Source organism: Dietzia sp. oral taxon 368 (assembly GCF_002999155.1).
GTDB classification, from domain to species: Bacteria; Actinomycetota; Actinomycetes; order Mycobacteriales; family Mycobacteriaceae; genus Dietzia; species Dietzia cinnamea.
Window position 1 is genome coordinate 2,177,672 of record NZ_CP027238.1, and the last position, 922,746, is coordinate 3,100,417.

At 71.0% G+C, this 922,746-nt stretch carries 836 protein-coding genes, 20 tRNA genes, 3 rRNA genes, 2 other RNA genes, 10 pseudogenes and 4 riboswitches (2 of these 875 only partly in view); of the genes and pseudogenes, 470 read left to right on the plus strand and 401 right to left on the minus strand.

The genetic code is table 11. The annotated features are described in order from the left end of the window. The 7 genes in view from C3V38_RS10170 to tsaD are tightly spaced (at most 4 nt apart) and all read left to right on the plus strand, a layout consistent with a single transcriptional unit that may run on beyond the window. On the plus strand, positions 1-821 hold the 3' portion of the coding sequence (locus C3V38_RS10170) for a bifunctional ADP-dependent NAD(P)H-hydrate dehydratase/NAD(P)H-hydrate epimerase (protein ID WP_106385722.1). The gene continues 733 nt to the left of window position 1, outside the view; only the last 821 of its 1,554 coding nucleotides appear in the window; its start codon lies off the left edge, out of view; its stop codon occupies positions 819-821. Positions 822-825: 4 nt separating this feature from the next. Next, entirely contained in the window at positions 826-2,079 is a 1,254-nt protein-coding gene (gene alr, locus C3V38_RS10175) for an alanine racemase (protein ID WP_106385723.1), read from the plus strand. Further along, on the plus strand, positions 2,076-3,317 hold the full coding sequence (locus tag C3V38_RS10180) for an alpha/beta fold hydrolase (protein ID WP_165001100.1): 1,242 nt from the start codon (positions 2,076-2,078) through the stop codon (positions 3,315-3,317). The genes alr and C3V38_RS10180 overlap by 4 nt, the downstream gene beginning before the upstream one ends. Continuing rightward, positions 3,314-3,835, plus strand: coding sequence for a tRNA (adenosine(37)-N6)-threonylcarbamoyltransferase complex ATPase subunit type 1 TsaE (locus C3V38_RS10185; RefSeq protein WP_106385724.1), 522 nt, complete (start codon positions 3,314-3,316; stop codon positions 3,833-3,835). Before C3V38_RS10180 ends, C3V38_RS10185 begins: the two co-directional genes overlap by 4 nt. A 4-nt stretch (positions 3,836-3,839) precedes the next feature. After that, on the plus strand, positions 3,840-4,628 hold the full coding sequence (gene tsaB / locus C3V38_RS10190; RefSeq protein ID WP_106385725.1) for a tRNA (adenosine(37)-N6)-threonylcarbamoyltransferase complex dimerization subunit type 1 TsaB: 789 nt from the start codon (positions 3,840-3,842) through the stop codon (positions 4,626-4,628). Next, positions 4,625-5,206: a ribosomal protein S18-alanine N-acetyltransferase gene (gene rimI, locus C3V38_RS10195; protein ID WP_106385726.1), complete on the plus strand. Its 582-nt coding sequence runs from the start codon at positions 4,625-4,627 to the stop codon at positions 5,204-5,206. Before tsaB ends, rimI begins: the two co-directional genes overlap by 4 nt. Beyond that, complete coding sequence (gene tsaD / locus C3V38_RS10200) at positions 5,203-6,240, plus strand: tRNA (adenosine(37)-N6)-threonylcarbamoyltransferase complex transferase subunit TsaD (protein WP_106385727.1); 1,038 nt, start codon at positions 5,203-5,205, stop codon at positions 6,238-6,240. Before rimI ends, tsaD begins: the two co-directional genes overlap by 4 nt. Before the next feature lie 66 nt (positions 6,241-6,306). Here tsaD and C3V38_RS10205 read toward each other — a convergent pair whose 3' ends face one another. Beyond that, a complete protein-coding gene (locus C3V38_RS10205) occupies positions 6,307-6,624 on the minus strand; it encodes a DUF4190 domain-containing protein (RefSeq protein ID WP_063935672.1) in 318 nt (105 codons plus the stop codon). Between the two features lie 7 nt (positions 6,625-6,631). After that, on the minus strand, positions 6,632-7,447 hold the full coding sequence (locus C3V38_RS10210) for a formate/nitrite transporter family protein (RefSeq protein ID WP_063935671.1): 816 nt from the start codon (positions 7,445-7,447) through the stop codon (positions 6,632-6,634). Positions 7,448-7,764: 317 nt separating this feature from the next. On the opposite strand from C3V38_RS10210, the gene groES reads away from it, so the two are divergent. From groES to C3V38_RS10230, 4 genes are all read left to right on the plus strand, one after another. Next, positions 7,765-8,052, plus strand: a complete 288-nt coding sequence (gene groES / locus C3V38_RS10215; RefSeq protein ID WP_061913968.1) for a co-chaperone GroES — start codon at positions 7,765-7,767, stop codon at positions 8,050-8,052. Positions 8,053-8,175: 123 nt separating this feature from the next. Beyond that, on the plus strand, positions 8,176-9,798 hold the full coding sequence (gene groL, locus C3V38_RS10220) for a chaperonin GroEL (protein WP_061913970.1): 1,623 nt from the start codon (positions 8,176-8,178) through the stop codon (positions 9,796-9,798). A gap of 274 nt (positions 9,799-10,072) precedes the next feature. Then, complete coding sequence (locus C3V38_RS10225) at positions 10,073-10,654, plus strand: sigma-70 family RNA polymerase sigma factor (RefSeq protein ID WP_061913973.1); 582 nt, start codon at positions 10,073-10,075, stop codon at positions 10,652-10,654. Further along, positions 10,651-11,676, plus strand: a complete 1,026-nt coding sequence (locus tag C3V38_RS10230; RefSeq protein WP_083324387.1) for a hypothetical protein — start codon at positions 10,651-10,653, stop codon at positions 11,674-11,676. The genes C3V38_RS10225 and C3V38_RS10230 overlap by 4 nt, the downstream gene beginning before the upstream one ends. 111 nt (positions 11,677-11,787) lie before the next feature. On the opposite strand, the gene C3V38_RS10235 is transcribed toward C3V38_RS10230, so the two are convergent. Continuing rightward, on the minus strand, positions 11,788-12,210 hold the full coding sequence (locus tag C3V38_RS10235; protein WP_043568413.1) for a DUF5319 domain-containing protein: 423 nt from the start codon (positions 12,208-12,210) through the stop codon (positions 11,788-11,790). A gap of 114 nt (positions 12,211-12,324) precedes the next feature. Between C3V38_RS10235 and guaB the strand changes: the two genes are divergently transcribed. The 3 genes from guaB to C3V38_RS10250 all read left to right on the plus strand — a co-directional run bounded on the left by guaB (position 12,325) and on the right by C3V38_RS10250 (position 16,980). Continuing rightward, positions 12,325-13,860: an IMP dehydrogenase gene (guaB, locus tag C3V38_RS10240; RefSeq protein WP_061913977.1), complete on the plus strand. Its 1,536-nt coding sequence runs from the start codon at positions 12,325-12,327 to the stop codon at positions 13,858-13,860. Positions 13,861-13,866: 6 nt separating this feature from the next. Next, positions 13,867-15,006 (plus strand): GuaB3 family IMP dehydrogenase-related protein, encoded by a 1,140-nt coding sequence (locus tag C3V38_RS10245; RefSeq protein WP_063935669.1) that lies wholly within the window; start codon positions 13,867-13,869, stop codon positions 15,004-15,006. Positions 15,007-15,192: 186 nt separating this feature from the next. Further along, positions 15,193-16,980: a GMC family oxidoreductase gene (locus C3V38_RS10250; protein WP_106386455.1), complete on the plus strand. Its 1,788-nt coding sequence runs from the start codon at positions 15,193-15,195 to the stop codon at positions 16,978-16,980. Here the strand turns inward: C3V38_RS10250 and C3V38_RS10255 are convergent. Further along, a complete protein-coding gene (locus C3V38_RS10255; RefSeq protein ID WP_106385728.1) occupies positions 16,952-18,427 on the minus strand; it encodes a wax ester/triacylglycerol synthase family O-acyltransferase in 1,476 nt (491 codons plus the stop codon). The genes C3V38_RS10250 and C3V38_RS10255 overlap by 29 nt on opposite strands. Before the next feature lie 124 nt (positions 18,428-18,551). Between C3V38_RS10255 and guaA the strand changes: the two genes are divergently transcribed. Continuing rightward, on the plus strand, positions 18,552-20,156 hold the full coding sequence (gene guaA / locus C3V38_RS10260; RefSeq protein ID WP_269747521.1) for a glutamine-hydrolyzing GMP synthase: 1,605 nt from the start codon (positions 18,552-18,554) through the stop codon (positions 20,154-20,156). A 237-nt stretch (positions 20,157-20,393) separates the two neighbouring features. On the opposite strand, the gene C3V38_RS10265 is transcribed toward guaA, so the two are convergent. Both C3V38_RS10265 and C3V38_RS10270 read right to left on the minus strand, forming a co-directional pair. Continuing rightward, a complete protein-coding gene (locus C3V38_RS10265) occupies positions 20,394-20,720 on the minus strand; it encodes a hypothetical protein (RefSeq protein WP_106385729.1) in 327 nt (108 codons plus the stop codon). Between the two features lie 41 nt (positions 20,721-20,761). Next, a complete protein-coding gene (locus tag C3V38_RS10270; RefSeq protein WP_061913985.1) occupies positions 20,762-22,039 on the minus strand; it encodes a PspC domain-containing protein in 1,278 nt (425 codons plus the stop codon). Positions 22,040-22,161: 122 nt separating this feature from the next. Between C3V38_RS10270 and C3V38_RS10275 the strand changes: the two genes are divergently transcribed. The 3 genes from C3V38_RS10275 to C3V38_RS10285 are packed head-to-tail and all read left to right on the plus strand — an operon-like array spanning position 22,162 to position 24,801. Next, positions 22,162-23,424, plus strand: a complete 1,263-nt coding sequence (locus C3V38_RS10275) for an ATP-binding protein (RefSeq protein WP_083324426.1) — start codon at positions 22,162-22,164, stop codon at positions 23,422-23,424. Then, the gene (locus C3V38_RS10280) at positions 23,421-24,140 is read left to right on the plus strand and encodes a response regulator transcription factor (protein WP_061913987.1); all 720 of its coding nucleotides are present in this window, start codon (positions 23,421-23,423) and stop codon (positions 24,138-24,140) included. The genes C3V38_RS10275 and C3V38_RS10280 overlap by 4 nt, the downstream gene beginning before the upstream one ends. Positions 24,141-24,180: 40 nt before the next feature. Continuing rightward, positions 24,181-24,801 (plus strand): GDSL-type esterase/lipase family protein, encoded by a 621-nt coding sequence (locus C3V38_RS10285; RefSeq protein ID WP_061913988.1) that lies wholly within the window; start codon positions 24,181-24,183, stop codon positions 24,799-24,801. On the opposite strand, the gene C3V38_RS10290 is transcribed toward C3V38_RS10285, so the two are convergent. Next, a complete protein-coding gene (locus C3V38_RS10290; protein ID WP_061914053.1) occupies positions 24,798-25,187 on the minus strand; it encodes a DUF6157 family protein in 390 nt (129 codons plus the stop codon). The two genes, C3V38_RS10285 and C3V38_RS10290, sit on opposite strands and share 4 nt — an antisense overlap. Before the next feature lie 124 nt (positions 25,188-25,311). On the opposite strand from C3V38_RS10290, the gene C3V38_RS17625 reads away from it, so the two are divergent. Beyond that, a complete protein-coding gene (locus C3V38_RS17625) occupies positions 25,312-25,458 on the plus strand; it encodes a hypothetical protein (RefSeq protein ID WP_007630246.1) in 147 nt (48 codons plus the stop codon). A 2-nt stretch (positions 25,459-25,460) separates the two neighbouring features. Here the strand turns inward: C3V38_RS17625 and C3V38_RS10295 are convergent, their stop codons facing one another. Further along, positions 25,461-26,414: an L-lactate dehydrogenase gene (locus tag C3V38_RS10295; RefSeq protein WP_061913989.1), complete on the minus strand. Its 954-nt coding sequence runs from the start codon at positions 26,412-26,414 to the stop codon at positions 25,461-25,463. Between the two features lie 196 nt (positions 26,415-26,610). On the opposite strand from C3V38_RS10295, the gene C3V38_RS10300 reads away from it, so the two are divergent. Continuing rightward, the gene (locus C3V38_RS10300) at positions 26,611-27,471 is read left to right on the plus strand and encodes a hypothetical protein (RefSeq protein WP_232302989.1); all 861 of its coding nucleotides are present in this window, start codon (positions 26,611-26,613) and stop codon (positions 27,469-27,471) included. Continuing rightward, positions 27,468-29,120 carry a DNA polymerase Y family protein gene (locus C3V38_RS10305; protein WP_061914056.1) on the plus strand — a complete coding sequence of 551 codons (1,653 nt, stop codon included), beginning with the start codon at positions 27,468-27,470 and terminating at the stop codon, positions 29,118-29,120. Before C3V38_RS10300 ends, C3V38_RS10305 begins: the two co-directional genes overlap by 4 nt. Before the next feature lie 50 nt (positions 29,121-29,170). Here C3V38_RS10305 and C3V38_RS10310 read toward each other — a convergent pair whose 3' ends face one another. Next, positions 29,171-29,812 carry a hypothetical protein gene (locus C3V38_RS10310; protein ID WP_061913990.1) on the minus strand — a complete coding sequence of 214 codons (642 nt, stop codon included), beginning with the start codon at positions 29,810-29,812 and terminating at the stop codon, positions 29,171-29,173. An 86-nt stretch (positions 29,813-29,898) separates the two neighbouring features. On the opposite strand from C3V38_RS10310, the gene C3V38_RS10315 reads away from it, so the two are divergent. Continuing rightward, positions 29,899-30,822: a sucrase ferredoxin gene (locus C3V38_RS10315; protein WP_061914060.1), complete on the plus strand. Its 924-nt coding sequence runs from the start codon at positions 29,899-29,901 to the stop codon at positions 30,820-30,822. Between the two features lie 33 nt (positions 30,823-30,855). Beyond that, the gene (locus C3V38_RS10320; protein ID WP_174705779.1) at positions 30,856-34,179 is read left to right on the plus strand and encodes an error-prone DNA polymerase; all 3,324 of its coding nucleotides are present in this window, start codon (positions 30,856-30,858) and stop codon (positions 34,177-34,179) included. Between the two features lie 41 nt (positions 34,180-34,220). Here C3V38_RS10320 and C3V38_RS10325 read toward each other — a convergent pair whose 3' ends face one another. Beyond that, positions 34,221-35,252 (minus strand): hypothetical protein, encoded by a 1,032-nt coding sequence (locus tag C3V38_RS10325; RefSeq protein ID WP_061913995.1) that lies wholly within the window; start codon positions 35,250-35,252, stop codon positions 34,221-34,223. Between the two features lie 109 nt (positions 35,253-35,361). Here C3V38_RS10325 and C3V38_RS10330 point away from each other — a divergent pair, with 109 nt between their 5' ends. Next, the gene (locus tag C3V38_RS10330; RefSeq protein WP_061913997.1) at positions 35,362-36,753 is read left to right on the plus strand and encodes an FAD-binding oxidoreductase; all 1,392 of its coding nucleotides are present in this window, start codon (positions 35,362-35,364) and stop codon (positions 36,751-36,753) included. 178 nt (positions 36,754-36,931) lie between these two features. Here C3V38_RS10330 and C3V38_RS10335 read toward each other — a convergent pair whose 3' ends face one another. The 5 genes from C3V38_RS10335 to C3V38_RS10355 are packed head-to-tail and all read right to left on the minus strand — an operon-like array spanning position 36,932 to position 40,773. Then, a complete protein-coding gene (locus tag C3V38_RS10335) occupies positions 36,932-37,618 on the minus strand; it encodes a metal-dependent transcriptional regulator (protein WP_061913999.1) in 687 nt (228 codons plus the stop codon). Next, positions 37,615-38,484, minus strand: a complete 870-nt coding sequence (locus tag C3V38_RS10340; RefSeq protein WP_083324409.1) for a metal ABC transporter permease — start codon at positions 38,482-38,484, stop codon at positions 37,615-37,617. Before C3V38_RS10340 ends, C3V38_RS10335 begins: the two co-directional genes overlap by 4 nt. Then, a complete protein-coding gene (locus C3V38_RS10345; RefSeq protein WP_061914001.1) occupies positions 38,481-39,299 on the minus strand; it encodes a metal ABC transporter ATP-binding protein in 819 nt (272 codons plus the stop codon). Before C3V38_RS10345 ends, C3V38_RS10340 begins: the two co-directional genes overlap by 4 nt. Beyond that, on the minus strand, positions 39,296-40,267 hold the full coding sequence (locus C3V38_RS10350) for a metal ABC transporter solute-binding protein, Zn/Mn family (protein ID WP_246830969.1): 972 nt from the start codon (positions 40,265-40,267) through the stop codon (positions 39,296-39,298). Before C3V38_RS10350 ends, C3V38_RS10345 begins: the two co-directional genes overlap by 4 nt. Before the next feature lie 14 nt (positions 40,268-40,281). Then, positions 40,282-40,773 carry a tRNA (cytidine(34)-2'-O)-methyltransferase gene (locus C3V38_RS10355; protein WP_070721881.1) on the minus strand — a complete coding sequence of 164 codons (492 nt, stop codon included), beginning with the start codon at positions 40,771-40,773 and terminating at the stop codon, positions 40,282-40,284. Positions 40,774-40,833: 60 nt separating this feature from the next. Between C3V38_RS10355 and C3V38_RS10360 the strand changes: the two genes are divergently transcribed. Both C3V38_RS10360 and C3V38_RS10365 read left to right on the plus strand, forming a co-directional pair. Beyond that, positions 40,834-41,691 carry a bifunctional methylenetetrahydrofolate dehydrogenase/methenyltetrahydrofolate cyclohydrolase gene (locus C3V38_RS10360; protein WP_106386457.1) on the plus strand — a complete coding sequence of 286 codons (858 nt, stop codon included), beginning with the start codon at positions 40,834-40,836 and terminating at the stop codon, positions 41,689-41,691. 8 nt (positions 41,692-41,699) lie between these two features. Beyond that, positions 41,700-42,053 (plus strand): DUF3017 domain-containing protein, encoded by a 354-nt coding sequence (locus C3V38_RS10365; protein ID WP_174705780.1) that lies wholly within the window; start codon positions 41,700-41,702, stop codon positions 42,051-42,053. A 351-nt stretch (positions 42,054-42,404) separates the two neighbouring features. Here C3V38_RS10365 and C3V38_RS10370 read toward each other — a convergent pair whose 3' ends face one another. The 4 genes from C3V38_RS10370 to C3V38_RS10385 all read right to left on the minus strand — a co-directional run bounded on the left by C3V38_RS10370 (position 42,405) and on the right by C3V38_RS10385 (position 46,649). Then, positions 42,405-43,334, minus strand: coding sequence for a type IV toxin-antitoxin system AbiEi family antitoxin domain-containing protein (locus C3V38_RS10370; RefSeq protein ID WP_070721574.1), 930 nt, complete (start codon positions 43,332-43,334; stop codon positions 42,405-42,407). A gap of 331 nt (positions 43,335-43,665) precedes the next feature. Then, the gene (locus tag C3V38_RS10375; protein WP_061914007.1) at positions 43,666-44,139 is read right to left on the minus strand and encodes a hypothetical protein; all 474 of its coding nucleotides are present in this window, start codon (positions 44,137-44,139) and stop codon (positions 43,666-43,668) included. Next, positions 44,136-45,305: a homoserine O-acetyltransferase gene (locus C3V38_RS10380; RefSeq protein ID WP_061914009.1), complete on the minus strand. Its 1,170-nt coding sequence runs from the start codon at positions 45,303-45,305 to the stop codon at positions 44,136-44,138. Before C3V38_RS10380 ends, C3V38_RS10375 begins: the two co-directional genes overlap by 4 nt. Positions 45,306-45,314: 9 nt before the next feature. Continuing rightward, positions 45,315-46,649 (minus strand): O-acetylhomoserine aminocarboxypropyltransferase/cysteine synthase family protein, encoded by a 1,335-nt coding sequence (locus tag C3V38_RS10385; RefSeq protein ID WP_063935667.1) that lies wholly within the window; start codon positions 46,647-46,649, stop codon positions 45,315-45,317. A gap of 54 nt (positions 46,650-46,703) precedes the next feature. Continuing rightward, positions 46,704-46,820, minus strand: a riboswitch (SAM riboswitch). A 159-nt stretch (positions 46,821-46,979) separates the two neighbouring features. Between C3V38_RS10385 and C3V38_RS10390 the strand changes: the two genes are divergently transcribed. From C3V38_RS10390 to trpS, 8 genes are all read left to right on the plus strand, one after another. Continuing rightward, the gene (locus C3V38_RS10390; protein WP_070721572.1) at positions 46,980-48,203 is read left to right on the plus strand and encodes an NADP-dependent isocitrate dehydrogenase; all 1,224 of its coding nucleotides are present in this window, start codon (positions 46,980-46,982) and stop codon (positions 48,201-48,203) included. A 115-nt stretch (positions 48,204-48,318) separates the two neighbouring features. Continuing rightward, positions 48,319-49,191: a bile acid:sodium symporter family protein gene (locus tag C3V38_RS10395; protein WP_070721570.1), complete on the plus strand. Its 873-nt coding sequence runs from the start codon at positions 48,319-48,321 to the stop codon at positions 49,189-49,191. Between the two features lie 159 nt (positions 49,192-49,350). Then, entirely contained in the window at positions 49,351-50,544 is a 1,194-nt protein-coding gene (locus tag C3V38_RS10400; RefSeq protein WP_371412151.1) for an MFS transporter, read from the plus strand. 77 nt (positions 50,545-50,621) lie between these two features. Further along, entirely contained in the window at positions 50,622-51,293 is a 672-nt protein-coding gene (locus C3V38_RS10405) for a hypothetical protein (RefSeq protein WP_061914017.1), read from the plus strand. Between the two features lie 187 nt (positions 51,294-51,480). After that, positions 51,481-52,392 (plus strand): ImmA/IrrE family metallo-endopeptidase, encoded by a 912-nt coding sequence (locus tag C3V38_RS10410; RefSeq protein WP_007628550.1) that lies wholly within the window; start codon positions 51,481-51,483, stop codon positions 52,390-52,392. A gap of 116 nt (positions 52,393-52,508) precedes the next feature. Further along, positions 52,509-53,363, plus strand: coding sequence for an exodeoxyribonuclease III (locus C3V38_RS10415; RefSeq protein ID WP_167349535.1), 855 nt, complete (start codon positions 52,509-52,511; stop codon positions 53,361-53,363). Between the two features lie 101 nt (positions 53,364-53,464). After that, positions 53,465-53,938, plus strand: a complete 474-nt coding sequence (locus C3V38_RS10420) for a PPOX class F420-dependent oxidoreductase (RefSeq protein ID WP_061914021.1) — start codon at positions 53,465-53,467, stop codon at positions 53,936-53,938. A gap of 65 nt (positions 53,939-54,003) precedes the next feature. Beyond that, a complete protein-coding gene (gene trpS, locus C3V38_RS10425; RefSeq protein ID WP_061228105.1) occupies positions 54,004-55,086 on the plus strand; it encodes a tryptophan--tRNA ligase in 1,083 nt (360 codons plus the stop codon). Positions 55,087-55,151: 65 nt separating this feature from the next. Here the strand turns inward: trpS and C3V38_RS10430 are convergent, their stop codons facing one another. The 4 genes from C3V38_RS10430 to C3V38_RS10445 all read right to left on the minus strand — a co-directional run bounded on the left by C3V38_RS10430 (position 55,152) and on the right by C3V38_RS10445 (position 58,905). Beyond that, complete coding sequence (locus tag C3V38_RS10430; protein ID WP_061228081.1) at positions 55,152-56,162, minus strand: RNase H family protein; 1,011 nt, start codon at positions 56,160-56,162, stop codon at positions 55,152-55,154. 102 nt (positions 56,163-56,264) lie between these two features. Next, complete coding sequence (locus C3V38_RS10435; RefSeq protein WP_061228080.1) at positions 56,265-56,516, minus strand: hypothetical protein; 252 nt, start codon at positions 56,514-56,516, stop codon at positions 56,265-56,267. Positions 56,517-56,561: 45 nt separating this feature from the next. Then, entirely contained in the window at positions 56,562-57,704 is a 1,143-nt protein-coding gene (locus C3V38_RS10440; RefSeq protein WP_061228104.1) for an acyl-CoA desaturase, read from the minus strand. A 106-nt stretch (positions 57,705-57,810) separates the two neighbouring features. Continuing rightward, entirely contained in the window at positions 57,811-58,905 is a 1,095-nt protein-coding gene (locus C3V38_RS10445) for a flavin reductase family protein (RefSeq protein ID WP_106385731.1), read from the minus strand. Positions 58,906-59,164: 259 nt separating this feature from the next. On the opposite strand from C3V38_RS10445, the gene C3V38_RS10450 reads away from it, so the two are divergent. Further along, positions 59,165-59,761, plus strand: a complete 597-nt coding sequence (locus C3V38_RS10450) for a TetR/AcrR family transcriptional regulator (RefSeq protein WP_061228078.1) — start codon at positions 59,165-59,167, stop codon at positions 59,759-59,761. A gap of 55 nt (positions 59,762-59,816) precedes the next feature. Here the strand turns inward: C3V38_RS10450 and C3V38_RS10455 are convergent, their stop codons facing one another. The 5 genes from C3V38_RS10455 to sdhC all read right to left on the minus strand — a co-directional run bounded on the left by C3V38_RS10455 (position 59,817) and on the right by sdhC (position 65,093). Next, positions 59,817-61,220, minus strand: a complete 1,404-nt coding sequence (locus C3V38_RS10455) for a D-alanyl-D-alanine carboxypeptidase family protein (RefSeq protein ID WP_061914023.1) — start codon at positions 61,218-61,220, stop codon at positions 59,817-59,819. 396 nt (positions 61,221-61,616) lie between these two features. Further along, on the minus strand, positions 61,617-62,411 hold the full coding sequence (locus C3V38_RS10460; RefSeq protein ID WP_061228076.1) for a succinate dehydrogenase iron-sulfur subunit: 795 nt from the start codon (positions 62,409-62,411) through the stop codon (positions 61,617-61,619). After that, a complete protein-coding gene (gene sdhA / locus C3V38_RS10465; protein ID WP_061228075.1) occupies positions 62,411-64,180 on the minus strand; it encodes a succinate dehydrogenase flavoprotein subunit in 1,770 nt (589 codons plus the stop codon). The genes C3V38_RS10460 and sdhA overlap by 1 nt, the downstream gene beginning before the upstream one ends. Positions 64,181-64,239: 59 nt before the next feature. Next, positions 64,240-64,671 (minus strand): succinate dehydrogenase hydrophobic membrane anchor subunit, encoded by a 432-nt coding sequence (locus C3V38_RS10470; protein WP_061228074.1) that lies wholly within the window; start codon positions 64,669-64,671, stop codon positions 64,240-64,242. 14 nt (positions 64,672-64,685) lie between these two features. Next, positions 64,686-65,093 (minus strand): succinate dehydrogenase, cytochrome b556 subunit, encoded by a 408-nt coding sequence (gene sdhC / locus C3V38_RS10475; RefSeq protein WP_061228073.1) that lies wholly within the window; start codon positions 65,091-65,093, stop codon positions 64,686-64,688. A gap of 190 nt (positions 65,094-65,283) precedes the next feature. Here sdhC and C3V38_RS10480 point away from each other — a divergent pair, with 190 nt between their 5' ends. Continuing rightward, positions 65,284-65,766, plus strand: coding sequence for a cytidine deaminase (locus C3V38_RS10480; protein ID WP_061228072.1), 483 nt, complete (start codon positions 65,284-65,286; stop codon positions 65,764-65,766). Next, entirely contained in the window at positions 65,763-67,079 is a 1,317-nt protein-coding gene (locus C3V38_RS10485; protein ID WP_106385732.1) for a thymidine phosphorylase, read from the plus strand. Before C3V38_RS10480 ends, C3V38_RS10485 begins: the two co-directional genes overlap by 4 nt. A 4-nt stretch (positions 67,080-67,083) precedes the next feature. Here C3V38_RS10485 and C3V38_RS10490 read toward each other — a convergent pair whose 3' ends face one another. From C3V38_RS10490 to C3V38_RS10510, 5 genes are read right to left on the minus strand one after another with little or no spacing between them, the layout of a single operon-like run. Next, positions 67,084-68,304 carry a primosomal protein gene (locus tag C3V38_RS10490; protein WP_198150709.1) on the minus strand — a complete coding sequence of 407 codons (1,221 nt, stop codon included), beginning with the start codon at positions 68,302-68,304 and terminating at the stop codon, positions 67,084-67,086. Positions 68,305-68,328: 24 nt separating this feature from the next. Beyond that, the gene (locus C3V38_RS10495) at positions 68,329-68,709 is read right to left on the minus strand and encodes a YbaB/EbfC family nucleoid-associated protein (protein WP_061228069.1); all 381 of its coding nucleotides are present in this window, start codon (positions 68,707-68,709) and stop codon (positions 68,329-68,331) included. Then, a complete protein-coding gene (locus C3V38_RS10500; protein WP_061228068.1) occupies positions 68,706-68,975 on the minus strand; it encodes a hypothetical protein in 270 nt (89 codons plus the stop codon). The genes C3V38_RS10495 and C3V38_RS10500 overlap by 4 nt, the downstream gene beginning before the upstream one ends. Then, positions 68,972-70,159, minus strand: coding sequence for a C40 family peptidase (locus tag C3V38_RS10505; protein ID WP_061228067.1), 1,188 nt, complete (start codon positions 70,157-70,159; stop codon positions 68,972-68,974). The genes C3V38_RS10500 and C3V38_RS10505 overlap by 4 nt, the downstream gene beginning before the upstream one ends. A 4-nt stretch (positions 70,160-70,163) precedes the next feature. Then, positions 70,164-70,541 (minus strand): type VII secretion target, encoded by a 378-nt coding sequence (locus C3V38_RS10510; RefSeq protein WP_061228066.1) that lies wholly within the window; start codon positions 70,539-70,541, stop codon positions 70,164-70,166. Between the two features lie 111 nt (positions 70,542-70,652). On the opposite strand from C3V38_RS10510, the gene upp reads away from it, so the two are divergent. Continuing rightward, positions 70,653-71,276, plus strand: coding sequence for a uracil phosphoribosyltransferase (upp, locus tag C3V38_RS10515; protein ID WP_061228065.1), 624 nt, complete (start codon positions 70,653-70,655; stop codon positions 71,274-71,276). Positions 71,277-71,318: 42 nt separating this feature from the next. On the opposite strand, the gene C3V38_RS10520 is transcribed toward upp, so the two are convergent. The 4 genes from C3V38_RS10520 to C3V38_RS10535 form a co-directional block, all read right to left on the minus strand. Next, a complete protein-coding gene (locus C3V38_RS10520) occupies positions 71,319-72,410 on the minus strand; it encodes an IS110 family transposase (protein ID WP_198150851.1) in 1,092 nt (363 codons plus the stop codon). A gap of 236 nt (positions 72,411-72,646) precedes the next feature. Beyond that, positions 72,647-74,254 (minus strand): phosphomannomutase, encoded by a 1,608-nt coding sequence (locus tag C3V38_RS10525; RefSeq protein ID WP_061228064.1) that lies wholly within the window; start codon positions 74,252-74,254, stop codon positions 72,647-72,649. A gap of 38 nt (positions 74,255-74,292) precedes the next feature. Then, a complete protein-coding gene (locus C3V38_RS10530) occupies positions 74,293-75,108 on the minus strand; it encodes a purine-nucleoside phosphorylase (protein ID WP_061228063.1) in 816 nt (271 codons plus the stop codon). A gap of 7 nt (positions 75,109-75,115) precedes the next feature. Continuing rightward, complete coding sequence (locus C3V38_RS10535; RefSeq protein WP_061228103.1) at positions 75,116-75,658, minus strand: gamma-glutamylcyclotransferase family protein; 543 nt, start codon at positions 75,656-75,658, stop codon at positions 75,116-75,118. 150 nt (positions 75,659-75,808) lie between these two features. On the opposite strand from C3V38_RS10535, the gene C3V38_RS10540 reads away from it, so the two are divergent. Further along, complete coding sequence (locus C3V38_RS10540) at positions 75,809-77,215, plus strand: NAD(P)H-quinone dehydrogenase (RefSeq protein WP_061914034.1); 1,407 nt, start codon at positions 75,809-75,811, stop codon at positions 77,213-77,215. Positions 77,216-77,230: 15 nt separating this feature from the next. Here the strand turns inward: C3V38_RS10540 and glpK are convergent, their stop codons facing one another. Further along, positions 77,231-78,790, minus strand: a complete 1,560-nt coding sequence (gene glpK, locus C3V38_RS10545) for a glycerol kinase GlpK (RefSeq protein WP_106385733.1) — start codon at positions 78,788-78,790, stop codon at positions 77,231-77,233. 80 nt (positions 78,791-78,870) lie between these two features. On the opposite strand from glpK, the gene C3V38_RS10550 reads away from it, so the two are divergent. Then, positions 78,871-80,655 carry a glycerol-3-phosphate dehydrogenase/oxidase gene (locus C3V38_RS10550; protein WP_061228060.1) on the plus strand — a complete coding sequence of 595 codons (1,785 nt, stop codon included), beginning with the start codon at positions 78,871-78,873 and terminating at the stop codon, positions 80,653-80,655. A 163-nt stretch (positions 80,656-80,818) separates the two neighbouring features. Here C3V38_RS10550 and C3V38_RS10555 read toward each other — a convergent pair whose 3' ends face one another. The 5 genes from C3V38_RS10555 to C3V38_RS10575 form a co-directional block, all read right to left on the minus strand. Continuing rightward, entirely contained in the window at positions 80,819-82,606 is a 1,788-nt protein-coding gene (locus tag C3V38_RS10555) for an acetyl/propionyl/methylcrotonyl-CoA carboxylase subunit alpha (protein WP_106385734.1), read from the minus strand. A 186-nt stretch (positions 82,607-82,792) separates the two neighbouring features. Beyond that, a complete protein-coding gene (locus C3V38_RS10560) occupies positions 82,793-83,473 on the minus strand; it encodes a nucleoside triphosphate pyrophosphatase (RefSeq protein ID WP_106385735.1) in 681 nt (226 codons plus the stop codon). A gap of 22 nt (positions 83,474-83,495) precedes the next feature. Continuing rightward, positions 83,496-83,861, minus strand: coding sequence for a cupin domain-containing protein (locus C3V38_RS10565; protein ID WP_106385736.1), 366 nt, complete (start codon positions 83,859-83,861; stop codon positions 83,496-83,498). A 55-nt stretch (positions 83,862-83,916) separates the two neighbouring features. After that, a complete protein-coding gene (locus C3V38_RS10570; protein WP_106385737.1) occupies positions 83,917-84,162 on the minus strand; it encodes an acyl-CoA carboxylase subunit epsilon in 246 nt (81 codons plus the stop codon). After that, the gene (locus C3V38_RS10575) at positions 84,159-85,808 is read right to left on the minus strand and encodes an acyl-CoA carboxylase subunit beta (RefSeq protein ID WP_106385738.1); all 1,650 of its coding nucleotides are present in this window, start codon (positions 85,806-85,808) and stop codon (positions 84,159-84,161) included. Before C3V38_RS10575 ends, C3V38_RS10570 begins: the two co-directional genes overlap by 4 nt. Positions 85,809-85,917: 109 nt before the next feature. Between C3V38_RS10575 and C3V38_RS10580 the strand changes: the two genes are divergently transcribed. From C3V38_RS10580 to C3V38_RS10600, 5 genes are all read left to right on the plus strand, one after another. Continuing rightward, positions 85,918-86,796, plus strand: coding sequence for a biotin--[acetyl-CoA-carboxylase] ligase (locus C3V38_RS10580; protein ID WP_106385739.1), 879 nt, complete (start codon positions 85,918-85,920; stop codon positions 86,794-86,796). Between the two features lie 3 nt (positions 86,797-86,799). Beyond that, positions 86,800-87,363 carry a PH domain-containing protein gene (locus tag C3V38_RS10585; RefSeq protein ID WP_106385740.1) on the plus strand — a complete coding sequence of 188 codons (564 nt, stop codon included), beginning with the start codon at positions 86,800-86,802 and terminating at the stop codon, positions 87,361-87,363. 20 nt (positions 87,364-87,383) lie between these two features. Then, the gene (locus C3V38_RS10590; protein ID WP_106385741.1) at positions 87,384-88,670 is read left to right on the plus strand and encodes a 5-(carboxyamino)imidazole ribonucleotide synthase; all 1,287 of its coding nucleotides are present in this window, start codon (positions 87,384-87,386) and stop codon (positions 88,668-88,670) included. Between the two features lie 115 nt (positions 88,671-88,785). After that, on the plus strand, positions 88,786-89,298 hold the full coding sequence (purE, locus tag C3V38_RS10595; RefSeq protein WP_106385742.1) for a 5-(carboxyamino)imidazole ribonucleotide mutase: 513 nt from the start codon (positions 88,786-88,788) through the stop codon (positions 89,296-89,298). Between the two features lie 215 nt (positions 89,299-89,513). Continuing rightward, positions 89,514-90,683, plus strand: a complete 1,170-nt coding sequence (locus C3V38_RS10600) for an acyl-CoA dehydrogenase family protein (RefSeq protein ID WP_106385743.1) — start codon at positions 89,514-89,516, stop codon at positions 90,681-90,683. Positions 90,684-90,884: 201 nt separating this feature from the next. On the opposite strand, the gene C3V38_RS10605 is transcribed toward C3V38_RS10600, so the two are convergent. Next, on the minus strand, positions 90,885-91,571 hold the full coding sequence (locus C3V38_RS10605) for a TIGR03089 family protein (protein ID WP_106385744.1): 687 nt from the start codon (positions 91,569-91,571) through the stop codon (positions 90,885-90,887). A gap of 63 nt (positions 91,572-91,634) precedes the next feature. Then, the gene (locus C3V38_RS10610; RefSeq protein WP_254425954.1) at positions 91,635-93,206 is read right to left on the minus strand and encodes an LCP family protein; all 1,572 of its coding nucleotides are present in this window, start codon (positions 93,204-93,206) and stop codon (positions 91,635-91,637) included. A 113-nt stretch (positions 93,207-93,319) separates the two neighbouring features. On the opposite strand from C3V38_RS10610, the gene C3V38_RS10615 reads away from it, so the two are divergent. Both C3V38_RS10615 and C3V38_RS10620 read left to right on the plus strand, forming a co-directional pair. After that, positions 93,320-94,219, plus strand: a complete 900-nt coding sequence (locus C3V38_RS10615) for a glycosyltransferase family 2 protein (RefSeq protein ID WP_106385745.1) — start codon at positions 93,320-93,322, stop codon at positions 94,217-94,219. 99 nt (positions 94,220-94,318) lie between these two features. Further along, positions 94,319-95,434, plus strand: a complete 1,116-nt coding sequence (locus C3V38_RS10620; protein WP_371412117.1) for a sugar phosphate nucleotidyltransferase — start codon at positions 94,319-94,321, stop codon at positions 95,432-95,434. Here the strand turns inward: C3V38_RS10620 and C3V38_RS10625 are convergent. Next, positions 95,416-96,834: a coenzyme F420-0:L-glutamate ligase gene (locus C3V38_RS10625; protein ID WP_106385746.1), complete on the minus strand. Its 1,419-nt coding sequence runs from the start codon at positions 96,832-96,834 to the stop codon at positions 95,416-95,418. The two genes, C3V38_RS10620 and C3V38_RS10625, sit on opposite strands and share 19 nt — an antisense overlap. Beyond that, positions 96,831-97,892 (minus strand): 2-phospho-L-lactate transferase, encoded by a 1,062-nt coding sequence (gene cofD / locus C3V38_RS10630; RefSeq protein ID WP_106385747.1) that lies wholly within the window; start codon positions 97,890-97,892, stop codon positions 96,831-96,833. The genes C3V38_RS10625 and cofD overlap by 4 nt, the downstream gene beginning before the upstream one ends. 387 nt (positions 97,893-98,279) lie before the next feature. Between cofD and C3V38_RS10635 the strand changes: the two genes are divergently transcribed. Beyond that, on the plus strand, positions 98,280-98,591 hold the full coding sequence (locus C3V38_RS10635; RefSeq protein ID WP_007627711.1) for a WhiB family transcriptional regulator: 312 nt from the start codon (positions 98,280-98,282) through the stop codon (positions 98,589-98,591). A gap of 44 nt (positions 98,592-98,635) precedes the next feature. On the opposite strand, the gene C3V38_RS10640 is transcribed toward C3V38_RS10635, so the two are convergent. Next, a complete protein-coding gene (locus C3V38_RS10640) occupies positions 98,636-99,139 on the minus strand; it encodes a metallopeptidase family protein (protein WP_061915300.1) in 504 nt (167 codons plus the stop codon). Between the two features lie 185 nt (positions 99,140-99,324). On the opposite strand from C3V38_RS10640, the gene C3V38_RS10645 reads away from it, so the two are divergent. The 4 genes from C3V38_RS10645 (at position 99,325) to manA (ending at position 103,610) form a co-directional block, all read left to right on the plus strand. After that, positions 99,325-99,831 carry a DUF3499 domain-containing protein gene (locus C3V38_RS10645; protein WP_106385748.1) on the plus strand — a complete coding sequence of 169 codons (507 nt, stop codon included), beginning with the start codon at positions 99,325-99,327 and terminating at the stop codon, positions 99,829-99,831. Between the two features lie 93 nt (positions 99,832-99,924). Beyond that, positions 99,925-101,301: a phosphomannomutase/phosphoglucomutase gene (locus tag C3V38_RS10650; RefSeq protein WP_061228100.1), complete on the plus strand. Its 1,377-nt coding sequence runs from the start codon at positions 99,925-99,927 to the stop codon at positions 101,299-101,301. Further along, positions 101,294-102,388 carry a hypothetical protein gene (locus tag C3V38_RS10655; RefSeq protein WP_061228046.1) on the plus strand — a complete coding sequence of 365 codons (1,095 nt, stop codon included), beginning with the start codon at positions 101,294-101,296 and terminating at the stop codon, positions 102,386-102,388. The genes C3V38_RS10650 and C3V38_RS10655 overlap by 8 nt, the downstream gene beginning before the upstream one ends. Before the next feature lie 4 nt (positions 102,389-102,392). Further along, the gene (gene manA / locus C3V38_RS10660) at positions 102,393-103,610 is read left to right on the plus strand and encodes a mannose-6-phosphate isomerase, class I (protein WP_061915269.1); all 1,218 of its coding nucleotides are present in this window, start codon (positions 102,393-102,395) and stop codon (positions 103,608-103,610) included. Between the two features lie 60 nt (positions 103,611-103,670). Here manA and C3V38_RS10665 read toward each other — a convergent pair whose 3' ends face one another. Then, positions 103,671-104,813, minus strand: coding sequence for an IS630 family transposase (locus tag C3V38_RS10665; RefSeq protein ID WP_061917901.1), 1,143 nt, complete (start codon positions 104,811-104,813; stop codon positions 103,671-103,673). On the opposite strand from C3V38_RS10665, the gene C3V38_RS10670 reads away from it, so the two are divergent. The 9 genes from C3V38_RS10670 to secA all read left to right on the plus strand — a co-directional run bounded on the left by C3V38_RS10670 (position 104,812) and on the right by secA (position 116,436). Then, positions 104,812-105,276: a hypothetical protein gene (locus C3V38_RS10670; protein WP_254425955.1), complete on the plus strand. Its 465-nt coding sequence runs from the start codon at positions 104,812-104,814 to the stop codon at positions 105,274-105,276. The two genes, C3V38_RS10665 and C3V38_RS10670, sit on opposite strands and share 2 nt — an antisense overlap. Before the next feature lie 48 nt (positions 105,277-105,324). Then, positions 105,325-106,791, plus strand: coding sequence for an adenosylhomocysteinase (ahcY, locus tag C3V38_RS10675; RefSeq protein ID WP_106385749.1), 1,467 nt, complete (start codon positions 105,325-105,327; stop codon positions 106,789-106,791). A gap of 26 nt (positions 106,792-106,817) precedes the next feature. After that, the gene (locus tag C3V38_RS10680; RefSeq protein WP_254425956.1) at positions 106,818-107,531 is read left to right on the plus strand and encodes a dTMP kinase; all 714 of its coding nucleotides are present in this window, start codon (positions 106,818-106,820) and stop codon (positions 107,529-107,531) included. 91 nt (positions 107,532-107,622) lie between these two features. Then, entirely contained in the window at positions 107,623-108,303 is a 681-nt protein-coding gene (gene mtrA / locus C3V38_RS10685) for an MtrAB system response regulator MtrA (RefSeq protein WP_061228099.1), read from the plus strand. Continuing rightward, positions 108,300-110,027, plus strand: a complete 1,728-nt coding sequence (mtrB, locus tag C3V38_RS10690) for an MtrAB system histidine kinase MtrB (RefSeq protein ID WP_106385751.1) — start codon at positions 108,300-108,302, stop codon at positions 110,025-110,027. The genes mtrA and mtrB overlap by 4 nt, the downstream gene beginning before the upstream one ends. Further along, on the plus strand, positions 110,024-111,760 hold the full coding sequence (locus tag C3V38_RS10695; protein WP_106385752.1) for an LpqB family beta-propeller domain-containing protein: 1,737 nt from the start codon (positions 110,024-110,026) through the stop codon (positions 111,758-111,760). Before mtrB ends, C3V38_RS10695 begins: the two co-directional genes overlap by 4 nt. A gap of 4 nt (positions 111,761-111,764) precedes the next feature. Then, positions 111,765-112,553: a ComF family protein gene (locus C3V38_RS10700; RefSeq protein ID WP_254425957.1), complete on the plus strand. Its 789-nt coding sequence runs from the start codon at positions 111,765-111,767 to the stop codon at positions 112,551-112,553. 238 nt (positions 112,554-112,791) lie between these two features. Further along, entirely contained in the window at positions 112,792-113,493 is a 702-nt protein-coding gene (gene hpf, locus C3V38_RS10705; protein WP_106385753.1) for a ribosome hibernation-promoting factor, HPF/YfiA family, read from the plus strand. A gap of 165 nt (positions 113,494-113,658) precedes the next feature. Continuing rightward, positions 113,659-116,436 carry a preprotein translocase subunit SecA gene (gene secA, locus C3V38_RS10710; RefSeq protein ID WP_106385754.1) on the plus strand — a complete coding sequence of 926 codons (2,778 nt, stop codon included), beginning with the start codon at positions 113,659-113,661 and terminating at the stop codon, positions 116,434-116,436. Between the two features lie 31 nt (positions 116,437-116,467). Here the strand turns inward: secA and C3V38_RS10715 are convergent, their stop codons facing one another. Next, on the minus strand, positions 116,468-117,034 hold the full coding sequence (locus C3V38_RS10715; protein ID WP_254425958.1) for an Rv3235 family protein: 567 nt from the start codon (positions 117,032-117,034) through the stop codon (positions 116,468-116,470). Between the two features lie 129 nt (positions 117,035-117,163). On the opposite strand from C3V38_RS10715, the gene C3V38_RS10720 reads away from it, so the two are divergent. The 4 genes from C3V38_RS10720 (at position 117,164) to C3V38_RS10735 (ending at position 120,789) form a co-directional block, all read left to right on the plus strand. Continuing rightward, entirely contained in the window at positions 117,164-117,574 is a 411-nt protein-coding gene (locus C3V38_RS10720; protein WP_106385755.1) for an HAD family hydrolase, read from the plus strand. Between the two features lie 4 nt (positions 117,575-117,578). Then, a complete protein-coding gene (locus C3V38_RS10725; protein WP_106385756.1) occupies positions 117,579-118,976 on the plus strand; it encodes a wax ester/triacylglycerol synthase family O-acyltransferase in 1,398 nt (465 codons plus the stop codon). 60 nt (positions 118,977-119,036) lie between these two features. Further along, on the plus strand, positions 119,037-119,558 hold the full coding sequence (locus tag C3V38_RS10730; RefSeq protein ID WP_106385757.1) for a hypothetical protein: 522 nt from the start codon (positions 119,037-119,039) through the stop codon (positions 119,556-119,558). A 112-nt stretch (positions 119,559-119,670) separates the two neighbouring features. Then, positions 119,671-120,789, plus strand: coding sequence for a ferredoxin reductase (locus C3V38_RS10735; protein WP_007630253.1), 1,119 nt, complete (start codon positions 119,671-119,673; stop codon positions 120,787-120,789). Positions 120,790-120,855: 66 nt separating this feature from the next. On the opposite strand, the gene rsgA is transcribed toward C3V38_RS10735, so the two are convergent. Both rsgA and aroA read right to left on the minus strand, forming a co-directional pair. Further along, positions 120,856-121,905 carry a ribosome small subunit-dependent GTPase A gene (rsgA, locus tag C3V38_RS10740; RefSeq protein WP_106385758.1) on the minus strand — a complete coding sequence of 350 codons (1,050 nt, stop codon included), beginning with the start codon at positions 121,903-121,905 and terminating at the stop codon, positions 120,856-120,858. A 9-nt stretch (positions 121,906-121,914) separates the two neighbouring features. After that, positions 121,915-123,234 carry a 3-phosphoshikimate 1-carboxyvinyltransferase gene (gene aroA / locus C3V38_RS10745; protein ID WP_106385759.1) on the minus strand — a complete coding sequence of 440 codons (1,320 nt, stop codon included), beginning with the start codon at positions 123,232-123,234 and terminating at the stop codon, positions 121,915-121,917. A gap of 40 nt (positions 123,235-123,274) precedes the next feature. Between aroA and C3V38_RS10750 the strand changes: the two genes are divergently transcribed. Continuing rightward, entirely contained in the window at positions 123,275-124,078 is an 804-nt protein-coding gene (locus tag C3V38_RS10750) for an SOS response-associated peptidase (RefSeq protein WP_106385760.1), read from the plus strand. Positions 124,079-124,129: 51 nt separating this feature from the next. Here the strand turns inward: C3V38_RS10750 and C3V38_RS10755 are convergent, their stop codons facing one another. After that, positions 124,130-124,684: an aminoacyl-tRNA deacylase gene (locus C3V38_RS10755; RefSeq protein ID WP_106385761.1), complete on the minus strand. Its 555-nt coding sequence runs from the start codon at positions 124,682-124,684 to the stop codon at positions 124,130-124,132. A 105-nt stretch (positions 124,685-124,789) separates the two neighbouring features. Here C3V38_RS10755 and C3V38_RS10760 point away from each other — a divergent pair, with 105 nt between their 5' ends. Both C3V38_RS10760 and C3V38_RS10765 read left to right on the plus strand, forming a co-directional pair. Further along, positions 124,790-125,467, plus strand: coding sequence for a sigma-70 family RNA polymerase sigma factor (locus tag C3V38_RS10760; RefSeq protein ID WP_106385762.1), 678 nt, complete (start codon positions 124,790-124,792; stop codon positions 125,465-125,467). Continuing rightward, the gene (locus C3V38_RS10765; protein WP_106385763.1) at positions 125,467-125,793 is read left to right on the plus strand and encodes a zf-HC2 domain-containing protein; all 327 of its coding nucleotides are present in this window, start codon (positions 125,467-125,469) and stop codon (positions 125,791-125,793) included. Before C3V38_RS10760 ends, C3V38_RS10765 begins: the two co-directional genes overlap by 1 nt. Positions 125,794-125,891: 98 nt before the next feature. On the opposite strand, the gene C3V38_RS18340 is transcribed toward C3V38_RS10765, so the two are convergent. Beyond that, the gene (locus C3V38_RS18340) at positions 125,892-125,966 is read right to left on the minus strand and encodes a 50S ribosomal protein bL37 (RefSeq protein WP_370650909.1); all 75 of its coding nucleotides are present in this window, start codon (positions 125,964-125,966) and stop codon (positions 125,892-125,894) included. A 104-nt stretch (positions 125,967-126,070) separates the two neighbouring features. Here C3V38_RS18340 and C3V38_RS10770 point away from each other — a divergent pair, with 104 nt between their 5' ends. Continuing rightward, a complete protein-coding gene (locus C3V38_RS10770; protein ID WP_061915251.1) occupies positions 126,071-126,286 on the plus strand; it encodes a biotin/lipoyl-binding carrier protein in 216 nt (71 codons plus the stop codon). 77 nt (positions 126,287-126,363) lie between these two features. Here C3V38_RS10770 and C3V38_RS10775 read toward each other — a convergent pair whose 3' ends face one another. Beyond that, positions 126,364-126,612: a WhiB family transcriptional regulator gene (locus tag C3V38_RS10775; protein WP_007630625.1), complete on the minus strand. Its 249-nt coding sequence runs from the start codon at positions 126,610-126,612 to the stop codon at positions 126,364-126,366. Positions 126,613-127,004: 392 nt separating this feature from the next. Here C3V38_RS10775 and C3V38_RS10780 point away from each other — a divergent pair, with 392 nt between their 5' ends. Beyond that, positions 127,005-127,427, plus strand: coding sequence for a hypothetical protein (locus C3V38_RS10780; protein ID WP_254425959.1), 423 nt, complete (start codon positions 127,005-127,007; stop codon positions 127,425-127,427). Positions 127,428-127,452: 25 nt separating this feature from the next. On the opposite strand, the gene C3V38_RS10785 is transcribed toward C3V38_RS10780, so the two are convergent. Further along, positions 127,453-128,796, minus strand: coding sequence for a PQQ-binding-like beta-propeller repeat protein (locus C3V38_RS10785; RefSeq protein ID WP_106385765.1), 1,344 nt, complete (start codon positions 128,794-128,796; stop codon positions 127,453-127,455). Between the two features lie 29 nt (positions 128,797-128,825). Further along, positions 128,826-130,439, minus strand: coding sequence for a DEAD/DEAH box helicase (locus C3V38_RS10790; RefSeq protein ID WP_371412152.1), 1,614 nt, complete (start codon positions 130,437-130,439; stop codon positions 128,826-128,828). A gap of 217 nt (positions 130,440-130,656) precedes the next feature. Here C3V38_RS10790 and C3V38_RS10795 point away from each other — a divergent pair, with 217 nt between their 5' ends. Beyond that, entirely contained in the window at positions 130,657-130,884 is a 228-nt protein-coding gene (locus tag C3V38_RS10795; RefSeq protein WP_007629751.1) for a DUF3107 domain-containing protein, read from the plus strand. A 65-nt stretch (positions 130,885-130,949) separates the two neighbouring features. Here C3V38_RS10795 and C3V38_RS10800 read toward each other — a convergent pair whose 3' ends face one another. Beyond that, positions 130,950-131,609, minus strand: coding sequence for a TetR/AcrR family transcriptional regulator (locus tag C3V38_RS10800; RefSeq protein WP_106385766.1), 660 nt, complete (start codon positions 131,607-131,609; stop codon positions 130,950-130,952). 163 nt (positions 131,610-131,772) lie between these two features. Between C3V38_RS10800 and C3V38_RS10805 the strand changes: the two genes are divergently transcribed. The 8 genes from C3V38_RS10805 to nudC all read left to right on the plus strand — a co-directional run bounded on the left by C3V38_RS10805 (position 131,773) and on the right by nudC (position 145,027). Next, positions 131,773-132,783 (plus strand): DUF3152 domain-containing protein, encoded by a 1,011-nt coding sequence (locus C3V38_RS10805; RefSeq protein ID WP_082767630.1) that lies wholly within the window; start codon positions 131,773-131,775, stop codon positions 132,781-132,783. Further along, a complete protein-coding gene (locus C3V38_RS10810; protein WP_106386461.1) occupies positions 132,780-134,024 on the plus strand; it encodes a ThiF family adenylyltransferase in 1,245 nt (414 codons plus the stop codon). Before C3V38_RS10805 ends, C3V38_RS10810 begins: the two co-directional genes overlap by 4 nt. A gap of 26 nt (positions 134,025-134,050) precedes the next feature. Further along, positions 134,051-134,941 (plus strand): TIGR02569 family protein, encoded by an 891-nt coding sequence (locus C3V38_RS10815; protein ID WP_254425960.1) that lies wholly within the window; start codon positions 134,051-134,053, stop codon positions 134,939-134,941. Next, positions 134,938-136,233 (plus strand): MFS transporter, encoded by a 1,296-nt coding sequence (locus C3V38_RS10820; protein WP_106385767.1) that lies wholly within the window; start codon positions 134,938-134,940, stop codon positions 136,231-136,233. The genes C3V38_RS10815 and C3V38_RS10820 overlap by 4 nt, the downstream gene beginning before the upstream one ends. Positions 136,234-136,306: 73 nt before the next feature. Further along, positions 136,307-139,555, plus strand: a complete 3,249-nt coding sequence (locus C3V38_RS10825; RefSeq protein ID WP_254425961.1) for a UrvD/REP family ATP-dependent DNA helicase — start codon at positions 136,307-136,309, stop codon at positions 139,553-139,555. Next, positions 139,552-142,878 carry an ATP-dependent helicase gene (locus C3V38_RS10830; RefSeq protein WP_106385769.1) on the plus strand — a complete coding sequence of 1,109 codons (3,327 nt, stop codon included), beginning with the start codon at positions 139,552-139,554 and terminating at the stop codon, positions 142,876-142,878. The genes C3V38_RS10825 and C3V38_RS10830 overlap by 4 nt, the downstream gene beginning before the upstream one ends. A 60-nt stretch (positions 142,879-142,938) precedes the next feature. Next, on the plus strand, positions 142,939-144,018 hold the full coding sequence (locus tag C3V38_RS10835) for a TrkA family potassium uptake protein (protein ID WP_061228025.1): 1,080 nt from the start codon (positions 142,939-142,941) through the stop codon (positions 144,016-144,018). A gap of 82 nt (positions 144,019-144,100) precedes the next feature. Continuing rightward, complete coding sequence (gene nudC, locus C3V38_RS10840) at positions 144,101-145,027, plus strand: NAD(+) diphosphatase (RefSeq protein WP_106385770.1); 927 nt, start codon at positions 144,101-144,103, stop codon at positions 145,025-145,027. 56 nt (positions 145,028-145,083) lie between these two features. Here the strand turns inward: nudC and C3V38_RS10845 are convergent, their stop codons facing one another. Beyond that, positions 145,084-145,353: a mycoredoxin gene (locus C3V38_RS10845; protein WP_106385771.1), complete on the minus strand. Its 270-nt coding sequence runs from the start codon at positions 145,351-145,353 to the stop codon at positions 145,084-145,086. A gap of 195 nt (positions 145,354-145,548) precedes the next feature. Here C3V38_RS10845 and C3V38_RS10850 point away from each other — a divergent pair, with 195 nt between their 5' ends. Then, positions 145,549-147,636 carry an ATP-dependent DNA helicase UvrD2 gene (locus C3V38_RS10850; protein WP_106386463.1) on the plus strand — a complete coding sequence of 696 codons (2,088 nt, stop codon included), beginning with the start codon at positions 145,549-145,551 and terminating at the stop codon, positions 147,634-147,636. Between the two features lie 13 nt (positions 147,637-147,649). Here C3V38_RS10850 and C3V38_RS10855 read toward each other — a convergent pair whose 3' ends face one another. Next, positions 147,650-148,966 (minus strand): AarF/ABC1/UbiB kinase family protein, encoded by a 1,317-nt coding sequence (locus C3V38_RS10855; protein WP_106385772.1) that lies wholly within the window; start codon positions 148,964-148,966, stop codon positions 147,650-147,652. A 7-nt stretch (positions 148,967-148,973) separates the two neighbouring features. Further along, a complete protein-coding gene (locus tag C3V38_RS10860) occupies positions 148,974-150,080 on the minus strand; it encodes a hypothetical protein (RefSeq protein WP_254425962.1) in 1,107 nt (368 codons plus the stop codon). A gap of 134 nt (positions 150,081-150,214) precedes the next feature. Here C3V38_RS10860 and C3V38_RS10865 point away from each other — a divergent pair, with 134 nt between their 5' ends. Further along, complete coding sequence (locus C3V38_RS10865; protein WP_311200495.1) at positions 150,215-150,919, plus strand: M48 family metallopeptidase; 705 nt, start codon at positions 150,215-150,217, stop codon at positions 150,917-150,919. Positions 150,920-150,948: 29 nt separating this feature from the next. Here C3V38_RS10865 and C3V38_RS10870 read toward each other — a convergent pair whose 3' ends face one another. Beyond that, positions 150,949-152,346 carry a zinc-dependent metalloprotease gene (locus C3V38_RS10870; RefSeq protein WP_106385773.1) on the minus strand — a complete coding sequence of 466 codons (1,398 nt, stop codon included), beginning with the start codon at positions 152,344-152,346 and terminating at the stop codon, positions 150,949-150,951. Between the two features lie 79 nt (positions 152,347-152,425). On the opposite strand from C3V38_RS10870, the gene C3V38_RS10875 reads away from it, so the two are divergent. The 5 genes from C3V38_RS10875 (at position 152,426) to C3V38_RS10895 (ending at position 158,975) form a co-directional block, all read left to right on the plus strand. After that, positions 152,426-153,487, plus strand: coding sequence for a PDZ domain-containing protein (locus C3V38_RS10875; protein WP_106385774.1), 1,062 nt, complete (start codon positions 152,426-152,428; stop codon positions 153,485-153,487). A gap of 65 nt (positions 153,488-153,552) precedes the next feature. After that, a complete protein-coding gene (locus C3V38_RS10880) occupies positions 153,553-156,630 on the plus strand; it encodes a UPF0182 family protein (RefSeq protein WP_082767629.1) in 3,078 nt (1,025 codons plus the stop codon). Between the two features lie 117 nt (positions 156,631-156,747). Continuing rightward, positions 156,748-156,824 (plus strand) — tRNA-Met (locus C3V38_RS10885). A gap of 217 nt (positions 156,825-157,041) precedes the next feature. Further along, positions 157,042-157,118 (plus strand) — tRNA-Met (locus C3V38_RS10890). A 663-nt stretch (positions 157,119-157,781) separates the two neighbouring features. Further along, complete coding sequence (locus C3V38_RS10895; RefSeq protein WP_165001164.1) at positions 157,782-158,975, plus strand: FAD-dependent oxidoreductase; 1,194 nt, start codon at positions 157,782-157,784, stop codon at positions 158,973-158,975. Here the strand turns inward: C3V38_RS10895 and C3V38_RS10900 are convergent. Next, positions 158,972-160,099, minus strand: coding sequence for an acyl-CoA dehydrogenase family protein (locus C3V38_RS10900; protein WP_061915274.1), 1,128 nt, complete (start codon positions 160,097-160,099; stop codon positions 158,972-158,974). The genes C3V38_RS10895 and C3V38_RS10900 overlap by 4 nt on opposite strands. Before the next feature lie 169 nt (positions 160,100-160,268). On the opposite strand from C3V38_RS10900, the gene C3V38_RS10905 reads away from it, so the two are divergent. Together C3V38_RS10905 and C3V38_RS10910 are read left to right on the plus strand one after the other, a co-directional pair. Continuing rightward, the gene (locus tag C3V38_RS10905; protein ID WP_106385776.1) at positions 160,269-160,913 is read left to right on the plus strand and encodes a TetR/AcrR family transcriptional regulator; all 645 of its coding nucleotides are present in this window, start codon (positions 160,269-160,271) and stop codon (positions 160,911-160,913) included. A gap of 150 nt (positions 160,914-161,063) precedes the next feature. Further along, the gene (locus tag C3V38_RS10910) at positions 161,064-161,774 is read left to right on the plus strand and encodes a peptidase S1 (RefSeq protein WP_106385777.1); all 711 of its coding nucleotides are present in this window, start codon (positions 161,064-161,066) and stop codon (positions 161,772-161,774) included. Between the two features lie 120 nt (positions 161,775-161,894). On the opposite strand, the gene C3V38_RS10915 is transcribed toward C3V38_RS10910, so the two are convergent. The 3 genes from C3V38_RS10915 to C3V38_RS10925 all read right to left on the minus strand — a co-directional run bounded on the left by C3V38_RS10915 (position 161,895) and on the right by C3V38_RS10925 (position 165,487). Next, a complete protein-coding gene (locus C3V38_RS10915; protein ID WP_106385778.1) occupies positions 161,895-163,100 on the minus strand; it encodes an acyl-CoA dehydrogenase family protein in 1,206 nt (401 codons plus the stop codon). A gap of 49 nt (positions 163,101-163,149) precedes the next feature. After that, positions 163,150-164,556 carry an acyl-CoA dehydrogenase family protein gene (locus C3V38_RS10920; RefSeq protein ID WP_106385779.1) on the minus strand — a complete coding sequence of 469 codons (1,407 nt, stop codon included), beginning with the start codon at positions 164,554-164,556 and terminating at the stop codon, positions 163,150-163,152. A gap of 121 nt (positions 164,557-164,677) precedes the next feature. Next, positions 164,678-165,487, minus strand: a complete 810-nt coding sequence (locus C3V38_RS10925) for an inositol monophosphatase (RefSeq protein WP_106385780.1) — start codon at positions 165,485-165,487, stop codon at positions 164,678-164,680. A 164-nt stretch (positions 165,488-165,651) separates the two neighbouring features. Between C3V38_RS10925 and prfB the strand changes: the two genes are divergently transcribed. The 8 genes from prfB (at position 165,652) to ssrA (ending at position 171,962) form a co-directional block, all read left to right on the plus strand. After that, positions 165,652-166,758 (plus strand): peptide chain release factor 2, encoded by a 1,107-nt coding sequence (gene prfB, locus C3V38_RS10930; protein ID WP_106385781.1) that lies wholly within the window; start codon positions 165,652-165,654, stop codon positions 166,756-166,758. After that, positions 166,758-167,654 (plus strand): mechanosensitive ion channel family protein, encoded by an 897-nt coding sequence (locus C3V38_RS10935; RefSeq protein WP_106385782.1) that lies wholly within the window; start codon positions 166,758-166,760, stop codon positions 167,652-167,654. The genes prfB and C3V38_RS10935 overlap by 1 nt, the downstream gene beginning before the upstream one ends. After that, complete coding sequence (locus tag C3V38_RS17630) at positions 167,654-168,352, plus strand: hypothetical protein (RefSeq protein WP_165001102.1); 699 nt, start codon at positions 167,654-167,656, stop codon at positions 168,350-168,352. Before C3V38_RS10935 ends, C3V38_RS17630 begins: the two co-directional genes overlap by 1 nt. A gap of 111 nt (positions 168,353-168,463) precedes the next feature. Beyond that, complete coding sequence (gene ftsE / locus C3V38_RS10940) at positions 168,464-169,153, plus strand: cell division ATP-binding protein FtsE (protein ID WP_106385783.1); 690 nt, start codon at positions 168,464-168,466, stop codon at positions 169,151-169,153. Further along, entirely contained in the window at positions 169,153-170,055 is a 903-nt protein-coding gene (gene ftsX / locus C3V38_RS10945; RefSeq protein WP_007633868.1) for a permease-like cell division protein FtsX, read from the plus strand. Before ftsE ends, ftsX begins: the two co-directional genes overlap by 1 nt. Positions 170,056-170,151: 96 nt before the next feature. After that, positions 170,152-170,661 carry an SsrA-binding protein SmpB gene (smpB, locus tag C3V38_RS10950; RefSeq protein ID WP_007633865.1) on the plus strand — a complete coding sequence of 170 codons (510 nt, stop codon included), beginning with the start codon at positions 170,152-170,154 and terminating at the stop codon, positions 170,659-170,661. Next, a complete protein-coding gene (locus tag C3V38_RS10955; RefSeq protein WP_007633864.1) occupies positions 170,661-171,506 on the plus strand; it encodes a DMT family transporter in 846 nt (281 codons plus the stop codon). Before smpB ends, C3V38_RS10955 begins: the two co-directional genes overlap by 1 nt. Positions 171,507-171,588: 82 nt before the next feature. Then, positions 171,589-171,962: a transfer-messenger RNA gene (ssrA, locus tag C3V38_RS10960) on the plus strand. A 120-nt stretch (positions 171,963-172,082) separates the two neighbouring features. Here the strand turns inward: ssrA and C3V38_RS10965 are convergent. Further along, the gene (locus C3V38_RS10965; RefSeq protein WP_254425963.1) at positions 172,083-173,954 is read right to left on the minus strand and encodes an HNH endonuclease signature motif containing protein; all 1,872 of its coding nucleotides are present in this window, start codon (positions 173,952-173,954) and stop codon (positions 172,083-172,085) included. 227 nt (positions 173,955-174,181) lie between these two features. On the opposite strand from C3V38_RS10965, the gene C3V38_RS10970 reads away from it, so the two are divergent. From C3V38_RS10970 to C3V38_RS10980, 3 genes are all read left to right on the plus strand, one after another. After that, a complete protein-coding gene (locus C3V38_RS10970) occupies positions 174,182-174,919 on the plus strand; it encodes a thioredoxin domain-containing protein (protein WP_007626199.1) in 738 nt (245 codons plus the stop codon). A 152-nt stretch (positions 174,920-175,071) separates the two neighbouring features. Further along, positions 175,072-175,144: transfer RNA gene (locus tag C3V38_RS10975), tRNA-Ala, on the plus strand. 95 nt (positions 175,145-175,239) lie between these two features. Beyond that, positions 175,240-176,334, plus strand: coding sequence for a serine hydrolase (locus tag C3V38_RS10980; RefSeq protein WP_106385784.1), 1,095 nt, complete (start codon positions 175,240-175,242; stop codon positions 176,332-176,334). A 22-nt stretch (positions 176,335-176,356) separates the two neighbouring features. Here C3V38_RS10980 and nadE read toward each other — a convergent pair whose 3' ends face one another. Beyond that, complete coding sequence (gene nadE / locus C3V38_RS10985) at positions 176,357-177,223, minus strand: ammonia-dependent NAD(+) synthetase (RefSeq protein WP_106385785.1); 867 nt, start codon at positions 177,221-177,223, stop codon at positions 176,357-176,359. A 213-nt stretch (positions 177,224-177,436) separates the two neighbouring features. Here nadE and ykgO point away from each other — a divergent pair, with 213 nt between their 5' ends. The 5 genes from ykgO to nrdF all read left to right on the plus strand — a co-directional run bounded on the left by ykgO (position 177,437) and on the right by nrdF (position 182,224). Further along, a complete protein-coding gene (gene ykgO / locus C3V38_RS10990; RefSeq protein ID WP_007626209.1) occupies positions 177,437-177,559 on the plus strand; it encodes a type B 50S ribosomal protein L36 in 123 nt (40 codons plus the stop codon). Between the two features lie 715 nt (positions 177,560-178,274). Continuing rightward, positions 178,275-178,505, plus strand: a complete 231-nt coding sequence (gene nrdH, locus C3V38_RS10995; protein WP_007627786.1) for a glutaredoxin-like protein NrdH — start codon at positions 178,275-178,277, stop codon at positions 178,503-178,505. A gap of 50 nt (positions 178,506-178,555) precedes the next feature. After that, entirely contained in the window at positions 178,556-179,002 is a 447-nt protein-coding gene (nrdI, locus tag C3V38_RS11000) for a class Ib ribonucleoside-diphosphate reductase assembly flavoprotein NrdI (protein ID WP_007627785.1), read from the plus strand. A 68-nt stretch (positions 179,003-179,070) separates the two neighbouring features. Beyond that, positions 179,071-181,152 carry a class 1b ribonucleoside-diphosphate reductase subunit alpha gene (gene nrdE, locus C3V38_RS11005; protein WP_061229619.1) on the plus strand — a complete coding sequence of 694 codons (2,082 nt, stop codon included), beginning with the start codon at positions 179,071-179,073 and terminating at the stop codon, positions 181,150-181,152. Positions 181,153-181,207: 55 nt separating this feature from the next. Further along, positions 181,208-182,224 (plus strand): class 1b ribonucleoside-diphosphate reductase subunit beta, encoded by a 1,017-nt coding sequence (gene nrdF / locus C3V38_RS11010; RefSeq protein ID WP_007627783.1) that lies wholly within the window; start codon positions 181,208-181,210, stop codon positions 182,222-182,224. 99 nt (positions 182,225-182,323) lie between these two features. Here the strand turns inward: nrdF and C3V38_RS11015 are convergent, their stop codons facing one another. Then, on the minus strand, positions 182,324-183,460 hold the full coding sequence (locus C3V38_RS11015) for an ABC transporter substrate-binding protein (RefSeq protein ID WP_232303112.1): 1,137 nt from the start codon (positions 183,458-183,460) through the stop codon (positions 182,324-182,326). 264 nt (positions 183,461-183,724) lie between these two features. Here C3V38_RS11015 and ctaD point away from each other — a divergent pair, with 264 nt between their 5' ends. The 3 genes from ctaD to C3V38_RS11030 all read left to right on the plus strand — a co-directional run bounded on the left by ctaD (position 183,725) and on the right by C3V38_RS11030 (position 187,598). Continuing rightward, positions 183,725-185,485 carry a cytochrome c oxidase subunit I gene (ctaD, locus tag C3V38_RS11020; protein WP_061916368.1) on the plus strand — a complete coding sequence of 587 codons (1,761 nt, stop codon included), beginning with the start codon at positions 183,725-183,727 and terminating at the stop codon, positions 185,483-185,485. A 137-nt stretch (positions 185,486-185,622) separates the two neighbouring features. After that, positions 185,623-186,852, plus strand: a complete 1,230-nt coding sequence (gene serB, locus C3V38_RS11025; protein WP_174705782.1) for a phosphoserine phosphatase SerB — start codon at positions 185,623-185,625, stop codon at positions 186,850-186,852. A 104-nt stretch (positions 186,853-186,956) separates the two neighbouring features. Continuing rightward, a complete protein-coding gene (locus C3V38_RS11030; protein WP_232303113.1) occupies positions 186,957-187,598 on the plus strand; it encodes an aminoacyl-tRNA hydrolase in 642 nt (213 codons plus the stop codon). A gap of 69 nt (positions 187,599-187,667) precedes the next feature. On the opposite strand, the gene C3V38_RS11035 is transcribed toward C3V38_RS11030, so the two are convergent. From C3V38_RS11035 to C3V38_RS11045, 3 genes are all read right to left on the minus strand, one after another. Continuing rightward, positions 187,668-189,776 (minus strand): ATP-dependent DNA helicase, encoded by a 2,109-nt coding sequence (locus C3V38_RS11035; protein ID WP_061916374.1) that lies wholly within the window; start codon positions 189,774-189,776, stop codon positions 187,668-187,670. 177 nt (positions 189,777-189,953) lie between these two features. Then, entirely contained in the window at positions 189,954-191,429 is a 1,476-nt protein-coding gene (locus tag C3V38_RS11040) for an IS1182 family transposase (protein ID WP_061917889.1), read from the minus strand. A gap of 92 nt (positions 191,430-191,521) precedes the next feature. Next, positions 191,522-192,880 (minus strand): nicotinate phosphoribosyltransferase, encoded by a 1,359-nt coding sequence (locus C3V38_RS11045; RefSeq protein ID WP_061916377.1) that lies wholly within the window; start codon positions 192,878-192,880, stop codon positions 191,522-191,524. A gap of 104 nt (positions 192,881-192,984) precedes the next feature. Here C3V38_RS11045 and clpS point away from each other — a divergent pair, with 104 nt between their 5' ends. The 7 genes from clpS to C3V38_RS11080 all read left to right on the plus strand — a co-directional run bounded on the left by clpS (position 192,985) and on the right by C3V38_RS11080 (position 197,834). Then, a complete protein-coding gene (gene clpS, locus C3V38_RS11050; protein WP_061916382.1) occupies positions 192,985-193,278 on the plus strand; it encodes an ATP-dependent Clp protease adapter ClpS in 294 nt (97 codons plus the stop codon). 4 nt (positions 193,279-193,282) lie between these two features. Continuing rightward, positions 193,283-193,903: a DUF2017 domain-containing protein gene (locus C3V38_RS11055; protein ID WP_061916386.1), complete on the plus strand. Its 621-nt coding sequence runs from the start codon at positions 193,283-193,285 to the stop codon at positions 193,901-193,903. A gap of 55 nt (positions 193,904-193,958) precedes the next feature. Continuing rightward, complete coding sequence (locus C3V38_RS11060; RefSeq protein ID WP_106385787.1) at positions 193,959-194,648, plus strand: rhomboid family intramembrane serine protease; 690 nt, start codon at positions 193,959-193,961, stop codon at positions 194,646-194,648. Further along, positions 194,645-195,460 carry a glutamate racemase gene (gene murI, locus C3V38_RS11065; protein ID WP_061916392.1) on the plus strand — a complete coding sequence of 272 codons (816 nt, stop codon included), beginning with the start codon at positions 194,645-194,647 and terminating at the stop codon, positions 195,458-195,460. Before C3V38_RS11060 ends, murI begins: the two co-directional genes overlap by 4 nt. A 73-nt stretch (positions 195,461-195,533) precedes the next feature. Then, positions 195,534-196,313, plus strand: coding sequence for an MBL fold metallo-hydrolase (locus tag C3V38_RS11070; protein ID WP_061229613.1), 780 nt, complete (start codon positions 195,534-195,536; stop codon positions 196,311-196,313). Between the two features lie 46 nt (positions 196,314-196,359). Then, positions 196,360-197,145 (plus strand): ribonuclease PH, encoded by a 786-nt coding sequence (gene rph / locus C3V38_RS11075; protein WP_061229614.1) that lies wholly within the window; start codon positions 196,360-196,362, stop codon positions 197,143-197,145. A 2-nt stretch (positions 197,146-197,147) separates the two neighbouring features. Then, positions 197,148-197,834 carry a non-canonical purine NTP pyrophosphatase gene (locus C3V38_RS11080; RefSeq protein WP_061229615.1) on the plus strand — a complete coding sequence of 229 codons (687 nt, stop codon included), beginning with the start codon at positions 197,148-197,150 and terminating at the stop codon, positions 197,832-197,834. A 6-nt stretch (positions 197,835-197,840) separates the two neighbouring features. On the opposite strand, the gene C3V38_RS11085 is transcribed toward C3V38_RS11080, so the two are convergent. Beyond that, positions 197,841-198,215, minus strand: coding sequence for a DUF3817 domain-containing protein (locus C3V38_RS11085; RefSeq protein ID WP_007630182.1), 375 nt, complete (start codon positions 198,213-198,215; stop codon positions 197,841-197,843). Next, complete coding sequence (locus tag C3V38_RS11090) at positions 198,212-198,775, minus strand: hypothetical protein (protein ID WP_061229616.1); 564 nt, start codon at positions 198,773-198,775, stop codon at positions 198,212-198,214. The genes C3V38_RS11085 and C3V38_RS11090 overlap by 4 nt, the downstream gene beginning before the upstream one ends. A gap of 59 nt (positions 198,776-198,834) precedes the next feature. On the opposite strand from C3V38_RS11090, the gene C3V38_RS11095 reads away from it, so the two are divergent. From C3V38_RS11095 to C3V38_RS11105, 3 genes are all read left to right on the plus strand, one after another. After that, positions 198,835-198,916: transfer RNA gene (locus C3V38_RS11095), tRNA-Leu, on the plus strand. 47 nt (positions 198,917-198,963) lie between these two features. Beyond that, positions 198,964-199,518: a CAP domain-containing protein gene (locus tag C3V38_RS11100; RefSeq protein ID WP_165001104.1), complete on the plus strand. Its 555-nt coding sequence runs from the start codon at positions 198,964-198,966 to the stop codon at positions 199,516-199,518. Positions 199,519-199,588: 70 nt separating this feature from the next. Next, positions 199,589-200,113, plus strand: a complete 525-nt coding sequence (locus C3V38_RS11105) for a DUF421 domain-containing protein (protein WP_061229717.1) — start codon at positions 199,589-199,591, stop codon at positions 200,111-200,113. Between the two features lie 28 nt (positions 200,114-200,141). Here C3V38_RS11105 and C3V38_RS11110 read toward each other — a convergent pair whose 3' ends face one another. Together C3V38_RS11110 and C3V38_RS11115 are read right to left on the minus strand one after the other, a co-directional pair. After that, complete coding sequence (locus C3V38_RS11110) at positions 200,142-200,711, minus strand: gluconokinase (protein ID WP_082767820.1); 570 nt, start codon at positions 200,709-200,711, stop codon at positions 200,142-200,144. A gap of 14 nt (positions 200,712-200,725) precedes the next feature. Continuing rightward, positions 200,726-201,565 carry a maleylpyruvate isomerase family mycothiol-dependent enzyme gene (locus tag C3V38_RS11115; protein WP_061229718.1) on the minus strand — a complete coding sequence of 280 codons (840 nt, stop codon included), beginning with the start codon at positions 201,563-201,565 and terminating at the stop codon, positions 200,726-200,728. Between the two features lie 122 nt (positions 201,566-201,687). Here C3V38_RS11115 and C3V38_RS11120 point away from each other — a divergent pair, with 122 nt between their 5' ends. Then, positions 201,688-203,082, plus strand: coding sequence for a glucose-6-phosphate dehydrogenase (locus tag C3V38_RS11120; RefSeq protein ID WP_106385788.1), 1,395 nt, complete (start codon positions 201,688-201,690; stop codon positions 203,080-203,082). Positions 203,083-203,129: 47 nt separating this feature from the next. Here C3V38_RS11120 and C3V38_RS11125 read toward each other — a convergent pair whose 3' ends face one another. Beyond that, positions 203,130-203,270 (minus strand): methionine/alanine import family NSS transporter small subunit, encoded by a 141-nt coding sequence (locus C3V38_RS11125; protein ID WP_082767821.1) that lies wholly within the window; start codon positions 203,268-203,270, stop codon positions 203,130-203,132. A gap of 3 nt (positions 203,271-203,273) precedes the next feature. Beyond that, positions 203,274-204,947, minus strand: coding sequence for a sodium-dependent transporter (locus C3V38_RS11130; protein WP_061229720.1), 1,674 nt, complete (start codon positions 204,945-204,947; stop codon positions 203,274-203,276). Between the two features lie 147 nt (positions 204,948-205,094). On the opposite strand from C3V38_RS11130, the gene C3V38_RS11135 reads away from it, so the two are divergent. The 3 genes from C3V38_RS11135 (at position 205,095) to C3V38_RS18345 (ending at position 216,041) form a co-directional block, all read left to right on the plus strand. After that, entirely contained in the window at positions 205,095-205,658 is a 564-nt protein-coding gene (locus tag C3V38_RS11135; protein WP_061229721.1) for a hypothetical protein, read from the plus strand. Positions 205,659-206,016: 358 nt separating this feature from the next. Then, positions 206,017-215,466 carry a type I polyketide synthase gene (locus tag C3V38_RS11140; protein WP_254425964.1) on the plus strand — a complete coding sequence of 3,150 codons (9,450 nt, stop codon included), beginning with the start codon at positions 206,017-206,019 and terminating at the stop codon, positions 215,464-215,466. A 239-nt stretch (positions 215,467-215,705) separates the two neighbouring features. Beyond that, a complete protein-coding gene (locus C3V38_RS18345; protein WP_371412118.1) occupies positions 215,706-216,041 on the plus strand; it encodes a holo-ACP synthase in 336 nt (111 codons plus the stop codon). Positions 216,042-216,096: 55 nt separating this feature from the next. Here C3V38_RS18345 and C3V38_RS11150 read toward each other — a convergent pair whose 3' ends face one another. Together C3V38_RS11150 and C3V38_RS11155 are read right to left on the minus strand one after the other, a co-directional pair. Continuing rightward, positions 216,097-216,843 (minus strand): TetR/AcrR family transcriptional regulator, encoded by a 747-nt coding sequence (locus tag C3V38_RS11150; RefSeq protein ID WP_007626718.1) that lies wholly within the window; start codon positions 216,841-216,843, stop codon positions 216,097-216,099. A gap of 7 nt (positions 216,844-216,850) precedes the next feature. Then, on the minus strand, positions 216,851-217,357 hold the full coding sequence (locus C3V38_RS11155) for a peroxiredoxin (RefSeq protein ID WP_061230179.1): 507 nt from the start codon (positions 217,355-217,357) through the stop codon (positions 216,851-216,853). Between the two features lie 148 nt (positions 217,358-217,505). Between C3V38_RS11155 and C3V38_RS11160 the strand changes: the two genes are divergently transcribed. Then, positions 217,506-217,781, plus strand: coding sequence for a DUF3618 domain-containing protein (locus C3V38_RS11160; protein ID WP_061230180.1), 276 nt, complete (start codon positions 217,506-217,508; stop codon positions 217,779-217,781). Between the two features lie 221 nt (positions 217,782-218,002). On the opposite strand, the gene C3V38_RS11165 is transcribed toward C3V38_RS11160, so the two are convergent. Beyond that, a tRNA-Lys gene (locus tag C3V38_RS11165) sits at positions 218,003-218,075 on the minus strand. A gap of 235 nt (positions 218,076-218,310) precedes the next feature. On the opposite strand from C3V38_RS11165, the gene C3V38_RS11170 reads away from it, so the two are divergent. Beyond that, positions 218,311-219,540, plus strand: a complete 1,230-nt coding sequence (locus tag C3V38_RS11170) for an Ig-like domain-containing protein (RefSeq protein ID WP_106385790.1) — start codon at positions 218,311-218,313, stop codon at positions 219,538-219,540. A gap of 11 nt (positions 219,541-219,551) precedes the next feature. Here the strand turns inward: C3V38_RS11170 and C3V38_RS11175 are convergent, their stop codons facing one another. Further along, positions 219,552-220,835, minus strand: coding sequence for a cation:proton antiporter (locus C3V38_RS11175; protein WP_061230006.1), 1,284 nt, complete (start codon positions 220,833-220,835; stop codon positions 219,552-219,554). Between the two features lie 83 nt (positions 220,836-220,918). Here C3V38_RS11175 and C3V38_RS18195 point away from each other — a divergent pair, with 83 nt between their 5' ends. Beyond that, positions 220,919-221,041, plus strand: coding sequence for a hypothetical protein (locus C3V38_RS18195; RefSeq protein WP_256386838.1), 123 nt, complete (start codon positions 220,919-220,921; stop codon positions 221,039-221,041). A 7-nt stretch (positions 221,042-221,048) separates the two neighbouring features. Then, positions 221,049-221,906, plus strand: a complete 858-nt coding sequence (locus tag C3V38_RS11180) for a DUF2804 domain-containing protein (protein WP_259828072.1) — start codon at positions 221,049-221,051, stop codon at positions 221,904-221,906. A 99-nt stretch (positions 221,907-222,005) separates the two neighbouring features. Here C3V38_RS11180 and C3V38_RS11185 read toward each other — a convergent pair. The 4 genes from C3V38_RS11185 to C3V38_RS11200 all read right to left on the minus strand — a co-directional run bounded on the left by C3V38_RS11185 (position 222,006) and on the right by C3V38_RS11200 (position 224,532). Next, a tRNA-His gene (locus C3V38_RS11185) sits at positions 222,006-222,078 on the minus strand. 73 nt (positions 222,079-222,151) lie between these two features. Next, positions 222,152-222,820 (minus strand): oligoribonuclease, encoded by a 669-nt coding sequence (gene orn / locus C3V38_RS11190; protein ID WP_007626700.1) that lies wholly within the window; start codon positions 222,818-222,820, stop codon positions 222,152-222,154. Between the two features lie 45 nt (positions 222,821-222,865). Beyond that, the gene (gene cmrA / locus C3V38_RS11195; protein ID WP_106385791.1) at positions 222,866-223,687 is read right to left on the minus strand and encodes a mycolate reductase; all 822 of its coding nucleotides are present in this window, start codon (positions 223,685-223,687) and stop codon (positions 222,866-222,868) included. Between the two features lie 122 nt (positions 223,688-223,809). After that, positions 223,810-224,532 (minus strand): hypothetical protein, encoded by a 723-nt coding sequence (locus C3V38_RS11200; protein WP_106385792.1) that lies wholly within the window; start codon positions 224,530-224,532, stop codon positions 223,810-223,812. Between the two features lie 289 nt (positions 224,533-224,821). On the opposite strand from C3V38_RS11200, the gene C3V38_RS11205 reads away from it, so the two are divergent. After that, positions 224,822-226,126: an MFS transporter gene (locus C3V38_RS11205; protein WP_254426159.1), complete on the plus strand. Its 1,305-nt coding sequence runs from the start codon at positions 224,822-224,824 to the stop codon at positions 226,124-226,126. A gap of 90 nt (positions 226,127-226,216) precedes the next feature. Here the strand turns inward: C3V38_RS11205 and C3V38_RS11210 are convergent, their stop codons facing one another. Beyond that, a complete protein-coding gene (locus C3V38_RS11210) occupies positions 226,217-226,885 on the minus strand; it encodes an HAD family hydrolase (protein WP_165001105.1) in 669 nt (222 codons plus the stop codon). Positions 226,886-227,024: 139 nt separating this feature from the next. Between C3V38_RS11210 and C3V38_RS11215 the strand changes: the two genes are divergently transcribed. Then, complete coding sequence (locus C3V38_RS11215; RefSeq protein ID WP_106385794.1) at positions 227,025-228,014, plus strand: TIGR03557 family F420-dependent LLM class oxidoreductase; 990 nt, start codon at positions 227,025-227,027, stop codon at positions 228,012-228,014. Positions 228,015-228,151: 137 nt separating this feature from the next. Here the strand turns inward: C3V38_RS11215 and C3V38_RS11220 are convergent. Then, positions 228,152-228,224 (minus strand) — tRNA-Arg (locus C3V38_RS11220). 108 nt (positions 228,225-228,332) lie between these two features. Between C3V38_RS11220 and C3V38_RS11225 the strand changes: the two genes are divergently transcribed. The 8 genes from C3V38_RS11225 to C3V38_RS11260 all read left to right on the plus strand — a co-directional run bounded on the left by C3V38_RS11225 (position 228,333) and on the right by C3V38_RS11260 (position 236,126). Continuing rightward, on the plus strand, positions 228,333-230,363 hold the full coding sequence (locus tag C3V38_RS11225) for a cytochrome c oxidase assembly protein (protein WP_061230010.1): 2,031 nt from the start codon (positions 228,333-228,335) through the stop codon (positions 230,361-230,363). Positions 230,364-230,529: 166 nt separating this feature from the next. Beyond that, on the plus strand, positions 230,530-231,045 hold the full coding sequence (locus tag C3V38_RS11230; protein WP_063935582.1) for a single-stranded DNA-binding protein: 516 nt from the start codon (positions 230,530-230,532) through the stop codon (positions 231,043-231,045). A gap of 124 nt (positions 231,046-231,169) precedes the next feature. Beyond that, positions 231,170-232,843: an energy-dependent translational throttle protein EttA gene (gene ettA / locus C3V38_RS11235; protein ID WP_061228462.1), complete on the plus strand. Its 1,674-nt coding sequence runs from the start codon at positions 231,170-231,172 to the stop codon at positions 232,841-232,843. A gap of 5 nt (positions 232,844-232,848) precedes the next feature. Further along, positions 232,849-233,325, plus strand: coding sequence for a thioesterase family protein (locus C3V38_RS11240; RefSeq protein WP_106385795.1), 477 nt, complete (start codon positions 232,849-232,851; stop codon positions 233,323-233,325). Continuing rightward, on the plus strand, positions 233,322-233,780 hold the full coding sequence (locus C3V38_RS11245) for a thioesterase family protein (protein WP_007626689.1): 459 nt from the start codon (positions 233,322-233,324) through the stop codon (positions 233,778-233,780). Before C3V38_RS11240 ends, C3V38_RS11245 begins: the two co-directional genes overlap by 4 nt. After that, on the plus strand, positions 233,777-234,262 hold the full coding sequence (locus tag C3V38_RS11250; protein ID WP_083961772.1) for a thioesterase family protein: 486 nt from the start codon (positions 233,777-233,779) through the stop codon (positions 234,260-234,262). The genes C3V38_RS11245 and C3V38_RS11250 overlap by 4 nt, the downstream gene beginning before the upstream one ends. Then, on the plus strand, positions 234,259-234,951 hold the full coding sequence (locus C3V38_RS11255) for a hypothetical protein (RefSeq protein WP_061917288.1): 693 nt from the start codon (positions 234,259-234,261) through the stop codon (positions 234,949-234,951). The genes C3V38_RS11250 and C3V38_RS11255 overlap by 4 nt, the downstream gene beginning before the upstream one ends. Beyond that, the gene (locus C3V38_RS11260) at positions 234,948-236,126 is read left to right on the plus strand and encodes a site-specific DNA-methyltransferase (protein WP_063935581.1); all 1,179 of its coding nucleotides are present in this window, start codon (positions 234,948-234,950) and stop codon (positions 236,124-236,126) included. Before C3V38_RS11255 ends, C3V38_RS11260 begins: the two co-directional genes overlap by 4 nt. 27 nt (positions 236,127-236,153) lie before the next feature. On the opposite strand, the gene C3V38_RS11265 is transcribed toward C3V38_RS11260, so the two are convergent. After that, complete coding sequence (locus C3V38_RS11265) at positions 236,154-237,296, minus strand: IS630 family transposase (protein ID WP_106386469.1); 1,143 nt, start codon at positions 237,294-237,296, stop codon at positions 236,154-236,156. Between C3V38_RS11265 and C3V38_RS11270 the strand changes: the two genes are divergently transcribed. Further along, positions 237,295-237,759 (plus strand): hypothetical protein, encoded by a 465-nt coding sequence (locus tag C3V38_RS11270; RefSeq protein WP_254425955.1) that lies wholly within the window; start codon positions 237,295-237,297, stop codon positions 237,757-237,759. The genes C3V38_RS11265 and C3V38_RS11270 overlap by 2 nt on opposite strands. Here C3V38_RS11270 and C3V38_RS11275 read toward each other — a convergent pair. Genes C3V38_RS11275 through C3V38_RS11285 form a run of 3 tightly spaced genes read right to left on the minus strand, consistent with a single transcriptional unit; the run spans position 237,756 to position 240,503 of the window. Then, the gene (locus tag C3V38_RS11275) at positions 237,756-238,499 is read right to left on the minus strand and encodes an SDR family NAD(P)-dependent oxidoreductase (protein ID WP_106385796.1); all 744 of its coding nucleotides are present in this window, start codon (positions 238,497-238,499) and stop codon (positions 237,756-237,758) included. The genes C3V38_RS11270 and C3V38_RS11275 overlap by 4 nt on opposite strands. A gap of 19 nt (positions 238,500-238,518) precedes the next feature. Then, the gene (locus C3V38_RS11280; protein ID WP_106385797.1) at positions 238,519-240,111 is read right to left on the minus strand and encodes a glycoside hydrolase family 13 protein; all 1,593 of its coding nucleotides are present in this window, start codon (positions 240,109-240,111) and stop codon (positions 238,519-238,521) included. Continuing rightward, a complete protein-coding gene (locus C3V38_RS11285; protein WP_061915758.1) occupies positions 240,108-240,503 on the minus strand; it encodes a globin in 396 nt (131 codons plus the stop codon). Before C3V38_RS11285 ends, C3V38_RS11280 begins: the two co-directional genes overlap by 4 nt. A 514-nt stretch (positions 240,504-241,017) precedes the next feature. Between C3V38_RS11285 and C3V38_RS11290 the strand changes: the two genes are divergently transcribed. Further along, positions 241,018-241,629, plus strand: coding sequence for an HNH endonuclease (locus C3V38_RS11290; protein WP_061915736.1), 612 nt, complete (start codon positions 241,018-241,020; stop codon positions 241,627-241,629). A gap of 55 nt (positions 241,630-241,684) precedes the next feature. Here C3V38_RS11290 and pepN read toward each other — a convergent pair whose 3' ends face one another. After that, a complete protein-coding gene (gene pepN, locus C3V38_RS11295; protein ID WP_106385798.1) occupies positions 241,685-244,294 on the minus strand; it encodes an aminopeptidase N in 2,610 nt (869 codons plus the stop codon). A 109-nt stretch (positions 244,295-244,403) separates the two neighbouring features. Between pepN and C3V38_RS11300 the strand changes: the two genes are divergently transcribed. From C3V38_RS11300 to C3V38_RS11310, 3 genes are all read left to right on the plus strand, one after another. Then, the gene (locus C3V38_RS11300) at positions 244,404-245,030 is read left to right on the plus strand and encodes a DsbA family protein (RefSeq protein WP_106385799.1); all 627 of its coding nucleotides are present in this window, start codon (positions 244,404-244,406) and stop codon (positions 245,028-245,030) included. A 64-nt stretch (positions 245,031-245,094) separates the two neighbouring features. Further along, positions 245,095-245,568 (plus strand): ribose-5-phosphate isomerase, encoded by a 474-nt coding sequence (locus C3V38_RS11305; protein WP_106385800.1) that lies wholly within the window; start codon positions 245,095-245,097, stop codon positions 245,566-245,568. A gap of 55 nt (positions 245,569-245,623) precedes the next feature. Beyond that, a complete protein-coding gene (locus C3V38_RS11310) occupies positions 245,624-246,460 on the plus strand; it encodes an Fpg/Nei family DNA glycosylase (protein WP_106385801.1) in 837 nt (278 codons plus the stop codon). A 58-nt stretch (positions 246,461-246,518) separates the two neighbouring features. Here the strand turns inward: C3V38_RS11310 and C3V38_RS11315 are convergent. Continuing rightward, positions 246,519-246,592: transfer RNA gene (locus tag C3V38_RS11315), tRNA-Gly, on the minus strand. Positions 246,593-246,794: 202 nt separating this feature from the next. Between C3V38_RS11315 and C3V38_RS11320 the strand changes: the two genes are divergently transcribed. From C3V38_RS11320 to catC, 7 genes and pseudogenes are all read left to right on the plus strand, one after another. Further along, positions 246,795-246,871 (plus strand) — tRNA-Pro (locus tag C3V38_RS11320). Between the two features lie 51 nt (positions 246,872-246,922). Then, positions 246,923-248,320: a trigger factor gene (gene tig, locus C3V38_RS11325; protein ID WP_106385802.1), complete on the plus strand. Its 1,398-nt coding sequence runs from the start codon at positions 246,923-246,925 to the stop codon at positions 248,318-248,320. Positions 248,321-248,557: 237 nt separating this feature from the next. Continuing rightward, entirely contained in the window at positions 248,558-249,199 is a 642-nt protein-coding gene (locus C3V38_RS11330; RefSeq protein WP_007626671.1) for an ATP-dependent Clp protease proteolytic subunit, read from the plus strand. Between the two features lie 68 nt (positions 249,200-249,267). Further along, entirely contained in the window at positions 249,268-249,891 is a 624-nt protein-coding gene (locus tag C3V38_RS11335) for an ATP-dependent Clp protease proteolytic subunit (protein WP_061228473.1), read from the plus strand. 146 nt (positions 249,892-250,037) lie between these two features. Then, positions 250,038-251,306: an ATP-dependent Clp protease ATP-binding subunit ClpX gene (gene clpX / locus C3V38_RS11340; protein ID WP_061228474.1), complete on the plus strand. Its 1,269-nt coding sequence runs from the start codon at positions 250,038-250,040 to the stop codon at positions 251,304-251,306. Between the two features lies 1 nt (position 251,307). Then, positions 251,308-252,195 (plus strand): annotated as a pseudogene (locus C3V38_RS11345) (muconate/chloromuconate family cycloisomerase); the annotation flags it as partial. A gap of 66 nt (positions 252,196-252,261) precedes the next feature. Further along, complete coding sequence (gene catC, locus C3V38_RS11350) at positions 252,262-252,546, plus strand: muconolactone Delta-isomerase (RefSeq protein ID WP_061228475.1); 285 nt, start codon at positions 252,262-252,264, stop codon at positions 252,544-252,546. A gap of 368 nt (positions 252,547-252,914) precedes the next feature. Here catC and C3V38_RS11355 read toward each other — a convergent pair. Continuing rightward, a pseudogene (locus C3V38_RS11355) lies at positions 252,915-253,571 on the minus strand (acetyl-CoA C-acyltransferase); the annotation flags it as partial. Positions 253,572-253,573: 2 nt separating this feature from the next. Between C3V38_RS11355 and C3V38_RS11360 the strand changes: the two are divergent. The 12 genes and pseudogenes from C3V38_RS11360 to proB all read left to right on the plus strand — a co-directional run. Further along, positions 253,574-253,750: pseudogene (locus C3V38_RS11360) on the plus strand (CoA-transferase); the annotation flags it as partial. Next, the gene (locus tag C3V38_RS11365) at positions 253,747-254,376 is read left to right on the plus strand and encodes a 3-oxoacid CoA-transferase subunit B (RefSeq protein ID WP_106385803.1); all 630 of its coding nucleotides are present in this window, start codon (positions 253,747-253,749) and stop codon (positions 254,374-254,376) included. The pseudogene C3V38_RS11360 and the gene C3V38_RS11365, both read left to right, overlap by 4 nt. A 162-nt stretch (positions 254,377-254,538) precedes the next feature. Next, positions 254,539-255,531: a malate dehydrogenase gene (locus tag C3V38_RS11370; protein WP_061228477.1), complete on the plus strand. Its 993-nt coding sequence runs from the start codon at positions 254,539-254,541 to the stop codon at positions 255,529-255,531. A gap of 376 nt (positions 255,532-255,907) precedes the next feature. After that, a complete protein-coding gene (locus tag C3V38_RS11375; protein ID WP_061228478.1) occupies positions 255,908-258,619 on the plus strand; it encodes a valine--tRNA ligase in 2,712 nt (903 codons plus the stop codon). Further along, on the plus strand, positions 258,616-260,214 hold the full coding sequence (locus tag C3V38_RS11380) for a folylpolyglutamate synthase/dihydrofolate synthase family protein (protein ID WP_174521534.1): 1,599 nt from the start codon (positions 258,616-258,618) through the stop codon (positions 260,212-260,214). The genes C3V38_RS11375 and C3V38_RS11380 overlap by 4 nt, the downstream gene beginning before the upstream one ends. Continuing rightward, on the plus strand, positions 260,211-260,624 hold the full coding sequence (locus tag C3V38_RS11385) for a DUF4233 domain-containing protein (RefSeq protein WP_106385804.1): 414 nt from the start codon (positions 260,211-260,213) through the stop codon (positions 260,622-260,624). The genes C3V38_RS11380 and C3V38_RS11385 overlap by 4 nt, the downstream gene beginning before the upstream one ends. Before the next feature lie 51 nt (positions 260,625-260,675). Further along, positions 260,676-261,086 (plus strand): nucleoside-diphosphate kinase, encoded by a 411-nt coding sequence (ndk, locus tag C3V38_RS11390; RefSeq protein WP_007628950.1) that lies wholly within the window; start codon positions 260,676-260,678, stop codon positions 261,084-261,086. Positions 261,087-261,417: 331 nt separating this feature from the next. Continuing rightward, positions 261,418-265,098: an Rne/Rng family ribonuclease gene (locus tag C3V38_RS11395; RefSeq protein ID WP_106385805.1), complete on the plus strand. Its 3,681-nt coding sequence runs from the start codon at positions 261,418-261,420 to the stop codon at positions 265,096-265,098. A 242-nt stretch (positions 265,099-265,340) separates the two neighbouring features. Then, positions 265,341-265,646, plus strand: coding sequence for a 50S ribosomal protein L21 (rplU, locus tag C3V38_RS11400; protein ID WP_007626967.1), 306 nt, complete (start codon positions 265,341-265,343; stop codon positions 265,644-265,646). 69 nt (positions 265,647-265,715) lie between these two features. After that, a complete protein-coding gene (rpmA, locus tag C3V38_RS11405) occupies positions 265,716-265,979 on the plus strand; it encodes a 50S ribosomal protein L27 (protein ID WP_007626965.1) in 264 nt (87 codons plus the stop codon). A gap of 140 nt (positions 265,980-266,119) precedes the next feature. Further along, positions 266,120-267,580, plus strand: a complete 1,461-nt coding sequence (gene obgE / locus C3V38_RS11410; protein ID WP_061228481.1) for a GTPase ObgE — start codon at positions 266,120-266,122, stop codon at positions 267,578-267,580. After that, on the plus strand, positions 267,577-268,692 hold the full coding sequence (gene proB, locus C3V38_RS11415; protein ID WP_061228482.1) for a glutamate 5-kinase: 1,116 nt from the start codon (positions 267,577-267,579) through the stop codon (positions 268,690-268,692). Before obgE ends, proB begins: the two co-directional genes overlap by 4 nt. A 12-nt stretch (positions 268,693-268,704) precedes the next feature. Here proB and C3V38_RS11420 read toward each other — a convergent pair whose 3' ends face one another. The 3 genes from C3V38_RS11420 to C3V38_RS11430 all read right to left on the minus strand — a co-directional run bounded on the left by C3V38_RS11420 (position 268,705) and on the right by C3V38_RS11430 (position 271,102). Next, positions 268,705-269,328 (minus strand): carbonic anhydrase, encoded by a 624-nt coding sequence (locus C3V38_RS11420; protein WP_061228483.1) that lies wholly within the window; start codon positions 269,326-269,328, stop codon positions 268,705-268,707. A gap of 82 nt (positions 269,329-269,410) precedes the next feature. Beyond that, positions 269,411-270,298 carry a Sir2 family NAD-dependent protein deacetylase gene (locus C3V38_RS11425; protein WP_106385806.1) on the minus strand — a complete coding sequence of 296 codons (888 nt, stop codon included), beginning with the start codon at positions 270,296-270,298 and terminating at the stop codon, positions 269,411-269,413. Then, on the minus strand, positions 270,299-271,102 hold the full coding sequence (locus tag C3V38_RS11430) for an MBL fold metallo-hydrolase (RefSeq protein WP_061228484.1): 804 nt from the start codon (positions 271,100-271,102) through the stop codon (positions 270,299-270,301). Positions 271,103-271,125: 23 nt separating this feature from the next. On the opposite strand from C3V38_RS11430, the gene C3V38_RS11435 reads away from it, so the two are divergent. Beyond that, positions 271,126-271,878, plus strand: coding sequence for an AAA family ATPase (locus tag C3V38_RS11435; protein ID WP_254425965.1), 753 nt, complete (start codon positions 271,126-271,128; stop codon positions 271,876-271,878). Positions 271,879-271,895: 17 nt separating this feature from the next. Continuing rightward, entirely contained in the window at positions 271,896-273,716 is a 1,821-nt protein-coding gene (locus C3V38_RS11440; protein ID WP_106385807.1) for an FAD-binding dehydrogenase, read from the plus strand. A gap of 33 nt (positions 273,717-273,749) precedes the next feature. On the opposite strand, the gene C3V38_RS11445 is transcribed toward C3V38_RS11440, so the two are convergent. Together C3V38_RS11445 and C3V38_RS11450 are read right to left on the minus strand one after the other, a co-directional pair. After that, entirely contained in the window at positions 273,750-274,910 is a 1,161-nt protein-coding gene (locus C3V38_RS11445; protein WP_061228486.1) for a calcium/sodium antiporter, read from the minus strand. 118 nt (positions 274,911-275,028) lie between these two features. Beyond that, positions 275,029-277,206, minus strand: a complete 2,178-nt coding sequence (locus tag C3V38_RS11450; RefSeq protein WP_106385808.1) for a RecQ family ATP-dependent DNA helicase — start codon at positions 277,204-277,206, stop codon at positions 275,029-275,031. A 70-nt stretch (positions 277,207-277,276) separates the two neighbouring features. Here C3V38_RS11450 and C3V38_RS11455 point away from each other — a divergent pair, with 70 nt between their 5' ends. From C3V38_RS11455 to C3V38_RS11505, 11 genes are all read left to right on the plus strand, one after another. Beyond that, a complete protein-coding gene (locus C3V38_RS11455) occupies positions 277,277-277,687 on the plus strand; it encodes a serine hydrolase domain-containing protein (protein ID WP_254425966.1) in 411 nt (136 codons plus the stop codon). Beyond that, positions 277,609-278,220 (plus strand): class I SAM-dependent methyltransferase, encoded by a 612-nt coding sequence (locus tag C3V38_RS11460; protein ID WP_106385810.1) that lies wholly within the window; start codon positions 277,609-277,611, stop codon positions 278,218-278,220. The genes C3V38_RS11455 and C3V38_RS11460 overlap by 79 nt, the downstream gene beginning before the upstream one ends. Positions 278,221-278,289: 69 nt before the next feature. Beyond that, the gene (locus C3V38_RS11465) at positions 278,290-279,594 is read left to right on the plus strand and encodes a glutamate-5-semialdehyde dehydrogenase (RefSeq protein ID WP_106386471.1); all 1,305 of its coding nucleotides are present in this window, start codon (positions 278,290-278,292) and stop codon (positions 279,592-279,594) included. 70 nt (positions 279,595-279,664) lie between these two features. Continuing rightward, positions 279,665-280,546 carry a MoxR family ATPase gene (locus C3V38_RS11470; RefSeq protein WP_007626940.1) on the plus strand — a complete coding sequence of 294 codons (882 nt, stop codon included), beginning with the start codon at positions 279,665-279,667 and terminating at the stop codon, positions 280,544-280,546. Between the two features lie 36 nt (positions 280,547-280,582). Next, a complete protein-coding gene (locus C3V38_RS11475; RefSeq protein WP_106385811.1) occupies positions 280,583-282,013 on the plus strand; it encodes a VWA domain-containing protein in 1,431 nt (476 codons plus the stop codon). 65 nt (positions 282,014-282,078) lie between these two features. Beyond that, the gene (gene nadD / locus C3V38_RS11480; RefSeq protein WP_061228515.1) at positions 282,079-282,795 is read left to right on the plus strand and encodes a nicotinate-nucleotide adenylyltransferase; all 717 of its coding nucleotides are present in this window, start codon (positions 282,079-282,081) and stop codon (positions 282,793-282,795) included. Beyond that, the gene (gene rsfS, locus C3V38_RS11485) at positions 282,792-283,235 is read left to right on the plus strand and encodes a ribosome silencing factor (RefSeq protein WP_061228493.1); all 444 of its coding nucleotides are present in this window, start codon (positions 282,792-282,794) and stop codon (positions 283,233-283,235) included. The genes nadD and rsfS overlap by 4 nt, the downstream gene beginning before the upstream one ends. 8 nt (positions 283,236-283,243) lie before the next feature. Next, positions 283,244-283,942: a histidine phosphatase family protein gene (locus tag C3V38_RS11490; RefSeq protein ID WP_061228494.1), complete on the plus strand. Its 699-nt coding sequence runs from the start codon at positions 283,244-283,246 to the stop codon at positions 283,940-283,942. Then, positions 283,939-284,769 (plus strand): DegV family protein, encoded by an 831-nt coding sequence (locus C3V38_RS11495; protein ID WP_061228495.1) that lies wholly within the window; start codon positions 283,939-283,941, stop codon positions 284,767-284,769. The genes C3V38_RS11490 and C3V38_RS11495 overlap by 4 nt, the downstream gene beginning before the upstream one ends. Before the next feature lie 51 nt (positions 284,770-284,820). Then, complete coding sequence (locus C3V38_RS11500) at positions 284,821-285,822, plus strand: ComEA family DNA-binding protein (protein ID WP_106385812.1); 1,002 nt, start codon at positions 284,821-284,823, stop codon at positions 285,820-285,822. Next, entirely contained in the window at positions 285,819-287,258 is a 1,440-nt protein-coding gene (locus tag C3V38_RS11505) for a ComEC/Rec2 family competence protein (RefSeq protein ID WP_254425967.1), read from the plus strand. The genes C3V38_RS11500 and C3V38_RS11505 overlap by 4 nt, the downstream gene beginning before the upstream one ends. On the opposite strand, the gene C3V38_RS11510 is transcribed toward C3V38_RS11505, so the two are convergent. After that, positions 287,245-288,900, minus strand: coding sequence for an ATP-dependent DNA helicase RecQ (locus tag C3V38_RS11510; RefSeq protein ID WP_106385813.1), 1,656 nt, complete (start codon positions 288,898-288,900; stop codon positions 287,245-287,247). The genes C3V38_RS11505 and C3V38_RS11510 overlap by 14 nt on opposite strands. Positions 288,901-289,046: 146 nt before the next feature. Between C3V38_RS11510 and C3V38_RS11515 the strand changes: the two genes are divergently transcribed. The 3 genes from C3V38_RS11515 to C3V38_RS11525 are packed head-to-tail and all read left to right on the plus strand — an operon-like array spanning position 289,047 to position 292,707. Continuing rightward, on the plus strand, positions 289,047-289,580 hold the full coding sequence (locus tag C3V38_RS11515; RefSeq protein ID WP_007629892.1) for a (2Fe-2S)-binding protein: 534 nt from the start codon (positions 289,047-289,049) through the stop codon (positions 289,578-289,580). Beyond that, a complete protein-coding gene (locus tag C3V38_RS11520) occupies positions 289,577-290,608 on the plus strand; it encodes a xanthine dehydrogenase family protein subunit M (protein WP_061228498.1) in 1,032 nt (343 codons plus the stop codon). Before C3V38_RS11515 ends, C3V38_RS11520 begins: the two co-directional genes overlap by 4 nt. Continuing rightward, entirely contained in the window at positions 290,605-292,707 is a 2,103-nt protein-coding gene (locus tag C3V38_RS11525) for a xanthine dehydrogenase family protein molybdopterin-binding subunit (protein ID WP_061228499.1), read from the plus strand. Before C3V38_RS11520 ends, C3V38_RS11525 begins: the two co-directional genes overlap by 4 nt. 60 nt (positions 292,708-292,767) lie before the next feature. Here the strand turns inward: C3V38_RS11525 and C3V38_RS11530 are convergent, their stop codons facing one another. Both C3V38_RS11530 and C3V38_RS11535 read right to left on the minus strand, forming a co-directional pair. Next, positions 292,768-293,301: an NTP transferase domain-containing protein gene (locus C3V38_RS11530; RefSeq protein WP_007629887.1), complete on the minus strand. Its 534-nt coding sequence runs from the start codon at positions 293,299-293,301 to the stop codon at positions 292,768-292,770. After that, positions 293,298-294,527, minus strand: a complete 1,230-nt coding sequence (locus C3V38_RS11535; RefSeq protein ID WP_371412119.1) for an XdhC family protein — start codon at positions 294,525-294,527, stop codon at positions 293,298-293,300. Before C3V38_RS11535 ends, C3V38_RS11530 begins: the two co-directional genes overlap by 4 nt. Positions 294,528-294,634: 107 nt before the next feature. On the opposite strand from C3V38_RS11535, the gene C3V38_RS11540 reads away from it, so the two are divergent. After that, positions 294,635-295,564: an SDR family oxidoreductase gene (locus tag C3V38_RS11540; protein ID WP_106385814.1), complete on the plus strand. Its 930-nt coding sequence runs from the start codon at positions 294,635-294,637 to the stop codon at positions 295,562-295,564. A gap of 46 nt (positions 295,565-295,610) precedes the next feature. On the opposite strand, the gene C3V38_RS11545 is transcribed toward C3V38_RS11540, so the two are convergent. Further along, entirely contained in the window at positions 295,611-296,534 is a 924-nt protein-coding gene (locus C3V38_RS11545; protein WP_106385815.1) for an SDR family oxidoreductase, read from the minus strand. A gap of 177 nt (positions 296,535-296,711) precedes the next feature. Between C3V38_RS11545 and holA the strand changes: the two genes are divergently transcribed. Next, on the plus strand, positions 296,712-297,686 hold the full coding sequence (holA, locus tag C3V38_RS11550; RefSeq protein ID WP_061228501.1) for a DNA polymerase III subunit delta: 975 nt from the start codon (positions 296,712-296,714) through the stop codon (positions 297,684-297,686). Positions 297,687-297,889: 203 nt separating this feature from the next. Here the strand turns inward: holA and rpsT are convergent, their stop codons facing one another. Both rpsT and C3V38_RS11560 read right to left on the minus strand, forming a co-directional pair. Then, a complete protein-coding gene (gene rpsT, locus C3V38_RS11555; RefSeq protein WP_007629872.1) occupies positions 297,890-298,150 on the minus strand; it encodes a 30S ribosomal protein S20 in 261 nt (86 codons plus the stop codon). A 495-nt stretch (positions 298,151-298,645) separates the two neighbouring features. Continuing rightward, the gene (locus C3V38_RS11560; protein ID WP_165001106.1) at positions 298,646-299,194 is read right to left on the minus strand and encodes a type II toxin-antitoxin system PemK/MazF family toxin; all 549 of its coding nucleotides are present in this window, start codon (positions 299,192-299,194) and stop codon (positions 298,646-298,648) included. A 32-nt stretch (positions 299,195-299,226) separates the two neighbouring features. Here C3V38_RS11560 and C3V38_RS11565 point away from each other — a divergent pair, with 32 nt between their 5' ends. After that, on the plus strand, positions 299,227-299,949 hold the full coding sequence (locus C3V38_RS11565; protein WP_106385817.1) for an EthD domain-containing protein: 723 nt from the start codon (positions 299,227-299,229) through the stop codon (positions 299,947-299,949). Positions 299,950-300,008: 59 nt separating this feature from the next. Continuing rightward, on the plus strand, positions 300,009-301,868 hold the full coding sequence (gene lepA, locus C3V38_RS11570) for a translation elongation factor 4 (RefSeq protein WP_106385818.1): 1,860 nt from the start codon (positions 300,009-300,011) through the stop codon (positions 301,866-301,868). Positions 301,869-301,887: 19 nt separating this feature from the next. Here lepA and C3V38_RS11575 read toward each other — a convergent pair whose 3' ends face one another. Further along, positions 301,888-302,400 (minus strand): CGNR zinc finger domain-containing protein, encoded by a 513-nt coding sequence (locus C3V38_RS11575; RefSeq protein WP_061228505.1) that lies wholly within the window; start codon positions 302,398-302,400, stop codon positions 301,888-301,890. A 26-nt stretch (positions 302,401-302,426) separates the two neighbouring features. Between C3V38_RS11575 and C3V38_RS11580 the strand changes: the two genes are divergently transcribed. The 14 genes and pseudogenes from C3V38_RS11580 to C3V38_RS11645 all read left to right on the plus strand — a co-directional run bounded on the left by C3V38_RS11580 (position 302,427) and on the right by C3V38_RS11645 (position 318,139). Further along, positions 302,427-303,248 carry a TSUP family transporter gene (locus C3V38_RS11580; protein WP_061228506.1) on the plus strand — a complete coding sequence of 274 codons (822 nt, stop codon included), beginning with the start codon at positions 302,427-302,429 and terminating at the stop codon, positions 303,246-303,248. A 95-nt stretch (positions 303,249-303,343) separates the two neighbouring features. Further along, positions 303,344-305,452 carry a M3 family metallopeptidase gene (locus C3V38_RS11585; protein WP_061228507.1) on the plus strand — a complete coding sequence of 703 codons (2,109 nt, stop codon included), beginning with the start codon at positions 303,344-303,346 and terminating at the stop codon, positions 305,450-305,452. 9 nt (positions 305,453-305,461) lie between these two features. Then, positions 305,462-305,671: a hypothetical protein gene (locus C3V38_RS11590; protein WP_007629858.1), complete on the plus strand. Its 210-nt coding sequence runs from the start codon at positions 305,462-305,464 to the stop codon at positions 305,669-305,671. A 158-nt stretch (positions 305,672-305,829) separates the two neighbouring features. Further along, positions 305,830-307,209 (plus strand): annotated as a pseudogene (locus C3V38_RS11595) (wax ester/triacylglycerol synthase family O-acyltransferase); the annotation flags it as partial. Between the two features lie 959 nt (positions 307,210-308,168). Further along, a complete protein-coding gene (gene hemW / locus C3V38_RS11600) occupies positions 308,169-309,380 on the plus strand; it encodes a radical SAM family heme chaperone HemW (RefSeq protein ID WP_244881736.1) in 1,212 nt (403 codons plus the stop codon). Positions 309,381-309,454: 74 nt separating this feature from the next. Then, positions 309,455-310,495 carry a heat-inducible transcriptional repressor HrcA gene (gene hrcA / locus C3V38_RS11605; RefSeq protein WP_061229654.1) on the plus strand — a complete coding sequence of 347 codons (1,041 nt, stop codon included), beginning with the start codon at positions 309,455-309,457 and terminating at the stop codon, positions 310,493-310,495. Positions 310,496-310,548: 53 nt separating this feature from the next. After that, positions 310,549-311,712: a molecular chaperone DnaJ gene (dnaJ, locus tag C3V38_RS11610; RefSeq protein WP_061229653.1), complete on the plus strand. Its 1,164-nt coding sequence runs from the start codon at positions 310,549-310,551 to the stop codon at positions 311,710-311,712. A gap of 45 nt (positions 311,713-311,757) precedes the next feature. Then, positions 311,758-312,555 carry a 16S rRNA (uracil(1498)-N(3))-methyltransferase gene (locus C3V38_RS11615; RefSeq protein WP_106385819.1) on the plus strand — a complete coding sequence of 266 codons (798 nt, stop codon included), beginning with the start codon at positions 311,758-311,760 and terminating at the stop codon, positions 312,553-312,555. Beyond that, positions 312,552-313,643 (plus strand): PhoH family protein, encoded by a 1,092-nt coding sequence (locus C3V38_RS11620; RefSeq protein ID WP_061229651.1) that lies wholly within the window; start codon positions 312,552-312,554, stop codon positions 313,641-313,643. The genes C3V38_RS11615 and C3V38_RS11620 overlap by 4 nt, the downstream gene beginning before the upstream one ends. Next, positions 313,640-314,122 (plus strand): rRNA maturation RNase YbeY, encoded by a 483-nt coding sequence (gene ybeY / locus C3V38_RS11625; RefSeq protein ID WP_061229650.1) that lies wholly within the window; start codon positions 313,640-313,642, stop codon positions 314,120-314,122. The genes C3V38_RS11620 and ybeY overlap by 4 nt, the downstream gene beginning before the upstream one ends. 3 nt (positions 314,123-314,125) lie before the next feature. After that, positions 314,126-315,451 (plus strand): hemolysin family protein, encoded by a 1,326-nt coding sequence (locus tag C3V38_RS11630; RefSeq protein WP_061229649.1) that lies wholly within the window; start codon positions 314,126-314,128, stop codon positions 315,449-315,451. Next, positions 315,448-316,356, plus strand: a complete 909-nt coding sequence (gene era / locus C3V38_RS11635; protein WP_061229648.1) for a GTPase Era — start codon at positions 315,448-315,450, stop codon at positions 316,354-316,356. Before C3V38_RS11630 ends, era begins: the two co-directional genes overlap by 4 nt. A 123-nt stretch (positions 316,357-316,479) precedes the next feature. Further along, a complete protein-coding gene (gene recO / locus C3V38_RS11640; RefSeq protein ID WP_106385820.1) occupies positions 316,480-317,352 on the plus strand; it encodes a DNA repair protein RecO in 873 nt (290 codons plus the stop codon). After that, positions 317,327-318,139: an isoprenyl transferase gene (locus C3V38_RS11645; protein WP_061229646.1), complete on the plus strand. Its 813-nt coding sequence runs from the start codon at positions 317,327-317,329 to the stop codon at positions 318,137-318,139. The genes recO and C3V38_RS11645 overlap by 26 nt, the downstream gene beginning before the upstream one ends. A 166-nt stretch (positions 318,140-318,305) precedes the next feature. Here the strand turns inward: C3V38_RS11645 and C3V38_RS11650 are convergent, their stop codons facing one another. Further along, positions 318,306-318,725 carry a Fur family transcriptional regulator gene (locus C3V38_RS11650; protein WP_061229645.1) on the minus strand — a complete coding sequence of 140 codons (420 nt, stop codon included), beginning with the start codon at positions 318,723-318,725 and terminating at the stop codon, positions 318,306-318,308. Between the two features lie 31 nt (positions 318,726-318,756). Continuing rightward, positions 318,757-319,128, minus strand: coding sequence for an ArsR/SmtB family transcription factor (locus C3V38_RS11655; RefSeq protein WP_371412120.1), 372 nt, complete (start codon positions 319,126-319,128; stop codon positions 318,757-318,759). 187 nt (positions 319,129-319,315) lie between these two features. On the opposite strand from C3V38_RS11655, the gene C3V38_RS11660 reads away from it, so the two are divergent. Genes C3V38_RS11660 through C3V38_RS11670 form a run of 3 tightly spaced genes read left to right on the plus strand, consistent with a single transcriptional unit; the run spans position 319,316 to position 322,694 of the window. Then, complete coding sequence (locus C3V38_RS11660; protein ID WP_106386473.1) at positions 319,316-320,710, plus strand: glycine--tRNA ligase; 1,395 nt, start codon at positions 319,316-319,318, stop codon at positions 320,708-320,710. Between the two features lie 55 nt (positions 320,711-320,765). Beyond that, complete coding sequence (locus C3V38_RS11665; RefSeq protein ID WP_061229644.1) at positions 320,766-321,383, plus strand: YdcF family protein; 618 nt, start codon at positions 320,766-320,768, stop codon at positions 321,381-321,383. Between the two features lie 48 nt (positions 321,384-321,431). Then, entirely contained in the window at positions 321,432-322,694 is a 1,263-nt protein-coding gene (locus C3V38_RS11670) for a deoxyguanosinetriphosphate triphosphohydrolase (RefSeq protein WP_061229643.1), read from the plus strand. 5 nt (positions 322,695-322,699) lie between these two features. Here the strand turns inward: C3V38_RS11670 and C3V38_RS11675 are convergent, their stop codons facing one another. Then, positions 322,700-324,040: a serine hydrolase gene (locus tag C3V38_RS11675; RefSeq protein ID WP_061229642.1), complete on the minus strand. Its 1,341-nt coding sequence runs from the start codon at positions 324,038-324,040 to the stop codon at positions 322,700-322,702. Between the two features lie 36 nt (positions 324,041-324,076). Continuing rightward, a complete protein-coding gene (locus tag C3V38_RS18240) occupies positions 324,077-326,185 on the minus strand; it encodes a TPM domain-containing protein (RefSeq protein ID WP_061913738.1) in 2,109 nt (702 codons plus the stop codon). A gap of 67 nt (positions 326,186-326,252) precedes the next feature. Here C3V38_RS18240 and dnaG point away from each other — a divergent pair, with 67 nt between their 5' ends. From dnaG to C3V38_RS11710, 5 genes are all read left to right on the plus strand, one after another. Further along, positions 326,253-328,280: a DNA primase gene (gene dnaG, locus C3V38_RS11685; protein ID WP_106385821.1), complete on the plus strand. Its 2,028-nt coding sequence runs from the start codon at positions 326,253-326,255 to the stop codon at positions 328,278-328,280. Positions 328,281-328,362: 82 nt separating this feature from the next. Beyond that, positions 328,363-328,435: transfer RNA gene (locus C3V38_RS11690), tRNA-Asn, on the plus strand. Between the two features lie 312 nt (positions 328,436-328,747). Next, complete coding sequence (locus C3V38_RS11700) at positions 328,748-330,154, plus strand: carboxylesterase/lipase family protein (protein ID WP_063935649.1); 1,407 nt, start codon at positions 328,748-328,750, stop codon at positions 330,152-330,154. Between the two features lie 50 nt (positions 330,155-330,204). Next, positions 330,205-330,278: transfer RNA gene (locus tag C3V38_RS11705), tRNA-Ile, on the plus strand. A 214-nt stretch (positions 330,279-330,492) separates the two neighbouring features. Beyond that, entirely contained in the window at positions 330,493-331,302 is an 810-nt protein-coding gene (locus C3V38_RS11710) for a class I SAM-dependent DNA methyltransferase (protein ID WP_106385822.1), read from the plus strand. Here C3V38_RS11710 and C3V38_RS11715 read toward each other — a convergent pair. Beyond that, a complete protein-coding gene (locus C3V38_RS11715) occupies positions 331,299-332,612 on the minus strand; it encodes an ISL3 family transposase (protein ID WP_106385009.1) in 1,314 nt (437 codons plus the stop codon). The genes C3V38_RS11710 and C3V38_RS11715 overlap by 4 nt on opposite strands. 330 nt (positions 332,613-332,942) lie before the next feature. Further along, on the minus strand, positions 332,943-334,052 hold the full coding sequence (locus C3V38_RS11720) for an alpha/beta hydrolase (protein ID WP_232302957.1): 1,110 nt from the start codon (positions 334,050-334,052) through the stop codon (positions 332,943-332,945). Between the two features lie 59 nt (positions 334,053-334,111). On the opposite strand from C3V38_RS11720, the gene C3V38_RS11725 reads away from it, so the two are divergent. The 4 genes from C3V38_RS11725 (at position 334,112) to C3V38_RS11740 (ending at position 338,359) form a co-directional block, all read left to right on the plus strand. Next, positions 334,112-335,026 carry an ABC transporter ATP-binding protein gene (locus C3V38_RS11725; protein WP_165001107.1) on the plus strand — a complete coding sequence of 305 codons (915 nt, stop codon included), beginning with the start codon at positions 334,112-334,114 and terminating at the stop codon, positions 335,024-335,026. Next, complete coding sequence (locus C3V38_RS11730) at positions 335,026-336,621, plus strand: ABC transporter permease (protein WP_061229307.1); 1,596 nt, start codon at positions 335,026-335,028, stop codon at positions 336,619-336,621. Before C3V38_RS11725 ends, C3V38_RS11730 begins: the two co-directional genes overlap by 1 nt. Positions 336,622-336,751: 130 nt before the next feature. Then, on the plus strand, positions 336,752-337,597 hold the full coding sequence (locus C3V38_RS11735; RefSeq protein ID WP_061229306.1) for a serine hydrolase: 846 nt from the start codon (positions 336,752-336,754) through the stop codon (positions 337,595-337,597). 252 nt (positions 337,598-337,849) lie between these two features. Beyond that, positions 337,850-338,359, plus strand: a complete 510-nt coding sequence (locus C3V38_RS11740; RefSeq protein WP_061229305.1) for a DUF3145 domain-containing protein — start codon at positions 337,850-337,852, stop codon at positions 338,357-338,359. Positions 338,360-338,457: 98 nt separating this feature from the next. Here the strand turns inward: C3V38_RS11740 and C3V38_RS11745 are convergent, their stop codons facing one another. The 5 genes from C3V38_RS11745 to aceE all read right to left on the minus strand — a co-directional run bounded on the left by C3V38_RS11745 (position 338,458) and on the right by aceE (position 345,637). Continuing rightward, positions 338,458-339,894, minus strand: a complete 1,437-nt coding sequence (locus C3V38_RS11745; protein ID WP_106385823.1) for an acyl-CoA carboxylase subunit beta — start codon at positions 339,892-339,894, stop codon at positions 338,458-338,460. A gap of 258 nt (positions 339,895-340,152) precedes the next feature. Further along, complete coding sequence (gene acpM / locus C3V38_RS11750) at positions 340,153-340,404, minus strand: meromycolate extension acyl carrier protein AcpM (RefSeq protein ID WP_007629089.1); 252 nt, start codon at positions 340,402-340,404, stop codon at positions 340,153-340,155. 105 nt (positions 340,405-340,509) lie between these two features. Beyond that, entirely contained in the window at positions 340,510-341,436 is a 927-nt protein-coding gene (locus tag C3V38_RS11755) for an ACP S-malonyltransferase (protein ID WP_082767759.1), read from the minus strand. Positions 341,437-341,591: 155 nt separating this feature from the next. Next, the gene (locus C3V38_RS11760) at positions 341,592-342,845 is read right to left on the minus strand and encodes a CdaR family transcriptional regulator (RefSeq protein WP_082767758.1); all 1,254 of its coding nucleotides are present in this window, start codon (positions 342,843-342,845) and stop codon (positions 341,592-341,594) included. After that, the gene (gene aceE, locus C3V38_RS11765; protein WP_061913740.1) at positions 342,842-345,637 is read right to left on the minus strand and encodes a pyruvate dehydrogenase (acetyl-transferring), homodimeric type; all 2,796 of its coding nucleotides are present in this window, start codon (positions 345,635-345,637) and stop codon (positions 342,842-342,844) included. Before aceE ends, C3V38_RS11760 begins: the two co-directional genes overlap by 4 nt. A 305-nt stretch (positions 345,638-345,942) precedes the next feature. Between aceE and C3V38_RS11770 the strand changes: the two genes are divergently transcribed. The 3 genes from C3V38_RS11770 to C3V38_RS11780 all read left to right on the plus strand — a co-directional run bounded on the left by C3V38_RS11770 (position 345,943) and on the right by C3V38_RS11780 (position 347,584). Continuing rightward, on the plus strand, positions 345,943-346,377 hold the full coding sequence (locus tag C3V38_RS11770; RefSeq protein WP_007628241.1) for a DUF3052 domain-containing protein: 435 nt from the start codon (positions 345,943-345,945) through the stop codon (positions 346,375-346,377). Positions 346,378-346,475: 98 nt separating this feature from the next. Next, a tRNA-Val gene (locus tag C3V38_RS11775) sits at positions 346,476-346,548 on the plus strand. Positions 346,549-346,552: 4 nt separating this feature from the next. Next, positions 346,553-347,584: a CobD/CbiB family cobalamin biosynthesis protein gene (locus tag C3V38_RS11780; protein ID WP_061229301.1), complete on the plus strand. Its 1,032-nt coding sequence runs from the start codon at positions 346,553-346,555 to the stop codon at positions 347,582-347,584. A 15-nt stretch (positions 347,585-347,599) separates the two neighbouring features. Here C3V38_RS11780 and C3V38_RS11785 read toward each other — a convergent pair whose 3' ends face one another. Genes C3V38_RS11785 through C3V38_RS11800 form a run of 4 tightly spaced genes read right to left on the minus strand, consistent with a single transcriptional unit; the run spans position 347,600 to position 351,012 of the window. Then, on the minus strand, positions 347,600-348,778 hold the full coding sequence (locus C3V38_RS11785) for a hypothetical protein (RefSeq protein WP_061229300.1): 1,179 nt from the start codon (positions 348,776-348,778) through the stop codon (positions 347,600-347,602). Between the two features lie 43 nt (positions 348,779-348,821). Next, positions 348,822-349,826 carry an SURF1 family protein gene (locus C3V38_RS11790; RefSeq protein WP_061913744.1) on the minus strand — a complete coding sequence of 335 codons (1,005 nt, stop codon included), beginning with the start codon at positions 349,824-349,826 and terminating at the stop codon, positions 348,822-348,824. 51 nt (positions 349,827-349,877) lie between these two features. Continuing rightward, entirely contained in the window at positions 349,878-350,354 is a 477-nt protein-coding gene (locus tag C3V38_RS11795; RefSeq protein ID WP_061913746.1) for a low molecular weight protein-tyrosine-phosphatase, read from the minus strand. Continuing rightward, the gene (locus tag C3V38_RS11800; protein ID WP_061229297.1) at positions 350,344-351,012 is read right to left on the minus strand and encodes an HAD hydrolase-like protein; all 669 of its coding nucleotides are present in this window, start codon (positions 351,010-351,012) and stop codon (positions 350,344-350,346) included. The genes C3V38_RS11795 and C3V38_RS11800 overlap by 11 nt, the downstream gene beginning before the upstream one ends. A 104-nt stretch (positions 351,013-351,116) precedes the next feature. On the opposite strand from C3V38_RS11800, the gene cobC reads away from it, so the two are divergent. From cobC to C3V38_RS17380, 6 genes and pseudogenes are all read left to right on the plus strand, one after another. Continuing rightward, entirely contained in the window at positions 351,117-352,226 is a 1,110-nt protein-coding gene (cobC, locus tag C3V38_RS11805) for an Rv2231c family pyridoxal phosphate-dependent protein CobC (protein WP_061229296.1), read from the plus strand. Beyond that, a complete protein-coding gene (locus tag C3V38_RS11810) occupies positions 352,223-353,380 on the plus strand; it encodes a Nif3-like dinuclear metal center hexameric protein (protein WP_061229295.1) in 1,158 nt (385 codons plus the stop codon). Before cobC ends, C3V38_RS11810 begins: the two co-directional genes overlap by 4 nt. 11 nt (positions 353,381-353,391) lie before the next feature. Continuing rightward, positions 353,392-354,123, plus strand: a complete 732-nt coding sequence (locus C3V38_RS11815; protein ID WP_106385824.1) for a zinc ribbon domain-containing protein — start codon at positions 353,392-353,394, stop codon at positions 354,121-354,123. After that, positions 354,114-354,767 (plus strand): annotated as a pseudogene (locus tag C3V38_RS11820) (histidine phosphatase family protein); the annotation flags it as partial. The gene C3V38_RS11815 and the pseudogene C3V38_RS11820, both read left to right, overlap by 10 nt. Before the next feature lie 79 nt (positions 354,768-354,846). Continuing rightward, positions 354,847-355,278: RNase P RNA component class A (gene rnpB, locus C3V38_RS11825), an RNA gene on the plus strand. A gap of 317 nt (positions 355,279-355,595) precedes the next feature. Further along, the gene (locus C3V38_RS17380) at positions 355,596-355,769 is read left to right on the plus strand and encodes an SPOR domain-containing protein (protein WP_129591183.1); all 174 of its coding nucleotides are present in this window, start codon (positions 355,596-355,598) and stop codon (positions 355,767-355,769) included. A 68-nt stretch (positions 355,770-355,837) separates the two neighbouring features. On the opposite strand, the gene C3V38_RS11830 is transcribed toward C3V38_RS17380, so the two are convergent. Then, positions 355,838-357,451 (minus strand): CYTH and CHAD domain-containing protein, encoded by a 1,614-nt coding sequence (locus C3V38_RS11830; protein WP_165001108.1) that lies wholly within the window; start codon positions 357,449-357,451, stop codon positions 355,838-355,840. A gap of 118 nt (positions 357,452-357,569) precedes the next feature. Here C3V38_RS11830 and C3V38_RS11835 point away from each other — a divergent pair, with 118 nt between their 5' ends. Both C3V38_RS11835 and C3V38_RS11840 read left to right on the plus strand, forming a co-directional pair. Continuing rightward, on the plus strand, positions 357,570-359,081 hold the full coding sequence (locus tag C3V38_RS11835; protein ID WP_106385826.1) for an NAD(P)/FAD-dependent oxidoreductase: 1,512 nt from the start codon (positions 357,570-357,572) through the stop codon (positions 359,079-359,081). A gap of 62 nt (positions 359,082-359,143) precedes the next feature. Then, on the plus strand, positions 359,144-359,962 hold the full coding sequence (locus tag C3V38_RS11840) for an SDR family oxidoreductase (protein ID WP_106386474.1): 819 nt from the start codon (positions 359,144-359,146) through the stop codon (positions 359,960-359,962). A 24-nt stretch (positions 359,963-359,986) separates the two neighbouring features. On the opposite strand, the gene pip is transcribed toward C3V38_RS11840, so the two are convergent. Together pip and panB are read right to left on the minus strand one after the other, a co-directional pair. Next, positions 359,987-360,919: a prolyl aminopeptidase gene (gene pip / locus C3V38_RS11845; RefSeq protein WP_061229312.1), complete on the minus strand. Its 933-nt coding sequence runs from the start codon at positions 360,917-360,919 to the stop codon at positions 359,987-359,989. Between the two features lie 83 nt (positions 360,920-361,002). Then, positions 361,003-361,884, minus strand: a complete 882-nt coding sequence (gene panB / locus C3V38_RS11850) for a 3-methyl-2-oxobutanoate hydroxymethyltransferase (protein ID WP_061229291.1) — start codon at positions 361,882-361,884, stop codon at positions 361,003-361,005. Positions 361,885-362,084: 200 nt separating this feature from the next. Between panB and glnA (C3V38_RS11855) the strand changes: the two genes are divergently transcribed. The 5 genes from glnA (C3V38_RS11855) to C3V38_RS11875 all read left to right on the plus strand — a co-directional run bounded on the left by glnA (C3V38_RS11855) (position 362,085) and on the right by C3V38_RS11875 (position 368,494). Next, positions 362,085-363,425 carry a type I glutamate--ammonia ligase gene (glnA, locus tag C3V38_RS11855; RefSeq protein WP_106385827.1) on the plus strand — a complete coding sequence of 447 codons (1,341 nt, stop codon included), beginning with the start codon at positions 362,085-362,087 and terminating at the stop codon, positions 363,423-363,425. An 11-nt stretch (positions 363,426-363,436) separates the two neighbouring features. Further along, positions 363,437-366,511, plus strand: a complete 3,075-nt coding sequence (locus C3V38_RS11860; protein WP_061229311.1) for a bifunctional [glutamine synthetase] adenylyltransferase/[glutamine synthetase]-adenylyl-L-tyrosine phosphorylase — start codon at positions 363,437-363,439, stop codon at positions 366,509-366,511. Between the two features lie 97 nt (positions 366,512-366,608). Then, positions 366,609-366,968: a hypothetical protein gene (locus tag C3V38_RS11865; protein WP_223210192.1), complete on the plus strand. Its 360-nt coding sequence runs from the start codon at positions 366,609-366,611 to the stop codon at positions 366,966-366,968. After that, entirely contained in the window at positions 366,965-367,930 is a 966-nt protein-coding gene (locus C3V38_RS11870; protein WP_063935650.1) for an endonuclease/exonuclease/phosphatase family protein, read from the plus strand. Before C3V38_RS11865 ends, C3V38_RS11870 begins: the two co-directional genes overlap by 4 nt. Before the next feature lie 15 nt (positions 367,931-367,945). Continuing rightward, the gene (locus tag C3V38_RS11875) at positions 367,946-368,494 is read left to right on the plus strand and encodes a DUF732 domain-containing protein (protein ID WP_232302958.1); all 549 of its coding nucleotides are present in this window, start codon (positions 367,946-367,948) and stop codon (positions 368,492-368,494) included. 10 nt (positions 368,495-368,504) lie between these two features. On the opposite strand, the gene C3V38_RS11880 is transcribed toward C3V38_RS11875, so the two are convergent. Both C3V38_RS11880 and glnA (C3V38_RS11890) read right to left on the minus strand, forming a co-directional pair. Next, complete coding sequence (locus tag C3V38_RS11880; protein ID WP_061229309.1) at positions 368,505-369,335, minus strand: DUF1206 domain-containing protein; 831 nt, start codon at positions 369,333-369,335, stop codon at positions 368,505-368,507. Positions 369,336-369,953: 618 nt separating this feature from the next. Next, complete coding sequence (gene glnA / locus C3V38_RS11890) at positions 369,954-371,387, minus strand: type I glutamate--ammonia ligase (RefSeq protein ID WP_061230037.1); 1,434 nt, start codon at positions 371,385-371,387, stop codon at positions 369,954-369,956. 219 nt (positions 371,388-371,606) lie between these two features. Between glnA (C3V38_RS11890) and C3V38_RS11895 the strand changes: the two genes are divergently transcribed. Further along, positions 371,607-372,092 (plus strand): RDD family protein, encoded by a 486-nt coding sequence (locus tag C3V38_RS11895; RefSeq protein ID WP_061230036.1) that lies wholly within the window; start codon positions 371,607-371,609, stop codon positions 372,090-372,092. 3 nt (positions 372,093-372,095) lie between these two features. On the opposite strand, the gene C3V38_RS11900 is transcribed toward C3V38_RS11895, so the two are convergent. From C3V38_RS11900 to sucB, 4 genes are all read right to left on the minus strand, one after another. After that, the gene (locus tag C3V38_RS11900; protein WP_061230035.1) at positions 372,096-372,851 is read right to left on the minus strand and encodes a DUF4191 domain-containing protein; all 756 of its coding nucleotides are present in this window, start codon (positions 372,849-372,851) and stop codon (positions 372,096-372,098) included. 122 nt (positions 372,852-372,973) lie between these two features. Continuing rightward, complete coding sequence (gene lipA / locus C3V38_RS11905) at positions 372,974-373,990, minus strand: lipoyl synthase (RefSeq protein WP_061230034.1); 1,017 nt, start codon at positions 373,988-373,990, stop codon at positions 372,974-372,976. 21 nt (positions 373,991-374,011) lie between these two features. Next, positions 374,012-374,689 carry a lipoyl(octanoyl) transferase LipB gene (gene lipB, locus C3V38_RS11910; protein WP_061230033.1) on the minus strand — a complete coding sequence of 226 codons (678 nt, stop codon included), beginning with the start codon at positions 374,687-374,689 and terminating at the stop codon, positions 374,012-374,014. A gap of 115 nt (positions 374,690-374,804) precedes the next feature. Continuing rightward, complete coding sequence (sucB, locus tag C3V38_RS11915; RefSeq protein WP_106385828.1) at positions 374,805-377,069, minus strand: 2-oxoglutarate dehydrogenase, E2 component, dihydrolipoamide succinyltransferase; 2,265 nt, start codon at positions 377,067-377,069, stop codon at positions 374,805-374,807. A 317-nt stretch (positions 377,070-377,386) separates the two neighbouring features. Here sucB and C3V38_RS11920 point away from each other — a divergent pair, with 317 nt between their 5' ends. Next, entirely contained in the window at positions 377,387-377,752 is a 366-nt protein-coding gene (locus C3V38_RS11920) for a hypothetical protein (RefSeq protein WP_007632918.1), read from the plus strand. Between the two features lie 23 nt (positions 377,753-377,775). Here the strand turns inward: C3V38_RS11920 and C3V38_RS11925 are convergent, their stop codons facing one another. Next, positions 377,776-379,290: a leucyl aminopeptidase gene (locus C3V38_RS11925; protein ID WP_082767850.1), complete on the minus strand. Its 1,515-nt coding sequence runs from the start codon at positions 379,288-379,290 to the stop codon at positions 377,776-377,778. A 142-nt stretch (positions 379,291-379,432) separates the two neighbouring features. On the opposite strand from C3V38_RS11925, the gene gcvT reads away from it, so the two are divergent. Then, on the plus strand, positions 379,433-380,545 hold the full coding sequence (gcvT, locus tag C3V38_RS11930) for a glycine cleavage system aminomethyltransferase GcvT (protein ID WP_061229909.1): 1,113 nt from the start codon (positions 379,433-379,435) through the stop codon (positions 380,543-380,545). A 32-nt stretch (positions 380,546-380,577) separates the two neighbouring features. Next, positions 380,578-381,678 (plus strand): branched-chain amino acid aminotransferase, encoded by a 1,101-nt coding sequence (locus tag C3V38_RS11935; protein ID WP_061229910.1) that lies wholly within the window; start codon positions 380,578-380,580, stop codon positions 381,676-381,678. Between the two features lie 19 nt (positions 381,679-381,697). Here the strand turns inward: C3V38_RS11935 and C3V38_RS11940 are convergent, their stop codons facing one another. The 3 genes from C3V38_RS11940 to C3V38_RS11950 are packed head-to-tail and all read right to left on the minus strand — an operon-like array spanning position 381,698 to position 384,941. Continuing rightward, positions 381,698-382,489 (minus strand): adenosylcobinamide-GDP ribazoletransferase, encoded by a 792-nt coding sequence (locus tag C3V38_RS11940; protein WP_174705783.1) that lies wholly within the window; start codon positions 382,487-382,489, stop codon positions 381,698-381,700. A 6-nt stretch (positions 382,490-382,495) separates the two neighbouring features. After that, positions 382,496-384,223: a nicotinate-nucleotide--dimethylbenzimidazole phosphoribosyltransferase gene (gene cobT, locus C3V38_RS11945; RefSeq protein ID WP_106385829.1), complete on the minus strand. Its 1,728-nt coding sequence runs from the start codon at positions 384,221-384,223 to the stop codon at positions 382,496-382,498. Positions 384,224-384,257: 34 nt separating this feature from the next. Next, positions 384,258-384,941, minus strand: coding sequence for a DUF3043 domain-containing protein (locus C3V38_RS11950; protein WP_007632905.1), 684 nt, complete (start codon positions 384,939-384,941; stop codon positions 384,258-384,260). 165 nt (positions 384,942-385,106) lie between these two features. On the opposite strand from C3V38_RS11950, the gene C3V38_RS11955 reads away from it, so the two are divergent. Both C3V38_RS11955 and C3V38_RS11960 read left to right on the plus strand, forming a co-directional pair. Then, positions 385,107-385,454 (plus strand): iron-sulfur cluster assembly accessory protein, encoded by a 348-nt coding sequence (locus C3V38_RS11955; protein WP_007632903.1) that lies wholly within the window; start codon positions 385,107-385,109, stop codon positions 385,452-385,454. A 73-nt stretch (positions 385,455-385,527) separates the two neighbouring features. Continuing rightward, positions 385,528-386,505: a carbohydrate kinase family protein gene (locus C3V38_RS11960; RefSeq protein ID WP_106385830.1), complete on the plus strand. Its 978-nt coding sequence runs from the start codon at positions 385,528-385,530 to the stop codon at positions 386,503-386,505. 34 nt (positions 386,506-386,539) lie between these two features. Here the strand turns inward: C3V38_RS11960 and asnB are convergent, their stop codons facing one another. Further along, on the minus strand, positions 386,540-388,465 hold the full coding sequence (asnB, locus tag C3V38_RS11965; protein ID WP_106385831.1) for an asparagine synthase (glutamine-hydrolyzing): 1,926 nt from the start codon (positions 388,463-388,465) through the stop codon (positions 386,540-386,542). A gap of 227 nt (positions 388,466-388,692) precedes the next feature. Here asnB and C3V38_RS11970 point away from each other — a divergent pair, with 227 nt between their 5' ends. Both C3V38_RS11970 and C3V38_RS11975 read left to right on the plus strand, forming a co-directional pair. Further along, positions 388,693-389,811 carry a cytochrome c oxidase subunit II gene (locus tag C3V38_RS11970; protein ID WP_061229915.1) on the plus strand — a complete coding sequence of 373 codons (1,119 nt, stop codon included), beginning with the start codon at positions 388,693-388,695 and terminating at the stop codon, positions 389,809-389,811. Positions 389,812-389,847: 36 nt separating this feature from the next. Continuing rightward, positions 389,848-390,264, plus strand: coding sequence for a cytochrome c oxidase subunit 4 (locus tag C3V38_RS11975; protein ID WP_061913758.1), 417 nt, complete (start codon positions 389,848-389,850; stop codon positions 390,262-390,264). Positions 390,265-390,354: 90 nt separating this feature from the next. Here C3V38_RS11975 and C3V38_RS11980 read toward each other — a convergent pair whose 3' ends face one another. The 3 genes from C3V38_RS11980 to C3V38_RS11990 all read right to left on the minus strand — a co-directional run bounded on the left by C3V38_RS11980 (position 390,355) and on the right by C3V38_RS11990 (position 394,053). Continuing rightward, positions 390,355-391,968: an HNH endonuclease signature motif containing protein gene (locus C3V38_RS11980; RefSeq protein WP_106385832.1), complete on the minus strand. Its 1,614-nt coding sequence runs from the start codon at positions 391,966-391,968 to the stop codon at positions 390,355-390,357. Between the two features lie 254 nt (positions 391,969-392,222). After that, complete coding sequence (locus C3V38_RS11985) at positions 392,223-393,380, minus strand: acyl-CoA dehydrogenase family protein (RefSeq protein WP_106385833.1); 1,158 nt, start codon at positions 393,378-393,380, stop codon at positions 392,223-392,225. A gap of 148 nt (positions 393,381-393,528) precedes the next feature. Beyond that, positions 393,529-394,053, minus strand: a complete 525-nt coding sequence (locus C3V38_RS11990) for a DUF3253 domain-containing protein (RefSeq protein ID WP_061228936.1) — start codon at positions 394,051-394,053, stop codon at positions 393,529-393,531. Positions 394,054-394,188: 135 nt separating this feature from the next. Between C3V38_RS11990 and C3V38_RS11995 the strand changes: the two genes are divergently transcribed. Next, a complete protein-coding gene (locus tag C3V38_RS11995) occupies positions 394,189-395,757 on the plus strand; it encodes an FAD-dependent oxidoreductase (protein ID WP_061228904.1) in 1,569 nt (522 codons plus the stop codon). A 97-nt stretch (positions 395,758-395,854) separates the two neighbouring features. On the opposite strand, the gene C3V38_RS12000 is transcribed toward C3V38_RS11995, so the two are convergent. The 5 genes from C3V38_RS12000 to C3V38_RS12020 form a co-directional block, all read right to left on the minus strand. Next, on the minus strand, positions 395,855-398,359 hold the full coding sequence (locus C3V38_RS12000; RefSeq protein ID WP_174521544.1) for an AAA family ATPase: 2,505 nt from the start codon (positions 398,357-398,359) through the stop codon (positions 395,855-395,857). Positions 398,360-398,454: 95 nt separating this feature from the next. Further along, complete coding sequence (locus tag C3V38_RS12005; RefSeq protein WP_061228905.1) at positions 398,455-400,077, minus strand: cytochrome bc complex cytochrome b subunit; 1,623 nt, start codon at positions 400,075-400,077, stop codon at positions 398,455-398,457. Further along, a complete protein-coding gene (locus tag C3V38_RS12010; RefSeq protein WP_061228938.1) occupies positions 400,074-401,264 on the minus strand; it encodes a ubiquinol-cytochrome c reductase iron-sulfur subunit in 1,191 nt (396 codons plus the stop codon). The genes C3V38_RS12005 and C3V38_RS12010 overlap by 4 nt, the downstream gene beginning before the upstream one ends. Next, positions 401,261-402,145: a c-type cytochrome gene (locus C3V38_RS12015; RefSeq protein WP_061228906.1), complete on the minus strand. Its 885-nt coding sequence runs from the start codon at positions 402,143-402,145 to the stop codon at positions 401,261-401,263. The genes C3V38_RS12010 and C3V38_RS12015 overlap by 4 nt, the downstream gene beginning before the upstream one ends. A gap of 56 nt (positions 402,146-402,201) precedes the next feature. Beyond that, positions 402,202-402,813 (minus strand): heme-copper oxidase subunit III, encoded by a 612-nt coding sequence (locus C3V38_RS12020; protein WP_007632198.1) that lies wholly within the window; start codon positions 402,811-402,813, stop codon positions 402,202-402,204. A gap of 292 nt (positions 402,814-403,105) precedes the next feature. On the opposite strand from C3V38_RS12020, the gene trpD reads away from it, so the two are divergent. Beyond that, a complete protein-coding gene (gene trpD, locus C3V38_RS12025; RefSeq protein ID WP_061228907.1) occupies positions 403,106-404,167 on the plus strand; it encodes an anthranilate phosphoribosyltransferase in 1,062 nt (353 codons plus the stop codon). Position 404,168: 1 nt separating this feature from the next. Here trpD and C3V38_RS12030 read toward each other — a convergent pair whose 3' ends face one another. After that, the gene (locus tag C3V38_RS12030) at positions 404,169-405,782 is read right to left on the minus strand and encodes a DEDD exonuclease domain-containing protein (protein ID WP_232302961.1); all 1,614 of its coding nucleotides are present in this window, start codon (positions 405,780-405,782) and stop codon (positions 404,169-404,171) included. Between the two features lie 176 nt (positions 405,783-405,958). Here C3V38_RS12030 and C3V38_RS12035 point away from each other — a divergent pair, with 176 nt between their 5' ends. The 4 genes from C3V38_RS12035 (at position 405,959) to C3V38_RS12050 (ending at position 409,591) form a co-directional block, all read left to right on the plus strand. Next, on the plus strand, positions 405,959-406,177 hold the full coding sequence (locus tag C3V38_RS12035; protein ID WP_106385834.1) for a hypothetical protein: 219 nt from the start codon (positions 405,959-405,961) through the stop codon (positions 406,175-406,177). 79 nt (positions 406,178-406,256) lie between these two features. Beyond that, positions 406,257-406,406, plus strand: a riboswitch (cyclic di-AMP (ydaO/yuaA leader). Between the two features lie 13 nt (positions 406,407-406,419). Next, positions 406,420-407,037 (plus strand): C40 family peptidase, encoded by a 618-nt coding sequence (locus C3V38_RS12040; protein WP_106385835.1) that lies wholly within the window; start codon positions 406,420-406,422, stop codon positions 407,035-407,037. A gap of 169 nt (positions 407,038-407,206) precedes the next feature. Further along, positions 407,207-408,364, plus strand: coding sequence for an NlpC/P60 family protein (locus tag C3V38_RS12045; RefSeq protein ID WP_061228911.1), 1,158 nt, complete (start codon positions 407,207-407,209; stop codon positions 408,362-408,364). A gap of 93 nt (positions 408,365-408,457) precedes the next feature. Continuing rightward, positions 408,458-409,591, plus strand: coding sequence for a glycosyltransferase family 4 protein (locus tag C3V38_RS12050; RefSeq protein WP_007632189.1), 1,134 nt, complete (start codon positions 408,458-408,460; stop codon positions 409,589-409,591). 64 nt (positions 409,592-409,655) lie between these two features. Here C3V38_RS12050 and C3V38_RS12055 read toward each other — a convergent pair whose 3' ends face one another. Further along, positions 409,656-411,455: a long-chain fatty acid--CoA ligase gene (locus C3V38_RS12055; protein WP_106385836.1), complete on the minus strand. Its 1,800-nt coding sequence runs from the start codon at positions 411,453-411,455 to the stop codon at positions 409,656-409,658. A 139-nt stretch (positions 411,456-411,594) separates the two neighbouring features. On the opposite strand from C3V38_RS12055, the gene C3V38_RS12060 reads away from it, so the two are divergent. From C3V38_RS12060 to C3V38_RS12080, 5 genes are read left to right on the plus strand one after another with little or no spacing between them, the layout of a single operon-like run. After that, complete coding sequence (locus tag C3V38_RS12060) at positions 411,595-412,056, plus strand: SRPBCC family protein (protein ID WP_106385837.1); 462 nt, start codon at positions 411,595-411,597, stop codon at positions 412,054-412,056. Beyond that, complete coding sequence (locus C3V38_RS12065) at positions 412,053-412,940, plus strand: hypothetical protein (protein ID WP_106385838.1); 888 nt, start codon at positions 412,053-412,055, stop codon at positions 412,938-412,940. The genes C3V38_RS12060 and C3V38_RS12065 overlap by 4 nt, the downstream gene beginning before the upstream one ends. A 45-nt stretch (positions 412,941-412,985) precedes the next feature. Further along, complete coding sequence (locus C3V38_RS12070) at positions 412,986-413,726, plus strand: 1-acyl-sn-glycerol-3-phosphate acyltransferase (protein ID WP_106385839.1); 741 nt, start codon at positions 412,986-412,988, stop codon at positions 413,724-413,726. A 4-nt stretch (positions 413,727-413,730) separates the two neighbouring features. Next, on the plus strand, positions 413,731-414,228 hold the full coding sequence (locus C3V38_RS12075) for a polyadenylate-specific 3'-exoribonuclease AS (protein ID WP_106385840.1): 498 nt from the start codon (positions 413,731-413,733) through the stop codon (positions 414,226-414,228). 36 nt (positions 414,229-414,264) lie between these two features. Beyond that, positions 414,265-415,671, plus strand: coding sequence for a class II 3-deoxy-7-phosphoheptulonate synthase (locus tag C3V38_RS12080; RefSeq protein WP_106385841.1), 1,407 nt, complete (start codon positions 414,265-414,267; stop codon positions 415,669-415,671). 78 nt (positions 415,672-415,749) lie between these two features. Here C3V38_RS12080 and pknB read toward each other — a convergent pair whose 3' ends face one another. Then, entirely contained in the window at positions 415,750-417,939 is a 2,190-nt protein-coding gene (gene pknB / locus C3V38_RS12085) for a Stk1 family PASTA domain-containing Ser/Thr kinase (protein WP_254425968.1), read from the minus strand. A gap of 81 nt (positions 417,940-418,020) precedes the next feature. Here pknB and C3V38_RS12090 point away from each other — a divergent pair, with 81 nt between their 5' ends. After that, entirely contained in the window at positions 418,021-418,386 is a 366-nt protein-coding gene (locus C3V38_RS12090; RefSeq protein WP_106385843.1) for an Rv2175c family DNA-binding protein, read from the plus strand. Here the strand turns inward: C3V38_RS12090 and mptB (C3V38_RS12095) are convergent. Together mptB (C3V38_RS12095) and C3V38_RS12100 are read right to left on the minus strand one after the other, a co-directional pair. Beyond that, the gene (gene mptB, locus C3V38_RS12095) at positions 418,355-419,947 is read right to left on the minus strand and encodes a polyprenol phosphomannose-dependent alpha 1,6 mannosyltransferase MptB (protein ID WP_254425969.1); all 1,593 of its coding nucleotides are present in this window, start codon (positions 419,945-419,947) and stop codon (positions 418,355-418,357) included. The two genes, C3V38_RS12090 and mptB (C3V38_RS12095), sit on opposite strands and share 32 nt — an antisense overlap. Positions 419,948-419,950: 3 nt before the next feature. Next, the gene (locus C3V38_RS12100; protein WP_106385845.1) at positions 419,951-421,030 is read right to left on the minus strand and encodes a polyprenyl synthetase family protein; all 1,080 of its coding nucleotides are present in this window, start codon (positions 421,028-421,030) and stop codon (positions 419,951-419,953) included. A gap of 95 nt (positions 421,031-421,125) precedes the next feature. Between C3V38_RS12100 and metF the strand changes: the two genes are divergently transcribed. After that, entirely contained in the window at positions 421,126-422,103 is a 978-nt protein-coding gene (gene metF / locus C3V38_RS12105; protein WP_106385846.1) for a methylenetetrahydrofolate reductase [NAD(P)H], read from the plus strand. 5 nt (positions 422,104-422,108) lie between these two features. Here metF and C3V38_RS12110 read toward each other — a convergent pair whose 3' ends face one another. From C3V38_RS12110 to C3V38_RS12120, 3 genes are read right to left on the minus strand one after another with little or no spacing between them, the layout of a single operon-like run. Continuing rightward, positions 422,109-422,867 carry a DUF3153 domain-containing protein gene (locus tag C3V38_RS12110; protein ID WP_106385847.1) on the minus strand — a complete coding sequence of 253 codons (759 nt, stop codon included), beginning with the start codon at positions 422,865-422,867 and terminating at the stop codon, positions 422,109-422,111. After that, positions 422,864-424,450, minus strand: a complete 1,587-nt coding sequence (locus tag C3V38_RS12115) for an NAD(P)/FAD-dependent oxidoreductase (protein ID WP_106385848.1) — start codon at positions 424,448-424,450, stop codon at positions 422,864-422,866. The genes C3V38_RS12110 and C3V38_RS12115 overlap by 4 nt, the downstream gene beginning before the upstream one ends. Further along, complete coding sequence (locus C3V38_RS12120; protein WP_007630676.1) at positions 424,447-425,034, minus strand: N-acetyltransferase; 588 nt, start codon at positions 425,032-425,034, stop codon at positions 424,447-424,449. The genes C3V38_RS12115 and C3V38_RS12120 overlap by 4 nt, the downstream gene beginning before the upstream one ends. Positions 425,035-425,139: 105 nt before the next feature. Between C3V38_RS12120 and C3V38_RS12125 the strand changes: the two genes are divergently transcribed. The 23 genes from C3V38_RS12125 (at position 425,140) to C3V38_RS12240 (ending at position 452,991) form a co-directional block, all read left to right on the plus strand. Continuing rightward, positions 425,140-425,559, plus strand: coding sequence for an SAV_6107 family HEPN domain-containing protein (locus C3V38_RS12125; RefSeq protein ID WP_254425971.1), 420 nt, complete (start codon positions 425,140-425,142; stop codon positions 425,557-425,559). A 176-nt stretch (positions 425,560-425,735) separates the two neighbouring features. Next, positions 425,736-426,152, plus strand: coding sequence for a DUF3040 domain-containing protein (locus C3V38_RS12130; RefSeq protein WP_106385849.1), 417 nt, complete (start codon positions 425,736-425,738; stop codon positions 426,150-426,152). Positions 426,153-426,922: 770 nt separating this feature from the next. Continuing rightward, positions 426,923-427,399 carry a division/cell wall cluster transcriptional repressor MraZ gene (gene mraZ, locus C3V38_RS12140; RefSeq protein WP_007629002.1) on the plus strand — a complete coding sequence of 159 codons (477 nt, stop codon included), beginning with the start codon at positions 426,923-426,925 and terminating at the stop codon, positions 427,397-427,399. 172 nt (positions 427,400-427,571) lie between these two features. Next, the gene (rsmH, locus tag C3V38_RS12145) at positions 427,572-428,594 is read left to right on the plus strand and encodes a 16S rRNA (cytosine(1402)-N(4))-methyltransferase RsmH (RefSeq protein WP_061228922.1); all 1,023 of its coding nucleotides are present in this window, start codon (positions 427,572-427,574) and stop codon (positions 428,592-428,594) included. Next, the gene (locus tag C3V38_RS12150; protein WP_106385851.1) at positions 428,591-429,388 is read left to right on the plus strand and encodes a hypothetical protein; all 798 of its coding nucleotides are present in this window, start codon (positions 428,591-428,593) and stop codon (positions 429,386-429,388) included. The genes rsmH and C3V38_RS12150 overlap by 4 nt, the downstream gene beginning before the upstream one ends. Positions 429,389-429,412: 24 nt before the next feature. Further along, complete coding sequence (locus C3V38_RS12155; protein ID WP_106385852.1) at positions 429,413-431,326, plus strand: penicillin-binding protein 2; 1,914 nt, start codon at positions 429,413-429,415, stop codon at positions 431,324-431,326. Between the two features lie 74 nt (positions 431,327-431,400). After that, positions 431,401-432,960, plus strand: coding sequence for a UDP-N-acetylmuramoyl-L-alanyl-D-glutamate--2,6-diaminopimelate ligase (locus C3V38_RS12160; RefSeq protein WP_106385853.1), 1,560 nt, complete (start codon positions 431,401-431,403; stop codon positions 432,958-432,960). Next, complete coding sequence (gene murF / locus C3V38_RS12165) at positions 432,957-434,459, plus strand: UDP-N-acetylmuramoyl-tripeptide--D-alanyl-D-alanine ligase (protein WP_106385854.1); 1,503 nt, start codon at positions 432,957-432,959, stop codon at positions 434,457-434,459. The genes C3V38_RS12160 and murF overlap by 4 nt, the downstream gene beginning before the upstream one ends. Positions 434,460-434,462: 3 nt before the next feature. After that, positions 434,463-435,557: a phospho-N-acetylmuramoyl-pentapeptide-transferase gene (mraY, locus tag C3V38_RS12170; protein ID WP_106385855.1), complete on the plus strand. Its 1,095-nt coding sequence runs from the start codon at positions 434,463-434,465 to the stop codon at positions 435,555-435,557. Between the two features lie 14 nt (positions 435,558-435,571). Then, positions 435,572-437,158: a UDP-N-acetylmuramoyl-L-alanine--D-glutamate ligase gene (gene murD / locus C3V38_RS12175; RefSeq protein WP_106385856.1), complete on the plus strand. Its 1,587-nt coding sequence runs from the start codon at positions 435,572-435,574 to the stop codon at positions 437,156-437,158. A 5-nt stretch (positions 437,159-437,163) separates the two neighbouring features. Then, positions 437,164-438,864: a putative lipid II flippase FtsW gene (gene ftsW / locus C3V38_RS12180; RefSeq protein WP_106385857.1), complete on the plus strand. Its 1,701-nt coding sequence runs from the start codon at positions 437,164-437,166 to the stop codon at positions 438,862-438,864. Then, positions 438,861-440,003, plus strand: coding sequence for a glycosyltransferase (locus tag C3V38_RS12185; protein ID WP_106385858.1), 1,143 nt, complete (start codon positions 438,861-438,863; stop codon positions 440,001-440,003). Before ftsW ends, C3V38_RS12185 begins: the two co-directional genes overlap by 4 nt. A 53-nt stretch (positions 440,004-440,056) precedes the next feature. Further along, positions 440,057-441,463 (plus strand): UDP-N-acetylmuramate--L-alanine ligase, encoded by a 1,407-nt coding sequence (murC, locus tag C3V38_RS12190; protein ID WP_217354171.1) that lies wholly within the window; start codon positions 440,057-440,059, stop codon positions 441,461-441,463. A 13-nt stretch (positions 441,464-441,476) separates the two neighbouring features. After that, positions 441,477-442,394, plus strand: coding sequence for a cell division protein FtsQ/DivIB (locus tag C3V38_RS12195; protein ID WP_106385860.1), 918 nt, complete (start codon positions 441,477-441,479; stop codon positions 442,392-442,394). A 245-nt stretch (positions 442,395-442,639) separates the two neighbouring features. After that, on the plus strand, positions 442,640-443,854 hold the full coding sequence (ftsZ, locus tag C3V38_RS12200) for a cell division protein FtsZ (RefSeq protein WP_106385861.1): 1,215 nt from the start codon (positions 442,640-442,642) through the stop codon (positions 443,852-443,854). A gap of 11 nt (positions 443,855-443,865) precedes the next feature. Next, positions 443,866-444,588 (plus strand): peptidoglycan editing factor PgeF, encoded by a 723-nt coding sequence (gene pgeF / locus C3V38_RS12205; protein ID WP_165001109.1) that lies wholly within the window; start codon positions 443,866-443,868, stop codon positions 444,586-444,588. 47 nt (positions 444,589-444,635) lie between these two features. Further along, positions 444,636-445,364 carry a YggS family pyridoxal phosphate-dependent enzyme gene (locus C3V38_RS12210; RefSeq protein ID WP_106385863.1) on the plus strand — a complete coding sequence of 243 codons (729 nt, stop codon included), beginning with the start codon at positions 444,636-444,638 and terminating at the stop codon, positions 445,362-445,364. Between the two features lie 77 nt (positions 445,365-445,441). Continuing rightward, the gene (locus tag C3V38_RS12215; protein ID WP_106385864.1) at positions 445,442-446,134 is read left to right on the plus strand and encodes a cell division protein SepF; all 693 of its coding nucleotides are present in this window, start codon (positions 445,442-445,444) and stop codon (positions 446,132-446,134) included. 70 nt (positions 446,135-446,204) lie between these two features. After that, positions 446,205-446,492 (plus strand): YggT family protein, encoded by a 288-nt coding sequence (locus C3V38_RS12220; protein WP_061228934.1) that lies wholly within the window; start codon positions 446,205-446,207, stop codon positions 446,490-446,492. A 177-nt stretch (positions 446,493-446,669) separates the two neighbouring features. Then, positions 446,670-447,605, plus strand: a complete 936-nt coding sequence (locus tag C3V38_RS12225; RefSeq protein WP_106386476.1) for a DivIVA domain-containing protein — start codon at positions 446,670-446,672, stop codon at positions 447,603-447,605. A 152-nt stretch (positions 447,606-447,757) separates the two neighbouring features. Then, the gene (locus C3V38_RS12230; protein WP_106385865.1) at positions 447,758-447,970 is read left to right on the plus strand and encodes a hypothetical protein; all 213 of its coding nucleotides are present in this window, start codon (positions 447,758-447,760) and stop codon (positions 447,968-447,970) included. Between the two features lie 283 nt (positions 447,971-448,253). Then, positions 448,254-451,478 (plus strand): isoleucine--tRNA ligase, encoded by a 3,225-nt coding sequence (gene ileS, locus C3V38_RS12235; protein WP_254425972.1) that lies wholly within the window; start codon positions 448,254-448,256, stop codon positions 451,476-451,478. A 52-nt stretch (positions 451,479-451,530) separates the two neighbouring features. Next, positions 451,531-452,991: a DNA polymerase IV gene (locus C3V38_RS12240; protein ID WP_106385866.1), complete on the plus strand. Its 1,461-nt coding sequence runs from the start codon at positions 451,531-451,533 to the stop codon at positions 452,989-452,991. Between the two features lie 226 nt (positions 452,992-453,217). Here C3V38_RS12240 and C3V38_RS12245 read toward each other — a convergent pair whose 3' ends face one another. Next, positions 453,218-454,327 (minus strand): asparaginase, encoded by a 1,110-nt coding sequence (locus C3V38_RS12245; protein WP_254425973.1) that lies wholly within the window; start codon positions 454,325-454,327, stop codon positions 453,218-453,220. A 163-nt stretch (positions 454,328-454,490) separates the two neighbouring features. Between C3V38_RS12245 and C3V38_RS12250 the strand changes: the two genes are divergently transcribed. Continuing rightward, positions 454,491-454,982 carry a hypothetical protein gene (locus C3V38_RS12250; RefSeq protein ID WP_061229114.1) on the plus strand — a complete coding sequence of 164 codons (492 nt, stop codon included), beginning with the start codon at positions 454,491-454,493 and terminating at the stop codon, positions 454,980-454,982. 31 nt (positions 454,983-455,013) lie between these two features. Here the strand turns inward: C3V38_RS12250 and C3V38_RS12255 are convergent, their stop codons facing one another. Beyond that, on the minus strand, positions 455,014-456,096 hold the full coding sequence (locus C3V38_RS12255) for a hypothetical protein (protein ID WP_254425974.1): 1,083 nt from the start codon (positions 456,094-456,096) through the stop codon (positions 455,014-455,016). A gap of 70 nt (positions 456,097-456,166) precedes the next feature. Between C3V38_RS12255 and lspA the strand changes: the two genes are divergently transcribed. The 6 genes from lspA to ilvA all read left to right on the plus strand — a co-directional run bounded on the left by lspA (position 456,167) and on the right by ilvA (position 464,356). Continuing rightward, positions 456,167-456,769, plus strand: a complete 603-nt coding sequence (lspA, locus tag C3V38_RS12260; protein ID WP_106385868.1) for a signal peptidase II — start codon at positions 456,167-456,169, stop codon at positions 456,767-456,769. Then, a complete protein-coding gene (locus C3V38_RS12265; protein WP_106385869.1) occupies positions 456,762-457,688 on the plus strand; it encodes an RluA family pseudouridine synthase in 927 nt (308 codons plus the stop codon). The genes lspA and C3V38_RS12265 overlap by 8 nt, the downstream gene beginning before the upstream one ends. Beyond that, complete coding sequence (locus C3V38_RS12270) at positions 457,685-458,443, plus strand: hypothetical protein (protein ID WP_254425975.1); 759 nt, start codon at positions 457,685-457,687, stop codon at positions 458,441-458,443. Before C3V38_RS12265 ends, C3V38_RS12270 begins: the two co-directional genes overlap by 4 nt. 85 nt (positions 458,444-458,528) lie before the next feature. Beyond that, the gene (gene rarD, locus C3V38_RS12275) at positions 458,529-459,413 is read left to right on the plus strand and encodes an EamA family transporter RarD (protein ID WP_371412153.1); all 885 of its coding nucleotides are present in this window, start codon (positions 458,529-458,531) and stop codon (positions 459,411-459,413) included. A 35-nt stretch (positions 459,414-459,448) separates the two neighbouring features. Continuing rightward, positions 459,449-462,994 carry a DNA polymerase III subunit alpha gene (dnaE, locus tag C3V38_RS12280; RefSeq protein ID WP_106385871.1) on the plus strand — a complete coding sequence of 1,182 codons (3,546 nt, stop codon included), beginning with the start codon at positions 459,449-459,451 and terminating at the stop codon, positions 462,992-462,994. Between the two features lie 87 nt (positions 462,995-463,081). Continuing rightward, a complete protein-coding gene (gene ilvA, locus C3V38_RS12285) occupies positions 463,082-464,356 on the plus strand; it encodes a threonine ammonia-lyase IlvA (RefSeq protein ID WP_106385872.1) in 1,275 nt (424 codons plus the stop codon). 12 nt (positions 464,357-464,368) lie between these two features. Here the strand turns inward: ilvA and treZ are convergent, their stop codons facing one another. After that, entirely contained in the window at positions 464,369-466,114 is a 1,746-nt protein-coding gene (gene treZ, locus C3V38_RS12290; RefSeq protein ID WP_254426161.1) for a malto-oligosyltrehalose trehalohydrolase, read from the minus strand. Positions 466,115-466,254: 140 nt separating this feature from the next. Here treZ and C3V38_RS12295 point away from each other — a divergent pair, with 140 nt between their 5' ends. Both C3V38_RS12295 and C3V38_RS12300 read left to right on the plus strand, forming a co-directional pair. Next, the gene (locus tag C3V38_RS12295) at positions 466,255-466,929 is read left to right on the plus strand and encodes a YigZ family protein (RefSeq protein WP_106385874.1); all 675 of its coding nucleotides are present in this window, start codon (positions 466,255-466,257) and stop codon (positions 466,927-466,929) included. Between the two features lie 4 nt (positions 466,930-466,933). Continuing rightward, entirely contained in the window at positions 466,934-467,173 is a 240-nt protein-coding gene (locus C3V38_RS12300; protein WP_106385875.1) for a hypothetical protein, read from the plus strand. 6 nt (positions 467,174-467,179) lie between these two features. On the opposite strand, the gene C3V38_RS12305 is transcribed toward C3V38_RS12300, so the two are convergent. Then, complete coding sequence (locus tag C3V38_RS12305) at positions 467,180-467,884, minus strand: nitroreductase (RefSeq protein WP_106385876.1); 705 nt, start codon at positions 467,882-467,884, stop codon at positions 467,180-467,182. Between the two features lie 427 nt (positions 467,885-468,311). Here C3V38_RS12305 and C3V38_RS12310 point away from each other — a divergent pair, with 427 nt between their 5' ends. Both C3V38_RS12310 and C3V38_RS12315 read left to right on the plus strand, forming a co-directional pair. Further along, positions 468,312-469,241, plus strand: coding sequence for a type IV toxin-antitoxin system AbiEi family antitoxin domain-containing protein (locus C3V38_RS12310; RefSeq protein WP_254425976.1), 930 nt, complete (start codon positions 468,312-468,314; stop codon positions 469,239-469,241). Between the two features lie 183 nt (positions 469,242-469,424). Then, a complete protein-coding gene (locus tag C3V38_RS12315; RefSeq protein ID WP_007627726.1) occupies positions 469,425-469,790 on the plus strand; it encodes an RNA-binding S4 domain-containing protein in 366 nt (121 codons plus the stop codon). Positions 469,791-469,846: 56 nt separating this feature from the next. On the opposite strand, the gene treY is transcribed toward C3V38_RS12315, so the two are convergent. From treY to C3V38_RS12330, 3 genes are all read right to left on the minus strand, one after another. Next, positions 469,847-472,276, minus strand: coding sequence for a malto-oligosyltrehalose synthase (gene treY, locus C3V38_RS12320; RefSeq protein WP_106385878.1), 2,430 nt, complete (start codon positions 472,274-472,276; stop codon positions 469,847-469,849). After that, complete coding sequence (glgX, locus tag C3V38_RS12325) at positions 472,276-474,405, minus strand: glycogen debranching protein GlgX (protein ID WP_061229126.1); 2,130 nt, start codon at positions 474,403-474,405, stop codon at positions 472,276-472,278. The genes treY and glgX overlap by 1 nt, the downstream gene beginning before the upstream one ends. 74 nt (positions 474,406-474,479) lie before the next feature. After that, on the minus strand, positions 474,480-476,639 hold the full coding sequence (locus C3V38_RS12330; RefSeq protein ID WP_061229127.1) for an acyltransferase family protein: 2,160 nt from the start codon (positions 476,637-476,639) through the stop codon (positions 474,480-474,482). A 141-nt stretch (positions 476,640-476,780) separates the two neighbouring features. Between C3V38_RS12330 and C3V38_RS12335 the strand changes: the two genes are divergently transcribed. Then, complete coding sequence (locus C3V38_RS12335; protein WP_061229128.1) at positions 476,781-477,383, plus strand: hypothetical protein; 603 nt, start codon at positions 476,781-476,783, stop codon at positions 477,381-477,383. A 6-nt stretch (positions 477,384-477,389) separates the two neighbouring features. On the opposite strand, the gene C3V38_RS12340 is transcribed toward C3V38_RS12335, so the two are convergent. After that, entirely contained in the window at positions 477,390-478,097 is a 708-nt protein-coding gene (locus C3V38_RS12340; RefSeq protein ID WP_061229144.1) for an NUDIX domain-containing protein, read from the minus strand. A 132-nt stretch (positions 478,098-478,229) separates the two neighbouring features. Here C3V38_RS12340 and nadA point away from each other — a divergent pair, with 132 nt between their 5' ends. From nadA to C3V38_RS12355, 3 genes are all read left to right on the plus strand, one after another. Beyond that, positions 478,230-479,261 (plus strand): quinolinate synthase NadA, encoded by a 1,032-nt coding sequence (gene nadA, locus C3V38_RS12345; protein WP_174705807.1) that lies wholly within the window; start codon positions 478,230-478,232, stop codon positions 479,259-479,261. A gap of 41 nt (positions 479,262-479,302) precedes the next feature. Further along, a complete protein-coding gene (nadC, locus tag C3V38_RS12350; RefSeq protein WP_082767743.1) occupies positions 479,303-480,223 on the plus strand; it encodes a carboxylating nicotinate-nucleotide diphosphorylase in 921 nt (306 codons plus the stop codon). Positions 480,224-480,287: 64 nt separating this feature from the next. Beyond that, positions 480,288-480,809, plus strand: a complete 522-nt coding sequence (locus tag C3V38_RS12355) for a hypothetical protein (protein WP_106385880.1) — start codon at positions 480,288-480,290, stop codon at positions 480,807-480,809. Between the two features lie 36 nt (positions 480,810-480,845). On the opposite strand, the gene C3V38_RS12360 is transcribed toward C3V38_RS12355, so the two are convergent. The 10 genes from C3V38_RS12360 to C3V38_RS12405 form a co-directional block, all read right to left on the minus strand. After that, complete coding sequence (locus tag C3V38_RS12360; protein WP_106385881.1) at positions 480,846-481,349, minus strand: hypothetical protein; 504 nt, start codon at positions 481,347-481,349, stop codon at positions 480,846-480,848. A 58-nt stretch (positions 481,350-481,407) separates the two neighbouring features. Continuing rightward, positions 481,408-482,382, minus strand: a complete 975-nt coding sequence (locus C3V38_RS12365) for a cation diffusion facilitator family transporter (protein WP_106385882.1) — start codon at positions 482,380-482,382, stop codon at positions 481,408-481,410. A 13-nt stretch (positions 482,383-482,395) separates the two neighbouring features. Continuing rightward, positions 482,396-482,929, minus strand: coding sequence for a transporter substrate-binding domain-containing protein (locus tag C3V38_RS12370; protein WP_106385883.1), 534 nt, complete (start codon positions 482,927-482,929; stop codon positions 482,396-482,398). Between the two features lie 25 nt (positions 482,930-482,954). Beyond that, entirely contained in the window at positions 482,955-483,875 is a 921-nt protein-coding gene (locus tag C3V38_RS12375) for an NAD(P)H-hydrate dehydratase (RefSeq protein WP_106385884.1), read from the minus strand. Next, positions 483,872-484,621, minus strand: a complete 750-nt coding sequence (locus tag C3V38_RS12380; protein WP_061229133.1) for a histidine phosphatase family protein — start codon at positions 484,619-484,621, stop codon at positions 483,872-483,874. Before C3V38_RS12380 ends, C3V38_RS12375 begins: the two co-directional genes overlap by 4 nt. After that, entirely contained in the window at positions 484,618-485,799 is a 1,182-nt protein-coding gene (locus C3V38_RS12385) for a zinc-dependent alcohol dehydrogenase (RefSeq protein WP_106385885.1), read from the minus strand. Before C3V38_RS12385 ends, C3V38_RS12380 begins: the two co-directional genes overlap by 4 nt. A 129-nt stretch (positions 485,800-485,928) precedes the next feature. Continuing rightward, a complete protein-coding gene (locus C3V38_RS12390) occupies positions 485,929-486,414 on the minus strand; it encodes a hypothetical protein (RefSeq protein WP_061916422.1) in 486 nt (161 codons plus the stop codon). Continuing rightward, complete coding sequence (locus tag C3V38_RS12395) at positions 486,411-487,391, minus strand: hypothetical protein (protein ID WP_129591184.1); 981 nt, start codon at positions 487,389-487,391, stop codon at positions 486,411-486,413. Before C3V38_RS12395 ends, C3V38_RS12390 begins: the two co-directional genes overlap by 4 nt. 5 nt (positions 487,392-487,396) lie before the next feature. Beyond that, positions 487,397-488,299: a hypothetical protein gene (locus C3V38_RS12400; protein ID WP_129591185.1), complete on the minus strand. Its 903-nt coding sequence runs from the start codon at positions 488,297-488,299 to the stop codon at positions 487,397-487,399. Between the two features lie 4 nt (positions 488,300-488,303). After that, on the minus strand, positions 488,304-488,597 hold the full coding sequence (locus C3V38_RS12405; protein WP_061229139.1) for a hypothetical protein: 294 nt from the start codon (positions 488,595-488,597) through the stop codon (positions 488,304-488,306). Between the two features lie 304 nt (positions 488,598-488,901). Here C3V38_RS12405 and C3V38_RS12410 point away from each other — a divergent pair, with 304 nt between their 5' ends. Continuing rightward, entirely contained in the window at positions 488,902-489,627 is a 726-nt protein-coding gene (locus C3V38_RS12410; protein ID WP_232303116.1) for a serine/threonine protein kinase, read from the plus strand. Between the two features lie 20 nt (positions 489,628-489,647). Here the strand turns inward: C3V38_RS12410 and C3V38_RS12415 are convergent, their stop codons facing one another. Together C3V38_RS12415 and C3V38_RS12420 are read right to left on the minus strand one after the other, a co-directional pair. Further along, complete coding sequence (locus C3V38_RS12415) at positions 489,648-490,793, minus strand: alkaline phosphatase family protein (RefSeq protein ID WP_106385888.1); 1,146 nt, start codon at positions 490,791-490,793, stop codon at positions 489,648-489,650. Positions 490,794-490,862: 69 nt separating this feature from the next. Then, positions 490,863-492,710, minus strand: a complete 1,848-nt coding sequence (locus tag C3V38_RS12420) for an HNH endonuclease signature motif containing protein (protein ID WP_254425977.1) — start codon at positions 492,708-492,710, stop codon at positions 490,863-490,865. A 214-nt stretch (positions 492,711-492,924) separates the two neighbouring features. On the opposite strand from C3V38_RS12420, the gene C3V38_RS12425 reads away from it, so the two are divergent. After that, on the plus strand, positions 492,925-493,500 hold the full coding sequence (locus tag C3V38_RS12425; protein ID WP_061229576.1) for a hypothetical protein: 576 nt from the start codon (positions 492,925-492,927) through the stop codon (positions 493,498-493,500). Between the two features lie 60 nt (positions 493,501-493,560). Here the strand turns inward: C3V38_RS12425 and C3V38_RS12430 are convergent, their stop codons facing one another. Genes C3V38_RS12430 through C3V38_RS12445 form a run of 4 tightly spaced genes read right to left on the minus strand, consistent with a single transcriptional unit; the run spans position 493,561 to position 499,418 of the window. Then, the gene (locus tag C3V38_RS12430) at positions 493,561-493,950 is read right to left on the minus strand and encodes an MmcQ/YjbR family DNA-binding protein (protein ID WP_231889038.1); all 390 of its coding nucleotides are present in this window, start codon (positions 493,948-493,950) and stop codon (positions 493,561-493,563) included. Positions 493,951-493,966: 16 nt separating this feature from the next. Continuing rightward, on the minus strand, positions 493,967-496,537 hold the full coding sequence (locus C3V38_RS12435; protein ID WP_106385891.1) for a GNAT family N-acetyltransferase: 2,571 nt from the start codon (positions 496,535-496,537) through the stop codon (positions 493,967-493,969). Further along, entirely contained in the window at positions 496,534-497,922 is a 1,389-nt protein-coding gene (locus C3V38_RS12440; RefSeq protein WP_106385892.1) for a lysine N(6)-hydroxylase/L-ornithine N(5)-oxygenase family protein, read from the minus strand. Before C3V38_RS12440 ends, C3V38_RS12435 begins: the two co-directional genes overlap by 4 nt. Beyond that, the gene (locus C3V38_RS12445; protein WP_254425978.1) at positions 497,919-499,418 is read right to left on the minus strand and encodes a pyridoxal-dependent decarboxylase; all 1,500 of its coding nucleotides are present in this window, start codon (positions 499,416-499,418) and stop codon (positions 497,919-497,921) included. Before C3V38_RS12445 ends, C3V38_RS12440 begins: the two co-directional genes overlap by 4 nt. A 223-nt stretch (positions 499,419-499,641) precedes the next feature. On the opposite strand from C3V38_RS12445, the gene C3V38_RS12450 reads away from it, so the two are divergent. From C3V38_RS12450 to C3V38_RS12470, 5 genes are read left to right on the plus strand one after another with little or no spacing between them, the layout of a single operon-like run. Then, the gene (locus C3V38_RS12450) at positions 499,642-500,751 is read left to right on the plus strand and encodes an iron-siderophore ABC transporter substrate-binding protein (RefSeq protein ID WP_106385894.1); all 1,110 of its coding nucleotides are present in this window, start codon (positions 499,642-499,644) and stop codon (positions 500,749-500,751) included. A gap of 4 nt (positions 500,752-500,755) precedes the next feature. Continuing rightward, positions 500,756-501,868: an iron ABC transporter permease gene (locus tag C3V38_RS12455; RefSeq protein WP_106385895.1), complete on the plus strand. Its 1,113-nt coding sequence runs from the start codon at positions 500,756-500,758 to the stop codon at positions 501,866-501,868. Further along, positions 501,865-502,926, plus strand: a complete 1,062-nt coding sequence (locus tag C3V38_RS12460) for an iron chelate uptake ABC transporter family permease subunit (protein ID WP_106385896.1) — start codon at positions 501,865-501,867, stop codon at positions 502,924-502,926. The genes C3V38_RS12455 and C3V38_RS12460 overlap by 4 nt, the downstream gene beginning before the upstream one ends. A 44-nt stretch (positions 502,927-502,970) precedes the next feature. Then, positions 502,971-503,813 (plus strand): ABC transporter ATP-binding protein, encoded by an 843-nt coding sequence (locus tag C3V38_RS12465; RefSeq protein ID WP_174705808.1) that lies wholly within the window; start codon positions 502,971-502,973, stop codon positions 503,811-503,813. Next, on the plus strand, positions 503,810-504,748 hold the full coding sequence (locus C3V38_RS12470) for a siderophore-interacting protein (RefSeq protein WP_106385898.1): 939 nt from the start codon (positions 503,810-503,812) through the stop codon (positions 504,746-504,748). Before C3V38_RS12465 ends, C3V38_RS12470 begins: the two co-directional genes overlap by 4 nt. A gap of 6 nt (positions 504,749-504,754) precedes the next feature. On the opposite strand, the gene C3V38_RS12475 is transcribed toward C3V38_RS12470, so the two are convergent. The 9 genes from C3V38_RS12475 to C3V38_RS12515 form a co-directional block, all read right to left on the minus strand. Continuing rightward, positions 504,755-505,507 carry a phosphodiesterase gene (locus tag C3V38_RS12475; RefSeq protein ID WP_106385899.1) on the minus strand — a complete coding sequence of 251 codons (753 nt, stop codon included), beginning with the start codon at positions 505,505-505,507 and terminating at the stop codon, positions 504,755-504,757. Between the two features lie 102 nt (positions 505,508-505,609). Continuing rightward, complete coding sequence (locus C3V38_RS12480) at positions 505,610-506,815, minus strand: Wadjet anti-phage system protein JetD domain-containing protein (protein WP_165001110.1); 1,206 nt, start codon at positions 506,813-506,815, stop codon at positions 505,610-505,612. Between the two features lies 1 nt (position 506,816). Beyond that, a complete protein-coding gene (locus C3V38_RS12485) occupies positions 506,817-510,137 on the minus strand; it encodes an ATP-binding protein (protein WP_106385901.1) in 3,321 nt (1,106 codons plus the stop codon). Next, positions 510,130-510,849, minus strand: a complete 720-nt coding sequence (locus tag C3V38_RS12490; protein WP_106385902.1) for a DUF4194 domain-containing protein — start codon at positions 510,847-510,849, stop codon at positions 510,130-510,132. Before C3V38_RS12490 ends, C3V38_RS12485 begins: the two co-directional genes overlap by 8 nt. Further along, entirely contained in the window at positions 510,846-512,333 is a 1,488-nt protein-coding gene (locus C3V38_RS12495) for a DUF3375 domain-containing protein (protein WP_165001111.1), read from the minus strand. Before C3V38_RS12495 ends, C3V38_RS12490 begins: the two co-directional genes overlap by 4 nt. Before the next feature lie 126 nt (positions 512,334-512,459). After that, positions 512,460-513,059, minus strand: a complete 600-nt coding sequence (locus C3V38_RS12500; protein ID WP_007631965.1) for an energy-coupling factor transporter transmembrane protein EcfT — start codon at positions 513,057-513,059, stop codon at positions 512,460-512,462. Position 513,060: 1 nt separating this feature from the next. Further along, entirely contained in the window at positions 513,061-513,777 is a 717-nt protein-coding gene (locus C3V38_RS12505) for an energy-coupling factor ABC transporter ATP-binding protein (RefSeq protein ID WP_070721449.1), read from the minus strand. Continuing rightward, positions 513,774-514,376, minus strand: a complete 603-nt coding sequence (locus C3V38_RS12510; RefSeq protein ID WP_106385904.1) for a biotin transporter BioY — start codon at positions 514,374-514,376, stop codon at positions 513,774-513,776. Before C3V38_RS12510 ends, C3V38_RS12505 begins: the two co-directional genes overlap by 4 nt. 239 nt (positions 514,377-514,615) lie before the next feature. Then, positions 514,616-515,203, minus strand: a complete 588-nt coding sequence (locus C3V38_RS12515) for a helix-turn-helix domain-containing protein (protein ID WP_106385905.1) — start codon at positions 515,201-515,203, stop codon at positions 514,616-514,618. Between the two features lie 108 nt (positions 515,204-515,311). On the opposite strand from C3V38_RS12515, the gene C3V38_RS18110 reads away from it, so the two are divergent. From C3V38_RS18110 to C3V38_RS12530, 4 genes are read left to right on the plus strand one after another with little or no spacing between them, the layout of a single operon-like run. Continuing rightward, positions 515,312-515,656, plus strand: coding sequence for an FAD-binding protein (locus tag C3V38_RS18110; protein ID WP_254425979.1), 345 nt, complete (start codon positions 515,312-515,314; stop codon positions 515,654-515,656). Then, positions 515,617-516,279, plus strand: coding sequence for an NAD(P)/FAD-dependent oxidoreductase (locus tag C3V38_RS12520; protein ID WP_254425980.1), 663 nt, complete (start codon positions 515,617-515,619; stop codon positions 516,277-516,279). The genes C3V38_RS18110 and C3V38_RS12520 overlap by 40 nt, the downstream gene beginning before the upstream one ends. Continuing rightward, positions 516,263-516,952, plus strand: coding sequence for a bifunctional 2-polyprenyl-6-hydroxyphenol methylase/3-demethylubiquinol 3-O-methyltransferase UbiG (locus C3V38_RS12525; RefSeq protein ID WP_165001112.1), 690 nt, complete (start codon positions 516,263-516,265; stop codon positions 516,950-516,952). The genes C3V38_RS12520 and C3V38_RS12525 overlap by 17 nt, the downstream gene beginning before the upstream one ends. A gap of 53 nt (positions 516,953-517,005) precedes the next feature. Then, positions 517,006-518,616: an NERD domain-containing protein gene (locus C3V38_RS12530; protein WP_106385907.1), complete on the plus strand. Its 1,611-nt coding sequence runs from the start codon at positions 517,006-517,008 to the stop codon at positions 518,614-518,616. 94 nt (positions 518,617-518,710) lie between these two features. On the opposite strand, the gene C3V38_RS12535 is transcribed toward C3V38_RS12530, so the two are convergent. The 5 genes from C3V38_RS12535 to C3V38_RS12550 form a co-directional block, all read right to left on the minus strand. Continuing rightward, positions 518,711-519,169 carry an Hsp20/alpha crystallin family protein gene (locus C3V38_RS12535; RefSeq protein WP_007631991.1) on the minus strand — a complete coding sequence of 153 codons (459 nt, stop codon included), beginning with the start codon at positions 519,167-519,169 and terminating at the stop codon, positions 518,711-518,713. 91 nt (positions 519,170-519,260) lie between these two features. After that, positions 519,261-519,641 (minus strand): EAL domain-containing protein, encoded by a 381-nt coding sequence (locus tag C3V38_RS12540; RefSeq protein WP_165001113.1) that lies wholly within the window; start codon positions 519,639-519,641, stop codon positions 519,261-519,263. Positions 519,642-519,655: 14 nt separating this feature from the next. Further along, a complete protein-coding gene (locus tag C3V38_RS12545; protein WP_165001114.1) occupies positions 519,656-520,852 on the minus strand; it encodes a sensor domain-containing diguanylate cyclase in 1,197 nt (398 codons plus the stop codon). Further along, positions 520,798-521,541, minus strand: a complete 744-nt coding sequence (locus C3V38_RS17635) for a hypothetical protein (protein ID WP_165001115.1) — start codon at positions 521,539-521,541, stop codon at positions 520,798-520,800. Before C3V38_RS17635 ends, C3V38_RS12545 begins: the two co-directional genes overlap by 55 nt. Before the next feature lie 70 nt (positions 521,542-521,611). Continuing rightward, on the minus strand, positions 521,612-522,298 hold the full coding sequence (locus tag C3V38_RS12550) for a YceI family protein (RefSeq protein WP_254425981.1): 687 nt from the start codon (positions 522,296-522,298) through the stop codon (positions 521,612-521,614). A gap of 241 nt (positions 522,299-522,539) precedes the next feature. Here C3V38_RS12550 and hisD point away from each other — a divergent pair, with 241 nt between their 5' ends. The 22 genes from hisD (at position 522,540) to C3V38_RS12660 (ending at position 542,033) form a co-directional block, all read left to right on the plus strand. After that, positions 522,540-523,880 (plus strand): histidinol dehydrogenase, encoded by a 1,341-nt coding sequence (gene hisD / locus C3V38_RS12555; protein WP_106385911.1) that lies wholly within the window; start codon positions 522,540-522,542, stop codon positions 523,878-523,880. After that, complete coding sequence (locus C3V38_RS12560) at positions 523,877-525,016, plus strand: histidinol-phosphate transaminase (protein WP_106385912.1); 1,140 nt, start codon at positions 523,877-523,879, stop codon at positions 525,014-525,016. Before hisD ends, C3V38_RS12560 begins: the two co-directional genes overlap by 4 nt. Beyond that, complete coding sequence (gene hisB / locus C3V38_RS12565; protein ID WP_061228796.1) at positions 525,013-525,636, plus strand: imidazoleglycerol-phosphate dehydratase HisB; 624 nt, start codon at positions 525,013-525,015, stop codon at positions 525,634-525,636. Before C3V38_RS12560 ends, hisB begins: the two co-directional genes overlap by 4 nt. Before the next feature lie 7 nt (positions 525,637-525,643). Next, positions 525,644-526,891: an MFS transporter gene (locus C3V38_RS12570; protein ID WP_106385913.1), complete on the plus strand. Its 1,248-nt coding sequence runs from the start codon at positions 525,644-525,646 to the stop codon at positions 526,889-526,891. Further along, positions 526,888-527,553 carry an imidazole glycerol phosphate synthase subunit HisH gene (gene hisH / locus C3V38_RS12575; protein WP_061228794.1) on the plus strand — a complete coding sequence of 222 codons (666 nt, stop codon included), beginning with the start codon at positions 526,888-526,890 and terminating at the stop codon, positions 527,551-527,553. The genes C3V38_RS12570 and hisH overlap by 4 nt, the downstream gene beginning before the upstream one ends. A gap of 22 nt (positions 527,554-527,575) precedes the next feature. Beyond that, positions 527,576-527,827: a hypothetical protein gene (locus C3V38_RS12580; protein ID WP_061228793.1), complete on the plus strand. Its 252-nt coding sequence runs from the start codon at positions 527,576-527,578 to the stop codon at positions 527,825-527,827. Further along, positions 527,827-528,582, plus strand: a complete 756-nt coding sequence (priA, locus tag C3V38_RS12585; RefSeq protein WP_106385914.1) for a bifunctional 1-(5-phosphoribosyl)-5-((5-phosphoribosylamino)methylideneamino)imidazole-4-carboxamide isomerase/phosphoribosylanthranilate isomerase PriA — start codon at positions 527,827-527,829, stop codon at positions 528,580-528,582. The genes C3V38_RS12580 and priA overlap by 1 nt, the downstream gene beginning before the upstream one ends. Before the next feature lie 65 nt (positions 528,583-528,647). Then, positions 528,648-529,562 (plus strand): inositol monophosphatase, encoded by a 915-nt coding sequence (locus C3V38_RS12590; RefSeq protein WP_106385915.1) that lies wholly within the window; start codon positions 528,648-528,650, stop codon positions 529,560-529,562. Positions 529,563-529,569: 7 nt separating this feature from the next. Beyond that, complete coding sequence (gene hisF, locus C3V38_RS12595; protein ID WP_106385916.1) at positions 529,570-530,343, plus strand: imidazole glycerol phosphate synthase subunit HisF; 774 nt, start codon at positions 529,570-529,572, stop codon at positions 530,341-530,343. Then, positions 530,340-530,693: a phosphoribosyl-AMP cyclohydrolase gene (hisI, locus tag C3V38_RS12600; protein WP_106385917.1), complete on the plus strand. Its 354-nt coding sequence runs from the start codon at positions 530,340-530,342 to the stop codon at positions 530,691-530,693. Before hisF ends, hisI begins: the two co-directional genes overlap by 4 nt. A 5-nt stretch (positions 530,694-530,698) precedes the next feature. Continuing rightward, positions 530,699-530,878: a 4-oxalocrotonate tautomerase family protein gene (locus tag C3V38_RS12605; protein ID WP_007632015.1), complete on the plus strand. Its 180-nt coding sequence runs from the start codon at positions 530,699-530,701 to the stop codon at positions 530,876-530,878. Further along, positions 530,875-532,416, plus strand: a complete 1,542-nt coding sequence (locus tag C3V38_RS12610; protein WP_106385918.1) for an anthranilate synthase component I — start codon at positions 530,875-530,877, stop codon at positions 532,414-532,416. Before C3V38_RS12605 ends, C3V38_RS12610 begins: the two co-directional genes overlap by 4 nt. Next, positions 532,413-533,123 carry a Trp biosynthesis-associated membrane protein gene (locus C3V38_RS12615; protein ID WP_106385919.1) on the plus strand — a complete coding sequence of 237 codons (711 nt, stop codon included), beginning with the start codon at positions 532,413-532,415 and terminating at the stop codon, positions 533,121-533,123. The genes C3V38_RS12610 and C3V38_RS12615 overlap by 4 nt, the downstream gene beginning before the upstream one ends. 99 nt (positions 533,124-533,222) lie before the next feature. Continuing rightward, positions 533,223-534,035: an indole-3-glycerol phosphate synthase TrpC gene (gene trpC, locus C3V38_RS12620; protein ID WP_106385920.1), complete on the plus strand. Its 813-nt coding sequence runs from the start codon at positions 533,223-533,225 to the stop codon at positions 534,033-534,035. Positions 534,036-534,102: 67 nt separating this feature from the next. After that, complete coding sequence (gene trpB, locus C3V38_RS12625) at positions 534,103-535,398, plus strand: tryptophan synthase subunit beta (RefSeq protein ID WP_106386480.1); 1,296 nt, start codon at positions 534,103-534,105, stop codon at positions 535,396-535,398. Next, positions 535,395-536,183 carry a tryptophan synthase subunit alpha gene (gene trpA / locus C3V38_RS12630; protein ID WP_106385921.1) on the plus strand — a complete coding sequence of 263 codons (789 nt, stop codon included), beginning with the start codon at positions 535,395-535,397 and terminating at the stop codon, positions 536,181-536,183. The genes trpB and trpA overlap by 4 nt, the downstream gene beginning before the upstream one ends. Beyond that, entirely contained in the window at positions 536,180-537,085 is a 906-nt protein-coding gene (lgt, locus tag C3V38_RS12635) for a prolipoprotein diacylglyceryl transferase (protein WP_106385922.1), read from the plus strand. The genes trpA and lgt overlap by 4 nt, the downstream gene beginning before the upstream one ends. Positions 537,086-537,131: 46 nt before the next feature. Next, the gene (pyk, locus tag C3V38_RS12640; protein WP_106385923.1) at positions 537,132-538,550 is read left to right on the plus strand and encodes a pyruvate kinase; all 1,419 of its coding nucleotides are present in this window, start codon (positions 537,132-537,134) and stop codon (positions 538,548-538,550) included. 208 nt (positions 538,551-538,758) lie between these two features. Further along, positions 538,759-539,475: a M23 family metallopeptidase gene (locus C3V38_RS12645; RefSeq protein WP_106385924.1), complete on the plus strand. Its 717-nt coding sequence runs from the start codon at positions 538,759-538,761 to the stop codon at positions 539,473-539,475. Between the two features lie 157 nt (positions 539,476-539,632). After that, positions 539,633-540,718: an S-(hydroxymethyl)mycothiol dehydrogenase gene (locus tag C3V38_RS12650; RefSeq protein ID WP_106385925.1), complete on the plus strand. Its 1,086-nt coding sequence runs from the start codon at positions 539,633-539,635 to the stop codon at positions 540,716-540,718. Then, complete coding sequence (locus C3V38_RS12655) at positions 540,715-541,374, plus strand: MBL fold metallo-hydrolase (protein ID WP_106385926.1); 660 nt, start codon at positions 540,715-540,717, stop codon at positions 541,372-541,374. The genes C3V38_RS12650 and C3V38_RS12655 overlap by 4 nt, the downstream gene beginning before the upstream one ends. 209 nt (positions 541,375-541,583) lie before the next feature. Then, positions 541,584-542,033: an SRPBCC family protein gene (locus C3V38_RS12660; RefSeq protein ID WP_106385927.1), complete on the plus strand. Its 450-nt coding sequence runs from the start codon at positions 541,584-541,586 to the stop codon at positions 542,031-542,033. A 62-nt stretch (positions 542,034-542,095) separates the two neighbouring features. Here C3V38_RS12660 and C3V38_RS12665 read toward each other — a convergent pair. From C3V38_RS12665 to C3V38_RS12735, 15 genes are all read right to left on the minus strand, one after another. Then, positions 542,096-542,172: transfer RNA gene (locus C3V38_RS12665), tRNA-Leu, on the minus strand. A gap of 201 nt (positions 542,173-542,373) precedes the next feature. Beyond that, positions 542,374-542,688 carry a head-tail adaptor protein gene (locus C3V38_RS12670; RefSeq protein ID WP_129591186.1) on the minus strand — a complete coding sequence of 105 codons (315 nt, stop codon included), beginning with the start codon at positions 542,686-542,688 and terminating at the stop codon, positions 542,374-542,376. A 2-nt stretch (positions 542,689-542,690) separates the two neighbouring features. Beyond that, the gene (locus C3V38_RS12675) at positions 542,691-543,005 is read right to left on the minus strand and encodes a hypothetical protein (protein ID WP_106385929.1); all 315 of its coding nucleotides are present in this window, start codon (positions 543,003-543,005) and stop codon (positions 542,691-542,693) included. Further along, positions 543,002-543,841, minus strand: coding sequence for a phage major capsid protein (locus C3V38_RS12680; protein WP_106385930.1), 840 nt, complete (start codon positions 543,839-543,841; stop codon positions 543,002-543,004). The genes C3V38_RS12675 and C3V38_RS12680 overlap by 4 nt, the downstream gene beginning before the upstream one ends. Before the next feature lie 134 nt (positions 543,842-543,975). After that, positions 543,976-544,449: a hypothetical protein gene (locus C3V38_RS12685; protein WP_106386481.1), complete on the minus strand. Its 474-nt coding sequence runs from the start codon at positions 544,447-544,449 to the stop codon at positions 543,976-543,978. A 17-nt stretch (positions 544,450-544,466) separates the two neighbouring features. Then, on the minus strand, positions 544,467-545,696 hold the full coding sequence (locus C3V38_RS12690) for a phage portal protein (RefSeq protein ID WP_165001116.1): 1,230 nt from the start codon (positions 545,694-545,696) through the stop codon (positions 544,467-544,469). After that, positions 545,693-547,153 (minus strand): terminase large subunit domain-containing protein, encoded by a 1,461-nt coding sequence (locus C3V38_RS12695; protein ID WP_106385932.1) that lies wholly within the window; start codon positions 547,151-547,153, stop codon positions 545,693-545,695. The genes C3V38_RS12690 and C3V38_RS12695 overlap by 4 nt, the downstream gene beginning before the upstream one ends. Positions 547,154-547,807: 654 nt before the next feature. Next, the gene (locus tag C3V38_RS12705) at positions 547,808-548,071 is read right to left on the minus strand and encodes a hypothetical protein (protein WP_254425982.1); all 264 of its coding nucleotides are present in this window, start codon (positions 548,069-548,071) and stop codon (positions 547,808-547,810) included. Then, a complete protein-coding gene (locus C3V38_RS17640; RefSeq protein WP_165001117.1) occupies positions 548,068-548,244 on the minus strand; it encodes a hypothetical protein in 177 nt (58 codons plus the stop codon). Before C3V38_RS17640 ends, C3V38_RS12705 begins: the two co-directional genes overlap by 4 nt. Before the next feature lie 286 nt (positions 548,245-548,530). After that, a complete protein-coding gene (locus C3V38_RS12710; RefSeq protein WP_106385934.1) occupies positions 548,531-549,112 on the minus strand; it encodes a hypothetical protein in 582 nt (193 codons plus the stop codon). Continuing rightward, positions 549,112-549,411, minus strand: a complete 300-nt coding sequence (locus tag C3V38_RS12715; protein WP_106385935.1) for a hypothetical protein — start codon at positions 549,409-549,411, stop codon at positions 549,112-549,114. Before C3V38_RS12715 ends, C3V38_RS12710 begins: the two co-directional genes overlap by 1 nt. Further along, positions 549,408-549,659, minus strand: a complete 252-nt coding sequence (locus tag C3V38_RS12720) for a hypothetical protein (RefSeq protein ID WP_106385936.1) — start codon at positions 549,657-549,659, stop codon at positions 549,408-549,410. Before C3V38_RS12720 ends, C3V38_RS12715 begins: the two co-directional genes overlap by 4 nt. Next, the gene (locus C3V38_RS12725) at positions 549,656-549,913 is read right to left on the minus strand and encodes a hypothetical protein (protein ID WP_106385937.1); all 258 of its coding nucleotides are present in this window, start codon (positions 549,911-549,913) and stop codon (positions 549,656-549,658) included. Before C3V38_RS12725 ends, C3V38_RS12720 begins: the two co-directional genes overlap by 4 nt. Further along, the gene (locus tag C3V38_RS12730) at positions 549,910-550,182 is read right to left on the minus strand and encodes a hypothetical protein (protein ID WP_106385938.1); all 273 of its coding nucleotides are present in this window, start codon (positions 550,180-550,182) and stop codon (positions 549,910-549,912) included. Before C3V38_RS12730 ends, C3V38_RS12725 begins: the two co-directional genes overlap by 4 nt. A gap of 5 nt (positions 550,183-550,187) precedes the next feature. Then, complete coding sequence (locus tag C3V38_RS12735) at positions 550,188-550,370, minus strand: AlpA family transcriptional regulator (protein ID WP_217354142.1); 183 nt, start codon at positions 550,368-550,370, stop codon at positions 550,188-550,190. 101 nt (positions 550,371-550,471) lie between these two features. On the opposite strand from C3V38_RS12735, the gene C3V38_RS12740 reads away from it, so the two are divergent. Both C3V38_RS12740 and C3V38_RS12745 read left to right on the plus strand, forming a co-directional pair. Then, complete coding sequence (locus C3V38_RS12740; protein ID WP_165001118.1) at positions 550,472-551,137, plus strand: helix-turn-helix domain-containing protein; 666 nt, start codon at positions 550,472-550,474, stop codon at positions 551,135-551,137. Then, positions 551,124-552,302 (plus strand): site-specific integrase, encoded by a 1,179-nt coding sequence (locus C3V38_RS12745; RefSeq protein ID WP_254425983.1) that lies wholly within the window; start codon positions 551,124-551,126, stop codon positions 552,300-552,302. The genes C3V38_RS12740 and C3V38_RS12745 overlap by 14 nt, the downstream gene beginning before the upstream one ends. Positions 552,303-552,317: 15 nt before the next feature. Here C3V38_RS12745 and C3V38_RS12750 read toward each other — a convergent pair. Continuing rightward, a tRNA-Leu gene (locus C3V38_RS12750) sits at positions 552,318-552,391 on the minus strand. Between the two features lie 79 nt (positions 552,392-552,470). Between C3V38_RS12750 and polA the strand changes: the two genes are divergently transcribed. The 4 genes from polA (at position 552,471) to C3V38_RS12770 (ending at position 558,062) form a co-directional block, all read left to right on the plus strand. Then, entirely contained in the window at positions 552,471-555,254 is a 2,784-nt protein-coding gene (gene polA, locus C3V38_RS12755; protein ID WP_217354143.1) for a DNA polymerase I, read from the plus strand. A gap of 152 nt (positions 555,255-555,406) precedes the next feature. Further along, on the plus strand, positions 555,407-556,309 hold the full coding sequence (locus C3V38_RS12760) for an ABC transporter substrate-binding protein (RefSeq protein WP_106385940.1): 903 nt from the start codon (positions 555,407-555,409) through the stop codon (positions 556,307-556,309). 11 nt (positions 556,310-556,320) lie between these two features. Then, positions 556,321-557,304, plus strand: a complete 984-nt coding sequence (locus C3V38_RS12765; RefSeq protein ID WP_007632846.1) for an amino acid ABC transporter permease — start codon at positions 556,321-556,323, stop codon at positions 557,302-557,304. Next, positions 557,301-558,062, plus strand: coding sequence for an amino acid ABC transporter ATP-binding protein (locus C3V38_RS12770; RefSeq protein WP_061915620.1), 762 nt, complete (start codon positions 557,301-557,303; stop codon positions 558,060-558,062). Before C3V38_RS12765 ends, C3V38_RS12770 begins: the two co-directional genes overlap by 4 nt. A gap of 45 nt (positions 558,063-558,107) precedes the next feature. Here C3V38_RS12770 and C3V38_RS12775 read toward each other — a convergent pair whose 3' ends face one another. Then, positions 558,108-558,911, minus strand: a complete 804-nt coding sequence (locus C3V38_RS12775) for a class I SAM-dependent methyltransferase (RefSeq protein ID WP_254425984.1) — start codon at positions 558,909-558,911, stop codon at positions 558,108-558,110. Positions 558,912-559,003: 92 nt separating this feature from the next. Here C3V38_RS12775 and rpsA point away from each other — a divergent pair, with 92 nt between their 5' ends. After that, positions 559,004-560,476, plus strand: coding sequence for a 30S ribosomal protein S1 (rpsA, locus tag C3V38_RS12780; protein ID WP_106385942.1), 1,473 nt, complete (start codon positions 559,004-559,006; stop codon positions 560,474-560,476). A gap of 188 nt (positions 560,477-560,664) precedes the next feature. Further along, positions 560,665-561,759, plus strand: coding sequence for a dephospho-CoA kinase (gene coaE / locus C3V38_RS12785; protein WP_106385943.1), 1,095 nt, complete (start codon positions 560,665-560,667; stop codon positions 561,757-561,759). A gap of 31 nt (positions 561,760-561,790) precedes the next feature. On the opposite strand, the gene C3V38_RS12790 is transcribed toward coaE, so the two are convergent. Together C3V38_RS12790 and C3V38_RS12795 are read right to left on the minus strand one after the other, a co-directional pair. Next, on the minus strand, positions 561,791-563,353 hold the full coding sequence (locus C3V38_RS12790) for a DUF4185 domain-containing protein (protein WP_106385944.1): 1,563 nt from the start codon (positions 563,351-563,353) through the stop codon (positions 561,791-561,793). Position 563,354: 1 nt separating this feature from the next. Then, positions 563,355-563,558: a hypothetical protein gene (locus C3V38_RS12795; protein ID WP_254425985.1), complete on the minus strand. Its 204-nt coding sequence runs from the start codon at positions 563,556-563,558 to the stop codon at positions 563,355-563,357. A gap of 124 nt (positions 563,559-563,682) precedes the next feature. Between C3V38_RS12795 and uvrB the strand changes: the two genes are divergently transcribed. Continuing rightward, on the plus strand, positions 563,683-565,812 hold the full coding sequence (gene uvrB, locus C3V38_RS12800) for an excinuclease ABC subunit UvrB (protein ID WP_106386486.1): 2,130 nt from the start codon (positions 563,683-563,685) through the stop codon (positions 565,810-565,812). 115 nt (positions 565,813-565,927) lie between these two features. Continuing rightward, positions 565,928-566,377 (plus strand): universal stress protein, encoded by a 450-nt coding sequence (locus tag C3V38_RS12805; RefSeq protein WP_061228773.1) that lies wholly within the window; start codon positions 565,928-565,930, stop codon positions 566,375-566,377. An 80-nt stretch (positions 566,378-566,457) separates the two neighbouring features. Here C3V38_RS12805 and C3V38_RS12810 read toward each other — a convergent pair whose 3' ends face one another. The 4 genes from C3V38_RS12810 to C3V38_RS12825 form a co-directional block, all read right to left on the minus strand. After that, positions 566,458-566,892, minus strand: coding sequence for a DUF732 domain-containing protein (locus C3V38_RS12810; RefSeq protein ID WP_254425986.1), 435 nt, complete (start codon positions 566,890-566,892; stop codon positions 566,458-566,460). Further along, positions 566,889-569,333: an ATP-binding domain-containing protein gene (locus tag C3V38_RS12815; protein WP_106385946.1), complete on the minus strand. Its 2,445-nt coding sequence runs from the start codon at positions 569,331-569,333 to the stop codon at positions 566,889-566,891. Before C3V38_RS12815 ends, C3V38_RS12810 begins: the two co-directional genes overlap by 4 nt. 166 nt (positions 569,334-569,499) lie before the next feature. After that, a complete protein-coding gene (locus C3V38_RS12820) occupies positions 569,500-570,546 on the minus strand; it encodes a DoxX family membrane protein (protein WP_106385947.1) in 1,047 nt (348 codons plus the stop codon). A 109-nt stretch (positions 570,547-570,655) separates the two neighbouring features. Next, a complete protein-coding gene (locus C3V38_RS12825; protein ID WP_106385948.1) occupies positions 570,656-571,357 on the minus strand; it encodes an MBL fold metallo-hydrolase in 702 nt (233 codons plus the stop codon). 150 nt (positions 571,358-571,507) lie between these two features. Here C3V38_RS12825 and uvrA point away from each other — a divergent pair, with 150 nt between their 5' ends. Beyond that, complete coding sequence (uvrA, locus tag C3V38_RS12830) at positions 571,508-574,576, plus strand: excinuclease ABC subunit UvrA (RefSeq protein WP_106385949.1); 3,069 nt, start codon at positions 571,508-571,510, stop codon at positions 574,574-574,576. Between the two features lie 80 nt (positions 574,577-574,656). On the opposite strand, the gene C3V38_RS12835 is transcribed toward uvrA, so the two are convergent. After that, positions 574,657-575,055, minus strand: coding sequence for a DUF1844 domain-containing protein (locus C3V38_RS12835; protein ID WP_061228767.1), 399 nt, complete (start codon positions 575,053-575,055; stop codon positions 574,657-574,659). A gap of 332 nt (positions 575,056-575,387) precedes the next feature. Here C3V38_RS12835 and infC point away from each other — a divergent pair, with 332 nt between their 5' ends. From infC to C3V38_RS12960, 25 genes are all read left to right on the plus strand, one after another. Beyond that, on the plus strand, positions 575,388-575,999 hold the full coding sequence (gene infC, locus C3V38_RS12840) for a translation initiation factor IF-3 (RefSeq protein WP_100086307.1): 612 nt from the start codon (positions 575,388-575,390) through the stop codon (positions 575,997-575,999). 94 nt (positions 576,000-576,093) lie between these two features. After that, positions 576,094-576,288: a 50S ribosomal protein L35 gene (gene rpmI / locus C3V38_RS12845; RefSeq protein WP_007630819.1), complete on the plus strand. Its 195-nt coding sequence runs from the start codon at positions 576,094-576,096 to the stop codon at positions 576,286-576,288. Positions 576,289-576,357: 69 nt separating this feature from the next. Further along, complete coding sequence (rplT, locus tag C3V38_RS12850; RefSeq protein ID WP_007630820.1) at positions 576,358-576,738, plus strand: 50S ribosomal protein L20; 381 nt, start codon at positions 576,358-576,360, stop codon at positions 576,736-576,738. Positions 576,739-576,748: 10 nt separating this feature from the next. Next, positions 576,749-577,621 (plus strand): RNA methyltransferase, encoded by an 873-nt coding sequence (locus tag C3V38_RS12855; RefSeq protein ID WP_061228766.1) that lies wholly within the window; start codon positions 576,749-576,751, stop codon positions 577,619-577,621. Next, positions 577,618-579,279, plus strand: a complete 1,662-nt coding sequence (locus C3V38_RS12860) for an ABC-F family ATP-binding cassette domain-containing protein (protein ID WP_106385950.1) — start codon at positions 577,618-577,620, stop codon at positions 579,277-579,279. Before C3V38_RS12855 ends, C3V38_RS12860 begins: the two co-directional genes overlap by 4 nt. A gap of 236 nt (positions 579,280-579,515) precedes the next feature. Continuing rightward, the gene (pheS, locus tag C3V38_RS12865) at positions 579,516-580,571 is read left to right on the plus strand and encodes a phenylalanine--tRNA ligase subunit alpha (protein ID WP_061228764.1); all 1,056 of its coding nucleotides are present in this window, start codon (positions 579,516-579,518) and stop codon (positions 580,569-580,571) included. 43 nt (positions 580,572-580,614) lie between these two features. Then, positions 580,615-583,104, plus strand: coding sequence for a phenylalanine--tRNA ligase subunit beta (gene pheT, locus C3V38_RS12870; RefSeq protein WP_061228763.1), 2,490 nt, complete (start codon positions 580,615-580,617; stop codon positions 583,102-583,104). After that, positions 583,097-583,921: a bifunctional hydroxymethylpyrimidine kinase/phosphomethylpyrimidine kinase gene (thiD, locus tag C3V38_RS12875; protein WP_232303089.1), complete on the plus strand. Its 825-nt coding sequence runs from the start codon at positions 583,097-583,099 to the stop codon at positions 583,919-583,921. Before pheT ends, thiD begins: the two co-directional genes overlap by 8 nt. A gap of 125 nt (positions 583,922-584,046) precedes the next feature. After that, a complete protein-coding gene (locus C3V38_RS12880; protein ID WP_254425987.1) occupies positions 584,047-584,874 on the plus strand; it encodes a DUF2786 domain-containing protein in 828 nt (275 codons plus the stop codon). Between the two features lie 43 nt (positions 584,875-584,917). Next, complete coding sequence (gene argC / locus C3V38_RS12885; RefSeq protein WP_106385951.1) at positions 584,918-585,955, plus strand: N-acetyl-gamma-glutamyl-phosphate reductase; 1,038 nt, start codon at positions 584,918-584,920, stop codon at positions 585,953-585,955. After that, positions 585,952-586,449: a hypothetical protein gene (locus tag C3V38_RS12890; protein WP_106385952.1), complete on the plus strand. Its 498-nt coding sequence runs from the start codon at positions 585,952-585,954 to the stop codon at positions 586,447-586,449. Before argC ends, C3V38_RS12890 begins: the two co-directional genes overlap by 4 nt. Before the next feature lies 1 nt (position 586,450). Continuing rightward, a complete protein-coding gene (gene argB / locus C3V38_RS12895; protein ID WP_106385953.1) occupies positions 586,451-587,386 on the plus strand; it encodes an acetylglutamate kinase in 936 nt (311 codons plus the stop codon). Further along, entirely contained in the window at positions 587,383-588,597 is a 1,215-nt protein-coding gene (locus C3V38_RS12900) for an acetylornithine transaminase (RefSeq protein ID WP_084374735.1), read from the plus strand. The genes argB and C3V38_RS12900 overlap by 4 nt, the downstream gene beginning before the upstream one ends. After that, complete coding sequence (gene argF / locus C3V38_RS12905; RefSeq protein WP_061228759.1) at positions 588,594-589,544, plus strand: ornithine carbamoyltransferase; 951 nt, start codon at positions 588,594-588,596, stop codon at positions 589,542-589,544. The genes C3V38_RS12900 and argF overlap by 4 nt, the downstream gene beginning before the upstream one ends. Beyond that, positions 589,541-590,038, plus strand: coding sequence for an arginine repressor (locus C3V38_RS12910; protein WP_106385954.1), 498 nt, complete (start codon positions 589,541-589,543; stop codon positions 590,036-590,038). The genes argF and C3V38_RS12910 overlap by 4 nt, the downstream gene beginning before the upstream one ends. 65 nt (positions 590,039-590,103) lie before the next feature. Continuing rightward, positions 590,104-591,303 (plus strand): argininosuccinate synthase, encoded by a 1,200-nt coding sequence (locus C3V38_RS12915; RefSeq protein WP_061228757.1) that lies wholly within the window; start codon positions 590,104-590,106, stop codon positions 591,301-591,303. Continuing rightward, a complete protein-coding gene (gene argH, locus C3V38_RS12920) occupies positions 591,300-592,757 on the plus strand; it encodes an argininosuccinate lyase (RefSeq protein ID WP_061228756.1) in 1,458 nt (485 codons plus the stop codon). The genes C3V38_RS12915 and argH overlap by 4 nt, the downstream gene beginning before the upstream one ends. A 5-nt stretch (positions 592,758-592,762) precedes the next feature. Further along, entirely contained in the window at positions 592,763-592,984 is a 222-nt protein-coding gene (locus C3V38_RS12925; RefSeq protein ID WP_061228755.1) for a Trm112 family protein, read from the plus strand. Beyond that, on the plus strand, positions 592,981-593,694 hold the full coding sequence (locus C3V38_RS12930; RefSeq protein ID WP_082767695.1) for a DNA-3-methyladenine glycosylase: 714 nt from the start codon (positions 592,981-592,983) through the stop codon (positions 593,692-593,694). The genes C3V38_RS12925 and C3V38_RS12930 overlap by 4 nt, the downstream gene beginning before the upstream one ends. A 5-nt stretch (positions 593,695-593,699) precedes the next feature. Continuing rightward, entirely contained in the window at positions 593,700-594,971 is a 1,272-nt protein-coding gene (gene tyrS / locus C3V38_RS12935) for a tyrosine--tRNA ligase (RefSeq protein ID WP_061228802.1), read from the plus strand. A 461-nt stretch (positions 594,972-595,432) separates the two neighbouring features. Then, a 16S ribosomal RNA gene (locus C3V38_RS12940) occupies positions 595,433-596,952 on the plus strand. A gap of 350 nt (positions 596,953-597,302) precedes the next feature. Continuing rightward, positions 597,303-600,402: ribosomal RNA gene (locus tag C3V38_RS12945) — 23S ribosomal RNA — on the plus strand. Positions 600,403-600,492: 90 nt separating this feature from the next. Continuing rightward, positions 600,493-600,609: ribosomal RNA gene (gene rrf, locus C3V38_RS12950) — 5S ribosomal RNA — on the plus strand. The 16S, 23S and 5S rRNA genes sit together here, the layout of an rRNA operon. A gap of 511 nt (positions 600,610-601,120) precedes the next feature. Continuing rightward, positions 601,121-601,843 carry a hypothetical protein gene (locus C3V38_RS18350; protein ID WP_311201265.1) on the plus strand — a complete coding sequence of 241 codons (723 nt, stop codon included), beginning with the start codon at positions 601,121-601,123 and terminating at the stop codon, positions 601,841-601,843. A 5-nt stretch (positions 601,844-601,848) separates the two neighbouring features. Continuing rightward, positions 601,849-602,847: an HAD-IIA family hydrolase gene (locus C3V38_RS12960; protein WP_106385955.1), complete on the plus strand. Its 999-nt coding sequence runs from the start codon at positions 601,849-601,851 to the stop codon at positions 602,845-602,847. 27 nt (positions 602,848-602,874) lie between these two features. On the opposite strand, the gene C3V38_RS12965 is transcribed toward C3V38_RS12960, so the two are convergent. Continuing rightward, positions 602,875-604,017, minus strand: coding sequence for an IS630 family transposase (locus C3V38_RS12965; RefSeq protein WP_061917901.1), 1,143 nt, complete (start codon positions 604,015-604,017; stop codon positions 602,875-602,877). Here C3V38_RS12965 and C3V38_RS12970 point away from each other — a divergent pair. The 33 genes from C3V38_RS12970 (at position 604,016) to C3V38_RS13135 (ending at position 635,951) form a co-directional block, all read left to right on the plus strand. Further along, complete coding sequence (locus C3V38_RS12970; RefSeq protein WP_254425955.1) at positions 604,016-604,480, plus strand: hypothetical protein; 465 nt, start codon at positions 604,016-604,018, stop codon at positions 604,478-604,480. The genes C3V38_RS12965 and C3V38_RS12970 overlap by 2 nt on opposite strands. Positions 604,481-604,490: 10 nt before the next feature. Next, entirely contained in the window at positions 604,491-604,703 is a 213-nt protein-coding gene (locus tag C3V38_RS12975; protein WP_106385956.1) for a hypothetical protein, read from the plus strand. After that, entirely contained in the window at positions 604,703-605,524 is an 822-nt protein-coding gene (locus C3V38_RS12980; protein ID WP_061228842.1) for a TlyA family RNA methyltransferase, read from the plus strand. Before C3V38_RS12975 ends, C3V38_RS12980 begins: the two co-directional genes overlap by 1 nt. Next, entirely contained in the window at positions 605,521-606,450 is a 930-nt protein-coding gene (locus C3V38_RS12985) for an NAD kinase (protein ID WP_106385957.1), read from the plus strand. The genes C3V38_RS12980 and C3V38_RS12985 overlap by 4 nt, the downstream gene beginning before the upstream one ends. A gap of 9 nt (positions 606,451-606,459) precedes the next feature. Continuing rightward, positions 606,460-608,220 (plus strand): DNA repair protein RecN, encoded by a 1,761-nt coding sequence (gene recN, locus C3V38_RS12990; protein ID WP_106385958.1) that lies wholly within the window; start codon positions 606,460-606,462, stop codon positions 608,218-608,220. Between the two features lie 59 nt (positions 608,221-608,279). Next, on the plus strand, positions 608,280-609,452 hold the full coding sequence (gene steA, locus C3V38_RS12995; protein ID WP_106386489.1) for a putative cytokinetic ring protein SteA: 1,173 nt from the start codon (positions 608,280-608,282) through the stop codon (positions 609,450-609,452). A 5-nt stretch (positions 609,453-609,457) separates the two neighbouring features. Further along, positions 609,458-610,375: a copper transporter gene (locus C3V38_RS13000; protein ID WP_061228855.1), complete on the plus strand. Its 918-nt coding sequence runs from the start codon at positions 609,458-609,460 to the stop codon at positions 610,373-610,375. 64 nt (positions 610,376-610,439) lie between these two features. Continuing rightward, positions 610,440-612,269, plus strand: coding sequence for a CTP synthase (locus tag C3V38_RS13005; RefSeq protein WP_061228839.1), 1,830 nt, complete (start codon positions 610,440-610,442; stop codon positions 612,267-612,269). A gap of 6 nt (positions 612,270-612,275) precedes the next feature. Beyond that, the gene (locus tag C3V38_RS13010; RefSeq protein WP_061228838.1) at positions 612,276-612,845 is read left to right on the plus strand and encodes an NUDIX hydrolase; all 570 of its coding nucleotides are present in this window, start codon (positions 612,276-612,278) and stop codon (positions 612,843-612,845) included. 17 nt (positions 612,846-612,862) lie between these two features. Further along, positions 612,863-613,813, plus strand: coding sequence for a site-specific tyrosine recombinase XerD (locus C3V38_RS13015; RefSeq protein ID WP_106385959.1), 951 nt, complete (start codon positions 612,863-612,865; stop codon positions 613,811-613,813). A gap of 92 nt (positions 613,814-613,905) precedes the next feature. Beyond that, on the plus strand, positions 613,906-614,781 hold the full coding sequence (locus C3V38_RS13020; protein WP_007629053.1) for a ParA family protein: 876 nt from the start codon (positions 613,906-613,908) through the stop codon (positions 614,779-614,781). Between the two features lie 7 nt (positions 614,782-614,788). Further along, positions 614,789-615,643 carry a ScpA family protein gene (locus C3V38_RS13025; protein ID WP_106385960.1) on the plus strand — a complete coding sequence of 285 codons (855 nt, stop codon included), beginning with the start codon at positions 614,789-614,791 and terminating at the stop codon, positions 615,641-615,643. Next, a complete protein-coding gene (scpB, locus tag C3V38_RS13030; protein ID WP_106385961.1) occupies positions 615,634-616,362 on the plus strand; it encodes an SMC-Scp complex subunit ScpB in 729 nt (242 codons plus the stop codon). The genes C3V38_RS13025 and scpB overlap by 10 nt, the downstream gene beginning before the upstream one ends. Positions 616,363-616,369: 7 nt before the next feature. Further along, a complete protein-coding gene (locus tag C3V38_RS13035; protein WP_106385962.1) occupies positions 616,370-617,128 on the plus strand; it encodes a pseudouridine synthase in 759 nt (252 codons plus the stop codon). Further along, entirely contained in the window at positions 617,125-617,877 is a 753-nt protein-coding gene (gene cmk, locus C3V38_RS13040; RefSeq protein WP_174705784.1) for a (d)CMP kinase, read from the plus strand. The genes C3V38_RS13035 and cmk overlap by 4 nt, the downstream gene beginning before the upstream one ends. Beyond that, entirely contained in the window at positions 617,874-619,340 is a 1,467-nt protein-coding gene (der, locus tag C3V38_RS13045; RefSeq protein ID WP_371412121.1) for a ribosome biogenesis GTPase Der, read from the plus strand. Before cmk ends, der begins: the two co-directional genes overlap by 4 nt. 73 nt (positions 619,341-619,413) lie before the next feature. After that, positions 619,414-619,487: transfer RNA gene (locus C3V38_RS13050), tRNA-Pro, on the plus strand. A gap of 185 nt (positions 619,488-619,672) precedes the next feature. After that, complete coding sequence (locus tag C3V38_RS13055) at positions 619,673-620,299, plus strand: DUF4178 domain-containing protein (protein WP_061228835.1); 627 nt, start codon at positions 619,673-619,675, stop codon at positions 620,297-620,299. Continuing rightward, complete coding sequence (locus tag C3V38_RS13060; protein ID WP_165001119.1) at positions 620,296-620,745, plus strand: DUF2617 family protein; 450 nt, start codon at positions 620,296-620,298, stop codon at positions 620,743-620,745. Before C3V38_RS13055 ends, C3V38_RS13060 begins: the two co-directional genes overlap by 4 nt. Positions 620,746-620,867: 122 nt before the next feature. Next, positions 620,868-621,287 (plus strand): DUF4247 domain-containing protein, encoded by a 420-nt coding sequence (locus C3V38_RS17645; protein WP_070720161.1) that lies wholly within the window; start codon positions 620,868-620,870, stop codon positions 621,285-621,287. A gap of 43 nt (positions 621,288-621,330) precedes the next feature. Continuing rightward, positions 621,331-621,783 carry a DUF350 domain-containing protein gene (locus C3V38_RS13070; protein WP_061228832.1) on the plus strand — a complete coding sequence of 151 codons (453 nt, stop codon included), beginning with the start codon at positions 621,331-621,333 and terminating at the stop codon, positions 621,781-621,783. Next, a complete protein-coding gene (locus C3V38_RS13075) occupies positions 621,776-623,407 on the plus strand; it encodes a polyamine aminopropyltransferase (protein ID WP_371412122.1) in 1,632 nt (543 codons plus the stop codon). The genes C3V38_RS13070 and C3V38_RS13075 overlap by 8 nt, the downstream gene beginning before the upstream one ends. Before the next feature lie 155 nt (positions 623,408-623,562). Continuing rightward, the gene (locus C3V38_RS13085) at positions 623,563-624,702 is read left to right on the plus strand and encodes a hypothetical protein (RefSeq protein WP_106386492.1); all 1,140 of its coding nucleotides are present in this window, start codon (positions 623,563-623,565) and stop codon (positions 624,700-624,702) included. 117 nt (positions 624,703-624,819) lie between these two features. Further along, on the plus strand, positions 624,820-627,087 hold the full coding sequence (gene secA2, locus C3V38_RS13090; protein WP_246830981.1) for an accessory Sec system translocase SecA2: 2,268 nt from the start codon (positions 624,820-624,822) through the stop codon (positions 627,085-627,087). Further along, the gene (locus C3V38_RS13095; protein ID WP_007629038.1) at positions 627,084-627,848 is read left to right on the plus strand and encodes a CDP-alcohol phosphatidyltransferase family protein; all 765 of its coding nucleotides are present in this window, start codon (positions 627,084-627,086) and stop codon (positions 627,846-627,848) included. The genes secA2 and C3V38_RS13095 overlap by 4 nt, the downstream gene beginning before the upstream one ends. 47 nt (positions 627,849-627,895) lie before the next feature. Further along, on the plus strand, positions 627,896-628,300 hold the full coding sequence (gcvH, locus tag C3V38_RS13100; protein ID WP_061228829.1) for a glycine cleavage system protein GcvH: 405 nt from the start codon (positions 627,896-627,898) through the stop codon (positions 628,298-628,300). A gap of 123 nt (positions 628,301-628,423) precedes the next feature. Continuing rightward, positions 628,424-628,843, plus strand: coding sequence for an FHA domain-containing protein (locus C3V38_RS13105; RefSeq protein ID WP_174521542.1), 420 nt, complete (start codon positions 628,424-628,426; stop codon positions 628,841-628,843). Next, positions 628,840-629,577 (plus strand): MerR family transcriptional regulator, encoded by a 738-nt coding sequence (locus C3V38_RS13110; RefSeq protein WP_061228828.1) that lies wholly within the window; start codon positions 628,840-628,842, stop codon positions 629,575-629,577. The genes C3V38_RS13105 and C3V38_RS13110 overlap by 4 nt, the downstream gene beginning before the upstream one ends. Positions 629,578-629,656: 79 nt before the next feature. Then, positions 629,657-630,157, plus strand: a complete 501-nt coding sequence (locus C3V38_RS13115; protein ID WP_061228849.1) for a bifunctional nuclease family protein — start codon at positions 629,657-629,659, stop codon at positions 630,155-630,157. Between the two features lie 237 nt (positions 630,158-630,394). After that, entirely contained in the window at positions 630,395-631,036 is a 642-nt protein-coding gene (locus tag C3V38_RS13120) for a MerR family transcriptional regulator (protein WP_061228827.1), read from the plus strand. A 34-nt stretch (positions 631,037-631,070) separates the two neighbouring features. Continuing rightward, positions 631,071-631,167: riboswitch (glycine riboswitch) on the plus strand. A 177-nt stretch (positions 631,168-631,344) separates the two neighbouring features. Further along, positions 631,345-634,221: an aminomethyl-transferring glycine dehydrogenase gene (gene gcvP, locus C3V38_RS13125; RefSeq protein ID WP_106385965.1), complete on the plus strand. Its 2,877-nt coding sequence runs from the start codon at positions 631,345-631,347 to the stop codon at positions 634,219-634,221. A 68-nt stretch (positions 634,222-634,289) separates the two neighbouring features. Continuing rightward, the gene (locus tag C3V38_RS13130; protein WP_106385966.1) at positions 634,290-635,093 is read left to right on the plus strand and encodes a hypothetical protein; all 804 of its coding nucleotides are present in this window, start codon (positions 634,290-634,292) and stop codon (positions 635,091-635,093) included. 9 nt (positions 635,094-635,102) lie between these two features. Next, on the plus strand, positions 635,103-635,951 hold the full coding sequence (locus C3V38_RS13135; protein ID WP_254425988.1) for an alpha/beta fold hydrolase: 849 nt from the start codon (positions 635,103-635,105) through the stop codon (positions 635,949-635,951). 17 nt (positions 635,952-635,968) lie between these two features. On the opposite strand, the gene C3V38_RS13140 is transcribed toward C3V38_RS13135, so the two are convergent. Beyond that, positions 635,969-637,477, minus strand: a complete 1,509-nt coding sequence (locus tag C3V38_RS13140) for a fatty acyl-CoA synthetase (protein ID WP_371412154.1) — start codon at positions 637,475-637,477, stop codon at positions 635,969-635,971. Between the two features lie 88 nt (positions 637,478-637,565). Further along, positions 637,566-637,814 carry a hypothetical protein gene (locus tag C3V38_RS13145; protein ID WP_197471380.1) on the minus strand — a complete coding sequence of 83 codons (249 nt, stop codon included), beginning with the start codon at positions 637,812-637,814 and terminating at the stop codon, positions 637,566-637,568. 113 nt (positions 637,815-637,927) lie between these two features. On the opposite strand from C3V38_RS13145, the gene C3V38_RS13150 reads away from it, so the two are divergent. Next, on the plus strand, positions 637,928-638,323 hold the full coding sequence (locus tag C3V38_RS13150) for a YchJ family protein (RefSeq protein WP_082767698.1): 396 nt from the start codon (positions 637,928-637,930) through the stop codon (positions 638,321-638,323). Here the strand turns inward: C3V38_RS13150 and C3V38_RS13155 are convergent. The 7 genes from C3V38_RS13155 to C3V38_RS13185 form a co-directional block, all read right to left on the minus strand. Continuing rightward, a complete protein-coding gene (locus tag C3V38_RS13155) occupies positions 638,320-638,853 on the minus strand; it encodes a hypothetical protein (RefSeq protein ID WP_063973081.1) in 534 nt (177 codons plus the stop codon). The genes C3V38_RS13150 and C3V38_RS13155 overlap by 4 nt on opposite strands. A gap of 52 nt (positions 638,854-638,905) precedes the next feature. Next, entirely contained in the window at positions 638,906-639,907 is a 1,002-nt protein-coding gene (locus tag C3V38_RS13160; protein WP_070722051.1) for a hypothetical protein, read from the minus strand. 87 nt (positions 639,908-639,994) lie between these two features. Then, positions 639,995-640,810 (minus strand): hypothetical protein, encoded by an 816-nt coding sequence (locus C3V38_RS13165; RefSeq protein ID WP_007629024.1) that lies wholly within the window; start codon positions 640,808-640,810, stop codon positions 639,995-639,997. Between the two features lie 59 nt (positions 640,811-640,869). After that, positions 640,870-641,526 carry a TetR/AcrR family transcriptional regulator gene (locus C3V38_RS13170; RefSeq protein WP_106385969.1) on the minus strand — a complete coding sequence of 219 codons (657 nt, stop codon included), beginning with the start codon at positions 641,524-641,526 and terminating at the stop codon, positions 640,870-640,872. Next, a complete protein-coding gene (locus C3V38_RS13175; protein ID WP_106385970.1) occupies positions 641,523-641,981 on the minus strand; it encodes a DUF3817 domain-containing protein in 459 nt (152 codons plus the stop codon). The genes C3V38_RS13170 and C3V38_RS13175 overlap by 4 nt, the downstream gene beginning before the upstream one ends. 83 nt (positions 641,982-642,064) lie before the next feature. Further along, entirely contained in the window at positions 642,065-644,632 is a 2,568-nt protein-coding gene (locus C3V38_RS13180; RefSeq protein ID WP_254425989.1) for an RNA helicase, read from the minus strand. Further along, positions 644,622-645,086 carry a hypothetical protein gene (locus C3V38_RS13185; RefSeq protein WP_254425955.1) on the minus strand — a complete coding sequence of 155 codons (465 nt, stop codon included), beginning with the start codon at positions 645,084-645,086 and terminating at the stop codon, positions 644,622-644,624. Before C3V38_RS13185 ends, C3V38_RS13180 begins: the two co-directional genes overlap by 11 nt. On the opposite strand from C3V38_RS13185, the gene C3V38_RS13190 reads away from it, so the two are divergent. Further along, entirely contained in the window at positions 645,085-646,227 is a 1,143-nt protein-coding gene (locus C3V38_RS13190) for an IS630 family transposase (RefSeq protein WP_061917901.1), read from the plus strand. The two genes, C3V38_RS13185 and C3V38_RS13190, sit on opposite strands and share 2 nt — an antisense overlap. Before the next feature lie 44 nt (positions 646,228-646,271). Here C3V38_RS13190 and C3V38_RS13195 read toward each other — a convergent pair whose 3' ends face one another. Further along, positions 646,272-647,222, minus strand: coding sequence for a proteasome assembly chaperone family protein (locus C3V38_RS13195; RefSeq protein WP_061228816.1), 951 nt, complete (start codon positions 647,220-647,222; stop codon positions 646,272-646,274). A gap of 211 nt (positions 647,223-647,433) precedes the next feature. On the opposite strand from C3V38_RS13195, the gene C3V38_RS13200 reads away from it, so the two are divergent. Further along, entirely contained in the window at positions 647,434-648,675 is a 1,242-nt protein-coding gene (locus C3V38_RS13200; RefSeq protein WP_254425990.1) for a DUF4192 domain-containing protein, read from the plus strand. A gap of 26 nt (positions 648,676-648,701) precedes the next feature. Here the strand turns inward: C3V38_RS13200 and galE are convergent, their stop codons facing one another. Both galE and C3V38_RS13210 read right to left on the minus strand, forming a co-directional pair. After that, positions 648,702-649,682, minus strand: a complete 981-nt coding sequence (gene galE, locus C3V38_RS13205) for a UDP-glucose 4-epimerase GalE (RefSeq protein WP_007627545.1) — start codon at positions 649,680-649,682, stop codon at positions 648,702-648,704. Continuing rightward, positions 649,679-650,368, minus strand: a complete 690-nt coding sequence (locus C3V38_RS13210) for a metal-dependent transcriptional regulator (RefSeq protein WP_007627547.1) — start codon at positions 650,366-650,368, stop codon at positions 649,679-649,681. Before C3V38_RS13210 ends, galE begins: the two co-directional genes overlap by 4 nt. A 223-nt stretch (positions 650,369-650,591) precedes the next feature. Here C3V38_RS13210 and C3V38_RS13215 point away from each other — a divergent pair, with 223 nt between their 5' ends. Together C3V38_RS13215 and C3V38_RS13220 are read left to right on the plus strand one after the other, a co-directional pair. Beyond that, positions 650,592-651,824 (plus strand): acetoin utilization protein AcuC, encoded by a 1,233-nt coding sequence (locus tag C3V38_RS13215; RefSeq protein ID WP_043566431.1) that lies wholly within the window; start codon positions 650,592-650,594, stop codon positions 651,822-651,824. Positions 651,825-651,870: 46 nt separating this feature from the next. Beyond that, on the plus strand, positions 651,871-654,639 hold the full coding sequence (locus C3V38_RS13220) for a GNAT family N-acetyltransferase (RefSeq protein ID WP_106385971.1): 2,769 nt from the start codon (positions 651,871-651,873) through the stop codon (positions 654,637-654,639). Positions 654,640-654,763: 124 nt separating this feature from the next. On the opposite strand, the gene C3V38_RS13225 is transcribed toward C3V38_RS13220, so the two are convergent. The 4 genes from C3V38_RS13225 to C3V38_RS13240 all read right to left on the minus strand — a co-directional run bounded on the left by C3V38_RS13225 (position 654,764) and on the right by C3V38_RS13240 (position 658,535). Beyond that, positions 654,764-655,732 (minus strand): sigma-70 family RNA polymerase sigma factor, encoded by a 969-nt coding sequence (locus C3V38_RS13225; RefSeq protein ID WP_061228814.1) that lies wholly within the window; start codon positions 655,730-655,732, stop codon positions 654,764-654,766. Between the two features lie 183 nt (positions 655,733-655,915). Beyond that, positions 655,916-656,353 carry a D-aminoacyl-tRNA deacylase gene (gene dtd / locus C3V38_RS13230; RefSeq protein ID WP_061228813.1) on the minus strand — a complete coding sequence of 146 codons (438 nt, stop codon included), beginning with the start codon at positions 656,351-656,353 and terminating at the stop codon, positions 655,916-655,918. Continuing rightward, positions 656,350-657,945 carry a methyltransferase gene (locus C3V38_RS13235; RefSeq protein ID WP_106385972.1) on the minus strand — a complete coding sequence of 532 codons (1,596 nt, stop codon included), beginning with the start codon at positions 657,943-657,945 and terminating at the stop codon, positions 656,350-656,352. Before C3V38_RS13235 ends, dtd begins: the two co-directional genes overlap by 4 nt. Beyond that, positions 657,942-658,535, minus strand: a complete 594-nt coding sequence (locus C3V38_RS13240; protein ID WP_106385973.1) for a DUF3099 domain-containing protein — start codon at positions 658,533-658,535, stop codon at positions 657,942-657,944. Before C3V38_RS13240 ends, C3V38_RS13235 begins: the two co-directional genes overlap by 4 nt. Positions 658,536-658,593: 58 nt before the next feature. On the opposite strand from C3V38_RS13240, the gene C3V38_RS13245 reads away from it, so the two are divergent. Together C3V38_RS13245 and C3V38_RS13250 are read left to right on the plus strand one after the other, a co-directional pair. Beyond that, positions 658,594-658,839, plus strand: coding sequence for a DUF3039 domain-containing protein (locus C3V38_RS13245; protein WP_106385974.1), 246 nt, complete (start codon positions 658,594-658,596; stop codon positions 658,837-658,839). After that, complete coding sequence (locus C3V38_RS13250) at positions 658,832-660,670, plus strand: DEAD/DEAH box helicase (protein WP_106385975.1); 1,839 nt, start codon at positions 658,832-658,834, stop codon at positions 660,668-660,670. The genes C3V38_RS13245 and C3V38_RS13250 overlap by 8 nt, the downstream gene beginning before the upstream one ends. 148 nt (positions 660,671-660,818) lie before the next feature. Here the strand turns inward: C3V38_RS13250 and C3V38_RS13255 are convergent, their stop codons facing one another. Further along, positions 660,819-662,294 (minus strand): RNA polymerase sigma factor, encoded by a 1,476-nt coding sequence (locus C3V38_RS13255; RefSeq protein WP_165001120.1) that lies wholly within the window; start codon positions 662,292-662,294, stop codon positions 660,819-660,821. Positions 662,295-662,408: 114 nt separating this feature from the next. Further along, on the minus strand, positions 662,409-663,254 hold the full coding sequence (gene ppgK / locus C3V38_RS13260; protein ID WP_061229552.1) for a polyphosphate--glucose phosphotransferase: 846 nt from the start codon (positions 663,252-663,254) through the stop codon (positions 662,409-662,411). Between the two features lie 200 nt (positions 663,255-663,454). Here ppgK and C3V38_RS13265 point away from each other — a divergent pair, with 200 nt between their 5' ends. Continuing rightward, the gene (locus C3V38_RS13265; RefSeq protein WP_106385976.1) at positions 663,455-664,426 is read left to right on the plus strand and encodes an inositol monophosphatase family protein; all 972 of its coding nucleotides are present in this window, start codon (positions 663,455-663,457) and stop codon (positions 664,424-664,426) included. On the opposite strand, the gene cei is transcribed toward C3V38_RS13265, so the two are convergent. Then, positions 664,416-665,054, minus strand: coding sequence for an envelope integrity protein Cei (gene cei / locus C3V38_RS13270; protein WP_070723117.1), 639 nt, complete (start codon positions 665,052-665,054; stop codon positions 664,416-664,418). The two genes, C3V38_RS13265 and cei, sit on opposite strands and share 11 nt — an antisense overlap. Before the next feature lie 201 nt (positions 665,055-665,255). Here cei and C3V38_RS13275 point away from each other — a divergent pair, with 201 nt between their 5' ends. Next, positions 665,256-665,558: a DUF4193 domain-containing protein gene (locus tag C3V38_RS13275; protein ID WP_007628750.1), complete on the plus strand. Its 303-nt coding sequence runs from the start codon at positions 665,256-665,258 to the stop codon at positions 665,556-665,558. A 25-nt stretch (positions 665,559-665,583) separates the two neighbouring features. Here the strand turns inward: C3V38_RS13275 and C3V38_RS13280 are convergent, their stop codons facing one another. Continuing rightward, positions 665,584-666,090 (minus strand): DUF3093 domain-containing protein, encoded by a 507-nt coding sequence (locus tag C3V38_RS13280; protein ID WP_061229549.1) that lies wholly within the window; start codon positions 666,088-666,090, stop codon positions 665,584-665,586. A 51-nt stretch (positions 666,091-666,141) separates the two neighbouring features. Here C3V38_RS13280 and dut point away from each other — a divergent pair, with 51 nt between their 5' ends. From dut to C3V38_RS13300, 4 genes are all read left to right on the plus strand, one after another. Beyond that, the gene (dut, locus tag C3V38_RS13285) at positions 666,142-666,624 is read left to right on the plus strand and encodes a dUTP diphosphatase (RefSeq protein WP_061229548.1); all 483 of its coding nucleotides are present in this window, start codon (positions 666,142-666,144) and stop codon (positions 666,622-666,624) included. Between the two features lie 160 nt (positions 666,625-666,784). Next, positions 666,785-667,687 (plus strand): DUF3710 domain-containing protein, encoded by a 903-nt coding sequence (locus C3V38_RS13290; protein WP_061229547.1) that lies wholly within the window; start codon positions 666,785-666,787, stop codon positions 667,685-667,687. A gap of 31 nt (positions 667,688-667,718) precedes the next feature. Continuing rightward, a complete protein-coding gene (locus C3V38_RS13295) occupies positions 667,719-668,126 on the plus strand; it encodes an OB-fold nucleic acid binding domain-containing protein (protein WP_061229546.1) in 408 nt (135 codons plus the stop codon). After that, the gene (locus tag C3V38_RS13300; RefSeq protein ID WP_061229545.1) at positions 668,113-668,850 is read left to right on the plus strand and encodes a DUF3159 domain-containing protein; all 738 of its coding nucleotides are present in this window, start codon (positions 668,113-668,115) and stop codon (positions 668,848-668,850) included. The genes C3V38_RS13295 and C3V38_RS13300 overlap by 14 nt, the downstream gene beginning before the upstream one ends. 183 nt (positions 668,851-669,033) lie before the next feature. On the opposite strand, the gene C3V38_RS13305 is transcribed toward C3V38_RS13300, so the two are convergent. The 3 genes from C3V38_RS13305 to C3V38_RS13315 form a co-directional block, all read right to left on the minus strand. Beyond that, positions 669,034-669,954 carry a hypothetical protein gene (locus tag C3V38_RS13305; protein ID WP_254426173.1) on the minus strand — a complete coding sequence of 307 codons (921 nt, stop codon included), beginning with the start codon at positions 669,952-669,954 and terminating at the stop codon, positions 669,034-669,036. Between the two features lie 175 nt (positions 669,955-670,129). Next, positions 670,130-670,654 (minus strand): carboxymuconolactone decarboxylase family protein, encoded by a 525-nt coding sequence (locus tag C3V38_RS13310; RefSeq protein ID WP_061229544.1) that lies wholly within the window; start codon positions 670,652-670,654, stop codon positions 670,130-670,132. Next, positions 670,651-671,247 carry a peroxiredoxin gene (locus C3V38_RS13315; RefSeq protein ID WP_061229543.1) on the minus strand — a complete coding sequence of 199 codons (597 nt, stop codon included), beginning with the start codon at positions 671,245-671,247 and terminating at the stop codon, positions 670,651-670,653. The genes C3V38_RS13310 and C3V38_RS13315 overlap by 4 nt, the downstream gene beginning before the upstream one ends. 153 nt (positions 671,248-671,400) lie before the next feature. Here C3V38_RS13315 and C3V38_RS13320 point away from each other — a divergent pair, with 153 nt between their 5' ends. After that, complete coding sequence (locus tag C3V38_RS13320) at positions 671,401-672,336, plus strand: hydrogen peroxide-inducible genes activator (RefSeq protein ID WP_061229542.1); 936 nt, start codon at positions 671,401-671,403, stop codon at positions 672,334-672,336. Positions 672,337-672,343: 7 nt separating this feature from the next. Here the strand turns inward: C3V38_RS13320 and C3V38_RS13325 are convergent, their stop codons facing one another. The 3 genes from C3V38_RS13325 to gndA form a co-directional block, all read right to left on the minus strand. Next, positions 672,344-673,273, minus strand: a complete 930-nt coding sequence (locus C3V38_RS13325) for a hypothetical protein (protein WP_106385977.1) — start codon at positions 673,271-673,273, stop codon at positions 672,344-672,346. Beyond that, entirely contained in the window at positions 673,273-674,577 is a 1,305-nt protein-coding gene (locus C3V38_RS13330) for a DEAD/DEAH box helicase (RefSeq protein WP_254425992.1), read from the minus strand. The genes C3V38_RS13325 and C3V38_RS13330 overlap by 1 nt, the downstream gene beginning before the upstream one ends. A gap of 71 nt (positions 674,578-674,648) precedes the next feature. Further along, positions 674,649-676,121, minus strand: coding sequence for an NADP-dependent phosphogluconate dehydrogenase (gndA, locus tag C3V38_RS13335; RefSeq protein WP_106385979.1), 1,473 nt, complete (start codon positions 676,119-676,121; stop codon positions 674,649-674,651). Positions 676,122-676,421: 300 nt separating this feature from the next. On the opposite strand from gndA, the gene C3V38_RS13340 reads away from it, so the two are divergent. Further along, entirely contained in the window at positions 676,422-677,186 is a 765-nt protein-coding gene (locus tag C3V38_RS13340; RefSeq protein WP_070720339.1) for a hypothetical protein, read from the plus strand. Between the two features lie 92 nt (positions 677,187-677,278). Continuing rightward, the gene (locus C3V38_RS13345; protein WP_070720341.1) at positions 677,279-677,695 is read left to right on the plus strand and encodes a PaaI family thioesterase; all 417 of its coding nucleotides are present in this window, start codon (positions 677,279-677,281) and stop codon (positions 677,693-677,695) included. Positions 677,696-677,821: 126 nt separating this feature from the next. On the opposite strand, the gene C3V38_RS13350 is transcribed toward C3V38_RS13345, so the two are convergent. Next, complete coding sequence (locus C3V38_RS13350; protein ID WP_106385980.1) at positions 677,822-679,246, minus strand: NAD(P)/FAD-dependent oxidoreductase; 1,425 nt, start codon at positions 679,244-679,246, stop codon at positions 677,822-677,824. 252 nt (positions 679,247-679,498) lie between these two features. Here C3V38_RS13350 and C3V38_RS13355 point away from each other — a divergent pair, with 252 nt between their 5' ends. Together C3V38_RS13355 and C3V38_RS13360 are read left to right on the plus strand one after the other, a co-directional pair. Further along, positions 679,499-680,839, plus strand: coding sequence for a class I SAM-dependent methyltransferase (locus C3V38_RS13355; RefSeq protein WP_106385981.1), 1,341 nt, complete (start codon positions 679,499-679,501; stop codon positions 680,837-680,839). Between the two features lie 10 nt (positions 680,840-680,849). Then, a complete protein-coding gene (locus C3V38_RS13360; RefSeq protein ID WP_106385982.1) occupies positions 680,850-681,329 on the plus strand; it encodes a nitroreductase family deazaflavin-dependent oxidoreductase in 480 nt (159 codons plus the stop codon). A 73-nt stretch (positions 681,330-681,402) separates the two neighbouring features. On the opposite strand, the gene C3V38_RS13365 is transcribed toward C3V38_RS13360, so the two are convergent. Next, positions 681,403-681,885: a MaoC family dehydratase gene (locus C3V38_RS13365; protein WP_070723000.1), complete on the minus strand. Its 483-nt coding sequence runs from the start codon at positions 681,883-681,885 to the stop codon at positions 681,403-681,405. A 64-nt stretch (positions 681,886-681,949) separates the two neighbouring features. Between C3V38_RS13365 and C3V38_RS13370 the strand changes: the two genes are divergently transcribed. Then, positions 681,950-682,717, plus strand: a complete 768-nt coding sequence (locus C3V38_RS13370) for a thioesterase family protein (protein ID WP_106385983.1) — start codon at positions 681,950-681,952, stop codon at positions 682,715-682,717. 32 nt (positions 682,718-682,749) lie between these two features. On the opposite strand, the gene C3V38_RS18355 is transcribed toward C3V38_RS13370, so the two are convergent. From C3V38_RS18355 to C3V38_RS13385, 3 genes are read right to left on the minus strand one after another with little or no spacing between them, the layout of a single operon-like run. Further along, positions 682,750-683,697 carry a GNAT family N-acetyltransferase gene (locus tag C3V38_RS18355; RefSeq protein ID WP_106385984.1) on the minus strand — a complete coding sequence of 316 codons (948 nt, stop codon included), beginning with the start codon at positions 683,695-683,697 and terminating at the stop codon, positions 682,750-682,752. Between the two features lie 28 nt (positions 683,698-683,725). Continuing rightward, positions 683,726-684,079: a hypothetical protein gene (locus tag C3V38_RS13380; protein ID WP_061229553.1), complete on the minus strand. Its 354-nt coding sequence runs from the start codon at positions 684,077-684,079 to the stop codon at positions 683,726-683,728. A 54-nt stretch (positions 684,080-684,133) separates the two neighbouring features. After that, positions 684,134-685,618, minus strand: coding sequence for an L-lactate permease (locus tag C3V38_RS13385; RefSeq protein WP_106385985.1), 1,485 nt, complete (start codon positions 685,616-685,618; stop codon positions 684,134-684,136). Between the two features lie 106 nt (positions 685,619-685,724). Here C3V38_RS13385 and C3V38_RS13390 point away from each other — a divergent pair, with 106 nt between their 5' ends. The 4 genes and pseudogenes from C3V38_RS13390 to C3V38_RS18125 all read left to right on the plus strand — a co-directional run. After that, the gene (locus tag C3V38_RS13390) at positions 685,725-686,435 is read left to right on the plus strand and encodes a hemerythrin domain-containing protein (protein WP_106385986.1); all 711 of its coding nucleotides are present in this window, start codon (positions 685,725-685,727) and stop codon (positions 686,433-686,435) included. Beyond that, on the plus strand, positions 686,436-687,179 hold the full coding sequence (locus tag C3V38_RS13395) for an MBL fold metallo-hydrolase (protein ID WP_106385987.1): 744 nt from the start codon (positions 686,436-686,438) through the stop codon (positions 687,177-687,179). 28 nt (positions 687,180-687,207) lie between these two features. Next, a pseudogene (locus C3V38_RS13400) lies at positions 687,208-688,393 on the plus strand (zinc-dependent alcohol dehydrogenase). Further along, positions 688,374-688,584 (plus strand): annotated as a pseudogene (locus C3V38_RS18125) (hypothetical protein); the annotation flags it as partial. The pseudogenes C3V38_RS13400 and C3V38_RS18125, both read left to right, overlap by 20 nt. Before the next feature lie 46 nt (positions 688,585-688,630). Here C3V38_RS18125 and C3V38_RS13410 read toward each other — a convergent pair. Next, positions 688,631-689,827 (minus strand): annotated as a pseudogene (locus C3V38_RS13410) (IS3 family transposase). Between the two features lie 63 nt (positions 689,828-689,890). On the opposite strand from C3V38_RS13410, the gene C3V38_RS13415 reads away from it, so the two are divergent. Further along, on the plus strand, positions 689,891-690,166 hold the full coding sequence (locus tag C3V38_RS13415) for a hypothetical protein (protein WP_174705785.1): 276 nt from the start codon (positions 689,891-689,893) through the stop codon (positions 690,164-690,166). Positions 690,167-690,600: 434 nt separating this feature from the next. Then, positions 690,601-691,095: a pyridoxamine 5'-phosphate oxidase family protein gene (locus C3V38_RS13420; protein WP_106385988.1), complete on the plus strand. Its 495-nt coding sequence runs from the start codon at positions 690,601-690,603 to the stop codon at positions 691,093-691,095. A 97-nt stretch (positions 691,096-691,192) separates the two neighbouring features. Here C3V38_RS13420 and C3V38_RS13425 read toward each other — a convergent pair whose 3' ends face one another. Next, positions 691,193-691,717 carry a DUF309 domain-containing protein gene (locus tag C3V38_RS13425; RefSeq protein ID WP_106386496.1) on the minus strand — a complete coding sequence of 175 codons (525 nt, stop codon included), beginning with the start codon at positions 691,715-691,717 and terminating at the stop codon, positions 691,193-691,195. A gap of 70 nt (positions 691,718-691,787) precedes the next feature. Here C3V38_RS13425 and C3V38_RS13430 point away from each other — a divergent pair. Next, positions 691,788-692,928 (plus strand): annotated as a pseudogene (locus C3V38_RS13430) (RtcB family protein). 124 nt (positions 692,929-693,052) lie between these two features. Here C3V38_RS13430 and C3V38_RS13435 read toward each other — a convergent pair. The 3 genes from C3V38_RS13435 to C3V38_RS13445 all read right to left on the minus strand — a co-directional run bounded on the left by C3V38_RS13435 (position 693,053) and on the right by C3V38_RS13445 (position 694,397). Further along, positions 693,053-693,310, minus strand: a complete 258-nt coding sequence (locus C3V38_RS13435) for a type II toxin-antitoxin system RelE/ParE family toxin (RefSeq protein ID WP_106385989.1) — start codon at positions 693,308-693,310, stop codon at positions 693,053-693,055. A 21-nt stretch (positions 693,311-693,331) separates the two neighbouring features. Next, positions 693,332-693,577: a type II toxin-antitoxin system prevent-host-death family antitoxin gene (locus C3V38_RS13440; RefSeq protein ID WP_106385990.1), complete on the minus strand. Its 246-nt coding sequence runs from the start codon at positions 693,575-693,577 to the stop codon at positions 693,332-693,334. A 160-nt stretch (positions 693,578-693,737) separates the two neighbouring features. Further along, the gene (locus C3V38_RS13445) at positions 693,738-694,397 is read right to left on the minus strand and encodes a hypothetical protein (protein WP_129591189.1); all 660 of its coding nucleotides are present in this window, start codon (positions 694,395-694,397) and stop codon (positions 693,738-693,740) included. A gap of 280 nt (positions 694,398-694,677) precedes the next feature. Between C3V38_RS13445 and C3V38_RS13450 the strand changes: the two genes are divergently transcribed. Together C3V38_RS13450 and C3V38_RS13455 are read left to right on the plus strand one after the other, a co-directional pair. Next, entirely contained in the window at positions 694,678-695,421 is a 744-nt protein-coding gene (locus C3V38_RS13450; protein WP_082767866.1) for a DUF4839 domain-containing protein, read from the plus strand. 156 nt (positions 695,422-695,577) lie between these two features. Then, on the plus strand, positions 695,578-696,978 hold the full coding sequence (locus tag C3V38_RS13455) for an IS1380 family transposase (protein WP_106385992.1): 1,401 nt from the start codon (positions 695,578-695,580) through the stop codon (positions 696,976-696,978). 335 nt (positions 696,979-697,313) lie between these two features. Here the strand turns inward: C3V38_RS13455 and merA are convergent, their stop codons facing one another. Then, complete coding sequence (gene merA, locus C3V38_RS13460) at positions 697,314-698,714, minus strand: mercury(II) reductase (RefSeq protein WP_106385993.1); 1,401 nt, start codon at positions 698,712-698,714, stop codon at positions 697,314-697,316. Between the two features lie 105 nt (positions 698,715-698,819). Here merA and C3V38_RS13465 point away from each other — a divergent pair, with 105 nt between their 5' ends. Beyond that, a complete protein-coding gene (locus C3V38_RS13465) occupies positions 698,820-699,209 on the plus strand; it encodes a heavy metal-responsive transcriptional regulator (RefSeq protein ID WP_007928756.1) in 390 nt (129 codons plus the stop codon). Positions 699,210-699,364: 155 nt separating this feature from the next. Here the strand turns inward: C3V38_RS13465 and C3V38_RS13470 are convergent, their stop codons facing one another. Continuing rightward, on the minus strand, positions 699,365-699,967 hold the full coding sequence (locus tag C3V38_RS13470; protein ID WP_106385994.1) for a cadmium resistance transporter: 603 nt from the start codon (positions 699,965-699,967) through the stop codon (positions 699,365-699,367). After that, the gene (locus C3V38_RS13475) at positions 699,964-700,323 is read right to left on the minus strand and encodes a helix-turn-helix transcriptional regulator (protein WP_070721788.1); all 360 of its coding nucleotides are present in this window, start codon (positions 700,321-700,323) and stop codon (positions 699,964-699,966) included. The genes C3V38_RS13470 and C3V38_RS13475 overlap by 4 nt, the downstream gene beginning before the upstream one ends. A 209-nt stretch (positions 700,324-700,532) precedes the next feature. Here C3V38_RS13475 and C3V38_RS13480 point away from each other — a divergent pair, with 209 nt between their 5' ends. The 5 genes from C3V38_RS13480 to C3V38_RS18360 all read left to right on the plus strand — a co-directional run bounded on the left by C3V38_RS13480 (position 700,533) and on the right by C3V38_RS18360 (position 703,681). Beyond that, on the plus strand, positions 700,533-701,129 hold the full coding sequence (locus C3V38_RS13480) for a recombinase family protein (protein WP_106385995.1): 597 nt from the start codon (positions 700,533-700,535) through the stop codon (positions 701,127-701,129). Between the two features lie 192 nt (positions 701,130-701,321). Continuing rightward, complete coding sequence (locus C3V38_RS13485; RefSeq protein WP_106385996.1) at positions 701,322-702,098, plus strand: recombinase family protein; 777 nt, start codon at positions 701,322-701,324, stop codon at positions 702,096-702,098. A 68-nt stretch (positions 702,099-702,166) separates the two neighbouring features. Continuing rightward, positions 702,167-702,445, plus strand: coding sequence for a putative quinol monooxygenase (locus C3V38_RS13490; protein WP_061230041.1), 279 nt, complete (start codon positions 702,167-702,169; stop codon positions 702,443-702,445). Positions 702,446-702,451: 6 nt separating this feature from the next. Continuing rightward, positions 702,452-702,694: a hypothetical protein gene (locus C3V38_RS13495; RefSeq protein WP_061230042.1), complete on the plus strand. Its 243-nt coding sequence runs from the start codon at positions 702,452-702,454 to the stop codon at positions 702,692-702,694. Between the two features lie 438 nt (positions 702,695-703,132). Beyond that, entirely contained in the window at positions 703,133-703,681 is a 549-nt protein-coding gene (locus C3V38_RS18360; protein WP_082767871.1) for a GNAT family N-acetyltransferase, read from the plus strand. Here the strand turns inward: C3V38_RS18360 and C3V38_RS17385 are convergent. From C3V38_RS17385 to C3V38_RS13520, 5 genes are all read right to left on the minus strand, one after another. Further along, positions 703,652-704,803, minus strand: coding sequence for a hypothetical protein (locus tag C3V38_RS17385; RefSeq protein ID WP_217354145.1), 1,152 nt, complete (start codon positions 704,801-704,803; stop codon positions 703,652-703,654). The two genes, C3V38_RS18360 and C3V38_RS17385, sit on opposite strands and share 30 nt — an antisense overlap. A gap of 100 nt (positions 704,804-704,903) precedes the next feature. Then, positions 704,904-705,983, minus strand: a complete 1,080-nt coding sequence (locus C3V38_RS18365; protein ID WP_082767869.1) for a ThiF family adenylyltransferase — start codon at positions 705,981-705,983, stop codon at positions 704,904-704,906. Between the two features lie 498 nt (positions 705,984-706,481). Further along, a protein-coding gene (locus tag C3V38_RS13510; protein WP_106385267.1) for an IS3 family transposase occupies positions 706,482-707,656 on the minus strand; the annotation gives its coding sequence in 2 pieces (ribosomal slippage) (positions 706,482-707,369 and positions 707,372-707,656; 1,173 coding nt in all). A gap of 51 nt (positions 707,657-707,707) precedes the next feature. After that, complete coding sequence (locus C3V38_RS13515; RefSeq protein ID WP_106385997.1) at positions 707,708-708,028, minus strand: IS3 family transposase; 321 nt, start codon at positions 708,026-708,028, stop codon at positions 707,708-707,710. After that, complete coding sequence (locus C3V38_RS13520; protein ID WP_061230111.1) at positions 708,028-708,315, minus strand: transposase; 288 nt, start codon at positions 708,313-708,315, stop codon at positions 708,028-708,030. Before C3V38_RS13520 ends, C3V38_RS13515 begins: the two co-directional genes overlap by 1 nt. Before the next feature lie 251 nt (positions 708,316-708,566). Here C3V38_RS13520 and C3V38_RS13525 point away from each other — a divergent pair, with 251 nt between their 5' ends. Further along, positions 708,567-709,424 carry a hypothetical protein gene (locus C3V38_RS13525; protein ID WP_070719741.1) on the plus strand — a complete coding sequence of 286 codons (858 nt, stop codon included), beginning with the start codon at positions 708,567-708,569 and terminating at the stop codon, positions 709,422-709,424. A gap of 62 nt (positions 709,425-709,486) precedes the next feature. On the opposite strand, the gene C3V38_RS13530 is transcribed toward C3V38_RS13525, so the two are convergent. The 9 genes from C3V38_RS13530 to C3V38_RS13570 form a co-directional block, all read right to left on the minus strand. After that, the gene (locus C3V38_RS13530; RefSeq protein WP_070719742.1) at positions 709,487-710,407 is read right to left on the minus strand and encodes a hypothetical protein; all 921 of its coding nucleotides are present in this window, start codon (positions 710,405-710,407) and stop codon (positions 709,487-709,489) included. A 515-nt stretch (positions 710,408-710,922) separates the two neighbouring features. Further along, positions 710,923-711,852: an LLM class flavin-dependent oxidoreductase gene (locus C3V38_RS13535; protein ID WP_165001121.1), complete on the minus strand. Its 930-nt coding sequence runs from the start codon at positions 711,850-711,852 to the stop codon at positions 710,923-710,925. Then, positions 711,849-712,634 (minus strand): ferric iron reductase, encoded by a 786-nt coding sequence (locus tag C3V38_RS13540; RefSeq protein WP_106385999.1) that lies wholly within the window; start codon positions 712,632-712,634, stop codon positions 711,849-711,851. Before C3V38_RS13540 ends, C3V38_RS13535 begins: the two co-directional genes overlap by 4 nt. Continuing rightward, a complete protein-coding gene (locus C3V38_RS13545; protein WP_129591192.1) occupies positions 712,631-713,434 on the minus strand; it encodes an ABC transporter ATP-binding protein in 804 nt (267 codons plus the stop codon). Before C3V38_RS13545 ends, C3V38_RS13540 begins: the two co-directional genes overlap by 4 nt. Next, complete coding sequence (locus C3V38_RS13550; protein WP_106386001.1) at positions 713,431-714,498, minus strand: iron ABC transporter permease; 1,068 nt, start codon at positions 714,496-714,498, stop codon at positions 713,431-713,433. Before C3V38_RS13550 ends, C3V38_RS13545 begins: the two co-directional genes overlap by 4 nt. Positions 714,499-714,509: 11 nt before the next feature. Continuing rightward, positions 714,510-715,556, minus strand: coding sequence for an ABC transporter substrate-binding protein (locus tag C3V38_RS13555; RefSeq protein WP_254425993.1), 1,047 nt, complete (start codon positions 715,554-715,556; stop codon positions 714,510-714,512). A 95-nt stretch (positions 715,557-715,651) separates the two neighbouring features. Then, a riboswitch (cobalamin riboswitch) is annotated at positions 715,652-715,806 on the minus strand. A gap of 93 nt (positions 715,807-715,899) precedes the next feature. Beyond that, entirely contained in the window at positions 715,900-716,175 is a 276-nt protein-coding gene (locus C3V38_RS13560) for an XRE family transcriptional regulator (protein WP_106386002.1), read from the minus strand. Positions 716,176-716,751: 576 nt separating this feature from the next. Further along, complete coding sequence (locus tag C3V38_RS13565; protein WP_106386003.1) at positions 716,752-718,263, minus strand: amidase; 1,512 nt, start codon at positions 718,261-718,263, stop codon at positions 716,752-716,754. 70 nt (positions 718,264-718,333) lie between these two features. Then, positions 718,334-718,813, minus strand: coding sequence for a hypothetical protein (locus C3V38_RS13570; RefSeq protein WP_106386004.1), 480 nt, complete (start codon positions 718,811-718,813; stop codon positions 718,334-718,336). Between the two features lie 61 nt (positions 718,814-718,874). Here C3V38_RS13570 and C3V38_RS13575 point away from each other — a divergent pair, with 61 nt between their 5' ends. Next, entirely contained in the window at positions 718,875-719,309 is a 435-nt protein-coding gene (locus tag C3V38_RS13575) for a MarR family winged helix-turn-helix transcriptional regulator (protein WP_106386005.1), read from the plus strand. Positions 719,310-719,333: 24 nt separating this feature from the next. Here the strand turns inward: C3V38_RS13575 and C3V38_RS13580 are convergent, their stop codons facing one another. Together C3V38_RS13580 and C3V38_RS13585 are read right to left on the minus strand one after the other, a co-directional pair. Beyond that, on the minus strand, positions 719,334-719,957 hold the full coding sequence (locus C3V38_RS13580; RefSeq protein ID WP_106386498.1) for a GyrI-like domain-containing protein: 624 nt from the start codon (positions 719,955-719,957) through the stop codon (positions 719,334-719,336). Next, positions 719,947-721,611 (minus strand): ABC-F family ATP-binding cassette domain-containing protein, encoded by a 1,665-nt coding sequence (locus C3V38_RS13585; RefSeq protein ID WP_106386006.1) that lies wholly within the window; start codon positions 721,609-721,611, stop codon positions 719,947-719,949. The genes C3V38_RS13580 and C3V38_RS13585 overlap by 11 nt, the downstream gene beginning before the upstream one ends. 255 nt (positions 721,612-721,866) lie before the next feature. Between C3V38_RS13585 and C3V38_RS13590 the strand changes: the two genes are divergently transcribed. Then, on the plus strand, positions 721,867-722,070 hold the full coding sequence (locus tag C3V38_RS13590) for a sigma factor-like helix-turn-helix DNA-binding protein (RefSeq protein ID WP_106386499.1): 204 nt from the start codon (positions 721,867-721,869) through the stop codon (positions 722,068-722,070). Positions 722,071-722,405: 335 nt separating this feature from the next. After that, positions 722,406-722,957, plus strand: coding sequence for a hypothetical protein (locus C3V38_RS17390; RefSeq protein ID WP_129591193.1), 552 nt, complete (start codon positions 722,406-722,408; stop codon positions 722,955-722,957). A gap of 186 nt (positions 722,958-723,143) precedes the next feature. Here C3V38_RS17390 and C3V38_RS13605 read toward each other — a convergent pair whose 3' ends face one another. The 4 genes from C3V38_RS13605 to C3V38_RS13620 all read right to left on the minus strand — a co-directional run bounded on the left by C3V38_RS13605 (position 723,144) and on the right by C3V38_RS13620 (position 728,161). Then, positions 723,144-723,605: a PaaI family thioesterase gene (locus C3V38_RS13605; RefSeq protein ID WP_106386009.1), complete on the minus strand. Its 462-nt coding sequence runs from the start codon at positions 723,603-723,605 to the stop codon at positions 723,144-723,146. 56 nt (positions 723,606-723,661) lie between these two features. Next, positions 723,662-726,010, minus strand: coding sequence for an excinuclease ABC subunit UvrA (locus C3V38_RS13610; protein ID WP_106386010.1), 2,349 nt, complete (start codon positions 726,008-726,010; stop codon positions 723,662-723,664). A 67-nt stretch (positions 726,011-726,077) separates the two neighbouring features. Further along, a complete protein-coding gene (locus C3V38_RS13615; protein WP_254425994.1) occupies positions 726,078-727,808 on the minus strand; it encodes an alpha/beta-hydrolase family protein in 1,731 nt (576 codons plus the stop codon). Further along, entirely contained in the window at positions 727,805-728,161 is a 357-nt protein-coding gene (locus C3V38_RS13620; protein WP_106386012.1) for a hypothetical protein, read from the minus strand. The genes C3V38_RS13615 and C3V38_RS13620 overlap by 4 nt, the downstream gene beginning before the upstream one ends. A gap of 188 nt (positions 728,162-728,349) precedes the next feature. On the opposite strand from C3V38_RS13620, the gene C3V38_RS13625 reads away from it, so the two are divergent. After that, a complete protein-coding gene (locus C3V38_RS13625) occupies positions 728,350-728,694 on the plus strand; it encodes an RNA polymerase-binding protein RbpA (protein WP_007633930.1) in 345 nt (114 codons plus the stop codon). A 92-nt stretch (positions 728,695-728,786) separates the two neighbouring features. Here the strand turns inward: C3V38_RS13625 and C3V38_RS13630 are convergent, their stop codons facing one another. The 3 genes from C3V38_RS13630 to C3V38_RS13640 are packed head-to-tail and all read right to left on the minus strand — an operon-like array spanning position 728,787 to position 732,112. Next, complete coding sequence (locus C3V38_RS13630; RefSeq protein ID WP_106386013.1) at positions 728,787-729,566, minus strand: polyprenol monophosphomannose synthase; 780 nt, start codon at positions 729,564-729,566, stop codon at positions 728,787-728,789. After that, positions 729,567-731,174, minus strand: coding sequence for an apolipoprotein N-acyltransferase (gene lnt / locus C3V38_RS13635; RefSeq protein ID WP_254425995.1), 1,608 nt, complete (start codon positions 731,172-731,174; stop codon positions 729,567-729,569). 8 nt (positions 731,175-731,182) lie between these two features. Continuing rightward, the gene (locus tag C3V38_RS13640) at positions 731,183-732,112 is read right to left on the minus strand and encodes an amidohydrolase (RefSeq protein WP_106386015.1); all 930 of its coding nucleotides are present in this window, start codon (positions 732,110-732,112) and stop codon (positions 731,183-731,185) included. 118 nt (positions 732,113-732,230) lie between these two features. Here C3V38_RS13640 and C3V38_RS13645 point away from each other — a divergent pair, with 118 nt between their 5' ends. After that, positions 732,231-733,253, plus strand: a complete 1,023-nt coding sequence (locus tag C3V38_RS13645) for a hypothetical protein (RefSeq protein ID WP_106386016.1) — start codon at positions 732,231-732,233, stop codon at positions 733,251-733,253. On the opposite strand, the gene C3V38_RS13650 is transcribed toward C3V38_RS13645, so the two are convergent. Further along, on the minus strand, positions 733,245-734,456 hold the full coding sequence (locus tag C3V38_RS13650) for a cobalt-precorrin-6A reductase (protein ID WP_243699721.1): 1,212 nt from the start codon (positions 734,454-734,456) through the stop codon (positions 733,245-733,247). The two genes, C3V38_RS13645 and C3V38_RS13650, sit on opposite strands and share 9 nt — an antisense overlap. Further along, positions 734,453-735,232 carry an SDR family NAD(P)-dependent oxidoreductase gene (locus C3V38_RS13655; RefSeq protein WP_106386018.1) on the minus strand — a complete coding sequence of 260 codons (780 nt, stop codon included), beginning with the start codon at positions 735,230-735,232 and terminating at the stop codon, positions 734,453-734,455. Before C3V38_RS13655 ends, C3V38_RS13650 begins: the two co-directional genes overlap by 4 nt. A gap of 63 nt (positions 735,233-735,295) precedes the next feature. On the opposite strand from C3V38_RS13655, the gene C3V38_RS13660 reads away from it, so the two are divergent. Then, on the plus strand, positions 735,296-735,703 hold the full coding sequence (locus C3V38_RS13660) for a pyridoxamine 5'-phosphate oxidase family protein (RefSeq protein ID WP_061228734.1): 408 nt from the start codon (positions 735,296-735,298) through the stop codon (positions 735,701-735,703). 248 nt (positions 735,704-735,951) lie between these two features. On the opposite strand, the gene C3V38_RS13665 is transcribed toward C3V38_RS13660, so the two are convergent. After that, positions 735,952-737,058, minus strand: coding sequence for a Xaa-Pro peptidase family protein (locus tag C3V38_RS13665; protein ID WP_106386019.1), 1,107 nt, complete (start codon positions 737,056-737,058; stop codon positions 735,952-735,954). Positions 737,059-737,198: 140 nt separating this feature from the next. On the opposite strand from C3V38_RS13665, the gene C3V38_RS13670 reads away from it, so the two are divergent. Beyond that, positions 737,199-738,128: a 5'-3' exonuclease gene (locus C3V38_RS13670; RefSeq protein WP_061916822.1), complete on the plus strand. Its 930-nt coding sequence runs from the start codon at positions 737,199-737,201 to the stop codon at positions 738,126-738,128. Positions 738,129-738,205: 77 nt separating this feature from the next. Here C3V38_RS13670 and C3V38_RS13675 read toward each other — a convergent pair whose 3' ends face one another. The 10 genes from C3V38_RS13675 to C3V38_RS13720 form a co-directional block, all read right to left on the minus strand. After that, positions 738,206-740,866: an RNA helicase gene (locus tag C3V38_RS13675; RefSeq protein WP_106386020.1), complete on the minus strand. Its 2,661-nt coding sequence runs from the start codon at positions 740,864-740,866 to the stop codon at positions 738,206-738,208. Then, positions 740,850-741,824 (minus strand): twin-arginine translocase subunit TatC, encoded by a 975-nt coding sequence (gene tatC / locus C3V38_RS13680; protein WP_254426164.1) that lies wholly within the window; start codon positions 741,822-741,824, stop codon positions 740,850-740,852. The genes C3V38_RS13675 and tatC overlap by 17 nt, the downstream gene beginning before the upstream one ends. Before the next feature lie 114 nt (positions 741,825-741,938). Next, a complete protein-coding gene (gene tatA, locus C3V38_RS13685; RefSeq protein ID WP_106386022.1) occupies positions 741,939-742,379 on the minus strand; it encodes a Sec-independent protein translocase subunit TatA in 441 nt (146 codons plus the stop codon). A gap of 97 nt (positions 742,380-742,476) precedes the next feature. After that, positions 742,477-743,451, minus strand: coding sequence for a YafY family protein (locus C3V38_RS13690; RefSeq protein WP_106386023.1), 975 nt, complete (start codon positions 743,449-743,451; stop codon positions 742,477-742,479). Continuing rightward, on the minus strand, positions 743,448-744,416 hold the full coding sequence (locus C3V38_RS13695) for a YafY family protein (RefSeq protein WP_106386024.1): 969 nt from the start codon (positions 744,414-744,416) through the stop codon (positions 743,448-743,450). The genes C3V38_RS13690 and C3V38_RS13695 overlap by 4 nt, the downstream gene beginning before the upstream one ends. A gap of 10 nt (positions 744,417-744,426) precedes the next feature. After that, positions 744,427-745,833, minus strand: coding sequence for a Pup--protein ligase (pafA, locus tag C3V38_RS13700; protein WP_106386025.1), 1,407 nt, complete (start codon positions 745,831-745,833; stop codon positions 744,427-744,429). A gap of 6 nt (positions 745,834-745,839) precedes the next feature. Further along, positions 745,840-746,016, minus strand: coding sequence for a ubiquitin-like protein Pup (locus tag C3V38_RS13705; RefSeq protein WP_007629282.1), 177 nt, complete (start codon positions 746,014-746,016; stop codon positions 745,840-745,842). 44 nt (positions 746,017-746,060) lie between these two features. Further along, complete coding sequence (gene dop / locus C3V38_RS13710; protein WP_106386026.1) at positions 746,061-747,554, minus strand: depupylase/deamidase Dop; 1,494 nt, start codon at positions 747,552-747,554, stop codon at positions 746,061-746,063. Then, the gene (gene arc, locus C3V38_RS13715; protein WP_106386027.1) at positions 747,551-749,251 is read right to left on the minus strand and encodes a proteasome ATPase; all 1,701 of its coding nucleotides are present in this window, start codon (positions 749,249-749,251) and stop codon (positions 747,551-747,553) included. Before arc ends, dop begins: the two co-directional genes overlap by 4 nt. 94 nt (positions 749,252-749,345) lie before the next feature. Further along, entirely contained in the window at positions 749,346-750,185 is an 840-nt protein-coding gene (locus C3V38_RS13720) for a tRNA (adenine-N1)-methyltransferase (RefSeq protein WP_106386028.1), read from the minus strand. Between the two features lie 58 nt (positions 750,186-750,243). Here C3V38_RS13720 and C3V38_RS13725 point away from each other — a divergent pair, with 58 nt between their 5' ends. Then, a complete protein-coding gene (locus tag C3V38_RS13725; protein WP_106386029.1) occupies positions 750,244-751,155 on the plus strand; it encodes a RecB family exonuclease in 912 nt (303 codons plus the stop codon). Beyond that, entirely contained in the window at positions 751,155-751,922 is a 768-nt protein-coding gene (locus tag C3V38_RS13730; RefSeq protein WP_106386030.1) for a thioesterase family protein, read from the plus strand. Before C3V38_RS13725 ends, C3V38_RS13730 begins: the two co-directional genes overlap by 1 nt. A gap of 69 nt (positions 751,923-751,991) precedes the next feature. Here the strand turns inward: C3V38_RS13730 and hisG are convergent, their stop codons facing one another. From hisG to metH, 4 genes are all read right to left on the minus strand, one after another. After that, on the minus strand, positions 751,992-752,843 hold the full coding sequence (gene hisG / locus C3V38_RS13735) for an ATP phosphoribosyltransferase (RefSeq protein WP_106386031.1): 852 nt from the start codon (positions 752,841-752,843) through the stop codon (positions 751,992-751,994). Positions 752,844-752,906: 63 nt separating this feature from the next. Continuing rightward, positions 752,907-753,170: a phosphoribosyl-ATP diphosphatase gene (locus C3V38_RS13740; RefSeq protein WP_106386032.1), complete on the minus strand. Its 264-nt coding sequence runs from the start codon at positions 753,168-753,170 to the stop codon at positions 752,907-752,909. A gap of 5 nt (positions 753,171-753,175) precedes the next feature. After that, the gene (locus C3V38_RS13745; RefSeq protein WP_106386033.1) at positions 753,176-753,883 is read right to left on the minus strand and encodes an HAD family phosphatase; all 708 of its coding nucleotides are present in this window, start codon (positions 753,881-753,883) and stop codon (positions 753,176-753,178) included. A 224-nt stretch (positions 753,884-754,107) separates the two neighbouring features. Further along, a complete protein-coding gene (metH, locus tag C3V38_RS13750; RefSeq protein ID WP_106386034.1) occupies positions 754,108-757,668 on the minus strand; it encodes a methionine synthase in 3,561 nt (1,186 codons plus the stop codon). 50 nt (positions 757,669-757,718) lie between these two features. Between metH and C3V38_RS13755 the strand changes: the two genes are divergently transcribed. Further along, entirely contained in the window at positions 757,719-758,645 is a 927-nt protein-coding gene (locus C3V38_RS13755) for a PAC2 family protein (RefSeq protein WP_106386035.1), read from the plus strand. 6 nt (positions 758,646-758,651) lie between these two features. Here the strand turns inward: C3V38_RS13755 and mshC are convergent, their stop codons facing one another. Genes mshC through C3V38_RS13780 form a run of 5 tightly spaced genes read right to left on the minus strand, consistent with a single transcriptional unit; the run spans position 758,652 to position 762,921 of the window. After that, positions 758,652-759,905: a cysteine--1-D-myo-inosityl 2-amino-2-deoxy-alpha-D-glucopyranoside ligase gene (gene mshC, locus C3V38_RS13760; protein WP_106386036.1), complete on the minus strand. Its 1,254-nt coding sequence runs from the start codon at positions 759,903-759,905 to the stop codon at positions 758,652-758,654. A 25-nt stretch (positions 759,906-759,930) separates the two neighbouring features. Beyond that, positions 759,931-760,713, minus strand: a complete 783-nt coding sequence (locus tag C3V38_RS13765) for an SCO1664 family protein (RefSeq protein ID WP_106386037.1) — start codon at positions 760,711-760,713, stop codon at positions 759,931-759,933. Continuing rightward, positions 760,710-761,297 (minus strand): DUF3090 domain-containing protein, encoded by a 588-nt coding sequence (locus tag C3V38_RS13770; RefSeq protein ID WP_106386038.1) that lies wholly within the window; start codon positions 761,295-761,297, stop codon positions 760,710-760,712. Before C3V38_RS13770 ends, C3V38_RS13765 begins: the two co-directional genes overlap by 4 nt. A 40-nt stretch (positions 761,298-761,337) precedes the next feature. Continuing rightward, positions 761,338-762,042, minus strand: coding sequence for a histidine phosphatase family protein (locus tag C3V38_RS13775; RefSeq protein WP_106386039.1), 705 nt, complete (start codon positions 762,040-762,042; stop codon positions 761,338-761,340). 33 nt (positions 762,043-762,075) lie between these two features. Further along, positions 762,076-762,921, minus strand: coding sequence for an undecaprenyl-diphosphate phosphatase (locus tag C3V38_RS13780; RefSeq protein ID WP_106386500.1), 846 nt, complete (start codon positions 762,919-762,921; stop codon positions 762,076-762,078). 171 nt (positions 762,922-763,092) lie between these two features. Between C3V38_RS13780 and C3V38_RS13785 the strand changes: the two genes are divergently transcribed. Next, on the plus strand, positions 763,093-764,124 hold the full coding sequence (locus C3V38_RS13785) for a YncE family protein (RefSeq protein ID WP_106386040.1): 1,032 nt from the start codon (positions 763,093-763,095) through the stop codon (positions 764,122-764,124). 35 nt (positions 764,125-764,159) lie between these two features. Then, on the plus strand, positions 764,160-765,227 hold the full coding sequence (locus tag C3V38_RS13790; RefSeq protein WP_106386041.1) for a quinone-dependent dihydroorotate dehydrogenase: 1,068 nt from the start codon (positions 764,160-764,162) through the stop codon (positions 765,225-765,227). A gap of 46 nt (positions 765,228-765,273) precedes the next feature. On the opposite strand, the gene C3V38_RS13795 is transcribed toward C3V38_RS13790, so the two are convergent. Then, positions 765,274-765,816, minus strand: coding sequence for a YbhB/YbcL family Raf kinase inhibitor-like protein (locus C3V38_RS13795; protein ID WP_106386042.1), 543 nt, complete (start codon positions 765,814-765,816; stop codon positions 765,274-765,276). A gap of 187 nt (positions 765,817-766,003) precedes the next feature. On the opposite strand from C3V38_RS13795, the gene C3V38_RS13800 reads away from it, so the two are divergent. The 5 genes from C3V38_RS13800 to C3V38_RS13820 all read left to right on the plus strand — a co-directional run bounded on the left by C3V38_RS13800 (position 766,004) and on the right by C3V38_RS13820 (position 769,931). After that, positions 766,004-766,089: transfer RNA gene (locus C3V38_RS13800), tRNA-Leu, on the plus strand. Positions 766,090-766,169: 80 nt separating this feature from the next. Further along, complete coding sequence (locus tag C3V38_RS13805) at positions 766,170-766,937, plus strand: hypothetical protein (RefSeq protein WP_254425996.1); 768 nt, start codon at positions 766,170-766,172, stop codon at positions 766,935-766,937. Beyond that, positions 766,934-768,412, plus strand: coding sequence for an SDR family oxidoreductase (locus C3V38_RS13810; protein ID WP_174705786.1), 1,479 nt, complete (start codon positions 766,934-766,936; stop codon positions 768,410-768,412). Before C3V38_RS13805 ends, C3V38_RS13810 begins: the two co-directional genes overlap by 4 nt. After that, the gene (locus tag C3V38_RS13815) at positions 768,409-768,915 is read left to right on the plus strand and encodes a DUF664 domain-containing protein (protein ID WP_217354146.1); all 507 of its coding nucleotides are present in this window, start codon (positions 768,409-768,411) and stop codon (positions 768,913-768,915) included. Before C3V38_RS13810 ends, C3V38_RS13815 begins: the two co-directional genes overlap by 4 nt. Then, positions 768,912-769,931 (plus strand): nucleoside hydrolase, encoded by a 1,020-nt coding sequence (locus C3V38_RS13820; protein ID WP_067714401.1) that lies wholly within the window; start codon positions 768,912-768,914, stop codon positions 769,929-769,931. The genes C3V38_RS13815 and C3V38_RS13820 overlap by 4 nt, the downstream gene beginning before the upstream one ends. Here the strand turns inward: C3V38_RS13820 and C3V38_RS13825 are convergent. After that, on the minus strand, positions 769,928-770,974 hold the full coding sequence (locus C3V38_RS13825; RefSeq protein WP_106386044.1) for an NAD(P)/FAD-dependent oxidoreductase: 1,047 nt from the start codon (positions 770,972-770,974) through the stop codon (positions 769,928-769,930). The two genes, C3V38_RS13820 and C3V38_RS13825, sit on opposite strands and share 4 nt — an antisense overlap. A gap of 170 nt (positions 770,975-771,144) precedes the next feature. On the opposite strand from C3V38_RS13825, the gene C3V38_RS13830 reads away from it, so the two are divergent. Then, positions 771,145-772,506 (plus strand): acyltransferase, encoded by a 1,362-nt coding sequence (locus C3V38_RS13830; protein ID WP_106386045.1) that lies wholly within the window; start codon positions 771,145-771,147, stop codon positions 772,504-772,506. A 12-nt stretch (positions 772,507-772,518) separates the two neighbouring features. Here C3V38_RS13830 and meaB read toward each other — a convergent pair whose 3' ends face one another. The 3 genes from meaB to C3V38_RS13845 form a co-directional block, all read right to left on the minus strand. After that, positions 772,519-773,565, minus strand: coding sequence for a methylmalonyl Co-A mutase-associated GTPase MeaB (gene meaB, locus C3V38_RS13835; RefSeq protein ID WP_254425997.1), 1,047 nt, complete (start codon positions 773,563-773,565; stop codon positions 772,519-772,521). 63 nt (positions 773,566-773,628) lie between these two features. Continuing rightward, positions 773,629-775,902 (minus strand): methylmalonyl-CoA mutase, encoded by a 2,274-nt coding sequence (gene scpA, locus C3V38_RS13840; protein ID WP_106386046.1) that lies wholly within the window; start codon positions 775,900-775,902, stop codon positions 773,629-773,631. Position 775,903: 1 nt separating this feature from the next. After that, positions 775,904-777,742 carry a methylmalonyl-CoA mutase family protein gene (locus C3V38_RS13845; protein WP_165001124.1) on the minus strand — a complete coding sequence of 613 codons (1,839 nt, stop codon included), beginning with the start codon at positions 777,740-777,742 and terminating at the stop codon, positions 775,904-775,906. Positions 777,743-777,905: 163 nt separating this feature from the next. Here C3V38_RS13845 and C3V38_RS13850 point away from each other — a divergent pair, with 163 nt between their 5' ends. Beyond that, positions 777,906-778,541, plus strand: a complete 636-nt coding sequence (locus C3V38_RS13850) for a TVP38/TMEM64 family protein (protein ID WP_244881680.1) — start codon at positions 777,906-777,908, stop codon at positions 778,539-778,541. On the opposite strand, the gene C3V38_RS13855 is transcribed toward C3V38_RS13850, so the two are convergent. Beyond that, entirely contained in the window at positions 778,525-779,337 is an 813-nt protein-coding gene (locus C3V38_RS13855; RefSeq protein WP_106386504.1) for a DUF3097 domain-containing protein, read from the minus strand. The genes C3V38_RS13850 and C3V38_RS13855 overlap by 17 nt on opposite strands. A gap of 76 nt (positions 779,338-779,413) precedes the next feature. Here C3V38_RS13855 and C3V38_RS13860 point away from each other — a divergent pair, with 76 nt between their 5' ends. Continuing rightward, positions 779,414-780,226, plus strand: coding sequence for a hypothetical protein (locus C3V38_RS13860; protein WP_106386048.1), 813 nt, complete (start codon positions 779,414-779,416; stop codon positions 780,224-780,226). A gap of 10 nt (positions 780,227-780,236) precedes the next feature. Here C3V38_RS13860 and C3V38_RS13865 read toward each other — a convergent pair whose 3' ends face one another. From C3V38_RS13865 to C3V38_RS13900, 8 genes are all read right to left on the minus strand, one after another. Next, on the minus strand, positions 780,237-781,301 hold the full coding sequence (locus C3V38_RS13865) for a ferrochelatase (protein ID WP_106386049.1): 1,065 nt from the start codon (positions 781,299-781,301) through the stop codon (positions 780,237-780,239). A 4-nt stretch (positions 781,302-781,305) separates the two neighbouring features. Further along, on the minus strand, positions 781,306-782,163 hold the full coding sequence (gene inhA / locus C3V38_RS13870; RefSeq protein WP_106386050.1) for an NADH-dependent enoyl-ACP reductase InhA: 858 nt from the start codon (positions 782,161-782,163) through the stop codon (positions 781,306-781,308). A gap of 1 nt (position 782,164) precedes the next feature. Further along, positions 782,165-782,896, minus strand: coding sequence for a 3-oxoacyl-ACP reductase FabG1 (gene fabG1, locus C3V38_RS13875; RefSeq protein ID WP_070722492.1), 732 nt, complete (start codon positions 782,894-782,896; stop codon positions 782,165-782,167). A 65-nt stretch (positions 782,897-782,961) separates the two neighbouring features. Continuing rightward, on the minus strand, positions 782,962-783,942 hold the full coding sequence (locus tag C3V38_RS13880; RefSeq protein ID WP_070722493.1) for a VWA domain-containing protein: 981 nt from the start codon (positions 783,940-783,942) through the stop codon (positions 782,962-782,964). After that, positions 783,939-784,922: a DUF58 domain-containing protein gene (locus C3V38_RS13885; RefSeq protein ID WP_070722495.1), complete on the minus strand. Its 984-nt coding sequence runs from the start codon at positions 784,920-784,922 to the stop codon at positions 783,939-783,941. The genes C3V38_RS13880 and C3V38_RS13885 overlap by 4 nt, the downstream gene beginning before the upstream one ends. Continuing rightward, entirely contained in the window at positions 784,919-785,983 is a 1,065-nt protein-coding gene (locus tag C3V38_RS13890; protein WP_063935174.1) for a MoxR family ATPase, read from the minus strand. Before C3V38_RS13890 ends, C3V38_RS13885 begins: the two co-directional genes overlap by 4 nt. Positions 785,984-786,071: 88 nt before the next feature. Next, positions 786,072-787,631 carry an NlpC/P60 family protein gene (locus C3V38_RS18130; protein ID WP_254425998.1) on the minus strand — a complete coding sequence of 520 codons (1,560 nt, stop codon included), beginning with the start codon at positions 787,629-787,631 and terminating at the stop codon, positions 786,072-786,074. 260 nt (positions 787,632-787,891) lie between these two features. Then, positions 787,892-788,422, minus strand: coding sequence for a DUF6676 family protein (locus tag C3V38_RS13900; protein ID WP_106386051.1), 531 nt, complete (start codon positions 788,420-788,422; stop codon positions 787,892-787,894). A gap of 253 nt (positions 788,423-788,675) precedes the next feature. On the opposite strand from C3V38_RS13900, the gene acnA reads away from it, so the two are divergent. From acnA to C3V38_RS13925, 5 genes are all read left to right on the plus strand, one after another. Next, a complete protein-coding gene (gene acnA, locus C3V38_RS13905) occupies positions 788,676-791,477 on the plus strand; it encodes an aconitate hydratase AcnA (protein ID WP_061229591.1) in 2,802 nt (933 codons plus the stop codon). 92 nt (positions 791,478-791,569) lie between these two features. Continuing rightward, positions 791,570-792,139 (plus strand): TetR/AcrR family transcriptional regulator, encoded by a 570-nt coding sequence (locus C3V38_RS13910; RefSeq protein WP_106386052.1) that lies wholly within the window; start codon positions 791,570-791,572, stop codon positions 792,137-792,139. A gap of 30 nt (positions 792,140-792,169) precedes the next feature. Further along, positions 792,170-793,012 carry an aldo/keto reductase gene (locus C3V38_RS13915; RefSeq protein WP_106386053.1) on the plus strand — a complete coding sequence of 281 codons (843 nt, stop codon included), beginning with the start codon at positions 792,170-792,172 and terminating at the stop codon, positions 793,010-793,012. 234 nt (positions 793,013-793,246) lie between these two features. Continuing rightward, positions 793,247-794,701 carry an MFS transporter gene (locus C3V38_RS13920; RefSeq protein ID WP_254425999.1) on the plus strand — a complete coding sequence of 485 codons (1,455 nt, stop codon included), beginning with the start codon at positions 793,247-793,249 and terminating at the stop codon, positions 794,699-794,701. Beyond that, a complete protein-coding gene (locus C3V38_RS13925) occupies positions 794,698-796,236 on the plus strand; it encodes a pyridoxal-dependent decarboxylase (protein ID WP_106386054.1) in 1,539 nt (512 codons plus the stop codon). The genes C3V38_RS13920 and C3V38_RS13925 overlap by 4 nt, the downstream gene beginning before the upstream one ends. Before the next feature lie 58 nt (positions 796,237-796,294). Here C3V38_RS13925 and C3V38_RS13930 read toward each other — a convergent pair whose 3' ends face one another. Continuing rightward, positions 796,295-796,642: a hypothetical protein gene (locus tag C3V38_RS13930; protein WP_061229586.1), complete on the minus strand. Its 348-nt coding sequence runs from the start codon at positions 796,640-796,642 to the stop codon at positions 796,295-796,297. A 92-nt stretch (positions 796,643-796,734) separates the two neighbouring features. Continuing rightward, complete coding sequence (locus C3V38_RS13935) at positions 796,735-797,169, minus strand: universal stress protein (RefSeq protein ID WP_106386506.1); 435 nt, start codon at positions 797,167-797,169, stop codon at positions 796,735-796,737. A 398-nt stretch (positions 797,170-797,567) separates the two neighbouring features. On the opposite strand from C3V38_RS13935, the pseudogene C3V38_RS18370 reads away from it, so the two are divergent. From C3V38_RS18370 to C3V38_RS13970, 8 genes and pseudogenes are all read left to right on the plus strand, one after another. Then, a pseudogene (locus C3V38_RS18370) lies at positions 797,568-797,912 on the plus strand (NERD domain-containing protein); the annotation flags it as partial. Positions 797,913-798,068: 156 nt separating this feature from the next. Next, positions 798,069-801,665, plus strand: coding sequence for a protein kinase (locus C3V38_RS13940; protein ID WP_254426000.1), 3,597 nt, complete (start codon positions 798,069-798,071; stop codon positions 801,663-801,665). A gap of 117 nt (positions 801,666-801,782) precedes the next feature. After that, positions 801,783-805,415 carry a BREX-2 system adenine-specific DNA-methyltransferase PglX gene (gene pglX / locus C3V38_RS13945; RefSeq protein ID WP_254426001.1) on the plus strand — a complete coding sequence of 1,211 codons (3,633 nt, stop codon included), beginning with the start codon at positions 801,783-801,785 and terminating at the stop codon, positions 805,413-805,415. A gap of 4 nt (positions 805,416-805,419) precedes the next feature. Further along, positions 805,420-809,304, plus strand: coding sequence for a DUF6079 family protein (locus tag C3V38_RS13950; protein ID WP_106386057.1), 3,885 nt, complete (start codon positions 805,420-805,422; stop codon positions 809,302-809,304). Positions 809,305-809,306: 2 nt separating this feature from the next. Then, positions 809,307-812,126 carry a BREX-2 system phosphatase PglZ gene (gene pglZ / locus C3V38_RS13955; RefSeq protein WP_106386058.1) on the plus strand — a complete coding sequence of 940 codons (2,820 nt, stop codon included), beginning with the start codon at positions 809,307-809,309 and terminating at the stop codon, positions 812,124-812,126. Further along, positions 812,123-813,427 carry a BREX system ATP-binding protein BrxD gene (gene brxD, locus C3V38_RS13960; RefSeq protein ID WP_106386059.1) on the plus strand — a complete coding sequence of 435 codons (1,305 nt, stop codon included), beginning with the start codon at positions 812,123-812,125 and terminating at the stop codon, positions 813,425-813,427. The genes pglZ and brxD overlap by 4 nt, the downstream gene beginning before the upstream one ends. Then, positions 813,428-815,542: a DEAD/DEAH box helicase gene (locus C3V38_RS13965; RefSeq protein ID WP_106386060.1), complete on the plus strand. Its 2,115-nt coding sequence runs from the start codon at positions 813,428-813,430 to the stop codon at positions 815,540-815,542. A gap of 71 nt (positions 815,543-815,613) precedes the next feature. Next, positions 815,614-817,434 carry a DUF262 domain-containing protein gene (locus C3V38_RS13970; protein ID WP_106386061.1) on the plus strand — a complete coding sequence of 607 codons (1,821 nt, stop codon included), beginning with the start codon at positions 815,614-815,616 and terminating at the stop codon, positions 817,432-817,434. Between the two features lie 85 nt (positions 817,435-817,519). Here the strand turns inward: C3V38_RS13970 and C3V38_RS13975 are convergent, their stop codons facing one another. Further along, the gene (locus tag C3V38_RS13975) at positions 817,520-819,151 is read right to left on the minus strand and encodes an ABC-F family ATP-binding cassette domain-containing protein (RefSeq protein ID WP_063973642.1); all 1,632 of its coding nucleotides are present in this window, start codon (positions 819,149-819,151) and stop codon (positions 817,520-817,522) included. Between the two features lie 623 nt (positions 819,152-819,774). Further along, entirely contained in the window at positions 819,775-820,557 is a 783-nt protein-coding gene (locus C3V38_RS13980; protein ID WP_106386062.1) for a thioesterase family protein, read from the minus strand. A gap of 34 nt (positions 820,558-820,591) precedes the next feature. Between C3V38_RS13980 and C3V38_RS13985 the strand changes: the two genes are divergently transcribed. After that, the gene (locus tag C3V38_RS13985; protein WP_106386063.1) at positions 820,592-821,800 is read left to right on the plus strand and encodes a lycopene cyclase family protein; all 1,209 of its coding nucleotides are present in this window, start codon (positions 820,592-820,594) and stop codon (positions 821,798-821,800) included. On the opposite strand, the gene C3V38_RS13990 is transcribed toward C3V38_RS13985, so the two are convergent. The 8 genes from C3V38_RS13990 to C3V38_RS14025 form a co-directional block, all read right to left on the minus strand. After that, positions 821,762-822,547, minus strand: coding sequence for a hypothetical protein (locus tag C3V38_RS13990; RefSeq protein ID WP_254426002.1), 786 nt, complete (start codon positions 822,545-822,547; stop codon positions 821,762-821,764). The two genes, C3V38_RS13985 and C3V38_RS13990, sit on opposite strands and share 39 nt — an antisense overlap. Positions 822,548-822,678: 131 nt before the next feature. After that, entirely contained in the window at positions 822,679-823,149 is a 471-nt protein-coding gene (locus tag C3V38_RS13995; protein WP_106386064.1) for a metal-sulfur cluster assembly factor, read from the minus strand. A gap of 6 nt (positions 823,150-823,155) precedes the next feature. Further along, positions 823,156-823,608 carry a Fe-S cluster assembly sulfur transfer protein SufU gene (sufU, locus tag C3V38_RS14000; protein ID WP_106386065.1) on the minus strand — a complete coding sequence of 151 codons (453 nt, stop codon included), beginning with the start codon at positions 823,606-823,608 and terminating at the stop codon, positions 823,156-823,158. Beyond that, positions 823,605-824,867 carry a cysteine desulfurase gene (locus tag C3V38_RS14005; protein WP_106386066.1) on the minus strand — a complete coding sequence of 421 codons (1,263 nt, stop codon included), beginning with the start codon at positions 824,865-824,867 and terminating at the stop codon, positions 823,605-823,607. The genes sufU and C3V38_RS14005 overlap by 4 nt, the downstream gene beginning before the upstream one ends. 19 nt (positions 824,868-824,886) lie before the next feature. Further along, positions 824,887-825,657, minus strand: a complete 771-nt coding sequence (sufC, locus tag C3V38_RS14010; protein WP_106386067.1) for a Fe-S cluster assembly ATPase SufC — start codon at positions 825,655-825,657, stop codon at positions 824,887-824,889. Between the two features lie 61 nt (positions 825,658-825,718). Next, the gene (gene sufD, locus C3V38_RS14015) at positions 825,719-826,927 is read right to left on the minus strand and encodes a Fe-S cluster assembly protein SufD (protein WP_106386068.1); all 1,209 of its coding nucleotides are present in this window, start codon (positions 826,925-826,927) and stop codon (positions 825,719-825,721) included. Between the two features lie 4 nt (positions 826,928-826,931). Beyond that, positions 826,932-828,383: a Fe-S cluster assembly protein SufB gene (gene sufB / locus C3V38_RS14020; protein WP_106386069.1), complete on the minus strand. Its 1,452-nt coding sequence runs from the start codon at positions 828,381-828,383 to the stop codon at positions 826,932-826,934. Beyond that, positions 828,380-829,117, minus strand: a complete 738-nt coding sequence (locus tag C3V38_RS14025) for a metalloregulator ArsR/SmtB family transcription factor (RefSeq protein ID WP_106386070.1) — start codon at positions 829,115-829,117, stop codon at positions 828,380-828,382. Before C3V38_RS14025 ends, sufB begins: the two co-directional genes overlap by 4 nt. Before the next feature lie 154 nt (positions 829,118-829,271). Between C3V38_RS14025 and mptB (C3V38_RS14030) the strand changes: the two genes are divergently transcribed. Genes mptB (C3V38_RS14030) through C3V38_RS14045 form a run of 4 tightly spaced genes read left to right on the plus strand, consistent with a single transcriptional unit; the run spans position 829,272 to position 833,641 of the window. Then, a complete protein-coding gene (gene mptB / locus C3V38_RS14030; RefSeq protein ID WP_106386071.1) occupies positions 829,272-830,858 on the plus strand; it encodes a polyprenol phosphomannose-dependent alpha 1,6 mannosyltransferase MptB in 1,587 nt (528 codons plus the stop codon). Positions 830,859-830,883: 25 nt separating this feature from the next. Continuing rightward, positions 830,884-831,819: an ABC transporter ATP-binding protein gene (locus C3V38_RS14035; protein WP_106386072.1), complete on the plus strand. Its 936-nt coding sequence runs from the start codon at positions 830,884-830,886 to the stop codon at positions 831,817-831,819. Next, the gene (locus C3V38_RS14040) at positions 831,816-832,607 is read left to right on the plus strand and encodes an ABC transporter permease (protein ID WP_106386073.1); all 792 of its coding nucleotides are present in this window, start codon (positions 831,816-831,818) and stop codon (positions 832,605-832,607) included. Before C3V38_RS14035 ends, C3V38_RS14040 begins: the two co-directional genes overlap by 4 nt. Positions 832,608-832,645: 38 nt before the next feature. Further along, the gene (locus tag C3V38_RS14045) at positions 832,646-833,641 is read left to right on the plus strand and encodes a heme A synthase (RefSeq protein ID WP_254426003.1); all 996 of its coding nucleotides are present in this window, start codon (positions 832,646-832,648) and stop codon (positions 833,639-833,641) included. A 222-nt stretch (positions 833,642-833,863) separates the two neighbouring features. On the opposite strand, the gene C3V38_RS18135 is transcribed toward C3V38_RS14045, so the two are convergent. After that, positions 833,864-835,153 carry a hypothetical protein gene (locus tag C3V38_RS18135; RefSeq protein WP_254426004.1) on the minus strand — a complete coding sequence of 430 codons (1,290 nt, stop codon included), beginning with the start codon at positions 835,151-835,153 and terminating at the stop codon, positions 833,864-833,866. A gap of 114 nt (positions 835,154-835,267) precedes the next feature. On the opposite strand from C3V38_RS18135, the gene C3V38_RS14055 reads away from it, so the two are divergent. Beyond that, on the plus strand, positions 835,268-836,236 hold the full coding sequence (locus tag C3V38_RS14055) for a quinone oxidoreductase (RefSeq protein WP_061914839.1): 969 nt from the start codon (positions 835,268-835,270) through the stop codon (positions 836,234-836,236). A gap of 11 nt (positions 836,237-836,247) precedes the next feature. Here the strand turns inward: C3V38_RS14055 and C3V38_RS14060 are convergent, their stop codons facing one another. Continuing rightward, a complete protein-coding gene (locus C3V38_RS14060) occupies positions 836,248-837,156 on the minus strand; it encodes a heme o synthase (protein ID WP_070722396.1) in 909 nt (302 codons plus the stop codon). Positions 837,157-837,439: 283 nt separating this feature from the next. On the opposite strand from C3V38_RS14060, the gene tkt reads away from it, so the two are divergent. From tkt to pgl, 5 genes are all read left to right on the plus strand, one after another. Continuing rightward, positions 837,440-839,551 carry a transketolase gene (gene tkt, locus C3V38_RS14065; protein WP_106386075.1) on the plus strand — a complete coding sequence of 704 codons (2,112 nt, stop codon included), beginning with the start codon at positions 837,440-837,442 and terminating at the stop codon, positions 839,549-839,551. Next, on the plus strand, positions 839,548-840,654 hold the full coding sequence (gene tal / locus C3V38_RS14070) for a transaldolase (protein WP_061229192.1): 1,107 nt from the start codon (positions 839,548-839,550) through the stop codon (positions 840,652-840,654). The genes tkt and tal overlap by 4 nt, the downstream gene beginning before the upstream one ends. Beyond that, positions 840,651-842,231 carry a glucose-6-phosphate dehydrogenase gene (gene zwf / locus C3V38_RS14075; RefSeq protein WP_371412123.1) on the plus strand — a complete coding sequence of 527 codons (1,581 nt, stop codon included), beginning with the start codon at positions 840,651-840,653 and terminating at the stop codon, positions 842,229-842,231. Before tal ends, zwf begins: the two co-directional genes overlap by 4 nt. Next, positions 842,228-843,148: a glucose-6-phosphate dehydrogenase assembly protein OpcA gene (locus C3V38_RS14080; protein ID WP_311200786.1), complete on the plus strand. Its 921-nt coding sequence runs from the start codon at positions 842,228-842,230 to the stop codon at positions 843,146-843,148. Before zwf ends, C3V38_RS14080 begins: the two co-directional genes overlap by 4 nt. A gap of 62 nt (positions 843,149-843,210) precedes the next feature. Beyond that, the gene (gene pgl, locus C3V38_RS14085; protein WP_106386076.1) at positions 843,211-843,939 is read left to right on the plus strand and encodes a 6-phosphogluconolactonase; all 729 of its coding nucleotides are present in this window, start codon (positions 843,211-843,213) and stop codon (positions 843,937-843,939) included. 111 nt (positions 843,940-844,050) lie between these two features. Here pgl and secG read toward each other — a convergent pair whose 3' ends face one another. The 43 genes from secG to C3V38_RS14295 form a co-directional block, all read right to left on the minus strand. Next, positions 844,051-844,284: a preprotein translocase subunit SecG gene (gene secG, locus C3V38_RS14090; RefSeq protein WP_007628575.1), complete on the minus strand. Its 234-nt coding sequence runs from the start codon at positions 844,282-844,284 to the stop codon at positions 844,051-844,053. Positions 844,285-844,413: 129 nt separating this feature from the next. Continuing rightward, positions 844,414-845,199: a triose-phosphate isomerase gene (gene tpiA, locus C3V38_RS14095; RefSeq protein WP_061228641.1), complete on the minus strand. Its 786-nt coding sequence runs from the start codon at positions 845,197-845,199 to the stop codon at positions 844,414-844,416. Positions 845,200-845,230: 31 nt separating this feature from the next. Continuing rightward, on the minus strand, positions 845,231-846,448 hold the full coding sequence (gene pgk / locus C3V38_RS14100) for a phosphoglycerate kinase (RefSeq protein WP_106386077.1): 1,218 nt from the start codon (positions 846,446-846,448) through the stop codon (positions 845,231-845,233). Between the two features lie 156 nt (positions 846,449-846,604). After that, positions 846,605-847,621, minus strand: a complete 1,017-nt coding sequence (gene gap / locus C3V38_RS14105) for a type I glyceraldehyde-3-phosphate dehydrogenase (protein WP_061228643.1) — start codon at positions 847,619-847,621, stop codon at positions 846,605-846,607. A 122-nt stretch (positions 847,622-847,743) separates the two neighbouring features. Continuing rightward, entirely contained in the window at positions 847,744-848,727 is a 984-nt protein-coding gene (gene whiA, locus C3V38_RS14110) for a DNA-binding protein WhiA (RefSeq protein WP_106386078.1), read from the minus strand. 25 nt (positions 848,728-848,752) lie between these two features. Then, positions 848,753-849,736: a uridine diphosphate-N-acetylglucosamine-binding protein YvcK gene (gene yvcK, locus C3V38_RS14115; protein ID WP_106386079.1), complete on the minus strand. Its 984-nt coding sequence runs from the start codon at positions 849,734-849,736 to the stop codon at positions 848,753-848,755. 7 nt (positions 849,737-849,743) lie between these two features. Beyond that, positions 849,744-850,625, minus strand: coding sequence for an RNase adapter RapZ (gene rapZ / locus C3V38_RS14120; RefSeq protein ID WP_106386080.1), 882 nt, complete (start codon positions 850,623-850,625; stop codon positions 849,744-849,746). A gap of 4 nt (positions 850,626-850,629) precedes the next feature. After that, on the minus strand, positions 850,630-852,717 hold the full coding sequence (uvrC, locus tag C3V38_RS14125; RefSeq protein ID WP_106386081.1) for an excinuclease ABC subunit UvrC: 2,088 nt from the start codon (positions 852,715-852,717) through the stop codon (positions 850,630-850,632). 6 nt (positions 852,718-852,723) lie between these two features. After that, positions 852,724-853,200, minus strand: coding sequence for a PH domain-containing protein (locus C3V38_RS14130; RefSeq protein WP_106386082.1), 477 nt, complete (start codon positions 853,198-853,200; stop codon positions 852,724-852,726). After that, on the minus strand, positions 853,197-853,673 hold the full coding sequence (gene ribH, locus C3V38_RS14135; RefSeq protein WP_007628592.1) for a 6,7-dimethyl-8-ribityllumazine synthase: 477 nt from the start codon (positions 853,671-853,673) through the stop codon (positions 853,197-853,199). Before ribH ends, C3V38_RS14130 begins: the two co-directional genes overlap by 4 nt. After that, the gene (locus C3V38_RS14140) at positions 853,670-854,929 is read right to left on the minus strand and encodes a bifunctional 3,4-dihydroxy-2-butanone-4-phosphate synthase/GTP cyclohydrolase II (protein ID WP_070722847.1); all 1,260 of its coding nucleotides are present in this window, start codon (positions 854,927-854,929) and stop codon (positions 853,670-853,672) included. The genes ribH and C3V38_RS14140 overlap by 4 nt, the downstream gene beginning before the upstream one ends. A 74-nt stretch (positions 854,930-855,003) precedes the next feature. Then, on the minus strand, positions 855,004-855,627 hold the full coding sequence (locus C3V38_RS14145) for a riboflavin synthase (RefSeq protein WP_106386083.1): 624 nt from the start codon (positions 855,625-855,627) through the stop codon (positions 855,004-855,006). Beyond that, on the minus strand, positions 855,627-856,679 hold the full coding sequence (gene ribD / locus C3V38_RS14150) for a bifunctional diaminohydroxyphosphoribosylaminopyrimidine deaminase/5-amino-6-(5-phosphoribosylamino)uracil reductase RibD (protein ID WP_106386084.1): 1,053 nt from the start codon (positions 856,677-856,679) through the stop codon (positions 855,627-855,629). The genes C3V38_RS14145 and ribD overlap by 1 nt, the downstream gene beginning before the upstream one ends. Then, a complete protein-coding gene (rpe, locus tag C3V38_RS14155) occupies positions 856,676-857,344 on the minus strand; it encodes a ribulose-phosphate 3-epimerase (protein WP_106386085.1) in 669 nt (222 codons plus the stop codon). Before rpe ends, ribD begins: the two co-directional genes overlap by 4 nt. A gap of 67 nt (positions 857,345-857,411) precedes the next feature. After that, positions 857,412-858,197 carry an alpha/beta hydrolase gene (locus C3V38_RS14160; protein ID WP_106386086.1) on the minus strand — a complete coding sequence of 262 codons (786 nt, stop codon included), beginning with the start codon at positions 858,195-858,197 and terminating at the stop codon, positions 857,412-857,414. Beyond that, the gene (locus C3V38_RS14165; protein WP_106386087.1) at positions 858,190-859,542 is read right to left on the minus strand and encodes an RsmB/NOP family class I SAM-dependent RNA methyltransferase; all 1,353 of its coding nucleotides are present in this window, start codon (positions 859,540-859,542) and stop codon (positions 858,190-858,192) included. Before C3V38_RS14165 ends, C3V38_RS14160 begins: the two co-directional genes overlap by 8 nt. Before the next feature lie 233 nt (positions 859,543-859,775). After that, on the minus strand, positions 859,776-860,708 hold the full coding sequence (gene fmt / locus C3V38_RS14170) for a methionyl-tRNA formyltransferase (RefSeq protein WP_106386088.1): 933 nt from the start codon (positions 860,706-860,708) through the stop codon (positions 859,776-859,778). Positions 860,709-860,711: 3 nt separating this feature from the next. Continuing rightward, positions 860,712-861,266: a peptide deformylase gene (gene def / locus C3V38_RS14175; protein WP_106386089.1), complete on the minus strand. Its 555-nt coding sequence runs from the start codon at positions 861,264-861,266 to the stop codon at positions 860,712-860,714. A 58-nt stretch (positions 861,267-861,324) separates the two neighbouring features. Further along, positions 861,325-863,370 (minus strand): primosomal protein N', encoded by a 2,046-nt coding sequence (locus tag C3V38_RS14180; protein ID WP_106386090.1) that lies wholly within the window; start codon positions 863,368-863,370, stop codon positions 861,325-861,327. Between the two features lie 45 nt (positions 863,371-863,415). Further along, positions 863,416-864,627: a methionine adenosyltransferase gene (metK, locus tag C3V38_RS14185; protein ID WP_174705787.1), complete on the minus strand. Its 1,212-nt coding sequence runs from the start codon at positions 864,625-864,627 to the stop codon at positions 863,416-863,418. A 61-nt stretch (positions 864,628-864,688) separates the two neighbouring features. Next, entirely contained in the window at positions 864,689-865,969 is a 1,281-nt protein-coding gene (coaBC, locus tag C3V38_RS14190) for a bifunctional phosphopantothenoylcysteine decarboxylase/phosphopantothenate--cysteine ligase CoaBC (RefSeq protein WP_174705788.1), read from the minus strand. Then, positions 865,966-866,250: a DNA-directed RNA polymerase subunit omega gene (gene rpoZ, locus C3V38_RS14195; protein ID WP_061228655.1), complete on the minus strand. Its 285-nt coding sequence runs from the start codon at positions 866,248-866,250 to the stop codon at positions 865,966-865,968. Before rpoZ ends, coaBC begins: the two co-directional genes overlap by 4 nt. A gap of 58 nt (positions 866,251-866,308) precedes the next feature. Beyond that, entirely contained in the window at positions 866,309-866,911 is a 603-nt protein-coding gene (gene gmk / locus C3V38_RS14200) for a guanylate kinase (RefSeq protein WP_061228656.1), read from the minus strand. Between the two features lie 7 nt (positions 866,912-866,918). Beyond that, positions 866,919-867,242, minus strand: a complete 324-nt coding sequence (gene mihF, locus C3V38_RS14205; RefSeq protein ID WP_007631925.1) for an integration host factor, actinobacterial type — start codon at positions 867,240-867,242, stop codon at positions 866,919-866,921. A 424-nt stretch (positions 867,243-867,666) separates the two neighbouring features. Beyond that, positions 867,667-868,518, minus strand: a complete 852-nt coding sequence (gene pyrF, locus C3V38_RS14210) for an orotidine-5'-phosphate decarboxylase (protein ID WP_106386091.1) — start codon at positions 868,516-868,518, stop codon at positions 867,667-867,669. Then, positions 868,518-871,877 carry a carbamoyl-phosphate synthase large subunit gene (gene carB / locus C3V38_RS14215; RefSeq protein WP_106386092.1) on the minus strand — a complete coding sequence of 1,120 codons (3,360 nt, stop codon included), beginning with the start codon at positions 871,875-871,877 and terminating at the stop codon, positions 868,518-868,520. The genes pyrF and carB overlap by 1 nt, the downstream gene beginning before the upstream one ends. Next, positions 871,877-873,085, minus strand: a complete 1,209-nt coding sequence (carA, locus tag C3V38_RS14220) for a glutamine-hydrolyzing carbamoyl-phosphate synthase small subunit (protein WP_106386093.1) — start codon at positions 873,083-873,085, stop codon at positions 871,877-871,879. The genes carB and carA overlap by 1 nt, the downstream gene beginning before the upstream one ends. Continuing rightward, positions 873,082-873,621, minus strand: a complete 540-nt coding sequence (locus C3V38_RS14225; protein ID WP_106386094.1) for a hypothetical protein — start codon at positions 873,619-873,621, stop codon at positions 873,082-873,084. Before C3V38_RS14225 ends, carA begins: the two co-directional genes overlap by 4 nt. Beyond that, on the minus strand, positions 873,618-874,955 hold the full coding sequence (locus C3V38_RS14230; protein WP_106386095.1) for a dihydroorotase: 1,338 nt from the start codon (positions 874,953-874,955) through the stop codon (positions 873,618-873,620). Before C3V38_RS14230 ends, C3V38_RS14225 begins: the two co-directional genes overlap by 4 nt. Beyond that, positions 874,952-875,893, minus strand: coding sequence for an aspartate carbamoyltransferase catalytic subunit (locus C3V38_RS14235; protein WP_106386096.1), 942 nt, complete (start codon positions 875,891-875,893; stop codon positions 874,952-874,954). The genes C3V38_RS14230 and C3V38_RS14235 overlap by 4 nt, the downstream gene beginning before the upstream one ends. Continuing rightward, complete coding sequence (pyrR, locus tag C3V38_RS14240) at positions 875,890-876,474, minus strand: bifunctional pyr operon transcriptional regulator/uracil phosphoribosyltransferase PyrR (protein WP_106386097.1); 585 nt, start codon at positions 876,472-876,474, stop codon at positions 875,890-875,892. The genes C3V38_RS14235 and pyrR overlap by 4 nt, the downstream gene beginning before the upstream one ends. 69 nt (positions 876,475-876,543) lie before the next feature. Next, entirely contained in the window at positions 876,544-877,098 is a 555-nt protein-coding gene (gene nusB / locus C3V38_RS14245) for a transcription antitermination factor NusB (RefSeq protein ID WP_061914767.1), read from the minus strand. A gap of 2 nt (positions 877,099-877,100) precedes the next feature. After that, the gene (efp, locus tag C3V38_RS14250) at positions 877,101-877,664 is read right to left on the minus strand and encodes an elongation factor P (protein ID WP_007631945.1); all 564 of its coding nucleotides are present in this window, start codon (positions 877,662-877,664) and stop codon (positions 877,101-877,103) included. 93 nt (positions 877,665-877,757) lie between these two features. Further along, positions 877,758-878,858, minus strand: a complete 1,101-nt coding sequence (locus tag C3V38_RS14255) for a Xaa-Pro peptidase family protein (protein ID WP_106386098.1) — start codon at positions 878,856-878,858, stop codon at positions 877,758-877,760. Further along, entirely contained in the window at positions 878,855-879,982 is a 1,128-nt protein-coding gene (gene aroB / locus C3V38_RS14260; protein ID WP_106386510.1) for a 3-dehydroquinate synthase, read from the minus strand. Before aroB ends, C3V38_RS14255 begins: the two co-directional genes overlap by 4 nt. A 52-nt stretch (positions 879,983-880,034) precedes the next feature. Beyond that, positions 880,035-880,589 (minus strand): shikimate kinase, encoded by a 555-nt coding sequence (locus C3V38_RS14265; protein ID WP_007631952.1) that lies wholly within the window; start codon positions 880,587-880,589, stop codon positions 880,035-880,037. Further along, positions 880,586-881,800, minus strand: a complete 1,215-nt coding sequence (gene aroC / locus C3V38_RS14270; protein ID WP_106386099.1) for a chorismate synthase — start codon at positions 881,798-881,800, stop codon at positions 880,586-880,588. The genes C3V38_RS14265 and aroC overlap by 4 nt, the downstream gene beginning before the upstream one ends. A 132-nt stretch (positions 881,801-881,932) precedes the next feature. Further along, a complete protein-coding gene (locus tag C3V38_RS14275) occupies positions 881,933-882,781 on the minus strand; it encodes a shikimate dehydrogenase (protein WP_106386100.1) in 849 nt (282 codons plus the stop codon). After that, positions 882,771-883,943 carry an endolytic transglycosylase MltG gene (gene mltG, locus C3V38_RS14280; RefSeq protein ID WP_106386101.1) on the minus strand — a complete coding sequence of 391 codons (1,173 nt, stop codon included), beginning with the start codon at positions 883,941-883,943 and terminating at the stop codon, positions 882,771-882,773. Before mltG ends, C3V38_RS14275 begins: the two co-directional genes overlap by 11 nt. A 93-nt stretch (positions 883,944-884,036) precedes the next feature. Continuing rightward, positions 884,037-884,519: a Holliday junction resolvase RuvX gene (ruvX, locus tag C3V38_RS14285; RefSeq protein WP_106386102.1), complete on the minus strand. Its 483-nt coding sequence runs from the start codon at positions 884,517-884,519 to the stop codon at positions 884,037-884,039. Then, positions 884,516-887,176, minus strand: coding sequence for an alanine--tRNA ligase (gene alaS, locus C3V38_RS14290; protein WP_106386103.1), 2,661 nt, complete (start codon positions 887,174-887,176; stop codon positions 884,516-884,518). Before alaS ends, ruvX begins: the two co-directional genes overlap by 4 nt. Before the next feature lie 247 nt (positions 887,177-887,423). Then, positions 887,424-887,582, minus strand: a complete 159-nt coding sequence (locus C3V38_RS17650; protein WP_007626311.1) for a hypothetical protein — start codon at positions 887,580-887,582, stop codon at positions 887,424-887,426. A gap of 142 nt (positions 887,583-887,724) precedes the next feature. Next, entirely contained in the window at positions 887,725-889,071 is a 1,347-nt protein-coding gene (locus C3V38_RS14295) for a replication-associated recombination protein A (RefSeq protein ID WP_371412124.1), read from the minus strand. Positions 889,072-889,299: 228 nt separating this feature from the next. Here C3V38_RS14295 and C3V38_RS14300 point away from each other — a divergent pair, with 228 nt between their 5' ends. After that, positions 889,300-890,604, plus strand: a complete 1,305-nt coding sequence (locus C3V38_RS14300; protein ID WP_061228673.1) for an alkaline phosphatase family protein — start codon at positions 889,300-889,302, stop codon at positions 890,602-890,604. Positions 890,605-890,731: 127 nt separating this feature from the next. Here the strand turns inward: C3V38_RS14300 and aspS are convergent, their stop codons facing one another. Next, positions 890,732-892,531 (minus strand): aspartate--tRNA ligase, encoded by a 1,800-nt coding sequence (gene aspS, locus C3V38_RS14305; RefSeq protein WP_106386104.1) that lies wholly within the window; start codon positions 892,529-892,531, stop codon positions 890,732-890,734. A 149-nt stretch (positions 892,532-892,680) separates the two neighbouring features. On the opposite strand from aspS, the gene C3V38_RS14310 reads away from it, so the two are divergent. Further along, positions 892,681-893,589 (plus strand): neutral zinc metallopeptidase, encoded by a 909-nt coding sequence (locus C3V38_RS14310; protein ID WP_106386105.1) that lies wholly within the window; start codon positions 892,681-892,683, stop codon positions 893,587-893,589. A gap of 13 nt (positions 893,590-893,602) precedes the next feature. Here the strand turns inward: C3V38_RS14310 and hisS are convergent, their stop codons facing one another. Beyond that, positions 893,603-894,883: a histidine--tRNA ligase gene (hisS, locus tag C3V38_RS14315; RefSeq protein ID WP_106386106.1), complete on the minus strand. Its 1,281-nt coding sequence runs from the start codon at positions 894,881-894,883 to the stop codon at positions 893,603-893,605. A gap of 44 nt (positions 894,884-894,927) precedes the next feature. After that, complete coding sequence (locus C3V38_RS14320; RefSeq protein WP_106386107.1) at positions 894,928-895,593, minus strand: MBL fold metallo-hydrolase; 666 nt, start codon at positions 895,591-895,593, stop codon at positions 894,928-894,930. Between the two features lie 208 nt (positions 895,594-895,801). Here C3V38_RS14320 and C3V38_RS14325 point away from each other — a divergent pair, with 208 nt between their 5' ends. After that, positions 895,802-896,722, plus strand: coding sequence for a peptidylprolyl isomerase (locus C3V38_RS14325; RefSeq protein ID WP_106386108.1), 921 nt, complete (start codon positions 895,802-895,804; stop codon positions 896,720-896,722). A 112-nt stretch (positions 896,723-896,834) separates the two neighbouring features. Here the strand turns inward: C3V38_RS14325 and C3V38_RS14330 are convergent, their stop codons facing one another. The 18 genes from C3V38_RS14330 to thrS form a co-directional block, all read right to left on the minus strand. Further along, positions 896,835-899,201, minus strand: coding sequence for a bifunctional (p)ppGpp synthetase/guanosine-3',5'-bis(diphosphate) 3'-pyrophosphohydrolase (locus C3V38_RS14330; RefSeq protein ID WP_106386109.1), 2,367 nt, complete (start codon positions 899,199-899,201; stop codon positions 896,835-896,837). Positions 899,202-899,247: 46 nt separating this feature from the next. Beyond that, on the minus strand, positions 899,248-899,805 hold the full coding sequence (locus C3V38_RS14335; RefSeq protein ID WP_007626297.1) for an adenine phosphoribosyltransferase: 558 nt from the start codon (positions 899,803-899,805) through the stop codon (positions 899,248-899,250). Next, positions 899,802-900,860 (minus strand): protein translocase subunit SecF, encoded by a 1,059-nt coding sequence (gene secF / locus C3V38_RS14340; RefSeq protein WP_061228680.1) that lies wholly within the window; start codon positions 900,858-900,860, stop codon positions 899,802-899,804. Before secF ends, C3V38_RS14335 begins: the two co-directional genes overlap by 4 nt. After that, on the minus strand, positions 900,857-902,557 hold the full coding sequence (gene secD / locus C3V38_RS14345; protein ID WP_232303046.1) for a protein translocase subunit SecD: 1,701 nt from the start codon (positions 902,555-902,557) through the stop codon (positions 900,857-900,859). The genes secF and secD overlap by 4 nt, the downstream gene beginning before the upstream one ends. Positions 902,558-902,629: 72 nt before the next feature. Further along, the gene (gene yajC / locus C3V38_RS14350) at positions 902,630-902,938 is read right to left on the minus strand and encodes a preprotein translocase subunit YajC (RefSeq protein WP_106386110.1); all 309 of its coding nucleotides are present in this window, start codon (positions 902,936-902,938) and stop codon (positions 902,630-902,632) included. 92 nt (positions 902,939-903,030) lie between these two features. Continuing rightward, positions 903,031-904,137 (minus strand): Holliday junction branch migration DNA helicase RuvB, encoded by a 1,107-nt coding sequence (gene ruvB / locus C3V38_RS14355; protein ID WP_371412125.1) that lies wholly within the window; start codon positions 904,135-904,137, stop codon positions 903,031-903,033. Beyond that, positions 904,137-904,736 carry a Holliday junction branch migration protein RuvA gene (gene ruvA / locus C3V38_RS14360; protein WP_061228683.1) on the minus strand — a complete coding sequence of 200 codons (600 nt, stop codon included), beginning with the start codon at positions 904,734-904,736 and terminating at the stop codon, positions 904,137-904,139. The genes ruvB and ruvA overlap by 1 nt, the downstream gene beginning before the upstream one ends. Further along, positions 904,733-905,392, minus strand: coding sequence for a crossover junction endodeoxyribonuclease RuvC (locus C3V38_RS14365; RefSeq protein ID WP_106386111.1), 660 nt, complete (start codon positions 905,390-905,392; stop codon positions 904,733-904,735). Before C3V38_RS14365 ends, ruvA begins: the two co-directional genes overlap by 4 nt. 63 nt (positions 905,393-905,455) lie before the next feature. Beyond that, entirely contained in the window at positions 905,456-906,208 is a 753-nt protein-coding gene (locus C3V38_RS14370) for a YebC/PmpR family DNA-binding transcriptional regulator (RefSeq protein WP_061228685.1), read from the minus strand. A gap of 91 nt (positions 906,209-906,299) precedes the next feature. Beyond that, entirely contained in the window at positions 906,300-906,914 is a 615-nt protein-coding gene (gene pdxT, locus C3V38_RS14375) for a pyridoxal 5'-phosphate synthase glutaminase subunit PdxT (protein ID WP_061228686.1), read from the minus strand. After that, positions 906,911-907,783, minus strand: a complete 873-nt coding sequence (locus C3V38_RS14380; RefSeq protein WP_106386112.1) for an acyl-CoA thioesterase II — start codon at positions 907,781-907,783, stop codon at positions 906,911-906,913. Before C3V38_RS14380 ends, pdxT begins: the two co-directional genes overlap by 4 nt. A 7-nt stretch (positions 907,784-907,790) precedes the next feature. Further along, a complete protein-coding gene (gene pdxS, locus C3V38_RS14385) occupies positions 907,791-908,696 on the minus strand; it encodes a pyridoxal 5'-phosphate synthase lyase subunit PdxS (RefSeq protein ID WP_106386113.1) in 906 nt (301 codons plus the stop codon). Positions 908,697-908,791: 95 nt separating this feature from the next. Then, positions 908,792-909,385, minus strand: coding sequence for an NUDIX hydrolase (locus C3V38_RS14390; protein ID WP_106386114.1), 594 nt, complete (start codon positions 909,383-909,385; stop codon positions 908,792-908,794). Further along, positions 909,375-910,490, minus strand: a complete 1,116-nt coding sequence (locus C3V38_RS14395) for a glycosyltransferase family 4 protein (protein WP_106386115.1) — start codon at positions 910,488-910,490, stop codon at positions 909,375-909,377. Before C3V38_RS14395 ends, C3V38_RS14390 begins: the two co-directional genes overlap by 11 nt. A 7-nt stretch (positions 910,491-910,497) precedes the next feature. Next, positions 910,498-911,406 (minus strand): phosphatidylinositol mannoside acyltransferase, encoded by a 909-nt coding sequence (locus C3V38_RS14400; protein WP_106386116.1) that lies wholly within the window; start codon positions 911,404-911,406, stop codon positions 910,498-910,500. Further along, the gene (pgsA, locus tag C3V38_RS14405; RefSeq protein WP_106386117.1) at positions 911,403-912,062 is read right to left on the minus strand and encodes a phosphatidylinositol phosphate synthase; all 660 of its coding nucleotides are present in this window, start codon (positions 912,060-912,062) and stop codon (positions 911,403-911,405) included. The genes C3V38_RS14400 and pgsA overlap by 4 nt, the downstream gene beginning before the upstream one ends. A gap of 12 nt (positions 912,063-912,074) precedes the next feature. After that, a complete protein-coding gene (locus C3V38_RS14410; RefSeq protein WP_106386118.1) occupies positions 912,075-912,677 on the minus strand; it encodes an HIT domain-containing protein in 603 nt (200 codons plus the stop codon). Then, positions 912,674-914,758: a threonine--tRNA ligase gene (gene thrS, locus C3V38_RS14415; RefSeq protein WP_106386512.1), complete on the minus strand. Its 2,085-nt coding sequence runs from the start codon at positions 914,756-914,758 to the stop codon at positions 912,674-912,676. Before thrS ends, C3V38_RS14410 begins: the two co-directional genes overlap by 4 nt. 158 nt (positions 914,759-914,916) lie before the next feature. Here thrS and C3V38_RS14420 point away from each other — a divergent pair, with 158 nt between their 5' ends. Next, on the plus strand, positions 914,917-915,597 hold the full coding sequence (locus C3V38_RS14420) for a DsbA family oxidoreductase (RefSeq protein WP_254426006.1): 681 nt from the start codon (positions 914,917-914,919) through the stop codon (positions 915,595-915,597). Positions 915,598-915,774: 177 nt separating this feature from the next. On the opposite strand, the gene C3V38_RS14425 is transcribed toward C3V38_RS14420, so the two are convergent. Beyond that, positions 915,775-915,846 (minus strand) — tRNA-Val (locus tag C3V38_RS14425). Positions 915,847-916,393: 547 nt separating this feature from the next. Here C3V38_RS14425 and C3V38_RS14430 point away from each other — a divergent pair. The 5 genes from C3V38_RS14430 (at position 916,394) to C3V38_RS14445 (ending at position 917,338) form a co-directional block, all read left to right on the plus strand. After that, positions 916,394-916,466, plus strand: a tRNA-Gly gene (locus C3V38_RS14430). Positions 916,467-916,515: 49 nt separating this feature from the next. Next, positions 916,516-916,586: transfer RNA gene (locus C3V38_RS14435), tRNA-Cys, on the plus strand. 31 nt (positions 916,587-916,617) lie between these two features. Beyond that, positions 916,618-916,692: transfer RNA gene (locus tag C3V38_RS14440), tRNA-Val, on the plus strand. A gap of 176 nt (positions 916,693-916,868) precedes the next feature. Then, complete coding sequence (locus C3V38_RS17655; RefSeq protein ID WP_165001125.1) at positions 916,869-917,039, plus strand: hypothetical protein; 171 nt, start codon at positions 916,869-916,871, stop codon at positions 917,037-917,039. Then, a complete protein-coding gene (locus C3V38_RS14445) occupies positions 917,036-917,338 on the plus strand; it encodes a hypothetical protein (protein ID WP_106386120.1) in 303 nt (100 codons plus the stop codon). The genes C3V38_RS17655 and C3V38_RS14445 overlap by 4 nt, the downstream gene beginning before the upstream one ends. A gap of 505 nt (positions 917,339-917,843) precedes the next feature. Here the strand turns inward: C3V38_RS14445 and C3V38_RS14450 are convergent. The 9 genes from C3V38_RS14450 to C3V38_RS14495 all read right to left on the minus strand — a co-directional run. After that, positions 917,844-918,077: a hypothetical protein gene (locus C3V38_RS14450; protein ID WP_106386121.1), complete on the minus strand. Its 234-nt coding sequence runs from the start codon at positions 918,075-918,077 to the stop codon at positions 917,844-917,846. Further along, a complete protein-coding gene (locus C3V38_RS14455; protein WP_106386122.1) occupies positions 918,074-918,385 on the minus strand; it encodes a hypothetical protein in 312 nt (103 codons plus the stop codon). Before C3V38_RS14455 ends, C3V38_RS14450 begins: the two co-directional genes overlap by 4 nt. 12 nt (positions 918,386-918,397) lie before the next feature. Then, a complete protein-coding gene (locus C3V38_RS14460; protein WP_106386123.1) occupies positions 918,398-918,763 on the minus strand; it encodes a hypothetical protein in 366 nt (121 codons plus the stop codon). Between the two features lie 343 nt (positions 918,764-919,106). After that, positions 919,107-919,985, minus strand: a complete 879-nt coding sequence (locus C3V38_RS14465; protein WP_106386124.1) for a phage major capsid protein — start codon at positions 919,983-919,985, stop codon at positions 919,107-919,109. 612 nt (positions 919,986-920,597) lie between these two features. Further along, positions 920,598-920,777 (minus strand): hypothetical protein, encoded by a 180-nt coding sequence (locus C3V38_RS14475; protein WP_106386126.1) that lies wholly within the window; start codon positions 920,775-920,777, stop codon positions 920,598-920,600. Then, entirely contained in the window at positions 920,767-921,102 is a 336-nt protein-coding gene (locus C3V38_RS14480; protein WP_106386127.1) for a hypothetical protein, read from the minus strand. Before C3V38_RS14480 ends, C3V38_RS14475 begins: the two co-directional genes overlap by 11 nt. After that, positions 921,099-921,563 carry a hypothetical protein gene (locus C3V38_RS14485; protein ID WP_106386128.1) on the minus strand — a complete coding sequence of 155 codons (465 nt, stop codon included), beginning with the start codon at positions 921,561-921,563 and terminating at the stop codon, positions 921,099-921,101. Before C3V38_RS14485 ends, C3V38_RS14480 begins: the two co-directional genes overlap by 4 nt. Continuing rightward, the gene (locus C3V38_RS14490; RefSeq protein ID WP_129591198.1) at positions 921,560-921,985 is read right to left on the minus strand and encodes a hypothetical protein; all 426 of its coding nucleotides are present in this window, start codon (positions 921,983-921,985) and stop codon (positions 921,560-921,562) included. Before C3V38_RS14490 ends, C3V38_RS14485 begins: the two co-directional genes overlap by 4 nt. A 458-nt stretch (positions 921,986-922,443) precedes the next feature. Next, positions 922,444-922,746 carry the 3' portion of an AAA family ATPase gene (locus C3V38_RS14495; protein WP_106386130.1) on the minus strand. The gene runs 972 nt beyond the window's last position, so only the last 303 of its 1,275 coding nucleotides appear in the window; its start codon lies beyond the right edge, outside the window — the gene reads right to left on this strand; the stop codon is at positions 922,444-922,446.

Consider the following 922,746-nt stretch of genomic DNA (forward strand, 5'->3'; position numbering starts at 1 on the left):
GCGTGGTCGCGGTGCGCGCCGGGTCCGAGCGGTATCCGGGCGCGGCGGTGTTGTGCGTGTCGGCGGCGGTGGCGGCCACGTCCGGGTTGGTGCGGTACGTGGGGTCGGGGGCGGACGCGGTGCTCGCCGCCCGCCCCGAGGTGGTGTGCCACCCGACGGTCGCCGACGCGGGGCGTGCCCAGGCGTGGATCGTGGGGCCCGGCGGCGGGACGGGGCCGGACGCGGTCGCGGACGTCGACGCGGTCCTCGCGGAGGGGCGACCGACGGTGCTCGACGCAGATGCCCTCACCTGTGTGGCCGCCCATCCGGTCCTGCTGCGGAGCGCGACCGCTCCGGTGCTGCTCACCCCGCACGCCGGCGAGTTCGACCGGCTCACCGGCGGGTGGGACCGCGGCGACCGCCCCGGCGCGCTGCGCCGGTACGTCGCGGGTCTGCGGGACCGTGGGATCGAGGCGACGGTGCTGCTCAAGGGGCGTGTCACCCTGGTCGACGACGGCGAGACGACGTTCGCGGTGGACTCCGGTTCCTCGTGGGCCGCGACGGCCGGTTCGGGAGATGTGTTGGCCGGGATCGTGGGCGCGTTGCTCGCGAGCGGCAGGGCGGTGCACGGATCTCCGGCGCGGCCGGCGGTCGAGGCGGTCACGGTGCACGGGGAGGCAGCGCGCCGGGCGGCGCACCGGCACACCGTGGGCGCGGGCGGTGCTCGCGGGGGTCCGGGCGCGCCGATCGGTGCCTCCGACCTGCTGGCCGCGATACCGGGGGCGATCTCGGCGCTGCGGGGGAGGGAATCGGTGCCCGCCGGCGCTCTTTGGCAGAATTGACAGAATGGGTCCAGTTGTCCCCCCGGCACCGTGCCGCGCCGAGATCGATCTGGACGCGATCGAGCACAACAGTCGCGTCCTCGTCCGGTCTGCCCGCGGGGCGCGGGTCATGGCCGTGGTCAAGGCCGACGCCTACGGGCACGGCGCCGTCCCCGTCTCCCTGGCCGCGCTGCGCGGGGGTGCGCACGCGCTGGGGGTGACCACCATCGCCGAGGCCCTGCAGCTGCGGTCGGCGGGCATCGACGCGGAGATCCTCGCGTGGCTCTACTCCGCCTCGGACGACGTTCGGGCGGCGGTCGAGGCGGATGTCGACCTCGCGATTCCCAGCCCGGTCCATCTGGACACCGTCCTGGAGGCGGCGCGCCGCACGGGCCGTCGTGCCCGCGTCACCCCCAAGATCGACACCGGCCTCGCGCGGTCCGGCATCTCCCTCGAGGAGTGGCCGGCCGTGCTCGAGCGGCTCGTCACGGCCACCGCCGGCGGGCAGGTCGAGGTCACGGGGCTGATGGCCCACTTCGCCCACGCGGACGACCCGGGTAACCCGGTCATCGACCTGCAGGTGGCCCGGCTCCACGAGTGCGTGGCGCAGGCGCGTGCGCGGGGTCTGGAGTGCCCGGTCAACCACCACGCCAACTCGGCGGCCGCGCTCACGCGGCCGGAGGACGGTTTCGAGATGGTGCGGCCGGGGATCGCGCTCTACGGTCTGAATCCGGTCGAGGGCCTGGACGTGGATCTGGTGCCGGCGATGACGTTCTCGGCCGAGGTGCTCATGGTCAAGCGGCTGGCCGCAGGGCAGGGTGTGAGTTACGGGCACACGTGGCACGCCCCCCACGACACCACCGTCGCCCTCATCGCGGCGGGTTACGCCGACGGCGTGTGGCGGCTGCTCTCGGGCCGGCTCGACGTCTCGATCGGCGGGCGGCGCTATCCGAACGTCGGCCGCGTGTGTATGGATCAGTTCGTCGTCGACCTCGGACCCGATCCCGACCAGGCGGTGCGGGTGGGGGACACGGCCGTGTTGTTCGGCACGGGCGCCGACGGCGGGCCCACCGCCGCCGAGTGGGCCGAGACCCTGGACACCATCCACTACGAGGTGGTCACCGCCGTGCGCGGCCGGGCCGCGCGCCACCACGTGATGCACGGCAGTCACCCCGTGCCGTCCGCGCTGGGGACCCACGCCGTCGCGCGGAGCGACGACGCCGCGCCGGGGGCCGGGCAGGGGGCCGCGTCCGGGCCCGGGCGGGGGACGGGGAGATGAGCGAGGACCACGACGACGAGCTCGGCGGCGACCCGCGCGGTAGGCCCCGGCTGCGGTTCCCGAAACGGCCCGAGCGGTCGGCCGCCGGGACCCCGGTCGAGATCCGACCGCCGGCGATGGCCGGGGGCACGCCGCGCGACGCGGAGGCGGTCGCCGAACGGATCCGGACGCCCGGTGGCCTGCGCGCAGGCCTGAGCGCGCTCGGCGCCGCCACCCTCGGTTCCATCGTCACACTTCTGCCCGGCCGACGCGCCAACGACCCGTGGGCCGGCGAAGACATGTGCGAGCTCGGGGTGGACCGTGGCTCCATGGTCGCCGCGACCGACGGTGTCCCGCTCGCGGTGCGCGAGGCGGGGCCCACCGACGCGCCGATGACGGTCGTGTTCGTCCACGGCTACACCTTGTCGATGGACACCTGGCATTTCCAACGCCGGCATCTGGCCGACCGGTTCGGCTCCGAGATCCGGATGGTCTTCTACGACCAGCGCGGGCACGGATTGAGCGGGTCCGGCTCGCGGAAGAACGCGACCATCGACCAGCTGTCCCGGGACCTCGACACCGTCATCTCGGCGACCACGCCGACCGGGCCCGTCGTCGTGATCGGACACTCCATGGGCGGGATGACCGTGATGGGGTTCGCCTCCCGTCACCCGGAGACCGTCCGTGAGCGGGTCCTGGGGGTCGGGCTGGTCTCCACCGCGATGGCGGAGCTCTCGGAGGCCGGGCTCGGGTCAGTGCTCGACAACAAGAGCGTGGCCCGCCTCGCCGGGTTGGCGGGCCGCAGCCCCGGCGTGTTCACCAGCAGCCGACGTGCGCTCGGGGCGATCATCTCGCCGTTCATCTACGGCGGGTCGTTCGGAGACCCCGCCACGATCAGTCCGACCGTCGCCCGGTTCGTGGACCAGCTCATAGCCTCGACCGACGTGCTGACCATCGCCAACTTCTTCGAGACCCTCACGCGGCACGACGAGTCGGCCGCCATGCCCGTTCTCCGTGAGGTCCGCACGACGGTCCTCTGCGGTGACCGGGACCTGCTCACCCCGCTGGACCGGTCGGTCGACATCGTCGAGGAGCTCCCCGACGCCGAGTTCGTCGTGGTCCCCGGCGCCGGGCACATGGTGATGCTCGAGGAGCCCGCGCACGTGTCCGAGGTGTTGGGCGACCTCGTGGCCGACGCGATCATGGAGTCGCGCCGCCTCGAGCGGGCGGGCCGTGCCGACGGAAGCGGGATATCGTGACGATCGCTGTGCCGGGGGAGCGCGACCTGCCGACGGTCGACGAGACGCGCGCGCTGGGCGTCGAGCTGGCCGGACTGCTCCGCGCCGGCGACGTGGTGGTGCTCGACGGCCCCCTCGGCGCGGGCAAGACCGCCCTGACCACCGGGATCGCAGCGGGCCTCGGCGTGCGGGGCCGCGTGACCTCGCCGACCTTCGTCATCGCGCGCCGGCACCCGCCCATGAGGCCCGGGGGCCCGGGGCTCGTCCACGTCGACGCCTACCGTCTCCTCGGCGGGCAGGACCCGGACGGGACCCGGCCCACGACGGGCGACCTGGCCGACGAACTCGAGTCCCTCGACCTGGACTCGGCCCTCGACTCCGATGTCGTGGTGGTCGAGTGGGGCGCCGGGTTCGTCGATTCCCTCGTCGAGACCCCGCTCGTGGTGACCCTGCGCCGGCCCGACGGCACCGACGTGCGCACCGCCGGCTGGAGCCGGGGCGCCTCGCCAGGTCGCGCGGCCGGCCCGGCGGTACCCTGACCCCGTGCTGGTCCTCGCTGTCGACACCTCGACCCCCTTCGTCACCGCGGGGGTGTGCCGACTCGTGCCCGGTGGCGACGGCCCCGTGGTCGCGACACTGGCCACCCGCGTCACCGAGGACGCCCGCGCCCATGCGGAACTGCTGACCCCGCACATCCTCGACTGCCTCGCCGACGCCGGCCTGTCCGCGGGCGGCCTCGACGCCGTGGTGGTGGGCACCGGGCCGGGTCCGTTCACCGGGCTGCGGGTCGGGATGGCCACCGCCGCCGCGTTCGCCGACGCCCTGGGGAGACCGGTCCACGGAGTGTGCTCGCTCGACGGGCTCGCGGCCACCGCGCGCGCCGCCGGGGCCGGCGGGGACCTCGTCGTCGTCACCGATGCCCGGCGCCGCGAGGCGTATCACGCCCGCTACTCGCCGCAGGGCGTGCGGACGTCGGGCCCCACGGTGGGGCCATCCGCCGACATCGACCTCGCGGGCGCCACCCACCTCGCCGGGGACCCCGCCCGCCTGCGCGAGGTCACCGACGCCCACGGCTCTGACGGCGTCCGCGGCTCCGACTCCGCCCACGGCCCCACCGCCGCTCCGGGTGACCACGGCGCGGGTGGCGCGCTGCCGCGCGTCCTCGACGGCGTGCACTCACCCGACCCCGCCGGGCTCGTCACCGCGGCGGCCGACGCCCTGCTCGCCGGTGCGACACCGGTCCCGCTCGAGCCCCTCTACCTGCGGCGCCCCGACGCGGTGCCGCCCCGGCGCGCCGAACCCTCCGCGGCCCTGCGCGGGGTGGGGCGATGACCGCGACGCCGGCCGACGTCGTCTACGACGCGCTGGTCCCCGACGACGCCCTGCGGTGCGCTGACCTGGAGAGGCTCCTGTTCCGCGGCGACGGCCCGTGGTCGGCGGCGGCGTTCCTGTCCGAGATCGGCTCACGTCACACCACGTGCCTGGCCGCCCGCGGCGACGGGCGGCTGGTCGGCTACGCGGTCCTGGCCGGGCTCGGGCCCGAGGGCGACCGCGAGTTCGAGGTGCACACCATCGGCGTCGACCCGGAGTACCAGGGACGCGGTATCGGACGGGCGCTGCTGCGGCGGATGCTCGAGGTGGCCGATGCCGAGGGCGCGCCGGTCGTCCTGGACGTGCGGACCGACAACGTCCCCGCACTCACGCTGTACGAGGCCCACGGGTTCGAGGTCGTGGGCCTGCGCCCCCGGTACTACCGGCCCAGCATGGCCGACGCGCATCTCATGGTGCGGCCGGCGCGGGGCGGCGGCGCGGACCGTGACGTCACCGGCAGCGCGGACGGCGGCGGCGGCGGGGACACTGTAGGCGGGGACACTGTTGGCGGCGACACGGGAGAGGGGAGCGGCCGATGAGGACCGTCATGGGGATCGAGAGCTCGTGCGACGAGACGGGCGTGGCCGTGGCGCGGGTCCACGACGACGGGCGGGCCGATCTGCTGTCCGACGTGGTGGCCTCGTCGATGTCCGAGCACGCGCGCTTCGGAGGCGTCGTCCCGGAGATCGCCTCCCGCGCCCACCTCGAGGCGCTCGTCCCCACGGTCCGCGCCGCGCTCGCCGAGGCCGGGGTGGAGCGGCCCGATTCCGTCGCCGCCACCATCGGGCCCGGGCTGTCCGGGGCGCTGCTCGTGGGCTCGTCCGCGGCCAAGGCCTACGCCGCGGCCTGGGGCGTGCCGTTCTACGCCGTGAACCACCTGGTCGGCCACGTCGCCGTCGCGGGCTTCGACGGCGGGCCGCTGGGGGAGTGCGTGGCCCTGTTGGTCTCCGGCGGCCACACCCAGCTGCTGCACGTGCGCTCGCTGACCGAACCGGTCGTGGAGCTCGGGTCGACCGTCGACGACGCCGCGGGCGAGGCGTACGACAAGGTCGCCCGTCTGCTCGGCCTCGGTTACCCGGGTGGACCGGTGATCGACCGCCTCGCCGCCACCGGTGACCCCCGCGCCATCGCGTTCCCCCGTGGCATGACCGGACCGCGTGACGCACGGCACGGTTTCTCCTTCTCCGGACTCAAGACCGCCGTGGCCCGGCGGATCGAGGCCGCCGAACGGGACGGCGAGCGGCTCGCCGTGGCCGACGTCGCGGCGTCGTTCCAGGACGCCGTCGCCGACGTACTCACCATGAAGGCGGTGCGGGCCTGCACAGACCTGGGCGTGGACACCCTGCTCATCGGCGGCGGCGTGGCGGCCAACTCGCGACTGCGCGACCTCGCCGCCCACCGGTGTGCCGAGGCCGGCCTCACACTGCGTGTCCCGCGGCCGCGCCTGTGCACGGACAACGGCGCGATGGTCGTGGGGGTCGCCTCCGCCCTGCTCGCCTCGGGCGCCGCGCCCAGTCCGCTGACCGTCGCCGCCGACCCGGGCCTGCCGGTCGAGGTCACGCAGGTCGCCTGACTCCGCCCCCGGGCGGCCCGGCGACCGGGGCCGGCACGGCGCGCGGGGCCCGCACGGCGCGCGGGGCTAGAACCCGAGCAGGGCCATCCCTATCGCGGCGGACGTCAGCGCCAGGACGAGGAGCACGAGCACCCACGCGATGCCGAGGTAGCCGATGACCAGGGCAGAGATCGCCATCGCGCGGCCCTCCTCGCCCCGACGCCTTATCTGCGCGAGCGACACGTGCCCGAGGATCACCACGATCACGGTGATGACCGCGGGCACCAGCGGGACGAACAGGCCGAGGAACGAGCCGAAGACGACGTTGGCCACGGCGACGACGAGGGCGACGACGGCGAGCTCGTTACCGCCTGCCGGGGGCGCCGGCTCATACGGGTCGGACACCGGCGGGTCAGTCCTCGGTCGGACCGACGCGGTGGACGCGGGTCCGTTGTGCGAAGTACAGGCCGAGCCCGGCGAGTGTGAACCCGCCGATGAAGTTTCCGATGTGGACCGGGATCTGATTCCACAGCAGCCAGTCGGCGACGCTCACGTCCGCCCCGAGCATCATCCCCGCGGGGATCGTGAAGTGGTTGACCACCGCGTGCTCGTAACCGAGCGCGAAGAACGTGAGGATGGGCAGCCAGATGGCCAGGATCTTGCCCGAGGTACTGGAGGAGGAGAACGACATGATCACGCCCAGCGCCACCAGCCAGTTACACAGCACCGCGCTGAGCGTCACCCAGCCCAACCCGGTGACCAGCCCCGCCTCCTTGTAAGCGATCGTCTTCTCCACCGCGAGGTCGGCGAGGGCCTGGGCTCCGGTCGCGTCCGGTTCCGTGCCCATCCCCGTGAGTACGGAGGTGATCATCCAGGCGGCGGCCAGGCCCCCGATCGTGTGGCCGAGGATCATCCATCCGAAAACCCGCAGGCAGTCCCGCACGCGGACCCGCTTCTCCAGCGCCGCGAGCGGAACCAGACCGTACGCGCCGGTGACGAGTTCCCACCCGAGAAGGACGACGAGGGTGAGGCCGATGGGGAAGAGGACGGCACCGACGATCTCCACCCCGGTCGCGTCGGTGACCATGGCGGCCAGCGTCGTGGCCGCGCCGAGCAGGTAGACGGCGAGGAAGCCGCGCAGCGCCAGCTGCCAGCCGGGGGCGTGGGCCTTCTGCTCCCCGGCCTCGACGGACGCGGTGACGATGTCGGAAGGGGCGACCGCGGTCATACTGGGCCTCGCTGTCCTCGATGGAAATCGGATCGGGCAGAGGTGTTCTGGTGGCTGATGTCCGTGCGTGCGGGCGAGCCTACCGGCCGCGGGGGGATCCGCAACGGGATGAGCCTGCACGCGGTTTCCTTGAGTGCTGGCACTCGCCTGTGTAGAGTGCCAATAGACACGGTGCACCGAGGGCGTCACCCGCGACGGCGCACGCGGCGGGCCGGGTCGTACGGAAACCACGGGACGCCCACGGTGTCCCGGATCTTCGAACCACACTCCGAGCCGCCCGAGACCCGGGCGGCCACACCCCATACGGGAGGATCATCGTGGCGATCAAGCCGCTTGAGGACAAGATTCTCGTCGAGGCCCTCGAGGCCGAGACTACCACGGCGTCCGGCCTCGTCATCCCGGACACCGCCAAGGAGAAGCCCCAGGAGGGCACCGTCGTCGCGGTCGGCGAGGGCCGCTTCGATGAGGACGGCGACCGCATCCCCATGGACATCAAGAAGGGGGACAAGGTCATCTACTCGAAGTACGGCGGCACTGAGATCAAGTACGAGGGCAAGGAGTACCTGATCCTCTCCTCGCGCGACGTCCTCGCGGTCATCGACTGACGTGAGCTGCGTCAACCCCGCCCCGGCGGCGCCGGCGACTGCCAGGCACCACCGGGGCGGAGGTGTCTCACGCCGCGACACCGTATCGACCCGACCACCCACTTCCCTCCAGGAGTTCCATCAATGTCCAAGTTGATCGCGTTCGACGAGGAGGCCCGCAAGGGCATGCTCGCCGGTGTCGACGAGCTCGCCGACACCGTCAAGGTCACGCTCGGCCCCAAGGGCCGCCACGTCGTGCTCGCCAAGGCGTTCGGCGGCCCCACCGTCACCAATGACGGCGTCTCCATCGCCCGTGAGATCGAGCTCGCCGAGCCGTTCGCGAACCTCGGGGCGCAGCTCGTCAAGAGCGTTGCCACCAAGACCAACGACGTCGCCGGCGACGGCACCACCACCGCCACCGTGCTCGCCCAGGCCCTTATCCGCGAGGGGCTGCGTAACGTCGCGGCCGGCTCCAACCCTATGGCGATGGGCAAGGGGATCGAGAAGGCCGCCTCCGCCGTCGTGGAGTTCCTCCGCTCGGCCGCGACGCCCGTCTCCGGCTCCGAAGCCGTCGCGCAGGTCGCGACCGTGTCCTCGCGTGACCCCGAGATCGGCCGTATGGTCGCCGAGGCCATGGACGCCGTCGGCGTCAACGGCGTGGTCTCCGTCGAGGAGTCGCAAGGGCTGCACACCGAGGTGGCCGTGACCGAGGGCATCGCCTTCGACAAGGGCTTCCTCTCCCCGTACTTCGTCACGGACCCGGACGAGCAGAAGGCCATTTACGAGGACGTCCTGGTCCTGCTCCACCGCGAGAAGATCAGCTCCCTGCCGGACCTGCTCCCGCTGCTCGAGAAGGTCGCCGAGACCGGCAAGCCGCTTCTGATCGTCGCTGAGGACGTCGACGGCGAGGCGCTGTCGACCCTGGTGGTCAACTCGATCCGCAAGACGCTCAAGGTCGTCGCCATCAAGGCCCCGTACTTCGGTGATCGCCGCAAGGCCTTCCAGGAGGACCTCGCAATCGTCACCAAGGGTCAGGTCGTGAGCCCGGACCTCGGCATGAAGCTGTCCGAGTGCGGACTGGAGGTGCTCGGGCAGGCCCGCCGGGTGACCGTGTCCAAGGACGAGACGATCATCGTCGACGGCGCCGGCGACCAGGCCGACGTCGACGCCCGCGTGGCCCAGCTGCGCCGCGAGGCCGAGGCCACCGACTCCGACTGGGACCGCGAGAAGCTCGAGGAGCGGATCGCCAAACTCGCCGGTGGCGTCGCCGTGATCCGCGTCGGCGCGGCCACCGAAACGGAGCTGACCGAGCGGAAGCTCCGCGTCGAGGACGCCGTCAACTCGGCCAAGGCCGCCGTGGAGGAGGGCATCGTCGCCGGTGGTGGCTCCGTGCTCGTGCAGGCGGCCGCCGCACTCGATCGGCTCGCCGAGGACACCGCCGACGCCGATGAGAAGGTCGGCGTGACCGTGGTCCGCAAGGCGCTGTCCGCCCCGCTGTTCTGGATCGCCGCCAACGCCGGCGAGGACGGTTCCGTCGTCGTCAGCAAGGTCTCGGACCTCGGCCCGCGGGACGGTTTCAACGCCGCGACGGGCGAGTACGGCGACTTGGTCTCCGCCGGGATCATCGACCCGGTGAAGGTCACCTCCTCCGCCGTCGTCAACGCCTGCTCGGTGGCTCGCATGGTCCTCACCACCGAGACCGCGATCGTCGAGAAGCCCGAGGAGAAGAGCGCCGACGCGCACTCGCACGCCGGTCACTCCCACTGATCGCGACCGGCTCACGGGCCCCGTTCCCCGCTCCGGCGGGGGCGGGGCCCGTCCGGTGTCACGGGCCGGTCGTGTGGTCCCGCTTCGCCGGCAAGGGTTACGCTGGGCGCTCAGCAGTACTCCCCCGACACTCCGGTCACGCGCCTATTCTGAGCGCGAGCCGCGCCGGCCGCCCCCGGGCCCGGGCGTGGGACCCGTCGCGACCCGTGTCGCGCCCCGAGAGAAAGGCCTGGCCCCGTAACACATCCGTGTAACGCGTGGCCCTCCGAATCCGATGACAGGTACAGCAGACGAGTTGGAACTCGCCGTCGCCGACGCGGTCAAGGGTGACCGCGCCTCTGCAGCGCGTGTGCTGGAGCTCGTGCGACCCGGTGTGGTGCGGTACTGCCGCTCCCGCGTCGGAGGCTCGGAGAGGGCCAACCTGTCTGCTGACGATGTCGCCCAGGAGGTGCTGATCGCGGTGCTCTCGGCACTGCCGGGATACCGGGATCAGGGACGTCCCTTCATGGCCTTCGTGTACGGGATCGCGGCTCACAAGGTCGCGGACGCCCATCGTGGCGCCGCGCGGAACAAGTCCGATCCCGTGGAGTACCTCCCCGAGGTGCTCTCGACCGACACGGGGCCGGAGGACCACGTCCTCGACGGCGAGGTGTCGAGAGCTATGAGCCGCCTTCTCGACACCCTGCCCGAGAAGCAACGGGAGATCATCCGACTGCGTGTCGTGGTCGGACTCTCCGCGGAGGAGACGGCGGAGATCGTCGACAGCACGGCCGGAGCCGTGCGCGTCGCTCAGCACCGGGCGATGAAGCAGCTCCGCGCGAGAATCGAACAGGACGGAGAGGAGCGATGGCGATGAACGACGACGATGTCGACCCCGGCGCCCGGGACGACGACGCCTCGCTCGACGAGCACGAGGTGGACCCCCTCGGGGTCGACCGTGACGACGAGCTCCTCGACGCCCTCGGACGCGGAGAGCGCCCCGAGGGGGACGATCCGCTCCTGGCACTGTTCGCCGACTGGCGTGCCGAGACCGGTTCCGCGGAGCTTCCCGCGCTCCCGAGCGACGAGCAGATCGAGGTCGCTCTCGCACCGAACGTGTCGCGGCTGTGGCCCCGGCGCGGGGGGGTTTCCTCGGGAGATCACCATCACGGCAGGCGTCCCGCGCTCTGGCAGGCGGTGACCGGGGCCGCGGCCGTGACCGCCGTGATCGTCGGTGGCCTGTCCGTCGCCGCGCACAGCGCGATGCCCGGCGACCCGCTCTGGGGTGTGTCCAAGACGATCTTCTCCGACCGCGCCGGAGACGTCGAGTTGGTCAACGACCTCACAGAGTTCCTCTCCGCCGCCGACCTCGCCGCCCGCGAGGGCGACCGGGGCGAGGCCGAACGCCTTCTCCACGAGGTGAGCGAGCGGCTCGACGAGGTCTCGGACGCCTCGGAGCGTGTGGAACTCATGAAGCGCAGGGACGCCATCAAGCGCGATCTCAGCCGCGTGACCCCGAGCACGGTGCCGTCGCCCGCGCCGGCACCCGCCCCGAATCCGGCTCCCGCCCCCGCACCGGGCGCGGCGACGCTGGTTCCGGGTGTCCCGGTGCCGCTGCCGTCCAACCTGATCCCCCCGCCGCCCCCCGGCATGCCGGTCATCCCGCTGCCGCTCGACGGTCTGCGCATCTCCACGACGCTTCAGATCCCGATCGACACGCAGCGGATCCAGGATTTCCTGGCGCCCACCACGGGCCGTCCGAACGGGGACGTGGGGGAGGACCAGCTGGGCGTGCAACCGTCACCGTCCCGCACCACTGTGACCCAGGTGCCCACCCCGACCCAGCAGCCCCCGTCGTCGTCCCAGCAGTCGCCGGAGTCGACCCGGCCCACCAACTGATCGGCGGCGGCCCCGCGTGGCCGAGGGGTTTCCACGTTTCGCACGCCGAACGAACCGACCCCGCCTACCGGTCACGGGAGGCGGGGATCGGCTCTTCTGTCCCTATCCGGGTCAGCGACGCCAGTTCAGCCGGCGGGGGCGCATCGCGCGGACAGCGTCCGCGTAACCGCGGCAGTACTCCCAGGTGACGTAATCATCGGGGATGGGGTCGAAGGCGGGCTCGTGGGGCAGCAACGAACCGTCGTCGAGCAACTGCATGAGGTTGGCGCGCAGCATGTCCCACTCGTGGTAGTGCTCCTCCGCGCAGTCCTCGCACTGCACCGCGACACCCTTGACCCCGATCGGGGCCAGCAGTCGACGGAATTCCGCGAGGTCCGCCAGGTCCTCCTCGATCGCGCGTCGCTCATCGGCGTCGAGGGGGCCCGAGGGCACCCCGTCGTCGATGGGGTCCAGCCCGGCCAGCTCCGCGGCCGGGTCATCCGGATCGCCGGCGAACGGGTCGGGCGGCATTCCGTGCCGTAGGGGATCGTTCACGCCCTCCACCGTACCCGTGACCACGGTCTCACGGGGCCGACGGTTCGAGCCGCGGGCCCGGTAACCACTATCCTCGGAAGCAGCACCGAGACGACCCCCCCAGGAGGACGGCAGATGAGCGAGTCGCAAGGCCCCGTACGCACCGGCGGCGACGACCCGACCAAGGTCGCGATGGTGGGCCTGACGTTCGACGACGTTCTCCTCCTCCCGGCCGCGTCCGAGGTGGTCCCCAGCGAGGTCGACACCAGCACGCGACTGACCCGGGAGATAACCCTCCGGGTACCCCTGATCTCCTCGGCGATGGACACCGTCACCGAGGCGCGCATGGCCATCGCCATGGCTCGACAGGGCGGTATCGGTGTCCTGCACCGCAACCTGTCCGTGGGTGACCAAGCCGCGCAGGTCGAGACGGTCAAGCGGTCCGAGGCCGGGATGGTCACCGACCCGGTCACGTGCGCCCCGGGCGACAGCCTGGCCGAGGTCGACGAGATGTGCGCCCGCTACCGCATCTCCGGCCTGCCGGTGACCGACGAGCGCGGCGAGTTGGTGGGCATCATCACCAACCGCGACATGCGCTTCGAGATGGACAAGTCGCGGAGGGTCGACGAGGTCATGACCCGTGCGCCCCTCGTGGTCGCGCGCGAGGGCGTGACCGCCGAGGCCGCGCTGGGGCTGTTGCGTCGTCATAAGATCGAGAAGCTGCCGATCGTGGACGGGGACGGGCGTCTGACCGGCCTCATCACGGTCAAGGACTTCGTCAAGACCGAGCAGCACCCGAACGCCACCAAGGACTCCGACGGACGCCTCCGGGTGGCCGCCGCGATCGGCACCGGCGAGGACGCGTGGCAACGCGCCGGCGCCCTCACCGACGCCGGTGTCGACGCGCTGGTCGTCGACACCGCGCACGCCCACAACCGCAACGCCCTCGACATGGTGGCCCGCGTCAAGCGTGAACTCGGCGACCGCGTCCAGGTCATCGGCGGCAACCTCGCCACCCGCGGTGCAGCCCAAGCGATGATCGACGCGGGAGCGGACGCCATCAAGGTCGGCATCGGTCCCGGCTCCATCTGCACCACCCGCGTCGTGGCGGGCGTGGGTGCGCCCCAGATCACGGCGATCCTCGAGGCCTCGGTGGCCGCGAAGGCGGCCGGTGTCCCGGTGATCGCCGACGGCGGGATGCAGTACTCCGGGGACGTGGCCAAGGCGATCGCCGCCGGTGCGTCGTCCTGTATGTTCGGCTCGCTGCTGGCGGGCTGCACCGAATCCCCGGGCGAGCTGATCTTCGTGGACGGTAAGCAGTACAAGGTGTACCGCGGCATGGGCTCGCTGGGAGCGATGCGCGGGCGCGGCAAGCCGGGCGATGAGAAGTCGTTCTCCAAGGACCGCTACTTCCAGGACGATGTGCTCTCCGAGGAGAAACTGGTCCCCGAGGGCATCGAGGGGCGTGTCCCGTACCGGGGCGACGTCGCGCAGGTCCTCCACCAACTTGCCGGCGGTCTCCGCGCGGGCATGGGCTACACGGGGTCGGCGACCATCCCGGAGATGAACGACGCCCAGTTCGTCCAGATCACGGCTGCGGGGTTGAGGGAGAGCCACCCGCACGCGATCCAGATGACCGTCGAGGCCCCCAACTACAACGTCAAGGACTGAGGGCGCGTGCGCAACGTCGTGGAGATCGGCCTGGGCCGCGAGGCCCGTCGGATGTACGGGCTCGGCGAGGTGGACATCGTCCCGTCCCGCCGGACCAGGAGCTCCAAGGAGGTGTCGACCTCCTGGCAGATCGACGCCTACCAGATGGACATTCCCGTGATGACGCATCCGACGGACGCGGTGGTGTCCCCGTCCTCGGCCGTCGAGTTCTCCAAGCTCGGCGGTCTCGCCGTGCTCAACGGAGAAGGTCTCTGGGCCCGTCACGCCGACCCCGAGTCGGCAATCGACGAGCTGCGTGAGCTCGCCCTGGAGGACGTGACCGGGCATCGTGCGGTCGCCCGCCTGCAGGAGTTGCACCGTGCGCCGATCGACCGCGAGCTGCTCGCCGCGTCGGTGCAGCGTATCCGCGACGAGGGCGCCACCGTGGCCGTGCGGGTCTCGCCGCAGCACGCGCGCGAACTCACGCCGGGTCTGGTCGCGGCCGGGATCGACCTGCTGATCGTGCAGGGCACCATCATCTCGGCCGAGCACGTCAGCGGCGAGGACGCCCCGCTCAACCTCAAAGACTTCATCGGCGGGCTCGACGTGCCGGTGATCGCCGGTGGCGTCGTCGACTACAAGACCGCCCTACATCTCATGCGCACCGGTGCCGCCGGGGTGATCGTGGGCTACGGCGGCGCCGACGGCGTCACCACCACCGGGCCGGTGCTCGGCATGGAGGTCCACATGGCCACCGCGATCGCCGATGCGGCCGCGGCCCGCCGTGACTACCTGGACGAGACCGGCGGTCGCTACGTGCACGTGCTGGCCGACGGTGACATCTACACGTCGGGTGACATCGCCCGCGCGGTCGCGTGCGGCGCGGACGCGGTCGTGCTGGGTCCGCTGCTGGCGGGCGCGCTCGAGGCCCCGGGCCGCGGGGTCTACTGGAACTCGGTCTCCGCGCACCCCAAGGTCCCGCGGGGGCATGTCGCCGAGGTGGGGGACGAGACCGCCCTGGCGCCGCTCGCCGAGGTTCTCGAGGGGCCGACAAGCGTCCCCGACGGCACCCGCAACCTCATGGGTGCCCTGCGGCGTGCCATGGCCAAGTGTGGATACTCCGACGTCAAGGGTTTCCAGAAGGTGGACCTGTCCGTCCGTCCCTGATCCCTCGCCTCCAGCCCGCGCACCCGGAAGCCCGCCAGGGCCCGGGTGCGCGGCCATTCCGGTGGGCGCCCCGGCCGGCTTCGCTTCCAACAGCCGACCTCTGGACAAACCGCGGGCTACTGTCGAGTAAGTTAGCTGTGCTCGGGTACTGTGACCCACAACATCGACCACCTCGGGAGTTGCATCATGACGTCACACACGCAGTCGACCCCGCCTCACGCCCCCTCCGCGGCGACGGACACCGATGTCCTCGTGATCGGATCAGGCTTCGGCGGCAGCGTGACGGCCCTGAGGCTCACGGAGAAGGGCTACCGCGTCACGGTGGTCGAGGCCGGCCGCCGGTTCGAGGACGCCGACCTGCCCAAGACGTCGTGGCGTCTCCACAAGTACGTGTGGGCGCCCAAGCTCAAGCTGTTCGGCATCCAGCGCGTTCACATGATGCGCGACGTGATGATCCTCGCCGGCGCGGGCGTGGGGGGCGGCTCGCTCAACTACGCCAACACGCTCTACAAGCCGACCGGCCAGTTCTTCAAGGACCGCCAGTGGGGCCACATCACGGACTGGGAGGAGGAACTCACGCCGTTCTACGACCAGGGCCGCCGCATGCTCGGCGTGGTCACCAACCCGACGCACACCCACTCGGACGAGGTCATGAAGAAGGTCGCCCGCGACATGGGCGCGGAGGACACCTTCGTCTACACCCCGGTCGGCGTGTTCTTCGGCGAGAAGACCGGCGGCAAGGGCAAGCCCGGCGAGAGGGTGCCGGATCCGTACTTCGGTGGGGTCGGCCCGGACCGCAACGCGTGCATCGAGTGCGGTGAGTGCATGACGGGGTGCCGCCACAACGCCAAGAACACGCTCATGAAGAACTACCTCGCCCTGGCTGAGCGCGCGGGTGCCCGGATCCTGGACCGCACGACGGTCAGCGATCTGCGCGAGCGCGCCGACGGGTCGTGGGAGGTCACGCTCGAGCGGACCGGCGCATGGACCAGGCTCGGCAAGCGCACCACGACCACGACCGCTCAGCAGGTCGTCGTGGCCGCCGGCACCTGGGGGACGCAGCACCTGCTCCACTACGCCAAGGACTCGGGCTCGCTGCCCCGGCTCTCGGACGCCCTCGGCAGGCTGACCCGCACCAACTCGGAGGCGATCCTCGGGGCGATGCGCCCGAACTACAAGCCGGAGCAGGACTTCTCCGAGGGCGTGGCCATCACGTCGTCGTTCCATCCCCGGCCCGACACCCACATCGAACCGGTCCGCTACGGCAAGGGTTCCAACGCCATCGCCATCCTGCAGACCCTCCTCACGGACGGTGACGGCCCGCTCCCGCGGTGGCGCGTCCTCATCAACGAGGTCCGGCGCGACCCGAAGGTCTTCCTGCAGCTGTTCAACCTGCGCCGCTGGAGCCAGCGTTCGGTGATCGCGCTGGTCATGCAGAACCTGGACAACTCGCTGCAGACCTACGTCAAGCGCTTCGGACCGTTCCGCTACGTCACCAGCAAGCAGGGCCACGGCGAGCCCAACCCGACGTGGATCCCGGCAGGCAACGAGGCGACGCGCAAGATCGCCGAGGAGATCGGCGGGCTGGCCGGGGGCACGTGGGGGGAGATCGCCAACATCCCGCTCACGGCGCACTTCCTCGGCGGCTGCGTGATCTCGGATTCGCCGGAGACGGGCGTCGTGGATCCGTACCACCGGGTGTGGAACTACCCGACGATGCACATCGTGGACGGTTCGGCGATCTCGGCGAACCTCGGCGTCAACCCGGCGCTGAGCATCACCGCCCAGGCGGAGCGGGCGATGTCGCTGTGGCCCAACAAGGGCGAGGCGGACCCGCGGCCGGCGCAGGGGGAGGCCTACCGTCGCCTGTCCCCGGTGAAGCCGGTGCGCCCGGTGGTGCCCGAGGACGCGCCGGGGGCGCTGCGACTGCCGATCGTCGAGGTCTCTAGCGGCGGGGTGCCTGCTCGCGGGTGAGCTCGAGCAGGCGGTCCATGGCCTCGCGGATCCCGGAGGCGACCAGGTCGGGGTCGGGGACGAGGTGCTCGCAGGCGTTGATGCCCACGTCGAGCTGGCCGTCGACGGACATGGCGGTGACGGACAGTCCGGAGCCGTGCATGAGCGGTCCGAGCGGATACATGCGGGTGACCCGTCCGCCGAGGAAGTCGAGTTCCTCGTCGGGGCCGGGGATGTTGGAGACCACCAGGTTGTGCACGACGGGGTGCAGGTCCGCGAGGCGGAAGTCGCCGTAGATCCGCATGAGCACCTGCAGTGTGGTGGCGGGGGCGAGTTCGGCGACGTCCTGGATGAGGTCGGGTCGCATCCTGTTCCTGGTCTGCTTCTTGCCCCGGCCGGTGCGGGCGGAGATGGCGCGGAGGCGTTCCAGGGGGTCGGCGATGTCGGTGCCGAGGGACGCGAACAGGACGGTGACGCGGTTGTTGCCGTTTGTGCCGTCGGCGTCGCGGGTGGAGACGGGCACCACTGCGATGAGCGGTGGGTCGGGCAGGTCGTCGTGGGCGCGGAGGTATCGGCGGAGTCCGCCGCCCACGACGGTGAGGTAGACGTCGTTGACGGTGACGCCGAAGGCGTCCTTGACCTCGGTGATCTCATCGAGGTCGAGGGAGGTGCCCCACACGGCGCGGTGGGGGGTGATCGTGGCGTTGAACCGGGTGCGCGGTGCGGTGAACGGCGCGGCTCCGGGGACGACGACGAGGTCCTCGTTCCCGTCCTGCGAGCGGTCGTCGTCGGGGGCGGACTCGGCGGGGGCCGCCGGCGACGGGGGTGAGTGCAGTGCGAGGGGCAGGGTCAGGACCTCGGGGATGAGCCGTGCCAGGGTCAGCGGGCGTCGTACGGTGAAGTCCCACAGACCGCCGGCGAGGAGCCGGATGGGGTTGGCGCTGCCGGCCTCGACGCGCACCATGTCGAGGTCGCGGGGTGAGGCGGGTCGTCCGGCCCGGCTGAGCTTGAGCAGGATGTCGGCGCCGTGTGCCCCGTCGAGGACGGCGTGGTGGGCGCGGAAGAAGACGGCGACGGTGTCGGGTTCGGCGAGGTGCTCGAGGATCCACATCTCCCACAGGGGGCGGGTGCGGTGGAGCGGGCGGCTGCCGAGGGTGCCGCACATCTCGAACACGGCGCGTTCGTCGCCCGGTTCATCGACGTCGACGCGGCGGACGTGGGCGGACACGTCGAGGTCGTACTCCTCGACCCAGGCGGGGTGGCCCAGGTTGAGCGGGGAGTCGTAGATCTTGCGCCGCAGCTCGGGGAGTTCCTTGATCCGGCGGCCGAGTTCGGTGCGGAGTCGGTCGAAGGAGTACTCGACCTCGAGGCCGGACACATCGATGAACAGGACCGCCCCCACGACGAGGGGCTGCTGGGCGGTCTCGAGGTACAGCAGGCTCGCGTCGAACCCGGTCATCCGTTCCATGGGTGCCCTCGCGCTCTGTGAGCCCGTCGCCGGGCCGGGGTCGTGGTGGGAGTTCATTGTGAACCCCGGTGCGGGGGATGTGGTGGAGTTCGGCGGACGGGCCGTGGGGCCTAGACTCGGGCGCGTGGCCGAGAACGCACAGACCGATTCCCAGAACACCGCCGAGGCGGTGGCGCCCCGTCCCGTCCTCGTCGTGGACTTCGGTGCCCAGTACGCGCAGCTCATCGCGCGGCGGGTGCGCGAGGCGCGCATCTACTCCGAGGTGATCCCGCACACCGCGTCCGTGGAGGAGATCCGCGAGAAGGACCCGGTCGCGCTGGTGCTGTCGGGTGGGCCGGCCAGTGTCTACTCGGAGGACGCGCCGTCGATCGACCCGGCGGTGTTCGAGTTGGGGCTGCCGGTGTTCGGCATCTGCTACGGCTTCCAGGCGATGGCCGGTGCGTTGGGCGGCGAGGTCGCGCACACCGGGAACCGCGAGTACGGGCGGACCGATGTCTCCGTCTCGGGTGGCGTGCTGCACGCGGGCCTGCCGGAGCACCATCCGGTGTGGATGAGCCACGGGGACGCTGTCACCGCCGCCCCGGACGGCTTCGAGGTCACCGCGTCCTCGCCGGGCGCCCCGGTGGCGGCGTTCGAGTGCCCGGAGCGCCGGATGGCGGGTGTGCAGTACCACCCGGAGGTGTTGCACTCGCCGCACGGGCAGCAGGTGCTGAGCCGCTTCCTCACCGACGTCGCGGGTCTCGAGCCCACGTGGACGGCGGCGAACATCGCCGATCAGCTGGTCGAGGCGATCCGCGAGCAGGTCGGTGACGGGCGCGCGATCTGCGGCCTGTCCGGTGGCGTCGACTCGGCGGTCGCCGCGGCGCTGGTGCAGCGGGCGATCGGTGATCGCCTCACGTGTGTGTTCGTCGACCACGGTCTGCTGCGTGCGGGCGAGCGCGAGCAGGTGGAGAACGATTTCGTCGCCGCCACGGGCGCCCGTCTCATCACGCTGGACGACTCCGACGTCTTCCTGGGGCACCTCGACGGGGTGACCGATCCGGAGACCAAGCGCAAGATCATCGGCCGCGAGTTCATCCGGTCCTTCGAGCGGGCGGTGACGCAGGCGCTCGAGCTCCAGGGCGAGGACGGCGGGTCGGTTGACTTTCTCGTCCAGGGCACGCTGTACCCGGACGTCGTGGAGTCCGGTGGCGGGTCGGGTACCGCCAACATCAAGAGCCACCACAACGTGGGCGGTCTTCCGGATGACGTGGAGTTCACGCTCGTCGAGCCGCTGCGGTTGTTGTTCAAGGACGAGGTGCGTGCGGTGGGCCGTGCGCTCGGCCTGCCCGAGGCGATCGTCAGCCGCCACCCGTTCCCGGGGCCCGGTCTGGCGATCCGCATCGTCGGCGCGGTGGACCGTGACCGGTTGGCCACGCTGCGGGCGGCGGACGCGATCGTGCGCGAGGAGATGACGGCCGCGGGACTGGACGCCTCGGTGTGGCAGTGCCCCGTGGTGCTGCTCGCCGACGTGCGTTCGGTGGGCGTGCAGGGCGACGGCCGCACCTACGGTCACCCGATCGTACTGCGTCCGGTGAGTTCCGAGGACGCGATGACGGCCGACTGGACGCGCGTGCCGTACGAGACGCTCGCGCTGATCTCCAACCGCATCACCAACGAGGTGCCGGACGTCAACCGGGTCGTGTTGGACGTGACCAGCAAGCCGCCGGGGACCATCGAGTGGGAGTGAGCACCACCCGCTGAGCCGAGCCGCGCAGCCGCTCCTCGCGATGGCGTCTCGCCCTCGCGCCTGCCCGCCTTTGTTTCGCATCCGCTCTCCGCGATGGCGTCTCGCCCACCCCGAAGTGCGCGCGAGACGCCAGGCCGAGGAGCGGCTGTCGGTGGGTCGCGAGCACTCATGCGGGCGCGAGACCACCGAGCCAGGAGGTGGCGTACGTGGCGGGCGCGGAATGGGCCTTCGACGCGGTCAGCGCCGCAGGACCATCATCAGTCCCATGAGCACGGCCAGGACGAGCCCGGCGGCCAGCAGCAGCGTCGGGGTGATCACCGGCGCGCCGAGGATCGCCCACACCGCGACGCCCAGCGAGGCCAGGCCCGCCACGGCGAGGACCGGCGAGCCACCCCGGCGATGCTGGGCCACCTCGACGGCACCGGCCGCGGGCGGGACTGGTTCGGGGGCGACTCCGAATCCGAGCGGCTCGGGGGTGGCGAACCCATCGCCGTAGGGGAGTGGGTCGTGCAGCGGCTGGTCGGGGCGGAAGCCGGTGTCGGAGGTGTGGCCTGGGCTGGTCATGTCGGTGCTCCTGTCGGGGTGCGGTCGGGTGGGCCGGTCGCTCATCGCGTCACCGTGATCGATCCGGCGCCGGTGGTCACGTCCAGCGTGAGAACGGGGCCGGACGCCTCGCCGGGCGTCGGGTCCGGGCAGTCGACGGACCCGAGGTCGGCGTGACAGCTCAGGTCCACGGCGAGGTCCTCGGGCAGCAGGACGCGTACCCCGCCGAGGTCGTTGCGGACGCTGAAATCGCGGTCGCGGTCGAGGTCCAGCTCACGCAGGTCGACCGTCACGGATCCCAGCTCGTGGACGACCGGGGTGTCGAGCTGTGTGGGCTCGGTGATGTCGACGCGCAGGTCACCGGTGCCCTCCCAGGCACCCTCCGGCAGGTGGGGCTGGACGAGCGAGGCCAGCAGGACGAACCCGACGAGCGGGCCGGCCACCACGAGCAGCCCGTGGCCGCGTCGGGTGAACGCCCCCACCACCAGACCGCCCGCCACCACGGCGAGGGCGATCGCCGCGATCCGCGTGGAGTCGAGCCAGGTGATCCCGCCCAGGGTGGACAGGCCGATCGCGACGGCCGTGGCGATGAGCGCGAGCCCGAGGGTGACCTTGGTCAGGCGCGAGCGCGGCGCGGCCGGCTCGGGATCGGGGCGGGGTGCGTCCGCGGGGTCGGGCAGGTCCCACGCGAAGGGCGCCGCGCCGAGCGGGTCCCACGCGGGCGGGGCGGGCGGGCCGTAGACGGGCTGGCCGTGGGAGGCCGGGCCGTAGGGTGCACCCGCGCCGACGCCGGGGTCCGGAGCCGTCCCCGGCGCGCGCCAGGGGCTGGGGCGGGTCGCCGCGCCGCCGAAGTCGTGCGTGGGTGCGGGCCGCACGGAGGAGACCTCCGCCCACCCCGCGGGCGGGGTCGGGGTGCGGCGGTGCAAGCCGTACCACCCGGCGAGCATCGCGGCCGCCATGAGGAACCCGGCGCCCACGAGGAAGGTGCCTCCGGAACCACCGAAGGTGGGGGCGCTGATGAGGGCGACGACGACGAGGAGCACCGATGTCGTCCTGGATCCCGACGCCCGGCCCTTCCCGAGGAGCGCCTCCCCCTTGGACACCTCGTCGCCGGCGGCCCGCAGGACGAGCCAGAGCAAGGCGTAGAGGAACACCCCGGCGCCGCCCCAGAGCGCGGCGATCACGAAGGCGATGCGGATCAGGACGGGATCGACGCCGTAGCGTCGGCCGAAGCCTCCGCAGACACCGGCGATCCGTGAGTCGTCCGGGGTCCGGACGGGCCGTGTCCGCCATAGGGAGCGGAGCTCTGACGGGACGTCGTGGGTGCTGGTGTTGGACATGCCCCCATCGTGCTCGGCCGGCGGGTCCGGCACATCGGGGACCGACCCTGAGATCCGCACCCCCGGAATCTCGGGGTCGGACCCCGATGCGACCCCGGGGCGGATCTGTGACGATGGCGGATATGAGTGAGAACGCGACCGTCCGTGCGACAGGCCCGGGCCTTGTTCCGGCCCCCGGCACGGCGTCGCGTCCGCCCGTCGCGCAGCCGGTCGGCTTCCGCTGGTACCCGCGGCTGTCCCGCGTGCCGGACGGGGCCGTGGTCTCCGGGGTGTGCACGGGGCTGGCCGGGCACCTGGGCGTGCGGGTCACGTATGTCCGGGTGGTGATGGTCCTGCTGGCCACGCTGTCCGGCGCCGGGGTGGCGCTCTACGCGGCCTTGTGGGCGTTCACCTCGTCGAATCCCGCGTTCTCGGGGTCGGCGGCTACGGAGCACCGCGAGCGCAGACGCGGCGTGGCGCTGGCCGTCCTGGGGGTCGTGGGTTCGGTGTTGTCGTTCATGGTGACCACCGCGACGGGACTGCACGTCATCGTGCCCGTCGTGATCGTGGCCCTGGGTGCCGGGCTGGTCTGGCAGCAGTACGACGGCGGCGGAAGAGGGTCTCCCCGCTCCGTCTTCGACTGGGCCAGGGTCACGGCAGGGGCCACCCTCGTCGTCGTCGGCCTCGCTGTTGTCGTGCTCGGCCAGGTCGAGCTCGCCGCCCTCCGGTCGTCCCTCCTGGCGGTCGTGGCGACCCTCGTCGGCGTGGGGCTCCTCAGCGTTCCCGTGGGCCTGCGCCTGTGGCGGTCGCTGGAGGAGGAACGCGCGGCGCGGATCCGCGAGGCCGAGCGCAGTGACATCGCCTCCCACCTGCACGACTCCGTCCTGCAGACCCTGGCCCTCATCCAGAAGCGCTCCGACGACCCCGCGCAGGTGGCGCGCCTCGCCCGCCGACAGGAACGCGAACTGCGGCAGTGGCTGTTCGGCGCCGGCTCCCGGATGTCCTCCGGCGCCGCGACCGTGGCCGGGGCGGTCGAGGTGATGATCGGCGACGTCGAGGACGTCTACGGCCTGCGTGTCGACCAGGTCGTCGTGGGCGGTGACGGCCCGGTCGGCGACGCCGAGGACGCCGTGCTGGGCGCTGTCCGCGAGGCCCTGGTCAACGTCGCCAAGCACGCAGGGGTCGACACCGCCGACGTGTTCGTGGAGAACGACGGACGCACCCTCAGTGCGTTCGTCCGCGACCGCGGCCGGGGCTTCGACCCCGACGCCGTCGACGGCGACCGCCACGGTCTCGCGCAGTCCATTCGCCACCGCGTGGAGAGTCGCGGGGGCACCGTGCGCGTGCGCAGTACGCTCGGACGCGGGACCGAGATCGGGATCGAGATGCCGCTGGAGGGCGAATGACGGACGGGTCGGGGACCGCGACCGGGGTGAGCCGGGTCTTCCTCGTGGACGACCACGCGGTGTTCCGCAGCGGCGTCCGCGCCGAGCTCGCCGGCCAGTCGTCGATCGAGGTGGTCGGCGAGGCCGGGTCCGTGGCCGAGGCCATCGCGGGCATCGCGCGCGTGCGCCCCGACGTGGTGCTGCTCGACGTGCACATGCCCGACGGCGGCGGCGTGGCCGTCCTGCGGTCGGTGTTAGGATCGGATCCGGGCGGGGTCGCCGATCCCGCCCGCGCACCGGAGCCGACCTTCCTCGCGCTGAGTGTCTCCGATGCCGCCGAGGACGTGATCGCCGTGATCCGCGCCGGCGCCCGCGGCTACGTCACCAAGACCATCACCGGTGACGACCTCGCCGAGGCCGTCCGCCGAGTGGCAGACGGGGACGCCGTGTTCTCCCCGCGCCTGGCCGGATTCGTGTTGGACGCGTTCGCCCGCGCCGCACCCGGACCCGAGGAGCGTGGCGAACCCGTCCACGATCCCGAGGTCGACTCGCTCACCCCGCGCGAGAAGGAGGTCCTGCGGCTGCTCGCCCGCGGCTACACCTACCGGGAGATCGCCGAGGAGCTGTTCATCTCGGTCAAGACCGTGGAGACCCACGCCTCGAACGTGCTGCGCAAGACCCAGCAGTCCAACCGCCACGCGCTGACCCGCTGGGCGCAGTCGCGGCACCTGGACTGAGCCCCCGCCGCCACCGCCGGGCGGGCGATACCGTGACGGTATGAGCGAACCGCGTGATCTGCCCGTCTGCTTCATCGGTGATTCGTTCGTGGCCGGGTACGGCGACGAGACGGGCCGCGGCTGGACCGCGCATCTGGTGGAGGCAGGTGCCCGCGAGGGGCTGAACCTGCATGCCACCGTCGCGGGGATCGGCGGGGACACGTCCGAGATGATCCTGGCCCGCTGGGACGAGGTGGACCGTCGGCGGGCGGCGTTCCCGACCACCGCGGTGATCGCGGAGTTCGGCGTCAACGACGTCATGGAGGTCGAGGGGGAGGTGCGCGTCGACGAGGCGGGCACGGTCACGGCGCTGCGCGGGATGATTGACCGGGCTCCCCGCGGACGGTTCCTCGTGGTGGGTCCGCCGCCGGTCGTGTGGGACGAGGTCAACGAGCGGATCGCCGCCCGCGCCGAGGCGATGGCCGCGGTGTGCGACGAGGCCCGCGTGCCGTTCGTGCCGATGTTCGACGTGTTGTTGACGGGTGGAGCGTGGATGCGCGAGGTCGCCGCCGGAGACGGGGCGCATCCCGGCCCCGGCGGGTACGAGCAGTTCGCGGACGTCGTCGCCGGCCCTGTGCTCGCGTGGCTGGGCGCGCTTCCCGACGCCGAACCCGGCTACTAGCCGTCGAGCCGGGCTGCCAGACGTGGCACCGGGTCGCTAGCGGCCACGCGGGGCGAGTCCATGGGTAGCAGCGCGATCCGCCCGTCGGCGTCGAAGTGCAGGGCCCAGCCGTAGGTCTTGGCCAGAGGAGAGGTACGCAGGCAGGGCTGGCCCTTACCGAAGAACCGCTCGCGTTCGGCGGCCCGGTCGCTCTCCGGGATCCCCTTGCGCGCGCAGTGCACGTCGAACAGCAGGTCGTCGCTCGTCCACGTGTAGTCCGTGTCCGCGAGCCGCTCGTACTGCAGTTCGGCGACCGTGCCCTTCCCGGAGGGCGGGGCGGTCGCGGACTCCGCCCGGGTGTCGGGCGCGGGCAGGATGAGCGTGTCGGTGTAGTTGGTGGTGTGCATGGCGAGCCTCCGGCCCTCGTCGCCCGGCATCCGGCGCCGTGCGGTGCTGTGCGGTCGTGCCGGACGGGGTGTCCGGTAACGTGAGTCCCGCCGTACGCCCGGTACGGCGGGAGGAGATTGTTGCATGTCCAACCCGCAGAACTCTGACCACAACGACGACAAGTCCGACGAGAAGGACGAGAGGGATAACCGTCCGGATTCGAAGGACGACCTCGCCGACGAGTGGGGCGACGAGTCCTTCCCGGCCAGCGATCCCCCCGGGGCTCCCTGAGCTCATCTCAGGATTTCGAACTGTTCGGACACCGCCCGCAGCGCGCTCGCGCTGCGGGCGAGCTGTTCGCGCTCGGTGGTGTCGAGCTCCAGCTCCACCACCCGGTGCACGCCGGTCCGTCCGATCACGGCGGGCACCCCGATGAAGATCCCGTCCTCGCCGTACTCGCCCCGCAGCAGGGTGGACACGGGTAGGGAGACCTGTTCGTTGCGCAGCACGGCGCGGGTGATGCGGGCCAGGCCCATGCCGATGCCGTAGCTGGTGGAGCCCTTCGAGTCGATGATCCGGTAGGCGGCGTCCCGGGTCTCGGTGAAGATCTGTGCGAGCCGCTCCCGCTTGGCGGGGTCGCCTTCCAGGTCGCGGCGCAGCGGCACCCCGGAGACGTTGGCGGAGGAGAGCACCGGCAGTTCGGTGTCGCCGTGTTCGCCGATGATCGAGGCGTGCACGCTCATCGGGGCGACGCCGTAGTACTCGCCCAGCATGAACCGGAACCGGGCGGAGTCGAGGATCGTCCCGGACCCGATCACCTGCGCTGACGGCAGCCCGGAGAAGCGCCAGGTGGCCTGGGCGAGGATATCGACAGGGTTGGTGGCCACCAGCAGGATGCCGTCGAAGCCGGTCGCCATGACGTCGCCGACGATCCGCTCGAACAGCCCCATGTTCTTGCCGACCAGGTCGAGCCGGGTCTCCCCGGGCTTCTGGGCGGCGCCGGCGCAGATCACCACCATGGTGGCGTCAGTGCAGTCGGCGTAGGTGCCCTCGGTGACGAGGGTGGGGGAGGGCGCCCACACGACGCCGTGGTTGAGGTCCATGACCTCGCCCACGAGTTTGTCGCGGTCGATGTCGATGATGGCCAGATGGTCGGCCAGGCCCTGGTTGACCAGCGCGTAGGCGTAGGCGACGCCGACGTCGCCGGCGCCGATGAGCACGATGCGGTTCCCGATGGAGGCCTTCATGGTCACCGATGGTAGGCCTTCGGTACGACAGGGCGGGTGGAGTCGCGGTGGACAACCGGGGTGACGACGACGAGGAGAACCCGTCTCGAACAGGTGTTCTTGCGCGGTGTCGTACCCGTGGTGTTCACTGTTCACGTGATCGAAAAATAGTTCGATTACGTGCTCGACGGCGTGTCGCGCATGGCGGGAGGTTCTGATGATGGTAGTGGACGCTGCTGCTGTTGCCGATATGGCCGACCTCGACACGGCGGACCGGGTCGCGGAACTGCGACGCCGCCTGGCCGCGATGCCGGGCGGGGGCCCGCCCGCGTCCGCGCGGTCCACCGCGCCCGCGGCTCCGCGCCCGCCGGCTCCCGCCGCGCCGCCGCGCTCGTCGGTCCCGCCCGCGGCCCCCGTCCATCCGGAGGGCCCCGGGGACGTCGCCCCCGTCCTCGCCGGTCCCGACCCTGTGGCGTCCGCCGCCACCGGCGTCGCCGCCTCCGCTCCCGTCACCCGCCCGCCCGCGGCGCCCGCCGTGGCCGTGCCCGGGGTGGCCGTGCCGGAGTCCGTGGCGCATCTGGTGCCGGGCGGGGTGCTGCCCGCGGGGCGCGTCACGGCGGTCTCCGGCAGCGCCACCCTACGGGTCGGCCTGTTGGCCGCGGCCACGGCGTCCGGCGCCCGGTGCGCGGTCGTGGGATGGCCCGAGCTCGGGGTGGCGGCCGTGGCGGAACAGGGCGGTCGGTTGGACTGTCTGGCGCTCGTGCCCGATCCCGGCCCGGATCCGGCGGCGGTCGTGTCGGTCCTGCTCGACGGGCTGGACCTGGTGCTGCTCGGTCCGGCGGTCGCGGCCGTCGCCCCGTCGCGGGCACGGGTGCTCGGCGGTCGGGTGCGGGCCGCGGGCGCGGTGCTCCTGGTGGGCCCGGGTTGGCCCGGCGCGGAGCTGACGCTGGCGGGGCGGCACTGCCGTTACGGCGGTCTGGGTGCGGGCAGGGGCCGGCTGGCCTCGGTCTCCACCGTGGTGCGCTGCTCCGGACGGGCCGCACCCGCCCGGACCGCGGAATGGGTGGCGGCGGGATGAGCGCCCGGGTCATGGCGGTGTGGTGCCCGGACTGGCCGGCGGTCGCGGCGGCCCGGGCCGAGGGGCACGGTCTCCACCTGCCGTTGGCGGTGATCGGGCCCCGCGGGGTGCTGGCGTGCAACGCCGTCGCCCGTGCGGTGGGGGTGCGTCGCGGGCTGCGTCGGCGCGAGGCCCAGTTCCGTTGCCCGGAGCTCGTGGTGGTCGCCGCGGACCCGGCGCGGGACGCCACGTGGTTCGAGCCCGTGGTGCAGGCGCTCGACGCCGTCGTCCCGGGGATCGAGGTGCTGAGACCCGGCCTGTTCGTGTTCTCCGCGGCCGGCGCGCTGCGTTTCCACGGCGGGGTCGAGCAGGTCGTCACCCGTGTGGTCGACGCGGTGGCCGCGGCGGGGGTGGAGTGCCAGGTGGGACTCGCCGACGAACTGCCCACGGCCGTGCTCGGCGCCCGTGGCTCGGCGCTGTTGGAGCCGGGCGGGGACGCGGACTATCTGGCGGGTCTGCCCGTGGAGGCGCTCGTGGTGGAACCCGCGCTGGGGGGTCCTGAGGTGCTGTCGGAGCTGGTCGGACTCCTTCACCGCCTCGGAGTGCGGACGCTGGGCGACTTCGCCGCCCTCCCGCCGCGGGACGTGGCCACCCGTTTCGGCGAGGCCGGGTCGGTGGCGCACCGGATCGCCCGCGCGGTCCCGTGGCGCCCGCCGTCGGTGACCGCGGTGCCCACGGGCTCGGCGGTCGAGCACCGGTGCGATCCGCCCCTGGAGCGGGTCGACGAGGCGGCGTTCCTCGGCCGGCGGCTGGCGGGGGAACTGCACGCCGTGCTCGCCGCGGCCGGGGTCTCGTGTCTGCGGCTGTCCATCACGGCCCGGGTCGAGGGTGGTACGGAGGTCAACCGGGTGTGGCGGTGCTCGTCGCCGCTCACCCCGGAGGGCACCGCTGACCGGCTGCGTTGGCAACTCGAGGGCTGGCTCACCGGCACCGCGATCGCCGGCGGGGCCGGGGGCGCGGTCACCGCCCTCGCCCTGGAACCGGTGGAGGTCGTCCCCGCAGGCCGCGTCCAGGAGGGGCTGTGGGGCGAGGCCGGGCTCGCGGAGGCCCGCGTCCACCGCGCGCTCGTGCGCGTCCAGGGACTGCTCGGACCCGAGGCCGTCCGGGTGCCGGTGGAGGTGGGTGGCCGCGGCCCGGCCGACCGGGTGCGCTGCCTGCCATACGGGGACGCCCCGGCCGAGCCCGCCGCCCGCGGTCCGTGGCCGGGTGCGCTGCCCGCGCCCTCGCCGTCGGTGGTGTGGCCCGGACCCGGCTACCGGCTCGAGATCCGCGAGAACGGTGACCCGGGGGCCGCCGTCGTGGCGCGGGTCCCGCTCGCCGGGGGAGTCGTGCTGCGCAGCGTGGAGGGGGCAGCCGTCGGGGTCACCTCACGCGGTCTGCTCAGTGCGCGACCCGCCGCCATCGAGGTAGGCGGTCGCAGCTGTGCGCTGCTCGGGTGGTCGCGGCCGTGGCCGATCGACGAGGCCTGGTGGGAGCCCACGTCCGACGGGGAACCCCGCCGGCCCCGGGCCCGCATGCAGGTCGTCCCCGAGCGTGCGGCCGCGTTGCTGCTCTGCGGCGTACTCGGGGACGGGTCGGAGAACTGGACGGTCGAGGGAGTCTACGAATGATGATCCGGCCGCTCACGCCCCGGTCAGCCGTGCCCGACTCGGGGGCGCGATCAGCGCTCGATGTCCACCACCAGACGGGTCGGGTTCTGCAGGAGGAAGGCGGAGAAGGCACGATCGGTGCCCTCGAGGCCGATCACCGCCTGCGCCTGTCCCTCGAACTGTCCCGCGAACGCCACGCCGGCCACCCCGGTGGCGTCGTCACCCGTCACGGTGCCCACCGGGACCTCCTCCAGGCCGGTCTCGGTCGGCAGGACCTGGCCTCCGATCATCACCTGGAGGAACGAGTCGCCCTGTACCTCCACGGGGAAGCCGCTGCCCTGCTGGGCGGGGGCGTCCACATAGTCCACGGAGTAGTTCGGGACGCCGCGCCCGTCGAGTTCGAAGACCACGCGGTCCTTGCCCTGGTAGTCGCCCATCCGGATCTCGGACACGACCAGCTCGGCGCGCCCTGCGGCGGCATCCGGGGTCTCGCTCTTGGGAGCGGAGTCCGCCGGACCGGCCGTGGGGTCGGCGGCCTCGGTCTCCTCCGGGGACAGGTTCTGCGCCAGGGCGGCCGGCGAGGAGCCGGCGGTGGTCGTCTGGCTCGTGGCGGGGGCGTCGGTCGAGGTGTCGGTCCCGCACCCCACCACTGCCAGGGACGCGGCGGCGGTCAGTGCGGCGGCCGCGACGAAGCGGCGGTGTCGGGTACGCATGGCCCCACCCTAAATCCCTCTAATCACTTTTGTCCCACAAGGTGGCTACAGTTACACCACTTCGCATGGTGGGGCACCATGGGGGCGTGTCAGTCATCGATCCCGCCCCAGTCCCCGCCTGGTGTTCGCTCCAGTCGGCCGACGAACCGCCGGCCGGCACCGCTGCCCACGAGGAGTCGTGGGTGTTGTTGGAGGTCCCCGCGCGATGGGGGCGCGACATCTTCGACGGGGAGGCGCTGGGCGACGAGCTCTCCGAGCGCCTCAAGAAGCACGTCTCCGACTGCGGGTCCCGCATGTTGTTCATCAGGCGACCCGGCCGCGAGGGTCAACGCATCGACCGGCACCGCTTCTACCTCTGTGACACGCGGCCCGGTCGACGGAGTATCAGGGTCGGCCGCGTCGACCGACCCGCGGACATACTCGACCTCGATCTCTCACCCGGTGGACACGTGGAAGGCGCCCGTGAGGTCGAGGGGCCCGTGGTCCTCGTCTGTACTCACGCCAAGCGCGATCAGTGCTGCGCCGTCCGGGGCCGCCCGGTTGTGGCCGGACTCGAGTCCCGTCTCGGGGACCGTCTGTCCTCGCTCGATCAGGACTCCGCGGTGTGGGAGTGCTCCCACACCGGCGGACACCGCTTCGCCCCGGTCCTGCTGCTGCCCGGGACCGGGTACACCTACGGGCCCGCGGAGACCGACCTCGCGGTCCGCATCGTCGAGGCCGAACTGGACGGCCGGGTCGTCACCGAGCACCTGCGGGGGCGCAGCACGTGGCCGCCGGCCGGGCAGGTCGCGGAGGTCGCCGTCCGCGACTCCGGCGTGGAGGCGGGGATCGACGACCTCGTCGTCGACATCGACCCGGACGACCCGCACGTGGCCGTCGTACAGCACACAGACGGCCGCGCCTGGCGCGTCGAGACCGGTACGCGCCCGCTCCCGCCCCGCGCGCAGAGCTGCCGCAAACCACCGGGCAAGGCCTCCGCATGGGTCGTGGAGTCCCTCACCCGGCTCTGACCGCACCCACCGGCACCGGGCGGGTGAGCCCCGGTGAACTGGTACCACGGGCCCAGGAGCTGGGGAGAGCTCGAACGGGTGCTGTCCGGGCGGCCGAACCCGCGCAGGCCGGAGAACCCCCATCCCGGCGACGGCAGCGACGCCCCCGCATGGTCGCGCACGCGGGGTGACTACACGCCCCCACAGCGGCCGCGCGTCCAGGGACGCGTGCCGTACGCGGAGTTGCACGCCCACACGGCGTTCAGCTTCCTCGACGGTGCGTCCTCGCCCGAGGCGATGGCGGAGGCGGCGGCCGAGCTGGGGCTCACGGCCCTCGCGATCACCGACCACGACGGCCTGTACGGGGTCGTACGTTTCGCCGAGGCCGCCTCCGAGCTGGGCCTGGCCACGGTGTTCGGGGCGGAGCTGTCCCTGCCGGGTGGCGAGCACCTGCTCGTTCTCGCCAGGGGGCAGGAGGGATACCGCCGGCTGTCCCGCGCGATCGCCCGCGCCCACCTGCGGGGCGGGGCCAAGGGCGAGCCGCGGTACGAGATCGCGGAGCTCGCGGAGGCGGCCGGGGGCCACTGGTACGTGCTCACCGGATGCCGACGCGGCCGCGTCCGTCGTGCGCTGGAACGCGGCGGCACCGGAGCCCCCGATTTCGACACCGAGGCGGCCCGCACGGCCCTGGAACAGCTGGTCGAGCTGTTCGGGCGGGACCGGGTGGTCGTGGAACTCACCTGCCATGGAGTGCCCGAGGACACCGAGCGGTGCGACGCGCTGGCCGGACTCGCGGCCCGGGCGGGACTCCCCGTCGTGGCCACGACCGCCGCCCACTGCGCGGGGCCCGAGGGCGCGCGGCTGGCCTCGGTCATGGCGGCCCTCGGCGCGCGTGACGCGCTCGAGACCCACGCCGCGCACCTGCCCGCGGCGGGCGGTGCCCACCTGCGCTCGGGAGAGGAGATGGCCGACCTGTTCGACCGGTGGCCCGACGCCGTCGCCGGGGCCGACAGGCTGGGTCGGGAGTGCGCGTTCGACCTGCGACTCATCGCTCCGCAGCTGCCGCCGTTCGATGTCCCCGAGGGACACACCGAGGACACCATGCTCGCCGAGCTCGCCTACGCCGGTGCCGCCCGCCGCTACGGCACCCGCGAGGAGATGCCGGAGGCGTACGCGCAGATCGACCGCGAGCTGAAGGTGATCGCCGAGCTGGGTTTCCCCGGGTACTTCCTCGTGGTCCACGACATCGTCGAGTTCTGCCGCCGCGAGGGCATCCTCTGCCAGGGCCGGGGCTCGGCCGCCAACTCGGCGGTCTGCTACTCCCTGGGCATCACCAACGTCGACCCGGTGCGCGCCCAACTCCTCTTCGAGCGGTTCCTGGCGCCCGAGCGCGACGGCCCGCCCGACATCGACGTGGACATCGAGTCCGGTCGTCGGGAGGAGGCCATCCAGTACGTCTACTCCCGGTACGGCCGGGACTACGCCGCCCAGGTGGCCAACGTCATCACCTACCGAGGACGCTCGGCGGTGCGGGACGTGGTCCGGGCGCTCGGGTACTCCCCGGGACAGCAGGACGCCTGGTCCAAGAGCGTCGACCGGTGGTCGGGGCTGAAGAACCACGAGCGGGAGGCCACCGAGCACACCGTCCCGCCCGACGTGCTCGCGCTGGCACGACAGCTCGTCGGCCTGCCCCGACACCTGGGCATCCACTCCGGCGGCATGGTGATCTGTGACCGCCCGGTGGCCGACGTGGTGCCCGTCGAATGGGCGCGGATGCCGGGCCGGACGGTGCTGCAGTGGGACAAGGACGACTGCGCGGCGGTCGGACTGGTCAAGTTCGACATGCTGGGTCTGGGCATGCTCACCGCACTCCACCACGCCATCGACCTGGCGGCCGAACACAAGGACCTCGACGTGGACCTGGCCAAGCTCGATCTCGCGGACCCACAGGTCTACGAGATGCTGTGCCGCGGCGACTCCGTGGGCGTGTTCCAGGTGGAGTCCCGGGCCCAGATGGCCACCCTGCCCCGGCTGCGACCGCGGACGTTCTACGACCTCGTGGTGGAGGTCGCCCTCATCCGCCCGGGCCCCATCCAGGGCGGTTCCGTCCACCCCTACATCCGCCGACGCAACGGGCGGGAGAAGGTGGAGTTCGATCATCCCGCCCTGGAAGAGGTACTGGGACGGACGTTGGGGATCCCGCTGTTCCAGGAGCAGCTCATGCAGATCGCCACGGTGATCGCCGGCTTCACCGGCGCGGAGGCCGACCAGCTGCGCCGGGCGATGGGGGCCAAGCGGTCACCGGAACGGATGGCGCGGCTGAAGGAGCGGTTCTTCGCGGGCATGCGCGAACTGCACGGCATCGGCACCAGCCCGCCGGGGACCCCGTACACCGGCCCGGAGGTGGGGGAGCGGATCTGGGAGAAGATGTGCGCCTTCGCCAACTATGGCTTCCCCGAGAGCCACTCCCAGTCCTTCGCCGCGATCGTCTACTACTCCGCGTGGTTCAAATGCCACCACCCGGCGATCTTCTGCGCCGCCCTGCTGCGCAGCCAGCCCATGGGCTTCTACTCACCCCAGTCGCTGGTGGCCGACGCCCGCAGACACGGCGTCACCGTGCACCGGCCGTGCGTCAACCGCTCGCTCGGCGGCGCCACATGCGAGAACGACGGCACCGAGGTTCGCCTCGGCCTGGAGTCCGTGCGGGCGATCGGGGAGGACCTGGCCACCGCGATCGCCGACGAGCGCGACAGTCACGGCCCCTACACCTCCGCGGCCGACCTCGCCGGGCGCACCGGACTGTCCGTCCGGCAGATGGAGGCACTGGCCACCGCCGGTGCGCTCGACTCGCTCGGCACGGGAGGACGCCGGGCGGCCCTGTGGTCGGCGGCCACCGCGGCCCGTGAGAAGCCCGGCATGCTGCCCGGGCTCAGCCAGGTCGACGCTCCCGCCCTCCCCGGGATGAGCCTCCTCGAACTGACCTCCGCGGACCTCGCCGCCACCGGCATCAGCCCGGAGGAGTACCCGACCGTCCACGCCCGGCCGTGGCTCGACTCCCAGGGGGTGTGCACCACCGCCGGACTCGCGCACGTCCCCGACGGCAGCCGCATCCGGGTCGCCGGGGCGGTCACCCACCGACAGCGGCCCGCCACCGCGGAGGGCGTGACCTTCCTCAGCCTCGAGGATGAGACCGGCATGACCAACATCGTCTGCTCGGTCGGGCTGTGGGCGCGCTACCGGCCGATCGTCTCATCGGCCCCGGCGCTCATCGTTCGCGGCACCGTGGAGAACCGCTCGGGCGCGGTCAGCGTGGTGGCGGACAAGATCGAACGACTCCACCTGGGCATGGCCATCGGACGCAGCAGGGACTTCCGGTGACCACCCGGGGCGGCGACAGAGGGGCCCGCCGAGGGGCGGTGTCAGGCGGCCCGCACCGAGGCGATCGCGCGGACGCTGGCGACCGCACACACCACCCAGATGACGATGAGCACCGCCACCGTCAGCAGGCTCGCCGCATGCCATCCGAGGTAATGAGCGCCCAGGCCGCAGGTCGACAACGGATAGGTCATCGCCCACCACCCCGGGGTGAACGGCATCCGGGCCAGGAATCCCCGCACCGTCGTCAGAACCGCGAACGCGCCAAGTCCCGCACCGGCGACCAGCACGGTGGCCCCGTACACCCGGGCCACACCCGCCAGTGCCGGACCCGAGAGCACCTGGGCCGCCGCCGTGGACTGTCCCACGATCCCCAGCGGAATCCACGTCGAGGTCGACAGCACCACCGGCACCGGCGTGCGGAACCACGCATGGTGGTACGCCATCACGATCACCGCGCTCCCCAGCGCCAGGGCCAGCACGAAGCAGAACACGCACGCCGCCGACAACAGGACCCTGGCGACATCCGACTCGAACTGCCGGGCGATCACGCCACCCGCCGTCGCCGAGACCATCGGCGGCACCATCGGCAACGCCCACGTGGGGAGCGGATGGTCGGGTCGCGTAGCGAACAGCCACACCGCGAACCCCACCGCCGTGGCCAGGCCGAGCACCGTGCCCGCGGCCCACAACGCCACATCCACGCCGAAGGCGATCCACGCCAGCGTCGGCGCATGGGCGTCCACCACGACGAACGAGGCGGACCCCACCGCGAGCAGTCCCATCGAGACCATGCCCCACAGCGGGAGCATCGCCGCGTCCCGCACAGACGACGTCCACATGTCCGGATCGCGCGCCACCGACCTGGCGAACCCCGCGCCCAGCCCGACCAAGAGGACCCATCCCGCGACAAGCATGATCACCGCTGCCGGGGAGAAACCGGGCACCCGCACCGAGTGCGTCTGCAGAAGCGTGGCCAGGCCACCGGTTCCCATCACCGCGCCGAACCACGCCGGCCCCGGGCCGGGAACAGCGGACGCCGCAGGTCCTCGTCCTGCTCCGGAGGTCTCGGTCACCAGGACACTATGCCCCCGGCCGCCCACGCGCGAAGAACCGGGGGGTGGAGGGCGCGGACCATGCGCGGATACCGCGGCGGCAGGTGGGGCGACGCCGTACCTTCGGGGCATGAGCGTCCCCTCCGCCGACCGTCATCCCGCCGCGGCACTCGACGACCTCCGTACCCGTCTCGACCACTCACACCTCATCACCGACCCCGACGTCCTGCAGAGCTACCGGCAGGACTGGGCCAAGGCCCCCGACCCCGGTACGCCCCTCGCCGTGGTGCGCGCACGCACCACCGAGGACGTCCAGGAGGTCATGCGCTGGGCGAGCACCCACTCCGTCCCGGTCGTCCCGCGCGGCGCGGGATCCGGGCTGTCCGGCGGCGCCACCGCAGTGGACGGCGGGATAGTCCTGTCCACGGAACTCATGCGCGACCTCCACGTCGACCCTGTCACCCGTACGGCCACCGTCCAGCCGGGGTTGTACAACGCCGAGGTCAAGCAGGCCGTCGCCGAACACGGCCTCTGGTACCCGCCGGACCCGTCCTCCTACGAGATCTGCTCGATCGGCGGCAACATAGCGACCAACGCCGGCGGACTGTGCTGCGTGAAGTACGGCGTCACCACCGACTACGTCCTCGGGATGACGGTCGTCCTGGCAGACGGCACCGCCGTCCGACTCGGCGGACCGCGGCTCAAGGACACCGCCGGGCTGAGCCTGACGAAGCTGTTCGTCGGCAGCGAGGGGACGTTGGGTGTCGTCACCGAGATCATCCTGCGGCTGATCCCCGCCCAGCCACCGCGGTCGACGGTGGTGGGGATCTTCCCCGACGTCGTCGCCTGCAGCGAGGCGGTCCTGGCCATCACCCGCCGAATCCGCCCCGCGATGCTCGAGTTCATGGACACCGTCAGCATCCGCGCCGTCGAGGCGGACCTGCGGATGGGCCTCGACACCGACGCCGGCGCGATGCTTCTCGCGCAGTCCGACCTGACCGGGCCCGACCGCGCGGACGAGACCGAGTTCATGGCCGAGGCCTTCCGCACCCACGGCGCCACCGAGGTCTTCGCCACCGACGACCCCGACGAGGGCGAACAGTTCACCATGGCGCGCCGGGCCGCGTTCACGAGCCTGGGCAAGGTCGGGACCCTGCTCCTCGAGGACGTCGGCGTGCCGCTGCCCTCGCTGCCCCGGCTCGTCGCGGGAATCGAGGAGATCTCCGCGCGCCGAGACGTCCCGATCGCCCTCGTCGCCCACGCCGGTGACGGGAACACCCACCCCATCATCGTCCTCACCGACGACGACCCGGACCGCGCCGACCGGGCCCGCCTCGCGTTCGGCGAGGTGATGGACCTCGCGATCGGGATGGGCGGGACGATCACGGGGGAGCACGGCGTCGGACGCCTCAAGGCTCCCTGGCTGCCCGCGCAGCTGGGCGATGACGTCATGGCCCTGACCCGGCGCATCAAGAACGCGCTCGACCCGCAGGGGATCCTCAACCCCGGCACGATGCTGTAGCGGCCGTCACCGGGCCGGAATCAGGCCGGATCCCGGGGATTTCCCCGATGCGCGGTCGCGCCCGGCCGACGAGCACCCACCTCATGGTCACCGACCGATTCTGCGAGTGACCGCGGGGGAGCGGGGCGGACGCGGCCCTCGTCGTCGTCGCCCCGCTCGCCGAACGGGGTGCCCGACGTCAGTCGTCGACGCGGACCCGCACCGCCGCGGCCACCGGCGTGCCCACCTGCACGACCCGGCCCGCCAACGACACCGAGATGATCCCCAACTCGACCTGCCGGGAGACCACCTCCACGGGCGAATCGGGGCGCAGGCCGATCTCGGCGAGGTGGCGCAGGACGGCGTTGTCACGGTCGGAGACCCGCGTCACCACACCCGTAGAACCCTCGTCGACATGATCCAACGGGGTGTCGCCGAGCGGGTCGAGGTGGCCGTCGCGGGTGGGGATGGGATCACCGTGGGGATCGCGGCGCGGGTGGTCGAGGAACACGTCGAGGGCGTCGACGAACCGGTCCGAGACCACGTGCTCCAGCGCGTCGGCCTCGGCGTGCACCTCGTCCCACGGGTACTCCAGGCACCGGGAGAGGAAGGTCTCGATGATCCGGTGCCGCCGCACCATCGCCACCGCGAACGACCGACCCGCCTCCGTGAGCACCACCGGCGCGTACGGCCGGTGCTCGGCCAGGCCCATCGTGACCAGCTTGCGGACGCCCTCGCTCACGGATGAGGGCGACGCGCCGAGACGCTCGGCCAGCGCGCTCGAGGTCACCGGGTCGCCGCCGGCGCCGAGCGCGTGCACGGCCATGAGGTAGGCCTGGATCGTCGGGGTGAGGTCGGCGAGGGCTCTCGGCGGGTCGACGGTCATGTGACCATCATCCCCGATCGTCGCCCGCGGGCGCTCGCCACCGCCCGCGGGATCACCCCGCGCCTGGGCGCGAGCAACTGCGCCGTCGCGAAGATGACCGCCTGGGTGAGGACCACGACCGGACCGGGCGGGAGGTCGGCGTAGTAGCCGAGGTACAGGCCGGTGACACCGCCGATCAGGGCGACGACGACGGCGAGGATCATCGTCCCCCGCATCGTGTCCGCCACCAACTGGGCGGTCGCGCCCGGGATGATGAGCGTCGCCACGACCAGGATCACACCCACGGACTGCACCCCGGCGACCGTCGCGGTGGCCAGCGTCGCCAGCAGCAGGGCGGTGAGCGCCCGGGTGCGCAGCCCCAGGGTGTGGGCGTGGAGCCGGTCGAACGCCAGCAGGATCAGGTCGCGCCGGAACGTCAGCAGCACGATCACCGTGAAGGCGGCCACGACGAGCACCTGCACGAGGTCGGAGTCGCGGACGCCGAGCACGGAACCGAACAGGATCGAGTGCAGGTCCTGCTGGGTGGGGAACCGGGCGATCAGCACGAGACCGAACGAGAACAGGGCCGTGAACACGATGCCCATCGCGGCGTCCGGCCGCACCGTCCCGCTCTCGCGGACCGCGCCGATCAGCCACACGGCGACGAGGGCGGCGACGAGGGCGCCGACCGCGAACGGGATGCCGGTCAGCGCCGCGATCACCACTCCCGGCAGGACCGCGTGCGACACGGCGTCGCCCATGAGCGACCAGCCCATGTGGACCAGCCAGCAGCTCAGCAGTGCGCCGGCGACCCCGGAGGCCGTCACCACGAGCAGCGCGCGGCGCATGAACTCGTACGACATCGGTTCGGTGAGGAGTTCGATCACGAGACGGCCCGATCGGTGACAGGGGACGCGGCGGCGCCCCGGGCGGAGTCGGCGGCCCCGGGGAGGCGGGCCCCGAGCAGGGTCGACAGGACATGCGGCGTCGTGGTCTCGGCGACCGGGCCGTGGGCGACCAGGCGGCCGTTGAGCAGGGCCACCGAATCGGCGAGCCGCTCGACCGTGCCCAGGTGGTGGGTGGAGACCAGCGCGGTGCGGCCGCCGGCGGTGAGCTCGCGCAGGACGTCGATGTAGACCTCCTCGCTGCCGGCGTCCATCCCGTTGAACGGCTCGTCGAGCAGGAGCAGGTCGGCTTCCTGGGCCAGGCAGCGCGCCAACATGACCCGGCGACGCTGGCCGCCCGAGAGCTCGCCGATGCGACGCGCCGCGAGCCCGGACAGGCCCACCCTCTCGAGGGCGTCCGCCACGGCGGCGCGGTCCCGTCCCGACGGCCGACGCCACGGCCCGGTGAAGTGCCGACGGCCCTGCATGACGACCTCGGCGGCCGTGACGGGGAAATGCTCGTCGATGCCGTCGGCCTGCGGCACCGCCGCGACTCGTCCGCTGCGCAGCGCGCCGCGGACGGACGTGCCGAGGAGGCGGACGGAGCCCGCCGTGGGGGTGACCAGGCCGAGCAGCGCCTGCAGGAGAGTCGACTTGCCGGAGCCGTTGGGGCCGAGCAGGACGGTGATCTCCCCCCGCGGCGCGGACAGCGAGACCGCGTCGAGGGCCCGGACCTGTCCCCGGTCGACGGTGAGGTCGGAGACGACGACGGCGGGCGGGCCGGTGTCCGGGGAGAAGGGCAGTGGCCGATCGGTCATGAGGTCAGCTCCCGGGTGATGGTCTCGAGGTCGTGGTCGAGGAGGTCGAGATAGGTGGGCACGGGCCCGGTGGGGCCGGAAAGGGAGTCGACGTACAGCAGGCCCGCCAGGCGGCTGCCGGTCTCGGCGGCGACCTGCTCCATGGCGGCGTCGGAGACCGTCGACTCGCAGAACACGGCGGGGATCTCCCGCTCGCGGATCCGGTCGATCAACGCGGTGACCTGCCGGGGCAGGCCCTGGTTCTCGCTGTTGACCGGCCACAGGTACAGCTCCTCCAGCCCGAGGTCGCGGGCCAGGTAGGAGAACGCACCCTCGCAGGTGACGAGCACGCGGCGGTCCTCGGGCACCGATGCCACCGCCTCGCGGGCGCGGACCGCCATCGCCTCCAGGTCGGCGACGTAGTCCTCGGCGCGGGCGCGGTACTCCGCCGCACCGTCCGGATCGAGGGCGGCGAGGGCGTCGGCGATCGCGCGGACGTAGCGTGCGCCCTCGACCGGCGACATCCACGCGTGGGGATTGGGCCGGCCGGTGTAGTTGCCCGCCCGGATGGGCAGGGGCTCGACCCCGTCCGTGGTGACGAGGTGGGCGGCGTCGGTCCCGTCGATGAACCGCAGGAGCCAGTCGTCCATCCCCAGCCCGTTGCTCACCACGAGGTCCGCGCCCTCGACCCGCTTGAGGTCCTCTACGGTCGGCTCGTACTGGTGCACGTCGGCGCCCGGCGTGGTGACGGACTCGACCACCACGCGGTCGCCGCCGACGCGTCCGACCATGTCGGCCAGGATCGTGAACGTCGTCGCCACCACCACCCGGTCCCCGGACGCGTCGGACCTCTGGCGGTCGTCGACGTCCGCCGGCCCGGTGACGCCGACCGCGCACCCGGACAGCAGCGCGAGCGCAGTGGTGAGCGCTGTTGCGGCTGCCCGACGAGGGGCGGCGCTACGGGTGGCAGCGCCTCCGAGTTTCGTCATACCGAAACTTTAAATCAATCGGCCGGAAAATCCATACCGCCCCGGTAGTCCTGCTGGCGCCATGCCTCGTAGACCGCCACCGCGGCGGCGTTGGACAGGTTCATCGACCGCCGCCCGGGCAGCATCGGTATCCGCACCCGCGCCGTCACGCGCGGATCGGCGAGGACGTCCTCGGCCAGGCCGGTGGGCTCGGGGCCGAAGAGCAGGACGTCACCGGGGGCGAACCGTACCTGCGGCAGCGCGAGGTCGGCCCGGGCGGAGAAGGCCCACACCCGTGCCGGCAGGAGCCGGGCGTACGCCGCCTCGAGGTCCTCGTGGACCTCGACGTGCGCCAGGTCGTGATAGTCCAGCCCGGCCCGCCGCAGGTGCGGCTCCGACAGGTCGAAACCCAGCGGGCCCGCCAGGTGTAGCTCGCACCCCGCGCCGGCGGCCATGCGGATCGCGTTGCCGGTGTTGGGTGGGATACACGGACGGTCGAACAACACACGCACACCCACACCGGTCATGGGGGCCATTCTCGCAGCGCCCCGACAACGGGCGCGCCCCGGAGTGGGATACTGGTGCGCGTGACCGCGATCAAGCTGGACGGCAAACTCACCCGCGACGAGATCGTCGCCGACCTCACCCGGCGCGTGTCCGCGCTGCGGGAGAAGGGGATCACCCCGGGGCTCGGCACGGTCCTGGTGGGGGACGATCCCGGCAGCCACTCCTACGTCAAGATGAAGCACCGCGACTGCGAGCAGGTCGGCATTGCCTCCATCCGACGCGATCTGCCCGCCGACACCAGCCAGGCCGAACTCGAGGCCGTGATCGACGAGCTCAACGATGATCCCGCGTGCACCGGGTACATCGTGCAGCTGCCGCTGCCCAAGCACCTCGACGAGAACGCGATCCTCGAGCGCATCGACCCGGCCAAGGATGCCGACGGACTGCACCCCGTCAACCTCGGCAAGCTCGTGCTGGGCGAGCCCGCCCCGCTGCCGTGCACCCCCAACGGGTGCATCCACCTGCTGCGCCGGTTCGGGGTGGAGCTCGATGGCGCACACGTCGTGGTGGTCGGCCGCGGCGTCACCGTCGGTCGCCCGATCGGTCTCATGCTCACGCGGCGTAGCGAGAACGCCACCGTGACCCTGTGCCACACCGGCACGCGTGACCTGGCGGCGGAGACCCGGCGAGCTGACGTCATCGTCGCCGCCGCGGGCGTGGCTCACATGCTCACCCCGGACATGGTCAAGCCCGGCGCCGCGGTGCTGGACGTGGGGGTCTCCCGCCTCGACGGCAAGCTGGCCGGTGACGTGCACCCGGACGTGTGGGAGGTCGCCGGGGCGATCTCGCCCAACCCGGGCGGCGTCGGCCCGCTCACCCGCGCGTTCCTGCTGAGCAACGTGGTCGAGCGCTGCGAGCGGCTCGACGCCGACACCTGACGGCTCCCGTGACACACCCCGCTCCCGACCGCGCCCGGCACCGGGCCACCGACGCCCGGCCCCGCCGGACGCGCCCCGCGCGCCTGACGTGGGCGCAGGTGCGTGCGCAGTGGCCGCTCGCGCTCGTGCTGGCGGGGGTCGTCGTTGCGCTGGGCTTCGTCATCCTCGAACGCTGGCGCAGGGGCGCGTTTCTGCTGGGGCTGGTTGCGCTGGCGGCGGCGACCCTGCGCGCGGTGCTCCCGGACGAGCGGGCGCGGCTGCTCGGGGTACGCGGCAAGAAGTTCGACGTGGCGTTCTACGTCGGGATCGGGGCCGTCATCCTGTGGCTGGCCACGTCCGTCGACTCGCTCGGTACCGGCTGATCCTCCGGGTCGTGCACGGCGGGGGTGCTATGCCCCGCGGGGTTGCGGTGTCCGGCGCGGTTGCCGGGCTCGCCGCAGCCTCCGCGCTTGGCCGTGCTGTGGCGCTCGGTGCGGTTGCTGGGCTCGCGGCAGCCTCCGCGCGCGGTCGCCGCTCCGCTGACGTCGGCGACACCTATCGAATCGCGCGCCACCTATCCGACCGCGCGCCACCTATGGGGCCCCGTAGGCGGCGCATAGTCGGATAGGCGGCGCTAGCTCTGGGGGTGCGCCCGGCGGCTTCTGCCCGGTGGTTGCACCCGGTTGGGAGGGCCCGGGCCACAGCCGCTGGCGGGTCCGCCGGATCGGCCTCGATCACGCAGCGGCTGCGAAGAGCACACGCTTGATCCGCGCAGCCAGCACATGCGGTTCGTGCAGATCGCGCCACCGCCAGTGGAGGACCCGATAACCGAGGGCCATCAGTTCGGCGTCGCGGTCCTTCTCCATACCCAGGCGGCGCCGTGCCTCTCCGGGGCTCAGCCCGTCGAAGTACTTGCCGAAACCGTCGCACTCTCCGATCACGCCGTACTCCCGCCACAAGAAGTCCACACGGGCGACCCGAACGCCTCGAGAGGTGAAGACGTCCACCTGAGGCTCGGGCTCCGGTAGGCCGAAGTCGTGGAAGGTCAGCCGGCTGAGGCTCTCTGCCACGCTCTTGCTCCTCCCGTCGACGACACTCAGCGACTGCCGTGCACGTCTGATCCCGCGACGACCCGCGGATCTGCGCAGAGACTCGTCGAGCGCGTCCCTGGTGACGATCTCCCCGTACAACGCCGCGTCGGCGACCGCCACGGAAGCGTCTCTGGGCGTCGAGATCGCGATGTCGGTGACCGTTCGTGCCGGGGTGGTGACCCGCAATCCATTGACCGTCATCACCTCATCGGACAGGCCGGGCGCGGTGCGGAAGGTCGTCAGACTGGTTGTGCGGGACCGCGGCGTCGGGCCGTCCTCGCACACCGCGACCCTGCGCAGCGGAAGACCCCAGTCCGGAAGCCCGTGGAGGAGGGCCGCGGATGAGTGGGAGAAGACCGGCGCGTCGAGTGCGGCGTCCGCGGCCAGAATCGACAAGAGGTGGCGCTCGCGCCTTCCGAGGTCACGCGCTCGCCCTTCGACGTAGAACCCGGGCCTGAGTCGGATCAGATCGCCGGACTTCACCGCGCGGTTGATGCTCTGACTCGTGATTCCGCGGGCGAGTAGCTGATCGGAGGTGACCAGCAGGGAGATCAGGTCGTCTGGTGTGTTCATGGGCCCGATCATCTGGGCCCAGACACCGGGAAATCGGCTCAGCACCGCCTTACGCGGCCTAGCTGTGGAGAGCGCCGGGCCTGCGGACGGACGTGTACGCGTGCTGGACTTCCCGGGCTGAGCAGCACGCATCGTGCCGCGCGCGGGTCATGGATGGACGATCTCGCACGACGGCACGTCATTGCATCGCAGGTCACCTATCGGGATGCGCGCCGCCTAGGGGTTCCCTTGGGCGGCGCTCGATCCGATGGGCGGCGTTGCGACCTGACGGCACGAAGCGCGTAGGTGAGTTGTGCGGCTCGCCGGGGGACCGCGTCGGCGGGGGAGTGGGTCAGCGGAGCCGGAGGGGGACGCCCTCGCGGACATGATCGCGAACCCCGTCCGACGCGATGAGAGATCCCATTGCGACCAGGGCGAGCAACGAGAACACGGTGCCGACCACCGAGATGAACGTGAGGCTGTCCAGCACCGTCCGGGCGAGTGAGCTGAGCGTCAGCAGGCCCACGCCGGCGCTGATCACCACCAGCGACGCACGGTGCGCCCGCCACAGCAGGACCGCGCCGACGAGAAGCAGCAGCCCCAGGACCAGCGAGGAGACGGCTGAGACGAACAGGGGCCCGAATCCGGCGGTACCGCTGCCTCCGCTCGCGGTGGCGGCCAGGCCGAGCACGGTGGCGAAACCGATGGCCACGCCGATGATCCCCAGGCCGGCCGCCAGTCCGGTCAGCAGCATCGCGGCGGGGCGGGGGGTCTGGTCCCGTTCGGAGGCGTGATGCGGGTGATCGTGGTGGTCCGGGCCAGTCACGCGTGCCCCCGCGTCTTCTCGGCGGTTCCCTGCTCGGCGAGTTCCAGGGTGCGCGCGAGCATCGGGCCGACCACGTCCGCCTCGGTGAGGAACCCGTCGTGTCCGGCGGGACTGTCGATGACGACCAGCGGGTCCGCCCCGGGGAGGAGAGCGGCGAGCTCCTCCTGCTGACGCAGCGGATAGAGCCGGTCGGTGGTGACGCCGCCGATGACGCAGGGAACCGGACACGAGCGCAGTGCCTCCTCGACGCCGCCGCGCTCGAGGCCCACGTCATGACGGTTCAACGCGTCCGTGAGCAGCACGTACGTGCAGGCGTCGAAGCGGGAGACGAGCTTGCCGGCCTGGTGGTCGAGGTACGACTGCACGGCGAAGCGGCCCGACATGGACAGGTCCTCGCCGCGGGGATCCTCCCCGGGCTGGGGACGGTTGGCGAAGCGCTCGTCCAGCTCCACCTCGCCCCGGTAGGACAGGTGGGCGATGCGGCGGGCGATGCCGAGTCCTGTCACGGGTGTGCGCCCGGTGCCGTGGTACCCGCCCTGCTGCCAGTGCGGGTCTGAGGTGACGGCCATGATCTGCGCGGTCTGGATACCGATCTGATCGGCCGACGCCCGGGCGCCGACCGCCAGTACGCACGCGGCGCGGACGCGGTCCGGGTGGGAGACCATCCACTCCAGGGCGCGGGCCCCGCCCATGGATCCGCCGATCACGGCGGCCCAGCGCTCGATGCCCAGCAGATCGGCCAGAACGCGCTCGGACTCGACCATGTCCCGCACCGAGACGGCGGGGAACCGGGCTCCCCAGTAGTGGCCGTCGGGGTGTAGCGAACTGGGGCCGGTCGACCCCCGGCAGCCACCCAGGACGTTGACCGACAGTACGCAGTAGCGATCGGTGTCCAGCGGCAGACCGGGCCCGACGAGCCCGTTCCACCATCCCGGGGTGGGGTGCAGCGAGTCGACCGGTCCCACGACGTGCGAGTCACCGGTGAGCGCGTGCTCGACCAGCACGACGTTAGAGCGGTCCTCTGCGATCCGCCCCCATCGCTGGACGGCGAGCGTCACCCCCGGGAGGACGACACCGGTGACTAATGTGATGTCGCCGATGGCGACATGGCCGAGGGTGCCGTCACCCGGGGGCAACAGCGCGAGCGGATCGGAAGAGCTGACCATGGGATCGGGTCAGGAGATCGCGGCGAAACCGAGCTCGAGGTCGGCGATGAGGTCCTCGACGGACTCGATGCCCACCGAGAGGCGGATGGTCGCCCACGTGACACCCGCGATCGCGTTGGCCTCGGGGGTGCCCTGTGAGTGGGTCGTCGTGGCCGGGTGGGACACCAGCGACCGCACGTCGCCGATGTTCACCAGGCACGAGTGCAGCTTGAGGGCGTCGATGAACGTCCACGCGCGCTGCTTGACCTCCTCGTCCGACGCGCCGTCGGGGACGACGATGTCGAACGTCACGATCGCGCCGGCGCCCTTCGGGGAGATCTTCTTCTGCAGCTCGTTGTACGGCGACGACGCGAGGCCGGCGTACTGCACCTTGGCGACGTCCTCGCGGGCCTCGAGCCACTCGGCGATGCGCTGCGCGTTGGACACGTGGCGCTCGATCCGCAGGCTCAGGGTGTCGATGCCCTGGGCGAGGGTCCACGCGTTGAACGGGGACGCGGCCGCACCGGTGTCCCGCAGGAGGGTGACGCGGGCCTTGAGCGCGAGCGCGGGCGCTCCGAGGTCGGCGTAGACCAGCCCGTGGTACGCCGGGTCGGGGGTCGTGAAGGACGGGAAGACGTCCTCACCGTTTCGCTGCACACGCCAGTCGAACTTGCCGCCGTCCACGAGCACTCCACCCAGGGACGAGCCGTGGCCACCGAGGTACTTGGTCGCCGAGGCCACCACGACGTCGGCTCCCAGCTCGAGCGGACGGATCAGGTAGGGGGTCGCCACCGTGTTGTCGATGACCAACGGCACCTGGTTGTCGTGCGCCACCTCGGCGATCGCCGGGATGTCGAGGATGTCGTTGAGCGGGTTCGAGATGGACTCCGCGAAGAACAGCTTGGTGTTGGGGCGCACCGCCGCCTGCCACGAGGCGGGGTCGTCCGGGTTCTCGACGAAAGTGGTCTCGATGCCGTACTTGGGCAGGGTGTGCCGCAGCAGGGTGTCCGTGCCGCCGTAGAGGCGCGGGGAGGACACGACGTGGCCGCCGGACTGGGCGATGGCCTGGATGGCGGCGGTCTCGGCCGCCTGACCGGACGCGAACAGCAGACCCGCGACGCCGCCCTCCAGAGAGGCGATGCGGTCCTCGACCGCCGCCACCGTCGGGTTGGTGATACGGGTGTAGATGGGGCCCATCTCTGCGAGGGCGAACCGGTCGGCCGCCTGCTTGGCGTCGGCGAAGACGTACGAGGTGGTCTGGTAGATCGGCAGGTTCCTGGCGCCGGTGTCGGAGTCGACGGGCTGCCCGGCATGGATCTGGCGGGTCTCGAAGGCCCAGTCAGGGTTGCTGTTGTCGTAGGTCATAGGGGCGGAGCCCCTCCTTTCGTCAGAAGGGTCCGGCCGCTTCGTCAGACAGCGGACCCGCGCTTGCCCGTCCACCCGGTCGGGTGGTGGCCAGGTCGTCTCCCGGGGCACCCCACCGCGGTGGAGGGTTGCCGTCCAGCGAGCCGGGGCTTCGCGCTGGAACTCATGACCTGGGGGTCAGGCTAGCCTAAGCCTCTCCGCGGCTGCAACGAGGGGCCACCTCGCCCCTGCGGACCCTCCGGGTGTCCCGGATCAGTAACATGAGACGCACGTCACGATGTTCACCGACAGCGCCGGTCTCACGAGGTCCGGGCGGGGAAAGAGGGACCGATGTCGAAGATCAAGGTCGAGGGGACGGTCGTCGAACTCGACGGCGACGAGATGACGCGCATCATCTGGAAGTTCATCAAAGACGAACTGATCCATCCCTACCTGGACGTGAACCTCGAGTACTACGACCTCGGGATCTACAGTCGTGACGCCACCGACGACCAGATCACCGTCGACGCGGCCAACGCGATCAAGAAGCACGGCGTCGGCGTCAAGTGCGCGACCATCACGCCCGACGAGGCCCGCGTGGAGGAGTTCGGGCTCAAGCGCATGTACCGCTCGCCGAACGGCACGATCCGCAACATCCTCGGCGGTACCATCTTCCGCGCCCCGATCATCATCTCCAACGTCCCCCGTCTCGTGCCGGGCTGGACCAAACCGATCATCGTCGGCCGTCACGCCTTCGGGGACCAGTACCGCGCCACCGACTTCAAGGCCCCGGGGGCGGGCAAGGTCACCATCACCTTCACGCCGGCCGACGGGTCCGAGCCGATCGAGCACGAGGTGGTGGACCTGCCCGAGGAGGGCGGCGTGGTGATGGGTATGTACAACTTCAACAAGTCCATCGAGGACTTCGCGCGCGCCTCGTTCAACTACGGCCTGGACCGCGGCTACCCGGTGTACCTGTCCACCAAGAACACCATCCTCAAGGCCTACGACGGCGCCTTCAAGGACATCTTCCAGGACGTCTTCGACCGCGAGTTCAAGGAGAAGTTCGAGGAGGCGGGCCTGACCTACGAGCACCGGCTCATCGACGACATGGTGGCGTCCTCGCTGAAGTGGGAGGGCGGCTACGTATGGGCGTGTAAGAACTACGACGGCGACGTTCAGTCCGACACCGTGGCACAGGGCTTCGGCTCACTCGGCCTGATGACCTCGGTCCTGCTCACCCCGGACGGGAAAACCTGCGAGGCCGAGGCCGCCCACGGCACCGTGACCCGCCACTTCCGCCGGCATCAACAGGGCGAGCCGACCTCCACCAATCCGATCGCCTCGATCTTCGCGTGGACCCGCGGCCTCGAGCACCGCGGCAAGCTCGACAACACCCCCGAGGTGATCGAGTTCGCCCACCAGCTCGAGGACGTCGTGATCAACACCGTCGAGGGTGGTCAGATGACCAAGGACCTCGCCGTGCTCGTCGGAGACGACCAGGGGTACCTCAATACCGAGGATTTTCTCGCCGCGCTGGACGAGAACCTAAAGCGCACCCGCGCCGGCTCCTGATCCAGGCTGAATCGACGCGCGGGTCCACCGCCCGCGGCGGGATGGGCTACGGTCAACCGGACAGTGGTCCACTTCACAGTGTGGCCGTCCCTGCCCCTTGGCCCCAGGAGTTTCCGTGGACCAGAGCCCCCTGATCGACGTCGGTCTGCCGATCGCCCTGGCCATCATCATGGTCGGGATCGGTCTGAGTCTGACGCGGGAGGACTTCGCGGTCCAGGCTCGATCGCCGCGGGCCACGATCGTCGGCCTGGTCGGCCAACTCGTCCTGGTGCCGCTGGTGGGCGTCGGGGTCGCCCTCCTCTTCGACCTCACGCCGATGCTCGCGCTCGGGGTGGTCTTGGTGGCGGCGACGCCCGGCGGGGCCACGTCCAACCTCATCACCTACCTGGCCCGCGGGAACGTGGCACTATCGGTGATCCTCACCGCGATCACGTCCGTGGCGGTCATCCTCACCCTGCCGCTGTGGTTCGACCTCGGCGTCCGGTTCATCCCGGGCGCGGCGGACTCTGAGGTGAGCGTCCCGCTGGCCCAGACCTTCGGATTGCTGCTGGGTGTCATCCTCATCCCGGTGGCGATCGGCATGGTGCTACGGGCGAAGGCCCCGTCGCTGGCCGCGCGCATCGAGCGGTTCGTAGGGGTGGTGGGTCTCGTCGTGCTGGTGGCGCTGATCGTGGGCATCATGCTGGGGGAGCGGGACCGGATCGTCGACCTGGTCGCCACCGTGGGCCCGGCGGTGATCGTCCTCAACATCGCGTTCATCGTCCTCGGCGGACTCCTCGCGTGGGTGTGCCGACTGGGCCGCGCCGAGCAGATCGCCGTCGCGGTGGAGTTCGGCATCAAGAACACGACCCTGACGATGCTCATCGCCTTCACGGTGATCGGCGACGAGGAGGTCGGTCTCGCCGCCGCCGTCTACAGCATCGTCATGTACGTCACATCGTTCCTCGTGGTCTTCGCCGGGCGGCGCCTCATGCGTACCGCCCCCTGAGAGGGTGATGCGGCGAGACCACCCGGTCGGTCGGCGTAGCCTGCTCCGGTGACCACGCGCCCCGACCCCGCCGCCGAACCCGGCGCAGACCTGTCCGTCCAGCCCGGCGCCGCAGGTCCCGCGTCTGCCACCGCGGCGCCCTCGCCCACCCGCCGGAGGGTGACGGCGGCGCCCGCGCCCACCCGCCGGAGGGTGACGGCGGCGATTCTCGCGCTCGCGCTGGGCGGGTTCGGCATCGGCGTCACCGAGTTCGCCGCGATGGGTCTGCTGCGCTCGATCGCGGACGGGTTCGGGCTCACCGAGCCACAGGCCGGCAACGTCATCACCGCCTACGCGCTCGGCGTGGTGGTGGGCGCACCGCTGCTCACCGTGTGGACGTCGCGGTGGCGCCGACGCACGCTGCTGCTGGTGCTCATGGCCCTGTTCACCGTCGGCAACGTGGCGGCGGCCTTCGCGCCGACCGCGGAACTGCTGGTGGCGGCCCGCTTCGTCGCCGGCATCCCGCACGGCGCGTACTTCGGGGTCGCCTCGCTGGTCGCGGCGTCCCTCGCTGGGCCGGGCAGACAGGCGCGGGCCGTGTCCCAGGTGCTGCTGGGCCTGTCGGTCGCGAACGTGATCGGTGTCCCGGCCGCGACCTGGCTCGGGGAGTCGATCGGGTGGCAGTCGGCCTTCCTCGCGGTCGGGGTGATCGGCGCACTGACCGTGGCGGCCATCCTCGTCGTCGTCCCCGAACCCACCGGCACGGTGGTCGTGCGCGCCCGCGAGGAGCTGGCCGCCCTGGCGCGGCCACAGATCCTCGCCACGCTCGCAGTGGGCTGCGTGGGCTTCGGCGGGATGTTCGCGATCTACACCTATATCCAGTGGACGATGGTCGACGTCGCCGGGATCGACCGCGCGTGGATGCCCGCCGTCCTGGCCGTCTACGGGCTGGGCATGGTGGCCGGCAACATCGTGGGCGGGATCGTCGCCGACCGCGACCTCGACCGGGGCCTCGTCGGCATCGCCGCAGTGATGACGCTCGTACTGGCGGGGTTCGCGCTCGCCGCGCATCACCCCGTGACCGCGGTGATCGGTCTGTTCCTCGTGGGGACCACGGGCTCGGCGCTCGTGCCCGGGCTGCAGTCGAGGCTCATGCGGCACGCCGGCCGCGGGCAGACGCTGGCCGCCGCGCTCAACCACTCGGCACTCAATGCCGCCAACGCGCTCGGCGCCTGGCTCGGCGGGGTCGTGATCGCGTTCGGGTGGGGTTACACCTCGCCCGCCCTCGCCGGTGCCGCGCTGGCGGCGCTCGGGCTGGCGATCCTCGTCGTGGCCGTGCGGTCGGTGCGCAAGGGAGAAACCGCGGCGCCCTGAAATGTCGTAGCCGTCTGAGAAGGTGCGGGCACGCGGCCGGGACAACCGGCTTTCGTCACCACACCGAGAGGCTGACCATGGGGAATGCAGCGCAAGCCACGCCCGGGCGTCCGGCGTCGAAGGAGATCCTCGGACGCCTGGGAATCTCGGAGCGAGCTGTAGTCGAGGCGGTTCGAGACGGTCTCGCCGAAGGGCTCGCCCTCGATCCCGCGGCGCCGAAGATCGCTCCGGGTTTCTACGCTTGGGCAGGGACGGTCGCGTCGATCCGGCGCCACCTGGCGACCGACGGCTGGAAGCTGGCGGACAAGCAGAATCTGCCCACGATCGTGTCGCCGGACGGGCGTGTGCGCCTCATCGTGGCGAGCGGCGACTCGGGTACCGGTGACCCCGAGGCGATTCCGTCGACGTCCAACCCGAAGGGGCGTGCTGTGGAAGAACACGTCCGATCGAACGATCCCGGGCGGCATCAGCAGATCCAACTGGCTCTGGACATAGACGTGGAGTCGAACCGAGACGGAGCGGGTGCGTGTCAGACGTGGATGCTTCTGTACCGGCACGACATCGGGACGCAGGCGAGCGTTGCTGAGGTGTCGCTCCCGCTGGATATCGAGGGTGGCAAGGTGACCCGGTGGGGCGACCGTGCAATCATCGATACCCCCATGCAGTTCTCGGCCATGGAAGTGAGGGCGACCGATGTCTCCGCGTTCGACGACGTCGACTTCGAGATCCACGCCGCAGGAGAAGGCTGATGGATCCAGGCTGGCCCTCGCCCGGGTACGCGCCGGTCTGACCCGGCGAGAACTGGCGGACGTGGTGGGAGTCGCGGGGTCGACGGTTCGGACATGGGAGGCCACGGGCGTTCCGGTGGGGCGATTGGGCGCCCTTTCGGCAGCGACAGGGGTATCGCGGGCCTTTCTCGAGCTGGACGAGCCGGACGTGCTTGAGCCGGATTTGATTTACTTTCGATCGCGTCGGTCGGCGTCGTCGTCGACGCGAGCTGCGGCAGCGGGGGACGGGCTCGTCGGAATCGAGTTCTACAGCGCGCTCGCGAGGCGCCTGACATTGCCCCGGGTTGATGTGCCGGTGTTGTCCGAGGTGGGCGATCCGGAAGAGGCCGCACGAGTGCTGCGGTCGGCATGGACGTTGGGTCCGGGACCCCTGCCGAATCTGGTGCAGCTCGCGGAGGCGCACGGGGTGCGAGTGATGGGCCTGCAGGGACGGTCCGCCGACGTCGATGCCTTCAGCCTGTGGCGTGACGGCCGTCCATACGTCTTCCTCTCCCGCCTGAAAACCCCGGAGCGATCGCGATTCGACCTCGCCCACGAACTCGGCCATCTCGTTCTCCACGCACATGAGCCATATCCCACGGCCGAGTGCGAAAAAGAGGCCGATGCGTTCGCGTCCGAGCTTCTCCTCCCGACGCTCACGCTGCAGAGCGAGGGACTGCCAGAGGTGGGACTGGACCCGCTCATCGCCGGGAAGCTCAGATGGGGTGTGTCCGCGATGGCGTACGTCTCGGGCCTTCGGCGGGCCGGGGTGGTGGGGGATTCCTCGATCACCAAGATGTTCCGCGATCTCTCGGCGAGGGGCTTCCGACGTGCGGAACCGGGCTCGTCGATGCCGTGGCCCCGATCCAAGGTGTTCGACGCCGCCAGGGAGATCCTGGGGCGGTCGATCGTGGAGGATCTCGCAGCCGAGACCGGACTCTCGCCTGACGACATAAACACCCTCACCTTCGGCCAACTCCTTGCCGTGGCTCGACCTGGTGCTCCCTCCACTCCGGGCACGGAGCCGGATGAGGGCGATCGTCACGCGAGTGGGCTCCGGTTGGTCGTCGGGGGCGCTTAGCCCCGGTTTCCAGTGGGACGACGTCCGACACTGCCGCTGCACCGGTGCCCCGGGTTGGGTCCGGCGGTCGGAGGCGGCCTGATCCCGGCCCGGCCGTGTTGGAGGGGGTGGCTACGATGGCGGCCGTGAGTCTCACGGTCAGCACTGTCAACGTCAACGGGATCCGCGCCGCCGTGAAGCAGCGGTCGGAGACCAACCTCGGGTTCCTGCCGTGGTTGGAGAGCAGCGGGGCGGACGTCGTCGCCCTCCAGGAGGTGCGCGCGGACGAGGAGCAGACCCGCAAGGCGCTCGCGCCCGCGCTCGACGCGGGGTGGCATCTCATCGGATCGGCGTCTTCGATGAAGGGCCGCGCCGGGGTGGCGTTGCTGTCCCGCCAGGAGCCGTCGGACGTGTGCGTCGGTTACGGCGATCCGGAGTTCGCCGAGTCCGGCCGCTACATCGAGGCCGTCTACCCCGGCGCGGTCGACGGCGAGACCGTCACCGTGGCCAGCCTGTACCTGCCGTCGGGCTCGGCCAACACGCCCAAGCAGGATGAGAAGGACCGGTTCCTGAAGACGTTCCGGGGGTACCTCGCCGAGCGCGCCGCCGAGCTGAAGAGTCGCGACGGTCACGAGATGATCATCTGCGGGGATTGGAACATCGCCCACCGTGAAGAGGACCTGAAGAACCACAAGGGCAACCACAAGAGCTCCGGTTTCCTGCCGCACGAGCGGGAGTGGATGACCGACGTGTTCGCCGACGGCAGCGGGTGGACCGACATCGTGCGGCACCGCCGCCCCGACGAGGTGGGCCCGTACTCGTGGTGGAGCCAGCGTGGCAAGGCCTTCGACAACGACGCGGGCTGGCGCATCGACTACCAGGTGGTCTCCGACGGCCTCGTCGACCGCGCCGTCAAGGACTGGGTCGATCGCGCCGAGGCCTATGACATGCGGTGGTCCGACCACGCGCCGGTGACCGTCGTCTACGAGTGACGGCGCCGGGGCGACGAGGGTGACGACGACGAGGGCGTCCGCGCCGGGGCGGCCCGCGGTCGCGGATGCCGCGTGGCGGGTGGGCCCGTAGCCTCGGTCCCATGCCGAAGTACGCGACCGCTGAGCACCCTGATCGTGCGGGCCTCGAGGAGTTCCTGCGCTCGCGGCACCGCGCGATCCTCATCACCCGCAAGTCGTCGGGGGGCCTGCAGTCCTCACCGGTCACGTGCGGCGTGGACGCCGAGGGGCGGCTCACCGTGGCGACCTATCCGCAGCGGGCGAAGGTGCTCAACATCCGCCGGGACCCGGCGGTGAGCGTGTGCGTGCTCTCCGACGAGTTCAACGGCCCGTACGTCCACCTCGACGGCCGCGGGGAGATCATCGACCTGCCCGAGGCGGTCGAGCCGCTGGTCGACTACTTCCGCAGCGTCGCCGGCGAGCACGACGACTGGGAAGAGTATCGCGCCGCGATGGTGCGCCAGGGCAAGTGCCTCATCCGCGTGACGATCGACGACTGGGGCCCGATCGCGACCGGCGGTTTCCCGCCGGAAATGGCATCACGCTCGGTCGACTGACCCGTCCCATCGGCGGGCCGAGGGCGTCAACGGAGAGAACCCGGCAGCGTGGGATGATGATGGCCATGTCTGAGCCGTCCTCCTCCGCAACCCCCACGCCCGCCGCCGGGTCGGCAGAGGCGCAGGCGCCCGCCAAGCGCCAGCGTGTCCTGTCCGGCATCCAGCCCACCGCCGACTCGTACCACCTCGGCAACTACCTGGGCGCCGTGCGGCAGTGGGTCGAGCTGCAGGACGACTACGACGCCTACTACTTCATCCCGGACCTGCACGCGATCACCGTCAAGCAGGACCCCAAGGAGCTGCGCGAGCGGGTCTTCCGCGGCTGCGCGCAGCTGCTCGCGCTGGGCGTGGACCCCGCCCGTTCGGTGCTGTTCGTGCAGTCGCACGTGCCCGAGCATGCCGAGCTGTCGTGGGTGCTGAGCTGCATCACCGGCTACGGCGAGGCCGCGCGGATGACGCAGTTCAAGGACAAGGCCGCCAAGCAGGGCACGGACGGCACCACCGTGGGGCTGTTCACCTACCCGGTGCTCATGGCCGCCGACATCCTGCTCTACCGCCCGCACCTGGTGCCGGTGGGCGAGGACCAGCGCCAGCACCTCGAGCTGACCCGCGACCTGGCGATGCGGTTCAACTCCCGCTACAAGAAGACGTTCGTGGTGCCGGAGGGCAAGATCCTCGAGGGTTCGGCCAAGATCTACGACCTGCAGGACCCCACCGCCAAGATGAGCAAGTCCGGCGAGAACCCCAAGGGCGTCGTCAACCTGCTCGACGATCCCAAGGTTTCCGCCAAGCGCATCCGGAGCGCGGTCACCGACTCCGACGGGAACATCCGCTACGACCGCGAGATGAAGCCCGGCGTGTCCAACCTGCTGGCCATCCAGTCCGCCTTCACCGGGCGCGCGATCGCCGACATCGTCGCCGACTACCAGACCGCCGGAGCAGGCTACGGCGCGCTGAAGACCGACACGGCCGACGCCCTCGAGGCGTTCGTGACGCCGCTGCGTGGCCGGTTCGACGAGTTCATGTCCGACCGCGCCGAGCTCGAGCGGATTCTGGCGGACGGCGCGGAGAAGGCCCGCGCGGTCGCCGGCCCCGTCCTGTCGCAGGTCTATCAGGCCGTCGGATTCACCGCGCCCCGTCGGGGCTGAACCGGGCGTCGGCGCGGCCGCCGACCATACAACACCTGTAGCGCGGTCGACACGCCGACGCCGCCTCAGGCCTCGCGGGTGGCCTGCTGGTAGACCTGCTTCCAGTCACCGCCGAACCGCTGCCACAGCGAGCTGCCCAGCGAGACCTCGCCCCCGGGAGCGGTGGCGCGCCACAGCACGAGAACCGCGTCGTCGCCGAGGCGTCGGGTCTCGACCACCTCGAGTTCGACGTCCTCGACGGACCCGTCCGTGTCGCCGAGCTGGCGGCGGGTCCGGGTGCGGCCCGCGGCGTCCACCTGCCGCCACCGCACGTCGAGCAGTCGCGTGAGAGTGCGGCGGTCCCGGCGGACGGCGTCGGTCAGCAGGGAGCGTTCCAGGTCGACGACGAGGTCCTCGATCCCCGGGCCGGCGGCGGAGGGAGAACTCCCTTCCTCGTCCGCGGGACCGGCCGGGGTGTTCGCGTCCAGGGAGAACAGGTCGGGCTCGGACTCGGCCGCTGACCTCGTCGTCGTCCCGCTCGTCCCCGATCCTCCCGCGGACGGCGATCGCCGGGCGGCGCCCCCCGCGGCGGGCGGGGGAACGGCCGGGTCCTCGCCCGCGCCCACAGCCGTCGCACCCGGGAAGCCCGGCCCGGGCTCAGGCTCCTTGCGCGACGAGTGCGCCTTGGCGGCGCCGTTGGCCAGGGCGTCGGCCTTCTCGTTGAGCTCGTGGCCCGCGTGCCCCTTGACCCACTCGAACGTCACCTCGCGGCCCTGCATCGCCTCGTCGAGGGCCTTCATCACCTCGACGTTGAGCACGGGCTTGCCGTCGGCCTTCTTCCAGCCCTTGCGCTTCCAGCCCTTCATCCATTTGGTGACCGAGTTGATGACGTACTGCGAGTCGCACAGGATGTGCAGCGGCTCATCGGTGTGCGCGGTCTGGCGCAGCAGGTCCAGCACGGCGGTGAGCTCGCCCTGGTTGTTGGTGCCGCGCTTCCAGCCACCGCAGCGCCAGGTCGAGTCGTCGATATACCAGGCCCATCCGGCAGGACCGGGGTTTCCGAGAGCGGAGCCGTCCGCGGCGGCGATGATCGTCACGACATGGGATCCTGCCACCGTGGCCGGCGCCACTTCGCACCGGCCACGGGGGGCCACGGGGGCCGACCGGCCGCCTCTCCCCGGGAAGCGGCCGGTCGCCGGTCAGCCCTGCAGGTCGCCGTCCTCGATGCCGTCGAGGTTGATCAGCGGCTCGTCCGCGGTGCGCTGCCGCTCCTCGCGGCGGGAGATTCGGGCGGCCTCACGCATTTCGATGCCCTCGGTGACGAAGTCGCCGATCTCCTTGGCGATCGACCCGACCGCGTCGGTGACGATGACCGCGATCCGACCCACCAGCGACGCCCCCGCCTGGACGCCCGCCTGGACCTGGTCCTTGTTGCGTTCGAAGTCGCTCACGGACCGCTCCCCTCGTCGATGGTGGCCTTTGACGGTACCCGCGACTCAGGCGGCGGAGGGAGCCTTCCTGCGCTCGATGATCACCGCGGGCGCGTCCTCCGGCTTCGGCGGCAGCGGCAGGGCGAGGCGGAACATCTTGACCCACACCGAGCCGACCTGCTTCCACAGCGGCCCGGTGTTGTATGGCAGCCCGTGCTCCTCACAGATCCGGCGCACCTCGACCGCGATCTCCGGGTACCGGTGCGCGGGCAGGTCCGGGAACAGGTGGTGCTCGATCTGGTGGGAGAGGTTGCCGGTGGCGAGGTGCATCAGCGGGCTGCCGGAGATGTTGGCCGAGCCCAGCATCTGGCGCACATACCACTCGCCGCGCGTCTCCTCGGCCGTCTCCTCCTGTGTGAAGACCTGCGCGCCGGACGGGAAGTGGCCGCAGAAGATCACCGAGAACGCCCACACGTTTCGCACGAGGTTGGCGGTGAGATTGCCGGCGAACGTCAGCGGGAACAGGGGGCCGGTCAGCGCCGGGTGGACGATGTAGTCCTTCGCTACCTGGCCGCGCACCTTGCGCCACCAGCCGGCGACGAGGCCCTTGACGTCGGACCACTTGCGCTTGCCCTTGAGCACGTTGTCGTACTCCAGGTCGTGGAGCATCACGCCCCACTCGAAGAGCATCATCAGCGCGAACGCGTACACCGGGTTGCCCAGACGCAGCGGGGTCCACTTCTGCTCGTACTCCATACGCAGCAGGCCGTAGCCGATGTCCCGGTCCAGGTCGAGGATGTTGGTGTACGTGTGGTGCATGTAGTTGTGCGAGTGTCGCCACTGGTCGGAGGGGCACACGTTGTCCCACTCGAAGCTGGACGAGTGGAGCATGTCGTCGCGCATCCAGTCGTATTGGCCGTGCATGACGTTGTGGCCGATCTCCATGTTGTCGAGGATCTTGGACGCGCTCAGCGCCGCGACACCGGCCAGCCACGCGGGCGGCAGAAAGCCGAGGAACATCAGGCCGCGGCCTGTCAGTTCGAGACGACGTTGGGTGCGGACGACGCGCAGGATGTAGTCACGGTCGGCGGTGCCGAGGTCGGCGACGACCCGGTCGCGGATCGCGTCGAGCTCGCGGCCGATGATCTCCACCGACTCGGCGGACAGGACGATCGGTTCGGGCGCGAGAGCGGACTTCTTCGCGGACATCTTCGCGGCCTTCTTCGGCGCCGCGGGCTTTCTGGGACGCAGGGTGGGGAGTTGCAGGAGAGCCATGATGCGGTTCCTTTCCGGGTCGGGATCCGGTTGGTGGTGTCTACAGTTCGATCTCGACGTCGCCGACGGGCGCGTTGACGCAGATCTGGACGTGGCAGCCGGGCGTGGCGTCGACCTCGCCGGTCCGCAGGTCGCGCGTGGCGCCGGAGCGACGCACGGCCGTGCAGGTGTGACAGATGCCCATGCGGCACCCGTGCTGCGGTCTCAACCCCGCGGCCTCCGCGCCCTCGAGCAGCGTGGTGCCCTCGTTGCGGGCGGTGATTCCGCTGCGCAGGTGGGTCACCGTGCCGCCGTCGCCGTCCGGGACCGGCCCGTTCGAAGCGGTGAAGCGCTCGCGGAGAACGCCGGAGAAGCGCTCCGCGCCGAGCGTCTCCGCGAGCCCGCCGGCCAGGGGATCGGGGCCGCAGAGGAACACCGTCGCGTCGCGGTGCCACGGGGCGATCGCCTCGAGGTGCCCGGCGCTGAGGTGGCCGGCCAGGCCGTCGGGCGTGGACCCTCCGGCGGTGGGCACCACGCGGACGTCGATGCCCGCGCGCGACAGCTGGCGGAGCCGGTCGCGGAAGGGCACGTCCTGCACACGCCGGGCATAGTGCAGCCAGGCCACGCGGCCGGCGCCGGAGCAGTGCTGCTCTGCGGCCAGGGTCGAGGCGATCGCCAGCATCGCCGTGATGCCGCTGCCGCCGCTGACCAGGAGCACGTCGGCCGGGCGGGCCCCGGGGAGAGCCATCTCCCCGGCCGGGCTACCGAGCAGCAGCCGCATCCCGGGCGCCGCGTCGGCCCACAGGTACTCGGAGACCGTGCCGCCGGGATGGCGACGGACGGCGATCGTCGCGAGCCCGTCCGCGCGGGACGCGGGGTCGACGGGGGAGTAGTGGCGGCGGTGGACGACGCCGTCGATCACCACGCCGATCTCGAGCGCGCCGCCGGGGGCGGGCCTCGGGACACCGGCGGGCAGCCGCAGGGTGAGCACGGTGACGTCGGCGACGGGCCGGTCGACGGCCACGACCGTCGCGCCGGTGGGATCGTCCGACCAGGCCACGCCCAGCGAGCGGACGTAGTGCTCGACCGGATGCGGCGTCAGCAGGGTGCGGGTGAGGCGTCGGGAGAAGAGTCGGCGGATGGGTGGGGCGGTCATGTGGACCTCCGAGGAATGTGTGGGTCGGTGTGATCGTGCGCCGTCGGGCGCGCCCGCCCCTGTGCGGTCCTCGCGCCTCACACCCCCGGGGGGCGTGGTCGCGTCCCGGGGGGCGCGTCCGCCCGGTTCGACCACCGGACGAGTGTGAGTGTACAGGTGTTCTCTGAAATGAAAAGACCCCGCGGCGGTGGCCTGTGAGACGATCTGGCGACGTGGCCGGTCTGAGCGGTTCCAGCAGATAGTCGATAGGATCGGACCCGTGACGACCCCCAGGACGCGAGCGGAGCAGAAGCGGCACACGCGTGCACTCATCGTGGAGGCGGGCCGGAACGCGGTGGCGTCCCGCGGATTCACCGGGCTCGTCGTCCGCGAGCTCGCCCGCGAGGTGGGCATCGTGCCCACCGCGTTCTACCGGCACTTCGAGTCGGTCGACGACCTGGCTTCCGAGCTCGCGGCCGGCGCGGCGGACGTGCTCGGCGCGTTCGTCGACGAGCTGGTCTCCACCCCGACCGAGGACCCGGCGACCGACTGGCCGGGCCGCGCCGCCGACGCCGCGACCCGGGATCCGCAGACCTGGGGGATGTTCGCCCGCGGGCTGGCAGACACCGCTCACCCCGATCATCGCGTCCTCACGACAGCCGTCGATTCCGCGCGTCGTCGGCTGGGGATAACCCTGGGCCGACTCGAGACGCTCTCCGGAGCGGACGGCACCGCCGTGGACATCGCGGCCGACCTCGTCGTCGTCGTCCTACTCCGTCTCCTCGTGGAGGTCTCCGTCGGCTACGCGGCGCGGACGGCGCGCGACGAGTGCGCGGCGCGGTTGCGGGTCATTCTCACCGGAGCCGCCGTCTCCTGATCGCGGCCGGTGTCCCCTACGCCATCCGGCCCGCGTCCCCGGCCGCGCCACCCGCTCAACGTCGCGAGCGGAGCGCCAGCACCGCGCCTGCCAGTACCACGAGTCCGGCGGCACCGAGCCCCAGCCACGGCCCGTAGCGCCCCAGCAGCGAGTCGCCGACGTCCGCCGAGTCCGCCGCGCCCGGGTGCCCCGCCGTGCCGAGCGGCCCGGAGGCGAGATGAGCCGTCGCGTCGTCGGACGGGTCCTGTTCGCCGGCCCCGAGCGACCCCACCGTGCCGCCGGTGGCGAACGCGGCATCGAGCAGGGACGCCGCCTGCTGCCACGGGGCCGCGGGCACGCGGGTGCCGTCGAGCAGCACCACTGCCAGCCGCCGCCCGTCGCGCTCGGCCGCGCCGATGTACGTGTGGCGGGCGTCGTCCGTGAAGCCGGTCTTGCCGCCGATCGCGCCCGGGTAGTTGTAGAGGAGCAGGTTGTCGTTGCCCACCACGAACCCGGGATTGACGGTGACCCCGTCCGGGCGGATGACCGGGCCGGTGTTCGGCGGCGCCTCGGCGGGGTCGGGCGGGCCCGCGCCCTCGCCGGCGGGATACCCGGGGAATCCGGTGGACTGCGTGGCGACGATCTCGGCGAACGTCGGCCGGGTCATCGCGTCGCGGAAGATCAGCGTCATGTCGTAGGCGCTGGACATCATGCCGGGCCCGTCGAGCCCGTTGACCGTGGCCGCATAGGTGCTGCGCGCCCCGATCCCGGCGGCGTGGGCGTTCATCGCCTCGAGCGTCGCCTCGATCCCGCCCATCTGGTGCGCGAGCACCACGGCCGCGTCGTTGCCCGACGACATGAGCAGTCCGGTGAGCAGTCGTTTGACGGAGTACGCACCGCCCGGGCCGACGCCCACGAGGCTGCCCTCGGCCCCCTCGAGGTCGGCGTCGGTGACGTGGACGATCCGATCCGGGTCGAGAGTGTCGAGCGCGACGGTCGCGAGCAGCGTCTTGATGAGACTGGCGGGGCGATAGCGACCGTGAGGGTCGCGGGCGGCCACGATCTCGCCGCTGTCGAGGTCGGAGATCATCCACGCGCTCGCCGTCACGTCGCGGGGCGTCTCGAAACCGTCAGGGGCTACGACGTCGCAGCCGGCCAGCGCGTCGCCGCCCGGCGGGATCTCGGGGACGGGGGGAGGGGTGGGCGCGGTCTGGCCGGGCAGCGGGACCTCGGACTCGTCGACCGGTGCGGGCGGGGTCGTGCGGTGGGGACAGCCGGTGATGTCGCGTGGGGTGTCGAAGTACGACGACGAGGTGGTCGACGGCAACACGGCCGCCGGCGGCGCCTCCGTGAGCGGGAGGTCCGGCGCGGGTTCGACGGCCGTAGCGGGGTCCGCGGCGGCGAGGGGTGTCAGCGCGACGAGGGCCGCGATCGCGAGGCCGGCGGCGCGGTGTGCGGGCCGTCGTCGGGTGCTGGTCACGGGTCCAGATTCTATGACCGTCCGGGTCGTTCGTGGGCCGGATCCGCCGTGAGACGGGCCGCCGAGGCGAACGCATTCCCCGCAGCCGCTCCCGGCGATGGCGTCTCGCTCCCGGCGTCGCTTGCAGCCGCTCCCTGCGATGGCGTCTCGCCCCTCCCGATGGCGTCTCGCTCGCCAGCTTTCGACAGCCGCGCGCGGACATGTCGTCTCGCGCGCTCATCGGTACGCGCCAGACGCCATGGCGAGAGGCGGCCATGGGAGGCATGGGTAGGGTGCGCAGTGACGCGCGCAGCGCAGGCCCGGGCGGGCCGGAAATGCGGGCGGGGCCGCACCCTCCGGAAGTGGAGGATGCGGCCCCGGCCGCGGCGGAGTCTGGGGCGCCCCGCGTGGGGATGATCAGCGGGCGAACAGCAGTGCGCGCTTGACCTCCTGGATCGCCTGCGTGACCTGGATGCCACGGGGGCACGCGTCGGTGCAGTTGAAGGTGGTGCGGCAGCGCCACACGCCCTCGGCGTCGTTGAGGATCTCGAGACGCTCGGCGGCGCCCTCGTCACGGGAGTCGAAGATGAACCGGTGAGCGTTGACGATGGCCGCCGGCCCGAAGTACGACCCGTCGGCCCAGAACACGGGGCAGGAGGTCGTACAGCAGGCGCAGAGGATGCACTTGGTGGTGTCGTCGAAGCGGGCGCGGTCGGTCTGCGACTGGATGCGCTCGGCGGTCGGCTGGTTGCCGGACGTGATGAGGTACGGCATGACGTCGCGGTACGACTTGAAGAACGGCTCCATGTCGACGTAGAGATCCTTCTCCACCGGCAGACCGCGCAGCGGCGCCACAGTGATGGTGATGGACTTGCCGTCCTTGGGGAGCATGTCCTTCATGAGGACCTTGCACGCCAGGCGGTTCACGCCGTTGATGAGCATGGCGTCCGACCCGCAGATGCCGTGCGCACAGGACCGGCGGAACGCCAGGGACCCGTCGATGTAGTTCTTGACGTACATCAGCAGGTTGAGCAGACGGTCCGACGGTAGGGCCGGGACCTCGTACTCCTTCCAACCCGCCGAATCCGGATCCTCCGGGTTGAACCGGGCGATCTTCAGCGTGACCATGGTCGAGCCGGGCGGGACGGGACGGTTGTCGGAGTTCGGGTCCCTGCCGTCGGTGGCCTTGGTGGTGTCGACTGCGGTGGTCATCAGTACTTACGCTCCATCGGCTCGTAGCGGGTCTGCACAACCGGCTTCCAGTCCAGCCGGATGTCGGAGAGCAGGTCGAGACCGCCCTCCTTGAACGCCATGGTGTGCTTCATGTATGTCTCGTCGTCGCGGTCAGGGTAGTCCTCGCGGGAGTGACCGCCGCGGGACTCCTTGCGGTTGAGGGCACAGACGACCGTGACCTCCGCCAGCTCCAGCAGGAAGCCCAGCTCGACGGCTTCCAAGAGCTCGGTGTTGAAACGCTTGCCCTTGTCCGAGACGGTGACCTCGGCGTAGCGCTTCTTCAGCTCGCGCAGCTCATCGCGGGCCTCGGTGAGCGACTGCTCGGTGCGGAACACCGACGCCTTGTCGTCCATCATGGCCTGCATCTGGCTGCGGATGTCGGCGGCGTTCTCCGTGCCGTGCGGGGCGAGCATGCGCTCCATCCAGTCGCGGACCATCTTCTCCGGCTCCTCGGGGAGCTCGACGAACTCGTGGTTCGCAGCGTACTCCGCCGCGGCGATGCCGGCGCGGCGGCCGAAGACGTTGATATCCAGCAGCGAGTTGGTGCCCAGGCGGTTGGAGCCGTGGACGGACACGCAGGCGCACTCTCCGGCGGCGTACAGGCCGGGGACGACGTCGGAGTTGTTGCGCAGCACCTCGCCCCGGACGTTGGTCGGGATGCCGCCCATGACGTAGTGGCAGGTGGGGAACACGGGCACGAGCTCGGTCACGGGGTCCACACCGAGGTACGTGCGGGAGAACTCGGTGATGTCGGGCAGCTTCTCCTCGAGCACGTCGGCGCCGAGGTGGGTCACGTCGATGTAGACGTAGTCCTTCTCGGGGCCGGCGCCGCGACCCTCGCGCACCTCGAGGACCATCGAGCGGGCGACGATGTCACGCGGGGCGAGGTCCTTGATGGTGGGGGCGTAGCGCTCCATGAAACGCTCGCCGTCGGCGTTACGCAGGATGCCGCCCTCGCCACGGACGGCTTCGGAGATGAGGATGCCCAGGCCGGCCAGGCCGGTCGGGTGGAACTGGTGGAACTCCATGTCCTCCAGCGGCAGGCCCTTGCGGAAGACCACGGCCATGCCGTCACCGGTGAGGGTGTGGGCGTTGGAGGTGGTCTTGTACATACGGCCCGAGCCGCCGGTCGCGAAGACGGTGGCCTTGGAATGGAAGACGTGCAGGTCGCCGGAGGCGAGCTCGTAGGCGACGCAGCCGGTGGCGACGGGGCCGTCGGCGGTCTCCGTGAGGCAGAGGTCCAGCACGTAGAACTCGTTGAAGAACTCGACCTTGTGCTTTACGCAGTTCTGGTAGAGCGTCTGCAGGATCATGTGACCCGTGCGGTCGGCCGCGTAGCAGGCCCGGCGGACGGGCGCCTTGCCGTGGTCACGGGTGTGTCCGCCGAAGCGGCGCTGGTCGATCTTGCCCTCGGGCGTGCGGTTGAACGGCAGGCCCATGTTCTCCAGGTCGATGACGGCGGTGATGGCCTCCTTGGCCATGATCTCCGCGGCGTCCTGGTCGACGAGGTAGTCGCCGCCCTTGACCGTGTCGAACGTGTGCCACTCCCAGTTGTCCTCCTCGACGTTGGCGAGGGCCGCGCACATGCCGCCCTGGGCGGCGCCGGTGTGGGAGCGGGTGGGGTAGAGCTTGGTGAGGACCGCGGTACGGGTACGCGGGCCCGCCTCGATGGCCGCGCGCATGCCTGCGCCGCCCGCGCCGACGATCACTACGTCGTACTGGTGCTGGTGGACCTGACGATCGGTCATGGGTTTCTCAGTGCTCGCTTTCGGAAGGGTGAAGTCCGCCGGCCGGATACTGCCGTCGATCAGATGTCGTAGGCGAGGCCGAAGATGGCGTAGGTGCCCAGGACCAGGGTCAGAACGGTGGCGGCGAGGAGGATCGAGTTGAGCCAGAACCGGGTCGAGTCCTTGCGCGAGTAGTCGGCGATGATGGTGCGGACACCGTTGGCGCCGTGCAGCATCGCCAGCCAGAGCATGAGGATGTCCCAGGTCGCCCAGAACGGGCTCTGCCAGCGATCGGCCACGTAGGCCCAGTCGATGCGGTGGACGCCCTCGTCGATCATGAGGCCGACCGTCAGGTGGCCGAGGGTGAGGATGACCAGCGCGACGCCGGAGAAGCGCATGAAGATCCACGCGGTGCGCTCGAAGTTGAAGCGCGAGCGGAGGCGCGGGGACCGGGGCTGCGCCAGCGAGGCGGGGCGGTCGTAGGAGGTCTGGAGAACAGGTGCGTCTGCCATGGTGATCGTTCTCCTTAGAGGTGCTCGAAGAGGAGGAAGAGGAGGCGCGCGGTCGCGGCGGCGAAGACCACGACCCAGATCGCGAGGATCGTCCACAGCATCTGGCGCTGGTACTTGGCGCCCTTGGACCAGAAGTCCACCAGGACGATGCGCAGGCCGTTGAGCGCGTGGAACAGCACGAGCGCCACGAGGCCGATCTCCATCAGCCCGACGATCGGCGTCTTGTACGTGTCGATGACCGCGTTATAGCTCTCCGGGCTCACCGTGACGAGCGACGTGTCGAGCACGTGCACGAAGAGGAAGAAGAAGATCGCGACGCCGGAGATCCGGTGGGCGACCCACGACCACATCCCCGGGTCACCCTTGTAGAGATTGAGCTTCTTTCTGGGGGCCGGACGCGCCGGCGCCTGCGCAGTACTCATGGGCTTGTCGTGCCTCCGAATCGTCTGGGCCTGATGCCATCGGCGCGCGTTCCGGCCCGAGAGCACAGCGGGCGCCTACTAGGACTTTAGACCTGAGATCTGCCTGACGAAAACCAGGGTGGGTACCGTGGTCGGGGCGGGTAATGCCTGTTAGGCGACCCTAAATGAAGTTACCGAGGGGTAGATCGACGTGACGCATGACGAATCCGCAGCACAACGCAGCACTCTTGTCGACACTCTCACGGAAGTGGCACTGGGGGCCGCGCGAAACGCCTACACGCCCTACTCCGGCCTGGGGGTCGGTGCCGCCGCGCTGACCGGGCCTCCGGTCGGCCCTGCCGTCGCGGGAACGGAACCCGGGATCACGCCGCCCCCCGGCCGGGGAGACGGGCGGGATCGGATCGTCGTCGGGTGCAACGTGGAGAACGCCTCCTACGGGTTGACACTGTGTGCCGAGTGTTCGCTCGTGTCGGACCTCCACCGCACCGGAGGCGGGAGGCTGCTCGAGCTCGTCGTCGTCACCCACACCGGCGAGCCGCTCTCGCCGTGCGGGCGCTGCCGGCAGCTCCTCTACGAACACGGCGGCCCCGACCTGGTCGTCCACACCGCACGCGGCGCGGTGCGCCTCGGCGAGCTCCTCCCGGACGCGTTCGGGCCGGGGGACCTGGCGTGAGCGCGCGGGTCGGTCCGGCGCGACGCCATGACGCCGTGCGGATCATCGAGGCGAAGAGGGACGGACGGGAGCTCGACGACGACGAGATCGACTGGATCGTCGAGGGGTTCACCAGCGGGGCCGTCGCGCCCGAGCAGATGTCCGCGCTCGCGATGGCGATCTATTTCCGCGGGATGACCGACCACGAGATCTCCCGGTGGACCTCTGCCATGGTGCGCTCGGGCACCCGACTGGACCTGTCCACCGTGACCCGCGGCGACGCCGTGGTGCCGACCGTCGACAAGCACTCGACCGGCGGGGTGGGCGACGCGATCACCCTCGTGCTCACGCCGCTGCTCGCGACCTGGGACGTCGCCGTGCCGCAGCTGTCCGGTCGCGGACTCGGCCACACGGGCGGCACGCTCGACAAACTCGAGTCGATCCCCGGGTGGCGCGCGGACCTCGACGCCGACGAACTGCGGGCCGTCCTGACGCGGACGGGGGCCGTGATCTGCGCTGCCGGGGCGGACCTCGCCCCCGCCGACCGGGCCCTCTACGCGCTCCGAGACGTCACCGGCACCGTCGCGTCCATCCCGATGATCGCGGCGTCCATCATGAGCAAGAAGATCGCCGAGGGCACCGGAGCGCTGGTGTTGGACGTGAAGTTCGGCTCCGGCGCGTTCCTGCCCGCCCCCGCCGACGCCCGCGAGCTGGCGCGGGTGATGGTCGGGATCGGCGCCGCCGCCGGTGTGCGGACCAGCGCCCTGGTGACCGCCAACCACACGCCGCTCGGTCGCGCCGTGGGCAACGCGCTCGAGGTGGCTGAGGCGCGGGAGATCCTCGCCGGCGGGGGGCCCGCCGACATGGTCGACCTCACCTGCGCGCTGGCGCTGGAGGCGCTCGCCGCGGTGGGGATCCCGGACGCCGACCCGCGTGCCCGGCTGGCGGACGGGCGGGCCATGGACGCCTACCGGGCGATGATCTCCGCGCAGGGCGGGGACCCGGACGCGGTCCCACCGCGGGCAGCGCATGTCGTACAGGTGCGGGCCCCGGCGTCGGGTCCGATCAGGTGGGACGCTCTCGGGGTCGGTCGCGCGTCGTGGTTGTCCGGGGCGGGGCGCACCGGCCCCGGCGAGACGGTCGACCACGCCGCCGGCGTCCTGCTGGACCGCGTCGAGGGCGAGGTGGTCAGCGCCGGGGACGTGGTGGCCACCGTCCACGCGGGCGACGCGGCACGGTTGCCCGCCGCCGTCGACGAGCTCCGGGCCGCCCTGGGGACGGGCCCTGGGCGCGGTCCCGCGGGGGAGGTCGCCGACCGCCTGCGCGGGTGGTGACCCGTCAGGCCATGTCGGGGGTGGTGACGAGCTTCTCGACGTCGTCGACGAGGTCGCGCCACTCGGTTGCCTCGTCGTCGAACGGTGCGGTCGGCTCGAGCAGCCTGGCGTCGTCGGGGTTGAGCACGTAGTGCAGGAACCGACGCAGCGCCGAGCCGCGGCCGGTGACCGACGCCTCGAGCTCGGCGTCGCCGACATAGTTGGCGAGGTCGGTGATGAGTTCCACGGCCAGGCCGAGCTGGTCGGAGTCGACCATGTCGGGGCCGACCTCGATGTCGCGGTCGAGCCCCGCCAGGACGTAGGCGTTGTCGTCGGTGACGTGGACGTCGAGGCTGCCGTCGACCGCGGCGAGCTTGACGCGCTCGTACGTGGCCACCCTGCTGAGCGTCGCGTCGTCGTTGTCCGCCAGGAAGCGGGCCAGGCCGCGGGGGCTGGTGAAGACGTAGGCCTGGTCGCCGTCCCCGAGGAACACGGGGCGGTCCCCGAGGTAGCAACGCAGGCTGAGGTACTCCTGATCGGAGAACACGATCTTGACGGGGTCGATACCGACGCTCTCCCACAGGGAGCCCTCGGGGTAGCCGGTGGGTGCGGGCTCGGGCTCCGGCTCCGGCTCGGGGAGTGCAGCCTCGGCGGTCGCGAGGTCGCGGCGGGCACGCTCGACCTCGCCGCGGTCGAGGTCGGGGGTGGCCATGACGTCCTGGATGGCGTCGAGGACGTCGTCCCAGCCCTTGGCGACGGTCTTGCGGATGGACTTCCACAGCTTGAGCCCGTCGCGGCCGTAGAACTCGTCCATGCCGTGCGTGACGGACGCCAGGACGGGATTGCCGTTGAAGAACTTGGTCACGGTGTCGAGTTCGCACACCTCGCCGATCGAGCGGGCGATCGCGAAGGACTGGTCGATCTCGTCGACCGAGGACTCGGTGGGGTTCTCGCCGAGCAGTTCGAGGACGCCGACCAGGTCGTAGCAGTTCTCGTCGGCGGCGCGGAAGTCGAGGACGTCGGACTGTGCGAACTGCTCCCACGAGGGGTGGTCCTGCAGGTCGTGCTCGGCGCCGCTGCGCACCAGCGCCAGGAGTTCGGCCGTCGAGTCGAACGCGTAGAGATCGTCACCGAGGCCCAGGAACGCCTCCCAGTCGTCGTTGTCCTCGCGCCAGCTGGGTGCCCAGAGGGTCGTGACGTCTCCCTCCGGGAGACCGAGCTCGATCGGGACGATGTCCTTGGCCATGCTGGTCAGCATATCCACGCCCGCTCAGCCGGTGCCACGGCCCGCCCGGGTGGCGTCCGGGTGCCGGCGGGCGGCGTCCTCGGCGGCGCCCCTACGACCGATCACCGCGAGCGCCACCGAGCCCGACACCAGCTCGGCGCGTCGCGCGTTGGCCTGTTCGACGGCGTCCGCGGTGGCCTCGAGGATCGACGCGGCGACCGTCTCCGAGCCGTGGCGGCGCAGGCCGGATGCCAAGACGAGATCGATCACGGTCCCGCCGGAGTCCGCGGTGGCGGTGGCGAGCTGGTCGCGGCTGCTGGACACCACGCGCAGCGTCTCCAGCTGGTCGTGGGCGGACTCCCATTCGGCCGCGATCCCGCGCAGACGGTCGAGGAAGGCCTCCACGTCCAGTCCGCCGCCGCTCACGAGACGGTCTCCCGCAGCTCGTCGTCGTCCCACTGCCACTCGTCACGACCGTGTCCGTCACCCTCCTCGGCGGCGAGGCGTTCGAGGAGTTCGCGGGCGTCGCCCGCCGCGGCGGTGAGCGTGCGCAGGACCGCCCGCGCCACCTCCGTAGACGGGCGGTCCAGCAGGTCAGCAGGCAGGGCCAGACCCACCGGCACGCCGTCGGTACCGACCTCGGCGACCACGCCGGTCATGGGGTCGGTGCGACGGCAGGTGTCGCGGGTCATCCGCCTGTCGGGCGGTAGAAACCGTAGAAGGACATGCCTATATTGTCGGTGCGCAGGCCCGATACCGCTACAGGGTCCCCGGCCTCCACGATCTGCCCGTTGCCGATGTACATGGCGACGTGACCGTCCCACACCAGCAGGTCACCAGGCATGAGGTCCTGCGCCGACACCTGGACGCCGACGCCCTGTTCCTGGGCCAGCCGGGGGATCTCCACTCCGGCGTCCCGGTACGCCCACTGCGTGAGCCCGCTGCAGTCGAGCCCCTGCCCCGGGGTCGTGCCGCCCCACACGTAGGGCACGCCCTGCTGGCTGAGCGCGTTACGCACCGCCCCGGCGGCCTGTTCGTTGGGGGCGGTGACGACCGAGCCGTCGGGCAGCGTGACCTCGGTACCGCCGCCGATCAGACCGGAACCGGCGTCCCCGAAGCCCACTGAACCGGGCGCCGCGGTCGCCGCCCCCTCGGACGATCCGCCGTACCCGTCCGGCGACGCCGTCGCACCCACAGAGCCGCCACCCGCGGAGTAGGCTCCGCCTGCGCCGCCGTGAGCCCCGCCCGCCGCGCTGTCGGCGGCGGTGATCGCGCCCGGTCCCGACCCCGAGTAGGCGACCGTGGTTGCGTTGATCGCGCCGCCGGTGCTGCTGTCCGCGGCGAGCGCGCCCGGCATGCGCGGCGCCGGCGGAATGCCCGCGGCGATCGCCCGCATTTCCGCGGTGGGGATTCTGAGTTCGTTCTGCACGCGCTCGGCTACCTGTATCCCGCGCGCGAGGTGCTCTGCGGCCAGGCCGAGCAGCGCACCCTGCCCGGCCGGGGTCACCAGCGCCGGACCGAGGGCGGCGGCGCGGGCGAGGAACTGCTGGACGATGCCGATCACCTCGACGGTGCCGCGGACCACGATCTCCGCCGCGACCGCGGTGACGCGCGCGATCTCCGCCGCGGACTCCCCGAGCGCGCCCATGGTCCGTCCGACCTCCGCGATCGAGTGGGCCGCACCGAGGGAGGCGAGCGAGTTCCACGATTCGGACAACAGCCGCTCGAGGGGCGGCCCCATCTGCTGGGCCACCTCGAGGCCCTCGCTGACCGGCCGCATGATGTCGCGGGCCTCGCCGGGGACGAACTCCTCGGCGGACAGCAGGTCGAGGATCTGCTTTATGGGGCCCGCGTAGGCCAACGCGTCGGCGATCACCGGATCACACCCACCTCTCGGTCATGTCGAGCCCCGCTGGGCCCGCACCCGCCGCTCCCGGGCCCCCGGTGCCCGCCGCACCGATCATGGCCGCGCCCGCGGCGTCGGACTCCTCGAACAGACGGCCGGTCTGCAACACCAGGTCACCGGCGGCGTCCGTGACGCGCGTGAGATCGGCCAGCACCTCGCGGTGCCGTGCGGTGGCGGCCAGCAACGCGGACATGAAGTCGGCCCCGACCGGCCCCACCACCGGTGCGACCGCGTCGATCGGCACCGCGTCGACCGCCTCGAGCGCGCCCCCCAGCGTGTCGGCCAGGGTGGTCAGCCCCGTGCCCAGTTCCCGTAAACCGTCGACATCGACATCAATCGCCCCGTCCGCCATGGCCTCGTCCCCTCAACGCCGTCTTCTCGTCCGTCACAGGGTTCGACGCGCAGGGGAGGCGATCCGGTTCCACCCGATCCGCGATTCGTCCGGTGTGGAATCCTGACGGGCATGGACATCATCGTCGTGGACCACCCGCTGGTCGGGGACCGGCTCCGAACCCTACGTGATTCCGCCACCGACACCGCCGGGTTCCGGGCCGCGATGGACGCGCTCGGGACCATGCTCTGTTACGAGGCCTTCCGCTCGATCCCGACGAAGCAGGTTCCGGTCACCACCCCCATCGTGGAGACGACGGGCGTGGCCGTGGACGGTGTCCCGCTGATCGTGCCGGTCCTTCGCGCGGGCCTGGGGCTGCTGGACCCGGCCACGCGGCTGCTGCCCGGTGCCCAGGTCGGGTTCATAGGCCTGGCCCGCGACGAGGAGAGTCACGAGCCGGTGTCGTACCTGTGCTCGCTGCCCGAGGAGCTCTCCGGGCGCCACGTGGTGGTGCTCGACCCGATGCTCGCCACCGGCGGGTCCCTGGTCTCGACGCTGGAGACGCTCACGGCACGCGGCGCGACCGGCCTGACGGTGGTGTGCGTCCTGTGCGCGCCGGAGGGGATCGAGGCCGTGCGGGAGTCGGGCCTGGCGGCGACGCTGGTCACCGCGACGATCGACGAGCGCCTCGACGAGAACGCCTTCATCGTCCCCGGCCTGGGCGACGCGGGCGACCGCCTCTTCGGCCCCCGATGACGCGCGGTCCCGTCTGACGTCCGCCGGATGCTCCTATGGATGTCAAGCGGCTTTGGCGAGGTCGGCGGTGGTCGGTGCTTTGGTGGCGGGGTCGCGAGCCTGTAGGTCGTTGATCAGGGCATGGTAGATCTCGCGCGCGATGTGGCGTTTGAGGCAGCGCATGATGTCTTTCTTGGACAGGCCTTGCGCGGTTCGTCGGTCAACGTAGGAGCGGGTGCGTTCGTCCCATCGCATGCGGCTCAGTGCGATGGTATGCAGGGCGTGGTTCGCGGCCCGGTCGCCACCGCGGTTGAGTCGGTGTCGGTCTCGTCGTCCTGAAGAGGCAGGGATCGGGGCCACGCCGCACAGGTGCGCGAACGCCGCTTCGGAGCGCAGCCTGTCTGGGTTGTCGCCCGCGGTGGCCAGAAGCTGCCCGGCGACGTCAGGTCCCACGCCCATGCGGTTCATCAGGGTCGGAGCCGTCTGCGCGGTCAGGGCTTTCAGCTCGACGTCGAGGTCGGCGATCTCCTCACTCAGTGCCAGGATCCGGCGGCTCAGAATGCGTAGTGCCGCCTTGGTCGCGCCGAGGGGACTAGCGAGGTCGCTGGGACGGAACCGGGCGCAGACTGCGGCCAGCTCGCGGGCGGGCAGGCCACGCAACTGGGCTCGCAATTCCTCCGGAGCGGTGATCACCAGCTGCCTGGCCTGGTTGATCGCTTGGGTACGGGCCTTGACCGCGGAGCGCCGAGGCACACGCAAGGCCCGGACGGCCTCCACGATCCCGTCGCGGGTCTTCGGCACGCCAGTGGCACGCCCGGAGGCGACCGCGGTAGCAGCGGCATAGGCGTCTATCGGGTCGGACTTGCCCTTCATCCGCCGGGTCTTGCGGTCGGGTCGGTCGACTTCGACCACCGATAGTCCGGCCCGGGCCAGCACCCGAGACAGCTCGGCGCCGTAGGCACCGGTGCCCTCGACCCCAACGGCCTGCACGGTGCCGTGGCCGCCGAGCCATGAAAGTAGCTGCCGGTACCCGGAACCCGTGGCCGGGAACTCTCGGTCGGCCAGATGCCGCCCGAGGGAGTCGATCACCGCCGCGTGATGGGTCTGGCCATGCGTATCCACTCCGGCGATGACATGCACGTGCTGATCGGACATCATGGTCACTGCTGCCTTTCTCGTTGATCCCGGTGGGGCAGCACGCGCCGGCCAGGCGGGCGGACAAGACAGTGGCGGGGCTTCTGAACCAAGCTCCTATGAGGTCACAAACGCCCGTCCGGTCGCGTGCGTAGCGATCCCCCGAGCGGGCCGACAAATCCGCTTCTAGTCAGCCACCGCGACGGTCAGCCCGTGAGTCAGACCCGCCCGAAGAACCACTACACACATCATCACTGTCAGCCCACGTCGCGGCGGGCCACGGCCACGGCGACGGCGTCGGCCACCGCCTCTCCCAGCATCGCCAGCCGACGCTCGGCGTCGTCCCGGTCCGCCGGCGACGGCGCGGCCGGGGTCCACGCCTCCACGTAGGTCTTGAGCAGGGGCTCCGTACCTGAGGGGCGCACCACCGCGCGCGCACCGTCGACATCCACGCGCAGGCCCGCCGTGCCGTCGAGCGCGCGCACCCTGCCGACGGTGGCGAGCAGCGCGCCCACCCGGTCCAGCACGGCCACCGGGTCCGTCCCCGAGGCCAGCGGCAGCGGGACGTTGTGCCGCGTGTGCGCCCCGAACTCCCCGGCGAGCGCATCAAGCCGCGCGGCGACAGACGGGCCACCGGAGCCGACCATCGCGCACCACGCCGCGGCCGCCGCGATCCCGTCCTTGTCGGCCACGACGTCCGGCAGCACGCAGTGCCCGATGGCCTCCTCGTAGGCGTAGCGGAGCGGCTCGCCGGCGCGTACGAGCCACTTGAACCCGGTCAGCGTCTCGACGTACCGCCCGCCGCGCGCAGGAACCAGCAGGGACGGTAGTCGCGAGGACACGATCGTCGACGCCACGACCGGCACCCTCGTATCGGCATCCGCGGGCGCTTCCGATCCGCCGTCCGTTCCCGGCACGTCGCCCGCCCCCGGGCTGGCGTCCGTCCCCGGGCCCCCGCCCGCGCCGGGGAGTGGCGCGCGCAGCAGATGATCGGCCAGGACCGCCCCGGTCTCGTCGCCGTCGAGCATCCGCCAACGCCCGTCCGGGCCGACCAGGCCGACAGCGCAGCGATCGGCGTCAGGGTCGAGCGCGATCGCCACGTCGGCGTCGATCCGCGCCGCGAGCTCCATCAGCCGCGCCGTCGTGTCGGGCATCTCGGGGTTCGGCGAGGCGACGGTGGGAAAGTCCGGGTCGGGGACGGCCTGCTCGCGCACCAACGTCACATCGTCCACACCGATGCCGGCCAGGACGCGGACGCAGAGATCGCCGCCGACCCCGTGGACGGGGGTCAGGGCCACGCGGGGCGGCCGACCCGGCCGGGGCAGTGCCGCGACGACGGAGGCCACGTAGTCGTCGACCAGCATGGGGTCCACCCGCACCGACCCACGGGCGGGGTCGGTGCGCGCCGACGCGGGTACCGCCGTGGGGACCGTGACCCCCCCGCGCGCCGCGGCGCGCAGGTGCCGCTCGATGTGGGCGTCGGTGGGCGGGATGATCTGCGCGCCCCCGCGCCCGTAGACCTTGACGCCGTTGTCTCCGGCCAGGTTGTGGGACGCGGTCACCATGAGCCCGCCGGCGGCGCCGCGCGCGCGGACCGCCGCGGCGATCACCGGGGTGGCCACGGGGCCTCCGGGGACGACGACGACGAGGTCGTGCGCCGCCAACACCGCAGCCGCGACGTCGACGAATCGGGCGGACCCGTGCCGGGCGTCTCCGCCCACGATGACCGTCGAACCGGAGGGTTCATGTTCGCGTAGGTGCCGGGCGACGGCGGTGGCGACCAGGGCGACGGTCCGGTCGTTCATCTCGTCGGGCCCGGGCCCGAGGGGAGCGCGGACGCCGGCGGTGCCGAAGGTCAGGGTCACGGGCTGCTCCGTCGGTTCCTCGCGGTGGGCGTGGGCGATCAGGTCCGGGAGACGACCGGGACGAGCGCCCGCAGCGCCCCGGTGAGGCGGGCGGATCCGGCGGCGCCGGCGGCCAGGACCTCGGCGTGGTCGAGGGGCTGGCCGGTGACGCCGGCGGCGAGGTTGGTCACCAGCGACACGGCGACCACGTCCAACCCCAACGCGCGGGCGGTGATGGTCTCGGGCACCGTCGACATGCCCACGAGGTCCGCGCCGAGGGCCCGCAGCATCGTGATCTCGGCCGGGGTCTCGTACTGCGGTCCGGGCATCGCGGCGTAGACGCCCTCGGCGGCCGCGATGGCGTCGGTGGCCGCGGCGCGCAGCCGCGGGGAGTAGGCGTCCACCATGTCGACGAACAGCGGCCCGGTCAGCGGCGAGCGCCCGGTGAGGTTGAGGTGGTCGCGGATGAGAACGAGGTCCCCGACGGCCATGTCGTCCCGCAGGCCACCGGCGGCGTTGGTGAGCACCAGCGTGCGGGCGCCGACCGCGGCCGCGACGTGGGCGGGGTGGACGACGGGCGCGGTGTCCGCGCCCTCGTAGAGGTGGGTGCGGCCGGCCACTGACAGCAGCGGCACGCCGTCGACGAGGCAACTGGTCACGGCGCCGCGGTGACCGGCGGCCGTGGGGGTGACGAACCCGGGCAGGTCGGCGGCCGCGACGGTCACGGCCGTGCCCGGGTCGGCGAGCCCGGCGACGACCTCGGACCACCCCGAGCCCAACACGAGCGCGACGTCGTGGCGGTCGCGACCGCTCAGGCGCGCGATCTGTGCGGACGCGTCGCGGGCGTCGTCGGTGGGGGAGAGCAGGGGCGCCATCGTCTGCTCAGGCGCCCGGGCCGACGTTGCGTGATTCCCGCGTGCGCAGTTCGTGCACGTACTGGTCGGGGGCGCCCGCGCACTCGGCGGCGTCGGCGAGCAGACCGAGGTACCTCGCCGACGGCAACCCGCCCTCGAAGGCGTCCATGACGTACAACCACGCGAGCACGGTGTCGTCTGTGCCGGTGCCGGTGGGGGTGGTGGTGTCCACGGCGAACTCGGACTCCTGGGCATCGACCGGGGGACCGTCGGGCACCGTCGGCCGGCGGGTGACGCGGACCCGGATCTTGCGCGCGGGCATCTCGTCGGTGCCCTCCCAGCGGTCGAGTGCCCGGACGTCCTCCTCGGGGACGTCGTAGAGCACCACGAAGACCCTCGACCCCTGGTCCGGTACGACCGTGGCGACGGCGCCCTGCCAGGTGGGATCGTCCCCGGCGAAGGTGAGGCGCCAGCCGTCCACCCACCCGGTCCCGGCGAAGGGGGAGTGCGGCGCGCGGGTGTTCATCTGATCGGGATGCATGTTCGTCCCGTACGCGGCGTAAAGAGGCACGGTCACAACCCTAGTCCCTGGGGGCGGCACCGGGCCCGACGTCCTCGGCCCCGATCGGATCGTTCGACTACCGTGTACGGCGGACGTGACGCGGTCCGCCACAGCGGGGCGCGGCGCTCGGCCCTTACCCCAGCGAGCCGTGGAGGACATGTGACGCAACGCATCATCATCATCGGCGGCGGACCCGCCGGCTACGAGGCGGCGCTGGTCGCCGCCCAGTACGGTGCGGACGTCACGATCGTCGACGCGGACGGCATCGGCGGCAACTGTGTGCTCAGCGACTGCGTGCCGTCCAAGACGTTCATCGCCACCACGGGCGTCCGCACGGACATGCGTCGCGCAGAGGAGATGGGCGTCCAGGCTCACTTCGACCCCACCGCATACAAGCTGGGGCAGGTCAACGGGAGGGTCAAGTCCCTGGCCCGCGCGCAGTCCGCCGACATCCGGGCGCAGCTGCAGCGAGAGGGCGTGCGGCTGATCTCCGGCTGGGCGCGTCTGCACGACTCGCAGCCGGGCATGGCCTCGCACCGGGTGGCAGTGACCTTCGAGAACGGGCAGGAGAAGATCTTCGACGCCGACGTGGTCCTCATGGCCACCGGGTCCAGCCCGCGCGTGCTCCGGGGCGCCGAGCCCGACGGTGAGCGGATCCTCAACTGGCGTCAGCTCTATGACCTCACCGAGCTGCCCACCCACCTGGTCGTGATCGGCTCGGGCGTCACCGGTGCCGAGTTCGTCTCGGCGTTCACCGAGATGGGCGTCAAGGTCACCATGGTCTCCAGTCGAGACCGGGTGCTGCCGCACGAGGACGCCGACGCCGCCCTGGTGCTGGAGGAGGCACTGAGCGAGCGTGGCGTGTCGCTGGTCAAGCACGCGCGCGCCGACGCGGTCGAGCACTTCGAGGACGGCATCATCGTCCGCCTCGGTGACGGGCGCACGGTCAAGGGCTCGCACGCCCTCATCTGTGTCGGGTCGGTGCCCAACACGCAGGGCCTCGGTTTGGAGAACGCGGGCGTCGAGTTGCAGTCCAGTGGCCATATCAAGGTCGACCGCGTCTCCCGCACCACCGCCCCGGGCATCTACGCCGGTGGCGACTGCACGGACCTGTTCCCGCTGGCTTCGGTGGCAGCCATGCAGGGCCGCATCGCGATGTACCACGCGCTCGGCGAGGGCGTGAACCCCATCAAGCTGCGGACCGTGGCCTCCGCGGTGTTCACGCGGCCCGAGATCGCCACGGTCGGCATCTCGCACGCGCAGATCGAGAGCGGCGAGGTCCCCGCCCGCGTCGAGGTCATGCCGCTGGCCGGCAACCCGCGGGCCAAGATGCGCAGCCTGCGGCGCGGCTTCGTCAAGCTCTTCTGTCGCCCGGCCTCCGGCGTGGTGATCGGCGGCGTGGTCGTGGCCCCCACGGCGTCCGAGCTGATCCTGCCGATCTCGGTGGCGGTCCGGAATCAGCTGACGGTGGGCGACCTCGCGGGGTCGTTCTCGGTCTACCCGTCGATGACGGGCACGATCACCGAGGCGGCGCGCCAGCTCATGCGCCACGACGACCTGGACTGATCGCGTCCGCCGGGCTCAGCCCTCGGCGTCCGCCCAGCAGAGCGTGCGCTCGACCGCGTCGTTCCACCGCGCGAGCAGCCGTTCGCGCTCCTGCCCGGGCATCTGCGGCGACCAGCGGCAGTCCTCCCGCCACAACTCGCGTAGGCGGTCGGGCGAATCCCACTGACCCACCGCCAACCCGGCCGCGAACGCGGCCCCGAGCGCGGTGGTCTCGGTGACCTGGGGCCGGATCACGTCCACGCCGAGGATGTCGGCCTGGAACTGCATGAGGTAGTCGTTGACCACCATCCCGCCGTCGACGCGCAGCGAATCCGCGGACTCACCGGCGTCGGCCACCATCGCGTCGGTCATCTCGCGGGTCTGGAACGCGGTCGCCTCCAGGGCCGCTCGGGCCAGGTGCGCGCGCGTGTGGAAGCGGGTGAGCCCCACCATCGCGCCACGGGCGTCCGGCCGCCAGCGCGGGGCCAGCAGCCCCGAGAACGCGGGCACCAGATAACAGTCCCCGTTGTCCTCGAGCGACTTGGCCAAACCCTCCGTCTCGCCCGCGGTGGAGATCACCCCGAGGTTGTCACGCAGCCACTGCACCAACGACCCGGCCACGGCCACCGAGCCCTCCAGCGCGTAGACCGGGTCGTCGTCCCCGAGCTGGTAGGCCACGGTGGTGAGCAGGCCGTTGTCGCTGAACTGAGGCGTCGTTCCCGTGTTGAGCAAGAGGAACGCGCCCGTTCCGTAGGTGTTCTTGGCCTCGCCGGGCTCGAAGCAGGTCTGGCCGAACATCGCGGCCTGCTGATCGCCGAGGATCCCCGCTATGGGCGTACCGCCGAACATTCTGCGCCGGGCCACGTGACCCAGCACCCCGGAGGAGGGGACGATCTCCGGGAGCATCGCGCGGGGCACACCGATCTCGCGACAGAGTTCCTCGCTCCACTGCAGGGTCCGCAGGTCCATGAGCAGAGTGCGCGACGCGTTGGTGACATCCGTGACGTGGAGGGCCTCCTCGCCGTCGTCACCCCCACGCCTCCCACCGGTCAGGTTCCACACCAGCCACGAGTCGATGGTCCCCGCCAGCAGTTCCCCGGCCTCCGCGCGCTCGGTGCCGCGCTCTCCCCGGGAATCGAGGTGATCGAGGATCCACCGGATCTTGGGCCCGGCGAAGTAGGTCGACAGGGGCAGCCCGGTGACATCTCGGAAGCGGTCGTCTCCGTCGGGGTGTCCGTCGGCGAGGCGCGCACAGAGCCCCGACGTGCGCGTGTCCTGCCAGACGATCGCGTTGTAGACGGGCTCGCCGGTGACCCGGTCCCACACCACGGTCGTCTCGCGCTGGTTGGTGATGCCGATCGCGGTGACCGCCGCCGGCTCGAGGTCCACCCGGCCCGCCACCTGGCCCATCGCGGTGCGAACGTTCGCCCAGATCTCCATCGGATCGTGCTCCAACCACCCCGCGCGCGGGAGGACCTGGCGGTGCTCCACCTGGACCGTCGCCGCGGGGACCGGCATGCCCTGGTTGTCGAAGAGTATCGCCCGCGTCGACGTGGTGCCCTGGTCGATCGCCAGAATGTAGGTGTTCCTAGTCACGTGCCCAAGACTACGTCCGGTCGGGCGTAGAGTCGGGTCCGACCGACCGAACCACACGCCCGGCCGCGGAGGGAGCGTCCATGCGCACGACCAGGTCCAGATCCGTCCTCGGACCCGACCGCCGCGCCGAGGACTGGCGCAGGCTGGAGGAGGACACGTTCGACGTCGTGGTCGTCGGCGGCGGCGTGGTCGGCACGGGCAGTGCGCTGGACGCCGCCACCCGCGGGCTCAACGTGGCGCTCGTCGAGGCCCGCGACTTCGCGGCGGGCACCTCCTCCCGCAGCTCCAAGATGTTCCACGGCGGGCTGCGCTACCTCGAGCAACTCGACTTCGGCCTGGTCGCCGAGGCGCTGCACGAGCGGGAGCTCAGCATGACGCGTCTGGCGCCGCACCTCGTCACCCCGCTGAAGTTCCTCTTCCCCCTGACCCGCCGCTTCTGGGAACGCCCGTACATGGCCGCCGGCTTTGTGCTCTACGACGTGATGGGTGGTGCGAAGAGCGTCCCCCCGCAGAAGCACTACAGCCGGGCCGGCGCCCGTCGCGTGGCCCCCGGGCTGCGGGAGGACGCCGTGGTGGGCGGGATCCGCTACTGGGACAGCCTCGTCGACGACGCGAGGCACACCCTCACCCTGGCCCGGACGGCCGCGCACCACGGGGCGGTCGTGGCCAACTCGACCCAGGTGATCGGCTACCTCCGTGAGGGGGACCGGGTCACCGGCGTGCGCGTCCGCGACGCGGAGACCGGGCACGAGACCGACGTGCGGGCCCGTGTCGTGCTCAACGCGGCCGGCGTGTGGACCGACCAGCTGCAGCGGATGCTCGGGGAGGAGGGCGGTTTCACCGTCCGGGCGTCCAAGGGCGTGCACATCGTCGTGGACCGCGACAGGGTCGACTCCGAGGCGGCGCTGATCCTGCGCACCGAGAAGTCCGTGCTGTTCGTCATCCCGTGGGGCGAGTACTGGATCATCGGCACCACCGATACCGACTGGCAGCTCGACCTGGCCCACCCGGCGGCCACCGGAGCGGACATCGAGTACATCCTCGGCCACGTCAACTCCGTGCTCACCACGCCCATTCGCCGCGAGGACGTGCGTGGCGTCTACGCGGGGCTGCGACCGCTGCTGTCGGGCGGCGCGGACTCCACCGCCAAGCTCTCGCGCGAGCACGCGGTGATGACCGTCGCCCCCGGGGCCGTGGTGGTGGCGGGCGGCAAGTACACGACCTACCGCGTGATGGCCGCCGACGCGGTCGACGCGGCGGTGTCCGAGCTGGGCGAGCGGGCCGCGTCGGTACCGCCCTCGACCACCGAGCGGATCCCGCTCCTGGGCGCCGACGGGTATCCGGCGATGGTCAACCGCGCCGACCGGATCGCCGATCACTACGAGATCCGCGAGGACCAGATGCAGCACCTGCTCGGCCGCTACGGCACGCTGGCCGAGGACGTCCTCGACCTGGCGGCGGACCGCCCCGACCTGCTCGATCCTGTCGGCGGGGCCGAGCGCTACCTGCGCGTGGAGATCGTCTACGCCGCCCAGGCCGAGGCGGTCCTGCATCTCGAGGACGTCCTGGTCCGCCGCACGCGGATCTCGATGGAGTACCAGCACGGAGGCGTCGACTGCGCGCGCGAGGTCGCCGACCTCATGGCCGGGTTGCTCGGATGGGACCCGGACCGCGTCGCGCGCGAGGTGGAGCTTTTCGAGCGGCGGATCGTCGCCGAGCGGGCGAGCCAGGTGGTGGAGTCCGACGACGAGGCGGACGAGTTCCTCAGGAGTGTGCCCGAGGTCCGCGAATTCCTGGTGGACGCGGCGTTCGATCCCGCCAGCGCGGAGCCCGTGGTCGAGCACTCGGCCGGCCCGGGGGCCTGAGACCCGCCGACGCCGGGCGGTAGGACCCCACAACCGCGAAATCCGCTACTCCGGCCGGGGATCCGCTACGCCTGCGGGGGTAGCGGATCCGTAAGGGGAGTAGCGGATTCCGGGGGTGGGGTCGTCGACGGCGCGGACGGGTCCCGCCCGCGCCGTCGGCGGATCACTTGATCTCGCAGAGCACCGTGCCCTGGGTGACCGCTGCACCGGCGTCTACCGACAGGTCGGTGATGACGCCGTCCTTGTGGGCGGTGACGGGGTTCTCCATCTTCATGGCCTCGAGCACGGCCACGAGCTCGCCGGCCTTGACCTCCTGGCCCTCGGTGACCGCGACCTTGACGACGGTGCCCTGCATGGGCGCCGACACGGCGTCACCGGACGCGGCCGCACCGGCGGCGCCGCCGCGGGTGCGGGACTTGGCCTTGCGGCGTACGGTGCCGCCGGCGTGCGAACCGCCGAACGCGAGGTCGCCGGGCAGCGAGACCTCGACGCGACGGCCGTCCACCTCGACGACGACCTTCTTGCGCTCGACGGGCTCGTCATCGTCGGCCGGGGCACCGGTGGGCGTCCACGGCTCGATCGGGTTGTCCCACTCCTCCTCGATCCACTTGGTGTAGACATCGAACTTCTTGCCGTCGCCGACGAACGCCGGGTGGGTGACGATGTGCTGGTGGAACGGCAGGACCGTGGCCATGCCCTCGATCCTGTACTCCGCCAGGGCGCGGGCGGACCGGGCCAGGGCCTGGTCGCGGTCCTCGCCCCAGACGATGAGTTTGGCGAGCATCGAGTCGAACTGACCGCCGATGGTGTCACCCTGCTCGACACCCGAGTCCATGCGCACGCCCGGGCCGGTGGGCTCGTGGTAGGCGGTGATGGTGCCGGGGGCGGGCAGGAAGTTCCGGCCGGCGTCCTCACCGTTGATGCGGAACTCGAACGCGACACCGCGGGGCTCGGGGTCCTCGGTGAACTCGAGCACCTCGCCCTCGGCGATCTTGAACTGCTGCAGGACGAGGTCGATGCCCGCGGTCTCCTCGGTGACCGGGTGCTCCACCTGGAGGCGGGTGTTGACCTCGAGGAATGAAATGGTGTCGCCCTGGACCATGTACTCGACGGTGCCCGCACCGTAGTAACCGGCCTCCTTGCAGATGGCCTTGGCGGACTCGTGGATGCGCCCCCGCTGCTCGTCGGTGAGGAACGGCGCGGGCGCCTCCTCGACGAGCTTCTGGAAGCGACGCTGCAGGGTGCAGTCGCGGGTGCCGGCGACGATCACGTTGCCGTGCTGGTCGGCGAGGACCTGCGCCTCGACGTGGCGGGCCTTGTCGAGGTACTGCTCGACGAAGCACTCGCCTCGACCGAAGGCGGCGGTCGCCTCACGGGTGGCCGACTCGAAGAGCTCGGCGACCTCCTCCATCTTGTGGGCGACCTTCATGCCGCGTCCGCCGCCGCCGAAGGCGGCCTTGATGGCGATGGGCAGGCCGTACTGCTCGGCGAACTTCACGACCTCGTCGGCGTTCGCGACCGGGTCCTTGGTGCCGGCGGCCATGGGCGCGTTGGCGCGCTCGGCGATGTGGCGCGCGGTGACCTTGTCGCCCAGGTCGCGGATGGCCCGGGGCGGGGGCCCGATCCAGATGAGGCCGGCGTCGATGACGGCCTGTGCGAAATCGGCGTTCTCGGACAGGAAACCGTAGCCCGGGTGGATCGCGTCGGCACCGGACTTGGCGGCGGCGTCGAGGATCTTGTCGAAGACCAGGTAGGACTCCGCGGAGGTGGTGCCACCCAGGGCGAAGGCCTCGTCGGCCAGCTTGACGAACAGGGCGTCGGCATCGGGCTCGGCGTACACGGCCACGCTGGCCAGGCCGGCGTCCTTCGCCGCGCGGATCACACGGACGGCGATCTCGCCGCGGTTGGCGACGAGGACCTTGGTGATGTGAGAGCTGGCATGACTGGGCACTCAGGGCCTCCTGGTGATGGACGTCTCTACTGGCGGTCGGCCGGGAGGCCCACCGAGTTCTTCCGCAGTCTAATGAGAGGCCTCCCTCATGTGTGGTGTCGGGGTCGGCGGGCCGGCCGCCGGGGGCGGCGCACGGGGGACCCGGGAGAGGCGTGACCTGCGCGTTCTGGTAGCCGCTCCGGGCCGTCAGCCGCGGAGCTCGGGGCGCCAGACGCGGTGTGCGTGGATGCCGGCGCTCTGCAACAGGCGTCGCAGGAGCGGCAGGCTGAGCCCGATCACGCTCGACGGGTCGCCGTCGATCCGATCGATGAACCAGCCGCCGAGGGACTCGATCGTGAACGCGCCCGCGCATTCAAGCGGCTCGCCGGTGCGCAGGTACACGTCGAGGTCGGAATCGGAGGGGGCGCCGAAGTGGACCGTGGTGTCGGAGGTGTCGGCGTCGGAGAAGGTGACGGCGTAGGAGGTCTCGCCGGTGAGGTCGGCCACGATCAACGCGTGGCCGGTGAGCAGGACCCCGTGCCGGCCGCGCATCCTGTGCCACCGCTCGAGGGCGCGCTCGTAGGTGTGGGGCTTGCCCTCGAGGTGCCCGTCCACCAGCAGCATGGAGTCGCACCCCACGACGATCAGGGTGTCCGCGCCCGCCGCCCGCGCATCCTCGGCGAGCTGCGCGCCCTCGCGGTGGAGGACGTCCTCCGCCTTGGCCCGGGCGAGTTCCTCGACGACCCGCACGTGCGGTGTCCCCGCGGGCAGCGCGGCGTGGACCGCGTCCTCGTCGACCTGCGGATGGCGGACGAGCGGGTCGACCCCGGCCTGTTCGAGGATGCGGAGACGGGATGGGGAGGCGGAGGCGAGGACGAACGCGATCATGGGCTAGAGCGTAGCCACGTGCTCACGAGCGCGGCAGCAGCATCGTCACGGTCAACGTGGAGGGCTCGAGGGCGCGGACCCGGTGCCGCAGCTTGGCGGTGAGGTGCACGATCTCACCGGGGCGCAGGTCGAGGTCGCGGTCCGGGAGGCCGAACTCGACGTGTCCGCGCAGCAGCTGCACGAGGACGGGGTGGAAGGCGGCGTGATCGGCGAGTTCCTGGCCCTCATTGAACTCGAAAGCCACGACCTTGGTCGTCTCGTCTCGGTGGATCACGGTGGCGCCCGGGCGGTCCGTGGACGGCTCGGCGCGCCCGATGATGTCCGTGTGATGGGTGGCCGTGCCCTCGCCGGTGCCGGCCCGCCTGCCGTGTTCGCGGTCATCGGACACGTGGTTTCCCCCTCGCAGGCGGTGGGCCCGGCGCGCGGCGCGCCGGGCCCACCGGTCAGTACTGGCGGCGGTTGAGGAACGAGTTGGGGTTGTAGCCGAACGGCGGCCGAAGCCGGTCCTCGAGGGCCCCCCAGTCGTTCTTGATCCCGGTGTCGTGCCCGCCGTGGGCGGCGTTGCCCTGGGCGGTCGCGAAGACCGCGGCCAGGATGCCCACCTCGGTGGCCGACGGGTCGCCCCCGACGACCTCGAAGAACGGCTTCTCGGCGCCGGCGGCCCTGTCCTGCTGCTGGTCGCCGGTCACAGCGGGATGTTCCCGTGCTTCTTGGCCGGCACCTCGACGACCTTGCGGTCGAGCAGCCGCAGGGCCTGGGCGACCTGTAGGCGGGTGTGCGACGGCGGGATCACCGCGTCGACGTACCCCCGCTCGGCGGCGACGTACGGGTTGACGAGGGTGTCCTCGTACTCGGCCTGCAGCTTCAGACGCAGGGCGTCGACGTCCTCACCGTTGGCGGCGGCCTGCTTGAGCTCGTTACGGTAGACGAACCCGACCGCGCCCGAGGCGCCCATGACGGCGATCTCGGCGGTCGGCCACGCCAGGTTGATGTCCGCGCCCATGTGCTTGGACCCCATGACGTCGTACGCGCCGCCGTAGGCCTTACGGGTGATGACGGTGACCTTGCCGACGGTGGCCTCACCGTAGGCGTAGAGGAGCTTGGCGCCGCGGCGGATGATGCCGTCGAACTCCTGGCCGGTGCCGGGCAGGAAGCCCGGGACGTCGACCAGGGTGAGGATCGGGATGTTGAACGCGTCGCAGGTGCGGACGAAGCGCGCGGCCTTCTCGGAGGCCTTGATGTCCAGGCAGCCGGCGAACTGGGTCGGCTGGTTGGCCACGATGCCGACGCTGCGCCCCTCGATGCGACCGTAGCCGACGATGATGTTCATCGCGTACTGGCCCTGGACCTCCAGGAACTCGCCGTCGTCGACGATGTGCGAGATGACCTCGTGCATGTCGTACGGGCTGTTCGAGGAGTCGGGGATGATCGTGTCGAGCTCGTGGTCCTCGAGCGTGAGGTTGTCCTCGATCGCGCCCTCGGCCACGGGGTAGGGGAGCCGCGGGGCCTCGGCCCGGTTGTTGCTCGGCAGGTAGGACAGCAGGTCCTTGACGAAGTCGAGGGCGTCCTGCTCGTCGCTGGCCGTGTAGTGGGAGACGCCGGACTTGGTCATGTGGGTGGTGGCACCGCCGAGCTCCTCCTGCGACACCTCCTCGCCGGTGACGGTCTTGATGACGTCTGGGCCGGTGACGAACATCTGCGAGGTCTTGTCGACCATCACGGTGAAGTCGGTGAGGGCGGGCGAGTACACGTGGCCGCCGGCGGACGGGCCCATGATGAGCGATACCTGCGGGATGACACCCGAGGACAGGACATTGCGGTGGAAGATCTCGCCGTACAGGCCGAGCGAGACGACGCCCTCCTGGATGCGGGCGCCGGCACCGTGGTTGATGCCGATCATCGGACGGCCGGTCTTCAGGGCCAGGTCCATGACCTTGACGATCTTCTCGCCGTAGACCTCACCGAGCGACCCGCCGAAGACGGTGGCGTCCTGGGAGAACACGCAGACGCTGCGTCCGTCGATCGTGCCGTATCCGGTGATGACACCGTCACCGAGCGGGCGGCGCTCCGCGAGGCCGAAGGTGGTGGCGCGATGGCGGGCCAGGGCATCGATCTCCACGAACGAGCCCGGGTCGAGGAGGTTCTCGATCCGCTCGCGGGCCGTCATCAGGCCCTTCTCGTGGGTCTTGTCCACCGCGGCCTGCCCCATGGGGGCCCGGGCCTCGTCGAGGCGCCGACGCAACTCGGACAGCTTCCCGGCGGTCGTGTGGATGTCGGGGGTTGCAGCGTCCGTTTGGACGTCGGCGCTCACGTCCGGTTCTGAGGCAGTCGTCATGTTGCAAGACTCTAACTAGTCGCCGCGCTCCGTGGCGACGTGACCCGGCCGACGTCCCCCGCCAGACGGCCCGCGCCCCGTGTCGGAGCGGGCACATACCCTGGGTGTCGTGCACGCAGACACCGGTACCGAGACCCCGCCCGCGCTGGACGCCGACGCGCTGCGTCGCGTCCTGGTGGTGGGGCCGGACGCCCCGTACTCCTCACTCGAGGTGGTCGAGGACATCGGCTCGACCAACGCCGAACTCCTCGCCCGCGCGGCCGCGGGCGCGCCCGACCGCAGTGTGCTGCTGGCCGAGCACCAGGCGTCGGGGCGTGGCCGGCTCGGCCGCGTGTGGACCGCCCCGCCCCGCACGCAGGTCGCCGTCAGCGTCCTGCTGAGACCAGGTGCGGTCTCGCCGGCGCTCTTCGGGTGGCTGCCGCTGGTCACCGGCCTGGCGATCCGCGACGGGCTCCGCGAGGCCGGCGGTGTGGACGCCACCCTCAAGTGGCCCAACGACGTCCTGGTCGACGGCCGGAAGATCGCCGGGATCCTCGCCGAGATGACCACGGTCCCCGCCGGGGGCGACTACTCCGTGCGCCTGCCCGCCATCGTGGTGGGCGTCGGGATCAACGTGTCCCTCACCCGGGCGCAACTGCCGGTGCCGCACGCCACCTCGCTCGCGTTGGCCGGCGGATCGGTCGACCGGGACCGCCTCGCGAGAGCCGTGCTGGAGGCGTTGGCCCTGCGCCACGGGCAGTGGCGCGAGTGTGAACACGGGAGCGGATCGACCATCTCGGACCCGCTCAAGACGACCTACTCCGAAGCCTGCTCCACCATCGGCGCCGACGTGCGGGTCGAGCTGCCCGGGGACATCGTGCGGACCGGGCGAGCCGACCGGGTGGACCGAGAGGGCCGCCTCGTCGTCGTCGACACCGACGGCGAGTTCCCCGTGGCGGCGGGCGACGTCACCCACGTCCGCGGCGTCGGCGGTCAGTGGGGCGGCTGAGTCGTGGGTTTCGTCCGATCGGTGCTCGCGCCGGGGGAGACGCTCGTCGTCCACACCCACCCGCACTGGCGCGCGCTCGTCAGACCCGCGCTCGTCACACTCGTCGGCGCCGGACTCGCCGGCATCGCCGGCGGCTTCATAGAGGTCCAGGTCGTCCACGCCGGGGACCGGACCGCCACCTGGGCCATGGTCGCGGTGCTGTTCTCCCTCGTCGTCCTCCGGTTCGCCCTCTGGCCGCTGATCCGCTGGGCGCGCACGGACCTCGTCGTCACCGACGAACGCGTGCTCTATCGCCCGGCCGGCTCCAACCGGCGGTGCGTGGACGTGCCGTTGCGCCGCATCAGTGCCGTCCGCTTCCGCCACACCCTCGCCGACCGCGCGCTGGGCACGGGCTGCCTCATCCTCGAACTGGGGCACCTCCCGCCCATCGAGATCGACCACGTCCCCGAGGTGGCCCGCGTCCACGCCGCCGTCTACGACGAGCTCCTCCGGCTGCCCCCGCCACCGCTACCCGCCCCGCTGCCCGCGGCGCCGCGCTCGCGCTGGGGCCTGCCGGGGCGGCGCTGAGACCCGGGCGGCGTGAGACGATGGTCTGCGTGAACGACGACTCGCGCATCCGCCGCAATCCACTCGCAGCGCCCGTCGTGGCGATGATCGGCGGCGGGCAGCTCGCCCGCATGACCCACCAGTCGGCCGTCGCCCTGGGCCAGACCCTCCGGGTGCTCGCCGCCGACCCGCTCGACCCCGCGGCCCAGGTCACGCCCGACGTCGTGATCGGCGCCCACGACGACCCCGACGCCGTCCGAGCCGCCGCCGAGGGCGCCGACGTGATGACGTTCGACCACGAGCACGTGCCCCCGCAGATCCTGCTCGACCTCGAGGCCTCGGGCGTCGCCGTCCGCCCGCGCGCCTCCGCGCTCATCCACGCGCAGGACAAGCTCGTCATGCGGCGCGCCCTCGCCGAGATCGGCGCGCCGATCCCGCCGTTCACCGGCGTGGACTCGATCGAGGACGTCCGGCGCTTCCACGACGAGCAGGACGGGCGGATCGTCCTCAAATCGGCCCGCGGCGGCTACGACGGGCGCGGCGTCTGGATGCCGGACTCGCTCGAGGAGGCCGAGCGCATCGCCTCCGAGCAGCTCGCCGCCGGGGTGCCCGTGATGGCCGAGGCCCGGGTGCCGTGGACCCGGGAGCTGTCGGCGATGGTCGCGCGGTCCCCGTTCGGTCAGGGCGCCGTGTGGCCGGTCGTCGAGACCGTGCAGCGCGACGGGATCTGCGCCGTCGCGATCGCTCCCGCCCCCGGACTTCCCGACGACCTGCGTTCGGCCGTCCAGGCGACCGCCCTCAAGCTCGCCGAGCACCTGGACGTCACCGGCGTCATGGCCGTCGAGCTGTTCGAGGTCGTGGGCTCAGACGGTCGCCCCGGCGTGCTGGTCAACGAGCTGGCGATGCGCCCCCACAATTCCGGGCACTGGACCATGGACGGGGCCACCACCAGCCAGTTCGAGCAGCACCTGCGTGCCGTGCTCGACTACCCGCTCGGCTCGACCGTGCCCACCGCCCCGCTCACCGTGATGGCCAACGTCCTCGGCGCGCCCGAGACCCCCGAGATGAGTATGGACGAGCGTGTCCACCACCTCGCAGCGCGGTTCCCGCACGCCAAGGTGCACCTTTACGGCAAGTCCGAGCGACACGGGCGCAAGATCGGGCACGTCAACGTGCTCGCCGACCCGGGGCTCGACCCGGACGACGAGGACCAGGTGGCCGCCGTGCGCGCGGTGGCAGAGCTGGCCGCCCACTGGCTCTCCCACGCCCGCTGGGCCGACGGCTGGGACCCGCACACGGGCGCGCCCGTCGGCGACTTCGAACGCTGAGCTCACCGCCCCGTCCGGACGGCCCGCCACCCGGACGCGGCACGTACCGGACGACCCCGGGGCGGCCGGCGCCCCGGCCACCCACGGCTGACACACCTCCACGAAAGGCGACGAGATGACCGCGCGACAGGACGGGCCGCAGGTCGGCCTCATCATGGGCAGTGACTCCGACTGGCCCACCATGGAGGCGGCGGCAGAGGCGCTCGCCGAGTTCGGGATCCCGTTCGAGGTGGGCGTCGTCTCCGCGCACCGCACCCCGCACAAGATGCTCGACTACGCCCGCTCGGCCGCCGGTCGCGGCATCCGCGTGGTGATCGCCGGCGCGGGCGGAGCCGCGCATCTGCCGGGCATGGTCGCCTCCGCGACCGCGCTGCCCGTGATCGGAGTGCCGGTTCCGCTCAGGCACCTCGACGGGATGGACTCGTTGTTGTCGATCGTGCAGATGCCCGCGGGGGTCCCGGTGGCGACCGTCTCGATCGGGGGAGCCCGTAACGCCGGGTTGCTGGCGGTCCGGATCCTCGCCGCCGCCGATCCCGCGCTGCGCGAGCGGATGGAGGGCTTCCAAGCGGAGCTCGAGGCGATGGTCGAGCGCAAGGACGACGCGCTCCGGCAGCGCCTGCTCGGCTGACAGGCGGGTGGCATCACGCCGATACGTTCCGCGATGCGGAAAGCGGGGTCGCAGGCGGGGGAGGAATCCAGTTAGCCGCTGGTAACCTGGGTGGCCGGGTGCACCCCGGATCCACTCGCGAGCCGACGCCGTTGCGCGACCGGCACTCACCGATGTCCGGACACCAGCGCCCGCCGCGTGACCAGCACTGACGAATCCCCTTTGGAGGCCCGCACATGTCCGGTAACCCCGACTTCGATCTGTACCGTCCGGCGGAGGAGCACGAGGAGCTGCGTGCCGCGATCCGCGCGCTGTCGGAGAAGGAGATCGAGCCCCACGCCGCGGACGTCGACGAGAACGAGCGGTTCCCGCAGGAGGCCCTCGATGCGCTCAACGCGTCAGGCTTCAACGCGGTCCACATCCCCGAGGAGTACGAGGGGCAGGGCGCGGATTCGGTCGCGGCGTGCATCGTGATCGAGGAGGTCGCCCGGGTCGACGCCTCGTCCTCGCTGATCCCGGCGGTGAACAAGCTCGGCACGATGGGCTTGATCCTGGCCGGCGGCGAGGAGCTCAAGCAGAAGGTGCTGCCCGAGATCGCCGCGGGCAGGATGGCCTCTTACGCCCTGTCGGAGCGTGAGGCCGGCTCGGATGCCGCCTCGATGCGCACGCGTGCCAAGGCCGACGGGGACGACTGGATTCTCAACGGCTCCAAGGCGTGGATCACCAACGGTGGCAAGTCCACCTGGTACACGGTCATGGCCGTGACCGACCCGGACAAGGGCGCCGGTGGCATCTCGGCGTTCATGGTGCACGCCGACGACGAGGGTTTCGGGGTGTCCAAGACCGAGAAGAAGCTCGGCATCAAGGGCTCTCCCACCGCGGAGCTGTACTTCGAGAACGTCCGCATCCCGGGCGACCGGATCATCGGCGAGCCCGGCACCGGCTTCAAGACCGCGTTGCAGACCCTGGACCACACGCGCCCGACGATCGGTGCGCAGGCCGTGGGTATCGCGCAGGGCGCACTCGACGCGGCGATCGCCTACACCAAGGAGCGTCGCCAGTTCGGCAAGGCGATCTCGGATTTCCAGAACACGCAGTTCATGCTGGCGGACATGGCCATGAAGGTGCAGGCGGCGCGGCTGATGGTCTACACCGCCGCCGCGAACGCCGAGCGCGGCAGCGCGCCCGGTGGCGAGAAGCTGGGCTTCATGGCCGCGGCGTCCAAGACGTTCGCCTCGGACGTGGCGATGGAGGTCACCACCAACGTGGTGCAGCTGTTCGGTGGCGCGGGGTACACGCGTGATTTCCCGGTCGAGCGCATGATGCGCGACGCCAAGATCACCCAGATCTACGAGGGCACCAACCAGATCAACCGCATGGTCATGGCCCGTCAGCTCCTGGCCTGACCGATCGGCTGAACCCCGCCTCGATCTGCCCCTCCGATCGCGATCGACCCCCGGAACCCCGGGGGCGGATCGCAGTCGGAGGGGCAGATCGCGTTGCGGCCCGGATCGCGCCTGGTAGGCGGCGGGTGGAGTCGGGGCGGGAGGAGAACGCCCCGCCCCGCCGGCGCCGGAACGCTCCGCCGGCGCTCGGTGTCCGGTGCCCTAGGCGGTGAGCGTGGTGCGCTCGGTGTCCGCGATCCCCGCCACGGCGGGGTCGTCGGCGTCGGCGCCCGTGACGAGCACGGCCGTGCCGCCGGAGGCGAACACCCGCGCGAGGGTGGCCACCACGTCGTCGCGCTCTCGGCCGGCGACCAGCGCGCGGCCGGAGAGAGCGGGGTCGGTCAGTTGGTCGAGCGGCAGGCCGTCGAGGGCGAGATCACCGCCGCCGGAGGGGACGAACGCGTCGGGGTGGATACGGCACGCCTCCGCGAGGTCGGTGACGCCGGGCGGCACCTCGACGCCCGCGGCGGCCAGGGGCCGGCCCATCGGGTCGGTGGTCATGAGGAGGGTCTCGACGTCGGCGGGGTGGCGGTCGAGGCGGTCGGGGACGGTGACGACGACGACGGCGTCGTCCGCCGACCCTGCACGGACCTCGGCGCCCGCCCACCAGGCGCCCAGCAGGACACCCGCGGTGAGCCAGTGGGCGGGCAGGTCGCACACGATCCCGTCACCGGGCGTCACCCCGAGTTCGTCGCGGAGCAGTCCCGCGATCTTCGCCGCCCAGTTGGCGGTCGAGGTGACCGACAGTTCGACCCGGGACGGGGCGGCCTGGTCGTAGTGGGTGACCATCGGCGCCCCGGGGTCGAGCGCGAGCAGCGGCTGGAGGACGGTGTCTGCGGCGGTGTTCACTCGGGTGGCCTCCTGGCGTCGTGGGGTGGTTCCGGGGCGCGGGTGTCGGGCCCGCCTCCGGGGTCAGTTCACGCAGGGTACGTCGGAGCCGCCGGCGTCGAAGGTCGGACGCTGCGCGATCGACGGCGGGAGCGGCGCGTACGTGGTGGTGGCGGGGGAGTATGACTCGGTCGTGGCGGCCTCACCGGTGGGGCCGCTGTAGTCGTCCGCGAGGACCACGCGGACGGTGCCGGGCGGGACCGCGGGGTCGACCTGGACCGGCAGGCCACCGAGCGCGTCGGAGACGGCGAACGCGGCGGCGTCGTCGGCGGAGCGCGCCGCCACGTGCGAGGTGTAGGCGGCGGCGGGGTCGGTGAGCAGGTCGCCGGTGGCGTAGCCCAGTTCGGTGAGCGCACCGGAGACCCGGGCGGCCAGCCCGTCGATCGCGGTGGTGTTGACCACCGACACGGCGATCGTCGCGGGGTCGACGCCGGGCTCACCGGGAGCGGGCTCGCTCGCCCCGCCGTCCGCGACGTCCTCGTCCTCCTCGGTGCTGGCGAAGCCCGCGACGAACTCCGACACCTGGACGGGGTCGGCGGTGACGATGGACTCTCCCCACTCGGTGAAGGAGTCGATGCTGGTGACCGGGATGGTCTCGAAGCGGACGCTGCCGCCGCTGATGTCCTTGAGCTTCATGGCGAAGTCCACGAAGTCCCAGTTCTCGTCGATCACGAACGAGCGCTTGGCGGCGTCGACCAGCGCACCGAGCTTGGTGGGATCGGCGAGGGTGCCGGCCGAGAGGATCTTCTTGACCAGCTGCGACATGAACACCTGCTGGCGGACTATGCGGTCGAGATCGCCGGCTGGCAGGTCGTGGCGCTGGCGGACGAAGCTCAGAGCGTCCGACCCGGAGACGGTCTGGACGCCGGCGTCGAAGTCGGCGCCCGACAGCGGCTCGTCGACGGGCTCGTTGAGGCAGACGGGGACACCGCCGACCGCGTCGGTGAGCAGTACGAAGCCCAGCAGCCCAATCTCAGCGTAGTGGTCGGCCTGGACTCCGGTGAGGTCCGCGACGGCACCGATGAGTCCGTTCCGGCCCGCGTTGACGGCCGCGCGCTGGTCCTCCTCGGTGACGGCGCCCTCGGGGTCCGAGGCCATGACCCGCTCGAGATAGGCCTCCTTGTTGGCCGCGTACACGCCGTTGATCTTGCTGCCGCCGACGGTGCTGGTCTCCACGTACACGTCACGCGGGATGGAGATCGCGGTGGCGGAGCTGCCGTCTTCCGGGATGCGGATGAGCAGGATCGTGTCGGTGTTCTCGCCGTCCTCCTCGCCGGTGCGGAGGGTGGCGAGTTCCTCCTGACTGAGTGGGTTGCCCTGGGCGTCGGTCCGGTTGTCGGTGCCGACCAGCAGGATGTCGACCGCGCCGTCGAGACCGCCGTCGCCCACATTCAGGCCGCCGGCGGAGGACAGGTCCGAGCTGAGTCCGCTGACCAGCGTCCAGCCGACGCCGGTGACCAGGAGGCACACCGCGGAGACGAGGGCGGCGAGGACGCGGCCGATGCGTGAGCCCACCGGGCGGGCCGGGGTGGCGTGGCGCCTGCCCCGCGCCCGGCTGTGGGCGCGACGGGGAGTCACTGGCAGCTCGGCGCTCATCCACCGTCCTTGTCCTCGAATAGGGGCCGCTCGAGGCCGCCGACGATCATCCCACGGTACCGCGCCGCGCGCCGGGCCTCGGAATCGACGGGCCGCGTCGTAGGGTGTTGCGCGTGACGACCCGACTACCCGTCGTGACGGTGACGTATTCGCCGGGCGACCACCTCCGCAGCTTCGTCGAGACCCTCCCGGCGGCCACGTCCAGGCCGGTGGCGCTGGTGATGGCGGACAACGGATCGACCGACGGGGCGCCCGAGGCCGTCGCCGCCGAGCACGACTTCGCCGAGTTCTTCCCGACCGGCGGCAACCTCGGCTACGGCACCGCGATCAACCGGGCCGTGGCCGAGATCGCCGCGCGTCCGGACGAGTTCGACCAGGAATTCGTCCTGGTGGTCAACCCGGACGTGACGTTCGAACCCGGCTCGGTGGACGCCCTGCTAGCGGCGGCGCGGCGGTGGCCCCGCGCGGCCGCGTTCGGCCCGCGGATCTCCGAGACGGACGGGTCGGTGTACCCGTCGGCGCGCTCGGTGCCGCGGCTCGGGGCCGGGATCGGTCACGCCCTGCTCGGCCAGGTGTGGCGGGGCAACCCGTGGACCGCGCACTACCTCGACGGCGCGGACATGGAGACCGAGCGGACCGCGGGCTGGCTGTCCGGCTCGTGCCTGTTGTTGCGCCGTGAGGCGTTCGACGCGCTGGGCGGGTTCGACGAGCGCTACTTCATGTACCTGGAGGACGTGGACCTGGGTGACCGGTTCGGGCGCGCCGGTTGGCAGAACGTGTACGTCCCGGACGCCGTGATCCACCACGACCGGGGCCACGCGGCGAAGGCGGTGCCCGAGTTCACCCTCCGGGCCCACCACCGCAGCGCGTATCTGTTCCAGGCGGACAGGCACGCACGAACCTGGCAGGCACCGATACGCTGGGCGATCAAAGCGGGCCTGGAACTGCGGTGCCGCCTCGCGATCCGGTCCGCGCGGCGCGCCGCGCGCTCGTCCGGCGGCCGCCACGGCTGAGCCCGCGGGGGCCCGGTCCGACCCACGACCGACATCCACCCACCGCCCCGGCGGGTCGCGAGCGCGACCGCGGGGCCCGACGACCCCAGGAGCTTCATCGTGACCTCGACGACCACCGGGAGCGCCGCGACCGGCGACGACCTGATCGCCGACACCGAGGCGGTGGTGCTGGTCGGCGGGAAGGGCACGCGGCTGCGGCCCCTGACGATCTCCGCGCCCAAGCCCATGCTCCCGACCGCGGGCCTGCCGTTCCTCACCCATCTGCTCTCGCGCATCCGCGCGGCCGGCATCCGGCGGGTCGTGCTGGGCACGTCGTTCAAGGCCGAGGTGTTCGAGGAGCACTTCGGCGATGGCTCGGATCTGGACCTCGACATCTCGTACGTGGTGGAGACCGAGCCGCTGGGCACGGGTGGCGGAATCCGCAACGTGCTGCCCGAGCTCACCGCGTCGACCGTCATGGTGTTCAACGGCGACGTGCTCGGCGGGACTGACCTGCGGGAGATCCTGGCCCTGCACCGGGCCAAGGACGCCGACCTGACCATGCACTTGGTGCGCGTGTCCGACCCGCGCGCGTTCGGGTGCGTCACGACCGACGACGACGGCCGCGTGCAGGAGTTCCTGGAGAAGACGCAGGATCCGCCGACCGACCAGATCAACGCGGGCTGCTACGTCTTCCGTCGCGAGCTCATCGAGCAGATCCCGGAGGGGCAGCCCGTCTCGGTCGAGCGGGAGACCTTCCCGCAGTTGCTCGGCGAGGGCAGGCGGGTATACGGGTTCGTCGACTCGGCGTACTGGCGCGACATGGGCACCCCGGAGGACTTCGTGCGCGGCTCGTCGGACCTCGTCCGCGGGATCGCCCCGTCGCCGGCGCTCGACGGCCACGCGGGGGAGGCCCTCGTCCACGAGGGCGCCGGGGTCGGCGCGGGCGCCGTGCTCGTCGGCGGCACGGTCGTGGGTCGGGGTGCGGAGATCGGCGCGGGCGCCAGGCTGGACGGCGCCGTCGTCTTCGACGGCGCCCGGATCGAGGCGGGCGCGACGGTCGAGCGGTCGATCGTCGGCTTCGGCGCGAGGATCGGCCACCGGGCGCTCGTCCGTGACGGCGTGATCGGCGACGGCGCCGTGATCGGCGCGCGCTGCGAGCTCCTGCGCGGCGCCCGGGTGTGGCCGGGCGTCGAGATCCCCGACGGCGGGATCCGCTACTCCACGGACATGTAGGCGTCGCCGGCCGGGCGCGGCTCCCGCGGCGGGACCGGCTCGGCCGGATATCCGACCGCGACCGCGCCCAACGGCCGCCACGTGGACGGCAGGCCCAGTTCGCGGCGCGTGGTGTCGGCGGCGAAGATCGTCGAGCCCACCCAGCACGAGCCCAGACCACGCGCGGCCAGCGCCACCAGCAGCGACTGCACCGCCGCGCCGCCGGCCACGGTGAACATGGTCTCCTCGCAGGCGGCCCGCCGGGCGTCCGGGTAGTCGTGCGCGCCGGCGTCGTCGTCGACGAACGGCAGGATCAGTTCCGGGCAGGTGCGCAGCAGATCGCCCCGCCCGAGTCGGCGGGCCAGCACCTCGCCGGTGTGCCCGTCGGCGCGCAGGTCGCGCTCCCAGTCCGCGCGCAGGGCGCCGAGCAGCCGCGTCCGAGCCCGGCCCGAGACCCGCACGAACCGGATCGGCGTGCTGTGGTGCGGTGCGGGCGCGGTGAGCGCGTCCGCCACGGCGTCTGCCAGCACCTCGGCGTCGACGGGCTCGTCGGAGAACCGGCGGACCGAGCGGCGGGCGGGAACGGCCTCACGTCGCCCCTGCGCCACGGCCTCGGCGGTCCCCAACCGGAACAGATCCGCCGACCCGTCCCTGACCAGGTCACGGGCCCGCCGGGGGACGTCCACCTCGTCGTCGTCGTCGTCGAGCAGGAGGTGGCCCAGGCCCCGCACCACCGCGACGGGCCGCGCACCGAGCTTGCCCTTGACCAGGTCCGCCGCCGAGGCGATCTCGTCGGCCACGGCCACGTCGGTCACCAGCAGTTCGTTGCCCTGGCGGTCCACGGCGCCGTCGTATCCCACCGACACCCGCAGCCCGGCGGCGCCGATGGCCATGTCGATCTGGCCGGTGCGCCAGGCCCGCCCCATGGTGTCGGTGACGACTACGGCGACGCGCGCGCCGGTGAGGCGGCGCAGTTCGCGGGCGAGGGTGGCGGCGGAGGCGTCGGGGTCCTCGGGCAGCAGTGCGAGCTCGCGGGCGTCGACGTTGGAGCCGTCGACGCCAGCGGCGGCCTGCACGATCCCCAGCCGGTTCTCGGTGATGAGCGTGCGGTTGACCCGCGCCACGACGCGCACGGACTCGGCGTCGACCAGCCGTCGCCGTAGGGCGTCGCGCTCCTCGGGGTCCGTGGGCGCGGGCACGATCCGGCCCTCGGTCTTGGACAGGACCTTGGAGGTGAGGACCACGACGTCGCCGTCGCCCAGGCCGTGCGGGTCGGCGGTGAGCGCGTCGGCGAGGGCACCGGCGAGATCGTCACCGGGGCGGAACTCGGGCAGGCCGTCGGGCGCCCACATCGTCACGTCGGAGGGCGCGGCGTGCTCGATGGTCCGACGACGGATCTCGGGGACGGCGCCGTCGGTCATCGGTCGCCCCGTGCGGGGACCTCGAGCCCGGCCAGCTCGATCACGGCGGCGAGCATGTCCGCCGTGGCGTCGGGGTCGGTCATGAGCAGGGGCGCCTCGCGCACGGCGACGCCGGCGACGTCGCCGGAGCCGTCGGTGGGGCCGTCGCCGGGGGCGACGAGCCAGCCGTCGATGAGGCCCGTGCCCGAGCGGGCGCCGTAGTGGCGCGCGACCGCGGTGGCGGAGGTCTCGACGCCGATCGCGGTGAGGCACGCGTCGGCCATACCGCGCAGCACCGCGCCGCCGATGACCGGGCTGACGCCCACGACGGGGGCGGGGGTGGAGCGCAGCGCGGCGCGCATCCCGGGGACCGCGAGGATCGCGCCGACGGAGACCACGGGGTTGGAGGGGGCGACGACGACGAGGTCCGCCGTCCCGATCGCCTCCAGCGCCTCGGGTGTCGGGGAGGCGGACTCCGCGCCGATCTGGACGAAGCCGGAGGCGGGCAGTTGCGCCCTGTGCCGGACCCACCACTCCTGGAAGTGGATCGCCCGCGAGCCGGTGGCGGACCCGCCCGCCTCACCCGCCCCGGCCCCGCCGTCCGCGGTCGACGGGTCGGTCACCACGACGTGCGTCTCGCATCGGTCGTCGGTGACGGGCAGCAGGCGCACGCCGGGGCACCAGCGGGTGCAGAGCGCCTCGGTGACGTCGGTGAGGCGGTAGCCGGCGTTGAGCATCTGGGTGCGCACGAGGTGGGTGGCGAGGTCCTTGTCGCCGAGGCCGAACCAGTCGGGCTGGACGCCGTACGCGGCGAGCTCGTCGCGGCAGTTCCAGGTCTCTCCGGCGTGGCCCCAGCCGCGCTCGGGGTCGATGCCTCCGCCGAGGGTGTACATACACGTGTCGAGGTCGGGGCAGATGCGGACGCCGTGCATCCAGGCGTCGTCCCCGACGTTGACCACCGCGTCGATGCGGTGGGGGGAGTCGGCGCGGGCGGACTCGGAGTCCAGCCCGAGCAGCCGACGGGCGCCGAGGAGGAAACGGGCGCCACCGACGCCTCCGGCCAGAACACAGATCTTCACGGGGACGAGACTAGTGACGGGCCCGGGAGCCGGGGGCGCGACCCCGCTGGGCTGCGGAGTCCGGCGCGGCGTGGCGGCAGAGACCGGCGCAGCGATGGAGGCGAAGCCCCACGCGGCGGCGTGTCGCAAGCCACATCCGAGGCGGCGTGTCACCGGTCATAGCCGCAGGGGAAAATGGTAGGTCCCGCCGATTTCGCTTGACCTTCGCGGCTTGCATGTGTGTAATCACAGGTGTGTCATTCCCTGGTGGGTGACGGTAAACCACGTTACGGACACCGGCAGGGCGCTGGGCCGACGGCGCCCTGACGATCGAGGCCTTACGCGATCGCGCCGGTGACGGGCACTCCATCGCGGATCTTTCGCAGACGAACAACGCAACACGAAGGGATGACCGTGGATCGACAGTCACGCACCGTCGCGGGACCCGAGCTGGCTCTGGTCGACCTCGGTGTCCCCGGCCTGTTCGTCGAGGACGAGCAGGAGAGCTGGCAGGACCGGGCTCTGTGCGCGCAGACCGATCCCGAGGCGTTCTTCCCCGAGAAGGGCGGCTCGACCCGCGAGGCCAAGAAGATCTGCACCGGGTGCGAGGTCAAGGCGGAGTGTCTCGAGTACGCGCTGGCCAACGACGAGCGGTTCGGCATCTGGGGCGGGCTGTCCGAGCGCGAGCGGCGACGCATCAAGCGCGACGCCGTCATCTGATCCCCGGCCGCCGCGCGATCATCCCCTCCGCAGGTGCGCGGCGTTCAGTCCCCCTCCGGGCCCGCCTCGACCTCGTCCGGTGAGATCTCCAGGTGCTGCGACACCAGCTCCACGAGCACGGAGTAGATGAGATCCCGCAGGTCGTCGCCCTCCGGCGCACGCCGGGTGAGCGGCTTCCGGAACAGCACCAGCCGCGCGCGGGTCGGCTGCCCCGACCGGTCCACGCCCGCGGGCACGAGCCGGGCGAGCGGGACGTCGCCGTCGGCCACGACCTCCTCGGGCCAGGTCTCCCCGGGGCGCAGGCGCATCCGCGGCACCATGTCCACGGCGAGGTCCAGGTGCTCGAGGCGCGCGTGCCAGTGCTGGTCGATCTCCGCGAACGCCTCGAGGGCGGCGGCGTCGAACTCCGCCGACCGGCTGCGCCAGCGGGGCACCTCGGGCGGCAGGATCGGCCCGCGGGGCCCGTGACCGCGGCGGTCCGCGCGGCGAGACGTCACCACGCGCGGCCCGCGGCGCCCGGGATCGCCGGGGAAATCGCGGACGGAGATACGGCTGCCCGCGGCGACGTCGGACTGGCCGGCGCCCGGGATCGCGGTCCCTGTGGGCGGCCGTCCGGGAACCGGGGCGGTCGGGGTCATGGCGCGAGGATAACCCCGTCGGTGGCGGCCGGGTCGCACCGGTGTGGGCGGGTCGCGGCCCACCCGGACAGTGCGCGGGGCTACGCTGGGGCCTCGTGAGTGAGAACCGTCGTTGCTGCCGCCCGGGATGCCCCAACCGTGCGGTCGCCACTCTCACCTACGTGTACGCGGACTCCACGGCCGTCATCGGGCCACTGCCCGCGGTCCAGGAGCCGCACGCCTGGGACCTCTGCGCCGTGCACGCACTGCGCATCACCGCCCCCCGCGGCTGGGACCTCGTGCGTCATCCGGACCTCGACACCTCGGCCGAGGACTCCGATCTCACGGCCCTCCTGGACGCCGTCACCGGCGGCCCCGTCGGAGGGCGGCGGACCGGCGCGGCACTGGTCGACGCCGAACGCCTGCGCCGACTCGGGGTCTCCGATCCCGAGCCCGCGCTGGACCGCGCGCTGGCCGGCAGCGACCCGCTCCCGGCCCCCGGGCCGTCGACCGGCTCAGGGCGCCCCCACCTGCGGGTGGTCCCCGACGTGTCCACCGCCCGGGAAGACGGGTCCGACCGGCACTCCGGCGGCGCGGGCGGGTCCGGCCCCGCCGCCCGCTGACCCGCCGCCCGCAGGGTGGTCCGCCGCGTGATCGGCGCGGGTAGTGTCTCGGAAGACATCGACCGACCCCGTCTCACACCCCTGGAGCAGCACGTGGCACGCAGCGCCGAGTCCGTCCGAGCAGTCATCAAGGCCTACGACGTCCGTGGCGTCGTCGGAGAGCAGATCGACACGGACTTCGTCCGCGAGGTCGGTGCGTCCTTCGCTCGGCTCATGCGCTCCGAGGGCGCGGGCACCGTGGTGATCGGGCACGACATGCGCGACTCGTCCCCGGGCCTGTCGGCGGCGTTCGCCGACGGGGTGACCGCGCAGGGCCTCGACGTGGTGATGATCGGCCTGGCCTCCACCGACCAGCTCTACTTCGCCTCCGGCCTGCTGGAGTGCCCCGGCGCCATGTTCACCGCCAGCCACAACCCGGCGAAGTACAACGGCATCAAGCTGTGCCGGGCGGGCGCCAAGCCGGTGGGCCAGGAGTCCGGCCTCCGGACGATCGCCGACGAGGTCATCGCGGGCGTCCCCGCGCACGACGGGGAGACCGGCACCGTCTCCGAGCGCGACGTGCTCGAGGGTTACGGCGAGTACCTGCGCGGGCTGGTCGACCTGACGGGGATCCGCCGCCTCAAGGTCGCGGTGGACGCCGGCAACGGCATGGGCGGTCACACGGTGCCCGCCGTCCTGGGCGGGCTGCCGCTCGAGATCGTGCCCCTGTACTTCGAACTCGACGGGAACTTCCCCAACCACGAGGCCAACCCGCTCGAGCCGGCCAACCTCGTCGACCTGCAGGCCCTCGTCCGGGAGAGCGGAGCTGACATCGGCCTGGCCTTCGACGGCGACGCGGACCGCTGCTTCGTGGTCGACGAGCGCGGAGAGCCGGTGGCCCCGTCGGCCATCACCGCCCTCGTCGCCGAGCGGGAGCTCGCCAAGGAACCGGGCGCATCGATCATCTACAACCTCATCACCTCCAGGGCCGTCCCCGAGCTCGTCGAGGAGAAGGGCGGCGTCGCCGTCCGCACGCGCGTGGGCCACAGCTTCATCAAGGCGCAGATGGCCGACACGGGTGCCGTCTTCGGCGGCGAGCACTCCGCGCACTACTACTTCCGCGACTTCTGGGGCGCCGACTCGGGCATGCTGGCCGCCATGCACGTGCTGGCAGCACTCGGCGGTCAGGACGGCACGCTGTCCGAGCTCATGGGCGAGTACACCCGGTACGCCGCCTCCGGGGAGATCAATTCCACGCTCGACTCGGCGGAGGCGCAGACCGAGCGCATGGAGGCCGTCGTCGCCGCGTTCTCCGACCGCGCCGCGTCGGTCGACCGCCTGGACGGCGTCACCGTCGACCTCGGCGACGGCGCGTGGTTCAACCTTCGCGCCTCCAACACCGAGCCGTTGCTGCGCCTCAACGCCGAGGCGCCGACCAGGGAGGACGTCGACGCCGTGGTCGACGAGGTCCTCGCGATCGTCCGTGCCTGACCTGTCGAACGACACTGGGGCCGGGCGGGTCGACCTCGACGACCCCGAGGCGCTGCGCGCCGCGGACGCGACGGGGGCCCTGCTGCACGCGTCGATGGCCGGGGCGCAGCTCCGCGCCGTGGCCACCGCCGTCGAGGGCGGGGCCCTCGACGGTCTCACCGGCTTCCGGCCCCGCGCCGTGGTGTGGGTGTCCGGCCGGTCCGACCGCGCGCGGCAGGCGGCCGGCGTCGTGGCGGCTCTCGCCGTTGAGGCCGGTGGGCCCGCGGTCCCGCCGCTGGTGCACGCCGGCACCCTGCCCGCCTGGGTGGGAGCGCTCGACGTCGTCCTCGTCTCAGGAGACGACGCCGGCGATCCCGACCTGGCGGCGGCGATCGACGCCGCCGCCGGCCGCGGGGCCGCGGTGATCGTGGACGTGCCTCGCGAGGGGCTGGTCTCCGAGGCGGGCCGGGGGCGCGCCTCCTGGCTCGAGCCGCTGCCGTACCTACCCCCGCACCGCGGCGTACTGCGTCACCTCGCGGCCGGCATGGCGGTCCTCACCGCACTCGGGGCGCGGGGACTGGACGTGGGTGCCGCCGCCGACGCCGTCGACGTCGAGCTCGAGGGGATCGGGCCCGAACTAGCGACCCCGGTCAACCCGGCCAAGCTGCTCGCGACGTCGGTCGCCGGCCGCGACCCGCTCGTGTGGATCCACGCGGACGCGGTCTCCGCGGCCTGTTGCGATCGCGCGGTCGCGGCGTTCTGCGACGCGGGCCGGATCACCGCGGCCTCGTCGGTCGGGGACGCCGTGCGTGCCGGCGCCGAACGTGCGCAGGGGCGCCCGCCGGTGGATCCACTGGCGGACCTTTTCCACGATGAGGAACTTGACGGGCCACGCGAGGACATGCGCGTGCGATACCTCGGTATGGTGTTGAACGCGGACGAGGACATCGTCCGGCTGGCCGCGGGCCCGCTCGCGGACGTCGAGTGGGTCACCGACCGCGGTCGGGACACGGTCGGCGACGCCCCGGCCCCGTTGAGCGGAAAGGTGGCCGCGCACATGGCACGCACGGAGCTGTCCGCCGCCTACCTCCTCGTCGGAGGTCTGTAGGTCCGTGGTCGCCCTAGAACCGGTGGTCCAGGCCTACGCCTGGGGCTCCCGGACCGCCCTCCCCGAACTGTGCGGGACGGCCTCGCCGTCACCGCACCCCGTGGCCGAGCACTGGTTCGGTGCCCACGACTCGGGATCCTCCCTGTGCGCTGACGGACGGGCGCTCGACGCACGGATCGCCGACGACCCCGAGAAGGAACTCGGCGCCCGCGTCCTGGCCGAGCACGGCGGGGGACTGCCGTTCCTCGTGAAGCTGCTCTCGGCCGAGCAGGCGCTGTCCCTACAGGCGCACCCGTCACCGGAGAAGGCGCGCGAGGGCTACGCCGCGGAGGACGCCCGGGGGATCGCCGTCGACGCCGCTGACCGCAACTACCGCGACGCCAATCACAAGCCCGAGATCCTGGTCGCCCTGACCGAGTTCCACGCGTTGGTGGGATTCCGCCCGGTCGAGCGCACGATCTCCCTGCTCGACGCGTTCGACGTGGACTCGCTGCGGCCCTACCGCGACATGCTCGCCGGGCAGCCCGACGCCGAGGGCCTGCGCGCGGTGTTCACCACGTTCGTCACGATGCCCCACATCGTGCTGGCCGACGTCGTGTCCGACCTCGTGGCCCGGGCCGTGTCCTATCTGACCGTGAACGGGGTCGACGCCCCGTGGTCCGCGGTCGCCACGACGGTGGCGGAGCTCGCCGAGCGCTATCCGACGGACCCCGGCGTCCTGGGCGTCCTGCTGCTCAACCGGGTGGTCCTGCAGCCGGGCGAGGCCGTGTACCTGGGACCCGGGCAGCTGCACGCCTATCTGCGCGGCGTCGGGGTGGAGGTCATGGCCAATTCCGACAACGTGTTGCGTGGCGGACTGACCCCCAAGCACGTCGACGTGCCCGAGCTGATGCGGGTGCTCGAGTTCGGCCCGCTGGCCGACCCCACCGTCGACGCGATCCCCGCCGACCGCGGTATCCCCGGTGAGGTCGACTACCCCACGCCCGAACCGGATTTCGCGCTGTCGCGCATCGACCTGCCCGCCGGACGGCTCGTGACCTGGCGACCCGACGGGCCGGAGGTGCTGCTGTGCACCTCGGGCGAGGCGCAGGTCGACGAGGACGGTGCGGGGGAGGTGCTCCGGCCTGGGCGCGCGGTGTGGGTGCCGGCCTCGACGACGCGGGTGTGCCTGCAGGGTCTCGACGGGACGACCGTGTTCCGCACCCGCGTCGGCGACCGGTGACGGGGCCGACGCGCGAAGAGGCGCTGCCGCTAGTGGGCATCTCCGTTAGTTCGTCGGGGGTCATGCTGCGCGGAGGGTGCCGTCGTTGTTGAGGCGGTCGAGGTGGCGGTTGAGGTCGTCGCGGGTGTACTTCCAGCCGAACGGTTCGGCGCTTCGGTTGTAGCGATCCTGGAACGCGAGGATGCGTGCGGCGAGATCGTCGAGGTCTGCGAAGTCGCCGGTGGCGATGGCTTTGCGCTGCAGGATCGAGAAGTAGATTTCGACCTGGTTGAGCCACGAGGCGTGCACCGGAAGGTGCACCAGGACCGCGTTGGGAAACGCATGACGCATCCGGTCTTTCGAGGCCTGACCTGCGTGGGATGAGCCGTTGTCGACGACCCAGAACACTCGCTTCGCGGATGCGTATGGCTCTTGGGTCATCACCTGCTCGACCAGTTCGGTGAACGGGGCGATCCCTGTCTTGGGTGCGGTCATCCCCATCACGCGGGCCTGGTGGACGTCGTAGGCGGCGAAGTAGGCCAACGTCCCACCGCGGCGGTACTCGAACTCCACGCGCCGCGGCTGACCGGGCCTGGCGGGAGTCTCGGCGTGACGGCGTTTGAGGGCTTGGAGCTGTGATTTTTCGTCCGCACTGATGACGTACTCATCGTCGCCGAGAGCAACGCCGTTCCAGCGCCGGTGGTACAGGTCCAGCACCCGGGCGGCCTTGACGGCGAAGTCGGGGTCGCGGGGAAAAATCCACGACCGGTGCTGCCACGGCTTGATCGCATCTGCGGCCAGCCAGCGCCCGATCGTCGCCGACGCCACGGGGCGCACCAGCCCTGTGGCCACGGCGTGGGCTCTCAACTCGGCGGCCGACCATCTGGTCAGTGGCAGACCGTGGTCAGCCGGGCGCGTACACGCCAACGCTTTGACCTGGGCGACCTCGACGGGGGTGAACACTCGCGGTCGTCCCGAGCGGGGCCGATCTTTGAGACCCTCCAGGCGCTCGGTGCAGAACCGATGCCGCCACTGGCGCACCGTGTCTTCGCACACCCCGACCTCGCGGGCGATCGCAGCGTTGGCATCACCGGCAGCGGCCGCCAGGACGATCCGGGCTCGCAGTACATCGCGGTGCGCACAACGAGCAGCGTGCGCGCGGCGGGTCAGCACGTCGCGTTCTTTGCCGGACAGGATGACGATAACGGCGCTGGTGGGAGGCATGTTCATTTCTGACGCACCCAGCGGCGCCCGCCAAGCCGCCACGCCGGAACAAGCCGAAAGTCGAGGGCGAGAAACGGCGGCGGCGATGATGGAGACCATGGCCAAGATCCCCGACTCGACACAGACCTCACTGCGACAGAAACTCCTGGCCCGCGCTGCCGAACGGTGGCCCCAGATCCAGGCCCTGCACACCCGCTACCGGGCCGGATTCGCCTACATCGATGCCACCTTGACCGACGGGGACGAAGTCAAGCTCTGCCGACTGCGCTACGCCGGATCAGCCAGCCAGTGGGGTTTTGCGATCTACCGCGCCAGCCACGACGACTACCAGCAAGCCGCCCTGCCAAACGGATGGCCCTCAGGCACTCCCGCAGAAGCCCTCGACACCGCCTGCGGCCTCTATCTCGGCGACCCCACCGCCTGGATCACCGACCCCCGACGAACTAACGGAGATGCCCACTAGTGTGGGGCGCAGATCATTCGAAAGTCAACGAGGAGCTGGTCGAAGAACATGTCCGCTGATCTGCAGGTTCAGTCCGTCAACGGTGTCGAGTTCAAAGTGGCGGATCTGTCGCTGGCGGAGGCGGGGCGCAAGCAGATCCGTCTGGCTGAGCACGAGATGCCGGGCCTGATGGCGTTGCGTGAGGAGTACGCGGCCGAGCAGCCCCTGGCCGGCGCCCGGATCGCCGGCTCGATCCACATGACGGTGCAGACCGCTGTGCTGATCGAGACGCTCACCGCGCTGGGCGCGGAGGTCCGGTGGGCCTCGTGCAACATCTTCTCCACCCAGGACGAGGCCGCCGCCGCCGTGGTGGTGGGGCCCGAGGGCACCCCCGAGGCACCGCAGGGTGTGCCGGTGTTCGCGTGGAAGGGCGAGACCCTGACCGAGTACTGGTGGTGCACCGAGCAGATCATGACGTGGCCGGGCACCGAGCCCAACATGATCCTCGACGACGGTGGCGACGCCACGATGCTCGTCATCAAGGGCAAGGAGTTCGAGCAGGCCGGCGCCGTGCCGTCCGACGACGCGTCCTGGTCGGCGGAGGAGAAGGTCTTCCACGCGCTGCTGCGCGAATCGGTTCCCGCGAATCCGGGCAAGTACACGGCCATCGCGGAGTCGGTGAAGGGCGTGACGGAGGAGACCACCACCGGCGTGCACCGGCTGTACCACTTCCACTCCGAGGGCGTGCTGCCGTTCCCGGCGATGAACGTCAACGACGCGGTGACCAAGAGCAAGTTCGACAACAAGTACGGCACCCGTCACTCGCTGCTGGACGGCATCAACCGCGGCACCGACGCCCTGATCGGCGGCAAGAAGGCCCTGGTGTGCGGTTACGGCGACGTGGGCAAGGGCTGCGCGGAGGCACTGGCCGGTCAGGGTGCGCGTGTGCAGGTCACCGAGATCGACCCGATCAACGCGCTGCAGGCGATGATGGACGGGTTCGACGTGGTCACCGTGGACCAGGCGATCGCGGATGCCGACATCGTCATCACCGCCACGGGCAACAAGGACATCATCACCTTCGAGCACATGAAGCGGATGAAGAACAAGGCCATCCTGGGCAACATCGGCCACTTCGACAACGAGATCGACATGGCCGGGCTCGAGTCCGCGGAGGGCGTCACCCGCATCAACATCAAGCCGCAGGTCGACGAGTTCGTCTTCGACGACGACGGCCGCTCGATCATCGTGCTCTCGGAGGGACGCCTGCTCAACCTGGGCAACGCCACCGGGCACCCGTCGTTCGTGATGTCCAACAGCTTCTCCGACCAGGTGATCGCGCAGATCGAGCTGTTCACCAAGGCCGACCAGTACCCGATCGGGGTGCACCTGCTGCCCAAGATCCTCGACGAGAAGGTCGCCCGCCTGCACGTCGAGGCTCTCGGCGGCACCCTGACCCGGCTGGCCAAGGACCAGGCCGAGTACATCGGCGTGGACGTCGAGGGTCCCTTCAAGCCCGACCACTACCGCTACTGAGCTCACCGACGATGAGTGCACGGCCGATGAGTGCACGGCCGATGGGTGCGCGGCCGGGAGGCGCACGGCTCGTGGTCGTCGAGGGGCTCGACGGAGCGGGCAAGAACACGTTGACGACCCGCCTCGTCGCCGAGCTCGGCGCCCGCGGGCTCTCGGTCGGCCGGCTGGCGTTCCCGCGCTACGGCACCCTCCACGCCGACCTGGCCGCCGACGCCCTGCACGGCGGTCAGGCCGGGGCGGCGGACTCGCCCCACGCGATGGCGCTGCTGTTCGCTCTGGACCGACACGCCGCGCTCGACGCGCTCACCGGACTCGCCGTCGCCCACGACGTTGTGCTGCTCGACCGGTACGTGGCCTCCAACGCCGCGTACACCGCCGCACGGCTCGGCCCGGACCGCGAGGCCGAAGTCGTCGAGTGGATCGGCGCGCTCGAGTTCGACCGGCTCGGGCTGCCGGCCCCGCATCTGCAGCTGCTGCTCGACACCCCCGTCGAGGTGGCCGCCGAGCGGGCCGGTTCCCGCGAGGTCGCCGACCCGGGCCGTGCCCGCGACCGCTACGAACGCGACGCGGACCTCCAGGCGGCGACCGGGGAGGTCTACCGCCGACTCGCGGCGGCCGCGTGGCGGTCGCCCTGGCGCGTCCTCGGGGCCGATCCCGCGGTGCCGGAGTTGGCCGACCTCGTCGTCGACCCCACCCCGGAGCCCGCGCCGCACCCGCGATCGCGCGGGCTGGCCGGGTAGTCTCTGAAGCGGCAGGAAGACGACCCACGGTACGTACCGGCGGTCGTGCGCCTGACGATGCCGACCCGACACGCCGACACAAGTGGTGACCATGACCCCCAAGATCCTCGTCGTCGACGACGACGCCGCGCTGGCAGAGATGCTCACCATCGTCCTGCGGGGCGAGGGGTTCGAGACCGAGATCGTCGGCGACGGTGTCCAGGCCATCGAGACCTTCCGGGCCGTCCAGCCCGACCTGGTCCTGCTGGATCTCATGCTGCCCGGGAAGAGCGGGATCGACGTGTGCCGGGAGATCCGCGCCGAGTCCCGGGTGCCGATCGTCATGCTCACCGCCAAGACCGACACCGTCGACGTGGTCCTGGGCCTGGAGTCCGGTGCGGACGACTACATCATGAAGCCGTTCAAGCCCAAGGAGCTCGTCGCCCGCATCCGCGCGCGCCTGCGCCGGGGCGAGGACGAGCCGAGCGAGGTCTTGCACATCGGGGACGTCACCATCGACGTGCCCGCGCACACCGTCACCCGTGACGGCACGCCGATCCCGCTGACCCCGCTCGAGTTCGACCTCCTCGTGGAACTGGCCCGCAAGCCCCGCCAGGTGTTCACGCGTGAGGTCCTGCTCGAACACGTGTGGGGCTACCGCCACTCGGCCGACACCCGGCTGGTCAACGTCCACGTCCAGCGCCTGCGGGCGAAGATCGAGAAGGACCCCGAGAACCCGGAGGTCGTCCTCACCGTGCGCGGCGTCGGCTACAAGGCCGGTCCGGTCTCGTGACCACCGCTCGTCCCGACGACGCGGTGGCGTCCACCGGGGACGAGCCCGACACCCGGGACGTGACCGACTCGTCACCGACCTTCCGGGAGCGACTGTCCGAACTCGACCCGGCCGCCATCGGCGGTCGGATCGCGCGCATGTGGCGACGCTCCCTGCAGCTGCGGGTCGTCACCTCGACCCTCGCGTTGTCGATGGGCGTGATCCTCACGATCGCGTTCATGCTGCAGAGCCAGATGGCCGCCCAGCTGCTGTCGACCAAACTCGACGCCGCCATGGAGCAGGCCGGCCGGCTCCGCCTCACGGTCGAGGCGCAGATCGCCGCGACCGACGAGGGCACCAGCGAGCAGTCGCGGCTCGACCAGGCGCGCAGCGCCATCAGTGAGCGCGGCGTCGCCTCCGGCGGCGACTCCGTCCACGCCGGCACGTTCGACCCCATCCTCGTCGTGCCCGACCAGACGGGCCGCGGGCAGGTGGTCAGTCCCGCCGAGGCGGAGGTGCCGCCCGAACTGCAGTCCCTCGTCCAACGGGGACGCATCGCCTACCAGTACGTCACCGTCGACTTCCGCGGCGAGCAGGCCAAGGCGCTCATGCTGGGCACGCCGACCGACTCGTCCATCCCCGGGCTCGAGCTCTACCTCGTGTACCCGCTCATCGCCGAGGAACAGACCCTCGGCATCATGCGGGGGATCGTCGCCACCGCCGGCCTGGCGATCATCGTGCTGTCCGCGGCGATCGCGTGGATCGTCGCCCGGCAGGTGGTGCTGCCCGTCCGGCAGGCGGCCTCGATCGCCCAACGCTTCGCCAACGGCCACCTCAAGGAGCGGATGGTCATCCGCGGCGAGGACGACGTCGCACGCCTGGCCATGGCGTTCAACGACATGGCCCAGAGCCTGTCCGACCAGATCACCCAGCTCGAGGAGTTCGGCGACCTGCAGAAGCGGTTCACCTCCGACGTCTCCCATGAGCTGCGCACGCCGCTGACCACCGTCCGGATGGCCGCCGACATCATCTCGGATTCGGCCGAGGACCTCGACGCCCCCACCAAACGCGCCGTGGAGCTGCTCGAGTCCGAACTCGACCGCTTCGAGAGCCTGCTCACCGACCTGCTCGAGGTCTCGCGCCACGACGCCGGCATGGCCGAACTGTCGACGGCCGAGCTGGACGTGCGCACCGCCGTCCGGGACGCGGTCGGCACCGTCGCCCACATCGCCGAGGCCGCGGGCGTCGAGGTCGAGATCGACATGCCCGACGAGCCGGTCATGGCCGAGGTCGACTCCAGGCGCGTCGAGCGGATCCTGCGCAACCTCGTGGCCAACGCGCTGGACCACTGCGAGTCCAAGCCCGTGCGCGTCACCCTCCGCGGCTCCGACACCGCCCTCGCGGTCTCCGTCCGCGACCACGGCGTCGGGCTCAAACCCGGCGAGGAGACACGCGTGTTCAACCGGTTCTGGCGCGCCGACCCCTCCCGGGTGCGCCGCTCCGGCGGCACCGGGCTCGGACTGGCGATCGCCCTCGAGGACGCCAAGCTGCACGGCGGCCGGCTGGACGGCTGGGGCAGCCCCGGCGAGGGATCGTGTTTCCGGCTCACCATCCCGCGCCGGCGCGGCAGCACGCTCACCTCGAGCCCGCTGCCCTTGACGCCCGAGGACGAGGCGCGGCTCGTGTCCACCGGCTCACCGACCCCGCTCGAGCGGGTCCCCGGAACGGCGGAGGACACACCATGACCCGCCCCCGGCTCCTGGCGGTCGCCGTGACACTGGCCTGCGCCACCGGACTGACGGCCACCAGCTGCGCCACGCTGCCCTCGTCGTCGTCGCCCCAGGTCATCGACACGTTCGCGCCCGAGGGTGACGACCTGGCGATCCCCACCCCCGTGCCCGACCAGGAACCGGACCTCCTGGTCCGGGACTTCCTCAAGGCGGCGGCCATCGCCGACCAGCGGCACGCCGCCGCGCGCCAGTTCCTCACCCCGGAGGCGGCGGAGACCTGGGACGACCTGGCCGAGACCATCATCGTGCTGCGCGCCGACCTCAGCGCGGAGGGAGGCCGCTCGGCCGACCGCGCCGAGTACACGCTCCGCGCGGAGAAGGTCGGCTCACTCGACCCCGGCGGCATCTTCCGCGAGGACGTCGGCCAGCTCGAGGTCACCATCGGGCTCACCCGCACCGACGGACAGTGGCGGATCGACGAACTGCCGCCGGGAGTCGTGATCGAGAAGGCCGAGTTCTTCTCCACCTACGCCCAGCGCGACCTGTTCTTCCTCTCCGGCTCCGGCGAAGCCCTCGTCCCGGACCCCCGGTGGACGGCCGCCGACCGCACCGACCTCGAGTACTCCCTCGTCAACCTCCTCGCCACCGGCCCGCGCGCAGGTCTCACCGACTCCGTCCTGTCCAGAGTCCCCGCCTCCGTCTCCGTCCGCCCCGGCGAGGAAGACGGAGGCGACGTCCCCGGCACCACCATCGACTTCGCCGGGCTGCCGGTGCTGAGCAGTCAGGCCACCACCCAGTTCGCCGCTCAGGTCGTGTGGACCCTCGCGCGCGCCGACGTCCCCGGGCCCTACCGCCTCGAACGCGACGGCGCGCCCCTCGACGAGCGGTACGCGAACGGGTGGACCACCGAGGACGTCCGCGACTTCGACCCCTACCCGCCCGCCGAGCCCATGCGCTACGCCCTCACCGCAGCCGACGGGCTGGTCCGACTCGAGCCGGGCGGCGCCCGCCCGGCCGGCGGGCCGTGGTCCGAGGTGCGCGGGGGCAGCAGCGCCGCCGTCTCCTACGACGGACGCGTCCTGGCGATGGTCGTCGGCGACGAGGGGGCGGGGACCAACCGGCTCCTCGTCGGCGCGATCGACGGCGATCCCACCGAGATCCTCACCGCGCGGAGCGTCACGGGCCCGACGTTCCACCCGGTCGACGGCCGGGCGTGGGTGATGATCGACGACACGCGCCTCGTCCGCATCGGGATGGGGCGCGGCGGCCCCGACATCCGCGAGATGGAGGCCGGCCCGATCCGCTCCCTCGGCGGCCGGGTCACCGCGTTGCGCATCGACCAGTCCGGCACCCAGATGGCCGTGGTCGCCGACGGCAAGGTGTTCATCGGCTCACTGTCCGCCGAGACCGGGCAGCCGCTCGCCGGAACGTTCCGGCAGGTCGGCCGCGCACTCGGGGAGACAGCCACGGCCGTGGCCTGGCGGGACCGCTCGACGATCGTCGTGGGCCGCGACACCGCCGAGGCGCCCGTCGCGACCGTCTCCGTCGACGGGGCCATCGCGGAACCGCTGTCCCAGCGCAACATCTCCGGACCGGTGACCGCCGTCGCGGCGGCCGGACGCGAGATCTACGTGGTGGACCGGCGCTCCCTGCTGCGCCTCGACACCGGCGCCCAGACCGGCGACAGATACTGGCGGGAGATCCCCGGGCTGGCCGCGATCCGCGCCGATCCGGTGGTCGCGGGCTGACCCGGTGAGGGTCGGGGACGAGGGCGCGCCGCCCCCCGGACGCGCGACGCGTCGGCGGCGTGACCCCGACACCTGGGCCGCCGCCCTGGCCGACCTCGTCGTGCCGCTCGAGTGCGCAGGCTGCGGACGCGCCCGCCACCGGTGGTGTCCCGCGTGCGCCGAGACCCTGGCCGGACCGCCGCTCGTCGTGCGGACCCGCGCCGACCTCCGCGTCCCCGCCTGGGCGCTGGCCCGGCACACCGGCCCGGCCGCCCGCGCCGTGTCCGCGTACAAGGACCGCGGCAGATCCGACCTCGCGCGCCCGTTCGGCACCGCCCTCGCCGCGGCGGTCGACAGCCTGCGCGCGGCGGGTGAGATCGCCGAGGCGGGGGAGCGGCCCACGGTCCTCGTGCCCGCCCCGGCGTCGGGGCGCGCCCGTCGCCGGCGCGGGTTCGACCACGTGCGCGACATCGTGGACGTCCTGGCCGCCGACCTCGCCGGATCGGTGCCGATCGGTCCGGTGGTCGTGGCGCCGCTGCTCGAGGTCCGCGGGCGGGTCCGCGACGCCTCCGGCCTCGGTGCCCGGGCCCGCGCCGACAACCTCTCCGGGCGCATCCGCCGGCGCCCCGCCGGGACGGTGCTGCGCGCCTCCCCCGGGGCGCCGGACACGGTGGCCGCACTCCTGACGACGCCCGCGACGGTCCTCCTCGTCGACGACGTGGTGACCACCGGTGCCACGGCTGCCGAGTGCGTGGCCGTCCTCGTGGCGGGAGGCCTTCCGGTGACCGGCGTCCTGGCCGTCACGGCAGCGTGAACGGACGCCGACGCGCGTCGGTCCGGTGTGAGTTCGCGGTCTCGGGTGCAGCGTCAGCGCGAGCGGGTAGGGTGGGCTTTGGACGGGTTCACCAGCACGTTCGCCGCCTGTCGGCTCTGGTGGGCCGTGTCCGCAGAGTGTCCACTCAGCCATGTGGGTGGACCCTTCGGCCGGGATTCCGGGCGGTTACCGGATCGGTCGCAGCGGTCCGCCGCAGGCCCGATGAGGAGGAGCTTCGATGGCGAAGACCCCCGCAGTCCTGCTCGACCCCGCCACCTTCGACGGTCCCGAGACCGACGATCCCGGCACCCCCGAGGCCCAGGTGACCATCCGCGGCCGGAACGTCGAGGTCCCCGACCACTTCGTGAGCCGGATCAACACCAAGCTCGCAAAGGTCGAGAAGATGGCGCCGCTGATCCAGCGGTTCGACGTGATCTTGTTGCACGAGAACAACCCGAGGCTGGCCAAGGTGAGCCAGCGCGTGGAGATCACCGTCAAGGGCAAGCCGGGAGTGGCCCGGGCCGAGGCGGCCGAGGACACCTTCTACGCGGCCCTCGAGTCGGCCGTGGCCAAGCTCGAGCGGCAGATGCGCAAGGCCCGTACCCGTCGCAAGATCAGCCACTCCGGGCACCGGCGCCCGCAGTCGGTCGCCGAGGCGACCGCCGAGCTCGCCGCCGACGCCGCCCCTGTAGGCGCGCTCGACCAGCAGCTCGACGGCGTGGAGTACGACGACGGGGTCGACGCTTCGATGCCCGGGCAGATCGTGCGGCGCAAGGAACACGACGGCACCCCGATGTCGGTCGATGAGGCGCTCGAGAAGATGGAACTCGTGGGTCACGACTTCTACCTCTTCCGCGACGCGGAGACCGGGCGTGCCACCGTCGTCTACCGCCGGCACGCGTTCGACTACGGGCTCATCACCCTGAGCGACGAGGGCTGACGGTCCCCTCCCACACCCGCCGAGGGCGGTCCGGTCCCGCTCGACCGGACCGCCCTCGGCGTGTCAGGACGGTCCGCAGCACCTAGGATGAATCCGGGCCCGCGTGCCACCACGCAGGTCGCAGATACCACGACCACTTCCCCGACCACGAGGACGTTCGAGACTGTGTCCATTCTTTCCAAGCTGCTCCGGGCCGGCGAGGGGCGAAAGCTCAAGAAGTACACCGCTCTCGCCGACTACGTGGACTCGCTCTCCGCCGACACGGAGAAGCTGACCGACGACGAGCTCCGGGCGAAGACCGGGGAGTTCAGGCGTCGGGTGGCCGACGGAGAGACACTGGACGACCTGCTGCCCGAGGCGTTCGCCGTGGCGCGCGAGGCCGCGTACCGCGTCCTCGGACAGAAGCCGTACAAGGTGCAGATCATCGGCGCGATCGTGCTGCATACCGGGTCCGTCGCCGAGATGAAGACCGGCGAGGGCAAGACCCTGACCTGTGTGCTGCCCGCCTACCTCAACGCCCTGTCCGACAAGGGCGTGCACGTCGTGACGGTCAACGACTACCTCGCCAAGCGTGACGCCGAGTGGATGGGCCGAGTCCACCGCTTCCTGGGACTGTCCGTGGGTGCCATCCTCAGCGGCATGACGCCCGACCAGCGGCGCGAGGCCTACCACGCCGACATCACCTACGGCACGAACAACGAGTTCGGGTTCGACTACCTTCGCGACAACATGGCGCATGACACCGCGCAGCTCGTCCAGCGCGGGCACAACTACGCGATCGTCGACGAGGTCGACTCCATCCTCATCGACGAGGCGCGGACCCCGCTCATCATCTCCGGGCCCGCGGACGGTTCCAGCAAGTGGTACGCCGAGTTCGCGCGCATCGCCCCGCTGCTGGAGGAGGGCACCCACTACGAGGTCGACCGCAAGAAGCGGACGATCGGCGTCACCGAGCAGGGCGTCGAGTTCGTCGAGGACCAACTGGGTATCGAGAACCTCTACGAGGCCGCCAACTCGCCGCTGGTGAGCTACCTGAACAACTCCATCAAAGCCAAGGAGCTGTTCACCAAGGACAAGGACTACATCGTCCGCGACGGCGACGTCATCATCGTCGACGAGTTCACCGGGCGCGTCCTCGACGGTCGCCGCTACAACGAGGGAATGCACCAGGCCATCGAGGCCAAGGAGCGCGTGGAGATCAAGGCCGAGAACCAGACCCTGGCCACCATCACGCTCCAGAACTACTTCCGGCTCTACGAGAAGCTGGCCGGCATGACCGGCACCGCCGAGACCGAGGCGGCCGAGCTGTACCAGATCTACAAGCTCGAGGTCATGCCCATCCCGACCAACCGCCCCATGGCCCGCGCGGACCAGCCCGACCTCATCTACAAGACCGAGGAGGCCAAGTTCGCCGCCGTTGTGGAGGACATCGCCGAGCGGGTCGAGAAGAAGCAGCCGGTGCTCGTGGGCACCGCCTCCGTCGAGCGCAGTGAGCACCTGTCCCGGCTGCTCACCCGCAAGGGCATCAAGCACCACGTCCTCAATGCCAAGTTCCACGCCCAGGAGGCGCAGATCATCGCCCAGGCCGGCCGGCCCGGCGCGGTCACGGTCGCCACCAACATGGCCGGCCGCGGTACCGACATCGTGCTGGGCGGCAACCCCGACATCATCGCCGACCTCAACCTCCGCGATCGCGGCCTCGACCCGGTCACCACCCCGGAGGAGTACGAGGCCGCGTGGGACGCCGAGATCGAGCGGATGCGCAAGCTCACCAGGGAGGAGGCCGAGCGGGTCCGCGAGGCCGGTGGCCTCTACGTGCTGGGCACCGAGAGGCACGACTCGCGCCGCATCGACAACCAGCTGCGTGGCCGCTCGGGGCGCCAGGGCGACCCGGGGGAGTCCCGCTTCTACCTGTCGCTGGGTGACGAGCTCATGAGGCGCTTCAACGGCGCCGCAGTGGAGGCGATCATGAACAGACTGAGCCTGCCCGACGACGTGCCCATCGAGGCCGGCATGGTCTCGCGCGCGGTCAAGAACGCCCAGACGCAGGTCGAGTCGCAGAACTTCGAGATCCGCAAGGACGTGCTCAAGTACGACGAGGTGATGAACCAGCAACGCACGGTCATCTACCGTGAGCGCAAGCGCATCCTGGAGGGCGAGGACATCACCGACCAGGTCGAGTCGATGATCTACCAGGTGGTAAGCGCCTACGTGGACGGTGCCACCGCCGAGGGGTATGTCGAGGACTGGGACCTGGAGAAGCTGTGGGACGCGCTGCGGCAGCTCTACCCCGTGTCGATCACCGCGCAGGAGATCATCGACGGTGACGAGTACGGCTCTCCCGGCGACCTCTCCGCCAAGAACCTCAAGGACGCCGTCCTCGACGACGTCTTCGCCCGGTACGACGAGCGCGAGTCCGAGATCGAGGGCATCGGCGGCGAGGGCGCGATGCGCCAGCTCGAGCGGTCGGTCATGCTCCAGGTCCTCGACCGTAAGTGGCGTGAGCACCTCTACGAGATGGACTACCTCAAGGAGGGCATCGGGCTGCGCGCCATGGCCCAGCGCGACCCGTTGGTCGAGTACCAGCGCGAGGGCTACGACATGTTCTCCGCGATGATGGACGGCGTGCGGGAGGAGACCGTGGCGTTCCTGTTCAACGTCAAGGTTCAGGCGGGCCGGCAGGAGGCGGCGATGGCCGGACCGTCGGCGGCGCAGGCGGCGGCACTGGCCGGTGCCAACCCCATCCTCCAGGCGGCGGGCACCGGCCGAGACGTGAGCGAGGAGCAGATGCAGTTCTCCGGCCCGTCGGAGAGCGGCGACGCCCAGCTGGTCGACGAGGGCACCACGGCCAACCGCGCCGAGCGCCGTTCGCAGGAGCGTCAGCAGCGGGCCGAGCGTCGGGAGCGGGCCGCCCGGACCGCCTCGCGCGGGCGCCGGGACTGATCGGCCCCGCCCGGCCGCCGCGCCGGGGCGCTCACACCAACCGCAGGGCCGTACAACCGGCTCCCGTGGGGGTCACCCGGATGCGGGCCGCGACGGCGAACAGTCGCGGTCCGCGTGCGTACGTGGCGCAGACCTCGTAATCCCGCGGACCCGAGTCCTCGTCCGATCCCGCGTCCGTGTCCACCGCGCCGGCGGCATGGATGTGGAGGCGGTGGAGTCTTGCCGGCCCCAGGTGCTGTCCGGGCACGCCTACGCGCGCGAGTGAGCGCAGCATCTCCATGAGATGCGGTGGGAACGCCCCGCGGGTGTTCTGCGGCGCACGCCGGCGATCCACGACCTCCAGCGCCATGACGATGAGCGCGTGGGCGGCCCGCCGTGCCGGCACGGGAACCTCGTCGTCCGGTGCGGGCACGGGCCTGCCGGAGCGGTCGACGACGCGCTCGCGCTCCCGCTCCCGCCAACCCGGCCCGGGTTCCGTCGGCGGCAGGGGACGGATCCGGCCGTCCTCCGTGTGCCACTCCGCGGCGCCTCCGGAGGCGATCATGGTGGTCGGCGGCGGCCGACCGGACGTCGGTGCGGATACCGGTGTCGGTGTCATCTGGCTGGGCTCCTCCCGCGCTCGACCCTTCGGTGGTCTCGCGTCCTCTACCCTCTTGACGCGGCGGATCGGGCCCGTGGTTCCACCTCTCCTACTGCACGCCCGACGGGTGTTGCCTAGGCTGTCCCCATGCGTGGACTGATAGTCGACTACTTCGGCGTGCTGGACGGCACGGACGAGGACCGCGAGAACTGGCGGTCGATCCTGACCGGTGCGAGGGCCAACGACGTGCGCCTCGCCGTGCTGAGCAACGAACCCGAGGGACCGGGCGCCGACCGCGTCCGCGAGGAGGCCCGTGAGTACGGGATCGACCACGTGGTGCTCAGCGGCGCGATCGGCGTCGAGAAGCCGGAGCCGGAGGCCTTCCTCGAGGCCGCCCGCCGCCTCGAGCTCGAGCCGAGGGAGTGCGTGATGGTCGACGACGCGATCGAGAACGTTCTCGGCGCGGTGCAGACCGGCATGATCGGCGTGTTCTACCAGGTGTTCGACCGGGCGGCCGTGGAGATTCGCGGCCTGCTCGGGTTGGACGAGGCGGTCTGACGCCATGGCGACCAGGCTGGCCACCGCCGACGCGGACCTGCTCCTCGGGGACGCCGCGCGTTCCCGGAGCCGGCACTCGTGTTCGCTGGCCCTGGTCGCCCGTGACGAACCGTGGGACATCGACCGTGTCATGGAGTTCGTCGACACGCGGCTGGCCGACGCGCCCCGCTACCGGCAACGGATCCGTCAGGTCCCGTTCGGTCTGGCCAGGGCGGTCTGGGTCGACGACCCCGACTTCGACCTGAGCTTCCACGTCCGCCGGTCGGCGCTGCCCGCGCCGGGCGGGACGCGGCAGTTGGCCGACCTGGTGGCCAGGCTGGTCGACAGGCCCCTCGAGGCCGACCGCCCGCTGTGGGAGCTGTACCTCATCGAGGGCCTACCCGACGGCCGGTTGGCTATTCTCACCAAGAGCCACCACGTCCTGTTGGGCGGGCCCAACGCCGTCGACCTGGCGCAGGTGCTCATGACCGACGAGCGCGTCTCCGCGGACGCCGACGAGGTCGCCACCTGGACGCCCGTGCCGTCGCCCGGCGACGGGGTGCTGGTGCTGGACGCGCTCATGACCATCGCGACCGACCCTCTGGAGCTGGTTCGCCGTTCGGGACGCCTGGCGAACGCGCTGGAGCGGACCTCACGCGGCCTCGTGGGGGCGGCCACCCTGTCGGTGCTGCGTCCCGGAGGGGGCCTGTCGGAGATGTTCCGCACCGCTCGCCCCCGGGGCAGCAGGGTCGGGCTCGCGTCGTTCCCGTTGTCCGAGGCGAGGGAGATCGCCCGGGCGCACTCCTGCAAGGTCAACGACGTGGTGCTCGCCGTCCTGTGCGGGGCGCTGCGGTCCTGGATCCTGTCCTGCGGCCATCCGCTGTCCACGTCGGACAGCCTGCGTGCGATCGTGCCGATGGCCGTCACCGCCGAGATCGACGGCGCGGAGGCGCCCGGCGACGTGACGTCCGCGGAGATCGCCTCGGCGCTCATCGGCATGCCGGTCGGGGAGCCCAACCCCCGGATGCGGTTGGCGCAGATCGCCCGCGAGGCCGCGACCCAGCGCTCGCCGCGGGAGGCGGTCGGCGCCAAGTCTCTGGCGCGGCTCTCCGGATTCGCCCCGCCCACCCTGCACGCGCTGGCGTCCCGGGCGGCGATCATGTTGCCGTCGGAGAGCTACGACCTGGTGGTGACCAATGCCCCCGGCCCGCAACGCAAGGTGTTCTGGGGCGACGGCGAGCTGGTCGAGGTCTACCCCGTTCCGGCGCTGCTCGAGGGCCAGGCGCTGGCCGTGTCCATGAGCAGTTACTCCGGGACCGTGTACTGCGGCTTCACCTCCGACCGCCAGGCCGTCCCAGACGTCGAGGAGATCGGCGAGCTGATCGCGTCGGCCCTGGACGAGCTCGCCGGTTCCGCCGGCTGACCGGTCCCGGCCGACCCACCGGCGCCCCCGTAATCGCTCCCGCCCCAGGAAGGCCCACCGATGCGACTGTTCATCCCCGCCACGCTGACGATGCTCGAGACCCTGCTGGACGCGGGCGAAATGCCCGTGCGGAGCGGGACCGCGTTCGCCGCGACCCCCGCCCTGATCGAGTCGTACGCGGAGGGCGATATGGAGGAGATCGAACACGTGGCGTTCCTCGAGGCCGCCCGCGCCTCACTCCGCCTGCTCGGCGGCGAGCTCGATTCGGGGACGGCGCACGAGGCCCACCCGTACCGGCGTGTCGTGGTGAGCGCGGACGTGCCGGACGAGCAGGTCACCCCACGCCCGGATCTCGACACGGCCGTCGTGCGACTGGCGGGCGGGACGGTCGCGATGGCCGACATCGCGGCCGTGCACGTGGACCTCGCGGGAGCGGTCGATCTGGTTCGCGACGCCGTCGAGGCGGTCGATCGGGCCGATCTCGGGGACGAGGACGCGGAGCTCACCGTGGGCGACGCGCTCGACGTGGATCTGGCGTGGTACGACGCCGTGGAACTGCCGTTCCTGCTCACCTTGCTCTGAGCGCGCGCGAGGGTATGGGCGGAGGCGGCTAACCTACGCTACCGTAGGTTCATCTTCTGGCAGCGTCGGCCCGATCCCCGGGCCGCGGATGGCCGGACGCGAGGAGGCACCAATGTCCGAGTCGAAGAGCGGGCTCAGTCGTATCATGCGGGCGGCGGCCGCGCGGGTCCCTGAGCCGCGGGGCGCGCGTCGGTTCCTCAACCGTCTGACCCATCCGCTGCGCATGGACGACTACTCGTCGCTCATCTACCCGCTGTGGTCCGCTCGGGAGCTGCGCGGCGAGATCGTCTCCGTGCGCCGAGAGGCCGACGACGCGGTGACGCTCGTCATCAAGCCGGGTTGGGGTGCCACCCCGGAGTACCGCCCGGGCCAGTACCTGGGGATCGGCGTGCTGCTCAACGGACGCTGGACGTGGCGGTCGTACTCGTTGACCTCGGCACCCACGAGCGGTCGTGGCGAGTACTCGGTGACCGTCAAGGCGATGCCCGAGGGCCTGCTGAGCAACCACATCGTCGGCACCGTCGAGCCGGGCACCATCGTCCGGCTGCAGGCCCCGGCCGGCGACTTCCATTTGCCGTCCCCGACGCCGGACAAGCTGATGTTCGTCACCGCCGGGTCGGGCATCACCCCCGTGATGGGCATGTTGCGGTCGCTGGACAGGCGCTCGGCTGACGAGCGGTTCCCCGACGTGGTCCACGTCCACTCGATCCGCGACCGCGAGGACGCGCTGTTCCACGACGAGCTGCTCGCGTTGGAACGCACCCAGCCGGGGTACACACTGCATCTGCGGGTGACCAGCGAGGAGGGTCGCATCAACGCCGAGCAGATGGCGGCGCTGGTGCCGGACTGGTCCGAGCGGCCCACGTGGGCGTGCGGTCCGTCGGCGATGCTCGACGAACTGACCGAGCACTTCGAGGCCTCGGGGCGCGACGACCTCCACGTCGAGCGGTTCACGGTGGACCGCAACGCCGGCGCATCCGGCGGGACGGTCAAGTACGGCTCCACCGGCAAGACCGTCGAACTCGACGGGGCCACGACGATCCTCGAGGGCGGGGAGAGCGTCGGCGTGCAGATGCCGTTCGGGTGTCGTATGGGCATCTGCCAGACCTGCGTGGTGGGCCTGGACGAGGGGCACGTGCGGGATCTGCGCAACGGCACCGATCACGGCCCGGGCGAGCGGATCCAGACGTGTGTGTCGGTCGCGCTGGGTGACGTCGAGCTCAAGCTCTGACGCCGCCCGGTGCCCACCGCGGGCCCGTGTCGTCAGCGGCACCCATCGCGTGCCCGCGGCGACGCGTCAGTCCTGGTCCAGCCCCAGCGCCCAGGGGTCGTTGGACTGCAGCGCCCCGAGTAGCTCGCGCACGGCCATCGCCCGTCGGTGCACTGCCGGATCGACGATGGCGTCGAACGCGCACTCCGGGTCGGCCGGCGGTCCCTGGTGGGTACAGCCGCGCGGACAGTCCGCCGCGATCTCGACGAGGTCGGAGAACGCGCCCACCACGTCCTCGGGCGAGACGTGCGCCAGGCCGAAGCTGCGGATGCCGGGCGTGTCCACCACCCAGCCGCCGGCGGCCAGTTCGAGCGCGACCGACTGGGTGGAGGTGTGTCGGCCCTTCCCGACGCCGGAGACCACGCCCGTCGCCCTGTCCGCCCGCGGGACCAGGCGGTTGACCAACGTCGATTTCCCGACTCCCGAGTGGCCGATCATCGCGGAGATCCGGCCGTCGATCAGGGCGTGGAGATCGTCCAGCTCGTCGTCGACCCCCACCCGCAGGACCGGCACGTCGAGGGCGGCGAACTCGGCGGCGAACACGGACGGGTCGTCCAGGTCACCCTTGGTCAGGCACAGGACCGGGTCCAGTCCGCCGGTGTAGGCGGCCACGAGCGCACGGGCGACGAAGCCGGCGCGCGGCGGCGGGTCGGCCACCGCGACAACGATGAGCAACAGTTCCGCGTTGGCCACCACGACCCGCTCGTAGGGGTCGGAGTCGTCGGCGGTGCGACGCAGCACGGTGGAGCGGTCCTCGACGCGCACGATGCGGGTGAGGGTGTCGCGCGCGCCGGACAGGTCGCCGACAACGCCCACACGGTCACCCACCACCACGGGCGTGCGGCCCAGTTCGCGCGCCCGCATGGCGACGACGCGGGTGCCGGCGCGGTGCCCGGGTCCGTCGTCGAGCAGCACGCACCCCCACCGGCCGCGGTCGACGGCGACGACCATCGCGGCGGCCGCGTCGTCGTGGCTGGGTCGGCGCTTGGTGCGCGGCCGCGACCCCTTGCCGGGCCTGACCCGGACGTCGGATTCGTCCCACCCGCGTACGCCGCCCGCGCCCCGTCCGCTCGGCATGGCCGCCCGTCAGCCCCGTCCGGCGAGCATGTCGGCCCACATGGTGGTGAAGCCGGGCAGGGTCTTGGAGGTGCACCCGACGTCGTCGACCTCGACGCCCGGCACGACCAGTCCGACGATGGCGCCGGCGGTGGCCATGCGGTGGTCGGCGTAGGCGCGCCACGGGGCGCCGCGCAGGGGCGCGGGGGTGATCTCGAGTCCGTCGTCGAGCTCGGTGACGCCGCACCCCACGGCCCCCAGCTCGGCGGCCAGCGCGGCGAGGCGGTCGGTCTCGTGGCCGCGCAGGTGCGCGATCCCCGTGAGACGCGACGGGCCGTCGGCCAGCGCGCACAGGGCGGCGACGGTGGGGGTGAGCTCGCCGATGGCGGACAGGTCCCGATCGACGGGGGAGAGGCGCGAGGGGCCGACGACGACGAGGGTGCCGTGGTCCGCATCGTCGGCGATCTCGAGGGTCACGGACGCTCCCATGGCCCGCAGGATGTCGCGGATGGCGTCGCCGGGCTGGGTCGTGGTGGCGGGCCAGTGCGGGATGCGGACGGTTCCGCCGGTGACCGCCGCGGCGGCCAGGAACGGGGTGGCGTTGGACAGGTCGGGCTCGACGACCCGGTCGACGGCCGCGATCGGGCCGGGGGCGACCCGCCATGAGGACGGGGTCGGCTGCTCGACGGTGACGCCGGACTCGCGGAGCATCGCCAGTGTCATCTCGATGTGCGGTCCGGACGGGACGGGCGAGAGCCCCACATGCACGAGGTCGAGGCCCTCGTCGAAGCGGGCGGCCGAGAGCAGGAGGCCGGAGACGAACTGCGAGGAGGCCGAGGCGTCCATCTCGACGCGGCCCCCGCGCAGGGAGCCCGTGCCGGAGACGGTGAAGGGCAGGCGCTCGCCGTCGATCTCGGCGCCGAGGGCCCGCAGCGCGTCGAGCACCGTGGACTGTGGGCGGACCCGGGCGGCGGGGTCGCCGTCGAATGTCGAGGGGCCGGTGGCGAGGGCGGCGATCGGGGGGACGAAGCGCATGACCGTCCCGGCCAGCCCGCACTCGACGTCGTCTCCGCGCAGCGGACCGGGCGTGATGGTCAGGTCGGTGTCGTCGGGGCGGAGGTCGCCGGCGGGGCCCTCGACCCGGGCGCCCAGGGACCGCAGGGCGCCGATCATGAGGTCGGTGTCGCGGCTGCGCAGGGTGCCGGTCAGGCGGGAGGGGCCGTCGGCCAGGGCGGCGAGGGGGAGGGCGCGGTTGGTCAGCGACTTGGATCCGGGGACTACGACGTCGGCGTCCACGGGGGCAGCGGCGACGGGGGCGCTCCAATGACTCACCCGGCCATTGTCGCCCATCGCGGGCGCTCCCGGCGGATCCGGGTGCGAGGATGTCGGCATGTGTGGACGGTTCTCGCTCTCTTCCGACCCGGCGCAGCTCGCGCTGGAACTGGGCGCGGTCGACGAGGCGTCCGCGCCGCCCGTCGGCCTCCACCCGGACACCGCGCCGCCGACGCCGCGGTTCAACATCGCGCCCACCACCACCGTCCCGGTCCTCACGCTGGACGTGCCGCGCGAGAGCCTCGACGAGGCCGTGGGCCCCGCCGCCCCGCGGCGGGTGCTGCGGGCCATGCGGTGGGGGCTGGTCCCGTCGTGGACCAAGGAGTCCCAGCGCCTGCCGACTCTGTTCAACGCCCGCGTGGAGACCGCGGCCTCCAAGCCGGCGTTCCGCGCCGCCGTCGCCCGCCGGCACTGCGTGGTCCCGATGGACGGCTGGTACGAGTGGGTGCCCGGTGAACCCGCTTCCCCGGGCGCCAAGGCGGGGCCCAAGCAGCCGTACTTCATGAGCCTGCCGGGCGATCGCGGCCTGCTGATGGCCGGACTGTGGGAGGCGCGGCGCGACCCGGTCGACCCGTCCGTCACCCAGCTGTCGTGCACGATCCTCACCACGGAGGCGCTGGGCCCGCTCCGGCGGGTCCACGACCGGATGCCCCTGGCCGTCCACCCGGACCTGGTGGCGGACTGGCTCGACCCCGCCGTGATCGGCGACCCGCGCGCGCTGGTCGACGGCGCGGGCGGGGATCTCGGGGGGTGGGCGGAGTCGGTCGAGATCCGCCCGGTCTCCCGGGCGGTGTCGAGTGTCCGCAACGAGGGGCCGGAGCTCGTGCGGCCCGTCGACCCCACCGAGGGGATGCTGTTCTAGCCGCGAGCCCGGCCGGCCCGGCGCGCGAACTCCGTCAGCCCGCCGCGGCCGTCACCGCGCCGCCGTGACCGGGGCCGTCACCGCGCCGGTCACCCGGACCAGCTCCGCGGGGTCGAGTTCGATCTCCCAGCCGCGCCGCCCGGCGCTGCACAGGACCGTGCGGTGAACGAGCGCGGAGGCGTCGATCACCGTGGCCAGGGGGCGTTTCTGGCCGACGGGGGAGACGCCACCCACCACGTAGCCCGTGGTCTTCTCGGCGACGTCGACCGGCGCGAGCGAGGCCCTGCCGCATCCGAGCGCGGCGGCCGCGGCCTTGAGGTCGAGCGATGAGGTCACCGGCAGCACCGCCACCGCCAGCGCGACGCGGGAACCCGCCGGCGGCCGCGCGGTCGCCAGGACGAGGGTCTTGAACACCCGGTCCGCGTCCACCCCCAGGCGCTCGCCCATCACGCGGGCGGCCTCGTCGCCGTATGCGGTCTCGCCGCGCGCGTCGTAGGTGTGGACCTCGTGGGCGACCCCGGCGGCCCGCAGCGCGGCGATCGCGGGGGTGGCGGCCCCACCGCGTCCGCCCACCGCGGCATCACCGCGGCCGCTCTTCCTGCCCACGGTGGACCAGCGTAGCGCCAGGCGGGTCCGGAATACCGGTGCGGTGGTCCGCGTTGTTCCTGGGCGAGTGCCCCGGGATGGTCCGGGGACGGGAAGGAGGGTGCGATGCGGACCGCGGTCCTCGACGCCCCGGGTGTGCGGTTAGACTCCGGGACATCGACAGGTGAGGAGTTCCGGTTGCCGACCGAGTTGCAGCCCGACGAGGCCGACCAACGCGCCGAGCAGTTCGAGGAGCTGGCCATGCCACTGCTCGACCAGCTGTACGGCGCCGCCTTACGGATGACCAGGAACCCCGCCGATGCCGAGGACCTGGTGCAGGAGGCCTACGCCAAGGCGTTCGCCGGGTTCCACTCGTTCAAGCCGGGGACCAACTTCCGGGCCTGGATGCACCGCATCCTCACCAACGCCTACATCAACCACTACCGTAAGCGGCAGCGGCAGCCCGCGCAGTACCCGACCGACGAGATCACCGACTGGCAGCTCGCCGCGGCGGCCGAGCACACCTCGACGGGGCTGCGTTCGGCGGAGGTCGAGGCCATGGAGCTGCTGCCTGACGACGAGATCCGAGCGGCGCTGGCCGAGCTCCCCGAGGAGTTCCGGATGGCGGTCTACTACGCCGACGTCCAGGACCTGCCGTACAAGGAGATCGCCGAGATCATGGACACCCCCCTGGGGACCGTGATGTCGCGACTGCACCGCGGCCGCAAGCAGCTGCGGGAACTTCTGCGCGACGTGGCCGCCGAGCGCGGCTTCGGCCGTGACCGTGAGGAGGGGGCGAAGTGATGAAGGAGCACGATCCGCGCCTCGACGAGATCGACTGTCGCGCCGCGAAGCGCGACCTCTCCCTGCTCGTGGACCTCGAGTGCGATGACGCCTGCCGTTCGCGCCTCGAGCATCATCTCGCCGGCTGCCCGGATTGCCGGGAGATGTTCCTGTCGGAGCGTCGTCTCAAGGCCAAGCTCTCGAGTTCGTGTTGCGAGAAGGCGCCGTCGGGCCTGCGGGAGCGTCTCATGGTGGAGATCCGGCGTACGACGGTGACCACGACGGGCGTCGACGGCACGACCGTCGTGCACCAGCGCACGACGGTGGAGCGGCGAGACCTCACCTAGACCGGCCCGGCGGCCGACGTCACGGCCGCGACGGGCACAGACGAAGGGGCGGGCACCGAACAGGTGCCCGCCCCTTCGACGTTCGTGCGTTCCTGAACTCAGCTGTTCGGACGCTTGCCGTGGTTGGCGTTCTTCTTGCGGCGATCCCGCCTCTTGCGGCCACGCTTGCCCATGGTCGCCTCCTTTCGTCGGTGTACAAGTCTTCCATGCGCGGGCCCGTGTGGTTGCATTGGAGGTGTCCGGGGGCCGCCTTCGAGGAAGTAGAGGAACAATCCGTATGGCTGAACAGGTCCGTGCCGAGATGGTCGCGAACGTCATGGAGGTCGTCGCGGCGGTCGGTACCGAGGTCGCCGAGGGCGACACGATCGTGCTCCTCGAGTCGATGAAGATGGAGATCCCGGTGCTGTGTGAGACCTCCGGCAGCGTGACCGAGGTCGCGGTGAAGCCGGGGGACGTCATCCAGGCGGGTGACCTCATCGCGGTCATCGACTGACGGGTCGGATGCCCACACGCCGAAGGCCGGCCCGTTCCCGTGGGGGAGGGGCCGGCCTTCGGCGTACGCGGTCTGTGTCAGACGGCGGTGCGGGTGCGGGCGCGGCGACGCTTGAGGGCGCGGCGCTCGTCCTCGCTCATGCCGCCCCAGACGCCTGCGTCCTGGCCGGACTCGAGCGCCCAGGACAGGCACTCGGCGGTGACGGGGCAGCGGTTGCAGACGATCTTCGCCTCGGCGATCTGCGCGAGGGCGGGTCCGGAATTGCCGACGGGGAAGAACAGCTCGGGATCCTCGTCGCGGCAGATGGCCTTGTGGCGCCAGTCCATGGGAACTCCTTTGATGTGAGACCGTGATCGGGTGCGCCGGGCAGCACGACCAACCGCCACCGACGCGTGGACATGTAGAGTCCACGGACGGACGTGCGTGTTCGATGGCACCCGGCGGGTGTTGGGGGATCTGTACCCTTTCCGCGGGCTCGCTCCTGTCGGAGGGGCTCCCGGTTAAGGCGAGGCAAACACGGTGTGTCTGCGCTGTTACAAATGATCGTCCCACGATTTCATGACAAGTCAATACGTTTTTGGCCTATGTGGTAAACGTCACGCGGCTTGTCAAATCGCCGGAAAACCGCACACCAGAGGTGGTGATGGCCTAATCAGACCGCGGTCCGTCTGGTGGTTTCGGTGGCGTGGCGGGGCCCGCTTAATCTGGAGAGGTGAACGTGAGACGACCAGATGACCGCGGTGTTCCGGCCGATCCCCGAACGGCGATCCCCACGCCGGTCCGCCTCGCCGGGTGGATCTCCTCGGCCCAGGGACTGATCGGTGTCGGTGTGGCCGTGGTGCTGTTCGTCCGGGCGTTGGGCGGACACCGCGAGGAGACCGTCGTCATCAGCGGCTACGGCACCGCGGTGTGGTTCGCGATCCTCGGCGGCGGGTTGTTGGCCGCGGGGGTCGGGTTGCTCCGCGGCCGGCGATGGGGCCGTGGGCTCGTCGTGATCGCCGAGCTCCTGCTGCTGTTCGTCGCCTGGTACGTCGGGGTGGGCTCGGATCAGTACCTCGCCGGCATCGTCCTGGCGGTGATGTGCGCGACGGCGCTGGTGTCGCTCTTCCGACGCGACGCGGTCGAGTGGTACGCCGTGTGACCCTCCCGGCGCGACCCGCCCGGAGTCAGGCCAGCATCTTGTAGGCGTGGACCGCGCCGTCCCGGCGCTCGTAGAGGATGTCGCCGATCTGGGACAGGCAGGTCACGTCCTGCCCGCCCCCGGCAGGGGGTCCGCCCCCGACAGAGGGTTCTCCGCCCGCGCCCTCACCGGGCGTGACGGGCACCTCTGCGGTCCCGGCCCCCGTGTCGTGCTCGAGGACGCGGAAGCCACCGGCGACGGGCATCAGGACCCAGTCGCGCGCGGTGGCGACGTCGGGGTCGGGCGACCAGCCCCCGGTCAGGCCGGGTCCGGTGGTCACCGGGGTCGTCCAGGAGTGCGCGCCGGTGACGGCGGAGAAGGCGTGTGTGCCGGTGCCGTCGAACCAGCGCGCCTGCGTGTCGTCGCGGGCCACGGTCCGCGGGTCGGGCTTGACGGCGGGCTCGGCTGGCAGCGGCAGGACCGGGGCGTAGTCGCGGGGGCTGGTGAACCACTCGACCGCCCAGGCGCCGCCCCGATCCGTGAGGGCGAGGACGCCGTCGTCGCTGACGTCGATGATCCACAGCCCGTCGGCGCCCGTGGTGTCGGAGGCGATCTCCTCGGGCTTGCGACTGTCCTCGGGCACCGTCTCGGACAGGGTCAGCCGGGCGGAGTCGTCGCCGGGGCAGCGTTCGGCCACGGCGAAGCGCTCGTCCGTGAGGTCGGCGGTCCCGAGGGTGCAGCCGGTGCGCGGCTGCATGCCCGCCTCCTGCGGCGCCGCGACGGCCCCGTACTCGACGGTGCGGACGAGGTCGTCGCGCCAGATCTCGAGCCGTTCGGGGCTGGACGCGAGGGCGTGCCGCCAGGTCGAGGTGAGTTGCATGGTGTCGGGGAAGGCGCTCTGGCGGGTACTGCTGTATTGCTGGCTGGTCGGGTCGAGCGCGGTGACGTCGCTGCACCCGGCCGCGCCGTCGAAGGCGGCGGCGAGGATGTCGGCGTAGAACGTCGCCGCGCAGAGGGGCCCGGCGTGGGAGTAGGACCACGCCTGCTCTCCGGAGCCGGCGTCCCGGCCGACGAGCGTGCCGTCGTCGGTGACGGTGACGAGGTTGCCCTTGGTGGTCAGGGGCGCGCCCCAATCCGCCGACGGGTGCGACCACAGGGCCCGGAGCGACGTGGGGGGCGCGGTGGCGGGTCCGTAGACGGGCTGCCCGGCGCCGGCGGCGGAGAAGTCCGAGCGGGCGGCGCTCCCGGTGAGGAGGACGACCCCGGCCGCCACCGCCATGGCGACGGTGATGACGGCCGCGGTGACCAGGTCGCGCCGGGTCCGGCGTTCGGAGGGCACGCCCCGGCGCGGCCGGCGGCGGCCGGCGGGGGCGTCGTCGGATGCGCGCACGTGTGGCCTACGTGGTGCGGACGGGCGGGTCAGTCCCGGCCGTCCTGATCCGGCGACGACGACGAGGGCCGGCGACGGCGACGGCGGCGCCGCGCGGGGGCGTCCCCCGAGGGGGCGGGGGAGTCCGCGTCACCGGATGCGGTGGGGGAGTCGGCGGCGGGGGCGGACGTCGAGGGCCCGTCCTCTCCGGACCTGCCGCCGCGGGTGCGCCGGCGCGCGGGCCGCGATCCGGAGCCCGACTCGCGGCCGGACCCGCGCGTGCCACGGTCCTCGGTGCGGCGGCCGGACCCGGTGCCGGTGGGGGCGCCGATCCGCCCTCCGGCGCTCTCGGGGATCCCGAGGTCGCTCCGCAGGTGGGCGGAGGTGGAGTAGGTCTCCGCCGGCTCGCCGAAGTCCAGCCCGAGGGCCTTGTCGATCAGTCCCCACCGGGGCAGGTCGTCCCAGTCGACGAGCGTGACCGCGACGCCGGTGCGCCCCGCGCGGCCGGTGCGGCCGATGCGGTGGACGTAGGTCTTCTCGTCCTCGGGGCACTGGTAGTTGATGACGTGGGTGACGTCGTCGACGTCGATGCCGCGGGCCGCGACGTCGGTGGCGACGAGGACGTCGACGTCACCGGTGCGGAACGCTTTGAGCGATTTCTCGCGCGCACCCTGTCCGAGGTCGCCGTGGATCGCGCCCACGCGGAAGCCGCGCTCGGCGAGGTCGTCGGCGAGCTTCTGGGCGGTGCGCTTGGTGCGGCAGAAGATCATGGTGGCCCCGCGGCCCTCGGCCTGCAGGATGCGCGCCACGACCTCGGGCTTGTCCAGCGAGTGTGCCCGGTAGACGTGCTGGGTCGTGTTCTCGTGGGTCGCGCCGGAGTCGGCGGCCTCGGCGCGGATGTGCGTGGGCTTGGTGAGGAACGTGCGGGCCAGGGTGATGATCGGCCCCGGCATGGTGGCGGAGAAGAGCATGGTCTGCCGCTTCTCGGGCACCATGCGCAGCAGCTTCTCGATGTCCGGCAGGAAGCCCAGGTCGAGCATCTCGTCGGCCTCGTCCAAGACCAGGGCCTCGACCTTGCCGAGCACGAGCTTGGACTGGTTGGCCAGGTCGAGCAGGCGCCCGGGGGTGCCCACGACCACGTCGACGCCCTTTTCGAGAGCCTCGGTCTGCTGCTCGTACGGGGTGCCGCCGTAGATCGCGAGGACCTTGAGGGGGCGGGTGCCCGAATCGGTGGACGCGGTGAGCCCGGTGGCGGCGATCTTGAGGTCCTGGGTGACCTGGATGCACAGCTCGCGGGTGGGCACGATCACCAGCGCGCGGGGCGTGCCGTCGAGCTCACGGGTGGCCTCGCCGGTGGAGATGCGGTGCAGGAGCGGCACGCCGAACCCGTAGGTCTTGCCCATCCCGGTACGGGCCTGACCGATGAGGTCCGAGCCGGCCAGGGCGAGCGGCAGGGTGAGTTCCTGGATGGCGAACGTGTGGGTGATCCCGCGCTCGGCGAGGGCGGTGACGATCTCGGGTCGGACGCCGAGCTCGGCGAAGCTGGGCGAGGAGTCTGAGGACGGGGCGTCGACGACCGCGGTCGTCGTGGCCATGCCGTCTACGTCTTCTGTGGTGACATCTGTGGTGGACAGGGCGGTGCCTTTCTCGTCTCGCGCGCGGATGGTGTCGGGCCGTCGGAATTCGGCCTCGCGAGCGGGGCGCGCGCACATTTCCACGGGACCCGCCGTACCCGACGCCGGTGTGGCCAGGCGCGGAGAGTGGTCCACGTGCGCCCATCCTATCCCGTGCCGCCGCCCCGGGTGGGGCTCGGGCTAGCCTGGGTCGCACGCATCACCGATGACGGCGTGACATGCGCCTACGACGAGAAGGGCAGGCACCGTGGAGGTCAAGATCGGCATCGCCGACAGCAACCGTGAGCTCGTGTTCAAGACCGGGATGGAGCCCGACGACGTGCACAAGCGCGTCGAGGCGGCCCTGACCGCGGACGCCAAGGCGATCCTCGAGCTCGAGGACGAGAAGGGCCGTCGCTACCTCGTGTCGACCGACCGGGTGGCGTATGTGGAGATCGGCGAGTCCGCCCGGCGACCGGTGGGTTTCCTGTCCTGACGCCGGCCGCCGCCCGTCCGTCGAGCGTCCGCGCTCCCGGGCGGCGGGCCGCGCGCGGCCCGCGGTCAGTCCTCGGGCGTGGGCCGGTCGCCGCCGTGACGCGGGATCTTCGACAGGCCGCCCCAGCACAGGGTGACCGTGGTCGAGACCGCGTCCTCGCGGGCGATCGGTCGACCGGCGTCGAGCCAGTGGCCGGCGCTGACCCGGCTGGCCCCGACCAGCCCGACGGCGAGCAGGCGCGACCGGTGCACGTCGAGGCCGGAGTCCCCCCGCACCAGGTCGTGCACAGCGTCGATGCACCCCGCGGTGGCCCGGTCGAGTTCGCGGCGGACGTCCTCGTCCCCGGACTCCGAGTAGAAGACCAGTCGGAAGCCCCGGGTGTCGTTGTCGGCGTAGGCGAAGAACGTGTCGACGGCCGCCTCGACGCGGCGGCGGTTGTCGGAGGTCGAGTCGAGCGCGGCTCGGATCCGGCCGAGCAGCGCGTCCACGTGGTGGCGGAGGACCTCGATGTACAGGTCCCGCTTGGAGTCGAAGTGCTGGTACAGCACCGGTTTGGAGACCCCGGCGAGGACGGCGATGTCGTCCATTCCGGAGGCGTGGAAGCCCTGCTCGACGAACACCGTTCCGGCGGCGTCGATCAGCTGGCTTCGCCGCGCGCCGCGGGGGAGCCGGGCCGCTCGGGCGCGGCCCGGGGCGGCCGGGACCGGTCCGTCCGGGCTCGTCATCTGGTTGCTCCTTCTCCGCCCGGGCGAGAGTCGACAGCCGACCGGGTCAGACGGACAATACCTGCACCTGTGGAGTGCGGCGGGACGCGCCTCACCCGGTATGTGGGATCGTGGAGATCGTGATCGGCAGCGGCCGATCGTCAGGGGACGTGGAGGTGTACGGATGAGCGACGGCCGTCGTCGGACGCCGGCCGGTGCGGAACCCGGTGCGCGTCAGCGGGCACCGTACTACCCGCCGCACGGTGAGCCGCTGCGCGCGCCGTGGGACCCGGCGGAGTCGACCCCGGGTCGCCGCCGGTCGGTGCCCGGGTCCCGGGACCACCTGCCCAGGCAGACCCCCGTCGGGCGGTTCTTCGCCACGTGGGGCTGGCGCGCGTACGCCATCCCGGTGCTCGTGGTGCTCACCGCGCTCGTCATCGCGGACGCCGTCGTCTCGACGGACGAGCAGCCGGCCGACGGGGCCGTGCGGGCCCGGGAGACACCGGCGGTCGTCGGGGCGCCCGCGCCCGGCGAGGTGCCGCCCAGCGGCGAGCTGCCCGAGGGCGGCCCGTTCGTCGAGGCGGCCAGTGGGGAGTTCCGGCTCGTGCCCGGCGGAACCGACCCGGTCGGGCGGCCGACGGCGGAGCAGTTCACCTACACGGTGGAGGTCGAGGACGGGATCGACACGGTCGACTTCGGCGGGGACGACTCGGTCGCCCGGATGATCGACGCGACCCTGGCCAACCCCAAGAGCTGGACGGCCGACGGGGCCGTCGCCTTCCAGCGCAGCACCCGCGGCGAGCCCGCGTTCCGCGTCTCGCTGACCAGCCCCATGACCGTCCGCGAGAACTGCGGGTACGACATCGAGCTCGAGGCGAGCTGCTACAACTCGGCGACGGGGCGCGTGTACCTCAACCTCGCGCGCTGGGTGCGGGGTGCGCGGTCGTTCGAGGGGGACATCGGCTCCTACCGGCAGTACCTCGTCAATCACGAGGTCGGCCACGCGATCGGCTTCCCGGCGCACGAGCCGTGCCCCGCGGACGGCGCGCTGGCGCCGATCATGATGCAGCAGACGTTCGGGGTGAACAACGCCGAGATCCACCGGTTGGACCCCGAGGGCGTGGTCCCGGACAACGACGACACGTGCCGGTACAACGCGTGGCCGTTCCCCGACGGCGCGCCGGTGGCGCGATGAGCGCCACGGGTGGGTCGGCGGACCGGTCGCTGCCGCCGCTGGTGGACCCGGTGCCCGAACTGAGCGCGGAGGAGCGGGCGCGGTACTCGCGGCACCTGCTGCTCGGGGCGATCGGCGACGAGGGGCAGCGGCGCCTGCGCGCCGCGTCGGTGTTCGTCGTGGGCGCGGGTGGCCTGGGCGCGCCGGTGCTCATGTACCTCGCCGCGGCCGGCGTCGGGCGGATCACGGTCGTCGACGACGACGAGGTGGACCTCGGCAACCTGCACCGGCAGGTGATCCACTCCGTCGGGGCCGTCGGCCGGCCGAAGGTGGACTCGGCCCGGGACCGGCTGGCCGAGTTGGCCCCCGGCGTCCGGGTCGACGCCGTGCACGCCAGGCTGGACGCGCTGAACATCGGTTCCCTGCTCGAGGGGCACCACCTGGTGATCGACGGCAGCGACAACTTCGCGACCCGGTACCTGGTCTCCGACGCGTGCGAGATCGCCGGGATCCCGCTCATCTGGGGGACGATCGACCGGTTCCGGGCCCAGTTGGCCGTGTTCTGGTCCCGCCCGCCCGCACCGGCCGAGGCGGTGACCCTGCGGGACCTGTACCCGGCGCCCCCGCCCGCGGGCTCGGTGCCCAGCTGCGCCGAGGCCGGGGTCGTGGGAGCCCTGTGCGGCACGGTCGGGTCGATGATGGCGATGGAGGCCGTGAAGCTCGTCACCGGTGCCGGGCGGCCCCTGCTCGGCCGTCTCGTCCTCATGGACCTGCTCGAGTCGACCAACCGGACGGTGAGGGTCCGACCGGACCCGTCGCGGGAGCCGGTCACCGAGCTGCCGGACGGCGCGGGGGACGTCTCCTGCGAGGTCCCGGATCCGGGGATGCCGGAGGTGCCGACCGTGTCCGCGACCGACCTCGCGGCGGAGCTGGCCGCGTCGGGTCCGACCGGGTCGCCCGGAACCGACGCGGTGGCGCCGGTGCTGGTGGACGTCCGCGGAGCCGGCGAGAGGTCGATCGCGAGGATCGACCCGTCGGTGTGGGTGCCGCTGGACTCGGTCGCCGAGGTCGCCGGGGATCCGACGGGTGTCCTCGGCCGGGCGGCCGAACGCGGCCCGCTGGTCGTGTACTGCAAGTCCGGGGTCCGGTCGGCGCGCGCCGCGGCGACCCTGTCCGCCGCCGGTTTCCCCGGCGTCCGGTCGCTCGCGGGCGGCATCGAGGCGTGGACACGCGACGTGGACCCGTCCCTGCCCGGGTACTGACGTCCGGGGTGGGTACCGTGGTCGGCGTGAACGACGTGACCGTCCCCGAGCACGTCCGCGGCGCCTTCGGCGTGGCGGACGGCACGGCCTCCCCCGTGATCGCCGGTTCCGGCACGGGCTGGCTTGTCCCCGCGCCGGGCGGCGCCGTGGTGCTACGCCCCGTCGTGGACACGGCGCTGGCCAACTGGTCCGCCCGGGTTCGGGAAGAGCTCGACGTCACCGGACTGCGCGTCGCCCTGCCGGTGCGGTCCCGCGACGGCCGGCACGTCGTCAGCGGGTGGCGCGCGGACCGGGCCGTGTCCGGTCGACCCGAGGCGCGCGCGGACGAGACCATCGCGTGGTCGGCCAGGATCAACGCCGCACTCGCCGACGTCGAGCGCCCCCGGCTGGTCCGTCGGCCCGCCACGCGACCGTGGTCCGAGACCGACTTGTTCTCCTTCGCCGAGGCCGCCGCCTGGGACGGCGATCCCGAACACGATCTGGCGCCCGGGATGGAGGACCGGGGTACCCCGTTCGCCACCCACCGCGCGGCCGCCCTGCTCGGGGCCACCGGGCTGATCCGGCACCGACGCCCGGTCACGGCCCCCGGTGTGGGCGTCGTCCACGGTGACCTCGCCCGGGGCCTGCTCTTCGACGCCTCCGCCGAGCCGGCGCTGTCCGACGTCGTGCCCTACGCGCGGCCGGCGTCGTGGTCGGCGGCGGTCGTCGCCGTGGACCACCTGTCCTGGGGCACGGTCGACGCCGGCGTCCTCACCCGCTGGCGGCAGCTCGAGAACTGGCCCCAGATGGTCCTGCGGGCGGCGGTGTTCCGACTCGCGGTGCACGCGCTGCACCCGGGATCGAAGCCCGCGGCGATGGACGGGCTCCAGGCCATGGCCCGGCAGGTCGGCGAGTTCGTCGCGGACACCGCCGCGTGAACGCCCGCTCCCCGCGGGCCGGATCCCGCCGCGGCGCCGTCACGTTCCCACTCGTCGCGTTCGTCGGCGTCGTGCTCGTCTCGCTCAACTTGCGCACCGCCGTCACCTCGCTCAGCCCCCTGCTCGGGGTGATCGACGCCGAGATCGGACTCGGCACCGCGGGCATGGGCCTGCTCGGCATGATCCCCACCCTGATGTTCGCGGTCTGGGGCGTGATCACGCCGATGGTCCTCAGACGGGTGGGCCTCGAACTGCTCACCGTGCTGGCGATGGTCGCCGCCGCGGTGGGGCAGGTGATCCGCGCCCTCGCGCACGACCCGTGGCTGATGGGCGCGGGGTCGCTCGTCGCCCTGGCCGGGATGGGTATCGGCAACGTCGTGGCCCCACCCCTGGTCAAGAAATACTTCCCCCGGCACGTGGCCGCCGTGAGCATGGCCTACATCACCGGCCTGCAGCTCGGCACCGTGGTGCCGGCGCTCGTGGCCGTGCCCGTCGAGGAGGCCGCCGGGTGGCGGGTCTCCATCGGCTGGTGGGCGGTGCTGGCGGTGATCGCTGCCGTGCCGTGGGTCGTCGAGATCCTGCGCCCGGGCACACCGACCGACGCCGGCGCGCCCGCCACCGGCGCACCGACCGGCGATCCCCGGCCCGCCACCGGCGAGGCGTCCGCGGGGGGCGGCGCCGGGGCGGCGACCGCGACCGCGCCGGCGCGCCGCATCCGCCCGTGGCGCTCGCCCGTCGGCGTGGCGCTCGCCCTGTTCTTCGGCACGAATTCCCTGTGCACGTACGCGTTCTTCACGTGGCTCCCGGCCGTGGCGGAATCGATCGGCATGACACGCGCCGAGGGCGGCCTCGCCCTGGCGGTGTACTCGGGGATCGGACTCGTCGCCGCGCTGGCCGTCCCCTACATCGCGGGCCGGTTCGAGGACCCGTACGCCGTCGTCGTCGTCTCCGTCGTGTCCTACCTGGGGGCCTTCGCCGGCCTGCTCTGGGCGCCCGACCTCGCCCCGTGGCTGTGGATCTGCCTCCTCGGCGTGGGGCCCAGCACGTTCCCGCTCTGCCTGACCCTGATCAACCTCCGCACCCGCACCCAGGCCGGCTCGGCCGCGCTGTCCGGCTTCTCCCAGGGCGTCGGGTACACGGCCGCGTGCCTCGGGCCCATCGTGTTCGGGGTGCTGTTCGACGGTCCCGGGCTGGCGTCCGGGCTGGCATTCCTCACCGTCGTGCTGCTCCTCATGCTGTTCGTGTCGCGGACAGCGTGCAGGCCGACCATGCTCGAGGACACCCTCCGCTGACGGTCGGCCGTCGCACCGGACCGGGCACTCCGGGCGGGGGTGCGATGTCGGAGTCGTGTGGTCTCATCGAGCCGTGACAGCGCCCGCCCCCACCCAGCCCACCAACGGACCCGGCCGGACCTGGCCGGCCGGTCTCGACGACCTCGTCGGCCGTGACTGGACCGCCGCCCGCGCCGGCCGGCAGGACCGGTGGGTCGTCCGCGGCGGCCCGGGCAGCGGCAAGACCTCGCTGATCGTCGACGTGGTCCGCGCCGCGGTGGCCGGCGGTGTGGGGATGGACGGCGTCCTCGTGCTCACGGGGTCGGCCACCGCGTCCGCGGCGCTGCTCGAGGAGGCCACCCGCGGGATGCCGCCGGAGCTCGTGGTGGGCACCGACGCGCCGGTACGGACCGTCCACTCGCTCGCCCACGCCGTGGTGCGGCTCGCCGCCGCCCGGGCCGACGCCCCGCCGCCGAGGCTGCGTACCGGTGCGGAACACGACGCGCTGGTGCGCGAGACCCTGCTCGGTGAGCTGTCCGACGGGGCGCCCCACTGGCCCGAACAGATGCGCCCCGCGCTGTCCACGGTCGGGTTCGCGCGCGAGCTGCGCGACTTGCTGCTGAGGTCGCTCGAGCGGGGGATCGGGCCCCGCGAGCTGGCGCGGCTCGGCCGCACGGCGGGCCGGCCGGCGTGGGTGGCGGCCGCGGGCTTCTTCCGCCGGCACGAGGAGCAGATGGCGCTGCGGTCGGGGGTGCGGAGCTCTCAGTCGGATGTGCCGGAGGCCCTCAACGCCGCCGAGCTGGTGGGCGCCGCGTTGGACGCGCTGACCGCCGACCCGGAACTGCGCGAGCTCTTCCGCTCGCGGCGCCTCGTGGCCGTGGACGACGCCCATCACCTCGATCCGCTGGCCGCGGAGTTCGTCGCGACGGTGGGCGGCGGCGCGGACGTCCTGCTCGTCGTGGAGGACGGCGACCAGTCGGTCTTCCGGTTCCGCGGCGCCGACGGCGGCCTGGCGCGCGCAGTGATCGAGCAGGGCGGCCGCGCGGTCGATCTCCCGGTCGGCCACCGCATGTCCCCGGCCGTCACGGCGGTCGCCGCGCGGATCGCCTCCCGTCTGCCCGGGGCCGCCCGCCACCGGCCCCGCGAGGCGCACCCCCGTGAGGCGCACGGTGGACCGGACGGGAAGGTGGGCGTCGGCGTGGCCGGGTCGGCCGCCTCGGAGGCCGCCGTCGTCGCCGACTTCCTGCGCCGCCGGCACGTCCTGGACGGTATCGACTACGGCGAGATGGCAGTGGTGACCCGCTCGCTGCCGCGTGTGGCCGACGCCCTGCTGGCCGCGCTCGACGCCGCCGGCGTCCCGGTGGTCGACGCCGGCGCCGAGATCCCGCCGGCCCACGACCCCGTCGCCTCGGCTCTGTTGCTGTTGGTGCGCTCGGCGCTCGAGGGCGCCGACGGCAGCGACGCCGAGCGGGTCCTGGCGCTCCTGTCGGGGCCGATCGGCCGCGCGGACGCCGTGGCCATGCGTCGTCTCCGTCGCGGACTGCGCCGCTCGGGGATCGGCGGGACAGAACCCAGCGCCGAGACCCTGCGGCGTCTCGTCCTGGCGGACGAGGACGATCTCCCGCCCGGGCTCACCGCCGTCGAGCTCGCTCCCGTCACCCGGGTCCGCCGCGCGCGCCGGGCCGTGCAGGCCGAGCTGCGGGCGGGAGGGACCGCCGAGGAGGTCCTCTGGGCCGCGTGGACGGCCTCCCGGCTGGAGCGCCGCCTCGTCCGGCAGGCGGTGGCCGCCGACCCCTGGTCGCGATCCGCGGACCGGGCGCTCGACGCGGTCGTGTCCCTGTTCGACCACGCCGCCGACTTCGTGGACCGGGTCCCCGGAGGCTCCGTGGGACTGTTCTGCGACGTCGTCTCCGGCGAGGACCTGCCCGCGCCCCGGCGCGCCGACACACGCGCACGGGGGGGCGCGGTGAGCGTGCTGTCCGCGCACGCCGCGGTGGGCCGTCAGTGGCGTGCGGTCGCGGTGTGCGGCGTCCAGGACGGTGTCTGGCCTGCGCCCCGCCGCCGGTCCGGCCTGCTGGGAGTCGACGAGCTGGTCGACCTGACGGAGATCGCCGGGGACGGACCGGTGCCGTCAGAGGCGGAGCGGGCCGTGTCCTCCGCGGCCGCCCGGTCGGCCGAGGAGCGCCGCCTGTTCTACGTCGCGTGCTCCCGCGCCAGCGAGCACCTGCTCGTCACCGCCGTGGAGTCGCCCGAGGAGGGCGACGTCGCCCCCTCCCGCTTCATCGACGAGATCGCCGACCTGTCGACCACCGCCACGGCGGTCGCGTCCCCCGGCGCCCCGGTGGGTCCGTCCCGCCACGCGCCCACCGTGTTCTCCCTGCCGCATCTGGCGGTGGATCTCCGGGCCGCGCTTCACGACCCGTCGACAGACCCCGCCGACGCGCGCCATGCGGCCGGCCTGCTCGCCGGCCTCCGCGACGCCGGGGTGGGGGAGGCGGACCCCCGCACGTGGTTCGGCGCCACCGAACCCTCCACGGACGCGCCGCTCACGCCCGACACCCCCGACCGGCCGGTCGCGGTGCTCTCGCCGTCCGGATTCGGGGCCCTCGAGGAGTGCCCGCTGCGGTGGTTCCTGCAGTCGGTCGGGGGAGACTCCTCCGACGCCGGATCGGCCGCCCCGCTCGTGCGGGGATCGGCCGTGCACGCCCTGACCCAGGCCGTGGAGGGCGGTATCGACGAGGACACGATCCGCTCGACCGTCCGCCGGCGGGCCGAGGCGCTGACCCTGTCCCGCGGGTGGTTCGCCGAGCGCGGGGCCGAGACGATGGTCCAGATGGCCGAGACGTTCCGCAGGTGGCGCTCGTCCACCCGCGACGAGTACACGACCGCCGCGGTCGAGGAGCCGTTCGAGTTCGACGCCGGCGGCGGGGTGCGCGTCCGCGGGCGGATCGACAGGCTCGAGGCGACCTCCGCGGGGCAGGTCGTCCCCGTCGACGTGAAGACCTCGGCCGCGGCGGCCAGCAAGAAGGACGCCGCGGTCAATCCGCAGCTGGCCCTGTACCAGCTCGCGGTCGCCCGGGGGGCGGTGGCCGCCGCGGGCGGTCGCGAACCCGGAGGCGGGCTCCTGCTCTACCTGGCCGGCCGCGAGGGCCGGATGCCGACCGAGCGGGTGCAGGACCCCCTCGGGACCGACGGCGCCGAGGCCCTGGTCGATCGCGTTCAGGAGGCCGGCCGCGCGACCGTCGGCCCCGGTTACACCGCGCGCGTGGGCCGGTGGTGCGAGCACTGCAGCGTCAGATCCAGCTGCCCCGCGCAGCCCCAGGGGAAGCAGGTGATCGGGTGACCGCGTCGATCGACCCCGCCGCCATCGCCGACGCGCTCGGCATCCATCGACCCACCCCCGAGCAGGCCGAGGTGATCGCCGGGCCGACCGAACCCACTCTCGTATTGGCCGGGGCGGGCGCCGGTAAGACCGAGACCATGGCGGCCAGGGTCGTGTGGCTGGTGGCCAACGGACACGCGCGACCGGGGGAGATCCTCGGCCTGACCTTCACCCGTAAGGCCGCCCAGCAGCTGTCCAGGCGGATACGCCGCCGCCTGGACGCGCTCGCCCGCAGCGCGCTGTGCACCGGGCCCAGCGCGGACCCCACGATCGCCGAGGCGATCCGCACCGAGGACCCGCAGATCTCCACCTATCACGCCTTCGCCGGCACCCTGCTCGGCACCTACGGGCTGCTCGTACCCGTCGAACCCGACTCGCGGCTGCTCACCCCGACCGCCGCCTTCCAGCTCGCGCACGACGTGGTGTCGAGGTGGGAGAGCCCGCTGACCACCGCATCCAACCCCGGCACCGTGACCCGCGACGTGCTGGCGCTGGCCGGGCAGTTGTCCGACCACCTCGTCAGCACTGACGACCTGCGCGCTCACCCGGACCTGATCACGACCCTCATCGCGACCCTCCCGCCCGGTCCGCGGCAGAAGGCGACACCCACCGCGTGGCTCGGGAGGACCGCCGAAATCCAGGGCCACCGCGAGGAACTCGCGGACCTGGTGGACGCCGTCGCGGCCCGCATGCGGGCGGAGTCGGCGCTCGACCACGCCTCCCAGATGGCCCTGGCCGCCACCGTCGCCCGCGACCACCCCGAGGTCGGGCTCGCCGAGCGCCGCGCGTTCCGGGTGGTGCTGCTCGACGAGTACCAGGACACCGGGCACTCCCAGCGGGTGCTCCTGTCCTCCCTGTTCGGCGCAGGGGCCGACCCGGTCCCGGCCGTGACCGCGGTCGGCGACCCCATGCAGTCCATCTACGGGTGGCGGGGGGCGTCGGCGTCCAACCTCGACCGGTTCCGTGAGGACTTCCCGCTGCCAGGGGGACGCCCCTCGCATCTCAGGGAACTCACGACCTCGTGGCGCAACCCGCCGGAGGTCCTCGCGCTGGCCAACCGGATCACCGCGCCGCTGCGCGACCGTCCCGGATCCATCCCGGTGCCCGAGCTCCGCGCCCGGCCCGGGGCCGAACGCGCCGACCTCAGGGTCGCGTTGCTCGACACGGCCGAGGACGAGCGCGAGTGGCTCGCCGACACCCTCGCCGACCGGTACCGCGCGGCGGAACGGGCCGGTCGCGTGCCGACCGCGGCGGTCCTCGTGCGTCGCAACGGCGACTCCGCCGCGATCGCCGAGGCCCTGGAGGCCCGCGGCCTGCCGGTCGAGATCATCGGCGTCGGCGGGCTACTCGACGTGCCCGAGGTCGCCGACGTCGTCGCCCTGCTCACCGTGGTCGCCCGCCCTGGCGCGGGCCCCGCGCTGCTGCGACTGCTCAGCGGCTCCCGGTTCGCGCTCGGCGCGGCCGACCTCGCCGCACTCGCCCGACGCGCGTCCCGCCTGTCCCTGCGAAGGACCGCGACCGCTACCGGGCCGGTCTCCGACCCCCGCGAACTCGACGCCCTCCTCGACGCTCTCGCCCGCGGCGAGGAGACGGACTCGGCCGGTCTGGCCGATGCGCTCGCCGATCCGGGCCCCGAGGACCAGTACAGGCCCGCCGGTGCGCAGCGGATCAGCGAACTCGCGGCCATCATCTCCGGGCTCCGCGCCCGCGCGTCCGCGCCGCCCGCGCGGCTCGTCGCGGCCGCCGAACAGGCCCTCGGGCTCGACGCCGAGGTCCGCCTGCGCCAACGCGCCGGCGGTGGCGAGGCCCGCGAACAACTCGACGCGCTCCAGGAGGTGGCCGCCGGCTTCCGGCCCGAGCGCGGAACCGGGCTGGACGCGTTTCTGGGGTACCTCGACCTCGCCCGCTCCATCGACGGCGGGCTCGCCCGCGGAGAGGTCGCCTCCACACCCGGCCGGGTGCAGATCCTCACCGTCCACTCCGCCAAGGGCCTCGAATGGGAGATCGTCGCCGTGCCGCACCTGGCAGAGGGCGTCTTCCCCTCCGGCCAGCCACCGCAGACCTCCGTCCGCGCCGCGACCCAGCTGCCCGAGCAGCTGCGGGGGGACCGCGAGACCGAGGACAACCCCGGAGGGGTGCCGGTCCCGCGACTCGACGGCGTGACCGACCGCAAGCTGCTGGAAGAGGCGCTGGGGAAACACATCAAGCGCGTCGAGCGGCGCTCGCTCGACGAGGACCGCCGACTGTTCTACGTCGCGGTCACCCGGGCCGAGCAGACACTGCTGCTGTCCGGATCGCACTGGCTGGGATCGGCCACCACGCCCAAGGGGCCGTCGGAATTCCTGAAGGACGTGCTCGACGCGTGCGGGGGAGAACCACCGCTCGGGGTGATCGACCACCTCGTCGTCACACCCTCTCCCACGAATCCGGCCACCGCGGGCACCGTCGAGGCGACGTGGCCCCGCGAGGCCGCGCCCGACCGCCTCGCCGCCGCGCGGGCGGTGGAGGCGGCCACACCCGTGGACCCGGAGGCCCAGGCGCCACCGGAGTCGGGGCCCGCCCGGCGCTGGCACCTGGCCGCGGCGTCCCTCCTCGCCGACGCGCGGCGGGCCGCGCAGCGCCGCGACGAGGTACACCTCCCGCGCCGTCTCACCGCCGGGGAGATCGTCGCCATGGCGACCGACCCCGCCGAGTTCGCCGACCGCCTCCGCAGGCCCGTGCCGTTCCGCCCTGACCGGTTCGCGCGGCGCGGCACCAGGTTCCACGCCTGGCTCGAGCACCGCTACGGCGCCACCCACCTGCTCGATATTGACGATCTGCCCGGTGCCGGTGACCAGGGTGCCGTCGACGGGTTGTCCGAGGCGGACCTCACCGCCCTCCAGAAGGCGTTCGAGGCGTCGCGGTGGGCGCGGATGACGCCCGAGGCCGTCGAGGTGCCCTTCGAGGTCGGCCTGGGCGGCCACCTCCTGCGCGGACGGATGGACGCCGTGTTCGCCGACGGCGACGGATGGATCGTCGTGGACTGGAAGACAGGGCGTGTGCCCGCGGAACGCGACATGCCCGCCGTTGCTCTCCAGCTGGCGGTCTACCGGTACGCGTGGGCGAAGGTCGTCGGGGCCTGCCAGGGGCGGACGGTCGAGGTGGGTTCCGTCCGCGCCGCGTTCCACTACGTGCGCTCCGGCCGGACCATCGAACCGTCGGACCTGCCCGACGCCGAGGAATTGCTGCGTATCCTCTCCGAGGGCCCCGGCCGGGGTCGGTTGTTGTCCGACAGCGATCGATAGGCGACGATTCTCCTCGATGACGGCGGGCCCAGCGGGGGTCCGCAGCGGAAACGGAGTCCCATGGTCGAGAAGCGCGCACTGGCGTCCCGGTTCCGTGGCAACGATCCACTGGACGAGAGCCCCGACCACGCCCTGGTGGGTGTCGTCAGCATCCCCGAGAACGCCGGGAGCCCGTGGCGGCTGATCGGCAAGCGCGTCCTCATGGCCCTCGTCGCGCTCTGTCTGGGAGTGCTCGTCGTGTGGACCGACCGCGGCGGCTACACCGGAGGCGGTGGTCCGAACGGTGAGATGACGCTGATCGACTGCTTCTACTACGCCACCGTCTCGCTCTCCACGACCGGCTACGGGGACATCACCCCGATCACGCAGCAGGCACGTCTGATCAACACCCTCGTCGTCACGCCCCTGCGCCTGGTGTTCCTCATCCTGCTCGTCGGCACCACCCTCGCCGTCCTCACCGAACAATCCCGTCAGGCCCTGAAGATCCAGCGTTGGAGGAGCGTCGTGCGCAACCACACCGTCGTCGTCGGCTACGGTACCAAGGGCAGGTCGGCCGTCGCCGCCATGCTCGCCGACGAGATCGCTCCCGACGACATCGTCGTCGTGGACACCGACCCGCAGGCGATCAAAGCCGCAGCCGCGCACGGACTCGTCACCGTCCACGGGTCGGCGACCCGGTCCGACGTGCTCAAACTGGCCGGGCTCACCCGCGCCTCGGCGGTGGTGGTCGCCACCAATTCCGACGACACCGCGGTGCTGGTCACGCTCACCGCCCGCGAACTGGCACCCCATGCCAAGATCGTCGCGACTGTCCGTGAGAGCGACAACAAGCACCTGCTCAAGCAGTCCGGCGCCGACTCGGTCGTGGTCTCCGCCGAGACCACCGGCCGGCTACTGGGCCTGGCCACCATCACCCCGACAGTCGTGGGAATGATGGAGGACCTGCTCACGCCCGATGAAGGTTTCTCGATCGCCGAGCGCCGCGTGGAGGAGTCCGAGGTCGGCGGCTCGCCGCGGCACCTGGCCGAGCTCGTGCTGGGCGTGGTGCGCAAGGGCCAGCTGATCAAGGTCAATGAGCCGGAGGCGGACGCGTTGGAGGCCGGCGACCGGTTGCTCTACATCCGGATGGTCTCCGGCTGATCACCGGGTCGGCGCGGTTCGATCGGCCCGCGGGACTACGCTGATCGGCGCCCCTCACGACCGGCGAAAAGGACCCCTCACGATGCCGCTGGACTTCACCCTGGACTCCGACCCTGTGCTGTCTGTGGCCGCGCCCGACAGGGCCGCCCCGCTCCGGCGGCACGCGGAGGGACTCGCGGCGGGATGGGCCTCGGCGCGCGTCATGAGGGTCGACCGGCGGAACCGGTTCGCGACCGAACCGACCGCGGGGGACCGCAAGCGGATCCGGCTCGAGCCGGCCCGCGACCACGCCGATCGCCTGCCCGAGGACGCGGTCTTCCTCGGGCGCACCGACGACGCCCGGCACATCTGGGCCGTGCTCGTCGACGAGCTGCCCGACAGCCCCGCCGTGAGTAACCTCCGCGCGTGCGGGGCGGATCTGGTCGAGGGCGACGGATCATTGGCCGCGCAGGCCATGGCGCTGCTGGGGTGGCACCGCGACAATGTCAGGGGCCGGCAGCCGGACCACCACCCGCGCCGGAAGGAGGCGGGGTGGGCCATCGAGGACCCCTTCCACGGCGGACTCGAGTACCCGCGGACCGATCCCGCCGTGATCTGCCTCGTCCACGACGGCGGCCGGCAGGTCCTCCTCGCGCGGCAACCCGTGTGGCCGGCGGGGATGTACTCGCACGTGGCCGGTTTCGTCGAAGCGGGCGAGTCCCTCGAGGGGTGCGTGCGCCGCGAGGTCGCCGAGGAGGTCGGTGTGGTCGTGGACCGCGTCCGCTACCTGGGCAGTCAGCCGTGGCCGTTCCCGCGCTCACTCATGGTGGGGTTCCAGGCCGTCGCCGACCCGGAGGCGCCGATCCTGCTCGAGGACGAGGAGATCAGTGAGGCCGCCTGGTTCGATGTCGACCGGGTTCGGGATGCGCTGGCCGGTCGCGGTGACCTCATGGTGGCCCCGCCGGTGTCCATCGCGCACGTCATGCTGCGCTCCTGGGTCGCGGCCGTCGACCGCGACGGCGGGGCCTGACGGACGGAGGCACCGCCGACCTGGTTCCGGGCCGGCGGTGCCCCGCGTACCCGGATTCAGGCGCCCGCGAGCTCGGCGAGCTTCGCGCGCACCTGGGAGGCCGGCGGGTTGGTGGCCGTGGTGCCGTCCGAGTACAGGGCGGTCGGCACGACCCGGTTGCCGCCGTTGACGCTCTCGACGAACGCGGCCGCCTCGGCGTCGGCGTCCACATCGATCTCCGCGTAGCCGATCTCCTTCTCGTCCAGCAGCTTCTTGAGCCGCGTGCAGAACGGGCACCACGACGTGGTGTACAGGGTCAGGGCGTCGTTGGTCGTCACATCGCTCATGACGGGGTGTAACGCGCACGCCGGCGGGAATCATCCCCGGGGGGAGGCCCCCGGCGCGGTGTCCGACACGGATGCCACGATGGGGGCGTGAGTGAGACGGGGCGCGACGGCCGGGAAAGTGGCCAGGACAGCGGCCGGAGAGGCGGCCGGGTCGGCGGACGGGGAGTCGGGGGCCGAGGCGCTGCGGAGTCGGCGCTGGAGGGCCTGGACCCGCAGCAGCGTCGTGCAGTGCTGGCACCCCGTGGCCCCGTCTGCATACTCGCGGGTGCCGGAACGGGCAAGACCCGCACCATCACCAGACGCATCGCGCACCTGGTCACCACCGGGCACGTCCGCGGTGACCAGGTGCTAGCGGTGACGTTCACCGCCCGCGCCGCCGGGGAGCTGCGCATGCGCCTGGCGAGCCTCGGCGTCGCGGACGCCGGGACCGGACCGGTGCAGGCGCGGACCTTCCACTCGGCGGCCCTGCGCAACCTGTCCTACTTCTGGCCCCGGGTCTACGGCGAGGAGCCGTGGCAGTTGCTGGACGGGCAGTTCCGTGCGGTCGCCCAGGCGGTCCGGCGCGCCGGGCTCGATCCCGCGACCGAGACGATCCGCGACGTGCTGACCGAGATCGGGTGGGCCAAGTCGAGCCTGCTCACCCCCGACAGCTACGCGGAGCAGGCGGTCGCTCTGGGACGGGACCTACCGGTTCCCGCGCCCGAGGTGGCCCGGGCGTTCCGGGCGTACGAGGACCTCAAGGTCTCCGGTCCGGTCCGGATGCTCGACTTCGACGATCTCCTGTCGCACATGGCGGAGCTCGTGGAGGAGGTGCCGGCCATCGCGGAGGAGTTCCGGGACCGGTACCGCTGCTTCGTCGTGGACGAGTTCCAGGACGTCACGCCGGCCCAGCAGCGGCTGCTCACCGCGTGGATGGGCAATCGTGACGACCTCACGGTGGTGGGTGACGTCAACCAGACGATCTACTCCTTCGCCGGCGCCGAGCCAGACTTCCTCCTCGGCTTCGCCGACCGCTACCCCGGCGCGACCGTCGTGAAGCTGGAGTCCGACTACCGCTCGACCCCGCAGGTCGTGGACCTGGCCAACGCGGTGATCGGCGCCGGAGCCGGCCGGTTCCGTACCGCCGGCCTCACGCTGCGCGGTATGCGGCCGCCCGGGCCCGAACCGGTGCTCGCCGAGTACGCGGACGAGGATTCGGAGGCCGATGCCGTCGCGGCGGCCGTCGCCGACCTCGTGCACGGCGGGACCGATCCCGCGGAGATCGCCGTCCTGTACCGGGTCAACGCCCAGTCGGAACGGATCGAGGCAGCTCTGGACGAGGCGGGCATCGGATACCGCCTCAAGGGCGGCGAGGGCTTCTTCGAACGCCCCGTCGTGCGCCGGGCGATGTCGGCGATCGACCGCCTCGTCGACGGCTCGGACGAGGCGTCGACCGGCGCCCACACCGGGTTGACCGATCCAGGGGACGTCGTCGCGGTCATCCGGCAGGCGCTCGAACCCCTCGGCCTCACCGCCGCGGAACCCTCCGGCACCCAGGCCCGCGAGACGTGGAACTCCCTGAACGCGCTGGTGGGCCTGGCAGAGGAGATCGCTACCGCCGAGAGCCGCCCGGGACTGCTCCCGGTCGTGGTCGGCCTGAGGGAACGCGCTGCCGCCCGGCACGCGCCGGACGAGCGGGGGGTGACGCTGGCGTCGATCCACGCCGCCAAGGGTCTCGAATGGGACGCGGTGTTCCTCATCGGCGTGCACGAGGGCAGTCTGCCGATCAGCCACGCGATCAACGCCGGACCCGATGCGATCGAGGAGGAGCGCCGCCTTCTCTACGTGGGCATCACCCGCGCCCGCGAGCACCTGTCGGTCTCGTGGAGTCGGAGTCGCCGTGCCGGGGGGCGCGCCACCCGGCGACCGAGTCGCTTCCTCGATCCCGTCCGCCCGGCGCAGGCCCCCGCAGCAGCTCGCCGGTCCACCGACTCGTCCGACAAGGGGCGCTGCCGCGGCTGCGGGGAGAGGCTCAACGGGCCGATGCACCGGGCGCTCGGGCTGTGCCCCGAGTGCTCGATGGAGATAGACACCGAACTGTTCGAGCGGCTACGCGAGTGGCGTCGCGAGACCTCGGAGCGGATCGGCAAGCCCGCCTACACGGTGTTCACCAACGAGACCCTCGCGCAGATCGCCCGCGACCGTCCCGCCGACACGAGGGCCCTGGGCCGGATCGGCGGGATCGGCGCGCACAAACTCGGCGAGTACGGCGACGACGTGCTGAAGCTGGTCCGCGGGACCTGACGGCCGGCCGGCCTCAGTCCTCGTCGGGGAAGATCTCGGGCATCCAGCGCCGCACGATCTCCCGGTAGGGCGCGGACGCCTGGAGTTGGCACAGTATGCCGACCGACGCTGACAGCACCCGGTGGATCAGCACGTACTCGCGGGGCAGCGCGAACGAACGCGAGGTCCGGAACTCACGGCCCGAGACGTCCCCGTAGACCGCCATGATGCCCTGCATCCACGCACGGTCGAAATGGAACACCGGCTCGCGCATCGGCTCGATGAACGGGTTCAAGAACGCCGTGGCGTCGGCAGGATCCAGCCCGCCCCTCCCCACGTAGCCCGCGCGGGTCATCACCTTCACGAGCTGATCTGCGTCATCGGCCAGTGCATGCCGCATCATCGAGGTCAGCACGGTCGGTATGCCCTCGGGGAGCGGAATGGCCGCGCCGAAGTCCAATACCACCAGGCGACCGTCGTCGGCCAGCAGGAAATTGCCCGGATGCGGGTCGCCATGCATCAATCGCGCCCGCACGGGGGAGCTGAACTGGAACTCGGTCAGAAGCTCCCCGGCGAGATCGCGCTCCTCGGGGCTGCCGTCGGCGGAGATCCGGCTCAGCGCGCGGCCGTCCGCCCACTCGGTCACCAGCACCTTCGGCGCGGAGGCCAGCACCGCGGGGACGTGGAACTGACGGTCGTCTCGGAAGGCGGCGGAGAAGACCCGCTGGGTGTCAGCCTCGGTGCGGTAGTCGAGTTCGCTCACCGTGCTGTCGTACAGCTCGTCGATGATCCCCCTGATGTCGGTCCCCGGATTGAGCGGGCGCAACAGCGGGGCCAGTCTGCGGAGCTGGCGCAGGTCCGAGCGCAGGGCCTCGTCGGCCCCCGGGTACTGCACCTTGACGGCCACCTCGCGGCCGTCGGACCAGACGGCGCGATGCACCTGGCCGATCGAGGCCGCCGCGGCGGCCTCGCCGTCGAACTCCGAGAACCGCTCCCGCCACCGCAGCCCGAGCTGGGCGTCCAGGACGCGTTCCACCTCGGCGGCGGGCATGGGCGGGGCCTCGGACTGGAGCTTGGTGAGCGCCTCGCGGAACGGCTCGGCGTACTTGTCCGGCATGCCGGCCTCGAACACGCTCAGGGCCTGCCCGACCTTCATGGCGCCGCCCTTGAGCTCTCCGAGGACGGCGAAGACCTGCTCCGCGGCCTGGTCGGCGAGCTCCTCCGTCAGATCCCCCTCGCCCCGCCCGAAGGCGCGGCGTCCGAGCGATCCGGCAGCGCGGCCGGCGATGCCCAGTGGTAGTCCCGCGAGGCGTGCTGCGCGGCGGGACGAGGTACGGGGTAGATCGGACACGCCCCAATCATGACAGAGGATGGGCCCCCGGGGCGGCCCCACAGTCGCAGCCCTCGACGGCCGGCCATTCGATACGACGCCACAGTCCCTCGGCCGGGTTGATCTCGACGGAGGCGCCGACCGTCTGCATCCGACCGGTCGGTTCGCGGGTCGCGGCGACCTCGGCCAGCACGAGCGCGGCCGCGGCGGTCAGGGCGGGGACGCCGGCGTCGGGGGAGTGTCCGAGGAGCTGGGCGGCGACGAACGGCCAGCGTGGGTCCCTGCGGGCCCGGAACAGGTCGGTGCACCGCAGGCACGTGCTGAGTCCGGGCACGACGGTCGGTCCCACCACCACCCTGCCGTCGCGGCAGTACACGTGCATGTGCGCCTGCCCGGCGCGGCTCAGTGCGGCCGTGATGACCGGGTCCACCGAGACGGTGCCGGTGAGGATCACGAGGTCGGGTGGCTGTCCGCGGCGGTGCCAGGGTGGCCGTTCGGCGTCGAGCGCCAATCCGGGAGTGGGGCCGGTGCTCACCCGGCATCCGTTGACGGACAGCGGTCCGCGCAGCACCTCGGAGATCTGGCCGGAGCCCAGGATGTGGACCCGGCGGACAGGGGAGGGCCGCGGCTGCGCGGATGACGTGGAGCGCGCGGGTGTGGAGGGCGCGAGTGCGGGTGCGCTCGGGCCGGGCGCGTCGAGGTGGACGTGCCCGAGATCGGCCAGGCGGGCGAGGATCCGTGCGACGGCGGTCCGCCCGGTGGCGTCGATCCCGGCGCGGCGGGCGGCCGAGTCGAGGTCGGCCCCGCCCTCGAGCCCGGTGAGCAGGGCGGCGAGGCGGCGGGCGTGGACGGCGGCCGGCGCGTCGACGACCACCGCCCTGTCCGGCGCGAGCCCGACCTGCACGCTGCGGCCGTCTCGAACGACGACCACGGTGCCCGGACGCAGCGTCGCGCGGATCGGCGACGAGGTGCCGAGAGGCGACGAGGTATCCGGACGGACGGGCCCGGTCGCGGTGGCCCCGACCTCGGCGGGCGCGGCGATGACGACGCCGCGCGGCGGCTCCGTGGCACGTGGCGGCTCCGTGGCGCGCCGGGGTGCGTCGGCGGGCGCGGTGAGCGGGGTAGGCGGGGTCACGGGTGTCATCGTGGCACGTGATCGCCGGGGCACCGGGCCCGCCGGCGGGGTTATCCACAGGCACGGGAGGGCGGATCGCGCGTGTGGACGGCGGCCCGCGAGGGCGCGTCGTCCGGTGGTCTACCGTGGTCGGCGTGCCGCCAGCCCCTCGCCCCGCCGACCGATCCGAGGAGACCGCCCCCGGCGGTCCGGCCGCGGCGTCGGCGCTGCCCACGGACCCCGACGACCCGCGGATCGAGATCCGGCGGTCGCGGCGCCGCAAGCGGACGGTGTCCGCGCGGGTGGAGGGGGAGACGGTGGTCGTGCTCATGCCGGCGGGGCTGCCCCGGGCCGAGGAGCGACGCCTGGTCTCGGACATGCTCGGCCGTCTGGCACGGTCGGGTCGCCGTCGGGGTCCGAGGGTGTCGGACGAGGACCTGATGCGGCGGGCCTCCGGGTTGTCGGACAGGTGGGTGGAGGGGCGCCCGCGGCCGTCGTCGGTGCGATGGGTGCCGTCGATGACCACGCGGTGGGCGTCGTGCTCACCGGCGTCGGGGGAGATCCGGATCAGCGAGGTGCTGCGGGACGTCCCGGCGTACGTGCTGGACTACGTCCTCGTCCACGAACTGGCCCACCTCGTGGTGCCGGGCGGGCATCCGCCGGAGTTCTGGGAGGTGGTGCGCCGGTTCCCGCGCGCCGAGCGCGCGATGGGGTACCTCGAGGCGTACTCGCGGGTCCTCCGTGGCGCCGCGGGCGCACCCGGGGGCGGGGACGCCGCCCGCGACGACGGGGGCGGCGGTGCCGGCGAGGGAGTGGGGGACCTGATCGAAGGAGACGACGACGAGGCCGACTCGCCCTGACCGGCCCCGCCCGGGGCCGAGCGGGCGGGTCAGTCCGCGTCGCGCGGCCCCTCGGAGCCGGTGCCGTCCCCACCGGTCCCGCCGCCGGACTCGCGGAGGAACCGCTCGATCTCGTCGACGCCGCCGGAGTCGCCGCTCGAGTCGTCGAGGAGGCGGTCGATCACGGCGGCCGGGTTCTCGAGGTCCTCGCCGACGGGCAGCAGGTCGGGGTGGCTCCACAGACCGTCGCGGCGTTCGATGCCGACGGCCTCGCCGACCCGGCGCCACAGTTCGGAGGCCTCGCGGGCGAGCCGCGGGCGCAGTTCGAGCCCGACGAGGCTGGCGAACGCCTGCTCGGCGGCCCCGCCGGTGGCGCGGCGGCGCAGCCACATCTCGCGGAGCTTGTCGGCGCTGGGGAGCCGGTCGCCGACGGCGGCCGTGACCACGGCGTCGACCCAGCCCTCGACGAGGGCGAGGAGTGTCTCGAGGCGGCCGAGGGCCGCCTCGTTGACGTTCGTGACCTTGCGGCCGATCGCACCGGCGCCGCCCGAGAGCAGTTCCTGCAGCTTGGCCGGGTCCTGCAGCATCGACGGGTCCAGCCCGGAGGCGAGGTCGTCGAGCCCGGAGGTGTCGACGCGAATGCCGCGCGCGTACTCGTCGACCGTGGCGAGGAAGCGGGCGCGCAGCCAGGGCGCGCCGGAGAACAGTCGCAGGTGGGCGGCCTCGCGCGCGGCGAGGAACACGACGACCTCCTGGCGGGGCAGCTCCAGCTCGTCGGCGAACGCGTCGATCGCGGCCGGTGAGAGGGCGGCCACCCCGTCGTCGCCGAACGGGATGCCCACCTCGGAGGAGAAGAGGACCGCCGGGGCGAGCTTGCCCAGCCCCTGACCGAGCTGCATGCCGAAGCCCATGCCGCCCATCTGGTCGAGCATGCCGAGCAGCGGGCCGGCGAGCTGGCGGGCCTCCTCGGGCATGGCGCCCCTGGTGGCCGAGTTCATCTGCTCGGCGACCGGGGTGCAGATCTTCTCCCAGGTGGGCAGGGACTGCTCGACCCACTGCTGCGGGGTCCACGCCTCGGTGCGGTGGACGCCGGACGGGAACAGGGTGGTGTCGTCGAGCCACAGTTCGGCGAGGCGGACGGACTCCTGGACGGCCGTGCGCGAGGAGTCGGTGATCACGGGCGTACGGCCGAGCGCCTGCAGGGCGACCGTCCGCGCCAGCTGGTAGTTGACGGGGCCGGAGCTGCCGGGGCCGGACATGGCCGATCCCATGGACCCGAGCATCTGCCCGAACTGGGAGAGCATCTGGCCGAGGTTGCCGAACTGCGAGGGGTCGAATCCGCCGGGGCCACCGGGGCCGCCGGGGCCGCCCGATCCGCCGGGGTTACGGTCCCGGTCGTCGTCGCGCCCGTCGTCGTCGGAGGCGGAGAAACCGAAGGGCTGGTTCATGCCACAACGGTACAGCGTGCAGGGGTGCGGGGCCCGGCCGCGACGCGGTGGCCGCCGGGCGCGGACTACCCTTGCCCCCGTGAGCCGCCGCCTCTTCACCGTCCTCGCCGCGCTGGTGCCGGCGGTCCTGCTGCTCGTCCTGGCGACATCGGCCACCGTCCCGTTGGTGTCGATGGGCCCGGGGCCCACTTATGACACGTTCGGGACGGCTGAGGTGGAGACCGAGAACGGTGAGGTCGAGCGGGTCCCGGTGATCGACGTGGTCGGCAGGCCGGCCGACGAGACCGCGGGGTCGCTGCTCATGACGACGGTGGCGGTGCGGGACCGTCTCACCCTGGTCGACGCGGCGCGCTTCTGGCTGGACCCTGCGCAGGTCGTCGTGCCGCGGGACCAGGTGTTCCCGCCGGACCGGTCGCGCGACGAGGTGCGTGAGTCCAACGCCGCGCAGATGGTCGGGTCGGAGAACTCGGCCGAGGCGGCCGCCTACCGCCACCTGGGGATCCCGATGCAACCCCGCGTCGAGGGTGTGGAGTCCGACGGCGCGGTCGCCGGGCGTCTGGAGGAGGGCGACGTGCTGACGTCGATCGACGGGGAGCCGGTCGAGGACGCCACGTCCGTGGTCGAGCGGGTCGGCGAGCGCCGAGCGGGGGATGAGATCACGATCGGGTACACCCGGGACGGCCGGGAGGGGTCGACGACGACGAGGTTGCAGCCGGCCGGGCCGGACGGCGATCCAGACCAGGGCCGGCTGGGCATCCTGGTCGGTGACTCCCCGGCGGACGGCACCGACGTGGACATCACGGTGGATCCGGGTGTGGGCGGCCCCTCGGCGGGCCTGGTGCTGGCGCTGGCGATCGTGGACAAGCTGTCACCGGGGGAGACGACCGGGGGGGCGCGGGTCGCGGGCTCGGGGACGATCCTGCCCGACGGGACGGTCGGGTCGATCGGCGGCATCCGGCACAAGATCCGGGCCGCCCACGAGGCCGGGGCGAGCGAGTTCCTCGTTCCCGCCGCCAACTGTGCGGAGGCTGTGCAGGACCCTCCCGAGGGCATCCGGCTCATCGAGGTGTCGACACTGGGCGGCGCGGTGGAGGCGCTGGAGACGGCCGCTTCCGGGGGGCGGCCACCGACCTGCGGCTGAGGCGGGGTTTTCCGTAAGGTGGGGCCCACGAGCATGTCCGCCCCAGCAGTGCAGGAGCATCCCAGGTGTCCGTCCGCCCACCCGGTAACCCCCCCGGTCGGCCAATCGCGATCTCGCGTCGCGGTCGGGCCGTCGCCGTCGCCGTCGTCGTCCTCATCCTCCTGATCCAGGTCCTGCCGAGGCTGAACACGGCCTATACGGACTGGCTCTGGTTCGGCAGCGTCGACGCCTCGAGCGTGTTCCGCACCGAACTGCTCACGCGGCTCGGGGTGTTCGTCGTGGTGGCGCTCCTGGTGGGGCTGGCGGTGACCGCCGGCATCATGCTGGCCTACCGCGCCCGCCCCGTGTTCCTCACGCAGCCGGGGATGCCGGACGCGCTGGCCCGGTACCGCGCGGCCATGGGTGCCTCGCCCGGCCGGACGGTGTTCTGGATCCCGGCCGTGCTGGCGATCCTGGCCGGGTCGGTCGCGCAGACCGGCTGGCAGACGGTGCTCGCGTTCTTCAACTCGACGCCGTTCGGTGAGACGGACCCCCAGTTCGGGCTCGACATCTCCTTCTACGCGTTCGAGCTGCCGATGTGGCGCGCGATCGTCACGTGGCTGATGATCGCCATCGTCCTGGCGTTCCTGGCCAACCTCTTCACGCACTACATCTTCGGCGGCCTCCGGCCCGGCGCCCGGGAGGGTGCGCTGACCCGGGCGGCCCGCATCCAGCTGGTGAGCCTCGCGGGCCTGTTCGTCCTCGCCAAGGCGGCGGCGTACTGGCTCGACCGGTACGAGTTGCTGTTCAGCGAGAACGCCACGTTCACTGGCGCCAGCTACACCGACGTCAACGCCCTCATGCCGGCCAAGATCTTCATGTTCTCGGTGGCCCTGGTGTGTGCGGTCGCGTTCTTCTCCGCCATCGTCATCCGGGACCTGCGGATCCCCGCGCTGGCCACGGTCCTGCTCCTGTTCTCCGCCCTCGTGGTGGGGTCGGCGTGGCCGCTGGCCGTCGAGCAGTTCTCGGTCAACCCCAACCGCGCCGAGAAGGAGCGGGAGTACATCGCCCGCAACATCGAGGCGACGCGCGCCGCCTACGACATCGGTGACGACCGGGTGACCTACATCGACAACTGGGGTTCGGCCGACCCGAACCCCCGCGAGGCCGCCTCGGACATCACGACGCTGTCCAACGTCCGCGTGCTCGACCCCAACGTCCTGGCGCCGACCTTCACCCAGCAGCAGCAGCTGCGCAACTTCTACGGCTTCCCCGAGACCCTGAGCATCGACCGGTACACGATCGACGGCGAGATGCAGGACTTTCTCGTGGCCGCGCGCGAGCTCAACCCGGCGTCGTTGCAGGCCAACCAGCGCGACTGGATCAACCGCCACACCGTGTACACCCACGGCAACGGCTTCGTGGCCGCTCCCGCGAACCGCGTCAACGAGATCGCCGACGACGCGGGCTCGGACCGCGGTGGCCTGCCCAACTACCAGGTCTCGGACCTCGACGCGATCAACAACGGCGAGGACATGATGATCCCGGTCACGCAGCCGCGGATCTACTTCGGTGAGCTCATCGCCCAGTCGGATCCCGACTACGCGATCGTCGGCGACAACGGCGACGGCCCCCGTGAGTACGACACCGACGCCGAGCAGTATACCTACACCGGCTCAGGCGGTGTGCCGATCGGCGGGTGGGTCAACCGGATCGCGTACGCGTTGAAGTTCGCCGAGCGGAACATCCTGCTGTCGAGCCTCATCGGTGACGACTCGAAGATCCTCTACGACCGCGACCCGCGTGACCGCGTGCAGAAGGTCGCCCCGTGGCTGACCACGGACACCAACACGTACCCGGCGGTGATCGACGGGCGCATCAAGTGGATCGTCGACGGCTACACGACGCTCAAGACCTACCCGTACGCCGAGCTCAGCTCGCTGGAGGCCATGACCTCGGACTCCCTGAGCGACGGCAGCGGCCGCGTGTTGCCGGACGAGGAGGTCTCCTACATCCGCAACTCGGTCAAGGCCACCGTCGACGCCTATGACGGCACGGTGGACCTGTACGCGTTCGACGAGTCCGACCCGGTGCTGCAGACGTGGATGAAGGCCCTGCCGGGCATCGTGCAGCCGCGTGACGCGATCTCCGAGGAGCTCTCCGAGCACCTGCGCTACCCCGAGGACCTGTTCAAGGTGCAGCGCGAGCTGCTCGCCAAGTACCAGGTCGACGATCCGGGTCAGTTCTTCACGAACGACGCCTTCTGGTCGGTGCCGTCCGACCCGACGGTGACCTCGTCCATCCAGAACCCGCAGACCCCGCCCGCGGCCGGGCCCGGCACCGCCCCCGCTCCCGGGACCGCGGGTGGCCCGGCCGGGGCACAGACCGTGGACCGCGACGGCCCGAGCCAGCCGCCGTACTACGTGGTGGTCTCGGACCCGACGGACCCGGAGTCCGACGAGCCCTCGTTCCAGCTCATCTCCGCGTTCCGCGGGTACGAGCGCGAGTTCCTCGCCGCGCACATGTCGGCGAGCTCGGACCCGGAGACGTACGGCGAGATCACCGTGCGCGTGCAGCGGCGCACCGAGCCGCTGGCGCAGGGCCCGAACCAGGCGCAGGACATCATGATCGCCTCGCCGGCGATCGCCCAGGACCGTCGCCTGTGGGGTGAGACGGCGGAAATCACCGAGGGCAACCTTCTGGCGCTGCCGCTGGCCGGGGACTCGGTGCTGTACGTCGAGCCGATCTACACGCAGCGCAAGGACCAGGACTCCGCGTTCCCGCGTCTGCTGCGCGTGATGGTGAGCTACGACCGCGCGGTCGGGTACGCGCCCACCCTGTACGAGGCGCTGCAGCAGGTCGGTATCGAGACGGATCCCGACACCGTGCGGATCGACGAGACCGGTCAGGCCGAGGCCCAGGCGGAGGGCGGCACGTCGCGGCCCGCCGAGGGCACGGCCCCCCGCCCGTCCTCACCCGCGGCCGGCGGTGGCGGTGGTGGCGGCGACGAGGCCTCCCGTGAAGCCGCGGTGCGCGAGCTCAACGAGGCGTTGAACGCCGTCCGTTCGGCCCAGAGCGGGGGAGACCTCTCCGATCTCGGGCAGGCGCTCGAGGACCTGCAGGCCGCCGTCGACGCCTACCAGGCGCTCGGCAACGGCAACTGACGACCCGACTCCGTCCGCCCGGGCCGGTCTCTCCGTGTGACCGGCCCGGGCGTCGTCGTACGGCCGGCCGATTTGCCTTGTCGGTTCAGTGGCACGTAGTGTCATAGATGCAATCGACGCGGGGTGGAGCAGCTCGGTAGCTCGCTGGGCTCATAACCCAGAGGTCGCAGGTTCAAATCCTGTCCCCGCTACCACGTGCACGACGAAGGGCCCTTCCTCACGGAGGGGCCCTTCGTCGTTCGGACGGCATCGCTCCGGACGGCATCGCTCCGCACGGCATCGGCGCCCCCGGCCGATTCGTGGTTCGCGGTCGGTCTTTGCTAAGGTCGTACGTGACCGAAGCGGAGCCGAGAGGGAGACCACTCGACCGCCGGACGGTCTCACGTCACCCGGTATCGCCCGGATGATCGACGCGGGGTGGAGCAGCTCGGTAGCTCGCTGGGCTCATAACCCAGAGGTCGCAGGTTCAAATCCTGTCCCCGCTACCACGCACTCAGGCCCGGTTCCCTCAGGGAGCCGGGCCTGAGCTCGTTTCGGGAGGAACCCCGTCCGGCGCGGCCACCGGGTTAGTCTTGAGTTCCACAAGTTGACAGTGATTCAGCGTTCTTGGGTGTGGTCGTCGCTGTTCACAGCGTTGGACGCTCCTCGCGCGGGTCACTAATTGGGCGGCAGTGGGGAGTCGCCCGGACACGATCACGGCCCACAGTAAGGATCTACCGGGCCAGCAAGCGCCTAGACATCCGGGCCGGGCGCGGCTTCCAGGAGCTTCGAGTAGCCCCAGTGACCCGCCTCGACGGCCGTTAGTGGGTTGCACGCCCGCTGGGGGAGTTCAGTCGGACACCCAGCCGCCCCAAAACACGGTTGAGCTCGACGTGAACGGCTGCGGCAGCGCCCTTCCTGGATCGCTCGCAGCTCCACAAACTCCCTGCGTGGCGAGGCCCGCGCAGAAGTGCGCACCCAGGCCGTCCCTCGCCATGAAAGCGGGTCACTAAAAGTTGTGGAACTCAGGTTAGTGTCCGATCCGCGTCGGCGACCACCGCACGCCCGCCGGCGTCGAACCCCCCGGGGACCTGCTGCGGACCCTGGAGGACACCGGTATGAAGACCCGCGCCGCCATCGACGAAGGGCCCTCGTCGACTCGGACGGCCCGGATGACCGACCATGGGGGCGTGACACTCGAACCCGGGACACCCGCCGCGCCCGTCGACGTGCTCGTCATCGGAGCCGGGCAGGCCGGCCTGTCGGCCGGACACCACCTGCGACGCCGTGGCTTCGTCCCGGCAGGTCGGGCAGCCGGAGAGGCCCGGAGCGACCGCACCTTCGTCATGCTCGACGCCGACGAGGCCCCGGGCGGCGCGTGGCAGCACCGCTGGGAGTCGCTCACCATGCGCACGGTCAACGGGATCTTCGCCCTCCCGGACCACCCGATCCCCGACGTCGACCCGGACACGCCCAGCCGCGAGATCCTGCCCCGCTACTTCGCCGACTACGAGATCCGCCACGGCCTCGACGTCCGGCGGCCGGTCCGCGTCCGCTCGGTACGCAGACCTGTCCCCGGGCGGGACGACCCGGCCGGCGACCACCTCGTCGTCGTCACCGAACCGACCGGTGCGCCCCGCCGCGGCACCTTTCGCCCCGGAGACCTACGGACCTGGGCGGCCCGCTACGTCATCAACGCCACCGGCACCTGGACCCGACCGTTCTGGCCGTACTACCCCGGACAGAAGACCTTCCGCGGGCGACAGGTCCACGTCCACGACTACGTGTCGGCCGACGAGTTCACCGGGCAGCGCGTCGTGATCGTCGGCGCCGGCATCTCGGCCACGCAGCTGCTCGAGGAGATATCCCGTGTCGCCGACACCCTGTGGGTGACGCGGCGGGAGATCGAGTGGGAGACCGGCCCGCCGCCGGACAACTTCTCCGCCGCAATCGACCGCGTCGCCGAGCGCACGGCGAGGGGGCTGCCGCCGGAGAGTGTCATCCGCGTCACCGGCATGTACCGCGCGCCGTGGATCGACCGCGCCGACGCGCGCGGCGTCCTCGTGCGCCACCCGATGTTCACCCGCATCGAGCCCGACGGAGTGCGGATGCCCGACGGGCGGCTCGAGCCGGCGGACGTCATCCTCTGGGCCACCGGGTTCCGGCCCGCGATCGCCCATCTCGCCCCGCTCGGGCTGCGGACGGCCGAGGGCGGGATCCGCGTCGCCGACGGACGGGCGCTCGACGAGCCGAGACTGTTCCTCATCGGCTACGGCCCGTCCCAGTCGACCGTGGGGGCCAACCGGGCGGGCCGTGACGCCGTGCGCCAGATCGTCGCGGACCTGCGGGAGGGCTCGCGACTCTAGAGCGTCCGGGAGATCAGCTCCTTCATGATCTCGTTGGTCCCGCCGTAGATCTTCTGCACGCGCGCCGAGGCGTACATGCGGGCGATCGGGTACTCGGTCATGAAGCCGTAGCCGCCGAAGACCTGCAGGCAGCGGTCGATGATCTCGCACTGCTTGTCCGTGCAGAAGTACTTGGCCATGGACGCCGTCGCCGGGTCGAGCTCGCCCTTGAGATGCAGCGAGATGCAGTGGTCCAGCAGAGTGCGGGCGGCCAGCGCCTCGGTCTTACATTCGGCCAGCTCGAAGCGCAGGTTCTGGAACTTGAGGATCGGCTTGCCGAACGCCTCGCGCTCCTTGGCGTAGTCGGTCGCCAGGCGCACGGCGGTCTCGGCGGCGGCGACCGCGGTCACCGCGATGATGAGGCGCTCCTGCGGGAGCTGCTGCATCAGCTGGATGAAGCCCTGCCCCTCCTGGCCCTCGCCGCCCAGGATGTTGCCCGCCGGGACGCGCATGTCGTCGAAGAACAACTCCATGGTGTCCTGGTACTTCAGGCCGATCTTGTCGAGCTTGCGGCCGCGGTTGAAGCCCTCCAGCCCCGGCGTCTCGGCCACCAGCAGTGACAGACCCTGCGCGCCCTCGCCGCCCGTGCGCGCCACGATGACGAGCAGGTCGCAGTGCATGCCGTTGGAGATGAACGTCTTGGAGCCGTTGACCACGAAGTCGTCGCCGTCGCGCGTGGCCGTGGTGCGCAGTGCCTGCAGGTCCGACCCGGCGCCGGGCTCGGTCATGGCGATGGCGCCCACCATCTCGCCGGTCGCGAGCTTCGGCAGCCAACGCTGCTTCTGCTCCTGGGTGCCGTACTGGAGGATGTAGTGGGCGACGATCGTGCTGTGGACCGAGTTGCCCCAGCCGTCGTCCAGCGCCCGGGTCTGCTCCTCCGCGATGACGGCCTCGTGGGCGAACGAGCCGCCGCCGCCCCCGTATTCCTCGGGGATCGAGATGCACAACAGGCCCGCGTCGCCGGCCTTGTTCCAGAACTCGCGGTCCACCGCGCCCTGCTCGGCCCACCGCTCGAGGTGCGGGGCGGTCTCCTTCTCGAGGAAGGCGCGGGTGTGCGCACGGAGAGCGTCCAGGTCGTCGGTCATCCAGGGGGAGCGGAAGGGGGCGGGCTCTAACACGGGGCGACTCCAGAGTGAGGTGGGGGCCGGCGTGGCCTTGTCGAGCACCACCATACAACCGCATGGCATACAGGTGTATGGTCGTCATTCCGGCGGTCGCCTCGGGCGCCGCACGTCGCGGCGAGAGGTGTGCGTGATGGGCGAGGTGGGTTCGGCTGGCCCCGGGTCCGGCGGCGGCGCAGGGGCGGGCGACTCCGGCCCGCCGCGCTCCGCCGACGGCGACCTCACCGCCCGCGCGCGGATCCGGTACGCCGCCCTGGAGCTGTACTCGGACCACGGCGAGGACCGGGTCTCCATGCGCCGTGTCGCCGCCGAGGTCGGCGTGACCATCGGGCTGATCCAGCATCACTTCGGCACCAAAGAGGGGCTGCGCCGCGCGGTGGACGACCTCGTGGTGGAGCACGTCGTCGACGCGCTGGCGACCGTCGAGCACACCGGGTCCCCGGCGGAGGTGGTCGCGGCCCGCGACGCCGCCGTGCGCGACATGCTCGAGCGCAACCCGATGGTGGTGAAGTACATCAACCGCGCCCTGATAGAGCCCGACGGCCGGGGCGCTCCGCTGCTCGCGGCGATCGTCGACCTCACCACCAGGGAGGTCGAGAGTCTGCGCCGCGGCGGCCACGCCTCCACGCGCTCCTCGGAGAAGGTCCAGGTGGTGCGCACCCTCATGGGGCAGGTCGGCGAACTGTTCCTCGAACCGATCGTGGCCGCGATCTGGTGTCGGATCGGCGGTGCCGACGACCGACGTCCCACCATCCGGATCACGGTCGGGGAGCACTGACCGGCGGTGTGCCGCTGGGCGGTGGCGCCGCACCCGGATTCGGGAGGCGCGCCGGTGACGCGCGCGTGCGTCGTGCACGGCGGGGCCCCGGCCGCTAGTCTGACGGAGCGTAGACCCGGGCATTCCGCCAGGGGTGGGAAGGACACGCTTATGAGGTTCACCCGTCTGGCGAAACTCGCCGCGACGGCCGTGATGGCCGGCGCCGCCACGCTGATGGCGCCCGCAGCCGCCCAGGCGGCGGTGCCCGTCGGCGGCGCGACCCCCGTGCTCGTCGGGGGAGTGGCGGGATGCACCATCACCGCCGCCGGTTACGACGCGGCGGGCACCCCGGTCGCGTTCACGGCCGCCCACTGCAGCGATCGGATAAACGTCCCGGTCATCCTCCGCGACAACCAGGGCGCGGGCGTGATCGGCACGGTCGCCACCCGCAACGAGATCCTCGACTACTCGGTCATCCGCCTGGACCCGGGCGTCGCGGTCCCCGTCCGCCAGGCCGGCGTGGTCGGCCGCGGGCCGGCGCCGGAGTTCGGCGACGTCGTCTGCAAGGACGGCCTGTCGACCGGCCACACGTGCGGCATCACCTGGCAGCGCGAGGGTGACAGGTTCTGGAGCCACGCCTGTGCCGGGTACGGGGATTCCGGCGGGCCCATCACCCGCGACGGCCGGCTCGTGGGCCTGGTCTCGGGCGGCCACATGCCGCCGGCGGCCGGGGCGGCCGGCAGCCTCGGCCCTGTTCTGCCCTCGTGCCTGCACCCGGCCCAGTCGCCGTTCTTCCTGCCCGCGCTGGGGTACTCGTTCGACGCGATCGTCGCCGACGCCACCGCGCGCAACTGGCCCGGAAGCGGCTTCCGGATGGCCTGAGGGGCCGGCCGGCCGGACCTCCATCGACAAGGGCGTTCCGCACATCCCCACTCGGGCGATGTGTGCGGAACGCCCTTCTCGTTGAGCGTGCGGGCTCGTCGACCAGGCAGGTGGGTCAGCTCACTTCAGCTCGGCGCTCGACAGGTCGAGGATGCGCCGGGCGATGACCAGCTGCTGGATCTGCTGGGTGCCCTCGAAGATGTCGAGGATCTTGGAATCGCGCGACCACTTCTCGAGGAAGCTGCGCTCGGAGTAGCCGTAGCTGCCCGCGAGTTCGACGGCGCCCAGTGTCACGGCAGAGCCGGTGCGCCCGGCCTTGGCCTTGCACATCGACGCTTCCTTGGTGTTGGGCATCTTGTTGTCGGCCATCCACGCCGCGCGCAGCGTGAGGAGGTACGCGGCCTCCCAGTCGGCCTCGAGCTCGAGGTACTTGGCCACGGCGGCGGGCTGGCTGGTGGCGGGCCGGTCGTAGTCGATCTCCATCCCGGCCTCCTCGAGGAGCGTGCGGATCTCCTCGAGCGCGGCGCGCGCGACGCCCACCGCCATGCCCGCGACCAGCGGACGGGTGTTGTCGAACGTCTGCATGGCGCCGGCGAAGCCCTTGTCCACGCGGATCTCCGGGTCGCCCAGGAGGTTCTCCTTGGGGACGCGGCAGTCGGTGAAGGTGATCTGCGCGGTGTCGGAGGCGCGGATGCCGAGCTTGTGCTCGAGCCGGTCCACGGAGACGCCGGGGTGGTCGCGCGGCACGACGAAGGACTTGATGGCGGCGCGGCCCTTGCTCTTGTCCAGGGTCGCCCACACGACGATGTGGTCGGCACGGGCACCGGAGGTGACGAAGATCTTGGTGCCGTTGAGGACGTACTCGTCGCCGTCGAGGCGGGCGGTGGCCGACACGGCGGCGGAGTCGGAGCCGAAGTCCGGCTCGGTGATGGCCATGGAGGCCCACACGCGGCCGAACTTCTCCATCTGCTCGTCGTTGGCCACGGCCGCGATGGCGGAGTTCCCCAGGCCCTGCCGGGGGATCGAGAGCGTGAGGCCGACATCGCCCCAGCAGGTCTCGATGATGTTGAGCAGCGATTTCATGTTGCCGCCGTTGGAAACGCCCTCGCGCTTGGGGGCGCCGCCGGATCCCATCGTGGCGCCCGAGGCGGCCTGGCCGGCGTCCTCCATGGCCTCCATCATGGCCTTGAGGGTGTCGAGTTCCACGGGGTACTCGTGCTCGGCGAGGTCGTACTTGCGCGAGATGGGCCGGAAGATCTGGGTGGCCACCTGGCGGGCCTGGTTCGCACCCGCCTGGAGCTTCTTGGGTAGTTCGAGGTTGATCATCGCTGGATGTCCTTGGTCCGGTTCGGGAGGGTGGCGGGGCGGGGGGCGGTCACAGGACCACCACGCCCTCGGCCACGCCCACGGCGCGCAGGTCGCGGTACCAGCGCTCGACGGGATGCTCCTTGGTGAACCCGTGCCCGCCCAGCAGCTGGACACCGTCGAGGCCGATCTTCATCCCCTTGTCGGCGGCGATCTTGCGGGCCAGGGCGGCCTCGCGGGCGAACGACAGCCCCTGCTCGGCGCGGGAGGCGCCGCGCCAGGTGACCAGGCGCATGCCGTCGAGCTCGGTGGCCATGTCGGCCACGGCGAACGCGACCGCCTGGCGGTGCGCGATGGGCTCGCCGAACGCGTGGCGCTCCTTGACGTAGGGCGTGACGTAGTCGAGGACCGCGTGGGAGGTGCCCACGGCCAGCGACGCCCATCCGAGGCGCGAGAGGCGGATCACGTCGGCGTAGGCGGCGGCGCGGTCCTCGGGGGACACGTCCGGGCCGCCGAGGATCGCGTCGGCGGGCACGGCCACGTCGGTGAGGACGAGGCGACCCAGGCCGGCGGCGCGCAGGCCCATGGACGGATCGGCCTCCACCACGAGTCCGTCGGTGTCGGATTCCACGACGAAGAAGGTCGGCGCGCCGTCGAGGGTGGCGGCGACGACGAAGAGTTCCGCGCTCCCGGCCGTGGGCACCATCGACTTGACGCCGTTGAGCGTGAAGCCGCCGGGGGTACGCACGGCGGTCGTCTTCAGGTCGAACGGGTCGAACAGTGGCCGGGGCTCGGCCACCACGACGGCGGCGGCCGGGACCTTCTCGGAGGCGAACGCCGGCAGGTAGGACTTCTGCTGGGTGTCGGATCCGAACTGGGTCAGGGTGGTGGCCACGCCGGACGGCGCGAGGATCGGCAGGGCCAGGCCCATATCGCCGTAGGCGAGGGCCTCGGCGACGAGGGAGTTGGTCACCACGCCGCGCTCGGAGGCGATGCCCTCGAACTCCTCCGGGACGTTGAGCATGGTGGCGCCGATCTCGGCGGACCGCTCGAGAAGTGAGGCGGGTGCCTCGGCGGCGGCGTCGGCGTCGTGGGCGGCCGGGCGGATGACCTCGGTGGCGAACTCGCGCACGGTCTGGGAGATCATCTGCTGGTCCTCGTCCAGCGTGAGGTCGAACAGGTCGGGCCGCGCCTCGGTGTCGGCGTCGGGTAGGCGCTTGGGCGCGCCGCCGCCGGACACCTTCTTGAACGACTTGGTCGCTGCCCCGAGGGTCTTGAATCCGGTCTTGGTGGCCTCGTAGGTCACCCGGTCGACCTTCTGGCGCAGTCCGAACCGCTCGGCGAACTCCGACCCGGTGATCGTGGTCAGCGCACGCATCGCGGCGCCGATGGCGTCGATGCGTGTGGGGTTCTTGCCCGGTGTGGAGGTCTTCGCGCGTCCCGTCGTGGGCGGGGTCGTGGGGTTCTTACTCATCATCACCAGCTGTTCTCGTGACGGACGGTGGGCGGTGTGGTCGCCAACACCTTACTTCGGAGTAAGTTCCGAGCGCCACACTTTCCCCTGAAGTTCTCGGCACCGTTGTTCGGCGGGGGTTGGTTCAGCCGCGGAGCAGGGCGACCGCCTGGTCGACGGCACCCTGGCGGCCCGCCACGAACCAGTCGTAGCCGTTGACCTCCACGGTCGCGCAGACCCCGCCCGCGCCCTCGACGAGTGCGCGGCCGGGCAGCCAGTCCCACTCCGGGCAGGAGTGCTGGCACCACACGGTGTGGATCCCGCAGGCGACCGAGGCCAGGTCGACCGATCCGGATCCGAGCATCCGGATGGTCGCCGCGCCCCGGCTCACGCGGTGGAACGGGTCCGCCAGGTCGGGGTCGGCGAGGAACGGCGGGTGGAGGTAGGTGGCGAGACTGCCGGCGGCGAGGTCGCCGGGGGTCAGCGGGGGCACGGGGACGCCATTGCGGCGCGTGGGGATCGCGGAGCCGCCGACGAAGGTCTCCCCGGTGGCGGGGCGGTGGACCGCGCCGAGCAGGTAGTCGTCGGGGCCGCTGAGCGCCACGGCCGAGCACCAGTAGTCGGAGCCGGAGACGAAGTTGTAGGTGCCGTCGACGGGATCCACGACCCACCGACGGTCGTGGTCGCCGGCGACGAGGGTGCCTTCCTCTCCGAGGATGCCGTCGTCCGGCCGGTGGGCGGCGAGGAGCGCGGTGATGTGTTGTTCGGCGGCGTCGTCCGCCTCGGTGACGACGTCCGAGACGGACGTCTTGCGTCGGACGTCGAGCCCGTCCTCGCGCAGGCGGCGCGCCAGGGTGCCGGCGTCGACGACGAGGCGGGCGGCCAGGTCGACGTCGGACAGTCGCCCGGTGAGCTCGTCGGACGGGGGGCGCGGGTGGCCGGTGTCGATGGACATGCACTTCCTCCGCTGGGGTCGCGGCGCGCTGACCACGGGCGGCAGCGGGTCCGCACCTGTCGACGCTACCCGCGGCGGGCGGCCAGGGGCGGTGTGGCGGGTCACGTCGGGGCGACGGGCGGGGAAACGGTGGGCGACGCGCGGGCCGCGTAGACTCGGATCTCGTGCACCCTGAAGTCTCCGCCGACATCGCAGCCCTCGACGCGACCATGACCACCGTCGAGAAGGTTCTCGACATCGATGAGCTCGCCCGCCGCGTCGACGAGCTCGAGCAGATGGCCGCCGACCCGGACCTGTGGAACGACCAGGACCGGGCGCAGAAGGTCACCAGCGAGCTGTCCTACATTCAGGCGGACCTGCGTCGCTGCCGCGATCTGCGGCAGCGGATCGAGGATCTTCCGCTGATGTACGAACTAGCGGAGGAGGAGGGTGGCGACGCCGTCGAGGAGGCGGACGCCGAGCGCGCGAGCCTGCGTGAGGACGTCGAGGCCATGGAGGTCAAGACGATGCTCAGCGGTGAGTACGACCAGCGTGAGGCCGTCGTGAACATCCGCGCGGGCGCCGGCGGTGTCGACGCCGCGGACTTCGCGGAGATGCTCATGCGGATGTACGTGCGCTGGGCGGAGAAGAACGGTCACAAGGTCGAGGTCTACGACACCTCGTACGCGGAGGAAGCCGGCATCAAGTCCGCCACCTTCATCGTCAAGGACCCGTACATGTACGGCACCCTCTCGGTAGAGCAGGGCACCCACCGCCTGGTGCGCATCTCGCCGTTCGACAACCAGGGGCGCCGTCAGACCTCCTTCGCCGAGGTAGAGGTGCTTCCCGTGGTCGAGACGGTCGACTCCATCGAGGTCCCGGAGAACGAGGTGCGCGTCGACGTGTACCGCTCGTCGGGCCCCGGTGGCCAGTCGGTCAACACCACCGACTCCGCGGTGCGCCTCACTCACATCCCCACGGGGATCGTCGTGACGTGTCAGAACGAGAAGTCGCAGCTGCAGAACAAGGTCGCGGCGATGAAGGTGCTGCAGGCCAAGCTGCTCGAGCGCAAGCGCCAGGAGGAGCGGGCCGCGATGGATGCCCTCGGTTCGGGTGGCAACGCGTCGTGGGGCAACCAGATGCGCTCCTATGTGCTGCACCCGTACCAGATGGTCAAGGACCTCCGGACCGAGCACGAGGTCAACAACCCGTCGGCGGTGCTCGACGGTGACATCGACGGATTCATCGAGGCCGGCATCCGGTGGCGGATGCGGGAGGGGGCCGACGCCTAGTGAGGGTCCAGACCGACTTCAGCGGGATCCTCCGTTGGCTGAGCAACGAGGGTCTGGAGGTCGTCCTCCTCGTCCTGGGGGCGGCCCTGCTGACCCGCGTGATCGGCAAGATCGCCCGGATGTGGACCGGCCGGATCGACGCCAAGAACGCGGACAAGGAGCTGTGGTCCGAGGAGTCCAAGCACCTGCACTCGCTTATCCAGGTGCTCTCCTATGTCGCCGTCGCCGTCCTGTACGTCCTTTTCGGGATCCAGATCCTCCTCCGCTTCGGCGTGAACCTCGTCGCCCTGGTCGCGCCGGCGACCGTCCTCGGCGCGGCGCTGGGCTTCGGCGCGCAGAAGATCGTCCAGGACTTCCTGGCGGGCTTTTTCGTTCTCGCCGAGAGGCAGTACGGGTACGGCGACATCGTGGAGCTCACGACTGCGACCGGCGTCGCCGCCGGCACCATCGAGGACGTCACTCTCCGTGTCACCCGGCTGCGTACGCTGGACGGTGAGGCCGTGATCGTTCCCAACGGTCAGATCGTCACCGCCGTCAACCAGTCGCAGGACTGGGCCCGCGCGATCATCGACGTACCGGTTCCCAACAACGCCGACATGGACAAGGCGCACGAGGTGCTCGCCGAGGTGTGCCGAGACATCGTCGACGACGACCGTGTGGGCGAATACGTGCTCGACGAGCCGTCCGTGATGGGCGTGCAGTCCATCAAGCTGGAGCAGACCACCATCCGCCTGCTCGCCCGCACCAAGCCGGGGATGCAGTGGGAGGTCGGCAGGCGCATGCGTGCGGTGATCCTGCGCAGGTTCAGGCAGGAGGGCATCGTCCTGGAGCCGGAGGCGTTGGCGGCGATCCGGGCCGGGATGCTCCGCCCGCAGACCGGAGAGGCGGGCGTCTGATGGCACGGCACAGAGACGACGACACGACCCGGAACGACGACACGAACCGGAACGACGACACGACCCGGGAGGATGACGCCACGCGTCAGGAGCCCGTGCTGCGCCAGGATCCGTCCGCCCGCGAACAGCCCGATCCGCTGGGCCTCGGCGGCACGCCACCGCCCGACGCGCCCTCACGGCGACCGAAGCCCGCGATCGTGGCGCTGATCGGGGAGTTCCTGTCGATGTCGCGGACGACCGCGATCCTTCTCGGTGCGTTCGTCGTGGCCGGGGTGCTGTATCTGCTCGTCCGTGAGCAGCCGGTCGTCGCCTTCGGCCCGCCGGCCCCGCCAGCGACCAGTGCGCCGACCGTGCCGGCCGAGTCATCGTCCGAGCAGACCGTGCCATCGGATATCACGGGCACCACCGATCCCACTCCCACGACGGGCCCGGATCAGACCGGGACCGCGACTACCGGGACGACGACCACCGGGCCGCAGAGCACCGCCACGCAGGACAGCCCGGGCCCGGGTGGCCTGCGCGAAACGGGGGGAACGACTCCTACCCGGCAGGAGCAGACGCAGGCGCCGCAGCAGCAGGCGCCGCAGCAGCAGGCGCCGCAGGAACAACCGCAGCAGCAGTCGCAGCCGCGGACCGGTCAACAGGCACCCGAGGGGGGCCCGACCTCCGTCCCGAGCGGCGGTGCCCTCGAGGGGTGATGCCGTCGCCTGGCCGGGCACCGGGTGAGACCCGGGTGGTCCCGCCGACGGAGCGCAGCGTTCGGCCAGCAGCAGCGCTAACAGTGACGGGAGTGGCGCTAGGCTACTGACGTGATCAGTGCTTCCCATGTGACCAAGGCGTACGCGTCCGCGACGCGTCCGGCTCTGTCCGATGTGAGCGTGGAGATCGATGACGGAGAGTTCGCCTTCCTTATCGGTGCCTCCGGTTCCGGTAAGTCGACCTTCCTGCGACTGCTGCTGAGGGAGGACCGGCCGGACTCGGGTCGGCTCGTCGTGGCCGGCCACGATCTCACACGCATGAAGAACTCGGACGTGCCCGGACTGCGGCGTTCGCTCGGCTGTGTGTTCCAGGATTTCCGCCTTCTGCCGGGCAAGACGGTCGCCGAGAACGTGGCGTTCGCGCTCCAGGTCATCGGCAAGTCCCGCCGGACCATCGAGAAGGTCGTCCCGGAGACGCTCGACATGGTCGGACTGGGCACCAAGGCGAACCGTCGGCCGCACGAGTTGTCCGGGGGAGAGCAGCAGCGCGTCGCCATCGCGCGGGCGTTCGTGAACCGTCCCGTGCTGCTGCTCGCGGACGAGCCGACGGGCAATCTCGACCCGGAGACCAGTGAGGACATCATGCTGCTGCTCGACCGGATCAACAGGACGGGCACCACGGTGCTCATGGCCACGCACGACCGCCACATCGTGGACCGGTCGCGCCGCCGGGTCGTGGAGCTGGTCGACGGTGCAGTCGTGCGGGATGACGCGCGCGGGACTTACGGGGTGGATCGCTGATGGCCGTCCGATTCATCGCCTCTGAGGTCGCCCAGGGACTGCGCCGGAACCTCTCCATGACGCTGGCCATGATCATCACCACGGCCGTCGCGCTGGGGATGCTGGGCGCCGGGCTGCTGGTGGCGATGACCGCGTCCGCGAGCCAGGCCAAGTACGACTACCTCAACGAGTTCCGCGTCTACGTGGACCGCTCGATCTCCGTCGAGGACCCGGAGTGTGCGGCGGAGTGCGCGGGAATTCGCGAGCAGCTCGAGGAGACGCCGGGCGTGGCGTCGGTGGAGTACAAGAACCCGCAGGAGACCTACTCCGAGTTCGTCGAGCTGTTCGCCTCGACCGACCCGGTTCTGGTGGAGTCGACGTCGCCGGACGCTCTCGGCTCGCGGTTCACCCTCACTCTGTCCGATCCGACGCGGGCGGAGGAGGTCGCGGTGGATCTGGCGGACGTGTCCGGGATCGAGGTCGTGCAGGGGCAGGGTGAGCTGGTCGAGCGCGTCTTCTCGGTTCTCGGCGGCATCCGCAACGCGGCGTTCGCCATAGCGGTGGTTCAGCTCGTGGCGACCGTCCTGCTCATCGCCAACATGACCCAGATCGCGGCGTTCACGCGACGCACCGCGGTCGGGATCATGCGCCTGGTGGGCGCGAGCCGGTGGTACACCGAGTTGCCGTTCGTGCTCGAAGCGGTGATCGCGGCGATCACCGGCGCCGTCCTTGCGGTGGGGGGTCTGTTGGTGGCCAAGAGCGTGTTCCTCGACAGGGTGCTGGACGAGGCGTACCGGGCGAATCTCGTTGAGCGAATCACGACCTCCGACATCCTGGTGCTCGCCCCTGGGCTCGTCGTCGCCGGCGCGGTGGCCTCCGCGTTGACGGCGTGGGTGACCCTGAGGCTGACGGTCCGTCACTAACGGCCCGGCACTGATGGCCGGCACTGACGGCCGCCGCCCCTTCCGGCTCGTCTAGACTCTGGGGGCTGCGCAACAGCAACGAGGAGGTGAACCGACGTGGCCAAGAAGAACAAGAAGAAGGGCGCGTCCTCCCTCGGCTCCGACGGGAGCATCGTCGCGAGTAACCGCAAGGCCAGGCACGATTTCCACATCCTGGACACCTACGAGGCCGGGATCGCCCTCGTGGGCACCGAGATCAAGAGCATGCGGGAGGGTAAGGCCTCGCTGGTCGACGCGTTCGCGACGGTCGACGACGGCGAGGTGTGGCTCCGCGGGCTCCACATCCCCGAGTATTCGCACGGGAGCTGGACGAATCATGCCCCCAAGCGGGCGCGGAAGCTCCTGCTACACCGCCGGGAGATCGACTCGCTCGTGGGCAAGGTGCGAGACGGGAACGCGACGCTCGTCCCGTTGTCGCTCTACTTCGTGAACGGTCGCGTCAAGGTCGAACTGGCCGTCGCGCGGGGTAAGCAGGCCCACGACAAGCGGCAGGACATCGCCCGGCGGACGGCCGAGCGCGAAGCGGTCCGCGAGCTGGGCAGGAAGATCAAGGGCATGCGGGCGTGATGCCGGTCGCGCTGGCGTCGACCTCGGCGGTGGCGTACGGCATCAGTGACTATCTCGGTGGCGTGGCGTCCCGCCGCGCGCGGGCGTTGCGCGTCGTCAGCGTGGCCTACCCTGTCTCGATCGTGCTCGTGGGGGTCGCGGCCCTCGTCGCGGGCGGGTCACCTACTCCGGCGGGCCTGGGGTGGGGGTTGGCGTCCGGGCTCGCATCCGGCGCCGCGGTGTGGACGTTCTATGTGGCGCTGTCCCGGGGGCCGATGAGCGTCATCTCGCCGATCACGGCGGTCCTGGCCGCCGCCGGACCTCTGGCCTTCGGGTTGGCGGCGGGGGAGCGGCCCGGGTCCGCGGCGATGGCGGGGATGGCGGTGGCGCTCGTGGCCACCGTCCTCGTGTCCCTGGAGGGGGTGGACGGCTCGTCCGCCGCGCACGGGCGGTTGACGGCGTCGCTTCTGGTGATGTCGGTGGTGTCGGGCTCGGCGTTCGCCGCCTTCTTCGTCCTGTTGTCGCGGGTGCCCGCGGGCGAGGGGCTCTGGCCGGTCGCGGCGTCGCGGGTAGGCGCGACGGTGATGTTGCTCGCCGCTGCCGTGGCCGCGCGTGAGTCGTTCCGCTTCCCGCGCCGTCTCATCGCGATCGGGGTGGTGATCGCCGTGTTCGACGCGATCGCGAATGGTGCGTTCTACTTCGCCTCCCAGGCAGGGATGCTCTCCCTCGTCAGCGTCATCGCCGCCCTGTACCCCGCCTTCACCGTCGCGCTGGCGGTCACGCATGGGGGCGAGCGGATGCGCGCGGTCCAACTGGCCGGGCTGGGCCTGGCCGGCGTCGCGATCGTCCTCCTCACGCTTGGCTGACCGGAGACGGACGTCACCCTGGTATTCGACGGTCCCCCGGGGTATGGTTGGAGGTCCGTCGGCGGAAGTCGGCGGCTCCTGAGGGGCTGATGTGGTTTCGACTACGTGAGCTGACGCAGGGGAAGCGTGCCGGTGCAGGCCAGAGACCACCGTAAGCGTCGTGGCAACCAATTACGCGCCGATACCAATCAGCGCGACTACGCCCTCGCTGCCTGATAGCGAGCCCGTAGTCTGTCGGCCCGGGGTCGCTCTCGCCCCGGAACCCGGCATCATCTAGAGGGATCACCGGCTCACCCGGTCACGGGGTGGGTCGGGACAACTCACAGTGACTGGGATCGTCATCGCCAACACGTCCGCATGAGGGCGAGATCCGAGTAGAGGCCAACGCGGACTGCGCACGGAGAAGCCCTGCCGATGCTGCGGAGGACCCGGGTTCAATTCCCGGCAGCTCCACAATCGGGCTGAACCCCCGGTCGTCTCGACGACCGGGGGTTCAGCGCATTTCAGAGTGCTGCTCGGAACCATCGATGCAGAGCCCGTCCGCGCGCCGGCCGCCGGCGCTGGCCCCCTCCTGCCTCAGAAGGGTGGTGGTGGTTGGAGGAGTTCGTCGAGGTGCTCATGCAGTGCGCGGAGGATGGCTTTCTCCAGGGCGCTGTCGGTGGGTTTGTTGCGTTGCCACCAGCGACTGGCTTCGGCTGGGGTCACCCTTCCGCGCGGGGCCGGGTCCGAGTGCGGGGCGGCGTCGGTCTCGGCAGGCGCCGCGGCGGGCGAGCTGCCCGCGGTCTCGTCCGCGGTGTCGGGTGGCGGCGTGGTCGACTCGGCTGCGTTGCGGGCGGCGGTGCGGGCGCGTTCGCGGGCCAGGCGTTGGGCGCGGCGGGCGAAGTAGGTCGCCTCGTCCAGGACCCCGGCCCCGTAAACGGGGCTGGGATTGCGGCGTTGCTGACGCGCCCAGGCCTCGGCTTCGTCGCGTTGCTGTTCGCGCCGGTACTGGGCCAGCGGCCCGTCGGGGCGGGTGAGCATGACGGTGCCGTCGGGGGTCGTCACGATCAGGGTGCCGTCGGGCTGGAGCTGGTAAGTCCAGTCGGAGAAGGTTTTGAACCGGTGGTGGCGCCGACACTGGGCCACCAGGTTCGCCTCGATGGTCAGGCCACCGGCGGCGGGGTCGGCATGATTGAACGGCACCACATGATCCAGGTCGCAGTCGTCGGCGGGGATCGCGCACCCGGGGTGGCGGCAGGTGCCGTCGCGGAGCCGGACCCGGCGCGCCAACTGGGCACCGGGCCGGTACCTCAGGGCGGCGTCGGTGTCGTCGGCGGCACCGATGCGGGGATCGACCTGTTCGAAGGTGGCCCCATCCGAGGTGGCGAGCATCTCCATCAGGGTCTGCAGGGCCGCCTCGCCGGTGCGGGTGAACTCCACCCGCGCCCCGTGTTCGTCGCGGCCGTTGTCGCCGGTGGCGATGACGGTGACCTTCGGCCGCAACACCGGCGCCTGACCGGTGCCGCCGGTGGCGGGCGCGCCCACGGCGCCGTCAGCGGCATCGTCTGTGCTCGCGGCGTCCTCGGAAGCGTTGGCAGCGTCGGGGTGGGTGGGGGTGTCGCCGCAGATCAGGGACATCAGGGCGTCGGCGCGGCGTTCGGCTTTGGAGTAGTTCGGCTCCGGCTCAGGCCCGTCCGGGGCGGCGGCCGTGGCGTCGGCGTCGGCGGCCTGGTGTTCGGCGACGCGTTGGTCGAGGGCTTCGGCCAACACGGCGGCTTCCTCGGTGGCCAGCAGGGCGGAGACGGTGGACATGCCGTCGACGCCTTTGCCGATGCGTACGCCGCGGGTGCGGCTGGCGTCTTCTTTGCGTAGGCGGATGGCGTCGGGGTCGTGGCGGCCGATGACGGCGTCGATCTCATCGCGCAGGGCCTTGTCGCCCAGTCGGATGCCGGCGGCGACACCGTTGAGGTAGTCGTCGACGACCTGGCGTTGGACCTGGTCCAGGACGTCGCCCCGGACGGTGGCCATCTGCCGGGCGAGCAGTTCGGCGACGCGTTGCTCCATCAGCCCGGCGGCCATGGCCTCCAGGATGGCCGGGTAGCGGGTGTGGAGTTCCCAGGAGAAGGACAGCATCTTCTCGGCGCGTCTGGCGGAGATGGACATCGCCGCCACCACGTAGCCGGCCGCGGCGACGAGGCCATCGACCACAGCGTGGCCGGGGCGGGCCTCGTAGCTGCCGTCGATACCGTGGCCGTACTCGCGCCAACACTCCTGCAGCAGCGCGTAACAGGCCACCAGACGCTGCGCCGCCGCGCGATTCTCGGCCGCCCACCCGGCCCGCGCCGCCGCAGTCAGGCCCGTCATCGCCGCGGCGGCGCCGTCACCGGACGAGCCGGCACGGCCGGACGAGCCGGCAGCACCGGACGCGCCAGTGGGGCCACCGGCCGCGCGCTCGGGATCGCCGTCCATGCCCCACCCCCCGTGATCGACCGTGCGGCCGCGCCGCGACTTGTCTCGAATACGTGTTCTAGTCTACGTCCACGTGCTCGACACCACAAGAGCTTCGTCTGTATCGCTGACGGTGCCGGCGCACGTGCACCCAGGGGGTCGGTGACGAAGGCTTCGGTACCCTCTCCCTAGTGCCGGTCACCCGGAAGGGGTCGACGGTCTCCCAGTAGAGAAAGGCCCGCGGACACGTGAACGCCAAGCCCAACAAGAGCACCAAAGTGCTGCAGACCAAGTCCAACAACGGGATGATCATCACCGTCGTCGCGCTCATCGCGGTCGCGGTGGTAGTCCTCGGTGGAGTGGTCTGGATGGCCCAGAGGGGCGGCGAGGCCAACCCCATCACGTTCGGTGAGACCGCCGACGAGCAGATCGAGATCACGGACACCGGCGTGGTGATCGTGGGTCAGCAGGACGCCCCGACCATCCAGGTCTGGGAGGACTACATGTGCCCCGCCTGCGGCTCTTTCGAGGCGCAGTACGGCGAGTCCATCTCCGAGGCCGTCGAGGCCGGGGATCTGCGGGTCGAGTTCCACACCCTCAACTTCCTCAACGGCCAGTCGGGGTCGGGCGAGTACTCCACGCGCGCCCTGGCGGCCGTCCAGTGCGTCGCGGCGAAGGACTCCCTGCCCGTGTTCTTCGACGTCAAGAACGCCTTCTTCGCCCAGCAGCCCGCCGAGGGTGGCGGCGACCTCTCGGCGCAGGAACTCGCCGGGATCGCCGAGGAGGCCGGTGCGAACCCGGACACGGTCGAGTGCATCGGCAACGTGGAGACCAACGGCGGCATGGACAAGGCCTCCGACAGTGCGGACAACGCCCAGCAGACCATCCGGGAGATCACCGATCGCGTGTCGACCCCGACCGTCGCGTTCGAAGGTGAGGTCGTGGACCTCGCGAACGCCGCCTGGCTGCAGGAGATCGTCGCCTGATCCTCTGCGGTCTCGCGGGCCACGCGCCCACCGTTTTCGTGCCCGGCCTCGCCTTTTCCGGCGGGGCCGGGGCCGATTTGGAAGGCCGGACCGTGGTGGTGTAACTTAAGTCGGGCCGGTCACCGAGAGGGGAACGGCAGAGAAATGGATACGGGGCTATGGCGCAGCTGGTAGCGCACCACACTGGCAGTGTGGGGGTCAGGGGTTCGAGTCCCCTTAGCTCCACCGAGGACGAGATCCCGGGAGGTCGGAGACGATCGCCCGGGATCTCGTCATTTCGCCGTCTTCCGCGGCGGTGCGCGCGGACGTAGGGTCGGTACATGGCGGAGCCGCGGGAGATCACCGCCGTGCTCGACGAGCTCGTCGACGCCGGCCGGCTGATCGGGTACGTCTGCGGCGTCCGGCAGGACGGCCGCTCATGGCTCGCCGCGGGCGGTACGCGGTCCATGGGTGGGCCCGCGATGCCCGAGGATGCGGTGTTCCCGCTGTCCTCCAACACCAAACCGATCGCGGGCGTCCTCACGATGCGGCTCGTGGAGCGTGGCGTGATCGCCCTCGACGATCCGGTGGACGCGCAGCTGCCCGAGCTCGCGCGGCCGCGGGTGCTGGCCGAACCCGACGGGCCGCTGGGCCGGACGGTGCCGGCTGAAAGACCTGTCACGGTCCGGGACCTGCTCACGATGACCGCCGGCGTCGGGTGGCCGGTACGCAACCCCGACCTGGGCGAGGCCATGGCCGCCCGAGGGGTCGCGCCCGGCCCGTACGCACCGGCCGTCCCGCCGGGGGAGTACCTGCGCAGGCTCGCCGAGCTCCCGTTCGCCGGGCAGCCGGGCGGCGGGTGGTGGTACCACACGTGCAGTGACATCCTCGGAGTCCTTCTCGCCCGCGCCACAGGCGCGTCGGTGGGGGAGCTGGTCGCCGAACACGTCACCGGGCCCCTCGGTCTGACCGACACCGGGTTCACGGCCGATCCGGGCCGCCTGGTCGTCACGTACGGACTCGGGCCCGACGGCCGGGTGGCGCCGGTGAACACCTCGGCCAGGTTCACGGCCCGGCCGGTGTTCGACTCCCTCGCCTGCGGGCTCGCCGGGACGGTGCACGACTACCTGGCGATCCTGGACGTACTCGTCGACGGCGGTCCGCTCATCGGCGCGGAGAGCGCGCGGTTGATGACCTCCGACCACCTCACCGAGCGCCAGCGGGCCTCCGCCGAGGGGTTCCTGGAGCCCGGATGTGGTTACGGGTTCCAGGTCGAGGTCCGCCCCGACGGGACGGTGGGCTGGGCCGGGGGACTGGGCACGATCGGCTACGTCGACCGCCGTGCCGGCCGGTCCGCGGCGGTGTTCACCTCGCAGGCCTTCGACGTGCCCGGCACGGCGGAGGCGCTGGAGACGGTGTGGTCGCTGCTGGGCTGAGCGATCAGCGGCACTGAGCCGGTCAGCGCCACCACGTGTCGAGCGGCGTGGCGGGGGCGGTGCGCTTGTGCCGTGAGCCGAGGAACAGGGACTCGATGCGGGCGGCGGCGTCGGTCGGGACACCCTCGCGCCCCTCGAGGTAGTCGTCGATCTGCGCGTAGGTGACGCCGAGCGCGACCTCGTCGGGTAAGCCGGGCCTGTCGTCCTCCAGGTCGGCGGTGGGGACCTTGCGCCAGGTGGACTCGGGCGCGCCGAGGTGGCGCAGGAGCGCGGCGCCCTGGCGCTTGGTGAGACCGGTCAGGGGGGTCAGGTCGACGCCGCCGTCGCCGTACTTGGTGAAGAAGCCGGTCACCGCCTCGGCGGCGTGATCGGTGCCGACGACGAGGTGGTTCACCTGCCCGGCCACGGCGTACTGGGCGATCATCCGCTCACGCGCCTTGACGTTGCCGCGGACGAAGTCCCGGAGCGGACCCGCCTGGTCGGGGAGTGCCGCCAGGGCCGTGGATGCGGCCTCGGCGGCGGCGTCGGACGCTGCACGGACATCCACCGTCAGGGACGCGTCCGGGCGGATGAACTCCAGGGCTATCTGCGCGTCGGCCTCGTCGGCCTGTACGCCGTACGGAAGGCGCATCGCGATGAACCGGGCCTGTTCCATCCCCTCCTCGCGGAGGCGTTCGGCCGCGAGCTGACACAGTCGCCCCGCGAGCGTCGAGTCCTGACCGCCGCTGATGCCCAGGACGAAGCCGGAGGCGGGTGTGGAGCGCAGGTAGTCGACGAGGAAGGCGACCCGCGTCTCGACCTCCTCGGCGGGGTCGATGTCGGGCCGCACGCCGAGTTCGGCGATGATGGAGGCGCGCAGCGCACTGGAGTCGGGTGGCGTCTGGTTCATGCGGTCAGCTTAGGAACCGCGTGTGACGTCCACGTGACATCAGTGCGCGGTCCGTGGTGCGGTCCCTCGCCGGTTGGAGTTCTTGCCGGGTGGTCCGTTACGATGGACCAGTTGTGTGTCGTACATCCGACCCCGTGGTCGGACGTGTCGCACAGTGATTCCCAGTCGTGTCGGCGGCCATCGCGGCCGCCCCGAGAGCCTAAGGAGCGCCACATGAAGGTCCGCAAGTCCCTTCGGTCGCTGAAGAACAAGCCGGGCGCCCAGGTTGTCCGTCGTCGCGGCAAGACCTACGTGATCAACAAGAAGGATCCCCGGTTCAAGGCCCGCCAGGGCTGAGTCGACCGCGTGAGTACTCACGCACCCCCGAGGGCCCGCCTCCGGTTCGCCGGAGGCGGGCCCTCGTCGTCGTTCCCGTCTCGTCCGCAGCGGTGACCCGCCGCCCGGCGACTAGGCGGGGGTCCGGCGTCGCGCCGCCGCCCGCCGCCGCCGTCGGCAGCGCCCACCAGCGGTGTCCTACGGCTTCCCAGGGTGGCCTCAGAGGGCGCCCGACCCTGCGCCCGCGACGTCCCGACGCTCCGATCGGCGGGGGTGACGGCGAGGGTGCGGAATCGAGCGGAATGGTGGGCAACCTGTGGAAGGGATGGGGACAACCGGGGGCGCGTTGTGAGGGCTCTGGGGGCGCGTTGTGGGTTGCCGAAACCGTGTTCCGGAACGCGCTCCGGGATGCCACGATGGGGTGGTGCACCCGCCGCTGAGGGCCCCGGTGCCCCCGGTTCCACGCTGAGCAGGGGCATCCCACAAGGCGGGATCACGACCTGGGAATTCCAGGGATGTAAGACCAAAATGTTGTGGTCAGTTGACCTTCTCGCCACTAGGGGTAGTGTTGGGAGGTGTTGAAGCACCGATGAATGCCATCCATGCGATTCGGCGCACGACCACCGACAGACACGCGGCCGACCCTTCGTCCGGGCCGAAACCCCGGACGAGACGGCCATCACCAGAAGAGCCCCTCGCGCCGTCCGGCGCCGTGCCGAAAGAGGTCCAGACACACATGGTCACCGTCTACACCAAGCCCGCGTGCGTCCAGTGCAACGCCACCTACAAGGCGCTCGACAAGCAGGGCATCGAGTACCAGGTCGTCGACATCTCGGTGGACGACGAGGCCCGCGAGTACGTGATGGCCCTCGGGCACCTCCAGGCGCCCGTCGTGGTGGCCGGTTCCGACCACTGGTCCGGCTTCCGCCCGGACCGCATCAAGGCCCTCGCCTCCGTGGCGGCCTGACGGCCCGAGGACACCAGCACCTTTCGAGTTCCTGTGACAAGGGGGCGTCGATGGCGGCTCCGCTGCCGGCCGATCAGCCGGTGAGGATCGTCTACTTCTCCAACATCTCGGAGTACACCAAGCGGTTCGTCGACAAGCTCGGTCTCCCGGCGGTGCGGATACCCGTGCGGAAGACCGAGCCCATGCCGGTCGTGTCGGACCCATATGTTCTGATCGTCCCGACCTACGGGGGAAGCCTCGAGATCACGGGTAAGAGCGGGGCCGCGGTCCCGCGGCAGGTGGTCGCGTTCCTCAACAACGCGCACAACAGAAGTCTGTGCCGGGGAGTCATCGCCGGCGGCAACACCAACTTCGGAGCGGACTTCGGTCGCTCCGGCGACGTGATCGCCAAGAAGCTGGGGGTCCCGTACCTCTACCGCTTCGAGTTGATGGGCACACACGAGGACGTCATCCGCGTCCGAGAGGGATTGGAAGAGTTTTGGCAGCACCAACCGTGAACCCTGAGAGCACCACCGCGGGAGAGGCGGGGGAGGGCCAGCGTCTGGACTACCACGCGCTCAACGCCATGCTCAACCTCTACGACGCGGACGGGAACATCCAGTTCGACAAGGACCGTCAGGCGGCGCGGGAGTACTTCCTCCAGCACGTCAACCAGAACACGGTCTTCTTCCACAACCTCGACGAGAAGCTCGACTACCTCGTCGAGAAGGACTACTACGAGCGCGAGGTCCTGGACCAGTACACGCGCAACTTCGTGCGCGAGCTGTTCGACCACGCCTACGCCAAGAAGTTCCGCTTCCCGACCTTCCTGGGCGCGTTCAAGTACTACACGTCGTACACGCTCAAGACCTTCGACGGGAAGCGCTACCTCGAGCGCTACGAGGACCGCGTCTGCATGGTGGCGCTCACCCTCGCCGCCGGCGACGAGACCCTCGCCCGGCAGCTGGTCGACGAGATCATCGACGGCCGCTTCCAGCCGGCCACCCCGACGTTCCTCAACTCGGGCAAGAAGCAGCGCGGCGAGCCCGTGTCCTGCTTCCTCCTGCGCATCGAGGACAACATGGAGTCCATCGGCCGCAGCATCAACTCCGCCCTGCAGCTGTCCAAGCGCGGCGGTGGCGTGGCGCTCCTGCTGTCCAACCTGCGTGAGCACGGCGCCCCGATCAAGCACATCGAGAACCAGTCCTCGGGCGTCATCCCCGTGATGAAGCTGCTGGAGGACTCCTTCTCCTACGCCAACCAGCTCGGCGCGCGCCAGGGCGCGGGTGCGGTCTACCTGCACGCGCACCACCCGGACATCTACAAGTTCCTCGACACCAAGCGGGAGAACGCGGACGAGAAGATCCGCATCAAGACCCTCTCGCTGGGCGTCGTCATCCCGGACATCACGTTCGAGCTCGCCAAGCGCAACGATGACATGTACCTGTTCTCGCCGTACGACGTCGAGCGGATCTACGGCAAGCCCTTCGCGGACGTCGACATCTCGGCGAACTACCACGAGATGGTCGAGGACAGCCGGATCAAGAAGACCAAGATCAACGCCCGGCACTTCTTCCAGACCGTCGCCGAGCTGCAGTTCGAGTCCGGCTACCCGTACATCATGTACGAGGACACCGTGAACCGGGCCAACCCGATCGCCGGCAAGATCACGCACTCCAACCTGTGCTCGGAGATCCTCCAGGTCTCCACCGCGTCGGAGTTCAACGAGGACCTCACCTACTCGCACGTGGGTAAGGACATCTCCTGCAACCTCGGCTCGCTCAACATCGCCAAGGCCATGGACTCGCCCGACTTCGGCCGGACCATCGAGACCGCCATCCGTGGCCTGACCGCGGTGTCCGACCAGACGCACATCAACTCGGTGCCGTCCATCGAGCGCGGCAACTCCGAGTCGCACGCGATCGGCCTGGGGCAGATGAACCTGCACGGCTACCTCGCGCGCGAGCGGATCCACTACGGATCCGAGGAGGGCATCGACTTCACGAACATCTACTTCTACACCGTGCTCTACCACGCCCTCAGGTCCTCCAACCTGATCGCGCGTGAGCGTGGAACCTGGTTCGCCGGTTTCCCGGAGTCCGAGTACGCCTCCGGCGAGTTCTTCGACAAGTACACCGACCAGACGTGGGAGCCGGCCACCGACCGAGTGCGTCAGCTCTTCGCCGAGGCCGAGGTCGCCATCCCCACCCAGGAGGACTGGCGCGCGCTCAAGGCGGACGTGCAGAAGTACGGCATCTACAACCAGAACCTGCAGGCCGTCCCGCCCACCGGGTCGATCAGCTACATCAATAACTCCACGTCGTCGATCCACCCCGTGGCCTCGAAGATCGAGATCCGCAAGGAGGGCAAGATCGGGCGCGTCTACTACCCGGCGCCCTACCTGACCAACGACAACCTGGACTACTACCAGGACGCGTACGAGATCGGCTACGAGAAGATCATCGACACCTACGCGGCGGCCACCCAGCACGTCGATCAGGGGTTGTCGCTGACGCTGTTCTTCAAGGACACCGCCACCACCCGCGAGGTCAACCGCGCGCAGATCTACGCGTGGCGCAAGGGCATCAAGACCCTGTACTACATCCGTGTCCGTCAGCTCGCGCTCGAGGGCACCGAGGTCGAGGGCTGCGTCTCGTGCATGCTCTGACCCTCCGGGCCCGGTCCCGCGCCACAATCCACACCTGCTTTCAGGAGGAGAACCGATGACCGCCGAGCTGCACGCTCCGGGTTCGCACAGCCCCGCCGCCGGCATCCAGCCGAAGCTCGTCGACCGCGTGTCGGCGATCAACTGGAACCGTGTCCCCGACGAGGTCGACGACCAGGTGTGGGGCCGGCTCACCACGAACTTCTGGCTTCCGGAGAAGGTGCCGGTCTCCAACGACATCCCGTCATGGCAGACCCTGACCGAGTACGAGCAGACGATGACCGCCCGCGTCTTCACGGGACTCACGCTGCTGGACACGATCCAGGGGACCGTCGGCGCGGTGAGCATGATCCCAGACGCCTCGACCCCGCACGAGGAGGCGGTGCTCACCAACATCGCGTTCATGGAGTCCGTGCACGCGAAGAGCTACTCGACGATCTTCTCCACCCTGTGCTCGACCCCGCAGATCGACGAGGCGTTCCGCTGGGCGGAGGAGAACCCCTACCTCCAGCGCAAGGCGAAGATCATCCTCGGCTACTACGCCGGTGACAACCCGCTCAAGCGCAAGATCGCCTCGGTGATGCTCGAGTCGTTCATGTTCTACTCGGGCTTCTACCTGCCCATGCGGTGGTCCTCGCGCGCCAAGCTCACCAACACCGCCGACGTCATCCGGCTCATCATCCGGGACGAGGCCGTGCACGGCTACTACATCGGGTACAAGTACCAGCGCGGTCTCGAGCACGTCACCCAGGCGGAGCGGGACGAACTCAAGGACTACACGTTCGAGTTGCTCTTCGAGCTGTACGACAACGAGGCCGACTACACCGAGGACCTCTACGACCCGGTGGGCTGGACCGAGGACGTCAAGAAGTTCCTGCGCTACAACGCCAACAAGGCGCTGATGAACATGGGCTACGAGGGGATGTTCCCCAAGGACGAGACCGACGTCGACCCGGCCATCCTGTCCGCGCTGAGCCCCAACGCCGACGAGAACCACGACTTCTTCTCCGGCTCCGGCAGCTCCTACGTCATGGGCAAGGCCGAGGCCACCGAGGACGAGGACTGGGACTTCTGACCCAGCCGCCCGAGAACGCCGTGGGGCCCCTGCGACCGATAGCGGTCGCAGGGGCTTCGTCGTTGTTCCGGTGCTAGCCGTCGGGGGCGGTGTCCGCGACTAGCCGTCGGGGGCGATCCCGTTGATCGACCCCCGGATGTCCTCCAGCACCGCACGGGCCGCGACCGGACCGGCGCCCTCCCACACGGCCCGGTCCACCACGAACACCCGGTTGGCGCCCACCGCGTCCAACTCCGTCCACCGATCCGAGGCGAAGACCTCCCGCGCCGCCTCCTCGGAATCGGGGCGACCGCCCACCACGGCGAAGATGACGTCTCCGTCGAGTTCGTCACCGAGCGGGGGCGACTCGGGCAGCGGCGGCACCCGCTCGCCGTCGCGGGTGCGCTGCGCGGGCGGACGCCCGGCGCCCACCGCCTCCAACATGAGCGAGCCGAGCGTGTCGGCGTCCTGCACCCGCGCCCCGGCACCCGAGCCGTCGGCGACCGAGACCAGGGACACCCAGGAGTCCGACGGCGTGGTCGCCCCGGCCGTGAATCGCGCCCGGTCGATGACGTCCAGTAACAGGTCGCCGCCCGCCCGCGGTCGGCCGTAGGCGTCGGCGACGGACTCGGTCGCTTCGGCCCACTCGAGGACGTCTGCGGAGTAGACGACGGTCGGCGCCACGTCGGCGAGCGCGTCGACGACCGCGGGATCGAGATCCTGTGACCCGGCCAGCACGATGAGGTCGGGCGTGAGGCCGCGCGCGGCGTCGGCGACCGCGCCGGCGTCCGCGCCTCCGCCGAGGTCGATGGTCGGGAGAGCCACGAGGGGAGCGGGTAGGTAGACGTCGGCGTCGCGGGGCAGCCCGGAGGTGCCGACGACGAGGTCCTGCAGTCCCAGAGCGCAGGCGGTGTCGACCGCACCCACCCCGAGGGCGAGGATGCGCTCGGGCGACCGCGGCACCGACACGCTGTCCGGGCCCGGCCCGGTGGTGTCGACCCTGCGGGTGCCCGCGCCGGGGAACTCCGTGGGCACCGGTGCGGGCGCGCACGACTCCTCGGGCTCGGCGGAGCGCTGCAGCTCCTCACCGGCCATCCGCGACGGGGTCGTCGTCACGGGGTGCTCGACCATGTCGACGGGGGAGGGGCCGCACGCCGCGAGGGCGAGACCGGCCGCCAGCGGCGCCGCGGCCCGAACAGCACGCCGCGTATACCCCCGCCCGGAGCGCCGGCGGAGGACGGGAACGGAATCGGTCATGGGACAACAGCCTAGGAGATGGGCCCGACGGGGCCGTTCCCACCGAGGTCGACCCGGGTCCCCGGGGCCGCTCCGCGACCCTGGCCCGCGCGGCGGCCCGCGCCGCGGTTAACGGGGGTGATTACTGGTGACGAGAAGGACGGGGCGGGTGGGCGTCGCTCTCAGCCGAGGGTTAGGATTGCTCTCGCGCACTATTCCTATGCGTTCGACGTGGGGTCGGTGGTTCGACCCGCGACGTCGGGTGAGGCGTTCAGGAGGACCCTTATGACCGCAGTGGCCCCCAAGCCGGTCCACGAACTCGACCACCCACCGGGTGAACCTACCGGCAACTCCCGGCCGGGCTCGTTCGTGTGGAAGATGCTGACGACGACCGATCACAAGATGCTCGGCATCATGTACATCGTCCTCTGCTTCATCTTCTTCTTCATCGGCGGCCTCATGGCCCTGCTCATCCGGGCGGAGCTCTTCTTCCCGGGCATGCAGTTCCTGTCGAACGAGCAGTTCAACCAGCTGTTCACCATGCACGGCACGGTGATGCTCCTGCTCTACGGCACCCCGATCGTCGTCGGGTTCGCGAACTACATCATGCCGCTGCAGATCGGCGCCCCGGACGTGGCGTTCCCGCGTCTCAACGCGCTCGGCTTCTGGCTGTTCGCCGCCGGCGGCACGATCATGCTGTCGGGCTTCCTGACCCCCGGTGGTGCGGCGTCGTTCGGCTGGACGATGTACATGCCGCTCGCGGACAAGATCCACTCGCCCAACGTCGGCGCCGATCTGTGGATCCTGGGCGTGGGCATCGGCGGTATCGGCACCATCCTCGGTGCCGTCAACTTCGTCACCACGATCATCTGTCTCCGTGCCCCGGGCATGACGATGTTCCGTATGCCGATCTTCACGTGGAACGTCCTCGTGGCGTCCGTGCTGATCCTGCTCATCTTCCCGCTGCTCACCGCCGCCGCCCTGGGCGTCTTCTACGACCGCACCTTCGGTGGGCGGATCTACGATCCGGCCAACGGCGGGGCGATCCTGTGGCAGCACCTGTTCTGGTTCTTCGGTCACCCCGAGGTGTACGTCCTCGCGCTGCCGTTCTTCGGCATCGTCTCCGAGGTCTTCCCGGTGTTCTCCCGTAAGCCGCTGTTCGGCTACGCCGGACTGGTCTTCGCGACCCTGGCCATCGCCGCGCTGTCGATGGCGGTGTGGGCACACCACATGTACGTCACCGGCGCCGTCCTGCTGCCGTTCTTCTCCTTCATGACGTTCCTCATCGCCGTCCCGACCGGCGTGAAGTTCTTCAACTGGATCGGCACCATGTGGCGGGGCAAGATCACCTTCGAGACCCCGATGATGTTCGCCCTCGGCTTCATCATCACCTTCCTCTTCGGTGGTCTGACCGGTGTCATGATGGCCGCGGCTCCGATCGACTTCCACATCTCGGACACCTACTTCATCGTCGCCCACTTCCACTACACGCTGTTCGGCACGATCGTGTTCGCCACGTTCGCCGGTGTGTACTTCTGGTTCCCCAAGATGACGGGCCGGATGTACGACGAGACGCTGGGCAAGTGGCACTTCTGGCTGATCTTCATCGGCTTCCACACCACGTTCCTGGTTCAGCACTGGCTGGGCAACCAGGGCATGCCGCGCCGCTACGCCGACTATCTGGACACGGACAACTTCACCGTCCTCAACCAGATCTCCACGGTCGGTTCGTTCATCCTCGGCATCGCGATGCTGCCGTTCATCTGGAACATCATCAAGAGCTGGCGCTACGGCGAGATCGTCACTGTCGACGATCCGTGGGGTGCGGGTAACTCCCTGGAGTGGGCCACCTCTTGCCCGCCGCCGCGCCACAACTTCGTGACGCTGCCCCGCATCCGCTCCGAGCGCCCCGCGTTCGAGCTGCACTACCCGCACATGAGTGAGCGCATGCGCGCCGAGGCCCACGTGGGCGGCCGGAAGAAGTCCCAGGACCCGGACGCCGTCAAGGACGTGGCCCAGCGCGGGACCTCTCCGCAGAAGGGTTGACCACCCGCCCGTACTCACCCACGGGCACAGGTCCCGGGAACCCCGTCGGCTGGCTCGTCCACCGGCGGGGTTCCCGTCTGTCGGCCCACCGCACCACCCAGCAGCCGCCCACCACGATTCACTCGTCAGGAGCACACGTGAGCACCTCCGGCACCCCGGCCCTCCTCACCGTCACAGGGCCCGACCGGCCCGGAGTCACCGCGCGGGTCATGTCCGTCCTCGCCGCGCACGACGCCGACCTCGTCGATGTCGAACAGGTCGTCGTCAACGGGCATCTGTCCCTGGGGCTGATGGTCCGGGTCGACCGTGACGCCGACGTCGTCGCGGTCGTCCGCGAGCTCACCGAGCAGGTCCACGACCTCGGGATGAACCTCGAGGTGCAGTTCGACGACATAGCGCCCGCGGCCCCGCCGTCGACCCACGCGGTGGTGATCCTGGGGAGCCCGGTCACCGCGTCGGCGTTCTCCGCGGTCTCCGGCGCGCTGGCCTCGATCGGCGCGAACATCGACATCATCCGCGGCATCGCCGACTACCCCGTCACCGGCATCGAACTCCACGTGTCGACCGCGCGTCGCGACGCGGCCGACGACGCGCGGCTGCGAGAGACGCTCGCCCCCCTCTCCGACGCGCACGGGGTGGACATCTCCGTCGACGGGGCGGGCCTGGGTCGTCGCTCCAAGCGGCTCGTGGTCTTCGACGTCGACTCCACCCTCGTCCAGGGCGAGGTGATCGAGATGCTCGCCGCCCACGCCGGCAAGGAGGAGGAGGTCCGCGCCGTCACCGAACGCGCCATGCGCGGCGAGCTCGACTTCGCCCAGTCACTGCACGAGCGGGTCGCCACTCTGGCCGGGCTCCCGGCCACCGTCCTCGACGAGGTCGCCGCGAGCATCGTCCTCACGCCCGGCGCCCGGACCACGATCCGGACCCTCAAGAGGCTGGGGATCCGCTGCGGCGTGGTCTCCGGCGGCTTCATCCAGGTCATCTCGGGCCTCGTCGAGGAATTGGGTCTGGACTTCGCGAAGGCCAATACGCTCGAGATCGTCGACGGCCACCTCACCGGCCGCGTGATCGGGGAGGTCGTCGACCGCGAGGCGAAGGCGGCGTATCTCCGCTCGTTCGCCGACGAACTCGGCATCACGCTCAGCCAGACCGTCGCAGTCGGGGACGGCGCCAACGACATCGACATGCTGACGACCGCAGGGCTCGGCATCGCGTTCTGCGCAAAGCCCGCTCTTCGCGAGGTCGCGGACGCGTCGCTGTCGAAGCCGTTCCTCGACACGGTGCTGTTCGTCCTCGGGATAACCCGCGACGAGATCGAGGCCGCGGACACTGCGGCCGGGACGTACCGACGCGTTCCGCTCACGTGACCGGCGGGGCGGCGTCCGGCGCGGCGCTCGACTGGTGCCACGAGCGGTTGAGGGCGGGGTCGCGCGGCGCCGAGGACCCCGAGGACCGCTCGACGGTGCGATCGATGCCCATCGTGCTGCACCTGCCCAAGAACGAACCCCCGGCCCGCACCCCGCTGTTGGAGGCGGTGGCCGGCGCGGTCGCCGCCGTCTGCCTCGACGAGCGCGTGGCTCCGGGCGGGCCGTGGCACGGACCCTACGCCGACTGGCTGGACGCCCGGATGCGCAAGATCGCGCGGCGTGCGCGGGGTGCCCCGTGGCGGGCTGCCCTCGACGTTCCCGGGGTGACCCACGAGGTCGAGGGCTGTGCGGCGCGCGCCTGCGTACCCGGCCCGGTGGACGACGTCGACCCCCGGTTGGCGAAGCTGCAGATCGGCGGAACCGACCTGGCCCGCGACGAGCCGGCTGCGCCGCCCGCGGGCACTCCGGTGGTGTGGATCGACGGGGCACTCGAGATGTCCGTGGGCAAGGCCGCCGCCCAGGTCGGCCACGGCGTCATGCTGCTCATCGCCGAGATGGACAGGGCCCGCCTCGGCCGATGGATCGAGGAGGGCCGCCCGGTGGCTGTGCGGGAAGCCGACCGGTCCCGCTGGCGCGCGTTGTCCGAGGCGGTCGCCGCGGGCACGCCGGGCGTCGCCGCTGTGGTGGACGCCGGCTACACCGAGGTGGCTCCCGGTTCGCTGACGGTGATCGCTGTCGACCGATAACGGTGATGCGCTGGCGGTGACGCGCTGGCGGTGGCGCGCGCGGTGTCCCGGTGGGCGCTCGCCGATGCCTCAGGCGTTACGGAGGCGTTCCAGCGCGCCGATCACCACGTCACGGTCAGTGGTCTGCCAGAACGGGGGCAATGAGGCGCGAAGATAGCCGCCGTACCGCGCGGTGACCAGGCGGGAGTCGAGCACGGCCACCACACCGCGGTCCTCGGTGCGTCGGAGCAGTCGGCCGACGCCCTGGGCGAGCAGGAGAGCGGCGTGGTTGCCGGCGACGGCGAGGAAGCCGTTCCCCCCGCGGGCCCCCACCGCACGCTGTCGCGCGGAGAGCAGTGGATCGTCCGGCCGGGGGAACGGGATGCGGTCGATCACGACGAGGGACAGTGTCCGCCCGGGGACGTCGACGCCCTGCCATAACGAGAGGGTCCCGACGAGGGTGCTCTCCTCGTCGTCGGCGAACTGCGCCACGAGGTTGGCCGTCGAGTCCTCGCCCTGGCACAGCACCGGGGTGTCCAGGCGCTCGCGCAGGAGCTCGGCCGCGGCCTTGGCCGCGCGCATCGAGGAGAAGAGACCGAGCGTGCGGCCGCCGGCGGCGGTGATGAGGTCCACCAGCTCGTCCTCGGCGGCCGGTGAGGTCCCGTCCCGACCGGGCGCGGGCAGGTGCGCGGCCACGTAGAGAATGCCATTGCGGCGGTAGTCGAACGGTGACCCCGCGTCGAGTCCGGTCCAGCGCAGGGAGGTCGCGTCGTCGTCGGACGGCGGCTCGAGCGCGACTGCGCTCGCGGTGTCCGGGCGCGCGGACACCGCCGGCGGCAGGCCCCAGGTGGCGGCGAGCCCGTCGAACCTTCCCCCGGTGGTGAGCGTCGCGGAGGTGAGGATGACGGTCGACTCGGCGAACAGTCGGGCGCGCAGCAGTCCGGCGACGGACAGGGGTGCCACCCGCAGGATCCGGCCACGACGGTCCTCGACGCTCATCCACACGATCTCGACGCGCTCGGTGACCGGCTTCTCGTAGGAGGACAGCATGCGGTCGGCCGCGTCGGCGATCTCGTCGAGCGCGGCGAGGGTTTTCTGTCGGTCGGAGGCGCCCTGCGGATCGTTGGCGATCTCCCCGGGCTTGGGGCCCGGAACGGCGCTGCGGCAGTTCTCGGCGGTGTGGCGTACGGCGGCCAGGGCGAGGTCGGCACCCTCGGGCAGGAGGTCCCACCGCCCCTCGGGGCAGATCTCGAGCAGGGTCGCCAGGCCTTCGCCGGCGGCGACCATACGGTCCGCGGTCTGCTGGTCGACGAGCTTGGCCGCCCGGCGCGCGGCCTGGATGACGGCGGCACCGGTCAGCTCCGCGGTGGTCACGCCCGTGACCCGGTCCGCGAGCTCGTGCGCCTCGTCGATCACCACGGCGTCGTGCTCGGGCAGAACCGACACGTCCGTCATCGCGTCGATCGCGAGGAGAGCGTGATTGGTCACCACGACATCGGCCTGGCCGGCCTTCTGACGTGCCAGTTCCGCAAAGCACTCGGTGAACTCGGGGCAGACCTGCCCGAGGCACTCCCGGCTCGTCACCGACACCTGCCGCCACGCCGCATCGGAGACGCCGCGGGGGAGGTCGTCGCGGTCGCCGGTGTCGGTCTCCTGTGCCCAGTCGTGCAGCCGCGCGATCTCCCGTCCGAGCCAGGAGCTGGGCCCGGTGTCGCGCGTGGAGGCCTGACGGGGGGTGCGCGCGGCGGTCGACTCGCCACCGATCGGGAGGTCGAACAACTCCTCGGTCTCGATCTCCTCCGGGTCGGCCTCGTCGACCGGTCCGGTGCTCACCCGATGCAGGCACAGGTAGTTGCCGCGGCCCTTGAGGATCGCGTGGGACGGGCTCACGCCCAGCCCGGGGCGCAGTGCGGCGGCCAGGCGGGGCAGGTCCCGGTCGACGAGCTGGTTCTGCAGCGCGATGGTCGCGGTCGAGACCACCACGGTGCCGCCGGTGGCGACCGCGTGTCGGAGGGAGGGGACCAGGTAGGCGAGAGACTTGCCGGTGCCGGTGCCGGCCTGGACGGCGAGGTGTTCGCCGGTGGACAGCGCGTTGCCGACGGCCTCCGCCATCGCGAGCTGGCCAGTCCGCTCGCTGCCACCCAGGCTCTCGACCGCGGTGGCGAGCAGGTCGGAGACGGTGGGGAGCGAGTCGGTCACGCGGCTACCCTAGGAGCATGGGTCAGTAATGGCTCGAAGCGCGCCGAGAGTACGGCGGAGTGCGTGAGAGCGTTGCGCTCGGGCCGGCGTCACTGGCGGCCAGGTATTCGGTTTGCGAAGCCGCGGTGATGGCGTTCAGTCCGCGGGTCAGCCTGTAGGTCGCCCGGGCCTGCCAGTTCAGGCGATCTGGAGGCCGCCGAGCCCGGTGGCGCCGATATGACCGTGGAGCTTTCGCAGGTTGTGGCAGGCAGCGAGCAGTAGCCATTCACCGCGGGCGGCGTCCAGACCGCGAATCAGGAGTTGCTTGCCGTTCTGCAGGGTGCTCATCTGTCCGAAGACCGGTTCGACGATCGCTTTGCGCCGGGCGTAGACCGCTCGGCCTTTCTTCGTGGCGAGCTTGCGGGCCATGCGCTGCTTGTCCGTGGCGCTGGCCGGGATCGGTCCCCGGGGGGCGATCGGCGCCGGTTCCCCGCTGCGCTGTCGTCCGGTGGCGATGAAGAACTCGGTGCCCTGCTCGCCGGTGACCTCGGCGGAGGCGGCGAGGTTCGCGGCTGAGCAGTACCCGGCATCGGCGAGCATCTGCTTCGGGGCCTGCCCCGTGTTGCTGATGGCCTGCTCGGTCATGGGGATGAGGTTGCCGACGTCGGCGGCACAGTCGTTGACCTCGGCCGCCACGATGATCTGATGGGCGGCATCGACCACGGCCTGGCCGTTGTAGCACTGAGCGAACGACCCGTCCCCGGTGAGCATGATCTTCGACTCCGGGTCGGTGAAGTTGCGCTGGGCCTTCGGCCTGGGCGTGGCGCGCTCGGCGGCCTCAGCGGCCTTCTGCGCGACGGTGTCTTCGTCTTCGCCCTTACCGCGGGCCTTAGCCTCAGCCTTCTCCGCCGCATCGGCGGCGGCGTCGGCTTCCAGAGCAGCTTTGGCCTGGCGCAGCTTGACCAGGCGAGACTCTCGGCGGGCCAGCTCATCGGGCAGCTCGTCCCCGCGCCGGTTCTTGCCGAACTTGGCGTCCTCGGCCTTGTCGATGGCCTCGGCGGCGGCCAGCAGATCGGAGACCTCCTGGGCCAGTACCTTCTCCTTGTCCGTCAGCCGCGCGTACGACATGGCCTTGCGTTTGGAGGCGTTCGCCCGCAGCTTCGTCCCATCCAGCGCGACCTGTCCAAGCGTGACCATCCCGGCGGCCTGGCACAACGCCAACGCCTGCAAGAACAGGTTGCCCAGCGCGGCCAGGTGCCTCTTGCGAAACCTGGCGATCGCGCGGTAGTCCGGGGCCGCCCCGGCCGCCAACCACCGGAAAGCGACGATGTCGGTGCAGGCCTTCTCGATCCCGCGGGAGGAGCGCACCCCCGTGGTGTAGCCGAAGATCAGCAACCGCACCATCAACCGCGGATCGTACGGCGGGGCCCCGCGCCCCTCCTGGTAGGAGACGTAGATCCGCGATAAATCCAGGTGCTCATCGACCAGATCCGCCACGAACCGTGCCAGATGATCGGCCGGAAGCCAGTCATCCAGCGACGGCGGCAGCAACAACCCCTGGCCCGGGTCGAACGCCCGAAATGTCTTGCCTGCGCCCACCGGCTCGACCTCGCCCTGCCGGTCAGCCCGCTCGACGCGGAACTCCTCGGCGGCGAACAACCCTTCCTCGCCCATGACGACAATTATCCCGCCGAACCCGCCCCATCAGCGGACCTGAACTGGCGTGTTACTGACCCACGCTCCTAGCGGCCTACCCGGACACCGGGTCAGGCGCCGGGCAGGGCCCCCGGCGGGACGACCCGTACGGGGATCGCGGGGTCGCCCTCGCTCAGGGCGAGACCCTCCCACGGCAGCGAGACCATCACCGACGCGTGGTGGGCGCGCGACTGCTCGAGGGTCGGCGGCCCGGACACGATCTCCCCGCCCCGGATCAACGGGATCACGAGTTCGCGCTTCTCCAGACCGTTCTCCTCGGACGCCTCGGCCGACCGCGGCAGGAGGAGTTCCTCGACCGCGGTGCCGGTGCGCCGGTGGAGGCGGATCGCACGCTTGGCCCCGGGGAGGGATTCCTTGTGCGCGGAGCGCTTGGCCACGGGGATCCCGTCGACCTCGACGAGCTTGTAGACCATTCCCGCGGTGGGGGCACCCGAGCCGGTGACGAGCTTGGTCCCGACCCCGTAGACGTCGACGGGCTCGGCGCGTAGCGCGGCGATCGCGTACTCGTCGAGGTCGCCGGAGACGACGATCCGGGTGTTGTAGGCGCCGAGCGAGTCGAGCTGGTCGCGGACCTGTCGGGCGAGGACACCCAGGTCGCCGGAGTCGATGCGTACACCACCGAGCTCCGGCCCGGCCACCTCGATCGCGGTCTCGACCCCGGCCGTGATGTCGTAGGTGTCCACGAGGAGCGTGGTGCCGACGCCGAGGGACCGGACCTGGGACCGGAACGCCGCCGCCTCGTCCGGCCCGTCGGGGCCGGTGTGCAGCAGGGTGAACGAGTGAGCCGACGTGCCGGCCGACGGCACCCCGTGACGTCGGGTCGCCTCGACGTTGGACGTGGCGTCGAAGCCGGTGAGGTAGGCGACGCGCGCGGCGGCCACTGCGGCCTCCTCATGGGTGCGTCGCGAGCCCATCTCGATGATGGGCCGCCCGTCCGCGGCCCAGTTCATCCGCGCCGCCGCGGAGGCGATCGCGCTGTCGTGGTTGAGCACCGACAGCACGAGCGTCTCCAGCACCACGCATTCGGCGAAGCCGCCGCGGATGCTCAGGACGGGGGAGCCGGGGAAGAACAGTTCGCCCTCGGGGTAGCCGTCGACGTCGCCGGTGAACCGGAAGGACCGCAACCAGGCGATGGTCCGCTCGTCGAGCGAGTCGGCCAGTGCGTCGATCTCCTCGTCGTCGAACCGGAAGTCGGCCAGCCTCTCCAGCAGGCGTCCGGTGCCGCCGACCACGCCGTACCGGCGACCGGCCGGCAGGCGCCGGGCGAACACCTCGAACACGCACGGCCGGTCGGCCGTGCCGTCCGCGAGGGCCGCCTGGATCATGGTGAGCTCGTATCTGTCCGTGAGCAGGGCGGTGGACGGTCGCCCGGAGCCGGGCGTGGCAGGGGAGGTGGTCGTCGAGGTCACGGGGCCGACTCTACGGCGTGGCCGACCCGCCGCGAATCCGTATCCTGGGACCCATGCACCCTGTGACGACACCGCTCGCGGCCGTCAGGAGCACCGCCCCGGTGATGGCGATGCCGTCGGCCGCGCCCGTGGAGACCACGGACGCGGACCTCGACGGCGGGGTGGACAATCCCTGGTTGACCGTCGTGTGGGACGACCCGGTGAACCTCATGAGCTACGTGACGTTCGTGTTCCAGCGGGTGTTCGGTTACAGCCGGGAGACGGCGCACGAGTTGATGCTCAAGGTGCACAACGACGGTCGCGCGGTGGTCTCGTCCGGTAGCCGCGACAAGGTGGAGAACGACGTCCGCAAGCTGCAGGAGGCCGGGTTGTGGGCCACGATGCAGCGGGAGGCGTGAGCCGGTGAAGGCCTGGCAGCGGAAGTCGTCCCTGGGCGGGACGCGCATCAAGACCGTCATGGAGAGCCACGAGGTGCAGATTCTGCACGCGCTGGTGTCGAACATCGTGGACATGCTCGAGCAGCGTCGTGACTCGGCGCCGAGGGACGAGCTGGCGGAGATCACGGGTATGCGCAGCGGGCACTCCCAGCTCCCGGCCGAGGCGCCGCTCGCGCGGTTGCTGCCGGATTTCCACCGGCCGGAGGCGGGCGATCGCCGGGACGGGTCCGAGGCGGACCGGGCGGCCGTCGCGCGCGCCCACAACGCGGGTATGCGCATGATCCACGAACCGGCGATCATCGACGCGAAGCTCGACTGCGCGGGGGTGGTCCTGCGCTCGTTGCCCTCGCGCGGCGGCACCGTGTCGCTCACCCTCGACCAGGCGGGGGCGTGGATGCGCTGCCTCAACGACGTTCGCCTGGGCCTGGGGGCCGTCCTCCTCGAGGCCGGCTCGACGGACGGAACACCCTCCACCGACATCCCCGAGTACGTGCCGGACGACGATCCCCGGTCGGCCCAGCTGGACGTCTACCACTGGCTGACCTTCATGCAGGACTCCCTGTGCACCGCCCTGGACGGCCAGTAGTGCGCCGGCCAGTAGTGCGGCGGGCAGTCATGCACCGGGCAGTGAGGAGAACACCGTGAACCGTGACCCGAGATCGCCCTGGCCGGGCACCGGAGCGGCCCGGTCGGCGGACCCGGGTCCGCGGCGGTGGCCGGCACTGGTCCTGTTGTGGTCGTTCGTCGCCCTGATGTGGGTGGTGGAGGCCGCGGACCGGGTCATCGTGGAGCTCGTCGGCCCCCGGCAGACCCTCGACGACTACGGCGTACAGCCGTTGTCAACGGACGGGCTGCTCGGCATCGTGTTCCAACCGCTGTTGCACGGTGACTGGGCGCACCTCATCGGCAACTCGATCGCCCTGCTCGTCTTGGGCTCGATCATCGCTCTGTCGGGCATCCGGCCGCTGCTCAGCGTCACACTGATCTCGTGGCTGGCCTCGGGCGTGGTGTCGTGGCTCCTCGGCGGCGCCGGCACCGTCCACATCGGGGCGTCCGGCATCGTGTTCGGCTACATCTTCTACGTCATCGTCCGCGGTTTCTTCTCCCGACGAATCCTGCACCTGGTGATCGGCCTGGTCATCGGCTTCTACTACGGACTCGAGGCGTTGGCGGGACTGTCGCCGATGCTCGACGGGGTGTCGTGGCAGGGCCACCTGGGCGGCGCGGTCGGCGGCGTGGCGTCCGCGTACGGCCTCAGGCGCGACCGTGACCGCGGGGCACGTCGCCTCACCGCCGGCCGGGCGGGGCGTCCCGCCGGACCGCGGAGGTGACGCGCCCCGATCCGCGGGCCCCCATCGGCGTGTTCGACTCCGGCGCCGGGGGGCTGACGGTCGCCCGGGCGATCGTGGACCAGCTCCCCGACGAGTCGGTGGTCTACGTCGGGGACACCGCCAACGGGCCGTACGGGCCGCTGCCGCTGGCGCAGGTCCGCGCGCACGCGCTCGCGGTGGCGGACCAGCTCGTCGACCGCGGCGTCAAGGCGCTGGTGATCGCGTGCAACACCGCGTCGGCGGCGATGCTGCGGGACGCGCGGGAGCGATATCCGGTGCCGGTGGTGGAGGTCATCCAGCCCGCGGCGCGACGCGCGGTCGCCACCACGCGGTCGGGCCGGATCGGGGTCATCGCGACCCGGGCGACAGTGGCGTCGCGGGCGTACGACGACGCGGTGGCGGCGGCCGCCGGGGTCGAGCTGACGTCGGTGGCGTGCCCCAAGTTCGTGGAGTTCGTCGAGCGCGGCATCACCAGCGGCCGTCAGGTGCTCGGGTTGGCGGAGGCCTATCTCGCCCCGATCCGGGACGCCGACGTCGACACCCTGGTGTTGGGCTGCACGCACTACCCGTTGCTGTCCGGGGTGGTGCAGCTCGCGGCGGGCGATCACGTCACATTGGTCTCGAGCGCGGAGGAGACGGCCAAGGACGTGCTGCGGGTGCTCACGGCGGAGGATCTGTTGCGGCCGCACGACCGGGCGGACCCGCCGACGCGCGAGTACCTCGTCACGGGCGACCCGGACGCGTTCCGGCGGGTGGCGTCGCGGTTCCTGGGGCCGGGGCTGGTGGCGGTGGGCCGGGCGGACGCCCGGTGAGGCGCTGTCACGCGCGGCGCGCGCGCGGTCTCGATCACCACGACACGCGGCGGGGCGTGGCACGATAGTGCCCATGTTTCTGACTGTCCTCGGCTGCTCGGGAAGTATCGGCGGACCCACGTCGCCGGCCTCCGGGTACCTCGTGGAGGTCGACGGTCTGGCGCCGGTGGTGATCGACATGGGGCCCGGGGTGCTCGGCGCGTTGCAGCGGCACGTCGCGCCCGAAGACGCGACGATCCTTCTGTCGCATCTGCACGCGGATCACTGTCTGGACGTGCCTAGCCTGTTGGTGTTGCGGCGTTTCGGCCCCGGCGCGCGGGGCGCGGGCCGGGTGCCGCTGGTGGGGCCGTCGGGGACGGCCTACCGGATCGGGGTCGCGTCGGCGGAGGAGCCGGGAGCGGTCGACGACCTGTCGGACACGTTCGACGTGTCGACGTGGGACGTCACGCCCGAGGTGGCGATGAGGAGCGACGACGACGAGGTGGGCCTGCATGTGCGGGCCGAGAGGGTGGAGCATCCGCCGGAGTCGTACGGCCTCCGCCTGGAGTCCGGTGACGGGAGAGTGTTGGCGTACAGCGGGGACACTGCGTACTGCGATGCCCTGGTCGAGCTCGCGGTCGGCGCGGACGTCCTGCTCTGTGAGGCGTCGTGGACGCACGAGGAGGGGCGCCCGCCCGGCATCCACATGTCGGGCTCCGAGGCGGGGCTGACCGCCCGGCGGGCCGGGGTGGGTCGCCTGGTGCTCACCCACATCCCGCCGTGGACCGACCACGAGGCGGTCCGAGCGGAGGCGGCCGCCGAGTTCGACGGCGAGATCCTGCTCGCGGAGCCGGATCTGCGGATCACCGTCTAGATCTGCGGATCACCGTCCAGGGGAGCGCCCGCTAGGATCGGCGCTCGTGACCTCTTCAGACTTCAGCAGGGCAGACGGGCGCGGCGTCGACGAGCTGCGCGACGTGACCATCACGCGGGGTTTCACCTCGCATCCGGCGGGGTCGGTGCTCGTCACCTTCGGGCAGACCCGCGTCATGTGCACGGCCAGCGTCACCGAGGGGGTACCGCGCTGGCGCAAGGGATCGGGCCTGGGCTGGCTGACGGCCGAGTACGCGATGCTGCCGGCGGCGACCCACGAGCGGTCGGGCCGCGAGTCCGTCCGCGGCAAGGTCGGTGGCCGCACCCACGAGATCAGCCGGCTCGTCGGTCGCTCACTGCGCGCGTGCATCGATCTGTCCGCGCTGGGGGAGAACACCATCGCGCTGGACTGCGACGTACTCCAGGCCGACGGCGGTACGCGCACGGCGGCGATCACCGGCGCGTACGTGGCGCTGGCCGACGCGATCACGTGGCTGCAGTCCTCCGGCGCGGTGACGGGCAACCCGCTCACCGGGGCGGTCGCCGCGGTGAGCGTCGGTGTGGTCGACGAGCACGTGCTGTGCGACCTGCCGTACGAGGAGGACTCGCGCGCCGAGGTGGACATGAACGTGGTGTGCACGGACGGCGGCAAACTTATCGAGGTCCAGGGCACGGCCGAGGGTGCCGCGTTCGGTCGCGACGTCCTGGACGCGATGCTCGACTCGGCGCAGGCCGGCTGCGAGCGCCTGTTCGAGCTGCAGCGCGAGGCGCTCGCGGCGCCGTACCCGGGGGAGCTGCCCAGCCCGCCGGCCGCCCGGAACCGGGGGCGGTAGCCGTGGCAGTCCGTCTGTTGGTCGCGAGCCGTAACGCCAAGAAGCTGGCCGAGCTGCGCCGGGTGCTGGAATCCGAGGGTGTAGTCGGTATCGAGCCGGTGGGTCTGGACGAGGTGCCGGAGTTCCCGGAGGAGCCCGAGACCGGCGCCACGTTCGCCGAGAACGCCCTGATCAAGGCGCGCGCCGGGGCGCTGGCGACCGGGCTCCCGTGCCTGGCGGACGACTCGGGCCTGGCAGTGGGCGCCCTGAACGGGATGCCGGGGGTGCTCTCCGCGCGCTGGGCCGGCCGTCACGGCGACGACGCCGCGAACAACGCCCTGCTGCTCGCGCAGCTGTCGGACGTCCCGGACGAGCGGCGGGGCGCGGCGTTCGTCTCGGCGTGCGCGCTGGTCGGGCCGGGCGTGCCCGGAGTCGCCCGGGCCGCACGGGACCCGCGGGTGCACGGTGAGGGCACCGACGAGGGCCTGCAGGGCGAGGTCGTGCAGGAGGGTCGCTGGCCCGGACGGGTGCTCCGCGAGCCACGCGGCGAGGGCGGGTTCGGCTACGACCCGCTGTTCCTGCCCGAGGGCTCTGACCGGTCGGCCGCGGAACTCAGCCCGCAGGAGAAGGACGCCGCCTCGCACCGCGGCCGCGCGCTGCGTGCGTTGGCGCCGGCGCTGCGGGTGCTCGCCGCGCGCGCCGAGGGCTGAGCGGGGTCAGATCGCGTACTCGGCGTGGACGTCGCGGGTCCGCTTGTGCTCGAACCAGAACGACAGGAACGGGATCGTCCCCGCAAGCGCGGTGAGCAGCGTGCGCGTCGCGGGCCAGCGGGCCTTGATCGCCAGGTCCAGGGTCATGAACAGGTACAGGATGTAGAAGACGCCGTGCGCCTGACCGATGTAGGTGAACCACTCGGGCGCGTCCGAGGAGTCGGCCAGGATGAGGTACTTGTAGATCATCTCCACGGTGAGCACGAGCAGCCACACACCGGTGATCCAGGCGAGCACGCGGTAACGCTTGAGCGCACCGGCGACCTTCCCGCCCGGGTCCGGCCTGCGGTTGTCGGTCTGCGGCGGGGTTGCGGCGGTCATGAAGCGGATCTCTCCTGGTGGTTGCCGCCGGCCGCCCGATCCTTCCGGGCCAGCTCGGCGAGATAGGCGTTGTACGCGTCCAGGCCCTCGTCACGGGCCCGGGCGTCCGCGGCGGGACGACGGGTCGGGAGCAGGTCGGCGGGGATCTCCGTCAGGACGCCGAAGCGGTCCCGGCCCGACCCGTTCTTCCCGGCGGCCGGCAGGTCCGCCGTGCGGGGGTCGGCCTCGTCGTCGTCATCGTCCTCGGTTCCCCGCGCACCGACGGCACTGTCCGAGGCGGAGGCCCAGTTGTCCTCGGCGGCCTCCATCCGGACGTACTTGAGGTACGCGTAGATGAGGAAGCCCCCGAGGAACGGCCACATGAACGTGTACCCGAGGTTCTGGACGGTGCCGCTGGCCTCCTGGTAGCGGGCGAGCTGCCACAGGCCCATCCCGATGCACACGATCGCGCCGAGGACGACGAACGCGATCCACGCCGGACGGTGCTTGACCGAGGACGGCGCCGGATCCGCGGACGCGGCCTCGTCTCCGGTCGCTCGGGAACTCAGGGTGTCGGACACGCCTCCACGGTACCGCTGACCACGCGGTAAGCTCATCTCGCCCGGTACCCCCGGGTGACGCGCCCGTGGCGGAATTGGCAGACGCGCTGGATTTAGGTTCCAGTGTCTACGGACGTGGGAGTTCAAGTCTCCCCGGGCGCACAGGTCTCTCCACTCGGACCGGGTGATCAGGATGTCGGGTGATGAGGATGAGCAACCGGACAGTCGCGAGGGCGGCGGTCGCGTCGGTGATCCTGGTGGCGTCGGTGATGAGTGGCTGCGCGGAGTCGGATCTCGCGGTGAACGGGGGACTCCCGTGGACGGACCCCCGTGGCGCGGCGCCGCTCGAGCCTCCGGCGGAACCGTCCCCGGTGGAGGAGCGGACGAACGCGCAGCGCAGCGAGAACGGGCTCCCGGCACTGGACGCGAGCGAGAAGCTCCGCGACAGTGCCTGTGCGAAGGCCGACGACATGATCGCGAGGGACTACTGGGCGCATCACGCGCCTGACGGCAGCGGCGGCCCGGGCACGTTCATCCGCGAGGCCGGCGTCGATTACCACAGGGCAGCGGAGAACCTCTTCTATTCGTCCACCGGCGGGCCCGACCCGGTCGCCCAGTGGATGCAGAGCCCGGGCCACAGGGAGAACATCCTCGACCCGGACTTCACCCGCGTGGGTGTCTGCATGCGGACCGCCGCCTACCAGGGCCTGCCGGAGGCGCATCTCTACGTCCAGCACTTCGCCACCCCGATGGCGGAGAGGTAGCCCGGGCCGCCGGCACGGGGCTCGTCGGCACGGGGGCTCGTCGGCGCCGGCTCGTCGGTACGGTGCGGGCATGTGGTTCGACAACTGGCCTGACGTTCTCCGGGTCCTGCTCGTCGGCGCCGCCGCCTACGCGTTCCTCGTGCTGGTGGTGCGGGTGTTCGGCAAGCGCACCCTGACGCAGCTCAACGCCTTCGACTTCGTCGTCACCGTCGCGCTCGGTTCCACGCTCGCGACCATCATCCTCAGCTCCGACGTGTCCTGGACCGAGGGCGCGATCGCGATGGCGTTGCTCGTCGTCCTGCAGTACGCCGTCTCGCGGCTGAGGAGGTCGCGGGCCGGGCGGGCCGTCCTCACCGCCGACCCGACGCTGCTCGTGCGCGACGGCGTCTTCCTCGACGACCAGATCGCCCGCCACCGCCTCACCCACGCCGACATCCGCCAGACCATCCGCTCCTCCGGCGTCGGCGACCTGGGCGACGTCGCGGCCGTCATCCTCGAGAACGACGGCAGCATGAGTGTCATCACCGGGTCGTCGCTGGGCGACGGATCCGTCCTCGAGGACGTCCCGGGGTGGGCGCGGCAGCACCGGGGCTGACGGCGGCCGAGCCCGGCTGACCGCCGCCTCATCCCGACAGCGCGGCCAGCACGTCCTCGGCGATCTCGTCCGCCGGCTGCGAGATCGGGCAGAGCATCCCGTACTCGTCGGCCGCGAGCGGCTCCAGCGTGAGCACCTGCGACTCAAGGATCCGATCGGATGCGAAGTGGCCGCGGCGGGCGGCGAGACGGGCGGCGATGAGTTCCGGATCGGTGCCGAGCTCGACGAAGAACACCGGGCGGCGGACCTCGCGCAACACATCGCGATAGGCGCGGCGCAGCGCCGAGCACGCGACGACGAGGCCGCGGTCGGGCGCCGGCGCCTCCGGCCCGCGCGAGTGGTCGTGGTGCCTCATGCGGTCGCGGACCGCCTCCAGCCACGGCCAGCGGTCGTCGTCGGCGAGGGGTTCCCCGGCCGCCAGCTTCCGGATGTTGCGAGGGGGATGCAGGTCGTCGGCATCCACCAGCTCCGCACCCGCCCGATCGGCGATAGCCCGGGCGACCGTCGACTTCCCGGCGCCGGAGACCCCCATGACGACGATGTGCGGACCGGGCGCGTGCCCCGGCTCGTCGGCTGCCGAGCTCCTCGTCGTCGTCACCACCTCCCGAGGGCTCAGATGGTGAAGGCCAACGATCCGAGGATCGCCCGGCCCAGATCCTCGTCCCCGCTGACCTCCACGCCGCGACCCGGCTCGGCGGTGATGCGGCCGGTCGTCGCACGCACGAAGGTCGCCGTGTCGAAGACCAGCTCGACGGTGGTCCGCGCGGCGTCGTCCACATCGGCGAGCCGCGCGCGCCCGTCGACGACGACGTCGGTGGCCAGCGGCAGATCCGCGTCGTCCTCACCCACGACGCGGAACCGGACACGCGACCCGTCCGGGGCGCCGGCGCCGTTGCCGACGATGCGCGGCAGGGCCCGCACGATCTCCTCGACGGCGAACCGCCCGGTGTCACCGCCGAGATGGTGCTTCATGCCGAGCGCCTGCCGGATGTCGTCCTCGTGGACCCAGCAGTCGAAGACCCGCACCCCCATGAAGCGGCGGTACGGCACGCGACCGACGGGGGAGTCCGTCTCCGCCTCGAGATCCACGCCGGACAGCTCCGCGAGCTGTTCCGTGCGCTCGGCGACGACCTCCCGGAAATCGGAGAACGCGTCCTCCACCGCCAGCGACCGGGCCTCCTGGACGAACTTCTCGTTGAGCTCACCGATCGGGTTGTGGACGTACTCGCGAGCCGACTCAGGCAGCTCGATGTCCGGGACCGGCTCGCCGGCGAGCATGTGCTCGGTGCCGGCGATGTGCGCCACGATGTCGCGCACGGTCCACCCCGGCAGCGCGGTCGCCGCCGTCCAGTCGTCCTTCTTCAGACCTGCCAGCACCTCGTCGAGGCGCTTCCACTGCTGCACCAGGTGGCGCACCTCGACGGGTGCCGTGTCGCTCGACTCGCTGTCCATGCCGCCGAGGCTACTGGCGTCGCGCCCGGCCGGTGGACGATCGCGCGGGTAGCGTCGGGCGAGCAGCCGAGTAGTGCCCGGACCGAGCCGCCGGGCGACGACCCGCCCGGAGGCCCGACCGCATGCCGACCACCACGTCACAGAACGACCGCCCCACCCTGGCGATCCTGGGGGCCGGGGGTGATCTCACCGAGCGCCTCCTGCTCCCCGGCCTGGGTTCGCTCCTGGCGCGCGACCCCGGGCGGGACGTCACCGTCGTCGGCTCCGGCCGATCCGGTATGGACGACGACGAGTGGCGCGGACTCGTCCGGTCAGCGCTGCGCGAGGGCGGCTGCGGACCGGACCAGGCCGACCGGATCGCGGCGACGACTCGCTTCGTCGCCCTGGACGTCACGGACGCCGACGCGTTCGCCGACTTCATCGACGGGCTCGACGGCCCGGTGGTGCTGTACTTCGCCCTGCCCCCGGCCGTCACCGCCACGGCGTGCGAGGGACTGCGCGGCCGCCCACTCCGCGACGACGTACGGTTCGCGGTCGAGAAGCCGTTCGGCACCGACCTCGCCTCGGCCCGAGACCTCAACGCGCTGCTCCTCGACCTCGTCCCCGAGGACCGCGTCCACCGCGTCGACCACTTCCTCGGCGACGCGAACGTCCTCAACATCCTCGGGATGCGGTTCGGTAACCGGGTCCTGGAACCCGTGTGGACAGCCGAGCACGTCGAGCGCATCGACGTCGTGGCCGACGAGACCCTCGCCCTCGAGGGCCGTGCCGGCTACTACGACTCGACCGGTGCGCTGGTCGACATGCTCCAGTCGCACCTGTTGCTCGTGACGGCGCTGGTCACCATGGAGGCGCCCGCGCGACTCGACGCCACCGAACTGCACGACCTGCTCGCCACCACCCTCCGGTCCACCCACGTGTGGCGGGACGACCCGTCCGCGTGCTCTCGTCGCGCCCGCTACACGGCCGGCAGGGCGGGCGGCCGTGACGTCGTCGCCTACACCGACGAGGAGGGCGTCGATCCGTCGCGGGGGACCGAGACGCTCGCCGAGGTGGTGCTCGAGGTCCGGAACCAGCGCTGGGCGGGAGTGCCCGTGCGGCTCCGGTCAGGCAAGGCACTGGGTGAGGACTCGATGCGGGTGACGGTGACGTTCCGGCCGCCGCCACACGTTCCGGAGGCGTTCGCGGGCGGGGCCCCGCCGAGCCGGCTCACGATGGGCATCGCGCCCGGCCGGGTGGCACTCGACCTGGCGACCAACGCCTCCGGCGACAGTCTCGCGCTCGAGGACTCCCACCTCGACACCGAGCTCGGCGACAGCGACCTGCTCCCGTACGGGGAGGTCCTCGGGCGGATCCTCGACGGGGACCGGCTCCTCACCGTCCGCGGCGACGTCGCCGAGGAGTGCTGGCGGATCCTCACCCCGGTGATCGAGGCCTGGGAGTCCGGCGCGGTCCCAATGGAGGAGTACGAGGCGGGCTCGGACGGCCCGGTCGAGGGGAACCCCGGGACGACGTAGGCCGCGGTTCCGCTGTGGAACCGGGGCCTACGGTCGATGACCGGGAGTCAGACCTTCCGCGCCGTGCGCGCGGCGTTCTCCTCCGTCATGTCGTCGGGCTGCCGGACGAAGTGCGCGATGCTCAGTGCCAGGCCTCCCCAGATGACGAGCAGGAACAGCACCATCATGATGATCGCTGCGGTGTCCATGGTTCAGCCCTCGTTTCGGGTGGTCTCGGTACGGTTGCCGCGCGTACCGGTGCCGGCCGTGCGGGTCGCGCTGGCCGCGTCGGCCCGGACGGGGGAGCCCGACGCGTCGAACTGGTCCTCGTAGAGGACGTCGCTTGGATCGTCGTCCGTCGCCGGCGGGCCGTCGAGGTGACGGGCCCCGCGCCAGGGCAGCAGGGACAGGATCACCGACAGCACCAGGATCGCGGCGATCATGCCCCAGCCCCAGACGCCGAGTACGGCGGCGTCGTAGCCCTCGTACGGCTCCGAGACCAGGCTGCGGATCTCGCCGAACAGCGCGTACGCCAGGACGAGCGGGGTGACGACCGCCATGCACACGATCCAGATGGGGCCGACCTTGAACGAAGAGACCGAGTTGAGGTGGTCGCGCAGGGTGGGACCCAGGCGCAGCGCGAACATCACCACGATGAGGGCGATGAGCGCGATGCCCACGATGCCGATGCTGTTGGCGAACTTGTCCAGGATGTCGAGGTTCTGCAGGCCCGTCTCGGTGGGCATGAGCAGGATCGACACGATGGCCATCGGGCCGCCGATCGCCAACGTTGCGGTGGTGCGGGAGACGCCCACCTTGTCCTGGAAGGAGGAGATGACCACCTCGACGATCGAGATCATCGACGTGAGGCCGGCGAGGATGAGGCATGCGAAGAACACGACGCCCCAGATGGGCCCGCCGGGCATCTGCGAGATGAGGGCGGGGAAGGCGATGAACGCGAGGCCCGGCCCGCCGCTGACGTCGTCCCACCCCGCGCCCGCAGCGGAGGAGACGAGGAAGCCGAGGGTGGCGAAGACGCCGATACCGGCCAGGACCTCGAATGCCGAGTTGGAGAAGCCCACGACGAGCCCCGAGCTGGTGAGATTGGAGCGGCGCTTGAGGTACGAGGCGTAGGTGAGCATGATGCCGAAGCCCACCGACAGGGAGAAGAAGATCTGCCCGTAGGCGGCGATCCACACACCGGGGTCGGTCAGCACGCCCCAGTCGGGCGTGAAGAAGTTGTTGAGGCCGTCGGCGGCCCCCTCGAGGAACAGGGACCGGATGACCAGGGCCGCGAACAAGACGATCAACAGCGGGATGAAGATCTGAGCGGTCCGGCCGATGCCCTTCTGAACTCCCGCGATGAGGACGCCGAGAGTGAACAGCCATACAACGACCAACACGCCCGTGATGAGCGGCACGAAGTCCAGGCCGAAGCCGGACCCGGCGCGGAGGAAGTCCTCCGAGAAGAAGGTGGCGGTTTCCTCATAGGTCTCGCCCCAGCGGCCGTCGACGGAGAACCAGGCGTAGCAGGCCGCCCACGCGAGGATCACCGCGTAGTAGACGGCGATCACGAAGGACACCAACACCTGGATCCAACCGATCGGCTCGGCGAAACGGTTCATGCGGCGGAAACTCAGGGGAGCGGAGCCGCGGAACCGGTGGCCGATGGCGTAGTCGAAGAACAGCAGGGGGATACCGGCGGAGAGCAGCGCGACCAGATACGGGATGAGGAACGCGCCGCCGCCGTTGTCGTAGGCGACGAAGGGGAAACGCCAGATGTTGCCGAGGCCGACGGCGGAGCCGATGGCGGCGAACACGAAGACGGAGCGCCCCGAGAAGGCCTCGCGTCTCCTGGTACCGCCCGTGGCGGCGGGTGTGGACATGGATTCCTCCTCAGCGGGGGAGCGGGCGGGTTCGGATTCGAGCCGTGCTCCGAGTCCCCTACTTCTAGTCGGACGGTTGCCATTTGGTGATCGAATCGACGCAAGTCGGGTACTCGGTCACGTGGCTGGTGTGATTAGGGTAATCCCATGAGGCACCAATTAGGAGGGCGGACCGCGAATCGGCTGCTCGTCGCCGCGGCGCTCGTGACGCTCACCGTCGGCGCGGGCTCCGTCGCCGCCTCCCCGCGGACGCTCGCGCCGGGCGGGCCGGCGGTTCCGACCGTGGTGGCGCCCGTCGAACCGGTGGCCGCGTCCGTACCGCCCCCGGCCGTCCTGACGCCCACGGACGTCGTGCGCGAGACCGGCCGGTGGTTCTCGCACGGGCGCACGCTTGAGCTCCGGCCGGACGGCACCGGTACGTTCGCCGTTTGGATGGGGGCGTTCGACGGTCACCTCGTGCAGCTGCGGCTGATCCCCGCGCCCGGGGCAGCGACCGTCGCCGAGGTCGTGGCGATCGACCGGGTGGGGGAGGGGGCGCTCGCGCCGGACGAGACGCCCGGTATCGGTGGCCTGGTCACCGTGTCGTTCGGGCGGGCCGCGCGGGCCGCCCACGTCGAGTGGTCGTCCGGGCCGCGCCGGTTGGCCGCCGATCTGTGCGCTGCCGAAGGGTTGGACGCGCGGGCCATGGAGGAGCTGCGCTGCGGCGCCTGATCGCGGCACGGCAGTGGCGACGCGTCGTCCCGTACCGGGTCGCGGGCGCGTCGGCAGCACACCCGTATGGGCTGGACGACACGCCCTGGTAGCCCGAGAGTCCCTGAAAAGATGTAACAATTCGATAACCGCGCAAACGCAGAACCTGAGGGTGGCCTCACCTGTAGATATGAGGCGCGCGTCATGTCTTTTTGTGGCGGGCATCACCGCCGCCGACCGACGGCTGACCCGCGATTCGGTCGGTCGTACCCCCGCAATCTGAGGGGCACCTCAACTTTGTGTGGCAATCTGTGCGCTGCGCCGAAACCGGTCACCGATTCCGGCGATGTCCCTGACGCAGTGCCAAGGAGTTCCACACGTGACGATCGACGACCGCGACCTCACCCCCCGCCCGATCGAGACCGGGTTCGCGGCCCGTAGCGCCGCCCGCGCCCTCGCGGACGAACTCCGTGAGGGTACGGCCTATGCGCTCGCCTTCGGCGGGCAGGGGATCGCCTGGCGCGACGCGCTCAGCGATCTCATCGACGGCACGGGGATCGGGCCGGAGCTCCAGGACCTCGTCGACGCCTCCGTCGCCCTCACCGAGCCCGTCCATGACGAGATCGCGGTCGTGCGGACCCACGGCTTCCGGCCCATCGAGTGGGCCAACACCACCACCGGCGAGGACGAGGACGCGGCTGACCTGCCCGACGACGCCTCCCTGTCGGCCGCCGCGGTCTCCCTCCCCGCGGTCCTGCTCACCCAGATGGGTGCACTGCGCGCCCTCGCGGCCGAGGGCTTCGACGTCAACGACACCGCCCCGGCGGCCGTGGTCGGACACTCCCAGGGCGTGCTGGCCGTGGAGTCGGTGGAGACCTTCGGGTCCATCGACGACCGGCTGCTGGCCGTCGCCGAGCTCATCGGCGCCGCCGCCACCCTGGTCGGGCGGCGCGTGGGTCTGTTCCGCCGTGGCCAGGCCAGCCCCATGGTCGGGGTGTCCGGGATCGACGGCGAGGCCCTGCGATCGCTGGTCGACGAGCTGTTCTCGGACGTCGACGCGTCGATCCGCCCGTCGGTCTCCATCCGCAACGCGCAGCGCCGCCACGTCGTGGTCGGCCGACCGGACGACCTCGAGGACCTGCGTCGTCACTGCGCCGACCTCGAGGCCGAGTCGCGTCGTCGTCGCGAGGCAAAGCTCACCGGCGGCGAGGTCTTCGCCCCCGTCTTCGACCCGCTCGACGTGGAGGTCGGATTCCACCACCCGGCGATGGCGCCGGCGGTCGAGATCGTCTCCCGCTGGGCCCGCGCCTGCGATCTGGACGTCGAGCGCGCCGTCCACCTGGCGCGCCAGGTCTTCATCGAGCCGGTCGACTGGGTCGAGGAGATGGCCGAGGCCCTGCACTCCGGTGCCCAGTGGATCCTCGACATGGGCCCCGGCGAGGCGCTGACCCGCCTCAACCGGTCCGTGGTCCGCGGTCAGGGCGTCGGCGTGGTCGCCGCGGCCACCCGCGGGGGCCTGCGCAACCTGTTCACCCCGGGCGCCACGCCGCCCATCGAGCGGCCGTGGACGGCGTTCCAGCCGCAGCTCATCACGCTGCCCGACGGCAGCGTCCACGTGGAGACGTCGTTCACCCGCCTCACCGGGCGCTCGCCGATCCTGCTGGCCGGCATGACGCCCACCACCGTGGACCCGCAGATCGTCGCGGCGGCGGCCAACGCCGGCCACTGGGCCGAGCTCGCCGGCGGCGGTCAGGTCTCCGAGGCGATCTTCGCCGAGAACACCCGCCGTCTGGCCGAGCTGCTCGAGCCCGGCCGCAGCGCCCAGTTCAACTCCCTGTTCCTCGACCCGTACCTGTGGAAGATGCAGGTCGGCGGCAAGCGCCTCGTCCAGCGGGCCCGGGCCGCGGGCATCCCCTTCGACGGCGTGATCGTCACCGCGGGGATCCCCGAGCTCGACGAGTCGGTGGCCCTCATCGAGGAGCTGACCGAGGCAGGCCTGCGGCACGTCAGCTTCAAGCCCGGCACCGTCGCGCAGATCCGCCAGGTCGTGCGGATCGCCGCCGAGGTCCCGCACATGCCCGTCATCGTCCAGGTCGAGGGAGGGCGCGCCGGCGGCCACCACTCGTGGGAGGATCTCGACGCCCTCCTGCTGTCGACCTACGGCGAGCTGCGCGAGCGCCCCAACGTCGTCCTATGCGTCGGCGGCGGCATCGGCACCCCCGAGCGGGCCGCCGACTACCTCACCGGCTCGTGGGCCAACGCGCACGGCTACCCGGCCATGCCGGTCGACGGCATCCTCGTGGGTACCGCCGCCATGGCGACCCTCGAGGCCACTACCAGCCCCCAGGTCAAGCAGCTGCTCGTGGACACCACGGGCGTCGACGCCTGGGTGGGCGCGGGCCAGGCCGAGGGAGGCATGGCCTCCGGCCGTAGCCAGCTCGGCGCGGACATCCACGAGATCGACAACACCGCCGCGCGCACCGGACGCCTCCTCGACGAGGTGGCCGGCGACGCCGAGGCCGTGGCCGCCCGCCGCGACGAGATCATCGCGGCGATCAACGGCACCGCCAAGCCCTACTTCGGCGACCTCGACTCCATGACCTACGAGCAGTGGCTGCGGCGCTTCGTCGAGCTCTCGCTCGCGCCCGGCGCCGGCGCCGACGGGTCGGTCGCCCGGGGCGACGACTCGTTCGACGTGGGCGGCGACTTCGCCGCCGCGGTCGCCGACGGCACCCGCTCCGTGTGGCTCGACCCGACCATCCGCGAGCGCTTCCACCGCATGGTCCAGCGCACCGAGGCCCGCCTCGACGCCGCCGACACCGGCCGCATCCGCTCCGCGTTCCCGCGCGTGGAGTCCATGGAGCGCCCCGCCGAGGTGATCGACGCCCTCGCCGCCCGCCACCCCGAGCTCGCGAGCGCCGTGCTGCACCCGGCCGACGCCGCCGAGTTCCTCGACATCTGCCGTATGCCCGGCAAGCCCGTGCCGTTCGTCCCCGTCATCGACGCCGACGTGCGCCGCTGGTGGCGTTCGGACTCCCTGTGGCAGGCCCACGACCCGCGCTACGACGCCGACGCCGTGTGCGTGATCCCCGGGACCACCGCCGTGGCCGGCATCACCCGCGTCGACGAGCCGGTCGGTGAGCTCCTCGACCGCTTCGAGGCCGCCACCGCCGACCGGGTCCGCGGCTACCTGCCCGACACCGAGGCCGTGTCGAGCCGCCGCCGCGGCATCGTCACCACCGTCACCGGCCCCGTCGCCGACGTGCTCAACAGCCCCGACGTCACCTGGGCCGGCCGACTCGTCGTCAACCCCGTCCACCGCCTGGGCGTCCTGCACGCGTGGGAGATCGACGCCGACGGCATCGGTCGCCACCCGGTCTCCGGCGCCGTCCTCACCCCGGACACGGACGGGCAGACGGTCGACCTGACGCTGCCGGTCGGCCCGGCCGAGATGACCATCACCCTCACCGTGGGCGACGCCGTGGCCACCGGTGCCGCGCCCGTCATCACCGATGACGCCGCGGAGTCCGCCATGCGCACCCTGCTGGCCACCGCCGCCGGCGTCGGCCGCGGGGGAGCGGGCGGTACCCGGATCGACACGCTGCCCGAGGTCACCGACGGTGTCGCCACCGCGCGGTTCACGTTCGAGCCCACCCTGGCCACGGACCACACCGGCGTCACCGCCGGCAGCCTGCCCACCTCGCTCGTGCCGTCCGCCGGCGTCCCGGACGCCCTCGTGGGCGCCGCCTGGCCGACCGTCTTCGCCGTGCTCGGCCAGACGCGTCGCCCGCGCGGCACCGGCACCGTCGTCGAGGGGCTGCTCGACCTGGTCCACCTGGACCACGGCATCCGCATGCACGCGGCGCTGCCGCAGGAGACGACCGACCTCGTCGTCGTCGCCCGGTCCGGCGGTGTCCGCGACACCGACCTCGGCCGCGTCGTCGAGGTGTCGGTCGAGGTGGCCGCGGAGGCACGCGACGGCTCCCGCACCCCGCTGTGCACCCTGTCGGAGCGCTTCGCCATCCGTGGCCGCACCGGCGGCGCCGAGGTCGGCGACCCCCGCCCGGCCGGTGGCGCGCTGGTCACCCCGTCCGGTGGCGTCGCCGAGCCCGCGGAGACCACGCGCCAGCAGCGCGTGTCCGCCACGCTCACGGCCCCGCACGACATGACCGCGTTCGCGCTGGTCTCCGGCGACCACAACCCGATCCACGTCTCCGACACGGCGGCCGAGCTGGCCGGGCTCGGTGGAGTGATCGTCCACGGCATGTGGCTCTCGGCCGCCGCGCAGCACGCCGTGCAGGCCTCGGACGGCAAGACCCCCGCGCTGCGGATCGCCGGCTGGACCGCCCGGATGCTCGCCCCGGTCCGCCCGGGCGACCACATCACCGTCCGCGCCGTGCAGACCGGCCGCCACGCCGGCGGCCAGGTCCTCGAGGTCACGTGCACGGTCGACGGCGCCACCGTCATGGCCGCCACCGCGCTGACCGAGGCCCCGCGCACCGTCTACGCGTTCCCCGGCCAGGGCATCCAGGCCAAGGGGATGGGCATGGAGGGGCGCACCCGCTGCCCCGCCGCCCGCGAGATCTGGGACCGCGCCGACAAGCACACCCGTGAGGCCCTGGGCTTCTCGATCCTGGCGCTCGTCCGCGACAACCCGACCGAGGTCACCGTCCGCGGCGAGGTCCACCGGCATCCCGACGGCGTGCTCTACCTGACCCAGTTCACCCAGGTCGCGATGGCGTGCCTCGCGGTCGCCCAGCGCGCCGAGCTCGAGGCCGACGGCCTGCTCGTCGACGGCGCCTACTTCGCCGGCCACTCGATCGGCGAGTACGACGCCCTGGCCGCCATCTCCGGCGTGCTCGAGCTCGAGCCGCTGCTGGAGATCGTGTTCCAGCGTGGCTCGACCATGCACCAGCTGGTCCCGCGTGACGCGCAGGGGCGGTCGGACTACCGCATGGCCGCTATCCGCCCGTCGCAGATGGGCATCTCGGACGAGGACATCGCGCAGTGGGTCGCCGACGTGGCCCGCGAGTCCGGCGAGTTCATCGAGATCGTCAACTACAACCTGGCGGGCTCGCAGTACGCGCTGGCCGGCACGGTCGCCGGCTGCGCCGCGCTGGAGAAGGCGGTGAACCGGGAGCTCGAGCGCTCGGGCGGCAAGAACGCCTTCATCCTGGTGCCCGGCATCGACGTGCCGTTCCACTCCACGGTGCTGCGCGGCGGCGTCCCGGACTTCCGGGCCACCCTCGACGCGCTGATCCCCGAGGACGTGGACATCTCGGTGCTCGTCGGCCGCTACATCCCGAACCTCGTGCCGCGCCTGTTCAGCCTCGAGCGCGACTTCGTGCAGGAGATCGCCGACCTCGTGCCGGCGGAGGCCCTGGACGACGTCCTCGCGAACTGGGACGCCTGGTCCGCCACGCCCACGCGACTGGGCCGCCTGCTGCTCGTCGAGCTGCTGGCCTGGCAGTTCGCGAGCCCGGTCCGCTGGATCGAGACGCAGGAGCTGCTGTTCACGCCGATCGAGCGTGGCGGCCTCGGCGTCGAGCAGTTCATCGAGGTCGGCGTGGCCAACGCCCCGACCGTCGCGAACCTCGCCTCCAAGACCCTCGACCTGCCCACCCACCGCGGGCCGCGCGCCCAGGTGATCAACGTCGAGCGCGACTCGGCGACGCTGTACGGCACCCTGCCGCCCAGCGTGGAGGGCGACGACGACGAGGCGGACGCCGACACCGGTTCCGCCTCCACCCCGGCCGCCGGTCAGGCGGCCCCCACAGACCCCGCACCGGCCGTCAACACCCCCGGCACGGCCGGTGCGGACCGATCCGAACCGGCAGTTGCGCCTGCCGCCGCCCCCGGCGCTCCCCGCCCGGACGACCTGGAGTTCGGCGCACCCGCGGCCACCCGCATGCTGGTGGCGCTGCGCACCAAGGTCCGTCCCGAGCAGATCGCCGCCGGCGACTCCATCGAGACGCTGTGCGACGGCGTGTCCTCGCGCCGTAACCAGCTGCTGCTGGACCTGGGCACCGAGCTGAGCCTGGGCGCCATCGACGGCGCCGCCGAGGCGGACTTCCCGACCCTGGCCGACCAGGTCTCGCGCCTGGCCTGCGGCTACGCCCCCTTCGGCCCCGTCCTGTCGGACGCGGTCGGGGAGGCCCTGCGCGCGGTCCTGGGCCGCTCCGGCAAGCGCCCGGCGTACATCACCGAGCGCGTGACCGGCGCGTGGGAGCTCGGCGCCGGCTGGGCCCACCACGTGACCGCCGAGATCGCGCTGGGCACCCGCGACGGCGCCTCGATCCGCGGTGGCGACCTCGCGACCCTCGACGCCTCGGGCGTCAAGGACGTCGCCGGCCTGGACGCGCTCATCGACGCGGCCGTGCAGGCGGTCGGCGCCGCCCACGGTGTGTCCGTGGCCACGCCCTCCTCGGGCGCCGGCGGTGGCGGGGTCGTCGACTCCGCCGCGCTGACCGAGTTCGCCGACGAGCTCACCGGCCGCAACGGCGTCCTGGCGGAGGCCGCGCGCGGCCTGCTCACCCGGCTCGGGCACCTCGAGCCGGAGGCCGTCGACCTGCTGGCCGACGCCGATCCGGATTCCGAGCTCGCCGACCTCGTGGCCGCCGAGCTGGGCTCCGACTGGCGCCGCGTGGTGGCCCCGGCCTTCGACGCCAACCGCGCCGTCCTGCTGGACGACCGCTGGGCCTCGGCCCGCGAGGACCTGGCCCGCCTGTGGACCGCCTCGGACGTGCCGGCCGACGCCGCGGAGGCCTTCCGCGGCGCGGGCGAGATCGTCGCCGAGCAGGCCCGCTGGTGGGCGGCCCGGGCGACCGATGCCCGCCGCGACGCCCTGGCCACGGCCTTCCGGGAGATCTCGGAGGCCGCGGCGGAGGAGTTCGTCGGCGCGTACGCGGACGACGTCGCCGTCGTCACCGGCGCCGGAAAGGGCTCCATCGCCGCGGCGGTCACCGGCCGCCTCCTGGCCGGTGGCGCCACCGTGGTGGCCACCACCTCGAGCCTCGACCAGGGCAAGCTGGCGTTCTTCAAGGACCTCTACCGCTCCAACGCCCGCGGTGGCGCGGCGCTGTGGGTCCTGCCCGCCAACATGACCTCCTACTCGGACGTCGACGCGCTGGTCGAGTGGGTCGGCTCGGAGCACTCCGAGTCGGCCGGTGGCCAGACCACCGTCCTCAAGCCGGCGCTCACGCCGACGCTGCTGTTCCCGTTCGCCGCACCGCGCGTCCAGGGCTCGATGGCCGACGCCGGCCCGCGGGCCGAGACGGAGATGCGCGTCCTGCTGTGGAGCGTGGAGAAGCTCGTCGCCGGGCTCGGCGCGATCGGCGCGGACACCGACGTCGACTCCCGCCTGCACGTGGTCCTGCCGGGCTCGCCCAACCGCGGCATCTTCGGCGGCGACGGCGCCTACGGCGAGGCCAAGGCCGCGCTCGACGCCATGATCGCCAAGTGGGGTTCGGAGAAGGCCTGGTCGCAGCGGGTCACCTTCGTCCACGCGATCATCGGGTGGGTCCGGGGCACCGGCCTCATGGGCCACAACGACCCGCTCGTCGAGGCCGTCGAGGCCGCGGGCGTGTCCACGTGGTCCACCGCCGGGATGGCCACCGAGCTGCTGCGCTGGTGCGCGCCGGAGTTCCGCGACGCCGCCGCCGAGAAGCCGGTCACCGTGGACCTCACGGGCGGGCTCGGCACGGCCGACCTCGACATGTCCGCGCTCGCCGCGGACCGGCCCACCGCCTCCGCGACGACCCCGGACGAGGACACGGCCGGCACGATCGCCGCGCTGCCGTCGCTGCCGACGGTCGCCGCCGACGAGCGGCCCGAGTGGGGCGAGGTCACCCAGGACCTCGAGGACATGGTCGTCATCGTGGGCGCCGGTGAGGTCGGCCCCTACGGCAGCGCCCGTACCCGCTTCGAGGTGGAGACCACCGGCGACCTCACCGCCGCCGGCGTGGTCGAGCTGGCCTGGTCGACGGGCCTGATCACGTGGGAGGACTCGCCCCGCGCGGGGTGGACCGTCACGGCCACCGGCGAGGCGATCGACGAGGCGGACATCGCCGAGCGGTTCCGCGACGAGGTCCTGGCCCGGGTGGGCGTGCGCACGTACGCCGACGACGCCCGCGCCGAGATGTTCGCGGGCGCCGCACCGCAGCTCACCTCGGTGTTCCTGCCGGAGGACCTGTCCTTCGTCGTGGACGACGAGGCCCAGGCCCGCGCCTACCTCTCGGTCGACCCGGAGAACACCGTCGTCACGCAGAGCGAGGACGGGGAGTGGACGGTCACCCGCAAGGCCGGCACGGAGATCCGCGTCCCGCGCCGCACCATGCTCACGCGCGTGGTCGGCGGTCAGATCCCGACCGGGTTCGACCCCACGGCGTGGGGCATCCCCGCGGACATGGTCTCCGGCATCGACCGGGTGGCCGCGTGGAACCTCGTGGCCACCGTCGACGCCTTCATCTCGTCGGGCTTCACCCCGGCCGAGCTGCTGGCCCACGTCCACCCGGCCGACGTCGCCAACACGCAGGGCACCGGCATGGGCGGCATGACGAGCATGCGCTCGCTGTACATCGACGGCATCCTCGGCCGCAGCCGCGCCAACGACACGCTGCAGGAGGCGCTGCCCAACGTCGTGGCCGCGCACGTCATGCAGTCCTACGTCGGCGGCTACGGCTCGATGGTGCACCCGGTGGCGGCCTGCGCCACCACCGCGGTGAGCGTCGAGGAGGGCTTCGACAAGATCCGCGCCGGCAAGGCCGAGTTCGTGGTCTCCGGCGGGTTCGACGACCTGTCCATCGAGGGCATCCAGGGCTTCGCCGACATGTCCGCCACCGCCGACTCCGCGGCCATGGCGGCCAAGGGGATCGACGAGCGGTACTACAGCCGGGCCAACGACCGCCGTCGCGGCGGGTTCGTCGAGTCGGCCGGCGGTGGCACCATCCTGCTCGCCCGTGGTGACGTCGCGGCCCGCATGGGGCTGCCCGTCCTGGGCGTGGTCGGCTGGGCCGGCTCGTACGCCGACGGCGCGCACACCTCCATCCCGGCCCCCGGGCTGGGTGCGCTGGGCGCCGGGCGCGGCGGGAAGCGTTCGCCGCTCGCCCGCGGCCTCGCCCAGCTGGGCCTGACCGCCGACGACGTGGCCGTGGTGAGCAAGCACGACACCTCGACCAAGGCCAACGACCCCAACGAGTCGGACCTGCACGAGCGTCTCGCCGAGGCGATCGGCCGGTCCGAGGGCAACCCGCTGTTCGTGGTGTCGCAGAAGACGCTCACCGGCCACGCCAAGGGCGGTGCTGCGGCGTTCCAGCTCATCGGGCTCACCCAGATGCTGCGGTCGGGCACCATCCCGCCCAACCGCTCCCTGGACTGCGTCGACGACGTGCTGGACCACCACCGGCACCTGGTGTGGCTGCGCGAGACCCTGCAGCTGGGCGGCGACCTGCCCCTCAAGGCCGGTCTGCTCACCTCGCTGGGCTTCGGCCACGTCTCCGGCCTCATCGCCGTGGTGCACCCGGAGGCCTACCACCGGGCCGTGGCCGCGGCGTACGGCGAGGACGAGGCCGAGCGCATCCGCGAGGCCGGCCTGCGCCGCGAGCGCGAGGGCGCCCGGCGCCTGACCGACGCGATCTACGGCGGCGAGGCGCTCTACACCCGCCCCGAGGCCCGTCGCCTCGGTGAGGGTTCGGGCGACGAGGTCAAGGAGCGCGAGGCCGCGGTCCTGCTCGACCCGGCCGCCCGCGTCGACGCCGACGGCGTGCTGTCGGCCGGTGTCGCCGCGGAGATCGCCGCGGAGGTCGCCGGGACGGAGCGCTCCGGGCGGTGACGACCGGGGTGAGAGGCGTCGGGGTCGACATCGTCGACCTCGGCGCCTTCGCCGCGTCTCTGGCCGAACCGGGGACGCGGCTCACGCGCGCGTTCTCGCCCACCGAGCGGAGGCAGTGCCGCGAACGCGCCGAGGCCCGCGGGGCCGGCCGGGCGGCCGGGTTCACGTCGTCGTCGCCGTCGTCATCTACGTCAGCGTCTCCCGCGTCCTCGTCTCCCGCGGCGTCGTCTCCACCGGGGATGTCGTCTCCGCCCGGGACGGTGACCCCGCGCCGCCACGAGGACCCGCTGGCCCGCCACCTCGCCGCACGCTGGGCCGCGAAAGAGGCGGTCATCAAGGCGTGGTCCGCGGCACTGTACGGCATGCCCCCTCCGATCCCGCCCGACCTGCTGCGCTGGGCCGAGATCGAGACGGTGTGCGACGCCTGGGGCCGGCCGACGGTGCGTCTCGGGGGAGAGGTGGCCCGGCAGGTGGCCGCGACCCTCGGTGACGACACGCGGTGGAACGTCTCCCTCAGCCACGACGGCGGCTCCGCGATCGCGTTCGTGGTGCTCGAGGGGCCGCTGCGCGGGTAGGCGCTCCGTAGCGGTCTGTGGGCTCACCGAAAGGTGGCCTGGCGGCGGGGCCGCCTCAGTCGGCCTGGGCTTCCTTCTCCGCCAGCCACAGGTAGGCGGTGAGCATCCGCTTGAGCTCGGTGACGGTCGCGTCGTGCATGTCCTCGCCGCCGGCGGAGCCGACGGTGTCACCCGCTTCGCCGCCGGGCACCGGGCCGGCGCTGACGGAGAAGTTCAGCATCGAGTAGGCCACGTGCACCAACACCTCGGCCATGAACGCGCGGCGTTCCCGCTCGGTGGCGGGCATGAGCGGCGCGAGGACGCTGGCGATCATCCGGGCGATCTCGCGCTCGTTCACGGCGGCCGTGGCCCGCGTGGCGGGAGTGGCCTGCGTGGCCAGCCAGACCGCGCGCCGGGACGGATCCCGGAGCCACAGGTCGGCCAGATGGTCGAGGAAGTCGTTGAGCAGCTCCGGCCAGTCCAGCGCGGGGATCTTCTGCGCGAAGCGCTCGACCTCCTCGATCACCCCGTGCGCGTCCTGGCGGTCGAGCTCGCAGACCAGGACGTACTTGTTGGCGAAGAACTGGTACAGCGTCCCGATGGGCACGCCCGCGCGCGACGCCACCTCCTCGCAGGTGAACGAGTCGAAGCCGACCTCGACCAGCACTTCCCGGGCCGACGACAGGAGTGCCTGGAACTTCCGGCGGCTGCGCTCCTGGATCGGTCGGCGGCGGGGGACAAGGATGTTCGGTTCGTCCTGGACGGCCTCGTCGGTGATATCCCGTGACGGCTCGTGGGCGCGCTCGGACGATTCGGTCGGCATGGGTGGTTCAGCCCTCCGCCGGCTGCGGCTCGGGGAGCTCCACACCGAGCAGCTTGGCGACCATCGCCACGTGCCCCTTCGCGCGGACGTTGTACCGGGCCATCGAGATGGTGCCGTCCGACTCCACCACGAAGGTCGAGCGGATCACTCCCATGACGGTCTTGCCGTAGTTCTTCTTCTCGCCGAAGGCGCCCCACTCGGTGAGCATCGTCTTGTCGGGATCGGACAGGAGCGGGAACGTGATGCCGTACTTGTCCCGGAACCGGGCCAGCTTCTCGGGCGCGTCGGGGGAGACGCCGACGACGCCCATGCCCGCGTCCCGCAGCTGCTGGAGGGCGTTCTCGAAGTCCACGGTCTCGGTCGTGCACCCCGGCGTCATGGCGGCGGGGTAGACGTAGACGAGCACCCTCCCGTGCTCCGCGAGGAGATCCTGCAGCGACGTGGGCGTGCCGTCGGCGTCGGGGAGGGTGAACGCGGGGGCCGGCTGGCCCACCTCGAGCCGTGGTGTGGTCACCGGTGCTCCTGGGGTCGAGTCGGGGCGTCGGACCCTCCCAACCTATCCGATGCACCGGCGCTCGGGCGCGCATCCCGTCGGTGTGCAGTAGCGTGGGCGTGGTCAAGACCCGCGGGGCACCCGCGGACGAGCGATCGACGGAGGTCTGGTGTCCAGGAGTTACGACAGCATCGAGGGCGATATCGCCAAGGCGCGTGACGATCTCGCGACGACCCTGGACGAGATCATCGACCGGGTCAATCCCAAGAACCTCGCGACCGAGGGTAAGGAGCGCGCGACCGCGGCCCTGAAGGATCCGCGGGTACTGGCCGTGCTCGGCGGGGTAGCGGCTCTGGTCGTCGGCGGGATCACGGTGTCGATGGCCAACAAGCGCAAGGAACGGCAGCGCATCGAGGCGTACCTGGCGGCCCGCCGGGCCCTCTGAGCCCGCTGCTCGGCACGGACTCGGTCAGGTCGAGTCCGGCCACGACTCAGGCGTCGGTCCGGCTTCCGCTCGGCTCCCTCCAGAAGAGCGTCCCGCGCACTTCCACTCGGGCGACGTGTGCGGGACGCTCCTCTCGTTGTGCAGCGGCCCCGCCGGGCCCCACGCGGCCCCCGGCGCACGCGAAAAAGCCCCGGGTCGTGAAACCCGGGGCTTTCGCTCTGTGCGCCATCAGGGACTCGAACCCCGAACCCGCTGATTAAGAGTCAGCTGCTCTGCCAATTGAGCTAATGGCGCTTGTTCTTCCGGCCTCGCGGCCTTCCGTGGTGCGAGAGAAACAGTAACAGCCGTGAGTCCGGATCACGAAATCGCCTGGTCATCGACCGTGTCGCCATCCGACTCGGGAGGTGCGTGATGTGACACCCTCCGGTGACTCGATATGGAATGCGCGCAGCCCGGCAGGCATACTGGTGTAGAAATCCTCCGGTCGTGGCCGCGTCCGGGCGGAAGAGACAGCTGGAAGGGGCCCTCAGTGAACCTGCGCACAACGGATCGGAAGGCGCGGCGGGCGACCGGGGCCCGGTCGAGGGCCCGTCTCGGTCTGGCCGCCGTGTTCACCGGCGCGCTGGTCCTCACCGGCTGCACTATCGGCGACGGCACGGTGGAGGACACCCCCGTGGCCGAGGCGCCGGCGGATCCGGCCGCGGTGATCGACCTGTCGGTCGCGGACGGCGCCACCGACGCAAACCCCGCCGAGCCGATCGTCCTCACCGCCGAGGGTGGCAAGCTCGACTCCGTCGTGGTGCGCAACCCCGAGGGCGTGCAGGTGCAGGGCGAGTTCAACCCGGAGTTCACCGAGTGGCGCACGACCGAGGATCTCGGTTACGGCCGGCAGTACACGCTGGAGTCCACGGCCACTGACGAGGCCGGGCTCGTGACGCGTAAGAACATCACTTTCACCACGCTGACGCCGAACATCATGACGGCCGCCTACCTGACCACGGGTGAGGGGTCCGTGGTGGGGATCGGCCAGCCCGTCGCGGTGATGTTCGACGAGCCCATCGCGGACCGCCGCGCGGCGCAGGAGAACATCCACATCACCACCGAGCCGGCGGTCGAGGGCGCGTTCTACTGGGTCTCCGACCAGGAGGTCCGTTGGCGCCCCGCTGAGTACTGGGCGCCCGGAACCAAGATCGACGTCCACGTGGACATCTACGGCGAGGATCTCGGCGGCGGGATGTACGGGCAGCAGGACGCCCACAGCAACTTCGAGATCGGCGACGCCGTGATCTCCCGGGTGGACGACTCGACCAAGATGATCACCGTCGAGCGCAACGGCGAGGTCATCAAGACCATGCCCACCTCGATGGGCAAGGACGCCACCCCGACGCCCAACGGCACCTACGTGATCGGCGAGAAGCACGCCTCGATGATCATGGACTCGTCCACGTACGGCGTGGCGGTGGACTCGGCGGAGGGCTACCGCACGCCGGTGCAGTACGCCACGCGGATGTCGTACAGCGGGATCTTCGTCCACGCCGCGCCGTGGTCGGTGTGGGCGCAGGGCAGCCAGAACACCAGCCACGGCTGCCTCAACGTCACCACGGCGGACGCCAAGTGGTTCTACGACAACGCCAAGCGCGGTGACATCTTTGAGGTCACCGGGACCGTCGGCCCCACGCTGCCCGGCTGGGACGGCCTCGGTGACTGGAACGTCCCGTGGGAGACCTGGAAGGCCGGCAACGCCGACCGGGGCGCCTGAGCCCCGGGTGACTAGGACGACGACGGGGACGACGACGAGGTCGTCGTCTGCTCGCGCTCGGCGGCGGCCCGGAACAGCGCACGGCCGGGGGCGGCGGTGATGCCGTGTGCGACCGTACTGGCCACCACGACCAGTGTCCCGGCGCCGAGGAGTATCGGATCCGCACCGGCCCGTGAGGCCTCCTCGGTCAGGTAGAACACCGCGGCCACGCCGACGGGGCCGAACCAGCCGAGGTAGGCGGCGCCGCGCACCTTCAGGGCGAGCGACTTCATCAGGGCGAACAGCAGCGGTGGGCGACGCAGCAGCAGGACGCCGGCCGTGAGCCACACGGCGCCCCAGCCGAGCTCCGCCCAGGCGGTCCACGGGATCATCGCGCCCAGGGCGAGGAAGAACGGCAGGACGGCGAACTGGTTGACCGCCTCGTCGATCTCCACCTCCGTCTTGCGTTCGCTACCGGAGCTCGCGAGGTTGAACGCCAGCCCGGCGACGAAGGACGCGAACACCCCGTTGGCCTCGAGGAGACCCGACACGCCGAGGACGAGGATCGACAGCAGCAGGGTGTACATGAGCATGGCCCCCTTCTCGGTGTCGTGGTGTCGTTCCGAGAAGTGGAGGGCCTTCGCGGCGGCGACTCCACCGACGGCGCCCACAGCGAGGGCTGCTCCGATCTGCCAGAGGGCTTCCGTGGCGGCCTGACCGGCGGTGAGGGGGGTGGCCACGGCGAGCGCGACCAGGACGAGGGGCAGCGCGAGGCCGTCGTTGGCCCCGGACTCCAGGGACAGCAGCTGGCGGTCGTGTTCGGGTAGGTCCTCCTCGGCGGCGTCGCCGGTGACGGCGGCGGAGGCCAGGACGGGGTCAGTGGGGCAGATGGCGGTGCCGAACAGCAGAGCGAGGGCGAACGGTATGCCCAGAGCCCACATGGCCAGGCCCGTCGAGATCAGTGCCATCGCGGGCAGGACCACCACCAGCAGGAGCGCCAGACGCCGCCAGTGCTCGCGGATGGCGGAGAACGGGTAGCGCAGGGCCACACCCATCACCGAGACGGCGAGGAGGATCTCCGCTCCGTTGTGGAGGGTCGACTGCTCGGCGAGGATGTCGGGCACGTCCAACACACCGAGGACTGCGGGCCCCAGGATGACGCCGCCGGCGAGTGCGATCAGCGGCTCGGACACGGGCCAGCGCGTCATCCGCGCGGAGAGGGCGACGATCACCACCCCGAGAGCGCCCACGGCCGCGAGCAACAGATCGAGTGTGGGCAACGGTCCCTCCTTGCGTCGGTCGGTCATCCGCACCATAGGAAAGGCCGCCGGGGCGCGCATCCGGGTCCCGCGTCCGGACCCTCCGCCTCGGCCGGCAGCGCGCGTGCGACAGTGACCCCATGACCGCCGAACGCGAGATCACCCGACCCGTCGACCTGGCCCGCGGCCGCATGCTCAACCCGGACGCCGTGGGCTGGTCCCGGCGCCCCCTGCATTGCACTCATTTCGCCGATCGGGGCTGACCAATCGCTGGGAGTACCGGGGGTCGTCAACGACCGGTTCGTGGTCGGTCTGACGGTCGCCGGGCTGGACTATCTGGCCAACTGCGCGGTCTACGTCCTGGATCGGCACACGGGGCGGGAGGAGAGCCGCAGCGGGATCAGGCCGCTCCACCGGCCGCCGTTCGGTGAGGAACCGGGGGACGGCGCCCTGCGCGGATCGGCCGGCGTGGGTGGGGGTCGGGTGTCCATCGAGGTCGACGACGACGAGGACTCCACCTCCATCCGTGTGCAGGCGCGCGGTGTGCGGGTCCAGCTCGAGGTCAGCCGCCCGGGGCACGACAGCCTCGCGGTGGTGGTCCCGTGGAGTGAGCGGCGGTTCCAGTACACCCTCAAGGATCTGGCCAATCCCGTCACCGGGTCGGTGACCGTCGACGGCACGACGCAGGACCTCGGGGCCGGCTGGGCGGTCCTCGACCGCGGGCGGGGTCGTTGGCGGTACGCGACCACCTGGAACTGGGGCGCGGGTAGCGGCGTGGTGGACGGCTCGACGCGGGCGCTGCAGGTCGGCGGGAAGTGGACGGACGGCACCGGATCGACGGAGAACGGGATCCTCGTCGACGGCCGGATGCACAAGCTCGGCGACGACCTGCAGTGGACCTATGACGTGTCGGACCCGGCCGGGCCGTGGCGGGTGCGGGGTGAGCGGTTGGATGCCACGCTCACGCCGTTTCATATGCGCCGCGATATCACCGAGCTCGGGGTGTTGGCGGTGAAGACGCATCAGGCGTTCGGGACGTGGCACGGAACCGGCGTGCTCGACGACGGCACGGAGGTCTCGCTCGACGGGCTGGTGGGCTGGGCGGAGCAGTCCCGCAACCGCTGGTAGGCCGGCTCGCATCACGGCGGAGGCCGGCCGCGGATGCGCCGCAGAGGCGAATGGCGGGTGACCCGCACCGAAGTGCGCATCACCCGCCATCGCGGTCGGGGTGGCTGACGGGACTCGAACCCGCGACAACCAGAATCACAATCTGGTGCTCTACCAGCTGAACTACAGCCACCACCGCTGCCCTCGCGGACAGCGCTGACGACTTTACCCTCTAGGTGGTCTCGCCGGGAAATCCGCAGGTGAGGCTACTCGACCGCGGGCAGCTCGGCGGCGGCCTTCTTGACCTCGTCGCTGGTCGGCCCGGGCTGCGGGACGAACGCGGTGGCCCGGTAGTACTGCAGCTCGCGGATCGACTCCTTGATGTCCGCCAGGGCCCGGTGGGACATGCCCTTCTCGGGCTGGCCGAAGTAGATGCGGGGGTACCACCGGCGGCACAGTTCCTTGATGGAGCTGACGTCGATCATCCGGTAGTGCAGGTAGGAGTTGAGCTCGGGCATATCGCGGGCGAGGAAGCCGCGGTCGGTGCCGATCGAGTTGCCCGCCAGGGGAGCGGACCCGGCCACCGGCACCCACGCCCGTACGTAGTCCAGGACGGCCTTCTCGGCTTCGGCCACCGTCACCGTCGACCTGCGGATCTCCTCGGTCAGGCCGGAGGAGGCGTGCATGTCCCGCACCACCGGCACCATGGCGTCGAGCGCGGCGTCGGAGGCGTGGATGACGATGTCGACGCCCTCGCCCAGCACGTTGAGGTCGGAGTCGGTGACCAGCGCCGCGATCTCCACCAACTTGTCGTTCGTGGTGTCGAGGCCGGTCATCTCGCAGTCGATCCAGACGATGCGGTCGTTCTTGGATTCCTGGTGGGGCGTCGGTGACGACGACGGGGCAGCGGTCTCGGCGGAGGTCGACTCGGGCATCGTTCGACTATATCGCCGCAGGACGGCCCGGCTGCTGTCGGCCGATCAGGCCCCGCCCTGCTGTCCCTCGCCGAGCTTGGCGTAGAACCTGCCCACGATCGGCGCCATGATCCCGCGCGGGACGTAGTTGCCGGCCACGGACATGGCCTGGCTCAGCGGGCCGGGCACCACGCGCATCTTGTTGCGGGCCAGCGCATCCAGCGAGACGCGGGCGGTGTACTCGGTGTCGACCCACAGGCGGTCGGGGACCAGGCGGTCGACGAAGGTCTTGTCCTCCTCGGCGATCTCCTCGGTGCGCACCGGACCGGGCGCGAGGAGGGTCACGTTGACGCCGGAGCCGATGAGTTCACCCCGTAGGGACTCGGAGAAGGTGTTGAGGAACGCCTTGGTGCCGGCGTAGGTGGCGTTGTTCGGGATCGGCATGTTGCCGGCCGCCGATCCGACGTTGAGGATCGCTCCCGATCGCCGTTCGACCATGCCGGGCAGGACCGCCAGGACCAGGTCGTGGCAGGCCACCGCGTTGACCTGCATCTGCTGCTTCTCGTACGCGGGGTCCAGCGACGCCACGGGTCCGAACGTGGCTATGCCGGCGTTGTTGCAGAGGACCGAGATCTCCCGCGTGGCCAGCTCGTCGAGCAGGGGCTGGCGCTCGGCGGGGCTGCCGAGGTCGCAGGGGCGGACGTCGACGCTCACGCCGTACTCGCTCTCGAGCCGCGTCTTGAGGTTCTGCAGGACTCCCTCGCTGCGGGCCACCACGATGAGCGAATGTCCACGCCGTGCGAGTTCGGTGGCCAGCGCCATGCCGATCCCGGAGGAGGCGCCGGTGACGACTGCTCGGTTCGACGTGGTGGGAGTGGGCAGGGACATGGGGCTCCTCGGGGCTTCGGGCTGGCGGACCGAGGCTGAGCGTACCGGCCGGAGCGCGGGACGCGGCCCCCGGCGAACGTCATTCGCCGGGGGCCGCCGGAGGGCTGGACGGGAGAGGGGGGTCAGCTCCCGAGCGAGCCCATGCTGAGCGAGCCGCCACCGCCGCCGTTGTCGTCGTCCTCGCTGCCTTCCTCCACCCCGATGAAGGCGTACCACTGATCCTCCTGCGAGCAGGTGAACAGGGCGGCCGCGTCGAAGTCGGTCCGCTCTCCGCTCGGGACGCTCAGAGTGGCGGTCCAGTTCTCTGTCTCGCCGGACAGGACGGTGAATCCGTCGACGGTGCCGTAGTGACCGGCGAGACGCGCGCGATCCTGACCCTGCTGGATGGCGTCCAGTTCGACGGCGGCGGGGTCGCCGAGTCCGAGCGAACCCAGGCTGCCGGAGCCGAGCATCACGTCGAGAGAGCCGGGATTCAGGCCCGGGATGTCGAGCCCCCCTCCGCCGGGGATGAGATTGCCGGTCAGGTAGGCGAGCGACCGGACCGCGAGTGGGGCCTCGGTGACGGTTCCGCCGTCGGACGCCCCGAACGCGCCGGGGGTCGCGCACACCAGGGCCTCCTCACTGTCATTGGTGAACGTGCCGGTGACTTCTGCGGCGTCGGCGCCGGCGGCATCGACTGTCACTGTGGCGAGCTCGACGCCGACGGCGACCTGGATCATCGAGTCGTCGGTGCCCGGCAGTGCCATGGGCGCGATCTGGGCGGCGGCGACGCCACTGCCGGCGACGAGGCCGGCGGCGCCGAGAAGGGCGATGAGAGAGCGGCGAGCGGGTGATCGGAACTGCATGGTGAGTTCTCCTCATGTGGGGATGTCGGCGCACCGCCGAAGGGGATGCGGCGTCACACGGGCGCCGGGTGTTGCGTGACTGAGAACACACTAAGACGTTGAAGGTTGACGGTGTATAGATTCGCGCGATCCACCGGCAGCGGAATCGTTGCGCCGCGGCGGGCCGGATAGCGTGACGGGTGTGAACCAGTCGAACCGCCCCGAAACGTCCTCACCTGCGTCCACGGTCCCGACGGCACCCTCGGCGGCCGCGACGCGCACGCCTCGCGGCCGGATCGTGGCCTGGGGGATGTGGGACTGGGGGTCGGCGGCGTTCAACGCGGTGATCGTGACCTTCGTCTTCTCCGTCTATCTCACCGACTCGGTGGGCGCGGACCTCGACGGACCGCTGTCGGCCGCGACGTGGCTGTCGATTTCCGTCGCCGTCGCCGGGCTGGTCATCGCGCTCACCGCGCCGGTGATGGGGCAGCGCGCCGACCGCGGCGGTCGGCGTCGACGGTCGCTCGCGATCTGGACCTACGCAACGGTGCTGCTCACCGCGCTGATGTTCCTCGTCGACGCGGACGCCCCGTACCCTTGGTTCTTCATCGGGCTCGCCCTGCTGGCGATCGGATCGATCACCTTCGAGTTCGCCGAAGTGTCGTACTTCGCGATGCTGCGCCAGGTCTCGACCCCCGCCACGGTCGGCCGGGTGTCCGGCTTCGGCTGGGCGATGGGCTACTTCGGCGGGATCTTCCTGCTGCTCGGGGCGTTCCTCGGCTTCATCGCCGGCGAAGGCCCCGACCGCGGGCTGTTCGGCATCACCACCGACGGCGGCATGAACGTGCGCCTGGTGTGCCTGCTCGCCGCCGTGTGGTTCGCGATCTTCGCGCTGCCGGTGCTGCGGTCGGTGCCGGAGCACCGCCCGGCCGCTGCCGATGGGACGGACGGTGAGGTCGACGACGACGAGCCCGGCTTCCTCGCGTCGTACCGCATCCTCTGGGCCGATCTGAAGCGCCTGTGGCGGCGGGATCCGCGCACCGTGAAGTTCCTCGTCGCGAGCGCTATCTTCCGGGACGGCCTGGCCGGGGTGTTCACCTTCGGGGCGATCCTGGCCGTGACGGTCTACGGGTTGGCGCCCGGGGACGTCCTCATCTTCGGCGTGGCCGCTAACGTGGTGGCGGCGCTGGGGGCGGCGACCGCGGGCCTAGTCGACGACAAGGCCGGCCCCAAGGCGGTGATCATCGGCTCGCTGGTGGCGATGATCGCGAACATGACCGTCCTGCTGTTCGTCGACGGCCCCGCGATGTTCTGGGTCTTCGGGCTGCTGATGTGCCTGTTCGTCGGGCCTGCGCAGTCGGCGTCGCGGTCGTTTCTGGCCAGGCTGGCCCCGGCGGGCAGCGATGGTCAGATGTTCGGCCTCTACGCCACCACCGGCCGCGCGGTCTCGTTCCTCGCCCCCGCCCTGTTCGGACTGTTCACGTGGGCGTTCGCGACGGATCGCGCGGGAATCGCGGGCATCGGCCTGGTGTTGCTGGTGGGCCTGCTCCTGCTGGTGCCGGTGCGGACGCCGACCCGCGACGAGGCGGCCGGTAGCTGGGCGGACGTTCGGTAAACCCTGAACCCGCTGATTAAGAGTCGGCCCGCCGCGTCTGCGACCGCGCGTTACCTCGGCGTCCCGGGAGGGTCGCCCCGGACTCGCCGGTCAGAGCTCGTCGGCCTCGAGGAGTTCGAGGACGGCCGCGGCGTCATCGACGATCGTGGAGAAGCCCGCCTCGGTGAGCTCGGCGTCGCCGATCCCTCCCGTGCGCACCGCCACCGAGCGGATGCCCAGCTTGGCCGCGGCGATCGCGTCCCAGGTCGCGTCGCCCACCATGATGGCGTTCTCGGCGTCGACGCCGGAGCGCTCCAGGGCGATCGCCACGATGGTCGGATCCGGCTTGGCCTGGTCGACGTCCTCGCCGGTGGTCACGGCGTCCAGGTGGCCGTCCACGTCGAGCAACTCGCGCGCCTGCTCGAACTCCGACGGCGCCGCCGAGGTCGCGAGCACGGTGATCCAGCCGCGTTCCTTGGCTCCGCGGACGAGCTCACGGCCACCGGGGAGCAGCCTCAGGGGCGCCTCGGCGTAATACTCGGTGTGCAGGTCCTTGGCCCGGCTCGCCATGTCATCGCGCTCGTCGTCGTCGACACCGGCGAGTTCCAGGAGTTCGGACACCAGCGTGGATCCGTCCTTGCCGATCCGTTTGTGGACCTCTACGTAGGGAACCGGCGCCCCGGCTTCCGCCAGTGCCCGGTACCAGGTCGCGACGTGGACGTAGGTCGAGTCGATCAGCGTGCCGTCGACGTCGAGAAGAAGTGCGCGCTCGGAACTCATGCCCCCGAAGGTGCCCGTCTCGCCGCGCGGCGGCAACCGCACACGGTGTGTCCTCGGGCACGCCGGGGGCGTCATTCACCGGCGCTCGGCCGCGTCGACCGGTGGCGCTCGCCGTCGCTCGTGCGCACTATCGATTGGCATGACGCGCTTCGGATACACACTCATGACCGAACAGTCGGGCCCCAAGGAACTCGTGCGCTACGCGGCCAAGGCCGAGCAGGCGGGGTTCGACTTCGAGGTGGCCTCCGACCACTACTTCCCGTGGCTGAGCTCGCAGGGACACGCGCCGTATGTGTGGAGCGTGCTCGGTGCGGTCGCGCACGTCACCGAACGGGTCGACCTGTGCACCTACGTCACCTGCCCGATCCTGCGGTACCACCCGGCCGTGGTCGCGCAGAAGGCCGCGACCGTGCAGATCATGTCCGACGGCCGGTTCATGCTCGGCATCGGCGCCGGCGAGAACCTCAACGAACACGTCGTCGGCCAACGCTGGCCATCCGTCGACGAGCGGCACGAGATGACCGTCGAGGCGCTGGAGATCATCCGCGAGCTCTTCGACGGCGGCCTCGTGACCTACTCCGGCGAGCACTTCCGCGTGGACTCCGCCCGCCTGTGGGATCTGCCCGAGAAGCGGGTTCCTATCGGCGTGGCCGCCGGGGGCGAGAAGGCGCTCGCGCACCTCGGCCCGCTGGGCGACCACCTCATCGCGACTGAGCCCGAGAGCAGCTACATCGAGAAGTGGAACGCCCTGGACGGGCAGACGCGGATCGGTGACGGTGCCCGCGCGATCGCGCAGATTCCCATCAGCTGGGATCCCGACTCGCAGTCCGCCGCCGTCGAGCGCGCGCACGACCAGTTCCGCTGGTTCGCCGGGGGCTGGGCCATGAACTCCGACCTGCCCACCACCGCCGGGTTCGCCGCCGCCACCCAGTTCGTGCGGCCCGAGGACGTGGGGGAGCAGCTCGCCTGCGGTCCCGACCTCGACGCGATCGTGGAGAAGGTCCGGCCCTACTGGGAAGCCGGATACACGGACATCGCGCTGATCCAGATCGGCGACTCCACGCTCGACCGCTTCCTCGAGGAGGCCGCCGAGCCGCTGCTGGCGCGGCTGCGTGAGGCCGCGGGCTGACCGGCTGTCACCTCCGCTCGGCCGCCGCGCTCGCCCCGCCGCCGCGTCGATAAGAGCTTCGCGCCCGTATCGCCCGAGTAGGAGTGTGCGGAACACTCTTCTCGGTGGGCGGAGTGCCCGAATCGTGAAGCGCTGGGCGCCCCCGAGAGGATTCGAACCCCTGACCAGCCGGGTAGAAACCGGATGCTCTATCCACTGAGCTACGGAGGCCTACGACACACCGCGAGGGCGTCGCCGGGTGAATGGTAGCCGATCCGGGGGGTGGTCCCGGCACCGGCGAATCGGCCCGGGGGCGCCCGGGTTCTTACGATGGTGGTCATGACGTCGTCGAAGACCGCCCCAGCCACCACCGGGCGGCTCGGAACCCGCAGTATCGTCCTGCTCGTCCTGCTCCTCGCGGCGGTGGCGGCCGCGGTGGTCATCCCGCTCTCCGCGCTGTCGCGGGACGTCGCGCTGGAGCTGGTGGGCGTGCCCGACCCGGGCGTACTCACCACGGCCGGGCTGCCGGCGCTGCGGTCCATCGGCGAACTGCTCGCGTCGGTGGCGGTGGGTGCCGCCCTGTTCGCGGCGTTCTTCACTCCGCCGCAGAAGGACAAGACGCTCGATGTGGACGGCTACCGCATGCAGCAGATCTCGTCCTGGGCCAACATCGCCTGGGCGGTCGCGGCGGCGCTGCTCATCCCGCTGACCCTCTCCGACGTCTCCGGGCGCACGTTCTTCCAGTCGCTGCCGCCGGACCAGTGGCTGGTGGCGATCAACCAGATCGACGTGGCGTCCTCGTGGCGGTGGGCCGCGATCATCGCGCTCGTCGCCGGGATCGGGCAGCGACTTACGCTGAGCTGGCGCTGGTCGGTCATCTGGCTCGCCGTCACCGCGCTCTCGCTGCTACCGGTGGCGGCCACGGGCCACGCCTCGGGTAGCACCGCGCACGACATCGCCACCAACTCGCTGATCATCCACCTGTTCAGTGCCGCGTTCTACATCGGCGGGCTCGTCGCGGTGATCGCCCACACGTGGGTCGGCGGCACGCGGGTGGCCCTGGCCCTGCGTCGCTACTCGGCGGTGGCGACGGTGGCGATCATCGCGCTGGGCCTGTCGGGCGTGATCAACGCGATCGTGCGCCTGCACCCCGCCGACCTGTTCACCTCCACCTACGGGCTGCTGGTGGTGTGCAAGGCGCTCGTGCTGTGCCTGCTCGCCCTGTTCGGCCTGGCGGTGCGCCGCCGGGTCATCAACCGGATCGAGTCCAAGGGCGCCAACGCCCCGGTGGACCGCGCGACGATGCTGCGGATCATCCTCACCGAGTCCGTCATCATGGCGGGCACCATCGGACTGTCCGTGTCACTGGGTCGAACCCCGCCGCCGGCGCCGCTGTACGTGCCCACCCGCCAGGAGGCGCTGCTCGGCTTCGAGCTGCCCGGCCCATTTGGATTCGGCACCGTGTTCGGCACGTGGCGCTTCGATCTCGTCCTGGGGCTCGCCGCGGTGATCCTGCTGGGCCTGTACCTGTGGGGGCTGTTCAGCCTGCGCCGGCGCGGTGACTCGTGGCCGGCCGGCCGCACCGCCTTCTGGGTGTCCGGCTGCGTGATCCTCTTCCTCACGACCAGTTCGGGCATGGGGATGTTCATGATGGCCGACTTCGCCAGCCACATGGTGGGCCACATGATCATCTCGATGCTGGTGCCGGTCCTGCTCGCGCTGGGCGGCCCGTTCACGCTCGCGCTACGGGCGCTGCCGGCGGCCGGTCGGGGCAACCCGCCGGGGCCGCGCGAGTGGCTGGTCGAGTTCATCAACAGCCCGATCTCGCGATTCCTCACCCACCCCATCGTCGCGTCGGTGCAGTTCGTGGCCGGCTTCTACATCATCTACTTCGGCGGGTTCTACGAGACGCTGGCCTCCGAGCACCTGGGCCACATGTTCATGAACGTCCACTTCCTCATCAGTGGCTACCTGTTCTACTGGGTGATCATCGGCGTGGACGCGGCACCGCGGCACTTCTCGCCGATGTACAAGCTCATGGTGCTGCTCTCCTCGCTCCCGTTCCACGCGTTCTTCGGCATCCTGCTCATGAACTACCCCACGGTGCTGGCGGAGGGTTGGTACTCGGGCATCGGCCTGCCGTGGATCCCGGACCTGTTGCAGAGTCAGCGGGTCGGCGGCGGCGTCGCCTGGGCGATGGGGGAGATCCCGTTGGTGATCGTCATGCTGGCCCTGGCGTGGCAGTGGTACCAGAGCGACATGCGCGAGGCGCGGCGCGGGGAGCGGCAGGCCGACCGGGACGACGACGCCGAGCTCAGGGCCTATAACGAGATGCTCGCCGAGATGTCTCGCGCGGACCGCCGGCGCTGAGGTCGCGCACCTCGTCGTCGTCGCACCCCTCCTCTCCACACCCCGCCCCCTCTCCACAGGGTGACCACCGCGCGCGGTGGGGACCAGGGGTGACGACGACGAGGTGCGGCACTCTGCAGGGCACGAGGCCGGCGCACGGTCGGCCGAGCGTGACAGGAGCGAGCCCATGAACGAAGCCCAGACCACAGTCCGCGGAACCGTGATCACCCACCCCACCACCCGGCGCGTCGGCGACGACCAGGTGTTCTCCTTCCGGGTCGCCAGCAACACCCGCTACCAGGACCGGACGTCGGGGGAGTGGAAGACCGGCGGCACGCTGTACTTCTCGGCCAACTGCTGGGGCCGGCTCGCGCAGCGGGCGTCCGGGTCGATCTGCAAGGGCGACGGCGTGATCGTCCACGGCCGGTTGCTCACCAACGAGTACGAGCGCGACGGTCACCTCATGCGCGATCTGGAGATGCGGGTCAGCGCGCTGGGCCCGGACCTGTCCCGAATGGACGTCACCGTGCGCCGGGCCAAGCCGGACGCGCCCGGGGAGGGGGCGACCGACGGCGGCGAGCCGGGTCTGCGCGGCCTGTCCGAGGAGGACGAGGACGCGATGGAGATCGGGTCGCACGACCTCGACGCGGCGGGGGCGGTACCGGCCGGCGACGGCGAGTTCGTGGGGGTCGCCGGCGGGTAGACGCACCGGGGGAGGGGGCGGCGTCCGCCGGGGACGCCGGGGCCGCGGGCGGACACGTAACATGGGGGTCGTGCCCGCGGCCCGCCGCGGTGATGTGACCTATTTGTGCAGGTGAGAGGGTAGAATGGCCGAGTTCATATACACCATGAAGAAGGTTCGTAAGGCGCACGGGGACAAGGTGATCCTCGACGACGTCACGATGGCCTTCTACCCCGGTGCGAAGATCGGCGTGGTCGGCCCCAACGGCGCCGGTAAGTCCTCGATCCTCAAGATCATGGCCGGCCTGGACCAGCCGTCCAACGGCGAGGCATTCCTCGACCCCGAGGCCACGGTCGGGATCCTCCTGCAGGAGCCCGAGCTCGACCCGGACAAGACCGTCAAGGAGAACGTCGAGGACGGCCTCGGCGAGACCATGGTCAAGCTGCGGCGGTACAACGAGGTCGCCGAGGAGATGGCGACCAACTACACCGATGAGCTCATGGAGGAGATGGGCGTCCTCCAGGAGTACCTGGACGCGGTCGACGCCTGGGAGGTCGACTCGCAGATCGAGCAGGCGATGGACGCGCTCCGCTGCCCGCCGGGTGACGCGCCGGTCACCAACCTGTCCGGTGGCGAGATCCGCCGCGTCGCGCTGTGCAAGCTGCTGCTGAGCAAGCCCGACCTGCTGCTGCTCGACGAGCCCACCAACCACCTCGACGCCGAGAGCGTGCTGTGGCTCGAGCAGCACCTCGCCAGCTACCCCGGCGCCGTCATGGCCGTCACGCACGACCGGTACTTCCTCGACCACGTCGCCCAGTGGATCTGTGAGGTCGACCGCGGCAAGCTGCACCCCTACGAGGGCAACTACTCCACCTACCTGGAGAAGAAGGCCGAGCGGCTCGAGGTCCAGGGCAAGAAGGACCAGAAGCTGCAGAAGCGCCTCAAGGCCGAGCTCGAGTGGGTGCGCTCCGGCGCCAAGGCCCGCCAGTCCAAGTCCAAGGCCCGACTGGCCAAGTACGAGGAGATGGCGGCCGAGGCCGAGAAGCACAGGAAGCTGGACTTCGAGGAGATCCAGATCCCGACCCCGCCGCGCCTCGGCAACGTGGTGGTCGAGGTCAACGACCTCCAGAAGGGCTTCGACGACCGGATCCTCATCAAGGACCTGTCCTTCACGCTGCCCCGCAACGGCATCGTCGGCGTGATCGGCCCCAACGGTGTCGGTAAGACGACGCTGTTCAAGACCATCGTCGGACTGGAGGAGCCGGACGCCGGCAGCGTCCGGATCGGCGACACCGTCAAACTCAGCTACGTCGACCAGAACCGCGCCAACATCGACCCCGAGAAGTCGGTGTGGGAAGTGGTCTCCGACGGCCTGGACTTCATCGAGGTCGGCCAGAACGAGATGCCCTCGCGCGCCTACCTCAGCGCGTTCGGCTTCAAGGGCCCGGACCAGCAGAAGAAGGCCGGAGTCCTCTCCGGTGGTGAGCGCAACCGCCTCAACCTGGCGCTGACCCTCAAGGTCGGCGGTAACCTCATCCTGCTGGACGAGCCCACCAACGACCTCGACACCGAGACCCTCGGCAGCCTGGAGAACGCCCTCGAGGAGTTCCCCGGTTGCGCCGTGGTCATCTCGCACGACCGGTGGTTCCTCGACCGGACCTGTACCCACATCCTCGCCTGGGAGGGCAACGTAGCCGAGGGCCAGTGGTACTGGTACGAGGGCAACTTCGAGGGCTACGAGAAGAACAAGGTCGAGCGCCTCGGCCCCGACGCGGCCCGCCCGAGCCGGGTCACCCACCGCAAGCTCACCCGGGGCTGACGTCCATGGCGACACCGGCCACCCGCGACACGGGCACCGCTCCGGCTCCGGCCGAGAGCGGTGCGCCGGGCGCCGTGCACCGGGTCCGCATCCCGTTGCGCATCTCCGACTTCGTGGGCTCGCACGTCAACAACGTGCGGTTCCAGGAGTTCTCCCAGGACGCCCGGATGATGTTCTTCCGTGAGAAGTTCGACGTCCCGGGATCGTGGGTGCCGATCGCCCTGGCGCGGTGGATGGAGATCGATTTCCGTCGCACCATCGTCATGGGTGTGCCCGAGGTGTGGGTCGAAGTGCGGACACTGCGCGTCGGCCGCACCTCGTACACCATGCGGACCTCGATCGGCACGGAGTCCACGGGCCCCGAGCCGTGCGCGGTCGTCGACACCGTTATGGTGGTGACGGCGGCCGACGAGACCACTACGTTGGAGATCAATCCCGAGGAGCGCGCCGCGCTGCTCGGCCACCGGGAGGATGCGGGATGACGTCACGCGACGCGACGGACGCCGGGACGTTCCGCTGCACCCTGCAGGTGCGGTGGGCGGACTTCGATCAGTACGGGCACGTCAACAACATCAAGTACATCGAGTACGCCCAAGAGGCGCGGATCCTGTTCATCCGCAGCCGCTTCGGGCCGTTCGGCCTCGGGAACCTCCCGCAGGTGGTCCGCCGGACCGAGATCGACCACCTGCGGCCCGTCCTGCGGGACTCCACGACAGTGGACGTGGAGATCGAGGTCGAGCACGTCGGCACCACCTCGTACCAGATCCGGCAGACGATCTACGACGCCGCGGGCGAGGTCTGCTGCACGCTGCGGGTGGTCATGGTCGCCTATGACACCTCCACCTCGTCGGCGGTGGAGATCCCGTCCGGGGTCCGCAACGTGCTGGAGGCCGCCCGTCAGCCGGCCGCGATCACGGACCAGGGGACGGCCGGGTGACAGACCAACTCGTCTACGAGGCCGGCGGCCCGCTGGGCGTGTCGGGGGAGCCGGGACGTCGGGTGTTCACCTCGGCGATGCCCGTCCGCTGGTCGGACCAGGACCTCTACCGCCACGTCAACCACGCGCGGATGATCACCCTCATCGAGGAGGCGCGGATCCCGTGGCTCTTCTCCGAGGGGCTGCCGACCGCCACGCTCACCGCCGGCGCGGTGATGACCGACCTGGCGGTCAGGTACCGCGGCCAGATCCGCCACGCCGACGGGCCCATCCGTGTGCGGATGTGGTGCGAGAAGGTCGGCGGTGCTCTGTTCGTGGCGCGACACGAGGTCCGCGCGCGCACCACCCCGGACTCTGCGCCACCCGAGGTGGACTGCACCGCCACCATCGCCGCCTTCGACCTCGTCACCCAGCGACCCCGCCGGCTCACGCGCGACGAGCGCGGCTATCTCCTGGAGTTCCGGCACGAGGACGCGGCGTGACGGCGCCCGGGCCGATCCCGGCGCAGGGGGAGAGCGTGATCCGCATCCCGGATCCCGCCGACCGCGACGACCTGCGGACCCTCCTGCGTCGGCTCCTGCGGCTCGACGAGGCGGCCGTCGTCCGGCTCACCTCGAGCGGGGACCGGATGCGGGTGTGGGGCCGCACCCCCTTCGGCGCGCTCGTCGTCCGTGTCCTCGGCGGTTCGTGCCCCGGTGGCGACGTCGTCTGCGGCGCCGACCACCTGCTCACCGAGCTCGACGTCCTGCAGCGCGGCGACCTCGAGGGGCGCATCGACCCCGGCATGCCTCTGGTCTCCGCCTGGCAGGGGCTGCTGCCGCCCACGGACGGGTTCACCCGCGTCGAGGACGTGCCCGCGCAGGTGTTCCTCGACCTCACCGAGTCGGGGCGCGAGGCCGCGCGCGAGAACGCCGGCCCGGCCGGACTTCCGCCCTCGCTGCTCGACCAGGAGGCGCTGACCGTCCGCGCGGACACCGACCACCCCGTCGGCGTGGACATGCGCACGGTGTTCTCCGTGGTGATGTGCGGGTTCGTCCCGGAAAAGGCGGGCCGCGCCCCCGAGGGCGAGCCGGTCCGGGTGAGCGAACGCGGCGCCTGGCTGCGTCTGGACGCCCGCTACGGCACGGCGTTCCGCCGCACGGACGCCCTCACCCTCGAACCGCTGCGGTGACCTCCCCGGGGTTCTCGATCTCGTGGCCGGGGCGCGGACGCGTCCCGGCCCCCGCCGAGCAGGGGCCGCCCCCACGGATCGAGGCGGTCTTCCCCGGCGAGCACGCCGGCGCCGTCCTCGTCGGCGACGGAGCGCGGATCGCCGAGTCCGCGGACGCCCTGGCCGGGCACGACCTCGCGCCCGCCGGCGCCGCTCAGCTCGTCTACCTCGACCCGCCGTACAACCGCGGCGGTCGATTCGACTCCTACCACGACAACATGCCGCGCCTCGAGTGGCTCGACTACATCGAGAGCCGCCTCGTCGTCGCCCGCGATCTGCTCGCCGACACGGGGACCGTGTGGGTCCACCTCGACGACGCCGAGGCCCACCGCGTCCGCTGCCTGCTCGACGACGTCTTCGGCACCGACGCCTTCATCGCCGACCTCACGGTGGAGAGCAACCCCAAGGGCCGCCAGTTGGACCGGTTCTTCGCCGGGTCCCACGACCGACTCATGGTGTACGCTCGCGACCCCGAGCTCGTGCGGCTCGCCGGAGGCGTCGCCTCGGCGGTCGACCCCGCAGACTTCCCGCTCACGGACGGCGACGGCGTCAGCTTCAGGCTCCTGCCGCTGCGCAACACCAACAAGCGCTTCAACCCGCGCACCACGCCCACCATGACCTACCCGCTCTACGGCGATCCCGTGACCGGTGCCGTCTCCGTGGAGCCCGGCCCGGGCCTGGTCGAGATCCTCCCGGTGTTCGGCGACCTCACGCCGGCGGTGTGGCGCTGGTCGCGCGACCGGGCTCGCGAGCGGGTGGGGGACCTGGTGTGCCGCACCGTCCGGGGGCGCAGCGGCCCGCGCGTGGACGTGTACCAGCGCGACAGATTCGAGTCGGGCCGCATCAAGAAGCTCAAGACGATCTGGCTGGCCCAGGAGGTCGGCTCCACCGACACCGCCCGCGCCGAGCTGCGGGCGGCCGGGGTCGACGGGTTCCGCACGCCCAAGCCGGAGGCGCTGATGCGGCGGATCGTCGAGCTGGCCACCGAACCCGGCGAGTTGGTAGTGGATCTGTTCGCGGGATCGGGGACGACGGCGGTGGCCGCCCGCGGGCTGGGACGACGGTGGGTGGTGGTCGAACGCAACCCCGACACCGTCCGCGACGTGCTGGTGCCGAGGCTTCGGGCCGGTGACTAGTGGGCATCTCCGTTAGTTCGTCGGGGGTCATGCTGCGCGGAGGGTGCCGTCGTTGTTGAGGCGGTCGAGGTGGCGGTTGAGGTCGTCGCGGGTGTACTTCCAGCCGAACGGTTCGGCGCTTCGGTTGTAGCGATCCTGGAACGCGAGGATGCGTGCGGCGAGATCGTCGAGGTCTGCGAAGTCGCCGGTGGCGATGGCTTTGCGCTGCAGGATCGAGAAGTAGATTTCGACCTGGTTGAGCCACGAGGCGTGCACCGGAAGGTGCACCAGGACCGCGTTGGGAAACGCATGACGCATCCGGTCTTTCGAGGCCTGACCTGCTTGGGATGAGCCGTTGTCGACGACCCAGAACACTCGCTTCGCGGATGCGTATGGCTCTTGGGTCATCACCTGCTCGACCAGTTCGGTGAACGGGGCGATCCCTGTCTTGGGTGCGGTCATCCCCATCACGCGGGCCTGGTGGACGTCGTAGGCGGCGAAGTAGGCCAACGTCCCACCGCGGCGGTACTCGAACTCCACGCGCCGCGGCTGACCGGGCCTGGCGGGAGTCTCGGCGTGACGGCGTTTGAGGGCTTGGAGCTGTGATTTTTCGTCCGCACTGATGACGTACTCATCGTCGCCGAGAGCAACGCCGTTCCAGCGCCGGTGGTACAGGTCCAGCACCCGGGCGGCCTTGACGGCGAAGTCGGGGTCGCGGGGAAAAATCCACGACCGGTGCTGCCACGGCTTGATCGCATCTGCGGCCAGCCAGCGCCCGATCGTCGCCGACGCCACGGGGCGCACCAGCCCTGTGGCCACGGCGTGGGCTCTCAACTCGGCGGCCGACCATCTGGTCAGTGGCAGACCGTGGTCAGCCGGGCGCGTACACGCCAACGCTTTGACCTGGGCGACCTCGACGGGGGTGAACACTCGCGGTCGTCCCGAGCGGGGCCGATCTTTGAGACCCTCCAGGCGCTCGGTGCAGAACCGATGCCGCCACTGGCGCACCGTGTCTTCGCACACCCCGACCTCGCGGGCGATCGCAGCGTTGGCATCACCGGCAGCGGCCGCCAGGACGATCCGGGCTCGCAGTACATCGCGGTGCGCACAACGAGCAGCGTGCGCGCGGCGGGTCAGCACGTCGCGTTCTTTGCCGGACAGGATGACGATAACGGCGCTGGTGGGAGGCATGTTCATTTCTGACGCACCCAGCGGCGCCCGCCAAGCCGCCACGCCGGAACAAGCCGAAAGTCGAGGGCGAGAAACGGCGGCGGCGATGATGGAGACCATGGCCAAGATCCCCGACTCGACACAGACCTCACTGCGACAGAAACTCCTGGCCCGCGCTGCCGAACGGTGGCCCCAGATCCAGGCCCTGCACACCCGCTACCGGGCCGGATTCGCCTACATCGATGCCACCTTGACCGACGGGGACGAAGTCAAGCTCTGCCGACTGCGCTACGCCGGATCAGCCAGCCAGTGGGGTTTTGCGATCTACCGCGCCAGCCACGACGACTACCAGCAAGCCGCCCTGCCAAACGGATGGCCCTCAGGCACTCCCGCAGAAGCCCTCGACACCGCCTGCGGCCTCTATCTCGGCGACCCCACCGCCTGGATCACCGACCCCCGACGAACTAACGGAGATGCCCACTAGCGGAGCATGAGGCTGCCGCCGTCGACCATCATCGTCTGCCCGGTCATATAGGACGCGTCGTCGCTGGCCAGGAACACGGCGACCCGCCCGATGTCGGATTCGGGGTCGCCGAATCGCCGCATCGGGGTGCCCGCGAGCAGCTTCTCCTCGATCCCCGGGTTCGCTTCGATGTACGCCTCGACGCCCTCGGTGAGCGCGAGCGGTGAGATGACGTTGACGTTGATCCCGTCGCGCGCCCACTCGTTGGCGGCCACCCGGCTGATCGCGCGGATCGCCTCCTTGGCGGCGGCGTAGGACGCCTGGGTGGCGCTACCGTCGATCCCGGCGCCGGAGGCGAAGTTGATCACCGAGCCGTCCTGCGCCGCCAGGTGCGGATGCGCGGCCTTCATGAGCCAGAACGTGGGGTAGAAGCCGGTGTTGAACGACAGGTCCATCATGCCGCCGGTGGTCTGCAACAGTGGGGCCTGACGAGAGGCGTGCGCGTTGTTGACCAGCACGTCGAGGTGGCCGAAGGCGTCGACGGCGGCGGCGACGATCTTCTCCGCGTTGGCCTCCACCGAGATGTCTGAGTTCAGGTACCGCACCTCGTCTCCGAGTTCGGCGGCGAGCGCCTCCCCGGCCTCGTCGTTGATGTCCACCACCAGGACTCGGGCTCCCTCGGCGACGAACGCGCGCGTGATGCCGCGGCCGATGCCGCCGGCCCCTCCGGTCACGATGGCCGTCTTACCGGAAAGTCGCATATCCCGCACCCTTCGATCGTCAGCGCTGGAGCCACACGGCGGTGTCCGGTGGCAGTCTGCTCCCGTCGAGGGGGCCCGACGCGAGCACCACGTCACCCTCGGGCAGCTGCACCGCGTGACGCGTTGTATTGATCATGCACAGGACCGGGCCGTCCTCGCGCCAGAACAGTAGACACCCGTCAAGTTTGTCGTCCCACCCGATCGTCGAGGACCCCGTGGGAGGCCACGACCGCCGGATCTCGATCGCTCGCCGATACAGCGCCAGCGTGGAATCGGGGTCGGTCTCCTGCGCTGCCGCCGTCAGCGGTGCCCAGCCGTCGGGCATCGGCAGCCAGGTCCGCGGCGAGTCCGAGAACCCGTACGGCGGCCGGTCGCCGTCCCACGGGATGGGAACGCGGCAGTGGTCACGCCCGGTCTCGGCGTGGGCGGTGCGCTCCCAGGTCGGATCGGTGAGCCGATCGTGAGGGATGGAGTAGTCGCTGGGCAGGCCGAGTTCGGCGCCGTTGTAGACGAACGTGATGCCCGGCAGGGCGGGCGCGACGAGGAGCATGGCGCGTGCGCGGGCTGTGCCGGTGGCGCCGTTGCCGTAGCGGGTCACCTCGCGCACGACGTCGTGGTTCGACAACGCCCATGTGGGGGCGGCGCCGGAGACGCGGGCGGCCTCGAGGGTGGAGTCGATCGCCGCGCGGATCGCCGCCGCCTCGAACGGGGCGCCCGTGAGGGCGAAGTGGAACGCGAAGTGCAGCTCGTCGGGCCGGAGGTAGCGCGCGAACCGCTCGACCGAGCCCACCCAGACCTCACCGAAGGCGGCGGTGCCGGGGTGGTCGTCGAGGACGCGCCGGATCCGTCGGTGGACATCGTGGACGCCGGGCTGGTCCCACCGTGCGTCACGGGTGTCGACGACGAGCTGCGCGATCTCCACGTCGTCGGGCAGGTCCGCCAGGTCGGCGGGTTTGGCGAGGCCGTGCGCGACGTCGATCCGGAACCCGTCCACTCCCAGGTCGAGCCAGAACCGCAGGGTGTGCTCGAGATCGTCGGCGACGTCCGGGTGCGACCAGTCGAGGTCCGGTTGTTCGGGGGCGAAGAGGTGGAGGTACCACTGCCCGGGCGTGCCGTCGGGCTCGGTGATGCGAGTCCAGGCGGGGCCGCCGAAGACGGACGGCCAGTTGTTGGGCGGTTCCGATCCGTCTTCGCCGCGCCCGTCGCGGAAGTAGTAGCGTGCCCGCTCGGGGCTGCCCGGCCCGGCGGCGACCGCGGCCGCGAACCACGGGTGCTCCACGCTGGTGTGGTTGGGCACGAGGTCCATGATGAGCACCATGCCCACGGCGTGCAGTCGCTCGAGTAGCCGCTCGAGGGTGGCGACGTCCCCGAACAGCGGGTCCACGTCCCGCGGGTCCGAGACGTCGTATCCGTGGTCGACGCCCGGCGACCGCATGATCGGCGAGAGCCAGATCCCGTCCACTCCGAGCGTCTCGAGGTGTCCCGCGCGGTCGAGGACGCCCTGCAGATCCCCCGCGCCGTCACCGTCGGAGTCGGCGAACGAGCGTGGGTAGATCTGGTACAGGACCATGTCGTCCCATGCTCGCCGGGCGTGCGCGGGGGACGGGGTCACGGCGCGTCCGCGGTGTTGACCATCATCGCGGCGGCGCGGGTGAGGTAGTCCACCAGCGCGGCGCGGTGTTCGTCGTCCAGGGTGTCGCGGTCGATCGTCTCGACCGCCGCGAGCATGTGGGTGAGCCACGCGTCGTGGGCGGCGCGGTCGACGACGTACGGGTTGTGCCGCATCCGCAGTCGCGGGTGCCCGCGTTGCTCGGAGTAGGTGGTGGGGCCTCCCCAGTACTGCTCGAGGAACATCCGCAGGCGGTCCTCGGCGGGGCCCAGGTCCTCCTCGGGGTACATCGGGCGCAGCACGGGGTCGTCCGCCACGCGGCGGTAGAACTCGTGGACGATCTTCCGGAACGTTTCCGCCCCACCGACCTCGTCATAGAACGTGCTGCTGCTCATGGCCTCCATGATGCCTGTGTAGTCACCTGCGGGCCGCCAGGGCGGACACCCGCGGACCCCCTCGCGGGTGGTGGAGCCACCCCTGACCCGCCCGCGTCACCCCCCACCCCTGACCCGCGCTCGTGCCCGCCCCGCCCGCGGCCCCGGCCACGCCCCGGCCCGGCCGCGGCCCCGGCCACGCCCCGGCGTGTGTCGATATGGACGCACTCGTGGCGACTGTGGACGTAACCATGGTGGTGATCCGGGCTCCGGACCTACATGGTTACGTCCAGAACCCGAGGGGCATGCGGTCCGACCGGCGCGGTTCTCCCGAGCGCGGCGTCACGGAGCGCAATCGGCGCCGCCCCCGCCGCCCCCGCCGCTACTGATCCTGGCAGGGCGACTCGGCGAGCCCGCTCGCCTGTAATCCGCGCGAAGAGTTCACCGAAGGTGCATCATCGTTGCAGGCAAGGTTCACTGCGGGCCCGGTCGGGAATGGTGCACTGGGCTCGGAACAGACGGGCGGAGACCGACCATGGGCACAGCAGTGCGCGAGAACTCGGAGTACCGACAACGGGGGTCGCGGACCCCCAAGCGACTGGAGCCGGTCCCGGACCGGCCGGTCCCGCTCGCGTCGGCACCGCGCGTGCTGTTGCTCAACGCCAGCTACGAGGCACTCACCGCCCTTCCTGCCCGCCGAGCCGTGGTGATGCTGCTGGGGGGGAAGGCCGACGTGGTGCACGAGCACCCGGTGGAGGTCGTGGTGCGGTCGGTCGACACTTCGGTGCGTGTGCCCTCCGTCATCCGGCTCCGCGAGTACGTCCGGATCCCATACCGCACGCAGGTGCCGATGACCCGCGCCGCGCTCATGCACCGGGACGGGCACCGCTGCGGATACTGCAACGCCAAGGCCACGACCGTCGACCACGTCGTCCCGCGCAGCCGCGGGGGAGCGCACAACTGGGAGAACTGCGTCGCCTCGTGCGCACCGTGCAACCACCGCAAGGCGGACAAACTCCTCTCCGAGCTGGGTTGGGAGCTCCACGTGCCGCTCGTCGCCCCGCGGGGCCGGACGTGGCGACTCGTCTCGCAGTTGCGGGAGATCGGCCCGTACTGGGAGGACTACCTCTATCTCGACGCCGCCTGATCCAGCGAAGTCCGGCGGCCGGGGTGCCGCGGCCGCCTGCCCGGCGATGGACCTGTCAGTCGGCCTCGGCGGCGTCGACGGCCCGGGCCGCCAACGCGCGGGTCATGTCCGCGGTCTGCTCGGCGATGATCCGACGCAGCGACGACGGCCGCGACTCGTCGGCGATCACCTGCTCGAACCGCTCCACGGTCTCGCTGTCGACCGCCCAGGAAGGGAAGATGCCCTCGGCGACGGTCTGCGCGAGGTCGCCGGGGCGCGCCTTCCACAGTGCGGTGACGTCGTCGAGGTAGCGCTCGCACAGGCCGCTGAGCAGGTGTTCGTGGCCGGGCAGATCCAGCCCGAGGAGTGTGGCACGCACGATCGCGTTGGTCGGGGCGTCGGCGCCTGTGGTCAGGAGCAACTCCTCCGCCTCCTCCTTCGCGGCGACGGAGGGGCGGGCCGCCCGCGCGGTGGCGGCCCGGCGGGCCCCGCCGGCCGTGTCGTCGGCGGCGAGCTCCGCATCGATGCGGTCGGTGCCCTCGACGCCCGCGGCGACGAGTGCGGTGAGCACGGTCCAGCGCAGATCGGTGTCGACGATGAGGCCGGGCAGCCCCGCGTCCTCGGCACCCGCGTCGAGGAGCGTCCCGAGCACACGCTGCTGATCGATCCCGATCGGGCACCCGCACAGCGCGGTGAGGAACGCGAGCTGGTGATCCGAACCCGGCTCGGCGTCGCGGGCTGCGGCGAGCATGGCCCCGGAGAACGTCGCCCACCCGGTCGCGGCCGCCCAGTCCGGGTCGGCGTAGCGCGCCAACGCGGTCTGCGCCTGCGTGAGTACGCGCTGGACGACGCCGATCTGGGGCTCGCGCGGGACGGCACGCGAGACCACCTCGACGAAGCGACGGGCGGGGAGCCGTGCCTCCCGCGTCATCTCCCACAGCGCCGACCAACACAGCGTCCGCGCCAGCGGGTCGACGATGTTCTCGAGGGAATCCAGGACGGTGGCCAGCGACCGCTCGTCCAGGCGGACCGAGCAGTACGTCAGGTCCTCGTCGTTGGGCAGGACGAGGTCGGGCACCGGCTGGCCGGCCAGGTCGGCGACGACGGTCCGCTCGCCGGCGATGTCGAGTTCGGCGCGGGCGGTCCGCACGAGCGCGCCGGAGTTGTCGCGGTTGTACAGGCCCACGCCCAGACGGTGTGTGCGCAGCTCGCCGGCCCCCGGTGCTGCGGGACCCTGGGTCACCGTCAGCTCGGAGATGCGGGCACTCGCTCCGCTACCCGAGACGGACACGTCAACGGAGATCGGGTTGATTCCGGTGGTGCGCAGCCACTGGTCGGCCCAGCCGGACAGGTCGCGGCCGGAGGACTCCTCCAGCGCCGACAGCAGATCGTCGAATTCGGCGTTGCCGAACGCGTGCTCGGCGAAGTACGCGCGCAGACCCGCAAGGAAGGGCTCGCGCCCGACGTAGGCGACGAGCTGCTTGAGCACCGAGGCGCCCTTGGCGTAGGTGATCCCGTCGAAGTTGGCCTCGACCGTCTCCAGATCGGTCATGTCCGCCGCCACGGGGTGCGTCGACGGCAGCTGGTCCTGGCGGTACGCCCACGATTTCTCCACGTTCGCGAACGTCGTCCACGCCTCCGTGTACTGCGTCGCGTCGACCTGGGCGAGCACGGAGGCGAAGGTGGCGAACGACTCGTTGAGCCACAGGTCGTCCCACCACCGCATGGTCACGAGGTCGCCGAACCACATATGGGCCATCTCGTGCAGGATCGTCTCGTTGCGCCGCTCGTAGCGGTACCCGGTCACCCGGGAGCGGAAGACGTAGTCCTCGAGGAACGTCACCGCGCCGGCGTTCTCCATGGCCCCCGCGTTGAACTCGGGGACGAAGATCTGGTCATACTTGCCGAACGCGTACGGCAGCCCGAACTCGCGGTGGTAGAAGCCGAAGCCCTCCTTGGTCTCCGCGAAGAGGCGATCGGCGTCGAGGTACTCGGCGAGCGAGGCTCGACACAGCAGCCGCAGCGGGATGGTGCCGTATTCGTCGGTGTAGGCGTCCTCCACCACGTGATACGGACCCGCGATGAGCGCGACCAGGTAGGTGGACATGATCTCGGTCGGCGCGAAGCGGTGGACCACGCCACCGCCCTCCGCCGGTGACTCCTCGGCCAGGGTGTTGGCCACCACGACCCACTTCTCCGGTGCCGTCACCGTGAGCGTGTACCTCGCCTTGAGATCCGGCTGGTCGAAACAGGCGAAGACACGCTTCGCGTCCGCCGTCTCGAACTGGGAGTAGAGATAGACCTCCCCGTCCGCCGGATCGACCATCCGGTGCAGGCCCTCACCGGTCGTGGTGTACGCCAGATCGGCGTCCACCACGAGCTCATTGGACTCCTGCAGGTCGGGAAGGGTGAGGCCCTCCTCGTCGTCGTACCGGTTCTCATCCCCGGCCGGGAGCAGCTCCCGGCCGTTGAGGACCGCCGACCTGATCACGGCGGACCGCAGGTCGATGAAGGTCTCCGCGCCCGGGCGCGCGCAGGAGAACCGCACCACCGTGCGCGAGCGGAACCTACCGGTTCCGGGCCCGCCACTGCCGTCGGTGAGATCGATCTCCACGTCGTACGACTCGACGCTGAGCAGTTCCGACCGCGCTGCGGCGTCGGCGCGGGTGAGGTTGAGCGAGCGCATCTGTGGGACCTCGGTTCGGTGGGGTTCGTCTACCGCACCAGTCCTACCACCCGGGCCCGACACGGAAGCGGCAGTGGCGGCACGCGCGCCGGACGGGGAGGATGGGGACATGACCTCCAGTACGCAGTCCACCACCCGTTCCGTCGACTTCTGGTTCGATCCGCTGTGCCCCTTCGCGTGGGTCACCAGCCGCTGGATCCTCGAGGTCGAGAAGGTCCGCGAGATCTCCCTGACGTGGAACGTCATGAGCCTGGCCGTGCTCAACGACGGCCGGGACCTGCCCGAGGACTACATGGAGAAGATGAAGCTCGCGTGGGGCCCCGTGCGGGTGGCGATCGCCGCCGCCGAGCGCCACGGCCAGGAGGTCCTCGGGCCGCTGTACACCGAGATGGGCACCCGTATCCACGACCAGGGTCGTGGCGTCGAGGACCCGACCGTCGTCACCGAGGCGCTCCAGGCCGCCGGCCTGGACGCCGACCTCGCCGCGGCAGCGGGGACCGATGAGTACGACGACGAGCTCCGCGCCTCCCACCACCGGGGCATGGACCCGGTGGGCGACGAGGTCGGGACCCCGGTCGTCCACGTCGACGGGGTGGCCTTCTTCGGGCCCGTCCTGACACGCATCCCGCGAGGCGAGGAGGCCGGCAAGGTGTTCGACGGTGCCGCGCTGCTCGCCGGGTTTCCTTACTTCTTCGAGCTCAAGCGCAGCCGCACGGAGGATCCGCGGTTCGACTGAGCGGCGATGTCGGCCCCGGGTGCCCCCGGGGTGAGCGCACCCGGGGCGTGGCAGAATCGCCGCTATGCGCATCTACCTGGGAGCGGACCACGCCGGCTTCGAGATCAAGAACGTCATCGCCGAGCACCTGAAGGCCTCCGGCCACGAGGTCGTCGACTGCGGCGCCCACACGTACGACGCCGAGGACGACTACCCGGCGTTCTGCATCGACGCCGCCAGGAAGGTCGTCGCCGACCCGGGCAGCCTCGGGATCGTCCTGGGCGGCTCCGGCAACGGGGAGCAGATCGCCGCGAACAAGGTGCCCGGCGCGCGCTGCGCCCTCGCGTGGAGCGTCGAGACGGCTCGGCTCGCGCGTGAGCACAACAACGCGCAGCTGATCGGCATCGGCGGGCGTATGCACTCGCAGGAGGAGGCGCTGGCGATCGTCGACGCGTTCCTCGACCAGGAGTGGTCGGGTGCCGAGCGGCATCAGCGGCGCATCGACATCCTCGCCGAGTACGAGCGCACCGGCGAGGCCCCCGCGGTCCCCGGGGCCTGAGTTCCACCGCGCTCGAGCACAGCGATGCCTGATTCCGCCGTGCCAGATCCTCACCGTGCCTGAGGGGCACACCCTCCACCGGCTGGCCCGCCTGCACACCGAGTACTTCGCAGGCGGGCCGGTCCGTGTGTCCAGCCCTCAGGGCCGGTTCGCGGACCATGTCGTCGTCGACGGCCGGTACTTCGACCGCGCCACGGCGGTCGGCAAGCACCTCTTCCACCATTACGAGGGCGGCCTCGCCGTCCACGTCCACTTAGGCCTGTACGGCTTCTTCGACACCCACCTGGTCCCCGAGGGGCAGGACCCGCCTGCGCCGGTCGGGCAGGTGCGGATGCGGGTGGGCGCGATCGCCGACGGAGGGCCGGCGCACTGGGTCGACCTTCGCGGACCGACCCGGTGCGAGGTGATCGCCGAGGCGGAGGTCGGCGACGTGCGTGACCGACTGGGCCCCGACCCTCTCGACCCGGACGCGGAGCCCGAACGGGCCTGGGCCCGGATCTCCCGCAGCGCGCGGCCCGTCGGCGCCCTGCTCATGGATCAGAAGATCCTGGCCGGGGTCGGCAACGTCTACCGCGCCGAGGTGCTCTTCCGACACGGGATCGCCCCGTTCCTCCCCGGCAGGGAGCTCGACCGCGCCGAGTTCCACGCCGTGTGGAACGACCTCGTCCAGCTGATGGAGGTGGGCGTGGAGACCGGGGCCATCCACACCATCCGTCCCGAGCACGATCACGGAGACGTGCCGAGGCGGGGCGCCGACCGGCCGCGCAATTACGTCTACCAACGCGACGGCTGGGAGTGCCGGGTGTGCGGGGACGAGGTGCGTGCGGAGGCGATGGAGGCGCGGACGCTGTACTGGTGTCCCACCTGCCAACCGGGGCGCCGCGGCGGCTGACCGGGCGGGGTGACGGGAACAGCCCCGAACCCTCGGATGAGACGGGCGGGGCTCTCTGTGGAGCGGGTGACGGGAATCGAACCCGCGTATCCTGCTTGGAAGGCAGGGGCTTTACCATTAAGCTACACCCGCGTCGGTGGCCTGACCTGGGGTTTCCTCCCCGGTCCCGCTCACGCTGTGACAACACTACCGGACGCCACGCGGCGCTCCCAACTCCCGGGCCGATAAGTCGGAATCGGCGCCGAGGTGGGCCTGTCGTACACTGGGCGAGTTGGTTTGGCGGCCCGGCGGATTCCCCGTGCGTGACAGCGGGGCGGTCGGCCGCGCGACCCACCGGGATGTGGCGCAGCTTGGTAGCGCATCCGCTTTGGGAGCGGAGGGTCGCAGGTTCGAATCCTGTCATCCCGACCAGCGGAGCCGAAAGACACGAACCCCCAGAAGACTTCCTAGGAGAACATCACCGTGAAGAGCACTGTCGAGCAGCTCAACCCGACCCGGGTCAAGATCACCGTTGAGGTGCCGTTCGCGGAGCTCGAGCCGGACTTCGCCAAGGCCTACAAGTCGCTCGCCGGCCAGGTCAACATCCCGGGCTTCCGTCCCGGTAAGGCCCCGGCCAAGCTCCTCGAGTCGCGGATCGGTCGCCCGGCCGTCCTCGAGCAGGTCATCAACGACATGATCCCCGCGCGCTACAGCCAGGCCGTCGACGAGCACGAGCTCGTGGTCCTGGCCCAGCCGGAGATCGAGGTCACCAAGCTCGAGGACAACGACGTCGTGGAGTTCACGGCCGAGGTCGACGTCCGCCCGGAGATCACCCTGCCGAAGTTCGAGGACCTCGAGGTCACCGTCGAGGCGCCCGAGACCGACGACGCCGCCGTCGACGCCGAGCTCGACAACCTCCGCGCCCGCTTCGGCACCCTCAAGGGCGTCGAGCGCGGCGCCACCAAGGGCGACTTCCTGTCCGTGGACCTGGCCGCCACCGTCGACGGCGAGCCGGTCGAGGACGCCTCCACCGAGGGCCTGTCCTACGAGCTCGGCTCGGGCACGCTCATCGAGGGTCTCGACGAGGCCGCCGAGGGCCTGAAGGCCGGCGAGTCGAAGGAGTTCACCTCCTCGCTCGTCGCCGGTGAGCACGCCGGCAAGGAGGCCGTCATCACGGTGACCGTCCAGTCGGTCAAGGAGCGCGAGCTGCCCGAGGCCGACGACGAGTTCGCCCAGATGGCCAGCGAGTTCGACACCCTCGAGGAGCTGCGCGCCGACCTCACCGAGAAGGTCGCCCAGCAGGCGAAGGCCGGCCTGGCCGGGGAGATCCGCGACAAGGTGCTCGACGCGCTTCTCGAGGCCACCGACGTCCCGACCCCCGACGCCCTCGTCGAGGCCGAGGCGCACCAGCAGCTGCACTCGATCTTCGGCGATGCCGCGCACGACGACGACATGATCAACTCCATGCTCGCCGCGGAGGGCACCGACCGCGAGACCTTCGATGCGGAGACGCTCGAGGCCACCGCCCGTGCCATCCGTAGCCAGCTCCTGCTGGACGCGGTCGCCGAGGAGGCCTCCACCGACGTCTCGCAGGAGGAGCTCACGCAGCACATCCTGTTCCAGGCCCAGCGCTACGGCATGGACCCCAACCAGTTCGTGCAGCAGATCCAGCAGGCCGGTCAGCTCGGCTCGCTGTTCTCCGACGTCCGCCGCTCCAAGGCTCTGGCCGACGTGATCCAGCAGGTCACCGTCAAGGACGCCGAGGGCAACATCGTGGACACCTCCGAGTTCTTCGGCACCCGTGAGGACGCCTCGGACGAGGACGCCGCCGATGAGGCGACCGACTCCGTCGACGAGTCGCGCGAGGACACCGACGCCTGATCGGCACGCCCAGTCGCACCCGGGGGCCGGGGACCACCACGCGTGGTCCCCGGCCCTCTCCTCGTCAGGGGCTGCCCCGGCGGAGAGCGGGGTCGGCCGACGCTGAGAGCGAACACCCGCCCCGGCGGGACGGTTCCGTCCCCGGCGTTGGTTAGTGTTTGACGTAACGGTTCCCCGGCCACCGGTCGGCCGGGCGCCGCGCGAGCGGTGAAGACGATGAGCGAAGGTAGGTTCCCCGTGGCCCAGAACGGTTCAGCGGCTCAGCCCGGTTCGACACAGCCCGCCCTCAACTCGCCGGGGTCCCACGGACTCACTCTCGGCGACTCGGTGTACGAACGTCTCCTCCAGGAACGGATCATCTTCCTGGGGTCCCAGGTCGACGACGACATCGCCAACCGCCTCTGCGCGCAGATGCTCCTGCTCGCCGCGGAGGATCCCTCCCGCGACATCGCGATGTACATCAACTCGCCCGGCGGCTCGGTGACGGCCGGTATGGCCATCTACGACACCATGCAGTTCGTCGAGTGCGACGTGGCCACCTACGGCATGGGTCTGGCCGCCTCGATGGGCCAGTTCCTGCTGGCGGCCGGGACGAAGGGCAAGCGCTACGCCCTGCCGCACGCCAAGATCATGATGCACCAGCCGTCGGCCGGCGTCGGAGGCTCCGCCGCCGACATCGCCATCCAGGCCGAGCAGTTCGCGGCGACCAAGCGTGAGATGGCCGAGCTCATCGCCTTCCACACCGGTCAGTCGTTCGAGCAGGTCACCGAGGACTCCGACCGCGACCGCTGGTTCACGGCCGAGCAGGCCAAGGAGTACGGCTTCGTCGACCACGTTATCTCGCGTGCGTCCCAGTCCGGCGGGTCCTCGCCGTCGTGATCGAGTCCTTCCCCGGCGGGAGCGCTCCCGCCGACCGTCCAGCCCCGCACACGACCACGGAGTCCCCGATGACCTCACTGCCGTCCTCGCGCTACATTCTCCCGTCCTTCGTCGAGCACTCCAGCTACGGCGTCAAGGAATCCAACCCGTACAACAAGCTCTTCGAGGAGCGCATCATCTTCCTGGGCACCCAGGTCGACGACGCCTCGGCGAACGACATCATGGCCCAGCTCCTGGTCCTGGAGGGCCAGGATCCGGACCGCGACATCACCATGTACATCAACTCGCCGGGCGGCTCGTTCACGTCGCTCATGGCGATCTACGACACGATGCAGTACGTGCGCCCGGACGTCGTGACGGTGTGCCTCGGGCAGGCCGCGTCGGCCGCGGCCGTGCTGCTCGCGGCGGGCACGAAGGGCAAGCGCGCCGCGCTTCCCAACGCCCGCATCCTCATCCACCAGCCCGCCACCGGCGGCATCCAGGGCCAGGTCTCGGACCTCGAGATCCAGGCCGCGGAGATCGAGCGGATGCGTCGACTCATGGAGACCACCCTCGCCCGTCACACCGGTCGTGACGCCGACCAGATCCGCAAGGACACGGACCGCGACAAGATCCTCACGGCCGAGGAGGCCAGGGACTACGGCATCATCGACACCGTGTTCGACTACCGCAAGCTGTCGGCGGGCAACTGACGCGGCGGCGGCGCGCCGCTCAGGGGAGCGGTGCGCCGTCGGGTGCAATGAACTGATCGCGCGGGGCGGCTTTTGTGGCCGCTCCCGCGTACCGTCGACTACGGGGCGTGACATCGACGCCCCCGGAATGCGAGGACGTAGAACTCATGGCGCGTGTGGGTGAGAGCGGCGACCTGTTGAAGTGTTCCTTCTGTGGGAAGAGTCAGAAGCAGGTCAAGAAGCTGATCGCCGGTCCCGGGGTCTACATCTGCGACGAGTGCATCGAGCTGTGCAACGAGATCATCGAGTCGGAGGTCGACGAGTCGCAGGAGGCGGGTCTCGACGCGCTGCCCAAGCCGGCCGAGATCCACGCGTTCCTCGACGAGTACGTGGTGGGGCAGGACGCGGCCAAGCGCAATCTCGCGGTGGCGGTCTACAACCACTACAAGCGTATCCGCGTGGGCGCGACCCTCGGACGTGGTGACGGCGTCGAGCTGGCCAAGTCCAACATCCTCATGCTGGGCCCGACCGGCTGCGGCAAGACCTACCTCGCGCAGACCCTCGCCAAGATGCTCAACGTGCCGTTCGCGATCGCGGACGCCACGGCGCTGACCGAGGCCGGGTACGTGGGCGAGGACGTGGAGAACATCCTCCTCAAGCTCATCCAGGCCGCTGACTTCGACACCAAGCGCGCCGAGATGGGCATCATCTACATCGACGAGGTCGACAAGATCGCGCGCAAGGCGGAGAACCCGTCGATCACGCGGGACGTGTCCGGCGAGGGCGTCCAGCAGGCGCTGCTCAAGATCCTCGAGGGGACCCAGGCGTCGGTGCCGCCGCAGGGCGGGCGCAAGCATCCCCACCAGGAGTTCATCCAGATCGACACGTCCAACGTGCTGTTCATCGTGGCCGGCGCGTTCCAGGGCTTGGAGAAGATCGTCGGCGACCGCGTGGGCCGCAAGGGCCTGGGGTTCGGCGCGGAGGTGGCCAGTAAGAACGAGCTGGACACCACGGACAACTTCTCGGAGGTCATGCCCGAGGACCTGGTCAAGTTCGGCCTGATCCCGGAGTTCATCGGGCGCCTGCCCGTGGTGGCGACCGTGACGAGCCTCGACCGCGAGGCCCTGGTGAACATCCTCGCCGAGCCGAAGAACGCGCTGGTCAAGCAGTACGCCCGCCTGTTCGAGATGGACGGCGTGGAGCTCGAGTTCACGCAGGACGCGCTCGAGGCAGTGGCCGATCAGGCGATCCTTCGCGGCACCGGCGCCCGTGGTCTGCGTGCGATCATGGAGGAGGTGCTCCTGCCGGTGATGTACGACATCCCGGGCCGCGACGACGTCGCCCGCGTGGTGGTCACCGGCGAGACGGTGCGCGACAACGTCCTCCCGACGATCGTCCCGGTCTCCGAGGAGGAGCCCCGCGAGCGCTCGGCGTGAGCTGACCGGCCGGCGGGTGGAGGAGATCCCCGCCGTGATCGAGGCGATGGAGGGCGTAGTGGCCCGCGGCCGCTTCGCCAAGGCCGCCCTCGAGATCGCGATGTTCGACGCGTGGGCCCGGTCGTCGGACGTGCCGGTTCGCTCGCTGCTCGGCGGCGCGGTGCGTGATTCGATCGAGTGCACCTGGGCGCTGGGCGCCATGCCGCTCGAGGAGATGGTCGCCGAGATCGACGAGCTGCTGGCGGCGGATCGTCACCGCAGTTTCAAGGTGAAGATGGGCGCGCTGGAGCCGGCGGAGGACGTGGCCCGCATCGCCGCGCTCGCGGATCGGCTGAACGGTCGCGCCGGTCTGCGGGTGGACATCAACGCCCGTTGGGACCGGTTCACCGCCAATGTGCATCTGCCCGCGTTGGTGGAGGCCGGGATCGAGCTCATCGAGCAGCCGACCCCCACCGAGCAGGTCGAGGTGCTCGCCGAGCTCAACCGGTCGCTGCCGGTGCAGTTCATGGCCGATGAGTCGGTCCAGTCGCCGCACGACGCGCTCGAGGTCGCCCGTCGGGACGCGGCCGGGGTAATCGCGGTCAAGACCACCAAGCTCGGTGGGCTCACCCGCGGCAAGGAGGCCGTGGCGGTCGCCCGCGCAGCGGGGATCGCCTGCCACGCGGCGACGTCCTTGGAGGGGCCGATAGGCACGGTCGCCTCACTGCACCTGGCCTGCGCGGAGCCCGGCTTCAACTACGGCTCGGAGCTCTTCGGCCCGCTGCTGCTGGCCGAGACGTACGTCACCGAGCCGATCCGCTACGAGGAGGGCCGCGTACACCTCCCGGAGGGACCGGGCCTGGGCGTGGAGCCCGACCACGACGCGGTGGAGCGGTTCACCCGCCGCTGATGACCGCCCCGACCCACCACTGACAAGCGCCCGACCCACACCACCGACAAGAAGGAGAGGCCGACAATGGCACTGTTCCACGTCCGCATGGACGTCAGGATCCCGCACGACCTGGACCCGGAGGTCCGCGCCGAGACCGTGGCGCGCGAGAAGGCCTACAGCCAGGAGCTGCAACGGTCCGGGAAGTGGCGTGAGCTCTGGCGCATCGTCGGCCAGTACTCGAACATCAGCATCTTCGACGTCGAGTCCGGCGACGAGCTCCACGAGATCCTCCAGGAACTCCCACTGTTCCCGTTCATGGACATCGAGGTCATGGCCCTGACCCGGCACCCGTCCCGGATCGACGGCTGACGGCGACATGTCGGACGCCCCCGGGGCGGAGCGCGGAACACGCGGTCCACCCCCCGGGGCGTCGTCGCTTCCCAGGACGTCCCGGCGGCGGGTGCGTTGTTCCGGGCACCGGGTGAGCCAGTCGGTGCCTCCCCTCCGCGACTACCGCGGGCATAGGCGCAGCGCGACCTCCGCGAGGTGCGCTGGTTCTTCGGCTCACGCTGCCTCTCCGTACGGAAATCCCGGGGGTGCGCTGCGGGAACGGACCTTTCCGCCAGCGCGAGTCGAAGGCGCAGCGCGACCCCCGCGAGGTGCGCTGGCGTAATGCCCGGGCGCGGCCTTCCCGGGGGGCTGCGCGCGGGTGGGCGGTTGCGGTCGCGGCGTCGGCGTCAGACCCGCTCGAACACGGCGGCGAGGCCCTGGCCACCGCCGATGCACATGGTCTCCAGGCCCCACTGCGCGTCCCGGCGGACCATTTCGCGGGAGAGGGTCGCGAGCATCCGGGCACCGGTCGCGCCGACGGGGTGGCCGAGAGAGATGCCGGAACCGTGCGGGTTGAGGTGCTCGGAGGCCGGATCGATGTCCCACTCACGCATGACGGCCAGAGCCTGGGCGGCAAACGCCTCGTTGAGTTCGATGACGTCCATGTCGGCCAGCGTGAGTCCCAACCGGTCGAGTGCTTTGGCGGTCGCGGGGACCGGGCCGATGCCCATGGTCTCCGGGGCGACGCCCGCGACGGCCCAGGAGGCCAGACGCACGATCGGGGTCAGGCCGAGAGTTGCCGCCCTGTCGGCGGTGGTCACCACGCACATCGCGGCGCCGTCGTTCTGACCGGAGGCGTTGCCGGCGGTGACTGTGGCTTCGGAGTCCGCACGTCCCATGATCGGGCGCAGCTCAGCAAGCGCCTCCACGCTGGAGTCCGCACGCGGGTGTTCGTCGGTGTCCACGACCAGGTCGTCGCCCTTGCGCTGCGGGACGGTGACCGGGACGATCTCCTCGCCGAATGCGCCGGACCGCTGTGCGGCGACCGCCCGTTGGTGTGACTGGGGCCATGGCCGGCCGGGTCACGATCGTCCAGGCCGAGGAGGTCGTCTGCGAGGGTGAGATCGACCCCGCCGACGTCCACCTGCCCGGCATCTACGTCCAGCGCATCGTCGAGGTCGGACGCCAGGAGACCGGCGTGGAGATCGAGAAGCTCAGCAGCAACGGGGAGGATCAGTCATGAGCTGGACCCATGAGCAGATGGCCGCCCGGATCGCCGCGGACTTCACCGACGGCCAGTACGTCAACCTCGGCATAGGGATGCCGACGCTGATCCCCGACCACCTCCCCGAGGGAGTGCGTGTCACACTCCACTCGGAGAACGGGATCCTGGGCGTTGGCCCCTATCCGACCCGGGAACAGCTGGACCCCGAGATGATCAACGCCGGCAAGGAGACGATCACCGCCGCACCCGGCGCGGCGTTCTTCGGCTCCTCGGACTCGTTCGCCATGATCCGGGGCGGCCACGTCGACGTGGCGGTGCTGGGCGCGATGCAGGTCTCGCAGCACGGCGACCTGAGCAACTGGATGATCCCGGGCGCGATGGTCAAGGGCATGGGCGGTGCGATGGACCTCGTCCACGGTGCCGGCCGTGTGATCGTGATGATGGACCACGTCACTCGCAAGGGCGGTCTCAAGCTCATGGAGGAGAACACCCTCCCGTACACCGGAAAGGCCTGCGCCCAGCGGGTCGTGACCGATCTGTGCGTCCTCGACATCACCGAGGAGGGCTTCCGCCTGGTCGAGCTGGCGCCCGACGTGACGATCGACGAGGTCCGTCAGAAGACGGCTGCGCCGGTCCACGCCTGATCAGCGCCGCCCGCCCGGCAACTCCGCGCGCCGGGGAACTCCGCCCGCCCGCTCGCCCGCCGGGCGGTGCGGACGAGGTCGACGAGCGGGCACACGGTACGGGGTCGGATTCTCACTACTGTAGGGGCCGACCCCGTCGTCGTCCCCGGGAGGCCCTCGGATATGAACACCAACACCCCGGTCACCGTCACCGTCACCGGTGCGGCCGGCAAGATCGCCTATTCGCTGCTGTTCTGGCTCGCGTCCGGCCTGGTCTTCGGGCCGGGCACCCCGGTCCGCCTACGGCTCCTCGACATCCCGTCGGCCGTGGTCGCCGCCGAGGGAGTGGCGATGGAGATCGAGGACTGCGCGTTGCCGTTGGTCGACTCGATCGAGATCACCGACGACGTGACAGAGGCGTTCGACGGCGCGAACGCGGCGTTCCTCGTGGGTGCCCGACCGCGCGGGAAGGGCATGGAGCGGGCCGATCTCCTCACCGCGAACGGGGCGATCTTCCGCGAACAGGGGCGGGCGATCAACGACCACGCCGCCGACGACATCCGCGTGGTCGTCGTGGGTAATCCCGCCAACACGAACGCGTACATCGCCCACCGTCACGCGCCCGACGTCCCGGCCGGACGCTTCACCGCGCTCATGCGTCTCGACCACAACCGCGCACTGAGCCAGCTGGCAACGCGGCTGGGGGCCCGGGTGTCCGAGCTCGACGGGGTGGTGGTCTGGGGCAACCACTCCGCGACCCAGTTCCCCGACGTCACCTATCTGACGCGCGGGGGCGAACCAGTCACCGCCGGGCTCGACCCCGAGTGGCTGGCCGACACCTTCATCCCGCGCGTCGCGGGCCGCGGCGCCGAGATCATCGCAGTCCGGGGATCGTCGTCGGCCGCCTCCGCGGCCGGTGCGGCGGTCGACCAGATGCGGGACTGGGTGCGTGGCACGTCCGGCGAGAGCTGGACCACCGTCGCGTTGCCGTCGGGTGGCGAGTACGGCACGGTCACCGGTGTGGTGACGGGGTTGCCGTGCCGCAGCCGGGGCGGCGAGTGGGAGGTCGTCGAGGGCCTGGAGATCAGCGATTTCCAGCGGGCCCGCATCGACGCCTCGGTCGCGGAACTGGTCTCCGAGCGGGACGCTGTGCGCGCTCTCGGCCTGGCGGACTGACCCCGCGATCCTCCACCGACCCTCGACACCGTGAAGTCCGACGCCGCGGACAGGTGGGCGTACGCGTGACGCCCGAGTGGCGAGGGGCCCCGAGGTGCCCGGCGCGGTATGCGCACCCACCGTCGGCGCGTGCGGGCACCCGGCCATGCCCGCGGCCCCGGCGGCGGCGCTCACGGCGAAGGCTGCCCGCAGGAACCCGCGCCTCCCCAGTCCGCGTTCCAGCGTCTCCGCCGCGTGATGTCCGGTGTGCTCCATGGTGGGTTCCTTCTGCAGACGATGTTCTCCGACAGCGACGCGCAGAAAGCCACGTGTCCGGTGTGTCGAACCGGTTTCACCGTGTTTCGGGCGAGTTCGGAGGACGGCCTAAGATGGCCGGGTGACCACTCCAGCCGCTTCCCCTCCGAACGCCGACCGCGCGGACGCCCTGCCAGCCTCCTGGAACCCAGGTGAGGTGGAGGCCGAGCTGTATCAGCGCTGGGTGGACGCCGGCTACTTCGAGGCCGACGCATCCAGCGGCAAGCCCGCGTACTCGGTAGTCCTACCCCCGCCAAACGTCACCGGCAGTCTGCACATGGGCCACGCGCTCGACCACACCCTCATGGACGTGCTCACCCGGCGCAGGCGCATGCAGGGGTACGAGGTGCTGTGGCTGCCCGGCATGGATCACGCCGGCATCGCGACGCAGACCCTGGTGGACCGGAAGCTCCGCGACGAGGGGATCGACCGGCACGAGATCGGTCGTGAGGCCTTCATCGAGAAGGTCTGGGAGTGGAAGCGTGAGTCCGGCGGCACGATCGGCGAGCAGATGCGCCGCCTCGGCGACGGCGTGGACTGGTCGCGCGAGCGGTTCACCCTCGACGAGGGCCTGTCCCGGGCCGTCCAGACGATCTTCAAGGAACTCTACGACCAAGGGCTGATCTACCGCGCGGAGCGACTGGTCAACTGGTCGCCCACGCTGCAGACCGCGATCTCCGACATCGAGGTCAAGTACTCCGACGTCGAGGGCGAGCTGGTCAGCTTCCGATACGGCTCGATGGACGACTCCGAGCCGCACCTGGTCGTGGCCACGACCCGTCTCGAGACCATGCTCGGCGACACCGCGATCGCCGTCCACCCGGACGATGAGCGCTACGCGCATCTGGTGGGCACCGAGATCCCGCATCCGTTCCGCGACGGCTGGACCATGCGTGTGGTCGCCGACGACTACGTGGACCCGGAGTTCGGCACGGGTGCCGTCAAGGTCACGCCGGCACACGACCCCAACGACTTCGCCATCGGCCAGCGTCACGGGCTCGAGATGCCCACGATCATGGACGCCACCGGCCACATCACGGGCACCGGCACCCGCTACGACGGCATGGACCGTTTCGAGGCACGTGCGGCGGTCCGCGAGGACCTGGCGGCGCAGGGGCGGATCGTCAAGGAGGTCCGGCCCTACCTGCACTCGGTCGGTCACTCGGAGCGGTCCGGGGAGCCGATCGAGCCGCGCCTGTCGCTGCAGTGGTGGGTCCGCGTCGAGGAACTGGCGAAGATGGCCGGCGACGCGGTCCGCGACGGCGACACGGTGATCCACCCGACGAGCCAGGAACCGCGGTGGTTCGACTGGGTCGACGACATGCACGACTGGTGCATCTCGCGCCAGCTGTGGTGGGGCCACCGGATCCCGATCTGGTACGGGCCCGACGGCGAGGTGGTGTGCGTGGGCCCCGACGAGGAGCCGCCCGCCGGGTACACGCAGGAGGCCGACGTCCTCGACACGTGGTTCTCCTCCGCGCTGTGGCCGTTCTCCACGATGGGCTGGCCCGAGCGCACCGCCGACCTCGAACGCTTCTACCCGACGTCGGTGCTGGTCACCGGCTACGACATCCTGTTCTTCTGGGTGGCGCGGATGATGATGTTCGGCACGTTCGTGGGCCGCCGGCTCGGCGGCGACAAGGCCGCGCCCGGCACGGTCCCGTTCACCGACGTGTTCCTCCACGGGCTGGTCCGTGACGAGCACGGTCAGAAGATGTCCAAGTCCAAGGGCAACGGTATCGACCCGTTGGACTGGGTCGACCGTTTCGGCGCGGACGCACTGCGGTTCACGCTGGCGCGAGGCGCGCACCCCGGCGGCGACCTGTCCGTCGGCGACGACTCCGCGCAGGCCTCGCGCAACTTCGCCACCAAACTCTTCAACGCCACCCGCTTCGCGCTCATGAACGGCGCGAAGGTCGGTCCGGTGCCCGACGCCGCGGATCTCACCGACGCCGACCGGTGGATCCTGCACCGTCTGGGGCAGGTGCGGGAGACCGTCGACGAGGCGTTGGAGCGCTACGAGTTCTCCAAGGCGTGCGAGGCCCTCTACCACTTCGCGTGGGACGAGGTCTGCGACTGGTATCTCGAGCTCGCGAAGGTCCAGTTCGGGAACGACGACGAGTCCCGCGCCTCCGAGCGGGCCGAGCGGACGAGGCTCGTACTGGGCCACGTCCTGGACGTGCTGCTGCGGATGCTGCACCCGGTGATCCCGTTCGTCACCGAGACCCTCTGGACCGCCCTCACCGGCGGTGAATCGCTCGTGATCGCGCCGTGGCCGACCGACGTGGTCCCGGCCGACGACGCCTCGGACGCGGTGCGGCGGGTGGGCGACGCCCAGACGCTGGTCACGGAGATCCGCCGGTTCCGCTCGGATCAGGGCCTCAAGCCCGGTCAGCGCGTGCCGGCGCGTATCGGTGGCGTCGACGGCGCGGACCTGCCGGCCGACCTGCTCGACCAGGTGGCCTCGCTCGCCCGCCTCACGCCGGCCGCGGACGACTTCACCGCCACGGCGTCGCTCGAGGTCCGGCTCGGCCTGTCGACGGTGGACGTCGAGATCGACACGTCGGGGACGATCGACCTCGCCGCCGAGCGGCGTCGCCTGGAGAAGGATCTCGCGGCGGCCCACAAGGAACTCAAGACCACGGGCGCCAAGCTCGGCAACGAGGCGTTCCTGGGCAAGGCGCCTGACCACGTCGTCGACAAGATCCGTGCCAGGCGTGACCTGGCGGAGGCCGAGGTCGCCCGGATCACCGCCCGGCTCGAGACGATGCCGGCGGGGAGTGGCTCCGCGTGAGTGACCGCAAGTGGCTCCCGCCCCACGATCCGGAGGAGGGATGGGACACCCCGACCGAGGAGGACGTCGCCGAGATGCTCGGCGAGGACGGGCTCGTGTCGGGCGTACCACTGGGCGGGCCCATCCCGGGGGACGAGGAGAGCGACGGTGACGACCACCTGCCGCCGCGCCCGATCCCCGAGGTGGGCAGCCCCGAGTGGCAGGCCGACACGGCCGAGCTCGCGGCGGTCGAGGAGAACCTGGCCACCCGCTGGCCCGAGTCCCGCCTCGAGCCGAGCCTGGACCGGATCGCCGAGCTGACCTCGATCCTCGGCGACCCACAGCACGCCTACCCCGTGGTGCACGTCGCCGGGACGAACGGCAAGACGTCGGTCACCCGGATGATCGACGCGCTGCTCCGGGCGCTCCACCAGCGCACCGGGCGCAACTCCAGCCCGCACCTGCAGAGCGTCACCGAGCGCATCGCGATGGACGGCGAGCCGATCACGGCGCGGACCTTCGTCGACACCTACCGTGAGCTGCAGCCCTACTTCGACCTGGTCGACCAGCGGTCCGAGGAGGCGGGCGGCCCGCGGATGAGCTACTTCGAGGTGCTCACAGCGATGGCGTTCGCCGCGTTCGCCGACGCTCCCGTCGACGTCGCGGTGATCGAGACGGGGATGGGCGGGACCTGGGACGCCACCAACGTCGTGCGGCCGGCCGTCTCCGTCATCACCCCCGTCGGCCTGGACCACACCGAGTACCTCGGCGAGGACCTCGCGACGATCGCGGGGGAGAAGGCCGGGATCATCCAGCCGGGACCCTCCGACGACCTGCTGCCGCGGGACCCGGTCGCCGTGATCGGCCGCCAGGAGCCCGAGGCCATGGAGGTGCTGATCCGCCGCGCGGTCGAGGTCGGCGCGGTCGTCGCGCGCCTCGGTTCCGAGTTCGATGTCGTGGAGCGGCGTCTCGCCGTGGGCGGACAGCAGCTAACCCTGCGCGGGCTCGGCGGCGAGTACCCCGAGGTGTTCCTGCCCCTGTTCGGCGAGCACCAGGCCGAGAACGCGGCGACCGCCCTGGCCGCGGTCGAGGCGTTCTTCGGAGCCGGGCCCGACAGGGCGCTGGATCCGGAACTCGTCCGCGCCGGCTTCGCCGCGGTCGACAACCCGGGCCGTCTCGAACGGCTCAGCTCCAGCCCCACCGTCCTGGTGGACGCGGCCCACAACGGCCACGGGGGTCGCGCGCTCGCCGAGGCCGTCACCTCGGAGTTCGACTTCAAGCGGCTGGTCGCCGTGGTCGCCATGCTCGACGGCAAGGACGCCGACGCCTTCCTCGCGGCGCTGGAGCCCGTGGTCGAGGAGGTCGTCGTCACCCGCTCGGCGTCACCGCGCGCGATGGAACTCGACGAGTTGGCCCGGATCGCGGAGGAGCGGTTCACCGCGCAGCGCGTCCACGTGGTGGACACCCTGCCCGACGCGGTCAGCGCCGCCCTGGATCTCGTGGGCGTCCCGGACCCCACCGCGGACGACGACGTCTCCGGAGTCGGCGTCCTCGTCACCGGCTCCGTGGTGACCGCCGGTGCCGCCCGCAGTCTGTTCGGAAAGGACGCACAGTGACCGACCCGACCCCCGGACCCCGGGGCACCGCACACGAGCCGTCGGTGGACCCGTGGAAGGGCCTGCGGGGCATCATGGCGGGGACCCTGGTGCTCGAGGCGATCGTCATCGGCCTGGTGCTCACGGTGATCGCACGGCTCGACGACGGCGCGCACTTCCAACCGTGGAAGGTGTGGTTCGTCAGTCTGCTGGCGATCGCGATGCTCGTGGCCAGCGGACTCCAGCGCAAACCCTGGGCGATCCCGATGAATCTGACCCTCGTGGCCCTGGCCGTGGCGGGATGGGCCGTGCACTGGTCGATGGGCGTCTCCGGCCTGTTGTTCGCGACCGTGTGGGCGTACATCCTGTTCCTGCGCCGCGACCTCGCGGGACGGATGGCCGGGGGATACCTGCCCAGTCAGCACGACTGAGCGGCCCCGCCGGGCGACCCCGCCCGCGTATGTGCTTGTAGCATTGCCGCCGTGACCGAGAGAACCTTCTTCCTCATCAAGCCCGACGGAGTCGAGCGCGGCCTGACCGGCACCATCCTGTCCCGTATCGAGGCCAAGGGGCTCAGGATCGTCGCCATGGACATGCGGCGGGTGCCGCAGGAGACCGCGGCCGAGCACTACGCGGAGCACGCCGAGCGTCCGTTCTACGGCGACCTGCTCGAGTTCATCACCTCCGGTCCCGTGGTCGCTGGCGTCCTCGAGGGGCCCCGCGCGATCGCCGCGTGGCGGCAGCTCGCGGGTGGCACCGATCCCGTCGAGAAGGCCGCCCCGGGCTCCATCCGCGGCGACTTCGGCCTCGAGACCCAGCTGAACCTCGTCCACGGTTCGGACTCCGAGGAGTCGGCGGCGCGCGAGATCGCGCTCTGGTTCCCCGGTCTGTAGCTCCCGCCACCTCCTGCAGCGACGACGCTGCCCACGCGCCCGTCGGCCCCCGTCCCGACGGGCGCGTCGCCATTTCGTGGTGCCCGGACGGCGACGTTCCGGCGCCCGGTGTGGGAGAATGATCGGAGCCCATCCTGGCGAGTGGACCACCAGTCCGCCCCGGAACGGGCGCCCGCCACCCGCGGCCCGATTCGTCCGGGTACCGCGGACCACAAGACGTTGCCCCGCCACGGCGGGGCCGAGACCAGAAGACGCCCGACCCCGTGCGGCGGCGTGGGTCACCGGTTTCCCGGTGACGTGATCGCGCCCGGAGTCCGGCCGGAGGAGACACGTGTCGGATCCGAACCTGACCATCGACGACCTCGCCGCGCTGCCCGAGAGGATGCGCGCGCACGCCGCGGCCAAGGCCGTGGGCATGACCAGCAAGGAGTTCCTGGCCGCCATGGCCGGGATCGGGGTGGAGATCAAGAGCGCCCAGTCCGGCGTGACCCGCGACATGCTGCTGACCTGGTTCAACAGCCGTTCCGACGCGGCGGAGGCTCCAGCCGCGAAGAAGGCCCCGGCCCGCAAGACCGCCGCGAAGAAGGCCGCGGCGAAGAAAGCCCCAGCGCGCGAGGACGCCGCCGAGGCGACGGGAGTGGACGTGGCCCCCGCCGAGGGGGAGACGGCCGATACCCGATCCGCCCGGAAGGCGCCCGCCCGGAAGAGCCCGGCGCGCAAGACCACCGCCGAGAAGACCGCCGAGAAGGCCACCGCGGCGGAGAAGAGCGCCGCGAGGACCGCCGACGAGACCGTCCCGGCCGAGGACACCCGCTCGGAAGCCGCCCGCACCGGGGGTGGGAAGACCGACGCGAGGAACCGGCCGCCGCTGCCGGAGATCGCGATCGTCACCGGCGAGGTCGGCGCCGCCGAGCCCGGGAACCGTCGCCGTCGCTCCACCGCGACCCCCTCGTTCTCCCCCCTGTTCCTCTCCCCCGAGGACACCGCCGCGTCCACCGGGAGGTCCGACTCGGCAGCGAAGTCGGACTCCACGGCGCCGTCCGACTCGGCCACGCGGTCCGGCCCCACTGCCCAGCCCGATTCCACCGAACAGTCCGACTCCGGTGAGGGCGGAACCCGTCGTCGTCGGCGTGGCCGTCGGGGCCGCGGCCGCGGGCGCGGTGAGGGCGGCGACGAGCAGAACGGCCAGGACACCACCTCCGGTCCGGACGCGGGTGCCGCCGGATCCGACGACGCGACCGGTGACGACGCCAACGACGCCGACGACCGCACCGCCGCCGCCACGGCGTCCTCCGGAGACGCCGACGGCGCAGACGCGTCCGACGACGCCGCGACGGCCGCCCGCGGGACCGGCCGCGACCGCTCCGACGACGCCGCGGACCGGACGGCCGACGACGCCGACGGGCAGGACGAGTCCGGAGACGACGACGCGGACGAGTCCGACGACTCCTCGGGCGCCCCGTCGGGCTCGAGGAGGCGTCGCCGTCGTCGTCGTCGTGGTGGGGGTTCCGGCGCCGACGACGCCCAGACCTCCAGCGACGACCCGCCCCACACCGAGGTTCACGAGCGCGACCCACGCCGCCGCACCGGGCGCGCGGGACAGGGCTCCGGCACGTCCTCCGACGAGGTCCAGGGCATCACCGGCTCGACCCGACTCGAGGCCAAGCGCCAGCGTCGACGCGACGGCCGTGAGGCCGGCCGTCGCCGCCAGCCGATCCTGTCGGAGGCCGAGTTCCTCGCCCGCCGCGAGGCCGTGGACCGCGTCATGGTGGTACGCGAGAAGCAGCGCACCGACGGCAAGGGCCTCATGACCCAGGTCGGCGTCCTCGAGGACAAGGTGCTCGTCGAGCACTTCGTCACCACCGAGTCCGCCCGCTCGATGGTCGGCAACGTCTACCTCGGCCGCGTGCAGAACGTCCTGCCCAGCATGGAGGCGGCGTTCGTCGACATCGGACGCGGCCGCAACGGCGTGCTCTACGCCGGCGAGGTCAACTGGGAGGCCGCCGGACTCGGCGGAAAGGCCCGGCGCATCGAGCAGGCGCTCAAGTCCGGCGACATGGTATTGGTCCAGGTCACCAAGGACCCCGTCGGGCAGAAGGGCGCCCGCCTGACGACCCAGATCTCGCTGGCCGGCCGGTTCCTCGTCTACGTCCCCGACGGCAACTCCACCGGCATCTCCCGCAAGCTGCCCGACACCGAGCGCCGTCGACTGAAGGGGATCCTCAAGGAGGTCGTCCCCGAGGGCTCCGGCGTCATCATCCGCACCGCCGCCGAGGGCGTCAGCGCCGAGGAGATCGGTCGCGACGTCGAGCGGCTCGCCGCGCAGTGGACCGAGATCTCCGAGGCGGCCGCCAAGCGCACCGAGTCCGGTTCCGGCACGCCCGTCGCGCTGTACGAGGAGCCCGATCTGCTGGTCAAGGTCGTCCGCGACCTGTTCAACGAGGACTTCTCCAAGCTCGTCATCCAGGGCGAGACGTCCTGGAACACGGTCCACGGCTACGTCTCACGTGTGGCGCCCGAGATGGTCGACCGGCTCGAACGCCACGACAACCCCGACGTGGACGTGTTCGCCACCCACCGGGTCGACGAGCAGCTGGCCAAGGCGCTCGACCGCAAGGTGTGGCTGCCCTCCGGTGGCTCCCTGGTGATCGACCGCACCGAGGCCATGACCGTCATCGACGTCAACACCGGCAAGTACACCGGCTCCGGCGGCAACCTCGAGGAGACCGTCACCAAGAACAACCTCGAGGCCGCCGAGGAGATCGTCCGCCAGCTGCGCCTGCGGGACGTGGGCGGCATGGTGATCATCGACTTCATCGACATGGTCCTCGAGGCGAACCGCGACCTCGTGCTGCGCCGCCTCACCGAGGCCCTCGGCCGCGACCGCACCCGCCATCAGGTCTCCGAGGTCACCTCGCTCGGCCTTGTCCAGCTCACCCGGAAGAAGCTGGGCACCGGTCTGGTCGAGGCGTTCTCCACGCCGTGTGAGCACTGCCAGGGTCGCGGTCTGATCGTCCACGCCGACCCCCTCCACACCGAGTCGCACAACGCCGACGAGCCGGGCGCCAAGCGCGGCCGTCGTCGTGGCGGCAACGGCAACGGTAAGGGCAACGGCGAGTCCGACAGCGCCTCGCCCAAGCAGGCACCGCGCAAGGACGGCCCCGCGCCGGCCGCGCACCCGGCCGCGCTGGCGATCGCCCGGCAGAACGCCGAGGCCGGCGCCGGCGGGACCGATTCGGCGGATTCGAAGACCGTCGAAGCCGCCGAGGCCGCCGCGCCCGTCGTGGTGGCCGCCCCGCCGGCCGAGGCCGGTACAGACGAGTCCGATGCCCCGGCGGCGACGTCGGCGGCAGAGGCCGCGGCCCCGTCGGCGGCAGAGGCCGCGGCCCCGTCGGCGGCGGACGCGGCGACGACGGCGGTGGCGACCTCTGCTGCGGACGAGGGCGAGACCGCTCCCGCAGCGGCCCCCGAGGCGGGGGTGGCGGACTCCGCCGACGCCGCCGGGGTCACCCGGCCCCCGCGTCGGCGCCGCGCGTCGCGACGGGCGGCGAGCAACGCTCCAGCCCCGGAGACCGCCGCCGCGGACTCCGCCGCGAAGGAGGTCGTCGAGACGCCACAGGCCGAGTCCGCAACGGTGGCCGAGGCGGAGGAGATCGTGGACGAGGTCGAGTCCGCTACGTCGGGGGGTGGGGCCTCAGCCGGCACGTCCGCCGACGCCACGTCCGCCGACGCGGCGACCACCGGTGCCACGTCCGGCCGGCGGCCCCGTCGCCGGTCGACCCGTCGCGAGGCGGGTGCCGCCACAGCGGACTCCGCGGCGGCCACGAGCGCGGCCGGCGCCGCCACGGCCGCCACGGAGATCCCTGCGGCTCCGGCGGCATCGGTCGAACCCCCGGCCGGGGTCGAGGCCGCGCCGCTCGCGCAGACGCCGACCGCCGTGGTCGCCGAGCCGCGCAGGCGCCCCGCGAGGCGACGCGCGACCCGGTCGACGACGGCTCCCACGAGCGACTGAGAGACCGGGCCGCGTGTCCGGCGGCACGGTCGGTTTGACCTGCTGCGCCGCCGGACCGTAACCTTGACAGGTCGCTCGTCGCGGCGCTATGTCGCCGCGCGAGGAGTCGCGGGCCCGGTCCACACGGACCGGCGTGGCCGACGACCTCCGACCGGCGTGAGCCGGCGAGCATGAGAGAACACCGCACACCAGGTGCGGTCGCCCCGGCGGCCGCACACCCGAGAAGCAAGGGGAAGCCCTCGATGTACGCGATCGTCAAGACCGGCGGCAAGCAGTACAAGGTCGCCGAAGGGGACCAGGTCAAGGTCGAGAAGATCGAGGGCGAGGCCGGAACCTCCGTGTCGCTGTCCCCGATCCTCGTGGTGGACGGCTCGGCCGTCACCTCCGACGCCGACGCCCTGGCCAAGGTCACCGTCTCCGGCGAGATCGTCGAGCAGACCAAGGGTCCGAAGATCCGGATCCACAAGTTCAAGAACAAGACCGGGTACCACAAGCGTCAGGGCCACCGTCAGAAGCTGACGGTCGTCAAGATCACCGGTATCAAGTAATCCGTCACCGGCCGCCAAGGCCACCAGCTCAGCGCCCTCGGGCGTGCTCCCTGAAGGAGGGACTCGGACATGGCAAGCAAGAAGGGCGCGTCCAGCACCCGTAACGGTCGTGACTCCAACGCGCAGCGTCTCGGCGTCAAGCGCTTCGGTGGCCAGGAGGTCAACGCCGGCGAGATCCTGGTGCGCCAGCGCGGCACCAAGTTCCACCCGGGCGTGAACGTCGGCCGCGGCGGCGACGACACCCTGTTCGCCCTCTCCGCCGGTGCGGTGGAGTTCGGCACCAAGCGCGGCCGCAAGACCGTGAACATCGTGCCGGCCGGCGCCGAGGCCTGAGCCTCCCAGCCGACCGAACCACACGTGAATCGCCCTCGGGGGCCGGGCGGGGTCTGATCGACCCCACACCCGGCCCCCGAGAGTATTTGCGGCAGCACCACCCGATCCACCGTCGTCCGTCACCAGGAGGAGTCCCCACCATGTCGAGATTCGTCGACCGCGTCGTCCTCCACCTCGCGGCGGGGGACGGCGGCCGCGGCTGCACCTCCGTGCACCGCGAGAAGTTCAAACCGCTCGGCGGCCCCGACGGCGGCAACGGCGGCGACGGCGGTGACGTCGTGCTCGTCGTGGACCCGCAGGTCCACACCCTGCTCGACTTCCACTTCCGGCCCCACGCCCGCGCCGGCAAGGGCCAGCCCGGCATGGGTTCCCACCGCAACGGCGCCCAGGGCGCCGACCTCGTGCTCCCGGTCCCGCCCGGCACGGTCGTGCTGGACGAGAACGGTGAGGTCCTCGCGGACCTCGTCGGCGCCGGCACCCGGTTCGTCGCAGCCGAGGGCGGAAAGGGCGGTCTCGGCAACGCGGCCCTGGCGTCCCGTGCGCGTAAGGCGCCCGGCTTCGCCCTGCTGGGCGAGCCCGGCGAGGTCCGCGACGTCACGCTCGAGCTCAAGTCGATGGCCGACGTCGGACTCGTGGGCTTCCCGTCCGCCGGCAAGTCCTCCCTCGTCTCGGTGCTCTCCGCGGCCAAGCCCAAGATCGCCGACTACCCGTTCACGACCCTGGTGCCCAACCTAGGGGTGGTCTCGGTCGGCGACGACACCTTCACGATCGCCGATGTACCCGGCCTCATCCCCGGTGCCAGCGAGGGCCGCGGTCTCGGCCTGGACTTCCTACGCCACATCGAACGCACCGCCGTCCTGGCCCACGTCGTCGACTGCGCCAACCTTGAGTCCGACCGCGACCCTGTCTCCGACGTGGACGCCCTCGAGGCGGAGCTCGCCGCGTACCGGTCAGAACTGTCCGACGCCGGGATCGGCGACCTGTCCGACCGGCCCCGCGTGGTGGTGCTCAACAAGATCGACGTCCCCGCCGCGGCCGACATGGCCGAGATGGTCCGCGAGCAGTTCGAGGCCCGGGGGTGGCCCGTGTACGCCATCTCCGCGGTCGCCCACAAGGGCCTCGACGAACTCCGCTTCGGGCTCTACGAGCTGGTGAAGGCTCACCGGAAGGCCAACCCGCCCGCCGCGCCCGAGCGGATCGTCATCCGGCCCAAGGCCGTGGACGCGGGCGAGTTCGACGTCCGCCCCGACCCCGCCTCTCCCGGCGACTTCGTCGTCACCGGCACCAAGCCCGAGCGGTGGATCCGTCAGACCGACTTCGAGAACGACGAGGCCGTGGGCTTCCTCGCCGACCGCCTCGCCCGGATCGGCGTGGAGGACGCGCTCATCAAGGCCGGCGCCGAGGAGGGCTGCACGGTCACGATCGGCGACGTCTCGTTCGAGTGGGAGCCGCAGACCCCGGCCGGCGTCGACCTCATGCGCACCGGCCGCGGCACGGACATCCGACTCGAGTCCGACGAGCGTGTGGGCGCCGCCGAGCGCAAGTACCGCAAGCGCGTGCGCCGCGGCCTCATCGACCCGGACGAGGAGATCCTGGAGTGACCACCGAGCGCGAGCTGCGCCGTCGCATCGGCACGGCCCGCCGCGTGGTGGTCAAGATCGGTTCGTCCGCGATCACCAGCTTCCACGGCGGGATCCGGCGCGCCGAACTCGACACCCTGGCGGACGTCTGCCAGACGCGCATGACCGGCGGATCGGACGTGTTCGTGGTGTCCTCGGGCGCGATCGGCGCCGGGATGGCCCCGTTGGGCATGACCACCCGGCCCGCCACATTGTCGGCCAAGCAGGCCGCCGCGAGCGTCGGGCAACTCGAACTGGCGCGCGCGTGGGGTGACTCGTTCGCCCGCTACGACCGGGTGGTGGGACAGGTGCTGCTCACCGCCGCCGACATCGGCCGCCGGGACAGCGCCGCCAACGCGCAACGCACCCTCGACCGCCTGCGCACCCTGCGGGCGGTGCCGGTCATCAACGAGAACGACACCGTCGCGACCAACGAGATCCGCTTCGGCGACAACGACCGGCTGGCGGCCCTGGTCGCCCACCTCATCAGCGCCGACGCGCTCATCCTGCTCTCGGACGTCGACGCCCTCTACGACTCCGACCCCCGCAAGGGCGATGCGACCGCGGTGACGATGGTCGGCGGCGAGGGGGACCTCGACGGCGTGGTGGCCGGCGCCGGGGGATCGCTCGGGACCGGCGGCATGGCCTCCAAGCTCGCGGCCGCCCGCCTGGCCGCCGACGCGGGGATCCCGGTCCTGCTCACCTCCGCGGAGCGGGCGGCCGAGGCGCTCGCCGCCGAGCCGACCGTGGGGACGGTCTTCGCGGCCCGCCCCGAGCGGATGACCGCCCGCCGTTTCTGGGTCCGCCATGCCGCCGATGCGCGGGGCGCGGTGCTGCTCGACGACGGCGCCGTGCGCGCGGTGACGGGCTCGCGTCGGTCGCTGCTGCTCGCCGGGGTCACGGGCGTTGACGGGCTGTTCCACTTCGGCGACGTCATCGAGCTCCACGACTCCGACGGGCGGGTCGTGGCCCGGGGCATCGCGCAGTACGACTCGATCGAGGTCCGATCCCGGCTCGCCGAGCGGCAGTCCGGGACGGGCGCCGCCGGCCAGGGGCGGCCGCTGGTGCACGCGGACGATCTCGTCGCCGTCTGACCGGCGCGGATATCAGCCCCCGTTGACCGCGCCCTCGGTGTGGACCGGTGTGACGGTCCCCGCCTCGAGGTTGTAGATCGCGCCGACGATCGCCGTGCGGCCCTCGGTGATCGCGCGGTCGACGGCCGCGGACTTCTCGCGGATCGCGGTGACCGTCTGCCGGACGTTCTCGATCACCACGTCGTCGTACCCGGCATCCGGGTCGCGCCGCGCCTCGAACACGGCCGGGGCGATGCGCTCGACCACGTCGCGCAGGTAGCCCGACGGGGTGGAGTGGGAGTCGACCGCGGTGATGGTGGCGCCGACCGCGCCGCACGAGGTGTGCCCCAGGACGAGGGTGAGCGGGATGCCTAGGACGTCGACGCCGAACTCGATCGAGCCCAGGACGGAGGGGTCGACGATGTGGCCGGCGTTGCGGATGACGAACAGGTCACCCAGGCCCTGGTCGAACACGACCTCCGCGGGCACACGCGAGTCGGCGCAGCCGAAGACCATGCCGAACGGGTGCTGCTCGCCAGTGAGTTCGGCGCGGCGGGCGGGGTCCTGGTGCGCGTGGAGGCTGGCGCCGTCGACGTAGCGACGGTTTCCGGTGAGGAGTCGGTCCAGCGCGGCGGCGGGGCTCAGATCTGTGCTCATGGTTCCAGTGTGCGCCTGTGGCGGCCCGCACAGCGACCGCACCCCGGGGTCCGGGCGGGCGGTGCTGGCCGTCGCCCGCGGTCTACGCGCCCAGCGCCCGGTCGACGCGGGTGAGGACCTCGACGCAGTCGCCGTCGATCGTGAGGGTGGCCTCGTCGTGCGCGCGGGTGCGGCCGCGGTTGACCACCGCGACGGGCGTACCGGTGGTCACCGCGCGCCGCACGAACCGGTAGCCGGAGCGCACCGTGAGTGACGAGCCGACGACGACGACGAGGTCGGACCCGTCCACCAGGGAGTTGGCCTCCTGCACGCGGTGCGCGGGGACGTTCTCGCCGAAGTAGACGATGTCGGGCTTGAGCACCCCGGAGCAGCGCGGGCAGTCCACCATCCGGAAGTCGGCGGTGTCGGTGAGGACGGCGTCGGCGTCCGGCGCGACCTCGATCGCACCGCGGGTCGCGACGCGTTCGGCGAAGCCGGGGTTGAGCCGGTCCAGCTGCTCGTGCAGGGCCCACCGGCTCTGGCGGAGCCCGCAGTCGAGGCACGTGACCACCGCGTAGGTTCCGTGCAGGTCGACCAGCCGCCGGCTGCCGGCCTTGAGGTGCAGCAGGTCCACGTTCTGCGTGATGACGCCCGTGACGGTGCCGCGCCGTTCCCACTCGGCGAGCAGCAGGTGCGCGGCATTGGGGCGGGCGGCCTCCATGTGCCGCCAGCCCAGGTGGTTGCGGGCCCAGTAGTGACGGCGGAACGCGGGGTCACCGACGAACTGCTGGTAGGTCATCGGGGTGCGACCCGGCGAGTCGGGCCCGCGGTAGTCGGGAATGCCCGAGGGCGTGGAGATGCCCGCGCCGGTGAGGACGACCGTGCGGCGGCCGTGCATCAGCTCCGCCAGGGCGTCGGCGCGCTCGGGCAGGTCGGCGTCCGGCCGGGTGCGCTCGGCCGGTGTCCAGGCGGTGTCGCGGACGCGGACCATCTACAGGCCCCCGGGTCCCGAGGGGTCGTGCGCGCACACCACGTCCAGGGTGTCGGCGCGGCGAGCGGCCAACCCGGCGAGTCGGGCGTGAGTGACCGTGACCGCGGCCGGCTCCAGGGCCATGGCGCGTTCGGCGACCGGGACCCACGCCGGCACCCGGCCCGCCGAGCCGACCTGGCCCCGGTGGTAGAAGGCATCACCGGCGTGGAGGACGTCCTTGTCGTCGTCGACACCGCCGTCTCCGGGCGCGGACGGGCCCCCGCCGCGCCCCGGCACGAACACCCCCCCGTGCCCGACGGCGTGACCCGGCAGGTCCACGAGCAGCATCCCCTCGGCGACATGGTCCAGGGGGTGCACCCGGAAGCCCTCCCACCGGTCGGTGCCGAACGAGTACTCGGTGAAGCGCGGTCCGTGCGCCCACTGGCGGCGGCGGTACCGCCGACGCTCCAGGAAGCGCGGCGTGCGCACCGCCCACGTGAGGGCCTGCGCCGAGACGTGCACCTGCGCGTCGGGGAAGTCGGCGAGGCCGCCGATGTGGTCGAGATCCAGGTGGGTGAGCACGATGTGCCGCACGTCCCGCGGATCCAGGCCCATGGCCTCGATGCGGCGGACCGCCGTCTCGCGCTCGCGCAGCGCCGGGCGCAGGACGTGGCGCGCGGCGCCGAGGCGACCGGCCGGGTCGGCGATGTCCGCCGACCCGATCCCCGAGTCCACCAACACGAGACCGCCCGGCGCCTCGAGCAGCAGCACGCGCGTGGGGGCCAGACCCGCGAACGTCCCGCAGTTCATCTGGTGGATCCGCATGAGGGCAACGGTACCGTGGCCGGGTGAGCCGAGACCGTGTCCTGGACCCGCGCCCCGTGGTCCGCGTGACCGCCGACCCCGAGGTGGCGGCCGCGGTGGTCGGGCCCGGGGCGGAGGAGTCCCCGTGGCCGTACTCGATCCCGGCGGTCGCGCAGCTCCTGCGCGACGGGCTCGAGTTGGACGATCTCACCGTGCTGGTCGGCGAGAACGGCGCCGGCAAGTCGACGATCGTCGAGGCCGTCGCCATGGCGTTCGGTCTCGGCGCCGAGGGCGGGTCCGTCCACGGCCGGGACGTGACGTGGCGGTCGGAGTCACCCTTGAACGCGGACCTGCGCCTGGTCCGCGGGGGAGCCGCGTCCCGGTGGGGCTACTTCCTGCGCGCCGAGACCATGCACGGCATGTTCACCTACCTGCAGTCCTCGGGCCCCGAGCGGGATTTCCATTCGCGCAGCCACGGCGAGGCGTTCTGGGACATCCTCACCACCTCCCGGTTCGACGGCGGCGGCCTGTTCGTCCTGGACGAGCCGGAGGCGGGGCTGTCGTTCGACGCGCAGCTCCGGCTGGTGGCGCTGCTGCTCGAGCTGGCCGACCGGCGCGGCGCGCAGGTGCTCATGGCGACCCACTCGCCGATCCTCGCCTCCGTCCCCGGCGCCGCGGTGTACGAGCTCTCCGACGAGGGGATGCACCGGGCGAGATGGGAGGACCTGGCGATGGTGGACCACTACCGGCGCTACCTCGACGCACCCGGGCGATATCTGCGCCACCTCCTGGAGTGACCGGGCACACTGGACCCATGACCAGCTCCGCGTCACGTTCCGCACGCACCACCGGCGAGGCCCGGCCCGTCCACCCCGTCTACCCGTCGTGGCAGCCGCCGTCGACGTCCCGCGCCGCCAACGCCGGGCCGCTGCCCGCGCCCGAGCCGGGGTTCGACCCGGACATCATCGTGGTCGGGCACGGCCTGGCCGGCCTCGTGGCGGCCTACGAGGCGACGCGCGCGGGCAAGAAGGTGCTCGTGGTGGACCAGGAGAGCGAGAAGAACCTCGGGGGGCAGGCGTTCTGGTCCCTCGGCGGGCTGTTCCTCGTGGACACCCCGGAGCAGCGGCGGATCGGCATCAAAGACTCTCTCGAGCTCGCGTGGCGGGACTGGCTCGGCTCGGCCGGGTTCGACCGCCCCGAGGACCACTGGCCGCGGCAGTGGGCGCGCGCGTACGTCGAGTTCGCCGCGGGGGAGAAGCGTCGGTACCTCCACGACCTGGGACTGCGGATCATCCCCACCGTCGGCTGGGCCGAGCGTGGCGGCGGCGACGTGAACGGGCACGGCAACTCCGTCCCTCGCTTCCACGTGGCGTGGGGGACCGGGCCCGAGGTGGTCCGCGTCTTCGAGGAACCCGTCCGCGATGCCGCCCGCGCCGGCCTGGTCCGCTTCGCGGTGCGCCACCGGGTGGACGAGATCGTGGTGGAGGACGGCCGCGCCGTGGGCGTGCGCGGTGCGACGCTCGTGCCCTGCGACTACGACCGCGGCGTCGCGTCCCCCCGGGAGGAGACGGGGGAGTTCGAGTTCCGGGCGAAGGCCGTGCTGCTGGCCTCCGGCGGGATCGGCGGCAACCCCGACCTGGTGCGGAAGTACTGGCCCGCCGACCGGCTCGGCGACGTGCCGAAGGACCTCATCGTGGGTGTGCCCGAGCACGTGGACGGGCGGGTGCTGGAGATCTCCGCGAGGTCCGGCGTGAACCTCATCAACCGGGACCGCATGTGGCACTACACCGAGGGCGTGGCCCACTTCGCGCCCGTGTGGCCCTCGCACGCGATCCGCATCATCCCGGGACCGTCCACCCTGTGGCTCGACGCGAACGGCGACCGGATGCCCGTGCCGTTGTTCCCGGGCTTCCACACCACGGCGTCCATCGAGGCGATCCGCCGAGCCGGCCAGGACTACTCGTGGTTCATCCTCGACTCGGCGATCGCCGGCAAGGAGTTCATCCTCTCCGGCTCCGAGCAGAACCCCGAGCTGACCGACAAGAGCATCCGGAAGTTCGCGTCCAAGGCGGGCAGCGGCCTTCCCCCGTCGATCGCCGACTTCACCGAGAAGGGCGTCGACTGGGTGGTGGCGGACACGCTCGAGGAGATGGTCGCCGGCATGAACTCGCTGCTGCGGGATGGCGAGCCGGAGCTGGACGTGGAGAAGGTGCGGGAGTTCGTCCTGGCGATGGACGGGCAGATGGACAATCCGTTCGCCAAGGACGCCCAGGTGCAGGCGATCCACAACTCGCGGCGCGTGCTCACCGACAAGCTCACCCGCCTGGCCAAGCCGCACCGCCTGCTCGCCGACTCCGGCCCGGGCAAGGGCTCGGCCGCCGGCTCGGGTGGCCCGCTGATCGCGGTGAAGGCGCACCTCATGACGCGCAAGACCCTCGGCGGGATCGAGACGACGCTCGACTCGCAGTGCCTCACTCCCGCCGGCGAGCCGTTCCCGGGGCTGTACGCCGCCGGCGAGGTCGCGGGATTCGGCGGTGGCGGCGTCCACGGCTACAACTCGCTCGAGGGCACGTTCCTCGGCGGGTGCATCTTCTCCGGCCTGAGGGCCGGCCGGGCGATGGCGCGGGAGGTCTGAGCCGTCCGGCGGCCGATGCGGGGCCGCCTCCCCTCAACCGCCCTCGCGGCCGCCGTCGTCTCTCGCGACGGGCCGGCCGCGGGCCTGACCGCGTCCCCGCCGGACACCGAGTTCGTAGGTGGCCAATACGATCAGCCACAGCGCGGTGACGGGGATGACGAACCAGAGCATGGCGGCGCTGAACGGATCCAACGCGTCGTGGTCGGCGGCCTGCAGCACCACGTAGGCGACGTACGCGGCGTAGAACCCCGCGAAGAGCAGTCCCTCCCACCGCTTGATCGCCATCCCGGTGAAGGCGATCGGAAGCAGAGCCATCGAGACGGCGAGCATGATCGGCAGGTCGAAGCGGATGGCCCCTTGGGCGACCCCGATCGGCGTGATGAGCGAGGTCATTCCGAGAACCGCGCCGATGTTGAACATGTTGCTTCCGACGATGTTGCCGATGGCGAGGTCGCGTTCGCCGCGGATCGCCGCCACGAGGCTCGTGGCGAGTTCCGGGAGGGAGGTGCCGATGGCCACCACCGTGAGACCGATGACCAGGTCACTCATCCCCCAGGCCGACGCGAGATCACTGGCCGCGGTGACGAGTAGCCGTGCCCCGATCACGAGCAGCGCCACCCCGGCGATCACGAGAGCGCTGTTGAGGAGGACCGGGTGCGAGGTGTCGCCGCCGGTAGGCGTCGTCTCGCCCGCGCTGTCACCGGCCGGGGCGTCCAATGCCTCGGTGGCGCGGTCTCCATCCTGTTTGCGCGCGATGACGATCGTCGCGGTCGTATAGGTCACGAGGCCGGCGAACAGCAGCAGACCGTCGAGGAAGCTGATCGTGCCGTCGAGAGCCACCAGAAGCACGACCAGAGAGAACAGCACCATGATGGGGATGTCGACTCGCACGATCCGGGACGTCGCCACGAGAGGGGCGACGATCGCGGTCATCCCCAGGATGAGCAGAATGTTCGCGATATTGCTGCCCACGACGTTGCCGACGGCCAATCCCGGGTATCCACTCAGCGCGGCATCGACGCTCACCGCGAGTTCCGGCGCCGAGGTGGCGAACGCGACAACGGTGAGTCCCACCACCAGCGGGGAGATCTTGAAAACGGCGGCCAGACCGCCAGCGCCCCGCACCAGCACTTCACCGCCGCCGATGAGCAGCACGAAACCTAGCGCCAGGGCGGCCACCGTCAGGACGCTCATGACTGGTCAGACCGGGTCGTGGAGGAGTCCGGCCGAGCCGTAGGAGACAGTCTCGTCGAAGTGACCATGCTTCGACGATTCCATGCCGGCGCCCACCCTGTCGACCACCGGCGGTCGCCTAACCCGCGGTGACGACGGCCAGGGGCAGGACCGCGGAGGCCCCGGACTCCCGCAGGTGGCGCGCCGCCTCGGTGACCGTCCAGCCCGTGCCGAGCACGTCGGTGACCAGCAGGACCGGCCCGTTCGGGGGCGTGGCAGGGCCGGAGAACGTGCCCCATAGCTGCGCCACGCGGTAGGCCGAGTTCTGCGCGGTCACCGGCGGCAGCGCCGGGTCGCGGGTGAGCTCGCCGAGCGGCTCCATGCGCCCCATCCGCGCCAGCGCGTCGGCGAGGCCCCCGACGAGCTGCGGGTGCTCCCCGGTGACCAGGGCGACGACCCCGGTGGGCCGCTCGGTCCAGCCCCACTCGCGCAGGACCGGCACGCAGGCGCGGGCCAGCCACTCGGGCGCGTCCTGATCGGGCTCGGCGAGCAGCGCCCGCAGCTTCTGTCCCAGACCGAGGTCGGTGAGACGCGCGAGGGCCCGGCCCTCGGCGGGACCGTCGGTGATCTTGCCCTTGAGCGGCACGTCGAGCTTGGCCAGGCCCGTGGGCCACTGCCGGCGGGGCGGCAGTACCACGCCGGGCCGCTCCAGCGCCTCGCGGGCCCGGGTCAGCGCGCCGGAATCGACGTCCGAGGTGCGGCGCTCGCCGGTGCAGTTGTCGCAGCGCCCGCAACCGGGCGACGCCGGGTCGAGGGTGGGGTCGTCGAGCTGCGCGCGCAGGAACTCCATGCGGCAGGAGTCGGTGCGCTCGTAGGCGATCATCGCCTGCTGCTCGGCCTGCCGCGCCTCCGCCAGACCCGCGTAGCGCTCGGCGTCGTAGTGCCACGGCCGCCCGGTGGAGACCCAGCCGCCGCGCACCCGTTGGACCGCGCCGTCCACGTCGAGGACCTTGAGCACCATCTCCAGCCGCGTCCGGCCGAGATCCACGGCCGGCTCCAGAGCCTGCGTCGACTGCGGACGGTCGGGCTCCAGCGCGTCGAGGACCCGCCGCACGACGTCCTCCGGCGGGAAGGCCAGCGACGCGAAGTGGTTCCAGATCGCGCGGTCCTCCGGCCCCGGGAGCAGGACGACCTCGGCTCTGTCGGCCGCGCGCCCTGCGCGGCCGATCTGCTGGTAGTAGGAGATGGGGGAGGGCGGCGCCCCCAGGTGGACGACGAAGCCCAGGTCCGGCTTATCGAAACCCATACCCAGCGCGGAGGTGGCGACCAGCGCCTTGACCTCGTTGTCCAGGAGGGCGCGCTCGAGTTCCTCCCGCTCGCCGGAGTCGGTACGCCCCGTGTACGCGCTGACGCGGTGCCCGGCCGAGGTGAGCAGCTCGGACATGTCCTCGGCGGCGGCGACGGTGAGGCAGTAGACGATCCCGCTACCCGGCAGCGAGTCGAGGTTCTCGACCAGCCACGCCGCGCGCGTCTCGGAGTCGTCGATCGCCACCACCGACAGTCGGAGCGACTCACGGTCCAGCCCGCCGCGGAGGACGAGGGTGTCCGTGGCGGCGGAGTCGTCAGCGGCCGGAGCCTGCTCCGCGAGGCCGCTCACGCCGACGCCGAGCTGCTGGGCGACGTCGCGCACCACGCGGTCGTTGGCCGTGGCCGTGGTGGCAAGGACCGGCACCCCCTCCGGCAGGTCGGCGAGGAGGGTGCGGATCCGGCGGTAGTCGGGCCGGAAATCGTGCCCCCAGTCGGAGACGCAGTGGGCCTCGTCGACCACGACCAGCCCGGCGTCCGCCGCGAGCGCCGGCAGCACGGTGTCGCGGAAATCCGGGTTGTTCAGCCGCTCGGGGCTCACCAGCAGCACGTCCACCTCGCCTGCCCGGACGGACGCGCGCACCTCGTCCCACTCGGTCATGTTGGCCGAGTTGATGGTCGCCGCCCGCACCCCGGCCCGGGCCGCCGCCTCGACCTGGTTGCGCATGAGCGCCAACAGCGGCGAGACGATCACCGTGGGACCGGAACCGAGCTCGCGGAGCAGCCGCGCGGCGATGAAGTACACCGCTGACTTGCCCCAGCCGGTGCGTTGGACCACCAGTGCGCGCCGACGGTCGGCCACCAGCGCCTCGATCGCGGTCCACTGGTCCTCGCGCAGCCTGGCGCCCGGCCCCGCCAGGGCCCCCAGCAGTTCATCGGCCCGCGCCCGCAGGGACGCGGGATCCGATTCGGTCGGGCTGTCGGAATGAGGACGGTCCGCCGGCGAGATCATGGGCCCATCGTGCCCCACCACTACGACACGAGGGTGCGGCGCCGACCCCGACCGGCGTCAACTGGTGGCCGTGACGAGCGACGGGCGGGGCATCGCGGGACAGGTCGAGCAGGCGGCGGAGCAGCTGGCACACCGGCGGGTGGGGGTGGTCGTCGCCGCCGGGCCGCCCGGGGGCACCCACGTCGCCGCGCGCGGCGACACGGGGCGGGGACGGGCCCCCGACGCGCACTCGCTGTTCGAGATCGGCTCCATCACCAAGACGTTCACCACGCTGCTGCTCGCGGACGGCGTCGTGCGCGGTCGGTGGCGGCTCGACACCCCGGTCCGCGAGTTGCTCCCCGACGGCGTCGCCGTCGTCACCGCCCTCGGCAGCGCCGCACCGCGGCGGCCATACTGGACCGCATGGCGCAGACATGGAGAAAGATCGTGGAGGCCGACCCCGAGCACTCGCGGCGATACGCGCGGCGCTGGGACGACATGATCGCCGAGGGCGTCGACATCGACGGCGAGGCGCGTCTCGCCGACGCCATGGCGCCGCGCGGAGCGCGCGTCCTCGACGTGGGCTGCGGCCAGGGACGGATGGGCGTCTACCTCCACGCCCGCGGCCACCGGGTCACCGGCGTCGACATCGACCCCTACCTCGTCGACCGGGCGCGCGAACAGTGCCCCGACGCCACCTGGGAGGTCGCCGACCTCGCCGTCGACGGCTGGGCCGCCGGCCCCTTCGACCTGGCGGTGTCGGCCGGCAACGTCCTCGCCTTCGTCGACCCTGCCGACCGCGGTGCCGTTCTATCCAACCTCGCCGACCGGCTGGCCCCGGCATCGGAGTCCACCGACGGGCAGCCCGGCAGGCTTGTCGTGGGATTCGGGCTCGACCGCGGCTGGACGCGGGAAGAGTTCGACCTCGACGCCGAACGCGCGGGACTGCGGGTCGAGCAGCGGTGGTCGACCTGGGACCTGCGGCCTTTCGACGACGACAGCGGCTTCATGGTCGCGGTACTCGTGCGCGCGTAGGGGTCCGTGCAGGTGCGCGCGTCTGTCACCTGCGCCGTCGGCGAGCCACCGATCGGTAAGCTGGCCCGCATGACCACCAGCCACGTCGACGCCCCCGACCTCGCCGGCCAGACGGACGCTGATCGGCCGGCCGCAGACCCGGTGCGCGACGCCGTCCACGGCGCCGCCCGTCGTGCCCGCGCCGCCTCGCGCGAGCTGGCGCTGCTGACTGCCGACCGGAAGAACGCGATGCTGCTCGCCGCGGCCGATGCTCTCGTGGCGGCGGAGTCGACGATCCTCGAGGCCAACGCGGCGGACATCGCCGAGCAGATCGAGGCCGGTACCGGAGAGGCCATGCTCGACCGGCTCCGCCTGACCGGCGACCGAATCGAGGGCATTGCCGGCGGCCTGCGTCAGGTCGCCGGTCTGGCGGACCCGATCGGGACCGTCACCCGCGGGTCGACCCGGCCCAACGGACTCCAGCTCCGTCAGGTCCGCGTGCCGCTGGGCGTAGTGGGGATGATCTACGAAGGGCGTCCCAACGTGACCGTCGACGCGTTCGGTCTGGCCTTCAAGTCGGGCAACGCGGCGCTCCTCCGCGGCTCCCGCTCGGCACGCAACTCCAATGAGGCGCTCGTCGAGGTGCTGCGCGGGGTGCTCGCCGAGCACGACCTGCCCGTCGACGCCGCGCAACTGCTCCCCTCGGAGGACCGCTCGTCGGTCACCCACCTCATCCAGGCGCGCGGCCTCGTCGACGTCGTGATCCCCCGGGGAGGCGCGGGCCTCATCCAGGCCGTGGTGGAGAACTCCAAGGTCCCCGCCATCGAGACCGGCACCGGCAACTGCCACCTCTACATCCACGGGGACGCCGACCTCGACGAGGCGATCAGCCTCCTGCTCAACGGCAAGACCCGCCGCTGCAGCGTCTGCAACGCCACCGAGACGGTGCTGCTCGACGCCGCCCTGGGCGACGCCGCCGTGGACCGCGTCGTCGGCGCCCTCCGAACGGCCGGGGTCACCGTTCACGGGGACCGCGAGGGCCTCGTCCCCGCCGATGACGTTGACTGGGGCGAGGAGTACCTCAGCATGGACATCGCCCTCAAGGTCGTCGACGGCGTCGAGGAGGCGATCGAGCACATCGCCCGCTGGTCGTCGGGCCACACCGAGGCCATCTCCACCCGCAGCATCGACGTGGCCGACGAGTTCTGCGCCCGCGTCGACGCGGCGGCGGTGATGGTCAACGCCTCCACCGCCTGGACCGACGGGGAGATGTTCGGCTTCGGGGCCGAGATCGGTATCTCCACGCAGAAGCTCCACGCCCGCGGCCCCATGGGGCTCGAGGAGCTCACCAGCACGAAGTGGATCGCCCACGGCAAGGGGCACGTGCGGCCGTAAGGCACCCGCGCCCGAGCAGGCCGCACCCGCGCGGTTCGCACCAGATCACCCCACCGAGAGGACCCGCCCCATGGACCGAGCCCGCACCGGACAACGACCTGCGTTCGAGAGCATCGACCACGTCATCGACGCCCTCGGCGAGCAGGGGTACCTGGCCGACCGGTCGACCGCGACGGTCGTCTACCTCGCCGACCGGCTGGGCAAGCCGCTGCTCATCGAGGGCCCGGCGGGCGTCGGCAAGACGGAGCTGGCCAAGGCCGTCGCCGCCGCCACCGAGGCCGAACTCATCCGGCTGCAGTGCTACGAGGGCGTCGACGAGGCCCGTGCGCTCTACGAATGGAACCACGCCAAGCAGATCCTGCGGATACAGGCCGGGCAGGGCGAGGGCTGGGATTCCACGCGCGATGACGTGTTCTCCGAGGAATTCCTCCTGTCGCGACCGCTGCTCACCGCGATCCGGCGCAGTGAGCCCACCGTGCTGCTGGTCGACGAGGTGGACAAGGCGGACATCGAGATCGAGGGCCTGCTGCTGGAGGTGCTCAGTGACTTCGCGGTGACCATCCCCGAGCTGGGGACGATCGAGGCGACCCGCCGGCCCTTCGCCGTGCTGACCTCCAACGCCGCCCGCGAGCTGTCCGAGGCGCTCAAGCGTCGCTGCCTCTACCTGCACCTGGACTTCCCGACGCCGGAGCTCGAGCGAAAGATCCTCGCGTCCCGGGTTCCCGAGCTGGACGACCGGCTGGCCGAACAGCTCGTGCGCGTCGTGGGGGTGCTGCGCGCCATGGCGCTGAAGAAGGTGCCGAGCGTGTCGGAGACGATCGACTGGGGCCGCACGCTCGTGGCGCTGGGCCTGGACACGATCGACGACGAGACCGTCCTGCAGACCCTCGGCGTGGTCCTCAAGCACCAGTCCGACCAGCTGCGTGCGGCCGCCGAGCTGCGGCTGAACTAGCGTGCGGACGCTCGAGATGATCGGGGGGCGGGGGCGATGACCCAGAAGAGTCCGGGCGGTCTGTCCGGCCACCTCGTCGACTTCGTCGACGCACTGCGCCGCAAGGGCATCCCTGTCGGGCCCAGCGAGGCGGTCGACGCGGCCTCGGCGATGGTGCACGTCGACCTGCTCGACCGCGCCGCTCTGCGCGAGGCGCTGGCCTCGACGATCCTGCACAAGCCCACGCACCGCGGGGTGTTCGACCAGCTCTTCGATCTGTGGTTCCCGACCGCCGTCGGGGGTCACGCCGCGGGCGACGCGGTGACGCTCGAGGTGGAGATCCCGACCGACGATGACGGCAAGGTGGATCCCGACGCCCTCAACGAGCTCATCGCCTCGCTGCTTCTCGAGGACACCGACGAGTCGCGCGCCAAGGCCCGGGCGCTCGCCGAACTCCTCGTGGAACAGCTGGGCTCGTACGACTCGGTGAACGGCCCGCGCTACTCCGCCTACCAGGCATTGAGCCCGCTGGACACGAACTCGATCATGCAGAGGATCCTCGACGGGCTGCTCGGCGCGGATCCCTTCGACCCCGACGGTTCCAAGCGGCACGCGGAGAAGAGCGCGGCCGCCAACGCCGCGGCGGACCTGGTGCGTGGGTTCCTGCGCGAGGTCGCCGACGAGACGCGTCGCCGCACCGCTGAGACCGTGGGGCGGGATCGGGTGGCCCAGTACGCGGTCGGCCCGGCGGCCGAGCAGGTCGACTTCCTGCGCGCCAACGACCAGGATCTGCAGGCGCTCCGTCGGAGGGTCGGGCCACTGGCGCGCCAGCTCGGGAGTCGCCTGGCCGCGCGGCGGCGCCGCCACCGGCACGGTGCTATCGACATGCGCAAGACCATGCGTCGGTCGATGTCCACGGGAGGGGTCCCGGTCGAGCTGGTTCTGCGCAAGCCACGCCCGGCCCGCCCCGAGCTGGTGGTGCTGTGCGACGTGTCCGGGTCGGTCGCTGGTTTCAGCCACTTCACCCTCCAGCTGGTGCACTCGCTCCGCGAGCAGTTCTCCCGGGTGCGTGTCTTCGCCTTCGTCGACACCACCGACGAGGTGACCTCGTTCTTCGAATCGGGTTCCGACCTCGGCACGGCGATGAGCAGGATGGTGCGCGAGGCCGAGATCATCACCTATGACGGGCACTCCGACTACGGGCACGCTCTCGAGGGATTCGCCGACCGGTACGCCCATACGCTGACGAGGACGGGTTCGCTGCTCATCCTGGGCGATGGCCGCAACAACTACCGCGATCCCGCGGTCGGGGCGCTGGAGTTCGTCAGCGAGCGGGTCGGACACACCCACTGGCTGAACCCGGAACCACGGCGGCAGTGGGGGACCGGCGACTCGGCCGCCAAGTTGTACTCCCAGTACGTGCCGATGCACGAGTGCCGCAACGTCGAGCAGCTCACGGCGGTCGTATCCAGCCTGCTGCCCGTGTGAGCGTCCGGGGCGGCGGGGAGCGGCAGACGAGTACGCGGCACCCCGGCCCGATAGACTCGGTGACCATGACCACGACGGGAACCGCCGACGGCTCGCGGCGCCGCATCGGAGTGATGGGCGGAACCTTCGACCCGATCCATCACGGTCACCTCGTGGCGGCCAGCGAGGTGGCTCATCGGTTCGATCTCGACGACGTCGTGTTCGTCCCCACGGGTGAGCCGTGGCAGAAGCGCACTCGGGAGGTGTCCCCGGCCGAGGACCGCTATCTCATGACCGTCATCGCGACGGCCTCTAATCCGCGCTTCTCTGTCAGCCGCGTGGACATCGACCGCCGGGGGCCGACCTACACGGTCGACACCCTCAAGGATCTGCTCCGTCAGCACCCGGAGACCGAGCTGTTCTTCATCACCGGCGCTGACGCGTTGGAGAAGATTCTGACCTGGCGCGGCTGGGAGGAGATGTTCGAACTCGCCACGTTCGTCGGCGTCTCCCGTCCCGGTTTCGAGTTGTCCGACACCCATCTCACCGAGATCGAGAACGGGCGGGTCTACCTGCTCGAGATCCCCGCCCTGGCGATCTCGTCCACCGAGTGCCGCCGCCGTGCGGCCGACGGCGCCCCCGTCTGGTACCTCGTACCCGACGGCGTCGTGCAGTACATCGCCAAGCGCAACCTTTACCGGCCGGAGGGCTCCACCCGCCTGGACGGCACCCCAGTAGCGACGGCCCCGGTGCACCGGGTCCCCGTCCCCATCGATTCGCACCCCGAGGAGAACCCCCTGTGACCGCAAGCCCCGAGGCCGTGGAGATGGCCGCCGTCGCCGCCCGCGCCGCAGATGACAAGCTGGCGACCGACATCGTCGTCATCGACGTCTCCGACCAACTCGTCATCACCGACTGCTTCGTCCTGGCGTCCGCGGACAACGAGCGTCAGGTGAACTCCGTCGTCGAGGAGATCGAGGACAAGCTCCGCGAGGCCGGACACAAGCCACTGCGCCGTGAGGGCACCCGCGAGGGTCGGTGGGCCCTGCTCGACTACAACGAGCTCGTCGTGCACGTCCAGCATGTCGACGAGCGCGACTACTACTCGCTCGACCGGTTGTGGAAGGACTGCCCCGTCGTGGAGATCGAGGGCGTCGAGACGTCGCGGCGCTCGGATACCGCCGCCGGCGGGGCCGATGACTCGCTCGCCCCGGAGGAGCCACAGCGGGATCAGGAGCTCTGAACTCCTCGGTGACCCGACGTCTCATCCTGCTGCGTCACGGCCAGACGCATTACAACGCCTCGCTGCGGATGCAGGGGCAGTTGGACACCGAACTCAGTGAGCTCGGGGTCCGGCAGGCGCACGCCGTCGGCCGGGCGTTGGCGCCCCGACGGCCGTGGACGATCTTGTCCTCGGATCTTCAGCGTGCGCACGAGACGGCGAAGGCGCTGGCGTCCGAGGTGGGACTGGACGTCGTCACCGACCCGCGGCTGCGCGAGACGAACCTGGGGACCTGGCAGGGGATGAGCCACTCCGAGGTCGACGAGCAGTGGCCGGGCGCGCGACTGCGCTGGCGCAGCAGTCCGCGCTGGTCACCGCCGAACGGGGAGAGCCGCATCGAGGTGGCGCGTCGTACCCGCGAGGTCGTCGACGAGCTCGTCGAGTCGTCGCCGGAGTGGGGGGAGCACCCGGCCGTGATCGTCGCGCACGGAGGCGCCATCGCGGCGCTGACCGGGGCACTGCTCGAACTGCCCGTGGAGCACTACCCGATGTTCAACGGGCTCGGCAACACCTGCTGGGTGCAGTTGTCCGCCCACCCGCGCACCGCGAATCCGGACGAGTCGCACGCCGAACCGGAGGTCGCGCCCACCACTGACGCGGCTCGGGCCCTGCTGTGGCGCCTGGACCAGTGGAACGCGGGGATCACACCGCCGGTGGACGCCCCGTGACGGTCCGACTGGTCACCGACTCCTGCGCGGACCTGCCAGCCGCGTGGGTCCGCGACTTCGGCATCACGGTCGTGCCGCTGCACGTCGTGCAGGAGGACGACAAGGCCGTCTCCACCGCAGCGGTGACCCCAGACGAACTCGCGGCCAACTATGCCGACCTCCTCGCCGACCCGGACTGCACGGGCGTCGTCTCGGTGCACCTGTCCAAGGAACTGTCGCGGACCTGGCAGTCGGCCAGCGACGCCGCCACCCGCTTCGGCGGCCGTGTCCTCGTCTCCGACTCCCGGGGGGCGGGGATGGCCTTCGGCGCCGCGGTCGCCCAGTGCGCGTGGGCCGCGAACAACGGGCTCGGGCTGTCGGCGACCTACGACCTCGCCGCGCGTCTGTGCCGGGGCGCCTCGACCTACGCCGCCCTCGAGTCGCTCGAATACCTACGGCGGGGCGGCCGGATCAGCGCCCTGGCCGCGATCTTCGGCAGCGCGCTGGCGATGCGTCCGGTGATCGTCCTGCGGTCGGGATCGGTTGACCTCGCCGCGAAGGCGCGCACCACCACGAAGGCCCATGAACGCCTCCGCGCGCTGCTTCGCGACGACCTCGCCCGCGGTGACGTCCTGGTCGTCATCCACCACCATGAGGCGGCGGAACGGGCCGGGGAGATGGCCTCGGAGATCCGCAAGCAGACCCCGTTCCCGGAACGCGTCATCATCGTCGAATTCGACGAGGTCCTCGCGTGGCATCTGGGCCCGGGAACAGTGGGGGTGTCGGTGACAGACCTCGTGGACACCGAATTCCCCATCCCGTCCCCCTCTCCACAGGACGCGGACTGAGGACCGCGTTCCGGAGCGGATGGGGGCGGGTGCCGGTCTAGCGTCGCGCCCATGCGAACCGAGACCCGGGCCCGTCCCGCCGATCCCGAGCGGGACCCGGCGCGGGCGGCCGCGTTACAGCGACTGGCCGGTGCGCTCGCGCCAGAGCCGGTCGGTCGGAATTGTGAGCCGGCGGTCGCGGAGTCGGCCCGGGTTCCGTGGGCGGAACCCGATCCGGACGGAGCCCGGCCGGAGCGCGTCCCCGCCGAGGACCCGGACATCGCCGCATGGGCCGACCCGCCGTGGTGGGCCCGCATCAGATGGGCACCCGATCGTCTCGCGGGAGTCGCGCTGGTGGTCGTGGTCCTCGCCCTCGGGGCGTTCTCCGTGCACCGGCTGCTCGCCGCCGTCCCCGCGGGTCCGCCCGTTCCCGAGCTGCCGCTGGCGGCGTCGGACGCGAAGTCGGTGGGCGGCGGCCCGGCCCCCACGCCGTCCGCGCCGACCACGTCCGCGACGGCGGCCGCGACGGCGGCCGCGGGGGCGGCCGCGGGAGCCGGCCCGGACGCCGCGGAAGGCCCACTCGTCGTCTCCGTGGTCGGCCTGGTCGGGCGCAGTGGGCTGGTCACCCTCACGCCCGGCGCCCGGGTCGCCGACGCACTCGACAGTGCCGGCGGTGTCCTCGAGGGCGGGGACCGGGAGGGGCTCAACCTCGCGCGCAGGGTCGCCGACGGCGAGCAGATCCTCGTCGGTCTGGCCCCCGGGCCCGACGGGCCGAGGGGGCCGCGGAGCGACATCGTCGGTCCCGGCCCCGCCCAACTCCCCGCCGCCCCGGGCGCCCCGGCGGCCGGAGCTCCCGCGCCGGCACCCGCCGGAGCGGGTGCCGGGCCGGTCGATCTCAACACCGCTGACGCCGCCGCCCTGGAGTCCCTGCCCGGGGTCGGGCCGGTCACCGCCTCGGCGATCCTCGCGTGGCGGTCGGCCAACGGCGTGTTCACCAGCGTCGACCAGTTGGTCGAGGTCGACGGGATAGGCCCGGCGACGCTGGCGAAGTTGCGCCCCCTGGTGACGGTGTGACCGATCCGCAGCCTCGGGCGCCGGCCCACGCGGCGCCTGGGATGCCGGCGGCCCGCGACCTGCGGCTGGTGGTGCCCATGCTCGCGGTGTTCGTCGCCACCGCTGCGACTGTCGCCCTCCGCCCCGCTGTCGCGGCCGCCCTCGCGGTGGTGCTGCTGGCCGCCGCCGTGGTGTCCGCGGCGTGGTCGACGGGCGCGGGCGGCCGATCGAGGACCGACCGCGTCGCACTCGGGGTGGTGGCGTTGGCGTGCGCGGTCGGTGCGGTCGCGGCGGGGGCCCAGGCGGCGCGGACGTACGCGCTGGCCGCGCACCCGCTGGTCGATCTGGTGGGTGCCCGCACCGGCGTGGAGGCGGTGGTGACCGGGTTCGACAGGCCGGTCCGCAGCGGCGGGGTCATGGTGCCCGTGCGGGTCGAGGCCACCGGGACGGGCACCGCGGCGCGCCGCGGCGAGCTCGACGTGGTGCTCCTCGCGCGGGAGGGCTGGCGGGGCCTGCCGCCGGGGACCCGGGTCACCACTTCGGTGACGGTGCTGGAGCCCCGATCGGTCGGCGAGCCGCCGGGCCTCCGGGCTCTCGCGCCACCCCGGATCACCGGTCCTCCGGGCTGGAGCGGGCGGGTCCCGGCGGCGGTACGGCACCGTTTCCGCGAGGTGTCCGACCGGGCCCTGCCCGCCGGGTCCGCGGGCCTGCTGCCCTCGTTCGTACTCGGCGACGAGAGCGGCGTGTCGGTCGAGACACGGGACGAGTTCCGCGCGTCCGGGCTCGCGCATCTCGCCGCCGTCTCGGGCGCCAACACGACCTACGTCGTCGGAGCGGTGCTGCTCGCGGCCGCCGCGGCAGGTGTCGGTCGTCGTGGTCGCCTCCTGGCCGCGGCCCTCGCATTGGCCGGGTTCGTCGCGGTGGTCGGCCCGGAGCCGGCCGTGCTGCGCGCGGCGGGGACGGGGGCGATCGGCCTGGCCGCACTGGGCGCGCGCCGCACAGGTAGGCCCCTGGCGGCGCTGGCGGCGATCGTCCTCCTCGTCGCACTCCTCGACCCCGCGACGGCGACGGGGGCGGGTTTCGTTCTGTCGGTGTCCGCGACGGCCGCGCTGGTGGTGGCCGCGAGACCAGTGGCCCAGCGGCTCCGCCGACCGTGGATTCCCGGCCCCGCCGCCGACGTCCTGGCGGTCTGCCTGGTCGCGCACGTGGCCACGCTCCCGATCCTCGTGGCCTCCGGGCTCGGGTCCGGGCCGTGGGCGCTACCCGCGAACATCGCGGTCGCCCCCGCGGTGCCGGTCGTGACGGTGCTGGGCACCGCGGCCGCCGCGCTCGGCCCGCTGTGGCAGGGCGGGGCCGTGGCGCTGGCCGCGGCGTGCGCGCCCGCGCTGTGGTGGCTCGACACCGTCGCCGGCGTCGCTGCCGGCCTGCCCGGCTCGCCGACGGTCACGCCCGCGTGAGCAGCTCCTGCTCACGGACGAGATCCAGGGACAGCGTCCGGTACCCCTGCTCCTCGAAGAACACGGTGAGGCGGTCGTCATCGACACTCATGACGATCCCCGACCCCCACTCCCGGTGGACCACCGCGGACTGGAGAGGAAAGTCCGCCGCATCATGAGTGATGTCCACGGCCGTTCCGGCGTCGCAGGTGTCGCAGTTCCCGCAGGGATCGGCGAGCTCGTCACCGAAGTATCCGAGCAGGAACTGGCGTCGACACCCGTCGGTCTCCGCGTACCCGCGCATCATCTCGATCCGGGAGCGATCGATTCTCTCGAGCGTCTCGGACATCTCCTCCGCGCGGCGCACCGCTTCCTTGGGACGCACGTCCTCGACGAGCTCGAGCCCCTTCCTGCCGGAGGAGAGCAGGCCGGCCGCCTCGAGCAGGTTGACCGCGCCCGTGACACGCTTCCCGCCCGCGTCGACGGCCTTCTTCAGCTTGCTCAGTCGCACCGGCCCGTCCGCTCGGCGCAGGTGACGGACGACGGCTCGGATCACCTCCTCGTCCGCGCTGTGAGACGAGAAGAAGCTGCGGAGGCCGAGGTCCTCGCTGCGGTAGTGCAGTTCGATGGTGGCCGGCTCGCCGTCGCGTCCGGCGCGCCCGGCCTCCTGGTAATAGGTGTCAAGCGAGTCGGGGATGTCGGCGTGGAGGACGAACCGTACGTCCTCCTTGTCGATGCCCATCCCGAACGCGTTCGTCGCCACCACCACGTCGAGGTGACCGTCGAGGAAGGCGCCCAGCGTCTCCTCGCGCTCCGCCGCCTTCTGCCCGGCGTGATAGGCGCGGACCCTCAACGGACGGTCCGCGGCGGCCGAGCGCTCGGCGATGCGAGCCGCGTAGTCCTCGGTGGCCTTGCGGGTCGCCGTGTAGACGAGCCCGGGACCGACCAGTTCGACGGTCCGCTCCACGACCGCGTCCTTCTTGTCGTCGTCCTCCACGTGGCGCCGCACGGCGAGGTGCAACTCCGACCGGTCGAAGCCGCCGGCGAGCACGAGCGCGTCGGACATGGCCAAGCGGTCGAGGATCTCCTCCCGCACCGGTGTCGAGGCGGTCGCGGTGAGCGCGATGACGGTCGGTGACCCCATCCGGTGACGTGCGGTGTCGAGGCGGAGGTAGTCGGGACGGAAGTCGTGCCCCCAGGCGGACACGCAGTGCGCCTCGTCCACGACGAGGAAGCTCGGGCCCGCCTGGCGGAGGCGGTCGAGGACTTCGGCCTTGGCCAACTGCTCGGGGGTGAGGAACACGAAGTCGACGCGCCCGGCGACGACGTCGTCCCACGCCTCGGCCTGCGCCCGCGCGCCCATCGAGGAGTTGATCGCCAGCGATCGGGTGGGAGCGTCGTCAGCGAGCTCGTTGAGCCCCTCGCACTGGTCGGTCTGCAACGCGATGAGAGGGGAGACCACGATGCACGGACCCTCCGCCATGATCCCGGCGAGCTGGTAGATCGCCGACTTGCCGTAACCGGTGGGCAGGACGGCCAGCACATCGCGGCCGCTCACCGCCGCCCGGATCGCCTCGGCCTGCGGCGGCCGCAGTTCGTCCCATCCGAAGACGCGCTCCGCCACCTCGAGGGGATCGGTGGGCTCGGCCTGCGTCGTAGTCACGTGTGCGTCCTCTCCGTCGCGGTCGGGCGGCCCGCGGTGGGATGGTCCCGGACCCCCGAGGGTAAGCGCAGGCCGGGCATCGGCCACCGCGCGCGGCTCCCGCCGACCGGTCGCGCCCACCCCACGGGCGCACTTACAGTCGGCTCATGGAGATGCGCATCACGCTTCGGGTCGACGGCGCGCAGCACGAGGTCACGGTGGACACGCGGACCACGCTGCTGGACGCGCTGCGCGATCGGATCGGCAACTACTCGCCCAAGAAGGGGTGCGACCACGGCCAATGCGGTTCGTGCACCGTGCTGGTCGACGACCGCCGGGTCACCTCGTGCCTGTCCCTGGCGGTGGCACAGGACGGCCGGGACGTCGTCACGGCGGCCGGATTGTCCGAGGACGGGCTCCATCCGGTCCAGCAGGCGTTCGTCGACACCGACGCGTTCCAGTGCGGGTACTGCACACCCGGGCAGGTGTGCAGCGTCGTGGGGATGCTCGACGAGGCCGGACAGGGCACCCCGAGCCACGTCACGGAGGACCTCGACGCCGAGGTCGAGCTGACCGACGAGGAGATCAGGGAACGGATGAGCGGCAATCTGTGTCGGTGCGCGGCGTACCCGAACATCGTCGCCGCGATCCGGCAGGTCCGGGACTCTGCGCCCGCCGACCGGGAAGGGGCCCGACCATGAGACCGTTCCGCTACGAGCGCCCGGAGGACGCCGACGCGGCCGTCGCGCTGCTGAGCGAGCACGAGGGTGCGAGACCGCTGGCCGGCGGCACCAACCTGGTCGACCTGATGAAGCTCGGGGTGGCGACCCCGGACGTCATCGTGGACGTGTCCCGGCTCCCGTTGGACACCGTCGACCCACTGGACGGGGACGGGGTGCGGATCGGCACCAACGTGCGCAACGCCGACCTGGCCGGGCACCCGCTCATCCGCAGGGATTACCCGGTGCTGAGCCGGGCGCTGCTCTCGGCGGCCTCGCCGCAGCTCCGCAATCTGGCCACGACCGGCGGCAACCTCCTCCAACGCACCCGCTGCGTCTACTTCCAGGACGTCACTACCCCGTGCAACAAGCGCGAGCCCGGCAGTGGGTGCTCCGCGATCGGTGGGTACACCCGCTACCACGCTGTGTTCGGTCACTCTGACGATTGCATCGCCACCCACCCCTCCGACATGGCCGTCGCGCTGGCCGTGCTCGACGCGACGGTGGTGGCCCTCGGGCCCGGCGGGGAGCGCCGGATACCGGCGGCCGACTTCCACCGCCTGCCGGGGGACCGGCCGCATCTCGACACGGTCCTCGAGCGAGACGAACTGGTGGTCGCGGTGGAGCTACCGCCGCCGTTGACCGGCGCCGTCTCGACCTACCGGAAGGTCCGCGACCGGGCGTCGTTCGCGTTCGCGCTTGTCTCCGTCGCCGCGCACCTGGAGATCGACGACGACGAGGTGATCACCGGCGTCCGGATCGCGTGCGGCGGGGTGGCGCACAAGCCGTGGCGGGCGGCCAGGGCCGAGGAGCTGCTCGTCGGGCGCGCCGTCTCGACCTCCGCGTTCGCCGAGGCGGCGGACGCCGAACTCGCGGACGCGACGCCCGTAGAGGGCGCCGAACTCAAGGTCCCGCTGCTACGGCGGACCATCATCGCCGTCCTGCGCGACCTTGCCGCGGAGGCCGCGGGCAGGCGCGCGGGCGTCACCGGAGAGGAGGGTCCGCGATGAGCGCCATCGGCACCTCGACCCCGCGGCTCGACGGGCCCGCGAAGGTCACCGGGACCGCGCAGTACGCCTTCGAGCACACCGGGCCCGGCGAGCCCGTGTTCCTCCACCCGGTCACCTCCACCATCGCGCGCGGCTCCGTCACCTCGATGGACACCTCCGAGGCCGAGTCGCAGCCCGGGGTGCTCGCCGTCCTCACGCCGTGGAACGCGCCGCGGCTGGCCGACACCTCCGAGCGCGAGTACGTGATCTGCCAGGACACCGACGTGCTCTACCGCGGCCAGCCGATCGGTCTCGTCCTGGCCGAGACGGCGGAGGCGGCCCGGTGGGCGCAGTCGCTGGTGCGGGTGGAGTACGACCAGCAGCCCCACGACGTCGGCTTCCGCACCGACCACCCGGACGTCTACGAGCCCGAGGTGGTCAACGGCGGCTACGAGCCCGCGTCCTCGACCGGCGAGATGGGGCCGTCGCTCGCCCGCGCGCAGACGCATGGCCACGTGGTGGATCAGAGCTACTCCACGCCGGAGGAGCACAACAACCCGATGGAGCCGCACGCCGTCTCGGCGCACTGGGACCCCGACGGCCCGTTGCTGACCATGTACGACTCCACACAGTCCCCGCACGGCGTGGTCTCCACGCTCGCGCCCGTCCTCGGGCTGGAGACCGAGCAGATCCGGGTGATCGCCCCACACGTCGGCGGCGGGTTCGGTTCCAAGGGCGCGCCGCACGCCCACGACGTGCTGGTGGCGTTGGGGGCCATGCACCTGCCGGGTCGGCTCATCAAGTACGCGGTGACCCGGCAGCAGATGTTCGTCTTCGTGGGCTACCGCCCGCGGACGGTCTCGCGGATCCGGCTGGCCTCCGACGCGGACGGGCGCCTCACCGCGATCGGTCACGAGGCGTGGTCGCAGAGTTCGCGGGTCAAGGAGTTCGTCGAGCAGGCCGCCGTGCCGTCGCGTTCGATGTACGCCGCGCCCAACCGGCGGACCTTCCATCACGCCGTCCCTCTGGACGTGCCGGCCCCGTACTGGATGCGGGCGCCGGGCGAGGCTCCGGGGGCGTTCGCCGCCGAGGTCGCGATGGACGAGCTGGCCGAGGCATGCGGGCTGGACCCGATCGAGTTGCGGGTGCGCAACGACCCGGAGACGGACCCCGAGTCCGGGAGGCCGTGGTCCTCGCGGCGTCTGGTCGACTGCCTGCGCGAGGGCGCTGATCGCTTCGGGTGGTCCGAGCGGCCCGCGACTCCGGCGTCCCGCCGGGACGGTCGCTGGATGGTCGGCTACGGCGTCGCCAGCGCCGCGTACCCGCACATGGTGCAGTCCGGGTCGCAGGCCACGATCCGTGCCGAGGGCGGTGGCCGCTACCGCGTGCAGGTCGGCGCCGTGGACATCGGCACCGGCACGTGGACCGCGCTCACCCTGGTCGCCGCGGACGCCCTCGGGGTCCCCGCCGAGGCCATCACCCTGGAGATCGGCGACACCGCCCTGCCGTACGCCACGGTCGCCGGCGGCTCATCCGGCATCTCGTCGTGGGGGTCGGCCATCTTCGCCGCGGCCGGGCGGTTCCGGACGCGGTACGGCGACGACCCGCCGGCGGGTGCGGAGACCACCGCCGCCGCCGGCGACAACCCCGAGCTCGAGCGCTATCGCGCGATCTCGTTCGGCGCCCACTTCGTAGAGGCTCGCGTGGACGCCGACACCGGCGAGATCCGGGTGCCGCGGATGCTCGGCGTGTTCTCGATCGGCCGGGTCGTCAATCCCCGTACCGTGCGGTCGCAGTTCATCGGCGGCATGACCTTCGGGCTGTCCATGGCGCTGCACGAGCAGAGCGTCCGCGACACCCGGTTCGGCCACGTCGTCACCCAGAACCTCGCGGACTACCACGTACCCACCCATGCCGACGCCACCGACATCGACGCGGTCTGGCTGGACGAGGTCGACGAGTTCGCGACCCCGATGGGCACGCGCGGGGCGGGGGAGATCGGCAACGTCGGCAGCGCGGCCGCCGTGGTCAACGCGATCCATAACGCCACCGGTGCACGCATCCGCGACCTCCCCGTCCACGCCGACGCGCTCCTGGAGCACCTGCCTGTCGATCAGTAGGCGCCGCGGCGGCCGCCGGCCCGGGGGATGACCGGGCGCGGCGGCCGCGGTGGTCGCCGGTCAGGGACGCAGGTCCTCCGGCCGGTCGACGTCGCGCGGGGACCCCGTGTCGTCGCAGGGGACCTCCGCGACCAGGTGGGAGTGCGCCCGCAGGTAGTGGCGGGCCCCGGCGTCGCCGGACGCGGAGTCGATGACGCCCGCGTGGTGGTCGGCGCCCAGGAGGACCGGATGGGCGCGGATCCCGCCGTAGGTCGCGACCGCCAGCGAGGATCCGGCGGCGGCGACGCGCCGGACCGCCTCCGCACCGAGCCAGGGCATGTCCACGGGCACCACCACGACGTCGTCCTCGCCGATCGCCGTGAGACCGGCGCGGAGCGACGATCCCATCCCTGTCTCCCACAGCGGATTCGGCACCACCTCGGCGCCCGGTACGGCGAGCTCGACCGCGCCGCTGACCACGACGACGCGATCGCAACCGCCTTCGCGGAGCAGGGCCACGGCGCGATCGACGAGCCGCGTGCCGTCGAACTCGACCGGGGCCTTGGGGCGGCCGAACCGTCGGCCGGCCCCGGCCGCGAGGACGAGCCCGGTCACCGGTGGATCGCCACGTCGAGCCCGGACAGCGGGGCGCCGGAGCCGCCGCGCCGGTGCGCGACGAGTTCGGCGGCGATCGACAGGGCCGTCTCCTCGGCGGTGCGCGCACCGAGGTCCAGGCCGATGGGGGAGCGCAGTCGCGCCAGCTCGCTCTCGGTGAGGCCCTCGGCCCGCAGCAACTCCAGGCGCTCGGCGTGGACGCGTCGGCTACCCATCGCACCGACGTATCCCGCGCGGCCGCGCAGGGCGGCACTCAGGAGCGGGATGTCGAACTTGTGGTCGTGGGTGAGCACGCAGATGGCGGTGGTCTCGTCGACCGGCACGGAGGCCAGGTGGTCGTGCGGCCAGCGGGTGACGACCTCGTGGGCGTCGGGGAACCGTTCCGGCCGGTTCAGCGCGGGCCGGGCGTCGCAGACCACCACCCGGTACCCGAGCATCGCGCCGGCTCGGCTCAAGGCCTCGCCGAACGCGCTGGCGCCGAAGATCAGCAGGGCGGGGGCGGCGAAGGAGTGCAGCAGGACCCGGGCCACCCGGTCGCTCTCCCCGTCGCGGCCGTCGGGGTGGCCGGCCTCGTCTGGGCGGTCAGCCCGGTCGGGGCCGTCGCGGCCGTCGATGTCGACCGTGACCGCGCCGGCCCGGCCGAGGTGCCCGGCCGCCAGGCGGGCGACGCGCCGGTCGAGGTCATCGTCCCCGAGGGAGCCCTCTGCGCCGTCGGCTCCGACGAGCAGGTGGGCGCCGGCGCGGTCGCCGGTCAGAGCGGTCGCGAGGACGACGGGTTCGCGGCCGCGCAGCATCTCGTCGAGACGGCCCAGCAGCGCGTGGCCCGCGGCGTCGACGGGTTGGACGAAGACCTCCGACGTCCCGCCGCACGTCGGCCCCTCCGAGAGCGGGGAGCCGTCGGACCCGTCGAACCGGGCAAGCGCGGGGCGACCGTCGTCGAGGACCTGCCGACACAGTTCGAACACGGTCCCGTCCACGCAGCCGCCCGAGACCCCGCCGACGACGTCGCCGGTGCCGGCGACCGCCATCGCGGCGCCCGCCGGCAGGGGCGCCGACCCCCCGGTGTGCACGACCCGGGCTAGGGCGCACGGCGTTCGTTCGCGGCGCCACCGCCGCACGGCGTCGAGCACGGGATCCACGCCGACCAGTATCGCGGGCACCGCGCCCCGCCGCATCCGCTGCCCGGGCCACGGCCGGGCCACCGACGCCTCCACCGACGCATCCACCGACGCCTCCGCTGACCGGGACACGGACCGGATGCACGGCCCGCGCGCGCGGTGGACCATGAACCGCGACAACTGATCCCGACTTCGCCGACCTACAGGAGGCAGGAATGAGCAAGCGGGAAGACCTGGCAGGACGGACGGTCGTGGTGACGGGCGCCTCGAGCGGATTCGGCCGCGGCACGGCGCTGAAGCTGGGTGAGCTGGGCGCCCACGTCGTCGTCGCCGCCCGACGCCCGGACGTCCTCGACGAGGTGGTCGCGCAGATCACCGACTCCGGCGGCACCGCGCTGGCGGTGCCCACCGACGTCAGCGACGCCGACGCGGTCGAGCGGCTCGCGACGGCCGCCGAGGACCGGTTCGGGCACATCGACGTCTGGGTCAACAACGCCGCGGTCGGCGTCATGGGCCTGTTCTGGGAGATCCCGCTCGCCGACCACGCGCGGCTCGTCGACGTGGACCTCAAGGGGATGACGACCGGCGCCCACGTGGCGCTGCGCCGGTTCGTCGATCGCGGCGAGGGCGTGTTGGTCAATGTCAGCTCGGTCGCCGGCGAGGTGCCGCTCGCGTACCAGGCCAGCTACGCCTCGGTGAAGGCCGGCATCACGAGCCTGGGCCGCTCGCTCAACGAGGAGCTGCGGCTCGCCGGACTGCACGAGACGATCAAGGTCGGCACCATCCTGCCGTGGGCGGCCGACACGCCCTGGTGGGACCACGTGGGCAACTACACCGGCCACGCGCCGAGGCTGGCGGCGATGGACGACCCGGACATCGTCGTCGACGCGATCGTCGACGCGTGCGTCGACCCGCAGCAGGAGCAGCCGGTCGGCCCCAAGGCGCGCGGCTCCCACGCCTCGCACCGGCTGTTCAAGGAGCTCACCGAGCGGTTCTCCGGCAAGCTCTCGGAGTCGGAGATCGGCAAGGGCACGCCCGCCCCGGACACCTCGGGCGCCCTCCACGAGCCGATCGCGGAGGGGACCGCGGTGCACGGCGACACCCGCGAGCGGATGGTGATGGAGGACGGCGAGCGCCGCCCGTGAGGCCGCGCCCCCGTGAGGCCGCGCCGCGGAGCGCCTCGCGGCCGCGCTAGGGCGTCGGCATGCCGCCGGTCACCGCGAGCGTCTCGCCGACCACGTAGCTCGACTCCGGCGACGCGAGGAACACGTAGGCGGGCGCGAGCTCGGTGGGCTGTCCGGCCCGTCCGAGCGGAGTGGACTTCCCGAACTCCGGCAGGTCCTCCTTCTCCTGCCCGTCCGACACCTGTAAAGGCGTCCAGATCGGGCCGGACGCGACGGCGTTGACGCGGATGCCCTTGGGTGCGAGCTGCTGCGCGAGGCCCTTGGTGAAGTTGTTGATCGCCGCCTTGGTCGAGTAGTAGTCCAGCAGGTTCGGCGCGGGCATGTACGCCACCACCGAGGTGGTGTTGATGATCGTCGACCCGGGCTCGAGGTGCCGCAGCGCGCCCTTGGTCACGCGGACCATCCCGATGATGTTCACCCCGTAGGTGTCGGTGAGCTGATCGTCGGGCAGGTCCTCGAGGTCCGGGGCCACGACCTGCTTGCCGGCGTTGTTCACGAGGATGTCGAGCCCGCCGAGCTGCTCCGCCGCGGTATCGGCGAGGCCCTCGCAGAACGTGCGGTCGGTGAGGTCGCCGGGCAGGAGCGCCACCGTGCGTCCCTCGCGCTCGATGATCTCCGCGACGGCGCGGGCGTCGGCCTCCTCGGCGGGCAGGTGGTGGATGGCCACGTCGGCGCCCTCGCGGGCGAAGGCGATGGCCACCGCGGCGCCGATCCCGGAATCACCGCCGGTGATGAGGGCCCTGCGGCCAATGAGCCGACCGGTACCCCGGTAGGAGTGCTCGCCGACGTCGGCGCGCGGCTCGAGGTCGGCGCCCAGGCCCGGCTCGGGCTGGTGCTGGACCGGCGGCTCGATGGCGGGGTACCGCGTTACGGGGTTCTGGAACGTCAGCTGGTCGGTCCGGGTGGTGTGGGTGTCCTGGTTCTGGCTCATGTCCTACCTTCCGGGTCGGGTGTGAATCCGCGCGCCCGGGACGACGCCTCGGCGTCGCCCGTCGGGGCGGCCTCGGTGCCCCAACGTAGCCACGGGCCGGGGAGCGGGCGACCGGTCGGAGGCGCGTGGCACGATGACGGGGCACGACGACGACGAGGACGACGACGAGGAGCGCAGATGGCATCGGGGTCCGCACCCGCTGTGTTGCACCTGGTGTTGGGGGAGGACGAGTTCCTCACCGAGCGCGCCACCACGGGCGTCGTCTCGGCGGTCCGCGCGGCCACGCCGGCCGGGCAGGACCCGCCGGTGGTCTCCCGGCTGGGTGGTCCCGAGGTGACGGCCCCGCAGCTGTTCGAGTTGCTCTCGCCGTCTCTGTTCGGCGAGGCGCGGATCGTGGTCGTCACCGGCGCCGCGGAACTGGGCAAGGACGCCCAGGCCGCGGTGCTCGACGCCGCCCGGGACCTGCCGCCGGAGACGGTCCTGGTGGTCCAGCACACCGGCGGCGGCCGCGCCAAGACACTGGTGGCGGATCTCCGTAAGGCCGGCGCGGAGGAGCACGCGGCCGGCAAGCTCACCCGCCACATGGACGTGGTGGGGTTCGTGCGGTCGGAGTTCCGGGGCCTGAACGTGCGTGTGGCCCCCGAGGCGTGCGAAGCACTGGTCGAGGCCGTGGGGACCGATCTCCGTCAGCTGGCGTCGGCGTGCGGGCAGCTCGTGGCCGACACCGGCGGCAAGGTGGACGTGGAAGCCGTCCGGCGCTACCACTCCGGGGTGGTGGGCGTCAGCGGGTTCACGGTGGCCGAGCGCGCCGTGACCGGGGACGTGGCCGGCGCGATCGAGGCGCTCGAGTGGGCGCTGCACACCGGGGTGCCGGAGGTGGTGCTCGCCGACGCGCTGGCGGATGCGGTGAACTCGATCGCCCTGGTGGGTACGCAGCGTGGCGTGCCGCCGGCGGAGCTGGCGAAGCAGGGCCTGCCGCCGTGGAAGGTCAAGAAGGTCACCGCCCAGACGCGCTACTGGTCCATCGAGACGCTGGGCAGTGCGCTGCAGGTGGTCGCGCGTCTCAACGGCGAGGTCAAGGGACGGGCGGAGAACCCGTACTACGCCCTCGAGCGCGCGGTGCGCGAGGTCGGGTCGCTGGCCTCCCTGTAGACGGGCCGATCGGGCCCGGCTCCGGGCCGTTCGCCCGGGCCGTTCGCCTGGGCCGGACACCCGGCGCCCCCGCTCGCCGAAGCCGGGGGCACGACGAGGGCCCACCCCGCGCACGTGGTGCGGAGTGGGCCCTCGGAGCCTCGACGCGTCGGTGACGCTGACGCGGGGCTGGGCGGCTCCCGGCGGGGGAGCGCCGGGGTGACTCAGAGGCTGTTGACGGCCTTGGTCAGCGCCGACTTCTTATTGGCGGCCTGGTTCTGGTGGATGACACCCTTGCTGGCGGCCTTGTCGAGCTGGCGGGAGGTGGCGACGAGCAGGGCGCCGGCCTTCTCCTTGTCACCGGACTCGGTGGCCTCACGCAGGCTGCGGATGGCGGTACGCAGAGCCGACTTGGTCGACTGGTTACGGAGGCGGTTGCGCTCGTTGGTGCGGTTCCGCTTGATCTGGGACTTGATGTTGGCCACTCGTCACACCTTTATGTCGTGTGTCGACGGCTCCACGAGGGGATCCCGCCGATCTGATGTCTGGTCGTCTCGTCCGTGCGGGCACGTGGAACGTGCTCCGGTGGACACCGACGGCCCACTTTACCAGTGGGGTTCTCACCGGCCAAAACGTCGGCCGACCCCGTCGACGCACGACAACGTTACTGCGACGCCGCCCAGTCGGCCACCCGGCAGGCGCCCGGCAGGCGCCCGGCGGTTGCCCACGGAGACCGCGAGGCCCGCGCCCGCGGCAGGTCATTACGGACAGGCTCATCCATGACGGACGGACTCATCGCCGCACGCCACCCATCCGATCCCGCTACGCCTAAGGGATCCCGTAGGCGTAGCGGGATCCGATAGGTGGCGTGGCTGGGGAGGGCGGCTGGGAGGGGCGACTGCGGAGGCGGCGCGGGACAACCGGCGTCCGCGCCAGCTGCGGAGGCGGCGCGGGACTACCGGCGTCCGCGCCAGCCGTAGTCAGCGCCAGCCGTAGTCCGCGCGGAGCCGGTCGGCGACGGCGTCGAACTTCTGCCGCGGGCAGATCGCGCCCTCGCGCCTGATGCCCTGCTCGGGGACGTCCAGCACCCGGTCGAGGCGTACCCAGCTCGGCCGGCCCTCGGAGTCCCAGGGGCCCGATCCGAGTCCGAGCCACTCCTCGTCGTCGTCCCTTCTGTCCCTCGAGGAGAGCTGGAGGCCGAGCAGACGGTCCCCGTCGCGCCCCACCACCAGGACCGGCCGGTCCTTTCCGCGTCCGTCGTACTCCTCGAACTCCACCCACGTCCACACGATCTCGCCGGGATCGGCGTGGCCGTCCAGGTCCGGGGTGTAGGAGATCGTGCGCGCGCGGCTCGAGGTGGGCGCGGTGCGCGTCGTGGCCGGCCGGCCCAGCGCGCCGGCCTGACGCGAGAGGGCGGGGGAGGCACCCCGGTCGTCCAGACGCCTGCGCACCTCGCGCGCGACCGTCGGTCCGTATCTACGGCCCATCCGGACCGCCGTGCGACCCACGCGGGCCCAGTCGATTGCCATGCCCGTCAGGGTAACCGCCATAGGATCGGTCCATGGACATGCTGTTGGCCGTGGTGTGGGCACAGGAGGGGCCGGTCGAGCCGGCGGGGGCGCAGGAGTTGCGCGGGCGGATCGCGGAGGCCGTGACGGGGCCGCTGGCCGCACTGGGCGTCGACGAGGTCGTGATCAACGTGCGCGACGAACAGGTCGCCGGCGCGATGATCGACGTGCGCGTCACCGAGCTGCCGGTGCTCGCGGTGGTCCGCGCCCGGGTGCCGGTCGCCTCGGCCACCGCGTGTGCCGAACTCCTCGCGGCGCTGGAGGCGCTCGGTCCGGTGTCGGCGTGGTCGGTCACCGCGTCCGAACCCCTGCCGGCCCCGGCGCCCGGACCCGACGGGCGCTGCGCGGGGATGGCCAACATCGCGTTCCTGCGCCGGCCGGAGCGGATCGGGCGTGAGGAGTGGCTGCGTGTGTGGCTCGAGGAGCACACGCGGGTGGCGATCGATACCCAGTCCACCACCTCCTACACCCAGCACGTGGTGGTCCGCGCGCTCACGCCGGACGCCCCGCGGATCGACGGGATCGTGGAGGAGGTCTTCCCCGCCGAGGCGGCGACGGACCTGGGCGTGTTCTTCGACGCGCGCGGGGACGACGAGCGTATGACGGCCAACATGCGGGCGATGACCGCGTCGACCGCGCGGTTCCTCGACGACGGCACCGTGGACGCCGTCCCCACGGGCCGATACGTGGTGGGTGTTCGGACTGCGGGCGTGTGACAATGGGGTGATCGCCCGGACGGACCGCAATCCAGCAGCACCCGGGCCCGCCTCCAGGAGTGATCGAGATTCCCAACTTCGCAGAGACGACGTTCACCGATCCGGCCAGGATCAGGAACTTCTGCATCATCGCGCACATCGACCACGGCAAGTCGACGCTGGCCGACCGCATGCTGCAGCTCACCGGCGTGGTCGAGGAGCGGCTCATGCGCGCCCAGTACCTCGACCGCATGGACATCGAGCGCGAGCGCGGCATCACCATCAAGGCGCAGAACGTCCGCCTGCCCTGGGTGCCGCGCTCCGGCGCGCACGAGGGCGAGGAGATCGTCCTGCACATGATCGACACCCCCGGCCACGTGGACTTCACCTACGAGGTCTCCCGCGCGCTCGAGGCCTGTGAGGGCGCGATCCTCCTGGTGGACGCCGCGCAGGGCATCGAGGCACAGACCCTGGCCAACCTCTACCTGGCCATGGAGAACGACCTCGAGATCATCCCCGTGCTCAACAAGATCGACCTGCCGGCCGCGGACCCCGACCGCTTCGCCGAGGAGATCTCCCACATCGTCGGCTGCGAGCCGGGCGACGTCCTGCGCGTCTCCGGCAAGACCGGCATGGGTGTCGAGGAGCTGCTGGACAAGCTGTGCGAGACCATCCCCGCCCCGGTCGGTGACCCGGAGGCCCCGCCGCGGGCGATGATCTTCGACTCGGTGTACGACACCTACCGCGGTGTGGTCACGTACGTCCGCGTGGTCGACGGCTCCCTCAAGCCGCGCGAGAAGGTCAAGATGATGTCCACGGGCACCACCTACGAGGCGCTCGAGGTGGGGATCATCTCGCCCGAGCCCAAGGCCACGGACGGGCTCGGACCCGGCGAGGTGGGCTACCTCATCACCGGCGTGAAGGACGTCCGCCAGTCCAAGGTCGGTGACACGGTCACCGCCGCCCGGAACGGCGCGGACGAGCCGCTGCCCGGTTACGCCGAGCCCAACCCCATGGTCTTCTCGGGCCTGTACCCGATCGACGGGTCGGACTACCCGGTGCTGCGCGACGCCCTGGACAAGCTGCGCCTCAACGACGCGTCCCTGGACTACGAGCCCGAGACGTCGGTGGCGCTGGGCTTCGGCTTCCGCTGCGGCTTCCTGGGCCTGCTGCACATGGAGATCACGCGCGACCGCCTCGAGCGCGAGTTCAAACTCGACCTCATCTCCACCGCCCCGAACGTCGTGTACCGCGTCGTGGCCGAGGACGGCTCGGAGCACCAGGTCACCAACCCGTCGTACTGGCCCGAGGGCAAGAACCGCGAGGTCTACGAGCCGATCGTCAAGTGCACGATCATCGTGCCCAGCGAGTTCGTCGGCACGACCATGGAGCTGTGCCAGTCCAAGCGCGGCGAGATGAAGGGCATGGACTACCTGTCGGAGACGCGGGTGGAGCTGCGCTACGTGCTGCCGATGGGCGAGATCATCTTCGACTTCTTCGACTCCCTCAAGTCCCGCACCAAGGGTTACGCGTCGATGGACTACGAGGAGGCCGGCGAGCAGATCGCGGACCTGGTCAAGGTCGACATCCTGCTGCAGGGCGAGGCCGTGGACGCGTTCAGCGCGATCGTGCACCGCGACCACGCGCAGGCGTACGGCAACAAGATGACGGTCAAGCTCAAGGAGCTCATCCCGCGTCAGCAGTACGAGGTGCCGGTGCAGGCGGCGATCGGGTCCAAGATCATCGCGCGCGAGAACATCCGCGCCATCCGCAAGGACGTGCTGTCCAAGTGCTACGGCGGCGACATCAGTCGTAAGCGCAAGCTGCTGGAGAAGCAGAAGGAGGGCAAGAAGCGGATGAAGTCCATCGGCCGGGTGGACGTGCCGCAGGAGGCCTTCGTCGCGGCGCTGTCGGCGGATTCGAGCGCGGACAAGAAGTAGCGCCGGCCGTCGGACAGCGTCAGGCCCGGGCGCGGTGGCGGCGGACCGCGCACCGGTTCGTGCAGCGCGTCGAGCAGTACGCCTTGCGCCCGTTGCGGGTGGTGTCGGCGAACACGGCGTCGCAGTCGTCGGCCGCGCACCGCGCGAGACGGTCGATGCCGCGTGAGGTGAGGTGCAGGGCGGTGCCCACCGAGAACATGGTGGTGAGAACCCGGGCGAAGCTCACGTCGTCGGCGCGGTAGTGGACGTGCCAGTGTCCGTCGTGGTCGGTGAGTCGCGGCGGCCCGGCGTGCTCGGCCAACAGGGCGTTGAGCGCGGTGGCGCGCTCACGGGGGTCGGTGGTGTCGACGACGACGAGCCAGTCGTCGAGGAACGTCAGCAGGTTCCCGAGGTCCGCGTCGGAGGCGCTCCGATCGATGGTCACGCCCGCTTCGCGGCAGCGATCCACCAGCTCGCGGGAGGTGCGGGGGCGGCGGTTGGCCAGGTCGGCGGCCAGGGTGACCGGATCGGCTCCGTAAGGGTTGATATACACAAACCGATTACAGCACAGTTGTCGACATGCCCTTCTCCCTGGCGAGCGCAGCCTCGTCGTCCGCCGTCGGTGTCTCGGTGTGGGTCCTCGCGGCCCTGGTGCTGGCGGCGTTCGTCGCGGGTTGGGTCGACTCGGTGGTCGGCGGGGGCGGGCTCATCCAGTTGCCGGCGCTGGTCATCGGTCTCCCCGCCGACGCCTCCACCCCGGAGATCCTCGGCACCAACAAGCTCTCGTCGGTGGCCGGGACGCTCATGGCCACGGCGACCTATCTGCGCCGGATCCGGGTTCCGGTGGCAATGGTCGCGCCGCTGGTCGTGGCCGCCTTCGCGGGCTCAGCGGCGGGCTCGTCCGTCGCCCGCTTCATCCCCAAGGAGCTGCTCACCCCGCTCGTCCTGGTGGCGGTGGTCGCGGTGGGAACCTACACGTGGCTCAAGCCGAGCCTGGGGCGTGTCCACGAGGAGCGGCACTCGGGCTGGTCCCGCGCGTGGCGCTCGGCGCTCATCGGCGTGGCGGTGGGCTTCTACGACGGGATCCTCGGCCCGGGGACGGGTTCCTTCTTCGTCATCGCGATCGTCGCGTTCCTGGGCTTCGGGTTCCTCCAGGGCACCGTGGCCGCCAAGATCGCCAACCTCACCACCAACCTCGCCTCGATCCTCGTGTTCGGTGTGCACGGCGAGGTCCTGTGGATCCTCGGCGGCTGCATGGCCCTGGCCAACCTCACCGGGGGCTTCCTCGGGGCCCGCATGGCCATGAACCGCGGCAACGAGTTCATCCGAACCGTGTTCCTCGTGGTCATCGCGATCCTGGCCGTGAGGCTGGCGTGGGACACCGCCGCGCAGTGGATGTGACCCGCGCTGCCGCGCGGTGCACGTGACGTGCGTTGCCGCGCGGCGGTCGTGAGCGGACGGGGGCACGGTCGGGGAGCGGACGTAGACTGCCCCTCATGACCACTCCGAGCCCCGAGGCCCCGCGTCACCCGCTGCTCGACGAGTCCCCGCTGCCGTACGGACTGCCCGACTTCGCGGCGGTGCGGGACGAGGATCTCGAGCCGGCCATCCGCACCGCGATCGACGATCACGCGGCGGAGATCGCCGCGATCGTGGGCAACCCGGAGCCGCCGACGGCCGACAACACCGTGGTCGCGCTCGAGCGCTCGGGCCGTGCTCTGGACCGGGTCCTGTCGGTCTTCTACGGACTGCTCGGCCCGGACGCCACGCCCGCCCGCCTGGCCGTGGAACGGGTCGTCTCGCCGCTGCTGGCCGCGCACCGCTCGGCCGTGATGACGGACCCCGGCCTGTTCGCGCGCGTCGACGCGGTCCACTCCGCGCTGGAGGCCGGCGAGCTGGACCTCGACGACGAGACCGCGCGGCTCGTCCGCCGGCACCACCGGGACCTGCTCCGTGCGGGTGCGGCGCTCGACGACGCGGGCCGGGCCCGCCTCACCGCGATCGACACCCGTCTCGCGGAGCTCACCACGGAGTTCGGCGAGAACCTGCTGGCCTCCACCACGGAACTGGCCGTCCCCGTCACCGACGAGGCAGAACTCGCCGGGCTGCCGGAGTCGATGCGTGCCACGCTCGCCGCGACCGCCGCCGACGCGGGCCGGGACGGCTGGCTGATCCCGCTGGGGCTGCCGACGGTCCAGCCGATCACCGCCTGGCTCGACGACGCGGGCCTGCGCCGCCGCGTGTCGGAGGCCTCGCTGGGCCGGGGCGCGACCCCGGGTCACGACAACACCCCGATCGTGCTGGAGATCGTGCGCCTGCGCGCCGAGCGCGCCCGCCTGCTCGGGCTGGGGTCCCACGCCGAACACGTCCTCGCCGTGGAGACGGCCGGGACACCCGAGGCGGCCCGTGGTCTGCTGCTCGACGTGGTCGACGCCGCGGTGACCAACGCCCGCAACGAGGCCAAGGACCTGCTCGGTGGCGAGGAGCGCGAACTGCACCCCGCCGACTGGGCGTGGGAGTCCGAGCGGCTGCGGGCCGAGAGGTTCCGGGTGGACGACGCGACCGTCCGTCCGTACTTCGAGCTCGAGCGGGTGCTGCACGACGGGGTGATGCACGCTGCGTCGGAGTTGTACGGCCTGCGCTTCGCCGAGCGCACCGATCTCGCCGGATACCTGCCCGATGTCCGCGTAATCGAGGTGTTCGACGACGAGCGCTCGCAGCGGGATGCCGGCGTCGGCCTGCTGTTGTTGGACTACTACGCCCGTCCGACCAAGCGCGGCGGGGCGTGGATGAGTTCGTTCCGGGACCAGTCCCGGCTCCTGGACTCCCGCCCGGTGGTCGTCAACGTCATGAACCTCGCCCGTCCCGCGGCGGGGCAGCCCACGCTGCTCACCATGGACGAGGTCACGACGATGTTCCACGAGTTCGGTCACGCCCTGCACGGACTGTTGTCGGACGTGGAGTACCCGGTGTTCTCGGGCACCTCGGTCCCGCGCGACTTCGTCGAGTTCCCGTCCCAGGTCAACGAGATGTGGGCGCGCCGGCCGGAGATGCTCGCCCGCTACGCGCGGCACGTCGAGACGGGGGAGCCGATCGGTGAAGAACTGGTGGAGCGGATGCGGGAGGCCGAGCGCTTCGGCGAAGGCCAGGCCACCGTGGAGTACCTCGCCGCCGCCCTGATCGACCTCGAGTGGCACTCGCTCACCCCGAAGGAGGCGGAGGCCGTCACCGACGTCGACGAGTTCGAGGCCCGTGTGCTGGCCGATGCCGGCCTCGACGTACCGGGCATCGAGCCGCGGTACCGGTCGCGGTACTTCCAGCACATCTTCGCCGGCGGGTACTCGGCCGCCTACTACTCGTACTTCTGGGCCGAGGTGCTCGACGCCGACGCCGCCGAGTGGTTCGTGGAGCGCGGTGGTCTGAAGCGGGACTCGGGGGACCGGATGCGGCGCGAGGTCCTCTCGCGGGGCGGCGCGATCGATTTCCTCGACGCCTACCGGCGGATGCGCGGGTCCGAGCCGAACACGGCGGCCCTGCTTCGCCGACGCGGGCTCGACTCCTCGGTGGTGGGAGGTCGCCGCGCCGCCGCCACCGGGCGGCCGTAGGATCCCTGCGTGACCGCGCTCCTGCAGTTCTGGGACAGGGCCGAGCTCTGGCTCGCCACCCTGCCGTTCCCCCTGCAGGTCGCGATCATGCTCGCGATGGGGGTCCCGCTGTTCCTCCTCGTCGCCGTGGCGGTGGAGTGGATCGCGGATCTGCTCGTCCAGAGGTTCCGCGCGCTCGTCGCGCCGCGGACCGCCGAGACCGGGAAGGAGGTCCGCTGATGCCCCGGTCGCGTGTGACACTCGCCCTCGTCCTGCTGATCGCGTTCGTCGTGATCGCATGGGTCCTCGTCGAGGTCCTGTAGACCCCGTTCACATTCGCTGCACGGAACCGTTCGCAACGCGACCCGTGGGCCGAAACCCGGACGTACACTCCCTCCATGCAGCGCTTGAGTGGGCTCGACGCCAGCTTTCTCTACTTCGAGACCAGATCCCAGCTCCTGCACGTGTGCGGGCTCATCGTGCTGGATGTCTCCGAGATGCCGGACGGGTACTCGTTCGGGGCCCTGCGGGACGAACTCTCCCGCCGGATCACCGCGATGCCCCCGTTCCGCCGTAAGCTGCACGACTCGCTGCTCAACGTGGACCATCCGGTCTGGGTGGAGGACGAGGACTTCGATATCGACCACCACCTGCACCGCGTCGGTATCCCCGGCCCCGGCGCGGATCACGAACTCGCGGAGCTGTGCGCCCACCTCGCCGGCCAGCCGATCGACCGGTCGATGCCGCTGTGGCAGATGTACGTCATCGAGGGCCTGCGGGACGGTCGGGTCGCCGTGTTCGCGAAGATGCACCACTCCACCGTGGACGGCGTCACGGGAGCCAACATGCTCTCGCAGCTGTGTACGTTGACGCCCGAGGACCCGGACCTCGACGAGGAGCTGGTCGGCCAGAGCGCCGGTGGCTCCGGAGCGCTGGAGCTCGCCGTCGGCGGGGCGCTGTCGCGCCTGGCCACGCCGTGGCGGCTCGCCTCGTTGCTGCCGGGCACGCTCGGCGTGTTGCCGTCGTGGATCAATCGCGCCCGCAAGGGGTTGGCCATGCCCGCGCCGTTCACGGCTCCGCGCACCCCGTTCAACCGCACCATCACCGGTCACCGGTCCATCTCCTTCGCCAGCGTGGACCTCGAGGACGTCAAGCGCGTGAAGAACGCCTTCGGCACGACGGTCAACGACGTGGTGCTGGCCGTGTGCTCCACCGCCCTGCGCAAGTACCTCGACGATCTGGACGCCCTGCCGCGCAAGCCGCTCATCGCGATGGTGCCGATGTCCGTGCACGCCGCGGAGTCCCGGCCCGGCACCAACCGGGTGTCGGGGATGTTCATGTCCCTGGCCACGGATATCGACGACCCTGTCGGGAGGCTCGAGGCGATCCGCGACGCGAACACCGTGGCCAAGGACCACACCGATGCCCTGGACGCCAACCTGCTCACGGACTGGGCGCAGTTCGCCGCGCCGTCGGTGTTCGGGTCCGCGGTGCGTATGTACTCGCGGCTACGACTCTCCGAGCGTCACCCGGTCGTGCACAACCTGGTGGTCTCGAACGTGCCCGGCCCCAATTTCCCGCTGTACTTCCTGGGCGCGAAGATCGAGAAGATGATGCCTATGGGCCCGGTGTTCCACGGCGCCGGCCTGAACTGCACTGTGATGTCGCTGGACGGACGCCTCCACTTCGGGTTCATCGGGTGCAAGGACCTCGTGCCGGATCCGTGGCCGCTCGCGGACGCGGTCGAGGACGCGCTGGCGGAGTTCGTCGCCGCGGCGGACGAGCGCGACGGCGGTGGCGATCCGGCGGGCCCGGCCGGGGCCGAGGTCGCCGTACGGGAGGGCACCTCCACCGCGGTGGCCACCCTCGACGAGCAGTCGACCGAGGTGGCGGAGCGCCCCGCGCCGGCGAGGAAGACACCCGCGAAGAAAGCGGCCGCCGTGAAGACGCCGGCGAGGAAGGCTCCCGCGAAGAAGGCTTCTGCGAAGAAGGCACCGGCGAAGAAGGCACCGGCGAAGAAGGCAGGCGCGGAGAAGACCCCCGCCGCGAAGGCCCCGGCGAAAAAGGCCGCCAAGAAGAAGGCCGCCACGAAGCAGAGTGCGGCCGCGAAGCGACAGAACAAGCCCACCGGCTCCAAGCCGACCGGGTCCGCACCGCGGCCGGCTGACCGCGCGGACGCGCCCGCCGCGCCGACGTACAGCGCTCCGGCGGTGACGACGCCCGACGGCGACGCCGGACCCGCTCGGCCGACCGCCGTGCCGAACGCCCCCGCGGGCCCGGGCACCCCGGACGACGCCGCGCAGGCGCCGACCTACAGCGCGCCCGCGGCCGCCGGCCCCGCCGGTGACGCGCAGTCCGTCGACCCGACCCCGGCGGTGCCGACGCCGACCGTCCCGCCGGCGCCGGCCGCGGCCACGGGCGGCGACGCCGGCGGGGGGACCGGCGCGGACCGAGGCGGCTCGGACGGACCCGAGGCGCCGACGTACAGCGCTCCGGCGGCGACCACGCCCGACGGCGACGCCGGCCCCGATCGGCCGACCGCCGTGCCGGACGCCCCCGCGGGGCCGGGCACCCCCGACGACGCCTCCCGGACACCGACGTACGGCGCGCCTGCGGTTACAGTCCTTGACGACGACGAGCTCTCGGTGACGACGACCCCGCCGATCGAGACGCCGCCCACCCCGGGCACGACAGGAGGTGAGACCGGATCGGACACCGAGACCGGTCAGATGTGACGATCGCGCCACACGACCCGGCCGAGCTGGCGGCGACGCCACCGGCACGCGACCCCGAGGCGCCCTTCGGCATCTACCTCCACGTGCCGTTCTGCTCCACCCGGTGCGGCTACTGCGACTTCAACACCTACACCGCCGGCGAACTCGGATCGGCGACCTCACCCGTCGACTGGGAACGCGCTGCCGCGATCGAGATCGAGAGGGCCGCGCAGGCGCTGTCCTCCGCCGGCGCGGCCCCGAAGGTCGACACCGTCTTCATCGGCGGGGGCACCCCGTCGCTGGTCGGCGCGGACGTCCTCGTCGGCCTCCTCGCGCGTGTCGACGCCGCCTTCGGCCTGGCCCCCGGTGCGGAGGTCACCACGGAGAGCAACCCCGAGTCCACATCCCCCGAGTTCTTCGCGCGCCTGCGCGGGGGCGGGTTCACACGCATCTCGCTGGGCATGCAGTCCACCGCCGCGCACGTCCTGCGCATCCTCGATCGCACCCACACCCCCGGTCGGCCGCAGGAGGCGGTCGCCGAGGCGCTGCGGGCGGGGTTCGAGCACGTCAACCTCGACGTCATCTACGGCACGCCGGGGGAGACCGACGACGACCTCGCGCGGACCCTCGACGCGGTCGTCGGCGCCGGTGTCGACCATGTCTCCGCCTACTCGCTGATCGTCGAGGACGGCACCGCCCTGGCCCGCCGGATCCGCCGGGGCGAGATGCCGGGCACCGTCGACGATGTGCTCGCCGACCGGTACGAGCAGGTGGCCGACCGCCTCGCCCGGGCGGGGTTCCACTGGTACGAGGTCTCCAACTTCGCCACCGACTCCTCGGCGTACTGCCGCCACAACATGGGCTACTGGCGCGGCGGCGACTGGTGGGGCGTCGGGCCGGGTGCCCACTCCCACGTCGCCGGGGCCCGGTGGTGGAACGTCAAGCACCCCGCGCGCTACGCCGCCGAGTGCGACGCCGGTCGACTCCCCGTCGACGGCGGGGAACTGCTCGACGACTCCGACCGCCACATCGAGCGGATCATGACCGGGCTCCGACTGGCGGAGGGGCTCGGCGACGAGGCCTTCACCGTGGACGAGCGCGCCCGCGCCGACGAGCGCGTGGCGGCCGGGCTGCTGCGCCGCCGGGCGGCCGACGATCCCGCCGGCCCCGGGTACGCGCTGACCGAGGCGGGCCGTCTGCTCGCCGACGGCGTCGTCCGCGACGTGCTCGTGTGACGCCGTCGACTGGGCCATCAGTGCAGGAACTGGCATAGAATCGGCAGAACAACGGGCACAGGGGAGGAGCGGGTATGTCGAGTACGGCCGATCGTAGGACCGAGGTCTTGCGCGCGATCGTCTCCGACTACATCGCCTCCCACGAACCGGTCGGGTCCAAGGCCCTCGTCGACCGCCACTCGCTGGGCGTGTCCAGCGCGACCATCCGCAACGACATGGCGGTGCTCGAGGCCGAGGGGTTCATCGTCCAACCCCACACCAGCTCGGGGCGCGTGCCCACGGAGAAGGGCTACCGTCACTTCGTCGACTCGATCGAGGAGATCACCCCGCTCTCGCGGGCCGAGAAGCGGGCGATCCGGGCGTTCCTCGAGGGCGCGGTCGACCTCGACGACGTGCTCCGGCGCGCCGCCCGCCTGCTCTCCCAGCTCACGCGACAGGTCGCCGTCGTGCAGTACCCGGTCCTCGGCCGCTCGACGGTGCGCCACCTCGAGGTGGTGAGCCTGACCCCCACGCGCCTGCTGCTGGTCCTCATCACCGACACCGGCCGCGTCGACCAGCGGACGGTCGAGCTGGCCGCCCCGCTCACCGACGAGCACCTCGCCGAGCTGCGCGGCCTGCTGTCCGAGGCCGTCGCCGACAAGCGCCTGTCCGACGCCTCGGACGCCCTGGCCGCGACCGGCGAGCGCGCCCGGCCCGAGTACCGCGACGCCGTGGAGCGCTGCGTGACCGTGCTGGTGGAGACGCTCGTCGAGCACCCCGACGACCGCATCGTCCTGGGCGGCACCGCCAACCTCACCCGCAGCGCCGCCGACTTCGACGGCTCCCTGCGCTCGGTCCTCGAGGCCCTCGAGGAACAGGTGGTGATCCTGCGACTGCTCACCGCCGCCCACTCCGTGGGCCGGGGCGGCCCCGGCGGGGTGACCGTGCAGATCGGCGAGGAGACCCAGACCGCCGAGATCCGCGGTGCCTCGGTGGTGTCCTCGCAGTACGGCGCGGAGGGGCAGACGTTCGGCGGGATGGGGGTGCTCGGGCCCACTCGGATGGACTACCCGGGAACAATCGCCTCGGTCGCCGCTGTTGCCCACTACGTGGGCGAACTCCTCACCGGGCGCTGACGCCCGTACGCTTCCCGCTGCGATCAGATCTTCCTCACGACGAAAGGCCACACGTGTCACGCGACTACTACGGGACCCTCGGGGTCGATAGGGGCGCCTCGGAGTCCGAGATCAAGCGCGCCTACCGCAAGCTCGCCCGCGAGCTCCACCCCGACGTCAACCCGTCGGACGAGGCGCGTGAGAAGTTCAGCGAGATCACCGCGATCTACGAGGTCCTCACCGACCCGGAGAAGCGCCGCATCGTCGACATGGGCGGCGACCCGCTCGACTCGTCCGGCGGTGGCGGTGGCTACGGCGGCGGTTTCGGCGGGGGCTTCGGCAGCGGCGGACTCGGCGACGTCTTCGAGGCCTTCTTCGGCGGCGGGGCCGGAGGCGGCGGTGGACGCGGCCCCCGCAGCCGCGTCCAGCCCGGTTCGGACGCACTCATCCGCGTCACCCTCGGCCTGGACGAGTGCGCCACCGGCGTCACCAAGGAGATCCAGGTCGACACCGCCGTGCTGTGCGAGACGTGCCACGGCAAGGGCTCGGCCAGCGACAAGCCGCCGGCCACCTGCGGGATGTGCCAGGGCCAGGGTGAGATCCAGTCCGTCCAGCGCTCGCTCCTGGGCAACATCATGACCAGCCGTCCCTGCCCGACCTGCGCGGGTACGGGCGAGATCATCACCGACCCGTGTGGTGAGTGCACCGGCCAGGGCCGCGTCCGCAAGCGCCGCACCGTCTCGGCCAAGATCCCCGCCGGCGTCGGCGGCGGCATGCGCATCCGCCTGGCGGGGCAAGGCGAGGTCGGCCCCGGCGGCGGGCCGGCCGGCGACCTCTACATCGAGGTCAACGAGCGCACCCACCCGGTGTTCGTCCGCGACGGCGAGGACCTGCACTGCACCGTCCGCGTGCCGGTGGTCGACGCGATCCTCGGCGGCGAGGTCGAGCTCGAGACGGTGGTGGGCGAACCCCTGCAGATCGAGATCCCGGCCGGCACGCAGCCCGGCCACACCGTCACCCTCACCGGGCGCGGCATGCCCCGCGTCCGCGGTGGTGGCGCGGGTGACCTGACGGTTCACATGGAGGTCGTCATCCCGGAGAGGCTGGACCGCAAGCGCCGCGACCTCGTGGAGCAGCTGCGCCGCCTCGATGGTGACTCGGCCGAGGTCGTCAACGAGGACACCGCCCGCCGCGGTGGCCTGTTCTCCCGCCTGCGCGACGCCGTCGCCGGGCACTGAGCCGCCGAGACACGACACCCGAGAACCTCGGATACCGAGCCGCCCGTGACCCCCTCCCTGTTCCGCGCCGACACCGTCCCCGCAGTCGGCGAGACGGTCGTGCTCGACGGCCCCGAGGGCCGGCACGCCGGATCGGCGCTGCGGGTCCGGCCGGGGGAGGCGATCCGGGTCGGTGACGGCCGGGGCGCGGTGGGGGACTGTGTGGTGACGACGACGAGCTCCGGCCGCGTCGAGGCCGGGGTCGTCACCCGGGTCGACGTGCCACGCCCGACCCCCGAGGTCACCGTCGTCCAGGCCCTGCCCAAGTCCGAGCGGTCGGAACTGGCCGTCGAACTCGCCACCGAGGCCGGCGCCGACCGGATCGTGCCGTGGCAGGCGGACCGCTGCGTGAGCCGGTGGACCGGCCCCAAGGTGGACAAGGGTCGCACCAAGTGGACTAACGCCGCCCGGGCCGCCGCCAAACAGTCCCGCCGGGCCTGGGAGCCGGAGATCGGCGACCTCGTCGACTCCACCGCGCTCGCCGCTCTCGTCGCCGCCGAGGTCGAGGGCGGGGCCAGCGCACTCGTCCTGCACGAGGAGGGCGCCGCCGGGTTCGCGGACGCGGTGACCGCGGGACCGACGGGGGAGCGGGTCCTCGTCGTCGTCGGCCCCGAGGGCGGGGTCTCCGACGCCGAACTCGACGCCCTCTCCGCCGCCGGCGCCCGCCCGGTCGTCCTGGGCCCCGAGGTCCTCCGGACCTCCACCGCCGCGACGGTGGCGTTGGCCGCACTCGGCGTTCTCACCCCGAGATGGGCGGCCGCGCGGTCTACACTCGACCCAACCGCACCACGACACGGGAAGTGATCCACGTAAGCACCCCAGGAAACGACGCAGTCCCCGACCCCGGCGCCCCCACCGACGGCGACCGGCGCGACCCCGGCGACACCCCCGCCCGCACGGCGGTCCAACTCGATCCCGACCTGGCGATGGCGGTGCTCGGCGCCGCCGACGCCAACCTCCGCGCCCTCGAGGACCTGCTCGCCGCCGACCTGCACGTACGCGGCGGCACCATGACCATCTCCGGCGAGCCGCCCGACGTCGACCGCGCCTCCCGCGTCGTGTCCGACCTGCTGCGGCAGGCGCGCAGGGGAGTGGAGATCACCCCGGCGTCCGTGCGGCGCTCGGTCGAGATCCTCGCCGACTCCGGACCGCTCACGCCCGAGGAGGTCCTCGGCACCGACGTGCTGTCCCGCCGCGGCGGCATGATCCGGCCCAAGACGCTGGGGCAGAAGCGCTACGTCGACGCGATCGACGACCACACCATCGTGTTCGGCCTCGGACCCGCCGGTACCGGCAAGACCTACCTCGCCATGGCCAAGGCCGTCGCCGCGCTACGCGCCAAGGAGGTCAGCCGCATCATCCTCACCCGGCCCGCGGTCGAGGCGGGAGAGCGGTTGGGCTACCTGCCCGGCACCCTGCACGAGAAGATCGACCCGTACCTGCGGCCGCTGTACGACTCGCTGCACGACATGATGGACCCCGAGGCGATCCCCAAGCTCATGGCGGCCGGGGTGATCGAGGTGGCGCCGCTGGCGTACATGCGCGGCCGCACGCTCAACGACTCGTTCATCATCCTCGACGAGGCGCAGAACACCACGCCCGAGCAGATGAAGATGTTCCTCACCCGCCTGGGCTTCGGCTCCAAGATCGTCGTCACCGGCGACATCACCCAGATCGACCTGCCCGGCGGGCAGCGCTCCGGCCTCAAGGTCGTGCGCGACATCCTCTCCGGCGTCGACGACATCCACTTCTCCGAGCTCACGTCCCGCGACGTGATCCGGCACGCCCTCGTCGGCCGGATCGTCGACGCCTACGCCAAGCACGAAGCCCGCCTCGAACGGGGCGACCGACCCACCACCGGACACAGGAACAGGGAGCAGCGCCGACGATGAGTATCGAGGTCGCCAACGAGTCGGGCGTGGAGGTCGACGAGGCCGAGCTCATCGACGTGGCCGCGTTCGTAATCGCCCGGATGGACGTGCACCCGGCCGCCGAACTGTCGATCACGCTCGTCGACAAGGACACCATGGCCGACCTCCACGTCACGTGGATGAACCTGCCCGGCCCCACCGACGTGATGAGCTTCCCCATGGACGAGCTCACCCCCGGCGGCCGCCCCGACCTGGCCGAGCCCGGCCCCGCCATGCTCGGCGACATCGTCCTGTGCCCGGCGTTCGCCGCCGACCAGGCCGCCAGCTCCGGCCACCCGCTCGCGCACGAACTCGCCCTGCTCACGGTCCACGGGTGCCTGCACCTGCTGGGCTATGACCACGCCGAGCCCGCCGAGGAGCGCGAGATGTTCGGCCTGCAGAACGAGCTGTTGGGCGAGTGGTACGACCACCGCGACGAGTCCCCGAGAGTGGACGCCTGAGTCGTGGACGCCACCATCTACACGGCCATCGCAGCCGTGGTGCTCATCCCCGTCGCCGGCCTGTTCGCCGCCCTCGACGCCGCCCTGAGCACGGTCTCCGTGGCGCGCGTCGAGGAGATGGCCAAGGACAACCGCTACGGCGCCGTCCGTCTGGCCAGGATGCTCGACGCCCGCCCGCGGTACATCAACGTCGCCGTCCTGCTGCACATGCTCAGCCTCATCGGCGCCGCCGTGCTGTTCACCGTGGTGTTCGACGAGCTCATCGACTCCCGCGCCTGGGCCCTGGTCACCGCGGTCGTCGTCACCACCGTCGCCGCGTACATCGTCGCCGGGGTCGGGCCCCGCACCCTCGGCCGCCAGCACGCCTACACGCTCGCCCTGGGCGCGTCGACGCCGCTGACCGTGACCGGGGTCGTCCTGGGCCCCGTCGCGACCCTGCTGGTCGGCCTCGGCAACGCCGTCACCCCCGGCGGCGGCTTCCGCAACGGGCCCTTCGCCTCGGAGATCGAGCTGCTCGAGATCGTCGACATGGCCCGCGAGCGCGGCGTCGTGGCCGACGACGAGTCCCGCATGATCCAGTCGGTCTTCGAACTGGGTGACACGACCGCCCGCGAGGTCATGACCCCCCGCACCGAGATGGTGTGGATCGAGTCCGACAAGACCGTCGGCCAGGCCGCGCGGCTCACCGTCAAGTCCGGCTACTCCCGCATCCCCGTGGTCGACGGCGACAACTCCGACAACGTGGTGGGCGTGGTCTACCTCCGCGACATCGTGGCCCGCCTCGACGATCCCGACGGGCGCGCCGCCCCCGTCGCCGAGGTGATGCGCCCGGCCGTGTTCGTGCCCGACGCCAAGCGGATCGACGACCTGCTCGCCGAGATGCAGCGCGACCACAACCACCTGGCGATCCTCGTCGACGAGTACGGCGGCACCGCCGGTCTGGTGTCGATCGAGGACATCCTCGAGGAGATCGTCGGCGAGATCGTCGACGAATACGACACCACCGAGGTCCCGCCCGTCGAGGACCTGGGCGACGGCCGCTATCGGCTGTCCGCCCGGCTCGGTCTGGACGAGGTGGCGGACCTGTTCGACATCGAGTTCCCGGACGAGGTGTCCGAGGAGGTCGAGACCGTCGGCGGGCTGCTCGCCCTCGAACTCGGCCGCGTTCCCCTGCCCGGGGCGCGCATCGTCACCAGCGGCCTCGACCTGCGGGCCGAGGGCGGCCACGACCGACGCGGGCGGGTGAAGGTGGTCACCGTGGTGGCCACACCCACCGAGACCGATGACGACGACACCGACGACCACCCCCGGCGCGAGGACAACCGATGAGCACTCCCGAGAACTACCGCAGTGGGTTCGTCAGCTTCGTGGGCCGACCCAACACGGGCAAGTCCACGCTGACCAACGCGTTGGTGGGGGAGAAGATCGCCATCACCTCCGCCAAGCCACAGACCACCCGGCACGCCATCCGCGGGATCGTCCACCGGCCCGACGCGCAGATCATCCTCGTCGACACCCCCGGCCTGCACCGCCCGCGCACCCTGCTCGGGGAGCGGCTCAACGCACTGGTCGAGGACACCTACTCCGATGTCGATCTCATCGGCCTGTGCATCCCCGCTGGCGAGCGGATCGGCCCCGGCGACCGCTGGATCCTCGAGCAGGTCCGCAAGCTGTGCCCGACCACGCCGCTCCTCGGGCTGGTGACCAAGATCGACACCGTCTCCAAGCAGAAGGTCATGGAGCAACTCGTCGCCGTCTCGAAACTCCTCGGTCCGGACTCGGAGGTCGTGCCGGTCTCGGCCGCGTCCGGCGAGCAGGTCGACGTGGTGGCGGACGTCATCGCCTCGCTGCTGCCCGAGGGTCCGCAGTTCTACCCGGACGACGTGGTGACCGAGGAGTCCGACGAGACCCGCATGGCCGAGCTCATCCGCGAGGCAGCCCTCGAGGGCGTGCGCGACGAGCTGCCGCACTCGATCGCGGTGACCATCGAGGAGGTCCTGCCGCACGAGGGCCGCGATGACATGGTGGACGTCCACGCCACCGTCTACGTCGAGCGGCAGAGCCAGAAGTCGATCGTGCTCGGCAAGGGCGGGTCCCGCATGCGCGAGGTCGGCACCCGCGCCCGCGCGGGAATCGAGGCGCTGCTCGGCACCAAGGTGTACCTCGACCTGCACGTCAAAGTCCTCAAGGAGTGGCAGCGCGATCCCAAGATGCTGGGGCGTCTCGGCTTCTAGCCCGCCAATGGGACAATGGGCACCCGCACCGTGCGACGCGCGTCGCCCGTGTGGCCGCGCGGGTGACCGTTACGGCGCGGGCGGCCGTTACGGCGCGGGTGAACGACACGGAAGGAGGCCCGGGTGCATCCCTTCACCGACACGGGCCTCGTCGTGCGCACCTACGACCTGGGCGAGGCCGACCGCATCGTCACTCTGCTGACAGAACGTCACGGCCTCGTCCGCGCCGTGGCCCGTGCGGTGCGGCGCACCCGCTCCCGCATGGGCGCCAGCCTGGAGCCGTTCGCGGTGGTGGAGGTGCAGATCGCCCCAGGTCGCGGCAGCAGCGGGCTGGGCACGGTCCGCCAGGCCACCAGCCGCGAGTCACTCGCTCGTCCGCTGGTCGCGGACTACCCCGCGTACACGTCCGGCTGCGTGGTGCTGGAGACCGCCGAACGCCTGGCCGGCGAGGAGGGGGCTCCCACTCCGCGGTTGCTCCGCCTCGCCGTCGGCGCTCTTCGCTCCCTCGCCGAACACCGCCGCGCGCCGGGGCTGGTCGCCGACGCGTTCCTCCTGCGCGCCATGGCCGCCTCCGGCTGGGAACCCGTCCTGGACTGCTGCGTGCGCTGCGGGGCCGTCGGTCCGCACCGGGCATTCCACGTCGCCTCCGGCGGCACGGTGTGCGTGCACTGCCGACCGCAGGGCTGTGCGATGCTCTCGCCTGGCGTCGCCGAGCACCTGTCCGCGCTGCTGTCAGGGCGGTGGGACGCCGTCGGGCTGTCCTCGCCCGCGGTGGTGCGGCAGGCGTCCGGCATCGCGGCCGCGCATCTGCAGTGGCATCTCGAGCGTGACCTGCGCAGCCTGCCACTGGTCGACCGCGGTCTGGTCGGCGCGGATGCCGACGGATTCGTCGCCGCTCGTCCCGATCCCGCTCGGCCCGATTCCGCTCGGCCCGCCGATTCCGACCCTGTCATCCCCATCGAGGAGCACCGTGCCCGGACTACCCAGATTCCGTAAGCGTCCCGCGCCGCAGGCGGCCACGGTCCGGCCGCCGGCCCCGCACCCGTCGGGGGCGCGGCCGCCGGCCATCCCCGCCGAGTTCGTGCCCCGCCACGTCGCGCTGGTCATGGACGGCAACGGGCGCTGGGCGCAGGAGCGCGGTCTGCCCCGCACCGAAGGGCACAAGCGCGGCGAGGCCGTACTGATGGACGTGGTGGAGGGGTGCATCGAGATGGGCATCCCGTACCTGTCCGCGTACGCGTTCTCCACCGAGAACTGGAAGCGCAGCCCGGAGGAGGTGCGGTTCCTCATGGGCTTCAACCGCGACGTCCTGCGGCGCCGCCGCGACGAGATGAACGCACTCGGGGTGCGCGTGCGGTGGGCCGGCCGGCGACCGCGGCTGTGGGGGTCTGTCATCAAAGAGCTCGAGGAGGCGGAGGAGCTCACCCGCGGCAACACGGTCATGACCCTGGCCATGTGCGTCAACTATGGCGGCCGGGCCGAGATCGTCGACGCCGCGCGCGACATCGCCCGCCGGGTGGCCGCCGGCGAGTTGGAGCCCGACGACATCACCGAGGAGAACTTCGCCGACTTCCTCGACGAGCCCGACATGCCGGACGTCGACCTGTTCCTGCGCCCGTCGGGGGAGCTGCGCACCTCGAACTTCCTGCTGTGGCAGAGCGCGTACGCCGAGTTCGTCTTCCAGGACACCTTGTTCCCGGACTTCGATCGCCGAGACCTGTGGGCCGCCTGCCTGGAGTACGCGGAACGCGACCGGCGATTCGGTGGTGTCGCACCCGCCTGACCGGCGCGCGCATTCCGGGCAGCCGCCCCCGCGGATGGCGTCTCGCGCCTGTGGATGTCCGCCCGGAAGACAGCCGCGCGCGGGCATGGCGTCTCGCCCGCCCATCGGTACGCGCCAGACGACATGACGGCGGGCGGCTGTGGCCGGGCGGCGCCCCAGCGGTGGCTCAGTCGGTATCGGCGCCGGCGTCAGGCCGGCCGGCGGCCCCGGCCTCGGCGCACCGCGCGCAGAGGCCGAACAGCTCCACCGTGTGGCTGACGTCGGAGAACCCGTGGGCCCGACCGGCGCGGTGCGCCCACACCTCGACGCCAGGTTCCTCGACCTCGACAGTGAACCCGCAGAGCCGGCATACCAGGTGATGGTGGTGCGAGTCGGAGCACTTGCGGAAGATCAGCTCGCCGGAATCGGTGCGCAACACGTCGACCGCGCCGGCGTCGGCCATGGACTGCAGCGTCCGGTACACGGTGGTGAGTCCGATCGTGTCGCCGCGCTCTCGCAACTCGGCGTGCAGATCCTGCGCCGACCGGAAGCCCTTGGACTCGTCCAGCAACGCGGAGATCGCGCTGCGTTGGCGCGTCGAGCGCATGCCGATGGGCCTGCCGCCTGAGGTCACGGCGTCACTGCTCCCCGGCGTGCCCGACGGCCGCCTCGACGATGTTGAGCAGGTGCCCGTCCAGCAGTTCGTACCGCATCTCGCGGCCCTGGCGATGGGACGAGACGACCCCTGAGGACTTGAGGACGCGGAGGTGCTGACTGACCAGTGGCTGTGTCACGCCCAGCGCGTCGACGAGCTCGTGGACACACCGTGGACCCTCCTTGAGCTGGAGGACGATAGCGATACGCAGGGGAGCGGACAGGGCCCTGAGCAGCTCGCCCGCCGCCGACACCACGTCGTCCGGCGGGAGGGGGACGGGGACGGCCCGGTGGTCCGCGTCGTGGACGTCCGCGACCGGCGCGGGTCCGGTCGATCGGGGTCCGGCTGCCATCATCTCCACCTTCCGGGTTCGAGGTCGTGCTCGGTCGCCGTCGGCGTCGTGTCGGGTAGGGGACCCCAGTATCCCAGACCGGGGAGGTCGACCGGATACCCTGATGAGAAGTGCCCGGGCGCCGGCCCGCGCCGAGGTGGTCCACCCCGACACCTCAGCCAACCGACTCACCAAAGGGAGAACCCCCGACGTGGCAGCCTCAGCTTCCGTCATCGACACCGTCGTCAACCTCTGCAAGCGCCGGGGACTGGTGTACCAGTGTGGCGAGATCTACGGCGGGACGCGCTCGGCGTGGGACTACGGCCCACTGGGAGTGGAGCTCAAGGACAACATCAAGAAGCAGTGGTGGCGCACGTTCGTCACGGGCCGCGAGGACGTCGTGGGCCTGGACTCCTCGATCATCCTGCCCCGCCAGGTGTGGCAGGCCTCGGGCCACGTCGAGACCTTCACGGACCCGCTGGTGGAGTGCCGCAACTGCCACTCCCGCCTGCGTCAGGACCACCTGCGGGAGGCGTACGCCGCCAAGAAGAAGCTCGACTCGGTGGCCGACGCCCCGATGACCGAGATCGCCTGCCCCAACTGCGGCACCAAGGGGCAGTGGACCGACCCGCAGCTGTTCTCCGGCCTGATGAAGACGTACCTGGGCCCCGTGGACAACGAGACCGGCCTGCACTACCTGCGCCCGGAGACCGCACAGGGCATCTTCATCAACTACAAGAACGTCATGACCACGGCCCGGCGCAAGCCGCCGTTCGGCATCGGTCAGATCGGCAAGGCGTTCCGCAACGAGATCACACCCGGCAACTTCATCTTCCGTACCCGCGAGTTCGAGCAGATGGAGATCGAGTTCTTCGTCAAGCCCGACGAGGCCGACGAGTGGTTCAAGCGCTGGGTCGAGGACTGCTGGGACTGGTTCGTGGACCTGGGTATCGACCCGGAGAACATGCGCCGCTTCGACGTTCCCGACGACGAGCGCGCGCACTACTCGGCGGGCACCATCGACTTCGAGTACAAGTTCGGCTTCTCGGGCAACGAGTGGGGCGAGCTCATGGGCGTCGCCAACCGCACCGACTACGACCTGACCCAGCACCAGACCCACTCCGGTGAGGATCTGCAGTACTTCGACCAGGCCTCCGGCGAGAAGTACGTGCCGTACGTCATCGAGCCCAGCTTCGGCCTGACCCGCTCGCTGATGGCGTTCCTCATCGACGCCTACACCGAGGACCAGGCGCCCAACGCCAAGGGCGGCGTGGACACCCGCACGGTGCTCAAGCTCGACCGCCGTCTGGCCCCGATCAAGGCCGCGGTGCTGCCGCTGTCCCGCAACGCCGACCTGTCTCCCAAAGCCCGCGACCTGGCGGCCCAGCTGCGTAAGAATTGGAACGTGGACTTCGACGACGCGCAGGCGATCGGCCGCCGCTACCGCCGCCACGACGAGATCGGCACCCCGTTCTGCATCACCGTCGACTTCGACACGCTCGAGGACCAGGCCGTCACCATCCGGGAGCGGGACACGATGGCGCAGGAGCGCGTGGCGATCGATCAGGTGGAGGGCTATCTCGCCCAGCGCCTAATCGGGTGCTGACGGACGCCACTGGCACACTGGTCGGGTGAGAAGATCCGGGTCCCCGCTCCGCGCGGTGTCCAGGGCCGTCAGCTGGGTCCTGACCATCGCACTGCTGTTGTGCCTGGTCATCCCCGGGTTCATCGCGTTCCGCGTCTGGCACGTAGCGCGGATCGACGACCGCACGCCGGCGGATGCGATCGTCGTGCTGGGGGCGGCCCAGTACAACGGCGTACCGACGCCGGTGTTCCAGGCACGCCTCGAGCACGCGGCCCTGCTGTACGACGAGGGGGTCGCGCCGCAGATCATCACGGTCGGCGGTGGCCAGCCCGGTGACCTGTACACCGAGGCCGGGTCCGGCCGGGCCTATCTCACCAGGCTCGGCGTGCCCCCCGAGGCCGTCCTGGCGGTGGAGACCGGCACGAACACCGAGGGCAGCCTGGACGCCGTGGCACAGACGGTGCGAGACCAGGGCGGACAGTCGGTGGTGTTGGTCAGCGACCCCACGCACTCGTACCGCTCGCGGATGATGGCCCGCGATGCCGGACTGGACGCGTGGACGTCGCCGACCAGGCACGGGCCGGCGGTGTGGACGCGCGAGAACCAGATCATGAGCATCATCCGGGAGACCGGCGCGGTGCTCTGGTACCAGTACCACCGGATCGCCGGCAGTGATGTGGACTTCCCCGGATGAGTCGGCGACCGGGGGACGAGGGGGCGGGGACGCCCGGAGGGGACGGGCATGACGGGTTACGCGTACGACGCGGCGGACGCCGAGCGGCGCGTGGACGAGGGGGCCGGACGTGGGCGGGGCAAGGCCAGTGAGCGCAGCCCGTTCGACCGCGACCGCGCCCGCGTCCTGCACTCGGCGGCACTGCGCCGACTCGCCGACAAGACACAGGTGGTGGGCCCCGGGGACGGGGACACCCCACGCACCCGGCTCACCCATTCGCTTGAGGTGGCGCAGATCTCGCGAAGCATCGCCGCCGGCCTGGGCTGCGACCCTGATCTCGCGGACCTCGCGGGTCTGAGCCACGACATCGGCCATCCGCCCTACGGTCATAATGGTGAGCGCGCCCTGGACGAGGTCGCCCGCTCGTTCGGCGGTTACGAGGGCAACGCGCAGACCGTGCGGATCCTGTCCCGACTGGAGCCCAAGGTCGTGGACGCCGACGGTCGCGGGGTGGGACTGAACCTCACCCGCGCCGCGCTGGACGCCGCCACCAAGTACCCGTGGCTGCCGCGGGAGGGGACGCGGAAGTTCGGTGCCTACGCCGACGACGCGGACACCCTGGCGTGGATCCGGCAGGGCGCGCCCGGGGACACCCGGTGCCTGGAAGCCCAGATCATGGACTTCTCCGACGACGTGGCCTATTCGGTGCACGACGTGGAGGACGCGATCGTCGCCGGCCGCCTGGACCTGCGGTCGTTGTCCGACCGCTCGGAGGTCGCGGCGCTCGCCGAGCTGGGCGCGGCGGAGTTCCGCGGGCCGGACGCCGATGAGCTGGAGCAGGCGGCGGGCCGGCTCGGGTCACTCGAGGTGGTCCGGGCGGTGCAGCCGTTTGCGGAGAGTTTCGCCGGGTTCGTCGCTCTCAAGGCGCTGACCAGTGAGCTGGTGGGCCGTTTCGTGATGCCTGCGATCCACGCGACCCGCGAGGTGCACGGCGCGCGGCCGCACGGCCGCTACAGCGCGGACCTCGAGGTGCCGGTGGAGGTGGAGGCCGAGGTCGTCATGCTCAAGACGATGGCCGTGCGGTACGTGATGAGCGATCCGGGGCACCGCCTGCGGCAGGACCGGCAGCGCGATCGGATCCACCGGGTGGCGGAGTTCCTGGCGCAGTCCGCGCCGGCGGGCCTGGATGCGGTACTGCGGCCGCTGTGGGACTCTGCGCCCGACGATGCGGCGAAGATGCGGGTGATCGTCGACCAGATCGCGTTGTACACGGAGAGCCGCCTCGAGCGGGTCGACCGCGCGAGTGCGGGGATCCAGGCCGCCTGGGGCTGAGCCGCTCAGCCGACCGCGCGGGCGACCTCGTCCACCAGCCGGTCCACCCCCACCTCGTCGAGACCAGAGTCGGGGGTGAAACCGGTGCGTACCACCACGAGATCGGCCGAGGGGACCACCACGACGTACTGCCCGTCGTGACCGGACGCCCAGTAGGCATCGGCCGGCATCCGGCCAAACCGGAGCGGGCCACCGTCACCGGCCTGGTTGAGCCACCACTGGGCGCCGTAGGGCTCGGGTTCGCCGCCCGCCGCGACGCCCGTGGTCGCGTAGTCCATCCACCCCTCTGGCAAGAGCCGCTGTCCGTCCACCTCGCCGTCGTCCATCACGAACTGACCGAACCGCGCCCAGTCCCGGGGACTCGCCCACAGGTACGAGCTGCACACCGACCCGCCGGACGCGTCGGCCTCGAGGACGGCGCTGCGCATGCCGAGCGGGCGGAACAGCAACTCCTCGGCCATCTCGGGTCCCATCCCGGTCCGCTCGTGCAGGAGGTCGCAGAGGATGTTGGTGGTGCCGGAGGAGTACTGGCGGTACTCACCCGGGTTGTGGGCGGGCGGCTGGGACGCGGCGTAGTCGGCCATGTCCGGCTCGAGGTAGAGCATCCGGGTGACCGGGGTGCCGAGGTCGTACTCCTCGTCCCACTCGAGGCCGGAGGTCATGCGCAGCAGGTGGTCGAGTGAGATCCGCGCCCGCTCGTCGGTCCACTCGGGGCGGAGCGCGGTGGTGGCCGGGTCGAGGTCGGCGTCGGGGAACTCGAGCTGCGCACGCCCGACGAGCGTGGAGGCCACGCTCTTGGCCATGGACCAGCCGAGCTGGCGGGTGTCGGGGCCGAAACCGTCGGCGTACCACTCGTCGAGGATCTCGCCGCGATGGACGACGACGAGGCCCCGCGTCCCCTCGTGCGCCGCGGTCTCCTCGAGGGGCGCGGAGACCTCGTCCGCGACGTCGGTCGCCTCGGCGAGCCGGACGCCCGGGCCGCCGTCCTCGCGCAGCGGCGGGGGCGGCTCACCGCTCTCGGCTCCCGCGGCGCGGCCACCGAGGGCGCAGCCGTGCTCGGAGACGTGCGCGGTCTGCCGGAAGCCGATCCCGAGCACGGAGGCGGTGGCGGTCCCGGCCTCGTCGTCGATCGCCGTGCGCAGGTAGGGCACGAGCGGGTTGGGCGGCAGGTCGGACTCGTGATCCTCCCGCCCGACGAGGAAGTGCAGGGCGCACGCGTTGTGCGCGGCGTATCCGGTGCCGGTGAGCAGCAGGGGGCGGAAGTACACGCCGGCCGCGACCACGGCGCCGACCAGGGGGACGAGGACCGCGAACACCGCGATGAGGACTTTCCGCCGACGTGTCATGAACAGAGAGGGTAGCCAGCGGGTCCGACAGCGCGGTCAGAACCGCCCGCCCGCGCCTCCGCCGCCCCAGCCGCCGCCTCCGCCGCCGGAGAATCCGCCGCCCCCGAAGCCCCCGCCGAATCCACCGCCGCCCCCGAGGCCGCCGCCCCAGCTGGAGCCCGAGCCGAAGCTGGACCCGGCGCCGCGCGTCATGCCCTGGATGAGGGCGCCCGCGATCATGCCGCCGACGAGGGCGCCGGTGCCGGAACCGCCGCGCCCGCCGCGCCCGTAGGGGCCGTACGGGACTCCGTAGCGGCCGGTGTACTGCGGCCGTGAGGCGTCGTCCTGGGCGAGCCGCAGCGCCTCCCGGGCGAGGTTGAGCGCCCGGTCGGCGGCGGGGAACGCGGCCGGACCGACCGTGGCCTCGGCCGTGGCGAGGGAGTTCTTCGCCGAGGCGAGCCGGGTGCGGGCGGCCTGACCGATCACGTACGAGCGGCTGCCGATGAAGTCGTCGGCCTCGCGGACCGCACCGGCCGCGCGGGTGAGGGCGGCCCGACGGGCGGCGCGGGCGCGTCCGGCGGTCTCCGCCTCGTGACCGGCGGCGGCGAGTGCCTCGTCGAGCTCGCGGTCCACCTCGATGAGGCGGGAGAACGTCCCCAACGGGTCGGCCTGCCCGTCCCGGCGGGCGGCCTCGACGGCGTCACGACCGGCGGAGGCGACAGCGGTGAGGTCGCGGCTCGTCGCGTCGCTGACGTCGGTGGAGGCGAGCAGTCGGGCGGCCATCTCCAGCTCCTCCTCGACCTCGGCGACGAGCGGCTCGAGGTCCCGTCGGGCGGTCGCGATGTCGTCGGCGGCGTGGTCCACGCCGTCGACCAGCTTCTCGGCGCGGGCGAGTTCGCCCTCGGCGGAGGTGATGGCGTCCACGGCCTCACCCTGCTCGCCGACCGGCCGGGCCAGCGCGACGCGGGCGCGGCCGGTCTCCGCTTCGGCGGCGTCGAGCAGCTGCTCGGCCAGCGAGAGGTTGTCGGCGATGGAGGTGAGCACCGCGGACGGGAACCGCTCGCGGAGGTCGGACATGGTCTTCTCGGCCTCGGGAAGCCGGGCGCGCAGGGCCACCGCGCGGCGCGTGAGCGCGTCCACGGAGGCGCCGCCGTTGATGAGCAGGTCACGCATCTCCCCGAACGCTGTCGCCTGGTCCTCCAGCCCGCGCTCGGCGCGTTCGGCGCGGGCGGCCACCTCGAGCAGCATCGCCTTGCGCTGATCGGGTGTCTCGGGGATGTCGTCGTCGAGCCGCTGGACGAGCCCGTGCGCGGCGGCGACCTCCGAGCGTGCCGCGTCGAGCGCGGCCCGGAAGGGCCTGGTGCGCAGGTCGCCGAACTCGCCGGTCGCGGTCTCGAGCGCTGTGGCGGAGGCGTCCACGGCCTGGTCGGCGTCCACGAGCCCGGTCCGGGCGCGGGCGTCGAGCACGTCGATCGGCAGGGCGGACATCCGTGCGGTGTCGTCACCGGGGATGTCGCGGGCGTCCTCCGCCTGCCTCGCGGTGCGGGCGGCGCGCCGGCGGCGGGTGACCAGGACCAGGACGACGACGAGGACGACGATCCCCGCGATCCCCGCGATGATCGCGAGTGGCGAGACCTCGGAGCCGGAGCCCTGCCGCTCGAGTCCGTCGGCGGCGCCGATGACAGCCCCGGCCCAGTCGTCGTCGGCCAGTCGCGGCTCGATGTCGCGGTCGGCGATCTGTTGGGCGGTCCGCTGGTCGTCGGCGGGGGAGCGCTCCGGGTCGTCGAACTCGAACCAGTACCTGCCGTCCTGCACGGCCACCACGAGCAGCGCGTCGGAGGCGCCCAGATCGGAGAGCTCCCGGGTCTGCCGCGACCACTCCTCGACCGGGATGCCGTCGAGGGTGTCGACGAAGGTCACCCACAGCTGGATCTGGTCGGTGGAGCGCAGCTCGGCCAGTCGGCTCTCCACGTCGCGGGAGTCGCCGCCGAGCACGCCCGCGGAGTCGGTGAGCTGCTGCCGCAGGTTCGACGGCGGCTCCGCGGCGGCGATCGGGGGGCCCCACGCCGTCAGGCAGACCAGGAGCGCGGCGAGCAGCGAGACCGCCGCGAGGTGAAGGCGGCGGAGGGCGACGGGGGTGGCCGGACGGGGTGAAGCGGCAATCATGAGCCCAGCGTATCGGGCCCGGAGAGGGGCCACGCCGGTCCGCCGCGCGGGCGGCTACTCTGGGCGCATGGCAGGGCGGATTCCGGAGCAGGACATCGCCGCGATCCGCGAACGCACCCGTATCGAGGAGATCGTCGGCGAGTACGTGGCGCTGAAGCCGGCGGGCGCGGACTCGCTCAAGGGGTTGTCCCCGTTCAAGGACGAGAAGACCCCCTCGTTCCACGTGCGTCCGCAACACGGCTACTTCCACTGTTTCTCCACGGGTGAGGGCGGTGACGTCTTCGCGTTCCTCATGAAGATGGAGCACATCGGTTTCGTCGAGGCGGTCGAGCAGCTGGCCGACCGGATCGGCTACCGCATCTCCTACGAGGGCGGCGGGCAGGTGGTCCAGCGCGACCGCGGCACGCGCTCCCGGCTGGCGCAGGCCAACGCGGCGGCGCAGAAGTTCTACGCGGAGCGGCTCGCGCAGGACCCGGAGGCCGAGACGGCGCGGACGTTCCTCACCGACCGCGGCTTCGACATGGCGCAGGCGCAGCACTTCGGCTGCGGCTACGCCCCCGCCGGCTGGGACACCATGAGCAAGCACCTCATGCGGCAGGGCTTCGAGCCCAAGGAGCTGGAGGCGGCGGGGCTGTCCAAGACCAGTTCGCGGGGGACGCTCATCGATCGCTTCCACCGCCGGCTGCTGTGGCCGATCCGCAACCTGGCCGGTGAGGTGATCGGCTTCGGTGCGCGCAAGCTCTTCGAGGACGACACCCTGGGCAAGTACATGAACACGCCCGAGACCATGCTCTACAAGAAGTCGCAGGTGCTGTTCGGGCTGGACCTGGCCAAGCGGGAGATCGCCTCGCAGCGGCGCGCGGTGGTGGTCGAGGGCTACACGGACGTCATGGCGATGCACGCGGCGGGCGTGACCACGGCGGTCGCGGCGTGTGGCACGGCGTTCGGCGAGGATCACCTGTCGACGCTGCGGCGACTGATGCTCGACGACAACTACTTCCGCGGCGAGATCATCTACACCTTCGACGGTGACGAGGCGGGCAAGAAGGCCGCACTGCGGGCGTTCTCGGGCGATCAGCAGTTCTCGGGCCGGACCTTCGTCGCGGTGGCCCCGCCGGGGACGGATCCGTGCGATCTGCGGCAGAACAAGGGCGACGCGGCGGTGCGGGATCTCGTGTCCGCGCGGGTGCCGATGTTCGAGTTCGCGATCCGGTCGATGCTGGAGGACTACGACCTCGACCACGCCGAGGGGCGCGTGGAGGCGCTGCGGCGCACGGTGCCGGTGGTGGCGGACATCCGCGACTCGTCACTGCGGGACGAGTACGCCCGTCAGCTCGCCGGGTGGGTCGGCTGGGATGACCCGGCGACCGTGGTGCGCCGGGTCCGCGAGGAGTCGCGCAAGAAGAGCCGGGCGCGCTCGGCCGGGGCGGGTCCGGGTCCGCGCCGGCGCGGGCCGGGTGGACCGGGCGGGGGAGCCCGCCCGGGATGGGACGCGGCCGAGCGTGGTGGCGTGGGTCGTGGTCGAGGGGGGTACGACGACGACGAGGTCGGCGGCGGCGACGCCCCGCGGACTCCGGAGGTGCCGAAAGGCGTGCCGATTCCCGCCCCCGGTGATCCGGTGCTGTGGCCCCAACGCGAGGCGGTGAAGGCGGCCCTGCAGTACCCGGGCCTGGCGGGCCCGTTGTTCGACTCGCTGCCGGACGAGTGCTACACCCACCCGGCGTACGCGGCGATCGCGGAGGCGCTGTCTCGGGCCGGGGGCTGTGCGGCCGGCAAGAGCGGCGTCAACTGGGTGGCCGAGGTGTCGCAGGGGCTGGAGGATGAGGGCCTGCGTCGTCTGGTCGGGGTGCTCGCGGTGGAGACGTTGCGCGTGTCGGAGGAGGCGTTGCCGCGGTACATCTCCGGGGTGCTCGCGCGCCTTCAGGAGGTGTGGGTGTCGGGGCAGATCGCCGACCTCAAGTCCAAGGTGCAGCGGATGAGTCCGGCGGAGGACCCGGAGGGGTATTCGGCACTCTTCGGTGATCTGGTGGCGCTGGAAGAGTACCGGCGCGGCCTGCTGGAGCAGGCGGTCGGTGCCACGCCGGACATCGCGTGACCTGCCGATTTGGTTCCTCGGCGTGGTTCGCACTAAGGTTGTTTCTCGGTATCCGGCACAGCAGCCGGAAGGCCGGTAGCAATCCCCCATAGCTCAATTGGCAGAGCATTCGACTGTTAATCGAAGGGTTATTGGTTCGAGTCCAATTGGGGGAGCTCCTTCGGAGAGGGCCCGTGGCGTTGTCGCCGCGGGCCCTCTTCTGTTTCCCGTCTCAGCCGCGGCGCAGCACGCGGGCGTAGGTGAGGTTGCGGGCGCGCTCAGGGGCGCCCTCGTCCACGAGTTCCACCCGGTGGTTCCCCAGCAGGTGCTGTGTCGGTGAACAAGGCCCCGAGCGCGTCCCAGTCGCAGGTGTCCAGCGCCCTGGCGACGTCCGCCAGCCGCTAGATGATCTGATCCCTGTCGGTCGTCATCTGTCCTTCGTAGCAGGGATTCGCGGTGGATCCGGGCGGTCTCGCTACCCTGACGCCATGAGTCGTCCCGCAGCCCAGAGCGCCGTCGAGGTCACGCTGTCCACCGGCCGCGTCCGCGGGACCGACCTGGGGGACGTGGTCCGCTTCTACGGCATCCCGTACGCCGAGGACCCGGTCGGCGATCTGCGCTTCGCGGCCCCCGTCAGGCGGAGCCCCTGGACCGGGGTCCGCGACGCGACGCGTCCGGCGGCCACCGCGCAGCGTCTGCGCTTCGATCCGGATCCGGCGATCCCCGAGCCGATCGTCGCGGGCACGGACATCCTGCACGTGGACGTGTGGGCGCCTCCCGAGGGCGCCGGGCACCCGGTCCTGGTGTGGATCCACGGCGGAGGGTGGGAGTCGGGGTCGTCGCATCAACCGTGGTTCGACGGGACCGCGTTCGCCCGGGCGGGGATCGTCGTGGTGTCCGTGGGCTACCGGCTGGGCGTCGAGGGCTTCACGTCCTTCCCCGACGCCCCGGACAACCGCGGGGTGCGCGACTGGATCATGGCGCTGGAGTGGGTCCGCGACGAGATCGCGGCTTTCGGCGGTGACCCCGGGCAGGTCACCGTGTCGGGCCAGTCGGCGGGCGGCGGTGCCGTGCTGTGCCTGCTGGCCTCGCCGGCAGCGACAGGACTGTTCCACCGCGGGATCGCTTCGTCGCCGGCGGTACTGCGGTCGCCGGCCGCGCAGGCCCCCAGGGGAGCGACGGCTGCCGAGCTGGCGGCGGGCGGCCGGGGCGCGGTCGACGAGTTCCACCGTCGGCTCCGCAGGGACAACCCGTTCCTCATGCCGTTCCGGCCGACCATCGGCGACGAGACGGTCCCCATGCCGCCGCTCGAGGGGGTCGGGGAGGGGCCGGGGCTCGGGGTGCCGCTGCTCATCGGTTCCACGGCCACCGAGTTCGAGGGGCTCGTCCGCGCGCTCCCGGGCCCCGCGCTGGTGCCGGGCGCGGCGATGATCCTGCGTTCGCAGGAGCTCCCCACCACCGGGCTGCGCGCGTTGGCCCGCCAGTCATCGGGACGGTCGCTGCGTCGAGCGGTGGGGGCGGTCGTCGACGCGGCGACCATCCACTCGACTGTCGTGCGGGCCGCCGAGACCCGCATCGCGGCGGGCGGACCGACGTGGGTGTACGACTTCCGGTGGGCGGCGGGCCGCGGGGCGGTGCACTGCGCGGACCTGCCGTTCTTCTGGTCTGTTCCCGAGGCCGCGAACGTACGCGCGTTCCTCGACGCGCCCGTTCCGCCGGACCTGGTCGCGGCGATGCACGGCTCGTGGGTGGACTTCGTCCGCTCCGGCGACCCCGGTTCGCCGGCCTACGAGGCGCCCACGCGGCGGGTGCAGGTGTGGGACGAGCCGCCCGCAGTCGTGGAGGACGGTCTGGCGGACGTCCGTGAGGTCTGGTGGCCGGACGGCGCGACCTGACGCCTTGCTACGATTGCGCCGCGCGTGTGGGCGAGACGCCCGTCACGCGAGGGGCTATAGCTCAGTTGGTTAGAGCCGCGGACTCATAATCCGCTGGTCGCGGGTTCGAGCCCCGCTGGCCCCACCGATAGAAGCGGCCCGTTGGTGGTCGATTGCGACGTAGGGCTTACTCGCACCGAGTCTGGGGTGTTGCTGCGGGCAGCATGGTCGAGCAGTACTGACATGCGCAGGCAGGCGGACGCCGGATGGGGCGCTCTCCGGCCCGGATAGGGGCGACTTGCTCTGGTGCGTCGGCCACACCACGGGTTGGTGTCGTACCGCTGTAGGAGGATTAGGGCATGACAGCTTCGTACGAGAAACATGACTCACCCGCTCTGCGAAAAGCGAGGGGCGCGTTCTTTACACCCCCTCCAATCGCGCGCTTTATTTCCTCGTGGGCAATTCGCCACCCCTCGGATCGTATCCTGGAGCCCTCGATGGGTGATGCTGAGTTCTTAGTTCACGCTGTTGAGCGACTTCAATCGCTTGGGCGGTCCAGTCCAGAGGTCTTTGGATCTGAGCTTCACGCCTGGAGCGCAGAACGCGGCAAGCAGCGAGTCGCGGAGCGCGGCGGCACGGCACTAGTGGATATAGGGGACTTTTTTGCTCGAGAAGACCCCTGTCCTTTTGACGCAGTGATCGGAAACCCGCCGTACATTAGATTCCAAGATTTTTCGGGCGAGCAACGAACCGCCGCACAAGCTGCCGCGCTCCGCGGAGGAGTAGCACTTACTGGTTTAGCCTCGGCATGGGCGGCGTTTACGGTACATGCCACGCTTAAACTTGCGGTGGGAGGGCGCCTAGGCTTCGTTCTGCCCGCGGAAATACTCACTGCGAATTACGCAGCGCCAGTTCGAAGATTTATCTTCGACAACTTTGGGGATGTCGAGTTAGTACTGTTTGAAGAAAAAGTGTTCGGCGAGGCCGATACCGAAACGGTGCTTCTCTTGGCTTCGAGTTTTGGTCAAGGTGCAACTAAGAACGCGAAGATCCGACAAGTCAGGAACGCCGCATCGCTAACGTCGATGCCGCCAGCTACTGTATGGACGCCGGAGGATCCGGCAGATAGATGGTCGGGCGCCACGGTTAATGGGCCCTTCCGGATTTAGAGTGCGTTGATCCGATTCTGGAGCTGTCCGGAGTGGATCAGTGACCGCAAGATGTAGTGCTTGAGGTTTCGGAAGCCCAGGGCGATTCCGCGGAGGTGCTCGAGGCGCCCGTTGATGGCCTCGACGGGGCCGTTGGAGGCGTCCACGTCGAAGTAGGCGAGGATCTCGCGGTGCCGCTTCCACAGTGACCGGCCAAGTTGGGCCAGCTCGGGGAGTTCTTTCGGTACACCGGCCCGGATGGAGCGCAGGAGCTTGTACATCGCGATCTTGCCCTCCCGCTTGCCCGAGGCCTCGTAGGCGGCGATGAGTCGCTGGTAGACGCCGTAGGTGACCTCCACCGCCGCGTGTGCATCATGGGCGGTGAACGCTTGGAACAGGCGCATCTTCTGCTTGTCGGTCAGCAGGTCAGCGCGGGTACGCAGGGTGCGGCGGATGCCGTACAGCGGGTCGCCGGTGCGGCCCCGGTGCCCGGTGGTGGCCTGCTGGATGCGTTGGCGGCACACGGTGAGCTTGTCGGCGGCAAGGTGCACGACGTGGAACGGGTCCATCACCGTCCGGGCAGCGGGCACCGCGCTGGCGGCGGCGGTGTGGTAGCCGGCGAACCCGTCCATCGTGACCACCTTGATGCGGTCCCGGAACGCCTGGTCACGGGCGTCGAGCCAGTCGGCGAGCACCTTCGCTGAACGGCCCGGGACCATGTCCAACAGGCGGGACGGGCCGGTGCCGTCCACGACCGGGGTCAGGTCCACCAAGACGGTGGCGAATGAGCTGCTGCCGTCGCCGCGCACGTGCTTCCATTTGTGCTCATCGACTCCGAGAACGCGGACGCCGTCGAAGTGTCCGGGCTGCTCGTAGACCATGGAGCGGATCTTCGAGACCGCCAGGTCGTTGACGAGATCCCAGCCCAGCCCGAGGGCCTTGGCCACCGCGGACACGCTGGTGCGGTCGATCGCCAAGCGCTGCAGGATCCAGCGGCTGCAGCGGCGGGTGGTCTTGGCCCGCGGCTCAGCCAACGCCGGCATCCGCTGCTGGAAAATCCTCGTGCCGCAGTCATCGTTGTCGCAGGTGAAGCGCGGTACCCGCACATGCAGCCTGGTCGGGTGCCCGACGATCGGTAGATCCGTGACCTTCCGCTGGACGTGGTCTCGCAGGCGCCCCGCCATCCCGCACCCGGGGCAGATCGGGTCGAGTGTGACCGGGGCGCAGAACAGGTGCGTGAGCTCGTCGGCCACAGCGGCGTCAGTGATGGTCACCCCGAGCTCGACGGTGCGGCAGATGGTGTCGGCAAGCAGGCTGGCGGTAGCGTTCAAAGCGGGTCCTGGGGATGCGAAGTGCTGGTGTAGGAACTTGCATCTTCACACGCCCCAGGACCCCTACATCTTGTGCCTCACCGCATCACCGGCGAACCCCAGCTACGCACTCTAAATCCGGAAGGGCCGGTTAATGCTGCTGCGTCAAAAGTACTTATGGATTCCGTGCCGGCTGGTCATTTCAAGGCACTGAAGACGTGGGGTGAGACCACTCTTGGGATTGTTACCGGGAAAAACTCGTACTTCGCCATTTCTCCGGAGCAAGAGATTGATTCGAGGGTGGCGGTCCCGATTCACGAACCTAAGACTAGTGCGCGCCGGTTTCGGCCCTTAGTAGGTCAACGCCATCCTCATCGCGCCCACCGCCTCGGACAGCGCCGCCCTGGCGAGAGGGGTGGCGCCCACAGCGTTGACGAACGGGTGGACCAGCGTGGCGTGGCGCCGCAGCGATACCGGTACCCCGGCGTCGGCCATCCGGCGGGCGTACGCCTCGCCCTCGTCGCGCAGCGGATCGAACCCGCCCGTGGCGACGTGTGCGGGCGGCAGCGCCGAGAAGTCCGTGGCCAGCAGGGGAGACGCGCGGGGATCGAGCCGGTCGTCGTCCGAGCGGATGTAGGTGCGCTCGTACCAGTCCATGTTGCCGCGGGTGAGGAAGTAGCCCTCGCCGAACAGCTCGTAGGAGCGGGTCCGGGCGGACATGTTCGTCGCCGGGACGAACAGCAGCTGGAAGTCCGGTGTCTTCTCGCCCGCGTCGCGGGCCTGCTGGCACACCACCGCGGCGAGGTTGCCACCGGCGCTGTCGCCGCCCACCGCGATGCGCTGCGGGTCCACGCCGAGTTCGGCGGCGTGGTCGCGGACGTACCGGAACGCGGCCAGGGCGTCCTCGGCGGCGGTGGGGAAGAGGAACTCCGGCGCCATCCGGTAGTCCACGCTGATGACCTTGAGGCGGCCGGTGTCGGCGATGTAGCGGCACGTCGCGTCGTGCGAGTCGATGCTGCCGAGCACCCACCCGCCGCCGTGGAAGTACACCAGGACCGGCAGCGCCTCGTCGCCGTCGACGGGCGAGTACAGGCGTGCGGGAAGGTCGACGCGGTCGGGATCGTCACCGCCGAGCGGGAGGACGATGTCGGTGACGACGGCGAGGTCGATCTTCTTCCCCGAGACGGTGTAGGCCGACCTCTCGACGACGGAGCGCGCCCGCTCGAGGGTGAGGTCCTGGTATTCCCCCTCGGACATGAGCGAGATGACCCGGAGCCCGGCCTGGAAGTGCGGATCGAGGACCTGTCCGTCGACGCGCCGGGGAGCACCTGCCACTGGGCGCAGCAGGGGGCCGGGCAGATATCCGGCGGCCGTCATGACGGCTTTGGTCAGTCGGTCGCCGAGCGACGGCGTGAAGGCACGGTGGCCGGACATTCCAGAGGGTGACAGTGCGGGGCGCATGGCCACATTGTGACGTGGAACGCGGGATGATCGATGGTGATTGGTCGAAGGAGCTGGTCATGCGTTCAGAAGACGACGACGTCATCCGGGTCGAGGCGCTGGTCAAGACGTTCGGGGGAGTGCGGGCCCTCGACGGGCTGGACCTGGAGGTCCGCCGTGGTGAGATCCACGGGTTCCTCGGTCCCAACGGCGCCGGCAAGTCCACCACCATCCGCGTCCTGCTGGGGCTCGTGCGCGCGGACTCCGGCACCGCGACCGTGTTCGGCGCCGACCCGTGGCGCGACGCCGTCCGGCTGCGCTCGCGGGTCGCCTACGTCCCCGGCGAGGTCACGCTGTGGCCGCGGCTCACGGGCGGCCAGTGCATCGACCTGGTGGGCCGGTCGCTGGGCGGGCTCCAGCCGGCCCGGCGCGACGAGCTCGTCGAGCGGTTCCGCCTCGACCCCACCAGGCGCACCCGCGACTACTCGAAGGGCAACCGGCAGAAGGTCTCGCTCATCGCCGCGCTGGCCTCCGGTGCCGACCTGCTCGTGCTGGACGAACCCACCTCCGGCCTGGACCCGCTCATGGAGCGGGTCTTCCAGGACTGCGTGCGCGAGGCCGTCGACGCGGGTGCGACCGTGCTGCTGTCCAGTCACATCATGGGGGAGGTCGAGGCGCTCGCCGACCGCGTGAGCATCATCCGCGACGGGCGGACCGTCAGCTCGGGCACGCTGGCCGATCTGCGGCGCCACACCACGACCGAGGTCCACGCCGTCACCGACGCCGACCCACGGGAGCTCGACCGCGTGAGCGGCGTCGACGACCTACGGATCGGCGACGCCGGCGACGGCCGGTTCGACATCCGCTGCCACGTCCCGGCGCCCGCGCTCGGGGAGGTCACCGGCATCCTCCACGCCGCCGGCGTCCACACCCTCACCGCGACCCCGCCCAGCCTCGACGACCTCTTCCTCAGCGCCTACTCCGGAGCCCGGTGATGAGCGCACCCCTCGTCGGCGCGCGCCTGGCCGGTACCGGCCTGCTCAGCCGGATCGCGCTCCGGACCGGCTGGCCGGCGATGGTCGCCTGGGTCGTCGGGGCCGTCGCACTGTTCCTCGCCACCGGACTGTCCATCGCCACGCTCTACGACACCCCGGAGGAGCTCGCCGCGTACAGCGCCTCCGTCGGCGAGACGATGGTCATGCTCACCGGTCGGGTGGCCGGCCTCGACACCCCGGGCGGAGTGGTGATGAACGAGTACTCGTTCCTCGTCGGCTTCGGGGTCCCGCTCATGGCGATCGCCCTGACCGCGCGCTCCACCCGGCGGGAGGAGGAGTCCGGACGATCGGAACTCCTCGTCGCGGGTGGGGTCGGCCGGCTCGCCCCGGTGGCGGCGGCCCTCGTCGTCGTCGCCGGGGTCTTCCTCGCACTGGGCGCCGGCCTCTGGGCCGCGACGCTGGCGCTCGACGTGGACCGCGGCGGCGCGGCGCTGTACGTGGCCTCGATCGTCGCCACCGGCTGGGTCTACGCCGCGGCCACCGCCGTCCTCGCCCAGGTCCTCGCGCACCACCGCACCGTCTGGGCGGCGTCCCTCGCGGTGGCCGGACTGACCCTCGTCACGCGCGGCGTCGGCGACGCCGAGGAGAACTGGCTGAGCTGGGCGTCCCCGCTCGGCTGGCACGGGCTGACCCGGCCGTTCGGCGAGTCGTCCCCGCTCCCTCTCGCGGTGTCGCTCGCGGCCGCCGCCGCGCTGGCCACCCTCGCGCTGTGGCTCGCGGCCCGCCGCGACCTCGGCTCGGGGGTGGTGCCCGCCCGCACCGGGCCCGCCACCGCGTCGCGGTGGCGCACCTCCCATGCCGGCGCCGCCCTCCACCACCACCTCGGCGCGCTCACCGGCTGGACGGTCGGCGTCGTCGCGCTCATGGCCGTCTACGGCGCCCTCATGGACGTCACGGTGGAGGCCATCGTCGCCAACCCGGACCTGGCCGTCTTCCTGGGCGACCCGGACGCCCTGGTCGACACGATCGTGCAGATGCTCGTCGCGTTCGCAGGGTTCCTCGGCGCCGGGTTCGCGCTGCAGAGCCTCGGCGGGCTGCGCGGCGAGGAGTCCTCGGGTCGACTCGAGCTCATGCTGGCCGCCGGGCGGTCGCGGTGGTCCTGGCTGGCCGGGCACGCGGCGGTCGTGGCGGCCGGCACCGCGGTGGTCGTACTCGCCGGCGCGGCCGCGTTCGCCGTGTCCGCGGCAGCGGTGCTCGACGATCCGCAACTGGTGGGTCGGATCCTCGGCGCGGGCGCGTGGCAGCTGCCCGCCGCGCTGCTGTTCGTCGGGGTCTCCGTCTGCCTGTTCGGCGCGGCCCCGCGACTGCAGGTCCTGGCCTGGGCTCCGTTCGCCCTCGCCGTCGTCGTCACCCTCATGGGCCCCACGCTCCGACTCACCGAGGCGCAGATGCGCCTGTCGCCGTTCGGCGCGGTGGGCACCGCCCCCGCCGGCCCCGTCGACACCGCGGGCGTCATCGTCCTGCTCGTGGGCGGCGCCGTGTTGGTCGCCGCCGGGCTCGCCGCGTTCCGGCGCCGCGACGTGCCCCGGCCCTGACCGCCCGACCCGGTGCGGGGACAGCCCGCCTCGGGGTCCGCCCGCCCCGGCGCGGCGTCCACGCCGACCTGACAGACTGACGGGCACTGCCGCCGGCGCCGCCGGCCGGACGCGAACCAGGGAGGAACCGATGTCGGACCAGGTCGATCGAGACGCACTCGCCGCCGCGCTGGCGGTGGTCGGGGAATGGCCGGTGGACACCGTCTCGGCCGCGGTCGTCGGACCCGACGGCGCGCTCGCGACGCACGGCGACGACAGTCGCGTCTACCGCCTCGCCTCGGTCACCAAGCCGCTCGTCGCCACGGCCGCCCTGTTGGCGGCCGAGGAGGAGGCGATCGGCCTCGACGATCCCGCCGGTCCCGAGGGCTCCACCGTGCGCCACCTGCTGGCGCACGCCTCCGGACTCGACTTCGCCGACCGCGACCGGGTCCGCACCGAGCCGGGCCGGCGACGTATCTACTCATCCGCCGGGTTCGAGGTGCTGGCCGACCACATCGCCGACGCCACCGGGATCGACTTCCCCGAGTACCTCCACGAGGCAGTGTGCCGGCCGCTCGGGATGGAGACCACCGGCCTCGAGGGCTCGGCCGGGCACGGCGCCTCCGCCAGCATCGCGGACCTCGTGCCCTTCGCACGCGAACTCGTCGCGCCGCGACTGCTGGCCACCGAGACCCTCGCCGAGGCCGTGACCGAGCAGTTCCCCGGGCTCGACGGGATCGTGCCCGGGTACGGGATGCAGAAACCGTGCCCGTGGGGGCTGGGGTACGAATTGCGCGGGGACAAGGACCCGCACTGGACCGGTTCGCGGAACTCGGCCGGGACGTTCGGCCACTTCGGGCAGTCGGGGACGCTGCTGTGGGTCGACCCCGCGCTGTCCGCGGCGCTGGTCGTGCTCACCGACCGCGATTTCGGCGACTGGGCCAAGCCGCTGTGGCCGGAGCTGTCCGACGGCGTCGTCGAGGCGCTCGGGCGGTAACCGCGCCGCCGCCGGTGCCCGGGTCCGGCCCGGGCGGATCGATGAGCCGTCCGGTGGGCTGGCCGACACGCCGAGGGGCCGCCCGGCATCGGAATCACGGTGCTGTAACTTTGCTGAGAGTCCAGAAGTGTCACTGGTGTAATCCAGCCACTTCAGGCACAGTAGTAATCAACAACAACACAAGCCACATCATTCACACGATTTCGCGAGGTCGTTGGGGAAGACGTCCCTCAGTGAGTCGGGAGTGAAGTGATGTCTGACCATAACCATCTCGCGGATACGACGACCGGCGTGGTGTTCATCCATGCCGCGCCGACCGCGTTGTGTCCTCACGTCGAGTGGGCTCTGGCGAGCACGCTCGACGCCAACTCGGCCATGCGCTGGGAAGACCAGCCGGCCCAGCCGGGCGCTCGCAAAGCGATCGTCGACTGGATCGGCCCGGTCGGCACCGGTGCGCGGCTGGCCGAGTCGTTGGCCAAGTGGTCGATGCTGTCCTTCGAGGTGACGGAGGACCCGAGCGACCTCGTCGACGGCGAACGCTTCTCGCATACGCCCGAACTCGGCATGTGGCGGGGCCAGACCGGCGCCAGTGGCGACGTCGTCGTCAGCGAGAACCGGCTGCGCCACCTCATGAAGGCCGGCCCCGCCGCCTTCCACGCCGCCGTCGAGGCGGAGCTCGGCACACCGTGGGACCGCGCGCTCGAACCACTGCGCGGCCACCCGGCCGCCTCCGAGGTCACCTGGCTCTCGCGCGTCGGCTGACCCGCCGCGCCTCCCGCACTCACGACAGAAGGCGCCCGCCCCCGGATCTCCCGGGGGCGGGCGCCTTCTCGTGCGTGAGACCGACCCGACGGGTCAGGTCACAGCGGGATGTTCTTGTGCCGACCGCGGGTGTGGGCGGCGGCGTCCAGGGCCTCGGCGAGACGACGACGGGTGTCGGTCGGCTCGATGACCTCGTCGACCACCCCGATCGACACGGCGCGGCCGACGCCTCCGGCGATCGCCGCGTGCTCCTCGGCCAGCCGCTCGTGCAGGGCCTCGCGCTCGTCCTCCGGCGCGGCCGCGAGGGTGCGCTTGTGGAGGATTCCGACGGCCGCCTTCGCGCCCATGACCGCCACCTCGGCGTCCGGCCACGCGAACACGGCGGAGGCACCGAGCGCGCGGGAGTTCATGGCGATGTAGGCACCGCCGTAGATCTTGCGCGTGACGAGCGTGACCCGGGCGACCGACGCCTCCGCGAACGCGTGCAGGAGCTTGGCGCCGCGGCGCACCACGCCGTCCCATTCCTGCGAGACGCCGGGCAGGTACCCGGGCACATCGACGATCACGACGAGCGGCACACCAAAGGCGTTGCAGAGGCGGACGAAACGGGACGCCTTCTCCGCCGACTCGGAGTTGAGGCACCCGCCCAGCCGGAGCGGGTTGTTGGCGATCACGCCGACGGTGCGGCCGGCGATCCGACCGAAGCCCACGACGATGCTCGGCGCCCACTTGGATTGCAGCTCCTCGAACGTGGTGTTGCCGTCCAGTTCGGAGGAGTCGAGCAGGCCGTGAACGAGTGGGCGGACGTCGTACGCGCGCCTGGGCGACTCCGGTAGCAGTCCGGCGAGGTCCGTGTGGTCGCCCTCGAGGAGCCGCTGGTCGGACTCACCCTGCGCGGTCAGGAGAGTCACCAGACGGCGAGCCCGGTTCAGAGCATCACGCTCGTCCTCAGCGGCGATGTGGCACACGCCCGACTTGCGGTGGTGCACGTCCTGGCCGCCCAGGCCCTCCATGTCGACCTGCTCGCCGGTCACCGAGCGGACCACGTCGGGCCCGGTGACGAAGATCTTGCCCGCCGGCGCCATGATGACGACATCGGTCAGGGCGGGGCCGTAGGCGGCGCCACCGGCGGCGGGCCCGAGCACGACGGAGATCTGGGGGACCAGACCCGAGGCGCGGACCATGGCCTCGAAGACGGTACCCACGGCGTGCAGGGCCTCGACGCCCTCCGCGAGTCGGGCACCTCCCGAGTGCCAGACGCCCACGATGGGCAGCCGCTCGTCGATCGCGACATCGATCGCGCGAACGATGTGCCGGCACCCGTCGAGGCCCATGGCGCCACCCATGACGGTGGCGTCCGTGGCGTAGGCGATGGTGGGCTCACCGTCGATAAGGCCCCGTGCCGCCAGGGCTCCCGAGGCGTCGGGTTCGGTGATGAACTCCAGCGAGGCGGGATCGAAGAGGTTCGCGAGCCGGACGACCGGGTCGCGCGGATCGATCTGGGTGTTCTGGTCAACAGCGCTGGTGATGGTCATGAGTGCAGTCCTTTCCTTGGTGCACGTCCCGGGGAGGGAGCGCGCACCTGTGACGGACCCCCGGACTGGCTTGTGGGCGGACTATGACGGGAAGCGGGACCCCCGTCCCGCTTCCGGACCTCGTGCCCGGCGCCCCGCACTGGGCGGGGCGATCTGTGAAGTGCCCCGCACGCGGGGAGGGGACGCGGGCTCGACGTGGTGCACCGACCGCACCTTCGGCCCTGAACGCGTCCCCGCCCCGACGAACGAGGCGTGACATCAGCTCTGGTCGATCTTCTGAATGTAATCGACCGCATCCTGCACGGTACGCAACTTGGCGAGGTCCTCGTCGGGGATCTCCACTCCGTAACGGTCCTCGGTCTGCACGGCGATCTCCACCATGGAGAGCGAATCGATGTCGAGGTCGTCGACGAAGGACTTCTCGGGGGTCACCTCGGACGGCTCGATCCCGGTGACCTCCTCGACGATTTCCGCGAGTCCTGCGATGATCTCGGCCTCGGTGCGTGCCATGTGATGTCCTTTCTGATGGGTGAAGTCGTGCCCGACGGGCGCGACGGACGTTTTTCGTACCCGATCATCGGCGACGGCCGACGAGCGGGGGTGGTCGGGGGAGCTTCAGGCCCCGCTGAGTGCGGGCACCGTCTCGAGAGCGGTTTCGATGTCCTCGGGGACGGTCACGCCGTGGCGGGCGACGTCACGCATCGAGCGCTTAGCCAGTCCGACCAGGGCACCCGAGGGCGGGAGCTCGACGAACGCGTCGACGCCCAGCTTGAGCATGGTCTGCGTGCACAGGTCCCAGCGCACGGGGTGGGTGATCTGCGAGACGACCCGGTCGAGGGCGTCGCGCCCCGACGCGACGGCCACGCCGTCGGCGTTGGACAGCAGCGTCAGGTCGGGATCGTTGACCTCGACCGTGTCGGCCAGCGCGCGGAACTCGTCGACGGCGGAGTCCATGTAGCTCGTGTGGAACGCGCCGGCGACCTCGAGCCGTCGCAGGCGCGCCCGGGTGGGCGGGTTCTGCTCGAGCGCGTCGCAGGCCTCGAGCGGGCCCGCGGCGACGATCTGCCCCGCGCCGTTTCGGTTCGCCGGCGCGAGCCCGGCGTTGTCCAGGGCCAGCAGCACGTCGGCCTCGACCCCGCCGAGAACGGCGATCATCCCGGTCGGTCGCTGCGCGCACGCCCGTGACATCGCGGCCCCCCGCACGGACGCGAGGCGCAGGGCGTCCGCCTCCGAGACCACGCCGGCGATCGCCAGCGCCGCGATCTCGCCGATCGAGTGGCCCGCGACCAGCGTGTCAGAGGGAACCTGACCGCGTCGGCGCAACTCCGCGGCACCGAGGAGCGCGGAGGCCACGACGAGTGGCTGGGTCACCGCGGTGTCGGTGATCTCCTGCAGGGTCGCCGTGGTGCCGAGGCGCTCGAGATCGAGTCCGCTTGACGCGGACCAGTCTGCGAGACGGTCGGAGGCGCCGGGCAGCTCGAGCCAGGGCGCGAGCATCCCGGCTTTCTGTGACCCTTGTCCAGGGGCGGTTAGGCAAAGCACGGGTATCAGAAAACACGGCCGGGCCCCGTTCGGATGATGTCCCCGAAGCCAGAAACGAGCCCGGGATTTTGTAGGGTTCCCACAAATTGCAAGCTGGCCGCTCGTCCATCTCCGCACGGCGTGGATTCGTTACAGGGTGTGACGCGAGTGAATATTTAGCCTTCTTGAGTAGTTCTTTCGGCAAACTTCCCGAGGACCAGTGCGATTCTCAGCACGAAGGCGTCCCGCGCGGTGAGGGGGTCGAATTTAGTGATTTGACCCACTCTCTTCAAGCGGTACCTCACGGTGTTGGGATGGACGTACAACTCGCGAGCGCACTTCTCCACGTGCCCACCTGAGTCGAGATAGGCCCGAAGGGTGTCCTCGACAGAGGCGTCCGCACCCCGCAGGGGCGTGACGATCCGGTCGACCAACATCGCCGCCGCGCCGCGGTCGCCCCCGAGGACGCGCTCGGGTAGGAGGTCGATCGCCGCGACGGGCCGCGGCGCGCCGGGCCAGCCGCTCACCGCCGCCGCCCCGGACAGTGCCTCCGCCGCGCTGTCCGGGGCCTCGACCAGGGAGCCCACGGTGTGGCCGTGGACGACGGGGGCGTCCGAGGAGAACGCGTCGAGAAGGGCGGGTGGGATCGAAGCGGAGGACTCCAGCTCTCCGGAGAGGATGACGACGAGGCGGGCGCCCTGGACCACGGCCAGTGCGTGCCGGTCGGACGAGACGGCGGCCCGGTGGACGGCGGGGACCGAGGCGAGACCCAGGTCCTCCCTCGGGGTCCCGATGATGACCGTGGCCGCGGTTGTCGGGTCCCAGTTCAGTGCGGAGGCACCGGAGATGAGGTCCGCGTGCCGGTCCCCGCGGACCACGGCGTCGACGATCATCGCCTCCATGCGCGTGTCCCACGCGCCGCGGTTCTCCGCCGCCGCGGCGTACACGGAGGCCGCGGTGAACCCCAGCTCGCGGCCGAACTTCAGAACGGCCGCGATCATCAGGCCGCGCTGTCGCTCGTTGTGGGTGATCCGGGGCATCACCAGCTCGAAGTACTCGAGGGTCGAGCGCACCAGCTGCACCGTCTGCTGCAGGGTGAGCCCCTGACCGACGCCCTTGGGCAACAGCTTGAAGCCGGCGATGGTGTCGGTGTGCGGCGCCTCGGGGTTGCGCACCCAGGTGACGAAGTCACGGACCGCGCTCTGGATGATCAGCTGGATCTCCGCGCGCTGGTCCGCCGACAGCTCGGCGAAGAACGGCAGCTCCTGCTCCAGGGCGCGAACCGCCTCGGTGGACAGAGTCCCCGAGTACCGCGTGATGCGCTTGAGGAGCGCGTCGGAGACCGGCCTGTCGTCCGGCGGCGTGGACGACCGCCGCCGGACGCGCTCCGGCTCCCTCTCCCCGGTGGCGGGGTCGGACGTCTCGGTCACGCCACTCCGGGATCCGTCGTCGGCTCGGGGGCGGCCATGACGTCGTCGATCCGGTACTGACGCGCGGCCTCGAGGAGGGTGACCTTCTCGATGGCGCCCTCGCGGACGAGCCCCGCCAGCACGGCGACGACGATCGACTCGGCGTCGGTGTTGAAGAAGCGACGCGCGGCCGGGCGGGTGTCGGAGAACCCGAAACCGTCGCAACCCAGGACCGTGAAGTCTCCAGGGACCCAGGCGCGGATCTGGTCCGGCACAGCCTTCTGGAAGTCGCTCACCGCGACCTTGGGCCCGTCGGCCTCGGCCAGCGCCGCCGCTACGAACGGGGTGCGCGGCTGCTGGTCCGGGTGGCGCAGGGCGTGGCGCTCACACTCGAATCCGTCGCGGGCCAGCTCGGTCCAGGAGGTCGCGGACCACAGGTCGGCCGCGACGTCCCACTCCTCGGCGAGCATCTTCTGTGCCTCGACGGCGGCGTACATGGCCACACCCGAGGCCAGGATGGACGCCTTGTGGGTGCCGGACCCGGCCGCGCGGAAGCGGTACAGGCCCCGCAGCAGGGCGTCGACGTCGAGGTCCTCGGGCTCGGCCGGCTGCGGAACGGGCTCGTTGTACAGGGTGATGTAGTAGGAGACATTGCGGTCGATGCCGTCGGTCTCCGTCTCGTGGGCGGAACCCGGCCCGTACATCCGCTCGACGCCGGCACGCATGATGTGCGCGACCTCGTAGGCCCAGGCGGGGTCGTAGGAGATGATGCCCGGGTTGGTCGCCGCCAGCAGCGGGGAGTGTCCGTCCATGTGCTGGAGGCCCTCGCCGGTGAGGGTCGTGCGGCCGGCGGTCGCGCCGAGTAGGAATCCCCGAGCGAGCTGATCGGCGGCGGCCCAGATCCCGTCGCCGGTCCGCTGGAAGCCGAACATCGAGTAGAAGATGTACAGCGGGATCATCGGTTCGCCGTGGGTGGCGTACGCGGTTCCGGCGGCCGTGAACTCGGCCACCGAACCGGCCTCGCTGATGCCCTCGTGCATGATCTGGCCGTTCTTGGCCTCCTTGTAGCTCAGCATGAGCTCGTGGTCGACCGAGGTGTAGTTCTGGCCGTGCGGGTTGTAGATCTTCAGCGTCGGGAACCACGAGTCCATACCGAAGGTGCGGGCCTCGTCCGGGATGATGGGCACGAAACGGTCGCGCAGCGACTCGTCGCGCATGAGTTCCCTGGCGGTTCGCACGAGGGCCATCGTCGTGGCCACGGCCTGCTTGCCCGAGCCCTTGCGGAGCGACTTCAGGGCGTCGACGTCGGGCACGTTCAACGGGGTGAAGGTCTGTCGCCGTTCGGGCACGTGCCCGCCCAGCGCGGCACGGCGGTCCAGCATGTACCGGATCTCCGGGGAGTTCGGCCCCGGGTTGTAGTAGGGCGGCAGGGTGGGATCGGCCTCGAGCTCCTCGTCGGTGATGGGGATCTGCTGCTTGTCGCGGAACAGCTTGAGGTCGTCGAGCGTCAGCTTCTTCATCTGGTGGGTCGCGTTGCGCCCCTCGAAGTTCTGGCCCAGCCCGAAGCCCTTGATGGTGTGGGCCAGGATCACGGTCGGCTGACCGGTGTGCTCGAGCGCGGCCTTGTACGCGGCGTGGATCTTACGGTAGTCGTGCCCGCCCCGGCGCAGGTTCCAGATCTCCTCGTCCGTCATGTCCTCGACCAGCTTGGCAGTGCGGGGGTCGCGGCCGAAGAAGTGCTCGCGGACGTAGGCGCCGTCGTTGGCCCTGAACGTCTGGTAGTCGCCGTCCGAGACGGAGTTCATCAGAGCGACGAGCGCGCCCTCGGTGTCCTTCTCGAAGAGCGCGTCCCACTCGCGGCCCCAGACGACCTTGATGACGTTCCAGCCGGCGCCGTTGAAGTAGGACTCGAGCTCCTGGACGATCTGGCCGTTGCCGCGGACGGGCCCGTCGAGCCGCTGAAGGTTGCAGTTGATGACGAATGTGAGGTTGTCGAGCGCGTCGTTGGCCGCGATCTGCAGCGCGCCGCGCGACTCGACCTCGTCCATCTCACCGTCGCCGAGGAACGCCCAGACGTGCTGCTGGGAGGTGTCCTTGATGCCGCGGTTGTGCAGGTAGCGGTTGAACCGCGCCTGGTAGATGGCGTTGATGGGCCCGAGACCCATCGATACCGTCGGGAACTCCCAGAACTCGGGCATCGAGCGGGGATGGGGGTAGGAGGGTAGGGACCGCCCCGGGTGGCTCTTCTCCTGCCGGAAGCCGTCGAGGTCGTGCTCGCGGAGCCGACCCTCGAGGTACGCGCGGGCGTACATGCCGGGGGAGGCGTGGCCCTGGAAGAAGATGTGGTCACCGCCGCCGGGATGGTCCTTGCCGCGGAAGAAGTGGTTGTAGCCCACTTCGTAGAGCGGCGCCGCGCCCGCGTAGGTCGAGATGTGCCCGCCCACGCCGATGCCGGGACGCTGGGCGCGGTGGACCATGATGGCGGCGTTCCAGCGGATCCACCGGCGGTAGGTCCGCTCCACCGCCTCGTCGCCCGGGAACTCCGGCTCGAGGCTCGTGGGGATCGTGTTGACGTAGTCCGTGGAGGTGAGCGCCGGGAGCGGCACGCGTTGTTTCGAGGCACGTTCGAGCAGCCGAAGCATCAGGTAACGAGCCCGCTCGGGCCCGGCCTCGGCGAGCAGACCGTCGAGCGAATCCATCCACTCCTGGGTCTCCTCGGGATCGGAGTCCGCCAGGTAGGACGCGACGCCCTCGCGGAGGACCGGAACGTTGGTGGGTGCGGAACCGTTCCTGGGGCCTGCGTTCTCGGTCATGCTTCTCGTCCTCACTTCTGCGATTCGTACCGTGGCGGCCCGGTGGGGCCACCACTCGTCGTGGTACAGCGTCGGGCCCGCGCCGCGGTCCACGGGTGTGTGGCGGACCGCGTCGGGCTCGGACCGGGCCACCGTCGGCCCGTCGTTTCCGATTGTGCCCCAAAGCGTGACCCGCGACACCGTCGCGGGATGCCGCGTGCCGGTAAATGGGCGGTAGTCGTTTCCCCGGTGCCTGACCACGGGTAGTGTTCCTGGTCAGCGAAAGTCCTCTAGGGACTACTCGGAACAGAGGGAGGAACACCACGGTGGTCGCCGCGGCGAACCAGCAGGACGGAGCGGACCAGGTAGCTGGTCAGCTCGATCTGACGGAGGGCATGCTCGTTCAGGAGGTCGGATGGGATTCCGACTGCGACGAGTCGATCAGCGAGGCCGTCGAGGACGCCGTCGGATCGGAGCTGCTGGAGGAGGACACCGATGAGGTGGTCGACGCGGTGTTGCTCTGGTGGAGGGACGGCGACGGGGACCTCGTCGATCGGCTGATGGACGTCGTCACGCCGCTCGCGGACGAGGGATCCGTCTGGGTCCTCACCCCCAAAACGGGGCGGGACGGGCACGTGGAGCCCGCCGTCATCGCGGAGTCCGCCCAGACGGCGGGAATGCTCCAGACCCGGACGGCGGCTATCGGGGACTGGGTCGGGAGTCGGCTCGCGCTCCGTAAGAACAGCATGCCGCGAAAGTAGGGCAGGGATGCCGGGAGCTCCGTGCCCGCCCCGCGGGGCGTCGCGGCCCACGGTGGGATAATCTGAGCCGCACCGGCGCCCGTGAGGCGCCGGTGCACGCGCGCGTAGCTCAGCGGTTAGAGCTCTGGTCTTACACACCAGCGGTCGGGGGTTCGATTCCCTCCGCGCGCACCCCATGGACACCTCTCGCGCCTGCGGCATCGCCCTCGGATTCCTCGTCGACGCGGCGCTGGCCGACCCCTCGAGGCGGCACCCGGTGGCCGGTTTCGGCGCAGTGGCCTCGCGTGTGGAGGGACTGCTCGACCCGCCCGTTGACGCCGGTGACGCCCACGGGGCCGTCGGCGCCCCCGACACGACAGCGGCCCGCGTCGCCGTTCGCGCCCGCGGTGTCGTCTTCACCGTCGTCCTCGTCGGCGGGGTGACGGCCGCCGTACGCGGTCTCGACTCGGCCGTGGCCGCCAGGCCCGCCCTGCGTGTGGCGACCACGGCGGCCACGGTGTGGGCCTGCCTCGGCGGGACCTCCCTCCTCCGGATCGCCCGTCGCCAGGCGGAGTTGCTCGACCGGTCCGACGTCGACGGGTCGCGGCGGCTGCTCCCGTGGTTGTGCGGCCGCGAGCCCGGGGCTCTCGACGCCGGCCAACTCGCACGGGCGGTGGTCGAATCGGTCGCGGAGAACACCTCCGACGCCGCGGTGGCCACGCTGTTCTGGGCCGGTGTCGCGGGCCCCGCCGGGGCGGCGGCCCACCGTGCGGCCAACACGCTCGACGCGATGGTCGGGCACCGCTCACCGCGCTACGTCGACTTCGGTTGGGCGTCGGCTCGGCTCGATGACGTGCTCGGGTGGCCGGCCGCCCGGTTCGCGGGCCTGCTGACCGCGGCCGTAGCCCCGGTCGTGGGCGGGCGGCCCGCGGAGGCGATCCGGATCTGGCGTCGGGACGCGTCGTCCCATCCGAGTCCCAACGCCGGCGTGGCGGAGGCGTCGTGCGCGGGAGCGCTCGGCGTCCGGCTCGGCGGGCCCACCCCGTACCCGTACGGGACGGAGCAGCGGCCCCGCCTCGGTGACGGCCCCGCGCCGAGCCCCGTCGACATCCGGCGGGCCGTCCGGCTCATGCGGGCGGTGCAGATCGGGGCCGCGGCGGCCGCCGTGTGCGCTGCCGCCGCGGGCGCGCGCGGCCACCGATCCGGGGCCCGCGGGTCAACTGACTGAGCCGGGCGCCGCGGGTCAGTCTCCCGGTGCCAGCAAGACGAGGGCGCCCGAGACGGTCTGGGCCGGTCCGGCCAGCGGGACGCGACGGGGCCGGGTGTCGCGAGCGGGTTCCGGCGAGCGCACGGGGCCGCGGCCCCAGGACCACAGCGCGCCGGCGCCGTCGATCCCGTAGGGGGACGATTCGCTCGCCCCGACCCACCGCAGGGGCGGCAGCCCCGGCACCGGCCGCGGGGAGGAGAGGACGGTGTCGTCGGTCGTGCCGTCGCCGAGGATCCCCGTGACGGTGCGTCCCCAGGTCCAGACGGTGCCGGCCGAATCGAGGGCCAGCGCGAAGTGCTGGCCGCCGGCCACCTGCACGACACCGGCGTCACCGAAGCCGTCCACGCGGACGGGCCGGTTGGTCTGCCCGCCGCGCGGTTCCACGCCCAGCAGGCCGTGGACGTTGTTGCCCCACGCGCACACCTCGCCCGTCGCGGTGGCGATCACCGCGGCCCCGCTCGCGTCGGCCACACTGACCGCCCCGGGGACGTCGCGGATCCGGCGGACCGTGGTCCCGGGCGGTTCACCGAGGATCTCGGTGAGGTTGACGCCCCAGCCCAGGACACCACCGTCCGAGCGGAGGGCGAGGGCGCTGAGGGAGCCGGCGGCGACGGAGACCACCTCGTCGACGCCCTGCACCGCGGCCGGGGTCGTGCGGACCGGGGAGTCGCCCCGGAGACCGCCGGAGGCGATGAACGAGTCGCCCCAGCCGGACACCGTGCCGTCCGCGTGGGTGACGAGGAACGCCGACCCCACGGCGGCGACCGAGATCGCGTCCGAGATCCCGGACACACGGCGCGGCAACAGGGTCTGCCCGGCGCCGCCGGCCGTCCCGGCGAGGAGGCCGTCGTGGTCGACGCCCACCACGGAGACGGTCCCGCCGGCGTGCACGGCGGCCAGGGTGGTGCCGGCGTCGGCGACCGAGACGACGTCGTCCCACCCGGGGACCGGGCCCATGGGCAGGCCGCTCCGGATCACCTGACCGATGAGGTGGGCCTGTCCGGGCTCGTGGCGGGGGGCGGTGGGGAAAGCGGTGGAGTCCGAGCAGGCGGACGCGAAGAGGACGGCGCGGTCGGCGGGGCTGCACGCGGTCGTCCCGCCCAGCGCGAGGCAGACGGCGGTGGTCACGGTGACGGCGCGCCGCGGGATTCGCATCCCCGGATTCTGCTGGGGCGAGGGGCGCTTGTCGAGCGGTTCGTCAGCTCCGCAGGCGGTCGGCGCGGCGGAACGCGCGCCGCTGTTCGGCGGCGTCGCGGTCGCCGTAACGCGCGCGCATCGCGCGTTCGCGGGCCGAGACCTCGTCGTCGGCCCGGGCCTCGTCGTCCGCGGCCGACACTCCGACGCCGCTCCTCGGGGCCGGGCCGTCACCCCCGTCGACGCCGGAGCCGGCGTAGCCGGCGTCGCCGTCCGGGCCACCGCCCGACGCGGCATCACCGGCGTCCGCCGTGCGGTCGGCGAGCCCGGCGTCGTCGTCGCGGCGCCGCGCGCGGATCTCGGCCCATGCGAAGTAGATGAGGGCGGCCGGGGCGAGGACGCCGAAGGCGAGCCACTGAAGGCCGTAGGACAGGTGGGGCCCGTTCTCGATGCCCGGGATCGGCGCGGGGGTGAGCGAGCCGGGCTGGTCGCCGGTCAGCTGCAGGTACCCGGCGGGCCGGAGGTCGTGCCCGAGGGTGTCGCCGATGACGGCCGGGTCGACGACGCGGACCGCGGGACGGCCGTCGAGCTCGACGGGATCGGCCTGGCCGGGTTCGGCGACGCGCACGCGGGCGGTGATCCCGACCTCGCCGGCGGGCGCCGCGGGGTAGTCGGGGACGGCGTTGTTCTCTCCCACCTGCACGTAGCCGCGGTTGACGAGGAGATCCGGCCCGTCGACGGGGTCGAATACGGTCAGGACGTGGTAGACCAGCTCGCCGTCGACCGACCGGAGCCGCAGCAGGGCCTCGGAGTCCGGCTCCCACCGGCCGTCGAGGGTCACGAGCCGCCACTCGCGTTCGGCGTAGTCCTGCGGGCCGCGCACGACTTCGTCGAGCGGGGCGGGCTCGGCCTCGACGGACTCGACCAGCCGGGCGTTGCGGGCCTCGAGGTCATCGCTCTTGCCGAGCTGCCACGGGGCGAGGAACGCGAAGCACGCCCAGGCGAACAGGATCGCGGCGAGAACCCCGATCACCCACCCGGGGGTCAGGAAGCGCCGCAGGATCCGCATGCTCCCAGGATATCGGTCGGGCGGGGCGGGGCACCGCCGCGGTGGTGGCGGCTACCCCAGCAGCTCGCGCACCTCGGCGACCAGACCGGGCAGGGCGCGCGAGATCTGCATGCGCGTACGCGTGAAACCGCTGTCGTCGCCGTAGTAGGGGTCGGCCACGTCCGCACCGTCGGCCCCGGGTTCGTACGCGCGCAACAGGCGGACCCGGTCGGGGTCGACGTCCGCGCGCAGGAGGTGGTCGCGGTGGCCGCTGTCGAGCGCCACGAGCAGGTCGGCGTCGTGGTCGTCGTCGGACAGCTGCGCGGCCACGTGCGCGGTGTCGTAGCCGTGGGCCGCGAGCTCGGACGCCGCGCGCGGGTCCATGCCGTGGCCGACGTGCCAGTCGCCGGTGCCGACGCTGGAGATCCTCACCCGGTCGCCGAGCCCGGCCTGTTCGAATTCGTGTCGCGCCATGACCTCGGCCATGGGGGAGCGGCAGATGTTGCCCGTGCAGACGAACACCACTCGTACCGTTCGGTCACCAGCCACGGATGATCTCCTCCAGTGCTGCGGTGTCGACGGCCGACCAGCGGGCCCTGTCCCACTCCTCGGGCCGGCCGTAGCCCCAGCGCACGATGGCGGTGGGGATGCCGTACCGGGCGGCGCCGTCGATGTCGTGTTCGCGGTCGCCGATCATCAGCACCCCGTCCGTGCCGCCGTCGGCGTCGGGCACGGGCTCGACACCCATCGCGGCGAGGGAGTGCGCGACGACGTCGGCCTTGGCCAGCCGCCCCACTCCGATGTCGGCGCCGCCGACGAACTCGAAGGGCGCGAGCAGGTCGAAGTGGCCGAGGATCCTGCGGGCGGCGTTCTGGTCCTTGCTGGTGGCCACGGCCATCCGGTACCCGTCCACGGCCAGGCGGTTCAGCAGCGTGTCCATGCCGGTGAAGACGGCGTTCTCGCGCCAGCCGACCTCGTCGTAGCGCTCGCGGTAGGCGTCGATCGCGCGGTCGAGGTCGGCGCCGGCCAGGCCGAGCGAGGCGAGGGTGTCGATCATGGGCGGCCCGGCGATCGAGCGGATGTCGCGGGAGACGTCCCAGCGGGCGCCCACGACGTCGAGCGCGTGGTGCAGCGATCGGGCGATGCCGTCGAGGGAGTCGGTGATGGTGCCGTCGAGGTCCACGAGGAGGATCGGGCGGTCGGTCATGCCGCCATCCTCCCAGAGGCGGGGGCGCGGGTCGGGCGGTGGCTGCCGGGCCGGGGGTGCCGGGCGGCGGCCGGGCGACGAGGCCGCCGTCCTACGCTTCCGGCATGACCGAATCGACCGGGGTCCGCGCCGACGAGCCGTCGTGGGCGGCGCTGCGTCACCACGGGGACGCCGAGCTGGTCCCCGGGGCCCTGGACTTCGCCGTCAACGTGCGCGGGTCGGGACCGCCGGCGTGGCTTCGCGACAGGTTGGCGGCGCGCCTCGCCGACCTGGGGGGATATCCCGGGGGCGACGACGACGAGGCCGCGGTCTCGGCCGTGGCCGCCCGTCACGGGGTGATGCGCGAGCGCGTCCTGCTCCTGGGCGGGGCGTCGGAGGGGTTCCACCTCCTCGCCGGCCACGCGGCCCGACACCGCCTGCGCGCCGCCGTGGTGCACCCGTCCTTCACCGAACCCGAGCTGGAGTTGCGACGGGCCGGCGTCGGAGTCGAGCGTGTCCTTCTGCCGGACCCGTTCCGTCTGGATCCGGCACTGGTCCCGGGGGACGCGGACCTCGTCGTCGTCGGTAATCCCACCAACCCCACGTCGGTGCTACACCCCCGCGCCGCCGTCGCGGCGCTGTGCCGTCCCGGGCGCGTGACCGTGGTGGACGAGGCGTTCTGCGACATGGTGGACGACGAGGCCGGGCACTCCCTCGCGGGCGCCGACCTGCCCGGCCTGGTCGTGGTGCGCTCGCTGACGAAGACTTGGGCGCTGGCCGGCTTGCGCGTGGGGTACGCGGTCGGCGACCCCGCCGTGCTGGCGGACCTCGCCGCTCACAGACCGCACTGGCCGCTGGGCACGCTCCAGCTCGAGGCGATCCGGGCGTGCGTCGGGACCGGCGCGGACGGCGAGCTCGCCCGCCTACGCATCGATGTCGCGGTGGAGCGGGAGGCGATGGTGGAGGCCCTCGCCGCCGCCCGGATCGAGGTGGCCGTGCCCCCGTCGGCGCCGTTCGTGCTGGTCCGCACCCCGCCGGGCGTCGATCCGGAGGCGTTCCGCGACGGCCTCGTGCGACGCGGCGTGGTCACCCGTCGCTGCGACACGTTCCCGGGCCTCGACGCGTCCTACCTGCGGCTGGCCGTGCGGCCGGGCACGATGGTGGACGAGCTCGTCGGCGCCTGGCACGCGGCCGCCGACGCGGCGAGGAACCGACTGGAAGGGGAGCGAGCATGACCACCGGCAGGCCCACCCTGGCCGACGTGATCGACCTGTTGGAGCGGGCGTACCCGCCGCGCCTGGCCGAGTCGTGGGACCGCGTCGGTTTGGTCGCCGGCGACCCCGCCTCCGAGGTCTCTCGCGTCGTCGTGGCGGTGGACGCCACGGACGCCGTGGTCGACCACGCCCTCGCCCAGGGCGCCGACCTACTGCTCGTCCACCACCCGCCGCTCCTGCGCGGTGTGCACTCCGTGGCCGCGGACACGCCCAAGGGACGTCTCCTGCACCGCCTCATCGCCGGGGGGTGCGCCCTGTACGCCGCACACACCAACGCCGACTCCGCGCGCCCCGGCGTCAACGACGCCCTCGCCGACGCGCTCGGCCTGACCTCCGGCGCCCCGCTCTCACCGACCGGCGACGGCACCGTCGACCGGTGGGTCGTGACCGTGCCGGACGACGATCTCGAGGACCTCCTGCACGCCGTGTTCGCGGCCGGGGCCGGACGGATGAGCGGCTACACCGAGTGCTCGTTCTCCGTGCGCGGCACCGGGCGCTTCCGGCCCGGCGACGGCACCGACCCGAGTATCGGCACCATCGGCGAGCCCGAACAGGTCTCCGAGACCCGCGTCGAGTTCGTGGCCCCGCCCGAGTTGCGCTCCGCGGTCCGGCGCGCGGTCGTGGCCGGGCACCCGTACGAGGTGCCCGCGATGGACGTCCTCGTCAACCACGCCGGACCCGGCCCCGGGCCGGAGGACACCGGGCTCGGACGGATCTGCGATCTCGACGAGCCCACCACCCTCGCCGCGTTCACCCGACTCGTCGCCGACCGCTTGCCCACCACCGAGTGGGGTGTGCGGGCCGCCGGCGATCCGGAGGCCGAGATCCGGCGCGTCGCCCTGTGCGGCGGCTCCGGTGATTCCCTGCTCGGCGCCGCCCGTGCGGCCGGCGCCGACGTCTACCTCACCGGGGATTTGCGTCACCACATCGCGGACGAGCACCTGCGCGAGGGCGGGCCGATGCTCGTCGACGCCGCCCACTGGGCGCTGGAGTTCCCGTGGTGCGCGCAGGCCGCGGCCCTGCTCGAAGAGGGCGCCGGGGTCACCGCGAGCGTGTGCGACCTGCGGACCGATCCGTGGACGGTGGCCGCCGGGGGAGCGCGCGGGCAGCGGTAGTCTTGGCTCCCATGAAGGCCGATCCCCACCACCAGCGTCGACTCGTCGACATCGCCGACCTCGACCTGCGTCTGGCCGGTCTCGCACACCGGCGAGAGCACCTGCCCGAGCAGGAGACGCTGGACGGTCTCACGGCCGAGCGCCGAGCCGCCACGGAGTCCGTCGCCCGGGCCCGGATCCACCTCGAGGACCTCGATCGCGCCCTGTTCAAGTTGCGCTCGGATCTCGACGCCGTCCGCCGTCGCCGCGCCCACGACTCCGACCTGCTGGCCTCCGGCGGCCTGTCCGAGCACCAGTCCACCGAGCTGGACTACGAGCTGCGGTCGCTGGCCCGCCGGCAGGAGGCGCTCGAGGCCGAACTCGGCGAGCTCAGCGAACGCCACGAGGCCATGCAGGCCGACGTCCGCCACTCAGGGGCGGTCGTCACCGACCTCGACGCGCGCATCGGCATGGCGCGGACACTGCGTGACACCGCGCTGGCCGAGCTCGAGGACGCCGTGACGGCCACAACGGCGGAGCGGGCGCGCGAGGCCGAGGGGATCCCCGAGGATCTCCTCGCCCTCTACTCCCGGAGCGCCGAGAACGCCGGGGTCGGGGCGGCGATCCTCAACGGGGGCCGGTGCTCGGCGTGTGCGATGGACCTGGACCGCAGCACCGTGGCCGCGTTCCGCTCCGCGCCGGCCGACGATGTGCTCACCTGCCCCGAATGCGGTGTGATCGTCGTCCGTACCGGCAACCAGTGAGCACGGGTTCCGGCTGGACCGGTGCCACCGGCAGGCCCACCCGCATCGTGTTGGCCCGGCACGGCCAGACCGCCCTCTCGGTCGACCGGCGCTACTCCGGCCAGGGCGACCCCGAGCTCACCGACCTCGGCCTGGCCCAGGCCGAACGCACCGCCCGCCGCCTCGCCTCGTTGCCCGGCCTGAGCGCCGTGGTGTCCTCGCCGCTGCGGCGGTGTCTGGGCACCGCCGAGCGCGTCGCCGAGGCCGCCGGCGTGCCGCTCATCGTGGACGACGACCTCATCGAGACCGACTTCGGCCGGTGGGAGGGGCTGACCTTTCGCGAGGCCGCCGAGCAGGACCCCGACACACATTCCCGCTGGCTCGGCGACACTTCTGTCCCGCCGCCGGGGGGCGAGAGCTTCGAGGTGGTGCGAGAGCGCGTCGAGCGGGGCCTGCGTCGCATCGTCGCCGAGCGTCCCGGGCAGGTGGTCGCGGTGGTCAGCCACGTCACCCCCATCAAGCTGGCCATCCGCGCCGGGCTCGGCGCCGGCGACGAGCTCCTGTTCCGCCTGCACCTGGACCTGGCCTCGGTCTCCGATGTGCGCTTCTACTCCGACGGGCCCACGTCGGTCCACCTGGTCAACGACACCTCGCACCTCGGCTGACGCGGCACCTCGCCCCTCGGCTGACGCGGCACCTCGCCCCGCGGCCGGCGCGCGCCGGGGACTAGACTGGGGCGGCGAACGAGTCGGCCGGACGGCCGCGGACAGGGGAACCGGCGCCCACGCGTGGCCAGGCCCCGGCCCGAGGAAAGTCCGGACTCCACAGAGCAGGGCGGTTGCTAACGGCAACCCGGGGCGACCCGCGGGACAGTGCCACAGAAAACAGACCGCCGCGCCCACGCCGGCGCGGTAAGGGTGAAACGGTGCGGTAAGAGCGCACCAGCACCCCGGGTGACCGGGGTGGCTCGGTAAACCCCGCCCGGAGCAAGGTCGAAGGTCGCACCGTCCGCGGTGCGACTGCGCGGATGGACGTGCGGTGACGCACGGGGAGGGCTGCTCGCCCGAGTCCGCGGGTGGACCGCTCGAGGTACCCGGTGACGGTGTGCCCAGATGGATGGTCGTCGCCCGCCGCACGCGGTGGGCACAGGATCCGGCTTACAGGCCGACTCGTTCGCCCCGCCCCGCGCCCCGCCAGTTCGGCACAGGACCGGTAGTGCGACCAGAGAGCCCGCGAGTACAGAGTGGCAGCGCGACGGCCCCGAGATGCGCTGTCCCTTCGCCCTACGCTGGCCGCTTGCTCGAACATCGCCCGGTTGTGATGGCGAAATGGACCATTCTCCCATCACAAGCCAAAGAGCCAGCGCATCCGGAGGAGGACGCGCTGGCACTCTGTCCAATCGCGCGTCACAGGTCGTCACGCCGCACGTCGACGGGCCGCCGCTAGTAGGGTCGTGGGTGCTAGCCCAGCCCGTCGATCCGAGGAGGTCCGCCATGTCGGAAGAGCAGTGGTACTACGACATCGCCACAGGTCAGGCGCTGCAGGGCAAGGTGACCAACTGGGACAGCCGGATGGGCCCGTACGCCACGCGAGCCGAGGCGGAGGCGGCGCTGGCCAAGGCCAGGGCGCGCAACGAGGCGTGGGACGCCGAGGACGAGAAGGACTGATCCGACTCGGCGAGGCCGCCGCGCGTTACGGGGACTCATCGGCGCGCGCGTCGACCGCGCGACCGGCGCTATTTTCTGCCGCCCTTCTTCTTGCCCTTCTTGGCTTTCTCGTCCTTCTTCCGACGCTTGCGCGCCGCGCGCCGTGACTCCGACAACTCGCGGTAGGCGGCCGTGACCGCCGCGGCGTCGCTCTCGAACCCGTCGAGGGCTCGCTCGGAGAAGCCGCGCTCGCGCTCGAACAGCACCCCGAACCCGAACGTCGACTCGCCGGCGATCTCGGCGCGGCGGGCGATGCGGCGGAGCCACCGCCGGGTCGTGACGCTGTCCTGCACATCCCCGAGCACGGTGTGCAGGCGCTGACAGGCGTCGCGCAAGGGTGCCACGGTGAGCCCGTCCGTCCCGGGCAGGGCGTTGACGTTGCGGCGCAGGGCCTTGGCGCGCTTGCGCACGACGTGGGTGAGTTCCTCCCGCTCGGCCAGCGTGAGGTCGAGTTCCGCGAGGTCGCGCTCGGTGCGGGTGCGGACCTTGGTGAACTTCTTGAACTGGCGGTCGACGCCACTCAGCATCAGTTCCCCGGCCTCGCGGCGCTTCTTCTTGCCGCCCTTCGCCGTGGTTCCGCCGGCGACGCGGGCCAGTTCGTGGAGCCGGTCGACCAGGTCGAGGTACCGGTCGGAGAGCAGAGCCGAAGTGACCCGTTCACCCGCGCGCCGGGCCTCCGCGTCGAGTTCCACCCGCAATCGCTGACGGATCTGCGGGCTGACCACGTCCTCGGGGTATCCGGCGGCCAGGTCCCCGAGGCGCTCGTCGACCACCTGGATGTCGCGGAGTCTGCCCAGAACGGCGGCGAGGACCTTGAGCTCGGCGAGCAGCCCGGGCAGGTCGAGATCGGTGTCGGCGGCGTCGGCCTCGAGCTCCGCGGCGTAGGTGCTGATGGTGCTGCGCAGCCCGCGGACCGCGACGCGCATCTGGTGGACGCCCACCATGGTGGTGCGCCGGGCGGCCGGATCGTGGTCGAGCAGCGTGCCCAGGTCGCGTGCCAGGGCGTCGCGGACGGGGGAGACGCCCTCGTCACCGGCGTCCGGGAGGGGTCCGATCGCGCGGGCGAGTTTGGAGGACGACGACGAGGTGGTGGCCCCGGCGTCCGTGCACGCGGCGGCGACGGCCGCGAGATGGGCGTGTGCGTCGGGTAGCGCCGGATCGACGATCTCGGCTTCCCACTCCCGCCACGTGGCCGCGGACCCGCCGTTCACGAAGGCCTCGGTGGAGACGTGATCGTCGCAGAACTCGATCACCGCGGCGCCGTGGTCGTCCCGCAGCGTGTGGACCCGCCGGAGGTTGTCGATCCGGGCGACGGGCGCCAGTGGACGGCGACGGACCAGCCCGGCGACCGCGGAGAGGAACTCGTCCGGGACCTCGTCGCCGAGAGGGGCCTGCAGTTCGACACGGCCGGCGTGGGCGGGCAGCTTGAGGTGCCACCCTTCGTCGTCCCCGCCGGTGCGGCGGCGCAGCGTCACCTTGTGCCGGGTGAGCGAGAGATCATCCGTGTCGTAGTAGACGGCGGAGAGCTCGTACTCATCCGGACCGTCGACGACGAGCGGCGCGAACGCGTCGGCGGAGGGCGCCGGGATGTCGTCGTCGACCTCGAACTTGCTCTCGACCTCGACGGTCTCGTTGATCGTCATGGACCGGTTGTACCAGCCGTCGGTGAACACCGTGCCACCGCGCTACACCCCTACCAGGACTTACTTGCGGGTAAGATCGGGAGCGTCGCAGATCACACACTCGTCGTAGGGAGAAACTGTGGATCAGCCGAACGTGGTCGACGTCCTCGTCGTGGGGGCCGGGTTCTCCGGCCTCGGCACGGCGATCCGGCTCACGCAGGAGGGGTTCGACGACCTCGTGGTCCTCGAACGCGGCCACGACGTCGGCGGGACGTGGCGCGACAACAGCTACCCGGGCGCGGCGTGCGACGTCCCGTCCCACCTCTACTCCTACTCGTTCGCACTCAACCCCGACTGGTCCCGGGCGTTCTCCCCGCAGGGGGAGATCTACGACTACATCCGTAGGGTCACCGCCGAGACCGGGGTCCGCGAGAAGATCCGCTTCGGGGTCGACGTCACCTCCGTTGAGTACGACGCCGACCGCGGCCGCTGGTCGGTGTCCACGAGCGCGGGGGAGTACGACGCCCGCGTGGTCGTCCTGGGCGTCGGGGCCCTGTGCGAGCCGAGGCGGCCGGAGATCGACGGCATCGAGGACTTCGCGGGCGACGTCTTCCACACCGCCCGATGGGACCACTCGGTCCCGCTGGCCGATCGCCGCGTGGCGGTGATCGGGACCGGGGCGTCAGCCATCCAGGTGGTCCCGTCCATCGCGCCGACGGTGGGTCACCTCGACGTCTACCAGCGCACCGCGCCCTGGGTCCTTCCCCGCATGGACCGTCCCTACCCGCGCCTCGAGCGGTCGCTGTACCGCCGCGTGCCCGGCCTGCAGAAGGCCGTCCGGGCCCTGCAGTACGCCAGCCGTGAGTTCCAGGTGGTGGGGCTGACCCGCACCCGCGCCGCGTTGGCGCCGATCAAGGCGCTCGGCCGCGCGCACCTCGCGATGCAGGTCCGCGACCGGGCCCTGCGGGAGAAGGTCACCCCGAACTTCGAGATCGGCTGCAAACGAATCCTGCTGTCCAACACCTGGTATCCCGCGCTCGGCCGGGACAACGTCGACCTCGTGACCGAGCCGATAGCCCGGGTCACCGGGAGCGGGATCGTCACCGCCGACGGCGTCGAGCATCCCGCCGACGTGCTGGTCGTGGCCACCGGATTCCACGTCACCGACTCGCCGTTCTTCGAGCGCGTTCGCGGCACCGACGGCCGGACCCTCGCGCAGAAGTGGCGCAGCGAGGGCATGCAGGCCTACAAGGGCACCACGGTGGCCGGCTACCCGAACCTGTTCGTCCTGGTCGGCCCGGCCACGGGCCTCGGGCACTCGTCGATGATCTACATGATCGAGTCCCAGCTGAACTACCTCGTGGACGCGCTGCGCACCATGCGGGAACACGACCTGCAGACCGTCGAGGTCCGCGAGGCCGTCCAGGAGGCGTACAACCGCGAGCTGCGCGAGCACACCGGTGAGACCGTCTGGGTGACCGGCTGCCGGAGCTGGTACCTCGACGACAAGGGCAACGCCCCGGCCGTGTGGCCGGATTTCACGCTCGCCTTCCGCCGGCAGACCCGCGAGTTCGACCTGAGCGCCTACCGCCGGCAGAGCACGGCCCGGCTCGCCGCCGCGACGCCCACGGGGCAGGAGGCCCTCCGGTGAGCGCCCGCGGCGCCGGACTGTCCCGCCCCTGGCGCGCACGCGCCGACACGCGCCGCTGGCGGATGGACGGCAAGGTCGTCGTCGTCACCGGCGCCGGTTCCGGCATCGGACGCGAGCTGGCTCGCGAGGCCGCCCGACGCGGCGCGCGACTCGCCCTGAGCGACATCGAACCGGACGGCCTGGCCCGCACCGTCGAGCTGGCGCGCGGCGACGGCGCCACCGACGTGCACGCGCAGCGCCTCGACGTCACCGAACAGGCCATGGTCTCCGAGTACGCCGGACTGGTCGCCGAGCACTACGGCGTGGTCCACCTGGTGATCAACAATGCCGGGATCGCGTTCACCGGGGCGGTCGAGCAGTCCGCGTACAAGGACATCGCGCGCGTGATGGACGTCGACTACTGGGGCGTCGTACACGGCACGAAGGAGTTCCTCCCGCACCTCATCGCCTCCGGCGACGGCCACCTCGTCAACATCTCCAGCATCTTCGCGTTCCTGTCCGTGCCCACGCAGAACGCCTACAACGCGGCCAAGGCGGCGGTCCAGCAGTTCACCGAGTCGCTGCGGATGGAGATGCTCGCCGCCGGTCACCCGGTCGATGTCACCTGCGTCCACCCCGGTGGCATCAAGACCGCCGTCGCCCGTAGCGCCGGCGCGGCCGAGGGGCTCGACAGTGCCGACTTCGCGACCATCTTCGACACGAAGTTCGCCCGCACGGAGGCCTCGACCGCCGCGCGCGTCATCCTCGACGGCGTCGAGCGGCGACGACCGCGCGTACTGGTCGGGGTGGACGCGCACGTTCTCGACGCGTTGGTGAGACTGTTCCCGGCCGGCTACCAGAAGGCGACGGTCGCGGCCTCGCGGCGGTTCGGGGTGGTCTGAGCCGGCGGTCGGCGCGCCGGCGGGTCAGGGGCGGAACGCGTCCGTGGCCTCGAGCAGGTGGTGCGTCGTGCCCGGTTCGGCCATCGCGTGCCCCGCATCCGGCACGATGTGCAGCTCGGAACCCGGCCACGCCGCGTGCAGCTCCCACGCGTTGGCCACCGGGCACACGACGTCGTAGCGCCCGTGGACGATCACGCCGGGGAGGTGGGCGATGCGGCCGATCCGGTCGAGGATCGCCCGACCCCGCAGGAACGCGTCGTTGACGAAGTAATGGTTCTCGATCCGGGCGAAGGCCAGCGCGAACCGGTCCGGATCCCCGGCCTTGCCGACCGTGCGGGGCAGCAGGGTCGACGTGGAGGTCTCCCACATCGTCCACGCCCGGGCGGCCTCCAGCTCGAGCCGCGTATCGCCGCAGTGCAGGAGGCGGTGATAGGCCGCGACGTGGTCATAACCGGGCCCGTGGACGGCCTCGGCGCCGTCGGCGGCGACGAGCGGCGCGAGGTAGCCCTCCCACACGTCGGGGAACAGGTGCGCGGCACCGCCCCGGTAGAACCAGTCGATCTCGCCGGGGCGGCACAGGAAGATCCCGCGCAGCACCAGGCCGCGGACCCGGTCGGGGTGCTCCTGGGCGTACGCCAGTGCGAGCGTCGAGCCCCACGAACCGCCGAACACCAGCCAGCGGTCGACGCCCAGCGCCTCACGCAGCCGCTCGAGGTCGGCCACCAGGTGCCACGTCGTGTTGATGGACAGGTCCGCGCCGTCGGCCACGTGCGGTGTGCTGCGCCCGCACCCGCGCTGGTCCACCAGGATGATCCGGTAGACGGCCGGGTCGAACATGCGGCGGTGCGCGGGGTCGGTGCCCCCGCCCGGCCCGCCGTGGACGAAGAGCACGGGAGCGCCGTCCGGGTTGCCGGAGCATTCCCAGTACAGACGCTGCCCGTCGCCCACGTCGAGCATGCCGGTCTCGTACGGTTCGATCTCCGGGTACGGGGCGCGGCGGGCACCACTCCGGGCGGTGCCGATCGCGGGGGCTCCCACGATCAGAAGGAGTGCTCGGCGCCGGGGAAGGCCCGCGAACGGACCTCCGTGCCGTACTCGCGGGCGGCCTCGCGCAGCGTGTCGGCCAGTTCGGTGTACCGCTTGACGAACTTGGCGGTCCGACCGGTGCTGTGGCCGGCCATGTCCTGCCAGACGAGGACCTGGGCGTCGCAGCCGTTACCGGCGCCGATCCCCACGGTCGGGATCTCCAGCTCCGCGGTGACCTCGCGGGCCAGGTCGGCGGGCACCATCTCCATGACCACGGAGAACGCGCCGGCCTCCTGGACGGCGCGGGCGTCGGCGCGCAGCTGCTCGGCGGCGTCCCCTCGGCCCTGGACGCGGAACCCGCCGAGCCCGTTGACGGACTGCGGGGTGAAGCCGATGTGGGCCATCACGGGGATGCCGGCGTCGACGATCGCGCGGATCTGCGGGGCCATCCGCACGCCGCCCTCGAGCTTGACCGCCTGCGCACCGCCTTCCTTGAGCATGCGGGTCGCCGCGGCCACGGCCTGGGTGGGCGAGGCCTCGTAGCTGCCGAACACCAGGTCCGCCACGACCAGCGCCTTGGGCGCGCCCCGGGTGACGGCACGGACGAGCGGGATCAGCTCGTCCTCTGTCACCGGAACGGTCGTGTCGTAGCCGTAGACCACGTTGGCCGCGGAGTCGCCCACCAGCAGGACGGGGATCCCCGCCTCCTGGAACAGACGTGCGGAGACGAAGTCGTAGGCGGTGAGCATCGGCCACGGCTCGCCGGCGGCCTTGAGCTCCGCGAGGTGGTGCAGGCGCGTGACCCGCGTCAGGCCCTCCTGCCCGCCGGAGCCGGGCGACGTCCGCCGCGGGGCGTCGCCGGAGCCGTAGACCGGGGTGTCGGGGGTGTCGCTCATGAGGTGTGTGGCCTTCCTTCGATGCCTCGAGGCCGGCCGGGGGCCGGTCCCCGGGTGGGACAGGGGGCGGTGACATCTCGGGCGGCGGCCGCCGCGCGGTGTCGCGGTCGAGTCTGCCACGACCCGTCGCCGGGGGTCGGCCCGCGTCGGACCGAGGGGATGACTCACGCCCGCCCCACGGCAGGCACTAGGTTGGAGGCATGAACCGCCAGCAGGAGTACGTTCTCAGGACCCTCGAGGAACGCGACATCCGGTTCGTCCGGCTCTGGTTCACGGACGTGCTCGGCACCTTGAAATCCGTGGCCGTGGCGCCGGCCGAGCTCGAGGGGGCCTTCGGCGAGGGCATCGGCTTCGACGGCTCCGCGATCGAGGGGTTCTCCCGCGTGTCCGAGGCGGACACGGTCGCCAAGCCCGACCCGTCGACCTTCCAGGTCCTGCCGTGGGCGCACGCGGACGGCGGCCAGCACTCGGCGCGCATCTTCTGCGACATCTACAACCCGGACGGCACCCCGAGCTGGGCCGACCCGCGCCACGTGCTGCGGCGCCAGCTCAACAAGGCCGCCGACCTCGGGTTCTCCTGCTACGTGCACCCGGAGATCGAGTTCTTCCTGTTCAAGGACCTCGACACCAACGGTGCCGAGCCGGTGCCCACGGACAACGGCGGCTACTTCGACCAGGCCGTGCACGACACCGCCCCGCATTTCCGGCGGCACGCGATCGAGGCGCTCGAGGCCATGGGCATCTCGGTGGAGTTCTCCCATCACGAGGGCGCGCCGGGTCAGCAAGAGATCGACCTGCGCTACGCGGACGCCCTGAGCATGGCGGACAACATCATGACGTTCCGCTACATCGTCAAGGAGGTGGCCATGAACAACGGGGTGTGGGCGTCGTTCATGCCCAAGCCCCTGCGCGATCACCCCGGTTCGGCCATGCACACCCACATGAGCCTGTTCGAGGGCGACTCCAACGCGTTCCACGACCCGGACGACGAGTACCAGCTGTCGGGTACCGCGAAGTCGTTCGTCGCGGGCCTCCTCACTCACGCCCCCGAGTTCTCGGCCGTGACCAACCAGTGGGTCAACTCCTACAAGCGGCTCATCGGTGGCGGCGAGGCTCCCACGGCAGCCACGTGGGGCCGGGCCAACCGCTCGGCGCTGGTGCGGGTGCCCATGTACACGCCCAACAAGGCGTCCTCCCGCCGCATCGAGGTCCGCAGCCCCGACTCTGCGTGCAACCCGTACCTGGCGTTCGCGGTGATGTTCGCCGCCGGCATCAAGGGCGTCCAGGAGGGCTACGAGTTGCCGCCGGAGTCCGAGGATGACGTGTGGACCATGAGCCGCCGCGAGCGCCGCGCGATGGGCTACACCGACCTGCCGGGAAGCCTTGAGCAGGCGCTGGACGCGATGGAGGAGTCGGAGTTGGTCGCCGAGGCGCTCGGCGAGCACGTCTTCGAGTTCTTCCTGCGGAACAAGCGGCGTGAGTGGCGCGAGTACCGGACCGACGTGACCCCGTACGAACTGCGCAACTACCTCAACCTGTGACCGGCGGCGGCATCGTGAGCAGGGACTCGTCCCGCCCGAGACTGCCGAGCCCCGGGCGGCTCGGCCTGCTCGACGACCGTGCCGCCGACTGGCTCGACTATCTGGGGTGGAACGACGACGACGCGGTGCCGGTGCTGTGGGCGCTGTCCCGGGCACCGGACCCGGACCTGGCGCTGGGTGCTCTCGTGCGGTTGCGCGAGTCGCTCGTCGCGGCGGGCGACGGGGCCGCCGCCGACGGGTCGGGCGCGGGCGCCTTGGACTCCGCCCTGCTGTCGGATACCCGCCTGCGCGCACGGTTGTTCGGCCTGCTGGGTTCGTCGAGCGCGCTGGGGGATCACCTCGTCGCCGAGCCGACCCGCTGGACCCTCCTGCGCGCCGAACTGCCGTCGCCGCAGGAGGTCGCGTCCGCCATGCTCGGTGCGGTCGAGGCCGTGCCCGAGGAACCCGTGGAGGGCGCGCCCGAGCCGACCCAACGCGACGACCTGTGTGCGGTGGGTACGTACCGCGCCGGGATCACCGGTGGCGCGGCCGTGAAGGTGCTGCGCACGACCTACCGCGACCAGGTGGCGCTGCTGGCCGCCCACGACGTGGCGGCGGCCGTGGAGGACGAAGAGCCGCGACTGCCGTTCGCCGAGGTGGGGCGGCGCCTGTCCGACCTCGCCGACGCGGCCCTGACCGCGGCGCTCGCCGTGGCCGTGGCCACCGTCTACCCGGACGGGCCGATGCCGTCGCGGCTGGGCGTGGTCGCGATGGGCAAGGGCGGCGCGCGCGAGCTCAACTACATCTCCGATGTCGACGTGATCTTCGTGGCGGAGCCTGCCGACGCCAAGACCGGCCGCGTGGCGGGGGAGATGATGCGCATCGGGTCGATGGCCTTCTTCGAGGTCGACGCCGCCCTGCGTCCCGAGGGCAAGTCCGGCGAACTGGTGCGCACGGTCGACTCTCACGCGGCCTACTACAGGCGTTGGGCCAAGACATGGGAGTTCCAGGCGCTTCTCAAGGCCCGCCCCATGACCGGTGACATGGCGCTGGCCGTCGCTTACCACGACGTCGTCCATCCGATGGTGTGGACCGCCGCCGAGCGCGACGACTTCGTCCACGACGTCCAGGCGATGCGCCGAAGGGTCGAGGAGAACGTGCCCGAGGCGTTGCGGGATCGCGAGCTCAAGCTCGGCCGCGGGGGACTGCGCGATGTGGAGTTCGCGGTCCAGTTGCTGCAGATGGTCCACGGCCGCACGGACGAGGACCTGCGCGTGACAAGCACCGTCGACGCGCTGGCCGCGCTGCGGGACGGCGGCTACATCGCGCGCGAGGACGGTGCCGAGCTGGTCGCGGCGTACGAGTTCCTGCGCCTGCTCGAGCACCGCCTGCAACTCCAGCGGTACAAGCGCACCCACCTGCTCCCGGAGGACGACGACGAGGAGGCGTACCGCTGGCTGGCCCGCGCGGCGCACATCCGGCCGAACGGGCCGAACGACGCCTCCCAGGTGCTGCGGCAGAGCCTGCGTCAGCTGCGCCGCCGGGTGCGCCGCCTGCACTCGAAGCTGTTCTACCGTCCGCTGCTCGACTCGATCGCGTCCTACGACGCCGAGGCGTTGTCCCTGAGCCCGGAGGCGATGGAGCGACAGCTGGCCGCGCTCGGGTTCGCGGCGCCGCGCAACGCGCTCGGGCACCTGCGGGCTTTGGCGGGACAGAGCAGCCGCCGGGGCCGGATCCAGGCGTTGCTGCTGCCGACGTTCATGGAGTGGCTGGCCGACACTCCTGACCCGGACGCGGGCCTGCTGGCCTACCGCCGACTGTGTGAGGAGAACGAGGAGGTCACCTGGTTCCTGCGCACGCTTCGTGACGACAGCATCGTGGCCCGCCGCCTCGTCCGGGTGCTGGGTACGTCGGCGTTCGTCGCGGAGTTGCTCATGCGGAACCCGGAGGTGATCCCCGACCTCACCGACGGCGCGGAGGGGCCGCTGCTGGTCGCGGCCAAGGTCTCGGACATCGCCTCGGCGCTCACGGCGTCCGCGGCCCGGCACCCCACGCCGGAGCGGGTCATCGCCGCCGCCCGGTCTCTGCGGCGAGCGGAACTGGCGCGGATCGGCGCCGCCGACGTGCTGGGCATGATCTCCGTGCCGGAGGTGGGCAGGCGGCTGACTGCCGTGTGGCGTGCGGTGCTCGAGGCGTCACTCGCCGCCGTCGTGCGCGACATGATGCCCGCCGACGGCCGCGTACCGGCCCGGATCGCCTACATCGGCATGGGCCGACTCGGCGGGAACGAGTTGTCCTACGGCTCGGACGCGGACGTGATGATCGTGTGCGAGCCCACCGACGGCACGGGTGAGGACGAGGCGGTCCGATGGGCCACGCAGGTGGCCGAGCGGGTGGGCAGGCTGCTGTCCACGCCGTCGTCGGACCCTCCGCTCGACCTGGACGCCGACCTGCGCCCCGAGGGGCGCAACGGTCCCCTCGTGCGGACCCTGGCCTCCTACCGCGCCTACTACTCCACCTGGGCCGACACCTGGGAGCTGCAGGCGCTGCTGCGTGCCTCGTTCGCCGCGGGTGACCGCGACCTCGGCCTGGACTTCCTCCACATGATCGACGTGTTCCGGTACCCGGAGGACGGCGTGCCGCCCAAGGTCGTCCAGGAGATCCGCCGGATGAAGGCACGGATAGACTCCGAGCGCCTGCCGCGGGGCGCGGACCCCGCCACGCACACCAAGCTCGGACGCGGAGGCCTGGCGGATGTCGAGTGGTGCGCGCAGCTGCTCACCATGCAGCACGCCGCCCGCGTTCCCGGACTGCACACCACCTCCACACTCGAGGCGCTGCAGGCCGCCGCGTCCGCGGAGCTGCTGTCCGAAGGCGAACGCGACGCGCTGGTGCAGTCGTGGCTCATGGCCGGACACGCCCGCAACGCGCTGGTCCTCGCGCGCGGCAAGGCGGTCGACCAGCTGCCGGGCCAGGGCAAGATCCTCGCGGCGGTGGCGATGATCTGCACGGGTCGGGCCGACGGCGCGGAGTTCCTCAACGAGTACCTGCGCGTGACCCGGCACGGCCGCCGCGCGGTCGACCGGGTGTTCTGGGGCGAGGACTGACGCCCCGTCGTCCGGGCGCGGGTCCGGGCGGGGGTCGGGGTGCGGATGGGGGTCGTCCCCGATGTGCGCGGGGCTCGCGCGCCGATAACCTGGGCGCATGCCTGTGACCATGAACCTCACCCTCACCCTCGACGGCGTGACGTACGGGGAGCTGTACGAGTTCGTCGACGCCGTGCGCGCGGCCGGCGTCCCGGCCGACGAGCGGGTCCGCTGCATCGGCTCCGACGACAAGGGCGACCGCTTCGAGGTGGAGCTCGGCCCGGATCGTCGTCGCCCCGGCGCGGCTCGCGCGGCCTCAGGCGCCCTGGTGGGGCAGCCGGTGGACCCGCCCTCCGCGTCGCCGTCCTCGCCGACCGTCGCGTCGGTGGCCGAGACGGTGCGCTCGATGGTGCGCAACGGTGACGACCTGGACCGGGTCATCGCCGCGCTGGGAGACCTGCGCAAGTTCCTGCGTTGAGCGGTCGGCGCCCGGTCGCCCGGGCCGTCGCGGTGCTCACGGCGCTCGTCGCCGCGGCGGGGGTCGCGTTGCACCACTCCCGCGCGGAGATCGCGGTGGTTCCGGTCCTGGCGTCCTTCGCCGTGGTGTTCTGGGCGTTCTCGCTGGTCGCGCTCATCGCCGCGGTGCGGGCCCGGTCGGTGTTGCTCGGGATCGTGGCCGCCGCGCTGGTCGGCGTGGGCGCGGTGCAGTACGCGCCGATGGTGGGACCGGCACCTGAGGTCGACGACGACGAGGGCGTCGGGGTGCGGGTGATGGTGCAGAACCTCGAGTACGGCCGGGCCGCCCCGCACGACGTGGTGCGGGCGGTACGCACCGGAGGGGTGGACCTGCTCCTGACGGTCGAGACGACCCCGGAGTCGGCGGACGCGCTGCGCACCGCCGGTCTCACCGGCCTGCTCCCGCACGAGGCCGCCTCCACCGCGCCCACCACGCAAGGGGTCGCCGTGTGGTCGCGGTTCCCGCTCTCGGCGCCGGAGCGGGTGCCCGGCTTCAGCCTGGGGCTGGTGCGCACGGAGATGGCCGGGCCCGGCGGGCCGGTCACGGTGGTGGCCGCGCACCCGGTGGCCCCCGTCTTCGACGCCGCGCTGGCGGTCGAGGAGGCCGACCGCCTGCGGTCGTACCTGGGCAGCCTGCCGGGGCCGGCCCCGGTGATCGTGGGCGGGGACTTCAACGCCACCTGGGACCACGTGCGGTTCCGAGACCTGCGCGACCTCGGGTACACCGACTCGGTCTCCGGGGGCCGTGACGGCTGGGTGCCCACCTGGCCGGCTGGCCGGCGGTTCCCGCCGCTCATCGGGATCGACCACGTGCTGGCGCGGGGCGCGGTCGCGGTGGGGGAGACGGAGACCGTCGAGGTGGACAGGACCGACCATCTGGGCGTGCTCGCCACGGTGCGTCTGCCCGCTCCCCGCGGAGAGTGACCTACCATGCGCACCATGAGTACACGTTCGCGCGCGGCCGGAGTCGTCGTCGCCACCGGCGCGGTGCTGGCGGCCGTCCTCGCGGGGTGCGGCGGGGCGACCGTGGAGGGGGAGGCGCCGGAGGTGTCGGCGGAGCCCACCACATCGGCGCCTGCGACCCCGTTCGCCGAGGAGCTGCCGGAGAAGCCGACCGGGCCGGTACCGCCGCCCCCGCCGCAGTCGCCGGAGCCCGGGCCGATGCCCGGCGAGCCGGAGCCGCTACCGCCGCCCGCGGAGGTCGCGCCCGCACCGGGTGCGGACCCGTCCGCCGCGCCGGCTCCGCCCGCTCCGGGCGCCGGCGACTTCGCGGTGCTGCTACAGCGTCGCGGGGTGACACTGCCCGCGGGCGTGGACCCGGTCGCCACGGCCACCGAGGCGTGCGGTCGCTTCGACGGCGGTCAGCAGATGGACGAGGTGTCCGGCTGGCTCGGCGACCGCGCCGGGCTCGACCCGGACGGGCAGGGGTTCTTCCTCGGCGCCGCGGTGGGGACCTACTGCCCGGAGAACTTTCCCAAGCTGGGCTGAGGCCCGTCGCTCACATGCGGGCGAACCGGGCCCGCGCGATCGAGTACACGCCGAACAGGGCGATGCCCGCGCCGGTGAGGACGAGCAGCACCTGGCCGAAGGGCTGCTCGCCGACCGTGCGCAGCGCGGCGTCCAGCCCGCCGGCCTTCTCGGGGTCCGCGGTGACGACGGCCGCGATCACCAGCCCACCGAGGATCGCCAGCGCCACCCCCTTGGCGACGTATCCGACGCGCCCCGCGATGACCATCGCGCGGCCGATCTCACCGCGGCCGGTGCGTTCGAGGTCCTCGACGAACTTCGCGGTCGCGCCCTTGTACACGTGGTAGCCGCCCACGCCGAGCAGGACCAGACCCACGACCACCAGCACCACCTTCCCGGCGCCCGAGCCCAGCAGGCCGGCCGTGGCGTCGGACGCCGTCTCCGAATCGGACCCGCCACCGCCGGACGCGAACCGTGCGGTGGTCAGCCCCAGGGCCACGTAGACGGCGGCCTTCGCGCCGGCCTTGAGCCGGTCGGAGGCCTCCTCGGACCCCAGCAGCATCTCGACGACCTGCCACAGGCCCAGGGCGATGAACGCCGCCGCGCCCGCCCAGAGCATCATCGTGCCGCCCGGCGCTGAGGCGATCTGGGCGAGCGCGCCGGAGTTGGAGGCCTCGCCGCCGCCGGAGCCCAGGGCGATCCGCACGGCGATCCAGCCGATGAGGAGGTGCACCACGCCGTTCATCACGAAGCCCGCGCGGGCCAGCCACTCGAGCGCCGGGTGGTCGACGGCGGACCGGGCGGCGCCGGACGCGGACCGTGCGGTGCCGGTGGCGGAACGGGAACGCAGGGGCGAGTTCATGGCCGGATTCTCCCACGCCTGCGGGCGTTTCCCATCCGGTCCCGGGTCACCCTCGATCTCGCCGAGGACCTCGTTGCGGCGCCGCAGTTCGGCCAGACGCAGCTCGGCGGCGCGGTGTTCCTCCATGCGCTGCCGCGCCTGCTCGGCCAGGGCGTCCGCCTCGACCTCGGCGAGCAGCAACTGGAGGCGGTCCTTCTGTTCCCGCAGGGTCTCCACGGACGTCTCCATGGCGATGAGTTTGCGGGAGCCGGCCGTGGCGTGGAGGAAGGGGTTGCGTTCGAGGATGAGGCGGGCCTCCTCGGGGTCCAGCACCCGCGAGAGCTTGAGCAGGACCGGGTAACCCTGTCCCTCGCGGTCGGCCTCGGGGTCGTGTTCGGGGTCCAGGGCGGCGGCGACCACCTTGAGCGGCCTGGCCCGCGGGGAGGCGCTGCGGAAGTCGAAAGCGTCCGTGTCCATGGTGATCCCGGCTCCTTCCCGGCCCACCGCCCGGTGGCGATCCGGGCGACCAGTGCTACCTGGCACAACCGTAAACGCCCCGGCCGTGGGGCCGGGGCGTTTCGGGTTTCCGGGGCTATGGGCTCCGGATCATGCAGGGCCGGCGATCAGATCGCCGTGCGCTCAGCAGTCGTAGTAGAGCTCGAACTCGTGCGGGTGCGGCCGCAGGTTGACCGGGGCGATCTCCTTCTCCCGCTTGTACGAGATCCAGTTCTCGATGAGGTCCTCGGTGAACACGCCGCCCTCGGTGAGGTAATCGTGGTCCTGCTCGAGGCGGTCGATCACCGCGGGCAGGGAGGTGGGCGCCTGCGGGATGTCCGCGGCCTCCTCCGGCGGCAGCTCGTAGAGGTCCTTGTCGACCGGCGCCATCGGCTCGATCTTGTTCTTCACGCCGTCCAGGCCGGCCATCATCATCGCGGCGAACGCGAAGTACGGGTTGCCCGAGGAGTCGGGGCAACGGAACTCGATGCGCTTGGCCTTGGGGTTGTTGCCCGTGATCGGGATGCGGACACAGGCCGAGCGGTTGCGTTGCGAGTACACGAGATTGATCGGCGCCTCGTAGCCGGGCACGAGCCGGTGGTACGAGTTGATCGTCGGGTTGGTGAACGCCAGTAGCGACGGCGCGTGGTGCAGGATGCCGCCGATGTAGTACCGGGCGATGTCCGACAGCCCGGCGTAGCCCGACTCGTCGTGGAACAGCGGCTGGCCGTCCTTCCACAGCGACTGGTGGGCGTGCATACCCGAACCGTTGTCGCCGAAGAGGGGCTTGGGCATGAAGGTGGCGGACTTGCCGTTCTTCCACGCGGTGTTCTTGACGATGTACTTGAAGAGCTGGACGTCGTCCGCGGCGTGGAGCAGGGTGTTGAACTTGTAGTTGATCTCCTGCTGGGCGCCCGCGACCTCGTGATGGAAGCGCTCGAGCTCGAAGCCGGCGTTCGTGAGGTTGGTGGACATCTCGTCGCGCAGGTCCACGAAGTGGTCGTACGGGGCGACGGGGAAGTACCCGCCCTTCTCGCGGACCTTGTAGCCGAGGTTGGGGGAGCCGTCGGCCTCGGAGCCCGCGCCGCTGTTCCAGTGGCCGGCGCTCGAGTCGACCTCGTAGAAGCCGTGGTTCGTCCCGGAGCCGTAGCGGACGGAATCAAAGACGAAGAACTCGGCCTCGGCGCCGAAGAAGCACGTGTCGGCGATGCCGGTGGAGATCAGGTACTCCTCGGCCTTACGGGCGACGTTGCGTGGGTCGCGGCTGTAGGCCTCGCGGGTGAACGGGTCGTGGACGAAGCAGCTGACGTTGAGCGTCTTGGCCCGGCGGAAGGGGTCAAGGCGGGCGGTGGCGACGTCCGGGAGGAGCATCATGTCCGACTCGTGGATGGACTGGAAACCCCGGATGGAGGAGCCGTCGAAGGCCAGGCCGTCCTCGAACAAGTCCTCGTCGAACGCCGCTGCGGCGATCGTGAAGTGCTGCTCGTTGCCCGGCAGGTCGGTGAACCGGATGTCGACGTACTCGACGCCCTCGTCCTTGATGAACTTGATGACCTCGTCCGGAGTGGAGAATGCCACGATTCGCTCCTCGTCTCTTCAAGTGCGACGGGCGACCGGTGTCTCCCGTCGTGCGGTGACCTCACGATATGGGCGAGGTGTTGCCCGGCCGTCAAGCGAATGTTTCGCCGGTGTTACACGAGACGGCCGGGGGTGTCCCTCCCAATGGGACAAGCCTAGTCGTGCGGGGCGGGGGTCGCCGACATGAGGAACGGCAGCTCGCCGGGCTACGCTGGCCACATGCGTGATGTAGCGGGATCGTGGCTGTCCGGACCCACGTCCGGCAGCGGGCCGGAGCAGAAGTTCAAGGGCGAGAACCTCGGTCTGCCAGAGTCCGGCCCGGGCTCGATGGCCCCGCTCGGTGTCCGTTTCGGAGCCCTCGTGGTCGACTGGTTCCTGGCCTACGGCCTGGTGGCCGCGGTCGTGTCGGTGGCCGGGCCCGGTGTGCTGGGCGGTGACTCGTTCGCGGCGGTGTCCAGTTGGGCGGTGCCGTTGGTGTGGGGCGTGATCGGCGTGGTCTGCGTCTGGCTGTTCGCGCAGACCCCGGGCCAGGCGGTGCTCGGGATCGGCACCGCCCGGGTGGACGAGGAGGAGCGGGTCGGTTTCCTGCGTTCCCTGGTGCGGGTGGTGTTCATCTTCTTCCTGCTGCCCCCGCTTATCCAGGACGAGGACGGCCGCGGCATGCACGACCGCGCCACAGGCACGGCGCTCATCCGCTCCCGCTGAGCATCAGCCCCGGCGGCGGGCGCTACGCTGGATGTTGCGGACCTTCGCGCCCTGCGGGACCGGGCCCTTGGGCATCTGGTTCTGCACGCCGGTCTTGGTGCTCAGCGCGCGCAGCCGGGTGTCCAGGGCGTCGACCTTGGCGCGGCTGATGTTCATCGGGTAGCGGGTGAGGCGCCGGTTGAGCTTGCGCAGCGGCACCTGCTCCGGGGTCGCGTCGGTCTCGTCGCCCACGATCAGTTCGTAGATCGGGGTGTCGCCCACGACGCGGGCAACCTTCTTCTTCTCCTGCGTCATGAGCGGCTTGAGCCGGTGCGGTTGGCCCTCGCCGACGAGCACGATCCCACAGCGGCCGACCACGCGGTGGACGGCGTCGAAGCTGGTGGTGGCGGCGACGGCCTGGTTGACCCGCCACCCCGACCGCAGCTGGTCCAGCGCCCACGCGGCGGCGCCCGGCTGCCCCTCGGCCTTGCCGTACACGGTGTTCTGCACGCGCCGCGAGAAGACGACCATCGCGAGCATGAGGCCCACGAGCACACCCAGCGGCAACATCCACCACTCGCCGCCCCACAGGGTGCCGAGGAGGAAGAACACCACGGCCGAGAGGACGAGTGCACCGATCATCAGCGGCCACAGGAGCTTGTCCTGCTTGGACTGGATCTTCAGCGCCTGCCACATCTGGCCGCGCTGCTCCTTGCCCGCCGCCCGCCGTGCGGCCCGGGCCGCCTTCTTGTCCGCCTTGCTGACCTCGCTCTTCGCCATACCCCTGAGGATACGTGGCGTGGGGCGCGGTCAGAGAACCGCGCCGCCCTCGCCCCGAGCGTGACGGGGCGAGGGCGGCGGGAGGAGCGCGGCGGGTGCGGCGCCGGGTGTGCGTGCCCGGGTCAGGCGCGCGCGGCCTCGCGGGCCAGCACGCTCGAGGCCTCCTGCGACGCCGATCCCTCCGAGGTGAGCTGCCGCAGGTGCTCGGGCACCTCCTGGCCGCGGTGCTCGAGCGCCTGGACGTACAGGCGACCGGCGCGGTAGGACGAGCGGACGAGCGGGCCCGCCATGACGCCGGCGAAACCGATCTCGCGGGCCTTGTCGGACAGCTCCACGAACTCCTCGGGCTTGACCCACCGGTCGATGGGGTGGTGCCGGGGGGTGGGGCGTAGGTACTGGGTGATGGTGAGGATGTCGCAGCCGGCGGAGTGCAGGTCCCGCATCGCGTCGACGATCTCCTCGGTGGTCTCGCCCATCCCCAGGATGAGGTTGGACTTGGTCACCAGACCGAAGTCGCGGGCGGCGCGGATCACGTCGAGGGAGCGCTCGAACCGGAACGCGGGCCGGATCCGCTTGAAGATCCGGGGCACGGTCTCCAGGTTGTGTGCGAGCACCTCGGGGCGCGACTCGAAGACCTCGGCCAGCTGGTCGGGGTCGCCGTTGAAGTCGGGGATGAGGTTCTCTACCCCTGTGTTGGGGTTGAGTTCGTGGATCTTGCGGACCGTCTCCGCGTACAGCCAGGCGCCGCCGTCGTCGAGGTCGTCGCGCGCGACGCCGGTGATGGTCGAGTAGCGCAGACCCATCTCGCGGACCGACTCGGCGACACGGCGGGGCTCGTCGCGGTCGAGGGCGGAGGGCTTGCCGGTGTCGATCTGGCAGAAGTCGCAACGACGGGTGCACTGCTCACCGCCGATGAGGAACGTCGCCTCGCGGTCCTCCCAGCACTCGTAGATATTGGGACACCCGGCCTCCTCACACACCGTGTGCAGACCGCCACCTCGCACGAGGCCCTTCAGTTCCTTGTACTCGGGGCCCATCGTGGCACGCGTACGGATCCACGACGGTTTGCGTTCGATGGGAGTCTCGGCGTTGCGGGCCTCGATGCGCAGGAGCTTGCGGCCCTCGGGAGTCACAGTCACGTCACCAAGACTACGCGTGGTTCAGGACACGGGCAGTCGGCCGTCGAGCGCCTCCACCAAGTCGGAGGTGACCTGATCGAGAACGTCCGACACGGTGACCGTGCGGCCGAGTTCGGCGGTGAGCGAGGTGATCCCGGCGTCGACGATCCCGCACGGCACGATCCGGGAGAACGCGGTCAGGTCGCAGTCGCAGTTGAGGGAGAACCCGTGCATTGTCACCCCGCGTTGGACGCGGATCCCGATCGCGGCGATCTTGCGTTCGGGCCGCGCGCCCGCGGCCGCGCACCAGACCCCGGAGCGACCGTCGACGCGGCCGGCCTCCACGCCGAGCCGGGCACAGGTGGTGATGAGTGCCTGCTCGACGCGGCGCACGTACTCGACCACGTCGATCGGGTCGGTCAGCGCGACGATCGGGTACCCGACGAGCTGGCCCGGGCCGTGCCAGGTGATTCGCCCGCCGCGATCCACGTCGACGACCGGGGTGCCGTCGACCGGCCGGTCGGACGGCTCCGTCCGCTTGCCGGCGGTGTAGGTGGCGGGGTGCTCGAGGAGCAGCACGGTGTCTCCGCGTCGCCCGTCGGCGCGCTCCTCGGCCAGGGTGCGCTGGAGGTCCCACGTGGGGGAGTACTCGACGGTGCCGAGCCGCCGGATCTCCGGGGCGGACGGGTCGCGGCGCAGGGACTGACCGGTGTGAGACATACCACCAGGGTAGGCCGCGTGGGCGCGCGTGGCCCGGGAGGGTGGTACCACGACGACGGGCGCCCTCCCCGTAAGGAGGACGCCCGTCGCGTGGTCGGCGGAACCGGCGGTGGGACTACAGTCCGAGGTCGCCCTCGAACTCGGCCTTCTCCAGGCGGTCCTTGACCGTGGTGAGGAAACGGCCGGCGTCGGCGCCGTCGATCAGCCGGTGATCGTAGGTCAGCGGGGTGTAGCCCATCGACCGGATGGCGATCGACTCGCCGTCGTCGTCGGCATCCACCACCGGACGGCGCACGATCGCGCCGGTACCCAACATCGCCGCCTGCGGCGGGACCAGGATCGGGGTGTCGAAGAGGGCACCCTCGCTACCGATGTTGGTGATGGTGAACGTGCCGCCCGCGAGATCGTCCGGGGTCAGCTTGGACGACCGGGCCCGCTCCGCGAGGTCGTTGATCGCCTTGGACAGGGCCGGGATGTCCATGTCCTGGGCGTTCTTGATGACCGGCGAGAGCAGTCCGGCCTCGGTGTCCACGGCGATGCCGAGGTTCACCGACCCGTGGTAGGTGATCTCGTTGGAGTCCTCGTTGTACGAGGCGTTGACGTTGGGGTGCGAGACCAGGGCCTCGACCACGGCCTTGGCGTAGAACGGCAGGTAGGTCAGTTTGACGCCGTGCTTGTCGGCGAACTTCTCCTTGACCTGCGAGCGCAGCTGCGCCACCCGGGTCATGTCCACCTCGAAGACCTGCGTGAGCTGAGCGGTCTGTTGCAGCGACTCACGGGTCTTCTGCGCCGTGATCTTGCGGATCCGGTTGGCCTTCTTGGTGGTGCCGCGCAGCTCCGCGAGCTCGGGCCGGACGCCGGCCTTCGACGGGCCGCCGCTGGGCGCCTTCTCCTCGGCCGGGGCCTCGGAACCGGAGTCGGAGCCCGAGCCCTCGGCCGCCGCGAGGACGTCCTGCTTACGGATCCGGCCGCCGATACCGGTGCCCTTGACCGAGTCCAAGTCGACGCCGTGCTCCTGCGCGAGCTTGCGCACGAGCGGGGTGACGTACGGCGAGGTGCCGGCCTTGGCGGCGGCGGCGGGCTCGGCCCGGGGCGGGACCGCGTCGGACGACTCGTCCGCGGAGGACGTCCTCGGCGCCGGCTTCGCGGAATTCTTCGCGGAGGTGTCCTCGGACTTCTTCTCGGCCTTGGCCGCGGCCTCGGTCTCCTGGGCGGGGGTGTCCTCGGGGACCTCGTCCTCGCCGGAGGCGTCGACGCCCTCGTCCTTGGCGTCGGTCGCGTTCTGATCCTCGGCCGACTGGTCGTCGTCGCTCGCGTCGTCGGTGTCGTCGGAGCTGCCGGAGCCGTCGCCGATGACGGCGAGGGTGGCGCCGACCTCGACGGTCTCGTCCTCCTCGGCGACGATCTTCTGGACGGTGCCGGCGACAGGCGAGGGGATCTCGGTGTCGACCTTGTCGGTGGAGACCTCGAGCAGGGGCTCGTCGACCTCGACGGTGTCGCCGACGGCCTTGAGCCAGCGGGTGATGGTGCCCTCGGTGACGGACTCGCCGAGCTCGGGCATGGTCACGTCGGTGCCCTTGCCGCCACCGGAGCCGCCGGAGGACTTCTTCGCGGGGGCGGGCTCGTCGTCGGCCTCGTCCGCGGAGTCGGACGCGTCGTCCGCGCCCTGGTCGTCGGAGGCGGGAGCGTCAGCTGCGTCGTCGTCGCTGTCCGAGTCGTCGTCGCCCGCGTCGCCCGCGTCGTCGGAGCTGCCGGAGCCGTCGCCGATGACGGCGAGGGTGGCGCCGACCTCGACGGTCTCGTCCTCCTCGGCGACGATCTTCTGGACGGTGCCGGCGACTGGCGAGGGGATCTCGGTGTCGACCTTGTCGGTGGAGACCTCGAGCAGGGGCTCGTCGACCTCGACGGTGTCGCCGACGGCCTTGAGCCAGCGGGTGATGGTGCCCTCGGTGACGGACTCGCCGAGCTCGGGCATGGTCACGTCGGTGCCCTTGCCGCCGCCGGAGCCGCCGGAAGACTTCTCCGCGGGGGCGGGCTCCTCCGCGGGCGCGTCTTCCTCGTCCGCGGAGTCGTCGGCCTGCTCGGCCTGATCAGCGTCCGCGTCGTCGGCGGCGTCGTCGCCCGAGTCATCGGACCCGCCGGAGCCGTCGTCGATGACCGCCAGCTCGCCGCCGATCTCGACGGTCTCGTCCTCCTCGGCGACGATCTTCTGCAGGGTGCCCGCAGCAGGAGAGGGGATCTCGGTGTCGACCTTGTCGGTGGAGACCTCGAGCAATGGCTCGTCGACCTCGACCGTGTCCCCCTCCTTCTTGAGCCAGCGGGTGACGGTCCCTTCGCTGACGGATTCACCGAGAGCCGGCATCTGTACGGAGAAGGCCATGGTGTCGTGACTCCTCGAGAGGTCTAGAAGCGCTGCTCCCCGGCGCGGTCAGCGCCCGCGGTGAGCGGCGTCGTGGGTGGGTCAACTGTCTGTTCGTCGATAGCGCCTCGGACGGACCCGCGGTGGCGACCCGGCCGGACGATCGCCGTCCATTGTGCCCTCTGCCACTGGATGGTGTCGTCGGACGCCCCGATCCGAGCCGAGCCGGACAACGAATTCCCCCGTGGGTGACGCGATCCGCGCTGCTCGCGGCAGATACGATCGATCCGGCGTGACCGGCCCCACCCCGGACGGGGGCCGGCGGGAGGAGGCCGACAGTGGGGATCCGCGACCTGTTCGGGCGTCGTCGGCGGGGGATCGCCGCCGACCCGGCCGACCTCGACCACCTCCGCCGGTGGTGCCGCACGCGGGTGGGCGTCGAGGCCTACCTCGAGCCCGAGACCCTCGTCTCCGTGCCGGGCCTGTGCCTCGTCGCGTTCGACGGTGAGTGGACCCGCCGCCCGGTCGGCGACGTCGCCACCGCCCGCAGGCTCGCCGCGCGGTTGAAGCTGCCGCTCTTCGACGCCTCGATCCAGGGCTACCCGCAACGCATGCGGGACTACGAACAGGTCCGCATCACCCGCGAGAAACGCGAACGCGCCCGCCGGCTGCGCGAACAGATGCGCGAGGCCGACGGGCGCTGACCGGATCCGGCGCACCGGGGCGGTCAGCCCGCCGCGGCGATGTCCTCGAGCACTGCGAGCATCGTGCGGACCGGGACGCCGGTGCCGCCCTTGGGCAGGTAACCCTCCGGACCGCCGTCGTTGTAGGCGGGGCCGGCGACGTCGATGTGCGCCCACTCCACGCCCTCGCCGACGAACTCGCGCAGGAACAGCCCGGCCGAGAGCATGCCGCCCCAGCGGTTGGGGGTGACGTTGGTCATGTCCGCCACCTCGGAGTCGAGTCCGTCGCGCAGCTCCTCCGGCAGCGGCATCGGCCAGCCGCCCTCGCCGACCGACCGGCTCAGCTCGGCGACCCGGTCACGGAACTCGTCGGTGCCCATGACGCCCGGGGTCTTCTTGCCCAGCGCCACCATCTGCGCTCCGGTCAGCGTGGCCGTGTCGATGAGGTACGAGGGGGAGTCCTCGCAGGCCCGGACGATCGCGTCGGCCAGGATGAGCCGGCCCTCGGCGTCGGTGTTCTGCACCTCGACGGTCGTGCCGCCGTACATGGTGAGTACGTCGCCCGGCCGGTAGGCCGTGGCCGACGGCATGTTCTCGGCCATCGGGACGGTCGCCACCACCGTCAGGTCCAGACCCAGGCGCGCGGCGAGGATGACGGTCGCGACCACCGCCGCCGCACCGCCCATGTCCATCGTCATCTGCTCCATGCCGGCGGCCGGCTTGATGGAGATGCCGCCGGTGTCGAAGGTGATGCCCTTGCCCACCAGGGCCACGGTGGGTCGACCCTCGGCGCCCCGGTGGGTGAGCCGCACCATGCGCGGGCCGCGGGAGGAGCCGCCGCCCACGGCGAGGATGCCGCCGTAGCCACCTTCGGTGAGCGCCTCCTCGTCCAGCACCTCGACCTCCAGACCGGCGTCGCGGGCCAGTTCTGCGGCCCGATCGGCGAACGATCCGGGGAACAGCAGGTTGGGCGGGGTGTTGACCAGATCGCGCGCCAGCCCGACACACTCGGCGACGGTGGCGGCGCGGGTCACGGCGTCGGCGCCGCCCTCGGCGACGAACACCTTCAGCGAATCGCTGTTCTCGTCGTCGTCGTCGTTTTTCGAGGTGACCTTGGCCGGGCGGAACGATCCGAGCCCCGCTCCCAGGGCCACCGGCTCCGCGCGCTCGGCGTCCAGCAACACCAGGGCGGACCCGAGTCCGCGGCAGGCCCGCGCGGCGGCGCCGGCCGCGCGGCGCAGGGACTCGTCGGACACCTCGTCGTCGGAGGACCCGAGCCCCACCAGCACCACGGACCCGGCCGACACACCGTCCGGCGCCGGGACACGGGTGGTGGAGGCGACCTTGGTGGACGCGCCCACCGACCGCGCGACCGCGGCGAGCGCCGCGGTGACCCCACCCTCCAGGCCGGGGGCGACGACAACGGGCGCCGCATCCTCTCCGGCCCCGGCATCGGCCGCGATACCGACCACCACGACGTCGGCGTCCACCGGCGTCGTGACCGCCTCGATCGGGGCGAGATCAGGGCTGTGGGTGAGGATCGACTGCGCGGTCGGCATGAAGCGCTCCTGGGGGTCGGCGGGACGTACGGGAAGGGTCGTGATGCCCGGACGACGCGGCGGGACCGCCACGGCGAGGGCACCATAGTCTATCGACTAACGTGGGCAGGCAGCCGGACCGTAGAGCGCGAGGAGTGGCCACATGACAGACACAGGGGACCTTCACGAGGGACCACTGCACTCCCGCCACGTGGAGGCCGGCGCGACCTTCGCCCCGTTCGGCGGCTGGTCGATGCCGGTGCAGTACGCCGGCACCGTCGCCGAACACACCGCCACCCGCACGGCCGTCGGGCTGTTTGACGTCAGCCACCTCGGCAAGGCGCTCGTGACCGGCCCGGGCGCCGCGGAGTTCGTCAACTCGTGCTTCACCAACGACCTCGACCGGATCGCCGCCGGCAGCGCCCAGTACACGCTGTGCTGCGACGAGTCCGGGGGAGTGGTGGACGACCTCATCGCCTACCGGGTCTCCGACTCCGAGATCTTCCTCATCCCCAACGCCGCCAACACCGCCGAGGTGGTCCGGCGGATGCAGGCCGCCGCCGCCGAGCGGGCGCCCGGGGTCACCGTCACCGACGAACACCGTTCCCGCGCCGTGATCGCGGTCCAGGGCCCGCTCGCCGGAGAGGTGCTCGAGGCGGTGGGGCTGCCGACCGACCTCGACTACATGGCGTACGTCGACGCCGGCTGGAACGGACACTCCGTGCGGGTCTGCCGTACCGGGTACACCGGCGAGTACGGATTCGAGGTGCTGCCCGCCTGGGACGAGGCCGGCCCGATCTGGGATGCGCTCGCCGAGCAGGTGCTGTCCCGTGAGGGCGCCCTGTGCGGTCTCGGTGCCCGCGATTCGCTGCGCACGGAGGCCGGCTACCCGCTGCACGGCAACGAACTGTCCGTGGACCTCAGCCCGCTCGAGGCACGCTGCGCCTGGGCCATCGGCTGGGACAAGCCCGCCTTCTGGGGGCGCGAGGAACTGCTGCGTCAGAAGGAGGCCGGCCCCGCCCGCCGGATGTACGCGCTCGAGGTCACCGGACGCGGGATCCCGCGCGCCGGACAGACCGTGCGCGCCGGTGGACGCGACGTGGGCGTCACCAGCTCCGGCACGTTCTCACCGACCCTCAAGACGGGGATCGCGCTCGCGTTCATCGAGCTGGACGCGGGTCTGAAGAAGGGCGACGAGGTCGTCGTCGACGTACGCGGACGAGAGGTACCGTGCCGCCTCGCGGTACCCCCGCTCATCGAGATCCGCACCCGCTGACCCGCCCCCTTCCTCCAGGAACGAGACCCGCCATGCCCGACACGACAGACTTCGACATCCGCCCGTCCGCCTCGCCCAGGACGGCCGACGAGCGCGCCGCCATCCTCGCCGACCCCGGCTTCGGCAAGCACTTCACCGACCACATGGTCACCATCCCGTACGCCGGGGGAGCCTGGGGGACGCCGGTCGTCGAGGCGTACGCGCCCCTCGCGATCGACCCGTCCGCCGTGGTCCTGCACTACGCCCAGACGATATTCGAGGGCCTCAAGGCCTACCGTCAGGCCGACGACTCCATCGCCTCGTTCCGGCCCGAGCAGAACGCCGCCCGCTTCAACCGCTCCGCGCGGCGCCTGGCCATGCCGCAGCTGCCGGAGGAGCTGTTCATGGAGTCGCTGCGCCAGATCGTGGCGATCGACCGTGAGTGGGTGCCCGCCGCCGGCGGTGAGGAGGCGCTCTACCTGCGGCCGTTCATGATCGCCACCGAGACCGGGCTGGGCGTGCGGCCGGCCGACGAGTACCTCTACTCGGTCATCGCCTCCCCTGCCGGCGCGTACTTCTCCCGCGGTGTCGCCCCCGTGAGCGTCTGGCTGAGCACCGAGTACGTCCGCGCCAGCCCGGGCGGCACCGGCGCCGCCAAGTTCGGCGGCAACTATGCCGCCTCGCTGGCCGCTCAGGAGCAGGCCGCAGCCAAGGGCTGCGACCAGGTGGTGTGGCTGGACGCGATCGAGCGGAAGTACGTCGAGGAGATGGGCGGGATGAACCTGTTCTTCGTCCTCGGCTCCGGCGACTCCGCCGAGATCGTGACCCCCGAGCTGTCGGGCTCACTGCTGCCGGGCGTCACCCGGGACAGCCTGCTCACCCTGGCCCGCCATCTGGGTTACCGCGTCACCGAGCGCAAGGTCTCGGTGGAGGAGTGGGAGACCGGGGTCGCGTCCGGGGAGATCTCCGAGGTGTTCGCCTGTGGCACCGCCGCCGTGATCACCCCGGTCGGCTCCGTGCAGCACGCCGACGGCGGCTACACGGTGGGCGACGGGGGCCCCGGCACCATCACGGTTCGCCTACGCGAGACGCTCACCGGGATCCAGCGCGGATCCGTGGAGGACCCGTTCGGCTGGATGACGCGCCTGGCCTGAGCGCACCCGGCCGGCTCCGTCACGCGAGGAGCACCGCCGCGACGAGAGCCGCGGCGGTGCCGGCCTCGATGACCGCGCCGAGGACGTCGCCGTTGACGCCGCCGAACCGGAAGACGACGTGGCGGCCGAAACCCGCCGTGGCCGCGTAGGCGAGGAGGCCCGCCGCCGCGCCGACCACCGGCGCCCACCAGTGGTCGCCGAACCACCCACCGTCGGCCGGCCCGGCTCCGGCCAGTCCCGCGCCGGCGACCGCGCACAGCAGCGCGGTCATCGCCACGGCGACGCGCGACTGCGAGCCCGCCACCATCGCGCCGAAGCCCGTCGCCGAGGCCGCGGGAACCCCGCGGCGAAGCAGCACCACGGGCAGGCAGCGGGACAGGACGAACGCCGCGACGGGGGCCAGCCACGCTCCCGAGACGACCAGCGCGCCGAGCGCGGCGACCTCCGTGAGTAGGACGAGGACCAGCACGGCGGCCCCCATCGGACCCACCGAGCCGGAGCGCATGATCTCGAGCGCTCGATCCGGGCCTGCGTATGAACCCAGCCCGTCGGCGGTGTCGGCCAGCGCGTCGACGTGCATGCCGCGGGTGAGCGCCAGGACGGCCCCGACGCCGATGATCCCGGAGAGCATCGCGCCGGCCCCGAGGGCGTGAGCGCCGTGGGCGAGGGCGGTGGCCGTGGCGCCGCAGACCAGTCCCACGGTCGGCAACGCGGTCATGGCGCGTCCGGCCGCGGACGCGTCGGGGACGCCGCCGCGGCCAACGGGGAGGACCGTCATCCACGACAGCGAGAGGCGGACCGCGTCGAACACGAGCTGTCAGTCCCGGCCGCTGACCCCGGCGTCGGCGAACGTCGCCATCTCCGTGAGGATCGCGACGGCGTTGTGGACGACCGGAAGAGCGGCGACGGCACCACTGCCCTCGCCGAGGCGCATGGCGTGCTCGAGGATCGGGTCGAGTGACAGATAGGTCAGCGCGGCGGAGTGGGCGGGTTCGGCGCTGCGGTGCCCGGCCGCCCACCACTGGCGGGAGCCGGGGGCCAGCGCCTCCGCCATCAGGGCGGCCGAGGTGACCACCGAGCCGTCGAGCAGGCAGGGCGTCCGCCGGACCGCCGCCTGCGCGAGGAACCCGGCCATCGCCGCGAGATCCGCACCACCGACCTTGCGCAGCATCGCCACGGGATCGCGCAGGTCGCCGGACGCGCGGAACATCGCGTCGCGGATGGCGGCGGTCTTGCGCATCCACCCCTCGTCGTCGACCCCGGTCCCGCGTCCCACGAGCTCGACGGGCTCGTGTCCGGTGACCAGGCACGTCAGGACGGTGGCCGGGGTGGTGTTGCCGATGCCGAGGTCACCGGCGATGAGCAGGTCCGCTCCGGAGTCGACCTCCTCGTCGGCGATGCGTCGGCCCGCGGCGATCGCGGCCCGCACCTCCTCGGGGCTCAACGCGTCCTCGCGGTCGATGGACCCACTGGAGCGGCGGATCTTGTGGCCGTCGAGTCCACCGGGACGCTCCGCGGACATCGCCATGTCGGCCACCCGGACGGTCGCGCCGGCGGTGCGGGCGAGGACGGACACGGCCGCACCCCCCGCGACGATGTTGTCGGCCATCTGCAATGTCACCTCCCGCGGGAACGCGGAGACCCCGTGCTCGGCGACCCCGTGATCGCCGGCGAACACCACGGCACGGGCCCGCTCGAGCGGGCGCGGCGGGCAGACGTCCTGGCATGAGGCGATCCAGACGCCGAGCTCCTCCAGGCGCCCCAGAGACGTCGCGGGTTTGGTCAGCGTGAGGTGACGACCCCGGGCCTCTTCGGCGACGGCGTGGGACGGCGGGTGGACCGGGGGGAAGGCGACCGGGTCGTCGTAGTGCGCGACGTCTGAGAGTCCGGGGAAGTCGCGCGGGGCCTCGCCGGCCGCGCCGGTGTGGGGCTCGGTGGGCTCCGCTGTGGTGGACGCGGGCGTCCTGACAGGCGTCGGGGCAGGCGTGACGACGGGCGGGGTGACGGCGTGGGTCGGGCGCGCGTCGTCGAGGGGCAGCGCACGCCCGGCGACGACGAGGACCGCCGAGTCGCACACCTGCGCTAGTCGCCGGTTGAGCGAGCCGATCACGTCGGCGAACACCCGGCCGGAGAGGGTGTCCGGGACCACGCCGAGGCCGACCTCGGGGGAGACCAACACGACCGGGCCGGGGTGCTCGGCGACCGCGGCGACGAGCGCGTCCGTCTCGTCGGCGACCGCTGACCCCCCGTCGGTCCACCCGAGAGTGGCGTCCATGCGTCGGGTGAGCCAGCCCCCGACGTCGTCGACGAGGACGGTCGAGCCCGGGTGCTCGGCGAGGACGCGGGTGACCTCGTCGGTCTCCTCGGTGACCCACTCGTCCGGCCTGCGGTCGCGGTGCGCGGCGATGCGGGCGGTCATCTCCGCGTCGTCGGGGTCGCGACGGGCGGTGGCGACGTACACGACGTCGGTACCGGTGGCGGCGGCCACGGACTCGGCGTGGGCGGATTTACCCGAGCGGGTGCCACCGAGGACGAGCAGGCGCATGGGTCAGACCCTTCCGGGGAGCATCGGGGCGGGATCAGATGGCGTCGCCCGGGCGGACCCGGGGACGCGGGGTGCGCAGCATCCGCGGCTGGGTCGCGCGCATGACCGCGTACCAGCCCATGCCGAAACCGGTGTCGTCGGTGTCGGGGAACCGCTCGCGGACCGCCTTGTTGACGGTGCGACCGAGGAGCACGCCGTCGATCACGACGACCGCGATGAGGACGAGGAACAGCGTCTGGCTGAACGCCAGGAGTTCCGGGTTGGGGATGAGCTGGAAGACGATGACGAACAGCGCGAGTGGCATGAACCAGTTGATGAGGCGGCGATGCGTGTCCACCCAGTCGCGGGCGAAGCGCCGGACCTCGCCGCGATCGCGGGACAGGACGTACCGGTCGTCGCCCTCCATCATGAGCTGGCGACGTTCCTCGCGGGCGGCGCGCTCCTCGGCCTTCGCGGCGCGGCGCTCCTCCTTGGTCATGGAGGCCTGCGCGGCCTTGCGACGCTCCTTCGCCTCCTTACGGGTGAGCGGAGCGGTGACCGGCCCCTGGCGCATCCCGCGGGCGCGCTCCTGGTCGCGGCGCCGGGGCGTGGGCTTGCCCTTGCCCGCGGGACGCCGCGGGTCGACGGCGGGCTCGGGCGTCGGCTCCGTCGCCGCCTCGGGGGCGGGGGAGTCCTTGCCGGTCTCGTCGTCTCTGGAGCCGAATGCGCGCAACTTCACGCACTCAAGGCTAGGCGATCCCCGGTTGTGCCGGACATTCACCCGTACGAGGTGGCAGGCGTATCGTGTGGAGGGGAACGGGAGCCGGGGAATAGAGGACTCCCCGGTGGACGTTGGAATCTGCATACGTCCCCGAAGCCCTCTCGGATCGCAAGGAGAACCGACATGACCACTGCGGAGAACACCGCCACCGGCGTACTGCTCACCGAGGCCGCCGCCGCCAAGGCCAAGGCCCTGCTCGATCAGGAGGGGCGCGACGACCTCTCCCTGCGCATCGCCGTCCAGCCCGGTGGCTGCGCGGGCCTGCGCTACCAGCTCTTCTTCGACGACCGTTCGCTCGACGGCGACGTGGTGGACGACTTCGGCGGCGTCAAGCTCGCTGTCGACCGCATGAGCGTGCCGTACCTCATGGGTGCCTCGATCGACTTCGTCGACACCATCGAGAAGCAGGGCTTCACGATCGACAACCCCCAGGCCACCGGTTCGTGCGCCTGCGGCGACTCGTTCAACTGACCCCTCGGTCGCGCTGACGGCCTGACGACCCGGACCGATCACGCATCGGTCCGGGTCGTCTACTTTCTGGGACATGCCCGTCGTCATCACAGGTTCCATCGCCACCGACCACCTCATGACCTTCTCGGGTCGCTTCTCGGAGCAGCTGCTTCCGGACCAGCTCGCGCACGTGTCGCTGAGCTTCCTGGTGGACTCGCTGCAGATCCGGCGCGGGGGCGTCGGTGGCAACATCGCCTTCGCGCTCGGCGTGCTCGGCCGTCGGCCCCATCTGGTGGGCGCTGCGGGTGCGGACTTCGCCGACTACCGCGACTGGCTCGAGCGGCACGGCGTCGACTGCTCGGCGGTCCACATCAGCTCCGCCCTGCACACCGCCCGGTTCGTGTGCACCACCGACTCGGAGATGGCGCAGCTCGCCTCCTTCTACCCCGGTGCGATGGGGGAGGCCGCCACGATCTCGCTGGCCCGCCTGGTCGAGCGGATCGGCCGGCCGGAGATCGTCCTCATCGGTGCCAACGATCCCACCGCCATGAACTCCCACACCGCGGAGTGCCGCGAGCTGGGCCTGGATTTCGCCGCCGATCCCTCCCAGCAGCTCGCCTTCCTCGACGGCGAGGCGGCCGCGGCCCTGGTGGACGGTGCGCGCTACCTGTTCACCAACGAGTACGAGTACGAGCTGCTGCTCAACAAGACCGGCTGGACGGCGGCCCAACTCGACGCCAAGGTCGGCACCCGCGTCACGACCCGCGGTGGCAAGGGAGTGGTGATCGTCGAGCAGGGCGCGGAGCCGATCGAGGTCGGGATCGTGCCGTCGGACAACCTCCTCGACCCGACGGGCGTGGGCGACGCGTTCCGCGCCGGCTTCCTCAGCGGTGTCCTCGACGGATTGTCGCTGGAGCGCTCGGCCCAGTTCGGTGCGCTCATCGCCACGCACGTCCTCGAGACCACCGGCACCCAGGAGTGGACCATCGACCCGGTGGCCGCGCGCCGCCGCCTCACCGACACCTACGGCGACGCGGCGGCCGAGGAGATCTCCTCGCTCCTTCCGGCCTGACCCGCCGCCCGGTCCGCCGTGCCCGTCCCCGGGCTCAGAGGCGGACCGGGTACTCGCGCCGCTCGATGTCGGGGGAGATGCGCCCCTCCACGAAGATGCCGTGCCAGATCATGAAGCACAGCATGGTCCAGATCCGACGGCTGTGGTCGGAGTCGCCGCGACGGTGTTCGTCGAGCATGCGCATCACAGCGTCCTTGTTCACGTACTCGTCCGTGCCGGACGCCGCCACGTGCTCGCGCGCCCAGTCGTGCAGTTCCGGCCCGGCCAGCCAGTGGCGTGTGGGCACGGGGAAGCCGAGCTTGCGGCGGTGCAGCACGTGCGCGGGCACGATCCGCTCGAGCGCCTTGCGCAGGGCGTACTTGGTGTTGCCGTGGGCGATCTTCTCGGTGTACGGCAGCCGCGAGGCGACCTCGTAGACCTCGCGGTCGAGGAACGGCACGCGCAATTCGAGCGAGTTGGCCATGGTGACCTTGTCCGCCTTGACGAGGATGTCGCCGCGCAGCCACGTGAACAGGTCGAGGTGCTGCATGCGCGCGACGGGGTCCCAGCCGCGGGAGCGCTCGTAGATCGGCGCGGTGACGTCCTGGTGGCTCCACTCCGGGCGGTGGTCGCGCAGGACGGAGCGGACCTGCTCCTCGGAGAACGAGCGGGCGTTGCCGTAGTAGCGGTCCTCCAGGGTCATCGACCCGCGGTGCAGGAGGCTCTTGCCCCGGGTGCCCTCGGGGATCAGTTCGCTGGCCCTGCCGAGCGCGCGACGTAGCGCGCCGGGGACCTTCTCGAACGGCGCGAGCGACAGCGGCTCCTTGTAGATGGTGTAGCCGCCGAACAGTTCGTCGGCGCCCTCGCCGGACAGCACGACCTTGACGTGCTTTCGGGCCTCACGGGCGACGAAGTACAGGGGTACCAGGGCGGGGTCAGCGACCGGCTCGTCGAGGTACCAGATGATCTCGGGGATCGCGGCGGCGAACTCCTCGGGAGAGACGACCTTGACGATGTGCTCGACCCCGATCGCGGCCGCGGACTCGGCAGCGACGTCGATCTCGGAATACCCCTCGCGTTCGAATCCGGTGGTGAAGGTGAGGAGGTTCTCGTTGTGGCGTCGGGCCAGCGCGGCGATGGCGGTGGAGTCGATGCCGCCGGACAGGAACGAGCCCACGGTCACGTCGGCGCGCATGTGCTTCGCGACGGAGTCCTCCAGAGCGGCGGCGATCTCGTCGTAGCGCCGCTCGGCGTCGCCATCGGCGACGGGGGCGACGGGGAAGGTGGGTTCGAAGTACCGCTCGATCACCGGCTCACCGCCGGGGGTGAGGGTGGCGTGGCACCCGGACTCGAGTCGCCGGACGCCGCGGGTGAGGGTCTCGTCCTCAGGGACGTACTGGAGGGTGACGTAGTGCTGGAGGGCGCGGGTGTCGAGGGAGGTGTCGACGACGACGAGGTCGATCAGTTCGGTGATGGACTTCTTCTCGCTCGCGAACACGGTTCCCCCGGGCCCGGTCGCCATATACAGGGGCTTGATGCCGAAGGGGTCGCGGGCGACGAAGAGCGACCGCTCGACGGTGTCCCAGATGGCGAAGGCGAACATGCCGCGGAGCCGACGGACCGCGGCGGGGCCCCAGTGGTGGAAGGCGACGATGATCGGTTCGCCGTCGCCCTCGGTCTCGAAGGTGGCTCCGTACTCGCGGCACAGCTCGTCCCGGAGCTCGAGGTAGTTGTAGATCTCGCCGTTGAACACGAGCGCGTAGCGGTCGGGCTGCTCCGGCGGGCCCCAGCGGAGCGGCTGGTGTGAGTGCGAGATGTCGATGATCGACAGGCGGTTGAACCCGAAGGCCATGTCGCCGTCGACCCAGGTGCCGACCTCGTCGGGCCCGCGGTGGCGCTGGCACCCCATGGCGCCGAGCACGCGGGCCTCGTGGGTACGGGCGGAGCCGTCAGGGGTGATCAGACCTAGTAGGCCACACATTCGTCGGGTACCTCGTCCATCGTCGTCGTAGCGTCAGCGGTGACCCGCCTGGGCGGGTCTGGACGCGTTCGAATACTACTGGTCTGTGGGTTCCCACCCGCTCCGGCGCGGGGCGTGGGGGCCTCACGGGTGAATTGCCGGACCCGCGGCTTTCATTCTGAGAGCCGTGGTCTACTCTTCTAAGGTGTCCCGGCCACGTGGCCGGTGCCGCTGATCAGGAAGGCGTGATGGTGGAACAGCGTGACGGGCGTCGTCGGACGCGCAGGGCGACACTCGCGGTGGCTCTCGGTTCATTGGGCTTGCTGTTGTCCGGTTGTAGCCTCCACACCGACAACAAGTGGTGGAACCAGACGATCAACTTCGGATTTCCGACCGGTGTCACCCCCGAGGGCGTCGCGATCCGCGAGTTCTGGACGGGCACCGTCATCACGTCGCTGATCGTCGGGTTCTTCGTGTGGGGCCTGATCTTCTGGTCGATGGCCGCCTACCGCAAGCGGAAGAACGACAACGGCGAGTTCCCGCGGCAGACGGCGTACAACGTGCCGCTTGAGCTGATCTACACGGCCGTGCCGTTCGTGATCATCTCAGTTCTCTTCTACTTCACCGTGGTCACACAGAACAAGGTTCTCGACCTCCGTCCGGAGGAGGAGGTCGGCGTCAAGGTCGACGTCACCGCGTACCAGTGGAACTGGAAGTTCGGTTACAACAAGGTCGACGTGGCCGGCGCGAGCATCGAGGACGGCACCAACGTCGAGGCGCAGCGTGCGGCCGAGGAGGCCGGTGTGCTCTCCGACGAGGCGCGTGAGGCGCTCGGTCATCACGGCGAGCCCGCCGCCGGGGGCCCGATCCACGGCCGTCTCGCCGAGGACAAGTCGTACCTGTACTTCAACAACATCGAGACCGTGGGCACTTCCGACGAGGTCCCGGTCCTGGTCCTGCCGACCGACACGCGTATCGAGTTCCGGCTCGCGTCGGCGGACGTCATCCACTCGTTCTGGATTCCCGAGTTCATCTACAAGCTCGACGTGATGCCGCACCCCGGCAAGAATCAGCAGTTGAGCATGTTCCAGATCGAGGAGATCGAGCGCGAGGGCGCCTTCGTCGGCCGCTGTGCCGAGATGTGCGGCATCTACCACGCGATGATGAACTTCGAGCTGCGCGCGGTCTCCCCGGAGGCGTTCGCCGACTACATCGAGTTCCGCCAGGCCAATCCGACCGCGACCAACGCGGAGGCGCTGGAGTCCATCGGGGAGGAGCCGTACTCGATCTCCACTGCACCGTTCAAGACCGGCCGCAGCGATACCCGCGACCAGAACAACACCATCGAGACCGCGTCAGCTAACTGACGGTTCTCCCGGTATCACGCGAAGGATTTCTGAACGATGAGCGCAACAGTACGAATCTTCGACGCACTGTTTATCTTCCTGGCCTTCCTGGCCATCGCGTACGGGTACCTCACCGGTACGTCGCGGACGGGCGTCGAGTGGGTCGGAACCACGGCCCTCGTGCTCTCGGCCGGCCTGAGCCTGCTGATCGGGGGTTACCTCCGCTTCGTGGCGCGGCGTATCAGCACGCTGCCCGAGGACTACGAGGAGGCCGAGGTCTCCGACGGCGCCGGTGAGCTGGGCTTCTTCAGCCCGCACAGCTTCTGGCCGTTCCTGCTGGCCTTCTCGGTTTTCGTGGTCGGCTACGGGGCGGCGTTCTGGAACTGGTGGGTGCTCATCGGCGGCGCCGTCGCGCTGGTGATCACCGCCTGCGGCCTGGTCTTCGAGTACCACTGGGGTCGCGAGAAGCACTGACCCACTGATCGCCTTCCGCCGGGGCCCGGCGTCGCTGTCCGCGACGTCGGGCCCCGGCGCTTTTCGTCGCGCGCTGACGGCCGGCGCCGTCTAGAAGGGCGGTGGGTCGGTGTCGGTGGTGGGGTGGCCGGTTGTGGGTGGGGGTGTGGTGGTGTTGGCGGCGCGTTCGGCGGCGAGGCGTCGGGCGCGTCGGAGCCAGTGGGTGGCTTGTGGTCGAGGGTCGAGCCAGGGCCGGCGGGGTGGGGCGTCGTCGGTGGGGTCTGGGTCTGGGTCTGGGTCGCGTTGGCGCCAGCGGGCCAGGGGGCCGGTGGGGTGGGTGGTCAGGGTGTGGCCGGTGTCGGTGGTCACGGTCAGGGTGCCGTCGGGGGCGAGGTGGTAGTGCCAGCCGTGGAAGGTTTTGAAGCGGTGGTGTTGGCGGCACATGCTGGCGAGGTTGGCTTCGATGGTCAGGCCGCCGCTGTCGGGGTCGGTGTGGTTGAAGGGGCGGCAGTGGTCGATGTCGCAGTCCTGGGCGGGTACGGAGCATCCGGGGTGGCGGCAGGTGCCGTCGCGTAGGCGGATGCGGTGGGCCAGTTCGGCGCTGATGCGGTAGCGGCGGGCTGCGGTGGGGGAATCGGCGGTGCCGGGTTGGGTGTGGGGCACGGTGATGGTGGCGCCGACGCTGCGGGCCAGTAGTTCGATGAGGGCTTCGATGGTGGCGGGGCCGCCGCGGGGGAGGTAGACCTCGGGTTCGCCGTCGGGGCCCAGGGGTGCGAGGACGGTGATGGTGGGGCGGACCTGGGTGGCCAGGGGTCGGGCCCCGGCCCGTGCGCCGGTCTGCGCGGCGTCTCCGCGGGTGTGGTCGCCGGGCTGGCCGCCGGTCTGGTCGTCTGGGTCGGTGGGGTCGAGGAAGGCGGCGACGAGGGCGTCGGCGCGCAGTTCGTCGATGCTGCGGATGTACTCGGCGTCGACGGTGTCGCCGCCGGCGCGGGCGGCCTGGAGGCGGGCCTTTTTGTCGCGGGTGGCTTGCTCGGTGGCGGCGCGGTGCAGGACCTCGTAGAGGGTGGAGGCTTCGGTGGCGGTGAGGTGGGCGGTGAGGTCGGCCATCCCGTCGGTGCCGCGGCGTAGGCGGATGTGGCGTTCGCGGGTGGCGGCGGCGCGGCGGGCGCGGACGCCGGCGGGGTCGTGGTCGGTGATGATGCGGTCGAGGGTGCCCAGGATGGCGTCGCGGCCGGGGCGGGTGCCGGCGGCGATGGCGGCCATAAGCCAGTCGATGATCTCGCGCTGGATGGGGCCGCGGTGGGCGGAGTCCACGGTGCGCATGTGGCGGGCGAGCAGGGTGGCGGTGTCCTCGTCGAGGCGGCCGGTTTCCATGGCCTCGACCAGGGTGGGGAAGCGGGTGATCAGGGTGCGGGCCCGGGTGAGCAGGGTGCGGGCGCGGTTGTTGTGCACGCCGTAGGCGGCGACGATCTCGGCGCAGGCGATGTGGAAGGGGTCGATGACGGCGTGTTCGGGTTTGAGGTCGAGCTCGGGGTCGTAGCCGGCGGCCAGGTCGCGTCGTTCCTGCTCGTCCTCGCACACGGTGTAGAGGTGGTAGCAGGCGCGCAGTCGGGCGGCGGCGGCGATGTTCTCGGCGTACAGGGCCTGCACGGCGGCGGCGCCGGCCGCGGCGATGGCGGGACAGTTGACGGAGCCGCCCGGGTGCGGCTGTGGTGCTCGCGTCATCGGTGCCCGCCCCCTTGGCGTGGGTGTGATCGCCGCCCGGCCGGACGATGATCGCTCGTGTGTTCGATAAAGTGAACACTAGCAACCCACTACGACACGATGGGGTCCCAACTCGTCTACTCGCAGGGAGGGCGAGGGGCACCGGGCGGCGAGACGCCGGCCGGACGGAGGGGGCGGAGGCGGCGGAGCGGCCACGAGAACGGGCCTCGTCCGCAGTGTGCGGTCGAGGCCCGTTCGTGGGGTGGTGGGGTCGCTTACAGCCCCATGTCCTTGGCGATGATGGTCTTCATGACCTCGTTGGTGCCGCCGTAGATCCGGTTCACGCGATTGTCGGAGTAGAGGCGCGCGATCGGATACTCGTTCATGAAGCCGTAGCCGCCGTGCAGCTGGAGGCAACGGTCGATGACCTCGGCGGCGACCTCGGTGCAGAACAGCTTGGCCGAGGCCGCCTCGGCGGCGGTGAGCTCGCCCTCGTCCAGCGCCTCGAGGGCGCGGTCCGCGACGGCCTGCGCGGCGTCGACCTTGGCCTGGCACGCGGCCAGCTCGAACTTGGTGTTCTGGAACGAGGCCACCTCCTTGCCGAAGACCGTGCGCTGCTGCGTGTACTCCTTGGCGAACCGCACGGCGGCCGCGGCCTGGGCGTACGCACCGTAGGCGATGCCCCAGCGCTCGGACGGCAGGTTCTGCCCGAGGTAGTAGAAGCCGCGGTTCTCTTCGCCGAGCAGGTCCTCGACCGGGACCTTGACGTCGGTGAAGGACAGCTCGGCCGTGTCGGAGGTCTTGAGTCCGACCTTGTCGAGCTTGCGGCCCACCGCGTAGCCCTCGAGCTTGGTGTCGACGGCGAGCAGCGAGATGCCGAAGCGGCGGTCGTCCTCACGCGGGGGAGCGGTACGGCAGGCCACGATCACGCGGTCGGCGTGGACGCCGCCGGTGATGAACGTCTTGGCACCGTTGAGGACATAGTGGGTGCCGTCCTCCGAGAGCTTGGCGGTGCTCTTCATGCCGGCCAGGTCCGACCCGGTGCCGGGCTCGGTCATGGCCAGCGCCCACATCTCCTCGCCCGAGACGAACTTGGGCAGGTAGCGCTGCTTCTGCTCCTCGGTCGCCAGGGCCTTGATGTAGGGGAGCCCGAGCAGTACGTGGACACCCGAGCCGCCGAAGTCCACGCCGGCGCGGGCGGTCTCCTCGGACTGGATGGCCTCGAACTTGTGGGAATTGATCCCCGCGCCGCCGTACTCCTCGTCGACGTTGATGCCGAACAGGCCGAGGTCGGCGAGCTTGTAGTAGAACTCACGGGGGACGATGCCGGCCTCGAACCACTCCTGGAAGTGGGGGGTCACCTCGGACTCGATGAAGTCACGGAGGGTCTGGCGGAAGGCCTCGTGGTCTTCGTTGAACACAGTGCGGCGCAAGTGCGTGCCTTTCCGTTGGACGTTCTGCTCCGGTGGCAGGCCACCGTGGAGGGGAGCGGAGCGTCGGGTTGGTGTACTCCTACTGGTGAGTAGCCTACAAGAATTCGAACTCTCTGACCCGTCCGCCGGCCCATCCGACGCCGCGACGTCACCCCGTCGGCGGAGTGAATTCCAGGCCGTCGTCGGCGATCAGCCTGATCGGCCCGGTCACCTCACGTCCGGTGACCCGCTCGCCACGCTGGGTCACCGCCACCACGCCCTCCTCGCGGAGGTCGAACGCGACCTCCCGGGCGACGGGCATGAGGTCGCGCCAATGATCCCCACCCGCCACCCGGGCCGCATCCGACGGGCAGATCGACCCCTGGCCGCGCGAGCGCAGGAGCGTCCTGATCGTCGCGGCCAGTCGATCGCGTGTCCCCTCCCGGGTGGGTGCCCACCACGGGTCGCCGCGCTCACCGAGCGCGACCTTGGCGTCGTGCACCATCACCCGGGCGGCATCGCCTTCGGTCTTGACCAGCCGGCGACCGGTCATCAGTGCCCGGACGAGCTCCGAGCGGAGCTTATCGGGGATGGACGGATCCGTCGCGCGCCACCGCCGGCCCCCGACCACGATGTGTCGACCGTCCTCGGTGTGCTCCACGCCGGCGCCGGTGCTGTCGTCTCGATCGGTCACACCCAGATCCTGCACCGCCTCCCCCTCCTTCCCCACCGATCGGCGATCGAGGGTGTCGCACACCGCGCCGGTGTTAGGGTCACGGCAGGAACTGGAACGTGTTCCACCAGAGCTGGATGATGATGAGGGGCTGCCGTGACGGCGCAGGACAACACATTCGACGCGGAATTCGACGTGGTGGTCGTGGGGTCGGGGGTGGCAGCCCTCTTCGGTGCCGCGACCGCCGCCGCCCGGGGTCTGTCGACCTGCCTGATCGAGAAGACCGACCGCTTCGGGGGGACCTCCGCGTACTCCGGCGGCGCCGTGTGGCTCCCTGGAAACTCCGTCCTCGCCCGGGACGGGGTCGAGGACTCCGTCGAGCGGGGGCGCACCTACTTCCGCGCCGTGGTGGGGGACCGCACCGCCGCCGACGTCCAGGACGCGTTCCTCAACACCGGGCCGCAGGTCGTCGAGTTCCTGCAGGACGAGCTGGGCATCCCGACCCGCTTCCAGGCCTTCCCCGACTACTTCGACGCCCCGGGGCGCCAGGAACTCGGCCGGAGCATCTACCCCAAGCCCATCAAGGGCGAGGAGGTCGGCGACCGGGCGACCGACATCCGTCCGCCGGTTCCGGCTGACCAGTTCGGCGCGGACGAGGACACCACGAAGCTCGAGGGCGGCAGGGCCTGGGTGGCGCGACTCGTACTCGCACTCGACGCGATGGGCACCGCGGAGACCCGACTGAACACCGCCGCCGAGGAACTGGTCCGTGACGACGACGGACGTGTCGTCGGGGTGGTCGTGAACGGTGCCTCCGGCCGGCAGGTGCTGGGCGCACGCCGTGGGGTACTGGTCGCCGCCGGCGGTTTCGAACGGTCGGCGGACCTCCGCCGCCGCTGGCAGGACATGCCCACCGCCGACTGGTCCTCGTCGCACCCCGCCACGGGCTCGGGAGACGCCGTCCGCATGTTCGAGCAGGTCGGCGCGGAGCTGGACCTGCTCGACCAGTCCTGGTGGTGCCCCGCCACGCTGTTCCCCAACGGGCACGCCGCTTTCACCCTGGGCTTCCGCTCCGGGATCATCGTCGACGGCACCGGCCGGCGATTCGCCAACGAACTGCTGCCGTACGACCAGATGGGGCGCAAGATGCACGCCCGCATGGCCGACGGGGCCGGTGACGACTTCTGGCTGGTGTTCGACGACGCCGAGGCCGGCGGCTACCCGGCCATCTGTATCCCCGCACCCGAGCCCGACGCGTTGCGCGGTGCCGGCCTGTGGCACACCGCGGGATCCGTCGAGGAACTGGCCGAGGCCACCGGACTCGATCCCGCCGCGTTGCGCGAGAGCGTGGACCGGTTCAACGGCTTCGCCGAGCGGGGCCGCGACGCCGACTTCGCCCGCGGGGAGGACCCGTACGGTCGCTTTTTCCTGGGTGCCTCCACGGCCGAGCAGTGCCTGCGTCCCGTGGGCGGGGACCGACTCCACGCCGTCCGCCTGGTCCTCGGTGACCTCGGCACCAAGGGCGGTGCGGTGATCGACGCGAACGGCGCCGCGCTCGACGCGGACGGACGTCCCATCCCGGGTCTCTACGCCGCCGGCAACTCGTCCGCGTCGGTGTCCGGGGAGGCCTACCCCGGGCCGGGCGTCCCGCTCGGCTCCGGGATGACGATGGCGTTCCGCGCCGTGGCCGACATGGCCGGGGAGCCGCTGCAGATCGCGCCCTGAATCGGGACGCGGGGGCGAGTCGCGCGGGCGGGCCGCGGGGGCCGGCCGGCCCCCGCGGGGCTGCTCTCCGCGGCCGCCGAGCCGGGTCCGGCCAGCGTCAGCGGCCGGCCCAGCGGAGGAAGTCAGCGACCGGGATGACCGGCGTACCCCACCGCTGGGCGGCCCGTGACTTGGTCGACTGGCTGCCCGGTTCGGCGATCACCAGCGCGTCGCAGCGGGACTTGGTCACCGCGGACACCAGTTCGAGGCCGCGTCGGCGAGCCATGCCCTCCATCTCGTTCCGAGCCACCACCGTACCGTCCCGGTCGAGGGCACTGCCGCTGAAGCACACGCGCGCCCCGGGGCGCAGCACCTCGGCCACGTCGACCGCCGGCGCGGCCTCCAGCCCGCGCGTGAGATCCGAGCCCACCACCTCGGAGGCCAGCCGAAGCCTGTCGAGCAGTGCAGCGGTCATCGGCACCCGCTGCGCGGCGCGACGGATCTGGTCGGCCACGAGCCCGCGCGCCCCGACCACGAGGTCGCGGTCGCCGGTGTTGACCACCTCGTCGTCGTCGCCAGCACCCGGGTGGCCACCGCGGTGCGGTGGGTCGAGTAGTGCCGCCGACACCTCCGCGCTGATGCGCAGCATCGCCGACAACTGGGGGAGTGACGCCGGGGAAGGTGGGTGGACGTCGCCGTCGCGGGTGAGAAGGTACCCGCCCCGCGCCGGCTCCGCCGGACCCACCGCGCCCGGGCCGGCCTCGTCGCCGTGCGGGTCGACCCGCTGCGACCCGGCGCCGACCACATCGAACACCCCGGCGCCGGCCTCGTCGAGCCACAGCCGGTCCCGGACTTCGAGAGCGACCCGCGCACGGCGGATCGCCGAGCCGGCCCGATGACGCGCACGCTCGCCGGGGATGAGCGCGCCGGAGGGGATATCCACCCCGAGCGGCATCGCCACCGGGCTGCCCAGACGCTCGAGCTCCGAGTCGAGACACTCCAACGTGGCGTCCAGGTTCACGCCTATCGGCGTGTAGCCGTCCACGAGCGGTGCGATCAACGCCCACGCCTCGGGCAAGGTCGGCGCGAGCAGCACGTCGGAGGCGGAGATCCCGTAGTCCGCCCGCGCCTGGCCCAGATCGCGCTGCGGATTGACCAGCGTGGTCACCGCGCTACCGTCCGGGAACACCACCGCGAGCTCCACCGGCCGCGGACGGGAACGGGCGCTGTCGCCCCCGACGGTGAGCGCCGCGACAGCACAATAGCGGTGGCCGTGGACATCTCCCTCGGGGTCGCGGAGGAACCGGAGGATCCGGCGGTCGGTTCTGAGGTCCCCCGGCCTGACCGGCCGGGTGAGGACGAGACCGTCCAGGGACCGCGACCGGCTCAACGCGACGTACAACTGGCCGGGCGCGAAGGTGCCGCCGCCGAGATCCACGATGAGCCTGTCCAGCGTCTGACCCTGGCTCTTGTGGATGGTGATGGCCCAGGCGAGGGTGAACGGCAGCTGCCTGAAGGAGCCGATGACCTCGTGGCGGACCGCGCCGTTGGAGCCGTCGGGTCGGGTGACGTCCCAGGTGTGTGGGACGACCTCGGCCACCTCCCCATCGGAGAATCCGACGACGACGACGGGTCCGTCCTCGCCCCGCCCCTCCCGTCTCCCCGGCGACGCGTCGAGCACACTTCCGATAGAGCCGTTGACCCAGCGGTCCGCCGGGTCGTTGGTGAGCATCATGACCTGGGCACCGACCTTGTACACGAGCTTCGCCTCGTTCGGGGGCTCGAACCCGGTGAGGTCGCCGGTGACGGCCGCCTCCGTCGTCAGCTCCGCCCCGAGAAGACGGTCGAGACGTCGGCGATTGTGGGCGGCGGCCATCCGGTTGGTGGTCGTCAGTGTCAGCCACGGCGCGTCGTCCGGAGGCGTGAAGGCCGGGTCGGTCCGTGAGTTGAGCCGCTCCAGCGCGGTGCCGACGAGCGTGCCCTCGCGGATCGAGTTGAGGATGGCGGTCAGTTCCGGGTCGCCGGACTGTCGGAAGACGCGGGTGAGATCGACGGTGGGGAAGCGGCCGCGGTCGAAGCGCTCGGCGGAGAAGAAGTAGGGGGTCGTGTACGCCGCGTCGAAGTCGGGTCGCTCGGCGTCGGTGACGACCGGTGGGAGTTGGAAGAGATCGCCCACCAGGACGAGCTGGACGCCGCCGAACGGCCTCGTGGGGTCCGGACCGAATCGCTCGAGGGCGATCGCCATCATGTCGAACAGGTCGGCGCGGATCATCGACGCCTCGTCCACGATCAGTGTGCGGACGCCGGCGAGGGCCCCGGCGAAGCGCCCCGGGCGGTACGAGGAACCGCGGACGTGGTCGACGGTGGACCCGGGGTGGAAGCCGAACAGTCGGTGGATCGTGTAGCCGCCCACGTTGAGTGCGGCGATGCCGGTCGGGGCGGCGACCAGGGTGGGGCGGCGCGTCTCCGACAGGAAGCGACGGATGAGGGTCGACTTACCGGTGCCCGCCTTGCCCGTGAGGAAGAGGTCGTGCCCCCCGTGGAGGAGTTCGAGGGCGTGGTCGAACTCATCGGTGAGCACGATCGCACCGTCCGCTCCGGACGAGTGTGACTGCTCGATCATTCCTGTCCCGCGGGTCGAGGGTGTGGTGGACGACGACCGCGGGCCGGACCTCCTCGGAGAAGGAGATCCGGCCCGCGGTCGGGTGCAGTCGGGGATCAGTGCTCGTCGTCGCGACGAGTACGGTTCTCCTCCTGCAGCGTCGTGAGCATCGAGTGCTCACGGTGGTGCTTGTCGTGCTCGGCCTCGTCGAGCAGACGCGCCTCCTCGACGGGGTCGGGGGTGAGCGCACCGCGCGGGGGCCGACCCGCGACGCCGAGCTGGTTCATCTTGGTGGGCACCTTGGCGCCGGCGTACTCGAGCGGGACGGCGTGGCCGTGCTCGTCGATCTCGCCGAGGGGCTGGTGGACCTCGATGAACTCGCCCTGCGGCATCCGCATGATGATGCCGGTCTCGATGCCGTGTTCCAGCACCTCGCGGTCCGAGCGCTGGAGGCCCAGGCACAGACGGTAGGTGAAGAAGTACACCAGCGGCGGGAGCAGGATGAGCCCGATACGTCCGGCCCACGTCGTCGCGTTGAGCGAGATGGCGAAGTGGTACGCGATGAGGTCATTGGAACCCATCAGGACCAGGATCACGTAGAAGGTGATCGCCATCATGCCGGAGGCGGTACGAACCGGCACGTCACGCGGGCGCTGGAGCAGGTTGTGGTGCGCCTTGTCGCCCGTGATCTTGGCCTCGATCTGCGGGTACAGGAACATCAGCACGACCATGGCGCCGAGCATGACGGCCACCCACGTGGTCGCCGGGATCGTGTACGGGCCGAGGTAGAGCTCCCAGGCCGGCATCACACGGGCGCCGCCCTCGGTCCACAGCATGTACCAGTCGGGTTGCGAACCGGCGGAGATGTGCGACGGGTTGTATGGCCCGAGATTCCATATCGCGTTGATCGTGAACAAGCCCGAGAAGAGCATGAGCATGCCGACGGTGATGGCACCGAACGCGATCGACTTGACGGCGAAGACCGGGAGGATCCGGACGCCGACGACGTTCTTCTCCGTGCGGCCGGGCCCGGGGAACTGCGTGTGCTTCTGGTACCACACCAGCGCGAGGTGAGCGGCGATCAGCGCGAGGATGATGGCCGGGATGATCAGCACGTGCAGGACGTAGAAGCGGGGGATCATGATCTCGCCGGGGAAGTCCCCGCCGAAGATCATCCAGTGCATCCAGGTTCCGATCACGGGCAGACCCACGATGATCGCGGAGGTGATGCGGAGGCCGGTGCCCGAGAGCACGTCGTCCGGCAGACCGTAGCCGAGGAAGCCCTCGACGATGCCCAGGAGCAGCAGCACGCAACCGATGGTCCAGTTGGCCTCACGCGGGCGGCGGAACGCGCCGGTGAAGAAGATGCGGATCATGTGGACGACCATCGAGGCCACGAACAGCAGGGCCGCCCAGTGGTGGATCTGTCGCACGAAGAGTCCGCCACGGACCTCGAACGAGATGTCCAGCGCGGTCTCGTAGGCACGAGACATCTCGATGCCGTTGAGCGGAGCGTACGCACCCTGGTAGATCACCTTCGACATGGAGGGGTCGAAGAACAGGGTGAGGTAGACACCCGAGATCAGCAGGATGATGAAGCTGTACAGGGCGATCTCGCCCAGCAGGAAGGACCAGTGGGTCGGGAAGACCTTGTTGATCTGCCGGCGCAGACCCTTGGCCATGGTGTACCGCGCGTCGAGGCCGTCGCCCAGGGACGCGAGTCTTGTGTTAGTGCTCATGAACGACGCTCCCAGAAGGCGGGTCCGACCGGCTCGACGAAGTCACCGTTGGCGACGAGGTAACCCTCGCTGTCCACGGCGATGGGCAGCTGCGGAAGCGCGCGGGCGGCGGGGCCGAAGACCGGCTTCGCGTACTCGAGCGCGTCGAACTGCGACTGATGGCACGGGCAGAGGAATCGATGGGTCTGCTGCTCGTACAGCGAGGTGGGGCAGCCGAGGTGGGTGCAGATCTTCGAGTAGGCGTACAGGTCGCCGTAGTTGAAGTTCTCCTGGCCCTTGCGCTTGACGACGCGGGCCGCGTCCTCGGGGCGGAAACGGATCAGCATGACCGAGTTACGCGAACCGTGGATCGAGTGCATGTGCTCCTCGAAGTTGCCCAGGGCGCTCGCGGGCAGCGGGAAGACGGACTCGAGGCCACCGGCGGCGAGGTCGTCGACGCGGATGCGCTCGAGGCGGCCCTCACCGGCGGGGGGATGCCCGTCGGGGTAGACCTTGCCGGTGTCGCGGCCGAGGTACACCTTCTCCGGCGGCAGGCCGTCGGGGCGGTTCTCGGAGGCGAGGGTCCAGCCGGTGGTGTGGAGGGTGCCGTCACCGGAGAGGGTCATCTCTCCGCGCTTCCACGGGTTCTTGATCATGCCGCCGAGGGGCAGGATCGCGGACAGGCCGATGAGACCGACGCTCGCGCCGAGGAAGCCGCCCATGACCTTGCGGCGGCCGAGGGTGGAGGTCTTCCACGAGTCGTTGAGCTCGGCGACGATCGTGCGGCGGTCGACCTCGTCGGACGGGCCGTCGTGGCGCGTCTGGACCGAGATCTCCTCGGGGACGAACTTCTTGGTGAACTGCACGGCGCCGAAGCCCAGGAACAGGATCGACAGGCCGATCGTGCCGCCGAGCAGCGGCGTGTACGCCATGTACAGCCAGTAGCCGTCCTCACCCTCACCGCGGTACTCCCACGGCCAGAAGATGTAGACGACGGCGAAGGCGAGGGCGAACAGTGCCGACAGCGCGAACCAGGTGGTGACGGTGCGCGCGGCGCGCTTCTCGGCGCGGGTGGTCACGCCCTCGGGCCAGCGGCTCTCGCGGTGCCGGATCTCGACTCCGTCGAGCCGGGTGCCCAGCTCGACGAGCTCGGCCTCGCTCATGCGGTCCAGGTCCGCCGGTGACGGGTTCTTCGGGGTCTCACTCATGAACGGGATCCGATCCACAGGGTCGCACCGATGAGGGCGACGATGCCGACAAGCCAGATAGCCACGCCCTCGGTCACCGGGCCGAGACCGCCGAGGCCGTAGCCACCGGGCGAGACCTTGTTATCCGTGGCCTTGATGTAGGCGATGATGTCCTTCTTCTCGTCAGGCGTGAGCTGCCGGTCCGAGAACTTGGGCATGTTCTGCGGGCCGGTGAGCATGGCCTGGTAGATCTCCTGCTCGTTGGCAGGGTCCAGAACCGGCGCGTACTTACCGCCGGAGAGTGCTCCGCCGCGGCCGGTGAAGTTGTGACAGGACGCGCAGTTGAGCCGGAACAGCTCGGAACCGCGGGCGATCTCCTCGGCGGTGCTCTGCCCGGAAGCGCCCCGCAGCGACTCCTGCGCGATCGTGCCGTCGGGATCGGTGACGATCTCGGGACCGCCGCCGAAGAGGTGGACGTACGCCGCGAGAGCCATGATCTGCTGCTCGCTGTAGCGGGGCTTCTTCCGCTCGGCCTGCGCCTCGTTGTCCGCGGCCGGCATGCGACCGGAGTGCACCTGGAAGTAGACCGAACCCGCGCCGACGCCTACGAGCGAGGGGCCGCGGTCCTCGACACCCTGCAGATTCTGCCCGTGGCAGGTGATGCAGGCGACGTCGTAGATCGACTTGCCCTCGGCGATGAGTGCGGCCTGGTCCTGCTGGGCCGTCGCCACCTGCGGCTCCGGGACGACGGCGGTGGCGATGGCTCCCGCTCCGAGGAGGCCGGCAGCGATGACGAGCGCGCCGGTCGCCTTACGGCGCCGCTTGGTGGAGACCGACCGCGTCGGGGTCGTCGCCGGGTCCGGCGACGGCGTATCCGCAGCGGCTGGGTGAGGTGAGTTCATTGTGAGTTCCCTTTGGTGTTGGGACCTGCTGGACACAGCGTCCTGCGGCCAGCTGACTACTGAATGAAGTAGATGGTGACGAAGAGGCCGATCCAGACCACGTCGACGAAGTGCCAGTAGTAGGACACCACGATGGCGGCGGTGGCCTGCGCCGGGGTGAACCGCGACATCGTCGTACGCATCACGAGAACGACGAAGGCGATGACGCCCGCGGCGACGTGGAGCCCGTGGAAGCCGGTGGTGATGAAGAAGACGGACCCGTAGACGCTGGAGGAGATGGTGGTCCCCTCGAGGTACAGCATCACGTACTCGTACGCCTGGCCGATGAGGAAGACGGTGCCCATGACTGCGGAGATGACGTACCACCGCCGCAGTCCGAAGACATCGCCCTGCTCCGCGGCGAACACGCCCAGCTGGCAGGTGAACGACGATGCCACGAGGATCACCGTGATCGTCAGGGCGAACGGCACGTTCAGATGCGTCGGGTAGGAGGGCCAGTCACCTCCCGAGTTCGCCTTGGAGACGAAGTACATCGCGAACAGGCCCGCGAAGAACATCAGCTCCTGGGACAGCCAGATGATGGTGCCCACACTGACCATGTTCGGCCGATTCAGCGAATGAACACGCTGGGCCATGGCCGATCCTGAGTTATCTACTGCGCTCGTCACGTGGCCAAGTATGACCCCTGAGGTGGGGCGAGTCTGCATGGACCCCCGAAATCGGCGTGTCCGCTCAGCGTTTCCGCAGGTCGCCTCAGATACGTCACGGTCAGGGGTCGGAAATCGCCCCCCTTGCAGGGGCTATCAGGGGGCTCTCAGGCTGGTCTCCCCGGGCGGTCGCGGCCGCCGTGGCAGGGGACGGCGCGGGCGGCGACGCTACCGGGGTGGCACGATTGATCCCGTGTGGCCGGCCCCTTCGAGTGCCGGTTCCTTTCTATGAGACCAGAGGAGGTCGGGACACGTGGGCAGTTCGGCGGCGATCGACGGGGGCCGGTCCTGGCCCGGAGTACTCGGCACCCTCACGGCGGAGGTGGACCTCGATCCGGCGGACGCGCGGTGGGCGATGTCGCGGATCATGGAGGGCGTCGCGACCGATGCGCAGATCGCCGCGTTCGGAGTGGCCCTGAAGATGAAGGGTGTCACCGGACCCGAGCTCGAGGCGCTCGCCTCGACGATGCTCGACTACTCCCGCCGCGTGCCCACGGACCGCGCCTGCGTGGACATCGTCGGCACCGGCGGCGACCGGCAGGGCACCGTGAACATCTCGACGATGTCGTCATTGGTGGTCAGCGCGTGCGGTGTGCCCGTCGTCAAGCACGGCAACCGGGCGGCGTCCTCCAAGAGCGGAGGGGCGGACGTCCTCGAGGCGCTCGGCGTGGCGATCGATCTGGGGCCCGAGGACGTGGGGCGTTGTCTCGACGAGGTGGGGGTGGCCTTCTGCTTTGCCCCCGTGTTCCACCCCGCTCTGCGCTTCGCCGCGACGCCGCGGCGGGAGATCGGCATCCCGACCGTCTTCAACATCCTGGGGCCGTTGACGAACCCGGCCGCTCCGACGGCGAACCTCATCGGCTGCGCCTTCGAGAATCTCCTCTCGGTGATGGCGGAGGTGTTCGCGCTGCGCGGCCGATCGGCTCTGGTCGTCCGCGGTACGGACGGGCTGGACGAGATCACGATGACGGGTCCGACCCGGGTCCTGCGGGTGTCCGACGGTCAGGTCGACGAGGACCGGATCGAGCCCGCCGACTTCGGGATGAGCACGTGCTCGATCGAGGATCTCCGTGGCGGCGACGGGGTGCACAACGCCGGGGTCGCCCGGGATCTCCTGGCGGGGAAGACCGGGCCGGTGCGTGACGCGGTCCTGCTCAACTCCGCGGCGGCCCTGGTGGCGTTCGACGGGCTCGACAGAGATGCGGACCTGGTGACCGCGATGCGTGCGGCCGTGGACCGGGCGGCGACGGCGATCGACGACGGCGAGGCGGCGCGTCTGCTCGAGAAGTGGGTCGGTTTCAGCGCGAACCGGTGAGTCAGGCGTGGCGGTGATCGGCGGCCGCGCGTTCGGCCCGGTCAGCCCAGTCCGTCAGGGTGTGCGCACCCTGGACGGGGAGCGTCCAGCAGCCGTCGACCGAGACGATGCGGGTCTGCGTGGAGTCGATCCACCGGTGGACGTTCCGGATCTGAGCCTGGGTCGCCCCGGCGAACGGCCCGGGCGCGGGCCGCACGGTGGTCGCGGCGGCCCGTAGGCCGTCGATGACCGGCATCGGCGCGGCTCCGGGTGGGACCGTGCCGGATCCGGCGAGCCGGCCGTGGCGGACGATCGCCACCGCCCAGGCCCGTCGGGGCGCCGGTTGGACGAGCACGATCTCCGCGAGCGCGGCGGTGGCGGCCAGCTCCTGCCGGCGGGCGAGTACCCGGATGAGGGCGGCGGTCCTGTCACGCAGTCTCGCCCCGCGCTCGAAGGCGCCGTCGGCGGCGAGTCGGTCGATCTGCTCGACGAGCGCGTGCAGCGGGGCCTGGTCCCGCCCGTCGGCGAGCGCCGCCCAGCGCTCGGGCGTGGGCCGACCGCCGAACGCCTCGAGGAGGTCCTCCCACGCGGCGCGTGCGTCCTCGGTGCGACGGAACGGCCCGATCGCCGTGGGGTCGTCCGGGATCCGGACGATCGTCGGACGGCTGGCGCGGCCGGTGGGAGGGGAGAGCCACCAGCCTCGGCGAGGGCTGCGGGACCGTCTGTTGAACGGGGGCTGCAGTGAGTCGATGAGTTGTTCCTCGACGGTCCACGCCTCGAGGAGGTGGGCGCACGGCACCGACTCCACCGAGGCGGCCAGGCCGACCATGGTGCGCATCCGCCCGCGGGTGTCCCCGCCGGAGTAATAGGAGCGCGCGCGACGACGCACCGAGCCGGATGACCCGACGTACAGCGGCCCGCCGGCCTCGTCGCGGAAGACGTAGACCCCGGGGCCGTCGGTGAGCGCCTCGGTGAGGGTCGCGCGACGTCGGATCTCGGGAGCCAGGCGGCCGTCGTACGCCAGCAGTTCGGAGAGGGTGGACACCCCGCAGTCACCCACCCGCGAGATGAGGGCGTGCAGCACGTCCACCGTGGCGCGCGCGTCCTGTAGGGCGCGGTGATTGGGCTCGACCGTGGCGCCCAGGTGTGCGGCCAGGACCCCGAGCCGGTGGCCACGCGTCTCGCCGCGGTGCAGCACCCGCCGGGCGAGTGCGAGGGTGCACACGGACGGGGGATCCGGCCACCGGTGGCCCGTCGCGGCTGCGGCGGCGCGGAGGAAGCCGAGGTCGAATCTGGCGTTGTGTGCCACCAGGACAGCGCCGCGCGAGAACTCGAGGAACGTCGCCATCACCTCGCCGAGGGACGGTGCGCCGACGAGGTCCTCCGGGGCGATCCCCGTCAGCCTGCTGATGTGCCCCGGCAGTACGCCGTCGATCGAGACGAAGGTGGACAGCTCCGCCTGCACCTCGCCTCCCCGGATCCGGACGGCGCCGATCTCGGTGATCTCGTCGCCGCCCGGCTTGGTGCCGGTGGTCTCGAGGTCGACGACGACGAAGGTCACCTCGGACAGCAGCGGCTCGAGCTCGTCGAACGCGCCCTGCGCGCCGACGGGTGCCGGTGAGGTGGAGGGGGGCATGGCGGAGACGGTAGCGGCGGGGTCGGACATCGCCGTCCGGGGGCGGCGTCCGGGTCACGGTCCGGGGGAGTGTGTCGTACCCGGTTCCTAGGGTGCCTCCCGGGCCGACCGCCGCGGCCGGATCGCGGCGCGATAACGAACGGGCAACACGCCCAGGACGGAATGTGAGGTAGATCATGGTGTCAATGGATTGCGCTCGCTGCCCGGCGGTGGCGGGCGACTGTGAAGGCTGCATCGTCTCCCTGCTGCTCGGCGAGAAGGACCAGGTAGACGAGCTTTCTCCGGAGTCCTGCGGGTACGTGCTGGACCCGGAGGTGCGGACGGCGATCGACGTCCTCCGAGCCGTGGGCATGGTGACGTCCATCGACATCCTGGCCGCGGAAACCGCCGCGTGAGCGGGGAACTGGACTTCGGCGAGATGGTTTCGTAACCTTTTCGAGACCTCGGAAGTCATTCCCCGCCCGCCGGTGGGGAGCCGCGGTCACGCCTAAGCGCCCGAGGGCGCGCCGGGGAACCACGTTCCACTGGGGTGAATCGCTCGACGACCGGGAGGTCGGCGAGCGTAGGACAGACTTCCGTGTCCGAACCCGTCAGCTAACCCGGTCGGTGTCGCAGGAAGAAAGAGGTAAAGTCTCTCGTGGGAGCCCACAGCATCAAGACCAGCTCGACCGGCCGCCGCGTGGCCGCCGCCGGACTGCTCGCCGCCGGAGCCGCTGTCGCGGGCTCCGGGACCGCGTCCGCCGCGCCCGTGACCGTCGACGTCCCCGTCGAGCTGCGGCTGCCGGGTGTTCCGGCCCAGGTCACCATCGACGTCCCGGAGGGCATCGCCCTTCCGGCCGGCCTCCAGCAGGCCGCCCAGGCGGCCCCGGCCGCTCCGGTCGAGTTCGCCACCCCGGCGCCCGAGGTCTCCACCGGCCAGCGCATTCTGGACGCGGCCACCACTCGTGTCGGCTCGCCTTACGCCTGGGGAGCGACCGGCCCCAGCTCGTTCGACTGCTCCGGCCTGACCTCGTGGGCCTACAAGGAGGCGGGGATCTCGATCCCGCGCACGAGCCAGGCCCAGATCGGCGGCGGCACGCAGGTGGCCAAGTCCGACCTGCAGCCCGGTGACATCGTCGCCTTCTACAGCGGCGCGTCCCACGTCGGCATCTACGCCGGCAACGGTCAGGTCGTCCACGCCCCGTACTCCGGTACCTCCGTGAGCTACGCGCCGCTGGACTCCATGCCGTTCTACGGCGCCACCCGCTACTACTGAGCGGGTCGGCTCTCCGACTCCTACACACCCCGCCTGAGGCCGGGCACGTACCGGCCCCGGGCGGGGTGTGTCGTATGTAACATCCCCTCTCGGGTGCCGGATGTCTTCGCAGGTGTCCGGATCGGCCCCGCCCAGGCGAACCCCGGATCCGAGAGACCGACGAGAGCAGATGAAGCCCCGTGCCCGCGCGAACAGGCTCGCCGCCGCCGCGGCGGTCGTGGTGCTGCTGGCCGTCGCCGGTGTCACCGCTCAACCCACCGCCACTGCTCAGCCCACCGTTCCCGTCGCCGCCTCCACGACGACCGCGGCCCCCGCGGCTGACGCTCCCCCCACTCTGAGCGAGAGCGCGGTCCATGCGCCGGCCTCCGCCTCGCGCGGTGCTCCGGAGGGCTCCGTGTCCGCGGCGGGCGAGGACCTGGCCGAGTTGGCGCGGCTGTCCGAGGAGGCGGGGGCTCTCGGCGAGGAACTCCACCTGGCCCGCGCGGAACTCGACCGCGCCGAGCGGGAGCGCGATCGCCTCGAGCTGGCCGCCGGGGCAGCCGCCGGCCGAGCCGCGGTGGCCGACGGTGCGGCCGTGAGGGATCAGTCCCTCGTCGACCACCTCGCCGCCATGAGGTACCGAGGTGGCGACCCGGGCGCGACCCGGGCCGCGATGCTGGCCGAGAGCCCACGGGACCTCGTGCACAGATTGGACGCGCTACGCCGGCTGTCCGGCGCGACCACGAGCGCACTGGACGCCTCGCGGGCGGCTTCCGAGACGGCCGCACGCCTCCGGGATGACGCCACCAGGGCCGCGGATACGGCGCGGGCCTCCGCTCGCGCGGCGCGAGAGCACGCCGATCACCTCGACCGGCGCATGGCCGAGATGCGCGAACTCATGGACGAGGTACGTCGCCGCGTGGACTCCCTGTCGGACGGGCAGCGGGCCCTGTGGGTCGGCGGGCCGGTGATGCCCGCCGGTTACGTCGCCCCGCCCGTGGACGACACCAACTCGGCCGCGCTCCGCGTGGCACTGACCCGGCTCGGCGCTCCGTACTCGTGGGGCGCCACCGGTCCCGACGAGTTCGACTGCTCCGGGCTCATGGTGTGGTCGTACGCCCGGGAGGGCAAGACCCTGCCACGATCGAGCCAGGCGCAGGCGGTCTCCGGGGCGCCCGTGGCGATGCGGGACGCCCGTCCCGGCGATCTCGTCATCTACTACCCGGAGGCAACCCACGTGGGGATGTACGCCGGCGACGGCCTGGTGCTGCACGCCCCGACCTACGGCGTCCCCGTCAGACTGGAGAGGGTCGACGCTATGCCGATCCACTCGATCCGGCGGTACTGACCGCGCGCCAACGGCCCCGTGACGTTTCCGGGGCGCACGGGTCGTGCCGGGTCGCGCGGGGCCGGTGTAGGTGCTGTGGCAGGCTCGGAGTCGATGACCAAGACCCTGCTGATCACCAACGACTACCCGCCGCGCCCCGGCGGGATCCAGTCCTATCTCGAGACGTACCTGAGCCACCTCGACCCCGCCGAGGTCGCGGTCCTCGCGTCGACGTTCCGCGGTGCCGAGTCCGCCGAGTACGACGCGTCGAAGCCCTATCTCGTGGAGCGCGTGCCCACCGAGATGTTGCTGCCGACGCCGGACCTGGCGGCCCGGGCGCGCCGCCTCGCCTCGGATTTCGGGGCGACGACGATCTGGTTCGGGGCGGCCGCCCCGCTCGCGGCCATGGCCCCGGTCCTGCGTGAGGGTCCCGTGGAGCGGATCGTGGCGAGTACCCACGGGCACGAGGTGGGATGGTCGATGCTCCCCGGGTCGCGTCAGGTCCTGCGCGTGATCGGGGAGTCGACCGACGCGATCACCTACGTCAGTGACTACACGCGAAGGCGCGTCTCCGCGGCCTTCGGCCCCCGGGCACGGCTGGTGCGTCAACCGGGCGGTGTCGACACGGAACGGTTCCGCCCGGACCCGGTCAGGCGCCGGGCGATCCGGGACCGCTACGGGGTCGCGGACCGCGACGTGATCGTGTGCTTGTCCCGTCTCGTGCCGCGGAAAGGTCAGGATGCGCTCATCCGCGCGATGCCGGAGATCGCCCGCCGGGTGCCCGGGGCCGTCCTCGTCGTCGTCGGCGGGGGGCCGTACAGACGGACGCTCGAGGGGCTCGCACGCCGGTACGGCGTGGCGGACCGGGTCATCTTCTCCGGCCGGATCCCCGCGGACGAGATCGTCGACCACCACCGCATGGCCGACGTCTTCGCGATGCCGTGCCGCACGCGCGGCGGCGGGCTGGACGTGGAGGGACTGGGGATCGTCTACCTCGAGGCCTCGGCGTGTGGCGTACCGGTGGTGGCGGGGCGTAGCGGGGGAGCACCGGAGACGGTCCGGGATGGGCGGACCGGACTCGTGGTGGACGGGACCTCGCGGCGCGAGATCGTCGACGCGGTGGCCGGGCTGCTCGAGGACCGTCCGCGGGCGTCCTCGATGGGGCTCAGTGGCCGCCGTTGGGTCCTCGAGAACTGGCGGTGGGAGGACCTGGCGCGGGACATGCAACGCGTGCTCTCGGGGGAGTGACCCGCGAGAGCACGCGTCCGGGCCGTCGTGCCGTCCGGCTCGGCCCGACCGTCAGGCCGCGCCGTCAGGCGTAGAGGGCCTCGATCTGCTCGGCGTACTTCTGGTGCACCACGTTGCGCTTGACCTTGAGCGACGCGGTGAGCTCGCCGGTCTCCTCGGTGAACTGGTCCGGCAGGACGTGGTACTTCTTGATCGACTCCGAGTGCGACACGCTGCGGTTCGCCCGCGCCAGCGCCTGATCGAGGTGCTCGATCATGTCGGCGTCCTTGAGCAGCTCGTATAGCGACCCCGACTTGTCGTGGTGGGACTTCCAGCGCTCCAGGGCCTCCGGGTCCAGGGTCAGCAGGACGGAGACGAACGGCTTGCCGTCGCCCACGCAGACCGCCTCCGCGACGAGGGGGTCGGCGCGCAGGGCGTCCTCCAGCTGGTTGGGAGCCACGTTCTTGCCGCCGGCCGTGACGATGATCTCCTTCTTGCGGCCGGTGATCGACAGGTAGCCGTCCTCGTCCAGCGAGCCGAGGTCGCCGGTCCGGAACCAGCCGTCCGTGAAGGACTCGGCGGTCGCCTTCTCGTTCTGCCAGTAGCCGGAGGCCACCACGGGGCCGCTCACCTCGACCTCGCCGTCCTGGGCGATACGGACGGCGCACCCGGGCAGCGGCTGGCCGACGCTGCCGATCCGCATGTGGCCCGGGGTGTTGACCGTGATCGCGGCGCACGTCTCCGTCAGGCCGTAACCCTCGAAGATGTTGACCCCGATGCCGTCGAAGAAGTGGGTCAGCCGGTCACCGAGGGCCGCGCCACCGGAGATGGCGACCTCGCAGCGTCCGCCGAGGGCGTTGACGAGCTTGGCGTACACGAGCTTCGAGAAGAGTGCGTGGCGCAGCCTGAGGAGCGGGCCCACGCGGCCGTCCCCCCGGTTGGCCTTGGAGTACGCCACGGCGGTGTCGGCCGCCTTGTCGAACATCCACGCCTTGACCGTGCCGCCGTCCTGGGCGGTCGCCCGGGCCTTGTTGAAGACCTTCTGGAAGACGCGGGGGACCGCCAGGATGTAGTGCGGCTTCATCTCGCCGAAGGTCTCGACCAGGTTGGTCAGGTCGGCGGAGTGCGCGATCGTCACACCGGCGTGGAAGCCGGCGTAGGTGATCGCGCGGGCGAGCACGTGCGCCAACGGCAGGAACATCACCGACGTCGCGTCGATGCGCAGGATCTGGCTGAAGGGCGTCTCCAGCACGGCGAGCGTCTCGGACATGAAGTTGTGGTGGCTGAGCATGACGCCCTTGGGGCGTCCCGTCGTGCCGGAGGTGTAGATGAGCGTCGCGGGGGAGTCGGCCCGCACCGTGGCGCGGCGCTCGTCCAGGACGGAGGCGTCGACAGACGCGCCCTGGGTGGTCAGGGTCTCCAGGACCGGGTCGGCACCGTCGATCACCAGGACGTCGGAGACGTCGAGCCCCTCGATGCCCTCGCGGGCCGTCGCCGCGTGGGTGTCGTTCTCGACGATGATCAGCTTCGCGCCGGAGTCCTCCATGATCCACCGGATCTGGTCGGCGCTCGAGCTGTCGTACACCGGCACCGTGACCGCGCCGACCGCCCAGATGGCGAAGTCGATCAGGTTCCACTCGTAGCGCGTGGCGCTGAGCAGGGCCACCCTGTCACCCGCCTGGACACCCAGGGCCACGAGGCCGCGGGCGACCGTGCGGACCTCCTCGGCGAACTCACGGTTGGTGACGTCCGTCCACCGACCGCCGACGGGCCGGAGGAACGCGACGTTGTCCGGGGTCTGTTCCGCCCGGTCGTAGGCCGACTGAACGCAGGACCAGTCGTCGGGGACGGTGAAGGTGGCGGGTGCCGCGACGTATTCGCGCAAAGGGTCCTCCCGGTGGAGACGTTCGTCGTATGTCGGTGACCACACACTATCGCCGCCCCACCGCAGCGGCCACGGCGACCGGCACCGATGGGACTCGGCCCGGGCGCATCCCGGGTCGGGATGTGTGAAGCTGGAGGGCATGAGCGAGCAAGACGGCGCACCCGAGGTCTGGCCGACCAGAGACTCCACCGTGGTCGACGCGTCGGTGGAGGACGTCATGGCGGTGATCGCCGACTTCGCTGCCTATCCGGAGTGGTCCGCGTCGATCGACGCCGCCGAGGTGCTGTCGACGGGCGCGGACGGTCGCCCGGACAGAGTGCGGTTCCAGCTGCGGGCGGGCGCGATCGTCGACGAGTACGTGCTCGTCTACTCCTGGTCGGCGGACCACCGCTCGGTGGAGTGGCGCCTCGAGAGCTCGACACTCCAGCGGGACCAGCGCGGGTCCTACCGTCTGGAACCCGTGGAGGCCGGTACGCGGGTGGACTACGAACTGGAGATCGCACTGACCGTGCCGGTGATCGGGAGTCTGCGCAGCCGTGCGCAGCGACGCATCCTGGGCGATGCGCTCAGCGAGCTCAAGCGACGGGCCGAGTCCCGGTGAACCACACCCGTGTGGTCGTCGTCCTCGGCGGCGACCCGGCCGAACGCGCCGGCGTCACCGGCGGACTGCTCGCGGACCCCGGGCGGACCGCCCTGGTGCTGACCGGGCATCCCGATGCCGTCGACCCCCGCCTCGACACCTCCGACGAGGGACCGGTCGAGGTCCGCGCGGACGACCCGACCGCGAGGCTGGAGGCGTACCGATCCGGCGCGGCCGACCCGGATGACGACGTGCTGGCCGCCCTCTCCGCCGGCGGGGACACACCGCTGGCGGCCGTGCTCGGCTGGGAGTACGCGCGCCGTGCCGCGGCATCCGGTTACTGGGACGTCGTCGTGGTGGAGCTCGACGGGGACCTGGCCGCCGTCCGCCGCATCGCCGCGGCCGGGGAACTGGCCGCGTTCGTCGAGTCGCGGTGGCCGGCGAACGTGCGCTTCGCGTCCATGGCCGCCGGAGCCCGTGCGGATGCCCGGGTCCGGGAGGCGCACCGGCTCGCGCTGCTCGCAGGTGACGTGGCCGGCTTCCTCGCGGGCCCGCTCGAGGTGATCGTGGTCGGCCGAGCACCGGAGCGAACGGCCGCGATGGCGGCGCTCGCGCGCGGCGCCGTGCGACCCGAGGTGGCGCCCGACGGCGCCGGGGGGTACCGCGTCGAGTACCCCGTCCCGACCCCGCCCTCCGCGCCGGCGTCGGTCGAGGGCGACCGGCTCCGCCTCGAACACGACGGGTTCCGTGCCACTCTCGGTCTGCCCCCGCTGCTGACCCGCTGCGTCCTCGTCGACTCGACGTTCGACGCCGACGCCGGCCGGGTGCGGCTGCGCTTCCTCCCGGACCCCGATCTGTGGCCGCAGAACCTCGTGCCGTCCGGCTCCGCCGGCACGGCCGGGTAGTATCCGCATTCGTCGATTGCCACCACAAGAGGACCGGGGACCGCGTTGCTGTACTACCTGTTCAAATACGTGCTCATCGGCCCGTTCCTCCGGGTCACGAGTCGGCAGGTCGTGACGGGACGCGAGCACTTCCCGGCCAGGGGTGCCGCGCTGCTCGTCGGCAACCACCAGTCGATCGCGGACTGGCTGTTCACCCCGCTGCTCCTGCCTCGCCGGGTGACGTTCCTGGCGAAGAGTGACTACTTCACGGGCACCGGGATCCGAGGGATGCTCAGCCGGTGGTTCTTCGCCGGTTCCGGGCAGTACCCGATCGACCGCACCAACGCCGACGCCGCACAGGCGGCCCTGGACGCCGGTCTCGAGGTCCTGTCGTCCGGGCAGATCCTGTGCATCTACCCGGAGGGCACCCGCTCCCCGGACGGGCGGCTCTACCGGGGCAAGACCGGACCGGCCCGGCTGGCGCTGCGCGCGGGCGTACCGATCATCCCCGTGGGGGTCTCCGGCACCGGCGAGTACGTGCGCAAGGCGACCAGGTTCCGGTTCTTCCCGCGGACCGAGGTCCGCGTGATGCTCGGCGAGCCGCTCGACCTCTCGCCGTGGGCCGGCCGTGAGGGCGACCGGGCGGCCGAGCGCGAGGTCACCGACGAGCTCATGCGACGCATCCAGGCCCTCACCGGCCAGGAGTACGTCCACGACATCTACGGCGCGGTCATGAAGAAGCGATACCAGGCGGTGCGCGAGTCGGGGCACAACCTGCTCGACCAGCCCGTCGACGGGCAGCGCTGACGAGGTGCGGTACTTCTACGACTGCGAGTTCATCGAGGACGGCACGATCATCGACCTGGTGTCGGTGGGGGTCGTCGCGGAGGACGGTCGCGAGTTCTACGCGGTGTCCACCGAGTTCGACTCGTCGACGGCCGGCCCGTGGGTCCGCCGCAACGTCCTGCCCAAACTCCCCAACCCGTCGTCCGGGGCGTGGATGTCGAGGTCCCGGATCCGCGACGAGCTCTACGACTTCGTCACGGCCCCGCCCACCGGCCCGGTCGAGATGTGGGCGTGGATCGGCGCCTACGACCACGTCGCGGTGTGCCAGCTGTGGGGCGACATGACGAAGCTCCCGGCGGCGATGCCCAAGTTCACCCGCGACGTCCGCCAACTGTGGGAGCTCGCCGGTCAGCCGGAGCTGCCGGCGCACCCCGGGGGTGCGCACGACGCGCTCGGTGACGCCCGCCACGTGGCGATGCGGTTCCGGGCCATCGCCGAGCAGGCGCCCCACCTGGGTCTCTGAGGCCTCGCCCGCGCGCGGTGGCGTATCGTCGCCGGGGTGAGCAACTGGACAGTCGACGTCGACATCGCGCAACTCCCCGACCTGCCGCCGCTCTCCGCGGACCTCGACAGGCAGTTGGCCGATGCCCTCTCCCGGCCGGCGCTGCAGCAGCCGTCGTGGGACCCGCAGCACGCCGCCGCCATGCGCAAGGTCCTCGAGAGCGTCCCGCCGATCTGCGTGGCCTCCGAGGTCGAGCACCTCTCGGACCGCCTGGCGGACGTGGCCCACGGTCGGGCGTTCCTGCTGCAGGGCGGTGACTGCGCCGAGACGTTCGAGGCCAACACCGAGCCCCACATCAAGGGCGTGATCCGCACGCTCCTGCAGATGTCGGTCGTGTTGACCTACGGCGCCTCGATGCCCGTGGTCAAGGTCGGTCGCATCGCCGGCCAGTACGCCAAGCCGCGCTCCGCCGACCGCGACGGCACCGGACTGCTGTCCTACCGGGGGGACATGGTCAACAGCATCGAGGCGGACGAGTCCGCCCGCGAGCACGACCCGTCCCGCCTGGTCCGCGCCTACGCCAACGCGGCCGCGGCGATGAACCTCGTCCGCTCCCTGACGGCGTCGGGCACCGCCGACCTGCACCGCGTGCACGAGTGGAACATGGAGTTCGTCGCCGGTTCGCCGGCCGGTGCCCGCTACGAGGCCCTGGCCGCGGAGGTCGACCGGGGCCTGCGCTTCATGGACGCGTGCGGCGTCTCCGACGCGAACCTGCGGTCCGCCGACATCTTCTCTTCCCACGAGGCCCTGGTTTTGGATTACGAGCGGGCGATGCTGCGCCTGGCAGACGACGGGACGGGACTCACCGGTGACGCCGAGCCGGGTCTGTACGACCTGTCGGCCCACTTCCTGTGGATCGGGGAGCGCACCCGCGGCATCGACGACGCCCACGTGGCGTTCGCCTCGCTCATCCAGAACCCCATCGGACTGAAGATCGGGCCCTCCACGACGCCCGAGCTCGCGGTCGAGTACGTCGAGAAGCTCGACCCTCACAACCGGCCGGGCCGACTGACCCTGGTCTCCCGCATGGGCAACGACAAGGTCCGCGAGGCTCTGCCGCCGATCGTCCGTGCGGTGGAGGCCACCGGGCACAAGGTCATCTGGCAGTGCGACCCGATGCACGGCAACACCCACTCCACGTCGAACGGGTACAAGACCCGCCATTTCGACCGGATCATCGACGAGGTTCAGGGCTTCTTCGAGGTGCACCACGCGCTCGGGTCGCATCCCGGCGGGATCCACATCGAGTTGACCGGCGAGGACGTCACGGAGTGCCTCGGCGGCGCCCAGGACATCTCCGACCTGGATCTGGCGGGCCGGTACGAGACGGCCTGCGACCCGCGGCTCAACACCCAGCAGTCGCTCGAGCTGGCCTACCTGGTCGCGGAGATGCTGCGCCACTGACGCGTCGGGCCCGGCCGCCGGCGCGACGCGTCAGCCCTGGGCCGCGTCAGCCCTGGGCCGCGTCAGCCCAGGGCCGCGTCAGCCCAGGGCGTCGATCTCGACCTCGCTGCCCCGAGCCACCACCCGGCCGGGCAGCGGGGTCTGGCCGTAGACGATGCCGCTCGACGTCCCCGCGTCGATGGTGGCGCGCAGTCCGGCCTCCTGCAGTCGCTGGCGGGCGTCGGACGCGCGTGAGCCCAGCACGACCGGGACGGTCACCGCGTCCGACGGCACGATCCGCAGCACGGCTCCCGACGGGTCGAGGCGGGTCCCGGCGGGCGGCTCGGTACGGACCACCCGACCGTCGGCGACCTGACGATCGGTGACGGGCGACTCGAGGACGACCATGAACCCGGCCTTCTCGAGCACGTCGGTCGCCTCGTCGACGGGCACGTCCCTGATGTCGGGCACGGTCAGTGCGTTGGAGACCAGCAGGACGACCCCGTCGCCGCGGGACACGTCGGTCCCGGCGTCCGGGTCGGTGCCCACGGCCAGGCCACCGTCCACCTCGTCGTCGTACACCCTCCTGACCTGCGAGACGGCGAGCCCGGCGCCCTCGAGGGCGGCGCGCGCCTGGTCCTCGGCCAGGCCCACCACCTCCGGCACGGCCACCGGCGCCGGCCCGGAGCTGGTGATCATGGCCACGCGCGTGCCCACGTCGACGGTCGTGCCCGCGCCGGGCTGCAGCGACACCACCTGGCCGACTGGCACCGAGTCGGAGTACTCGGTGCCGCCGCGCACCGGCTCCAGCGAGTTCTCACGGAGGGCGGCCGAGACGGCGTCGACGGTGCGGTTCGCACCCACCTCGGGCACCACCGGGCGCCCCACCGACACCAACACGGCGACGGTGTCCCCGCGGGGCACCTTCTCACCCGCCGCGGGGTCGGTGCCCACCAGGCCGGAGGGGGGGACGTCGTTGCTGAAGGCGTCGCGCGTCGCGGCCGCGAGCCCCACGGCGTTGACCGCGTCGGTGGCCTGGCCCACCGACATCCCCTGGACGGCGGGCACCTCCACGAACCGCCCCGAGCCGAGCCACCAGCCGGCGACGGCCAGTCCGATCGCGGCGGCGAGCACCACGATGAGCCATAACATGCCGCGCTGTCGGCGCGGCCGGATGATGTCGCGGTCGGGCGCGGCCTCCATCTCACCGCGCGGCGCGCGGGCGGGCTCGGCGTGCCCGCCGGCCGGGGGCGCCGGGGCGAGGTCGGCGCGTGTCTGGACCCGGGTGGGCGTCGGACCGTCGCCGCGGCGCAGGGCCTCGCCGCTCTCGCGGTCGGCGGCGTCGAACTCGGATTCACCGCCCGGGGTGGCGCGCGCGGCGTTCGCCCGGGCCCGCGTCCACGAGGACTGCCTCGGCGCCGGGACGACGTAGTCGGGGAACCGCCCGATCTTGGCGGCGCGATCGAGGTCGCGCAGCATCTCGTCGGCGTCGGCGTAGCGGTCCTCGCGGCTGCGGCGGGTGGCGCGCAGGACCAGGTGGTCGAGGTCCTCGGCGACGGTGTCGGACTGGTCGGACGGCGCGGGGACGTCGGTGTCGAGGCGACGGTAGGCCACCGCGATGTTGTTGTCACCGCTGAACGGCGGCTCCCCGGTGAGCATCTCGTAGGTCAGCACGCCCAGGGAGTACAGGTCGGAGCGCGGGTCCGTGTCGGCGCCGGAGATCTGCTCGGGGGAGAGATAAGCGGCGGTGCCCATGACCACGCTGCTGGAGGTGGCGCGCGACTCGGCGACCGCGCGGACCAGGCCGAAGTCGGCCAGCTTGACCGCGCCGGTCGTCGAGATCAGGACGTTCTCGGGTTTGATGTCCCGGTGGACGAGGCCGGCGGCATGGGCCTCGCGGAGCGCGCCGAGCAGCGGGCGCAGTACGGCGGCCGCGGGGTACGGCGGCATCGGCCCGCGCTCGTCGAGCAGTTCCCGCAGCGTGCCGCCGGGCACCAGTTCCATGACGAGGAACGCGGTCCCCGCCTCGACGCCCTGGTCGAAGACCTGGACGATCCCCGGATCGGACAGGCGCGCCGCCGACCGGGCCTCGAGCGTGAACCGGTCCACGAACGCGCGGTCGCCGGCGAGGGTGGGGTCGAGCAACTTGACGGCGACGTGACGGTCGAGCCGCTCGTCCGTGGCCAGGTGGACCGTGGACATGCCACCGCGGGCGATCACGGCGTCGAGCCGGTAGCGCCCGTCGAGCAGGGTGCCTGGTCCGGGGGGCTGCCCGTCGTAAGTGCTCATATCGTCCATTCTGCCCCTCCCGCCCCGTCCGCGGTACGTCCGGAGACGTCCCGACGCGGCCCGGGGTCTAACGTGGGAGGCGTGAGTACCGTTCCGCACTGCGACGACGTCCTGCCCGCCGGGGCCGAGACCATCAACCTGCCCGAGGTGTCCGCGCGCCTCGACATCCCGGTGACCCGCGTGCACGATCTGCTGCGCGACGGGACACTGCTCGCCGTCCGCCGCGCGGGCGTCGTCGTGGTGCCGGCCGTCTTCCTGGACGACGACGAGGTCGTGCGGTTCCTCCCGGGACTGATCGCCGTCCTGCGGGACGGGGGTTATCGGGACGAGGAGATCCTGCGGTGGCTGTTCACCGAGGACGACAGCCTGCCCGGCCGCCCGGCCGACGCGCTCCACGGCCATCGCGCGCGTGAGGTCATGCGTCGCGCGCAGGCGATAGCGTTCTGACGGCAGTCGCGTCGGTGCGCGCCTCGGCGGTCGAACGCCACCACCACCAGACCGCGGCGGCGGACGCCACGAGGGCGGCCCCGACGAGCGTGGGGCTGTAGAGGCTGGTCGAACCGTTGGGGCCGATGGCCATGACGAGGAAGACGGTCACGCCGACCGCCGCGGTCGTCGCGCGTGGGCCGGGACGGGCGACGAACCAGAACGCCGCCACCCACACGTGGTACCACGGCCAGGACAGCGAGTTGAGCACCACGAAGGCGAGCAGCGCGACCATGATGCCGCGCAGCGCCGAGCGGGTGTCCCGGCGGTACAGCCACCACACCACGACCAGCGTCACCCCGAGGACCACACGTCCCACCTGGCGGGTCACGGCGAGGACGTCCTCGAAGCCGGGGGTGTCGAACGCGGCGTGGACGAGGTGGGCCACGGCGGTCGGCGCGCTCAGGTAGTTGATGACCCGGTCGGAGACGGAGATGGCGTCCACCCAGCCGAGGCCCGTGCCGGCGGCCAGGGTGGCCAGCGCGAATACGACGACCGCCGCGCCCGCGGCGACGACCGTGTCGAGGATCGCGCCCACGAGAGGACTGCCGGGCGGCCGCGGAAGAGGCCGCGTGGAGCCCTGTAGTCGCCGGCGCCGGTCGAGGGCGATCCACAGCAGGAACGGCGCGACGATCACGGCGGTGGCCTTGAACGCCACCGCGAGGCCGATCGCGGCCCCCGCCCACGCGTAGCGCCGGTCGAGGGTGAGCACGACCGCCGCGAGGCACGCCACCAGGGGGAAGATCTCGTTGTGCAGGCCGCCCGCGAGGTGGATGACGGTCAGTGGTGACGCGCCGGCCATCCACACGGCCGCGCCCGCGTCGACCCCGGCGCGGCGAGCAGCCGCCGCCACGAGCGCGACGAGCCCGGCCAGCGCGACCAGCACCAGCACACGCAGGATCAGCACGCCCACCGCGGGATGCCCGCCCGACAGGGCCACGACGCCGCGCATGAGGAGCAGGTGCAGGGGGCCGTAGGGGGTGGCGGTGGACTGCCAGTCGGAGCTGACCTCGGTGGTGAACGGGCCGGGGTTGGCCTCGGGCCCGTACTCGTACGGGTCGACGCCCGCGGCGGTCATCGCGCCCTGAGCCAGGTACGACCACGCGTCGCGGCTGAACAGGGGGACCGCGGGCAGCAGCGGCAGCGACCACAGCGCGGTGGCCCACGCGGCGTCGCGTGTGGGGAGCCGTCCGGAGACCGCTCGGGGGCCGAGCGAGAGCCACGACGTGACCAGGAGCGCGACGCCCGCCCAGCACAGGACGAGGGCCAGGACCTCACCGTGGCCGAACGTGAAACCGGGCAGGCCTATCGCGACCGCGGGGCCGCCGTCGACCGGCAGCGCGCCGGCGCCGAAGCCGGAGACGGTGAGCAGTGCGGAACCGAGGACGCCCCGCCACAGCGCGGGGCCGGACGGGCCGGTGAGGGCGGCGCGGGCGGAGCCCACCGCCGAGGTGGTCCGGGTGGGCGGGCGTGACGACGACGAGGAGTTCCGCTCAGGTCGGCGTCCCGTGGCAGCGGGCACGGGTCAGGCCCGTCGGCGGGTCGCGGCCTCCGCGAGGTCCCGCAGCATGTCCCGCCCGTGTGCGCTGATCGCCTCCGAGGCGATCGCGTCCAGCGCGCGGGCGGTCAGCTCCTCGATCTCGGTCTCGACGGAGGCGACCGCCCCGGAGTCCACGAGGACGGCGCGGGCCCGTTCGAGCGTCGGGCCGTCGGGTTCGGTTCCCAGAACTCCGGCGAGGAAGCGCGCGTCCTCGCCGGGCGCGAGGGTCATCGCGCGGGCGAGCAGGAGGGTGCGCTTGCCCTCACGGAGGTCGTCCCCGGACGGCTTCCCGGTGACCTCCGGGTCGCCGAACACCCCGAGCAGGTCGTCACGCAGCTGGAACGCCTGGCCCACGGCGACGCCGAACTCCCTCAGCGTGGCGACCGTCTCGTCGGTCGCGCCGGCGAGCTCGGCCCCGATGTGCAGGGGCCTCTCGACGGTGTAGGCCGCGGTCTTGAAGCGGTTCACCCGGGCGGGGGTCTGCTCATCCGTGGCCCCCGACGCCTCGGCGAGGATGTCGAGCATCTGGCCGGACAGGACCTCGGTCTTCATGGCGTGCCACGGGCCGAGCGCCCGGCCCAGCGCGGCCGGGTCGACGCCGGACGTCACGAACATCTCGTCGGCCCAGCTCAGCGCGAGATCGCCGACGAGGATCGCCTGCGATACCCCGTAGCGGGCGGCGTCGCCGTCCCACCCGTCCCGGCGGTGCGCGGACTCGATCGCGCGGTGCACGGTGGGACGGCCGCGGCGGGTGTCGGAGGCGTCGACGATGTCGTCGTGGACGAGGGCGCACGCCTGGATCAGTTCGAGGGCGGCGCAGGCGGTCACGACCTCCTCGGGCGCCGGGCCGGCGTCGGGCCGGGACGCGGCCCATCCGGCCAGTGCGAACCGGGGCCGCATCCGCTTGCCGCCGTCGAGCACGAAGTCCGACAGGAGCCCGGCCAGCCGGTCCACCCGCTCGTCGATCGCGGCGACGACCGTGCGGCGTCCCTCGATGTGGCGGCGGAGCGTGGCCAGGACGCGTTCTCCGTCGTCGGGGCGGGTCGCCATGACCACGGGCACCATCCCTTCCGGGCGCCCGGTCCGGCCGCCCTCGTCGACGACGATCCTAGTCGTCGGGCGGCGGCCGGACCGGACGCGTGTCGGGCTACCCTGGTCGGGTGACCCAGCTACCCGACCCAGACCCGACGGACGGCGGCCGGCACCCGAGCATCGTGGAGAGGATCGCGACGTCGACCACCCCGAGGGTGCCGTTCTCCGTCGAGTTCTACCCGCCCCGTGACGAGGCCGCCGAGGAGCGCCTGTGGCGCGCGGCCTCGGTGTTCTCGGAGCTCGGGGCGGCGTTCGTCTCCGTGACGTACGGGGCGGGCGGGTCGACGCGCGACCGGACCGTCCGCGTCGTCGAGCGCATCGTCCGGGAGACCGATCTGGTCCCGATCGCCCATCTCACGGCGGTCGGGCACACGGTGGACGAGCTCGCCGACATGATCCGCATGTACGGGGAGGTGGGGGTGTCCAATATCCTCGCGCTCCGCGGGGACCCGCCCGGGGACCCGTTGGGGGAGTGGACGGCGCACCCGGAGGGACTGCGCTACGCCGAGGAGCTCGTCCGGTTGATCCACGAGGTGGGGGACTTCCACGTGGGCGTGGCGTCGTTCCCCGAGGGGCACTACCGGGCGCGCGACCTCGATCACGACACCGAGGTCCTGGTCGGCAAGCTGCGCGCGGGTGCCGAGTACTCCATCACGCAGATGTTCTGGGACGTCGAGCACTACCTGCGCCTGCGGGACCGCGCCATAGCGGCCGATCCGGAGCAGGGCGCCAAGCCCATCATCCCCGGTCTGATGCCGGTCACCAGTCTGCGTCAGGTCAAGCGGATGGTCGAGCTGTCGGGGTGCGCGCTGCCCGACGACCTGGCCGAGCGGCTTCGGACCGCCGCGGGGGACGGGCCGGAGGAGAACCGCGAGGCGGTGCGCGAGGTGGGGATCGACCTGACCACCCGGATGTGTGAGCGGCTGATCGCCGAGGGCGTGCCGTGTCTGCACTTCAACACCCTCAACTTCTCGCGGGCCACCCGCGAGGTCCTCACGAACCTGTCGATGGCGCCCGCGCCCGGGGTGGCGACCAGCCGGATCTGACCGCCTCAGCGCACCAGGCGGTCCGCGCGGGCCCTCGCGGTCCGCGCGGCCAGGATCGTCCCGATGGACACCAGCAGGGCGGCGCCGATGCCCACGATCATCCACACGGCGAAGCCGCGGGTGGCGGGGTCGGGGTACGAGGACGAGGCCTGCATCCGGGTGATCGAGCCCGGCGCCGGCGTCCAGCTCACGGAATTCCCCGCTCCGACGGTCCCGTTGGTCTCGCTGATGCGGTTGGGGAACGTCAGGTCGACCCGCGTCGTCGTCGACCCGGCGCGATCGGCCGGGAGCATCGACAGGTCGATCGCGCCGCTGAACGACACCGTGTCACCGCTGCGGCGGAACCCGAGCGTGTAGGGGCGGGCGCCCTCGATGTCGATCGCCAGTGTGAGCGTGTCCATCTCCGCGAACGTCAGTTGGGTGAAGTAGATCTCCCGGCCGGTGAACCCGTCCGCCGAGTAGGGCGTGATCCGGACCTTCTGCTCGAGGCCGGACGGCGCGCCGAGCCGCTCGAGGGCCGCCGCCTGCTCCGGTTGATCGCCGGCGATGAGGATGCGGCCGGAGACGGTGTCGTCCTTGCGGACGCTCATCTGGGCGTTGAGCTGGAGACACCCGGTGAGCACTATCAGGAGGGCGGCCAGCGTGGTGAGGCCCGCGACCCGTCGGGGCAGCCGCGAGCGGCCGGAGGCGGCTGAGGGGCGCACGGTCGTGTAGCGCGCGGTCGTGGGGCGCCGGAGCGGTCGGGGCACGGTCACGGCGGTCATTCTGCCCGTACTCCCCGACGCCATAGCGTCGACCTGCCGAGCCTACGTCCGACGAGCCGCGCCACCGTCCTGCCGCTGGCGCCGATGACGCCTCCGCCGGGGTGGGTGGACGCCCCGGCCAGGAACACCCCGTCGGCGCCCGGGACCGCGTGGCCGCGCAGGTCGGGGTGCGGGCGCATCGGCAGCATCTGGTCCAGCGACATCTCCACGTGCATGACGTTCCCGCCGAGCAGCCCGAGCTCGGTCTCCAGGTCCTCCGGGGTCTGGACGTGACGGTGGACGATCGAGTCCGCCAGGCCCGGGGCGAACCGGTCCGCCGCGGCGATGATGCGGTCGGCCTCCGCGGGCCCTGCCTCGGACCAGCCCCGCCCGTCGGCGAGATGGCGTGGGTGCCACTGCGACCAGAGGGTGAGCTCGTGCCGGCCTGCCGGAGCGAGGGAGGGGTCGAGCGAGCTGAAACTCATGGCCAGGACGGCGGGGTCCGCGTCGAGCCCCCCGGCGGCGGCGACGCCGTAGCGCCGGTCGAGGTGTCGCCGGTCGGTGACGAGCAGCTGCAGCCCGTGGGCGCTGGTCTCGGTGGGCACGCCCGGATAGCGCGGCAGGTCGGTGGTGCCCAGCCGGACGACCATCCCCAGTCCGAAGCCGGGGCGGATCCGCCGTCGCCACCCGGCCACCGTCGTCGCGGGCAGTTCGTGCTCGAGGAGGTCGAGGGTCGTGTGGACGTGGCACGCCGCCACCACCGTCGAACAGTGGAGGGAGTCCCCGCCCTCGGTGTCGACGCGCCAGCCCGGACCCGAGCGGCGGATCGCGGTGGCGCCCGCGCCGGCGGTGACCGTGCCGCCGTGCGCCCGGATCGCCGACGTCAGTGCGTCAGCGAGCGCCCCCGATCCACCGACCGCACGCCCGGGCGGGATCCGGTGCATCAGCGCCGCGAATCCGATCATCGGGGCCGTGGCGGGGTGCGACATCGGCGGACCGGACTGGGCCCCGAACCACGACAGCGCGGCCTTGAGTCGCTCGGAGTCGAACATCGAGTCCAGGAGCGCGTCACCGGAGGACAGGAACGTCTGGGCCGCGCCGAACGGGTCGCGCAGGTCCTCGGCCCCGAGGAACGCCGACCCGAGCCCCGGCGCGGTGGGCCGCACGGAAAAGCCCTTCATCATGCGTCCCGCGAGGACGTCCCACCGCCCGACGAACCCGCGGTACGCGTCGGCATCGGCCTCCCCGCAGGCGGCGGCGATGCTGGCGCACGTCGCGTCGAGGTCGCGGTGGAAGACGATCGGCGGCGCGCCGGACCCGGGCGGAGCGGGCGCGAACCCCCAGGGATCGCAGTCGATGTAGCGCAGTCCGTGGGCCGCGAGGTCCAGCTCCTCCGGGATGCCGGTGTGCCGGATCATGAGATGCGCGGACGACCCGCGATCGGTCCGGTGGCCGGGGTACCTCTCCACCGTGGAGGTGGCGCCACCGATCACGGTGTCCTTCTCCACCACGCGGACGTCGTGCCCGGCGCGGGCGAGATAGGCGGCGCAGACCAACCCGTTGTGGCCCGAGCCGATCACCACCACGTCATGACGCGGGCTCACTCGTCGGTCCCCGGGCCGGGAAGCGGCAGCGGGCGCTCCAGCACCGCGAACGGCCGGGCGTCACCCTCAAAGCGGTACGACCGCAGCACGTCGGTGAAGCCGAGCGACCGGTACAACCGCCACGCGCTGTTGTCCTCGCCCTCGACCTCGGGGGTCGACAACAGCACCCTGCTCTCCGGCCGGTCCGCCAGGAACCTGCGCAGCAGGGTCCCGCCGATACCGCGGCCCTGGTGGGTGGGCGAGACGTGCAGCTCGGTCAGTTCGACATAGTCGGACGGGAGCTCCCGGCCCCGGTCGCGCAACCCCCGGGAAACCTGCTCGTACCACCACTGGCCGGGCGCACCGTGGTAGCCGTAACAGATCGCGACCAGAGGGCCCCTCGACTGTCCGAGCAGGCGCCGGCGCGGGGCCTCAAACGCGGCCACCCCGGACCAGCCGTCGCGGTAGCTGTGCTCCATCCAGGCGGCCGCCCGGGAGCGGATCACCTGCGACGGATAGCCCATGGCGTCGACGTAGACCCCCAGAGCCTCGGGCAGTCGGTCTCGGAAGTCGGCGGCGTCCAGCCGGGTGATCACGGTGTCCATCCACCCCATTTCATCACGGGCGCGGATCCGGGGCGCCGGGATGTGTCGTACCCCGGCGATACCGTGCGCGCAGACGCGGAGATGCAGGAGGCGGAGGTGCAGCAGATGGACATGAGGAAGACGCGGACCACGAGCAGGACGCGGTCGTCCCGCCGGGGTGCCGCGGGGTCCCTCGGCCGCGCCGGGCGCGCCGAGGCGCATCGTGGCCGTGCGGTCGCGGCGGCCGACCCGTCGGAGCGCTTCGTCGAGGCGTACCGCGCCGCCAGGTGCGCCGCCGGCGCGTTGCTCGCTCCGGGGTTACGGCGTCGCGGTCCGGTCGATGTCTGGCACCGGCTCGCGGCGGAGGTGCCGGAGTTGGGCGAGTGGGCGACCGCCCTCGGCGGGTACTCCGCTCTCGCGGCCGCCGTCGAGGACGGGCTCCCGCGGACGATCTCGGCCCGCATGGCGGACGATTTCCTGTGGGCGGTGGGCCGCTTCATGGACCTGGTGGACCGGCGCCTGGGCGTCCTGGGCCCCGCGGCCTGACCCGTCCGGCCGCGGACCCGCCGTCCCCCTGGCCCGTCCAGGGGAATCCCGGTGGTCCCGGCCGCGTTGCCCTCGTATGATGGGGAGAACCATGACCGGCTGATCACCGTCCGCGGTCGGTGCGAACCGACCGAGCCGGCCACGCTCGTCATCACGAGCATCTGAAGGAGGTCGAAGTGCCCCTGTCCGAGCACGAGCAGCGCATGCTCAAGGAGATCGAGAGCGCGCTCTACGCCGACGACCCCAAGTTCGCGTCGTCCGTCCGTAAGACCGGCGCGAGTGGCGCCCGGCGTCCCGCGGGCCTGGTCGTGGCGCTCGCCGTCCTCGGTGTGGCACTTCTCATCGGTGGTCTGGCCCTCGACGTCAAGCCGGGCGGTTTCCCCGTGCTGAGCCTCGTCGGATTCCTCGTCATGTTCGCGGCCGGGGTGCTCGCGCTGCGTTCGACGCCGTCCGCGGGAGCGCCGGGCGTCAAGAACGCCGGGGGCCCGCGTGTCCCCGGGGCCGGGCGGACCTCATCGAAGTCCTCCGACGGTCGGTCTTATTCCTCGAGGATGGAGGACCGCTTCCGCCGTCGCTTCGAGCAGGGGCCCTGATCGTCCGACGGCCTCCGGGCCGACCACGACGCTTCAGATGAAGGGGTGAGCGCACCAGCGTTCACCCCTTCACCCATTTCCCGGCCCACCGGCCCACCGGCCCACCGGCCCACCGGCCCACCGGCCCACCGGCCCGAGGCCCACCGGCCCGAGGGCCGTCGGCCCCGCGGCTCGCCGGCAGCGGCTCGCGCAGTCGGCGTCTCGCCGGCGGGTCTTAACGCCGAGCCTGGAGCCGCCCCCGGCCCTGGCGTCTCGCTCGCGCGGATGTACGCCGAGCACGCAGCCGCTCCCGGGGATGGCGTCTCGCACCCCCCGCGGTGCGCGCGAGACGCCATGTTGGCGTGCGGCTGCGGCTGAGCGGGCCGGGCGGCTGCGGCTGAGCGAGCTGGGCGGCTTCGGCTGAGCGAGCTGGGCGGCTTCGGCTGAGCGGGCCGGGCGGCTGAGCGGGCCGGGCGGCTGCGCGCCCACCCCTCCCCGCCCCGGAGCCCCACCACGCCCCACCCCGTGGCCCCACCATTCCCCACCATCGTGGCTGTGACCGTCTCATGGGCTACTTCAGTCACATCAGCCTCAGTAAGTCGCTGAATGTGCGGTTCGTGACGCGGGCTCGGCGGCCGGGGGTCGGCCGCGTCGACGAGGCGGAAACCGTCTGAAGTGCAGTGATGTAAGACGGTGGGGAGAAGTGGGGCGCAGGCCTTGTTTGTGGGGCGTTGTGGGGTACAGTGGGGCACGTAAGGAGCTCGATGGGCCTGGACCCCAGGAGGTGGCGGGTGACCGACACCGATCCCGTCGACTCCGGACGCGAACGAGCCTTCGTCGGGTACGGGACCCACCGTCCCAAGCTCGACGACAAGGGGCGGCTGACGATCCCCGCCAGATTCAGGCCCGGCCTGGCGGACGGGGTGGTGGTGTGTGGGTGGTTCACCAACACGCTCTCGGTCTTCCCTGAAGACGAGTTCGACGCGCTGGTCAGAAAGGTCCGGCCGACCGCCAACCTCAGCGAGAGGCACATGGCGTTCTTCCGGCTCCTGGTGAGCGGCGCGGAAGTCCAACAACTGGACTCGCAGGGACGGATCTCCATCCCCGCGAGTCAGCGGAACTACGCGGGTCTGGACAAGGACTGCGTCGTCAACGGCCTCGGGGAGCGTCTCGAGGTCTGGGACGCCGAGGCGTGGGACCGCTACAGCGCGGAGAACCTACCCGTGTTCTCCGAGATGGAGGGCACCTCGCTCGGGATCGAGTTCTGATCCCGAGAGAGGAAGGACGAGAACGCACACGAGAGCACGACGGACGGAGCCCCCCGGCCCCTGCCCGGCACCACCCTGACGTACTTCCCCGACGCCAGGTGGGTACCGGACGGGGACCAGGGGGCTCCACCACAACCGCCGGAGCACCGACGACCGGACGCGAGGAGGCGAGATGGCAGAACGGCCCGATGCCGACCGCGACGCCACGCGCTCCGGGCACATCCCCGTCTTCCTCGAGCGCACCATCGAGCTCTTCCGTCCCGTTGTCGAGGCCGCCGCGGAGGAGGGGCGCGCACCCGTCATCGTGGACGGCACCCTCGGTCTCGGTGGGCATTCCTCGCACCTGCTGGCCGAGTTCGGCGAGTTGCGTGTACTCGGCGTGGACCGTGACCCCGAGGCGCTCGACATGGCGACCCGCCGGCTCACCGCCTATCGCGGCCGCTTCACTCCCGTCCACGCCCGCTTCGACGACTTCGACAGCGTCACTGCGGCGCTACCTCCGGATGCGCGTGACGACGCCGGCCCGGCGATCGACGGCATCCTCCTCGACTTCGGCGTCTCCTCGATGCAGCTCGACGTCGCCGAGCGCGGATTCGCGTACTCGGTGGACGCGCCGCTCGACATGAGGATGGACCCCACCACCGGCCCGACCGCCGCCGACATCCTCGCCGACTATCCGCGCGACGACATCGCCCGGGTCCTCCGGGTGTACGGCGAGGAGCGCTTCGCCCGGCAGATCGCGGCCGCGATCGTCCGCCGACGCGACACCGATCCCATCGTCACCAGCTCACAGCTGGTCGAACTGCTCTACGACACGATCCCCCAGGGCGCCCGCCGGACCGGTGGGCATCCGGGCAAGCGAGTGTTCCAGGCCCTGCGCATCGAGGTCAACGCCGAACTCGAGGCCGTCGAGAACGCCGTGCCCGGCTACCTCGACCTCCTGCGGTTCGGCGGTCGCGCGGTCTTCATGGCGTACCACTCCCTCGAGGACAAGATCGTCAAGCGCGAACTCGCGACCCGCACCGCCTCCCGCACCCCGGCGGGCCTGCCGGTGGAGCTGCCCGGCCACGGCCCCGAGTTCGAGGCCGTCACCAGGGGAGCGGAGAAGGCCTCTCAGGAGGAGATCGACCACAACCCGCGCTCGGCCTCGGTCCGGGTGCGATGCGTCCGGCGTATCGACGGGAGAACCCCATGACGAGCACGATCGACACGCCCGGCACCGTTGACGGGCTCGACACCCACCCGGCCCCCGGCGCGGACGCCGACGCCCCGGCCGGGGCGGGACGGGCCGTCGGCCTCCGACGCAGGCCGGTCACGCGCTCCGTCCGTGGCCGTCGCACCGTGGTCGTCCCCGCGGAACGTCTGAGCCCCGCGGAACTGGCCGCGAGGGTGCCCTTCGTCGTCGTCCTGCTCCTCCTCATCGGCGCAGGCGTCGGCGGCACCCTCCTACTGTCGGCCCAGACCACCCAGGACACCTACGACCTCAAGAACGCACGCGACGCCAACGTCGAACTGGTCGAGCGGATGGAGGCGCTCCGCGCGTCCAACGAGCGCGCCCGCTCTGCCGAGGTGCTCGCGCAGCGCGCCGAGAAGCTGGGCATGGTCGGCGTCGCCAGCGCACCCATCCTGACCCGGGGATCCGACGGCGTCATCGAGATCGTGGGGGAGCCGGAAGCCAAGCTCGGCGCGCCGATCAAGCCGCTCCAACCCGCTCCGGTAGCGTCCGAGCCGTCGAGGTCGTCCGACCGGGACGCGTTCGATGCGCCGCCCGCACAGGCGCCGCAGGACCGGACCCCCCGCGGCGTCGCCCCCGTTCCTTATCCGCCGCTCGCCGGCCCGCCGTCCCCCATGGTCGAACCGGCGCCGCCGGCCCCCGCCGCCGACACGGGTCCCGCCCCTGACCCGGTGTCCCCGGCCGCGCCGCCCGCCCCGGCGGCTCCTGGTGACGGTGCCGCGACGCTCGCCCCGGTGCCCGGACAACCCTTCTAGCACCCCACCCGAAAGGCCCCCGAGATGACCGAACGACGCACCCCGGAAGCGGGACGCCGGGCTACCTCGGGTGACCCGCGCGCCACCGAACCGCGCGTCGGACGGCCACCGAACCGGTTCGGGCGGGTTCTCACCACCAACTCGACCGAGCGCCGGTTCACCTTCATGCGGTCCGCGTTCGCGCTGATCATGGTGATCGCCCTCGTCAAACTCTTCTGGGTGCAGACCATCGGGGGCACCGAACTCGCGGCCCGCGCCGAGAGCCAGCGGCAGGTCCACCAGGTACTGCCGGCCACCCGCGGGGCGATCGTCGACCTGGACGGCGACCCCATCGCCTTCACCCGCGAGGCTCGCGACCTGTCGATCCAGCCGCTCGTCGAACAGCAGAACGCCGAGGCCCGCCGCGAGCTCGACAGCACCAAGCCGACGTGGGACGAGCTCGTCGTGGAGATCGCCGACGAGTTCGAGGCCGTTCTCGGCGACGCCGTCGACCGCGACGAGATCGAGGCCAAACTCTCGTCCGGCGGAGGCTTCACCTACCTCGTCCGCAACGTCGACGTCACCCAGGCCAACGCGATCGTCCGCAAGTACCCGATGGTCGGCGCCGAGCGCGTCGACATCCGCGAGTACCCGGGCGGCGCACTCGCCGCCAACGTCGTCGGCGCCACCACCAAGAGCGACGAGGGCAAGCTGATCGGCCTGCAGGGCATCGAGTCCCACTTCAACGATCAGCTCGACGGCGAGGACGGCCGGCAGACCTTCGACCGGGCCCAGGACAACACGGTCATCCCCGGCACTCTGCGCAACATCACCGAACCCCGCGACGGCGACACGATCCGCCTCACCCTCGACGCCGACCTGCAGTGGCACGTCCAGAAGGCCATCCAGTCCGCCAAGGACACCTCCGGCGCGAAGAGCGCCTCGGCCGTCGTCCTGGACGCGCGGACCGGCGAGGTGCGGGCGATGGCCAACGACAACACGTTCAACCCGGCCGTCGGAGTGGGCGCCGAGCTCGAGCGTGGCGCCGACCTCGGCAACCCGGCCATCACCTCCCCGTTCGAGCCGGGCTCCGTGCAGAAGATCATCACCGCGGCAGCCGCGATCGAGGCCGGACTGACCCACCCGGACGAGGTGCACTCGGTCGACGGCAGCATCCGCATGGAGGGCGTCACGGTCTCCGACGCGTGGCAGCACGGACCCACGCCCTACACCACCACCGGCATCTTCGGGAAGTCCTCCAACGTCGGCACCCTCATGCTCGCCCAGCGGCTGGGCAAGGAGCCGTTCTCGCAGTACCTGGAGAGGTTCGGCCTCGGCCAGCGCACCGGTATCGAACTGGCGGGGGAGTCGGAGGGCCTCGTGCCCGACCTGCAGAACTGGCAGGGGGGCACGTTCGCCAACCTGCCGATCGGGCAGGGCCTGTCCATGACCACCCTGCAGATGGCCGGGATCTACCAGACCATCGCCAACGACGGCGTCCGGGTGCCGCCCCGGATCGTCGCCGAGCGGGTCGGTCCTGACGGCGAGAGCCACCCCACCGAACGCCCCGAGGGCGAACGCGTGGTCAGCACCGAGACCGCCCGCACCGTGCGCGACATGTTCCGCGCGGTCGTGCAGTCCGGGCCCGGCGCCCAGGCCGGTACCGGCCCCCAGGCCGCGGTGGCCGGCTACCAGATCAGCGGCAAGACCGGCACCGCGCAGCAGATCGACCCGGGCTGCTCCTGCTACTCCAACTCGCGGTACTGGATCACCTTCGCGGGCATCCTGCCGGCCGACGACCCGCGCTACGTGATCGCCATCATGCTCGACGCGCCCTCGCGCGGCGTCCTCGGCGCGTCGGCCGCCCCGCTGTTTCACGACATCGCGTCATGGCTGGTCAACAGGGACAACATCCCCCCGTCCGCCCCCGCGCCGGAACTGGTCCTGCAGGCGCGGTGACCGACGCCCGGCAGGGTAGCGTGTAGCGGGTTCACGGGAGGGATCGAGCGAGGAAGGCGGGGCGAGGACAGGCGATGACCACGGCGCGACAGCTGGCAGATGCGGTGGGGGCCAGGCTCCTCGGCGACAGGTCCGGGGCCGACGTCGACCTCACCGGGGCGACCATCCGGGCCCAGGACTGCGGTCCGGGCATCCTCTTCGCCGCCCTGCCCGGTACCCGGGTCCACGGCGCCTCCTTCGGTGCCACCGCCGTCGAGGCGGGCGCGGCCGCGGTGCTCACCGACCCCGAGGGCGTCGAACTGATGTCCGCCGTCGCCGGACGCCTGCCCGTCCTCGTCCACCCCGCCCCGCGGGCGGTACTCGGCGCCGTGTCCGCGGCGGTGACCGGCGACCCGTCCGCCGACCTCGACGTCGTCGGCATCACCGGCACCTCCGGCAAGACCACCACCACCTACCTCGTCGAGGCCGCCCTCGAGAGGTGCGGGCACGTGGCCGGTCTCATCGGCACCACCGGTAGCCGCGTGGACGGCCGCGCCCTGCCCAGCCGACTCACCACCCCCGAGGCCCCCGAGTTCCAGGCACTACTCGCCCGGATGCGGGCCGAGGGCGCCCGCGCCGTCGCGGCCGAGGTGTCCAGCCACGCCCTGCGGCTCGGCCGGGTGGACGGCGTCCGGTTCGCCGTGGGTGCGTTCCTCAACCTGTCACAGGACCACCTCGACTTCCACCCGAGCATGGACGACTACTTCCGCGCCAAGGCGCGGCTGTTCGACGTCGAGGCGGACCCCGGCTCGGCGGTGTGGCCGGCCGAGCGGGCGGTCGTCGTCATCGACGACGAGTGGGGCCGGCGCCTGGTGGGGATGCGCCCGGACGCGGTGACCGTCTCCGCCGATCCCGACGCCGACGCCGACTGGACGGCCGGCGAGTCAACCCCGACGGACCGCGACACCCAGGAGTTCACCGTCCACGGGCCCCGCGGGTTGACCGTGGACGTCGAGCTCCCGCTGATGGGCCGGTTTAACGTGGCCAACGCCCTCGTGGCGCTGGCGATCGTCGACGCCCTGGGTGGGGACGTCGCCGCCGCCGCGGGCGGGCTCATGCGGGTGCGGGTGCCCGGCCGTCTCGAGCCGGTCGTGCGCGGTCAGGACTTCCGCGTCCTCGTGGACTACGCCCACAAGCCCGGTGCGGTCGCCGCGGTCCTGCGTTCGGTCCGCGCGCAGACCGAGGGGCGCGTGGCCGTGGTCCTCGGCGCCGGAGGCGACCGCGACCCGGGCAAGCGGCCCAAGATGGGCGCCGCCGCGGCCGAGATCGCCGACCTCGTGGTGGTGACCGACGACAACCCCCGCAGCGAGGACCCCGCCGCCATCCGCGCCGCCGTCCGCGCGGGGGCCGAACAGGCCGCCGGGCCCGACACCCGCGTCGAGGAGGTCGGCGACCGCGGCGCCGCGATCGCCACCGCGATCGACTGGGCCCGCGCCGGCGACGTCGTCGTGATCGCCGGGAAGGGACACGAGACCGGTCAGGAGGTCGCCGGCGTCGTGCACCCGTTCGACGACCGGGCCAGGGCCGCGGAAGAACTCGTCAGACGACTCGGATACCGCGCCCCCACGGGCGAGACGGAGGACAGCACACCATGATCGACCTCACCCTCGGCGAGATCGCGGGGATAGTCGGCGGTCGGTTGGTCGGTGGTGACCCGTCGACGGCCGTGACCGGCACCGTGGAGTTCGACTCCCGCCGCCTCACCCCGGGCGGGCTGTTCCTCGCCCTGCCCGGCGAACGCGTCGACGGCCACGACTTCGTCGCCCGCGCGCTCGACGCGGGTGCGGCCGGTGCGCTCGTCGCGCACGAGGTCGACGGCGTGGACGGTGCGCAGATCGTCGTGCCCGCGGTCGACCGTCGCGAGACCAACGCCATGGCGCTGGCCGCCGACACCGACGGCTCCGGCGCCGCCGTGCTCACCGCGCTCGGCGCCCTCGCGCGCGCCAGCGTCGACCGGCTGGTCGCCGACCACGGGCTCGTCGTCGTGGGGGTCACCGGGTCGTCGGGCAAGACCAGCACCAAGGACCTCATCGGCGCCGTGCTGTCGGCGGCCGGTACGGTCGTCGCGCCCCCGGGCTCGTTCAACAACGAGATCGGCCACCCGTGGACCGCGCTGCGCGCCGACGAGGACACCGATTTCCTCGTCCTCGAACTCAGCGCCCGCGCGCCCGGCAACATCCGCGAGCTCGCGGCCCTCGCGCCCCCGCGCGTCGGGGTGGTCCTCAACGTCGGTACCGCGCACCTGGGCGAGTTCGGCTCGCGCGAGGTCATCGCCGCCACCAAGGGCGAGCTCGTCGAGGCGCTGCCGGACGCCGCGCACGGCGGGGTCGCCGTCCTCAACGCCGACGACGACCGTGTCGCCGCCATGGCCGGCCGTACCTCCGCCGAGGTCGTGACGGTGGGGCTGGGCGGGTCCGCGGACGTCCGTGCGGAGGGGGTGAGGCTCGACGACGAGGTGCGCGCCTCGTTCACGCTGGTCACCCCGCGGGGTGAGGCGGAGGTCGCGCTTCGCGTGCACGGCGAGCACCAGGTGGGCAACGCCCTGTCGGCGGCCGCGGTGGGTCTCGCGTGCTGGATGGAGGTCGAGCGGATCGCGGCGGCGCTGGGTACCGCCGAGGCCGCGTCCGAGCGGCGGATGGACGTGCGCGTCACGGCCGACGGGATCACCGTCATCAACGACTCCTACAACGCCAACCCCGATTCGATGCGGGCGGCGCTGAAGTCCCTGGCCGTCATGGCCCGGTCGGGCGGCGGCCGGCCGCGCCGGACGTGGGCCGTGCTGGGGGAGATGGCGGAGCTCGGCGAGGACGCGGTGATCGAGCACGACCTCATCGGACGCTTCCTCGTCCGGCTGGACGTGTCCCAGCTGGTGGTCGTGGGGCTGGGCAGGCCCCAGCGCGCGATGTTCCAGGGCGCGATCCAGGAGGGGTCGTGGGGATCCGAGGCGGAGCACGTCGCCACCGCCGAGGAGGCCGTGGAGATCCTGGACTCGAGGCTCGAGCCGGGCGACATCGTCCTGGTCAAGGCCTCGGCGGCCGTCGGCCTGTGGAGTGTCGCGGAGCACGTGCTCGCGGCGCGCGGTGAGGAGAAGTAGTCAATGACCCAGATCATGGTCGCCGGCATCGTCGGCTTCGTCGTGAGCATCTTCCTCACTCCGATGCTCATCATCTACTTCCGCCGCCACGGCTACGGGCAGGAGATCCGGCTCGAGGGCCCGCAGTCCCACATGAGAAAGGGGGGCACGCCCAACATGGGCGGTCTCGCGATCCTCGCCGCCGTGTGGCTCGGCTATATCGTCGCCGGGCTGATCGGGCAGTTCACCGTGGGCGGTGGCGGGTTCACCGCCTCCGGACTGCTCATCCTCGGCCTGGCCACGGCGCTGGCCGTGGTCGGCATGATCGACGACGGCCTCAAGGTGTTCAAGCGGCAGAACAAGGGCCTGGGCATCCTGTCGAAGACGGTCGGGCAGGTCCTCGCGGCGCTGGCGTTCGGCATCCTCGTCCTCCAGTTCCGCAACTCGGACGGGCTCACCCCGGCCAGCCGGTCGCTGAGCTACGTGCGGGACTTCGTGGCCGTGACCTTTCCCGTCGTCGTCTTCCTCGTCTTCATCGTGATCCTCGTCTACGGCTGGTCCAACGCGGTCAACTTCACCGACGGCCTCGACGGCCTCGCCGCCGGCTCCATGGCCATGGTCATGGGCACCTACGTCGTGTTCAGCTTCTGGCAGTTCCGCTACTCCTGCTTCTCCACCGCCGAGGGCGTCAACCTGTCGGGCTGCTACCAGGTCCGCGATCCCCTGGACATCGCCGTGGTGTGTTCGGCAGCGCTCGGCGCGTGCCTGGGCTTTCTGTGGTGGAACGCCGCGCCGGCCAAGATTTTCATGGGCGACACCGGCTCGATGTTCCTCGGCGGCATCGTCGCGGGCGTGTCCGTCGTGTCGCGGACCGAGCTGCTCATGGTCGTCGTGGGCGCGGTGTTCGTCATCGAGTTCGTCTCCGTCCTCATCCAGGTCGCCGCGTTCCGCACCACCGGCCGACGACCGTTCCGCATGACGCCCATCCACCACCACTTCGAGAACGGCGGGTGGGCCGAGACGACGGTGACGATCCGGTTCTGGCTGCTGGTGGCCATCTCGTGTGGCCTGGCGATCGCGCTGTTCTACGGCGACTGGCTCGCGAGCTCGGTGGGATGAGCGGGAGGAGCGGGATGACGGAGACGACCCCGACAGCCGGCGCGGCCGCCGGGCGGGACCTCGACGTGCGCGAGCTCGCCGGCACGCGCGTGCTCGTCCTGGGCGCGGGCGTATCCGGGCCGGGCGCTGTACGCATCCTCGACGCGCTGGGCGCCGAACCAGTGGTCGCCGACTCGCGACCCGAGGCGATCGCACGCCTGCGGGAGGCGCTGCCGGACGGTGTCGCGTGCGAGGGCGTCGACCTCGACCGCGCCGCCGAGCTGCTGGCCGCTCCGCGCGGGCCGGTCGGCCAGGCCGGCGGGGCCGCCGGGGCCGGCGGGGGTGACCGGATCGGTATCGACCTGGTCGTGACCAGCCCGGGGTGGCGCCCGGACTCGCCCCTGCTGGTCGCCGCTGCGGACGCCGGGATCTGCGTGTGGGGCGACGTGGAGCTGGCGTGGCGCGCCGACGCCGCCGAGCTGTTCGGCCCCCGCCGCACGTGGCTCGCGGTGACCGGTACCAACGGCAAGACCACCACCACCTCGATGCTCGAGGCCATCTGTCTCGAGGCGGGCATGGCGGCGCGAGCGTGCGGGAACATCGGCCTGCCGGTGACCGACGTGCTGCTGACTGAGCCACGCGTGGAGGTGCTCGCGGCCGAGCTGTCGAGCTTCCAGCTGCACTGGGCGCCGAGCTGCCGACCGGACGTGGGCGTGGTGCTCAACGTCGCCGAGGACCACCTCGACTGGCACGGGTCCATGGAGGCCTACGCCGCGGCCAAGGCGCAGGTCCTGACCGGCCGGGTGGCCGTGGCCGGTGCCGACGACGAGATCGCCGCGCGCCTGCTCGCCGACGCGCCCGCCGCGACGCGTATCGGGGTGCGCATCGGCGCGCCCGCCGCGGGGGAGTACGGCGTGGTCGACGGCGTGCTCACCGCGCGGGTCGGCGCCGGGGGCGTCGGTCCGGGCGACGGCGGCGACGGTGGCGACGAGTATGACGACGACGAGGTGGCGCTGCTGCCGGCCGCGGACGTGCGCCCGGCCGGGCCCGCGGGCGTCCTCGACGCACTCGCCGCCTCGGCCGTGGCCATGTCCGTGGGCGCGCGGGCCGAGCACGTCGCCGCGGCCCTGCGTTCGTTCACGGTGGGCGCCCATCGCGCCGAGCCGGTGGCGACCATCGACGGGATCACCTACATCGACGACTCCAAGGCCACCAATCCGCACGCCGCCCGCACCTCGCTGCTGGCGGGCGGACCGATGGTGTGGATCGCCGGCGGACTGCTCAAGGGCGCCGACGTCGAGCCGCTGGTCGCCGAGGTCGCCGATGTCCTGCGCGGAGTGGTCCTCATCGGCCGCGACCGCGGGCGGATCGCCGGGGCATTGGCCCGACACGCGCCGACGGTGCCCGTGGTGGAGCTGGCCTCGGGAGACGATGACGACGCTGCGGGTCCCGACGAGCCGCAGCAGACGATGGACCGCGCGGTCGCCGAGGCCGCGCGGATGGCCACCGGAGGCGACACCGTGTTGCTCGCCCCGGCTGCCGCGTCGATGGACATGTTCACCGACTACGGCCACCGGGGGCGCAGCTTCGTCCTCGCCGTGGGCCGCGTGGCCGGGAGGTAGGGGCTATGGCACTGCGAGACAAGGCGGCACCGCGAGACAACGCACCTCACGAGCGGGCGGACGGCCCGGACCGGGCCGATCGGCCCGACCTGCTCGGGCGTATCGCCGCGCCACTGGCCGCGATCAACCGGGCGCCCCTGACGTCGTACCACGTGGTCATGGTGGTCACGGCCCTGCTCACGGTCATCGGACTGGGCATGGTGCTGTCCAGTTCCAACGTGCTGGCCTTCTCCGGCGGTGGCACGCCGTTCGACATCTTCCTGCGCCAGGCGATGTTCGTGCTCATCGGCTGGATGGGCTTCGTCCTGGCCCTGCGCCTGCGCATCGAGCTGCTGCGCGCCGCGGCGTTCCCGCTGCTGCTCGTGTCCATCGGTCTGCTCGTCGCGGTGCTGATCCCCGGCATCGGCTCCGAGGTCAACGGCTCCCGTGGCTGGATCGACCTCGGCATCTTCTCGATCCAGCCCGCCGAGATCGCCAAGTTCGCCCTCATCATCTGGGCGTCGTCCGTGGTCGCCAAGCGTGTGCGGACGGGCTACTGGCTGGACCTGCTCTTCCCGGCGGTCGTCGGGTACCTCATCGTGGCGGTGCTCGTCGTCGTCGCCCCCGACCTGGGCATGGCGACCGCGGTGACCATCGCGTTCCTGTGCATCCTGTGGTTCTCCGGCTACCCGGCGCGGCACTTCGCGTGGGTGATCGCCGTCGGCGTCGTCGTCTTCGGCGTCCTCGCGGTGGCGTTCGCCTACCGCTTCGAGCGGATCCGGACCTACCTCGACACGTTCCGCGGGGACTTCTCCAACCCCCAGGGCGCGGCGTACCAGTCGTACCAGGGCATGCTCTCCCTGGCCGACGGCGGACTGTTCGGCGTCGGCCTGGGTCAGTCCAGCGCCAAGTGGTTCTACCTGCCGGAGGCCACCAACGACTTCATCTTCGCCATCATCGGCGAGGAGCTCGGCTGGTTCGGCGCCGCGGTCGTCGTCTCGCTCTACCTCACCCTCGGCTGGGTCGGCATGCGGATCGCCATGCGCTCGGTGGACCCGTTCCGCCGCCTGCTCGCCGGCACCATCTCCGCGACGATCGTCCTGCAGGCGTTCATCAACATCGGCTACGTCGTGGGCCTGCTGCCGGTGACCGGTCTGCAGCTGCCGCTCATCTCCAACGGCGGTACCTCCGCCGTCGTCACGCTCACCTCGCTCGGCCTGCTCGCCAACTGCGCCCGGCACGAGCCCGAGGCCATCTCCGCGATCCTCAGCTCCCCGAGCCGTCGCCGGCACCGGTGGTTCTCCCTGCCCGACCCGCGCCCCTACCGGCCCGAGCGCCCCGTCCCCGCCTCGTCGGCGCCCGGTCGCTCGAGCGAGGGCGCCCGGCGGTACGGCGACCCCGTCACCCGCCGCCAGCCGACCCGCCCCGGCGGTCCCGCGCCGCGTGACCGGGCCGCCGGCGCCCGGCGCACGGCCCAGCCCGCCCCCGTGCCGCGTCCGCCGCGCGGCGGACCACGGCCGCCGGCGTACGAGACCATGCCGATCCCGGCCGACGCCGCCCGCGATCGTCGGCGTGGGGCGACCGCGATGACCGGCCGCACCGCCCGGCCCGTCCGCGGACGCGAGGCCGAGCGCCGCCAGCCGCGCCGCCCGGCCCCCGACGCAGGGGGCCGCCAGAGCCCCGGCGCCGGCCGGCCCAGCCCCATCCACCGGGGACGCGAGCGATGAGCGCGGCATCCGCCGGCGGTCCCTCGGTCCTCGTGGTCGGCGGCGGCACCGCCGGCCACATCGAGCCCGCGCTCGCGGTGGGGGAGGCCGTCACCGCCCTCGACCCGACCGCCCGCGTCACGGCCGTGGGCACCCCGCGCGGCCTGGAGACCGACCTCGTCCCCAAGCGGGGCGTGCCACTCGAACTGGTCGATCCGGTCCCGCTGCCGCGCAGTGTCGGCGGCGACCTGTTCCGCCTGCCCGGGCGTCTCGTCCGGGCCGTGCGCGGGGCACGCGAGGTGTTGCGACGCACGGACGCGGACGTCGTCGTGGGCTTCGGCGGGTACGCGTGCGTGCCCGTGTACCTGGCCGCGGCGGCGCCGCTGCGACCCGCGTCCGGGGGCGCGCGTCGCCGCGTGCCGATCGTCGTCCACGAGGCCAACTCGCGCGCGGGGATCGCCAACAAGCTCGGCGCGCGGTTCGCCGTCGCGACCCTCGCCGCGGTCACCGGGTCGGGGCTCGACGCCCGCGTCGTGGGCAACCCCGTCCGCCGCGCCGTCGCGACCCTCGACCGCGCGGCCCTGCGGTCGCAGGCCCGCGCGACCTTCGGGCTGGACCCCGACGGGCCCGTCCTGCTCGTCGTGGGCGGCTCCCAGGGCGCGCGGTCACTCAACACCGCCATGGCGGCGGTCGCCGAGGAGTTCTCCCGGGCCGGCGTGGGCGTCCTGCACGCGGTCGGTCCGAAGAACCTCGACGACGCCCCGGTCGTACCGGCCGGCGGCGCGCCCTACGTGACCGTGCCCTACCTCGACCGCATGGACCTGGCGTACGCCGCCGCCGACCTCATCCTGTGCCGGTCGGGTGCCATCACCGTCGCCGAGGTCTCCGCCGTCGGGCTGCGCGCGGTGTTCGTCCCCCTGCCCCACGGCAACGGCGAGCAGGCCCTCAACGCCCGCGACCTCGTCGCCGGCGGCGCGGCCCTGCTCGTGGAGGACTCCGACCTCACGCCCGACCACCTCCGCTCGGAGGTCCTGCCGCTCGCGCTGGACCCCGACCGGCTCCAGATGATGTCCGAGGCCGCCGTCCGCGGCGGCTCCCGAGACGCGGCGGAGGTCGTGGCGCGCATCGCGCTGGACGCCGCCGGAAAGGCCCCGCGTTGACCAGCACCACCCCCGGCACCGACTCCGTGCCCGCCACGCTCGAGCGCGTCCACATGATCGGTATCGGCGGCGCGGGCATGTCCGGCGTCGCGCGGATCCTGCTCGACCACGGCGTGGCGGTCTCCGGCAGCGACGCCCGCGACTCGGCCGACCTGCGCGCGCTGGCCGACCGCGGCGCCGTCGTGCGCGTCGGCCACCACGCCGACGCCCTCGAGGCCCTCGGCTCGCCCCCGCAGATCGTCGTGGTGTCCAAGGCGGCGATCCCCGCCGACAACCCAGAACTCGTCGCGGCGCGGGCCGCGGGCATCCCGGTCGTCACCAGGTCGCAGGTGCTCGGGCACCTCGCCCGGGCGGGCCGCTCGATCATGGTGTGCGGTACCCACGGCAAGACCTCCACCACCTCGATGCTCATCGCGGGCATGCTCTCCGCCGGGTCCGACCCGTCCTTCGCGGTGGGCGGCACCGTCCTGCAGTTCGGGACCAACGCGCGCGGCGGCGCCGACCCCGTGTTCGTGGCCGAGGCCGACGAGTCCGACGGGTCCCTCGTGCACTACGAGCCCGACGTCGTGATCCTCACCAACGCCGAACCCGACCACCTCGACCACTTCGGCACCGCCGAGGCGTACTACGAGGTCTTCGACACCTTCCTCGCCCGCATCCCCGACACCGGCGCGCTCGTGGTGTGCGTCGATGACGAGGGCGCGGCCGAGCGCGCGCGCCGGGCCGCGGCCGCGGGCGTCCGCGTGGTGGGGTACCGCACCGTCGACGGTCCGACGACCGACCTGCCGGTGGCGGGGGAGCTCGCGGGGATCACCGTCGACTCCGACGGCACGCGGGCCCGGCTCACCCTCGATGGCGGGTCGCACGGCGAACTGCACGTGGGCACCCCGGGCGAGCACATGGCGCTCAACGCCCTCGCCGCCCTGCTCGCCGCCCGCGAGGTGGCCGGGTCGGGCGGCTTCGACGCGGACGGGTTCCTCGCCGGCCTGTCCGGGTTCGGCGGCGTCGGACGACGCTTCGAGCCCAAGGGCGAGGCCGTGGTCGGCGACGGGCGGGCGCGCGTCTACGACGACTACGCCCACCACCCCACGGAGGTCGCCGCGGTGCTCGGCGCCGCGCGGGAGATCGTCGAGGCGGACGGGGGGCGGCTCGTCGCCGTCTTCCAGCCCCACCTGTACTCGCGCACCAGGATCTTCGCCGAGGAGTTCGGCCGCGCACTGTCGCTCGCCGACGAGGTGGTGGTCCTCGACGTCTACGGCGCGCGCGAGCGACCCGAACCCGGCGTCGACGGCGGGTTGATCGCCCGGAACGTCACCGCGGCCGTCCACCACGTGCCCGACCTCGACAGCGCGCTGACGACGGTCACCGGGATCCTGCGGCCCGGCGACGTCGTGTTCACCCTCGGCGCCGGCGACATCACCACTCTCGGCCCGCGGATCGTTACCGGCGGGGAACCGTGAGGAGGGCCGCGCGGTGACCAACGAGCCCGACCTCCCCGAGGAGCACGACGTCCCCGGTGCGCCGGACGTCGACCCCGCCGCGGAGCGACCGGGGCCCGACCCCGGGCCACCGCCCACCGAGGCGTCCACCGAGGCGCCGGCGTGGGACACCCCGCCGACCGACGATCCCGACCGCCGGCGCGCCGCGGCCGACCTGCGCCGCTCCGATGAGCGGGTCCGTCACTCCGACCCGGCCGTGCGCGCGCGCCTACGGCGCCGCCGTCGGCGGACCAACCGGATCTACGCCGGGCTCGGCATCGCGTTGGTCGTGGTGCTGCTCGGCTACATCGCGCTGTACTTCCTGCCGGTGTTCGCCGTCCGTGAGGTGAGCGTCGAGGGCACCCGGACGATCCCCGGGGAGGTCGTCACCGAGCGCGCGGCCGTCGCACCGGGCACGCCGCTGCTCCAGGTCGACACCCACGCGGTCGCCCGGCGTGTGGCGGGCATCCCGCGGGTGGATCAGGTGACGGTCAAGAGGGACTACCCGTCGGGGCTGCGGATCGAGCTCGTCGAGCGCACCGCGCTCGTGGTGGTGGAGGTCGACGGCGAGCAGCATCTCGTGGACGCCCAGGGCATCGACTTCGGTCCGGGGGAGGTGCCGCCCGGGACGCCGGTGCTCACGGTGGGAGAGGCCGCCCGCGGCGAGTTGCCGGCGGTCGTCCGCGACCTGGCGACGGTGTTCGCCGAGGTGCGGGGAACGGCCGGTCAGGAGATCGCCTCCGTGGAGGTCGACACCCGGGCGTCGATCGTGCTCACCCTCGCCGACGGGCGGATCGTCGAGTGGGGAGCGGCCGGCCGTGACCGGGAGAAAGCCGTGGCGTTGCAGATGGTGCTCGAGCAGCCGGGACAGATCTGGAACGTGTCCAACCCGGCTCTGCCGGCGTCCCGCTAGAGCGCCGCCGGCGTCACGTCCGCGGCCCGGTGGGGCACGGCCGACGGCCCGGTACACACGACACGCCCGCGAGCCTCGTGGACGCGCGGGGCCGGTAGCCCTACCGTGGTGTTCCGACGGCCGAAACCGCCTCTGACCAGCAAGTTTAACCCTCAACTAGAGGGTGAGACTTAAGGGTCCACGGAACGTTTCGTCGAGACAGCACGCAACCGAGCACGACACCCCCATAGGAAGGCCGGGCCTCGATGAGCTCACCCCACAACTACCTCGCAGTCATCAAGGTCGTCGGCATCGGCGGAGGCGGCGTGAACGCGGTCAACCGGATGATCGACGAGGGACTCAAGGGCGTCGAGTTCATCGCCGTGAACACCGACGCGCAGGCCCTCCTCATGTCCGACGCCGACGTCAAGCTCGACGTGGGTCGCGAGCTCACCCGGGGACTCGGCGCGGGCGCCGACCCCGAGGTGGGCCGTAAGGCCGCCGAGGACCACAAGGATGAGATCGAGGAGGTGCTCAAGGGCGCCGACATGGTCTTCGTCACCGCCGGCGAGGGCGGCGGCACCGGCACCGGCGGCGCGCCCGTCGTGGCGGCCATCGCCCGCAAGCTCGGCGCCCTCACCGTCGGCGTGGTCACGCGCCCGTTCTCCTTCGAGGGCAAGCGCCGCGGCGGCCAGGCCGACGCCGGAATCGACGCGCTGCGCGAGGCCTGCGACACGCTCATCGTGATCCCCAACGACCGCCTCCTGCAGCTGGGCGACGCGGGGGTGTCGATGATGGAGGCGTTCAAGACCGCCGACGAGGTGCTGCTCAACGGCGTCCAGGGCATCACCGACCTCATCACCACGCCCGGCGTCATCAACGTCGACTTCGCCGACGTCAAGGGCGTCATGTCCGGCGCCGGCAGCGCGCTCATGGGCATCGGCTCCTCCCGCGGGGAGGGCCGCGCGTTCAAGGCCGCCGAGGCCGCCATCAACTCGCCGTTGCTCGAGACCACGATGGAGGGCGCCAAGGGCGTGCTCATGTCCATCGCCGGTGGCAGCGACCTGGGCCTGTTCGAGATCAACGAGGCCGCCTCCCTCGTGCAGGAGGAGGCGCACCCCGACGCCAACATCATCTTCGGCACGGTCGTCGACGACTCCCTCGGCGACGAGGTCCGCGTGACCGTCATCGCCGCCGGGTTCGAGGGCGGGTCCCGGCCGGTCGCCGCCGGCGCGGCCCAGCCGCGGCGCGGTCGCCACCACCTCGACGACGACGAGTCGGTCCCCGGCGCCTCCGGCGACACCGGCGGTGCCTCGGAGCTCGGATCGACGCCCCTCGGCGGTCGCGGTCGCGAGGAGTCGGCCTACCCGGGCTCCGGCGGGTCGTCCGCGAGCTCGGCGGGCACGTCCTCGTCCTCGTCGTCGGCCCGTCGCCGCGACGAGGACGACGACATCGACGTCCCGCCCTTCATGCGGCACTGACACGGCGCACCGTGACGCCCAACGGGACGGGGCGCGTCCGCCGGGTGGTCACCGACCGCCGCGGTGGCGCGTCGACCGGAGACTTCGACTCGTTCAACCTCGGCGACCACGTCGGTGACGCCCCCGCCGCCGTGGCCGCCAACCGCGCGCGGCTGGCCCGCCGACTCGGCCTGCCCGCGACCGACATCGTGTGGATGGACCAGGTCCACGGCACCCGGATCGCCCGCGTCACCAGGCCGACCGGCGGGCCCGTCCCCGCCACGGACGGACTCGTGACCGACCGGCCCGGCCTCGCGCTGGCGGTGCTCACCGCCGACTGTGTCCCGGTGCTCGCCGCGGACGAGCAGGCCGGCGTGATCGGGGCCGTGCACGCCGGACGCGTCGGCGCGGTCGGCGGGATCGTCCCCGACCTCATCGGCGCCATGACCTCGCTCGGGGCGCGTCCGGAGCGGATAACGGTGCTCCTCGGCCCGGCGGCGGCCGGGGAGCACTACGAGCTGCCCGACGACCTGGCCGACGAGGTCGAGGCGGCTCTGCCCGGCAGTCGCACCCGGACCGTCGCCGGAACGGCGGGCGTCGACCTGCGCAAGGGCATCACCCGCCAGCTCGCCGGGCTGGGCGTGACGCGCGTCGACTCCGACCCCCGCTGCACGATCGCCGAGCAGTCCCTGTTCTCCTATCGTCGACAGGGGCGGACCGGGCGCCAGGCCAGCGTGATCTGGCGGCAGGTGTAGCAGGCCGGGCCGGCCGACCCGCCGGACCGGGAGACGAAAGGGCGGACATGACCGACACCAGGGCCACAGAACTCGCCGCGCGGCTGGCCGAGACCCGCGAACGCATGGACGCGGCGCGGGCGGCGGCAGGCCGGACCGACGAGGTCGACCTCGTCGTCGTCACCAAGTTCCATCCCGTCACCGACGTCGTCCACCTCGCCCGCCTCGGGGTGCGCGACGTCGGCGAGAACCGGGTGCAGGAGGCGGCGGCCAAGGTCGACGACCTGACCGCCGCCGACGCCGAGCTTGCGGCGTCCGTGCGGTGGAACATGGTCGGGCACATCCAGTCCAACAAGGCCGCCGCCGTGGCCGGGTGGGCCGACCGGGTCCACTCGGTGGACTCCGTGAAGGTCGCGAACGGGCTCGAGCGCGGCCGCGCCCGCGCCGCCGACGAGCGCGACGGCGTCACGCCCCTGCCCGTCCTGCTCCAGCTGAGCCTCGACGGCGACACCTCGCGCGGTGGGGTCACCCGCGAGGACCTGCCGGCCCTCGCCGATCACGTCGCCGGACTCGGGCACCTCCGTCTGGCCGGCCTCATGGTGGTGCCCCCGCTCTCCGGCGATCCCGCCGCCCACTTCGCCGACGCCGCCGACGTCGCCGCCGACCTGCGGCGCCGGCACCCCGACGCCGTCGAGTTCTCCGCGGGCATGTCCGGGGACATCGAGGAGGCGATCGCGGCAGGTTCCACCTGCGTGCGTGTCGGAACGGCGATCCTCGGCCCCCGACCAGTAGTTTGAGATCCAGCCTCGCGGGGACACCCGCCCGCGAAGAACACACGCCCGCGACGACCCCGTTACCAGGAAGGTCCCGGAAGATGAGCGCAATCGCCCGGTTCAAGGAGTACTTCGGAATGGCGCCCGTCGCGGCGTACGAGGACGAGTACCTGGACGACTACGACCGCCCCGTCCACCACGACGCGCGCGTCGGTCGCGGAATGCACGACACGGACGACCTCGGTCCGGTCGCCCGCGACCGCCGGGACGACTACGGCTACGCCGCCGACCGCTACCTCGACGAGCCCGCGCCCCGCTCCCGCGTCGCCGACCTCGACCCCGTCGACGAGCGCGGCGCCGCCCGCCGTGCGCCCGTCGAGGAGCCGACCCCGCGCCCCCGCCGCTACCACGCCGCCGAAGCCGGCGCGCGCGCCAACCTCCGCGGTGTGCCCGCCACCCGCGGCGCCGTCGCCCTCGCGCCGGAGGAGGACTTCGTCGAGGACGGGCTCGTCACCGTTCCCGAGACCGTCGTGGAGCGCCCCCGCGGCTTCGGCGACGGCAAGAGTCTCGGCGAACACTTTCGCGCCGGACGCGCGGTCGTCCTGGACCTGTCCACGATGGCCTCCGGAGACGCCCGCCGCATGGTCGACTTCGCCGCCGGCCTCGTATTCGGCCTCGACGGCCGCATGGAGAAGGTCGCCGACCGCGAGCGCACGTTCCTCCTGCAGCCCGCCGGCATGGACCTCACCGAGGCCGAGGTCCGCGACGCCGTCAACGGCGCCTTTCGCCGCTGACCGGTCCGCCCGTCGGCGGGGACCGGGTGCCCTCGGGCACCGCGGTGGCCCGGGGAAGTAGAGTTGAAGCGTGACGTTGATTCTGCTGATCCTCTATTACCTGGTCGAGGTCTTCTGGTTCCTGCTCCTGGGCCGGATCGTGGTGGAGATGATCGCCTCGTTCTCCCGTAGCTGGACGCCGAAGGGTGTCCTCGCGGTGGTGCTGGAGTGGCTGTTCACCATCACGGACCCGCCGGTCAAGGCGTTGCGCAAGGTCATCAAGCCGGTCCGTCTCGGCCAGGTCTCCCTGGACCTGTCCGTCCTGGTCCTGTTCATCATCCTCATGGTGCTGCGGGTCGTCATCCTGGCCTTCATCTGAGCGATGGGGCCGCGCTGCGGCCGGCAGAGCGGCCCCGGTTCACCGACCCGGACCACGGCCGCTGGTGACGCGCGGGCCGGTTGTGACTAGATTGGCCACAGTTAAGGTAAAAATGAAGTCGTGGGTCCGGTGCGTGAACGCCGGACCGGCACCCGAGACGACCACGAGGGGTATCCCATGCCGTTGACACCAGCCGATGTGCACAACGTCGCGTTCTCCAAGCCACCGATCGGCAAGCGTGGCTACAACGAGGACGAAGTCGACCAGTTCCTGGACCTGGTCGAGACGGAGCTCGCGGAACTCGTCTCGGACAACGAGGACCTCCGGCAGCGGGTCGAGGAGCTGACCCGCGACCTCGAGAAGGCGCGCAAGGCCGCTGACGAGGCCGGCAAGTCCTCCGGCGGTGGATCGGGTGCCGCCGCTCCCGCCGCGCAGGCCCCGGCGCCCGCGCCGACGCCGGCCCCGGCGCCCACCACTCCCGCTCCCGCCGCCGCGACCCCGTCGCTCGGCAAGGGCGAGGACGACGGCGCCGCCAACAACGAGACGCACCTGCGCGCCGCCCGCGTCCTGGCCATGGCCCAGGAGATGGCGGACCGCCTGACCGGCGAGGCCAAGAAGGAGTCCGACGGGCTCATGGCCAAGGCCCGCAGCGAGTCGGACCGGCTGGTCGGCGACGCCCGGACGCAGTCCGAGAAGCTGGTCAACGACGCCAAGTCGCAGGCCGAGAAGATGGTCGGCGACGCGCGCCGCGAGGCGGACAAGCTTCTCGCCGAGGCCAAGAGCAAGTCCGACGGCATCGTCAAGGATGCCCAGGCCCGGTCCGAGCAGCAGGTCAAGGAGGCGCAGGCCAAGGCCGACGCCCTGCAGGCCGACGCCGAGCGCAAGCACACCGAGATCATGGCCACGATCAACCAGCAGCGTGGCGTTCTCGAGAGCCGGATCGACCAGTTGCGGACGTTCGAGAAGGACTACCGCAGCCGTCTCACCAGCTACCTGGAGAACCAGCTCGCCGAACTCGGCAAGATCGGCTCCGCCGCCCCGGCGGCCCCCGCCGATGCCGGTGGCGCCGCCGACCAGGCGGCCAAGAAGGACGGCGGCCACCGCGCCGACTGACCCCTCACGCGTGACGCGCCCGATCCGCGCGGCGTGAACGGTCCCCGCCCCTGCCCGGGGTGCGGGGACCGACGTATATTCGACGGCAAGGGGTGCGCACCACAGTGCGTGGCGCATCCCCTGCCACCACGCACCGCCCCCAGGAGGCACGGATGCTCGTCGCCGCGCTCGGACTGACGATCCTCGGATTCGGCTTTCTCGTCGCCGCGGTCGCGACCGGTCAGATCGGGTGGGCCTGGGCGTGCATCGTCGTGGGAGCGGTGGGGCTGTTGCTGCTGGTGATCGACCTCATCCAGGGGCGCGGTGAGCGTGACACGCGTGGCCGCGGGACCTCGGAAGAGGCGGACGTCCGGGCCGACGGGTAATATCGGACACCGTCCGGCCCCGAGTCGGACGCGCGATGATCCGGCCATCACCGGGGAGCGCTCGGAAGAACGGCGCGGTCCCGCTTCGGGACCCGCTCAGTAGAACCGAACGGGGGAGCCCGTCACAGCCCGACCCACGAGTGGGCGTCGCACGTCGTCGCCAAACGGGGTGGTACCGCGGACGGTGGCGCGCTGGGCGCCGCCGGATCGTCCCCGAGCGCAGGCCTGACCGGCCCCACGGATGCGAACTCGTGCGGGCCCCGTATGCGAGGAGTCCGCCCCCATGAGCACCGAGCCCGTGAACCGCGAATCCGCCGACCCGGCGTCCGGCGACGCCGAGGGCGGTGCCACCGGCAGCGCGTACCCGATCGTCGACCTCACCGGCGGCACCACATCACAGACCCCCTCGTTCCCGGCCCTCGAGGAGACGGTTCTCGCCCGCTGGGACGAGCGCGACACCTTCCGCGAGTCCATCCGTAACCGGGCGGACGCGGAGGAGTACGTCTTCTACGACGGCCCGCCCTTCGCCAACGGCCTGCCCCACTACGGCCACCTGCTCACCGGCTACGTCAAGGACGTCGTCCCGCGCTACCGCACCATGCGCGGCTACAAGGTGGAACGCCGCTTCGGCTGGGACTGCCACGGACTGCCGGCCGAACTCGAGGCCGAGAAGCAGCTCGGGATCACCGAGAAGTCCCAGATCCTCGAGATGGGTCTGGCCGAGTTCAACGCCGCGTGCGAGAAGTCGGTGCTGCAGTACACCGACGAGTGGGAACAGTACGTCCACCGCCAGGCCCGCTGGGTGGATTTCGACAACGACTACAAGACCCTCGACATCGACTTCACCGAGTCCGTCCTGTGGGCCTTCAAGCAGCTCTACGACAAGGGTCTCGTCTACAAGGGCTTCCGCGTCCTGCCGTACTCCTGGTACGAGCAGACACCGTTGTCCAACCAGGAGACCCGGCTCGACGACGCCTACAAGATGCGCCAGGACCCGGCCGTCACCGTGGGACTGCCGCTCGAGGCGCCGCAGGACAGCCCGTTCCACGGGGCCGAGGCCCTCGTGTGGACCACCACGCCGTGGACCCTGCCGTCCAACCTCGCCGCCGCCGTGCACCCCGAGATCGACTACTCGGTCGTGCGGGTCAACTCGGGGCCCTTCGCCGGCCGCGTGTTCGTGCTGGCCGAGGCGCGCCGCGGCGTCTACGCGGCCGAGTTCGGTGACGACGCCCAGGTCGAGACCACCGTCAAGGGCTCCGAGCTGGTGGGCCTGCGCTACACCCCGCCGTTCGACTTCTTCGCCGGACACCCCAACTCCCACGTCGTGCTCTCGGCCGACTACGTCTCCACCGAGTCCGGTACCGGCATCGTCCACCTGGCCCCGGCCTTCGGTGAGGAGGACAAGGAGGCCTGTGACGCCGCGGGCATCGAGCTCGTCATCCCGGTGGGGCCCGACGGCAAGTTCACCTCGGAGGTGCCGCCGTACGCGGGGCAGCTGGTCTTTGACGCCAACGCGCCCATCTCCCGCGACCTGCGGTCGGCGGGCCGACTGATCCGCCACGAGACCATCGAGCACTCCTACCCGCACTCGTGGCGCTCGGGCCAGCCGCTCATCTACATGGCGCTGCCCGCGTGGTTCGTCAAGGTCTCCGCGTTCCGGGACCGCATGGTGGAGCTCAACCGCGAGCACATCACGTGGATGCCCGAGCACGTCCGCGACGGCCAGTTCGGCAAGTGGCTCGAGGGGGCGCGTGACTGGAACATCAACCGCAACCGCTACTGGGGCGCGCCCATCCCGGTGTGGGAGTCCGACGACCCGGCCTACCCGCGCGTGGACGTGTACGGCTCGCTGGACGAGCTCGAGCGGGACTTCGGCGTCCGGCCCACGGACCTGCACCGGCCGTACATCGACGACCTGACCCGACCCAACCCGGACGACCCGACGGGCAAGTCGACCATGCGGCGCGTCGCCGACGTCTTCGACTGCTGGTTCGAGTCCGGGTCGATGCCGTTCGCGCAGGTCCACTACCCGTTCGAGAACAAGGAGTGGTTCGAGACCCACAACCCGGGCGACTTCATCGTCGAGTACAACGGGCAGACCCGCGGTTGGTTCTACACCCTGCACGTGCTGGCCACCGCCCTGTTCGACCGCCCGGCGTTCACGCACGTCGCCGCCCACGGCATCGTCCTGGGCAACGACGGGCTCAAGATGAGCAAGTCCAAGGGCAACTACCCGGACGTCAACGAGGTGTTCGCCCGTGACGGCTCGGACGCCATGCGGTGGTTCCTCATGAGCTCCCCGATCCTGCGCGGAGGCAACCTCGTGGTGACCGAGCAGGGGATCCGCGAGGGCGTCCGCCAGGCCATGCTCCCGCTGTGGAACTCGTACAGCTTCTTCCAGCTGTACGCCTCCCGCCGGGCGACGTGGCGGACGGACTCCCAGCACGTGCTGGACCGCTACATCCTGTCCCGGTTGGCCTCGACCCGCGACGCCATGACCGAGGCCCTGGACGCCACGGACATCGCCGCCGCGTGCGACGAACTGCGCCTGTTCGCCGACGCGCTGACCAACTGGTACGTGCGTCGGTCGCGGTCCCGGTTCTGGGCGGGCGAGGACAGCGGGCGGGACTCTCGCGACGCGTTCGACACGCTGTACACGGTGCTCGAGACGACCATGCGGCTCGCTGCGCCGCTGCTGCCGCTGATGAGCGAGGTCGTGTGGACCGGGCTCACCGGCGAGGAGTCGGTGCACCTCGTGGACTGGCCGGCCGCGGACGAGCTGCCCCGCGACGCCGCGCTGGTCGAGGCGATGGAGGCCGTGCGCGACGTGTGCTCGACCGTGTCCTCGATCCGTAAGGCCAAGCACCTGCGGGTGCGTCTGCCGCTGAACTCGCTCACCGTGGCGATGCCGGACGCGCAGCGGCTCGAGCCGTTCACCGGCATCATCGCCGACGAGGTGAACGTCCGTGATGTCCACTTGACCAGCGACGTGGCCGCTCACGGCCGGATGGAGCTGGCGGTCAACGCCCGCGCCGCCGGTCCGCGGCTCGGCAAGCAGGTCCAGTCCTGCATCAAGGCCGCCAAGACCGGCGACTGGACCGAGGTCGACGGGGTGGTCACCGCCGGCGGTATCGAGCTGCAGGAGGGCGAGTACGAGCACCGCCTGGTCGCCGCCGATCCCGAGTCGACGGCCGCGCTGCCCGGCGGTGCCGGCCTGGTGGTGCTGGATCTGACGGTCACCGAGGAGCTCGAGGCGGAGGGCTGGGCCAAGGACCGCGTCCGCGAGATCCAGGAGGCGCGCCGTGCGGCCGGGTTCGACATCTCCGACCGCATCCGTGTGCGCATGGCGGTGCCGGCCGATCGCCGCGAGTGGGCCGATCGTCACGCGCAGCTCATCGCCGCCGAGGTGTTGGCGACCGACTTCGCGGTGGTCGACGGCCTGGACGCGGCCGAGGGGGACGCGGTGGAGCTCGCCGAGGGCGTCCGGATGACGCTGGCGCGGGTCTGATCGGCCCGGCCCCGACCCTGACGGGCGCGATCGTGATCCGACGGAGGCGGAGGTGACCGACGGGCAGGACCGCTGGGTCCTGCACGTCGACATGGACGCGTTCTTCGCCTCCTGCGAGCAGCTCACCCGGCCGACCCTGCGGGGTCGGCCGGTGCTCGTGGGCGGGCAGGGCGGCCGCGGCGTGGTGGCGGGGTGCTCGTACGAGGCGCGGGCGTTCGGGGCGCGGTCGGCGATGCCGTCGCACCAGGCGCGGCGTCTCGTCGGCCCGTCGGCGGTGTTCGTCTCGCCTCGGATGCCGGTGTATCGTGCGCTGAGTCGCCGGGTGTTCGAGGTGTTCGCCGAGCACGCGCCGGTGGTCGAACAGGTGTCGGTGGACGAGGCGTTCCTCGAGCCGCCCGAGCTGCGTGGCGCCGACGTGGACCGCACCCGGCGGTGGGCGCAGGATCTGCGGGCGGCGATCCGCGAGTCCACTGGGCTGCCGGCCTCGGTCGGTGCGGGGGCGGGCAAGCAGTACGCCAAGATCGCGTCCGAGCTGGCCAAGCCGGACGGGGTCGCGGTGGTCGCGCGACGCGATCACGAACGGGTGCTGCACCCGCTTCCGGTCCGGAGCCTGTGGGGTGTCGGGCCGGTGGCGGGGGAGCGGCTGGCGCAGTTCGGGGTGACGACGATCGGCGACCTGGCCGCGATGGACGACGACGACGTGGCCCATGCTCTGGGGCGGACCGTGGGCCCGGCGATCGCGCGCATCGCGCGGGGGTACGACGACCGGCCGGTGCACGAACGCGCGGAGGCCAAGCAGATCAGCGCGGAGAGTACGTTCGCCGCCGACCTGACCACTCCCGGCCAGGTCACCGCGGCGGTACGACGGGCGGCGGAGGCCGCGCACCGTCGGCTGCTGCGCGACGGGCGTGCCGCCCGCACGGTGACGGTGAAGGTCAAGCGCTCGGATTTCACGTCGATCAGCCGCTCGTACACGCTGCCGGAGGGCACGACCTCGCTCGAGACGATCATCGCGGTGGCCAGGTCCCTGGCGCCGGATCCGGTGGACTTCGGCGCGATCCGCCTCCTGGGCGTGGGGGTGGCGGGCCTGACGGACTTTCACCAGGACGCGCTGTTCGAGCAGGAGTTCACCCTGGGCGCGCGCCCGGGGGCGGGGGTCGACGACGACGAGGACCTGCCCGACATCGTCGGTGTGGGCACCACCGTGACCACGGAGGAGTCCGAGCCGGCGGATGCCGGGTCGGGGCCCGCGGGCGCGGGGGCCGCCGCGGGGACGGGTGAGGGGGAGCTACCGGCGATCGGGGCGTGGCGCCGGGGCGAGGACCGACGGTTCGAGACCGGCGCGGACGTGCGTCACCCGGAGTTCGGGCACGGCTGGGTGCAGGGCTCGGGGCACGGGCGGGTCTCTGTGCGGTTCGAGACAGCGGTGACCGGGCCGGGCCGGATGCGCACGTTCGTCGAGGATGATCCGGCGCTCGAGCCCGCGGACCCGCTGGACTCCCTGGGCTGGTGACCCCGCGCCCGTGGATGCCCGCCCCGATTCGCAGCTGCTCCCGGCGATGGCGTCTCGCGCCCGTGGATGCCCGCTTCGAACCCAGCCGCTCCTCGGCATGGCGTCTCGCCCCCACGGCGGAGCGCGCGAGACGACATGGCGACGGGCGGCTAGTTCACCCGCTCGGCCCGTGCCACTAACGGCCCGCGGCGGTGAGGGGTTCTCGGGCTGCTCGGCGGCCCGTTCGTCAGTTGTAGAGGTGGAACCTCGACCACTCGCGGCGGACCCTCGCCGCGGCGTCGGCGTCGGCGTCGGCGTCGGCGTCGGCGTCGGCGTAGGCGGCGGCGTCGGCGGCGACATCGGCATCATCGTCCACGTCGACCTCCGCCCCCTCCGCGACGGACAGGAGAGCGGCCAGCAGGACGCGGGCCTGCCCCGAGCGCAGGTAGCCGGCGGAGAGCACCCCGCGGGCCGCGAGCTCGGCACCGCCGCCCCGGCCGCCGTACGTCGCGGTCGCCTCGCCCCGCGGCACCCGGCTTGAGGCCACCACCACGATGTCGGGCCGGTCCTCGGCGAGCCGGGCCACCGCGTCGGCGACCAGGGGCGGGAGGTTGCCCGACCCCGAGCCCTCCAGGACCAGCCCGCGCGCGCCGGCGGCGACGCACGCGTTCAGGGCCGCGGCGTCGGAGCCCGGTGGGCAGGCGACCACGTCCACCCGGGTGTCGGCGAACCGGGCCCGTCCGGTCAGTGTGGGACGTTCGAGCTCCGGCGGCAGGTCCTCCACAGGGTGTTCGGGGGAGTTGCGGGCGAAGGCGACGGGATCGGTCGTGTGCCACTTGCGCACCCCGCGGGCCTGAAGGATCGCCCGCCCGAGCACCACCAGCACCCCCAGATCGCGGGAGACCGGGTCGGCGGCCAACAGCACCGCGTCGAGCAGGTTCGCGGGCCCGTCGGCCTCGGGGTGGTCGGCGGCACGCTGCGCGCCCGTGAGCGCCACGGGCCGCGGGTCCGCGTGATGCAGGTCCAGCGCGATGGCGGTCTCCTCGAGGGTGTCCGTCCCGTGGGTCACGACCACCCCGGAGACCTCCGGGTCGGCCAGGACGTCCGCGACGGTGTCGACGATCAGGTCCCACTCGGCGGGTCCGAAGGTGGAGGAGTCGGCGTCGAGGACGGCGCGGGCGCTCACCCGTATCTCGCCGGGCAGCACGGCGCGGAGCGCGTCGAGCATCGCCGCCGTGGCCGGATCGGAGTCCCCGGCCACCACCGCGCCCTCGGGCGTCGTGGAGGCGGTGATCGTGCCGCCGGTGGTGCAGATCACGATGTGGGGGGTATCGGTGCTGGTCTGGCCGCTGGTCACCCGGTCCACAGTGCTGTGCGGGCGGCTCGTCGTCAAAAACCCGGGCCGCCGACGATGGAACAATGGCCGACCAGTGTTCGTTGGGCCGGTGACACGGTTCGGAGCCGGGACCGGCTCGGCGCCGGATGCCCGGTGCCCCACATCTCGACGAAAGGACCCCCGCGTGAGTCTTCGACGGACCATCGCCGCTCTCTCCCTGTCCGCTTTCGCCATGGGTGGCCTCGCCGCCTGTGGGGGTGGAGGCGATGAGCGCGAGACCGCACCCGCGCCCACCACGAGCGCGCAGGAGACCGCCGCCGTGCCCACCGCCGCGGAGCTGACCGGGCTCCTCGACCGGGCGTCCGATCCCGCCGTTCCGGTGGAGGAGAAGGTCGACCTCGTCGAGGGGGGTGCCGAGGCGCCCGAGATCTTCGACCAGATCGCCGCCCTCAAGGCCGAGCAGGGTGCCGGCGTGACGATTACCGGGGTCGCGGAGGGCGACATCCCGGGCACGCTCATCGCCAACGCGGTGATCACCCAGCCGGGCCAGGAGGACATCAACGTCCAGGCGCAGTTCATCAACCAGAACGGCCAGTGGCAGCTGCAGAAGTCCTTCGCCTGCGCGCTGATCACCAACGCCGGGCTCCAGCCGCCGGCCACCTGCGCCGCGGCCTGATCCGGGCGACCGCCGGGCGCCGCGCCGGCGGTCAGTCCACCGTGCGGAAGCTCAGTTCCGAGTCCTCCTCGTAGGTCGACCGTCGTCCGGAATCCGGGTCGACGTAGGCGGTCCGCGTGGAGGACTCGGTCGTCCCGCCCACCGGCATGGCGGCCCGGAGGTCGACCGTCAGCTCGCCGGAGCCGGAGACGTCGTAGGACTCCACGTCCAGGGTGACGCCCGGCCCGCCGTCGGGCGCGGGCGCGGTGAGGGTGTCCTGGGGATCGGGGGCCTCGGTGCGTGACCGGACGGTGGCGACGTCGCCGTCGAGGTCCACCAGCTCGTAGGTGGTGACCCGGGTCGGGGCGACCGCGTCGTCGACCTGCCGGGTGACCGTCCACCGGGCGCCCACGCCGATCTCCTCGGTGGGGAACGCGACGGTCGCCTCCGAGATCGCGTTGGCGGTGATCTCGACGCCGGCGCGTGCGGCGTCGGTCGCACCCGCCGGTGCCGCCAGTGAGAGCTCGCGGATGATCCCGTCGGCGCTGCGGGTCCAGGTGACGGTGAAGCCGGGCGCGGTGGCGAACTGTGCGGAGCGGCGGTCGTCGACGGAGGTGAACTCGCGCGCGGTGACGGTGGCCCGCTGTGCGCCGTCGACGTCCGGTTCGGAACGCCCTTCCAGGGTGAGTGTCTGTTCCGGAGTGTCGTCGACCCTCGGTTCGGAACCCGGCACCTCGGTGCGGGAGGTGGCTGCGCGGGTCACGGCCACGACCGCCGGTTCGAGCGACGGAGCGTAGGCGAGGATCCGCCGCTCGCCCTGCCCGGCGTCCACCAGCGCCACGGTGGGGGCGGGTCCGGGGTCGACGCTCACCTCGGGCTCGAGCGCCTGCGCGTCCGTGTCCGCAGCGACCCCCGCCCCGTCGGTCGCCCCCTGCCCCGTGGCGGAGGGGCCGGCGGCGGGGTCGGACGCGTCGTCGTCGGCGCACGCGGCGGTACCGGCTACGAGGGTGGCCGCGAGCGCGGCCGCGAGAAGGCGCCGACCGGGGCCGCCGCGGCCACCCCGTCCTCGGTCGCCGCCACGCTCGCGGCGGGTGGTTCGGGAGGGGCCGGGGATGACGGTCGATCGCGGGTCCACGGCCCCGAGCCTAGAGGGTCGCCCACCCGCAGCCGTCGGGTCGGCGACGGCATCAGGGATACTGGGCGGCATGACGGAGACCGACGGCACGCGGCCTGACGCCGCGGGAGCGAGCACACCCGGACCTCGGGCCACCGCGCCCGGGTACTTCCGCGCCGGGCCGGCGGTCATGCTGGCGATTGCGGCCGTGGTGATCATGATCGATCAGGTCACCAAGGTGCTCGCGGTGGCCAACCTCGAGAACGCCCGCCCGATCGAGCTCGTGGGTGACACGGTGCGGTTGGTGCTGCTGCGCAATCCTGGCGCCGCGTTCTCGATGGGCACGGAGTCGACGGTCGTGCTCAGCGTCGTCGCCACGGTCGTGGTGCTGGGGCTGCTGTGGTTCTCCCGCCGCGTCCACTCCATATGGTGGGCGTGGGGCCTGGGCCTCATCCTCGGTGGCGCCGCCGGCAACCTCGTGGACCGCTACGTCCGGGCGCCCGGGATCCTGCAGGGCCACGTCGTGGACTTCATGGCCGTGGGCTGGTGGCCGGTGTTCAACGTCGCGGACTCGTGCCTGGTCGCGGGCGTGATCGTGGTGGCCGTGGCGGTGCTGCGCAACATCGACTTCGACGGCTCCCGCGTGTCGGACGACGCCGCCCCCGTCGCCAAGGGGGACCCGGCCGATGGGTGAGCTGCGTACCTTCCCCGTCCCGGACGGTCTCGACGGTATGCGCGTCGACGCCGGGGTCTCCCGGCTGTTGGGCATCTCGCGCACCGCGGTGGCGGACCTGGCCGGCGAGGGCAAGGTCCTGCTCGACGGGCGGACGGTGGGCAAGTCCGACAAGCTCACCGGGATGTCCTGGATCGAGGTCGAGATGCCCGAACCGCGGGCCGAGCCCGCTGTGGTCGCCGAGCCGGTCGAGGGGATGGCGGTCCTGTACTCGGACGCGGACATCGTCGTCGTCGACAAACCGGTCGGTGTCGCCGCGCACGCGTCCGTCGGCTGGACCGGCCCCACGGTGATCGGCGGCCTGGCCGCCGCCGGGTACCGCATCTCCACCTCCGGCCCGCCGGAGCGCAAGGGGATCGTCCACCGCCTGGACGTCGGCACGTCCGGACTGATGGTGGTCGCGGCGTCCGAACGGGCGTACACGCTGCTCAAGCGGGCGTTCCGCGACCGGACCGTCGACAAGACCTACCACGCGCTGGTGCAGGGCCACCCCGATCCGCTCTCGGGGACCATCGATGCGCCGATCGGCCGGCACACCTCGTCGGACTGGCGCTTCGCCGTCACCTCCGACGGCAAGCCGTCGATCACCCACTACGACACCCTCGAGGCGCACCAGGCCGCGACGCTCGTCGAGGTCAAGCTCGAGACCGGCCGCACCCACCAGATCCGCGTGCACTTCTCCGCGCTGCACCACCCGTGCGCGGGCGACCTCACGTACGGCGCGGACCCGGTCCTCGCGCGGCGGCTGGGCCTCGAGCGGCAGTGGCTGCACGCCGTCGGCCTCGGCTTCGAGCACCCCGGCACGGGGGCGCGCGTGGACTTCGAGAGCCGGTACCCCGACGACCTGCAGCACGCGGTCGACGTCCTCCGCGACGCATGACCGGCGCCGCGCGGCTGCTGCGGGTCGCCGGCGTGGGGGTGGTGATCGTCCTGGCGTTGGTGACGATCCTCGTCGCGCTGCGCACCGAGCTCCCGCGCAGCCCGGGGGTGATGAGCGACGCCCTGGGGCCCGACCCCGGCGAGCGGGTCGGTGACTACCTCGACCGCGCGGCCGCCTCACTGGCCACCGTGGGCGGCGGGACAGACGTCCCGGGGGGAGCGGGTGACGACGGCGACGACGAGGGCCGCGTCACCGACCCCGACGCCCACCGCTGGGCCCTCGTGAGCGCCGGTGAGGCGTGGTCGCTCGCCGAGGCCGCCGGCGCGGTGCGGGGGCTGCCGCGCGTCTCGGGGCTGTCCGTGCAGGTGCCGGTCGAGGGGGTGGCGATGCCCGTCACCGGCGTGGCGCTGGCCGAGCCGGTGGCGGGGGAGACCGGGCGCGAGGCGGTGTTCGGCCGGGGGCTCGAGCAGGTGGCCGCGCGGCTGGACCTCGCCCCGGCGGGGTCGGACCGGGCGGCCGCGGCCGCGGCGCTCACCGCGTCCCGCATCCGGGCGGGGGAGTCCGCGATCATCGGGCTGCTCGTGCGCGGCACGACCGGCCAACTGCACGCGGTGGCCGGGACCCCGGGTGTGCGGGCGGTGGAGGCGCTCCCGCCCGACGCGGTCTACGAGCGCTTCGCCGTCCGGCCCCTGCTACCGCAGCAGGTCGACGCCGCCCTGCCGCTCCCGGACGACGCCCCCGTTCCCCCCGCCTGACCGGCCACCGCGGGTGACCGGGGCTAGGGTTGCGCCGGTGAACGATGTGGCGGCAGGGGAGAAGGACAGGACGGTCGCCGTCGGCATGGCGGCCGGCGTCGCGGCGTACACGCTCTGGGGGTTCTTCCCCGCCTTCTTCCCGCTGCTCGAGCCCGCCGGGGCGGTCGAGATCCTCGCCCACCGCATCGTGTGGTCGTTCGTCGTCATGGCCATCGTGGTCACGCTGCTGCGCGGCTGGGGGCGGGTGCGCGCCGTGGACCGCACCTCCTGGGCCCGCATCGGGGGTGCGGCCGTCTTCGTCTCGGCCAACTGGGGCGTCTACGTGTACGCGGTCAACTCCGAGCGGGTCACCGAGGCGGCACTGGGGTACACGATCAACCCGCTGGTCAGCGTGCTGCTGGGCGTGATCGTCTTCCGCGAACGGCTCACCCGCCCACAGTGGCTCGCGGTGGCCCTCGCCGTCGTCGCCGTCGGGGTCCTCACCGCCGGATACGGTCACTTCCCGTACCTGTCGGCGATCCTCGCCGTGAGTTTCGGTCTGTACGGCGTGTTCAAGAAGAAGCTGCGCGTGGATCCGGTGACCGGGATGCTCGGCGAGGTCGCGGTGACGACGCCCGTCGCGGTGGCCTTCCTGGTCTGGCTGGGCGCGTCCGGCGCGGGCACCTTCACCGGGCACGGTGCGGGGCACTCCGCGCTGCTGGCCGCCTCCGGCCTGGTCACCGTGGTGCCGCTGCTGCTGTTCGCCGTCGCCGCGCAGCGCATCCCGCTGGCCACCGTCGGCATGCTGCAGTACATCGTCCCGGTCCTGCAGATGGCGTGGGGGCTGCTCGTCGTGGGCGAGCGACTCGACGCCGTCCAGTGGGTGGGCTTCGCACTCATCTGGACCGCGGTCATCGCGTTCACGCTGGCCGGTCGCACGCCACGCTTGGTCCGTCCTGGGGGTTCGAGGGCTGTCGGTGATCCGACCTAGACTGTGGCGGACGAGTCCGTAGGAGGAGTGCTTTCGTGGGCGATCAGTTCGTGCATCTGCACAATCACACCGAGTTCTCGATGCTCGACGGGATGGCGCAGATCGACCCGCTGTTCGCGGAGGCGTCACGTCTCGGTATGCCCGCCGTCGGGATGACCGACCACGGCAACATGTACGGCGCCTCGGACTTCTACAAGCAGGCCAAGAAGAGCGGGGTCAAGCCCATCATCGGGATCGAGGCGTACGTCGCCCCCGAGTCGCGGTTCGAGAAGAAGCGCATCCTGTGGGGCGAGAAGCACCAGAAGAGCGATGACGTCGCCGGCTCCGGCGCCTATACGCACATGACGATGGTCGCGGAGAACGCCACCGGCCTTCGGAACCTGTTCCGGCTGTCCTCGCTGGCCTCGTACGAGGGCCAGCTTGGCAAGTGGGCGCGCATGGACGCCGAGATCCTCGCCGAGTACTCCGAGGGGATCATCGCCACCTCCGGGTGCCCCTCGGGCGAGATCCAGACCCGCCTGCGCCTCGGGCACATCGAGGAGGCCTACGAGGCGGCTGAGAAGTGGCAGTCGATCTTCGGCAAGGACAACTTCTTCCTCGAGCTCATGGACCACGGGATCGACATCGAGCGGCGGGTCCGGGAGGACCTGCTCAAGCTCGGTAGGGACCTGGGCATGCCGCCGCTCGTGACCAACGACTGCCACTACGTCACCCGCGAGCAGGCCCATGCCCACGAGGCCATGCTCTGCGTCCAGACCGGCAAGACGCTGGCCGACGAGAACCGCTTCAAGTTCGACGGGGACGGCTACTTCCTCAAGTCCGCCGAGGAGATGCGCGCCCAGTGGGACTCCGAGGTCCCCGGCGCCTGCGACAACACGCTGTGGATCGCCGAGCGTGTCCAGCCGTACGACGACATCTGGACCCCGCGCGACCGGATGCCCAAGTTCCCCGTACCCGAGGGCGAGACGGAGGACACCTGGTTGGCCAAGGAGGTCCACAAGGGTCTGCAGTGGCGCTTCCCCGACGGGGTGCCGCAGGAGTACATCGAGCGTGCGAACTTCGAGCTCGAGGTCATCAAGGGCAAGGGCTACCCCGGCTACTTCCTCGTGGTCGGCGACCTCATCGAGCACGCCCGCTCGATCGGCATCAAGGTCGGCCCCGGCCGAGGCTCCGCCGCCGGCGCGCTGGTGGCGTACGCGCTGAAGATCACCAACATCGACCCCATCGAGCACGGACTGCTGTTCGAGAGGTTCCTCAACCCCGAGCGGCCGTCCGCGCCCGATATCGATATCGACTTCGACGACCGGCGTCGCGGCGAGATGATCCGCTACGCGTCCGACAAGTGGGGCGCCGACAAGATCGCCCAGGTCATCACCTTCGGCACCATCAAGACCAAGGCCGCCATCAAGGACGCCGCCCGCGTCAACTTCGGCCAGCCCGGGTACGCGATCGCCGACCGCATCACCAAGGCGCTGCCGCCGCCGATCATGGCCAAGGACATCCCGCTGTCCGGGATCACCGACCCCAAGCACGAGCGGTACGGCGAGGCCGCCGAGGTGCGCCAACTCCTCGAGACCGACCCCGACGTCAAGCGGATCTACGACACGGCCCGCGGGCTGGAGGGCATGGTCCGTCAGGCCGGCGTTCACGCGTGTGCGGTGATCATGTCCTCCGAGCCGCTGCTCGACGTGATCCCCATGTGGAAGCGCGCGCAGGACGGAGCCCTCATCACCGGCTGGGACTACCCGTCGTGTGAGGACATCGGCCTGCTCAAGATGGATTTCCTGGGCCTGCGCAACCTCACGGTGATCGGTGACTGCCTGGAGAACATCAAGCTCAACCGTGGTGAGGAGATCGACCTCGACACGCTGAGCACGGACGACCAGGCGACGTACGATCTGCTCGCCCGCGGTGACACCCTGGGCGTGTTCCAGCTCGACTCCGGCGGCATGCGCGAGCTGCTCAAGCGGATGAAGCCCACCGGCTTCAACGACATCGTGGCCGCCCTCGCGCTGTACCGGCCCGGCCCCATGGGCATGGGTACGCACTGGAACTACGCCGACCGCAAGAACGGCAAGCAGGAACTGGTGCCCATCCACCCTGAGCTGGAGGAGCCGCTCAAGGAGATCCTCGGGGAGACCCACGGCCTGATCGTCTACCAGGAGCAGATCATGGCCATCTCCCGCGAGCTCGCGGGATACACGGCCGGTGAGGCCGACGGCTTCCGTAAGGCCATGGGTAAGAAGAAGGCCGAGGTCCTGGCCGCGGAGTACGAGAAGTTCTCGGGCGGTATGTTCGAGCGCGGGTTCTCCAAGGAGGCCGTCGACGCGCTGTGGGGCACCATCGAGCCCTTCGCCTCGTACGCGTTCAACAAGTCGCACGCCGCCGGCTACGGCCTCGTGTCTTTCTGGACCGGTTACCTCAAGGCCAACTACCCGGCCGAGTACATGGCCGCGCTGCTCACCTCCGTCGGGGACGACAAGGACAAGGCCGCCCTGTACCTGTCCAACTGCCGGCAGATGGGCATCAGGGTGCTCCCGCCGTCGGTCAACGAGTCGCTGACCAACTTCGCCTCCGTCGGCGAGGACATCCGGTTCGGCCTGGGTGCCGTGCGCAACGTCGGCGCGCAGGTCGTGGACTCGGTCGTCGCCGCGCGTGAGGCCAAGGGCGAGTTCACCGACTTCTCGGACTACCTCGCCAAGATCGACCAGACCGCCTGCACCAAGAAGGTCACCGAGTCGCTCATCAAGGCCGGCGCCTTCGACTCGCTCGGTCATCCGCGCAAGGGTCTGTTCCTGGTCCACGCCGACGCCGTGGAATCGGTGATGTCCACCAAGAAGGCCGAGGCCGTCGGCCAGTTCGACCTCTTCGGTGGGGGAGACGACACCGCGGCCGACACCGGCTTCGGTGACGTGTTCGCCGTCCGCGTGCCCGACGAGGAGTGGGACACCAAGCAGAAACTGGCCCTCGAGCGCGAGATGTTGGGCCTGTACGTGTCCGGGCACCCTCTCGACGGGCTCGAGGCCGCACTGGAGGCCAAGACCGACACGAACATCGCCACGATCCATGAGGGCGAGCTGGCCCACGGCACCGCAGTGACGATCGGCGGGATCATCTCCGGAGTCGACCGGCGGGTGAACAAGAACGGCGAGCCGTGGGCGATCGTGACGATCGAGGACTTCAACGGCAGCGTCGAGGTGCTGTTCTTCCCCAAGACCTACCGGATCGCTGCACTGGACATCGCCGAGGACGCGGTCGTGCTGGTCAAGGCGCGGATCAATATCCGTGAGGACCGCGTGTCGGTCTTCGGCGACACCCTCGAGGTGCCGGACCTGGTCGTCGGCGGCAACGGCGCGCCCCTCGCGCTGACGCTGCAGACGCGGATGTGCACCATCGAGACGGTCACCGCGCTCAAGCAGGTCCTTGTCCGCCACCCCGGCCCCTCCGACGTCCATCTGCGGTTGGTCAACGGCAACTCCTCGACCGTCCTGCGGCTCGACGACCAACTGCGGGTCGAGACGTCGTCCTCCCTCATGGGGGACCTCAAGGCGCTACTCGGCGCCGGCTGCCTCGCGGGCTGACCGGACAGCGGCGCACGCGTGCCTCGCCGGGTGGCCACGCGGTGACCGGTTGGCGGTGATCGCGGAGGCGGTGGGACACTGGTGGTTGTGACCGCCACCGAACCCGCGACCACCCAGGTCGTGACCACCGACGATATCGACGCCGCAGCCCGCCGGATCGGCGACGTCATCCGGTCGACCGACCTGCAGGCCAGCGAGCGGCTCAGCGAGCAGACCGGCGCGCGCATCCTGCTCAAGCGGGAGGACCAGCAGGCGGTCCGCTCCTACAAGATCCGCGGCGCGTACAACCTCATGGCGCAGCTGACCGGCGACGAACGCAGCGCGGGCGTGGTCACCGCCAGCGCCGGCAACCACGCCCAGGGAGTGGCGTTCGCCTGCCGGGTCCTCGGGATCAACGGCCGCATCTACGTGCCGACCAACACGCCCAAGCAGAAACGCGACCGGATCCTGGCCCACGGCCGCAGCTGGGTCGAGCTCGTGGTGACGGGGACCAACTTCGACGCCGCCCAGGCGGCTGCCCGCGCGGACGCCACGCGCACCGGGGCGACCATGGTGCCCCCGTTCGACCACCCCGACACGATGGCCGGGCAGGGCACGATCGCCGCCGAGATCCTCGCGCAGCTCGACGAGGTCCCCGACGCCGTGGTGGTCCCGGTCGGTGGCGGCGGACTGGCCGGGGGCATCGCGACCTATCTGGCCGAGTACGCGCCGGACTGCAAGATCATCGCCGTCGAGCCCGCTGGCGCCCCGTCGCTGACGAGAGCTCTGGAAGCGGGGGAGCCCGTCACCCTCGACACGGTCGACACCTTCGTCGACGGCGCCTCCGTCGCCCGGCTCGGTGACTTCCCGTTCGGCGTCATCTCCTCGATGACCGAGCGGATCCAGGTCCTCACGGTGGACGAGGGCGCGGTGTGCACGGAGATGTTGGAGCTGTACCAGAACGAGGGGATCATCTGTGAGCCCGCCGGCGCGCTGGCGGTGACGGCCCTCCACCAGTTCGAGATCGACGAGGGCGCCACTGTCGTCTGCATCGTCTCGGGCGGGAACAACGACGTCTCGCGGTACAGCGAGATCATCGAGCGGTCCCTCGTCCACAAGGGCCTCAAGCACTATTTCCTGGTCAAGTTCCCGCAGGAGCCGGGCCAGCTGCGTCGCTTCCTCGACGAGGTTCTGGGGCCCGAGGACGACATCACGCAGTTCGAGTACCTCAAGCGCAACAACCGCGAATTCGGTGCGGCGCTGGTGGGCATCGAGCTCGGGTCGGCCACCGGCCTGCACTCACTGCTCGAGCGCATGGACGCCTCCCGCATCGACTGCGAGCGTCTCGAGCCGGGCACTGCGGCCTACGAATACCTGACCTGACCCGACCGGGCGTCAGCGTGTCCGCACCACCGCGAACCCGAACGCCTGGCAGAACACCGACTCGGCGTCGGCCACCGCAGCAGAGGCCAGCACCGCCTCGCCGTCCAGCGGGACACGACACGGCTCGGTGCCCAGGTTCACCACCAACGCCAACGATCCACGATGGACCACCAGCCAGCGGTCGTCGTCGGCCTCGACACCGCACTCCACACGGACCGGCGCGAGCCACGGATCGCTCAGCTCCGGCTCGGCCTTGCGCAGGGCGATCAGCGCGCGGTAGACGCGCAGGATCTCGGCGTGCTCATCGACTGCCTGCTCCGAGCGGTCGAGCACCGAACGGCGGAACGTCTCCGGATCCTGCGGGTCCGCCACCGTGTCGGGATCCCAGCCCATCGCCGCGAACTCGCGCGTCCGCCCCTGCCGTACCGCCTCGGCCAGCTCCGGCTCGGGATGCGAGGTGAAGAAGCAGAACGGCGTCCGCGCACCCCACTCCTCGCCCTGGAACAACATCGGCGTGAACGGCGAACACAGCACGACCGCTGCCTTGGCCAGCTGCTGCTGCGGGGTCAGATTCATCGACGGCCGATCGCCGGCCGCGCGATTACCCACCTGGTCGTGGGTCAGCGTGTAGGCGACGAACCGACTACCCGGCACCCGATCCACGTTCAGCGGCCGCCCGTGCACACGACCCCGGAAGGTCGAATAGGTTCCCGCATGCAGGAACGCGCCCGTGAGCACTTGCCGGAGCGACTCGAGCGACCCGAAGTCCACGTAATAGCCCTGTCGCTCTCCGGAGACCGCGGCGTGGACGGCATGGTGCACGTCGTCGACCCACTGCCCGTCCAGTCCGAGCCCGCCGGCCTCCCGCGCGGTGACGGTCCGCGGATCGTTCTGGTCGGACTCCGCGATGAGCGACAGGGGCCGCCCGAGATGGGTGGACAGTGACTCGACCTCCACCACCAGCTGCTCCAGCAGGTGCACGGCCGACGCGTCGTGCAGCGCGTGCACGGCGTCGAGACGCAGTGCGTCGACGTGGAACTCGTCGAACCAGCGCAGCGCGTTGTCGATGATGTAGCGCCGCACCTCGCCCGAGTGCTCGCCGTCGAGGTTCAGTCCCGACCCCCACGGCCCGTCCGCGGCCGAGAGATACGGCCCGAACTCCGGGAGGTAGTTCCCCGACGGGCCCAGATGGTTGTAGACCACGTCCAGGCACACCGCCAGGCCGCGCGCGTGGCAGGCGTCCACGAACTGCTGAAACGCGTCCGGCCCGCCGTACGGCTCGTGCACGGCGAACCACGCCACGCCGTCGTAACCCCAGCCGTACTCGCCGTTGAACGCGCCCAGGGGCATCACCTCGACCATGTCCACGCCCAGCTCGACCAGCTCGTCGAGGTGCTCGATCGCACTGATCAGCGTCCCGCCGGTCGAGAAGGTACCCACGTGCATCTCGTAGATCACCGAGCCGGCCAGCTGCCGGCCGGTCCACGCCGCGTCCGTCCAGCGGGACGGGTCGAGGCGGTGGACCCGCGACAGCCCGTGCACCCCGTCCGGCTGACGCGTCGACCGCGGGTCGGGACGCGGCGGGCCGACCTCGTCGTCGTCGCCGGTCACCACGAACCCGTAGTCCCTGCCCTGTTCCCGGGCAACGCCGCACGTCCACCAGCCGTCCGCGGCACGCCGCATGGGGACGGGATCGGCGTCGGGGTGGTCCAGCACCAGCCCCACCGCGCGTGCCTCCGGCGCCCACACGGAGAACATGTCGGCGCCGGTGGTTGTGGACGAGGTCGATGCGCTCGGAGAGGTCACACCACCCAGCGTAGGGAAAACCGGTGCCCGTGGTGAGGGGTCGGGTCCGACCGCCGCGCCGCGTCACCGCCACCGGGCGCGATACTGGGGGCATGACCGCATCGCCGCCCGTGCTCAGGCTCTCCGCCGGTCCGGACGTGACGGGGGAGTACGAGGAGAAGCGCTCCAGGTTCGTGGCGGTGTTGAGACGGTGCGACGACGAGGAGGACGCCCGCGCCCTGATCGCCGACCTCCGCTCCGCGCATCCGGCGGCTCGCCACCAGTGCAGTGCCTTCATCGTGGGCGACCCCGGGGCCGGCCCGATCGAGCGGACCAACGACGACGGCGAACCCTCCGGCACCGCCGGGACACCCATGCTGGACGTCCTGCGGGGGAGCGGGCTGACCGGCGTGTGCGCGGTGGTCGTCCGGTGGTTCGGCGGCACCAAGCTCGGCACCGGCGGTCTCGCGCGTGCCTACTCCGCAGCTGTGAGCGATGCCGTCGAGCAGGCGTGGAGCGGCGGGCGCGTCGTGGAGGTGACCCGGACCCCCGCGTGGACGGCCGTGATCGACCACTCCGTCGCCGGTGGACTCGAGGCGGCGTTGCGCTCGGCCGGAGTGCGCGTCCTCGACGTGGACTACGGACGCCGCGTGACGCTCACAGTCGCGGGGGAGTTCGACGTGATCGGGCCGATCCTGGCCGCCCGCACGTCCGGGGGCGCGGAATGGGTGGAGGCGGGGGTCGCGACCGCCGAGACCGCGGCGACGCGCCCGGATATGGAATCCTGAACGTATGAGCATGCAGCCCTACCAGCCGAACTCGATCGAGCTCCAGAAGCAGCAGGTCCGCAAGGACGCGCGGAACACGGCGATCGCGCTGGGCGTGACTGTGGTGTCGCTGCCGATCGCGCTGTTCGCGAGTTCGTTCTTCACGGTGGTGGCGATCATCGCCGGGATTCTGACGATCTACCACGGCAACAAGGTCCGCAAGGCGATCTCCGGCAAGCCGGACCAGAAGCGCGAGCTGTACTGAGCCGTCTCAGCCGTGGCGGCGCACGACGTCGCCAAGGTCCGCGCGCTCGGCGCGGAACGTGTTGGCCGGGTGGTTCTCGTCCGCGTAGCCGAAGGCGATCCCGCACACGATGAGCCGGTCGGCCGGGATCGACAGGTGCTCGCGGACAGCGTCGGAATACAGGGCGATCGCGGCCTGCGCGCACGTCGCCACGCCGAGTGAGGTGGCCGCGGCCAGGAACGTCGAGACGTACCCGCCGCAGTCGACTGCCCCATAGGTGCCCAGGCCCGCGTCCGAGGTGATGATCGCGACGTGGGGGGCGCCGAAGAAGCGGTAGTTCTCCAGCATCTGGCGCAGTCGCGCCTCCTGGTCCGACCGCTCGATGCCCAGCGCGGTGTAGAGGCCGTAGCCACTGGCCCGCCGGCGGTCCCCATAGACGCCGTCGTACCGCTCCGGCGCCGGGAAATCCGAGCGCATGTCGTTGGCCGACACGTGCTCGGTGAGGTGCGTGCTGAACGCGGCCGTCGCGTCCCCGGTCACGAGGTCGACCTGCCAGGCCTGCGAGTTGCACCACGATGCCGTGCGCTGGGCCATCCGCAGGATCTGCTCGATCGTCTCCTCAGGCACCGGCTCCGAGGTGAAGCCGCGGCAACTGTAGCGCTCGTCGAGGATCCGCTCGAGCGTGGCGGCGGCGTCGAGTGTCGCCGGAGCGATCGAGGCGGCGTCGGTCATGGGTCCTCCAGCGAGCTGCGGGGTGGTGTGATCCCAGTCTCTCATGGTGCTCCGGCCGGAGGTGCGGGCCGGCCGGAGGTGCGAGCCGGCCGGACCCCCCGACGATCTGCCCCTCGGATCGTCACCTGCCCTAGGAACTCCTGGAGCAACTCGCGATCCGAGGAGCAGAACGCCGACGGCCGCATCGAAGGCTCACGCCGGCCACGGCTGGATGTCCACTTTGGCGGGACTTTCGGCCGTCGGAAGCCAGATCGTGAGGATCCGGACCGCCCGGCGGGAACTCGTCCACTCGCCGCCCCGACAGTGGCGATGAGGCAGGTCAGTTGGCTGCGCGCACGCAGTCACAGGGGCCGGCGTGATCCACAGGAGAACGAGTCGAGAACCGGGATGAGCCGGAACCGGCCGGATGAGCACCGAGGATCTGACCATGGCTACTTTCGATGATCTGCGAGCACTCCTCCACACGACCGAGCAGTTGATGGCGGCGGGCTTCAGCACACAGTCGCTCGGTAGAGCGGTCGCCTCGGGCGATCTCATCCGCCTGCGTCCCGGTTTCTACGTCGACCGGTCCACGAGAGAACTCGCGCGAGAGGATCGGCACCTGCTCATGGTGCTGGCGGCGGACCGCGCCCTCGGATGCCCGGTGTTCACCCACTGGTCGGCAGCACTCGTCTTGGGGTTGCCGGGCTGGGGCCTGCCGCTCGGAACCGTGTCGTTGTCCCGCGCCGGGCACGCCCAGAGATCCCGTATCACCAGGTTGACCAAGCACGACGTGACCCCGTTGGCGGAAGACGAGGTCGACGTGGTCGACGGGCTCCGCGTGACCCGCCCGGAACGCACCATCGTGGACGTGGCCAGGTCGTGCGCACTTCCGGCGAGCGTGGCAGTCACAGATGCGGCCTTCAAGGCGGAGGCGGTCACTGCGGCGTCGGTGGACGACGCGCTGAGCCGCGCGGCCGGTAGGTCCGGTGTCACACGGGCGCGGGCCGCGCTGGCCCGAGTCGATGCCCGCAGCGAGAGCGTCGCGGAGACCCGCAGTCGCCTGATCTTCGCGGACTACGGTCTTCCGGAGGCTCAGACACAAGTCGACATCTTCGATACCCACGGCAACTTCGTCGCTCGCGTGGACTTCCTCTGGCCGGAGTTCGGACTGATCGGCGAATGCGACGGTTTAGGCAAGTACCTCGATGATGCGGATGCGGCAGAGGCCCGGCGCCGACTGGGTGTCGAGAAAGATCGAGATGCCGCGCTCATGGCTCTGGGCTACCGGGTGCTCCACTCGCGGTGGGCGGATCTCGACAAGCCTCGGCTACTGGTGCAGCGCCTTCGGAGCGTGATGTACCCGGCTGCCGCCTGACTACGGCGGCTGACCGGCACGATCCGCCCCTCGAACCGCGATCCGCCCTCCGCAAATCGATCCACCCTGGGAACTCCGAGGGCAGATCGTCATCCGAGGGGCGGATCACCGATCGAAGGGCGCATCGCCGTCATGAGACTACGCGGGCCGCGTGGAGGCTCCGGGCGCGGTTATCCTCGGGCCATGGGTGTGCGGGTGGACGCGTGGACGTGGTCGGTGCGGTTGTTCCCGTCGCGGACCAAGGCGGCGGCCGCCTGTCGGGGTGGCCACGTCAAGGTCAACGGTGAGGCAGTGCAACCGTCGAAGAACGTCGTGCCCGGCGACCGGGTCCAGGTGACGGGCGCGCTCGGCCGGATCCGCATTCTCGAGGTGGTCGAGACGGTGAGCAAGCGGGTCGGGGCTCCGGTGGCGGCGACCTGCTATATCGACCACTCACCCCCGCCGCCGCCCAAGGAGATCCTGGCCTCCCAACCGCGACGGGACCGCGGCGCGGGCCGGCCCACAAAGCGCGAGCGGCGGGAGACCGACAGGCTGCTGGGCCGCGGCTGACCCAGCCCACCCGGCCCAGCCCGACCGGACGGACCCGACACGCCAGTCGACCCGCCTCAGTCCTCGCGAACGATCACCACGACGGGGAAGGCGCTGAGCAACTCGCCCAGGTCGACGCGGCCGGAGATCGGAGCCCCGCCGGGCCGCACCGCCCACGTCCCCTCCGGCAGCAGGGCGGTGGTGCCTCCGAGATCGCCGGCGCTGAGGACCGCCGTCCGCCGCCGGGCGATCAGCCCGACCGCCGCGCGGCCGTCGACCGACCGCGTGAACGCGACGACGTCCGCGGCTGCGGGACCGTGCACGGGTAGCGGCACGTGTGCCCCGCCGACGAGGTCCGCCGGGTGCGACCGGCGGATCCGGAGCACTTCGCGGACCAGTGCGAACTTCGGATGGCCGGCACGGGCGACGGCGCCCGAGCGAAGCGGACCGTAATCCACGAACCGCCGGTTGTCCGGGTCGACGAGTGAGTCCTCCCACACCTCGGTGCCCTGGTAGACGTCCGGCACGCCGGGGGAGAGCAGCTGCACGGCCTTGGCGACGAGTGCGTTGTCGCGTCCGGCCGGGGCGATGCGCTCGACGAACGGGCCGATGAGCGCGGAGCCGGAGCCGAGTAGGGTGTCGATCCACTCGTGCGCGGCGGACTCGAACTCCGCGTTCTGATCGGTCCATCTTGTGTGGACCGCGGCCTCCCGCAGGGCCTTGTCGGCATAGTCGTGCAGACGCGAACGCAGCTCGTCGGTCGGCCCGCCCGGTTCCGGCCACACGCCCACGACGATCTGCAGCAGGAAGTACCCGGCGTCCTCGGCCGGCGGGGGATGGGCCTCGAACACGCGCGAGACCAGGTCGGCCCACGCGTCCGGGACCTGGGACAGCACCGAGATCCGGGCGCGGACGTCCTCGCCGCGCTTGGTGTCGTGGGTGCTCAGCGCGGTCATGGCCAGCGGTGTGGCGCGGGCGCGTTCGGCCATCGCCAGGTGGAACGCCTCGACGGCCATGCCCATCCGCCCGGGTGAGCCGCCGACCTCGTTGAGCGAGACGAGCCGCCCGAGGCGGTAGAAGAGCCGATCCTCATCGGCCTTCGCTGTGGCGGCGCCGGTGACCTGCGCGAGCCGCGTGGACGCCTCGCCGCCGCGCGCGAGTGCACCGGCCACGAGGCGCAGTGCGGGCGCGAGCTCGGGCCGGTCGCGGCGCAGGCCGTCGACGATGGCCGGGAGGGTGCCCCGCAGGACGGGATAGTCGGCCCGGTAGAACGGCGTACGCGCGATCACCGAGATCAGGGCCTCGCGGAGATCGCCCTCCTCGACGTCGTCGCTCGTCGACCCCCCGTGCCCGGCGGCGGCCTCGTGGCGCACGACGCGGGCGAGCCGCGCCAACTCGGGGGCGAGATCCTCGGCGGCGATCTGTCTCTTGAGCTCGGCGGACTGCGCGTGGATCCGGTCCTCGTCGCCCGGGTCACCGCTGTACCGCGCGGCGAGCTCGGACAACCGGGCCTCGCCGGAGGCGTCGACGAGCAGCTGATCGATGAGCCGCAGGGCGTCGTAACCGGTGGTGCCGTCGACCCCCATGGCGGGCTCGAGGACCTCGTCGGGCGCGAGGATCTTCTCCACCAGCACGAGCCGGTCCGGTCCGACGAGGTCCCGCAGTCGGTGCGCGTAGCCCACCGGGTCGGACAACCCGTCCGGGTGGTCGACGCGGATGCCGTCGACGAGGTCCTCCTCGCACCAGCGGCGCACCTCGGCGTGGGTGGCGTCGAAGACCTCGGGGTCCTCCTGGCGGAGTCCGGCCAGGCCGGTGACGGTGAAGAAGCGACGGTAGCCGAGCAGCGGCTCGCGCCAGTGGGTGAGCCGGTAGTGCTGGCGGTCGTGCACCTCCTGCGCGGTGCCGTCCCCGGTGCCGGGCGCCACGGGGAAGCGGTGGTCGTAAAAGTGGAGCTCGGCCTCGCCGCTGGGGGAGTCCTCGGGGGCGACGACGACGAGGTCGGCCACGTCCTCCGGAGAGCCCAGGACGGGTATCGCGATCCTGCCGTCGGCCCCGTTGGCCTTCTCGGTGTCGAAGTCGAAGAAGCGGTGATACTCCGAGTCGGGGCCCCGCCGCAGCGCGTCCCACCACCAGGGGTTGGCGGCCGGCTCGTCCACGCCGAGGTGGTTGGGCACGATGTCGGCGATCAGCCCCAGCCCGTGGGCGCGGCACGCCGCGCGCAGGGACCGCAGGGCGTCGATCCCACCGAGCTCGGGCGAGACCTCGGTGGGGTCGACGACGTCGTAACCATGGGTCGAGCCGGGCGTGGCGGTCAGGACGGGCGAGAGGTACACCGCGCCCACCCCGAGGTCGGCGAGGTAGGGCACGAGCTGCTCGGCGTCGGCCAGGGTGAAGCCGCGGCCGTCGGGGTCGGAGGCGGGGGTGCGCAGCTGAAGGCGGTAGGTGCTGGAGAGAGCGTCGACCCGGGCCCGCAGGCCCGACCCCGCGCCGTTCGCGGCGTCGCCCATCAGCGCAGCTTCCGTAGGACGGCCGTGCCGCGGCCGGCCACGACCAGGGTGCCGTCGGAGGGCAGGTCCCCGTTGTGGTCGCCGGCGGGCCGGGTGGTGTCGAGGACGATCTCCCACGCCTCGGCGTACTCGGGGCCGAGCAACGAGAAGTCGATGGGCTCGTGGTGGGCGTTGAACAGCATGAGGAACGAGTCGTCGATGATCCGCTGCCCACGCTCGTCCGGCTCGCGGATGCCCTCGCCGTTGAGGTAGACGGCCAGGGACTTGCCGAAGCCGGAGTCCCAGTCCTTGCTCGTCATCTCCGAGCCGTCGGGGGCGAACCACGCGATGTCCTGCGGGTCCTCCTCGCCGCGCACCGGGGTGCCGAAGAAGCGTCGACGCCGGAACACGGGGTGGTTCTTCCGCAGTTGGACGAGCTCGCGGGTGAAGGCGAGCAGGTCCTCCTGCTCCTCGTCGAGGTCCCAGTTCATCCACGACGTCTCGTTGTCCTGGCAGTAGACGTTGTTGTTGCCGTGCTGGGTGCGCGCGATCTCGTCACCGTGGGCGATCATCGGCGTGCCCTGCGAGAGGATGAGGGTCGTGAGCAGGTTGCGCTTCTGACGGCGGCGCAGGGCGAGGATCTCGGGGTCGTCGGTGGGCCCCTCGACGCCGCAGTTCCAGGAGCGGTTGTGGCTCTCGCCGTCGTTGTTGTCCTCCCCGTTGGCCTCGTTGTGTTTCTCGTTGTAGGTCACGAGGTCGTTGAGGGTGAAACCGTCGTGCGCGGTGACGAAGTTGATCGACGCAGTGGGGCGCCTGCCGGTGGCCTCGTACAGGTCGGAGGAGCCGGTGAGGCGGGAGGCGAACTCGCCCAGGGTGGCGGGCTCGCCGCGCCAGAAGTCGCGCACCGTGTCGCGGAACTGGCCGTTCCACTCCGTCCACAGGGGCGGGAAGTTGCCCACCTGGTAGCCGCCCTCACCGACGTCCCACGGCTCGGCGATGAGCTTGACCTGGCTGACCACCGGGTCCTGCTGGACGAGATCGAAGAACGAGGACAGCCGGTCGACCTCGTGCAGGCCGCGGGCGAGCGACGAGGCGAGGTCGAAGCGGAAGCCGTCGACGTGCATGTCGAGGATCCAGTAGCGCAGCGAGTCCATGATGAGCTGCAGCGAGTGCGGGTGCCGGACGTTGAGGGTGTTGCCGGTCCCCGTGTAGTCCATGTAGAACTGCTTGTCGCCCTCGACGAGCCGGTAGTAGGCCTGGTTGTCGATACCGCGGAAGCCGATGGTGGGCCCCAGGTGGTTGCCCTCGGCGGTGTGGTTGTAGACCACGTCGAGGATCACCTCGATGTTCGCCTCGTGGAAGGCCTTGACCATGGCCTTGAACTCGCTCACGGCGTCGCCGGGCTGGCGGGAGAAGGCGTACTCGTTGTGGGGGGCGAGGAACCCGAAGCTGTTGTAGCCCCAGTAGTTGCGCAGGCCCTTGTCGATGAGCGGCTGGTCGTGCATGAACTGGTGCACGGGCATGAGCTCGATCGCGGTGACGCCCAGTTCGGTGAGGTAGTCGATGATCGCGGGGTGGCTCATGCCCGCATAGGTCCCGCGCATCTCGGCGGGGATGTCGGGATGGGTGGCCGTCATGCCCTTGACGTGGGCCTCGTAGATCACCGTGTTGTGGTACTCGTGGCCGGGCGCCCGGTCATTGCCCCAGTCGAAGTAGGGGTTGATCACGACGGTGGTCATGGTGTGCCCGAGCGAGTCGTCGGTGTTGCGCTCGTCCGGGTTGTCGAGGTCGTAGCTGTGCAGGCTCGGGTGGCCGTCGAAGCTGCCGTCGAACGCCTTGCCGTACGGGTCGAGCAGCAGCTTGGACGGGTCGCACCGCAGTCCGTTCTCCGGCTCGTACGGCCCGTGGACGCGGAATCCGTACCGCTGACCCGGGGTCACTCCGAACAGGTAGCAGTGCCAGATGTGGTAGTCGACCTCCTCGAGTTCGACTCGCTGTTCGCTGCCGTCGTCGTCGATCAGGCAGAGCTCGACGCGCTCCGCGACCTCGGAGAACAGGGAGAAGTTCGTGCCGGTGCCGTCGTAGGTGGCCCCCAGCGGGTAAGGGGTTCCCGGCCAGGCGCGGATGAGCTCCGGGGCGGCTTGCGTCACGTCATCTTGGGTCACGCTGCCCAAGGGTAGTGCCTATCGGTACCCGGCGAGGCCCTCGTACGCGAAGGTCCCGGTCACCACCAGCCGGTGGCGGGCCCCATCTGACGGGCCAGTTCGCCGGACGCGGAGCGCACCCAGGAGCCGGACAGGTGGTGGGAGTCGTGGTAGACGATCACGTTGCCCACCACGGCGGGGCAGACCTCGGGATCACACAGCCCGTCGGTGAGGTCGAGCAGTCGCACGGAGTCGAGGCCGGCGCCGGCGAGCGCGGCGGGGTTGACGGGGGAGATGGAGCGCTCGCGAGGCATGCCGCACTCGGCCGGGGTGCCGCCGTCGCCGAGGCAGTCGGAGGCGCGGATCGGGCCGCGGCCGCGGTTGAGCCACGGGGTGTCGCGGATGGCGATGACCCCGATGCCCTGCTCGCCGAGCGCGCGCCACAGGTCGACGTACTGGCGGGGGGTGACGTCGGGTCCCACGACGCCGACGGGTCGGGTGGCGGTGGTGAAGACGAAGTCCGGGTCCAGCCCGACGAGCGCCGCCAGCGCCTCGGGGGTCCACTCGGCGCAGCTCTCGTAGAGCTGTTCGCCGCCGTCGGAGACCGTGGCGTCCAGGGTGAGGGGGCAGCCCATCTTGAGGACGGTGACCACGCGGAAGCCGTAGTGCCGACCGACCTCGTCGAGGCCGCTGATCCAGTGCTCGGCGTGGGAGCCGCCGGTGAGCGCGATGGTGCGGGGCGAGGTGACGTCGCCGTAGACGCACATCTCCACCTCGGAGGACTCGAAGGTCGAGATGCAGCCGTCCATGGTGCTGGCGGGCAGGTCGTTGCCCACCTGGAGCAGGGAGGGGACGTACGCGACGTCGTCGGGCGCGGGGACTCCCTCGAGGAACGCCCGCGCGCCGGGGTGGTCCGGGTCGGTGAGGGAGTCGACGTAGGGGACGGCCGAGCGGGAACCGGAGGTGGCGCCCCACCAGCCGACGGTGGCCACGCTGGCGACGGCGGCGACGACGACGAGGACGCTCGCGCGGACGAACAGTCTCTGCTCCCGGGGCGAGCGTTCCGGGCCGCCCCGGAGCCGGTCGCGGGCGGCGGCCGCCGGGGTGGTGCGTCCCCGGGCCCGGCTGGCCATCCGCACCGGTCGCTCGATGTATTTCTCCGTGAGAAGCGCCAGCACGATCGACACGGCGATGATCACCAGGCCGGAGGCGAGCGTGATCTCGGCCTCGCGGTCGTGGGAGAGCCACAGGATGAGCAGCGGCCAGTGCCACAGGTAGAGCGAGTAGGAGATGTCCCCGAGGCGCCGGAACAGCCGGCCGGACAGCAGCCAGGTGATGGGGTCCCGGGCCGGGGTGGCGCGCAGGCCGGGCGGGAGGTTGCCGCCGAGGATGATGAGCAGCGCGCCGCCGATGGGGTACCAGGCCAGCGGGCCGGGGAAGTGGCCCGCGCCGTCGAAGAGGAATCCGGTGCTCACCACCAGGAAGAGGCCGGTGGCGGTGGTGAGCAGGCGGAGGGGCCAGGGCAGGACGATCCCGGCCAGGACGATCGCCGCCAGGCCGCCGACGAGCAGCTCCCACATGCGGGCGCCGGTGTCGTAGTAGTTCCACGACTGGTTGGCGGACTGTCCGAGCACGGCCCACCACGCCGATGTGGCGGTGCCCGCGGCCACGATGCCGACGAGGACCCACTTGGGGGTGCCGCGGCGGACGAGCCGACGCCACAGCAGGCTCACGCCGAGGACCACCACCAGGGCCACCAGGTAGAACTGGCCCTGGACGGACATCGACCACAGGTGCTGCAGTGGCGAGATGGTCGCGTCGGCGGCCGCGTAGTCCGAGGCGGTGAGCGCCAGTTCCCAGTTCTGGTAGTACAGCAGCGAGGCCACGGTCTGCTCGAAGATCGCCGACCACTGGGTGGGCGGCTTGACGAGCACGGTGCCGAGGACGGTCGCGGCGACCGTCACCACCAGCGCCGGGTACAGCCTGCGGACCAGGCGCTTGAGGTGCGGCAGCGGGTTGAGGGGCGTGTCCGGGTCGCCGGCGCCGCGCAGGAGCGAGCCGAGGAAGAAGAATCCGGACAGGGTGAGGAACACGTCGACGCCGCCGGAGACGCGGCCCATCCAGATGTGGAACACCACGACCAGTGCGATCGCGAGGCCGCGCAGGCCGTCGATGTCGTGCCGGTAGGCCTTCGTCCCGCGGCGCCGGGGGGCGGGCGCGGGAGCAGGGGTGGAGGCCACTGGCTGATACTTCCTGACGTCTTGTCCGGGGGTCGCGGATGGCCCCGGCCCGGCATCCGGGCGCCACGCCGGGGGGAGCGGAGCCGGGTCCGATTACACCACAGCGGGTCGGCGTCACCGCCGTTGGTACAGTCGGGCCGCATGACCGGCCCGTCGTCGTCAGGTGTCGTGCGTTCGTCCGACCGCACGCCCGGCACCGCCCCACGCGCGGCGGGCACACTCTTGGGCGTCGTCGCCCCGTTTCTCGCGGCATTGACGCTGTGGGCCGTCGCGGCCCCCCGCTCGGAGCTTCTGTCCGTCGGCGGCGGACGCGGCCTGCGGCTGACCGATTCGGGGGCGGACGGTGGCAGCCAGTTGCTCACGCTCGTCGTGCTCACCGGCTCCGCCACGGTGTGCGCGGTGCTCGTGCTCTGGCACCGACATCCCCGCCTGCGGCGGCCGGGAGGCGTGCCCGCGCTCGCGCTCGTGCCCGGGCTGGCGGCGACGACGGCCGCGATGTCCGCGTCCCCGGTGGCCGGGGTGCTCGCGGCGCCGCCGGAGGACGCCCCGTACGGGCAGGTGGTGCGTCAGGCCCCGGCGGCGGGGGAGCTCTTCTACGACCGGATGATCTACGGCCTGTCCGGCCCGGCGTGGGACTGGTTCCCTCCCGGCGTCGGCTGGCTGGCCCTGGGGACGATGATCGCGGCGTTCACGGTCGCCGCCCTGGCGTACCTCGACCCGTCGGCGGACCTGCACGCCGACTGACGGGACTCACCACCCGCTGCCGGTCGGCGGGCGCAGGGTGGCGAACTGGTCGGTGATGCGCAGTCGCCTCTCGGCGAACCGGTACAGCCCCGCCGGCCGCCCGCCCGACGGGCCCGGGGGAGCGCTGCGCCCGCACGCCTCGAGCTCGCGGCGGCGGGTCAGGACGCGCTGGAGGTTGGTCGGGTCCACCGGGTGCCCGAGCGCGGCCGCGTAGAGCTGCGCGAGGAAGGACAGCGTGAACTCCTCGGGCGCGAGGGCGAAGCCGAGGTTGGAGTAGGACAGTTTGGCCGCCAGGCGGTCGCGGGCCAGTGCGACGATGCCCGCGTGGTCGTAGACCGTGTCGGGCAGCTCGTCCACGCGGAACCACGCGGTGTCGTCGGGCAGGGCCGGCGCGGCGTCGCAGGGCAGCACGCCGAGGAAGCCGGAGGCGAACACGCGCCGGCCGGGGACGCGGGCCGGGTCGGAGAAATCGGCGACCGGTTCGAGGTGGCTCAGTGACCGCACGTCGACCTTCTCGGCGAGCTGCCGGGTGGCGGAGGCGCGCAGGTCCTCGTCGTCACGGACCTCGCCGCCCGGGAGCGCCCACCGGCCGGCGGCGGGCCCCAGGGAGTGTTGCCAGAGCAGCACGTGGAGGGCGGGTGTCGAGGCCTCGGAGACCGGCCGCACCTGGCTCACCACGACGAGCACCTCGTGACCGGTGTTACACTCCTTCATGTATTCGATCATAAGTCGAAAACGTCCCCGGGCGGTTGCCGGAGGGCGCCGTGAGACTTCACCCGGGAGGGGGCAGCGTTGAGCACTGCCACAGGACACAGCACGACGGTCGCGCCGCGGCCCGGCACCACGATCGGGCGGCTCGACTCGCCGCTCGCCGCGAGGATCCGTCACGACGGCTCCGTGTACACGGGCGTCGAGCCGGACGCCGAGTGGGCCTCGGAGATCCGCCGCCTCGCCGCCGACCGCGACGCGGTGATCCTCGCGCACAACTACGAGATCCCCGCCATCCAGGACATCGCCCACCACGTCGGTGACTCGCTGGCCCTGTCGCGCATCGCGGCGGCCGTCGAGCAGTCGACGATCGTGTTCTGCGGCGTGCACTTCATGGCCGAGACCGCCAAGATCCTCTCGCCCGACAAGACCGTCCTCATCCCTGACGAGGCCGCGGGCTGCTCGCTGGCCGACTCCATCACCGCCGAGCAGCTGGCCGAGTGGAAGTCCGAGCACCCGGACGCCGTCGTGGTCTCCTACGTCAACACCACCGCGGCGGTCAAAGCGCTCACCGACATCTGCTGCACCAGCTCCAACGCCGTGGACGTGGTCGCCTCGATCGACCCTGACCGCGAGGTGCTCTTCCTGCCAGACCAGTTCCTCGGCGCGCACGTGCGGCGCAAGACCGGCCGCGACAACGTCCTCGTGTGGGCGGGCGAGTGCCACGTCCACGCCGCGATCAACGGCGACCAGCTCACGGCCAAGGCCGGCGCCCACCCGGGCGCGGAGCTCTTCGTCCACCCCGAGTGCGGCTGCGCGACCAGCGCGCTGCACCTGGCCACCGAGGGCGCGGTGCCCGCCGATCAGGTCAAGATCCTGTCCACCGGCGGCATGGTCGACGCCGCTCGTGCCTCGGGCGCCCGCGAGGTGCTCGTGGCGACGGAGGTCGGCATGATCCACCAGCTGCGCAAGGCCGCCCCGGAGATCGACTTCCTGCCGGTCAACGACCAGGCCAGCTGCCCGTACATGAAGATGATCACCCCGGCCGCGTTGCTACGCGCCCTCGTCGAGGGCGCCGACGAGGTCCACGTCGACCCCGTGACCGCCGAAGCCGCGCGCGGGTCGGTCGAGCGGATGATCGCCATCGGCAACCCGGGGTCCGGGGAGTGAGCCGCCCGGGCGTGTCGGGCGGCGTGTCGGACCGCGGGACGGTGGCGAGCGGTGCAGCCGGGGTCGACGACGACGAGTTCTTCGACCCCGACACCCGTGCGGACGCGGTGCTCGCGATCCGTCGCGCGCTCGAGGAGGACCTGCGATACGGCCCGGACGCCACCTCGCTGGCCACGGTGCCGGCCGATGCCCGGGCGACCGCGCGGCTGGCGACTCGCGCAGACGGCGTCGTGGCGGGCCTGCCGCTGATCGAGATGGTGTTGGACGAGGTGATCGGCCGGGGCACGGGCGGCTCGTCCGGCGAGAGCGGCCCCGGGTTCTCCGTGACCCTCCACGCCCGCGACGGCGACCGCGTGGCGGCCGGCGACGTCGTGGCCGAGATCAGCGCGCCCACCCTCGGGCTGCTCACCGCCGAGCGCACGGTGCTCAACCTGGTGTGCCACCTGTCCGGGGTCGCCACCGCCACCCGCGCGTGGGCCGACGAACTCGCCGGAACGAACTGCGCGGTCCGCGACACGCGTAAGACGATGCCCGGAATGCGGCTGCTGCAGAAGTACGCGATGCGGTGCGGCGGCGGGGTCAACCACCGCCTGGGCCTGGGCGACGCGGTACTGGTCAAGGACAACCACGTCGTCGCCGCCGGTGGGGTCCTCCCGGCGCTGACGGCGGTCCGCGAGCGCTTCCCGGAGCTACCGTGCGAGGTCGAGGTGGACTCCCTGGAGCAGCTCGACCAGATGCTGGCCGCGGGCGTCGACCTGGTGCTGCTGGACAACTTCCCGGTGTGGCAGACGCAGATCGCGGTGCAGCGCCGCGACAAGGTCTCGCCGAGGACCCGACTGGAGTCCAGCGGCGGGCTCGCTCTCGACGTGGCCGCCGACTACGCACGCTGCGGCGTCGACTATCTCGCGGTCGGGGGGCTTACCCATTCTGTCGCTGTGCTGGACCTCGGCCTGGACCTGTGAGGTCCGCCCCACGGGGGCTTTCGGGCTCGGGCGCGAGACGGCAGGCCGCGTAAAGTCGTCTGCCATGACGGGGTTCTGGGACTCAGGCGAGAAGAGCACGGCGGCGGAGCGACGACTGCAGCGGATGGAGGAGGCCCGGCGCCGCGTCGAGGCCGGGGAGAACACCTCACCGCCCCCGCCCGCCGCGCCCGCCAAGGCCTCCCGCACCCGGTCCGCCCGCTCGCCGAAGGCCGCGACCGTCGATCCGCTGTCGGTGTCCGGCGCGCAGTTCGCGGTGTGGCGCAGTGTGCAGCACTTCTGCATCACCGACTCGACGCCCGACGCCCGCGGCGGGAACCTCGACCTGCTGGTCGCGTGGTCGGATTCCATCCAGCCGTTCCGCCTGCGCCAGCGGATCGTCGCCCGCCTGGACGACGAGGGCGCCTGGCTGCCGGTCTGCTACGCCAAGGACGGTTCCCGCGAACCCATCACCCAGGCGCAGGCCGAGCGGTACCGGGAGGCCCGCCTCGGCGAGACGACCCTGTCCGGCGGGGCGCAGAAGCCGCTCAAGGACACCGACCACCCGGACGAGACCGTCACCCTGTAGGACGCCCCGCGCGCCCCGGACCCGCCGGCGGGGCGGTCAGCGGTCGGCCAGCGAGAACCGCCGCCCCTCCGGCTGCGGGCCCGTCGCGACGACGACCTCCTCGGCCCCGGCTTTCGCGGCTGCCGCGTCGGTGGTCTCCTTGGCGGCGGTGACCTCGTCGTCGTCGTGGTCCTCTCCCGCGGGGTCCCCCTCGCCGGTGGCGCGGACCATCTCACCGTCGCCGGGCAGCGGTGCGACCGTCACGATCGTCCCCTCGTCGAGCAGCGCGATGATCGCCGTGCGCGCGGCGCGGGCGTAGCGCAGGTTCCGCAGGGCGGGCGTGTCGGTCTCGGGGGCGGACGGGTCGACGTCGACCAGCCGCAGCGGCTCGCCCGAGTGGGCGTCGTACGCCTCGCACACTGACTCGATGAGCTCGTCGAGCCCCAGGCTGTCGCGCTCGCCGAGTTTGTCCACGATGATCATGCGAGCCCGCTCCAGCGCGGGCTGCTCGGGCTCGGTGGCGGCGTCGATGGCGGTCCGGATGGCGTCGAGAGTGGGCATGCCCCGAGAGTGCCAGCCCGCACGGCGATCCGCAGCCGGTACGCGGCCGGTGCGCGCGTCAACACGGCCGGTGACCGTCGAGCACTTCCGGCACGACGGTCACCACGACGTCCTCGATCTTCCAGCTCAGCTGCGCCAACCGCCGACGGACGTCCGACAGGGCCTCGACGGTGACCTCGCGGCCGTCGGCGGGGACGAGGAAGGCCTCCACGTGGAAGACATGCCCCTCGTCACGCACGCGCGCGCCGCGGTCCACGGACCAGTCCACCTCGGCCAGCAGTTCGTCGATCTCGTAGACGAGCGGGTGGGGGTCGGTGCCGTCGAAGCGGGTGGGGCGCGCGTCGGCGAGCCCCTCGATCGCGCCGCGCAGATTGGACCACCCGTCGCTGATGATCGACACGCTCACCACCAGTGCCGCGGCCGCGTCCGCCCACCACAGCCCCAGGCCGATCCCGAACACCCCGACGATCGTGGCCAGACCGGTCTTCCAGTCGGCGCGGTTCATGGCGGCGTCGGCGTAGAGCACCTTGTCGTGCAGCGCCTCGGCCGGTGCGAGCTTCATCCGGCCGAGGATGAACGGCCCGATGACCGACAGCGCCATCACCACCACCATTAGCCACCCGGACCAGATGACGTGCCCGCCGATCTCCACCACCCCCAGCGGGGGACGCTCGCCGGTGATCAGCCCGGTGCCCGAGTCGACAACGAGGAACACGCCCATGACCAGAAGCGACACGCCGGCCACGAGGTGCCCGATGTCGACCGCCCGGTGATGCCCGTACGGGAACCGCGCGCTCGGCGGGATCCTGGACACGCGTACGGCCACGAGGAACGCGATCGGCGGCAGGAAGGACAGCGAGTCCTCGATCCACGCCGCCTTCATCGCCTGCGACTGGCCCGACACCGCGTACACGGCCGCGACCGTCACGGCGAGAACGGCGAGGGTCACCCACTCCAGCCGGATCGCGCGTCGCAGTGCGGCCTGCTGCTCCTCGGGTAGGTCCCGACCTCCGAGCGCCGTCTTCCCGCTCATGACGCTTCCCCGCTCACGACGCCTCCCCGGTGCCAGCGAGGTACGTCTCCAACGCCACGAGCAGGGCGTTCTCGCCGAGCGGCGTGGCCATCACCATCTGCTCGGCGTCGCCGTCCGGTGTGACCTCATCGGCGTAGGGTCGGGTCACCGCCGCCTCGGACTCCCACGGCGTATCGGACGTCAGCCCGCCGACGACCACGTCGAGATCGCCGCGGACCATCGCCATCACGAGTTCGCTCTCCGCACCGGGGATCCATTCCACGTCGGCTCCGTGCTCGGTGGCGAACCCACGCACCAGGTCGACCTCCCGCCCGGCGACGCGCCCGTCGTCGTACACCTCGGTCCACGGCGGGTTCTCCGACACGCCCACGCGTAGCACGCCCCCGGTGATCCGGTCGAGGCTGCCGTCGGTATCCCTGGGGAACGGTCCGCCGCACGCGGCGGTCAGGGCGCCGGTGAGGGCGAGGAGGTATACGACGACGAGCGCGTTCCGACCCCCGACCCGGCGCGACCGGCCGACCGGGAACCCGCGCTGCCGGACCTGCATGACTGACACCCTCCCGACGTCCTGCTCAGGACGAGAGTTCCACCAGGATCCCCGGCACCTCGGGGAGCAGCTCGCGGGCGAGGAAGCCGGTGGGGCCGGTCCGGGCGGACAGGCGCTCTCCGGCCCGGCCGTGACTGTAGGTGGCCCACGCGGCGGCCTGTGCCGGATCCGCCCCTCGGGCCAACAGCCCGGCGATGATGCCGGCCTTGACGTCACCGGAGCCGGAGACGCCGAGTCCGAACGATCCTGACTCGTCCCGCCAGAGACGGCCGTCCGGGGCGGCGATCCACGAGGTCGAGGTGCCGGACACGACGACCGCGCGGGCGCGTTGCGCGAGTTCGGTGACGTGCGCGGGCGTGTCGGCCTCCACGTCGTCCTGGTCGACCCCCAGGGTGCGAGAGAGCTCCTTGGGGTTCGGACTGAGGACCACGCGGCCGCCGAGGTGCTCGAGGCCGTCGGGGTGCTCGGTGACGTACGCCATGCCGAGCGCGTCCAGCACCAGGGTGGTCTCCAGCCGGGGGAGCACCTCTTCGAGTAGGTCTGTCGCGGCGGTCGTGTCCCCGATGCCGGGGCCGAGGACCACGGCGTCGCAGGACTTCGCGAGCCCGATGATCGTCTCGGCGCCCACCGCTGCGAGCTCCCCGTCCTCGCGTTCGGGCAGCCCGACGGCCTTGGATTCGGGGATGTGGATCGCCAGTCCGGGCGCGACCGACTCGGCCGTGACGATCTGCAACTTGCCCGCGCCGCTGCGAAGCGCGCCCTCGCCGGCCAGTCTCACCGCCCCCGGGGTGGCCCGACTGCCGCCCACGACGATCACCCGTCCGCGGCCCTCCTTGCCCCCGCCGGGCGCGGGCAGTGGCCAGTCCCGCAGGAGGTGAGGCGTGATGACCGTCTCGGATCCGCTCGCGCCATCGGATCCGTCGCCCGGCAAGTCGCCGCCCGTCATGTCGCCGCCTCCTCCTGCGTCGTCGGCGTCTCATGCGTCGTCGGCGCATCCGCGCGCTCTACAGCTGTCGTGTCAGCGTAGTGCTCGAGTGTGAGTTGGTCGTCGGCGCGCCGGTAGGTCGTCACCGAGCAGTTGGGCAGCGGGTCCTCGCGGTCGATCGTCAGCACGTCGTGCTCGGCCATCCGCTCGAGGGCCACGCGGAAGCACATGATGACCGCCTGGTGGCTGAACACGCATACCCGCTCGCCGGCGTATTGCTGGCGCAGGTCGGTGAGCAGGTAGCGCACACGCAGCAGCACGTCGGTCCAGCTCTCGCCACCGGGCGGCCGGTAGTAGAACTTGCCGATCCGGTCCCGCCGCTCGGCCTCCTCCGGATAACGCTCTCGGATCCCCCCACCGGTGTAACCGTCCAGGATCCCCAGATCGCGCTCCCGCAGGCGCTCGTCGGTGAGCAGAGTCGGCGCGCCCGCCGCCCCGCCCGCCGCCTCGAGTGTGAGGGACGCGGTGTCGGCCGCCCGGCGGTACGGCGAGGTCAACCACACGGTGGGCCGGAGCTCCTCCGGCAGCTCGCCGAGCCAGGCGCCCACCGCGCGGGCCTGGCCGACCCCGGCCTCCGACAGCGGGGTGTCGGCGTCGCGGTAGTCCAGGTCGAGGCGGTGGGCGCCGGCGGCGCGGGCTCGGTCGTCGGCGACGTTGCCGATGCTCTGTCCGTGGCGGATCAGCAGGAGCCGCGCGAGTTCCGTCACGGCTCGAGGACCACCTTCACCGCGCCGTCCTGCTTCTTCTGGAACATCTCATACGCGCGCGGGGCGTCCGTCAGCGGCAGCCGGTGGGTGGCGAAGTCGTCGACGCCCAGCGGGTCCTCGTCGGTCAGCAGCGGCATGATGTCGGGCACCCACCGCTTGACGTTGGCCTGGCCCATCTTCAGCGTGATCTGCTTGTCGAACAGCGTCAGCATGGGCAGGGGATCGGCGCTGCCGCCGTACACGCCGGAGAGCGAGATGGTCCCGCCGCGGCGCACGATGTCGATCGCCGAGTAGAACGCGTCGAGCCGGTCGACGCCGGCGTTCTCCATCACCTTCTTGCCGAGGAACTTGGGCAGCATCCCCACGGCCGCGTGTGCGGCACTGGCGGCCGGGGAACCGTGCGCCTCCATGCCCACGGCGTCCACCACCGAGTCCGGGCCGCGGCCGTCGGTCATGTCGCGGATGACGTCGCCCAGCTCTCCGGGAACGTCGGTCGGGTCGATCACCTCGACGCCGCGGTGCGCCTGGCGTGCGCGTCGCTCCGCGACGGGATCGACGCCGATGACGCGGTGTCCGTGGTGGGCGGCGATCCGGGCCGCCATGTCTCCGATGGGACCGAGTCCCAACACGACGACCGTCCCGCCGTCGGGAATCTCGGCGTAGTCCACCGCCTGCCACGCGGTGGGCAGGACGTCCGAGAGGTAGAGGTAGCGGTCGTCGGCGTGCTCGTGCGGCACCTTGATGGTCGTGTTCTGCGCCTGCGGAACCCGCAGGTACTCGGCCTGGCCGCCGGAAACGCTGCCGTACAACTCGGAGTACCCGAACAGCATCGCACCCATGCCCTGGTCGCGGACCTGGGTGGTCTCGCACTGGGTGTTGAGACCCTTGTCGCACATGTAGCAGTGCCCGCACGAGATCTGGAACGGCATGACCACGCGGTCGCCGGGCTTGAGGCCGGTCACCTCGGCGCCGACCTCCTCGACGATCCCCATGGGTTCGTGGCCGAGGATGTCGCCCTCGTGCATGAACGGCCCGAGGACCTCGTACAGATGCAGGTCGGAACCGCAGATGTTGGTGCTGGTGATCTTGACGATCGCGTCGGTGGGTTCCTGAATCCTGGGATCGGGGACGTCCTCGACGCGGACGTCGCGCTTGCCGTGCCAGGTGACTGCCTTCATGTTCGGGCTCCTCTCTCGGGTCGTGCTATGCGCCTTCGCGCATATTCCCGACCGTAGTAACGACGCCGACGGCCCGCATCCGGTGGACGCGCCCCGCGGCGCGCACGCGAGGCGCAGCTGGTCGCGGCCTCAGTCCAGAACGCGCAGGACGCCGGAGTGCGTCGTCACCTGGTCGGTGAAGGTCGTGACCACCACCTGGCGCAGCACCGTCGCGCCGCCGTCGTGCCACACGGTGGCGATGGTCGACGCGGTGAGCTCGTGAGGGCCCACGCGGAACTCGCCGAGGGTGTCCGAGACCAGTCGACCCCGGTCGTCCACCACCCTGTCGGTGGCCCGCACCCGCCAGCGTTCGAGCGTCGCAGCCGTGTCGTCGAGCCGGTCCAGCAGCGTTCCGAGGTCGATCGCGGGACTGATCCGCGCGAGCGAGAGGACAACGGTCGGTTGGAATCCTTGGCGGTACAACCCGGGATGTGCCCAGATCGCGACGTTGCCCACCGGCACGGCCTGTTCGACCAGTCGCCAGCCGGCACCCGGGTCGAGCCCGGCGAGTGAGGCGTCATCCAGCGGCTCGAGGACGCGGTCACCGGCCTCGAGGAACTCTGCGAGCGTCGTCATGGCGTGTCCTTGTCGTCGGCGCGGACGATTTCGCCCGTGGACCGATCCCAACGATCGCCGACGCGCATCGTCCGACGCGTGTTCCAGTCCGGACCCACGAAGAACTCGGCGCACTCGGGAGTGTCCAGCAGTGGCCGGAGCCCGGGGTTCTCCACGAGGAGGTAGATGGCGTTGATAAGCGTGTTCGGCTCGATCTTGTAACCGGAGCAGTCCACGCCGATCACGTCCTGATCGTCGATGCGGAAGAGCATGGTCTTCCTTCTGGTCTCCACTCCTTCGCGAACGAACATCTGGACCCCCGCGCGGAGATTGCGGTGGGAGGGCCGGTGAATCTCGCCGGGGCCCCCGTTCTTGATGTTGGCGTCGCACACGGGTCGGAGTGCGGTGACGGAGTCCCACGGGATGGCGGCCTGGAAGTACCCGCGCGTGTAGTGCAGCGCCCCGGGTGTGAAGACGAGCGCGCGACGGTGACCTCCGGCGACGAGGGACCAGCCGACCAAGGCGATGCCCGCCCACCCGATCGCCAGGGCCACGTAGGCCGAGACCTGAGACCAGAGGTTGTCGTAGTCGGGATCGGAGAACCAGCGGATCAGCATCCATGAGCCCAGCGCGATCCCGACCACGAAGGGAATGTGGAGGCGCCAGTGCCCGTATGCGGGAATCGGTGTTCGGGGTTCATCGATCCGGGGTGGAGTCCTGAGGTGGACGAAACCTGTGACGGTCGGAACGAGCACGGCGACCATCGCACTGGACCCGAGATACGCGAGCTCCACGAGGTCGGGCCGCTCGGAGTACGCGGCGCGCACCGGGTCGATGACACCCAGAAACCACCAGACGTCGATCGACGTGGCAGCCCATATGACCTGCCCGGCGTACCAACACAGGGCCGCGAACGCCAGCAGCCACCGAGGGTTCTGGGCGACGCGGTAGGTCCACTCGATGGTCCGGGCGGCAGAGTCCGGTGCCGGTTGGGACATCACCCTCACCCGCCTTGCCGCTGGTCGTCGAATCGGTCGCGGACGTGCGCGGACGCCCTGGCGCTCGCAAACGTGCCGAGGACGATGCCCCCGAGTACGCCGGCCACCGTCCCCGCGCCGGGAACGATGCTTCCGGCCACGCCACCCGCTACGGCGGAACCGACGATGCTCGCCGCGAGCCCCGCTCCGAGACCGGCGCCCTCGGCGGCGAGCGTCTCCGTCAACGGCTCGTCCTCCGGCGCGCCGTACACCCCGGCCACGAAGCTCAGCGCCGACCCGAACGGGCCGAGCCCCTTGGCGACGACTCGGGTGCTGCGCAGTCCGTCGTCGCCGGCCGCGATCGCGGCGGCCAGTGGTTCCGTCATCACCGAGTTCACCACGCCCACGGTGATCGTCTTGGCGTCGACGTTGTTGCTGTGGTCGGCGATGGTCTCATAGAGGCGGGTGAGCGTGTCCGCAGTCTCGACGTCCAGAGAGTCGATCGCACGGAGCGCGTCCTTGATGGTCACTTCGAGCTCTCGGAGTTCTCGCGATCGGGTCGCCTCCATGTCGGGAGGACACACCACGCTTCCGTCCTCCGCGACGGTCGCCCCCTGTCGGAGTACCGCCTCGACGCCCGCCCTCAGCCGATCCCGGTGGATGGCGACGGATCGAGCGAACGACGACAGGGGATTCGCGGTGCTGCGCAGGTCGTCGCCGAGTGCGAATGTGCGCCGACGCAGATCCTGAACCGATGAGCGCGCCGCGTCGACGGACTGACCCTCCATCCCGTCCAGCACCCGCTCCGCATCGTCGCGCAGGCGGTCCGCGACGTCATTCGTCACGGTGATTCCCGCGCGGACCGCGCTGAGGCGCGATTCGGCGTCGTCCACCTGCCACGCTAGTGCGTCGCTGACTCGTATCGGCACCGGTTCACCTCCCGCCGAACATCGCGGCGTTGTGGCCGTCCGCCGTGACGATGACCCCGGTAGCGGTCCGGAGGCGGCCCGCCTCCTCCAACAGGTCGGAGCTCAGCCTGTCGGCCGACTGACTCAGCCGCGCGCCGAGCGTGCTCGCGATAGCCGCGACCCTGCTGCCCCTCAGAACATTCGCCAGCGTGGAGAGGTCGCCCTCCGGAGTGATCCCGCCGATCTGGTCGCCGAATCCGTCCACGCGCCGGGCGAGATTCGTCAGTTCCGCCGGCGTGACATCGAGAGGCCCGGTCATCGTCGCCCCACCGTGGGTTCGACCACCGGCCGCGCCGATTCCCCCTGACGGGCCCGCGTATCCCGGTGGAAGCGGCCCGGTGCTGTGGTGGCGCTCGTCGTCGTACTCATACCTGCGTTCTCATCTCCGCCTCGCTGGTCGTGGTGACGTCTCTGTTGCTGTCGGTGTCGCTGTTGCTGCGGTTCTGTGCGACCTATCCGTGCACCCTGTTTCCGTGCACCCTGTTCGACGCGCGGGATCGCCGGTTCGGTTCCACGCCTGCGCGGACGCGAAAACGAAGTGTCGCCGCTTCACCGTGGATAAAGTGATCGTCATTCAGGCGGGAGTGGCCGGTTACACGGCCCTGGCGACGGTGGTGGACATGACAAGATCGCCCGGGAACGGCTGGGACACCGATGACTGGCGATACGCGCCGTTCAACGACACCCGGGAGCCGCGTCGGAACACCGCGGTATGGATCCTGGGCGGGATCGTCGTGGTACTGCTCCTCGTGCTCGCAGCGGGGGTCGGCTACCTGGTCGCGGCGCGGGACGATCAGCCCGCCGCTGCACCCGGCGCGACTCCCATCGCTGCTTCCGTGGCGACGGAGAGTCCGGTCGTCCCGTCGACGGAGGCCCCCAGCTCGCCGCTCGCGCCGACTCCACAGGCGGCGCCGGTGGCACCGGGGGCGTCGGCCGCGCCGGAACCCGCCGTGACCGTCGGTGATCTGGGACTCGACACGCCCATGTCTCGACCGGCGTGTGACGGCCGGGGGATCGTCGTCCTCTATTCGGCGGTCACCCCGGGCGCGTACGCCCAAGAGATCGCCTCGGCCTTGGCCAGGTATCCGGGAGCGTCCTACCTACGCACGGACATGGCGTGCCCGTCACTGCGGCCGCGCGACGAGAACGGCAACGTCATCTACGCGGTCTATCGGGCGTCGGGTTACACCCGGCAGGAACTGTGCGCGGATGTCCGCGCGGCGGGGCCCCCGGCCTACGGTCGGTGGCTGGACATCACCAGCGATCCGTCTGTTCTCGTCACCTGCTGACGCCGCCTCCGGCGCCGGGATCACCGGAGGATGAGCGGGATGTGTTGCTCCGCCGCGGTGTTGGCGCCGTGATGGCCCAGGAGGGACGACTCCATCGGCTCGTGTTCCGTCCGCGCGAGGATGACGCCGCCGCTCGCGATGGCGATGACATCGCCGAGCCGGTCTGCGTAGGCGCGATCGGGGCCGAAGAGTCGCTCGTCGAGGGCCTGCTCGCGGCTGATCACCCGCGCGCGGCCCGCCAGCTCGGCGCTCCACGCGTGGAGGACGTCGTCCGCGGCGCCCGGGCGGGCGTATGCATGGCGGACGCGGGCTTCGCCGGCGACGATCTGGACATCGGCGAGGAGGGCGGGCGTGTGGTCGATATCGATGACGGTCTCGGCGTTGACCATTCCGTGGTCCGCGGTGACGATGAGCCTGCAGTCGCGGGGGAGATCGGTGGCGAGGTCGGCGATGAAGGCGTCGACAGCGCGGAGCGACTCCAGCCACTCCGGAGAGCCGGGGCCGTGGATGTGTCCGATGAGGTCGAGGTCGCCGTAGTACGCGTAGACGAAGCGCCTGGATCGCGAGGGGCGGCCCACAGCGTCGATCACTCCCTGCTTCACCTCGTCGAGGGAGACAGCAGAGCGGAATTCCCCGTCCGCCCGGAAGGCCGCCCGGGTCAGTCCTGATTCGCGGAACTCCTCACGCATCACGTAGGTGACGTCGACGCCGTCTGAGGCGAGATGTTCGAGCAGGCTCGACCGTTGCTGGATTCTCCGCGGTGGGAAGCGATCCATCGCCGACGGGCCGCCAGCCGAGTCGAGGGTCCAGCGCAACGGATTGAACGAGACGGCGGTGTCGTCGGCGTCGTCCGAGACTCGGAAGCTGTACCCCACGATCCCGTGCTTGGAACACGGAGCGCCTACGGCGAGGCTCGTCAGGCTGGTCGCGGTCGTCGCCGGGAAGCCCGCGGAGATCATCCGGGAGGACATGACGGCGAGCGTCGGGGAGTCGGTGGCGTACCGGCGGATCAGCTCGGCGCCGAGACCATCGACGAGAACCAGGACGGCGTCGCTAGCTGGCGCGATCGCGAGCGGGTTGTGGTGGCCGGAGCCCAGCGACGCAGCGACAGACGGCATGACATCGGCCAGCGAATGGGCGGAGGGCTCGATCGGGATCTCTGTCATGACTTCACCATCCCTCATCCGCCGCTGGTGAGGGCGGTAACCGGCGGCTCGCCCGCCGTGGCGACGGCCTCAGAAGGGTGGTGGTGGTTGGAGGAGTTCGTCGAGGTGTTGGTGGAGGGCGTGGAGGATGGCTTTTTCCAGGGTGCTGTCGGTGGGTTTGTTGCGTTGCCACCAGCGGCTGGCCGCGGCGGGGGTCGTTCTTTCGCGCGGGGCCGGGTCCGGGGTGGTGTCGGCGGCGGCCTCGGGTGGCGGCGAGGTCGCGTCGGCTGCATTGCGGGCGGCGGCGCGGGCGCGTTCGCGGGCCAGGCGTTGGGCGCGGCGGGCGAAGTAGGTGGCCTCGTCGAGGACCCCGGCCCCGATGTCGGGGCTGGGGTTGCGGCGCTGCTGACGCGCCCAGGCGTCGGCCTCGTCGCGTTGGTGCTCGCGCCGGTACTGGGCCAGCGGCCCGTCGGGGCGGGTGAGCATGACGGTGCCGTCGGGGGTGGTCACGATCAGGGTGCCGTCGGGCTGGAGTTTGTAGGTCCAGTCGGAGAACGTTTTGAACCGGTGATGGCGCCGGCACTGACTGACCAGATTCGCCTCCACCGTCAGGCCGCCGGCGGCGGGGTCGGCGTGGTTGAACGGCACCACATGGTCCAGGTCGCAGTCGTCGGCGGGGATCGCGCACCCGGGGTGGCGGCAGGTGCCGTCGCGGAGCCGGACCCGGCGCGCCAACTGGGCACTCGGCCGATATCTCAGGGCCGCATCTGTGTCGTCGGCGGCGCCGATGTGCGGGTCGACCTGCTCGAACGAGGCCCCATCCGAGGTGGCGAGCATCTCCATCAGGGTTTGCAGGGCCGCTTCGCCGGTGCGGGTGAACTCCACTCGGGCGCCGTGTTCGTCGCGGCCGTTGTCGCCGGTGGCGATGACGGTCACCTTCGGCCGCAACACCGGCGCCTGACCGGTGCCGCCGGTGGCGGGCGCGCCCACGGCGCCGTCAGCGGCATCGTCTGTGCTCGCGGCGTCATCGGAAGCGTTGGCAGCGTCGGGGTGGGTGGGGGTGTCGCCGCAGATCAGGGACATCAGGGCGTCGGCGCGGCGTTCTGCCTTGGAGTAGTTCGGCTCCGGCTCGACAGGCTCATCCGGGGCGGTGTCGGGGTCGGCGGCCCGGCCGGCAGCCGCGGCGGTGGTGTCGGTGTCGGCGGCGTCGTGTTCGGCGACCCGCTGGTCGAGGGCTTCGGCCAACACGGCGGCTTCCTCGGTGGCCAGCAGGGCGGAGACGCTGGACATGCCGTCGACGCCTTTGCCGATGCGCACGCCGCGGGTGCGGCTGGCGTCTTCTTTGCGTAGCCGGATGGCGTCGGGGTCGTGGCGGCCGATGACGGCGTCGATCTCATCGCGCAGGGCCTTGTCGCCCAGACGGATGCCGGCGGCGACGCCGTTGAGGTAGTTCTCGACGACCTGGCGCTGGACCTGCTCCAGCACGTCGCCGCGGACGGTGGCCATCTGCCGGGCCAGCAGTTCGGCGACGCGTTGTTCCATCAGCCCGGCCGCCATCGCCTCCAGAATCGCCGGGTAGCGGGTGTGCAGCTCCCACGAGAAGGACAGCATCTTCTCCGCGCGTCTGGCGGAGATCGACATCGCCGCCACCACATAGCCTGCCGCGGCGACGAGGCCGTCAACGACGGCGTGGCCGCGGCGGGCCTCGTGACTGCCGTCGATACCGTGCCCGTACTCGCGCCAGCACTCCTGCAGCAGGGCGTAACAGGCGACCAGGCGTTGCGCGGCCGCGCGGTTCTCCGTCGCCCACCCCTCCCGAGCCGCCGCCGTCAAGCCCGTCAACGCCGCAGGGCCGGACGAGCCGGCAGAACCGGACGAGCAAGCGGTGCCGGAAGGCGACGCGGAGCCACTGGCCGTGCGCTCGGTGTCGCCGTCCATGCCCCACCCCCTGGTCGACTGCGCGGCTGCGCCGCCACTTGTCTCGAATGCGTGTTCTATTATACGCCCACGTGTTCGACACCACAAGGCCTACGTGGATGGAACTGAGATGGATCACGCATTGGCAACGACGCTTCGGGGGCTCGAGATTTATGGGACCCTCATTAATCGATCGGGGGAGACCGCCCGACGCACCGGAGTTCGGAGGCTCACCATGACCAAGTCAATCGCGTACGTCGGCGCACTGGCCGCGGCCCTGCTCGTCGCCTCGGCGGGCACTGCGGCAGCTCAGAGCTCTGATCCTGCGGACACCGGCTCGATCCCGGGCTCCGCGGCCGCCGATGGCGAGAACGGTACGGGTGCCGAGAGGGGCAGCGGTGCCGGCGCCGAGGACGGCGAGACCGGCCAGCTGGGCGAACTCGGTGAGCTGCTTCCCGGCTCGGTCACGGGGTCGCTGCCCGGCTACGCCTCGGGGCCGCTCGGTTCCGCGGCCACCTTCGCCTGCAACGTCGGCAGCGCCGCCGGCCTGGCCGCGAATGCGATCGGGGCCCCGCTGCAGGTGCCGGTCGGCGTGATCTGCGCGGTCCTCAACCCCGCTGCACGGTCCGCCGACGCCCTGCTGGCAGGAGACGTCGACGGATCGGTCAGCGCTGTCCTCAGCGGAGTGCCGCTCGTGGGCGGCTCGTTGGCGGATCAGCTCGACACCTCGTCGGCCACCGAGTCGGTCAAGGGATCGGTGGGCGAGCAGCTCGGCTCGCTGACCGAGACGTCGTTGTCGCCTGCGAACTGAGCCGAGACGGCGAGAGCCCGCGCCGGACAGCGGCCGCCGCGCCGACCGGCCCAGCCGCGGTCAGGCCCGCTGGCCGCGGCCGAAGGTCTCCGGCTCGACGGGCTGCTGGCCCTTCGGCAGCCCGGCCACGACGAGACGGTAGGACTCGGTGACGAGCTCGTCGACCATCTCGGCGGTCAGGGTGCCGCCCGGATGCAGCGAGATCCAGTGCTGCTTGTTCATGTGGTAGCCGGGAGTGATGTCGGCGTGCGCGGCGCGGAGGGACATCGAGTCCGAGGGCAGCGCTTTGAGGATCACCTGGGGCTCGCCCTCGACCTCGGCGTGGAACATGAACATCTTGCCGCGGACCTTGAACACGTCGAAGTCCGGGCCGAACGGGAACTCCAGGGTGGACGCCGGAAGCTCACGCGCCCGCGCGGCCGCGCACTTCTGGAGTTCCCGTCCGTTCACACGGTCGACGCTACCGTCACCCCACGGGTGTCGGGTCCTGCTGCAGGCTCGGTGCCGCATCGCCGCGAGCGCCGGGCGCCCCGCCCTGTCGTCTCGTCGCCTCGTCGACCGTCTCACCGGACCGTGCCGCGAGCGGGTTCGCCAGCGTGCCCGCGAACTGTAGGGATCCGGCCTGATCGGTCAGGTCCACCATCTGCCTGGTGTTGCGCAACTGCAGCCGGTTGAGACACGAATGCTTGAACCGCGGGGCGAACAGCGCCTCCCAGGTGGGACGGTGCACCTCGCCGTCGTCGCCCGCGTCACCAGGGGCGAGCACCTCCAGGCACCGGCGCGTCTCGTCCCAGAACGCGTCGGCGTCGAGCACGCCGGCAGCGTCGAGGATCCCGGCGAGGTGGCGGAGCACCCCGTCCATCACGTCGGTCTGGATACTCAGGGCGGCGGTCTCGGCTTCCACGACGTGGCGGACGCGCTCGATGCCGTCGGGCAACGGTAGGTCGCGCACCATCGCGACCTCCTCGCCGATGTCCTTGAACAGCGCGCGCCGCGGCGTGTGATCGGGGCCCAGCACGAGGATGACGTTCTCGCCGTGCGGCATGAACACGAGCCCGTGCGCGAGGAGACACCGCGCGACCGGCAGGACGTAGGCGTCGAGCAGCGCGCGGAGCCACGTGCGGGCGTCGTGGCCGGAGCGCTCGAGATGTTCGACGACGAGGGCCCGCCCGTGCAGGTCCACGTGCAGCATCGAGGCCAGCGTGACGGCCCGCTCGCCGTCGGCCAGCCGGGGGACCGGGCTCTCCCGCCACAGCGCGGCGACCATCTTGGTGTGCGGGCCCTCGTCGGACACGCCCGCGGCGGCGGCCCGGTGATAGGCGTCGCCGGTGTAGCCGACCGCGGCGACCTCGCGCAGCATCCCGAAGTCGAGCGCTCGCAGGACGGGGTCGGAGTCGACGATCCCGGCCACCCAGTCGTTGACCGCCGGGGTATCGCGCATGTACTTCGGCGACAGCCCGCGGGTGAAGCCCATGTTCTGCACGGCCAGGGCGGTCTTGACGTAGCCGCGCTCGGGGCGGGTGACGTCGAAGAACGTGCGCACGGACTGCTGCGGCCGGTACTCGCTGTCGGACTCGCCGAGGTGCACCAGGTCGCGCCGGGCCAGGTCGGGGGCGAACGCCACCGCGATCTTGTGCTCCCACTGCCACGGGTGGACTGGCAGGACGCGGTACCCGGCGGGGTCGAGCCCGAGCGCGCGCAGCCGGTCGTCGCACCGCTCGAGGGCCTCGGCGCCGAACTCGCGGGCGTAGAGCTCACGCTCGTCGAGGCCGGCGATGGTGGCCAGGTGGCTGAGGTCGCGGCGCGCGGCGAGCCACACGAGCCGGACCGTCGAGCGCGACTCCGGGGTGTAGTGGTGCCGGTCGGTCAGGCCGAGGCCCACGCGGCCGTTGTTGGCGACGAAACCAGGGTGCCCCTCGGTCATCGCGCCCTCGACCTCCTGGAGGCCGGACTCGGCGAGCTGCTGCGCGGGCCGGTCGCGGTGGTGCAGGCAGAACGCGGCCGAACCGAGCGTCGCGGCGATCTCCTCGAGGTAGATGCCGAGCAGATTCTCCGGGATGTCCAGTTCCGGCGCGAGCGCGATGATGAGCTCCTGCGCGTCCGGTTCCGCCGGCGCTCCGTCGACCTCGCGACGCAGCGACGCCTCGTCGATCACCCAGTGCTCCAGCGGGAGCACGCGGGCGCGGAACGTCCATCGTTCGGCGCCGGCGCGGACCGTGTAGGTGTCCGTCGCGGCGTCGTGGACGGGCGCGAGGAGCCGTTCGTGGGAGAACTCGGCGAGGGCCTTGACGCACAGGTGACGGTGGGCGCGGCGCATGGCGTGACCGGTGAGATGAGCGTGACCGGTGAGGTGCGCATGTCCGGCGTGGGTATCCGACGACGACGACGAGATCACCCGCGTCCCGGCGCCGATCTCCGACCCGCGGAACGCATCGGCGGTGCAGAAGGAGAGCAGTGCCGTCTTGTCGGGCAGGTCGACCGGGCCCGCCTCGCGGAAGCCGGCGCGGGCGTTGAGCCGGTGCACGGCCGTGTTCCGGATGTCGGGCTCCACGACCACCCGGCGGGCCGGCGAGCCGCCGATCATCGGGACCGCGAAGGCCGTGGAGCAGATGGCGCCCATGACCGCGGCCGTCGTGCCGGGGACCGGGGTGCGGGTCGGCGCGACGAGGAGGTGCATGCCGAAGTCGCCGGGCTCGTGCGGGTACCGGCCGTCGAGCTCGACCTCGGCGGGGTCGTAGAACACGGCCAGGCCGACGCGGAGACCGTCGATGCGGACGATGAGCACCCGCCGGTGCGGGTCCGACGACCAGTCGACGAGGAATTCCTCGACCTGCGACGGCGTCGACCCCCGCATGCCCCAGTAGACCGAGCCGGGATGGTCGAGCCAGGCGTGCAGGGTATGGAGCAGGTCGGTGCGGGCAGTGCTGGCGGTGCCGCCGGTGCCGCGATCGAGGGTCAGCGGCTCGAGCGTGACGATCCCGGCCGGGGTGTGGACGGTGCTGACCGGGGTAGGGACTGTGCTGACGGGGTGGCTCATCGTGCCTCCTGGTGCCGGGCGGTCGGCGAGTCGTGTGCGGGGGCGGGTGGGGCGGGGTCGACACCGCCGGCAGGCGCGCCGAACTGCTGGAACGCGATCGACGTCTCGACCGGGTAGACCTCGCGCCCGCAGATCGAGCGCAGGATGATGCTGTTGCGCATCGCGCCCATGCCCAGGTCCGGAGCGGTGAGCCCGTGCGTGTGCTCTTCCGCGTTCTGGACGTGGATCGTCGAATGCGCACGGTCGACGGTGTGGTCGCGGGCCACGCGGTACCGGCCCCGCTCGTCGCGGTCGATCTCGTCGGCGATCCCGTCCAGGAACCGCGGCGGGGTGGGGGAGTAGCCGGTCGCCAAGACCAGCCCGTCGGTGTGGTGCGTCCAGGGCCGCCCGGTGTCGGCGCAGCTCAGGTCCAGACGCAGCGCGCCGGGCGAGTCGGCCCCGCGGACCTCGCGGGCAGCGCCGTCCAGGGTGGTGGCCGCCGCGAGCAGGCCGCTGGGGAGGCCGTGAACCGAGCGGCGGTACAGCAGGTCGTGGATCTCGTTGACGAGGTCGGCGTTGATGCCCTTGTACAGCGAGCGCTGCTCCCGCAGCATCCGGTCGCGCTGATCCGCGGGCAGCGCGTGGAAGTGGTCGATGTACTCCGGGGAGGTCATCTCCAACGTGAGCTTGGTGTACTCCATCGGGAAGAACCGCGGGGACCGCGTCACCCAGTCGATGCGCGGCCCGTCGGCGCCGGCGGACGAGAGCAGGTCGTGGTAGATCTCGGCGGCCGACTGGCCGCTGCCCACCACCGTCACCGATCCCAGCGACAGCAGCTCGTCCCGCCGGTGCAGGTACTCGCTCGCGTGGAGCGCCACCGCCCCGTCACCATCCAGTGGCTCCCGATCGATCGGCGACCACGGGGTCGTCCCGATCCCCAGCACCAGGTGCCGGGTGCGGTAGGTCTCGGTGCCCTCCGGGGTGATGGCCGTGACCCGGTAGACGGGCGCCTCGTCGTCGTCGCCCCGTCCTTCTCGTCGGACGTCGACCACCTCCCGGCCCCAGCGCAGGCCGCCGACCCGTTCGGACGCCCAGCGGCAGTAGGCGTCGTACTCGGCGCGCAGCGGCTGGAAGTCCTCACGGATGTAGAAGGGGTACAGGCGCCCGATCTCCTTGAGGTAGCTCAGGAACGAGTACGGCGACGTCGGATCGGCGAGCGTCACCAGGTCGGCCAGGAACGGCACCTGGATGGTGGCGTCGTCGAACATCAGCCCGTGGTGCCACGCGAAGCCGTCGCGCGCGTCGAGGAAGACCGCGTCCAGCCCCAACGGCTCGGCCAGGCACGCCAGGCCCAGGTTGAACGGGCCGATCCCCACGCCCAGCAGGTCGTGGATCTCTCCCGTCACGTCAGCACCCCCGCGGTCGTGGCCTCGCGCATCCCGGCGGCCAGGTACCGGGCGGCGGAACGGACGTCGGCCAGGACGGCCGCGACGTCCTCGTCGGCGAGCCTGGGATCGAGGACCGTCAGCTTGAGGCACGGCCGCCCGTCCACGACGGTCGCCGCGACCAGCGAGCGGCCCTCCGCGAACAGGGCGTCCCGGATCGGGCGGACCAGGGCGTCCGACTCGGCGTCGGAGACGGGTCGACCGTCCGCTCCGGCCGGGCGGGGGCGGAACAGCACCGTCGACAGGGCCGGCACGCGGACCAGCTCGAGCTCGGCGTCCGCCTCGACGGTGCGGCCGATGCGCGCCGCGACGTCGATCGCGCTGTCCAGCAGCCGGCCGATCCCGGCCGCGCCCATCACCCGCAGCGTCATCCACAGCTTGAGCGCGTCGAAGCGCCGGGTCGTCTGCAGGGACTTGTCCACCGCGTGGTCATCGCCGTCGGCGGGGTTGAGGTAGTCCGCGCTCACCGTGGAGTGCCGGAAGCCGGAACCGGCGCGGAGCAGCAGCGCCGACGCGGCGACCGGCAGGAAGAAGGTCTTGTGGAAGTCCACGGTCACCGAGTCCGCCAGGTCGATCCCGTCGAGCAGGTCGCGGCGGGTGGGGGAGACCAGCAGCCCGCCGCCGTACGCGGCGTCCACGTGCATCCACACGTCGTGGCGGCGGCAGACCTCGCCGACCGCGCGCAGCGGGTCGATCGCGCCGTGGTCCGTGGTGCCGGCCAGGGCCACGACGGCCGCGACCTCGTGCCCGGCGTCCGCCAACGTGGACAGCATGCGGTCGAGGGTGGCCGGATCCATTTGGTCGCCGTCGCCGGGCAGCGTCACCACGGCGTCCGGGGCCAGGCCCAGCAGGCGCGCGGCCTTGACCACGCTGAGGTGGGCGTGCTCGCCGGTGACGATCCGCAGGCCCGGCAGCCGCGCGCAGCGGTCGCCGGCGTCGTCGCTCCCCGGTGCCGGCCGGCTGAGCCGGTCCTCGCGGGCGGTGAACAGGCCCTGGAGGTTGGACGCGGTGCCGCCGGTCGTGAACACCCCGTCGGGGCGCCCGGAGTCGTCGAACCCGATGAGATCGGTGACCCAGTCGATGAGCTTCTGCTCGATGAGGCAGGCGGACGTGCCCTGGTCCCACGTCTCCACGGCGGTGTTCACCGACGTCGCCAGGGCCTCGGCGGCGACGGCGGGGATCGTGATGGGACAGTTCAGGTGCGCGAGGTAGCGCGGATGGTGGTAGCCCACCGCGTGGTCGAGGTAGAGCTCGCGGACCTCCTCGAGCGCCTTGTCGAGAGTGCCGAGCGGGGCGGACAGGTCGACGGCCGCGGTCTGCGCGGCCAGCGCCGACGGCGACGCCGGGGATCGCGGCGTGGTCCGACCGTCGAGGTACCGGCTGACCTCGGCGGTCGCCGCCGCCAGGGCCGCGGCGAGGGCCTCCCGGGTCTCGCTGCTCAACAATGGATCGTTCACGGGTACTCCGACCTACTCGGGGACTTCGGTTCCGGCGAACGCTAAGCAGGTTAGGCTTACCTAAACAACCGTCGGGTGAGATGAATCACTTTCTCGCCCAGCGAATGTCGAAATCTTTCTCGTGACCCTTGCGTTATGGCGCGCCTCACCCCTACTGTGGCGCCTGGCTAGGTTAGCCAAGCCTAACTAGTCACAAGTGATCGTTTCAGTGGACGGAGATCCCATGACCGCACCTGCCCGGCGTTCCCGACTCGAGGCGGCGGTGACCGACTCGGCCCGCCCACGGGCCCGGGCGGTGCTGTTCGTACTCACCGCGCTCGCGGCGATGCTGGCCCTGCTCGCGGGCTGTTCGACCGGATCCGTCGACGGGGGCGGCGAGTCGGCCGACACGACCGGCGTCGAGCGGCAGGGCGAGTTCCCGCGCACCATCACCCACGCCTACGGCGAGACGGAGATCCCGGATGCCCCGCAGCGCGTCGCCACGATCTCCTGGGTCAACGCGGACGTCTCCCTGGCGCTGGGCGTCGTCCCGGTCGGCATGCCCCGTAACTCGTTCGGGGCCAACGCCAACGGTTCCACCGACTGGTTCGACGCCGAGCTCGAGGCGGTGGGTGGCGAGATGCCCGAGCTGTACTCGGAGACCGACGGCATCAACACCGAGGCGATCGCGGCGCTCGAGCCCGACCTCATCCTGGGCGCGTACTCCGGCATGACCGCCGAGGAGTACGAGACCCTGTCCAAGATCGCGCCGACCATCGCGATGCCCGAGGGCGACGTGCCGTTCGGCACCGCCTGGCAGGACTCGACCCGGCTGATCGGTGAGGCGCTCGGCCGCAGCGAGGCCGCCGAGGAGCTCATCACCGAGGTGGAGGGCCAGATCCAGCAGGTCGCCGAGGACAATCCGGCCATCGAGGGCACGACCTTCGTCTGGGCGACCGTCGACCCGGAGGCCGCGGAGAAGATCTACGCGTTCACCGACGTCGACAACCGCCCGCGCTTCCTCACCCAGCTCGGGATGGAGCAGGCCCCGGTCGTCGCGGAGGCCTCCAGCGGCTCGCCCGATCAGTTCGCCGTCACGTGGTCGCCCGAGCGCGCCGACGAACTCGCCTCCGACATCCTCATCACCTACGCGACCTCGCCCGAGGTGCGGCAGGCCATCGAGTCCGACCCGTTGCTCGGCCGCATCCCCGCTGTCGAGGCCGGCCGGATGGTCGTCCAGACCGACGAGCAGCAGGTGCTGTCCATCTCCGCGTCCTCCCCGCTGAGCCTGCCGTGGGCCCTGGACAACGTGGTGCCCGACATCCTCGCGGCCGCCCAGCAGGAGCAGGGCTGACGCCGTGACCAGCCCTGCGACGAGCACGGCCGCGCCCGCCACCCCGGTGGGTGGGCCGGTCGTGCCGGCCGCGCCCGGACACCGCCGTGTCGTGATCGGCGCGGTGGTGTCCCTGGTGCTGTTCGTCGTGGGGATCGTGGCGTCGCTGTTCGTCGGCGCCCGTTCGGTCGACCCGGCCGTGGTGTGGTCGGTACTGGGGACCCTGCCCGGACAGCTTCTCTCCGGTGATCTCGCCGCCGCCGTCGCCCCCGGCTCGGGAGCGGGTATGGACGAGGTCGTCGTGGCCGCCCGCGTGCCCCGGACCATCACCGCGGTCCTCGTGGGCGCCGCCCTGGCCGTGGCGGGCGCCGGACTGCAGGGCGCCACCCGCAATCCCCTCGGTGACCCGGGCCTGCTCGGCCTCACCGCCGGGGCCGCGCTCGGCGTGGTGCTGGGACTGGCCTTCGCCCCGGCCGCCGGCCCGTCCGTCGTCGCCCTGTTCTCGGTCATCGGCGCGCTGGTGGCCGGGATGGTCGTCGTGGGCGCGGGCCGACTCGGCGCCGACTCCGGGACCGGGCTCGTTCTCGCCGGTGCCGCCGTCACCGCCGGCTGCACCGCTGTCACGTCGTCACTGGTCATCGCGCTGCCCGGCGTGCTCGACCGCTTCCGCTTCTGGGGCCTGGGCTCCGTGGCCCGCTCGGGCGCCCCGGAGATCGGCGCGGCCGTCCCCTTCCTGCTTCTCGGGCTCGTCCTGGTCCTCGCCGGTGCCGCCGCCCTCGACGCGCTCGCGCTGGGGGACGATATGGCCCGCGGGCTCGGCGTCGGCCCGGTCGCCGGTCGCGCCGTCGTCCTGGGCGGGGTCGTCATCCTGTCCGGGGTCGCCACCGCGCTCGCCGGCCCCATCGCGTTCCTCGGTCTACTCGTGCCGCACCTCCTGCGCCGATTGGTCGGGGTGGCCAACCGCGTGGTCCTGGGCCTGTCCGTGCTCGTCGGGCCGGCCGTGCTTCTGTTCGCCGACACGATCGGCCGCGTCATCGCCCCGCCCGGGGAGATCGCCGTGGGCGTGATGACCGTCGCGATCGGCGTGCCCTTCCTCATCGCCCTCCTGCGCGCCAACCGGGGGGTGAGCACCTCGTGAGTTCCGCCGTCCTCGACCGCCCCGCCGAGCTCGCCGAGACCGAAGTGGTGGTCCGTCGGCTCTCGGCCCACCGCCGGCGGCACACCCTCGGAGTCGTCGTCGGACTCGCCGCGCTCCTCGTGGCGGTCATGGCGGTGCGCGTCCTCCTCGGCCGCTACACGGTGACCATCCCCGATTTCTTCGCCATCCTCGGCGGCGCGACGATCCCGGGCGCGACGTTCGTCGTCATGGAGGACAAGCTTCCTCGCGCGGTCCTCGGCGCGCTCGCCGGCCTGGCGTTCGGGGCGTCCGGGGCGCTGTTCCGGCGCGTCCTGGGCAACCCGCTGGCCAGTCCCGACATCCTCGGCATCTCCCAGGGTGCCTCCGCCGGGGCGGTGGCCGGGATGGCGCTGTGGGGACTGCGGGGGGTCGGTATCGTGACCGCCGCGCTGCTGGGGTCCGCCGTCGCGCTCGCGATCGTCCTCGGGGCCTCCGCCGGACGACACACGGGCATCGTCGGGCAGCGCTTCCTCATCGGCGGCGTCGCGGTCGCGGCCCTGAGCGTCGCCGTCGTCACCCAGCTCATCGCCCGCCTGCCGCTGACCGGCGCGCAGGAGGCAGCGGTGTGGACCGTGGGCTCGCTGTCCGGGGTGTCGGGCCAGCGCATCGCGTGGCTCGCCGCCGCCCTGGTCGTGCTGCTGCCGCTCGGCGTGTGGTTGCACTCCGCGCTGCGGCCCGCCGAGCTGGGGCCCGAGCTCGCCGTCGGTCTGGGATCCCGTCCCGTGCCCACCCGCGCCGCAGCCCTGGGTGTGGGTACCCTCCTGGCCGCCGCGGCCACCGCGGTGGCCGGCCCGCTCTCGTTCGTCGCCCTGCTCTCCACCCCCGTCGCCGCTGCTCTCGGCCGCGGCCGGCCGAGTATCTGGGCGGCCGCGCTGACGGGCGCGGTGATCGTGGTGGCCGCCGACATCGTGGCCGCCGAGGCCCTGAACATCGTCGATTTCCCCACCGGCGTGGTGACCGGCGCCCTGGGTGCGCCCGCCATGCTGTGGATCCTCCTGCGTTCGAGAAAGGTGGCCTGATGAGCATTCCCTCGCCCGTCGCGCCCGTACTACGCGCCCTGCCGATGGACCCGGAGCCCGAGTCCGAACCGGCCTTCCGGTTGCGTGGCCTCACGCTGGGCTACGGCGCCGAGTCGGTGATCCGCGACCTCGACCTCGACATCCCCGCGGGCCGGACGACCGTGTTCATCGGCGCCAACGGCTGCGGCAAATCCACCATCCTGCGCGCCCTGGGCCGTCAGCTGCGGCCGCTGTCGGGGACGATCGAGACCGGCGGGCGCGACGTCGCGTCGGTGAAGGCGCGCGAGCACGCGCGCTCGGTCGCGTTCCTGCCCCAGTCGCCGCTCGTGCCCGAGGGACTCACCGTCGCCGAGCTGGTCGCCCGGGGCCGGCACCCGCACCGCCGCTGGTGGGGTGGGGGCGACGACGACACGGCGGTCGCCGAGGCGCTGACCCTGACCGACACCGCCGGTTTCGCCCAACGGAGGGTCGACGAACTGTCCGGCGGTCAACGGCAACGCGTGTGGGTCGCGCTCGTGCTGGCGCAGGCCACGCCCACGCTGCTGCTGGACGAGCCGTGCTCGTTCCTCGACCTCGCGCACCAACTCGACATCCTGGACCTGGTCCGCGACCTGCCGTTGCCCGTCGGCCACGCCGGAAGCGGGGGGGAGGGCACCGGCCGGCGCACGGTCGTGGCGGTGCTGCACGAACTCAGTCTGGCCGCGCGGGTGGCCGATCACCTGGTCGCCGTGGCCGAGGGCGGCGTCGTCGCCGCGGGCCCGCCGGACCGGGTGATCACCAAGGAGACGCTGCGTCGCGTGTTCGACCTGGACGCCGACATCATCACCGACCCGGCCACCGGCCATCCCGTGGTGCTGCCGCGGGGACGACGGAAGGGGACCACATGACCGCCATCGCTGTAGAGACACCGATCGTCGTCTCGCGGACCCGGGTCATCGAGGCCCGCGATCTCGGGGACTCGTTCGTCCGCCTCGTGGTCGCGGGTCCCGACCTGCACCGGTGGTCCGCCGAGGTCGTCGACCCCGGCACGGTGCGCGACTGCTACATCAAGCTCATCGTGCCGCCGCCCGGCGGGGGAGGCGTCATCCCGGACGCCGACGGCATCCGGGACTGGCTCGCGCTGCCCGAGGGCGAGCGGGGCTGGATGCGGACCTACACCGTGCGCCGCGCCGACACCGTCGACCTCGACGGCGAGGTCGTGCCCTCGCTCACGGTGGACATGGTGGTCCACCCGGGCGACGACGAGGGGCCGGGCTCGGCCTGGGCGAGGACCGTTCGACCGGGCGGGATCGTCCATGTCGCCGGCCCCGGACGCGGACATGCACCATGGGCGGCCTGGGCTCCCGGGCGGGCCGCGCGTGTCGTGTGCGCGGGTGACGAGACCGCCGCGCCGGCCCTGCTCGCGATCGCCGACGAGCTGGCCGAGGAGCGGGCAGCGGCCGGCGCCGCCCCCGAGCGCCATGTGCAGATCGTGATCGAGGTGCCCACCACCGGCGACGCCGTGGCACTCGCGGACGGCGCCCCCGACTTCGTCACCGTGCTACCCCGCGCGGGCGAGCCCGGTGCCGCGGTGGCGCAGCACCTGGCCGGCGTGTTGGACCTGGGCGACGAGTGCGTGCAGACCGTCCTGGGCGGGAGGCGTCCCGCCGAGCGCGAGTGGCAGCCCGCCACCGCCGTGTCCGCCGGCGACCCGTACGTGTTCCTCGCCGGGGAGGCGAGCCTGGTCCGGGCCATGCGCCGACTCGCCGTTGACGCCGCCGGGGTGCCCAAGGAGGCCGTGGCGTTCATGGGCTACTGGAGGCGCGGGGCCGCGGAGTGCTGAGTGCGGTCACGCCTGGTCGGCGGGCGGGTACGACGGGTCCCGCAGCGCCCTGAGGACGCGCGGATAGCGCGACCCGGGGAGGCGGTTACCGATGGGGTCGAAGTGCAGGTCCTCGTCGTCGTCCTCCCACGTGTCCACCGTGAGTCGGCCCAGCGTCCACCACCTGCCGAGGGGCGTGGCGTGCTGCAGCGTCCACGTGCCACCGTCGCCGCCGGGGATCGCGGCCAGCAGGAGCGGTCGTCCCGCGACGAGCACGGGGAACACGGAGGTCATCGTGCGGCCGGTCGTGCGCCAGCCCGCGGTGAGGACGTAGCGGCTCAGCGGGCCCGTCCCCGTACTGGCCAGCAGGATGTCCACGGGTCGTTCGGCGTGGATCCGGACGGCCATGCCGCCGATGTCGGGGACCGCGTCCGGCAGTCCCACCGCCCGCGAGAAGCGGACGGTCGCCGGCCAACGGCCCGTGATGTCCAGCAGCGGGGAGCCCGTGCGTCCGACCCCCGTCACACTCAGCGTGGCCTTCGCGATGACGCCCTTGGGATGCAGTGCCTTGGGGCGGGCCAGTCGTGCCACCGCCGCCACCGCGCCGAACGCCGTACCCACGAGGCTGGACACCGGCGCCGACCGCAGTGCCACCTCCTTCGACTCGCGCGTCGAGGGCACGAGCGCGGACGAGGCGGCGGAGTCGTCCGCGTCGGTCGGGTCCGCCGCGCGGGCAGGGGCGGAGCGGCCGCGGCCGGGTTTCCGGGTCTCTCGGGACATGAGGCCACGATACCCAGCGGCGGGCGGTCGGGAGCGGCGCTGATCACGGGCGGGGCGGGTCGCCAACGAGACGCGTGCTTCCGGGGCCGGGCCGACGCGGGTTCAGTCGAGCGCCGATCGAAGGCGAGGCAGCGCCCAGTCCCACGGGATACGTTCCTGCTCCAGCCGAAGGTCGCCTCGGCCGGTCAACGCTTCCAGCGCGGCGGTCTCGTCGGGGGTGAGGCGCGTGGGCGCCGCGCGGGCCGGCGTGGGCTCGGGGACCGTGAACTCGCCCCAGGCGTCGAGCGTCTCGATGTCCATGAGGACGCTGACCGCGTGCGGCGCGTGGTGTCGGAGTCTGTCGAGGATCGCGAAACCGTGGGAGTCGAGGTCGCCCCAGTAGACGATGCGGGCGGTCCGAGCCCAGGGAAGCGCGGCGACGGCATCGACCGCGAACCCTCGGCCGAACACCGCGACAGTTCCGGGGAGCGCGGGGAGCGCGAGGAACGTGGTGAGATTCTCGACGACGACGAGGGTGCGCGGCCCCTCCGAACCGGGCCACAGCGCGGCGAGCTGATCGACCGGGCTCTCCACGTCGCGCAGTGGGAAATCGATCGCGGGGTCGAGGAGCCGCATCCTCACGCGAAGGTCGGAGCGTTTCAGCCCGAGACCGGAGGCAGTAACCGCGCCGTCGGGGCGTGCGCTGTCGCGACCACTTCGTGCCGCGTCGACCAGTTGCTCGACAACCCGGATCCTGGATTCGATCCACTTGGTGTCGACCCCGGGGACCGCGACTTCACGAGCACGCAATCCCTCCGTGGGATGCTCGAGCGCCCACCGGCAGACGGCGAGCAGGCGCTCCATGTCCGCGTCGCTCAGCTTCTCCCAGGTCGGCGCGGTGGCCGCGGCGGCGAGTCGCAGGACCGGCTCGTCGGAGCCCAACCGGAACAGGTCGGTGGCCCGGGCGAGCATCGCCTCCCAGCGAGCGGCTCGTCCCGCGATCCGCGCGATCGCCCGGTCGCCCCGGACCTCCGCGCGTCGGGGGAGGGCGACCACCCCGAATCCGGGCAGTCGGCGTTCCACCCAGGTGGTCTCCACATCCCGGGCGCCGTGGGCGGAATCGAACTCCCGCCACCTCCGGATCCAGTCCGCCGTGCCGACCGGGTCGTCCGCGGCCCGCGCCGCGGTCGGGGACGCGGTGGAGAATCGCAGGATGTTCGCGGCACCGGAGTCGGGGTCGGCGATCCACTCGTGGCACCGGCGGGTGAACCGGGTGGCGCACGCTTCGGCCAGATCATCGGGATCGCGCGGCGTCGTCGGCCCGGTCATGTCAGCTCGCAGCTTCCCAGGTGACCCGCTCGATGCGGGAGCGACTACTTTCCTCGATGCCCACCACCACCAGACCGCCGATGTACGGCTCAAGGGTCTGCAACAACTTGAGCGGGGTCGCCAGAACCATGTGGAACCCGAAGTCGGTGAACACGTCCATCGCGCGGCGCGTGTAGTCGGGGTCGGCCCGGTCGAACGCCTCGTCGAGGACCACGGTTCCGTAGCGCGGTACATCGGCGTCGATATCCGCGAGCTGGAACCGCAGCGCCGCGGCGAGGCAGAAGAACACCAGCTTCTGCGCCTGACCGCCCGACAAGCCGGAGGAGGAATCGTGGTAGTTGGTCGGTGCCCCGTTCTCGTCGATCTCGACGCCGATGAATCCGACGTGTCGCCGGGTGTCCAGCACGGTCTGCCGCCAGTGTCGGTCGGCGGAATCCGCGGATCCCAGCCGGTCCAGGAGGCGCGACATCACCGCGAAACCGGCCTCCGCGGTGTCGACGGTGCGCTTGTCGAGCGCTCCGGACACCGCCTTCTCCAGGTCACTCAGGAAGTCCGTGACGGTCTCGGTACGTCGGTCACGCACCTCGATCTGTAGCCACCGGCGGGACTGGAACTCCGATCGGCGCAGCGAGTCGTTGACCGGTCTGATCCCGGCCTCGATCTCGGAGCGGGCGCGGCGGATGTGACGGGCGAGCTCCCCCAGATTCCGGGTCTGCATGTCCCCGATGAGCCCGAGGAATCGGTCTTCGAACTCCGCGAGGCGGTCCCGGCGGAGCTGGATCAGCCATTCGACGGCCTCACCGACGAATTCCGGATCGGATGTGAGATCGGCCTTCTTGGCAGGCCACAGTTCCAGGTACGACGTGAGAACCGCGGTGATGCGCCGATGGAGCCGGTCGCGCGCCGTCGCGGTGGACACCTGCTCGGCGGCGATGGACCGCTCGACGCGCTGGCAGACCTCCTGCACGTTCTCGGCGGTCAGGCGGCGCGTCGCAGCCGCCAGTCGTTCGCGGATGCGGGCCGCGGCGCCTTCGTCGACGTCGCGCCTGTCATGACCGGTCAGATCGGCGAGCCGCCTCTCGAGACCCTCCACGACGCTCGCGGCAACCGCTCCGGCCCGGTTCGCGGAGTCGTACTCCGCCTGGGCCCGCGACTGCGCCTCCTCTGCCGCGCGCAGGTCCCGCTCCATCTCCGCGACCTCGGGATGCTGCTCCCGCCAGTGCTCCAGGCGATCTCGGGCGGCCCGGGCGCGTTCCCCGGCGGTGTCGGCGTCCAACTCCTCCCACCGCAGGCCCAGGAGGGTGGCGGCCGCGCGCTGGCGGGCGCGACGCTGCGCGTCGAGGTCGTCCAGTCCGGTCCACTGCCGCTCGTGCGTATCGATACGTGCCTGGATCTCGTTCCGAAGGGTGGTCAGTGCCTCCACCTTGGAGTCGTCCATACTGCCCAGCTGGAACGCCGCCGGGTCGTCGATCCGTCGGCGGTCGTCTTTCTCGAACCGCGCCCCACGTCTGATCAACCCGTGCAGGGTGACGGCCTTGTCATGGTGCTCGAGTTCGGCCGCGGTCTCTACGCAGGTCACGTCGAATTCGACCGCGAGCCTGCGGTTGAGCCACTGGAGGAACGGCCCGGTGGCGGGGCGGACCTTCCGGACGAGGCTGTTCGGGCCGGTTCTCCGGGCGGCCGAGTCGTCGCCGTGGTCGACCACCTCGTAGACCAGGCGGACGCCCAGGTGGGTCGAGTCGACGGCGGCGGCCACCCGGTCCCGGAGATGGTCGGGGACGAGCATCGTGCGGGCGAAGCCGGACAGGACCCGCTCGATCGCGGGACGCCATCGGGCGTGCTCGGAGGGGACATCGAGGAGTTCACCGGCGAACGGCAGTTCGCGCGCGCTCAGCCCCGCCTCCTCGCACACGAGGTCGCGGGCGGCCAGCAGCCGGGATTCGATGTTCGAGCGGTGTCGCAACAGCGCCTGCAGCTGCGCGGTCACCTCCTCGAGCGAGCGCTGGTCCTCGTTGAGGGACCCGGCCACCTCCCGCAGGGTCTCGCGATCCCGGGCCCGCTCGGCCTCCTGTTCCGCGTCCTCGCGCTCGAGCGTGGCGAGCAGGACGGCGAAGTCCTCCGCAGACGTCGGGAGGGTGCCGCCCAGGCGCTCGACCTCCGTCTCCGCGCGCGCACGCCGGGCGGAGACGTCGGTGGCGTGTTCGAGAGCCCGGTCGAGGTCTCTCGCCAGCTCATCCCGCCCGGCGCCGGCGCTACCCCGGAGTCGGGCGCGGATGTCGTCGGTCGCCGTGCGTCGGACATCGAATCGATCTCGTGCGGACGCGGTGGTGGACTCCGCAGCCACCAGTGCCCCGCGGGCCGTTCGCAGCTCCTCCTCGACGAGTTCGATGGTCACGGCGGCCTGCACCGCGGGAAAAGCCTCACTCTCAGCGTCCAGCTCGTCGGCCAGCGCCAGCACGCGGTCCCGGGAGGCCCGCAGGTCGGCGAGCGGGGCCAGATGGGCGATCTGCTTGCGCACGTCGACCACCGACCGGTGGGCCTCACGAAGCTCCGAGAACTGCGCCACTGCGCGGTCGGCCACCGCGAAGGTGCCCGGCTCCTCCAACATGAAGTCGCGGAAGAGTTGGTCGAGGCTGGACAGCGACTTGGCGGACAGGGTCCGGTGCAGCAGGAGCTGAGCGGACTCGGAGGCGATGCTCAGCCGACGCCGGAACGCGGCGGCGAACGCCGAGTAGCTGTCGTGGAACCTCACGTCCGGGATCTCCCGCTTGAGCGCCCGCTTGTCGATGCCACTGCGAAGGTAGCCGAACAGGCCCGGCAGGTCCGTGGGCTCGTCGGACGAGTGCTCGCGGACCCCGTGGAGACGCTTGACCCCGGCCGCGGAATTGTCGCCCGAACGCAGGTAGAGCAATAGGAGAAGTGTCACGCTGGTGCCGCGGCCGTTCGAGTAGGTCAGGGCGATCGCGGAGAACGTGGCCTTGGGACGCAGGTAGACGGAGGCCAGGTCGCCGGATTCGGCGTCGGCTCCCCGCCGCCAGGCACCTCGGATGTAGGACACGAGGGTGCGCCCCGATCCCCGTCCCGCCTCCTCCTGCGCGGCGGCGTTGAATCGCAGGTGCGCCGGGGGCACGAGCACCGCTGAGACCGCATCGATGAGGGTCGATTTGCCGGACCCGGATCCGCCGGTGATGAGGAACCCCTTCCGCGGCACCTCCACGTCGTGATACCCGTCAAGCGTTCCCCAGTTGCACACCTGGATTCGCGACAGTCGCAGCTGATCAGGGTGTTCCGGAGCTCCGGGAAGCTGTAGGGCCTCAGTCATCGTCGACCACCTCGTCGTCGTCGAACAGAGCGTCGTCCCGCCCGCCGGCCGGTTCGCCGTCGTGCTCACCGTCGGCCCCACCGCGCGCCTCGATCAGGGCGCGGTACTCGTCGCGGATCCCCGCGACGACGTCCGCGTCGAACAGGTGGCGGAGGACGGGGGAGACCTCGGCGCGCCCCGCTGTCTCCGTGTCGGAGAGCAGCGAGTAGCTCTTGAGCCGGTTCCACGAGGCGTCGAACTTGCGCGCATACCGGCTCCGGTCGGAGTCGACGACGGAACGGTAGACGTCGACCCGCTCGGCCACGTCCTCGCGATCCACGATCACCCGCTCGCCGGGCTGGGCCACGGACAACTCGGACCGCAGGTGCAGGAGCAGGACGGTGTCCATGTGCGACAGCGTCTCGGTCCGCAGTACCGCCGGGACCTCGACCCGTCCACCCGTGTCGACCTGCCTGGTGAAGGCGATACCGGCGTCGTGGTCCAGCACCAGATCGAGGAAAACGTCCGCCAGTCGCGATCGCATGGCGGGCTCGTCGGAGACCACAGCCGCCCAGATCTCCGGCTGGCGATGCGCCTGCACCAGCGGGCCCGTGAGCAGCCGGGCCAACGCGCGTCTGGAGGCGAAGGACAGCGTCCCGGTGTCACCGGGCCACAGGCCGTCATCACCCGCACCGTCAGGTCCGTCGGGATCGGCCGTCGCAGGGGTAGTCACAGATCCTCCTCCAGAACTCGATCGGCCGTGAACACCAGGGTCGGGATCCGGGCGCTCAAGGTCGGGCCGGATCCACTCGTCCATGTGACGGTCTCGACCGAACACGGGTCATCCGGTGGTGCCTCGGCCTGCGTGGTGATGGCCAGATTCAACAGCCCGACGATACTGGCGACGCCCTGGGTGGCCGGGTGTTCGCGGAGGATCGCCCCGATGGATGACGGGCCGAGCCTGGACACCACGTCGCGGACATGGGCGCGGAGTTCGGCCTCGTCGATCTCCGAGGCCCGGACAAGCGCCGTGAGGGCCTCGAGGTCCGCGTGGCCCTCCTCGTGGTGCGCGACCTCCGCCGCCACCCGTTCCTCTCCCGGATTCCGCAGGCGCAGCGCGCTCACAGACCGGACCGACATTCCGACCCGACGGAGCGGCACCGACATCTGACTGGTCGGCTTCACGGCGCGCGCGCCGCTCGCCTCGGCTGCCGCGGCGCGGGCGGACCGGATCAGTGCCAGCATCTGCCGGTGCTCGACGTAGGCGTCGGAGGTGACGAAGTGCCGCAGGCTGCGAGACAGAGAGGTGAGGACACCGTTGACCTCAGCCCCGGCGGTCTCCATCTCGTCGAACAGCTCCCGCAGGCCCCGCCTGGCTGACGGGGGTAGGTCGGCGACCTGCGGTCGGCTCAGGATGTCGTCGATCCACGTGTCGACCGACGCCGAGCGTTCGGGATCGAGGAGCACCGAGTAGAAGGACGAGAAGCTGCGGCCGGCCTCGGAGTCACCGATGAGGTCGACGCCGCCGAAGACGGCGTCGAGGACGTCACCGCGCGCGCCGTCCTGGTCGAGGAGACGACGACGGAGGTCTTGGTTGAGCGACTCGAATTCGGCGCGGACGCGGGCGAAATCGGCGGGTATGTCATCCGCCCCGCGGAGGATCTCCGACACCTTCTCCCCGACCTGCTCCGGGTCCGCGAGCTCGAGGTCGCCCGCCTCGACACGTGCGATGGCGGCGTCGATACGGTCGCGCTCCCGGTGGAGGGCGGCCAGCCGGCCCTGAACGGACGGGTCGGTGTCCCGTGCGAGGTCCTCCAGTTGCCGGGTGAGCGTCTCGACGCGGGACACGGTCAGTCCGCGTCGCGGTGTCTGCAGGCCGTCGAGAAAGTCCATCACCACGAGTGCGGACTGGGTGGGTTCGAGCGTCTCACCCGTCGCCGCGGTGCCGGGTCTGCGCAGCATCCAGCCGGCGTCGACCCATTGACGTACGTAGGCCTGGGCTGTTCCCGGAACGTCCGCGCCGGAGTCGCGGACGGCAGTCAGGGTCCTGTCGAGGAACTCGTAGAACTCCGAGGACGGGACACGCCGTGACGACCCCTCGAAGACCTCCGCCAGCACCGCCACGATGAGCGGCCACAACTGGGCACGCAGCAGCGAGAGGGCGGATGATTCGCCGTTCAGCCTTGAGAGCTGGAGGAAACGGGCGAGCGCGGACACGAGTCTCATGGTGGCACGCGGTGCCGCTTCATCCTCCAGAGTGTTCGGAACACGTAGTGCGAGAAGGGGGTGCGCGGAACGCTCTTGTCGATGGGCCGGCGCGGCGGATGCCGACGGTTGGCCGGTTCAGTCGTCGACGCCGCGGGCGGCCAGGGCGTCGCCGAGCTGGTCGGCCGTCGTGAGGGCGCCGAGGACGGTGGGCACCACGAGCGCACGGATCGACATGCCCAGGCCGCGCGCCTTGCGGGCCTCGGTGACCTGCCGAAGCTGGCGGGCGATGAGCGGGATCGCACGGATCGTCAGCACGAGCACCAGTGCGATGCGATCCGGCGAGACACCGACGTGGCGCAGGGGGCCGGCGGCGCGCGTGACCGCGTCGAGCATGTCGGAGATGCGGGTCGTCAGCGCGACGAGGCCCGCCACCGCGATGGCCACCAGCAGCGCACCGCACACCCGTAGGGCGGTGTCGAGGTCGGCGACGATCCACTGCAGCACGAGGATGGCGATCAGCATCGGCAGGACCGGCCGGACCTGATCCCACGCCGCGCGCGGGCGGATACGGCCGATCGCGTACAGCGCCCCGGTCAGGGCCAGGGCGGGAAGGACGTGCCACGGCTCGCGGATCAGCAGGGTCGCGGCCAGGATGAGGACGCACACCAGCAGGATCTTCAGCCCGGCGGGAAGGCGGTGCAGCAGCGAGTCCCCGGGGATGTAGGTCGCGAACACGTCACCGCTCCAGCGCGATGCGCCGGTAGCCGGCCAGCGCGGGCCCGGGGTAGTCGTCGATCACCACGCGGCCGCCGTCGACCACCAGCACGCGATCGAAATCGGCGACCAGGTCCAGGTCGTGGGTGACCACGACCAGCTGCTGCTCGAGAGCGGCGAACGTCTCCGCCACCAACTGGCGATTGCGCAGGTCGAGAAGGGTCGTGGGCTCATCGGCCACGATGACCGAGGGCTCGATCACCAGCACCGCCGCCAGCGCGAGCAACTGCTTCTGCCCCCCGGACAGGAGGTGGCACGGATGACCGGCATGCCCGGCGAGGCCGAACGTCTCGAGCACCTGGGCGACTCGTCGTCGTCGTTCCTCCTTGCCCATCCCGGAGCGCCGCAGGGAGAAGTCCACGTCCTCCGCCACGGTGGGCATGACGATCTGGGTGTCCGGGTCGGTGAAGCAGAAGCCCACCCGGCGCCGGACCTGCGCGCCCTTGCGGCGGGTGTCCAGGCCGTCGACCGTCACGGTGCCCGACGTGGGGACGACCAGCCCGTTGATCATGCGCGCCAGCGTGGACTTGCCGCCGCCGTTGACGCCGACGATGCCGATGCGGCGCTCGGTGAGGGTGAGGTCGACGTCCGAGAGGACGGGCCGGTCGCCGTAGGCGTGGCCGACTCCGTCGAAGCGGATCTCGGCGCCGCGCGGGTCGGGGGCGCTCGGGCTGGTCACGCCGCCGTGGAACGCTGCCCGCGCAGCGGGGCGATCAGCCCGGGACGCGCGCGGTGCACCTGTGCCGCCACGATCGCGGTGACCACCGCCTTGAGCAGGTCGCCGGGCAGGAAGACCGTGTTGGCGGCGATCGCGCCCGTGACGGTGAGCTCGGTGCGGATGAGCATCCCAGCCACGCCCACCGCGTAGATCACCCCGATGCCGCCGACGATGTTGATGAGCAGCCCCGGCAGCACGCGGTAGCGCGGCAGGACCCACGCCGTGAGCAGGCCGATCACGATCACCGCCGGGATCCAGCCGATGAGGAAGCCCGCCGTGGGGCCGGCCAGCGAGGTCAGGGTGGTGCGGCCACCCGCGAGTACCGGCAGTGCCAGGCCGATGATCATCACCGCGAGCACCGACAGGGCGCCCTTGCGCCAGCCGAGCAGCGACCCCGCGAGCATCACGCCGAGGGTCTGCAGGGTGATGGGTACGCCCGCCGAGCCGATGCTGATCTGGCCGGGCAGACCGAGCACGACGATGAGGGCGGCGAACACCGCGATCTGGGCGAGGTCCCGGGTCGCGCTGCGGGCCGGGACCGTGTCGATCGACATGCTCATGACACTCCTTGGTGACGCTGCGGCCGCAGGGCGACCTGAACACCGTTCATTGTGGCACGGGGGGTGGCCCGGCGCACAGTGGGGTCGGCGGGGGCGCGCCGTCCCGGACAAAGAAACCCCGGGGGCGCGGAACTCGGGATAACGCCCCCGCGCCCGTCCCCGCGCCCGCCCCCGCCACTGCGGCCCCGACGTCAGAGGGCCTGGCCGGGTATCCGGAACCCTATCCCCGGTACGACCGGTCAGTCCCTCGCGGTGCTGGCCCGGATATGCGCTCGTTCGCCCTGCCGGCCCACCAGGCTGAGGAACTCCACCGGGCCGGCGCTGGTGGCACCGAACCAGTGCGGGGTGCGGGTGTCGAACTCGGCAGCCTCGCCCGGGGTGAGGATGAGGTCGTGCTCGCCGAGGACCAGTCGCAGTCGGCCGTCCAGCACGAACACCCAGTCGTGGCCGTCGTGGACGTGGAGGTGCGGCTCGTCGTCGTCCCTCCCCCGGGGTAGCACGAACTTGTACGCCTGGATCCCGCCCGGCCGGCGTGACAACGGGATGACGGTGGCGCCGTAGTCGGTGGTGAAGGGCCGCAGGGCGATGCGGGGGTCGCCGGTCGGCGGGGCGTCGACGAGGTGGTCCAGCGTGACGCCGTGCGCCCGCGCGAGCGGCAGCAGCAGTTCGAGCGTGGGCCGGCGCTGTCCCGACTCGAGGCGGGACAGCGTGCTGGGGGAGATGCCGGTCTTGTCGGCGAGCTCGGCGAGGGTCATGTCGCGGCGCCGTCGCAGGGACCGCAGGCGGGGTCCCACGCCGGTGAGGGTCTGGGAGGTCGGGTCGGTCATGAAGCCAGTTTGCCATTTCGGCAAGGAACGTTGCGCCTGCGAGGTGCGGGCGCCATCGTCGAGGGACGAGGGCCGCGACCGCCGGCCCAGAGCGGGGGAGACGGACAGATGAGTACACGGATCGACGACCTGCGGGACGTGGTCGTGGTGGGCGGCGCGGCGGCCGGGCTCAGCGCCGGCCTGACACTGGCGCGCGCACGACGTGGCGTGACGGTCATCGACGCGGGGCGGCCGCGCAACGCGCCGGCCGAGGGGATCCACGGTCTCCTCGCGTTGGACGGTGTGGAGCCGTCGGAGTACCTCGCGCGGGGGCGCGCGGAGGTGGAGAGGTACGACGGCGAGGTCGTCGACGGCGAGGTCGTGGACACCCGCCCGGCCGGCACGGTTTCGACGTCATCCTGGCCGACGGGACGGTGCTGCCCACTCGCACGCTCGTCCTCGCGATCGGGGTGACCGACGAGCTGCCGGACGTTCCCGGGGTGCGCGAGCAGTGGGGGCACGGCGTCCTGCACTGCCCGTACTGCCACGGTTGGGAGGTCCGCGACCAGCGGATCGGCGTCATCGCGACCGGCCCGATGTCCGTGCACCAGGCCGTGCTGTTCCACCAGTGGAGCCGCGCCATCACCTTCCTCACCGGCGGGCGGCCGCTCGACGAGCAGGACCGCGTCCATCTGGACGCGCTCGGAATACCGATCGTCGAGGGTGGGATCTCGCGGGTGGAGACCGACGGTGGGCGTGTGGTCGGCGTCCGGGTCGACGACGACGAGGTCATCGAACTCGACGCGGTGGTGGTGGGCAGTCGGATGACCGTGCGGGTCGAGCCCTACACCGCGATCGGCGTGACGGCGGACGATCACCCCGTGGGCACGTTCATCGCCACCGACGAGACCGGCGCCACCTCGGTGCCGGGCGTGTGGGCGGCCGGCAACTGCGCGGACCTCATGGCGCAGGTCGGAGCGGCGGCCGCACACGGCGCCCGCGTCGCGCAGTTCCTCAACGCCGCGCTGGTGACCGCCGACCTCGAGAGTGCTGTCGCCGAGCAGGCGGGTGAGGTGGTCGATGACGCACGAGTTTGACCGTCGCTACTGGGACTGCGTCTGGTCCGGCGCGGCAGACACCGGGAACGCCGGGGACGCTGGCCGGGCGTCCGCGATGGCCACGAGCCCACCCAATCCGCACCTCGTCCGCGAGATCGCGGGGCTGCGTCCCGGGACGGCGCTCGAGGCCGGGTGCGGGGCCGGGGCCGAGGCGTTGTGGTTGGCCTCGAGAGGCTGGCGCGTGACGGGGGTCGACCTCGCGGCCGGGGCGCTCGAGGTCGCGGCGCGTCGTGCGGCGGCGGCCGGCCTGGTCGACCGGGTGTCGTGGCTCGAGGCGGACCTGTCCGTCTGGGAGCCCGAGGTCCGGTTCGGCCTGGTCACGACGCATTACGCCCACCCCTCGATCCCGCAGCTGGACTTCTACGAGCGACTCGCGGGCTGGGTGACCCCGGGCGGCACGCTGTTCATCGTGGGGCACCTCCACCACGGAGAGCGCGGAGCGCACGGCCACCACGGCGCCGCGGGGCATCTCCACCACGGCGCCCACCCGCCGGCCGAGGCCAGTGCGACCGCCGCCGGGATCACCTCGGTGCTCGGGCGGGACCGGTGGCGGATCGACACCGCGCTCGAGTGCTCGCGCGAGATGGCCGGGCGCGGCGGCGCCGCGGTGACCGTGCACGATGTCGTCGTCAGGGCCACCCGGAGGACGTGACCGCCGGCGCGTACCTCACCCGCCGGCGGGGCGGGTGAGGTAACTGTTCTCACATGCCCCGCGTCATCCCCGCTCACCCCGTCTACGGCCCTCCCTCGGAGGAGAGGGTCGTCGACCTGCTCCGGGACCAGCTGGCCGACGACTGCCTCGTCGTGGTGGGGCAGCGCGTGTCGACGGCGGAGAAGGAGCACGAGGTCGACGCCCTCGTCGCGATGCCCGGTGCCGGGATCGTGGCCATCGAGATCAAGTCCGGGCAGATCACCGTCGAGGACGGACGCTGGGTGCAGGGCAGTGGCGGCAAGCAGTTCACGATCGACCCGGTGACGCAGTGCCGCGAGGCGCTGTACGCCCTGCGTGGTTACGTCAGCGAGGACCCACGCTGGCCGCGACAACACCAGCGCTGGACCCACCTGCTCGTCTTCCCCAACGCCTCGATCCCCGGCGACTTCGCGCTGCCGCAGATCAGCCGCGACCGGATCGTGGACCGGGACCAACTCGATCAACTCGCGTCGGTCGCGCACCGGGTCGCGCGGGAGTCCGGACCGGCCGACCGCCCGTTCCTCGCCGCGGACACGGTCGACAGGCTGGCCGAGATCCTCGGCGGTCGCGGGTTGCCGCAGCGCGACGTGGTGGCGCGTGCCGCGGAGAACGCCGACATCGCCGACGCGCTCACCCGCGAACAGTCGGTGCTGCTGCGCGCGGTCGACGCCCTCCCGCGCGTCGAGATCCGCGGCGGCGCCGGGAGCGGCAAGACCTACCTCGCTCTAGAGCAGGCCCGCCGGCTGTCGCGAGACGGGCAGCGGGTGGCATTGATCTGCTATTCCCACGGCCTGGCCAGCTACCTCAGGCGCGTCACCAACGGATGGAAGCGGCGCGAACGGCCCGCCTACGTCGGGGAGTTCCACGCCCTCGGTGTGGAATGGGGCGCCCCGGCGGGGCCCGACGAGCGCATCCGGTCCGCCGAGTCGGTGCGGTGGTGGGAGGAGGAGCTCCCGCGGTTGATGTCCGAGCTGGCCGACGGGCTGCCCGACGGCCGGCGTTTCGACGCCGTGATCGTGGACGAGGCCCAGGACTTCGCCGACAGCTGGTGGCAGCCCGTGATCGGGGCTCTGCGTGACCGGGAGAACGGTCGCCTCATGATCGTCGGTGACGTCGGGCAGAGCGTCTTCCAGCGGGCGGGTCGACCGCCCGTGGACCTCGTGCCCCTCGTGCTGGACCACAACCTCCGCAACACCCGGCAGATCGCCAGCGCGTTCCTCCCGCTCGTCGGACACCGCATGGAGCTGCGGGGAGGGTCCGGCCCCGCGGTGCGGTACGTCGACGTCCCGGAGGGGGCCGACCCGATCGCGGTGGGAGACGACGAGGCCATGCGGCTGCTCGACGAGGGCTGGGAGCCCGGTGACGTCGCCCTGCTGACGATCGGCTCACGCCACCCGATGCAGGTGGAGCTGCAGGAGGACGGCAACGACGCCTACTGGGAGACGTTCTGGAGCGGAGAGGACATCTTCTACGGACATGTCCTGGGCTTCAAGGGACTCGAGCGGCGGGCGGTCGTACTGGTGTGCAACGGGTACGAGGGCATCGACCGCCTCCGCGAACGCATCTACGTGGGTCTGTCGAGGGCGACCGACGTGCTCGTCGTGGTGGGGGAGATCGACTGCTGAGTCAGGTGCCCCGGATACACGCCACCGCCCCGACCTCGTGAGAGGCCGGGGCGGCGGGATGAGTCGACACCGCGCGTCGGTGCGAGGCGGGAGGTCAGCTCCCGAGGTCGGACGAGCCCTCGACGATCTCGGCCTGCTCGGTGCGCTGGGTGCCGTGCGAGACGGCGATCTTGCGCGGCTGCGCCTCCTCGGCCACCGGGATCACCAGCCGGAGGACACCGTCGGTGTAGTCGGCCTCGATCTTGTCGGTGGCCAGGCCCTTGCCCAGAGCGAGTTGGCGGGCGAACGCGCCCGACTGGCGCTCGTGCATGAGCCACTGGCCGTCGCCGTCGATCGGGGAGCGACGCTCGGCCCGCACGGTCAGCGTGCGGTCCTCCACGTCGATGTCGATGCTCGCCGGATCGACGCCGGGCATGTCGATGAGGCCGATGAAGCGGTCACCCTCGCGGTAGAGGTCCATCGGCAGGGAGGTCGAGGCGGTCGCGCTGCGCAGCCCCTCGCCCAGGAGGCGGTCGAGCTCACGGAACGGATCAAAGCGGTTGCTGGTGGCCATCGCAGGTCTCCTTCAGGACTGATCGGGGAGCGCCCGGTCTCTCCGGGATCGCACCTCGTCCAACGGAGCCCATGCGTTGAGTATTCCCGACTCATCTTTCCTTGCTCGAGGCAGTCAGGTGGCGGGTGACGAACTCGTCCTCGGTGCACGGTCGGCCGATCCCGAATCCCTGAGCGAGAGCGATCCCCTCCCGGCTGACCACGTCGAGCACCCCGGACGAGCCGACGTGTTCGGCCACCGCCTGCATGCCCAGCTCGGCGGCGAGGTCGACGATGGAACGCACGATCGTGCAGTCGGTCTCGGACGTGTCCAGTTCGGTGACGAACTCCCCGTCGATCTTGACGAAGTCGAACAGCAGGTGCCGCAGGTAGAGCAACGAGGCGAACCCGGTGCCGAAGTCGTCCAGTGCCAGGCGGACTCCGGCTGCGCGCAGTCGCTGCGCCAACGATCGCGCCGCGGAGACGTCGTTCACGGGCGAGGTCTCGGTCAGTCGGCCTCGAGCGCGCGCTCGAGCCGGTTCTTCCACTCCACCCGGGTGCGGGTCCGCTCGCGGGGGCCCTCGCTCCGACCCACGACCATCACGCCGTCACATCCCGTGTTCTTGACGTCGTACATCAGCCGGTCGGCCGCGACGACCGCATCCACGCCCTGCTCGTCGGCCGCCTCGAACGTCGCCCCTCCGATCGACACGCTGAGTTTGCTCTTCGCGCCGTCCAGAGACCGCGCGTAGTCACGCACCCGCTCGACGAGTAGGTCGGCGACACATTGCACCCGGTCACGGTCGGCGCGGGGCATCAGGATCGCGAACTCGTCCCCTCCCAGCCGGGTGATGAGATCCGACGGGCCCGTGGACGCGGCGAGTATCGAGGCGACGCCCTTGAGGATCTCGTCTCCCGCGGCGTGGCCGAACGTGTCGTTGATGTCCTTGAACCCGTCGAGGTCGAGGACCAGCACCCCGCCGCCCCGGCCGTCCAGCCGATGCTTGCCGTGGTGGCAGATCAGTTCCCGCTCGAACCGGCGCCGGTTGAGCAGGCCGGTCAGCGGATCGCTCTCCGCCAGCATCTCGAGTTCGCGCATCACCCGGTGGTGGTCGGTCACGTCGCGGATCAGCAGGAGCGCCCGGTCCGGGTGCTCCCCGCCGTCCGGGACGAGCGGCGAAGCGCTCAGCTCGAATGCCCGTTCCTCTCCAGAGGCGTCGGCGTGCAGGAAGTTCTGGGCCCTCACCGTCTCTCCACGCAGGGCCCGTGCCGATGGGATGTCCTCCGCGGGGATCCGTGTCCACTGTTCGTCCTGCGGCATGATCACGCGCTGTCGACCGTCCTCGCCCGTCCGCACGAAGGTCACGCCGCCGGCGTTCAGTGCGGTGGCGTTTCCGTCGGCGGTGACCGTGACCAGCGCGTCCGGGATGGTCTCGGTGACGGCCCGCAACTGCACCGCGCGGTGCTCCGCGGTGGCCGCGACCCCGGTGAGATCGTCGTTGAGCCGGACGAACTCGTTGACCGCGGTCGCCACCACCAGAGAGATGAGGGACGCGACGATCATCACCAGGTAGAGGCGGACCGTCACCGACACGGGGTCGAACTCGACGCCGAGCATCGAGCCCGACGTGACCCAGGCCAGTAGCGAGATCAGTACGACGGTGTACATGGAGTGGACCGCGGCGACCGCGGTGGTGGAGCGCACGCCGCTCCAGAAGAGCGCACGCCGCTCCAGAAGAGCGGCACCAGGATCAGGAGGGCCAGAGGCAGATACGGGCTCAACACGAAGGCGATGACGCCGGTCACGGTGGTCGCACCGTACGCGACGGCCACGTCGAGCACCGACGCCCGGCGCCGTTCCCCCCGGCGCCAGAGCGGCGCGAGCCCGGTCCCCGTCACCCACAGGACGTTGGCGAGGTTGCGCAGCACCCACACGACACCCTCGGTGAACGCCGGGGCGGTCCCGTCCAGGGTCAGGGCGACCGCCGCGACCGTCCACCCCACCGCCGCACCGACGAACGCCGCGGTGAACAGGCGTAAGACGTCGTAGGGGGTCGCCAGCCGGCCGATGTTCTCGCGGACTGACCGCTCGATCGGCGCCCGCTCGTACCGGGTGAGACTGTCTACGCCCCGACCCACCGGGACCAGTGCGAGGGCCACCCAGCGTGTGATGACCCCCGCGATGAGATTGGCCAACGCCAGGACGAATGACTCGGACCATCCGAGGCCCGTCCAGACGCTCATCACGGTGAGCACCACGGTCGTCACCACGACGTAGGCGCAGTACTCCGCGCGGTCGCGCAGGACGAGCGCCCACAGGGCGATCACGCCCGCGACGGGCCAGTGCAGGGAGACGCCGGACTCCTGGAGCCGCGGGGTCGTCCACGACTGCATCGGCCAATGTTAACAGCGCCCCGCCGTTCGAGGAGGTGAACCGGGCCGTTCCCGCCCTTCCGGGCGACGGTCACCGCTTCTCCAGGGCCACCCGGAAGTCGACGGTGCCGTTCGGCGCGACGGTGACGAATCCCAGGCTGGGGGGTTCCACCCCCAGGTCGGTCCACGTCACCGGAATCGCGCCGGAGGCGATGATCTGACCGCCCGACCGGAGCACCGTCACCTCGACGGGCGTCCGGACGGTGGTGCCCTTGACGGTGAGGTTGACCTGCATCGGCACGGTCGCGGTGGTGCCGTCGTCGGGCACGGCGCCCAGGTCGACGGGATCGGCCACCTCGAGGGTCGAAACGGGGTGCCCGGCCACGTCGAGGATGTCGGCCGAGCGGGCCATCTCGTCGCGCGCGCCGATGTCGGTGGACAGGCCGCCCATGTCCACCTCGAAACGGCCCGTCTCGAGCACGCCCTCCGCGATCACGGCCTCGCCGCTCACCTTGTTCGTCGTGCCGACGACCGTCACCGGCTCGCCGCGGAGCATCTCGTCGACCGTGTACCCGGCGACGGTGCCGTTCGGCGGTTCGCCGGGCACGACGACCCAGGTGCCGTCGAGGTCGGTCGCCGCGGCGTCGGCGGCCTCGACATCGATCACCGTCGGCGCGGTGTCATCGCCGCCGCGAGCGGCCTTGTAGACGAACGGTGCGGCGAGGACGACGACGAGGACGACGGCGAGGGCACCGACCACCCACAGGAGTTTCCGCATGCCGACGAGCATAGAAAGCGGGGGCCGCGGAAGGATGAGCGCCGGCTGACAATCCGTGCGCGGCGTGTGCGTGGGTCGCACGACCCGCCCGGCGGTCACCCGGGCAGGTGGCCCGAGTCGCGGACGCCGTCGGCGGCACTAGACTATTCGGGTGGCCGCGCGGGTCATGGCAGACCTTGTCCTCGCGACACGGGCGTCGATCCGGCCCGCGGCCACGGTGCTCCCGAGGAAAGGCCACACCATGCTCTCCCGCATCGACCTGCGCGGTCGCTCTCTCGGCACGGCCGAGTTGAGGCGTACGCTCCCGCGCGGCGCCGCCGACGTCGACTCCGTCGTCGACACCGTCCGTCCGGTGGTCGAGGCGGTCCGCGAGCACGGGGCCGGGGCAGCGCTCGACCACGGTGAGGAGTTCGACTCGGTGCGACCGGACTCGGTGCGCGTGCCCGCCGGCGTCATCGACCGCGCGGCCGAGCAACTCGACCCGGACATCCGGTCCGCACTGGCCGAGGCCATCAGGCGCGCGCGCATCGTCCACTCGGCGCAACGGCGCAGCGACAGCGTCACCGAGGTCGCCCCGGGCGGGTTCGTCACCGAGAAGTGGATCCCCGTCGAGCGGGTGGGGCTCTATGTCCCGGGAGGCAAGGCCGTCTACCCCTCGAGCGTCATCATGAACGTCGTCCCGGCCCAGGTCGCCGGCGTCGGATCGCTCGTCGTGTCCTCACCGCCGCAGGCCGACTTCGGAGGATGGCCGCACCCGACCATCCTCGCCGCGTGTTCACTCCTCGGAGTGGACGAGGTCTGGGCCGTCGGCGGCGCGCAGGCCGTCGCGCTCCTCGCCTACGGAGGGGAGGACACCGATGGCGCGGTCCTCGAGCCCGTCGACATGGTCACCGGCCCCGGCAATGTTTACGTCACCGCCGCCAAACGGCTGTGCCGCAGCGTCGTGGGCATCGACTCCGAGGCCGGCCCCACCGAGATCGCGGTCCTCGCCGACGAGACCGCCGACCCGGTGCACGTCGCCTACGACCTCATCAGCCAGGCCGAGCACGACCCGAACGCCGCCAGCGTCCTGGTCACGGACTCGGAGACGTTCGCGGACGCGGTCGACCGCGAGATCGAGGCCCGGTACGACGTCACCCTCAACTCCGAGCGCGTGCGCGAGGCACTCGAGGGGCCGCAGTCGGGCATCGTCCTGGTCGACGACATCGACGCCGGCCTGAAGGTGGTCGACGCGTACGCCGCCGAGCACCTCGAGGTGCAGACCCGCGACTCCGCCGCCGACGCCGCGCGCGTCCGCAACGCCGGCGCCGTCTTCGTCGGCGCCTATTCGCCGGTGCCGCTCGGCGACTACGCCGCCGGGTCCAACCACGTCCTGCCCACCTCCGGCACCGCCCGCCACTCGTCGGGCCTGAGCGTGCAGACCTTCCTCCGCGGCATCCACGTCGTCGACTACGACCAGGCCGCCCTCAAGGAGATCGCCCCCACCGTCGTGGCGCTGGCCGACGCCGAGCGGCTGCCCGCCCACGGCGAGGCCGTGCGCGCCCGCTTCGAGGACCTGGCCGCAGGGCAGGACGAGCGATGACCGCCGACCCCCGCCCCGGCGTCGGCCTCGACGCCCTGCCACTCCGGGAGAACCTCCGTGGCCAGAGCGCCTACGGCGCGCCGCAGCTCGAGGTCCCCGTTCAGCTCAACACCAACGAGAACCCGCACCCGCCCGGCCCAGCGCTGGTCGCCGATATCGCCGCCGCCGTGTCCGCCGCCGCGACGGATCTCAACCGCTACCCCGACCGTGACGCCGTCGGACTCCGCACCGATCTGGCCGCGTACCTCACCCGTCAGACCGGTGTCGCGGTGGACGTCGCCATGGTGTGGGCCGCCAACGGTTCCAACGAGATCCTCCAACAGCTGCTGCAGGCCTTCGGTGGTCCCGGGCGGTCGGCCATGGGGTTCGTGCCCAGCTATTCGATGCACCCCATCCTCGCGTCCGGCACCGATACCGAGTGGATTCCCGTGCCTCGGGGCGAGGATCTGTCGATCGACGTCGACGCCGCGCTGGCGGCGATCGGTCGCCACCGGCCGGATCTGCTGTTCGTCACGACCCCCAACAACCCCACCGGTCACGTAGTGGACCTCGACGACCTTCGTCGACTTCTCGACGCCGCGCCCGGCATCGTGGTGGTGGACGAGGCGTACGCGGAGTTCTCCCCGTCGCCGAGCGCCTGCACCCTGCTGGCCGAGTACCCGGCGAAGCTGGTCGTGTCGCGCACGATGAGCAAGGCGTTCGCCTTCGCCGGCGGCCGCCTCGGCTACTTCGCTGCCGACCCGTCCTTCGTCGAGGCGGTGCTGCTCGTGCGACTGCCGTACCACCTGTCGATGATCGCGCAGGCCGCCGCGCGCGCCGCCCTGCGCCACGCGGACGAGACGCTGGCCTCGGTCGCGCTCCTCGCCGAGGAGCGGAAGCGGGTCACCGCCGGACTCGAGGAGCAGGGTTACGAGGTGCTGCCCAGTGAGGCGAACTTCGTGCTCTACGGCCCGTTCGCGGACGCCGGCCGGGCGTGGCAGCGCTACCTCGACGCCGGCGTGCTGATCCGCGACGTGGGCATCCCGGGTCGGCTCCGTGCGACCATCGGGCTCGAGCACGAGAACGACCGGTTGCTGCAGGTGAGCGCCGAACTGGCGGCCGATGAGATCGCCACCGGAAGCGAGGAGAGACGATGAACGAGCACAACGCGCGGCGGGCACGCGTCGAGAGGACCACCAAGGAGTCGTCGATCGTCGTGGAGATCGACCTCGACGGCACCGGTCAGACCGACATCTCGACCGGGGTGCCGTTCTTCGACCACATGCTCACGGCCTTCGGGCAGCACGGCGCCTTCGACCTCACGGTCCGCGCCACGGGCGACATCGAGATCGAGTCCCACCACACCGTCGAGGACACGGCGATCCTCCTGGGCCAGGCGTTCGGTCAGGCACTGGGGGACAAGCGCGGGATCCGCCGTTTCGGGCAGTGCTCGATCCCCATGGACGAGACGCTCGCGGAGGCCGTCGTCGACGTCTCCGGCCGTCCCTACTGCGTGCACACCGGTGAACCGGACATGATGCTCGGTTACCTCATCGTGGGCCACGACAGCGCGCCCTACGGCACGGTCCTCAACCGGCACGTGTTCGAGACCCTGGCCTACAACGCCCGGATCGCCCTCCACGTCCGCGTGCACTACGGACGCGACCCGCACCACATCACCGAGGCGGAGTACAAGGCCGTGGCCCGCGCCCTGCGCGCCGCCGTCGAGCCCGACCCGCGCATCACCGGGATCCCGTCGACCAAGGGCGCGCTGTGATGCCGGCGTGAACGCGCGAGCAGAGAACCCGGGGGCGTTCGCACGCCTGGCCCGCACCCCCGGTGTCCCGGCGGCCTTCGTCCTGGTCCTGCTGGCATTCGGCGGATTCTCGCTGCTCCTTCCGGTCGTCCCGCTCGCAGTCGTCCGCGGCGGCGGTAGTGAACTCGTCGCGGGGGCCACGACGGGCGTGTTCATGACGGTGACGGTTCTGTTCCAGCTGGCCACCCCCCGGCTCACGGGGATCATCGGGTACCGGTGGGTGCTCGGGATCGGCAGCGCCCTGCTGGGCCTGCCCTCGGGCCTGCTAGCGGTCTTCGACGGGTCGTTCGCGGTGTTGGCCATCAGCGGGGTGCGCGGCGCCGGCTTCGGCATGATGACGGTCGCCGGTTCCGCGCTCGTCGCCGAACTCGCGCCGCCGGGGATGCTCGGACGCGCGACCTCGCTGATCGGCCTCGCCGTGGGCATCTCCGAGGCGCTCTTCCTGCCGGTCGGCCTGTGGCTGCTCGACCTGTTCGGACTGCCGACGGTGGCCTGGGCCGCCACGACCTTCGGCGTCGTCGGACTCGTCGCCGCGGTGCGTCTGCCCCACGTGTTCCCGACCCCGCCCGAGGAGTCCGGTCACGAGGGGATGGGGCCCCGGAAGGTGATAGTCCTCCTCGCCGGACCGTTCCTGGTGATGGTCGCGGTGACACTGCCCTACGGCGCGGCGGCCTCGTTCCTGTCACCGGCCCTCGACTCGATCGCCTCCGGCAGCGGGGCCGTGGTCGCAGGGCTGGGGCTCGGCCTGCTGGGCGCCGGCGTGATCGTCGGTCGCACTGTCGCGGGGCTCGTGTCGGACCGACGCGGCCCCGGCTCGCTGGTGTGGCCGGGACTGGGTGTCGCGACTCTCGGAATGCTCGGCATCGCCTCGCTGTTGACACTGGAGGCGAACCCCTGGTGGTTCCTCGTCCCGACCGTGGTCTTCGGCCTCGGGTTCGGCGCCGTCCAGAACGAGGCCCTCGTGGGCTCGTTCGAGCGGATGCCGCGTTCCCGGCTGGGCACCGCGTCCGCGTCGTGGAACATCTCCTTCGACGCCGGCACCGGGCTCGGGTCGGTGGTCATGGGCGCGTTCGCGGGCTTCGGTTACGTCGTGCTGTTCACGGTCGCGGCCGGGATCGTCCTCGTGGTGGGCGGCCCGGCGGCGGTGGGTGCACGTCGCACGCGGCCCGTACGAGATCTGGCCTCCGACGACAGCGGCGATAAGGTGAACTCATGACGAAGACGACCCCGCGGGTGGCGCTCCTGGACTACGGCTCCGGCAACCTGCGCTCGGCTCATCGCGCTCTCGAGCGTGTCGGCGCCCGGGTGGAGCTGACCTCCGACCCGCGCGTGGCGACCGAGGCCGAGGCGCTCGTCGTGCCCGGCGTCGGGGCGTTCGCCGCCTGCATGAAGGGCCTCGAGGCGGTCAAGGGGCCCCGCATCATCGGAGAGCGTCTCGCGGGCGGACGCCCGGTCCTGGGCATCTGTGTGGGCATGCAGGTGATGTTCGAGCGCGGAACCGAGTTCTCGGACGGGGAGCACGAGGGCTCTCCCGGCGCTCCCGGCTGCGGGGAGTGGCCCGGTGTCGTGGAGAAGCTCGACGCCCCCGTCCTCCCGCACATGGGGTGGAACACCGTCGAGGCACCCGCGCGCACAGTGCTGTTCGCCGGCATGTCCGCCGACGAGCGCTTCTACTTCGTGCACTCCTACGGCGTCCAGCGATGGGAGATGGAGCCCTCCGACCACCTGCGTGCTCCCGACGTCACGTGGGCGGAGCACGGGACCCGGTTCATCGCCGCGGTGGAGAACGGCCCGCTGTCGGCCACCCAGTTCCACCCCGAGAAGTCCGGGGACGCCGGCCTGCAGCTCCTCGAGAACTGGATCCGCTCTGTCGCCTGAGAGCGACCGCGGCCCGGCCGCGGTGTCGTTCGCCGCGCTCGCCCTGGCGGTGGCGGGGGCGGGCGTCCTGGTGCTCGCGCTGACCGCGCTCGCGGTCGCGCTGCTGCCCCTGCCGCCCGCCGGGCGCGCGGTCGTCGCCCTCGCCGGCGTCGTCGCGACGGTGGCGGCGATGGGCTTGACGTCCCGCCGGTTCACCGATCGCGCGATCCGCGCGGAGTACGGCGAGGAGCCCGGCGGGCAGGCGGAGCGCCCCGCTGACGACGGACTAGGCTGATGCCCGTGACCAACGCCAGATACCTCGAACTCCTGCCCGCCGTCGACGTCGCCGACGGGCAGGCCGTCCGCCTCGTCCAGGGCGAGGCCGGGACGGAGACCTCCTACGGCGCACCGCTCGACGCGGCGATGCAGTGGCAGAACGACGGCGCCGAGTGGGTGCACCTGGTGGACCTGGACGCCGCGTTCGGACGGGGTACCAACCGGGAGCTCCTCGCCGAGGTCGTGGGGGCGCTCGACGTCAAGGTCGAGATGTCCGGCGGGATCCGCGACGACGAGTCGCTCGAGGCCGCGCTCGCCACCGGGTGCGCGCGCGTCAACCTGGGCACGGCCGCGCTCGAGAACCCCGAGTGGTGCGCCTCGGCCATCGCCCGTCACGGTGACCGCATCGCGGTGGGTCTCGACGTGCGGGTCATCGACGGAGAGCCCCGGCTGCGTGGTCGGGGATGGGTCTCCGACGGCGGCAACCTGTGGGAGGTCCTCGAGCGCCTCGACAAGGACGGGTGTGCCCGCTACGTCGTCACCGACGTGTCCAAGGATGGCATGCTCAACGGGCCCAACCTGGAGATGCTCTCCCAGGTGTGCGCGGCCACCGACGCACCGGTGGTGGCCTCCGGTGGCGTCTCGTCCGTCGCGGATCTCGAGGCCATCGCCTCGCTGGTGCCGCAGGGCGTGGAGGGGGCCATCGTGGGCAAGGCCCTCTACGCCGGACGGTTCACTCTTCCCGATGCGCTCGCCGCCGTCAGCGGCCGCTGAATCCATCGAGCGCCGTGTCCACCCGGTAGCTCCACCCCCGCACGACCTCGAGCAGGAGGCCCGAGATGTCAGACCAGACCGGAAACACCCTGCCGACGGGACTCCCCGTCGATCCCGCCGAGGCGCTCGCGTTGGCGAGGCGGGTGCTCGACGAGGTGACGCCACGGTTCGTCGAGGGTGTCGGCGCCCCCGGCGTCCAGAACAAGGGCACTCGGAACGACTTCGCAACCGAGCTGGATCTGGAACTGGAGCGCCGGATCTCCGACGCGCTGCGTGAGGGCACGGGCCTCGAGGTGCACGGTGAGGAGTTCGGCGGCCCTCCGGTGAACGAGGGCACGCTGTGGGTGGTCGACCCGATCGACGGCACCGCCAACTACTCGTTGGGGATCCCCACGGCGGGGATCCTGGTCGCATTGGTTCACGATCGTCAGCCGGTGCTCGGCCTGACATGGCTGCCGTTGCTCGGTCTGACGTTCACCTCGATCGCCGGTGGGCCGCTCATGGAGAACGGCGTCGAGTCCCCGCGGATGTCGGACGTCTCCATCCGCGACGTGGCACTCGGGCTCGGTTCGCTCAACACCGGCGCCCGCACCACGTACCCCCCGGCCTACCGCCGTGAGGTGTTCGAGCAGCTCACCCTCGACGCCGCGCGGACCCGCAAGTTCGGCTCCACCGGTGTCGACCTGTCGTTCGTCGCGTCGGGCCGCCTGTCCGCCGCGGTGAGCTTCGGCAACTACGCCTGGGACAACGCCGCGGGCGCCTCCCACATCCGGGCCGCGGGGGGTGTCGTCACCGACCTCGCGGGTGGGCCGTGGTCCATCGACTCGCCCTCGCTGCTGGCGGCGTCGCCGCGAGCCCACGCGGAGGTGCTGGGCACGGTCCGGCAGCTCGGGGAGCCGGGGAACTTCTTCGAGGCGGGTCGACGTCGCGCCACGCCGGAACCGGAGAGTCCCCGCCCGTGGCTCGCCGGGGATCGGTGATTCGACCATGACACTCGCCACCAGGGTCATCCCGTGCCTCGACGTCGATGCCGGCCGCGTGGTCAAGGGCGTGAACTTCCTCGATCTCCGCGACGCCGGCGATCCCGTGGAGCTCGCCGCGGCCTATGACGCACAGGGAGCGGACGAGCTGACGTTCCTCGATGTCACCGCGTCGTCCGCGGGCCGCGGCACGATGATCGACGTGGTCCGTCGCACCGCCGAGCAGGTCTTCATCCCACTCACCGTGGGCGGCGGTGTCCGCACCGAGGAGGACGTCGATCAGCTGCTGCGGGCCGGCGCCGACAAGGTCAGCGTGAATACCGCCGCCATCGCCCGGCCTGAGCTCCTCGGTGAGCTCAGCCGGCGCTTCGGTTCGCAGTGCATCGTGCTGTCCGTCGACGCGCGCACGGTGCCCGAGGGATCCGAGCCGACGCCGTCGGGGTGGGAGGTCACCACGCACGGTGGCCGACGCGGCACCGGCATCGACGCGGTCGAATGGGCCCGCCGCGGGCAGGAGCTGGGCGTGGGTGAGATCCTCCTCAACTCGATGGACGCCGACGGCACCAAAGAGGGCTTCGACCTGGCGATGGTGCGGGCGGTCCGCGAGGCCGTCTCGATCCCCGTGATCGCCTCGGGCGGCGCGGGAGCGGTGGAGCACTTCGCGCCCGCCGTCCACGCCGGGGCGGACGCGGTCCTGGCGGCCAGTGTCTTCCACTTCGGTGAGATGACGATCGGCGACGTCAAGAAGGCGCTCGCGGCAGAGGGGATCACGGTCCGATGACCGGCCACGTGCTGGACCGCTCGATCGCCGAGCGGCTCTCGCGCACCGCCGACGGCCTGGTCGCGGCGGTCGTCCAGGACGCCACCTCGGGGCGGGTGCTCATGATGGCGTGGATGGACGACGCCGCGCTCGCCGAGACCCTGGCGACGCGTCGCGGCGTGTACTACTCGCGCTCGCGGGGTCGGCGCTGGGTGAAGGGGGAGACCTCGGGCCACGTGCAGCTCGTCCGTAGCGTGGAGATCGACTGCGACGGGGACACCGTCCTTCTGCGCGTGGACCAGACCGGGGCGGCGTGCCACAACGGCACGACCAGTTGTTTCGACACCGCCATACTTCTCGGGGAGGACTGATCGCCGTGCCGTTCATCCAGATCAACCAGCTCGACGGGATGACCGCGGAGGGCAAGGCCCGCGTCATCGAGGCCGTCACCGCGGCGTACGCGGAGGCCTCGGGCAAGGACCCCGCGAAGGTGTGGGTCCACGTCAACGACATGCCGCACGACTCCTTCGGCATCGGCGGCAAGGCCCTCGGATGAGCACCGCGACCACCACGTTGGAGCAGTTCCGCGCTCTCGCCGTCGGGCACCGGGTGGTGCCAGTCGTGCGGACCGTCCTCGCGGATTCCGAGACCCCGCTCTCGGCCTACGTTAAGCTGGCGGAGGACCGGCCGGGCACGTTCCTGCTGGAGTCTGCCGAGCACGGACGCTCCTGGTCACGGTGGTCGTTCATCGGCTGCGGCGCGGCGGCGGCCCTGACCGTCGACGAGTCCGGTGAGGCGACGTGGTGGGGCAGCGTCCCCGTCGGGGCGCCGACCGGAGGGGATCCGCTGGACGCGCTCCGGCGGACCCTCGACCTGTTGCGGACCGATCAGATCGTGGGGCTGCCGCCGCTGACGTCCGGGATGGTCGGCTACCTGGGGTACGACATTGTGCGCAGGCTCGAGCGGATCGCCCCGGACACGGTCGACGACCTGCGGGTGCCGGAACTCGTCCAGTTGCTGGCCACGGACCTGGCGGCGTTCGACCACCACGAGGGTCGGATCCATCTCATCGCCAACGCGGTCAACTGGGACGGCAGCGACGAACGGGTGGACGAGGCGTATGCGGACGCGGTCGCGAGGCTGGAGTCGATGACGGCGCGTCTCGCCGAGCCGGGCACCGGCGGGGTGAGTGTGTTCGACACGCCCGATCCGCAGGTGCGTCGTCGCACCGACGAGGCCACCTATCACGAGCGCGTCGCCGACATCATCGAACAGATCCACGCGGGCGAGGCGTTCCAGGTGGTGTTGAGTCAGCGCTTCGAGGTCGACGCCGACGCCTCGCCGCGCGATGTGTACCGGATCCTGCGCACCACCAACCCGAGCCCGTACATGTTCCTCATGACGATCCCCGACGGTTCGGGGCCGGACGGGTTCGGCGGGACGGCGTTCACCATCGTTGGATCGAGCCCGGAGGCCCTGGTCACGGTGGTCGACGGGGTCGCCACGACCCACCCGATCGCCGGGACGAGGCCGAGGGGAGACGACGACGAGCACGACATCCTGCTCGCCAAGGACCTCGCCGATGACGCCAAGGAGAACGCCGAGCATCTCATGTTGGTCGACCTAGGACGCAACGACCTGGGCCGCGTCTGCGTCCCGGGCACGGTCGAGGTAACCGAGTTCCGCCAGGTGGAGCGGTACAGCCACGTGATGCACCTCGTGTCGACGGTGACGGGGCGCCTGGCAGAAGGGCTGACGGGCATCGACGCGGTGACCGCGTGTTTCCCGGCCGGCACCCTCTCGGGATCCCCGAAGCCGCGGGCGCTGCAGATCATCGAGGACTTCGAGGACACCCGCCGCGGCGTGTACGGCGGAGTGGTCGGCTACGTGGATTTCGCGGGCAACACCGATCAGGCCATCGCGATCCGCTCGGCGGTGATCAAGGACGGCACCGCATTCGTCCAGGCGGGGGCCGGGATCGTCGCCGACTCGGTGGCGGCCTCGGAGGACGCGGAGTGTCGGAACAAGGCGATGGCGGTCCTGCGGGCCGTCTCCGCCGCGGAGACGCTGCGACATGTGGGGGAGACCCGGTGAGCCGTCGCGCCCGGCTCCTGGCACCCGTCATCCTGCTGCTGGTCGGTGCGGCTCTGCTATGGATCGCCTCCCGGATGGTGTGGCTCGACGTGGCGGCGTTCAACGACCAGTCGGGCGAGGCCCGGCGCGCGCTCACAGGCGCCGAGTGGCAGCCGGCTCTGGTGCCGCTCGCGCTGGGCGCGCTGGCCGCGATCGCGGCGGTGGCGTTGGTGCGGGGGCTCGCCGCCCGCGCCGTGGGTGCGGTCATCGCCCTGCTCGGGGCGGCGGCCGTGGCGTTGCTGATCTCGTCGGTGGGCGGCGTCGACGCCGAGCGGGTCCATTCGGTGATCACGAGCGACGAGGGGGTCGCCCGGACCAACGCGGGGCCGGGCACCGAAGGTTCGGAGTCGATCCCGGAGTGGTCCCGGATCACCGAGTTATCGACCCGACCGGTGGGCCCGGCGCTCACCGGCGCGGGTGCGGCCGCGCTGCTCGCGGCCGGGCTCCTCGTCCTCGCGAGGCCGGCGCGTCCCGTGCGGCGCGACGACCGGTACGTCACGCCCGCCGTGCGCCGCGAGGAGGCGGCCGCGGGCGGGACCACGGGCGGCGGCACCGGCGGGACCCGCGGTACCGCCGGAATCGGAGGCGGGGCTGAGGATGAGGCGGACGACGACGCCGGTCGTGACCTCTGGCTGGAGCTCGACGAGGGGCGCGATCCGACCAGCTGACCAGACCGGGGCGGTCCCGATTCTCCGAACCCGGCTCCGGACCTCTATTGTTGATCTCGATCACACTTTCCGCGCCGTTCACTGTTGAGGGAGGTCACGGTGGGTACCGTGCTGGACTCGATTCTCGATGGGGTCCGCGAGGACGTCGCGGCCCGCGAGGCCGTCATCGACCTGGAGTCGGTGAAGAAGGCGGCCCTGTCCGCCCCGGACCCGCTCGACGCGCTCAAGGCGCTGCGCGACCCGGGTGTGGGCGTCATCGCCGAGGTGAAGAGGGCGAGCCCGTCCAAGGGGGCGTTGGCCGACATTCCCGATCCGGCGGTGTTGGCCCGCATGTACGAGGACGGCGGGGCGCGGGTCATCTCGTGCCTGACCGAGGAGCGCCGCTTCCACGGCAGCCTGGCTGATCTCGACGCGGTCCGCCGCGCGGTCGACATCCCGGTCCTGCGCAAGGACTTCGTCGTGGGGCCGTACCAGATCCACGAGGCGCGGGCGCACGGAGCGGACCTGGTCCTGCTCATCGTGGCCGCCCTGGAGCAGGAGGCCCTGGTGTCGCTGCTGGACCGCACCGAGTCGCTCGGGATGACCGCGCTGGTGGAGGTCCACACCGAGGAGGAGGCGGACCGCGCGCTCGAGGCCGGCGCGAGCGTCATCGGCGTCAACGCCCGCAACCTCAAGACCCTCGAGGTCGACCGGGACGTGTTCTCCCGCATCGCGCCGGGCCTGCCGTCGGACGTCGTGAAGATCGCCGAGTCGGGTGTCCGGGACGCCTCCGACCTCCTGGCGTACGCCAGCGTGGGAGCGGACGCGGTGCTCGTCGGCGAGGGACTGGTGACCCAGGGCGACCCGCGTGCGGCGTGCAACGCACTGGCCACGGCGGGTGCCCACCCCTCCTGCCCGCAGGGACCCCGCTAGGCCCCGGTGGTGGGCTTCCGGCAGACTGGGAGGCGTGAACTCCAAGGATCTGACGTCACTGCCCACCATGGGGGAGGTGCTCCGGTCAGCCACCGGACACGAGCCTGACCAGCGCGGCCACTGGGGGCCGTTCGGGGGCCGTTACGTCCCCGAGGCGTTGATGGCGGTGGTCGACGAGGTGACCGACGCCTACGCCAAGGCCCGCGCGGACGAGGAGTACCTCAACCAGCTGGACCGGCTGCAGAAGCACTATTCGGGTCGGCCGTCGCCTCTGTACGAGGCCACGCGGTTCGGCGAGGAGATCGGCGCCCGGGTGTTCCTCAAGCGGGAGGATCTCAACCACACCGGCTCGCACAAGATCAACAACGTGCTCGGTCAGGCGCTGCTCGCCCAGCGGATGGGTAAGAACCGCGTCATCGCGGAGACCGGCGCCGGTCAGCACGGGGTGGCCACCGCCACCGCGTGTGCGTTGCTCGGCCTCGAGTGCAAGGTCTACATGGGCGCGGTGGACGTGCGTCGTCAGGCGCTCAACGTCGCCCGCATGCGTCTGCTCGGCGCGGAGGTCGAGGCCGTGGAGATCGGCTCGGCCACCCTCAAGGACGCGATCAACGAGGCGATGCGCGACTGGGTCGCGCACGCCGACGACACGTACTACGCGTTCGGTACCGCGGCCGGGCCGCACCCCTTCCCGGCGATGGTGCGCGACTTCCAGCGGATCGTCGGTGCCGAGGCGCGGGTGCAGATCCTCGAGCAGGCGGGACGACTGCCGGACGCCGCGGTCGCGTGCGTCGGAGGTGGCTCCAATGCGATCGGCCTGTTCCACCCGTTCATCGAGGACGAGTCCGTGCGCCTCGTCGGCTGCGAGGCCGGCGGCGACGGTGTGGACACCGGGCGTACCGCGGCGACCGTCAACGCCGGCCGGCCCGGCGTGTTCCAGGGCTCGTACGCCCACCTCATGCAGGACGAGGACGGTCAGACGATCGAGTCGCATTCCATCTCCGCCGGCCTGGACTACCCGGGCGTCGGGCCGGAGCACTCGCGGCTGTCGGAGATCGGTCGCGCCGAATACCGGCCGATCACCGACACCCAGGCCATGGACGCCTTCGCGCAGTTGTGCCGCACGGAGGGGATCATCCCGGCCATCGAGTCCGCGCACGCGGTCGCGGGAGCGGCCCAGCTCGCCGCCGAGGGGGTCGGCCTGATCCTCGTCAACGTCTCCGGCCGCGGGGACAAGGACGTCGACACCGCCGCGCGGTGGTTCGGGTTGTTGGGCGGTGGTGAACCGCCGGAGGCCGGGGTGGATTCGAGTCGGGGTGCCGACGACGGCGAGGGCGCGTACGCGGACGGGGGAGTCGAAGGATGAGCGTTCTCAGCGACGTGTTCGAGCGGTGCCGGGCGGAAAACCGGGCCGCGCTCGTCGGCTACTACCCGGCCGGATACCCGACCCTCGAGGGCTCGCTCGAGGCCGTCCGGACGATGGCCGAGGGCGGCTGCGACATCATCGAGGTCGGGATCCCATACTCCGATCCCATGATGGACGGCCCCACCATCCAGGCCGCCGCCGACACCGCCCTCGAGGCGGGATTCCGGGTGGCGGACACCTTCGAGGTGGTCCGGGCGGTCGCCGACGCCGGCGCGGTGCCCGTCGTGATGACCTATTGGAACCCCGTCCTGCAGTACGGGGTCGACCGCTTCGCCGCCGATCTCGCGGCGGCCGGCGGCACCGGCGTGATCACCCCCGACCTCATCCCCGACGAGGCGGACGACTGGATCGCCGCCTCCGATGCGCACGGCATCGACCGGGTCTTCCTCGTGGCCCCGTCGTCCACCCCGGAACGACTGGCGATGACGCTGTCGCGCACGGGCGGCTTCGTCTACGTCCAGGCGGTCATGGGCGTCACCGGCGCGCGGGACGTGGTCACCGACGCGCCGCGCACGCTCACCGCGCGGGTGCGCGAGATCTCTGATCTGGCCTGCGGCGTGGGCCTGGGTGTGCGGAACGGTGACCAGGCCGCGGAGATCGCGTCCTACGCCGACGGCGTCATCGTCGGCTCGGCGCTCATCACGGCGGCGACCGAGGGGCCCGACGCGCTCAGGAGTCTGACCGCGGAGCTGGCCGAGGGTGTCCGCCGCGGGGTGCCGTCGTGATCCCGAGTCCTCCGCAGGGCGTGTGGGAGATCGGCCCCTTTCCGCTGCGTGCTTATGCGTTGTGGATCATCCTCGGCATCGTCATCGCCGTCTGGTGGGGTGAGAAGCGCTGGGTCGCGCGTGGCGGGCGGGCGGGGGTCGTGCTCGACACCGCTCTGTGGGCGATCCCGTTCGGCCTCGTCGGCGGGCGCATCTACCACGTGGCCACCGACTGGTACCGCTACTTCGGTGAGGGCCGCAACCCGGTCGACGCGCTGAAGATCTGGGACGGCGGCCTCGGTATCTGGGGTGCCGTCGCGTTCGGTGCGCTCGGCGCCTACATCGGTCTGCGGCAGCAGGGGATCCGGGCCCTCGGCGCACTCGGGGACTCGGTCGCGCCGGGCATCGTTCTCGCGCAGGGCATCGGCCGTCTCGGCAACTACTTCAACCAGGAGCTCTACGGCCGCGAGACCGACGTGCCGTGGGCCCTGGAGATCTACCAGCGCTACGACGAGGCGTACGGCTACTCCGAGACCATCGGGCGTTCCACCGGCCAGGTGCTGGCGACGGTGCACCCCACCTTCCTCTACGAACTCCTGTGGAACGTCCTCGTGGCCGTCGCACTTGTGCTGATCGACCGCCGGTTCAGGCTCGTCCACGGCCGGCTCTTCGCCCTCTATGTGGCGCTGTACTGTTTCGGCCGGTTCTGGGTCGAATTGCTGCGCGCCGACGCCGCCACCGAGGTGTTCGGACTGCGGATCAACACGATCGTGTCGCTGGTCGTCATGATCGCCGCACTGCTGTACTTCTGGCGTGCCCGCCGCGGCCGCGAGAACCCCTCCCAGCTGCGCGCTCCGGGCGATCCCGTGGTCGAGTCGGTGGGGGAGGGGCCGACGGACGCACCCCCGTTGGCCGGCCGTTGACGTCGGGTTAACCGGCCCGCCGGTCGAGGGGACTAGATTGGGTCGGGTGAATCGTCGTACCAAGATCGTCTGCACCCTGGGTCCCGCCGTCGCCTCGGAGGCCGGCATCCGTGAGCTGGTCGATGCGGGGATGGATGTCGCCCGTCTCAACTTCAGTCACGGAGAGCATGCCGACCACGAGACCAACTACAGGTGGGTCCGCAAGGCCTCCGACGAGTCCGGACGCGCGGTCGGCGTGCTCGCGGACCTCCAGGGCCCCAAGATCAGGCTCGGCCGGTTCATCGAGGGCCGGCACGAGTGGGCGGAGGGCGACCACGTCGTCATCACCGTCGCGGACGTCGAGGGCACCAAGGATCGCGTCTCCACCACGTACAAGGGGCTGGCCGCCGACGCGCGTCCGGGGGACCGCCTGCTGGTGGACGACGGGAACATCGGCCTGACCGTCGAGCGGGTCGAGGGCGACGACGTGCACTGCGTCGTCACCGAGGGCGGCACCGTCTCCAACAACAAGGGCGTCTCGCTGCCGGGCATGAACGTCTCCGTGCCCGCACTGAGCGAGAAGGACATCGCCGATCTGAGGTTCGCCCTCGGTCTGGGCGTCGACTTCATCGCGTTGTCCTTCGTGCGGTCCCCCGCGGATGTCGACCTCGTGCACGAGGTGATGGACGAGGTGGGCATCCACGTCCCCGTCATCGCCAAGCTCGAGAAGCCCGAGGCCGTCAAGAACCTCGAGTCCATCGTGTTGGCGTTCGACGCCATCATGGTGGCGCGCGGCGACCTGGGCGTCGAGCTGCCGCTGCAGGAGGTGCCGCTGGTGCAGAAGCGGGCCATCCAGATCGCCCGGGAGAACGCCAAGCCGGTCATCGTGGCCACGCAGATGCTCGAGTCGATGATCACCAACTCCCGGCCGACGAGGGCGGAGGCCTCCGATGTGGCCAACGCGGTCCTCGACGGAGCGGACGCGGTCATGCTCTCCGGCGAGACCTCCGTGGGCAAGTACCCCATCGACGCCGTGCGGACGATGTCCTCCATCGCACTGGCGGTGGAGTCGGATTCCACCGCCGCACCCGACCTGGTCCACATCCCGCGTACCAAGCGTGGTGTGATCTCGTACTCGGCGCGCGAGATCGGTGAGCGGCTCGGCGCCAAGGCGCTCGTCGCGGTCACCTCCACCGGCGACACCGTCCGGCGTCTCGCCCGCCTGCACAGTCACCTGCCGCTCATCGCCATCACCGGCGATCCGCGCATCCGCAGTCAGCTGGCGCTGACGTGGGGAACCGAGACCTTCCTCACCGACCGCGTCACCGAGACGGCGGAGCTGGTGAAGGTCACCGACGAACTCCTACTCCCGGTCGAGGGATACAACGAGGACGACCTCATCGTGATCGTCGCCGGCAACGTGCCGGGGGTGGAGGGGTCGACCAACTTCATCCTCGTGCACCGGATCGGCGAGGCCGACCACTGAACAGGGCGGGGACGGGGAGCCGACGGCCCGTAGTCACCATCTGATAACGCCCGGAAGCACCGGTGAGCACGCCCGCTCACCGGTGCTTTCGTCTGAGTTCGTGCTTTTGGCGTGACAGCGCCGAGATAATTCTGTTACCTTCTTGGAGGCCACCGGGGAAGCCGGTCGGCTCACTGCTTCACCCCTCTAGACCCCGAGGTTTCCCCTGATGTCCGACGCCACTCGCATCACCTTCGCCGAGCTCGCAGACCGACTCGGCGTTGAGGGTTCCGGCGCGACCGCCGGTCGCCACCGTGCAGCCCGTTCCTCCCACGCCGTGGGCCGCCTCGTCGCCGGCACCGTCGCCGGCGCGGCCCTCACGGGCGGCGCGGCTCTCGCCGCCGCCCCCGCCGCGTCCGCGCAGTCCGCCGAGATCGGCGTGGACCAGCTCACCGAGATGGCGCAGGGCGTCGTCCAGGGCATCGGCCTCACACCTGAGCAGCTGCGCGAATACGCGATCGACCCGGCGATGTTCGGTTCGCTCGGTCTCCCGGCCGCCGGGGGTGCGCACGCTCCCACCTATGGCCCCATCACCTCCGGTTTCGGTCCGCGCTGGGGAACGTTCCACAACGGCACGGACTTCGGTGCCCCGATCGGCACCCCGATGTTCGCCGCCAAGTCGGGCACCGTCGTCGCGGCCGGGCCGGCGTCCGGGTACGGTCTATGGATCCGCATCCAGACCGACGACGGCCACCTCCTCGAGTACGGCCACAACGATCAGAACTACGTCTCCGTGGGCCAGCGGGTCAACGCCGGTCAGGTCATCGGGACGGTCGGCAACCGTGGCTACTCCACCGGTCCGCACCTCCACTTCGGCGTGCGGAACCCGGCCGGCCAGTGGATCGATCCCGTGCCGTGGCTGCGCGCCAACGGCATCGCGGTCTGATCGCGAGGACGTCGCCGACTGACCGGGGCATCCCGGCTCCCGGACGCACCGCCCCGTCTCCCCTGAAGGAGGCGGGGCGCGTCGCTTTGTGCGGCCGGACCCCGCGCGCTTCTGACAGAGTGGGGGAGAGCATCAACATCTAGTCGAGAGGCGATCTATGTCGCAGACCGTGAAGGGCGTCATCGCCCGCAGTAAGGGCGCCGAGGTCGAGTTGGTCGACGTCGTGGTCCCCGATCCGGGTCCCAACGACGTCATAGTGCGTGTGCAGGCGTGTGGCGTCTGCCATACCGATCTGGCGTACCGGGACGGCGGGATCAACGACGAGTACCCGTTCCTGCTCGGTCACGAGGCCGCGGGAGTCGTCGAGACCGTCGGGGACCGCGTCTCGCACGTGGCCGAGGGCGACTACGTGGTCCTCAACTGGCGCGCGGTGTGTGGCGAGTGCCGCGCCTGCAAGCGCGGGCAGCTCGAGTACTGCTTCAACACCCACAACGCGTCGAAGCCGATGACGCTGACCGACGGTACCGAGCTCACGCCCGCACTCGGTATCGGGGCGTTCATCGACAAGACGCTGGTCCACGAGGGCCAGTGCACGAAGGTCGATCCGTCCGCCGACCCGGCGGTCGCCGGGCTGCTCGGCTGTGGCGTGATGGCCGGCATCGGTGCCGCGATCAACACCGGCAAGGTCACCCGCGGTCAGTCCGTGGCCGTGATCGGGTGCGGCGGTGTCGGCGTCGCCGCGATCGCGGGCGCGCGACTGGCCGGGGCCTCCGGGATCATCGCGGTGGACATCGACGACACCAAACTCGAGTGGGCCAAGGACTTCGGGGCGACCCACACGGTCAACTCCACCTCCAGCGATCCGGTGGGCGCGATCCGGGAGCTCACAGGCGGATTCGGCGCCGACGTCGTGATCGACGCGGTCGGTCGGCCGGAGACGTACGAGCAGGCCTTCTACGCTCGCGATCTCGCCGGTACGGTCGTCCTGGTGGGGGTCCCCACGCCGGAGATGCGCCTGGAGCTCCCGCTGCTGGACTTCTTCGGCCGCGGCGGGTCCCTCAAGTCCTCCTGGTACGGCGACTGCCTGCCCGAGAGGGATTTCCCGATGCTCGTCGACCTGCATCTACAGGGTCGACTCCCGCTGGAGAAGTTCGTCTCCGAGCGGATCGGCATCGACGCCGTCGAGGCGGCGTTCGACGCCATGAAGGCAGGTTCCGTACTGCGATCGGTGGTGACGTTGTGAGTGAGACCTACACCAGCGCCGGCTACGCCGGCGGGCTGCGTATCGAGAAGGTCGTCACGAGCGGGATCTTCGCGCTCGACGGCGGCGAGTGGGAGGTGGACAACAACATCTGGATCCTCGGGGACGACTCCGAGGTATTCGTGATCGACGCGGCCCACACGGCCCAGCCGATCATCGACGCGGTCGGGGGGCGGAAGGTCAAGGGCATCCTGTGCTCGCACGCCCACAACGACCACATCACGGTGGCACCGGAGCTGTCCGAGAAGCTCGACGCCCCGATTTTCGTCCACCCCGGCGACCAGATGCTGTGGGACGAGACGCATCCGGACGTCTCCCACGGTGAACTGCAGGACGGTCAGCAGTTCGAGATCGCTGGCACCCGCGTCGACGTGATGAACACCCCCGGGCACTCGCCGGGTTCGTGCGTGTTCCACGTCCCCGAGGCGGGTGTCCTGTTCTCGGGCGACACGCTGTTCTCGGGCGGGCCGGGCGCCACCGGGCGCTCGTACTCGGACTTCCCGACGATCATCACCTCCATCCGCGAGCGGATCCTCACGCTCCCCGCGGAGACCCTCGTGCACACCGGTCACGGCGACGGCACGAAGGTCGGGGACGAATCCCCGCACCTCGAGGAATGGATCAGGCGCGGGCACTGAGACCCCGCGCGGACCCAGCCGGCCCGGTGTGACGCCGGTCGGTGTCGCCGCGGGCCGGTCCCGTCCCGGCCGGCAGGCCTGCAGCGCGGTGGGCCGATACGGGCCGCCGCCGTCGGGCAGGATGGGAGTGGTCTGACGCGCCCACCGGCGCCGCCCTCGCGACCGCGTCGGGTGCGAAAGGGTCGGACCCACGAGGAGGAGTCACCGACATGGCCAGGGTCACCGCCACCAACACCATCGTCATCGAGGCAACGGTCGATGCCGTGACCACGGCGATCGCCGACTACGCGCAGGTCCGGCCGCGGATCCAGCCCGAGCAGTTCAGCGCCTACCGCCTTATCGAGGGCGGGCAGGGCCACGGCACCGTCGCGGCCTGGAACCTGCAGGCGACGAAGAAGCGCGACCGCGACGTCAAGGCGACCGTGACGGTGGACGACGCGGGCGCGCACTGGTCGCTCGTGGAGAAGGACGAGAACTCGTCCATGGCCACCACGTACACAGTCCGCGAGGCCACGGGCGGCTCGCTCGTCGAGATGACCACGTCCTGGGACGGAGCGGGGGGAGTGGGCGGGTTCTTCGAGCGGACCTTCGCGCCGGCCGGACTCAAGCGCATCCAGCACCAGCTGCTGACCAACCTCAAGGCCGACGTCGAGGGCTGACTTCCTGGCGTGGGCGCTGAACGGCACAGTTTCCCCGCCATGGTGCGGAAGGGTCGGCGTGGTGGTGCCCCCGGTCGGACTCGAACCGACACTGGACGGGTTTTGAATCCGATCTACACCTATTGTCCCAGGTGGGGGCGTTGCGGCTAATATTGGCGATAGTGCTTCTACCTGCGGAAACACGGTGGCGCTTGTTGGCGGGTGGAGTCGTGGAGTGGATCTCCTGCGTACTCTCTGCGTACCGAGAAGGGGTGAGCCCCGCCGGGCGGAAGGAGGTACCCGGCGGGGCTCTGCCGTCGCTGTCCAACCCCACGAAGGAGGCGACGGCGGTCTAATGGCGCTACCCGGAGGTGCGCTTGAGGATCACCTCGAAGTGATGGTCCCGGCCGGCCACGGTGTGCCGCTCCACGTCACCGTCGACGTCGTAGTCCACACCGCGCCACACCACCCGGTCAGCGGGCCGGATCTCGGTGCGCGGACCGGTCAGCATCCGGTACCGGGTCGACACCAAGTCACGGTGCGCCACGGTCTCCGAGGAGCCGAGCGGCGACATGGAGCAGCGGACCGGAACCTCCACGTCGGCGTAGATCGGCGACCCGTACCGGTCGTAGTTGACGATCTCCCGACGCTTCAGGGCTGCCCTGTCCTGGAACACGATCACAGGGCACGCACCCGGTAGCGGTTCAACACGGCCAACTCCACGAGGGTGAACCCGGTGAAGCCGCCACGGATGGACACCCCGCCGGTGTCGTAGGGGATGCCCGACGGGTTCGTGACCAGTCGCGCCGCGGCCGTGAGGATCACCTCGTCGATCCCGTCCCGCGTCTGCCCGGATGCGAGCTTGTGCCGGCCCCGGCAGTACGCGGCGACCATAGCCTCCACGGTGGCGACGGCGGCGGTGGCCTGCGTGAACAGGACCGGGTCCGAGTCGTCGTGCCCCAGAAACGCTAGGACCGCGGTGCCGCTGGTCACGGCGTCTCGTCGGTCAGGACTACGACTCCCTCGGGGTGGATGAGGCCGAGGTCGTAGCGGGTGACGACGCGGATGCCGGTCTCGTCGGTGTCGGCGTACTTCTGGTCGAGGATCTTGACCTGCGGGTCGATGTCGCGGACGACGGCGAGCTGCGAGGCGTCGAGGAGGAGTCCCTTACCGGCGGGCATCCGGTTCGACACGGTCACGGGGACACCGAACAGTCGGTACGTGGTGTCGGAGGTGATGTCCGACTCGAGGATGTACCGGCCGTCGCCGTCCTTGACCTTGCGGAGGGTGTAGAAGTCGCCACCGTTGAAGATCCACCGGTTGGGGGTGACCTCGGCGGCGGTGGCCTTGGCGAGGGCGTCGAGGAGGCTGTCCGGGTCCGCGAGGTCCAGGACCGCCTGCTGGGTGCCGGCCTGGTGCAGGACACCGGTGACGGTGTTGTCGGTCCCGTCGCCGTTGAGGAGGGCGTCGTCGAGCTTGGTCTTGACGTCGTGGACCAGTCGCTGCTGGAGGACACCGGACACGCCGATCTTGGCCTGCCGGATCAACTCATTGGTGACGCGGACGATGGCCTTGATGCTCTTGCGGTTCGTCGGCATGAGCGACAGTTCGTCGAAGTCGGCGGTGTAGTCGTCGGGGATCTGCTCACCCTCACCCACCCACGACACGTCGGCGGAGCCGGTCAGGCGGGGGATGCGCAGCGGCTCCGAGGAGTTGAAGATCGTGGCGCCGGACGACAGGACGACGGACGCGGCCTCGAGGGGCTGCACGAGCATCGTGGACACCTGGTCCTGGATGGTGGACGCGGTGTTGGTGGTGGTGTTGACCATGAGGGGTCACCCTTTCGGAACGTGTGAACGGGAGTGGTGTGCGTTCACCGCCGGGGTGACCTACGACGAAGGGGACGCCGGGTCCCACATAGTGAGATTGTACCCGACGTCCCCGTCATTGTCGTCACGTGACGCTACAAGGTGCCCCTCATGGCCTCGAGGAGATCCGGTCCATTGCCGGTCTTGCCGCGGTTGCCCTGCCCGACGTCCCCGGCCACCCGACGCGCTCGGAGGTGGGGCTTGCGGGCCAGGAGGTCGTCCACGGCGGCGGCGAGGGCGTCCGGGTCCTCGAGGTGGGCCTCGTCGAACTCGAGGTCCGTCGGGTCGGCGAGCTTGCCGGTGCCGGCCACGAGGGCGGTGTGGAGCCTCTGGGCGAGCTGGTCGGCCTTCTGGGCGCGCTCCCGATAGCGGGCGTTCTCCTTGCGGAGATCCTTGACGACCTTGGCGGGAAACACCTCCGGCTCGGTCTCCTCGGAACCGAGGTCATCGTGGCCTTGGTTGCCGTCGTCATCACCGTGACTGGTCTCGTCCCCGGAGTTGTCGTCCGTGGTTGCGTCCTCGAGGGAGTCCGCCTGCTGGACATCCTCGGTGTCCTGATCCTGAGTCATGTCGTCCCTCTCCTCGGTCATGCCACACCTGCCCTCTCTCGTGCCTCGTCGTCAGTGAGCACCCCGTCGTTGTGGAGCTTCACCGTCGCGTCCGCTTCTGCCGCCACCGAACGGGCGGACGGATCGGCCCACCGGACCCGGACGTCGTACACCTCCGGGTCATGCCCATCCGCCACAGCGAGCATGAGCCGGCCAACCTGCTCCCACGACCGGCCGAACGCCTGCTGTCGGGCCTCTGCCTTCGCGGTGAGTGCCGCCTCGGCTGCCCTGGTCTGCTCCGCGCTGGCAGGGTTCGCCGTCATCACTCCGAGGTAGTGGCCGGGGAGTCCGGTCACAGCGGAGATGGACTGGACGATCACGTCGACCGCGGTCCGGTAGCTGTCCAGGCCGGCGCCGGAGAGCTGCCCGAACTTCGTCTCCGGGTCCTCCGAGATCATCGTCTTGTCCGATTCGGGGATCGGGTTGATCGGGTTCCCCTCGTCGTCCTCCGCAACCTCGAGGCCGGTGGCCCACCGGCGGGGGCGGGCGTACGACTCCGATGTGACCATCATGTCGGCGAGGATCTTGTTCAGCGCGTCCACCGGGCCGATCACGTCAGCGAACTCCGAGGAGCCGTCCACGACTCCGGGCCGGTCGGCGTTGACCAGCGGCACCACCGGGACCACTCCGAGATCATTCGGTACCGATCGGACGGCGTTCAGCGCGGTCGGGTTCAGGGGTTCGCCGATCATGTGGACGATCTCCTCCGGGCGGTACACCACGACGTGCGACTGCTCGGTCCGACCATCCGGGGTCGGTTCGATCCACCGCTTCACCGCGCCGACGACCTCACCGGTTGCCGGGTCACGGGCCACGGCCATTGAGTGCGGGGACTCGATGGTCACGCGGGGCCGGCCACGACGGTCCGCCCAGACGAGGGCATAGGCCGATCCGAGGACCAGGGCCTCCCGGTGCGCCTGGGCGGCGAGCTGGTCGAGATCCGACCCGGTCCACAGGCTCCACAGCTTGTCGGAACGCTGGCCGGCGACATCGAACCCGGACACCGTCAGCCTCTCCGAGATCGCGGACACCAGGAGCCGGGGGACGTTGACGGCGAGCCGGTCGAACTTCGTGCCGATAGCCTCCCGCGCCTCCGGGGTCAGGTAAGCGAGCGGCTGAAGGCCGGCGTAGTACTTCTCGAGCATGGACAGGGCCGGTGCCCTGTTGTCGATCTTCTGGAGCATGTCTTTCACTGCTGGCCTGGTCATCGGAATGAGACCACCTTTCTCTTCTGTCGTTGTGTTGCGTGCCATGCCGCCCGGTCGAGCGCCACGATTGCCGCGACCGCGGCGTCGATCTTCCGCGGGCTACCCCGCTTGTCCTTGGAGACGAGATCCCCCTGCGGGGTCCGTTTCGCTATGCAGTGGGCGAAGTGCGAGGCCATGCGGGCATCCCCGTCATGCGTCACCTCACCGGTCACGATTGCCTGATACATGCGGTCGGTTGCCGGGGCCATTCGACCGGCGTGGGCGGTGTTCCACTCGAGGACTTTCTTCTCCCCGTGCCGGTCGGCCCACGCCTCGATCTCCGAGCGCCACCCCCACGGATCGGCGGCGAGCTCGACGACGTCGTAGTCGGCGAACGCCATGTCCACCGCCGCGTCGACGTCCCCGCGGGGCACCCGCCACCGCGGATCTCCCGGGTTCTCCCACAGCCCCACGACGAACAGGTGCGGGTCGTCAACGGTGCAGCCGATCAGCGCGGTCGAGTCCCCGGACGCCGATCCGTCGAACGCCAGGACCACCCGGTCACGCTTACCCACCCGGCGGTCCTCGTCGGCACGCTGATCGAACAGGCCGAACGGAAGCCACGACTCCGAACCGCTGACCCACTGGCCGAGACGGAGCTGACGGAATACGGGCTCACGTAGCGTCCGCTGAGCGGACGCTAATCCGTCCTCGGACAGGAAGTCGCCCAACGCCGGGTTCGCGGCTGCCCACGCCTTCCGGTCATCCGTCGCGCACCCCTCCGGGGCCATGAACTCCCGGAGGAAAAACGACGGGTCGTCCCCGCGCCGGCCATGCTCGATCAGCGACCACATCACACAATCGGGAGTCGTCGACGGTGTCGAGATCGCCAAGACCAACGACTCCGGGCGTTTACCGACGACCGACGTCACCGCCTCCCACACGTCCTGAGTGACCACGTGCAACTCGTCCACGATCAACAGGGACGGGTCCCACCCGTGCAGCGCGGCCGGGTCCGCCGGAAGCGCCCGCATCGTCGCATCGTTCTCCGGGACCGAGATGTGATCCCGATAAACGTGGCACCGCTCCACGAGCTCGGGGGACAACTCGATCATGCGACGAGCCAGGTTGAGCACGATCTTGGCCTGCCTCTCGTCCGAGGCCACGACGAGGATCTCGGCAGACGGCGGGCCCACCCACAACTCCGCGACCGCCAGCGCCGCGGCCAGGGCCGACTTCCCGTTCGCTCGAGGCAGGGACACCACCGCGGTACGCACCCCGTCGGCGTACGCACCCCGGACGATCTCCGTTTGCCACGACCTGAGCTTGAGCGGCTTGAGCGCACCCACACCCTTCGGGACGTTCACGAACTCCCGGACGAACCGCTCCCGACGCTTCGCCCGATCCCGCGGCCACCCGGTGAACTCGAGCGGCTCCGCAGTGATCTTCCCTTTCGGGCCCGCCTTAATCGCGGTCATGAAAGACTGCTCACATGCGCTACAACATTACGCTCGCGGACAGGTCTCCGATTGAATCCGACTTCACGAGGCTGCACGACAGCGGAGTGCTTGAGTATCACGACGAGAACAGACGACGACAGTTTCTCTCCCCCTCCGGCTGGCTCCATTACGGCGAGGCCGAGGAGCGCAAGACTGCAATGCCTCGGAGCTCCGGCTCCACCAACCTCGGCTAGCTGATCCAGCATTAGGACGCCTCCACCCCTTCCGATCTCACGATGTGAGACGCAAAGTTTGACTCCGGCGTGGGGGTCGGGAGCGTCTGTCGTGCGGGTATGCCCCCTGGGGGGTCCTGGTTGGGCCGCTGAGCGCCTCTGGCTCGGTTGCAGGGTCCGCATACCACCTCGACGTCTCGGAGCCTTAGAGGCAAGCCTGCGGCCTTGCGTCTCCAGGCGTCCTCGGAGTGGTCCGTCTGGAGATCGCGGGTCGCTCCGCAGTCGGTGCAGAAGGGCTGGAGCTTGCGGGCGCGGCGGGACAGCTTGGTCCAAGCCCAGTCGTAGCCGCGGGCCGCTGCGGGGCTCTTGCGGTCGGGCTGTGCTCGCTCGACGACGCGGGTGCAGTCCGGGCACCTGGTCGACTCGGCGGGTTCACCGCACTCGAGGCATGGGCTGAGGGTCACGGCGTCTCCTCGATGCCGGCCACCCTGTGCAGGTAGCTGGAGAGGAACTGGAGCCCGAGGGGCGTATGAACCGCGGGGACAAGCTCTTGGTACAGGTCGAGCACGGCGAAGATCAGTTCGGTGGCGCGCTTGGCTTCGGTGGTTTCTCCGAGGATGGCGTTGATGCCGTCAAAGTCTCGGCGGGCGTGGTGCGCGACGAGGGCCGCGGCACGCCTGTTGTCTGCGGCGGTGATGGACAGGTACTCGCCTTGCTCGCTCACGGGGTCTCCTTCTCGGCGGCATCGTGCAGTTGATCGGCCAGGCTGGTTGCCTCCTGGGCCTCGAGGAGGTACTCGCACCCGGCGAGGACAAGGCTGACCATCGATCGGCCGGCCTTCGTGGTGCGCCGGGTCCTGACGGTCACGGGAACGTTCTCGATGTGCGGTCGGATCACGACGCGTCCTCCTGATCGGGTTGGTGAAGCTGGGGCCACGACTCCCGCTCGGGTGGCGTGGGGTACGGACCATCTCGGACCCATGACGCTGCTCGCAGGGACCAGCACTTCGGGCACGGGCAAGCATCGAAGTGGTAGGTCTGCTCACCGCCGACGACCGGAAGCGGAGACCTGACCATCAACCGGGCAATCCGCAGAAGCTCAGCCTTGTCCGGGTCGGAGACCAACTTCTTCAGCCAGACACATGAGCAAGGCGAACACCGGCACTTGATGCACACGACCGCGCTCACGATGCCGCCTCCTCGACACCCGACCAGAAGTCATCGATCTCCGGGTCCTCGTCCTCGAGAGGGGGCCCAGAGGAACTGAGTGGCATCACTGGCTCAACCTCTTCTTGTGGTTCTTCGTCAATGCCATGACTGGATGAATGAATGAATGAATGTGTCGCCACTGACTCGTCAGCGACGTCGCTAGCGACTTTGCTGGGCTTTCGTTCGGCGGGCTGTTCGGCTGCCTTCTGTTCTCTCTCGCGCTTCCGGGCGGCCGCGATGCGGTCTCGGTCGCGTTTGGCGTTTTGCGCGGCGAGGGATTGGCGGATCTCCTCCCGGTGGTGGATGAGTCGGACTCGGGTGCCGACGACCTCCCATGCCCCGGCCGCCACGAGCGCGTTTCCGGCCTCTTGGGCGCGGGGGCTCGTGGCGAACCGGAGCAGCTTCTTCTTTGGGAAGGAGCAGTCGTACGACTCCGTCGAGTAGACGAAGTGGACGGCTTGGGTGTGGGTCAGTTGGCAGGCGTCGTCGAGGTGCTCGGGGAACTCGAAGTTCACGAGGTCGTCGAAGAAGTGCGCGCCATACTTGGCCCAGGTCATTAGGCTGCGTCCCTCCTGCGGGCTTTGTCGGTGCCGCGCCAGGTCCGGCAGATGCCGCCAGAGCGGGTGGGTCGGCGGCTGTACTCGAAGCTCAAGGGCTCGATCAGGCCGCGGCCGGCGTAGGTGCGGAACAGTGCTCCCCATTGGGATGGGTGGTGAGGTTCCGGGACACCGAGTTCGGTCAGGTGGTAGGAGTCGAACGGCTGCCCTTCGGAGGCGAGCCAGTCCATTACCCCGCGGGCGTGTTCTCTCCACTCGTCGGGGCCGTCGGCGTGGATCTGTTCCAGGTGGTCGGTCACCGGACGCCCTCCTTGCCGTACCAGTACATGAGCGCCGAGTGCATATCGGTCTCTCCGGTCGCGGCCTGGGCCTCTTTGGCCCGGAGTCGGCCGCGGCGCATCCAGTCGGCGGGGATGAGGAACTGCTCGTTGGTTCCTGCGCGGCGAGACGCTTCCTGGATCTCGTCCAGGGGGAGGCCGAACAGGACGGCCATTCCTTTGGTGGAGAGCATTGGCTCACCGTCATGGATCGCGTAGAGCTCGCTCATGCGTTGGCCTCGCCGTCGAACAGGCCCTCACGCACGTATGTGACGAGGTGATCGCAGAGCGGGCACCACTTGGCTCGGCCGCTGCCGGTGCCCGTGGAGTCCAGGGAGTCGATGTTGTTCCCCAGGACGTTTCCGCAGAGGGCGACGTCACCGGGAGCCGGGGCCGCACCGCGCCGGGGGCGGAACCAGTGCCAGTCCGAGGGGGCGCCCTGCTGGGGGATTGTGATGGAGTGCTGCCGGGGCTGGTTGCTCATGCGGCACCTCCGAGGATGACCACGGATGCGCGGGCGCGGAGGGCGAGCGGGTCGTCACCGTCGAGGAGGTAGGGCATCTCGGTTTCGGTGACGGGTTCGATGCCGCGGTGGGCGTAGCCGGTGCGCCATTCCAGGCGAGGGTTAGACTTGGGCATCACGATCTCTTCCTGTGAGGTGGGGGTCGGTCGGACGCCACTGGTGGACGAGGACGTTGCAGCGTCCCCGCCGGTGGCGTTCTTGTTTCCGGCGACGAACTTCGCCGGGCTCATGCGGGTCACGACACCTCTTCGAACTGTGCGTCGATCCATGCCAGGACGTCGGACTCGCGCCAGTAGCGACGGCCTCCGATGAGCGCCGACTTAGGCGCGGTGCCGGACTGGATCATCCAGTTGAGGCCGGCTTCCGACTTGCGGAGCATCGGAGCGACCTCCTTCTTCGTCAGCAACTTGGGTGCCACGGGGTTACCTCCTCCTTCCCCAACACCTTGTTGGGGCTTCCACGAATCAGCATACACCACAACAAGTGGCAGGGCGCAACACCATGTGGCATCCTTCTTGCATGCCCAGCCCTGATCCGCATGAGATGCCCGACACTGACAAGGTTTTTGGGAGACGCGTTGAACGTCTCCGAGAGCGGAATGGCTGGTCGCAGACCGAACTCGCAAGGAAGATGAAAGAGCGAGGTTTTGACGCCTTCCACCAGACGACGATCTCGAGGGTGGAGAAGGGCGAGAGGCCTGTCCGTCTCGGAGAGGCCGTCGCTTTTGCCGAGATCTTCGGTAGGCCGCTTGAGTCGATGCTTGCCGCGCCCTCCGCAGAGATTGCGCCCGACGTCGAGATCATGGGCGCCTTCATTAGGCGGACGGTGAATTGGCAGAACGACGCCGTCCAGGCGATCACCAAGCACATGTGGTGCATCGCCAAGATTCGAAAGGTGAGAGAGGAGTTCTTGGAACTAGGGGGAGAACGAGCCCCCGATGACGAACTCCTGTACCTCCTTAAGGAGTACGACGAGCTGTTCGACCGGGACACCGAATTCCTCGTCCGGCAAGCAGAGAAACTCTACGAAGAGGTCCGGGGACTCGAGTACTTCTCGCTGGTCGACAAGAAGCTGGACGAGTTGTGGCCAGGCTCTCGGGCCAACGCCCGGATGCAGGCCGAGCGCAGGCGGATGCGCAAACGAGCGGAAGCAGAGATCGAGGGTCCGGACGATGCGGAGGGGTAGGCGCTCCGGGGTCGAGGATCTGTGGACCTCTAAGCGCACCAAGGAACCGTCCAGGCTCCACGGTCAGGGGATGCGGTGGCGTGCCCGCTATGTCGACGACGACGGCCGGGAGCAGACCAAGCGGTTCCCGCGAAAGCGGGACGCAGAGGATTGGCTCGACGAGGTCACCGCGGATCTCGTTACTGGCACCTACGTTCAACCGGCCAAGAAGAAGGTCTTGGTCAAGGAACTGGCCGAGGGCTGGTACGCCACCAAGGGGGAGTTGAAGCCAAAGACGCTCGAGGGATACCGCGGGCTACTGGACACGCTCGTCCTCCCGCGGTGGGAGGCGGTGCCGGTCGGGGACGTCACCCATGAGGCCGTCCAGACGTGGATCGCGGACATGCGGTCCAAGGGCGTCCGGGACACCGAGAAGGGGCTCTCAGCCTCTCGCACGATCCAGGCGTATCAGGTGCTGCGTGGTGTGCTGGATTACGCGGTGAAGCGGCGGCATATCCCGCTGAATCCGGCGGTCGGGGTGGATCTCCCGCGGAAGGTCACGCTCGAGCGGCGGTATCTGACTCATCGTCAAGTGGAGGATCTCGCGGCGGGCATGGGGGAGTGGCGCGTCCTGACTCTCGTGCTGGCATACACGGGGCTGCGGTGGGGCGAGGCTGTGGCGCTGCGTGCCAGGAACGTCGACTTGAAGCGTGGCCGGATCCAGGTCACCCAATCGGTTACGCGGGTCGGTAGAGAGTTGGTGGAGGGGCCGCCGAAGTCTCACGCTCACCGGTCGGTACCGGTGCCGGCGTTTCTCGTGGAGGAGTTGCGGCCGGTCCTGGAGGAGCTGGACGTGGACGATCTGGTCTTTGAGTCGCCGATCGGCGGTTACCTGACGTCGTGGACGTACCGGTCGAAGTTCGATGTCGCGCGGCCGATCGAGGGGATGACGCCGCACGATCTGCGGCACACCGCGGCGTCTCTGGCGATCCAGGCCGGGGCCAATATCAAGGCCGTTCAGCGGATGCTGGGCCATGCCACCGCCATGCTCACGCTGGACCGGTACGGGCACCTGTTCGACGACGACCTGGACCACCTCGCGGCGAACCTCAGTGAATCTCGTGCGTACTCTCTGCGTACCGAGGGCGAGAAGAAGAAGGTCGTACCTCTGCGAAAGACGGTCTGACCTGCTGTTTAGTTGTGCCCCCGGTCGGACTCGAACCGACACTGGACGGGTTTTGAATCCGTTGCCTCTGCCAATTGGGCTACGGGGGCGAGCGCGGCGAGCCGCTGCTCGGTGAGTCTAACCGACGACCGGTGAGCGTCTGTCCGACGCCCGCCCTAGAGTGGCCGTGTGAGCACCACGAGCCAGACCACAGACGTCACCACCGCCGCACCCTCCTCCGCCGTCCAAGGGGAGGGGCCGGCGAGGCTGCTGCTGCTGGACGGGCACTCGCTGGCGTTCCGTGCGTTCTACGCGCTGCCAGCGGAGAACTTCTCCACCGCGTCCGGTCAGCACACCAACGCCGTCTACGGCTTCCTGTCGATGGTGGCAAACCTCGTCACCGAGGAGGAGCCCACCCACCTCGCCGTGGCGTTCGACGTCTCACGGGCCACGCTGCACCGCACGGCCGAGTACCCCGAGTACAAGTCGACCCGTTCGGCCGCCCCGGAGGAGTTCAAGGGGCAGATCGAGCTCATCCAGGAGGCGCTCGCCGCACTCGGGGTGCGGACGCTCTCACTCGAGGGGCACGAGGCCGACGACATCATCGCCACCCTCGCGACGGGCGCCACGCACTCGGGCGATGCCCGGATCCTCATCTGTACCGGTGACCGCGACGCGCTGCAGCTCGTTTCCGACGCCGTCACCGTGCTCTATCCGGTCAAGGGCGTCTCGGAGCTCGCGCGCTTCACGCCCGAGGCGGTCGAGGCGAAGTACGGCGTCACGCCGGCCCAGTACCCGGACGTCGCCGCGCTGCGCGGGGACAACTCCGACAACCTGCCGGGGGTTCCGAAGGTCGGTGACAAGACCGCCGCCAAGTGGATCACCCAGTACGGCAGCCTGTCCGAGCTCATCGCGCACGCGGACGAGATCAAGGGCAAGGTGGGGGAGAGTTTCCGCGAACACCTCCCGCAGGTCCAGCTCAACCGCCGCATCACCGAGCTCACCCGGGACCTGGATCTGGGTGTCGAGCTCGCCGACCTCGTCCGGTCCACCCCGGAGCGCGGTGATGTCAACGCACTGTTCGACCGGTTGGAATTCGGGCCCCAGGCCCGCGACCGCTTCCTGTCGGCCTTCCTTCCAGAGGGGGCCCCGGAGCCCGCCGCTGAGGTCGCGCTCGAACAGGCGTCGCTCCTGCACGCCGGCGAGGTCTCGGACTGGCTCGCAGCCCATGCGCCGGCCGGGAAGCGGCACGGCCTCGTCGTCGTCGGTCCCTCCCGGCCCGGCGCCGGTGACGCACAGACCGTCACCATCGCCGCCGCGGGCGGCGCCTCCGCCCACGTCGACCTCGCGGCGATCGGCCCCGACGACGAGCAGGCCCTCCAGGGCTGGCTCGGGGACGACGCCGTCCACAAGGCGGTCCACGACGCCAAGGCCGCCACCCACGCGCTGATGGGGCGCGACCTCCGTCTCGGCGGAGTCACGATGGATGTCGCTCTGGCGGCGTACCTCGTCCGCCCGGGGCAGCGCAGCTACGGACTCGCCGAACTGTTCCAGCGCCACCTGCGCCGCGAACTCCCGGAGGCGGAGGCGGCGGAGAAACAGCTGTCGCTCCTCGACGAGGTCGATGACGCCGAGGCCGCACAGAAGGCCGCCGACGCCGCCGCGACCCGCGCCCGCGCGGTGGTCGACCTCGCCGAGCGGTTGGACGTGGAGCTGGACCAGGTGCACGGCGCCACCCTCATGGCGGAGATGGAGCTACCTCTCGTGCCGGTGCTCGCGCGGATGGAGTCCATCGGCATCGCGGTCGACGCCGCCGCGCTGGAGGGACTGCGCGACGACTTCGCCGACCGCGGCCGGCAGGCGGCCGAGGCCGCGTATGCCGCGATCGGGGGCGAGCAGATCAACCTCGGTTCGCCCAAGCAGCTCCAGGTGGTCCTGTTCGAGACGCTCGGGATGCCCAAGACCAAGAAGACCAAGACCGGGTACACCACCGACGCCAAGGCGCTGGAGGAGCTGCTCGCCAAGGAGACGGGCGACACCCCGGGGCGGGCCTTCCTCGAGGCGCTGCTCCTGCACCGTGAGACGACCAAGATGCGGACGACCGTCGAGGGGCTGATCAAGACCATCGGCGACGACCGACGCATCCACACCACCTTCAACCAGACCGTCGCCGCCACCGGCCGTCTGTCCTCCACGGACCCCAACCTGCAGAACATCCCCGTCCGCACCGAGGACGGCCGGCGCATCCGCGGCTCGTTCGTCGTGGGTGAGGGGTACGACTGCCTGCTCACCGCCGACTACAGCCAGATCGAGATGCGCGTCATGGCGCACCTGTCCGGCGACGCCGGCCTCATCGAGGCCTTCCGCACCGGCGAGGACCTGCACTCGTTCGTGGGGTCCCGGGCGTTCGGCGTGCCGATCGACCAGGTCACCCCGGAGCTGAGGCGTCGCGTCAAGGCCATGAGCTACGGCCTCGCCTACGGGCTCAGCGCCTTCGGCCTCGCCGCCCAGCTCGGTATCAGCCAGGGCGAGGCGCGCGAGCAGATGGAGGCGTACTTCTCCCGCTTCGGCGGGGTCCGCGACTACCTCCAGGCGGTCGTCGAGCAGGCCCGGAAGGACGGGTACACCGAAACACTCTTCGGCCGTCGGCGCTATCTTCCCGAGCTCAACTCGGACAACCGGCTCAAGCGCGAGAACGCCGAACGTGCGGCCCTCAACGCGCCGATCCAGGGGACCGCCGCGGACATCATCAAGGCCGCGATGCTCAAGGTCGACGCCGACCTCACCGCACGGGGACTGAAGAGTCGCCTGCTCCTCCAGGTCCACGACGAGCTGGTGCTCGAGGTGGCGCCCGGCGAACTGGACGAGGTCCGTGGCCTGGTGGTGGACCGCATGTACTCCGCGATCGAGTTGGACGTGCCGCTGGACGTGTCGACCGGCACCGGTCCGAACTGGGACTCCGCCGCCCACTGACCGGGCCGGTGCGGGTGGGGGCGACCGGCGCGACGGAACCACGACGCGACAGAGATCACTGGGCCCGAACAGGTCGATTGGTTTTGAGCCGGTCCCCGTATGCCCTAGGTTCATTGCAGATTCGGCTTCCCGACGCCTGAAAGGGCACCCACATGACCCTCACCTCACGGCGCGGCCTGCGTGCCGCCCTGGCCATGACCGCCACCGCAGCCCTCGCCCTGACCGGCTGCACCACCAACACCGAGGGCCCGCAGGATTCCGGGGAGCCCCGCGAGGAGGTGTCGCTGGAGGCCGACGAGTCGATCGCCGCGCTCGTGCCCGCCGAGATCCGCGACAAGGGCGTCATCGTGATCGGCACCAACCCGCCGTACGCCCCCAACGAGTTCAAGGACGAGAACGGCGAGATCGTCGGCTTCGACATCGACGTGATGACCGCCGTCGCCCAGCTCATGGGACTCCGCGCCGAATTCCGCGAGTCGGACTTCGACCGGATCATCCCGGCGATCGAGGGCGGCACCATGGACATGGGCGCCTCGTCCTTCACCGTCAACGACGAGCGCCTCAAGACCGTCGACTTCGTGACCTACTTCGAGGCCGGGATCCAGTGGGCGTCGGCCGCCGGCAACGACGTGGACCCCGACGACGCCTGCGGACTGAGCGTGGCCGTCCAGCAGACCACCGTCTCCGACCAGGAGGACGTGCCCGCCCGGAGCAAGGCCTGCACCGACGCCGGCAAGCCCGCGATCGAGAAGGTCCAGTTCGATTCCCAGGACGAGGCCTCCACGGCCGTTGCGCTGGGCAAGGTCGACGCGATGTCCGCCGATTCGCCGATCACCGCGTACGCCGTCAAGCAGTCCGAGGGCAAGATGCAGCTCGCCGGCGACGTCTTCGACGCGGCCCCGTACGGCTGGCCGGTGCGCAAGGGCTCCGAGCTGACCGCGGCCCTCGAGGCCGCCGCCGACAAGCTGATCGAGACCGGCGACTTCGAGAAGATCGCCCAGACCTGGGGCGTCGAGGACGGCATGATCGACGACGCCGAGATCCGGAAGGGCTGAGGGAACGCCAGGTGAGCACCGCGGAGAGGGGGGCCGGGGCCCCCGCGGCGGACGCCCCGGAACCCATCAAGGCCGTACCGCTACGGCACCCGTGGCGCTGGGTGTCGGCGACGATCGTCCTCGTCCTGGTCTTCCTGTTCGTCTGGGGCGCGGCGACCAACCCGGCCTACGGCTGGGACACGTACGCCCGCTACCTGTTCGACACCAGGTTCGGGATGGCCGTGTTCTACACCATCGCGCTGACCGTGCTGTCGATGACCCTGGCCGTGGTTCTCGGCGTCATCCTCTCGGTCATGAGGATGAGCGCCAACCCGGTGCTCAAGGCCGTGGCGTGGGTCTACCTGTGGATCTTCCGCGGAACCCCTGTCTACGTCCAGCTGCTGTTCTGGGGACTGATCTTCACCATCTACCGACAGGTGCAGTTCGGCATCCCCTTCACCGACATCGACTTCATCCGGTTCGACGACACCATGGTGCTCTACTCGGCCTTCTGGTTGGCCGTGGTGGGCCTGGCGATGAACGAGGCCGCCTACATGGCCGAGATCGTGCGGGCCGGCATCTCGTCGGTGCCGGAAGGTCAGGCGGAGGCGTCCACCGCCCTCGGCATGACGTGGGGGCAGACCATGCGGCGCACGATCCTGCCGCAGGCGATGCGCGTGATCATCCCGCCGACGGGCAACGAGTTCATCTCGATGCTCAAGACCACCTCGCTCGTCGTGGCGATCCCGTTCTCCGGGGAGTTGTACGGTCAGGCGCGCGACATCTCGGGCGTCAACTTCCAGCCGATCCCGCTCCTCCTGGTCGCGGCCACGTGGTACCTCGTCATCACCAGCGTTCTCATGGTGGGGCAGCACTTCCTCGAGAAGAGGTTCTCGCGCGGGGCGACCCGCCAGCTCACCGGCAAGCAACTGCGCGCGCTCGCCGACGCGGACGGTCTCACGCCGTCCTCCCTCGCCGCGGCCGAGGCCGCCGACCCGTCCGGAGGTAGGCGATGACGCCGATGGTCAAGGCCGACCAGGTGGTCAAGAACTTCGGTTCCCTGAAGGTGCTCAAGGGGATCTCCCTGGAGGTGGCGGCGGGTGAGGTCCTCTGCCTGGTGGGACCCTCCGGTTCGGGGAAGTCCACCTTTCTGCGCTGCATCAACCACCTCGAGAAGGTCGACGCCGGTCGGCTCTACGTGGACGGCGACCTGGTGGGCTACCGCGAGAAGGGCGACAAGCTCTACGAGATTTCGCCCGCGGAGGCGGCCCGCCAGCGCCGCGACATCGGGATGGTCTTCCAGCACTTCAACCTGTTCCTGCACCGCACCGCGCTGGAGAACGTCATCGAGGCTCCGATGTTGGTGAAGGGGCAGTCGCGGGCGGAGGCCACCGAGCGTGCCCGCGAGCTGCTCGACATGGTCGGGCTCGCCGCCAAGGCCGACGCCTACCCGGCGCAGCTCTCCGGTGGGCAGCAGCAGCGCGTCGCGATCGCCCGTGCGCTCGCGATGGACCCCAAGCTCATGCTCTTCGACGAGCCCACCTCGGCGCTCGACCCGGAGCTCGTCGGGGAGGTGCTCGGCGTGATGCGGGAGCTCGCCGCTGCGGGGATGACCATGGTCGTGGTCACCCACGAGATGGGTTTCGCGCGTGAGGTCGCCGACACCGTCGCGTTCATGGACGACGGCGTCGTGGTGGAAGCCGGCAAGCCCGCCGACGTGCTCGCCAGGCCGACCCACCAGCGCACCAAGGACTTCCTGTCGAAGATCCTGTGAGCGAACGCGCCGAGCGCCGGCCGGGATGACCCCGGCCGGCGGGTGTCACGGCAGGGAGGCCACGAAGATCGCGGTGCCGGGGAAGATCCCGCCCCGCAAGGGGCTCCACTGCCCCCATTCCCGGTCGAGCCACTCCGGCCACTCTGGCTCGATGAGGTCCTGAACCACGAACCCGGCGGCGACCAGTTCGCGGATCCGGTCACCCACCGTCCTGTGGTGTTCGACGTAGGACAGCTCGCCGTCGTCGTACTCGGTGTACGGCGATCGGTCGAAGTACGGGAACACGGCCTGCAGACCGCCGGGACCCGGGTCGTCCCGGAAGATCCACCGCATCGGGTGGTTGACCGAGAACACGAACCGGCCGCCCGGGCGCAACACCCGCGCCGCCTCCGCCATCACGCCCGCCGAGTCCGCCACGAAGGGGATCGCGCCGAACGCCGAGAACGCCACGTCGAAACTCGCGTCGGCGAACGGGAGTCGCCGGGCGTCGGCCTGGATCAGCGGCACGGACGCCGCCGGTCCGGACGAGCGGCTCGCCGCCTCCGCGCCCACCCGGAGCATGCCCGCCGACAGGTCCACGGCCACGGCGCGTGCGCCCTGCCCGGCGATCCACCGCGCGCACGGCGCGGAACCGCACCCGATCTCCAGCACGTCGCGACCCGCCACGGCGCCGAGCAGATGCCAGTCGCCCTCGTGCAGGCCCTCGGGGCACCAGATGAACTCGCCGTCGGGGGAGTGGGCGCCGAGGAAGTCGCCGTGTTCCTCGTGGTAGTCGGAGGCCTCCGAGTCCCACCACGAGCGGGAGGCTCGGACCGACTCTCCATGTCCGGGGGGGTTTGTGGACGTCACGGCAGAAGCGTACAGTTGACGGTCGCGTGCGTACGCGTTCGCGTTCAGTCCGTCCACCTACGATTCCTATCCACCTCGGAGCACCCCACCCTATGACCACCAACACCACGTCCCCGCAGGTAGCCGTCAACGACATCGGCTCCGCTGAGGACTTCCTCGCCGCCATCGACGCCACGATCAAGTACTTCAACGATGGTGACATCGTCGAGGGCACGATCGTCAAGGTCGATCGCGACGAGGTCCTGCTCGACATCGGCTACAAGACCGAGGGCGTCATCCCCTCGCGCGAACTCTCGATCAAGCACGATGTCGACCCCGGTGAGGTCGTCGAGGTGGGCGACGAGGTCGAGGCTCTGGTCCTGACCAAGGAGGACAAGGACGGCCGTCTGATCCTGTCCAAGAAGCGCGCCCAGTACGAGCGCGCCTGGGGCACCATCGAGGAGCTCAAGGAGAAGGACGAGGCCGTCAAGGGCACCGTCATCGAGGTCGTCAAGGGCGGCCTGATCCTCGACATCGGCCTCCGTGGCTTCCTCCCCGCCTCGCTGGTGGAGATGCGCCGCGTCCGCGACCTCCTGCCCTACGTCGGCCAGGAGCTCGAGGCCAAGATCATCGAGCTGGATAAGAACCGCAACAACGTCGTGCTCTCGCGTCGTGCGTGGCTGGAGCAGACCCAGTCGGCCGTGCGCTCCGAGTTCCTGCACCAGCTGCAGAAGGGCCAGGTCCGCAAGGGCGTCGTGTCCTCGATCGTCAACTTCGGCGCGTTCGTCGACCTCGGCGGCGTCGACGGCCTGGTCCACGTCTCCGAGCTGTCCTGGAAGCACATCGACCACCCGTCCGAGGTCGTCGAGGTGGGCCAGGAGGTCACCGTCGAGGTGCTCGACGTCGACCTGGACCGCGAGCGCGTCTCCCTGTCACTGAAGGCCACCCAGGAGGATCCGTGGCGGCACTTCGCCCGGACCCACGCGATCGGCCAGATCGTCCCGGGCAAGGTCACCAAGCTCGTCCCGTTCGGTGCGTTCGTGCGCGTCGAGGAGGGCATCGAGGGCCTGGTCCACATCTCCGAGCTGGCCGAGCGCCACGTGGAGGTCCCCGACCAGGTCGTGTCGGTCGGCGACGACGCCATGGTGAAGGTCATCGACATCGACCTCGACCGTCGTCGTATCTCCCTGTCGCTCAAGCAGGCCGACGAGGACTACACGGAGGAGTTCGACCCGTCGAAGTACGGCATGGCCGACAGCTACGACGAGGCCGGCAACTACATCTTCCCCGAGGGCTTCGATCCCGAGACCAACGAGTGGCTCGAGGGCTTCGAGAAGCAGCGCGAGGAGTGGGAGAACCGCTACGCGGAGGCCGAGCGTCGCCACAAGATGCACACGGCCCAGATCGAGAAGGGTCGCGTGGCCGCTGCGGAGGCCGCCGAGGCCGCGCCGACCAACTACTCGTCGGAGTCCGCCCCGTCCTCGCGTCCGGCCGCCGACGCCGGCACCTCCGAGGCCACCGGCGGTTCGCTGGCCTCGGACGAGCAGCTGGCCGCCCTGCGCGCCAAGCTCGCCGGCGGCGAGTGATCGTCGCAGCCTGAGGGCGCCCCGAGCGCCCGAGAGCATCGGCCACGGCCCCGGAGGGTCGCCCACGACGGTGGGTGCCTTCCGGGGCCGCGGTCTATTTCGCGCGTCGGGGGCCGCGCACACTGGAGCCGCCCGCGCGGATTCGCCCGCACGGACGCGTGGCCGGACCGTCACCTAGACTCCAGACCATGCTGATGGTGGGTCTGACCGGTGGTATCGGCGCCGGCAAGTCGACGGTGACGGCGGTACTCACGGACGCGGGAGCGGTGGTCGTGGACGCCGACCGCATCGCGCGCGAGGTCGTCGGACCCGGCAGTCCCGGGCTGGCGATGCTCGTCGCCGAGTTCGGCGAGGACATCCTCGGACCCGACGGTGCGCTCGACCGCGCCGCCCTCGCCGCCAAGGCGTTCGTCGACGCCGAGCGCACGGCCGCACTCAACGCCATCACCCACCCGCTCATCGGGGAGCGGACCGCGGAGCTCTTCGGCTCGGCCCCCGCGGACGCGATCGTGGTGCACGACATGCCGCTGCTCGTCGAAGGGGGGATGGCCCCTGGTTACCACCTCGTGATCGTGGTCGACACCCCGGCCGAGATCCGGCTCCGGCGGCTCGTGGAGCAGCGGGGAATGCCCGAGGAAGACGCCCGAGCGCGGATGGCCAGGCAGGCGACCGACGAGGCCAGGCGCGCCGTGGCCGACGTCCTGATCGACAACTCGGGCGACCGCCAGACCACTATCGATCTGACCAACGCCCTCATCGAGCTCCGGCTGAGCCCGTTCGAGCACAATCTGCGCACCGGCACGCCGGTCGTCGGCGACCGTACCGTCGTCCCGTTCCGCCCCGAGTGGGCCGCCGAGGCGGAGCGCGCGTGCGCCCGGCTCCGCCACGTGGTGGGCGGGATCGCCACGCGGATCGACCACGTCGGGCCGACCGCTGTCGACGGGCTCGACGCCCCGGACGTGATCGACCTGCAGGTGACGGTGCGCGACGCGGCGGCGGTCGAGGCCGCGCTCACCACGCTCACGGGGGCCGGGTACGTCCGCGACCGGTCGAGCGAGAGCGAGCGGCCGCTGCTGCACTGGTGCGACCCCGCGCGCCCGCTGGAGGTCTCCGTGGTCGCGGAGGACGACCCCGAGCACGAGTTCGCGCTGTTGATGGCGGAGGTGATCGGTGCCGATCCCGGTGCTCGCGCCGAGTACTCCGAGATCCTGCGCAGAGCGAACCGCGAGGAGACGCGACGCTTCGAGCGCACGTTGTCCGAGGCGTCGACGCGCGAGCGGTAGGCCGCAGGCGCGAGGCCGCGCCGGCGGCGGGTCACTCGGTGGGGACGATCCCGTCCACGAGTTCCGAGACGGGCACCTGGCGGACGACCTCGGTTTCCGCCGGAGCGGGTGCCACGCCGCGCGCTGCGCGCAAGCGCTCGGGGAAGACCTCCGGTAGGCGGGTACGCACGAGGAAGACGTTATAGGCGTTCCAGGTGGTGACGAGGTAGTACAGGTCCTCGCCCTGCGCCCACGGGTGCATGAAGGCCCCGTACACGCCGGGCAGCATCGAATAGTCCACCAGCGTGGTCGGGGCGCTCCACGGCCCCTCGGGGCGATCCGCGGTGCGCAGGACCACCGAGTCGTAGCCTTGGGAGTACATTGCCGTGTACTTACCGAGATGCTCGTTCCACATCGTGGAGATCTCGCTGGCCGGGGCGGGCAGCACGCGTCGGGCGGCGCGGATGTCGGAGACCCACCCCGTGCCGTCCCAGTACTCGTACGCGCGGGGGTCGAGGACGCCGACGGCCGGCGGACCGCCGGGTGCGTCGAGGTCGTCGGCGGTCGGGGACCCGGCGAGGGGGACCCGGGAGACGATCGCACCGCCCTGACGGCCGGACGGGGTGAGGTACTCGTACAGGTGGTCATCGGTTCGCAGGAACGAGCTCATCTGCGCGCCCCGCCACGCGGCGTCGACGGCGGGGGATCCGGCGCCGGTGGGGACGGTGTCGGTGATCGGCCGGGCCATAGACGGCACGACGGTCCAGTTCTCCCCGTTGTCGACGGAGTAGGCCAGTCCCGAGTAGTTGGTGGTCCACGATCCCGGCTGACCCCAGTGGGCCACCGACATGAACCGTAGGTACTGGACGCCGTTCACCGCGATGCCCGCGGTGGGGATGATGGTCACCTCGCCGGGCAACCCCGAGCGCGGGACGATGGACTTGGCGAGTCCGTCGGTACCCATGGCGGCGGAGTCGATGGTGATCCCGTCGGTGAGGTCGGTGTCCGCGGAGCGGAACAGGACGTTGGAGCGCCACTGCGTCCCGGGCACGGTGCAGTCACCCATGGTGTCGCCGAAGGCCATGAGCACTTCGGGATCGTCGGGGTCGCCGTTGTCCCACATGATGCCGAGGTCGGTGCCGCCCACGCCGAAGCGACTGACGGACTCGGAGGGGCTGGTGGGCCCGGTGACGAGCTGCTCGAACCGGGTGGGGCCGCGTAGGACGGGTACGGTGCCCTCGTCGCCTGTGATCCACGGCGGCATCCCGTAGACCGAGCCGACCATCGAATCGAGGGAGCCCGACAGTCCGTTGCCGAGCGAGCCGGTTTCCAGTTCACGGACGAGCGACCCGGAACGGTCGGCCGAGCCGAGCGCGCGCGAGGTGGAGCCGAGGGATCCGGAGTCGCCGGACGACCCGAGCGAGCCGAGGGACCCGGTGGCCATGCCGGCGCCGGTGCGGTGTTCGAGCAACGACCCGAAGTTGCCGAACATCTCGCTGCAAGGGCCCGCGGAGGCGGTCCCGACGCCGACGGTGCCGACGGCGGTGACCGCGGCGGCGAGCGTGACGGACACGGCGGTGATCGCCCCCGCGAGGCGGGGGAGCGTGCTGGTCACGTCAGACCCCCGGGATCTCGCGGCGCTCGACGAGGACGGTTTCACCGGTCTCGGCGTGGTCCGGGGTGTTGCGGGTCCAGCTGTCGTCGGCCGTGCGCATCCGGGCGTTCGGGTTGGGGACCGTCCGCGTCGGGATGTCGGACAGGTCCGTCCGCATGAGGAAGACGTTGTGGGCGATACGACGACGAGGGGGGCTCAAGGCCACGGTGTTCTCCAGACGACACGACGAGAGGGTGAGGAAGAGTCAAGAATACGGTAGTGGCCGCCTGAGACATCGGTCAGGAGATTGCCGGTGGGCGGGGGTGGGCGAGTGCTCGTACGCTGGTGGCATGGCATTCGCGACCGAGATCCCCGACGACGGGATCCCCGCCGACCCGACCGTCCTCTCGTACTCGGAATTCCGCCCGATCGGCGACGTCGAACGCAGCACCAACCGCTTCGAGGTGGTCAGCGAATTCACGCCGTCGGGCGACCAGCCGACCGCGATAGCCGAACTGAGCGAACGGCTCGCCCGGGGGGAGCGCGACGTCGTGCTGCTCGGCGCGACCGGCACCGGCAAGTCCGCGACCACGGCGTGGCTCATCGAGAAGGTGCAGCGTCCCACGCTGGTGATGGCGCCCAACAAGACGCTCGCGGCGCAGCTGGCGAACGAGCTGCGCGAGATGCTGCCCAACAACGCGGTCGAGTACTTCGTGTCGTACTACGACTACTACCAACCGGAGGCGTACATCGCGCAGACGGACACCTTCATCGAGAAGGACTCGTCGATCAACGACGACGTCGAGCGGCTGCGCCACTCCGCGACGTCGTCGCTGCTGTCCCGGCGGGACGTGGTGGTGGTCAGTTCCGTCTCGTGTATCTACGGTCTCGGCACCCCCCAGTCGTACCTCGACCGGTCCGTGTCCCTGGCGGTCGGGCAGGAGGTCGACCGGGACCAGCTGCTCCGCCTGCTGGTGGACGTCCAGTACGAGCGCAACGACGTGTCGATGACCCGCGGAACGTTCCGGGCCAAGGGCGACACGGTCGACATCATCCCCACGTACGAGGAGCTCGCGGTCCGCATCGAGTTCTTCGGTGACGAGGTGGACGCTCTGTACTACATCCATCCGCTGACCGGCGACGTGGTCCGCCGGGTGGACGAGGTACGCATCTTCCCGGCCACCCACTACGTCGCGGGGCCGGAGCGGATGGCCAAGGCGATCGCGTCGATCGAGGAGGAGCTGGAGGTCCGGCTCGCCGAGCTGGAGAACCAGGGAAAGCTGCTCGAGGCCCAGCGCCTGCGTATGCGGACGTCCTACGACATCGAGATGATGCAGCAGGTGGGCTTCTGCTCGGGCATCGAGAACTACTCCCGTCACATCGACGGCCGGCCCGCGGGCAGTGCACCGGCGACCCTCATCGACTACTTCCCCGAGGACTTCCTCACGGTCATCGACGAGTCGCACGTGACCGTGCCGCAGATCGGCGCGATGTACGAGGGCGACGCCTCCCGGAAGCGCAACCTCGTCGACTTCGGCTTCCGCCTGCCGTCCGCTCTCGACAACCGGCCGCTGACGTGGGAGGAGTTCTCCGACCGGGTGGGGCAGACCGTGTATCTGTCCGCGACGCCGGGGCCGTACGAGATGGGCCGCACGGGCGGTGAGTTCGTCGAGCAGGTGATCCGGCCGACCGGCCTGGTCGATCCGAAGATCGTCGTCAAGCCCACCAAGGGACAGATCGACGACCTCATCGGGGAGATCCGCGCGCGGGCCGAGCGCGACGAGCGCGTGCTGGTGACCACGCTGACCAAGAAGATGTCGGAGGACCTCACGGACTACCTGCTCGAACTCGGCGTGCGGGTTCGGTATCTGCATTCGGAGATCGACACACTGCAGCGCGTCGAACTCCTGCGGGACCTGCGTCGTGGCGAGTACGACGTGCTGGTGGGCATCAACCTCCTGCGCGAGGGCCTCGACCTGCCCGAGGTGTCACTGGTGGCGATCCTCGACGCGGACAAGGAGGGGTTCCTCCGGTCGAGCACGTCGCTCATCCAGACGATCGGCCGTGCCGCGCGAAACGTCTCGGGCGAGGTCCACATGTACGCCGACACCATCACCGACTCGATGCGGTACGCGATGGAGGAGACCGAGCGTCGCCGCGAGAAGCAGATCGCCTACAACACCGAACACGGCATCGACCCGCAGCCATTGCGCAAGAAGATCGCCGACATTCTCGACCGGGTCGGTGAGGAGCCCGGTGATTCCGCCGACGGCGCGGATCGTCCGGAGTTGCTCGGCGCCCGTGCGGTCGGGGACGCCGCCCGGCCACGCAAGGAGCTCGAGAAGCTCATCGAGGAGATGACCGAGCAGATGATGTCGGCGGCCACGGACCTGAGGTTCGAGCTGGCGGGCCGGCTCCGCGACGAGATCGCCGAGCTGCGTAAAGAGCTCAAGGGGATGCGAGAGGCCGGCATCGACTGACCCGGACGGTGCGCACACGCACGCCCGGACCTCCGTGCAGACCGCGCTTACCGCGCACGGTCAGGCCCGCCTGGGACTACGCTGTGTGCAACGTGTTCCCGAGGAGAGGAAGCAAATGAGCGCCTACACCAAGGTGGTGGTGGGAACCGACGGCTCGGAGTCGTCCTACCGCGCCGTCGATCGCGCTGCCCGACTGGCCGCCGACGCCGGGGCGACGCTCGTGATCGCCTGCGCGTACGTGCCCGCCGACCCGCGGTCGGTCAGTCAGGCCGCCGACCAGCTGGGTGACGACGCTTACCAGATCCGTGGCGACAATCCCGCCGAGGACATCGTCCGGGGCGCCCGCGAGCGCGCTCTCGTCGCCGGGGCCACGCAGCTCGAGACACGCACGGTCCGTGGGGCACCGGTGGAGTCGTTGATCAAGCTGGCCGACGAGGTGGACGCGGATCTGCTCGTGGTAGGAAACAAGGGGCTGAATTCGCTGACCGGGCGTCTGCTCGGATCGGTGCCCGCCGACGCGGCCCGCCGGGCCACCTGCGACGTGCTCATCGTCCACACCACCTAGGCGCTCGCGCCACGCGGCCGGGCCGGGCCGTCGCCGGGCCCGGCAGCTGGTTGTACCCGGCCTTCAGTCTCACCCCGCCATTAGTCGCAGAGGCGGGCCCGGCTCGCGTCGATGAGCGCGCGACCGACCCCGGCCGTGTCCCACTCGTCGTTCTGGGACGCGATCGCACTGGTGAGGGGACGGATCCGATCGAGGACCGTCTCGGTGTCCGCGCCGTCGTCGATTCCCCGGCAGATGCCGAGACCGACCTCCAGGGTCGTCTCCGCGGTCATCTCGGTCGGCAACCCGAGACCGGCCAGGTCGGCGAGGAAGGCGCGCTCCTCCTCGGTGCGCAGCGGCCCACCCGTCCCCGGCCGGGCGCCGACCGACGTGTCCGCCGCGACGGTCTCGGGCGAGGCCGCCGTGGTCGACCCGTTGGCGTCAGACCCGTCCGCTGCATCGCCACACGCGGCCGCGACGGCCGTCACCGCGAGGAGCGCCGTCGTGGCCAACACCCGTGCACGGACGCGCCTCATGCGCTGAGCTCGCGGTCTGCGGCGGCCACGCGGTCCCGGATCCCCGCGAGCAGCGGGCCGAAGCCCCCGGGTTGGACCAGGACGAGTTCCTGGGTGGCGCGGGTGGTGCCGACGTAGAGGTCCTGCAGACCCTGCGGCGAGCGCGCGAGCACACGATCCGGGTCCACGACCACGACCACGTCGAACTCGAGCCCCTTGGCCAGGGCCAATGGCAGCACCGATGTCCCCGGCCGGGCCCGTTCCGCGACCTCGGCGAGGGCGGCGTACCGCGGAGTGGTGCCCTCGTCGTCGTCACCGTCATGGTCGCCGCCAACGCCAACGCCAAGGCCAACGCCACCGTCGTGGCCGCGCCCGTCAACCTCCCCGCCGTCGTCCGGGACCAGGACGGCCACCGCGCGCTCCGACGGCACCGCGCGGATCTTCTCCGTCACGACCCGCGCGACCGCGTCGGGTTCCGGTTCCAGCCAGGCCACCGGACGCCGCCCCGGTCGCACCGGGCGCGGCGAGGCCGCGTCGGGATCGATCTCCGCCAGCAGCAGCTCCGCCACCGCGGAGATCGTCTCGGGCGTCCGGTAGTTCACCGTCAGCTCGGTCAGGATCCACCGGTCGTCGACGTACGGCGACAGGGCGTCGTGCCACGAGTCGATCCCGGCCGGACTCGACGTCTGGGCCACGTCCCCGACGAGGGTCATCCACCGGTTGGGGGAGCGGCGCATGATGACCCGCCACGCCATGGTGGACAACTCCTGGGCCTCGTCCACGATCACGTGCCCGAACGCCCACGTCCGATCGGCTCCCGCGCGGTCCGCGACCGTGAGGTCCGAATCGGCGCTGTGGCGGCGGGCCAGCGCCTCGGCGTCGACCACGTCGTACGCCATGAGCACCTCGGGATCGAGATCGTCCTCGATGTCCTGGACCGCCGAGCCGGTGAGGATCTCAAGCGCCTCCTCCGCCTGGCGCAGCTGCACGGCCCAGGCCCGGTCGGCCTCGCTGCCGTCCGCGGTCGGGTCCTCCCCGAGCAGCTCCGCGAGCTCGTCGAGCAGCGGCACGTCGGCCACCGAGAACGCTGCGCCGTCCCGGCGGAAGAGCGCCTCCTGGTCCTCCGCGACGTAGTCACCCGCCGCCTCGGCGATACGCTCGCGGCTCGAGAGCAGATCGGCCAGCACCTGCTCCGGCCGCAGGACGGGCCACCACTCGTCGACGATCTCCGCGACGTCCCGTGAGGCCTCCACCTCGCGCCGGAGCTCCGCGCGGTCGTCCGCCTCCAACAGCGGCCGGGCCGGGTCCCCGAGATCCCCGACGCCGTCGCCCTCCGGCGACCACGCCTCGTCCTCCGCACGCCACACCGGATCGGTCAGTGCGGCCACGTACTGCTCGGTGAGCGCGTCGACGATCCGCGTCGCGAACGCCTCTCGCGCCTGGTTGTGGGGACGCCGGGTCATCCGCGCCCGCCCACGCGCCGCCCGAACCGTGGCGGGGGCGAGCGTGAGGTCGTGGCCCTCCACGCGCACCACAATCTCGGACGGCGGCGCGAGCTGACGCGCCCGCACGGCGGCCTTGAGGATCCCGACCATCTCGCCCGATCCCTTGACCTCCTCACCGCGCAGTGTCTCCGGGCCGGTCGCCCGCACGCCCGGGTAGAGATCCGCGAGGGTGCGCAGCACGACCCCCGACTCGCCGAGCGACGGCAGCACCCGGGCGATGTAGTCGAGGAACCGCGCGTTGGGGCCCACGATGAGCACGCCGCTGCGGTCCAGGCGCTGACGGTGGGTGTAGAGCAGATACGCCGCGCGGTGAAGGGCCACCGCGGTCTTGCCCGTGCCCGGGCCGCCCTGGACGACCAACACGCCCGTGTGGGGATTGCGGATGATCTCGTCCTGCTCGCGTTGGATGGTCGCCACGATGTCCGTCATGTGCCCGGACCGCGCGGTGTCGAGTGCCTCCAGAAGGGCCGATTCCCCTACCACGTCGTCGTGGTCCTCCGGCAGTTCGCCGTCCTCCGGCGCCGTGAGGTACTCGTCGTGGATACCGATCACCCGACGCCCGATCGTGCGCAGGTGACGACGGCGGTGCGCGCCCTCGGGCCGGGCGGTCGTGGCCAGGTAGAAGGGGCGGCTGTGGTCGGCGCGCCAGTCCAACAGCAGCGTGGTGAGGTCCTCGTCGTCGTCCCGCAGCCCCACGCGGCCGATCCGCCGGACCTCCCCGTCACCCATGTCCAGGCGGCCGAAGTACAGGCCCAGGTTGGCCGCGCTGAAGGCCGCGAGCTCCGACGAGTAGAGCCGGGCGAACGACTCCCGCTCCGACCGGGCCTGCGGCGTCCCGCCGGAGGTGCGCAGGACGGCGTCGAGCCGCGCGCGGGTGTCCGCCCGCAACTCCTCGAGGCGGTCGAGGAGACGACCGAGGTGACGCTGCTCCTCGTCGACGGCGTCGTGTCCCGTCACAGGCGCTCCTTCCGGTTGGGGCTGTTCGGGCAGGACGTCCAGGGTACCGGGATCCGCGACGTGCCCTCGGACGGCGATGACCCCGCCCGGGTGCGGGCGGGGTCATCGGGTGACGAGATCGTCCGGGGAGCCGACCGGCCCGAGTGGCGGCCGGGTCCCGAACGGGTCAGGGATGGATGGCGTCGGCCGCCTTCGCCCGGACCTCGTCGGTCTTCTTCTTGGCCATCAGGGCCGCCTTGCCGGCGTCCTTCTCGAACCGGGCGGTCTTCTTCTTGGCGTCCTTGCCGAGTCGCGCGGACTTCTTCTCGGCCTGCTTCTCCGCGGCCTTCTTCCGCGCCAGCGCGGCGTTGCGGACGTCGTCGGCCTGGTCGGACGCGACGCGGGCGGCGGCGTCGGCGCGGCCCCGCACCTCGGCGGCGACCGGCACGGCCGCGTCGCGGACCTGGGCGGCGATCGGAGCGGCCTGATCCCGCGCGGCGGCGGCGCGCCCACGCAGCCGGCCGGCGACCTCGGGAGCCTTCTCGCGGGCGGCCCCGGCGATGCCGGTCGCCTGCTCACGAACCTGGTCGGCCACCTCGGGGGCCTTCTCACGCACCGTCTCGGCCATCTCCGGGGCCTTGTCCCGGATCGTATCGGCGGCGCCTCGCGCCTGGTCCGCGACGCTGTGGGCGACGCCGGCGATCGCCGCGCCGGCCGCAGCGGACTCGGCCTTCGCGCCGGGTAGCTTGGCGGCGACCGTGTCGCCGGCCTTGCGGGCGCGCCACGCCAGGCCGGGCTGACCGGCGGTGTCGACGGAGGCGAGCAGGAGCGCACCGAGGAGTGCGACGTCCGTGGCCAGCCCCGTGGTCTTGCGGCTGCGCGCGGCCGGGTCGGACTCCATCCAGAACGCGTGTCGGCTGATCGCCGAGGGGACGTGGGCGGCGGTGAGTGCCAGTGCCGACAGGCGGGGGGCCTTGCCCAGCGCGAACAGCGCGCCCGCGCCGATCTTCACCCCGGCGAGCGCCTTGACGAGCGTCTCGGTGTCCTTGGGCACCGGCGGCACCGACGTGGACACCTTCTCGTTGACGGCCTGCTCACCCTTCTCCACCAGCGGTGCCGTCTTGTCGACGAGCGGTGCGGCATCGGCGACGTGGGCCTGCGGATTGCGAAGCGTCTCAACGCCGTCGATGACGAACACCGTGGCGAGCATGGGTCGTGCGAGTCGTCGAATCATCGTTCCTCCTGGATAGGTGGGAGTGCGTCACCGAACCTAGTGCGAACTCGCGGCGCGCGCTTCCGGTCGCGGTCGCGGGTCGCCGGTCGGCGGGCGAGTCGACCGACCGTCACCACCCGCGGTCGCGCCACTCGGCCAGGTGCGGACGCTCGGCGCCGATCGTCGTGTCGTCGCCGTGTCCGGGGTGGACCACCACGTCGTCGTCGAGGACGTCGAAGACCCGGGACTCCAGGTCGTCCATCAGGGTGGTGAAGTCCTCCGGGGATCCGGTCTTGCCGGGCCCGCCGGGGAACAACGAATCGCCCGAGAACAGATGGGTCCCCGCGTCCGTCCGCAGGAGCAGGGCGATGCCGTCGGGCGTGTGGCCGCGCAGGCCGATGACCTCCAGTCGGAGGTCGCCCACCTCGAGTTCGTCCCCGTGGGAGACGTGTCGATCCGTGGGGACGTCGATGCCCGCGGCGTCACCGGGGGAGGCGATGGTGGTCAGGCCGAGCGCCTCGACCGTCTCAGCGAGGCCGATCCAGTGGTCGGCGTGCAGGTGGGTGGTCAGCACCTCCCTGATGCCGGGGGCGCGGTCGCGCAGATGCTCGACGAGCTGCGGCGCGTCGTTGGCGGCGTCGACCAGCAGGACCGCGCCGGTGTCGGTCGACTCGATGACGTAGACGTTGTTGTCCATCTCGCCGACGGAGATCTTGCTCAGTCGCGCGGGACCCACGGTCCAGCGCTCGCCGGTCAGGCGCCCGGAGAGGCGGCCGGAATAACCCTCGGTGAGGGTGATGCGGTCGGGTAGGGACTCGGTGGGATTCGACATAACTGCAGGCTACCGACGTCGGACGCGGCCGGTGGCCGTAAACGTGTCGTACCACGTTGGTACCTTCGTCTGCGGGAACGGTGGCCATGCCCCGGCGTACGGCTTCCGTCACGGATCAGTGGCGGCGCTCCCCACTCGGAAGGAGAACCCATGGTGGACCGTCTGGTCGTCCGCGGCGCACGGGAGCACAACCTCAAGGGCGTGGACATCGACGTGCCCCGCGACTCGCTGATCGTCTTCACGGGGCTGTCCGGCTCCGGCAAGTCGTCGCTGGCGTTCGACACGATCTTCGCGGAGGGTCAGCGTCGGTACGTCGAGTCGCTGTCCTCCTACGCCCGGATGTTCCTCGGTCAGATGGACAAGCCGGATGTCGACTTCATCGAGGGGCTCTCGCCGGCGGTGTCGATCGACCAGAAGTCGACCAACCGCAACCCCCGGTCGACCGTCGGAACCATCACCGAGGTCCACGACTACCTCCGTCTGCTCTACGCGCGCGCCGGGGTGCCGCACTGCCCGACGTGTGGCGAGGTGATCTCGCGGCAGACCCCGCAGCAGATCGTCGACCAGATCCTCGAGGGTGAGGAAGGGGCGCGGTTCCAGGTGCTCGCGCCCGTCGTGCGGACGCGGAAGGGTGAGTTCGTCGACCTCTTCGCGCAGCTCGCCGCCGACGGCTACAGCCGTGTGCGAGTGGACGGTGTCCTGCACTCGCTGTCCGAGCCCCCGACGCTGAAGAAGCAGGAGAAGCACGACATCGAGGTGGTGGTCGACCGGTTGGCGACCAAGCCGTCCTCGCGCCAGCGGCTGACCGACTCCGTCGAGACCGCCCTCGGCCTCGCCGACGGCGTGATCGTGATCGAGTACGTGGACCGCGACGAGTCGGATCCCGCCCGCCACCGGCGGTTCTCGGAGCACATGGCGTGCCCCAACGGCCACCCCATCGCGTTGGACGACATGGAGCCGCGCGCGTTCTCGTTCAACAACCCATACGGCGCCTGCCCGGTGTGTGACGGCCTAGGAGCGCACCTCGAGGTGGACCCCGACCTCGTGGTCCCCGATCCCGAGCGGTCCCTGGCCGACGGCGCGATCGCACCGTGGTCGGGAGGCCAGAGCGCGGACTACTTCCAGCAGCTCCTCACCGGCCTGGCCAGCGACATGGGCTTCGACCTGCGGACGCCGTGGCAGAACCTGCCCGCAAAGGTGCGCAAGGCCGTGCTGGGGGGAGCCCCGACCAAGGTCCGGGTCCAGTACCGCAACAGGTTCGGACGGACCCGCACCTATGACGCCAAGTTCGAGGGCGTCATGTCGTTCCTCAAGCGTCGCCTCGAGCAGACCGAGTCCGAATCGCAGAAGGAGCGCTACCAGGGCTACATGCGGGAGGTGCCCTGCCCGGGTTGCGACGGGACCCGCCTGAAGCCGGAGATCCTCGCGGTCACCCTCGCGGGCCCCGGCGGCGAGGAGCGCTCGATCGCCGACATCAGCCGAATGTCGGTCGAGGACTGCGCGGCCTTCCTCGACGGGTTGGAACTGGACTCCCGGCAGGCGATGATCGCCGGCCGTGTCCTCAAGGAGATCCAGGCCCGGATGGGGTTCCTTCTCGACGTGGGCCTGGACTACCTCTCCCTGGACCGCGTCGCCGGCAGTCTTTCCGGTGGTGAGGCCCAGCGTATCCGCCTGGCCACCCAGATCGGGTCGGGTCTGGCGGGAGTGCTCTACGTGCTCGACGAACCGTCGATCGGCCTGCACCAACGCGACAACCGCCGCCTCATCGACACCCTCGTCCGTCTCCGCGATCTGGGCAACACCCTGCTCGTGGTGGAGCACGACGAGGACACCATCCGGTCCGCGGACTGGATCGTCGACATCGGCCCGCTGGCCGGTGAACACGGCGGGCGGGTCGTCCACTCGGGCGACTACAAGGGGCTGCTGGCCAACACGGAGTCGCTCACCGGCGACTACCTGGCCGGTCGTCGCCAGATCGCCGTGCCCGAGAAGCGGCGCGAGCCGAGCCCGGACAAGCGGCTCCGCGTCCGGGGCGCCCGGGAGAACAATCTCAAGAACGTCGACGTGGTGTTCCCCGCCGGCGTGCTGTGCGCTGTCACCGGGGTGTCGGGGTCCGGTAAGTCCACCCTTGTCAACGACATCCTGGCGACGACGCTCGCCAACCAGCTCAACCGCGCGCGGCAGGTCCCCGGCCGGCACTCCCGGATCGACGGGGTCGAGGACTTCGACAAGCTCGTCCAGGTGGACCAGTCGCCGATCGGCCGGACCCCGCGCTCCAACCCGGCCACCTACACCGGCGTCTTCGACAAGATCCGCACCCTGTTCGCGGCGACCACCGAGGCCAAGGTGCGTGGCTACAAGCAGGGCCGGTTCTCGTTCAACGTCAAGGGCGGGCGCTGCGAGGCCTGTCAGGGCGACGGCACGCTCAAGATCGAGATGAACTTCCTGCCGGACGTCTACGTGCCGTGCGAGGTGTGCCACGGCGCGCGGTACAACCGCGAGACGCTCGAGGTGCACTACAAGGGCAAGACCATTGCCGAGGTGCTCGACATGCCCATCGAGGAGGCCTGCGAGTTCTTCGAGCCCATCACCTCGATCCACCGCTACCTCAAGACGCTCACCGAGGTCGGGCTCGGCTACGTCCGACTCGGCCAGCCCGCGCCCACCCTCTCGGGCGGCGAGGCCCAACGCGTGAAGCTCGCAGCGGAGCTGCAGAAGCGTTCCAGCGGACGGACGGTGTACATCCTCGACGAGCCCACCACCGGTCTGCACTTCGAGGACATCACCAAGCTCCTGCTGGTGATCCAGGGTCTGGTGGACAAGGGCAACACCGTCATCGTCATCGAGCACAATCTCGACGTCATCAAGAGCGCCGACTGGGTCATCGACATGGGACCGGAGGGCGGTGCCGGCGGCGGGACCGTGGTCGCCGAGGGGACCCCCGAGCAGGTCGCCACCGTCCCGGAGAGCCACACGGGACGGTTCCTCGCGGAGGTCCTGCCCGCAGCGGATACCTCGACGGGGCAGGGGACCGACGGAACGGGCGCGGGAGAGAAGCCCTCCGCCTCGACCGCGACGAACGGGGCGCGCAAGGCCGGTGTGGCGAAGGCCGGTTCGAGGCAGACCGGAGAGAAGAGTTCGGGTACGAAGAAGCCCGCCCCGACCGCGGCCAAGAAGACCGCCGCCAAGGCGGCTCGCAGGGCGCGCGCGCTGCGCTGATCACCCGCCTCCGGGCGCGTGGTGCGTGCCCGATGCGAGCGGTCGGCGCCGTGCGGGCGCCGACCGCGGTGGGGGAGAGGTCAGTAGACCGGGCCGGTGAACTTCTCGCCGGGGCCCTCGCCGGGCTCGTCGGGGTACGCGCTGGCCTCGCGGAACGCCCGCTGCAGGCCCTGCAGCCCGTCACGCACGACGCGTGCCTGGGGCCCGAGATGCTCGGCCGAGCCGGTCACCAGGCCCGCGAGAGCGGTGATGAGCTTGCGGGACTCGTCGAGGTCGAGGCGCGGGCTCGAGGCCGGGTCATCGTCGGACAGCCCCAGCTTCTCGGCCGCGGCACTCATGAGGACGACGATGGAACGGAAGATGATCTCCTGCGCGGAGACGTCCGCCAGATCGACGATCTCGACCTCGCGAGCGTCGAGGTGATCCCCGAGCAGGTTCTCGGTGGCCTGGTCGGCGGATGAAGGATGGTCGGTGCTCATGCCGTTTACTGTCCCACGGACCGCCCGGAGCCGTGTGTACCGACACCGGTTTGGGGGCAACGGCCGGAACTGGTAGAGTTCATCACCGACTGTGGGAGCCCGCTACGACGCGGGTTCCGTCGTCCAAGAGGAGCCCGATCTCCCACCATCCGACGCCGCGAGGCAGTTTGATGGTCACCACCCCGGCGAGGGGTACCGCGAGTGATCGCGGACGTGTTCTCGTCGACGGGTGAGGAGTGAGAGGCCCCCGGTAGACATGCCGTGGGGCCTTCTCGGCTTCGCCGGCCACGGCCGGCGAGCGTGGGGCCCCTCGAGGGCGGTTGTGCGGCCACGTGAGTGGTCGCGGACGCCAGCACCGTAACTACCGAGGAGGGCCCATCAGCGCCGAAGCACGTATCAACGAACGAATCCGTGTCCCCGAAGTCCGACTCGTCGGCCCCGGGGGCGAGCAGGTGGGGATCGTTCGCGTCGAGGATGCACTTCGTCTGGCCCTGGAGGCCGATCTGGACCTCGTTGAGGTCGCGCCCAACGCACGCCCGCCGGTGTGCAAGATCATGGACTACGGCAAGTTCAAGTACGAGGCGGCGCAGAAAGAGCGCGAGTCGCGGAAGAACCAGCAGCAGACCGTCGTCAAGGAGCAGAAGCTCCGGCCGAAGATCGACACACATGACTACGAGACCAAGAAGGGGAACGTCGTCCGTTTCCTCGAGAAGGGCTCGAAGGTCAAGGTCACCATCATGTTCCGTGGCCGTGAGCAATCCCGGCCCGAGCTCGGGTTCCGGCTGCTGCAGCGCCTGGCCGACGACATCACCGAGTACGGATACGTGGAGACCAGCGCCAAGCAGGACGGCCGCAACATGACCATGGTCGTGGCCCCCCACCGCGGCGCCAAGACCCGCGCCAAGGCGCAGGACTCGAAGGTCACCGACCCCGCGTCCGAGTAGGCCCTCCGCGCCGACAAGACCACGGACGCACGCCGTCCGCACACCCGAGGCCCCACCGGGCATTCCGGGCCGAACCATGTGAGGAAGACCGATCATGCCGAAGATGAAGACCCACAAGGGCACTGCCAAGCGCTTCCGGAAGACCGGAACCGGCAAGCTGGTCCGCCAGCAGGCCAACCGCCGCCACATCATGGAGAAGAAGCCCACCAAGCGCACCCGTCGCCTCGACGGCCGCACGGACGTCGCCCCGGCCGACGTGCCCCGCATCAAGCGGCTCCTCGGGCTCTGAGCCCCTCCTACCTTCAGTAATTCACGGTCGCCCCGTAGGCGACCGACCCAGACCAGTGAGGATTGACCAGTGGCACGCGTGAAGAGGGCAGTCAACGCCCAGAAGAAGCGTCGGACCGTACTCGAGTCCACCAAGGGCTACCGTGGGCAGCGTTCACGGCTGTACCGCAAGGCCAAGGAGCAGATGCTCCACTCGATGACCTACAGCTACCGCGATCGTCGCGCGCGCAAGGGCGACTTCCGGAAGCTGTGGATCTCGCGGATCAACGCCGCGGCCCGCGCCAACGACATGACCTACAACCGCTTCGTCCAGGGCCTCAAGCTCGCCGGCGTTGAGGTGGACCGTAAGGTGCTCGCCGACCTCGCCGTCACCGACCCGGCCGCCTTCACGGCGCTGGTCGAGGTCGCACGCAAGGCTCTGCCGGCCGACGTCAACGCACCGGCTGCCTGACACCCGCGACTTGACGAACACTCCGCCCGACCAGGGCACGGGGCGACCCGCGGATCCGTTCACCGAACGGACCCCGCGGGTCGTTTCCGCATCCAAGCTCCACCGCTCGGCTGCCCGGCGCAAGGCCGGCCGCTTCCTCGCCGAGGGCGCCAACTCGGTCGAGGCCGCGCTCGCCACCGGCTCCGCCGTCGAACTCTTCTGTACCGAGGCGGCGCTCGACCGGTTCGGCGGCCTGATCGACGCCGGTCGCTCCGCCGGCGTCCCGGTGTCCGTGGTGACCGACCGCGCCATCCGCGGGCTGTCCGATACCGTCACGCCGACCGGGATCGTCGCTGTCTGCCGCTCCGTCACGCGAACCGCCGCCGACGCCACCACGCGCGCCGCGGTGACGAACGACGGGCCGGACATGGTCGCCTCGCCGCGCCTCGTCGCGGTCGGTCAGGGACTGGCCGAGCCGGGCAACGTCGGTACCCTCATCCGTGTCGCGGACGCGCTCGGCGCCGACGCCGTGTGGCTCACCGAGGGAGCGGTCGACCCGGAGAACCCCAAGGCCGTCCGTTCCTCGGCCGGGAGTGTCTTCCACCTCCCCGTGGTACGCGGCATCGCCGAGGACGACCTCGTCGGTCGCGCCCACCGGGCGGGTCTGCAGGTCGCCGTCGCGGACGCCGGCGGAGAGGTCGACATCGAACGCGCCGACGATGTGCTCGCCGCTCCCACCGCGTGGATCTTCGGCAACGAGGCCCACGGCGTGCCGACTGACCTCGCCGTCGCCGCCGACCTGCGGGTTCGCATCCCCATCCGCGGTCGCGCCGAGAGCCTGAACATCGTCACTGCGGCGTCCATCTGCCTGCACACCAGCTCCCGGCTGCAGGCGGGAGCGTGAGCGCCACGCTCACCGTCCGCGGAGTCGGCGCCACCCGGGGAGCGCGCACGCTGTTCGACGGGCTCGACCTCGTCGTCGCCCCCGGTGACGTCTGGGGCCTGGCCGGGCCCAACGGCGCCGGTAAGTCCACCCTGCTCCACGCGCTGGCCGGCGACCCTCTCGCGGAGATGACCGGACAGGTCACCGTCAGCCCGCCGGACGCCACGGTCGGCCTCCTCCGCCAGGAGGTGGAGCGGGACGACGACGAGGTGGTGCGCGACTTCCTGCACCGCGTCACCGGCGTCGCGGACGCGCAGGCGCGGATGGACGCGCTCGCGGAGCGGATGGCCGACTCCACCGCCGCCGCCGAGGCCTACGGGGACGCCCTCGAACGCTGGCTCGCGCTCGGCGGCGGCGACCTCGACGACCGGATCCCCGCCACCGCCGCGCGGCTCGGGCTCGACGCCGCCGTGACGGAGCTGCCGATGACCGCGCTGTCGGGAGGGCAGGCCGCGCGCGTCAACCTCTGCGCCGTCCTGCTCAGCCAGTACGACATCCTGCTCCTCGACGAGCCGACCAACGACCTCGACCTCGCGGGACTGGCCGTCCTCGAGGAGTTCATGCGGTCCGAACGCCGCCCCATGGTGGTGGTCAGCCACGATCGCGAGTTCCTGTCCCGATGCGTGACCGGCATCGTCGAACTCGACTCCGCCCAGCGGCAGATCACCGTGTTCGACGGGGGCTACGAGTCCTACCTGACCGAGCGCGCGCTGGCGCGGCAGCGGGCCCGCGAAGCCTATGAGGAGTACGCGGGCCGGGTCGACCAGCTCAAAGAGCGCGTGCAGACGCAGAAGACCTGGCTCGACAAAGGCGTGCGCAACACCATGCGCAAGACCGGCGGCAAGGACGTCGAACGGGACAAGCACATCCGCAACCGGGCCGGACAGCGGTCGGAGAAGCAGGCTGCCAAGATCGCCCAGTCCGAGCGGGCGATGGAGCGGCTCGAGGTGGTCGAGGAGCCGCGCAAGGAGTGGGAGCTGCGCATGGAGATCGCCGCCGCACCCCGCTCCGGCGCGGTGGTGGCGGTGCTGACCGACGCGGTGGTCCGGCGCGGGGACTTCGCGCTGGGGCCCGTCACCGTGCAGCTGGGTGCCGGCGACCGGGTCCTCGTCAGCGGGGCCAACGGTGCCGGGAAATCCACCCTGCTGGCGGTGCTCACCGGAGCGTCGTCGCCCGATGCGGGGCGCGCGACGATCGGGTCCGGCGTGGTGCCCGGCCGGGTCGACCAGGCGCGCTCGGAGTTCAGCGGCGGCGACACGCTGCTCGACACGTTCTGTGTGGCCGCCGACCCGGCCGGGCTCGACCCCACCGAGGCGCGAACACTCCTGGCCAAGTTCGGGCTCGGCGGCGAGCACGTCGCGCGGGCCTGCGCCACGCTGTCACCGGGCGAGCGCACCCGCGCGGCGCTGGCGCTGCTCCAGCAGCGCGGGGTGAACCTGCTCGTCCTGGACGAACCCACCAACCACCTCGACCTTCCCGCGATCGAGCAGCTCGAGCAGGCCGTGGACGCCTTCGACGGGACGGTCCTGCTGGTGACCCACGACCGGCGCATGCGGGACACCTTCCGCGCGACCCGCGAGTTCGTGGTGGAGTCGGGGGCCGTCCGGGAGGCCAGGTGACGCAGCCTGCCGGCGGGATCAGCTCGGAGCGCAAGCCGTCAGGATTGTCGCCGCCGCGGTGTGGGATCCGGCGAGGAGATGACGACGACGAGGAGCGCGGTGACCCGGCGCCGGGGCTGAGCCCTCGGACGAGCCGGCCCGGGCGGACCCGGGGGCGCTACGGGGATCGACTACCCTCGGAACCCGTGGTGTGTCGGTTGCGAGAGGCCGACGTGACGGGGAGGACGAGGGCACTGGTGAGCGAAGACACAGGCGCGGGCGAGGTCCGGATCGACGAGGAGTCACTGACCGGCTACGCCGCCGACGCCGAGGCCGCGTTCGCGGGAGCCTCCGACCTCGACGCGTTGGCCGCCGCCAAGACGGCGCATCTGGGCGACCGCAGTCCGGTCGCCCTGGCGCGGCGGGGCCTGGGCGCGCTGCGCAAGGAGCAGAAGGCGTCGGCCGGCAAGGCGGTCAACGTGGCCCGCGGGCGCGTGCAGCAGGCATATGACAGGCGCCTGGCCGAACTGCAGGCCGAGCGCGACGCCGCCGTCCTCGTGGCCGAGACGCTCGACCTGACGGTCCCGTCCGGACGCGCCCCGGTGGGAGCCCAGCATCCCATCACGATCATCACCGAGGAGGTCACGGACGTGTTCGTGGCGATGGGCTGGGAGATCACCGAGGGGCCCGAGGTCGAGGCGGAGCACTACAACTTCGACGCGCTGAACTTCTTGCCCGATCATCCGGCGCGCACGCTGCAGGACACCTTCCACGTCGCGCCCGAGGGCAGCCGCCAGGTGCTGCGCACGCACACCTCCCCGGTGCAGATCCGCACGATGCTCGACCGCGAGCCGCCGATCTACGTGGCATGCCCGGGCCGGACCTTCCGTACCGACGAGCTCGACGCCACCCACACCCCGGTCTTCCACCAGGTGGAGGGTCTGGCGATAGACAAGGGGCTGACGATGGCCCACCTGCGTGGCGCGCTCGACGCGTTCGCGCGCGCCCTGTTCGGTCCGGGGACCCGGACGCGCATGCGGCCCAACTACTTCCCGTTCACCGAACCCTCCGCCGAGGTGGACGTGTGGTTCCCCCGCAAGAAGGGCGGCGCCGGGTGGGTCGAGTGGGGCGGCTGCGGCATGGTCCACCCGAACGTCCTCACGGCCTGCGGGATCGACCCCGAGGAGTACTCGGGCTTCGCGTTCGGTATGGGCCTGGAGCGCACCCTGCAGTTCCGGAACGGCCTGTCGGACATGCGCGACATGGTCGAGGGCGACGTCCGCTTCTCCCTGCCCTTCGGCATCCGCGCCTGACGCGCCGCACCCCTCCCACCACACTGAGACGAAGGACCCCACAGTGCGAATTGCGCAGTCCTGGTTGACCGAGATCCTGCAGCGGGCCAACGACGGCTGGTCCGTGACGCCCGCCGAGCTCGACGCCGGGTTCGTTCGCGTCGGCCTCGAGGTGGAGGGCGAGCCGGAGCAGCTCCCCGAGATCACCGGCCCGCTCACGATCGGCCGGGTCGCGAGTATCGAGGAGCTCGAGGGCTTCAAGAAGCCCATCCGCTTCTGTCTGGTCGACGTGGGCGGTGACGAGCCGCAGCAGATCGTGTGCGGCGCCCGCAACTTCGCGGAAGGCGACCTGGTCGTCGTCGCCCTACCGGGCACCGTCCTGCCGGGCGGGTTCGAGATCGGCAAGCGCAAGACCTACGGCAAGCCGAGTGAGGGCATGATCTGTTCGGCCTCCGAGCTGGGGATCGGCTCCGACCACAGCGGGATCATCGTCCTCGCCGAGGGCACCGCCGAGCCCGGGGACCCCGCCGGCCCGGTGTTGGCCGCGGGCGCCGGCGAGCGGGACACCGTGATCGAACTCAACGTGACGCCGGATCGGGGCTACTGCCTGTCTGCCCGCGGCCTGGCCCGCGAGCTGGCGTGCGGGTTCGACCTGGATTTCGCCGACCCGGCGGTCGAGCTCGGGCTGCCGTCGGAGAAGGAGGCCTGGCCGCTCGAGGTGACCGCCGAGTCCGGTGCCCGGCGGTTCGCCCTGCGTCGCGTGACGGGCGTGGACCCGGCCGCGCGCACCCCGTGGTGGATGGCCCGCCGCCTGTTGCTCTCGGGCGTGCGTCCGATCTCCCCGGCCGTAGACGTCACCAACTACGTCATGCTCGAACTCGGTCACCCGATGCACGCGTTCGACGCCGCCCGCGTGCAGGGCGGTCTCGTTGTGCGTCGTGCGCGGGCGGGGGAGACCCTGGTGACGCTCGACGACGTCACGCGCACCCTCGACCCCGAGGACGTCGTCATCTGCGACGAGACCGGCCCCATCTCGATGGCCGGCGTCATGGGCGGTGCCTCCACCGAGGTCTCGGACACGACGACCGACGTCCTGTTGGAGGCCGCGGTGTGGGACACGCTCGCGGTGTTCCGGACGATCCGCCGTCACAAGCTGCCGAGTGAGGCCGGCAAGCGCTACGAGCGCGGGGTCGACGCGGCGGCCTCGATCGCCGCCCTGGACCGCGCGGCCACCCTGCTCGCCGAGATCACCGGCGGCACGGTCGAGGACTCGCTCACGGACGTGGGGTCCGCCCCGGTCATGCCGACGATCGCGTTCGACCCGGACCGCCCCTCGCGCGTGGCCGGCGTCGGGTACCCGGCCGGGACCGCCCGGAGGCGCCTGGAGCAGATCGGCTGCGCCGTCGCCGGTGACGACGCAGTGCTGCTGGAGGTCACGCCGCCGACCTGGCGTCCCGACCTCGCGCTGCCGGCCGACCTCGTGGAGGAGGTGCTGCGCCTGGAGGGGCTGGAGAACATCCCGTCGGTGCTGCCCACCGCCCCGGCGGGCCGGGGCCTGACCGCCGAGCAGCGTGGGCGACGCGCCGTCGGTCACGCCCTCGCCGCGGCCGGGCACGTGGAGGTGCTGACGTCCCCGTTCTGTGATCCGTCGGTGTTCGACGACATGGGACTGGGTGACGACGACGAGCGCCGCAACACGATGTCCGTGGTCAACCCCCTCGAGAGCGACAAGTCGCACCTCGCGACCACGCTGCTGCCCTCATTGGTCGAGATCGCCCGCCGCAACATCACCCGGGGGACTCGCGATCTCGCGCTGTTCTCGGTCGCGCAGGTGTCGTTCCGTACGCCCACAACCGCGCCGGTGGAGATGCTGCCGGTCGACCGCGAGCCCACCCCGGAGGAGCGCGAGCGGCTGAGCGCCTCGCTGCCCGAGCAGCCGCTGCACGTCGCTGCGTTGTACACCGGCAAGCGCGAGCCGGCCGGGCACTTTGGCCCGGGCCGGGAGGCCGACGCCCTCGACGCGGTGGAGGCGGCGAGGATCGTCGGTCGTACGCTCGGTGCCGAGGTGCGTGTCCGGGCGGCGGAGTGCGCGCCCTGGCACCCGGGCCGCTGTGTGGAGGTGCTCGTCGACTCGGTCGTCGTCGGGCACGCCGGCGAACTGCACCCGGCGGCGTGCGAGCGACTCGGAGTGCCGGCCCGGACCTGCGCCGTGGAACTCGACCTCACCGCGATCGGTGTCCGTGAGGTCCTGCCGGCCCCGACGATCTCGGCGTACCCGGCGGTGAACCAGGACGTCGCTCTCGTGGTGGACGCCTCGGTGCCAGCCGCGGACGTCGAGTCCGCGCTGCGCTCGGGGGGCGGGGAGCTGCTCGAGAGCGTGCGCCTGTTCGACGTCTACACCGGCGCCCAGCTCGGCGAGGGCCGCAAGTCCCTGGCGTATGCGCTGACGTTCCGCGCCGCCGACCGCACGCTCACCGAGGACGAGGCGAGCACCTGGCGCAGCGCGGCCGTCGAGGCCGCGGAGAAGGCCGTGGGGGCGGTTCTGCGTGGCTGACAGGGTCCGGGCACCGAGGGTGCTGTGCATCGCGGGCACCGACCCGTCCGGCGGCGCGGGTCTGCTCGCGGACGTCAAGGCGGTCGCCGCGATGGGCGGGTACGGGATGGGCGCCGTCACCGCGGTCACCGTCCAGAACACCGTCGGCGTCACCGGGGTGCACGCCGTGCCGCCCGAGACTGTCATCGCCCAGCTCGACGCCGTGGCCGAGGACGTGGTGATCGACGCCGTCAAGATCGGCATGCTCGGTGAGGCGGGCCTCGTCGAGGCGGTCGGGGACTGGCTTCGTCGTCGTCGTCCTCCGCACGTCGTCCTCGACCCGGTCATGGTCGCCACCACCGGTGGCCAGCTGGCCAGTGACGACGCCGCGCACAGGCTCCGTGACCTGGTACCCCTCGCGGACCTTGTCACGCCGAACGTCCCCGAGCTCGCCGTCCTGTGCGGCGAGACGAGCGCCACGGACATCGAGACCATCGTCGGTCAGGCCGAACTCGTTCACGAGCAGACCGGCTGCGCGGTGCTCGCCACCACCGGCGACCTCGAGGACGGCAGCGCCGAGGACGTCCTCGTCGAGACCGAGGGCGGCCGGCGGACCACGCTCCGCCTGCCGTTCGTGCGGGTCGACACCCCGCACACGCACGGCACCGGATGCTCGTTGTCCTCGGCCCTGGCCACCGCCCGTGTCGGCGTGCCGGACTGGGAGGCGGCCTACCGCCGCGTCCGGCCGTGGATGGACGGGGCGCTGCACGGTGGGCTCGCACTCGAGGTGGGCCGCGGATCCGGGCCGCTCGACCACACCTGGTTCCTGCACCGCTGAGCGTCTCCGGGGGTCGCCCCGGACGTCGGGCACGGTTGCTCCGGCCGAGGCGCGGCCGCCGTCGGTGTCGTACACGTGTGCGAGCATCCGTCCCGACTGACAGCCGAGACGACCAGGAGCAGACCATGAACGCCTCCCACGCCACCTCCTCGCATGACGACCAGCGCCACGGGAGCGACCGCGACCGGCGCGGAGCGGACGACCGCGACCCGCATGGTGCGGGCCCGCGCGGCCGCGACGACGCCCCGCCACCCGAGAAGGCGCTGGACCGGGTGCGCAAGCTCTTCGCCAAGGCCGAGAGCGTGGCCGGCACGCCGGAGGCGGACGTGCTCCTCGAGCGCGCCTACGCACTTCTCGCCAAGTACGGCGTCGACGAGGCGCTGGCGCGCACGGGTCCCGACACCACCGCGGCGGAGGTGACCGTGCTCGACCACGTGGTCTCGGGCAGCTATCAGCCCGACCAGGTGGGCCTCGTCGCCGCACTCGCGTCGGCGATGCACTGCCGGGCCGTCACCGCCGTGCGCGGGGACAACACGCGCGTCGTCCATATCGTCGGGGTCCGTCGGCACGTCGAGCGGGTGGGCATGCTGGCCGGCGCGTTGACCGGGGTGATGCTCGCCGCGGCGGCCCGCCAGCGCCCGGCGCCCGGCGTCTCCGCCGTCACCCATCGCAAGTCGTTCATGACCGGGTTCGCCTTCGAGGTCGGCCGGCGTTTGGAGGCCGCCGAGCGGGGCGCCGTCGCCGAGAGCCGCGACGCGGCAGGGGCGGGGATCGTCCTCCGGTCGGACGCCCAGCGGGCGGACGCGGAACTGCGCCGCCGGTTCCCGACCGCGGTGCGCGGCTCCCGCCGACGGGTCGGTATGTCCGGGATCGAGGAGGGGCGCCGGTTGGGCGGCTCGGTGGACCTGGGGCAGCGGCGGTTCGCGGGGGGACGGCGACAGCTGGGGGCCTGACCCCCACGTGCAAAAGGTTGCAACGTCGTGCATACTCGTGCGCATGGCAATCAAGGTAGCGGTCGCAGGTGCTTCGGGATACGCGGGAGGGGAGTTCCTCCGCCTCCTCCTGGGGCATCCGGCCTACGTGTCGGGTGAGCTCGAGCTGGGCACACTGTCCGCCGGGTCGAACGCCGAGCAGACGCTGGGTGAGCATCACCCGCACCTGCTGCCGCTCGCCGACCGCGTCCTGGCGGAGACCGACGCGCAGTCCCTCGCAGGCCACGACGTGGTGGTGCTCGGCCTGCCCCACGGGCACTCCGCGGCGATCGCCGAGCAGCTGGGGCCGGACGTCCTCGTCGTCGACCTCGGCGCGGACTTCCGGCTCACCAGCGCCGAGGACTGGACGGGCTACTACGGTTCCGAGCACGCCGGGTCGTGGCCGTACGGGCTGCCCGAGCTGCCGGGGGCGCGCGAGGCGCTGCGGACCACCCGCCGTGTCGCCGTGCCCGGGTGCTTTCCCACCGGGGCGACGCTCGCGCTGTTCCCGGCCGTCGCGGCGAAGCTGATCGACGCCTCGGCCATCACGATCGTCTCCGTCACCGGCGCGTCCGGCGCCGGCAAGTCCGCCAAGGTCCCGATGCTGGCCTCAGAGGTCATGGGCTCGGTCAAGGCGTACGGCGTCACCACCCACCGGCACACCCCGGAGATCCTCCAGAACCTCCGGTCGGTCACCGACGAGGAGGTGTCGTTGAGCTTCACGCCGGTTCTCGCCCCCATGGCACGCGGCATCCTCACCACCGCCGTGGCCCCCACCACGGCGAGCGCCGCCGAGCTGCGCGCGGTCTACGCGGAGGCGTTCGGCGCCGAGCCGTTCGTCCACGTCCTACCCGCCGGCGTGCAGCCCATGACCGCCTCCGTTCTCGGCTCCAACGCCGTGCAGCTGGGCATCGAGGTGGACGAGCGCGCGGGCCGCGCGGTGTTCACCGCCGCGATCGACAACCTGGCCAAGGGCACCGCCGGCGGGGCGATCCAGTCGATGAACCTCGCGCTCGGCCTGCCCGAGACCGACGGGCTCAGCACGGTGGGTCTCGCCCCGTGACAGACGCCGGACCGGTCGGCGCGGACGGCGCCGTGCCGGGGGAGGATCTCCACGGCCTCGTCCGTTGGACGTACATCGACGACCCAGGGAGCGTGTCCTGGTGGGCGCCCGTCGGCACCGCGGCCCGGCTCGACATCTCCGCGCCGGGCGTGCCCGAGACGGCGCTGGCCGGCGAACTCCAGTGGAGTGCCCGCTGCGCACAGGTCCCCGCCACCCGGGCCGTGGTGTTGATCGGAGATGCCGGCGCCGGGGACACGGCCGCCGACTTCACCGCCGCGCACCTCGTCGCCGAGAGCGTCGCCGAGTCGCTGGCCGCGGCGTCCGGGACGCAGGTCGGCCCGATCGAGGTCCTCGTCTTCCGGCCGGACACCGAGTACTCGCCGCTGCCCGAGCCGGTGCCCACGGCCGACGGCGTCGAGTTCCGGTTCCGGCACCGCGGCGGCGCCGACGTCCATCTCGCCCTGACCATCCCCGACCAGCCCGGAGAGGCCTGACATGACCACAGCGATGAACGACGGGTCCACCGAGCTGACACCGTTCGTCCGCGCGCGCGTCCTCGCCGAGGCGCTGCCGTGGCTGCAGAAGTTCCACGACAAGATCGTCGTGGTGAAGTACGGCGGCAACGCGATGATCGACGACGAGCTCAAGAAGGCCTTCGCCGCCGACATGGTCTTCCTGCGCACCTGCGGACTGAAGCCCGTCGTGGTCCACGGCGGGGGACCGCAGATCACGTCGATGCTCACTCGGCTCGGGATGGAGGGGAAGTTCCGCGGCGGGTTCCGGGTCACCACCCCCGAGGTGATGGACGTGGTGCGGATGGTGCTGTTCGGGCAGGTCGGTCGCGAACTCGTCGGACTGATCAACGCCCACGGCCCGTACGCGGTCGGCATCTCCGGCGAGGACGCCGGCCTGTTCACCGCCGTCCGCCGCACCGCGATGGTCGACGGCCGGCCCACAGACATCGGGCTGGTCGGCGACGTCGAGTCCGTCGACCCCCGCGCGGTCCTCGACCTCATCGAGGCCGGGCGAATCCCCGTGGTCTCGACCATCGCCCCCGACGCCGACGGCACCGTCCACAACATCAACGCCGACTCCGCCGCGGGCGCCCTCGCCGCGGCCCTGGAGGCGGAGAAGCTCATCGTCCTCACCGACGTCGAGGGGTTGTACACCGACTGGCCCGACCGTTCCTCGCTGGTGACCCACCTGGGCACCGAGCCGCTGGAGCGACTGCTGCCGTCCCTGGAGAGCGGGATGGTCCCCAAGATGGAGGCCTGCCTGCGCGCGCTGCAGGGTGGCGTGCGCGCCGCCCACGTCATCGACGGCCGTGTCGAGCACTCCGTGTTGCTGGAGATCCTCACCGAGGGCGGCATCGGGACGATGGTGACCGAGGGCGATCACGAGACCCGGATACCGGCAGGAGACCACGCGTGAGTGAGAAGACCACCCCCACCCTCACCTCGAGGTGGGACACCGCGCTGATGCGCAACTACGGAACCCCGCCGCTCGAGCTGGTCTCGGGACGCGGCGTGACGGTCGTCGGGGCGGACGGCCGGGAATACACCGACCTGCTCGGCGGTATCGCGGTCAACTCGCTCGGTCACGCCCACCCCGCGGTCGTCGACGCGGTCAGCCGACAGATCGCCGAGCTGGGGCACGTGTCGAACCTGTACGTCCACCAGACGGTCGTCGAGCTCGCCGAGCGGCTCGAGTCGCTGCTGGCGGTGGACCAGCCGGTACGGGCCTTCTTCTGCAACTCGGGCGCCGAGGCCAACGAGGCCGCGTTCAAGATCGCGCGCCGCACCGGGCGTTCGCGGATCCTCGCCGCCGAGAACGGCTTCCACGGACGCACGATGGGCGCCCTCGCGATGACCGGCCAGCCCGCCAAGCGGGAACCGTTCGAGCCGATGCCGGCCGGCGTCGAGTTCTACCCGTACGGCGACATCGATGCCCTCACCGCACTCGTGGAGACGGCGCCCGCTGACACCGCAGCCGTGATCCTCGAGCCGCTGCAGGGCGAGGGCGGCGTCGTCGAACCGCCGGAGGGGTTCCTCGCGGACGTCCGCGCGTTGTGCACAGAGCACGGCGTCCTCATGATCGTCGACGAGGTCCAGACCGGCATCGCGCGCACCGGCGCGATGTTCGCCTCCCGTAAGGCGGGCGTGGTGCCCGACGTGATCACCCTCGCCAAGGGACTCGGCGGCGGGTTGCCGATCGGGGCGTGCCTCGGGGTCGGGGCGGCCGGCGAGCTGCTCACGGCGGGTCAGCACGGGACGACCTTCGGGGGCAACCCGGTGTCCTGCGCCGCCGCGCTCGCCGTGCTCGACACGATCGAGTCCGAGGACCTCGTGGCCCACGTCGACCGGCTCGGCAAGATCATCGCCGCCGAGATCGAGTGCCTCGACCACCCGCTGATCGATCACGTGCGGGGGCGGGGTCTGCTGCTCGGGATGGTCCTCACCGCGCCGGCCGCGAAGTCCGTGGAGGAGGCCGCGCGAGCCTCCGGCTATCTCGTGGGTGCCACGGCCGCCGACGTCGTCCGGCTCGCCCCGCCGCTCGTCCTCACGGAGGGGCAGGCGGCGGAGTTCGTCTCCGCCCTTCCCTCGATCCTCGACACCGCGTCCCAGAAGGAGTCCTCGTCATGACCGGTTCGCCCGTGGCCTCCCGCTCGGTGCGCCACTTCCTCCGCGACGACGACCTGAGCCCCGACGAGCAGTCCGCCGTCCTGGACCTGGCGTTGGAACTCAAAGCCGAGCCGTTCTCCGCGCGCCCGCTGGAGGGCCCACGCTCCGTCGCCGTCATCTTCGACAAGACGTCGACACGGACCCGATTCTCCTTCGACGCCGGAATCGCGCAACTGGGCGGCAACCCGATCGTCGTCGAGTCCGGTTCGACTCAGATGGGCAAGGGAGAGACGCTCGAGGACACCGCGAAGGTGATGTCCCGTTACGTCGAGGCGATCGTGTGGCGGACGTACTCCCAGGACGGGCTCGTCGAACTCGCCGGGCACTCGGACGTCCCGGTCGTCAACGCGCTGAGTGATGAGTTCCACCCCTGCCAGATCCTCGCGGACCTCCTCACGATCCGGGAGAACTTCGGCCGCACGGCCGGCCTGCGAGCCGTGTATCTCGGCGACGGGGCCAACAACATGGGGCACTCCTACCTGCTCGGCTTCGCCACGGCCGGAATCCACATCATCATCGCCGCTCCGGACGGATACCAGCCCTCCGGACAGGTGGTGGCCGACGCCGAGCGGATCGCGGAGGCCACGGGCGGATCGGTCGGCATCACCACCGACGTCGCCTCGGCCGTCGAGGGGGCCGACGTGCTCATCACCGACACCTGGGTGTCGATGGGCATGGAGGACTCCGCAGCCGACCGCCTCCGGGACCTGGCCGGTTACCGGCTCGGACAGGAGGCGGTGGACCGGGCCTCCGACGACGTGATCGTCCTGCACTGCCTGCCCGCGTACCGGGGCAAGGAGATCTCCGCCGAGGTCATCGACGGGCCCCGCAGCAGGGTGTTCGACGAGGCGGAGAACCGTCTCCACGCCCAGAAGGCCCTGCTCGTCTGGCTCCTGGAGCGGGCGTGACCGCGGTCGGCGCCGTGAGTAGGACGGTGCGGCACGCCCGCATCACCGACATCCTTCGGCGCCGTCCGGTGCGCAGCCAGACCGAACTGGCCGAGGCGCTGGCGGAGGAGGGGATCGCCGTAGCGGTGGCAACCCTGAGTAGGGACCTGGACGAGCTCGGCGCCGTCAAGCTCCGCGCCGCCGACGGGGGAGCGGGCCGCTACGTCATCCCGGAGGACGGGAGCCATGTCCCGGGAATCCCCGGGGGCACGGACCGACTGGCCAAGATGCTCGGCGAACTGCTCGTGTCCGCCGACCACAGCGGCAACATGGCGGTCCTGCGCACGCCGCCGGGGGCCGCCAACTTCCTCGCCAGCGCGCTCGACCGCGCCAACCTGGATGACGTCGTCGGGACGATCGCCGGGGATGACACCATATTCGTGATGGCCCGCGAACCCGTCGCCGGAGCGGAACTCGCGGACCGGCTCGCCGCGCTGGCCCGACGCCAGCTCTGACCCCGCGACCCGCACACCCGCACCCACAGACCCACAAACCCACAGCACACACCAAGGAGAACACCATGTCCGATCGCGTCGTCCTCGCCTACTCCGGCGGACTCGATACCTCCGTCGCCATCAGCTGGATCGGCAAGGAGACCGGTGCCGAGGTCGTCGCCGTCGCCATCGATCTCGGCCAGGGTGGCGAGGACATGGACGTGGTGCGCCAGCGCGCCCTGGACTGCGGCGCCGTCGAGTCGATCGTCGTGGACGCCCGCGACGAGTTCGCCGAGGAGTACTGCGCCCCCACCATCAAGGCCAATGGTCTCTACATGCGGCAGTACCCGCTCGTGTCGGCGATCTCCCGCCCGCTCATCGTCAAGCACCTGGTGACAGCGGCGAAGATGCACGGCGGCACCTCCGTCGCGCACGGCTGCACGGGCAAGGGCAACGACCAGGTCCGCTTCGAGGTCGGTTTCGGTGCCCTCGCCCCTGACCTCGACGTCATCGCGCCGGTACGCGACTACGCGTGGACCCGCGAGAAGGCGATCGAGTTCGCCGAGAAGAACGAGATCCCGATCAACGTCACCAAAAAGTCGCCGTTCTCGATCGACCAGAACGTCTGGGGCCGCGCGGTGGAGACGGGTTTCCTCGAGGACCTGTGGAACGCCCCCACCAAGGACGTCTACGACTACACCGAGGATCCGACGATCAACTTCGCCGCCCCTGACGAGGTCACCGTGACCTTCTCCGAAGGCGTGCCGGTCGCGATCGACGGCCGTAAGGTCAGTGTGCTCGAGGCGATCGAGGAGCTCAACCGTCGCGGCGGCGCGCAGGGCGTGGGGCGTCTCGACATGGTCGAGGACCGGTTGGTGGGCATCAAGAGCCGCGAGGTGTACGAGGCTCCGGGCGCGATGATTCTCATCACCGCCCACAAGGCCCTCGAGGACGTCACGCTCGAGCGCGAGCTCGCCCGCTACAAGTCCGGCGTCTCGGACGAGTGGTCGAACGCGGTCTACGACGGCCTGTGGTTCTCGCCCCTGAAGTACGCGCTGGACGCCTTCATCGACAACACCCAGCAGCACGTCTCGGGCGACATCCGGATGGTCCTGCACGGCGGGTCGATCACCGTCAACGGCCGCCGGTCCGACTCCTCGCTGTACGACTTCAACCTCGCGACCTACGACGAGGGTGATTCGTTCGACCAGAGCTACGCCAAGGGCTTCGTCAACCTACACGGCCTGAGCTCCAAGATCGCCGCCAAGCGGGACCTCGGCCTGTGAGTGCCGAGCAGAACGGCGGCGGGCGGACGACCGGGGAAGACCGGCACGGGACCAATACCGGCGCGCTGTGGGGCGGCCGGTTCGCCGGCGGCCCGGCGGAGGCCATGGCCGCACTGAGCAAGTCCACCCACTTCGACTGGGAGCTGGCCCCGTATGACATCCGGGCGTCCAAGGCGCACGCCCGGGTGCTGCACCGGGCGGGCCTGCTCACCGGGCCGGACCTGGACTCGATGCTCGACGGGCTGGATCGGCTCGCCGCTGACGTCGACTCCGGCGCGTTCGTCCCGGCCGAGTCGGACGAGGACGTTCACGGGTCTCTCGAACGCGGGCTCATCGACAGGGTCGGCCCCGAGGTCGGTGGGCGGCTGCGGGCCGGCCGCTCGCGCAACGACCAGGTCGCCACGCTCTTCCGGATGTGGCTCCGCGACGCGGTCCGGGTGGTGGCGACGGGCGTGCTCGACGTGGTCGACGCGCTCGTCGCGCAGGCCGACGCCCACCCGGAGACGGTCATGCCGGGCAAGACCCACTTCCAGGCAGCCCAGCCGGTGTTGCTCTCGCACCAGTTGCTCGCCCACGCGCAGCCGCTGTTGCGCGATCTCGACCGGATCAGGGACCTGGACCGCCGGCTGGCAGTGTCGCCCTACGGGTCGGGCGCACTGGCCGGGTCCTCTCTCGGGCTGGACCCGGACGCGATCGCTGCGGAGCTGGGCTTCGACCGCGCGGCGGACAACTCGATCGACGCCACGAGCTCGAGGGACTTCGCGGCAGAGGCGGCCTACGTGCTCGCGCAGATCGCGGTCGACCTCTCCCGTCTGGCCGAGGAGATCATCGCCTGGTCCACTCCGGAGTTCGGGTACGTCACGCTCGCCGACGAATGGTCGACGGGCAGCTCGATCATGCCGCAGAAGAAGAACCCGGACGTCGCCGAGCTGATGCGAGGGAAGACGGGGCGACTCATCGGCAACCTCACCGGGCTGCTCGCGACCCTCAAGGCGCAGCCGTTGGCCTACAACCGGGACCTACAGGAGGACAAGGAGCCGGTCTTCGACTCCGTGGCGCAACTGGACCTGCTGCTGCCGGCGATGGCAGGGCTCGTCGGCACGCTCGAGTTCCATCCCGAGCGACTCGCCGAGCTCGCGCCGGCCGGTTACACACTGGCGACGGACATCGCGGAGTGGATGGTCCGCCAGGGCGTCCCGTTCCGGGTCGCCCACGAGGCGGCCGGTGAGTGCGTGCGGGTGGCCGAGGGCCGCGGCGTGGGACTGGACGAGTTGGACGACGACGAGTTGGCGGCCGTGGACCCCGCGCTCACGCCCGAGGTCCGCGAGGTCCTCACGGTGTCCGGTTCGGTCGCGTCGAGGAACGCCCGTGGTGGGACCGCGGGTGAGGCCGTGGCGGAGCAACGCCGGCGGTTGGGCGAGGTCCGTGACCAGTTCGCCGCGTGGGTAGGGTGAGAGTCATGTCCGTCATCGACGCACGTCTGCTCGAGATCCTCGCCTGTCCTGAGGACAAGGGCCCCCTCCTCCTGATCGACGGGGAGACGCTGTACAACCCGCGTCTGCGCCGGGCCTACCGGATCGAGGACGGCATCCCCGTCCTGCTGGTCGACGAGTCCCGGCAGGTCGACGACGCCGAGCACGCGGATCTCGTCGCCCGGTCGGGCGGCACGCCCGCGGAGTGAGTCCGCTGGCGGGCGCGCCCCGGGCCGACCGCGACGACACCGGTGGCTACGAGACGGGTGGCGAGCGGTTCCGGGAGTTGCTGCGCGCCTCGTCCCCGGACGAGGCGGCGCGGCTACTTCTCGGCGGGATCCTCACACACGACACGGTCTCGGTGCGCGTCATGGAGGTCGAGGCGTACGGCGGACCCGCCGACTCGGCGTTTCCTGACGCGGCGGCCCACACGTGGCCGGGTCGCACGGCCCGCAACGAGGTGATGTTCGGCGACGCCGGTCACCTGTACGTCTACCTGAGCCACGGGTTGCACCAGTGCGTGAACATCACCTGCCGACCTCGGGGTGAGGGAGGGGGTGTGCTCCTCCGGGCGGCCCGCGTCGTGGGCGGTCACGAGACCGTGGAGACCCGCCGGCCCGGCATCCCGGTGGAACGCACCGCCCGAGGCCCCGGCAACCTCGGACGCACGCTCGGCATCGATCTGTCGATGCGGGGCACCAATGTGTTGGACCCCTCGTCGTCGATCAGGTTCCGACCCGAGCCGGTCCCCGACGACCACATCCGCTCCGGTCCGCGCGTGGGGGTCTCCCGCGAGGCGGACCGGCCCTGGCGGTTCTGGCTCGCCGGCGCGCGGGAGGTCTCCGCCTATCGGCGGAGCCCACGCGCACCGCAGGTCACCCGCCCCGTGGTGGCCGGTCGCACCGATGGGGGACAATGACGGTCGTGACCAACGACATCCTCGATGAACTGCAGTGGCGTGGGCTGATCGCCCAGTCGACCGACCTGGAGGCGCTTCGCGCCCACCTCGACGCGGGGACGGTCTCTCTCTACTGTGGGTTCGACCCGACCGGTCCGAGTCTGCATGCCGGGCACCTCATCCCGTTGCTGACCCTGCGCCGGTTCCAGCTGGCCGGGCACCGGCCCATCGTCCTCGCCGGCGGCGCCACAGGGATGATCGGCGACCCCCGCGAGGTGGGGGAGCGGGTCATGAACACCTCTGACACCGTCGCGGAGTGGACCGAGCGGATCGCCGGCCAGTTGGAATTGTTCGTCGACCTCACCGAGGGACCCACCGGTGCGCGGGTGGTGAACAACATGCAGTGGACCGGGCACATGACGGTCATCGAGTTCCTGCGCGACGTCGGTAAGCACTTCTCGCTCAACACGATGCTCGGGCGCGACACCGTCAAGCGTCGCCTCGAGGGCGAGGGCATCTCGTTCACCGAATTCTCCTACATGCTGCTGCAGGCAAACGACTTCCTGCAGTTGCGCCGCAACATGGGGTGCACACTGCAGCTGGGTGGATCCGACCAGTGGGGGAACATCATCGGCGGTGTCGACCTCAACCGGCGGGTGGACGGCGAGACGGTCCACGCGATGACGGTCCCCCTCGTGACTTCTGCCGACGGGAAGAAGTTCGGCAAGTCCACCGGCGGCGGCAGTCTGTGGCTGGATCCGTCCATGACGAGCCCGTACACCTGGTACCAGTACTTCCTCAACACCGCCGACGCCGACGTCGTGCGCTACCTACGGTGGTTCTCCTTCCTCGAGCGTGAGGAGATCGACGAGCTCGAGGCGTCGACCCGCGACAAGCCCCACCTGCGCGCGGCGCAGAAGCGCCTCGCCGAGGAGATGACGACGCTCGTGCACGGCGTGGCCGCGACGGAATCCGTCCAGGCCGCCGCGCAGGCCCTGTTCGGCCGCGGCGAGCTCGACGGGCTCGACGAGGCGACTCTGGCGGCGGCGCTCGAGGACGCCGGCGCGGTGGAGATCGCCCCGGGCAGCCCTACGACCATCGTCGACCTGCTCGTCGCCTCCGGGCTGAGCGAGAGCAAGGGTGCCGCCCGCCGTGCGGTCGGTGAGGGGGGCGCGTACGTCAACAACGAGCGGGTCTCGGACCCGGAGTGGACGCCGTCCTCCGGTGATCTCCTCCACGGCAAATGGTTGGTCCTGCGGCGTGGCAAGAAGAGCTTCGCGGGCGTCCGCATCAGCTGATCAGCCCCTGCGTACGACGATGGCGTCGGCTCTCGCCGACGCCATCGTTCGTTAGCTGGCTTGACCTGCGGGTTTGCGTTTCCGTTCACACCTGCGTAACTTATTGGACGTCGCCGAGAGCGGCGCGGACCGAGAGGCCCGAGCCGCCCGAGGAGACAGCCTCCGCGAAGCGGGAGGGCCCAGCCGGGTTTGACACGGTGAAGCGGGTCCGCTAAGCTGGAGGAGTTGCCTCGAAAGGGGCGGTGATCACCCCGGATGCTGTTCGGCCGTCTGGTCGGGTGTGCGGATGGTGTGTGGGTGTTGTTTGAGAACTCAACAGTGTGTTTTGTTTGTGATAGTGCCAAATTTTTTGTTTGGTTGCGACCCTTTCACATCCCTGTCGTGGGGGTCGCGTTTTTTGGAACAGCCAGTTTTGGTTGTTCTGTTGTTGGGATTGTGCTTTTCTAAAGTGCTGAGAAGCTTTTATGGAGAGTTTGATCCTGGCTCAGGACGAACGCTGGCGGCGTGCTTAACACATGCAAGTCGAACGGTAAGGCCCTTCGGGGTACACGAGTGGCGAACGGGTGAGTAACACGTGGGTAATCTGCCCTGCACTTCGGGATAAGCCTGGGAAACTGGGTCTAATACCGGATATTCAGCTTCTGCCGCATGGTGGTGGTTGGAAAGTTTTTCGGTGCAGGATGAGCCCGCGGCCTATCAGCTTGTTGGTGGGGTAATGGCCTACCAAGGCGACGACGGGTAGCCGGCCTGAGAGGGTGATCGGCCACACTGGGACTGAGACACGGCCCAGACTCCTACGGGAGGCAGCAGTGGGGAATATTGCACAATGGGCGAAAGCCTGATGCAGCGACGCCGCGTGGGGGATGACGGTCTTCGGATTGTAAACCCCTTTCAGTAGGGACGAAGCGCAAGTGACGGTACCTGCAGAAGAAGCACCGGCCAACTACGTGCCAGCAGCCGCGGTAATACGTAGGGTGCGAGCGTTGTCCGGAATTACTGGGCGTAAAGAGCTCGTAGGCGGTTTGTCGCGTCGTCCGTGAAAACTCGGAGCTTAACTCCGAGCTTGCGGGCGATACGGGCAGACTTGAGTACTACAGGGGAGACTGGAATTCCTGGTGTAGCGGTGAAATGCGCAGATATCAGGAGGAACACCGGTGGCGAAGGCGGGTCTCTGGGTAGTAACTGACGCTGAGGAGCGAAAGCATGGGTAGCGAACAGGATTAGATACCCTGGTAGTCCATGCCGTAAACGGTGGGCGCTAGGTGTGGGGTCCTTCCACGGATTCCGTGCCGTAGCTAACGCATTAAGCGCCCCGCCTGGGGAGTACGGCCGCAAGGCTAAAACTCAAAGGAATTGACGGGGGCCCGCACAAGCGGCGGAGCATGTGGATTAATTCGATGCAACGCGAAGAACCTTACCTAGGCTTGACATATACAGGACGGCGGCAGAGATGTCGTTTCCCTTGTGGCTTGTATACAGGTGGTGCATGGTTGTCGTCAGCTCGTGTCGTGAGATGTTGGGTTAAGTCCCGCAACGAGCGCAACCCCTGTCTCATGTTGCCAGCACGTTATGGTGGGGACTCGTGAGAGACTGCCGGGGTCAACTCGGAGGAAGGTGGGGATGACGTCAAATCATCATGCCCCTTATGTCTAGGGCTTCACACATGCTACAATGGCTAGTACAGAGGGCTGCGATACCGTGAGGTGGAGCGAATCCCTTAAAGCTGGTCTCAGTTCGGATTGGGGTCTGCAACTCGACCCCATGAAGTCGGAGTCGCTAGTAATCGCAGATCAGCAACGCTGCGGTGAATACGTTCCCGGGCCTTGTACACACCGCCCGTCACGTCATGAAAGTCGGTAACACCCGAAGCCGGTGGCCTAACCCCCTTGTGGGGAGGGAGCCGTCGAAGGTGGGATCGGCGATTGGGACGAAGTCGTAACAAGGTAGCCGTACCGGAAGGTGCGGCTGGATCACCTCCTTTCTAAGGAGCGCTCACCACTTTTGGTGGTCAGAGTCTAGTGCCGGTAGCGGTCCCGTTCGTGGGCCGGCCGGACGCTCAATTGGGTGGAACACTATCGCTTAAGGACCCGCGGTGAACGTTGGGTATGCAGACTCAGGATCTGCGTGCTGGCGTGAGTGGGTGTCCGGGACGAAACACACTGTTGGGTGTCTGAAACAACACCATCGAACCTCGATGAGGGGTTTGGTTGTTTCTGGTGGCACTGATTCCCGATGCACCTGATGCGCCATGCGTGGCCGGGGTGTGGGTGGGGTTGGTGTGTGTTGTTTGAGAACTGCACAGTGGACGCGAGCATCTTTAATTGTTTGTGAATGTAAGTGTGTAAGAGCACACGGTGGATGCCTTGGCACCAAGAGCCGATGAAGGACGTAGTAGGCTGCGATAAGCCTCGGGGAGTTGCCAAACGAGCTGTGATCCGAGGGTGTCCGAATGGGGGAACCCAGCACGCGTGATGGCGTGTTACCCGCATCTGAATACATAGGGTGTGTGGAGGGAACGCGGGGAAGTGAAACATCTCAGTACCCGCAGGAAGAGAAAACAATAGTGATTCCGTCAGTAGCGGCGAGCGAACGCGGAGGAGGCTAAACCGCATGCGTGTGATACCCGGCAGGGGTTGCGTGTGTGGTGTTGTGGGGCACGATGTCCTTGGTTCTGCCGGACCGGGCGCCGATTGTTCGCGGGTTAGGGGAACGACTTGGAAGGGTCGGCCGGAGAGGGTGAGAGTCCCGTACCTGAAAACCTTGCGGCGGGGCGATTTGTGTACCCAAGTAGCAGCGGGCCCGTGAAATCTGCTGTGAATCTGCCGGGACCACCCGGTAAGCCTGAATACTCCTTGGTGACCGATAGCGGATTAGTACCGTGAGGGAATGGTGAAAAGTACCCCGGGAGGGGAGTGAAATAGTACCTGAAACCGTGTGCTTACAATCCGTCAGAGGCCTTTTGGGCTGATGGCGTGCCTTTTGAAGAATGAGCCTGCGAGTTAGTGGTATGTCGCGAGGTTAACCCGTGTGGGGTAGCCGTAGCGAAAGCGAGTCCGAATAGGGCGTTGTTAGTGGCATGCTCTAGACCCGAAGCGGAGTGATCTACCCATGGCCAGTGTGAAGCGACGGTAAGACGTCGTGGAGGCGCGAACCCACTTAGGTTGAAAACTGAGGGGATGAGTTGTGGGTAGGGGTGAAAGGCCAATCAAACTCCGTGATAGCTGGTTCTCCCCGAAATGCATTTAGGTGCAGCGTCGCATGTTTCACCTCGGAGGTAGAGCTACTGGATGGCCGATGGGCCCTACAAGGTTACTGACGTCAGCCAAACTCCGAATGCCGAGGTGTGAGAGTGCGGCAGTGAGACTGTGGGGGATAAGCTTCATAGTCGAGAGGGAAACAGCCCAGATCGCCGGCTAAGGCCCCTAAGCGTGTACTAAGTGGAAAAGGATGTGGGATCGCTGAGACAGCCAGGAGGTTGGCTTAGAAGCAGCCACCCTTGAAAGAGTGCGTAATAGCTCACTGGTCAAGTGGTCCTGCGCCGACAATGTAGCGGGGCTCAAGTACACCGCCGAAGCCGCGGCACTCACACGTTGAACCTCCTCCGGGCAGGTGTGTGGGTGGGTAGGGGAGCGTCGTGTGGCCATAGAAGCGCCGGAGTGATCCAGGTGTGGAGGCCACACGAGTGAGAATGCAGGCATGAGTAGCGAATGACGAGTGGGAAACTCGTCCGCCGGATGACCAAGGGTTCCTGGGTCAAGCTAATCTGCCCAGGGTGAGTCGGGACCTAAGGCGAGGCCGACAGGCGTAGTCGATGGACAACGGGTTGATATTCCCGTACCCGTGTATGCGCGCCCATGGTGAATCAGTGATACTAACCGCCCAGAACCACCTAGACGGTCTTCGGACCGCGTGGTGGGGATGCGCGGGACCTGATCTGGTAGTAGCCAAGCGATGGGGTGACGCAGGAAGGTAGCTGGGCCAGTCAGTGGTTGTACTGGTGTAAGAGTGTAGGCCGTGACAACAGGCAAATCCGTGTCACACATAAGGCTGAGACTTGATGCGTACCCGTTGTGGGGAATTCAGTGATCCTATGCTGCCGAGAAAAGCCTCTAGTGAGTTCATACACGGCCCGTACCCCAAACCAACACAGGTGGTCAGGTAGAGAATACCAAGGCGATCGAGAGAACTGTGGTTAAGGAACTCGGCAAAATGCCCCCGTAACTTCGGGAGAAGGGGGACCACGCCCGGTGACCGGACTTGCTCCGTGAGCTGGGGGTGGTCGCAGAGACCAGAGAGAAGCGACTGTTTACTAAAAACACAGGTCCGTGCGAAGACGTAAGTCGATGTATACGGACTGACGCCTGCCCGGTGCTGGAAGGTTAAGAGGACCGGTTAGCCGCAAGGCGAAGCTGAGAATTTAAGCCCCAGTAAACGGCGGTGGTAACTATAACCATCCTAAGGTAGCGAAATTCCTTGTCGGGTAAGTTCCGACCTGCACGAATGGCGTAACGACTTCTCTGCTGTCTCGACCACAGACTCGGCGAAATTGCATTACGAGTAAAGATGCTCGTTACGCGCGGCAGGACGAAAAGACCCCGGGACCTTTACTATAGCTTGGTATTGGCGTTCGATTCGGTTTGTGTAGGATAGGTGGGAGACTGTGAAGCATGCACGCCAGTGTGTGTGGAGTCGTTGTTGAAATACCACTCTGATCGTATTGGACGTCTAACCTCGGCCCATGATCTGGGTTAGGGACAGTGCCTGGTGGGTAGTTTAACTGGGGCGGTTGCCTCCCAAAGAGTAACGGAGGCGCCCAAAGGTTCCCTCAGCCTGGATGGCAATCAGGTGTTGAGTGCAAGTGCACAAGGGAGCTTGACTGTGAGACTGACACGTCGAGCAGGGACGAAAGTCGGGACTAGTGATCCGGCACCGGCATGTGGAAGCGGTGTCGCTCAACGGATAAAAGGTACCCCGGGGATAACAGGCTGATCTTCCCCAAGAGTCCATATCGACGGGATGGTTTGGCACCTCGATGTCGGCTCGTCGCATCCTGGGGCTGGAGTAGGTCCCAAGGGTTGGGCTGTTCGCCCATTAAAGCGGCACGCGAGCTGGGTTTAGAACGTCGTGAGACAGTTCGGTCTCTATCCGCCGCGCGCGTAAGAAACTTGCGGAAGGCTGTCCCTAGTACGAGAGGACCGGGACGGACGAACCTCTGGTGTGCCAGTTGTTCCACCAGGAGCATCGCTGGTTAGCTACGTTCGGAAGGGATAACCGCTGAAAGCATCTAAGCGGGAAGCCTGTTCCAAGATGAGGTTTCTCACCACCTTCGCGTGGTTAAGGCCCCCCACAGACCATGGGGTTGATAGGCCGGAACTGGAAGCGCAGCAATGCGTGCAGGTGACCGGTACTAATCGGCCGAGGACTTACACACAAACAGCTTCGAAGAATCGCAACGCGTCCACTGTGCAGTATCTGAAACAACACACCCACACAAAAGCGTGTGGGCCTTGTTTCGCAGAGTTACGGCGGCCATAGCGGCAGGGAAACGCCCGGTCCCATTCCGAACCCGGAAGCTAAGCCTGCCAGCGCCGATGGTACTGCACTCGCGAGGGTGTGGGAGAGTAGGACACCGCCGAACACAACTTCATGACCAGCGGGAGGGACTTCACAGTTCCTCCCGCTGGTCGCATTTGTGCCCCTTCTACCCACTCCGTGCCGGACCAACCGGCGCACGTAAGGTGAACGACGTGAACGAACCCCGGTCCGAGAACGCAGACCGCTCGCCCCGACGCGGCGACCGCGACGTACCCCGCCGAGGCGACCGGGCCGCACAGGCACAGCGTCGGGACAACAGCTCCTACGGCGAGCGCCGCGGGAAGCGATACGACGGTTCCGACACCCCTCGCCCCGACCGGAACCAGTCCGGCGAACGGCGTGGCAGCGGCGAGCGCTCGTCCTCCGACCGGGACCCGCGTGGAGGGGACCGCGCTCCCCGCGCCGCGGGCAGTCCCCGGAGGGCCACCGCCGGTAGCCGCTCCGGCGGCGATCGACGCACCGGCGCCTCCGGCGGTGAGCGCCGTGGTGGCGCCCCGAGCGGAGACCGGCGAGGCGGCGGCCCCCGCGGAGGCACCGGACGCGGGGAGCGGCCGGTGGGCGCCCGCAGGAGCGAAGGCCGCCCCGGTCAGGACGCACGTCAGGCAGCCCGCGCCGATGAGCCAGCCCTGCCCGACGATATCGAGGCCGCCGACCTCGACGCGGACGTCCGTCGCGACCTGCGCAGCCTCGACAAGTCGAACGCCGAGACGGTCGCCAGGCACCTGGTCGCCGCCATGCACCTCGTCGACGACGACCCGCAGCTCGCCCTAGCGCACGGCCGCGCTGCCAAGAACCGCGCAGGCCGCATCGGCGTCGTCCGCGAAACCCTCGGCGTCCTGGCCTACCGTGCCGGCGAGTGGTCCGAGGCGCTCAGCGAGCTCCGGGCCGCCCGACGCATCTCCGGCGGGCCCGGTCTGCTCGCGATGATGGCCGACTGCGAGCGCGGGCTCGAGCGCCCGCAGCGAGCCATCGAACTCGCCCGCGGTGACGAGTCGCGGATGCTCGACGCCGACGAGCTGATCGAGCTGCGCATCGTCGAGGCGGGAGCCCGTGTCGACATGGGCCAGCTCGACGCCGCACTCGTCACCCTGCAGGACGCCGGTGTCGACGCCGACGCCCGCGGCGAGTCCGCCGCCCGGCTCGACTACGCCTATGCAGAGGTGCTGTTGGCGTCTGACCGCAGGGACGAGGCGGCGGAGTGGTTCCGCCACGCGCTCTCCGCCGACGCCGAGGACGTCACCGGCGCCGCGTCTCGTCTGGCCGAACTGGAGGACTGATCGCGGTGAGCGTCACCACCCTGGCCGAGGCCCACGATGCACTCCTCGTGGACCTCGACGGCACACTGATCCGCGGCACGGAGCCGATCCCCGGCGCCGCCGACGCACTCGAGCGGGCGGGTCTGCCCGTGGTGTACGTGACCAACAACGCCAGCCGGTCCCCGGAGGACACCGCCGCCCACCTCCGTGAGCTCGGGTTCGCCACCCGCCCCGGCGAGGTCATGACCAGCGCACAGGCCGCGGTGGTCATGCTGGGCGACCACGTCGACCCGGGCTCCAGGGTCCTTGTCGTCGGTCACGATAGTTTCCGGGAACTCGCCCGGGAGGGCGGCTACGATGTCGTCCTCTCCGCCGACGACCGGCCCGACGCCGTGCTGCAGGGCCTGTCGCGAGAGTTGACCTGGGCCGACCTCGCGGAGGGCTGCCTCGCGATCCGCCGAGGCGTGCCCTGGATCGCCTCCAACGTCGACACGACCCTTCCGACCGAACGGGGTCTGCTCCCCGGCAACGGATCCCTCGTCGCTGCCTTGCGGGCCGCCACGGATCGCGAGCCCGTCGTCGCCGGGAAGCCCGCGGCTGGCGTGCTGCGTGCTGCCGCGGACCGCGTCGGGTCCACACGCCCCCTGGTGATAGGCGACCGACTCGACACGGACATTGAGGGAGCCGTCGCCGCCGGGATGCCCGCGCTGATGGTCCTCACCGGCGTCCACGACCAGACCCACCTGCTGTCGGCGGATCCGCACCGGCGCCCCACCCATCTCGCGCCCGACCTGTCGGCTCTCGCCGAGCCCGCCGACGCGTCCCGGATGACGCAGTCCGCCGAGCTCGACGGCACCGTCGAGGCCGGGGTGCTGCATCTCTCCTCTGTCCCGGGCCATCTGCACGGGTTGGAGCTGGCCCGTGCCGTGATCGCACTGGCGTGGCGTCACGACGTGTCGCAGGTGTTCGCGAGCGGAAACGGCCTACGATCCCGGCTCGCGGATGCGGGACTCGTCGTCGGCTAGTGGGCATCTCCGTTAGTTCGTCGGGGGTCATGCTGCGCGGAGGGTGCCGTCGTTGTTGAGGCGGTCGAGGTGGCGGTTGAGGTCGTCGCGGGTGTACTTCCAGCCGAACGGTTCGGCGCTTCGGTTGTAGCGATCCTGGAACGCGAGGATGCGTGCGGCGAGATCGTCGAGGTCTGCGAAGTCGCCGGTGGCGATGGCTTTGCGCTGCAGGATCGAGAAGTAGATTTCGACCTGGTTGAGCCACGAGGCGTGCACCGGAAGGTGCACCAGGACCGCGTTGGGAAACGCATGACGCATCCGGTCTTTCGAGGCCTGACCTGCGTGGGATGAGCCGTTGTCGACGACCCAGAACACTCGCTTCGCGGATGCGTATGGCTCTTGGGTCATCACCTGCTCGACCAGTTCGGTGAACGGGGCGATCCCTGTCTTGGGTGCGGTCATCCCCATCACGCGGGCCTGGTGGACGTCGTAGGCGGCGAAGTAGGCCAACGTCCCACCGCGGCGGTACTCGAACTCCACGCGCCGCGGCTGACCGGGCCTGGCGGGAGTCTCGGCGTGACGGCGTTTGAGGGCTTGGAGCTGTGATTTTTCGTCCGCACTGATGACGTACTCATCGTCGCCGAGAGCAACGCCGTTCCAGCGCCGGTGGTACAGGTCCAGCACCCGGGCGGCCTTGACGGCGAAGTCGGGGTCGCGGGGAAAAATCCACGACCGGTGCTGCCACGGCTTGATCGCATCTGCGGCCAGCCAGCGCCCGATCGTCGCCGACGCCACGGGGCGCACCAGCCCTGTGGCCACGGCGTGGGCTCTCAACTCGGCGGCCGACCATCTGGTCAGTGGCAGACCGTGGTCAGCCGGGCGCGTACACGCCAACGCTTTGACCTGGGCGACCTCGACGGGGGTGAACACTCGCGGTCGTCCCGAGCGGGGCCGATCTTTGAGACCCTCCAGGCGCTCGGTGCAGAACCGATGCCGCCACTGGCGCACCGTGTCTTCGCACACCCCGACCTCGCGGGCGATCGCAGCGTTGGCATCACCGGCAGCGGCCGCCAGGACGATCCGGGCTCGCAGTACATCGCGGTGCGCACAACGAGCAGCGTGCGCGCGGCGGGTCAGCACGTCGCGTTCTTTGCCGGACAGGATGACGATAACGGCGCTGGTGGGAGGCATGTTCATTTCTGACGCACCCAGCGGCGCCCGCCAAGCCGCCACGCCGGAACAAGCCGAAAGTCGAGGGCGAGAAACGGCGGCGGCGATGATGGAGACCATGGCCAAGATCCCCGACTCGACACAGACCTCACTGCGACAGAAACTCCTGGCCCGCGCTGCCGAACGGTGGCCCCAGATCCAGGCCCTGCACACCCGCTACCGGGCCGGATTCGCCTACATCGATGCCACCTTGACCGACGGGGACGAAGTCAAGCTCTGCCGACTGCGCTACGCCGGATCAGCCAGCCAGTGGGGTTTTGCGATCTACCGCGCCAGCCACGACGACTACCAGCAAGCCGCCCTGCCAAACGGATGGCCCTCAGGCACTCCCGCAGAAGCCCTCGACACCGCCTGCGGCCTCTATCTCGGCGACCCCACCGCCTGGATCACCGACCCCCGACGAACTAACGGAGATGCCCACTAGCGTGTAGCCCGTGACCACCCCCGGACCCCATCCACGTCCCGCACCCACCGGGCCCGACATCGACGAGCTCCGCTCGGCGTTCGAGGACCTGCTCGGCGACTCGGTCGGCGCACCGGGGACCGACGCCGACGGCGTGGCGGTCCGCGACGACCAGGTCGCCGCGCTCGACGCCGCCCACGAGCTGCTCGCGCAGGCACTGACGGCCCTGGACAACCGACGCTGATGGCGGCCAGACGCATGCGGCTCGACGCCGAACTGGTACGTCGCAAGATGTGCGACAGTCGCGAACGGGCGCGGGACCTCATCGACTCCGGGCGCGTCATCGTCAACGGGGTGGCCGCCACCAAACCCGCCACCCAGGTCGAACCCACCACCTCGATCGCGCTCACCGCATCCGACGAGCCGGACTGGGCGTCCCGCGGCGCCCACAAGCTGGTCGGCGCCCTCGACACCTTCGCCGGCGTGACCGTCGACGGGGCGCGCTGTCTCGACGCCGGAGCCTCCACCGGCGGCTTCACCGACGTGCTGTTGAGCCGGGGCGCAGCCCGTGTCGAAGCCGTCGACGTGGGGTACGGACAACTGGTGTGGCGACTGCGCAGCGACGAGCGCGTCGGCGTCCACGACAAGACCAACGTCCGGTCGCTCACCCCGGGGGACATCGGTGGGGAGGTCGATCTCGTGGTGTCCGACCTGTCGTTCATCTCCCTGCCGCTCGTGCTGCCGGCGCTCGCTCTGTGCACGCGGCCGGGCGGGCATCTCCTCCCGATGGTCAAGCCACAGTTCGAGGTGGGGCGCGACCGCGTCGGGCAGGGCGGCGTCGTCCGTGACCCCGAGCTGCGGATCGAGGCCGTCACCGGTGTCGCCCACGCGGCCGCGGGACTGGGGCTCGAACTCCTGGGCTGCGTGGCCAGTCCGCTTCCCGGCCCGTCCGGCAACGTCGAGTATTTCCTGCACCTGCGCAGGTCCGCATCGGGAGAGCCGGCGGACCTCACCGACGAGTCGCGACACGCGATCCGCACGGCAGTCGAGGAGGGCCCACGATGAATGACATCCCCGGATCCGAGCAGCCCCGGCGCATCCTGCTCGAACCCAACATCGCCCGACCGGACATCGTCGCGACGGTCGCGCAGGTGGTCGACGCGTGCGCGGAGCGGGGCATCGCCGTCCGGGTTCTCGAGGACACCCGGGACCGGGTCGCCACCGGCGGTGGAGTCGAGTGCGTCCCCGACACGCCCGCCGCCGCCGAGGGATGCGAACTCGTCCTGGTCCTGGGCGGGGACGGGACGTTCCTGCGCGCCTGCCAGTACGCGCACGCAGCGGACGTGCCCGTCCTGGGGGTCAACCTCGGGCACATCGGCTTCCTCGCCGAGTCCGAGGTCTCCTCCCTCAGCGGCGTCGTGGAGCAGATCGCCGCGCGCGACTACCGCGTCGTGGAGAGGATGACGGTCGAGGCGACGGTCATCAACGGCGAGACCCGGCTCGCGCACGACTGGGCGCTCAACGAGGTCAGCATCGAGAAGGTGGCACGACAGGGCGTGCTCGAGGCCTCCGTCGAGATCGACGGCCGCCCCGTCAGCGACTACGGCTGCGACGGCATGTTGGTCTCCACCCCCACGGGATCCACCGCATACGCGTTCTCCGCCGGCGGCCCCATCGTCTGGCCCGAGCTCGACGCCATCCTCGTCGTGCCGAACAACGCCCACGCGCTCTTCGCCCGGCCCATGGTCGTGGCGCCCACCTCCAGGGTCGCGGTGGAGACCGGAGTGCACTCGGGCCCCGCCGTGGTCGTGCTCGACGGGCGGCGCCTGGTCGACGCACCGCCCGGTAGCCGCGTCGAAGTGGTCCGCGGTCGACGCCCGGTCAAGTGGGTGCGGCTCGACGACTCGCCGTTCACCGATCGCCTGGTCACCAAGTTCGAGTTGCCGGTGACCGGGTGGCGCGGACGATCGGGTGTCCGGCCGCTCACCTAGGGTGGGTGCGTGCTCACGGAACTCCGGATCAGCGGCCTCGGCGTCATCGACGAGGCCGTCGCCGACTTCTCGCCAGGGCTGTCCGTCCTCACCGGAGAGACGGGCGCGGGCAAGACCATGGTCGTCACCGGTCTGAGACTGCTGGCCGGGGGACGCGCCGACCCCCGCCGCGTGCGCCGGGGTGCGGACAAGGCGGTCGTCGAGGGGCGCTTCGACCTGTCCGCAACCGCCACGATGGACCCCGCCGATCGCCGGGATCTCGACGACCTCCTCGAGGACGCCGACGTCGACCTCGACGAGGACGGCAGCGTGATCGCCGCCCGACGGGTCGGCGCGGACGGGCGCTCCCGCGCCCGGCTCGGTGGTCGTTCCGTCCCCGCCGGCACCCTCGCTCGGTTCTGCGCGCCGGTCCTCGCCGTGCACGGCCAGAACGACCAACTCCGTCTGTTGCGCCCGGACCGGCAGCGCGACGCCGTCGACGCCCACGGCGGTGACGACGCCCGCGCCGCGCTCGAGGCGTATCGCGAGACCTACAGGCGGTGGCGCGAGGCCGAACGCTCACTGGCCGAGCGCACCGGTAGGGCCCGCGAGCTCGCCCGCGAGGCCGACCTGCTGCGCATGGGGCTCGAGGAGATCGACACCCTCGACCCACAACCGGGCGAGGAGGCCGAACTCGACGCCCTCATCCGCCGCCTGACCGATTCCGAGGAACTGCGCGAGGTGGCCGGGCAGGCCCACGAGGCGCTCACCGGTGACGGCGAGACCACCGAGCCGATGGTGGGGCTGCTCGACCAGCTGCGGCAGCGGCTGGCCGGCGCCGGCGACCCCGCGCTCGAGCCAATCGCCACGAGCATCGGACAGGCCGTCGCCGCACTCGGGGACGCTGCCACCGAGCTCGGCCTGTACCTCGCCGAGCTGCCCGTCGACGCCGCCGACCTCGATTCGGCGCTGGAGAGACGCCACGATCTCCGCGCGTTGACGCGCAAGTACGGCACGGACGTCGACGACGTCATCGCCTGGGCCGCCAGAGCCCGGACCCGACTGGGGGAGGTCGACACCTCCGACACCGCCGTCGCCGAGCTGCGAGCCACCGTGGAGCGACTCGCGGCGGAACTGTGTGAACGCGGCGCCGCGCTGACCGCCGTCCGACGCGCGGCGGGGGAAGACCTCGCCGCCCGGGTGACGGCCGAACTCGCCGAGCTGTCGATGGGTGGCGCCCGCCTCGCCGTCCGCGTCACCCCGTCGGGGGACGGGCTCGACGGCGCCACCGAGAGCGGGCTCGACGACGTCGAACTGGCGCTCGACGGGCCCTCCGGGTTGGTGCCGCTCGGCAAGGGCGCGTCCGGCGGCGAGCTGTCGAGGGTGATGCTCGCGCTCGAGGTGGTCCTGGCAGAGCGCTCGGGCGGGGGCACCCTGGTGTTCGACGAGGTCGACGCCGGCGTCGGAGGCCGGGCCGCGCTGAGCATCGGCAAGCGACTGGCCCGCCTGGCGCGGACGCATCAGGTCATCGCCGTCACCCACCTCGCGCAGGTCGCCGCCTACGCCGACACCCACCTGGTCGTGCACAAGGACGCCGATCCCGCGGGCGCCGACTCCGGGAGCTCCGGTGTCGTCGTCTCCGGGGTCACGGCGGTCGCGGACGCCGATCGGGTGACCGAACTGGCACGGATGCTCGCGGGACTCGAGGACACCGATACCGGGCTCGCCCACGCCCGCGAGCTGCTGGAGAAGGCCCAGTACGAAAAGTCTCAAGCTGAGGTCGACCGTTAAGGCGACACGCCGGGGTGACCTCCCTCGTCACTCGAATCACACGCGTGATACTCGTGCGCATGAAGATGTCGGGTCTGCTCAATCGTCGCTCCCAGGACCTCGCCGGTGTCGTGGGCACCGTGCGCCGGATCGAGCCGGGGACTCCGGTACCGAAGAGGCTCGGTGCCAAGGACGTCGCCGTCCTCGACCTCAACCGCACCACGGCGGAGACGGCCCACGCACTCGTCGAGGCGGAGGTGGCGGCCGTGGTGCACGTCCCCGCCGCGGGTGAGGAGATGCTGCCCCGGGCGGCCTTCCGCACCCTGGCCGCCTCGACGGTGCCCGTCATCGAGGACGCCGACCTGGCCGATGTCACCGACGGGACCCGGGTCCGCATCGACGACGGGGTCATCTACTCCGTCAAGTCCGAGGACGAACTCGCCGGTGGCCGCGAGGTCGACTCCGCGACCCTGCTCGCCGAGGTCGACAGCGCGGAGAAGAACTACGTCGAGTCGGCGCTGGCGCACCTGGCCAACGCGACCGAGTTCCTCAGCCTCGAGCATCCACTCCTGCTCGACGGCGAGGGGCTGCCCGAGATCGATGTCGAGTTCACCGACCGTCACGTCGTGGTGGTCACGGGCGACGCGTCCTCGCGTGCCCAGCTGGCCGAGCTCAAGCCGTTCATCCGGGAGTACCGCCCGCTCCTCGTGGGCGTTGACGGGGGCGCCGAGCTGCTGCGCTCGGCCCGGTTGGCGGCCGACGTCGTCGTCGCCACCCCCACCGAGGTCTCCGACGAGGTCCTCACCGACGGTGCCGTCCTCGTCGTGCCGGCGGATCGTGACGGCCGGGCCGAGGGGCTGGAGAAGATCACCGAGCTCGGGGTCGGCGCCACGACGTTCCCGGCCGCCGCGACGGCGCGGGACATGGCGCTCCTGCTGGCCTACCACGGCGGGGCGGAGATGATCGTGGTCACCGGGGACGACCGGGGCCTGGAGAACGTTTTCCGCCCGGCCTCCGCGCCGTCGTCGACCATGGTCGACACGACCGTCTCCTCGCGACTCGTGCACGCCCACGCCTGCGCCACCCTCTACCGCTCCCGCGGTTCGGGGATCGGCCTCGCGCTGATCGTGCTCGCCGCCCTGGTCGCTGTCGCCGCCGTCGTGGTGGCCCGCGACGCCGCCCAGGACCTCCTGCTCTGGGCCATCGAGACCTGGAACTCCTTCGCGCTGTGGGTCCAGGGGCTCGTCCGTTGATCTCGATGCGCCGCCATGTCCTGACGTTGGTGGCCGTTTTCCTCGCCCTCGCGGTGGGGGTCGTCCTCGGGTCCACGTCCGTCGCGACGTCGATCCGGGACGCGGTCGTCGACCGCGAGGAGACCACGGCGGCGCGGCTCGAGGCGGCGCAGGACGACCTCGCCGCCGAGCGCAGGGCGGTCGACCGGCTGGACGGCCTGGCGGCGGACCTGACGCCGGCCGTCCTGGACGGTCGGCTCGACGGTCGGCCGGTCCTCATCGTCGTGGCACCCGGTGCGGCCGAGGAGGACGTCACGGCGGCGGGTGACGTCATCGCCGCGGCGGGCGGCATCGACGCCGGCCGCGTGACCCTCACCGACAAGGCCGTGGACCCGGCCGCCGACTCGGAGCTGCAGGCACTCGTGGCCAACCTGCCGATCGGCACCGCCCCGGCCGCCGACGCCGACCTGGGCACCCAGCTCGGCACCGCGCTCGGCCGCGCGGGGCTGCTGCGCGCCGAGGACGCCGAGCCGCATCTGGGGGACGAGGACCGGGCGACCGTGCTCACCACCCTCGCGGACGCGGACGTCATCGACTTCGAACCCGGCACTCTCCGGCCCGGTCAGCTGGCGCTCGTCGTCACCGGCCCGCAGGAGCAGGAGTCGACCGCCGTCCGCGTGGCCGCCCTGGCCCGGACGCTCGACCGTGAGGGTGCGGGGACCGTGGTCTCCGCCCGCCTCGGAGAGGGCGCCGGCCACGACGCGGTGGGCGTGCTGCGATCCTCCGGCGAGGAGGACGTCTCGACCGTCGACGACGCGGGAACGGACGCCGGCCGGCTGGCGACGGCGTTAGCGCTAGCCGAACAACTCGCCCGTGAGCAGGGTCACTACGGTCTCGCGCCGGATGCGTCGGCCGCGGCGCCGCCGCTCCCCCCGACGCCGTAGCGGTGATAGCCTGAAGCCCCGTGGGGTGCACCGGAGCCGCACCAGCATTCATCCATTCCGGCGTATGGACACGGGAGTCCCCTTGGCACTGAATCGAGCCGCATCGCGGTCCGCGACCAAGCACATCTTCGTCACCGGCGGCGTGGCGTCGTCGCTGGGCAAGGGGCTGACCGCCTCGAGCCTCGGGCAGCTGCTCACCGCCCGCGGACTCCGCGTCACCATGCAGAAGCTCGACCCGTACATCAACGTCGACCCGGGCACGATGAACCCCTTCCAGCACGGTGAGGTGTTCGTCACCGAGGACGGCGCGGAGGCCGATCTCGACCTCGGCCACTACGAGCGGTTCCTCGACCGCGACCTCAACGCCAAGGCCAACGTCACCACCGGCCAGGTCTACTCGGCGGTCATCGCCAAGGAGCGGCGCGGCGAGTACCTCGGCGACACCGTCCAGGTGATCCCGCACATCACCGACGCCATCAAGGAACGCATCATCGCGATGGGGGACCCTGATGATCAGGGTCGCCGTCCCGACGTGGTGATCACCGAGGTCGGTGGCACCGTCGGAGACATCGAGTCGCAGCCCTTCCTCGAGGCCTGCCGACAGGTCCGCCACGAGGTCGGCCGGGAGAACATCTTCTTCCTCCACGTCTCCCTCGTGCCGTACCTGGCGCCCTCGGGCGAGCTCAAGACCAAGCCGACCCAGCACTCCGTCGCCGCGCTGCGGTCGATCGGCATCGTGCCCGACGGGCTGATCCTGCGCTCGGACCGGAACGTGCCGGACGGCCTCAAGGCCAAGATCGCGCTCATGTGCGACGTCGACCTCGAGGGCGTCGTGTCCACGCCGGACGCGCCGAGCATCTACGACATCCCCAAGGTGCTGTTCAACGAGCACCTCGACACCCACGTCATCCGCCGCCTCAACCTGCCGTTCCGTGACGTCGACTGGACCGTGTGGGGCGACCTGCTCACGCGCGTGCACGAGCCGCGCGAGGAGGTCGAGATCGCCCTCGTCGGCAAGTACATCGACCTGCCCGACGCCTACCTGTCCGTGACCGAGGCCCTGCGGGCGGGCGGCTTCGCCCACCACGCGCGGGTCAACATCCGGTGGGTCGAGTCGGACGCCTGCACGACCGAGGCCGGCGCCCGCGAGGCGCTGCACGGCGTCGACGGCATGCTCATCCCGGGTGGCTTCGGCATCCGCGGCATCGAGGGCAAGCTCGGGGCGATCTCCTGGTCGCGCAAGAACAAGATCCCGCTGCTCGGGCTGTGCCTCGGACTGCAGTGCTCGGTCATCGAGGCGGCCCGCTCGGTCGGCCTCGAGGGCGCCTCCTCCAGCGAGTTCGAGCCCGACGGCGCGCACCCGGTGATCTCGACCATGGCCGACCAGGTCGACGCGGTCGCCGGCAACGCCGACCTCGGCGGGACGATGCGCCTGGGGTCCTACCCGGCCGTCCTCGCCAAGGGGTCGATCGTCGCCGAGGCGTACGGGACCACCGAGATCACCGAGCGCCACCGGCACCGCTACGAGGTCAACAACGCCTACCGCGACACGATCGCCGAGTCCGGTCTGCAGTTCTCCGGCACCTCCCCGGACGGCCACCTGGTGGAGTTCGTCGAGTACCCGCGCGAGCAGCATCCGTTCTTCGTGGCCACCCAGGCGCACCCGGAGTACAAGTCGCGTCCGACCCGGCCGCACCCGCTGTTCGTGGCCTTCATCAAGGCGGCCCTGGACTACGAGAACGAGATGCGGCTGCCTGTCGAGCCGTGGCGCTCCGGTCAGGCGGGGGAGAACTCCGCCGGCGTCGTCGACGCCCCGGACGCCAAGACCTCGACGGTCCGCGCCGACGAGGTCGACTCCGAGTCGGCCGCCGGCGCCTCCGCGGACGGGAACTGAGCGCAGATGACCGACAGCGGTGCCCCCGGGTCCCACGACTACCGGACCGTCTCCAGCCGGGAGATCTTCGACGGTCGGGTGGTGCGCCTCCGTGTCGACACCCTGACCATGCCGGGCGGGGGCACCGCCGAGCGGGAGGTCTGCGGCCACGACGACGCGGTCGCGGTGGTGGCGCTGGACGACGAGCAGCGCATCACGCTGGTGCGGCAGTACCGTCACGCGGTGGGGGAGCGACTCTGGGAGCTTCCCGCCGGCCTGTGCGACGTCGAGGGTGAGGACCCCCTGGGGACCGCGCGCCGCGAGCTCGTCGAGGAGACCGGGCTCGAGGCCGAGCACTGGCGGCCGGTCATCGAGATGATCCCCTCGCCGGGGTTCTGCACCGAGCGCGTGCACGTGTACCTGGCCACGGGTCTGCGCGAGGTCGGGCGCCCTGAGGCCGAACACGAGGAGGCGGACATGGAGGTCGCGAGCATCCCGTTCGCGGAGGCCGTCGACTCCGTCCTCGACGGACGGATCGTCAACGGCATCGCGGTGGCCGGCATCCTCGCGGCCCGCGCGGTGATCGACCGGCCCTGACGCGGCGGGCATCGTCGATGACCTCCGGGGGCGGGGCGACCGCCCGGATTCGTGAGTATCTGGACCACCTCGCCGTCGAGAAGGGCGCGTCGGCCCACACCCTCGCCGCCTACCGTCGCGACCTGGACAGGTACAGCCGCCACCTCGCCGCGGTGGGCGTCGACGACCTCACCGCGGTCACGGAGACGCACGTCGAGGACTTCCGCGCCCGGCTGGCCACCGGTGACCCGGACGAAGACCGTCCCGCGTTGGCCCCGAGCTCGGTCGCGCGGACCCTCGCGGCGGTCCGCGGACTGCACCGGTTCGCCACTCGCGACGGCGTGACCGACTCCGACGTGGCGGCGGCGGTCACCCCGCCGCGCCCGCCGCGTCGGCTACCCAAGGCGCTGCCCGTCGACCGGATGATCGCCGTGATCGAGGCGGCGGGCGACACGGGAGTCGACACCGATCCGGGGCGATTGCGGGACCGGGCGATGCTCGAACTGCTCTACGCGACCGGGGCCCGGGCCGCTGAGCTGATCGGCCTGGACGTCGACGACCTCGACGGCCTCGACCACCCCGACGGCGGGACGGTGATCCTGCGGGGCAAGGGCGGCAAGGAACGCCTCGTCCCCGTGGGGCGCCCGGCGTGCGAGGCGGTGGGCGCCTACCTCACGCGCGCCCGGCCCGCACTGGCTAAGCGCGGCGGACCAGCGTTGTTCCTCAACACGCGCGGCGGGCGGATCACTCGGCAGACCCTGTGGAACGTGGTCTCGGCGGCCGCGGCACGCGCGGGCGTGACGCAGGAGGTGTCCCCGCACTCGTTCCGGCACTCGTTCGCCACCCACCTGCTCGACGGTGGAGCGGACATCCGCGTGGTGCAGGAGCTGCTGGGACACGCCTCGGTCACCACCACGCAGGTGTACACCCTCGTCACGGTCGACACGCTCCGTGAGGTCTGGGCCGAGTGCCACCCCCGCGCACGGTAACGTGACCGTGGGTACGGCGCGGGCCGCGAGACAGGCGGGCCCGGGTGAGACGGTGACGAGAGGAGACGCGGGTGACGCAGGGCACTGGGGCGATGGATCCCGCGTTGTTCTCGCGCGCGGAGCTGCTGGGCGCGGATGACCCCGCCGCCGGTGAGGGCTTCTCCGCGATCCCCGAGCCCGAGCCTCTGACCAGCCACGGGCCCGCGGTGGTCGTGTCGATGTGCAATCAGAAGGGCGGCGTCGGGAAGACCACCAGCACCATCAACCTCGCCGCCGCGTTGGCCGAGTACGGGCGTCGCGTGCTCGTGGTGGACCTCGACCCGCAGGGCGCGCTGTCAGCCGGCCTGGGCATCCCGCACCACCAGCTCGACCTGACCGTCTACAACCTGCTCGTGGACAACTCCGTGTCCACCGAGGAGGTCCTGGTCCGGACGCGCGTCGAGGGCGTGGACCTCATCCCCGCGAACATCGACCTGTCGGCCGCGGAGATCCAGCTGGTCAACGAGGTGGGGCGCGAGCAGGCTCTGGGCCGGGCGCTGTACCCGGTTCTCGACCGCTACGACTACGTGCTGATCGACTGCCAGCCGTCCCTGGGCCTGCTCACCGTGAACGCGCTCGCCTGCTCGGACGGGGTACTCATCCCCATGGAGTGCGAGTACTTCTCCCTGCGCGGCCTCGCGCTGCTCACGGACACGATCGACAAGGTCCGCGACCGGATCAACCCGCGTCTGCACCTGACCGGGATCCTCATCACCATGTTCGACCGGCGCACGGTCCACGCCCGCGACGTCCTGGGCCGGGTGGTCGAGGTGTTCGGCGACAAGGTCTTCGACACGCTCGTGACCCGCACGGTCCGCTTCCCGGAGACCACCGTCGCCGGGGAGCCGATCACCACGTGGGCCCCGAGGTCCGCGGGGGCCCAGGCCTACCGTGCCCTGGCGCGCGAGGTCATCCAACGCGGCAGGTGAGCGCGCGGTGACCGGGGTGGGGGCGCCATCTCCCGAGCGGGACGGCGCCGGGGACACCGCCGCCGCCGAGGCCGGGGACCCGCGGGCGTTCACCGTCCACCTCACGAACTTCACGGGCCCGTTCGACCTGCTGCTGGGTCTCATCGACTCGCGCCGACTGGACGTCACCGAGGTCGCGCTTCACGCCGTGACCGACGAGTTCATCGCCCACACGCGCCGGCTTGGCGAGGAGGCGGGGCTGGAGGAGGTCACCGAGTTCCTCGTGGTGGCGGCGACGCTGTTGGACCTCAAAACCGCGCGGCTGGTGCCGTCGGGGGAGGTCCAGGACCCCGAGGACCTGGACCTGCTCCAGGCCCGCGACCTGCTGTTCGCGCGGCTGCTGCAGTTCCGGGCGTTCAGGCGGGTGGCGGAGCTGTTCGCCGAGCTCGACCGGACCGCGCGGCACTCGTATCCCCGGACCGCCGGACCGGACGAGGAGTTCCTCGGACTGCTGCCCGAGGTCGAGCTCGGGGTGGATCCGGAGCAGTTCGCCACGATCGCCGCGGTGGCGTTCCGGCCGCGGCCGGTGGAGGAGGTGGGGGTGGGGCATGTCCACGCCCCCGTGGTCTCGGTTCCCGAGCAGGCCGCCCGTGTCCTCGAGCTGCTGCGGTTCCACGGCGAGGGCCGGTGGGTGGATTTCCGCGACCTGGTCTCTGGCTGTGACGATTCCCTCGTCGTCGTCGCGAGGTTCCTCGCCCTGTTGGAGTTGTACCGGGCGCGCGCGGTAGCGCTCGCCCAGGACGAGGCGCTGGGGGAGTTGTTGGTGAGTTGGACCGGCGGCGAGGCCGACGAGGTGACGAGGGGGAGGGACCAGTGGACGTGAGTGGTGACGCGGGCGCTCCCGGCGACGTGGGTCAGATGGGCGCGGTGGGGCCGGGGGGCGACGACGACGAGCCCGGTGTCCCCGCAACGGACGTCCCGCCCCTGCGGGCGCGGCTCGAGGCCCTGTTGCTGGTGGTGGACCAGCCGACGGCGGAGAACGCGCTGGCGGCGGCCGCCGGGTCCACGGTCGCGGAGGTCGAGTCGGAGTTGCGGGCGTGGCGCGAGGAGCTCATCGCGGCGGGCAGCGGGATCGACCTGAGGCGCACCGGCGACGGCTGGCGGCTCTACACGCGTCGCGAGTTGGCGCCGTACGTCGAGCGGCTCCTCACGGACGGGACGAGCTCACGCCTGACCCGCGCCGCGTTGGAGACCCTCGCGGTGATCGCCTACCGTCAGCCGGTGACCCGCTCCCGCATCGCGGCGGTCCGCGGCGTCAACGTCGACGGCGTCATGCGGACCCTCGTGGCGCGCGGACTGGCGGTCGAATGCGGCACCGACGCCGACACCGGGGGCATGCTGTATAGGACGACAGAGCTATTTCTGGAAAGATTGGGTCTCGCGTCGCTCGACGAGCTGCCGGACATCGCTCCGCTGCTACCGGATGTCGACCTGGTCGACGAGATGAGCGACGACCCCGCGGAGGATCCGCGGATCCCCCTGGGGCGACGCCGCGCGGCGGCGCCCGAACACACCCCCCGAGACGACGACGAAGAGATGTGACTCACCCATGACTGAATCCGCTGGCCGAGACGGCGCACCGGTCCGCCTGCAGAAGATCCTGGCCCAGGCCGGGGTCGCCTCCCGCAGGGCCTCCGAGGAACTCATCGCCCGCGGACGGGTGGAGGTCGACGGGAGGATCGTGCGCGAGATGGGTGTCAAGGTGGATCCCGCCACCTCCGTGATCCGCGTCGACGGCACCCGCATCGTGCTCGATGACACCCTCGTGCACCTCGCGCTCAACAAGCCCCGCGGGTACCACACGACCATGTCCGACGAGATGGGTCGGCCCTGCGTGGGCGACCTCGTCGCCGACCGCATCGACGCCGGGCAGCGACTGTTCCACGTCGGCCGCCTCGACGCCGACACCGAGGGGCTGCTCCTGGTGACCAACGACGGGGAGCTGGCGCACCGCCTCATGCACCCGTCGTACGAGGTGTCCAAGACGTACATGGCGACCGTCACCGGCGTGGTCGGCAAGGGGATCGGCAAGCAGCTGCGCGAGGGCGTCGAACTCGAGGACGGCCCGGCGAAGGTCGACCAGTTCTCGCTCCTCGACGTCCACGAAGGGCGGTCGCTGGTCAAGGTCGTGCTCCACGAGGGACGCAAGCACATCGTCCGTCGACTGCTCGCCGAGGTCGGCCACCCCGTCGAGTCACTGGTCCGGACCCGCTTCGGTTCGGTCGCGCTCGGCGACCAGCGCGCGGGCACGTTCCGCAAACTCAACCGCAACGAGGTCTCCGGCCTCTACGAGGCGGTGGGCCTGTGAGCGCCGTCCCCACCTCCGCCTCCGCGACGGGGCCCGCGCCCGCATCGCGTCGCCGGATCGCCATCGACGGGCCGGCCGGTACCGGTAAGTCCACGCTCGCCCGGACGCTGGCGCGCCGGCTCGGCGGTGCCTACCTCGACACCGGCGCCATGTACCGGGTCGCCACCCTGCAGGTCCTGCGCGCCGGGATCGACGCCGAGGACTCCGCCGCCGTCATCGCCGCGACCGCGGATCTCCCCCTGGAGATCGGCACCGACGCCGGCGCCGAGTGCGTCCTGCTCCGCGGCGAGGACGTGAGCGAGGAGATCCGCACCGCCCGCGTCACCGCGGCCGTCTCCGCGGTGTCGGCCGTGCCGGAGGTGCGTGAGAACCTCGTCCGGCTCCAACGGCGCCTGGCGTCCGACGGCGGCACGGTCGTCCTCGAGGGCCGGGACATCGGCACCGTCGTCCTGCCGGACGCCGAGGTGAAGATCTACCTCACCGCCAGCCCGGAGGTCCGCGCGCGCCGCCGTACCGACCAGGACCGGGCCGCCGGACGCGCGGCCGACTACGACGAGGTGCTCGCCGCCGTCATCGAGCGCGACCGCAAGGACTCCACGCGCGCCGCGAGCCCGCTGCGGCCGGCCGCCGACGCGGTCGTCATCGACACCTCCGACCTCACCCTCGACGAGGTGCTCGACCGGTTGGTCGCGCTCGCCGAGGGCACCCACGCGTCGCACGGCGCCACCGCAGAAGGGAACGCACAGTGACGAGCAACGAGGACACCACCGACTTCGACCTGCCGACCGGCCCCGGCGAGGAGACCGTCGAGGACGCCTGGAACGACGACACAGACTGGGACGCGGTCGCCGCGGAGTTCGCCGACGAGATCGGGGCGGTGACCGAAGGCGTGGAGATCCTCCCCACCGTCGCGATCGTCGGCCGCCCCAACGTCGGCAAGTCCACCCTGGTCAACCGGATCATCGGCCGCCGCGAGGCCGTGGTCGAGGACGTCCCGGGCGTCACGCGCGACCGCGTCTCCTACGAGGCGCTGTGGAACGGCCGGACCTTCATGGTCCAGGACACCGGCGGCTGGGAGCAGGACGCCAAGGGCATGCACCGCTCGATCGCCCAGCAGGCCGAGATCGCCATGGGGACCGCCGACCTCATCGTGCTGGTCTGTGACGGCACCGTGGGGATCACCGCGGCCGACGAGACGGTGGCCAGGAGTCTGCGCCGCTCCGACACCCCGGTGATCCTCGCCGTCAACAAGGTCGACAGCGACAAGGCCGAGTTGGAGGCCGCCGAGTTCTGGGGACTCGGCCTCGACCAGCCCTACGCCATCTCCGCGGCACACGGGCGCGGCACCGCCGACCTGCTCGACGAGATCCTGAGGCAGCTGCCCTCCAAGGCGAGGATGCGCGAGGCGGCCGACGTGCCGCGCCGGGTGGCCCTGGTGGGCAAGCCCAACGTGGGCAAGTCGAGCCTGCTCAACAAGCTCACGGGCGACGACCGCGCCGTGGTCGACAACGTCGCCGGCACCACGGTCGACCCCGTCGACTCGCTGGTCGAGCTCGGGGGCCGCACGTGGCGGTTCGTCGACACGGCCGGGCTGCGGCGCAAGGTCAACCAGGCCTACGGGCACGAGTACTACGCCTCGCTGCGCACCCGCGGTGCGATCGAGGCCGCCGAGGTCGTGGTGCTGCTCCTCGACGCCTCCGAGCCCATCACCGAGCAGGACCTGCGGGTGATCTCCATGGTCGCCGACGCCGGGCGCGCACTGGTGATCGCGTTCAACAAGTGGGATCTCGTCGACGAGGACCGCCGCTACGACCTGGACAAGGAGATCGACCGCGAGCTGTCACGGGTCCTCTCCTGGGCGCACCGTGTCAACATCTCCGCCAAGACGGGCCGTGCGCTGGCGAAGCTGGTGCCGGCGATGGAGACCGCGCTCGACTCGTGGGACAAGCGGATCCCCACCGGGCCGCTCAACACCTGGATGAACGAGGTCGTCGCGGCGACGCCGCCCCCCATGCGCGGCGGGCGTCTGCCACGCATCCGGTTCTGCACGCAGGCCACCACCCGGCCGCCGACATTCGTGTTCTTCTCCACGGGATTCCTCGAGGCCGGCTACCGCCGGTTCCTCGAGCGTCGACTGCGTGAGACGTTCGGTTTCGACGGGTCCCCGGTGCGGGTCAACGTCCGCGTCAAGGAGCGTCGACAGCGCAAGTGACCAGGCGATTTCGGTACGGGCGAGTGGGTGCGCTAGTCTGATCCAGTCGCCGCGCGAGCCGCGGAGACGGTGACGGGCTGTGGCGCAGCTTGGTAGCGCACTTGACTGGGGGTCAAGGGGTCGCAGGTTCAAATCCTGTCAGCCCGACACAGAGTGGACGAGATCAGGGTCGGTTTCCCGAGCGGGGAGCCGGCCCTGAGTCCATTTCGGGGAGATGGACTCGCCTCGCGTGAACCGGGCGCCTCGCACGGAGCCGGGTGGGTTAGCCTTTCCTGGTCACGAAGCGGCGGCCCGGGTCGACCGTCGATCATCGATCCGGGAGTGGATGCGCGGTGGGAGAGCTACTCGTCATAGTGGGGTTGGTGGTCGCGGTGGTCGCGATCATCGGGATCATCGTCAAGGCCCGGGGCGGGACGAGGCCTGCCACGGCCGCGCCCCGCCGCGACCCGCTGGCCGCCGACCAGCCGATTCACGGATTCGGACCGCGTGAGCTCGGCCCCGGTGCGATCGTCGCCTACGGCGGTGTCGACTACGTGGTGCGTGGATCGATCACCCTGCGCCAGGGCCCGTACGTCTGGTGGGAGCACCTGCTCGAGGGCGGGGACGGTGCGCAGTGGCTCGGTGTGGAGGAGGACGAGGGGACCCTGGAGCTGACCTGGTGGACCACCCGCAAGGGCCTCGGCGTCAGCCCCGGGTCCGAGGTGATCGTCGACGATCGTGTGCACCGTCTCGAGGAGTCGGGCGAGGCGGAGTACTCGTGCGAGGGGACCACAGGTCTGCCCGAGCGCGGACGGATGCGGTATCAGGACATGCGCACGGGGGACGGTAGCTCGCTGCTGTCGTTCGAGAACTGGGACGGCGCCGGCTGGGAGGTCTCATCCGGCCGCCCGGTGTCCCGGGGCGAGCTGACGGTCTACCCGGCGCCGCCGGCGGCCGGCGACCCGGACTACAGGCGGTGACCGTGCACGATCTCGTCGCGGAGCCGAGTGACGTGGCGGCCGCGGCACTCGGCTACCGGATCGGCGTCACACCCGAGCGGGACGCCCTCGTCTCGACCGTTCTGGCGCACCCGACGCACGACATCGCTCTACGCCTGTCCATCCTCGGTGCGTCGCACGCGGTGACGCTCGTGATCGACGGTCGCGACGCGATGACCGAGGAGGTGTCCTGCCGGGCGACGGCCGCCGGGGGTGCACCGTTGCCGGCCGAGGTGTCCTGCCCCGGCCCGTGGGGCGCCCACCACCTTCGCGGGGCCACCGAGACCCTGCCCGCTGGTCCCTTCGTGGAGCTGGTAAATCGTCTGACCGCGCTCGCCGCGGCCGATCCCGCCGTTCTCGCGGGACGGTTCCCCGGTGCAGAGGGGGCGCTCACGGTGGTGGCCCCGACTCCCGACGACGCGGGCTGATCGTGGGACACCTGGCATCTCTACCCGGCGGACGACCCCGCCGGGCGCGGAGGTGGCGACGTCGTCGCCACCTCGTCCCGACTCCGGGTCGCCGGGCTCGGCGCGCCGGCGGAGGTGGCTTAGTGAAGGCGTACCGCGGCTGGATCATCGCGCTGGCCGCCGGACTGTGCGCGGTCCTGCTGGGACTCGTCCTCGTGGGGACCGGTCAGAACGCGGTGCGCTACGTCCGGGAGAACTACTCCCCGGTGGCGGGCGCCTCCCAGACCTACGAGTGTCGGGGCGACCGCGACGCCACGGCGAGGGACATCCGCGACCACGAGCGGCCGGACGCCGACCAGCTGAACGAGGACACCCGGTACCTGAGGTACGGGGACGACATGATCGTCGTCGGCCGGTCCGGCGATCTCCCGTGTCGCGTCCAGCTCGATGAGAACTCCCGCACGCTCCGCTCCGGGGGATTCATCTTCCTCGGTGGAGCCTTCGGACCCGGCAGCCCCGCCCGGTCCGCCGGAGGAAGCTCCGGCGGGGTCGGCGCGAAGTGACCCGCGAGACGCCCTCTCACTACCCGAAACCCGAGGAGACACGGTGACATTCGCCGCCGGACCCGCCGACCACGTACCCGAACTGTTGGACGGGATCGGGGTGTCGCTGGCCTACTTCGGCGTCGGCGCCCTGGTCCTCACGCTCGGGTTCGTCATGCTCGATCTGCTCACGCCCGGAAGCCTGCGACACCACGTGTTCGTCGACCACCGTCCCAACGCGGCCGCGCTGTTCGCGGCCTCGGCGATCTCCCTCGCGATCATCGTCGTCACGGTGATGACGAACGCGTCGGACTCTCTCGTGCTGGGGCTGATCGACGTCGCCGTCTACGGCCTGCTCGGGGTGATCTTCCAGGCCGTCACGCTGGTGATCCTGGAACTGCTGGTCCCCGGTCGATTCCGCGACCTCGTCAGCGCCCCACGGTTCAGCACCACCGTGCTCGCCGTCGCCGCCACGCTGCTCGCCGTCGCCGCCGTCAACGCGGCCGCCATTGCCTGACGAGGTCCGCACGGCGGACCCCGTGCGGACCGGGGCCGAGCCCGCCGGACGTCCCGCGCCGCGTGCGGGCCGCTGGTGGCGCCCGATCGTCCTGGCCTCCGTCGCCGCGTGCGCCGCCTGCGGGCTGATCTACGAACTCGCTCTCCTCACGCTCGCGACCACCGTCCAGGGCGGCGGGATCGTCGCCACGAGTCTCGTGGTGGCCGGGTACGTCGCGGCCCTCGGTCTCGGCGCGCTGCTGGCCAAGCCGTTCGTCGACCGCCCGGCGTCGAGTTTCATCGGCGTCGAGGCGACGCTGGGGCTCGTCGGAGGAGTATCGGCGACAGCCCTCTACGTGACGTTCACGACCCTCGGGTCGGACGCGGCATCTATGGTCACGCTCGTGGTGGCCACCGCCGCGATCGGGATGCTGGTGGGCGCAGAGGTCCCGCTGCTCATGTCCCTGCTGCAGACCGGTCGGCGGACCGGGTCGGCCGAAGCCGGTCGGGTGCTGGCCGATCTCAACGCCGCCGACTACCTGGGCGCGCTCGTCGGGGGACTGCTGTGGCCGTTCCTGCTCCTGCCGTCGTTAGGGATGCAGCAGGCCGCCGCCATCACGGGGTTGGTCAACGTCGCCGCCGCGGCGGTGTTGCTCACGCTCGCGTTACGGGGCCTGCTGTCCCGGGCGCAGACCGTCGTCGCGGCGCTGTCGCTGACACTGGTCGCGGCCCTGCTGGGCACGCTGGTCGTCGCTCTCGACGGCGTCACCGAGTGGTCGAGGGCCAAGCTCTACCCGGACCCGGTGCTCTCCCACACCCAGTCCGCGTACCAGGAGATCGTCGTCACCAGGGCGCGTTACAACGGGCGTACCGACCGCCGACTGTACCTCGACGGCACCCTCCAGTACTCGAGCCTCGACGAGTACCGGTACACCGAGGCGTTGGTCCAGCCCGCCGTGGCGAACCGGCCCGGCGACGTCCTGGTGCTCGGGGGCGGCGACGGTCTGGCGGCCCGGGACCTCCTGGCCGTGCCCGGGGTCCGGCGGGTGGTCCAGGTGGAGCTCGACCCGGCCGTTCTGGATATCGCCCGCACCGAACTGCTCCCGGACAACCGGGGGTCTCTCGACGACCCGCGGGTGGAGGTCGTGGTGGACGACGCCTTCGCGTGGCTGCGCCGGGGCGGCGACGGGGCGGTGCCGCCGGGCGGTTTCGGGGCGGTGCTCGTGGATCTGCCCGACCCGCGCAACGCCGCCCTGTCCCGCCTGTACTCCGAGGAGTTCTACGGACTCGTACGCGGGGTGACCGGCGAGAACGGTCTGATGGTCGTCCAGTCGGGGAGCCCGTTCTCCACGCCGCGGCAGTTCTGGAGGACGGTGGCCACGGTGGGCTCGGCCGGGTGGGGGACGACCCCATATCACGTCCATGTCCCGACGTTCGGGGACTGGGGCTTCGTCCTGGCCTCGGCCGACGGTGACGCCCCGGATCTCCGGCTACGCCCCGACGTCGGTGGACTGAGGTTCCTCAACCCCGGAACCCTCGAGGCCGCCGGCCGCTTCGGGCGCCACGTGGCGCCGCTGCGGCTCGAGCCCTCCACACTCGACCGGCCACGGATCCTCGACGACGCCCGGCTGGGCTATGAACGGTGACCGACGCGGCGCCGGTGCGCGGCCCGCGGGGGAACACGGGGCGCGGCCCGCGGGGGAACACGGGGCGCGGCCCGCGGGGGAACACGGGGCGCGGCCCGACCGTTGTACCCCGAAGAAGGCGGGGCGACGGAATGGACACGGACGAGGAGGGGTACATGGCGGATGAGCGCGGGCCACAGACCGCACGGGACCGGATCGTGTCCGATGTCGACCGCCTGTGCCGCGGCGAGGGCCGACCACCGGTCGCCGAGTTGTCCGATCGGGCGGCGCTGCTCGTCGCCTGCGGCCTCGTCGAACCGCGGATCTACGATGTGGTGCTGGCCCGGCTCCACCGCAACCTCCCGTTCCCCACGGTCGGTGGTTTCCACCAGGTGCGCATCATCGAGGAGCAGCGACACGATCTGAGGAGAACGATCGACAGCCCCGCGCCGTCGATGTTGCGGATGGCCCTCCGAACCCGCCTGGCCGATCTCGACCGCAGGTATCTGGTGATGCGCACTGGCTTCATCCGGGGGACCGGGGTGTGGGCGTTCCGGGTCAAGGACATCCGGGCCGACCGCCGCCGCGGTGTGCATCTGGACACGGACGACCGCGGGCGGCTCTTCGACGCGCTGGCCTCGACGCCGACCATGGCGCCGGTGCCCCTGGTGCCCCGAACGCTCGGCGAACTGGGCACGGTCGCCGCGGCCTACGGCCAGCGCGAGATGGGCCGGGTGGTGCTGCCGCAGCGCGTGCAGAACGCAGTCGCGTCGCTACCGTCGCTGCCACGGATCCGCGCGGACCGTCGCCGGATCCCGGAGATGTACACCGCGATGTTGATGGAGGTGGGCGGGCTCTACGACCGGCTACAACGGGCGTACGGCCGGGGCGGACGCGCGGTGGAGGAGATCCGCCTGCAGTTCGACGCCGAGACCGAGGTCGTGGGACTCGCGGGTGATCTGTGCCGACTGCGCGAGGCCTCCGCCTCGGCGGGTGTGCCTCCGGCTCGCGACGGCTTCACCACGCTGACCGGACTCGGCGCCTCCATCGACGGAGTGTGGGCCGAGGTGGTCGATCGCGCGGTCGCGTTCCGTGAGCTCGTCGAGTCGGTGGAGACCCGCGCCGAGACCGCGGTGGCCGAGGCGGAGAGGCTCGCCGGAATCGCCCGCGACAACGGCGTCCGGCCCCCGACCGCAGCCCACCGCCCGACGCCCGCCGACCTCGCGGCCGAGCACCTCGCGGCGCGCGCGGGGGACCGGATGCTCTCGACCGAGGCCATGCGCCGACTACGGGGGCAGATCGACCCCGATCGCTGATGCGGCGACCGGCGGGCCGCGGCCCCGACGGTGCCGGGCCCTGCGTACGGTGGGGGCAACTGTTCGTGACCGGGAAGGACTCCACGCGTGGGACTGGCCAACCGCTTCTGGAAGCTGATGGGCTCCACCCAGGGACGCGACACGTCGCGCGCCCAGAGCGCGGTCGAGGCCTCGCACGGGTTCGACGACTGGGCGGCGGGACTGGACGACGGCGAGTTCGCGGACGCCGCCCACGGCCTGCGCCTCTTCGGTGATGCGCCGGAGGATCTCGCGCGGTTCCTCGCCCTGGCGAGGGAGGCGGCCGGCCGGGCCGTCGGCCTACGCCCGTTCGACGTACAGCTCCAGGGCGCTCTCCGGATGTTCGCCGGCGACGTCGTGGAGATGGCCACGGGCGAGGGCAAGACGCTGTCCGGCGCCGTGGCGGCGGCCGGGTACGCACTGCAGGGACACACCGTCCACGTCATCTCGGTCAACGACTACCTCGCGGCCCGCGACGCCCGGTGGATGGGACCGATGCTCGAGCTGCTGGGCCTGTCGGTCGGCCACGTCACGGAGTCGTCGACGCGTGACGAGCGCCGCGCGGCCTACGCCTGCGACATCACCTACGGTTCGGTGTCCGAGATCGGGTTCGACGTCCTGCGCGAGCAACTCGTGACCGATCCCGCCGACCTCATCTCGCCGACCACCGACGTCGCCCTCGTGGACGAGGCGGACTCCGTCCTGGTCGACGAGGCGTTGGTTCCCCTGGTGCTCGCGGGATCCACGTCCGGTGAGGCGCCGACGGGGGAGGTCCTGGCGGCGGTGCGGAAGCTACGACCCGGCCGCCACTACGAGACGGATTCAGAGCGTCGCAACATCTTCCTCACCGACGACGGGGCGGAGGCCATCGAAACCGAACTCGGGATCGAGGACCTCTACGACGCCGACCACGTCGGCACGACCCTGGTCCAGGTCAACGTCGCCCTGCACGCGTGCTTCCTGTTGCGCAGGGACGTCGACTACATCGTCCGCGAGGGCCGGGTCCAGCTCGTCAACGCCTCCCGTGGACGCGTGGCCGAACTCCAGCGATGGCCGGACGGGCTCCAGGCCGCGGTGGAGGCCAAGGAGGGCGTCGCGGTCTCCGAGGCGGGACAGATCCTCGACAGCCTCACGGTCCAGGCGTTCATCGGCCGATATGACAAGGTGTGCGGCATGACCGGCACCGCGCTGGCCGCAGGTGCGCAGCTGCGCGAGTTCTACTCCCTCGGGGTGTCCCAGATCGAGCCGAACACGCCCAACATCCGTGTCGACGAAGCCGACCGCACCTACATCGACAACGACAGCAAGAACCGCGCGCTGGTCGAGCACATCGCCGCCGTCCACGCCACCGGGCAGCCGGTGCTGGTCGGCACCCACGACGTGGCCGAGTCCGAGGCGTTGGCAGCCCGGCTCGCGGAAAAGGGCGTCCGGTGCTCGGTTCTCAACGCCAAGAACGACGAGGAGGAGGCGTCCATCATCGCGGAGGCCGGCGACGTCGGGCACGTCACCGTCTCCACGCAGATGGCCGGCCGCGGGACGGACATCCGGCTCGGCGGATCCGACGAGGCCCGGCGCGACGAGGTCGTCGCGCTCGGCGGACTCCACGTCGTGGGCACGGGCCGGCACCGCACCGAGCGGCTGGACAACCAACTGCGGGGCCGGGCCGGGCGTCAGGGCGATCCGGGCAGTTCTGTCTTCTTCGCAGCGATGGACGATCCGGTGGTGACGTCGGCGCTCGAGCCGGAGAAGATCCCCACCGCCCACGACAGGATCACCGGGCTGCTCAAGGGCAATCGGGGGCGGGACGCCGTCGACCACGCGCAGCGGGTCACCGAGGGGCAGATGCTGGAGATCCACGCCAACACCTGGCGGTACAGTCGGCTCCTCGCCGAGCAGCGCGAGATCCTCGCCGAGCGCAGGAGCGCTCTGCTCCGCACGGAGAAGGCGTTCGAGGAGCTCACCGCGCATGATCCCGAGCGGAGTGCGCGGCTGGTGGAGGCACACGGACGCGACGCGGTGGTCCGGGGGTGCCGCGAGATCATGCTGTGGCACCTCGACCGTGGCTGGGCTCGTCACCTGGAGACGATGACCGACGTCCGCGAGTCGATCCACCTCCGCGCCCTCGGCCGGGAGAACCCCCTCGACGAATTCCACCGCATCGCGATCGACCACTTCCGCGATCTCGCGGCAGACGCGGTCCGCGAGTCGGAGGCCACGTTCGCGGAGATCGAGTTCACTGCCGACGGAGTCGATCTGGAGGCCAATTCCATGGCGCGCCCCACGTCGACCTGGACGTACATGGTGCACGACAACCCGATGGCTGCCGGCGGTAGCGTCTTCTCCGGGATGATGTCGACGTTCCGATGAGTGCGGCACGCGAGGGAGGGCGCGAGACCGACCTGAGGGAGTGGCGAACCGGCGAGGCTCGGGTTCTGGGCGCCCGCATCCCGCCACCGCGGGGCGGGCATCTGTCCGCGGCGGTCCCGCCCGGCCTGGGGCCCGAGAGCCCATCGCGCGACCCGCGGGTCAGCGACCGCTTCTGGACCCTGCCCAACGCGATCTCGCTGGGTCGGATCGCCCTCATCCCCGTGCTGATCGTCAGCATCCTCGTGTGGGACGACGCGATGCTGGCGCTGTGGCTCCTCGGCGTCCTGGTCGTCTCGGACTGGCTGGACGGCAAGATCGCGCGACTGTGGAACATGCGCTCGACGTGGGGGGAGCGGCTCGACCCCATCGCCGACCGGATCCTCGTGGCGGCGGTTCCGGTCACGTTCGCGCTGGCGGGTTTCATCCCCGCGTGGATCGTCGTCGTGCTCGTCGCCCGCGACCTGCTGCTGGTGACCACCCTGCCGGTCTACCGCCGGCGCGGCCTCGACCCGGAGGTCACGTACCTCGGCAAGGCGGCGACGTTCGCGCTGTTCTGGTCGTTCCCCTTGCTGCTGGCCGGCTACGCGGACGCGCCCGGCGGCGAGGGGTTCCAGATCATCGGCGAGGCATGCCTCTACTGGGGTGTCGGTCTGTACGTCTGGAGCGGTGGCATCTACCTGTGGCAGGCACTGAACATCGTCCGCGCGGTTCCCCTCCGCCGGGCTCGATCGGCTGCTGTGGGCGGGCGCGACGGTGTGTAATGTCGCCAGATGGAATTCGTAGTGAGCCACTCGAGAAGGGCGCGTCAGTGAGCGATCAGAACATCCCCGACCAGCTCCGGTACACCGATGAGCACGAGTGGGTGGAACGGGTGTCGGACACGCGGGTGCGTATCGGCATCACCGAGTACGCGCAGTCGAAGCTCGGCGACATCGTGTTCGTCCAGCTGCCCGACGTCGGGGGCGAGACGGAGTCGGGTGAGCCGTTCGGCGAGGTCGAGTCACCCAAGAGCGTCTCCGACCTGTACGCGCCGCTCAGCGGCAAGGTCGTCGAGGTGAACACCGCGCTCGAGACGTCCCCCGAGCTGGTCAACTCCGACCCGTACGGGGAGGGATGGATCGTCGTTCTCGAGATCGCCGATATCGAGGACCTTGAGGCCCAGCTCGAGCAGACGCTGGACTCCGACGGGTACGCGAAGATCACGGAGAGCTGAGCGGATCGCCGACGCCCCCGGGACCCCGCGGGCGACGACTCCGACATAGAATCAACTGCACCGTACGGTGAGCCCGCTGACGGGCTCGGACGAGGAGAGACCAACGTGACCGAGAACAAGAACATGCCCGAGGCGACCGCCGAGACCACCTCCGTGTTCCGTGCCGAACTCCTCAACGAGTCCGATCAGCAGTCGGCGCAGTCCGATTCCGCGGTGACGGGTGTCGAGGGTCTCCCCGAGGGGCAGGCCCTGCTCGTCGTCAAGCGCGGCCCCAACGCGGGTTCGCGGTTCCTTCTCGACCAGAGCACCACCTCCGCCGGTCGTCATCCGGACAGCGACATCTTCCTCGATGACGTGACCGTGAGCCGTCGGCATGCGGAGTTCCGCAGTGAGGGCGAGACCTTCACCGTCGTCGACGTGGGCTCGCTCAACGGCACCTATGTCAACCGTGAGCCCGTCGACTCCGCGTCGCTGTCCAATGGTGACGAGGTCCAGATCGGCAAGTTTCGCCTGGTGTTCCTGACGGGTACGCCCGGGCAGTGACAGCCGCCGGACAGGGCGCCCCGAAAGAGGAGGAGTTCCTCTCCATCGGAGGTGTCATCGCACTTCTGAGTCCGGAGTTCCCGGACCTCACGGTGTCGAAGGTCCGGTTCCTCGAGAACGAGGGGCTGGTCACCCCTGAGCGCACGGCGAGCGGTTACCGGCGCTTCAGCGTCGAGGATCGGGAGCGCCTGCGGTACGTCCTGACCGCCCAGCGCGACAGGTACCTGCCGTTGAAGGTGATCCGCCAGGAGCTCGACGCCCTCGACGCGGCGATCGCCGACGGGTCGACCACGGCGCTCCGGCCGCGGCCCGGCGCAGACGGCGTGCCCGGGTCGACGCCGGACGATTTCCGCAGCGACACCGTCAAGCGTCTCACCCGGGAGAACGTCATCGAACAGTCCGGCGTCGACGCCGGGCTCGTGGACGCTCTCGTCGACGCCGGCCTGATCGCCGCGGGGCCCGGTGGGTTCTATGATCCCGAGGCGGTCCTCATCGCCCGCACCGCGCACGATCTCGCCACCCACGGGGTGGACGTACGCCACCTGCGGAGCTTCAGGACCGCGGCCGATCGTCAGACCGGGCTGATCACCCAGATCGCCGGCCCGGTAGCCCGCCAGGGCGACGCGGACGCCCGGGACCGGGCCGCCGAGCTGGCGCGGGAGATCGCCGCACTGTCGGTGTCGTTGCACTCGACCCTGGTGACCGTGGCCGTGAGGCACGCACTGGAGCCCTGAGGGCCCCGCGTCCGCTCGCGCCGAACCGGATCAGGGCTACGCTGGTGACGTGGGAGAGGCGGAGAACATGGGGAAGAACATGCGAGAGGTCGACGTCGTCGGTATCCGTTTCGAGGAGCCGGAGTACGCGCCCGTACTGATCCTGCACGAGAAGGACGGTGGGCGGTACGTGCCGATCTGGATCGGCGCGTCCGAGGCCGCGGCGATCAGTCTCCAGCAGCAGGGGGTCCAGCCGAGCAGGCCGTTGACCCACGACCTGCTGGCCACGCTTCTCGAGACGTTCTCCCACCCTCTGGAGAAGGTCGAGATCATCGGGGTGTCGGAGGGGACGTTCTTCGCGGAACTGGTGTTCGCGAACACCCGTGTGTCGGCGCGCCCGTCCGACGCGGTCGCTGTCGCGCTCCGCACGGCCTCGCCCGTCCTGGTCAGTCCCGAGGTGCTCGACGAGGTCGGCATCTCGCTCGTCGAGCAGGGCGAGGAAGAGGTCGAGGCCTTCCGTGAGTTCCTGGACCAGGTGAGCCCGGACGACTTCCTCGGAGGCGGCGGGCCGGCCGAGAATCCCGGCGGATCCACCTCCTGAGCAGCGGATTCGGCGGTCCCTCCAGTCACTGCTGCACCAACTCGCAGGTGACGAATGAGCCTAAAGTTCAACTTGAGGTTGAGGTTTACCGCGTGTCCTATTGATAGTGGACCGCGGCGGGCATAGCGTTGCCCCCAGTGAACTACACCGATGGTGTTCACGCGTCCAGGATCCGGGTCTCGTCCCGGTACCGTGCCGCCCCGAACGAGGCGGCACCCGCAGCTTGAGGGAGCAATCGTGGCCGACCACACCCGGGTCTCGGAGCCGTCCGACGCCGTACCGAACACGCCGAGCCTCTTCGGTGACGCCGTCGAGGGGACGCAGGCGTCCTTCGACGAGGTGCAGCCCGGACTGTTCCCCGACGACGGGATCCCGGACGGCACCAGCGGGTACCGGGTGCCCATCGCGTGCCAGATCGCCGGTATCACCTACCGTCAGCTCGACTACTGGGCACGCACCGACCTCGTCGTGCCGTCGATCCGGAACGCCGCCGGATCGGGCAGCCAGCGCCTCTACTCGTTCAAGGACATCCTGGTCCTCAAGATCGTCAAGCAGCTGCTGGACACCGGGATCTCCCTGCAGAACATCCGCAAGGCCGTCGATCAGATCAGGTCGCGGGGTGTGGAGGACCTGGCCACCATCACCCTGTTCTCCGACGGCCGGACCGTATTCGAGTGCACGTCCAAGGAGGAGGTCTTCGACCTGCTCCAGGGCGGCCAGGGGGTGTTCGGCATCGGGATCGGCGGCGCGATGCGTGAGCTCGCCGGCTCGATCTCCGAGTTCCCCGCGGAGACGGTGACCGAGGACGACATCGTCGCGCCCGTGGAGGACGAGCTCGCCGCTCGCCGCCGGGCCCGCGCCTCACGCCGTACCGGCTAGTCGGCCGTCGTCGTCTAGACTCGGCGGTGCGTTCACGCGTCCCACGGGAGAGCTCCGCGGCCATGGCCGCGGGCGCCGAAGGAGCAACTCCTCTCCGAGAATCTCTCAGGCACCCGGACCGTGCGGTCGTCGAACGCCTCTGGAGAGCGGTGGAACAGACCACCCGCCCACGGGGAAAGCGGGGGTCCGTCGTGAGGGTCCCGCGAATCTCTCAGGCGCCGGCACCCGTCCGGCAGGGGACAGAGCGGAGAGGGAGCACCGGCCCGCAGGCCGCCTGTCCGGGCGGCCCCGCCACCTGAGGAGCACCTGTGACGACGACCCCCCACACTGCCCGGACCGGAGGCGAGTTCGTCGCCCGCCATCTGGGCCCCGATGCCGACGGACTCGCGCGGATCCTGGACACCATCGGCGTCGGCTCCCTGGACGAGCTCGCCGAGCGCGCCGTCCCCTCGGTCATCCTCGACGAGGTCGGCTCGGACGGACGGGCGGCAGGCATCAACGCGCTCCCGGAGCCGCTGTCGGAAGCCGACACCCTCGCGGCGCTGCGGGCGCTGGCCGACCGCAACACCGTCGCGGTGTCCATGATCGGGCAGGGCTACTACGACACCCTCACGCCGCCGGTGCTGATTCGCAACATCATCGAGAGCCCGGCCTGGTACACCGGCTACACCCCGTACCAGCCGGAGATCAGCCAGGGCCGTCTCGAGGCGCTGCTGAACTTCCAGACGATGGTCTCGGACCTGACCGGCATGGACATGGCCAACGCCTCCATGCTCGACGAGGGGACCGCCGCGGCCGAGGCCATGACGATGCTGCGACGGGCCAACCGCTCGTCCAAGAGCCCCCGCTTCGCCGTCGACGCCGACATCTTCCCCCAGACCGCGGCGATCCTCGCCACCCGCGCCGAGCCCCTCGGCATCGAACTGGTCACGGCGAACCTCGTCGACGACGGGCTCCCGGACGGCGAGTTCTTCGGGGCCCTGGTCCAGACCCCCGGTGCCTCCGGCCGCGTCGCCGACGTGGCGCCCCTCATCGAGAAGTGCCACGAGCGCGGCGTCATGGTCGCCGCGGGCGTCGACCTGCTGGCCGCGACGGTCCACACGCCGGCGGGGGAGAAGGGCGCGGACGCGTGCTTCGGCACCACGCAGCGGTTCGGCGTCCCCATGGGTTTCGGCGGGCCCCACGCCGGGTTCCTGGCGTGTCGCTCCGCGCACGCACGCAATCTCCCCGGCCGGCTGGTCGGTGTCTCGACGGACGAGGACGGGCGCGTAGCCTACCGACTGGCCCTGCAGACGCGGGAGCAGCACATCCGTCGCGAGAAGGCCACGTCCAACATCTGTACCGCGCAGGTCCTGCTGGCCGTCCTCGCGGCGATGTACGCCTCCTACCACGGCGCGGAGGGCCTCACGGCCATCGCCCGGCGCGTCCACGCCCATGCCGCCGCGCTCGCCGACGGACTCCGCGCCGCCGGGGTGGAGGTGCTGCACGACGCGTTCTTCGACACCGTCCGCGCCCGCGTGCCGGGCCGCGCCGACGAGGTGCTCGGCGCCGCCGCCGCGCGCGGCGTGAACCTGTGGAAAGTCGACGACGACACGGTGTCCGTCTCGTGTGACGAGGCCACCACGGCCGAGCACGTGGGGATCGTCCTCGACGCGTTCGGTGCCGACGCCGCCCCTACCGAGATCACGGTCGACCCGACCCACGGTGACCGCACGAGCGAGTTCCTGCAGCACGAGGCGTTCGTCCGCTACTGCACCGAGACGGCCATGCTGCGATACCTCAGGGCGCTGTCCGACAAGGACATGGCGCTGGACCGGACCATGATCCCGCTCGGTTCGTGCACCATGAAGCTCAACGCCACCACCGAGATGGAACCGATCACGTGGCCGGAGTTCAACCGGCTCCACCCCTTCGCGCCGGCCGAGCAGACCGCCGGGATCCGTGAGCTGATCGGGGACGTCGAGCAGTGGCTGGTCGACATCACCGGTTACGCCGCCGTCAGCCTCCAGCCCAATGCCGGCAGCCAGGGCGAGTACGCGGGCCTGCTGGCCATCCGCGAGTATCACCGCTCCCGCGGCGACGACGACCGGACGGTCTGCCTCATCCCGTCCTCGGCGCACGGGACGAACGCCGCGTCGGCCGTGATGGCCGGCATGAAGGTGGTCGTGGTGGCCTGCCGTGAGAACGGCGACGTGGACGTCGACGACCTGCGGGCGAAGGTGGACAAGCACGGTGCCGAACTGGCGGCGATCATGATCACCTACCCGTCGACCCACGGCGTGTACGAGCACGACATCGAGGACATCTGCGCGATCGTCCACGACGCGGGCGGCCAGGTCTACATCGACGGCGCGAACCTCAACGCCCTCGTGGGCGTGGCCCGGCCGGGCCGGTTCGGCGGGGACGTGAGCCATCTGAACCTGCACAAGACGTTCTGCATCCCGCACGGCGGCGGTGGACCCGGCGTCGGGCCGGTCGCGGTGGCCGAGCACCTGCGCGAGTTCCTCCCCGGCCATCCGCACGAGTCCGGGCTGGGCGCGGGCGGCGCGGTCTCGGCGGCGGCGTTCGGCTCCGCCTCGATCCTGCCCATCACGTGGGCGTACATCCGGATGATGGGCGCCGACGGCCTGCGCGAGGCCACGCTGACCGCGATCGCGAGCGCCAACTACCTGGCCCGACGCATCGGCGAGCACTTCCCGGTGCTGTACTCCGGCGAGGGGGGCTGGGTCGCGCACGAGTGCATCCTCGACCTGCGCCCGCTCATCGACTCGGTCGGCATCTCGATCGACGACGTGGCCAAGAGGCTGGCCGACTACGGGTTCCACGCGCCCACCATGAGCTTCCCGGTGGCCAACACCCTGATGGTGGAGCCGACGGAGAGCGAGGACCTGGCCGAGCTGGACGCGTTCTGCGAGGCGATGGCGGCCATCCGCGCGGAGATCGACCGCGTCGCCGCCGGCGAGTGGACCGTGGAGGACAACCCGCTGCGCGGAGCGCCCCACACGGCCGAGAGCGTCTCCGCCGACGAGTGGGACCACGCGTACCCGCGCAGTGTCGCCGGCTATCCCCTCGGGTCGGCCTGGCGGCCGAAGGTCTGGCCCGCCGTCCGCCGGATCGACGGCGCGTACGGAGACCGGAACCTCGTCTGCTCGTGCCCGCCCCTCGAGGCGTTCGCGCAGGACTGAGCAGCCCCCCGGGGCGGGGTCGGGCTCGGGGTCCGGGGAGTGTCGTACCCGTATGACACCGTGCGGGCATGACCACCACCGGACCCCGCCTCGCGCCCGAACTACCCGCGGACTGTCTCGACTGGTGCCGCGCCCAGCCGCCCGCCCTGCTCGTCGCGGACGAGTACGTGGAGATCGACCTCGACCGCTGGAACCTCCGGCTCGCGGAGAGGGGGATCGACCTCCGCCTCGTCGCGGGAGGGCCCGACGGCGGGATCGTGCAGTCCGGGTCGGGATACCTGCGCAGGAGTGATCTGTGGGCGGCGGGCCGCCGCGCCCGCGGCAGCCTGGAGGAATCCGTGGTGGCGCTCTACATGTGCGCGGCCTGGCTATCCGCCCACCCGCTGCGGTCCGGCGTGAGGCGGGGGCTACCCGACTTCCGTGTCCCCGCCAGGGACCGTGCCGGGTGGCGTTCGGTGTCACCCCATGGTTTTCCCCTGGTGCTGCACGAGGTCGTGGACTGGCTCGACGCGCCGGTGGAGGCCATGAACCTGCTGCGTCACGGCGCGCCCGGGGGCGCGGGCCGCGGCGTCCCGGACCTGGGGTATCCGCTCGCCTCGCTCTACCTGTCCTCATTGGGCATGGCGTGGTCTGCGGAGAGCATCGTGCCGGTCGACCCCGCCGGGATCGGGACTCTGGTGCACGCCGGGTGGACCGAGATCGAGTCCTCCGCGCGGCTGACGCCCCGGCGCTACCAGCGTTACCTCGACGTGGTCGCCACGTGGGCGAGCGAGGCCGCGGTCGATCCGCTGGTAGTGGAGATGTGGCTGGTCCACGACTGGAACGAACGGCGCGCCCGGGAAGTCGCCCGCGGTGAGCCCCGGACCGGTTAGGGTCCGCGTATGGAACCACGCACAGTCTCAGTGGACGTCCCGGTCGGCGCGCTCGACGTGCTGGTCTGGGAGGGGAACGGCGGGGCGCCGGCCGAGGAGCCGGCGCGCACGGTGCTGGCACTGCACGGTTTCCCCGAATCGGCGTGGGAGTGGAAGGGTGTCGCGGAGAGTCTCGCCGGGCAGGGCGTGCGGGTGATCGCCCCGATGCAGCGCGGGTACTCACCCGATGCCCGGCCGGAAGGCGTCGATGCGTACGCGATCGAGCACCTGGCCGACGACGCGCTGGCGGTGATGGACCGCTTCGGGCTGGAGCGCGGGCACGTCCTCGGGCACGACTGGGGCGCGTGCGTCGCGTGGTGGCTGGCCGCCCACCACGCGAGCCGGGTCGCGAGCCTCACGGCCATCTCCGTGCCGCATCTCGGGGCGTTCGGCCACGCGATCAAGTCCGATCCCGACCAGCAGGCGCGGTCGGCCTACTTCGGGCTGTTCCGGCAGGAGGGCAAGGCCGAGGACGTGCTGCTCGAAGGCGGGGCCCGCCGCCTGCGCGCCATGTTCGACGGGCAGGTCCCGGACGATCTCGTGGGCCGACACCTCGAGGTGCTCGGGGACCGGTCCGCGCTGACGGGAGCGCTCAACTGGTACCGCGCGATGAGACGCTACGAGCTGCCCGACGTCTCCGTCCCCACCACCTATCTGTGGGGCGGGCAGGATCCGGCGATCGCGCGGAGCGGGGCCGAGGCGACGGCGGCCCGGATGACGGGGGAATACCGGTTCGTCCCGTTGACCGACCGGGGCCACTGGCTGCCCGAGGAGGACCCTTCGCTGGTCGCGCGTGAGGTCCTGGAACGGCTCGGCTGACCGCAGGCCCGCCCGGCTCACCCCTGCCGGAGTTCGCGCTTGAGCAACTTCCCGGACTGGTTGCGGGGCAACTCGTCGACGAACACGACGCGCTTGGGCATCTTGAACGGCGCCAGATACTCGCGCGTGCCCGCGATGATCTCGTTCTCGGTGGCCTCCGCGCCGTCCTTGAGGACCACTACGGCGGTCACCGCTTCGATCCACTTCGGGTCGGGCGTACCGATGACCGCGACCTCCGCCACACGCTCGTCCTGGTACACGGCGTCCTCCACCTCGCGGGAGGCCACCAGGACACCGCCGGTGTTGATGACGTCCTTGATGCGGTCGACGACCTCGACGTACCCCTCGGCGTCACGTACGACGAGGTCCCCGGAGTGGAACCACCCGTCACGGAACGCCTCGCGGGTGGCGTCGGGTTTGTTCCAGTAGCCCCTGCACAGCTGTGGGGAGCGGTAGACCACCTCGCCCCGCTCGCCGTCGGCAACCTCGGCTCCCGACTCGTCGACCACCCGGGCCTCGACGAAGAAGACCGGTCGGCCCGCGCTGGCCGGCCTGTCGTCGTGCTCCTCGGGGCGCAGGACGCAGGCGAGCGGGCCGATCTCGGACTGGCCGAAACAGTTATAGAACCCCAGCTCCGGGTATCTGGCGCGCAGGCGCTGCAGAACGGTCACGGGCATGATCGAGGCGCCGTACTGGGCCTTGCGGAGGCTCGACAGGTCGCGGCGCTCGAGGTCCGGGTGGGACGCGAGGGGGACCCAGACTGTGGGTGCGAGGAACAGGGAACCGATCCCGTCCTCTTCGATTCGGCGCAAGATTTCGGGGACGTCTGGGGCGGCCATCAGGTGCACGGTCGCGCCGAGGGACAGGTAGGGCATCGCGAACACGTGCATCGCCGCGGAGTGGTAGAGCGGCATGGTCACCAGCGGCTGGTCATCGGCGGCCAGATCGAGGGACAGGATGCAGCTGAGGTATTCGTGGACCAGCGCGGAGTGGGTCATCATCGCGCCCTTGGGCCGCGAGGTGGTACCCGAGGTGTACAGAAGCTGGGCGAGGTCGCCGCCGGAGGCGGGCGAGTCGACGGGCGTGACGTCGCCGGTCTCGAGTGCGGTACCCAACACGGTGCCGTCAGGTGCCTCGCCGGCGGCGGGCTGCAGCGCGAGGGGTGTCAGGGCGGGCAGGCCGTCGAGGACCGCATCGAGAGTGGGCGCATGGGCGGGGTCGACCAGGACGAGCGAGGCCCCCGAGTCGGTGAGCAGGTACTCGAGCTCACCCCCCGTGAGGGCGTAGTTCACGGGTACGTGGATGTAACCCGCCCGCGAGGTCGCGAGGAAGGCGATGAGGTAGGCGTCCGAGTTGACGCCGTATGCCGCGATGCGGGCGCCGTCCTCGAGACCGTGCCCGGCGAGCAGGGTGGCGACGCGGTCGACGGCGGCGTCGAGGGCGGCGTAGGTCCAGCGACGATCCGCGAAGGTCAGGGCGACGCGGTCGGGTAACCGGGACGCCGATCGGCGCAGGGTGGCGTCAATGGTGTCGGAGGCGGCGGTGGAGGGGGCGAGTGAGGGGTGTCGGTCATGGTCTGACCTTATAGCGGCGTGCGGCGGCCGGGTCGTGAAGTCAGTCGTCCGAGCGGAGCAGCTCGAGGACGGCCGGTGGGATGGCGCCGTCGGCCTCGCGCGGCGTCCACTGCTCGCTGGGGACCCACTGGGAGCCGCAGCCCCGGCACGCGAACAGGGGCTCGCCGCGGCGCTCGACGGGCGTGCGGTTCCAGTTGCACAGGTCGCGGCAGGACCGTACCCGCAGGGCGGCGAGGTCCGGGTCGGCGCGGCGCCGCGCGAGGGAACGGAGGGAGGCTAGTCCAGACATGTCACCGTTCACGATAGTCCGGCGGGGGCGGCGGGGTCCGCGTCGCGGGGGTCGACAGGGGTGGCCTCGTGCGTCGGTAACCTGGGCGGATCATCGGGGAACGGAGCAGACGGATGAGTGCGTGCCCGTGTGGCAGTGGGATCGATCTCGGGGCGTGTTGCGGCCCGCTCGTGGAGGACGGGGTGCCCGCGCGGACGGCGGAGGAGCTGATGCGCTCGCGCTATACGGCGTTCGCGCTCGGACGGACGGACCACCTCTGGCGCACGTGGCATCCGCGGACGCGTCCGCCGGTCGTGGAGGCGTCGGGTGTGGAGTGGACCGGGCTCACCGTCCTGGAGGTGGTCGCCGGGGGCGAGGGTGACGACGACGGGGTGGTCGAGTTCGAGGCGAGGTACGTCGAGCCCGGCGACCGGGGGGTGATGCGTGAGCGTTCCCTGTTCGAGCGCAGGGGAGGGCGGTGGACGTACGTCGCGGCGGATCCGGCGGGAGCGGGCCCGGCGGGTGCCTAGGACGGCGTCGGATCGACGGGCTGTCGCGTCACCGTGATCGATCCGATCGTGGACGGGCTCGTCAGGTCGATGCGGCCGACCCTGGCTCCACGGGGCACGGTCCACGCCACCATGCCGTTGATCTCCTGCCCGGGGGTCGTCATCACCGACGGGACGAGCGGGTCGGGCACTGTCCCGGAGGGGTCGGTGATCCGCTCGAACGGCCGGCCCGACGGGTCATAGGCGGTGAGGTCCTCGGGGCCGATCTCCGGTTGGCCGGCGGACTGGACCGCGCGCACGTCCACCACGAGGACGGGGTCCGGGTACGAGTAGGACTGCACGAACCGCAGGTTCGACACCGTGACGGTGGCGTCCCAGTTCTCGGCGGACACCGGGAACGGCCGGTCGAACTGCTGGGAGGTGGGCAGCGGCCCGCTCGGTGCGGCGGCTGGGGCGGGTACTCCGCGACGTTCGTCGTCTCCGACGAGCGAACAGGAACTGGTGAGCATGGTCGCTGCGGTGACCACGGCGACGAGGGCGGCGCGACGCATGGGCACTCCTGTGGCGGGATCGGGCGCCGGGCCCTTCCCGGCGGTGCCGATCCTACGTCTCACCGGTGCCGGGATCGTCGGAGGCGCGCAGGTCGCGGGAGTTCCCGCCGGCGACTCGTCGCGCGAGATCGGGGTAGACGTCGTCGAGTTCGGCGGTGATCTCGGCGAGGTGGATCTTGAAGTTGACGGGGACGAACACCCTGTCGACGAACTCCGACTCGGCCGTGATGGTCGAGCCGTCGAACACGTACCGGCACCACAGTGAGTCGCGGTTGAGGATCGCGACCTCGGTCTCGGCCGCCGCCGCGTCCTGCACCCCGGTCACCAGCGGGCTGCGGAACACGATGAGGGGGAGGGAGCGGTGTGCGCGCACGAAGAGCAGGACACAGCCCGCGGGAACGGTGAACACGTCGTGCTCGTCGGGGTGCATGCGTCTGCGGTAGACCTCGGCGAGCGCCGCGCCCACCGCCCTGGTCGCCTGGTCGGGGTCGGTGATGGGTTGCGGGCGGAAGTCGTCCTCGTCGCCGCTCCCGTGTGGTTCCGTGGGGCCGCCGGGGCGTGCCGCGCTCGCGTCCGCGGGATCCGGGCCGGACGCCGCAGCCCGGGCGTCCGGGTCGTCGACGTCGGCCACGTCGTGGAGGAAGACCGGGTGTCGGATTCCGAAGACCTGCTCGAGCGTGCCGGCGACGAGGTGGGCGAGTTCGGTGGCCCGGTCCGTGGGCAGGGCGACCTGGGGCCCGGGTGTCGGCATCGCCGTCGCCTCGGCGTCCGCGGCCCGCCAGCCGAGCGCGGCCAGTTGCGCGAGTTGCGCGGGTCGCAGCGGGGCGGGGGCGTCGTCCGATCCACCCCCGGAGACCTCGGCTTCGAGTCGCCGCTGTCCCACCGCGGTGAAGCGGATGAACGGCGTGAGGGGCGACGGCGCGCCGAGGACGGGCACCGCCAGGTCGAAGGTGGCACCGGGGATCAGGTCACGCAGGAGATCCGCCAGGCGGGAGGCGAACCGGTCCCACCCGGCGGCGATCGACGCGTCCACGTCGAACTCGAATGCCGGCATGCTTGGCAGTCAACCATCGAGTCACCGCGCCCGTCAGCGGTTCGGGCGGTGTCCGACCCGCAGGGGCCGGGGATCGTCGGCGCCTGGTCAGGCGTTCTCGCGCGCGTGCCCCGCCTGGTGGTCCGCCCAGTACTCGTCGGAACCGTCGAAGCCCACCCGGATGCCGCCGCGGTGCTCGATGATCTCCGGCTCGATCGGTGAGATCGTGCGTTCCGCCGCCAGGGCGGCGGCGACGTCCGGGAACTCAGACAGGTGACGGAGCTGGGTCCAGGTGGGAGGGAGGAGCATGGAGTGACCCGCGCGGAAGTCGGCGAGCAGGTCGACCGGGCGCGCCCACATGGTGAGGTCGACCTCGGTGGTCTGGTCGTCGGGTTCCTGACCCACGGGTAGCGCGGCGAGGAAGAACCGGGTGTCGTACCGGCGGGGCTCGACCGACGGGGTGATCCAGTGGTCGAACGGGCGCAGGCGATCCGCGGCGAGGGACAGCTCCTCGCGGGCCAGAAAGGCACTGAACGACAGCTCGTGGGCCTCGAGCTCGGTGCGCGCCGCGTGGTACCGCCCCGCGTCGGAGACGGGCGCGCCGTCCCGGTGGTCGGCGAGGAGGACGCCGCACTCCTCGAAGGTCTCGCGGGCGGCGGCGCAGACCAGCCGCCGTGCGCGCGGTTCGTCGCAGCCGAGGCGCTCGGCCCACCACGCGGGGGCGGGGCCGGTCCAGGCGAGGTCGGGGTCGTCGTCGGCGGCGTCGACGCCACCCCCGGGGAACACGGTCATCCCGCCGGCGAAGGCCATGCCCTTCACGCGGCGCGCGACGAACACCTCCGGGCCGGCATCGGAGTCGCGGATCACCATCACGGTGGAGGCGTCCTTGACGGGGCGGGCGGTGGTCTGGTCAACCTCGGTCATGAGGTCAGTCTCGCCCGCCGCATAGTGACACGCGCCACCGGGGTCCGCTCACGGCCCCGTCAGACCGTCGAGTCGACGCCGTCGCCGGGGTCCGACGTGGGGCCGCCCTCGGGGCGGTCGGTCAGTACGCCGTAGAGGACCCGCCGGACGTGCACCTCGAGTTCCCTGCGTCCCTCGCTGGCGGAGGAGCGCTCGACGCCGCACCGCACGAGGGTCATGTAGAGGACGTCGAACACGGTCTGGGCGGCGCCGGCCATGTCCGCGGGTGTCACCGCGTCGCCCGCGTACCCCGCGAGTACGGCGGCGATGAGCTCCCGCAGCTCGCCGAGGATGCGTTGCGCTTCGGCCCGGTGGGGGCCGGCCTCCCCGAACAACGTCTCGCGGTGATAGGCGGCGATGTTCTCCGGCTGCCTGTCGAGCGCCACCAGCAGGGGCTCGCACAGGACGACCAGGTCCTCGACCGCGTCCCCGGTCTCGGGAACGGTCTCGACCATCGCGCGGAACTCCTCGTTGGCGACCATGCACAGGAGTTCGCCCTTGGACTGGGCGTAGCGGAAGAGCGTCCCCGTTCCGACCTCGGCGCGGTCGGCCACCTGCTGGGTGGTGACGGTCGAGTACCCGTGCCGGGAGAACAGTTCGAGGGCGGCGGCGTGGATGCGCCGCTGTTTGTCGGCCTTGTTGAGCTCGCGGCGGCCCGGCTCTCGGGTCTGACTCACGAGAACCACTCGGTGGGCGGGCCGGCGGTGACCAGTAGCGAGAACACGATCGCCACCACGATCAGGGTGACCACCAGCGCCACGACGGGCGAGCGCAGTGCGAAGGCGAGGACCCGGTCCGCCGGGCTGCCGGGCCGGTCGCCACCCGGACCGAGTCGCCACGGGCCCTCGAGCAGGCCACGTCGCTCGACCGACCGCTCGAACGGGACCGTGGCGTACGGGATCACCGCCGAGGCCAGACCGAGGATCCCGGTGCCGGCGGACCAGCGCTTGTCCGTCCACACCGCCAGGGTCGCCACGACGTAGCACAGGAACACGAATCCGTGGATGCCGCCACCCACCGAGGTGGCCCAGTCCTGCCCGAAGCCGTATTTGCCGATCATCCCCAGAATCAGGAGAGTCCAGGTGACCACCTCCGCCAGAGCGAGTCGCTTGTAGAGAACGCGGGGGGTCACGGCAGGCCTCCAGTCATCGGGTGGGGTTCGTCGGACATCGTACGGTCCCCGGCCCGGTGGGCGGCCCCCCGGTCGGCGACGACTCACCCGTGGAGTGCGAGCGAGGCGAAGCGGACCTCCCCGGCCTCGTCACTGGCGGCGAGATCCACCACCCCCTCGATCGCCCAGCCGTGGTCGCCCTCGGGGTCGTCGAGCACCTGGCGCACCCGCCACGTCCCCGGAGACACCGCGGGGCCCGACTCGCTCACGGTGAACAGCGCCGGGCCCCGCGCGGCGGGCCCGGTCCCGATCTCGTCGTATTCGTCCCAGTAGGCGTCGATCTCCGAGTCCCAGTCGGGGTGCTCGGGCACGTCGGTGTCCAGCTCGGCGAGCCGTTCGATGTCGTCGCGGGCGAGCAGTTCGACGCGGCGGAACATCGCGTTGCGCACCATCACCCGGAACGCACGCCGGTTCGCCGTCACCGGGCGGGCCGCGCCCGCGCTCTCGCCGAAGGCCAGTTCGGCGACCTGCTCAGCGGATACGTCGGGATCGGTGAGCAGCTCCCACTCGTCGAGCAGGCTGGAGTCGACCTGCCGGACCAGTTCGCCCAGCCACTCCACGAGGTCGTCGAACTCCTCGGAACGGCGGTCGGCGGGGACGGTCTGACGCAGCGCGCGGTAGGCGTCGGTGAGGTAGCGCAGGACGGCGCCCTCGGACCGGCCGAGGCCGTAGGCCGAGACGAGGTCCGAGAAGGTCATCCCGCGCTCGACCATCTCGCGGATGACCGACTTGGGGGACGGCTCGATCCCCGACACCCACGGGTGCCCTGCGCGGTAGGCGTCGTACGCGTCGGCGAGGAGGTCGGACAGGGGCTTGGGCCAGGAGATGTCCTCGACCAGCTCCATCCGTTCGGAGTACTCCACGCCGTCGGCCTTGAGGGCGGCGATCGCCTCGCCGCGGGCCTCGCGCTGCTGTGCGTAGAGGATCGGGCGCGGGTCGTCGAGCACCGCCTCGATGACGGAGACCAGGTCCAGCTCGGGGGTCGGGGAGTCGGGGTCGAGGACCTCCATCGCGGCGATCGCGAACGGGGCCAGCGGTTGGTTCAGGGCGAAGTCCCGTTGGAGATCCACGGTCAGCCGTACGTGGCGCCCGTCGTCGTCGGGCTCGGCCAGTCGTTCGACGATCCCGGCGGCCTCCAGCCCCCGGAACAGCTCGATCGCGCGCAGGACGTGGTGGCGCACCCGCGCGCGGGTCTCGTGCGAGGACAGCAGGAGGTGCCGCATGTGGGTGTAGCAGCTGCCGGGTCGGGAGATGATGTTGAGCAGCATCGAGTTGCTCACCTCGAAGCGGCTCGTGAGCTGCTCGGGCTGGGCGCCGACGAGCTTGTCGAAGGTGGAGCGCGACCAGTTGACGAAGCCCTCCGGGGGCTTCTTCTTGGCGGCCTTGGCCTTCTTCTTGGGGCTCGCGGCGGCCTTCGCGGCGGCCTTGGCGTTCTCGATCTCGTGCTCGGGGGCGAGCACCACGACGAATCCCTCGGTGTCGAAGCCTGCGCGGCCCGCACGGCCGGCGATCTGGTGGAACTCGCGCGCCTTGAGCACGCGCTGTCGGCGGCCGTCGAACTTGGTGAGGCCGGTGAACAGGACGGTGCGGATGGGGACGTTGATGCCCACGCCGAGGGTGTCGGTGCCGCAGATGACGGTGAGCAGGCCGTCCTGGGCCAGCCTCTCGACGAGCCGGCGGTACTTGGGCAGCATCCCGGCGTGGTGGACGCCGATGCCGTGGAGGAGGAGCTTGCGGAGCGTCCTACCGAAGTTCGTGGTGAAGCGGAAGCCGCCGATCTCGGTGGCGATGGCGGCTTTCCGATCCTTGTCGGCCACGGCGAGCGAGGTCAGGGCCTGGGCCTGTTCGAGCGCGGCGGCCTGGGTGAAGTGGACGATGTAGACGGGGGCTTTGCCGTCGCGCAGCAGCAGCTCGACCGACTCGTGGACGCCGGACAGCGCGTACTCGAACGAGAGCGGCACCGGGCGCTCGGTGCCGCCGATGTAGACGCACTGCCGACCGGTGCGCCGGTGCAGGTCCTCCTGCAGCCAGTCCACGTCGCCGAGCGTGGCGGACATGAGCAGGAACTGGGTGTCGGGCAGCTCAATGAGCGGGACCTGCCACGCCCAGCCCCGGTCGGGCTCCGAGTAGTAGTGGAACTCGTCCATCACCACCTGCCCGATCTCGGCGCCCGCCCCTTCGCGCAGCGCGATGTTGGCGACGATCTCGGCCGTCGCGCAGACGATGGGGGCGTCGGCGTTGACGGCGGCGTCGCCGGTGAGCATGCCGACGTTCTCGGCCCCGAACACCTCGCACAGCGCGAAGAACTTCTCGCTCACGAGCGCCTTGATAGGCGCGGTGTAGTAACTGCGCTGACCGCGGGCCATCGCGGCGAAGTGGGCGCCGAGGGCGACCAGGGACTTGCCTGACCCGGTGGGGGTGGCGAGCACGACGTGGCTCCCGGCGGCCATCTCGAGTACGGCCTCCTCCTGGGCCGGGTACAGCGTCAGACCCCGGTCCGCGGCCCAGGCCACGAACGCGTCGAACACCGCCTCCTCGTGGAGGTCGGCGGGGACGTCGTCGAGATCGGTGAGGAGTTGGGGCAGCTGCACCCGGCCGAGCCTAGTGGGCATCTCCGTTAGTTCGTCGGGGGTCGGTGATCCAGGCGGTGGGGTCGCCGAGATAGAGGCCGCAGGCGGTGTCGAGGGCTTCTGCGGGAGTGCCTGAGGGCCATCCGTTTGGCAGGGCGGCTTGCTGGTAGTCGTCGTGGCTGGCGCGGTAGATCGCAAAACCCCACTGGCTGGCTGATCCGGCGTAGCGCAGTCGGCAGAGCTTGACTTCGTCCCCGTCGGTCAAGGTGGCATCGATGTAGGCGAATCCGGCCCGGTAGCGGGTGTGCAGGGCCTGGATCTGGGGCCACCGTTCGGCAGCGCGGGCCAGGAGTTTCTGTCGCAGTGAGGTCTGTGTCGAGTCGGGGATCTTGGCCATGGTCTCCATCATCGCCGCCGCCGTTTCTCGCCCTCGACTTTCGGCTTGTTCCGGCGTGGCGGCTTGGCGGGCGCCGCTGGGTGCGTCAGAAATGAACATGCCTCCCACCAGCGCCGTTATCGTCATCCTGTCCGGCAAAGAACGCGACGTGCTGACCCGCCGCGCGCACGCTGCTCGTTGTGCGCACCGCGATGTACTGCGAGCCCGGATCGTCCTGGCGGCCGCTGCCGGTGATGCCAACGCTGCGATCGCCCGCGAGGTCGGGGTGTGCGAAGACACGGTGCGCCAGTGGCGGCATCGGTTCTGCACCGAGCGCCTGGAGGGTCTCAAAGATCGGCCCCGCTCGGGACGACCGCGAGTGTTCACCCCCGTCGAGGTCGCCCAGGTCAAAGCGTTGGCGTGTACGCGCCCGGCTGACCACGGTCTGCCACTGACCAGATGGTCGGCCGCCGAGTTGAGAGCCCACGCCGTGGCCACAGGGCTGGTGCGCCCCGTGGCGTCGGCGACGATCGGGCGCTGGCTGGCCGCAGATGCGATCAAGCCGTGGCAGCACCGGTCGTGGATTTTTCCCCGCGACCCCGACTTCGCCGTCAAGGCCGCCCGGGTGCTGGACCTGTACCACCGGCGCTGGAACGGCGTTGCTCTCGGCGACGATGAGTACGTCATCAGTGCGGACGAAAAATCACAGCTCCAAGCCCTCAAACGCCGTCACGCCGAGACTCCCGCCAGGCCCGGTCAGCCGCGGCGCGTGGAGTTCGAGTACCGCCGCGGTGGGACGTTGGCCTACTTCGCCGCCTACGACGTCCACCAGGCCCGCGTGATGGGGATGACCGCACCCAAGACAGGGATCGCCCCGTTCACCGAACTGGTCGAGCAGGTGATGACCCAAGAGCCATACGCATCCGCGAAGCGAGTGTTCTGGGTCGTCGACAACGGCTCATCCCACGCAGGTCAGGCCTCGAAAGACCGGATGCGTCATGCGTTTCCCAACGCGGTCCTGGTGCACCTTCCGGTGCACGCCTCGTGGCTCAACCAGGTCGAAATCTACTTCTCGATCCTGCAGCGCAAAGCCATCGCCACCGGCGACTTCGCAGACCTCGACGATCTCGCCGCACGCATCCTCGCGTTCCAGGATCGCTACAACCGAAGCGCCGAACCGTTCGGCTGGAAGTACACCCGCGACGACCTCAACCGCCACCTCGACCGCCTCAACAACGACGGCACCCTCCGCGCAGCATGACCCCCGACGAACTAACGGAGATGCCCACTAGTCGCCGGCGGGCGTCACCCGTCGCGTTGCGGGTCGTCGCCCTGCCCGCCGTCGCCCGTCTGCTGGGCGAGGAACCGCTCGAACTCCGCTCCGATCTCGTCGCCCGACGGCAGTGGCTTGCCGCCCGGGTTGAGGGAGTCGGAACCGAGGCGCGTCTCCATGAACTCGTCGTACTGCTTCTCCATGAGCTCCACGGCGGTGAGGATCTCGGGGCTCTGCGCGATCTGCGCGTTGACCTGGGCGGTGAACTCCTCGGCGGCCTTCTCCAGCTCGGCGGTGGGCAGCTCGAGGTCGGCGATCTCGGCGATGCTGCCGACCAGGTGCAGCACGGCTGCCGGGTAGGCCGTCTGCGACAGGTACTGCGGCACGTGCACGGTGAAGCCCGCGGAGGGAATCCCGTGTTCGGCCATCCGCAGCTCGAGCAGGGAGGTCACGTTGCCGGGCACCGAGAACTCGCCGGGCCAGGCGGAGAACCCCTTGATGAGGTCCACATCGCTGGCGTGGGCGCTCGAGTTGGTGGGCCGGGTGTGGGGGACGCCGAGGGGCATCGCTCCCAGCCCGATCGACATCCGGACCCCGAAGGACCCGGCGAGGTCGATCACGGACTCGGTGAAGCCGTCCCACTTGAGATCCGGCTCGAGCCCGGACAGGAGCAGGAAGGACGTTCCGTCGGAGGCCTTGACCGCGTGCATCTGGATGGTCGGCTCGTTGTAGTCCGCGAAGCGGTCGAACGAGTACTTGAGATGCGGGCGGCGCGAGCGGTAGTCCACGAGCTCGTCGACGTCGAACTCGACGATGAGCTGGGAGTCCAGGCTCTCGCGGAGATGCTCGGACACGCCCTGGATCGCCAGTCCGGCATCGGAGAAGCCCTCCAGTCCGTGCACGAGGACCGGCCCGCGGCCGTCCTCGGAACGCAGGTCGGGAACGGGTTCGATCAGTCGGTACAGATCGCTGTGCCTGGCCATGTCGACTCCTCTCGTCACCACACCCCGTCCGTCGGTGGCGGGGCTCGCCCGGTCGTCCATCCGGGACGGGGGGTTCACCACTGTCACAACGTCACCACCCGCGAGATGATTCCCGCGCGATCCCCACAGGCCCCGTCTCCCTCCACAGGCGGCGGTCGGTCCGGCGTCCCGGGGCGGGGAGCGGCCGCCGGGGTGGCCGATGGTGGGTCCGGTGCACGACACCCGCGGACCACGCCACGACGGGGCGTGGACGCGCGAGACGAACGGGCGGCGAGCGATGACGACGGGCGAGTTGAAGGACGAGGGCGGCACGGACGGGCGGGCGACGGTGGTGATCACCTCGCCGGAGGAGCTGATCGCCTCGATACCGGCGATGCTCGGCTTCCCGCCGGGGCCGGGGTCGGTGGTGATCCTGTGCGGTCGCACCGCGGACGGTGGACAGGGGCCGGTGGTGCGGATGGACGTCGACGGGTTGCTGGACGACGGCCGGGGGTTCCCCGGGGACGATGACCTTGTCGACGACCCCGACGACCCCGACGATCCCGACTCGATCGGTCGTGCCCGTCCGGCGATCGACCCCGGCCCGGCGCGGGGACTCGCGCGGTTCTGCGCGCGGGAGGGCATCGACTCGGTGCACCTGGTGGTGGTCCACGAGAACTGTGCGGACGGGTATCTGGCGGGGCTGCGTGCGGAGGACGCCGCGTCGGCGTTCGAATACTGGCTGGGCGAGGCGGGCACCGGGGTGGAGGCGGCCTACGGGGTCGGTGAGTTCGCCGAGGGGGAGCCGTGGGTGGATCTGTTCGGGATTACCCGGGGTGTGCAGATCGACCCGGACACGACGCAGATCGCCGCGGTACACGCGTACGACGGCCGCGTCCGGGCCGGCTCGAGGGACGAGATCGACCGGCTGTACCTCGTCCGCGACCCCGACGCGTGCGACGAGGACCGCCCGGATGACGCCGTCGTGGGCGGTGCGGGAGAGGTGGACGCGGCCGACCCGGGTGGCGGGTTCGCAGGGGGACGCGACCGGCGCGCGGAGCGGGCGCGCGCGGTCGCGGCGGCGGTGGAGCGCCATGACGACGCCGCGCGTCGGCTGGGAGTGGGGGAGGAGGTCGACGACGACGAGCTCGCCGCCATCGGGCGGGACCTGCTGGTGATCGCCGTTCGTGACGAGATCTACCGACGTCTCGCGCAGCGGGGGCTGGGCGATCGCGACGGTCGGCGGCTCGTGTGGTGGGCGGTCGCGCGTCGTCGGCCCGCGCGCGAACGCTCGGTGGCGCTGTTGCTGTTGGGTGCGGCGTCGTACTTCGCGGGCAGCGGGGTGCACGCGTGGTCGGCGCTGTCGGCCGCCGTCGACGCCGACCCGGGGAACAACCTGGCCCGGCTGCTGCTCCAGGGGCTGCACCACGGGATGGCGCCCGAGCGGCTCAGGAGGGTGGCGGCGACCGCGTGAGCCGTGTCCGCGGCGGGGGCCGCCCGTCAGCGGGGGGCCGAGTGGGCGCGGTCGCCGAGCGCCCCGGTGAACGCCCAGGCGTCCTCGACCACCGTGCGCAGGTCCGTCCGGGTGGGGTTCCAACCGAGCTCGGCGATCGCCCGGGCGCTCGAGGCCACGAGGACCGCGGGGTCGCCGGCGCGCCGGGGGGCGACGACGTCCGGGATCGGGTGCCCGGTGACCTCGCGGCACACGTCGATCACCTCGCGGACGGAGAATCCCTCGCCGCTGCCGAGATTGAGCACACGGTGGACCCCCGGGGCGTTGGACTCCAGGGCCAGCAGGTGGGCGTCCGCGAGGTCCGCGACGTGGATGTAGTCGCGGATGCAGGTGCCGTCGGGGGTGGGCCAGTCGTCGCCGAAGACCTTGATGTGGTCCCGGTGACCCAGGGCGACCTGGAGCACCAGCGGGATGAGGTGGGTCTCCACGACCCGGTTCTCACCCGCGCCGTGGTAGGCGCCGGCGACGTTGAAGTAGCGCAGGCTGGTCGCGGCGAGTCCGTGCGCGACCGCGTACGAGGTGATGGCGTGGTCGATCGCCAGCTTGGTCGCCCCGTAGGTGTTGGTCGGCCGGGTGGGCATGTCCTCGGTGATGGGCACCTGCTCGGGCTCGCCGTAGGTGGCCGCGGTGGAGGAGAACACGAGGTTCCCGACACCGGCCGCCCGCATGGCGTCCAACAGGGCCAGCGACGTGACCACGTTGCCCTGCCAGTACTCCTCGGGCTTCTCGACGGACTCGCCGACGAGCGAGCGCGCGGCGAAGTGCAGCACGCCGTCGAAGGACGGGTCGAGGACCTCGCCCGCGCGGGCGGCGACGTCACCCTCGAGGAAGGTCGCCCCCTCGGGGACGCCGTCCCGGTTACCGGTGGACAGGTCGTCGAGGATCACCACCTCGTGCCCGCGCTCGATGAGGACGGTGGCGCACACTCCGCCGACGTACCCGGCCCCGCCGGTGACGAGGAGTTTCACGACAGGATCTCGACCTGGATGGCGTGGGCGTGGTCGCCGTCGAGTTCGACGGTGCGGCCGTCCCCCGAGTCGAGTTCGACGAGGTGCCCGCGGCGGGTCGCGGTGACGGTCTTGAGCGGCTCCACGCCGGCGGCGCGGAACTCGGAGATCAGGTCCGTGTCGATCTGCACGTTCTCGCCGATCGCCCGGATGCGCACGGTGTGCGGTGTGTCGGTGGGCAGCGCGGATAGCCGGACGTGGTCGCCGTGGTCGAGCGTCGACTCGGCGTAGCCGATGCGGTCCAGACCGGGGATCGGATTGCCGTAGGGCGACGTCCGGGGGTCGTCGAGCACCTCGATGAGACGCCGTTCGACGTCGTCGCTCATCACGTGCTCCCACCGGCACGCCTCGGCGTGGACCTTCTCGAGCTCGAGCCCGATCACGTCCACCAGGAGCCGCTCGGCCAGGCGGTGCTTGCGCATCACGTCCACCGCGAGCTCGCGCCCGGTGGCGGTGAGCTGGAGGTGCCGGTCGGGTGCGACGAGCACCAGCCCGTCGCGCTCCATCCGGGCCACCGTCTGGCTCACGGTCGGGCCGCTCTGCTCGAGGCGCTCCGCGATCCGCGCCCGCAGCGGGATCACGCCCTCCTCCTCGAGTTCGTAGATGGTGCGGAGGTACATCTCGGTGGTGTCCACCAGGTCCTTCACGCTGCAGTCCTCCACGTCTGGATTCGAATCGACATCCCGGTGGGTGACGACACCGACCGGGTTCTCACACCGAGACTACCGTCGGGCCACCGACCGGGGTGGGGAGCCGACGTTCATCGGCCGCCCCCGTCGTCGCCGCGTAGATTGTTGAGGTGATGTACCCCACGGATCTGGCGGGGTGCGCGGGCCGGGAGAGACCCGGTCCGACGAGAGGGCGGTGGCCATGGCCGGGATCGCGGACGGCGTCGAGGCGAAGGTGGTGTGGAGCCCGTCGCTGCTCGAGTACCGACACTCCGCCGATCACCCCATGAGTCCGAGGCGCCTCGACCTGACCATGTCGCTGGCCACCGAACTCGGCGTGCTGCAGGGGGTGGAGTTGCTCGATCCCGGCACGGCCGGTGACGACGAGCTGCTGCGGGTGCACACCTCGCGCTACATCGACGCCGTGAAGGCGGCCGGCGACCTGTCGCCGGGGGAGCACGTCGGGATGAGCCACGGTCTGGGCACGGCCGACAACCCGACGTTCCCGGCGATGCACGAGGCCAGCGCGGCGGTCGCCGGCGGCACGCTGACGGCCGCCCGCGCGGTGGCCAGCGGGGCCGCGACGCGCGCGGTCTCCGTCGCCGGCGGGATGCATCACGCGATGCCCGCGGCCGCCGCCGGATTCTGCGTGTACAACGACGCGGCCGTGGCGATCAGCTGGCTGCTGGACAACGGTTTCGACCGCATCGCCTACGTCGACATCGACGTCCACCACGGCGACGGCGTCCAGACCGCGTTCTACGAGGATCCCCGCGTCCTCACGGTCTCACTGCACCAGCACCCCGCGACCCTCTGGCCGTCGACGGGCTGGGCGTCCGAGGCCGGCGTGGGCCGCGCGGAGGGCACGGCCGTCAACCTCGCGTTCCTGCCCGCGGTCACCGACGACCTCTGGCTCCGCGGTTTCCACGCCGTGGTCCCGGGCGTCCTGCGCGCGTTCGAACCGCAGATCATCGTCCTGCAGGCGGGGTGCGACTCGCACCGCGAGGACCCCCTCGCCGATCTGTCGTTGACCGTCGACGGACACCGGCGTTCATACCTTGACGTCATCGCCCTGGCCGACGAGCTCTGCGAGGGGCGCCTCATCGCGGTCGGCGGCGGTGGCTACGAGCTGGTGCGGGTGGTCCCGCGCTCGTGGACCCACCTCATCGCGGCGGTTCTCGGGGCGCCGGTCGACCCGGGCACGGCGATCCCGGAGGGGTGGCGGTCCGCCGCCGGTCGGCTCACCGTTCCCGATCGGGTCCCGAAGGTGATGGGCGACGGCGAGATGCCGACGTTCGCACCGTGGGAGCCGGCGGGCGCCGACCGCGGGGTCGAGATGGACCGCTCGCTGGCCCGGCTGGACCAGTCGATCCTCGACACCCGTCGCACGGTCTACCCCCTGCTGGGGCTCGATCCCGACGACCCCCGGGACTGACCGCTTCTCGAGCCCCGTCCGGCACGACCTCGCATTGGAGGACCCCATGGCGCACCCCGGCGACCCCTCGACCGGCCCCACCGCGACCGAGACCCCGGAACCCGGCGGGCGTCCGGGCGATCCGACCCCCGCGGTCGATCCGCCCGAGCACGCCTCGACCGACACCTCGGTCGACGAGTACCCCGAGGGCTACCCGCACGAGTGGGCCGCGGACGTCCTCGGCTCGGACGGCCGGGCGGTGCGGATCCGCCCGATCCTGCCCAACGACGCCGAGAAGATCGCCCGCTTCCACACCAGCCTGTCCGAACGCACCCGTTACCTGCGCTACTTCGGATCCCGGGACGTCCTGAGCGATCGGGAACTACGGCGGATGACCCACGTCGATTACCGCGACCGGATGGCGTTCGTCGCCGAGTTGGGCGCGGAGATCATCGGGATGGCGATCTACGAACGGCTGCCGGACTCCACGTTCGCGGAGGTCGCCTTCACGATCTCCGATCAGCACCAGGGCCGGGGGCTGGGCTCGATCTTCCTCGAGCACCTGGCCGGCGCGGCGGCCGAGTGCGGGATCGACCACTTCGAGGCTGAGGTCCTCTCCGAGAACCGGTCGATGATCCAGGTGTTCCGCCGAGCCGGGTACGAGATCTCACGGTCCTTCGACGGCTCCACGCTGCACCTCGAGTTCGCCATCGATCCCACCGAGGCGCTGACGAACGTCCGGAACTCGCGGGAGGCCGCGGCGGAGGCCCGGAGCCTGGCGCGGGTGCTGAACCCGGGATCGGTCGCCGTGATCGGCGCGTCCGACCAGGTGGGCAAGATCGGCCACACCGTCATGCGCAACCTCATCGGCAACGGGTTCGCCGGCCCCGTCTACCCCGTCAACTCGGACGCCACCTCGGTGCAGTCGGTCCGCGCGTACGCGAGCGTCCGGCACATCCCGGATCCCGTCGACCTCGCCGTCGTCGCCGTGCCCGCCGCCTCGATGTCGGAGGTCCTCGACGACTGCCTGTCCAAGGAGGTGTCGACGCTCGTCGTCATCTCCGCCGGGTTCTCCGACGTGGGGAGCGCGGGAGTCGTCTCGGAGCGACGACTGGTCAGCGAGGCCAGGGCGCACGGGATGCGCGTCGTCGGCCCCAACGCGCTCGGTGTGATCAACACCTCCGCCGACGTCAAGCTCAACGCCACGCTGGCCGAGGTCGTCCCCGGCCCGGGCCGGGCCGGATTCTTCTGCCAGTCCGGTGCGCTCGGCATCGCGATCCTCGCCGCCGCGGCGCGGCGCGGGCTCGGGCTGTCGACGTTCGTCTCCGCCGGCAACCGCGCGGACGTGTCCGGTAACGACCTGCTGCAGTACTGGGACACGGACACCTCGACCGAGGTGGTCCTGCTCTACCTTGAAAGCTTCGGTAACGCCCGCAAGTTCTCGCGGATCGCGCGGCGCGTGGCCCGCAACAAGCCGGTCGTGGTCGTGCGGCGGGCCGTGGACGACCTGGAGTCCGGCGTGGAGGGGCTTACCGCGAACGCGATCGGGGGACTGTTCCGCGACTCCGGCCTCATCCAGGTGGACTCCATCACCGACATGTTCGACACCGCCACCCTGCTCGCCTACCAACCGCTGCCCACCGGCGGCCGCCTGGGGATCGTGGGCAACTCCTCGGCCGTCGGCAGGCTCGGCGCGGACTCCGCCCGCCAGCAGGGGTTCACCGTCTCCCACGCCGTGGACCTGGGTGCCGGGGCGTCGCCCGAACAGTTCCGCGAGGCCATCGCGGACGCGCTCGCGCGAGACGAGGTCGACTCGGTTCTCACGGTGTTCGTCCCGCCGGTCGCCACGGATCCGGACTCCTATGCCGAGGCGATCCGCGCGGCGGCGGCGGAGAGCGCCAAGCCGGTGGTGAGTACGTTCCTCGCCGGCGAGGGCCTGCCCGAGGGGTTGACCGTGACGGACGAGTCGGGCGTGGCGGCCCGCGGTTCGATCCCGTCCTACCCCTACCCGGAACGCGCGGTGTCGGCGCTCGTGCGGGCCCGGCGGTACGCCGAGTGGCTCGACCGGCCGGCCGAGGAGCCCGCCGAATACTCCGATATCGACCGCGCTCGGGCCCGCGAGCTCGTGGACTCGCTGTCCCAGCTCCACGCCGGGACCGAGTCGTTCGAGCTCACGCAGGGCCAGGTCCGGGCCCTGCTCGAGTGCTACGGGATCGACATCGTCGACTACCGCGTCGTCACCGACGTCGATCAGGCCGTGATGGCGGCCGACGAGCTGGGCTACCCGGTAGCGGTCAAGGCGATGAGTGACCGGTGGCGCACCCGCAGCGACCAGTCGGGGGTCCGCCTCGACCTCGCCGACTCCGCGGCGGTGCGGCACGCCTTCGCGTTGCTCCAGTCCACGACCGGGTCGCGGTCGCTGCACGTGCAGAAGATGGCCACGAAGGGCGTCGCGGTGACCATCCGCGTCGCGGACCACCCGATCTTCGGCTCGTTGATCTCGTTCGGACTGTCCGGGATGCTCTCCGACCTGCTCGCCGACCGGGCGTTCAGCACACTGCCCATCTCCCCCTCCGAGGCGTCGGCGCTCCTCGGCAGACCGCGGGCGGCGCCGATCCTCGACGGCTACGCGGGGGACGCGCCGGTCGACCGCGACGCACTTGTGGAACTCATGGGGCGGGTGTCATGTCTGGTGGAGGACGTCCCCGAACTGCGCCGCCTGGCGATCGACCCCGGACTGGCCGCACCCGACGGGCTCTCCGTGCTCTACGCCACTGTGCGGCTCGGTCCGCCGCCCCTCTTCAGCGGGAACGAGGGGCCCCGCAGGCTCCGCTGACGCCGGTGCCCGGTGCCCGGTGCCCGGTGGCCGCGGCGACGACCACGCGGGCACCGGCACAGACGAGCGGCGGCCCCGCCCTTCGTGGGCGGGGCCGCCGGAGTGTGACCGGGGTCGGGGAGGATCAGACCGCGTAGGACCGCAGCTTGTCGGCGCGACGGCCCTCACGGAGCTTGGCCATGACCTCACGCTCGATCTGGCGGACGCGCTCACGGGACAGGCCGAAGCGCTTGCCGATCTGGTCGAGGGTGCGGGGCTGCCCGTCGTCGAGCCCGAACCGCAGGGTGATGACCTGCTGCTCACGCTCCTCGAGAGTGGCCAGCACGGCGCGCACGTCCGAGTGCATGACGTTGGACACCACCGTGTTCTCGGCGCTGGTGGCCTCGGCGTCCTCGATGAAATCGCCGAGCGGGGCCTCCTCGTCCGCGCCGACCGGCATGTCCAGGCTCACCGGGTCGCGCGAGTGGTCGAGGAGCTCCTCGATCTTGTGAGCGGGGATCCCCGACTCCTCGGCCAGTTCCTCGAGTGTGGCCTCGCGGCCCAGCTGCTGGTGCAGCTCACGCTTGATGCGCGCGAGCTTGTTGACCTGCTCGACCAGGTGGACCGGGAGACGGATCGTGCGCGACTGGTCGGCCATGCCGCGCGTGATGGCCTGGCGGATCCACCACGTGGCGTAGGTCGAGAACTTGAAGCCCTTGGCGTAGTCGAACTTCTCCATCGCACGGATCAGGCCCAGGTTGCCCTCCTGGATGAGATCCAGCAGCGGCATCCCCCGGCCCGTGTAGCGCTTGGCCAGCGAGACCACCAGACGCAGGTTGGCCTCGAGGAGGTGGGCGCGGGCGGCCTCGCCCTCGGCGACGATCGTCTTGAGATCCGCCTTCTTCACCGGGCCGAGACGCTTCTTGGTCTCCAACAGGTGCTTGGCATAGAGACCGGCCTCGATCCGCTTGGACAGCTCCACCTCGTCCTCGGCGTTCAACAGAGCCGTCTTGCCGATCCCGTTGAGGTAGACACGGACCAGGTCAGCGCTCGGGCTCTGGCCTTCCGGATCCGCCTCCGTCCGACGGTCCGATCGGGTGATGGCTGACGTCATGTCTCCTCCTCCTGCCTGGCCTTGTGACGAGGCCGGCGTTCGGTTGCTGGTGGACGGATCAGGCGCGTGCCCGGGTCACGGTCACGTACACCTACAACGACGGGGGTGCCGGCAATGTTCCCCGACCGATGATTTCGGTCACGGACCGTGCCGTAAAGGCCGTCACCCTGCCGCGTCGGCGGCTCAGGCCGAGCCCGGCGTCTCCACCAACACCGTGAACGGGCCGTCGTTGACGGAGTGGACCTGCATCATCGCGCCGAACACGCCCGTGGACACCTCGAGTCCCCGCTCACGCAGACCGGCCACCACCGCCCGGACCACGGGCTCGGCCCTGTCCCCGGGAGCCGCCCTCGCCCACGACGGTCGCCTGCCCTTGGCGGTCGAGCCCATCAGCGTGAACTGACTGACGACCAACACCGGGGCGCCCACCTCCGCGACGCTGCGCTCCTCCCGCAGGATCCGGAGTTCCGAGATCTTGCGGACCATCGTCGCGACGTCCGCCTCGTCGTCGTCGTTCGAGACCCCCAGCAATACCAGGAGGCCGGGCGCCGACAATGACCCGACGAGCTCTCCGTCGACGGTCACCGACGCCTCGGTGACGCGCGAGATGACCGCCCTCACCCGCGCGGCCCCCCGGGCGCGGCGGCGACGGCCCCCGGCGGCAGGAGGCCCGGCACACCGACCGGCACCACGAACCCGTGCACGAACAGGTCCGCGATCACCCGTCGGACGGGTGCGGCCAGCTCGTCCGGATCCTCACCGGCGCCGGCCGCGGCGAGCACCACCAGGTCCTCCAACGGAAGCGCGCCCGTCCGGGCGCCCTTCAGCACCGCCGCGGTGAGAGGGTCGATCTCGTGGCGCCAGCGGGCGCCGGTCACGCGCTCCACCACCACGGTCGACGCGCCCGGCGCGCCCGCCCCCTCCGGGTCGGTCGGTGCGAGGGATTCCGAGACGTGCAGGTGGACGTCGGGCGAGACCGTGAACACGGTCGCGTCCAGTGCGCGGTCCTGCCCGCCGTGGCGCCCGGCGGCCGCGCGCAGCCACGCGGTGCGCGCGAAATACGCCTCCGCCTCGTCCCCGAGGCCTTCGCCGAACGGATGGGTGAGGTCCTCGCACAACACCGACGACGGTCCCTCGACGCGGCGGAGATACACGTAGCCGAACCCGACCCCGGCGACGTCCTCGGCCTCGAAGTGGTCCAGCCAGCGGTCCGTCGCCCGCCACGTGGACTCGTCCCGCGGATCCATGCCCTCGTCCGTGAGCCACGTCCACACATACAGTCCCGGCTCGGAGACGTCCCGGCGGAGGATCCAGGCGTCCACGCCCTCGGACGGCACCCACGACGCCACCCGGCTCCGCCAATCGGTGTCCTCGCGTTCCACCCAGGACGCCAACATGACGGCCGTCCCGCCGTCCGCCAGATAGTCGGCGGCGCCGGAGACCACCGTCCGACTCGCACCATCGAGCGCCAGTCCCGACTCGCGGTACGAATGCCCGGTCTCCGGCGGACCCACCACGAACGGGGGATTGGCGACGATCCGGTCGAACCGACGGCCCGCCACCGGCTCGAACCACGAGCCGCGCAGGAGCTCGGCCCGCAGGTCGTTGATCGCCAGCGTCGCGGCGGCCAGCTCGAGGCACCGCGGCGTGATGTCGGTCCCCGTGGCGGAATCGGCGGTGCCCAACGCGTGGACCATCTGGACGCCGCACCCGGTCCCCACGTCCAGAACCGACCCGGTCGGCGAGGTGGGCGTGACCCGCAGCAGCGAGAGCGTCGCCTGGCCGACCCCCAGCACGTGGTCCGGCCGGGTGACGGTCCGCACCATCGACCCGTCGGGATCCGCGAACACCCACCGCGTCCCGTGGCCGGTGTCCACCGGGCGCAGGTCGACCACCGCGCGCAGCGCCGCGCCGTCGTCGACCAGCTCCCACAGGCCGGCGTCCACGCCGGCGCGCGGCTCGACGCCGGGGATCGCGTCCGCCACCGCGGACGTCGGCAGCGGATCACCCAGTACGAACAGGCGCACCAGCAGCCCGGCCGTACCCGCCGAGCGCGCGTGCCGGCGCACCGTCGCGGCGTCCGACCTGCCCAGCGCCGCGACGGCCTCCGGCCCGAGCCCTCGCTCGAGGCCCGCCACCGTGTAGTCGTGTCGGCGGAAGGCGTCCGCGAGCGCGGGCGCGAGATCGGCGAGGGTCGGGGTCGGGCTGGTCACTGGTCGGTGTCGCTCTCGTCGGGGGTGGGGTGGCTGCGGGGGGACTCGGAGTCGGGGGAGTCGGTCCCGGGGTCGGTCCGGGGTGAGTCGGGCCCGCGGTCGGTCCGGGGCGAGTCGGGCCCGCCGTCGGCCCGGTCGCGGGAGTCGCCGCCGCGGCCGGCCGCACCCGGGGCGGCGGTCGGGCCGATCGCCCGGCGGCCTCCGGTGTCGGCGTCCGGACGGGAGCCGTTCGCGGTGCCGGTGAGGCTGGACGGTAACGCGTACGGGGCGTTCGAGGGCAGACTCCCGGCCGTGTACGTCCGGGCCTGTCCCTTGGGCAGGGGCGGCCGGTCGTTGGCCCCGATGACCGCGATCCACGGGATCGGGATGGACCCCGCCACGATCACCAACGCGATCCACGGGTTGTTCCAGAGGGCGAGCGACCCCGCGGCCAGGAGCAGCGCGGGGATCCGCACGCTCATCAGCACGAAGTAGCGCTTCTTCCGGGCCGCGAGCTCGTCCCGGTAGGACTCCCGCGCGCCCGTGATGAGCACGGGTCTCGAGGTGTCGTCCCGTTCGCCGGATCGATGACGGCGGAAGTCGGGTGCCATGGGGCCCAAGGTACTCCGGCGTTGGCGCGGCGACGCCCGGGTGCGGCATCATGAGGGTGTGAGCACCACCCGGACCAAGACACTCGAGCGCCCCGAGGTCACGACGACCGAGGAGACGCAGGACGACGCGCCCAGGTTCTTCCACTACGTGGACAAGAGCAAGATCGCCGAGAGCGCGGTCATGGGCACCTACGTGATCGCCCTGTGTGGTGAGGTCTTCCCGGTCACCCGCTCCGCCAAGCCCGGCTCGCCGGTGTGCCCGGAGTGCAAGCGCGTCTACGAGACCCTGAAGCCTGGTGAGTGACCCCGGCGCGGTCCCGGGCCCAGACGAACAGACCGCAGACTCCGCCCCCCGCCCCGCCGGGGGCGGTTCGCTGCGCGCCTGGCAGCGGACCGCTTTGCGCAAGTACCTCATGGCGCGGCCGAAGGACTTCCTGGCCGTGGCCACGCCGGGCGCCGGTAAGACGACGTTCGGCCTGCGGGTCGCCTCCGAGCTCCTCGCCGACCGCACAGTCGACGCCATCACCGTCGTCGCGCCGACCGAGCACCTCAAGTACCAGTGGGCCGCGTCGGCCGCACGGTCCGGCATCGCGCTCGATCCCGAGTACTCCAACTCCTCCGGCGCGCTGGCTCCCGAGTACCACGGCGTGGTCGTGACCTACGCCCAGGTGGCCGCGCACCCGTTCAAACACCGCGAACGCACCGCGTCGCGACGGACCCTGGTGATCCTCGACGAGATCCACCACGGTGGCGACGCGAAGAGCTGGGGTGACGCGATCCGCGAGGCGTTCGAGGACGCGGAGCGGCGCCTGTCGTTGACGGGTACGCCCTTCCGGTCCGACGACAGCCCGATCCCGTTCGTCACCTACGAACCCGACGGGCAGGGCCACCAGCGATCCAAGGCCGACCACTCGTACGGTTACGCCGACGCCCTGGCCGACGGCGTCGTCCGGCCCGTCGTCTTCCTCGCCTACTCGGGCGAGGCCCGCTGGCGGAGCAACGCCGGCGAGGAGTTCTCGGCCCGCCTCGGCGAGCCCCTCAGCGCCGACCAGATGTCCCGCGCCTGGCGCGTCGCGCTGGATCCCCACGGCGACTGGATGCCGGCGGTCCTGCAGGCCGCCCACACCCGACTGCGGCAGATCCGCGCGGGTGGTGTACCCGACGCCGGCGGGCTGGTGATCGCCACCGACCAGGAACGCGCGCGCGACTACGCGGTCCTGCTCACCGAGATCACGGGCACGCCGCCGACGCTCGTCCTGTCCGACGACCCCACGGCCTCCAGCCGGATCGGCACCTTCTCCGACTCCACCGACGAGTGGATGGTCGCCGTGCGGATGGTGTCCGAGGGCGTCGACGTCCCGCGACTGTGCGTGGGCGTCTACGCCACCAGCGCCTCCACCCCCCTGTACTTCGCGCAGGCCATCGGCCGGTTCGTGCGCTCCCGCCGGCCGGGGGAGACCGCCTCGGTGTTCCTGCCGTCCGTGCCGGTGCTCCTGCAGCTGGCCTCGCAGATGGAGGCCCAGCGCGACCACGTCCTGGGCAAGCCCCACCGGGAAGAGGGGCTGGAGGACCAGCTCCTCGCCCAGGCCAACCAGCAGCAGGACGAGAACACCGAGGACGAGGAGGACCGGGGATACATCTCCCTCGGCGCCGACGCCGAACTCGACCAGATCGTGTACGAGGGGTCCTCCTACGGGACCGCGACCTTCGCCGGCAGCGAGGAGGAGGCCGACTACATCGGCCTGCCCGGGCTGTTGGGCGCCGACGACGTCAAGGCGCTCCTGCGGCAGCGGGAGAAGGAGCAGATCAAGCGCGGGTCCGCCGAGTCGTCCTCCGGCCCAGGGGCGGTGGCGGTGGTGGGCGCCGACCCGTCGGTGGCCGGCACGACGCTCCCGGGTAACGCGGCCGGGCCCGGCGCCCACGCCGGAGCGGCCGCAGACCGGGTGGCCTCCGCCGCCGAACTCAAGGACCTGCGACGCCAGCTCAACACCCTGGTGTCGGTGTACTCCGGGCGCCTGGGCAAGTCGCACGGCGCGATCCACGCCCAGTTGCGCAGCGCGTGCGGAGGGCCGCCCGTGCCGATGGCCTCCGCCGAGCAGATCCGCGAACGGATCAGCCTGCTCCGCAGCTGGTGAACGCCTCTCCGCCGCAGGCGGGGGCCGGTGTCGCGCCGGAGGACGCGCGATGGCAGAGGGCGGTGTACGCGTAAGGCACACCTCGGCCGGCCCGACCAGACGAGAGCGGGCCCCCGCCGTCCGGCGAGGGCCCGCTGCAGCGGTCTTGTCAGTCCAGGTAGTCCCGCAGGACCTGCGAGCGCGACGGGTGGCGCAGCTTGGACATGGTCTTGGACTCGATCTGCCGGATGCGCTCACGGGTGACCCCGTAGACCTGGCCGATCTCGTCGAGGGTGCGCGGCAGGCCGTCGGTGAGCCCGAAGCGCAGTCGCACCACGCCCGCCTCACGCTCGGAAAGCGTGTCGAGGACCGAGCGCAGCTGGTCCTGCAGCAGCGTGAAGCTCACCGCGTCCACGGCCACCACGGCCTCGGAGTCCTCGATGAAGTCGCCGAGCTGGCTGTCGCCCTCGTCGCCGATCGTCTGGTCCAACGAGATGGGCTCCCGGGCGTATTGCTGGATCTCCAGCACCTTCTCCGGGGTGATGTCCATCTCCTTGGCCAGCTCCTCCGGGGTGGGCTCGCGGCCCAGGTCCTGGAGCAGCTCGCGCTGGATGCGGCCGAGCTTGTTGATGACCTCGACCATGTGCACCGGGATGCGGATGGTGCGGGCCTGGTCGGCCATGGCGCGGGTGATGGCCTGGCGGATCCACCACGTGGCGTACGTGGAGAACTTGTAGCCCTTGGTGTAGTCGAACTTCTCGACCGCGCGGATGAGGCCGAGGTTGCCCTCCTGGATGAGGTCCAAAAACGCCATGCCGCGGCCGGTGTAGCGCTTGGCCAGCGACACGACGAGTCGGAGGTTGGCCTCGAGAAGGTGGTTCTTGGCGCGGACGCCGTCTCGCTCGATCCACTTGAAGTCGCGACGCTGCGCGGTGGTGAGCTTCTCGCCGCGCTCGGTCACCTGCGCCATGTACCAGGTTGCGTACAGGCCGGCCTCGATGCGCTTGGCGAGCTCGACCTCCTCCTCGGCGTTGAGGAGGGCGACCTTGCCGATCTGCTTGAGGTAGGCGCGGACGGAGTCGGCGGAGGCGGTGAGCTCGGCGTCCTTGCGGGCCTGGCGGAGCGCCTCGGACTCGTCCTCGTCCCAGACGAAGTCGCCCGACGCCTTGTCCTTGGCGCTGGGCTCCTCCTTGGGCTCCTCCTTGGGCTCCTCGTCGGCCGCCTCGTCCTCGACGTCCTCCACGTCGACCTCGACGTCCTCCAGTTCGGAGGTGTCGGGCTCGGCCTCGAGGGCGTCCCCGACGTCGTCCAACTGGTCGTCCTCGACCACGTCGGCGCCGGCGGGGGAGGCGGTCTTCTTGGCGGCGGTCTTCTTGGCGGCCGTCTTCTTGGCCGCGGTCTTCTTGGCGGCGGTCTTCTTCGCCGGGGCCTTCTTGGCGGCGGTCCTCTTGGCCGCCGTCTTCTTCGCGGGCGCCTTGCGCGCGGCGGTCTTCTTGGCGGGGGCCTCGCCAGTGACCTCGGTGCCCGACGGATCGCCGCTCGCCGCGGAATCCGAACTGGTGGTCTTCGTGGCTGCCACAAACGCCCCTTCACAACCGGTTACTCGATGGGAATCGGGGATCGATGCCGCCTGGTCTGCAGACATGCGAGCCGTCCGCCTTGCGGTACCGGGCCCGTCCCCGGCCGGTACGTGTTCCCGGCCTGCGCCATTGTAACGAGATTCTGTCCGGGGGGTTGCATCCGGCGGGGTTAGCCCGGGTCAGACGCCTACGTCGGGCAGTACCCGGCCGAGGTCGAGCACCCCCGAGTGACCTGCGGCGTAGAGGGCCGCGCCGATGATCCCGGCGTCGCCACGCCGGACGGCCGCGCGGACGGGGGTGCGGTTCTCGAGCAGGGGGAACCATTGGTCGGCGGCCTCGCTGACACCTCCCCCGAGGACGAAGGCGCGGGGCCACAGGAGGTCCTCGATGGCGCGCAGCACGTTGGACACGTGTGGGGCCCATTCCTCGAAGCTCAGTCCGTCGCGGGCGCGGACGGAGGCGGAGGCCAGGTGCTCGGCCTCGTCGAATCCGCGCCCGGCGATGTCCTCGACCATGAGGTGGCCGAACTCGGTGTTGGGTAGCAACCTGCCGTCCAGCAGGAGGGCTGAGCCGATGCCGGTGCCGAACGTCAGCAGGATGACCAGCCCGTCGACGCCCTCACCGGCGCCGTAGTGGACCTCGGTGAGGCCGGCGGCGTCGGCGTCGTTGAGCATGAGGACGGTGCGGCCCGGTAGGTGCCGGTCGAAGAGGTCGACGACGTCGCAGCCGATCCAGGAGTGGTCGATGTTGTGCGCGATGCGCGCCACGCCCTCGTGGATGACGCTCGGGAGGGCGACGCCCACCGGGCCGCGCCAGTCGAATTCGGCGACCATCTCGCGGATGAGCGCGGCGACGGCGTCTGGGGTGGCGGGCTGGGGTGTGGGGCGGACGAGCCGGTCGCCGATGAGTTCCCCGCGCGCGAGGTCGACGAGCCCCACCTTGACGCCGGTGCCGCCGACGTCCACGCCGAGTCCGGTCGGTGTCTCCGTCGGCGGGACGGCGGAGAGGGGCGAGGGGCTGGACATGTGGGGCTCCCGTGGGGTGGACCGTGCGGGGCACGGCGTGGGTTGTCAGGTGCCCGGGCGGTCGGGGCACGATGGGCGTCGGGCGCCCGCGGGCCAGCGTATCGGTCCGGCGGGCCCCGGGGCGGGTTCACCGCCGCGCCCGTCCGGCGGGTCCGCGTGCGGGCCCCGGACGGTACGACGACGACGAGGAGGAGGGGCACATGACGTCCAGCGGAGCAGCAGAGGCGGCCGGCCGGACCGGCCCGGGGTTCGTCGACGGGTTACGGGAGCTGGCCGAGAGGTTGGCGGTGTCGGGCGGTGACGTGGCCCGGCGGATGCTGGCCGAGTTCGATTCGCGGGGGCCGGGCTCGCAGGGGCTGGGCTCGCGGTCCAAGTCGTCGGAGACCGATCCGGTGACCGTCATCGACACCTCGGTGGAGGAGCACCTGCGGCGGGAGATCGCGGCCGCCCGCCCGGGCGACACGGTCCTCGGCGAGGAGGGCGGGGAGGGCGGGGAGGTCACGGACGAGGCTCCAGGTGATCCACCGGGCGCGCCGGCGGGTGGGCCAAGCGGCGAGCCGGCGGGTGATCCGGTGGACGGGGACTTCGCCGGTGCGCGCGAGCCGCGGGTCCGGTGGGTCGTCGACCCCGTCGACGGGACGGTCAACCTGCTGTACGGGATCCCGTTCACGGCGGTGTCGGTGGCCGCCGAGGTGGACGGCGTCGTGGTCGCGGGGGCGGTCCACAACATCGTCACGCGGGAGACCTGGAGCGGGGGCTCGGGCCGGGGCGCGGCCCTGAGGGAGGCGGACGGCACCACGACGGCGCTGCGCGTGTCGGACTGCGCGGACCTGTCGCTCGCCCTGGTCGGAACCGGGTTCGCCTACGACGCGGGGATCCGGGCGGAGCAAGGCCGCGTGGTGGCCGAGTTGCTCCCGCGGGTCCGTGACATCCGCCGGTGCGGGTCCGCGGCGTTGGATCTGTGCATGTTGGCCACCGGCCGGCTGGACGCCTACTACGAGCGCGGGCTCAAATACTGGGACCACGCGGCGGGCGCGCTGATCGCGGCCGAGGCCGGGGCGGTGGTGGCGGTGTCGGAGGACGACGCCGTGCCCACCACCGGCGCCACGCCCGGCGTGTCGGCGGAGTTCCTCTCCGCGCTCGCGGGCGCGACCGGACGGCTCAGCAGCTGACGGCGCGCGCGGCGTCGAGCTCGGAGGAGATGGGCTGGCGACCCACTTTGAGCTCGTCGAGCGCGCCGACGGCGGCGGTGGAATCGGACAGGCGGGAGAACGTCGTGCCGAGCGCCAGGTCGACGGTGCCGTCGGTGCGGCCGTCGGTCACCAGCTGCATGCACGGCGCGGCGAGGGAGAGCGAGCGGGCGGCGGCCCGGCCCGCCTCGCCGTAGCGGATCTGACCGTGGCACTCGAGGGCCTGCCCGTAGACCGGGTCGTTGCCGATCGCGTCCGAGCCCGCCGGTTGGAATCCGCGCTCGGCCAGCTCGGCGGCGACGGCACCGGCCTGCCCGCTCTGGCCGTTGGCGTTGAGCACCCGGATGCGGGTGTCGGCGAGCAGCGCCGGCGCGACCTGATCGAGGGCGTCCACGGACTCCTCCTCGAGGCCCGCCTCCTCGGCCGCCGGCGGGAGCGGGCAGGCGACGGCCTGGGTGGCGGCGTCGTCTCCGCGCAGTGCCGCGGCCCAGACGAGCGCACCGAGGACGAGCACCACGACCAGGAACAGGACGTAGGGCGAGCGCAGGCGGGTCAACCCCCGCGCGGGGGTCGGGCTCGGTGTCGCCTGGGTGCTGAGATGGACGACCATGAGGGCCTTTCCTGCAGGTGAACGGGCTGCGAGCCCCGATGGGACCCGGCCCTCCACTGTAAACGTCGGGCGCAGGCGATCCCGCCCGGAACACGGACGTGACCGCTGGATGAAAAAGGCGGGAGATTCCGTTACTATGCGTGCGCCGGTCGGTCCACCGCCGAATCGGGCACCCCCCACACAGACCCAGAAAAGAGACTCATGGCAACCGACTACGACGCTCCCCGCCGCACCGAGGCAGACGAGCTCACCGGCGATTCGCTGGAGGAGCTCAAGGCACGGCGCGCGGAGGGAGCCACCGGCGAGGTCGACGTCGACGAGACGGACACCGCCGAGTCCTACGAACTGCCGGGTGCCGACCTGTCCGGCGAGGAGCTCACGGTGCGGGTTGTGCCGGAGCAAGACAACGAGTTCACGTGCGGCGAGTGCTTCCTGGTGCACCACCGCAGCCGCTTCGCCGAGGAGCGCGACGGCATGGCCATCTGCGTGGACTGCGCGGGCTGAGCACCGCGCGCGGCGGCGCCGCCGGTCAGCTGTAGTGGTTGTCCGGCAGCGCCGCCGCGAGCCCCTCGGGGTCGCGCGTGCTGATGAGCCAGTACGGCGTGGGGTCCAGAGGGTCGTCGAGGACCACGATCACCATGGTCGGGATGTACCCGCGGTGGACGACGAACGCCTCCGGGTCCAGCTGCCGTCCCATCGCCGCCTGCTTCGCCGTCGCGGGAACGACCGCGCTGCGGGCGATCGCGTCGAACGGCAGGCGCGCGCGGCCCGCGTACAGTGTCCCTCCGCCCTGACCGTCGGATTCGACCTCGATCCTCTCGCGGCCGAGCGAGACGAACAGCCAGGCGAGCAGGGCGGGGACCACGATGACGAGTAGCCACATCCACCAGCGTGCGCCGGCCGTGAAGGCCAGGACGACCGCCACGACGGTGACCGCGGCGAGCAGGAGCCACCACCACACCGGGACCCGCAGCGTCTCGGAGTGGACGGGGCGCGGCGCGCGATCGGGTGGGGGGCGGAGATCTTCGTCGGACACGACATCAAGACTATCGAGCAACCGGGCGACGCCCGGCAGGAGGGCGGCGGCATGGTGAGCGGATCGGCCGGGGTGAGCGGTACCGGCGAGGTGCTCCGGATACGACGGCTGGACAGTGGACTCCCGCTGCCTGTCCGGGCGCACGCGGCGGACGCCGGGATCGATCTCCACGCCGCGGAGGACTGCGACCTGACACCCGGACACCGTGTCCTCATGCCGACGGGAGTCGCCATCGCGTTGCCCGTCGGGTACGTGGGCCTCGTGCACCCACGGTCCGGCCTGGCGGCACGGGCGGGACTGTCCATCGTCAACGCACCCGGGACCGTCGACGCGGGATACCGGGGGGAGATCAAGGTGAACCTCATCAACCTCGATCCGGCCGAACCCGTCCGTATCGCGCGCGGTGACCGGATCGCACAGCTCCTCGTCCAGCGGGTCGAGTTGTGGGACGTCGTGGAGGTCGATGATCTCGACGAGACCGACCGCGGGGACGGCGGCCACGGCTCGACCGGGGGCCACCACCGCCTGAGCTGACCGGCCGCCCTCACGCCCGGGGAGACAGACCACCACCGCCCTCACACCCGGGGAGACAGACCACCATCGCGCCTGACCTGACCGGCGGCGACGCCGTTGGGTAGCGTCGTCCGCGACGGTCCCGTCCGGGGCCGGGTCGCACTCCGAGAGGATTTCCACCATGTTCGGACGAAAGAAGCCGGTGACCGGGGCCCGCGACGCCGCCGCGTCCACCGAGGCGGAGTCGCAGGCACCCTCGTCGACGGGGCCGCACGACCGCTCGTCCGTTCCAGACGTGCGCGCGTACTACACGGCCCTCGGCTACGGCCATATCGACCTGGGGTCGCTCGTCATCGGAGTGCCGCAGGGCCGCGATCTGAACGTGGCCCTCGACCCGGCCGGCCAGCCCGAGTTCCACGTCGTCACCCAGGTCTCACGTGTCATCCCGCGGGCGTTCGCCGCCCCGAAGTCGGCAGGACAGTGGCGCACGATGGTGGCGGGGATGCGTGAGCAGCTCGAACAGCAGGGCGCCGATGTCTCGGTGGTTGACGGTCCCTGGGGGCGCGAACTCGTCGCCGTGCTGCCCGGGGCGGTCTTCCGCGCCATCGGGGTCGACGGCAACCGGTGGACCGCCGAGGTCCGGGTCATGGCCACGCCTGAGCTCGCGGACCAGGCGGCGGAGGAGGGGCGGGAGGTGTTCCGGCACCTCCTCATCAACCGCGGTGACGGGCCGATGCCCGTGCGGGAGCAGCTCCCACTGACCATCCCGGACGAGATCCAGCAGGCGCTCACCCAGGCGCGGTCCCAGCAGGCCGCGCAGCAACAGGCGCAGGCGTACCAGCAGCAGATGGCGGCCGGCCAGCAGGGGCGGGCCGGCCAGGCGGCACCGGCGGGGGCGCAGGCGGCGCCGGAGAAACCGCAGGCGACCGCACCGTCCGCCGGCGCCGCCACGGCTCCGCAGGGCCGCGGACAGGCCGTCCCGTCGACGGGCGGAGATGCCGCGTCATCGACCGGGGGCAGCGCGACGCCCCGCAGGGACGGAAGCGCGATGGACCGGCTCCGCCGCGGGGACGACGACCTGTGACCGGATCCGGTCGGCCGATGGAGATCTGACCATGCCTTTCCCCAGGGTTTTGCGTGACCTGACCGCCCGACTCACCGACCCCGTCGAGGCCCTCGACGCGGCGGACCTCGCCGTGCGCGTGCAGCGGACGGGGTGCACCCACGTCGCGGATGTCGCTCGAGGAGACCGCGTGACGTTGACCGGGCGCATCCGGACCGTGCTCTCGTGCGGCGGATCGGATTTCCTCGGGATGACCGCCGAGGTGTTCGACGGGACCGGCGCGATCGAGGTCTGCTGGCTCGGGCGGCGAACGATCCCCGGGATCGACACCGGTCGGTTCATCCGAGTGACGGGCCGGGTCGGCGTCCGCGACGGTCACAGGATCATGTACAACCCCCGCTACGAGCTGCTCGACGGGCAGCCGTGCAGCACAGTGGAGGAATCGCGTGACAGAGCCTGAGCAGGCGGCGGGGGAGCCTGACACCGGCGCTGACGCCCGACCGTCGTCGGCGGGGGGCCGGAAGACCACGTTCGGGGATCCCGACGCATCGGTGCTCGAGCAGATGGGCGGTGTCCGCGGGCTCGTCTTCTCTTCGATTCCCGTCCTCACGTTCGTCCCCGTCAACGGGTTCTGGGGCCTGACGGCCGCGATCTGGGGCGCCCTCGGCGTCGCGGTCGCCATGCTCGCCTGGTCCTTGGGTCGCCGGGACAACCCACAGCCGGCGATCTCCGGGTTCATCGGCGTGGCCATCTGTGTCTTCATCGCCTGGCGGACAGGAGACGCCAAGGGGTATTTCCTGTACGGCATCATCACCCAGGCCGTGTACGGGTCGGCGTTCGCGCTGTCGGCGCTCGCCCGGTGGCCTCTCGTCGGGGTGATCTGGGGTTTCCTCGACGGCAAGGGGATGGCCTGGCGTCGGATCCCGCCCGCCCGCCGGTGGTACACCGTGGCGACGGGCTTCTGGGCCGCGCTGTTCGCCATCCGGGCGATCCTGCAGTACGTCCTGTACCTCAACGACGAGGTCAACTGGTTGGGTGCCGCGCGTATCGGGATGGGCTGGCCACTGGCGCTGATCGCGCTCCTCGGAACCGTGTGGGCGGTCCGTCGCGCGATGGCCCACGAGAAGGACGCGGAAAGCGCCGCCCCCGAGCGGTCGCCGGGGGATGCCGCGCCCGGGGGGTGACGCCGCGCGGACTGCCACCTCGCCGGACTGCCACCGCCCCGTGACTGACACCGCCTCGTGACTGACACCGCCCCGTGAATGACGACGCCCCGACCGCCACTCGGCCGTCGGGGCGTCGTTCTCTCCGGGGCACCTCGCCTCCGTCGCCGTGGGTCGGACGGCGGTGTATCGGGCAGCGGTGGATCAGGCGGCGGCGGTCGCGGTGCTTGAGAACTCGCTCGGGCCGGTGATCACCCGGTAGGCGTACACCGACGCGAGCGTGGTGAGCGGGATGGCCACAAGTAGGCCGACCAGCAGCGCCAGGGCGCCCGCGATGACGATGAGGACGTTGAGCAGCGCCAGGGCGAGCAGGTTGCCCGCATCGGACTTGACGGCACGGAAGCTCGACACGATGGCGTCGGTGGCCGTCATGTTGCGGTCGACGACGAAGTACTGCGTCCAGTAGAGGAAGAACGCGACGATGAACGCGCCCACGATGAGAAGGAAGACACCCACGAAGGTGGCGATGCCCACGAGGATCGCGGCGACCACGAACCACCCGAAATTGTGCAGCTTGAAGAAGTCGCCGAACGACGGCCTGTGGCCGTCGACCTCGAGGAGCGCGCCGCGGATGATGAACGCCTGGAACAGCAGGCCCACCACGAACGAGAGAAGCTGGGCGATGAACATCACGGCCCCGGACTCGTCCGTGGAGAACGCACTGACGATCCCGCTGACGACACCGCTGGCCAGTGTGATGAGCAGCCAGGGGACCGGGTTGTTCTTGAACATCTGCCAGCCGGCGGCGACCGCGCCGGTCGGGGATACCCGGCCGACCGGGGCCGGGGCTCCGCCCGGCCCCGGCTGGCCGTAGCCGCCGTACACCGGATCGCCGTAGGGCTCCTGTCCGTAGGCCGGCTGGCCGAATCCCTGCTGTCCGAATCCCTGCTGTCCGTAGCCCGGCTGTCCGTATCCCTGCCCGGGGTACGGCTCGTAGCCTCCGTGGCCCGGGTAGGGCTGCTGGCCGTAGCCCCGGTCGCCGTAGGGGTCCTGGTTCTGGTCCGGTCCAGAACGGTAGGGGTCGTTCGGGTACCCGTCCCCCGGTGGGGTGCCTCCGGTAGTCATTGCCGTCTCCATCATCCGGTGCCGCGGGTTCGTTCCGCGGCGCTCGTACCGAACCTAGTTGCGCAGCGGCGCGAGTACGAGGTCCAACTCGCGGACCATGAGGCATTCGGCGGAAACGCATCGGGCCCCGCTGACGAGCGTCAGCGGGGCCCGATGGTCACCGGAGAGGTGGGCGTCAGATGTTGGCGTCGATCTCCACGGCCTGTGCGACACCGGCGATGGTGCCGGCGATCTTCACGGCCTCCCACGCCTGCTCCTTGGTGACGCCCTCCTTGCGGATGACGTCATCGTGGGCGGCGGTGCAGTTCTCACAGCCGTTGATGGTGGACACGGCCATCGACCACAGCTCGAAGTCGGCCTTCTCCACGCCGGGGTTGGCGATGATGTTCATCCGCAGGCCCATGCGGACCTGGGTGTAGTCGTCGCCCAGGAACTCCTTGGCGCGGTAGGCCACATTGTTCATGGCCATGATCGAGGCGGCGCCGAGCGCGGCGTCGAACGCCTCGTCCGACAGGTGCTGGCGGGCCTCGTCGGCGATTTCCGACAGGACGGTCGCTGACCGGGTCGCCGCGGCGGTCGCGAGGAACGTGCCCCAGAGCTGCTGCTCGTTCAGCTCGGTGGACCGCGCCAGCGAGCCGAGGTTCAGCTTGAGATCCTTGGCGAACTCGGGGAGTCCGGACTTCAGGTTCTCGATGCTCACTTGATGCCCTCCTGCAGCATGTCCATCTTGTTGATGTTCTTGGTGGGATCGTTCTTCTGCCAGTTGCAGGCGCAGACCTCGGACGACTGCAGGGCGTCCAGCACACGCAGGACCTCGTCCACGTTGCGGCCGACGGCGTCCGGGGTCACCGAGACGAACTGGATGACGTTGTCCGGATCGACGATGAAGGTCGCGCGATCGGCGACACCGTCGGCGTTCTCCACACCGAGCGCGCGGATCAGCTCGTGCTTGATGTCCGACAGGAGCGGGAACGGCACGGTCTTCAGCTCGTCATTGGTCGCGCGCCAGTTGAAGTGCGCGAACTCGTTGTCGATCGAACCGCCCAGGATCTGGGTGTCGCGGTCCTGGAACTCCTCGTCGAGCTTGCCGAAGGCGGCGATCTCGGTGGGGCAGACGAAGGTGAAGTCCTTCGGGTAGAAGAAGATCACGCGCCACTTGCCCTCGTAGGACTGGTTGGTGATCGTCTCGAAGTAATCCTCGGGCTGCTGCGCGTTGACCTCCTTGAGGTCACCACCCTTCAGTGCGGTGAGTTCGAAGTCGGGGAACTGATCGCCGATGGTGAGAAGAGCCATGTGATCCTCCTGAGGGTTTGGCGTTAGTCGGACGGCCATGCCCGACTATGCCCCACTCCCTGTGAGAGGTAAAGCTGATGAGACGTAGATCACTCATAGGAATGGTCGAATAATCGTCGACTTCCGGTTATCGATGGCCGTACACTGATCGGTATGGCTGATCAGCGGTTCGTTCCGAGCCTCATGCAGCTGCGGGTCTTCCTCGCCGTGGCGGAGCGCCTGCACTTCCGCAGCGCCGCCGAGGGGCTCGGCATGAGTCAACCCTCCCTGTCCCAGGCTCTGGCGACGCTCGAGGACGGACTGGGTCTGCACCTGGTCGAGCGCAGTACGCGGTCCGTCCTCGTCACGCCCGCGGGGCACCGCCTGCTGCCGTACGTGCGCGCGGCAGTGACCGCGATGGACGCGGTGGCCGATGCGGCTGCGGGCAGTGACGGGCCGCTGTTCGGGTCGTTGCGAATAGGCGTGATCCCCACGGTTGCCCCCTACCTGCTGCCCGGCTTGCTCCCCGCGCTGGGGGAGCGGTTCCCGGACCTCACGCCGCGGGTGGTGGAGGACCAGACGTCCCGGCTGGTGGACGGGCTGCGCAGCGGCGTCATCGACCTCGCGATCATGGCGGTCCCCACCGACGCGATGGGCGTCGCCGCCACGCCGCTCTACACCGAACCGTTCGCCCTGCTCGTGCCGGCGTCGCACGAGCTCGCCGGACGCGAGGGCCTGCCGCTGGAGATTCTCGTCGACCAGCCGCTGCTGATGCTCGACGAGGGCCACTGCCTCCGCGAGCAGACGGTCGAATTGTGCCGCCGGGTCTCCGCGCCGGTGCTCGGGCGGGGTGAATCCCGCGCCGCGTCCCTCACCACCGCGGTGCGGTGCGTCGCCGGAGGATTGGGAGTGACGATCGTGCCCGAGTCCGCGGTCGGTCCGGAGACGCGCGATCCCGGAATCGCCGTGGCGCGGTTCGCGGATCCGGTGCCCGGTCGGACGATCGGTCTCGTGCTCCGGACCGCGACCGCGGGGGCGGACGCCTACGCCGAATTCGGCCGTGTCGTCGCCGGCGTGGCCGCGCAGGAGTTCGGCGCGACCCCCGTGTGACGACCGGTCACCGTGCGCCGGCGGGGACACGTGCCCCGATCCGCTCGACACGGTCGACCGCGGCCAGGAACCGTGAACGGAGCCCCTGAGTGCGCGCGATCCACTGCTTCTGGAAGGCGACGAACTCGGCGCGGCCCGCGGCGGTCTCCACCGGTATCGGCGTCAGGCCCCAGGCCGAGAGGTCGTAGGGCGACGAGCGCATGTCCACCTCGCGGGCGTCGAACGCGGCTCGCAGGGCGTCGAGGAGGAGCTCACCCGGTGCGCCGGCCTCGAGGGCCGCCGTGTGGGCGTAGACATCCATCCCCGCGTGGAGGCACGCCGGCTGCTCGTCGAGGACCTGCCCGTCTCGCGTGAGCGGCTCGCGGTTGAGAGGAACTGCGGCGTCGGTGAAGAAGCGGAACGCATCGAAGTGCGTGCACTGCAGATGCGAGCTTCGGACGACCTCGTCGACCCGCTCGTGGGTCAGTCGCAGGGGAACCTGCCCGTGGCGCACGCCGTCGCGGCCGGAACGATAGAGCATCGCCCACTCGTGCAGGCCGAAGCACCCCGTGGCCCCGCGGCGTCCCGCCGTGGCCGAGACCACCGCACGGGCGCGGGAGACCCGGTCGCCGCAGCGACGCCAGACCGAGTCGGCGTCCACGACGAGTCCGTCCCGGCCGGCGATCATGTCGCGGCGGTAGTGCCGCCACTCGCGGCGTTCCGACCGGTGCGCGTTCTCCAACAACACGCCGGGCCCAGGATGCCAGCGACGCACCGTGGCGACGCTCGTGCGGTAGTAGGTGAAAAGGAAGTCGACGACGGGGTGCGGCTCCCCGCGGCGCCGGCGTTCCAGGTGCTCGGCCGTCAGATGGTCGACCCACGCGTGGTGGCGTTCCTCGCGGTGCCTCCAGAGCTCCTCCGGGAGCACCACCGGGTCGGGTGGCCGCACGTCGGACATCACGACCGCTTCTTCCGCTTGGGGCGGTGGACGCGCGACCGCGCGGGCCGCCGGGGTTCGGACGGCCGCCGCGACCGCGCCGGCGGGGACGGAGCCTTCCGGACGGCCGGTGTCGCGAGCTCGGGGCCGAACACCCGCGTGATCGTCTCTTCGGCGCCCGGCCGGGAGGCATCGACCGTCTCCACCGACATCCCCGACGCCCGCGCCTGATCGGCGACGCGGTCCACCTGGGAGGGCCTGAGGACGGCGGCGACCACGCCGGCCCGCGCGACGCCGCGACCGGTGCGCCCCGAACGATGGACGAGGTCGTCCATCGAGTGCGGCGGTCCAACGTGGACCACATGGCCGACGTCGACGATGTCGAGCCCCCGGCCCGCGAGGTCCGTCGCCACCAGGACGCGGACGGCACCCGAGGCCAGCTCGGAGAACGCGGAAGAGCGCCGGGTGGGGGAGTCCGACCCCTTCACGCCGGCCACGCGGACGCCGGTGTCCGCGATGGCGGCACGCAGCGCGTCGACGGCATCCCGGCGAGGGACGAAGAAGAGCCCGCGCGTGCAGCGGGCCGCCAGCGCGACCGCCACGCCGTCAGGATCCGGGGTGGAGAGGATGACCAGCTGACGTGGCGCGCCCGTTGTCGTCGTCGTCCCCGTCGCGGTCTCCCCGGCCGCGGTGTCGGCCGCCGGCGACCCTCCGGGCCCGGGTTCCTGCTGTACCGACGCCGGCGCGCGCTCGACGCGGTGGACCCGGAGGCCGGGACGCGCCTCGCGCAGGCGTGCCTCGACGTCGGCGTCGGCGGTGGCCGTGGTCGCCAGGAGCCCCGCACCGGTGCAGGTGGCGAGGAGCGACTCCGTCTGGTCGACGAACGAGGGCCCCAGGAGGTGGTCGGCCTCGTCGAGCACCATGACCCGCGCGTCGGCGAACGACACGGCCCGGGACCGGACCAGGTCGGCGAGGCGACCCGGCGTGCCCACGGCCACGTCGACCGGGGCGATGAGCGCGCGACGATCCCGCTTGATCGGCTGGCCGCCGACGAACGAGGCCACCCGCAACCCGGCGCCCGCCCCCACCTCCGCGAGGACCTCGGCGCTCTGCTCCGCGAGTTCGCGGGTGGGTGCCACCACGACCGCCCGGGGCCGACCCGGCAGGCTCGGTGACCCCGCGAGGCGGTGGACCACCCCGATCGCGAACACCAGCGTCTTGCCGGAGCCGGTCGGTGCCACCGCGAGCAGGCTCTCGCCGCCGACGGCGTCGGCGAGCGCGGCCGCCTGCACCGGTGTCGGCTCACCCGCGACGAGCGCGGACACGGCATGCCTGATCGGGACCGACACCCCGAGGTCTTCGAGGAGCCGGCCCAGAGCACCGGGCTGCGAACCGCTCAGACCCGGACCTCCGAACGATCGCCGCTCCACAGAGTGTGGAAGCTACCCTCACGGTCGGTGCGCTGATAGGTATGCGCGCCGAAGAAGTCGCGCTGACCCTGGATCAACGCGGCGGGCAGACGTTCGGTGCGCAGGCCGTCGTAGTACGCGAGTGCGGCCGAGAAGCCCGGCGCGGGGATGCCAGCGGTGACCGCGGTCGCGACGACGCGACGCCAGCTGTCCACACAGTCCGCCAGTGCCTCGGCGAAGTACGGCGCCGCGAGCAGGGAGGGCAGCGACGGGTCGGCGGCGTACGCCTCACGGATCCGGTCGAGGAACGTGGCGCGGATGATGCAGCCGCCGCGCCAGATGGTGGCGAGATCGCCACGGGCGACGTCCCATCCGTACTCCGCGCTCGCCGCCGTGATCTGGTCGAACCCCTGCGCGTAGGCGATGACCTTGGACGCGTAGAGCGCCCGGCGGACGTCCTCGACGAACTCGGGACCGGTCTGCGCGGGGGTCGACACCGAGCCGGCGGGCAGGGTGCGCCCGGCCTCCCGCTGGGGGACGGAGCTCGACAGCGCGCGGGCGAAGACGGCCTCGGCGATGCCCGTGACCGGGACGCCCAGATCGAGGGCGGACTTGACGGTCCACCGACCGGTGCCCTTCTGGCCGGCGCGGTCGACGATCACGTCGACCAGCGGTGCGCCGGTCTCGGCATCGACCTGCGCGAGCACCTCCGCCGTGATCTCGATGAGGTACGAGTCGAGCTCGCCGGTGTTCCACTCACGGAAGACGTCGGCCATGGCCGCCGGCTCGATGCCCGCCACGCCGCGCAGGAGGTGATAGGCCTCGCCGATCAGCTGCATGTCCGAGTACTCGATGCCGTTGTGCACCATCTTGACGAAGTGGCCCGAGCCGTCCTCGCCGACATGGGTGCAGCACGGCGTGCCGTCGACCTTCGCCGAGATGTCCTCGAGCATGGGTCCGACGACCTCGTAGCTGGACGCGGGCCCGCCCGGCATGATGGACGGCCCCTCCAGGGCGCCTTCCTCGCCGCCCGAGATGCCCGCACCGATGAACCGGATGCCACGCTCGGCCATGGCCTTCTCGCGACGGATGGTGTCCGTGTAGAGGGAGTTGCCGCCGTCGATGATGATGTCGCCCTCGTCGAACGCGTCGGCGAGCGCGTCGATCACCGCGTCGGTGGGCGCGCCCGCCTGCACCATCACGAGTGCGCGCCGCGGCGAGCACAGCGCGGCCGCGAACTCGGCGATCGTCTCGGTGCGGACGAAGTCACCGTCCTCGCCGTGCTCCGAGAGCAGGGCGTCGGTCTTTCCCGCAGAGCGGTTGTGGACCGCCACCGTATACCCGTGCCGGGCGAAGTTGCGGGCGATGTTCGAGCCCATCACGGCGAGGCCGGTCACTCCGATGTCGGCGGTGCCGACAGTGCCGGCGGCGGGCTGCGCGTCCTCGCGTTCAGTACTCATGGGCCTCAGCGTAGTCGACGCCCGCGAAGCGAGCGGACCTGCATCGATGCGAGCTATCGGCCGGGCCGGAGGCGGGGTGGCGGCAGCGAAGTGGTTGATAGGTCAGACGTGCACTGAGTGCAAGGATTCGTCGATCGGCGGAAAAATTCTTGGTAACAACCGGCGATGTGTTGTAACACTTATGGTCGGGCCAGATGACCTGGACCACAACGATTCGGGGGACGGATCGCCGTGGTCCGGACGTCTCCGCGGAGGCGCGCCGGACCCGGTTCGGGGACTCTACGAGGGGAAAGACCAGACATGACCGGCTCATTGCTGCCCACGCAGTTGGCGGGGACACGCACGCTGTTCGACGACACGGTCGAGGTGCTCGGTGGCCTCCGGGCCGGCTATCCGAAGTTCTACTCGATCGCGGACCTGGGGACGCAGTCGCGGCGCCGGTGGGTGCCGCTCGAGCGGGCCGTGGACAGTGGCCGTGTGGAGCAGATGTTCCGCGACCACTTCACCGAATCCGGAGACATCCGCTTCTCGACGTACCTGGTCGCGGAGGCCTTCACCCACGGTGTCCTCGGTCGCGCGGTCGCCAGCTTCGTCACCATCGGCCGCGTCTGGGACACCGGCGCCGAGAACATGGCCGTGCGGACAGACATCGAGGGGGGCCTCGACTGGGCCGGCGTCCGCGACACCACCCTCCGGGTGCTGCCGGACGACCCCGCCGCGGGATCACCCGGCACCGTTGTCCTCCCGTGCGAGCAGGCGCTCGCGCAGTGGCTCGCCTGCCGGTCCCGCTCGACCCTGACGGCGGTGTTCGAGGGCCTCGCCGAGGTGAGCAACTGCAGTGTCGACACGCTCTGGTCGATGGCCGGTGAATGTGTCCTGGGGGCCGCGACGATCGTGCCGACGTTCGCCGACACCAGCCCGGAGACCGGATACCGGCGCGGACAGATGGTGCTCCAGGCCCTTCACGATTCCGGATTGGCCGTCCGCCGGCGTAGCCGGCTCCCGCGCACCCCGGGCTCGGGGCCCATCCCCGTGCGCGACCGGGGGTGGCGCTCCGTCCGCTGACCCGGGAGGCGTGAGTGATCCCGCACGAGTACGGCCCGGGTAACGTTCGACCCCGGTGGTCCGGACCGGCCGGGCCGGGGAGATGAGGTCAGATGTCCGACACCGCTGACAGTGAAGTGCTCGAGCGGATCCGCGCCCATTCCGGCATCGGCTTCGGCGGCAACATCGGGATCGAGTACACCGAGGTCACTCCCGACAAGGTGGTCGTGACAGTAGAGGTGAAGCCGCACCTCCACCAGCCGTACGGCATCGTCCACGGCGGGGTCTACTGCGCGATCGTCGAAGAGGTCGCCAGCGTGGCCGGCGCGGTGTGGCTCGGGGGCGAGGGCAAGGTCGTCGGGGTGAACAACTCGACCGACTTCCTCCGCGCCGTCACCGAGGGCACCCTCACGGCGACCGGGACCCCCGTGCACCGCGGCCGGTCCCAACAGCTCTGGCGGGTCGAGATCGCCGATGACCACGGACGTACCGCGGCGGTGGGTCAGGTGCGGCTGGCGAACCTACAGTAACCGGCCGCGCCGGGGACCGGCTGCGAGACGGCGACGCGCCCGACGGCAACCTGCCCGCCGGGCGCGTTCCTCGTCGTCGACCCCGGTAGCCGGGCCCTCAGTCGACGGGCCCGAGTCGAGCGGTTCTCAGTCGACCGAGGCGGATGCGGACTGTTCCTCCCGCGACCGATCAGCGGACCGCTGGGCGGCGTCGTCGGCGGCCACCCGCTCGAGGGCCTGGCGCGCGTAGACCCACTGCTTCGTGGAGGTCAGCTGCGAGCGGTGATCGCCGCCCATGTGCATCCCCCACGAGAACATCGTCGTGATGCGGTTCTTGAAACCGATCAGGTAGGCGAGGTGCACGACGAGCCACATGACCCAGGCGATGAAGCCTGAGATCTCGATCGGGCCCATCTTCACCACCGCGCTGTAGCGCGACACCGTGGCCATGGAGCCCTTGTCGAAGTACTTGAACGGCTTCCGCTCGGCCGGGGTCCGGCCCTTCTCGACCTCGGCGATGATCTGCTTGGCCGCGTACTTGCCACCCTGGATGGCGACCTGCGCGACACCGGGCAGGTTGTCCAGGCTCATCATGTCGCCCACCACGAAGATCTCCGGGTGGCCCGGCAGTGAGAGGTCTTTGTTGACCAGCACGCGTCCGGCGCGGTCGATCTCGGCGTCCGTCTGGTCGGCGAGCTGCTTGCCCAGGGGGCTGGCCTTGACGCCGGCGGACCAGATCTTGCACGAGGCGTCGATGCGACGGACGGAGCCGTCCGGATCCTTGACCTCGATGCCCTGGTAGTCGACGTTGGTGACCATCGCGTTGAGCTGGATCTCGACGCCCATCTTCTCCAGGCGGGCCCGCGCGGCGTTGCCGAGGTTGTTGCCGAACGGCGGCAGCACCGCGGGCGCGGCGTCGAGGAGGATGACGCGGGCGGAGGCCGGGTCGATACGGCGGAAGCTGTTCCGGAGGGTGTGCTGGGCGAGCTCGGCGACCTGGCCGGCCATCTCCACACCGGTGGGGCCGGCGCCGACGATCACGAAGGTCAGCAGGCGACGGCGCTCCTCCTCGTCGTCGATCACCTCGGCCTGCTCGAAGCAGCCGAGAATACGGCTGCGCAGCTCGAGCGCGTCGTCGACCGTCTTCATGCCGGGCGCCCAGCGCTCGAAGTGGTCGTTACCGAAGTAGGACTGATTGGCGCCCGCGGCGACGACGAGGCTGTCGTACTCGAGATCGAAGTCGATGTGGCCGGCCGAGGCGTGGAGCTTCTTGGCCGCCACGTCGATCGTGTCCACGTCACCGAGGAGAACCGTGGCGTTCTTCTGGTCCCGCAGGATGAGGCGGGTCGGCGGGGCGATCTCGCCCACCGAGAGGATGCCGGTGGCCACCTGGTAGAGCAGCGGCTGGAACAGGTGGTGGCCCGTCCTGGCGACCAACGTCACGTCGACGTCGGCCTTCTCGAGCTGCTGGGCGGCGAACAGACCGCCGAAGCCGGAGCCGATGATGACGACGCGGTGCCGGCGGCCGGCCGGTGCGGTGGCGGTGACCTGGTCGGTTGCGGGCTCGGTCATGGCGGCTCCTGATGAGGCTGGTCTGGGTGAGGGGCTCGTTGGCCTCGTCGGTCTGGGGCCCGCGCAACTACCGCCGGGCACGAGTCCCCAGGATAGTGCGCCGCCCGACGCCGTGCACACGTAGAGGCGCGGCGCGCGGGTGCGCGGGCCCCCGCCGCTGCTGAGCCGGAGGGTCGCCGCCGCGCCTGAGCCGGGGGACGGCCGGGCGGCGGTAACGTCCCTGTGACGCGAGCCCCACAAGGAGGGACACCGGTGGTCAGAGTCGAACCCCAGGTCGTCGACCTCGAGCGCTGGCCCGCGCTCGCTCCGCCGTCCGGGGTACCGGGCCAGCCGCCGGTTCTCATCGCCCAGGCGCTGCGCCGGTCGGCGCGCGAGCTCGGGCTGCGGATCGACTACCCCGACGCGTCGGCGGCGGGGGAGTACGACGCCCCGGTCCGAGTGGTGCTGCGCGAGCCGGAGCACTTCTGGGCGCGCCTGGCGGAGGGCGGCGTGGTCGGGCTCGGCGAGTCGTTCATGGCCGGAGACTGGACCACGCCCGACCTGTGTGCCGCCATCACGACGCTGGCCCCGTGGATCGCCGCGAACGCCGACTGCGCCCACCCGGGGGAGCGGGCGTACGGGCGTGAGGGCCGCGGCTCCGTCGGCGGTGGGCGGCGGCGGGGCGGCCCCGTCACGGTGGAGCTGGAGGACTCCGTACCCGGCGCGCTGACCTCTCTGTACACGGACGAGACGATGTCGACCTCGGGCGCCGTATTCGCGTCCGGTGCCCGGACCCGGTCCCGACTGCAGGACGGGACCGACGTGGTCCACCTGGAGGCGCCGTCCCCGGCCCCCCGGCGGGGCGACCTGGGGGATGCCCAGCGTCGGTCGGCCGACACGATGCTGACGCTGGCGGGGGTGGAGGACGGCTCCCACGTGCTCGTGGCGACGCCCGGGTGGGGCGAGCTGCCCATGCGCGCCGCGGAGCGCGGGGCCCACGTGCGCACCATGACGGCGTCCACCGAGAGGTTGTCGGCGCTGGGGTCGAGGTTCGCCGCGGCGGGGCTGGACGAGGAGATCTCCCTGTTCCTCGGGGCCCCGTCCGACGCCGCCGGGATGGTCGACGCCGTCGTCGCGGCGGACCCCGGCGCGACCGCCGGCCGCGCCGGGCACGACGAGGTGATCGGCGTGGCCGACCGGCTCCTCGGTCCGGGCGGGCGGCTCGTGGTCCACACGACTGTCGCGCCGGGCCGTCCGACCCCCGCCGTGGTGGAGCTCGCGGCGTGGGAGTCGAGGTACGTCTCCGAGGCGGGGCCCCCGGTCGCCTGGTCCGAGCTGGTCGGCGCGATCGAGCGGGCGCCGAGGCTGACACTGCGAGGGCGGGTCGAGACGACCGCCCACCACGCGGAGACGGTCCGCCTCTGGTCCGAGACCTTCGCGCAGCGCGGCAGGGACGCCGCCGCACTGGGCTTCGACGCCGTCTACCGACGGATGTGGGCGTTCCACCTCGCAGTGCTCGAGGCGGGGCTGCGCGCGGGATGGACCGAGTCGGTGCAGGTGCTGGCCACCGCGGAGGGCGCGGTCTCGCACCGCGACGGGCGGGTCACGACCTAAGGTCATCGGCATGGGAAACCTCCTCACCCCGCTCGCGATCTGGTTCGGTCGGCAGGACGCGACGCGCGAGAACTCCCACCTCGTCGTCACGCTGGACCGGTGGCTGAGCCGGGTCTCGCGGGGTCGCGTCCCGCTTCTCCGGCTGGCCGCGCTGCCCACCCTCACCCTCCACGTGCCCGGGCGCAGGAGCGGGGAGCCGCGCAGCACGCCCCTGCTGTGTGCCTCCTGGAACAACGGCCTCGTGGTGGTCGGCTCCAACTGGGGCGGTCAGATGACCCCGGCCTGGGTCCACAATCTGCGCGCGGCCGGAGAGAGGGAGGTCGAGATCTCGGTCTACGGCGCGCGGCTCGTCGTGGACGTGCGCGAGCTGCCCGACGACGAGCGGGCGTCGGCGTGGGCCGCCGCGGTGCGGGTGTGGCCGAACTACGAGATCTACGCCCGCCGCACCACGCGGACGCTGCCGATCTTCCACCTCACCCCGCGGCTCTAGCGGTCGCCGCCGGCGGCGACCGGGGCGGCGTCGGCGGCGACCGGGGGGCGAGGTCGCCGGACCACCGGGCGGGTCAGGGCCGGCGGGCCACCATGTTCATCGCGGTCGCGGTGAGGACCGGGTCGCCGTCCTGGTTGATCAGGGTCACGTCGGTCGTCAGCACCCCGCGGTCCGGCTTGGTGCGTGACGGGCGGACCCCCGTGGTCTCGCACAGCAGGGTCAGCCGGTCGCCGGGGCGCAGGGGCCGCACCCACCGCAGCTCGTCGATCCCGGGCGAGGCGAGGCTCGCCACGCTGGTGAGGTAGTTGTCCGCGAAGAGACGCATCATGAGCGCGGCGGTCTGCCAGCCGCTCGCGATGAGTCCGCCGAACGGGCCGGCGGCCGCGGCGTCCGGGTCGGTGTGGATGCTCTGCGGGTCGTAGCGCCGGGCGAACTCCATGATCTCCCCGGCGTCGACCGACTCCTCGCCGAAGCGGTACCGGTGACCCTCGGTGTAGTCCTCGAGGTACCGGTCGTCGATCGGGGTGGTGAACTGGTCGAACTTCTCGTCCGTCATGCTGCCTCCCACTGCTGTGTGTACGCTCCCCAGTTAATCACCACTCACCGACTGGAGGACGGGGATGGCGTACTTCGAGAGGCTCGGACCGGGGAGCTTCCGGCCCACCGATCATGTGAGCGGCGCCTGGGACGAGTCCACGCAGCACATCGGCCCCGCACTGGGACTGCTCGTCCATGCCGTCGAGCTCGACCTGGCCGGACGGCGCGACGATCCGATGGTCATCTCCCGCCTCACGTACGAGCTGCTGGGCGTGGTGCCGATGGACGCGGTGGACGTCGGGGTGGAGGTGATCCGACCCGGACGCACGATCGAACTCGTGGAGGCGACCTACTTACACGGCGACCGCACGGGCATCCGATTGCGCGCGTGGCTGCAGCAGCCGCGCGACACCGCGGCGATCGCCGGCGACGCCTTCGACCCCCTGCCGCCGCCGGAGGAGATGGAGCCGTGGGATCCCACCTCCGTGTGGGGCGGCGGGTACCTCGCCTCCGCCCGGGTGCGGCGGGACTCGAGTGGGCCGGGCCGGGCCCGGTACTGGGTGCGCACCGACGTCCCTCTGCTCGCGGCGGAAGAGGTCAGCACGCTCGCGCGGATGACGGCCCTCGTCGACATCGCCAACGGGATGGCGATCCGCGCGGACCCGGCCGTCGTCACCTTCCCCAACATCGACCTCACCGCCCACCTCGTGCGCTCACCTGCGGGGGAGTGGCTGGGCTTCGACACCCGCGTCACCTTCGGACCCGGCGGCCTGGGGCTGACCGCGAGCGTGATCCACGACGAGGACGGCCCCGTCGGCACCGTGTCCCAGTCGTTGACAGTACGGCCGTAGAGGGCCGGCGGCCGTCCAACCCGGGCGCCGCTCTACAACTGTCGCAGGTAGCAGCGCATCCCCGATCCGCTATCCGGATCGCGGTCGGTGAACCCGTGGCGTTCGTAGAAGCGCCGTGCGCCCAGGTCGTCGGCGTCGACGTTGATCAGCATCTCCTCGCAGCGTCGCGCGACCACCTCGAACAACGACCGGGTGATGATCGCGGCCCCGACGCCGCGCCCACGGAGGTCCGGCCGGACGTAGAGCTCCTCGAGCTGCGCGAGTGGGTGGTCCGAGTAGGGCGTCGGGCGCAGCGTGAGCAGCGCGAAGCCGACGTCGGTGGGAGCGTCCGACGCGCCGGCGGAGGCGACGACGGCGAGGACGTCGTCGCGCGCGAGGAGGTCCCCGAACCGCCGGGCGGCCTCGTCGGCGGTGGGGGTCGCGGACTCGAACCCGGTGTTGAACTCGTACAGCATCCGCCCGAGCGACCCGGCGTCCGCCGGCGTGGCCAGGCGTATACCCGCGTCGGCGATGGCCGAGTCACTCCGCGGCGGCGCCCCGGCGGGGAGCGGGCCCTCGAAGACGGCCCGCAGGCGCGCGAGGTCCTCGGCCACCATCGCGGCGTCCTGCTCGAACTCGTCGTCGTCGACCCCGCGGAGCGTGAAGATCACCTCCGCACCGTCCGGGTGCGGCACGACCCGCAGCGGGTTGTAGGTAACGGTCCCGTCGGGGAGCGTGACCTCGTGGTCCAGTACGCCCAGCTCGTTGCGGGGCAGGAAGCGCACGCTCACGCGGCCCATCGGGGAATCCACGACGAGCGTGTCGCCGCGGTCCCCGTCACCGTCCGCGCCGCCGCCCTCGGCGCCGGACTCATCGTCGGGCTCGATCCTGCCCGACGCCAGCCCGGCGGCCCAGGCGCCGAGGTTGGCGGGGTCGCGGGCGTAGGCGTACACCTGCTCGGGCGGGCGGCGGATGACCGTGGAGACGTGTCGCGTGCGCACGCCTGCCAGTATCCGCCGCGCGCGTCCGTCAGTCGACGGGTTCGGTGTCGTAACTTCCCTGACCCGGGATGCTGGTGACCGTCGTCAGCAGGAACACGGAGTCGGCGAGCGCGGTGACGGAGTGCCGGTGGTGGGTGAGCGTGTGCAGCTCCCCGGCCGCGATGTCGGTGGTGCCGTCACCGGTCACGCGGACAGCGCCCTGGAGCAGGTACAGGCTCGCGGCCGGGGGAGAGTTGTGCTCCTCCAGCTCGGTGCCCTCGGTGAGCGCGAGGAGCGCCTGACGCAGCGGACCCTCGTGGACGAGGAGCTCGGCGTGGCGACCGTGCTTGGACTCCTTGGCCTTGTCGAGAATGCGGTCGGCGGTCTCGGTCACATGGTTCATGGTGGAACTCACTGCCTCTCGTGTCGCGGCCATCCGGGTCTCTTCCCACGAACACTACGTCAGGACGGCGACCACCGCGGAGAGCACGATCGTCGCCGTGACCACGGCGGTGGCCAGAGTGCGGGTGGCGCGGGCGGGGAGCCGGGTGCGGCCGGCCAGGACGACGCCGACGGCGAGCGCGACGCGAGGGGGAGAGACGATGATCGCGAAGGAGCCCCCGACGTTCTGGCCCGCGAGCGCGACGAGTCCGTCGGCCCCGAGGGCGGTCGAGGCCGAGGTGGTGGCCGCGGAGAACATGGCGGCGGCGCCGGTGTTGGTGCCGGTGAGGTACCCGCCGAGCGCCCCGATCGCGGGGGTGAGGGCCAGTGACGCCGTGCCGAGCCCGGTCGCGAGCCCGGCGAGGTGGGCGGCCATGCCCGCGGTCGCCATGACGATGCCGATGGCCATGTACACGATGGCGTTGCCCGCCACGGGGACCCACGTCGCCATCGCCGTCCGGAGCAGGCGCGCGATGCCCGAGCCGGGTGTGGTGTACACACGCAGCGCGACGAGGGCGGCGACGAGCACCCACAGGGCTGGGGAGGTGAGCCACCCCGCGCCGGCCGGGGCGCCGGCGAGCGCGAGCGCTGCGGAGGTGCCGAGGATCCCCGCGAGCAGGACGGCGAAAGGGGCCAGCGCGCGCACCAGGCCGTCGTTCACCGCGGGCAGCGCGCCGTGACGCACGCGTGCGACCGCCAGCAGGAGGGCGATCACGGCCGCGGAGGCGATGATGCCCGACGGCGCGACGCCAACCGTCGCGTTGGACGCGACGAGGACGGCCCACTGGGTGACCACGACGGCCGCGCCCAGCGCGACGTGGCGCGCGGGCGGTCGGGTGAGGGCGGGCCACCGTGGGGCGCCCGGCGACCCGGTGGTCGCAGGGGGCCGGCCGGTGACGACGACGAGGACGGTCATCATGCTCACGACGAAGACCGGGAGGCTGAGCAGGGCGGACCAGTATCCCAGGGCGTCGACGCCCAGGCCTCCGAGCTCGGCGGCGACGAGGGTGCCCGGGCCCAGTGAGCCCCACGGGACCAGGACCAGCCCGAGCAGGCCCACGACGACCGCCTTCACAGGTGGTAGACCCATCCGCACGAGCAGCGGCGCGGTGATGACCACGCCCAGCCCGAAGCCGGTGACCGACTCCATGAACGGCGTGAGACCGAACACCAGCAGCAGGATCGCGGGCACCCCGTCACCGCCCGAACCGATCCGCTCCAGCCACCCGGCGATGTGGTCCCTGCTCCCGGTGGCCGACAGGGCCGTGGCCAACAGGACGCCGCCGAGGAGGATCAGTGCGACCTCGAGCACCGTCGGCCCCAGCTGGGCGGCCGCGGTGGCGACCTCGTCGTCGTCGGGCCGGAAGACGGTGACCGCCCCCGCCAGGGCGGCGACGAGGCCCGCGGTTCCCGCCACTAGCGAGGGGACCCGGAGAGCCAACAGTGCCAGGACCACGACGACCGGGGCGACGGCGACGCCGGTCGGCACGAGCTCGCTCATCGCTCCCAACCTACCCGCGCGGGTGGCCCGGGTAGCCGAGCCCCGCGGTGGACCGGTTGCGGGCCGCTCCACCCGCGCGCACCCTACGCGGTAGGGAGGACATCACATGCGATCTCTGTCAGAGCAGGACCTCGATGACCTGGGCGGCCGGTGGAGCGTTCTCGCCCGGCAGAAGCTCGACCACATGGAGCTCGACCGGCTCCTCGGGGAGGTGGAGCGGACGGGCGGCGCGGAGCAGAAGCTGGCCCTGGTCAAGACCTACCGACTCGTGTTCCCCCACGCCTTCGCCGAGGAATCCGTTCTGTGGCCCGTCCTGCGGGCGGAACTGCCCGATGGCCACGAGCTGACCCTGCGCGTCGAGCAGGAACACCAGGAGGTCAACGAGCTGGTCACCCTGCTGGAGAACCTCGGCGAGACGCACCCGGAACGCGACGAGGTGCTGCGTCGCCTCATCACCGTGCTGCGCGAGGACGTGCGGGACGAGGAGGACGAGCTGCTGCCGCGGCTGCAGGAGAAGCTGAGCCCCGCTCGGCTCCGCGCCCTCGGCGTGGCGTGGGAGGCGGTCCGGCGCACCGCGCCCACCCGTCCCCACCCGGTGGTCGCACGTCGGCCCCCGGGCAACGTCGCGGCGGCGCTCCCGCTGACCGTGACCGACCGCCTGCGCGACGTGCTCGAGTCGGCAGCCCTCCGCGGGCCGGACGCACTCGGCCCCGCGCTGACCGCGGCCAGCGGGGTGCTGGCGCGCGCCGCCGGCGCGATCGAACACCTACCGATCATGCGGCGAGGCGAGGATCCCAGTACGTCGAAAGGAGCCTGAATGCACGCCACCGAGGTCGCCGACCGCGTCCACCGACTGGCCCACGCGCACGTCAACTGCTACCTCATCGAGGACGACGAGGGTGTGACCCTCGTCGACGCCGGCCTACCCAGCATGTGGGGGCTGCTGACCGGCACCCTCAGACGGCTGGGGCTCGGCCCCGGCGACGTGCGGGCGCTCGTGCTCACCCACGGTCACTTCGATCACGTCGGCTTCGCGCGTCGTGCCCGCGTCGAGCTGGGAGTGCCCGTGCTGGTGCACCCCGCCGACGACCACCTGGCCGCGCACCCCTACAGCTACAAGCCGCAGCGCAACCGGCTGTTGTACGCGTTGATGCACCCCCGCTCGCTGCCCGTGCTCGGGCGGATGGCGATGGCCGGGGCGCTCAATGTGCGGGGGATCGAGGACACCGAGGAACTGGCGGTCGGCAGCGCGCTCGAGGTTCCGGGACGGCCCACGGCGATGTTCGCCCCCGGGCACACCGGTGGTCACTGCATCCTGCACCTGCCCGAGCGGGACACGGTGATCAGTGGCGACGCGCTGGTCACGCTCGACCCGTACACGGGGGCCACCGGCCCGCAGATCGTGGCGTCCGCGGCCACCGCCGACACCGCCCGCGCCATGGAGTCGCTGCGCCCGGTCGAGGCCACCGGCGCCGCGACCGTCCTGCCCGGACACGGCGAGCCGTGGACAGATGGCGTCGCCTCGGCGGTCTCCCACGCCCGCGACGTCGGCGAACACTGATCACCGAACGCAGAGCGAGAGGACGCACATGCGAGCCACCACGTACCGCGGTCCGTACAAGGTCCGCGTGGAGAACAAGCCGATCCCCGCGATCGAGCACCCCAACGACGCGATCATCAAGGTTTCGCTCGCCGCGATCTGCGGCTCCGACCTGCACCTGTACCACGGCATGATGCCCGACACCCGGGTCGGTCACACCTTCGGTCACGAGTTCGTGGGCACGGTCCACGAGGTCGGGCCGTCCGTGCAGAACCTCCGGCCCGGGGACCGGGTGATAGTGCCGTTCAACATCTTCTGCGGCACCTGCTACTTCTGCGCCCGCGGGCTGTACTCGAACTGCCACAACGTCAACGCCGGCGCCACGGCGGCCGGCGCGATCTAAGGCTACTCCCACACCTGCGGCGGTTACGACGGCGGACAGGCCGAGTTCGTCCGGGTCCCGTTCGCCGAGGTGGGCCCCACGATCATCCCCGAGTGGATGGACGAAGAAAACGCCCTGCTGCTCACGGACGCCGTGGCCACCGGGTACTTCGGCGCCCAGCTCGGCAGCATCGTCGAGGGCGACACTGTCCTCGTGTTCGGCGCCGGGGCGGTGGGGTTGTTCGCCGCCCAGTCGGCGTGGCTGATGGGCGAGGGCCGCGTGATCGTGGTCGACCACCTTGAGTACCGCCTGAAGAAGGCGCGGACCTTCGCCCACGCGGAGACCTACAACTTCACCGAGTACCGCGACATCGTGGTGGAGATGAAACGCACCACCGACCACCTCGGCGCGGACGTGGCGATCGACGCCGTGGGCGCCGAGGCCGACGGGCACTTCATTCAGCACGTGACCTCGGCGAAGTTCAAGCTCCAGGGCGGCTCTCCGATCGCGCTCAACTGGGCGATCGACTCCGTGCGCAAGGGCGGGACCATCTCGGTGATGGGCGCCTACGGCCCCCGTGCAGACCTCGATCAAGTTCGGCGACGCGCTGAACAGGGGCCTGACCATCAGGGGCAACCAGTGCCCGGTGAAGCGGCAGTGGCCCAGGCTCTTCGAGCACGTCCGGAACGGGCACCTCACACCCAACGAGATCATCACCCACCGCATCCCCCTGGAGCACATCGCGGAGGGCTACCACATCTTCTCCGGCAAGCTCGACGACTGCATCAAGCCGATCGTGCTGCCGAACGCCGGATTGACCACAGGAGCCCGACATGCCGTACACCGCAGATGACCGACCCCCGCGCAGGTCGAACGAGGAGCTGCGCCCCCAGATTCCCGGATGGGGGGCGGACCTCGACCCCGCCGACCGCCCCTCGTACCCCAAGCTACGGCGCGACCTGGAGACCGGCGCACACTGGGACTTCCCCGAACGTCAGCCCGAGCGCACCCCCCCGGGAGCGCTCGATCGAGCACCGCCACCTGGGCTGTGTCAAGGATTGTGGACAGGTCCTCGGTGATTTCGGGTGTGTCAGGCCGCCTCGGTTAGGTCCTCGGCGGCGGGATTGTGGGCGTCGGCCCATGCCTGGGCCGGGGTGCGGTAGCCCAGGCTGGAGTGCGGTCTTTGACGGTTGTAGAACACCTCGATGTACTCGGCGACGGCGAACCGTGCTCGGGCGCGGGTATGGAACACCTGCTGGTGGTACATCTCGTTTTTCAGGGTGGCGAAGAACGTCTCCGCCGCGGCGTTGTCCCAGCACCCCGGTGCGGCCCATCGACTGCACGAACCCGTGCTGGGTGCAGTAGGTGACGAATTCGTCGGAGGTGTACTGAGACCCGTGGTCGGAGTGAAATATTGCCCCTTCGGCGGCTTGGCCCTGCGTACGGGCCATTTCCAGGGCGTCGACGACCAGGCTGGCGCGCATGTGCTCAGCGGTCTGCCACCCGATCACCTTGCGCGTGGCCAGGTCGATCACGGTGGCCAGGTACAGCCACCCCTGGCCGGTGCGTAGGTAGGTGATGTCGCCGACCAGTGCGGTGCCGGGGCGGTGACTGCTCGGGGCGAAGTCGCGGCCCAGCTTGTCGGCGAAGACTTGGGCTTTCTCGTCCGGGACGGTGGTGCGTTTGTAGGCCTTGCGCTGGATCGCCGCCAGGCCGAGCTCGCGCATCAGGTCGGCCACGAGCCCCACCGAGGCCGGGTGCCCCTCGTCATTGAGAATGGCAGCGATGCGCCGGCACCCGGCAGTGCCGCGCTGCTTATGGAAAACGCGCTCGACCTCCATCTTCAGCGCTTCGCGGCGCGCCTGGGTGGCTGTAACCTGCCCGGCGCGGGACCGCCAAGCGTAAAACGACGAGCGGGCCACACCGAGCTGGGCGCACATCCACTCGATCGGAAAGCTCGCCTTCTCCGCCTCGATCAGGACTGACTTCTCGTTCAGTCCTGCTCCCGGGCGAAGAAGGCCGCGGCTTTTTTTAGGAACTCATTTTCCATCTTCAGCTTGCGGTTCTGCTCCTCGAGCTCGGCCAGCCTGCCGTGGTCGGCCGGACTCATCGACGTGTCCGGCTCCGGATTGGCCTGCCGGTGCTTCTGAACCCAGTTGCCCAGGGTGCCCGGGTTGATCGCCAACTCCCCGGCCACCTCGGCAATCGAGCGGTCACTCTGCAGGACCAGCTGCACCGCCTCGGTCTTGAACTGCGGACTGAACTTCCGCCTCGAACTCGCTGCCATGATCTCGATCCTCTCGCCTCAAGAGGTTGTCCAAGATCTTTGATACACCCCAACCTGACCCCGGTGTTCGGGACCGCCCAGCCGCTGCACGGGGTGTCCGGGATGATCCGTCGCAAGGCCTACCCGCTGGGGGAGGACAAGACGTCCCGCTGGTTGATGCTGATGGGTGCCGATCGAGTGGAGGCGGTGGGCAGCCACGTCCGATCGCTGCTCACGTTGAGGCCGGACAACCCTGTCACCGAGACCGGCGTCGTCACCGAGTTCACGGCCGGCGGGCTCTCGTCACGTCTGGGCAGGGGACGCTACGACGTCCGCCACAGTGGATGGATCCGATCCTGATCGGCGGTCCGTGGGTGCTGGCGGCGGGTGCCGCGGTGGGCGGGGTCGCGGGGCTGCGGGCGCTCAAAGCCTGAGAACCCGCAGCGTGCGCAGGTGGCGCCCGCCGGAGGTCGGTGACTGTGGCGGCCGCGCTGCGACACCAGGGTCGGGCGCAGCGCCCGCTCGGCGATGAGCCCGGTGGCGGCGGAGAACACCGCCTTGTGCAGGACGTCCGCCGCCAGCTCGAGCCGCGGCCAGGTGGCCCGCCGTGGGCCCTGCCGCTCCGGTGGTCCACGCCTCGCTCGGACCGCCGCCTCCGGTCAGCCGAGTTCGGTTGGACGGTTGGTGACTTCCCCAGGTGGGCACCGGAAAACAGCGCTGTGTGACGACCCGCAGGGATCGCCGGCACATACGTGGGACGGGGACCGAAATTCCATCGTGGAAAGGCATGTCACATGTCAGACGACACCAGATCGCCCGAGCAGATCGTCGCGGACCTGATCGAGAAGTCACCGATCTGCATGATCACCACCACCATCGGCCCCGACGGTCGTCTGCTGAGCCGCCCGATGACCCGCCAGAGCTCCGACTTCGACGGCACGCTGAGGCTGCTCGCCCCCAGAGACGGTGACCTCGTGTCGGAGATCGCGACCAACAGGCAGGTCAACGTCTCGGTACAGTCTTCGGACGGGTTCGTCTCGGTGGCGGGGCGAGCGGCCGTCGACGACGACCGGAACGCGGTGGCCGAGAACTGGAGCCCTGCGGTCGACGACGCCTGGTTCCCCGACGGTTCGGAGGAGGCCACCTCGATCCTCGTGCACGCCGACTCGGCCGAGTACTGGGATTCGAGCGGCTCGAGCATCGCCCACATCGCCTCGTTCGTCCGCGCGGCGGTGTCCCGCGACGATCGGGCTCCCGACATGGGTGACAGCGGCACCGTCGAACTGTAGGTCGGGCGGCGCCGTCGAGCGGGAGATCTGACGGCGCCGCAGGGGCTCCCGGGGCGGCAGGGCCGGCCGGGCCCTCGGCTTCACTGCTCGGTGACGCTCAGTCCTGCGCCGACGCCTCGTCGTCGGGGACGCGACGTCTGACGAGTCGCGGCCTCAACCGATCGGGAGCGGGGGAGCCTCCCCGTCGGAGCTCGGCCATGAGGTCGTGCGCGTAGGCGACGAGCCCCGTCGCGTCGACCCCGTGCGGTGCCGGGCCGTCGCCATGCGCGAGGCGCTCGGCCGCGCGCTCGAGCAGCGCCATGGCTCCCTTGGCGTTGGCGCGCTGGATGTGCGTGATGCCGACCGCCAACTGGGCGAGACCTTGCCACAGGAGTCGCTCGTCGGCGGGACCGCTCTTCCACGCTCCCTCCAGGACCTCGTGGGCGTGGAACGCGCGACCCCGGTCCAGAAGGTCCTGTGCCCACGCGAGGGACTCGGCGGGCGGCAGGTCGAGATCCTCGGGAATGCGCTCGACCCCCACGCTGCCCGGCGGTAGCGGGCGACCGAGCTCGTCGCGTGGGCGGGCGTTGCGCGCGCGACCTTCCTCATCGCGGTCACGATCCGAACGGGGAGAGGTGGACATGGCGCCATGGTCCCACCGGGTGTCGCCCGAGTGCCACCACGTGGCGGTCGGGAACCGGGACAATGGAGCCATGCCAGTCACTCTCGCCCCGAATGTGCTGTCGTGGGCGTCGGCGATCGACGAGAAGACAGTCGACCAGGCGGTGGCCCTCGCGCGGCTGCCGATCATCCACCCACACCTCGCGCTGATGCCGGACGCACACGCCGGTCGATGCGGTCATCCCGGCTGCGGTCGGGGTCGACATCGGTTGTGGAATGGTGGCCGCGCGTACCCGGTACACGGAGTCCGCCCTCGACCGCATCGACCTGAGCACGTTGCGCGACCGGCTCGAGCGTGCGATACCGCTGTCGCCGGGCAACTACAACAAGGCCGTCCGTCACGACCACACGCGGGAGCGGGTCCGCGAACTCGAGATGCTCGCCGACTCCGGCGGCGTCGACCTGTCCCATTCGCCGAAGTGGCGCGAGCAACTGGGGAGCCTGGGCGGCGGGAACCACTTCATCGAGCTGTGTCTGGACGAGTCCGGAGCGGTGTGGTGCTTCCTGCACTCCGGGAGCCGAGGGGTGGGCAACAAGATCGCCCAGAAACACGTCAGGATCGCTCAACAGCTGTGCGCGGAGCGGGGCGTCCAGCTCGAGGATCGAGACCATGCGTACGTGAAGCAGGGCACTGCCGAGTTCTCGCAGTACCTCGGCGAGCTGCGGTGGGCGCAGCGTTTCGCGCGGCTCAACAGTGACGAGATGATGGATCGATTCCTCACGGAACTGGCCCGGATCTTCCGCGACGACGACGCCGGCGAATCGGAACGCGTGAACTGCCACCACAACTACACCGAGAAGATCGAGCTCGACGGAAGGGAAGTGTGGCTCACGCGCAAGGGAGCCATCGACGCGACCGAGGGCCGTATGGGATGCATCCCGGGATCGATGGGCACCCGGTCGTACATCGTCCGAGGCAAGGGGAACGCGGACGGGCTGTTCTCCGCGCCGCACGGTGCCGGTCGTCGGATGTCGCGGACACAGGCCAAGAAGCAGTTCACCGCAGCCGACCTCGACGCGGCGATGCAGGGAATTGTCTACCGGCCCGGCGAGGCGTGGGTCGACGAGATCCCCGCCGCCTACAAGGACATCGACCGGGTGATGGAGGACGCCGACGACCTCGTCGAAATCGTGCACACCCTGCGGCAGGTGATGAACCTCAAGGGGACGTAGAGGGAGTCCGGAGGCAATGTTCTGATGGGAAAGTGCGTTATCCGCTTCTTCGTGGAGCGCGCCTTATCGGTGCCGGCGGGGTAGTGCGCCCCACGTAGCCGGAACCGGCTCGGTGGGGATGGGGTCACTTGTATACGTCTCCGCGGTGGCCGATGCGTAGTACGAGTACAGCGAGGGCATCGTCTTCGATGTCATAGATGATGCGATGGTCACCGACGCGGATGCGGAGTTCGCCGTCACCTCCGGCGAGTTGGATCGCTCCGGGCGGTCGCGGTGTCCCGGCCAGCGCCTCGATCGCCCGGACGATTCGCTTCTGCTCGGTGGGATGAAGTTTGCGCAGGGCTTTGGCAGCCGAGGGCTTATAGGAGATCGAATAGGGCATCAGACAAGCGGGGGCGCTGGTCTACAGGCCCAGTTCCGACATGAGGTCTTCGTGGGAGATGCTGTCGTCCTCGCGGCGAGCGGCAGCCGCGGCTTTCATGTCGACCTGATCTTCCAGGGCCTGTAGGGCGCGATCGAAGAACTCCGGCGAGACGACAACGGCGCGACGACGGCTGCCCCGGCTAAGGATCTCCACCGGCGCCCGCTGTGCGGCATCGAGTAGCTCGCTCTGATTAGCGCGGAAGTTGCTAAGCGTCGTGGTGACCATTCCGCTAATAGTACATCTTGTACAATTAGTGGTCTAGTGGCCTGCGCGCGACATGGGCGCCGAGTCTGCTTCGAGACGTCTACCCTGTGGGTTTGACGTAATCCGATTTATCGGCGTGGTCCCCGCGGCCGGGGAGTCATGGGTCGCCCCTCGTCCTAGATCAGGGCGTTCCCGCTGCTTCCACGGTGTCCCGCAGCTCGGTGTAGGTGCACTCGGCAACGCCGGGCAGGGCGGCCAGGCGGTGCAGGACGATCGACTTCTGGCCCGGGACTTGGGCGTTGAGAACGTGGGTAGGTACGACTAGGAAGCGCCAGTGGTCCAGGTTCAGCGGGTCCAGATCGGCCACTTCAGTGACGTCGAGGACGCAGACAACGTACACGTCGGCTTGGCGGCGAGACTTGGGGTCATACCGGCCGGTGTGTGTATCCCAAGCGAGGGTCTCGGGGATGCTGACGGTGGGGGTGGAGGCACGAGTCTGCGCCCAGCTCTGGAGGAACGACACCGACTTAACCTCCACCCGCAGTCCGCTTTCGGTGACGATGTCGACGGCATCCCATTCGACGCGGACGCCGGCGTGAGTGACTCCGAGCGCGCGAGCGACGAGATACTCAGCGAACAGGCCGCGGACGGTGTTGTCGAGCAGGCTCGACAACGACCATCGCCAGAAGTCGATCACTGGCCCCCCGGCGAATGGTTCACCACCGACGGTGAGGGGCTCGTCGCCGGTCATGCGAACCGGGACGATCGCACCGTGTGCTCCGATGGTTCGTCGAACCGACAGGTCCGGCCGTTCACGGGACTGCGCATCAGGGTGTGTCACAGGCGCTCCTCACACAGAGACATTGAGCGAACGATTCGACGAAAGCCCACGTCGGTCCTCTCCCGTTATGGGTTACAAGCGCCATGCCCACCTTGGCGGGAACAGACACCCGGAAGGGAAGCGATCGTTTACATCGAATATAGGATCACTGGGTTAGTGTCCCTCCTCGTCGTCGGTGCTGAGCACAGCAGCGGAAACGGCGGGAAGGACTTCCCCCAGGGCTGGGTGAGCGTCTCTCTAACTGGGGGCGAGAGCCTTCCGACGACGAGCAAAGGTCAGCATGACGACTGAAACAACCCGGTACCAGTTCGTTGAAGTCAAGACGGTGCGGGGCGCTGAGCAGCGGTCGATCGCTAAGAAGCAGGCCGAGGGCTGGGAACTAGTCGATCAGCAGCCCGGCACAGTACGAACCACGCTTCGATTCCGGCGCCCAAAGCCGCCGGTGCCATGGAAGATGCTTGCCGGTCTCGGAGCAGCCGCGGTGGTTTTATTCGCGATCATCGGAATCGGCGCACTCCTCGAAGACGACGACTCAGCAAACCAGGCCAACCCGGCTGAAACCGCGGAAGCGCAGCCCGCAGAAACGACCGGCCCGGCCCCAGCCTCCGACCCCGGAGCAGTTACTGAGCCTGATGAGGTACTCACCATCGACAACAGCTTGGAACTCGCGGCGCTCTTGCAGGAGGGCGACTATTGCTCGCCGACCGTCGCCGGCTTCGCTGCTACCCACGCGGGCCGGACGATTCAATTCGATGGCCATATCGCAGCGATGAACACCCACGGAAGTTACGACACCCGGTACGACATACTCCTCGGCGCCAGGGACTTCAACGAGTCGGACGGCCGTGGCCCAGCATTTCAATACCGCGACGTCGCACCCGTTTCCGACCTGAACCTGACCGGGCCGGGCATTCCCGATGCGATCGGCGTCACCGATCGGTTCCGGTTCACCGCGGTGATCGAGCGCTACGAAGAGAACAGCTGCCTGTTTCTGCTCGACCCGGTCTCCACTGAGACTCGCTAGGACTGTCCGATTACGCCGAAGCAGTAAGCGTGCTAACCCCGGTGATTCACGGGGATCTGCGAATTTTCGGGCGCAAATAGACCGAAGTGCCTCCTGATCAGGGGAAACTGGTTCTTGTCTAAGGATCCGGTTCCTCAAGCAGAAAGCACTCGGTAGGTGAAGCGTACTTCGTGGTCGTCTGGTCTGTCGTTCTCCGTCGATGATGTCGGGGTGATTTCTCACGCCGGGGCCATCGCGCCGCGTCTTCTGGCGGATCGTGTCGGGCTCACCGCCGAACTGTCGAAGGCCATGGCTCGCCGGCGGTTCGTCCCGGTCCATGACCGTGGCCGTGTGTTGATCGATGTCGCGGTGATGCTCGCCGGTGGAGGCGAGACCATCTCCGACATCCGAGTTCTGCGCCACCAGACCGGGGCTCTCGGCCCGGTCGCCTCGGCCCCGACGGTGTGGCGCACGCTGGATGAAGTCACCGCCGGTAAACGCAAGAAGATCCAGGTGGCGCGTGCCCGCACCCGGCGGCATGTATGGTCCCAGCTGCCCGGCGGGGTCCCCGCATCGAAGTGCGCGGGCCGGGACCTGGGATCGACGATCGTGCTCGATGTGGACGCCACCATCGTGGTCACCCACAGCGAGAAAGAGAGCACCGCGCCGACGTACAAGCGCACATTCGGCTACCACCCGATCGGCGTGTGGTGCGACAACACGACCGAGTTCCTGGCCGCGAGCCTGCGTCCGGGCAATGCGGGATCGAACACTGCCGCCGACCACATCGACGTCCTCGGCCAGGCGATCGCCCAGATCCCCGCCAACCATCGGCGTGACCTGCTGATCCGCTCCGACGCCGCTGGCGCCTCCCATGACTTGCTGGAATGGATCACGAGTCAGAACAGCGTCCGAGGTCGGCGGGTGGAGTACTCGGTCGGGTTCTCGGTCACCGCTCCGATCCGCCAGGCCATCGCCATCGCCCCCGAAGCCGCATGGGGGCCAGCGTTGAATCTCTCCGGCGATATCCGAGACGGGGCCGAGGTTGCCGAGCTGACCGGGCTCCTGGCCCCCGGGATGCTCGCCAAATGGCCAGAGGGGATGCGAGTCATCGTCCGCCGAGAGCGGCCTCATCCGGGCGCTCAGCTTTCGATGTTCGAAGAGGCGGACGGGTGGCGTTACCAGGTGTTCGTGACCAATACCACGACCGGGCAGCTGCAGTTCCTTGAGGCCAGGCATCGGGCTCACGCCCGGGTGGAGGACCGCATCCGACACGCCAAGGACACCGGTCTCGGACGGCTTCCCTCGCGGGAGTTCGCCCTAAATCAGGCCTGGCTGACTGCGGTAATGATCGCCGCGGACCTCGTAGCGTGGACCCGAATGCTGGCCTGCACAGGTGTCGCCGCCACCCTCGCAGCGTGCGAACCCAAAGCGATGCGCTACCGCTTCCTCCACGTCGCCGCGCTGCTGACCCGCAGCAGCCGACGTAGACGGGTCAAAATCCCCGAAACCTGGCCCTGGGCCACCGCCATCGAGGCGGTGTTCCACACCATCGCCGCGATCCCCAAACCCGCCTGACCTCACCCGCTCGCCCTCGACAGCCCCACCCGGAGACCCGCCCACCGGCAGCGCCAGCCGGCACCTAAACACGCCCACAGACGGCCCAAGCCGCAACATCCGTAGAGAGCGGAATCCCTCACGCCCCATGAATCAGCGGGGCTAAACGCCCGGGCGGTGCCGGTAAGTGCTCCTACACCACCCACTGCGACGCTCGGGGCTGACGTGGTTCCCTATGAAGCTTGGATGACAGTCAGCGTCACCGCTCTGACCTGGGGATTCAACGTAATGCAACATTCACGGCGCCAGGCGGGCCGCCGCGGGAGCCCTCGTCCACCCCGCTGGGGCCGCGGGTTTCAGGCGCAGCATGACGTCGGCATCTGGTTTCGGAAGAGGCCGGCCACGATGCGCAGGCTTTCGCTCATGGTCAGGTACGGCGCCCAGGTGTCGGCCAGATCGTCGACGGTCATGCCGCTTTTGATGGCGTAGGTGGCCGCCAGCATGATCTCCCCGGCCCCGTCCGCCAGAGCGTGCACGCCCAGAACCTTGCCGCTCACGGCGTCGGCGACGAGCTTCACCGCCCCGCGGGTGTCGTGCTGGACGAGCGCCCGGGGGACATCGGACAGGTCCAGGACGCGGCAGTCGCACGCGTGCCCTCGGGTGAGGGCCTCGTCCTCGGTCAACCCCGCCGAGGCCAGCTGGGGCCGGGTGAACACGACCGCAGGAAAGCCGGCGTAGTCGACCCGAGCTGCCGGCGGGTACCTGTCCTCGGTCAGGGCGTTGAGCGCGGCGGCCCGACCGCCGGCGGCGGCGGCGTAGACGTACTGGGGAGCCCCCGAGACGTCACCGGCGGCCCAGACGCGCGGGTTGGAGGTGCGCTGGGTCTGGTCGACCACGACGAAGCCGCGCTCGTCCACGTCCACACCGGCAGCGGCCAGGTTCAGGCCGTCGGTGCGGGGCAGGCGTCCGGTGGCCACCAGGACCTGCGCGCCGCGCACCTGTGCGCCCGAGTCCGTGGTCACCACCACCTCTCCTGCGGGGCCTGGTTCGCGGGCCACAGTGGTCGCGCGCTCTTCGACCACGGTGATGCCGTCGTCGGTGAAGACTTCCCGAAGTCTCTGGGCCAGCTCCGGCTCGGCGTGCGGCGCCAGACGCCCGACCACAGAGACCCGGGTGCCGAGGTGAGCGAACAGCTGGGCCTGCTCCATCCCGACGTACCCGCCACCGATAACGACCAGGGACTCAGGCAGCTCGGTCAGCTGCATCGCGGTGGTGGACGTCAGCCGGTCCACAGAGTCGAGACCGACCACCTCCGGGATGGCGGGGGTGGCACCGGTGGCGACCAGATAGGCCCGGGCCCGCAGCGCCTGGCCGTCGACGGCCAGGGTGTCCCCGTCCAGGAAGCTGGCCTGGCCTGGGCGGACCTGGAAGCCGTAGGCAGCGGCCACATCGGCGTACTTCGCATCACGCAGGCGCTCGATGAGTGCGTCCTTCTGGGCCACCAGATCGCCGAGGTTCACCGGTGCGGCTGACGTTGGGGCACCTTTGAAGGGATTGGTGAGCGCGGCGTGCCGGGCCCCGGCGGCCGCCAGGAGCGTCTTGGACGGCACGCAGCCGATGTTCACGCACGTCCCGCCCAGAACACCGCGCTCAACCAGCACGACGCTCTTACCGGCCTGGCTGGCCGCGATGGCGGCGGACATCGCCGCGCCTCCTGAGCCGATCACGGCCAGATCGACGTCGTAGTCCACACCCATTTGCCCACCTTCCTTCGCGTGACCCCTCTTCAGCGTCCATAGTGGACGTTCCAGCGCAGGGGAAGGTCAAGGCGAACATGGACGAGAGCCGAGAAAGGGGCCACTGTGCGCATCGGTGAGTTGGCCGTGGCCAGCGGCACCACAACCAAGACGCTGCGCTTCTACGAAGAAGCCGGCCTACTACCTGCGCCTGAGCGCACCGCCAACGGATACCGCGACTACACCCCTGCGGCCCTGGCGCGCCTGGACTTCGTTCGCCGCGGCCGCACCGCTGGGCTCACCCTGGCCCAGATTCGCGAGATCCTCGACATCCGCGACGCCGGAGTCGCACCCTGCCAGCACGTGCACGCCCTGCTCGAAGCCCACCTGGGCGACCTGGACCGCCAAATCGCCGACCTGCAAGCACTGCGACACACCGTCGCGCACCTTCACCACAGTGCCACCACCAGCGACCCCACCAAATGCGACACCACGACCGTCTGCCGCTATCTGTGACCAGACCGGTGCTCGCGTGTATCGCCATGAGCAGATGCCGCCACAGAGCGTCGACAGAACCCCGCCATATAACGGCGAAAGCCACAATTCGTGCTGTGGAGCTGACCTCTCAGTGGCGGTCTTCCGAGACCGCTCATTTGCGGCACAGAAGAGCCTCATTGGAGCCCGAAGGCTCCGCCGCTGATCAGAATGAAGGCGCCTAAGCCGATCAGGACAATCGGGAACAGGATGTGTTCCCAGCGTTCCAGGACTTCGGCGATCGGCCGGCGCGTGGCGACGAACTTGGCCAGGCCCACCAGTCCTGCTACCAGCACTAGGAACACGATGCAATAGGCGATCACGGCTCCCGTGCCCACGTTGAGGAAGACGGGGACGTAGACGCCGATGTTATCTCCGCCGTTGGCGAAGGTGACACCGGCGACGGTCCACACGGCGACGTTCTTGCCCTCGATTTTTGCGTCGTCGTCATCGTCATCGGTCCCTCGCCAGGACTGCCACGCGGCCCACAGTCCCAAGCTCAATGGGATCAGTCCGAAGTAGGGGATGGCCTCTGGGGGCAGGAATGCGCCCGCGCCCAGGGAGACGAGTACAGCGGCGCCGAGGATGCCGACGAACCCGAGATACTGGCCGGCCAGGATGCGGGCGGTGGTTCCACGTTGGCCTGCGCCGCGGGCGAAGAACAGTGAGAGGACGATGATGTCGTCGATGTTGGTGGCGATGAACAGGCCGATCGCCTGCAAGGCCGAGGTTAGGATCACGCGCCCGACCCCGTGTCGCAACAACCCGGTGCTGAGCAGGCTGGGTCCAGGCAGGAGGCGTTCTCGTTGACGGCGAGGGTGACCTCGACCAGGGAGGCTAGTGACTGCGCCAGGTGCGGATCTGCGATCTCATAGCGGGTCTGGCGGCCTTCGGGCACGGCGACCGCGATCCCGCAGTCGCGAAGGCACGCCAGATGGTTCGACACGTTCGAACGCGTCAGTTCTAAGTCCCGGGCCAGCTCCGCCGGATAGGCCGGCCGCTCCAGCAACGTCAGCAGTATCCGGGACCGCGTCGGATCGGCCATCGCCCGCCCCAACCGATTCATCACATCCACACGAGAAGCAACAGTCAGCATATGTTGAACTATACAGTGGTCGCTGAACTGTCGAGAAGGCGCCTTAAGAACCTAAAGGTTTTCAAGACACTTGGCCCCGTCCGAGTTGGCGGCCAGTTCTGAGTAGGTTTCCTGGCCCTATGGCCACCCGCCGGTGTCTCATTAAGTCATCTTGGCGGCTTTCGTCTCAGGAGCGGCCTCGGTAGGGGTTTATGGGGCATCATCGAGCCATGAGGCATCTGGGGTACACCCGCGTCAGTACCGCGAGTCAGGACGCGCAGTTGCAGTTGGATGCACTCATAGATTCCGGGGTGCAGAAACGCGACGTCTTCTCTGACGTCACCTCGGGGAGCCGGGCCGCGATCGAGCGCCCGGGGATGAAGCGGCTGTTGGACTACGTCGAGTCCGGCGATACCGTCGTGGTGTGGCGCATTGACCGTCTCGGCCGCTCCCTGATCGATGTCCTCAATACCGTAAACCTGCTTCGCGACAAGGGCGTGAAGATCCGGTCGCTCTCGGACGGCATCGACCCGGAGACCACCTCCGGCCGGCTGATGCTGGGCATGCTCGCCACCCTGGCCGAGTACGAGCGCGAGCTCATCACTGAACGCGTCAACGCCGGCATCGCCGCAGCGAAGCAGAGCGGCACGAGGTTCGGCCGGCCCCCGGTCGACCCCGCAGTGATCGCCGAAAAACTCGACATCGCCCAGGGCGCCCGCAAAAAGGGGCGCACCGCCGCCGAAGCGGCCAGCTTGGTCGGATGGTCCCGCGCCACCCTCTACCGCCACCAGCAAGCCGCCCGAGCCCTCGAGGCGCTCGAGCCCTGATGGAAGCGGCCATCGCCAGGCATCGCCGCTAGAACGCCGCCACCTAGCAGTGCGATCTGCCGGTACACCCGTGCGGGACGGTATGCCGCCGACCATCGCCGCTGTGTCACAGGGTGGTTTCTAGATTTATGAAACGTTGTCCCTTCGGGTCTAGGGTGTAGTGATACAGATTCCGGGCGGGAGGGTCTTCTGGTGGCTGATCGGATCGGGACGTTGCTGAACCCTTCGGGTGATGGTGGCGAGGAGGTGCTCATCGTCAGCCGCGGGAGCGTGCGGACTCGGTTCCGTCGCCGGGACGAGCTGGACTGGTCAATCCGAGTCGAGTCGACGGACTCGGAGAACATCGTCGAGGGAAAGTCGAAGCCGGTCCGGAAGCCGGCTCGCCGGGCCTCGCGACCTCGTGGGCAGCGGGTGGCGTACGTGCGGGTGTCGGCCGCGGATCAGAATGAGGCGCGTCAGCTCGAGGCGGTTGGGGAGTGCGATCAGGTCTACGTGGAGAAGCAGTCGGCTCGCTCTCGTGCTGATCGGGTGAAGCTCGCCGAGTGCATCAGGTACCTGCGCGATGGTGACGAGCTGGTTGTCGCGTCGATGGACCGACTCGCCCGGTCTCTGGTCGACCTCAAGCAGATCGTTGGTGAGATTACAGCCAAGGGCGCGAGCGTTGAATTCGTCCACGAGCGGGCCGTCTACGCCGCCGGTGCCCAGGATCCTCGAGCAGATTTGATGCTCTCGCTGCTCGGGGCGTTCGCTGAGTTTGAACGGGCCATCATTCGCGAACGCCAGGCCGAGGGGATCGCCATCGCTAAGGCAAAGGGCAAGTACAAAGGACGCAAACGCGTCCTGACCGACGAGCAGATCGACAAGGCCCGCGCCCGCGTCGAAGCGGGGGAGGGGCCATCGGCGATCGCCCGCGATCTCGGAGTCGGGCGCTCCACGCTGTACCGCGCCCTCCAGCCTCACACGCCGTGACCGCCGATGAGCGGTCTCGTTGCACTGTTCAGGGCCCTGCGGGCGAGGGAGTGGCCGATACTGGGGCGGTGACCGAAGTTCATCTGAAGGGCCGACTGGTGTGTCGCGACGAGCGCGAAGCCGCTCTGGTCGCCGATCATCTACTGCGTCACATCGAGCTGACGCGAGCTGAGCAGGGCTGCAGGTCGTTTACTGTGACCCCAACCGAGGATCGTCTGGTGTGGCGCGTCGAGGAGGTCTTTGACGACGCCGCCTCGTTCCGCAGGCATCAGGACCGAGTTCAAGGCAGTGCGTGGGGGGCAGCCACCGCAAACATTGAGCGCGACTACTCCATCACGGGGATCTGACTCGATATGACTGTCGCAGAAGCCGGCACGGCCGCGGTGATCCCGCTGGCCTACGACATCGTGTGGCTACTCGTCGTCTTGGTGTGGCTGCTAATCCCGATCGCGATCGCCGTCACGGAACGGCGTCGGGGAGCGTCGTGGCCCGAAACGTTTCTGTGGTTCATGGTGGCGTTCCTGCTGCCAGTCGTGGGGCTGATCGTCTGGGCGCTGTACCGAACAGTCGGCGCGAGACGGGCAACCTCACGTTAAGTATCGCGCCATCAGGAGTTACGAGGGCTGGATCCCGTGTCGGACCGCCAAACAGTACTCATGGAAAGACGCCATCGAGCGTGCAATGGGCGGGCGGGTAAGTGAATGGACTGGCGACCGTCCCACAACCAAGGAAATGAGAGAGCGAGCGCCATACCGATGCATCGGCGTCCCTCGTAGCGAGAGGCGGGTAGGACTCTCGGCATCGTTTGGCGGGTTGTCGCGGCTTCCGTTGGCGAAGAAGACTGATGGAACGGGCCCTCTTCGGGAGCCGGCCTAGTTCTGTCCGTTGAGCACGGTGTCAAGTGAGAAGTTGGAGCTGAGCGAGATCCTCATAGAAGAAACTGGTGTCCATCGACTCAGTGTGGGTGCCTCGTGGCCCGAGTGTGTCCTCTCTGAACACTGCGACTTCGCCCCAATCGTGAGATGATCGGTTGCATGGCTTTACTGCTGCGACCACCACAATACCGTGACGAAGTAACACTACGACGCATTCACGAACAACTGCGTCGAGATGACTTTACCTTCCTACCGATGGAGGGAACCTGGGACGAGTTTCTTGAAAGAGTCGATCGAGAGGCATCCGGAATTGAACTTCCGCCGGGTCGCGTTAGAGCCGAGTTTCTCGTCGCTGAAGTTAACGGGGTCCCGATCGGGCGCGTATCGATTCGCCATCAGCTCAACGACTATCTCCTCACATTCGGCGGACATGTGGGGTACGCCGTGGCACCGGAACACCGTCGGCGTGGATACGCTACCGAAATCCTACGCCAGTCCATCGCACGGCTGCGAACTATCGGGGTAGAACAAATACTAGTGACGTGTGACAAGAACAACAGCGCATCGCGAGCCGTAATTGAGACCTGTGGGGGCCAGCTCGAAAGAATCAGTACTACCGAAGGTAGAAGCACATGTCGTTACTGGATTTCAGCGAACTCCCACCATTGCCCCGGTGATTCAATTGGATCTAGTCGTTTCAGGGTTTAGCAGCGCGAGTAATCCCGCAAGGACCGATAGCGCGCTAACCACGAGTACGGCGCCAGCTGGCCCCATCACGGCGACCGCAGACGACACAATTGGTGCACAAGCTAGAGCAATCAATCGTCCAGATGTCGCCCTCGTCGCCAACACGGTCGCACGAGTTCCCTCTGCAACACCTTTATTCATAATCACATCGTAGTAAACGAATGCCGCTCGGTAGATCCAGAAATATAGGACAGTAGCTGCAGCCTGAACTGGCCACAATGGCAAATAGAGAATAGCGAACCACAAGAGGGGCGGCACAGCTATTGCTACTGGCAACAGCCAACGTTTCCGATCGAATGAGCTAAGCAGTCCGCTAATTCCGGATTGGACTACCAGAATAATCACGAAAATAAGACCGAACACAATACCCGTCGCAAACTCTGACGACAGTACGGGCCCGGAACGATTGATGGCCAGTTGCCAGTACTGGATTGCAATCTGGAATCCGGCGTATAAAATTCCGCCAACGAGCAATGGTGCCAGGACGCCGCGATGTGAATCCCTGAGCGTCCTAATCATCAAGCGCAATGTACGTACCGTTCCATCCGCCTCTGCCTCAGGCAAAGGTGGGAACTTAGCTGAGTACCATACGTATGACGTGAAAATAACCAGGCAAGCCGCAGAGGCAATCAACCACGTTGTAGTGGGTGCAATGCCGTAAATCAATCCGCCAAGGCCGGCAGATACAGCCATTGCTCGGAACTCAAAGTTATTTAAACGGCTGATATCTTGCGCCAGATTATCTGATTCATTTCGGTTATTGTCTTTATGATGGGCAATCGATCTGTCGACAAACTCCGCGTGCAAAGCGCCCGCCATCAGCGCCAACGATAATGCATTGCATAACTCCGCAACGTACAAGGTTGGAATATTAGTAGAAACGGCAGTCAGGAGTAACCATAATGCGCCCAGGATAATTGCGATTGCTATTGGCCATCGTCGACTAACTCGATCAGATATCCAACCGAGCGGGACTTGGATTACTAGCATTGCGCCCGCTTGGAAGGCCTTCAGATAGAATACATGCTCCGGCTGCACCCCCTTGCTTACAAGGTAGAGCGCACTTGTCGCGCCGATGAACATTCGAGCTGCCCCAAAGGCGGCGCTCACGTACAGAACAACCCGAGCCGACGCCCCATTAGACAGCTGCCTTCTATGACGCGAGGTTCGCAAATCTGCTGTTCTAGTCGAACTGTTGTGTTTCAAAGTATAGACCAGTCTTATTTAATCCAATTCGGCGATTGAGGCTTACGGGCGTGGCGAAACCGCCTAGATAGCACAGTATGTCGTCGACCGCCAGTCCAGATGCGACGAGATTGGTCCAAGCGTGGCTCGGCGCTTGCGTCTTAGCTTTAGGGGCGGGAGGTGCGTGTTCACTGCGATCCACATGCTCAGTCGAAGACTGCTTTGCGATGAATGAACTGCCGCTATTCCATCCAGGCGACCCGAGTGCGGGCACCACCATGGGGCCGATTACCGGCATGTCGCAAACGTAACCGACTGGAAGATAGGGGAGCCCTCGACGAAGAGCAATTCGGTCTAGCCATTCAATTATCTGCGGCGGAGAATCCGCGCTCAATGCCGCGAAGTCACAATGCGGCAATGCTTCCGCAAGGACGTCCTCGTCAGTGATATCTGCGTGAATAACTCGCACTTCCGTGACGCTATTGAGATTACGAAGCTCCCGCGCCAACACATCGATTTTTGGGAGTCCAACATCGGCTTCTCGAAACATTATTTGGCGAGTTAGATTTGACTCTTCGATAGTGTCACAGTCGATTAGGGTAATATACCCGATACCAGAACTCACTAACGCCGAGGACAGGATATTGCCTATCCCTCCGCATCCTATTATTGCTACGTGCGCGGCGGAGATTCGTTCTTGCGTTTCGCTAGGATTGCCACCAGCGTAATTGTAGTAGAGTTTTGGTCGGTCGTAGCGGTCTGAAGGATCCCGGTCTTCGGTCATTGTCAGGTGCGCAGATGTGAGGATTCCGATAACGTCCCGCTTCTCAGTCTCGGTCCCATCTGTGTTTCGTAGGGCATTGGTGAGCTGCGCCTTCGATAGGCCACCCGAACGAAGAGACTCAAGAACTCCTACCGCGGCAGCAGTTAGAGTTGGTGGCAATGTGCCAGGTATAACTTGTTGTTTCGTTCCCCCGCATACGTAAAGATCGGCACCAATCCAACCCCAAGATACGTATGGAGCTAACGTTAGTAGTTTGTTCTCGACATTAGGGTGTGTATCTGAACTGATGGACATGCTGCCTTTTGTTAGACGGGGGCTTTATTTGGAATGGCAATGCCGATGCTCGACGCCGAAAGGGCGTCGAGCATCGGCACGTCTACATCAATTGTGGTGGTCGAAGTTCATTTCCATCTCCTTTCGTGTTGGACTGCCGTCACGGTAGTCATATCCGTAAGTGGGTGTCAATAGAGACATTGTTGAAATGTACATGGCATTGTCCGGATTTAGGGCAGCATTCAGTAGGCAGTCTGCTTTTACGCATGATCTAGCTGGCTCGAGTAGTGCCCGTCCGCCTATGTGTGGAGATCGCACATCAGGTCCTGCGCGCTCACTAGCGCATTCCCTCGGGTCGCTCGGAGTGCGAACGCGCGCGCTAGCGAGAGGCGGGCGGCGAGCTTTGTTCACGCCGTGTGGGACGAAGGTGAGTAGTGGCGATCGATCGAAACAACTCGCGCGTCAAGACGACGTGCGGCGAAAGCTTGGGGGTGGTGCACGGTTAGGTGACAGGGTTAGTCACGCGGCCTGAGTGGCCTGAGGGGCCTCATGGTTGATGATGGTCTCGTATTCGATCGGGGTCAATCTGCCGAGGCGGTCCTGCCGTCTGCGGCGGTGGTAGGTGCGTTCGATCCAGTGCACGATGGCAGCCCGGAGCTCGTCTCTGGTGGCCCAGGATCGGCGGTCAAGGACGTTGTTCTGCAGCAGCGAAAAGAAGCTCTCCATGGCCGCGTTGTCACCGCACGCGCCGACTCTGCCCATCGACCCGAGCATGCCGTGTCGCCGGATGGCCTTCTGCATCTTCTTCGAGCGAAATTGAGATCCTCTATCGCTGTGCAGGATGCAACCGGTCACCTCGCCCCGCCTGGCGACAGCGCTGTTCAGAGCGTTGACCGCCAGGCGGGACTTCATTCGCGCATCGATCGAATACCCGACGATCCGTCCCGAGTAGACGTCCTTGATCGCACACAGGTAGAGCTTGCCCTGGCCGGTGCGGTGCTCGGTGATGTCGGTCAGCCACAGCTCGTTCGGACCGTAGGCGGTGAAGTCCCGCTCGACCAAATCGTCGTGTACGGGCTCGCCGGCCTTGCGGTGCTTGCCGCGGCCCTTTCGGCTGATGGCGCTGGTCCAGCCACCGGACGAGCAGATCCGCCAAGCGGTTCGCCGGCACATCTTCTCGCCCGCGGCCTCGGCCTCGTCGGCCAGGTAGCGGTACCCGAACTCCGGGTCTTCGCGGTGGGCATCGAACAGGGCGTTGGCCCGGTACGCCTCGGCCAGTTCGGCGTCGGTCACGGGCTTTTTGAGCCACCGGTAGTAGGGCTGACGAGCAATTCCGAGTACCCGGCACGTCACCGTGACAGCGATGCCGTCAGCGGCGAGCTCGTTCACGAGCGGGTACCACCTTTTCCCGGCAGATTCGCCTGGGACAGGTAGGCAGCAGCGCGGCGCAGGACCTCGTTCTCCTGCTCCAGCAGACGTACTCGGCGCTTGGCCTCGCGCAGCTCACGCGACTCGGCCGACGTGGTGCCGGGTTTGATCCCGGCCTCCACGTCGGCCTTGCGCATCCACTTCTGCAACGTCACTGGATGGACACCGAAGTCCCGGGCGATCTGGTCCAGGGAGACACCGTCCTCGCGGGACTGAGCCACCCGGACGACGTCGTCGCGGAACTCCTGGGGGTAGGGCTTGGGCACAGCAACATCCTTCCAGGCCCGCCCCGCAGGGCAAGCCAGATCAGATGTCACCTACTCATGCATCAGCCCCATGCGTTGGGCCGCCAGGATCGGCAGTGATGAAGGCTCGGTGCGGTAGCTGGGGCAGTGACCGCACCGGTGACCGCGCCGCAGCACCAGGTCGGCATGCACCCTCCGGACGCCGTAGGTGCCCCGACTCGCGGCATAGATGTCGATGATCTCGTTCGGCAGATGCGCGTCGGTGATCTCGCGTTCCGTCGGCGGACGCACGGCTATCGCGTCGTAGTACGACGATCGCGGTACCTGCAGGACCCGGCAGACCACCGCCACGGGGAACCCGTCGGCGGCGAGGTCATGGATCAGCCGGGCCACTATTTTGGGAGCACGTTCTCTCGGGCGAAGTACGCCGAGGCTCGTTTGAGGATCTCGATCTCCATCGCCTGGACACGGTTCTCACGGCGTAGACGCGCCAGTTCCGCACGCTCGTCGCTCGTCAGACCGGACTTATGCCCCTCGTCGACGTCGGCCTGGTCCATCCACCGGCGCAGACAGGACTCGCTGATCCCCAGGTCCCGGGCGATCTCGGCGATCGGTTTCTCCCGCAGACGAGCAAGCTCAACAGCTCGGCGCCGAAATTCCGGCGGCTTGGCAGCAGGCATCCTGGACTCCCTCCCGAAGCGATCATCCGCCTCAGATCCGGTGTCCGAAACCCCCGGGACAGCTCAGGAGCCGAGCGCGAGGTCGAGAGGGGGCGGTCAAATGGAGGTCGCCACCGATAACGCAGTACTGTCAGCGCCTCGCGAGCGTCTCGATATGGCCGGAGTGAGCGCCACCGCTCGGGACCAACCCGAGGAGCCTGTCTCACCCTCTGCGCTTTACTGGGCGAATGCACTGGTGCGATGATCCTCCGATGGCATCACCCCAGGGCTTCCTCAGTGAGGAACACCAGCAGCGTTGGGTGCGCGCGACCTACTCAATCCGGGCGTGCGAACTCGCTCTGGACGGTGCGGTCGATCCGATCCCCGCCAGCCTCCTCGCGTGCGCCGATGCGTTGTACCCGTGGGAAAAGGTGTCGGCGTGGTCGCACAATTACCTGTGCGCGGGCATCGAGCACATGCTGCTGTGGGCCGACCTGGTGGCGCCGTACTCGTTCGACGAAGCCCATGTTAATAATGTGCGATACCGGCCGTACTTGCTCATGGGCAGGGCCGGTCTTGAGTCTGGAGCACATGCGGTCTGGCTGCTGGCCGATGTTGACGACCCACGTGAGTGCGTGCGTCGGCTACTGCGGATGATGTACAAGGACTTCGGGTACGAGCGCAAGGCACAGCTGGCTGGGGGATACCCTGTCGAGCGCATTGACCAGCGGATGGCTGACACCGTGCAGCGCGCCGGCGACCTCGGAGCTGGTGCCTCACCGAAGGACAAACCGCCTGGATACGAGGGGCTTGTTCGCCAGGCGGCGGAAACGGTCGGCGGTGACGCCGACCGTTGGTCGTTCCTATGGAACGCGGCCAGCGGAGCGGGGCACGGTCAAAACTGGTTCGGCATGGTCGGCTACGACGTCGAGATCGGTGAGGAGTACGAGCCTGGCCATTTTCGCAGCACACGGATGCCGGACCCCGTCTTCATCACAGAGGTTGTAGAGGCCGCTGCCGCCACCTTGCAATGGGGTGTCCTGCGGTGGCTTCACCTCGCCGGTTACCCGCTGACTCGACTTACTGAGTCGGCTCTGCGTGTGCATGAACGCATGCCGAAAAAGGCCTGAACGACACCTTCCGGCCGACTATCAACAGGGGTGTGAGAGAGCATCGGCATCCGTTGATGTTTTCAGGACAGGATGTCTGCAGCGCGAAGTAGGATCTCGCCGGTGCGGGCCGCGTGTTGCTTCTTCCGACGTAGCAGCTCGTCTAGCAGGATCTTCCCGTCGAGCACCATCGCCAAGTCGTAACCCTCTGCGAGCAGTAACAATCGTCGGCCACCTTCTCCGCTCAGAGCCACGGCGTTGGGCTGGAAGCCACTGATGGAGAGAAACAACCCAAGGGTGTTGTCCAGCTTGCGACGCACTTTTTCTGCGAAAATCGACAGGTCGGAAGTGGTGCTCAGCTCCTGCGTCCATTTTGCCTCCAGGAGGTAGTCGGTTCCTTCGAACGTGAAGGCGCCGTCGATCTGTTCCCCTTGAATGCGGAACGGTCCCTTTACGTCGATGTCGTATAGGGCAAAGAGCCGATTGAGCAGGTTTTCCAGGGCATAGCCACGCGCCTGCGCTTGCTGGGAGTGCATAGAAATGAACTCGGCGTTCAGCTCCGATGTCTCACGTGCGAGCGCCTGTTTCTGCTCGGCGCGCTCCTGGTCAAGGCGGCGACGTTGCGCTGCCGCCTCTGCTTCCGACCGCATAGCGCGGTACGGTCCGACCATGTCCTGAAGGACTCTGAGTGCCGCGATTGCGGACTCATACTTGGCGGCACCGTCATCGAGCCGCTTCAGTGAGGAAGGATCGATCTCAGCTGTTGCCAAGATCAGCGCGACTAGGGTGTCGAAGTACCGGTGCTGGTTGTCAGCGAGCGTAGTGACTAGTTGACGGACGATGGCTCTCTTATACGAACCGCCCCAGTCGAGCTGAGCGATCAGCTCGGGTTCGCCGGTGGCGCTGCGCAGGAATGCTCTCAGATCGTTTTTGAACCAGTAAGCAGTAGCCAAGGCCTCTTGCAGCGGCACAAGCACTGCAGGGGACACCCTCTTCGTAGCCATCAGCACAGTCTAGTTTTATGGGCTGGCGTAGTTCGTCAGAGCTTGCGCACAAAACTGGTGGGTGTCGGCTCGAAGCGGACAAAATCAATGCAATGGGAGCCGGAACCGTGAAGGCAGACGACCGAGCGTGCCTGCCTTCACCCTTGTCATAACGTCTGGTTATCGGTTTCGCATGGCTGCTGGTAGGCGCGCTCTTTCGACCGAGTAGCCCGTGACCGACCGTAGTGCTCCTCGTAGGTGGTGCTGGGTTTCACGCCGTTTTCGACATCAGCGGTCTTCATGCAGTTCGTCAAGCGGTCAAGCACCACCGGATTTTCTCTTGTGTGCCTGATCGGATCGCATCGACGCGACCTCCGTCCCACGGGAGCAGGCATTCGGCGGTTTCGAATCGACTGCACTGCAGTGTTTTACACACCGGCGCAGATGGCTCACTCCCGGCAGCACCTCGGCTCAACCGGCGACATGCTTGGGTGGCGCCCCGCTCAGACGGGGTGCCGGTCACTGCGTCGATAGGGTTAGCTCCCGCCTGCTCGCCGGTCGACGAGCATCCGCAGGCTCGTCTCCTCGACCTGATGCGGCACGTCGATGGGGCGGGTGTGGACCAGGACGCGGTCCGCTCGTCGCACCCCGGGGTCCGCGGAGAGCGCGTCCAGAATGTGCGCGGCGGTGCCGGTGGAGATCGTCAATGGTGCCCCCAGCCCGCGGACCCTGCGCTCTTCGGCGGCAACCCAGTCGGCGACGGACGACTCCTCGGTCGCCACGAGGGGCCGGGAGACCGCGATCTTCCCGCCTCCGGCAGCGGTGAACGTATCGAACAGGGCCGCGACCCTGAGGTCTTCCTGCGCCGGGATATTTCCAGGGCGAACGCGTCGCCGACCGGCGATGAGCCCCAGGCCGCGGCCGGCAGCATGCAGCACCGTCTCGCTGCTGCCGGCGGTGATCCACAGACGGTCCATCAGGTCAGGAGCGGGCGGATGGAGCCGCGGGTGGATCGCGCCGACGAGCAGCCCCCTCAGCTCGTCCACCACCTCCCAGAACCGACCGTGCCTGCGGTCGTGGTCGAGCCCCCACGCAGTGGAGGCGATCGGGTCCGATCCGCTCCCGAGCCCCAGCTCCAGGCGCCCGCCGGACAGCATGTCCACCACGGCGGCGTCTTCGGCGAGTCGGCGCGGGTGCTCGAGGGCCGCCGAGATGGATGCCGTTCCTAGGGCGATCCGATCGGTCTCCCGGGCCAGAGCCGCGAGTAGGAGGAGCGGCGACGGCAGGTGGGCGTCGTCGGTTCCGAAGCGGTGTTGGGCCACCCAGAATGAGCCGTACCCGGCGTCCTCGGCCACTTGGGCGAGGCGGATCGTGCGCTCGAACGCCATCGCAGGCCCGTCAGTCCCGCTGACGTGGCAGACCACGCCCCACCCGAGCTCGCGCTGGTCGCGGTCCGGGTGCCTCACCCGCGAGTCATCGCTTCCTCGAAGCGCCGTGTCCGCTCGTCCTGGCTCAGCCGCGAGCACCATGAGCAGTACCGTCCGTCGGGGGCGGCGTACCAGTGGCAACAGGACTTTCGGTCGTAGAACAGACGTGGTCCGGCGGGATCGGAAAGGATCCGGAATTCGCCTCCCCGGCGCAGTTCGGGACGGGCGGACAGCAGCAACTCGGCATGTTCGCGGATGTGGTGGGTGGTCAGCCCGGTGTCGGGCCGGTCCGCGAGCGCCCGGAACCCTCCGGCGAAGCCTGCCGCGATGTTTCCCATGAGGTTGCCCATCCCGGGCCCGGTCTCCGCGCTCACCGCCTCGGCGAGCGGGCGCAGGTGCCCGTCGACGGTGGCGGTCAGGACCTGCTCCGGGGTCGCGTCCTTGAGCACCTGCGGTGAGTGCAGCGTCAGCAGGTCGGGCGATCCGTCGGTGAACCGGACCGAGACCCCCGCCGCGTGGAGATCGAGTGCCACGCCGTGCAACATCCACGCCGCCACCGCGACCGCGCAGACCCGATGGCAGTAGCGCTGGAACACCAACGAACCGGCGTGCCGCCCCGTCTCCATCCCCCGGAACTGGGCGTGCAGTTCCACCATCCGACGGGCCTGCCCGGATGCCGGGTCGCACAGCTGCATGCCGTGGAAGCGTTGATTACCCGCCGCCGTTTCGGTGGCAGCCGTGTCGCCCGGGGTCAGGCGGATGACGCGGAACGGCGGGCCGAGGCCGTCGATGGCGGTCAACAGTGCGGGGATGTCGGTCATGTCTCGGGGTTCCTTCTCCGGGCCGGCACCACGTACCTGGCCCCGTTGAGGTGGACCACATCGGCCACGGGGCCGTACAGGGTCTCGACGAACTCGGTGGTGATGACGTCGGCCGGCCGCCCCTGCGAGTGCACGCGTCCCTGGTCGAGGACGATCAGTCGGTCGCAGAACGCGGCAGCCAGATTAAGGTCGTGCAGGACGATCGCCACCCCCACGCCGTCGGTGTGGACCAGGTCGCGCACTATCTCCATGATCTCCAGCTGGTAACGCAGGTCTAGCGCGCTGACCGGCTCGTCGAGTAGGAGGTACGGGGTCTGCGCGGCCAGGGTCCGGCCGATCAGCACTCGCTGTTGCTGGCCGCCACTGAGCTCGAAGGCGCGGCGTGATGCCATCCCCCCGAGGCCGAGTCGCTCGGCGATGCCCAGGACGATGTCGAGCGTGGCTTCCTCGCTGAGGCGCCGCCGATCCAGTGCGAGACTCATCGACTCGGCCACGGTGAGGGCTCGGCCCACCCCATCGTCGTGCTGGGGGACGTAACCCAGGATTTGCGCGCGTCGGCGCGGGCGAACCTTCACCATGTCGGTTCCGTCGGCCACGATCGTGCCCGAGCGGGGGGTGAGCACGCCGCACACGGACTTGAGCAGGGTGGACTTGCCGCAGCCATTCGGACCGAGGATGCCCACCATCTCACCGGGGGCCACGTCCACGTCGATTCCGGCGATCACGGCCTCGCCGCGGCGGCGGTGTGCGGCCGACAGACCACGCACCTTCAGACCAGTCGCGGACTTCGCATCGGTCACCGCGACCACCTGCCCTCGCGCAGGATCAACCACAGGAACACCGGCACCCCGATGAGCGACACCACGATCCCCACCGGGATGATGATCGGGCTCAGGGCCAGTCTGCCCACCAGGTCCGCCGCCAGGATAATGCTCGCCCCGGTGATCGCGGTCAGCGGTAGGCGGTAGCGTTCATCGGCCCCGACGAGCATGGACGCGATGTGTGGAGCCACGAGGCCGATGAACCCGATGACCCCGGTCACGCTGATCACGGTGGCCGCGACCAAGGTGATCGACAACCCGGTCTCCAGGCGCAGCCGCGTGACGGAGACGCCCAGGGCCCGCGCCACATCGTCGCCCGCGGCGAACCGTTGGTAGTTGCCTGTGTTGGCGCGGGCGTGCAGACAGGCGAGGACGACGACGACGGCGGCGATCGCGATCTGTGACCAGGTCGCCCGGCCGAGGTCCCCGAATGTCCAGTGGATGATCGACGACAACTGCTGCTCGTCCGCGACGTACTGCAGTCCCGCCGCCAGGGCCGAGAACAGATAGCTCAGGGCGATCCCGGCCAGGATGATCGCGGTGGGACCCATCCGCGTGACCGAGGCGATTGAGAAGACGAGCAGCGAGCACAGGACCGCGCCGATGAACGCGGCGACCATCGTGCCCAGGGTGCGGGACCCGACGATTGACAGACCCGTGAGAATCGCGACGGAGGCGCCGAAGGCCGCGGCGTTGGAGATCCCGGTGGTGAAGGGGCTGGCCATGGGGTTGCCGGTGATGATCTGCATGCCCGCGCCGGCCACCGCGAGCCCGATCCCGGCCACGACGGCCATGGCGATCCGCGGCAGGCGGAGCTGCACCACCGCGACCCACTCGTTCCACGTCAACGGGGTGGCCCACCGGTCACCTTCGGGTACGAGCGTGGCCAGCAACCTGACCGAGCTGATGTCGGTCACGCCGTTGACCACGCCCGCCCAGGCCAGCGCCAGCATGATCGCCGCCGCGGCCACCAGGATCAGTCGCCGTGTGCGGCGGGTTCCCAGGATCGTCCGGCGGTCATCACGAGTAGTTTGACTCGCCACGGATTGTCAGATCACCGGGTGGCCGGGACGGTGTAGACGTGACCCTCTGGCAGCTCCATACCCTGGAGCTCCAGCCACCGGGAGAAGACGTCGTCCGGGTCGAAGCCCGCCATCTGCTCCGGGTAGAGCCACTTTGCCAGGTAGGCCGCTCCGACAATCTTGCCGAGTCCGCCGCCCGCAAATCCGGTGATCATGTGGACGTTGCCCTCCTGCACGGCGGTGAGCTCCGGCCACCCGGGACGCGCGATCATCTCCTGCCCGATCGAGGCGAACTCACCGTCGGCCGGGGGCGTGTAGACGCCGGTGTTCTTCAGCGCCCCACCCGAAGTCGTCTTGAGGATCAGATCCGGGGCAGTGGCCAGGATCTGCTCGGGATCGACCGTGTCGCCCTCCAGGGTGGGGTCGCCGAACATGTTGACCCCACCCGCGGCCACGATCATCTGGTGCCACCCGTCGTTGGACGTCTCGGGAATGGCGGTGGTATAGGGATCGCCGTACTCCCAGTACACGGTCTTCTTCGGTTCGACTCCGCCCACGCGGTCGGCGATGTCGACCTTGGTCGACTCGAAGAACTCAGTGACCTTCTCGGCTCCGGCCTCATTGTCAAAGGCGCTACCGAGGATCTCAAGCTGCGAGGCGAAATCGCCGTTGTCCCACCCGGTGACGGTGAGGACCTTGATGCCGACCGGTTCCAGCGCGGCCGCGTACTCGTCGACCTTGCCGTTGCGCGGCAGGATCAGCACCTCGGGATCGAGCTCGATGATCTTCTCGACGTTCAGTTCGCTCTGGCCCTTGCCGATGACGTTATCCGGATCGAACTGACCCCAATAGACGCGATCCTGGGCGGTGTTGGCGTCGACGGCGATCACCTTGTCGATGTCGCCCATCGCCCGGATCAGCTCGCTGTTGTAGCGGTTAGCCACCACAGCCGACTCGATCGGGCCGTCGAACTCCACGGTCCGTCCGGCGTCGTCGACAACCGTGATGGACTGAGCCGGCGTCTCTTCGGAGGGCTGCTCAGGTGCCGAACAAGCGGTCGTGACCACCAAGCCGAGCATTGCCAAAAGAGTGACCACTCTGTCACGGGACAGCCGTGGTCGACGGGTCTTGATATTCATGTGTGAGGGCTCCTCGGCCGTGAGTGCAGGAGCGCGGGGTGCGCCCCTGCGCCGGCAGGTGTCGGACTCGAGAACTGGTGGCGGGGATGTTGTGACCACGCCATTGGATTCTCTTACCGTTGCGGGACAGTTCCGGACTCCCACCGGATTCCCTCTTGCGTCGATATCGCCCGGCTCCGAGCGCAGAAGTAGCGCAGGGACAGGCGGCACCGAACCGACTAACGGGGAGCATACCTGAGCATTTCCTCACCCCTGAGGCCGCAGGCCGGTGAAGCGACATGCCCTAGAAGAGGGGCGACTCGGTAGTGGCAACGTGGTCGGTGTCGTCGAGGTAGCCGGCATCGCGTAGGGCTGCCTCGAGCACCCGGACATACGGGAGACGCAGTTCGGCAGCCATGCCGTCGAGCGTGGTCCGGGCCGGCAGGCCGCGCAGTCCGTGGGTGCGCCACAGGTGCAGATTCTGGCGGGTGATCCCGATTCGGCGGGCCAGCTCGGACTCACTGACGCCATAGGCACGCTTGTGGGCGTCGATGAGTTCGACCAGGCGAGGGGTATGCATGGGCCCGAGTGTCCGCCTGCGCCGAGGGGTCGTCAAGTATGAATTAACGTATCCGACAAGTGAAACTTTACATAATGTAGATTATCGGCACTTGGTGGATCCGGCGGTCGGACCAGAAGGGGCCGACGGCGCGCGACGTGACGTGGCCGCAGGTCGTGATCCTCGGGGCTCGCGTTGTCCCGCCGTTCTCGACCGGCGGCGTCGACGTGACTGTGCCCGCCCTCGTCCGCCTCGGACCTGTTGTCGGAGACACTGCTGGTATGTCCGGACCTTCCCACGCCGCCGACCCGTCGGCTCCGGACCGCGCCACGGCGCGCTCGCGCCCCGTGCCGTTGTGCCACCCGGCTGGTGCGCCGACAGTGTCTCGCGTCGCCCGCCCGGCTGCGACTTGGGCACCGTGCCCGGTCCGGGACGGCGTCGCCATCCTCGGTCCCGGTGTGCCGGCCGTGTGCGTGCTCGACGATGCAGTCGAAACGTCACGGGTGACGAAAGGCGGGGAGGTCCGAGGTCGCGGTCGGGACGAGTCTCGGCTGCCCCACGAGGGCCCGCCGGTCGCGCCCGCCCCGGTTCGGGGCATCACCTCGTCGACGCGGCGGTGTCGGCGCCGTCTATCGTCGGCTGGCGATCGGCCCATGGCAGGGCCTGCTCGAGCTGTCCGGCGAGCCGCAGGAGCCGGCTCTCCCCGCCGAGGGGCGCGACGAACTGGACCCCCATCGGCAGGCCCTCCGGCGTCCAGTGCAGTGGAAGCGACATCGCCGGCCGCCCGGTGAGGTTGGCCAGTTGCGTGTACGGGACCCAGCTCAGGTTGTCGTCGATGATCGACTCCGCGAACCGGGAATGACGCAGTAGCGGCGCGGTCCGGGTCGTCAGCAGCGCCTCCGCTCCCCGGACGGCCCACGGCGGGGTGTCGAGGGCGCCGATGAGCGGTGGTAGATCCGCGAGGCCGGGCGTCATGAGCAGGTCGTAGCCCGAGAAGAAGGCGGTCAACTCGCGCACGTAGTCGTCGCGACGCATCACTGCGGTGAGGTAGTCCACGCTGCTCTGCGACCTGCCCAGCGCGGCGACGATCCGGGTGTCCGTCTCGAAGTCCCGGTCGCGGCATCCCGTCCGCTGCCGGGTGCTCTCCACCGTCCACGCGAGGTACGCGAACCAGCTCGTGAGGAAGTCGCGGGCCAGTGCGAGGTCGTCGACGGGCTGCGACTCGAGAAACTCGACGTGATGACCGAGCCCCTCGAGCGCACGGCCCGCGGACTCGACCGACGCGAGCGCCTCCGGGTGGGGCGAAGCGTTGATCGATGACGTCGTGCACAGCCCGATCCGCAGGCGGCCCGGCTCGGCACCGACCTGGGACAGGAACGTCTCTGACGGCATCGCCGGGAGGTACGGGCCGCCCGGCTCGCCGCCGGCGAGAACGTCCAGCATTGCGGCGGTGTCGCGGACGGTTCGCGAGACGACGCCGTTGGTCGCCGCGCCGTGCATCGCCTCCCCGCGTACCGGACCCGTCGGGACGATACCGCGGCCGGGCTTGAGGCCGACCAGTCCGCAGCAGGCTGCCGGGATCCTGATGGACCCGCCGCCGTCGCTCGCGCCCGCGACGGGTACGACACCCGCCGCGACGGCGGCCGCCGACCCTCCCGAAGACCCGCCGGGACTGCGGCGCGTATCCCACGGGTTCCGGGCCGGCCCGAACAGCGCCGGTTCGGTGACGGCCTTCGCGCCGAACTCCGGGGTGTTGGTCTTGCCGAAGACGACCAGGCCCGCGTCCAGCCACCGCTGCACGACGGTCGCGTGCTCGGCCGCCGGCACCTCTGCCAGGGTCCGCGACCCGCCGCTGGTGGGGACCCCCCGGTAGTCCTGGCCGAGATCCTTGAGCAGGAACGGTACACCGGCGAACGGTCCCGCCAGCTCCTCGGCGGCCCGGGCCCGCGCCGGGCCGTCCATCCGTCGGACGATGGCGTTGAGCTGCGGCGCCACGAGGTCGGCCCGCTGCGTCGCGGCGTCGAGCAGCTCCCCCGGCGTCACCTCACCGCCGCGGACGAGGGCGGCGAGACCCAGGGCGTCATGACTCCGGTACTCGTCGAAGTGCATGGACGCCGAGTCTACGCATGGGGGCCACCGGAGACGGGCGGACGACGGATACGGTCAGCGGCGGGCCCCGTCAGCGGCGGGACCGGGCCCGCCATGCGCGCCACGCACCGGTCGACCACAGGGCCCAGGCGACGAGGACCGGCTGGAAGAACAGTCGGATGAAGCGGTCGCGGTCGGTGTCGAGCCCGAAGGCCGCGGTGCCGGTCACGTACTGCGAGATGTTGCCCGGGAAGATCGCGACGAAGAATGCGGCGGTCGCCCCGCCCACCACGGGGCGGAAACGAACCGGCGTGAAGATGAGCGCGGCACCCAGCCCGAGTTCGACGACCCCGGACGCGGCGACCACGAAATCCGGGTCGAGTGGAACCCACGTCGGGACCTGCGCCTGGAACTCCTGGCGCATGGCCGTGAGGTGTCCGGTGCCCGCGCCGAGCAGGGCGGCGCCGAGGGCCCAGCGACTGACGTGGCGGACCGCCTCCCCGATCCGCCGCCCCCGGGCGGGTGACGACTGCGCGGGTGCGGCCCGGTGTGACTGGGTGAGTTCGTCCATGGGAGAAGTGTTGCGCACAACCTAATTGAGCGCAACCGATTTGTCGGGGATACTCGGACCCATGCCCGCCGATCTCCGCCTCGACCATCAGGTCTGCTTCGCGCTCTACGCGGCCTCGCGCGCGTCGACCTCCGCCTACCGGCACGCCCTCGCGTCGGTCGGCCTCACCTACCCGCAGTACCTCGCCCTGCTCGCCCTGTGGGAGGAGGACGGCCTCACCGTCCGCCAACTGGGCGACCGCCTCCTCCTCGACTCGGGGACCCTCTCCCCTCTTCTGGCGCGCCTGGAGAACGCCGGACTCGTCGCCCGCTCGCGGTCCGCCGACGACGGCCGGAGTGTTCACGTCCACCTCACCGAGTCCGGCGAGAAGCTGCGCGCAGAGGCGGAGGCCATCCAGTGTTCCCTGCTCGGAAGGCTGGACATGTCGGATGAGGACCTGCTGCAACTGCGCACCCTCGCTCAACGCCTCGTCGACTCGCTCGAGGCCGACGCGTAGCGGACCCGGCGCGGCGGCACCGGCTCAGCCGGACGCGACGGGCTGGCGGAGGATCGTCCTCAGCCTCGCGGGCTCGCCCCTGCGCGGATCCGAGAGATAGATCTCGTGATGGTGGCCGGACAGCACGGCGCCCCGGCCCGCGATGGCCTCCGCGTGCATCCGGGCGATGACCGGCCCCTCCTCGTCATAGGGCCCCACGTGCAGCGTCTGAACCGCGGTCCCTTCCGCGAACCGCACACGCTCGCCGGCGTCCGAACCCCTCGTCGTCGTCACCCTGTCCCCGGCGGCGACGACCTCCGGCGTGATCCACTCGGGCTGCCAGATCATCATCGTCCAGTTCCACGCGGCCTTATCCCGCGCGGTGAACACCCGCGGATCGTCGGCGTACCAGAGCCCCTCGAGCGGGCCCACGGTGTGGACCCGCCCGAGCTCCGACTTCGCGATCGCCCGGATCGCGTACGACATGATGTACAGCGCCTCGACGGCCGCGCGGTAGGCCGGCGCGGTGTTGGGGTCGCCGTGGCCGTCGACCCGGAGGAACCACATGGGCGGGACCTCCACCGTGTCGACGCGCCCGACGCGGCCGGAGTACAGGTGGCGTCGCAGCCTCTTGATGTCGACGCTTCCGGGGTTCGCGCTACCGGACATGCGCAGCATCTACCTCCGACCGCGCCAGGGCGAGGGTCGGCCACGTCGACAGGTCTCGCAGGAGTTGCCGGTCGTGGGTGGCGACGACCACCGCGCAGGATGCGGTGACCAGCGCCTCGGTGAGCCCGTCCACCAGGGCTGACGACAAGTGGTTGGTCGGCTCGTCCAGGATCAGCAGCGCGGGCCGGGCGGCCAGACACAGTGCGAGGTGGAGGCGACGCTGTTGGCCCTGCGACATCCGGCTCACCGCGGTGGCGGCGGCGCGCGGGTCCAGCAGCCCGGTCGACGTCAGCCCCGGCGCGTCGCCACGGCCCAGCCGAGAGACGTGCTCGGCGTAGATCTGTGTCGCGGTCCGCCTCGGATCCCACTCCGGCACCTCCTGGGACAGGAACGCGACCCGTGCGGCAGGACGACGATCGATCCTACCCCGGCTCAGAGGGAGGTCTCCCGCGAGCAGTGCGAGCAGCGTCGACTTGCCCGCCCCGTTAGGGCCCGTGACCAGCAGTCGGTCGCCGGTGTCGAGCGAGAACGAGACCGGCGTGCGCAGCCGCCCCGACACGACGACCTCACGGCAGGTCAGCACTCGCTGCCCGGCCGGGACGTCCCACGCCGGCCACCGGAACCGCGGCGGAGGCGGCGGCACGGATACGCGGTGGCGCTCGAGCTCCTCGCGGCGGCGGACGAACGCCCGGACGGTGCCGCCCGCGCGCGTCGACCGCTCATGCTTGCCGTGTCCCTTCGCGGGGCGCCACCCGTCGCGGAGCCGGTCCCGAGCCTCGTCCGCGGCGCGGGCGAGTCTGTGGTGCTCGTCGAGCTGCTCGGCGTGGGCCTGCTCCCACGCGGAGCGCACACGACGGCGCCCCTCGAGCCAACCGTCGTAGCCGCCGCCGAACACCAGAGGCCTGCCGTCCGGGCTCGGGTCCAGGTCGCAGAAATGCGTCGCCACCTCGCGCAGGAGCGCCCGATCGTGCGAGACGACGGCGACCCCGCCGGGGTGCGCCCGCAGCCGGGCGGTGAGGAACTCCAGCCCGGACGCGTCGAGGTGGTTGGTCGGCTCGTCGAGCAGCAGCAGGTCGTGGTGCGCGCCCAGGACGCAGGCCAGGCGGACCCGGTAGCGCTGCCCCACGGACAACGACGCCAGCGGGCGCGCGCGGTCGTCGCACGCGCCGAGCCCGGCGAGCGCGACGTCGACGCGGCGGTCGGCGTCCCACGCGTCCAGTGCGGTGGCCAGCTCGAGTGCGGCCGCGTACTCGTCCTCGGCGCCGGGCTCCCCGGCTCCCATGGCGTCGGCGGCGGCGTCCAACGCGCGCAGGGCGGCGAGGCTGTCGGCGATCTCCTCGGCGACGAGGTCGCCGACCGTGCGCGCCTCCGGGGCGTCCAGGTGTTGGTCGACGGTCCCTATGCGCCCGACCCTCGAGACGCTGCCGGAGTCCGGGAGGTGGCGTCCGGCCAGGACGCGCAGGAGCGTCGTCTTGCCCCGACCGTTCTCACCCACCACCGCGAGCCGCGATGTCGCGGAGACGGTGAGGTCGACCCCGGCCAGCACGGTACGGTCCCCGAGGGTCACCGCCACGCCGGTCAGGCGGATGTGTGCGCGGTGTCCGGCGGGGAATCGGTGATGCCGGTGCTGATGCTGGTACTGGTTGTAGTGCACGGTGCCCTCTTCGGCTCGTCGTGGAGCCGGGAAGCACGAGATGGCCGCCCGGCGTGTGTCCGTGGACGGCGTGCGAAGAGGGTGTTAAAGGTGGTCTCCGCCGCCGTCAGCGGCGGGACCAGGGCTTCATGGTGATGGCACCGGGATACATGCCCGGAAGTATATCCGGGCCCGCTCCGAGACGCACCCCTCGGCGTCAACCGAGGTTGACATCGACGGCGGTGTCAACGTAGGTTGACGGATGAGGTGGTGACAGTGGAGACGACGTTCGACTTCAGCGCGGAGGACTCCCCCCTCGACAGATTGGCCGCCATCGCGCGGGCAAAAGCTCAGATCGCCCGCGAAGAGGCCGCCGCCGTGCGGTTCGCCCGAGTGCACGGGTTGAGCTGGGCGGAGATCGGCACGGTCCTGGGAGTGAGCAGACAGGCACTGCACAAGCGATTCGGAAGGACAGCCTGAGGAGCACATGGCGAGTACGCGAACCGGAGAACTACTGCGACCACTCGTCACCTTGGCCCCGAGTCCCCCGCGGCTGCCCAATGCGACCAAGGCGGGGCTCACGGTCCTGCTGTGCCTGGCGATCCCGATGCTGCTGGGGCGCTTCGACCTGGGGCTACTCACCGTCACCGGGACCTTCGCCGTCCTCTACGCCCCGGCCGCGCCGCTGCGTCGTCGCGCCGCGACCGTCGCCGGCATCGGACTGGGCCTGGTCGTCGCCACCGCCCTGGGCGCCTTCACCGCCGGCTCCTACCTCGGTCGGCGAGCACGGCACCGAACCCGTCCTCGTCCCGGCCATGACCGCTGTCGGAGCCGCCGTGGCGTGGCTGGTGGCCATGGCGGATCTCCTCCCCGATCCCCGCCGACCGGAACGTCGAGCGGTGCGCCGCGCGCGGGACGCGGTAGCGGCCTACGCGGCCACCGAACCGGGGCCTGACAGCCGACCGCAGCACCACGCCGCGCCCCACGCGCTCGCCGACGCCGAAGAGACCGTCGTCAAGGGGATCTGGACTCCCTCCGAGTCGATCAGCACTGAGCTCGCCGCCGCCCACCGCGAGTACGACGCCCGCGCGGCGCGGGCGAGCCGGCACATCGTGCCCGGCGACGACCCCGCCTGCGATCCCCGCAATCCCGACGCCGGCCGATGGCTCGAGGGGGACCCGGGTCCGCAGATGTGGAGCTGCCGACCGCCGCCGCGGCCGACCGGGCCGAGCGGGAGTTCGTCCGCGACGACACCCGGCGCGCACTCCGCGAGATCGCCGAGTACTCGCGCGGCGACGAGCAGGCCCCGGACCAACCGACGCTGGCGTCAGCGCTGCGGGACCTCAACAGCAGCACCTCTCCGCTGATCGCGGACGGGCACGGTGATTCCCCCGAGTCGCGGACCGCGGAAGCGGTCACCTACGCCGGGTATCTCATGCTGGGCGCACGCGACAGCGACGCCGTCACGGGCACGGCCGAGGAGTGGACGGACCTCGCCGACCTGGAGCTGCCCTCCGGGTGCCGGCCCGCCGCTCCCCCTCTGCCGGCGTGGCTCAGCCCGCGGCCGGGTCGGTGGCGGCGGCGACCCCGGTGTCGCCCGGGCGGTCGACGTTCTGGAGCCGCAGCTGACCGCGGGCCAGCACCTTCCCGGTCTCGGACTGGGTGATGACCACGTCCCACAGCTGCTGACTACGGCCCTGGAACAGGGCTGCGGCGGTCACCTCAACCCGCCCGCCGGCCGAGGCGCGCAGGAAGTCGGTCCCGTTGTGGACGCCGACCGCGACCTGACCGCGGTCGGCGACGGCGAACCCGGCACCCGCGCCGCCCGCGGACTCGACGATGCTCGCGTACACGCCACCGTGCACGGTCCCCCAGTCGGTGAGGTGGTCTGCGCCCAGGTCCGCGTGTCCGCGCAGTGACGTGGCGCTCACCTCGTCCACGACGAGGCCGGAGACGCGGACGAACGTGCTGGCGGCGGCGGACGAGGAATCAGGGACAGCGCGGGAGTCGGACATGACGTCTTTCTACCCCCGGGCGACGCGGTGGGCGGCGCCCGGCCCCGCGGCGGGCGTCACCCGCCGACGTAGCGGGCCAGGTACTCCCCGGTCAGCGTCGACGCGTCGGCGACGAGGTCGGCCGGGGTGCCCTCGAACACGACGCGGCCGCCGTCGTGGCCCGCGCCGGGGCCCAGATCGATGATCCAGTCCGCGTGGGCCATCACCGCCTGGTGGTGCTCGATCACGATGACCGACTTGCCCGCGTCGACGAGCCGGTCGAGCATGCCCAGTAGGTTCTGCACGTCCGCGAGGTGCAGGCCGGTCGTCGGCTCGTCGAGCACGTAGACGTCGGCCTTGTCCGCCATCTGGGCGGCGAGCTTGAGGCGTTGGCGCTCGCCCCCGGACAGCGTGGTGAGCGGCTGGCCGAGCCGCACGTATCCCAGCCCGACGTCGCGCAGGCGTACCAGGATCTTGTGGGCCGCGGGGATGCGCGCCTCGCCCGCCGAGAAGAAGTCCTCCGCCTCGGCCACGGACATCGCCAGCACCTCGCCGATGTTGCGCTCCCCCAGCCGGTACTCGAGCACCTCGGCCTGGAACCGGCGGCCCTCACAGTCGTCACACGTCGTGGCGACACCCGCCATCATGCCGAGGTCGGTGTAGATGACTCCCGCGCCCTTGCACGTGGGGCACGCGCCCTCCGAGTTCGGGCTGAACAGCGCTGGCTTGACGCCGTTCGCCTTGGCGAACGCCTTGCGGATGGGCTCGAGCAGGCCGGTGTAGGTCGCGGGGTTGCTGCGGCGCGACCCCCGGATCGCCGACTGGTCGATCGCCACGACTCCCTCCCGCGGGGACACCGAGCCGTGGATGAGCGAGCTCTTGCCCGAGCCCGCCACACCCGTCACCACGCACAGCACCCCGAGAGGGATGTCCACGTCCACGTCACGCACGTTGTGCGCGCTCGCCCCGCGTACCTCGATCCACCCGGTGGGCTCGCGGACCGAGTCCTTGAGAGAGGCGCGATCGTCCAGGTGGCGGCCGGTGACGGTGCCGCTGGCCCGCAGTCCGTCCGCCGTGCCCTCGAAGCAGATCTCGCCGCCCTCGGATCCGGCGCCGGGGCCGAGGTCCACGACGTGATCGGCGATCGCGATGGTCTCGGGTTTGTGCTCGACCACGAGGACGGTGCTGCCCTTGTCCCGCAGGCGCAGCAGCAGCCCGTTCATCCGGTCGATGTCGTGCGGGTGCAGGCCGATCGACGGCTCGTCGAACACGTAGGTCACGTCCGTCAGCGCGGACCCGAGGTGGCGGATCATCTTGACCCGCTGGGATTCGCCACCCGAGAGCGTGCCCGCCGGCCGGTCGAGCGAGAGGTACCCGAGCCCGATCTTTACGAACGAGTCGAGTGTGTGCTGCAACGACCCCAGCAGCGGGGCCACGGACGGCTCGTCGAGTCCGCGCAGCCACTCGGCGAGGTCGGTGATCTGCATGGCCGAGACGTCGGCGATGTTGTGCTCGCCGATCCGCGAGGCCCGGGCGCCCTCGTTGAGTCGCGTGCCGTCGCACTCCGGACACGTCGTGAAGACCACGGCCCGCTCTACGAACGCCCGGATGTGCGGCTGCATGGCCTCGACGTCCTTGGACAGCATCGACTTCTGGATCTTCGGGATCAGTCCCTCGAACGTGACGTTGATGCCGTCGGCCTTGATCTTCACCGGTTCCTTGCGCAGGAGGTCGTCCATCTCGCGCTCGGAGTACTCCCCCACCGGCTTGTCCATGTCGAAGAACCCGGACCCGGAGTAGATGCGCCCGTACCACCCGTCCATCGAGTAGCCGGGGACCGTGATGGCCCCCTCGTTGAGTGACTTCGAGCGGTCCACGAGCGCGTCGATGTCGAAGTCGGAGACCGATCCGCGGCCCTCGCACCGCACGCACATGCCGCCGGTGATGGTGAACTCGGCCTTCTGCCGGGTGCCGTCGGCCTTCTTCAGCGTGCCCACGCCGGAGGCCGACGCCACGTTGAACGAGTACGCCTTGGGCCCGCCGATGGCGGGCCGGGCGAGCCGGCTGAACAGGATCCGCAGCATCGCCCCGGTGTCGGTCGCGGTCCCCACCGTCGACCGCGGGTCGGAGCCCATCCGCTCCTGGTCCACGACGATCGCGGTGGTCAGTCCCTCCAGCACGTCGACGTCCGGCCGGGCCAGCGTCGGCATGAACCCCTGGACGAACGCGCTGTACGTCTCGTTGATCATCCGCTGCGACTCCGCGGCGATCGTCGCGAAGACCAGCGAACTCTTGCCCGACCCGGAGACGCCGGTGAAGACGGTCAACCGCCGCTTGGGCAACTCCACGTCGACCGAGCGGAGGTTGTTCTCCCTCGCGCCGAGGACGCGGATGATGTCGTGCGTGTCTGCGGTGTGGGTGCTCATTCGCGGGTCTCCTCGGCCGGTTCTCTCCGAGGCAACGCTAGAACACGGACCCGGGACGGGAAAGGCGTCAGCCGCGTTCCTGGTTCAGCATGGCGACGGCGTGCAGCTCGGCGAACCGCTGGAACTCGTCGTCGTCCCACTCTTCGCGGCCCGTCGCGGCCGCCCACCCGTCGAGGATCTGGTGGTCGTAGAGGTGGCCGTAGCCCTGCGATCCGCCGACCGCGTTGCCGAGGTCGGCTGTGACCTGGAAGAACGTGAGCACCGGCATGTAGAACATGCCCGGATGGCGGCCCTTCCCCGGGGGTTCGGCCAGCCATGCGGGACGGTCGAACAGCAGATCCGGCGTCCACCACACCACCGGGTCGGTCGCGTGCTGGACGTACAGCACGTGCGGTGGGATCCACGGACTGTCGTCGCCGCGGAACTCGGCCGGGTCCTCGGAGAAGCGCACCAGCAGGCCGTCGGCGTACACCGGCTCGGTGACCGGGGTGCCCGGGTCGCGGCGCTCGACCAGCGAGTGCCAGATGTGGTTGGAGTTGGGCGGGCCCATCCACAGCACGCCGTCCACGGTGGCGCGGATGTCCCGGATCCCCGAGAACGCCGCCTCCCCGGCCTGGGTGCCGAGACTCTCGCCATAGACGTAGAGTGCCGGCCGCGGCAGGTCGGGGGGCAGCGAGTCGCGCCACTCCACCACCGACTCGACGAGCGAGCGCCCGACGGCCTCCGCCTTCTCGCGGTCGGCGAGGAACGAGATCCAGCTGGGCAGGAACGAGTACTGCGTGCCCACCGTCGCGACGTCGCCGCCGGAGAGCAGCTCGATCGCCTGGGCGGCGTGCGGGTTGATCCACCCGGTGCCGGTGGTCGGCACGATCACGACGGACTCCCGCTCCCAGGCCCGCGTTCGGTCGAGCTCGGCCACCACGAGGTCGGAGCGCTCATCGTTGGTGGGGGCGGACTCCAGGCCCGCGTAGGCCCGGATCGGCTCCTTCGCCTCCTCGCCGAGCAGGTCGCTCGGCGTCTCCCGGTCGACGCCGCCGCTGACGAATCGCCGGCCCTGCAGGCCCAGGTCCTCGAAGTCCACGAGTGAACCCGGGCCCCCTGACTTCTCGGGTTCGCGCGGCGGGCGGGCGTCGGGCAGGTCCTCGTTGTTCTGGGCGCTGAAAATCTGGTTGGCGGCGTCGAAGAAGAGGCGCGGCAGCACGCCCTGGACCATGCCCAGCAGCAGCGCGGCGGCCACCACGACCCCTGCCAGCCGGGCGGTGTACTCCCCGATCCCGAACCGGCGGCGCACCGCGCGAACGAAGGCCCGGTACGCCGCCCGGAGGCCCCGGGCGGCGATCAGCAGCGCGACGAAGAGACCCAGCGCGACCCACGGGATGCGCATGTAGTCCGCCCACGGTGGGCGCGGCGACTCGACGAGGTCGGAAACCTGGTCCTGCCAGCGGATCGCCGTGGCGGTGGCCGTGATGAGGTAGACGACCAATACGTACGGTGCGGACAGCCGCGCGAACGCCAGCAGGCGGTCCCCCAGCGCGGTGAGGTCGGGGTGCAGGTTGATGCGGGGCGCGACGACGCGCCGCCACAGGGTCCGGAGCGCCACGCCGACGCCGTAGCCGACCAGCATCGACACGCCCGTGACGATGCCCTGGTAGTGCCATGCCCGCGGCAGCAGCGACGGCATGAGCGAGACCCACGCCGCGAGCGCGGCGACGATGAGTCCCGTGACGGAGGGCCGCCACCGCTCCCACCACGTCCGCAGGACCTCGCCGACAGCGTGCACCGCAGCTGTTCGGTTCACCGCAGCCGCTCGGCCCGGCGCGCTGCGGCCACGAGGTCCTCCGACATGCGCGCCAGTTCCCCCGGGTCCTCGCCCTCGGCGATCGCGGTCCGCAGGTCCTCGCACGCGCAGCGCAGCTGGAACATCCGGTCCATGAGGTCGGTGGACTCGGCCTCGGACAGCACGACCGTCCCCTCGGGCAGGTCCTGCATCCGTAGCGACCGGCGCTGCTCGTAGGCGCGCTGTCGGCACGAGCGACGGCAATACCGCCGCCGCCGTCCGGTGCCGCCCTCGTCGACGGGCCGACCGCACCACGCGCAGGACGCCTCGCCCCGCCGGGGGGCGGGGGGCTCTGCCCGGACGTCGGAATCCACGGATCAAAGGGTACCCAGGTCGCCCCCGGGGTGGCCCGCGGCGTCGGGGCGTGGGAACATTTGGGGGTTCCTCTGGCGTTGATACGAGCAGGAACCACGCAGCGTCGTGTCGATCCGCAGAATTGACCGCAGCGCGGTGATGTGACCGCAGTGCTTTGACGCAGACGAACACGGCAGAAGGAGTTCGCATGGCAGATCGAGTCCTCAGGGGCAGCCGCCTCGGAGCGGTGAGCTACGAGACCGACCGGGACCACGACCTCGCGCCCCGCCGCATGGCCCGGTACCAGACGCCGAACGGCGAGGTCTACGAGGTGCCGTTCGCCGATGACGCCGAGATCCCCGGCACGTGGATGTGTAAGAACGGCCAGGAGGGCCAGCTCATCGACGGCCCCGCGGTCGAGGTGAAGAAGGGCAAGCCGCCGCGCACCCACTGGGACATGCTGCTCGAGCGGCGTTCCCTGGAGGAGCTCGAGGAGCTTCTCAAGGAGCGGATGGACCTGCTCAAGAAGCGGCGCCGCGCTGGCGCTCGCTGATCCACCCGGTGGCATGACGCCCCGGTCCCCTTCCGAGGGGGCCGGGGCGTCCGCCGTTGACGGGCGCGTCAGGCCCCCCGGGCGTTCGGATCTCAGCGCCGGAGCAGGGCACGCAGCTGGGCGCGGCGCTTCTCCCAGCCCCAGCGGGCGACGTTGACCGCGGCCTCGCGGAAGATCGACTCGCTCATCTTGGAATGCCCCACGGTGCGCTCGGTGAAGGTGATGGGGACCTCCACCACACGCCGCCCGTTGCTTAGCAGCCGCCAGCTCATGTCGATCTGGAAGCAGTAGCCCTTGGACTCGATGGCGTCCAGGTCGAGTTCGGCCAGCGCGTCGGCGCGGTAGGCGCGGTAGCCGGCGGTGATGTCCTTGATGCCGACTCCCAGCATGACGCGGGAGTAGATGTTGCCGCCGCGGGAGATGACGTGGCGCTGCCACGGCCAGTTGACCACGGAGCCGCCGGGGACGTAGCGGGACCCGATCGCCAGGTCGGCGCCGCCGTCCACGGCCTCGAGCATGGCGGGCAGGCGCTCGGGCGGATGACTGCCGTCGGCGTCCATCTCCACGAGCACCGTGTACCCGCGCTCGAGTCCCCAACGGAACCCGGCGATGTAGGCGGCGCCGAGGCCCTGCTTGCGGGTGCGGTGCAGGACCGAGATACGGCCGCGCGGGTCGTCGGCGGCGAGACGGTCGGCGACTTCCCCGGTGCCGTCCGGGCTGTTGTCGTCGGCGATGAGGACCGACACGTCGGGGGCCGAGGCGAGCAGGCGCTCCACGACGCCGGGCAGGCTGTCCCGCTCGTCGTAGGTGGGGATGATCACCAGCGTGCGCCCGGAGGGCGCGCTGCCGCCCGGAGTCGTCGGTTCGGTCACTTACGTCTCCTCGTGTCGGGTCACGGGCCGTCGGCGGGTGTGGGCCAGCGCCCAGGCCAGTGCGACGAGCCCGACGAGGCAACTCACCGCCTGCGGGACGCCGCCCAGTCGGGTTGCCACTGTACCGGCCCCGCCGACCTCGACCCGAGCCGCCAGCACCGCCGGCTCGAAGATGCCGGTCTCCTGCCGCACGTGCCCGTCGGGGCCGATGACGGCGCTCACACCGCTGGTCGCGGCGATGAGGACGGGCACGTTGTGCTCGACCGCGCGCACCCGGGACATGGCCAGCTGCTGGTACGTCATGGCCGACTGGCCGAAGGTGGCGTTGTTGGTGGGGACGGTGAGGATCTGGGCACCGCGCGAGAGGGGCTCACGGGCGGCGGCGTCGAACGCGATCTCGAAGCAGATCGCCACGCCCAGCTCGACCCCGTTCGCGGTGACCAGCCCGTCGCCGTCCCCGGGGACGAAGTGACCGGCGGCCTGCGCGATCGGGAAGAGCGCCTCGAACAGGCCCCGCATCGGCAGCCACTCGCCGAAGGGCTGGATGTACTTCTTGTCGTGCCGGTCGGCGACCCGGTCGGAGCCGGCACCGCCGCCGACGTCGTCGCGGGCGTCCCAGACGAGGGTGGAGTTGGTGGCCTCGCGCCCCTGGCCCGTGGGTAGGACGGTGCCCACGAGGATCGGCGCGTCGAGGCGCCGGGACAGGGCACTGATCTGCGCGCCGGCGAGGCGGTCGTCGAGCGGCGAGATGTCGGAGGCGTTCTCCGGCCACAGCACGAGGTCGGGAGGCGGGAGGGTGCCGGCCTCGACGTCGTCGGCGTACCCGGCCGTGACGTCGAGGTGGTTGTCGAGGACCGCGCGGCGCTGCGCGTTGAAGTCCAGGCCGAGGCGAGGGACGTTGCCCTGGATCACCGCGACCTCGACGGTGTCGGTGTGCTCCCCGCCCGGGGTGAGGGCGGCGCCGGCGACCAGGCCCACCGCGACGAGCGGGACCGACAGGAGGCCGGCGGCCGCGCGGGCCCCTCGCCGTCCGCTGTCGGCGTCGCGGCGCAGCAGGAGGACGACGGCCACCCCGAGGGCGGCGCCGACCGCGGAGACGACGAACCCGAGCAGCGGCGTCCCGCCGAGCGAGGCCAGCGGCAGCAGGGGGCCGTCGGCCTGCCCGAACGCCAACCGGCCCCACGGGAAGCCTCCCCACGGCCAGGACGACCGGACCCACTCCCACACCGACCACCAGCCGGCCACGCCGAGCACCGCGCTGAGCGCGCGTGCGGCGGACCGCGGGCCGGGGTCGAGTCCGGCGCGCAGGATGACCACGGCGCCCGCGCCGAACGCGGCGAGGTAGAGGGCCTGGACCAGCGACAGGCCCCAGGAGGCGTAGGCGCCGACGTACATGCCGACCCACGGGACCAGCAGGAGGAAGAAGGCCAGGCCGGAGACGAGGCCGAGGAGGGCGCCGGTGCGTGCCCGGGGCGGGTGGTCGCCGGAGGGGGCCATGACGACGACGAGGAGCGCGATCGCGAGAACCGCGGTCCACCACAGACCGATCGGGGGGAACGAGGCGGCCAGCAGCGCGCCGGAGGCGGCCGCGAAGGCCAGCCTCGTCATCAGGGGCATCAGACCGCGGGGCCGGCGGGCAGGCCGTCCACGACGAGTGCCCGGAGGACGGGGTCCGGGCCGGTGAGGTCGGGCATGGGCGGCACCCCCGACCGCGGATCGGTGGACCAGCGCTGGACGGCGTCGTCGGCCGCGACCACCGCGAGCTCGCCCGTCTCCCATCGCGCGAATGTGGCGGGCGCACCTGGGGTGAGGGTGCCGGCCGCGCCGTCGCGGGCTCCGGCGGCGCGGCGCGCTCCCCGGGTGGTGGCGGTGAAGGCGGCGCGCGGGGACAGTCCGCGACCGCCTTCGACGGAGGTGAGCGCCCGCAGGGCGTCCCACGGGCGGACCTCGTCGCCGGCCCGGGTCGACGCCGCCAGGGCGACTCCGGAGGCGGCGATGCGCACGAGGTCGGTGCCAGCCAGGTCGTCGACGAGCGGACGCAGCAGGACGATCGCGCCGACGGCGGCGAGGGCGGCGAGGGTCTCGTCGTCCGGGGCCGCCGCCCCGCCGGACACCGCAGCGATGAGGACCGGCGCGCACCGGGCGACCGCGGGCCCGCCGAGTTCGTCGGCCAGGCGCGTGAGGTAAGCGGCGAGGCGCGTTGGCTCCACCCCGGCGTCGAGGACGACCCGCTCCCCCGCACGCACCTTCTCCTCGACCGCGGCGAGGTCGTCGAGTGTGTCCGGCCCTGGTACCGGCGTCAGAGCGGCCGGGACCACCCCGCGGGCGGCGGCGGCCGCGAGGTCGAGACCGGCGGCGAGGCACTCGACGAACGCCGGGGCGACCCAGTCTCCCGCCAGGTCGACCCGTTCGGCGTCCGGGAAGAGGGCGGGCCCCGGGGCGTCCGAGCCGGCCCACACGATGAGTCCGTTCTCGTGCGCCAGGGCGGTGGCGTCTCGGGAGGCGGGCGTGAGGACGCGGCCCCCGGTGGCCAGGAATGCGGTCATGCGTCCGATTATCCCCGAGCACGCCCGGAGGCCCGGCCCGCCCACCCCCCGTCGCGTCACGGATCACCGCCGGGCGTCGGGTCCCCCGCGACCGGGCCGGCCGATACTGTGGTCCGCCATGGACGACTCCGCCGCTGACCACCTCCCCGGCCCCCGGGGCGTCTCCGCGATCACCGACGGCGACAGGGCCCGCCTGCACTTCCCCGGCGGCCGACTGCGCCCCGCCGACTGGACCGCACTGGCGGCCCTCGCGGCCGACCACGGTGGCGCCGTCCACACGGTCGCCGGCGGCGGGCTCGAGCTCCGCGGGATCGAACGCGGACCCGCGGGCGGCGACCAGCAGGACGGTACCGATCCCACCGCGCGCCGGCTCTGGGACCGCGCCACGGATTCCGGCCTCCTGCCGCCGGGCGGTCCGCGCCGCCTGCCCGTCGTCCTCGCCTCGCCGCTGGCCGGCCTGCTCGACGGCCACCACGATCTCGCCGACCTGCCCGACCGGCTCTCCGCGGCGCTGGCCGGCCACGCCGGGATCGACGCCCTCGCGGGTCTCCTTCTGCTGGGGTTCGACGACGGCTCGGAAGACGTGCTGGCGCACTCCCCCGACCTGGCCGCCGTCGTCGACGGCACGGACGGCACCGCGCGGATCCACGTCGCCGGCCGGGAGATCGCCGTCCGGGTCCGGCTCGACCACGCGGCGGTCGTCCTCGCGGACGTGGCGGCCCACCTCGCACGCTCCGCGGGGCCGGCCGACGTGCCCGCGTCCGGGGAGGTGCACGACCTCGTCGTCGTCGCCCTGGACTCCCACCCACTCACCACCACGGTCACCCGAGACGCCGGCGCGAGGGCCACGTCCCCCTCTACCCCGGTAGAGCGGCGGCTCGTGGCCGCTCCCCCGACGGTCGGGTGGGTCGACACCTCCGACGGGCTCGTCAGCCTCCTCGCCGTGGTCGCCGAGGGCGTCATCCCCGCGCGGCTCGCCGAGTTCCTCGGCGCCGTGGAGCGGCCAGGCACCGTCTCGGCGGACGGGGTGATCGGACTGCACGGGCTCACCGAGGGGATGGCCGAGCAGGTCGTGCGGGTCCTGGCGCCGATGGGGATGATCTTCGACGCGACCTCGCCCTGGGCGCCCGGCTCAGCGTGAACCGAACCGCCCCACCAGCCAGCGGGCGGCCTCGTCGACCGAGTGCACCGTCTCGGGGGCGGGCGGCGCCTCCGGCCGGTCGACCATCACTACCGGGATACGCAGGTCCCGGGCGGCCGCCAGCTTCGCCGCCGAACTGTCGCCGCCACTGTCGCGCGTGACGAGGACGTCGATCCGGTGCCGCGACATCAACGTCCGCTCGGAGTCCTCCCCGAACGGCCCGCGGTCGAGTACCAGCAGGTAGCGGTGCGGCAACGGTCCCGGCGGTGGCTCCGAGCAGCGGATGAGGTACGAGCCGCGGGTGTCGCCGGCGAACTCGGACGCGCCCTGCTTGCCGACGGTGAGCATCGGGCGGCGGAACCGCTCGGCCACCACCTGCGCGGCGGCCCGCGTGTCGGGGACGCGGATCCACTCGTCGCCGGGGCGTTCGGCCCACGGCGGGCGGTGCAGCCGCAGCAGCGGGATCCCCGTCTCCGTGGCGGCGTGGACCGCGTCGGTCGAGATCTCGTCGGCGAACGGGTCGGTCGCGTCGATCACCGCGCTCACCGCGTTCTCCCGCAGCCAGTGCGCCAGGCCCTCGGCGCCGCCGAACCCGCCGATACGGACCTCACCGCGGGGCAGCCGCGGGCGCGTGACCTTGCCGGCCAGCGCGGTCACCACGTCCAGACCGGCGGTCACCATGAGATCGGCCAGCCGCCGCGCCTCGCCGGTGCCGCCGAGGACGAGGATGAGGCCCGGGTCGCCGGACGGTCCGCCGCTTAGCCCGCCGGACGGGGGCGTCGTCTGCGCCGTGGCCGGGCTGTCGACGGTCGTGGGCGCGGCTGGCGCTGCGTGGCCGGCCGCCGGGATCCCGGGCACGAGCTCCCACTCGATCTCCGCGGCGTCGAGAGCGCGCGTGTGTGCGGCCAGTGCGGAGTGCTGCGCCGGGTCCCCGGCGTAGAGCCGCACGACCCGGTCTCCGCGTTCCACCGCCTCGTGGATCCGCGCCGCGGCGTCCTCCGGCGAGAGATCGGTCGCATCGACGACCCGGGCCGTCGGCGGGCACAACGACAACGCCGCGCCGACGTCGGAGTCACACAGGCAGGTGCCGCTCAACGCGATCAGCCGGGACGCGCGGACCGTGAGCAGATCGACCGGTCCTGGGCCCGTGCCGACGAGGTGGACGACCGCCGGGTCGGGACCCGGCCGTGGCGGAGCGCTCACCGCGGCATCCGCCTCCACACGGGCTGCGGGACGAGCCGCGCCACGGCGAACATGACCCGCAGCTGCCTCGGGATCCACACGACCCCGGCCCGCCGTTCGAGCACCCGCTCGACCACCGCGTCCGCCACCTGGTCCGGTGTCGAGGAGAACGGCGCCGGGTCCATGCCCTCGGTCATCCGACCGATGACGAACCCGGGGCGGGGGATCACCAGGGTGACGCCCGTGCCGTGCAGCGCATCTGCCATGCCGGAGGCGAAACCGTCCAGCCCCGCCTTCGCGGAACCGTAGACGTAGTTGGCGCGCCTGACCCGCTGCCCCGCCACAGACGAGAACGCCACCAGCACACCGGCCCGGCGCGGCTTCATCCGCTCGGCCAGCACCGTGAGCAACGCGGCCTGCGCCACGAAGTCGGTGTGCAGGATCCGGGCCGCGGCGCGGGAGTCGCGCTCGGCCACCTCCTGGTCGCCGAGGATCCCGAACGCCAGGACGGCGATGTCGATCGGCCCGACGCGGGACTCGATCCCGTCCACGACGGCCGCGTGCGCGTCGAGGTCGTCGGCGTCGAAGTCCACGAACTCCACGGCCGCCGCGCCGGCCTCGACGAGCGGGGCCTCGAGCGCGGACACGTCGCCCCCGGGGCGGCTCGCCAAGACGACCGTCCGGCCGGGTGCGAGGCGGTGGGCGACGGCGAGGCCGATCTCGCTGCGGCCACCGAAGACCACCACGACCTCTCCGCCGGACGCGGGCCGGGGCGACGGGGTTGCAGGTGTGGGCATGCGCCCAGTCTCCCACGCACGCCTGCGCGCCCCGCGCCGAGTCGCTGTGGCAGGCTCGGCCGCATGGCGCACACCCTGGCAGAGCTCTCCGACGAGGCGCACCGGTTCCTGTCCGAGTACCACCTGGGATCGCTCACGACGCTACGGCGCGACGGGTCCCCTCACGTCGTGGCGGTGGGCTTCACCGTGGACGTCGAGGGCGGGTTGGCGCGCGTGATCACCCGGCGCGGATCCCAGAAGGCCCGCAACGCCGCCCGGGGCGGACGCGCCGCCGTCTCACACGTCGACCGCGGTCGGTGGCTCACCTTCGAAGGCACCGCCCGGCTGCTCGACGACCCCGACGCCGTCCGTGAGGGAGAGCGCCGGTACGCACTGCGCTACCGCGAGCCGACGCCGAACCCCGAACGGGTGGTCGTGGCCATCGAAGTGGACCGCGTCCTGGGCTCGGCGCAGATGTTCACCGGCGCCTGACCTCGGTCGCTCGGAGGCTCGGTCGCTCTGGCTCGATCTCCGGGGGGTCGTGTACGGGGCGGGCGGCGATGCTGGGCGGCTGCAGGGCGGCCTCCGGGCGCAGCCGCACGCGAACATGGCGTCTCGCGCGCACCGCGGGGTGGGCGAGGCGCCATGCTGAGGGGCGGCTGCGCTAGTCGCGGGCATCGACGGGAGCGAGACGCCAGGCGCGGGAGCGGATCCGAGAGCGGCTGGGTGGGCGTCAGCGGTCAGAGCACCCGCAGGCCGCGTTCCCCGGTGTTGAGGTCGCGCCGGCCGTCGGCGGTCACCGCGATGATGTCCTCCAGGCGCGCGCCCCACTGCCCGGACCGGTAGATGCCCGGCTCCACCGAGAACGTCATCCCCTCCTCGAGCACGGTGTCGGCCCCGGGCATGACGAACGGCGGCTCGTGCAGCCCCAGCCCGATTCCGTGGCCGGTGCGGTGGATGAACAGCTCGCCCAGGCCGGCGGCGGCGAGGTGCTCGCGGGCTGCTGCGTCGACCTCGCCGATCGCGACGCCCGGACGCACGGCCTCGCGCGCCAACCGCTGCGCCTCCTGCAGGACCTCGTAGTTCTCGGCGACCTCGGCGGAGGGCTCCCCCATCGAGTACGTTCGCGTGCAGTCCGAGTGATACCCGCTGGGCAGCGGGCCGCCGATGTCCACCACCACGATGTCGCCGGACTCGATCACCCGGTCCGACACGCCGTGGTGCGGGTCAGCGCCGTGCGGGCCCGATCCCACTATCACGAACTCCGCGTGCGTGAGTCCCTCGGCCTCGATGGCCGCCGTGATGAGTTCGCCCGCCTGCTCCTCCGTCCGGCCCACCCGGAGGAACTCCCCCATGCGTGCGTGCACGGCGTCGATACGGCGGGCCGCTTCGGCGAGCTGCTCCACCTCGTCGGGGGTCTTCACGGCCCGCACGTGGTCGATCACCTCCGAGGCGAGCACCACCTCGCCGTCGACGCCGTCACGGAGCGGCACCAGGTGCAGTGCCGGCAACGCGCTGGAGACCGCCACCCGCCCGGCGACCTTCCCCGCCACGAGCGGCACCGGGTCGGTCCCGTCGGACCACGGGTGGATCTCCGCTCCCACGCGCTCGGCGGCGCGACGGGTGACGTTGGTGAGCTCGAGCGCGGGCAGCACGAGCAGCGGCTCTCCGCCGGCGACGGGCACGACCAGCGCGGTGAGCCGCTCGTGGGAGTCCATGCGCTCGCCGGTGAGGTAGGACATGTCCTCGCCGGAGTACACCACCAGGTGGTCGATTCCGAGGGCGCCGGCGCGATCGCGGACGGCGGTCAGGCGACGGGAGTGGAGCTGCGGGTCGGGAGTGGTCATGCCCCCACACTAGGCGCGCGGCGGGCGGGGTCGCGGGAGACTAACCTGGCGGGCAGCGGACGCTCGTGACCCGCGATCAGCAGGACTCCCGGCCGGCATGACCCCTGACCGGCGTGATCCCCGACCCACAAGGAGGCGCGGTGTCCCAGGGCCCGCTCATGGTTCTCGACAGCGCCGGCCTGTGGTTCCGCGCGTTCCACTCCGTGCCCGAGAAGATCACCGGGCCCGACGGCGCCCCGGCCAACGCGGTGCGCGGGTTCTGCGACATGGTCGCCGTGCTGGTCGAGGAGTACTCGCCGACGGGCCTGGTGGCCGCCCTGGACCGGCAGTGGCGCCCGGACTGGCGGGTGGAGTTGCTGCCGTCGTACAAGGCGCACCGGGTGGGTGACGACGGCGAGGAGGACGCCCCCGAATCCCTGGGCCCGCAGGTCGGCGCGATCCGCGAGGTCCTCGGCGCCGCGGGCCTCGCCCAGGCCTGGGCGGAGGACGCGGAGGCCGATGACGTGCTGGCAGCGCTGTCCGCTCGCGATCGCGAGGTGCTGGTCGTCACGGGCGACCGCGACCTGTTCCAGCTGGCCTCGGCGACGACCACCGTCGTGTACGTGGGGGCCGGGATGAAGAAGCGGCTCGCGTACACCCCGCGGGTCGTGGCCGAGCGCTTCGACCTGCCGGCGGGCGACGACGCGCGGGCGTACGCGGACTACGCCGTGCTCGTCGGGGACGCCTCGGACGGACTGCCGGGCGTCGCGGGGATCGGCGCGAAGTCCGCTGCCACGCTGCTGCGCGAGTACGGAGACCTGGACGGGATCATCGCCGCCGCGGGCGACCCCGGTTCGGCGATGAGCGCCCGCCATCGGAAGGCGATCACCGAGGGCGCCGACTACCTCGCCGCGGCGCGCGGGGTGGTCCGGCTGGGCGGGCGCGCGTTCGACGTGCAGTTCGACGGCGACGTGGACGGCCGTCGCGGGCCGGTGGACACCGGGCGGATCGAGTCGCTGGGTGAGTCGACGGGCCAGGCGCGCGCGATCGGCCGGCTGGTGGAGGCGACGGCGGTCCTCGACGAGGCCTGACCCGACTCCGGGCGGCCGTCGTCACCATGGTGGTGAACCGCGCGGTTCAACGCGACGGACGCGGCCCGCGGGTGGGCTCAGGCCATGTGGTCGAGTACGACGCCGCGGCGCAGTGATCCCACCGCCGAGCGGGCGGTCCGGGCGAGGTCCGGCTCGGCGACCTGGCCGACCTGAGCGAGCACATCCACCACGAGTCGCGCGGACCGGACGAAGTCTCCGGCCGTGAGCTCGACGCCCTCCTGCCACGACGCGGCGAGGATCGAGGCGAGCGCACCCCCTGAGACCCAGTGGTGCAGGACCGGCGCGAGCCCGGCGTCCAGGTCCGGGGTCGCGGGCAGCCGGTGTGCACGCTCGGTCTCGGCGACGTCCACCGCGACCCGCTCGGTCTCGGCGAGGGCCGACCGCAGGACCTCGTCCGAGGGCTCGCGGATCGCCGAGTCGGTACGCGGGTGCGCGACGATGGTCGCGATCACGGCGGCGAGCCCGGGCGCGTCGAGACCCTGCCACACGCCGCGGCGCAGGCACTCGGCCACGAAGAGGTCCTGCTCAGTGTGCACCCCGGCGAGCAGGTGGCCCGCGTCGGTGGCACGCAGGACGCCGTCGACCTCCTCGAGGTAACCGAGATGGCGGAGCAGGTCGACGATCCGGCGGAACCGTCGGGCCAACGAGTCCGCGTCGGCGTCGACCTCGGCGGTGAGGCCGGCGACGTCGGCGTCGGCGCGGGCCCACCGCTCGTGCAGGCGGGCGAGCTTGTCGATCCGGGGGTCGTCGTGCAGCGGGTGCTGGCGCAGGGCCCGGCGGGCCGCTGCGATCCGCGGATCCTTGCGGACCGGCTTGCCGCCGGCGTTCTTCATGCGGCCCTTGGCCTTGCCTCGCAGGTGCTCCATGCGCTGGACCAGCGCGCGCTTGGCCCTCCCGTCCAGCTTTCGGCGGCCCTTGGGCAGGTCCACGCGGCCCACCGGCACGGGCGGTGCCGCGAAGTCGTGTTGGCGCAGCCAACCGGTCCACCCGGTATCGGTGAGGCAGAGCAACGCGGGGTCCGAGGGGATGTCGGTCCGCACCTGCAGCACGGTCGCGACCATGCCGAACCGCTTGCGGCCCACGGTGATGACGGAGCCCGCTGTCTGCTTGAGCATGGCCGACCGCACGGAGTCGAGCCGGTCGTCGCGCGTGGCCTTCTCGGACTTGCGCTCGAGCCTGCTCAGCTCGGCGCGCAGGCCCATGTACTCGTCGAGGTCCGCGTCTCCCCCGGCCTCCTCGAGCGAGGCGCGCATCCGGTCACGCTCGTCGGAGCGCCGTTCGATCGCGCGAGACCGCGATACCAGCGTGCGATCGGTCTGGAACTGGGCGAACGACCGTCCGATGAGGGACGTGGCCTCTTCCACTCCTAGTTGCTCGACGAGGTTGACGGCCATCGAGTAGTCGGGCGTGAAGGCGCTGTACAGCGGAAACCGCGGGGTGTCGACGAGCGCGGCCAGCGCGTCCAGGTCGAGGTCGGGTTGGTCCAGCACGACCGCCGTGCCCTTGGTGTCGATGCCGCGCCTGCCGGCACGCCCGGTGATCTGCGAGTACTCGGCGGACGTGAGCATCATGTGTGTGTCGCCGTTGAACTTGGTCGTCTTCTCGAGCACCACGGCACGAGCCGGCATGTGGATCCCCAGCGCGAGCGTCTCCGTGGCGAAGACCACCTTGATCAACCCGGCCGAGAACAGTTCCTCGACGATCGTGCGGAACAGCGGCAGCATCCCCGCGTGGTGGGCGGCGAGTCCGTTGACCAGCCCGGCGCGGAACGCCGCGAAGTCGAGCGCGTCGAGGTCGGGCTGCGGGACCTGCGTGACCGCGGAGTCGACGTGCGAGGCGATGCGTCGGGCTTCCTCGCCGGTCGTGAGACGCAGCCGGGCCCGGCGCATCTGCGCGACCGCGCCGTCGCATCCCGCCCGCGAGAACACGAAGTAGATGGCGGGCAGGAGATGCTCGTCGTCGAGCCGCTCGATGACGTCCTGACGGCGGGCCCACTGCGCACGCGGGCGGGAGGCCATCCGCTCGTCGTGGTAACCGGACCGGGCCCGCCGGCGCTGGTCTGCGGCGTCGCGGACGGGGACGAGATCGCCGTCCGTGTAGAGCATGTGGGCCAGTGGCACGGGACGGTGCTCGGAGAGCACGACGGCGGTGTCGCCGCGGATCTCGGTGATCCAGTCCCCCAGCTCGTCGGTGTTGCTCAGCGTCGCGGACAACCCGACGAGCAGGACGGCCGGGTCGAGGGTGAGGATGATCTCCTCCCACACCACGCCTCGCGAGCGGTCGCCGAGGTAGTGGATCTCGTCCATCACCACGCAGTCGAGGTCGTGCAGTGCCGACGAGGCGCTGTAGATCATGTTGCGCAGCACCTCGGCGGTCATCACGACGACGGGTGCGTCCGCGTCGATCGAGTGGTCACCGGTGAGCAGGCCGACGTTCTCGGGGCCGAAGCGCTCGCGGAACTGCCGGAACTTCTGGTTGCTCAGCGCCTTGACCGGCGTGGTGTAGAAGCACCGTCCGCCGCCGGCGAGGGCGCGGTAGGCCGCGTACTCGCCGACAAGGGTCTTGCCGGACCCCGTCGGTGCGGACACGAGCAGGTTCCGGCCGGCGTCCAGGGCCGCGAAGGCCTCGAGCTGGAACGGATCGGGCGCGAAGCCCTCGCCGGAGAGGAATCCCTCCAGCAGGTCGTCGGGGTGGGTCTCGTCAGGTGATGTCGTCATAGATCGAACCGCCACCGGCCGGGGCCTGGAGCGGTCGGGTGTCGCCGGGCGCGCGGGTACCGGATACGCCGGCACCGGCGGCGGGGGTGGGTCGGGTCAGTGGTTCGGGTCGTTCGAGCGGGCCGGTACCGCCTAGGCCGTCGGCGGGGGCGAGCGGGGACGCGGACTCGTCGTCCACCTCGAGCCAGTCCTCGCGGGACTTCTTCTTGCGCTTGTCGTGCAGGCGGGCGAACTGGATGGCCGCCTCCACCAGGATGCACACGGCCACCGCGAGCGCGAGCATGGAGAACGGGTCCTGGCCGGGTGAGGCGACGGCGGCGAACACGAAGATGCCCATGATGATGCCGCGACGCGACCGGGCCAGTGTCTCGTAGCTCACGACACCCGCCACGTTGAGCATGGCGATGAGCAACGGGATCTCGAAGCTCACGCCGAAGATGAGGATGAGCTGGATGAGGAACGTGAAGTACTGCGTGCCGGACAGTGCCGTGGTCTGGACGTTGTCGCCGATCGAGAGCAGGAATTCCAACGCGTGGACGATCACGATGTACGCCAGGACCGCGCCGCCGATGAACAGGACGGCGGCCAGGATCGTGAAGACGATGCCGTAGCGCTTCTCATTCTTGTGCAGGCCGGGCGTGATGAACGCCCACAACTGGTAGAGCCAGATCGGGCTGGCCAGGACGATGCCGGCGGTGGCGGCGACTTTGAGGCGGAGCATGAACTGCTCGAACGGGCCCGTGGCGAGCAGGCGGCACTCGTCGCCGGCGTCGCCCAGCTGGAGGCGGGCGCCGGGCGGGATGTCGCAGTAGGGGCCGGTGAGGATTCCGCCGAGCGACGGCACGCCCAGGAACCCGGTGCCGTACCACCAGAAGCCGAAGCCGAGCGTCACCACGATCGCGGCCATCGAGATGAGCAGGCGGGTCCGCAGCTCGTAGATGTGCTCGATGAGCGGCATGGTGCCGTCGGGGTTACGCGGCCTGCGGCGTCGCTTGGACAGCAGGCGACCGGCGCCGCCCTGACGGGTGGCGCCGGTGTCCGAGGTCCCGGTCTGTGTCATGGACGAGCCGGCCTACTGCCCCTGCTGACCCTGGCCGCCGTGGTGCGGGGCGGTGGGGTCGATGAACTGCTGCTGACCCTGCTGGGGGGCCGGCTGCTGGTAGGGCTGCTGCGGAGTCTGCGGGTACCCCTGCGCCGGGGCCTGCCCCTGCTGCTGTCCCTGCGCCTGGTACTGCTGCGGAGCTTGCGGCTGGTACTGCTGCGGAGCTTGCGGCTGGTACTGGTTCGCCTGCGGCTGCGCGTACTGGGCGGCGTTCGGCTGACCCTGGGTGAGCGCCTGCGGCTCCTGGTCCTCGGCCGGCTTGTCGTCGTTCTGCATCTCCTTGATCTCGGACTTGAAGATGCGCATCGACCGTCCGAGGCCGCGGGCGGCGTCCGGGAGCTTCTTCGAACCGAAGAGCAGGAGCACCACCGCGAGGACGATGAGCCAGTGCCAGATGCTCAACGCACCCATGTCAACCTCCGTTTGTCTGACAACGTTTCCATGCTAGCGCACCCGCCGCCGACGACGACAGCGCGCAAGCGAGCGAAACCCCCCGTGACCTCGTCGTTCACTGGGAATTCACGAGCTGGTCGCCGGGGTCGTCGCCCGTCTCGTATACGGCCAGTCCCTCGGCGGCACGGCGGGCGACCTCGGCGGCGAGCCCGGGGTCCCCGGGACGCACGACGTCGGCGTGCCCCAGCAGGAAGCGGAGCAGCCACGCGCGGTCGTGATAGGCGATCTCGACGTCCAGATCGCCGTCGGGGCGGCGGACCACCGTGTGGAAGCGGAACTCGTCGAGGAACCACGCCGCGGCAGCCGGGACGCGGGCGGCCTCCAGGCGGACGTCCCCCTCGCCGTCGTCCTGTGGTTCGGGGCCGAGCGCGCGGCGCGGTCCCACCTCCTCGACCCCGCTCATCCGATCCGTGCGGAAGGTCCGCCACTGCCCGGACGAGCGGTCCACGCCGTGGAGGTAGGAGTGACCGTCGGCGACGGACAGGCGGGCGGGGTCCACGACGCGCGTGGTGGAGGTGTCAGAGCTCGCCGAGTGGTAGACGAAGCGCAGCGCCCGGCCGTCGTGCACCGCGGTCCGCACCACGTCCGCGTCGGAGTCCGCCGACTCGCGGCGCGCCTCGCCTGCGGTGACGCGGGCCTCGGATCCGGTGGCCGCGCGCAGCGTCGTGAGCAGGTCGCGCAGCGCGGTCTGGTCGATCACCTCGGGCTGGCCGAGGAACACGGCCAGCCCGGTCTCCAGGGTGACCGCCTCGGCGGCGGTGAGGCGCACGGGGCGGTCGATGCCGGCGGTGAACGTCACCTCGACCATCTCGGCGTCGTCGAGGTCCTCGGAGGAGAAGGCCAGGTCGATGAGATCACCGGGGCCGTAGCCGGGCAGGCCGCAGGACCACAGTTGCCACAGGGCGTCGCGGAGTTGCTTCTCGCTCATGCCGAGGTCGCGCGCGGCGTCGGCCACCCGGACGGGACCGCGGGTGTGGAAGTACGGGACAACGCTGAGCAGCGTCGCGAGCGGGACGGTGCGGGGACTCATCGGACGGCCTCCTCGGCGGCGCTGAGGATCGACACGACGCGCACCCGCAGCTCCGCCGGTCCCAGGGCGACGGCATCGGGACCCTGCGCGGCCACCAGCGCGGACAGTTCGCCCAGCGGCGCGGCGAGACCGAGATCGGCGCCCGTCCTGCCGAAGCGCTGTGCGGGCGTGGCTGACCGGGCCATCGCGCGCAGCTCGGCGGCACGGCCGTCGGCCACCCACACGGTGGCCTCGAGCAGCGGGTTGAGGCGGGAGACGGCGTCGTCGAGCAGCGCCAGGACCTGCTCGGTGGGCGGCACGGGGACGGTCCGGGCGGCGCGCGTCGCCTTGACGTCGGAGATGCGCACGAGCCGGAAGGTGCGGGGCTCGCCGCGGTCGAGGTCGTGGCCGACGAGGTACCAGTGCCCGTGGCGTGAGCCGGTCCACCACGGTTCGACCCGGCGCGTCCGCGGGGCGGAGGCGCCTGCCGGGGTGTGCGAGAAGGTGAGGCCGGTGCCCTCGGCGACCGCCTCGGCCACCAGGGCGGCCGTGGCGAGCTCGGCGGGGTCGGCCACGGAGACGGTGGCGCCGGCGTCGTGGACGGGGTCGATCCCGGCGGCGGTGAGCTTGGCCAGCGCCCCGCCGGCGCGGGCGGCCCTCTCCCCCTCGCGCCACACCTCGGCGGCCACGGCGAGCACGCCGGCCTGCTCCGGCGTCAGCGTGATCTCGGGCAGCTCGTATCCGTGGGCGGGGATGCGGTACCCGACGGGCGAGCCGGGCGCGAGCGACGCGCCCTGTTCGAGCGGCACGCCGACGTCGCGCAGCTCCCGCTTGTCGCGTTCGAACATCCGCAGGAAGGCGTTCTCGGACTCGCAGTCGTCGTAACCCTGGACCATCCGGCGGATCTCGTCGGCCGACAGGAACGCGTTGGTCGACCTCAGACAGATGACGAGGTTGACCAGGCGTTGCGACTTCGAGGTGGACACTGCTGGAACGCTATCGTCCGAGCGCGGCGATGAGATCGTCGACACGCGGGTCGACCTCGGCGAACGGGTCGGTCAGCGCGACGGTGGGTACCGAGCCGTCGGAGAGCTTGAGGTGCACCCAGTCCACGGTGAAGTCGCGCCCGGCCTCCCGTGCGGCGGTGATGAACCGACCGCGCAGCGCGGCGCGGGTGGTCTCGGGGGCGACGCTGCGGGCGCGTTCGACGGCGGCGTCGTCGACGACGCGCGATACCATCCCCCGGCGTTCGAGCACGGAGTGCAGCCCCCGCCCGGGCCGGATGTCGTGGTAGGTGAGGTCGATCTGCGCGAGGCGCGGGTGGTCGAGGTCGGCGCCCGTCCTGGCCTGTACCTGCCGGATGAGGCGCAGTTTGGCGGCCCAGTCGACGTCGGCGGCGATCGAGTCGTGGTCGCCGGACTCCACGGCGTCGAGGATGCGCTCCCACAGGGCCACGCAGTGTTCGACGTCCGGGCGGTCGTCGCGCTCCCATCCGCCGACGTCGAGGTAGCGGCGGACCGCGCCCAGGAACTCGCGCTGGATCTCGAGCGCGGACATGGTTGTGCCGTCGGTGAGGGCGACGGGGCGGGTGCCGGTGAGGTCGCGGCTGATCTCGCGGATCGCGCGCACAGGGTGCGCGACCGCCATCGGCCGCAGCTCGACGCCGGCCTCGATCATCTCCAGCACGAGCCGGGTGCTGGCGATCTTGAGCAGCGTCGTGGTCTCGATCATGTTGGAGTCGCCGACGATCACGTGCATGCGCCGGAACCGCGTCGAGTCGGCGTGCGGTTCGTCGCGGGTGTTGATGAGCGGTCGCGAGCGGGTGGTCGCCGAGGACACGCCGTCCCACATGTGCTCGGCGCGCTGGGAGAAGCAGTACACCGGCTCGGAGGTCTCCCCCAGGCCCACGCCGGCGGGGGTGCCGGGCAGGATCTTGCCGGCGCCGCAGATGAGCTGCCGGCTGACGAGGAACGGCAGCAGGGTGTTGGCGATGCCCCGCACCTGGGTGCTGCGGTCGAGCAGGTAGTTCTCGTGGCAACCGTAGGAGTTGCCCACGGAGTCGGTGTTGTTCTTGAACAGGTAGACGAGGGCGTCGATGCCCTCGTCCGCGAGGGACTGTTCGGCGGCCAGGGCGAGGTCGTCGACGATCCGCTCCCCCGCCCTGTCGTGGGCGACGATCTGTCGCAGCCCGTCGCATTCGGCGGTCGCGTACTCGGGGTGGGAGCCCACGTCGAGGTAGAGGCGTGCGCCGTTGTCGAGGAAGACGTTGGAGCTGCGCCAGCGCTCCACGACGGGGCGGAACAGGTAGCGGGCGATCTCGTCGGCGCCGAGCCCACGGGCGCCCTCACCGCTGACGCTCGTGATCCCGAACTCGGTCTCGATCCCGACGATGCGACGGATCATGGGGCTCTACTGCCCGCCCTTCTGGACGTAGGACTTCACGAACTCCTCGGCGTTGGTCTCGAGGATGTCGTCGATCTCGTCGAGCAGCGAGTCGGCGGAGGTGGTGTCGGCGGCCTTGACCACCTGGCCGGCCTCGTCGTCGGGGTCGGCGGGGCCGCCGGCGTTCTTCTGGATCTGGGACATGGTGTCTCCTCGTGTGTCTGAGCGGGACGGGCCTGTGCGGGCCGTCAGTACGGGTACTGGTCGGGCCCGTCGGGCCCGAGGAAGTCGGGATGGGCCTCGCAGTACTCGCGGGACCCGACGTAGGGGTCGGTGAGGTCGACGTGGCGTTCGTGGCCGCGGGAGTCGACGACGACGACGTGGTCCCACCCGGCGGCGCGGATGCGGTCGCCGAGTTCGGCGAGGAAGCGTCCCCTGGCCCAGGCCCGCGTTCGTGCGGGCGGGGTCGTGACCGCGGCCTCGACCTCGTCGTCGGTGACCAGTCGGCGCATGGCGCCCTTGGCGACCAGACGGTTGTAGAGTCCACGCCGCGGGTCGATGTCGTGGTACTGGACGTCGATGAGGGCGAGCCGGGCGTGGTCCCAGTCCAGGCCGTCGCGGGTGCGGAAGCCCTCCAGCAGCCGGAGCTTGGCGGGCCAGTCCAGTCGGTCGGCGCACGACATCGGGTTCTCCTCGAGCGCGTCGAGGATCCCGCGCCACTCGCCCAGGACCTCGAGCGCCCAGCCCGGGCGACCCGTGCCGTCGCCGATGACGCCGGCGACCCGCTCGAGGATCTCGCGCTGGAGGGCGAGGCCGGTGACGTTCCGGCCGTCGGGCAGGGGCACGGTCGCGCGGAGTGACGGGTCGTGGCTGATGATGTGGACGGCCTCGACGGGGTCGACGGGCAACAGGTCGGAGAAGTCGACCCCCGCTTCGATCGCGTCCAGCACGAGGCAGGTGGTGCCGATCTTGAGGTAGGTGGCCAGCTCGGACATGTTGGCGTCGCCGATGATGACGTGCAGGCGGCGCCACGTCTCGTCCGGGGCGTGGGGCTCGTCGCGGGTGTTGATGATGCCGCGGCGCAGGGTGGTCTCGAGCCCGGTGAGGACCTCGATGTAGTCGGCGCGCTGGGCGAGCTGGTAGCCGGGCGTCTCGCCGGACTGACCGATCCCGACGCGGCCGGCCCCGCAGTACACCTGGCGGGACAGCAGGTGCGGCGCCAGGCTCACGGTGAGCCCGTCGAAGTCGAGGTCGCGGCGCACGAGGTAGTTCTCGTGGGCGCCGTAGGAGGCGCCCTTGCCGTCGACGTTGTTCTTGTAGAGCTTGAGCTCGGCGTTGCCCTCGGTGGCCGACGACTCGACGCCCGCGCGGTGCATGATCACCTCGCCGGCCTTGTCCCAGATCACCGCGTCGCGTGGGGAGTCGACCTCGGGGGCCGAGTACTCGGGGTGGGCGTGGTCGACGTAGAAGCGGGCCCCGTTGGTCAGCACCCGGTTGGTCACCCCGAATTCGCTGGGGTCGTAGGCACGGGCCGCGCCGAGGTCGAAGCCGCGGGCGTCGCGCAGGGGTGACTCCGAGCCGTAGTCCCAGCGGGCCTCTTCGGCTCCCCCGGCGGTCTCGCCCGGGTCGGTGTAGGCCTTGATCACCTGGGTCGAGGTCACCACCGAGCTGAGCAGCGGCTGGCCGACGGCGACGATGCCGAACTCGATCTCCGTGCCGATGACGCGCCCGCGCGGGTTCACTGCCCGGCTCCCCGGTTGGGTACGGAGACCTCGATGACGCGCTCGCCGCGGACACCAGTCAGGCGCGCCCACTCCTGCGGGTTGGACGTGTTGGGCAGATCCGTGTTCTCGGCGAACTCGGCGTCGACCGCGTCGAGGAAGTCGTCGGTGGTCAGGCCGCGACCGGTGCCGTGGACGATGTCCTTGATCGCCAGCTTCTTGGCCCGGTCGACGATGTTGCGCAGCATCGCCCCGGAGGTGAGGTCGGCCAGGTACAGCGACGACCGGCGGCCGGAGGCGTACACGAGGTGGACGTAGGTCGTGGAGGCGTCACGGGTGTAGAGCCGGTCGACGATGCGCTCGATGAGTTCGCGGACGTGGGTCTCGAGGTCGGCGTCGCCGACCTCGACCGGGTCGAAGCGCAGGTCCGGGGTGATGTACTTGGCGAGGATGTCCGCCGCCGCCTCCCGGTCTGGCCGGTCGATGCGGATCTTCAGATCCAGGCGGCCGGGCCGGAGGATGGCGGGATCGATCATGTCCTCACGGTTGGAGGCGCCGATCACGATGACGTTACGCAGGTCCTCCACGCCGTCGATCTCCGCGAGCAGCTGCGGGACGATCGTCGTCTCCATGTCCGAGGACACGCCGGACCCGCGGGTGCGGAAGATGGAGTCCATCTCGTCGAAGAAGACGATCACCGGGTTGCCCTCGGTGGCCTTCTCCCGCGCCCGTTCGAAGATCGACCGGATGTGCCGCTCGGTCTCGCCGACGTACTTGTTGAGCAGCTCGGGGCCCTTGATCGAGAGGAAGTACGAGTTCGGGTACCGGCCGTCGCTGACGTCGTCACCCCGGGCCACCGCGGCCGCGCGCGCCAGCGAGTGCGCCACGGCCTTGGCGATGAGGGTCTTTCCGCACCCGGGAGGGCCGTAGAGCAGGACGCCCTTCGGCGGGGCCAGGTGGAACTCGCGGTACAGGTCGTGGTGCACGAACGGCAGCTCGATCGCGTCGCGGATCTGCTCGATCTGCGGGCCCAGACCGCCGATGTCGGAGTACTCGACCGTCGGGATCTCCTCGAGGAGGAGCTCGTCGACCTCCGCCTTGGGCACCACCTCGTAGGCCACGCCGGCCTTGGGATCGACCAGGACCGCGTCGCCGGGGCGGACGGGTGCCGGGTGCTCGGCCGTGCGCGCACCGCGCAGGGCGGCGGCGAGGACCACGATGTGCTCCTCGTCGTTGCCCATGACCACCCGCGCTCGCACGCCGTCGGCGAGCACGTCCCGCAGGACGGCGGTCACGCCGGTGACCGGGAGCTCGCTCGAGACCTCCAGGACCGTCATGGCCTCGTTGAGGCGCACGGTCACGCCCGGGGTCAGGTCCGCGGCGTCCACGCCGGGGGCGATCGCCAGGCGCATGCGGCGGCCGGCGGCCATGACCTCGACGGTGTCGGGGCCGGCGGGACGGGTGAGGACCACGCCGTAGGTGCTGGGCGGGGTGCCGAGCCGCTCGACCTCGCCCTTGAGGGCCTCGAGCTGGTCGCGTGAGTCCCTGAGCAGTTCCGCGAGCCGGACGTTGCGGGCGCCGAGGGCGTCGATCTTGATCGACTTCTCGCGGTCCGATCGGGCCCCCTCGTCCACGGCCTTGCGCAGCCGTGCGAGTTCGGCGCGGTCGACCGCCACCCTGTCCTCGCCCTGGCCGGCCGGGGAACGTCCCTCGGTCACGCGATCACCTGCCCTCCTGGTCGTCGACGGGTCTCCTCGTCGTCGTCCCCTCCACCCTATCGCCGGGGTGGCACGCGGGTGGGCGCGCGTCTGGTCAGCCCTTACCGCTGCGACGCTTGGGCTTGAGGGTCGTCACTCCCTCGGCGAGGCGACGCGCGGTCACCAGGAACGCGGTGTGGCCCTGCATGCGGTGCTCGGGGCGCACGGCCAGGCCCACCACGTGCCATCCGCGGTTGATCGACTCCCACGCGCGGGGCTCGGTCCAGCACTGCTGGCGCCGCAGCGCCTCGACGACGTCCGACAGCTGCGTGGTCGTGGCCACGTAGGCCACCAGCACGCCGCCGGGTACCAGCACCTCGCTCACCGTCTGCAGGCACTCCCACGGCGCGAGCATGTCCAGCACCACGCGGTCGACCTGACCGCCCAGCGCCTCGACCGAGGTCTCCGCCAGGTCCGCGACGCGCAGGTCCCAGTTCTCGGGGTGATCACCGTAGAACGTGCGGACGTTGCGCTCGGCGTGCTCGGCGTGGTCGGAGCGGATCTCGTAGGAGAAGACCTTCCCCTCCGGGCCGACCGCCCGCAGCAGCGAGCACGTCAGGGCCCCCGACCCCGCGCCGGCCTCGAGGACCCGGGCGCCGGGGAACACGTCGCCCTCGTGGACGATCTGCGCGGCGTCCTTGGGGTAGATCACCTGCGCGCCGCGCGGCATCGACAGCACGTAGTCGGTGAGCAACGGGCGCAGCGCGAGGTAGTGCGCGTCCTTGGTGGAGGTGATGATCGACCCCTCGGGCGCACCGATGAGGTCGTCGTGACGCACCGCACCGTGGTGGGTGAAGAACTCCGCGCCCTCGACGAGGACGACGGTGTACTTGCGCCCCTTGGTGTCGGTGAGCTGGACGCGGTCGCCCACGACGAACGGGCCGGATCGCTGCACGGGGGACCTCCAGAGGACGGGGGGTCGGTTGTCCGACCAGTTGTCTACCCTGCCAGGTGTGACGGATCCCCTCGAAATCGGCGGCATCCCGGCAGCGGGCGACGTACCCCTGCCGGAGCGCAAGCCCCTCGCCCTGTCGGCCTCTCGCGCGTCCGACTACCGGCAGTGCCCGCTGCTGTACCGGCTGCGAGCCGTGGACCGCATCCCGGAGCCGAAGACGCGCGCCCAGGTGCTCGGCACGGTCGTCCACTCCGTGCTCGAGGAGCTGTACGGACTCGATCAGTCCGAGAGGGCGCCGCAGCGGGCCGCGGAACTCGTCCCCGCCGCCGTCGAGCGCTTCTACGCCGAAGAGGACGGCGCGACGGTGGTCCCGCTGTCCGACCGCGCCGATTTCCAGGCGCAGGTGGCGGCGCTGGTCGCGGCGCTCTACGGCGTCGAGGACCCGCAGCGCTTCTCCCCCGCCTCCTGCGAGCAGTACCTGGTCACCGCCACCGCGGCCGGCACCCCGCTGCACGGCTTCCTCGACCGGGTCGACGTCGCGCCCACCGGAGAGGTCCGGGTGGTCGACTACAAGACGGGTAAACCCCCGCACCCGCGCTTCCAGGACCAGGCGATGTTCCAGATGCGGTTCTACGCCCTGATGTACCAGCGCATCCACGGTGTGCTGCCCGCGCAGCTCAAACTCATCTATCTCAAGAACGGCAGCTGGCTCACCTTCACCCCGGACCACGCGTCGCTCGTCGAGACCGAGGCGTCCCTGGACGCGCTGTGGTCGGAGATCGAACGGGCCGGGCAGACCGGTGACTTCCGCCCCCGCACGTCCCGCCTGTGCGACTGGTGCAATCATCAGGCGCTGTGTCCGGCGTTCGGCGGCACCCCGCCCGAGTACCCGGGGTGGCCGGGGACCCGCGTGGTCCCCGCCGGCGCACACGATCTGTTGACCGGGCGAGGAGAACCGAGGAGTTCATGATGACGGAGGCCTACTTCGAGCCGCTGGGATCCGACGACGGCTGGGAGGTCTTCCGCGCGACCCCGCACACCGTCAGCGCCTGGGGCCCGGACCTGCAGCACGGAGCGCCGCCCTCGGCCATCCTCACCCGCGCCATGGAGCGCCTCGACGCCGGCGGCGGCGCACGCATCGCCCGCGTGGCCGTCGATCTGCTGGGGCCCGTCCCGCTCGGTGAACTGCGGACCCGTGCCCGCGTGGCCCGACCGGGCCGCCGGATCCAGCTGCTGGAGTCGGAGCTCGTCGCCGGCGGACGGACCGTCGCGCGGGCGAGCGCGTGGCGGCTGGCCACCGGCGACACCACCCACGTCGAGCAGGCGGCAGAGGCGCCGCGCGTACTACCGGACACCGATCACAACGGCGACTTCTTCACCCGCTGGACGAGTGGCTACATCGACTCGCTCGAGATCCGCGGCGCCGAGGACGGCACCGTCTGGGCCCGGCCCACTCTGCCGCTGGTCGCCGGGGAGGAGCCGACGCCCGTCCAGCACGTGATGTGCGTGGCCGACATCGCCAACGGGGTCGGCGCGGTCCTCGAGCCCGCCGAGTGGCGGTTCCTCAACACCGACCTCGTCACGCACCTCCACCGACCGCCCGTCGGTCGCTGGATCGGCGTGGCCGCCCGGGCGTCGATCGGGCCGGACGGGGTCGGCGCGACCTCCGGGACACTGTTCGATGAGAAGGGCGCGATCGGCGATACCCTGCAGGCCCTGCTCGTCGAGCGGGTGTGAGCCCCGCCGGCCGGCCCCGCGCACGCAACGTGGGGCCGGCCGGGCCGGTTATGAGGAGCGTCGGGCGGATCAGCCCATGCGGCAGGAGCGGATGTCAGTCGCGATGACCGACTTCGCGCCGGCGGCGGCCAACTCGTCCATGATCGAGTTGACCCGCTTGCGCGGCACCATCGACCGGACCGCGATCCACGCCGGGTCGGCCATCGGCGACACCGTGGGCGACTCGATCCCCGGCGTGATCGTCGAGACCTCGTCGAGGAGGCCCTTCGGACAGTTGTAGTCCAGCATCATGTACTGCTGGGCGAAGACCACGCCCTGCAGTCGCGCGCGCATCTGCGACATCGCGGGGGTCACCTCGGCGTCCGCGCGCGAGATCAACACACCCGAGGAGTCGCACAGCACGTCGCCGAAGGCCTCGAGGCCGTGGACCTTCAGCGTCCGGCCGGACCCCACCACGTCCGCGATGCAGTCGGCCACACCCAACTGGATCGAGATTTCCACGGCGCCGTCCAGGCGGATCACCTCCGCCTCGACCCCCCGCCGCTGGAGGTCGCGGCGGACGATGTTCGGGTACGACGTCGCGATCCGGGCGCCGGCGAGCCGGTCGGTCGACCATCCCGCGCCGGCGGGTCCCGCGTACCGGAACGTGGAGTGGCCGAATTCCAGATCGAGGACCTCGTCCACCTCGGCCATCGAATCGGCGGCCAGGTCGCGACCGGTGATCCCCAGGTCGAGTCGGCCGGAGCCGACGTAGACGGCGATGTCCTTGGGGCGCAGGAAGAAGAACTCGACGTCGTTGTCCGGGTCGATCAGGGTGAGGTCCTTGCTCCCCTCGTGGCGACGGCGGTAACCGGCCTCGGAGAGCATCTCGGAGGCGGACTCGGACAGGGCGCCCTTGTTGGGCAGTGCGACACGCAGCATGACGGGGCTCCGGGATCTGTGAGCGTGAGGATGGACGTGGGTCGGGACCCGGCCGGGCCGGACCTAGAGATGTCGGTAGACGTCCTCGAGGGCCAGTCCGCGCTTGAGCATCATGACCTGGGTCCAGTACATGAGCTGGGAGATCTCCTCCGCCAACTCCTCGTCCGACTGGTACTCGGCCGCGATCCAGACCTCTCCGGCCTCCTCGATGACCTTCTTGCCCAGATGGTGGACGCCCTTGTCGAACGCGGCGACGGTGCCGGATCCCTCGGGGCGCGCGGTGATGCGCTCGGAGAGTTCGGCGAACAGGGAGTCGAAGGTCTTCACGCGGCCTATTGTCCCACAGCCGCGCCCACGGGTGACCCCGAGGTGAGCGCGTGGAGCCCCGCGACGTCGACCCCCTCGAGCGTCGAGTGCGTGTGGGCCCCGGCGACGTCGGGTTGACCGTCGGTGGACGGGATGTAGAGGACGCGGCACCCGGCCGCTACCGCCGCGGTGGCCCCGGTGACCGAGTCCTCGACCGCGACCGCCGACCCGGGCTGGACGCCCAGCTCAGCGCAGGCGAGCAGGTACGGGTCCGGCGCCGGTTTCCCCTCGGCCACCATGCAGCCGGTGACGACCACGTCGAACCGGGACCGGTCGATGAACTCCAGCGGCACCACGGCGACGTCGGCGGTCGTGTTGGTCACCAGGGCGACGGGGACCCCGGTCGCGGCGATGTTGGACAGCAGTTCCTCGGCACCCGGGCGCCACCGCATGTCGGTCCGCATGAGCTCCGTGACCCGCGAGTTGAGGCGGTGCGCGAGACGGTCGAACTCCTCGCCCTCGATCCGGCGTCCGGTGTATTCGCCGAGGATCTCGAAGAACCCGTGCAGGGAGTTGCCCAGTGTCCGTTCGCGGGTCGCCTCGTCCAGCGGCCGTCCCATGTGCTCGGCGAGCTCGAAGACGGCGATGTCCCACAGTCGTTCGGTGTCGACGAGGGTGCCGTCCATGTCGAGACACACCGCGGCGGGGAGGTGGGCGGTAGAGGTGCTGGTCACGGCCTACTGTCTACCCGAAGCAGGTGAACCGGGGGTGACGCGCGGCAGGCCGCCGGCGGCCACGACCGGTGATAGTGCGACAGCCCGGGCGCCGCCCCCCGGCGAGGACGGCACCCACCACGGCGAGGGAGGCGGACCCGCCGATGCTGAGCATGACGATCTCCTCCGGCCGGGTGAAAGTGATCTTACCCGCCCGGGATTCGGCCGACGCTCCGTCCGACGGCTCAGACGTTGAAGTACTTCGCCTCCGGGTGGTACAGCACGAACGCGTCCGTCGACTGCTCCGGGTGCAGCTGCAACTCCTCGGACAGGACCACCCCGATGCGCTCGGGCTCGAGCAGGTCCACGACCACCTTGCGCGACTCCAGATCGGGGCAGGCACCGTAGCCGAAGCTGTAGCGGGCTCCGCGGTACTTGAGGTTGAAGTAGTCCTGGATGTTGTCGGGGTCCTCGTCGGACACCGATCCCTCCGGCAGCGTGAGCTCGTCGCGGACGCGTCGGTGCCAGAACTCCGCCAGCGCCTCCGTGAGCTGGACCGACAGTCCGTGCACCTCGAGGTAGTCACGGTAGTTGTCCCCGGCGAACAGCTCGTTGGCGAAGTCGGCGATCGGCGACCCCATCGTCACCAGCTGGAACGGCAGGACGTCCACGGTCCCCTCCGCCTCGCAGCGCTCGCGGGAGGCCACGAAGTCGGGGATCGCCAGGAAGCGGGGGCGCTGCTGGCGCGGGAAGGCGATCTTGTGCAGCACCTCGGCGTCGGGGCGGGGCTCGGCCAGCACCCAGATCTCGTCGCCGACCGAGTACGCCGGGAAGTAGCCGTAGACGACGGCCGAGTGCGACAGGATGCCCTCGGTGGTGAGGCGGTCGATCCAGGCGCGCATGCGCGGCCTGCCCTCGGTCTCCACCAGCTCGTCGTAATCCGGCCCCTCGCCGCTGCGGGTGCCGCGCAGGCCCCACTGCCCGAAGTACAGCGCGCGCTCGTCCAGGTGCCCGAGGTAGTCGGCCACCGGGATGCCCTTGGCGATGCGGGTGCCCCAGAACGGCGGGGTCGCGATCGGCTGGTCCGCGGCGACGTCCGAGCGCTCGGGAATGACCACGGGGTCGGCCTCGGCCGCGCGCTTGGCCGCGATCCGCTCACTGCGGGCACGGCGCTCGCGCCGCTCTGCCGCCTTGGCCGCGGCCTCCGAGGACTGTGCCATCGGGACGCCGGTCCGCTTGGCCGTCATCACCTCGTCCATCAGCCGCAGGCCCTCGAACGCGTCACGCGCGTAGAACACGTCACCCTGGTACATCCCGGCGAGGTCGACCTCGACATAGGAGCGGGTCAGGGCCGCGCCGCCGAGCAGGACGGGGAACTCACCGGCGATGCCCTCGGAGTTGAGTTCGGCGAGGTTGTCCTTCATCACCACGGTCGACTTCACCAGCAGACCGGACATGCCGATCACGTCGGCCTTGTGCTCGCGTGCCGCGGAGATGATCTCCGAGATCGGCTGCTTGATGCCGATGTTGACCACGTCGTAGCCGTTGTTGGACAGGATGATGTCCACGAGGTTCTTGCCGATGTCGTGTACGTCGCCCTTGACCGTGGCCAGGACGATCCGTCCCTTGCCGTCCTCGTCACTGGCCTCCATGTGGGGCTCGAGGTGGGCGACCGCGGCCTTCATCGTCTCGGCCGACTGCAGGACGAACGGCAGCTGCATCTGACCGGAGCCGAACAGCTCACCGACCGTCTTCATCCCACCGAGCAGGTGGGAGTTGATGATCTCCAACGGGGGGATCTCCGCCATCGCGGCGTCGAGATCCTCCTCGAGTCCCTTGCGCTCGCCGTCGACGATCCGCGCGGCCAGGCGTTCCATGAGCGGCATCGCCGCGAGCTCGGCGGCGCGGGCGTCCTTGGCGCCGGCCGCGGAGACGCCCTCGAAGAGTTCCATGAACACCTGCAGCGGGTCGTAGCCCTCGCGGCGACGGTCGTAGACCAGGTCCAGGGCCACCTCCCGCTGGCGGTCGTCGATCTTGCTCATGGGAAGGATCTTGGAGCTGTGCGCGATCGCCGAATCGAGACCGGCCTGGACGCACTCGTGCAGGAACACCGAGTTGAGCACCTGGCGCGCAGCCGGGTTCAGGCCGAAGGAGATGTTGGACAGGCCCAGCGTGGTGTGGATCCGCGGGTGCGCCTCGGTGAGCCGGCGGATCGCCTCGATGGTCTCGATACCGTCGCGGCGGACCTCTTCCTGACCGGTCGAGATGGGGAAGGTCAGACAGTCGATGATGATGTCCTCCTCCGCCATCCCCCAGTTGTCGGTGAGGTCGGCGATGAGCCGCTCGGCGATCTCGACCTTGCGGTCGGCGGTGCGGGCCTGGCCCTCCTCGTCGATCGTCAGGCCGACGACTGCCGCGCCGTGCCGGGACACCAGACGCATGATCCGCTGGAACCGCGAGTCGGGCCCCGCGCCGTCCTCGTAGTTGACCGAGTTGACCGCGCAGCGACCGCCCAGCTTCTCCAGGCCCGCCCTGATGACCTCGGGCTCGGTCGAGTCGAGCATGATCGGCAGGGTCGAGGACGTGGCCATCCGGCCGGCCAGCTCGGTCATGTCCCCGGAGCCGTCTCGGCCGACGTAGTCGACGCACAGGTCGACCATCTGGGCGCCGTCGCGCATCTGCTCCTTGGCGATGTCCATGCAGGTGTCCCAGTCGGAGGCCAGCATCGCCTCGCGGAACCGCTTGGAGCCGTTGGCGTTGGTGCGCTCACCGATCATGATGATGCCCGCGTCCGCGCGCAGCGGCGTGGAGCTGTACAGCGAGGCGACCGCGTTGACGGGCTCGACCGTGCGCTCGGCCCTGGTCCGCTCGCTCACCTGTTCCTTGAGCCGCGTGATGTGCTCCGGCGTGGTGCCGCAGCAGCCGCCGACCATCGACAGGCCGAACTCGGAGACGAAGTCGGCCACCTGGGGCGCGAACTCCTCGGCACCCAGCGGGTAGACGGCGCCGTGCTCCCCCAGCTCGGGCAGGCCGGCGTTGGGCATGACCGACACAGGGATCTCTGCGTGCCGCGACAGATAGCGCAGGTGCTCGACCATCTCGGCCGGCCCCGTGGCGCAGTTCAGGCCGATCATGTCGATGCCCAGCGGCTGCAGCGCGGTCAGTGCCGCGCCGATGTCCGATCCCAGCAGCATCGTGCCGGTCGTCTCGATGGTGACGTGCGAGATGATCGGCAACCGCCGTCCCGCCGCCGCCATGCCGTCCTGGCACCCGAGGACCGCGGCCTTGACCTGCAGCAGGTCCTGGCTCGTCTCGATCAGGTACGCGTCCGCTCCCCCGCGGGCCAGCCCCTCGGCGGCCTTGGAGTACGCGTCTCGGATGTCCTCGAAGGTGGTCTGACCCAGTGAGGGCAATTTGGTCCCGGGCCCGAGCGAACCCAACACCATCCGCGGGGTCCCGTCCTCGGACGGGCCCATCTCGTCGGCGACCCCGCGCGCGATCGCCGCACCCTTCTCGGCGAGCTCCCCGATCCGGTCGACGATGTCGTAGTCGCCCAGGTTGGACAGGTTGCACCCGAAGGTATTGGTCTCGACCAGGTCGGCTCCGGCCTCGAAGAAAGCACGGTGGATCCCCTCCACCACGTCCGGCCGCGTCGCGTTGAGGATCTCGTTACAGCCCTCGAGACCCAGGAAGTCCTCATCCACGTCGAGATCGACAGCCTGCAGCATCGTGCCCATCGCCCCGTCACCGATCAGTACTCGCCGACGGGCGGCGTCCAACAAGGGCGAATCGAAATCGACAGACATGGGCCCCAGTGTATGGGTGCCTCCGGATCGGAGGTACGTAGGCTGTGCGGATGACTGTCGAATGGAGTCCCGACGGGCATCTCGATCTCGAGAACCCGGTGATGATCGTGGCCTTCGAGGGCTGGAACGACGCGGCGGACGTGGCGACCGGCACCATCGAGCACCTCGCACTCAACTGGGAGGCACGCCAGATCGCCGAGGTCGGTGGTGACGAGTTCTTCGACTACCTCGATCAGCGGCCCGTCGTCCGGTTCGCCGGCGGGGTCTCGCGCTCGGTGGAGTGGCCACGCATCGTGGTCTCCGCCTGCCGGCCGGACGGCGTCGTCAACGACGTCCTCCTGGTGCGCGGGCCCGAGCCGGCCCTGAAGTGGCGGCGGTTCGCCTCGGAGTTCGTCGACCTCGTCGACACCCTGGGCGTCTCCCAGGTCGTGCTGCTGGGCGCCTACCTCGCTGACGTGCCGCACACCCGCCCGGTGCCCCTCACCGGCGCGGCGTTCAGCCGTCAGCGAATGACGACCATGGGCGTGGCCCCCTCGGACTACGAAGGACCGACCGGGATGTCGGGTGTGCTGCAGCAGCTGCTCACCGAGGCCGGCGTGCCCACCTTGAGCCTGTTCGCGGGCGTGCCCCACTACGTGGCCTCCCCGCCCAACCCGCGCGGGACCGAGGCGATGTTGTCGTGGCTCGCCGAGAACCTCGGGATGGCCGTGCCGATGGACGCGCTCCGCGTCCAGGCCCGGACGTGGGCCGAGCGCGTCGACGCCGCGGCGAGCGAGGACGAGGACCTGCGCGACTACATCCGGTCCCTGGAGGACCGGCTGGACGAGGAGTCGGGGGTCACGCCGGGCGTGGACCCCGAGCCCGACCGCGGCCGTGCGTCCGGCGGAGAGGCGATGCCGCTGGTCGACGGCGAGGCGATCGCCGCCGAGTTCGAGCGCTTCCTGCGGGGTGACCGGGACGAGCCCGACGCCGGCTGACCGGCGTCAGACGGCGATCGTCGGGATCCCCATCAGGGCGTCCAGCGCGGTCGCGATGCCGGCGCCGGCGGACGGGTCGGAGTCGTCGCCGTCCAACGTGGCGGACGCCCACGCGTCGATCACCGCGAGCGCGCCGGGCGTGTCGAGGTCGTCCGCGAGGCGCTCGCGCATCTCCGCGATCACGGGCGCCGCGTCCGCGCCGACCCCCCGGCCGATGGCCCGGCACCACAGGCCGTACCGGGCGTGTGCCCGCTCGAGCAGCTCATCGGACCACGAGCGGTCGACGCGGTAGTGCCCGGCGAACAGCCCGAGCCGGATGAGGGCGGGATCCACTCCCTGCTCGCGCAGCGCCTGCACGCGCACGAGGTTGCCGAGCGACTTGCTCATCTTGACGCCGTCGAGGCCGATCATCGCGGCGTGCACGTAGAACCGCGCGAACGGTCGCCGGCCCGCCGCGGCCTCCGCGTGCGCGGCGGAGAACTCGTGGTGTGGGAACGCCAGGTCGCTGCCGCCGCCCTGGATGTCGAACTCCATCCCGAGCCGGTTGCGGGCGATCGCCGAACACTCGATGTGCCAACCCGGTCGGCCCGCCCCCCAGGGGGACGGCCACGACGGCTCGCCGGGCCGTTCGACCCGCCACAGCAGAGCATCCAGCGGGTGTTCCTTGCCTGACCGGTCCGGGTCGCCACCGCGCTCGGCGAACGCGACCGCCATCTCGTCGTCGTCGTACCCCGACTCGTACCCGAAGTCGGCGGTGGCTCTATGCCGGTAATACACGTCGGAGTAGCCGTCGACGTCCGGGTCGATCCGGTAGGCGTGGCCGCGGTCGAGCAGCTCACCGACCATCTCCACCACCTCGTCGATCGTCTCAGTGGCCGCGACGTAGTCGCGCGGCGGCAGCACGCGCAGCGCCTCCATGTCCTCGCGGAACAGGTCGGTCTCCCGGTCCCCCAGCTCGCGCCAGTCGACCCCGTCACGCTCTGCGCGCTCGAACAGCGGGTCGTCGACGTCCGTGGTGTTCTGGACGTAGTGAACCTCGTGACCCGCGTCCAGCAGCTGCCGGTAGGCCAGGTCGAACGTCAGGTAGGTCGCCGCGTGACCCAGATGGGTGGTGTCGTAGGGGGTGATCCCGCAGACGTACATACCCGCGACCGGGCCGGGCGCCACCTCGCGGACCTCACCTGCGGCCGTGTCGAACAACGTCAGGGGGACGCCGTCGCCGGGGACCGAGGGGACGACAGGCGAGGACCACGAGTGCATGGGGCCGAGTCTAGAGACCGCCCGGTCAGAAGAGCGGCCAGGGTAACGGGTAGCCCGGCCCCGGGACGGGGAACCTCCGACTCGCCAGCAAGGCGTCGACACGCTCGCCCAGCGCCGCGATCTCCGCGTCGGACAGCAGGTCGGAGAGGGCGCGGCGCAGCTCCCCACCCGCCGCCAGGCCGCGGCGGACGAGCTCGAGGCCCTCGACGTCGTCACCGCTCAGGGGCTGGCCCGCCCACCCCCACAGGACGGTGCGCAGCTTGGGATCGGTGTGGAACGACAGACCGTGATCGATCGCCCACACCACCCCCGCGGCGTCGACCAGCACGTGGCCGCCCTTGCGGTCGGCGTTGTTCACCACGTGGTCGAACACCGCGATCCGGCGCAGCCGACCGTCGGTGACGTGGGCGACCACCACGTCCTCACCGCGGGAACCCTCTCCGCGCAGCACCACGGCACGGCCGTGCGGCACCGAGTCGGCCGGGTGGACGTCGATCGGGTCGGGACCGGGTGCGTGCTCCCGGTCGACCTCCTCGATCCAGCGCTGCGCCATGCCCGGCCCGCCCGGCCCCTGGGCCGCGACCGTTTCGGGCACCAGGCCCCACCCCGACGCCTCGGACACGGCGTAGGCGGCGATCTCGCGCGCCGCGAGACTGCCGTCGGGGAAGTCCATCAGCGGGCGCTCCCCCGCCGACGGCTTGTACACCCAACTGTCGCCCCACTCGTCGACGCAGTGGTAGACCGCGTTGCTGCCGGACGGGATCCGCGACAGGACGGTGAGCTCGGGGCCCGCCGGGCGGTCGGTCACGGGTCGATGAGGTCGGTGAGCGCCTCCCCCGACCGCGGCAGGTACCCGTTGAGTCGGACACACAGATGACCCGTGGTGTCGATCGGCTCACCGCACAGCGGGCACGGCGCCCGGCCCGCGGAGACCACGCGCTCGCTGCGCAGGACGAACTGGCGGGCTCGCCGGGGGGTGAGGAACACCCGCAACGCGTCCGGGGCGTCCTCCGCATCCGACAGCACCACCGACTCATCCGTGGCCGACGGGTCCATCGCCAGCAGTTCCACGACGATCTGGTTGCGCTCGCCGTCCCAGCCGAGGCCCATGGTGCCGACCTGGAACTCCGCGTCGACCGGCATCTCGAGCGGGTCGAGGTCGTCGACGACCCCTCCTGCCGGGGGCACGGGGATGTCGGACTTGGCCGCGATCTCGTCGAGCAGGTCGCCCATCCGCTCGGACAGGATCTGCGCCTGCTGCTTCTCGCAGCGGACGGAGATCGTCCGGCCCGCCTCGGTGGCCTGGACGAAGAAGACGCGTTCGCCCGGCTGGCCGACCGTGCCCACCACGAACCGGGCCGGATCGCGGAACTCGTGGACTGCCCTGCTCATGCCGGTCGTCTCCTCGGGTGCTCGATGGTGCTGCGGATCATCAGGGTACGTTCCCGCCGGGCACCGCGTCCGAGCTGGCGTGGCCGGGCGTCGGCTCACCGACCTGGCCGGCCGGCTCCCCTCGCAGGCTGGAGAGGTCGCCGCCGGTGTCGTTGACCCGGAGGACGAACGGTCGGTGGGGTGTGTAGCGCACGACCGACATCGAGGCGGGTTCGACGACGATCCGCTGGAACTGGTCCAGATGCATCCCGTACGCGTCGGCGAGCACGGCCTTGATGACGTCACCGTGGCTGCACGCGACCCACAGCACGTCGCGGCCGGCCCGTTCGGCGAGCCTCCGATCGTGTCCGCGGATGGCCGTCACCGATCTGCCGGCCATCCCGGCGAGCGACTCCCCCTCCGGGAAGACCGCGGACGACGGGTGCTGCTGCACCACGGACCACATGTGCTCGGAGGCCAGGTCCTTGAGGGGGCGGCCGGTCCAGGTCCCGTAGTCCACTTCCACGAGGTCCTCCTCGAGCTCCGGTTCCACCCCGAACTGTTCGGCGAGCGGCTCGACGGTCTGCCGGCACCGCATCAGCGGCGACCGGACGACGGCCTCGACGGGCAGGCCCTCCAGTCGACGGCAGAGATCCCGCGCCTGGGCGTGACCCGTCTCGTCGAGCCCGACGCCCGGGGTACGGCCGGCCAGGGTGAGCGCGGTGTTGGCGGTGGAGCGGCCGTGCCGGAGCAGGATGACGGTCATACCGGCAGGTTACCGACGCCCCGGCCGGTGCGGTCAGGTCGCGGGGATGGTGCCGGTGCCGAGCAGGATCATCACCAGGGCGCCCAGGAGGATCCGGTAGCCGGCGAACCAGCCCAGCGAGTGGTTCTGGACGAACTTCAGGAACCAGGCGATGGCGGCGTAACCGATGACGAACGCGATGGCCGTGCCGATGAGGAGCTGCCACCCGGTCGCGGCCTGGCCGGCGCCGGGGTCGAATGCGTCGGGGAGGCTGAAGAGCCCGGAGGCGAGTACGGCGGGGATCGCCAGGAGGAAGGAGAACCGGGCCGCGGCCTCGCGCGACATGTTGAGGAAGAGACCGGCCGAGATGGTGCCCCCCGAGCGGCTGACGCCTGGGATGAGTGCCAGGCACTGGGCCAGGCCCATGACGATCGCGTCCTTCATCGACAGTCCCTCGAGCGACTTGGCGTCGACCGCCCGGTCCTGCCTGCCGAACCTCTCGGCGGCGAGGAACACGAACGAGAACACGATGAGTACGATCGCGGTGATCCACAGGTTGCGGGCGGCGTCCCGGATGAAGTCCTTGCCTACGAACCCGATGATCGCGATCGGGATCGACCCCACGATGACGAACCATCCGAGCCGGTAGTCCGGGTCGTCCCGCCGGGACGAGTCGACCACGCCGCGGAACCACGCCACCAGGATGCGGACGATGTCCTTGAAGAAGAAGACCAGGACGGCCAGCTCGGTGCCGAGCTGAACGACGGCGGTGAACGACGCGCCGGCGTCCTCACCGAAGAACCACGTCGAGAAGATCCTCAGGTGCCCGGACGAGGACACGGGCAGGAATTCGGTGAGTCCCTGGAGAACGGACAAGACGACGACCTGGAGCCAGGACATCCCCTCCACGCCCTGGGCGAGGACCGATGTGTTCACGTGTGCGGTTTCCTCTCGGCAGCCTGCGGCTCGGACGCGGTCGCGTCACGGCACGCCGCGAGAGTAGTCGCCCGGACCTGGACGGGGACCCCGGACCCGGGTGGTGGACAATGGCGGGCAGTCGAAAGGAACATCGTGCACCGACGTGTCCTCCGCCGTTCCGGCGTGCCCGCCGTCCTCATCGCTGTCGCGATCGGTCTGACCGCCTGCTCCTCGCCCACGAGCGAGCTCGAGGAGCAGGACCGTGTCGCCCAGGGCAACGCGGCCCCCGCCGAATCCCCACAGGTCTCCGACCCGGCAGGGGGTGAGACCATCCCGGTGCCCGGGTCGGTCCGCTCCCTGGTCGCCACGGGCGACCGGGTGGCCGCGCAGGTCGAGAACCCGCCGTCGCTCGAGCTGGGCCGGGTCGACGGCACCAGCTGGAGCGCGGAGGATTCCGTGCCCCTGCCGGCCGGGGCCGGGGTCGCCTCGGCCGCGCACGACGGGACCGTCGTGGTCCCGCACGGTGACGGGGTCGTGTTGGTCTCCCCCGACGGTGGCGTTCGTGAACTCTCGGGTCTCGGGCCCGTCTCGGCCGCCGCCCTCACCCTCGACGGGCGCCTGCTGACGGGAACCCCCGACGGCGAGATCGTCGTGCGCGACGCCGACGGCGCGGAACAGCACCGCATCGACGGGCTGACGTCGGTCGACGAGATCAGCGTCTCCGGCGACGGGTCCGTCACCGCCCTGAGTCGACCGGACACCGTGATCGCCAGCGTGGACCCGGAGGCGGACCACGCCGGACCGCTCCTGCGCGCGGGCAAGGGCGCTGGGCTCCTCGACGAGCTGGGTGAAGGCTCCGTGATCGCCAGTGACACCGTCGGCGGCACGCTGCTGGTCTACTCCACCTCGCCCGTCCGGCTGCACCAACAGTTTCCCGTCGCCCCGGCCCCGTGGGCGGTGGCCGAGGACCCGACCAGGCAGGTCGTGTGGGTCGCCTCCACGGGAACGAACACCATCCAGGCGTACGATCTCGGCGACGGCGTGGGGATCCTGCGGGCGGACATCCCGACGGTCCGCCAGCCGGATTCCCTGGCGGTCACGGATTCCGGCACCGTGGTGGTCGGGTCCGCCGACGGCGCAGGGCTGCACCTCCTCCGTCCGACCCTCACCGAGCCGGTGAGCTGATCGCACCGACGACCCACGTCCCATCGAGGAGGACCGTGTACGCACTGCTCAAGAAGGTGCTGTTCCGCTTTCCCGCGGAGCGGATCCACCACCTCGTGTTCGGCCTGCTCAAGCTGCTGACCCTGGTGCCGCCCCTAGGCGCCGTCGTGCGGCGGGTGCTGGGGGTGCGCGACCCCGTGCTCGCCCAGGAGGTCCTCGGTCGCACCTTCCCCGGCCCGCTGGGGCTCGCGGCCGGGTTCGACAAGAACGCCGCCGCCGTCGACTCGTGGGGCGCCATCGGATTCGGTTTCAGCGAGGTCGGCACGGTGACCGCGTCGCCCCAGCCGGGCAACCCGACCCCGCGTCTGTTCCGGCTCGTCGAGGACCGGGCGATCCTCAACCGGATGGGCTTCAACAATCACGGCGCGGGCAACGCGGCCAACAACCTCCGGCGGCGCCGCAGTAGCGATCCAGTGGGGATCAACATCGGTAAGACCAAGGTGGTGCCCGCGGAGGACGCGGTCCGTGACTACGTGGCCTCGGCGACGATGCTCACCGGCCTTGCCGACTACCTCGTCGTCAACGTCAGTTCCCCCAACACCCCCGGCCTGCGTGACCTGCAGGCCGTCGAGTCGCTGCGCCCGATCCTCGCCGCCGTCCGCGACGTGGCGACGATCCCCGTCCTCGTCAAGATCGCGCCCGACCTGGACGACGCCGACATTGACGCGGTCACCGACCTGGTGCTCGACCTGGACCTGGCCGGCATCGTCGCCACCAACACCACCATCTCCCGGGACTGTCTGAGTACGCCCGCCGCGCACGTCGAGGCCCTGGGGGCGGGCGGCATCTCCGGCGCCCCGGTGGCCGCGCGCTCCCGTGAGGTTCTCTCCCGGATCCACGCGCGCGCGGGGGGACGTCTGGTGATCATCTCCGTCGGCGGCATCGAGACCCCCGAGGACGTGTGGGACCGCATCACCCACGGGGCGCACCTCGTGCAGACCTACACCGGGTTCATCTTCACCGGCCCCTCGCTCGTGCGCGGCACCAACCGCCTGGTGGCCAGGCGCCTCCGCCAGGGGGGATTCGGCACGCTGGCGGAGGCGGTCGGCTCGGCGGTCCGCTGAGCCGCGGAGTCGACCTCCGGGCCCCGGGCGCACCGCCCGGGGCCTTCTACTGCTCGTAGATGCCCGTCACGGTCCCGCGGGCCAGGCCCTGACCGAACAGGTTGAAACCGACGAACGCGCACGAGGCGTCGTCGCCCAGGTCGATCTCGTCGCCCACCGCGTGGACGGCGAGGATGTAGCGGTGCGGGCCGTGCCCCTCCGGCGGGGCCGCGCCCACGAAGCCCTTGAACCCCGCGTCGTTGCGCACCACGACGGCGCCCTCCGGCAGCCCCGAGGTGTCATCACCCGTGCACGCCCCCTCGGGCAGCGACATGACGTCCGCGGGGATGTTGGCCACCGACCAGTGCCAGAAACCCGATGCCGTGGGCGCGTCCGGATCGAACACCGTCACGACGTACGTCTTGGTGCCCTCCGGGCCGGCGCTCCAGCTCACCTGGGGCGCCTTGTCCTGGCCGCCCTCGACGCCCATCTTCCCGCCGAGCTGCGCGGCCGACAGCGTGGCGCCCTCGTCGAACGACTCGCTGGTCACCTCCAGGGTGGGCAGATCCGGAAGGGCGGCATACGGGTCGGGTACGCGGAACTGGGTCATCGTTCTCCTCCTGGGATCGGACGGTGTGGAGGGGTCCTCCAGCCGGTCAGGTCCCTGTCTACCAGCGATGACCGCGCCGCGCGCCCCGCGGCGGGACCGCGATTTGGTCCCTGGTCCGGGCATCGGCTAATGTCATTCCTCGCACGGCCAAGCCGGACCAGGACCGGCGAAGGCAGGCAGTGTGCGAGCGCGAGTGGCGGAATGGCAGACGCGCTAGCTTGAGGTGCTAGTGTCCTATTAACGGACGTGGGGGTTCAAGTCCCCCCTCGCGCACACTGTGTCGAGACAGTAGAAGGGCCCCGGATCCGCGAGGAACCGGGGCCCGCTCTCGTCTCACGGGAAGGTTCCGACAGATGGCCCGGACGCCGGTACCCGCCGTCCAGCAGGAACTCATCGACCGACTCCGCCAGCGCCTCGCGGCCGCCGCGATCGCGGACGCGCTGGGCCGTGCGCTGGGCGCCTTCGCCCGTGCGGCCGACCGCCGGCTCGACGCCCTCGGACTGGCCCCGCCGCCGCTCGATCTGCCGCCCGCGGTCCGCGCCGACCTCCGCGCGTTCTTCGCCGGAACCGTCGATCCCGCCGTCGTCACGATCCGGCGCGGGCACGTCCCCGGGATCCCGCACCCGCGTGCGTTCGCGCTCCCCGGGCTCATCTACCTCGGCGCCGATCCCGGTGTCGTCGGTATCGGGGACTCGGCCGGCTCTGGCCCCGTCCGCCCGCGGGCCACCCCGACCCTGGTGCACGAACTGGTCCACATCTGGCAGGGGCGTTTCCTCGGCCCCCGCTACGTCGTGCGGGCTCTAGGTGAGCAGATCCGGCTCGGGCGCCGCGCGTACGACTGGCGGGCCGCGCTCGACACGACGACGGCCGACTCGCCCGGTGGGGACGTCCACCCGGCGCAGCGGGACGCTCTGCCGGTGGAGGCCCACGCCCAGCTCGTGGCCGACGCCTACGCCGCCCGCTACGCCCCGCCCCGGCAGCCGGCGCTCTCCGTGCGAGACGAGCACCTGCGGGCGGTGGAGGACGTGTTGACCGGTCTGCGCGCCGGTGACGCGAGCACCCTGCGGGGGGCGGACGGTTTAGGGACTGACCACCTCGTCGTCGTACCGTATCTGTCGTGACCGGCACCAACCCAGACGGTATCCCCGCAGACGGTATCGACCCCGACGACCTCGAGACGTGCCTGCGCGTCCTCGACCGGGCCGCGGCGCTCGGCGAGGACCATCCCGACTCCATCCGGGTGCAGCGGTCGGTGGGACACATGTTCAAGCTCCTCAAGAAGGCGCGGCGCGCCGAGGTGCGCCGCGCGCGCCAGGAGGCCGACAAGGCCGTCATCGAGGCCACGGCGACCGGCTCCCCCACGCGCATCGACGACGAGACCGCCGGCATCCGTCTGGTCTCCAACACGCCGGGCGCCGTCGCCGGCCACCTGCAGCGCGCGGTCGCCTGTTACGTGTGCAAGCAGCTCTACACCCAGGTCGACGCCTTCTACCACCAGTTGTGCCCGGCCTGCGCGGCGGTCAACCGCGCCAAGCGCGACCCGCACATGGACCTCACCGGCCGGCGGGCCCTGCTCACCGGCGGCCGCGCCAAGATCGGTATGTACATCGCGCTGATGCTGCTGCGGGCGGGCGCCGACGTCACCATCACCACCCGCTTCCCGCGCGACGCCGTGCGCCGCTTCGCGCAGATGGACGACTACACCGACTGGGCGGACCGCGTCCACGTGATCGGCGTGGATCTGCGCGACCCCGCGCAGGTGGTGGCGCTGGCCGACGAGGTGGCCGCCGGCGGGCCGCTGGACATCCTCATCAACAACGCCGCGCAGACGGTGCGCCGCTCCCCCGGTTCCTACTCGGGCCTGGTGGACGGCGAGTCCGCCCCGATCACCGGCCGCGCCGCGGACATCCCCATGGTGACCATGGGCCGCACCTCCGAGCTGCACCCCGCCGCACTCATGGGTGGCGAGTCCGCCCTCATCGGGTCCGAGGAGGCCGAGCGCGAGGCCGACCACATCACGACCCTCGCGCTACAGGCCGGGTCATCGTCCCTCGAGCGGATGGCCGCGGGCACGGCCATCGACGCCGGCGGGCTGCTGCCGGACGTGGTGGACCACAACAGCTGGGTGGCGACCGTCGAGCAGGTGGAGCCGATGGAGATGCTCGAGGTGCAGCTGTGCAACTCGGTCGCCCCGTTCATCCTCGTCTCCCGCCTGCGCCCGGCACTGGCGGCCTCGAAGGCACGCCGCAAGTACGTCGTCAACGTCTCGGCCATGGAGGGCCAGTTCTCGCGCCGCTACAAGGGCGCCGGCCACCCGCACACCAACATGGCCAAGGCGGGCCTCAACATGCTCACCCGCACCTCAGCGGAGGAGATGTTCACCGAGCACGGAATCCTCATGACCGCCGTGGACACCGGCTGGATCACCGACGAGCGCCCGCACGTGACCAAGGTCCGCCTCCACGAGGAGGGCTTTCACGCCCCGCTGGACCTGGTCGACGGCGCCGCCCGCGTGGTGGACCCGATCGTGCGCGGCGAGGCCGGCGAGGACATCTACGGTTGCTTCCTCAAGGACTTCGAGCCGAGCCCGTGGTGAGCGTCGACGCCGTCCACCTGATCCTGACCGAGGACCTGCTTCCGACTATCCGCGCTGCCGTGGCCGACCTCGGCGGTGACGGTCCGGACACCCTGGTGCACACCCGGCCGACGCCCGCGGGCTCCGGGTGGCCCACCAATTCCGCCGCCGCGCTCGTCCATCACGTGTGCGGGGTGCTGACCTCGTGGGGTGCGGCCTGCCTGGGTGGTGAGGACATCGTCCGGGATCGTGACGCCGAGTTCGCCTTCACCGGGCCGGTGGGGCCGGATCTCGACCGGCTTGGCGCCCTGATCGACCGACTTCCCGGGTGGGTCACCGCGGCGGTCGGACGGGGCGATCTGGCCACTCCCGCCGGGACCACGGTCGACGTCGACGCCGCGCGCCGGGCGGGGACCTTCACCCCGGAGTGGGTCGTGGGCCACATCCTGCACGAGGTCGCCGCCCACACCGGCCAGCTGCAGGTGACCCGCGACGTCCTGCTCTCCCGGGGCCGCTCGCGGTGAGCCGCACCCCGGTGCTGCTCGACTGCGACCCGGGCATCGACGACGCCTTGGCGATCGCCTACCTGGTGGCCGAGCACCGTGCCGGGCGGACCGACCTGACCGGCGTGGTGTGCACGGCCGGCAACGTCGGGTCGGAGGACACGGTCGCCAACGCGTGTGCGTGGCTGGACCTCGCGGGCGCGCCGGGGCTCCCGGTGGCCGCCGGCGCGCCCGGCCCGATCGCCGTGCCCCACGTGCTCACCCCCGAGACGCACGGCCCCCGCGGGGCCGGGTACGCCGAACTGACGACGACGAGGGCGACGACGACGAGGTCGGTCGATCCGCGCGACGGTGCGCGACTCTGGGTGGACGCGGCGCGCGCCCACCCTGGTGAGCTGGTGGGGATCGTGACCGGTCCCTCGTCCACGCTGGCCCATGCCCTGGCACTCGATCCCGCACTCCCCCGGTTGCTGGGCGGGCTGGTGGTGATGGGCGGGACGTTCCGTGGGCATCCGGGCAACACCACGCCGGTCAGCGAATGGAACGTCGACGTGGACCCCGAGGCCGCCGACCGCGTGTGCCGGGCGTGGGAGGACGCGCGCACCGCCGATCCCGCGGTGCCGACCCCGCTGTGGTGCGGGTTGAACCTCACCGAACGCGCGGTATGGACCCCCGAGCGGTCGGAGTGGCTGCTCGAGGCCACGGATTCCCCGCTGGCGCGGCGGCTGACCGAGGCCCTGCGGTTCTACTTCGAGTTCCACGACTCCGTCGGGGAGGGATACCTGGCGCAGGTCCACGACCCGTTCGTCGCGTGGATGGCCCTGCACCCGGAGGCGGTGGTGGCCGCGCCGGCGAACGTACGGGTCGAGTGCTCGGGCGAGCACACTCGCGGCATGACGGTGGCGGACGTCCGCGGGCACCGGCGCCGCGTGGACAACGCCCGCATCGCGACCGACGTGCTGGTGCCGGGCGGGCCGGACGCGGTCCTGGACGAGATCTGCGCGGCGATCGTCTCGGTGGCGGGCCGGCCCGGCTAGTTGTCCGGCCGCGTGAAGTTCCGGGTCGGCGGTGCCGGGTCGGGAACGCACTCGGCGGTGGCGTGCCCGCGCAGCGAGGTCGCGCACGCCACGCCGGCCGCGGCGCCGGTGCCCACGGCGATCGGCACGAGCTGCAGGCCGGTCACGATGTCGCCGGCGGCGTACACGCCGTCGACGCTGGTCAGCTGCATCGCGTTGACGGTGAGACCGCCCTCGTCGTCCAGCTCGCAGCCCAGGGACGTCGCGAGCTCGTTCGTCGGGTGGTGCGCGTAGGAGAAGAACACCTTCGACCCCGCGATTACCCTCCCGTCCGCGAGCCGGACCCCCTCCAGCTGGCCGGGGTCGCCGACGAGCTCCCGGGCGACCCCGTCGACCACCTCGATGTCGTGCTCGGCGCAGGCGGCCCGCTGGTCGTCGTCGAAAGCCGGGTCGGAGTCGCTCTCGGTGACGATGACCACCTCCGACGCCCAGTCCAGCAATTCGGACGCGTAGGCGGGCACATGCGCGCCCACGCCGAGCACGATGATCCGCCGGCCGGCGGCGGTGAGGCCGTCGCAGGCGGGACAGTGGTGGACGTCGACACCGTAGTGATCGTCGATCCCGGCGAGCTCGGGCAGCCGGTCGCGTACGCCTGTGGCGAGGATGATCCGCTTGGCGATGACGGTGATCGTGTCGTCCGCGCGACTGTTCGAGGTTCTCGCCTGGATGATGTGGGCGACGAACCTCTCGTCGGATTCCTTCTCCAGATCGGCGACGATGCCGTCGACCCGGCGGACGGTCGGATACCGTTCGAGGCCCTCGTGGATGTCTGCATAGAATTCTGCGGGCGTCGTGGGCCCGGTGCCGAGCATGCCGTGGATCTCCGTGGCGGCGAGGTTGCGCTGGTGGCCCGCGTCGACGAGCAGGGTCGATCGCTGGTATCGGCCCACCCACGTCGCGGCGGACAGCCCGGCCGGGCCTCCACCTATGACGAGGACGTCGACCGATTCGGGAACCGGCTCTCCCCGGGACGGGGGCAGGGTGCCGGTGTGGGCGTCGTTCATGGCTGTCCTCTCGCGGGCGTCCGGTGAAGCCACCCTACGGAAAACGGTGGGCGGCCCCCGCGTACGCGGCTGATGGGACTAGAACCGGTGCTAGGCTCCACCGGATGTCCGACGGCCCCGTAGGGCCCGGACACGTATCGTCGTCCCCTGTCACCGCTTTGGGAGAGTCCATGAGGTCTGTCGCCGCCGCCCTGATCGTCGTCGCGGGTGGCGCGGTCGCCGCCCGTGCTGCGGTGCGGGCGACCGCGCGTCGTCGGGTGGGCCGGCCTGTGTTCACGATGGCGGGTCCGGGCGCGGCGTCCCCTGGTTCCGTCCGCCCGGTCGACACCGTGACACCGGCCGCGGGGCCCCGCGCCGCGCGAGCGGGACGCACTCCGCGAACGCCGGGCCCGGCCGGCGCGGGACGCCCTCCGGCCGGTGCCGAGGGCTTCGTCCCGGCGCTCGAGGGGATCCGCGGACTCGCGGCGGTCGGCGTGCTCACCACACACGTCGCGTTCGTCACGCGGTCGTCCACCGGCTCCCCGGTCAAGAGACTGTTCGGTCGTCTCGACCTGGCCGTGGCGGTGTTCTTCGCCAAATCCGGGTTCCTGCTGTGGCGCGCACATGCCGACCACGCGCGAAAGGACAGGCCGGGAACGGCGAGGCCCACACGCGAGTACCTGCGCTCGCGGCTCGTGCGGATCATGCCGGCCTACGCCGTGCTGGTCGCCGCCGCGATGCTGCTGCTCAAGCAGAACCACGTCAACGGGCCCGCCTCGTGGATCGCGAACCTGACCCTCACGCAGATCTACACGTCGAACTTCCTCGTGGCCGGCCTCACCCATGCATGGTCGCTCGCGGTGGAGATGGCGTTTTACCTCGCGTTCCCGCTGCTGTGGACCGCGCTGAGGGGCCTGCGTGGCGACGCCGCTCGGTGGCGGATCCCGGCCATCGTCGCGTTCGGCGCGTCCGGTCTGGTGTTCCCCATGATCCCGTGGCACGCGATCGGTCTCCTGCCGACCGATGTCAACGTGCAGATCCTCCCGCCGTCGTTCACCGCGTGGTTCGCCGCCGGGATGCTGCTGGCCGAGATCGTCACCGCGCCCGAGGGCACGCTCGTCCGGGCCTGCCGCGATCGACTCGCGCGCTGGGGCTGGTGGATCGCCGGCGGGGCGGCGCTGGTCGTCACCACCGTGCCAGCGTGGTTCTCCGAGGGATTCGTCCACCCGGGACCGCTCGAGTTCGCGGCCCGAACCGGGTTGGCGGGCACGATGGCGTTCCTCGTCCTGGCCCCGGTCGTCCTGGCGCCGGAGGGCACACGATTCCCCGTGCTGGAATCGGCTCCGCTGCAGAAGGTCGGCACCTGGTCGTACGGGATCTTCCTGTGGCACCAGCTCGTGCTGCACGCCGCGTTCCCCCTCACCCGCACTCCGCTGTGGGCGCCGCGCATGGCGGTCATCTGGCCGGTCACGGTCGCGGGTTCACTGGCGGCCGGTGCCGCGAGTCACCGTTTCCTGGAAGAGCCCGCGCGCAGGATCATCGAACGCCGCTAGGTGCGGGAGCGCTCAGGAATCGAAGGCGTCGATGATCGCCTGTGCGGCGAGGGCCGCCGTGAGCGTGCCGTCGCGGACCTGCTGCTCGACCTCGGGTGCCACCCTCTTGACGTCGGGATCCGCGGCCAGGCGTGCCATGAGGGTCTCGTGCACCATCGACCAGGTCCAATCGACCTGCTGGCGGGCGCGACGCGCCTCGACCTCGCCGATCTCGGCCATCGTCTCCTGGTGCCTGCGGACCGCGCGCCAGAAGTCGTCGAGGCCTTCGCCCTCGAGGCCGGACATCGTCAGGACGGGGACCTTCCACACCGCGTCGGCCGGCCTGACCAGACGCAACGCTGCACCCAGCTCGCGGGCGGCCCGCTGGGCGTCCTTGACGTGCGGCCCGTCGGCCTTGTTGACGGCCACCACGTCCGCGAGCTCGAGGACGCCCTTCTTGATGCCCTGCAGTTGGTCCCCCGTCCGCGCGAGCGTGAGGAAGGTGAAGCAGTCGACCATGCCGGCCACGGTCACCTCGGACTGGCCCACGCCGACCGTCTCGACGAGGATGACGTCGAAACCGGCGGCCTCGAGCAGGACCATCGTCTCCCGCGTCGCCTTCGCGACTCCCCCGAGGGTGCCGGAGGTCGGCGAGGGCCGGATGTAGGCCCGCGGCTCGGTGGAGAGGGTGGCCATGCGGGTCTTGTCGCCGAGGATCGAGCCCCCGGTGCGGGTGGAGGACGGGTCGACGGCGAGGACCGCCACCTTGTGACCCTGCTCCACCAGGTACAGGCCGAAGGACTCGATGAACGTCGACTTGCCGACTCCCGGCACCCCGGTGATGCCGATCCGCAACGCCCCGCCGGCGTGCGGCAGGGCGCCGAGGAGCAGCTCCTGGGCCTTCTCACGGTGAGCAGGATTGGTGGACTCCAGCAGCGTGATCGCGCGGGCCAGCACGGGCCGGCGGTCCTCCAGCACACCCTCCAGGAGGGCGTCGACGTCGATCTCGCGGCGGGGACGCGGCCCGGTCGACCTGGGCACCGGACCCCGCGGGGCGCCGGTGCCCGCCGTGGTGGACATGGCGCCCAGGGGGTTCCCCGAACCCGCCGGATCAGGTCCCGAGCCGAGCCGTGCCACGTCCGATCAGGCCTCCGTGGCGTCGGTGGCCGCCGACGACAGGTCGTAGCCGAGCTCGCCGGCGAGGGTGTCGAGGAGCCCGATCGCGGCCTCGGCGATGACCGTGCCGGGCGGGTAGATCGCGGCGGCGCCGGCGTCGTAGAGCTCCTGGAAGTCGCCGGGTGGGATGACGCCGCCGACGGTGACCATGATGTCCTCGCGGCCCACCTCGGCCAGAGCCGAACGCAGTGCCGGCACGAGCGTGAGGTGCCCGGCCGCGAGCGAGGACACGCCCACCACGTGGACGTCGGCGTCGGCGGCCTGCTGGGCCACCTCCTCGGGTGTCTGGAACAGCGGTCCCATGTCCACGTCGAAGCCGAGGTCGGCGAACGCGGTACCGACGACCTTCTGGCCGCGGTCGTGACCGTCCTGGCCCATCTTGGCCAGCAGGATCCGCGGGCGGCGCCCGTCCTGCTCGGCGAACGCATCGGCCATCCGCATGGCCCGGGTGACGTTGTCCACGGCGCCCTCCTTGGTGACCTCCTGTCGGTACACACCGGACAGGGTCTTGATCTCGGCCTTATGACGACCGTAGACCTTCTCCAGCGCATCGGAGATCTCACCGATGCTGGCGTGGGCCCGGGCGGCGTCGATGGCCAGCGCGAGGAGGTTGTTCTCCAGGTCGCTGCTGGGGCCACCGGAGGCGGCCTCCGTCAGTCGGGCGAGGGCGGCCTGGCAGGCGTCCTCGTCGCGCTCGGCCCGCAGCTTCTCCAGCTTGGCGAGCTGCTCGGAGCGCACGCGCGAGTTGTCGACCTTGAGGACCTCGATCTCCTGGTCCTCGGTGACGACGTACTTGTTCACGCCGATGACAGGCTGGCGGCCGGAGTCGATGCGCGCCTGCGTGCGGGCCGCGGCCTCCTCGATGCGCAGCTTGGGGATGCCCTCGCCGATGGCCTGCGCCATGCCGCCGGCCTCCTCGATCTCCAGCAGGTGGAGGCGGGCCTTGTCGGCGAGCTGGGCCGTGAGCCACTCGATGTAGTACGAGCCGGCCCACGGGTCGATCGGACGGGTGGTGCCCGACTCCTGCTGCAGCAGCAGCTGGGTGTTGCGGGCGATGCGCGCGGAGAAGTCGGTCGGCAGCGCGAGCGCCTCGTCGAGAGCGTTGGTGTGCAGCGACTGGGTGTGGCCCTGCGTGGAGGCCATGGCCTCGATGCAGGTGCGGGCGACGTTGTTGAACACGTCCTGGGCCGTCAGCGACCAGCCCGAGGTCTGAGAGTGGGTCCGCAGCGACTTGGACTTGGGGTTCTTCGGACCGAACTTCTCGACCAGCTCGCTCCACAGCAGACGACCGGCGCGCAGCTTGGCGATCTCCATGGAGAAGTTCATGCCGATCGCCCAGAAGAACGACAACCGCGGGGCGAACTTGTCGATGTCCAGGCCCGCGTCCAGGCCCGCACGTAGGTACTCGACACCGTCGGCCAGCGTGTACGCGAGCTCGAGATCGGCCGTCGCCCCGGCCTCCTGGATGTGGTACCCGGAGATCGAGATGGAGTTGAAGCGCGGCATCTTCTGCGAGGTGTAGGCGAAGATGTCCGAGATGATCCGCATGGACGGCTTGGGCGGGTAGATGTAGGTGTTGCGGACCATGAACTCCTTGAGGATGTCGTTCTGGATGGTCCCCGCGAGCTGCTCCGGCGTCACCCCCTGCTCCTCGGCCGCGACCACGTAGAACGCCAGGATCGGGAGGACCGCACCGTTCATGGTCATCGACACCGACACCGACGAGAGGTCGATGCCGTCGAACAGCTCCCGCATGTCGAGGATGGAGTCGATCGCCACGCCGGCCATGCCCACGTCACCGGCCACGCGCGGGTGGTCGGAGTCGTAACCGCGGTGGGTGGCGAGGTCGAACGCCACGGACAGGCCCTTCTGCCCGGCGGCGAGGTTGCGGCGGTAGAAGGCGTTGGACTCGGCGGCGGTGGAGAAGCCCGCGTACTGGCGGATGGTCCACGGCTGGTTCACGTACATCGACGGGTACGGCCCGCGGAGGAACGGCGCGTGACCGGGCACGGTGTCCAACGGGAAGGGGGTGACCTTCTCGCCGTCGTCGGTCGGGGCGGTGCCGGCCTCGACGGCGTCACGGTCGGCCTTGGTGTAGACGCGCTTGACGTCGATACCCTCGGGCGTCTCCCAGTGCGCGTCGGCGGCGATGCCGTCCTCGACAGCCACGGCGGCGGCCCGGGCGTCGGGGCCGTCGGTGTCGCGGAGGGAGGCGGTGCTGAAATCGGGGAAGGTCGTCATGTCACTTCACTCCCAGCTGGTCGAGGAGGGTGGTCAGGGCGGCGACGGCGTCGATGCCGAGCGCCAGGTAGCCGTCCGGGCGGTCGGTGGCGTCCGCCGGGAAGCCCTTCTCGGCCCCGGCGAGGTAGACGGTCGACACGCCCGCGTCGCGGAGGGCGCGCACGGCGCCCTCCCCCTCGGTGGCGTAGCGCTTGTCGGCGCCGCACAGCACGGCGATGTCCTCACCCTCGCGGGCGGCGGCGTACTGGCCGGCCTCGGTGACACCCGGGTTACGCGCCTCGATGCCGCCGGCGGCGAGCAGGTTGGCCACGAACGTCACACGCGGCGTCGTCTCGGCCTGCGGGCCCAGACCCGCCAACAGGACGGTCGGCCGGGACCCGGTCGCCTCCAGGTGCGCGTCGGAGCGGTCACGCAGGTCCTCGAACGCGCGGCCGTACCGGTAGTCGTCGCCGCCGCGCCGGGAGGCGTCGAGCGGCTGCTCGGCCAGGTTCGGGAACTCGGACACGCCAGTGATGGGCGCCGCGCGGCGCGCGATGTCGTTGTCGCGGGCCTCGCGGACCCGGGCGATGGCCTCCCGCACGGTCCCCGACTCGATCGCCGCGACCAGGCCGCCCTCGGCCTCCACGGTCTGGAGGGCCGACCACGCGGCGTCCGCGAGGGAGTCGGTGAGCGACTCGACGTACCAGGAGCCGCCCGCGGGGTCCACGACGTGGCCGAGGTGGGCCTCCTCGAGGAGCAGGAGCTGGGTGTTGCGGGCCATGCGCTCGGCGAACGAGCGGGAGGTGCTCTCGAGCCCGCCGGGCACGGAGGCGTCGAAGGGCAGGACCGTCACGGAGGTGGCGCCGCCGACGCCGGCGCCGAACGCGGCGATCGTCGTGCGCAGCATGTTCACCCACGGGTCGCGGCGCGACATCATGGCGGCGGAGGTCACGGCGTGCTGCGGTGCGCCGCCCGACTCGGGGGCGTCCAGCAGTTCGGCGACGCGGGCCCACATGAGGCGGCCGGCGCGGAACTTGGCGATCGACGTGAACTGGTCGTCGGTCGCGGCCAGCCGGAACGAGATCTGGCGCAGCGCGGCCGCGGCGGGCACGCCCGCCGAGACGAGCGCGCGCACGTACTCGAGCCCGGCGGCCACCGCGTAGGCCAGCTCCTGGGCGTCGCCGGCACCGTCGTCGTGGAAGACCGTGCCGTCGGCGACGAAGGTCCGGATGGTCTCCTCGCGCTCGGACATCCGGGCGGCGAGTGCGACCGCGGCCTCGAGTCCGATCGAGTCGGCACCGGCGTAAGCGGCGGTGACCGGGGCGGCGCCCAGGTCGGCGATGACCGCGGCACGGTCGGCGACCCCGTCGCCGGCCGAGCGGCGCTGGTCGAGCAGGTCCAGGAACGCGCCGGCGACCTCCTCGAGGTCGGCTCCCGAGTCGAAGGTGACCGGGGCCAGATCGAGGTAGACGTCCTTGAGGACCCTCGCGAGGTCGGCGGCGGGCACGGACAGCCAGAGCGCCGAGACCCCTTGGCCCAGCAGATCCAGGACCTCGTCGTTGACCTCGGAGGCCTCCCCCGTCGCCTCCACGCGGGCGCTGACGTGCCAGCCGCTGTCGGGCAGGCCCGACCGGTCCCCGCCGCGGACGAACGGGAACCGCCCCGGTGCGGGGCGTTCCGCGATCTCGTCGACCCGGGTGTAGAGCGGGTTGATCTCGATGCCGTCCCGGGTGGTGGCCACGAGGGCGCGCCACGCGTCCACCGGCATGTCGGCGGGATCCTTGCGGGCGGCCTTCGCGAGGACGGCTCCCACAGAGGCGTACCAGGAGTGAAGGTCAGGACCTGTGGTCGGACTGGTCACCGGTACCTCGTTCTCGTGTGGAGTGAAGGGGGTCACTGTCGGACTCTAGCCGAGCCCTGTTCGCAGAGGGAACGCGGCAATACCCGCTGGCCCGCACGCGGGGGAAGGCGTCCGCCCGCACGCCGGACGGGTTGGCCGGTACGCGTGGACTACAGTCGCCCGCGTGCGGGGACGGGTGATCGCGTGGGTGGGGGCCGTGGCGCTCGTCGTGCTGGTCGCTACCTTCGTGCCGACGCCGGGCCTCGAGCAACTGCGCGAGTGGGCCGCGCAGTTCGGGCCGTGGTTCGCCGCGGCGTTCTTCGCCGCCTACGCCGTCGTCACCGTCGCGCCGATCCCGCGTTCGACCTTCACCTATTCGGCGGCCGTGTTGTTCACCCCGGCCGTGGCGATCCCGTGTTCCCTGGTCGCCACCGGCGTCGCGGCGGCACTGGCGTTCGTCGCGGTGCGGCGGCTCGGTCACGAACGGACGGCCGCGCTGCGGGCGCACCCCCGCGTGGCCGCCGTGGACGCCCGACTCCGTCGACGCGGGTGGTTGTCCGTGGGGAGCCTGCGACTGGTGCCGGCCGCGCCGTTCTCGGTGGTGAACTACGCCGCCGCCCTCACCTCGATCCCCTACCCGCAGTTCATCGCGGCCACGGTGATCGGTAGCGCCCCGGGAACCGTCGCCGCGGTCCTGCTGGGCGACTCGCTCACGTCCGGCGATGGTGCGGCCGCACTGTGGGCCACGGTCGGGTTCGCCGCCGTCGGACTCGCCGGGATGGTGCTCGACGCCCGGTTGCCGGTCAGGCCGGCTCCGTGACGAAATCGACCAGCCGCTCCACCGCGCCGAGCAGCGCCGGCTCGACGTCACGGTAGGAACTTACCGCCGCCAGTACCCGGCGGAATCCGGCGGCGGGCTCGCCCCAGCCCAGTCGCCGGCAGATGCCCGTCTTCCAGTCCTCGCCGCGTGGCACCACCGGCCACTCGCGGATGCCCACCGCGGACGGCTTCACCGCCTGCCAGATGTCGACGTACGGGTGGCCGGTGACAAGAACGTTCTCGCCCAGGCCGGCGACGATCCTCGACTCCTTGCTGCCCTCGACCAGATGGTCCACGAGCACTCCGAGGCGCGCCGAGGGTGTGGGTCCGAACTCGGCGACCAGCGCGGCCAGGTCATCGATGCCGTGGAGCGGCTCCACGACGACACCCTCGACCCGGAGGTCGTGGCCCCAGATCTTCTCGACCAGAGCAGCGTCGTGGATGCCCTCCACCCAGATGCGGCCCGCCCGGGCCGTGCGGGCGCGCAGGCCTTCTACCTTCCGCGACCCGGAGGCCGTGACCGCGGGCCCGCGACGGGCGGCCGGGACCGGCTTGCGCAGGGTCACCGGTGAGCCGTCGATGAGGAAGGCCGAGGGCGTCATCGCGAAGAGGCGGACCCGACCGTGCCGGTCCTCGAGTTTGACGAACTCGCCGTCGTAACTCCGGTCGAAACCCACCACCGCGCCGCAGAACCCGGACTCGGCGTCCTCCACCACCAGGTCCCGCTCGGCGTCGACGACGGGGACCTCCGGGCGGCGGCGCCGCGCCGTCCCGGACAGGATGTCGGAGCCGTACATGTCTGCCATGGCCAGACACCGTAGCCGCAGTCGTGCCGGCGGTACCGGCGGCGCACCGTCGGTAAGATCGATCGTCATGTCCCGACCCCTCACCCGTGACTCCGTGCTGTCCCCGGCGTGGCCGTTGCCCCTCCACCTGCTCCGGACCGCGTGGGCGGATCAACCCTTCGACGAACTGGCCGGGTATGTCTCCGGTCTCGCCGGGTCCCATCTGCTCGACATCGTCGGCGAGCCGGTGCGGATGCTGGACGGGCTCTCCCCCGCCGGCGGTCCCACGAGCCTGCTGCCGGACCTGGTCACCACGCTGCGGCGCGCCGGCCGTGAGCACCCGGCACCCGAGGTCCTGTCCCTGCTCACGGCCGCGCCCGGTGACTCGTCGAGCCTGCCCCCGATCCCTTCGGTCCGGGCGGACGTGGCAGACGCCGGCTGGGGCGTGCTCATCCGCGACCCCGCCTCACGCGAGGCGGTGTGCCTGACTGGTGTCCAGCCCCATCCGGACGTGCTGCGCTGGCGGGCGCGCGGGGTGCTCGACTGTCCGGTGGCACCCCAACCGGCGGGCCCGTCGGAGGCGTTGGCCGAGCTCGGTCGCGCTGTCATGGACGCCGCCGAACTCATCGAACGGACCGCGCTGCGGACCGGACCGACAGCGCAGGTCGACATCCACGGCCACGTCACGCGGTTGCCCGCCGGGCTCCCCCCGCGGGTGGTGGAGCTCGTCGACCGGATCGACCGGGTCGAGGCCATTATCGCCGTCGCCCTGGACCAGCCGGACGTAGGCGCGGACCCGGCCGCGCGCGAACCGGTGCTCCGGCGCCTGATCGCGGTCAAGGACGCGGCGCGACGGTCCGCCGTGGCCGCGGCCGGCGACGCCGCTCTCCGGGCGCGCTAGTCGGCCGCCGTCAGCCCCCGCAGCAGCCGAGGGCGCAACGGGCACCGTCGCGGTTCCGTCCGAGGGCGGGAACGGAACCGGGGCGGTCCTGAGCGGACCCCGTCTCGGCCTCGTCGAGGAGTTCGAGCACCATCCGGGCGAACTCACGGCTCGGACCCGGTGTGGCGCACCGCGTGACCGTGACCCCCAGCTCGCGGGCCTCGTCGACGAGCTCGGTGTCCAGGTCCCAGATGACCTCGACGTGATCGGAGATGAACCCGATCGGGACGATCACCACGTCAGTGACGCCCTGCGAGGTGGCCAGCTCGCTCACGTGGTCCACGACGTCCGGCTCGAGCCACGGCACGCTCGGCGGGCCGGAGCGGGACTGCCAGACCAGGTCGTACTCGGCGACGCCCGCCGCCTCTGCGACGAGGCGCGACGCCTCGGCAACCTGACGGCTGTAGAGGCGGCCGCCGAGGGACGGCGGTCCGGCCGCCTCATCGGCGGATGTGGGCACGGAGTGGGCGGTGAAGATCACCCGGGCCCCCGGGGCGGCGGAGGCGACGGCCTCCCGCAGGTCGGAGGCGAAACGCTCGATGAACAGCGGGTGGTCGTAGAACTGGCGGAGCCGCACCATGGTGGGCGCGCCCTCGACCTGCTCGCGGGCGCGGGCGATGTCCTCCTGGTACTGCGCGCAGCCGGAGTACCCGCCCCACGCGGAGGTGGCGAAGACGGCGGCCTTGCGGACCCCGTCCGCGACCATCTGTCGGACGGTGTCCTCGGCCATCGGCGTCCAGTTGCGGTTACCGAAGTACACGGGAAGGTCGCGGTCGCGGTCCGCCAGCTCGGCCTCGACGTTGGCGATGATCTCGCGGTTGAGATCGTTGATGGGGCTGCGACCGCCGAGGTGCCGGTAGTGCGTGGCCACCTCCTCGAGGCGCTCGCGCGGGATCCCGCGGCCGCGGGTGACGTTCTCGAGGAACGGGATGACGTCGTCCTGGCCTTCGGGTCCACCGAACGAGAGCACCAGTAGGGCGTCCACCTGCCCGGAGGTGGCGCCCGGGGTGGAGGGGGTATCGGTCGATGCCGTCATGTGGCTACTCCTGTCCGCTGAAGGAAACGGTCCCGGCGCCGCCGTCGGCGTAGATGACGGTGCCGGTCGTGGCGGCCATGAGGTCGGAGAGCAGGGCGACGGCCGTCGTCGCCACAGGTGTGGGGTCGTCCACGTCCCAGCCGAGCGGCGCCCGCCGGTCCCACTCGTCCTGCATCCTGTCCAGTTCGCCGCCGGGGCCGAGCGCCTCGCCGGCGATCGCCTTGGCCGCGAGGGTCTTGACGGGGCCGGCGGCGATGAGGTTGGACCGCACGCCCTCGGGGCCGAGTTCGCGGGCGACGTAGCGGTTGACGGCCTCGAGCGCGTTCTTGGCGACCGACATCCAGTTGTAGAAGGGCATGGAGAACCGCGGGTCGAAGTCGAGTCCGATGATCGACGCGCCCCGGTTGAGCAGTGGCCTGGTGGCCTTGGCCAGGGCGGAGTACGAGTAGGCCGAGACCTCGAGCGCGACGGCCACGTCCTTCCAGGGCGCGTCGAGGAACGGGTCCCCGAGGCAGCTGGGCGGCGCGAACCCGATCGAGTGGACGACGCCGTCGAGCGAATCGGCGTGTTCGCGGACCCGGTCGGCCAGCGCGGCGAGGTCGTCCTCGCTCTGCACGTCCAGCTCGATCACCGGGGGGCGTTCGGGCAGGCGCTTGGCGATCGCCTTGACGAGGGAGGGCCGACCGTACGCGGTGAGGATGACCTTCGCGCCGTGCAGCTGGCAGTGTTTGGCGATGTGGAAGGCGATCGAGGCGTCGGTGATGACGCCCGTGACGAGGATCGTCCGGCCGGCCAGCAGTCCGCCGCCGGTCGCGGGTGTATCGCCGGAGGCGACCGTGGCGTCCGTCTCGTTCCGGCTCATGTCAGTGCCCCATTCCCATTCCGCCGTCGACCGGGATCACGGCCCCGGAGATGTATCCGGCGTCGTCGCCGGCGAGAAAGCTCACGGTCCCGGCCACGTCGTCGGCCGAGCCCTTGCGTCCGAGCGGGATGGCCGCGACGGCCATCTCCTGCGTCTTGTCGTCCAGCCCCGCGGTCATGTCGGTGTCGATGAAACCCGGTGCGACGACGTTTGCCGTGATGCCCCGCGAACCCAGCTCGCGGGTGAGCGAACGGGCCATCCCGATGAGCCCGGCCTTGGACGAGGCGTAGTTGACCTGACCGGCGGTGCCGGACTGGCCCACGACGGAGCCGATGAAGATCAGGCGGCCGAAGCGGGCGCGCAGCATCCCGCGCGAGGCGCGCTTGGCCACACGGAACGCCCCCGCGAGGTTGGCGTCGAGCACGCGGGTGAACTGCTCGTCCTTCATGCGCATGAGGAGGGTGTCCTCGGTGGTGCCGGCGTTGGCAACGACCACCTCGACCGGCCCGTACTCGGCCTCGACCGCGGTGAACGCGGCGTCGACGGAGGCGGGGTCGGTGACGTCGCACCGCACCCCGAAGAGTCCGTCGGGGGCGCCGGAGCCCCGGTGGGTGACGGCCACCCGGTGGCCGTCGGCGTGGAGCCTGGTGGCCACGGCGCGCCCGATCCCGCGGTTGCCCCCGGTCACGAGGACTGTTCGCGGGGTGGTGCCGTGCGTGCTCTCGGAAACCATGCCCCCACCCTAGCGAGCCGGGCCGGCGGGCCCGGCGCTGGTGCGTTCCGCCGGCCCGCCGGGCCTCACGGGATCCGCCGGTGCGCGGTCAGCGAGCCCGCCGCCGCCGTCATGGCGAGTAGGGAGCCGACGATGAGCCAGGGCCGCGAGGCGTCGGCCTTCTTCCACTCGTAGCCGATCTGCTCCTCGAGGGTGCGATACACCGAGTCCAGTTCCTCGAGGGTCGACGCCGTGAAGAAGTCGCCGCCGGACAGTTCGGCGATGGTGCGCAGGGAGGCGTCGTCGACGGGGACCGGCTGGGGCCGACCCTGGATGTCGACGGTGCCGTAGAGGGTGCCGAACGAGATCGTGGAGACGGGGATCCCGGCCTCGGCGGCGCGCTCGGCGGCGGTGAACGCGCCACGCTCCTCGGTGGGGTCGGCCGGGACGGTCTCCTTGCCGTCGGAGAGGAGGACGATCCGGGCGGGCGGGGCCTGGTCGGGGCCGCCGAGGCTCTCGGTGAACGTGGTGATGGCCTGGGTGGCGGTGTAGATGGCCTCGCCGGTGGCGGTGCGTTCGTCGAGACTGAGTCGGTCGACGGCGCGGACGACCGGGCCCCGGTCGGTGGTGGGCGCGACGAGCATCGAGGCGGTGCCGGCGTAGGAGACGAGGCCGAGGTTGACTCCCGGGGTGAGGTTGCCCGCGAATGTCGTGGCGGCCTGCTGCGCGGCCTCGAGGCGCGACGGGGAGACGTCGGTGGACTCCATGGACAGGGAGACGTCGACGACGAGCATCACGGTCGCCCGGTTCCGTGGCACCTGCTGTTCTCTCTGTGGGCCGGCCAGGGCCACGACGAGCGCCAGCAGGGACAGCACCAGGAGCACCGCGGGGACGTGAGTGAACCATCGGCGACCGCGGCGGTCGACGGCACGCAGGGAGCCGAAGTTGCCGAAGCGGACGGTGCGCCGTTTCTTGGAGCGCAGGGCGATGACGTACCCGACGCCGAGGGCGACCGGGACGATCAGCAGGATCAGCCACAGCGGGTGCTGGAACTCGGACAGGCTCACCGGTTCGTCACCTCCCCCTTCGGGCGGTGGTCGTCGGGCAGGTCCCTGGTCACGCTGTCGCCGGTCGGCAGCCCACCGCGGCGTCGGATGCCCACGAAGTCGATGACGTCGCGGATCCAGTCGCGGTCGGTGCGCAGCGCGAGTACCGGCGCACCGCACCGTCGCAGGGCGGAGTGGACGCGCTCGCGGTGTTCGCCGGCCGCGCGGCGGTAGTCGGCCGCGAGGGCGTCGTCGACGTCCAGTTCGAGGACCTCGCCGGTGGCGGGGTCCTGGAGGAGGGCCGCGCCGACGACCGGCAGGGTGATGTCGAGCGGGTCGGCCACGTGGACCGCGAGGAACTCGTGGCGGGTGCCGAGCACGCGCAGGGAGCGCTCCCAGTCCACCTCGGACAGGAAGTCGGAGATGACCACCACGAGACCGTGGCGACGCGCGGCGTTGCGGACCGCGTGGAGGCAGTCGTCGAGCGCGCCCCCGGGAGAGACCTGGGCCGGGTACCGCGAGACCTCCTCGAGGAGCCGCCGGACGTGGTCGCGCCCTCCGGTGGCCGGGAGGACCCGCGGCCGCCCGTCCCCGGTGAGGACCATCCCCACGCGGCTGCCGCCGCCGGCGGAGAGGAACCCGACGGTCGCGACCGCCGCCTCGACCAGACGCCTCTTCACGCCGTGGCGGCCCTGCACGTCGAGGCTCGGCGTGAGGTCGACGACGAGCCAGGTCTCGAGCTCACGGTCCGCGATGGTCTGCCTGATGTGGGGCACGGTGGTCCTGGCGGTGACCGACCAGTCCATCGTGCGGACGTCGTCGCCCGGTTCGTAGGCGCGCGCTTCCCCCGGTTCGGTGCCCGGCCCCGGGAGCAGCCCTCGGTGGTCGCCGTTGAGGACACCGTCGAGGCGGCGCGTGACGAGCAGCTCGAGCTGGGTCAGGGCCGCGCGGGAGGACGCGTCGACCGGGTCGTCGCGCCTGCCCTCGTCCGCGGTGGTCACCGTGACGGCGGCGGGCCGGCCTGGGCGGGGACCGCGCTGATCTGCGGGAGGGGAACCGCCTCGAGCACCCGGCGGACCACGGTGTCGGCGGAGACCTCGTCGGCCAGTGCGTCGTAGGTGAGCACGAGTCGGTGGCGGAGCACGGCCGGCAGGACGTCCACGACGTCCTGGGGGACGACGTAGTCGCGGCCCCGAACCAGGGCGAGGGCGCGGGCGGCGGTGACGGCACCGAGGGTGGCGCGCGGTGAGGCGCCGTAGGACAGCCACCGGGCGACGTCCTCGAGTCCGTGCCGGGCGGGCTCCCGGGTGGCAATGGTGACCCGGACGACGTAGTCGACCAGCGCGTGGTGGACGAACACCTCGCGGACCGCGTTCTGCAGCCGCACGAGCGCGTCCACGCCGAGGACCTGCGTGGGCGTCGGCGGGGTGGAACCCATCCGGTAGACGATCTCGCGCTCCTCCTCGGGGCTCGGGTAGTCCACCACGAGCTTGAACAGGAAGCGGTCCCGCTGGGCCTCCGGAAGCTGGTAGACACCCTCGCTCTCGATGGGGTTCTGCGTGGCCATCACGAGGAACGGGCTCGGCATGGGGAAGGTCTGCCCGCCGATGGAGACGTGCCCCTCCGCCATCACCTCCAGCAGCGCCGACTGGACCTTCGCCGGGGCGCGGTTGATCTCGTCCGCCAGGACGAAGTTGGCCAGGATCGGGCCGAGCTCGACCTCGAACTCCTCGCGCCCCTGGCGGTATATGCGGGTGCCCACGATGTCCGCGGGGACGAGGTCCGGGGTGAACTGCAGACGGCGGAAGCTCCCGCCCACCACGGAGGCGAAGGTCTCCACGGTCAGCGTCTTGGCGACGCCTGGCACGCCCTCGATCAGGATGTGGCCGCGAGAGAGCAGACCGACCAGGATCATCTCGATCAGGCGGTCCTGGCCCACCACGACCTTCTTGACCTCGTAGACCGCGCGCTCGAGGAGCCGGGCGTCCTCGGCGGCGGTCGGGGCGCTGACCGCGGGGGACGCGGCGGCCTGGGTCGGATGGTCGGGGTGGGGATCGCTCACCGCGGAGGGCTCCTTCGCGTGGTCGGGTGTTCCGGGCGCCCGCCCGGGCCGTCCGAACGGGCTGGGGACGACAGTACCGCTGCGCGGCTCAGACCAGCCGGACCACCATGGGTGAGATGCCGGCCATGCGGACGGGCGAGATCTTCACGACGTCACCCGACTGCGGGGCCTCCACCATCCTGCCGTCACCGAGGTACAGCGCCACGTGACCGGGCCAGAACAACATGTCGCCGCGTTGGCGGGTGGCCACCGGGTACTGGGGGCCGGCGGTGTACTGGTAACCGGTGTAATGCGGCAGGGCCTTCCCGATCCCGGCGAATGCGTAGATCATCAGCCCGGAGCAGTCGAAGCCGATCTTCTTGTAGTCGCCGTGGCTGTCGGCGACGCCACCGTCGCGGATGCCGCGCGTGGGCCCGTTCGCGTCTCCCCCACCCCAGGCGTACGGGACGCCGAGCTGGGAGAGCGCGCGGTTGATGACGGTCTCCACTCGTGCGTTGCTCGAGGGCGTGCCCGCATCTCCGCCGTGGCCGGTGCCCGGCGCGGCGGGCCCCTGGGCGATCGAACCGAGGTCGGCGCGTCCGATCGCGTCGGCGACCTGTTCCACGATCGCCTCGGTGTCACCGCGGATACCCGCGTCGACGGCGGCACCCACGCTGCCGGCGTCGATGGCGCCCCCGACCGCTCCGCCGAGTGCGCGGGTGGCCTGATCCGACGACCCGCCGGCGAACTGGCGCACGGCGCCGAGGTCGAGGTGGGCCGGGAGGGCGGAGGCGATGTCGGCGGCCTGCTCACCGGCTTCCGGGCGGGCGGCGAGAACCCGGAGAGCCTCCGCGCGCAGGGCCTCGGTCTCCGCGTCGGCCCCGGCGGCGGGGTCGGACGGGGGTCCCGCCGGCGTGGCTCCGGACTCCGCGAGCGCGGCGCGGTGGCCCTCGAGCTCGAGGGTCAGGTCGGCGACCCGGGTCTCCAGCTCGGTGACCTCGGCGGCGACCCGGGACACCTCCGACTCGGCGGCGTCACGTCGGGCGGCGGCGTCGGAGTACCCCTGCTGTGCCGCGTCTCGGGCGGCGACCGCTTCGGCCTCCCGGCGAGCGGCCTCGTCGGCCGCGGCGACCATCTCCCCCACCACGAGACGCTGGTCGGCCGCCGCGCGACGGAGATACTCCTGGCGCAGGCCGACTTCGCCGGGCCCGCCCGGGTCGAGGATCGCCGACGCGGCGCCGGGCGCTGTGCCCTGCCGGTGCAGCAGACGCGAGTAGTCGTCGAGTGTGCCGCGCGCGGTCTCGACGCCGGAGTCGGCCTGCGCGCGCTCGGCGGACGTGCGATCGGCGTCGGCGATCGCACGATCGAGGTCGATCCGGGCCATCTGGAGATCGACGAGGGTCTTGTTCACACCCTCGCGCTTGACCGCGATCGCCTCGCGGGTGCCGTCCATCCTCGCCGTGGCGTCGGCGACGGCCCGGATGAGACCCGAGATGTCGCCCGGGGCGACGGCGGAGACCCCCTGCGCACCCGCAGCCGGGGGCTGCAGCAACCCGGAGGCCGTCCCCAGTACGAGCGCCGCAGCCAGGGCCGCGCGACCTGCCGCCCACGAGGGGCTCTTCGGTGGCCGAGCCACCGGGGCACGGCGGGACGAATGCTCAGGCTCCACGTTTCACCTTCCGCTGACCGCACCCGGTGCGGCTGACCGCGCGCCCCGCACGACGGGACGCGTGACCGGGGCGGCGCGTGCTCCGGTGATGCCTTCCCCTGCGCCACTGGAGTTCGTTACCGCCTCGGGAGAACCGATGGTTCCTTAAGCACCGTAAGTCACAGCGAACACATGTGAAACAGCGGGCAGCAAAATACACTGCTGTAACTCAATGCACAGTTGTGTCCGCGGCGTGTCCGCGGCGTGTCAGTAGACGCGTGTCAGTGGGCGCGGCGGCGCAGGACGATGGCGAACGCGACCATCGCCACCAAGGCGAGGACGAGGGTCACCGCGGTGACGGCCCCCCACGGCGGGGTCGGTGCCGTGATCTTGTGGGCGAAGACCGCGGCGGAGGCGACCGGGTCGAACTCCTCCCAGGCGGCGTCCTGGCCGGCTTCGAGCTGGTGCCTCGGGATCGTGTCGCTGGAGCTGCCGATGAAGGCGGGTGTGCGGACGAGGATCGTGCCCCCGTACTCCTCGTTGAGGAAGGTCGCCACGTCGCGCGCGTCCGTGTAGACCGCCGCGGGGGCCTCCGTGTAGACCACCTTGAGGTCGAGCCCGCGATCCGCCGCCTCCTCGACCACGGTCCGCAGACCCTCGACGAAGGGCTCCGGGGCCGACACCCCGTCGTCGGCGAGATCCGCCACGACCGCCGGGAAGTCCAGCCATTGCGGTACCTCGTCCTCGCCCAACGACGGGATCGGCCCGGCCTCGCGGGCGAGCGTCATCACGGCATCGTCGGGGTTGTCCACGCCCGATATGGTGCCATCTCGTCGTCGTCGCACCGAACCCACGCGCCGACGGCGCGACAACCGCAGTGCCGTTCCCACGTTCGGGCGTGCCGGGTTTATACAGAACGTCCGTACTGGTAAATTGGGGGCCGCAGACGGATGGCAGGGTCCACAATGGACCGTGTGTCCACCCCGGCGTCGCCGCCCGACACACACGAGGTGACGGCTCCGGGAGGGATGACGAATCGACATAGACACCACGAGTGGAGCTGACGTGACAGCAAGCATTGACAGCTTCGGCGCCAAGGGGACCCTTGAGGTCGGCGACGAGGCCTACGACATCTACCGCCTGTCGGCGGTCCCGGGAGCGGAGAAGCTCCCTTACTCCCTCAAGGTCCTCACCGAGAACCTCCTGCGCACCGAGGACGGTAAGAACGTCACCAAGGCGCACATCGACGCCCTGGCGAACTGGGATCCCAATGCCGAGCCCGACACGGAGATCCAGTTCACGCCGGCGCGCGTGATCATGCAGGACTTCACCGGCGTGCCCTGCATCGTCGACCTCGCCACCATGCGCGAGGCCGTCGAGAAGCTCGGCGGCGACCCGGACAAGGTCAACCCGCTGGCCCCCGCCGAGATGGTCATCGACCACTCCGTCATCATCGAGTCCTTCGGTGACCACAGCTCGTTCGACAAGAACGTCGAGATCGAGTACCAGCGCAACGAAGAGCGCTACCAGTTCCTCCGCTGGGGCCAGGGCGCGTTCGACGACTTCAAGGTCGTCCCCCCGGGCACCGGCATCGTGCACCAGGTCAACATCGAGTACCTGGCCCGCACGGTGATGGTCCGCGACGGCGTCGCCTACCCCGACACCTGCGTGGGCACCGACTCCCACACCACCATGGAGAACGGCCTCGGCGTTCTCGGCTGGGGCGTCGGCGGCATCGAGGCCGAGGCCGCCATGCTCGGCCAGCCGATCTCCATGCTCATCCCGCGCGTCGTGGGCTTCAAGCTCACCGGCTCGATCAAGCCCGGCGTGACCGCCACCGACGTCGTCCTCACGATCACCGAGATGCTGCGCAAGCACGGCGTCGTCGGCAAGTTCGTCGAGTTCTACGGCGCCGGCGTCGCCGCCGTGCCGCTGGCCAACCGCGCCACCATCGGCAACATGAGCCCGGAGTTCGGCTCCACCTGTGCCATGTTCCCGATCGACGGCGAGACCATCGACTACCTGCGCCTCACGGGCCGCGACGAGGAGCAGCTCGCTCTGGTCGAGGCCTACGCCAAGGAGCAGGGCATGTGGCTCGACCCCGAGGCCCCCGAGCCCGCGTTCTCGGAGTACCTCGAGCTGGACCTGGGCGAGGTCGTCCCGTCGATCGCCGGCCCCAAGCGCCCGCAGGACCGCATCGAGCTGTCCGATTCCAAGAGCGCGTTCCGGAAGGACATCCACAACTACGTGGGCGACGACGCGACGACGCTCGAGGACACCCAGAAGGGCTCCACGCAGTACGGTGACGCCCCGGCCGAGGGTGCCACGCTCGTCCACGCCGAGGAGGGCTCGGTCCGCGCCGACGCCTCCGCCGGCGCCGAGGGCCGGCCCTCCAAGCCGGTCGAGGTCACCGTCGAGGGCAAGGAGATGGTGCTCGACCACGGCATCGTCTCGATCGCGTCGATCACCTCGTGCACCAACACGTCGAACCCGTCGGTCATGATCGGCGCGGGCCTGCTCGCCCGTAAGGCCCACGAGAAGGGCCTGACCGCCAAGCCGTGGGTCAAGACCTCGATGGCTCCGGGCTCGCAGGTCGTCACCGAGTACTACGAGCGCGCCGGCCTGTGGCCCGACCTCGAGTCCCTCGGCTTCCACCTCGTGGGCTACGGCTGCACCACCTGTATCGGCAACTCCGGCCCGCTGCCCGAGGAGATCTCCAACGCGATCCAGGAGAACGACCTCACCGCGACCGCCGTCCTGTCCGGCAACCGCAACTTCGAGGGCCGGATCAACCAGGACGTCAAGATGAACTACCTGGCGTCCCCGCCGCTGGTCATCGCTTACGCGATCGCCGGCACGATGGACTTCGACTTCTCCAGCGACTCGCTGGGCAAGGACCACGACGGCAACGACGTCTACCTCAAGGACATCTGGCCCACCTCCGAGGAGATCGAGGAGACCATCAAGGCCTCCATCTCCTCCAACGAGTACAAGTCGAAGTACGCCGACGTGTTCGCCGGTGACGAGCGCTGGCGCGGCCTCAACACCCCCGACGGCAAGACCTTCGAGTGGGATGAGAAGTCGACCTACGTCCGCAAGGCCCCGTACTTCGACGGCATGGAGATGGAGCCGGAGCCCGTCAAGGACATCAAGGGCGCCCGCGTCCTGGCCAAGCTCGGCGACTCGGTCACCACCGACCACATCTCGCCGGCCTCGACCATCAAGCCGGGCACCCCGGCGGCGCAGTACCTGGACGCCAACGGTGTGGAGCGTAAGGACTACAACTCCTTCGGCTCCCGCCGCGGCAACCACGAGGTCATGATCCGCGGCACGTTCGCCAACATCCGTCTGCAGAACCAGCTGCTGGACGGAGTGACGGGCGGCTACACCCGCGACTTCACCCAGGAGGGCGCGCCGCAGGCGTTCATCTACGACGCCGCCCAGAACTACGCCGAGCAGGACATCCCGCTCGTCGTGCTGGGTGGTAAGGAGTACGGCACCGGCTCCTCGCGTGACTGGGCCGCCAAGGGCACCCGCCTGCTCGGCGTCCGCGCCGTGATCACCGAGTCCTTCGAGCGCATCCACCGCTCGAACCTCATCGGCATGGGCGTCATCCCGCTGCAGTTCCCCGAGGGCGAGTCCCACGAGACCCTCGGCCTGGACGGCACGGAGACCTTCGACATCGCGGGCATCGAGGAGCTGAACAACGGCACCACGCCCAAGACGGTGAAGGTCACCGCGACCAAGGAGGACGGCTCCACCGTGGAGTTCGATGCCACCGTGCGTATCGACACCCCCGGTGAGGCGGACTACTACCGCAACGGCGGCATCCTGCAGTACGTGCTGCGCAACATGATCAAGGGCTGATCCCCTCTCACATCGTCGGCGGTGCGCGGTACCCCCTGAATCGGGCGGGGAACTGCGCACCGCCGCGGTGTATCCGCGAGAAAGGTTGTGAGATGCCCAGGGTCAGCCAGGACCACATGGACGCCCGACGCCGGCAGATCCTGTCCGGAGCCCGTGAGTGCTTTGCCGAGTACGGGTTCGAGGGAGCCACCGTGCGCCGGCTGGAGGAGGCCACCGGCATGAGCCGCGGCGCCATCTTCCACCACTTCGACGACAAGGACGCCCTCTTCCTCGCCCTGGCCCACGACGACGCCGCGGCGATGGCCGCCACCGTGGCCGAGCAGGGGCTGGTCCAGGTGATGCGGGAGATCCTCGCCGACCCGCTGGAGTTCTCGTGGCTGGGCACCCGGCTGGAGATCGCCCGCCGGATCCGTACGGACCCGGACTTCCGGGAACGGTGGACGGACCGTCAGGCGGAGGTCGACGCGGCGATCGTCGCTCGGCTGCGGGAGCAGAAGGCCTCGGGCCGGATGCGCACGGACATCCCGGCGGACGTGTTGCGCGTGTACCTCGACATCATCCTCGACGGGCTGATCACGCACCTGGCCACCGGCCGCGGTACGGCGCACGTCAGCGAGATGCTGGACCTGGTGGAGGCGTCCTTGCGGACCGGTCAGCGCTGACCCGGGCCGTCGCGGCGTACGTTGTAGCGCATGAGCACACCCCAGACGACCATCCCCACGATCGCCCTCGCCGACGGGCGGTCCCTCCCCCAGCTCGGCTTCGGTACGTTCCAGGTCCCGCCCGCGGACACCGAGAAGGTGGTCACCGACGCCATCGAGGTCGGGTACCGGCACCTCGACACCGCGCAGATGTACGGCAACGAGGAGGGCGTGGGCCGGGCGGTGGCCGCCTCCGGGATACCGCGCGAGGAGTTCTGGATCACGACCAAGCTCAACAACACCTTCCACGAGCGCACGGCCGCCCGTGAGGCCACCGAGCGGTCGCTCGAGGCGCTCGGCGGCCGGATCGACCTGTACCTCGTCCACTGGCCGCTGGCCATGCACAACGATGTCGCGCGGGTCTGGGAGGCCATGGAGGAGATCCGCTCCGACCTGCCAGTCGACTCGATCGGCGTCTCCAACTTCACGGAGGCGAACCTCGCGCGCCTCGCCGAGGCCGGCCTGAGCACCCCGACGGTCAACCAGATCGAGTCGAACCCGTACTTCGTCAACGACGAGCTCCGCGCCGCCTGCGTCGAGCGCGGGATCGCGGTCGAGGCGTGGAGCCCGCTCGCCCAGGGGACGGTCTTCGGCGACCCGCAGCTCACGGCGCTGGCCGAGCAGGTCGGGCGCACTGTCTCTCAGGTGGTGCTTCGCTGGGTGCTGCAGCGCGGGGACATCGTGTTCCCCAAGTCCTCCAGCCCCGCGCGGATGCAGGAGAACCTCGAGCTGTTCGACTTCGAGCTGACCGACGAGCAGATGGCCTCGGTATCGGCGCTGCACAACGGCACGCGCTCCGGCCCGGACCCGGACGTCTTCGACTGGCGCGGCTGAGGGCCAACCGTCCGCATACCGGCGAGCGGCTCGCGCTGTCGCCCGTCAGCCGTCACTTAGGTCAGCATTTCCCCAGGAGACCCGACCGCAGAACGTACCGAAGTGACGGTCCTTCGCTCTAGGGCTGCGCTGCCAGCGTCGAGAAGTCAGTTCCGCACACGTCTGCCGAGAGGCGCGTGTGCGGAACGCTCTTTTCAACGGCGGGATCGGGCCGGCGCGTCCTAGAGTCGGTCCATGACCACCACCGGCGCGCACGACGCGGCCGACGCCCACGGCGCGGCCGGCGCGCACGACGCGGCCGGCGCGCACGACGCGGCTGACGCGGCCGCCGCCCACGACGCACTGGGCCGGGCGGAGCGCGACCGCGCCACCACGGCCCCGGTCCTGGCCTCGTACGCAGCGGGCAGCCTGGGTACGGGCGCGTTCGGCACGCTGCCCGGCCTGGTGTTGGCGTACTACCTCACGGACTCGATCGGGGTCGCCGCGGCGGTGGCGACGGTACTCGTGCTGGTGCCGAAGGTGGTCGACGTGCTCGCCTACCCGCTGATCGGCGCGATCTCCGACCGCGCGTCGCACCGCACCGGCTACCGCACGGGGCTGATGCTGTCCGGCGCGCTGGCGCTTCCGGTGCTCTTCGTGGCGACGTTCCCCGCGCCGACGGGCTGGAGCACGGGCGCGGCGGGCGTGTGGGTGATGGGCTTCTTCCTGCTGGCCTCGCTCGCGTACTCGTGTTTCCAGGTGCCATACCTCGCGCTGCCGGCCGAGCTCACCGAGGACGCCGCCGCCCGCGTGACGGTGTTGGCGTGGCGGGTGGCGGTGCTCGCCGCGGCGATACTGCTCACCGGCGGTGGCGGCCCGGCGCTGCGGGACGCGGCCGGTGGCGGGGCGACCGGGTACGTGGTGATGTCAGCGGGCGTCGCCGCGGTGATGCTGGTGGGGATGCTGTGGTCGACGTTCGTGGCCGGCCGCCGCACGATCATGCGCGCCGACGCGCCCGCGGGTGGCCTCGCCCACGAGTACCGCGACGGCCTCGACGCGCAGAGGACCACGCGGCCGTTCCGGCTGCTCGTGGTGGTGTTCTGCCTGCAGGCGGTGGCCACTGCGGTGATGCTCGCTGGCGGTCAGTACGTGGCGACGTACGTGCTGGGCGACGAGACCGCGCTGACCGGCCTGTTCCTGGCCCTGGTGGGGCCGGCGTTGCTGGTGATGCCGCTGTGGGCGCGGCTCGCACACGCGTGGGGCAAGGTGCCGGCGCTCGCCGCGGCGACGGTCGTGTTCACGGTGGCCACACTCCTGCTCGTCCCTGCCGGTTTCGCGCCCGGTGGGTGGGTGCACGTGCCGGTGGCGTTGGCGGGCGTCGCGTACGCGGGCATGCAGGCGCTTCCGATGTCGATGCTGCCGGATTGCACCGACCTGGATCGCACATTGGGGGGACGACGACGAAGTGGCGCCATGAGCGGCCTGTGGACGGCCTCCGAGACGGGCGCGATGGCGTTGGGTCCGGTGGTCGTCCTCGCCCTGTTGGCGGTCGGTGGGTTCCGCTCCGGCGGGGTGGCCGATCAGCCGGGGTCGGCGAACTGGGCGATCATCCTGGCGTTCTCGGTGGTCCCCGCGGTCCTCGCGGCGATGAGCCTGCCGCTGATCCGGACCCTTGGCAGGTCCTATCCCCGATGGACGGAGCGCACATGACCCCCGATCCCCTGGCCGTCGAGATCGCCGACCGCGGAGAGCACGCCCTGGCACGGTTGGCCGCGCTCCGGGCGCTGGATCCGCCGACGACCGGCGGCCGGGTCCTGTCGTACGTGTACGACTCGGGACTGGAGGAACTCGACGAGTTGGCGACCCGCGCCGCCCGGTTGGCGCACGGGGTCAACGGTCTCGACCCCACGGTGTTCGCCTCGGTCGCCGCGATCCACGGGGGGATCGTCGACCGTGTCCGGGCGATCCTCGGCGGCACGTCAGAGACGGTCTACGGCAGCGTCACTTCCGGCGGGACCGAGAGCTGCATGCTCGCCTGCCTGGCCGCCCGGGAGATGTCCGGCCGGGAGCCCGGCGGCGGCGGGACGGTCGTCGCCCCGGTCACCGTGCACGCCGCGTTCCGCAAAGCCGCGCACCTGCTGGGTCTGCGGTTCGTCGGCGTCGAGGTGGACCCGGCGACGGGCAGGGTGTCCGCCAACGAGCTCCTCGCGGCGGTCGATGACCGGACGGTGCTCGTCGTGTGCTCGGCCCCGGCGTACCCGAACGGGGTGATAGACCCTGTGGCCGAGGTCGCTGCAGGGCTCGAGGCACGCCACGACCCGCGGATCGGGCTGCACGTCGACGCCTGCCTCGGCGGGCTGGTGCTGCCGTTCTGGCCCCAGGCCGCGCGGGCCGAACCGGGCGGGTCGCAGGTGGCGACGCGGTGGGACCTGCGCGTGCCGCGCGTCACGAGCATCTCGGCGGACCTGCACAAGTACGGCTTCGCTCCCAAGGGCACCTCGGTTCTGCTCAGCCGCGGCCGGGAACGCCACCGCGCCGCGTGGTTCGCCACCGTGGACTGGCCGGGCTACCCCGTGGTCAACCCCACGCTCGCCGGGTCTAAGCCCCTCGAACCCGCCGCGGCGGCGTGGACGGTCCTCGAAGCCCTGGGCGACGACGGGCAGCGGGAACTCGTCGCCCGCACCGCCCGCGCCACCGATCGACTGGTCGAGGGATTGTCCGCCATCGAGGGGCTGCGGGTTCTCGACCGGGACCCCGGACCACTGCTCGCAGTCGCCACCGACGACACCGTCGATGATGGCCGACGCGTCCACCCCCACCTCTGGGCCGACGCCTGTGGCCGGAGGGGCATCTCCGTCCAGGCGCAGCCGGCCCACCGCCAGGAGCGGGGCCTCTTGTTGTCGTCGTCCCACCTCATCGTTACCCCGGTGACCGAACGGCTGGTCGACGACATCCTCCGGGTGGCGCGCGAGGCGGCCGACGAGGTGCGCGGTCGGGGCGCGCCGACGCCGCCGGCCGCGTTCGGCGACGTCCTCGCCGCACTGGATTCCGGCGCCCTCTCCCCCGGCGATCTGCTCGCGCTGCCCGAGGACGACGTCCACGCCATGGTCTCGGGAGTCCTCGCGGACGCGCCTGAGGACGGAACGGGCGGCGGCATGGCTCCGCTCATGGCGGCGATCGAGCGCCTCCCCGCCGACGTCGGGGCCCGTCTCGTCCGGGCCTACCTCGCGGCCGTCATGGAGTGAGCAGAAGCGAACCGCCCCCCGACTCGAGGTCGAGGGGCGGCGCATGGTGCGGGGTGCGTCAGACGAAGACGGCGATCGCGACGTTGACGATGCCGAGCGCACCGGCCACATGGGCCAGCGTCGCGGTGGTGCCCTGCGCGCGGGCCTCCTTGCGGACGCCGAGGATGGCCACCACCAGGATGACGAGCGCGATGACCAGTTTGATGCCGATCTTCATGTGGTTGACGTCCACGTCGTCCATCTCCCGCAGGCCGACCAGCAGCAGGCCGGTGACCACCTGCAGGATGGCGCCGTGCAGGATCGCCTTGTTGACGTGGGGCGCCTTGATGGTCGCCAGCCAGCCGCCGATGATGCCCGCCAGGCCGATGAAGTGCAGGATGAGCACGATGTTGAAGACGATGTCCATACGGCGATTCTCTCAGGTCGGAAGGACATAACGCCTGCTTAGGGTGCCCTATGTAGCCGGCGTCTCGGCGGGCGTGCATCGGGTACCCCGGGTCAGGTTTTCTCCTGTCGCGGCAGAACCACCACCGGACAATGGGAGTGCGGGACGACGTGCTGGCTCACCGACCCGAGCAACATCCCGGCGAAGCCCCCGCGCCCCCGTGATCCCACGACTACGAGCCGGGCATCCCGAGACGCCGCGACTATCGCCTCCGCCGGGTGGCCACGCATCACCGTCTGCTGCACCACCGCATCCGGACCGAGGGTCTCGCGCACCGTGTCGGCCAGTACCTGCCTCGCTTGCGCCTCGAGTTCCGTGGCCGACTCCCAGCCCGACATCGCGTACGGGCCGTACACGGGCGGGACGTCGAACACCGTCAAGGCGACCAACGGCGCCTCGACAGTGCGTGCATGGTTCGCCGCCCAGGTCAGGGCCCGACGCGAATCTGGGCCACCGTCCACCCCGACGACGACTGGTCCTGTATCCATGAGCGCTCCTCCTTCGACAAGTTCGTCGACGGCGCTGGACATGTCGTGCACCGACGACACCTTTCACCGTAGTCGGGATGCCCTGGCAGCGCGCAGTTACGCTAGTTCGACGGTCACATGCGCGAACGTCGCGCGCCCTCGCTGCGCTCGGTTACGCGAGTTCGACGGTCGCATGCGCGAACGTCGCGTGCCCTCGCTGCGCTCGGTTACGCGAGTTCGACGATCTCCATGTACTCCTGGCTCCACAAGTCCTCCGTGCCGTCCGGCAGGATGATGACCCGCTCCCGAGTGCGCCTTGTTGGACTGATGTGAACGGGTTGCGCGTCTTGAAGCGTGCCTGTCGGTGTAGTGCACTAGGGTTTCTTTAGTCACAGGCACTATCAGGAGGTCGGTCAACGGTGCGGCAGGACAGCAAGCGTTGGACCGAGGTCTCCCGGTCGGCTTTTGACCATGAAAAGCAGGGGCTGGCACTGCTGGCGGGCGCGGTCCCCGACTCGTCCCCGTACCGTGTGTGGGCCAACTTCGAGTTCCAGGACTCTCACGGGCAATGGCACGAGGTGGACGCCCTCGTGGTGGGCCAATCCCGGATCCATCTGCTGGAGCTGAAGTCCTACCATGGCCGGCTCGGCGGGGATGAGCACCTGTGGGTGACCGAACGTCGCGGCCGGGTGGATCGCATGCGCTCCCCCATGGTCGCCACCCGTCGCAAGGCCCAGCGCTTCAAGTCTCGGCTCGAGGAGGAGATCTCCAAGATCGCCCGGGACCCGGAGAACACACGAATGGTCCGCGGGGCGGCGGCGAAGTTCGGCAGGATCCCGTGGATCCAGGAAGCGGTGTTCCTCCACAACCCGGCCATCCGATCCTCGTTGCCCCCCGGTAAGGCGCACAACATCTTCGGCGTGGACCCCGCCGATTTTCCCTTCGAGACCCTCGACACCGGCCTGCCCCCGATCAGTGAGCGGATCCAGGAACCCTCTGGCGGCAGCCGCATCAACGAGCTGCAGGAACTGGTCATCGCGGTGGCCATGCAGTCGATCGCTGGAATCGCGGTACGCGATCAGTACGCCGGTTCCTTCCTCCTGCACGACCGGTTGGACTCTCCCGATCCCCGGTTCCACGAGTGGGACGGCGAACACAAGGAGACAGGCGACGCGATCCGGGCACGAGTGCTCAACCTGGATTCGGTGGCTCACGAGGGCCAGCGGCTGAGCATGCGCAAGAACCTGCGCCGCGAGTACGAGTTGCTCGCAGGGCTGAACCATCAGCACATCGTCTCCCCGCGGAGCATGGAGACCCTCCGGGGTACTTCCGAGGAAGTCGTCGTCTACCCGGCGCTACCGGAATACCAGCCGCTGGACGTCGCTCTGCCGGGTGCCCGACTGTCTGCTGCCGAGCGGGCCGAGATCGTCCACCAGGTGGCCAGCGCCGTGCTCTACGCCCACCAGCATCAGGTGGTTCACCGCGGGCTGGACCCCGCCACAGTCCTGCTTAACGTGGAGCGTGTGTCCTCCCTTCCGGTGGACCGCCCCGGGCGGATCGAGGTCAAGGTCGACGGCTGGTCACGGGCCGGAACGACGGAAGCGTCCGGCACGGTCCTGGGGGCCACGGGGTCGGCTGTGACCAGCGTCAGCGTCGACGACGCAACAGCGGTGTTTCAGGCACCCGAGGCCTCGGGGATGCACACGCCAGACCGGCTCGCTGCTGACTTGTTCTCGCTGGGCGCGGTGGCGTACTACGTCCTCACCGGCGCGGAGCCGGCCTCAGACCGATCCGACCTGCTCGATCGCCTCGAGCGCGACCGGGGTCTGGACGTAACCGCGGTGACCAACGAATTCGACCAACTCCTCCGAGATTTGGTCAAGACGGCCACCGCGCCCGTGGTCTCTGATCGAATCAAGAATTTCCTGCCCACCAGCGCGACGCCCGGAGACACTCCGGTGCGCGTGTTCGTCGAGAAGTGGGACTCGGCAGCGGGCCAGGACGACACCCGCGCATCGAGCCCACAGATGGATGCTGCGGCTCCGATGATCGACGGCAAGATCGCCGACCGGTTTGTGGTGAAGCAGGTCCTCGGCTCCGGCTCGACGGCACTGGGAATCCTGGTCGAGGACACGGACGACCCGGACGGTCCCCCGAAGGTGCTCAAGGTGGGGCGTGACGACCAGGCAGCCGCTCGTCTGCGTGGGGAAGCGGAGGTACTGCGCTCGCTGGCCAAGGGACTGCCAGCCAAGTACTCGAAGCTGTTCGTGTCGCTATTGGCAGACCCCGTGGTGGTCCACAACAACCGTACCTGCCTGGTGCTGTCCAGCTGCGGCACAGTCACCCTGGCCGGCGCACTCCAGTTGGGTCCGGTCGCCCAGAGCAGGTTCTGGAAGTTCGCCGCCAATCTGGCGGACATGCTCGTGGCCCTGGAGGCGGCGGGCGTGGCCCACCGGGACATCAAGCCCTCCAACCTCGGAATACGACGGCCGGGCAAGAACGCGCACCTGGCGTTGTTCGACTTCTCCGCCTCCCGCGAGTCCCTGCACCACACCGAGGTGGGGACGGGCGCGTACAGAGATCCGTTCCTTGGCCGTCACGGGCGTCGCACCGCGGACTCGGCGGCCGAGCGGTACGCCGCGGGAGTGGTGCTCTTCGAGATGGCCACGGGTAGTACCCCGACGTATGGGGACGGACTCACGGACCCGTCCCTGACGGACGGCCGGGTGGCCATCGACCAGGACACCTTCCCCGCCGAGTGGAGCGACGAGGTCGTGGACGCCATGACGGCGATCTTCCACCGGCTCCTCGACGGCGACGTGCGCAGCCGCTACGGCTCCGCAGAGGAGTTCCGTGACGCGCTCGCTACGGCGACTTCCCTGTACGGCGGCGATCAAGAGCGTTCCCCCCGTCATGCCTCTCCCACTACAGAAGCTACTAATACGACGGTGATCGGCAGGGACGTCACTGCGCGAAGGGGCGACACACTGACCGCCACGACTGTCGCGCTCCCGGGGATGGGGCAGCTTGCCGAGGAGTTGCTGGCGCAATCGGGGAGCTCCCGCAAAACCGACTACAAGCTGGTCCGAGCGATCCTCGGACTCGCAGATGGCTCACCAGCAGATCCCTTCCAGGCGATGTCGGCGTTCGCGGAGACATTGCATGTGTCGCAGGGCCGGATTCCGCAGGTCACCGGCAAGTTCCCGGCCTTGTGGACGTCCTCTCCCCTTCTCCGGGACTCATTCGAAGCGATTCGCGGAGCCATCCACAGCGAGATTGTTCGGCGGGGAGGGGTCGCCAGTATCCGTCAGCTCGCGGCCGCTCTGGAACAGCTCCTGGGCTCCGACCCCAGCCGTAGTCGCGAGGATTTCGAGCGACTTCGGCTGGGCATCTTGCGCATGTTCGATCTCGGTCTGCACCGCGCCGCCGATGGGGCCGGCTCGGGAGTCGAGCTGATCCGGCGCGGCCGGATAGGTCACGTCATCGGCATGACGCTGCACCCGGAATGGGCCAAACCGCTCGCCTCCGAGGTGCACCAGGCCGCGCGAGACCTGCTGCAGGAGCCAGGGGTCCAAGTGGTCTCCCCCGAGCTGGTCGATCAGGAACTGGGTTCAGTCGCCACAAGCGTGCTGAGCAAACTCGCGGTTTCCCGGGAACGAGTTGGGATCGAGACGCTTCGGGAACTCGCCGTCGCTGGTGACCCGGATATGTCGATCAACACGGCCGGGGAACTCTACTCGACCCACATTGAAGTACGAGACCTCATCAGCCTGACGCTGCCCCAGGCTGCACGGGAGTTCTCTCTTGAGCTCCTCTCCGACTCGATCCGGGCCAGGTTCCCGCAGCTTGCCAGTCGCGCACCTCGGCGCGACGATGTGGAAGCGGTGCTGTCGGAGGCAATGCCGGGCATGGCGTACGACTCGGCACGCCGAGTCTTCCGGTACTTCTCGGACACGCCGGCTGGTCTGAGCGCAGTACTTACCCGAACCCCGTCCTCGCACCGGACACGGGTCGGCGCCGGCGAGGATCCCGTGATGGAGCAGCTGAGCAGGGCGCTCTCCGGAGCAGGTTTCGTCTCCGTGTCGGTGCCATACGGGCACAGTGACGAGATCGCAGACCAGCTCGCCATGCACGTCGGAGGTCAGGTGGTGGACCTGTCCGACAAGGTGCTGGGCAGGCTCGATGAAGCGCTCATCGCGAGCGGGCAGGAAAGCAAACGCGATGAGGTCCTGCAACTCGGCCCGGACCAGCTGCGGCCGGTGATGGAAACCCATGTTCGGTCGGTCCTTGACGAGGTGGATGCGTTGCCCGACCCCGTGGTGGTCCTCACGGAGGCATCGCTGCTGGCGGGGTATTCGCAACTCGATCAGCTCTCACGGTGGACCAACCTTTCCGCCCCACCCCAGCGGCCGGTGGTGCTGATTACCAGCCGCCCCACGGATGCCCCGGGGCAGCCGGATCAGGTGGAGGGGCGACAGTTGCCGATCACCAGTGATTCGCAGCTCGTCAGCGTCTAGCCGTTTATCACTTCTCAAGATCGTTCGGATGGCCCGGTTTCCGGAGCCGCCCTCAAGGAAAGGATGTGCCACATGGCTGGTCGTGCGCGGGGTGGGCGGAAGGCCCAGGATCAGACGTTGACGCAGGCGTTGCAGCCGGTGGTGCGTGACTTGGTCGAGGACATGCGCGAGCGATTGGAGGACGACGCCGACCAGGCGGCTGTGTGGAGGGCGCGGCATGCCGGGTTGGTGGAGGCACAGCGCACTGGTGCTACATGGACAGATTGGGTGGAGGATCAGCTCACGCAGGCTGCGGTGGGGTGGGTTCTCACCAGCGTGTTTGTGCGATTCTGTGAGGACAACGACCTGCTGGGGCGACATAAGCGGTGGATCAGCGGCGCCGATGCTGATGGGCGGGCCCGGGCGGTGGATGAACAGGAGCGGTTTTTCACGCAGAACCTTGATCAGGGGTTCCGCGGGTATCTGAGGTATGCGTTTGCGCAGCTTGAGCGTTCTCCTGCTGCTGCGTCACTAGTGGGTGAGCATGCGGCGATCCACATTGCTGAGCCGAGTGATCAGGCCGCGCAGCGGTTGGTGGAATTCTGGCGCCAGGCTGACGCGGAGAATGCGACCGCGTGGGCGTTGCACGATCCGCAGCTCGATACGCGATTTCTTGGCGATATGTATCAGGATTTGTCTGAGTACGCCAAGAAGAAGTACGCGTTGCTGCAGACGCCGGAGTTCGTGGAGGAGTTTATTCTCGATCGGACGTTGACGCCGGCGTTGGTGGAGCGTCGTCCTCGCCGTCCCCGGGCTGAGGAGGATGGGCGCACTGCTCCGGTGGATTTTAAGGTCATTGACCCGACGTGCGGTTCGGGCCACTTCCTGCTCGGGGCGTTCGGCCGGCTGCTGGATTACTGGCGACAGAACGAGCCGGGACTGGATTCGGCGGAGCATGTCCGGCTGGCGCTGGAGTCGATTCACGGGGTGGACATCAACCCGTTCGCTGTGGCCATAGCCAGGTTCCGGTTGGTGGTGGCGGCGCTCCAGACGATGGGCATGTCGAGCCTGTTGGATGCACCCCAGTTGCCGCTGAATGTGTACGCGGGAGATTCGTTGCTGTGGAGCGAGGACTCGGCTGGCCAGTCCGGTCTTGAGTACGGCATCTCCTTCGACCCGGACGCGGTGGCCAGCGGGGCACAGCTGACAACGGAGGACGTTGAGGCGCTGCGGCGAGTTTTGGCGCGGGATCAGTACGACGTGGTGGTGGGCAATCCTCCATACATCACGGTCAAGGACAAGGCGCTTAACCAGCGCTACCGCGAGTTGTACAGCTACTGTAAGGGCACCTACGCACTCACAGTGCCGTTCATGGAGCAGTTCCACGCCCTCGCCAAATCCGGAACGATGGACAAGTCGCGTGCGGGATGGATCGGGCAAATCACATCCAATTCGTTCATGGCGCGCGAATTCGGCGTCCCTCTCATCGAAGAGTTCTTGCCGCGGAAGGACCTTCTCGAGGTGATCGACACCTCCGGCGCCTACATACCTGGTCACGGCACGCCCACGGTCACGCTGGTGTCGCGGAACCGGCCACCGCAGGCAGATGCCGTGCGGGCCGTTCTCGGAATTCAAGGCGAACCAGGCGCACCTGACGACGCCGCGCAGGGTCTCGTATGGCGAAGCATCGTTGAACACATCGACACGCCGGGTTACGAAGACCAGTGGATAAGTGTCGAGGGCCTGCGCCGAAATGTGTTGGCCAGACATCCATGGTCGCTCCAAGGCGGAGCGGCCCCAGCACTTTCGCAAAAAATCGATACCAAAGCCCACATTCTGCTCTCTAATAGAGTGCAGGAAATTGGATTCGGAGCGGTAACGCGCGAAGATGAAGTGTACTTCGTTGGGGCCGCGCGGATTCGTCAGATCGCCGCGCAAGAATATTCGCGTCCGTTCGTGGTCGGCACGGATCTCCGTGATTGGTTGGAGCCGCAGTCGGACCTAGCGATTTGGCCTTATAGCGATAGTAATCTTAAGGCGTCTGCGAACGAGTCCTTGCTGAGCTCTCTGTGGCGGTATCGCAGGTCCCTATCGGAACGGACCGCATACGGGCGTACGCAGATCGAGCGCGGCATGAAGTGGTATGAGTACTCGATGTTCTTCGAGAAGAGATTCGCAATTCCGAACTCTATAGCGTTTGCTTTTGTTGCTACGCATAACCATTTTGTGTTGGATCGGGGCGGGAAGGTGTTTAATCGCTCCGCGCCGGTGATTAAGTTGCCGGAGGGCGCTGGCGAGGACGAGCATCTCGAGTTGCTCGGTGTACTGAACTCGTCGACGGCGTGCTTCTGGCTCAAGCAGAACAGCCACAACAAGGGCAGCACGGTGGACAACAAAGGCGCGCGGACCACGCTCGTACCCTGGGAAAATTTCTACGAGTTTACTGGGACGACGTTGAAGGATTTTCCGTTGCCTGCGGGGTCTGCTATGGAGCGTGCGCGGCGGATTGATGGTCTTGCGCTTGAACTGGCGGCGGTTGATCCGGCGGCGTTGTTGGAGCGCGAACTGCCGTCGGCGGAATTGTTTGCTCGGGGTGAGGCCGAGTGGGAGCGGATCCGGTCGCTGATGGTTGCCGAGCAAGAAGAGCTCGATTGGCAAGTGTACCACCTGTACGGGTTCACCGAGGCCGATGAGTCGCTGCCAGTAGGCGAAGTTCCGGGTATTGCGCTGGGTGAACGCGCATTTGAGATCGCTCTCGCCCGCAAAGTGGCTGCCGGTGAGGCGGAGACGGCGTGGTTTGAGCGGCATCGATCCACCCCGGTCACCGAGATCCCTGAGCATCTGCCCGAGGAGTACCGAACGGTTGTGGAGCGTCGGCTTGGTTTGATCGCTCAGGACCGGTCGCTGGAATTATTGGAACGGCCCGAATACAAGCGTCGCTGGTCCTCCACCCCGTGGCAGGACCGGGTTCGGCAGGCGCTGGCGTCGTGGATTCTGGACCGGCTCGAGAATCCGCAGTTGTGGAAGGCCGGCAACGGTTATCCGCAGCCGCAATCGGCACGCCAACTCGCCGCACGAGTAGACACCGATCCACTGCTGGACGGCGTGGCCGGGGCGTTGGAGCTGTGGTCGACCACACGCCAAGCCGGGGTGTTGGCCAACCTTCTCGAACTATTGAAGGACGAGGCGGTACCCCATCTGGCTGCAATGCGGTTGAAAGACTCCGGGCTGCGTAAATTCGCTGCGTGGCAGCAGACCTGGGACGCCCAGCGGGCTGAGGACCGTGGCGAGATCACCACTGCCGACGTGCCGGTTCCGCCGAAGTACACCTCGGCCGATTTCCGGAAGTCGTCCTACTGGCAGGCGCGCGGCAAACTCGACGTGCCCAAGGAACGGTTCATCTCCTACCCCGACGCCTCCGGGCCCGATGATCCCACCCCGATGCTCGGGTGGGCAGGCTGGGACCACGCAGAGCAAGGCATCGCGCTGCTGTCGCTGTACGACGACCGCAAAGACGACACCCCAACCGAGCGACTCGTCCCGCTCGTAGCTGGACTGGCCGAGGTCATGCCCTGGATCAGGCAGTGGCACTCCGGTATGGACGCCACCCTCGGACTGGACTGGGCCGACTACCTTGACGGCCAACTGGCCCCCCTCGCCGACAACGTGGGCGTTGCCGTCGACGACCTCGCCAACTGGCGACCCGCCCCAGCGACCCGCGGCCGCACACGCGCCGCATCAACCGCTACTGCACCCGTTACGGAAAGCTAGACCCATGGCCTTCACCCCACCCGGCGCCCCAGCACCCGGCACAAGCCCCTCCTTGCGGGAGATCTTCTCGATTCCCGACCATTCGGGTACCTCGACGTTCGTACTCCAGCTCTCCGAGGCCACCACCGCCGACGAATTGGGCGCCACCCTCGCCGACTACGTGGTGACCCCCTCCATCGCCGACGCCTTTGACGCCGCACTCGCCCTGGTCGATAGCGCCATCGCCGAAGGAGAGAACAAGGGAGCCTTCCTCAAGGGCTCCTTTGGCTCCGGTAAATCGCACTTCATGGCTGTGCTCATGGCCTTGCTCAGCGGAAACCCTCAAGCGCGGATGATCCCCGAGCTACAAGAACACGTCGCCCGCCACCCCCGTGCGACGAACTCGACAATCCTTACCCTGCCATTCCACTTCCTCGGCTCCGACTCCATCGAGGACACGCTCTTCACCGGGTACCTGGAGCAGTTGGCCGAGCTGCACCCCGACGCCACACCGCCAGTCCTGCACCGCGCCGAAGGTCTGCTGGAGAACGCAGAACAGATGCGGGCGACCGTCGGAGACGAACAATTCTTCGCGACACTCGCGCAAGCGACCACTGGCCCGGACGGGACCACCTCGTCGTCGTCGACACCTGGCGGTCTCGACCTGGCAGCGCTCGGCGGCGCTCCCGCCCGCACCTGGGACACCGCCACCTACGATCGCGCCCGCCACCCCGCGGCCGACCGCATCGATCGCGACCACCTCATCTCCGCACTCAGCCAAACCTGGTTCACCTCGGCAAGCACCAACACCGACTGGCTGCACCTACCCGACGGTCTCGCCGCCATCTCAGCTCACGCCAAAGGGCTCGGCTACGAGGCCGTGGTACTGCTGCTCGACGAACTCATTCTGTGGCTGACGTTCCACTTCTCCAACCGCGACTTCTTCGGTCGGGAGATCCAGAAACTCACCGGATTTATCGAATCCGCGCAAGGACGCATGTCGATCCCCGTGGTGAGCTTCATCGCCCGCCAGCACGACCTCAAGGCATGGAAAGACTCCTCCATCGAAGCCGGCGAAGCCGCCAGCATCCGCGAGAAGTCCATCGCCCACCAGGAAGGACGCTTCTCCTCCATCACCCTAGGGACGGCCAACCTTCCGCAGATCGCGCATCGCAGGCTGCTCTCACCCAAGGATGCTTCAGCAGCAGCCGCACTCCAGGAATCGTTCGACAAGCTGCACCTGTCGGCCGCCGTCAAGCCGGTCCTGCTGGACAAGGTCAACACCGACGATCAGCACCGCGGCTCCAGCGAAGACGACTTCCGGCTCACCTACCCGTTCAGCCCCGTCCTCATCGACACCCTCATCAACCTCTCCTCCGCCATGCAGCGTGATCGCACCGCGCTCAAGGTGATGGAGACGATGCTCGTCGAACTGGCCGACACCATAACCATCGACCAGGTCATCCCCGTCGGTGAAGTGTTCGACCATATCGTCGAAGGCAACCAGCGCGGAGGTGCTGACGAGACCGTGGCCGCGCGGTTCCGCACCGCGCGGACCCTGTGGCACGACAAGCTCCGGCCCGCCGTGTTCGCGCAGTTCCCCGACCAAGACCCGTCCGTTCCAGACCTACAGCAACCTCGCGGTGTTCGCGCCCGGCTGCGGCTGGCCAAGACGCTGCTGCTCTCGGCCCTGGCGCCCGAGGTGCCCGGCCTCAAAGCGCTGACTGCCAGCCGACTCGCCCACCTCAACCATGGTGAGCTCACCGTCGTGGTGGCCAGCGACGCCCCCGCCCAGGCGCTGCAGGCGGTACGCGAATGGAACACCTCGGTCCCCGAGATCACCGTGGGCACCGACACCACCGACCCGCTCATCTCGATTACCCTCGAAGAGCTGCCGTTCGACGAGATCCTCGACCGTGCCAGGGCCGAAGACACCGACCCGCGGCGCCGGGAGCGGCTCAGGTCGATCCTGATCAACGAACTCGGAATCGAGTCGGTACCGGTTCAGCAGGACGGCGCCCGCAGCACGCAAATCGTATGGCGTGGAACCACCCGCACCGTCGAAATCGCCTTCGGCAACGTCCGAGACGCCGAGTCCGTACCCGACCACCTCGTCTCCCCCGTGGCGCCCGGGGCGTTGCGGGTGATCGTGGATCTCCCCCTCGATGACGACGACAAGTACGGCGTCACCGATGACCACGCCCGCCTCGACCGGATGCGCGCCGACGGCCTCGACGCGTTCAGTCTCGCCTGGCTGCCCGCGTTTCTCGACCGCAAGCAGACGGAGGACCTGGGCAGGCTCGTCACGATCGACTGGGTGCTTCAGCCGGAGAAGTGGCGTGGGTACACCAGCTACCTCGCCGAGGGCGACCGCGAGCGGGTGCGGCAGGTCATGTACACCCAGCGCGACCAGCTCTCCGGGCAGCTCGCGGCCATCCTGCGACAGAAGTACGGCGTCACCGGCGGTGAGACCTTCCCCGAAGGGCAACCTCCCGTCCGTTCAATGGATACCACCGTCGACGTCCAGAGGCCCGTGGGCGCGACCCTCGGTGAAGCCGCACGGCGCCTCTACGAGCAGGCCTTCGACCAGCGGTACCCCGACCACCCGCGGTTCGACACCACCACCGCGCTCACCCAGGCCGATTTCGGTCGCGCCCTCGAGACGCTCCGAGCGTCCGACTCCCACGCGGACGGTCGGGCGAACTTCGACAAATCCGTACGCCGTTCCGTGGCGCTGGTACTCGGAGGACTGCGGGTAGCCAACGTGTACGAGGCACACCTGGTGTTCCCCAGCTCGGAGTTCTCTACGTTTGCAGGACAGATCGACCGGGGACTGCAGGACAGCGGACTCGGCCCAGACGCCCACGGCACCGTCACCGTCGGGGACCTCACTCAGGTGATCGACAAGCTCCGGCAGACCGCGGGGCTCACCAAGGAAAGTCTCGTGTTGCTCGCCGCTGCGTGGGCCGAGTCCCGAGACCGGAGCTGGTTCCTGCACAACGCGCCGATTGCGGCTCCCGCATTCAAGGACATCCAGCTCCACCACCAGCTCCGCGAGCCCGTTCTGCCCGCGCAGGAAGACTGGACCCGGGCCGTTCGGGCTGCCCAGCACCTGTTCGGGCTGCCTGAGCGGCACCACCTGTCCCCCACCAACCTCACCCGCCTGTCGACCGAGGTGGCCAGCTACGCCGCCGAACACAAGCAGGGCAGCGAGGACCTGGTCCAGCAGCTCTCCAAGCTGAGTGCGCGACTGGAGCTGCCGGAGGATGGGGCCCGGCTCGCACTTGCCCGCCGGCAGGCAGAACTCCTCCGGACTCTGGCGACAAAGAAGGACCGGCCCGGGGAACTCGTCGCCGCTCTGGCTGCCACCGAGGAGTCCGGCAACCGGTACCTCGGCGCGACAACCACAGAGGCGAGCCTGTCCATTACCAGCGCCGCTGACGTGGCCGCGGTGGCACGGAACGTGGGGCAGAGCCTTGAAACCCTGCTCGCGGGTCGCGGAAGGCCGGGAGCGCTGGGCGCGGACGCTCAGACGATCGTGTCCGGGCTCGCCGCCGGCGTGGGCCAGCACGAGTTCGTGACCAACTTGGCAACCGCAGTCGGCAAGTTCGAGAAGGCCGCGCAAACGTGGATCACCAAGGTCGTGGGATTGGTCGACTCTCCCCCGCCTGCGCCCACACCGACGATCGTTCCTGATCCGCTCGACGATCCGGTGCCGCCCGATCCGCCGAACCCGCCGGTTTCGGCAACGGAGATCGAGATCAAGGGCAGTGGCACCCGCCGACACTTCTCGGCCCAACGGTCGCAAGTGGCGTCGGCAGTGGAGACCGCCCTGAACGAGCTCCGAGAAGCTCATGGCGAGCACGTTCGCTACCGCATCGACATCGTGGTTGAGGAGGACCAAGCGTGAGCATGGCGTCGCAGGTGTCCACCTCGTCGTCGTCACCCGCTACCGCGACCGAGGACGACGTTCGGGGTCTCCTCGTCGGTCTCTACCGCGACAAGAACGTCCGCAGAGGGTTGCTCGTCGTCCACGCCCAGCCGCGCTGGGACGGCCCGACCGCAATCTCGGTCGAGGACCTCATGGTCCCCGTTCACTGCTGCAGGACGGTTCTCCAACTCCGAGACGTCATCCGGCACCGAAACGACCCGGAGACGCCGTGGCGGGTGGTCCTGACCGACCTTCGCGACGACGACATCCCCCACGGCGTCAAAGAGCACTTCAAGCCAGTGGGCCGATCACTCGAACTCGACCCCACCCGCACGCTCCTCGGGTTGTTCTCGGCCGCACGGACCGGCGGTCGCGTTCCCCGCAATCGGCAGGACATACGTGGGCTTGTCGCACTGCTCTCCCCGCACCGGGCGTCGCTCGAACCCACCTCGACGCCCGTCCTCACGGCAGATCATCTCTATGCCGAAGTCGCCCGTCACCTGCTCGGGTTGGCCGAGAACACCCGACTCGCTGACCTGCTCGCCTGGAGTGCTACCCCCGAGGCCACCGAGGCCTGGGACCACGTCGCTGGCGCACTGTCCGAGCCCACCCGCCAGTCGCTCCTGACGTGGATCTGTCGTGGGCTCACCCTCACCGGATCGAGCATCCGGGCCCTGTGGTGCGCGCGGGGTCCGCGAGCCCTCCTGCCAGCAGGAGTCGTGGCCGAAACCTTGGGCCAGGGCGCCAGCAGCACCGACGGACGGAACATCGCGGTGCCACGCGCACTACTCCGCAAGCACGTGGGGCAACCTCAAGATGAGGAGACCCTGCGAGACTGGGGACGAGGCGCAGCCACTGCCATACGGTCGATGCTCGACCATGGCCAGCCGGTGACCGCGGCCCTCGCCGAGGCCAGTCAGCTACTCGACCACGTCGACGACACCTCCGACAGTCCCCTGCTCGCCGCATCCACAATCCTCCCGGGCGGCTTCCAGCGCCGGCTGGACCAGTTTGTCCGCACACTAGCTCCTGTCCTGGAAGGGGGCGATGACCGTCCCGCACTGCGCGCCCTGGAGGACATGCGGCAACACGTAGACGCCGGGCGGGCCTACTCCGGCGACATTGACACCGCCGCCGCGCTCCTGCGGTTGCTGAGATGGCACCACACTGCAGCCGACCACGCCGAAGAGTCGATGCGCACCGCGACCATCGAACAAGCGATGCGCGAGTATGCCGCTGAGTTGAGTTGGGTGGACCGGGCCGTCAACACCGCCTGGAGGGGATTTTCCGCCGACCCCAAACCGGATGCTGGACACTCCACCGTGGATCCCGATGCGCTCACTCGCGACGTCACCAACCGGGTGCTCGACACGCGTAAGCGAATCGACCGGGCCTTCGGCGCCTTGGCCGCCAGCAGGCTCGCCGACGGAGCCTCCGATGGCTCGGCTCTGCTCGTGGAAGACGTCATGAGCAAGCTCATCGAGCCGCTCCACAAGTCCGGACCGGTCTCCGGCGGAGAGCGTAAGCGCCGGCCGCTGCTGGTATTGGTGGTCGACGGGCTCTCGATGGCGGCAGCCCACGGACTTTCCGAGGACCTCCGCAAACGACACGGCACCGTCTGGCAGCAACTCGATCTGAGCGCCCGCGGCCTCCACGTGGCGGCAACCACGTTGCCGTCGGTCACCACCTACTCCCGGACCTCGCTGCTCACCGGCACGCTCATGGCGGGCGGGCAGACCGAGGAGGCGCAGGGCTTCGCTGCGGCCCTGCCCGGGGCTCGACTGTTCCACAAGGCTGCACTCGACTCCGGGATCGCCGACCAGGTCCGGCAGACCATCTACGACACCACCCACACTCCGGTCGTCGGGGCCGTCCTCAATACCGTCGACGACGCGTTGGATCGATCGGACCCCATTGCCGCCACCTGGACCACCCAGCGGATCACCCACATGGACAAGCTCCTCGAATACGCCCGCGCCGTCGGTCGAGACGTGGTGATCGTGTCCGATCACGGGCACGTGGTGGAACGCAGCCAGATCCCCAAAGCCGATGCGGACACCGCGGTCAGCGCCCGCTGGCGTCCCAGCGACGGACCCCCCGCCGACGACAGCGAACGGGAAGTATCCGGCACCAGAGTGCTGTCCCCCGGCGGATCGGCAATTCTGGCAGTGGACGAGGACCTGCGGTACACGGGAAAGAAGGCGGGCTACCACGGTGGCGCCGCGCCAGCTGAGGTCTGCGCGCCCATCTCCGTGCTCGTCCAGTCGCTCGACGGGCTCGACGAAGACTCCCTTTTTCCCGCGGCGCTACCGATGTCGGACCCGTGGCCCGCATGGTGGGACCTCAGCGCACCCGAGCCCGCATCTCAGGGGGCGGTCACTCCCGGCGCAACACAACCGGAACGGCCCACGCCGCCGCCGACCTCGACACCCAGTGAACTGCAGAGCACGCTGTTCGACGATCCCGAGCCGCCGCCCTCGCCCAAGGCGACATCGCGCACCAGCGACTTGTACACCTCCCTGGCCAGGAACCGTCAGTTCAGGGACCAGGTCGAAGCGCACAACGTCGGGCTCGAACCGCGCGAGTTCGCTGACGCTCTTCGCGCCATCGCCCACAACAATGGGCGGATGCCGATGGCAGGACTCGCCGATCGAGTGAGGCTGAACGCCATCCGTCTGCGGGGCACACTGACCCGCATGCAGAAGGTGGTCAACATTGACGGCATGCCGGTCCTTGAGATCGACGGGAATGATGTCGTCTTCAGCCCCGAGCTTCTCCGCGAACAGTACGGACTGGCATGAGCCTGTCCCCCGCCCGCCGCACCGCCATCATCGATGCCCTGCGCAAGGGCACTGTGCCCGCCGAAGGCCTCGACCAACTCGCCGTGGGCCTGGATCGCCTGGCCCCGGTGATCGGGGAGGAACTGGACAAGGTGGCCGGCGGCGCAGCGGTCTTCAAGGCCGTCCGCGGCGAATACGGCTCGGGCAAGACGTTCTTCGCACGCTGGATGCAACAGCAGGCCATCGAGCGGGGTTTCGCCGTGGCTGAAGTCCAGATCTCCGAGCTGGAAACCCCGTTGCACAGGCTGGAGACCGTCTACCGGCGATCTTGCGAAGAACTCCGTACCCCTGCCGTCTCTCGACAGGCATTCCGGGCGGTCCTCGACGACTGGCTCCTCGGAGTGGAAGACGACGCGGCCTCCTCCGGAGCAGACGGCGCCGAGCTGCTCGAAGAGAGACTGCGCTCCGTCGCCGATGCTGCGCCCGTGTTCCCGCTCGCCCTGCGGGGGTATCGGGACGCATTGCTCAACGGTGATACCGAGGTTGCCGACGGGCTTGCCGCCTGGCTCGGCGGTCAACGCAACGTCGCCGCGTCGGCCAAACGAGCCGCCGGGGTGAAGGGCGAACTCGACCACTTCCTGGCCATGGGCTTCTTTCAGGGGCTACTCCAGGTGCTCGCCGGCTCCGGTCACCGGGGCCTGCTACTCGTACTGGATGAGGTCGAGACCCTGCAGCGCATGCGCGGCGACGTCCGCGAGAAGGCCCTCAACGCCCTGCGGCAGTGGATCGATGAACTCGACTCCGGCCGCTACCCCGGGATGTACCTACTCATCACCGGGACCAGCGCCTTCTTCGAAGGACAACAGGGCATCAAGCGGCTGCCTCCGCTCGACCAACGGATCGGCGTGAAATTCGACGCCGACCCCCGATTCGACAACCCCCGGCAACCGCAGATCCGGCTCCAGGCCTTCGACTTCGACCGACTGGTCGAGGTCGGATCGCGCGTGCGTGACCTCTACGCGGTCGGCCTCGACCCCGCCGCAGCCCAGCGGGTCACCACCCTCGTCGACGACACCTACCTGCGCGTGCTCGCCGAGTCCGTGGCAGGAAAACTCGGCGGCCAGGTGGGGATCGCACCCCGCCAGTACCTGCGGATGCTCGTCGACTGCCTGGATCGCGTCGAGATGTTCCCGGACTTCCTCCCGCGACAGCACTTCACCCCGACGCTCGACGCGACCGACCTCAGCCAGAGCGAACGGTCCGCGGTGGCGGCCTCGTCGTCGTCATCCCCCATCGATGACCCCGACGCCATCGAGCTCTAGATGGACCACCACGCCCCGCAGGGCTTCCCCGCGCTGCACCCGCTACTGCAGCACCACGTGGTCAACTCCCTCGGCTGGCCAGGCCTGCGGCCACTGCAGGAGGAGTCCGTCCGGCCACTCATCGACGGGGAGGACGCCCTACTGCTCGCGCCGACCGCCGGCGGCAAGACCGAGGCCGCCGTCTTCCCCGTCCTCACCCGCATGGCCCACGAGGACTGGGCCGGGCTGACCGTCCTGTACGTCACCCCGCTCAAAGCGCTGCTCAACAACCTTGCGGTGCGTCTGGTCGACTACACCGCGTGGATGGGTCGCCGCGTCGAGGTATGGCACGGGGACGTCGGCGAGAGCGCGCGCAGAGCCATCCGGGCGGACCCGCCGGACATCCTGCTCACCACACCCGAATCCATCGAGGCGATGCTCGCCTCCACCAAGACCGACCATCGCACGCTGTTCGCGAACCTGCGCACCGTGGTGATCGACGAGGTGCATGCCTTTGCCGGCGACGACCGCGGCTGGCACCTCTCCGCCGTGCTCTCGCGCCTCGAGCACCTGGTCGGGCGACCGCTGCAGCGGATCGGGATGAGCGCGACCGTCGGCAACCCCGAGGATCTGCTGCGGTGGTTGCAGGGCTGCGTCGACGGGAGGGCCGGGCGTGTGATCGCGCCGGGCGTCGCCGTGGCTGAGGCGGTCCGGCCTGTCGCCGGTGACGCGGACATCGTCGTGGACGCCGTCGACACTCTCGACTCCGCCGCTGTGTTGCTGTCCAAGCTGTACCGGGGGCAGAAACGGCTCGTCTTTGTGGACAGCCGACGGCAGGCCGAGGAGCTCGCATCGATGCTCCGGGGCTTTGACGTGGACGTGTACCTCTCGCACTCGTCGCTCTCCGCCCAGGAGCGTAGGCGGTCCGAGTTGGCGTTCGCCGAAGCGCGCGACTGCGTGATCGTGGCGACCTCGACCCTCGAGCTGGGAATCGACATCGGGGACCTGGACCGGATGATCCAGATCGGCGCCCCGACCACCGTGTCGAGCTTCCTCCAGCGTCTCGGTCGCACCGGTCGTCGCGCTGGCACCGTCCGCAACTGCCTGTTCATCGCCACCGAACCCCGGCACCTGCTCCGGACGCTGGGGCTTCTGCACGCCTGGGGCACGGGATATGTCGAGCCCGTCGTCCCTCCGCCGGTCCCGCTGCACCTCGTCGCGCAGCAGGTCATGGCCGCGATGCTGCAGGAGGGCGCGCTGCCGAGGCACGGCTGGCAGGACCGCTGGGCGGCCACCCCGTTGATGAGCGCCGAGACCCTTGAGCGTCTCGCCGAGCTGATCGTGGACTTCCTCGTGGAGCGCGGGTACCTCACCGTCGATGGCGGTGCCATGTTCCTCGGACCCGACGCCGAGAGGGTGTTCGGCCGCCGACACTTCATGGATCTGCTCACCACCTTCGCCATGCCGCGGCAGTTCACCGTGCTCGCCGGACGGCAGGAGGTGGGCACCGTGGAGTGGCGGGCGCTCACTGGCGTCGACGGGCCGATTCACCTGCTTCTCGCGGGGAGGTCGTGGAAGGTCACGGATATCAACTGGTCCAGGCACCGCGTCCAGGTGGAACCCGCCGCGGGCGGGGGCAGAGCACGGTACGGGTTCGGGGGTGCCGACATTGGTCGCGAGGTCGCGCAGGGCATGCGCGCTGTGCTGCTGGGTGAGCTCCCCGAGCAGATTCGTCTCACGGCCCGAGCCCGCGCCGCACTCGCCGACGACGAGGACCGGCTCCGGCACACCGTCAGTCACCACGGCCCGGTGTGGACCACCACGGACAACGTCCGCAAGTGGTGGACCTACGAGGGCAGCGCCGCCAACCGCCGCTACCAGGCGGCGCTTGGGCCGGTGCTGGGCGAGGAACTGGCACCGCAGGGCGGGGTGGTCCAGCCGGATGCGATCACCTTGCACGAGGGTATGCCCACCGGACCGGCAGCAGAGCGGCTCGAGTTCTGGGAGTCTCTACCTGAGAGAGAGCGGCCGCTTCCTGTGGTACCGCCGTCGTTGGTCGACAAGCTCAAGTTCTCGGAGGCGCTGCCCGTCGAGTGGGCGATCGAGGTGATCGCGCGCCGGCTCGTCGCGGAGTGACTCCGTAATCCAATTTAAAACGGCCTGATTAGACGCCCTTAGCGTCAGTTTGCATAGATAGGAATGTTGTAATGAGCGTAACCATTAAGTCCGAAGCGATGACGGTGCAGAAGTGCTTCAATGAATGCCTATATTCGGTACCTGGATTTCAAAGGCCCTTCAGTTGGGGAACCGAACAGCTAGATGACTATTGGGACGATGTAATCGAAGGGGATGGAGACTTATTCCTCGGAACCACGGTGACCTGGGTCAGCAGTTCAGAGCACCTATTTCGAAAGACCTTTTCTCTTATCGACGGGCAGCAAAGGCTAACTACAAGCTCCATCGCCCTTTCAGTAGTTCGGGATTATTTTCAGCGGATTGTCGATTCTTCCAGCGAGGACTGCCCGGTTGGCGCGTCCGAGAAAGGACGAATAGCTGCAAGGGCACAGGTTGAAAATACTCAAAAGTACCTGGTTGCCAAGAATGATGATGGAGACGAATACCCCGTTCTCGAGCGGCCGGAACCGCTATTCTGGGAACTCATCCAGCAGCCAGATTCGATCCCTTCCGGCAAAACAGCGAATCAAAGCGCCCGATTGATAATGGCAGCACGCTTGTACTTTGAGCGACGTGTTGGAGAGCATCTCGAGGGTCTTGACTTCGAAAATGCAATCGCGGAACTCAAGTCACTCCGGGGTCAGGTACTTCAGGCTAATCTGATACAAGTAGAGGTTGATTCAGAGGAGAATGCGTTTCTCATTTTCGAGACGTTGAATACTAGAGGCGCGGAGTTGAGGCTCTCAGACCTAATTAAGAATATGCTCGTCCGTGAAATATCTACCAAGCAACGCGATAAAGAGGCCGTGGTCACCCGGTGGCAGCACATAACAGACATCATCGCGTCAGCTCCAGATCAAGTTCAGTCGCTCGACAGGTTTATCTGGCAGTCGTGGAATTCGCGAAGGGCCGCGGTAAAAGAAGCTGAACTGTACAAGTCTCTAGTTGAACTAACTGGTCGTGATAGTCAGAAACTGCTTACCTATCTCGAGGAGCTTGAATACGACGCAGGTGTATTCAGATTCTTGGAGGGCGAGCATGACGGCATGCCTATTCCGAACAAGTCCGGAAGAAGTGCGCTAGATGTACAAGAGTTTCAGAATGCGATTGTCGCACTATCAGTATTCAATGTATCTGTAGCAAACTCCGCAATGCTCGCTTTGGCTAGGAAGTACGAGCAGTCGAGGTCAATTATTTCGCAGAAACAATTCAAACGGGCAGTTATGGCGATTGAGAATTTCCACTTTCAATTCTCGGCGCTTGCCAAGAGCGGCTCAACTGGGGGCACCAGAAAGCGGTATAATAATTTCTCTGTTCGGCTTGCTGACGCGAGTTCGAAAAGGGAAGTGACGAGCGAGATCGACGAGTTTGTAAGCAGTCTTGCTGGAAGTTTGCCGTCAGAAGATCGAGTAAAGGAGTCTTTTAGATCTTTGTTTTATGCGCCGACTAAAACGTTGACCCGGGCTCAGAAGAAGAGTGGTGATGGGAGCCTAATTCGATACGTTCTTTTGACTACTTCAGTCCGGCTCGGCCAGTTGCCGAGCGGATTCAGGCAGGGTTTGGCGACTATCGAACATATTAGTCCCCAATTGAAGTCAACCGGCAGTATCGACGATCCCATCTACTCGATCGGAAACCTTGCGCTAGCGTCAGAGAAAGCAAATTCCAAAGCTGGGTCTGGCGACTTTCAGTCTAAGAGGGCGATGCTGCAAGATTGCGCGGCGCCCAGGGATGCAACCTTGTTGAAGTGGCTTAGTGCTGAACCTGCATTCGAGCCAGGTAACAAAGAAATCGTGGAACGCGGAAACGCACTGGCTGAACTTGCGGTAAATGAGATTTGGAACGTCCGTTAACTTTGTACTGGGTATGCTCGGAATTCGTATCGAACTTCAGAAGTGGGACGGGGCAGCCGTTCGGGCTTGAACTCGCTGCGCTCGGTTACGCGAGTTCGACGATCTCCATGTACTCCTGGCTCCAAAGGTCCTCCGTGCCGTCCGGCAGGATGATGACCCGCTCCGGCTCCAACGCCTCGACGGCGCCGGGGTCGTGCGTGACCAGCACGACCGCACCCTCATACGTCCGTAGAGCGTCGAGGACCTGCTCGCGCGAGATCGGGTCCAGGTTGTTCGTGGGCTCGTCGAGCAGGAGGACGTTGGCTGCCGAGGACACCAGCCCGGCCAGCGCCAGACGCGTGCGCTCACCGCCGGACAGCGTGCCGGTGGGCTGTTCGAGCTGCGGGCCGGAGAACATGAACGCGCCCAGCAGGCCGCGCAGGTCCTGCTCCCCCGCGTCCGGCGCGGCGTGGCGGATGTTCTCCCACACGGTCGCGTCCATGTCCAGGGTGTCGTGCTCCTGGGCGAAGTAGCCGATCTTGAGCCCGTGGCCGGTCACCACGCCGCCCTCACCGTCGGTGCGCTCCACGCCGGCGAGCAGCTTGAGCAAGGTGGTCTTGCCGGCACCGTTGTAGCCCAGCACGACCACGCGGCTGCCCTTGTCGATCGCCAGGTCGACCCCGGCGAACACCTCGAGCGAGCCGTACATCTTGGTCAGACCCTTGGCGAACAGCGGCGTCTTGCCACACGCGGCCGGCGTGGGGAACTTGATGTGCGCGACCTTGTCAGCCACGCGCACCTCGTCGAGCTCGTTCATCATGGTCTCGGCGCGGCGGATCATCTGCTTTGCAGCGGCGGCCTTGGTGGCCTTCGCGCCGAGCTTGGCGGCCTGCTGCTTGAGCGCGGACGCCTTCTTCTCGGCGTTCGCGCGCTCGCGGCGGCGACGCGCCTCGTCGGTGGCGCGGGCGTCGAGGTACTTCTTCCAGCCCATGTTGTAGGCGTCGATCTCTCCCCGCACGGCGTCGAGGAACCACACCTTGTTCACCACCGCCTCGAGAAGTTCGACGTCGTGGGAGATGATGATCAGCCCGCCCTCGTGCTTCTCCAGGAACTGGCGCAGCCACGTGATGGAGTCGGCGTCGAGGTGGTTGGTGGGCTCGTCGAGCAGGAGCATGGTCTGCGACTTGCCGGCGCCGTCGGAGGCGGCGAAGAGGATCCGGGCCAGCTCCACGCGGCGGCGCTGACCGCCCGAGAGCGTGCCGAGATTCTGCGTGAGGATCCGGTCCTCCAGACCCAGGCTGCTGCAGATGCGGGCCGCCTCGCTCTCGGCCTCGTACCCGCCGCGGGCGGAGAACTCGTCCTCGAGCCGGCCGTACCGGCGCACGGCCTTGTCCATCGCCTTGTCGTCGGGGGCGTCGACCATCTGCTGCTGGGCCGCGGTCATGTCCGCCATGAGGACATCGAGCCCGCGGGCCGAGAGAACGCGGGACCGGGCCAGCTGGTCCATGTTGCCCTCACGCGGGTCCTGCGGCAGGTACCCCAGATCCCCGGTCCGCACGACCTTCCCGGCGTACGGCTCACCCTCGCCGGCGAGGATCCTCATCGTCGTCGTCTTACCCGCGCCGTTCCGTCCCACCAGGCCGATCCGGTCGCCGGGCTGGACCCGCAACGAGGACCCGTCCATGTGGAGCAGGGTGCGCACGCCAGCGCGCACCTCCAGGTCGTCGATGGTGATCACGTGCGCGGGTACCTCGCTGTAGCTTTCGGGGAAGAGTCGGCGGCCCGCCCGCTGACGGGTACGGGCCGACCTGCCACTCTACCTGCGGCGCGAGTGAGCCGACGAGTTCGGTGACGTGGGTCTCCGCGAACAGAGAGCGCACGGCGAGTCGGTTTCTGAGCGGATTCTCCTGCTGCGCTCCGTTCGCTGCGACCTGTGGGCGGCCTGCTTGACGTCCGCTGAGTGCAGGCGCTCCCGGCCCTGGCGCCTCGCTCCCGCCCGTGCATTCGCGCCCCGCGCGGCCGCGTCACTCGCCCGCGCAGCCGCTCCCGGCCCTGGCGCCTCGCTCTCGCCCGTGCACTTCCGCCCCGCGCGACCCCGTCACGCGCCCGCACAGCCGCTACTGTGCCTGGCGTCTCGCTTCTGCAGATGTCCATGACAGCCCTCCTCGCCCCTCACGATGGCGTCTCGCCTGCGCATCGGGGCAGGCCAGACGCCATCGTGAGGGGCGGCTGCGAAGACTCGGCCGACCCGCCGGCCAGCAAACCCGCCGACCGGCCGGCGGGTCGCCGCCACAGTGCCCGTCGGCCCGCGCCGGCCCGGCCCGCCTGTCCCGCCTGCCCAGCCCGCCGGCCGCCCCGCCGTCAGCCCGCGCGTCGCCCGTAGAGGTTTTGCACACAGCGACCGAGCCGCCCGCGATCGTCCGAGATCAGCGTGTCGGTGAGCACTCCCTGCCCGGGCCCGCCGACGGTCTCGCTGTCCAGGTGCACCCAGCCGGGTTCGGGGTCGCGGTGCAGCGAGACCACGAGGTCGCAGTTGACCGCCGGGTGACTCAGCGGGTCGCTGGCCAGGGACACCCCGCTGGCGGAATCGGCCACTACCACGGTGTGCTGCCAGCCGGTCATCCGCTCCCCCTCCACGAGGTCGACGCGCGCACGCCCCCAGGCCCGCGCGGGCCCGAGCTCGTCGCCGCCGCCGGAGACGAAGGCGAAGTCCACCACGGACAGGTAGCCGTCGGCGTGGGCGAAGCTCATCATCGGTCCGCGTTCGCGCGTGGCGGGCACGGGCGGCCCGTCGTGGGTCCCGACCGACGGGAAGTCGTCGGGTGTGCGGCGCATGCGCCACCCGCGGGCGACGAGCGCGGGCCGACCGGCCACGGAGGCGCTGGCCTCGAGCAGTTCGACGCTGCGACCCGGGCGCACGGTGCGGACCTCGATGTCGAGCGGCGCGATGGGAACGGGCCCCAGCACGTCCACCGAGACCCGCGCCAGCCGCAGCGTCGGGTCCGCCTCGAACCTCTCCATCGCCCTCACCAGCAGCGCACTCGGCGGCCCGGCGTGCTGCGATTCGGCGGACCACGGGCCCGCGGTGAGCGCGGTCGACTCGAAGCGACCGTGGTCCATCTGCTGGTAGAACGCGCCGGACATGGGTTCCTCTCACGCGACGGTAGTGTCAGTTCGTATGAATGCTACGGGTGACGAGTTGTTCGACGTCGCCGTCGTCGGGCTCGGCCCCGCCGGCCGCGCGCTCGCCTCCCGGTGCGCCGCGGCCGGTCTCACGGTCCTCGCGCTCGATCCGCGGCCAGACGCGCCGTGGCGCCAGACCCTGTCGGTGTGGGCCGACCAGGTGCCGCCGTGGCTGCGGCCGGAGGCGTGCGGGATCGACGTGCTCGCGCACAGGGTCTCCTCCCCCGCCCTCTACGCGCCCGGGCGCGCTGTGCTCCACCGCGAGTACGCGGTGCTGGACAACGACGCACTGCGGCGCGCCCTGCCGCTCGGCGCGGGGGTCACCGTGGAGCGGGAGGCGGTCGACGACGCGGGCCTGCGCGCCCTGACCGCCCGCGCGCACCGCGTGGTGGACTGTCGCGGCGCCGGGGGGCGGCTCAACCCGGGCCCGCTGCAGACGGCCTACGGCATCGTGCTGGACGCCGCCGATGCCGCCCCCGCGCTGGGTGGGGAGGCGGCCCTGTTCATGGACTGGCGCACCGACTACGCGCGTGACGGGAACGACGACGACGAGATCGGCCCCAGCTTCCTGTACGCCATCCCCGTGTCGCCGGACCGGGTTCTGCTCGAGGAGACGTGTCTGGCGGGGCTGCCCGCCCCGGATCCCGCCGTCCTGGCGAGCAGGCTGCGCTCACGCCTGGCGGGCCGGGGGGTGCCCAGCGCGGCGATCGATGAACCGCTGTCGGTCGAGCGGGTGCGCATCCCGCTGCTGCCGCGGCCGGGCGGGGTCGCGGATCCGCTGGTCGAGGCGTTCGGCACCGCCGGCGGCCACGGGCACGCGGCGACGGGGTATTCGGTGGCCGCGATGCTCGCGGCCGTCCCCGCGGCCGTCCTCGCGCTCGGGGCCGGCCACCCGCTTCCCGCGCCGCGGTCCCCCCTGAGCACGACCCTTCACGGTGTTGGCCTGCGGGCGCTGCTCCGTGCGGACGACCGGACCCTCCGGGCGCTGTTCGCGGCGTTCGGGCGCCTCGACGGCCGGCGCCAGCGGTGGTTCCTCGACGCGGCGAGCCCGTCGTACCAGGTGGCCGCCGCGATGTGGGGGATGTGGCTGACCATGCCCGTGCGCGACAAGGCCGGGATGGTGGCCGCGGTCCTGCGGCGCTCTGCCCGCGGTCCCGCGGCGCTGTCAGGCGTCGCGCGATCGAAACCCGTCGAACGTGAGTAACAGGCCGCCCGGGCGGCGAGCGACGCGGAACATCGACGACAGCGCGACCGCGGCCCCCGCAACGCCGAGGAGCTCGAACGTCTCCTCGATGTACATCAGTGTGAGGTAGAGAGTCGACGACGCGCCGATCTCGCGGTCGACGAGCCCGGTGAGGCTCTCGATCACGAGCGAGCCGGACAGGAAGACCACGGCCGCCGCGATCAACGAGACGGCGACGCGGCGGTGGAGAGCGAGGACCAGCCTGATGAGCAGACCGCCCACGATCAGGGCGATCACGGCGCCGGGGATCACCCAGTTGTAGTAGGTGTCGAACGGCAGGTACGGGGCCAGCCGGTCCCCCACCACGAAGAGCCGCTCGTGGAGGGCGCCCGCCTCGTCCACGGAGGCGGTCACGGCGACCGCGGAGAAGAGCCACCACGACGAGCGGAAACGGGCGGTGGTGACGGCGGCGAGGGCCGCGAAGGCGCCCACGAGGAGCCAGACCGCCGAGGCGAACCACACGGCCGCGTTGCCCTCGGCACCGATGTCGAAGGCGGTCCACAGCAGGTTCCAGACGTGCCACGGCTGATCGCTGCCGGTGGCGTGCACCATGTAGAGCAGGAAACCCGACAGCGGGGCTAGCAGAAGCGACGGGGGGAACACCAGCCACGCCGTCGCCCGGGTGAGGCGGGTTCCTTCGATGACACGCCCGCCCCCACTCTCGGCCTCAGGCCGGTCGCCAACAATGTGATCAGCGGATGCGGACATGTCCCCCAGCGTAAATGTCGGCCGAACGGAACCGTAATCGCCGGCGACGACGCGGAGACGCCCGCCCCGTCCGGAACGGGGCGGGCGCTCTAGCGGGCACGCGGATCGCGGCGGCGGCGCCGCGAGGAGGGCTACACGGTGAAGCCGATGGCCCTCAGCTGCTCGCGGCCCTCGTCGGTGATCATCTGGGGGCCCCACGGCGGCATCCAGACCCAGTTGAGCTCGAGTTCGTTGACGAGGTCGGCCCCGATGGTCGCGGAGCGGGCCTGGTCCTCGATCACGTCGGTGAGCGGGCAGGCCGCCGACGTCAGGGTCATGTCGACGCGCGCGATGGTCGATCCCTCGGTCTCGCCGGGGCGGACCCAGATGTCGTAGACCAGACCCAGGTCGACGACGTTGATGCCCAGCTCGGGGTCGACCACGTCGCGCATGGCCTCCTCGAGATCGGCGACCAGCGCGAGGTCCTCCTCGGACTGCTCCGGCCGGTTGGGGTCGGGGCGGAACTCGCCGTTGTAGGCGGTCCCCGCGGGCGTGTCGTTCTCGGCGGCCGACGTGGGGTCGTCGACCGCGGGATCGTTGGCAGGTGTCATCTGCTCGGTCATGTCACATCACTCCTGATGGTGTTCGGTCTGTCGGCCGAGGGCGTCCTTGAACGCCATCCAGCCCAGCAGGGCGCACTTGACCCGCGCGGGGTACCGCGACACCCCGGCCAGGGCCACGGCGTCGTCGAGGACCTCCTCGTCGCCCTCGTCCTGGCCGCGGGAGGAGATCATCGCCTGGAAGGCGTCGACGACCTCGAGCGACTCCTCCACCCGACGGCCGACCAGGAGGTCGGCCATCATCGAGGTGGAGGCCTGGCTGATGGAGCAGCCCTGTGCGTCGTAGGACACGTCCTCCACGGTGGTCAGGTCATCCGACAAGCGCAACCGCAGGGTCAACTCGTCGCCACACGTCGGGTTGACGTGGTGCACCTCAGCGCCGAAGGGCTCCCGCAGCCCGCTGTGGTGCGGGTGGCGGTAGTGGTCGAGAATGACCTCCTGGTACATCTGCTCGAGCTTCACTTCAGCCCACCCCCGTCGACTCCGAAGAACTCCCGGGCTCGGCGCAGGGACCGGGCCAGGGCCTCGACCTCGTCGAGGGTGTTGTACAGCGCGAACGACGCCCGCACGGTGGACTGGACACCGAGGCGCCGGTGCAGCGGCCACGCGCAGTGGTGGCCCACGCGGACGGCCACGCCGTCGTCGTCGAGCACCTGGCTCACGTCGTGGGCGTGGATGCCGTCCACGACGAACGAGACGGCGCCGCCCCGGGAGACCATGTCGGTCGGACCGACGATCCGGATCCCCGGGATCTCCCGCAGGGCCTCGAGCGCGGCCACGGTGAGTGCCTCCTCGTGGCGGGCGATGGTCTCCATCCCGATCGCCTCGAGGTAGCGCACCGCGGCGGCCAGGCCGACGGCCTGCGAGACCATCGGCACGCCCGCCTCGAACCGCTGCGGCGGCTCGGCGTACGTCGACTCCTCCATCGTCACGGTGGAGATCATCGACCCGCCCGTGAGCACGGGCGGCATCGCGTGCAGCAGCTCCCGACGGCCGTAGAGGACGCCGATCCCGGTGGGGCCGAGCATCTTGTGGCCGGAGAAGGCGGCGAAGTCGACGCCCAGCTCGTGGAAGTCCACCGCCATGTGCGGCACCGACTGGCAGGCGTCCAGCACGACCAGCGCGCCGACCGCGCGGGCCGCGTCGACAACACGGGCCACGTCGGTGACCGCGCCCGTCACGTTGGACTGGTGCGTCACGGCGACGACCTTGACGGCGTCGGTGAGCTCGAGCGAGTCGAGGTCGATCCGGCCGTCGTCGGTCACGCCGTACCAGCGCAGGGTCGCGCCGGTGCGCCGGCACAGTTCCTGCCACGGCACCAGGTTCGCGTGATGCTCGAGCTCGCTGATGACGACCTCGTCGCCGGGGCCGACGGCGTGCGCGCCGAACCGCTGGTCCCCCAGGGCGAACGCCACGAGGTTGAGTCCCTCGGTGGCGTTCTTGGTGAAGACCAGCTCGTCCACGTCGGCCCCGACGAACCGCGCGATGTCCGCGCGGGCGCCCTCGTAGGCGTCCGTGGCCTCCTCCGCGAGCTGGTGCGCACCACGGTGGACCGCGGCGTTGGAGTGCACGAGGAAGTCCCGCTCAGCGTCGAGCACCGGCGTCGGGCGCTGCGACGTCGCCCCGGAGTCCAGATAGACCAGGGGCTTTCCGTCACGGACCGTCCGCTGGAGGATCGGGAAATCCGCGCGGACTGCTGTCAGGTCGAGGGTCGAGGTCATGTTCTCCCAGCTGTTCCGATCAGGCGGTGGCCGGCGACAGGTACTTCTCGTACCCGTTGGCCTCGAGCTCGTCGGCCAGCTCGGCGCCACCGGAGGCGGCGATGCGGCCGTCGACGAACACGTGGACGTTGTCGGGCTTGATGTACTGGAGGATCCGGGTGTAGTGCGTGATGAGCAGGATGCCGCCGTTCTCCTCCGCCTTGTAGCGGTTGACACCCTCGGAGACCACACGCAGCGCGTCCACGTCGAGGCCGGAGTCGGTCTCGTCGAGCACGGCGATCTTCGGCTTGAGCAGGTCGAGCTGGAGGATCTCGTGGCGTTTCTTCTCGCCGCCCGAGAAGCCCTCGTTGACGCTGCGCTCGGAGAACGCGGGGTCGAAGTCGAGGTCGGCCATGGCCTCCTTGACCTCCTTGACCCAGTGGCGCAGCTTGGGGGCCTCACCGCGCACGGCGGTGGCCGCGGTGCGCAGGAAGTTGGCGGTGGAGACGCCGGGGATCTCGGTGGGGTACTGCATGGCCAGGAACAGGCCGGCGCGGGCCCGCTCGTCGACCTCCATGGACAGCACGTCCTCGCCGTCCAGTGTCACGGTGCCGCCGGTGACCTCGTACTTGGGGTGGCCGGCGATGACGTAGGCCAGGGTCGACTTGCCGGAGCCGTTGGGGCCCATGATGGCGTGGGTCTGGCCCGACTCGATGGTGAGGTCGACGCCCTTGAGGATCTCGACGGTCTCGGGTGAGTCCTCGGTCGCGGCGACGCGGGCCGTCAGGCCCTTGATCTCGAGAGTGGTCATTGATGTGCTCGCAATCTGTGAGAGAAGTCTTCGGGGGTCGGTCGGGGGCGGGCGGGGTCGGTCAGATGCCGGAGGACTGCAGCTCCAGCTCGACGGCCTCGGTGATCCGCTCGCGTACCTCGGGCACGCCGATGCGGTTGATCACCTCGCCGAAGAACCCACGGACGACGAGGCGTCGCGCTACGTCCTCGGCGATGCCCCGCGACATGAGGTAGAACAGGTGCTCCTCGTCGAACCGGCCGACGGCGCTGGCGTGGCCGGCCCCGGCGATCTCGCCGGTCTCGATCTCGAGGTTCGGCACCGAGTCGGCGCGGGCGCCGTCGGTGAGCACGAGGTTGCGGTTCATCTCGTAGGTGTCGGTGCCCACGGCCGCCGCGCGGATGAGGACGTCGCCGATCCAGACGGTGTGCGCGTCCGGGAGGTTCGACGAGGCGTCGCCCTGCAGCGCGCCCTTGTACAGGATGCGGGAGGTGCAGTTGGGGACCGAGTGGTCCACGAGCAGGCGGTGCTCGAGGTGCTGACCGTCATCCGCGTAGTACAGGCCGTTCAGCGTGACCGTTCCGCCGGGAGCGGTGAAGCGCGCGAACGGTGAGACCCGCACGACCTCGCCGCCGAACGTCACCGTGGTGTACGTCAGCGTCGCGTCGCGACCGACCTGCAGGTGGTGACCGGCCAGGTGCAGGGCGTCGTCGTCCCAGTCCTGGATGAGGACGACCTCGAGGTGCGCGGAGTCACCCACGATGAACTCGACGTTCTCGGCGATGGTGCCGCCGCCCCGCTGGTCCACGACGAAGGTCGCGTTGGCGAACGGCTCGAGGCGGACCTGGGTGTGGCCGTAGGCCAGCTCGCCCTCGCCCGGCCCGTCGACCGTGACGTACACGGGCTCGTCGAGGACGACCTCCTTGGCGACGGTGATGACCGTGGCCTCGGTGGACGAGCTGTAGGCCTGCGCGGCCACGCGGTCGCGGGGCGCTCCGGCCTCGCCGACGCGCTTGTCGTCCATGGCGACGGTCTCCACCGTGAGGCCGTCGCGCTCGGCGACCGACGCCAGCAGGCGACCGCTCGCGGTGACGTTCGAACCGTCGTGGATCCCGCGCAGACGACGCAGCGGGGTGAACCGCCAGATCTCGTCCTTGTGGCTGGGGACCTCGAACGCGCCCACGTCGTACGAGGTGAACTGGTCGCCCTTCGTCGCGTCGACGGGGACGCCGTAGCGGTCCGTGAGGGGGGCCGGGGCGGACCCGGCGTCGGGGGTGGTCGTGTCGGTCATGGGGTCAGCCCACCGATCCTTCCATCTGCAGTTCGATCAGGCGGTTGAGCTCGAGCGCGTACTCCATCGGGAGCTCCTTGGCGATCGGCTCCACGAATCCGCGCACGATCATGGCCATCGCCTCGTCCTCGGCCAGGCCGCGGCTCATGAGGTAGAACAGCTGGTCCTGGCTCACCTTGGAGACCGTGGCCTCGTGCCCCAGCGTGACGTCGTCCTCGCGGATGTCGATGTAGGGGTAGGTGTCCGACCGGCTGATGTTGTCCACCAGCAGCGCGTCACACTCGACGTTCGACTTGGAGCCCTTGGCACCGGGGTTGATCTGGATCAGCCCGCGGTACGCCGAGCGTCCGCCGCCACGCGCCACCGACTTGGAGACGATGTTCGACGAGGTGTTGGGCGCCAGGTGCAGCATCTTGGAGCCGGTGTCCTGGTGCTGGCCCTCGCCGGCGAACGCCACAGAGAGCACCTCGCCCTTGGCGTGCTCACCGGTCAGCCACACGGCCGGGTACTTCATGGTCACCTTGGAACCGATGTTGCCGTCGATCCACTCCATGGTCGCGCCCTCTTCGGCGCGGGCGCGCTTGGTCACGAGGTTGTAGACGTTGTTCGACCAGTTCTGGATGGTCGTGTAGCGGCAGCGGCCGCCCTTCTTGACGATGATCTCGACCACCGCGGAGTGCAGGGAGTCCGACTTGTAGATCGGCGCCGTGCAGCCCTCGACGTAATGGACGTAGGCGTCCTCGTCGACGATGATCAGCGTCCGCTCGAACTGCCCCATGTTCTCCGTGTTGATGCGGAAGTAGGCCTGCAGCGGGATGTCCACGTGAACGCCCTTGGGGACGTAGATGAACGAGCCGCCGGACCACACCGCCGTGTTCAGGGCGGAGAACTTGTTGTCCCCGGACGGGATGACCGAGCCGAAGTACTCCTCGAAGAACTCCGGGTGCTCCTTGAGCGCGGTGTCGGTGTCCATGAAGATGACACCCTGGCTCTCCAGGTCCTCCCGGATCTGGTGGTAGACCACCTCGGACTCGTACTGCGCGGCCACGCCGGCCACGAGCCGCTGCTTCTCGGCCTCGGGGATGCCGAGCTTGTCGTAGGTGTTCTTGATGTCCTCGGGCAGATCCTCCCAGCTGGTGGCCTGCTTCTCCGTGGACCGCACGAAGTACTTGATGTTGTCGAAGTCGATCCCGGACAGGTCCGAGCCCCACTTGGGCATCGGCTTCTTGTCGAAGATCTTCAGAGCCTTGAGACGCTTGTCGAGCATCCACTCGGACTCGTTCTTCTTGGCGGAGATGTCGCGCACGACCGCCTCGGACAGGCCTCGCTGCGCGGCGGCACCGGCATCGTCCGAGTCGTGCCAGCCGTAGTTGTACTGGCCGATGGAGGCGATCCGCTCCTCATCGGTGGTCGGCTCGGTGACGTCGGCCGTCACCTGATCGGGGGTGATGGTCATCGCACTGTCCTTTCGGCGGTCGGTGCCGACGCGGATGCGCCGGCCGGTGCGGGGATCGTGGCCGCGAGATCCTCCGCGGTCACGGTCCCGGTCGGGATGTTTGTGGTGCAGGCGCAGTTGCCGCCCGCGATGGTCGCGAGTCGCTGGACGTGGGTGCCCACGATTTCGGACACCACCTCCTGCTCGGCCTCGCAGAGTTCGGGGAACCGGGAGGCGACGTTCCACACCGGGCAGTGGTGCTGGCAGATCTGCAACCCCCTGCCGGCGTCCTCTACGGACGACGCGTACCCCGCCTCGGACAGGGCCACGGCGATGTCGGTCGCCGCGCGCTCGACGTCATGGGGACCCTCGGCCGGCCGGACGTGTCCGATCACCGAGCGCACCCGCTCACGGGCGAACTCCGTGACCGCGGCCGATCCGCCGATGCGCCGCAGGGCCGTCAGCGCCTCGACCGCCAGGTGATCGTACCCGTGGCGGGCGGTGTTCCGACCGGTGGCCGTGACCTGGAACGCCCGGGCCGGGCGTCCGCGGGTGCCCGCCGGCCGCGTGCGGGTGGCCTCGACCTCGCCGGCCTCGACCAGGTGGTCCAGGTGGCGTCGGACACCGGCGGCGGTGAGCCCCAGTTCCCGTCCGATGTCGGCCGCGGTGAGTGCTCCGCGTTCCAGTAGGAGTTCCCGGATCGTCGAGCGGGTGTCGGGGCGCGTACTGCTGTCTACCGCGTGCTGCACGCTCATACGCCACTCCCTTCCGGATATGCTCTGTGCGCCCGGGCGGGGCGCACCTCCTGATATTACGCAACACTTTCGTTTCGGAAATATTCCCCCACCCCCGGGCGCGCCCCGCGGGGGCCGGACATGCTGACGGCGGAGGTGGAGGAGGGACGAGACCATGCGACGCGACGTCCCGGTGCGTGGTGCCGGCTCGGTCACCTCCCGGCTGCACACGCAGGAGCGCTTCACGGGCTCCCCGCCGTCTGCGGAGATGGCACGACTGTGGCGCATCCGGCGTATCGGCACCACGGCGTCCGTCGCGATGGCGGTCGGCGCGCTCGGCGCGGGCGCGCTGCCGGTGCTGCAGAACCCGATCGCCGGTGAGCGCCTGTTCGGGCTCTGGCTCCGCCTCCAGCAGTCGTCGATGACGGTGGTCATGGCCGGGATGGTCGTGGTGACGCTCTGCTGGCTGCTCCTCGCCCCGTACGTGCTGGGGCGCGATCGCCGGGGCCGGATGAGCGGGCGGATCGACCGGGCGACGCTCGACAGGGTGATCGCCTCGTGGGCGCTCCCGCTGGCGCTCGCTCCCCCGATGTTCAGCAAGGACGTGTACAGCTACCTCGCCCAGGGCGCCATCGGCAACGCACTGGACGACCCCTACGAGCGCGGACCGGTCTCGGCGCTCGGGGCCGGACACGCGCTCACGATCAACGTCCCCGACATATGGCGGGACACCCCCAACCAGTACGGCCCGCTCTTCCTGGGCGTGCAGAAGGCCATCCACGGGCTCACGGGCGACGACGTGGTGGCGGGGACCGTCCTGCACCGCGTCGTGGCCGTGCTCGGCATCCTCATGCTGGGCTGGGCGGTGCCGCGGCTGGCCGAGTACTGCGGCGTGTCGGACGTGGCGGCGCTGTGGCTGGCGGTCGCCAACCCTCTCGTGCTGTTCCACCTGGTCTCCGGCATCCACTCCGAGTCCCTGATGATGGGCCTCCTGGCCGTGGGCCTGGTACTGGCCCTCCGGGCCGTCGACCACGCGGGCCGCGGGCGCGGCGCGATCCCGCTCTTCGTCCTGGGAACCGTCCTGATCACCGGTTCGGCCCTGGTCAAGCTGCCGACCATCGTCGCCCTGGGCTTCGTCGGCATGGCACTCGCCCGCCGATGGGGCGGCGACTGGCGGGCCACGATCCGGGCGACGGCCGTGATGGTCCTGATCTCGGGCGTCACGACCGGTGTGGCCATGGTCGCCACCTCGTCGGGCCTCGGCTGGGTCACCAAGCTCGGCGCCGCCACCTCGTTGCGGAGCTGGCTCTCCCCGCCGACCGCCCTCGGTGTGCTGGTCGGCGGGATCGGTCAGTACCTCGGGCTGGGCGACCACACCGCCCAGATCCTCGTCATGGTCCAGACCGCGGCCCTGGTCGTGGCCGGCGCCTTCACCGTGCGCATGCTCTTCGCGGTGCAGTCGGGCCGCATCGACCCGGTCGGCGGGCTCGGGGTCTCCATGGCCGCGATCGTGCTGTGCTTCCCCGTCGTGCACCCGTGGTACATCCTGTGGGCGCTCGTCCCGCTCGCGGCGTGGGCGTCGCGGTGGGAGTTCCGCGTACCCGTGGTCGCGGTCAGCGCGGTGCTCGCGTGCTTCACCCTGCCCCCCGGTGCGGGCCTGCCGCCGTTCGTCACCGTCCAGGCGTGGGCGGCGACGGTGGTGATCGTCGCGACCCTGCTGATCGCCCTCTTCCGGTGGCCGGGGCTGTTGCGGTACCGCTAGCCGGACGGGCCTACAATCGGCATCCGTGACCTCATCGACGGACTCCCCCGCACTGCACGTCGAGGGACTCGTCAAGAGGTTCGGCGCGACCACCGCCGTCGCGGGTCTGGACCTGCGGCTCGACCGTGGTCGGGTGATGGCGCTGCTCGGGCCTAACGGCGCCGGTAAGACCACCACCGTGGAGATCTGCGAGGGGTTCGTGCGCCCCGACGCCGGAACGGTCCGCGTCCTGGGACTGGACCCGGTGACCGACCGCCGGCGGGTGCGCAGCCGCATCGGGATGATGCTGCAGGGCGGCGGCGCCTACCCGGCCGCGCGTGTCGGCGAGATGCTCCGCCTTGTGGCCTCCTACTACGCCGACCCCCTCGACCCGGACTGGCTCCTGGGCGAGCTCGGCCTCAGTGACCACGTGAGGACCCCCTACCGCCGTCTCTCCGGCGGGCAGCAGCAGCGACTGTCCCTCGCGATCGCGGTGATCGGACGGCCGGAGCTGGTGTTCCTCGACGAACCCACCGCCGGCCTCGACGCCCAGTCACGACGGGCGGTGTGGGACCTCGTTCGCGCGCTGCGTCGTGACGGCGCGGCCGTCTTGCTCACCACCCACCTCATGGACGAGGCCGCGTCGCTCGCCGACGAGGTGGTGATCGTCGACCACGGGCGGCGCGTCGCCTCCGGCAGTCCGGCGGAGCTCGAACGCGCCGGGGCGGCCGAGGGGGTCACCCTCGTCGTCGACGGCGAGGTGTCCCCGTCCCTGCTCGCGGACGTCCTCGGCGACGAGCACACCGTCGCCGCGGGGACCGCCGCCGGCGTGCTCGAGGTCCACGGGCCCGTCTCCCCCGCCCTCATGACAGCGATGTGCGCCGCGCTCGAGCGGTCCGGCGTGCAGCTCACCTCCCTGGCCACCCGCACCAGGAGCCTCGAGGAGGTCTTCCTCGACCTGACCGGACGGGAACTGCGATGACCCACGCCCCCGAAAGCGGAAACCGCTTCGCCCCCGGCACGTTCGCCCGGCCGTCCGCCCCGGCGTCCGTCGCCCGGATGACCGCGGCGCAGACCCGCATGGAACTGGCACTGTTCCTGCGCAACGGCGAGCAACTGTTGGTCGCGCTCGTCATCCCGGTCGCGATCCTGTTCGCCCTCACCGCCGTCGAGTTCGGCGCCGTGCCCGAGCCGCGGATCGACTACGCGATCACCGCGGTGTTGACCATCTCCGTCATGGGGACCGCGTTCACCGGGCAGGCGATCGCCGTCGGCTTCGATCGGCGCTACGGCGCACTCAAACGCCTGGGTGGGACCCCGCTGCCGCCGGCCGTCATCATCGCGGGCAAGATGCTCGCGACCCTGGCGCTGGTGGCCGGGCAGGCCGTCATCCTCGGAGCCATCGCGGCCGTACTCGGATGGCGTCCCGACCCCGCCGGACTCGCACTCGGTGGCGTGGCGGTCGCCCTCGGCTCGGTCGCGTTCTCCTCGATGGGGTTGCTCCTCGGGGGCACCCTGCGCGCGGAGATCGTCCTCGCGCTGGCCAACCTCATCTGGTTCGTCCTCATCGGTGGGGCCGGACTCGCGATCGGGGTGGTTGATCTCCCCACCGTGGTCCACGACCTCCTCGTCGTCGTACCCTCCTACGCGTTGACCACCGCACTGGTCACCGCGACCGGCGGCGGGGTACCCGCACTGGCCGCGCTGTCCCTGGCCCTGTGGACCGCCGTCTGCGGCGGGTTTGCCGTGCGTCACTTCTCGTTCACCTGATAGCAGAGACCGGCGGCGCGCGGCCTAGAATCGGGGCCGTGACCTCGACATCGCACGCCCCGACCTCCGGAGCCCCGGCCGCGCCAGCGTCGAAGGGATCCGGCGGTCCGCTCTCCCGGCTGCCGATGCCGTCCCTGCGGGTCCAGAAGGGTATCGCCCTGGCCAACGTGATCGCCCAGATCGGCATCATGACCACCGGCGTCACCGTCCGCGTGACCGCCTCCGGACTCGGGTGCGAGACCTGGCCACGCTGTAACCAGGACAGCTTCGTCCCCGTGCCCGGCGCCGGGCCCGCCATCCACCAGGCGATCGAGTTCGGCAACCGACTGCTCACGTTCGTCCTGGTGGCCGTGGCCACGGCCCTGATCCTGGCGGTCTTCCGGGCGGGGCGACGCACCGAGCTGAAGATGCTCGCCCTCGCCATGCCGCTGGGCATCGTCGCGCAGGCAATAATCGGAGGCATCACCGTGCTCGCCGGCCTCGTGTGGTGGACCGTCGCGCTGCACCTCCTGCCGTCCATGCTCCTGGCCTGGGTGGCGGCGGTACTGTACGTCCGGATCGGAGAAGACGACACCGCCCCGCCCAGGCGCGTGATGCCCCGGCCGCTCGCCTGGCTCACGGCACTGTCGGCGGTCCTGCTCGCCGGCGTCCTCGCGACCGGGACCATGGTCACCGGCGCCGGCCCCCACGCCGGGGATGCCCGGATCGAGGCCGCCGACCGCCTGCAGCTGCCCATCCAGTGGCTCGTCCACTTCCACGCCGAGCTGATGATCGGCTACGTCTGCCTGCTCATCGGCCTGCTCGCCGGACTCATCGCGTTGCGGACCGAGGGGCCCGCGATCCGGCGCTGTGCGATTCTCATCGGGCTCATCGCCGCGCAGGCGGTCATCGGCATCACCCAGTACCAGCTCGGCGTCCCGGAGGTCCTCGTCGTGGCGCACGTGACACTGGCCGGCGCGATCACCGCCGTGACCGGCGCCCTGTGGGCCGCCGGGGTCATCCGCGACCGGATCCCCGCGTCCGCCGCACGCTGACGGGTTTCGGAGTGGGCGTCGGAGCGGGCGGGCGCCGGTCGACGCCCGCGCCAGCGCCCCGAACCCGCTGAAACGCCGGAATCCGCTACCCCTCTCCCGGATCCGCTACCCCTGTGCGGGTAGCGGATCCGTGGGTGGAGTAGCGGATTCCCGCGTTCCGGCGCCAGGCCCCGGGGGCGCGCACCTGCGCCGGGCCCTTGGGCGGGTCCGGCGCCCGGGCGGTCAGACCAGAGCGCCCGATCCCGCCATGCGCTTCCAGTGCCCCGCCGGGACATCGGTGCGCGACACGAGCTCGCGGGTCCAGTCCGAGCCGCTGAGGCCGGAGATGCCGTCGCGGACGGACTCGGCCTCGGACAGCGAGTCCACCATCGTGTCCCCGAGGACGCCGTCGGCACCCACGAGGGTGATACGGACGCCGCGGCGACCGACCGGCTGGAGGACGACGTCCGCCGACCCGCCGTGGCGGGCGAGGAACTTCTCCACGAACTTGGCCGTCTTGGCCGGAGGCGTCGGACCCGCGGGAACCGGCGCGGCCTCGATCTTCTCGGCCGGTGCCTTCTCGGCTTTCTCGGCCGGCTCGTCCGCCGGGGGCACAGCAGCGGGCTGCGACGCGGCGGGGGCGTCGGCCGGGCGATCGGCGGCCGACGGTGCGTCGGTCTCCTTCGCGTCAGCGGTGAGCTCCGCGGTCTGCTTCGCGGCGGCCGCGCCGCCACCGAGCGTGAGGCCACCGGACGTGCCGCCTCCGGGGGCCTTCGCCTTGGACCCGCCGCCGAGCGTCAGACCGCCGGACGCGCCGCCGCCCGGTGCCTTCGCGCCGGAGCCGCCACCCAGGGTGAGACCGCCGGACTTCTTCTCGGCCGGCGAAGCGGTGCCGGAGGTCTTCTCCTTCGCGACGGGCGCGGCGGTGCCGGCAACTCCCGCCGCGGCAGCCGCGGCGCCGCCCCCGAGCACGACCTTGGCGGCCGAACCGCCGCCGGGGGCCTTGGCCTTGGAGCCGCCACCGAGCTTGAGGCCGCCACCGGACGCGGGAGCGACGGTCGCCGGCTTCGGCGAGGCCGGCGCCGCGTCCTCGGCCTCTGGCGCCGATTCGGTGGGAGTTGGCTCGGACGCGGAGGACGCCGGGGCGGAACCGCCGCCGAGCTCCGTGATGCGCGAGCCGTGCAGGGTCGACGCACCTCCCCCCGGGGCGCGCGGGGCGCGACGGCCGAGCGAGATTCCGCCGCCCGCACCGCTGGCTGCGGCGGGAGCCGGGGTCGGCTTCTCCGGGGTCCCGGCCTCTGCTGCCGGCTCCCCCGCCTCCGGTGTGTCCTGGGCGGTGGAAGCCTGCTCGTCCACGCCGGCCCCGGACGGCTCGGCCTGTGCGGCCGCGGGAACCGCCGTCGTCTCCTCAGCCGCCGTCGACGACTCTGTGGGTTCGGACGCCGTATCGGATCCCGTCGTGGTGATCTCGGACCGGCCGGTGGCCCGGACTCGCGGCCCCCCGGCGTACTGGGAAAGGATCTGCAGGCTCATGGGGCGTAGCCTATCGTCTCCCCCGCTGCGGATCGGTCGGCACTCCCGCGTTGCCCCGAACCGGTGACGGCGCTCCGGCTGCGCCGGGCCGCGCCCTACCGGATACTGGGCGCCATGCGTGCGATCCAGATCTCCCGACACGGCGGCCCCGAGGTGCTCACACCGGTGGAGGTCGACGAGCCGTCGCCCGGCCCGGGCGAGGTGCTCGTCCGTACCCGCGCCATCGGGGTCAATTTCATCGACACGTACTTTCGCGAGGGCGTCTACGCGCGGGAGTTGCCGTTCGTCCCGGGTAGCGAAGGCGTGGGGGTGATCGAGGCGGTCGGCGAGGGTACTCCCGACCTGGTCGCCGGTGACCGGGTGGCCTGGTGCCAGGTGCCCTCTTCCTACGCCCAGTACGTCGTCGCCCCCGCCGAGTCGGTGGTCACCGTGCCGGAGGGGATCGACGACGACGTGGCGGCCTCGATGCTGCTGCAGGGACTCACCGCGCACTACCTGATCACCGACACCCACCGGGCCTCGGCCGGCGATCACGTGCTTATCACCGCCGGGGCGGGCGGCGTCGGACAGCTCCTCATCCAGCTGGCGGTGGCCCACGGCTTCCGGGTGATCACGACGACCTCGACCGAGGAGAAGGCCGACCTCTGCCGCGACCTCGGGGCGCACCACGTGCTGCTCTACCCGGAGGCCACGCCGGAGAGGGTGCGTGAGTTGGCGGAGGGGGGCGTCGCCGCCGTTTTCGACGGCGTGGGTAGGGACACGTTCGACGACAGTCTGGCGGTCCTCGCACGGCGCGGCACGCTCGTGCTGTTCGGCGCCGCGAGCGGTCCGGTGCCCCCGGTTGATCCGCAGCGACTCAACGCGGCCGGATCGGTGTTCCTCACCCGCCCGACCCTCGCCGACTACATCGCGACGACGGAGGAGTTCCGCGGCCGGGCCGGCGAGGTCCTCGAAGGGGTCGTCGACGGCACACTGCGGCTGTCGGTGGGGGCGACGTTCGGCCTATCAGAGGCCGCGGAAGCGCACCGAGCCCTGCAGGAGCGGCGGACGACGGGTTCGGTGACACTCGACCCCGACCGCTGAGCGGGACCCGGTCAGGCCAGCGACAGGAGCTCCGCCACGGTCTGCAGTCCGAGCACCGCGTCGATGGACAGGGCCACGAACACCCCGGCGAGGTAGTTGTTCGACAAAATGAACAGCTTGAGCGGCTTTACCTCGACGCCGCGGCGCACGCCCGCCTCGAGGCGATGCGCCATGACGATGAACCACACGCCGAAGCCGATCGCGCCGGCCGCGTAGACCCAACCCGCCGCGGGGATGAGCGCGAACGTGCACAGCACGGTGACCCACGTGTAGATCGTGATGCGGCGGGTCACGCCCTCGGGACCCATGACCACGGGCAGCATCGGCACGCCGGCGGCCTTGTAGTCCTCCTTGTAACGCATCGCGAGGGCCCAGGTGTGCGGTGGCGTCCAGAAGAAGATGATGAGGAACAGCACGACCGCCTGCCACCAGTTATGGGGCTGTCCATCCGGCAGGTTGTCGGTGATGACCGCCCACGAGACGAAAACCGGCATGCAGCCCGCGGCGCCGCCCCAGACGACGTTCTGAGCGGTCCGCCGCTTGAGGATCATCGAGTACACGATCACGTAGAACAGGATCGTGATGAGGATGAAGAAGGCGGCGAGCCAGCTGTTGGCCAGGAGCCCCAGCCAGAGGATGCTCGCCACACCGAGCGTCAGGCCGAAGACCAGCGCGGCACGCGGGGTGATCGCGTGGCGGGCGAGCGGGCGGCGCTCGGTGCGCTTCATCACCTGGTCGATGTCGTAGTCGACGACCATGTTGAGCGAGTTCGCGCTCGCTGCGCCCATCCAACCGCCGACGAGGGTGAGCAGCACCAGGGAGAGGTGGATGTTCCCGCGATCCGCTTGCAGCAGGGCCGGGATAGCGGCGACGAGGAGCAACTCGATGACCCGCGGCTTGGTGAGGGCGATGTACGCCATCACCACGTCGACAACGCGGGCCCGCCCGCTCGCCGGAGCCGGCCGCCCCGTGGACTCTGGAGGGGAGACTGATGGCCCCCCACTCCGGGTCGGGGTGGAATCGTGCACCGGAACTCCTCGCAGCAGACGTCAACGCACTACCGAGCCGATACTACGTCCCCCCCGCGCGGTCCGCGAAAGAGCGGGGGCGGGGACGGTACGCCCCCCGCGGCCGTGACCACTAAGGTGGTTCACGACATACGCGCGGATCCGCGCCGCACCCTCAGACCCGGGAGAACCACAAGTGACCAGCGCGTCGGAGATCACCGAGCTCACCACCGCCCGCCACCCATCCGACTGGACCGAACTGGACTCCCGTGCAGTGGACACCGCACGCGTTCTCGCCGCCGAGGCCGTGCAGAATTGCGGCAGTGGTCACCCGGGCACCGCGATGAGCCTCGCCCCGCTGGCCTATACGCTCTACCAGCGCATCATGCGGCACGACCCGTCCGATCCGACGTGGGTGGGACGGGACCGCTTCATCCTGTCCTGCGGGCACACCTCACTCACCCAGTACATCCAGCTGTACCTCGCCGGGTTCGGCCTCGAACTCGAGGATCTCAAGGCGCTGCGTACGTGGGGCTCGAAGACTCCCGGCCATCCCGAGTGGCGGCACACCGACGGGGTGGAGATCACCACCGGCCCGCTCGGGCAGGGACTGGCCTCCGCGGTCGGTATGGCGATGGCGGCACGGTACGAGCGCGGGCTGTTCGACCCGGACACCCCCGCGGGCAAGAGCCCGTTCGACCACTTCATCTACGTGATCGCCTCCGACGGTGACATTCAGGAGGGCGTCACGGCCGAGGCGGCCTCGCTCGCGGGCACGCAGCAACTCGGTAACCTCATCGCGATCTACGACGACAACGAGATCTCGATCGAGGACGACACCCGAATCGCGTTCAACGAGGACGTCGCGGCCCGCTACGAGGCCTACGGGTGGCACGTCCAGACGGTGAACGGCGGCGAGGACGTGGCAGCGATCGAGGAGGCGATCGCCGACGCACGAGCCGTCACGGACAAGCCGTCGATCATCGTCCTCCGCACGATCATCGCCTACCCGGCGCCGAACGCGATGAACACCGGCGCGGCGCACGGTGCCGCGCTGGGCCAGGACGAGGTCGATGCCGTCAAGGAGGTCCTCGGGATGGGCGGCACCGAGCCGTTCACCGTCGAGGACGAGGTGATCGCCCACACCCGTGCGGCCCGCGACCGCGGCGCCCGCGTCCACGCGCAGTGGAGCGACATGTTCCACGCCTGGGCGGAAGCCAACCCGGAGCGCAAGGCGCTGTTCGACCGCCTCTACTCGGGCCAGCTCCCCGAGGGGTGGGACGCCGACTTGCCGACCTGGGAGGCCGACCCCAAGGGCGTCGCGACCCGTAAGGCCTCCGCCGAGGCCATCCAGGCCCTCGCGGCCACGCTCCCGGAACTGTGGGGCGGTTCCGCCGACCTCGCCGGATCCAACAACACCCCCATCAAGAACGCGGACTCCTTCGGCCCCACGTCGATCACCACCGACACGTGGACCGCCTCCCCCTACGGGCGGAACCTGCACTTCGGTGTCCGGGAGCACGCGATGGGCGCGATCCTCAACGGCATCGCACTCCACGGCCCCACCCGCCCGTACGGCGGGACGTTCCTCATCTTCAGCGAGTACATGCGCCCGGCCGTCCGGCTGGCCGCGCTCCAGGGCAGCAACGCCTACTACGTGTGGACCCACGACTCGATCGGTCTGGGCGAGGACGGCCCGACCCACCAGCCGGTCGAGCAGCTCGCGGCGCTGCGCGCGATCCCGGGGCTGGCGATCCTCCGTCCGGCCGACGCCAACGAGACCGCCGCCGCCTGGCGGGCGATGCTGGAGGCGCTCGACGGGCCCAAGGGGCTGTGTCTGACCCGGCAGAACGTGCCCGTGCTCGAGGGCACCGCGCAGCTCGCCCGTGAGGGTGTCGAGCGGGGCGGCTACGTCCTCGCCGAGGCGTCGACGGGTACCCCCGAGGTGATCCTCATCGGCACGGGGTCCGAGGTCCAGCTGGCCGTGGCCGCGCGGGAGACCCTCGAGGACGCGGGCGTGCCCACGCGGGTGGTCTCCATGCCCTGTGTCGAGTTCTTCGACCAGCAGGACGCCGAGTACCGCGAGTCGGTCCTCCCGTCTGCCGTGCGCGCCCGGGTCTCGGTCGAGGCCGGCATCGCGATGCCGTGGTACCGGTTCCTCGGGGACGCCGGCCGGGCCGTCTCGCTCGAGCACTTCGGCGCCTCCGCGCCCTACGAGACCCTGTTCACCGAATTCGGGATCACCGCCGACGCGGTGGTCTCCGCCGCCCGCGAGTCGCTCGCGGCCGCCCGAGGGGAGGCATCATGACCAACGCCAATCTCGCCGCTCTCAGTGCCGCCGGGGTCTCCGTGTGGCTCGACGACCTGTCCCGTCAGCTCCTCGCCTCCGGTGAGCTCGAGATGCGGATGGCGGAGTACTCCATCGTGGGTGTGACCACCAACCCTGCGATCTTCCAGTCGGCACTGGCGGACTCGTCGGCCTACGAGGGCGCCCTCGCCGAGGCGGTGCGGGCCGACCGCGAACTCGCCTCCGTGGTCCGCGCGCTCACCACCGCAGACGTCCGGGACGCCTGTGACCTGTTGGCGCCGACCTATCGGGCGACCGACGGCGTGGATGGCCGCGTCTCCCTCGAGGTCGACCCGGGCCTGGCACACGACACGGCGGAGACCGTCCAGCAGGCGGTCGAGCTGTCCGCCGCGGTCGACCGGCCCAACGTCATGATCAAGATCCCCGCCACCTCTGCGGGACTGCCGGCGATCACCGATGTCATCGGCAAGGGCATCGACGTCAACGTCACGCTGATCTTCTCGGCGGACCAATACCGGAAGGTCGCGGAGGCGTACCTCACCGGCCTAGAGCGGGCCGTGGCCGCCGGGCACGATCTGTCGTCGATCCACTCCGTGGCGTCGGTGTTCGTCTCCCGCCTGGACACCGAGATCGACTCACGCCTGCCGGAGTCGTCAGAGCTGCGCGGCCAGGCCGGGCTCGCCAACGCCCGCCTGTGCCAGGAGGTCTACGACGAGGTATTCGACCCGGCCGGCCGATTCGGCGAGCTGGCGGACCGCGGCGCCCGGCCGCAGCGTCTGCTGTGGGCCTCCACGGGGGTCAAGGACCCGGCATACCCCGACACGCTGTACGTGACCGGGTTGGTGACTCGCGGGACCGTCAACACGATGCCCTTCGCCACCATGCAGGCGTTCGCCGACCACGGCGTGGTCGAGGGGGACACGGTCCGTGGGACCGCCGAGGCCTCCCGGGCCACGCTCGACGCGTTGCGCGCCGAGGGCATCGACCTGGACGAGGTCTTCGCGCTGCTCGAGCGCCAGGGCGTGGAGAAGTTCGTCACCGCCTGGGACGACCTGATGGACACGGTGAGGGCGCGGATCGACGAGATCCCGTCGGATTCGTGACCGGCCCCGACCGTCTGGACACGTCCGACGCCGATAGTTCGACAGGGGCCACCGAGGGATGGGTCAACCCGCTCCGGGACCCCCGCGACCGGCGTCTGCCGCGGATCGCTGGGCCCTCCGGCCTCGTGATCTTCGGCGTCACCGGTGACCTGTCCAAGAAGAAGCTCATCCCGGCGATCTACGATCTCGCCAACCGGGGTCTGCTCCCGCCCGGGTTCTCGCTCATCGGGTTCGGTCGGCGTCAGTGGGCGCACGAGGAGTTCGCGGCGTTCGCCCGCGAACAGGCCCGCGAGCGCTGCCGGACACCGTTCCGTGAGGATGTATGGGAGCAACTCGCCGCGGGACTGAGGTTCGTGACCGGCACCTTCGACGACGACGAGGGATTCGACCGCCTCGCGGGCCAGCTGGTCGCGCTCGAGGCGGAGCGGGGCACGGCTGGCAACTACGCGTTCTACCTGTCGATCCCCCCGGATGACTTCCCGACCGTGTGCCGGCACCTCGATCGCACCGGGTGCACGCGGGGCCCCGAGGGGTCCTGGCGCCGGGTGGTCATCGAGAAACCCTTCGGTCATGACCTGGCCAGTGCGCGCGAGCTCAACGCGGTCGTGGGGGCGGTGTTCCCCGAGGACTCGGTGTTCCGTATCGACCACTACCTCGGCAAGGAGACGGTCCAGAACATCCTGGCGTTGCGCTTTGCCAACCAGCTCTTCGAGCCGGTGTGGAACGCCAACCACGTGGACCACGTCCAGATCACGATGGCCGAGGACATCGGTCTCGGCGGGCGCGCCGGGTACTACGACGGTATCGGTGCCGCGCGCGACGTCATCCAGAACCACCTGATCCAGCTGATGGCGCTGGTGGCGATGGAGGAGCCGACCGATTTCTCCGCCGCCGCGCTGCGTGCGGAGAAGACCAAGGTCCTCGAGTCCACCTCGCTGGCGTTGCCGATCTCCGAGACCGCCGCGCGCGGTCAGTACGCCGGTGGCTGGCAGGGTTCCGAGCAGGTCGTCGGGCTGAAGGACGAAGAGGGCTACGACCCGTCCTCGGCGACCGAGACCTACGCGGCCATCACCCTGGAGGTCCACAACCGACGGTGGGCGGGCGTCCCGTTCTACCTGCGGACCGGTAAGCGCCTGGGGCGTCGTGTCACCGAGATCGCGGTCGTCTTCCGGCGCGCGCCGCACCTGCCCTTCGACGCAACGATGACGCAGGAGCTGGGACAGAACGCCCTGGTGATCCGCGTCCAGCCGGACGAGGGGGTCACCCTGCGGTTCGGGTCGAAGGTACCGGGGACCGCGATGGAGGTCCGCGACGTCAACATGGACTTCGCCTACGGCGAGGCGTTCACCGAATCCTCCCCCGAGGCGTACGAGCGCCTCATCCTCGACGTGCTGCTGGGCGAGCCGTCTCTCTTCCCGGTCTCGCGTGAGGTGGAGTTGAGCTGGCAACTGCTCGACCCGGTCCTGCGCGAGTGGAAGTCCGAGGGCCAACCGGAGCAGTACCAGGCGGGCACTTGGGGGCCCAGGGGCGCCGACGAGATCCTGGCCCGCAGCGGCCGCGCATGGAGGCGACCGTGATCATCGACCTACCCGACACCTCGACCCGCGCGATCGCCAAGAAGCTGGTGCAGATCCGCGAGGAGGCGGGCCTGAGCACGATCGGCCGCGTCCTCACGCTGATCGTCATCACCGACCACGTCCGTGGCAGCGAGTCGGCGATCGACGCGGCGAACGAGGCCAGCCGGGAGCACCCGTGCCGCGTCATCGTGGTGATCCGGGGGCGGCGCGCCGACGCCGATCGGCTGGATGGCCAGATCCGCGTCGGCGGCGACGCCGGCGCGGCGGAGGTCGTCGTGTTGCGCACGTCCGGCGCGATGGCGTCGCAGTCGGCGTCGCTCGTGACGCCGCTGCTGCTGCCCGACACCCCGCTCGCGGTGTGGTGGCCCCGCCACTCCCCGACGCTGCTGTCCGAGGACCGCGTGGGTCGGCTCGCCCGGCGCCGCATCGTCGATTCGGACGCCGAGGGGCATCCGACGGACGCCCTGGCCAAGCGAGCGGCCGGGTACTCCCCCGGTGACACCGATCTGGCGTGGGCGCGCATCACCCATTGGCGTTCGTTGCTGGCCGCGACCCTCGATCGACCCCCTTTCGAGCCGATCACGGGCGCCACCGTGTGCGGGCCGGAGCGTGCGGCGTCGGTCGATCTCGCCGGCGGGTGGCTAGCGTCCCGCCTCGGGATCGACGTCCTGCGGGCGGTCGGGCCCAGAATGGTCGTGTTGGAGCGGGCCTCCGGGTCCATCGTCGTCGAGCAGGTCAGCGCGACCTCCGCGGAGCTGCGCATCACCGGGCAGTCCCCCACGCGGGTCGCTCTCGTGGGTCGGAGTGTGGCCGACTGTCTGGCGGAGGAGTTGCGCCGCATGGACACTGATGGTGTGTACGCGGACGCGTTGGCCAACCACGATCGCGTCATCTACACCTCGGCGTCGGTTCGCTGAGCCGGGGCCGGAAGGCCGGCACCCGCGTCCGTTCCCACCCCACCACCACGACAGGAGCGTCGATGTCAGTCACCCGTCATCTCGTCCATGAGGATGCGCAGTCCCTCGCGGAGGCCGCCGCCCTCGCCGCGGCCGGTCACCTCAACGAGCGCGTTGCCGCGGCCGGCCGGGCGACGCTCTCCCTGACCGGTGGTTCGGTGGGCGTGAAGACGGCCGCCGCCCTCGCCGGAACCGAAGTCGACTGGAGCCGGGTCACGATCTTCCTCGGGGATGAGCGCTTCGTCCCGGCCGATCATCCCGACCGCAACGACGGGCAGCTCGCCGAGGTGCTGTTCAATGCCGTCGGCGACCGGGCCACCATCCACCGCTGGCCGACGCGGGGAGATGAGTTCGACGACGTCGACGCCGCCGCGGAGGCGTTCCTCGCGGAGGTGGACCTGCCCGGTGCCGGTGGCGACGAGCCGTTGTTCGACGTGACGCTACTCGGGATGGGGCCGGAGGGGCACATCGACTCCCTGTTCCCGCACACTCCGGCGATCGCCGAGACCGAACGGCTGGCGGTGGGCGTCCGCGACTGTCCCAAGCCGCCGCCGGAGCGACTCACCTTCACGCTGCCGGCGGTGCGCCGGTCGCGGCACGTCATCGTCGTGGCCACCGGAGAGGGGAAGGCCGAGGCGGTCGCGAAGGGTCTGGGTGGTGCTGATCCGGCGGACTGGCCGGTCGCCGGGGCTGTCGGCACCGAGTCCACGACCTTCCACCTCGACGGGCCAGCCGCCTCGCTGGTGAGCTGACGCCGGCCCGGCGCTACTCGTCGGATGACCAGGCACGACGGAAAGGGGTGCGCGCCCTCCCACGTGGGAGAGCGCGCACCCCTTTTGGCGCGTCTGGGCCCCGAGCGGGGATCAGCCGAAGCGGACGAGCAGGCCGACGGCGATGATCGCGATCACCCAGAGGACCGCGACGACCACGGTGACCCGGTCCAGGTTGCGCTCGACGACGCTGGAGCCCGACAGGCTCGACTGGACGCCGCCACCGAACAGCGAGGACAGGCCGCCGCCCTTGCCGCGGTGCAGCAGGATGAACAGCATCAGCAGCAGGCTGGTGATGATGAGGAAGATGTCCAGGGCGAGCTTCATGTAGGGATCGTGCCTCACGTCAGGTCGGGCGGTCGGGTGCGACCGCTACAGACTACCCGGTCGGGCGTCCGCGGTTGGTCCCGGCGTGCGGGGCCGGCGAGGGCCGGACCCGCCGGGGGCGGGATCGGATCAGGGCAGCGGGCCGCCGGCGGCGATCGCGCACAGCTGGGCGAACTCGTCCGGCTTGAGTGATGCCCCACCCACCAGGCCACCGTCGACGTCCGACTGTTCGAGCAGCTCGCCGACGTTCGAGGCGTTGACGCTACCGCCGTACAGGACACGCATCGACTCGGCCGTCTCGGCGTCGGCGAGCTCGGCCAGCGCGGAGCGGATGGCCGCGCACACCTCCTGCGCGTCGGCGGCGGAGGCGGTCTTGCCGGTTCCGATGGCCCACACCGGCTCGTACGCGATGACCGTGGAGGCCAACTGCGCGGTCGTCAGACCCTCCAGCGAACCCTTGAGCTGGTTCACGACGAAGTCCACGTGGTCACCGGCCTCGCGGACCTCGAGCTTCTCCCCCACGCAGACGATCGGGGTCAGGCCGTGACGGTGTCCGGCCGCGGCCTTGGCCGCCACGAGTTCGTCGGTCTCGGCGTGGTAGTCGCGGCGCTCGGAGTGGCCCACGACGACATAGGTGCAGCCGAGCTTCGCGAGCATGGAGGCCGAGATCTCGCCGGTGTAGGCGCCGGATTCGTGCACCGAGACGTCCTGGGCTCCGTAGGCGAAGCCCAGCTTGTCACCTTCGATGACGATCTGGACGCCTCGGATATTCGTGAACGGCGGGAGGAACGCGACGTCGACCTTCTCGAGGTACTTCTCCGGGAGGGAGAAGGCGACCTTTTGCACGAGTGCGATCGCCTCGAGGTGGTTGAGGTTCATCTTCCAGTTGCCGGCGATGAGCGGAGTGCGTGACATGTTCTCTCCTTGTAGTTCCTGGGTGTCCGGGTCAGTTGCCGCGCTCAAGGACGGTGACGCCGGGCAGTTCCTTACCCTCCAGGTACTCCAGCGAGGCGCCACCGCCGGTGGAGATGTGGGAGAAGTTCTCCTCGCCGAGCCCCAGGGTGCGCACGGCGGCCGCCGAGTCGCCGCCACCGACGACGGAAAACGCTCCGGCGGAGGTCGCGGTGATGATCGCCTCGGCGACGCCGCGGGTGCCCGCGGAGAAGGCCTCGAACTCGAACACGCCCATCGGCCCGTTCCAGAACACGGTCTTGGCCGAGGTGAGCTTCTCGGCGAAGGCGGCGACCGACTCGGGGCCGATGTCCAGGCCCATCGTGCCCTCGGGGATCGCGTCGGCGGGAACCGTGGTGTGGGGGGCGTCGGCGGCGAACCCGTCGGCGGCGACGACGTCCACGGGGAGCGTGATGACGTCGCCGTACCTGGCCAGCAGGTCCTTGCAGGTGTCGATCATCTCCTCCTGCAGCAGCGAGGAGCCCACACCGTGGCCCTGCGCGGCGAGGAAGGTGAAGCACATGCCGCCGCCGATGACGAGGGTGTCGACCTTCGGAGCCAGCGCCTCGATCACGGCGAGCTTGTCCGAGACCTTGGATCCACCGAGCACAACCGCGTAAGGACGCTTCGGGTCCCCGGTGAGGTCGGCGAGCACGTCGACCTCGCTCTGCACGAGATCGCCGGCGTAGGCAGGCAGGAGCTTGGCGACGTCGTAGACGGAGGCCTGGGCGCGGTGGACAACGCCGAAGCCGTTGGATACGAACGCGCCGTCCTCGCCCACGAGGCTCGCGAGTTCCGCGGCGAACGCGGCCCGCTCGGACTCGTCCTTGCTCGTCTCGCGGGGATCGAAGCGGACGTTCTCGACCAGCAGGACGTCGCCGTCGGTCAGGCCGTTGGCCCGCTCACGCGCGTCCGGCCCCACCACGTCACCGGCGAGCTGGACGTACCGCCCCAGCTCATCTCCCAGCTTCTCCGCCACGGGTGCGAGGGAGAACTTGGGGTCGGCCTCGCCCTTGGGTCGGCCGAGATGGGCGGTTATCACGAGTGCCGCGCCCGCGTCGAGCAGCGCGTTAAGTGTGGGCAGCGAGGCGGTGATGCGGCCGGCGTCGGTGATGGTCTTCCCGTCGAGCGGGACGTTGAGGTCGCAGCGGACGAGGATCTTGCGGCCCTCTACGCCGGCGTCGAGCAGGTCGGAGAGCGTGCTCACGGCCATGTGGTGGAACTCCTGTCGGAAGAACTGTGGGTGGGTCACCGGGTGGGTGGGCTGACCGTGCGGCGCCGGTCGATGTGCGCCGGGCCCGGCCGGGACGCTCGCGGCGTCCCCGGACCGGGCCCGGTGGTGGTACGGGGTCGTCAGGCCCGAAGGCTCTCAGAGCGACTTGCCGACCAGGCCGATGAGGTCGGCCAGGCGGTTGGAGTAGCCCCACTCGTTGTCGTACCAGGAGGCGATCTTGATCTGGCCGTCGATCGCCTTGGTCAGCGGCGCGTCGAAGATCGACGAGTGCGGATCGGTGACGATGTCAGAGGAGACGATCGGGTCCTCGGTGTACTTGAGGATGCCCTTCATCGGCCCCTCGGCGGCGGCCTTGACCGCGGCGTTGACCTCGTCGACCGAGGCCTTCTTCTCGAGCTCGACGGTGAGGTCGGTCAGGGAGCCGGTGGGCAGCGGGACGCGAACGGCGTAGCCGTCGAACTTGCCCTTGAGCTCGGGCAGCACGAGGGAGACGGCCTTGGCGGCACCGGTGGAGGTCGGGACCATGTTCAGCGCGGCGGCGCGGGCGCGACGCGGGTCCTTGTGGGGCGCGTCCTGCAGGTTCTGGTCCTGGGTGTACGCGTGGATCGTGGTCATGAGGCCCTTGACGATGCCGAACTCGTCGGACAGAACCTTGGCCACGGGCGCGAGGCAGTTGGTGGTGCAGGAGGCGTTCGAGATGATCGTCTGCGAGCCGTCGTACTTGTCGTCGTTGACACCCATCACGATGGTGATGTCCTCGTCGGAGGCGGGGGCCGAGATGATGACCTTCTTGGCGCCGCCCTCGAGGTGGCCGCGGGCCTTCTCCGCCGAGGTGAAGATACCGGTGGACTCGACGACGACGTCGACGCCGTAGTCACCCCACGGAACGGAGGCGGGGCCCTCCTTGATGGCGAGCGCGCCGATCTTGGTCCCGCCGACCGTGATCGAGGTGTCGTCGTAGGTGACGTCCTTGCCGAGGCGACCGAGGATCGAGTCGTACTTGAGCAGGTGAGCGAGCATGTCGTTCGTGGTCAGGTCGTTGACGGCCACGATTTCGATGTCCGTCTTGCCCTCGGCCTTGAGAGCCTCCACCGCGCGGTAGAAGTTGCGGCCGATACGTCCGAATCCGTTGATGCCTACGCGCACGGTCACTTCGATGTCTCCTTATTGGTGGTGCGAGAACGCTGGACGTCACCAGGGCCGGGTGGGGCCCGGGGACGTGACCCAGACTACCCGCCGGTGCCCGGCCACGTGCAGGGTGTTCTGGGGGCCGATCAGGCGTCGTCGAGCATGTCCTCGGTGACCACGGACTCGGTGTCCGGGATCCCGAGCTCGGCGGCCTTGCGGTCCGCCATCGACAGCAGTCGCCGGATGCGTCCGGCGACCGCGTCCTTGGTCATGGGCGGGTCGGCGAGCTGTCCGAGTTCCTCCAACGAGGACTGGCGGTGTTGGACGCGGAGCTCGCCGGCCGCTAGAAGGTGGTCAGGGACGTCCTCGGCGAGGATTTCCAGCGCCCGCTGGACGCGGGCCGCGGCCGCGACGGCCGCGCGGGCGGACCGGCGGAGGTTGGCGTCGTCGAAGTTAGCCAACCGGTTGGCGGTGGCGCGGACCTCGCCACGCGAACGACGCTCCTCCCAGACGTCCCTGGTCGACGTGGCCCCGAGGCGGGCCAGTAGGACCCCGATCGCCTCCGCGTCGCGAATGACCACCCGGTCCCCTCCCCGCACTTCGCGGGCCTTGGCGGTGACGCCGAGTCGGCGCGCGGTACCCACGAGCGCCATCGCCGCCTCCGCTCCGGGCGCGGTCACCTCGAGGGCCGACGAGCGACCTGGCTTGGTGAGCGACCCGTGCGCGAGGAACGCCCCCCGCCACGCGGCTTCGGCCGCCGCGACGGACCCGCCGACGACGGCGGCGGGGAGCCCGCGGACGGCCCGCCCGGTGTTGTCGATGAGCCCCAGTTGGCGGGCGAGGTCGGCGCCCCGGTCGATGACGCGGAGGACGAACTTGCGGGCGGGGCGGCCGCCCGAGCCCCCGATCGGGTGGATCTCGCAGGCCACGGAGAAGAGGGCGTCGAGCTCTGCGGCGAGCCGATCGGCGATCTCGCCGGAGTCGACCTCGGCCTCGATGACGAGTCGGCCGGAAAGGATCTGGAGCGTTCCGGCGAACCTCAACAGCGCGGCGACCTCGGCCCTCCTGGTCTCGGTGTTCCCGACGGGGACCCTCACCAGTTCGGACTTGACCTGTGCGGTCAGCGACACGCCCTGCTCCTTTGTTCTCCGGTCGTCACCCCGCGCCCCCCGGCAGCGAGGCGGCGAGTGCCGTCGCCAGCGAGGCGGGGTCGTGGACAGCCCTCATGGTCCCATCCGAGCGGGTCTCGGCTATCTCCGCGGTCACCACGCGGGCGCCCAGTCCGGCCGCCGCGCGCTCGAGGTGCTCACGTTCGGTGGCGCTGAGCGGCATCCGCGGGTCCACGAGCAGGACGTCGACATCGACCCGAGGCGCGTGCTGGCGCAGAACATGCAGATGTTGCTCTGCCGAGAAGCCCGCCGTCTCCCCCGGCTGCGGGGCGAGGTTGAGCACGAGGGCCTTGGTGGCGGCGGTCCGCGTGAGGGACGCCGCGATCTCCGGTACGAGCACGTTGGGGATGACGCTGGTGAACCACGAGCCGGGGCCGAGCACGACGAGGTCGGCGTGTTCGATGGCCTCGACCACCCCGTCCGCGGCGGGCGGGGCGTCGGGGATCAGGCGCACGCGTCGGACGCTGCCCGGCGTGGTCGCCACGGCCACCTGCCCGATGATGGTGCGCACGACCCTGGGGTCGGCCTCGAGACCGACGACCTCGGCCGCGATGTCGAGTGCCACCGGGGACATGGGCAGGACGCGCCCCGTGACTCCGAGGATCGAGCCGACCGCGTCGAGTGCCTCGATCGGGTCCCCGAGCAGTTCCCACAATCCGGCGAAGACGAGGTTGCCGACGGCGTGCCCCGCCAGGGCCCCGGTGCCGCCGTAGCGGTGCTGGAAGAGACTCGTGAGGCGGGCGTGTTCGTCGTCCTCACCGGCGAGGGCGCACAGCGCCATGCGCAGGTCGCCGGGCGGGAGGATGCCGAGCTCGCGGCGCAGGCGTCCCGAGGAGCCCCCGTCGTCGGCGACGGTGACCACCGCGGTGACGTGGTCGGCGACGAGCCGACCGGCCCTCAGGGTCGCTGAGAGCCCGTGCCCGCCTCCGAGTGCGACGAGGGAGGGGATCCTTTTCGTGGGTTCCGTCATCGCGGGGTCACTCCCGTCCGAGGTCGCGGTGGCGGACGTGCACGTCGACCGCCTCCAGGCCGGTCAACCGGCCTGCGAGGGACTCGGAGATGGCCACACTGCGGTGCTTGCCGCCGGTACACCCCACCGCGATGGTCATGTACCGCTTGCCCTCGCGTCGGTAGCCGGTCATCGCGAGCCGGATCATCGTCACGGCGGCGCGCAGGTACTCCTCGATCGACTCGTCCGCCAGGACGTAGTCCTGCACCGGCTTGTCGCGCCCCGTGTGGGGTTGGAGTTCGGGGATCCAGTGCGGGTTGGGCAGGAAGCGCATGTCGAGGAGCATGTCGACGTCCACCGGGACCCCGTACTTGAAGCCGAACGACTCGACGGTGAGGTGGAAGTCGAACCCCGGGTCGCCGAACGGCGTCTCCAGACGGTGGCGCAGGTCGTGAACGCTGAGCGCGGTCGTGTCCACGACGACGTCTGCGCGTCCGCGCAGACCCTCGAGGGTCCTGCGTTCCCGGGTGATGCCGTCGATGAGCCCGCCGCCGGACTGCAGGGGGTGCGAGCGGCGCACATTGTTGAACCGGTTCACCAGCGCCTCGTCCGAGGCGTCCAGGAACAGGATGCGGGACCTCTGTCGGCCGGCGAACAGCTCGAGCAGCTCACCCAGGTGCTCGTCGAAGCCCAGGCTGCGCGTGTCGGCGACGATCGCGAGACGGCGGGGTTCGTCGGCCGAGTCGTCGAAGCGGCCGAGGAACTCCCCCACGAAGGACAGCGGAAGGTTGTCCACGACGTACCACCCGAACTCCTCGAGGACTTTCGAGGCGGTCCCCTTTCCGGCTCCCGACATACCGCTGATCAGGAGGAGCTCACGCCCCCGGTCCTTGTCGCCGTCGTCGTCCATCGTGTCACCTCGCGTCGTTCGTCGCGGCCGACTCCGGCCGCCCCGCCGAGTCTTCCACGTCGGTGCCGTCCGTGTCCCCGGGCTCGGAGTCGGCATCGGCCGACCCACCGCTTCCGAGCGTCGCGAGGATCGACGCCGCGACGCCGGGCCCGATGCCGGGGACCGTGCACAGGTCCTCGACGGTGGCGGCGCGCAGCGCGGAGACGGTCGGGAACTTCTCGGCAAGCGCCGCGCGGCGGGCGGGGCCGAGCCCGGGGACGTCGTCGAGAACGGAGGCGGTCATCCGCTTGGAGCGCGCGCCCCGGTGCGCGCGGATGGCGAACCGGTGGGCCTCGTCGCGCAGGCGCTGGAGGAGGAACAGGCCCTCGCCGTGACGCGGGAAGATCACCGGGTACTCCTCGCCCGGCAGCCAGATCTCCTCGAGTCGCTTGGCGATGCCGATGACCGGGACGTCGGTCACGCCCAGCTCGGACAGGACCTCGGCTGCCGCCTCCACCTGCGGGCGCCCGCCGTCGACGACGAACAACTGCGGTGGGTACGCGAACCGGCGAGCGGGCGGGGCCGCCTCCGGGTCGCCCGCCTCGTCGTCGACCGGTCCGTCCGTCTCGTCCGGGGTGAGCGCCGGGTCCTCGTGATGACGACGGAAGCGTCGGCGGGTGACCTCGGCGATGCTGGCCACGTCGTCCGAGTGACCGTCCCCAGCGGCATCGCGGATCCGGTACAGGCGGTAGTCGCTCTTGCGGGGGATGCCGTCCTCGAACACCACGAGAGACGCCATGACGTCCGTGCCCTGGATGTGCGAGATGTCCACGCACTCGATGCGCAGCGGTGCGGAGTCCAGCTCGAGGGTCTCCTGGATCTCCTGCAGGGCGGCGGAGCGCGCGGTGAGGTCTCCGCTGCGGCGCAGCTTGTGCTGGGTCAGGGACTCGACTGCGTTCCGGTGGACCGTCTCGGCCAGGGCCCGCTTGTCCCCGCGCTGCGGCACCCGCAGGGAGACCCGGGAGCCGCGCAGGCCCGACAGCCAGTCGGTGAGCTCCTCCGAGTCCTCGGGCAGGGCCGGCACCAGCACCTCGCGGGGTACGGCGGAGGCGATGTCGCCGGACTCGGCGGCCTCGGCCAGATCGGCCTCCCCACCGTAGAACTGCGCGAGGTAGTCCGAGACCACACCGGGGACCGCCCGGGCCGCGTCGAACTCGCCGTCCTCGTCGATCCCGTGCGAGTGCTCGACCACCCATCCGCGCTGCCCACGGATACGACCGCCGCGGACGTGGAAGACCTGGACCGAGACCTGGAGCTCGTCGACCTCGACTCCCACCACGTCGGCGTCGGTCCCGTCGCCCAGGACGACCGCCTGCTTCTCCATGGCCCGGCGCATCGCGCCGAGGTCGTCTCGCAGACGCGCGGCGCGCTCGAAATCCAGGTCGGCGGAGGCCTCGAGCATCCGCTTCTCGATGCGCCGCATGATCGCGTCGGTCCGTCCGGCGAGAAAGTCGATGAGTTCGTTGACGATCAGCCGGTGCTCGTCCGGGGTGACCCGGCCGATGCACGGGGCCGCGCACTTGTCGATGTAGCCGAGCAGGCAGGGCCTCCCGAGCTGGGCCTGACGCTTGTACACGCCGGCCGTGCACGAGCGCACGGGGAACACCCGCTGCAGGGTGTCGAGGGTGTCGCGGATGGCCCACGCGTGGGAGTAGGGGCCGAAGTAGCGGGTGCCGGGGCGTCGGGGGCCGCGGTAGACGAACGCACGCGGCACCTCTTCGCCGACGGTGACGGCGAGCATCGGGTAGGTCTTGTCGTCGCGGTAGCGGACGTTGAACCGCGGGTCGTACTTCTTTATCCATGTGTACTCGAGCTGCAGCGCCTCGACCTCCGTCGAGACGACCGTCCACTGCACGCCGGCGGCGGAGGTGACCATCTGCCGGGTGCGCGGGTGCAGCAGTGACAGATCGGCGAAGTACGAGCTCAGCCGACTGCGGAGGTTCTTGGCCTTGCCCACGTAGATGACGCGCCCGTGCTCGTCACGGAAGCGGTACACCCCCGGCTCGGTGGGTATCGAGCCGGGGGCCGGGCGGTAGGAACGCGGGTCGGCCACGGCGCGTCAGCGGTCGGCGACGGTCTCGGGGTCGGCGGCCGAGGGCTTGTGGGCGCGGATGACCTCACGCAGCCGGGACATGGCCTCGACGCCGTCACGGCCGTCGAAGGACTGGATCGCCCAGATGCCCGCGTGCTCGTACGCCGGCAGTTCCAGCCGGGGCCAGGAGCTCGAGCGCGGGAAGGTCACCCCGACGATGTCCGCCCAGGCCCAACCGCGGGTGCGCAGAGGGCCGCGCAGCTCGACGCCCTGCTCGCCGGCGCGGACGCGGATGCGCAGGAGAGTGAGCAGGACGCCGGCGAAGATGAGGCCGGTGACGACGAAGGCCAGCTGGTCGGCGACGCCGATGGTGACGCCGGTGTCCCCGCGGACGAGGATGACGGCCCACACGACGTGGATGATGACGATGAGCACCGCCAGTGCGATCACGGTGGCGCGCATCCTGCGCGGGGTGTGCTCGAACTCCCAGGTGTCGTCGCTCATCGGATCGTCCTCAGCTCGCGCAGGGCGATGGCTGCGCCGAGGGCGGCTGCCACCGCCTCCCCGCCCTTGTCCTCCGCCGCGCCCTCGTGGCCGTCGCGGTCGCGGGCCTGGTCCTCGTCTTCGGTGGTGAGGACGCCGTGGGCGACCGGGGTGGCCTCGTCGAGGGCGATCCGGGTGAGGCCGTCGGTCACCGAGCGGCAGACGTAGTCGAAGTGGGGCGTGGCGCCCCGGATGACGACGCCGAGCGCGACCACGGCGTCGTGGGTGCGCGCGAGTTCCTGCGCCACGACGGGTAGTTCCACGGCGCCGGTGACGCGCGCGAGGGTGACGGCCGCTCCGGAGGCCTCGGCGACGGCCAGCGCCCGGTCCACGAGCTGGGTGCAGATCTCCTGGTGCCACGTCGAGGCCACCACGCCCAGCCGCAGCCCGCGGGCGTCTGGGACGACCAGTTCAGGTCTTCCACTGCCACTCATCGCTGATCCTCTCCGCCCACGTCGGCGCCGGCCGGGCCCTCGTCGAGCCCTTCGAGCAGGTGGCCCATCCGATCACGCTTCGTGCGCAGGTACCTCAGGTTCTCCGGCGTCACCGCGGTCGGCATGGGCACCCTGGCCACCACCTCTACCCCCCCGGCGCGCAGGGCGTCGGCCTTGGCGGGATTGTTGGTCATGAGCCGCACACGCGTCACCCCGAGGTCGCGCAGCATCTGGGCGGCGAGGCTGAAGTCACGGGCGTCGGCGGGCAGTCCCAGGTCGAGGTTGGCGTCGACGGTATCGCGGCCCGAGTCCTGGAGTTGGTAGGCGCGGAGCTTCTGGACCAGGCCGATTCCCCGGCCCTCGTGGCCCCGCATGTAGAGGACGATCCCGCGTCCCTCCTCGCACACGGCGGCGACCGCGGCGTCGAGTTGCGGGCCGCAGTCACAGCGCAGGGAGTGGAAGACGTCACCGGTGAGGCACTCGGAGTGGATGCGGACCGAGACCGGCTCGTCGCCGGAGATGTCGCCGGCGACCATGGCCACGTGCTCGACGCCCTGGAGGGTGTCGCGGTAGCCGTGGGCGGTGAGGGTGCCGGCGGGGGTGGGCACGCGGGCCGCGGCCTCGTGGACCACCTGCACCTCGTGTGCACGCCGCCAGGCTTGCAGGGCCTCGATGGTCACCATCGCCAGGCCGTGCTCATCGGCGAAGCGGCGAAGCTCGGGGGTGCGGGCCATGGTCGTGGGATCGTCCTCGGAGACGATCTCGCAGATCACGCCGGCGGGGCGCAGTCCGGCCAGCCGGGCCAGGTCGACCGCGGCCTCGGTGTGACCCGGTCGGGTGAGCACGCCACCGGGCCGGGCGCGCAGGGGCACCATGTGGCCGGGGCGGGTGAAATCGCCGGGCACCGTGTCATCGGCGGCGAGTAGGCGCGCGGTGCGGGCGCGGTCGGCGGCGGAGATACCGGTGGACACCCCGGTGCGGGCGTCCACTGTCACGGTGTAGGCGGTGTCGTGGCGGTCCTCGTTGATGGCCCGCATCGGCGGTAGGTCCAGGCGGAGGCAGTCCTCGGGCTCGAGCGCGACGCACACGTACCCGGAGGAATACCGGACGAGGAAGCCCATGAGTTCAGGGGTGGCGAGTTCGGCGGCGAAGATCAGATCGCCCTCGTTCTCGCGGTCCTCGCTGTCCACCACCACCACGGCCCGTCCCGCCGCGATGTCGGCGATGGCTCGCTCGATGCCGTCGAAGGTGGTCACTGCTGCGGGGTCTCCTAGTGTCTGACGAGCCCGGGCGTCGGCCGCGGGTCCGGGCTCAAGTATGGCGCATCCGGTCAGCGGGACCCGCCACCGCGTCCGTTCAGCAGTCGCTCGACATACTTGGCCAGCACGTCCACCTCGAGGTTGACCAGATCCTCGTGGGCCAGGTCACCGAGGATCGTGGCGTCGAGCGTGGTGGGGATGAGGGAGACCTCGAACCACGCGTCCGCCGCACCCGACGCGCTGACCGCCGAGACGGTGAGCGAGGTGCCGGAGACGGTGATGGACCCCTTCTCCACCACGTACCGGGCGAGGTCGGCGGGCAGGGAGATGCGCAGGACGTGCCAGTGCTCGTGCTCGACGCGGTCCAGGAGCCGGCCGGTGCCGTCGACGTGGCCCTGCACGATGTGCCCGCCGAACCGCGCGTCGGCGCGCATGGCGCGCTCGAGGTTGACGGGGTCCCCCGGCGCGAGGGCGGCCAGCGCGGTGCGGTCGAGGGTCTCGGCCATGACGTCCACGTCGAAGTGGCCGCCGGTCTCCCAGTCGGTGACGGTGAGGCAGACGCCGTTGACGGCGATCGAGTCGCCGTGGCCGGCGTCAGAGGTCACCAACGGGCCGCGGATCCGCAGGCGCGCCGAGTCGCCCCGACGGTCGATGGACTCGAGGGTGCCGAGCTCCTCCACGATTCCGGTGAACATCAGCGGGTTCCTTCCGTCGGCCTGGCTGTCATGCGCAGGTGGACGTCGGCGCCGAGGACGGTGGTCTCGCGGACGGTGAAGCCGTGCGCGTCTGCGAGCGTGGCGACGCCGGCCTCCTCGACGGCCGACCGTCCGCCTCCGAGTACGAGCGGGGCGATGTAGGCGTCGACCTCGTCGATGAGCCCGGCGGCCAGGAACGCCCCTGCCAGGCGCGGGCCCCCCTCGACGAGGACGTGACACACGTCGCCGAGCATCGCGAGCGCCTCGGCGGGGTCGCGGGTGGCGAGGTGCCGGAACCGGCCGTCGTCCCCACGGACGGCCGCGCCGGTGGGCACGGCGGACAGACCCATCACCGCCCGGAGGGGCTGGCGTGGGGCGGGGCGTCCGTCCTCGAGGCGGGCGGTCAGTGCGGGGTCGTCGGCGGTGAGGGTCCCGGTGCCGACGACGAGGGCGTCGATCTCCTGTCGCGTCGCGTGTGCGTGGTGTCGCGAGGCGGGCCCGGTGATCCACCTGCTCGACCCGTCGGCCGCGGCTACCCTGCCGTCCAGGCTGGCCGCGTATTTCCAGGTGACGAACGGTCGGCCGTGTGCCTGTCGGTGGAGCCAGGACCGGAGCGGGCCGTCCTCGGCGGCGCGGACCTCGTCGTCGTCGCCCCTGGCCACGTCGACGCCCGCCCGCCGCAGGGTGTCGGCTCCGCCGGCCGCCACAGGGTTGGGATCGGAGACGGCATATACGACGCGCGCGACGCCCGCGCCCAGAGCCCGCGCGGTACACGGTCCCGTGCGGCCGTGGTGGTCACACGGCTCCAACGTCACCACGAGCGTGCCGCCACGCGCGCGGTCACCGGCCTCGTCCAGGGCCACCACCTCCGCGTGCCGCCCGCCCGGGGCCTCGGTCGCCCCGCGGCCGACCACCGCGCCGGTCGCGTCGAGCACCACCGCACCGACAGGCGGGTTGGGAGTGCTCACGCCGAGAGCGGACCGGGAGACCGCGATCGCCTCGGCCAGGGCGTGGCGTTCCCGGCCGGGCGCGCCGTCCTGGGGCACGCTCACGTCCGCGCGGCGCGCGCCCGGTCGCGCAGGGTCTCGATCATCGCGTCGGGGTCCGGCGCGCCGTAGACGGCCGACCCGGCTACAAAGACGTCGCAGCCGGCGGCGGCGCACTCGCCGATGGTCCCGGCGTCGATCCCGCCGTCGATCTGGATGAGCACGTTCAGCCCGCGCCGGTCGATCTCGGCGCGTAGGGTGCGGACCTTGTCGAGCGACTCGGGCATGAACTTCTGGCCACCGAAGCCCGGCTCGACACTCATCACGAGGACCAGATCGAAATGATCGAGCAGTTCGAAGCACATCTCGGCGGGGGTCCCCGGTTTGATCGAGATCCCGGCCCGGCTCCCCTTGGCGTGCAACAGGTCCGCCACCGCCACCGGATCGTCGGCGGCCTCGAGGTGGAACGTCACGTTCGCGGCACCCGCGTCGACGTAGTCGCCCACCCACCGCAGCGGGTCCTCGATCATGAGGTGGCAGTCCATCGGCGTGTCCGTCACCCGACCCACGGCCCGGGCGACCGGCGCACCGAAGGACAGGTTCGGCACGAAGTGGCCGTCCATGACGTCCACGTGGATCCAGTCGGCGGACGGGATACGCTCGATCTCGCGATCCAGGCGGGCGAAGTCGGCGGACAGGATCGACGGCGCGATGAGCGGCTGGTACGACATGGCTCCCAGTCTAGGCGGGCGTGCTCCGGGGCTGCCCGACGGCGGGGACCGTCACCGGACCCGTGGTTCAGGCGGTCGGGCCCGTCAGCGACAGGCAGAACTCCAGCTGGTCCGCGACGATCTTCTCGAAGTGGGGGTCGACGTAGGGGTCGAAGTGCTCGCACGGGTACTCCAGATACCGGCCGTGCGGGATCCGCGCGGCGACGTCGTCGCGGAAATCGGTACGGCGTACCCCCGAATCGGCCACCAGCCGGTCGACGGCGGGATCGGCGTCGGCGCTCGTCATGACCGCCGTGTCCCCCGGGCGACCGACGAGAGGGATATTGCGCGGTTCCTGCTGCCGCATCGAGCGCCACAGGTCGTCGAGGACGGCCGGGGCGAGCCGGCGTGCGGCGGCGAGGCCAGTGGCGCGGAGGGCGGCCGGGCCGCTGACATGGGGCACCTGGGCGACGACCCCTGCCAACCGTTCCCCCGTCCCCGCGAGGGTGAGGACGTGCCCTCCGGAGAACGACGTGCCCCACGCGATGACGCGGCCGGGGTCGACCCCGGGCAGCGCGCGGGTGAAAGCGAGCGCGGACCGCCAGTCGTCCAGCTGGCGGCGGACGTCGAGCAGTTGACGGGGAGAACCGCCGCTCGCCCCGAAGTGCCGGTAGTCGAAAACCACCACGACGAACCCCGCGTCGCGGAACCGTTCGGCGTACGCGGGCAGACGCAGGTCCCGGATACATCCGAACCCGTGGGCCATGACGATCGTCGGGAGCTCTGCGGAAGGGTCACCGGCCAGCGCATCCGGACGGTAGATCCAGGCAGCACAGTCCACCCCGTGCGAGACGAACTGGGTCTCGTCACGCATCGTGCCTCCGTCGCAACGCGGCCATGAACATCGCATCGGTGCCGTGCCGGTGCGGCCACAACTGCACCCACGGGCCCTCCCCCGGCGCCGCGTGTGCGCCGCCCTCGCCGAACCCGCTCCCGATGCCCGCGAGGATCTCCCTCACGTCGAGGGTCTCCACGTCGTCCCGGCGTGCCGCCTCCCGGACCACCGACACCGTCTCCGACAGGTGCGGCGAGCACGTCGCGTACAGCACCACACCCCCCGGGCGGACCAACCGCAGAGCCGAGTCGAGCAGCTCGCGCTGCAGCGCGACCAGTCCCGGGATGTCCGCCGCGGTTTTGCGCCAGCGCGCCTCCGGGCGACGACGCAACGCGCCCAGGCCCGAGCACGGCGCGTCGAGGAGTACGCGGTCGAAGCCGGGCTCGAGCCCGGGATCTCGCCCGTCGGCCGTGTGCACGGTCACCGGCAGGCCCCGTGTGGCCTCCCGCACGAGGTCGGCCCGGTGCGGCGACACCTCGACGCCGGTGAGGGTCCCGCCCTCGATCTCCGCGAGCGCGCCCAACATCACCGCCTTGCCCCCCGGGCCGGCGGCCAGGTCGAGCCAGCGACCGGTGTCGGGGCCCGTGAGCGGGGCCCGCGCCGCGGCCAGCGCCACCAGTTGGCTGCCCTCATCCTGGACCGCTGCCAGCCCCTCCCGCACCGCGTCGAGCGTGCCCGGGTCCCCGGAGTCCAGGTGGACGGCGTACGGGGACAGCTCGCCTTCGCGCCCACCGGTGACCAGGGCCAGTTCCTCCGCCGAGATCGCACCGGGTCGCGCGGCCAGGTGGACCCTGGGCCGGGCGTCGTCGGCCGCGAGCAGGTCGGGTAGTTCCCCGGCGGCGGCGCCGAGCGAGTCGGCGAACGCGCGGGCGATCCACTCGGGGTGGGCGGTCCCCACCGCCATCCGCGCCACCGGGTCGGTCACCCCCTCGCGCAGCGCGTCGAGCCACGCGTCGAGATCCCGGGCCGAGACCTTGCGCAGCACGGCGTTGACGAACGCGCCCGCTCGGCCGAGGCCCGCCGTGCGCGCCGCCTCGACGCTGGTGTCGACGGCCGCGTGCGCGCCGATGCGCGTGAACAGCAGCTGGTAGGCGCCCAGCCGGATCAGGTCGAGGACCGGCGGGTCGATCTCCTCGACGGGGCGTGACGACGCGAGGGTGATGATCCGGTCGAGCAGCCCCTGCGCGCGCAGGGTTCCGTACGTGAGTTCGGTGGCCAGGGCCGCGTCCCGGGAGTCGAGCTTCGCCCGCCGCAGCTCGGCCGGGAGCGTGAGGTTGGCATAGGCCTGCCGTTCGCGGACGGCCGCCATCACGGCCAGCGCCACCGATCGCGCATCGGGCCGCCGCTGCGGTCGCTGTTGGTCTCTCGAGCGCTGCCGGTCGCCCGATCGCTGGCGGGCTCCCGAACGCGGGCCCCCTGACCGCTGCTGGCCGCCCGAGCGTGGGCGGTCTCCGCCGGTATCCCGGGGCCGGCCTCTGCCGTCTCCGCGCTTCGGGCCGCCTCCGCCGTGCCTGCTGTCGCCGTTTCCGGCGCCTCGGCCCCGCCCGCCGTCGGCGCTCACTCGAAGGCCGCCTCGTCGTCGAGGCGGGCGCCGCGGATCCAGTCGAGCGCGTTCATCATCTTCTTCCCCGGGGGCTGGATGGTCTCGATCGCCATGGGTGCGGAGGCGGTGCCGACGTGGAAGGTCCTCTTGTCCCACGCGATGCGCCCGGGCGCGAGGGCGGGTGCGGCGTCCTCGGCCGGGCGGGCGGAGCCGATCTTCACCCGCTGCCCGTTCAGCGTCGTCCACGCACCGGGCGCCGGGGTGACCGAGCGAATATGTCGGTCCACCGCCAGTGCGGGGTCGGTCCACCGCACCCGCGCGTCGTCGACGGTGAGCTTCCCCGCGTGGGAGACACCATCGGTCGGCTGTGGCACCGGGCGCAGGTCGCCCGCCTCGAGGCCATCGAGGGTTGCGACCAGCAGACCGGCCCCGGACTCGGACAGCCGCCCGAGGAGCTCGCCGGCCGTGTCGCGCGGCCGGACGGCCTCGGTCATCGTCCCCAGCACGGGGCCGGTGTCCATCCCCTCGTCGAGCCGGAAAGTCGTGGCGCCGGTGACCTCGTCACCGGCGGCGATGGCGGCATTGACGGGGGCGGCCCCCCGCCACGCGGGCAGGAGCGAGAAATGCAGATTGATCCAGCCGTGGGTCGGGATGTCCAGAACCGGCCGCGGCACCAGATGACCGTAGGCGACCACGGGAACGGCGTCGGGCGCCAGCTCGCGCAGCCGCTCGGCGAACCCGGCATCGCGGGCGTTCGGCGGGGTGAGGACCTCGATCCCGGCCGCGTCCGCGGCGGCCGCGACGGGGCTGCGGGACAATCCGCGGCCGCGTCCGGTGCGGGCGTCGGGACGGGATAGCACGGCCACCACCTCGTGGCGGTCACTGTCGAGGAGGGCCCGCAGGGACGGGACGGCGACCTCCGGGGTGCCGGCGAAGACGAGGCGCATGGCTCACCTCACCGCCATGGCGTCGGACAGTTGGTCGTAGACGACTCCGGCGCTGACGGCGGCGCTCCCGAACCACGCGGACGAGCGGATCTCCGCCATCGCGGCGCGGCGACGCTCCGGGGTGAGCCGCTGGAGGAACAGCACACCGTCGAGGTGGTCGATCTCATGCTGAACCGCGCGGGCGAGGATACCGTCCGCCTCGAAGCTGACGGGTGCACCCTTGATGTCGAACCCGCGTGCGCGGAGCCGGGCGAACCGCTCCGTCGGCATCGACACCCCCGGGATGGAGAGACAGCCCTCGTTGACCTCGGTCGTTTCGTCCCCGATGGCTTCCCACTCCGGGTTGACCAGGTGGCCCCGGCGACCTCCACAGGTGTAGACGAACACACGGGTGGACAGGCCGATCTGCGGGGCGGCGAGACCGGCACCCTCCTCGTGCGCGACCGTGTCCATGAGGTCCGTCACCGTCCGCGCCAGCCGGTCGTCGAAGGAGGTGACGGGATCGGCGGCGGTCCTCAGGACGGGATCGCCGAAGAGCCGGACGGGGTGGACGGTCATGCGTATCGGGTCTCCTCGGGGCGTCGGTGGTGAACGGCCATTCTAGGCGCTGCTGCGGTCATCCGATGTTCACGGGATCCAGGCGGACGCGCAGCGGATGGGTGGAACGTCTGCCCGCCCGCCGGACGATGAGCGCGCGCAGCTCCGCGGCGACGTCGTTCAGCATCGCCGGGGGGACCCGTAGGAGGACCCGCTCCGGATCCTCCACCTCGTCATGGCCGGGCAGCTCCTCACCAGCGGGGAGGTCCACCGGGCCGAGCACCTCGACGCTGTCGGCGAACCGGAAGTCCTCGAGGAACTCCGCCAGCGCCGCCGCGGGTCCGTCGACCGCCATCATGTGGACCGCCGGTGGGAACCCGACCTCCGCACGGTCGGCGAGCTCGCGCTCCGCCCAGCCCTGTGGGTCCCACCGCACCAACGCCTGCGCGACCGCGGACCCGGAGTCCGCTGACAGGAACACCCTGCCGCCCTCGTCGGCCGGGCGGACGAGTCCGGCGGCGCCGATCCACAGTCGGAGCGCGTTCTGCACGGCCCGTAGGTCGGGCCGGCCGAGCAGGGCCCACGAGTCCAACAGCAGCGCGGCGCCGTAACCGCCCTCGGCGACGGGCTCCGCGCCGGGGGTGGACACGATGATCGCGGGACTCGCGGGCACGGAGTCGAGGATCTCCCCTCCCCCGCTCGTCCGGATCCGGACACCGGGGAACATCCGGCCCAACTCTTCGGCGGTGCGTCCCGCGCCCACGACCCCGGCGCGCAACGCGCGCGATCCGCAGGCCACGCATCGGAACCCCGGCTCGGGCGCTCCGCACCACCCGCACGCCAGCTCGACCGGCCCGTGGATCTCGTCCATCCGGCCGGCGCGAAGGGGGCCGTTGCAGCGACGACACCGGGCGGGCGTCCGGCAGGAACCGCACAGCAGAGTGGGAATGTACCCCTTCCGGGGGACCTGGACCAGGACCGGCGCGTCCACGTCGATCGACTCGCGGGCCATCGTCAGCGCGACGGCCGGCAGACGCGTACGGCCGCCTGCGACGTCGCGTGCCTGGATCGGGTCGGCGTCCGTCACAGCGACCACTCGCGGGGCCAGATCGCGGACCAGGCCGTCCCGGGGCCGGATCTCGTGTGCCCAGCCGGTCCGCACGTACTCCGCGACCTCGGGCGTCCGGTCCACCGACGTCAGCAGGAGCGGGATGCCCTCGAGCGCGGAACGCTGAGCGGCGACGTCACGCGTGTGCGGATACGGGGCGCGGGGTTCGACGAAGGAGTCGTCACCGTCGTCGTGGAGCACGATGAGGCCCGGTTCGGGGAGCGGGGCGAACACGGAGCTGCGTGTGCCCACGACGATCCGCGCATGACCGCGGACTGCGCGCAGCCAGCGGCGGTACCTGGCGGAGGGACCCACTCCCGCGGACAGGTCGGCGACGAGGTCCCGGCCGGTCGCCCCGCCCCCGACGACCTCGCGGCACGCCGCGGCGAGGCGGTCGACGTCACGCTGGTCCGGGACGATGAGCAGCACCTGCAGACCCCGTCGGCGGACGGAGTCCGCCAGCGTCGCCAACGACCGCGCCCAGTCCCGGCCCGGGGGAACTGTCCAGACCCCCCGGGCCGGCACACCCCCGGTGACCGCCTCGAGGAACCTGGCGACCATCGGGTGGTCCTCCCAGCCCGCCGGTAGTTCGACCGGACCGATCGACACCCCCTCGCGTGCGGCGGGCTCGGGCACGGACTTCTCCGCCGCCGCGTGCCGGGGAGGGATGGCCAGTCGGAGCACGTCGGACCGTGTGCCCACCCACCGGCGCGCGACGAGGTCGACCAGGCGCAGCAGCGCCGGGGTGAGCACGGGTTCCGGGGAGACCACGCGCTCGAGCCAGGCGAGCTCGCCCTGGTGACCGGTGTGTGCGGTGCGCTCGACGAGGAAGCCGTCGACCAGTCGGCCCGCGAAGCGCACCCGCACGCGGACGCCCGGGCGAGCCTCGGCCGACATCGACTCGGGCACCCGGTAGTCGAATTCGCGGTCGAGGTGGGCTACCCCGAGCAACGGCAGGACCCGGGCCACGGGGCGCTCGGCCGCCGCGACCCGGGTCGCCGGGCGCGTTGTCGTCACGTCGGGAATCCTCGCACCCCGCTACGACACCCGGGTGCGACGGCTCTACAGTCCGGCGGCCTTCTTGAGGTCCTCGACGCGGTCGGTGCGCTCCCAGGGCAGGTCGACGTCGGTGCGTCCGAAGTGGCCGTAGGCCGCCGTGGGGGCGTAGATGGGCCGCTTGAGGTCCAGGTCGCGGATGATGGCGCCCGGGCGCAGGTCGAACACCTCGGTCACGGCCTGCTGCAAACGGTCGATCTCGACCTTCTCGGTGCCGAAGGCCTCGACGAACAGGCCGACGGGGGCGGCCTTGCCGATGGCGTAGGCGACCTGGACCTCGACGCGCTCGGCCAGCCCGGCGGCGACGATGTTCTTGGCGACCCAGCGCATGGCGTACGCGGCGGAGCGGTCGACCTTGGACGGGTCCTTGCCCGAGAAGGCGCCACCGCCGTGACGGGCCATGCCGCCGTAGGTGTCGACGATGATCTTGCGTCCGGTCAGACCGGCGTCGCCCATCGGGCCACCGAGCACGAACCGGCCCGTGGGGTTGACCAACAGGCGGAAGTCGGAGGTGTCGATGTCCCCGGCCGCATCGGCCAGGACCGGGTCGATCACGTGGGCGGTGAGGTCGTCGCGCAGCGTGGTCTCGAGGTCGATGCCGTCGGCGTGCTGGGTGGAGATGACGATGGTGTCCAGCCGCACCGCGCGGTCACCGTCGTACTCGATGGTGACCTGGGTCTTGCCGTCCGGGCGCAGGTAGTCCAGCGTGCCGTCCTTGCGCACCTCGGTCAGCCGCCGCGACAGGCGGTGGGCCAGCGCGATCGGCAGCGGCATGAGCTCGGGGGTGTCCGAGCAGGCATAGCCGAACATCAGGCCCTGGTCGCCGGCGCCCTGGCGGGCGATGGCGTCCTCGACCGACTCGGTGGAGGTGCGCGCCTCGTGGGAGGTGTCCACGCCCTGGGCGATCTCCGGGGACTGCTGGCCGATGGAGATCGACACGCCGCACGAGACGCCGTCGAAGCCCTTGTCGGAGGAGTCGTAACCGATCTCGACGATCTTGTCGCGGATGAGCTGCGGGATCTCCACGTACCCGGTGGTCTTGACCTCGCCGGCCACGTGGACCTGACCGGTGGTGACCATGGTCTCCACGGCCACGCGGGCCGCCGGGTCCTGTTCCAGCATCGCGTCCAGGATCGAATCTGAGATCGCGTCACAGATCTTGTCCGGATGCCCCTCGGTCACGGACTCGCTGGTGAACAGCCGACGTGCCTGCGTCACAGTGCTTCTCTCTTCCATGGTGGGATCGCGTGTGATCGGTGCCGATCGCGTGAGAACGACACTAGTCGGTGCGGTCCGCGTCACTCCGTCGGGTCCTTCGGACGCTCACCGCTGCGACGGCGTCGAGCAGCCGGTCGGCCAGGAGGTCCTTGCTCGCCCGGTCCAGCGTAGTCTCGTCGCCGTCGGCGCCGAGGATCCAGCCCCCGTTGTCGTTCTGGCCGAAGGTGGTGTCCCGCCCGACCTCGTTGACGACGAGGAGGTCGCATCCCTTCCGGGCCAGCTTCGCGCGGCCGTGCTCGAGGACCGATCCGGAGGAGTCCCCCGTCTCGGCGGCGAAGCCGACGAGCACGCACTCGGCGGGGACGTCCCCGGCGGCGCGGGCCGCGACGAGGTCGGCCAGGATGTCGGGATTGCGCTGCAGCCGGATCTCGGCCGGCTCGGAATCGCTGCCCTTCTTGAGCTTGGACTCGGAGACGTCCGCCGGCCGGAAGTCTGCGACGGCCGCGGCTTTGACGACGACATCTGCGTGGGCGGCAGCGCGCAGGGTCTCCTCTCGCAACTCCAGCGCGGACTCGATGTGCACTGCCTCGACGGCCGCGGGCACCGGGAGGTCCGAGGACGTCACCAACGTGACCCGGGCGCCACGGGCGGCGGCCACCGCGGCGATCGCGTGTCCCTGCTTGCCGGAGCTACGGTTGCCGAGGAACCGGACCGGGTCGATCTCCTCGCGGGTACCGCCGGAGGTCACCACGACGTGCCGACCCGACAGATCCCACGGCAGGGTCCCGCCGTCGAGGAGGAGCCACGCCAGCCGGGCGATGTCCGACGGCTCGGGTAGGCGCCCGGCGCCCGTGTCGGCACCGGTGAGACGTCCGGAGGCCGGGGGCATGACGTGCACCCCGTCCCCGCGGAGGGTGTCGACGTTCCGCCGGGTGGCGGGGTGCTCCCACATCTCGGTGTGCATGGCAGGGGCGAGCAGGACCGGGCAACGTGCGGTGAGCAGCGTGGAGGTGAGGAGGTCGTCCGCCCGGCCGCTCGCCGCGCGGGCGAGCAGGTCGGCGGTGGCGGGGGCGACGACGACGAGGTCCGCCCGTTGCCCGAGGGCGACGTGGCGGACCGACGGCACGTCCGAGAACACCCCGGTGGAGACGGGGTTACCGGACAGTGCCTCGAACGTGGCGGTCCCGACGAATCGCAGGGCCGCCTCGGTGGGGACGACGTCGACGTGGCATCCGGACTCGGTGAGGAGCCGGATCAGGCCGCAGGCCTTGTAAGCGGCGATCCCGCCGCCCACGCCGACGACGACACGCTTGCCGCGCATGTCGTCCCCGGTGGGGCTCACTCTCCCTCGGCGCAGTCGAGCAGATCGGAGTGCAGCTCGCGCAGCGCGATGGTCAGCGGCTTCTCGTGCAGCCCCGGGTCGACCAGCGGACCGACGTACTCGAGGATGCCCTCCTCGATCTGGTTGTAGTACGAGTTGATCTGCCGCGCGCGCTTGGCGGCGAAGATCACGAGCGCGTACTTGGAGGACGCCCGCTCGAGCAGCTCGTCGATCGGGGGGTTGGTGATGCCGATCGGGGTGTCGTACAGCGGGGTGGCCGCTGCGGCTTCGGTGGTGGCCACTATGGGATCTCCTCTGGGTACTGCGGGCGGTGACACCCGGGTGACGCTGGGACCGGCGCTAGTCGCGGCCGACCAGCAATGATACCAACTCGTCGACGGCGGCCTCGAGTTCGTCGTTGACGATGACCACGTCGAACTCGTCGCGGGCCTCCATCTCGACCTTCGCGGTCTCGAGTCGACGGGCGACCACGTCGTGGGGTTCGGTACCCCTACCACGCAGGCGGACCTCGAGTTCTTCCCATGACGGAGGTGCCAGGAAGACGGTCGTGCCCTCGGGTAGGGACTCGCGGATCTGACGGACCCCGGCCAGATCGACCTCGATGAGGACCGGCCGACCCTCGTCCAGGGCGCGGCGGACCGGCTCGGCGGGGGTACCGGAGAGCTGGAGGCCCCGGTGGATCTCGGCCCACTCCAGCATGCGGCCCCCCGCGACCGCGTCGCGGAACTCCTCCGTGGTGACGAAGTGATAGTCGCGACCGTCGACCTCGCCGGGGCGGGGATCGCGGGTGGTCATGGAGACGCTGAAGTAGAGATCGGACAGGCGCTCGCGCAGGCGGGCGACGACGGTTGACTTGCCGACAGCGGAGGGGCCGGCCAAGACGATCAGCCGGCCCCTCTTCGCCGTCGCCTCCGGGGCGGCCCCGGACGACGGTGTGTTCATTCGCCGATCAGTCGACCGTGAAGTCGAACCGCTCGAGCAGTGCGCGACGCTGGCGGTCACCGAGACCACGCAGACGGCGCGTCGGCGCGATCTCCAGCTCGGTCATGATCTCCTGAGCCTTGACCTTGCCCACCTTCGGCAGGGCCTCGAGCAGCGCCGAGACCTTCATCTTGCCGAGGATCTCGTCGCTCTCGGCGTCCTTGAGCACCTGCTTGAGGTCGGTGCCGCCGCGCTTCAGGCGCTCCTTGAGCTCAGCCCGGGCGCGACGGGCGGCAGCCGCCTTCTCCAGAGCAGCAGCGCGCTGCTCATCGGTCAACTGGGGAAGGGCCACAATTCCTCCGTCTCGTTCGTGTGTGTCTCATGACTCACGCGGGTGTCCACCGTAGGACACCCCCGCCTGGTGTGCGGTGACCGTCCCCGGCGCGTCCGCGGGCTGCGGAACGCCTCCGGGAGCGGGCGCTCCCTCGTGCTCACCGTACCCGGGCGGTTCCGACTTCCCCGAGGGATGTCCACTGCTTCCGGGCCTGATGACCTCAGCAACAGTACGCGGCCGAGGGACCCCGTACCAGCGCGGGGCCCCGTAGCGGTACCCCGTCTGAACTGCGCATTGGCGTGGTGAGGTTGTACAGAAGACTAGCGGCGCGCCTCGGCCACCGCGAGTCGAACCACCCGAATGCCGCCGATCCGGTTCCCGCCGGGCACACCGGTGACGTGTCCCCATGTGACGTCGGTGAACCGGAGGGGACGGCGGTGACTCAGGAGTCGTCACCGAACCTGTACTGTGCCGCCAGATCGCGCACGACGGTCCGCATCGCGTCGACGTCCGGGCCCGCCCGGAGGACGTGCCGCGAGACGTTGACCAGGGTGTGCGGCAGCGCGGGCCCGGCGATCCTCCTGACGTCCTCGAGCGTGCCGCCCTGCTCCCCCACGCCCGGCATGAGGACGGGCCCGTGCAGCGCGTCCAGCCGCGGCGGATCGGCCACCGTGGCCCCCACGACCACACCGTAGGGGCCGGGTGCCCCCGGGGTGGCCGTGCCGTTGCGGCGGCCCACCTCGTCGACCACCGCCTGCGCGACCGATCCCGCGGACCCGAGCGAGCGCTGCAACGGACCCGCTTCGGAGTTGGAGGTGCGGGCGAGGACGAACAGCCCTCGCCCGGTGTCCGAGGCCGCCTCGAACGCGGCGTCCAGTGATCCGACGCCGAGGTACGGCGAGACGGTGAGCGCATCACACGCGAGCGGAGAGGAATCGCGCAGCCACGCCCGGGCGTACCCGGCCATGGTCGAGCCGATGTCGCCGCGCTTGGCATCCGCGACGGACAGCGCGCCGGCCTCGCCGATCCGGTCGAGGACCTGCTCGAGGACGCCGATGCCGGCCGAGCCGTGTTCCTCGAAGAACGCGACCTGGGGTTTGACCGCCGGGACGAGGTCCGCGAACGCCTCGAGCGACCGGCGTGCGAACTCGGCGAGCCCGTCGGCGTCCGCCCCGAGTCCCCACGCCTCGAGCAGTGCGGGGTGTGGATCGATCCCCACGCACAGGTTGCCGCGGGCGGAGACCGCCGAGCGTAACCGCTCGCCGAAGGGGGCCCGGGGGGCGGAGACGTTCATCAGGAGGCGAACCCCGAGTGCAGGTCCTGCAGCGGGCAGACGGTGACGTCGCCGCGGCGTGTCGCCTCGATGCCGTGGACGGCGGCCGTGGCGCCCTGGACGGTCGTGACGCACGGGACGCGACGCGAGATGGCGGCGGAGCGGATCTCGTGTCCGTCCGCCCGGGTCCCGCCCGTCGAGGAGGCGATGTTGAGGATGAGATCCACCTCGTCGGCGTTGATGCGGTCGACGATCGTCCGGACCGCGTTGCCCTCGGCGTCCACGGGACCCGAGCCCGACTCGGAGAGCTTCGCCACGGTCTCGCACGCGATCCCGTACCGCCGCAGCATCAGAGCGGTCCCCTCGGTGGCCAGAACGGTGAACCCGAGCGCGGCGAGGCGCTGCGCGGGGAACACCATCGAGCGCTTGTCCCGGTTCGCGACCGAGACGAACACGGTGCCCGACGTGGGGAGCACCCCCTCGGCGGCGAGCTGCCCCTTGGCGAAGGCGACGGCGAAGTCGGGGCCGATGCCCATGACCTCGCCGGTCGACTTCATCTCCGGGCTCAGCAGGGAGTCGACGGTGTCGCCTTCCGGGGTGCGGAAGCGGTTGAACGGGAGCACCGCCTCCTTGACCGCGACCGGCGCGTCCGCGGGCAGGGAGCCACCGTCGCGGTCCGAGGGCAGGAGCCCCTCCTCTCGCAGCGCGGCGATGGACTCGCCCATCATGATCCGGGCGCAGGCCTTGGCCAGGTGGACGCCGGTCGCCTTGGAGACGAACGGCACTGTGCGGCTGGCGCGCGGGTTGGCCTCGAGGACGTAGAGGACGTCGTCCTTGATGGCGTACTGGACGTTCATCAGACCCTTGACGCCGATGCCGAAGGCGAGGGCCTCGCTCGAACGGCGGACACGGTCGATGTCGTCCTGGCCGAGGGTGATCGGCGGGAGCGCGCAGGCGGAGTCGCCGGAGTGGATGCCGGCCTCCTCGATGTGCTCCATCACGCCACCGAGGTAGACCTCGGTGCCGTCACACAGGATGTCGACGTCGATCTCGACGGCGTCGTCGAGGAAGCGGTCCACCAGGACCGGCCGGTCCGGGCTGATCTCGGTCGCCCGGTCGATGTAGGAGCGCAGGGAGGCCTCGTCGTAGACGATCTCCATGCCCCGGCCGCCCAGGACGTAGGACGGGCGCACGAGAACCGGGTAGCCGATGTCCGCGGCGATGGTCGTGGCCTCCTCCGCGTTGATCGCGGTGCCGAACGCGGGGGCGGGCAGGCCGGCGCGGACCAGCACCTCGCCGAACTCGCGGCGGTCCTCGGCCAGGTCGATGGCGGACGGGCTGGTGCCGACGATGGGCACCCCGGCCTCCTCGAGCTGGGCGGCCAGACCGAGCGGGGTCTGCCCGCCGAGCTGGACCAGGACGCCCGCGACCGTTCCCGACTCGGACTCGGCGTGGTAGACCTCCATCACGTCCTCGAACGTGAGCGGCTCGAAGTAGAGGCGGTCCGCCGTGTCGTAGTCGGTCGAGACGGTCTCCGGGTTGCAGTTGACCATGACGGTCTCGTAGCCGGCCTCGGACAGGGTCAGGGCGGCGTGCACGCACGAGTAGTCGAACTCGATGCCCTGGCCGATCCGGTTGGGACCGGAGCCCAGGATGATGACCTTCTCCCGCTCGGTCTGCGGCGTGACCTCCGACTCGGCGGCGGGGTCGAGCTCGTAGGTGGAGTAGTGGTACGGGGTCTTGGCCTCGAACTCGGCCGCGCAGGTGTCGACGGTCTTGTAGACGGGGCGCACCCCCAGGCGGTGCCGTAGGCGCTGCACGCCCTCGGCCCCGGCGAACTCGGGGCGCAGCGCCGCGATCTGGGCGTCGGACAGCCCGTTGTGCTTGGCGCGACGCAGCAGGGGCTCGTCGACGACCGGCGCGTCGATGATCTCCTGACGCAGCTCGACCAGCGCGGCGACCTCGTCGACGAACCACGGGTCGATGCCCGAGGCCTCGTGCACCTGCTCGACCGTGGCGCCCAGGCGCAGCGCGAGCTCGACGTCGTACATGCGTCCCTCGGTCGGGCGACGCAGATCGTCGAGGACCGCCGTGACGTCGGTCGAACGCCCCGGGGCGATGACCTCGTCGGGCAGGGTCCAGAAGCCGGCGGCCTTGGTCTCGAGCGAGCGCATGACCTTGCCGAGCGCCTCGCGGTAGTTGCGGCCGAGGCTCATGGCCTCGCCCACCGACTTCATCGTGGTGGTGAGGGTGTCGTCGGCACCCGGGAACTTCTCGAACGCGAAACGCGGGGCCTTGACGACGACGTAGTCGAGGGTCGGCTCGAAGCACGCCGGGGTCTCCCCCGTGATGTCGTTTGTGATCTCGTCGAGCGAGTAGCCGATCGCGAGGCGGGCCGCGATCTTGGCGATCGGGAAACCGGTGGCCTTGGAGGCCAGCGCCGACGAGCGTGACACGCGGGGGTTCATCTCGATCACGACGATGCGGCCGTCGACCGGGTTGACGGCGAACTGGATGTTGCAGCCGCCGGTGTCGACGCCGACCTCGCGGATGATGGCGATGCCGAGGTCGCGCATGTTCTGGAACTCGCGGTCGGTCAGCGTCATCGACGGCGCGACCGTCACGGAGTCGCCGGTGTGCACGCCGAGGGCGTCCACGTTCTCGATCGAGCACACGACGACGACGTTGTCCTTGTTGTCGCGCATGAGCTCGAGCTCGAACTCCTTCCACCCGAGGATGGACTCCTCGATGAGGACGTTCGCGGTGGGCGAGGCCGACAGTCCGCCACCGGCGATCCGCTCGAGGTCCTCGGTGGTGAAGGCGAGGCCGGAACCGAGGCCGCCCATGGTGAACGACGGGCGGACGACGACGGGCAGGCCGAGCTCGGCGACCGTCGCGTGGACCTCCTCCATCGTGTGGCACACGGCGCTGCGCGCGGACTCGCCGCCCACACTGGCGACGATGTCCTTGAAGGTCTGCCGGTCCTCGCCGCGGTTGATCGCGGGGATGTCGGCGCCGATGAGCTCCACACCGTGCTTGGTGAGGATCCCCTGGGCGTCGAGCTGCATGGCGGCGTTGAGCGCGGTCTGCCCGCCCAGCGTCGCGAGGACCGCGTCGACGGGATGGCCCTGCTCGGCCTCGCGGACGAAGATCTTGTCGATGTACTCGGGAGTGATCGGTTCGACGTAGGTCGCGTCGGCGAACTCGGGGTCGGTCATGATCGTGGCCGGATTGGAGTTGACCAGCGTGACGCGCAGCCCCTCCGACTTGAGCACACGGCACGCCTGGGTCCCGGAGTAGTCGAACTCACTGGCCTGGCCGATGACGATCGGGCCGGAGCCGATGACGAGGACGTGGTTGATGTCTGTGCGCCGGGGCATCAGTTCGAGCCCTTTCTGGAGTCTGCGGAGCCGGTGTCGGAGGAGGCGAGCAGGCTGACGAAGCGGTCGAACAGGTCCGCCGCGTCGCGGGGGCCCGCGGCCGCCTCGGGGTGGTACTGGACGGAGAACGCGCTGCCGTCGGTGAGGGCGACGCCCTCGACGGTGCCGTCGTTGGCGCACACGTGGGTGACCGTCGCGGTCCCCCACGGGGTCTCCCAGGTGTCGTTCTCGGGGGCGCGGAGGGCGAACCCGTGGTTCTGCGAGGTGATGGCCACGGAGCCGGTGGCCTTCTCGATCACCGGGATGTTGGTGCCGCGGTGACCGAACCGCATCTTGTACGTGTCCAGACCCAGGGCGCGCCCGAGGATCTGGTTGCCGAAGCAGATGCCGAAGAACGGGATGCCCTGGCCGAGGACCTCCTTGGTGAGGTGCACGGCGGAGTCGGCGGTCGCCGGGTCGCCGGGCCCGTTGGACAGGAAGACCCCGTCGACGTCGAGGTCGAGGACGTCCTGGAGGGTCGAGCCGGCGGGGATCACGTGGACGCGGACGCCCCGTGCCGCGAGCATCCGCGGCGTGTTGGACTTGATGCCCAGGTCGAGGGCGGCAACCGAGTACCGGGCCTCGCCCTCCGGCTCCACCACGTACGGCGCCGAGGTGGTGACCTCCTCGGACAGCGACGCGCCGGCCATGGATTCCTGGGCACGGACCGCGGCGAGCATGGTCTCGTCGTCGGAGAGATCCGCGCCGGAGAAGATGCCGGCCTTCATCGCACCTCGCTCGCGGATGTGGCGGACGACCGCGCGGGTGTCGATCCCCGCGATGCCGACGACGCCCTGGGCGACCATCTCCTCGGAGAGCGTGCGCGTGGAGCGATGGTTGGAGGCGCGGCGCGACAGGTCGCGGATGACCAGGCCCGCGACCCAGATGCGGCCGCCGCCGACCTCGCCGTCGAGCAGCGACTCGCCGTCCTCGTCGTTCCAGCCGGTGTTGCCGATCTGGGGCGCGGTGGTCACGACGATCTGTCGACAGTAGGACGGATCGGTGAGGGTCTCCTGGTACCCGGACATACCGGTGGTGAACACCGCCTCGCCGAGCGTGGTGCCGGTGGCGCCGAACGCCTGACCCCGGTGGATACGCCCGTCCTCGAGGACGAGTGCGGCGGGCTCGCCGACCCCCTGTCGCGCGGGCGTGGTGCTGTGCGATGTCACTGCTTCTCCTCGGTGGTGGAGCCGGTATCGGGGGTGGGGGCGGCGTCACCGCGCAGTGCCTCCCAGCGGGGGTAGCCGTCCTTGTCGTCGGCCCGGAAGCCCGAGTCGACGAGGGTGCGGCCGTCCGCGCCGGTGACCTGCCAACGGGCGACGAGGATGCCGCCGCCGGGCACGGTCTTGTTGGCCAGTGCCGAGGCGCGGCGCACGTCGACGAGGTCTTCGCGCGGGATCCAGAGAGTGGCGTCGGCGAGGTCGAGTCGCAGGCCGCCGGTGTGGGCGGTGAGGGTGCCGGCCGAGCGGTGACCGAGCGGCGGGCGGGCGATCCTGGCCTGCCAGTCGCCCGCGATGGTGCTTCCGATGTACACGCCGGACAGCGGACCCAGCACGACCTCGCCCGGGTCGGCGGGCGGTGCCGGCAGGTCGTCGAACAGACCCGCCTGGGATCGGCTCCGGTTCCGCCAGCCGAGCGTCATCAGACCGATCAGGACGAGCAGCACGGCGATGACGAAGATGACGGTCCAGAAGTCCTGGGTCATGCGAGTACCTCTCCGTCGCGGGTGGTCAGACGGCCCCGGTACACGGTGCCGACGACCCTCGCCGCGAACGTCATTCCCTCGTAGGGGGTGTTGGCGGACAGACTTGCGAGCTCCTCGCCGACGACGGTCCACGGGGAGTCGGGGTCGACGACGGCGAGGTTGGCCGGCTCCCCCACCGCGATCGGCCGCCCCTGGTCCGACAGACCGGCGATCTCGGCGGGCCGGGTGCTCATGACGCGGGCGAGGTCCCGCCAGGTCATGTCCCCGGTCTCGACGAGCAGCGCGGCGACGATGGGCAGGGCCGTCTCGAGGCCGAGCATGCCGGGACGGGCGGCGGCGAACTCGCAGCACTTCTCCTGGGCCGCGTGCGGGGCGTGGTCGGTGGCGACGCAGTCGATCACCCCGGAGACCAGGGCCTCGCGCAATGCCGCCGCGTCGTGCGCCTCGCGCAGCGGCGGGTTGACGCGGTACACGCCGTCGTACGACTCGAGTCGCGAGTCGTCCAGCAGCAGGTGGTGCGGGGTGACCTCGGCGGTGATCGAGATGCCCTGCGCCTTGGCCCACCGCAGCAGCTCGACGGTGCCGGTCGTGGAGGCGTGACAGATGTGGACGCGGGCACCGGCGTCGCGGGCGAGGATCGCGTCGCGGGCGACGATCGACTCCTCGGCCGAGCGCGGCCAGCCGGTGAGCCCGAGGCGTGCCGCGGTGGGCCCCTCGTGTGCCACCGCTCCGCGGGTCAGCCGCGGCTCCTCGGCGTGTTGCGCGATGAGCACACCGAGACCGGCCGAGTACTCGAGGGCGCGGCGCATCACCAGCGGGTCGTACACGCACATGCCGTCGTCGGAGAAAACCCGTACGCGGGCCTCCCCCGAGGCCATCTGCCCCATCTCCGTGAGCTGCTCGCCGGCGAGCCCGACTGTGACGGCGCCGACGGGGTGGACGTCGCACAGACCGACCTCGCGGCCGATCCTGAAGACCGAGTCGGTGACGGTCTGGTTGTCCTGCGGGGGCTGGGTGTTGGCCATCGCGAACACGGCGGTGTAACCGCCGCGGGCGGCGGCGGCCGACCCGGTCGCGATGGTCTCGGTGTCCTCGCGGCCGGGCTCGCGCAGATGGGTGTGCAGATCGACGAACCCGGGCAGCAGGACCGCACCGTCGAAGTCGAGGACCTCGACGCCCTCGTCACCGTCGGCGGTGCCGGCCCCGGCATGGGCGCCGGCGTCGTCACCGATCGCCGCGATCCGGCCGTCCCGGACGAGGACGTCCACGGGGTCGCCCTCTCCGTAGGGGCGTACCCGACGTAGCAGCAGGGTAGGCGCAGGGTGGGCGCTCACTCGGGGTTTCCTTCCGTTCCGACCAGGGCGTGCAGCAGAACCGACATGCGGACGTGCACCCCGTTGGTGACCTGCTGGAGGATCGCGGACGACGGCGCGTCCGCGGTGTCGAAGCCGATCTCCATGCCGCGGACCATCGGACCCGGGTGCAGCACCACGACGTCCTCCCCGAGCCGGGCGGCGCGGGCGGGTCCGAGTCCGTAGCGCACCGCGTACTCGCGGGCGGACGGGAAGAATCCGCCGTTCATTCGCTCGGCCTGGACGCGCAGCATCATGACGGCGTCCGCGCCGTCCAGTTCGGCGTCGAGATCGGTGGAGGCGCGGACGGGCCAGGAGTCCACACCCACCGGCAACAGCGTGGGCGGGGCGACGAGGACGACCTCCGCGCCCAGCGTCGACAGCAGCAGGGCGTTGGACCGGGCGACCCGCGAGTGCAGGATGTCGCCGACGATCACCACGCGGCGTCCCTCGACGCCCCCCAGCCGCTCGCGCAGGGTCATGGCGTCGAGCAGCGCCTGGGTGGGGTGCTCGTGCATGCCGTCACCGGCGTTGATGACCGACGGGCCCGCCCCTCCGGGGGCGACCCAGCCGGCGATCTGCTGCGCCGCACCCGAGGCGGGGTGGCGGACGATGAGGGCGTCGGCACCGATGGCGGTGAGGGTCAACGCGGTGTCGCGGAGCGACTCGCCCTTCTGTACGGAGGACGCGCTCGCCGAGACGTTGATGACGTCGGCGCTCATCCACTTGCCGGCGGTCTCGAAGGACACGCGGGTCCGGGTGGAGTTCTCGTAGAACACCGTCAGCACCGTCTTGCCACGTAGTGTCGGCAATTTGCGGACCTCGCGGCCGAGGAGGGCCTCCTTCAGGCGCGCCGCCTCGTCGAGGATCGACAGCGCCGCGGCCCGGTCGAGGTCGGCCGCCGAGAGCAGGTGCTTCATCGCGTCCTCTCCGGGTCGGGTCGCCGCAGGAACACGGCGTCGGTGCCGTCGATCTCGGTGAGCCGCACCGACACGCCCTCGTCCCGGGAGGTCGGGACGTTCTTGCCCACATAGTCGGCACGGATGGGCAGCTCGCGGTGACCGCGGTCGACGAGGACCGCCAGCTGTACGCGGGCGGGACGACCGAGATCACGGAGCGCGTCGAACGCGGCCCGGATGGTGCGGCCCGAGAACAGCACGTCGTCGACGAGGATGACCGTGGCCCCGTCGATCCCCTGCGCCGGGACCCTCGTGGGCCCCAGGGGCCGGTGCGGACCGCCCGCGAGATCGTCACGGTAGAGCGTGACGTCGAGTGACCCGGCGTGGACCTCGGCCCCGCTGAACTCGCGGATCCGCTCGGCGAGGCGGGCGGCCAGCGGCACGCCACGGGTCGGGATGCCGAGCAGCACCACGGGGCCCGAGCCGGGCGCGTCCGCAGCGGTGCGTTCGATGATCTGATGTGCCAGGCGGGACACCGTCCTGGCGACGTCGTCGGACGTGAAGAGTGACACCGAGTTCGTCTCCGAACCGTCAGCGCTCACCGATCACCACCTCCTTGTCCGCCTCGCTGGACGGCTCGTTAAAGGGATAGCTTTCGGACCTGAACTCTATCAGCCGGCCGCGCCCGTCCCCGGATCGTCGGACGTGGTCTGCGACACGTCGGGACCGCCGGTGTCGTCCGGGCCCTCCAGGCTCGACACGGCGCGCTCGGCGGCCCGGATGTGCTGGGCCAGCCCTGCCACCCGGTCGAGGACCGCGTTGACGTACGGCACCGACTTCTCCGCGGACAGGTCCGACACCAACAGGACCGCCTGGTCGATCACCACCGCCGCGTCCACCTCGTCGGAGCCGAAGAGCAGTTCCCACGCGGCCGCACGGAGCACCGCGCGGTCGACGGCGGGCAGCCGCTCGAGCGTCCACTCCCGCAGGTGCTCGGAGATGGTCGAGTCCAGCCGGTCGAGCCGCTCGGCGACGCCGGTGACGATCTCCATGGTGTACGGCGCGACGTCGTGGAACTCCTGGGACTCCTCCCCCATCCGGCGTCGCTCCTCGGCGAGCTGCACCACGTCGGCGTCCCGCAGTTCGGCCTCGAAGAGCAGGGAGACGGCACGCCTGCGGGCCCGGTACCGAGCTCCTCGGCGCCGGTGGTCGACCTCGTCCGCCATGATCAGTCGTTCACCCGGCTGAGGTAGTGGCCGTCACGGGTGTCGATGCGCAGCTTGTCGCCGGTGTTGATGAACAGCGGGACCTGCACCTCGGCGCCGGTCTCGAGGGTGGCGGGCTTGGTGCCGCCGGTGGAGCGGTCACCCTGGAGGCCGGGATCGGTGTGCTGCACGATCAGGTCCACGGCGACCGGCATCTCGGCGAACAGCGGGACGCCCTCGTTGAACGAGACCTGGACGGTGGTGTTCTCGAGCAGGAAGCGCGCGCCGTCGCCCATGACGGCCGGGCTGACGTTGATCTGCTCGTAGTCCTGCTCGTCCATGAGGACGTAGTCCTCACCGTCGCGGTACAGGAACGTCATGTCGCGGCGGTCGACCGTCGCGATCTCGACCTTGACGCCGGCGCTGAACGTCTTGTCGACGTTCTTCCCGGTGACGACGTTCTTCAGCTTCGTCCGCACGAACGCCGGGCCCTTACCGGGCTTGACGTGCTGGAATTCGACGATCTGCCACAGTTGCCCCTCCTCTTTGAGGACGAGGCCGTTCTTGAAGTCGGCGGTGGACGCCATAGTCGGTACTCCTTCGGGAAAGTCGTCGGGCGGGACGCCGGTGGGGGCGCCTCGCACGTGGTCGTGGGCAGACCACTCGGGGCGTGCTGGTGGTCAGAGCGCCCTGAGAGCCTTCGACGTGGTGGTCAGGGACCTCCCGCCACCTCCGGTGACGGCCACGGTGTCCTCGATCCGGATCCCGCCGAGACCCGCGAGGTAGATCCCCGGCTCGATGGTGATCACATCGCCGTCGGACAGTGTACTCGTGGACCTCGTCGACACCGCGGGCGCTTCGTGCACGTCCAAGCCCACCCCGTGGCCCAGCGAGTGGCCGAAGTGGTCGCCGAAACCGGCGTCGTCGATGATGCCCCGGCTCACCGCGTCGAGGTCAGCGCATCCCATCCCCTCGCGCACCGCCTCCACGCCGGCCAGCTGCGCACGCAGGACGACGTCGTAGGCGTCCAGCAGCCGATCCGGGGCGGTGCCCAGCGCGACCGTGCGGGTGCAGTCCGACGCGTAACCGGAGACGGTGGCGCCGAAGTCGACCACCACGAGGTCGCCGTCGGCGAGCACCCGGTCGCCCGGCACGTGGTGCGGGTGCGCTCCGTTGGGGCCGGAGGCGACGATCGTCTCGAACGCCACTCCGTCCGATCCCGCCCGCCGCATCGCGTGTTCGAGGTCGGCCGCGACCTCCCGCTCGGTGCGGCCCACGGCGATGGCACCGGCGTTCAGCAGGTCTGTCCACGCCTCGTCGACCACGCCGCAGGCGCGCTCGATGAGCGCCAGCTCCTCGGGGTCCTTGGCGCGGCGCACCTGCTCCACGAGGCCGCTGGTCTCGACGATGCGGGCGGCCGCTCCCCCGGTGTCCGCGAGCGCGCGGCGGAGGGCGGACGCCGCGGACAGCGTCATGTGGTCGGCCTCCACGGCGAGCGGGGCGTCCGCGGGGCCGCGGCGGCGCCCGAGCACGCCGGAGACGTACTCCCGCGAGATCACGTGCCCCACGTCCGGGGCCTGCTCGACCACCTGGAGTTCGTACCGCGAATCCGTGCAGAGCACCGCCTCGCCGTCGTCGTCCACCAACGCGACACCACCGGACCCGCGGAACCCGGTCAGGTAGGCGATGTTGCGCGGATCGGTGACCAACAGGCCCTGCGCGCCGACGTCCGCGAGGGCGACGGCCAGGGCCTTCCGGCGGCGGGCGAGTCGCTCGATCACAGGAGGATCCCCCCACCGCTGGGGGCACGGCCCTCGGAGATGGTGGCGTAGGCGGCCGTCATCAGCGACGGGTCCGGGGCCTCCATCCGGGAGGGGCGCGCGAGCCCGTCCAGCACCACCAGCCGCAGGAAGCCGGAGTGGTTCTTCTTGTCCCCGGCCATGAGCTCGAGCAGGCGCGGGAACGCGTCCGGGTCGTACCCGGTCGGCAGGCCGAGCGAGGCCAGGACCGAGGCATGGCGATCGGCCGTCGCGTCGTCGAGGCGACCGGCGAGCCTCGCGAGCTCCGCGACGAAGCACATGCCCACGCTGATCGCGGCGCCGTGACGCCAGCGGTACTGCTCGCGACGCTCGACCGCGTGGCCGAGGGTGTGCCCGTAGTTGAGGATCTCCCTCAGGCCCGACTCCTTGAGGTCCTGCCCCACGACGTCGGCCTTGACTTGCACGCTGCGGCGGATCAGCTCGACGATCGTGTCCCCGGACGGGTCCAGCGCCGCCTGCGGGTCGGCCTCGATGAGGTCGAGGATCACGGGGTCGGCGATGAAGCCGCACTTGACCACCTCGGCCATGCCCGAGACCAACTCGTTGCGGGGAACGGACTCCAGGGTGGCCGTGTCGACGAACACCGCCGCCGGCTCGTGGAAGCTGCCCACGAGGTTCTTGCCCGCGTCCGTGTTGATGCCGGTCTTGCCGCCGACGGCCGCGTCGACCATCGCCAGCAGCGTCGTGGGGATGTGCACCACCCGCACGCCCCGCATCCACGTGGCGGCGACGAAGCCGGCCAGGTCGGTGGCGGCCCCGCCGCCCAGGCTGACGATCGTGTCCTTGCGGTTGAGCCCGATCTGCCCGAGGACGTCCCAGCAGAACCCGGCCACGGCGAGATCCTTCCCGGCCTCGGCGTCGGGGATCTCGATGCGGTGGGCGTCCACCCCCGCCTCGGCGAGCTTCTCGCGCAACGTCTCGGCCGTCTGCGCCAACGGCGGCTGGTAGAAGATCGCGACGGTCCGCGAGGACGAGCACGCCTCGAGGATCTCCGGCAGCAGCCCGCGGCCGATCACCACGGGATACGGGTCCGCGGCACGCACCTCCACGACGACGGGGTCGCTGGTGTTCGGATCCTGGTTCATCTGTCGCTCCCGCTCATCGATCGTCTCCGCACGCGTGTGCACGTCCTCACCATCATCTCGTCCGGCCGCCGGCGCCCCGCGGATGCGGGTCGCCGGAGTCGAGCCTGTCGACGATGTCCGACACCACCTTGCCCGAACTGCGCCGCTCGGTGCTCACGGTCGTCCAGGCAACCTCCCGGTACAGGGGTGCCCGCTCGGTGAGCAGTGCCTGGTACCGCGCGGTGACGTCACCGCCGGACAGCAGTGGGCGACCCGGCCCCTGGGAACGGCGCACGCCCTCGGCGACCCCGATCGTGAGGTGGACGACCCGGTGCCCGCGCAGCCGCTCCCGCGTCACCGGGGACAGCACCGCGCCACCACCGAGGGAGAGCACCCCGTCGAAGGAGGTGAGAGCCTCGCCGATGATCCGCTCCTCGATCTCGCGGAAGGCGGGCTCACCGTCGGAGGCGAAGATCTCGGGGATACTCCGGCCCTCGGCCTCCTCGATCAGGTGATCGGCGTCCAGGAACGGCAGCTCGAGACGTCGGGCGAGTTTGCGGCCGATGGTGGTCTTCCCGGCGCCGGGCGGGCCCACGAGCACCGCGACCGGACGTGCCGGGCCGCTCATACCTCGTCCGTCGCCCAGTCCAGACGCTCGGCGACCGCGTCGAGGTACCCCTCGGCGTTGCGGCGGGTCTCCGCCAGCGAGTCGCCACCGAACTTCTGCAATACCGCCCGGGCCAGCACGAGCGCGACCATCGACTCCGCGACGACGCCCGCCGCGGGGACGGCGCACACGTCCGAGCGCTGATGGATCGCCGTGGCCGCCGACCCGTCCTCCATGTCGACCGTCGCGAGGGCGCGCGGAACGGTCGAGATGGGCTTCATCGCCGCCCGCACCCGCAGGGGCTGGCCGTTGGTCATACCGCCCTCGAGTCCGCCCGCGCGGTTACTGCGCCGCTCGACGCCGTCCTCACCGCGGACCATCTCGTCGTGGGCGACGCTGCCGCGCCGACGGGCCGTCTCGAACCCGTCACCGACCTCGACGCCCTTGATGGCCTGGATCCCCATGAGGGCGCCGGCGAGCTGCGCGTCGAGACGCTCCTCGCCCGACACGTGCGACCCGAGTCCGATCGGGAGCCCGTGGACGACGACCTCGACCACGCCCCCGAGGGTGTCACCGGCCTTCTTGGCGGCCTCGATCTCGGCGATCATCGAGTCCGCGGCGGCGGCGTCGAACGCGCGCACCGGGCTGGCGTCGATCGCCTCGAGATCGGCGAACGTCGGCTCGGGGCCCACGTAGGGCTCCGAGGCGCCGATGGAGATGACGTGGGACAGCACCTCCACGCCGAGGACGTCGCGGAGTACACCGCGGGCGACCGTCCCCGCTGCGACGCGGGCGGCGGTCTCACGCGCGCTGGCCCGCTCGAGGACCATCCGGGCGTCGTCGAAGTCGTACTTGAGCATCCCGGAGAAGTCCGCGTGACCGGGCCGCGGGCGGGTCAGGCGGGCGGCGCGGGCCTTGTCGTCGATCTCCTCGGGGTCCACGGGGTCCGCCGACATGATCTGTTCCCACTTGGGCCACTCGGTGTTCCCGACCTCGATCGCCACCGGCGATCCCATGGTCCGGCCGTGCCGGACGCCGCCCAGCACGCGCACGGCGTCGGCCTCGAACTTCATGCGCGCACCGCGGCCGTAGCCGAGGCGGCGGCGGGCGAGTTGCGCGGCGATCTGCTCGCTCGTCACCTCGACGCCCGCGATGACGCCCTCGACGATCGTCACGAGGGCCTGGCCATGCGATTCTCCGGCAGTGGTCCACTTCAGCACGTCGCCGATCATCCCACGACCGGGTGGGCGGGGGCACATCAGGCCCGTCGAGGCGCCGCGTCGACCAGCGCCGCGTCGACCAGCGCCGCGTCGACCAGCGCCGCGTCGACCAGCGCCGGGCGCCCCTCGCCGCGCGCGCCGGCGCTACCGCCCGAGGGCCCGCGCGAGCGCCGCGGCCATCTCGGCCCGCGGCGCGGGCCTGCCCGTGAACAACTCGACCTGACCGAAGGCCTGGTTGAGCAGCATGACGTCGCCGCCCACCACCGGTACGCCCGCGGCGGAGGCGGCCGCCCCGGCCACGGTCGGCCAGGGGTCGTAGAGCACGTCGAAGAGCCGGCGGGCGCGGGACACGAGAGCGGTGAGTTCTCGAATCCCGGGCTCGGGGACGGTGTTGACCAGCACGTCCGCGGCCTCGATCTCGCCGGGCAGGGACGCGTCGGTCAGCAGCACCGTGCTGATGTCCAGTCCGAGGGCGCGTCCGCATTTTGCGGCCGGGCCGGCGTTGTCGCGGCGGGAGGCCAGGACGACCCGGGTCGCGCCGGCCGCGGCCAGGCCCGCCAGGACGGGCCGGGCGGTGCCGCCCACGCCGAGGACGACCGCCGTCGGCGCGGCGGGCAGGTCGCCGAACTCGGCCAGGGCCCCGGTGACCCCGTCGACGTCCGTGCAGTCGGCGTACCAGCCGCCGCTGCGCCGCACGAGGGTGTTAGCGCTGCCGACGATGCGCGCGCGGTCGCTGACCTCGCTGGCGTGCGCGAGGGCGGCGAACTTCCCGGGCATCGTGACCGAGTATCCGATCCGGTGGGCCGGCGAGGAGTCGACCAGGGACGGCAGGCGGTCGGCGTCGCAGTCGATGCGCTCGTAGGTCCAGTCGACGAGTCCGAGCGCGCGGTAGGCGGCGCCGTGCAGGACCGGGGAGAGAGAGTGGTCCACCGGGTGCCCGAGCACGGCCGCCGACCGCGGCCCGGCGACGGGCGACGAGGGATCAGCGTCCACTTGCCAGAACCCCGTTGGCGATCGCCTCGCTCTGATTGCGCTCGTGCTCCGGGTATTCGTCGGCGAAGCGGGTGGTCCCCTGCATGTCCACCGTGACGAAGTACTTCCACTGCCCGTCGGCCGGGTTCTCCATGGCGCGCAGTGCCTCGAGTCCGGGTGAGCCGATGGGCCCGTAGGGGAGGCCATCCATGGCGTAGGTGTTCCACGGGGTGCGCGCGGCGCGGTCGGCGTCGGTGGTGGCGATCTCCTGGTCCGGCAGGGCGTAGTTCACGGTGGAGTCGAACTGCAGCTGCATGGGCTCGGCCAGTCGGTTGAGGATGACGCGGGCGACCTTGTCGAAGTCCTGGGGCAGTCCCTCCTTCTCCACGAGCGAGGCGGCGGTGACCACCTGGTACGGGGTCAGGCCGATCCGCTGGGCCGCCGGGACCAGGCCGGTCTCGTCATAGGCGGACGTGGAGGACTCGATGAGGTGTTGCAGGATGTCGACGGGCTCGGAGCGGGGGTCGATTGTGTGGACACCCGGCCTGATGAGGCCCTCGAGCCGGCGCACTGGGTCCGGGGCGGATCGCACCTCGTTGAGGGCCCAGTCGGGGACGCCGAGCCGGGCGGGGTCGGCCTGGGCGGCGGCGTCGACGATCTCCTGGGACTGTCGGCACGCCGGGGGCTGGTCCGGGGAGTCGAGGTCGCGCAGGCAGGTGGCGTCGGCGATCAGGGTGAAGATCCCCTTTTCGGTGCCGCCGCCCACGACGACCGTGTCCAGGAGGCGGCCGCCGGGCTTGACGTCGACCATCCCGACCCGGTTCTGCGGATCCGACAGCGCGTCGACGGCGGCGTCCGCGCTCATCTCCTGCCGTACCTGGTAGTACCCGGGTTGGATGCCCTCGACGGGTGTGCCGGCCGCGGCGCCGGTGAAGGCCCGAGTGCTGGCGACCGTACCGATCTCGTAGAGGCGGTCCCCCACGACGCCCAGGGTATCGCCGGGCTCGACGTGCAGCAGAGCGTTGCCGCTTCCCGGGCCCTCGAAGTCGGGAGCGGCGGCGACCTCGGTGTTGAGATTCCGGTAGACCATGGCGCCGAACGCGACGACGACCCCGATCACGGCCGCCAGGAGGAGGAACCTGGTGGTGCCGCTCGTGCGTGGGCGTCCTCGTGCCGCAGACATGGTGCTCCTCGGTCAGAGTTGAAGGGGAGCTGCCCGGCGGACAGCATCGTGCTCGGCGGCGAGTTTATCCATCTCCGCCGGTCGGCGCGTCGTTCATCGGCGGGCGTGCCGCGAGTCGAGCCAGGCCTGCAACAGGACGACGGCGGCGGCCTGGTCGATCACGTCCCGCTGCCGTCGGGTGTTGCGCCCGGCCCCGTGGAGGGCAGCGCCGGCGGTGACGGTGGTCAGTCTCTCGTCGACGAGGTCCACGGGCAGTTCGGGGGCCTCGGTGGTCAGCGCCTCGGCGAACGAGCGGGCCATGGCGGTGGAGGCGGTCTCGCGCCCCTTGAGTGAGGTGGGCAGGCCCACGACCACCCCGACGGCGTCGTACTCGGAGACGAGACCGCGCAAACGCCGGAGCTCGGCGGCCCACCCGGGGTCGCCGTCGACCACGCGGATGGTCTCGACCGGGGTGGCCAGGATCCCGTCGGGGTCGCAGGAGGCCACGCCGATGCGGGCGGTGCCCACGTCCAGGCCGAGCCGGCGCCCGCGGGTCCAGGCCGCGCCGGTGGCCGCGGGCGCGCCGGGGTCGGTCATCCCGCGTCCCGGACGGCGTCGCGCAGGGCGGAGACCGCGGCGTCGATGCCGCCGGGCTCGGTGCCCGCGCCCTGTGCCATGTCCGCCTTGCCGCCGCCGCGGGCGCCGAGCGCCGGGGAGATCGCCTTGACGAGGTCGCCGGCCCGGAGGCCGCGCTCCTGGGCGGCCGGGGTGACGGCGATGACGAACGGCACCTTGTCCTGGCTGGGTGCGGTGAGGAGGACGACGCCCGCGTCGGAGCCGAGGCGGCCCTTGAGGTCGGACGCGAGGGTGCGCAGGTCGCCGGCGGCACCGCCGGGGGCGCTGTGGGCGAGGAACCGGACACCGTCGAGGTCCTCGGCCGAGGCGAGCAGGTCGCCGGCCTGGGAGGCCAGCTGGGCCGCGCGCAGCGACTCGAGGGCCTTCTCGGTCTCGCGCAGCTTGGCGGTCAGCGCGGCGATGCGGTCGGGCAGCTCGTCGGCAGGCGCCTTGAGCGAGGTCGCGAGGCCGGACACGAGGGCGCGCTCGCGGGCCTGGTGGCGGTAGGCGTCCATGCCGACGTAGGCCTCGACACGCCGGATGCCGGACCCGACGGACGCCTCGCCGAGCAGGCTGACGGGACCGATCTGTGCGGAGCTGCTGACGTGGGTGCCGCCGCACAGTTCCATGGAGAACGGGCCGCCGATCTCCACCACCCGGACCGTGGACCCGTAGTTCTCGCCGAACAGGGCCATGGCGCCCATGCGCTTGGCCTCGTCGAGGGTGGTCTCGATGGTGTTGACGCCGTAGTCGGCGTCGACGGCGGAGTTGGTGACCTCCTCGATCTGGGCGAGGACGTCGGCGGGGATCGAGCCGGACCAGTTGAAGTCGAACCGCATGTAGCCGGGCTTGTTGAGGGAACCGGCCTGGACGGCCTCGGGCCCGAGGATCTGGCGCAGCGCCGCGTGGACGAGGTGGGTGGCCGAGTGGCCCTGGGTGGCGCCCTTGCGCCACTCGGGGTCGACGGCGGCGGTGACGAGCTGCCCGGCCTCGGCCTCGCCCCCGGTGAGGACGCCCTTGTGGATCCAGAGCTTCTTGCCGATCTTCTGCACGTCGTCGACGCGCATCTGGAAGCCGGCGGTGGAGATCATGCCGCGGTCGCCCAGCTGGCCGCCGGACTCGGCGTAGAACGGGGTGCGGTCGAGCACGAACTCCACCTCGTCGCCCTCGCGGGCCACCGCGACGGCCCGGCCGCCGGAGACGATGCCCAGCAGGCGCGACTCGTCGGTGAGGTCGGTGAAGCCGGTGAAGACGGTCTCGCCGGCGTCGAGGAAGTCGCGGTAGACGGACAGGTCGGCGTGGGCGTGCTTCTTGGCCTGCGAGTCGGCCTTGGCGCGGGCGCGCTGCTCGGACATGAGCGAGCGGAAGCCCTCCTCGTCGACCTGCAGCCCGGCCTCGGAGGCCATCTCGAGGGTGAGATCGATCGGGAACCCGTGGGTGTCGTGGAGGGCGAACGCCTGCTGGCCGGAGAGCACCGCGGCGCCGGACCGGCGGGCGGACTCGGCGGCGCGCTCGAAGAGCTGCGTGCCGGACTCGAGGGTCTTGAGGAAGGCGGCCTCCTCGGCCACGGCGATCCGCTCGATGCGCTCGTAGCCGGCGACGGTCTCGGGGAACGAGGGACCGATCGCGTCCCGGACGGTGGCCATGAACTCGGCCATGGTCTCCCCCGACGCGCCCAGGAGGCGCACGGAGCGGACGATGCGCCGCAGGAGGCGACGGAGGATGTAACCGCGGCCCTCGTTGCCGGGGGTCACGCCGTCGGAGATGAGCATGTAGGCGGTGCGGGCGTGGTCGGCGATCACCCGGAACCGCACGTCCGAGGCACTGTCGACGCCGTACTTCGCGCCGGACAGGCGCTCGGCGGTGTCGATGACCGGGCGCAGCAGGTCGGTCTCGTAGACGTTCTCGACGCCCTGGAGGAGGAAGGCGACGCGCTCGACGCCCATGCCGGTGTCGATGTTCTGCTTGGGCAGCGGGCCGAGGATCTCGAAGGCGTCCTTGCCGGAGCCCTCGCCGCGCTCGTTCTGCATGAACACGAGGTTCCAGATCTCGATGTAGCGGTCCTCGTCGGCCTCCGGCCCGCCGTCGACGCCGTAGGCCGGTCCGCGGTCGTAGAAGATCTCCGAGCACGGCCCGCACGGCCCCGGTACGCCCATGGACCAGTAGTTGTCGGCCATGCCACGCCGCTGGATGCGCTCTTCGGGCACGCCGATCACGTCGCGCCAGATGCCGTACGCCTCGTCGTCGTCGAGGTAGACGGTCACCCACAGCAGGGCGGGGTCGATCCCGAAACCGCCGTCGTCGAGTGAGGAGGTCAGTAGCGACCACGCGTGGCGGATCGCCCCCTCCTTGAAGTAGTCGCCGAAGGAGAAGTTGCCGGCCATCTGGAAGAAGGTGTTGTGGCGGGTGGTGATGCCCACCTCCTCGATGTCGAGGGTGCGCACGCACTTCTGGATGGAGGTCGCCGTGGCGTACGGCGGGGTTTCCTGGCCGAGGAAGTAGGGCTTGAACGGGACCATGCCGGCGTTGACGAACAGCAGGTTGGGATCGTCCAGCACCAGTGACGCACTGGGGACCTCGGTGTGCCCGGCGCGGACGAAGTGGTCGAGGAAGCGGCGCCGGATCTCATGGGTCTGCACAGGGGGCCTCACTGGTCGTCTACGGGTGGTCTCGGGCGAGAATCAAGACTACCGCCGCGCGGGTCGGCGCCAGGGAACGAGGTGGGGCGGGCCGGGATGCGCTGCGGACGGGGTGAGGGGCCGCCGGGCTGGGGACGTGGTCCCGACGACGACGACGAGGGGCCGCCACCCGGAAGGGACGCGGGCGCCCGCTCCACCGGTCCGGCGGAGGGGCGCCCGGGCTGGCCGTGTGCGGCGAGAGGGTCGGTCAGCGCGGCATCGGGGGCAGGATGATGCCGAAGTTGGCGGCGGTGATGAAGGCCTCCTGCGGCAGCAGGCCGAGGCTGTGCGCCCCGGTGCCCCAGACGCCGACCGAGGTGGCGACGCCGACGAGCGTCGAGAAGATGCTGGCGAGACCGGTGAACATGAGAACCTCCGAATGCTGATGTGGACACAACATCCTGCCTGCTCAGGCAGGAAATATGACCTTCACACAGTTCTCAGGATGTGGCCAGGCTTTGCCGCGGGGGTCCCCTGGAGCCCGTCCCGGCGTGGCCCCCGGGCGCGCCTCAGTCCCGGATGATCCGGCGGAGTTTGTCGACCCGGGCGGACAGCTCGCGCTCGTGGCCGTGCGGCCCGGGCTCGTAGTAGTCCCGCCCCACCAGCTCGTCGGGTGGGTACTGCTGCGCCACGACTCCCGGCGCCGCGTTGTGCGGGTACCGGTAGCCCACCCCGTTGCCGAGCCCCTTGGCCCCGGCGTAGTGGCCGTCCCGCAGGTGCTTGGGCACCTCGCCGACGCCACCGGCGCGGACGTCGGACATGGCGGCGTCGATGGCCGCGATCACCGCCTTGGACTTGGGCGCGGTCGCGAGGTGGATGGTGGCCTGGGCCAGCGCGAGCCGGCACTCCGGCATGCCGACCTTCTGGACGATCTCCGCCGCCGCGCTCGCGGACAGCAGCGCGGTCGGGTCGGCCATGCCGATGTCCTCACTCGCGTGCACCATGAGCCGCCGGGCGATGAACCGGGGGTCCTCCCCCGCGACCAGCATGCGTGCCAGGTAGTGCAGCGCTGCGTCCACGTCGGACCCGCGGATGGACTTGATGAACGCGCTCGTGACGTCGTAGTGCTGGTCGCCGTCACGGTCGTAGCGCACGGGGGCCGCGTCCAGGCTGAGCTCGACGATCTCCGGCGTCACCACGCCGTCCTCCGCGGCCCCGGCCGCGGCCTCCAGGATCGTCAGGCTGCGCCGCGCGTCCCCTCCCGAGAGCCGGACGATGTCCTCCGCCGCCGCGTCGGTGAGCTCGACCCGCCCCGCCAGCCCCCGTTCGTCGGAGACCGCGCGCCGCAGCACGGCGGCCACCCCGGCGTCGTCCAGGCCCTGCAGTTCGGCGATGAGCGACCGGCTCAGCAGCGGCGCGATGACCGAGAAGTGCGGGTTCTCCGTGGTCGCGGCCACCAGCAGGACGATGCCGTTCTCCACCGCCGCCAGCAGGGCGTCCTGCTGGCTCTTGGAGAACCGGTGCACCTCGTCGATGAACAGGACCGTGCGTTGACCGTGGACCTGCCGGGTGCGGGCGTCGTCGATCACCGCGCGGACGTCCTTGACCCCGGCGCTGAGCGCCGACAGGGCGACGAAATGCCGCCCCGACGTGCTGGCCACCAGATTGGCGAGCGTCGTCTTCCCGGTCCCCGGAGGGCCGTAGAGGATCACCGACGAGCCCCCGCGCCCCTCCACCAGCCGCCGCAGCGGCGAATTAGGGCGCAGCAGGTGCTCCTGGCCGATCACCTCGTCCAGCGTCCGCGGCCGCATCCGGACCGCCAACGGGGCGCCCGGGTCCACGGACGCCGACGCCGGAGGAACGGGCCCGGCGTCGCCCGCGTCCCCGGCGGCGAACAGCCCAGCGTCTTCGGTCACGCCCCCAGGCTACCGGCGGGCCCCGACAGCGAACCCCGGGTGAACATCCGGCGACGGATCCGCGGAAGTGACCGCGGCCTTCGTCGTCGTCGGGTTGTCTGGAACTCAGGTCTGCCACCTCCCCGGCGGGGGCACGCCGCCGCCACCCGGGCCACTACCTCAGGCCGCCACCCCACGACACCACCCCACGACACCACCCCGTGCCACGACCCCCGGAGGTCCCACCCGATGTGCCGCGACGACCACCCCACCCACGGACCCACCCTCACCCGTCGTGAGGCGCTCGCCGGCGCCGGCATGGTCGCCGCAGCGGGCGCCGTCGGGGTGACCCTGCTCGCTGAACCCGCCCCCGTGTGGGCGAACCCGGTACGGCCGGTCGCCGACGACCTCGACGTCTACGTGATCGTCACCGACGGCATGCGACCGGACGAACTGAACGCCGCGCAGGCGCCGACACTGCACCGCTGGGCAGCCGAGGGCACGCGGTTCACCGATGCGTCGTCGATCATGATCGCCGAGACCCTGCCCAACCACGCCGCGATGGTCACCGGCGTCCTCCCCCACCGCAACGGGGTGCCCGCCAACGCCATCTGGGACCACGCGATCGGGGACGAGCGGACCCTCGACCGGCCCGACGACCTGCGGGCCGCCACGGTCCTGGACCGCATTCGGACCGAGGCCGGCCTCACCACCGCGAGCGTGCTGAGCAAGGACTACCTCCACGGCCTGTTCGGCGGCCGAGCCAGCGTGCAGTGGGCGCCGTTCCCGCTCGTGCCGATCACCGACCACTCGCTCGACTGGTTCACCGTCGAGGCCCTCAAGCGGACCATCACCGACCACGCCCCGAGGATGACGTTCGTCAACCTCGGGGACATGGACCGCTTCGGCCACATGGACCTGTCGGGGACCTCGCTCCGACTAGCCCGCAACCAGGCGGTGTTCAACTCGGACCACAAGCTCTGGGACCTCGAGCAGTTCCTCCGCGCCACCGGGCGCTGGGAACGTTCCGTGCTCATCGTCCTGGCCGACCACGGGATGGACTGGTCGGAGCCCCTGCGCCTCATCAGCGCGGCCGGGGCGATCGACGCCGACCCGGCGCTGCGGGGCCGGTTCGGGATCGCCCAGAACGGGGGGGCCGACACGTTCGCCTACCTCGGCCCCGCCGGTGAACGCGACGCGGCACTGGCGCGCCTGCGGGAGGTGGTCGGCGCGCTCCCCGGCGTCAACCGCCTCTACGACCCGGCCGAGCTCGACCTCGGCGAGCGCGGCGGCGACCTCGTGGCCACGTGTCACCCGGGATGGCGGTTCTCCGACCCCACCCCGTTCTCCAACCCGATCCCGGGGAACCACGGGCACGAGGTCACGCTCGGCATCCCGTTCTTCATCGGCGGTGGGCACCGGATCGTCCGCCGCGGGCAGGTCGTCGACCGGCCTGTCCGGACCCTCGACGTGGCCCCGACGGTGTCCCGGCTGTTCGGGCTCGGCCACTCCGGGATGGACGGGCGGCCCGCGCTCGAGGCGTTCCACCTCTGAGACCCCGATATGACGGAAATCCGCTACTCCCCCGTCACATTCGCTACCGTTTTCCGTTCTTTTCCGGGTAGCGAATCGCGCAGGAGAGTAGCGGATTCGGGGGCGGGGCAGGGCGGGGTGGGGCCGACTACTCGGCTGCGGCCCCGGACGGGGCGGCCTGGCCGCGCTGCACCGGCTTGGCGTCGATGCCGGACTCCTTGCGCTGCTGCGCCGTGATCGGCGCCGGCGCATCGGTCAGCGGGTCGACGCCGCCGCCGGACTTGGGGAACGCGATGACGTCGCGGATCGACTCGGTCCCGGCCAGCAGGGCGCAGATGCGATCCCAGCCGAACGCGATGCCGCCGTGCGGCGGGGCGCCGTAGGAGAAGGCGTCGAGCAGGAAGCCGAACTTCTCCTGCGCCTCGTCGGCCGAGATGCCCATGACGCCGAACACCCGCTCCTGGACGTCCTTGCGGTGGATACGGATCGAGCCGCCGCCGATCTCGTTGCCGTTGCACACGATGTCGTACGCGTAGGCGAGCGCCGAGCCCGGATCGGTGTCGAACGTGTCCAGGTGCTCGGGCTTGGGCGAGGTGAACGCATGGTGCACCGCGGTCCAGGCACCCGACCCCACGGCCACGTCACCGGCGGCCGTGGCGTCGTCGGCCGGCTCGAACATCGGGGCGTCGACGACCCAGGTGAACGCCCACTTGGTGGGGTCGATGAGGCCGAGCTTGGCGGCGATCTCACCGCGGGCCGCGCCGAGCAGGGCCCGCGTGGACTTCACCGCGCCGGCGCCGAAGAAGATGCAGTCGCCCGGCTCCGCGCCGACGTGGGCGGCGATGCCCGCCCGCTCGGAGTCCGACAGGTTCTTGGCGACCGGGCCGCCGAGCTCGCCGTCGGAACCGACGAGGATGTACGCGAGTCCCTTGGCGCCGCGCTGCTTGGCCCACTCCTGCCAGGCGTCGAGCTGACGACGCGGCTGTGACGCCCCGCCCTTCATGACGACCGCGCCGACGTACGGCGCCTTGAACACCCGGAACGGGGTGTCGGCGAAGAACTCCGTGCATTCGACGAGCTCGATGTCGAACCGCAGGTCCGGCTTGTCGGAGCCGAACCGGCGCATCGCCTCCTCGTACGTCATCCGCGGGATCGGCGTGGTGATCTCGTAACCGGCGGTGGCCCACACCTCGGTGAGGATCTCCTCCGCCACGCCGATCACGTCGTTCTGATCGACGAAGCTCATCTCCAGGTCGAGCTGCGTGAACTCCGGCTGCCGGTCGGCGCGGAAGTCCTCGTCGCGGTAGCAGCGGGCCAGCTGGTAGTACTTCTCCATCCCGGCCACCATGAGCAACTGCTTGAACAACTGCGGCGACTGCGGGAGGGCGTAGAACGTACCCGGCTGCAGGCGGGCCGGCACGAGGAAGTCGCGCGCACCCTCCGGGGTCGAGCGGGTGAGGGTGGGGGTCTCGATCTCCACGAAGTCGTGACGGGCCAGGACTCCGCGGGCCGCGGCGTTGACCTTCGACCGCAGCCGCAGCGCCGCGCCCGGACCCTCGCGGCGCAGGTCGAGGTACCGGTGACGCAGACGTGCCTCCTCCCCCACCTCGTCGTCGAGCTGGAACGGCAGCGCCGCCGCCTCACCCAGGACCTCGAACGACGTGACGTCGATCTCGATCTCGCCCGAGGCGAGGTTAGGGTTCTCCGATCCCTCCGGACGACGGTCGACGACGCCGGTGACCGCCACGCAGTACTCGTTGCGCAGGCGGTGGGCGCGCTCGGCCACGTCCTCGGAACGGAAGACCACCTGGCACACGCCCGAGGCGTCGCGCAGATCGACGAAGATGACACCGCCGTGATCCCGGCGGCGTGCCACCCAGCCGGCCAGGGTGACGGTGTCACCGGCGTCGGCGGCTCGGAGCTGGCCGGCGGAATGGGTGCGCAGCACTGCGGTGGTCCTCTCGTCGGGGAAAGTGTGGTGTGATCGCCTGAGCGTGAGCACCGACGGGACGACCCCACGGCCCGCCACGGGCTCGGACGGGGAACAGTCTACGTCCACGACAGACCGGGCGACGCACCACCCGGAAGGCGGAGATCATGACGTTTCGGCAAGGCGGAAGGCTCGACACCAGCGGAGTCTCCGGCGGAGGCAGGGGAGGTCGCCGGGGGATCGCGGTCGGCGGAGGGGTCGGCGGCCTCGCCGTCGTCCTCATCGCCCTGTTTCTCGGTGTCGACCCGGGCCAGCTCGGCCTGGACACCGGTCCCACCGGCGCGCAGGAACAGGGTTCCGACTCCGCGCAGCAGTTCCAGGCCCACATCGACCAGTGCGACCTGCAACAGGCCAACTCCGACACGATCTGCCGCATCGTCGCCACCACCGAGAGCCTCGAGGACGTCTGGACAATCCAGCTGCCGGATCAGGTGGGGATGAGCTGGGTCCAGCCCCGGACCACCGTCTTCAGCGGCGCCGTCGACACCGGCTGTGGTGCCGCCTCCTCCGACATCGGCCCCTTCTACTGCCCCGCCGGGCAGACCGTCTACATCGACCCCTCGTTCTTCGACAGCGTCCTCGTGGGGCAGCTCGGCGGACCGCCCTCCGGCGCGGCGCAGATGTACGTCGTCGCGCACGAGTTCGGCCACCACCTGCAGACCATGCTCGGCGACATCCGACGCTCGCAGCAGGACCCGCAGGGCCCGTCCTCCGGAGCGGTCCGCGTCGAGCTCCAGGCCGACTGCTACGCGGGGCTCTGGGCCCACTACGCGACCTCCACACCGGCGCCCGACGGCGGCCCGCCGCTACTGGAGAGCCTGACCCCGCAGGACGTGGATGCGATCGTCCGGACCGCGGAGGCCATCGGCGACGACCACATCCAGCGCACCGGAGGCGGGCGCGTCGACCCCCGCTCGTGGACCCACGGCTCGTCCGAGATGCGCAGGCAGTGGTTCCTCACCGGCTACCAGCAGGGCTCCGTGCAGGCCTGCGACACCTTCCGCGCGCAGCTCTGACGCGCGGGAGGAGTCAGCGCCCGACGGCCCGGGTGACGTGACCGAGGATCGCCTCGAGCGGAACCGGCTCCTGCTCGCCGGTGGACATCGTCTTGACCACAGCGGTGCCGGTCTCGAGCTCGTTCTCGCCGATGACGACCGTGACCGCCGCGCCCGACCGGTCCGCCGCCTTGAACGCGCCCTTCATCCCCCGGTCGCCGTACGCCATGTCGGCCCGCAGCCCGTTGCGGCGGAACTCCGCCAGGACCGGAACCATCGCCGCCTTGGCCGCCGCCCCCAGCGCGACGCCGTACACGTCCACTCGCCCCTGCGCCGCCGGATCGATCCCCTCGGCCTGCAGCGCCAGCACCGTGCGGTCGACACCGATCCCGAAGCCGATGCCCGACAGGGCTTGACCGCCGAGCTGCTCCATCAACCCGTCGTAGCGCCCTCCGCCGCCGATCCCGGACTGCGCACCGAGGCCGTCGTGCACGAACTCGAACGTCGTCTTGGTGTAGTAGTCCAGGCCGCGGACCATGCGGGGGTTGACCGTGTACGGCACCCCCAACGCGTCCAGGTGCGCCCGCACGGTCGCGAAGTGCTCGGCGCTCGCGTCCGAGAGATGGTCGATCATCAGCGGCGCGTCCTCGAGCTGCGCACGCACCTCGGGGCGCTTGTCGTCGAGGACGCGCAGCGGGTTGATCCGCGCGCGGTCCCGCGTCGCCTCGTCGAGATCCAGCCCGGCGAGGAACGACTGCAGACGCTCGCGATACTGCGGGCGGCACGTCTCGTCGCCGAGCGAGGTGAGCTCGAGGCGGAAACCCGTCAGGCCGAGCGATCGGAACGCCTCGTCGGCCACGGCGATCACCTCGGCGTCGAGGGCGGGGTCATCCACCCCGATGGCCTCGATCCCGACCTGTTGGAGCTGCCGGTAGCGACCGGCCTGCGGCCGCTCGTACCGGAAGAACGGCCCGGCGTAACAGAGCTTGACCGGCAGCTGTCCGCGGTCCAGCCCGTGCTCGATCACCGCACGCATCACCCCGGCCGTGCCCTCGGGGCGCAGCGTGACGCTGCGGCCACCCCTGTCCTCGAACGAGTACATCTCCTTCGAGACGACGTCCGTGGACTCGCCGACACCGCGGGCGAACAGCGCCGTGTCCTCGAAAACGGGCAGCTCGATGTGGCCGTAGCCGGCGCGCCGGGCTGCGGAGGTGATCGCGTCGCGGACGGCGACGAACCCGGCCGACGCCGGGGGGACGTAGTCGGGCACGCCCTTGGGGGCCTTGAGGGCGGTCTTCTTCTCGGTGCCGGTCACAGGGAAAGTCCTCGGGTCAGGTAAAGGCGGGGGCGCTGGTCGGTCTAGAGGTCGCGCAGGAACGGGTTAGACCGGCGCTCGCGACCGATCGTGGTGGACGGGCCGTGGCCGGGCAGGACCACCGCGTCGTCGTCCAGGACGAGGAACTTCTTGGCGATCGACTGCATGAGCACCTCGGTGTCCCCCGCCGGCAGGTCGGTACGGCCGACCCCGTCCTGGAACAGTACGTCGCCACCGAGGACCACCATCCGCGGTCCCTCCTCGGTCTGCACGGTGATCCGGAAGGACACCGAACCGGGGCTGTGACCGGGGGCGTGGTCCACGTCGAAGGTCATCGACCCGAACCGCAGGGTGTCGCCGTCGAAGACCTCGACTACCTCGGCGGGCTCAGTGAACGTCATGCCCTTGAGCATGGCCGACAGGTCGAGCGACAGGCCCTTGCCGGGATCCGACAGCATCGGGCGGTCGTCGGGGTGGATGTAGGCGGGGACGCGGTAGTGGTCCGCGACCTGCCGGGCGTTCCAGATGTGGTCGAGGTGCCCGTGTGTGAGCAGGACCGCGCGCGGCCGCAGGCCCGCCTCCGAGATCTGGCGGCGAACCTGCTCCTCGGCGTCCTGGCCCGGGTCGACGATGACGCAGTCCCCCGCGTCGTCGGACACGATGTAGCAGTTGGTCTGGAACATCCCGGCGGGGAAACCGACGATCTGCACGTCCCGTACTCCCTTTCTTCGACGATCCGCGCCGTGTGGCGCGCGGTGTCGGGTCAACGTGGTCCGACACCGGAGTGGTGTGCGGTCGACGCTGCCCGACCTGGTAGACAAGGACCCTGGGCCGGACCGCCCGGGGGCTCCCGCGAGGAGGCCCGGCGTGGGGATCCGGCCGACCGTTCCAGCCTAGTCCAGGTCCCCAGGAGGGTCAGTGTCCACCAACCAGGAACGCCGAGCCGAGGCGCGCCAGCGCCTGCGCGAGCAGATGGAGGCCCAGGCTCGCCGCGAGAAGCAGCTCAAGATCGCCGGCGCCGCTGTCGTCGTGGTGGTCTTGCTGGGGATCGTGGGTGTCGTGGTCTGGAACAAGGCCGAGCAGGCGCGCGCCGAGGAGTATGCGGCCAACTGGGTCACCTGCGAGTACGCGGAGGAGACCCCCATGGAGAAGGTCGATCCTGCTCAGTTCGAGGACCAGGGCCCGGAGGTGGTTGCGGAGGCCGAGCGCTTCAACGAGCAGATCGACGAGATCGAGGAGACCAAGCGCGAGGTGGAGCCGCCGAGCGGCGACCAGCCCCGCCGGGGTACCGCCGAGATCACGATCGCGACCAACGCCGGCGACATCCCGCTCCAGCTGGACCGTGCCGGGGCGCCGTGCAACGTCGAGAGCTTCGTACATCTGGCCGAGCAGGCCTACTTCGACGACACCGAGTGTCACCGCCTGACCATTGGTGAGGAGGGGGCCGAGCTCTCCGTGCTGCAGTGTGGTGATCCGACCGGCACCGGTCTCTCGGGCCCCGGTTACGCCATCGTCGACGAGCCGCCGACCGATCTCCCCGTGGCCGAGGACGGTTCCGGGATGTCGGTCTACCCGCGCGGGACGGTCGCCATGGCCAAGTCCCAGGCGCCGAACAGTGCGGGGAGCCAGTTCTTCCTCGTCTATGAGGACTCGATGCTCCCGCCCGAGTACTCGGTGATGGGCACCATCGGCGAGTCGGGGCTGGAGGTCCTGGACGAGATCGCCGAGGGCGGAATCAAGAGCGACGATCCGATGAGCGAGGACTACCAGGCGCCCAAGCGTCCGGTCCAGATCGAGAAGATCACTGTCGGCGCCCAGGAGGGTCTGCCCGAGGAGTGACCCGGCCCGGGCCCGCCCAGACCGCGTCATGGACGACCACCCCGGCCTGTCGGCCGGGGTGGTTTTCGTTAGTGCTGGTTCAGCCCGCGCCGGTCAGGAAAGCCCCCGCCGGTCAGGAGTTGGACGTCATCCGGTAGGCGTCGAAGACGCCCTCGACCCGACGTACCGCGTTGAGGACGTGGCCCAGATGCTTGGGGTCGGCCATCTCGAACGTGAACCTGGAGATTGCGACCCGGTCGTCACCGGCGGTCTGCACCGACGCGGACAGGATGTTGACCTTCTCGTCGGCCAGCACCTTGGTGACGTCGGACAGGAGTCGGTGCCGGTCCAGCGCCTCGACTTGGATGGCCACGAGGAACAGGGCCCCCGGCTGTGGCGTCCACTCGACCTTGACCAAGCGCTCGGGCTCGCGATGGAGATCCGAGGCGTTGGTGCAGTCCGTCCGGTGCACGCTCACGGTGCCGCCGCGGGTGATGAAGCCCAGGACCTCGTCACCGGGCACCGGGGTGCAGCAGCGGGCGAGCTTGGCGTGGACGTCCTCCACGCCCCCGACGAGGACGCCGGCGCCCGCGGGAGTGGGGCGGTGCGGGGTGATGGTCTTGTCCCGCGAGCGGTCCGCGAGCTCTTCGGTGACCTCGTCGACGCCGCCGTGAGCCGCGACGAGACGCCCGACCACAGTCTTGGCGGAGACGTGGTTCTCGCCGATCGCCGTGTACAGGGCGGTGACGTCGGTGAAGCCGAGTTCGCGGGCGACGCCGGCGATCGACTCGTTGGAGAACACGCGGTGGACGGGGACGCCACCGCGACGGACCTCCCGGGTGATGAGGTCCTTCCCGCGCTCGAGAGCCTCCTCGCGGCGCTCCTTCGCGAACCACTGCCGGATCGAGCTCTTGGCGCGGCCGGAGACCACGAACTTCTGCCAGTCCAGGCTCGGTCCCGCGTTGGGGTCCTTGGAGGTGAAGACCTCCACCACCTCGCCGTTCTCGAGCGGGCGCTCGAGTGCGACGAGCTTGCCGTTGACCCGCGCGCCGATACAGCGGTGGCCGACCTCGGTGTGGACGGCGTAGGCGAAGTCCACGGGGGTCGCACCGACCGGCAGGTTGATCACGTCACCCTTGGGGGTGAAGACGAAGATCTCCTTGCTGGTCATCTCGAACCGGAGGGAGTCGAGGAACTCCCCCGGGTCGGCAGCCTCGCGCTGCCAGCTCAGGAGTTGGCGCATCCACGCCATCTCGTCGACCTCGGCGGGGTCGCCGTTGTGCTTGCCGCGGGTCTCCTTGTACCGCCAGTGCGCTGCGATGCCGTACTCGGCGTTGCGGTGCATCTCGTGCGTGCGGATCTGGATCTCCAGCGGTTTCCCGTCGGGCCCGATCACGGTCGTGTGCAGGGAGCGGTAGACGCCGAAGCGTGGCTGGGCGATGTAGTCCTTGAACCGGCCCGGCATGGGTTTCCAGGTTGAGTGGACGACACCGATCGCCGCGTAACAGTCCCGCACGTCGTCGCACAGGACGCGGATGCCGACGAGGTCGTGGATCTCGTCGAACTCGCGACCGCGGACGATCATCTTCTGATAGATCGACCAGTAGTGCTTCGGCCGTCCCTCGACGCGGGCCTGGATGTTGGCCTTCTCCAGGTCGGCCTTGACCCGGTTGATCACGGTGTTGAGGTAGACGTCACGGCTGGGTGCGCGGTCGGCCACCAGCCGGACGATCTCTTGGTACTTCTTCGGTTCGAGGATCGCGAAGGCCAGGTCCTCGAGTTCCCACTTCACGGTGGCCATTCCGAGCCGGTGCGCGAGCGGGGCGATCACCTCGAGGGTCTCGCGGGCCTTCTTGACCTGCTTCTCCGGTGGCAGGAAGCGCATGGTCCGCATGTTGTGCAGGCGGTCGGCCACCTTGATGACCAGGACGCGGGGATCGTGCGCCATGGCGATGATCATCTTGCGGATGGTCTCTGCCTCGGCGGCCTCGCCGAAGTCGACCTTGTCCAGCTTGGTGACGCCGTCCACCAGGTGGGCGACCTCTCCCCCGTAGTCCGCCTCGAGCTGTTCGAGCGAGTAGTCGGTGTCCTCGACCGTGTCGTGCAGGAGGGCGGCGACGAGCGTGGTGGTGTCCATGCCCATCTCCGCGCAGATGGTGGCCACCGCCAGCGGGTGGGTGATGTAGGGGTCGCCGGACTTGCGGTACACGCCCTCGTGCTGGCGCTCGGCGAGAGTGTAGGCGCGCGCCAGGAGCCCCACATCCGCCTTGGCGTGGTGGATGCGGTGGACGCGGACGAGCGGTTCGAGGACCGCGGGGGTGGAGGTGACCGTGAGACCGGAGGTGAGTCGACGCGCCCACCGCGCCCGGACCCGGCGTCCGGCGGACGGCCGGGAGCCGGGGATCACCGGCAGCGGCTGGGTGGTGGGCTGCGGCGTGGCCTTCTTACCCGTGGGGCCGCCCCCGTCGGGGTTGCCGGCGGGGTTCTGGTGCTGCGTCATCTCCGGCTCCTCCCTGCAGTGTCGGGCCGTCAGGAGCGGCCGGGGGTCACGCGACCGTGAGGCAGGTCAGCGGTGTGCCGGCCAGTCTATCCCGGCCGCCGAGGCCGGGGATCTCGAGAACGACGGACAGTCCGGCGACGACGGCGCCACAGTCCTCCAGCAGGCCGACCGCCGCGGTGAGGGTGCCACCGGTGGCGAGGACGTCGTCGACGACGAGGACCCGCTTGCCGCGCAGGTCGAGCCCGTCTGCGGGCAGTTCGAGCGTGGCGGCGCCGTACTCGAGCTCGTAGGAGCGCGAGTGCACGGGCGGCGGTAGCTTGCCCGCTTTCCGGACGGCCAGGACGCCGGTGTGGAGGCGCACGGCGACGGCTCCGGCGAGCAGGAAGCCGCGCGCGTCGAGGCCGGCGACGTAGTCGACGGTGCCGATCTCGTGACCGGCGATGAGCCCGCGGACGACGGCGTCGAAGCCGTCGGGGTCGGCGAGCACGGGCGTGAGGTCGCAGAACTGGACGCCCGCGGACGGGAAGTCCTCGACGCGGCGCATCAGACGCTCGACGGAGGAGCTGATGGTCGGTGAGACGTGGGTGACGGATGAGTCGGTCATGCGATGGCCTCGGCCTTCTCGCGTCGGGCCAGGACCTTGGCGGTCTGGCGTCGGATGTCGGGGTCACGGTTCTTCAACGACACCAGCAGTGGCGTCGCGAGGAAGACGGAGGAGAAGGTGCCGGTGACGATGCCGACCATCTGGACCAGGGCGAGATCCAGCAGCGTACCCACGCCGAGGATCCACACGGCGATCACGACCAGCGCCAGCAGCGGCAGGACACCGATGATGGTGGTGTGGATGGACCGCATGAGAGTCTGGTTGACGCCGAGGTTGGCCTCCTCGGCGTAGGTCCGTGTGGCGGTGTGTCTGATGCCCCGCGTGTTCTCCTCGACCTTGTCGAACACGATCACCGTGTCGTACAGAGAGAAACCGAGGATCGTCAGCAGGCCGATGACCGTGGCGGGAGTGACCTCGAAGCCGATGATCGAGTAGACCCCGGCGGTGGTCACCACGTCGAACAGCAGCGCGACGATCGCGGCCGTTGCCATCTGCCATTCGAAGCGGAAGGCGATGTAGCCGAAGACGATCACGAGGAACACGCCTAGGGCGATCAGCGCGTTCTTGGTGACCTGACCACCCCAGCTCTCGCTGCGGGCGGAGTCGCCGATCGCCTCGACCGAGGCGACCCCGTCCGAGGTGACGGGCTGGAACTCCTCGAACATCGCGTTCTTGGCGGCGCGGATCTCGTCACTGGTGAGGAACCGGGTCTCGACCTCGACGATCCGCGCGGCCCCCGCGCCGACGACCTGGACCGTCTGGGGCTCCTCGCCGATGGCCTCCTCGACGACCGCGGCTACGCGGTCCTGGTCGTGATTGCCCGCGGGCATGGAGAGCTTGGTACCGCCGGTGAAGTCGATGCCGAAGCTGAAGCCGCGGAAAATGATGCTGGCGAGGCAGATGGCGACGATGACCACGGTCAGCACGTAGAACTTGCGTCGGTTCGCGACGATGCCGAACGCGCCGGTACCGGTGTAGAGCCGGGTGAACAGACTGCCGGTCGGCGCGCCGGCCGGGGCGCCGCTCTCGGTCGCGGTGCTGGTGGGAGTGCTCATCGGCCCTCCTCCTCGTCGGTGGCGGGTCGGTCGGTCCGGGGTTCGGTGAGCGTGTCGCCGCCCGGGCCGCGGATGGTCGCCGTGACCCCGCGATCCGCGGTCTCCTCGGTCTCCTTCTCGGCCTGTCGGTCGAGCCGGCGCTGCTCGGCGGCGGCCGCCTGGAGGTTCTCCATCCGGCCCATCCCGTTGGCCGACGGCTTGGCGAACAGGGGCCGGGTCGAGGCCAGGTAGACGAGCGGCCAGGTCACGGTGAAGGCCACGAACACGTCCATGACGGTCGTGAGGCCGAGAGTGAAGGCGAAGCCGCGTACCTCTCCGCTGGCGAGCAGGTAGAGCACGACGGCGCCGATGAGGCTGACCATGTTGCCGGTGACGATGGTGCGGCCGGCGCTCTTCCAGGCCCGGGGCACGGCGGATCTGAACCGGTGCCCGTCGCGCAACTCGTCCTTGATCCGCTCGAAGAACACGACGTAGGAGTCGGCCGTCATACCGATGCCGATCACCAGGCCGGCGATCCCGGCCAGGTCGAGGCTGTAGTCGACCGTGTAGCCGAGGAAGACCAGGACGACATAGGTGAGCAGGAAGGACAGCAGCAGCGAGACGAACGCGAGGACACCGAGCAGGCGGTAGAAGAACGCGGAGTAGGCCAGCACCAGCAGGAAGCCGATCGCGCCGGCGAGTAGTCCCGCCTCGAGGGAGGCGAGCCCGAGGGAGGCCGGGACGTTGTCGACGTTGGGGTCCTCGAAGGAGATGGGCAGCGCGCCGTAGCGCAGGTTTGCGGCGAGTGAGGCCGCCTCGTCGATCGTGAAGTCACCGGTGATGGAGGTCGCGGACCCGACCGGCGTGACGCCCTGCACGACGGGGGCGCTGATCACCTCGCCGTCGAGGAGGATCGCGATCTGACGCTGGAGGTTCTCCTGCGTCAGGCGCGACCAGGTGGCGCTGCCCTGTTCGCCGGGACCGGCGTTGAAACGGAACGAGACCTCGTTCTTGCCGGCCTGCTGGTTGAAACCGTGGCTCACGGAGTCCTTGACGATCTGCTGACCGTCGAGTCGCTGCCCGTCCTCGGGCTCACCGACGAGCAGCGGCACCGGACCGAGGACGTACTTGGCTCCCTCCCCGCAGGCGATGAGAGCCTGCGCCGGGTCGTCGAAGCCCGCGAGCACGTCCCGCTCGGGGCACCGGAAGGTGGGTAGCTTCTGGATGAGCTCGGCGGGCTCGCCCTGACGTTCCGCGCGCGCCTCCTCGACGGCGGCGGCCACGGCCTCGCGATCGCCCTTGTCGGCGGGCACCGGCTCACGGTCCCCCTCCGCGACGGGTTGCACCTCGAGCACCGGCCTGATGGTCAGCTGGGACGTCGTGCCGAGGTCGCGCGCCTGGCTGGAGTCCTCGCCGGGGACGGTGAGGACGATGTTGCTGCCCTCGATGACGACGGTGGTCCCGGCGACGCCGAGGCCGTCGACGCGCTCCCGGATGATGTCCTGAGCGAGCCGCAGGTCGGCCTCGTCGGGATCGCCCTTGGGGATGAGCGTGACACGGGTTCCGCCCTGGAGGTCGATCCCCAGTTTCGGGGTCAGCCCCCTGTCCGCGACGGCAAACGCGGCGAGGAAGAGGATGAACAGCACCAGGAAGAAGCTGGACAGCAGCGCCCAGGGTCTGGGGCGGGCGTCGGCGCCTCGAGAACGTACTGGCGACACAGGTGATCTCTCTCGGTCTTCGTCTGAGGCCTCCGGCTGGGCGGCCCCACTACACTACTCGCCGGTAGTCGACTACCGGGAACCCGACGCGTCGGTCCCCGATCCGGTTTCCGGCGCGGCGGAGGTGTCGAACTTCTCCCGGATGACGCGCCGGTCCCAGCGGGTGCGGATCCCGGGCGCGATCTCCAGCTCGAGGGTGTCCGTGTCTACGCCGACGATGGTGGCGTGCAGGCCGGAGGTGGTGAGCACGTGGTCCCCCGCGGCGAGGGACTCCTGCATCTTCCGCAGTTCCTTCATCGCCTTGCGCTGCTTCGAGCTCTGCATGAACATCAGCACGAGCAGCACGACGATCATCAACGGCAGCAGCAGTTCCAGTCCCATGGGGGTCCTCCTGATGTGGACCCGCGGGTTCCGGGTCCGGTGGGTCGGGTCCGGGCTACGGACGGTCCCGTCCGAGGATGCCAGCCCGGGGGTCAGCCGCGCGCGCCGGGGCCCCGGTCGACCTCGACCGGGAGCATCGGCTCGGAGGGCGTCTTGTCGGGGCGGGTGAGCCCGAGGTGGTCCCACGCCGCGGCGGTCGCGATGCGTCCCCGGGGGGTCCGGGCGAGCAGGCCCGCGCGGACGAGGAAGGGCTCGCAGACCTCCTCCAGGGTGGTCGACTCCTCCCCCACCGCCACGGCCAGCGTGCTCAGGCCCACCGGCCCGCCCTCGTGCTGGACGAGCAGCGCGCGCAGCACGGCGCGGTCCAGACGGTCGAGCCCCAGTTCGTCGACCTCGTAGACCTCCAGGGCCGCGCGCGCGACGGGCACGGTGATGCGGCCGTCCGCTCGTACCTCGGCGAAGTCGCGGACCCGCCGCAGCAGTCGGTTGGCGATCCGGGGTGTTCCGCGTGAGCGACCGGCGATCTCCAGGGCGGCATCGGGGTCGACGGGGATGGCGAGGATCTCGGCCGCGCGGGTGACGATCCGGGCGAGGTCGGAGTCGGTGTAGAAGTTCATGTGCGCGGTGAACCCGAATCGGTCGCGCAGTGGACCGGTGAGCGCGCCGGAGCGCGTGGTTGCTCCGACAAGGGTGAACGGGGCGATCTCCAGCGGGATCGACGTGGCCCCGGGCCCCTTGCCCACCATGATGTCGATCCGGAAGTCCTCCATGGCGAGGTACAGCATCTCCTCGGCCGGCCGGGCGATGCGGTGGATCTCGTCGATGAACAGTACGTCGCCCTCGATGAGGTTGGAGAGCATCGCGGCGAGATCCCCGGGGCGCTCGAGGGCCGGGCCGGACGTGATGCGCAGCGAACCGCCGAGCTCGGCGGCCACGATCATGGCCAGACTCGTCTTGCCCAGCCCCGGCGGTCCGGAGAAGAGCAGGTGATCGGGTACTACTCCGCGGCGGGTGGCGGCGGTGAGGACCAGATCGAGTTGCTCGCGGACGGTCTCCTGCCCGATGAACTCCCCGAGGCTGCGTGGCCGCAACGCGCCCTCGACGTCGGTGTCGAACGGGGTGAGCGAGGCCGAGAGCTCCGCCTCGTGGCCGTCCCCGGCGTCCGCGCCGCCTCCCGTCATGCCGTTCTGACCGGTCATCAGCGCTTACCGAGTGACTTGAGGGCCAGGCGCAGCGCCTGCGCGGGGTCGAGGTCGGGCTGTGAGTCCAGTACGGCGGTGGCGGTCTTCTCGGCCTCCGCGGCGGAGAAGCCCAGGCCCTCCAGGGCGTCGGCCACCTCGGTGGCGGCCGGCGCGCGCCCGGTCCCGCCCACGGCGGTCGCCGCGTCACCGTCCGGCACCGGGCCGACCTTGTCTTTGAGCTCGAGGACCATCCGCTCGGCAGTGCGCTTGCCGACGCCCGGTACCCGGGTCAGCGCCTTGACGTCCCCGGTCCCGAGTGCGCGGATGAGGGCCTCGGGTTCGAGTGTGGCGACGATCGCCAGCGCGAGCCGAGGTCCGACGCCGGAGACGGTCTGCACGGTGAGGAACAGTTGCCGCGCGTCGACGGAGTCGAAACCGTAGAGGGTGAGCGAGTCCTCGCGGACCACGAGTTCGGTGTGGAGCATGCCCTCCGCGCCGCGCCGTAGTCCCGCGAGCGCGGCCGGGGTCGCGTGTACGAGGACACCGACGCCTCCGGTCTCCACGACGCAGCGGTCCAGGCCGATCTCGGCCACCGTCCCCCGGATCGAGGCGATCACCAGCGCACTCCTTTCGTCCGCGCCATGCCCCGGGCGGCCGCCCGGGCGCGTTCCTGGTCGGCGGCCGGGTCGCGCCGCCCGGTCCCGTCCGATGCCGCCGCTTCCCTGGCGGCCGCGACCTTCGCCTCGAAGCCGGCCCGCGAGCGGGCGACGTGGGCATTGAGCGAGGCCACCCGACCCTGCATGGGCGCGCGCCAACTGTGGCACACGGCCAGGGCGAGCGCGTCCGCGGCGTCGGCCGGGCTCGGCGGCTTCTGCAGACCCAGGATGCGAGTGATCATGAGGGTCATCTGCTTCTTGTCCGCGCGCCCGCTACCGGTGATCGCCGCCTTGACCTCCGACGGGGTGTGGAACGCCACGGGGATCTCCCGGTAGGCCGCCGCCAGCGCGACGACACCCGCCGCCTGAGCCGTACCCATGGCGGTCGAGACCTGGTTCTGCGCGAACACGCGCTCGATGGCCACCACGTCCGGGCGGTGGATCTCCATCCACTCGTCGGCCACGGAGTGCACGGCCCGCAGGCGCCGCTCGAGCGGCTCGTCGGAGGTCGTGCGCACCACGTCCACGTCGAGCGCCGTGACCGCGCGACCCGGGGCGGTCTCGATGAGGGCGAGCCCGCACCGGGTCAGCCCCGGGTCCACACCCATGACGCGCATCTGCGACCTCTCCTCGACCGGTGGTAGAACCTACGTTCGAGACCCTACCAGCGGGGTCGGCCGTCAGGCGTCGAGGCTCGCCAGCACGTCCTCGGGGACGTCCATGTTCGAGTAGATGTTCTGTACGTCGTCGGAGTCCTCGAGCGCGTCGATCAGCTTGAAGACCTTTGCGGCACCGTCGGCGTCGACGGTCACCTCGACCGAGGCGCGGAACCCCGACTCGGCGGACTCGTAGTCGATCCCGGCCTCCTGCAGGGCGGTGCGCACCGCGACCAGGTCGGTGGGCTCGCAGACCACCTCGAATTGCTCGCCGAGGTCGTTGACCTCTTCGGCTCCGGCATCGAGAACGGCCATGAGGACGTCGTCCTCGGTCAGCTCGCCCTTGTCCAGGACGATCTCCCCCTTGCGGGCGAACAGGTACGCGACGGAGCCGGGGTCGGCCAGGTTGCCGCCGTTGCGGGTCATCGCCGTGCGCACCTCGCCGGCGGCCCGGTTGCGGTTGTCGGTCAGGCACTCGATGAGCATGGCCACGCCGTTCGGGCCGTAGCCCTCGTACATGATGGTCTCCCACTCGGCGCCGCCCGCCTCCTCGCCGGCGCCGCGCTTGCGGGCGCGCTCGACGTTGTCGGCCGGGACGGAGTTCTTCTTCGCCTTCTGGATGGCGTCGTAGAGAGTGGGGTTTCCGGCGGGGTCACCGCCGCCCGTGCGGGCGGCCACCTCGATGTTCTTGACGAGCTTGGCGAAGAGCTTGCCGCGCTTGGCGTCGATCGCCGCCTTCTTGTGCTTGGTGGTGGCCCACTTGGAATGGCCTGCCATTGATGTTCCGCCCTCCGGGGGTCTGGGGACCGGGTCCCGCCGTCCGGCGGCCCGGCGCGGGGCTGCGCTCGAGGCCCGCTGAACGCCCAGTCTACGAGGTCGTCTGCCGCACCATGTCGAGGAAGTACCGATGGACGCGCACGTCGTCGGTGACCTCCGGGTGGAACGACGTGGCCAGGGCGTTGCCCTGACGCACCGCGACCACGTGGTCTCGGCCGTCGGAGGCGCGGACCTCGGCGAGGACCTGCACGTCGGAGCCGACCGATTCGACCCACGGCGCGCGGATGAACACCGTGCGCACCGGGTCGGCGCCGAGGGCGTCGACGACGAGGTCGGCCTCGAACGAGTCGACCTGCCGTCCGAAGGCATTGCGGCGGACCGTCATGTCGATCGCGGAGAACCAGGTCGCGTCGGCCCGGGTGTCCAGGACATCCGAGGCGAGCAGGATCATGCCGGCGCACGACCCGTAGACGGGCATGCCGTCGGAGATCCGCTCGGCCACGGGCTCATACATCTCGTGGACGTCCATCAACCGGCTCATGGCGGTGGACTCGCCACCGGGTAGGACCAGGCCGTCCACCGCGTCCAGTTCGGACCGTCGGCGCACGGGGACGGCCCGCGCGCCGACGGCCTCGAGGTGGGACAGGTGCTCGGCGACATCACCCTGCAGGGCGAGGACACCGATCGTCGGTGCGGGTCCGGTCACGACACGGACGTGGAGCCGGAGGTGTCCACGGGGAACGACTGCGCCCCGGGATTGAGTCGCCGGGACAGTCCCTCCTGGGTCACGGCGGCCACGAGTCGGCCCGATCGGTCGAAGATCCGCCCCTGGGTCAGGGCACGCCCCCCGGAGGCGGACGGGGACGTCTGGTCGTAGAGCAGCCAGTCGTCGGCCCGGAACGGACGCATGAACCACATGGCGTGGTCGAGCGAGGCGTCCTGGGTCGGCTCGTCCGGGTGCGGGATCTTGGCCGACCCCAGGAGGGTCATGTCGGACATGTACGCCAGCGTGCACACGTGGAAGTTCGCGTCGTCCGGGAGGGTGTCGACGCACCGGAACCACACCCGCTGCTGCGCGGCCAGCGCGGAACTGGTCGGCATCCCGTCACGCGGGACGAACCGGATGTCCCACTGGGCCCACTCGTCGACGAATACGCGGTGGACCTCATCCAGGTCGTCGACGGAGGGCACGGGGATCTCCTCGGGGTCGACGACGCGGGGCATCTGGTCCTGGTGCTCGATCCCATCCTGGTCGCGCAGGTGGAACGAGGCCGACATCGTGAAGATCGGCTCGCCCTCCTGGATGGCGGTGACCCGTCGGGTGGCGAAGCTCCGTCCGTCCCTCAGTCGGTCTATCTGGTAGACCGTGGGCACATCGGGGATCCCCGGACGGATGAAGTACCCGTGCAGGGAGTGGACGTGCTTGTCGGAGTCCACGGTCTGGACGGCGGCGGTCAGGGTCTGACCGGCCACCTGTCCTCCGAAGGTGCGCTGGAGATGGGTGCGGATCGCGGGGCCCCGGTAGAGGTCGCGGTCGATCCGCTCGAGGTCGAGTATGTCCTCGATCTTCGCCACCGGCGGGTCACCAGCCCCGCTCGGCGAGCCGGTGGGGCTCCGGGATGTCGTCCACGTTGATGCCGACCATGGCCTCGCCGAGGCCACGGGAGATGTTGGCGAGCATCTCCGGGTCGTCGTGGAAGGTGGTGGCCTTGACGATCGCCTTGGCGCGCTCGGCCGGGTTGCCGGACTTGAAGATGCCCGAGCCGACGAAGACGCCCTCGGCGCCGAGCTGCATCATCATCGCGGCATCGGCGGGGGTGGCGATGCCGCCGGCGGTGAACAGCACCACGGGGAGTTTGCCCTTCTCCGCGACCTCCTTGACGAGCTCGTACGGTGCCTGCAACTCCTTGGCCGCCACGTACAGCTCGTCCTCCGGCAGGCTCTGGAGCTGGCGGATCTGCTGGCGGATCTGCCGCATGTGGGTGGTGGCGTTGGAGACGTCGCCGGTCCCGGCCTCGCCCTTGGAGCGGATCATGGCCGCACCCTCGGTGATGCGGCGCAGCGCCTCGCCGAGGTTGGTGGCACCACAGACGAACGGCACGGTGAAGGCGAACTTGTCGATGTGGTTGGTGTAGTCCGCCGGGGTGAGGACCTCGGACTCGTCGACGTAGTCCACCCCAAGGGCCTGCAGGATCTGGGCCTCGACGAAGTGGCCGATGCGGGCCTTGGCCATCACCGGGATCGAGACGGCCTCGATGATGCCGTCGATGAGGTCGGGGTCGCTCATGCGGGCGACGCCGCCCTGGGCGCGGATGTCGGCGGGAACACGCTCGAGGGCCATGACGGCCACGGCACCGGCGTCCTCGGCGATCTTCGCCTGCTCGGCGGTGACGACGTCCATGATGACGCCGCCCTTGAGCATCTCGGCCATGCCCCGCTTGACGCGGGCTGTTCCGGTGGTGTTCTCGCTCGACTGCGGCTCGCTCACGAAATTGGCCTTTCCTGGCTCAGACGACGTGTTCAGGCCTACCAGTGTAGGTCGCCCTCACCTCCGTTCCCCAACCGCCGTCCCGCCCGGGTGGGTCAGGCGCGCGGGGGCGGGGCGTCGACGAGCTCGACGTAGTTGGGCATGGGGGCCCGGCCGGCCAGTCGGAGGGCGCGGACGGCGGTCTGCTCGCGCAGACCTCGGGTGTCCCGCACGGCGTCGTTGTAGAAGCGGCGGGCCATGGAGACGCGGTCGGTGGCGTCCTCGAGTTCGCTGGCGAGGTCGACGGGCAGTGCCTCCACGTCTAGCGCGGCCAGCATCATGCCGAGCGTGTTCTCGGCCAGTTCTGCGTTCTCGCCGGCCTCGTCGTCGTCGGCCCGGTCGGTCCTCCGGCGCGGCGGCGGCTGGGGCGCCGGGTCGGGCCCGGCGACGGCGTCCGGGGGATGCGCTCGGGCGCGGGCCAGCGCGTGGAACAGGCGGTAGGCCCCCGGTGGGTCGCGGTCGGCGAGGTCACGCGCGACCGCGGCGGCGACCGCGTGGCGTCGCTCCAGGGCGCCGGCCAGCGCGGCGCGGGCGAGGTCGGTGCGGATGTGCAGCCGGTCCAGCCGGTGGGCGGTGAGGTAGGCGCCGAGCAGGGCAGCGGCCAGGGCCGCGACGAGAACGACGACGAGGACGATCAGCTCAACGGACACGGAGCGTCTCCCCCGGCGCGCGGATCGTCTCGTACACGCGGATCACCCGGTCCGCCACGACGGGCCAGTCGTACTCCCGGACGGCCTCGCTGCCACTGGTGCACAGCTCGGCCCGGCGGGCGGGGTCGGTCAGGACAGCCGTGAGGGCGCCGGCGAGGGCGTCGGCGTCCCCGACCGCCGCGAGTTCTCCGCACTCCCCGTCGCGCAGGACCCGGCGGAACGCGTCGAGGTCCGAGGCGACGACCGCGGTGCCGGCGGCCATGGCCTCCACGAGGACGATGCCGAAGCTCTCGCCGCCGGTGTTGGGGGCGCAGTAGACGTCGGCGGCGGCCAGGACGGCGGCCTTGCGGGCGTCGTCGACGCGGCCGAGGAACTCCACGTCCAGACCGGCGGGCAGCCGTGCCCGCAGGGCGTGCTCGTCGCCGTCGCCCATGATCCGCAGGCGCAGGTCCGGCACCTCGCGCAGGACGGCCGGCAGCGCGGCGGCGAGGACGCCCATCCCCTTCCGGGGCTCGTCGTAGCGGCCGAGGAACGCCACCGTCGGGACGTCGGTCGGCTCCCCGGAGATGTCGACGTCGCTGAAGGCGCCCACGTCGACACCGTTGGGGATCTCCACGGCGTCGGATCCCAGGGCCTCCATCTGCCAGCGGCGGGCCAGGGTCGACACGGCGATGCGGCCGCGGATCTTCTCGAGCAGCGGCGCCAGGACACCGTCCGCGGCGTCGAGGATCATCGACCCGGTGGTGGAGGTGTGGAAGGTCGCCGTGATGGGACCCGAGCACATCGCGAGGGCGAACATGCCGACCCCGGGGGCGTTGGGTTCGTGGATGTGCAGCACGTCGAGGGGTTGTTCGCGCAGCCAGTGCCGGGTCGCCCGCCAGGTCGCGGGACCGAAACTGAGCCGGGCCACGGACCCGTTGTAGGGGATCGGGACGCCCGGCCCGGTCAGCGTCATGCCCGAGACCGGTGCGCTGCCGGGGCTGCCCGGCGCGAGGACGCGGACGGTGTGCCCGCGGCGCCGGAGCTCCTCCGTGAGGTCCACGACGTGGGCCTGTACTCCGCCGGGGGCGTCGAAGGAGTAGGGGCAGATCATGCCGATACGCACGGCCGGATCAGCCCTCGATCCGCTCTCGCCGCTCGGCCGAGAGGTCGTCGAGCCACAGGGGCTGCAGCATGTGCCAGTCCTCGGGGTGCCGCGCGATGGCCTCGGCGAACAGGTCGGCCATCGCCTGGACGGCGGGCCCGACTCCCCCGGAGACGTCGATCGGCGGTGTGACCCGAACGCGCATCGTGTCGGGGCCGTCGTACCAGAACTGGGCCACGAGGAACGGCGCACCCGTCTCCACCGCGAGCCTCGCGGCCCCGGCGGGCATACGGGTGGTCTCGCCGAAGAACGTGACGGGCACGCCGGTGCGGCGCAGGTCCCGCTCCCCCGGCAGGGCGACGATGCCGCCTCCGGCGAGGTAGTCCCGCAGCGCGTCGAGCGGTGGGGTGGGTCCGCCCGTGTGCGGATAGATGGTGAACCCCAGACTCTCGCGATAGTCCAGGAAGCGCTGGTAGAGCGATTCCGGCTTGAGGCGCTCCGCGACCGTCGCGAATCCGCCGTACCGCCGGGCGAGCCAGGTCCCACCGAGGTCCCAGTTGGCCGAGTGCGGCAGGGCGACCACGACGCCGCGCCCCTGCGCGAGAGCCGCGTCCAGGTGCTCGATCCCGTCGATGGTGCGGTCCATCTCGCGGGCGACGGCATCTCGGTCCATGGACGGCAGGCGGAACGCCTCCCGCCAGTACCGGGCGTAGGAACGGAAGGAGTCGCGGACGAGCTCGTCGGGGACCTCCGCCGGGGTCACGCCGAGGACCCGGGCGAGATTCCTGCGCAGCTGGGAGTCGGGGCCCTGCCGGCGGGCGGCGAAGTCGGCGCCCGAGCGGAAGAGCGCCCGCGCCAGGCCTTCGGGAAGGGCCCGGACCACGGCCCACCCGGCCGCGTAGCCCAGGTCGGACAGGCGCTCGGTCACGCCGCTCATCGGTCTCCCGGCCCAGTGGTGGGTGCGGTGGCGACGTCCTCGTGGGCCACGCGCCGGAGGTAGTCGGTGCGTCCGCCCCACACCCGCTGGACGACCGTGACGAGGCTGCCCACCGCGACGGCGGTGAGCCCCACCTCGAGGGCCCACGGCACACCCAGTCCCTCGAGCCCGGCGCCGAGCAGGATGAGCACCAGCCGGTCAGCGCGCTCCATGAGCCCGCCGGGGGTCCGCAGGCCGCCGGCTTCGGCGCGGGCCTTGGAGTAGGACACCACCTGAGACAGCACCAGGCAGGCCAGCAGCATGACGAGGGCGTAGCGGTTGTCGGGCTCGGCGTGGACGAGCCACCACAGCAGGGAGGACAGGATCACACCGTCCGCGACCCGGTCGGACACCGCGTCGACCAGGGCGCCGTAGGGCGACCCGCCGCCCGAGGCACGCGCGACGGCGCCGTCGACCAGGTCGAGAAGGGTGCACAGCGCGATGACGATCGCGCCGGCGACGAGCTGGCCGTTGCCGAACAGGGCGACGGCCGCCACGCTGGTCAGCACGAGCCCCGTCAGGGTGATGCCGTTGGCCGTGACGCCCGCCCGGACGAGGAGGGTCGCGAAGGGGTGGGCCACGCGGGTGACCCCCGACCTTCCGTACTCGCTGAGCATTCGTCCCCCTGCTTAGCTAGAAGGTGTGGTCGGCCCGGGCACGGTAGCCGGAGACCCCGTGGTGGACCACGCCTCGGCGAGCAGCTGCCGCGTCTGACGGAGGAGCTGCGGCAGTACCTTGGTGCCGCTGGTCACCGTAATGAAGTTGGCGTCCCCGATCCAGCGTGGGACGACGTGTTGGTGCAGATGGTCGGATAGTGATCCACCGGCTGCCCCGCCGAGGTTCAGCCCCACGTTGAACGAGTCCGGGGCGGAGACCGCCTTGACGACCCGGATCAGATGTTGCGTGTACGACATCAGCTCGCGGGACTCGTCGTCGTCGAGGTCTTCCAGGTTCGCCACCTTGCGGTATGGCACGACCATCGCGTGCCCCGGGTTGTAGGGGAAGAGGTTGAGCACGACGTAGACGTGCTCGCCCCGGGCGACCACCAGCCCGTCCTCGTCGCTCATCCGGGGGATGTCGAGGAACGGCTCCCCCGTCATCCCCTCGGCCGGCTCGGGACGCGCCTCCGCGATGTAGGACATCCGGTAGGGCGCCCATAGCAACTGGAGACGGTCCTCCCCCACGCCGAACTGGCGGTACTCCTCCGTCGGGACCGACTCGCCGGACGTCACACGCGCTCCGCGGTGGGCACGTCGTTGCGGCGCGAGGTGATCCAGTAGGCGATCTTGTCCATGGCGGCGTTGCGCGAGACACCGTTGAGCTGGGTGCCGTCGGGGAACCGGAAGCTCACGGCGCCGGCCTCCACGTCGCGATCCCCGGCCAGCAGCATGAACGGGACCTTGCCGGTGGTGTGGTTGCGGATCTTCTTCTGCATCCGCTCGTCGGACGTGTCGAGCTCGGCGCGGATACCCCTGCCCCTCAGTTCGTCGATGACGTCCTCGAGGTGCTTCTCGTGCGCCTCGGCGACGGGGATCCCCACCACCTGGACGGGCGCGAGCCACGCCGGGAACAGGCCCGCATAGTGCTCGAGCAGCACGGCGAAGAACCGCTCGATCGAGCCGAAGAGCGCGCGGTGGATCATGACGGGGCGCTTCTTGGTCCCGTCGGCGGCGTTGTAGGTCAGATCGAACAGCTCGGGCAGGTTGAAGTCGAGCTGCACGGTCGACATCTGCCAGGTGCGGCCGATCGCGTCGCGGGCCTGCACGGAGATCTTGGGACCGTAGAAGGCCGCCCCGCCCGGGTCCGGGACGAGCTCGAGCCCGGAGTTCGTGGCCACCCGGCGCAGGGTCTCGGTGGCCCGCTCCCACAGTTCGTCGCCGCCGACGTACTTCTCCGGGTCCTTGGTGGACAGCTCGAGGTAGAAGTCGTCGAGACCGTAGTCACGTAGCAGGGAGATGATGAACGAGAGCACGGAGGCGATCTCGCCCTCCATCTGCTCCTCGGTGCAGTAGATGTGGGCGTCGTCCTGGGTGAAGCCGCGGGCGCGGGTGAGCCCGTGGATCACGCCCGACTTCTCGTACCGGTACACGGTGCCGAACTCGAACATCCGCAGCGGCAGCTCACGGTACGAGCGGCCGCGGGAGTCGAAGACGAGGTTGTGCATCGGGCAGTTCATGGGCTTGACGTAGTAGTCCTGGCCCGGCTTGGTCTCGTTGCCGTCCGCGTCGTGCTCGGCGTCGAGCACCATCGGGGGGAACATGCCCTCCGAGTACCAGCTCAGGTGCTGCGACTTGCGGAACAGGTCGCCCTTGGTCACGTGCGGGGTGTTGACCAGCGAGTAGCCGGCGGCCAGGTGGCGCTTGAGGGAGTGCTGTTCCATCTCGTTGCGGATGATGCCGCCGCGCGGATGGAACACCGGGAAGCCGGAGCCGATCTCATCGGGGAAGCTGAACAGGTCCAGTTCGGTGCCGAGTCGCCGGTGGTCACGCTTCTCCGCCTCGGCCAGTCGGTCGAGGTAGGCGTCCATGGCCTCGGTGCTCTCCCACGCGGTGCCGTAGATGCGCTGGAGGCCGGCGTTGCTCTGGTCGCCCCGCCAGTAGGCGGCCGACGAGCGGGTGAGCGTGAACGCAGGGATGAACTTGGTGGTCGGCGCGTGGGGACCGCGGCACAGGTCGGACCAGATGACCTCACCGGTCCGGGGGTTGAGGTTGTCGTACGCGGTGAGCGCGCCCGCGCCCACCTCCATGATCTCGGAATCCTCGAGCGCCTCGGCGCCGCCCTCGTCGCCGGCGTCGGCCCGGCCCTTGTCCTCGATGAGCTCGAGCTTGTACGGCTCGCCGGCCAGCTCGGCCCGGGCCTCGTCGAGCGAGGCGTACTCGCGGCGCGAGAAGCGCTGACCGGCCTTGATGATTTTCTTCATCCGCTTCTCGAGGTCCTTGAGGTCCTCGGGGGTGAAGGGCTCGGCGACGTCGAAGTCGTAGTAGAAGCCGTTCTCGATCGGCGGCCCGATGCCGAGCTTGGCCTCGGGGAACTTGTCCTGCACGGCCTGGGCGAGGACGTGTGCACAGGAGTGCCGGATCACGGACCGGCCGTCCTCGGTGTCGGCGCGGACGAGCTCGACCTCGGTGTCCACCTCCGGCGCCCACGACAGATCCCGCAGAGTGCCCTCCGGGTCGCGCACCACGACGATGGTCTCCGGGCCGCTCTTGGACTGCAACTCCCGTTCGGCGAGGATCTTGCCCGCCGGCTCACCGGCCGGGATGACGGTGGTCACGGTGGCCGCACCCGTCGCGTCGACATCGGCTTGAGGCATGCGGTTCTCGGACACGGGGGACGATCTCCTCGGCAGTGGACGTCGGGCGGCGACGGGCCGCCCGGGCTGACACCGCGGTCCGAACGGCGGACCGGGCCGGTCCATGCTACCCGGGCCCCTCCGGAATCCCGGACCTCGCCGGGGCGTTGCACCCGGGTATGCGCATCGACATCTGGTCCGACGTCATCTGTCCGTTCTGTTGGATCGGCAAACGGCACCTGGAGGCGGCGTTGGAGTCCTTCCGCGCCGAGCATCCCGACACCGAGGTCGAGGTCGCGTGGCGCGCGTACGAACTGGATCCGACGGCACCTCGCGTGACGGGCGACGAGCCGGGCGAGACCAGCGCCGAGATGCTCGCGCGCAAGTACGGGATGTCCCTAGCCGAGGCCGAGGCCGGTCAGGAGCAGATGGCTTCCCGCTTCCGCGAGTTGGGCCTGGAGTTCGACTGGCGGTCGGCGCGGGTCTGCTCGACGTTCGACGCACACCGGCTCGCCGCGCTGGCGGCCGAGCACGGGCGCGCCGACGAGGTCGACGAGGGACTGCGCCGCGCCCATTTCTCCGAGGGTCAGGTGATCTCGGACCCCGCCGTGCTGCGGCGGATCGGTGTCGACGCCGGCCTGCCCTCCGACGCGGTCGACCGGGTGCTGGCCGGTGACGATTTCTCCGACGAGGTCCGGCGCGACGTGGAGACCGCCCGCGGCCTCGGGGTCCGAGGGGTGCCGTTCTTCGTGTTCGACGGCCGGCTCGCGGTGAGCGGCGCGCAGCCTGTGGAGGTGTTCGCACAGGCACTGGAACGGGCTCTGGGATTCACCGTGGAGGCCGCGTCCGACGCCGGCTGACCCGTCGCCTCCGAGGGGCCCTGCACTCCGGGTGACCCGTCGCCTCCGAGGGGCCCTGCACTCCGGGTGACCCGTCGCCTCCGAGGGGCCCTGCACTCCGGGTGACCCGTCGCTACCGGGTGACCCCTGGGACGGCAGAAGCCCTCCCGTTCTCCGGGAGGGCTTCTGTGACAGTTGTGGTCCTAACTGGGTTCGAACCAGTGACCTCTCCGGTGTGAACGGAGCGCTCTTCCGCTGAGCTATAGGACCGCATGTCGCCGGGCTCTCTCGCTCGGCACCGGAACACTGTAGCAAGCCCCGGCCCGCCGCCCAATTCGGGGCCTGGATCCCCGCTCGCGCCCAGTTCCGGCCCGCCACCTCGCTCCCGCGTCGCGTCCGCCCCTACCCGGCCCCGCCCCGCTCAGGCCGCCGCCGTGAGTGCACCCGGCCGGCGAGTGGTCACAGACGACCGTAATTCACCAGGGCGGTCTCCGCGAACGCGTACGGATGTGACCACTCGGCGGTAAGTCCGCCCGGTGGCGGGCCAATTCGGCGCGCGGACCCCTGCTGCCCCGTCCGCCCTCTAGCGACGTCCCGCCGCCGTGCTCGGAGGCGCCGCGGGTGGAATTCGCCGAAGGGTTTGCCGGGCCCGCCGTGGGCCCGGCGTGTGGGAATGTCGGAAGCGGCTGCGGATAGCTGATTTCGGTCAACTGCGCAGTTCATCCCGCATTTCCGACCCCGGATTTGTGTTCCGCCGAACTCGTCGGCTAATGTTCATTCTCGCAACGCGGTGAGCAACAGCGAGCCGAGAAGCGATGCGGATGTGGCGCAGCTGGTAGCGCATCACCTTGCCAAGGTGAGGGTCGCGGGTTCGAATCCCGTCATCCGCTCGGAGGGATCGAGGAGCCAGGACGTCCTCACCAGGCTCGATACCTTTGCGGTGGAGTGGCCGAGTGGTGAGGCAGCGGCCTGCAAAGCCGTCAACACGGGTTCGATTCCCGTCTCCACCTCTACGTCCGGACTCGTCCGGGCGCAGAACCCGCGCGATTAGCTCAGCGGGAGAGCGCTTCCCTGACACGGAAGAGGTCACTGGTTCAATCCCAGTATCGCGCACCACAGAAACACCAGGTCAGGCCCCCTTTCGAGGGGGCCTGACTTCGTTGTGTGCCCATATCGTGCCCACCGCTTCCCCACCGTGCCCAGGACTCCGTGGGCACGGACGCGGCCGGCGTGCCCTTCAGATCCACGCCGCCGCCTGTCACATATGTGACACCGCCAGCGATAGACAGAGCATGAACACCCGCCCGTCCCTCCTGGCCCTCCTCCGCCGCGCTCATGCCCAGTTCCACGTCGGCCTGGGCACGATCTCGCCGGCCGACGCGGAGGAGATCCGCCGCCGCCAGGAGGCCCGCCGCCCTGGGGTCTGGTACGCCGGGCATGGCGTGGAGAGGCGGCGACCATGACCGGCCTGACCTACACCTTCACCGGCCCCGACCACCAGGTGGTCGCGGCCGTCGATGGCGTGGTGACGGTGAGGGTGTGGGACACCGCCACCCTGGTGGCCCTTTACGACGCCGCCGACACCGCCGTCCCTGTCACCGCCACGGGTCCATGGACAGGCGGTGAGGGCCTGGAGGATCCGACCTCCGCCTACTACGCGGCCCGCGCGGTGGTGCCGACGTGGACGTTCACCGGCGACGTCCCGGAGGTGCCGGAAGTGCCACCTTGGGACCCTCACGTCGTCTACGCGCCGCCTGCGTGACCTCGGGATACGCTCACACGACCCCCTGGCGTCGATTCTCCGGGCCTCTCGCCGCCTGGCTGGCCTGTCAGTCCACCGTGGTCCCGGGAGGACGGGAGCGTGGAGAGGGGCGGCGGGATCCACGGCGTAACAGGGTGCCGTCGGTGTCGGGTGATGCATTTGCATCACCCACGGAGTCCTCCACGGTCTTCCGCGCCGCCTCCTCCGTGTGCCGGACGGCCACCTTCGCCACGGTGCCGTCGAGATCCGCCGGTGTTGTTCGATTCTGAACACCCACGGACTCCTTCAGGGCCTTCTCCAGGGCCTCCTGGGGGTACTCCCGGGGCCTGGCGGCGGAGGCTTCGACGTAACAGGGCGTCGGCCCAGGGGTTGTCTTCGTCGTCCTCCTCCACTATCTCCGCGTCCACGACTTCGTCGTCGGGGTCTGGTGCATTTGCACCAGCCGCCCCGTCACGGACCACGGTGGCGTGGTTGACTCCCAGGGCGGCGGCCACTTCGCGGACGGTCAGTAGCCGTAGACGAACGGGTGGGGCGGCCTCATGGCGGCGGCCTCCGTGGCCAGGGTGCGGAGGTCGTGGTCCGTCACCACGACCTCCCCCGACTCCAGGGCACGGTCTCCGATCCTTGCCACCGCCCGGGCCACCGCCAGGTCGGGGTATTCCGACCGTGGGACCGGCCCGACGGCCTTCCGTAGTGCCGCCGCCGCCTCCCCGTAGGGCCAGGCCATGGGCGCGGTCATCCGACGACCTCCTCCACGTCGTCCACGACGGCCGGGGCGCGGTCGTCCACGACCTCCGGGCGCTGGCCGCGCTGGAGGCGGAGACGGAGGGAGAGGTGGCGGTGGCGGTCGAAGAAGTCCACCGCGATCTCCTCGGGCAGAAGGGCGGAGTCCACGACGGCCGGACGTCCACGGCGGAGGTCATGGACCGCCAGGGACACCTGGTTGGGTCCGGCCATCTCCGCGTAGCCCAGCATCTGGGCCACCGCCGGAGACTCCAGGAACTCGTCCACCAGGTCCGTGGCGGCGGCCCTGGAGGTGGTGTTCATGCGCGCCATGACCTACCTCGCCGCCTTCCCGGAGTATCTGCCAGACCACCGGGTGTTCGCGGCCTTCTGCGCCTTCCAGTCCTTGGTGGTGGGCGCGACCGCCTCCTGCACCGCGCGGATGATCTCGGCGGCCCACCTTTCGGCCTGGTGCTCCTGGAGTCTGGCCTCCGCCGCCAACTCCGTGACCCGGCGGGGTGACCCCCCGGAGGCGCGGGCCTTGGCGGCGTCCCTGTCGAGGTCAGCGGCCCTGTTGTAGGCCCGGGCTATAGACGCCAGGAGGTTCTCCTCCCGCTCGTCCAGGACGACGTCGGGGTCCAGCCCGGCGACGGTGGCGCGGATGGCGGCGACCGCGTCGGCCCCGCGCTTACGGCTTCCCATGGTGTGCTCCTGACGGTGGTTTGTGGGTTTCCTACAGAGGGTGTTTCGGTGAGGTCACGGCGGCGGAGGTGGTGTCACCGCCGCCGTGACCCCCCCGGGTCCTGGGAAAATGCGTGCTCGCAAAGTTTCTTGCAATGCCTAGCCGTACTGGGGAGACCCGGGGGGAAGGAACCCCGCCCTGGGTGCCCCTCCGGCCGCCGCGTAGTTGGACGGTGCGACTAGAGGGTTCCCACAACCGTGGTGGCCGGCGACGGTGGCGGAGCACCTTCTCACCACCGCCGCCGGTGCTCATGGACCACGACGACGACCCCGGGGGTGGCCGTGGTCGTCGTGGTGGTCATCGTCAGACCGTCAGGTCCAGGCGGACCGCCCCGGCAACCTCGTCAGCGACCACGTAGCCCAGGCCCTGGGTGGCGCGGATGAGGGTGACGTCGCGGGTGAACCCCGCATCCTGCGAGGTGTCGAACTTCGGCTGGCCGGTCAGCGCGGTGACGATCTTCGTCCGGTCGGTGACCCACGCGGTGCCGGCGGGAACGTGGCGCGACACCCGGAGAGCCAGGCCCGCGACCGTGACGGCCAGGTCCCCGGTCGCGGTCCCCGCCATGAGGTTGCGCATGGCGTCACCCTCCAGAAGTCCTTCATTGCTTCCGCTGGACTTCTTCAGGGTCTGGAGCGCGACGAGCGTGTCCACGTTGACGTGGAGGTCGGTTGCCACACCGCCTGCCGTGGCGATGACGCCCGCCGCCTCATAGACCGCGTCGAGGTTGGGGAAGGCCGTGGCCCCCACGGCGATCTCCGTGGGCGCGGTGATGGACGCGAGACCGCCCTGGGGGGCGGGCGCGGCCAGGAGGTTGTAAAACGCCCGGTCCGCCTGGTCCACGAAGGACCGACCCAGCGACCGCGTGGTCATCTGGATCAGGTCGATCTGCTGGGACATGATCGCCTCATTGGAGATCGGGACGATGCGCGCCAACTTGCCCGGGCGAACCTTCTTGGTCACCAGGTCCGGCGCGGCCTGCGCGATCTCCTGGCCCTCGGCAGTCCACACCGCGTCCACGTCGTCCGCGAGGATCGGGACGTCCACGTCGGCGTAGGTCGAGGTGACGACGGTCGAGGACTGGGCCGCGCGGCTGGTCTTCTTGACGTGCTCGATGAGGCCGGCGCGGAGTTGGACGAGGAAGGCGGGGGACAGACCGCCGTTGATGAACAGTGACTCAGCCATGATGGCGGGACTCCTTCAGGGTGAACGGGACCGCCGCCGGCCTGGTCATCAACCACGGAGGATCTGCCTCACGCGCGTCGAAGGGCGGCGGTGTTTCAGGTCCGCTCGGGAGTCATCCCGTCGGGGCGGGGTGTCTACCCCTGGGTTCGACGGTCGGCGTTTCGAGTCATCTAGTCGGCCGGTGTCGAGGAACCGGGGCGGCGGACGGGCATCTGCCCGCTACCCGCCGCCGCCGTTTCGCAACGACTGTCCCCGTCGAAAGGACACCTCTACTCTACCTCCGTAGAGGACCGCCGCGCTAGGCCACCGCCACGGCCGTAGAGGCCGGGTTGAGGAGGTCCGTGTCGCCCTTCTGGGCAGGTCGCCGGACGCGGCCAGCGGAGACACCGACACGTTGCGCCACCGGGGTGGCCTCTCTCCAGGCCGCGCACTCTGCCAGCACGACGCACCGGCGACAGACCTCCGCCGCCCTCCAGTGGCGGGCCTCCCTCTCCTCGGCCGTCTCCCCGGGGAGGTCGTCGTCCATGAGAGGCTGCCGGCCGGCACACGCGGCGAGACTGGCCCACTCCCCCGGCCACGGTGCGCTGGCCGGGTAGGTCGAGGCCGCCGCGCTCATCCTTCGTCCCCCAGGTCGGGGTGGAGGTTCCGGTGGCTGTCCGCTTCACGCTGGAGGTCGGCCAGGACGTCCGTGTCGCGGTCCCAGACCGCCCGTGAGACGGTCGCGCGGCCGTTCTCCGTGAGAACGTCCAGGGGTGGGTCTGCGAAGTCGTCAGCGGTCCACTCAGCGGCCATCGTCTTCTCCTTCGAGGGTGTAGGGCTGATCCAGCGGGATCACGCCCGCTTCGGTGGTGCGGACGCCGTCGAAGACCTCCGCCGACTTCGGGAAGTTCCAGCGCCACGCCTCCACGGCGTCCGAGTGGCCGGCGGCGAAGGCCAGGCACGCCTGGCCGAAGGACAGGATGCCGGTGGGTGCGTCTGGCCACGTCGAGTAGAGGCGGCGCGGACCGTCCTCGGCGGGGTCCGGAGGTGGCGGGGTGTAGCCGCCGCCCTCCGGCATCCGCGCGATCCACGGTGCGGGCAGGATCTCCCGGAGGCGGAGACGTCGCCGGCCGGTCATCGGCCGGCCTCCTCGGCGTCGTCGGTGAGGTACCGCGACAGATCCACCGGCTCCCAGTCCGACGCCCTCCGAACCACGACCGGGCGAGCCTCCGGGAGGAGGTCCAGGCGCGCCTGTAGACGCCGGCGGTGGTAGCCCTGGCGGTACCCCGGCACCGGCAGGATGGCCGCCGCCTGGTCCCATAGGGCCGGGTCTATCCCGTGCCCCCCGGCCGGGTCCGCTACCTGGAGGCGGTCGATCACCGCCCGCCGGATCTCCCCCGTGGTCTTGGAGTCGAACGCCCGGCCCGTGACCGCTACCAGCGCGGGCTTAAACAGTTCGGTCCAGGCGCACCCGCTGCACGCCTCCTGGATCTCCAGCCGGGGGATCGTGGTCTCCCAGACCTCCAGGGCCAGGTCCACGCGCTCCAGGCCGGGCCAGGTCTGCGCCGCCCGGCGTAGTGGGTTCGTCTTCGTGCTCATCGGTCGGCCCCCTCGGCGTCGTCGGCGGGCAGGAGTCGCCAGGTGTTGTACTCGTCGGACTCCTGTTCCATGAGTCCGTCCCACCTCTCCGGGTGGCCCTCCAGTCGAGTGGCCACGTCGATCTCCGCCAGACGGAGGTAGTGCCGCATGAGGTTGGCGTGGCGCTGGGCGTCCTCCAGGTCGTAGCCGCCGTGAGCCAGGACCAGAACGACGTCGTACCCGCCGCCCTCCCGGGGGATCACACGGACGGGGTTCTTCGCGTCCCAGGTAGCCCTCCGGGCCACGAAGTGGTCCGCCGTGCCCTCGGGCATGGTCCGCGCCGCCTTGTTCAGGGCGTCAGCCAGCCCGGCCAGAGGTGGGTAGGTGTCGGTGGTCGGGCGCGGGTACTGGACTCCGCCGGCCGTCTGTCGTGTCGTGCTCATGGTGTCGTGCTCCTCCGTGGTGGTGCTCCCCGCCGCCTTGCCGGGCGGGGCCTGGTTGGTTGTTGTGGGTGCGTGGAACACGGTCATGAGGAGGGGGGAGATCCGCCGCCGTGGGTTGTTCTAGGTGGCCCAGTCCGCCGCCGGCTTCGTGAGCACGGGACGGTTCTGGGCTTGATTCCTGCCTTCGGCCCTTCGTCCCGTCCCCCTTAAGGGGGGGACGGTCCGTCCGGAGGGGGTTGTGGACGGCGTCCGGACGGCCCACCGTCCACCCTCTGACCTGCGGATATAGGGCGGCGGGGACGGTGCCGGACGGTCCTGGGACGCACCGTCCACTACATACCTCCGGCGGACGGACACCGTCCACCCTCTGACCTGCGGTTTTGTCGATCTCGGCGGAGAGGACCGTCCGGGGACCGTCCACTACAGTCAGACACCCTCGGGAGGCGGCGGCGGAGGTGTTAGTCCTCATCGTCGTCATCGCCCTGGAGGCCGTCCTGGAGGTCGTCGGCGGTGTCGATGTGCTCCAGGAGGGTCCGCTCCTCCTCCGGTGTCGGGGGCGTCATCTCGTCGGCCCCGATCTCCTCCAGGGCGGCCTGGGTGAGGAGGAACCGGGTACCGCTGGCCCCGGTCTTCAGGTGGCCCTTGGCCTCCATGGTTGACCACTCCGCGTTAAACCGCTTCACCCAGTTGGCGGAGGTGATCTTTAGGTCCGGATCCCCCTGGAGGCTCCGCTTAATCTCCTCCTTCGTCCCGCCAGACGT

Coding starts and splice junctions, on each gene's coding strand:
- alr (WP_106385723.1), top strand. CDS start 826: ATGGGTCCAGTTGTCCCCCCGGCACCGTGCCGCGCCGAGATCGATCTG.
- C3V38_RS10180 (WP_165001100.1), top strand. CDS start 2,076: ATGAGCGAGGACCACGACGACGAGCTCGGCGGCGACCCGCGCGGTAGG.
- rimI (WP_106385726.1), top strand. CDS start 4,625: ATGACCGCGACGCCGGCCGACGTCGTCTACGACGCGCTGGTCCCCGAC.
- tsaD (WP_106385727.1), top strand. CDS start 5,203: ATGAGGACCGTCATGGGGATCGAGAGCTCGTGCGACGAGACGGGCGTG.
- C3V38_RS10210 (WP_063935671.1), bottom strand. CDS start 7,447: ATGACCGCGGTCGCCCCTTCCGACATCGTCACCGCGTCCGTCGAGGCC.
- groL (WP_061913970.1), top strand. CDS start 8,176: ATGTCCAAGTTGATCGCGTTCGACGAGGAGGCCCGCAAGGGCATGCTC.
- C3V38_RS10225 (WP_061913973.1), top strand. CDS start 10,073: ATGACAGGTACAGCAGACGAGTTGGAACTCGCCGTCGCCGACGCGGTC.
- C3V38_RS10230 (WP_083324387.1), top strand. CDS start 10,651: ATGAACGACGACGATGTCGACCCCGGCGCCCGGGACGACGACGCCTCG.
- guaB (WP_061913977.1), top strand. CDS start 12,325: ATGAGCGAGTCGCAAGGCCCCGTACGCACCGGCGGCGACGACCCGACC.
- C3V38_RS10250 (WP_106386455.1), top strand. CDS start 15,193: ATGACGTCACACACGCAGTCGACCCCGCCTCACGCCCCCTCCGCGGCG.
- C3V38_RS10255 (WP_106385728.1), bottom strand. CDS start 18,427: ATGGAACGGATGACCGGGTTCGACGCGAGCCTGCTGTACCTCGAGACC.
- C3V38_RS10265 (WP_106385729.1), bottom strand. CDS start 20,720: ATGACCAGCCCAGGCCACACCTCCGACACCGGCTTCCGCCCCGACCAG.
- C3V38_RS10270 (WP_061913985.1), bottom strand. CDS start 22,039: ATGTCCAACACCAGCACCCACGACGTCCCGTCAGAGCTCCGCTCCCTA.
- C3V38_RS10275 (WP_083324426.1), top strand. CDS start 22,162: ATGAGTGAGAACGCGACCGTCCGTGCGACAGGCCCGGGCCTTGTTCCG.
- C3V38_RS10280 (WP_061913987.1), top strand. CDS start 23,421: ATGACGGACGGGTCGGGGACCGCGACCGGGGTGAGCCGGGTCTTCCTC.
- C3V38_RS10285 (WP_061913988.1), top strand. CDS start 24,181: ATGAGCGAACCGCGTGATCTGCCCGTCTGCTTCATCGGTGATTCGTTC.
- C3V38_RS10290 (WP_061914053.1), bottom strand. CDS start 25,187: ATGCACACCACCAACTACACCGACACGCTCATCCTGCCCGCGCCCGAC.
- C3V38_RS17625 (WP_007630246.1), top strand. CDS start 25,312: ATGTCCAACCCGCAGAACTCTGACCACAACGACGACAAGTCCGACGAG.
- C3V38_RS10295 (WP_061913989.1), bottom strand. CDS start 26,414: ATGAAGGCCTCCATCGGGAACCGCATCGTGCTCATCGGCGCCGGCGAC.
- C3V38_RS10300 (WP_232302989.1), top strand. CDS start 26,611: ATGATGGTAGTGGACGCTGCTGCTGTTGCCGATATGGCCGACCTCGAC.
- C3V38_RS10305 (WP_061914056.1), top strand. CDS start 27,468: ATGAGCGCCCGGGTCATGGCGGTGTGGTGCCCGGACTGGCCGGCGGTC.
- C3V38_RS10310 (WP_061913990.1), bottom strand. CDS start 29,812: ATGCGTACCCGACACCGCCGCTTCGTCGCGGCCGCCGCACTGACCGCC.
- C3V38_RS10330 (WP_061913997.1), top strand. CDS start 35,362: ATGAGCGTCCCCTCCGCCGACCGTCATCCCGCCGCGGCACTCGACGAC.
- C3V38_RS10335 (WP_061913999.1), bottom strand. CDS start 37,618: ATGACCGTCGACCCGCCGAGAGCCCTCGCCGACCTCACCCCGACGATC.
- C3V38_RS10345 (WP_061914001.1), bottom strand. CDS start 39,299: ATGACCGATCGGCCACTGCCCTTCTCCCCGGACACCGGCCCGCCCGCC.
- C3V38_RS10350 (WP_246830969.1), bottom strand. CDS start 40,267: ATGACGAAACTCGGAGGCGCTGCCACCCGTAGCGCCGCCCCTCGTCGG.
- C3V38_RS10355 (WP_070721881.1), bottom strand. CDS start 40,773: ATGACCGGTGTGGGTGTGCGTGTGTTGTTCGACCGTCCGTGTATCCCA.
- C3V38_RS10370 (WP_070721574.1), bottom strand. CDS start 43,334: ATGAACACACCAGACGACCTGATCTCCCTGCTGGTCACCTCCGATCAG.
- C3V38_RS10380 (WP_061914009.1), bottom strand. CDS start 45,305: ATGGTCAGCTCTTCCGATCCGCTCGCGCTGTTGCCCCCGGGTGACGGC.
- C3V38_RS10385 (WP_063935667.1), bottom strand. CDS start 46,649: ATGACCTACGACAACAGCAACCCTGACTGGGCCTTCGAGACCCGCCAG.
- C3V38_RS10390 (WP_070721572.1), top strand. CDS start 46,980: ATGTCGAAGATCAAGGTCGAGGGGACGGTCGTCGAACTCGACGGCGAC.
- C3V38_RS10405 (WP_061914017.1), top strand. CDS start 50,622: ATGGGGAATGCAGCGCAAGCCACGCCCGGGCGTCCGGCGTCGAAGGAG.
- C3V38_RS10415 (WP_167349535.1), top strand. CDS start 52,509: ATGGCGGCCGTGAGTCTCACGGTCAGCACTGTCAACGTCAACGGGATC.
- C3V38_RS10420 (WP_061914021.1), top strand. CDS start 53,465: ATGCCGAAGTACGCGACCGCTGAGCACCCTGATCGTGCGGGCCTCGAG.
- trpS (WP_061228105.1), top strand. CDS start 54,004: ATGTCTGAGCCGTCCTCCTCCGCAACCCCCACGCCCGCCGCCGGGTCG.
- C3V38_RS10440 (WP_061228104.1), bottom strand. CDS start 57,704: ATGTCCGCGAAGAAGTCCGCTCTCGCGCCCGAACCGATCGTCCTGTCC.
- C3V38_RS10445 (WP_106385731.1), bottom strand. CDS start 58,905: ATGACCGCCCCACCCATCCGCCGACTCTTCTCCCGACGCCTCACCCGC.
- C3V38_RS10460 (WP_061228076.1), bottom strand. CDS start 62,411: ATGACCACCGCAGTCGACACCACCAAGGCCACCGACGGCAGGGACCCG.
- sdhA (WP_061228075.1), bottom strand. CDS start 64,180: ATGACCGATCGTCAGGTCCACCAGCACCAGTACGACGTAGTGATCGTC.
- C3V38_RS10470 (WP_061228074.1), bottom strand. CDS start 64,671: ATGGCAGACGCACCTGTTCTCCAGACCTCCTACGACCGCCCCGCCTCG.
- sdhC (WP_061228073.1), bottom strand. CDS start 65,093: ATGAGTACTGCGCAGGCGCCGGCGCGTCCGGCCCCCAGAAAGAAGCTC.
- C3V38_RS10490 (WP_198150709.1), bottom strand. CDS start 68,304: ATGGCCAAGGACATCGTCCCGATCGAGCTCGGTCTCCCGGAGGGAGAC.
- C3V38_RS10500 (WP_061228068.1), bottom strand. CDS start 68,975: ATGACCCGCGACACCTGCCGTCGCACCGACCCCATGACCGGCGTGGTC.
- C3V38_RS10510 (WP_061228066.1), bottom strand. CDS start 70,541: ATGGCGGACGGGGCGATTGATGTCGATGTCGACGGTTTACGGGAACTG.
- upp (WP_061228065.1), top strand. CDS start 70,653: ATGGACATCATCGTCGTGGACCACCCGCTGGTCGGGGACCGGCTCCGA.
- C3V38_RS10520 (WP_198150851.1), bottom strand. CDS start 72,410: ATGTCCGATCAGCACGTGCATGTCATCGCCGGAGTGGATACGCATGGC.
- C3V38_RS10530 (WP_061228063.1), bottom strand. CDS start 75,108: ATGGCGCCCCTGCTCTCCCCCACCGACGACGCCCGCGACGCGTCCGCA.
- C3V38_RS10550 (WP_061228060.1), top strand. CDS start 78,871: ATGCGCACGACCAGGTCCAGATCCGTCCTCGGACCCGACCGCCGCGCC.
- C3V38_RS10560 (WP_106385735.1), bottom strand. CDS start 83,473: ATGATCGCGTTCGTCCTCGCCTCCGCCTCCCCATCCCGTCTCCGCATC.
- C3V38_RS10575 (WP_106385738.1), bottom strand. CDS start 85,808: ATGACGACTGCCTCAGAACCGGACGTGAGCGCCGACGTCCAAACGGAC.
- C3V38_RS10590 (WP_106385741.1), top strand. CDS start 87,384: ATGGTCTGCGTGAACGACGACTCGCGCATCCGCCGCAATCCACTCGCA.
- purE (WP_106385742.1), top strand. CDS start 88,786: ATGACCGCGCGACAGGACGGGCCGCAGGTCGGCCTCATCATGGGCAGT.
- C3V38_RS10600 (WP_106385743.1), top strand. CDS start 89,514: ATGTCCGGTAACCCCGACTTCGATCTGTACCGTCCGGCGGAGGAGCAC.
- C3V38_RS10610 (WP_254425954.1), bottom strand. CDS start 93,206: ATGAGCGCCGAGCTGCCAGTGACTCCCCGTCGCGCCCACAGCCGGGCG.
- C3V38_RS10625 (WP_106385746.1), bottom strand. CDS start 96,834: ATGACCGACGGCGCCGTCCCCGAGATCCGTCGTCGGACCATCGAGCAC.
- C3V38_RS10635 (WP_007627711.1), top strand. CDS start 98,280: ATGACCGTGGATCGACAGTCACGCACCGTCGCGGGACCCGAGCTGGCT.
- C3V38_RS10670 (WP_254425955.1), top strand. CDS start 104,812: ATGTTCATTTCTGACGCACCCAGCGGCGCCCGCCAAGCCGCCACGCCG.
- C3V38_RS10665 (WP_061917901.1), bottom strand. CDS start 104,813: ATGCCTCCCACCAGCGCCGTTATCGTCATCCTGTCCGGCAAAGAACGC.
- ahcY (WP_106385749.1), top strand. CDS start 105,325: ATGTCCGCTGATCTGCAGGTTCAGTCCGTCAACGGTGTCGAGTTCAAA.
- C3V38_RS10680 (WP_254425956.1), top strand. CDS start 106,818: ATGAGTGCACGGCCGATGGGTGCGCGGCCGGGAGGCGCACGGCTCGTG.
- mtrA (WP_061228099.1), top strand. CDS start 107,623: ATGACCCCCAAGATCCTCGTCGTCGACGACGACGCCGCGCTGGCAGAG.
- C3V38_RS10695 (WP_106385752.1), top strand. CDS start 110,024: ATGACCCGCCCCCGGCTCCTGGCGGTCGCCGTGACACTGGCCTGCGCC.
- hpf (WP_106385753.1), top strand. CDS start 112,792: ATGGCGAAGACCCCCGCAGTCCTGCTCGACCCCGCCACCTTCGACGGT.
- C3V38_RS10715 (WP_254425958.1), bottom strand. CDS start 117,034: ATGACACCGACACCGGTATCCGCACCGACGTCCGGTCGGCCGCCGCCG.
- C3V38_RS10720 (WP_106385755.1), top strand. CDS start 117,164: ATGCGTGGACTGATAGTCGACTACTTCGGCGTGCTGGACGGCACGGAC.
- C3V38_RS10725 (WP_106385756.1), top strand. CDS start 117,579: ATGGCGACCAGGCTGGCCACCGCCGACGCGGACCTGCTCCTCGGGGAC.
- C3V38_RS10730 (WP_106385757.1), top strand. CDS start 119,037: ATGCGACTGTTCATCCCCGCCACGCTGACGATGCTCGAGACCCTGCTG.
- C3V38_RS10735 (WP_007630253.1), top strand. CDS start 119,671: ATGTCCGAGTCGAAGAGCGGGCTCAGTCGTATCATGCGGGCGGCGGCC.
- rsgA (WP_106385758.1), bottom strand. CDS start 121,905: ATGCCGAGCGGACGGGGCGCGGGCGGCGTACGCGGGTGGGACGAATCC.
- aroA (WP_106385759.1), bottom strand. CDS start 123,234: ATGGGCGACAATGGCCGGGTGAGTCATTGGAGCGCCCCCGTCGCCGCT.
- C3V38_RS10750 (WP_106385760.1), top strand. CDS start 123,275: ATGTGTGGACGGTTCTCGCTCTCTTCCGACCCGGCGCAGCTCGCGCTG.
- C3V38_RS10760 (WP_106385762.1), top strand. CDS start 124,790: ATGCGGACCGCGGTCCTCGACGCCCCGGGTGTGCGGTTAGACTCCGGG.
- C3V38_RS10765 (WP_106385763.1), top strand. CDS start 125,467: ATGAAGGAGCACGATCCGCGCCTCGACGAGATCGACTGTCGCGCCGCG.
- C3V38_RS10770 (WP_061915251.1), top strand. CDS start 126,071: ATGGCTGAACAGGTCCGTGCCGAGATGGTCGCGAACGTCATGGAGGTC.
- C3V38_RS10775 (WP_007630625.1), bottom strand. CDS start 126,612: ATGGACTGGCGCCACAAGGCCATCTGCCGCGACGAGGATCCCGAGCTG.
- C3V38_RS10800 (WP_106385766.1), bottom strand. CDS start 131,609: ATGACGAGCCCGGACGGACCGGTCCCGGCCGCCCCGGGCCGCGCCCGA.
- C3V38_RS10805 (WP_082767630.1), top strand. CDS start 131,773: ATGAGCGACGGCCGTCGTCGGACGCCGGCCGGTGCGGAACCCGGTGCG.
- C3V38_RS10810 (WP_106386461.1), top strand. CDS start 132,780: ATGAGCGCCACGGGTGGGTCGGCGGACCGGTCGCTGCCGCCGCTGGTG.
- C3V38_RS10835 (WP_061228025.1), top strand. CDS start 142,939: ATGGTCGAGAAGCGCGCACTGGCGTCCCGGTTCCGTGGCAACGATCCA.
- nudC (WP_106385770.1), top strand. CDS start 144,101: ATGCCGCTGGACTTCACCCTGGACTCCGACCCTGTGCTGTCTGTGGCC.
- C3V38_RS10845 (WP_106385771.1), bottom strand. CDS start 145,353: ATGAGCGATGTGACGACCAACGACGCCCTGACCCTGTACACCACGTCG.
- C3V38_RS10870 (WP_106385773.1), bottom strand. CDS start 152,346: ATGAACCAGCCCTTCGGTTTCTCCGCCTCCGACGACGACGGGCGCGAC.
- C3V38_RS10895 (WP_165001164.1), top strand. CDS start 157,782: ATGACCGACCATGGGGGCGTGACACTCGAACCCGGGACACCCGCCGCG.
- C3V38_RS10900 (WP_061915274.1), bottom strand. CDS start 160,099: ATGACCGACGACCTGGACGCTCTCCGTGCGCACACCCGCGCCTTCCTC.
- C3V38_RS10905 (WP_106385776.1), top strand. CDS start 160,269: ATGGGCGAGGTGGGTTCGGCTGGCCCCGGGTCCGGCGGCGGCGCAGGG.
- C3V38_RS10910 (WP_106385777.1), top strand. CDS start 161,064: ATGAGGTTCACCCGTCTGGCGAAACTCGCCGCGACGGCCGTGATGGCC.
- C3V38_RS10915 (WP_106385778.1), bottom strand. CDS start 163,100: ATGATCAACCTCGAACTACCCAAGAAGCTCCAGGCGGGTGCGAACCAG.
- C3V38_RS10920 (WP_106385779.1), bottom strand. CDS start 164,556: ATGATGAGTAAGAACCCCACGACCCCGCCCACGACGGGACGCGCGAAG.
- C3V38_RS10925 (WP_106385780.1), bottom strand. CDS start 165,487: ATGTCCATCGACACCGGCCACCCGCGCCCCCCGTCCGACGAGCTCACC.
- C3V38_RS17630 (WP_165001102.1), top strand. CDS start 167,654: ATGGCACGGCACAGAGACGACGACACGACCCGGAACGACGACACGAAC.
- ftsX (WP_007633868.1), top strand. CDS start 169,153: ATGGCCGTCCGATTCATCGCCTCTGAGGTCGCCCAGGGACTGCGCCGG.
- C3V38_RS10955 (WP_007633864.1), top strand. CDS start 170,661: ATGCCGGTCGCGCTGGCGTCGACCTCGGCGGTGGCGTACGGCATCAGT.
- C3V38_RS10965 (WP_254425963.1), bottom strand. CDS start 173,954: ATGGACGGCGATCCCGAGCGCGCGGCCGGTGGCCCCACTGGCGCGTCC.
- C3V38_RS10980 (WP_106385784.1), top strand. CDS start 175,240: ATGGCGGAGCCGCGGGAGATCACCGCCGTGCTCGACGAGCTCGTCGAC.
- nadE (WP_106385785.1), bottom strand. CDS start 177,223: ATGAACCAGACGCCACCCGACTCCAGTGCGCTGCGCGCCTCCATCATC.
- ykgO (WP_007626209.1), top strand. CDS start 177,437: ATGAAGGTCCGCAAGTCCCTTCGGTCGCTGAAGAACAAGCCGGGCGCC.
- nrdH (WP_007627786.1), top strand. CDS start 178,275: ATGGTCACCGTCTACACCAAGCCCGCGTGCGTCCAGTGCAACGCCACC.
- nrdI (WP_007627785.1), top strand. CDS start 178,556: ATGGCGGCTCCGCTGCCGGCCGATCAGCCGGTGAGGATCGTCTACTTC.
- nrdE (WP_061229619.1), top strand. CDS start 179,071: ATGCTCAACCTCTACGACGCGGACGGGAACATCCAGTTCGACAAGGAC.
- nrdF (WP_007627783.1), top strand. CDS start 181,208: ATGACCGCCGAGCTGCACGCTCCGGGTTCGCACAGCCCCGCCGCCGGC.
- C3V38_RS11015 (WP_232303112.1), bottom strand. CDS start 183,460: ATGACCGATTCCGTTCCCGTCCTCCGCCGGCGCTCCGGGCGGGGGTAT.
- ctaD (WP_061916368.1), top strand. CDS start 183,725: ATGACCGCAGTGGCCCCCAAGCCGGTCCACGAACTCGACCACCCACCG.
- C3V38_RS11030 (WP_232303113.1), top strand. CDS start 186,957: ATGCCCATCGTGCTGCACCTGCCCAAGAACGAACCCCCGGCCCGCACC.
- C3V38_RS11040 (WP_061917889.1), bottom strand. CDS start 191,429: ATGGGCGAGGAAGGGTTGTTCGCCGCCGAGGAGTTCCGCGTCGAGCGG.
- clpS (WP_061916382.1), top strand. CDS start 192,985: ATGGCGATGCCGTCGGCCGCGCCCGTGGAGACCACGGACGCGGACCTC.
- C3V38_RS11070 (WP_061229613.1), top strand. CDS start 195,534: ATGTTTCTGACTGTCCTCGGCTGCTCGGGAAGTATCGGCGGACCCACG.
- C3V38_RS11085 (WP_007630182.1), bottom strand. CDS start 198,215: ATGACCGCCGCAACCCCGCCGCAGACCGACAACCGCAGGCCGGACCCG.
- C3V38_RS11100 (WP_165001104.1), top strand. CDS start 198,964: ATGAGCAACCGGACAGTCGCGAGGGCGGCGGTCGCGTCGGTGATCCTG.
- C3V38_RS11105 (WP_061229717.1), top strand. CDS start 199,589: ATGTGGTTCGACAACTGGCCTGACGTTCTCCGGGTCCTGCTCGTCGGC.
- C3V38_RS11115 (WP_061229718.1), bottom strand. CDS start 201,565: ATGGACAGCGAGTCGAGCGACACGGCACCCGTCGAGGTGCGCCACCTG.
- C3V38_RS11120 (WP_106385788.1), top strand. CDS start 201,688: ATGCCGACCACCACGTCACAGAACGACCGCCCCACCCTGGCGATCCTG.
- C3V38_RS11125 (WP_082767821.1), bottom strand. CDS start 203,270: ATGGACACCGCAGCGATCATCATGATGGTGCTGTTCCTGCTCGTCATC.
- C3V38_RS11130 (WP_061229720.1), bottom strand. CDS start 204,947: ATGTCCACACCCGCCGCCACGGGCGGTACCAGGAGACGCGAGGCCTTC.
- C3V38_RS11135 (WP_061229721.1), top strand. CDS start 205,095: ATGAGGCACCAATTAGGAGGGCGGACCGCGAATCGGCTGCTCGTCGCC.
- C3V38_RS18345 (WP_371412118.1), top strand. CDS start 215,706: ATGTCGTCTCCGCCCGGGACGGTGACCCCGCGCCGCCACGAGGACCCG.
- C3V38_RS11150 (WP_007626718.1), bottom strand. CDS start 216,843: ATGCCGACCGAATCGTCCGAGCGCGCCCACGAGCCGTCACGGGATATC.
- C3V38_RS11175 (WP_061230006.1), bottom strand. CDS start 220,835: ATGGTGCGGATGACCGACCGACGCAAGGAGGGACCGTTGCCCACACTC.
- C3V38_RS18195 (WP_256386838.1), top strand. CDS start 220,919: ATGACCGCCGAACGCGAGATCACCCGACCCGTCGACCTGGCCCGCGGC.
- orn (WP_007626700.1), bottom strand. CDS start 222,820: ATGCCCGAGTCGACCTCCGCCGAGACCGCTGCCCCGTCGTCGTCACCG.
- cmrA (WP_106385791.1), bottom strand. CDS start 223,687: ATGTCCCTGCCCACTCCCACCACGTCGAACCGAGCAGTCGTCACCGGC.
- C3V38_RS11200 (WP_106385792.1), bottom strand. CDS start 224,532: ATGCAGTTCCGATCACCCGCTCGCCGCTCTCTCATCGCCCTTCTCGGC.
- C3V38_RS11205 (WP_254426159.1), top strand. CDS start 224,822: ATGTGGGACTGGGGGTCGGCGGCGTTCAACGCGGTGATCGTGACCTTC.
- C3V38_RS11210 (WP_165001105.1), bottom strand. CDS start 226,885: ATGAGTTCCGAGCGCGCACTTCTTCTCGACGTCGACGGCACGCTGATC.
- C3V38_RS11215 (WP_106385794.1), top strand. CDS start 227,025: ATGACGCGCTTCGGATACACACTCATGACCGAACAGTCGGGCCCCAAG.
- C3V38_RS11225 (WP_061230010.1), top strand. CDS start 228,333: ATGACGTCGTCGAAGACCGCCCCAGCCACCACCGGGCGGCTCGGAACC.
- C3V38_RS11230 (WP_063935582.1), top strand. CDS start 230,530: ATGAACGAAGCCCAGACCACAGTCCGCGGAACCGTGATCACCCACCCC.
- ettA (WP_061228462.1), top strand. CDS start 231,170: ATGGCCGAGTTCATATACACCATGAAGAAGGTTCGTAAGGCGCACGGG.
- C3V38_RS11240 (WP_106385795.1), top strand. CDS start 232,849: ATGGCGACACCGGCCACCCGCGACACGGGCACCGCTCCGGCTCCGGCC.
- C3V38_RS11245 (WP_007626689.1), top strand. CDS start 233,322: ATGACGTCACGCGACGCGACGGACGCCGGGACGTTCCGCTGCACCCTG.
- C3V38_RS11270 (WP_254425955.1), top strand. CDS start 237,295: ATGTTCATTTCTGACGCACCCAGCGGCGCCCGCCAAGCCGCCACGCCG.
- C3V38_RS11265 (WP_106386469.1), bottom strand. CDS start 237,296: ATGCCTCCCACCAGCGCCGTTATCGTCATCCTGTCCGGCAAAGAACGC.
- C3V38_RS11275 (WP_106385796.1), bottom strand. CDS start 238,499: ATGCGACTTTCCGGTAAGACGGCCATCGTGACCGGAGGGGCCGGCGGC.
- C3V38_RS11285 (WP_061915758.1), bottom strand. CDS start 240,503: ATGAGCAGCAGCACGTTCTATGACGAGGTCGGTGGGGCGGAAACGTTC.
- C3V38_RS11290 (WP_061915736.1), top strand. CDS start 241,018: ATGGGCACAGCAGTGCGCGAGAACTCGGAGTACCGACAACGGGGGTCG.
- pepN (WP_106385798.1), bottom strand. CDS start 244,294: ATGCGCTCGCTCAACCTCACCCGCGCCGACGCCGCAGCGCGGTCGGAA.
- C3V38_RS11300 (WP_106385799.1), top strand. CDS start 244,404: ATGACCTCCAGTACGCAGTCCACCACCCGTTCCGTCGACTTCTGGTTC.
- C3V38_RS11305 (WP_106385800.1), top strand. CDS start 245,095: ATGCGCATCTACCTGGGAGCGGACCACGCCGGCTTCGAGATCAAGAAC.
- C3V38_RS11335 (WP_061228473.1), top strand. CDS start 249,268: ATGACCTCACTGCCGTCCTCGCGCTACATTCTCCCGTCCTTCGTCGAG.
- clpX (WP_061228474.1), top strand. CDS start 250,038: ATGGCGCGTGTGGGTGAGAGCGGCGACCTGTTGAAGTGTTCCTTCTGT.
- catC (WP_061228475.1), top strand. CDS start 252,262: ATGGCACTGTTCCACGTCCGCATGGACGTCAGGATCCCGCACGACCTG.
- C3V38_RS11365 (WP_106385803.1), top strand. CDS start 253,747: ATGAGCTGGACCCATGAGCAGATGGCCGCCCGGATCGCCGCGGACTTC.
- C3V38_RS11370 (WP_061228477.1), top strand. CDS start 254,539: ATGAACACCAACACCCCGGTCACCGTCACCGTCACCGGTGCGGCCGGC.
- rplU (WP_007626967.1), top strand. CDS start 265,341: ATGTACGCGATCGTCAAGACCGGCGGCAAGCAGTACAAGGTCGCCGAA.
- rpmA (WP_007626965.1), top strand. CDS start 265,716: ATGGCAAGCAAGAAGGGCGCGTCCAGCACCCGTAACGGTCGTGACTCC.
- obgE (WP_061228481.1), top strand. CDS start 266,120: ATGTCGAGATTCGTCGACCGCGTCGTCCTCCACCTCGCGGCGGGGGAC.
- C3V38_RS11420 (WP_061228483.1), bottom strand. CDS start 269,328: ATGAGCACAGATCTGAGCCCCGCCGCCGCGCTGGACCGACTCCTCACC.
- C3V38_RS11425 (WP_106385806.1), bottom strand. CDS start 270,298: ATGGTCCGCGTCCGCGACACCGCCTGGACACCGGCCGAGCGCACCCGG.
- C3V38_RS11430 (WP_061228484.1), bottom strand. CDS start 271,102: ATGCGGATCCACCAGATGAACTGCGGGACGTTCGCGGGTCTGGCCCCC.
- C3V38_RS11440 (WP_106385807.1), top strand. CDS start 271,896: ATGACCAGCTCCGCGTCACGTTCCGCACGCACCACCGGCGAGGCCCGG.
- C3V38_RS11445 (WP_061228486.1), bottom strand. CDS start 274,910: ATGAGCGTCCTGACGGTGGCCGCCCTGGCGCTAGGTTTCGTGCTGCTC.
- C3V38_RS11450 (WP_106385808.1), bottom strand. CDS start 277,206: ATGATCTCGCCGGCGGACCGTCCTCATTCCGACAGCCCGACCGAATCG.
- C3V38_RS11460 (WP_106385810.1), top strand. CDS start 277,609: ATGGCGCAGACATGGAGAAAGATCGTGGAGGCCGACCCCGAGCACTCG.
- C3V38_RS11465 (WP_106386471.1), top strand. CDS start 278,290: ATGACCACCAGCCACGTCGACGCCCCCGACCTCGCCGGCCAGACGGAC.
- C3V38_RS11470 (WP_007626940.1), top strand. CDS start 279,665: ATGGACCGAGCCCGCACCGGACAACGACCTGCGTTCGAGAGCATCGAC.
- C3V38_RS11475 (WP_106385811.1), top strand. CDS start 280,583: ATGACCCAGAAGAGTCCGGGCGGTCTGTCCGGCCACCTCGTCGACTTC.
- nadD (WP_061228515.1), top strand. CDS start 282,079: ATGACCACGACGGGAACCGCCGACGGCTCGCGGCGCCGCATCGGAGTG.
- C3V38_RS11500 (WP_106385812.1), top strand. CDS start 284,821: ATGCGAACCGAGACCCGGGCCCGTCCCGCCGATCCCGAGCGGGACCCG.
- C3V38_RS11515 (WP_007629892.1), top strand. CDS start 289,047: ATGGAGATGCGCATCACGCTTCGGGTCGACGGCGCGCAGCACGAGGTC.
- C3V38_RS11520 (WP_061228498.1), top strand. CDS start 289,577: ATGAGACCGTTCCGCTACGAGCGCCCGGAGGACGCCGACGCGGCCGTC.
- C3V38_RS11525 (WP_061228499.1), top strand. CDS start 290,605: ATGAGCGCCATCGGCACCTCGACCCCGCGGCTCGACGGGCCCGCGAAG.
- C3V38_RS11540 (WP_106385814.1), top strand. CDS start 294,635: ATGAGCAAGCGGGAAGACCTGGCAGGACGGACGGTCGTGGTGACGGGC.
- C3V38_RS11545 (WP_106385815.1), bottom strand. CDS start 296,534: ATGAGCCAGAACCAGGACACCCACACCACCCGGACCGACCAGCTGACG.
- holA (WP_061228501.1), top strand. CDS start 296,712: ATGGCATCGGGGTCCGCACCCGCTGTGTTGCACCTGGTGTTGGGGGAG.
- C3V38_RS11560 (WP_165001106.1), bottom strand. CDS start 299,194: ATGGCAATCGACTGGGCCCGCGTGGGTCGCACGGCGGTCCGGATGGGC.
- C3V38_RS11565 (WP_106385817.1), top strand. CDS start 299,227: ATGGACATGCTGTTGGCCGTGGTGTGGGCACAGGAGGGGCCGGTCGAG.
- C3V38_RS11580 (WP_061228506.1), top strand. CDS start 302,427: ATGCCCTTCTCCCTGGCGAGCGCAGCCTCGTCGTCCGCCGTCGGTGTC.
- C3V38_RS11585 (WP_061228507.1), top strand. CDS start 303,344: ATGACCACTCCGAGCCCCGAGGCCCCGCGTCACCCGCTGCTCGACGAG.
- hrcA (WP_061229654.1), top strand. CDS start 309,455: ATGTCGAGTACGGCCGATCGTAGGACCGAGGTCTTGCGCGCGATCGTC.
- ybeY (WP_061229650.1), top strand. CDS start 313,640: ATGAGTATCGAGGTCGCCAACGAGTCGGGCGTGGAGGTCGACGAGGCC.
- era (WP_061229648.1), top strand. CDS start 315,448: ATGAGCACTCCCGAGAACTACCGCAGTGGGTTCGTCAGCTTCGTGGGC.
- C3V38_RS11650 (WP_061229645.1), bottom strand. CDS start 318,725: ATGCGCTCGACGCGCCAACGCAGCGCGATCTCCGCGTTGCTGGACGAG.
- C3V38_RS11655 (WP_371412120.1), bottom strand. CDS start 319,128: ATGATGGCAGCCGGACCCCGATCGACCGGACCCGCGCCGGTCGCGGAC.
- C3V38_RS11670 (WP_061229643.1), top strand. CDS start 321,432: ATGACGGGTTACGCGTACGACGCGGCGGACGCCGAGCGGCGCGTGGAC.
- C3V38_RS11675 (WP_061229642.1), bottom strand. CDS start 324,040: ATGACACGTCGGCGGAAAGTCCTCATCGCGGTGTTCGCGGTCCTCGTC.
- C3V38_RS18240 (WP_061913738.1), bottom strand. CDS start 326,185: ATGATTGCCGCTTCACCCCGTCCGGCCACCCCCGTCGCCCTCCGCCGC.
- dnaG (WP_106385821.1), top strand. CDS start 326,253: ATGGCAGGGCGGATTCCGGAGCAGGACATCGCCGCGATCCGCGAACGC.
- C3V38_RS11700 (WP_063935649.1), top strand. CDS start 328,748: ATGAGTCGTCCCGCAGCCCAGAGCGCCGTCGAGGTCACGCTGTCCACC.
- C3V38_RS11710 (WP_106385822.1), top strand. CDS start 330,493: ATGACAGCTTCGTACGAGAAACATGACTCACCCGCTCTGCGAAAAGCG.
- C3V38_RS11720 (WP_232302957.1), bottom strand. CDS start 334,052: ATGCGCCCCGCACTGTCACCCTCTGGAATGTCCGGCCACCGTGCCTTC.
- C3V38_RS11725 (WP_165001107.1), top strand. CDS start 334,112: ATGCGTTCAGAAGACGACGACGTCATCCGGGTCGAGGCGCTGGTCAAG.
- C3V38_RS11730 (WP_061229307.1), top strand. CDS start 335,026: ATGAGCGCACCCCTCGTCGGCGCGCGCCTGGCCGGTACCGGCCTGCTC.
- C3V38_RS11735 (WP_061229306.1), top strand. CDS start 336,752: ATGTCGGACCAGGTCGATCGAGACGCACTCGCCGCCGCGCTGGCGGTG.
- C3V38_RS11740 (WP_061229305.1), top strand. CDS start 337,850: ATGTCTGACCATAACCATCTCGCGGATACGACGACCGGCGTGGTGTTC.
- C3V38_RS11745 (WP_106385823.1), bottom strand. CDS start 339,894: ATGACCATCACCAGCGCTGTTGACCAGAACACCCAGATCGATCCGCGC.
- acpM (WP_007629089.1), bottom strand. CDS start 340,404: ATGGCACGCACCGAGGCCGAGATCATCGCAGGACTCGCGGAAATCGTC.
- aceE (WP_061913740.1), bottom strand. CDS start 345,637: ATGACCGAGAACGCAGGCCCCAGGAACGGTTCCGCACCCACCAACGTT.
- C3V38_RS11780 (WP_061229301.1), top strand. CDS start 346,553: ATGGACACCTCTCGCGCCTGCGGCATCGCCCTCGGATTCCTCGTCGAC.
- C3V38_RS11785 (WP_061229300.1), bottom strand. CDS start 348,778: ATGCGAATCCCGCGGCGCGCCGTCACCGTGACCACCGCCGTCTGCCTC.
- C3V38_RS11790 (WP_061913744.1), bottom strand. CDS start 349,826: ATGCGGATCCTGCGGCGCTTCCTGACCCCCGGGTGGGTGATCGGGGTT.
- C3V38_RS11800 (WP_061229297.1), bottom strand. CDS start 351,012: ATGACCGACCGCCCGATCCTCCTCGTGGACCTCGACGGCACCATCACC.
- cobC (WP_061229296.1), top strand. CDS start 351,117: ATGACCGAATCGACCGGGGTCCGCGCCGACGAGCCGTCGTGGGCGGCG.
- C3V38_RS11810 (WP_061229295.1), top strand. CDS start 352,223: ATGACCACCGGCAGGCCCACCCTGGCCGACGTGATCGACCTGTTGGAG.
- C3V38_RS11815 (WP_106385824.1), top strand. CDS start 353,392: ATGAAGGCCGATCCCCACCACCAGCGTCGACTCGTCGACATCGCCGAC.
- C3V38_RS17380 (WP_129591183.1), top strand. CDS start 355,596: ATGTCGGAAGAGCAGTGGTACTACGACATCGCCACAGGTCAGGCGCTG.
- C3V38_RS11830 (WP_165001108.1), bottom strand. CDS start 357,451: ATGACGATCAACGAGACCGTCGAGGTCGAGAGCAAGTTCGAGGTCGAC.
- C3V38_RS11840 (WP_106386474.1), top strand. CDS start 359,144: ATGGACGGCAAGGTCGTCGTCGTCACCGGCGCCGGTTCCGGCATCGGA.
- pip (WP_061229312.1), bottom strand. CDS start 360,919: ATGCTCGACGTGGGCGACGGGCAGCGTCTGTACTGGGAATGCTCCGGC.
- panB (WP_061229291.1), bottom strand. CDS start 361,884: ATGAGCGACACCCCCGACACCCCGGTCTACGGCTCCGGCGACGCCCCG.
- glnA (WP_106385827.1), top strand. CDS start 362,085: ATGAACCGCCAGCAGGAGTACGTTCTCAGGACCCTCGAGGAACGCGAC.
- C3V38_RS11865 (WP_223210192.1), top strand. CDS start 366,609: ATGCCTGTGACCATGAACCTCACCCTCACCCTCGACGGCGTGACGTAC.
- C3V38_RS11875 (WP_232302958.1), top strand. CDS start 367,946: ATGAGTACACGTTCGCGCGCGGCCGGAGTCGTCGTCGCCACCGGCGCG.
- C3V38_RS11880 (WP_061229309.1), bottom strand. CDS start 369,335: ATGAACTCGCCCCTGCGTTCCCGTTCCGCCACCGGCACCGCACGGTCC.
- C3V38_RS11895 (WP_061230036.1), top strand. CDS start 371,607: ATGCGTGATGTAGCGGGATCGTGGCTGTCCGGACCCACGTCCGGCAGC.
- C3V38_RS11900 (WP_061230035.1), bottom strand. CDS start 372,851: ATGGCGAAGAGCGAGGTCAGCAAGGCGGACAAGAAGGCGGCCCGGGCC.
- lipB (WP_061230033.1), bottom strand. CDS start 374,689: ATGTCTCACACCGGTCAGTCCCTGCGCCGCGACCCGTCCGCCCCGGAG.
- sucB (WP_106385828.1), bottom strand. CDS start 377,069: ATGGCCTTCTCCGTACAGATGCCGGCTCTCGGTGAATCCGTCAGCGAA.
- C3V38_RS11925 (WP_082767850.1), bottom strand. CDS start 379,290: ATGCCGACCGCGCAGTCGATCCTCACCCACAGCCCTGATCTCGCCCCG.
- gcvT (WP_061229909.1), top strand. CDS start 379,433: ATGACAGACACAGGGGACCTTCACGAGGGACCACTGCACTCCCGCCAC.
- C3V38_RS11935 (WP_061229910.1), top strand. CDS start 380,578: ATGCCCGACACGACAGACTTCGACATCCGCCCGTCCGCCTCGCCCAGG.
- cobT (WP_106385829.1), bottom strand. CDS start 384,223: ATGCGCCTGCTCGTCCTCGGTGGCACCCGCTCGGGTAAATCCGCCCAC.
- C3V38_RS11955 (WP_007632903.1), top strand. CDS start 385,107: ATGACCACTGCGGAGAACACCGCCACCGGCGTACTGCTCACCGAGGCC.
- C3V38_RS11960 (WP_106385830.1), top strand. CDS start 385,528: ATGCCCGTCGTCATCACAGGTTCCATCGCCACCGACCACCTCATGACC.
- asnB (WP_106385831.1), bottom strand. CDS start 388,465: ATGTGTGGCCTACTAGGTCTGATCACCCCTGACGGCTCCGCCCGTACC.
- C3V38_RS11970 (WP_061229915.1), top strand. CDS start 388,693: ATGGTGGAACAGCGTGACGGGCGTCGTCGGACGCGCAGGGCGACACTC.
- C3V38_RS11975 (WP_061913758.1), top strand. CDS start 389,848: ATGAGCGCAACAGTACGAATCTTCGACGCACTGTTTATCTTCCTGGCC.
- C3V38_RS11980 (WP_106385832.1), bottom strand. CDS start 391,968: ATGACGCGAGCACCACAGCCGCACCCGGGCGGCTCCGTCAACTGTCCC.
- C3V38_RS12000 (WP_174521544.1), bottom strand. CDS start 398,359: ATGATCGAGCAGTCACACTCGTCCGGAGCGGACGGTGCGATCGTGCTC.
- C3V38_RS12005 (WP_061228905.1), bottom strand. CDS start 400,077: ATGAGCACTAACACAAGACTCGCGTCCCTGGGCGACGGCCTCGACGCG.
- C3V38_RS12010 (WP_061228938.1), bottom strand. CDS start 401,264: ATGAGTGAGACCCCGAAGAACCCGTCACCGGCGGACCTGGACCGCATG.
- C3V38_RS12015 (WP_061228906.1), bottom strand. CDS start 402,145: ATGAACTCACCTCACCCAGCCGCTGCGGATACGCCGTCGCCGGACCCG.
- C3V38_RS12030 (WP_232302961.1), bottom strand. CDS start 405,782: ATGCCCCCCTCCACCTCACCGGCACCCGTCGGCGCGCAGGGCGCGTTC.
- C3V38_RS12035 (WP_106385834.1), top strand. CDS start 405,959: ATGGTGTCAATGGATTGCGCTCGCTGCCCGGCGGTGGCGGGCGACTGT.
- C3V38_RS12045 (WP_061228911.1), top strand. CDS start 407,207: ATGAAGCCCCGTGCCCGCGCGAACAGGCTCGCCGCCGCCGCGGCGGTC.
- C3V38_RS12050 (WP_007632189.1), top strand. CDS start 408,458: ATGACCAAGACCCTGCTGATCACCAACGACTACCCGCCGCGCCCCGGC.
- C3V38_RS12060 (WP_106385837.1), top strand. CDS start 411,595: ATGAGCGAGCAAGACGGCGCACCCGAGGTCTGGCCGACCAGAGACTCC.
- pknB (WP_254425968.1), bottom strand. CDS start 417,939: ATGAGCACTTACGACGGGCAGCCCCCCGGACCAGGCACCCTGCTCGAC.
- C3V38_RS12100 (WP_106385845.1), bottom strand. CDS start 421,030: ATGGTGCCCGTGGTCATGGCGACCCGCCCCGACGACGGAGAACGCGTC.
- C3V38_RS12110 (WP_106385847.1), bottom strand. CDS start 422,867: ATGACCGCCGTGACCGTGCCCCGACCGCTCCGGCGCCCCACGACCGCG.
- C3V38_RS12120 (WP_007630676.1), bottom strand. CDS start 425,034: ATGGACACCGTGATCACCCGGCTGGACGCCGCCGACTTCCGAGACCGA.
- C3V38_RS12125 (WP_254425971.1), top strand. CDS start 425,140: ATGGACATGAGGAAGACGCGGACCACGAGCAGGACGCGGTCGTCCCGC.
- rsmH (WP_061228922.1), top strand. CDS start 427,572: ATGGCAGAACGGCCCGATGCCGACCGCGACGCCACGCGCTCCGGGCAC.
- C3V38_RS12150 (WP_106385851.1), top strand. CDS start 428,591: ATGACGAGCACGATCGACACGCCCGGCACCGTTGACGGGCTCGACACC.
- C3V38_RS12155 (WP_106385852.1), top strand. CDS start 429,413: ATGACCGAACGACGCACCCCGGAAGCGGGACGCCGGGCTACCTCGGGT.
- C3V38_RS12160 (WP_106385853.1), top strand. CDS start 431,401: ATGACCACGGCGCGACAGCTGGCAGATGCGGTGGGGGCCAGGCTCCTC.
- murF (WP_106385854.1), top strand. CDS start 432,957: ATGATCGACCTCACCCTCGGCGAGATCGCGGGGATAGTCGGCGGTCGG.
- mraY (WP_106385855.1), top strand. CDS start 434,463: ATGACCCAGATCATGGTCGCCGGCATCGTCGGCTTCGTCGTGAGCATC.
- murD (WP_106385856.1), top strand. CDS start 435,572: ATGACGGAGACGACCCCGACAGCCGGCGCGGCCGCCGGGCGGGACCTC.
- ftsW (WP_106385857.1), top strand. CDS start 437,164: ATGGCACTGCGAGACAAGGCGGCACCGCGAGACAACGCACCTCACGAG.
- C3V38_RS12185 (WP_106385858.1), top strand. CDS start 438,861: ATGAGCGCGGCATCCGCCGGCGGTCCCTCGGTCCTCGTGGTCGGCGGC.
- murC (WP_217354171.1), top strand. CDS start 440,057: ATGATCGGTATCGGCGGCGCGGGCATGTCCGGCGTCGCGCGGATCCTG.
- ftsZ (WP_106385861.1), top strand. CDS start 442,640: ATGAGCTCACCCCACAACTACCTCGCAGTCATCAAGGTCGTCGGCATC.
- C3V38_RS12210 (WP_106385863.1), top strand. CDS start 444,636: ATGACCGACACCAGGGCCACAGAACTCGCCGCGCGGCTGGCCGAGACC.
- C3V38_RS12215 (WP_106385864.1), top strand. CDS start 445,442: ATGAGCGCAATCGCCCGGTTCAAGGAGTACTTCGGAATGGCGCCCGTC.
- C3V38_RS12225 (WP_106386476.1), top strand. CDS start 446,670: ATGCCGTTGACACCAGCCGATGTGCACAACGTCGCGTTCTCCAAGCCA.
- C3V38_RS12230 (WP_106385865.1), top strand. CDS start 447,758: ATGCTCGTCGCCGCGCTCGGACTGACGATCCTCGGATTCGGCTTTCTC.
- ileS (WP_254425972.1), top strand. CDS start 448,254: ATGAGCACCGAGCCCGTGAACCGCGAATCCGCCGACCCGGCGTCCGGC.
- lspA (WP_106385868.1), top strand. CDS start 456,167: ATGACGGAGACCGACGGCACGCGGCCTGACGCCGCGGGAGCGAGCACA.
- C3V38_RS12265 (WP_106385869.1), top strand. CDS start 456,762: ATGGGTGAGCTGCGTACCTTCCCCGTCCCGGACGGTCTCGACGGTATG.
- C3V38_RS12270 (WP_254425975.1), top strand. CDS start 457,685: ATGACCGGCGCCGCGCGGCTGCTGCGGGTCGCCGGCGTGGGGGTGGTG.
- rarD (WP_371412153.1), top strand. CDS start 458,529: ATGGCGGCCGGCGTCGCGGCGTACACGCTCTGGGGGTTCTTCCCCGCC.
- treZ (WP_254426161.1), bottom strand. CDS start 466,114: ATGTTCTCCGTGTGGGCGCCGGAGGCACGCGCGGTGGGGCTGGTGCTG.
- C3V38_RS12295 (WP_106385874.1), top strand. CDS start 466,255: ATGACCGCATCGCCGCCCGTGCTCAGGCTCTCCGCCGGTCCGGACGTG.
- C3V38_RS12300 (WP_106385875.1), top strand. CDS start 466,934: ATGAGCATGCAGCCCTACCAGCCGAACTCGATCGAGCTCCAGAAGCAG.
- C3V38_RS12305 (WP_106385876.1), bottom strand. CDS start 467,884: ATGACCGACGCCGCCTCGATCGCTCCGGCGACACTCGACGCCGCCGCC.
- C3V38_RS12310 (WP_254425976.1), top strand. CDS start 468,312: ATGGCTACTTTCGATGATCTGCGAGCACTCCTCCACACGACCGAGCAG.
- C3V38_RS12315 (WP_007627726.1), top strand. CDS start 469,425: ATGGGTGTGCGGGTGGACGCGTGGACGTGGTCGGTGCGGTTGTTCCCG.
- treY (WP_106385878.1), bottom strand. CDS start 472,276: ATGGGCGACGCCGCGAACGGCGCGGGGTCGGGCCTGCGGGCCCGGGTC.
- C3V38_RS12335 (WP_061229128.1), top strand. CDS start 476,781: ATGACCGGCCCGTCGTCGTCAGGTGTCGTGCGTTCGTCCGACCGCACG.
- C3V38_RS12340 (WP_061229144.1), bottom strand. CDS start 478,097: ATGAAGGAGTGTAACACCGGTCACGAGGTGCTCGTCGTGGTGAGCCAG.
- C3V38_RS12355 (WP_106385880.1), top strand. CDS start 480,288: ATGACGGGGTTCTGGGACTCAGGCGAGAAGAGCACGGCGGCGGAGCGA.
- C3V38_RS12360 (WP_106385881.1), bottom strand. CDS start 481,349: ATGCCCACTCTCGACGCCATCCGGACCGCCATCGACGCCGCCACCGAG.
- C3V38_RS12365 (WP_106385882.1), bottom strand. CDS start 482,382: ATGAGCGGGAAGACGGCGCTCGGAGGTCGGGACCTACCCGAGGAGCAG.
- C3V38_RS12370 (WP_106385883.1), bottom strand. CDS start 482,929: ATGCAGGTCCGGCAGCGCGGGTTCCCGGTCGGCCGGTCGCGCCGGGTC.
- C3V38_RS12375 (WP_106385884.1), bottom strand. CDS start 483,875: ATGACGGGCGGCGACTTGCCGGGCGACGGATCCGATGGCGCGAGCGGA.
- C3V38_RS12385 (WP_106385885.1), bottom strand. CDS start 485,799: ATGAAGGCAGTCACCTGGCACGGCAAGCGCGACGTCCGCGTCGAGGAC.
- C3V38_RS12390 (WP_061916422.1), bottom strand. CDS start 486,414: ATGACGACGCTCGCAGAGTTCCTCGAGGCCGGTGACCGCGTCCTCGAG.
- C3V38_RS12395 (WP_129591184.1), bottom strand. CDS start 487,391: ATGTCCCAACCGGCACCGGACTCTGCCGCCCGGACCATCGAGTGGACC.
- C3V38_RS12405 (WP_061229139.1), bottom strand. CDS start 488,597: ATGACCGGGCCTCTCGATGTCACGCCGGCGGAACTGACGAATCTCGCC.
- C3V38_RS12415 (WP_106385888.1), bottom strand. CDS start 490,793: ATGACAGAGATCCCGATCGAGCCCTCCGCCCATTCGCTGGCCGATGTC.
- C3V38_RS12420 (WP_254425977.1), bottom strand. CDS start 492,710: ATGGACGGCGACACCGAGCGCACGGCCAGTGGCTCCGCGTCGCCTTCC.
- C3V38_RS12425 (WP_061229576.1), top strand. CDS start 492,925: ATGACCAAGTCAATCGCGTACGTCGGCGCACTGGCCGCGGCCCTGCTC.
- C3V38_RS12435 (WP_106385891.1), bottom strand. CDS start 496,537: ATGAGCCACCCCGTCAGCACAGTCCCTACCCCGGTCAGCACCGTCCAC.
- C3V38_RS12450 (WP_106385894.1), top strand. CDS start 499,642: ATGACCGCACCTGCCCGGCGTTCCCGACTCGAGGCGGCGGTGACCGAC.
- C3V38_RS12465 (WP_174705808.1), top strand. CDS start 502,971: ATGGACCCGGAGCCCGAGTCCGAACCGGCCTTCCGGTTGCGTGGCCTC.
- C3V38_RS12470 (WP_106385898.1), top strand. CDS start 503,810: ATGACCGCCATCGCTGTAGAGACACCGATCGTCGTCTCGCGGACCCGG.
- C3V38_RS12475 (WP_106385899.1), bottom strand. CDS start 505,507: ATGTCCCGAGAGACCCGGAAACCCGGCCGCGGCCGCTCCGCCCCTGCC.
- C3V38_RS12480 (WP_165001110.1), bottom strand. CDS start 506,815: ATGACCGGGCCGACGACGCCGCGCGATCCCGATGATCTGGCCGAAGCG.
- C3V38_RS12485 (WP_106385901.1), bottom strand. CDS start 510,137: ATGACTGAGGCCCTACAGCTTCCCGGAGCTCCGGAACACCCTGATCAG.
- C3V38_RS12510 (WP_106385904.1), bottom strand. CDS start 514,376: ATGAGCATGTCGATCGACACGGTCCCGGCCCGCAGCGCGACCCGGGAC.
- C3V38_RS12515 (WP_106385905.1), bottom strand. CDS start 515,203: ATGACCGACCCGACCTCCCAGACCCTCACCGGCGTGGGACCCCGCCTG.
- C3V38_RS18110 (WP_254425979.1), top strand. CDS start 515,312: ATGAGTACACGGATCGACGACCTGCGGGACGTGGTCGTGGTGGGCGGC.
- C3V38_RS12525 (WP_165001112.1), top strand. CDS start 516,263: ATGACGCACGAGTTTGACCGTCGCTACTGGGACTGCGTCTGGTCCGGC.
- C3V38_RS12530 (WP_106385907.1), top strand. CDS start 517,006: ATGCCCCGCGTCATCCCCGCTCACCCCGTCTACGGCCCTCCCTCGGAG.
- C3V38_RS12535 (WP_007631991.1), bottom strand. CDS start 519,169: ATGGCCACCAGCAACCGCTTTGATCCGTTCCGTGAGCTCGACCGCCTC.
- C3V38_RS17635 (WP_165001115.1), bottom strand. CDS start 521,541: ATGCAGTCGTGGACGACCCCGCGGCTCCAGGAGTCCGGCGTCTCCCTG.
- C3V38_RS12550 (WP_254425981.1), bottom strand. CDS start 522,298: ATGCGGAAACTCCTGTGGGTGGTCGGTGCCCTCGCCGTCGTCCTCGTC.
- hisD (WP_106385911.1), top strand. CDS start 522,540: ATGCTCTCCCGCATCGACCTGCGCGGTCGCTCTCTCGGCACGGCCGAG.
- C3V38_RS12560 (WP_106385912.1), top strand. CDS start 523,877: ATGACCGCCGACCCCCGCCCCGGCGTCGGCCTCGACGCCCTGCCACTC.
- hisB (WP_061228796.1), top strand. CDS start 525,013: ATGAACGAGCACAACGCGCGGCGGGCACGCGTCGAGAGGACCACCAAG.
- hisH (WP_061228794.1), top strand. CDS start 526,888: ATGACGAAGACGACCCCGCGGGTGGCGCTCCTGGACTACGGCTCCGGC.
- priA (WP_106385914.1), top strand. CDS start 527,827: ATGCCCGTGACCAACGCCAGATACCTCGAACTCCTGCCCGCCGTCGAC.
- C3V38_RS12590 (WP_106385915.1), top strand. CDS start 528,648: ATGTCAGACCAGACCGGAAACACCCTGCCGACGGGACTCCCCGTCGAT.
- hisF (WP_106385916.1), top strand. CDS start 529,570: ATGACACTCGCCACCAGGGTCATCCCGTGCCTCGACGTCGATGCCGGC.
- hisI (WP_106385917.1), top strand. CDS start 530,340: ATGACCGGCCACGTGCTGGACCGCTCGATCGCCGAGCGGCTCTCGCGC.
- C3V38_RS12610 (WP_106385918.1), top strand. CDS start 530,875: ATGAGCACCGCGACCACCACGTTGGAGCAGTTCCGCGCTCTCGCCGTC.
- trpB (WP_106386480.1), top strand. CDS start 534,103: ATGGGGGAGGTGCTCCGGTCAGCCACCGGACACGAGCCTGACCAGCGC.
- trpA (WP_106385921.1), top strand. CDS start 535,395: ATGAGCGTTCTCAGCGACGTGTTCGAGCGGTGCCGGGCGGAAAACCGG.
- C3V38_RS12645 (WP_106385924.1), top strand. CDS start 538,759: ATGTCCGACGCCACTCGCATCACCTTCGCCGAGCTCGCAGACCGACTC.
- C3V38_RS12650 (WP_106385925.1), top strand. CDS start 539,633: ATGTCGCAGACCGTGAAGGGCGTCATCGCCCGCAGTAAGGGCGCCGAG.
- C3V38_RS12660 (WP_106385927.1), top strand. CDS start 541,584: ATGGCCAGGGTCACCGCCACCAACACCATCGTCATCGAGGCAACGGTC.
- C3V38_RS12680 (WP_106385930.1), bottom strand. CDS start 543,841: ATGGTCAACACCACCACCAACACCGCGTCCACCATCCAGGACCAGGTG.
- C3V38_RS12685 (WP_106386481.1), bottom strand. CDS start 544,449: ATGACTCAGGATCAGGACACCGAGGATGTCCAGCAGGCGGACTCCCTC.
- C3V38_RS12690 (WP_165001116.1), bottom strand. CDS start 545,696: ATGACCAGGCCAGCAGTGAAAGACATGCTCCAGAAGATCGACAACAGG.
- C3V38_RS12695 (WP_106385932.1), bottom strand. CDS start 547,153: ATGACCGCGATTAAGGCGGGCCCGAAAGGGAAGATCACTGCGGAGCCG.
- C3V38_RS12710 (WP_106385934.1), bottom strand. CDS start 549,112: ATGACCTGGGCCAAGTATGGCGCGCACTTCTTCGACGACCTCGTGAAC.
- C3V38_RS12720 (WP_106385936.1), bottom strand. CDS start 549,659: ATGAGCGAGCTCTACGCGATCCATGACGGTGAGCCAATGCTCTCCACC.
- C3V38_RS12725 (WP_106385937.1), bottom strand. CDS start 549,913: ATGAGCAACCAGCCCCGGCAGCACTCCATCACAATCCCCCAGCAGGGC.
- C3V38_RS12730 (WP_106385938.1), bottom strand. CDS start 550,182: ATGAGCCCGGCGAAGTTCGTCGCCGGAAACAAGAACGCCACCGGCGGG.
- C3V38_RS12740 (WP_165001118.1), top strand. CDS start 550,472: ATGCCCAGCCCTGATCCGCATGAGATGCCCGACACTGACAAGGTTTTT.
- C3V38_RS12745 (WP_254425983.1), top strand. CDS start 551,124: ATGCGGAGGGGTAGGCGCTCCGGGGTCGAGGATCTGTGGACCTCTAAG.
- C3V38_RS12760 (WP_106385940.1), top strand. CDS start 555,407: ATGACCCTCACCTCACGGCGCGGCCTGCGTGCCGCCCTGGCCATGACC.
- C3V38_RS12770 (WP_061915620.1), top strand. CDS start 557,301: ATGACGCCGATGGTCAAGGCCGACCAGGTGGTCAAGAACTTCGGTTCC.
- rpsA (WP_106385942.1), top strand. CDS start 559,004: ATGACCACCAACACCACGTCCCCGCAGGTAGCCGTCAACGACATCGGC.
- coaE (WP_106385943.1), top strand. CDS start 560,665: ATGCTGATGGTGGGTCTGACCGGTGGTATCGGCGCCGGCAAGTCGACG.
- uvrB (WP_106386486.1), top strand. CDS start 563,683: ATGGCATTCGCGACCGAGATCCCCGACGACGGGATCCCCGCCGACCCG.
- C3V38_RS12805 (WP_061228773.1), top strand. CDS start 565,928: ATGAGCGCCTACACCAAGGTGGTGGTGGGAACCGACGGCTCGGAGTCG.
- C3V38_RS12810 (WP_254425986.1), bottom strand. CDS start 566,892: ATGAGGCGCGTCCGTGCACGGGTGTTGGCCACGACGGCGCTCCTCGCG.
- C3V38_RS12820 (WP_106385947.1), bottom strand. CDS start 570,546: ATGATTCGACGACTCGCACGACCCATGCTCGCCACGGTGTTCGTCATC.
- C3V38_RS12825 (WP_106385948.1), bottom strand. CDS start 571,357: ATGTCGAATCCCACCGAGTCCCTACCCGACCGCATCACCCTCACCGAG.
- uvrA (WP_106385949.1), top strand. CDS start 571,508: ATGGTGGACCGTCTGGTCGTCCGCGGCGCACGGGAGCACAACCTCAAG.
- C3V38_RS12835 (WP_061228767.1), bottom strand. CDS start 575,055: ATGAGCACCGACCATCCTTCATCCGCCGACCAGGCCACCGAGAACCTG.
- rpmI (WP_007630819.1), top strand. CDS start 576,094: ATGCCGAAGATGAAGACCCACAAGGGCACTGCCAAGCGCTTCCGGAAG.
- C3V38_RS12880 (WP_254425987.1), top strand. CDS start 584,047: ATGAACGCCTCCCACGCCACCTCCTCGCATGACGACCAGCGCCACGGG.
- argC (WP_106385951.1), top strand. CDS start 584,918: ATGGCAATCAAGGTAGCGGTCGCAGGTGCTTCGGGATACGCGGGAGGG.
- argB (WP_106385953.1), top strand. CDS start 586,451: ATGACCACAGCGATGAACGACGGGTCCACCGAGCTGACACCGTTCGTC.
- argF (WP_061228759.1), top strand. CDS start 588,594: ATGACCGGTTCGCCCGTGGCCTCCCGCTCGGTGCGCCACTTCCTCCGC.
- C3V38_RS12915 (WP_061228757.1), top strand. CDS start 590,104: ATGTCCGATCGCGTCGTCCTCGCCTACTCCGGCGGACTCGATACCTCC.
- C3V38_RS12925 (WP_061228755.1), top strand. CDS start 592,763: ATGTCCGTCATCGACGCACGTCTGCTCGAGATCCTCGCCTGTCCTGAG.
- C3V38_RS12970 (WP_254425955.1), top strand. CDS start 604,016: ATGTTCATTTCTGACGCACCCAGCGGCGCCCGCCAAGCCGCCACGCCG.
- C3V38_RS12965 (WP_061917901.1), bottom strand. CDS start 604,017: ATGCCTCCCACCAGCGCCGTTATCGTCATCCTGTCCGGCAAAGAACGC.
- C3V38_RS12980 (WP_061228842.1), top strand. CDS start 604,703: ATGGCGGCCAGACGCATGCGGCTCGACGCCGAACTGGTACGTCGCAAG.
- C3V38_RS12985 (WP_106385957.1), top strand. CDS start 605,521: ATGAATGACATCCCCGGATCCGAGCAGCCCCGGCGCATCCTGCTCGAA.
- steA (WP_106386489.1), top strand. CDS start 608,280: ATGAAGATGTCGGGTCTGCTCAATCGTCGCTCCCAGGACCTCGCCGGT.
- C3V38_RS13000 (WP_061228855.1), top strand. CDS start 609,458: ATGCGCCGCCATGTCCTGACGTTGGTGGCCGTTTTCCTCGCCCTCGCG.
- C3V38_RS13005 (WP_061228839.1), top strand. CDS start 610,440: ATGGACACGGGAGTCCCCTTGGCACTGAATCGAGCCGCATCGCGGTCC.
- C3V38_RS13010 (WP_061228838.1), top strand. CDS start 612,276: ATGACCGACAGCGGTGCCCCCGGGTCCCACGACTACCGGACCGTCTCC.
- C3V38_RS13015 (WP_106385959.1), top strand. CDS start 612,863: ATGACCTCCGGGGGCGGGGCGACCGCCCGGATTCGTGAGTATCTGGAC.
- C3V38_RS13020 (WP_007629053.1), top strand. CDS start 613,906: ATGGATCCCGCGTTGTTCTCGCGCGCGGAGCTGCTGGGCGCGGATGAC.
- C3V38_RS13035 (WP_106385962.1), top strand. CDS start 616,370: ATGACTGAATCCGCTGGCCGAGACGGCGCACCGGTCCGCCTGCAGAAG.
- C3V38_RS13085 (WP_106386492.1), top strand. CDS start 623,563: ATGGCGGATGAGCGCGGGCCACAGACCGCACGGGACCGGATCGTGTCC.
- secA2 (WP_246830981.1), top strand. CDS start 624,820: ATGGGCTCCACCCAGGGACGCGACACGTCGCGCGCCCAGAGCGCGGTC.
- C3V38_RS13095 (WP_007629038.1), top strand. CDS start 627,084: ATGAGTGCGGCACGCGAGGGAGGGCGCGAGACCGACCTGAGGGAGTGG.
- C3V38_RS13105 (WP_174521542.1), top strand. CDS start 628,424: ATGCCCGAGGCGACCGCCGAGACCACCTCCGTGTTCCGTGCCGAACTC.
- C3V38_RS13115 (WP_061228849.1), top strand. CDS start 629,657: ATGCGAGAGGTCGACGTCGTCGGTATCCGTTTCGAGGAGCCGGAGTAC.
- C3V38_RS13130 (WP_106385966.1), top strand. CDS start 634,290: ATGACCACCACCGGACCCCGCCTCGCGCCCGAACTACCCGCGGACTGT.
- C3V38_RS13135 (WP_254425988.1), top strand. CDS start 635,103: ATGGAACCACGCACAGTCTCAGTGGACGTCCCGGTCGGCGCGCTCGAC.
- C3V38_RS13145 (WP_197471380.1), bottom strand. CDS start 637,814: ATGTCTGGACTAGCCTCCCTCCGTTCCCTCGCGCGGCGCCGCGCCGAC.
- C3V38_RS13150 (WP_082767698.1), top strand. CDS start 637,928: ATGAGTGCGTGCCCGTGTGGCAGTGGGATCGATCTCGGGGCGTGTTGC.
- C3V38_RS13155 (WP_063973081.1), bottom strand. CDS start 638,853: ATGCGTCGCGCCGCCCTCGTCGCCGTGGTCACCGCAGCGACCATGCTC.
- C3V38_RS13160 (WP_070722051.1), bottom strand. CDS start 639,907: ATGCCGGCATTCGAGTTCGACGTGGACGCGTCGATCGCCGCCGGGTGG.
- C3V38_RS13165 (WP_007629024.1), bottom strand. CDS start 640,810: ATGACCGAGGTTGACCAGACCACCGCCCGCCCCGTCAAGGACGCCTCC.
- C3V38_RS13180 (WP_254425989.1), bottom strand. CDS start 644,632: ATGCCCACTAGGCTCGGCCGGGTGCAGCTGCCCCAACTCCTCACCGAT.
- C3V38_RS13190 (WP_061917901.1), top strand. CDS start 645,085: ATGCCTCCCACCAGCGCCGTTATCGTCATCCTGTCCGGCAAAGAACGC.
- C3V38_RS13185 (WP_254425955.1), bottom strand. CDS start 645,086: ATGTTCATTTCTGACGCACCCAGCGGCGCCCGCCAAGCCGCCACGCCG.
- C3V38_RS13195 (WP_061228816.1), bottom strand. CDS start 647,222: ATGGCCAGGCACAGCGATCTGTACCGACTGATCGAACCCGTTCCCGAC.
- C3V38_RS13215 (WP_043566431.1), top strand. CDS start 650,592: ATGGCCGGGATCGCGGACGGCGTCGAGGCGAAGGTGGTGTGGAGCCCG.
- C3V38_RS13220 (WP_106385971.1), top strand. CDS start 651,871: ATGGCGCACCCCGGCGACCCCTCGACCGGCCCCACCGCGACCGAGACC.
- C3V38_RS13225 (WP_061228814.1), bottom strand. CDS start 655,732: ATGACGTCAGCCATCACCCGATCGGACCGTCGGACGGAGGCGGATCCG.
- C3V38_RS13240 (WP_106385973.1), bottom strand. CDS start 658,535: ATGGCACCCGACTTCCGCCGTCATCGATCCGGCGAACGGGACGACACC.
- C3V38_RS13255 (WP_165001120.1), bottom strand. CDS start 662,294: ATGTCTGCAGACCAGGCGGCATCGATCCCCGATTCCCATCGAGTAACC.
- ppgK (WP_061229552.1), bottom strand. CDS start 663,254: ATGTCCAGCCCCTCGCCCCTCTCCGCCGTCCCGCCGACGGAGACACCG.
- C3V38_RS13265 (WP_106385976.1), top strand. CDS start 663,455: ATGACGTCCAGCGGAGCAGCAGAGGCGGCCGGCCGGACCGGCCCGGGG.
- cei (WP_070723117.1), bottom strand. CDS start 665,054: ATGGTCGTCCATCTCAGCACCCAGGCGACACCGAGCCCGACCCCCGCG.
- C3V38_RS13275 (WP_007628750.1), top strand. CDS start 665,256: ATGGCAACCGACTACGACGCTCCCCGCCGCACCGAGGCAGACGAGCTC.
- dut (WP_061229548.1), top strand. CDS start 666,142: ATGGTGAGCGGATCGGCCGGGGTGAGCGGTACCGGCGAGGTGCTCCGG.
- C3V38_RS13290 (WP_061229547.1), top strand. CDS start 666,785: ATGTTCGGACGAAAGAAGCCGGTGACCGGGGCCCGCGACGCCGCCGCG.
- C3V38_RS13295 (WP_061229546.1), top strand. CDS start 667,719: ATGCCTTTCCCCAGGGTTTTGCGTGACCTGACCGCCCGACTCACCGAC.
- C3V38_RS13305 (WP_254426173.1), bottom strand. CDS start 669,954: ATGACTACCGGAGGCACCCCACCGGGGGACGGGTACCCGAACGACCCC.
- C3V38_RS13315 (WP_061229543.1), bottom strand. CDS start 671,247: ATGGCTCTTCTCACCATCGGCGATCAGTTCCCCGACTTCGAACTCACC.
- C3V38_RS13320 (WP_061229542.1), top strand. CDS start 671,401: ATGGCTGATCAGCGGTTCGTTCCGAGCCTCATGCAGCTGCGGGTCTTC.
- C3V38_RS13325 (WP_106385977.1), bottom strand. CDS start 673,273: ATGTCCGACGTGCGGCCACCCGACCCGGTGGTGCTCCCGGAGGAGCTC.
- gndA (WP_106385979.1), bottom strand. CDS start 676,121: ATGAGTACTGAACGCGAGGACGCGCAGCCCGCCGCCGGCACTGTCGGC.
- C3V38_RS13340 (WP_070720339.1), top strand. CDS start 676,422: ATGACCGGCTCATTGCTGCCCACGCAGTTGGCGGGGACACGCACGCTG.
- C3V38_RS13345 (WP_070720341.1), top strand. CDS start 677,279: ATGTCCGACACCGCTGACAGTGAAGTGCTCGAGCGGATCCGCGCCCAT.
- C3V38_RS13350 (WP_106385980.1), bottom strand. CDS start 679,246: ATGACCGAGCCCGCAACCGACCAGGTCACCGCCACCGCACCGGCCGGC.
- C3V38_RS13360 (WP_106385982.1), top strand. CDS start 680,850: ATGGGAAACCTCCTCACCCCGCTCGCGATCTGGTTCGGTCGGCAGGAC.
- C3V38_RS13365 (WP_070723000.1), bottom strand. CDS start 681,885: ATGACGGACGAGAAGTTCGACCAGTTCACCACCCCGATCGACGACCGG.
- C3V38_RS13370 (WP_106385983.1), top strand. CDS start 681,950: ATGGCGTACTTCGAGAGGCTCGGACCGGGGAGCTTCCGGCCCACCGAT.
- C3V38_RS13380 (WP_061229553.1), bottom strand. CDS start 684,079: ATGAACCATGTGACCGAGACCGCCGACCGCATTCTCGACAAGGCCAAG.
- C3V38_RS13385 (WP_106385985.1), bottom strand. CDS start 685,618: ATGAGCGAGCTCGTGCCGACCGGCGTCGCCGTCGCCCCGGTCGTCGTG.
- C3V38_RS13390 (WP_106385986.1), top strand. CDS start 685,725: ATGCGATCTCTGTCAGAGCAGGACCTCGATGACCTGGGCGGCCGGTGG.
- C3V38_RS13395 (WP_106385987.1), top strand. CDS start 686,436: ATGCACGCCACCGAGGTCGCCGACCGCGTCCACCGACTGGCCCACGCG.
- C3V38_RS13420 (WP_106385988.1), top strand. CDS start 690,601: ATGTCAGACGACACCAGATCGCCCGAGCAGATCGTCGCGGACCTGATC.
- C3V38_RS13425 (WP_106386496.1), bottom strand. CDS start 691,717: ATGTCCACCTCTCCCCGTTCGGATCGTGACCGCGATGAGGAAGGTCGC.
- C3V38_RS13435 (WP_106385989.1), bottom strand. CDS start 693,310: ATGCCCTATTCGATCTCCTATAAGCCCTCGGCTGCCAAAGCCCTGCGC.
- C3V38_RS13440 (WP_106385990.1), bottom strand. CDS start 693,577: ATGGTCACCACGACGCTTAGCAACTTCCGCGCTAATCAGAGCGAGCTA.
- C3V38_RS13450 (WP_082767866.1), top strand. CDS start 694,678: ATGACGACTGAAACAACCCGGTACCAGTTCGTTGAAGTCAAGACGGTG.
- merA (WP_106385993.1), bottom strand. CDS start 698,714: ATGGGTGTGGACTACGACGTCGATCTGGCCGTGATCGGCTCAGGAGGC.
- C3V38_RS13475 (WP_070721788.1), bottom strand. CDS start 700,323: ATGCTGACTGTTGCTTCTCGTGTGGATGTGATGAATCGGTTGGGGCGG.
- C3V38_RS13480 (WP_106385995.1), top strand. CDS start 700,533: ATGAGGCATCTGGGGTACACCCGCGTCAGTACCGCGAGTCAGGACGCG.
- C3V38_RS13495 (WP_061230042.1), top strand. CDS start 702,452: ATGACTGTCGCAGAAGCCGGCACGGCCGCGGTGATCCCGCTGGCCTAC.
- C3V38_RS18360 (WP_082767871.1), top strand. CDS start 703,133: ATGGCTTTACTGCTGCGACCACCACAATACCGTGACGAAGTAACACTA.
- C3V38_RS17385 (WP_217354145.1), bottom strand. CDS start 704,803: ATGTTCATCGGCGCGACAAGTGCGCTCTACCTTGTAAGCAAGGGGGTG.
- C3V38_RS18365 (WP_082767869.1), bottom strand. CDS start 705,983: ATGTCCATCAGTTCAGATACACACCCTAATGTCGAGAACAAACTACTA.
- C3V38_RS13520 (WP_061230111.1), bottom strand. CDS start 708,315: ATGCCTGCTGCCAAGCCGCCGGAATTTCGGCGCCGAGCTGTTGAGCTT.
- C3V38_RS13525 (WP_070719741.1), top strand. CDS start 708,567: ATGGCATCACCCCAGGGCTTCCTCAGTGAGGAACACCAGCAGCGTTGG.
- C3V38_RS13530 (WP_070719742.1), bottom strand. CDS start 710,407: ATGGCTACGAAGAGGGTGTCCCCTGCAGTGCTTGTGCCGCTGCAAGAG.
- C3V38_RS13540 (WP_106385999.1), bottom strand. CDS start 712,634: ATGACCGACATCCCCGCACTGTTGACCGCCATCGACGGCCTCGGCCCG.
- C3V38_RS13555 (WP_254425993.1), bottom strand. CDS start 715,556: ATGCTCGGCTTGGTGGTCACGACCGCTTGTTCGGCACCTGAGCAGCCC.
- C3V38_RS13560 (WP_106386002.1), bottom strand. CDS start 716,175: ATGCATACCCCTCGCCTGGTCGAACTCATCGACGCCCACAAGCGTGCC.
- C3V38_RS13565 (WP_106386003.1), bottom strand. CDS start 718,263: ATGCACTTCGACGAGTACCGGAGTCATGACGCCCTGGGTCTCGCCGCC.
- C3V38_RS13570 (WP_106386004.1), bottom strand. CDS start 718,813: ATGGACGAACTCACCCAGTCACACCGGGCCGCACCCGCGCAGTCGTCA.
- C3V38_RS13575 (WP_106386005.1), top strand. CDS start 718,875: ATGCCCGCCGATCTCCGCCTCGACCATCAGGTCTGCTTCGCGCTCTAC.
- C3V38_RS13580 (WP_106386498.1), bottom strand. CDS start 719,957: ATGTCCGGTAGCGCGAACCCCGGAAGCGTCGACATCAAGAGGCTGCGA.
- C3V38_RS17390 (WP_129591193.1), top strand. CDS start 722,406: ATGACCGCTGTCGGAGCCGCCGTGGCGTGGCTGGTGGCCATGGCGGAT.
- C3V38_RS13605 (WP_106386009.1), bottom strand. CDS start 723,605: ATGTCCGACTCCCGCGCTGTCCCTGATTCCTCGTCCGCCGCCGCCAGC.
- C3V38_RS13610 (WP_106386010.1), bottom strand. CDS start 726,010: ATGAGCACCCACACCGCAGACACGCACGACATCATCCGCGTCCTCGGC.
- C3V38_RS13625 (WP_007633930.1), top strand. CDS start 728,350: ATGGCAGATCGAGTCCTCAGGGGCAGCCGCCTCGGAGCGGTGAGCTAC.
- lnt (WP_254425995.1), bottom strand. CDS start 731,174: ATGACGAGGCTGGCCTTCGCGGCCGCCTCCGGCGCGCTGCTGGCCGCC.
- C3V38_RS13640 (WP_106386015.1), bottom strand. CDS start 732,112: ATGACCGCATTCCTGGCCACCGGGGGCCGCGTCCTCACGCCCGCCTCC.
- C3V38_RS13645 (WP_106386016.1), top strand. CDS start 732,231: ATGGACGACTCCGCCGCTGACCACCTCCCCGGCCCCCGGGGCGTCTCC.
- C3V38_RS13655 (WP_106386018.1), bottom strand. CDS start 735,232: ATGCCCACACCTGCAACCCCGTCGCCCCGGCCCGCGTCCGGCGGAGAG.
- C3V38_RS13660 (WP_061228734.1), top strand. CDS start 735,296: ATGGCGCACACCCTGGCAGAGCTCTCCGACGAGGCGCACCGGTTCCTG.
- C3V38_RS13665 (WP_106386019.1), bottom strand. CDS start 737,058: ATGACCACTCCCGACCCGCAGCTCCACTCCCGTCGCCTGACCGCCGTC.
- C3V38_RS13675 (WP_106386020.1), bottom strand. CDS start 740,866: ATGACGACATCACCTGACGAGACCCACCCCGACGACCTGCTGGAGGGA.
- tatC (WP_254426164.1), bottom strand. CDS start 741,824: ATGCCGCTCATCGAGCACATCTACGAGCTGCGGACCCGCCTGCTCATC.
- tatA (WP_106386022.1), bottom strand. CDS start 742,379: ATGGGTGCGTTGAGCATCTGGCACTGGCTCATCGTCCTCGCGGTGGTG.
- C3V38_RS13690 (WP_106386023.1), bottom strand. CDS start 743,451: ATGAGTCCCCGCACCGTCCCGCTCGCGACGCTGCTCAGCGTTGTCCCG.
- pafA (WP_106386025.1), bottom strand. CDS start 745,833: ATGATCCGTCGCATCGTCGGGATCGAGACCGAGTTCGGGATCACGAGC.
- C3V38_RS13705 (WP_007629282.1), bottom strand. CDS start 746,016: ATGTCCCAGATCCAGAAGAACGCCGGCGGCCCCGCCGACCCCGACGAC.
- C3V38_RS13730 (WP_106386030.1), top strand. CDS start 751,155: ATGACGGAGGCCTACTTCGAGCCGCTGGGATCCGACGACGGCTGGGAG.
- hisG (WP_106386031.1), bottom strand. CDS start 752,843: ATGCTGCGTGTCGCACTGCCCAACAAGGGCGCCCTGTCCGAGTCCGCC.
- metH (WP_106386034.1), bottom strand. CDS start 757,668: ATGTCTGTCGATTTCGATTCGCCCTTGTTGGACGCCGCCCGTCGGCGA.
- C3V38_RS13755 (WP_106386035.1), top strand. CDS start 757,719: ATGACTGTCGAATGGAGTCCCGACGGGCATCTCGATCTCGAGAACCCG.
- mshC (WP_106386036.1), bottom strand. CDS start 759,905: ATGCACTCGTGGTCCTCGCCTGTCGTCCCCTCGGTCCCCGGCGACGGC.
- C3V38_RS13770 (WP_106386038.1), bottom strand. CDS start 761,297: ATGAGCAGGGCAGTCCACGAGTTCCGCGATCCGGCCCGGTTCGTGGTG.
- C3V38_RS13775 (WP_106386039.1), bottom strand. CDS start 762,042: ATGACCGTCATCCTGCTCCGGCACGGCCGCTCCACCGCCAACACCGCG.
- C3V38_RS13780 (WP_106386500.1), bottom strand. CDS start 762,921: ATGTCCTGGCTCCAGGTCGTCGTCTTGTCCGTTCTCCAGGGACTCACC.
- C3V38_RS13795 (WP_106386042.1), bottom strand. CDS start 765,816: ATGACCCAGTTCCGCGTACCCGACCCGTATGCCGCCCTTCCGGATCTG.
- C3V38_RS13805 (WP_254425996.1), top strand. CDS start 766,170: ATGGCCCGGACGCCGGTACCCGCCGTCCAGCAGGAACTCATCGACCGA.
- C3V38_RS13825 (WP_106386044.1), bottom strand. CDS start 770,974: ATGAACGACGCCCACACCGGCACCCTGCCCCCGTCCCGGGGAGAGCCG.
- C3V38_RS13830 (WP_106386045.1), top strand. CDS start 771,145: ATGAGGTCTGTCGCCGCCGCCCTGATCGTCGTCGCGGGTGGCGCGGTC.
- meaB (WP_254425997.1), bottom strand. CDS start 773,565: ATGTCCACCACGGCGGGCACCGGCGCCCCGCGGGGTCCGGTGCCCAGG.
- scpA (WP_106386046.1), bottom strand. CDS start 775,902: ATGACGACCTTCCCCGATTTCAGCACCGCCTCCCTCCGCGACACCGAC.
- C3V38_RS13855 (WP_106386504.1), bottom strand. CDS start 779,337: ATGTACGGCTCCGACATCCTGTCCGGGACGGCGCGGCGCCGCCGCCCG.
- C3V38_RS13860 (WP_106386048.1), top strand. CDS start 779,414: ATGTCCCGACCCCTCACCCGTGACTCCGTGCTGTCCCCGGCGTGGCCG.
- C3V38_RS13865 (WP_106386049.1), bottom strand. CDS start 781,301: ATGACGGCATCGACCGATACCCCCTCCACCCCGGGCGCCACCTCCGGG.
- inhA (WP_106386050.1), bottom strand. CDS start 782,163: ATGAGCCGGAACGAGACGGACGCCACGGTCGCCTCCGGCGATACACCC.
- fabG1 (WP_070722492.1), bottom strand. CDS start 782,896: ATGGTTTCCGAGAGCACGCACGGCACCACCCCGCGAACAGTCCTCGTG.
- C3V38_RS13910 (WP_106386052.1), top strand. CDS start 791,570: ATGCCCAGGGTCAGCCAGGACCACATGGACGCCCGACGCCGGCAGATC.
- C3V38_RS13915 (WP_106386053.1), top strand. CDS start 792,170: ATGAGCACACCCCAGACGACCATCCCCACGATCGCCCTCGCCGACGGG.
- C3V38_RS13920 (WP_254425999.1), top strand. CDS start 793,247: ATGACCACCACCGGCGCGCACGACGCGGCCGACGCCCACGGCGCGGCC.
- C3V38_RS13925 (WP_106386054.1), top strand. CDS start 794,698: ATGACCCCCGATCCCCTGGCCGTCGAGATCGCCGACCGCGGAGAGCAC.
- C3V38_RS13930 (WP_061229586.1), bottom strand. CDS start 796,642: ATGGACATCGTCTTCAACATCGTGCTCATCCTGCACTTCATCGGCCTG.
- C3V38_RS13935 (WP_106386506.1), bottom strand. CDS start 797,169: ATGGATACAGGACCAGTCGTCGTCGGGGTGGACGGTGGCCCAGATTCG.
- C3V38_RS13950 (WP_106386057.1), top strand. CDS start 805,420: ATGGCCTTCACCCCACCCGGCGCCCCAGCACCCGGCACAAGCCCCTCC.
- pglZ (WP_106386058.1), top strand. CDS start 809,307: ATGGCGTCGCAGGTGTCCACCTCGTCGTCGTCACCCGCTACCGCGACC.
- brxD (WP_106386059.1), top strand. CDS start 812,123: ATGAGCCTGTCCCCCGCCCGCCGCACCGCCATCATCGATGCCCTGCGC.
- C3V38_RS13965 (WP_106386060.1), top strand. CDS start 813,428: ATGGACCACCACGCCCCGCAGGGCTTCCCCGCGCTGCACCCGCTACTG.
- C3V38_RS13970 (WP_106386061.1), top strand. CDS start 815,614: ATGAGCGTAACCATTAAGTCCGAAGCGATGACGGTGCAGAAGTGCTTC.
- C3V38_RS13980 (WP_106386062.1), bottom strand. CDS start 820,557: ATGTCCGGCGCGTTCTACCAGCAGATGGACCACGGTCGCTTCGAGTCG.
- C3V38_RS13985 (WP_106386063.1), top strand. CDS start 820,592: ATGAATGCTACGGGTGACGAGTTGTTCGACGTCGCCGTCGTCGGGCTC.
- C3V38_RS13990 (WP_254426002.1), bottom strand. CDS start 822,547: ATGTCCGCATCCGCTGATCACATTGTTGGCGACCGGCCTGAGGCCGAG.
- C3V38_RS13995 (WP_106386064.1), bottom strand. CDS start 823,149: ATGACCGAGCAGATGACACCTGCCAACGATCCCGCGGTCGACGACCCC.
- C3V38_RS14005 (WP_106386066.1), bottom strand. CDS start 824,867: ATGACCTCGACCCTCGACCTGACAGCAGTCCGCGCGGATTTCCCGATC.
- sufC (WP_106386067.1), bottom strand. CDS start 825,657: ATGACCACTCTCGAGATCAAGGGCCTGACGGCCCGCGTCGCCGCGACC.
- sufD (WP_106386068.1), bottom strand. CDS start 826,927: ATGACCGACACGACCACCCCCGACGCCGGGTCCGCCCCGGCCCCCCTC.
- sufB (WP_106386069.1), bottom strand. CDS start 828,383: ATGACCATCACCCCCGATCAGGTGACGGCCGACGTCACCGAGCCGACC.
- C3V38_RS14025 (WP_106386070.1), bottom strand. CDS start 829,117: ATGAGCGTGCAGCACGCGGTAGACAGCAGTACGCGCCCCGACACCCGC.
- mptB (WP_106386071.1), top strand. CDS start 829,272: ATGCGACGCGACGTCCCGGTGCGTGGTGCCGGCTCGGTCACCTCCCGG.
- C3V38_RS14040 (WP_106386073.1), top strand. CDS start 831,816: ATGACCCACGCCCCCGAAAGCGGAAACCGCTTCGCCCCCGGCACGTTC.
- C3V38_RS18135 (WP_254426004.1), bottom strand. CDS start 835,153: ATGAGCCTGCAGATCCTTTCCCAGTACGCCGGGGGGCCGCGAGTCCGG.
- C3V38_RS14055 (WP_061914839.1), top strand. CDS start 835,268: ATGCGTGCGATCCAGATCTCCCGACACGGCGGCCCCGAGGTGCTCACA.
- C3V38_RS14060 (WP_070722396.1), bottom strand. CDS start 837,156: ATGGCGTACATCGCCCTCACCAAGCCGCGGGTCATCGAGTTGCTCCTC.
- tal (WP_061229192.1), top strand. CDS start 839,548: ATGACCAACGCCAATCTCGCCGCTCTCAGTGCCGCCGGGGTCTCCGTG.
- pgl (WP_106386076.1), top strand. CDS start 843,211: ATGTCAGTCACCCGTCATCTCGTCCATGAGGATGCGCAGTCCCTCGCG.
- secG (WP_007628575.1), bottom strand. CDS start 844,284: ATGAAGCTCGCCCTGGACATCTTCCTCATCATCACCAGCCTGCTGCTG.
- tpiA (WP_061228641.1), bottom strand. CDS start 845,199: ATGTCACGCACTCCGCTCATCGCCGGCAACTGGAAGATGAACCTCAAC.
- pgk (WP_106386077.1), bottom strand. CDS start 846,448: ATGGCCGTGAGCACGCTCTCCGACCTGCTCGACGCCGGCGTAGAGGGC.
- yvcK (WP_106386079.1), bottom strand. CDS start 849,736: ATGACGGAACCCACGAAAAGGATCCCCTCCCTCGTCGCACTCGGAGGC.
- rapZ (WP_106386080.1), bottom strand. CDS start 850,625: ATGGACGACGACGGCGACAAGGACCGGGGGCGTGAGCTCCTCCTGATC.
- C3V38_RS14130 (WP_106386082.1), bottom strand. CDS start 853,200: ATGAGCGACGACACCTGGGAGTTCGAGCACACCCCGCGCAGGATGCGC.
- ribH (WP_007628592.1), bottom strand. CDS start 853,673: ATGAGTGGCAGTGGAAGACCTGAACTGGTCGTCCCAGACGCCCGCGGG.
- C3V38_RS14145 (WP_106386083.1), bottom strand. CDS start 855,627: ATGTTCACCGGAATCGTGGAGGAGCTCGGCACCCTCGAGTCCATCGAC.
- rpe (WP_106386085.1), bottom strand. CDS start 857,344: ATGTCGTACCAGCCGCTCATCGCGCCGTCGATCCTGTCCGCCGACTTC.
- C3V38_RS14160 (WP_106386086.1), bottom strand. CDS start 858,197: ATGCGTGACGAGACCCAGTTCGTCTCGCACGGGGTGGACTGTGCTGCC.
- fmt (WP_106386088.1), bottom strand. CDS start 860,708: ATGCGCCTCGTCTTCGCCGGCACCCCGGAGGTCGCCGTCCCGTCCCTG.
- def (WP_106386089.1), bottom strand. CDS start 861,266: ATGACCGTCCACCCCGTCCGGCTCTTCGGCGATCCCGTCCTGAGGACC.
- gmk (WP_061228656.1), bottom strand. CDS start 866,911: ATGAACACACCGTCGTCCGGGGCCGCCCCGGAGGCGACGGCGAAGAGG.
- pyrF (WP_106386091.1), bottom strand. CDS start 868,518: ATGAACGTCTCCGCCCCCCGGGCCCCCTTCGGCGAGCGGTTACGCTCG.
- carB (WP_106386092.1), bottom strand. CDS start 871,877: ATGCCCCGGCGCACAGACATCAACCACGTCCTCGTCATCGGCTCCGGC.
- C3V38_RS14225 (WP_106386094.1), bottom strand. CDS start 873,621: ATGACCCAGGACTTCTGGACCGTCATCTTCGTCATCGCCGTGCTGCTC.
- C3V38_RS14235 (WP_106386096.1), bottom strand. CDS start 875,893: ATGAAGCACCTGCTCTCGGCGGCCGACCTCGACCGGGCCGCGGCGCTG.
- nusB (WP_061914767.1), bottom strand. CDS start 877,098: ATGGCGGACGAGGTCGACCACCGGCGCCGAGGAGCTCGGTACCGGGCC.
- efp (WP_007631945.1), bottom strand. CDS start 877,664: ATGGCGTCCACCGCCGACTTCAAGAACGGCCTCGTCCTCAAAGAGGAG.
- aroB (WP_106386510.1), bottom strand. CDS start 879,982: ATGAACCAGGATCCGAACACCAGCGACCCCGTCGTCGTGGAGGTGCGT.
- C3V38_RS14265 (WP_007631952.1), bottom strand. CDS start 880,589: ATGAGCGGCCCGGCACGTCCGGTCGCGGTGCTCGTGGGCCCGCCCGGC.
- aroC (WP_106386099.1), bottom strand. CDS start 881,800: ATGATCGGCGACGTGCTGAAGTGGACCACTGCCGGAGAATCGCATGGC.
- mltG (WP_106386101.1), bottom strand. CDS start 883,943: ATGTCTGCGGCACGAGGACGCCCACGCACGAGCGGCACCACCAGGTTC.
- ruvX (WP_106386102.1), bottom strand. CDS start 884,519: ATGACCGACCCCGGCGCGCCCGCGGCCACCGGCGCGGCCTGGACCCGC.
- C3V38_RS17650 (WP_007626311.1), bottom strand. CDS start 887,582: ATGTTCACCGGTCTCGCCAGCATCTTCTCGACGCTCGTCGGCGTCGCC.
- C3V38_RS14300 (WP_061228673.1), top strand. CDS start 889,300: ATGTGCCGCGACGACCACCCCACCCACGGACCCACCCTCACCCGTCGT.
- C3V38_RS14310 (WP_106386105.1), top strand. CDS start 892,681: ATGACGTTTCGGCAAGGCGGAAGGCTCGACACCAGCGGAGTCTCCGGC.
- C3V38_RS14330 (WP_106386109.1), bottom strand. CDS start 899,201: ATGACGCAGCACCAGAACCCCGCCGGCAACCCCGACGGGGGCGGCCCC.
- C3V38_RS14335 (WP_007626297.1), bottom strand. CDS start 899,805: ATGACCGACTCATCCGTCACCCACGTCTCACCGACCATCAGCTCCTCC.
- secF (WP_061228680.1), bottom strand. CDS start 900,860: ATGAGCACTCCCACCAGCACCGCGACCGAGAGCGGCGCCCCGGCCGGC.
- yajC (WP_106386110.1), bottom strand. CDS start 902,938: ATGGGACTGGAACTGCTGCTGCCGTTGATGATCGTCGTGCTGCTCGTG.
- ruvB (WP_371412125.1), bottom strand. CDS start 904,137: ATGACCGGTCAGAACGGCATGACGGGAGGCGGCGCGGACGCCGGGGAC.
- C3V38_RS14365 (WP_106386111.1), bottom strand. CDS start 905,392: ATGCGCGTCATGGGTGTGGACCCGGGGCTGACCCGGTGCGGGCTCGCC.
- C3V38_RS14370 (WP_061228685.1), bottom strand. CDS start 906,208: ATGGCAGGCCATTCCAAGTGGGCCACCACCAAGCACAAGAAGGCGGCG.
- C3V38_RS14400 (WP_106386116.1), bottom strand. CDS start 911,406: ATGAGCGGCGTGACCGAGCGCCTGTCCGACCTGGGCTACGCGGCCGGG.
- pgsA (WP_106386117.1), bottom strand. CDS start 912,062: ATGCTCAGCGAGTACGGAAGGTCGGGGGTCACCCGCGTGGCCCACCCC.
- thrS (WP_106386512.1), bottom strand. CDS start 914,758: ATGCCTCAAGCCGATGTCGACGCGACGGGTGCGGCCACCGTGACCACC.
- C3V38_RS14420 (WP_254426006.1), top strand. CDS start 914,917: ATGCGCATCGACATCTGGTCCGACGTCATCTGTCCGTTCTGTTGGATC.
- C3V38_RS17655 (WP_165001125.1), top strand. CDS start 916,869: ATGAACACCCGCCCGTCCCTCCTGGCCCTCCTCCGCCGCGCTCATGCC.
- C3V38_RS14445 (WP_106386120.1), top strand. CDS start 917,036: ATGACCGGCCTGACCTACACCTTCACCGGCCCCGACCACCAGGTGGTC.
- C3V38_RS14450 (WP_106386121.1), bottom strand. CDS start 918,077: ATGACCGCGCCCATGGCCTGGCCCTACGGGGAGGCGGCGGCGGCACTA.
- C3V38_RS14455 (WP_106386122.1), bottom strand. CDS start 918,385: ATGAACACCACCTCCAGGGCCGCCGCCACGGACCTGGTGGACGAGTTC.
- C3V38_RS14460 (WP_106386123.1), bottom strand. CDS start 918,763: ATGGGAAGCCGTAAGCGCGGGGCCGACGCGGTCGCCGCCATCCGCGCC.
- C3V38_RS14465 (WP_106386124.1), bottom strand. CDS start 919,985: ATGGCTGAGTCACTGTTCATCAACGGCGGTCTGTCCCCCGCCTTCCTC.
- C3V38_RS14475 (WP_106386126.1), bottom strand. CDS start 920,777: ATGGCCGCTGAGTGGACCGCTGACGACTTCGCAGACCCACCCCTGGAC.
- C3V38_RS14480 (WP_106386127.1), bottom strand. CDS start 921,102: ATGACCGGCCGGCGACGTCTCCGCCTCCGGGAGATCCTGCCCGCACCG.
- C3V38_RS14485 (WP_106386128.1), bottom strand. CDS start 921,563: ATGAGCACGAAGACGAACCCACTACGCCGGGCGGCGCAGACCTGGCCC.
- C3V38_RS14490 (WP_129591198.1), bottom strand. CDS start 921,985: ATGAGCACGACACGACAGACGGCCGGCGGAGTCCAGTACCCGCGCCCG.